The 864,419-nt window shown below is 50.4% G+C and carries 854 protein-coding genes, 2 other RNA genes, 3 pseudogenes, 2 riboswitches and 2 other annotated features; of the genes and pseudogenes, 672 read left to right on the top strand and 187 right to left on the bottom strand.

The genetic code is table 11. The features are described from left to right. Nucleotides 1–109: 109 nt before the first annotated feature. The 6 genes from udk to WFK81_RS15550 all read right to left on the bottom strand — a co-directional run bounded on the left by udk (nucleotide 110) and on the right by WFK81_RS15550 (nucleotide 7,205). Nucleotides 110–718: a uridine kinase gene (gene udk, locus WFK81_RS15575; RefSeq protein ID WP_336787307.1), complete on the bottom strand. Its 609-nt coding sequence runs from the start codon at nucleotides 716–718 to the stop codon at nucleotides 110–112. A gap of 53 nt (nucleotides 719–771) precedes the next feature. Further along, entirely contained in the window at nucleotides 772–2,397 is a 1,626-nt protein-coding gene (locus tag WFK81_RS15570; RefSeq protein ID WP_336787306.1) for a xylulokinase, read from the bottom strand. 22 nt (nucleotides 2,398–2,419) lie between these two features. Continuing rightward, nucleotides 2,420–3,628 (bottom strand): MFS transporter, encoded by a 1,209-nt coding sequence (locus tag WFK81_RS15565; protein WP_336787305.1) that lies wholly within the window; start codon nucleotides 3,626–3,628, stop codon nucleotides 2,420–2,422. Nucleotides 3,629–3,664: 36 nt separating this feature from the next. Next, entirely contained in the window at nucleotides 3,665–4,849 is a 1,185-nt protein-coding gene (locus WFK81_RS15560) for a class II aldolase/adducin family protein (RefSeq protein ID WP_336787304.1), read from the bottom strand. Nucleotides 4,850–4,853: 4 nt separating this feature from the next. Then, nucleotides 4,854–6,332, bottom strand: coding sequence for an aspartate aminotransferase family protein (locus WFK81_RS15555; RefSeq protein ID WP_336787303.1), 1,479 nt, complete (start codon nucleotides 6,330–6,332; stop codon nucleotides 4,854–4,856). A 222-nt stretch (nucleotides 6,333–6,554) separates the two neighbouring features. Next, complete coding sequence (locus WFK81_RS15550; RefSeq protein ID WP_336787302.1) at nucleotides 6,555–7,205, bottom strand: GntR family transcriptional regulator; 651 nt, start codon at nucleotides 7,203–7,205, stop codon at nucleotides 6,555–6,557. Nucleotides 7,206–7,359: 154 nt separating this feature from the next. Between WFK81_RS15550 and WFK81_RS15545 the strand changes: the two genes are divergently transcribed. From WFK81_RS15545 to WFK81_RS15525, 5 genes are read left to right on the top strand one after another with little or no spacing between them, the layout of a single operon-like run. After that, a complete protein-coding gene (locus WFK81_RS15545; protein WP_336787301.1) occupies nucleotides 7,360–7,731 on the top strand; it encodes a GntR family transcriptional regulator in 372 nt (123 codons plus the stop codon). A 51-nt stretch (nucleotides 7,732–7,782) separates the two neighbouring features. Beyond that, nucleotides 7,783–8,556, top strand: coding sequence for a hypothetical protein (locus WFK81_RS15540; RefSeq protein WP_336787300.1), 774 nt, complete (start codon nucleotides 7,783–7,785; stop codon nucleotides 8,554–8,556). Further along, entirely contained in the window at nucleotides 8,556–9,839 is a 1,284-nt protein-coding gene (locus tag WFK81_RS15535; protein WP_336787299.1) for a hypothetical protein, read from the top strand. The genes WFK81_RS15540 and WFK81_RS15535 overlap by 1 nt, the downstream gene beginning before the upstream one ends. Before the next feature lie 13 nt (nucleotides 9,840–9,852). Beyond that, entirely contained in the window at nucleotides 9,853–11,085 is a 1,233-nt protein-coding gene (locus WFK81_RS15530; RefSeq protein WP_336787298.1) for a hypothetical protein, read from the top strand. A gap of 2 nt (nucleotides 11,086–11,087) precedes the next feature. Beyond that, nucleotides 11,088–11,804: an ABC transporter ATP-binding protein gene (locus tag WFK81_RS15525; RefSeq protein WP_336787297.1), complete on the top strand. Its 717-nt coding sequence runs from the start codon at nucleotides 11,088–11,090 to the stop codon at nucleotides 11,802–11,804. A 37-nt stretch (nucleotides 11,805–11,841) separates the two neighbouring features. Here WFK81_RS15525 and WFK81_RS15520 read toward each other — a convergent pair whose 3' ends face one another. After that, entirely contained in the window at nucleotides 11,842–12,273 is a 432-nt protein-coding gene (locus WFK81_RS15520) for an Lrp/AsnC family transcriptional regulator (protein ID WP_336787296.1), read from the bottom strand. A gap of 122 nt (nucleotides 12,274–12,395) precedes the next feature. Between WFK81_RS15520 and WFK81_RS15515 the strand changes: the two genes are divergently transcribed. Then, nucleotides 12,396–13,154: an MBL fold metallo-hydrolase gene (locus tag WFK81_RS15515; RefSeq protein WP_336787295.1), complete on the top strand. Its 759-nt coding sequence runs from the start codon at nucleotides 12,396–12,398 to the stop codon at nucleotides 13,152–13,154. Here the strand turns inward: WFK81_RS15515 and WFK81_RS15510 are convergent. The 3 genes from WFK81_RS15510 to WFK81_RS15500 all read right to left on the bottom strand — a co-directional run bounded on the left by WFK81_RS15510 (nucleotide 13,106) and on the right by WFK81_RS15500 (nucleotide 17,820). Next, a complete protein-coding gene (locus WFK81_RS15510; RefSeq protein ID WP_336787294.1) occupies nucleotides 13,106–13,933 on the bottom strand; it encodes an alpha/beta fold hydrolase in 828 nt (275 codons plus the stop codon). The two genes, WFK81_RS15515 and WFK81_RS15510, sit on opposite strands and share 49 nt — an antisense overlap. A gap of 145 nt (nucleotides 13,934–14,078) precedes the next feature. After that, entirely contained in the window at nucleotides 14,079–17,357 is a 3,279-nt protein-coding gene (locus tag WFK81_RS15505; protein ID WP_336787293.1) for a DEAD/DEAH box helicase, read from the bottom strand. A 19-nt stretch (nucleotides 17,358–17,376) separates the two neighbouring features. After that, the gene (locus tag WFK81_RS15500; RefSeq protein WP_336787292.1) at nucleotides 17,377–17,820 is read right to left on the bottom strand and encodes a MarR family winged helix-turn-helix transcriptional regulator; all 444 of its coding nucleotides are present in this window, start codon (nucleotides 17,818–17,820) and stop codon (nucleotides 17,377–17,379) included. Nucleotides 17,821–17,977: 157 nt separating this feature from the next. Here WFK81_RS15500 and WFK81_RS15495 point away from each other — a divergent pair, with 157 nt between their 5' ends. Next, nucleotides 17,978–18,892, top strand: coding sequence for an NADP-dependent oxidoreductase (locus tag WFK81_RS15495; protein ID WP_336787334.1), 915 nt, complete (start codon nucleotides 17,978–17,980; stop codon nucleotides 18,890–18,892). A gap of 183 nt (nucleotides 18,893–19,075) precedes the next feature. After that, nucleotides 19,076–20,050 carry a glycoside hydrolase family 43 protein gene (locus WFK81_RS15490; RefSeq protein WP_336787291.1) on the top strand — a complete coding sequence of 325 codons (975 nt, stop codon included), beginning with the start codon at nucleotides 19,076–19,078 and terminating at the stop codon, nucleotides 20,048–20,050. Between the two features lie 91 nt (nucleotides 20,051–20,141). On the opposite strand, the gene WFK81_RS15485 is transcribed toward WFK81_RS15490, so the two are convergent. Continuing rightward, entirely contained in the window at nucleotides 20,142–20,927 is a 786-nt protein-coding gene (locus WFK81_RS15485) for an AraC family transcriptional regulator (RefSeq protein ID WP_336787290.1), read from the bottom strand. A gap of 150 nt (nucleotides 20,928–21,077) precedes the next feature. Between WFK81_RS15485 and WFK81_RS15480 the strand changes: the two genes are divergently transcribed. The 4 genes from WFK81_RS15480 to WFK81_RS15465 all read left to right on the top strand — a co-directional run bounded on the left by WFK81_RS15480 (nucleotide 21,078) and on the right by WFK81_RS15465 (nucleotide 24,768). Then, the gene (locus WFK81_RS15480) at nucleotides 21,078–21,821 is read left to right on the top strand and encodes a phytanoyl-CoA dioxygenase family protein (RefSeq protein ID WP_336787289.1); all 744 of its coding nucleotides are present in this window, start codon (nucleotides 21,078–21,080) and stop codon (nucleotides 21,819–21,821) included. A 98-nt stretch (nucleotides 21,822–21,919) separates the two neighbouring features. Then, the gene (locus WFK81_RS15475; protein ID WP_336787288.1) at nucleotides 21,920–22,345 is read left to right on the top strand and encodes a MarR family winged helix-turn-helix transcriptional regulator; all 426 of its coding nucleotides are present in this window, start codon (nucleotides 21,920–21,922) and stop codon (nucleotides 22,343–22,345) included. Nucleotides 22,346–22,372: 27 nt separating this feature from the next. Further along, entirely contained in the window at nucleotides 22,373–24,196 is a 1,824-nt protein-coding gene (locus WFK81_RS15470; RefSeq protein WP_336787287.1) for an ABC transporter ATP-binding protein, read from the top strand. After that, nucleotides 24,193–24,768, top strand: a complete 576-nt coding sequence (locus tag WFK81_RS15465; RefSeq protein WP_336787286.1) for a DUF1697 domain-containing protein — start codon at nucleotides 24,193–24,195, stop codon at nucleotides 24,766–24,768. Before WFK81_RS15470 ends, WFK81_RS15465 begins: the two co-directional genes overlap by 4 nt. Here the strand turns inward: WFK81_RS15465 and WFK81_RS15460 are convergent. Further along, nucleotides 24,752–25,651 (bottom strand): SDR family oxidoreductase, encoded by a 900-nt coding sequence (locus WFK81_RS15460; RefSeq protein ID WP_336787285.1) that lies wholly within the window; start codon nucleotides 25,649–25,651, stop codon nucleotides 24,752–24,754. The genes WFK81_RS15465 and WFK81_RS15460 overlap by 17 nt on opposite strands. A gap of 142 nt (nucleotides 25,652–25,793) precedes the next feature. On the opposite strand from WFK81_RS15460, the gene WFK81_RS15455 reads away from it, so the two are divergent. Both WFK81_RS15455 and WFK81_RS15450 read left to right on the top strand, forming a co-directional pair. After that, the gene (locus WFK81_RS15455) at nucleotides 25,794–26,114 is read left to right on the top strand and encodes a hypothetical protein (RefSeq protein ID WP_336787284.1); all 321 of its coding nucleotides are present in this window, start codon (nucleotides 25,794–25,796) and stop codon (nucleotides 26,112–26,114) included. A 229-nt stretch (nucleotides 26,115–26,343) separates the two neighbouring features. Further along, entirely contained in the window at nucleotides 26,344–28,854 is a 2,511-nt protein-coding gene (locus tag WFK81_RS15450) for an S-layer homology domain-containing protein (protein WP_336787283.1), read from the top strand. 52 nt (nucleotides 28,855–28,906) lie between these two features. On the opposite strand, the gene cidR is transcribed toward WFK81_RS15450, so the two are convergent. Continuing rightward, on the bottom strand, nucleotides 28,907–29,797 hold the full coding sequence (gene cidR, locus WFK81_RS15445; RefSeq protein WP_336787282.1) for a cidABC operon transcriptional activator CidR: 891 nt from the start codon (nucleotides 29,795–29,797) through the stop codon (nucleotides 28,907–28,909). A 109-nt stretch (nucleotides 29,798–29,906) separates the two neighbouring features. Here cidR and WFK81_RS15440 point away from each other — a divergent pair, with 109 nt between their 5' ends. Genes WFK81_RS15440 through WFK81_RS15430 form a run of 3 tightly spaced genes read left to right on the top strand, consistent with a single transcriptional unit; the run spans nucleotide 29,907 to nucleotide 31,875 of the window. Then, entirely contained in the window at nucleotides 29,907–30,278 is a 372-nt protein-coding gene (locus WFK81_RS15440; protein ID WP_336787281.1) for a CidA/LrgA family protein, read from the top strand. After that, nucleotides 30,275–30,949: an LrgB family protein gene (locus tag WFK81_RS15435; protein ID WP_336787280.1), complete on the top strand. Its 675-nt coding sequence runs from the start codon at nucleotides 30,275–30,277 to the stop codon at nucleotides 30,947–30,949. The genes WFK81_RS15440 and WFK81_RS15435 overlap by 4 nt, the downstream gene beginning before the upstream one ends. 26 nt (nucleotides 30,950–30,975) lie before the next feature. After that, complete coding sequence (locus WFK81_RS15430) at nucleotides 30,976–31,875, top strand: DMT family transporter (protein WP_336787279.1); 900 nt, start codon at nucleotides 30,976–30,978, stop codon at nucleotides 31,873–31,875. A 29-nt stretch (nucleotides 31,876–31,904) separates the two neighbouring features. On the opposite strand, the gene WFK81_RS15425 is transcribed toward WFK81_RS15430, so the two are convergent. Further along, nucleotides 31,905–32,603, bottom strand: coding sequence for a helix-turn-helix domain-containing protein (locus WFK81_RS15425; RefSeq protein ID WP_336787278.1), 699 nt, complete (start codon nucleotides 32,601–32,603; stop codon nucleotides 31,905–31,907). A 123-nt stretch (nucleotides 32,604–32,726) separates the two neighbouring features. Between WFK81_RS15425 and WFK81_RS15420 the strand changes: the two genes are divergently transcribed. From WFK81_RS15420 to WFK81_RS15410, 3 genes are all read left to right on the top strand, one after another. Continuing rightward, nucleotides 32,727–33,623 carry an alpha/beta fold hydrolase gene (locus tag WFK81_RS15420; RefSeq protein WP_336787277.1) on the top strand — a complete coding sequence of 299 codons (897 nt, stop codon included), beginning with the start codon at nucleotides 32,727–32,729 and terminating at the stop codon, nucleotides 33,621–33,623. A gap of 99 nt (nucleotides 33,624–33,722) precedes the next feature. Beyond that, nucleotides 33,723–34,556 (top strand): nucleotidyltransferase domain-containing protein, encoded by an 834-nt coding sequence (locus WFK81_RS15415; protein WP_336787276.1) that lies wholly within the window; start codon nucleotides 33,723–33,725, stop codon nucleotides 34,554–34,556. A 55-nt stretch (nucleotides 34,557–34,611) separates the two neighbouring features. Further along, nucleotides 34,612–34,870: a binding site (T-box leader), on the top strand. Between the two features lie 50 nt (nucleotides 34,871–34,920). Beyond that, nucleotides 34,921–35,916, top strand: a complete 996-nt coding sequence (locus WFK81_RS15410) for a tryptophan--tRNA ligase (RefSeq protein ID WP_336787275.1) — start codon at nucleotides 34,921–34,923, stop codon at nucleotides 35,914–35,916. A 129-nt stretch (nucleotides 35,917–36,045) separates the two neighbouring features. On the opposite strand, the gene WFK81_RS15405 is transcribed toward WFK81_RS15410, so the two are convergent. From WFK81_RS15405 to WFK81_RS15395, 3 genes are all read right to left on the bottom strand, one after another. Continuing rightward, nucleotides 36,046–36,639 carry a YdeI/OmpD-associated family protein gene (locus tag WFK81_RS15405; protein ID WP_336787274.1) on the bottom strand — a complete coding sequence of 198 codons (594 nt, stop codon included), beginning with the start codon at nucleotides 36,637–36,639 and terminating at the stop codon, nucleotides 36,046–36,048. 21 nt (nucleotides 36,640–36,660) lie between these two features. Further along, nucleotides 36,661–37,296 carry a pyridoxamine 5'-phosphate oxidase family protein gene (locus WFK81_RS15400; RefSeq protein WP_336787333.1) on the bottom strand — a complete coding sequence of 212 codons (636 nt, stop codon included), beginning with the start codon at nucleotides 37,294–37,296 and terminating at the stop codon, nucleotides 36,661–36,663. Between the two features lie 398 nt (nucleotides 37,297–37,694). Beyond that, a complete protein-coding gene (locus tag WFK81_RS15395; RefSeq protein WP_336787273.1) occupies nucleotides 37,695–38,579 on the bottom strand; it encodes a helix-turn-helix transcriptional regulator in 885 nt (294 codons plus the stop codon). A gap of 489 nt (nucleotides 38,580–39,068) precedes the next feature. Here WFK81_RS15395 and yicI point away from each other — a divergent pair, with 489 nt between their 5' ends. Next, a complete protein-coding gene (gene yicI / locus WFK81_RS15390; protein ID WP_336787272.1) occupies nucleotides 39,069–41,384 on the top strand; it encodes an alpha-xylosidase in 2,316 nt (771 codons plus the stop codon). Between the two features lie 140 nt (nucleotides 41,385–41,524). On the opposite strand, the gene WFK81_RS15385 is transcribed toward yicI, so the two are convergent. After that, the gene (locus WFK81_RS15385) at nucleotides 41,525–44,347 is read right to left on the bottom strand and encodes a glycoside hydrolase family 3 protein (RefSeq protein WP_336787271.1); all 2,823 of its coding nucleotides are present in this window, start codon (nucleotides 44,345–44,347) and stop codon (nucleotides 41,525–41,527) included. A gap of 169 nt (nucleotides 44,348–44,516) precedes the next feature. On the opposite strand from WFK81_RS15385, the gene WFK81_RS15380 reads away from it, so the two are divergent. From WFK81_RS15380 to WFK81_RS15320, 13 genes are all read left to right on the top strand, one after another. Further along, nucleotides 44,517–46,304, top strand: coding sequence for a sensor histidine kinase (locus WFK81_RS15380; RefSeq protein WP_336787270.1), 1,788 nt, complete (start codon nucleotides 44,517–44,519; stop codon nucleotides 46,302–46,304). Next, the gene (locus tag WFK81_RS15375) at nucleotides 46,297–47,820 is read left to right on the top strand and encodes a response regulator transcription factor (RefSeq protein ID WP_336787269.1); all 1,524 of its coding nucleotides are present in this window, start codon (nucleotides 46,297–46,299) and stop codon (nucleotides 47,818–47,820) included. The genes WFK81_RS15380 and WFK81_RS15375 overlap by 8 nt, the downstream gene beginning before the upstream one ends. 161 nt (nucleotides 47,821–47,981) lie before the next feature. Further along, complete coding sequence (locus WFK81_RS15370) at nucleotides 47,982–48,938, top strand: ABC transporter permease (RefSeq protein WP_336787268.1); 957 nt, start codon at nucleotides 47,982–47,984, stop codon at nucleotides 48,936–48,938. Between the two features lie 15 nt (nucleotides 48,939–48,953). After that, nucleotides 48,954–49,862, top strand: coding sequence for a carbohydrate ABC transporter permease (locus tag WFK81_RS15365; RefSeq protein ID WP_336787267.1), 909 nt, complete (start codon nucleotides 48,954–48,956; stop codon nucleotides 49,860–49,862). Nucleotides 49,863–49,941: 79 nt separating this feature from the next. Then, the gene (locus WFK81_RS15360) at nucleotides 49,942–51,666 is read left to right on the top strand and encodes an ABC transporter substrate-binding protein (protein WP_336787266.1); all 1,725 of its coding nucleotides are present in this window, start codon (nucleotides 49,942–49,944) and stop codon (nucleotides 51,664–51,666) included. A 70-nt stretch (nucleotides 51,667–51,736) separates the two neighbouring features. Next, the gene (locus tag WFK81_RS15355; protein ID WP_336787265.1) at nucleotides 51,737–54,100 is read left to right on the top strand and encodes a glycoside hydrolase family 95 protein; all 2,364 of its coding nucleotides are present in this window, start codon (nucleotides 51,737–51,739) and stop codon (nucleotides 54,098–54,100) included. 86 nt (nucleotides 54,101–54,186) lie between these two features. Next, nucleotides 54,187–54,738 carry a hypothetical protein gene (locus WFK81_RS15350; protein WP_336787264.1) on the top strand — a complete coding sequence of 184 codons (552 nt, stop codon included), beginning with the start codon at nucleotides 54,187–54,189 and terminating at the stop codon, nucleotides 54,736–54,738. 123 nt (nucleotides 54,739–54,861) lie between these two features. Then, entirely contained in the window at nucleotides 54,862–56,673 is a 1,812-nt protein-coding gene (locus WFK81_RS15345) for a cache domain-containing sensor histidine kinase (protein WP_336787263.1), read from the top strand. Then, the gene (locus WFK81_RS15340) at nucleotides 56,651–57,418 is read left to right on the top strand and encodes a response regulator transcription factor (protein WP_336787262.1); all 768 of its coding nucleotides are present in this window, start codon (nucleotides 56,651–56,653) and stop codon (nucleotides 57,416–57,418) included. The genes WFK81_RS15345 and WFK81_RS15340 overlap by 23 nt, the downstream gene beginning before the upstream one ends. 94 nt (nucleotides 57,419–57,512) lie before the next feature. Beyond that, complete coding sequence (locus WFK81_RS15335; protein WP_336787261.1) at nucleotides 57,513–58,844, top strand: ABC transporter substrate-binding protein; 1,332 nt, start codon at nucleotides 57,513–57,515, stop codon at nucleotides 58,842–58,844. A gap of 109 nt (nucleotides 58,845–58,953) precedes the next feature. Continuing rightward, on the top strand, nucleotides 58,954–59,838 hold the full coding sequence (locus WFK81_RS15330; protein WP_127498227.1) for a carbohydrate ABC transporter permease: 885 nt from the start codon (nucleotides 58,954–58,956) through the stop codon (nucleotides 59,836–59,838). 16 nt (nucleotides 59,839–59,854) lie between these two features. Then, the gene (locus WFK81_RS15325) at nucleotides 59,855–60,682 is read left to right on the top strand and encodes a carbohydrate ABC transporter permease (RefSeq protein WP_336787260.1); all 828 of its coding nucleotides are present in this window, start codon (nucleotides 59,855–59,857) and stop codon (nucleotides 60,680–60,682) included. 1 nt (nucleotide 60,683) lies between these two features. After that, the gene (locus tag WFK81_RS15320) at nucleotides 60,684–62,951 is read left to right on the top strand and encodes an FAD-dependent oxidoreductase (protein ID WP_336787259.1); all 2,268 of its coding nucleotides are present in this window, start codon (nucleotides 60,684–60,686) and stop codon (nucleotides 62,949–62,951) included. Between the two features lie 369 nt (nucleotides 62,952–63,320). Here WFK81_RS15320 and WFK81_RS15315 read toward each other — a convergent pair whose 3' ends face one another. Further along, the gene (locus WFK81_RS15315) at nucleotides 63,321–63,671 is read right to left on the bottom strand and encodes a VOC family protein (protein ID WP_336787258.1); all 351 of its coding nucleotides are present in this window, start codon (nucleotides 63,669–63,671) and stop codon (nucleotides 63,321–63,323) included. Nucleotides 63,672–63,945: 274 nt separating this feature from the next. Between WFK81_RS15315 and iolD the strand changes: the two genes are divergently transcribed. From iolD to WFK81_RS15275, 8 genes are all read left to right on the top strand, one after another. Beyond that, the gene (gene iolD, locus WFK81_RS15310) at nucleotides 63,946–65,811 is read left to right on the top strand and encodes a 3D-(3,5/4)-trihydroxycyclohexane-1,2-dione acylhydrolase (decyclizing) (protein WP_336787257.1); all 1,866 of its coding nucleotides are present in this window, start codon (nucleotides 63,946–63,948) and stop codon (nucleotides 65,809–65,811) included. A gap of 22 nt (nucleotides 65,812–65,833) precedes the next feature. After that, nucleotides 65,834–66,751 carry a myo-inosose-2 dehydratase gene (gene iolE, locus WFK81_RS15305; protein ID WP_336787256.1) on the top strand — a complete coding sequence of 306 codons (918 nt, stop codon included), beginning with the start codon at nucleotides 65,834–65,836 and terminating at the stop codon, nucleotides 66,749–66,751. Continuing rightward, nucleotides 66,748–67,749 carry a 5-dehydro-2-deoxygluconokinase gene (gene iolC / locus WFK81_RS15300; RefSeq protein WP_336787255.1) on the top strand — a complete coding sequence of 334 codons (1,002 nt, stop codon included), beginning with the start codon at nucleotides 66,748–66,750 and terminating at the stop codon, nucleotides 67,747–67,749. Before iolE ends, iolC begins: the two co-directional genes overlap by 4 nt. Before the next feature lie 28 nt (nucleotides 67,750–67,777). Then, a complete protein-coding gene (locus WFK81_RS15295) occupies nucleotides 67,778–69,223 on the top strand; it encodes a CoA-acylating methylmalonate-semialdehyde dehydrogenase (protein ID WP_336787254.1) in 1,446 nt (481 codons plus the stop codon). 24 nt (nucleotides 69,224–69,247) lie between these two features. Then, nucleotides 69,248–70,288 (top strand): inositol 2-dehydrogenase, encoded by a 1,041-nt coding sequence (gene iolG / locus WFK81_RS15290; RefSeq protein ID WP_336787253.1) that lies wholly within the window; start codon nucleotides 69,248–69,250, stop codon nucleotides 70,286–70,288. A gap of 15 nt (nucleotides 70,289–70,303) precedes the next feature. Next, nucleotides 70,304–71,119 carry a 5-deoxy-glucuronate isomerase gene (gene iolB / locus WFK81_RS15285; RefSeq protein WP_336787252.1) on the top strand — a complete coding sequence of 272 codons (816 nt, stop codon included), beginning with the start codon at nucleotides 70,304–70,306 and terminating at the stop codon, nucleotides 71,117–71,119. A 111-nt stretch (nucleotides 71,120–71,230) separates the two neighbouring features. After that, complete coding sequence (locus tag WFK81_RS15280) at nucleotides 71,231–72,238, top strand: LacI family DNA-binding transcriptional regulator (protein ID WP_336787251.1); 1,008 nt, start codon at nucleotides 71,231–71,233, stop codon at nucleotides 72,236–72,238. A gap of 156 nt (nucleotides 72,239–72,394) precedes the next feature. Continuing rightward, nucleotides 72,395–72,523 carry a hypothetical protein gene (locus WFK81_RS15275; protein WP_265525124.1) on the top strand — a complete coding sequence of 43 codons (129 nt, stop codon included), beginning with the start codon at nucleotides 72,395–72,397 and terminating at the stop codon, nucleotides 72,521–72,523. A 123-nt stretch (nucleotides 72,524–72,646) separates the two neighbouring features. Here the strand turns inward: WFK81_RS15275 and pdxR are convergent, their stop codons facing one another. Continuing rightward, nucleotides 72,647–74,113 (bottom strand): MocR-like pyridoxine biosynthesis transcription factor PdxR, encoded by a 1,467-nt coding sequence (pdxR, locus tag WFK81_RS15270; RefSeq protein WP_336787250.1) that lies wholly within the window; start codon nucleotides 74,111–74,113, stop codon nucleotides 72,647–72,649. Nucleotides 74,114–74,272: 159 nt separating this feature from the next. Between pdxR and WFK81_RS15265 the strand changes: the two genes are divergently transcribed. The 6 genes from WFK81_RS15265 (at nucleotide 74,273) to WFK81_RS15240 (ending at nucleotide 79,028) form a co-directional block, all read left to right on the top strand. Continuing rightward, nucleotides 74,273–74,674 carry an RrF2 family transcriptional regulator gene (locus tag WFK81_RS15265; protein ID WP_336787249.1) on the top strand — a complete coding sequence of 134 codons (402 nt, stop codon included), beginning with the start codon at nucleotides 74,273–74,275 and terminating at the stop codon, nucleotides 74,672–74,674. Nucleotides 74,675–74,769: 95 nt separating this feature from the next. Continuing rightward, nucleotides 74,770–75,420: an MBL fold metallo-hydrolase gene (locus WFK81_RS15260; RefSeq protein ID WP_336787248.1), complete on the top strand. Its 651-nt coding sequence runs from the start codon at nucleotides 74,770–74,772 to the stop codon at nucleotides 75,418–75,420. 27 nt (nucleotides 75,421–75,447) lie between these two features. After that, a complete protein-coding gene (locus tag WFK81_RS15255) occupies nucleotides 75,448–76,560 on the top strand; it encodes an AbrB family transcriptional regulator (protein ID WP_336787247.1) in 1,113 nt (370 codons plus the stop codon). Nucleotides 76,561–76,590: 30 nt separating this feature from the next. Continuing rightward, nucleotides 76,591–77,442, top strand: a complete 852-nt coding sequence (locus tag WFK81_RS15250) for an NAD-dependent epimerase/dehydratase family protein (RefSeq protein WP_336787246.1) — start codon at nucleotides 76,591–76,593, stop codon at nucleotides 77,440–77,442. A 127-nt stretch (nucleotides 77,443–77,569) separates the two neighbouring features. Next, nucleotides 77,570–78,025: an SRPBCC domain-containing protein gene (locus tag WFK81_RS15245; RefSeq protein WP_336787332.1), complete on the top strand. Its 456-nt coding sequence runs from the start codon at nucleotides 77,570–77,572 to the stop codon at nucleotides 78,023–78,025. 616 nt (nucleotides 78,026–78,641) lie between these two features. Further along, a complete protein-coding gene (locus tag WFK81_RS15240; RefSeq protein ID WP_336787245.1) occupies nucleotides 78,642–79,028 on the top strand; it encodes a GIY-YIG nuclease family protein in 387 nt (128 codons plus the stop codon). A gap of 174 nt (nucleotides 79,029–79,202) precedes the next feature. On the opposite strand, the gene WFK81_RS15235 is transcribed toward WFK81_RS15240, so the two are convergent. After that, a complete protein-coding gene (locus WFK81_RS15235; protein WP_336787244.1) occupies nucleotides 79,203–79,367 on the bottom strand; it encodes a hypothetical protein in 165 nt (54 codons plus the stop codon). 93 nt (nucleotides 79,368–79,460) lie between these two features. On the opposite strand from WFK81_RS15235, the gene WFK81_RS15230 reads away from it, so the two are divergent. The 5 genes from WFK81_RS15230 to WFK81_RS15210 all read left to right on the top strand — a co-directional run bounded on the left by WFK81_RS15230 (nucleotide 79,461) and on the right by WFK81_RS15210 (nucleotide 84,907). Continuing rightward, a complete protein-coding gene (locus WFK81_RS15230; protein ID WP_336787243.1) occupies nucleotides 79,461–80,990 on the top strand; it encodes a spore germination protein in 1,530 nt (509 codons plus the stop codon). A gap of 2 nt (nucleotides 80,991–80,992) precedes the next feature. After that, complete coding sequence (locus WFK81_RS15225; protein WP_336787242.1) at nucleotides 80,993–82,180, top strand: Ger(x)C family spore germination protein; 1,188 nt, start codon at nucleotides 80,993–80,995, stop codon at nucleotides 82,178–82,180. Next, nucleotides 82,177–83,289 carry a GerAB/ArcD/ProY family transporter gene (locus tag WFK81_RS15220; protein WP_336787241.1) on the top strand — a complete coding sequence of 371 codons (1,113 nt, stop codon included), beginning with the start codon at nucleotides 82,177–82,179 and terminating at the stop codon, nucleotides 83,287–83,289. Before WFK81_RS15225 ends, WFK81_RS15220 begins: the two co-directional genes overlap by 4 nt. 82 nt (nucleotides 83,290–83,371) lie before the next feature. Further along, nucleotides 83,372–83,977 carry a pentapeptide repeat-containing protein gene (locus tag WFK81_RS15215; protein ID WP_336787240.1) on the top strand — a complete coding sequence of 202 codons (606 nt, stop codon included), beginning with the start codon at nucleotides 83,372–83,374 and terminating at the stop codon, nucleotides 83,975–83,977. A 72-nt stretch (nucleotides 83,978–84,049) separates the two neighbouring features. Next, nucleotides 84,050–84,907, top strand: coding sequence for a TolB family protein (locus tag WFK81_RS15210; protein ID WP_336787239.1), 858 nt, complete (start codon nucleotides 84,050–84,052; stop codon nucleotides 84,905–84,907). 80 nt (nucleotides 84,908–84,987) lie between these two features. On the opposite strand, the gene WFK81_RS15205 is transcribed toward WFK81_RS15210, so the two are convergent. The 3 genes from WFK81_RS15205 to WFK81_RS15195 all read right to left on the bottom strand — a co-directional run bounded on the left by WFK81_RS15205 (nucleotide 84,988) and on the right by WFK81_RS15195 (nucleotide 88,014). Further along, a complete protein-coding gene (locus tag WFK81_RS15205; protein WP_336787238.1) occupies nucleotides 84,988–85,698 on the bottom strand; it encodes a cupin domain-containing protein in 711 nt (236 codons plus the stop codon). Between the two features lie 68 nt (nucleotides 85,699–85,766). Then, nucleotides 85,767–87,017 (bottom strand): oxalate decarboxylase family bicupin, encoded by a 1,251-nt coding sequence (locus WFK81_RS15200; RefSeq protein WP_336787237.1) that lies wholly within the window; start codon nucleotides 87,015–87,017, stop codon nucleotides 85,767–85,769. Between the two features lie 112 nt (nucleotides 87,018–87,129). After that, complete coding sequence (locus tag WFK81_RS15195) at nucleotides 87,130–88,014, bottom strand: pirin family protein (protein WP_336787236.1); 885 nt, start codon at nucleotides 88,012–88,014, stop codon at nucleotides 87,130–87,132. Nucleotides 88,015–88,395: 381 nt separating this feature from the next. Here WFK81_RS15195 and WFK81_RS15190 point away from each other — a divergent pair, with 381 nt between their 5' ends. From WFK81_RS15190 to WFK81_RS15100, 19 genes are all read left to right on the top strand, one after another. After that, complete coding sequence (locus tag WFK81_RS15190) at nucleotides 88,396–89,151, top strand: IclR family transcriptional regulator (RefSeq protein ID WP_336787235.1); 756 nt, start codon at nucleotides 88,396–88,398, stop codon at nucleotides 89,149–89,151. A gap of 425 nt (nucleotides 89,152–89,576) precedes the next feature. Next, a complete protein-coding gene (locus tag WFK81_RS15185; RefSeq protein ID WP_336787234.1) occupies nucleotides 89,577–90,794 on the top strand; it encodes a betaine/proline/choline family ABC transporter ATP-binding protein in 1,218 nt (405 codons plus the stop codon). Continuing rightward, a complete protein-coding gene (locus WFK81_RS15180; protein ID WP_336787233.1) occupies nucleotides 90,791–91,438 on the top strand; it encodes an ABC transporter permease in 648 nt (215 codons plus the stop codon). Before WFK81_RS15185 ends, WFK81_RS15180 begins: the two co-directional genes overlap by 4 nt. A 36-nt stretch (nucleotides 91,439–91,474) precedes the next feature. Beyond that, a complete protein-coding gene (locus WFK81_RS15175) occupies nucleotides 91,475–92,359 on the top strand; it encodes an ABC transporter substrate-binding protein (protein ID WP_336787232.1) in 885 nt (294 codons plus the stop codon). Between the two features lie 121 nt (nucleotides 92,360–92,480). Continuing rightward, a complete protein-coding gene (locus tag WFK81_RS15170) occupies nucleotides 92,481–93,650 on the top strand; it encodes an LLM class flavin-dependent oxidoreductase (RefSeq protein WP_336787231.1) in 1,170 nt (389 codons plus the stop codon). A gap of 20 nt (nucleotides 93,651–93,670) precedes the next feature. Beyond that, a complete protein-coding gene (locus WFK81_RS15165; protein WP_336787230.1) occupies nucleotides 93,671–95,035 on the top strand; it encodes an LLM class flavin-dependent oxidoreductase in 1,365 nt (454 codons plus the stop codon). Beyond that, entirely contained in the window at nucleotides 95,032–96,402 is a 1,371-nt protein-coding gene (locus WFK81_RS15160) for an LLM class flavin-dependent oxidoreductase (protein WP_336787229.1), read from the top strand. The genes WFK81_RS15165 and WFK81_RS15160 overlap by 4 nt, the downstream gene beginning before the upstream one ends. Continuing rightward, nucleotides 96,395–97,522 (top strand): LLM class flavin-dependent oxidoreductase, encoded by a 1,128-nt coding sequence (locus tag WFK81_RS15155; protein ID WP_336787228.1) that lies wholly within the window; start codon nucleotides 96,395–96,397, stop codon nucleotides 97,520–97,522. The genes WFK81_RS15160 and WFK81_RS15155 overlap by 8 nt, the downstream gene beginning before the upstream one ends. Then, nucleotides 97,522–98,325: a DUF427 domain-containing protein gene (locus WFK81_RS15150; RefSeq protein ID WP_336787227.1), complete on the top strand. Its 804-nt coding sequence runs from the start codon at nucleotides 97,522–97,524 to the stop codon at nucleotides 98,323–98,325. Before WFK81_RS15155 ends, WFK81_RS15150 begins: the two co-directional genes overlap by 1 nt. A gap of 16 nt (nucleotides 98,326–98,341) precedes the next feature. Next, the gene (locus WFK81_RS15145; protein WP_336787226.1) at nucleotides 98,342–99,979 is read left to right on the top strand and encodes a urocanate hydratase; all 1,638 of its coding nucleotides are present in this window, start codon (nucleotides 98,342–98,344) and stop codon (nucleotides 99,977–99,979) included. Between the two features lie 17 nt (nucleotides 99,980–99,996). Then, nucleotides 99,997–101,112, top strand: a complete 1,116-nt coding sequence (locus tag WFK81_RS15140) for a DUF917 domain-containing protein (RefSeq protein WP_336787225.1) — start codon at nucleotides 99,997–99,999, stop codon at nucleotides 101,110–101,112. A gap of 1 nt (nucleotide 101,113) precedes the next feature. Further along, nucleotides 101,114–102,655 (top strand): HAL/PAL/TAL family ammonia-lyase, encoded by a 1,542-nt coding sequence (locus WFK81_RS15135; protein ID WP_336787224.1) that lies wholly within the window; start codon nucleotides 101,114–101,116, stop codon nucleotides 102,653–102,655. Between the two features lie 47 nt (nucleotides 102,656–102,702). After that, nucleotides 102,703–104,121, top strand: a complete 1,419-nt coding sequence (locus WFK81_RS15130) for a dihydroorotase (RefSeq protein ID WP_336787223.1) — start codon at nucleotides 102,703–102,705, stop codon at nucleotides 104,119–104,121. After that, nucleotides 104,105–105,361, top strand: a complete 1,257-nt coding sequence (locus WFK81_RS15125) for a Zn-dependent hydrolase (protein ID WP_336787222.1) — start codon at nucleotides 104,105–104,107, stop codon at nucleotides 105,359–105,361. Before WFK81_RS15130 ends, WFK81_RS15125 begins: the two co-directional genes overlap by 17 nt. Before the next feature lie 102 nt (nucleotides 105,362–105,463). Continuing rightward, complete coding sequence (locus WFK81_RS15120; protein ID WP_336787221.1) at nucleotides 105,464–106,675, top strand: multidrug effflux MFS transporter; 1,212 nt, start codon at nucleotides 105,464–105,466, stop codon at nucleotides 106,673–106,675. Between the two features lie 801 nt (nucleotides 106,676–107,476). Then, nucleotides 107,477–109,165, top strand: a complete 1,689-nt coding sequence (locus WFK81_RS15115) for a DUF6044 family protein (protein ID WP_336787220.1) — start codon at nucleotides 107,477–107,479, stop codon at nucleotides 109,163–109,165. Nucleotides 109,166–109,334: 169 nt separating this feature from the next. Continuing rightward, nucleotides 109,335–109,772, top strand: coding sequence for a divergent PAP2 family protein (locus WFK81_RS15110; RefSeq protein WP_336787331.1), 438 nt, complete (start codon nucleotides 109,335–109,337; stop codon nucleotides 109,770–109,772). A 286-nt stretch (nucleotides 109,773–110,058) separates the two neighbouring features. Continuing rightward, nucleotides 110,059–111,486, top strand: a complete 1,428-nt coding sequence (locus WFK81_RS15105) for a PQQ-dependent sugar dehydrogenase (protein ID WP_336787219.1) — start codon at nucleotides 110,059–110,061, stop codon at nucleotides 111,484–111,486. A 22-nt stretch (nucleotides 111,487–111,508) separates the two neighbouring features. Next, complete coding sequence (locus WFK81_RS15100; RefSeq protein ID WP_336787218.1) at nucleotides 111,509–112,585, top strand: DUF3231 family protein; 1,077 nt, start codon at nucleotides 111,509–111,511, stop codon at nucleotides 112,583–112,585. Nucleotides 112,586–112,670: 85 nt separating this feature from the next. Here the strand turns inward: WFK81_RS15100 and WFK81_RS15095 are convergent, their stop codons facing one another. Further along, nucleotides 112,671–113,147, bottom strand: a complete 477-nt coding sequence (locus WFK81_RS15095; protein ID WP_336787217.1) for a GyrI-like domain-containing protein — start codon at nucleotides 113,145–113,147, stop codon at nucleotides 112,671–112,673. Nucleotides 113,148–113,174: 27 nt separating this feature from the next. After that, nucleotides 113,175–113,654: a hypothetical protein gene (locus WFK81_RS15090; RefSeq protein ID WP_336787216.1), complete on the bottom strand. Its 480-nt coding sequence runs from the start codon at nucleotides 113,652–113,654 to the stop codon at nucleotides 113,175–113,177. Between the two features lie 91 nt (nucleotides 113,655–113,745). Here WFK81_RS15090 and WFK81_RS15085 point away from each other — a divergent pair, with 91 nt between their 5' ends. The 5 genes from WFK81_RS15085 (at nucleotide 113,746) to WFK81_RS15065 (ending at nucleotide 119,004) form a co-directional block, all read left to right on the top strand. Beyond that, entirely contained in the window at nucleotides 113,746–114,714 is a 969-nt protein-coding gene (locus WFK81_RS15085; protein WP_336787215.1) for a helix-turn-helix transcriptional regulator, read from the top strand. Nucleotides 114,715–114,935: 221 nt separating this feature from the next. Next, complete coding sequence (locus tag WFK81_RS15080; RefSeq protein WP_336787214.1) at nucleotides 114,936–116,351, top strand: family 43 glycosylhydrolase; 1,416 nt, start codon at nucleotides 114,936–114,938, stop codon at nucleotides 116,349–116,351. Nucleotides 116,352–116,456: 105 nt separating this feature from the next. Then, nucleotides 116,457–116,903, top strand: a complete 447-nt coding sequence (locus tag WFK81_RS15075; RefSeq protein ID WP_336787213.1) for a hypothetical protein — start codon at nucleotides 116,457–116,459, stop codon at nucleotides 116,901–116,903. 98 nt (nucleotides 116,904–117,001) lie between these two features. Further along, nucleotides 117,002–117,700, top strand: a complete 699-nt coding sequence (locus WFK81_RS15070) for a response regulator transcription factor (protein ID WP_336787212.1) — start codon at nucleotides 117,002–117,004, stop codon at nucleotides 117,698–117,700. Further along, nucleotides 117,697–119,004 carry a HAMP domain-containing sensor histidine kinase gene (locus tag WFK81_RS15065; protein ID WP_336787211.1) on the top strand — a complete coding sequence of 436 codons (1,308 nt, stop codon included), beginning with the start codon at nucleotides 117,697–117,699 and terminating at the stop codon, nucleotides 119,002–119,004. The genes WFK81_RS15070 and WFK81_RS15065 overlap by 4 nt, the downstream gene beginning before the upstream one ends. An 89-nt stretch (nucleotides 119,005–119,093) precedes the next feature. Here the strand turns inward: WFK81_RS15065 and WFK81_RS15060 are convergent, their stop codons facing one another. The 8 genes from WFK81_RS15060 to WFK81_RS15025 all read right to left on the bottom strand — a co-directional run bounded on the left by WFK81_RS15060 (nucleotide 119,094) and on the right by WFK81_RS15025 (nucleotide 127,705). Further along, nucleotides 119,094–120,173, bottom strand: a complete 1,080-nt coding sequence (locus WFK81_RS15060) for a Ger(x)C family spore germination protein (RefSeq protein WP_336787210.1) — start codon at nucleotides 120,171–120,173, stop codon at nucleotides 119,094–119,096. Between the two features lie 11 nt (nucleotides 120,174–120,184). After that, nucleotides 120,185–121,273 (bottom strand): GerAB/ArcD/ProY family transporter, encoded by a 1,089-nt coding sequence (locus WFK81_RS15055; protein ID WP_336787209.1) that lies wholly within the window; start codon nucleotides 121,271–121,273, stop codon nucleotides 120,185–120,187. Nucleotides 121,274–121,287: 14 nt separating this feature from the next. Continuing rightward, a complete protein-coding gene (locus WFK81_RS15050) occupies nucleotides 121,288–122,601 on the bottom strand; it encodes a spore germination protein (protein WP_336787208.1) in 1,314 nt (437 codons plus the stop codon). 138 nt (nucleotides 122,602–122,739) lie between these two features. After that, nucleotides 122,740–124,500 carry a phosphoenolpyruvate--protein phosphotransferase gene (gene ptsP / locus WFK81_RS15045; RefSeq protein ID WP_336787207.1) on the bottom strand — a complete coding sequence of 587 codons (1,761 nt, stop codon included), beginning with the start codon at nucleotides 124,498–124,500 and terminating at the stop codon, nucleotides 122,740–122,742. 12 nt (nucleotides 124,501–124,512) lie between these two features. Beyond that, nucleotides 124,513–124,776, bottom strand: coding sequence for an HPr family phosphocarrier protein (locus WFK81_RS15040; protein WP_336787206.1), 264 nt, complete (start codon nucleotides 124,774–124,776; stop codon nucleotides 124,513–124,515). A gap of 32 nt (nucleotides 124,777–124,808) precedes the next feature. Continuing rightward, entirely contained in the window at nucleotides 124,809–126,260 is a 1,452-nt protein-coding gene (gene nagE, locus WFK81_RS15035; RefSeq protein ID WP_336787205.1) for an N-acetylglucosamine-specific PTS transporter subunit IIBC, read from the bottom strand. Between the two features lie 24 nt (nucleotides 126,261–126,284). Next, nucleotides 126,285–126,770, bottom strand: coding sequence for a PTS sugar transporter subunit IIA (locus tag WFK81_RS15030; RefSeq protein WP_336787204.1), 486 nt, complete (start codon nucleotides 126,768–126,770; stop codon nucleotides 126,285–126,287). A 41-nt stretch (nucleotides 126,771–126,811) separates the two neighbouring features. After that, the gene (locus WFK81_RS15025) at nucleotides 126,812–127,705 is read right to left on the bottom strand and encodes a PRD domain-containing protein (RefSeq protein ID WP_336787203.1); all 894 of its coding nucleotides are present in this window, start codon (nucleotides 127,703–127,705) and stop codon (nucleotides 126,812–126,814) included. Between the two features lie 435 nt (nucleotides 127,706–128,140). Between WFK81_RS15025 and WFK81_RS15020 the strand changes: the two genes are divergently transcribed. The 5 genes from WFK81_RS15020 (at nucleotide 128,141) to WFK81_RS15000 (ending at nucleotide 132,931) form a co-directional block, all read left to right on the top strand. Continuing rightward, entirely contained in the window at nucleotides 128,141–129,202 is a 1,062-nt protein-coding gene (locus WFK81_RS15020) for an LLM class flavin-dependent oxidoreductase (protein ID WP_336787202.1), read from the top strand. Between the two features lie 98 nt (nucleotides 129,203–129,300). Further along, nucleotides 129,301–129,464: riboswitch (FMN riboswitch) on the top strand. A 181-nt stretch (nucleotides 129,465–129,645) separates the two neighbouring features. Further along, nucleotides 129,646–130,578: a DMT family transporter gene (locus WFK81_RS15015; RefSeq protein ID WP_336787201.1), complete on the top strand. Its 933-nt coding sequence runs from the start codon at nucleotides 129,646–129,648 to the stop codon at nucleotides 130,576–130,578. A 76-nt stretch (nucleotides 130,579–130,654) separates the two neighbouring features. Continuing rightward, complete coding sequence (locus WFK81_RS15010; RefSeq protein ID WP_336787200.1) at nucleotides 130,655–131,641, top strand: Gfo/Idh/MocA family protein; 987 nt, start codon at nucleotides 130,655–130,657, stop codon at nucleotides 131,639–131,641. Between the two features lie 248 nt (nucleotides 131,642–131,889). Then, a complete protein-coding gene (locus tag WFK81_RS15005) occupies nucleotides 131,890–132,456 on the top strand; it encodes an NUDIX hydrolase (protein ID WP_336787199.1) in 567 nt (188 codons plus the stop codon). A 16-nt stretch (nucleotides 132,457–132,472) separates the two neighbouring features. Beyond that, the gene (locus WFK81_RS15000; protein WP_336787198.1) at nucleotides 132,473–132,931 is read left to right on the top strand and encodes a DUF523 domain-containing protein; all 459 of its coding nucleotides are present in this window, start codon (nucleotides 132,473–132,475) and stop codon (nucleotides 132,929–132,931) included. A gap of 238 nt (nucleotides 132,932–133,169) precedes the next feature. On the opposite strand, the gene WFK81_RS14995 is transcribed toward WFK81_RS15000, so the two are convergent. The 4 genes from WFK81_RS14995 to WFK81_RS14980 all read right to left on the bottom strand — a co-directional run bounded on the left by WFK81_RS14995 (nucleotide 133,170) and on the right by WFK81_RS14980 (nucleotide 137,440). Then, nucleotides 133,170–134,114 carry a ribose-phosphate diphosphokinase gene (locus WFK81_RS14995; RefSeq protein ID WP_336787197.1) on the bottom strand — a complete coding sequence of 315 codons (945 nt, stop codon included), beginning with the start codon at nucleotides 134,112–134,114 and terminating at the stop codon, nucleotides 133,170–133,172. Nucleotides 134,115–134,287: 173 nt separating this feature from the next. Further along, complete coding sequence (locus tag WFK81_RS14990) at nucleotides 134,288–135,601, bottom strand: ABC transporter substrate-binding protein (RefSeq protein ID WP_336787196.1); 1,314 nt, start codon at nucleotides 135,599–135,601, stop codon at nucleotides 134,288–134,290. A gap of 120 nt (nucleotides 135,602–135,721) precedes the next feature. Beyond that, the gene (locus WFK81_RS14985) at nucleotides 135,722–136,552 is read right to left on the bottom strand and encodes a carbohydrate ABC transporter permease (RefSeq protein ID WP_336787195.1); all 831 of its coding nucleotides are present in this window, start codon (nucleotides 136,550–136,552) and stop codon (nucleotides 135,722–135,724) included. Further along, nucleotides 136,553–137,440, bottom strand: a complete 888-nt coding sequence (locus tag WFK81_RS14980) for a carbohydrate ABC transporter permease (protein ID WP_336787194.1) — start codon at nucleotides 137,438–137,440, stop codon at nucleotides 136,553–136,555. It abuts the gene before it with no gap. 130 nt (nucleotides 137,441–137,570) lie between these two features. Between WFK81_RS14980 and WFK81_RS14975 the strand changes: the two genes are divergently transcribed. From WFK81_RS14975 to WFK81_RS14965, 3 genes are read left to right on the top strand one after another with little or no spacing between them, the layout of a single operon-like run. After that, nucleotides 137,571–139,403, top strand: coding sequence for a cache domain-containing sensor histidine kinase (locus WFK81_RS14975; protein WP_336787193.1), 1,833 nt, complete (start codon nucleotides 137,571–137,573; stop codon nucleotides 139,401–139,403). Beyond that, nucleotides 139,400–141,013, top strand: coding sequence for a response regulator (locus tag WFK81_RS14970; RefSeq protein WP_336787192.1), 1,614 nt, complete (start codon nucleotides 139,400–139,402; stop codon nucleotides 141,011–141,013). Before WFK81_RS14975 ends, WFK81_RS14970 begins: the two co-directional genes overlap by 4 nt. Nucleotides 141,014–141,063: 50 nt before the next feature. Continuing rightward, entirely contained in the window at nucleotides 141,064–141,336 is a 273-nt protein-coding gene (locus tag WFK81_RS14965; protein ID WP_336787191.1) for a hypothetical protein, read from the top strand. Here WFK81_RS14965 and WFK81_RS14960 read toward each other — a convergent pair. Both WFK81_RS14960 and WFK81_RS14955 read right to left on the bottom strand, forming a co-directional pair. After that, nucleotides 141,309–142,070: an SDR family oxidoreductase gene (locus WFK81_RS14960; protein ID WP_336787190.1), complete on the bottom strand. Its 762-nt coding sequence runs from the start codon at nucleotides 142,068–142,070 to the stop codon at nucleotides 141,309–141,311. The genes WFK81_RS14965 and WFK81_RS14960 overlap by 28 nt on opposite strands. After that, nucleotides 142,067–142,441, bottom strand: coding sequence for a MerR family transcriptional regulator (locus WFK81_RS14955; RefSeq protein ID WP_336787189.1), 375 nt, complete (start codon nucleotides 142,439–142,441; stop codon nucleotides 142,067–142,069). The genes WFK81_RS14960 and WFK81_RS14955 overlap by 4 nt, the downstream gene beginning before the upstream one ends. Nucleotides 142,442–142,588: 147 nt before the next feature. On the opposite strand from WFK81_RS14955, the gene WFK81_RS14950 reads away from it, so the two are divergent. Further along, nucleotides 142,589–143,104, top strand: a complete 516-nt coding sequence (locus tag WFK81_RS14950) for a GNAT family N-acetyltransferase (RefSeq protein ID WP_336787188.1) — start codon at nucleotides 142,589–142,591, stop codon at nucleotides 143,102–143,104. 261 nt (nucleotides 143,105–143,365) lie between these two features. Here WFK81_RS14950 and trhO (WFK81_RS14945) read toward each other — a convergent pair whose 3' ends face one another. The 4 genes from trhO (WFK81_RS14945) to WFK81_RS14930 all read right to left on the bottom strand — a co-directional run bounded on the left by trhO (WFK81_RS14945) (nucleotide 143,366) and on the right by WFK81_RS14930 (nucleotide 146,546). Then, on the bottom strand, nucleotides 143,366–144,250 hold the full coding sequence (gene trhO, locus WFK81_RS14945) for an oxygen-dependent tRNA uridine(34) hydroxylase TrhO (RefSeq protein WP_336787187.1): 885 nt from the start codon (nucleotides 144,248–144,250) through the stop codon (nucleotides 143,366–143,368). 4 nt (nucleotides 144,251–144,254) lie between these two features. Further along, nucleotides 144,255–144,509: a DUF1450 domain-containing protein gene (locus WFK81_RS14940; RefSeq protein WP_336787186.1), complete on the bottom strand. Its 255-nt coding sequence runs from the start codon at nucleotides 144,507–144,509 to the stop codon at nucleotides 144,255–144,257. Between the two features lie 6 nt (nucleotides 144,510–144,515). Beyond that, entirely contained in the window at nucleotides 144,516–145,436 is a 921-nt protein-coding gene (trhO, locus tag WFK81_RS14935; protein WP_336787185.1) for an oxygen-dependent tRNA uridine(34) hydroxylase TrhO, read from the bottom strand. A 216-nt stretch (nucleotides 145,437–145,652) separates the two neighbouring features. Continuing rightward, nucleotides 145,653–146,546 carry a LysR family transcriptional regulator gene (locus WFK81_RS14930; RefSeq protein WP_336787184.1) on the bottom strand — a complete coding sequence of 298 codons (894 nt, stop codon included), beginning with the start codon at nucleotides 146,544–146,546 and terminating at the stop codon, nucleotides 145,653–145,655. 107 nt (nucleotides 146,547–146,653) lie between these two features. Between WFK81_RS14930 and aroC the strand changes: the two genes are divergently transcribed. The 3 genes from aroC (at nucleotide 146,654) to WFK81_RS14915 (ending at nucleotide 152,437) form a co-directional block, all read left to right on the top strand. Further along, nucleotides 146,654–147,709 (top strand): chorismate synthase, encoded by a 1,056-nt coding sequence (aroC, locus tag WFK81_RS14925; protein ID WP_336787183.1) that lies wholly within the window; start codon nucleotides 146,654–146,656, stop codon nucleotides 147,707–147,709. An 89-nt stretch (nucleotides 147,710–147,798) separates the two neighbouring features. Continuing rightward, nucleotides 147,799–148,488, top strand: a complete 690-nt coding sequence (locus tag WFK81_RS14920; protein WP_442956061.1) for a TerC family protein — start codon at nucleotides 147,799–147,801, stop codon at nucleotides 148,486–148,488. A 268-nt stretch (nucleotides 148,489–148,756) separates the two neighbouring features. Further along, nucleotides 148,757–152,437: a rhamnogalacturonan lyase family protein gene (locus WFK81_RS14915; RefSeq protein WP_336787181.1), complete on the top strand. Its 3,681-nt coding sequence runs from the start codon at nucleotides 148,757–148,759 to the stop codon at nucleotides 152,435–152,437. Between the two features lie 57 nt (nucleotides 152,438–152,494). Here the strand turns inward: WFK81_RS14915 and acnA are convergent, their stop codons facing one another. Beyond that, the gene (gene acnA / locus WFK81_RS14910) at nucleotides 152,495–155,203 is read right to left on the bottom strand and encodes an aconitate hydratase AcnA (RefSeq protein WP_336787180.1); all 2,709 of its coding nucleotides are present in this window, start codon (nucleotides 155,201–155,203) and stop codon (nucleotides 152,495–152,497) included. Between the two features lie 270 nt (nucleotides 155,204–155,473). Here acnA and WFK81_RS14905 point away from each other — a divergent pair, with 270 nt between their 5' ends. After that, entirely contained in the window at nucleotides 155,474–156,493 is a 1,020-nt protein-coding gene (locus WFK81_RS14905) for an LLM class flavin-dependent oxidoreductase (protein ID WP_336787179.1), read from the top strand. A gap of 254 nt (nucleotides 156,494–156,747) precedes the next feature. Here the strand turns inward: WFK81_RS14905 and fabV are convergent, their stop codons facing one another. Together fabV and WFK81_RS14895 are read right to left on the bottom strand one after the other, a co-directional pair. Then, nucleotides 156,748–157,938, bottom strand: coding sequence for an enoyl-ACP reductase FabV (gene fabV / locus WFK81_RS14900; protein WP_336787178.1), 1,191 nt, complete (start codon nucleotides 157,936–157,938; stop codon nucleotides 156,748–156,750). A 197-nt stretch (nucleotides 157,939–158,135) separates the two neighbouring features. Continuing rightward, complete coding sequence (locus tag WFK81_RS14895) at nucleotides 158,136–158,342, bottom strand: alpha/beta-type small acid-soluble spore protein (RefSeq protein WP_336787177.1); 207 nt, start codon at nucleotides 158,340–158,342, stop codon at nucleotides 158,136–158,138. 191 nt (nucleotides 158,343–158,533) lie between these two features. Between WFK81_RS14895 and WFK81_RS14890 the strand changes: the two genes are divergently transcribed. Together WFK81_RS14890 and WFK81_RS14885 are read left to right on the top strand one after the other, a co-directional pair. Continuing rightward, complete coding sequence (locus WFK81_RS14890; RefSeq protein ID WP_336787176.1) at nucleotides 158,534–158,833, top strand: phasin family protein; 300 nt, start codon at nucleotides 158,534–158,536, stop codon at nucleotides 158,831–158,833. A gap of 14 nt (nucleotides 158,834–158,847) precedes the next feature. After that, entirely contained in the window at nucleotides 158,848–160,515 is a 1,668-nt protein-coding gene (locus WFK81_RS14885) for an ABC1 kinase family protein (protein ID WP_336787175.1), read from the top strand. A 213-nt stretch (nucleotides 160,516–160,728) separates the two neighbouring features. Here the strand turns inward: WFK81_RS14885 and WFK81_RS14880 are convergent, their stop codons facing one another. The 8 genes and pseudogenes from WFK81_RS14880 to WFK81_RS14845 form a co-directional block, all read right to left on the bottom strand. Beyond that, nucleotides 160,729–162,549, bottom strand: coding sequence for a CotH kinase family protein (locus WFK81_RS14880; RefSeq protein WP_336787174.1), 1,821 nt, complete (start codon nucleotides 162,547–162,549; stop codon nucleotides 160,729–160,731). 20 nt (nucleotides 162,550–162,569) lie between these two features. Next, nucleotides 162,570–163,277, bottom strand: a complete 708-nt coding sequence (locus tag WFK81_RS14875; RefSeq protein WP_336787173.1) for a DUF4956 domain-containing protein — start codon at nucleotides 163,275–163,277, stop codon at nucleotides 162,570–162,572. Between the two features lie 4 nt (nucleotides 163,278–163,281). Further along, nucleotides 163,282–163,992: a polyphosphate polymerase domain-containing protein gene (locus WFK81_RS14870; RefSeq protein ID WP_442956060.1), complete on the bottom strand. Its 711-nt coding sequence runs from the start codon at nucleotides 163,990–163,992 to the stop codon at nucleotides 163,282–163,284. Nucleotides 163,993–164,162: 170 nt separating this feature from the next. Next, nucleotides 164,163–165,638: a sensor histidine kinase gene (locus WFK81_RS14865; RefSeq protein WP_336787172.1), complete on the bottom strand. Its 1,476-nt coding sequence runs from the start codon at nucleotides 165,636–165,638 to the stop codon at nucleotides 164,163–164,165. Then, a pseudogene (locus tag WFK81_RS14860) lies at nucleotides 165,635–166,310 on the bottom strand (response regulator transcription factor). Before WFK81_RS14860 ends, WFK81_RS14865 begins: the two are co-directional and overlap by 4 nt. Before the next feature lie 125 nt (nucleotides 166,311–166,435). Beyond that, nucleotides 166,436–167,128 (bottom strand): metal-dependent hydrolase, encoded by a 693-nt coding sequence (locus WFK81_RS14855; RefSeq protein ID WP_336787171.1) that lies wholly within the window; start codon nucleotides 167,126–167,128, stop codon nucleotides 166,436–166,438. 12 nt (nucleotides 167,129–167,140) lie between these two features. Further along, nucleotides 167,141–168,028: a VOC family protein gene (locus tag WFK81_RS14850; protein ID WP_336787170.1), complete on the bottom strand. Its 888-nt coding sequence runs from the start codon at nucleotides 168,026–168,028 to the stop codon at nucleotides 167,141–167,143. 706 nt (nucleotides 168,029–168,734) lie between these two features. Continuing rightward, nucleotides 168,735–169,511, bottom strand: a complete 777-nt coding sequence (locus tag WFK81_RS14845) for a Cof-type HAD-IIB family hydrolase (RefSeq protein ID WP_336787169.1) — start codon at nucleotides 169,509–169,511, stop codon at nucleotides 168,735–168,737. A gap of 214 nt (nucleotides 169,512–169,725) precedes the next feature. On the opposite strand from WFK81_RS14845, the gene WFK81_RS14840 reads away from it, so the two are divergent. Continuing rightward, nucleotides 169,726–170,655, top strand: coding sequence for a manganese-dependent inorganic pyrophosphatase (locus tag WFK81_RS14840; protein WP_336787168.1), 930 nt, complete (start codon nucleotides 169,726–169,728; stop codon nucleotides 170,653–170,655). Nucleotides 170,656–170,768: 113 nt separating this feature from the next. Here the strand turns inward: WFK81_RS14840 and WFK81_RS14835 are convergent, their stop codons facing one another. Both WFK81_RS14835 and WFK81_RS14830 read right to left on the bottom strand, forming a co-directional pair. Beyond that, nucleotides 170,769–171,272 (bottom strand): GNAT family N-acetyltransferase, encoded by a 504-nt coding sequence (locus WFK81_RS14835; RefSeq protein ID WP_336787167.1) that lies wholly within the window; start codon nucleotides 171,270–171,272, stop codon nucleotides 170,769–170,771. Nucleotides 171,273–171,381: 109 nt separating this feature from the next. After that, the gene (locus tag WFK81_RS14830) at nucleotides 171,382–171,837 is read right to left on the bottom strand and encodes a C40 family peptidase (RefSeq protein ID WP_336787166.1); all 456 of its coding nucleotides are present in this window, start codon (nucleotides 171,835–171,837) and stop codon (nucleotides 171,382–171,384) included. Nucleotides 171,838–172,177: 340 nt separating this feature from the next. Here WFK81_RS14830 and WFK81_RS14825 point away from each other — a divergent pair, with 340 nt between their 5' ends. From WFK81_RS14825 to WFK81_RS14720, 22 genes are all read left to right on the top strand, one after another. Beyond that, nucleotides 172,178–172,666 carry a MarR family winged helix-turn-helix transcriptional regulator gene (locus WFK81_RS14825; RefSeq protein WP_336787165.1) on the top strand — a complete coding sequence of 163 codons (489 nt, stop codon included), beginning with the start codon at nucleotides 172,178–172,180 and terminating at the stop codon, nucleotides 172,664–172,666. Next, nucleotides 172,660–174,387 carry an ABC transporter ATP-binding protein gene (locus tag WFK81_RS14820; protein WP_336787164.1) on the top strand — a complete coding sequence of 576 codons (1,728 nt, stop codon included), beginning with the start codon at nucleotides 172,660–172,662 and terminating at the stop codon, nucleotides 174,385–174,387. The genes WFK81_RS14825 and WFK81_RS14820 overlap by 7 nt, the downstream gene beginning before the upstream one ends. Next, a complete protein-coding gene (locus WFK81_RS14815; RefSeq protein ID WP_336787163.1) occupies nucleotides 174,384–176,258 on the top strand; it encodes an ABC transporter ATP-binding protein in 1,875 nt (624 codons plus the stop codon). The genes WFK81_RS14820 and WFK81_RS14815 overlap by 4 nt, the downstream gene beginning before the upstream one ends. Before the next feature lie 357 nt (nucleotides 176,259–176,615). Next, nucleotides 176,616–177,086 (top strand): hypothetical protein, encoded by a 471-nt coding sequence (locus WFK81_RS14810; RefSeq protein ID WP_336787162.1) that lies wholly within the window; start codon nucleotides 176,616–176,618, stop codon nucleotides 177,084–177,086. 530 nt (nucleotides 177,087–177,616) lie between these two features. Further along, nucleotides 177,617–178,018, top strand: a complete 402-nt coding sequence (locus WFK81_RS14805; protein ID WP_336787161.1) for a hypothetical protein — start codon at nucleotides 177,617–177,619, stop codon at nucleotides 178,016–178,018. Between the two features lie 18 nt (nucleotides 178,019–178,036). Beyond that, nucleotides 178,037–178,510 carry a GNAT family N-acetyltransferase gene (locus WFK81_RS14800; RefSeq protein ID WP_336787160.1) on the top strand — a complete coding sequence of 158 codons (474 nt, stop codon included), beginning with the start codon at nucleotides 178,037–178,039 and terminating at the stop codon, nucleotides 178,508–178,510. A gap of 18 nt (nucleotides 178,511–178,528) precedes the next feature. Then, entirely contained in the window at nucleotides 178,529–179,188 is a 660-nt protein-coding gene (locus WFK81_RS14795; protein ID WP_336787159.1) for an HAD family hydrolase, read from the top strand. Nucleotides 179,189–179,437: 249 nt separating this feature from the next. Continuing rightward, nucleotides 179,438–180,745, top strand: coding sequence for an ABC transporter substrate-binding protein (locus WFK81_RS14790; protein WP_336787158.1), 1,308 nt, complete (start codon nucleotides 179,438–179,440; stop codon nucleotides 180,743–180,745). 94 nt (nucleotides 180,746–180,839) lie between these two features. Then, complete coding sequence (locus tag WFK81_RS14785; RefSeq protein ID WP_336787157.1) at nucleotides 180,840–181,748, top strand: carbohydrate ABC transporter permease; 909 nt, start codon at nucleotides 180,840–180,842, stop codon at nucleotides 181,746–181,748. A 10-nt stretch (nucleotides 181,749–181,758) separates the two neighbouring features. Continuing rightward, the gene (locus WFK81_RS14780; protein WP_336787156.1) at nucleotides 181,759–182,571 is read left to right on the top strand and encodes a carbohydrate ABC transporter permease; all 813 of its coding nucleotides are present in this window, start codon (nucleotides 181,759–181,761) and stop codon (nucleotides 182,569–182,571) included. A gap of 58 nt (nucleotides 182,572–182,629) precedes the next feature. After that, nucleotides 182,630–184,456: a sensor histidine kinase gene (locus tag WFK81_RS14775; protein ID WP_336787155.1), complete on the top strand. Its 1,827-nt coding sequence runs from the start codon at nucleotides 182,630–182,632 to the stop codon at nucleotides 184,454–184,456. Nucleotides 184,457–184,471: 15 nt separating this feature from the next. Then, nucleotides 184,472–186,079: a response regulator gene (locus tag WFK81_RS14770; RefSeq protein ID WP_336787154.1), complete on the top strand. Its 1,608-nt coding sequence runs from the start codon at nucleotides 184,472–184,474 to the stop codon at nucleotides 186,077–186,079. A gap of 23 nt (nucleotides 186,080–186,102) precedes the next feature. After that, the gene (locus WFK81_RS14765; protein WP_336787153.1) at nucleotides 186,103–187,380 is read left to right on the top strand and encodes an ABC transporter substrate-binding protein; all 1,278 of its coding nucleotides are present in this window, start codon (nucleotides 186,103–186,105) and stop codon (nucleotides 187,378–187,380) included. Nucleotides 187,381–188,009: 629 nt separating this feature from the next. Next, nucleotides 188,010–189,650, top strand: a complete 1,641-nt coding sequence (locus tag WFK81_RS14760) for an extracellular solute-binding protein (protein WP_336787152.1) — start codon at nucleotides 188,010–188,012, stop codon at nucleotides 189,648–189,650. 117 nt (nucleotides 189,651–189,767) lie between these two features. Further along, entirely contained in the window at nucleotides 189,768–190,622 is an 855-nt protein-coding gene (locus tag WFK81_RS14755; protein ID WP_336787329.1) for an ABC transporter permease, read from the top strand. A gap of 11 nt (nucleotides 190,623–190,633) precedes the next feature. Beyond that, complete coding sequence (locus WFK81_RS14750; protein WP_336787151.1) at nucleotides 190,634–191,515, top strand: carbohydrate ABC transporter permease; 882 nt, start codon at nucleotides 190,634–190,636, stop codon at nucleotides 191,513–191,515. Between the two features lie 37 nt (nucleotides 191,516–191,552). After that, entirely contained in the window at nucleotides 191,553–192,683 is a 1,131-nt protein-coding gene (locus WFK81_RS14745) for a glycoside hydrolase family 88 protein (RefSeq protein WP_336787150.1), read from the top strand. Between the two features lie 213 nt (nucleotides 192,684–192,896). Next, nucleotides 192,897–195,260 carry a helix-turn-helix domain-containing protein gene (locus tag WFK81_RS14740; protein ID WP_336787149.1) on the top strand — a complete coding sequence of 788 codons (2,364 nt, stop codon included), beginning with the start codon at nucleotides 192,897–192,899 and terminating at the stop codon, nucleotides 195,258–195,260. 12 nt (nucleotides 195,261–195,272) lie between these two features. Next, nucleotides 195,273–196,892 (top strand): extracellular solute-binding protein, encoded by a 1,620-nt coding sequence (locus WFK81_RS14735; protein WP_336787148.1) that lies wholly within the window; start codon nucleotides 195,273–195,275, stop codon nucleotides 196,890–196,892. Nucleotides 196,893–196,996: 104 nt separating this feature from the next. Beyond that, nucleotides 196,997–197,380, top strand: coding sequence for a phage holin family protein (locus tag WFK81_RS14730; RefSeq protein WP_336787147.1), 384 nt, complete (start codon nucleotides 196,997–196,999; stop codon nucleotides 197,378–197,380). A 75-nt stretch (nucleotides 197,381–197,455) separates the two neighbouring features. Further along, on the top strand, nucleotides 197,456–197,851 hold the full coding sequence (locus tag WFK81_RS14725; protein ID WP_336787146.1) for a hypothetical protein: 396 nt from the start codon (nucleotides 197,456–197,458) through the stop codon (nucleotides 197,849–197,851). A 144-nt stretch (nucleotides 197,852–197,995) separates the two neighbouring features. After that, nucleotides 197,996–198,385 (top strand): cytochrome C oxidase subunit II, encoded by a 390-nt coding sequence (locus WFK81_RS14720; protein ID WP_336787145.1) that lies wholly within the window; start codon nucleotides 197,996–197,998, stop codon nucleotides 198,383–198,385. Nucleotides 198,386–198,429: 44 nt separating this feature from the next. On the opposite strand, the gene WFK81_RS14715 is transcribed toward WFK81_RS14720, so the two are convergent. After that, nucleotides 198,430–198,672, bottom strand: coding sequence for a hypothetical protein (locus WFK81_RS14715; protein ID WP_336787144.1), 243 nt, complete (start codon nucleotides 198,670–198,672; stop codon nucleotides 198,430–198,432). Between the two features lie 124 nt (nucleotides 198,673–198,796). Between WFK81_RS14715 and WFK81_RS14710 the strand changes: the two genes are divergently transcribed. The 11 genes from WFK81_RS14710 (at nucleotide 198,797) to WFK81_RS14660 (ending at nucleotide 205,788) form a co-directional block, all read left to right on the top strand. Next, on the top strand, nucleotides 198,797–199,084 hold the full coding sequence (locus WFK81_RS14710) for a Dabb family protein (RefSeq protein ID WP_336787143.1): 288 nt from the start codon (nucleotides 198,797–198,799) through the stop codon (nucleotides 199,082–199,084). Between the two features lie 25 nt (nucleotides 199,085–199,109). Next, a complete protein-coding gene (locus WFK81_RS14705; RefSeq protein WP_336787142.1) occupies nucleotides 199,110–199,232 on the top strand; it encodes a hypothetical protein in 123 nt (40 codons plus the stop codon). 3 nt (nucleotides 199,233–199,235) lie between these two features. Continuing rightward, nucleotides 199,236–199,682, top strand: a complete 447-nt coding sequence (locus WFK81_RS14700; RefSeq protein WP_336787141.1) for a DUF86 domain-containing protein — start codon at nucleotides 199,236–199,238, stop codon at nucleotides 199,680–199,682. Nucleotides 199,683–199,731: 49 nt separating this feature from the next. Continuing rightward, complete coding sequence (locus WFK81_RS14695; protein ID WP_336787328.1) at nucleotides 199,732–200,412, top strand: helix-turn-helix transcriptional regulator; 681 nt, start codon at nucleotides 199,732–199,734, stop codon at nucleotides 200,410–200,412. 211 nt (nucleotides 200,413–200,623) lie between these two features. After that, on the top strand, nucleotides 200,624–201,085 hold the full coding sequence (locus tag WFK81_RS14690; protein WP_336787140.1) for a DUF948 domain-containing protein: 462 nt from the start codon (nucleotides 200,624–200,626) through the stop codon (nucleotides 201,083–201,085). A gap of 26 nt (nucleotides 201,086–201,111) precedes the next feature. After that, nucleotides 201,112–201,507 carry a YtxH domain-containing protein gene (locus WFK81_RS14685; RefSeq protein WP_336787139.1) on the top strand — a complete coding sequence of 132 codons (396 nt, stop codon included), beginning with the start codon at nucleotides 201,112–201,114 and terminating at the stop codon, nucleotides 201,505–201,507. A 180-nt stretch (nucleotides 201,508–201,687) separates the two neighbouring features. Further along, nucleotides 201,688–202,497: a glutamate racemase gene (racE, locus tag WFK81_RS14680; RefSeq protein ID WP_336787138.1), complete on the top strand. Its 810-nt coding sequence runs from the start codon at nucleotides 201,688–201,690 to the stop codon at nucleotides 202,495–202,497. A gap of 213 nt (nucleotides 202,498–202,710) precedes the next feature. After that, a complete protein-coding gene (locus WFK81_RS14675) occupies nucleotides 202,711–203,607 on the top strand; it encodes a M14 family metallopeptidase (protein ID WP_336787137.1) in 897 nt (298 codons plus the stop codon). Nucleotides 203,608–203,680: 73 nt separating this feature from the next. Next, on the top strand, nucleotides 203,681–203,917 hold the full coding sequence (locus tag WFK81_RS14670; protein WP_336787136.1) for a hypothetical protein: 237 nt from the start codon (nucleotides 203,681–203,683) through the stop codon (nucleotides 203,915–203,917). A 61-nt stretch (nucleotides 203,918–203,978) separates the two neighbouring features. Beyond that, a complete protein-coding gene (locus WFK81_RS14665; protein ID WP_127496923.1) occupies nucleotides 203,979–204,281 on the top strand; it encodes an iron-sulfur cluster assembly accessory protein in 303 nt (100 codons plus the stop codon). Between the two features lie 82 nt (nucleotides 204,282–204,363). Beyond that, nucleotides 204,364–205,788 (top strand): PDZ domain-containing protein, encoded by a 1,425-nt coding sequence (locus WFK81_RS14660; RefSeq protein ID WP_336787135.1) that lies wholly within the window; start codon nucleotides 204,364–204,366, stop codon nucleotides 205,786–205,788. A 70-nt stretch (nucleotides 205,789–205,858) separates the two neighbouring features. Here WFK81_RS14660 and WFK81_RS14655 read toward each other — a convergent pair whose 3' ends face one another. Together WFK81_RS14655 and WFK81_RS14650 are read right to left on the bottom strand one after the other, a co-directional pair. Further along, nucleotides 205,859–207,931 carry an LTA synthase family protein gene (locus WFK81_RS14655; protein ID WP_336787134.1) on the bottom strand — a complete coding sequence of 691 codons (2,073 nt, stop codon included), beginning with the start codon at nucleotides 207,929–207,931 and terminating at the stop codon, nucleotides 205,859–205,861. 21 nt (nucleotides 207,932–207,952) lie between these two features. Further along, a complete protein-coding gene (locus WFK81_RS14650; RefSeq protein ID WP_336787133.1) occupies nucleotides 207,953–209,089 on the bottom strand; it encodes a THUMP domain-containing class I SAM-dependent RNA methyltransferase in 1,137 nt (378 codons plus the stop codon). A 125-nt stretch (nucleotides 209,090–209,214) separates the two neighbouring features. Here WFK81_RS14650 and WFK81_RS14645 point away from each other — a divergent pair, with 125 nt between their 5' ends. The 4 genes from WFK81_RS14645 (at nucleotide 209,215) to WFK81_RS14630 (ending at nucleotide 212,856) form a co-directional block, all read left to right on the top strand. Further along, a complete protein-coding gene (locus WFK81_RS14645) occupies nucleotides 209,215–209,841 on the top strand; it encodes an O-methyltransferase (protein ID WP_336787132.1) in 627 nt (208 codons plus the stop codon). 185 nt (nucleotides 209,842–210,026) lie between these two features. Then, nucleotides 210,027–210,584 (top strand): type IV pilus modification PilV family protein, encoded by a 558-nt coding sequence (locus WFK81_RS14640; RefSeq protein WP_336787131.1) that lies wholly within the window; start codon nucleotides 210,027–210,029, stop codon nucleotides 210,582–210,584. Continuing rightward, nucleotides 210,568–211,092 (top strand): PulJ/GspJ family protein, encoded by a 525-nt coding sequence (locus WFK81_RS14635; RefSeq protein WP_336787130.1) that lies wholly within the window; start codon nucleotides 210,568–210,570, stop codon nucleotides 211,090–211,092. Before WFK81_RS14640 ends, WFK81_RS14635 begins: the two co-directional genes overlap by 17 nt. Nucleotides 211,093–211,104: 12 nt before the next feature. Then, on the top strand, nucleotides 211,105–212,856 hold the full coding sequence (locus WFK81_RS14630; RefSeq protein WP_336787129.1) for a hypothetical protein: 1,752 nt from the start codon (nucleotides 211,105–211,107) through the stop codon (nucleotides 212,854–212,856). A 60-nt stretch (nucleotides 212,857–212,916) separates the two neighbouring features. Here the strand turns inward: WFK81_RS14630 and WFK81_RS14625 are convergent, their stop codons facing one another. Further along, complete coding sequence (locus tag WFK81_RS14625) at nucleotides 212,917–217,143, bottom strand: DUF5057 domain-containing protein (protein WP_336787128.1); 4,227 nt, start codon at nucleotides 217,141–217,143, stop codon at nucleotides 212,917–212,919. 214 nt (nucleotides 217,144–217,357) lie between these two features. On the opposite strand from WFK81_RS14625, the gene WFK81_RS14620 reads away from it, so the two are divergent. The 16 genes from WFK81_RS14620 (at nucleotide 217,358) to WFK81_RS14545 (ending at nucleotide 234,219) form a co-directional block, all read left to right on the top strand. Further along, nucleotides 217,358–219,022, top strand: coding sequence for a GspE/PulE family protein (locus WFK81_RS14620; protein ID WP_336787127.1), 1,665 nt, complete (start codon nucleotides 217,358–217,360; stop codon nucleotides 219,020–219,022). An 81-nt stretch (nucleotides 219,023–219,103) separates the two neighbouring features. Then, nucleotides 219,104–220,144 (top strand): type IV pilus twitching motility protein PilT, encoded by a 1,041-nt coding sequence (locus WFK81_RS14615; protein ID WP_442956065.1) that lies wholly within the window; start codon nucleotides 219,104–219,106, stop codon nucleotides 220,142–220,144. Beyond that, entirely contained in the window at nucleotides 220,144–221,352 is a 1,209-nt protein-coding gene (locus WFK81_RS14610) for a type II secretion system F family protein (protein WP_336787125.1), read from the top strand. The genes WFK81_RS14615 and WFK81_RS14610 overlap by 1 nt, the downstream gene beginning before the upstream one ends. 65 nt (nucleotides 221,353–221,417) lie before the next feature. Next, nucleotides 221,418–221,867, top strand: a complete 450-nt coding sequence (locus WFK81_RS14605; RefSeq protein ID WP_336787124.1) for a type II secretion system protein — start codon at nucleotides 221,418–221,420, stop codon at nucleotides 221,865–221,867. A 77-nt stretch (nucleotides 221,868–221,944) separates the two neighbouring features. Then, nucleotides 221,945–222,700: a prepilin peptidase gene (locus WFK81_RS14600; protein ID WP_336787123.1), complete on the top strand. Its 756-nt coding sequence runs from the start codon at nucleotides 221,945–221,947 to the stop codon at nucleotides 222,698–222,700. A 16-nt stretch (nucleotides 222,701–222,716) separates the two neighbouring features. Next, nucleotides 222,717–224,219, top strand: coding sequence for a pilus assembly protein PilM (gene pilM, locus WFK81_RS14595; protein WP_336787122.1), 1,503 nt, complete (start codon nucleotides 222,717–222,719; stop codon nucleotides 224,217–224,219). Next, a complete protein-coding gene (locus WFK81_RS14590) occupies nucleotides 224,212–224,814 on the top strand; it encodes a hypothetical protein (RefSeq protein ID WP_336787121.1) in 603 nt (200 codons plus the stop codon). Before pilM ends, WFK81_RS14590 begins: the two co-directional genes overlap by 8 nt. Nucleotides 224,815–225,027: 213 nt before the next feature. Then, nucleotides 225,028–226,098 (top strand): uroporphyrinogen decarboxylase, encoded by a 1,071-nt coding sequence (gene hemE / locus WFK81_RS14585; protein ID WP_336787120.1) that lies wholly within the window; start codon nucleotides 225,028–225,030, stop codon nucleotides 226,096–226,098. After that, a complete protein-coding gene (hemH, locus tag WFK81_RS14580) occupies nucleotides 226,091–227,038 on the top strand; it encodes a ferrochelatase (RefSeq protein ID WP_336787119.1) in 948 nt (315 codons plus the stop codon). Before hemE ends, hemH begins: the two co-directional genes overlap by 8 nt. Before the next feature lie 16 nt (nucleotides 227,039–227,054). Beyond that, nucleotides 227,055–228,503 (top strand): protoporphyrinogen oxidase, encoded by a 1,449-nt coding sequence (gene hemG, locus WFK81_RS14575; RefSeq protein ID WP_336787118.1) that lies wholly within the window; start codon nucleotides 227,055–227,057, stop codon nucleotides 228,501–228,503. Nucleotides 228,504–228,570: 67 nt separating this feature from the next. Beyond that, nucleotides 228,571–229,923 carry a CapA family protein gene (locus WFK81_RS14570; RefSeq protein ID WP_336787117.1) on the top strand — a complete coding sequence of 451 codons (1,353 nt, stop codon included), beginning with the start codon at nucleotides 228,571–228,573 and terminating at the stop codon, nucleotides 229,921–229,923. Between the two features lie 27 nt (nucleotides 229,924–229,950). Further along, entirely contained in the window at nucleotides 229,951–230,691 is a 741-nt protein-coding gene (locus tag WFK81_RS14565) for a glycerophosphodiester phosphodiesterase (protein ID WP_336787116.1), read from the top strand. Nucleotides 230,692–230,882: 191 nt separating this feature from the next. Next, nucleotides 230,883–231,740: a DUF92 domain-containing protein gene (locus WFK81_RS14560; RefSeq protein WP_336787115.1), complete on the top strand. Its 858-nt coding sequence runs from the start codon at nucleotides 230,883–230,885 to the stop codon at nucleotides 231,738–231,740. 161 nt (nucleotides 231,741–231,901) lie between these two features. Beyond that, entirely contained in the window at nucleotides 231,902–232,276 is a 375-nt protein-coding gene (locus WFK81_RS14555; RefSeq protein WP_336787114.1) for a VOC family protein, read from the top strand. Between the two features lie 28 nt (nucleotides 232,277–232,304). After that, complete coding sequence (locus WFK81_RS14550) at nucleotides 232,305–233,060, top strand: class I SAM-dependent methyltransferase (RefSeq protein ID WP_336787113.1); 756 nt, start codon at nucleotides 232,305–232,307, stop codon at nucleotides 233,058–233,060. A gap of 400 nt (nucleotides 233,061–233,460) precedes the next feature. After that, nucleotides 233,461–234,219: a cyclase family protein gene (locus WFK81_RS14545; RefSeq protein ID WP_336787327.1), complete on the top strand. Its 759-nt coding sequence runs from the start codon at nucleotides 233,461–233,463 to the stop codon at nucleotides 234,217–234,219. A 16-nt stretch (nucleotides 234,220–234,235) separates the two neighbouring features. Here WFK81_RS14545 and WFK81_RS14540 read toward each other — a convergent pair whose 3' ends face one another. The 4 genes from WFK81_RS14540 to WFK81_RS14525 all read right to left on the bottom strand — a co-directional run bounded on the left by WFK81_RS14540 (nucleotide 234,236) and on the right by WFK81_RS14525 (nucleotide 237,922). Further along, nucleotides 234,236–235,081, bottom strand: coding sequence for a DUF4362 domain-containing protein (locus WFK81_RS14540; protein ID WP_336787112.1), 846 nt, complete (start codon nucleotides 235,079–235,081; stop codon nucleotides 234,236–234,238). Nucleotides 235,082–235,425: 344 nt separating this feature from the next. Further along, entirely contained in the window at nucleotides 235,426–237,216 is a 1,791-nt protein-coding gene (gene pepF / locus WFK81_RS14535) for an oligoendopeptidase F (protein WP_336787111.1), read from the bottom strand. Between the two features lie 186 nt (nucleotides 237,217–237,402). Further along, nucleotides 237,403–237,579: a hypothetical protein gene (locus WFK81_RS14530; RefSeq protein WP_336787110.1), complete on the bottom strand. Its 177-nt coding sequence runs from the start codon at nucleotides 237,577–237,579 to the stop codon at nucleotides 237,403–237,405. A 109-nt stretch (nucleotides 237,580–237,688) separates the two neighbouring features. Continuing rightward, nucleotides 237,689–237,922: a hypothetical protein gene (locus WFK81_RS14525; RefSeq protein WP_015843719.1), complete on the bottom strand. Its 234-nt coding sequence runs from the start codon at nucleotides 237,920–237,922 to the stop codon at nucleotides 237,689–237,691. A gap of 153 nt (nucleotides 237,923–238,075) precedes the next feature. Here WFK81_RS14525 and WFK81_RS14520 point away from each other — a divergent pair, with 153 nt between their 5' ends. Both WFK81_RS14520 and WFK81_RS14515 read left to right on the top strand, forming a co-directional pair. Further along, on the top strand, nucleotides 238,076–238,780 hold the full coding sequence (locus WFK81_RS14520) for a class I SAM-dependent methyltransferase (protein ID WP_336787109.1): 705 nt from the start codon (nucleotides 238,076–238,078) through the stop codon (nucleotides 238,778–238,780). Between the two features lie 75 nt (nucleotides 238,781–238,855). After that, a complete protein-coding gene (locus WFK81_RS14515) occupies nucleotides 238,856–239,053 on the top strand; it encodes a cold-shock protein (RefSeq protein ID WP_336787108.1) in 198 nt (65 codons plus the stop codon). 76 nt (nucleotides 239,054–239,129) lie between these two features. Here WFK81_RS14515 and WFK81_RS14510 read toward each other — a convergent pair whose 3' ends face one another. Then, a complete protein-coding gene (locus WFK81_RS14510; RefSeq protein WP_336787107.1) occupies nucleotides 239,130–240,314 on the bottom strand; it encodes an MFS transporter in 1,185 nt (394 codons plus the stop codon). A gap of 152 nt (nucleotides 240,315–240,466) precedes the next feature. Between WFK81_RS14510 and WFK81_RS14505 the strand changes: the two genes are divergently transcribed. From WFK81_RS14505 to WFK81_RS14470, 8 genes are all read left to right on the top strand, one after another. Then, complete coding sequence (locus tag WFK81_RS14505) at nucleotides 240,467–240,784, top strand: hypothetical protein (RefSeq protein ID WP_336787106.1); 318 nt, start codon at nucleotides 240,467–240,469, stop codon at nucleotides 240,782–240,784. A gap of 33 nt (nucleotides 240,785–240,817) precedes the next feature. Next, a complete protein-coding gene (locus WFK81_RS14500) occupies nucleotides 240,818–241,891 on the top strand; it encodes a tetraprenyl-beta-curcumene synthase family protein (protein WP_336787326.1) in 1,074 nt (357 codons plus the stop codon). Nucleotides 241,892–241,915: 24 nt separating this feature from the next. After that, nucleotides 241,916–242,884 (top strand): 6-phosphofructokinase, encoded by a 969-nt coding sequence (gene pfkA / locus WFK81_RS14495; protein WP_336787105.1) that lies wholly within the window; start codon nucleotides 241,916–241,918, stop codon nucleotides 242,882–242,884. A gap of 123 nt (nucleotides 242,885–243,007) precedes the next feature. Beyond that, nucleotides 243,008–243,685, top strand: a complete 678-nt coding sequence (locus WFK81_RS14490; protein WP_336787104.1) for a response regulator transcription factor — start codon at nucleotides 243,008–243,010, stop codon at nucleotides 243,683–243,685. 188 nt (nucleotides 243,686–243,873) lie between these two features. Beyond that, entirely contained in the window at nucleotides 243,874–244,758 is an 885-nt protein-coding gene (locus WFK81_RS14485) for a sensor histidine kinase (protein ID WP_336787103.1), read from the top strand. 91 nt (nucleotides 244,759–244,849) lie between these two features. Further along, the gene (locus WFK81_RS14480; RefSeq protein ID WP_336787102.1) at nucleotides 244,850–246,331 is read left to right on the top strand and encodes a sensor histidine kinase; all 1,482 of its coding nucleotides are present in this window, start codon (nucleotides 244,850–244,852) and stop codon (nucleotides 246,329–246,331) included. Next, the gene (locus WFK81_RS14475) at nucleotides 246,309–246,998 is read left to right on the top strand and encodes a response regulator transcription factor (RefSeq protein WP_336787101.1); all 690 of its coding nucleotides are present in this window, start codon (nucleotides 246,309–246,311) and stop codon (nucleotides 246,996–246,998) included. Before WFK81_RS14480 ends, WFK81_RS14475 begins: the two co-directional genes overlap by 23 nt. Nucleotides 246,999–247,028: 30 nt before the next feature. Next, nucleotides 247,029–250,064 carry an efflux RND transporter permease subunit gene (locus tag WFK81_RS14470; protein WP_336787100.1) on the top strand — a complete coding sequence of 1,012 codons (3,036 nt, stop codon included), beginning with the start codon at nucleotides 247,029–247,031 and terminating at the stop codon, nucleotides 250,062–250,064. A 184-nt stretch (nucleotides 250,065–250,248) separates the two neighbouring features. Here the strand turns inward: WFK81_RS14470 and WFK81_RS14465 are convergent, their stop codons facing one another. The 3 genes from WFK81_RS14465 to WFK81_RS14455 all read right to left on the bottom strand — a co-directional run bounded on the left by WFK81_RS14465 (nucleotide 250,249) and on the right by WFK81_RS14455 (nucleotide 252,799). Continuing rightward, nucleotides 250,249–251,436 carry a putative glycoside hydrolase gene (locus tag WFK81_RS14465; protein WP_336787099.1) on the bottom strand — a complete coding sequence of 396 codons (1,188 nt, stop codon included), beginning with the start codon at nucleotides 251,434–251,436 and terminating at the stop codon, nucleotides 250,249–250,251. 185 nt (nucleotides 251,437–251,621) lie between these two features. Then, nucleotides 251,622–251,810: a hypothetical protein gene (locus WFK81_RS14460; RefSeq protein WP_174806585.1), complete on the bottom strand. Its 189-nt coding sequence runs from the start codon at nucleotides 251,808–251,810 to the stop codon at nucleotides 251,622–251,624. Nucleotides 251,811–251,959: 149 nt separating this feature from the next. Then, entirely contained in the window at nucleotides 251,960–252,799 is an 840-nt protein-coding gene (locus WFK81_RS14455; protein WP_336787098.1) for a YitT family protein, read from the bottom strand. 158 nt (nucleotides 252,800–252,957) lie between these two features. Here WFK81_RS14455 and WFK81_RS14450 point away from each other — a divergent pair, with 158 nt between their 5' ends. The 4 genes from WFK81_RS14450 to WFK81_RS14435 all read left to right on the top strand — a co-directional run bounded on the left by WFK81_RS14450 (nucleotide 252,958) and on the right by WFK81_RS14435 (nucleotide 256,202). Then, nucleotides 252,958–254,550: a DEAD/DEAH box helicase gene (locus tag WFK81_RS14450; RefSeq protein WP_336787097.1), complete on the top strand. Its 1,593-nt coding sequence runs from the start codon at nucleotides 252,958–252,960 to the stop codon at nucleotides 254,548–254,550. Nucleotides 254,551–254,642: 92 nt separating this feature from the next. Next, nucleotides 254,643–255,428 (top strand): YesL family protein, encoded by a 786-nt coding sequence (locus WFK81_RS14445; protein WP_336787096.1) that lies wholly within the window; start codon nucleotides 254,643–254,645, stop codon nucleotides 255,426–255,428. Between the two features lie 51 nt (nucleotides 255,429–255,479). Next, nucleotides 255,480–255,662, top strand: a non-coding RNA gene (gene ssrS, locus WFK81_RS14440) — 6S RNA. 156 nt (nucleotides 255,663–255,818) lie between these two features. Further along, the gene (locus WFK81_RS14435) at nucleotides 255,819–256,202 is read left to right on the top strand and encodes a DUF1499 domain-containing protein (RefSeq protein ID WP_336787095.1); all 384 of its coding nucleotides are present in this window, start codon (nucleotides 255,819–255,821) and stop codon (nucleotides 256,200–256,202) included. A 67-nt stretch (nucleotides 256,203–256,269) separates the two neighbouring features. Here the strand turns inward: WFK81_RS14435 and tpx are convergent, their stop codons facing one another. Beyond that, nucleotides 256,270–256,788 (bottom strand): thiol peroxidase, encoded by a 519-nt coding sequence (tpx, locus tag WFK81_RS14430; protein ID WP_336771633.1) that lies wholly within the window; start codon nucleotides 256,786–256,788, stop codon nucleotides 256,270–256,272. 99 nt (nucleotides 256,789–256,887) lie between these two features. Between tpx and WFK81_RS14425 the strand changes: the two genes are divergently transcribed. Both WFK81_RS14425 and WFK81_RS14420 read left to right on the top strand, forming a co-directional pair. Further along, nucleotides 256,888–257,535: a rhomboid family intramembrane serine protease gene (locus WFK81_RS14425; RefSeq protein WP_336787094.1), complete on the top strand. Its 648-nt coding sequence runs from the start codon at nucleotides 256,888–256,890 to the stop codon at nucleotides 257,533–257,535. A 32-nt stretch (nucleotides 257,536–257,567) separates the two neighbouring features. Further along, nucleotides 257,568–258,485: a LysR family transcriptional regulator gene (locus tag WFK81_RS14420; protein WP_336787093.1), complete on the top strand. Its 918-nt coding sequence runs from the start codon at nucleotides 257,568–257,570 to the stop codon at nucleotides 258,483–258,485. Between the two features lie 70 nt (nucleotides 258,486–258,555). Here WFK81_RS14420 and WFK81_RS14415 read toward each other — a convergent pair whose 3' ends face one another. Next, entirely contained in the window at nucleotides 258,556–259,242 is a 687-nt protein-coding gene (locus tag WFK81_RS14415) for a zinc metallopeptidase (protein WP_015843741.1), read from the bottom strand. Nucleotides 259,243–259,294: 52 nt separating this feature from the next. Then, the gene (locus WFK81_RS14410; RefSeq protein ID WP_336787325.1) at nucleotides 259,295–259,735 is read right to left on the bottom strand and encodes a MerR family transcriptional regulator; all 441 of its coding nucleotides are present in this window, start codon (nucleotides 259,733–259,735) and stop codon (nucleotides 259,295–259,297) included. A 343-nt stretch (nucleotides 259,736–260,078) separates the two neighbouring features. Here WFK81_RS14410 and WFK81_RS14405 point away from each other — a divergent pair, with 343 nt between their 5' ends. Genes WFK81_RS14405 through WFK81_RS14395 form a run of 3 tightly spaced genes read left to right on the top strand, consistent with a single transcriptional unit; the run spans nucleotide 260,079 to nucleotide 263,297 of the window. Continuing rightward, nucleotides 260,079–261,437: an ammonium transporter gene (locus WFK81_RS14405; protein WP_336787092.1), complete on the top strand. Its 1,359-nt coding sequence runs from the start codon at nucleotides 260,079–260,081 to the stop codon at nucleotides 261,435–261,437. 40 nt (nucleotides 261,438–261,477) lie between these two features. Continuing rightward, nucleotides 261,478–262,545, top strand: coding sequence for a DUF294 nucleotidyltransferase-like domain-containing protein (locus WFK81_RS14400; protein WP_336787091.1), 1,068 nt, complete (start codon nucleotides 261,478–261,480; stop codon nucleotides 262,543–262,545). A gap of 17 nt (nucleotides 262,546–262,562) precedes the next feature. Further along, nucleotides 262,563–263,297 carry a 3'-5' exonuclease gene (locus WFK81_RS14395; protein WP_336787090.1) on the top strand — a complete coding sequence of 245 codons (735 nt, stop codon included), beginning with the start codon at nucleotides 262,563–262,565 and terminating at the stop codon, nucleotides 263,295–263,297. On the opposite strand, the gene WFK81_RS14390 is transcribed toward WFK81_RS14395, so the two are convergent. Continuing rightward, entirely contained in the window at nucleotides 263,283–263,714 is a 432-nt protein-coding gene (locus WFK81_RS14390) for a M67 family metallopeptidase (protein ID WP_336787089.1), read from the bottom strand. The two genes, WFK81_RS14395 and WFK81_RS14390, sit on opposite strands and share 15 nt — an antisense overlap. Before the next feature lie 59 nt (nucleotides 263,715–263,773). Beyond that, the gene (locus WFK81_RS14385) at nucleotides 263,774–264,979 is read right to left on the bottom strand and encodes an MFS transporter (protein WP_336787088.1); all 1,206 of its coding nucleotides are present in this window, start codon (nucleotides 264,977–264,979) and stop codon (nucleotides 263,774–263,776) included. Between the two features lie 129 nt (nucleotides 264,980–265,108). On the opposite strand from WFK81_RS14385, the gene WFK81_RS14380 reads away from it, so the two are divergent. Then, nucleotides 265,109–265,642, top strand: a complete 534-nt coding sequence (locus tag WFK81_RS14380) for a TlpA family protein disulfide reductase (RefSeq protein WP_336787087.1) — start codon at nucleotides 265,109–265,111, stop codon at nucleotides 265,640–265,642. Nucleotides 265,643–265,692: 50 nt separating this feature from the next. Here the strand turns inward: WFK81_RS14380 and cimA are convergent, their stop codons facing one another. Then, a complete protein-coding gene (gene cimA, locus WFK81_RS14375; RefSeq protein ID WP_336787086.1) occupies nucleotides 265,693–267,309 on the bottom strand; it encodes a citramalate synthase in 1,617 nt (538 codons plus the stop codon). Nucleotides 267,310–267,483: 174 nt separating this feature from the next. Here cimA and WFK81_RS14370 point away from each other — a divergent pair, with 174 nt between their 5' ends. Together WFK81_RS14370 and WFK81_RS14365 are read left to right on the top strand one after the other, a co-directional pair. Beyond that, on the top strand, nucleotides 267,484–268,752 hold the full coding sequence (locus tag WFK81_RS14370; RefSeq protein ID WP_336787085.1) for a DNA polymerase IV: 1,269 nt from the start codon (nucleotides 267,484–267,486) through the stop codon (nucleotides 268,750–268,752). A gap of 140 nt (nucleotides 268,753–268,892) precedes the next feature. Beyond that, complete coding sequence (locus WFK81_RS14365) at nucleotides 268,893–269,129, top strand: ferredoxin (RefSeq protein WP_132304246.1); 237 nt, start codon at nucleotides 268,893–268,895, stop codon at nucleotides 269,127–269,129. Nucleotides 269,130–269,203: 74 nt separating this feature from the next. Here WFK81_RS14365 and WFK81_RS14360 read toward each other — a convergent pair whose 3' ends face one another. Continuing rightward, a complete protein-coding gene (locus WFK81_RS14360) occupies nucleotides 269,204–269,344 on the bottom strand; it encodes a hypothetical protein (protein WP_336787084.1) in 141 nt (46 codons plus the stop codon). Nucleotides 269,345–269,517: 173 nt separating this feature from the next. On the opposite strand from WFK81_RS14360, the gene WFK81_RS14355 reads away from it, so the two are divergent. The 3 genes from WFK81_RS14355 (at nucleotide 269,518) to WFK81_RS14345 (ending at nucleotide 272,562) form a co-directional block, all read left to right on the top strand. Next, the gene (locus WFK81_RS14355) at nucleotides 269,518–270,615 is read left to right on the top strand and encodes a quinone-dependent dihydroorotate dehydrogenase (RefSeq protein WP_336787083.1); all 1,098 of its coding nucleotides are present in this window, start codon (nucleotides 269,518–269,520) and stop codon (nucleotides 270,613–270,615) included. Between the two features lie 17 nt (nucleotides 270,616–270,632). Further along, nucleotides 270,633–271,439 carry a GTP pyrophosphokinase gene (locus WFK81_RS14350; RefSeq protein WP_336787082.1) on the top strand — a complete coding sequence of 269 codons (807 nt, stop codon included), beginning with the start codon at nucleotides 270,633–270,635 and terminating at the stop codon, nucleotides 271,437–271,439. 163 nt (nucleotides 271,440–271,602) lie between these two features. Then, nucleotides 271,603–272,562, top strand: a complete 960-nt coding sequence (locus WFK81_RS14345; protein WP_336787081.1) for an acetylxylan esterase — start codon at nucleotides 271,603–271,605, stop codon at nucleotides 272,560–272,562. A gap of 40 nt (nucleotides 272,563–272,602) precedes the next feature. Here the strand turns inward: WFK81_RS14345 and WFK81_RS14340 are convergent, their stop codons facing one another. After that, nucleotides 272,603–273,058 carry a MarR family winged helix-turn-helix transcriptional regulator gene (locus WFK81_RS14340; protein ID WP_336787080.1) on the bottom strand — a complete coding sequence of 152 codons (456 nt, stop codon included), beginning with the start codon at nucleotides 273,056–273,058 and terminating at the stop codon, nucleotides 272,603–272,605. A 223-nt stretch (nucleotides 273,059–273,281) separates the two neighbouring features. On the opposite strand from WFK81_RS14340, the gene WFK81_RS14335 reads away from it, so the two are divergent. Both WFK81_RS14335 and WFK81_RS14330 read left to right on the top strand, forming a co-directional pair. Next, nucleotides 273,282–275,246 carry a YhgE/Pip domain-containing protein gene (locus WFK81_RS14335; RefSeq protein WP_336787079.1) on the top strand — a complete coding sequence of 655 codons (1,965 nt, stop codon included), beginning with the start codon at nucleotides 273,282–273,284 and terminating at the stop codon, nucleotides 275,244–275,246. A gap of 78 nt (nucleotides 275,247–275,324) precedes the next feature. Further along, the gene (locus WFK81_RS14330; protein ID WP_336787078.1) at nucleotides 275,325–275,900 is read left to right on the top strand and encodes a xanthine phosphoribosyltransferase; all 576 of its coding nucleotides are present in this window, start codon (nucleotides 275,325–275,327) and stop codon (nucleotides 275,898–275,900) included. A gap of 46 nt (nucleotides 275,901–275,946) precedes the next feature. On the opposite strand, the gene WFK81_RS14325 is transcribed toward WFK81_RS14330, so the two are convergent. Beyond that, complete coding sequence (locus WFK81_RS14325) at nucleotides 275,947–277,275, bottom strand: FAD-dependent oxidoreductase (protein ID WP_336787077.1); 1,329 nt, start codon at nucleotides 277,273–277,275, stop codon at nucleotides 275,947–275,949. A gap of 365 nt (nucleotides 277,276–277,640) precedes the next feature. Here WFK81_RS14325 and WFK81_RS14320 point away from each other — a divergent pair, with 365 nt between their 5' ends. The 3 genes from WFK81_RS14320 to WFK81_RS14310 are packed head-to-tail and all read left to right on the top strand — an operon-like array spanning nucleotide 277,641 to nucleotide 280,823. Continuing rightward, entirely contained in the window at nucleotides 277,641–279,245 is a 1,605-nt protein-coding gene (locus WFK81_RS14320; protein WP_336787076.1) for an RsmB/NOP family class I SAM-dependent RNA methyltransferase, read from the top strand. Nucleotide 279,246: 1 nt separating this feature from the next. Further along, the gene (locus tag WFK81_RS14315; protein WP_336787075.1) at nucleotides 279,247–279,996 is read left to right on the top strand and encodes a pseudouridine synthase; all 750 of its coding nucleotides are present in this window, start codon (nucleotides 279,247–279,249) and stop codon (nucleotides 279,994–279,996) included. Nucleotides 279,997–280,025: 29 nt separating this feature from the next. Then, nucleotides 280,026–280,823 carry a Cof-type HAD-IIB family hydrolase gene (locus WFK81_RS14310; RefSeq protein WP_336787074.1) on the top strand — a complete coding sequence of 266 codons (798 nt, stop codon included), beginning with the start codon at nucleotides 280,026–280,028 and terminating at the stop codon, nucleotides 280,821–280,823. Nucleotides 280,824–281,031: 208 nt separating this feature from the next. On the opposite strand, the gene WFK81_RS14305 is transcribed toward WFK81_RS14310, so the two are convergent. The 3 genes from WFK81_RS14305 to WFK81_RS14295 form a co-directional block, all read right to left on the bottom strand. Continuing rightward, nucleotides 281,032–281,127 (bottom strand): dihydroorotate dehydrogenase, encoded by a 96-nt coding sequence (locus WFK81_RS14305; protein WP_336787073.1) that lies wholly within the window; start codon nucleotides 281,125–281,127, stop codon nucleotides 281,032–281,034. A gap of 213 nt (nucleotides 281,128–281,340) precedes the next feature. Further along, complete coding sequence (locus tag WFK81_RS14300) at nucleotides 281,341–282,732, bottom strand: RsmB/NOP family class I SAM-dependent RNA methyltransferase (protein WP_336787072.1); 1,392 nt, start codon at nucleotides 282,730–282,732, stop codon at nucleotides 281,341–281,343. 21 nt (nucleotides 282,733–282,753) lie between these two features. Beyond that, nucleotides 282,754–284,481 carry a DEAD/DEAH box helicase gene (locus WFK81_RS14295; protein ID WP_336787071.1) on the bottom strand — a complete coding sequence of 576 codons (1,728 nt, stop codon included), beginning with the start codon at nucleotides 284,479–284,481 and terminating at the stop codon, nucleotides 282,754–282,756. Between the two features lie 142 nt (nucleotides 284,482–284,623). Between WFK81_RS14295 and WFK81_RS14290 the strand changes: the two genes are divergently transcribed. From WFK81_RS14290 to WFK81_RS14270, 5 genes are all read left to right on the top strand, one after another. Beyond that, nucleotides 284,624–284,821, top strand: a complete 198-nt coding sequence (locus WFK81_RS14290; RefSeq protein ID WP_336787070.1) for a YwbE family protein — start codon at nucleotides 284,624–284,626, stop codon at nucleotides 284,819–284,821. Nucleotides 284,822–284,841: 20 nt separating this feature from the next. Further along, nucleotides 284,842–285,144 (top strand): hypothetical protein, encoded by a 303-nt coding sequence (locus tag WFK81_RS14285; protein WP_336787069.1) that lies wholly within the window; start codon nucleotides 284,842–284,844, stop codon nucleotides 285,142–285,144. A 15-nt stretch (nucleotides 285,145–285,159) separates the two neighbouring features. Next, nucleotides 285,160–285,924, top strand: coding sequence for a GNAT family N-acetyltransferase (locus WFK81_RS14280; RefSeq protein ID WP_336787068.1), 765 nt, complete (start codon nucleotides 285,160–285,162; stop codon nucleotides 285,922–285,924). 62 nt (nucleotides 285,925–285,986) lie between these two features. Further along, a complete protein-coding gene (locus WFK81_RS14275; RefSeq protein WP_336787067.1) occupies nucleotides 285,987–286,592 on the top strand; it encodes a LysE family translocator in 606 nt (201 codons plus the stop codon). Between the two features lie 28 nt (nucleotides 286,593–286,620). Continuing rightward, nucleotides 286,621–287,256, top strand: a complete 636-nt coding sequence (locus tag WFK81_RS14270; protein ID WP_336787066.1) for a hypothetical protein — start codon at nucleotides 286,621–286,623, stop codon at nucleotides 287,254–287,256. A gap of 135 nt (nucleotides 287,257–287,391) precedes the next feature. On the opposite strand, the gene WFK81_RS14265 is transcribed toward WFK81_RS14270, so the two are convergent. Both WFK81_RS14265 and WFK81_RS14260 read right to left on the bottom strand, forming a co-directional pair. Further along, nucleotides 287,392–288,381 (bottom strand): lipoate--protein ligase, encoded by a 990-nt coding sequence (locus tag WFK81_RS14265; protein ID WP_336787065.1) that lies wholly within the window; start codon nucleotides 288,379–288,381, stop codon nucleotides 287,392–287,394. A gap of 98 nt (nucleotides 288,382–288,479) precedes the next feature. After that, the gene (locus tag WFK81_RS14260; protein WP_336787064.1) at nucleotides 288,480–289,694 is read right to left on the bottom strand and encodes a nitrate/nitrite transporter; all 1,215 of its coding nucleotides are present in this window, start codon (nucleotides 289,692–289,694) and stop codon (nucleotides 288,480–288,482) included. Nucleotides 289,695–290,142: 448 nt separating this feature from the next. Here WFK81_RS14260 and WFK81_RS14255 point away from each other — a divergent pair, with 448 nt between their 5' ends. The 7 genes from WFK81_RS14255 (at nucleotide 290,143) to WFK81_RS14225 (ending at nucleotide 297,645) form a co-directional block, all read left to right on the top strand. Further along, nucleotides 290,143–291,447 (top strand): molybdopterin molybdotransferase MoeA, encoded by a 1,305-nt coding sequence (locus WFK81_RS14255; RefSeq protein WP_336787063.1) that lies wholly within the window; start codon nucleotides 290,143–290,145, stop codon nucleotides 291,445–291,447. After that, complete coding sequence (nirB, locus tag WFK81_RS14250) at nucleotides 291,444–293,480, top strand: nitrite reductase large subunit NirB (protein ID WP_336787062.1); 2,037 nt, start codon at nucleotides 291,444–291,446, stop codon at nucleotides 293,478–293,480. Before WFK81_RS14255 ends, nirB begins: the two co-directional genes overlap by 4 nt. Continuing rightward, a complete protein-coding gene (gene nasC, locus WFK81_RS14245) occupies nucleotides 293,465–295,627 on the top strand; it encodes an assimilatory nitrate reductase catalytic subunit NasC (RefSeq protein WP_336787061.1) in 2,163 nt (720 codons plus the stop codon). The genes nirB and nasC overlap by 16 nt, the downstream gene beginning before the upstream one ends. Further along, nucleotides 295,624–296,226, top strand: a complete 603-nt coding sequence (gene mobA, locus WFK81_RS14240) for a molybdenum cofactor guanylyltransferase (RefSeq protein ID WP_336787060.1) — start codon at nucleotides 295,624–295,626, stop codon at nucleotides 296,224–296,226. The genes nasC and mobA overlap by 4 nt, the downstream gene beginning before the upstream one ends. Before the next feature lie 2 nt (nucleotides 296,227–296,228). Then, nucleotides 296,229–296,741 (top strand): molybdopterin-guanine dinucleotide biosynthesis protein B, encoded by a 513-nt coding sequence (mobB, locus tag WFK81_RS14235; protein ID WP_336787059.1) that lies wholly within the window; start codon nucleotides 296,229–296,231, stop codon nucleotides 296,739–296,741. 162 nt (nucleotides 296,742–296,903) lie between these two features. After that, nucleotides 296,904–297,113, top strand: a complete 210-nt coding sequence (locus tag WFK81_RS14230) for a hypothetical protein (protein ID WP_336787058.1) — start codon at nucleotides 296,904–296,906, stop codon at nucleotides 297,111–297,113. A gap of 322 nt (nucleotides 297,114–297,435) precedes the next feature. Next, nucleotides 297,436–297,645 (top strand): DUF5316 family protein, encoded by a 210-nt coding sequence (locus tag WFK81_RS14225; RefSeq protein ID WP_336787057.1) that lies wholly within the window; start codon nucleotides 297,436–297,438, stop codon nucleotides 297,643–297,645. Between the two features lie 49 nt (nucleotides 297,646–297,694). Here the strand turns inward: WFK81_RS14225 and WFK81_RS14220 are convergent, their stop codons facing one another. Continuing rightward, nucleotides 297,695–299,623 (bottom strand): ATP-binding protein, encoded by a 1,929-nt coding sequence (locus tag WFK81_RS14220; RefSeq protein WP_336787324.1) that lies wholly within the window; start codon nucleotides 299,621–299,623, stop codon nucleotides 297,695–297,697. A gap of 137 nt (nucleotides 299,624–299,760) precedes the next feature. Here WFK81_RS14220 and WFK81_RS14215 point away from each other — a divergent pair, with 137 nt between their 5' ends. From WFK81_RS14215 to arsC, 4 genes are all read left to right on the top strand, one after another. Continuing rightward, complete coding sequence (locus tag WFK81_RS14215; protein ID WP_336787056.1) at nucleotides 299,761–300,492, top strand: alpha/beta fold hydrolase; 732 nt, start codon at nucleotides 299,761–299,763, stop codon at nucleotides 300,490–300,492. A gap of 62 nt (nucleotides 300,493–300,554) precedes the next feature. Next, complete coding sequence (locus tag WFK81_RS14210; protein ID WP_336787055.1) at nucleotides 300,555–301,013, top strand: MarR family winged helix-turn-helix transcriptional regulator; 459 nt, start codon at nucleotides 300,555–300,557, stop codon at nucleotides 301,011–301,013. 77 nt (nucleotides 301,014–301,090) lie between these two features. Continuing rightward, the gene (locus WFK81_RS14205; protein ID WP_336787054.1) at nucleotides 301,091–302,503 is read left to right on the top strand and encodes an arsenic transporter; all 1,413 of its coding nucleotides are present in this window, start codon (nucleotides 301,091–301,093) and stop codon (nucleotides 302,501–302,503) included. 19 nt (nucleotides 302,504–302,522) lie between these two features. After that, complete coding sequence (arsC, locus tag WFK81_RS14200) at nucleotides 302,523–302,951, top strand: arsenate reductase (thioredoxin) (RefSeq protein ID WP_336787053.1); 429 nt, start codon at nucleotides 302,523–302,525, stop codon at nucleotides 302,949–302,951. Between the two features lie 12 nt (nucleotides 302,952–302,963). Here arsC and WFK81_RS14195 read toward each other — a convergent pair whose 3' ends face one another. Then, nucleotides 302,964–303,419 (bottom strand): RNA helicase, encoded by a 456-nt coding sequence (locus tag WFK81_RS14195; protein ID WP_336787052.1) that lies wholly within the window; start codon nucleotides 303,417–303,419, stop codon nucleotides 302,964–302,966. 133 nt (nucleotides 303,420–303,552) lie between these two features. Between WFK81_RS14195 and WFK81_RS14190 the strand changes: the two genes are divergently transcribed. The 4 genes from WFK81_RS14190 to leuS all read left to right on the top strand — a co-directional run bounded on the left by WFK81_RS14190 (nucleotide 303,553) and on the right by leuS (nucleotide 308,387). After that, nucleotides 303,553–303,879: an aminotransferase yhxA gene (locus WFK81_RS14190; RefSeq protein ID WP_336787051.1), complete on the top strand. Its 327-nt coding sequence runs from the start codon at nucleotides 303,553–303,555 to the stop codon at nucleotides 303,877–303,879. A 3-nt stretch (nucleotides 303,880–303,882) separates the two neighbouring features. Then, a complete protein-coding gene (locus WFK81_RS14185; RefSeq protein WP_336787050.1) occupies nucleotides 303,883–305,127 on the top strand; it encodes a glutathionylspermidine synthase family protein in 1,245 nt (414 codons plus the stop codon). 14 nt (nucleotides 305,128–305,141) lie between these two features. Then, nucleotides 305,142–305,585, top strand: a complete 444-nt coding sequence (locus WFK81_RS14180; protein ID WP_336787049.1) for a DUF350 domain-containing protein — start codon at nucleotides 305,142–305,144, stop codon at nucleotides 305,583–305,585. Between the two features lie 75 nt (nucleotides 305,586–305,660). Next, nucleotides 305,661–305,876, top strand: a binding site (T-box leader). 75 nt (nucleotides 305,877–305,951) lie between these two features. Beyond that, nucleotides 305,952–308,387, top strand: a complete 2,436-nt coding sequence (gene leuS, locus WFK81_RS14175; protein WP_336787048.1) for a leucine--tRNA ligase — start codon at nucleotides 305,952–305,954, stop codon at nucleotides 308,385–308,387. A gap of 48 nt (nucleotides 308,388–308,435) precedes the next feature. Here leuS and comER read toward each other — a convergent pair whose 3' ends face one another. Then, complete coding sequence (gene comER, locus WFK81_RS14170) at nucleotides 308,436–309,275, bottom strand: late competence protein ComER (protein ID WP_336787047.1); 840 nt, start codon at nucleotides 309,273–309,275, stop codon at nucleotides 308,436–308,438. 109 nt (nucleotides 309,276–309,384) lie between these two features. Here comER and WFK81_RS14165 point away from each other — a divergent pair, with 109 nt between their 5' ends. The 7 genes from WFK81_RS14165 (at nucleotide 309,385) to holA (ending at nucleotide 317,804) form a co-directional block, all read left to right on the top strand. Continuing rightward, on the top strand, nucleotides 309,385–309,906 hold the full coding sequence (locus WFK81_RS14165) for a ComEA family DNA-binding protein (protein WP_336787046.1): 522 nt from the start codon (nucleotides 309,385–309,387) through the stop codon (nucleotides 309,904–309,906). 155 nt (nucleotides 309,907–310,061) lie between these two features. Continuing rightward, nucleotides 310,062–311,363: a homocysteine synthase gene (locus tag WFK81_RS14160; protein WP_336787045.1), complete on the top strand. Its 1,302-nt coding sequence runs from the start codon at nucleotides 310,062–310,064 to the stop codon at nucleotides 311,361–311,363. Nucleotides 311,364–311,471: 108 nt separating this feature from the next. Continuing rightward, nucleotides 311,472–312,002 (top strand): deoxycytidylate deaminase, encoded by a 531-nt coding sequence (locus WFK81_RS14155; protein WP_336787044.1) that lies wholly within the window; start codon nucleotides 311,472–311,474, stop codon nucleotides 312,000–312,002. 87 nt (nucleotides 312,003–312,089) lie between these two features. Continuing rightward, on the top strand, nucleotides 312,090–314,681 hold the full coding sequence (locus tag WFK81_RS14150; protein WP_336787043.1) for a ComEC/Rec2 family competence protein: 2,592 nt from the start codon (nucleotides 312,090–312,092) through the stop codon (nucleotides 314,679–314,681). 228 nt (nucleotides 314,682–314,909) lie between these two features. After that, complete coding sequence (locus tag WFK81_RS14145; RefSeq protein WP_015843796.1) at nucleotides 314,910–315,458, top strand: RNA polymerase sigma factor; 549 nt, start codon at nucleotides 314,910–314,912, stop codon at nucleotides 315,456–315,458. Next, entirely contained in the window at nucleotides 315,455–316,513 is a 1,059-nt protein-coding gene (locus tag WFK81_RS14140; RefSeq protein ID WP_336787042.1) for a zf-HC2 domain-containing protein, read from the top strand. Before WFK81_RS14145 ends, WFK81_RS14140 begins: the two co-directional genes overlap by 4 nt. A gap of 247 nt (nucleotides 316,514–316,760) precedes the next feature. Next, nucleotides 316,761–317,804, top strand: coding sequence for a DNA polymerase III subunit delta (holA, locus tag WFK81_RS14135; protein WP_336787041.1), 1,044 nt, complete (start codon nucleotides 316,761–316,763; stop codon nucleotides 317,802–317,804). Between the two features lie 64 nt (nucleotides 317,805–317,868). On the opposite strand, the gene rpsT is transcribed toward holA, so the two are convergent. Beyond that, a complete protein-coding gene (gene rpsT, locus WFK81_RS14130) occupies nucleotides 317,869–318,141 on the bottom strand; it encodes a 30S ribosomal protein S20 (RefSeq protein WP_127496425.1) in 273 nt (90 codons plus the stop codon). Between the two features lie 216 nt (nucleotides 318,142–318,357). On the opposite strand from rpsT, the gene gpr reads away from it, so the two are divergent. The 17 genes from gpr to WFK81_RS14045 all read left to right on the top strand — a co-directional run bounded on the left by gpr (nucleotide 318,358) and on the right by WFK81_RS14045 (nucleotide 335,493). Continuing rightward, nucleotides 318,358–319,365: a GPR endopeptidase gene (gene gpr, locus WFK81_RS14125; RefSeq protein ID WP_336787040.1), complete on the top strand. Its 1,008-nt coding sequence runs from the start codon at nucleotides 318,358–318,360 to the stop codon at nucleotides 319,363–319,365. A gap of 170 nt (nucleotides 319,366–319,535) precedes the next feature. Beyond that, a complete protein-coding gene (locus WFK81_RS14120) occupies nucleotides 319,536–320,786 on the top strand; it encodes a stage II sporulation protein P (RefSeq protein ID WP_336787039.1) in 1,251 nt (416 codons plus the stop codon). Between the two features lie 61 nt (nucleotides 320,787–320,847). Further along, entirely contained in the window at nucleotides 320,848–321,276 is a 429-nt protein-coding gene (locus tag WFK81_RS14115) for a hypothetical protein (protein ID WP_336787038.1), read from the top strand. A gap of 98 nt (nucleotides 321,277–321,374) precedes the next feature. Continuing rightward, complete coding sequence (gene lepA / locus WFK81_RS14110; RefSeq protein WP_336787037.1) at nucleotides 321,375–323,192, top strand: translation elongation factor 4; 1,818 nt, start codon at nucleotides 321,375–321,377, stop codon at nucleotides 323,190–323,192. Nucleotides 323,193–323,468: 276 nt separating this feature from the next. After that, nucleotides 323,469–324,647 (top strand): radical SAM family heme chaperone HemW, encoded by a 1,179-nt coding sequence (gene hemW / locus WFK81_RS14105; RefSeq protein WP_336787036.1) that lies wholly within the window; start codon nucleotides 323,469–323,471, stop codon nucleotides 324,645–324,647. An 89-nt stretch (nucleotides 324,648–324,736) separates the two neighbouring features. Beyond that, on the top strand, nucleotides 324,737–325,219 hold the full coding sequence (locus WFK81_RS14100; RefSeq protein ID WP_336787035.1) for an N-acetyltransferase: 483 nt from the start codon (nucleotides 324,737–324,739) through the stop codon (nucleotides 325,217–325,219). Between the two features lie 178 nt (nucleotides 325,220–325,397). After that, complete coding sequence (gene hrcA, locus WFK81_RS14095) at nucleotides 325,398–326,423, top strand: heat-inducible transcriptional repressor HrcA (RefSeq protein WP_132304346.1); 1,026 nt, start codon at nucleotides 325,398–325,400, stop codon at nucleotides 326,421–326,423. A gap of 299 nt (nucleotides 326,424–326,722) precedes the next feature. Next, nucleotides 326,723–327,262 carry a nucleotide exchange factor GrpE gene (grpE, locus tag WFK81_RS14090; RefSeq protein WP_336787034.1) on the top strand — a complete coding sequence of 180 codons (540 nt, stop codon included), beginning with the start codon at nucleotides 326,723–326,725 and terminating at the stop codon, nucleotides 327,260–327,262. Nucleotides 327,263–327,417: 155 nt separating this feature from the next. Continuing rightward, the gene (gene dnaK / locus WFK81_RS14085) at nucleotides 327,418–329,262 is read left to right on the top strand and encodes a molecular chaperone DnaK (RefSeq protein ID WP_336787033.1); all 1,845 of its coding nucleotides are present in this window, start codon (nucleotides 327,418–327,420) and stop codon (nucleotides 329,260–329,262) included. 104 nt (nucleotides 329,263–329,366) lie between these two features. Next, nucleotides 329,367–330,506, top strand: coding sequence for a molecular chaperone DnaJ (gene dnaJ / locus WFK81_RS14080; protein ID WP_336787032.1), 1,140 nt, complete (start codon nucleotides 329,367–329,369; stop codon nucleotides 330,504–330,506). Between the two features lie 100 nt (nucleotides 330,507–330,606). Beyond that, nucleotides 330,607–330,777, top strand: coding sequence for a YfhD family protein (locus WFK81_RS14075; protein ID WP_442956059.1), 171 nt, complete (start codon nucleotides 330,607–330,609; stop codon nucleotides 330,775–330,777). Further along, nucleotides 330,777–330,989: a hypothetical protein gene (locus WFK81_RS14070; protein WP_336787031.1), complete on the top strand. Its 213-nt coding sequence runs from the start codon at nucleotides 330,777–330,779 to the stop codon at nucleotides 330,987–330,989. Before WFK81_RS14075 ends, WFK81_RS14070 begins: the two co-directional genes overlap by 1 nt. 100 nt (nucleotides 330,990–331,089) lie before the next feature. Continuing rightward, the gene (gene prmA / locus WFK81_RS14065) at nucleotides 331,090–332,091 is read left to right on the top strand and encodes a 50S ribosomal protein L11 methyltransferase (RefSeq protein WP_336787030.1); all 1,002 of its coding nucleotides are present in this window, start codon (nucleotides 331,090–331,092) and stop codon (nucleotides 332,089–332,091) included. Then, nucleotides 332,088–332,759, top strand: coding sequence for a site-2 protease family protein (locus tag WFK81_RS14060; protein ID WP_336787029.1), 672 nt, complete (start codon nucleotides 332,088–332,090; stop codon nucleotides 332,757–332,759). Before prmA ends, WFK81_RS14060 begins: the two co-directional genes overlap by 4 nt. A 63-nt stretch (nucleotides 332,760–332,822) precedes the next feature. Next, a complete protein-coding gene (locus tag WFK81_RS14055; RefSeq protein ID WP_336787028.1) occupies nucleotides 332,823–333,599 on the top strand; it encodes an RsmE family RNA methyltransferase in 777 nt (258 codons plus the stop codon). 7 nt (nucleotides 333,600–333,606) lie between these two features. Further along, a complete protein-coding gene (gene mtaB / locus WFK81_RS14050) occupies nucleotides 333,607–334,953 on the top strand; it encodes a tRNA (N(6)-L-threonylcarbamoyladenosine(37)-C(2))-methylthiotransferase MtaB (RefSeq protein ID WP_336787027.1) in 1,347 nt (448 codons plus the stop codon). Nucleotides 334,954–335,061: 108 nt separating this feature from the next. Continuing rightward, nucleotides 335,062–335,493, top strand: a complete 432-nt coding sequence (locus tag WFK81_RS14045; protein WP_336787026.1) for an NUDIX hydrolase — start codon at nucleotides 335,062–335,064, stop codon at nucleotides 335,491–335,493. Here the strand turns inward: WFK81_RS14045 and WFK81_RS14040 are convergent. Further along, nucleotides 335,490–336,458 carry a Na/Pi cotransporter family protein gene (locus tag WFK81_RS14040; protein WP_336787025.1) on the bottom strand — a complete coding sequence of 323 codons (969 nt, stop codon included), beginning with the start codon at nucleotides 336,456–336,458 and terminating at the stop codon, nucleotides 335,490–335,492. The genes WFK81_RS14045 and WFK81_RS14040 overlap by 4 nt on opposite strands. Before the next feature lie 95 nt (nucleotides 336,459–336,553). On the opposite strand from WFK81_RS14040, the gene WFK81_RS14035 reads away from it, so the two are divergent. After that, a complete protein-coding gene (locus tag WFK81_RS14035; RefSeq protein WP_336787024.1) occupies nucleotides 336,554–337,921 on the top strand; it encodes a class I SAM-dependent rRNA methyltransferase in 1,368 nt (455 codons plus the stop codon). A gap of 259 nt (nucleotides 337,922–338,180) precedes the next feature. On the opposite strand, the gene WFK81_RS14030 is transcribed toward WFK81_RS14035, so the two are convergent. After that, nucleotides 338,181–338,501 (bottom strand): hypothetical protein, encoded by a 321-nt coding sequence (locus WFK81_RS14030; protein WP_336787023.1) that lies wholly within the window; start codon nucleotides 338,499–338,501, stop codon nucleotides 338,181–338,183. Nucleotides 338,502–338,687: 186 nt separating this feature from the next. Between WFK81_RS14030 and addB the strand changes: the two genes are divergently transcribed. The 30 genes from addB (at nucleotide 338,688) to rnpB (ending at nucleotide 370,732) form a co-directional block, all read left to right on the top strand. Further along, a complete protein-coding gene (addB, locus tag WFK81_RS14025) occupies nucleotides 338,688–342,215 on the top strand; it encodes a helicase-exonuclease AddAB subunit AddB (RefSeq protein WP_336787022.1) in 3,528 nt (1,175 codons plus the stop codon). Then, nucleotides 342,202–346,035 (top strand): helicase-exonuclease AddAB subunit AddA, encoded by a 3,834-nt coding sequence (gene addA / locus WFK81_RS14020; RefSeq protein ID WP_336787021.1) that lies wholly within the window; start codon nucleotides 342,202–342,204, stop codon nucleotides 346,033–346,035. Before addB ends, addA begins: the two co-directional genes overlap by 14 nt. Nucleotides 346,036–346,126: 91 nt before the next feature. Then, nucleotides 346,127–346,726 (top strand): hypothetical protein, encoded by a 600-nt coding sequence (locus tag WFK81_RS14015; protein ID WP_336787020.1) that lies wholly within the window; start codon nucleotides 346,127–346,129, stop codon nucleotides 346,724–346,726. 50 nt (nucleotides 346,727–346,776) lie between these two features. Beyond that, entirely contained in the window at nucleotides 346,777–347,184 is a 408-nt protein-coding gene (locus tag WFK81_RS14010) for a hypothetical protein (RefSeq protein ID WP_336787019.1), read from the top strand. Between the two features lie 124 nt (nucleotides 347,185–347,308). After that, entirely contained in the window at nucleotides 347,309–347,662 is a 354-nt protein-coding gene (locus tag WFK81_RS14005) for a histidine triad nucleotide-binding protein (RefSeq protein ID WP_336787018.1), read from the top strand. Nucleotides 347,663–347,754: 92 nt separating this feature from the next. Further along, complete coding sequence (rpsU, locus tag WFK81_RS14000) at nucleotides 347,755–347,928, top strand: 30S ribosomal protein S21 (RefSeq protein WP_005547957.1); 174 nt, start codon at nucleotides 347,755–347,757, stop codon at nucleotides 347,926–347,928. 15 nt (nucleotides 347,929–347,943) lie between these two features. Then, nucleotides 347,944–348,387 carry a GatB/YqeY domain-containing protein gene (locus WFK81_RS13995; protein WP_132304380.1) on the top strand — a complete coding sequence of 148 codons (444 nt, stop codon included), beginning with the start codon at nucleotides 347,944–347,946 and terminating at the stop codon, nucleotides 348,385–348,387. 122 nt (nucleotides 348,388–348,509) lie between these two features. After that, nucleotides 348,510–349,886 carry an NfeD family protein gene (locus WFK81_RS13990; RefSeq protein WP_336787017.1) on the top strand — a complete coding sequence of 459 codons (1,377 nt, stop codon included), beginning with the start codon at nucleotides 348,510–348,512 and terminating at the stop codon, nucleotides 349,884–349,886. 37 nt (nucleotides 349,887–349,923) lie between these two features. Further along, the gene (gene floA / locus WFK81_RS13985) at nucleotides 349,924–350,907 is read left to right on the top strand and encodes a flotillin-like protein FloA (protein ID WP_336787016.1); all 984 of its coding nucleotides are present in this window, start codon (nucleotides 349,924–349,926) and stop codon (nucleotides 350,905–350,907) included. 35 nt (nucleotides 350,908–350,942) lie between these two features. Next, nucleotides 350,943–351,437, top strand: a complete 495-nt coding sequence (locus WFK81_RS13980; RefSeq protein WP_336787015.1) for a hypothetical protein — start codon at nucleotides 350,943–350,945, stop codon at nucleotides 351,435–351,437. Nucleotides 351,438–351,599: 162 nt separating this feature from the next. Continuing rightward, nucleotides 351,600–351,887 carry a sporulation protein YqfC gene (gene yqfC, locus WFK81_RS13975; protein WP_336787014.1) on the top strand — a complete coding sequence of 96 codons (288 nt, stop codon included), beginning with the start codon at nucleotides 351,600–351,602 and terminating at the stop codon, nucleotides 351,885–351,887. A gap of 2 nt (nucleotides 351,888–351,889) precedes the next feature. Beyond that, nucleotides 351,890–353,083, top strand: a complete 1,194-nt coding sequence (gene yqfD, locus WFK81_RS13970) for a sporulation protein YqfD (protein WP_336787013.1) — start codon at nucleotides 351,890–351,892, stop codon at nucleotides 353,081–353,083. Further along, the gene (locus WFK81_RS13965) at nucleotides 353,080–354,060 is read left to right on the top strand and encodes a PhoH family protein (RefSeq protein ID WP_336787012.1); all 981 of its coding nucleotides are present in this window, start codon (nucleotides 353,080–353,082) and stop codon (nucleotides 354,058–354,060) included. Before yqfD ends, WFK81_RS13965 begins: the two co-directional genes overlap by 4 nt. A 17-nt stretch (nucleotides 354,061–354,077) precedes the next feature. Further along, entirely contained in the window at nucleotides 354,078–356,318 is a 2,241-nt protein-coding gene (locus tag WFK81_RS13960; protein WP_336787011.1) for an HD family phosphohydrolase, read from the top strand. 6 nt (nucleotides 356,319–356,324) lie between these two features. Further along, nucleotides 356,325–356,822 carry an rRNA maturation RNase YbeY gene (gene ybeY / locus WFK81_RS13955; protein WP_127496394.1) on the top strand — a complete coding sequence of 166 codons (498 nt, stop codon included), beginning with the start codon at nucleotides 356,325–356,327 and terminating at the stop codon, nucleotides 356,820–356,822. Next, nucleotides 356,822–357,184 carry a diacylglycerol kinase family protein gene (locus WFK81_RS13950; RefSeq protein ID WP_336787010.1) on the top strand — a complete coding sequence of 121 codons (363 nt, stop codon included), beginning with the start codon at nucleotides 356,822–356,824 and terminating at the stop codon, nucleotides 357,182–357,184. Before ybeY ends, WFK81_RS13950 begins: the two co-directional genes overlap by 1 nt. A 24-nt stretch (nucleotides 357,185–357,208) precedes the next feature. Next, complete coding sequence (cdd, locus tag WFK81_RS13945) at nucleotides 357,209–357,640, top strand: cytidine deaminase (protein ID WP_336787009.1); 432 nt, start codon at nucleotides 357,209–357,211, stop codon at nucleotides 357,638–357,640. Nucleotides 357,641–357,648: 8 nt separating this feature from the next. After that, a complete protein-coding gene (gene era / locus WFK81_RS13940; protein ID WP_336787008.1) occupies nucleotides 357,649–358,548 on the top strand; it encodes a GTPase Era in 900 nt (299 codons plus the stop codon). A gap of 101 nt (nucleotides 358,549–358,649) precedes the next feature. Continuing rightward, on the top strand, nucleotides 358,650–358,811 hold the full coding sequence (locus WFK81_RS13935) for a YqzL family protein (protein ID WP_091188858.1): 162 nt from the start codon (nucleotides 358,650–358,652) through the stop codon (nucleotides 358,809–358,811). A 49-nt stretch (nucleotides 358,812–358,860) separates the two neighbouring features. Then, nucleotides 358,861–359,610 carry a DNA repair protein RecO gene (gene recO, locus WFK81_RS13930; RefSeq protein WP_336787007.1) on the top strand — a complete coding sequence of 250 codons (750 nt, stop codon included), beginning with the start codon at nucleotides 358,861–358,863 and terminating at the stop codon, nucleotides 359,608–359,610. 406 nt (nucleotides 359,611–360,016) lie between these two features. Beyond that, the gene (glyQ, locus tag WFK81_RS13925; protein ID WP_127496388.1) at nucleotides 360,017–360,904 is read left to right on the top strand and encodes a glycine--tRNA ligase subunit alpha; all 888 of its coding nucleotides are present in this window, start codon (nucleotides 360,017–360,019) and stop codon (nucleotides 360,902–360,904) included. After that, the gene (gene glyS, locus WFK81_RS13920) at nucleotides 360,897–362,978 is read left to right on the top strand and encodes a glycine--tRNA ligase subunit beta (protein WP_336787006.1); all 2,082 of its coding nucleotides are present in this window, start codon (nucleotides 360,897–360,899) and stop codon (nucleotides 362,976–362,978) included. The genes glyQ and glyS overlap by 8 nt, the downstream gene beginning before the upstream one ends. A 61-nt stretch (nucleotides 362,979–363,039) precedes the next feature. Continuing rightward, nucleotides 363,040–363,852: a pyruvate, water dikinase regulatory protein gene (locus tag WFK81_RS13915; RefSeq protein ID WP_336787005.1), complete on the top strand. Its 813-nt coding sequence runs from the start codon at nucleotides 363,040–363,042 to the stop codon at nucleotides 363,850–363,852. Nucleotides 363,853–363,935: 83 nt separating this feature from the next. Then, a complete protein-coding gene (locus tag WFK81_RS13910; RefSeq protein ID WP_336787004.1) occupies nucleotides 363,936–364,406 on the top strand; it encodes a YaiI/YqxD family protein in 471 nt (156 codons plus the stop codon). Between the two features lie 41 nt (nucleotides 364,407–364,447). Continuing rightward, on the top strand, nucleotides 364,448–366,286 hold the full coding sequence (gene dnaG, locus WFK81_RS13905) for a DNA primase (protein WP_336787003.1): 1,839 nt from the start codon (nucleotides 364,448–364,450) through the stop codon (nucleotides 366,284–366,286). A 31-nt stretch (nucleotides 366,287–366,317) separates the two neighbouring features. Then, entirely contained in the window at nucleotides 366,318–367,448 is a 1,131-nt protein-coding gene (gene rpoD / locus WFK81_RS13900; RefSeq protein ID WP_127496383.1) for an RNA polymerase sigma factor RpoD, read from the top strand. Nucleotides 367,449–367,547: 99 nt separating this feature from the next. Next, nucleotides 367,548–368,387 carry a hypothetical protein gene (locus WFK81_RS13895; protein WP_336787002.1) on the top strand — a complete coding sequence of 280 codons (840 nt, stop codon included), beginning with the start codon at nucleotides 367,548–367,550 and terminating at the stop codon, nucleotides 368,385–368,387. Further along, nucleotides 368,387–369,175 carry a tRNA (adenine(22)-N(1))-methyltransferase gene (locus WFK81_RS13890; RefSeq protein WP_336787001.1) on the top strand — a complete coding sequence of 263 codons (789 nt, stop codon included), beginning with the start codon at nucleotides 368,387–368,389 and terminating at the stop codon, nucleotides 369,173–369,175. The genes WFK81_RS13895 and WFK81_RS13890 overlap by 1 nt, the downstream gene beginning before the upstream one ends. Further along, a complete protein-coding gene (locus WFK81_RS13885) occupies nucleotides 369,142–370,263 on the top strand; it encodes a Nif3-like dinuclear metal center hexameric protein (protein WP_336787000.1) in 1,122 nt (373 codons plus the stop codon). The genes WFK81_RS13890 and WFK81_RS13885 overlap by 34 nt, the downstream gene beginning before the upstream one ends. A 64-nt stretch (nucleotides 370,264–370,327) precedes the next feature. After that, nucleotides 370,328–370,732: RNase P RNA component class A (gene rnpB, locus WFK81_RS13880), an RNA gene on the top strand. 677 nt (nucleotides 370,733–371,409) lie between these two features. Here the strand turns inward: rnpB and WFK81_RS13875 are convergent. Next, nucleotides 371,410–373,275, bottom strand: coding sequence for a S8 family peptidase (locus WFK81_RS13875; protein ID WP_336787322.1), 1,866 nt, complete (start codon nucleotides 373,273–373,275; stop codon nucleotides 371,410–371,412). A gap of 186 nt (nucleotides 373,276–373,461) precedes the next feature. Here WFK81_RS13875 and WFK81_RS13870 point away from each other — a divergent pair, with 186 nt between their 5' ends. The 5 genes from WFK81_RS13870 (at nucleotide 373,462) to WFK81_RS13850 (ending at nucleotide 377,870) form a co-directional block, all read left to right on the top strand. Further along, on the top strand, nucleotides 373,462–373,962 hold the full coding sequence (locus WFK81_RS13870; RefSeq protein ID WP_336786999.1) for a YpuI family protein: 501 nt from the start codon (nucleotides 373,462–373,464) through the stop codon (nucleotides 373,960–373,962). Between the two features lie 54 nt (nucleotides 373,963–374,016). Continuing rightward, nucleotides 374,017–374,223 carry a DUF1540 domain-containing protein gene (locus WFK81_RS13865; RefSeq protein ID WP_336786998.1) on the top strand — a complete coding sequence of 69 codons (207 nt, stop codon included), beginning with the start codon at nucleotides 374,017–374,019 and terminating at the stop codon, nucleotides 374,221–374,223. A gap of 6 nt (nucleotides 374,224–374,229) precedes the next feature. Next, entirely contained in the window at nucleotides 374,230–374,676 is a 447-nt protein-coding gene (locus WFK81_RS13860; protein WP_336786997.1) for a DUF4190 domain-containing protein, read from the top strand. 147 nt (nucleotides 374,677–374,823) lie between these two features. Then, entirely contained in the window at nucleotides 374,824–375,618 is a 795-nt protein-coding gene (locus WFK81_RS13855) for an ABC transporter ATP-binding protein (RefSeq protein WP_336786996.1), read from the top strand. Further along, on the top strand, nucleotides 375,603–377,870 hold the full coding sequence (locus tag WFK81_RS13850) for an alpha/beta hydrolase family protein (protein ID WP_336786995.1): 2,268 nt from the start codon (nucleotides 375,603–375,605) through the stop codon (nucleotides 377,868–377,870). Before WFK81_RS13855 ends, WFK81_RS13850 begins: the two co-directional genes overlap by 16 nt. 54 nt (nucleotides 377,871–377,924) lie before the next feature. On the opposite strand, the gene WFK81_RS13845 is transcribed toward WFK81_RS13850, so the two are convergent. Beyond that, a complete protein-coding gene (locus WFK81_RS13845; protein ID WP_336786994.1) occupies nucleotides 377,925–378,617 on the bottom strand; it encodes a queuosine precursor transporter in 693 nt (230 codons plus the stop codon). Nucleotides 378,618–378,858: 241 nt separating this feature from the next. On the opposite strand from WFK81_RS13845, the gene helD reads away from it, so the two are divergent. Beyond that, a complete protein-coding gene (gene helD / locus WFK81_RS13840) occupies nucleotides 378,859–381,183 on the top strand; it encodes an RNA polymerase recycling motor HelD (RefSeq protein WP_336786993.1) in 2,325 nt (774 codons plus the stop codon). An 8-nt stretch (nucleotides 381,184–381,191) separates the two neighbouring features. On the opposite strand, the gene WFK81_RS13835 is transcribed toward helD, so the two are convergent. After that, nucleotides 381,192–381,770 carry a helix-turn-helix domain-containing protein gene (locus WFK81_RS13835; protein ID WP_336786992.1) on the bottom strand — a complete coding sequence of 193 codons (579 nt, stop codon included), beginning with the start codon at nucleotides 381,768–381,770 and terminating at the stop codon, nucleotides 381,192–381,194. Nucleotides 381,771–382,434: 664 nt separating this feature from the next. Here WFK81_RS13835 and glgB point away from each other — a divergent pair. Genes glgB through WFK81_RS13810 form a run of 5 tightly spaced genes read left to right on the top strand, consistent with a single transcriptional unit; the run spans nucleotide 382,435 to nucleotide 390,092 of the window. Next, nucleotides 382,435–384,378, top strand: a complete 1,944-nt coding sequence (gene glgB, locus WFK81_RS13830) for a 1,4-alpha-glucan branching protein GlgB (RefSeq protein WP_336786991.1) — start codon at nucleotides 382,435–382,437, stop codon at nucleotides 384,376–384,378. Then, nucleotides 384,357–385,526 carry a glucose-1-phosphate adenylyltransferase gene (locus WFK81_RS13825; protein WP_336786990.1) on the top strand — a complete coding sequence of 390 codons (1,170 nt, stop codon included), beginning with the start codon at nucleotides 384,357–384,359 and terminating at the stop codon, nucleotides 385,524–385,526. The genes glgB and WFK81_RS13825 overlap by 22 nt, the downstream gene beginning before the upstream one ends. Further along, nucleotides 385,523–386,635, top strand: coding sequence for a glucose-1-phosphate adenylyltransferase subunit GlgD (gene glgD, locus WFK81_RS13820; RefSeq protein WP_336786989.1), 1,113 nt, complete (start codon nucleotides 385,523–385,525; stop codon nucleotides 386,633–386,635). Before WFK81_RS13825 ends, glgD begins: the two co-directional genes overlap by 4 nt. A gap of 41 nt (nucleotides 386,636–386,676) precedes the next feature. Then, on the top strand, nucleotides 386,677–388,140 hold the full coding sequence (glgA, locus tag WFK81_RS13815) for a glycogen synthase GlgA (protein ID WP_336786988.1): 1,464 nt from the start codon (nucleotides 386,677–386,679) through the stop codon (nucleotides 388,138–388,140). Further along, nucleotides 388,122–390,092 carry a glycoside hydrolase family 15 protein gene (locus tag WFK81_RS13810; protein ID WP_336786987.1) on the top strand — a complete coding sequence of 657 codons (1,971 nt, stop codon included), beginning with the start codon at nucleotides 388,122–388,124 and terminating at the stop codon, nucleotides 390,090–390,092. The genes glgA and WFK81_RS13810 overlap by 19 nt, the downstream gene beginning before the upstream one ends. Before the next feature lie 61 nt (nucleotides 390,093–390,153). Here the strand turns inward: WFK81_RS13810 and WFK81_RS13805 are convergent, their stop codons facing one another. From WFK81_RS13805 to WFK81_RS13780, 6 genes are all read right to left on the bottom strand, one after another. Further along, on the bottom strand, nucleotides 390,154–390,285 hold the full coding sequence (locus WFK81_RS13805) for a sporulation protein YjcZ (protein ID WP_336786986.1): 132 nt from the start codon (nucleotides 390,283–390,285) through the stop codon (nucleotides 390,154–390,156). Between the two features lie 114 nt (nucleotides 390,286–390,399). Continuing rightward, nucleotides 390,400–390,810 (bottom strand): spore germination protein GerPE, encoded by a 411-nt coding sequence (locus tag WFK81_RS13800; RefSeq protein ID WP_336786985.1) that lies wholly within the window; start codon nucleotides 390,808–390,810, stop codon nucleotides 390,400–390,402. 14 nt (nucleotides 390,811–390,824) lie between these two features. Beyond that, nucleotides 390,825–391,046 (bottom strand): hypothetical protein, encoded by a 222-nt coding sequence (locus WFK81_RS13795; protein WP_336771743.1) that lies wholly within the window; start codon nucleotides 391,044–391,046, stop codon nucleotides 390,825–390,827. Between the two features lie 15 nt (nucleotides 391,047–391,061). Continuing rightward, nucleotides 391,062–391,736, bottom strand: a complete 675-nt coding sequence (locus tag WFK81_RS13790; protein ID WP_336786984.1) for a spore germination protein GerPC — start codon at nucleotides 391,734–391,736, stop codon at nucleotides 391,062–391,064. Nucleotides 391,737–391,754: 18 nt separating this feature from the next. After that, nucleotides 391,755–391,958: a spore germination protein GerPB gene (locus tag WFK81_RS13785; protein WP_336786983.1), complete on the bottom strand. Its 204-nt coding sequence runs from the start codon at nucleotides 391,956–391,958 to the stop codon at nucleotides 391,755–391,757. A gap of 3 nt (nucleotides 391,959–391,961) precedes the next feature. Next, a complete protein-coding gene (locus WFK81_RS13780; RefSeq protein WP_336786982.1) occupies nucleotides 391,962–392,192 on the bottom strand; it encodes a spore germination protein in 231 nt (76 codons plus the stop codon). Nucleotides 392,193–392,356: 164 nt separating this feature from the next. Here WFK81_RS13780 and WFK81_RS13775 point away from each other — a divergent pair, with 164 nt between their 5' ends. The 11 genes from WFK81_RS13775 (at nucleotide 392,357) to WFK81_RS13725 (ending at nucleotide 400,479) form a co-directional block, all read left to right on the top strand. Then, the gene (locus tag WFK81_RS13775; RefSeq protein ID WP_336771747.1) at nucleotides 392,357–392,806 is read left to right on the top strand and encodes an Hsp20/alpha crystallin family protein; all 450 of its coding nucleotides are present in this window, start codon (nucleotides 392,357–392,359) and stop codon (nucleotides 392,804–392,806) included. A 154-nt stretch (nucleotides 392,807–392,960) separates the two neighbouring features. Next, entirely contained in the window at nucleotides 392,961–393,161 is a 201-nt protein-coding gene (locus WFK81_RS13770) for a hypothetical protein (RefSeq protein WP_336786981.1), read from the top strand. A gap of 35 nt (nucleotides 393,162–393,196) precedes the next feature. Further along, the gene (locus tag WFK81_RS13765) at nucleotides 393,197–393,421 is read left to right on the top strand and encodes a hypothetical protein (protein ID WP_336786980.1); all 225 of its coding nucleotides are present in this window, start codon (nucleotides 393,197–393,199) and stop codon (nucleotides 393,419–393,421) included. Between the two features lie 124 nt (nucleotides 393,422–393,545). Further along, the gene (locus tag WFK81_RS13760; RefSeq protein WP_442956058.1) at nucleotides 393,546–393,953 is read left to right on the top strand and encodes a Fur family transcriptional regulator; all 408 of its coding nucleotides are present in this window, start codon (nucleotides 393,546–393,548) and stop codon (nucleotides 393,951–393,953) included. Further along, a complete protein-coding gene (yidD, locus tag WFK81_RS13755) occupies nucleotides 393,953–394,228 on the top strand; it encodes a membrane protein insertion efficiency factor YidD (protein ID WP_336786978.1) in 276 nt (91 codons plus the stop codon). The genes WFK81_RS13760 and yidD overlap by 1 nt, the downstream gene beginning before the upstream one ends. 381 nt (nucleotides 394,229–394,609) lie before the next feature. Next, on the top strand, nucleotides 394,610–396,601 hold the full coding sequence (gene metG, locus WFK81_RS13750) for a methionine--tRNA ligase (protein WP_336786977.1): 1,992 nt from the start codon (nucleotides 394,610–394,612) through the stop codon (nucleotides 396,599–396,601). Between the two features lie 189 nt (nucleotides 396,602–396,790). Then, complete coding sequence (locus WFK81_RS13745; protein WP_336786976.1) at nucleotides 396,791–397,738, top strand: metal ABC transporter substrate-binding protein; 948 nt, start codon at nucleotides 396,791–396,793, stop codon at nucleotides 397,736–397,738. A gap of 34 nt (nucleotides 397,739–397,772) precedes the next feature. Further along, nucleotides 397,773–398,573, top strand: a complete 801-nt coding sequence (locus WFK81_RS13740; RefSeq protein WP_336786975.1) for a metal ABC transporter ATP-binding protein — start codon at nucleotides 397,773–397,775, stop codon at nucleotides 398,571–398,573. After that, nucleotides 398,557–399,366 carry a metal ABC transporter permease gene (locus WFK81_RS13735; protein WP_336786974.1) on the top strand — a complete coding sequence of 270 codons (810 nt, stop codon included), beginning with the start codon at nucleotides 398,557–398,559 and terminating at the stop codon, nucleotides 399,364–399,366. Before WFK81_RS13740 ends, WFK81_RS13735 begins: the two co-directional genes overlap by 17 nt. 21 nt (nucleotides 399,367–399,387) lie before the next feature. Then, nucleotides 399,388–400,104 carry a cytochrome c biogenesis CcdA family protein gene (locus WFK81_RS13730; RefSeq protein WP_336786973.1) on the top strand — a complete coding sequence of 239 codons (717 nt, stop codon included), beginning with the start codon at nucleotides 399,388–399,390 and terminating at the stop codon, nucleotides 400,102–400,104. 222 nt (nucleotides 400,105–400,326) lie between these two features. Beyond that, complete coding sequence (locus WFK81_RS13725) at nucleotides 400,327–400,479, top strand: hypothetical protein (protein ID WP_336786972.1); 153 nt, start codon at nucleotides 400,327–400,329, stop codon at nucleotides 400,477–400,479. A gap of 112 nt (nucleotides 400,480–400,591) precedes the next feature. Here the strand turns inward: WFK81_RS13725 and WFK81_RS13720 are convergent, their stop codons facing one another. The 16 genes from WFK81_RS13720 to WFK81_RS13645 form a co-directional block, all read right to left on the bottom strand. After that, complete coding sequence (locus WFK81_RS13720; RefSeq protein ID WP_336786971.1) at nucleotides 400,592–400,810, bottom strand: hypothetical protein; 219 nt, start codon at nucleotides 400,808–400,810, stop codon at nucleotides 400,592–400,594. A 12-nt stretch (nucleotides 400,811–400,822) separates the two neighbouring features. Then, nucleotides 400,823–401,467: a M15 family metallopeptidase gene (locus tag WFK81_RS13715; protein WP_336786970.1), complete on the bottom strand. Its 645-nt coding sequence runs from the start codon at nucleotides 401,465–401,467 to the stop codon at nucleotides 400,823–400,825. Between the two features lie 25 nt (nucleotides 401,468–401,492). Beyond that, nucleotides 401,493–401,996, bottom strand: coding sequence for a phage holin family protein (locus WFK81_RS13710; RefSeq protein WP_336786969.1), 504 nt, complete (start codon nucleotides 401,994–401,996; stop codon nucleotides 401,493–401,495). Nucleotides 401,997–402,063: 67 nt separating this feature from the next. Further along, nucleotides 402,064–402,336, bottom strand: a complete 273-nt coding sequence (locus WFK81_RS13705) for a hypothetical protein (protein ID WP_336786968.1) — start codon at nucleotides 402,334–402,336, stop codon at nucleotides 402,064–402,066. Then, a complete protein-coding gene (locus tag WFK81_RS13700) occupies nucleotides 402,336–403,505 on the bottom strand; it encodes a hypothetical protein (protein WP_336786967.1) in 1,170 nt (389 codons plus the stop codon). Before WFK81_RS13700 ends, WFK81_RS13705 begins: the two co-directional genes overlap by 1 nt. After that, nucleotides 403,498–404,319 carry a hypothetical protein gene (locus WFK81_RS13695; RefSeq protein WP_336786966.1) on the bottom strand — a complete coding sequence of 274 codons (822 nt, stop codon included), beginning with the start codon at nucleotides 404,317–404,319 and terminating at the stop codon, nucleotides 403,498–403,500. The genes WFK81_RS13700 and WFK81_RS13695 overlap by 8 nt, the downstream gene beginning before the upstream one ends. 65 nt (nucleotides 404,320–404,384) lie before the next feature. Then, on the bottom strand, nucleotides 404,385–405,365 hold the full coding sequence (locus tag WFK81_RS13690; protein WP_336786965.1) for a stalk domain-containing protein: 981 nt from the start codon (nucleotides 405,363–405,365) through the stop codon (nucleotides 404,385–404,387). A 17-nt stretch (nucleotides 405,366–405,382) separates the two neighbouring features. Continuing rightward, on the bottom strand, nucleotides 405,383–405,886 hold the full coding sequence (locus WFK81_RS13685) for an XkdW family protein (protein WP_336786964.1): 504 nt from the start codon (nucleotides 405,884–405,886) through the stop codon (nucleotides 405,383–405,385). Nucleotides 405,887–405,900: 14 nt separating this feature from the next. Then, the gene (locus WFK81_RS13680; RefSeq protein ID WP_336786963.1) at nucleotides 405,901–406,980 is read right to left on the bottom strand and encodes a hypothetical protein; all 1,080 of its coding nucleotides are present in this window, start codon (nucleotides 406,978–406,980) and stop codon (nucleotides 405,901–405,903) included. 12 nt (nucleotides 406,981–406,992) lie between these two features. Further along, a complete protein-coding gene (locus WFK81_RS13675; protein WP_336786962.1) occupies nucleotides 406,993–408,069 on the bottom strand; it encodes a hypothetical protein in 1,077 nt (358 codons plus the stop codon). 96 nt (nucleotides 408,070–408,165) lie between these two features. Continuing rightward, nucleotides 408,166–410,739, bottom strand: a complete 2,574-nt coding sequence (locus tag WFK81_RS13670; protein ID WP_336786961.1) for a hypothetical protein — start codon at nucleotides 410,737–410,739, stop codon at nucleotides 408,166–408,168. Between the two features lie 17 nt (nucleotides 410,740–410,756). Beyond that, nucleotides 410,757–411,716 carry a hypothetical protein gene (locus tag WFK81_RS13665; RefSeq protein ID WP_336786960.1) on the bottom strand — a complete coding sequence of 320 codons (960 nt, stop codon included), beginning with the start codon at nucleotides 411,714–411,716 and terminating at the stop codon, nucleotides 410,757–410,759. A gap of 1 nt (nucleotide 411,717) precedes the next feature. After that, the gene (locus tag WFK81_RS13660; RefSeq protein WP_336786959.1) at nucleotides 411,718–412,734 is read right to left on the bottom strand and encodes a fibronectin type III domain-containing protein; all 1,017 of its coding nucleotides are present in this window, start codon (nucleotides 412,732–412,734) and stop codon (nucleotides 411,718–411,720) included. A gap of 95 nt (nucleotides 412,735–412,829) precedes the next feature. Further along, nucleotides 412,830–419,642, bottom strand: coding sequence for a phage tail tape measure protein (locus WFK81_RS13655; protein ID WP_336786958.1), 6,813 nt, complete (start codon nucleotides 419,640–419,642; stop codon nucleotides 412,830–412,832). 53 nt (nucleotides 419,643–419,695) lie between these two features. Continuing rightward, on the bottom strand, nucleotides 419,696–419,914 hold the full coding sequence (locus tag WFK81_RS13650) for a hypothetical protein (protein ID WP_336786957.1): 219 nt from the start codon (nucleotides 419,912–419,914) through the stop codon (nucleotides 419,696–419,698). A gap of 41 nt (nucleotides 419,915–419,955) precedes the next feature. Further along, the gene (locus WFK81_RS13645) at nucleotides 419,956–420,306 is read right to left on the bottom strand and encodes a hypothetical protein (protein WP_336786956.1); all 351 of its coding nucleotides are present in this window, start codon (nucleotides 420,304–420,306) and stop codon (nucleotides 419,956–419,958) included. 191 nt (nucleotides 420,307–420,497) lie between these two features. Between WFK81_RS13645 and WFK81_RS13640 the strand changes: the two genes are divergently transcribed. Beyond that, the gene (locus tag WFK81_RS13640) at nucleotides 420,498–421,628 is read left to right on the top strand and encodes a hypothetical protein (protein ID WP_336786955.1); all 1,131 of its coding nucleotides are present in this window, start codon (nucleotides 420,498–420,500) and stop codon (nucleotides 421,626–421,628) included. A 70-nt stretch (nucleotides 421,629–421,698) separates the two neighbouring features. Here the strand turns inward: WFK81_RS13640 and WFK81_RS13635 are convergent, their stop codons facing one another. The 13 genes from WFK81_RS13635 to WFK81_RS13575 form a co-directional block, all read right to left on the bottom strand. Continuing rightward, nucleotides 421,699–422,445: a hypothetical protein gene (locus WFK81_RS13635; protein WP_336786954.1), complete on the bottom strand. Its 747-nt coding sequence runs from the start codon at nucleotides 422,443–422,445 to the stop codon at nucleotides 421,699–421,701. A gap of 13 nt (nucleotides 422,446–422,458) precedes the next feature. Then, entirely contained in the window at nucleotides 422,459–422,941 is a 483-nt protein-coding gene (locus WFK81_RS13630; protein WP_336786953.1) for a hypothetical protein, read from the bottom strand. Continuing rightward, the gene (locus tag WFK81_RS13625) at nucleotides 422,938–423,555 is read right to left on the bottom strand and encodes a hypothetical protein (RefSeq protein ID WP_336786952.1); all 618 of its coding nucleotides are present in this window, start codon (nucleotides 423,553–423,555) and stop codon (nucleotides 422,938–422,940) included. The genes WFK81_RS13630 and WFK81_RS13625 overlap by 4 nt, the downstream gene beginning before the upstream one ends. After that, complete coding sequence (locus WFK81_RS13620) at nucleotides 423,552–424,154, bottom strand: hypothetical protein (RefSeq protein ID WP_336786951.1); 603 nt, start codon at nucleotides 424,152–424,154, stop codon at nucleotides 423,552–423,554. Before WFK81_RS13620 ends, WFK81_RS13625 begins: the two co-directional genes overlap by 4 nt. 1 nt (nucleotide 424,155) lies before the next feature. Beyond that, the gene (locus tag WFK81_RS13615) at nucleotides 424,156–424,395 is read right to left on the bottom strand and encodes a hypothetical protein (protein ID WP_336786950.1); all 240 of its coding nucleotides are present in this window, start codon (nucleotides 424,393–424,395) and stop codon (nucleotides 424,156–424,158) included. Next, complete coding sequence (locus WFK81_RS13610; protein ID WP_336786949.1) at nucleotides 424,379–424,813, bottom strand: hypothetical protein; 435 nt, start codon at nucleotides 424,811–424,813, stop codon at nucleotides 424,379–424,381. Before WFK81_RS13610 ends, WFK81_RS13615 begins: the two co-directional genes overlap by 17 nt. A 13-nt stretch (nucleotides 424,814–424,826) precedes the next feature. Beyond that, nucleotides 424,827–425,237 carry a hypothetical protein gene (locus WFK81_RS13605; RefSeq protein ID WP_336786948.1) on the bottom strand — a complete coding sequence of 137 codons (411 nt, stop codon included), beginning with the start codon at nucleotides 425,235–425,237 and terminating at the stop codon, nucleotides 424,827–424,829. A gap of 85 nt (nucleotides 425,238–425,322) precedes the next feature. After that, a complete protein-coding gene (locus tag WFK81_RS13600; RefSeq protein WP_336786947.1) occupies nucleotides 425,323–426,249 on the bottom strand; it encodes an HK97-fold major capsid protein in 927 nt (308 codons plus the stop codon). A 58-nt stretch (nucleotides 426,250–426,307) separates the two neighbouring features. After that, nucleotides 426,308–426,766, bottom strand: coding sequence for a hypothetical protein (locus WFK81_RS13595; RefSeq protein ID WP_336786946.1), 459 nt, complete (start codon nucleotides 426,764–426,766; stop codon nucleotides 426,308–426,310). A 32-nt stretch (nucleotides 426,767–426,798) separates the two neighbouring features. Beyond that, complete coding sequence (locus WFK81_RS13590; RefSeq protein ID WP_336786945.1) at nucleotides 426,799–427,917, bottom strand: hypothetical protein; 1,119 nt, start codon at nucleotides 427,915–427,917, stop codon at nucleotides 426,799–426,801. A 42-nt stretch (nucleotides 427,918–427,959) separates the two neighbouring features. Continuing rightward, the gene (locus WFK81_RS13585; protein WP_336786944.1) at nucleotides 427,960–429,399 is read right to left on the bottom strand and encodes a hypothetical protein; all 1,440 of its coding nucleotides are present in this window, start codon (nucleotides 429,397–429,399) and stop codon (nucleotides 427,960–427,962) included. A 120-nt stretch (nucleotides 429,400–429,519) separates the two neighbouring features. Continuing rightward, nucleotides 429,520–431,172, bottom strand: coding sequence for a terminase large subunit domain-containing protein (locus WFK81_RS13580; RefSeq protein WP_336786943.1), 1,653 nt, complete (start codon nucleotides 431,170–431,172; stop codon nucleotides 429,520–429,522). After that, a complete protein-coding gene (locus WFK81_RS13575) occupies nucleotides 431,162–431,950 on the bottom strand; it encodes a hypothetical protein (RefSeq protein ID WP_336786942.1) in 789 nt (262 codons plus the stop codon). Before WFK81_RS13575 ends, WFK81_RS13580 begins: the two co-directional genes overlap by 11 nt. A 404-nt stretch (nucleotides 431,951–432,354) precedes the next feature. Here WFK81_RS13575 and WFK81_RS13570 point away from each other — a divergent pair, with 404 nt between their 5' ends. Beyond that, complete coding sequence (locus tag WFK81_RS13570; protein WP_336786941.1) at nucleotides 432,355–433,152, top strand: abortive infection family protein; 798 nt, start codon at nucleotides 432,355–432,357, stop codon at nucleotides 433,150–433,152. Nucleotides 433,153–433,290: 138 nt separating this feature from the next. Continuing rightward, nucleotides 433,291–433,686 carry a hypothetical protein gene (locus WFK81_RS13565; RefSeq protein WP_336786940.1) on the top strand — a complete coding sequence of 132 codons (396 nt, stop codon included), beginning with the start codon at nucleotides 433,291–433,293 and terminating at the stop codon, nucleotides 433,684–433,686. 29 nt (nucleotides 433,687–433,715) lie between these two features. On the opposite strand, the gene WFK81_RS13560 is transcribed toward WFK81_RS13565, so the two are convergent. The 3 genes from WFK81_RS13560 to WFK81_RS13550 all read right to left on the bottom strand — a co-directional run bounded on the left by WFK81_RS13560 (nucleotide 433,716) and on the right by WFK81_RS13550 (nucleotide 435,270). Continuing rightward, on the bottom strand, nucleotides 433,716–434,312 hold the full coding sequence (locus tag WFK81_RS13560) for a cell wall hydrolase (RefSeq protein WP_336786939.1): 597 nt from the start codon (nucleotides 434,310–434,312) through the stop codon (nucleotides 433,716–433,718). A 33-nt stretch (nucleotides 434,313–434,345) separates the two neighbouring features. Continuing rightward, nucleotides 434,346–434,708 carry a hypothetical protein gene (locus WFK81_RS13555; protein WP_336786938.1) on the bottom strand — a complete coding sequence of 121 codons (363 nt, stop codon included), beginning with the start codon at nucleotides 434,706–434,708 and terminating at the stop codon, nucleotides 434,346–434,348. A gap of 217 nt (nucleotides 434,709–434,925) precedes the next feature. Continuing rightward, entirely contained in the window at nucleotides 434,926–435,270 is a 345-nt protein-coding gene (locus tag WFK81_RS13550) for a hypothetical protein (protein WP_336786937.1), read from the bottom strand. 441 nt (nucleotides 435,271–435,711) lie between these two features. On the opposite strand from WFK81_RS13550, the gene WFK81_RS13545 reads away from it, so the two are divergent. The 61 genes from WFK81_RS13545 to mntR all read left to right on the top strand — a co-directional run bounded on the left by WFK81_RS13545 (nucleotide 435,712) and on the right by mntR (nucleotide 481,276). Then, nucleotides 435,712–436,782, top strand: coding sequence for a tyrosine-type recombinase/integrase (locus tag WFK81_RS13545; protein ID WP_336786936.1), 1,071 nt, complete (start codon nucleotides 435,712–435,714; stop codon nucleotides 436,780–436,782). A 130-nt stretch (nucleotides 436,783–436,912) separates the two neighbouring features. Then, nucleotides 436,913–437,296, top strand: a complete 384-nt coding sequence (locus WFK81_RS13540) for a hypothetical protein (RefSeq protein ID WP_336786935.1) — start codon at nucleotides 436,913–436,915, stop codon at nucleotides 437,294–437,296. 1,158 nt (nucleotides 437,297–438,454) lie between these two features. Next, entirely contained in the window at nucleotides 438,455–438,844 is a 390-nt protein-coding gene (locus tag WFK81_RS13535; protein ID WP_336786934.1) for a hypothetical protein, read from the top strand. 1,385 nt (nucleotides 438,845–440,229) lie between these two features. Further along, entirely contained in the window at nucleotides 440,230–441,138 is a 909-nt protein-coding gene (locus WFK81_RS13530) for a hypothetical protein (protein WP_336786933.1), read from the top strand. A gap of 302 nt (nucleotides 441,139–441,440) precedes the next feature. Continuing rightward, entirely contained in the window at nucleotides 441,441–441,689 is a 249-nt protein-coding gene (locus WFK81_RS13525) for a hypothetical protein (RefSeq protein WP_336786932.1), read from the top strand. Between the two features lie 224 nt (nucleotides 441,690–441,913). Then, complete coding sequence (locus WFK81_RS13520; protein ID WP_336786931.1) at nucleotides 441,914–442,138, top strand: hypothetical protein; 225 nt, start codon at nucleotides 441,914–441,916, stop codon at nucleotides 442,136–442,138. 241 nt (nucleotides 442,139–442,379) lie between these two features. After that, the gene (locus WFK81_RS13515; protein ID WP_336786930.1) at nucleotides 442,380–442,676 is read left to right on the top strand and encodes a hypothetical protein; all 297 of its coding nucleotides are present in this window, start codon (nucleotides 442,380–442,382) and stop codon (nucleotides 442,674–442,676) included. A 49-nt stretch (nucleotides 442,677–442,725) separates the two neighbouring features. Beyond that, nucleotides 442,726–443,055: a hypothetical protein gene (locus tag WFK81_RS13510; RefSeq protein WP_336786929.1), complete on the top strand. Its 330-nt coding sequence runs from the start codon at nucleotides 442,726–442,728 to the stop codon at nucleotides 443,053–443,055. A 44-nt stretch (nucleotides 443,056–443,099) separates the two neighbouring features. Next, nucleotides 443,100–443,516 carry a hypothetical protein gene (locus WFK81_RS13505; RefSeq protein ID WP_336786928.1) on the top strand — a complete coding sequence of 139 codons (417 nt, stop codon included), beginning with the start codon at nucleotides 443,100–443,102 and terminating at the stop codon, nucleotides 443,514–443,516. 285 nt (nucleotides 443,517–443,801) lie between these two features. Further along, the gene (locus WFK81_RS13500) at nucleotides 443,802–444,068 is read left to right on the top strand and encodes a hypothetical protein (RefSeq protein WP_336786927.1); all 267 of its coding nucleotides are present in this window, start codon (nucleotides 443,802–443,804) and stop codon (nucleotides 444,066–444,068) included. A gap of 325 nt (nucleotides 444,069–444,393) precedes the next feature. Further along, nucleotides 444,394–444,723 carry a hypothetical protein gene (locus tag WFK81_RS13495; RefSeq protein WP_336786926.1) on the top strand — a complete coding sequence of 110 codons (330 nt, stop codon included), beginning with the start codon at nucleotides 444,394–444,396 and terminating at the stop codon, nucleotides 444,721–444,723. A gap of 11 nt (nucleotides 444,724–444,734) precedes the next feature. Continuing rightward, entirely contained in the window at nucleotides 444,735–444,905 is a 171-nt protein-coding gene (locus WFK81_RS13490) for a hypothetical protein (RefSeq protein WP_336786925.1), read from the top strand. 14 nt (nucleotides 444,906–444,919) lie between these two features. Beyond that, nucleotides 444,920–445,081, top strand: coding sequence for a hypothetical protein (locus tag WFK81_RS13485; RefSeq protein ID WP_336786924.1), 162 nt, complete (start codon nucleotides 444,920–444,922; stop codon nucleotides 445,079–445,081). A gap of 68 nt (nucleotides 445,082–445,149) precedes the next feature. Continuing rightward, nucleotides 445,150–445,851 (top strand): hypothetical protein, encoded by a 702-nt coding sequence (locus WFK81_RS13480; RefSeq protein ID WP_336786923.1) that lies wholly within the window; start codon nucleotides 445,150–445,152, stop codon nucleotides 445,849–445,851. Next, nucleotides 445,851–446,444, top strand: a complete 594-nt coding sequence (locus WFK81_RS13475) for an antirestriction protein ArdA (protein WP_336786922.1) — start codon at nucleotides 445,851–445,853, stop codon at nucleotides 446,442–446,444. The genes WFK81_RS13480 and WFK81_RS13475 overlap by 1 nt, the downstream gene beginning before the upstream one ends. Before the next feature lie 239 nt (nucleotides 446,445–446,683). Continuing rightward, nucleotides 446,684–447,073 carry a hypothetical protein gene (locus WFK81_RS13470; RefSeq protein ID WP_336786921.1) on the top strand — a complete coding sequence of 130 codons (390 nt, stop codon included), beginning with the start codon at nucleotides 446,684–446,686 and terminating at the stop codon, nucleotides 447,071–447,073. Next, a complete protein-coding gene (locus tag WFK81_RS13465; protein ID WP_336786920.1) occupies nucleotides 447,070–447,552 on the top strand; it encodes a hypothetical protein in 483 nt (160 codons plus the stop codon). The genes WFK81_RS13470 and WFK81_RS13465 overlap by 4 nt, the downstream gene beginning before the upstream one ends. A gap of 31 nt (nucleotides 447,553–447,583) precedes the next feature. Then, entirely contained in the window at nucleotides 447,584–448,009 is a 426-nt protein-coding gene (locus WFK81_RS13460; protein WP_336786919.1) for a hypothetical protein, read from the top strand. A 120-nt stretch (nucleotides 448,010–448,129) separates the two neighbouring features. Continuing rightward, nucleotides 448,130–449,686, top strand: coding sequence for a ParB/RepB/Spo0J family partition protein (locus tag WFK81_RS13455; protein ID WP_336786918.1), 1,557 nt, complete (start codon nucleotides 448,130–448,132; stop codon nucleotides 449,684–449,686). Continuing rightward, a complete protein-coding gene (locus tag WFK81_RS13450) occupies nucleotides 449,687–450,223 on the top strand; it encodes a hypothetical protein (RefSeq protein WP_336786917.1) in 537 nt (178 codons plus the stop codon). Nucleotides 450,224–450,225: 2 nt separating this feature from the next. Continuing rightward, nucleotides 450,226–451,365, top strand: coding sequence for a tyrosine-type recombinase/integrase (locus WFK81_RS13445; RefSeq protein WP_336786916.1), 1,140 nt, complete (start codon nucleotides 450,226–450,228; stop codon nucleotides 451,363–451,365). A gap of 412 nt (nucleotides 451,366–451,777) precedes the next feature. Further along, nucleotides 451,778–452,155, top strand: a complete 378-nt coding sequence (locus tag WFK81_RS13440; RefSeq protein ID WP_336786915.1) for a hypothetical protein — start codon at nucleotides 451,778–451,780, stop codon at nucleotides 452,153–452,155. Then, nucleotides 452,152–452,685, top strand: a complete 534-nt coding sequence (locus tag WFK81_RS13435) for a host-nuclease inhibitor Gam family protein (protein ID WP_336786914.1) — start codon at nucleotides 452,152–452,154, stop codon at nucleotides 452,683–452,685. Before WFK81_RS13440 ends, WFK81_RS13435 begins: the two co-directional genes overlap by 4 nt. Nucleotides 452,686–452,721: 36 nt before the next feature. Then, nucleotides 452,722–452,928, top strand: coding sequence for a hypothetical protein (locus tag WFK81_RS13430; RefSeq protein WP_336786913.1), 207 nt, complete (start codon nucleotides 452,722–452,724; stop codon nucleotides 452,926–452,928). 13 nt (nucleotides 452,929–452,941) lie between these two features. Next, entirely contained in the window at nucleotides 452,942–453,127 is a 186-nt protein-coding gene (locus WFK81_RS13425; RefSeq protein ID WP_336786912.1) for a hypothetical protein, read from the top strand. Nucleotides 453,128–453,254: 127 nt separating this feature from the next. Next, complete coding sequence (locus WFK81_RS13420; protein ID WP_336786911.1) at nucleotides 453,255–453,953, top strand: hypothetical protein; 699 nt, start codon at nucleotides 453,255–453,257, stop codon at nucleotides 453,951–453,953. 52 nt (nucleotides 453,954–454,005) lie between these two features. Then, a complete protein-coding gene (locus tag WFK81_RS13415) occupies nucleotides 454,006–454,245 on the top strand; it encodes a hypothetical protein (protein ID WP_336786910.1) in 240 nt (79 codons plus the stop codon). 61 nt (nucleotides 454,246–454,306) lie between these two features. Then, nucleotides 454,307–455,545, top strand: coding sequence for an ATP-binding protein (locus tag WFK81_RS13410; RefSeq protein ID WP_336786909.1), 1,239 nt, complete (start codon nucleotides 454,307–454,309; stop codon nucleotides 455,543–455,545). A gap of 33 nt (nucleotides 455,546–455,578) precedes the next feature. Next, nucleotides 455,579–456,091 carry a hypothetical protein gene (locus tag WFK81_RS13405; RefSeq protein ID WP_336786908.1) on the top strand — a complete coding sequence of 171 codons (513 nt, stop codon included), beginning with the start codon at nucleotides 455,579–455,581 and terminating at the stop codon, nucleotides 456,089–456,091. Nucleotides 456,092–456,280: 189 nt separating this feature from the next. Then, nucleotides 456,281–456,865: a hypothetical protein gene (locus WFK81_RS13400; protein WP_336786907.1), complete on the top strand. Its 585-nt coding sequence runs from the start codon at nucleotides 456,281–456,283 to the stop codon at nucleotides 456,863–456,865. Nucleotides 456,866–456,874: 9 nt separating this feature from the next. Further along, nucleotides 456,875–458,233: a DnaB-like helicase C-terminal domain-containing protein gene (locus WFK81_RS13395; RefSeq protein WP_336786906.1), complete on the top strand. Its 1,359-nt coding sequence runs from the start codon at nucleotides 456,875–456,877 to the stop codon at nucleotides 458,231–458,233. A gap of 136 nt (nucleotides 458,234–458,369) precedes the next feature. After that, on the top strand, nucleotides 458,370–459,401 hold the full coding sequence (locus WFK81_RS13390) for a toprim domain-containing protein (RefSeq protein WP_336786905.1): 1,032 nt from the start codon (nucleotides 458,370–458,372) through the stop codon (nucleotides 459,399–459,401). 15 nt (nucleotides 459,402–459,416) lie between these two features. Further along, nucleotides 459,417–459,746, top strand: coding sequence for a hypothetical protein (locus WFK81_RS13385; RefSeq protein WP_336786904.1), 330 nt, complete (start codon nucleotides 459,417–459,419; stop codon nucleotides 459,744–459,746). A 144-nt stretch (nucleotides 459,747–459,890) separates the two neighbouring features. Next, complete coding sequence (locus tag WFK81_RS13380; RefSeq protein WP_336786903.1) at nucleotides 459,891–460,826, top strand: RecB family exonuclease; 936 nt, start codon at nucleotides 459,891–459,893, stop codon at nucleotides 460,824–460,826. Between the two features lie 10 nt (nucleotides 460,827–460,836). After that, nucleotides 460,837–461,007, top strand: coding sequence for a hypothetical protein (locus WFK81_RS13375; protein WP_336786902.1), 171 nt, complete (start codon nucleotides 460,837–460,839; stop codon nucleotides 461,005–461,007). Nucleotides 461,008–461,056: 49 nt separating this feature from the next. Further along, nucleotides 461,057–463,366, top strand: coding sequence for a ribonucleoside-diphosphate reductase subunit alpha (locus WFK81_RS13370; RefSeq protein WP_336786901.1), 2,310 nt, complete (start codon nucleotides 461,057–461,059; stop codon nucleotides 463,364–463,366). 77 nt (nucleotides 463,367–463,443) lie between these two features. Then, complete coding sequence (locus tag WFK81_RS13365; protein WP_336786900.1) at nucleotides 463,444–464,505, top strand: ribonucleotide-diphosphate reductase subunit beta; 1,062 nt, start codon at nucleotides 463,444–463,446, stop codon at nucleotides 464,503–464,505. A gap of 97 nt (nucleotides 464,506–464,602) precedes the next feature. Further along, nucleotides 464,603–465,091 (top strand): sigma-70 family RNA polymerase sigma factor, encoded by a 489-nt coding sequence (locus WFK81_RS13360; protein WP_336786899.1) that lies wholly within the window; start codon nucleotides 464,603–464,605, stop codon nucleotides 465,089–465,091. Beyond that, nucleotides 465,088–465,729 (top strand): NUDIX domain-containing protein, encoded by a 642-nt coding sequence (locus WFK81_RS13355; RefSeq protein ID WP_336786898.1) that lies wholly within the window; start codon nucleotides 465,088–465,090, stop codon nucleotides 465,727–465,729. Before WFK81_RS13360 ends, WFK81_RS13355 begins: the two co-directional genes overlap by 4 nt. A gap of 16 nt (nucleotides 465,730–465,745) precedes the next feature. Further along, nucleotides 465,746–466,099 (top strand): hypothetical protein, encoded by a 354-nt coding sequence (locus WFK81_RS13350; protein ID WP_336786897.1) that lies wholly within the window; start codon nucleotides 465,746–465,748, stop codon nucleotides 466,097–466,099. A gap of 377 nt (nucleotides 466,100–466,476) precedes the next feature. Beyond that, nucleotides 466,477–468,333, top strand: coding sequence for a DNA polymerase III subunit alpha (gene dnaE / locus WFK81_RS13345; RefSeq protein ID WP_336786896.1), 1,857 nt, complete (start codon nucleotides 466,477–466,479; stop codon nucleotides 468,331–468,333). Then, the gene (locus WFK81_RS13340) at nucleotides 468,324–468,524 is read left to right on the top strand and encodes a hypothetical protein (RefSeq protein ID WP_336786895.1); all 201 of its coding nucleotides are present in this window, start codon (nucleotides 468,324–468,326) and stop codon (nucleotides 468,522–468,524) included. Before dnaE ends, WFK81_RS13340 begins: the two co-directional genes overlap by 10 nt. Further along, the gene (locus tag WFK81_RS13335) at nucleotides 468,521–469,096 is read left to right on the top strand and encodes a 3'-5' exonuclease (protein ID WP_336786894.1); all 576 of its coding nucleotides are present in this window, start codon (nucleotides 468,521–468,523) and stop codon (nucleotides 469,094–469,096) included. Before WFK81_RS13340 ends, WFK81_RS13335 begins: the two co-directional genes overlap by 4 nt. Nucleotides 469,097–469,100: 4 nt before the next feature. Beyond that, nucleotides 469,101–470,630 (top strand): helix-hairpin-helix domain-containing protein, encoded by a 1,530-nt coding sequence (locus WFK81_RS13330; protein ID WP_336786893.1) that lies wholly within the window; start codon nucleotides 469,101–469,103, stop codon nucleotides 470,628–470,630. 32 nt (nucleotides 470,631–470,662) lie between these two features. Then, nucleotides 470,663–470,890 carry a hypothetical protein gene (locus tag WFK81_RS13325; protein ID WP_336786892.1) on the top strand — a complete coding sequence of 76 codons (228 nt, stop codon included), beginning with the start codon at nucleotides 470,663–470,665 and terminating at the stop codon, nucleotides 470,888–470,890. Next, a complete protein-coding gene (locus WFK81_RS13320) occupies nucleotides 470,880–471,980 on the top strand; it encodes an ATP-dependent DNA ligase (protein ID WP_336786891.1) in 1,101 nt (366 codons plus the stop codon). The genes WFK81_RS13325 and WFK81_RS13320 overlap by 11 nt, the downstream gene beginning before the upstream one ends. A 14-nt stretch (nucleotides 471,981–471,994) precedes the next feature. Beyond that, entirely contained in the window at nucleotides 471,995–472,579 is a 585-nt protein-coding gene (locus WFK81_RS13315; RefSeq protein WP_336786890.1) for a hypothetical protein, read from the top strand. 13 nt (nucleotides 472,580–472,592) lie between these two features. Then, complete coding sequence (thyA, locus tag WFK81_RS13310; protein ID WP_336786889.1) at nucleotides 472,593–473,384, top strand: thymidylate synthase; 792 nt, start codon at nucleotides 472,593–472,595, stop codon at nucleotides 473,382–473,384. Next, on the top strand, nucleotides 473,384–473,584 hold the full coding sequence (locus WFK81_RS13305) for a hypothetical protein (protein ID WP_336786888.1): 201 nt from the start codon (nucleotides 473,384–473,386) through the stop codon (nucleotides 473,582–473,584). Before thyA ends, WFK81_RS13305 begins: the two co-directional genes overlap by 1 nt. Further along, on the top strand, nucleotides 473,572–474,072 hold the full coding sequence (locus WFK81_RS13300; RefSeq protein WP_336786887.1) for a dihydrofolate reductase: 501 nt from the start codon (nucleotides 473,572–473,574) through the stop codon (nucleotides 474,070–474,072). The genes WFK81_RS13305 and WFK81_RS13300 overlap by 13 nt, the downstream gene beginning before the upstream one ends. After that, nucleotides 474,073–474,297, top strand: a complete 225-nt coding sequence (locus tag WFK81_RS13295; RefSeq protein WP_336786886.1) for a hypothetical protein — start codon at nucleotides 474,073–474,075, stop codon at nucleotides 474,295–474,297. A 133-nt stretch (nucleotides 474,298–474,430) separates the two neighbouring features. Continuing rightward, a complete protein-coding gene (locus WFK81_RS13290; protein WP_336786885.1) occupies nucleotides 474,431–474,934 on the top strand; it encodes an RNase H family protein in 504 nt (167 codons plus the stop codon). A 176-nt stretch (nucleotides 474,935–475,110) separates the two neighbouring features. Beyond that, nucleotides 475,111–477,039, top strand: a complete 1,929-nt coding sequence (locus WFK81_RS13285; RefSeq protein ID WP_336786884.1) for an ATP-dependent helicase — start codon at nucleotides 475,111–475,113, stop codon at nucleotides 477,037–477,039. After that, nucleotides 477,030–477,239, top strand: coding sequence for a hypothetical protein (locus WFK81_RS13280; RefSeq protein WP_336786883.1), 210 nt, complete (start codon nucleotides 477,030–477,032; stop codon nucleotides 477,237–477,239). The genes WFK81_RS13285 and WFK81_RS13280 overlap by 10 nt, the downstream gene beginning before the upstream one ends. Beyond that, a complete protein-coding gene (locus tag WFK81_RS13275; protein WP_336786882.1) occupies nucleotides 477,233–477,466 on the top strand; it encodes a hypothetical protein in 234 nt (77 codons plus the stop codon). The genes WFK81_RS13280 and WFK81_RS13275 overlap by 7 nt, the downstream gene beginning before the upstream one ends. 65 nt (nucleotides 477,467–477,531) lie before the next feature. Beyond that, nucleotides 477,532–478,089: a hypothetical protein gene (locus WFK81_RS13270; RefSeq protein WP_336786881.1), complete on the top strand. Its 558-nt coding sequence runs from the start codon at nucleotides 477,532–477,534 to the stop codon at nucleotides 478,087–478,089. 4 nt (nucleotides 478,090–478,093) lie between these two features. Then, nucleotides 478,094–478,285 (top strand): WYL domain-containing protein, encoded by a 192-nt coding sequence (locus WFK81_RS13265; RefSeq protein WP_336786880.1) that lies wholly within the window; start codon nucleotides 478,094–478,096, stop codon nucleotides 478,283–478,285. Between the two features lie 20 nt (nucleotides 478,286–478,305). Continuing rightward, nucleotides 478,306–478,956, top strand: a complete 651-nt coding sequence (locus tag WFK81_RS13260; protein ID WP_336786879.1) for a hypothetical protein — start codon at nucleotides 478,306–478,308, stop codon at nucleotides 478,954–478,956. Then, nucleotides 478,949–479,137: a hypothetical protein gene (locus tag WFK81_RS13255; RefSeq protein ID WP_336786878.1), complete on the top strand. Its 189-nt coding sequence runs from the start codon at nucleotides 478,949–478,951 to the stop codon at nucleotides 479,135–479,137. The genes WFK81_RS13260 and WFK81_RS13255 overlap by 8 nt, the downstream gene beginning before the upstream one ends. Before the next feature lie 80 nt (nucleotides 479,138–479,217). Next, nucleotides 479,218–480,897 (top strand): recombinase family protein, encoded by a 1,680-nt coding sequence (locus WFK81_RS13250; RefSeq protein ID WP_336786877.1) that lies wholly within the window; start codon nucleotides 479,218–479,220, stop codon nucleotides 480,895–480,897. Further along, the gene (gene mntR, locus WFK81_RS13245; protein WP_091188898.1) at nucleotides 480,854–481,276 is read left to right on the top strand and encodes a transcriptional regulator MntR; all 423 of its coding nucleotides are present in this window, start codon (nucleotides 480,854–480,856) and stop codon (nucleotides 481,274–481,276) included. Before WFK81_RS13250 ends, mntR begins: the two co-directional genes overlap by 44 nt. Nucleotides 481,277–481,683: 407 nt before the next feature. Here mntR and WFK81_RS13240 read toward each other — a convergent pair whose 3' ends face one another. Both WFK81_RS13240 and WFK81_RS13235 read right to left on the bottom strand, forming a co-directional pair. Continuing rightward, nucleotides 481,684–482,229, bottom strand: a complete 546-nt coding sequence (locus WFK81_RS13240) for a uracil-DNA glycosylase family protein (protein WP_336786876.1) — start codon at nucleotides 482,227–482,229, stop codon at nucleotides 481,684–481,686. 66 nt (nucleotides 482,230–482,295) lie between these two features. Beyond that, nucleotides 482,296–482,922 carry a hypothetical protein gene (locus WFK81_RS13235; RefSeq protein WP_336786875.1) on the bottom strand — a complete coding sequence of 209 codons (627 nt, stop codon included), beginning with the start codon at nucleotides 482,920–482,922 and terminating at the stop codon, nucleotides 482,296–482,298. Between the two features lie 146 nt (nucleotides 482,923–483,068). On the opposite strand from WFK81_RS13235, the gene WFK81_RS13230 reads away from it, so the two are divergent. Continuing rightward, nucleotides 483,069–483,998: a patatin-like phospholipase family protein gene (locus WFK81_RS13230; protein WP_336786874.1), complete on the top strand. Its 930-nt coding sequence runs from the start codon at nucleotides 483,069–483,071 to the stop codon at nucleotides 483,996–483,998. On the opposite strand, the gene WFK81_RS13225 is transcribed toward WFK81_RS13230, so the two are convergent. Next, nucleotides 483,992–484,288, bottom strand: coding sequence for a hypothetical protein (locus tag WFK81_RS13225; RefSeq protein ID WP_336786873.1), 297 nt, complete (start codon nucleotides 484,286–484,288; stop codon nucleotides 483,992–483,994). The genes WFK81_RS13230 and WFK81_RS13225 overlap by 7 nt on opposite strands. A gap of 31 nt (nucleotides 484,289–484,319) precedes the next feature. Beyond that, complete coding sequence (locus tag WFK81_RS13220; protein WP_442956064.1) at nucleotides 484,320–485,225, bottom strand: DUF1385 domain-containing protein; 906 nt, start codon at nucleotides 485,223–485,225, stop codon at nucleotides 484,320–484,322. Nucleotides 485,226–485,448: 223 nt separating this feature from the next. Between WFK81_RS13220 and WFK81_RS13215 the strand changes: the two genes are divergently transcribed. From WFK81_RS13215 to WFK81_RS13195, 5 genes are all read left to right on the top strand, one after another. Further along, complete coding sequence (locus tag WFK81_RS13215; protein WP_336786871.1) at nucleotides 485,449–485,988, top strand: YqhR family membrane protein; 540 nt, start codon at nucleotides 485,449–485,451, stop codon at nucleotides 485,986–485,988. Nucleotides 485,989–486,083: 95 nt separating this feature from the next. Further along, nucleotides 486,084–486,530, top strand: coding sequence for a type II 3-dehydroquinate dehydratase (gene aroQ, locus WFK81_RS13210; protein ID WP_015843886.1), 447 nt, complete (start codon nucleotides 486,084–486,086; stop codon nucleotides 486,528–486,530). Between the two features lie 14 nt (nucleotides 486,531–486,544). Then, nucleotides 486,545–487,618, top strand: a complete 1,074-nt coding sequence (locus WFK81_RS13205; RefSeq protein WP_336786870.1) for a M24 family metallopeptidase — start codon at nucleotides 486,545–486,547, stop codon at nucleotides 487,616–487,618. A gap of 37 nt (nucleotides 487,619–487,655) precedes the next feature. Continuing rightward, complete coding sequence (gene efp / locus WFK81_RS13200) at nucleotides 487,656–488,216, top strand: elongation factor P (protein ID WP_132304492.1); 561 nt, start codon at nucleotides 487,656–487,658, stop codon at nucleotides 488,214–488,216. A gap of 148 nt (nucleotides 488,217–488,364) precedes the next feature. Then, the gene (locus tag WFK81_RS13195; protein ID WP_336786869.1) at nucleotides 488,365–489,618 is read left to right on the top strand and encodes an aspartate kinase; all 1,254 of its coding nucleotides are present in this window, start codon (nucleotides 488,365–488,367) and stop codon (nucleotides 489,616–489,618) included. A gap of 212 nt (nucleotides 489,619–489,830) precedes the next feature. On the opposite strand, the gene WFK81_RS13190 is transcribed toward WFK81_RS13195, so the two are convergent. From WFK81_RS13190 to WFK81_RS13180, 3 genes are all read right to left on the bottom strand, one after another. Next, the gene (locus WFK81_RS13190) at nucleotides 489,831–490,289 is read right to left on the bottom strand and encodes a DUF441 domain-containing protein (protein ID WP_336786868.1); all 459 of its coding nucleotides are present in this window, start codon (nucleotides 490,287–490,289) and stop codon (nucleotides 489,831–489,833) included. A gap of 69 nt (nucleotides 490,290–490,358) precedes the next feature. After that, nucleotides 490,359–491,081: a 2-phosphosulfolactate phosphatase gene (locus tag WFK81_RS13185; RefSeq protein ID WP_336786867.1), complete on the bottom strand. Its 723-nt coding sequence runs from the start codon at nucleotides 491,079–491,081 to the stop codon at nucleotides 490,359–490,361. Between the two features lie 28 nt (nucleotides 491,082–491,109). Then, nucleotides 491,110–491,931: a phosphosulfolactate synthase gene (locus WFK81_RS13180; protein ID WP_336786866.1), complete on the bottom strand. Its 822-nt coding sequence runs from the start codon at nucleotides 491,929–491,931 to the stop codon at nucleotides 491,110–491,112. 199 nt (nucleotides 491,932–492,130) lie between these two features. Between WFK81_RS13180 and WFK81_RS13175 the strand changes: the two genes are divergently transcribed. The 26 genes from WFK81_RS13175 (at nucleotide 492,131) to spo0A (ending at nucleotide 514,005) form a co-directional block, all read left to right on the top strand. Then, nucleotides 492,131–492,397: a YqhV family protein gene (locus WFK81_RS13175; RefSeq protein ID WP_132304500.1), complete on the top strand. Its 267-nt coding sequence runs from the start codon at nucleotides 492,131–492,133 to the stop codon at nucleotides 492,395–492,397. Nucleotides 492,398–492,494: 97 nt separating this feature from the next. Next, on the top strand, nucleotides 492,495–493,547 hold the full coding sequence (gene spoIIIAA / locus WFK81_RS13170; RefSeq protein ID WP_336786865.1) for a stage III sporulation protein AA: 1,053 nt from the start codon (nucleotides 492,495–492,497) through the stop codon (nucleotides 493,545–493,547). Next, nucleotides 493,544–494,062: a stage III sporulation protein SpoIIIAB gene (spoIIIAB, locus tag WFK81_RS13165; RefSeq protein WP_336786864.1), complete on the top strand. Its 519-nt coding sequence runs from the start codon at nucleotides 493,544–493,546 to the stop codon at nucleotides 494,060–494,062. Before spoIIIAA ends, spoIIIAB begins: the two co-directional genes overlap by 4 nt. Nucleotides 494,063–494,077: 15 nt before the next feature. After that, on the top strand, nucleotides 494,078–494,281 hold the full coding sequence (gene spoIIIAC / locus WFK81_RS13160; protein WP_015843896.1) for a stage III sporulation protein AC: 204 nt from the start codon (nucleotides 494,078–494,080) through the stop codon (nucleotides 494,279–494,281). A 34-nt stretch (nucleotides 494,282–494,315) separates the two neighbouring features. Continuing rightward, nucleotides 494,316–494,711 (top strand): stage III sporulation protein AD, encoded by a 396-nt coding sequence (gene spoIIIAD, locus WFK81_RS13155; protein ID WP_336786863.1) that lies wholly within the window; start codon nucleotides 494,316–494,318, stop codon nucleotides 494,709–494,711. 4 nt (nucleotides 494,712–494,715) lie between these two features. Next, nucleotides 494,716–495,954, top strand: a complete 1,239-nt coding sequence (gene spoIIIAE, locus WFK81_RS13150; protein WP_336786862.1) for a stage III sporulation protein AE — start codon at nucleotides 494,716–494,718, stop codon at nucleotides 495,952–495,954. Nucleotides 495,955–495,986: 32 nt separating this feature from the next. Beyond that, nucleotides 495,987–496,715 carry a stage III sporulation protein AF gene (spoIIIAF, locus tag WFK81_RS13145; RefSeq protein ID WP_336786861.1) on the top strand — a complete coding sequence of 243 codons (729 nt, stop codon included), beginning with the start codon at nucleotides 495,987–495,989 and terminating at the stop codon, nucleotides 496,713–496,715. A 22-nt stretch (nucleotides 496,716–496,737) separates the two neighbouring features. After that, nucleotides 496,738–497,370: a stage III sporulation protein AG gene (spoIIIAG, locus tag WFK81_RS13140; protein WP_336786860.1), complete on the top strand. Its 633-nt coding sequence runs from the start codon at nucleotides 496,738–496,740 to the stop codon at nucleotides 497,368–497,370. Between the two features lie 28 nt (nucleotides 497,371–497,398). Next, nucleotides 497,399–498,025 carry a SpoIIIAH-like family protein gene (locus WFK81_RS13135; RefSeq protein WP_336786859.1) on the top strand — a complete coding sequence of 209 codons (627 nt, stop codon included), beginning with the start codon at nucleotides 497,399–497,401 and terminating at the stop codon, nucleotides 498,023–498,025. 290 nt (nucleotides 498,026–498,315) lie between these two features. Then, complete coding sequence (gene accB, locus WFK81_RS13130) at nucleotides 498,316–498,813, top strand: acetyl-CoA carboxylase biotin carboxyl carrier protein (protein WP_127494363.1); 498 nt, start codon at nucleotides 498,316–498,318, stop codon at nucleotides 498,811–498,813. 47 nt (nucleotides 498,814–498,860) lie between these two features. Next, on the top strand, nucleotides 498,861–500,225 hold the full coding sequence (accC, locus tag WFK81_RS13125; protein ID WP_336786858.1) for an acetyl-CoA carboxylase biotin carboxylase subunit: 1,365 nt from the start codon (nucleotides 498,861–498,863) through the stop codon (nucleotides 500,223–500,225). A 134-nt stretch (nucleotides 500,226–500,359) separates the two neighbouring features. Then, nucleotides 500,360–500,767: an Asp23/Gls24 family envelope stress response protein gene (locus WFK81_RS13120; protein WP_336786857.1), complete on the top strand. Its 408-nt coding sequence runs from the start codon at nucleotides 500,360–500,362 to the stop codon at nucleotides 500,765–500,767. Nucleotides 500,768–500,869: 102 nt separating this feature from the next. Then, on the top strand, nucleotides 500,870–501,427 hold the full coding sequence (gene amaP / locus WFK81_RS13115; RefSeq protein WP_336786856.1) for an alkaline shock response membrane anchor protein AmaP: 558 nt from the start codon (nucleotides 500,870–500,872) through the stop codon (nucleotides 501,425–501,427). Nucleotides 501,428–501,441: 14 nt separating this feature from the next. Continuing rightward, the gene (locus tag WFK81_RS13110) at nucleotides 501,442–501,672 is read left to right on the top strand and encodes a DUF2273 domain-containing protein (protein WP_015843906.1); all 231 of its coding nucleotides are present in this window, start codon (nucleotides 501,442–501,444) and stop codon (nucleotides 501,670–501,672) included. A gap of 122 nt (nucleotides 501,673–501,794) precedes the next feature. Beyond that, a complete protein-coding gene (nusB, locus tag WFK81_RS13105) occupies nucleotides 501,795–502,256 on the top strand; it encodes a transcription antitermination factor NusB (RefSeq protein WP_336786855.1) in 462 nt (153 codons plus the stop codon). Nucleotides 502,257–502,297: 41 nt separating this feature from the next. Further along, on the top strand, nucleotides 502,298–503,158 hold the full coding sequence (gene folD, locus WFK81_RS13100) for a bifunctional methylenetetrahydrofolate dehydrogenase/methenyltetrahydrofolate cyclohydrolase FolD (protein WP_336786854.1): 861 nt from the start codon (nucleotides 502,298–502,300) through the stop codon (nucleotides 503,156–503,158). Nucleotides 503,159–503,168: 10 nt separating this feature from the next. Continuing rightward, nucleotides 503,169–504,542: an exodeoxyribonuclease VII large subunit gene (gene xseA / locus WFK81_RS13095; RefSeq protein WP_336786853.1), complete on the top strand. Its 1,374-nt coding sequence runs from the start codon at nucleotides 503,169–503,171 to the stop codon at nucleotides 504,540–504,542. Further along, nucleotides 504,517–504,777 (top strand): exodeoxyribonuclease VII small subunit, encoded by a 261-nt coding sequence (gene xseB / locus WFK81_RS13090; RefSeq protein WP_041613421.1) that lies wholly within the window; start codon nucleotides 504,517–504,519, stop codon nucleotides 504,775–504,777. Before xseA ends, xseB begins: the two co-directional genes overlap by 26 nt. A gap of 2 nt (nucleotides 504,778–504,779) precedes the next feature. Then, on the top strand, nucleotides 504,780–505,688 hold the full coding sequence (locus WFK81_RS13085; protein ID WP_336786852.1) for a polyprenyl synthetase family protein: 909 nt from the start codon (nucleotides 504,780–504,782) through the stop codon (nucleotides 505,686–505,688). A gap of 129 nt (nucleotides 505,689–505,817) precedes the next feature. Next, nucleotides 505,818–507,713, top strand: a complete 1,896-nt coding sequence (dxs, locus tag WFK81_RS13080; protein ID WP_336786851.1) for a 1-deoxy-D-xylulose-5-phosphate synthase — start codon at nucleotides 505,818–505,820, stop codon at nucleotides 507,711–507,713. Between the two features lie 12 nt (nucleotides 507,714–507,725). Further along, on the top strand, nucleotides 507,726–508,562 hold the full coding sequence (locus WFK81_RS13075) for a TlyA family RNA methyltransferase (protein ID WP_336786850.1): 837 nt from the start codon (nucleotides 507,726–507,728) through the stop codon (nucleotides 508,560–508,562). 248 nt (nucleotides 508,563–508,810) lie between these two features. Further along, nucleotides 508,811–509,269: a hypothetical protein gene (locus tag WFK81_RS13070; protein WP_336786849.1), complete on the top strand. Its 459-nt coding sequence runs from the start codon at nucleotides 508,811–508,813 to the stop codon at nucleotides 509,267–509,269. Between the two features lie 19 nt (nucleotides 509,270–509,288). Next, entirely contained in the window at nucleotides 509,289–509,741 is a 453-nt protein-coding gene (ahrC, locus tag WFK81_RS13065) for a transcriptional regulator AhrC/ArgR (RefSeq protein ID WP_336786848.1), read from the top strand. Nucleotides 509,742–509,764: 23 nt separating this feature from the next. Continuing rightward, nucleotides 509,765–511,474 carry a DNA repair protein RecN gene (recN, locus tag WFK81_RS13060; protein ID WP_336786847.1) on the top strand — a complete coding sequence of 570 codons (1,710 nt, stop codon included), beginning with the start codon at nucleotides 509,765–509,767 and terminating at the stop codon, nucleotides 511,472–511,474. Between the two features lie 123 nt (nucleotides 511,475–511,597). Beyond that, complete coding sequence (spoIVB, locus tag WFK81_RS13055; RefSeq protein ID WP_336787321.1) at nucleotides 511,598–512,923, top strand: SpoIVB peptidase; 1,326 nt, start codon at nucleotides 511,598–511,600, stop codon at nucleotides 512,921–512,923. A gap of 263 nt (nucleotides 512,924–513,186) precedes the next feature. Further along, nucleotides 513,187–514,005, top strand: a complete 819-nt coding sequence (gene spo0A / locus WFK81_RS13050; protein WP_336786846.1) for a sporulation transcription factor Spo0A — start codon at nucleotides 513,187–513,189, stop codon at nucleotides 514,003–514,005. Nucleotides 514,006–514,119: 114 nt separating this feature from the next. Here spo0A and WFK81_RS13045 read toward each other — a convergent pair whose 3' ends face one another. Then, a complete protein-coding gene (locus WFK81_RS13045) occupies nucleotides 514,120–514,413 on the bottom strand; it encodes a DUF2627 domain-containing protein (protein ID WP_201003640.1) in 294 nt (97 codons plus the stop codon). A gap of 291 nt (nucleotides 514,414–514,704) precedes the next feature. Here WFK81_RS13045 and lpdA point away from each other — a divergent pair, with 291 nt between their 5' ends. The 6 genes from lpdA (at nucleotide 514,705) to WFK81_RS13015 (ending at nucleotide 521,598) form a co-directional block, all read left to right on the top strand. Beyond that, complete coding sequence (gene lpdA, locus WFK81_RS13040) at nucleotides 514,705–516,132, top strand: dihydrolipoyl dehydrogenase (protein WP_336786845.1); 1,428 nt, start codon at nucleotides 514,705–514,707, stop codon at nucleotides 516,130–516,132. 95 nt (nucleotides 516,133–516,227) lie between these two features. Next, a complete protein-coding gene (locus WFK81_RS13035) occupies nucleotides 516,228–517,241 on the top strand; it encodes a thiamine pyrophosphate-dependent dehydrogenase E1 component subunit alpha (protein ID WP_336786844.1) in 1,014 nt (337 codons plus the stop codon). 1 nt (nucleotide 517,242) lies between these two features. Further along, nucleotides 517,243–518,226 (top strand): alpha-ketoacid dehydrogenase subunit beta, encoded by a 984-nt coding sequence (locus WFK81_RS13030; protein ID WP_336786843.1) that lies wholly within the window; start codon nucleotides 517,243–517,245, stop codon nucleotides 518,224–518,226. Nucleotides 518,227–518,263: 37 nt separating this feature from the next. Beyond that, nucleotides 518,264–519,577, top strand: a complete 1,314-nt coding sequence (locus tag WFK81_RS13025; RefSeq protein ID WP_336786842.1) for a dihydrolipoamide acetyltransferase family protein — start codon at nucleotides 518,264–518,266, stop codon at nucleotides 519,575–519,577. A 21-nt stretch (nucleotides 519,578–519,598) separates the two neighbouring features. Then, nucleotides 519,599–520,318, top strand: a complete 720-nt coding sequence (gene lipB / locus WFK81_RS13020; protein WP_336786841.1) for a lipoyl(octanoyl) transferase LipB — start codon at nucleotides 519,599–519,601, stop codon at nucleotides 520,316–520,318. A 152-nt stretch (nucleotides 520,319–520,470) separates the two neighbouring features. Next, nucleotides 520,471–521,598 (top strand): M20/M25/M40 family metallo-hydrolase, encoded by a 1,128-nt coding sequence (locus WFK81_RS13015; RefSeq protein ID WP_336786840.1) that lies wholly within the window; start codon nucleotides 520,471–520,473, stop codon nucleotides 521,596–521,598. A gap of 42 nt (nucleotides 521,599–521,640) precedes the next feature. Here WFK81_RS13015 and mciZ read toward each other — a convergent pair whose 3' ends face one another. Continuing rightward, entirely contained in the window at nucleotides 521,641–521,772 is a 132-nt protein-coding gene (gene mciZ, locus WFK81_RS13010) for a Z-ring formation inhibitor MciZ (protein WP_336786839.1), read from the bottom strand. A 101-nt stretch (nucleotides 521,773–521,873) separates the two neighbouring features. Between mciZ and WFK81_RS13005 the strand changes: the two genes are divergently transcribed. The 3 genes from WFK81_RS13005 to fur all read left to right on the top strand — a co-directional run bounded on the left by WFK81_RS13005 (nucleotide 521,874) and on the right by fur (nucleotide 523,714). Continuing rightward, nucleotides 521,874–522,431: an NUDIX hydrolase gene (locus tag WFK81_RS13005; protein ID WP_336786838.1), complete on the top strand. Its 558-nt coding sequence runs from the start codon at nucleotides 521,874–521,876 to the stop codon at nucleotides 522,429–522,431. Nucleotides 522,432–522,518: 87 nt separating this feature from the next. Then, a complete protein-coding gene (gene spoIIM, locus WFK81_RS13000) occupies nucleotides 522,519–523,151 on the top strand; it encodes a stage II sporulation protein M (protein WP_336786837.1) in 633 nt (210 codons plus the stop codon). 104 nt (nucleotides 523,152–523,255) lie between these two features. Then, nucleotides 523,256–523,714, top strand: a complete 459-nt coding sequence (gene fur / locus WFK81_RS12995; protein WP_336786836.1) for a ferric iron uptake transcriptional regulator — start codon at nucleotides 523,256–523,258, stop codon at nucleotides 523,712–523,714. Nucleotides 523,715–523,786: 72 nt separating this feature from the next. Here fur and WFK81_RS12990 read toward each other — a convergent pair whose 3' ends face one another. Beyond that, nucleotides 523,787–524,926, bottom strand: coding sequence for a S8 family peptidase (locus WFK81_RS12990; protein WP_336786835.1), 1,140 nt, complete (start codon nucleotides 524,924–524,926; stop codon nucleotides 523,787–523,789). A gap of 221 nt (nucleotides 524,927–525,147) precedes the next feature. On the opposite strand from WFK81_RS12990, the gene ald reads away from it, so the two are divergent. The 36 genes from ald (at nucleotide 525,148) to WFK81_RS12810 (ending at nucleotide 558,601) form a co-directional block, all read left to right on the top strand. After that, the gene (gene ald, locus WFK81_RS12985; protein WP_336786834.1) at nucleotides 525,148–526,290 is read left to right on the top strand and encodes an alanine dehydrogenase; all 1,143 of its coding nucleotides are present in this window, start codon (nucleotides 525,148–525,150) and stop codon (nucleotides 526,288–526,290) included. Between the two features lie 97 nt (nucleotides 526,291–526,387). After that, nucleotides 526,388–526,612 (top strand): YqzK family protein, encoded by a 225-nt coding sequence (locus tag WFK81_RS12980; protein ID WP_336786833.1) that lies wholly within the window; start codon nucleotides 526,388–526,390, stop codon nucleotides 526,610–526,612. A gap of 143 nt (nucleotides 526,613–526,755) precedes the next feature. Then, the gene (gene xerD / locus WFK81_RS12975) at nucleotides 526,756–527,646 is read left to right on the top strand and encodes a site-specific tyrosine recombinase XerD (protein WP_336786832.1); all 891 of its coding nucleotides are present in this window, start codon (nucleotides 526,756–526,758) and stop codon (nucleotides 527,644–527,646) included. Between the two features lie 199 nt (nucleotides 527,647–527,845). After that, nucleotides 527,846–529,030: a phosphopentomutase gene (gene deoB, locus WFK81_RS12970; protein WP_336786831.1), complete on the top strand. Its 1,185-nt coding sequence runs from the start codon at nucleotides 527,846–527,848 to the stop codon at nucleotides 529,028–529,030. Nucleotides 529,031–529,054: 24 nt separating this feature from the next. Then, on the top strand, nucleotides 529,055–529,885 hold the full coding sequence (locus WFK81_RS12965) for a purine-nucleoside phosphorylase (protein WP_336786830.1): 831 nt from the start codon (nucleotides 529,055–529,057) through the stop codon (nucleotides 529,883–529,885). 110 nt (nucleotides 529,886–529,995) lie between these two features. Further along, on the top strand, nucleotides 529,996–530,160 hold the full coding sequence (locus WFK81_RS12960; protein WP_336786829.1) for an aspartyl-phosphate phosphatase Spo0E family protein: 165 nt from the start codon (nucleotides 529,996–529,998) through the stop codon (nucleotides 530,158–530,160). Nucleotides 530,161–530,187: 27 nt separating this feature from the next. Then, nucleotides 530,188–531,516, top strand: a complete 1,329-nt coding sequence (locus WFK81_RS12955; protein ID WP_336786828.1) for a pyrimidine-nucleoside phosphorylase — start codon at nucleotides 530,188–530,190, stop codon at nucleotides 531,514–531,516. Between the two features lie 184 nt (nucleotides 531,517–531,700). After that, on the top strand, nucleotides 531,701–532,918 hold the full coding sequence (locus WFK81_RS12950; protein WP_336786827.1) for a D-alanyl-D-alanine carboxypeptidase family protein: 1,218 nt from the start codon (nucleotides 531,701–531,703) through the stop codon (nucleotides 532,916–532,918). A 121-nt stretch (nucleotides 532,919–533,039) separates the two neighbouring features. Further along, nucleotides 533,040–533,393, top strand: coding sequence for an anti-sigma F factor antagonist (spoIIAA, locus tag WFK81_RS12945; protein ID WP_015843938.1), 354 nt, complete (start codon nucleotides 533,040–533,042; stop codon nucleotides 533,391–533,393). After that, complete coding sequence (spoIIAB, locus tag WFK81_RS12940) at nucleotides 533,393–533,836, top strand: anti-sigma F factor (RefSeq protein ID WP_127494291.1); 444 nt, start codon at nucleotides 533,393–533,395, stop codon at nucleotides 533,834–533,836. The genes spoIIAA and spoIIAB overlap by 1 nt, the downstream gene beginning before the upstream one ends. A 19-nt stretch (nucleotides 533,837–533,855) precedes the next feature. Next, complete coding sequence (gene sigF, locus WFK81_RS12935) at nucleotides 533,856–534,611, top strand: RNA polymerase sporulation sigma factor SigF (protein ID WP_015843940.1); 756 nt, start codon at nucleotides 533,856–533,858, stop codon at nucleotides 534,609–534,611. A gap of 403 nt (nucleotides 534,612–535,014) precedes the next feature. Beyond that, nucleotides 535,015–535,665 carry a stage V sporulation protein AA gene (locus tag WFK81_RS12930; protein WP_336786826.1) on the top strand — a complete coding sequence of 217 codons (651 nt, stop codon included), beginning with the start codon at nucleotides 535,015–535,017 and terminating at the stop codon, nucleotides 535,663–535,665. Continuing rightward, complete coding sequence (locus WFK81_RS12925; protein ID WP_442956057.1) at nucleotides 535,658–536,086, top strand: stage V sporulation protein AB; 429 nt, start codon at nucleotides 535,658–535,660, stop codon at nucleotides 536,084–536,086. The genes WFK81_RS12930 and WFK81_RS12925 overlap by 8 nt, the downstream gene beginning before the upstream one ends. Before the next feature lie 31 nt (nucleotides 536,087–536,117). After that, nucleotides 536,118–537,758, top strand: coding sequence for a spore germination protein (locus WFK81_RS12920; protein WP_336786824.1), 1,641 nt, complete (start codon nucleotides 536,118–536,120; stop codon nucleotides 537,756–537,758). 137 nt (nucleotides 537,759–537,895) lie between these two features. Beyond that, entirely contained in the window at nucleotides 537,896–539,224 is a 1,329-nt protein-coding gene (gene lysA, locus WFK81_RS12915) for a diaminopimelate decarboxylase (RefSeq protein ID WP_336786823.1), read from the top strand. 54 nt (nucleotides 539,225–539,278) lie between these two features. After that, entirely contained in the window at nucleotides 539,279–539,710 is a 432-nt protein-coding gene (locus WFK81_RS12910) for a peptidylprolyl isomerase (protein ID WP_127494281.1), read from the top strand. Nucleotides 539,711–539,741: 31 nt separating this feature from the next. Then, nucleotides 539,742–539,949, top strand: a riboswitch (FMN riboswitch). A gap of 263 nt (nucleotides 539,950–540,212) precedes the next feature. Next, the gene (gene ribD, locus WFK81_RS12905) at nucleotides 540,213–541,319 is read left to right on the top strand and encodes a bifunctional diaminohydroxyphosphoribosylaminopyrimidine deaminase/5-amino-6-(5-phosphoribosylamino)uracil reductase RibD (protein WP_336786822.1); all 1,107 of its coding nucleotides are present in this window, start codon (nucleotides 540,213–540,215) and stop codon (nucleotides 541,317–541,319) included. Nucleotides 541,320–541,334: 15 nt separating this feature from the next. Further along, the gene (gene ribE, locus WFK81_RS12900) at nucleotides 541,335–542,006 is read left to right on the top strand and encodes a riboflavin synthase (protein WP_336786821.1); all 672 of its coding nucleotides are present in this window, start codon (nucleotides 541,335–541,337) and stop codon (nucleotides 542,004–542,006) included. Nucleotides 542,007–542,040: 34 nt separating this feature from the next. Next, nucleotides 542,041–543,198, top strand: coding sequence for a 3,4-dihydroxy-2-butanone-4-phosphate synthase (ribB, locus tag WFK81_RS12895; RefSeq protein ID WP_336786820.1), 1,158 nt, complete (start codon nucleotides 542,041–542,043; stop codon nucleotides 543,196–543,198). A 42-nt stretch (nucleotides 543,199–543,240) separates the two neighbouring features. Next, a complete protein-coding gene (gene ribH, locus WFK81_RS12890) occupies nucleotides 543,241–543,711 on the top strand; it encodes a 6,7-dimethyl-8-ribityllumazine synthase (protein ID WP_336786819.1) in 471 nt (156 codons plus the stop codon). A gap of 76 nt (nucleotides 543,712–543,787) precedes the next feature. Then, the gene (locus tag WFK81_RS12885) at nucleotides 543,788–544,567 is read left to right on the top strand and encodes a segregation and condensation protein A (protein ID WP_336786818.1); all 780 of its coding nucleotides are present in this window, start codon (nucleotides 543,788–543,790) and stop codon (nucleotides 544,565–544,567) included. Further along, the gene (scpB, locus tag WFK81_RS12880; protein ID WP_336786817.1) at nucleotides 544,536–545,156 is read left to right on the top strand and encodes an SMC-Scp complex subunit ScpB; all 621 of its coding nucleotides are present in this window, start codon (nucleotides 544,536–544,538) and stop codon (nucleotides 545,154–545,156) included. Before WFK81_RS12885 ends, scpB begins: the two co-directional genes overlap by 32 nt. Nucleotides 545,157–545,380: 224 nt before the next feature. Beyond that, nucleotides 545,381–546,376, top strand: a complete 996-nt coding sequence (locus tag WFK81_RS12875; RefSeq protein ID WP_336787320.1) for a methionine ABC transporter ATP-binding protein — start codon at nucleotides 545,381–545,383, stop codon at nucleotides 546,374–546,376. Beyond that, the gene (locus WFK81_RS12870) at nucleotides 546,373–547,050 is read left to right on the top strand and encodes a methionine ABC transporter permease (protein ID WP_336786816.1); all 678 of its coding nucleotides are present in this window, start codon (nucleotides 546,373–546,375) and stop codon (nucleotides 547,048–547,050) included. Before WFK81_RS12875 ends, WFK81_RS12870 begins: the two co-directional genes overlap by 4 nt. Nucleotides 547,051–547,095: 45 nt before the next feature. Continuing rightward, nucleotides 547,096–547,944: a MetQ/NlpA family ABC transporter substrate-binding protein gene (locus WFK81_RS12865; protein ID WP_336786815.1), complete on the top strand. Its 849-nt coding sequence runs from the start codon at nucleotides 547,096–547,098 to the stop codon at nucleotides 547,942–547,944. Nucleotides 547,945–548,114: 170 nt separating this feature from the next. Beyond that, nucleotides 548,115–548,804 carry a DUF2953 domain-containing protein gene (locus WFK81_RS12860; RefSeq protein WP_336786814.1) on the top strand — a complete coding sequence of 230 codons (690 nt, stop codon included), beginning with the start codon at nucleotides 548,115–548,117 and terminating at the stop codon, nucleotides 548,802–548,804. Between the two features lie 134 nt (nucleotides 548,805–548,938). Beyond that, complete coding sequence (gene ytfJ, locus WFK81_RS12855) at nucleotides 548,939–549,406, top strand: GerW family sporulation protein (protein WP_336786813.1); 468 nt, start codon at nucleotides 548,939–548,941, stop codon at nucleotides 549,404–549,406. 112 nt (nucleotides 549,407–549,518) lie between these two features. Then, nucleotides 549,519–550,700 carry a D-alanyl-D-alanine carboxypeptidase family protein gene (locus WFK81_RS12850; RefSeq protein ID WP_442956056.1) on the top strand — a complete coding sequence of 394 codons (1,182 nt, stop codon included), beginning with the start codon at nucleotides 549,519–549,521 and terminating at the stop codon, nucleotides 550,698–550,700. Between the two features lie 94 nt (nucleotides 550,701–550,794). Beyond that, complete coding sequence (locus tag WFK81_RS12845) at nucleotides 550,795–551,496, top strand: nucleoside recognition domain-containing protein (protein ID WP_336786812.1); 702 nt, start codon at nucleotides 550,795–550,797, stop codon at nucleotides 551,494–551,496. Further along, nucleotides 551,489–552,022, top strand: coding sequence for a spore maturation protein (locus tag WFK81_RS12840; RefSeq protein ID WP_336786811.1), 534 nt, complete (start codon nucleotides 551,489–551,491; stop codon nucleotides 552,020–552,022). Before WFK81_RS12845 ends, WFK81_RS12840 begins: the two co-directional genes overlap by 8 nt. Nucleotides 552,023–552,077: 55 nt before the next feature. Beyond that, on the top strand, nucleotides 552,078–552,821 hold the full coding sequence (locus tag WFK81_RS12835; RefSeq protein WP_336787318.1) for a pseudouridine synthase: 744 nt from the start codon (nucleotides 552,078–552,080) through the stop codon (nucleotides 552,819–552,821). 91 nt (nucleotides 552,822–552,912) lie between these two features. After that, nucleotides 552,913–553,440 carry a redoxin domain-containing protein gene (locus tag WFK81_RS12830; RefSeq protein WP_336786810.1) on the top strand — a complete coding sequence of 176 codons (528 nt, stop codon included), beginning with the start codon at nucleotides 552,913–552,915 and terminating at the stop codon, nucleotides 553,438–553,440. 21 nt (nucleotides 553,441–553,461) lie between these two features. Then, a complete protein-coding gene (gene resB, locus WFK81_RS12825) occupies nucleotides 553,462–555,129 on the top strand; it encodes a cytochrome c biogenesis protein ResB (RefSeq protein ID WP_336786809.1) in 1,668 nt (555 codons plus the stop codon). Continuing rightward, the gene (gene ccsA, locus WFK81_RS12820) at nucleotides 555,126–556,385 is read left to right on the top strand and encodes a cytochrome c biogenesis protein CcsA (RefSeq protein WP_336786808.1); all 1,260 of its coding nucleotides are present in this window, start codon (nucleotides 555,126–555,128) and stop codon (nucleotides 556,383–556,385) included. Before resB ends, ccsA begins: the two co-directional genes overlap by 4 nt. 39 nt (nucleotides 556,386–556,424) lie before the next feature. Next, nucleotides 556,425–557,141, top strand: coding sequence for a response regulator transcription factor (locus WFK81_RS12815; RefSeq protein ID WP_336771817.1), 717 nt, complete (start codon nucleotides 556,425–556,427; stop codon nucleotides 557,139–557,141). Further along, the gene (locus tag WFK81_RS12810; protein WP_336786807.1) at nucleotides 557,141–558,601 is read left to right on the top strand and encodes an ATP-binding protein; all 1,461 of its coding nucleotides are present in this window, start codon (nucleotides 557,141–557,143) and stop codon (nucleotides 558,599–558,601) included. Before WFK81_RS12815 ends, WFK81_RS12810 begins: the two co-directional genes overlap by 1 nt. A 265-nt stretch (nucleotides 558,602–558,866) precedes the next feature. Here the strand turns inward: WFK81_RS12810 and WFK81_RS12805 are convergent, their stop codons facing one another. Continuing rightward, entirely contained in the window at nucleotides 558,867–559,043 is a 177-nt protein-coding gene (locus tag WFK81_RS12805) for a hypothetical protein (RefSeq protein WP_336786806.1), read from the bottom strand. 213 nt (nucleotides 559,044–559,256) lie between these two features. Between WFK81_RS12805 and WFK81_RS12800 the strand changes: the two genes are divergently transcribed. Further along, nucleotides 559,257–560,594, top strand: a complete 1,338-nt coding sequence (locus WFK81_RS12800; protein ID WP_336786805.1) for an arsenic transporter — start codon at nucleotides 559,257–559,259, stop codon at nucleotides 560,592–560,594. Nucleotides 560,595–560,677: 83 nt separating this feature from the next. Here WFK81_RS12800 and serA read toward each other — a convergent pair whose 3' ends face one another. Next, the gene (gene serA / locus WFK81_RS12795) at nucleotides 560,678–562,270 is read right to left on the bottom strand and encodes a phosphoglycerate dehydrogenase (RefSeq protein ID WP_336786804.1); all 1,593 of its coding nucleotides are present in this window, start codon (nucleotides 562,268–562,270) and stop codon (nucleotides 560,678–560,680) included. A 389-nt stretch (nucleotides 562,271–562,659) separates the two neighbouring features. On the opposite strand from serA, the gene WFK81_RS12790 reads away from it, so the two are divergent. After that, nucleotides 562,660–562,986 carry a rhodanese-like domain-containing protein gene (locus WFK81_RS12790; RefSeq protein ID WP_336786803.1) on the top strand — a complete coding sequence of 109 codons (327 nt, stop codon included), beginning with the start codon at nucleotides 562,660–562,662 and terminating at the stop codon, nucleotides 562,984–562,986. 11 nt (nucleotides 562,987–562,997) lie between these two features. Here WFK81_RS12790 and WFK81_RS12785 read toward each other — a convergent pair whose 3' ends face one another. Then, entirely contained in the window at nucleotides 562,998–563,876 is an 879-nt protein-coding gene (locus tag WFK81_RS12785) for a hypothetical protein (protein WP_336786802.1), read from the bottom strand. A 133-nt stretch (nucleotides 563,877–564,009) separates the two neighbouring features. Here WFK81_RS12785 and WFK81_RS12780 point away from each other — a divergent pair, with 133 nt between their 5' ends. Together WFK81_RS12780 and WFK81_RS12775 are read left to right on the top strand one after the other, a co-directional pair. Beyond that, entirely contained in the window at nucleotides 564,010–564,612 is a 603-nt protein-coding gene (locus tag WFK81_RS12780; RefSeq protein WP_336786801.1) for a CPBP family intramembrane glutamic endopeptidase, read from the top strand. Then, nucleotides 564,609–564,842, top strand: a complete 234-nt coding sequence (locus WFK81_RS12775) for a hypothetical protein (RefSeq protein ID WP_336786800.1) — start codon at nucleotides 564,609–564,611, stop codon at nucleotides 564,840–564,842. The genes WFK81_RS12780 and WFK81_RS12775 overlap by 4 nt, the downstream gene beginning before the upstream one ends. On the opposite strand, the gene WFK81_RS12770 is transcribed toward WFK81_RS12775, so the two are convergent. Then, on the bottom strand, nucleotides 564,832–565,689 hold the full coding sequence (locus tag WFK81_RS12770; RefSeq protein ID WP_336786799.1) for a polysaccharide deacetylase family protein: 858 nt from the start codon (nucleotides 565,687–565,689) through the stop codon (nucleotides 564,832–564,834). The genes WFK81_RS12775 and WFK81_RS12770 overlap by 11 nt on opposite strands. Before the next feature lie 164 nt (nucleotides 565,690–565,853). Between WFK81_RS12770 and WFK81_RS12765 the strand changes: the two genes are divergently transcribed. The 60 genes from WFK81_RS12765 (at nucleotide 565,854) to WFK81_RS12470 (ending at nucleotide 616,604) form a co-directional block, all read left to right on the top strand. Then, the gene (locus tag WFK81_RS12765; protein ID WP_336786798.1) at nucleotides 565,854–566,183 is read left to right on the top strand and encodes a hypothetical protein; all 330 of its coding nucleotides are present in this window, start codon (nucleotides 565,854–565,856) and stop codon (nucleotides 566,181–566,183) included. Between the two features lie 201 nt (nucleotides 566,184–566,384). Further along, nucleotides 566,385–566,999, top strand: a complete 615-nt coding sequence (locus WFK81_RS12760; protein ID WP_336786797.1) for a genetic competence negative regulator — start codon at nucleotides 566,385–566,387, stop codon at nucleotides 566,997–566,999. 139 nt (nucleotides 567,000–567,138) lie between these two features. Next, nucleotides 567,139–568,383 carry a Glu/Leu/Phe/Val family dehydrogenase gene (locus tag WFK81_RS12755; protein ID WP_336786796.1) on the top strand — a complete coding sequence of 415 codons (1,245 nt, stop codon included), beginning with the start codon at nucleotides 567,139–567,141 and terminating at the stop codon, nucleotides 568,381–568,383. A 46-nt stretch (nucleotides 568,384–568,429) separates the two neighbouring features. Then, entirely contained in the window at nucleotides 568,430–569,128 is a 699-nt protein-coding gene (gene prsW / locus WFK81_RS12750; protein WP_336786795.1) for a glutamic-type intramembrane protease PrsW, read from the top strand. 52 nt (nucleotides 569,129–569,180) lie between these two features. Beyond that, nucleotides 569,181–569,336, top strand: coding sequence for a hypothetical protein (locus WFK81_RS12745; protein WP_336786794.1), 156 nt, complete (start codon nucleotides 569,181–569,183; stop codon nucleotides 569,334–569,336). Between the two features lie 73 nt (nucleotides 569,337–569,409). Further along, a complete protein-coding gene (gene ypeB, locus WFK81_RS12740) occupies nucleotides 569,410–570,768 on the top strand; it encodes a germination protein YpeB (RefSeq protein ID WP_336786793.1) in 1,359 nt (452 codons plus the stop codon). Between the two features lie 60 nt (nucleotides 570,769–570,828). Then, nucleotides 570,829–571,482 (top strand): flagellar brake protein, encoded by a 654-nt coding sequence (locus WFK81_RS12735; protein WP_336786792.1) that lies wholly within the window; start codon nucleotides 570,829–570,831, stop codon nucleotides 571,480–571,482. Between the two features lie 55 nt (nucleotides 571,483–571,537). After that, nucleotides 571,538–571,732: a hypothetical protein gene (locus WFK81_RS12730; RefSeq protein ID WP_336786791.1), complete on the top strand. Its 195-nt coding sequence runs from the start codon at nucleotides 571,538–571,540 to the stop codon at nucleotides 571,730–571,732. Nucleotides 571,733–572,078: 346 nt separating this feature from the next. Continuing rightward, nucleotides 572,079–572,780 (top strand): (d)CMP kinase, encoded by a 702-nt coding sequence (cmk, locus tag WFK81_RS12725; RefSeq protein WP_442956055.1) that lies wholly within the window; start codon nucleotides 572,079–572,081, stop codon nucleotides 572,778–572,780. 4 nt (nucleotides 572,781–572,784) lie between these two features. Then, nucleotides 572,785–573,360, top strand: a complete 576-nt coding sequence (locus WFK81_RS12720; protein WP_336786790.1) for a lysophospholipid acyltransferase family protein — start codon at nucleotides 572,785–572,787, stop codon at nucleotides 573,358–573,360. 78 nt (nucleotides 573,361–573,438) lie between these two features. Continuing rightward, nucleotides 573,439–574,677: a 30S ribosomal protein S1 gene (gene rpsA / locus WFK81_RS12715; RefSeq protein WP_336786789.1), complete on the top strand. Its 1,239-nt coding sequence runs from the start codon at nucleotides 573,439–573,441 to the stop codon at nucleotides 574,675–574,677. Nucleotides 574,678–574,815: 138 nt separating this feature from the next. Further along, on the top strand, nucleotides 574,816–575,460 hold the full coding sequence (locus WFK81_RS12710) for a YphA family membrane protein (protein ID WP_336786788.1): 645 nt from the start codon (nucleotides 574,816–574,818) through the stop codon (nucleotides 575,458–575,460). Beyond that, complete coding sequence (locus WFK81_RS12705) at nucleotides 575,457–576,371, top strand: YIEGIA family protein (RefSeq protein WP_336786787.1); 915 nt, start codon at nucleotides 575,457–575,459, stop codon at nucleotides 576,369–576,371. Before WFK81_RS12710 ends, WFK81_RS12705 begins: the two co-directional genes overlap by 4 nt. Beyond that, nucleotides 576,364–576,543, top strand: coding sequence for a capping complex subunit for YIEGIA (locus tag WFK81_RS12700; RefSeq protein WP_336786786.1), 180 nt, complete (start codon nucleotides 576,364–576,366; stop codon nucleotides 576,541–576,543). Before WFK81_RS12705 ends, WFK81_RS12700 begins: the two co-directional genes overlap by 8 nt. 80 nt (nucleotides 576,544–576,623) lie before the next feature. Beyond that, the gene (der, locus tag WFK81_RS12695; RefSeq protein ID WP_336786785.1) at nucleotides 576,624–577,946 is read left to right on the top strand and encodes a ribosome biogenesis GTPase Der; all 1,323 of its coding nucleotides are present in this window, start codon (nucleotides 576,624–576,626) and stop codon (nucleotides 577,944–577,946) included. A 12-nt stretch (nucleotides 577,947–577,958) separates the two neighbouring features. Next, a complete protein-coding gene (plsY, locus tag WFK81_RS12690; RefSeq protein WP_336786784.1) occupies nucleotides 577,959–578,567 on the top strand; it encodes a glycerol-3-phosphate 1-O-acyltransferase PlsY in 609 nt (202 codons plus the stop codon). 8 nt (nucleotides 578,568–578,575) lie between these two features. Further along, nucleotides 578,576–579,610: an NAD(P)H-dependent glycerol-3-phosphate dehydrogenase gene (locus WFK81_RS12685; protein WP_336786783.1), complete on the top strand. Its 1,035-nt coding sequence runs from the start codon at nucleotides 578,576–578,578 to the stop codon at nucleotides 579,608–579,610. Between the two features lie 94 nt (nucleotides 579,611–579,704). After that, on the top strand, nucleotides 579,705–579,980 hold the full coding sequence (locus WFK81_RS12680) for a stage VI sporulation protein F (RefSeq protein WP_336786782.1): 276 nt from the start codon (nucleotides 579,705–579,707) through the stop codon (nucleotides 579,978–579,980). 123 nt (nucleotides 579,981–580,103) lie between these two features. Continuing rightward, complete coding sequence (locus tag WFK81_RS12675) at nucleotides 580,104–580,283, top strand: DUF2768 family protein (RefSeq protein WP_336786781.1); 180 nt, start codon at nucleotides 580,104–580,106, stop codon at nucleotides 580,281–580,283. A gap of 45 nt (nucleotides 580,284–580,328) precedes the next feature. Next, nucleotides 580,329–580,625: a 2Fe-2S iron-sulfur cluster-binding protein gene (locus tag WFK81_RS12670; RefSeq protein WP_336786780.1), complete on the top strand. Its 297-nt coding sequence runs from the start codon at nucleotides 580,329–580,331 to the stop codon at nucleotides 580,623–580,625. Between the two features lie 27 nt (nucleotides 580,626–580,652). Then, nucleotides 580,653–581,264, top strand: coding sequence for a hypothetical protein (locus tag WFK81_RS12665; protein ID WP_336786779.1), 612 nt, complete (start codon nucleotides 580,653–580,655; stop codon nucleotides 581,262–581,264). After that, entirely contained in the window at nucleotides 581,261–581,608 is a 348-nt protein-coding gene (locus WFK81_RS12660) for a 2Fe-2S iron-sulfur cluster-binding protein (protein ID WP_336786778.1), read from the top strand. Before WFK81_RS12665 ends, WFK81_RS12660 begins: the two co-directional genes overlap by 4 nt. Nucleotides 581,609–581,629: 21 nt before the next feature. Then, nucleotides 581,630–582,394 carry a hypothetical protein gene (locus tag WFK81_RS12655; RefSeq protein WP_336786777.1) on the top strand — a complete coding sequence of 255 codons (765 nt, stop codon included), beginning with the start codon at nucleotides 581,630–581,632 and terminating at the stop codon, nucleotides 582,392–582,394. Between the two features lie 272 nt (nucleotides 582,395–582,666). Beyond that, the gene (spoIVA, locus tag WFK81_RS12650; protein WP_336786776.1) at nucleotides 582,667–584,145 is read left to right on the top strand and encodes a stage IV sporulation protein A; all 1,479 of its coding nucleotides are present in this window, start codon (nucleotides 582,667–582,669) and stop codon (nucleotides 584,143–584,145) included. 301 nt (nucleotides 584,146–584,446) lie between these two features. Beyond that, a complete protein-coding gene (locus WFK81_RS12645) occupies nucleotides 584,447–585,571 on the top strand; it encodes a sugar ABC transporter substrate-binding protein (protein ID WP_336786775.1) in 1,125 nt (374 codons plus the stop codon). 83 nt (nucleotides 585,572–585,654) lie between these two features. After that, a complete protein-coding gene (locus WFK81_RS12640; protein ID WP_336786774.1) occupies nucleotides 585,655–587,169 on the top strand; it encodes a sugar ABC transporter ATP-binding protein in 1,515 nt (504 codons plus the stop codon). Beyond that, nucleotides 587,166–588,155, top strand: a complete 990-nt coding sequence (locus WFK81_RS12635) for an ABC transporter permease (RefSeq protein WP_336786773.1) — start codon at nucleotides 587,166–587,168, stop codon at nucleotides 588,153–588,155. The genes WFK81_RS12640 and WFK81_RS12635 overlap by 4 nt, the downstream gene beginning before the upstream one ends. 164 nt (nucleotides 588,156–588,319) lie before the next feature. Next, nucleotides 588,320–588,595 (top strand): HU family DNA-binding protein, encoded by a 276-nt coding sequence (locus tag WFK81_RS12630; protein WP_127494178.1) that lies wholly within the window; start codon nucleotides 588,320–588,322, stop codon nucleotides 588,593–588,595. 364 nt (nucleotides 588,596–588,959) lie between these two features. After that, entirely contained in the window at nucleotides 588,960–589,181 is a 222-nt protein-coding gene (gene mtrB / locus WFK81_RS12625; protein ID WP_336786772.1) for a trp RNA-binding attenuation protein MtrB, read from the top strand. 135 nt (nucleotides 589,182–589,316) lie between these two features. Continuing rightward, nucleotides 589,317–589,874, top strand: coding sequence for a hypothetical protein (locus WFK81_RS12620; protein ID WP_336786771.1), 558 nt, complete (start codon nucleotides 589,317–589,319; stop codon nucleotides 589,872–589,874). 123 nt (nucleotides 589,875–589,997) lie between these two features. Further along, nucleotides 589,998–590,849, top strand: a complete 852-nt coding sequence (locus tag WFK81_RS12615) for a heptaprenyl diphosphate synthase component 1 (RefSeq protein WP_336786770.1) — start codon at nucleotides 589,998–590,000, stop codon at nucleotides 590,847–590,849. 20 nt (nucleotides 590,850–590,869) lie between these two features. After that, the gene (locus WFK81_RS12610) at nucleotides 590,870–591,622 is read left to right on the top strand and encodes a demethylmenaquinone methyltransferase (RefSeq protein ID WP_336786769.1); all 753 of its coding nucleotides are present in this window, start codon (nucleotides 590,870–590,872) and stop codon (nucleotides 591,620–591,622) included. Next, nucleotides 591,619–592,494: a UbiA-like polyprenyltransferase gene (locus WFK81_RS12605; protein ID WP_336786768.1), complete on the top strand. Its 876-nt coding sequence runs from the start codon at nucleotides 591,619–591,621 to the stop codon at nucleotides 592,492–592,494. The genes WFK81_RS12610 and WFK81_RS12605 overlap by 4 nt, the downstream gene beginning before the upstream one ends. Then, nucleotides 592,488–593,117 (top strand): UbiX family flavin prenyltransferase, encoded by a 630-nt coding sequence (locus tag WFK81_RS12600; RefSeq protein ID WP_336786767.1) that lies wholly within the window; start codon nucleotides 592,488–592,490, stop codon nucleotides 593,115–593,117. Before WFK81_RS12605 ends, WFK81_RS12600 begins: the two co-directional genes overlap by 7 nt. Beyond that, nucleotides 593,114–593,974 carry a menaquinone biosynthesis protein gene (locus tag WFK81_RS12595; protein WP_336786766.1) on the top strand — a complete coding sequence of 287 codons (861 nt, stop codon included), beginning with the start codon at nucleotides 593,114–593,116 and terminating at the stop codon, nucleotides 593,972–593,974. The genes WFK81_RS12600 and WFK81_RS12595 overlap by 4 nt, the downstream gene beginning before the upstream one ends. Nucleotides 593,975–593,978: 4 nt before the next feature. Beyond that, the gene (locus WFK81_RS12590; protein ID WP_336786765.1) at nucleotides 593,979–594,953 is read left to right on the top strand and encodes a polyprenyl synthetase family protein; all 975 of its coding nucleotides are present in this window, start codon (nucleotides 593,979–593,981) and stop codon (nucleotides 594,951–594,953) included. Nucleotides 594,954–595,010: 57 nt separating this feature from the next. Then, nucleotides 595,011–595,454 (top strand): nucleoside-diphosphate kinase, encoded by a 444-nt coding sequence (gene ndk, locus WFK81_RS12585; RefSeq protein WP_336786764.1) that lies wholly within the window; start codon nucleotides 595,011–595,013, stop codon nucleotides 595,452–595,454. A gap of 37 nt (nucleotides 595,455–595,491) precedes the next feature. Continuing rightward, nucleotides 595,492–596,277 carry a CheR family methyltransferase gene (locus WFK81_RS12580; RefSeq protein ID WP_336786763.1) on the top strand — a complete coding sequence of 262 codons (786 nt, stop codon included), beginning with the start codon at nucleotides 595,492–595,494 and terminating at the stop codon, nucleotides 596,275–596,277. A gap of 62 nt (nucleotides 596,278–596,339) precedes the next feature. Next, nucleotides 596,340–596,501, top strand: coding sequence for a hypothetical protein (locus tag WFK81_RS12575; RefSeq protein ID WP_164775437.1), 162 nt, complete (start codon nucleotides 596,340–596,342; stop codon nucleotides 596,499–596,501). Between the two features lie 179 nt (nucleotides 596,502–596,680). Further along, nucleotides 596,681–597,775, top strand: coding sequence for a 3-dehydroquinate synthase (gene aroB, locus WFK81_RS12570; RefSeq protein ID WP_336786762.1), 1,095 nt, complete (start codon nucleotides 596,681–596,683; stop codon nucleotides 597,773–597,775). Between the two features lie 5 nt (nucleotides 597,776–597,780). Beyond that, a complete protein-coding gene (gene aroH, locus WFK81_RS12565; protein WP_336786761.1) occupies nucleotides 597,781–598,149 on the top strand; it encodes a chorismate mutase in 369 nt (122 codons plus the stop codon). 379 nt (nucleotides 598,150–598,528) lie between these two features. Further along, on the top strand, nucleotides 598,529–600,091 hold the full coding sequence (gene trpE, locus WFK81_RS12560; RefSeq protein ID WP_336786760.1) for an anthranilate synthase component I: 1,563 nt from the start codon (nucleotides 598,529–598,531) through the stop codon (nucleotides 600,089–600,091). Between the two features lies 1 nt (nucleotide 600,092). Beyond that, the gene (gene trpD, locus WFK81_RS12555; RefSeq protein ID WP_336786759.1) at nucleotides 600,093–601,145 is read left to right on the top strand and encodes an anthranilate phosphoribosyltransferase; all 1,053 of its coding nucleotides are present in this window, start codon (nucleotides 600,093–600,095) and stop codon (nucleotides 601,143–601,145) included. Next, nucleotides 601,135–601,932, top strand: coding sequence for an indole-3-glycerol phosphate synthase TrpC (trpC, locus tag WFK81_RS12550; RefSeq protein WP_336786758.1), 798 nt, complete (start codon nucleotides 601,135–601,137; stop codon nucleotides 601,930–601,932). Before trpD ends, trpC begins: the two co-directional genes overlap by 11 nt. Beyond that, nucleotides 601,929–602,591 (top strand): phosphoribosylanthranilate isomerase, encoded by a 663-nt coding sequence (locus WFK81_RS12545; protein ID WP_336786757.1) that lies wholly within the window; start codon nucleotides 601,929–601,931, stop codon nucleotides 602,589–602,591. Before trpC ends, WFK81_RS12545 begins: the two co-directional genes overlap by 4 nt. Beyond that, a complete protein-coding gene (gene trpB, locus WFK81_RS12540; protein WP_336786756.1) occupies nucleotides 602,588–603,784 on the top strand; it encodes a tryptophan synthase subunit beta in 1,197 nt (398 codons plus the stop codon). Before WFK81_RS12545 ends, trpB begins: the two co-directional genes overlap by 4 nt. Next, complete coding sequence (gene trpA / locus WFK81_RS12535) at nucleotides 603,781–604,587, top strand: tryptophan synthase subunit alpha (RefSeq protein WP_336786755.1); 807 nt, start codon at nucleotides 603,781–603,783, stop codon at nucleotides 604,585–604,587. The genes trpB and trpA overlap by 4 nt, the downstream gene beginning before the upstream one ends. 214 nt (nucleotides 604,588–604,801) lie before the next feature. Next, on the top strand, nucleotides 604,802–605,899 hold the full coding sequence (gene hisC, locus WFK81_RS12530) for a histidinol-phosphate transaminase (RefSeq protein ID WP_336786754.1): 1,098 nt from the start codon (nucleotides 604,802–604,804) through the stop codon (nucleotides 605,897–605,899). Between the two features lie 4 nt (nucleotides 605,900–605,903). Next, nucleotides 605,904–606,995, top strand: coding sequence for a prephenate dehydrogenase (locus tag WFK81_RS12525; protein WP_336786753.1), 1,092 nt, complete (start codon nucleotides 605,904–605,906; stop codon nucleotides 606,993–606,995). A gap of 528 nt (nucleotides 606,996–607,523) precedes the next feature. Beyond that, entirely contained in the window at nucleotides 607,524–608,120 is a 597-nt protein-coding gene (locus WFK81_RS12520) for an RNA polymerase sigma factor (protein ID WP_336786752.1), read from the top strand. Then, the gene (locus WFK81_RS12515; protein WP_336786751.1) at nucleotides 608,117–608,719 is read left to right on the top strand and encodes an anti-sigma factor; all 603 of its coding nucleotides are present in this window, start codon (nucleotides 608,117–608,119) and stop codon (nucleotides 608,717–608,719) included. The genes WFK81_RS12520 and WFK81_RS12515 overlap by 4 nt, the downstream gene beginning before the upstream one ends. 114 nt (nucleotides 608,720–608,833) lie before the next feature. Further along, on the top strand, nucleotides 608,834–609,427 hold the full coding sequence (locus tag WFK81_RS12510; protein WP_336786750.1) for a histidine phosphatase family protein: 594 nt from the start codon (nucleotides 608,834–608,836) through the stop codon (nucleotides 609,425–609,427). A gap of 966 nt (nucleotides 609,428–610,393) precedes the next feature. After that, nucleotides 610,394–611,575, top strand: coding sequence for a hypothetical protein (locus tag WFK81_RS12505; protein WP_336786749.1), 1,182 nt, complete (start codon nucleotides 610,394–610,396; stop codon nucleotides 611,573–611,575). A gap of 213 nt (nucleotides 611,576–611,788) precedes the next feature. Beyond that, nucleotides 611,789–611,971, top strand: a complete 183-nt coding sequence (locus WFK81_RS12500) for an IDEAL domain-containing protein (RefSeq protein ID WP_127494125.1) — start codon at nucleotides 611,789–611,791, stop codon at nucleotides 611,969–611,971. A 99-nt stretch (nucleotides 611,972–612,070) separates the two neighbouring features. After that, the gene (locus WFK81_RS12495) at nucleotides 612,071–612,541 is read left to right on the top strand and encodes a DUF2487 family protein (RefSeq protein ID WP_336786748.1); all 471 of its coding nucleotides are present in this window, start codon (nucleotides 612,071–612,073) and stop codon (nucleotides 612,539–612,541) included. A 265-nt stretch (nucleotides 612,542–612,806) separates the two neighbouring features. Next, nucleotides 612,807–613,337 (top strand): QcrA and Rieske domain-containing protein, encoded by a 531-nt coding sequence (locus WFK81_RS12490; protein WP_336786747.1) that lies wholly within the window; start codon nucleotides 612,807–612,809, stop codon nucleotides 613,335–613,337. A gap of 14 nt (nucleotides 613,338–613,351) precedes the next feature. Next, on the top strand, nucleotides 613,352–614,023 hold the full coding sequence (gene qcrB, locus WFK81_RS12485) for a menaquinol-cytochrome c reductase cytochrome b subunit (RefSeq protein ID WP_015844031.1): 672 nt from the start codon (nucleotides 613,352–613,354) through the stop codon (nucleotides 614,021–614,023). A gap of 18 nt (nucleotides 614,024–614,041) precedes the next feature. Next, nucleotides 614,042–614,914: a c-type cytochrome gene (locus tag WFK81_RS12480; RefSeq protein ID WP_336786746.1), complete on the top strand. Its 873-nt coding sequence runs from the start codon at nucleotides 614,042–614,044 to the stop codon at nucleotides 614,912–614,914. A 78-nt stretch (nucleotides 614,915–614,992) separates the two neighbouring features. After that, nucleotides 614,993–615,631 (top strand): DUF1405 domain-containing protein, encoded by a 639-nt coding sequence (locus WFK81_RS12475; RefSeq protein WP_336786745.1) that lies wholly within the window; start codon nucleotides 614,993–614,995, stop codon nucleotides 615,629–615,631. A gap of 235 nt (nucleotides 615,632–615,866) precedes the next feature. Next, complete coding sequence (locus WFK81_RS12470; RefSeq protein ID WP_442956063.1) at nucleotides 615,867–616,604, top strand: sporulation protein YpjB; 738 nt, start codon at nucleotides 615,867–615,869, stop codon at nucleotides 616,602–616,604. Nucleotides 616,605–616,606: 2 nt separating this feature from the next. Here WFK81_RS12470 and WFK81_RS12465 read toward each other — a convergent pair whose 3' ends face one another. Beyond that, nucleotides 616,607–617,473 carry a YitT family protein gene (locus tag WFK81_RS12465; RefSeq protein ID WP_336786743.1) on the bottom strand — a complete coding sequence of 289 codons (867 nt, stop codon included), beginning with the start codon at nucleotides 617,471–617,473 and terminating at the stop codon, nucleotides 616,607–616,609. Between the two features lie 145 nt (nucleotides 617,474–617,618). Here WFK81_RS12465 and WFK81_RS12460 point away from each other — a divergent pair, with 145 nt between their 5' ends. The 21 genes from WFK81_RS12460 to WFK81_RS12360 all read left to right on the top strand — a co-directional run bounded on the left by WFK81_RS12460 (nucleotide 617,619) and on the right by WFK81_RS12360 (nucleotide 637,949). Further along, on the top strand, nucleotides 617,619–617,954 hold the full coding sequence (locus WFK81_RS12460; protein ID WP_336786742.1) for a nucleotide pyrophosphohydrolase: 336 nt from the start codon (nucleotides 617,619–617,621) through the stop codon (nucleotides 617,952–617,954). A gap of 54 nt (nucleotides 617,955–618,008) precedes the next feature. Further along, a complete protein-coding gene (locus WFK81_RS12455) occupies nucleotides 618,009–618,551 on the top strand; it encodes a tetratricopeptide repeat protein (protein WP_336786741.1) in 543 nt (180 codons plus the stop codon). A 48-nt stretch (nucleotides 618,552–618,599) separates the two neighbouring features. After that, nucleotides 618,600–619,358 (top strand): 4-hydroxy-tetrahydrodipicolinate reductase, encoded by a 759-nt coding sequence (dapB, locus tag WFK81_RS12450; RefSeq protein ID WP_442956062.1) that lies wholly within the window; start codon nucleotides 618,600–618,602, stop codon nucleotides 619,356–619,358. Between the two features lie 35 nt (nucleotides 619,359–619,393). Further along, a complete protein-coding gene (mgsA, locus tag WFK81_RS12445; protein ID WP_132304754.1) occupies nucleotides 619,394–619,819 on the top strand; it encodes a methylglyoxal synthase in 426 nt (141 codons plus the stop codon). Next, the gene (gene bshB1 / locus WFK81_RS12440; RefSeq protein ID WP_336786740.1) at nucleotides 619,816–620,514 is read left to right on the top strand and encodes a bacillithiol biosynthesis deacetylase BshB1; all 699 of its coding nucleotides are present in this window, start codon (nucleotides 619,816–619,818) and stop codon (nucleotides 620,512–620,514) included. Before mgsA ends, bshB1 begins: the two co-directional genes overlap by 4 nt. A gap of 81 nt (nucleotides 620,515–620,595) precedes the next feature. Beyond that, the gene (bshA, locus tag WFK81_RS12435; RefSeq protein WP_336786739.1) at nucleotides 620,596–621,759 is read left to right on the top strand and encodes an N-acetyl-alpha-D-glucosaminyl L-malate synthase BshA; all 1,164 of its coding nucleotides are present in this window, start codon (nucleotides 620,596–620,598) and stop codon (nucleotides 621,757–621,759) included. A gap of 25 nt (nucleotides 621,760–621,784) precedes the next feature. Then, on the top strand, nucleotides 621,785–623,041 hold the full coding sequence (locus WFK81_RS12430; protein ID WP_336786738.1) for a CCA tRNA nucleotidyltransferase: 1,257 nt from the start codon (nucleotides 621,785–621,787) through the stop codon (nucleotides 623,039–623,041). Between the two features lie 2 nt (nucleotides 623,042–623,043). Next, nucleotides 623,044–624,024, top strand: a complete 981-nt coding sequence (locus tag WFK81_RS12425) for a biotin--[acetyl-CoA-carboxylase] ligase (protein WP_336786737.1) — start codon at nucleotides 623,044–623,046, stop codon at nucleotides 624,022–624,024. 246 nt (nucleotides 624,025–624,270) lie between these two features. Continuing rightward, nucleotides 624,271–625,191, top strand: coding sequence for a 3-methyl-2-oxobutanoate hydroxymethyltransferase (gene panB / locus WFK81_RS12420; protein WP_336786736.1), 921 nt, complete (start codon nucleotides 624,271–624,273; stop codon nucleotides 625,189–625,191). Continuing rightward, entirely contained in the window at nucleotides 625,166–626,059 is an 894-nt protein-coding gene (gene panC / locus WFK81_RS12415) for a pantoate--beta-alanine ligase (protein ID WP_336786735.1), read from the top strand. The genes panB and panC overlap by 26 nt, the downstream gene beginning before the upstream one ends. Further along, entirely contained in the window at nucleotides 626,052–626,435 is a 384-nt protein-coding gene (gene panD, locus WFK81_RS12410; RefSeq protein ID WP_015844046.1) for an aspartate 1-decarboxylase, read from the top strand. Before panC ends, panD begins: the two co-directional genes overlap by 8 nt. Nucleotides 626,436–626,544: 109 nt before the next feature. Beyond that, a complete protein-coding gene (locus WFK81_RS12405; protein WP_336786734.1) occupies nucleotides 626,545–627,393 on the top strand; it encodes a hypothetical protein in 849 nt (282 codons plus the stop codon). 15 nt (nucleotides 627,394–627,408) lie between these two features. After that, nucleotides 627,409–630,270 carry an ATP-dependent DNA helicase DinG gene (dinG, locus tag WFK81_RS12400; RefSeq protein WP_336786733.1) on the top strand — a complete coding sequence of 954 codons (2,862 nt, stop codon included), beginning with the start codon at nucleotides 627,409–627,411 and terminating at the stop codon, nucleotides 630,268–630,270. Then, nucleotides 630,267–630,926 (top strand): redox-sensing transcriptional repressor Rex, encoded by a 660-nt coding sequence (locus WFK81_RS12395; protein WP_336786732.1) that lies wholly within the window; start codon nucleotides 630,267–630,269, stop codon nucleotides 630,924–630,926. The genes dinG and WFK81_RS12395 overlap by 4 nt, the downstream gene beginning before the upstream one ends. After that, nucleotides 630,895–632,208 (top strand): amidohydrolase, encoded by a 1,314-nt coding sequence (locus WFK81_RS12390; RefSeq protein ID WP_442956054.1) that lies wholly within the window; start codon nucleotides 630,895–630,897, stop codon nucleotides 632,206–632,208. The genes WFK81_RS12395 and WFK81_RS12390 overlap by 32 nt, the downstream gene beginning before the upstream one ends. Next, the gene (locus WFK81_RS12385; RefSeq protein ID WP_336786731.1) at nucleotides 632,208–632,741 is read left to right on the top strand and encodes a cell wall elongation regulator TseB-like domain-containing protein; all 534 of its coding nucleotides are present in this window, start codon (nucleotides 632,208–632,210) and stop codon (nucleotides 632,739–632,741) included. The genes WFK81_RS12390 and WFK81_RS12385 overlap by 1 nt, the downstream gene beginning before the upstream one ends. A 135-nt stretch (nucleotides 632,742–632,876) precedes the next feature. Then, on the top strand, nucleotides 632,877–633,416 hold the full coding sequence (locus tag WFK81_RS12380) for a hypothetical protein (RefSeq protein ID WP_336786730.1): 540 nt from the start codon (nucleotides 632,877–632,879) through the stop codon (nucleotides 633,414–633,416). After that, entirely contained in the window at nucleotides 633,409–634,908 is a 1,500-nt protein-coding gene (locus tag WFK81_RS12375; protein WP_336786729.1) for an AAA family ATPase, read from the top strand. The genes WFK81_RS12380 and WFK81_RS12375 overlap by 8 nt, the downstream gene beginning before the upstream one ends. A 245-nt stretch (nucleotides 634,909–635,153) precedes the next feature. Further along, nucleotides 635,154–636,026, top strand: coding sequence for a 3-hydroxyacyl-CoA dehydrogenase family protein (locus WFK81_RS12370; RefSeq protein WP_336786728.1), 873 nt, complete (start codon nucleotides 635,154–635,156; stop codon nucleotides 636,024–636,026). Continuing rightward, nucleotides 636,027–637,235, top strand: a complete 1,209-nt coding sequence (locus tag WFK81_RS12365) for an acetate/propionate family kinase (RefSeq protein ID WP_336786727.1) — start codon at nucleotides 636,027–636,029, stop codon at nucleotides 637,233–637,235. It begins immediately after the preceding gene. 33 nt (nucleotides 637,236–637,268) lie between these two features. After that, the gene (locus tag WFK81_RS12360) at nucleotides 637,269–637,949 is read left to right on the top strand and encodes a DnaD domain protein (RefSeq protein ID WP_336786726.1); all 681 of its coding nucleotides are present in this window, start codon (nucleotides 637,269–637,271) and stop codon (nucleotides 637,947–637,949) included. A 65-nt stretch (nucleotides 637,950–638,014) separates the two neighbouring features. On the opposite strand, the gene WFK81_RS12355 is transcribed toward WFK81_RS12360, so the two are convergent. Next, nucleotides 638,015–638,872, bottom strand: coding sequence for an AraC family transcriptional regulator (locus tag WFK81_RS12355; protein WP_336786725.1), 858 nt, complete (start codon nucleotides 638,870–638,872; stop codon nucleotides 638,015–638,017). A 137-nt stretch (nucleotides 638,873–639,009) separates the two neighbouring features. Here WFK81_RS12355 and WFK81_RS12350 point away from each other — a divergent pair, with 137 nt between their 5' ends. The 4 genes from WFK81_RS12350 to pyrE all read left to right on the top strand — a co-directional run bounded on the left by WFK81_RS12350 (nucleotide 639,010) and on the right by pyrE (nucleotide 643,083). Then, nucleotides 639,010–640,989, top strand: coding sequence for a glycoside hydrolase family 127 protein (locus WFK81_RS12350; RefSeq protein WP_336786724.1), 1,980 nt, complete (start codon nucleotides 639,010–639,012; stop codon nucleotides 640,987–640,989). Between the two features lie 117 nt (nucleotides 640,990–641,106). Then, nucleotides 641,107–641,907, top strand: coding sequence for a TIGR00266 family protein (locus WFK81_RS12345; protein ID WP_336786723.1), 801 nt, complete (start codon nucleotides 641,107–641,109; stop codon nucleotides 641,905–641,907). A 63-nt stretch (nucleotides 641,908–641,970) separates the two neighbouring features. Next, nucleotides 641,971–642,444 (top strand): DinB family protein, encoded by a 474-nt coding sequence (locus tag WFK81_RS12340; RefSeq protein ID WP_336786722.1) that lies wholly within the window; start codon nucleotides 641,971–641,973, stop codon nucleotides 642,442–642,444. Between the two features lie 102 nt (nucleotides 642,445–642,546). Beyond that, complete coding sequence (gene pyrE, locus WFK81_RS12335) at nucleotides 642,547–643,083, top strand: orotate phosphoribosyltransferase (protein ID WP_336786721.1); 537 nt, start codon at nucleotides 642,547–642,549, stop codon at nucleotides 643,081–643,083. A gap of 87 nt (nucleotides 643,084–643,170) precedes the next feature. Here the strand turns inward: pyrE and mtnB are convergent, their stop codons facing one another. The 8 genes from mtnB to WFK81_RS12295 form a co-directional block, all read right to left on the bottom strand. Next, nucleotides 643,171–643,821 carry a methylthioribulose 1-phosphate dehydratase gene (gene mtnB, locus WFK81_RS12330; protein WP_336786720.1) on the bottom strand — a complete coding sequence of 217 codons (651 nt, stop codon included), beginning with the start codon at nucleotides 643,819–643,821 and terminating at the stop codon, nucleotides 643,171–643,173. Nucleotide 643,822: 1 nt separating this feature from the next. Continuing rightward, nucleotides 643,823–644,491 (bottom strand): 2-hydroxy-3-keto-5-methylthiopentenyl-1-phosphate phosphatase, encoded by a 669-nt coding sequence (locus tag WFK81_RS12325; protein WP_336786719.1) that lies wholly within the window; start codon nucleotides 644,489–644,491, stop codon nucleotides 643,823–643,825. Further along, a complete protein-coding gene (locus WFK81_RS12320; protein ID WP_336786718.1) occupies nucleotides 644,488–645,708 on the bottom strand; it encodes a 2,3-diketo-5-methylthiopentyl-1-phosphate enolase in 1,221 nt (406 codons plus the stop codon). The genes WFK81_RS12325 and WFK81_RS12320 overlap by 4 nt, the downstream gene beginning before the upstream one ends. Then, nucleotides 645,708–646,589, bottom strand: coding sequence for a pyrroline-5-carboxylate reductase (gene proC / locus WFK81_RS12315; protein ID WP_336786717.1), 882 nt, complete (start codon nucleotides 646,587–646,589; stop codon nucleotides 645,708–645,710). The genes WFK81_RS12320 and proC overlap by 1 nt, the downstream gene beginning before the upstream one ends. 24 nt (nucleotides 646,590–646,613) lie before the next feature. Then, entirely contained in the window at nucleotides 646,614–647,864 is a 1,251-nt protein-coding gene (locus WFK81_RS12310; RefSeq protein WP_336786716.1) for a glutamate-5-semialdehyde dehydrogenase, read from the bottom strand. Nucleotides 647,865–647,938: 74 nt separating this feature from the next. Next, nucleotides 647,939–649,045, bottom strand: coding sequence for a glutamate 5-kinase (gene proB, locus WFK81_RS12305; protein ID WP_336787314.1), 1,107 nt, complete (start codon nucleotides 649,043–649,045; stop codon nucleotides 647,939–647,941). 366 nt (nucleotides 649,046–649,411) lie between these two features. Continuing rightward, the gene (locus tag WFK81_RS12300) at nucleotides 649,412–650,602 is read right to left on the bottom strand and encodes a pyridoxal phosphate-dependent aminotransferase (protein WP_336786715.1); all 1,191 of its coding nucleotides are present in this window, start codon (nucleotides 650,600–650,602) and stop codon (nucleotides 649,412–649,414) included. A 120-nt stretch (nucleotides 650,603–650,722) separates the two neighbouring features. Next, nucleotides 650,723–651,172, bottom strand: a complete 450-nt coding sequence (locus WFK81_RS12295; protein WP_336786714.1) for a hypothetical protein — start codon at nucleotides 651,170–651,172, stop codon at nucleotides 650,723–650,725. A gap of 117 nt (nucleotides 651,173–651,289) precedes the next feature. Here WFK81_RS12295 and WFK81_RS12290 point away from each other — a divergent pair, with 117 nt between their 5' ends. Next, a complete protein-coding gene (locus WFK81_RS12290) occupies nucleotides 651,290–652,084 on the top strand; it encodes a carbon-nitrogen family hydrolase (RefSeq protein ID WP_336786713.1) in 795 nt (264 codons plus the stop codon). A 4-nt stretch (nucleotides 652,085–652,088) separates the two neighbouring features. On the opposite strand, the gene WFK81_RS12285 is transcribed toward WFK81_RS12290, so the two are convergent. Then, complete coding sequence (locus WFK81_RS12285; RefSeq protein ID WP_336786712.1) at nucleotides 652,089–652,982, bottom strand: LysR family transcriptional regulator; 894 nt, start codon at nucleotides 652,980–652,982, stop codon at nucleotides 652,089–652,091. A gap of 167 nt (nucleotides 652,983–653,149) precedes the next feature. Between WFK81_RS12285 and leuC the strand changes: the two genes are divergently transcribed. The 9 genes from leuC to WFK81_RS12240 all read left to right on the top strand — a co-directional run bounded on the left by leuC (nucleotide 653,150) and on the right by WFK81_RS12240 (nucleotide 667,743). Beyond that, nucleotides 653,150–654,565, top strand: coding sequence for a 3-isopropylmalate dehydratase large subunit (gene leuC / locus WFK81_RS12280; RefSeq protein WP_336786711.1), 1,416 nt, complete (start codon nucleotides 653,150–653,152; stop codon nucleotides 654,563–654,565). A gap of 30 nt (nucleotides 654,566–654,595) precedes the next feature. Next, nucleotides 654,596–655,195, top strand: coding sequence for a 3-isopropylmalate dehydratase small subunit (gene leuD, locus WFK81_RS12275; protein WP_336786710.1), 600 nt, complete (start codon nucleotides 654,596–654,598; stop codon nucleotides 655,193–655,195). A 161-nt stretch (nucleotides 655,196–655,356) separates the two neighbouring features. Continuing rightward, nucleotides 655,357–656,778 (top strand): N-acetylmuramoyl-L-alanine amidase family protein, encoded by a 1,422-nt coding sequence (locus WFK81_RS12270; protein WP_336786709.1) that lies wholly within the window; start codon nucleotides 655,357–655,359, stop codon nucleotides 656,776–656,778. 118 nt (nucleotides 656,779–656,896) lie between these two features. Further along, entirely contained in the window at nucleotides 656,897–657,493 is a 597-nt protein-coding gene (locus WFK81_RS12265; protein WP_336786708.1) for a GerMN domain-containing protein, read from the top strand. A 28-nt stretch (nucleotides 657,494–657,521) separates the two neighbouring features. Next, nucleotides 657,522–660,005, top strand: a complete 2,484-nt coding sequence (locus WFK81_RS12260; RefSeq protein ID WP_336786707.1) for an S-layer homology domain-containing protein — start codon at nucleotides 657,522–657,524, stop codon at nucleotides 660,003–660,005. 174 nt (nucleotides 660,006–660,179) lie between these two features. Continuing rightward, nucleotides 660,180–660,881, top strand: coding sequence for an endonuclease III (gene nth / locus WFK81_RS12255; RefSeq protein WP_336786706.1), 702 nt, complete (start codon nucleotides 660,180–660,182; stop codon nucleotides 660,879–660,881). Nucleotides 660,882–660,887: 6 nt separating this feature from the next. Continuing rightward, nucleotides 660,888–661,157, top strand: a complete 270-nt coding sequence (locus tag WFK81_RS12250; RefSeq protein ID WP_336786705.1) for an NAD/NADP transhydrogenase alpha subunit — start codon at nucleotides 660,888–660,890, stop codon at nucleotides 661,155–661,157. A 6-nt stretch (nucleotides 661,158–661,163) separates the two neighbouring features. After that, complete coding sequence (locus WFK81_RS12245) at nucleotides 661,164–664,820, top strand: dynamin family protein (RefSeq protein WP_336786704.1); 3,657 nt, start codon at nucleotides 661,164–661,166, stop codon at nucleotides 664,818–664,820. A gap of 355 nt (nucleotides 664,821–665,175) precedes the next feature. Then, the gene (locus WFK81_RS12240) at nucleotides 665,176–667,743 is read left to right on the top strand and encodes a rhamnogalacturonan lyase (protein WP_336786703.1); all 2,568 of its coding nucleotides are present in this window, start codon (nucleotides 665,176–665,178) and stop codon (nucleotides 667,741–667,743) included. A gap of 296 nt (nucleotides 667,744–668,039) precedes the next feature. Here WFK81_RS12240 and WFK81_RS12235 read toward each other — a convergent pair whose 3' ends face one another. The 3 genes from WFK81_RS12235 to WFK81_RS12225 are packed head-to-tail and all read right to left on the bottom strand — an operon-like array spanning nucleotide 668,040 to nucleotide 670,509. Further along, nucleotides 668,040–668,546 carry a hypothetical protein gene (locus WFK81_RS12235; RefSeq protein ID WP_336786702.1) on the bottom strand — a complete coding sequence of 169 codons (507 nt, stop codon included), beginning with the start codon at nucleotides 668,544–668,546 and terminating at the stop codon, nucleotides 668,040–668,042. A gap of 53 nt (nucleotides 668,547–668,599) precedes the next feature. Next, nucleotides 668,600–669,853 carry an MFS transporter gene (locus tag WFK81_RS12230; RefSeq protein WP_336786701.1) on the bottom strand — a complete coding sequence of 418 codons (1,254 nt, stop codon included), beginning with the start codon at nucleotides 669,851–669,853 and terminating at the stop codon, nucleotides 668,600–668,602. A gap of 20 nt (nucleotides 669,854–669,873) precedes the next feature. Further along, on the bottom strand, nucleotides 669,874–670,509 hold the full coding sequence (locus WFK81_RS12225; RefSeq protein ID WP_336786700.1) for a TetR family transcriptional regulator: 636 nt from the start codon (nucleotides 670,507–670,509) through the stop codon (nucleotides 669,874–669,876). A 203-nt stretch (nucleotides 670,510–670,712) separates the two neighbouring features. Between WFK81_RS12225 and WFK81_RS12220 the strand changes: the two genes are divergently transcribed. Next, entirely contained in the window at nucleotides 670,713–671,720 is a 1,008-nt protein-coding gene (locus WFK81_RS12220; protein ID WP_336786699.1) for a quinone oxidoreductase family protein, read from the top strand. Here WFK81_RS12220 and WFK81_RS12215 read toward each other — a convergent pair. Beyond that, a complete protein-coding gene (locus WFK81_RS12215; RefSeq protein ID WP_336786698.1) occupies nucleotides 671,717–672,544 on the bottom strand; it encodes a helix-turn-helix transcriptional regulator in 828 nt (275 codons plus the stop codon). The two genes, WFK81_RS12220 and WFK81_RS12215, sit on opposite strands and share 4 nt — an antisense overlap. 382 nt (nucleotides 672,545–672,926) lie before the next feature. Between WFK81_RS12215 and WFK81_RS12210 the strand changes: the two genes are divergently transcribed. The 5 genes from WFK81_RS12210 (at nucleotide 672,927) to gyrA (ending at nucleotide 682,610) form a co-directional block, all read left to right on the top strand. Next, complete coding sequence (locus WFK81_RS12210; RefSeq protein WP_336786697.1) at nucleotides 672,927–674,711, top strand: ABC transporter ATP-binding protein; 1,785 nt, start codon at nucleotides 672,927–672,929, stop codon at nucleotides 674,709–674,711. Continuing rightward, entirely contained in the window at nucleotides 674,708–676,561 is a 1,854-nt protein-coding gene (locus WFK81_RS12205; RefSeq protein ID WP_336786696.1) for an ABC transporter ATP-binding protein, read from the top strand. Before WFK81_RS12210 ends, WFK81_RS12205 begins: the two co-directional genes overlap by 4 nt. Nucleotides 676,562–676,676: 115 nt before the next feature. After that, nucleotides 676,677–677,855, top strand: a complete 1,179-nt coding sequence (gene purT, locus WFK81_RS12200; protein WP_336786695.1) for a formate-dependent phosphoribosylglycinamide formyltransferase — start codon at nucleotides 676,677–676,679, stop codon at nucleotides 677,853–677,855. 319 nt (nucleotides 677,856–678,174) lie between these two features. Next, the gene (parE, locus tag WFK81_RS12195; protein WP_336786694.1) at nucleotides 678,175–680,145 is read left to right on the top strand and encodes a DNA topoisomerase IV subunit B; all 1,971 of its coding nucleotides are present in this window, start codon (nucleotides 678,175–678,177) and stop codon (nucleotides 680,143–680,145) included. Between the two features lie 11 nt (nucleotides 680,146–680,156). Further along, the gene (gyrA, locus tag WFK81_RS12190) at nucleotides 680,157–682,610 is read left to right on the top strand and encodes a DNA gyrase subunit A (RefSeq protein WP_336786693.1); all 2,454 of its coding nucleotides are present in this window, start codon (nucleotides 680,157–680,159) and stop codon (nucleotides 682,608–682,610) included. Here the strand turns inward: gyrA and WFK81_RS12185 are convergent. Continuing rightward, the gene (locus WFK81_RS12185) at nucleotides 682,601–682,768 is read right to left on the bottom strand and encodes a hypothetical protein (RefSeq protein ID WP_164775626.1); all 168 of its coding nucleotides are present in this window, start codon (nucleotides 682,766–682,768) and stop codon (nucleotides 682,601–682,603) included. The two genes, gyrA and WFK81_RS12185, sit on opposite strands and share 10 nt — an antisense overlap. Before the next feature lie 195 nt (nucleotides 682,769–682,963). On the opposite strand from WFK81_RS12185, the gene WFK81_RS12180 reads away from it, so the two are divergent. Further along, complete coding sequence (locus tag WFK81_RS12180; protein WP_336786692.1) at nucleotides 682,964–683,368, top strand: MarR family winged helix-turn-helix transcriptional regulator; 405 nt, start codon at nucleotides 682,964–682,966, stop codon at nucleotides 683,366–683,368. 6 nt (nucleotides 683,369–683,374) lie between these two features. Here the strand turns inward: WFK81_RS12180 and WFK81_RS12175 are convergent, their stop codons facing one another. The 3 genes from WFK81_RS12175 to WFK81_RS12165 are packed head-to-tail and all read right to left on the bottom strand — an operon-like array spanning nucleotide 683,375 to nucleotide 686,267. After that, a complete protein-coding gene (locus tag WFK81_RS12175) occupies nucleotides 683,375–684,655 on the bottom strand; it encodes a CapA family protein (RefSeq protein ID WP_336786691.1) in 1,281 nt (426 codons plus the stop codon). Nucleotides 684,656–684,672: 17 nt separating this feature from the next. Continuing rightward, a complete protein-coding gene (locus WFK81_RS12170; protein ID WP_336786690.1) occupies nucleotides 684,673–685,401 on the bottom strand; it encodes an RluA family pseudouridine synthase in 729 nt (242 codons plus the stop codon). Continuing rightward, the gene (locus WFK81_RS12165) at nucleotides 685,401–686,267 is read right to left on the bottom strand and encodes a class I SAM-dependent methyltransferase (protein WP_336786689.1); all 867 of its coding nucleotides are present in this window, start codon (nucleotides 686,265–686,267) and stop codon (nucleotides 685,401–685,403) included. Before WFK81_RS12165 ends, WFK81_RS12170 begins: the two co-directional genes overlap by 1 nt. 274 nt (nucleotides 686,268–686,541) lie before the next feature. On the opposite strand from WFK81_RS12165, the gene WFK81_RS12160 reads away from it, so the two are divergent. Further along, nucleotides 686,542–687,105, top strand: coding sequence for a phosphatase PAP2 family protein (locus WFK81_RS12160; RefSeq protein WP_336786688.1), 564 nt, complete (start codon nucleotides 686,542–686,544; stop codon nucleotides 687,103–687,105). A 20-nt stretch (nucleotides 687,106–687,125) separates the two neighbouring features. Here WFK81_RS12160 and WFK81_RS12155 read toward each other — a convergent pair whose 3' ends face one another. After that, nucleotides 687,126–687,440: a helix-turn-helix domain-containing protein gene (locus WFK81_RS12155; RefSeq protein WP_336787313.1), complete on the bottom strand. Its 315-nt coding sequence runs from the start codon at nucleotides 687,438–687,440 to the stop codon at nucleotides 687,126–687,128. A 153-nt stretch (nucleotides 687,441–687,593) separates the two neighbouring features. Between WFK81_RS12155 and WFK81_RS12150 the strand changes: the two genes are divergently transcribed. Then, the gene (locus tag WFK81_RS12150) at nucleotides 687,594–687,782 is read left to right on the top strand and encodes a hypothetical protein (RefSeq protein WP_284241859.1); all 189 of its coding nucleotides are present in this window, start codon (nucleotides 687,594–687,596) and stop codon (nucleotides 687,780–687,782) included. 143 nt (nucleotides 687,783–687,925) lie between these two features. Continuing rightward, complete coding sequence (araA, locus tag WFK81_RS12145) at nucleotides 687,926–689,416, top strand: L-arabinose isomerase (protein WP_336786687.1); 1,491 nt, start codon at nucleotides 687,926–687,928, stop codon at nucleotides 689,414–689,416. Nucleotides 689,417–689,526: 110 nt separating this feature from the next. Here araA and WFK81_RS12140 read toward each other — a convergent pair whose 3' ends face one another. The 3 genes from WFK81_RS12140 to WFK81_RS12130 form a co-directional block, all read right to left on the bottom strand. Further along, the gene (locus WFK81_RS12140; RefSeq protein WP_336786686.1) at nucleotides 689,527–690,633 is read right to left on the bottom strand and encodes a winged helix DNA-binding domain-containing protein; all 1,107 of its coding nucleotides are present in this window, start codon (nucleotides 690,631–690,633) and stop codon (nucleotides 689,527–689,529) included. Between the two features lie 385 nt (nucleotides 690,634–691,018). Beyond that, on the bottom strand, nucleotides 691,019–692,257 hold the full coding sequence (locus WFK81_RS12135) for an MFS transporter (RefSeq protein ID WP_336786685.1): 1,239 nt from the start codon (nucleotides 692,255–692,257) through the stop codon (nucleotides 691,019–691,021). Nucleotides 692,258–692,266: 9 nt separating this feature from the next. Continuing rightward, entirely contained in the window at nucleotides 692,267–692,719 is a 453-nt protein-coding gene (locus WFK81_RS12130) for a MarR family winged helix-turn-helix transcriptional regulator (protein WP_336786684.1), read from the bottom strand. A 137-nt stretch (nucleotides 692,720–692,856) separates the two neighbouring features. Between WFK81_RS12130 and pdaA the strand changes: the two genes are divergently transcribed. Beyond that, on the top strand, nucleotides 692,857–693,651 hold the full coding sequence (gene pdaA, locus WFK81_RS12125) for a delta-lactam-biosynthetic de-N-acetylase (protein ID WP_336786683.1): 795 nt from the start codon (nucleotides 692,857–692,859) through the stop codon (nucleotides 693,649–693,651). Here pdaA and WFK81_RS12120 read toward each other — a convergent pair. Further along, on the bottom strand, nucleotides 693,648–694,745 hold the full coding sequence (locus WFK81_RS12120) for a branched-chain amino acid aminotransferase (RefSeq protein WP_336786682.1): 1,098 nt from the start codon (nucleotides 694,743–694,745) through the stop codon (nucleotides 693,648–693,650). The two genes, pdaA and WFK81_RS12120, sit on opposite strands and share 4 nt — an antisense overlap. Before the next feature lie 116 nt (nucleotides 694,746–694,861). On the opposite strand from WFK81_RS12120, the gene WFK81_RS12115 reads away from it, so the two are divergent. Continuing rightward, the gene (locus WFK81_RS12115; protein ID WP_336786681.1) at nucleotides 694,862–695,752 is read left to right on the top strand and encodes a LysR family transcriptional regulator; all 891 of its coding nucleotides are present in this window, start codon (nucleotides 694,862–694,864) and stop codon (nucleotides 695,750–695,752) included. A 37-nt stretch (nucleotides 695,753–695,789) separates the two neighbouring features. Here WFK81_RS12115 and greA read toward each other — a convergent pair whose 3' ends face one another. Beyond that, nucleotides 695,790–696,266, bottom strand: coding sequence for a transcription elongation factor GreA (gene greA / locus WFK81_RS12110; RefSeq protein WP_336786680.1), 477 nt, complete (start codon nucleotides 696,264–696,266; stop codon nucleotides 695,790–695,792). A 214-nt stretch (nucleotides 696,267–696,480) separates the two neighbouring features. On the opposite strand from greA, the gene WFK81_RS12105 reads away from it, so the two are divergent. The 4 genes from WFK81_RS12105 (at nucleotide 696,481) to WFK81_RS12090 (ending at nucleotide 700,846) form a co-directional block, all read left to right on the top strand. After that, nucleotides 696,481–698,496: a methyl-accepting chemotaxis protein gene (locus WFK81_RS12105; protein ID WP_336786679.1), complete on the top strand. Its 2,016-nt coding sequence runs from the start codon at nucleotides 696,481–696,483 to the stop codon at nucleotides 698,494–698,496. Between the two features lie 89 nt (nucleotides 698,497–698,585). Then, on the top strand, nucleotides 698,586–699,008 hold the full coding sequence (locus tag WFK81_RS12100) for a VOC family protein (protein WP_336786678.1): 423 nt from the start codon (nucleotides 698,586–698,588) through the stop codon (nucleotides 699,006–699,008). A 90-nt stretch (nucleotides 699,009–699,098) separates the two neighbouring features. Next, nucleotides 699,099–699,620 (top strand): GNAT family N-acetyltransferase, encoded by a 522-nt coding sequence (locus tag WFK81_RS12095; protein ID WP_336786677.1) that lies wholly within the window; start codon nucleotides 699,099–699,101, stop codon nucleotides 699,618–699,620. A 113-nt stretch (nucleotides 699,621–699,733) separates the two neighbouring features. Further along, nucleotides 699,734–700,846 (top strand): DNA alkylation repair protein, encoded by a 1,113-nt coding sequence (locus tag WFK81_RS12090; protein WP_336787312.1) that lies wholly within the window; start codon nucleotides 699,734–699,736, stop codon nucleotides 700,844–700,846. A 12-nt stretch (nucleotides 700,847–700,858) separates the two neighbouring features. On the opposite strand, the gene WFK81_RS12085 is transcribed toward WFK81_RS12090, so the two are convergent. Together WFK81_RS12085 and WFK81_RS12080 are read right to left on the bottom strand one after the other, a co-directional pair. Further along, nucleotides 700,859–701,362: a GNAT family N-acetyltransferase gene (locus WFK81_RS12085; protein WP_336786676.1), complete on the bottom strand. Its 504-nt coding sequence runs from the start codon at nucleotides 701,360–701,362 to the stop codon at nucleotides 700,859–700,861. 27 nt (nucleotides 701,363–701,389) lie between these two features. Further along, nucleotides 701,390–701,821, bottom strand: a complete 432-nt coding sequence (locus tag WFK81_RS12080; protein ID WP_336786675.1) for a VOC family protein — start codon at nucleotides 701,819–701,821, stop codon at nucleotides 701,390–701,392. Nucleotides 701,822–702,050: 229 nt separating this feature from the next. On the opposite strand from WFK81_RS12080, the gene WFK81_RS12075 reads away from it, so the two are divergent. Then, nucleotides 702,051–702,827 carry an aminoglycoside adenylyltransferase domain-containing protein gene (locus WFK81_RS12075; protein ID WP_336786674.1) on the top strand — a complete coding sequence of 259 codons (777 nt, stop codon included), beginning with the start codon at nucleotides 702,051–702,053 and terminating at the stop codon, nucleotides 702,825–702,827. A 56-nt stretch (nucleotides 702,828–702,883) separates the two neighbouring features. Here the strand turns inward: WFK81_RS12075 and WFK81_RS12070 are convergent, their stop codons facing one another. Both WFK81_RS12070 and WFK81_RS12065 read right to left on the bottom strand, forming a co-directional pair. Next, nucleotides 702,884–703,492: a hypothetical protein gene (locus WFK81_RS12070; RefSeq protein WP_336786673.1), complete on the bottom strand. Its 609-nt coding sequence runs from the start codon at nucleotides 703,490–703,492 to the stop codon at nucleotides 702,884–702,886. 298 nt (nucleotides 703,493–703,790) lie between these two features. Then, a complete protein-coding gene (locus WFK81_RS12065) occupies nucleotides 703,791–707,261 on the bottom strand; it encodes a glycoside hydrolase family 2 TIM barrel-domain containing protein (RefSeq protein ID WP_336786672.1) in 3,471 nt (1,156 codons plus the stop codon). Between the two features lie 240 nt (nucleotides 707,262–707,501). Here WFK81_RS12065 and WFK81_RS12060 point away from each other — a divergent pair, with 240 nt between their 5' ends. The 21 genes from WFK81_RS12060 to WFK81_RS11960 all read left to right on the top strand — a co-directional run bounded on the left by WFK81_RS12060 (nucleotide 707,502) and on the right by WFK81_RS11960 (nucleotide 738,778). After that, nucleotides 707,502–707,678 (top strand): hypothetical protein, encoded by a 177-nt coding sequence (locus WFK81_RS12060; RefSeq protein ID WP_336786671.1) that lies wholly within the window; start codon nucleotides 707,502–707,504, stop codon nucleotides 707,676–707,678. Nucleotides 707,679–707,822: 144 nt separating this feature from the next. After that, entirely contained in the window at nucleotides 707,823–708,698 is an 876-nt protein-coding gene (locus WFK81_RS12055) for an AraC family transcriptional regulator (protein WP_336786670.1), read from the top strand. A 111-nt stretch (nucleotides 708,699–708,809) separates the two neighbouring features. After that, nucleotides 708,810–709,196, top strand: a complete 387-nt coding sequence (locus WFK81_RS12050; RefSeq protein ID WP_336786669.1) for a VOC family protein — start codon at nucleotides 708,810–708,812, stop codon at nucleotides 709,194–709,196. A 258-nt stretch (nucleotides 709,197–709,454) separates the two neighbouring features. Beyond that, nucleotides 709,455–711,122, top strand: coding sequence for an apiosidase-like domain-containing protein (locus tag WFK81_RS12045; protein WP_336786668.1), 1,668 nt, complete (start codon nucleotides 709,455–709,457; stop codon nucleotides 711,120–711,122). 290 nt (nucleotides 711,123–711,412) lie between these two features. Then, on the top strand, nucleotides 711,413–712,456 hold the full coding sequence (locus WFK81_RS12040; protein ID WP_336786667.1) for an SGNH/GDSL hydrolase family protein: 1,044 nt from the start codon (nucleotides 711,413–711,415) through the stop codon (nucleotides 712,454–712,456). After that, entirely contained in the window at nucleotides 712,453–713,244 is a 792-nt protein-coding gene (locus WFK81_RS12035) for a polysaccharide deacetylase family protein (protein WP_336786666.1), read from the top strand. Before WFK81_RS12040 ends, WFK81_RS12035 begins: the two co-directional genes overlap by 4 nt. Before the next feature lie 3 nt (nucleotides 713,245–713,247). After that, complete coding sequence (locus WFK81_RS12030) at nucleotides 713,248–714,543, top strand: glycosyl hydrolase family 28 protein (RefSeq protein ID WP_336786665.1); 1,296 nt, start codon at nucleotides 713,248–713,250, stop codon at nucleotides 714,541–714,543. An 87-nt stretch (nucleotides 714,544–714,630) separates the two neighbouring features. Beyond that, complete coding sequence (locus WFK81_RS12025; RefSeq protein ID WP_336786664.1) at nucleotides 714,631–716,319, top strand: amylo-alpha-1,6-glucosidase; 1,689 nt, start codon at nucleotides 714,631–714,633, stop codon at nucleotides 716,317–716,319. 122 nt (nucleotides 716,320–716,441) lie between these two features. Next, a complete protein-coding gene (locus tag WFK81_RS12020; protein ID WP_336787311.1) occupies nucleotides 716,442–718,148 on the top strand; it encodes a cache domain-containing sensor histidine kinase in 1,707 nt (568 codons plus the stop codon). After that, the gene (locus tag WFK81_RS12015; RefSeq protein WP_336786663.1) at nucleotides 718,145–719,503 is read left to right on the top strand and encodes a response regulator transcription factor; all 1,359 of its coding nucleotides are present in this window, start codon (nucleotides 718,145–718,147) and stop codon (nucleotides 719,501–719,503) included. Before WFK81_RS12020 ends, WFK81_RS12015 begins: the two co-directional genes overlap by 4 nt. A gap of 213 nt (nucleotides 719,504–719,716) precedes the next feature. Next, a complete protein-coding gene (locus tag WFK81_RS12010; RefSeq protein ID WP_336786662.1) occupies nucleotides 719,717–720,610 on the top strand; it encodes an ABC transporter permease in 894 nt (297 codons plus the stop codon). Between the two features lie 15 nt (nucleotides 720,611–720,625). Beyond that, the gene (locus WFK81_RS12005; protein WP_336786661.1) at nucleotides 720,626–721,510 is read left to right on the top strand and encodes a carbohydrate ABC transporter permease; all 885 of its coding nucleotides are present in this window, start codon (nucleotides 720,626–720,628) and stop codon (nucleotides 721,508–721,510) included. Between the two features lie 24 nt (nucleotides 721,511–721,534). After that, a complete protein-coding gene (locus tag WFK81_RS12000) occupies nucleotides 721,535–722,614 on the top strand; it encodes a Gfo/Idh/MocA family protein (RefSeq protein WP_336786660.1) in 1,080 nt (359 codons plus the stop codon). Then, nucleotides 722,611–723,414, top strand: coding sequence for a sugar phosphate isomerase/epimerase family protein (locus tag WFK81_RS11995; RefSeq protein ID WP_336786659.1), 804 nt, complete (start codon nucleotides 722,611–722,613; stop codon nucleotides 723,412–723,414). The genes WFK81_RS12000 and WFK81_RS11995 overlap by 4 nt, the downstream gene beginning before the upstream one ends. Before the next feature lie 229 nt (nucleotides 723,415–723,643). After that, on the top strand, nucleotides 723,644–725,428 hold the full coding sequence (locus WFK81_RS11990; protein WP_336786658.1) for an ABC transporter substrate-binding protein: 1,785 nt from the start codon (nucleotides 723,644–723,646) through the stop codon (nucleotides 725,426–725,428). Nucleotides 725,429–725,575: 147 nt separating this feature from the next. Next, nucleotides 725,576–726,211 carry a hypothetical protein gene (locus WFK81_RS11985; RefSeq protein ID WP_336786657.1) on the top strand — a complete coding sequence of 212 codons (636 nt, stop codon included), beginning with the start codon at nucleotides 725,576–725,578 and terminating at the stop codon, nucleotides 726,209–726,211. Next, nucleotides 726,192–726,404, top strand: a complete 213-nt coding sequence (locus WFK81_RS11980) for a hypothetical protein (protein ID WP_336786656.1) — start codon at nucleotides 726,192–726,194, stop codon at nucleotides 726,402–726,404. The genes WFK81_RS11985 and WFK81_RS11980 overlap by 20 nt, the downstream gene beginning before the upstream one ends. A 334-nt stretch (nucleotides 726,405–726,738) precedes the next feature. Further along, on the top strand, nucleotides 726,739–729,435 hold the full coding sequence (locus WFK81_RS11975) for a carbohydrate binding domain-containing protein (RefSeq protein ID WP_336786655.1): 2,697 nt from the start codon (nucleotides 726,739–726,741) through the stop codon (nucleotides 729,433–729,435). Nucleotides 729,436–729,459: 24 nt separating this feature from the next. Further along, entirely contained in the window at nucleotides 729,460–733,959 is a 4,500-nt protein-coding gene (locus WFK81_RS11970) for an S-layer homology domain-containing protein (protein WP_336786654.1), read from the top strand. Nucleotides 733,960–734,208: 249 nt separating this feature from the next. After that, entirely contained in the window at nucleotides 734,209–736,863 is a 2,655-nt protein-coding gene (locus WFK81_RS11965) for a PA14 domain-containing protein (RefSeq protein WP_336786653.1), read from the top strand. A 361-nt stretch (nucleotides 736,864–737,224) separates the two neighbouring features. Beyond that, a complete protein-coding gene (locus WFK81_RS11960) occupies nucleotides 737,225–738,778 on the top strand; it encodes an AbfB domain-containing protein (protein ID WP_336786652.1) in 1,554 nt (517 codons plus the stop codon). A gap of 98 nt (nucleotides 738,779–738,876) precedes the next feature. Here the strand turns inward: WFK81_RS11960 and WFK81_RS11955 are convergent, their stop codons facing one another. Then, entirely contained in the window at nucleotides 738,877–739,752 is an 876-nt protein-coding gene (locus WFK81_RS11955; RefSeq protein WP_336786651.1) for an AraC family transcriptional regulator, read from the bottom strand. A 113-nt stretch (nucleotides 739,753–739,865) separates the two neighbouring features. Here WFK81_RS11955 and WFK81_RS11950 point away from each other — a divergent pair, with 113 nt between their 5' ends. Next, complete coding sequence (locus WFK81_RS11950; RefSeq protein ID WP_336786650.1) at nucleotides 739,866–740,996, top strand: glycoside hydrolase family 88 protein; 1,131 nt, start codon at nucleotides 739,866–739,868, stop codon at nucleotides 740,994–740,996. Between the two features lie 47 nt (nucleotides 740,997–741,043). Continuing rightward, nucleotides 741,044–742,186 (top strand): DUF2264 domain-containing protein, encoded by a 1,143-nt coding sequence (locus WFK81_RS11945; RefSeq protein WP_336786649.1) that lies wholly within the window; start codon nucleotides 741,044–741,046, stop codon nucleotides 742,184–742,186. A 54-nt stretch (nucleotides 742,187–742,240) separates the two neighbouring features. On the opposite strand, the gene WFK81_RS11940 is transcribed toward WFK81_RS11945, so the two are convergent. Beyond that, the gene (locus tag WFK81_RS11940; RefSeq protein ID WP_336786648.1) at nucleotides 742,241–744,172 is read right to left on the bottom strand and encodes a glycosyl hydrolase family 18 protein; all 1,932 of its coding nucleotides are present in this window, start codon (nucleotides 744,170–744,172) and stop codon (nucleotides 742,241–742,243) included. A 191-nt stretch (nucleotides 744,173–744,363) separates the two neighbouring features. Between WFK81_RS11940 and WFK81_RS11935 the strand changes: the two genes are divergently transcribed. From WFK81_RS11935 to icmF, 5 genes are all read left to right on the top strand, one after another. Continuing rightward, nucleotides 744,364–745,068, top strand: a complete 705-nt coding sequence (locus WFK81_RS11935) for a methyltransferase domain-containing protein (protein WP_336786647.1) — start codon at nucleotides 744,364–744,366, stop codon at nucleotides 745,066–745,068. Further along, on the top strand, nucleotides 745,061–746,248 hold the full coding sequence (locus tag WFK81_RS11930) for an NAD(P)/FAD-dependent oxidoreductase (RefSeq protein WP_336786646.1): 1,188 nt from the start codon (nucleotides 745,061–745,063) through the stop codon (nucleotides 746,246–746,248). Before WFK81_RS11935 ends, WFK81_RS11930 begins: the two co-directional genes overlap by 8 nt. Beyond that, on the top strand, nucleotides 746,221–746,712 hold the full coding sequence (locus WFK81_RS11925) for an SRPBCC family protein (RefSeq protein WP_336786645.1): 492 nt from the start codon (nucleotides 746,221–746,223) through the stop codon (nucleotides 746,710–746,712). Before WFK81_RS11930 ends, WFK81_RS11925 begins: the two co-directional genes overlap by 28 nt. Nucleotide 746,713: 1 nt before the next feature. Further along, nucleotides 746,714–747,946, top strand: coding sequence for a beta-ketoacyl-[acyl-carrier-protein] synthase family protein (locus WFK81_RS11920; RefSeq protein WP_336786644.1), 1,233 nt, complete (start codon nucleotides 746,714–746,716; stop codon nucleotides 747,944–747,946). A gap of 201 nt (nucleotides 747,947–748,147) precedes the next feature. Then, complete coding sequence (icmF, locus tag WFK81_RS11915) at nucleotides 748,148–751,378, top strand: fused isobutyryl-CoA mutase/GTPase IcmF (RefSeq protein ID WP_336786643.1); 3,231 nt, start codon at nucleotides 748,148–748,150, stop codon at nucleotides 751,376–751,378. A 186-nt stretch (nucleotides 751,379–751,564) separates the two neighbouring features. Here the strand turns inward: icmF and WFK81_RS11910 are convergent, their stop codons facing one another. Both WFK81_RS11910 and WFK81_RS11905 read right to left on the bottom strand, forming a co-directional pair. After that, complete coding sequence (locus WFK81_RS11910) at nucleotides 751,565–751,849, bottom strand: YxcD family protein (protein ID WP_336786642.1); 285 nt, start codon at nucleotides 751,847–751,849, stop codon at nucleotides 751,565–751,567. Further along, nucleotides 751,850–752,278, bottom strand: a complete 429-nt coding sequence (locus tag WFK81_RS11905) for a hypothetical protein (protein ID WP_336786641.1) — start codon at nucleotides 752,276–752,278, stop codon at nucleotides 751,850–751,852. A gap of 137 nt (nucleotides 752,279–752,415) precedes the next feature. Between WFK81_RS11905 and WFK81_RS11900 the strand changes: the two genes are divergently transcribed. Continuing rightward, nucleotides 752,416–752,949 carry a DUF309 domain-containing protein gene (locus tag WFK81_RS11900; RefSeq protein WP_336786640.1) on the top strand — a complete coding sequence of 178 codons (534 nt, stop codon included), beginning with the start codon at nucleotides 752,416–752,418 and terminating at the stop codon, nucleotides 752,947–752,949. A 31-nt stretch (nucleotides 752,950–752,980) separates the two neighbouring features. Here the strand turns inward: WFK81_RS11900 and WFK81_RS11895 are convergent, their stop codons facing one another. Then, entirely contained in the window at nucleotides 752,981–753,544 is a 564-nt protein-coding gene (locus tag WFK81_RS11895) for a beta-class carbonic anhydrase (protein ID WP_127491429.1), read from the bottom strand. A gap of 34 nt (nucleotides 753,545–753,578) precedes the next feature. Beyond that, nucleotides 753,579–753,899 (bottom strand): iron-sulfur cluster biosynthesis family protein, encoded by a 321-nt coding sequence (locus WFK81_RS11890; RefSeq protein WP_336786639.1) that lies wholly within the window; start codon nucleotides 753,897–753,899, stop codon nucleotides 753,579–753,581. 136 nt (nucleotides 753,900–754,035) lie between these two features. Here WFK81_RS11890 and WFK81_RS11885 point away from each other — a divergent pair, with 136 nt between their 5' ends. From WFK81_RS11885 to WFK81_RS11855, 7 genes are all read left to right on the top strand, one after another. Then, nucleotides 754,036–755,547 (top strand): carboxypeptidase M32, encoded by a 1,512-nt coding sequence (locus tag WFK81_RS11885; RefSeq protein ID WP_336786638.1) that lies wholly within the window; start codon nucleotides 754,036–754,038, stop codon nucleotides 755,545–755,547. 881 nt (nucleotides 755,548–756,428) lie between these two features. Further along, nucleotides 756,429–757,439, top strand: a complete 1,011-nt coding sequence (locus WFK81_RS11880) for an ABC transporter substrate-binding protein (protein WP_336786637.1) — start codon at nucleotides 756,429–756,431, stop codon at nucleotides 757,437–757,439. A gap of 84 nt (nucleotides 757,440–757,523) precedes the next feature. Then, nucleotides 757,524–758,318, top strand: a complete 795-nt coding sequence (locus WFK81_RS11875) for an ABC transporter ATP-binding protein (RefSeq protein WP_336786636.1) — start codon at nucleotides 757,524–757,526, stop codon at nucleotides 758,316–758,318. Next, nucleotides 758,311–759,177, top strand: a complete 867-nt coding sequence (locus WFK81_RS11870; RefSeq protein ID WP_336786635.1) for an ABC transporter permease — start codon at nucleotides 758,311–758,313, stop codon at nucleotides 759,175–759,177. The genes WFK81_RS11875 and WFK81_RS11870 overlap by 8 nt, the downstream gene beginning before the upstream one ends. Nucleotides 759,178–759,215: 38 nt before the next feature. Beyond that, nucleotides 759,216–760,184, top strand: coding sequence for an aromatic acid exporter family protein (locus WFK81_RS11865; RefSeq protein ID WP_336786634.1), 969 nt, complete (start codon nucleotides 759,216–759,218; stop codon nucleotides 760,182–760,184). A gap of 106 nt (nucleotides 760,185–760,290) precedes the next feature. Beyond that, nucleotides 760,291–760,848, top strand: coding sequence for an outer spore coat protein CotE (locus WFK81_RS11860; RefSeq protein WP_336786633.1), 558 nt, complete (start codon nucleotides 760,291–760,293; stop codon nucleotides 760,846–760,848). Nucleotides 760,849–761,364: 516 nt separating this feature from the next. After that, entirely contained in the window at nucleotides 761,365–762,213 is an 849-nt protein-coding gene (locus WFK81_RS11855) for a putative amidoligase domain-containing protein (protein WP_336786632.1), read from the top strand. A gap of 67 nt (nucleotides 762,214–762,280) precedes the next feature. Here the strand turns inward: WFK81_RS11855 and WFK81_RS11850 are convergent, their stop codons facing one another. Both WFK81_RS11850 and WFK81_RS11845 read right to left on the bottom strand, forming a co-directional pair. Then, a complete protein-coding gene (locus tag WFK81_RS11850) occupies nucleotides 762,281–763,261 on the bottom strand; it encodes a CgeB family protein (RefSeq protein WP_336786631.1) in 981 nt (326 codons plus the stop codon). Then, a complete protein-coding gene (locus WFK81_RS11845; RefSeq protein ID WP_336786630.1) occupies nucleotides 763,258–764,247 on the bottom strand; it encodes a CgeB family protein in 990 nt (329 codons plus the stop codon). Before WFK81_RS11845 ends, WFK81_RS11850 begins: the two co-directional genes overlap by 4 nt. A gap of 311 nt (nucleotides 764,248–764,558) precedes the next feature. Here WFK81_RS11845 and mutS point away from each other — a divergent pair, with 311 nt between their 5' ends. The 14 genes from mutS (at nucleotide 764,559) to glnA (ending at nucleotide 781,789) form a co-directional block, all read left to right on the top strand. After that, complete coding sequence (gene mutS / locus WFK81_RS11840) at nucleotides 764,559–767,261, top strand: DNA mismatch repair protein MutS (RefSeq protein WP_336786629.1); 2,703 nt, start codon at nucleotides 764,559–764,561, stop codon at nucleotides 767,259–767,261. A gap of 44 nt (nucleotides 767,262–767,305) precedes the next feature. Continuing rightward, a complete protein-coding gene (mutL, locus tag WFK81_RS11835; protein ID WP_336786628.1) occupies nucleotides 767,306–769,345 on the top strand; it encodes a DNA mismatch repair endonuclease MutL in 2,040 nt (679 codons plus the stop codon). Continuing rightward, nucleotides 769,342–770,133, top strand: coding sequence for a class I SAM-dependent methyltransferase (locus WFK81_RS11830; RefSeq protein ID WP_336786627.1), 792 nt, complete (start codon nucleotides 769,342–769,344; stop codon nucleotides 770,131–770,133). The genes mutL and WFK81_RS11830 overlap by 4 nt, the downstream gene beginning before the upstream one ends. Next, on the top strand, nucleotides 770,114–771,121 hold the full coding sequence (miaA, locus tag WFK81_RS11825; protein ID WP_336786626.1) for a tRNA (adenosine(37)-N6)-dimethylallyltransferase MiaA: 1,008 nt from the start codon (nucleotides 770,114–770,116) through the stop codon (nucleotides 771,119–771,121). The genes WFK81_RS11830 and miaA overlap by 20 nt, the downstream gene beginning before the upstream one ends. Further along, nucleotides 771,118–771,360, top strand: a complete 243-nt coding sequence (gene hfq, locus WFK81_RS11820) for an RNA chaperone Hfq (protein WP_336786625.1) — start codon at nucleotides 771,118–771,120, stop codon at nucleotides 771,358–771,360. The genes miaA and hfq overlap by 4 nt, the downstream gene beginning before the upstream one ends. Nucleotides 771,361–771,514: 154 nt before the next feature. After that, a complete protein-coding gene (locus tag WFK81_RS11815) occupies nucleotides 771,515–774,082 on the top strand; it encodes a PBP1A family penicillin-binding protein (RefSeq protein WP_336786624.1) in 2,568 nt (855 codons plus the stop codon). Nucleotides 774,083–774,099: 17 nt separating this feature from the next. Then, nucleotides 774,100–774,714, top strand: a complete 615-nt coding sequence (locus WFK81_RS11810) for a peptidylprolyl isomerase (RefSeq protein WP_336786623.1) — start codon at nucleotides 774,100–774,102, stop codon at nucleotides 774,712–774,714. A 215-nt stretch (nucleotides 774,715–774,929) separates the two neighbouring features. Continuing rightward, complete coding sequence (locus WFK81_RS11805) at nucleotides 774,930–775,481, top strand: DUF402 domain-containing protein (RefSeq protein ID WP_015844211.1); 552 nt, start codon at nucleotides 774,930–774,932, stop codon at nucleotides 775,479–775,481. Then, nucleotides 775,478–776,137, top strand: a complete 660-nt coding sequence (locus WFK81_RS11800; protein ID WP_336786622.1) for a YdcF family protein — start codon at nucleotides 775,478–775,480, stop codon at nucleotides 776,135–776,137. The genes WFK81_RS11805 and WFK81_RS11800 overlap by 4 nt, the downstream gene beginning before the upstream one ends. Before the next feature lie 119 nt (nucleotides 776,138–776,256). Next, nucleotides 776,257–777,237: an AAA family ATPase gene (locus tag WFK81_RS11795; RefSeq protein ID WP_336786621.1), complete on the top strand. Its 981-nt coding sequence runs from the start codon at nucleotides 776,257–776,259 to the stop codon at nucleotides 777,235–777,237. 22 nt (nucleotides 777,238–777,259) lie between these two features. Beyond that, nucleotides 777,260–778,549, top strand: coding sequence for a GTPase HflX (gene hflX, locus WFK81_RS11790; RefSeq protein ID WP_336786620.1), 1,290 nt, complete (start codon nucleotides 777,260–777,262; stop codon nucleotides 778,547–778,549). Between the two features lie 42 nt (nucleotides 778,550–778,591). Beyond that, on the top strand, nucleotides 778,592–779,884 hold the full coding sequence (locus WFK81_RS11785; protein WP_336786619.1) for a methionine gamma-lyase family protein: 1,293 nt from the start codon (nucleotides 778,592–778,594) through the stop codon (nucleotides 779,882–779,884). 77 nt (nucleotides 779,885–779,961) lie between these two features. Next, nucleotides 779,962–780,372, top strand: a complete 411-nt coding sequence (locus tag WFK81_RS11780) for a MerR family transcriptional regulator (protein WP_015844216.1) — start codon at nucleotides 779,962–779,964, stop codon at nucleotides 780,370–780,372. Nucleotides 780,373–780,460: 88 nt separating this feature from the next. Then, complete coding sequence (gene glnA / locus WFK81_RS11775) at nucleotides 780,461–781,789, top strand: type I glutamate--ammonia ligase (protein WP_336786618.1); 1,329 nt, start codon at nucleotides 780,461–780,463, stop codon at nucleotides 781,787–781,789. 357 nt (nucleotides 781,790–782,146) lie between these two features. Here the strand turns inward: glnA and lexA are convergent, their stop codons facing one another. Then, nucleotides 782,147–782,767 (bottom strand): transcriptional repressor LexA, encoded by a 621-nt coding sequence (lexA, locus tag WFK81_RS11770; RefSeq protein ID WP_127491293.1) that lies wholly within the window; start codon nucleotides 782,765–782,767, stop codon nucleotides 782,147–782,149. 169 nt (nucleotides 782,768–782,936) lie between these two features. Here lexA and WFK81_RS11765 point away from each other — a divergent pair, with 169 nt between their 5' ends. The 4 genes from WFK81_RS11765 (at nucleotide 782,937) to WFK81_RS11750 (ending at nucleotide 785,043) form a co-directional block, all read left to right on the top strand. Beyond that, nucleotides 782,937–783,299 carry a LysM peptidoglycan-binding domain-containing protein gene (locus WFK81_RS11765; protein ID WP_336786617.1) on the top strand — a complete coding sequence of 121 codons (363 nt, stop codon included), beginning with the start codon at nucleotides 782,937–782,939 and terminating at the stop codon, nucleotides 783,297–783,299. A 151-nt stretch (nucleotides 783,300–783,450) separates the two neighbouring features. Further along, nucleotides 783,451–783,639, top strand: a complete 189-nt coding sequence (locus WFK81_RS11760; protein WP_336786616.1) for a DUF896 domain-containing protein — start codon at nucleotides 783,451–783,453, stop codon at nucleotides 783,637–783,639. 78 nt (nucleotides 783,640–783,717) lie between these two features. After that, complete coding sequence (locus WFK81_RS11755; protein WP_336786615.1) at nucleotides 783,718–784,227, top strand: hypothetical protein; 510 nt, start codon at nucleotides 783,718–783,720, stop codon at nucleotides 784,225–784,227. Nucleotides 784,228–784,254: 27 nt separating this feature from the next. Next, a complete protein-coding gene (locus tag WFK81_RS11750; protein ID WP_336786614.1) occupies nucleotides 784,255–785,043 on the top strand; it encodes an HAD family hydrolase in 789 nt (262 codons plus the stop codon). 55 nt (nucleotides 785,044–785,098) lie between these two features. Here the strand turns inward: WFK81_RS11750 and WFK81_RS11745 are convergent, their stop codons facing one another. Further along, nucleotides 785,099–785,638: a 1,2-dihydroxy-3-keto-5-methylthiopentene dioxygenase gene (locus WFK81_RS11745; RefSeq protein WP_336786613.1), complete on the bottom strand. Its 540-nt coding sequence runs from the start codon at nucleotides 785,636–785,638 to the stop codon at nucleotides 785,099–785,101. Between the two features lie 146 nt (nucleotides 785,639–785,784). Between WFK81_RS11745 and metH the strand changes: the two genes are divergently transcribed. From metH to WFK81_RS11725, 4 genes and pseudogenes are all read left to right on the top strand, one after another. Next, nucleotides 785,785–789,231: a methionine synthase gene (metH, locus tag WFK81_RS11740; RefSeq protein ID WP_336786612.1), complete on the top strand. Its 3,447-nt coding sequence runs from the start codon at nucleotides 785,785–785,787 to the stop codon at nucleotides 789,229–789,231. A 101-nt stretch (nucleotides 789,232–789,332) separates the two neighbouring features. After that, on the top strand, nucleotides 789,333–790,262 hold the full coding sequence (rnz, locus tag WFK81_RS11735; RefSeq protein WP_336786611.1) for a ribonuclease Z: 930 nt from the start codon (nucleotides 789,333–789,335) through the stop codon (nucleotides 790,260–790,262). 100 nt (nucleotides 790,263–790,362) lie between these two features. Continuing rightward, nucleotides 790,363–791,334 (top strand): metal-dependent hydrolase, encoded by a 972-nt coding sequence (locus WFK81_RS11730; protein ID WP_336786610.1) that lies wholly within the window; start codon nucleotides 790,363–790,365, stop codon nucleotides 791,332–791,334. Between the two features lie 155 nt (nucleotides 791,335–791,489). Continuing rightward, a pseudogene (locus tag WFK81_RS11725) lies at nucleotides 791,490–793,307 on the top strand (DEAD/DEAH box helicase); the annotation flags it as partial. A gap of 45 nt (nucleotides 793,308–793,352) precedes the next feature. Here WFK81_RS11725 and WFK81_RS11720 read toward each other — a convergent pair. Both WFK81_RS11720 and WFK81_RS11715 read right to left on the bottom strand, forming a co-directional pair. After that, the gene (locus tag WFK81_RS11720) at nucleotides 793,353–794,987 is read right to left on the bottom strand and encodes a recombinase family protein (RefSeq protein WP_336786609.1); all 1,635 of its coding nucleotides are present in this window, start codon (nucleotides 794,985–794,987) and stop codon (nucleotides 793,353–793,355) included. Between the two features lie 11 nt (nucleotides 794,988–794,998). After that, a complete protein-coding gene (locus WFK81_RS11715; RefSeq protein WP_336786608.1) occupies nucleotides 794,999–795,811 on the bottom strand; it encodes a LexA family protein in 813 nt (270 codons plus the stop codon). A 183-nt stretch (nucleotides 795,812–795,994) separates the two neighbouring features. Between WFK81_RS11715 and WFK81_RS11710 the strand changes: the two genes are divergently transcribed. From WFK81_RS11710 to WFK81_RS11405, 62 genes are all read left to right on the top strand, one after another. Continuing rightward, a complete protein-coding gene (locus WFK81_RS11710; RefSeq protein WP_336786607.1) occupies nucleotides 795,995–796,210 on the top strand; it encodes a hypothetical protein in 216 nt (71 codons plus the stop codon). Between the two features lie 250 nt (nucleotides 796,211–796,460). Continuing rightward, on the top strand, nucleotides 796,461–796,649 hold the full coding sequence (locus WFK81_RS11705; protein ID WP_336786606.1) for a hypothetical protein: 189 nt from the start codon (nucleotides 796,461–796,463) through the stop codon (nucleotides 796,647–796,649). Between the two features lie 91 nt (nucleotides 796,650–796,740). After that, on the top strand, nucleotides 796,741–798,180 hold the full coding sequence (locus WFK81_RS11700) for an AAA family ATPase (protein WP_336786605.1): 1,440 nt from the start codon (nucleotides 796,741–796,743) through the stop codon (nucleotides 798,178–798,180). A gap of 21 nt (nucleotides 798,181–798,201) precedes the next feature. After that, a complete protein-coding gene (locus WFK81_RS11695) occupies nucleotides 798,202–798,435 on the top strand; it encodes a hypothetical protein (protein ID WP_336786604.1) in 234 nt (77 codons plus the stop codon). Then, nucleotides 798,432–798,650: a hypothetical protein gene (locus WFK81_RS11690; RefSeq protein ID WP_336786603.1), complete on the top strand. Its 219-nt coding sequence runs from the start codon at nucleotides 798,432–798,434 to the stop codon at nucleotides 798,648–798,650. Before WFK81_RS11695 ends, WFK81_RS11690 begins: the two co-directional genes overlap by 4 nt. Beyond that, nucleotides 798,638–799,279 carry a chromosome partitioning protein ParA gene (locus WFK81_RS11685; RefSeq protein ID WP_336786602.1) on the top strand — a complete coding sequence of 214 codons (642 nt, stop codon included), beginning with the start codon at nucleotides 798,638–798,640 and terminating at the stop codon, nucleotides 799,277–799,279. Before WFK81_RS11690 ends, WFK81_RS11685 begins: the two co-directional genes overlap by 13 nt. 31 nt (nucleotides 799,280–799,310) lie before the next feature. Further along, on the top strand, nucleotides 799,311–799,718 hold the full coding sequence (locus WFK81_RS11680) for a hypothetical protein (RefSeq protein WP_336786601.1): 408 nt from the start codon (nucleotides 799,311–799,313) through the stop codon (nucleotides 799,716–799,718). Further along, nucleotides 799,708–800,688, top strand: a complete 981-nt coding sequence (locus WFK81_RS11675) for a metallophosphoesterase family protein (RefSeq protein ID WP_336786600.1) — start codon at nucleotides 799,708–799,710, stop codon at nucleotides 800,686–800,688. The genes WFK81_RS11680 and WFK81_RS11675 overlap by 11 nt, the downstream gene beginning before the upstream one ends. A gap of 245 nt (nucleotides 800,689–800,933) precedes the next feature. After that, nucleotides 800,934–801,500, top strand: a complete 567-nt coding sequence (locus tag WFK81_RS11670; RefSeq protein WP_336786599.1) for a hypothetical protein — start codon at nucleotides 800,934–800,936, stop codon at nucleotides 801,498–801,500. Between the two features lie 3 nt (nucleotides 801,501–801,503). Then, nucleotides 801,504–801,740 carry a hypothetical protein gene (locus WFK81_RS11665; protein WP_336786598.1) on the top strand — a complete coding sequence of 79 codons (237 nt, stop codon included), beginning with the start codon at nucleotides 801,504–801,506 and terminating at the stop codon, nucleotides 801,738–801,740. After that, nucleotides 801,737–802,246 (top strand): hypothetical protein, encoded by a 510-nt coding sequence (locus WFK81_RS11660; protein ID WP_336786597.1) that lies wholly within the window; start codon nucleotides 801,737–801,739, stop codon nucleotides 802,244–802,246. Before WFK81_RS11665 ends, WFK81_RS11660 begins: the two co-directional genes overlap by 4 nt. Then, nucleotides 802,228–803,925: a DEAD/DEAH box helicase gene (locus WFK81_RS11655; protein ID WP_336786596.1), complete on the top strand. Its 1,698-nt coding sequence runs from the start codon at nucleotides 802,228–802,230 to the stop codon at nucleotides 803,923–803,925. Before WFK81_RS11660 ends, WFK81_RS11655 begins: the two co-directional genes overlap by 19 nt. Before the next feature lie 65 nt (nucleotides 803,926–803,990). After that, a complete protein-coding gene (locus WFK81_RS11650; protein WP_336786595.1) occupies nucleotides 803,991–804,317 on the top strand; it encodes a hypothetical protein in 327 nt (108 codons plus the stop codon). Further along, nucleotides 804,314–805,042, top strand: coding sequence for an FAD-dependent thymidylate synthase (locus WFK81_RS11645; RefSeq protein ID WP_336786594.1), 729 nt, complete (start codon nucleotides 804,314–804,316; stop codon nucleotides 805,040–805,042). The genes WFK81_RS11650 and WFK81_RS11645 overlap by 4 nt, the downstream gene beginning before the upstream one ends. Nucleotides 805,043–805,136: 94 nt before the next feature. Continuing rightward, nucleotides 805,137–805,985, top strand: a complete 849-nt coding sequence (locus WFK81_RS11640) for a hypothetical protein (RefSeq protein WP_336786593.1) — start codon at nucleotides 805,137–805,139, stop codon at nucleotides 805,983–805,985. A 30-nt stretch (nucleotides 805,986–806,015) separates the two neighbouring features. After that, complete coding sequence (locus WFK81_RS11635; RefSeq protein ID WP_336786592.1) at nucleotides 806,016–809,096, top strand: DNA primase small subunit domain-containing protein; 3,081 nt, start codon at nucleotides 806,016–806,018, stop codon at nucleotides 809,094–809,096. A gap of 58 nt (nucleotides 809,097–809,154) precedes the next feature. Continuing rightward, nucleotides 809,155–811,743 carry a DNA polymerase gene (locus tag WFK81_RS11630; protein WP_336786591.1) on the top strand — a complete coding sequence of 863 codons (2,589 nt, stop codon included), beginning with the start codon at nucleotides 809,155–809,157 and terminating at the stop codon, nucleotides 811,741–811,743. After that, complete coding sequence (locus tag WFK81_RS11625) at nucleotides 811,740–812,039, top strand: hypothetical protein (protein ID WP_336786590.1); 300 nt, start codon at nucleotides 811,740–811,742, stop codon at nucleotides 812,037–812,039. The genes WFK81_RS11630 and WFK81_RS11625 overlap by 4 nt, the downstream gene beginning before the upstream one ends. Before the next feature lie 180 nt (nucleotides 812,040–812,219). After that, nucleotides 812,220–812,555: a hypothetical protein gene (locus WFK81_RS11620; RefSeq protein ID WP_336786589.1), complete on the top strand. Its 336-nt coding sequence runs from the start codon at nucleotides 812,220–812,222 to the stop codon at nucleotides 812,553–812,555. Further along, nucleotides 812,548–812,907 carry a dATP/dGTP diphosphohydrolase domain-containing protein gene (locus WFK81_RS11615; RefSeq protein WP_336786588.1) on the top strand — a complete coding sequence of 120 codons (360 nt, stop codon included), beginning with the start codon at nucleotides 812,548–812,550 and terminating at the stop codon, nucleotides 812,905–812,907. The genes WFK81_RS11620 and WFK81_RS11615 overlap by 8 nt, the downstream gene beginning before the upstream one ends. Then, nucleotides 812,900–813,634 carry a 3D domain-containing protein gene (locus WFK81_RS11610; RefSeq protein WP_336786587.1) on the top strand — a complete coding sequence of 245 codons (735 nt, stop codon included), beginning with the start codon at nucleotides 812,900–812,902 and terminating at the stop codon, nucleotides 813,632–813,634. The genes WFK81_RS11615 and WFK81_RS11610 overlap by 8 nt, the downstream gene beginning before the upstream one ends. After that, the gene (locus WFK81_RS11605) at nucleotides 813,627–814,220 is read left to right on the top strand and encodes a hypothetical protein (RefSeq protein WP_336786586.1); all 594 of its coding nucleotides are present in this window, start codon (nucleotides 813,627–813,629) and stop codon (nucleotides 814,218–814,220) included. Before WFK81_RS11610 ends, WFK81_RS11605 begins: the two co-directional genes overlap by 8 nt. A gap of 10 nt (nucleotides 814,221–814,230) precedes the next feature. Further along, the gene (locus tag WFK81_RS11600) at nucleotides 814,231–814,485 is read left to right on the top strand and encodes a hypothetical protein (protein WP_336786585.1); all 255 of its coding nucleotides are present in this window, start codon (nucleotides 814,231–814,233) and stop codon (nucleotides 814,483–814,485) included. 13 nt (nucleotides 814,486–814,498) lie between these two features. After that, complete coding sequence (locus WFK81_RS11595; RefSeq protein ID WP_336786584.1) at nucleotides 814,499–814,759, top strand: hypothetical protein; 261 nt, start codon at nucleotides 814,499–814,501, stop codon at nucleotides 814,757–814,759. Between the two features lie 3 nt (nucleotides 814,760–814,762). Continuing rightward, nucleotides 814,763–815,005: a hypothetical protein gene (locus WFK81_RS11590; protein ID WP_336786583.1), complete on the top strand. Its 243-nt coding sequence runs from the start codon at nucleotides 814,763–814,765 to the stop codon at nucleotides 815,003–815,005. Further along, entirely contained in the window at nucleotides 815,002–815,193 is a 192-nt protein-coding gene (locus WFK81_RS11585) for a hypothetical protein (protein ID WP_336786582.1), read from the top strand. Before WFK81_RS11590 ends, WFK81_RS11585 begins: the two co-directional genes overlap by 4 nt. Further along, nucleotides 815,194–815,403 (top strand): hypothetical protein, encoded by a 210-nt coding sequence (locus WFK81_RS11580; RefSeq protein WP_336786581.1) that lies wholly within the window; start codon nucleotides 815,194–815,196, stop codon nucleotides 815,401–815,403. Nucleotides 815,404–815,449: 46 nt separating this feature from the next. After that, nucleotides 815,450–815,641, top strand: a complete 192-nt coding sequence (locus WFK81_RS11575) for a hypothetical protein (RefSeq protein WP_336786580.1) — start codon at nucleotides 815,450–815,452, stop codon at nucleotides 815,639–815,641. A gap of 109 nt (nucleotides 815,642–815,750) precedes the next feature. Next, entirely contained in the window at nucleotides 815,751–816,176 is a 426-nt protein-coding gene (locus WFK81_RS11570; protein WP_336786579.1) for a hypothetical protein, read from the top strand. 277 nt (nucleotides 816,177–816,453) lie between these two features. After that, nucleotides 816,454–816,885: a hypothetical protein gene (locus WFK81_RS11565; RefSeq protein WP_336786578.1), complete on the top strand. Its 432-nt coding sequence runs from the start codon at nucleotides 816,454–816,456 to the stop codon at nucleotides 816,883–816,885. Nucleotides 816,886–817,064: 179 nt separating this feature from the next. Continuing rightward, nucleotides 817,065–817,985, top strand: coding sequence for a hypothetical protein (locus WFK81_RS11560; RefSeq protein WP_336786577.1), 921 nt, complete (start codon nucleotides 817,065–817,067; stop codon nucleotides 817,983–817,985). Nucleotides 817,986–818,125: 140 nt separating this feature from the next. Next, nucleotides 818,126–818,614, top strand: coding sequence for a hypothetical protein (locus WFK81_RS11555; RefSeq protein ID WP_336786576.1), 489 nt, complete (start codon nucleotides 818,126–818,128; stop codon nucleotides 818,612–818,614). 11 nt (nucleotides 818,615–818,625) lie between these two features. Further along, on the top strand, nucleotides 818,626–819,117 hold the full coding sequence (locus WFK81_RS11550; protein WP_336786575.1) for a hypothetical protein: 492 nt from the start codon (nucleotides 818,626–818,628) through the stop codon (nucleotides 819,115–819,117). A 163-nt stretch (nucleotides 819,118–819,280) separates the two neighbouring features. Beyond that, entirely contained in the window at nucleotides 819,281–820,975 is a 1,695-nt protein-coding gene (locus tag WFK81_RS11545; RefSeq protein WP_336786574.1) for a terminase, read from the top strand. Between the two features lie 23 nt (nucleotides 820,976–820,998). Continuing rightward, nucleotides 820,999–822,636, top strand: a complete 1,638-nt coding sequence (locus tag WFK81_RS11540; protein ID WP_336786573.1) for a phage portal protein — start codon at nucleotides 820,999–821,001, stop codon at nucleotides 822,634–822,636. A gap of 17 nt (nucleotides 822,637–822,653) precedes the next feature. Beyond that, entirely contained in the window at nucleotides 822,654–824,732 is a 2,079-nt protein-coding gene (locus tag WFK81_RS11535; RefSeq protein ID WP_336786572.1) for a phage minor head protein, read from the top strand. Continuing rightward, on the top strand, nucleotides 824,729–825,007 hold the full coding sequence (locus WFK81_RS11530) for a hypothetical protein (protein WP_336786571.1): 279 nt from the start codon (nucleotides 824,729–824,731) through the stop codon (nucleotides 825,005–825,007). Before WFK81_RS11535 ends, WFK81_RS11530 begins: the two co-directional genes overlap by 4 nt. Before the next feature lie 4 nt (nucleotides 825,008–825,011). Next, entirely contained in the window at nucleotides 825,012–825,230 is a 219-nt protein-coding gene (locus WFK81_RS11525; RefSeq protein WP_336786570.1) for a hypothetical protein, read from the top strand. A 154-nt stretch (nucleotides 825,231–825,384) separates the two neighbouring features. Beyond that, on the top strand, nucleotides 825,385–826,182 hold the full coding sequence (locus WFK81_RS11520; protein WP_336786569.1) for a hypothetical protein: 798 nt from the start codon (nucleotides 825,385–825,387) through the stop codon (nucleotides 826,180–826,182). Nucleotides 826,183–826,242: 60 nt separating this feature from the next. After that, nucleotides 826,243–826,659, top strand: coding sequence for a hypothetical protein (locus WFK81_RS11515; RefSeq protein WP_336786568.1), 417 nt, complete (start codon nucleotides 826,243–826,245; stop codon nucleotides 826,657–826,659). Nucleotides 826,660–826,737: 78 nt separating this feature from the next. Further along, complete coding sequence (locus WFK81_RS11510) at nucleotides 826,738–827,751, top strand: major capsid protein (RefSeq protein WP_336786567.1); 1,014 nt, start codon at nucleotides 826,738–826,740, stop codon at nucleotides 827,749–827,751. An 85-nt stretch (nucleotides 827,752–827,836) separates the two neighbouring features. Then, the gene (locus WFK81_RS11505) at nucleotides 827,837–828,184 is read left to right on the top strand and encodes a hypothetical protein (RefSeq protein WP_336786566.1); all 348 of its coding nucleotides are present in this window, start codon (nucleotides 827,837–827,839) and stop codon (nucleotides 828,182–828,184) included. Nucleotides 828,185–828,195: 11 nt separating this feature from the next. Then, a complete protein-coding gene (locus WFK81_RS11500; RefSeq protein WP_336786565.1) occupies nucleotides 828,196–828,564 on the top strand; it encodes a hypothetical protein in 369 nt (122 codons plus the stop codon). Next, nucleotides 828,549–829,040: an HK97 gp10 family phage protein gene (locus WFK81_RS11495; protein WP_336786564.1), complete on the top strand. Its 492-nt coding sequence runs from the start codon at nucleotides 828,549–828,551 to the stop codon at nucleotides 829,038–829,040. Before WFK81_RS11500 ends, WFK81_RS11495 begins: the two co-directional genes overlap by 16 nt. A gap of 239 nt (nucleotides 829,041–829,279) precedes the next feature. After that, nucleotides 829,280–829,522, top strand: a complete 243-nt coding sequence (locus WFK81_RS11490; protein WP_336786563.1) for a hypothetical protein — start codon at nucleotides 829,280–829,282, stop codon at nucleotides 829,520–829,522. A gap of 15 nt (nucleotides 829,523–829,537) precedes the next feature. After that, the gene (locus WFK81_RS11485) at nucleotides 829,538–829,774 is read left to right on the top strand and encodes a hypothetical protein (protein ID WP_336786562.1); all 237 of its coding nucleotides are present in this window, start codon (nucleotides 829,538–829,540) and stop codon (nucleotides 829,772–829,774) included. Between the two features lie 6 nt (nucleotides 829,775–829,780). Continuing rightward, the gene (locus tag WFK81_RS11480) at nucleotides 829,781–831,196 is read left to right on the top strand and encodes a phage tail sheath subtilisin-like domain-containing protein (RefSeq protein WP_336786561.1); all 1,416 of its coding nucleotides are present in this window, start codon (nucleotides 829,781–829,783) and stop codon (nucleotides 831,194–831,196) included. Between the two features lie 18 nt (nucleotides 831,197–831,214). Beyond that, entirely contained in the window at nucleotides 831,215–831,634 is a 420-nt protein-coding gene (locus tag WFK81_RS11475; RefSeq protein WP_336786560.1) for a phage tail tube protein, read from the top strand. Nucleotides 831,635–831,726: 92 nt separating this feature from the next. Further along, entirely contained in the window at nucleotides 831,727–832,167 is a 441-nt protein-coding gene (locus WFK81_RS11470) for a phage tail assembly chaperone (RefSeq protein WP_336786559.1), read from the top strand. Nucleotides 832,168–832,374: 207 nt separating this feature from the next. Next, entirely contained in the window at nucleotides 832,375–834,999 is a 2,625-nt protein-coding gene (locus tag WFK81_RS11465) for a hypothetical protein (protein WP_336786558.1), read from the top strand. Beyond that, nucleotides 834,996–835,667: a LysM peptidoglycan-binding domain-containing protein gene (locus WFK81_RS11460; protein WP_336786557.1), complete on the top strand. Its 672-nt coding sequence runs from the start codon at nucleotides 834,996–834,998 to the stop codon at nucleotides 835,665–835,667. The genes WFK81_RS11465 and WFK81_RS11460 overlap by 4 nt, the downstream gene beginning before the upstream one ends. Before the next feature lie 62 nt (nucleotides 835,668–835,729). After that, nucleotides 835,730–836,812, top strand: coding sequence for an XkdQ/YqbQ family protein (locus tag WFK81_RS11455; protein WP_336786556.1), 1,083 nt, complete (start codon nucleotides 835,730–835,732; stop codon nucleotides 836,810–836,812). 146 nt (nucleotides 836,813–836,958) lie between these two features. Beyond that, nucleotides 836,959–837,285 (top strand): hypothetical protein, encoded by a 327-nt coding sequence (locus WFK81_RS11450; RefSeq protein WP_336786555.1) that lies wholly within the window; start codon nucleotides 836,959–836,961, stop codon nucleotides 837,283–837,285. A 13-nt stretch (nucleotides 837,286–837,298) separates the two neighbouring features. Further along, entirely contained in the window at nucleotides 837,299–837,715 is a 417-nt protein-coding gene (locus WFK81_RS11445; protein WP_336786554.1) for a DUF2634 domain-containing protein, read from the top strand. Between the two features lie 15 nt (nucleotides 837,716–837,730). Then, complete coding sequence (locus tag WFK81_RS11440) at nucleotides 837,731–838,870, top strand: baseplate J/gp47 family protein (RefSeq protein ID WP_336786553.1); 1,140 nt, start codon at nucleotides 837,731–837,733, stop codon at nucleotides 838,868–838,870. Continuing rightward, entirely contained in the window at nucleotides 838,867–839,418 is a 552-nt protein-coding gene (locus tag WFK81_RS11435) for a putative phage tail protein (RefSeq protein WP_336786552.1), read from the top strand. Before WFK81_RS11440 ends, WFK81_RS11435 begins: the two co-directional genes overlap by 4 nt. 16 nt (nucleotides 839,419–839,434) lie before the next feature. After that, nucleotides 839,435–842,029: a hypothetical protein gene (locus tag WFK81_RS11430; RefSeq protein WP_336786551.1), complete on the top strand. Its 2,595-nt coding sequence runs from the start codon at nucleotides 839,435–839,437 to the stop codon at nucleotides 842,027–842,029. A gap of 4 nt (nucleotides 842,030–842,033) precedes the next feature. Next, complete coding sequence (locus WFK81_RS11425; protein WP_336786550.1) at nucleotides 842,034–843,149, top strand: hypothetical protein; 1,116 nt, start codon at nucleotides 842,034–842,036, stop codon at nucleotides 843,147–843,149. A gap of 99 nt (nucleotides 843,150–843,248) precedes the next feature. Further along, the gene (locus WFK81_RS11420; RefSeq protein ID WP_336786549.1) at nucleotides 843,249–843,647 is read left to right on the top strand and encodes a hypothetical protein; all 399 of its coding nucleotides are present in this window, start codon (nucleotides 843,249–843,251) and stop codon (nucleotides 843,645–843,647) included. Then, entirely contained in the window at nucleotides 843,647–844,444 is a 798-nt protein-coding gene (locus WFK81_RS11415) for an N-acetylmuramoyl-L-alanine amidase (RefSeq protein WP_336786548.1), read from the top strand. Before WFK81_RS11420 ends, WFK81_RS11415 begins: the two co-directional genes overlap by 1 nt. Further along, on the top strand, nucleotides 844,441–844,653 hold the full coding sequence (locus WFK81_RS11410) for a hypothetical protein (protein WP_336786547.1): 213 nt from the start codon (nucleotides 844,441–844,443) through the stop codon (nucleotides 844,651–844,653). Before WFK81_RS11415 ends, WFK81_RS11410 begins: the two co-directional genes overlap by 4 nt. 157 nt (nucleotides 844,654–844,810) lie before the next feature. Then, nucleotides 844,811–845,041 (top strand): helix-turn-helix domain-containing protein, encoded by a 231-nt coding sequence (locus WFK81_RS11405; protein ID WP_336786546.1) that lies wholly within the window; start codon nucleotides 844,811–844,813, stop codon nucleotides 845,039–845,041. 75 nt (nucleotides 845,042–845,116) lie between these two features. Here the strand turns inward: WFK81_RS11405 and WFK81_RS11400 are convergent, their stop codons facing one another. Both WFK81_RS11400 and WFK81_RS11395 read right to left on the bottom strand, forming a co-directional pair. Then, complete coding sequence (locus tag WFK81_RS11400) at nucleotides 845,117–845,302, bottom strand: hypothetical protein (RefSeq protein ID WP_336786545.1); 186 nt, start codon at nucleotides 845,300–845,302, stop codon at nucleotides 845,117–845,119. Nucleotides 845,303–845,458: 156 nt separating this feature from the next. Further along, entirely contained in the window at nucleotides 845,459–845,881 is a 423-nt protein-coding gene (locus WFK81_RS11395) for a Na-translocating system protein MpsC family protein (RefSeq protein ID WP_336786544.1), read from the bottom strand. A gap of 264 nt (nucleotides 845,882–846,145) precedes the next feature. On the opposite strand from WFK81_RS11395, the gene WFK81_RS11390 reads away from it, so the two are divergent. From WFK81_RS11390 to WFK81_RS11285, 22 genes and pseudogenes are all read left to right on the top strand, one after another. Further along, nucleotides 846,146–846,460, top strand: a complete 315-nt coding sequence (locus WFK81_RS11390) for a hypothetical protein (RefSeq protein WP_336786543.1) — start codon at nucleotides 846,146–846,148, stop codon at nucleotides 846,458–846,460. Between the two features lie 55 nt (nucleotides 846,461–846,515). Beyond that, complete coding sequence (locus WFK81_RS11385; protein WP_336786542.1) at nucleotides 846,516–846,941, top strand: hypothetical protein; 426 nt, start codon at nucleotides 846,516–846,518, stop codon at nucleotides 846,939–846,941. Further along, nucleotides 846,934–847,215: a hypothetical protein gene (locus WFK81_RS11380; protein WP_336786541.1), complete on the top strand. Its 282-nt coding sequence runs from the start codon at nucleotides 846,934–846,936 to the stop codon at nucleotides 847,213–847,215. Before WFK81_RS11385 ends, WFK81_RS11380 begins: the two co-directional genes overlap by 8 nt. 97 nt (nucleotides 847,216–847,312) lie before the next feature. Beyond that, nucleotides 847,313–847,669, top strand: coding sequence for a hypothetical protein (locus tag WFK81_RS11375; protein ID WP_336786540.1), 357 nt, complete (start codon nucleotides 847,313–847,315; stop codon nucleotides 847,667–847,669). Nucleotides 847,670–848,024: 355 nt separating this feature from the next. Beyond that, on the top strand, nucleotides 848,025–848,546 hold the full coding sequence (locus tag WFK81_RS11370) for a hypothetical protein (RefSeq protein WP_336786539.1): 522 nt from the start codon (nucleotides 848,025–848,027) through the stop codon (nucleotides 848,544–848,546). A 26-nt stretch (nucleotides 848,547–848,572) separates the two neighbouring features. Then, nucleotides 848,573–849,013, top strand: a complete 441-nt coding sequence (locus tag WFK81_RS11365; protein ID WP_336786538.1) for a hypothetical protein — start codon at nucleotides 848,573–848,575, stop codon at nucleotides 849,011–849,013. Further along, nucleotides 849,010–849,198 carry a hypothetical protein gene (locus WFK81_RS11360; protein WP_336786537.1) on the top strand — a complete coding sequence of 63 codons (189 nt, stop codon included), beginning with the start codon at nucleotides 849,010–849,012 and terminating at the stop codon, nucleotides 849,196–849,198. Before WFK81_RS11365 ends, WFK81_RS11360 begins: the two co-directional genes overlap by 4 nt. A 99-nt stretch (nucleotides 849,199–849,297) precedes the next feature. Next, the gene (locus tag WFK81_RS11355) at nucleotides 849,298–851,544 is read left to right on the top strand and encodes a DEAD/DEAH box helicase (protein WP_336787310.1); all 2,247 of its coding nucleotides are present in this window, start codon (nucleotides 849,298–849,300) and stop codon (nucleotides 851,542–851,544) included. A 28-nt stretch (nucleotides 851,545–851,572) separates the two neighbouring features. Further along, nucleotides 851,573–852,028 (top strand): annotated as a pseudogene (locus WFK81_RS11350) (Zn-binding domain-containing protein); the annotation flags it as partial. Between the two features lie 40 nt (nucleotides 852,029–852,068). Beyond that, complete coding sequence (locus WFK81_RS11345; RefSeq protein ID WP_336786536.1) at nucleotides 852,069–853,373, top strand: ribonuclease H-like domain-containing protein; 1,305 nt, start codon at nucleotides 852,069–852,071, stop codon at nucleotides 853,371–853,373. Then, complete coding sequence (locus tag WFK81_RS11340) at nucleotides 853,370–854,182, top strand: TIGR01457 family HAD-type hydrolase (RefSeq protein ID WP_336786535.1); 813 nt, start codon at nucleotides 853,370–853,372, stop codon at nucleotides 854,180–854,182. The genes WFK81_RS11345 and WFK81_RS11340 overlap by 4 nt, the downstream gene beginning before the upstream one ends. A gap of 39 nt (nucleotides 854,183–854,221) precedes the next feature. After that, on the top strand, nucleotides 854,222–855,037 hold the full coding sequence (mutM, locus tag WFK81_RS11335; RefSeq protein WP_336786534.1) for a DNA-formamidopyrimidine glycosylase: 816 nt from the start codon (nucleotides 854,222–854,224) through the stop codon (nucleotides 855,035–855,037). Between the two features lie 4 nt (nucleotides 855,038–855,041). Then, a complete protein-coding gene (locus WFK81_RS11330) occupies nucleotides 855,042–855,872 on the top strand; it encodes a deoxyribonuclease IV (protein WP_336786533.1) in 831 nt (276 codons plus the stop codon). A 3-nt stretch (nucleotides 855,873–855,875) separates the two neighbouring features. Further along, nucleotides 855,876–856,211 (top strand): cyclic-phosphate processing receiver domain-containing protein, encoded by a 336-nt coding sequence (locus WFK81_RS11325; protein ID WP_336786532.1) that lies wholly within the window; start codon nucleotides 855,876–855,878, stop codon nucleotides 856,209–856,211. Between the two features lie 43 nt (nucleotides 856,212–856,254). Then, complete coding sequence (locus WFK81_RS11320; RefSeq protein ID WP_336786531.1) at nucleotides 856,255–857,274, top strand: SAM-dependent methyltransferase; 1,020 nt, start codon at nucleotides 856,255–856,257, stop codon at nucleotides 857,272–857,274. A gap of 117 nt (nucleotides 857,275–857,391) precedes the next feature. Further along, nucleotides 857,392–859,002, top strand: a complete 1,611-nt coding sequence (locus WFK81_RS11315; RefSeq protein ID WP_336786530.1) for a serine/threonine-protein kinase — start codon at nucleotides 857,392–857,394, stop codon at nucleotides 859,000–859,002. A 79-nt stretch (nucleotides 859,003–859,081) separates the two neighbouring features. Beyond that, nucleotides 859,082–859,780: a response regulator transcription factor gene (locus WFK81_RS11310; protein WP_091189218.1), complete on the top strand. Its 699-nt coding sequence runs from the start codon at nucleotides 859,082–859,084 to the stop codon at nucleotides 859,778–859,780. Beyond that, a complete protein-coding gene (locus tag WFK81_RS11305; protein WP_336786529.1) occupies nucleotides 859,777–861,132 on the top strand; it encodes a HAMP domain-containing sensor histidine kinase in 1,356 nt (451 codons plus the stop codon). Before WFK81_RS11310 ends, WFK81_RS11305 begins: the two co-directional genes overlap by 4 nt. Before the next feature lie 13 nt (nucleotides 861,133–861,145). Continuing rightward, nucleotides 861,146–862,006, top strand: a complete 861-nt coding sequence (locus WFK81_RS11300; protein WP_336786528.1) for a carbon-nitrogen hydrolase family protein — start codon at nucleotides 861,146–861,148, stop codon at nucleotides 862,004–862,006. A gap of 31 nt (nucleotides 862,007–862,037) precedes the next feature. Beyond that, nucleotides 862,038–862,703 carry a GNAT family N-acetyltransferase gene (locus WFK81_RS11295; RefSeq protein WP_336786527.1) on the top strand — a complete coding sequence of 222 codons (666 nt, stop codon included), beginning with the start codon at nucleotides 862,038–862,040 and terminating at the stop codon, nucleotides 862,701–862,703. A 211-nt stretch (nucleotides 862,704–862,914) separates the two neighbouring features. Then, complete coding sequence (locus tag WFK81_RS11290; RefSeq protein WP_336786526.1) at nucleotides 862,915–863,586, top strand: GNAT family N-acetyltransferase; 672 nt, start codon at nucleotides 862,915–862,917, stop codon at nucleotides 863,584–863,586. Further along, nucleotides 863,583–864,365, top strand: coding sequence for an MBL fold metallo-hydrolase (locus WFK81_RS11285; RefSeq protein WP_336786525.1), 783 nt, complete (start codon nucleotides 863,583–863,585; stop codon nucleotides 864,363–864,365). The genes WFK81_RS11290 and WFK81_RS11285 overlap by 4 nt, the downstream gene beginning before the upstream one ends. The last annotated feature ends 54 nt before the right edge of the window (nucleotides 864,366–864,419 follow it).

Raw genomic sequence — 864,419 nt, 5'->3', positions numbered from 1 at the left:
TTACTTACTCGTTATTTAGAACTTTGTTAACCATTTGGAACCGCCGTATGCGGACCCGCATGTACGGTGGTGTGAGAGGACGGGGGCTAGGCGCCCCCTCCTACTCGATTTAGAAATATTTCTCCATAAGGATGGACAGCATCTGAATGCCTACTTCGTTCTGTCCGCCTTCGGGAATAATGATGTCGGCGTATTTTTTGGACGGCTCGATAAAGGCTTCATGCATCGGTTTAACCGTCTTCAGATATTGATCGTGAATCGATTGTATGGAGCGGCCGCGCTCTTCAATATCCCGCAGCACGCGGCGGAGGATGCGCACATCGGGATCGGTGTCCACAAACACCTTGATATCGAGCATCGCGCGCAAATTTTCGTCGGACAACACATGAAGTCCTTCTATGACAATGATTTTGCAAGGTATGAGCGTAACCGTCTTATCCTTAAACCGGGAGTGGTTGGGAAAATCGTAGACCGGAGCTTCGGCAGCTTGCCCGGATTTCAACTGCTTCAAATGCTCGATCAAGAGCTCGTTGTCAAAAACAAGAGGATGATCATAGTTCAGACCTTCGCGCTCGGCAAAGCTCAGATGCGGATGATCCTTGTAATAATTATCTTGAGAGATAAAAGTGACTTTATCTTCGCCAAGCCGATCAATAACAGAGCGGGCTACCGAGGTTTTTCCCGAGCCGGTGCCGCCAGCAATACCAATAATAAGCATAATTGTTCTTAAAGCCCCCTAAATGTGTAAAGCCCGTCAATTCAAGTATTGTATCATAGCGAGGCGCGAAAAACATCAGTATTGGCTTTGAGATTATTTAGGATGCCAAATGCTTTTTTATTTCGGCTGTACAAGGACTTGAACACCCCGAAGTGCGTATCATAAATAGCTTTGTTTCGGGGATTGGGCGTAAAGGAGGCGCGTGCCTTCACAATAGATTTGGCTGCGTCCAGATTCGGAATGATGCCAAGTCCAACGGCCGCGGTAATGGCTGCCCCGATGGCGCCGGCATTTTGCGGACTGTCAACCGTCTCGATCGTCCGTCCCAGTATATCGGCGAGGATCTGGCAGGTGAGCGGGGCAAGCGCGCCGCCTCCGACAAAACGGATCGCCCGGGAGGTCTTAATCTTCCGGTCTTGCGCTTCGAGCTGCCATCTGAGATGGTAACAGATGCCTTCCAGCACGGCATGGATCAGCTCGGTTTTCCCCGTTTCAATGCTGATGTTGAAAAACAATCCCCGTGCGTGCGCGTCCTCAAACGGACAGCGGTTGCCATGGAGCCAAGGCGTAAAGATAACGCCGTTGCTTCCGGCAGGCACGTCTTTGATCGCATGCATCATGTAATCGTACAGGCTGCGGTACATCGTTTCTTGCGATTCGGATACTTGTTTTTTCTCCAAATAGATGCCGATTTCGTCCAAGGCCAGATGGTTTTTGACCCATTCCAGGCATTTGCCCGCCGTCTCCAGCTCGCAGAAATAATGATAATGCTTCGGCCTTGCTCCCATGATGGAAGCGATCATGCTGCTCGCGTCGATAATCTGCCGGTTCACAACCGTCGATACCCAGCCGGATGTACCGAGGTAAATATGCGTATCGCCTTCCGCAACCGCACCGGCTCCTACCCCAATAAGAGAGGCATCGCCTCCTCCGCCAAATACGGGCGTGCCCTCCGTAAGCTCAAGCTCCGCGGCAGCCTCGGCGGTTAATAATCCGGCCATTGCCGTGGACGGAATCACCTTCGGAAAATGCTCGGTCGAAACGCCAAACATCCGGCACATTTCCTTGCTGAAACGGTTGTTTCTCGCGTCGTACAGGAGCGTGGCATAGGCTGTGTCCTCGGTCATTACAAATTCGCCCGTACATTTAAACAGCAGATATTCTTTGACGTCCAGCCACTTGTGGACACGGCGGAACACCTCGGGTTCATGCCGCTGCACCCACCGGTATTTCCAGACGGGATCCTTGACGCTGGCCGGAACGGCGCGGGTGATCGCAAGCGACTTGAGCAGCTTGAATGCATTAACCCCGGCAATTTGAATGCCATGCCTGATCCCTTTACGGTGCTCCTCGGAAGCCCGGGTATCCATATAGCTCATTGCCTTGCGTACCGGCTTGCCTTTCCCGTCAACAAGCACAAGGCCCTGCATTTGGGCGCAAAAAGATATGCCGCTGATACGCGCAGCAGGGATGCCGCTCTTATTCAGCACCTGCCTTGTTGTTGCCCGCATGGCCTGCCACCAGTCCGCCGGATCCTGCTCCGCGCCGCCATTCTCCAGAATCGTAAGCTCATAACTATGCAGAGCGCTGGCGACAAGCGTCACGGAAGAGGACAGTTGGTAGAGACAGGTTTTAACGCCAGAGGTTCCTACATCGTAAGTGAGCACATAAGCACTCATTTGCTGCACCCGCCTTTATCTTTTACATCGACTGATGGGTATCTTCATCCTTGGCCTGGTACGCCGATTCCGGAATGCGAAGCGTCACGGGAAGCAATACGGCTGTCAGCACAACAAACAGCAGCATAGGCCAGACGATAGAATTTAATGCTTCATTCAGAATTTCAAATAAATAAACAAATGCAATGCCGGAAACCTGCCCCATGAGCAAAATCATGCCAAGCGAAGTGCCTTCCCGGACGGGATAAGCAAGCTCCGAGCCGTGCTGGAACAAGATCGGGGCAACGCCCATAATGGTGAAGCCCGCAAGCCCGGCAATAACGGTTACCGGAACGAACTGTTCGGCAAAGGTCAGCCCAAGGTAGGCAGGAATGAGCAGCGTAATGGCTGCAATAAAAAAGGGCGCCCGAATCCGGTGTCTATCCGACAGGATCGGCAGAGCAACAGCGCCGATAATCCCGGCTACGATAAATACGGCGCCAACAAGCCCGGCTTCCTCGGATGTAAATCCCCGGGGAGAAAGGATCGTTTCCAGCAGGGTAAGAATCGTGTTGAAGATGCCGATGCAGATAAAGCTGACGAGCAGGATAAGGAAATAATTTTTGTTCTCGATAAGAAGACCAATCGATTGAAAGCGCAAGACCTCTTGTCGAGGGGCGGTGTCTGTCAGGGAAGCGGGAGGTTTCACGAATACAAACGCGGCTGCGAGGACTGCGGCCGCAATGGCAAACGCCGCAAACCACATAAACAGGTCGGGAATGCCGGAAGCTTCCGCGATTGCGGGAGCAAGCGCCATCGGAACGATAAATCCGATATATTGGGCAAGCGTCAGAATGCCGGCTGCCGTAGATCTCTCCCGCAGCGGGAACCAGTCCGAGGCGACTTTCGTAGCGATATTAAGCAGGAAGGGCTGCCCGATCGCCAGAATGAACTGGAAGATCAGGACAAACGTAAAATCCTCCGCATACAAGGCGCGCAATAAGCTGAATACGGCAGTCAGACCTGCGCCGATCAGAAGGGAAACTTTGTAGCCCCATTTGTCTATGACCCAAGAGGCAGGCAGGGAGAATAAGATAAACATGATCATAAAGCTCATGGAACATAACGTGATCGACATGCTGCTCACGTTATAATAATCTTCGGCTATGCTTGAGATTGGCGCGAAGGAGAGCCACATCATTTCGGTCGATACGATAATCGGGACGATCGATAAAAGAATGATCCATTTCATGAGGAAGATTCTTTTAATAACGATTCCACCTTTCGGCTAGGAGGTAGCTGCGGCCTGCTTCGAATATTTTTTCAAATACACCGTTCGCATCAACAGGCTTTCCAGGTAATGAATAGGCTTGACATGGCCAAGCAGCTGAGCTCCGATATAGGCCTTGCCATTTTTCTCTAAAACCATTCTTACGGCTAGAGCATCATCGTAGGTAGCGCCGCAGCATAAAGCGCCCATTCCGCGGATCAGCACGGCTGAGGAGCTTTTGAGAGCGGCGGATACCTCGGAAGGGGAGAGCGAACTGTTTCTTGCCGAAGTGCCGATCAACTGGGCAAAATCGTCAAGCAGCGGCTTCAGCGTCCGCCCGGTCTGGGAGAAGACCGCAATCTCCGGAATGCCGCTCCAGTGAATATGGTTAATGTGCTTATGCGTACGGTAGATCTGCTGATAGACCCAAGCTTCCTCCGGCATGGCCGCATCCAATTCATCATAACGGACAAGGAGCTCGGAGCCGGAATCTTCAAACAGCAGGAACCCATCCTCCGTTCTTCTGCTGTGATACAGACTCCCGGACGCAGGCGCCGGAGATGAATAACCCAGCCCAAGCGCAAACCGGCTTAACGCCGCCGCATCGGCTTCTTGCTCGCCGGTTAGGCTTTTATACGTATCGTCGATATATTGACGGCAAGCCTGGTCCAGCTCCAGCGCGGCTTCGAAGGCTTCCGTATCGTTGGCGCCGTAACAGACGGCACCGTGGTTTTTCATAATAATGGCCTTGTTGGATGTGAGAGTAAGCGCTTTAGCAACATTGCGCTGCAGCTTCTTGGTACTCGGGAGCGCGTAAGCCCCGCATAATACCTGTCCCGCCAGCATGCCGCCGTCTATCGGAACGGCATCCACATTACAAGCGCTGATAACGGATGCGTACTCCTGATGCGTATGGATGACGAAGTGAACATTGGGAAAACGTTTGTAGACCTCGGCATGCACGCCTTTCTCGGAGGAAGGCTTGATATTGCCGATGTAGCTGCAATCGGAGATTTGAACGGTAACGATATCTTCCGTCGTTAGCGAGCGGTAATCCCGGCCGCTTGGCGTAATGACGAACCGGCCGCCCTCGATGCGGTGACTCACGTTTCCCCAGGTGCGGACAATCAGACCGGTCTCCATCAGCTTGATTCCGGCTTCGATAACGCGCTTCTTGGCTATCTCGATAGCGGTCACGGACATCCTTCTATCCCTCCAATAAGGCTACATTGGCGAAAATACGATCAAAGCGGGCAAGGACGTCATCAATCATTTCCTCCGTATAAGCTCCGCTGGTGTACAGCCGGCTGCCTGCCAGAGTAACGATGCCTTCGGCCATGTAAGCAGCGCCCATATGCTCCATTTCTCTTTTCCGCTTGGACGTCTCCGACAATACCTTCGGAATTTGCCAAGGCTTCGACCAGTTGATGGCAAAATGCATTGTGCCTACCGTCTCGAGGTGGCAGATCGAGCCTTGGTTAAAAGCGACAAACGGCAGCTTGTATTTGCCGATTAATTCCTGCAGTCCCGCGGTCAGCCGATCGGCCACCCGGCCGGATCTCGGAATCGCGTTCGTCCGTTCAATCTCGCATAAGGTATAGTAGCCGGCGACGCAGCTGAGCGGATTCGCGGCCATCGTACCGCCGATTAGCGCCTTCTTATGCTTGCTTCCGGCTTCAATGCCCGCGGACAAATATTTCATATATTCCTTCTTGCCGCCAAGGCCGCCGGCACCCGGATAACCGCCGGCTACAACCTTCCCGAATACGGTCAGATCCGGGGAAACCCCGTAATAGCCCTGCGCGCCGGACATCCCGATCCGGAAGGCCGTCACCACCTCGTCGAAAATAAGGAGGGCGCCGTATTTGCGGCAGAGCTGCTCCACGCCTTTATTGAAGTCCTGGTCAACCGGCCTTGTGCCGCTCTCCGGTCCAACCGGCTCGATCAGGACCGCTGCCGTGCCGCCGCGAAGCTGATTGAAGCGGAGCTTCCGTTCCAGATCTTTCAGATCGTTCGGGAAAAATTCTTGGGTATGCTTGAAGATATAACGGGGAACGCCATGCGCTTGCGTCCATTTAGAGCCGGGGATGCGGATGCCATAGGCCAGCTGGTCGCTCCAGCCATGATAAGCGCCGCCCATCTTGATAATCTTTTTCTTCTTGGTTGCCAGACGCGCTACGCGAATAGCGGCCATGCAGGCTTCCGTGCCGGAGCCCAGCATGCGGAACATCTCGACGGAGTTGATGCTGTCGGCGATTTTTTTGCCTAGTTTATATTCGTATTCGTGGAAAAGTCCGGTTGAGGGGCCGCAATCGTTGAGCAGCTCGATAACCTTCCGCCGTACTTCGGGCGGGTTGCTTCCGAGCACCGTCGGGCCGCCGGCCTGCAGAAAATCATAATAACGGTTGCCGTCGGCGTCGTAGAGGTAAGCGCCTTCGGCTTTCGTAAAAACAAGGGGGAACGGATGGTTAAAGGCCAGGTTATGCTGGACGCCGCCGGGAATAATCTCCTTGGCAACGTCGATCATCTCTTTCGATTTCACGCATTTCGCTTCAAAATAATCCTCTTCGTACTTTCTCAGAGCATCGGGTCTAATCGAATAAATCGGCTGCTCAATAAGCCGGTCAAGCTGGCTTGTCACGGCCTTTACATCGGGATAGCGGGAAATCGAAAAAGTCCTCTCCATATGTACCCTCCTACAGATAATGGTCTTGCAAAGGGCAGAGAATATAATTCAAGTATATATAAACGGTTCGAAAGAAGGAACCAGTTTAGGAAATATCTCACAAAATTATTTAACAGAATTAATGCTTTTCTACTAAAAATCGATTAAGAATAAAAGAGGGGCTATCCCATTCCGTCATAGATAAAAAAAACCGGAGGCGCTGTAGGCTTCCGATTTACGCGTCTATCTCATCAGTCCGCCGAGGATGAACTGCTCATGGACATCGGCGTATTGCTCCGTGACAGCGGCTTTGGCCGCTAAGATATCACCGTTATTAATCGCTTCAAAAATTCGGCGGTTCGTTTGAACGGAGCGGCTTGGCTGATATTGCGGATATTTTTTGCGGTAGGCAACGGTATAGAAGACATACCGCCCGCGGTACAGCTCTATAATTTGCAGCATGCTTTCGTTATGAATCGTCCGAAGAATCGTTTCGGTGAACAGCAGGGTATGGTTGTAATAACCGTAGTAATCGCTTTGCTCCATAGCCAGCTGCTGCCTCTCAAGCAATTGGCTCATCGTATCCACATCGAAAGCAAGCCGGCGCTTCAGGGCCGTGTCCAGCGCGAACAGCTGCATAGAGACGAGAACTTCATACATTTCGCTGAAATCATGGGCGGATACTTCCTTTACCATCACTCCCCGGCCGCGAAAGGTTCCGACAAGCCCTTCCCGTTCCAGCAAAGAGATAGCTGCGCGGATAGGGGTCCGGCTCATGCCAAGCAGCCCGGCAAGCTCATTTTCCGATAACATGGAGCCGGGCATATATTCCGCGCGCATGATCCGCTCCCGAATTTCGCGATAAGCGACCGTTTCCAAAGAAGTTGAAGACATTATGATCTATTCCTTTGTCTGTTTTTATTTTAATAGTAACAAATGCTTTATGTCTTGAAAACATTGCAGCAAACAGAATCACTTGCAAATGCCCCTTGCCAACTCATTGTATTACTGCCATAATACAGTCATTGCAGGAGGCAGGTGAGGAGTATTGCTGACGTTTCAGGATTTGCAGTTGAACAATAAAATGCCGGTCTATATGCAGATTGCTCTGTATGTGAAACGGCGTATTTTGCTAAGATGGGCCGTGTCAGGCGATAAGCTTCCTTCCAGAAGGGATATTGCGATGCAGCTGAACATTAATCCAAACACCGTTCAGAAGGCGTTTAAGCTGATGGAGGATGAGGGGTATGTCCGAACGAGCAGCACCACGGGAAGCATTATCTATCTGGACGATGAGATATACGCGCGGATCGAAACCGAGCTTACCAAGGAAATGGTGGCGGCGTTTATCGCGGAGGCCAAGGAAGCGAATTTATCGTTCAAGAAAACCGTGGAGCTTCTAACAGAGTTGTGGGAATAACTTTTTTATACAGTGATTGTATTAGTCGATTAATACAGGAGGTGCTGGCAAGTGAAAGGTTTGTACCGGCTGCTTAATATTCAATTTGCATCCATGCTGCCTGTTTTGTTGATTCTGACGGCGGGGATGATATTTACGCCTTATCTTCTGCTGCAATCCGCGGCAGAGAAATTAAACGAAAATTCCGTTCATCCAAGATTCGAGAGCTTGTATGCTGCATCCGGCTGCAAGACGGTGCTGTTCGTGTTTATTGCCGTATTCTGCGTTTATTTTCTCGTGAAGCAGTACAACGCATATTGGGGAAGCAAAAGCATCTATACGTACTTAACCCTTCCGGTAAAGCGCGGGGCGTATTATTGGAGCAATCTGCTGTCTTTTATAATCGGGCTGCTTCTGCTTTTTGCCGGTCATCTGCTGGCGATCCGCTGGGGGTACTCGGCGTATGCGAGCCATATCGGCAGCTATGCGGACGGCAAGTTCGTGATGCATAACGGGTTGTTCCTCGCTTTTATCCGTTCTAACTTTCTGAAGATTTTACTGCCCATCAGCATCAGCGGCTGGGTGGCTTCGACCAGCATACTTGTAAGCTTGGCAACAGGGCTCTATTATGCGTTCCTGTGCGAACGCGGCAGACGGCATTGGTACATCATTCTCGTTATTGCCGCAGGGTGGATCATGAGGCATATTCTGAATGCTCAGATTGATGCGCCGAATTTGGATTGGACGATGGCAAAGCTGTATGCGTATAGTATAGCTTTGTTTCTCTTAAGCGGTTTCTTTATCTGGCATGGCATGAGGCTGGTCCGGAAAGGGGTTATCGCCTGATGGTGCGTTTAGGGGAAAAAATATCGCGCCATGCGGCTCTTCCGGTATTCATCCTGGCGCTGCTTCTGATTGCGTCGCAATTCATGCAGGTTCATGCGGACAGGGATAACGGAGTCTTTTATTTAAAGGATCATGAGGGAGACCAAGCGGCGTTGTCGGATGTGACCATCAGCGGAGAACTCGGAGACGGCTTTCACAGTACCTTGTTTAATCTGGCTAACGGAGAGGTAACGACGGATACGAAGTTGTTTGATCCGCCACGGGCGGTTTGGTACAACAGCGTTCAGCCCGATAAGGTAAAAGGGAAGTGGAAATTTGACAACATCTTTTCGCCGGACTCGATCGTGGCTAGAGATCCAGACGATCCAGGATCCTATCGGCAAGCATCGGTACATCCGAATATTACGGAATATGACGAGAACAAGCAGCCGAGAAACGACAATATGGCTACTTACACGAACCGGCTCGAATACGGGCTGGCCAGCATTGGAGACCAGTACTATTTCGTGGTTCCCTCGACAAACAGCTATATCGGTACGAGCGGAATCTATCGATTAAACTTTATTAGCGGCAGGGATTATCGGGGAGAATTGCCGGCATCGGATGCCTTGGCCACTTTCAGCCTAGATAAAAATAAGGGTGACGGTTCCTCTGAAATTCAGGTGCTTGGACTTGAAGCGGTTGGTGACAAGCTTGCTTTAGTGCTGGAGGAAGATCATAAGCTGGTGATCCGGAGCTACGACAGCAAGAGCGGAGAGCAGCTAGGGGAAGCGGAAGTGAGCGGCTTTTCTATCTCGGGATCCGATACAACGATTAAAGGCCGTTCGTTCTATGAATCCTATGAAGCGTATTCGGATTCCGACAGCAGCAGGCTAAGTCTTGCTTTTATGAGCAGTCTGGATCAAGGGAAAGTGAACAAAACGATATGGAGCTTTGATCTTGCAGACGGAGTAAAGCTGCTGGACGAAACAGCCGTCAGCTACCCGGATGATAGGGAATCAGACCTGCGTAACATGAAGAGCATTCACTATATAAATGGCAAACTGTATGTCATCTATCAATCAACGGAAACAAAGGATCAAAGCGATATTTTGTTTGATATGGCCCGCCCCAAACACCTGATGATACGAGTCTATAAGGCAGCGAGGCTTCAGTATGAAGGCGAGCTTGTAACGGATCGGAACCAGGACGGCAACCGGGTCGAACATCTTGCAGCCAGCTACGATTATGATCCAATGTATAACAGGGAATTTGACCAAATTTCAATCCGGCCAGCGGAATAAGGAGGGATGTACCATGATGATTGTCCGGAAGCTATCCCGTCATCTTGCCATTCCCGTAGGCATAATAGCCATCCTGCTAATTGGAATCTTTGCCTGGCTGAACCATGCTCATCAGAATGCGGGAACCTTATATATAAAAGATCATCTAGGTGACTGGTCGGCAATTAACCCGATTACCATCTCCGGGGATATTAGCGACCAGTACGCCAGCACGACGTTTGAGATTAACAGCGGGAAATTAACGAGGCATACCGAGGTGTACGATCCTCCTTTATTGCTGTCGGATCATTACAAGTACGTCAACGGGGGCAAAAAAAGGATAGACAATCTGGAATATGAGGTACACGGGGAAGGCCCGTTTTACGTTTTGTATACCGACAAGAACTTGTTAAATGTTAAGAATAACGGCAAGTCCTCGCTTGTCTATGCGAATATTGCGAACGCGAATGCGGACGGCAAATATGTCAACCCACTGGAATACGGACTCGCGAAGGTTGGAGACCATCTGTACTTTACCGTGCCTACCGCCGCGGAAAGTACGGGCACCAACGGCATTTACGAGCTTTCTTTCGCAGAGGAAGGAACGACCCGGACGGTGACGGAATTCAGTCTGCGCCAGAATAAAGAAGGTGCCTCTCTTGCCGTGCTTGGACTTGCGGCAGCGGGCGACAAGCTTGCGCTTATATTGAAGGAGAACGGGCATGTCGTTGTCAGAGGTTATGATCCGGTAAGCGGGAAAATGCTTGGCAATATTAGGCTTGATCCATCAGGCAGCGTGTATTCAGATCAATATGAGGCCTATTCCAATGATAGAATTTTGAACCTTGTCTTTCAGAACAATTCCGTTCAAACGGATCATGATACCTTTTATCGCAAAACGGTATGGAGTATCGATTTCCAAAACGGCATGCAGCTGGCGGATACAACCAATCTTGACTATGCAAGCACCTGGAAGGATTCCTATCGCAGCCGAATGAACATGCAATACCTGGGTGGAAGGCTGTATCTGGTTTATACGTTTACGGAACCTAGACCAGAGGAACGGTTAGATGGCTTCCTGCCGATTCATTTAATGATAAGAGTGTATAAGGCGAATCAGCTTCTTTACGAAGGCGAGCTGGTATCGGATTTGAACGATGACCTGGTTAATACCTTTAACTGGCCGGAAGGAACTTCTCATGATCTCCAGCTCTACGACTATCGTTTATTCGACCATCTGAAGCTTGAGCGAGGAAAGGGGGAATAGCCATGCTTGAATTAAAGTACGTGGAGAAAACGTTCGGCGATGCCAGACCTATCCTGCATGTCTCGGATTTAACCATTCCAAGCGGCGAAATTGTTGGCGTATTGGGCGAGAACGGAAGCGGGAAAACCACGCTGCTCAAAGCGATTATGGGGCTGGGCGAGGTCCAGCATCGGGACATATTGCTGAACGGCCGTCCTGTAGAGGAGCAGTATGAGCAGCTTGCGTATATAACCGAAGAGGGAAGCTTCATTCCGAAGCTGACACCGGTTCAGTATGCGGAATTTCTCTCCGATTTTTACCCGCAATTTGACCTTGCGTATTATCATAAGCTGCTGAAATTTTACGAGCTGGAGCCCGATAAGAGAATACGCACCTTCTCAAGAGGCCAGAAATCCAAGCTGGAGATTAGCGCGGGGATGGCGAAAGGCGCCAAATATATTCTGATGGATGAACCGTTCCTCGGCAAAGATATGTTTACGCGGCGGGACTTCTTGAAGCTGATGATCGGCAATTTGAAGGGGGATGAGACGATCCTGATCGTTACCCATCATCTTGACGAGATCGAGACGGTTATCGACCGTGCGCTTATTATGTCCAGAGGCCGTATCGAAGCCGATCTTTATATGGATGACCTGCGGGAGCAGGGCAAGGAGCTTGCCGCCATCATGGCGGAAAAAGCAGGCTACCGGCCTGACCGTTACAAAAGCGTACTTGAATAAAGATAAGGAGCAGCGTAGCGATACGCGGCTCCTTTTTTTACTTCATCTGCCCAATGGACAAGCTTACCTTGTAGTTGCCGTAGGCAAGCAGTTCGTCGAGAAAGCTTGTCAGCTCCTGCTGTGAGCCGACGCGCACGCGCATCCAATAGCAGCCCTCGCCGCTGACGCGGTGAATCTCGACAACCTGACTGCAGCCGCCCTCGAATTGCTGAAACGTTTGATGTGCCGTATTGGATGGCAAAAAGACGGTGACAAAGGCATGGACGGTCAAGCCGATTTTCTCGGGATTCCAATTGACCGTTATGCCTTCAATAATGCCAAGGTCCTGAAGCTTGCGGACGCGGGCGCCAACGGCCTGGCCGGTCATATGCACCTGTTCTCCAATGGACTTGTGGGACTGGCTGGCATCCGCAATCAGGCAGCTTAATATTTGTCTGTCGATATTGTCAATTCCGTAGGAGCTTAACATGTCGGAAGAAATCCTTTCATTATGAAAATAAAAGCGGTTATATCGTTTCACCAGGTTATTCGTGCGCGACTTGGCTTATTTTATAATTGTATCAGACACGATAAGAAACGAGGGATACAAATATGAACATTCAACTGATCAGGCATGCTACGCTGTGGCTGGAATATGCGGGAGTACAGGTTCTTGTTGATCCGATGTTTAGCGAAGCCGGCGTAAACCCGCCGATTATGAATGCAACGAATGACCGGCGCAACCCGCTTGTTCCGCTCCCTTTTCCTAAGGAAAAACTGCTGCAGCCAGATGTGATTCTTGTCAGCCACCTCCATCCCGACCATTGGGATGCCGCCGCAATAGAGGCGCTGCCGAAGTCGACGCCGCTGTTCTGTCAGCCGGGATATGCCGCAATGATCACGGGGCAGCATTTTGTTAACGTAACGGATATCGGGCAATCCGCCCTTTATAAAGGCATTACAATCTCAAGAACAAGCGGCCGGCATGGGACGGGTGAAATCGGCAAAAAAATGGGGCAGGTGTCCGGTTTTGTACTTCAAGCGGAAGGCGAGCCGACTCTTTATATCGCGGGCGATACGATCTGGTGCGACGAAGTAAAGCATGCCTTGGATGCTTTCAAGCCGGATGTCTCGGTTGTGAATGCGGGCGGGGCGCAATTTGCCGTTGGCGATCCCATTACGATGAATGCGGAGGATGTCATCCGGGTATGCCGTTATGCACCGTCCTCGAAGGTGGTTGCCGTTCATATGGATACGATCAATCATTGTCTCGTGACAAGAGAGGTTCTCGCCGACGCGTTAAACGCGGAAGGCCTGCTTGGTCAGGTTCTGATCCCTGCGGACGGGCAGCGGGTAACGTTAGACAAGTAATGCCGGATGGTCCGGTTAAATGCTTCCGGTGCATCCGCGTTGGCGCAATGTCCTGCAGCCGGAAGGATCACGAGCTGTGATTGCTTCTCAAGCTGATGAAGCTCCTGTGCGGCATCATGGATAAGTTTCCGGTCAAATTCTCCGAGAATAAGAAGCATCGGGTAAGGCATGGATTCTGTTTTTTCCGTAAAAAAGGAGCCCATGCCGCTTAATGCCTGAAAGGACTGGCGCCGAAAGTACCGGATCCCCTGTTCAAACAAAGTGCGCCCTTGCTCGGTAGCGCAAGAGACGTTCAAGACATATTTCTTGAATTTGGTCATGGAGAATAGGATATATCCAATCCATTTGAGCCCTTCGGCCTGCTGTTCTTTGCGGACCCGCTTATTCGCTTTATGAATGGAGTAGCCTCCAACAATAATGACGGACTGTACCTGATGGGGATATCGCTCCGCAAAAGCCTGCGCGACCAGCGAGCCAAGAGAGACGCCAAGCAGATGGCAGGATGCAATCCGGTTGTCTGCCAGAATGCGGCTGATGATGTCCGGCATGTCTTGCATGGTAAGCTTGGATTTAGCCCCCGCGCTGACACCGTGTCCTGGCAAATCCAGAACGATAAGCCGGTAATGCTCTGTCAGATCCGGAATTTGCCCTTGGAATAGGGTGTGGTCAGCAAAAGCGGCATGCAGCATGACAATCGTTTCCTTGTCCTCGCTTGCGCTTATGTAGTAGTTAAACTCCTTTTCTCCTAGTATGACAACCTTCTGGCCTAAAGAAATCATTGATATTTCCCCCCTAAAGTCGGAATCTCGCCCATATAATTAATCCTTTTAACTTACGCGGCAGTTACGGCAGTCATGTCGGAATAAAAGAACGGCTGTACTAAGGTAGTCGCACAGCCGTTGTTTGTAACTATTACATTTCCTCTTACAAATCCCGCTCATCAGCGCCAATAGCCAGAATCTCGCGGATATCCGCATCGGTTAGCGAAGACAGCTGCTCTTCACCGGGCCGGATAATGTCGTCGATCATATTTTTCTTCCGTTCTTGGAGCGCGTACATCTTATCTTCAACCGTGCCGTGGGCGGCCAGCCGGATAACCTGAACCACCTTGGTCTGGCCAATCCGGTGCGCCCGGTCGGCTGCTTGCTGCTCTACGGCCGGGTTCCACCATAAATCATACAAAATAACGGTATCGGCACCGGTCAGGTTAAGTCCAGTTCCGCCCGCTTTAAGCGAGGCGAGGAAGATGTCCTTCTCTCCGTCGTTGAACCGGTTGCATAGCTCTACCCGTTCAGCCGCTTTGGTACTGCCGTCGAGGTAGAAATAGGAGAGGCCCTGCCGGACCAGTTCTTTGCTGATGAGACCCAGCATCTCGGTGAACTGCGAGAAGATCAGCATCCGTTTGCCGGTGCTGCGGCATTCCTCCACGATTTCGAACAGCTGCTCGAACTTGGCGGAGCTTCCCTCGTAATCGGTAATAAATAACGCCGGATGGCAGCAGATTTGGCGCAGCCGGGTCAGGCCGGCCAATATTTTGATCCGGTTCTGCTGCTGGAAGCTCCGGTCATTATCCAGATGCTTGACGCTTTCCGTACGCAGCTTGGCCAAATAAGAGACATACAGCTTCTTCTGTTCCGGCAGCAGACTGGTAGTCTGCAGGGTCTCGATTTTCTCAGGCAGCTCCTTCAGCACGTCGGTCTTCAGGCGGCGCAAAAGGAAGGGACGCGCACGGCGCGCAATGTTTTCCCGCGACAGGTCTGAAAAGACCTTGCGGGCAGGGAACAGCTCAGGGAACACGGCGCCAAAGATGGACCATAACTCCTCGACTCTGTTCTCAAGCGGAGTACCGGTTAATCCGAAACGGTTCTTGGCCTGCAGCGCTTTTACGGCCTGCGCGGTTTGGGTGGCATGGTTTTTGAACGCCTGCGCTTCGTCTAAGATAACCGTATGATAGAAGCGCTGGACATACAGCTCGATATCCCTGCGCAGCAGCGGGTACGACGTGATGACGACGTCGATTCCTTTCAGGGACCTGAGCTTGGCCGCTCTTTCCGGTCTTGTTCCGTCCGCGATGACCACTTGGATTTCCGGTGCAAACTTCTTCAGCTCGCTAAGCCAGTTGTACATAAGGGATGCCGGCGTAACGATAATAGCGGGCTGCTCCAGTTCTCGGATCTCCGGAAGACAGGAGAGAAGGAACGCGATGCTTTGAATCGTTTTGCCAAGCCCCATATCGTCCGCCAGAATACCGCCGAACCGGTAATGGGCCAGCGTCTTCATCCATTGGAAGCCGTATGATTGATAATCCCTCAGCACATGCCGCAGCGTGGCCGGTACTTCAAATTCCAGGTGATCCGGGTTGCGGATATGAGCCAATAGCTTGCGCAGCGATTTGCCGAGCTGAATGGTTCTTCCTTCATTCTCGTAATCCCCGAGATGGAGCCCCCGTGCCACAGGAATGCGGAAAACCGATTGATTCAGCTCTGTTCGGAGGAAGCCCGTTTCGTTAATAATCCTCTTAATGGCTTCGTATTCCTTGCCTTCGAGCGGCAGCAGCGCGCCTTCCCGCAGCCGGTGGTACCGGCGCTTTTCCACGATGGAGCGAAGCACGCTGCGAATTTCGTCGTCGGATATGCCGGTCAGCTCGAACTTGAATTCCAGCCAGTTGGTTCTCTCGTCCACTTCAACCTTCAGCAAAGGCGGAGTATTCGGGACAACGATCCGCAGCTTTACGGCTGAAGTTGCATGGACCTGCAGCAGCTTCTCCAGCTTCGGAATGGTGTGCCGCAAAAACTCGTATTCGCTTTCCTCGTCCTGCATGTAATAGCCAAGCTCAGTCGTAATAAAGCCGCTTTGCTCCATGATATCGAGAATCTGGTTCTCTCGATCTCCATCCCGGAGAAGGATCCGGTCTCCAGTCTTATAATCCGTGCGTGCCTCCAAAGGGTTGATCTTGATATCCCCGTACTGGAACTCCAGCTCGGCGAGCAGTCTGTCCCGGATCCGGTCCAGATAGAGCCTCGCATGCAGGGGAGTTTGCACGATTTTATCCGTTACGCTTCGGGTCACTTGAACCTGCCCTAGCTTCATCAGCTCGGGTACAACCTTCTCCATAAAAGGCTCAATCTGTTCCGGCGAGAGGATGACATGCTGCCGGTGCGAGGCATCCAGCATATTCTTGAAATCGGCCAGCTGTTTGCACGAGGCCTCCGGAAGCAACTTCATCCGGCCTTCGCTCAGAACCATGTTGTAGGCGGTTAGCACGGTAATCTTGTCCAATCCTTCAACACTTAGCTGAAAGCCGTTCCCGTCCTGCTCGCCAAATTCGAATCGGATGGGGGAGGCTTCATCGTTCATCTGCAGGCCGGCAGTAACGGTCCCCTCCTGATCGATCAGCACGGAAGGACAAGCCGCAAGCAAAGGCAGCACGGCTGGCCAATCCGCGGGAGGGATCATCAGCATCCGGTTGTTTTGCTTGCCGCGAGACTTCCCGTTTAAAGGCGCCGCTTCTTCCTGATAGAGCGCTTCGTTCCTGCTGATCCGAGCTAGTTCGCCTAGCAAAGCGTAATCCTCATTGCGAAAACGATGCTCGGCAGGATTAAACGTAAACTGCTTGGAGAAGGTCCGGGTGACGTTCAAAGCTATTCCTTCGATAAAAGCGCGGATGTCCGGCACAACGTACAGTCTTCCAAGACCCGTCCGGAGCTCGATTCCGATCCGGTAATTCCGGTAACCGCTCGAGAAGATCACGCAGGTGAACTGAACCTCAACCGGTATGCGGGTGTCTCTCACATAACGCGTACTGCCAAGAAGCGTTGACTGCCCCCGTTCGCGGCTGCCGAATAGGTCCAATATGCTAGACGACAGCAGCTGGTCGCTTGCCGAGATGCGGGCCAGGTTGAGCGCTTCTTCGGGCAGCTCAGGCAGCTCCAACAGGTGCAGCAGCATAGCTGCGACATGCTGGCAATATTTATCTTCGGGATCAAAGTCCGGGCAGGTGCAGGTTGCCACAATCTCGCCGCGGATGCGGGTAGCCGTTACAATCAGGTCTCGGTTCGTCCGGACATTGGCTTCGCAGAACGGTTTGTCCGGGTCATACCGCAGTATCGTCACTCCGCCCGCATGCCAAATGGCTTCCCCTTCCTCGAAGGCGAACCTGCCGCATAATACCCGGACATCATCATCGGTATATTGAAAGCTCATAAGCTGTAATCCTTTCCGGCTACTCGCCCAGTTGCCGCAGCAAACGCAGCAGCTCGCCGCGTTCCTCCGGCGATATCGAAGCGAGAACCATGTCGGCGGACTCGCTCATCGCAAGCCGCGCTTGTTGAATAAGCGGAGGCGCAATATCGGACAATCGGATAAAAGTAGCCCGGCGGTCTTCCGGGTCGGGCAGGCGGACAATCAGCTTTTCCTGTTCAAGCGCATCCACGAATTGCGTAACGGTGCGCGGCTTGATGCCAAGCTTTGCGGCGATATCGCTCATCCGGATTTGTCCGGCTTCCGCTACGGAGACGAGGAAGCGCAGCCTTGGTCCGGATAAATATTCCGGAATCTCGAGGGAGGATAATTGGGCTTCGAACTGGAGATGCAGCCGGTGGGTTGTCCGGAGCAGCGTTTCCAGCAGTTGACCGGCTGACGGTATTGTCGTTTCGGATGCTGCCATGGTTCCTCCTTGACTTTTGACACATGAATTTCTATATTCTTCTTATCGATTATTTAGTGAGTATACTCAATATGTGTTCATTCCGTATTTTGATTTTACACGATTCTGTCTGACATTCCAATAAGCGAAAAGGGAGGCCAATCATTTGGTGCAAACGATGCAAGCCATCCGTTATTATCAATTTGGGGGACCCGAGGTGCTGCAGCTGGAGGTGGCGACAAAGCCGGTTCCGCAAGAAGGGGAGGTACTGATCCGTATTGCGGCTGCCGGGGTATTGCCCGTGGACTGGAAAATCCGCAAAGGGCTATTTCCGATGCCTATAAAATTCCCGGTCATACCGGGGACGGCTTTTGCCGGTGTAATCGAAAGCGTGGGTCCGGGAGTGACCGGGCTTGTAGCCGGGCAGGAGGTATTCGGAAGGAGCACAAACGGGACCTATGCGGAGTATACAACGGCTCCTGTCGATGCGGTCGCGCTTAAGCCTTCTTCCATCGGTTTTGTGGAGGCGGCAACGATCTCCGGAGGAGCAACGACGGCTTGGTGTGCCATCAAGAATGCGGGCATTAAGGCCGGGGACCGCGTATTTATTCATGGTGCGGGCGGCGGTGTAGGCTTGTTTGCCGTCCAGTTCGCCAAATCGAAAGGGGCCAATGTTATCGGAACGGCTGGACCTTTGAATATGGATTATATCCGGTCCATTGGGGTAGATCATGCCATTGATTATACGGCCGGTCCGTTTGAAGCGGGGCTGGAGCGTGAGGTGGATTTTGTGCTGGATACGATTGGCGGAGCTACGCTTGAGCGCTCCTGGCCGCTTATCAAACCGGGAGGGGCTTTGCTTACCATAACAGGTCAGCCTCCAATAGAGCGTGGACAGCAGGAGGGCGTGCGAGTGCTCCGCTCAGTGCTGGCATCCAACCAGGATTTAGCGGACATTGCGGAGTTGATCGACACAGGTGTTGTTCACGCGCAAGTTCAGGCTGTTTTTCCACTGGGAGAAGCACGCGAAGCTCATATCCGCTCGGAGGCGGGACATGGCCGCGGGCGTATCGTACTTGAAACGGAAAAATAATAGATGTGCAAAAACTGGTAAAAAACCTGTGTAATCGGCCGATTGCACAGGTTTTTATGCGGAAATCTTAATTTTACAGGCAAAGTTCTTTAATTTATGTAGTTTAACGTCAGCTGAATCAAGTTAGAATGAAAAAGGTGCAGTAGAATGGTACCAGTTATGCGCGAAAAGGAGAATAAGCACATGTCCAAACCAAATGAACCAATTGTAACGCATATTTTTACGGCAGATCCTTCTGCGCATGTTTTCGAAGGCAAAATTTATATTTATCCTTCCCATGACCTCGATCATGATGGCCCGACTAACGATAACGGCGACCAATACCAGATGGAGGATTATCACATTTTGTCCATGGATGACGTGAATTCCCCGTGCGTCGATCACGGTGAAGCACTTCATGTGAAGGATGTGCCTTGGGCTTCCAAACAAATGTGGGCACCGGATGCCGCATTCAAGAACAATACTTACTACTTGTATTTCCCTGCTAGAGACAAGGAAGGCATTTTCCGCATTGGCGTAGCTACCAGCGCAGCACCGGCGGGACCTTTCAAGGCAGAAGAAAATTATATTCCCGGCAGCTTCAGCATCGATCCCGCCGTTCTCGTGGACGACGATAACAGAGCGTATATGTACTTCGGCGGTCTGTGGGGCGGACAGCTGGAGAAATGGACTACGGGCGAATTTGTTGCGGATGCCGCTGATCCGGATGTAAACGGTCCTGCTCTTGGTCCACGCGTCGCGGAACTCAGCGATGATATGCTGACCTTCAAATCCGAGGCGAAAGAGATTTCCATCGTGGACGAGGAAGGCAATCCGCTGCTCGCCGGCGACGAAGAGCGCCGTTATTTCGAAGGTCCGTGGATGCACAAATACAACGGCAAGTACTATCTGTCGTATTCAACGGGATCGACTCATAAGCTTGTGTATGCCATTGGCGACAATCCGCAAGGACCGTTTGTCTTCAAGGGAACTATTCTGACGCCGGTAATCGGCTGGACAACTCACCATTCCATCGTGGAATTCGAGGATAAGTGGTATCTGTTCTACCATGATGCATCGCTTTCCGGCGGCGTTGACCATAAGCGAAGCGTGAAATTTACCGAGCTGAAGTATAACGAAGACGGTACGATTCAGACGATTGACCCTTACAACAACTAGCAGGAAAAAGCACGGAGCGGCCGCTCCGTGCTTTTTTTCTTGTTATACGATGGTTAATTCAGCGTTATCGGTGCGCTACAACAGCACCGATTTAAGCCTTACGCAGACCGCTCCATGATAATTGCCGGAGCTCGGAGGCGGTACGGCCGGTGGCTTGCTTAAGCTGCCTGGCAAAATGGTGGGAGGTCTTAAAGCCGCAGCGCTGCGCAATCTCCGTAACGGTAAGACCCGTATTGGTGAGCAGTTCAACCGCCTTCTGAATACGGAAGCTCCATAAATATTGGAAGGGCGTAGCCTGCTCATAATGCTTAAACAGTCTTACCAGATGCTCGGGCGAGACGTTAGCGGAAGCCGCCATTTCTTTTAAAGTCGCTTCTTCGGCAAAGTGCTCGCGGATCCAGGCTAATGCCGCATAAATCGCCGGATGCTTCTCCTTCTGATCCAAAGACCGTTTGGATTCTATGGGATACAAATGCAAGGCGGCTAGTCCAAGCTGCTGCATAACGGGGTCGGTTGGCGAAGCATCCCGCTGAAGGCGGAGCAGAAGATCCGTAAGCCGGTTCATGTCTTCGGTTAGCGGCAGACATTGCGGCAACAACCGGAACGATTCCAGGGTCTGTTCCGCAAGCTCCGGCACATGCACCGCTATCCAGCGATGCCAGGTATCCTCGGTCTTGGAGAAGACGAATTGTTCTTCATGCCCGGGCAAGAGAAGAACGACATGCCCGGGCTGGACGCGGAGTTCCCGGCCGTCGATCGTGACGGACATCTCTCCGGTATACAGCATCACAAGCTGGAAATCCTGCTGGAAACGCGGACCGAATTTGCCTCCCGGCGGATAGACGACGGAGCCGGCTACGGCTGATGCCACATGCATACAATCACCTCAGAACGATTGTATATCCTATGTACACGAAATATCAATCACGGATACAATTGTGTAATTCGCAGCCATTGTCCGGATTAGGTAAGGGGAGTACGATGAGTGTATCGCTCGAGCAAAATGATTCATAAAGGAGAATGATTAGTGAATACGACTTATACGGCTCCGCTTACTCCCCTGTCGGATGAACAGATCGCCTTTTTCAGAGAAAACGGATATTTGTTATGGAAGAACGGCATGTCCAGCGATTTGATTGATGCCTTTAACGGACACATTTACGATATCAGGAACCAGTCCCCCATGCCGGAGTGGGCGGCTTGCGAGGAGTCCAAGAAATATTCGCTGCGTCTCTTTAATCCCCATAAGCATGACGGCATGTCCAGACAGCTTATGAAGCACGCGCTGGTCCGAGGGGCGCTGGCTCAGCTGATGGGCAAAGAAGCGGTATGCGTGCAAAGCATGTATTTCTACAAAGAACCGGGTTCGCCGGGACAGGCTGCCCATCAGGATTACTATTACATCAAGAATGATCCGATGACGATGATTGCCGCATGGACGGCGATGGAGGATCTGATCGATGTCGAGAACGGCTGCTTGTGGGTGATGCCGGGCACCCATAGGCTTGGGCTGCTGCCGCATGGCGCGGTCAAAAACATAGAGGAGCATGAGCCCTGGACCGAAGAAACGGAAGGCGTGGATACGAGTAAGCAGATTCCGGTTGTGATGGAGAAGGGAGATATCCTGTTTTTCAGCGAACTTCTTATCCATTCGTCAGGCAAAAACCGGAGCAAGCAGCGCTGGCGCCGTTCCTATGTATGCCATTACATCCGCGAGGATTCTCATGTGCTTCACCGGGAGGATTTGCGACAGAAATTTCCTTTATATTAAAGCACAAGAGTAGAGGGCTGGAAGGCTCTCTTCTTTTTGTGTATAATTAGTTTACAACCATAACGGTTTACAATGATAACTAAGAAGGTGCTTATAAGATGGCAGCGGATGCTATGACTATTTACCAGTCTTTTTTCCGGATTACCCGTCAGTTGAAAAAGCTGGCTTTTCACAGTGCGGCTAACCTTGGCTTAACCGTGCATCAGATCAATATTCTGGAATCTGTGCGGCTGAATCCGGGGCAAAAGCAGAAGGAACTGACGGAGAAGCTTGTCTTCGCCAAAAGCCGGGTCAGCGTACATATTGACCAGCTTGTGGAGAAAGGGCTTGTTGTACGGGAGCCTTCCGAGCAGGACCGCAGAGAGATCCAGCTGTTTATTACGCCGGCAGGCGAGGAGCTGTGCCGGCTGTACAATCTGGAAGCAGCCTCTTATAAAGCCTTAAGCGGCGCGCTTGAGAACCTGTCTCCGGATGATGTCGATAAGCTGCATAAGCTGCATCAGCAGATCCTGAATCATCTCTAAGCGACGCTTACGAAAGAAGGGGTACCGATGTCCAGAATGTACGGGGGACCGGGAGGAATGGGCTTTAACAAGATGAAGTTTGATGACGGGGCGAAGCCGAATATTACAAAAGCGATGCTCGTCCGCATCTCCGCCTATTTTGTCCCATACTGGAAACAGACCGTAGTTGTTTTGTTTATTTTGCTGCTTTCTTCGGGATTGGGGCTGCTGCCGCCGATATTTATCCAGCATATCGTGGACGATGCGCTGCCGAATAAAGATATGAGGCTGCTCTTGGAGCTCGTGCTTATATCGCTTGCCGCAACCGTTGCGTCCGGCCTGCTTGGCGTGCTGCAGAGCTATCTCAATTCCTATATTTCGCAAAATATCGTATACGATATGAAAAACCAGATGTACCGACACTTGCAAAAGATGCCTTTGCAGTTCTACTCCAACGTGAAACAGGGCGAAGTCATCACGAGAATGACAAGCGATATTTCCGGCATTCAAGGGGTATTCAACAGCACCGTAGTCAATTTTGCGAGCAACCTGTTTATTCTTGCGACAACGCTTGGAACGCTGTTTGTGATGAACTGGAAGCTGGCTATACTGGGGATGGTTGTTGTTCCCCTGTTTCTTGTTCCAACGCGCAAAATGGGCCGTGTCCGCTGGAAAATCGCCAAAGAGACCCAGGAGAAAATGTCCGAGCAGAACCATATCATCCAGGAAACGCTTAGCATTAGCGGTTATCTGCTGATGAAGCTGTTCACGAAGGAACGGAAGGAATACGAAGGCTTCAAGACCGTAAACGCCGAATCCACCCGTCTGCAGATCAGGGAATCCATGGCCGGCCGTTGGTTTATGATGCTGCTGTCCACGTTTACAACGATCGGCCCGATGCTGATTTACTTGTACGGCGGATATTTATATATTCAAGGGGAGATCTCGGTCGGGGAAATTATAAGCTTTGTTGCTTTGCTTGGCCGGATCTACGGACCGTTTGGCCAAATGACGAATCTGTACGTCGATATCAACCGCTCGATTGCGTTGTTTGAACGGATCTTCGATTACTTCGATATGGAGCCGGTCATCGTGAATAAGCCGGAGGCGCTGCCGGCGGATATTTCCGGGCAGGATATCGTATTTGAAGATGTGAGCTTTGCTTATCAGAAAGACAAACCCGCTCTGAGGAATATCTCGTTTATGGCGGAATCAGGGACAATGACAGCTCTTGTTGGTCCAAGCGGAGCGGGGAAGACAACCATTACGAACCTGCTGCCGCGGCTGTATGAGCGCAGCTCGGGCAGTATCCGGATTGGGCGGACGGATATCAAGGATATGACGCTGGAATCGCTACGGTCGCAGATTGGCTTGGTCACCCAGGACAGCTATCTGTTTAACGGGACGATCCGGGAAAATCTGATGTATGCCAATGACGACGCTTCGGAGGAAGACATGCAGGAGGCATGCAAAGCGGCGTATATCCATGATTTTATTATGGAGCTGCCGGATGGCTACGACACGGTGGTAGGCAACCGGGGGATGAAGCTGTCGGGCGGGGAAAAGCAGAGGATTTCCATCGCGAGGGTTCTGCTGAAAGACCCCGCTATTATTATTCTGGATGAGGCGACATCCTCGCTTGATACGGTATCGGAGTACTACATCCAGAAGGCAATGAGCGTCCTGCTGCAGAATAAGACAAGTATCGTTATTGCGCACCGGTTGTCGACCATCATGGCAGCCGATCAAATACTGGTCGTGCAGGACGGAACGATTGTGGAAAAAGGACAGCATGAAGAGCTGCTTCAGCAAAACGGGGTTTACAAAGACCTGCATGCCAAGCAGTTTGAGAGGATGAAGGAGGAACTATGACCGTAAATATTGCATTGCTGCGCGGCATTAATGTCGGCGGGAAAAACAAAATCAAGATGGCCGATTTGCGCGAGGCATTGACCGCAATCGGATTGCAGAATGTGCAGACGTATATTCAGAGCGGCAATATTTTGTTTAAGTCGGATGAGGATGAAGCTGCGCTGCGAAGCCGGACCGAGCAGCAGATTGAAACAGTGTTTGGGCTTTCGATCAAGGTCATTATGCGTACAGCGGAGGAGATGCGCGTTATTGCCGCAAGCTGTCCGTTTACCGAAGAGCAGCTTGCGGCGGCGGCAGCCACGGCGCAGGGGGAATACCTGTATGTGTCGATGATGCTGGAAGAGCCGTCAGCCGAACATCTGGATAAGCTCCGGTCGTTCGAAACCGCGGAGGAGCTCTTCGGCAGCAAGGGACGGGACTTGTATCTGTTGTTCTATCAAACGATTCGAAATTCCAAGCTCGCCGTGAAAGCGGAGAAGCTTGGCGTACATTCCACGGTCCGCAACTGGAACACGATTAACAAGCTTGTTGCGCTCGCGGACGGGATGGAATCGTCTACGTCTCCGTCATAACTCCGCCGTTTACATGGAGGACTTGGCCCGTAACAAACGAGGAATCATCGGAAGCGAGATAAATATAAGTAGGCGCAAGCTCGAACGGCTGGCCGGCGCGTTTCATCGGCGTCTCCAGGCCAAAGCTTTTGACATATTCAGCGGAATAGCTGGATACGATAAGCGGCGTCCAGATCGGACCGGGAGCAACGGCATTTACGCGTATGCCGCAGCTTACGAGCTGGAGGGACAAGGAACGGGTGAAGGAGACGATAGCTCCTTTCGTGGAGGAATAATCAACTAGCAGCGGTGCTCCCGCATAGGCCGTAACAGACGCCGTGCTAATAATGGAGCTTCCGGCCTTCAGGTGGGGGAGCGCGGCTTTCGTTAAATAGAAGTGAGGGAAGATGTTTGTTCTGTACGTATCTTCGAGCTGCTCGTTAGAGATGTCCAGAATGCATTTTTGCGGGAATTGCACGGCTTGATTCAAGACCAGGATGTCGAGGCAGCCGTAATGCCCGATTGTTTTTTGTACAACCTCCGAGGAAAATTCCGGCTTTCTAAGATCGCCTTCGATCAGCAGGCAGCGTCCTCCGTATTGCTCTACCATTTGCTTGGTTGCCAGCGCGTCTTCGCGTTCGTACAGATAAACGATCGCTACATCCGCGCCTTCCTTGGCAAATCCGATCGCAACGGCGCGGCCAATCCCGCTGTCGCCGCCCGTAATAATCGCGACCTTGCCTTTCAGCTTGCCGCTGCCCTTGTATTCCGGGTTATCCGAGATCGGAGCAGGATTCATGAGATATTCCAGGCCGGGCTGCCGATCCTGATGCTGCGGCGGGAAAGTTACCGGTACCTGCTTGCACTTGGTTTCCTGGCTGTAATAAGGATAAATGGGAATCATGTTGTGCCTCCAAAACAGAAAAGTTGCTACAGGATATTCACCTATTCCCGGGAAGGTGTACGGTTGCCTATACCAACCCCTAGGTACTGGCATACGCTAACGCAGGCATTAAATTACTTTTCTGATAAAGGAGTAATTTCAAATGACGAAATCTAATCGGACATTTGTTCCGGGAGGCTTTCCGCCAGGTGGTTTTCCGCCAGGCGGGTTCACGCCGCAACCTTGGGGATGGCAGCAACCTACAATATGGGGCTGGGGGCCGCCGCCGCGTCCGCCATGGTGGGGATGGGGACCACCTCCGCGTCCGCCATGGGGCGGACCTGGATGGGGGCCTGGAGTTGGACCGGGATTTGGGATGGGACCAGGCGGTCACGGTCCGGGTCTTGGCGGGCCAGGTGGACCGGGAGGCTTAGGCGGACCAGGTGGCCCGCCTCCGGGAGGACATCGGGTTAGCGGAAGGTAACTGAAGATATTTAAATTTAGCTTGATAGATTGTGTGTAAATCTATAGTAAAGGCGATAGTTGCTTCCATGAGGATGCAACTATCGCCTTTTTAAGTGTTTACTGCAATTACTAATATTTTTACAACATCCTAATTATTTGAAAATAATTATAGAACTTTAGTATCTGCTGTGATATTTTTATAGATGTGATTTTAGTAGGTAAGAATAACCAAATAGGGAGCGGGAATCATGAAAAAAGTAACAAGTCTTTTGCTGGCGATGCTGCTTGCTATTGGAGCATTGTTCGCAGGAGCGGCAAGCGCGGCAACCCCGGCAAGCGCGGCAACCCCGGCAACCCCGGCAACCCCGGCAACCCCGGCAACCCCGGCAACCCCGGCAACCCCGGCTGCGACTGACACCAGCCCGAGCTTCGCTGATGTGTCCGTCCACTGGGCGAAATCGGCAATCGACCGTTGGAGCTCAAGAGGGGTCATTAACGGGGTAACCTCACAGAAATTTGAACCGGAGCGTGCTATTACGCGCGGAGAATGGGCAGCATTAATTAATCGTCTTTTTCAATACCGTCAAGCAGCGGAGATTCATTTCAAGGATGTAGTTGCTGCTGATTGGTTTGCTAATGATGTAGCCATTGCTTATGAGACAGGCTACATGAAAGGTTATACGGACGGTACATTCCGCCCCAGTGCCAATATTTCACGAGAGGAAGCAGCGTTAACAATAGCAAAACTGCTTTCACTTCCGGCAGCTGCTGCGAATGCATCTTTCCATGATGGCGGCAAGATCTCGGGCTGGGCGTTGCAGGGAGTTGCTTCCGCTGCGCAAGCAGGTATTATCACAGGATACACAGATGGAGAGTTCAAGCCTGCCAAGCAAGTTACACGCGCTGAAGCGGCTAGCATCCTCGACCGTGCTTTTAATACATTCGGTGTCTGGACGGAAGCGGGAGTAAATGGTCCTGCCGAAGGCGTGCAGAAACAATCCGGCAGCGTTATCGTAAATTCGGCCGGCACTACGCTCCAAAACATGGATATTGCCGGTGATCTGATTATTGGCAAAAATGTCGGCAATGGCGATGTTTATTTGAAAAACGTTACGGTTCATGGAAAAACCTTCGTGTATGGCGGAGGCGAGAACAGCATTCACCTTGAAGATTCCGTGATTCTTACCGTAATCGTTAATAAAGCAGAGGGTACGGTGCGTATTGTCGCGAAAGGTAAAACGACCGTTCAGGAAATCACCGTTCAAACGGGCGCCAAATTGGAAGCGGCGGAAGGCGTGGATATTAGTAAAGTAACCCTTTCGAATCAATTGCCGAATAACTCCCGCGTTGTATTGACCGGACATTTTGATACCGTCAATGTTGAAGCGGAAAGCATTATTGTTCAGATTCCAAAAGGATCTATTGATCAAATGGTTGTGGCTGATTCGGCTGCCGGAACCAGCGTGCAAGCAGACAAGGATGCGACCATTGTTAACGCGGTACTAAACGCAGCTGTCAAAATGCTCGGCGAAGGTACGGTTGAGAAAGCGGTTGTCAACTCAACGGGCGTATCCATGGAAAAGGCTCCGAAAAAAATGGAGACAGGCAGTAACGTTCCCTCTGATGTCAAAGTAAACGTTGGCGGAAAAGAGCAGCCTGCAGGTACGGATAGTCAAGGCAGCATTGGCGGCGGTGAGCTTGGTGGAGGTAACTCTGGAGGCGGGAGCATAGGAGGCGGCAATACTGGCGGTGGCGACACAGGAGGCGGCAATACCGGTGGAAACACGGGTGGCGGCAATACCGGTGGCGGAGATACAGGCGGCAGCAATCCTGGAAACATTTATTTTGAGATAGATCTTGCCAAGGATCGAGTCATCAGTGGCGAACCCGTAACTGTGACAAGTACTCGCGACGGGATAGCTTACTTCACGGATGAATATTTTGAAAATACCGAAATGTTGAATGCTTTGGTAGATGCCGGTAAAGCCAAGAAAATGGAAGTGAAAAAGGATGTTCCGGCGAACTTTGATACTAGCGATTTAACCTTCAACAACTGGATGTACGTGGTTGTCATTGATTCAGAGGGTAAGTCTTCCTACCATCGAATGGTTACAATCTTGGATAAGGCCGGAACTCCGCTTGCTTCGTCGGGCGGCGGTGCCGAGACCAACTTTGAGTGGGAGAAGTTCAGAATTGAGTACAACCGTGATGTTAAGCTGGTCGAAGGTAAAGATCTCCGCGCGGCCATAACAATAGCCACAAAAGACAGTAACGGTGAATTTCTGCCGCTGAGTGCGGGAGATGCCGTGGAAATTAACGGAAACGAAATTCTGTATACGCCAGAGAAAAAGTTTAAGCTGCGAGAGGTACGGTTTAAAATTGCGGCAGGAACTTTAGAAACCTTGAATGGCGATGACCAGAACGATGAAACGATTTCGTATCAGCATGATTCCTATATGCTGATTTATGTAGATGGCGAAAGAAAAAGCAGCATGACAATCCCGGTAGGAACGGTTATCCATTTTAAGGTAACTCACGGCGGGACGGTTTACTTTGTTCTTGACGATACACCGGGCGGTAACTACGAATATGAGCAGGAAGTTAACAATAACTTTGGTGGCAAAGTGGTTATTCCCGATGAGGCGGCAGATCAAGAATATACATTCGATACGACCGGTTTCCAGCCAGGCGAAGATTATATGCTTATTACGGAATGGGGCTGGAGAGTTACTATTCATTTGACGGAGGCAGCAAAATAATAGAGTTTAAAAAGAACACGGCTTCTAAGCATAGAAGCCGTGTTCTTTTTGTTCAAGGCGCCTGCTGCAGCGCCTCCCGCGCAAAAGCAATCCATTCGCGCGTAGCAAACGACAGGTAGCTGTCACGGCGCCAGATCATGGCCAGATGCCAAGGAATGCTTGGCGAGGTCAGCGGGATGATGCGCAGCCGCTCTTGATCGAGCTCCCGGCATATCGCCTCGGGCAGCAACGCGATTCCCAGCTTGGCCGCTACCATCTCGCTGATGAAATCCCATTGGGTGCTCTTGAAGACGACATCCGGCTGGAATCCCAGCTTCTCGCACTCGGCGATGATCCGGTCATGCAGAGTAAATTCCTCGTGGAAGAACAGGAACGGCTCTTCCTTAAGCTCGATAAGCGGCACTTCAGTCCGGCTGGCGAGCTTATGCGAGGGAGGGACAACCAGCATAAGATCCTGCCGCAAGAAGCAGAAGGATTCGAACTTCTCTTCATTAGTCGGCAGCAGAATAACTCCGATATCCAGCGCGCCCGAGCCTACATCGGCCTCGACTTTTTTAGCTCCGTGCTCAAACAGCTGCATCGTAATTTTGGGATACTTCTCGCGGAACTTTCCGATAATGCGTGGGAAGAAGGTGACCCCGACCATAGGTGGCAAGCCTATCCGGATATGGCCGACCTTAAGCTCCATCAGCTCGGTCAGCCGCGAGTTCATATTGCCGAACGATTGGACCATTTGTTGGGCTTGCTCGAGCAGAATCGATCCTGCGTCGGTTATTACGATTTTTTTGCCGACGCGTTCGAACAGGACAACTCCCAGCTCTTCCTCGAGGCTTTTGATCATTTTGCTGATGGTCGGCTGGGTAATATACAGGGAGTTTGCGGCTTTCGTAAAGCTTTGGAAGCGGGCGGCTTCCACAAAATATTGCAGGTGTCTTATATCCAAGCGTGAGCTTCTCCTTATCCATAGATAATTGGAATGAAAACCATTCTGTAAATGTATTTTACCTATGAAAAAGGCTGCTGTACACTTCCATTAAAGGGAGTTGGCCGTAATGCGTTACGCAGTTAAATTATTGATTCAGGTTTTGTTCTTTATCGTATTCTCCTGGCTGATGAACCATATGGTTGAATGGCTTCATTTGCCTGTTCCCGGCAGTATTCTGGGCATGCTGATCCTGTTCGTTTTACTGCAAGCGAGAATTGTTCCGCGCAAATTTGTGGAGTCCGGCTCGGATTGGCTTATTGCGACGATGCTTCTCTTTTTTATTCCGCCCGCGGTTGGCATTATTGGCTACAAGCAGCTTATTATGAGCGAAGGCGTTCAAATCGCGCTTGTTATTGCCTTAGGTACCGTTATCGTCATGTTATGCAGCGGAATGGTCGCGCAGCAGGTTGCTAAACGCAAGGAGGAATGGCACGGATGATTATTGCGGCCGTAAGCTTTCTTATTACCGTTCTTGTCTATATATTGGCCCAAAAAATTTACCGTTATAAACCGATTTTGCTTTTATCTCCATTAATTGTGACACCCGTCGTGCTTATTGCGCTGCTGGCGGTGACGAGAACCAGTTATGCCGATTATAACGCAGGCGCGCATTGGCTGTCGGATATGCTTGGGCCGGCAACGATCGCTTTCGCTATTCCGTTGTCCAGACATTTTGATCTCATCAAAAAGCATGCGGCTCAAATCATAATCAGCGTATTAACCGGCTCGGCGGCAGCCGTTGCTTCGTCTTTATGGCTGGCACAAGGCCTTGGTCTTAATGACAAAATCGTTTATAGTCTTATCCCGCATTCCGCAACAACGCCGATCGCGATGAATGTCTCCCAAACCATTGGCGGCATTCCGACGATAACGGCCGTTGCCGTCATGGTGACTGGGATTTTCGGCTCTTTGGTCGGACCGCCCATTATCCGCTTGTTCAAGATCCGCAACGAAGTTGCGCGCGGTGTTCTGCTTGGAACAAGCGCGCATGGGGCAGGGACGTCCAAAGCGTTTGAGCTTGGCAGCGTCTCGGGCACCGTATCCAGCGTATCGATGATTCTGACGGCTGTTATTACGTTATTTCTGACACCGCTCCTGCTAGGCCATTAAAGCATCATCAGAGAGGAATACTCATCATGCAAACCTTATCGAAGCGGCAAACCGTATTGCTCATCGCTTTCCTTGTGCTGGTATGGGGGATCAACTGGCCGCTTTCCAAATATGCGCTTCATGATATGCCGCCTATATTGTTCTCGGGCGTTAGAACGTTACTTGGAGGACTACTTCTCCTTGCTGCCGCGGTTCCAAGATACCGCCGTCTGCGATTTAAGCAGACTTGGCCGGTCTATCTCTTGTCGGCAGTCGTTAACGTTGTGCTGTATTACGGGCTTCAGACGATTGGCATTCAGTATTTGCCGGCCGGTTTGTTCTCGGCGATCGTTTTTCTTCAGCCTGTATTAGTCGGGCTTTTCTCCTGGTTATGGCTTGGCGAGTTGATGAACGGGTTAAAAGTGATCGGCTTGGTTCTGGGCTTTGCAGGCGTAGGGGTTATATCGAGCGGTGCGAGCGGCGCTTCGGGGCATATTTCCGCAGCGGGTATTTTGCTGGCGCTTGGCTCAGCGCTCAGCTGGGCTTTGGGCACGATTTACGTGAAGAAGTCCAGCGGCAAGGTAGATAATATATGGCTTGTAACGATGCAGCTTATCATCGGCGGCGTGTTTATGACCGGGCTTGGTTCCGTTACCGAGAGCTGGTCGGAGGTGGAATGGAGCGGACGATTTATCTTCAGCCTGTTATTCATCTCCATCTTTGTTATCGCGCTTGGCTGGCTCGTCTTCTATAAGCTGATGGATTCGGGAGAAGCAAGCAAAGTCGCGTCCTTCACCTTCCTGATTCCGCTTGTAGCTATCCTGATCGGTACAATGTTCCTGCATGAGCCTTTTACTTATTCGTTGTTAATCGGACTTGTGCTGGTGCTTGGCAGCATCTATCTCGTGAATCGGCCGCGGCGCCCGAACGCTGTCCTTTCTGAATAATAAAAAAGAACCGTCTGAGAAGGCGGTTCTTATCCGTTATTAGTCCGGATAAAAGGATGATCATGAAGATCGAAGGTTTCATAAGCCTTTCCCACCATATCCTTGTCCTTGTCGAATAAATGGGACGCTTTATCGAAAATGCCGCTTGCCTTGGCTACATGGTTAAGCTGCTCGACCATAAATTCAGAATTGCAGAGCACAAGCACCTTTTTACTATAGGCGGTAAGTTCCTGCTGGAATTGTACGGCTCTTTCCGCGACTTCGGGAGAATAAACGACTGGCTCACCGTCGGAGGTTACCATGCCGCGATGGTCCACCAGCACGTCAAGCTCGTCTTTTCCGTATGCGGAGCAAATGCCAAGCACGATATTGGACATGTATTCTACGTCCTGCTTGCCCGATGCCAAGCCGTTTACCTGAAACGACAGCAGCTTTTTATCCGGATCAAGCGTATAATGAACCCGGTCTTTGAAAGGAACGAGGAAGTCTTTCGGCTGATAGGCTTGCTTGGGAGAGAAGCGTTCGCCCGAGAATAGATAAGCAACGGTGATTTGCAAGGCGGAGGCGATCTTCTCGATATTGATAATGCTCACATTTCGTTCCCCTCGTTCAACGCCGCTTATGTAACTCCGGTCAAGACCCGCCCGATAGGCCAGATGCTCCTGTGACATTCCGCTCCGGGCGCGCAGCTCTTTGATTCTTTGTCCAAATTCGATGCGAATATCCACGTTAGTCCGCCCCCAGAATCTAGTATTCTCCTTTGAGATTATCCGCAATGTGACTTAAAGTCAACAGACGGATAGCCATAATGGCGATATGATAGATTCAGTTCATTGTCGTAGGAGGATTTTATGCCATTTATCCAATTACGGGATATTCCGGTCAACTATCAGATTTATAATGAGAATTCCACTTCGGAAACCATCGTTCTTATACATGGCTTGGGGCTCAACCAGGAGGTTTGGGAGCCCATTCTGCCTTACGTCAGTAAGCAATATAGGGTTGTAGCGTTTGATTTGCGGGGTCATGGTCACACCCGGCGGGGAGATGCTGATCTAAGCTGGGAGTTATTTATGGAGGACTTGCGTATGCTGCTGACGCAGCTGGAGCTTGGGCCTGTCCATTTGCTGGGTCACGGCTTTGGCGCGACGTTGGCCGTGAAGTTCAGCATCCAACATGCCGAGCTGGTGAAAAACCTCATTTTGCTGTCAACGCCAGCCTTTCTGCAAAGAAAAACGATCGAGTCTGCGGTCTATATCCGCAAGCGGTTAACTAGCAAAGGGTCGATGCTGACGCTGGCGGAGAGCATGGTGAGCGGGGTCTTCAAGCTGTCCGCTGACAGTTCGTTATACGGGAAAATCATATCGGCGTATGTGTCGGTCGATCCGGCAACGTATTTTGACACATTGCAATTATATATGCAATCTCCGGTTAACAAGGATTTTGAGCAATTGGACCATCCTACGCTGGCCATGGTCGGCTCCGAGGATTCGATCACCTTGACATCCAATGCTCTATCTTCCCAGCTGTTGATGCATTCCTCCATGGTTGTAGTTCCGGGCGCAACCAATACGTTATTTATTGATCAGCCTCAATTTACGTTTGAACGGATACGCGAATTTATTGCGGATCCATCGCAAGTGGTGACGGACTACTCTTCCTTTGAATGTCATGTCGCCAAATACGTAATGCAGTATTTCAACGATGCATTTGAACAATTACTGAACAAAAAGGCGGTACAGGCATAAACTGTATCGTTTTTTTTTGTTTAAAAAAAACTCTCCATTCAGGCGGATGACGGAACTCGTTATAATAAAACATAATTGCTTGAAGGGTTAGTGAGGAACATGGATATTGAAAACACGATTTCGAATATAGTTGACACCCTGAAACAAATAAAAGGCGTAACGGCTATTGTTCTTGGCGGTTCGAGGGCCAGAGGAACCGAAAATCCCAATTCGGATATGGATATCGGTATCTATTACGATTCCGAGACGGGGCTGGACATCCCGCAGCTTCGCCAAGCGGCTGCGGAAATGGACGACGAGCATAGAGAAAACGTTGTGACGGAATTAGGCGAATGGGGACCATGGATTAATGGCGGGGGCTGGCTGACAATCAATCGTATTCCCGTCGACCTCCTGTATCGGGATCAGAACAAAGTGTCGCAAGTAATCGAACTGTGCTTCAAGGGCGATATCACGATTGATTATCAACCGGGACATCCCCATGGATTTGCGAACTCGATTTATTTGGCCGAGATAGCGTTATGCAAAGTGTTATGGGATCCATCGGGAATCGTAGGACAGTTGAAAGGCAGAACAACTCCGTATCCAATTGTTTTGAAAAAAGCAAATATCCAAAGATTCTTCTGGGAGGCCGGTTTTTCTCTCGAAAATGGATACAAGGGTATCTACAAGAACGATTTATCCTATATCGCTGGTTGCTGTTTCAGATCGGTGGCTTGCTTGAATCAGGTACTGTTTGCTCTTAATGAAACTTACCTGATGAATGAAAAAGGAGCATCAGCTATCGTAGATTCGTTCGCTATCGCACCACGCCGTTATTCCTATAGAGTAAATGAAATCTTCGCTTTAATTATAGAGGATCCGGATAGCTTGAAGAACGCCTTGAACCTGCTGCGGGAACTCATTGAGGAAACAGAACAACTTATTAAGTAAGTATTTGACAAATCTGTACGTTCTGTTGTAAAAAAGTAATAACAAAATGATATTCCAACTTGCGATGATGAAGAGAGTACGCATAACGAATACTCCAGAGAGCTGATGGATGGTGCGAATCAGTGTAGGGATTATGCCGAAGTGGGCTTCTGAGCATCCAAACCGAAAAAGACTTTGAGTAGGCTTTGGCGAAAGTCTCGTCGTTACAAGAGACGCGTATTCCAGCATCCAGCATGCGTCGATACGTCAAAGCGAGTCTGATTTGCGCAAATCGGGCTAATGAAGGTGGTACCACGGGGTTTCTCGTCCTTTTCCAAGGATGAGAGCCCCTTTTTTATTTTATTTTGCAGAAGGGAGCAGAAACATGAGCATTGTATTAACAGGCATCAAGCCAACAGGCAAAGTGCACATCGGCAATTACATCGCGGCTATCAAGCCAGCCTTGCAAATGGCCAAAAATCGCGATCGCACAGCTTTGTATTTTATCGCTGATTATCATGGTCTAACGTTTATTCAGAATCGGGATGAGTTTAACGACTTGTCTTACGGGATTGCGGCGACCTGGCTGGCTCTAGGGCTTGATCCGGAGCAGGTTGTTTTTTACCGCCAATCGGATGTGCCGGAGATTTTTGAGCTTAGCTGGATTCTGGCCTGTATGGCGCCTAAAGGTCTGATGAATCGTGCTCATGCTTATAAAGCGATCGTGGATAAGAACGAGCAGCTGGGCCAGGATACCGATACGGGCGTTAATATGGGCTTGTTTACTTACCCGATCTTGATGGCGGCGGATATCTTGCTTTTTCAAACGGATCAAGTTCCTGTCGGCAAAGATCAGATTCAGCATGTCGAGATTGCAAGGGATCTGGCGGAAGCTTTTAACCGCAACTATGGTGAGACCTTCAAGCTGCCCGACTATATCGTGGATGAACAAACCGCAGTGATTCCGGGACTGGATGGCCGAAAAATGAGCAAAAGCTACAACAATACCATTCCGCTGTTTGAGTCAGCCGAAAGCTTGAAGAAGCTGATAAGCAGAATCAAGACCGATTCTACCGCGCCGCACGAGCCCAAAGACCCTGACACATCGAATATTTATCTGCTTTATAAAGAGTTTGCTGCGGATGAGCAAGTCGAAGAGTTACGCGAAAAATTCCAAAGCGGTATCAGCTGGGGGGGAGCCAAGCAGGAGCTTTATGAAGTTATGAATCGTTTCTTGGAGGAACCGCGGGAGAAATATAACCAATACATGGCGAACAGAGATCAGATTGATGAGATACTGCGAGAAGGCGCTAAGAAAGCAAGAGCTATAGCACAACCCTTGCTGGAGCAGGTGAAATACAAGTTGGGGAGATACAGGTGAAAATAGATGCCATCCATATCTTGTTATGGTGATTTGGACGGTAATCTAGTCGTTGCGCATACAGCTTAGATAGTTACGGAAGAGAAGAAAACTCTACGGCCTCTTGATGAGGTTGTAGAGTTTTTCTTCTTAATCATTCAACCCTTTGCCGTCAAGAATGTGCTGATAGTATTTTTCAATTCTGGCTTCGCGAGTCTTGGGTTGCTTGGCGGCGGAGAAATGAAGCAGGTAGGCTCTTTGCCGGCCTGGCGTTAAAGCTTCAAACGCTACTTTAAAAGCAGGCTGGTCATCGAATTTAGCCTGAAGCTCTTCAGGGACCGCATATTCGTCATTCTTCTTATAGGAAATTTCCTGACCGGATTTCTCAACCTCCACGGCCTCCTGAATATAAGCCTTCAGGATATCTTCCATTTCAATAATTTGCTCCACATTCGTGAACCGGATTTGGCGAGCAGCCTGCACGTTTTCCGTCTGCTGAATGAGGATGCCTTTAGGGTCCTTGAGCAGAGCGCCTTTCTGAAACAGAATGGCACAGTACTCTTTAAAGCCGTGGATGATTAAAATGTTTTTGCCTTCATGCGTATAGCAGGGATGCATCCACTTGAAATCTTCGGTCAGTTCACATTCAAGAACGATCTCTCTCAGCTTGATATATTCTTCTTTCCACTTCTTAGACTTGTTTATAAAACCATCAACTTTGCGGTTTAAAGTACTGTTTGTCATTAGAAAAACCTCTCATTACGATTAATACAACCGATTCTTATAACCGTCCTCAAGCCGGGCGGCAATGACCTCGGGCGTTGATCCATCCAGGTTGGCGTGCTCGGAAATGATTTTGGCAGGGGAGGGCAGCCGCTCTTTGTCGAGCCACGTTTCGGGCTTCCAAAGCTGTGAGCGCAGGAAAGCTTTAGCGCAATGCATATAGCATTCCTCGGCCTCTACGACGATACCGATTTGAGGTGCTCGGTCTTTTACAGCCAATGGCTTTAATAGATTTTCCTCTTTGGTTATGTAAGCGCGGCCGTTTATTCTTAAAGTTTCTCCAAGTCCGGGAATAAAGAACTGAAGACCGACATGCGGATTCGATAAAATGTTGCGCAAGGTGTCTATTCTTTTGTTGCCAGGACGCTCTGGAATAATCAGATGCTTGTCATCCATAACTTGAACAAACCCCGGCGCATCGCCTCTTGGGGATACATCGCAATTCCCGTGGGAATCCGCAGTGGATACAACAAGAAAAGGAGATTTGGAAATGTAGTTGCGGCAGTTAGAATCGATGACGGAAATAACCTTATGCTCTACAAGCTCACTCGGATAGCCGATTAACGATCGAAGCTCCGCTTCGGAAGTAATCAACTGGCTTTGATCTATTCCTGTCAACACGCAATCACCCTCTCATGGAGATTCCATCATTTTACCATAGGTTAGAAGGGGTTACGAGGTAGAACTCGAAGGAAGTGCTGGTGGCAGAATATGAGTGTATATAAATAGAAGGGACTGACCGAAAGCTTTGTGGCTTACGAGTCAGCCCCTTTATTAAGTGGCTTAACGATGTGGGACATCGTCAAGCCTTGCTAAAAGTGACTTTGTCGAGTTCTTAACGATACGGAACATCGTTAAGAACACTGAAATGGCGCGAAAATGCTCTCTATGAAGAGATATGTGAATTCTTAACGATATGGGGCATCGTAAAGCCTTCAATAAAAGGAACGTAGGAGCCCGTTAACGATACGCCATATCGTAAAGAGCCATGAAGTAGCCCCAAAAGGTGCTCCGAGCTATGCGTTCTCCTGCAGCCGCCTCCGGTATTCCCTCGGCGTGCAGCCAAAGCGCTGGCGGAATACGGTGTTGAAGTAGCTCAAGCTGTTGAAGCCAACGTCGAGCGCGACTTCCATGATCTTGGCATCGGACTGACGAAGGCGGCTGGCCGCTTGTTGGACGCGGTAGCTGTTCATATATTCGATGGGGCTTTTGGTTGTCATCCGTTTGAAGAAACGGCAGAAATACGACTCGCTCATCCTTGCCAGCTCGGCAAGCTTCTGCAGAGGTATAGGCTCGGCATAATTTTGCTCGATATATTCGATTACGGTCTTGAGCCGTTCAATTCGGAAGCCTTCTTGTTCGGGCTTAACCCGCACGGACGGTTTTCCCAAGGTGACCAGCTTGGCCATTATGCCAAATAACAAGCCTTTAATCGTTAGCTCCGAAGCAGCCTGTTCGCTATGATGAACCGCGAATAACTGATCGAGCATCGCAAGAAGCTCCATGCTTGGACCCGGCTCCCGGCGCAAATGGGCTGGTACCTCATATCTTCTCTCAAGAATGGGAGAAATATAACGGTCGAACAAATAATCGATTGATCCGCTGCCAAGCAAGCTGGAATGGAAGACAACCGCGTAAAAAGAGCATGGTGCCTCTCCAACAATATAGCCGGAATGAAGCTCGCCGGAATTAACGAAGATTGCTTCTCCCGCTTGCAGTTCATAATCCTGCAGATCTACCCGGAATACGGCTTTTCCTTCCGTCACTAGCAGCAGCTCAAGCTCGTCATGCCAATGCAAATCGAGTAGAGGTTCATCAGCCGGACAGGTAATTTCGTACAGACTAACCGGATAGATCGGGTTACCATGCTTGCGAGCTTCTTTTAACAAGGATTTATCCATAACCAAAACTCCCAAATAAAAATAGCTAATGTCAAAATCGTGATAATAATGAGCAATATTTAGGCAGAGTTAAAGAGAATAAGACAATATTATTATAACATAACCGTTTACAAGGTACGAGAAGCTACTGAGTAAGCTAGCAACAACCTAGAAATCCTTGCAAGGCAAGACTTTTATGACGTTTCATAAAGCAAACGCTTACGAAGCTATAATTGCTTCGCAATTATTAAGCGAATGCTTACGAAGCCATAATTGCTTCACAATTCATTAAGCAGATGCTTACGAAGCCATAATTGCTTCGCAATTATTAAGCAAATGCTTACGAAGTATGAATTGCTTCACAATTCATTAAGCAGATGCTTACGAAGTATGAATTGCTTCGCAATTCATTAAGCGAATGCTTACGAAGTATGAATTGCTTCACAATTCATTAAGCAGATGCTTACGAAGCCATAATTGCTTCGCAATTATTTGAGGAGGAACCCAAACATGAAATTTACCGATGGTTATTGGCAAATTCGCGAAGGCGTTCATATGCAACATCCGGTTGACGTTCGCGAATTGAAAGAAAAGAACGGCAAGCTGACGGCATACATGGCAACAAAGCCAGTTGTAATCAAAGGCGATACGCTGAACGGCACGATGCTTACAGCGGAGATCAGCTCTCCAATTCCTGACGTCATTAAAGTTCGCTGGATTCACCATGCCGGCGTAAAACAAGTTGGCCCTGAATTCGAAACTCTTGTTGATGCAAATCATAGCGTATCCGTCGAACACGACGAGCAATACACAACCTTGACAAGCGGAGGCCTGCAGGCACGCATCCGTAAATCGCCGACTTGGGGACTGGAATTCATCCAGAACGGCCGCAAGGTGACGGGCACAGCGCAAAAGGCTGCGGCTTACGTACAAGAACAAGGCAAAGCGTTCTTCCGCGAAATGCTGGATCTTGGCGTTGGCGAGCAAGTATACGGTCTTGGCGAGCGCTTCACTCCGTTCATCAAGAACGGCCAGGTCGTTGACTCCTGGAACGAAGACGGCGGCACAAGCTCCGAGCAAGCGTACAAAAACGTTCCATTCTACCTGTCCAGCGCAGGTTATGGCGTATTCGTCAACCATCCGGAACGCGTATCGTTCGAGATTGGTTCCGAGGTTGTATCGAAGGTTGGCTTCAGCGTACCGGGCGAGCATCTGGAATACTTCATCGTAGGCGGCAAAACGCTGAAGGATGTGCTCGACAACTACACGAAGCTGACCGGCAAACCGGCATTGCCTCCGGCATGGTCGTTTGGCCTGTGGCTGACAACGTCGTTTACAACGGACTATGACGAAGCAACGGTTAACAGCTTTATTGAAGGAATGGCTGAGCGCAATATTCCGCTTCATGTCTTCCACTTCGACTGCTTCTGGATGAAAGAATACGAATGGTGCAACTTCGAGTGGGATGCGGACATGTTCCCGGATCCGGAAGGCATGCTTCGCCGCCTGAAGGAACGAGGTCTGCGCATTTGCGTATGGATCAACTCCTATATTGGCCAAAAGTCTCCTCTCTTCCAGGAAGGCATGGAAAACGGCTACCTCGTCCGCAAACCGGACGGCAGCGTATGGCAATGGGATAAATGGCAAGCGGGTATGGGCCTTGTCGACTTCACGAACCCGGATGCGGTGAAATGGTACAAAGGCCATCTGAAACGTCTGATGGACATGGGCGTTGACTGCTTCAAAACGGACTTCGGCGAGCGTATCCCTACGGATGTCGTTTACTTCGACGGTTCCGATCCGCAAAAAATGCATAATTACTATACACAGCTGTACAACAAAGCGGTATTCGAAGTGTTGGAAGAGAACCGCGGCAAAAACGAAGCGATGCTGTTCGCTCGTTCGGCTACGGCAGGCGGTCAGCAATTCCCGGTACACTGGGGCGGCGACTGCTCGGCAAACTATGACTCGATGGCGGAATCGCTCCGCGGCGGCCTGTCGCTTGGCCTGTCCGGCTTTGGTTTCTGGAGCCATGACATCAGCGGCTTCGAACGGACAGCTCCGCCGGATATTTACAAACGTTGGGTAGCCTTCGGCATGCTCAGCTCGCACAGCCGTCTTCACGGCAACGAATCGTACCGTGTGCCTTGGCTCTTTGACGAAGAGTCCGTTGACGTCCTTCGTTACTTCACGGAGCTTAAGAGCAGCCTGATGCCTTATCTGTTCAACCATGCGGTTGAAGCAACGGAGAAGGGCGTACCGATGATGCGCGCGATGGTTCTCGAGTTCCCTGAAGATCCAACGACTCATTATCTGGACCGTCAATATATGCTGGGCGAAAGCCTGCTTGTTGCTCCAATCTTTAATACCGAAGGTACGGCGAAATATTACGTACCGGCGGGCAGATGGACCAGCCTGATCGACGGCACGACGGTTGAAGGCGGCAAATGGGTGGAAGAACAGCACGGCTACAGCTCGATTCCGCTGCTTGTTCGTCCGAACACGCTTCTTGCGATCGGCAGCAACAACCAAAAGCCGGACTATGACTATGCGGATAACGTAACGCTGCACCTGTTCGAGCTGGAAGACGGCGCAACGGCAAAAGCGGTTATCCATGATCTGAACGGTCAGCCGCAAGCAACAGCTGCGGCGGTTCGCAAAGGCAGCACAATCGAAATCAGCTATGAAGGCACAGGCAAGCCATGGCAGGTCGTTCTGCGCGGTATTGAGCAAGCGGCGGCTGTAGAAGGCGCTGACTCGCAGCAAACATCCGAAGGCTTGAAGCTTGTTCCAACCTCCGGTCAGAAGATCATTGTAAAACTGTAAGTTGTAAAACGATAGGCGACCGGCCGCTTGCTCCCAAAGAGCAAGCGGCTGTTTGCCCATTCGTACGTAACAAAGATACGCGCAGCAATAGAAAAAGCCCGGAAAGGGAGTTTCACTCCCCTCTCCGGGCTAACCAATATCTATTTGCCGAAGCGGAACCAGCTCAGCTTCGTTTCGCCTTCGCCTTGAACAACCAGATACACTTGGTGGTTGCCGGCTGCTTGCTCAATCGATCCGGTGACTGTCTGCCAGGCGGGGCCTGCTTGCAGCGTGAGACTGCCGGCGAGAGGACCGTCCGGAGCATCCAGGCGGATCTCCAGGGCTGCGCCTTTCGCAGACAAGGCTCTTGCTTCGAAGAAGCAGATTTCTTCGCCAATCAAAGCGTCATCGTAACGAAGCCATGCCGTAGAAGCCGTTGTTGATGCGCTGTCGCCGCCTTCGGTATTGTCGCTGATGATGACATTGGAGTAATCGTCGTAATTCACGGCGGCAGTAACTTGGGACAAATCGCGCGGCGGAATCGTCTCGCCGGCAACGGTTAAGGCTCCTTCCAGGCGAATATCGCCGGAGGATGCGCCAACGAGGAACGCATAGCTGCCTTGCTCGACGCACATTTTGCTTCTGGTCACATCCCAGAAGGCGAGAGCGGAACGGTCCAGCTCGAAGCTTACTTCCCTTGATTCGCCGGCAGCTAGCGCAATGCGTTCGAACGATTGGAGCTGTCTGAGCGGACGTTTCACGCGGGATTCCAAGGCTCTTGTGTACAGCTGCACCACTTCTTCGCCGTCTACTTCGCTAGTATTCGTAATGCGGAATCTAACGGTAACCGTATCTTCAGACTGCTCAAGCGCCAGAGCATCGTACTGGAAGCGGCTGTAGGACAGACCGTGTCCGAATGGATACAATGGCTTCCCGGCAAAATACTGGTAAGTGCGTTCGCTTTTGATAATGTCGTAATCCATAAATTCGCCAAGCTGGTCAGCCGACTCATACCAGGTCATGTTGACGCGTCCAGCCGGGTTGTAATCGCCGAATAGGACGTCTGCAAGCGCATGGCCGAGCTCTTGACCGGCATGCGACAGATAGACGATCGCAGGTATGTTCTCCTGTACCCAAGGCATGGCGAACGGATAGCTGCCGACAATAACAACAACGGTATTGGGATTAACGGCGTAGACTTCGCGAATGAGCTTTTCTTGATAAGCGGCAAGCGTCAGGTCAGGGCGGTCAATCGTCTCTTTCCCGTTAATGAGCGGGTGGTTGCCGACAACAACAACCGCAACTTCGTTGTTGCGCGCAGCAGCAATCGCTTCCTGCAGGCCGTCGGTTTCTTTTTCAACCGCAAAAGGCTCTGCAATAATCGCATCGCCATCTTGGACTTCCAAGGCTCCGGTCTCCGCATTTACGGTTACGGGGCGATTGTTCCAAGTCGTAAAGGTCACGACGTTCTCGTCATGCTGCGGGCGGACGTGGAAGACTTCCTTGGTGAACCATTCCCATATATGCTCGGACGATGCGGTGATTTTCTCATCGTCGGTTGTCAGGTAGAGTTTGTTGTTCTCTGCGATGAGCGTATGGCTGTCCCAGCCCCAGTCGGTCGTCTCGAACAGATCGGCAGAGTCTGCGCCTTGGGAGCTTGCGGACAGCGAGTTTTTCTCGTCGCTTCCTAGCGTGACGTACTTGCCGTTCTTCAGCGATTTAAGCTTCACGCGATTGCTGCCCGTTGCAAGGGTTACCGCTTGATGGGCACCGTTCAATTTCTTCCGGATGCCTTCGAATGGGGAAATGGAATATGGCATAAGACCGCTGTACCAGTCGCGGTAGACGATGCCCGCCAGCGGGCCGATAACGGCAGCTTTGCTCAGTTTTTCCGAGGATAGCGGCAGCAGGCCGTCGTTTTTGAGCAGCACGATGCTTTTGCGTACGGCATCAAGGGCAAGCTTGGCATGCTCAGGCTTCATGATAACCGATTCGTCGATTGCCGCGTACGGGTTGCGGTCTGCCGGATCGAATTCGCCAAGGCGGAAGCGGACGCGGAACGTGTTGCGCAGTGCAATATCGAGATCGTTTTCGGTCAGCATTCCTTCGGCCAGCGCATCGCGGATCGCCTGCTTCGAGATCGGATGATCGTCGGTGATGCTGTCTACGCCGGCTTTGATCGTCAGAGCTACCGCTTCCTTGTACGTATCGACGTAATGATGATCGTTGACGGTGCCCAGCACGTCGCCGGCGTCGCTTACGACAAAACCGTTCATGCCCCAATCCCGCTTGACGATGTTGTTCACATCCGGATTGATGTTGGCGGGAACGCCGTTCACCGAATTGTAGGCGGTCATCATCGACAGCGCTCCGCCTTCCTTGAACGGAATTTCGAACGCTTTCAGGTAGTATTCGTTTTTGTTGCGAGGGTCCAGGCTGACGGAGCATTCTCCGCGATTGATCTCGTTATTGTTGCCGATAAAATGCTTGAGCGACGCGACCGCTTTCACGTAAAACGGATGGTCGCCCTGGATGCCTTGGGTCAGCGCGGCGGACAGCTTGCCCGTCAGATGCGGGTCTTCGCCGTAAGCTTCTTCGGTACGGCCCCAGCGCGGATCGCGCTCCATGTCGACGGTTGGCGCCCATAACGTCAGACCGTTATGCGTCGGATTCTGGGCATAGAAGCCGCGTGCTTCGTCGCCGATGACGCTGCCGATTTTTTTCAGCAGGTCTTTGTCCCAGGTACAAGCGAGGCCAATCGGCTGAGGGAAAGTGGTTGCTTCGCCCAGCCAGGCCATGCCGTGCGCCGCTTCGGTGCCATGCTTGTAGGCTTTAACGCCAAGATGAGTAATCTCGTCCTGGTACTGGCACATCAGATTGATCTTTTCTTCCAGGGTAAAACGGTTAACCAAATCATTAACGCGCTGCTCGAGCGGCAGGTCGGGGTTTTGAAATGGATAGTTCTGCTTGGAATGTTGGGTCACGACAAAAGTCAGCTCCTTTAATTGTAAGGGGTTTCAAAAATTCTAACATGCCGGCGCAACCGTTCATACCCGACAAATTGGAGATAAAATCCCTGTACAATTAGCGGTTGAACCCCTAGAATGTAAACGCAATCAAATTTTTCTGTTATGGTGACAGGGGGCTTGCAAGATGTTTCAGATGTTCTCGCACCTGCTTAACAACGTGAAGTTGAGAACAAAGCTCATCCTATCCTGTATCGTAGTCGCATTCATCCCAATTCTGATCGTTGGCGTGTTTCTGACAAACGAGCTGCGCAATATGGCGCTGGATAACGCGATGGAGCAGACGCATACAAACGTACAGCGCGTCAAAGCAAGGACGACCGAGCTCATGAATGTGGCTTACGACAGCGCTTACCGTCTGGAGAACAGCCGGCTGGAGGCGGTGACGAACCGGAAATACGAATCGACCTACGAGGTCGTTAAAGCATACCGGGAATATACCGATTTCAACGAGATCCGGCAGCAGCACGATGAAGTCGCCAATATTCGGTTTTACATGGAAAATCCGACCATGCTGAACAACTGGGATTTCATCCAGCCGGACAATTCGATTAAGGAAACCGTTTGGTATACGAAAGCATTAAAACCCGGCAGCGGCGTGAATTGGTATTATCTCGAGGATGAGCGGGACAAGCGGAATTATTTAAGTCTCGTGCGCGGAATAAGCTTTTCGAGCAACCATACGAGCGGCGTCTTGGTCATTACTCTTAATATGCAGGCGCTGAACAGCATCCTGAATCAGGAATCCTTCGAGACGATGATTGTTGACGACAATAACCGGATAGTTGCCGCAAACCGGATAGGCCGGGCGGGGAAAACGCTGCAGGAAATTGACTACGAGCAAAGTATCGTGGAGGAGAAGAGCGGTATGTACTCCGCGAATATTGACGGTCAAGCCTCGCGCGTCCTGATAGAGCCCTTGATACCCGAAGCAAGCGGAAATACGCTGCGCATTATTTCCGTATTTTCGGTTGATACGATTGTAGCGGATGCGAATCGGATTAATTCGCTTGCCTTAACGGTTATTTCAATCAGCTTGATTATTGCCATCTTCCTGATTATAGGCGTATCCACGATTATTACGAAGCGGATGCTCCGCTTGAGCAAGCATATTACGAAGGTTGCGACCGGCAAGCTGGACATCGTCATGGAGATTGACGGCAGGGATGAGATTGGACAGCTGTCCAGGCAGTTTAATTCCATGGTGTCGAGCATTAATAGCCTCGTCGAGGAAGTCCAGGAATCCAACAAGATGAAGAGTCTGCTTGAAGCCAAGCAGAACGAAATCAAGCTGAAAATGATGGCCAGCCAGATTAATCCGCATTTCCTGTTTAATGCGCTGGAATCGATCCGGATGAAAGCCCATTTGAAAGGGGAAAAGGAGATCTCGCAGGTTGTCCGCCTGCTTGGCAAGCTAATGAGGCGCAGCATCGAGGTCAGCCAGCGGCTTACGCCGCTTGCCGATGAGATAGATATTGTCCGCTGCTATTTGGATATTCAGAAATTCAGGTACGAGGACCGGTTATCCTACGAGCTTCATGTGGATCCGGCTGTGGAAAGAGTGTCCATTCCTCCGCTTATTATTCAGCCGCTTGTCGAGAATGCCGTTATTCACGGCTTCGAGAACAAGATGGAGGGCGGCATGGTAACGGTTCGGGCAGCAAGGGAAGGCGATTATGTCCGGGTTGACGTCATCGATAACGGAGCGGGGATGTCCCGCGAGAAAATAGATAAGCTTACCCAGCATTTGAACGAAACAGAGGATGCAGAGAACAACCGGATTGGTCTGCGCAATGTTCATTTACGACTGCAGCTGACGTACGGGCCGGAGCACGGGCTTCATTACGAGAGTGAACCGGGTATAGGGACGAAGGTCTCCTTCACCTTACCATTTGGGGAGGATTTATATGTATAAAGTATTGCTTGTAGACGATGAACCGATGATCCGGGAAGGTCTTCGGACTTTGCTGGAATGGGAGAGCCTCGGTTATGAGGTGGTAGACACCGCAGCCAACGGCAAGGATGCCCTGCAGAAATGCGAGCAGCATGAGCTGGATCTCATTATCGTGGATATCCGCATGCCGGAGATGAACGGCCTTGAGCTGATCCGAACGATCCGTGAAAACGGCGGCACGATGCATGTATTGATCCTAAGCGGTTACGCGGATTTCGAATATGCCAAGCAGGCTATTGTCCAGCGGATTGACGGGTATTTGCTGAAGCCCGTTGACGAGGACGAGCTGATGGAATACTTGCAATCGCTGAGGAAAGAGCTGGATCTTGAGTATGAGACCCGTCGGAAGCGCTTGGACGAACGTCAAGGGACTGCGGAGGATGATTTGAAGCGGCTGCTAGCCGAAGGAAGCACGGGTTCAAACATTTCTCAACTGTCGGCCTCGCTGGATTGGAAGGAGTTCGAACTGCTTCTCATTAAGACGCATGAACGGAACGAAGAGGAGACAGCCGGACATGCCCAGATTAAACGCAGGTTATCCGAGCGGCTGGAGCAATCCGGCACGGGTCTGGCTGTCGCGATGGAGCCGTATTTGCTGATCCTGCTGAACAAGGGTCTGGACAATGAGCGATTCCGCCGGGAAATGTATGCGACGATTGCCGATGCCTGCGAAGAATTGGCTTCGGATTTTACCGTCGTGTCGGGAGGCAAGGCAGCGTGTAACGCGGATATTCCGGTTATCTATAAAAAAGCGCTTGAACGGATGAAAAACAGGTTCTTCCTGGAAAGCGGACAGATTATGACGGAGGATCTTCAATTGCCGGGAGGCAATGGGGATGCCAAGGCGGACTTGGCCGGAACGGCGGAGAAGCTTTACCTGGCGCTTGAGATTGTCAATAGGGAAGCGATCCGGCAGCAGATCGAGGAATCCGCGGAAGCGATGAAAGCTATAGGATTTGGCGAAGCCGAGATGAAAGCGGCATTCGTCGAGCTTGTGTCGGTCGTCCTCGATAAGCTTGCGTCCAAGCGGCCGGAGCTTCCGGTCCGCGATTACCGGCAGCGCATACCGGAGCTTTTCCGTGAATACCGGGTCAACTCGTTAACCAGACTCGCTGCGGCTATTATCGATCAGATTGCCGACGCTCTCGACAATTCGTCCGCGGACAAGCAGATCAATCGCATGATCGACCTGATTCACCGGAATTACAAGGAGAACCTGAAAATGGAGACGCTAGCCGAATTGTTTAACTATAACAGCGCTTATCTCGGAAAGCTGTTTAAGCAGGTTACAGGGGAAAACTTCAACACGTATCTGGATAAAGTACGGATGGAACAAGCGAAAATATTACTTGAGCAAGGACTGAAGGTATATCAGGTTGCAGAGATGGTCGGATACGCAAACGTTGACTATTTCCACAGCAAATTCCGCAAGTATGTAGGCTCTTCGCCGTCTGTTTATCGAAAGAAAGATTCCTAAAAGGAACGCGTGGTTTTCTCTCACCCGGAGAAAATCATGCGTTTTTTTGATATGGTGAATCCGCTTACACTAATTTTTATATGATTTTATGCCAAATCCTTTGGGTACCGAGATCTGCCATGTATCCGTTATCATGAATGCATAAGGCAGGAGGGATACCGATGAAAGCGGTCACAACTAGCGTTCAGCAGCAGACGCGAAAAAAAGAGAGAAACTTTTGGAAAACAGCTATCCGAAACAAATACTTATACATGATGTCGCTGCCTTTCATAATCTGGGTGTTTGTATTTAGTTACTATCCGCTCTGGGGCTGGACAATGGCCTTCCAGAAATACAAGCCGGCCAAATCGTTCTGGGAGCAGGACTGGGTAGGCTTCGACCAATTCAAAATGCTGTTCCAGGACGATACGTTCTATCTTGTTATGAGAAATACGCTGGCGATGAGCTTTATGGGAATTATCGCAGGCTTTGCGGTACCGATCATCTTCGCGGTTCTGCTTAATGAAGTTCGCAGCATGGCATTCAAACGGTTTGCCCAAACCGTCTCGTATCTGCCTCACTTTGTATCCTGGGTAGTTGTTGCGGGTATCGTATCCAAGATGCTATCGGCCGACCACGGTACAGTCAATGAAATTCTGATGTGGTTTGGTTTAATTGATCAGCCGATTCAGTTCTTGGCGAAGCCGCATTACTTCTGGGGGATTGTCACCATCTCTGATGTGTGGAAAGAGATGGGTTGGAACACCATCATCTATCTGGCGGCTATTGCAGGCATCAGCCAAGAGATGTATGAGGCAGCAAAGGTAGACGGAGCGAATCGAATCCGCCAGATTTGGCACATTACGCTGCCGGGCATTCGTTCAACGATTGTTATCCTGCTCATTATGTCGATCGGTCACTTGATCCAGATCGGCTTCGAGAAGCAGTTCCTGCTTGGCAACAATCTTGTTCGCGACTACTCGCAAGTTCTTGATTTGTATGCGCTTGAATACGGCTTGCAGATGAGCCGTTACTCGTTTGGTACAGCGGTTAATATTTTCAACTCGGTTGTTAGTATTATTCTTCTGTTTGCGGCAAATGGACTGTTTAAGAAAATTACGAAAGAAAGCATCATGTAGGGAGGAGTGTGAGCCATGACATCAAAAAGACTGCTGGGCGGCGCGCCTCTGTCAGACCGGCTTCTGAGTGTGTTCGTATACGTATTTGTCATCTTCGTAATGATCATCACTTTGTATCCGTTCCTGAACGTGCTTGCTCTTTCATTTAACGATTCGGTAGACAGCGTAAGAGGCGGGATTACGATTTTTCCGCGTGATTTTACCACGGAAAACTATAAAGTAATCTTCTCCTTCGGCGGCTTGATTACCGGCTTCAAAATCTCCGTATTACGTACGGTAGCCGGTACAGTAGTAGGTTTGATCAGTGCTTCGATGCTCGCGTTTACGCTGAGCCGGCCGGATTTCCAGGGACGCAAGTTCGTATCCGTTTTCCTGGCGTTGACCATGTATGTATCGGGCGGTCTGATTCCGGTCTACTTCCTGATCCGCGACTTGCACATGATGGGAACGTTCTGGGTTTACATCCTTCCTGGTCTCGTAAGTGCGTTTAACGTATTCGTCATCCGCTCCTTTATGGATGGCATTCCATATGCGCTGCAAGAGTCGGCCAAGCTCGACGGCGCGAATGACTTTACGATCTATTGGCGCATTATTCTTCCTATGGCAAAGCCGGCGCTCGCAACAATCGCTCTGTTTCTTGCCGTTGGTCAATGGAATTCCTGGTTTGATACTTATCTCTACAACGGTTCCAAAGCATCGCTGACTACGCTGCAGTTCGAGCTGATGAAGGTACTGCAAAGTACAACTTCCGGCAATAACGTGGATATCCATAACTCGAACATGACGCAAATGATGTCGTCGGTTTCCCCGGAATCCGTCAAAATGGCGATTACGATCGTCGTAACCGTACCGATCTTGGTTGTTTATCCTTTCTTGCAGAGATATTTCGTTAAAGGCATGACATTAGGCGCCGTAAAAGGCTGATCTGATGGTTAGAAGCGGTATTCTTGGGGAAACCCGTTAATACAATACGGACTTCATAAATATATAGGAGGGTTATTACATGAATCAAATCAGCAAATGGTCAAGCCTGGCATTGTCTACTACGTTAGTTGCCGGTTTGCTGGCGGGCTGTGGCAGCAATAACAATGATGAAAAGAATAGCAGCAGCGCAAATACTGGCGGCAATGCAACAAACACGGAGTCGGCTGCTCCGGAAGATACTTCACCGCTCACATTGACGTATTACAGTGAAGACCCATCACCAAACTGGGCAAACATGCAAGATGAGATCGGCAAAACCCTTACTGCGAAAACAGGCATTACTCTTAATGCGGAATTTGCAGTAGGAGACGCGGTTCAAAAATCGTCCCTGATTGCGGCAAGCGGCGAATACCCTGACCTCATCAGCGCAAAAGGCAGTATCAGTAAATTTGTTGATGCCGGCGCGGTTATCGATTTGACAGATCTGATTGATAAATACGCACCTCACCTTAAAAAGCTGTATGAAGGCCAAATGAGCCGTCTTCGTTACAGCAATGATGACCATTCGATTTACGTTATTCCAACCTATGCAGCCGTCGGTCAGCAATACTTCAACGCAGGTGGTGGTTTTGAGCTGCAGCACCGTGTTGTGAAAGAGCTGGGCTACCCGCAAATCCGTACGGTAGCGGATTATGAGAAAGCAATCAAAGATTACCTTGCCAAGCATCCAAAAGATGAAAATGGCAACCCGAATATCGGGCTGTCGCTGAATGCTGACGACTGGCATATGTTTATATCTGTAACGAATCCAGCATTCCTTACAACTGGCGGATCCGATGACGGCGAATTCTATATCGATATTGATACGCAAAAAGTTACGTATCACTACCGCCGTCCGGAGGAGAAGGAATACTTCAAATGGCTGAACCATATGAATGCGGAAGGTCTCTTGGATCCTGAAAGCTTCGTCCAAAAGTATGATCAATATAAAGCGAAAATCGCTTCCGGCCGCGTTCTTGGCTTGATTGACCAGGACTGGGATTATGGCGACGGCGAGAAGGCTTTGAAAGCAGCAGGTAAATTCGATCAAGGCTACGGCCATTATCCGGTTACGTTGTCTGAAAAGTACAAAGATACTTCGTTCTGGCCAACAGGCTATATGGCTGGCACCGGCGTAGCGATTTCCAAGGATAATCCGGATCCGGTTCGTACAATCAAATTCCTTGACTATCTGGCTTCCGATGAAGGTCAAGTTCTAGTGAACTGGGGCATCGAAGGCAAGCAGTACAATGTAGTTGACGGCAAACGCGTAATTCCAGAAGAAGTAAACAAACGTAAAATCAATGATGCAACGAACTTTACGAAAGAAACTGGCATCGGTCTCTACAACCTGCTTAGCGGCCACTACGGCGACGGCGTGAAGGATCCAAGCGGCAACTATTACACAACGAACTTCCCTGAACAAATCGTTGCCGGCTTTAACGATGTAGAGAAGGAAACGTTGAAAGCTTATGGCGCTACAACCTGGAGAGACCTCTTCCCTAAAGCAGAGGAGTTCAAGGTTAAGCCATGGGGTGCTGCTTGGAACATCCCGGTTCCTGGCGACAGCGAAGCGGTTGTGATCGAGAAGAAACTGCAAGATATCACCTGGAAACGTATTCCTGAAGCAATCTTGGCTAAACCGGAAGACTTCGATAAAATTTGGGATTCCTACCAACAAGAGTTGGTAAAAGCTAATGTTGAGAAAGCAGAAAAAATCCGCGAAGATTTGGTTAAAGCTCGCGTGGAGCTGTGGAGCGAATAATACGCAATTAATGATAAGAGAGCCCCAATGATGCGGGCTCTCTTTGGCTTAGGGAGACGGAGGATGCGTTATGGGGAAAGCACGGGATTGGAAGCTCTGGTATGAACAGCCGGCATCGGTATGGGAAGAAGCCCTGCCAATCGGCAACGGCCGGATTGGCGGAATGGTATTCGCGGGCACGGAAACCGATCAAATTCTGCTGAACGAGGATACGTTATGGGCCGGTTTTCCGCGGGACCCGATTAATTATGAAGCCCAGCGGTATTTGGCCAAAGCAAGACAGCTTATATTTTCCGGGAAATACGCGGAAGCCGAACGGCTGATTGAATCCACCATGCAAGGTCGGGATGTCGAGCCTTACTTGCCGCTTGGCGGTATTTCGATCGTGCGCAGAGATGAGCAGGAATCCGCCGTATCGCAGTACAAGCGGGAACTGCATCTGAATGACGGGATTGCCGCAGCCAGCTACCGGGATGGCGCCGTTACGGTAAGTTCCCAATATTTCGTGAGCGTACCTGACCAAGCGCTAGTTGTCCGTTATGAAGCTGCAGGCGGGACTTTAAACCGCGATATTGTGATCAATTCCTTGCTGCAGTACCGGTTAAGCGAAGCGGCAGAGGGACAGCTTCATCTGATTGGACAAGCTCCAAGCCATGTGGCCGGCAATTATCATAAGGATCATCCTATGGATGTTCTCTATGAGGAAGGGCTTGGGCTGCCTTTCGAGATCCGGGTGCAGGTAGAGACCGATGGAACGGTGAAGAACGGTGAGAGTGGACTCGAGATCAGGAATGCGACATTCCTTCATATTTATTTAGCAGCCGAAACCGGCTTTGCCGGATACGATCAGCCGCCGGACCCCGAAGCTTGCTCGGCACGCTGCGCTATTCGCCTGAAAGCGGCTGCCGCTCGCGGTTTCGAGGCGCTGCGAAGCCGTCATACCGAGGATCACCGTTTATTGTTCGACCGTGTATCCTTTTCTTTAGCAGATGACACGGATGGATCGGACAAGCCAACCGACCTCAGGCTTTCGGACTATCAATTAACTAAGCAAGACCCTCATTTGGAAGCGCTCTATTTCCACTTCGGCCGTTACCTTCTGATGGGAAGCTCAAGGCCGGGCACTCAGCCTGCCAATCTGCAGGGGATATGGAATCATCATGTATCGCCGCCATGGCATAGCGATTACACGATTAACATTAATACGCAGATGAATTATTGGCCTGCGGAAGTATGCAACCTCAGCGAATGCCACGAGCCTCTCTTCGCCATGCTTAAGGAAATGAGCGAAGCCGGTTCGCGTACGGCGAGAATTCATTATGGCAGCAGAGGCTGGACTGCCCATCATAATGTGGACATTTGGCGGATGACGACGCCAACAGGCGGAAGCGCAAGCTGGGCATTCTGGCCGCTTGGCGGAGCATGGCTTGTCCGTCAGGTATGGGAGAGCTACCTGTATAATCGGGATAAGGATTTTCTCGGCGAGATAGCTTATCCGCTGATCAAAGGAGCGGCGTTATTCTGCCTGGATTGGCTGATCGAAGGACCAAACGGCGATTTGATTACGAATCCTTCCACCTCGCCGGAGAACAAGTTCCTGACAAGCGATGGAGAACCTTGCAGCGTTTCGTATGGTTCGACCATGGATATTGCCATCATTCGTGATCTATTCCAGAACTGTCTGGAAGCTATTGAAGTGCTTGGTCTGGATGAAACGGAGTTCTGTGATGAACTCCTTGCGTCGCTGGACCGTCTTCCCGGTTATAAGATTGGCCGTCATGGCCAACTTCAGGAATGGTATGAGGATTTCGAAGAGAGCGAACCGGGACATCGTCATGTCTCGCATCTATACGGGGTGTATCCGGGCAAGGAAATTAACGAAAATACGCCGGAGCTGCTGGACGCGGTTGTTGCGACGCTTGATCGCAGACTGGCTAATGGCGGCGGGCACACTGGATGGAGCTGCGCTTGGCTGCTGAATCTGTTCGCCCGTCTGAAGGATAAGCGGCAAGCTTATGGCGCCGTACAGACTTTGCTGGCTCGATCGACATACCCGAATCTGCTTGACGCCCATCCGCCGTTCCAGATCGACGGAAACTTCGGCGGAAGCGCTGGTATTGCCGAGCTGCTTGTTCAAAGCCATCTAGGTTATATCGACTTGCTGCCTGCGCTGCCAGCATCGTGGACTAATGGTCAGATCAGCGGCTTGAAGGCAAGAGGCGGATATGTGGTTGATGTGGAATGGGCGAATGGAACGCTGAAGCGGGCTGCCATAGAGGCGAGAATAAGCGGCGTTTGCAAGCTTCGGTATGAAGGTTCTATCCGCGTGGAGGATAAGAAAGGAACGGCAGTTGCTCTTAGCGACGGCGGTTTTGAAGCGGAGCAAGGCTGTACTTATTACGTTTATACGGAAGCTAATGAAGTGGAAAAATAGTTGTCCCGCCTGGTTGAATGCGGTAACCGACACCTCTTTCTAAAAATATGATGCTAGTAATCGTCATAGGTGAGAGGAGATTCATCATGTCAAACGGCAAGAAGGCAAGAATCAGTTTATCTCCGCCGGAATTTACGTATTTTAATGAAATCAAATATTCGGTTGGCAAAGATCCGCTTGTTAAGGTTGGCCAGCTGGAGGATCACGGAGACGGTCAATTCGGGATTAAGCTGTTTGTAAAAGGGATCAAGAAAGCAAAAGCGTTGGCAACCCTAATCGCCTCGGACAAGATCATCGGCGAGATCAGCATTCACGTTAAAGTAATCAGCAGCGGGAAGACGATCAGCCCCATCGCGCGTACCTTGACGGCTAAAGAAATCGCGGGACTGTACCGGATCGCATTTCGTACAAACCGGATTTTCCAGTTTGTCGCCCTACGGTCTATACTTGGCCACACCTTCGTTTATCCTGTATTCCGAATTAAGGTCGTCCAGTTCTATAATGATGACCTCTCGGACTTCTACGGAAACTATAATAACGTAGCGGCTTTTGTGTTCCGCAATGTTCTCTTGAGCGAAATCGGCGGAGTCCACATCCAGTTCTCAACGGCTAAGAAGAAAAGATGCAGGAAGAAATAAGTTACTGTCCGAAGCGGCTGTGCAGGAAACCCTGTACAGCCGCTTTTGTTTTTTTTCCTTGCGGACGTGTGTATCCGTCAAGTAAATTGAGAGGTATACATCCAAGTGAAGGACTGAGCGCCAATGTTCACCCGATTATTCCGCTTGTTAACGCCGGCTACGTTTAAAAACCGGATACTGCTGTCCCTCCTGATCTTTCTTCTTGTTCCTATCGCGCTGTTATTTCTATACAATTTCCGGGAGACGGAGGAGCTGCTCCAGCGGAACGCATCCGACAAAAACATCGAGCAGCTGGAAGAGCTCAAGACCGATCTTGTTGATCTGATGAGCCTTGTCATGAAGACGGGGATGCTGCTCGAGCAGGATTCCGTTCTTCGCCAGGTCATGCAGAAGCCGGAGCAATACGATGCCATCAACCGCAAAAAAATTGTTGAAAATAAGTTCGCCGGTATCGAAAACAGCTTTTTCCTTACCGGAGCTACGGTCTACTACACCTTGATCGACTTAAAAGGAAACGCTTACACCTCTTATACGCCGGAGAATTCCTTGAATTATGAAGAGATCAGCTCGGAGGCCTGGGTACGGGAACTGAAGCGGGAAGGCGGTCAGCGGTATATTTGGCGCACGAATGATCAGTCCACCGAAATACGGGAGGTAAAGGGCAACCGGATGCTCAGCCTTTTTGAAGTATTGAGGGACGACGGTCTGAAGCCTTTTGCTTACGGGCGGTTCAGTATTGATTACGAAGCATGGTTTGCGGAGAAAACGCAAGGAAGCAGCGGGGAAGGAGCCTATTTTCTGCTGGATGCCGGCGGAAATACCATCCTCCAATCCTCCCCTGAAGAAAGCGTGCCGCCAGCCGTTGCCGCGTCCATCGCGTCAGCCGGCCGGAACGGGGAGAATGATGCCTCCTCCACATCCATCTTGAATAACCAGATGATGTATACGTATAGCAATGTTCAGGAACTGAACGGTTATCTTGTTAAGAAGGTTCCTCTATCGCTGCTGTTTAATGAGGTGGACAAGCAGAAGAAGCGTTCTTTTGCCCTCTATATCGCCATTCTAATCTTGTTTATGCTGATGATTTACTTGATCTCCTCCACGGTTACAGGACCGCTCAAGCTGCTTCAGCGAAAGATGGAAACAACGGTCAAATCCAATCTGAGGGCCAAGCTGCCAGAGCAAGGCAGAGGCGAGATTTTGGCCTTAACCCGAAGCTTCAACTCCATGATTGCCGACATTAACGGTCTCCTGGAAAGATTAAAGCTGGAGGAAAGGCAGAAGCAGTTTGTCCGGTTCCAGGTGCTGCTGGGGCAGATGAATCCCCATTTTCTGCTGAATACGCTCAATACGATCAAAAGCATAGCCTTGGATAAGGACGAAGACGATATTTACGATATTTGCGTAGCGCTCGGAAAGATACTGGAAACGACGCTGAATACGGAGGCTGACCTTATTCTTCTCAAGGAAGAGATCATCCTCATTGAATCTTATATGGATATTCAGCGGAAGCGGTTCGGACATGGCATTGAGGTTCAATACGAAGTCGAGGGCGAGCTGGAATTTGCGCTAATTCCGAAGTTTAGTCTGCAGCCGCTCGTCGAAAACTCGCTGCTTCACGGATTTGGACAATCCCAGCGGGAAGGGCGCATCGTTATACGGGCAACTAGCCGGGGCAAGCAGCTTATTCTGGAAGTGATCGATAACGGAGTTGGGATCGAAAAAGCGAAGAATAGGCAATCCGCGCGGAAACGGAAAAGCATCGGTATCCAGAACCTGCGGGAGAGTCTGGAGCTTTTGTTCAAAAATCAGCCTTCGGGACTCCAGCTGGAATCGTCGGAAGAAGGGACGCGGGTGACGATGAATTGCCCGCTGCTGTTATCCAAACCTTATACGGAGGAGGGGCTTACCCATGTGGCGGACATTAATCGTTGAGGATGAGCAGCATGCAAGAGCAAGCTTGCGCAAATTATTTTCGAAAGCGGATATTCCGTTTGAGATTGTTGGTGAAGCGGCAGATGGCGAAGAAGGGCTGCGGATGATCCGGGAGCTTCAACCCGATGTCGTGATATCCGATATTTTTATGCCGGTGATGGACGGCGTACGGCTCTTGCAGCTTGCCAGGGAGGAAGGCTTGGAATGCCGGTTTGTTATGCTTACGGCCGTCAGCGAATTCGAATATGCCCGTCAAGCCGTAGAGTATGGCGCATCGGGGTACTTAATGAAGCTGTCTTTGGATTTGGCAGGCTTAAGGCAGGCGATGGAGAAGGTAGCCGCCGAGCTTGCGAGAATGGAGAAGCTGCGCAAGGCGGATAAGTGGTTTCCGGAGAAGACGGCGCAGGAGCCAACCGATCATCCGGAGATGAACCGCATTATTGCCTATATTGAAGAGCATTTCGCCGAGGACATCACCTTGAAGAGTCTCGCTGATTGGATCCGCATGGATGCCAGTTACGTCAGCGATTTGTTCAAGAAGAAGACGGGTTCCACCTTAACGCATTATATCCAGAACCGCCGCGTGACGGCAGCCAAAATGCTGCTCGCCGAGACCGAGCGGACCGTCAGCGATATCGGCCGGACCGTAGGTTTCGAGAATGACAACTACTTCATCAAAATCTTCAAACGATGGTGCGGCGTTACGCCAAACGAATACCGCAAAGAACAAAAATTCGTTCTATGATTCCCCAAACGCTGTTCATCCCCCAATTGCCGGGCAGGTGATAAAGTTAAAGACGTAGCAAACAGGCTGGACATCTTCATAAGGGGGAAAACGAATGAGAAGAAAAGGCTGGTTAAAGACAATACTGATTACGACCTTGGCTGCCACGATTCTTGGGGCATGCGGAAGCAACGGCGGCAATAACGGAAATACCGGTGCAAGCCCCGGAACGGCAAGCGAATCGCCGGCAGGCAAACCCGGTGAAAAAGTGAAGCTTACCCTGTGGGGAGCCGTTCCCGCGGAAGCAGGCCCTCAAGCCGTCATTGACAACTGGAATAAGGAAAATCCGGATATTCAGGTTGAATACATCCGCTACGTGAATGATGATCCGGGCAACCTGAAGCTTGACACGGCGCTTATGACCGGACAGGATGCGGACCTCTATATCAACTACACGCTCACCCGTCTGCAAAAACGCGTTGACGCTGGCGTAGCACTCGATCTTAGCGGCAAAACCGATTACAACATCGATGATCAGATGGGGCAGGATGCCGCGCAATGGAAAATCGGGGACAAATATTACGGCATTCCTACAAAGAAAAATATGCTGTTTATATGGCTGAACAAGGATTTGCTGGATGCTGCCGGACTGCCGATCCCTTCTGTGGACTGGACTTGGGATGATTTGAGAGAGTACGCGAACAAGCTGAAAAAAGACAAGGTATACGGACTCCTTCAGCATGATGCTGCGTTCACTGCTACAATCGACGGAACGATTGCCGGTCTTGGCGTAACGAAGCCGGACGGGACTTCCAACTTCGATAACGATCTCTGGAAGAAACAATTGCAAACGGTGCATGACATGATGTTCGTAGACAAATCGACGCCGGAATACGGCGAGCAGGTAACGAGCAAGATGCCGGTAGACACGATGTTTCTGAAAGGCGAGGCAGCGATGCTGTCGGCAGGCGAATTTATTTTCCGTAACGCAAATGACCTGACCAATTTCCCTCATGACTTCAAAATCGCGTTCGCAACGATCCCTAAAGTAACGGCGGACCAGAAGGATTACAAATATCCGGGCGGTCTAGGCGACGTGCTTTCCGTAAACGCGAAATCCAAGCATCAGGACGCTGCCTGGAAGTTTGCGAAATGGTATGCGGACGGCGGCATGCTGCCGATGGCAAGCGGCGGACGTATTCCGTCATCGAAGAGCGTAGACAACAAACAAGCGATGGATCTGCTGCTTAAAGGCGTAGAAGACAAGTACGATACCGAATCAATGAACAAAGTCGTATTTGGCCAGTTCCCTTCGTTCCAGCTCAGCGTACCGCAGCAGGCTTTGGATGCGCGGAAGGAAGAGTACGAGAAATTTTTCCTGAACGAGCAGGATCTTGATACGACGCTCAAAAATATGGCCAAACGTCATCAGGAATATATCAAGTAACCGAATATAGCCTTTCAGCCCCCAAGAGAGAAGAAGGATTCCCCGCTTCCTTCTTCTCTCTTTGCTATATTCAGACGGCTCTATACGATCAAGAAAGGCGGCGTTTTCTGTGAAAAGGAAAAGCTGGATTCAGAAGCAAGGCTGGATTGGTTACGCGTTTGTTTTACCGAATATGCTGGGCATAGTGGCCTTCTTTATTTTGCCTGCCCTGTATTCATTCTTCATGATGTTTACGGATTATCAATTCGCTAATCCCAACTGGAAGTTCACCGGCATGGACAATATCAATCGTTTGTTCGGCGATGATCAGTTCTATGCCTCGCTTAAGCATACCGCCATCTTCCTGTTCTCCGTTCCCGTCTCGCTGGGGCTGGCGTTCCTCGTTGCGCTGGTGCTCAACCGCAGCGTGTACTTGAAGGGATTGCTCAGGGGGATGTTCTTCCTGCCGTATATTTCAAGCGGCGTAGCGGTTGCGTTTGTCTGGATGCTGCTGTTCCAGCCGTCCCAAGGGCCAATCAATGAAGTGCTTCGCTTTATCGGGATCGTATCGCCTCCGGGCTGGTTTGCGGACACAAGCTCGGCGATGTATGCGATCGACGTTATCCAAATCTGGTTTATGCTTGGCTACAACATGATTATTTACCTGGCGGCCCTCCAGGAAATCTCGACCGAGCAGCTGGAAGCCGCGCGTATCGACGGAGCAGGTTCGGCTACCATTACATGGCGAATCGTATGGCCGCTTGTTAGTCCAACAACCTTTATGCTGCTTATTACAGGTCTGATTATGACCGTTAAGTCCTTCTCTCTTATCCAGGCTATTACGGGCGGCGGCCCGAGCGGAAGTACGACCATTCTGTCGCTGTTCGTCTACAAAACAGCCTTCAGTTACTACGAGATGGGTTATGCGTCCACGATATCGTGGTTCCTGTTCGCCTTTATTCTTATCATTACGATCATCCAGTGGGTTGGCCAAAAACGCTGGGTCCATTACTAAGAGAGGAGCAAGCCTGATGATTGAAACCAATAAGAACCTCTCGGTTAAGCTTTCCGTTACGATCTTGATGCTGATCGCAGGGTTGTTCATGATTGTCCCTTTCTTATGGATGATCAGCACATCGTTCCAGACCCCAAGCGAAGTATTTCGCCAATGGCTTCCTTCGAGGCTCGACTGGAGCAGTCATAAGAGGATTTGGTCGGGAAGCTACAACTTTCTGCCTTATTATTTGAACTCACTGAAAATATCGGTGATAGGCACGGCCGGCGCCGTCTTGATGTCGGCTCTTGCCGCTTACGGTTTTGCCCGTACGGAATTCAAAGGGCGGAACACCCTATTTATGGTCTATTTATCCATGATGATGATCCCTCCCCAGGTTATTTTTGTACCGAAATTCATTATGTTTAACTGGCTTCATATTTATAACACGCATTGGGCGCTCATATTGCCTGCCATGTTTTCGATCTTTGGCGTGTTTATGCTCCGGCAGTTTTTCCTGGGCATTCCGAAGGAGATTACGGAGTCGGCCTTTCTTGACGGGGCGGGACATTTCCGGATATTCTTCCGGCTTGTTCTGCCGCTGGCTAAGCCGGCCTTGGCGACGTTTGCGATTATCGATTTTTCCTGGCAATGGAACGATTACGAGAATGCGCTTGTCTTCCTGCAAAGCCCCAAGCTGTATACGATTCCTCTTGGCCTCCAGAATTTCGTTCTGGAAAACAACGTTGACTACAACGGCATGATGGCAGCCTCTTCGGCGGCAATCGTTCCTATGATTCTAATTTTCCTGCTTGGCCAGAAGTACATTATACAAGGTATTTCCAGTTCGGCCGTGAAAGGCTAAATTGAAGGAGGCTTATGACATGAGACATGAGACGGTAAAATCCGATGTAACGGTTATTGGCGGAGGTCTGGCAGGAATAAGCGCGGCGATAGCCGCGGCGAGATTGGGGCAAAAGGTCGCGCTTGTCCATAACCGGCCGGTGCTTGGCGGCAATTCCAGCTCCGAAGTGCGGGTATGGGTATGCGGCGCTACCGGGCATGGCGTTAACCGGTATGCCCGGGAAACGGGCATCATGGGAGAACTTTTTATTCAGAACCAGTACCGCAATCCGGAAGGCAATCCGTACCTCTGGGATGTGACGCTGCTGGAAGCGGTAAGAGCGGAGCCTAATCTTACCTTGTATATGAATACGGATGTCAGGGAAGCGGAGGCAGACGGAGAACTCGATGACAGGACCATCCGCAGCGTAACGGGCTGGATGATGGGCTCGGAGCGGGAAATTACGTTCGAGAGCGACGTATTCCTTGACTGTACGGGAGACGGATTGGTTGGCTTCCTCGCGGGGGCGGCATACCGCATCGGCCGGGAAGCCCGCCAGGAGTACGGGGAGGATTGGGCACCGGAGGTTGCCGACGAGATTACGCTGGGCAGTACCTTATTGTTCTACACGAAGGATACCGGCAAGCCGGTCCGGTTCGTTGCTCCATCGTTTGCGAAAGACATTACGACGACCTCGATTCCGCTCAAGCGCGTGATCCGCAGCGGCGATTCCGGCTGCCATTACTGGTGGATCGAATGGGGCGGCGAGCTGGATACGGTTCATGAGAACGAACGGATCCGGGATGAATTATGGTCCGTAATATACGGCATTTGGGATTATATTAAAAACTCGGGGAAATTCGAAGCCGAGAATATGACGCTGGAATGGGTAGGCTCCATTCCGGGCAAGCGCGAATACCGGCGCTTTCTGGGCGATACCATCCTGACGCAAAACGACGTGATCTCCCAGCGTCCGTTCGAGGACAGGATCGCCTTTGGCGGCTGGTCGATTGACCTTCATCCGCCGCAAGGCATGTACGCAACCGAAAGCGGCTCCAAGCATCTCCATGCCGACGGCATCTACCATATTCCGTTTGGCTCCTTGTACTCCCGGAATGTCGGCAATCTGCTGTTCGCGGGACGAAATATCAGCGCCTCTCATGTTGCCTTCGGTACAACCCGCGTTATGGCAACCTGCGCGGTAATGGGGGAGGCGGCCGGCGTTGGTGCCGCGCTGTCCGCGAGCAAAGGCATTACGCCGCGCGAGCTGCGCGAGCGGCATTTAACGGAGCTTCAGCAAACGATGCTGCGCATGGATGCTTCTATTATTGGTCTGCGCAACGAAGATCCGGCTGACTTGGCGAGAACGGGAACGGTGACGGCATCCAGCACGATGACACAAATTCGGCTTGACCGTCCGGCTGAAGAGTATCGGCTTGCTGCGGATGTCGGATTTACGTTTCCTGCGGACGGCGGCTTTGAAGGATTGCGGATTCTGGTGTCAACATCCGAAGCAACCAGCTTGACGGTTGAGCTCTGGGATACGGGGCGTCCGGAGAATTATGTGCCCGCTGGCTTTAAGCAAGCCTTAACTATCCCGGTTGGAGCGGGAGAGAACCAATGGCTGGACGTGCCCGCAGACAGTGCCCTTTTTGCTAATGAACCTTGCAATGTGTTTGTCATTGTTCGGGCAAATGAAGCGGCAAGTCTCCATACGTCTGCCGTGCCGGTAACCGGCGTGCTGGCGTTTGAGAGAGGCGTTAAGCCGATGGTCAGCTCCGATCTGGAGGACCATCAGCCGGATCAGCCGGTAATTGAATGGTCCATGAAACGACTGGTTCGGAAGCCTTTCTGCTTTGCGGTTGGCACAAAAGCTTTCGCGCCGGACAAAGTCATTGACGGCTATGCGCGTCCGTATGGCGGTCCGCATCTGTGGGTGTCCCAGCCGATAGCGGAGGGCCGGGAAGAGTGGGTGGAGGTTGCGCTTGCCCAGCCGGCCAATGTAAAGGAAGTTCATATCACCTTTAACGATGACGTGAACGAGGATTTGATTAATCTACATCACCACGAGACTCCGTTCCTTGTCATTCCGGAGGTTGCCAAATCGTATGAGCTGCAGGCATGGACGAACGGCGAATGGATTACGGTCGCGAGCGACAACGGGAACCGGACGCGTAAAAAAATCCACACGCTGGGCAAGCCGGTACGGACGGACCGGATTCGGACCGTAGTGAAGGAAACCAACGGCGGGGAACATGCCGAAGTGATTGAAATCCGCATTTATGAATAGTGTTATCATTAAAAACAGCAGTGCAGAGGGCAATCCTTGCACTGCTGTTTTCGTATTTAGTTCCCTTCTGCGGAAGCTTTATTTGACTAAACATCCGCATAGCTGCATGGTTAGGCGGTACTACTTCACACGGAATTACCTCAACAGCAGATAGCAGAGATCTACGTTGGATTTAATACAGTAATATGGAGCGTTCCTAGTGGATCAAACGATCTACGTTGGATTATCTCCAATAGAATTAGCTCAATTTGGGATCAATCGGCTCGTTTTCGGCCTTTATGATGGAGTGATTCCAACGTAGCTCGAAGTGGTTCCTCATTTTGCTGAATTCACTGGAAGAAATCCAACGTACGGTGATAAAACACCAGTTTATTCATGAGCAAGGATGTTGATAAGCTGGCCAAACGGGTCGCGGACATAGAATCGCCGAACGCCCCAAGGCTCATGAACAGGACCATATTCTATAGGAAATCCAGCTCTCTTCATGCCTTCCAATGCGGCATCGATATCGTCGACTTCAATCGATAGGTTGGGCGTAGGCGTATCTGAGCCGCCCTGTGAAGCAAAACTAATCTGAATGCTCATTTCCTCATGTAAACCATAGGTTCGAATCCAACCATGATCCATTAATAAATCAAGACCGAGCACATCCTGGTAGAAGCATTTTGCCGCTGCGGCATCCCTTGCATGGATATTGGCGACGATTCGTTTGACCTTCATTTCAGACCTCCCGGCAAGAAGCAGATTATCCTTCGATATAGAATACATTCGACGGCTCTCCGTTCATTCTTCTTTGCTAAGAACAAAATTTAACGAGGCTGCAAGCAACTCAATAAATTTTCTTTCGAAAAGGAATTGAAAAATACAGGGCGGCATGTATAATGGAGTTAAGCGCTTAACTAACTTTACTTAACTTTGTTGCAAATTGTCGAATGAAATCTTTATACTTACTTACTTCATGACAAATTAAGCGATTAACAAAACGGGAGGTACTATGACTACTATCCGATTGACGATGGCCCAGGCTTTGTTTCGGTTCCTCGATGCGCAATATGTTTCAATCGATGGCGAGGAGATCAAGTTCGTTCAAGGCGTCATGGGGATTTTTGGACACGGCAATGTGACGGGAATCGGCGAAGCGCTGGAGTATAGCCCCGGCAGCCTGACTCTAATCCAAGGCAAAAACGAGCAGGGCATGGTGCATGCGGCTGCCGCCTTTGCCAAGCAAAAGAACCGCCTGCAAATCTATGCTTGCACTTCTTCGATCGGACCGGGCGCGCTGAATATGGTAACCGCCGCCGGTACCGCTACCGTGAACCGCATACCCGTACTGCTGCTGCCCGGAGACAACTTTGCATCCCGCCAGCCGGACCCGGTGCTTCAGCAGCTGGAAGTCGCTTCCGATTATACGGTGTCCGCTACGGATGCTTTCAAGCCGGTCAGCAAATATTGGGACCGTATCGTAAGGCCCGAGCAGCTCATGGCCGCAGCGCTCCAAGCGATGCGCGTTCTCACGGACCCGGCTGAGACGGGGGCGGTAACCTTGGCACTGCCGCAGGATGTGCAGGCGGAAGCTTACGATTACCCGGAAGCGTTTTTTAGTAAGCGTATTCATTACCTCGACCGCCGTCCGCCTGCTCAAGGTGCGGTTGAGCGCGCGGTGGAACTGCTGAAGGGCAAGAAGAAACCGCTTATTATTGCCGGCGGAGGCGTCTTGTACGCTTCGGCCGTGAGCGAGCTTCAAGACTTGGCGGAGACGTACGGCATTCCGGTAGCGGAGACGCAAGCCGGGAAAAGCGTGCTCCCATGGAATCATCCGCTGAATGTTGGCGGCGTTGGAGTAACGGGAACGTTGGCTGCCAACCTGCTGGCGAAGCAAGCCGATGTCATCATCGGCGTAGGTACTAGGTATTCCGACTTCACCACATCTTCCAAATCGGCTTTTGCGGATGATGTTCAATTTATAAATATCAACGTAAGTCCGCTGGATTCCGCCAAATGGGGCGGTGCGGCCTTGACAGGCGATGCCAAGCTGGGACTTACGCAGCTTGCCGAGGCTCTTGCGGCATCCGGCTACCAAACCGGTTATGGCGTCCATGAAGTTGCGGATCTGAAGAAGATCTGGGATGCCGAGGTAGACCGGTTATACACCTTGGAGCATGAGCAAGGACTTGCACAGACCCATGCGCTTGGCGTTATTCAGAACGCGATTGATCCAAGCTCCGTCATTGTTTGCGCGGCAGGCAGCCTGCCGGGGGATCTGCACCGTCTTTGGAGACCGGCCGAACCAAAGACTTACCACATGGAATACGGTTTTTCGTGCATGGGTTATGAGGTGAGCGGAGCGTTTGGCGCGGCGCTGGCAACAGCCGGCGAGCGGGAAGTGTACGCCATCGTAGGGGACGGAAGCTACTTCATGCTTCATTCCGAATTGATTACAAGCCTGCAGGAAGGCGTTAAAATCACCATCTTGTTATTTGACAATCACGGCTTCCAATGTATTCATAACCTGCAGCGCGGCCACGGAAGCGAAGGCTTCGGCAACGAATTCCGCTTCCGCGACAATGCTACGGGACGACTTACCGGCAGTTATATGCCGATTGACTTCGCAGCCCATGCCCGCAGCCTAGGGGCCAAAGCCTATAAGGCGAATTCCGCGGAAGAGCTTAAGGCAGCGCTCCTTCAAGCCAAGCAGGAGACGATATCGACTTTGATCGAAATTCCTGTCGTGCCGGGTACCAATACAGCCGGTTACGAATCCTGGTGGAACGTTGGCGTGCCGGAAGTATCGGTCAGCAATAAAGTGCTGGACGCCCATCTGGACATGAAGCAGCGAATTCGCGCCGCTAGAACGATATAAGACGTTAAGGGAGCTGAGGCTGATGAAGACATTGCCGTTCAAGATTGGCGCCCATCCGATCAACTGGGTCGGAGAAGACGTGAAGGAGCATGGCGCCGACACCACGTACGAGCAGATTATGGATGATATGCAGCGGTTAGGCCTGACCGGCACCGAGATGGGACGCAAGTATCCGACCGATACCGAGGTTCTGAAGCAGGAGCTGGCGAAAAGAAACCTGCAGCTGGTATCCCAATGGAAATCCGTGCTTTTCTCGGATCCGGCTTACCGGGAGGAAGAGCTTGCGGCTTACGAGCAGCATGTCAAATTTCTTAAGGAAATGGGCAGTACGGTGATCAGTACTTGCGAAGTTGGCGGTTCGCTGCATTTCGATCCGCGCCGCACGCCTCACGAGAAGGAAGTTATTCCGCTTGGCGAAGCAAGCTGGAAGAGTCTTGCCGAAGGACTGAATGCAGCCGGGGCAATAGCCAAGCAGCATGGCCTCAAGCTGACTTACCATCATCATGGCGGTACGGCCGTAGAGAGCCCGGAAGAAATCGATCGTCTGATGGAGCTGACCGACCCGGACCTCGTGTACCTGCTGTTTGATACGGGGCATGCCTACTATGGCGGAGCCAATCCGATTGAGGTGCTTCGCAAGCATTATAACCGGATCGCTTATGTTCATCTGAAGGACGTCAGGCAGCAGGTGCTGGATGAAGCACGCGCGGAAAAAGCCGATTTTATCACCTGCATCCGCAAGGGCGTATTTACGGTTCCGGGAACCGGCGATCTTGATTTCCGCCCGGTTGTGGAGGAGCTGCTGGCCCGCGGTTATAACGGCTGGGCCATGCTTGAGGGGGAACAGGATCCTGCAAAAGCTCCGGCATTCGAATTCGCGTCCAAAGCCATCACTTATCTGGAGTCGCTACTTCCTACGAAAGCGGGGGAATCCCATTGAACGACATCAAGTTTCCGGCTGACCGGTCTCTCGACTTCACGGCAATCGGCCGTCTCTGCATCGACCTGAACGCGAACGAAATTAACCGTCCGATGGAAGAGACGAGTACGTTTACGAAATATGTGGGCGGGTCACCGGCCAATATTACGATCGGAATGTCGCGGTTCGATCTGAAGACCGCTTTTATCGGCAAAATCGCCAATGATCAAATGGGCCGCTTTATCCGCGGTTATCTGGAGAAGAACCGGATTGATACAAGCAATGTCGTAAACGACTACACGGGGGCGGTGACCGGGCTTGCTTTCACCGAGATTAAGAGCCCAACCGACTGCAGTATCCTGATGTACCGCGATAACGTGGCCGATCTGCTGCTTACGCCAAGCGAGGTGAATGAGGAGCTGATCGCCAATTCCAAGCTGCTGCTTATTTCCGGAACGGCGCTTGCCCAAAGTCCTTCGCGCGAAGCGGTGTTCCAAGCGCTTCAATACGCGAAGAAGCATGGCACGGTTATTGCCTTTGATCTGGACTACCGCCCTTATACATGGAAATCGCAAGAGGAAACAGCCGTTTATTATAATCTCGCCGCCGAGAAATGCGACATTATCCTCGGTACGCGGGAAGAGTTCGATATGATGGAATGCTTCGAGCAGGAGCATAGCGATCACAGCACGGCCTCGAGATGGTTCAATCATTCCGCTCAAATCGTCATTATCAAGCATGGCAAAGAAGGCTCCATCGCTTATACGAAGGACGGGGCAAGCCACCGGGCCAAGTCGTTCCCGGCAAAGGTAATCAAGACCTTTGGCGCCGGCGACTCCTATGCGGCAGGTTTCCTGTACGGCGTTATGCAGGGCTGGACGCTCGAGAAAAGCATGGAATTCGGCAGCGCGTCCGCGTGTATCGTTATTTCCAGCCACAGCTGCTCGGATGCCATGCCAAGAGCAGAGCAGGTTCATGATTATATCGCCCGCTGCGAACGCGGTGAAATTGTAGTCTAATTCGCAAATACAAGGAAGAGGTGCTCCTATGACGCAACAATTAAAAAACTGGATTGGCGGCCAATGGGTGGAAGCTGCAGCAACGCAAAGCGAGCCCGTCTACAACCCGGCTACCGAAGAAGTTCTCGCAAACGTTCCCTTGTCTACGAAAGAAGACGTCGATCTGGCCGTACGCACGGCTGCCGAAGCCTTCCAAACATGGAGCCGCACGCCTGTACCGAAGAGAGCGCGCATTCTTTTCAAATACCAGCAGCTTCTGATCGATAACTGGGAGGCTCTTGCCAAGCTCGTAACCCTGGAGAACGGCAAAAGCTACAACGAAGCCTACGGCGAAGTACAGCGCGGGATTGAATGCGTAGAATTTGCGGCCGGCGCTCCAAACCTGATGATGGGCAAGCAGCTCCCGGATATCGCCACAAACCTGGAATCCGGCATGTACCGCTATCCGATTGGCGTTGTTGGCGGCATTACGCCGTTCAATTTCCCGATGATGGTGCCTTGCTGGATGTTCCCGCTGGCCATTGCCTGCGGCAATACGTTTGTTCTGAAGCCTTCGGAGCGTACGCCGCTTCTGGCTAACCGCCTGGCTGAGCTTTTGCAGGAAGCGGGACTTCCCGACGGCGTGTTTAATATCGTTCACGGCGCTCACGATGTCGTAAACGGCATGCTGGAGCATAAGGCAATTAAGGCGATTTCGTTCGTGGGCTCCCAACCGGTAGCCGAGTATGTGTACAAAACGGCTTCGGCGCATGGGAAACGCGTGCAGGCGCTTGCCGGCGCGAAAAACCATTCGATCGTTATGCCGGATGCGGATTTGAATCTTACGGTAAAAGAAATCGTAAACGCAGCCTTTGGCTCCGCAGGCGAGCGCTGCATGGCCTGCTCCGTTGTTGTCGCCGTAGGCGAGGTTGGCGACACGCTTGTCGGCAAGCTTATCGAAGCGGCCGACAACATTACGATTGGCAACGGCATGGAAGACGGCGTATTCCTTGGTCCTGTTATTCGCGGGCCTCATAAGGAACGCACGATTAAGTATATTGACATCGGCGAGAAAGAAGGCGCGCTGCTGATCCGCGACGGACGGAAGGACGCGGCTTCGAGCGGCCAAGGTTATTTCGTTGGACCTACAATCTTTGATCAAGTGCAAAGCGATATGAAAATTTGGGAGGACGAAATTTTCGCGCCGGTCCTGTCGGTCGTACGCGTTGACACGCTGGACGAAGCGATCGAGCTGGCCAACCGTTCCGAATTCGCGAATGGCGCTTGCCTGTTTACGCAAAGCGGTGCGTCGATGCGCCAATTCCGCGAAACGATCGATGCGGGCATGCTTGGCGTTAACCTGGGCGTTCCGGCTCCAATGGCCTTCTTCCCGTTCTCGGGCTGGAAGAAATCGTTCTACGGCGACCTGCACGCAAACGGCACCGATGGCGTCGAGTTCTTCACGCGCAAAAAAATGGTTACAACACGCTGGTAATCGATCATACGGGAGGTCTACTCGATGTCAAAAGTGAAAATCGGCATCATCGGCGCTGGCCGAATCGGAAAAATACATGCGGAAAATCTGCTTAAGCATCCGGAGGTCGAGATCGTTGGCGTCAGCGATCTCTTCGCCGGACCGGAGCTGGAAGCGTGGGCGTCAGCAAAAGGCATTGGCCTTCTGACCAAAGATTCCGACGCCATTATCGGGCATCCGGATATCGATGCCATCTTTATCTGCTCCTCCACCGATACGCATGTGCCGCTGATCAAGCAGGCGGCGCAAGCCGGCAAGCATATTTTCTGCGAAAAGCCGGTCAGCATGTCCGTATTGGAAACGGCTGAAGCGATTAAAGCGGTGAAGGAAGCCGGGGTTAAACTGCAAATCGGATTCAACCGCCGCTTCGATCATAACTTCAAACGGGTAAGAGAGCATGTGGAAGCGGGAACGATCGGGGATTTGCATATCGTGAAGATCACTTCCCGCGATCCTAATCCGCCATCCAAAGAATACATTAAAGTTTCCGGCGGATTGTTTATGGATATGGCCATTCACGATTTCGATATCGCGCGCTTTGTATCCGGCAGCGAGGTGGTGGAAGTATTCGCGCAAGGCAGCGTCCTCGTTGATCCCGTATTTGAAGAATGCGGCGATATTGATACCGCTATCGTTACCCTGAAGTTCGAGAGCGGCGCTCTTGGCGTCATTGACAACAGCCGACAGGCGGTGTACGGCTACGACCAACGCGTTGAAGTGTTTGGCTCCAAAGGCAGCGTTGCGATTGCCAACGACCATCCGAATACGGCTGTTGTAAGCACAGCCGAAGGAATTATCTCCGACAAGCCGCTGCATTTCTTCCTGGAGCGTTATATGGGCGCTTACGCGGATGAGTCGAAACAGTTTATCGACAGTCTGCTTCACGGCACGGCGCTGCCGGTAACCGGAGAAGACGGATTGCAGGCGGAACGGATCGCGCTCGCCGCGAAGCTGTCCTGCAAGCTGAACCGTTCGATCAAGCTGGCAGAGCTGGACGAATTGGTGCTGCAGTCCGCCAAACTATAACGGAGGTATACGAACATGTCCAAGCTTATCGTCACTCCAGAGAAAGAAGCGGGTCCGGACGGCTCCGTCCTGTCCATTACGCCTGAATCGGCCGGATGGACCTATGTCGGTTTCGAAGTTCTGAAGTTGCAGAAGGGCCAGACCGTCGACAGACAAACGGAAGACAAGGAAGTATGCCTTGTTCTGCTAAGCGGGCTGGCGAAAGTAAACGCTGCCGGCAAGGAATGGAACGAAATCGGCCGACGGATGAGTGTTTTCGAGAAAATACCGCCGTATTCGGTGTATGTCCCGAATGGCCAATCTTACGGAATCGAGGCTCTTACGGACTTGGAGCTTGCCGTCTGCTCCGCGCCCGGCCACGGAAACCATGAAGCTCGTTTGATCGCGCCTGAACAGGTAGGGACGGAAGTACGGGGCTCCGGCAATATCGAACGTCTCGTCCAAAATATTTTGCCGGAGCAGGAGCCTGCCGACAGTCTGCTTGTGGTAGAAGTGTTTACGCCAAGCGGCCACTGGTCCAGCTATCCGCCTCACAAGCATGACCGGGATAATCTTCCGGAGGAATCGTTTCTGGAGGAAACCTATTATTTCAAGGTAGATCCCGGGCAAGGTTACGCGATTCAGCGGGTCTATACGGATGAAAGGGATCTGGATGAGACGCTGGTCGTGAAGAACGGCGAGGCCGTGCTTGTTCCGCGAGGCTATCATCCGGTTGCGGCACCTCCCGGCTATGAAGTCTATTATCTGAATGTCATGGCGGGACCGCGCCGTATATGGAAATTCCACAACGATCCCGATCATCAATGGATATTGAACCCTACGGCCAAGTAAGCCCGGCAATTGGCGCTTTCCACGGTTGCAACCGCCGATAGAAACACTCATAATAGGAAATCAAGGGGATAGGTCATCTATCCCCCATCTTACTTTTCAGAGGGATTCGGCATGAAAGCAACCATATACGATGTGGCTAAAGAAGCAGGGGTCTCGATTGCCACTGTCTCCAATGCCATTAACGGAAAAGGCAATGTCAGCAAGAAACGGCGGGAACAAATTTTTAAAATTATGGAGCAGATGAATTACCAGCCGAACGTAAATGCTTCCGCCCTAATGGGGAAGAAGACCTATACGCTGGGATTGCTTATACCGGATATTTCCAACCCGTTTTTCTCCGAGATTGCCCGGGCTATCGAAGATCAAGCGCATCAATTGGGCTATAGCGTGATCATGTGCAGCACGGACAATAAGGATGAGAGAGTAGAACGTTATATTGCTCTGCTGGAACAAAAGAACGTTGACGGCATCCTGATTGGAACCGGTGTAGACAATCTGGAGATTCTGATTAACCTGCAGGCCAGAAAAATTCCGATTGTGATGATCTCGCGTGAAGCGGCGTCTTTAGAGGTGGACACGGTTGTAGCCGACGACTATGTTGGCGGCTTGATGGCCGCGCAGCATTTGGCGGAGATGGGACATACCCGGATCGCCATCTTGTCCGAGCAATTGAAGGTGAGCAGCGCCAGGGAAAGGATCCGCGGCTTCAAGCAAGGGCTGCAGGACCGTCAAATTCCGTTCGATGATCGTAATCTCGTTATCTGCGATTATATGGTAGAGGAAGGCCGCCGCGGTGCCGGCGAGCTGCTTGACCGCGAGGATCGTCCAACCGCGTTATTCTGCTGTAACGATGTGCTTGCGATCGGGGCGATGCAGGAAGCGAGGAGCCTCGGGATCAAGGTGCCCGAGGAGCTGTCGATTGTAGGCTTTGACGATACGATCCTTGCGGCTGTCGTGGATCCGCCGCTCACGACGGTGGCACAGCCGATTGCCAGCATGGCGAAGCAAGCATTCCAGCTGATGATCTCCAATCTGGACGAAGCCGATCCGGTCAAAAAAAGAATCGTGCTGCGGCCGGAAATCAATATCCGTCAATCGACGGCAATAACAAAAAGCTGATGAAATGCCTCCTATAAACCGGGAGGCATTTCTGTTTGTTCCGGACCGGATTGGATGGCTTAAGTTCCGGGAAATTGGATGGTTACAGAAGCAAGCCCGGACTTTATGATGAGGTCACTGTCATTAACTTCATAGAGCAAAGGGTGTGTGGTACGCATGAAGGAACTAATCTCCTTTATCTTTCTGACGGCGGCGTTTATCTCCGGTCCGTTTCTAATTGTATTATTCGGACGTATGGCGGTACACGGCGAGGAGCTTCTGGAAGCGGAGCAGAAGGCTCATTAATCATAAAAAGACGTATGCTTTGTGTCCGGAATGAGGACGCGGCATACGTCTTTTTTTAAATTCTAAGCGTTATAAATTTTTTTCTTATAAACATGGCTTAGAATTCGCCGGATTGAAACGCGATTAACCGCCTAAGGACGGCAAAGCCGTTTCACCTTGTTTGGACATCGTCTCTCTCAAAGCTATGGCGAATTGTTCAATCCCCGTCTCAATCTCATCTACGGAGGAACGGGCATAGGAGAGTCGGACAAAACCGGGCTCTGTGCCAAATACGCTGCCCGGAATAAACAGAACGCCATTTTTAATTCCGTTGTTCAGCAGAGCGTAATCTTTGATCTCCGGCTTGATCTTGCACCAGAGATTTAACCCGCCTTGGGGCAGATGGAAGGTGACCTCGCTTCCAAGCTTCCTATGCAAGGCTTCCGCCATGACGTCGCGGCGTAAACGAAGCGAATCCCTCAGCCGTTCCAGATGCGGAGTTAAGGAAGCGGATTCGAGCAGATGCGCCGCTATCCATTGCGGGAACAAGCTAAGGCCAAAATCCATCTGCTGACGGGCATCCGACAATCGCTGGATAACGGTATGAGGCGCTGCCATCCAGCCGATTCGAAGACCGGAGGCTGCAACTTTCGATAAGGAGCCTATATATAACACGCTTCCGTTCCGGTCTAAGGCCTTGATAGGAGGAGGAGCGGCATCATCGAAGGAGGTCAAGCTAAACGGATCATCCTCAACGATAGGTATTCCGAGCTGTTCACAGCAACTCAATACCTCTTCTCTCCGCTGGGCGCTCATGACCGTTCCCGTCGGATTCTGAAAATTCGGATTGAGAAAGACCATGCGAATACGGTGCTGCTTATATAGATCCCGGATTTCCTCGGGGTCAACCCCATCCTCATGTACCGTCAAACCAAACAGACGTATGCCCGCTGACTGGAACATGGGCAGGGAGTAGCAGTAAGACGGATTTTCTATCGCAATGGCATCTCCGGGGCTTAATAGGCATTGCGTGATGAGGTACAAGGATTGCTGCGAGCCCGATGTGACAAGTATAGAATCATCGGTAGCCTGGATTCCGCGCTGATCAAGGAGAAAGCTCGTTATGGCCGACCGGAGCGGGACATAACCTTGAGGATCTCCGTATCCGAGCGGCTCATCAAAAGGCTGATTCCGCATAATTGCCGTAATCTCTTCGTTAGGCGAAAGCTCGGGAGCCAATTCTCCGTTAGCAAAGTTGATAAACGGCTCACCGCTTTGAATCGCTTCCCGAATCCTCCGCATAAACGGCATGTTAGGCAAAAAGCTGCCGCCTTCCACATAACGGTTCCAATTCGGCGTTGGCTCCATTCCCCATAAATGCCCGCAAACGCGCGTGCCGCTGCCCGTCAGGCTTTCGATCATGCCGGAAGCGCGAAGATCCTCATAGGCTTGCACGATTGTGCTGCGATTCACGCCCAATTGCTCGGCCAGCTTGCGCTCCGACGGCAATTGGCTGCCCGGAGGCAGCTCTCCTAACGAAATTCTTTGCTCCAGATAGTCCGCGATTTGCCGATACAACGGTTTTTTATCATTTCTGGCGGGTCTCCACATGCTGCTCACCTCTTAGGAATAACCATACTATAAAAAAGAACATTGCGTCTAAGGAACGTTTTCCGACTATTACGGAGCCGCCGGCATATGTTTTATTTGCTATTAAAGTGTGCTAAAATTAGCACATATTATTACGGAGGAGGAAATCGCCCGGCTGCTATGGCACAATTGAAACGGTTTGGATTTGGCGTACAAGCCTTGATCGTATTGGCTTCCCAGACAGAGCTGCTGACCAGCAGCGAAATCGCAGAGCGGATTCATTGCGAGCCAACCGCGTTGCGCAAGATTTTGTCTCAGCTTGTGGAAGGCGGCATCATTGAAGTAAAGCAAGGTCGTACCGGCGGCTACCAGCTCGCCAAACGTCCGGAGGCTGTTACGCTTCGCGAGGTATATAAGACCGTGCATGAGGAGGAGCCTCCGTGGGACCGCATGCTGGATACAACCGGGAATCATCATTTCGGCAAAAAAGTAAACGAGTCTTTCAAGCAAATCATGGCGGATATTTCCGATCAGGTTTATTTTGTGCTGGGCAACTATACGATATCCGATTTATTGGATTAGAAATAGTCGTTCATCCATTCAAGAGCAGCCTCTACAGAGGCTTTCACATTCTAAATTGTGCAGAAATACGCACATATTCAAAGGGGAATTCTTTTATGAAAATCAAATGGTATGGCCAATCTTCATTCTTGCTGACGACAGACGAAGGCACGCGGATCTTAATCGATCCTTACGGACGTCTCCTTGGCTATAAGATGCCCAAAAATATCGAGTCCGACATCGTAATCGTCACGCATGATCATAAGGACCATAACCAAATTCAGGTGGCTTCAGGCGAATATATGCTGGTTAATCAGCCAAGAACATACGGGAAAAAGGATGTATCCATCACAGGTATCCCGACCTTCCATGACAAAGCAGGCGGCAAGAAAAGAGGCCCTAATATCGTTTTTGTAATTAAAGCTGGGGACCTGACGGTGTGTCATTGTGGTGACCTGGGACATCTGCTGACAGCGGAACAAATCGCTCAAATCGGAAAGGTGGATATTCTAATGGTTCCGGCTGGCGGAAAGATGACCTTAAACGGTTCGGATGCCGCGGCGGTTATGAACCAGCTCGATCCTGCCATTACGATTCCGATGCATTACCGGACTAAGGCGCTTGGACTGCCCGGCAAGCTTTTGTTCGATAAAGTAGAGAATTTCATCTCGGCAGCCGGCAAGCCAAACCGTGAAGTGAAGGAGCTTGACGTAAAGAAAGAATCGTTGAAGGATTATGCAGGCATCCTTACTTTCCTGTATGATTAAAGGGTAAGGAAAGGAAGGATTGCAACAATGGGCAGGCAAGCAAGACCGGAAGCAAACGGATTTAAATTTTTGATTACTCTCATTACCGCCGTCGGCGGCGGGATTGTTTTTCATCTTCTGAATACACCGATCCCGTGGCTGCTAGGGCCTATGATTGCGGTGTTAATCGGATCAAGCGTATGGAAAGGCAAGTATAGATGGCCCCGCCAAATCCGCAATTCCGGCATGATGATTGTCGGGTACACCATCGGTCTGTCCATGACCGGAACGGCGCTGAAAGAGATGGGCGGACAGCTTCCGACGATGTGCCTGATGACCGTTATTTTGCTGCTATTATGCGGCGGAATTGCCTTTGCGGTATCGAAGCTCTCGGATACGGACTTCATGACCGCGTTGCTTGGCAGTATTCCCGGCGGTTTGTCGCAAGTACTGGCGCTTGCCGAGGAGACCAAAGGCGTAAATTTGACCGTTGTCACAGTGACGCAGGTCGTTCGGCTAATGATTATTGTCATTGGGATTCCGTTACTTGTGTTTAGTCCGATCTTCGGACAAGTGCATGACGCGGCGGCTGCAGCCGTGCCGGTCGCGGCCAAGCATGAAAACTGGGCAGCCCTATTCCCGAACATGCTGATCTTTGCGCCGGTATGCGTCATTTGCGCGATTGCGGGCAACCGGATTAAATTTCCGACGGCTTTTCTGCTTGGCCCCGCGATTTCTACAGCTATTCTGCAAGGAATCGGGCTTACCGGGCCGTCGCTTCCGTCTACGTTAATAAGCGCCTCGCAGCTGATGATCGGCACGTATGTGGGGCTGCTGCTTAAGCCGGGCAAGCTCCAGCGGAAGGTAAGGACGTTTTCTTTTGCCATAGCAAGCGGTCTGGTGTTAATGCTCTGCGCATGGGGGCTTAGCGAGCTCTTGACCTTGCTTCATCCGGTTTCGCGGTCTACCGCTTTACTTAGTCTTGCGCCGGGCGGGATGGATCAGATGGGGATTCTGGCCCATGAGATCAACGCGGATCTGTCGATGGTATCCGGGTATCAATTATTCCGTACCTTCTTTATTTACTTTGCGGTATCGCCGCTGCTGCGGCTGTTATTCCGGTTTAAGCTGAAAAGCCCGCGCCAGGAGCAGCCGCAATAAATCCGTAATGGAAGGGAGAACGAAGCCGTTATGAAAATCATGGTTGCCGGAGCTGCCGGCATTGTCGGACGTTTGCTGCTGCCTTTGCTGACCGAAGCGGGGCACGATGTAATGGGATTGACTAGGAGCGCTTCAAGGTTGGAACAAATTGGGCAGTCGGGAGCGTCAGCCGTCGTCGCCGATGTATACGATCGGGACAGACTATTCGAACTGCTTGCGGATTATCGTCCGGATGTTGTCATTCATCAGCTCACCGCTCTAAGCGAATGGAACCTGGCGGATAATGCGAGAATCCGCATAGAGGGAACCCGTAATCTGGTTGATGCAGCCTTAGCTGCTGAAGTGCCGCGAATGATTGTGCAGAGCATTTCATGGGCTTATGAGCCCGGCGAATCGATTGCAACCGAAAAGGACCGTCTGGATGAAGAAGCGCCGCTGCCGCGAAAAATCTCGGTTGACGGCGTTATTGCGATGGAGCGGGCCGCGGCGGAAATGCCGCATTCCGTTATTTTGCGGTATGGGGCCTTGTATGGGCCAGGTACGTTTTATGATCATGAGAGCGGGATGTTTGCCGGGCAGGTGAAGCAAGGCAGCGTTCCGGCAACCGATGGCCGAACCTCGTTCCTTCATATCGAGGATGCAGCGCGCGCAGCCCTTCAAGCGCTTGATTGGCCGGCTGGCCCTGTTAACATCGTGGATGATGAACCGGCGGAGGGGAAGATGTGGCTGCCGTTATATGCCAAGTCGCTTGGAGCTCCGGAGCCGGTTGTACAGGATGGCATGAACCGCGGCGAGCGGGGGGCTTCTAACGAAAAGGCTAAACAGCAATACGGATGGACACCTGAATACCCGTCTTGGCGGGAGCAATTGTTAAGGACTTGAGACATGATGCATCAATTCCTTAATCATTAGAAAACCACGCCTGAAGGCGTGGTTTTTAGTATTAATTTCCACATAAAACGTGGTATGCTGATCTGGTAGTTTAATAGGATGATGGGATGTGAAAAGAATGGCCGAAGCCTTAATTGGTCGTAATCAGCTTACGTTTGACATTGTTATTCAGGCTGCACCAGCGGATGTCTGGGCAGCGATTGCCACTTCAGAGGGGTCGCAAGCAACCTTATATGGCTGCTCGATGCAATCAACCTTTGAACCGGGAGCACGTATCGAATTCCGCGGTCAAGGGGCGGATGGAGACAATACGCTTCATGTTTACGGTTTTGTCCGCAGCTATGAGCCCAACCATGAATTTGCTTACGAACAGCATGCCGCGCCGGCTTATGATCCTCATCACGAGATAAACTACTGCGATATGAACTTCCGTATTTTACCTGAAGGAACGGCAACACGACTGATCCTTACCTGCGACTGGACGGCTGGCAATGCCGGATATGAGCATGCCAAGGCCACTTATCCCGAATCCGATTATATGGATGCCATCAAAAATTTTGCGGAATCACGGTAATCAAGAATCATCACTCCTACAGCTTAACCGAATTTTTTTCTCGTTATCTTCGCAAGGCTAGAATAGTTTTGTCTAGCCTTGTTTGTTATGTCCAGGCTTGCTTATCCAGCCATGCTTCCCTTCATTGTTCTTCAATTTCGCTAATTAGGAAACTAATTTCCTTATATGCAGGGCAGTTGGTCAACTGCGAGCATCTTAAATACTTTTTGCGTAAACAGAGGAAACGAATTTCTGTATTAGGAAATAAAATTCTTTATCCTCCCGTGAAAGGGTGAAAATCAGCTATTCTCTTTTGCGTGAAGGAAAAATCGGAAGGATATAGGGAAATTTATTTCCCATCGTTCCAGCTGTATAGTTCCATATGCAGCTTTACTTCGTGCCGGCTATTGTAGACCTCTAGCATCAAGAAGAAGACGATTATACCAGATCGGCGGAGTTCTGCGGACAAGGCTGTAAAAAAGAGGGATCCACAGCTTGGCATAATAAAGCTAGCAGCGGATTTTTGAGCAGCGCTCCTTGCTCCTCATTGGTTGACGCCGGACTTCATCCTATGCTAATGTTGACTACGTTACTTATTTAGTAAATTAGTAAATAAGTATAGAGGAGATGATAAGCAATGGAGAAACAGCGCAAGCGTGAATTAGGGACAGCTTACGCCCAGTCTTTCCGGAGAATGGGCGTTTATCAGATTCGGAACGTGGAGAACGGAAAGATTCTGGTGTTAGGCTCGATGGATTTGGATGGAGCGAAGAACCGGCTGGCCTTTATGCAGGAGACCAATATGAACACCGTATTTGAATTGCAGCAGGATTGGAACAAGCATGGAGGAAGCAGCTTTGTGTTTGAAGAGCTGGATTCGATCAAGCCGCGCGAGGAGAATGTGACCGACCGCAACGAGCTGAAAAAATATCAAACGGAAGTGGACGCTCTGCTCGAGCTATGGATCGAGAAGCTCCAGCCCTATGAAGAAAAAGGCTATAACCGCCGGCCTCGATCGAATTAGATCATAAGGCAGCGAATCGATGAGTCAGTACGAATATTCAAATCATATATGGAACAACCCGCGGCTCCCCTGGAAGCTGCGGGTTCTTTTTTTGTATCCTGCACGAATAAAAAGAGCAGCGATGAAGCATACTAGCGGAGTATTTTTCACATTATTTCCAGTTTCCGTTTTGAATCAATTCTGCTTGCTGCTGCGGCGGTTCTTGGCATTTCTTCTAATCACGTACCAGACGATAATCGGGGAAAGAAAATTCAGAGCAAGCAGGGAACCGAAGATTAACCACAGGAACCATTCGGTATTGAGCATTTTTTGATAGATCCAGGAATGATAGAAATCCATGCTGCAGCTCCTTTCGTCGCAAACCAATGTTTACCAATTATTGTGATCGACTATGGTTAGGCCTATACACCTTAAGGGAAGAGGTGAGGGACTTTGTCCGCTATACAGGAACTGCTTAAAGAAACCTTCAAGCCATCCGTGAAGGAAAATGCGGCTGCACTTGATCAGATACTGGGTAATAGCGTTGATGTTCAAAAGCGTGATTTTTTGCTATGCGGCAAAGCCGGTTCACCGGGGTTCCTTTGTTATATGGATGGGCTCGCGGATACAACGATTGTTGAGGCCATCTTGCGGGCGCTTGTCGTGACCGGCAGCCAATTAAACCGTGAACCGGCGGAGCTCGCAACGGCGGAATCTATCCGGACAAGCCTGTTGTTTAATGCAGCGGTTAAAGACTGCCCGAATGTAAAAGACGGCATAAACGGAATCCTCTCGGGAGATACGCTGGTTGTTGTGGAAGGTCTTGATCAGGCCTTGCTTGTCAGCACGAGAGGCTGGAAGGACCGGGGGATTGAAGAACCTTCCTCGGAAAATAACGTACGCGGGCCGCGGGATGGCTTTATGGAAAGCATCCGCACGAATACGGCACATGTGCGCAGGCGGATCAAAGATCCGATGCTGCGGTTTGACTCGATGGTGATCGGCACCAGATCGCAGACCGATGTGAACATCGCTTATATTGCGGATCTCGTCAAGGAAGGGCTGGTTGACGAGGTCAAAAGCCGCCTGCACCGGATTAAGATCGATTCCGTTATGGAGAGCGGGTATATCGAGGAGCTTATCGAGGATGCTCCGCTGTCCATGTTCAACACGGTACAAAGCACGGAACGGCCGGATAAGGTAGCTTCCGCGCTGCTTGAGGGCAGAGTGGCGATCTTTATCGACAATACGCCGGTTGTTCTGATCGTTCCGACCTTCTTCTGGCAGTACATTCAGGCGCCGGATGATTACTACAACCGTTACTGGGTAGGAACCTTTTTTCGTATTGTAAGGTATTTCGCATTTTTGATAAGCCTCATGCTGCCGTCCGTATACGTGATGCTGGTTTCGTTCCATCACGAGATGATTCCAACCTCGCTTGCCTTGACGATTGCATCCGGCCGGGAGGTTGTCCCGTTCCCGGTACTGCTCGAAGCGCTTATTATGGAGCTTGCTTTCGAGCTGATGCGCGAGGCGGGCTTAAGAATGCCCAAGCCGATCGGTCAAGCGGTCAGCATCGTAGGCTCGCTTATTATCGGGCAAGCTGCCGTACAGGCGGGTCTTGTGTCGCCGTTTATGGTTATTATTGTCGCGATAACGGGGATTGCCTCGTTTGCCATCCCAAGCTATTCCTCGTCGCTTGCGATTCGAATGTTCCGGTTCCCGCTTATGATCGCATCCGGATTTCTTGGCTTGCTTGGTTTTTCGACGATGTTTTTTGCACTTCTGCTGCATGCATTGTCCATCCGTTCGTTTGGCGAATCGTATTTGGCGCCGGCAAGTCCTTACCGTCCCACCGATCAACGGGATACGATGCTGAGACTTCCGATGTGGATGCTGGATGAGCGGCCCGGATTTGCTCAGGATGTTGACCGCACGGGAGACAATCTGAAGCCTGGCACGCAGCCGCAAAAGGGTGAATAAATATGAGAAGGTTTCTGCTGATTCTGCTGGTCTGTTCCTTGATACTGCTTGAAAGCTCCTGCGTGGGATTAAGGCAGATTAACGAATTGGCCATTGTAACGGCCGTAGGCATCGATTCCGGCAACAAGCCGGGAACCGTGAAGCTGTCCGCCCAGATTATCCGTCCCGCGGACGCGCGCGGACAAACCGGCGCTCCCGCCGGCGGGACCGGGCAGCCGATTTATTCGATCTCGGCGGAAGGGAATACGATCTTTGATGCCATTCGCAACTTAGGCCGTTTCTCGTCCCGCAGAGTCTACTGGGCGCATAATTTTTTGATCGTAATGAGCGAAAGTTATGCCCGGCAAGGAATTCGCGATATGGTTGATTTCTTTACGCGCAATCACGAGCTTCGAATGAATACGTGGGTTGCTGTCACGTCCGACAAGCCGGATGAATTGATTTCAACGATTACGGGGATTGAGGTTGTGCCGGGAGAAGCGGTAGACAAGCTGTTTCGCAACAACCAAATTGTCGGACTGGCGCCGGGCAGCAATATGATGAACCTGGAGGAGGCTTTGCTCAGCAGTTCCGCGGAGCCGGTTGTCGCGAGACTGCAGCTGCAGCCTAGGGGGATCTCGAATAAAAAGCCGGAAGAGCACGGATCGCTCAAACAAGTAGAATTGGCCGGGGCAGCGGTATTCCGCGACGATAAAATGCTCGGCTGGCTGACTCCGAAGGAAACTCGCGTTTCCTTGTTTTTCCTGGAGCGGCTGGAGAGCGGGATCGAGGTTATAGATTGTCCGAACGATGACAATAGGCGGCTGACGCTGGAGTTCAAGAATGCGCATATGACTGTGAAGCCATTCTATGAGAATAAGACCCCGAGGTACCACATCCGGCTCAAGACAACCGCGGATATCGTGGAGAGCGGATGCAATATTCCTGTCGAACAATTGCGGGAAGCAGCGGAGGCCAGTCTGGAGAAGCTGATGAAGCAGCGGATTCAGAATGTATTGGATAAAGCGCAGAAGCAGTACCATTCCGATTTTCTGAAGCTGGGCGATGTCTTTCGGAATAAATACCCTCGGGAATGGAAGCGTGTCGGCAAGGACTGGGAGCAATTATTCGCCGGCGCTAAATTCGAAATCGAGACCTACGTAGATATCAAATCGGCGGTTGTAAAAGCGGCAGGGGACGGGATCAAATGAAAACTTTCAGAATATCCAACGGGATGTTTATCGCGATGATCGTCAATCTCATCTTTGTAAAAGCGATTGGCGTGACGCAGGGCGAGCTTGCCAGAGAGATCGGCCAGGATATGTGGATCGCTACGTTTATCGGGATGCTGCAAGGGGCGGTCATCATGTATATCACCTATCTAGCCCTCCGGAAAACGCCTGAACGGGACTTTATTTCCCTTGGCAGCGCCATGCTGGGAAAGTGGTTCGCCGCCCTGATTGCCCTGGTCATTTTTGTCTTTTACCTGGCCGCCTTTGGACCGATTATGATCACTTACGTCTATCATCTGCAGGAATATTTTCTGCCGGAGGCTCCTGTTCCTCTCTTTATTATCGCCTCTTTGCTGGTGGGGGCGCTTGGCTGCTATTACGGACTTGAAGTTATTGCGAGGATTGCCCTAGTTGGGCTGCTGTTTATATTCTTCCTGAACGGGTTGATCATCATTGGCTCTACGCATGAGTTTGATATCCGCAATCTGCTTCCGGTGCTCGAGAGCGGTCTGCCGCAAACGGCGGCGGCAAGCCTGCACTTTGACGCGGATTGGGCGATGGCGACGATGCTTGCGGCATTGATCTATCCCCATGTGAAGGATGTGAAGAAGTACGGCGCCAAGCTGGGCATTATCGGGATTGTGACAAGCGGGTTAATCATTGTCATATGGGCTATTCTGGAGGGGGCCGTGTTATCGGGGGAAGTGACCGCCCAATACACGCTCTCGTGCATGAAGCTGGCTCGCAATGCGCATATCGGCAATTTTCTGCAGCGCTACGAGATGATCATGATTGCTCTTTATTCCATTTCCGCCTTGTTCGAGGTTATGTTCTGCGTTTACGCGACTTCAGTCTGCGCGAGCCGGATGTTCGGAATAAAAAGCAATAAGCCGATGATTATACCGGTATGCTTCATCCTTGGCGCCTTTGGTTATTGGGTGGTGAACGATCATTTCTGGGCGCTGAAATACCTTGAGTTTTATTGGCCGAGAGTAGCGCTCCCGATTGCTTTCGGCCTGCCCGTGCTGCTGCTTCTTCTGAGGCTGATGTTTGGCAGAAAGCTTCAGAAGGCCAAACCTGCCGCGTAGATAAACTTGCCACTCTATGCCGGTTAACCTACAATCGGGAATAGGATATATTGCGGGTTGCCGAGGGGAGAGGGGAATAGCGATGCCGATGTATACGGATCAGCTGTTTGAAGAGGTTGATTTCAGCGGGGAAGACTTCAGAGAAGCCGAGCTGACGCGCTGTACGTTTATAAAATGCAAGTTCGTTAATACGCAATTAGAGGAAGCGTATACGACTGGCTGCAAGTTTGAGAATTGCGATTTTCACGGCGCCGCGCTGAATGCTTCCGTTCATGACGAGTCTGCGTTTACGAATTGCCTGTTTGAAGCGGCAAATCTGTTCGTGGCGAAGTTTACGGCTTGCAAAATGACCGGCTCCGACTTTGCCCGTGCCGAGCTGAGCGGAATTACGATTGTAAAAGGCGACTGGTCTTATACGAACCTAAGGCATGTAAAGCTGGACAAGCAAAATTTGAGGGAGATCCGCTTTGTGGAGGCCGATCTGATGGAAGCCTCGCTCGAGAAATCCGATCTTCGCAATTGCGATCTGACACGGGCGAATCTGACGCAAACAAACTTAAGCGGCGCGGACCTTCGGGGGGCGGAGCTGGAAGGCGTGCCTTGGAAGACGATTAATTTAAAGGGAGCCCGCATGGATACCATGCAAGCGATTACGCTGCTCCGCTCGCTTGGCGCCAAGGTCGATTGATGAAAGCGCATTAAAATTCTGCTAGGATAGAGGAGTATTCCTATTATTCTTCATATAAGGGGAGAAGCGGAAATGGCGGAATCTGCGGGCATTACGAGTTTTCTTGAAACAGTGGATACAGAAACCGGCGAAAGGAACGTTCTTGCGTCATTCGATTATCTGATCGAGGCGCCGAACTGGACAAGCGACGGTAAGACCCTTATTTACAACAGCAAGGGCCGGATTTACAGCTTTCATATCGAAGAGGGGACCAGTACGGAAATCCCGTCCTCCTTCGCCGTGCATTGCAATAACGACCATGTCTTGTCTCCGGACAATAGCCGTCTTGCGGTCAGCCACCACACGAAAGAAGACGGACAATCACGTATTTATACGTTCCCGCTGGAGGGAGGAGATCCCGTTCTGGTTACTCCGATGGGTCCAAGCTATCTGCACGGCTGGTCGCCGGATGGCCGAACGCTCGCATATTGCGCGGAGAGAAACGGCCAATACGATATTTATACGATACCGGCAATTGGCGGCGAAGAAACACAGTTGACGGATACGCCGGGGCTTGATGACGGTCCTGAATATTCGCCGGACGGCAAGCATATCTGGTTCAACTCCGTGAGAACGGGCCTTATGCAGGTATGGCGGATGAAGACCGACGGGAGCGAGCAGACGCAAATGACGTTTGACGAGAGCAACAGCTGGTTCCCTCATGTCTCGCCAGACGGCAAGCAGGTTGCTTATATCACCTACCGGAAAGGCGATGTTGCGCCGGGAGACCATCCGCCTAACAAGCATGTCGAGATACGGCTGATGGCCAGCAGCGGCGGTGAATACCGAACGGTTGCCCAGCTGTTTGGCGGACAAGGCACGATTAACGTCAATTCCTGGTCGCCCGACAGCAGGAAGCTTGCTTTTGTCAGCTATCGTTTGGAATCATAATAAATCGGCTTAAATGATAAAAAAGAGACAACCGTTATTGATGCGGCTGTCTCTTTTTTTCCTAACACCACAAGTGCGGGTTAGAAGAAATAAGGCGGGTTTGGCTGCTGAAGATGGCCAAAGGCTTGCGGATAATGTTGTTGCCGCTGCGGGTAAGGCTGGGGTCCAAAGGGACCGGAGGGGCTATAGTTCTGCGGTTCATTGGGAAAGGGAGAATAGGGCAACTGAGCTTCCGGCTCGCGCGTCATTTGCTGCGGCTGGCAATTGGCGGGAGGGCCAATGACCGTCGTATCGGTAATCGGTGCCAGCGTGTCCTTGACCATCTGCTCATTCAGGCAGTAAGTATGCGCGAGAACGCCAGGCGGCGTCAGGCGCAGCATATCGGAATAACCGATAAACTCGGGCACCGGCGCGTCAAAGATCGCAAGCAAATGGGTGTTATCTACCGTAGCGATTTCGTAATGCGGCCAGCCTTGCGGCACGTTGGCTACTTGACCGGGCTGAATCGGGAGGTTCAGCAGCTTTTTCGTAAACGGGTTAATAATCGAAACAACGGCCGAACCTGAAATGCAATAGACCAGCTCGGTAGCGTTCTGATGAATATGCGGCTCTACCACATTCGAACGGCTGAGGTAAATATCGAGCAAGGAAACATTGCCCAGCGTATTTAACTGTTCAATCGACAAGGTATTGATGAAGTTGCGGTTGTCTTTTTTGAACGTGGTGTTTTTGTTTACATCGTACCAGAACTGCACGTTAGGGGAAGTGAAATCCATATAGGATACCGCCACTAGCTCTCCGCCTTTCTAGAATCTAGACTAATGGGATATCCTATGCGTTCGCCCGGAACGACGTTCGCCTAAGACTTGCCGGGGTATTTCACGACCGGCCACTTCTCCTTGCGCAGCGCGTTCAGCAGTTCGGGGCCAACATGCAAATTATCTCTAACCAGATCCCTTGGCGTAAGCGCCATCCATTGGTTGAGGGATACGTCCATAAACCGGTCGCTCTTGAACATCTCCAGAAACCATAAGGACTCATTGCCGGTATTTTGGATGTAATGCCCATAAGCAAACGGGACGTAACCGACATCCCCGGCGCGGTAATCGAATGTTCTAGCGGCACCGTTCCCGGCAAAGACGGTCATCCGTCCTTGTCCGGTCAAATAATATTGCCATTCATCATTGTTCGGATGCCAATGCAGCTCCCGCATAGCGCCGGGCTTGATCTCGACAAGCGCTGCGGCAATCGTCTTGGCGGCATGAAAGTTCGTGGAGTCGGCAATCCGTACCGTACCGCCGGGCGTAACGATAGGCGCCTGAGCAAGGAGGCGGTATTTGAAGCTTTGCGGCACCGTGCCGTAAGGGGAATGAACCTGCTGGCTTTCAAGCGAGCCGGGTACCTCATCCTGGAAAATATAAAGCTGATCCGTCGGAATCGAATCAAAGGCCGATTCCGGTACGCCAAAGTTGGCGCATAATACGTCTTTAGGCGTGTGGGCGAACCAATCGGAGATCGACAGCGTGTTCAGGTCGGAAAATTTGCCGTCGTCAAAAACAAGCAGAAACTCGCAGCCATGCTCAAGCCCTTGTATGGAATGCGGCAGACCCGCCGGGAAAAACCATAAATCGCCTGCTTCAACGTCCGCGATAAAATTGTGGCCGTCTTGGTCGACCGATGTAATTCGCGCGCTTCCCCATATCATGTAAGCCCACTCGGATTGCTGATGCCAATGCAGCTCGCGGACGCCGCCGGGCGTCAGATACATGTTTACGCCGGCAAGCGTTGTGGCAATCGGCATTTCGCGCTGCGTTATCTCGCGGGACCAGCCTCCCTGATTCAGCTGCATATGCGTATCGGAGAACGAGAATTTCAGGTTCGGAACTAGTCCGTTATCGGTTGTCGGCGGGCGGAGCATATCGGGATTTTCCAAATCCCTCATAATGTCCCGCGGCCCTAGGTCAGGACCACCCGCGCAATCGCTAGGCCGGTAAGGCTGAGGCACGGCAAACGGTTTGCTACTCCCACCCTTCGCCTCGGGAGATACGTTTGATTCAGCGGGTTCGTTATTGGAAGCATTGGCATGGCTGACGGCGTTTGAGTCATTCATTCCTTTCCCTCCTAAATAGGCTCTTCAAGCATGCTTATGAAGGAGGGGTTGGTTATTATGAGGCAGGCTGGCGGAAAAAAAGCCGGGCAATCTGCCCGGCTGTTATGCGTTTTTAGAAATCGGCTGGTCCCATTTTGCCGTCCTGGAAGTCCACAAAAGCCTGGAATACCTCCTGGCGGCTGTTCATCACAAACGGTCCTTGCTGGAAGACCGGCTCGTCGATTGGTTCACCGCTCAGAACGATCACAAGCGTATCGTCGGTCTGGCCTTTAATCTGAATGGTTCCCGCAGTATTGGAGAAAAGGACAAAATCTCCTTCAGCGGCTTTACGCTCTCCGTTAATGACGGCACTGCCTTTCAGCACCATCGCCGCCGTATTGTAAGACGCCGGGAGCTCAAAGCTTGCTTGGCCGCCTGCTTTAAAAGAAATATCGAACAGATTAACGGGCGTGAAGGTTTGGGCAGGACCGGTTACGCCGTTGAAGCTGCCAGCGATGACGCGAACCGTACCGCCGTTGTCAGGGAGCTCCGTATACCCCATATCCGCTTTGAGCAGCTCCTGATATTTAGGTGCATGCATTTTGTGCGCACGGGGGAGGTTGACCCACAGCTGAATAACATGGAACAACCCGCCGCGCCGGGAGAAGTTTTTCTCATGATATTCCTTGTGCAGCAGACCGGAGCCTGCCGTCATCCATTGCACATCGCCGGGACCGATAATTCCGTGATGGCCTTTGTTGTCATGATGCTCGACGTAACCGTCGTAAGCGATGGTTACCGTTTCGAATCCGCGGTGAGGATGGGCGCCAACGCCTTTAACCTCATTGCTTGGAGGGAAAACAAACGGTGCATTGTAATCCATCAGAATAAAGGGACTAAAGCGCTCGCCGAAGTTCGTGCCGCCGGGGAAATAATTCGATACCCGGAATCCGTCGCCAACCATATGGAACGGAGCCCCTTGATAAACGCCTTCTACTGCCCGAAATGTTGTTGTCATGATCGAAGCAACTCCTTCTATGTGAATTTTGTTGAATAATAATTATCTTAATTTAAAGATACTATACTATAAAAAAGTAAGTATGTAAAGAGGGGAAAAACAGCCTTACAGAATTCATCTGTGCGTGTGTGGTGTCAAAATTAGTGATAAGAGTTTCAAAATTAACGAAAGGAATTAGCTACAGTTGCCGAAAATTGGGCTACAACAATAATCGTTCGAATTAGCTAAACAATCCAGTGTGTTATAAAGAATGAACTCTCAGTTAACTGAAGTGCAACGCCGAAAGGGTAGCGTTCATAATTCGGGGCACTCTATTTTCTGATTCATTCCCTTTGTGATAGGATGTAACAGTAGAGCACAAGTCGGGGAGGGAAGCAATACTTGGATCAGAAGAACGGAACGAATACGTTAAGCCGTGCTCTGGATATCCTGTTTGCATTATCGGAAGCGAACGGAACCTTATCGGTAAGCGAGATCGCTGATAAGGTATCCATTCCAGAGAGCTCGACGTATCGCTTCTTGCAGACATTAGAGAAGAATGGAATAGTGGAACGTAAAGGCAAGAACCAGGTTGGACTGGGCTTGCGAATTCTCGATCTAGCTCGCAGCTTGAACAATCAAATCAACAGGGATCTGTTGTCGCTTGCATTGCCGATCATGATTGATTTGACAGAGCGAACGAAGGAAACCGCTCTGTTGTTCGTTAGGACAGGCAACGATGCTGTGTGCATTCAGCATGTGAAGGGGCGCGGACTCATTCAATTCACAATCGAGAATGGAAGGCGTTTGCCTCTGCATATGGGAGCATCCGGCAAGAGCATTCTCGCTTTCGAGAGCGAGACTACGATCGATCGGATTCTTTCAGCTGTGCAGAACGAGAGTGACAGGTTGGCGTTGACTAATAGTCTGCATATGGTCAGGGAGCAGGGCTTCAGTTGTACGGAGGGGGAGTTCGATCCCGATGTGTTCGCAATCGGAGCACCTGTATACGATAGCCACAATCTCGTTATTGCAAGCTTGTCCATCGCGGGTCCGTTGTTCCGTGGGACGAAGGAGCGGACGCCGGGGATGATCAGTCTTGTAATGGAATCTTCCAAGCAGCTGTCCAGGCTGTTAGGTGGAAGCGTAGAAGAATGAACCAAGTTCGATTATTTAGTAGTGATAGAATCGTGTACAGATGGAATAGGGTTGTTCTGTATGGTCTATGCGAGACCGGTGCAGGACAGCTCTTTTTTGTATTTCATGTTTATGGTTTTAGGGGTCCTCCTATCCGTATAAGAAGGTAGATCCCATTATTTTTAATTCCGATAGGATTAATGTATTGACAATGCATGGTAACAGAATTATATTTATATTCAATAGTTAATTATCACTATATGATAAATAAACCAACCATACTCGTGGAGGTTGTTTACGCTTAGTGTGTGCAATCCCGAGATGGGGGAGGGTAGTGGCTCGCTAGAGTTGAAGGATACTGAATTTTGGATAATCTTTTTTTGCTTAAAACCTATTAAACTGATAGGATAAATGCATTAAATGTCGATTTGCCTTATATTCTGTCGATGTTATTGACGTCCATTGAAGCAATCGGCCTTACCGAAGGAAGGGATCATAGTATGAGCGAAGCGGTCATCGAGTTCAGTAACGTGTCCAAAAGCTATGGAGCGGGTAATGTGCTCGAACAATTCAATTTATCCATCCCGGCAGGTAAAATCGTAACACTCATCGGACCTTCCGGCTGTGGGAAGACGACGTTGTTAAAAATGATCAACCGCTTGGTGGAAGTCGATTCCGGCTCTGTATACGTGGAAGGTCAGGATATTAGCACCTTGGATCCGGTAAAGCTCCGGAGAGATATCGGCTACGTCATTCAGCAGATCGGACTCTTCCCCCACATGACGATCGAAGAGAATATTACGATCGTTCCGAGATTGAAGAATGGACGCAAGCAAGAACAAAAAAAGCGTTCTGACGAACTTCTCCGCATGGTTGGATTGGAGCCTGATCAATTCCGCCGCAGATATCCTCACGAACTGAGCGGTGGTCAACAGCAGCGGATTGGAGTTGCAAGGGCACTTGCGGCTGACCCATCCATCATCCTTATGGATGAGCCATTCAGCGCACTCGATCCCATTAGTCGGGTACAGCTCCAGAATGAGTTGATTCATCTTAATAAGAAGGTTAAGAAAACGATCGTTTTTGTTACACATGATATTGATGAGGCGCTCAAGATAGCGGATGAGATCGTGCTGCTGAAAGAGGGCAAAGTGGTGCAGGCCTCTACTCCTGAGGAGTTGCTCAATCGTCCTGCTAATGATTACGTGAAGGAGTTTGTCGGATCGGAGCGATACCACAAACTCTCTTATCCGAGCACTATCGGGCTTCACAAGCGGAGAACAATAGCAGCGGATTGGATCTCGCAGCCTGTGTACCTCGCTGAGAGCAGCAGCATTGCGGAAGCAGTAGGGCTGCTAGAAGAATACGGGGCACATGGAGTCGTCGTTGAGCGTGTTCAAGGTGAGTATTCAGGCGTTCTATCTGTTGAGGAGGTTCGCGCGGCTGCATCGAGGACAGGCTCTTCACCACTAGCCTGCCTGCTGCCAAATGACGTACCTAAGGTTCAAGCGCATACATCGACCGGCGAACTTTTGAGGGCGCTCAAGCATCATCAAGTCGTACCAGTCTTCGATTCTCACAGCAAGCTGCTAGGGATCGTCTCTCGTGTGAGCATTATCGAATTGGCAGCCGTACAGTTTGGGCTGGAGGAGGTAGTCGTATGAATCACTTCTTCGAACGTCTTCAGCGGGATTGGTCGGAGATTCTAACCAAGTCTGTCGAACATATTAACGTCGCGCTGATCTCTGTCGCTATCGCTTGTTTGATCGCTATTCCGCTAGGCGTGTACTGCGCCCGCTATGAGAGATTGGCGAAAGTGAACATTACGATCGTGTCTGTTATCCAGACGATTCCAAGCTTAGCCTTGTTTGGCTTCCTCATCCCAATTGTAGGGATCGGAACGAAGCCTGCCATCATCGCGCTGACCTTATACGCCCTACTTCCTATTCTTCAGAATACCTACGAGGGCATCAAAGGCGTTGACAAGTCAGTTATTGAAGCGGGGCTCGGCATGGGAATGACAACGAGTCAGCTACTTTGGAAGGTCCAACTGCCCGTAGCAAGGAGCTATATTATGGCCGGCTTACGACTTGCTACTGTTCATGCGATTAGTGGAGCGACTATCGCTTCTTACATCGCGGCAGGAGGTCTTGGCGATATCATTACGCGGGGCTTATCCTCCATCGATACAATTACGCTTCTTGAAGGCGCGCTTCCTGTATCCTTGCTCGTCATTATAGCGAACATTCTATTGTTCATACTTTATCGATTACTGACGCCTAAGGGGCTTAGGCACACATTGAAATAACATTTAACATTTTGGAAGAGAAGGGATCTGGTTGTTATGAAAAAATGGTTAGGTTTGACGTTAAGTATTGCGCTTGTAGGGGTGTTAGTAGGCTGCTCTTCGAAATCCTCTGGTTCTGATACGATCACCATTGCGACGAAAGGGTTCGGCGAACAGGACATTCTCGCGAACATCGTCCAACAGCTTATTGAAAAGGAAACAGACCTGTCTGCGAAGATTGTGAAGCTGAACGATACACTGCTGTATAACGGTATTCAATCGGGTGAGATTGATACCTACGTCGAATACACAGGAACTGCACTGCTTAACGTGTTGAAGCACGAGCCGGTGTACGATCCAGCTGAAGCTTACGACATCGTGAAAGAAGGCATGGCTAAGGACAAGAACGTGACCGTGTTGGATAAGGTCGGCTTTAACGACACGCTCGTCTTCGTTATGCCGAAGGATAAAGCAGAGAAGCTCGGTATTACTAACCTGACCGAAGCGGCAGTGCAATCTCAGAATCTCATTCTCGGCGCTTCGCAAACATTTATTACCCGCGAGGATGACCTCCCACTGATCAACAAGGTTTATGGTACGAAGTTTAAGGAAGTTAAGACGATGGACCCAGGCCTGCAATTCAAAGCAGCTGCGGACAATCAGATAGATATCTTCACGACGTTATCTACCTCGGGTACGCTGCCTTCGACGAATAACGTCATCATCGAAGATGATAAACACGCCTTCGTTCCTTATGATGCAGTACCTTTCGTTAATAACGATACGCTGAAGGAGCATCCCGAACTGAAGGATGTCTATGCAAAACTTGCAGGTAAGATTAATGACGAGACCATGCAGAAGCTGAACGAGCAAGTGGACGTGAAGGAACAGCTGGCTGCGGATGTAGCGAAGCAATGGCTGAAGGACAACGGATTACTATAAAGATCGTACCTAACGGCGGGGCGAGAGAAGAGTCGGATATCAGGTTCGACTCTTTTCTCATCTTCGACCAGCTTTGATAGACGTTTTTACATCTTGAACGGTTATATGAAGGAGGTCCAACATGAGCGGTCAATCTAGACAAATGGTATTAAACGCATTCCTTTCCCTGAATCATCTAGGCAGCTGGCGGCATCCCGATGGTGATCCGGAACGGCATAAGTTCTCGTTCTACAAGAAGGCAGCGCAGATCGCGGAGCGTGGCAAAATGGATATGTTCTTCGTTGCCGATAAGCTTGCCGTGTTTGATAACGAGACACTCCGAACGTATTCCAGCTATATCCGATTGGAGCCCATCTCCTTGCTCTCTGCGCTCGCAGTAGTCACGGAGAACATCGGTCTGGCCGGAACGTTATCGACCACATATAACGAGCCTTATCATGCTGCGCGCAAATTTGCCACCTTGGATCATTTGAGCGGTGGCAGGGCTGCTTGGAACGTCGTTACCTCCACCAACGATGAAGAGGCGCGCAATTTCGGGCGGGATTCCCATATGGATCATGAACGGCGATACGAGCGTGCTCGTGAGTTCTTGGAAGTAGCGAAGGGACTGTGGGACAGCTGGGAGGATGATGCGTTCGTCCTCGATAAAGCATCAGGTGTGTTCGCAGACCAGTGCAAACTTCATGTGCTGGACCACGTCGGTCCGAACTTCACGGTACGCGGACCTCTTAACGCACCAAGACCTCCTCAAGGTTATCCATTCATCGTCTTCGCGGGATCTTCGGAGGCTTGTCAGGAGTTAGCGGCCGAGAGTGGAGATGCAGTGTTCGTCTCCCCCGAATCGCAGGATCAAGCTCGTGAATTGTATGCAAGCTTCAAAGGACGGATGGCGAAGTACGGCAGAACACCAGATCAATTACGGATTCTACCCGGCGTTCTTGTCATCGTAGGGAGTACAGAAGAGGAAGCGAAGGAGAAGAGCAGGTTCTTGGACAGCTTGATCCCAGAGGCACTCGCTCCTCAAGGACAGCGGAACAAGGCGTATTTGTGGGAGATTGTAGGAACGCCGGAGCAGGTTGCGGATGAACTGCAAGCCCGATTCGAGAACGGAATGGCAGACGGCTTCAATATAACGTCTCCCTATTTGCCTGGTGGACTCGAGGAGTTCGTGGATCATGTCATTCCGGTGCTGCAGCGAAGGGGACTATTCCGGACCGAGTACGAAGGAGCGACACTTCGAGGGCGGCTGGGCCTCGAACGCCCTGCCAATCGGCACGTCGTTCAAGCTTAGCATAGGGAGGAAGAACGGATATGAAGAGAAGAAACGATCGAATGCTGCTGGGAGCGTTTATCCATTCCACTCATCTTGCAGGTTGGCGGCATCCGGATGCGCGTCCAGAGTCTATAACGGATCTGAATTATTACAAGTCTTTCGCTCAGACTGCTGAGCGGGGAAGGTTCGATTTGTTTTTCGTTGCGGATAAGCTGTGCATGATCGAATCGGAGCTGGCAATCGCGCACACGAACAATCATTTGAGCTTAGAACCTATGAGCTTGCTTGCTGCCTTATCAGCGGTGACGGATCGGATCGGCTTAGCTGCTACGATATCTACGAGCTATAACGAGCCTTACCACGCCGCGAGAACGCTGGCCACGTTAGACCATTTAAGCGATGGACGTGCAGCTTGGAATATCGTCACTTCGACGAACGATGAGGAGGCTCGTAATTTCGGGAGAGAGAAGCATTATGATCATGCATCTAGATACGAACGCGCCAAGGAGTTCGTCGAGGTAGCTGCGGGGCTATGGGACTGCTGGGAGGACGGAGCTTTTCCTATGGACCGGGATTCTGGACGCTTCGCGGACAGAGACAAGCTGCATGTTCTGGATCATAAGGGAAGCCACTTCTCTGTTAAGGGGCCGATGAATATCGCTCGTCCGCCACAAGGACGTCCGATCCTGGTGCATGCGGGTTCCTCGGAGGCCGGCATGGAGCTTGCTGCTTCATCTGCGGATATCGTGTTCACGACACCGAGAACGCTCGAAGAAGGAATTGCGCAGTACGACAATTTTAAAAGCAGACTGGCCGCTTATGGTCGAAGCAAGGACGAACTAAAGGTTATGCCCGGCATCTTCCTTATTATTGGTCGTACGGAAGCAGAAGCGGCGGAGAAGGAAGAGCTGCTAGCTGATCTTGTTATTCCCAAAGTTGGCGTGGATTCATTATCTGGGGGGCTCGGGTTTGATATCTCAGACTTGCCCTTAGATGGTCCAATGCCTGCGCTGCCCGATCGGAATAGCTATAACAAGAGCCGAACAGGTCTCGACAGCATCGCTGCATTAGCTGCAAGAGAGGATTTGACGATTCGGCAGTTCTATCAGCGCTATGCCAAATCGAAGCTGGCCTTTGAGATTACGGGAACGCCAGAGCAGATCGCGGATGAGCTCGGTCTATGGTTCGAATCGGGTGCAGCGGATGGTTTCAATATCATTCCGTCACATACGCCCGGCGGAATCGAGGACTTCGTTAGCCTCGTCGTCCCCGAGCTGCAGAAGCGGGGATTGGTTCAGACGGAATATGCGCAGGGGACACTGCGCGAGCAGCTTGGGTTCGAGAAACCGGCGAACCGATTTACCCTTGTGAAAGCTGTTGCTGATAAGGAGGGGAAGGTATGAATCCTTCATCTAACAATAGGCAGATGGCCCTGGGCGCCTTCTTGTCCAGCCATCCGACCGGCCGGCATATCGCAAGCTGGAGGCATCCGGAAGCAGAGCCTGAGAACGTATTAAGCTTCGATTATTACCGTCGTCTCGTGGAGATTGCTGAGGAAGGCAAATTCGATTTGTTCTTCATTGCGGACAAGCTGTGCATCCTCGATCAGTATGAGAGCTCGATCACACATACGAATACGGTTCGGTTCGAACCATTCACACTGTTGTCCGCGTTAGCCACAACGACTAAGTATATCGGCCTTGCGGGAACGGAATCGACAACGTATAACGAGCCTTACCATACGGCGCGTAAGCTTGCATCTCTAGATCATTTGAGCAACGGGAGAGCAGGGTGGAATGTCGTCACGTCTGCAACGGACGAGGAAGCTTATAATTTTGGTCGCGACACGCAAATGATTCATTCTCTCCGCTATGAAAGGGCTCGGGAGTACGTCGATATCGCAAAACGGCTGTGGGATGGCTGGGAAGAGGATGCGATCGTTCGCGATAAGAAGTCGGGCATTTATGCTGACGAGAGTAAGGTGCATTATCTGGAGCATACAGGCAAGCACTTTAACGTGCGCGGACCTCTTAACGTCTCCCGCCCGCCTCAAGGGCATCCAGTTATTATTCAAGCTGGCTCCTCCGAAGATGGGAAACAACTGGCTGCAGAGATAGCCGATGTCGTCTTTGTGACGCCTGTTCATCTCGAGCAGGGGAAACGGCTGTATGCAGAGCTTAAGGAGAGAGCCGCAAAGCTAGGTAAGGAGCCCGATCAAATCAAGGTGATTCCTGGTGTCTATGTCACCGTAGCGGCAACAGAGGCGGAAGTTTCGGATAAGGAACGTGTTCTGCGGGAACTCATCGAGCCGAAGCTGGGCCTCGATTTCCTGGCATGGGGCTTGTCACTCGATCTGTCCAGCTACCCGCTTGATGGTCCTCTGCCTGATCTCCCCGCTCTGGATAGCCGGAACGGCAGCAAGAGCGGACTTATCGGCATTTTGGAGGTTGCGAGAACCGAGAATTTGACGATCCGTCAATTCTACGAAAGGTATGCTAAGGCACAATTAAGCTTCGAGATTACTGGTACGCCTGAGCAGGTTGCCGACGAGCTGGAGAAATGGTTCGTCGAAGGAGCCGCGGACGGATTTATGATCGTCGCTCCTGTCATGCCAAGCGGTCTTGAGGATTTCGTGAGGCTCGTCGTACCTGAGCTTCAGCGAAGAGGCTTATTCCGTGAGGAATATACAGGGTCAACGCTGCGTGAGCATCTAGGGCTTAACCGGCCGGCTAACTTCTATTCAGTGAAGGGGGAGACGATACTTGGTTGAATTTAACATCGTCGCTCCGACAGCGGGAGATCGGCTGCTTGCTGGTGGTGGCGCTCCATTGGATCCATCACGCAGGGACCCTTGGAATGGCAAGGCTAATCGTGTTCCCACGTTAAATTATATACAAGATTTCTTCCGCGAAGCAGAGCGAGCAGGCTTCGATTCCATCCTGCTCGGCACGGGTGATTCGCTGCTCACGGATCCGCTAGTCAGCGCTTCTGCAGTTATCTCCGCCACAGAGCGGATTAAGTTCCTGATGGCGATTCGTCCCGGGGTTACTGCACCAGCACTGTTCGCTCGTCAGCTCGCAGCTATCGATCATTATTCCGAGGGAAGAGCGCTGGTGAACATTGTAACGGGCGGGTCACCTGCCGATTTGGCGGCGGACGGTGATTTCCTCGACCATTCAGCCCGTTATAAGCGGACACGGGAATTCGTTTATTTGATAAGACGTTTGTTCGAGGATGAACATGTCAACCATGCCGGAGATTACTATCGGCTGGAGAACGCATTCCTTGAATTAAAGTCGAGAGACAGGTCTTGTCCTGCTATTTATCTCGGCGGTCAATCGGGTAGCGCGATGAATGTCGCCGCTGAGCTGGCGGACGTGTACCTTATGTATTCTGAGACATTAGACAGCGATCACTCACGGATGCGCGATATTCAAGCCCGGGCGGCAAGCTTTGGCCGCACGATCGAGACCGGAATTACGTTCATCGTTGTTGTTGGCAACACCGAGGAAGAAGCATTGCGCAAGGCGAGGGCGCTCATTCCGACAGGCAGCGAGGCTGCTGATCGCAAGCGCGATTATGTATTGTCCGGTGAATCGGCGGGTCTTAAGCGGCTGCACACCTTAATGGAGGGAGCCAAGGAACAGGATTATTGGCTTGGTCCCAACCGTTGGGCTGGATTAACGCAAGTAACATCAGGTAGTTCGGTCACGATTGTGGGTACACCTGATCAGGTGACAGATCGAATCGTTGAATACGCAGAGCTTGGATTCACGAAGTTCCTCTTCAGAGGATTCCCTTTGCTAGAAAGCGCCAGAGAATTAGGCGAGCATATTATTCCACGTGTCCAAGCCCGTTTGAGGGCTGCGGCGAAGGAGGCATCTCTATAATGGACAATCAAGAGTCATCGCTCTGTGAAATACCGATGGTCAAGGAGCGGAGCATTGACTTCGTTCGGATCTCCCGCAAAGTGAGGGTCAAATTCGGCGGCGTTATTGTTGCAGAGAGCGACAACGTTATTCTCGTTCGGGAGGAGAATGTTGTTCCTGTCTACTATTTACCATATGAAGATATCGACTTCAGCCTGCTCGAGCGGACAGATAGAAGCTCAGCTTGTGCGATTAAAGGGCAAGCCTCCTATTGGCATATTCGGGTAGACGGAGCGGTAGCTGACAATGCGATGTGGGCCTATGAGAATCCGATTCCTAAGAGCGATTTTCTCAAAGGTTATGCTTCTTTCTATTGGCGTAAAGTTGAATTCTATGAGGAAGAAGAGCGCGTATTCGGCTTCCCGCGCGATCCCTATGTCCGCGTAGACGCGTTGAATAGCAGCCGCTCTGTGAAGGTTGTAGTGGAGGGCAATATTATCGCACAGAGTGAGCGTCCCGTCGTTGTCTATGAGACAGGGATGACACCTCGTTACTATCTGCCTCTTGAGGATGTAAGAGTCGAGCTGCTAGAAATCGGTCAGACTTCTTACAGCCCATACATCGGACAATCCCGGCAGTGGGCTATCCACGTAAGTGGCAAAGAAAAACGTAAAATTGCTTGGAGTTATGAGGACCCTTCGCCTGAGCTTGGTAAGCTCAAAGGACGGATTGGATTCTATCAAGAAGCGGCGGATGAATTCTATGTAGACGAATTGAGATGGGAGCCGAGAGAAGGCGAACTGCTCTATTTGAAAGGCATATAAAGGAAGGTGACCTGCATTGACACTCATTCAAGCGCACAGAGGCGGCGAGCTGCGCTGCAAGGGCTGGCGGCAAGAGGCGCTGCTTCGAATGCTCGAGAACGTGCTGGAGAACGGCGAGAATCAGAAAGAGCTTATCGTCTATGCCTCGCTGGGTAAGGCAGCAAGGAATTGGCCATCTTACTATGCTATTGTTGAAACGCTGAAGGAGCTGGAGGAGGACGAGACACTCGTCATCCAGTCTGGCAAGCCTATCGGGGTCTTTAAGACACATATTAGGGCACCGCTTGTTATCATGGCAAATTGCAACATTGTCGGCCGTTGGGCGACGAGCGAGAATTTCTATTCGCTGCAGGAGAAGGGCCTTATTATCTGGGGTGGCTTAACTGCAGCGGCGTGGCAATACATTGGCTCGCAGGGCGTTATCCAAGGAACGTATGAGATTTTTCAGAGTATAGCCCGCATGCATTTCGGCGGCGATCTTCTCGGTCGTTTCATCTTGACGGCTGGCCTTGGCGGAATGGGAGGGGCTCAACCGCTTGCCGGGACGATGGCGAATGCAGCTATTCTTTGCGTAGAGGTTAACGAGGCGCGGATTGATAAAAGGATCTCAGTGGGCTATTTACAGCGCAAGACTGCCGATCTGGACGAGGCGTTGGCATGGATCAAGGAAGCGACAGATGCTCGCGAGAGCGTGTCCGTTGGACTACTTGGCAATGCAGCCGACGTGTACCCGGAGCTGCTTCGCCGGGGGATCGTGCCGGACGTCGTGACGGATCAGACGTCCGCTCATGATCTGCTCTATGGTTATATCCCAAGCGGTTATACGCCTGAACGTGCGGCAGAGGCACGCAATCAGGATGCGCAGCAGCTGCAGGATGATGCAGGTGCATCGATCGCGACGCAGATACGTGCGATGCTTGCATTCAAGGAACGGGGCTCTATCGTGTTCGACAATGGTAACAACATCCGTACACAAGCGACGAAGTACGGTGTTCCTAATGCATTCCATATCGATATCTTCACTGAAGCGTTCCTTCGTCCACTGTTCGCCCGCGCGATCGGGCCGTTTCGGTGGATTGCTCTAAGCGGCGACAAGGAAGATATCCGCAAGATCGACGAGTACATCCTCGAAGAGTTTAAGGATAATGAGATCGTCGTCAATTGGATCCGATTGGCGAACGCTCACATTCCGGTTGAAGGCTTGCCAGCTCGCATCGGTTGGTTCGGTCACGGTGATCGGACGAAGCTGGCGCTTGCCGTTAACCAGATGGTTCGGGAGGGCATATTATCAGGTCCTGTTGCTTTCTCGCGCGACCATCTTGACGCCGGTGCGATGGCGCATCCGAATATTATGACGGAATGCATGAAGGATGGAAGCGATGCGATCTCCGATTGGCCGCTTCTGAATGCGATGATGAGCTGCTCGTCGATGGCTGATCTTGTTGCCATTCATTCAGGCGGCGGTGGGTACACAGGCTATATGACAAGCGCGGGGATTACAATTACTGCCGACGGCAGGGAGTCCACTGAAGATAGATTGAATGCCGCATTGACCAATGATACGACACTTGGCGTACTGCGATATGCGGACGCAGGCTACGAGGAATCATTCGATGAGATCGAGCGTAATGGAATTCGCAGAGTCGTTACTTAATTGAGGAGGAGATCGGTTTGCGCGAGTTAACGAAAGAAGACGTATTAGCTGCTGTTCGGGGTGGATCGGTTTTTGCAAGCGGCGGAGGCGGCTGGGTCGATCATGGCCTTGAGATTGGTGGAGCCGCGCTTGCGATAGGCAAGCCGAAGCTGGTGTCGGTGGATGAGCTGCCGGATGATGCCATCGTGCTGACATGTACAGCTATCGGCGCTCCTGCAGGTACGGATTGGCAGATGCTGGGCAAGGATTACGTTAAAGCTGTTGAGCTTATTATGGACAAATTCGATGGTAAGATCGTCGGCGTCATGACGCCGCAGAACGGTATGTCCAGCTCGATTAACGGCTGGCTGCCGGCAGCGGCACTTGATCTGGTTGTCGTTGACGCGACTGGCGATATAAGGGCTCATCCGACTGGCAAGATGGGTTCGCTCGGTCTGGCTTCAAGCATCGATTATGAGACGATCCAGGCAGTCGTTGGCGGCAAGCCGGAGCAGGGCTCATACATTGAGCTTGTTGTCAAAGGCACGCCTGCTCGCACGTCTAACATCTTACGAACCGCTTCGGATATGGCTGGGGGCTTTATCGCTTCGGCGCGTCATCCGCTTCCGGCTAAGCATATTAAGGAGCATGCTGCAATTGGGGGGATTTCCATTGCAATTGAGCTTGGCAAAGCGATCATCGCAGCCGAGCCGGAAGGTGCAGAGAATGTGATTAAGACGATCTGTGCACATACCGGTGGCAACTTGATTGCAAGAGGGCGTATTGCTAGCAAGAACGTACGATATTCAGGTGCGTTCGATTTGGGAACGATTGAGCTTGAAGAAGCGGATGGCAATCGTGTAACGCTTCATATTATGAATGAATATATGGCCGTCGATGGCAAGAACGGGGTTCGACTCAGCACATTCCCTGACGTCATAACGACGATCTCGCTGGAGACCGGACGTCCTGTAAGTGTGGGCCACGTAACAGAAGGAATGGCGATCGGCATCTTCGTCATCGATCGCTCTCTGATTCCTCTCAGCTCAAGCGTGAAGGATCCAACGGTATACCCGGAGGTTGAGCAAGCGATGGGGATTGAATTGCTCAAATATTTGAATGTTGACCAGGGAGTCAGAAGTGAATATTTCTAGGATGAAAGACATGCCTGGAGATGAGCTAGTACTTGATGGAACGACACTGACAATTGACGATGTCCATTCGGTATCGGTTGGTCTCCGGCCTGTTCGAATCTCTCAGACGGCGCTGACGAAGCTCGAAGTGGCACGCAAGTTGGTGTTCGAGTTGGCTGAACGCGACGAGCCGATTTATGGTTTTAATCGAGGGGTTGGCTGGAACAAGGATCGAAAGGTAGATGCGAACTTCTTCGAATCTTATAATCGGAATTTGCTGCTCTCCCATAGTGCAGGAGTAAAGCCCGAAGCGAATGAATACGAGGTTCGTGCCGTCATGCTGGCTCGATTGAATGGATTACTGCTGGGACATACCGGTGTACAGCCGTTAATTGCACAGCGATATGCCGAATTCCTGAATCTAGGCATTCATCCCGTGCTGCCGCTTCGTGGTTCGGTTGGCGCCTCCGATATAACAGTCATCTCGCATATTGGACTTGCGTTGATAGGAGAAGGAGAAGTGCATGTTCACGGCGTCCGTATGCCTGCTAGTGCTGCTCTAGCCCAAGCTGGGCTTGCACCGATTTCAATGGGTCCCAAGGATGGACTTGCTGTTGTCAGCTCGAATGCCTTGTCCGCAGGACTTGGGGCTCTTGGTCTGTACGAATGCAGACGAATGCTCGAGCTGGCGGATATGGCCTCCGCCCTGTCGCTTGAGGCATTGCGAGGCAACTTAAGTCCACTAGATCCGGCGGTTCACCATGTTAGACCCTATGCTGGGCAATTGGAGAGCCTCGGTTTCATTCGCTCTGTTCTGGAAGCTTCTGATCTGTGGGGGCAGCAGAATTCCGAATCCCTTCAGGATCCACTTAGTTTTCGGGATGCATGTCAGGTGAACGGCGCCGCACGCGATGCACTGTCTTATGCTGCCTCGCGCTTGGAGACGCAGCTTAACAGCTCGGACGATAATCCATGCTTGTTAATAGAAGAGAGGCGGATCATCTCCTGTGCGAACTTCGATCCGCTAGTATGGGTGCTTGGCTTCGAGATGCTGGGGAGCGCGCTGTACCACGTTTCCCGCTGCTCCAGTTATCGTACGCTGAAGCTGGGCAATCCAGCTTTCACGGGATTAACCCGATTCTTAACGGCGGATGAAAGCCATTCCATCGGTCTGTGTACCGTTCAGAAGACTGTAACTTCGATAGATGCCGAGATTCGGCATCTATCGAATCCCGCATCGGCGGACTATGCATCTCTTGCAGGGGACATTGAGGATCACGGAACGAACGCACCCTATGTCGTATCAAAGACTCGAGAGATCGTAGATCGCTTATGCTACGTAATCGCTATTGAGCTTATTCATGCGGCGCAGGCGATTGATCTGCGAGGAGATATTCAGCTTGGACGTGGAACAAGAGCTGCATATGAGGCGCTCCGAGAGCAAGTATCCTTCCTATCGCAAGACCGGGAACTTACAAGTGATATTGAGCGTGCCTATCGCATATGCAAGGATGGCTCCCTACTTGAGAAGGTGAGACAAGCCATTTCTGGCGATGAAGGTTAGCCTTATTTATTCGCAAAATTGATAACACAGAAAGAAGTGACCCTAGCATGCACGACAATGCCTACGAACTTACCGTTCGCGGCAATTTGGTTTTGCCGGGAGAGATCATACTGCCGAACGGTATTCTAGCGATTCGGGATGGAAGTATCGCCGCCCTCCTTAATGATGGTGACGAATACGTCTCCTTACATCATATCAACGCCGAAGGCCGCTATATTATGCCAGGCGCGATTGATGCTCATGTCCATTGCTTCAGCGAACCTCGTGAAGGAATAGTAGGTGCGACCCGATCGGCTGCGGCTGGTGGTGTGACGACAATCATTGATATGCCTTATGATGCGGACGAGCCGGTCTGGACTGCCGAGCTGTTTCATACGAAGGCGAAGCGCATCGAGCGCGAAGCGTTCGTAGATGTCGCGCTGCTGGCGACCATTCGGCCGACTGATGGCTTGGATGAGATTCCCCGCCTTGCAGCTGCAGGTGCATGCGGATTTAAGCTGTCGACCTTTAATACGAATTCTTATCGTTTTCCCCGTATTAATGACGGAGAAATGTTAGCTGCGTTCACCCTCATCGAGAAGGAGGGTCTTACGGTCGGACTGCATGCTGAGAACGATGAGATTGTCCGATGGTTTAGCGCTTTGCATGAGAACGGCGATGGCAGTGATCCTCTGCTTCATTGCAAGGCTAGACCACCGGTAGCGGAGAGCGCAGCTGTTGCGACTGCATTAGAGCTAGCTTACTGGACGGGCGTTAACGTTCATTTCCACCATACGACCGTTCCCCATGCGGTTCGCTTAGCTGCTGCCTATTCGGAGCATGGTACTAATGTCAGCATTGAGACTTGCATCCACTATCTGATCTTGACGGAGGATGATATGCTGACGCTTGGAGCCAGAGCTAAGATCAATCCTCCGCTGCGCACGAAGGAGGCGCAGGGCTTGTTGTGGGATTACTGCCGTAACGGAGAAGTAGGCCTGGTTACTTCCGATCATGCGCCTTGGCGGATCGACCGTAAATCGAGCACGAATATTTTCGAGAATGCCTCCGGTGCCCCCGGCGTTGAGACGCTGCTTCCCAATCTCTATTCAACCGGCGTCGCCGAGGGCAACATCAGCATTCATGATCTTGTCCGCCTTATCTGTGAGAATCCGGCCAGGGTGTACGGTCTATCGGATCGTAAAGGATCGCTGAAGCATGGAGTGGACGCTGACTTCGTCATTCTTGATCCTGAGGCGGTATGGACACTGAATGAAGCGGAGCAGCATAGCTTCGCGGGCTGGAGCTTGTATCACGGAAGAGTAATGAAGGGCAAGATTGAAGCCGTATATGTGAGAGGAATTGAAGTATTCAACGGTCATGAGGTTGCGGATCGTCCAAATGGGCGCTTCGTCAAGCCTGGACATCGAGCCTATTCACCTCTCAAACCTCTGAAGGAGGAGATCTCTCTTGCAAACGTTAAGTAAGCCAGATGAATCTAGGCTGTGGGCTGATATTGAAGCACTAAGCGCAATAACGCTGCCTGATCGCCCATGGACGCGACGACCATTCACACCGTTATATGCACAAGGCAGAGCATGGTTGAAAAGAGAGATGAAGTCATTAGGACTTGAGGTTAGTCAGGATGCAGCCTCGAATCTGATCGGCAGGTTGCCTGGAGCCAATCCGTCTCTGCCTCCACTTATGATCGGTTCGCATACCGATACCGTCACAGGCGGAGGGCGATTCGATGGCATTGCTGGTGTCATCGTTGGTTTAGAGATCGTCAGGATGATATCCGAATCCGGCATTGTGCTGGACCATCCGCTTGAGATTGTGGATTTCACTGCAGAGGAGCCGACAGATTTCGGTGTATCGACGGTCGGCAGCCGCGGCATGGTCGGCAATTTGTCCGATACGATGCTAGGGAGTAAGGATCCAGAGGGACGGATTCTATCTGAATGTATTGCCGGTGCAGGCGGCTCGCCGGAGAGGATCAATGATTCTTCCCGACGATCAGGCTCTGTTGCCGTGTATCTTGAGCTTCATATCGAACAAGGCCCAGTGCTTATCCAAGCAGGTCTACCTCTTGCAGTCGTAACTGGCATTGTCGGTATTGGCAGATATCAGATTACCGTCACGGGTCAGCCCGACCATGCAGGTACGACTCCGATGACGATGCGCAGAGATGCACTTACTGCAGCAGGTGAGTTGTTCGTCAAGCTGGAGAGCATTTGCCGTGAGTCATATTCGGCTCCCGTTGTCGGAACGGTTGGAGTGGTGAATGTTAGTCCGAATGCGGCGAACGTGGTCCCTGGCGAGGTGACCTTCAGGCTGGAAGTGAGAAGCGTTGATCCCGCGCTTATTGATACCGTGTGTGAACGTTATTTGTCTGAAGCTCGTCGAATGATTGAATCGAGGGGCTTGGCTATCCGAATCGAGGAGCTTACACGTTCGGAGCCGGTCAACGTATCCGACCTGATTCTAGATACGCTTCAGAGCAACTGCGAGAGAACAGTCGGGAAAGGAACTGAGGTTCCCCGAATTCCAAGCGGCGCAGGACACGATGGCAATCAGCTCAGCAGGATTGCTCCGATTGGTATGATCTTCGTGCCGAGTCTAGGAGGGCGCAGCCACTGTCCAGAGGAATGGACTGATATCGGTCCGATAGCACTGGGTGCAGAGGCGCTTGCACGTGCGCTGCTGGAGCTGGATAAGAAGCTTTAGTCGAAGGATAAGGATGGAATGAACCTTCGTTGTGGTCAAACATCGACATAAGCAACGAATGAACCAGAATATACATCTCAACAGAATAGGACAATCACGATAATGCCAAACATAGCAGCTCAATCCAAACTAATTAGACTAAAGCTCTTGGTCGTGTTAGGTTCGCTTATCGCATTTGGTCCACTCTCCCTTGATCTGTATCTGCCTGCGCTTCCGGAATTGGCGGGACGGATGGGAGCATCCGCCTCGCTTACGCAGCTCAGCTTAACCGCTTGTATGATCGGTCTCTCGGTTGGCCAGCTCTTCGCTGGGCCTTGGAGTGATATGATTGGCCGCCGAAAGCCGCTGCTCGTTGGAATGGTCATATACGCCGTAACATCACTTCTATGCGCGGTAAGTATCTCTATGGAGATGTTGATCGCGATGCGATTTATTCAAGGAATATCTGGAGCAATCGGCATCGTAATCGCTAGAGCGGCAGTGAGAGATTTGTACGAAGGTCCAGAGCTAACCCGATTCTACGCCTCTCTTACATTGGTGAATGGCGCAGCACCTATCCTTGCACCGATAGCAGGAGGGCAGCTTCTTCATCTTGTTCCGTGGCGAGGTCTATTCATTTTGCTGGCAGGCTGGGGAGTTCTGATGCTATTGTTCGTCATATTCGGCTTGCCGGAGACGCTGCCGCAGGAGAAGCGACTGAAACGTGGAGTAGGAAACACCATAAGTGCATTTGCCACATTAATCAGAGATCGGGGCTTTATGGGGATTGCGCTTGCTCAAGGCTTGGTTGGTTCTGGGATGTTCGCTTATATCTCCGGATCATCATTCGTCTTTCAAGGCAAGTTCGATGTATCGCCCCAGCAGTACAGCTTAATATTCGCGATAAATGGAATAGGGTTAATCGCGGCTAGCCAATGGGCAGGACGAATAGCGGGTAGAATCGGAGAGGTTAAGGTGTTTAGAGCAGGTATTACCTTGTCTACTGTTGGGGCAGTCACGCTGCTTACCATAATAGTAGCGGATATAGGCTTAATACCGATGATGATTCCATTGTTTGTTGTCGTAGCCAGCTGCGGCTTGGTGAACACCACAGGATTTGCATTAGCTTTGCGAAATTATGGACATTTGGCAGGCAGCGCTTCAGCACTCATTGGGTTAATGTCTTTCTTGCTTGGAGGGATGGTCGCTCCTGTGGTAGGAATTGCAGGGAGTGATACGGCACTGCCTATGGGCATTATCATTGCAGCGTTAAATATAGGAGCATTAATCATCTATCGAACATTGATCATCGAACGGAACCGTGCAGCAGTATAGCGGCTCCGTTTTTTTATTAGGATAGAATCATAGTGATGTCTACCAGAGCAGCATTCTTCAATAAATCAGATTCTAATCGAACTTGGGAAGTGAGGCCACAAAACATTAATTTTCATTTTTCGAATCAATGAGAAAGTTTTTGTTAACGTTAACAAGTCAGATGTAAAATTTATCTGTGCGGGCACAGAAATTCCTGAACTTCCATATAAGACTAAACGGCGTAGTCATATTCAAAATGCAGCAGTATAAATGAATAAATAACTTAGTTAAAGCTTAAAATGCTCCCGGTATCATAAGATCGGGGGCATTTTTTTTGTGTTTGTATAAAAGATAATCCTTATATATTACGTGTATAAATATACAGAATTCCCGATGCGGATATTCTCAGTAATTATGAAATCTAGGCTAGAAAAAGGTATTCTTAGAAGAAGCACTCTCACTAATTATGAAAACGCCCCTTGATAAATCAACGTTTGTCATCTGCTTTTTCTCACCAATTATGACGCCACACATCATCAATGTGTCATTTATTAAGATTTTAATTATCACTTAAGATTTTTTTTATAGTTATCGTTTAATCTACGATTGCTGACAAAGTTCAAGAAAGGAGAATGAGATATCCGCAAGTAAGAAGTCAAAATCATTGCTAAGCAAAGTGTCGGAAGTAAATGAAGCAAATAAATATCTGTCTTTGATTGATATACAGATCAAAGGCCGCATGAACTGCGGCTTTTTCTTCTGTTCATGTAAATCGGGCAAGTACGGATTGACAGCAGTAGGCATTCAGCGGAGGAGACGTCAATGCAGCAATTAGCATCAAAGTTATCTAAAGAAAAATTATCCATATTTGCATCACTATTCATTATTTTTATATATTTATCACCGCTTTATTTGTTAGGTGACAACGCTACGATTCGTGTTCATGATAATTTAGATTCCAATATTGCATGGTATAAGGTGCTTGTTCAAAGTAAGGAACTGTTCGGCTCCCTGCAAGCTGTCATCCCCCAGGTAATAAATGGATTGCCTAGAGGTGCCTATGAAACAGAGTTTAGCGGTATCGTGTGGCTGCATGCGCTGTTTCCAACGATGGTAGCCTACGCGCTTAGCCAGACGATAACGAGGGTTGTAGCCTTCCTTGGCATGTATTTGTTAATAAATAAGCATTTCATTCAGAGCGAACGTGCGACGTATATTCGAGTCGGGGTCTCTCTTGCGTTCGCCTTAACACCTTTCTGGCCATCAGGGATGTTAAGCACTTTAGGTCAACCCCTTGCATTGTGGGCATTCATGAACATACGCAAGCGTGAAGCTTCTTGGTGTGAGTGGGCGGTCCTTGCGTTACTGCCGCTGTATTCAAGCTTCGTATTAGGCTTTTTCTTCTTTTTAACAGCAATGGGCTGCCTCTGGCTGCACGATATAATCAAGAAACGGGATTGGAATCCTAAATTTCTTGTCAGCATCGCATTCATGACCTTTATTTATCTTGCTATAGAATATAGGCTTGTTTTTGGATTGGTAATTTCAAATGCACCGAACAGCCGCTTGGAGTTCGTGAACTCTACGCTTAACATCTGGCAATCCATCGAACTTGCATTCGTGAATTTCGTCTTGGGACACGGACACGTATTGACGATGCATACGCTGGTCATTTTGCCAATTCTGTTCATAGTCTTCCGTATTGCAATCAAACGCAAAGGACAGCAGGAGAATAAACGGTTTCTAATCTTACTCGGACTTAATGTTCTTTTATCGGTTTGGTACGCCTTCTGGTATTACAAAGGGTGGGAACCGTTAAAAGAACAATTTAGCTTGCTCGATACGTTTAATTTCGCACGTTTTCATTTTCTACGCCCGCTTGTCATTTATCTAGGGTTTGCAATAGGACTTCATATCCTTTGGGGAATGGGTGATAAATGGCAGAAGTGGGTTCGCCTATGCATTATTCTACAGATCATCATTCTATTCGCAAGCAATGACGAAATCGTATATCGTGTCTACGGTGAACCTACGGTCAAACAGTTCTATGCCGTCGACCAGTTCAAAGCAATTAAAGATTACATTGGATTACCTCAGGAGTCCTATCGTGTAGCCAGTATCGGGCTGCACCCAGCCATTGCACAATATAATGGATTTTACACACTCGACACTTACAATAACTATTATCCTCTTGCTTACAAACATGAGTTTCGCCAAATAATTGCGAAGGAGTTGGATAAAAGCCCGGCTCTGAAAACTTACTTTGACGAGTGGGGCGGCCGGTGCTATCTGTTCGTCAGCGAACTGGGGCAGAACTATGAATTTAAGAAGGATTCGACAGTGCAGATCCACCATCTGGAGCTGAATATGGATGTGTTCAAGGATATGGGCGGCAGATATCTGATTTCGGCAGTGCCAATAATAAATGCGAATGAAGATGGTCTGCAATTATTAAAAACCTTTGATAATGCCAATTCAGCATGGAAAATTTATCTTTATGAAGCAAAGTAAACGTACCGACTAAGAATTAGTAACTATTTTGAGATGGCATCTTTGTTAATTGGTACGCTGCAGGGGGTCTTTTATTTCTTGTCATGTTATTAATTATTGGAAAAAAAATAAGCATACTAAAAAACAACGACTCTGATCGCAAATAAGCTACCCCAATAAGGAGTGACCAATCATTTTTAATATTCCGCTAATAACTGCATTAATATCTATTGCCGCTGCTCAAATGTTGAAGATACCGATCTACTTACTGACTAAGCGGAAACTGAATATAAAAATTGTGGTTAGCACTGGTGGAATGCCAAGCTCTCATTCTGCTGCCGTTTGTTCCCTTGCTGCTTCAGTCGGATTGATTGACGGATTCCATTCCAGCATGTTTGCTATTGCTGTCCTATTTAGCGTTATCACCATGTATGATGCGATGGGTATCCGCAGACACGCTGGGACACATGCGACAATTTTAAATCGAATTATTCGTTTGTTCCCGGCTCATTCAAATGAGCTGCAAGAAGAAGGAACGTTGAAAGAGATGCTGGGGCATCGTCCCATTGAAGTATGTGCAGGTGCTTTACTTGGGGTTGTGATTGGTTTATTAATAAACGAATTGTAGATATCTTATAGACAATGGTTATTCTAAAGATTTGATGATAGTTGCAGAATAACTGTTCTTGAGCGGGTTTTAAATATTAAAGGAAAAGCAATTACTCTATCTGAAATTCTATAAATAATCCTCAGGCTTAGTTCTGCCTGAGGATTATTTTTATCGGGATAACGGGGCGGGTCGAGCTAGTGGATGCAGAAGGCGACCCGGTCGAGCACATCATTGATACTAATAGATTAGTTCCAATCATATTCTTAATAAAAGAAAAACCAATAGAAAGGAGTGTAATATTGAATTGAAAAAAGTTAAGGTTAGTTTACGTCCTGTTGTAAGTAAAATCAATTTACCCACTGTATTGAAAACAACGATACTTCCGGGTGATACAATTGAAAGCTTATTTGTTGCAACCCAGGTAGGAGAGATCTTTTACATACGAAACGGAGTTATGGGGACTTTTTTAGATATACGCCCGCGAATCATAACACTGGGCGTCTCTAGCGGCGGATATGATGAACGGGGATTGCTAGGATTAGCCTTTCATCCCCAATTCTATTACAATGGCTTGTTTTATCTCCATTATTCAGTAGCTGGAACCCAAGGTCCAGGTGCTCTTCCAGGTACTTTTGAATCTTTTAAGCCTAACCCGTGTGATTCAAGTACCTTAAACCAAAAGTGGATAAATAGAGAAAATCATTACGATCATATTGATACAGTTGAAGAATGGATTCTGCAATCAAACGGTCAACCTCAAAAACGGCGGACATTACTCCATATAAGAAGGCCATTTTTAAACCATAACGGAGTCAATAGCTTAAACTTTTCACCTGAAACAGGAAAACTTGTTTTGACAACCGGAGATGGCGGATCAGGCTATGATCCATTTAATTTAAGTCAAGATGATATGGAAATTGCAGGTAAAATATTGGAGATTGACGTAGTTAAGAATACATTTATAGATCATCTGTCCGTAGTTACGCGTTTTAATGAGTTACCCGTACCTATTCAGGATACGCTTACGGTAATGGCCAAAGGAGTTCGCAATACACCAGGCATTGCATTTCAAAGGTTCTATAATCAGTACATTAAATACGTAGGCAATGTCGGACAGGATCTCGTAGAGTCGATATTTTCTTACATTCGTTATAAACCAATGCCGGTTACACAGCTTATTCAAGCATCTTTATTAAATTCTGAACCTGACCAAGAAGGATTCATTAACTTTGGCTGGCGAGGGTGGGAAGGTGCTTTTCCTACTTCGATCATTAAAGGGTGTTCTGCAAATCCGGCTTTGGATGAGAAAACAATTGCATATTACGATGAAGCAATAACAACCTCAGTGAGGCGTCTTCAGCCTTTAATAAGTTATTTTCATAAAGATCCCCGACCCGATAAGTTTGGAGGAACTGCACTTACAGGAGTCCAGCCCTATATGGGGGATGGAATCCCCGATTTAACGGGAAGCGTTGTGTTTACCGATCTTGCCCGGATTAAAGAAGAATCTCAATCTCCGGTTAAAGGGGTTATAGCGTATTCTAGGGTAAGAGAAGATTGTAAACTAAATGATTTTAATGTTATAGAAACGGATTATAATTTTGGATCTCAGCCAGCTTATTATGTTAGTTTAGGATCGAATCTGAATCAAACCAAGCTATATTTAGGGGTTTATGGATCTATGAAAGTCGCTGATTTAAATCAAGGTACCATTTTTGAAATTGTTCCATAACAAGGGCACATGGGAATGACGCATGGATTTTATGGATAGGGGGAAAATATCGCAAGAGGAAGCTGAAGATAAAGGAGAATCTAGAATGAATGTGACACATGAGGTCGGACTATCATCAACTGAAATAGCATGGTTATGGTCAACTTATATCAATGAAACGATTTCAATATGCTTCACAAAGCATTTTCTGCATCACATCGATCGCAACAGGGAAGACGTAAAAATGCTCATAGAAAAAACACAGGCACTATCCGAGAAACATATAGAGGAAATAAAAAATATTTTCAGCAAAGAGAATTTCCCTATCCCAATGGGTTTTACGGAACATGATGTAGACTTATCAGCGCCTCCATTATTTTTCGATTTGTTCTCCGTAAGCTATATCTATGGTATGAGCCGAATAGGGTTAGTAACTTACGGTAAAATTATTTCGAATGTGGCGCGTAAAGACATTCGAATATTTTTCTCAAAATGTCTGGAATCTACGACGGAGCTGTATAATACTGCGATTGAACTCATGTTGGAGAAAGGAATTTACGATCGCCCGCCTATGATTCCATATCCAAGCCATATCGAATTTGTCCAAAAAAAGGAAACTTTTATCTCCAAGTGGTTTGAGGAAAAACGCCCCCTAAACGTAATTGAGATATCAGAAATGTTTTTCAATATCGAACGAAATTACTTTGGATTGATTTTGTTAACAGCATTTATCCAGGTCGCCAAAGACGAAAAGGTTAAGCAGCATTTGATCAAAGGAAAACAGCTGGCACAAAAGCAAATTGAATTTTTGAATAAGACTTTTATGAAGGATGATCTCCTTGGCGATATCATGGTTAATTCCGAAGTATCTGCTTCAACGGCTTCGCCTTTTTCCGATAAGCTGATAACATTCCTAGTTTCGACGCTAAACACGCAAGGCATAGCTTATATTGGACATGCTTTAGCAACGTCTATGAGGATTGATCTTGTAAAAGAGTATTCCAAACTCATTCCCGAAATATTGGCATATGGAAAAGAAGGGCTTGACATCATGATTGAGAATGCATGGCTTGAAGAAGTCCCGCATGCGCCTGATCGCAAGGGACTAGCAAGCGTGTAAACTTCATTTAACGGAAGACGAGTTCAATGAGGGAACCAGCACAAAGCTGCCGATACTTTCGGCAGCTTCAGCAAATTGATAAGAGTTATTTTTTAACCACAGGTACCCAGAATTCGCCGTAAAATGTGCCATCGCCATTTTCTCTCCGATAGGTGGCATTTGGACCGCCGATGTAAGCATAATCCGGGATGCGGGCCAAAACTTCGCCAAACGCAAGGTAAGTCAACTGATCAAACAAAGTTTCTTTGTCGCCAGTTCCTGCGACCACGATGTACTCGCTCTCCGGAAACTCGATCATACGGGTTGCATCAGCCACTGATTTTCCAGCCTCTACCGCGAAATAATTCCACGGCTTCCCTTGATAAACCTCGTTCACTGACCATTCACGATCATCTTTTGCAGCTTCTTTGAGCTTAGCAAATCGTCCGTCAGCTTTGAGTTTGCCCCAAAACTCGGCTTTTTCCTTTTGCAAAGCGGTCATATCTTGAAAATTGGACTGGATGGAGAAACCATACGCAGTTAAGGTGAACGATTTTTTGTGTTCAATTGTGTATTCTGCCATGTGAGCTCCTTTCAATTATCACAAAGATTAGTTTGCCGTCTTTTTCGCGCGAAGCCACATTTCACCGTAGAATCCACCGTTTTCAGCTGCCTTGACGAATGTGGAGTTACCAGGACCGACGTATTTGTAGTCTGTAATTTCTTGCAGCAAGCCGCCGAAAACTTTGCCTGTGATTTCATCGGCAAGGCTGTCTTTGTTACTGCCTGTGCCAGGCACAACGAGGTAGTCGCCAGCGAGGAAATCGAGAACGACAGCATCTTCCACCTTGAAATCGCCCATTACGCCGAAGCCGCGCCAAGCTTTGCCATCGAGCACATAATTGATTTGATATTCTTGCCCGTCAGCCAGCGCGAGAAGCTCGGCAAGCTTGCCGTTTTCAGTGATTTCAGCCTTTTTCGCCGCCGTTTTTGCCGCATTGCCCGCCCAGTCGTTGAAGTCCTCAAATGAAACACCGAAAGCCGTCATCTTGTAGTTTTCCGAGATCGTTTTGATAGAGTAATTAGACATTTTATTCTCTCCTTTGCGGATTTTCTTTTACAAGATCGATTCTATTTGCCGAATGTATCAAAAAGTGATACTTTTTTGATACAATAAAATCATGAAGAAAACAGAACGAGTAAACCTAATCATGCGCTACATCAATAACCGCGCACATTTTACGATTGCCGAGATTCAGCGGGAATTCAAAATTTCCCGCGCGACGGCGATCCGCGACATTAATGAGATTCAAGCGATGGGTTTTCCAATGACGACCGAGCTGGGGCGAGGCGGTGGCTACAATGTCCTGCAAAATCAATATTTGCCCGCAGCGCGTTTCACGCCGGATGAGCTGAAAGCGATTTTTATCAGTTTTATCGCTTCGAAAAATTCACAGCTGCCTTATCTGCAAAATCGCCGCTCGATTACAGAAAAACTGATCGGCATTGCGTCGCAAACCCAGCAAGACGAGCTAATCGAGCTGAATAATATTTTGCTATTTGAGAATACGAATCCTGCTAATCCGAATCTTTTGGAGCTTGATGACGCAGCGCCTGCAGAGTTAAACCAGTTGATTTCTCTTGCGGTGCGAGATAAGCATTTACGCGTGACGTATGAGCCGAGTCCTGGCTGGGCGCAGTTGCTGGACGTTTTTTTGCTGCATATTTTTAACTCGAACGCCCAGTGGCTGGTCGAGGTTTTCGATTTCGATACGGATGAGTTTCGTTATTTGCCTGTTGATTTACTGAGGGATTCTGCCATTTCCGATCAGGCAGCGAAATACTCCGAGCAAGAGATTTTAAGCAAAAAACGGATTGGGGCACGTCAGTCCAACCTTGTTGTAAAGCTTGATGCGGCTGGGATTCAGCGTTTTAAACGCATGCATCCGCCGGGAATTATTTTGTCCTTTACCGGAATGTTTCAATCGAGCGGGATTTTTAATGTTCAGTTGGATGTGACCGATGTTGAGGAACTGGCATATTACGCGGATTGGCTTTTGTTTTTGGGGAAAGGAGTCGTGTTTGAGCGTATTCCAGTAGAGCTGCGCTTATTATTGGAGGATCGTTTGACCAATCTAAGATTTCCTTAAGCTTTGTTCCAACAGGCAAACTTTGTTTACTGATTAAACAAAGCGTGGTACGATAGAAACGAAGTTTAAAACGCTTTCAAGACTTGTGCATGAAGAGGAGCTCTGAAGTTCGATCGAGAGGTGTCTGTACATACTGGTGCGGTGATCGAACTCGCTTCAAGTCAATGCATGGAAACCAGCCTTGAAAAGCTGTCACTTTTACCAATGAGGAGATCCGAAAAATGAAAAAACAAGGTTTAAATCCCTATCTTCCTTCGTGGGAATACATTCCCGATGGGGAGCCGCATGTCTACCATGATCGTGTGTATGTTTACGGCTCGCATGACCGGTTCAACGGGCATGTCTTTTGTCTGAACGATTATGTCTGCTGGTCTGCGCCCGTGGATGACTTGGCGGACTGGCGGTATGAGGGCGTTATTTATCGGATTACGGACGATCCGCTCAATCCGGATGGCCGGATGTGCCTTTATGCGCCGGACGTTACTCAGGGCACCGATGGCCGCTTTTATTTGTACTACGTCCTGGACAAGGTCCCTGTCGTGTCCGTCGCAGTTTGCGATACGCCGGCCGGAAAATACGAGTTCTACGGTTATGTGCAATATCCTGACGGCACGCGTCTTGGCGAACGGGATGGCGATCAGCCCCAGTTCGATCCCGGCGTCCTGACGGAGGGCGACCGAACGTACCTGTACACCGGATTTTGCGCCATCGGCGACAAGAGCCGCATGGGCCCTATGGCAACGGTGCTTGGTCCCGATATGCTAACCATTGTGGAAGAGCCTGTTTTCATTGCTCCAAGCGAACCGTACAGTCAAGGGAGCGGGTACGAGGGGCATGAGTTTTTCGAGGCGCCTTCCATTCGTAAAATAGGCGATACCTACTATTTCATCTACTCATCGGTAGTCATGCATGAATTGTGTTATGCTACCAGCAAGCATCCTATTCAGGGCTTCACCTATCAAGGCGTCATTGTCAGCAATAACGATCTTCATATAGACACCTACAAACCTTCGAACAAACCGATGTATTACGGTGGAAATAACCATGGGGGTATCGTGGAGATTCTAGGGAAATGGTATATTTTCTATCACCGGCATACCAACGGCACGAGCTTTTGCAGGCAAGGCTGCATCGAACCGATTGAATTCCGGGCAGACGGGACGATTCCTCAAGTCGAGATGACTTCTTGCGGGCCTAATGGAGGACCGCTGACCGGCCGCGGGGAATACCCGGCCTATCTGGCTTGCAATCTATTCTGCCAGGACGAAGCGTTATACACGGGCACGCACGGAGCCTGGATGGACGGTCGGTTTCCGAAGATTACCCAGGACGGCAAGGACGGCGACGAGGAAATCGGGTATATTGCCAATATGCGGGAATCCGCGACGGCAGGGTTCAAATATTTTGATTGCCAAGGGATCCGCCAGGTTAAAATCAAAGTTCGTGGCTACTGCCGCGGTTATTTTTCCGTGAAGACGGCATGGGACGGACCGGAACTCGGCAGGATTTCAGTTGACTTTACGAACGTATGGACCGAATATTCGGCGGATATCGTTATACCGGATGGCAAGCAAGCCTTATATTTCACTTATGTCGGCATGGGTAATGCAAGCCTGGCTTCATTTACGTTAAATTAGTCTGCGAAAGGCCTATCTTTCTCTTATTTTTTTCACATAAGTTTTAACGATTTCTCACAGCGTCCCGTTATTCTAAGAGCATTAACCGATAAGGAGATGCTTTTGATGAATCGAATGAAAAAAACATCCGCTATCCTGATTTCAGCCGCCTTGCTTACGATGGGAGCCGGCAGTGCCTTTGCCGCTACCGCGACCACGCCGGCCAAGGCAGTCGCAACGAAGGTAAGCACCGAAAAGACGAAGACGGTCCCAGCGCCTGCTAAAACGGCCACGACTGACAAAACGAGCAAATCGATCGCAAGCAAATCCACGGCGGAGAGCAAAAAAGCTGCTCCCAAAAAAGCGGCTCACAAAAAGCATCACGTTGCCAAGAAAAATAAAAAAACCAAAGCCGTAAAATCAACTAAGAAAGCCGCAACAACTAAGAAAAGCATCAAGAGCGTACACAAAGTCAAAACCGCCAAAAAGCCTGCCAAAACCGTGACAAAGGCCACGAAAGGCCAAAATGTATCGAATGCAGCCACAACCGCCGCGGGCGTAACCAAGAAATAATCAAAACGGACGGGAAAGATGGGAAATCCCCGTCTTTCTTTTTTTTATCCGGCGTAGTAGGCTAGATTCAAAACAACGCAATTGAATGGAGGAGGACCATGCCGCTTGTGTTTGTGGTTGACGACGATCCAAATATTAGTCAGCTGATCTCTGAATATTTGAAAAGGGACGGTTATGAAGTCGAGGCATTCGGAAGCGGCTCCGATTTGGTCGACACGATTCGACGCAAGCAGCCCGATTGTTTGGTACTGGACATCATGATGCCGGGAGTTAACGGCTTTCAGCTTCTGACAATGATCCGCGGCTTCAGCGAGATGCCGATTATTATGGTGTCCGCGCGCGGGGAAGCGATGGATCGCATCATGGGGCTCGAACTGGGATGCAACGATTACCTCGGAAAACCGTTTCATCCGCGTGAGCTGGTCTGCCGCGTTCATTCCATGATTCGTCTTGCCGGATTCCGTCATTCGGTGAAGGATGAGGCCTCCAAAGCGCCAATCCGGGCGGGACGGCTCCTCATTTCGGAAGATTACCGGAAAGTCGAGACGCAGGACGGTACGGAACTGCCGTTTACATTTCGCGAATATGAACTGCTGCTGCATTTTGCCAAAAACCCGAACCGTCCGTTCAGCCGCGAGCAGCTTATTCAGCAGGTTTGGGATTATGATTTTCTGGGCGATTTGCGCGTGGTAGACGAGCTCGTCAAAAGGCTGCGCAAGAAGCTTCGGGAATCATCCTCCGGATTCAGCATCGAAACCGTTTGGGGTTACGGGTATAAAATCTCGGTCAAAGCATGAAGTCGCTTCGTGCCCGAATTTTATGGTCGCTGCTGCTGGTGATGAGCTTCTCCGTCGCCGTTACGGTTGCATTCTGCTCGCATTTCGTTTATCGAATGCTGGTCGATCAGACGAAAAGCCAACTCTCTCTTCAACTCCAAAAAGCGGTCGATATCATAAGGGACGGCGGGCCGGATGAACTGGAACCCGGCGATCTTCCTCTGCGTTTCAAAAATCATGAGTTTAACGCCGATTTCTATGTAATCGGACCATCGGGGCGCATAGTAGCCGCCAGCAGCGAGAGGCTGATCGGAAGGCGGATGGGTCTTCATTTAAAGCCGGATGACGGTACAGCCGTTCTTCATGGATCACGGATCATGTATGCATCCGCAAAGACGGACGGATATACCGTGTTTTTGTACAAGCCCGTAGTATATCTCAAAAGCATGTTCCGTGAGGCGATACAACTTGTTGTTGTTTCCATGCTCGCGAGCAGCGTGCTGTTGTTTGCGATCGGTTTCTTCTTTATCTGGAAAATCACCCGGCCAATAACGAAGCTTAAAGAAGCTGTAAGCCGTTATGAGCCGTATCGCAGCATACTTCCGCTGTCCCGGGCAGGCGCCACGGAAATTGACGATCTCATGGCCACTTTTCAATCCATGTCGGAACGCATTCATCGGCATCATGAACGCCAAATCGAATTTTTGCACAATGTCTCGCACGAGCTTCGAACACCTCTTATGTCGATCCAGGGATATGCCATTGCCATTAAGGACCAAGTCGTGTCTCAGGAAAAAGGGCTTGGCATTATTATGGATGAATCTTATCGGTTAATCCGTATGGTAAACCGGCTGCTCGAGCTCAGTCGGCTGGAAGCGCCGTTCGACAGCGAAGCGGAGCAGGAGGTCCTGCTGGGTGAGATGGCGCGGCAGGCGGTCGAACTTATTTCCCCGAATGCCGCGGAACGAGGAATCAAGATCATATGGTCGGGAACGGAAACAACGTTGTCCGCACCCGGGGAAGCGCTTTTCCAGCTGATGATCAACCTGATCCAGAATGCGGTCCGCCATGCGTCGAGTCAGGTAAGCATTACATACGGCCCGGAAAAACAGGGCTGGTTTTTGGCCATTGATGATGACGGCGAAGGCGTGCCTCCAGAGTTGATCGAAACGATATTCGACCGTTTTTTCAAAGGGGAGAGCGGGCAAACCGGCCTCGGACTAGCGATTTGCCGCCAGATCGCGGACACGATGCGCGCGGAGCTGCGGTATGAAACCTCCGCGATGGGGGGCGCACGCTTTGTCCTTAGCCCATTGATGATTTAATTCCGCATAATGAAAACAGCAGCAGGTCTTGGACATTAATTCCAAGGCTGCTGCTGTTTTCTGTTGTGCGGCTGTCATAATTGTTGAGGCTACTTCGTTAATCCAGTGCCAAATATCTTCGCTCTCACTTGCAGATCAAAGACCAAACGAGGGTATATTTTCTGCCATTCATCCCAGTCCTTCTGCCCATTATAGTGAGCGGCTGTATACATCATGCCGAGCCCAATCGGATCTAACTGCGCCTTTTGCAATTTATGAAGCAGGGCAAGATAGCGTCTGGTTGAGGCTTCTTCTGCCGCTACTTCGTACTCTCGCCAGTCTTTCTCAAACATTCGCTGATTAGACTGCTCAACGATACCACCAAACCAGACCTTTATTTTCACACTCTCCTTATTTTTGGGGCTAAATTTGAAAGACCGTTTGAATCGTTCCGTCGCAAGCGTATACTGTATCTCTTTTGTCTTTGTAATAACCTCGAATTGCTTATAGTGGTACATTAATTCATTAAGAAGCCTTGTTTCCTCTGGATTTAGAGCCAATTTCATTTTCTCTTTGTCGAACAAGCCAACTTGATTAATCATAAAGGTTTTACCTTGCGACTTGACGATCGGCAAGAAGGGATCCATTCCCTTTTCATTCATTCTCCGGTAAACATCAAACAATTGGGCGGTCATAATATAAGCCGATTCAGTCCCGATATTGCCGAAGCTAAGCGCAAGCGCATTGGTGGGCATCCGTTCGGAACTCGTCGTCGTATTTAGAATATCCAGTGCTGACGGGGAGCCGATCATCATGTAGGCTATTCCTTGGATATCTCTTCTTCGCGTAAAAAAGTTAACGGCATCCGTGATCCCCGTCTTTGCTAAAGATTCGCCAATGACGAGTATTCTGGTATGGCCAAAGTCCAGCTCCTTGTCTACATTTGCTCTAATCATCCGCAGTGCTCCCGGAATCGAATCAGCTGTGTGGCTGATGATCTGAGACTTCATATCTCCCACCTCAAATTTGGCCGATGGGATGGCTAGTTTGAGTGAAACGAGGTATTTATCCTTTCCGTCAACTTCCTCTTTATCCAGCCCTATCGCCAGCACAAAAAAGCGCTTATCGATATCCTTGAAGGAGGTGGATACGCACCCCGTAGTCAGCATGACAAACATAGAGGCAATCATCAGTATTCGTATCACAGCGGTTTTCCTTTCAGAGATAAAACGTACACAAGCAAGACGAGAAAGATTTCACTCCATAAACGAACATTTAGCCAAGACCATGCCGCATAGGTAATCGTCTTCTCGTCCATTAATTGAAAGAGCACTTCGGTAACGATCCCAACAGTACCAAACACGATAATGGGATGGATACCAGGACGCAGCTTTATTTTTTTTGGAACAAATCCTTTGATAAGCTGATAGCCGATGTGCCAAACAACGGTTGTGAACAACAGAGACAAATTTAAAAAAAGCATTAGATAGATATAAACCATTCTTTCGACAAAACCGTACTCCATATGGAATGCATCGGCAGTCGATACCCAGACATAGACGTATCTTTCGACCCCTTCTGTTCCGTGGATTCCAATAGGAATAAAAAAAGTAGTAGCGAGTACCCCGATCCCAACAATCGGGATAAACCACAAGTGCCGAAGACTAAGCTTAGAGGTTAGCTCCCGATTAAAAATGACAATGTTAATATAACCGGTAAAAACGTAGGAAGCTGCACTAATCGAATGGATGTTCGGCAGCTTAAACATAGAATCGGTTGCAATGTTCCAAACGGCATACCAATTCATATCTTCGCTTGTCACGGCCTTAAACAAAATGATTAAGACTAAAGGCACGCTGACAAGAAGCACGATCTCCATTAGATAAAGTACGGTCTTGGTGGATTGAGAGGCACACCAACAGATAATAAGCATGAAAAAAGCCGCTAACCAGACAGGCGACAGCTCTGGCAGCATGTACTGGGTCATTATAATGGCATACGAAGTAACGACGATCATTCCGGATATAAACCACATCACCGCGAGAAACAGCAAGACCGGCATGCCGAGAAAAGGGGAGAGCCTCTGAGCGAAAACCTCCGGCAGCCCTTGGCCATTGAACGCCATCATCGCTTTCGTAAAGAGTGCCGTTAGAGTCGTACTGATCAACACTGCGCTTAACATGCTTGTCACCGGTCCTTCATACCGGTGCATGATTAAGATGCTGGGCACGTACAGAATCGTATTGATCAGCATGCACATCATTATGGAGTAATAATAATATCGTTTCAAAGAGATGTGCTCCTTTACTTATAGCTTTGATTCTTTTCGTTAACGAATAGTTTCAGGAATGGTTGGTCAAAGCTTCTTAAGTTTGCCAAATAACAAGCAAAAGCAAATAATCCGCCGATCACGCCAATCAATCCAAACAAGCTTGCGAAAAAAATCAACGGATAACGGATGGCTCTCACGGCGAAGCTCATGGTATTAATCGGGATGACAAAATTGGAAATAGCGACGGCTGAAGTGACGATTATCATAATACTGCTCACAAGCCCGGCTTGCTGCGCAGCCTGTCCAAGAATAAGACCGCCAACCGTTGTAGCCGTGCCCCCAATTACTTTGGGTAATCGAATACTTGCCTCCGTCAATGCCTCTGTCATAAATAACATAAAAATCACTTCGATATAGGAGGGATAAGGGACGGCGCCGCGGCTCCCCGCTATCGAGAGCGCCAGCTGCACGCGGAAAAATTCAGGGTTAAAGGAAACGACGGCTATATACAGGGCAGGCAAGCTTATCGTTAGGATTAAAGAAATATAACGAAGGGCGACTAGGCCTTTCGCAACCCAATAAGGCAAATACAAATCATCCATGGACGACATAAAGTCATAAAATACGCAGGGGATAATAAGAACAAAGGAAGTTCCCTCAAGAAGGATGACCATTTTGCCCTGCGATAAATTCAACACAATCCGGTCTGGTCGGTTTGTAAGTATCATGGTTGGAAATAACGATTTTTTTTTGCCATTCAAAATATTTTCCAGCTGTCCTGTTGCTTGCAGCATCTTTACATCGATTTGAGAGAGTTTTTCCTTCACCTTTGCAAGAATGGACGGATCGGCAAGCTCAGAATCATAGATAAGATAGCTGTTTGTTTTTGAGATGGTTCCAAGCTCATAGCGTTCCATCTGAAATCCATCGGATTGATAACGGTGGCGGATGATATTCAGATTGGTCGTAATATTCTCGGACAGAGCTGACTGCGGGCCTTGAAGGGTTGTTTCGATGTCTGAATCGACAGGTGTATCATTTATTGCTTTCTCTGCTTTGAAAAAGTAATAGCTTGTTGGGGTGATGAGCAGAGCATTGCCATTGATAAGCTGATGATACAGCTCTTGCTCCGTTGCGACTGTTTTGCAAACGCAGACGGACTGAATATATAATTCCGGATCCGGAAGGTTGAAAATCGGTTTAATCAAAAGGTTGTCTATTTTTTCTGTCTCAATGACTGTACTCATATAATAGATACGAAGGGGAACCGCCGCCTTGATGCTTTGGGTTTGGAGCTCCTTCGAATAGGTCTGGATTTGTTGGATAAAGCGAAAAATTTGTTCCACTATGTTTCCCCCGTTCTAAAACATCATAGCCCTTAGTCTTTCCCAACCCTTTCCTGTTTAAGCACAGCTTAGCGGTATCCACGCACGCAAAAAAAGACAGCTTCAGCATTTTATCTGCTGTAAGCTGTCTTTCATGTTTTATTTCGCAAGCTCCGGAACCTGCTTCTCCACATAGGCCCGGACGGCTTCCGCATCGTCCAGATCAAGCACGGCTTCCGCGAGGGATGCCAGCTTAGCACGGTCAAGGCGCGAGAGAAGCGAACGGGCGGGGAGGACGGCGGATGCGCTCATGCTGAACTCGTCCAGCCCCATGCCCAGAAGGATCGGTATGGCGATTGGCGTTCCCGCCATTTCACCGCACATGCCAACCCACTTGTTCTCCTTATGAGCCGCTCCGATAACCTGGCTGATCAGCCGGAGGACAGGAGGGTGGAGGGGATCGGATAAGTAGCCAAGCTTCGGATTCATCCGGTCTGCGGCCATTGTATATTGCACAAGGTCATTGGTGCCGATGCTGAAGAAGTCGACTTCCCGGGCGAACCGGTCCGCCAATTGGGCGGCAGCCGGAATTTCAATCATAATGCCGGCCTCAATCCGTTCATTATAAGCGATATTTTCGCTTCTGAGCTCCTCCTTGGCCTGCTCGAGAAGAGCTTTGGCCTGACGCCATTCGCCAAGCGTAGCAATCATCGGGAACATGACCTTCAGATTGCCGTAGGCGCTTGCGCGCAAAACGGCACGCAACTGGGTCTTGAACAGCTCCGGCCGATCTAGACAAATCCGGATCGCGCGGTAGCCGAGGAACGGATTGTCTTCCTTCTCGAGCTGCAGGCTTGGCAGCTCCTTGTCGCCGCCGATGTCCATCGTCCGGATGACGACGGGGGCACCTTGGCCAAATGCTTCAGCCACTTCCTTATAAGCCTTGAACTGCTCCTCTTCGGATGGCAGATCGGGACGGCCCATATACAGAAACTCGGTACGGAAGAGACCTACGCCTTCGGCACCTTGTTCATAAGCTTGACGGGCATCTTGAACGGAGCCGATATTGGCGACCAGTTCAACCTGATGTCCGTCCGCGCTAACCGAAGGTTTGCCGCGGAATTGCTCTAGAAGCGCGCGTTGTCCCGAGGCTTTTTCTTGCAGCGCTTGATAACGGGCGAGCTCTTCGTCTGCCGGATCGACCAGAACAAGACCGGCGGCGCCGTCTACGATAACGAGCTGACCGTCCTCAATATGCATCGCTTCATCACCGGCGCCAACAATGGCAGGGATGCCAACCGAGCGGGCAATAATAGCGGAGTGGGAAGTACGTCCGCCGGCAGCCGTTACGAATCCGCCAACAACGGACGGATCAAGCTGCGCCGTATCCGACGGCGTCAGATCAAACGCGAACAGGATAGACTTCTCCTTAGAATGCGAAGATGTTGCTGCAGCCGGAACCGCATCGGCGTCCGTGCCGCGGCCAAGCTTGCGGATGACGCGGCGGCTGACATCGCGGACATCCGCCGCGCGTTCCCGCAAATATTCGTCATCCAGGGCGGCGAGCATGCCGGCTACTTCTTCGCCGGATTCGTTCATTGCGGCTTCCGCCTTGTAACGTTGTCCGCGGATCCGTTCCTGTGCCGCGCCAATCAATTCTTCGTCTTCAAGCAGCATTAAATGCGCTTCGAAAATTTCGGCTTCCTTCTCGCGCCCGTCCGCAATCATGCGGCCATGAAGCTCTTCAAGCTCATTGTGAGCCGCAGCGACAGCGGAATCGAAGCGGCTGAGTTCAGCCGCTTCTTCGCCTGCTTCAATAGATGTAACTCCTTGTGGGACAATCTCCTCGCGGAGAATAACCGCCCGGCCGATTGCGTAACCTTCCGATGCGGCGATCCCTTTAATCTCGGTTGCCATCATTAGCGTGCCTCCTTACTCAGCTTCCACGGAAGCCAGAACAGCACCAATAGCGTCAACCGCAGCTTCGGCTTTCTCTCCTTCGGCACTGACAGTAACCGTATCATTTTGCTTGGCACCAATCGACAGGACGTTAACCAGGCTTTTTGCGCTGACTTTACGCCCGCCTTTCTCGATATAAACGGTACCTTCGCAAATTTTTGCGGCTTCAACGATTTTTTTGGCAGGACGGGCGTGGATGCCCGTCGGGTTCATGACTACGTATGCTTTCTCCACCATAGATCCTCCTAAAATGTATCCTATTTATCTGACTACATGCGTTTTTTGATTTGTTCTTTCAACCGTTCCGACTGCGTACCGAAAATCGCCTGCACGGCGCCTTTTCCAAGACGCATAACGCCTGCCGCGCCAAGACGCTTCAGTTCGGCGTCGTTCACCGCTTTCTCGTCTTTTACGATCAGACGGAGGCGGGTGATGCAAGCATCGATGCTCTCGATATTGCCCGAGCCGCCAAGTGCAGCGAGAACTTGACCCGCTTTATCGTCGCCCGCGCCTGCCGGAGCTCCATCCTTGCCGCCTTCTTCCACCAGCTCATCGTCTTCGCGGCCAGGCGTTTTCAGGTTCAGCTTCACGATCACGACACGGAAGAGAACATAGTATACAACCGCGTATACGAGACCAATCGGGATAATCATCCAGCCTTTTGTCGAGAGCGGATAGTTAATCGCATAGTCAAGGAATCCGGCCGAGAAGCCAAAGCCATGATGTATGCCAAGCTCAACGACGAGCCATGCAGAGATACCTGTCAACACGGCGTGGATCACGTACAGAACCGGTGCCACGAACATAAACGCGAATTCAAGCGGCTCTGTAATGCCCGTCAGGAACGAAGCAAGAGCGGAGCCGATAAAGATCGAAGAGACAAGCTTGCGTTTTTCCGGTTTTGCCGTATGAATAATCGCAAAGGCAGCAGCCGGAAGGGCGAACATCATAATCGGGAAGAAGCCTGTCATGAACATGCCGGCAGTTGGATCGCCCGCGAAGAAGCGGTGCAGGTCGCCGTGAACGACGTTGCCGGCAGCATCCGTGTAGTCGCCGATTTGGAACCAAGCGATTGCGTTAATGACATGATGCAGACCAAACGGGATAAGCAGCCGGTTGGCCGTCATGAAGATAAACGCGCCGACGCCGCCAAGGTCAACAATCCAGCGGCCGAACGTATCGAGCCACGATTGGACTGGCCCCCAGATGAGACCGAAAATAAGACCTACGATAACCATAGCAAAAGAGGTGATAATCGGAACAAAACGTTTGCCGCCAAAGAAGCCAAGCCAATCCGGCAGCTTGATATCATGGTACTTGTTGTAGAAATAGGAAGCGACAAGACCCGCAATGATGCCGCCAAGCACACCCATGTTAAGCGTTGTGTCTTTATCCACGAGACCCGTGAATACGGTTGGAATTTTGCCCAGCACGTTTGTAAGAACCAGATACGCGATAACGGCGGCAAGCGTTGCAACCGCATCGCCGGCCATCCCGATCGCAACGCCAATCGCGAAGATGAGAGGCAGGTTGTCAAAAATCGCGGAGCCGCCCGCTGCAAGGAACGGAGCGATATAATGGTTCAGGAAGTCGCCGAACTGGCCAAATCCGAAATCCTTTACGTAATCGATGTTGCCGAAACGCAATAATAGGGCTGCCGCAGGCAAAGCTGCGACAGGAAGCATTAGAGATTTACCGATCTTTTGCAAAAATGCGAGCATCTTATCTCACTCCATGTCAATAGTTTAGGTTTTCAGAACAACCTTAATCGTATCCGGATCTCCGGCATTTACGGTTTTGAAGGTGCATTCCACTTTTTCCGCGCCGTCTTCGTTCGCAACGATAATCGGCGTGATGACCGGATAACCCGCATCGCGGATTTTGTCCAGATCGCATTCGAGAAGGGTTTGACCCGCTTTGAAGGAATCGCCTGTCTTCACAAGCGCTTTGAAGCCATCGCCGTTTAAGGCAACGGTATTGATGCCAACGTGAATAAGCAGCTGGAGTCCCGACGAATGCTCAATGATCAAGGCATGATGCGTGTCGATCAAATGGCTTACTACGCCGTCAAACGGCGCGATGACGCGGCCTTCCGTAGGCTCGATTGCAACGCCTTCTCCCATTAAGCCTTGCGCGAACGCTTCATCCGGCACTTCGCTGAGCGGAACAAGCTTGCCGCTAAGAGGCGCGGCTACGTTAACGGAATTCGATTTTTTGCCAAACCATTTCATATGATCTTCTCCTTGCTATCCATGTTGTTGTTTGTCTATGTTCATTCTGCATCCACCGAACGGAACAACCGGTACAAATGCATGGCGAGATAACCGATCTCGTCGGAGGAGACCTTGACGTTTAGTCTTTCTCCGATCATCTGCGCGATTAATTCAGCCTTCTGATGCTCGGTAGGTATCTTGTGTTTAATCTCTGCGGAGAACGGATTTTCAGATTCCTTATTCTGCAGAATTCGTTCCATCATATAACGCAAATGCATAATTAGCCGGGCATAATCCGAGCCCTTCTTGGACAATGGCGCTTCCCGCCAGCTTTCGATCCGCTCTACGATCTCGTTCATCAGCTCCGTCAGCTGAACCATTTGTCCCGCGGTAACGGACCCTGCTGCCGAATACACGTGATACGTCAGAAAGCCGACTTCATCTTCAGGGATAATGACGTCGAATTTCTCGCTGATCATCTTGGCTGCCTTGGCGGCGATTTTGAACTCCTGGGGATAACACATCTTCGTCTCGTACAGGAAAGGATTGACGATTTCCATGCCGTTTCGTAACCGGTAGACGACAAACTGAATATGGCTCGGTAAGGCGAAATACACTTTCGGATCGACGGGCGTTCCCAGCCGTTCCCGAATCTCATCAATGATCTGCTCGGAGATTTGCACCACTTCCGGGTCCAATTCCTCCAGCAGAGAATGGTAATGCAGCGCTTTATCCCGATCGTCTAGCCGGTACCGCTTCTCGATTCGCGGGTCTTCGGCATCGATAAACTTCTGGCCTTTGCATGAGAAGCCAATGCCTTTGCCAAACAATACGTATTCCCTCGATGAATTCGGTTCCATCGTAAGGATGACATTGTTGCCAACGATCCGATCGATCCGAAGTTGTCCCGTAAGTCCCACGTCAATCCCTCCTCTCAGTAGTAAATTCCCCATTTTGAGCACAAAAAAACCAAGAAAAGACACCGCCGTATTCCGGGCGGATACTCTCCTTGGCTCATGCCTAGTCGAACTAGTAACATGCCAAAAGGCTTGTTATATATTTGGCTCGTTATCACTATAAATCATGCAAGCGTTTACGTCAATTGAAAAATATTCAATCTTAAATTCCTTCACGCTGATTCTTGAGACCTACCTTGCAAGAACCCTTCTATTTGGTTTTCATATAGTAGTAGATAAGGCATCCTTGAAGTCAAGCCTTCTTTTTTGCAAGTAAGCTTGACGTATGCTTCATAATTAGGCACAATTACTTACTAGATACTTCACTTACTATACGTATACTACTTACTTTACGTACATGAATAGGAATGGAAGCAATGTCAATCATTAGACTATCAAGATCACGGTGGCATTGCTGAGGAGGATATAAGGATGGGTTCATCAGGGTATGACGGAACGTTTGAGTTTGGCATTTACACATTAGGCGATCTTGCGATTGATCCCCGTACGGGCGGGCTCAAGAATGCAGGAGAACGGATGAAGGAAATTATCCAGGCAGCCAAAGTTGCGGATGAAGCGGGCATTGACGTATTTGGAGTAGGCGAGCATCACCGGCTGGACTTTGCTTTATCCTCGCCGCCGGTTATCCTTGCCGCAATTGCGCAGGCGACCTCCCGCATTCGTCTAACCAGTGCAACTACGGTACTAGGGACGGCGGACCCGGTACGGGTATTCGAGGATTTTGCGACGCTGGATCTCATATCGGACGGGCGTGCGGAGATTATCGCAGGCCGAGGCGCTTATATCGAATCTTTCCCGCTCTTTGGCTTTGAGCTGGATGACTATAAAGAATTGTTCGCTGAGAAGCTTGAATTAATGAGGCAGCTTAATCTGTCCGAACGGATTACATGGAGCGGCCGTCTCCGAAGTTCACTGGAAAATGCCGAGATTGCGCCACGCCCGGTGCAGCCGGCTATCCCGGTCTGGGTCGGCGTAGGCAGCACGGCGGAAAGCGCGGCTTTGGCCGGCCGGCATGGGGCAGGCATGGCACTGGCGCTGCTTGGCGGAGAACCGTCGAAATACAAGCATCTTGTAGACTGTTACAAGGAAGCGGGCATCGCTGCCGGCTACCCGGAAGAAGCGCTGCGGGTAGCGATTACCGGCCACTGTTATGTGGCGAAGACAACGGAGCAGGCGCTGGACGAATTTTATGCCGGCTATTCGGTGTATTACTCCCAGTTCATGGGAGGCAAGGAGAACGGAACTCCGCTCTCGCGGGAGGATTTCGAGAAGCTGGCGGGTTCGCTTGCGATCGGCAGTCCGGAGCTGATTGCGGAGAAGATTATCGCCCAGCACAAGCTGTTTGGCCATTCCCGCTTTATGGCCCAAATGGACATTGGCGGCATGCCCGCTGCGCAGGTAGAGTCATCTATCCGGCTGCTGGCGAAGGAAGTTGCGCCGCTTGTGCGGGAAGCCCTGCAAGTAAAGGTTTAGTTAAACGTCAAACGATTGCGTGAAAACTGACTATTCATACTAGACAACTCGGAAAAAGAGCGTTATACTCAATCCAATCATTTAAAATTTAATGGAATAAGGATCTTCGGGGCAGGGTGAAATTCCTGACCGGCGGTAAACGCTAATCTCTGCCTGGCAGAGGATAGCAAAGCCCGCGACTCCCTGAGCTGACAAGCAGCAAGGGGACTGACTTGGTGCAACTCCAAGGCCGACGGTATAGTCCGGATGATAGAAGATCGCTTAAGTAAGCCTGCGGAAGGCGGGAAACCGCCCCTATGCATGTTTATTTGAGTTGGCCCCGATTCGCGCATTACCAAGCGGATCGGGGCTTTTTATTGCATAGCGAAACCGTCTGCTGCTCTTCTAGCCGAAGGCGCGGCCGTAACGCTTGCTCCGTCCTGTATTCAGAAAGGGTACTCATTATGAGCAATGTCACCGCATCACCACTTCTTCGTACCAAATCTCCCGTTAAGCCGGAGTTTTGGCTGGTTGTCCTTGGAGCCGCGCTGTGGGGCGTGGATCCGGTATTTCGCATTATTTTGCTGAAAACATTAACGTCTACCCAGATCGTGCTGCTGGAGCATATCATTTTGTTCATTGCCGCAGCGCCCGTGTTATGGAAGTTCCGCGCGGATCTTCGCGGGGTTCGGCTTCGTCAGCTTGGCGCGTTGCTGTTTGTTTCGTGGGGCGGCTCGGCGTTGGCAACGATTCTGTTCACGCAAGGTCTCGTACATGGCAATCCCAATGCGGTACTGCTGCTGCAGAAGCTGCAGCCGCTCTTCGCGATCGTGATGGCAAGGATCTTATTGAAGGAGCTTCTGCCCAAAAAAATCGGACCGTTGCTCATTCTTGCCATTGTCGGAACCTATTTGCTGACGTTTGGTTTTACGCTTCCCTTTGGCCATGTTAATGAATTTGTTCAGGTTGGCAGCCTGCTGTCGCTAGGCGCTGCGGCATTATGGGGCGGCTCGACGGTTATGGGGCGTTATCTGCTTGGCAGCATGAAATACGAGACGGTTACTTCTCTAAGATTTATGCTGGCTTTGCCATTGCTTCTCGTGATTACCTGGTCGGAAGGAGCGGCATGGAAGCTGGCGGAAGGGACGGACTTGTTAGCCGTTATCGTCAATCTTCTGCTTCAAGCTTTGCTTCCGGGTCTGGTCAGCCTGCTTGTCTATTATAAAGGGCTAAGCAAGATCAAGGCCTCTTATGCGACGATCGCCGAGCTAAGCTTCCCGATGGTAGGCGTTCTTCTGAACTGGACGGTATTTGGCCAAGTGATTACCAGCGCGCAGATTGCAGGCTTTGTGTTTATCTGGTTTACGTTATTTTTCATTTCCAGGCAGCAGAATTAAGCTTGGAACTATTGCCTTTAACCGCTTTCACATCGGGTCAATTACTGATATACTGCGGTTGGAGGTGTAGGAAATAATGGAGAATAGAACGATCAAATGGGGCATTCTCGGTGCCGGCTGGATTGCGTCCCAATTCGCCCGCGATTTGGCTTTTGCCCAGGATGCAGAGCTAAGCGCGGTAGGCTCACGCTCACTCGAGAAGGCGGAAGAGTTCGCCGGGAAATTCGGCGGCAAACGCGCGTTTGGAAGCTACGAGGAGCTGGTGAACGATGCCGAGATCGACATTATTTATGTCGCGACTCCTCACCCGTCCCATAGGGAACATGTTCTGCAATGCCTGCGCGCGGGCAAAGCGGTATTATGCGAGAAGCCGTTTACGGTTAACGTAAAAGAAGCAGAAGAAGTCGTGCAATACGCAAGAGATAACCGCATCTTCTTGATGGAAGCGATGTGGACGCGGTTCCTGCCGGTCATCCGCAAGGTCCGTGAATGGATTGCAGAGGGCCGTATCGGCGATGTTCGGCTGCTGAAGGCAGACTTTGGCTTCCGTACCGGAGTTAACCCGGAAGGCCGTTTATTTAAACCGGCTTTGGCTGGCGGCGCGCTGCTGGATGTCGGCATTTATCCGCTGTCCTTCGCTTCCATGTTATTTGGCGGGACTCCGAAGCAGATCCTTAGCACCGCTCATCTTGGCGAGACTGGCGTAGACGAGGAGAACAGCATCCTGCTCTCTTACGAAGGCGGTCAGACCGCTTTGCTGAGCTCGGCCATCCGTCTGAACTCGGGCAGCGATGCTTACATAATGGGGACAGAAGGCTCTATTAAGATTCCTTCCTTCTTTAATGCCAAATCCGCAACGCTTGTTGCTGCGGACGGTACGGAAGAAACCTTCTCGGATGACCGCACGACGCTTGGTTACGTGTACGAGGCTGAAGCGGCAGGACAATATCTCCGTGAAGGCAAGCTTGAGAGCGAGGTTATTCCGCTGGACGAAACCCTGCAGCTGATGCGGATGATGGACGAAATTCGCGGGCAATGGGGACTGCGTTATCCATTTGAATAATAAATGAAGAAAAGGACCGGTTCTGTGCCGGTTCTTTTTGTCTTAGAATAAAAAAGTGGCCCGCATTCGGGATACGGGCCCAAGAGACAAGCTATATCAAATAGGGAGTATGGTCATTATGTTCTACCAAGATTAAACAAAGCTGAAAAGTACATTAGTTTCACATAAAAAATAAGGGCAATGGTCCATGAAGCTAAGGTATAATGATCTCTATATTGTTTGCCATTTGCCGGAGGGGGAATTTCCACATGGAAAATATCAATTTTTGTATGGCTTGCGGAGATAAGCTGGAAGTAAGGGAGATTGGCGGGGAGGACCGCAAGGCTTGTCCAAGCTGCAGCTTTGTTCATTGGGGCAACTACAGTATCGGAGTAGGCGCATGCGTCGTTAAGGATAACAAGGTTCTTCTGGTCCGCCGCGCCCATGAGCCGGGAAAAGGCTATTGGACAACGCCGGGCGGTTATATTGAACAGTTCGAACAGATTAGAGGCTCGGTTGCCCGCGAGGTATGGGAAGAAACCGGCGTTCGCGCGATCGTGTCCAAAATTATCGGCATCCGTGACCGGCCTCATTCTGTGCATGATGTCTACATTACCTTCGAAATGGAGTACATAGACGGCGAGCCTCGCCCGGACGGAGTGGAAGTAGACGGCGCGGGCTTCTTCAGCCTCGAAGAAATGGAATCGATGAACGTCGCCGACTTGACTGCCTGGCAGGTCGATCTCGCTCTCAACGGCGGCGAAGGCGGCCTGACCGAAGACACCAAACCAATCCGCGACAGCCTTAAGAAGTACGGCTTGTACCGGGCTAAGTAAGTAGAGGAGCCTGTCTATGATCCTTGTAAGCTCCTGTCTGGCGGGACTTGAAGTCAGATATAACGGCACACACTGTTTAAACAGCAAGATAAGGGAATGGGTCGAGCAGAAAAAGGCGATGACGATCTGCCCGGAGCTGATGGGCGGGTTTACAACGCCAAGAGAGCCCGCGGAGATTATCGGCGGGAACGGGGAAGACGTTCTGGACGGAAATGCTCTAGTTATCGAGCGTTCCGGTAGAGACGTGACGGAGTTGTACGTAAAGGGAGCTAAGGCGGCCCTTGATGTCGCACGCGAGCTTGGAGCAACCGTAATTGTCTTGAAGGAAAACAGCCCATCCTGCGGCAGTTCCTTCATCTATAATGGCGAGTTCGTCGGCAAGCGTATCGCGGGCAACGGCGTTACGTCGGCGCTTCTTAAACGCCATGGCTTCAAAGTGATCTCCGAAGCAGAACTAGCCCACGAGTTCCTATAAAAAAACAAGAGCCCCGGATTCAATTCCGGGGCTCTTCGCTTATTCCCACTCCCACGCCCGATAAACAGGTGTGCGACGAAGCATTTGTGATGTTAAAAGTGCGGAAGGAAAGGATCTTCTGGAGGAGCGCAGCGCTTGCCTTTGGTCTCGTGGGAATACACCTAATCAAATTCATTCAGAATCCCACGAGACCAACAGCAACCGGAAGAAGATGCTTTTCTGCAGCATGCTTTTAATATTACATCTGCTTCGTCTTAAACAACCTGTTTATCGATCCGCCATTATTAATGATCCGCAATGCATTCGCCAGTAGATCCGCCATTGGCAGAACGACAAACTTGTCCGAATGGTTCGGGTCAATCGCGATCGTATCCGTAATAACAACCTCTTTGATGAAAGGATGCGTCAGCTTCTCGAGCGCGTTCTCCGAGAACAGGCCATGCGTGGCGCATATATAGGCGTCGTTGGCGCCGCGCTTATTCAAAGCCTCCACAACCTTGATAATCGTGCCGCCCGTATCGATCAAATCCTCGATGATAATCGGCGTCATGCCTTCGACTTCGCCGATAATATGCGTGATTTTGGATGTATTGTGGGCAGGACGGTTCTTGATCATAATCGCGAACGGACAGTCCATGTAGTTGGCAAGCTTCTCCGCCGTCGTTGCGCGTCCCGCATCCGGCGAGACAACGACAGGGTTCTTAATGTTTTTGCTCTTCAAATAATCCGTGATCAGATCAAGGGCGGTAATATGATCGACTGGAATTTCAAAAAAGCCCTGAATCGGATCGGCATGCAGGTCAACCGTAATGAGACGGTCAGCGCCAACGGTCGTCAAGACATCGGCAACCAGCTTGGCCGAAATCGGCTCGCGCGGAGCGGATTTCCGTTCCTGACGAGCATAACCGTAATATGGCATGATGATATTGATTGTTTTTGCAGAGGCCCGTTTGGCCGCATCAATCATAATCATAAGTTCAACAAGATGCTCATTCACCGGATGAGACAGTGACTGAACGATATAAACATGGGCCGAGCGAATCGACTCTATGTAACGCAAGCTGATTTCTCCGCTTGCCAGCCTGGAGATCTCAATGTCTCCAAGAGGAACATCAAGTTTTCGGCATAGCTCTTCCGCGAGCGGGCGGTTCGAGGAGCCGGAAAAGATTTTTACATTTTGCATCCGCTTGTCTCCTTACGTTCATTATACAGATAGTCCCATTATAGCCTTTCCCCAAGCAAATTCAAAATTACCATGTACCCAAGTGCAGCGGTTTAACTGTACTTGGAACTTAAACAAATAGAAAAGCGGTCTTGAAAGTCCGCTTTGGACCTTCAAGACCACCTGTTTTACGGTTATTTCGCTACGATATCCTGAATTGCTTTTTCCAGCTTGTCGAAGAGCTGGTCTTTGTTAATTTGTCCGCCTTGGTACTCTTGCATTGCAGCGCCCCAGCCTTGCGGCACGCCGTCCGGGTAACGGCCCCAATGCCAGCCGCCGGCAGTTGCTGCTTGCTCGGATACGGCAACGCCCATTTGACCGATTTCATCCGCTGTAGGTTTGATGGAAGTCAGTGCAGGGATGAACTTGAATTCTTTTGTCAGGTACGATTTGCCTGTATCCGAAGTAACCATCCAGTTCAGGAACTTTTTCGCTTCTTCGGCGTTTTTGGATTTGCTGTTTACGATCCAGAAGTTTGCTGGACCCGTGTAGATATGGGCGTTGCCGCTGTCGTCGATCGGAATAGGGAGCAGGCCCACGTTCAGCTTCGCTACTTTGTCCACGTCGCCTTGAATCCAGTTGCCTTGTTGGATCATCGCTGCTTTGCCGGATGCGAAGTTCGCAACTTGCGTCGCATAGTCGGTTGTCAGCTTGTCTTTCTGGCTGTATTTGAACACAACGTCAACGTAATTAATCCATTTCTTGAACACATCGTTGTCTTTAAAGTTTGCGCTGCCGTCTTTTGTTCCGTTGATGAAGGCGATTGGATCCGGCTGCTCAGCAAGACCAACGTTGATCGTGTGGTGACCGATCGACCACCATTCGTTTGTTGTCGAGAACGGCGTGATGCCTGCTGCTTGCAGTTTTTTCGCTGTGTCTTCAAGCTCAGTCAATGTCTTAGGAAGGGTAGTGATGCCGGCTTTCTCAAACAAATCTTTGTTATAGAAAATGCCGTAGCCTTCGATGTTCATCGGCATGCCGAGCAGCTTGCCGTCAACTTGTGCAGGGCCTGCCGCCGCAGGAATAACGTCTTTTGCCCAAGGCTCGCCGGACAAGTCCGTCGCGCGGTCATAATAAGCTTCAAGTGCCGCATAACCTTCGGAGTTAAAGATCTCCGGTTCGGAGCCGGAAGCGATTTCAGCCTTCAGCAGGGCATTGTAGTCTTCGCCGCCGCCATGCGTTTCGACTTCGACCTTAACGCCGGTTTCTTTCTCATATTCTTCAGCCATGCGGTTAAGCGCGTCGGCGATTTCCACTTTGAACTGGAATACTTTGATCTTGACGTCTTTCTTTGGAGCCGTAGAAGCCTCCGTTGTTGCACTCGCGGATTCAGATGGCTTGTTGCTTGCTTCGGAGCCCGAGTTACTGCCGTTGTTGCTGTTGTTACCGCAGCCGGCAGCGGTCAAAGTCAGGATCGCTGCAGCGAGAAGAATAGAAAGCTTTTTCATTTCGTTAACCTCCCCATGGTTTGTCAAGCTTTAGCGGTTCTCTTTACAAGTTTGATTATATGGAAGCCTAAAGCCAAGAAACACAGACGTTTTTGTCGTGAAAAGTGCAAAATATTGATTTCACCCTTTGAGCGATCCCGAAGAGATCCCCTCGATAATATGCTTTTGCAGCATAAGGAACATGATAATGATAGGCGTAATGCCCATAGTCAGACCGGCAAGAGCAAGATCCCATTGCTTCGTATATTGCCCGAAGAAGCGGGTAATCGCGAGCGGTATGGTCGTCAGATCCTTATTGGAACCGATGATCAGCACCGGCAGCAGGTAGTCGTTCCAGATCCACAGGCCGTTAAGGATAATAACCGTCACGATAATCGGGCGAAGCAGCGGGAAGACGATCTTCCAGAACACGCCGTAAGGCGAACAGCCGTCCACTACGGCCGCTTCTTCGATCTCAAGCGGCACGCTTTTGATAAAGCCGTGGAACAGGAAGACCGAAAGCGATAAGCCAAAGCCGAGATAACAGATGACGATGCCAAACAGATTGGCCCTGAGCTCGAGGAAGCTCGTTACGCGTACCAGCTGAAGCATAACCGACTGGAACGGAATGATCATGGCCGAGATGAATGCTGTGAACAGGATTTTGTTAAACACGGTCGGCTTGCGGACAAGCCGGTAGCCCGTCATGGCGCTGATGATCACTATGCCGGTCACGCTGATGCCGGTAATCAGGACCGAGTTCAGCAAAGCTTTCGGAAATTTAATAATATCCCATACCTTCGAGTAATTCGAGAACAGGTACTTGTCCGGGAGCGAGGCGGCGTCAACCATAATCTCGCCAAGCGCTTTTACCGAATTGACAAGAACGAAGTAAAAAGGAGCAATGAAGAGCAGAGCGAGCAAAATAGCTGCAGCTGCTACGGCCCAAAGCCGGGAACGGGAAGCTGTCATTTACGCTTCTACCTCCTTCCGTTTGGTCAGCCACACTTGCGTGACGGCAATGATGGATACGGCAAAGAAGAACAGCATCGCTTTGGCGGTGCCAAGCCCGTAACGGTTGTTGACAAGCGCCTCCGCGTAAATGTTATAAGCAAGCGATTGGGTGGAAGTACCCGGACCGCCTTTTGTCAGGGAAAGGTTCAGGTCGAACATTTTGAACGCGCCGGATGTCGTCAGGAACAAGCAGACCGTAATGGCCGGCATCATAAGCGGCATGATCACTTTGCGGACGGTTTGGAAGTAGGTCGCTCCGTCAATCGTTGCGGCTTCCATCAAATCCTTCGGTACGCCAACGATAGCCGCGATGTAAATAACCATCATGTAGCCGGTTGTCTGCCAGACGAAGACGATAACGAGTCCCCAGAAGCCTGTCTCCGGCGTGCCAAGCCACGGAAGCTCGAACAAGTGCCAGCCTGTCATTTCGCCGATTGTTTTGAAGCCTTTCGTGAAAATGAATTGCCAGATGTAACCAAGCAGGATGCCGCCAATGACGTTAGGCAGGAAGAAAATCGTTCGGAGCGTGTTGCGCCCCCGCATTGGGCGGGTCAGCAGAAGCCCCAGGATAAGAGCCAGAATATTAGTCACGACCACGGTCACGACGGTAAATTTCAGCGTGAATTTAAAGGATGCCCAAAACTTGTCATCGTTCGTAAAGATGCGGTGGATATTATCCATGCCGATCCATTTCGCTTTGTCGAGATCCAGGCCATTCCATTCCGTGAAGGAAAAGTAGAAGCCAAGCAGGAACGGAATTAGCACGATAATCGTGAAGACGATCATGCCCGGTCCGATAAATACAAGCTGCTGTATCCATTCGTTTGATCTTTTTCGTAAGTTCAATTGGAGTCCCCCTTCGTAATGCGTCTTTAAGTATCGGTGTATAGCTAGACTATAAACAGTTATTGAAATTTGAACCACCGATAGATATGATGGGTTAGGTGTAATATATTGACCTTGGGGGTAGGACGTCATGTTTGCGTTCGCAACAAGCATTAACCGGAAGCTGATGGCGCTCTTGCTGGCCGTCACGATTATTCCGATTACCGTATCGATGATTATCTCGAATTATTACATCAAGGATAAGGTGACGCAGCAGTCGATTCACGAGAACCAGAACCTGCTTGCGCTTGGCAAAAACAACATCCTGGGCTATATGGACAAAATCAACGACAACTCGCTTGACGTGTACCTCAACATCAATAAGTCCAATTCGCTGTATGCCCTGATTGAGCGGGGACAGTCGCCAAACGTAAACGTCCCGTTGTTCGACGAGAAAAATAATTTGCAGATTTACTCCCATATGTTGAACATTTATCAGTCCACAAACGGGATCCATCAAATTCAGCTGCAGATCGGGGATGGGAAGCTGACGTATCTGATGGCCCGCGGATTTTTCCGCAGAGGAATCAATCAGCCGCTGGAATGGCCGGCGGAGCATGGCACAAGCCCGAAGCCGTTTGTGGAGGCTACGCATACAAGCGCGCATTACAATTTGGATTGGAGCCATGCCGTCAAAGAGGAAAGCGTTTTCACCCTGCGCCGGCCGATTATCCGCACGCCAAGCGACGAAGTGATCGGTTATTTGTCGATGGACGTCAAGTCGGACGAGCTGAATCAGATTTGCAGGAAGCTGACGATGTCTTCGGAAGAGCAGCTGTATATTATCGACCGGAGCCGCAATTTCGTATGCTCGGTGAACGGGCGGGAAGACCAAGACCAGCTGAAATGGACGGACCAGGTTCTTGCCTCCAAGCAGGAAAATGGCGTGATTAAATGGAAAGACCAGTCTTTTTCTGGCATTGTCATTTATGATACACTCAGTACCAATTACATGGACTGGGTTGTTGTGAAGCAGCTTCCGTACTCGTATTTGTACGAGAGCGCAACGGCAATCCGGACGATTAATACGTCGGTTATCGCGATCTTTATGGTGCTTGCGGTTATCGCAAGCTTCCTCGTCAGCTACCAGTTCACGAAGCCGATCAAGCGCCTTATCGGGCATATCAATCAGGTGCAGTCCGGGAATTTCAACGTCGTGGTGCCGGTTGACCGGAAGGACGAGATCGGCATATTGGCAAGGCGTTTCAATACGATGATCCAGACGATCCGGGATTTGATCAATAGCGAATACCGGCTCGAAATTGCCAATAAGACGAATCAGCTGAGAGCCATGCAGGCGCAGATCAATCCGCATTTTCTGTACAATGCCCTGCAGTCGATCGGGACGCTTGCGCTTCATGCCGGGGCGCCCAAGGTATATACGCTTATCACTTCCATTGCGAAAATGATGCGGTACAACATGAACACGAGCGAGTCCATTGTGCCTTTCTCGATGGAGCTGAATCACGCGAAGGCGTACCTTGAGTTGCAGCAGCAAAGGTTTAACGAACAGCTGACCGTGCATTACGATATCGATCCGGCTTCCCTCTCGGTGCAGGTGCCCAAAATGCTGCTGCAGCCGCTCGTCGAGAACTACTTCAAGCATGGCTATGAAACGTCAGGACGCAGCGGCGTTCTCCGGCTGTTCTCTGAGGTAACCGACGACGGAGGCTGGCTGACGATTCGGATTGAGGATAACGGAAGCGGGATGGATCCCGATAAGCTGCGGGAGCTGAGGCAGCTGTTATTCCGTTCAACCGGAGCGCTGCTCGAGGAGCAGAAGAGCATCGGCATCAGCAACGTATGGATGAGGCTGAAGCTTTACTACAACGAGGAAGCGGAAATGAGCATTGATTCTTCGCCGTCGGGCGGATTTGCCGTGACCTTGCGAATACCTGTGCAAGAGCTGGAGGAACGAGCATGAAAATACTCATTGTAGACGATGAACAGCATGTACGCGAAGCGGTCAAGCTGCTGATTGATTGGGAGCAGCTTGGCATCAGAGAAATCTATGAAGCCGATAACGGTGATTCCGCTATTGAAATGCTGGGGAACATCCAGCCGGAAATTGTCATTACCGATATGCGAATGCCGAACCGGGATGGGGTAGAGCTGCTGGCCTGGATGAAGGAGCAGGGGCGAAAAAGCAAAACGATCGTTATCAGCGGCTATGACGATTTCCACTTGGTACGCAGCTCGATGAAATACGGCGGTCAAGATTATTTGCTGAAGCCGATTGATCCGGAGCAGCTGATGGAGGCTCTCCAGAAAGCGAAGCAAAGCTGGGAGCAGGAGGATCAAGCCCGCAGGCTTGATCAGCAGCGCAGCATCGAGATTAATCAGATTAAGCCCGTGTACCGGGATAAGCTGTTCTCCACCATGATCAGCGAAGCCGGGGGTGGCGGGCACGTGACGGTTCCTGCCGTGCTGAAGGAGGAGTTTCAGCTTGACCGTTCCACCGAGTGCCAGGTCATTATTCTTAGCACGGGGATGCTCGAGCCTCAAATCTCCCGTAAATTTGAGGGCAACCGCGATCTTCTTACTTTTTGCCTAATCAATGTGTGCAACGAAATATTAAAGCAGAAAAACGGCGGCTTTGCGTTCCGCTATTGGAACAGCGAGCATGAGATCATTATCTTGCTCTGGGACCGGCTGGCGGATTGGGAGAATTTGCTGGCGCTTATCACGGAAGGAATCGTTAAGTCGATTCATGGACGGTTCCATTACGGAGTGGGACGCAAGCAGGCTTTTCCAACGGGGTTATCGTTGTCGTACCAGGAGGCAAGAGCCGCGCTGAAGCAGCGCAATCTGCTCAAGGACAACAGCTATATTCATTGCAGCGAGCAAGGCTCCAAGGCCGGGATTCATTCCTTGAGCATTGCCGCTTACGAGGAGCGGTTCCGTCTTGCGGTATGGAGCGGCAAGGAGAAGGATATGGAGGCAGCCGTGGACAGCTTCCTGGAAAATGCGCGGCTGCTTCCGGTTATTACCCAAGAGCAGATTGAGCTGTGGCGCTTCGAATACGAATCCATGCTAAGCCGCTGGCGGCAGGAGCTTGCCGCCAAGCAGGACATTCAGGTGGGTGCGGAGCCGGCTCCCGGTCTGCCGTTATATGTATTGCTGGATGAGCAGGGCAGATTGTCCCTGGAGTTATGCAGGCGCGAGCTGCTGAACGGGCTTACCGCGTTTGCGGCATTAACGGGGGCCGGCGGCAATAAAGAGCATAGCATTATGCGGGACATCGCCAGGTACATGGAGCAGAATTATAATCGCGAGGTTACGCTGCAGGATATTTCCGAACGATTTTACCTGAGCAGAGAATATATTTCCCGCCGCTTTAAGCAGGAGATGGGGGAGAATGTCTTTGATTACCTGGGCCGTATCCGTGTCGAGAAAGCAAAGCTGCTGCTGCAAAATCCGAATCTGAAGATCGCCCAGATCGCCGAGATGGTCGGTTACGACGACGATAAATATTTCAGCAAGGTGTTTAAGAAGTTTGAGGGGCAGTCGCCTAACCAGTACAGGAAATTGTGAGGCGCATGGTCAAATTACGATGAAATGGTACGGTAAAACTGCGCAGTCGAATGTTCTTCCAATCGCTGTTGTTCCCGAATTCCTTGAATTTAAATTGTAATGGTGGGAATCCGGGAACAAAGGCGAACGCTCCGCTTTTCCAGAATCATTCGAGCAGCTTCGTTATACCAACCATTTTGAAATTTGAAAAAGCGATCACAAAAGAAAAAAGAATAAAAAAGAAAGAAGGAGCTGGCCCTTGCGGCAGCTCCTTTGTTTTGTTAGTTAGTTTTTGCGGGGTAGCAGGATTGGTTGGTTATTCAATCATGTTTTTTGTGGCGTGATACATGTTCTCGGCGTATTTGTCGATATCGTCGCGTGACATGCGGAGACGGTCTACCGATGTGCCGTAGCCGATCTCGGATTTGCCTTCCTGGAGTCCTTGGAAGATGCCGTCGGCAAAGGCGTCGAGAGGTTCGCCGTGGAAATGGAGGCCCGCGCCGCCCAGATCGGTATTAACGGCCGGAGGGGCAACCTCGATGACCTCTACGGAAGTCGCCGAGAGCTGATGTCTCAAGCTGATCGTAAAGGAGTGGAGGGCAGCCTTTGTAGCGGAATAGATCGGTGCAATGGCAAATGGCGTAAAGGCCAGACCGGATGTTACATTGATAATAGCCGCGTTCTCTTTTGCCGCGAAAAACGGAGCAAACAGCATCGCAAGATGGAAAGGCGCTTCAATGTTTGTTGTCAATTCTTTATTGAAATAGGCCCAGTCGTTCTTTACATCCGCTTTTAACACGCTGAACCGCTGCTGAATTCCCGCATTGTTAACCAACACGTTGGTCGCCGGATAATTCGTGGTCACCCAATCAAACAGGGCAATCCGCTCAGCTTCATTGCTCAAATCGCTGGCTCTGGTAATAAGGCCGGGCAGCTTATCTTGCGCGGCTTGAAGCACTTGCTCGCGCCTTCCGGTTACAATAACCGTATTTCCCGCTTTCATAAATCGTTCCGCGAATGCTAATCCAATCCCCGTGCTTCCGCCTGTAATAAGTATCGTATTTCCCGTAAGCTTCATGTTAGCGCCTCCTGCGTTTGTTTGATATAACGTTGTATTTTTACTTCGATTCCCTCAAGGGATTCCGTCATTAAAGCCATTTGAGCCAGCACAGTCTTCTTATGCTTGTTCAGCATGTCAAGACGAAGACTAACCGTGCTTGCGCCTTCAATGACCCAATCGATATATTGCTTGATATCATGGATGGGCATATTCGTGTTTTTTAAACACATGACCGTTCCAAGCAATGTCATTTGATCCTCCGAAAATAATCTTCTGCCCGCATGATCACGCTCAATTAGCGGGAGAAGCCCTTTTTTCTCATAATATCGAATCGTTGATTCAGGTATATCTAACTTGGCAGCAGCTTCACCAATCGAATAATAGTTCATCTGGAGTCCTCCAATTTGTTGTCGACGGGAATATCATACGACTTAAACCTTGGTTTAAGTCAAGCGAAATAAAAAAAGAATTTTGTGCCTTTTACCGTCATGGTAAAATACCCCATATAGCTTATTTCTACATGGAGGTGTATTTAAATGACGAATGGGATTTCACTTAGGCAGTTATCCAGCCTGGACGAGGCCGAGATGTTGAATAAGGAATTTGCAGCGCATTTTCCGTGGTATAGGCAAGGCGATTATTATATGAGATGCTTGGAAGAGAACCGCTCAGGGAAACGAATAACCTTGATGGCCTTTTACGGGGAGGAGCTGGCGGGTTGTTGTCATCTGATCTACGAATCCAAATACCCGTATTTTGCCGAACAGAAGATACCGGAAGTAAACGATTTAAACGTATTTCAAGAGTACAGGAGAAAGGGGATCGCCAGCAAACTGCTGGACGAGCTGGAGAACAGGGCATCTGAAACATTCAAGCATATTGGGCTTGGCGTCGGATTATATAAGGATTACGGGAATGCCCAACGATTGTACGGTCAACGGGGGTACATGATGGACGGCAACGGGCTGACCTACAATAATGTCGAGGTTAAACCCGGCACCGATGTATTTGTAGATGATGAGCTGCTGATCTATCTGATTAAAGAGCTGTGAACGACCAATGCTGAGGAAAAGAAAGGGGTGTCCCACTGGTCATAACATGACGATAGGACACCTCTGCTTCGTATGGGCACCTTAGCCGGCGATCGGTACTCCTCCGTTCAAATGCGGCAGAAAAGCTCACTGTTGCGCTAAAATGTCCGCAGGTCGTACGTATGAGCGCGAAATTCCTCATTAATTAGTGAGGCTTCCTCATTACAGGCATGAGACGAAAAAAAACGCCGCAGGAGTGAACCTGAGGCGTTCATACAAAAATTAATGCGGTTTGCATTCTTCCGAGCAGTGACGCTCATGCTCCGCTTCGCATTCCTCGCAGCAGATATGACGTTTGTCGCAGGTCACATTCGCGCAGTTCACGTAGCGGTCTTCCGGTTTGCCGCAATGATGACATTTGCCGATGACGACATCCTCTTCCGTCCGGTTGATCGGCACGGAAATCCGGTCGTCAAATACGTAGCATTTGCCGTCCCATAAACGGCCCTTCACTTCCTCATCCTTGCCGTAGGTCACGATGCCGCCCTCCAGCTGAGCAACGTCCGTGAAGCCTTCTTCAAGAAGAACTCCCGTGAGCGTCTCGCAGCGGATGCCGCCCGTGCAATACGTAAGGATGGGCTTATTCTTCGCATCCTCCGGCAGGTTCTTGCGAATCCATTCCGGAAACTCGCGGAACGACTCAACCGTCGGGCGGATCGCTCCGCGGAAGTGTCCGATATCGTATTCGTAGTCGTTCCGTCCGTCTATGATAATGACATCATCCTGCTGGAGCTGCTCGTAAAATTGCTTCGGAGACAGGCGTTTGCCCGTCAGAACATTCGGGTCCATCTTTTTCTTGTAACGCAGCGTGACAAGCTCGTTCTTGTGGCGTACGAACAGCTTTTTGAACACATGTCCTTCGGACTCGTCAATCTTGTAGGTAATGTCCTTAAATAAAGGATGTTCGTTCATATAAGCCATATAGGCATCCGTCTGCTGGGTGGTGCCGGAGCAGGTGCCGTTAATGCCTTGATCGGAGATGAGAATCCGGCCCTTAAGGCCAAGCTCTTTGCAGAAGCGAAGATGCTCGGCCGTTACTTGCTCGGGATTCTCTATATGCACGTATTTATAATAAAGCAGAATGCGGTAAGGTTTATTTTCGGTCATTGGCTTACTCTCCAAAAAACTGTTTGATTTCCTCTTGCACGGCTTCTTCCACCTGTTTGAGGCATTCTTCCTTGGTGCCTGCGTAAATCCGGGTCTCATTTACCATCGCATAAGGCCTTGCGCGGCACAGATTGCACATATTGAGGCAATCCGTGCGCATGACCGCGGCTTCCGGAAATTTCTCCTCCAGCTCCTCAAGCGGCAGCAGCGCCATTTCGTTGCGGGTGCATACCTCAACAACAACTAGACCTAGTCCCATCGCTTATCACCGACCAGAAATAACTTTCAATTTGCGTGCCTCGTCGTTCACTTTGCATTCCGGCGCGCAGTAGCTTTCATGCTCCGCTTCGCATTCCGGACAGCAAATATGCTTGCGATGGCAGAGATCGTCCGCGCAGTTGATGTAGCGGTCTTCCGGCTTGCCGCAGTGGTAACACTTGCCGACGATAATATCTTCGTCCGTCCGGTTGATCGGCACGGAAATACGCTCGTCAAATACGTAACATTTGCCGTCCCACAGACGGCCTTTAACCGTATCGTCTTTCCCGTAAGTGATAATGCCGCCCTCCAGCTGATTGACATCCGAAAAGCCTTCTTCCAGAAGAACGCCCGTCAGCGTCTCGCAGCGGATACCGCCTGTGCAATACGTCAGAATCTTTTTGTTCTTCGCGTCCTCCGGCAGATTCTTGCGGATCCATTCCGGGAACTCGCGGAACGACTCGACCGTAGGGCGGATTGCGCCACGGAAGTGTCCGATATCGTATTCATAATCGTTGCGGCCGTCGATAATAATAACGTCGTCGCGCTGCAGCTGCTCATAAAACTCGACAGGCTTAAGATGCTTGCCCGTGCGTACGTTTGGATCCAGCTTCTTGTCGTAACGAAGGGTAACGAGCTCTTTCTTGTGACGAACGAAGATTTTCTTGAACACATGACCTTCGGATTCATCAATCTTGTAGACCATATCGGCAAACAGCGGGTTCTGGCGCATGTGCGCAATGTATGCATCCGTCTGCTCAACAGTGCCGGAGCAAGTGCCGTTAATGCCTTGCTCGGAGATCAGAATACGGCCTTTAACGCCAAGATCCTTGCAGAATTGAAGATGCTCCGCGGTAAGCTCTGCAGGATTGTCGATGTGAACATATTTATAGTACAAAAGGATACGGTAAGGTTTGTTTTCACTCATGTCTAACGCTCCATTATATAAGATTATCATTATATGTTAAAACTCTTAAATCACTTAGTCAACAACGATTCCAAGGCATTCTGTTGAACATTCATGGCAATACTCCACAATAGAACTTATTCGTTTCCAAAGCAATGGAAGAATGTTCTATTTGGCGATAAAACAAACCCCTAGAGGCGGCCCGCACAACTTTGAATGACTTCGATACGGGTTTTCTCAATGGTTCATTACCTCTTTAAGGAAAATGGACGAGCTCGTCGGCAAAGTAGCGTCCTTTCGGGTAACAACGCCGATCGCTCGGGAAGGCAAAGCCTCCGTCAATTTTACCTCGAGCAACGTTCCGTTATCCAGCTCCTGCTGGGCAAAACGGCGGGTAAGAAAAGCGGTGCCGTACCCCCGCTGCGCGAATTCGATAATCATCTCCGTGCTGGTCAGCTCAATGTCCGGTTCCTTATAAATACCATGGCCGGCGAGCCATTGCTCGACAAACAGCCGGGTACTGCTGCCGGCCGTTGGCAATAATAGAGGAAGCTTTAGCAGTTCGCGGACCGAAACCGCATCGCCTGCCAGCTCCTTATAAGCCTCTCCAACAAGGAAACAGTCTTGAATGGGCATCAGCGGCCGAATGGCCAATTCCTGATCGTAGAACGGCAAATGGACAAAGCCAAGGTCGATATTTTCTTCCTTCAACTGTTTGGAGATTTCGTTTGTCTTGCTTTGCTGTAGACGAATGCGAACATTCGGATGCTCCGCATGGAACTTATCTATATAAGGAAGCAGAATATGCTTGATAATCGGGCCGCTCGCTCCGATGCGAAGGTCGCCTCCATGCAGATTGGCAAGCTCCAAAAGCTTTCGTTCGCCGCACTCGATAAGATGGAAGGATTGCTCGATATAGTCCAGCAGCGCTTTGCCTTCAATGGTAAGCTTCACGCCTTTGGAGCCGCGGTCGAACAATTTGACGCCAAAGGACTCCTCCAGCTGCTTGATCGCATAGCTGACCGATGGCTGAGTGACGTGAAGGATTTCGGCCGCTTTCGTGAAGTTGCCCGTTCTTGCCGTGTATAAAAATATCCGGTAGCTTTCCAAGCTATTTATTCGATTTGGCATAAACCCTCTCTATCGCAAGGCTATTGAATTGTGATTTCATTTATCGCACATTTGAAATTATAATGAATTTAATCGATATAGTCAAAAGAGAAAGGTTGGTTTTTTATATGTCAGGAAGCAGCTTTGGCACACATTTCAAAATGACCACGTTTGGCGAATCCCACGGCGAGGCGGTAGGCGTTATTATCGACGGCGTTACTCCCGGAGTAGAGTTGACCGAAGCGGATATTCAGGTACAGATGGACCGCCGCAAGCCGGGCCAATCCTCGGTTACGACACCTCGCAAAGAATATGATATCATCCGCATTTTGTCCGGCGTTTTCGAAGGCAAAACAACAGGCGCTCCGCTGGCCGTTATGCTGAATAATACCGACATGAAATCTAAAGACTATGAGGCGAACCGCAAGCTGTTCCGTCCGGGTCATGCCGATTTTACTTACGTTCAAAAATACGGCCATCGCGATCACCGCGGAAGCGGCCGTGCTTCGGGCCGCGAAACGGCGGGCCGCGTCGCTGCAGGCGCTATTGCGCGCAAGCTTCTGGAACGCCGCGGCGTATCCATCGTGGCGTACACGAAAGAAGCTGGCGGCATCAAATGCGAGACGTTTGACGCAACCGTGATCGAGAAAAATCCGATGCGCGCGGCTGATCTGAACGCAGCCGAACGAATGGTAAAGCTCGTGGAGGATCTGGCGGCTAAAGGCAACAGCTGCGGCGGCGTAGTGGAATGCATCATCCGCGGCGTGAAGCCGGGTATCGGCGAGCCGGCTTTTGACAAGCTCGACGCGGAACTCGCAAAAGCGATGCTGTCCATCGGTGCGGTTAAAGGCATCGAGTTTGGCGCGGGATTTGCGGCAACAACCATGTTCGGCAGCGAACATAACGATGAAATGGATGCGAACGGCTTCTTGACCAATAATGCCGGCGGCATTGTGGGCGGCATCAGCACGGGGCAGGATATTGTTTTCCGTATCGCGGTAAAACCAACCTCGTCGATCTCGCTTCCGCAGCAAACGGTTGACGAAGACGGCAACGAGCATACGATCCAAACGATCGGGCGCCATGATCCGTGCATCTGCCCGCGCGTGGTACCTGTCGTTGAAGCGATGGCATGCATGGTGCTGGAGGATTTGTACAAACGCCATACGGCTTTGCATGATTAATTTTATTTTATCGATAAATATTACATCCCTCGCAAAAAATAAACTATAATGATTGGTGTTATGGTTTATTACGCAAGAAAGAAGGGGAATTGGACTTGACGCCGTTAGAATTTCTGACTACATTGCTGTCCATCGTATTTATAGATCTTATATTGGCTGGAGACAACGCGATTGTGATCGGAATGGCGGCAAAACGGCTTCGTAAGGATACGCAGAAGAAAGCAATCCTGTATGGAACCTGCGGGGCCATTCTGCTTCGGATTGTTGCAACCATCCTGGTTGTATATCTTCTTCGGATACCTTGGCTTCTTGTTGCGGGAGGAATGATTCTTCTCTGGATTGCTTACAAGCTGCTTGTGCAGGAAGAAGAGCATGAGAACATTAAGGCGGGAAATACGCTTTGGGCTTCCGTGTGGACGATTATTGTAGCGGATGCGGCAATGGGTCTGGATAACGTTATCGCCGTTGCGGGTGCCGCTCAGGGACATACGCTGTTAGTCATCATAGGGCTGATCATCAGTATTCCGATTGTAGTATGGGGAAGCACATTGTTTATCAAGCTGCTCGGCAAATTCCCTTGGATTATTTATGCAGGCTCGGCCGTGCTGGCTTATACGGCATCGAAGATGATTACTCATGAGCCGGCGTGGAAGGCTTGGTTCGAAGAAAATCAGGTCGTCAAGTGGCTCGTTATCGCCATTGCGGTAGTTACGGTGCTTGGAGCTGGGTTCTGGGCGAACGAATGGAAGAAGAAGCATCCCGAAGCCGCGCACGAATAAAGCTGGAAAACCGACGTTAGAGCGGACAAGCTCTAACGTCGGTTTTTTGTTTTTTTCAAAGAAGAATACACTGATTTTTATACCTTTATCCCTGATATTTGCATAGAGCTTTCCCCGTTGTTCCCGTACAATGGGCATGGTCGGATTTCAACAAGATAAGCATACCGCGTAATTCAGGTAACAGGTACAAGTCAACAGGATAAGAAAGGAGGAGCAGACGGATTCCCCATCTTTACCTATGATTGTTACTATGAATTGGAGGTTGAAAATGATGCAGGCCATACGCCGCAAACATCCTTTGGCAAAGCTTCTCCTTATATGCTTACTCTCTACCTTACTCGTACCGCTACATATGACTCCCGTACTTGCCGCAGACACGGCTGTTGTCGATGAAGATTTCTCTGACTATCCTATTAGCGCGCTTACAATTGGAAGCGGTAACAATTGGGCGAAGGAAGGAACGGCTCCGGTTGTCGAGGTCGTTAACAATCCGGATACCAATCAACAATACGCCGCGATCAGCCATGATCTGACCGGCTCCTCTTATTTCGGTCAACGTTTTACGCCCCAAACCGGGGGGATGATTCTGCAGTTTGACGTTAATATGCCTTCGAGCAAAGGCGGAACCTTCTGGGTCATGGAAGGGAAGGTTAACGCGACAAACGCAGCCGTTACCCGCATGGTGATGGACGGCGGCGTGATCAAAATGCAGAATGGACCAACCCTCGTCACGTATGACTCGACGCATTGGTACCGGTTTACGTTCGTTTACAATATCCCGCAAAAAAAATATACCTTATCGATCAAGGATTTAAATACGGGTAATACGGTTAACTCAAGCGAAAACTTCTACAGCGCAAGAGAACGGATCAGCAGCATAGGCTTCTTCACCAATGCGGGCGGAGGCCGGTACAACCTGGCCAATATGAAGGTAATGGCGCTTGATCTGGCTTTGGCCAGTGTGCAGCTTAAGGCCGGCGATTATGTTCCTTCTTTTGCTTTTGACCCGACAAATAATAATTACTCCATCGATGTGCCTTATTCCGCAAACGCTCTGACCGTGACGCCAACGGCAAGCTATACGGAAGGCGTTGAGGTCAGTGTTGGCAACTCTGCTGTTGAAAGCGGTTCCTCGATTGATGTGCCGATTAACGGAGCTTCATCGCCCGTGAGCATTACGGTTGCTTCCAAACAGTATAAGGATGTAGCCCGTACTTATACGATTAATGTCAATAAGCTGGGCAAGGCTCCCATTGTAACGAATCTTGCCGCGGAGGGCCATGACGGCAAGGTGCTGATCGGCTGGAAGGCGCCGATCGATCCGGCTTACAAAGAGGCCAATATTTACGTCGTAAATGAGGACGGCACGGAGACGCTGGCCGCTACGGCGCCAAAAAGAACGTATATCGCTTCAGTGGACGGCCTTGATAACGGCACGGAATATACGTTTGACGTCAAGGCTGTTTACGTGTATGAGGGAGAAGAGCTGACAGAGTCCGCTCCCGTTACCGTAAAGGCCAAGCCGCAGCTGCTGCCGGCCCGGCATATGGAAGACTTGGATCGCGGGCTTGTAGCCGTAGAGCAGGATGGACATGTCTTCCTCTCTTGGAGATTCCTTGGCACGGAACCGGACAATATCGGCTTTAACGTATACCGTGGCGGGGTTAAAATCAACTCCGCTCCGGTTCAATCCGGCACAAACTACGTGGATGAAGCTGGAACGGAAGATTCCTCCTATTATGTCCGGGCGGTTGTGAACGGTACGGAGCAGGAGCCGTCCGAAACGGTACAGCCGTGGAATGCGAATTATTTGAGCGTACCGCTCGATAAGCCTGCCGATGGCGTGACCAGCGCTGGCGAAGCGTACACTTACCGTGCGAATGACGCATCCGTAGGCGATCTGGACGGGGACGGCAAATACGAAATCGTGTTGAAATGGGATCCGAGCAACTCGAAGGACAATTCCCAGGCGGGTATTACCGGCAATACGTATCTGGACGCGTACAAAATGGACGGCACGCGTCTATGGAGAATCGACATGGGTCCAAATATCCGTTCAGGTGCCCATTATTTGCATCCGATGGTGTATGACCTGGATGGAGACGGCAAGGCGGAGGTAGCAGCCCGTACCGCCGACGGAACGGTTGACGGCAAGGGAACCGTAATCGGTAACGCTACTGCCGATTATCGCAATTCAAGCGGTTATGTGCTTGACGGGCCGGAGTTTTTTACTATTTTCGAAGGCTTATCAGGCAAGGAGCTTGCTACGGAAAACTATGATCCGCCAAGAGGCAATATCGGAGACTGGGGAGATACGTACGGCAACCGGATTGACCGCTTTGGCGCGGCGATCGCTTATTTGGACGGAGTACATCCGAGCCTGATCCTGCAGCGCGGTTACTACACTCGGATGGTGCTGGTTGCGTACAACTGGAGAGACGGAGAACTTAGCAAGGTGTGGAGGTTTGATTCGCCAAACCCGGGTTACGGACAAGGCAACCATCAACTGAGCGTGGCGGATATCGACGCGGACGGCAAGGACGAGATCGTAACCGGCAATACGGCGATTAACGATGACGGCACTTTGCTGTGGAATACGAAGCTGGGCCATGGCGACGCCATGCATCTCGGCGATCTCATTCCTTCCCATCTTGGACTTGAGCTGTGGACGGTGCAGGAGGAGACCGGTGCTCCGTATTCGGCAACGATGATTGACGCGCGGACAGGGAAGCCGTTATACGGACAGCCACAGATTGGCGCGGATACCGGCCGGGGCTTGTCGGCTGACGTGGATCCAAGATACGTGGGCGAAGAGTCCTGGGCCATTGACGCCACAAAGTCTGCCGCAACGGAAAATAACACCAGCGGCTTTATGTTTAACGCGGAAGGCACCAAAATTTCTACCCAAATCCCTACCTCCAACTTTGCGATCTGGTGGGACGGCGATTTAAGCCGCGAGCTGTTGGATCATGATTGGAACGCTGCAACAGGCAATGGCGTGCCGAAGATTGACAAATGGGATTACGAGAATAGCTCGCTTGACCGGTTGGAGACGTTTACCGGTACGTATTCCAATAACGGAACAAAAGGCAACCCGTCTCTGCAAGCCGATCTGCTCGGCGACTGGAGAGAAGAGGTCGTTTTAAGAACGGAAGACAGCAGCGCGCTTCGCATTTACACAACGACGGACGTAACGGACCAAAAGATCCGCACGCTGATGCATGATCCGGTATATCGGTTAGGCATAGCTTGGCAGAACACCGGCTATAACCAGCCGCCGCATACAAGCTTTTACCTGGGTAACGGAATGGAGAAGCCGGATGCGCCAAACATTTACCTCGTGGACAACACGGCCCCAGCTACAACCGATAATGCGCCCGCAGGTTGGGTTAATCGTAATGTGACCGTAAACTTAACGGCGAATGACAGCATTTCCGGCGTTAACGCTACTTATTATACGTTGGACGGAGGAGCCGAGCAGAAGGGGACTACCGTTCAAATAACGGAGGACGGTGTCCATACCCTTGTTTATTGGAGCGAGGATCATAAGGGGAATGCGGAAGCCCCGCATACGGTTAAGATCCAGATCGATAAGACAGCGCCTGAGCTGAGTGTAGTACTGGATAAAACGGAGCTATGGCCGGCTAATCATAAGCTGGTTGACGTAAAAGCCGTTGTGAAAAGCACGGACCTTGCGTCAGGCGTCGATTCGGTCGTATTAACCTCCATTACAAGCAACGAGAAGCTTGCGGAAGGAGCGAATGCGGATATTCAAGGGGCAGAATTCGGTACGCTTGATCAAGCCTTTAAACTTAGAGCAGAGATGTCCGGCAGCAAAAATGGACGTACGTATACGATCAAATACACAGCAACGGACAAAGCAGGCAACGTAACGGAGAAGTCCGTAACGGTTATTGTGCCTCACGATCAGTCCGGCACAAAGGGATAGGGGATAAATAAAAAAGGTGAGCCTGCGAGGGCTCACCTTTTTGCTATAAAGAATAAATTAGTTCTTGATCATTTGACGCAGAACCGTTTGAAGGATACCGCCGTTACGGTAGTAGTCAACGTCCACGAGGGAGTCGAGGCGTACGATAACTTTGAATTCGATTTGGGAACCGTCTTCTTTCGTAGCGATAACCGATACCAGATCGCCAGGCTGAACATCGTTCGAAAGACCAACGATATCGAAGGTTTCGAAGCCAGTCAGACCCAATTGCTGCCAGCCTTCGCCAGCTTGGAATTGAAGCGGAAGAACGCCCATGCCGACCAGGTTGGAACGGTGGATACGCTCGAAGCTCTCGGTGATAACCGCTTTAACGCCGAGGAGGAACGTGCCTTTAGCTGCCCAGTCACGGGAGCTGCCTGTACCGTACTCTTTACCGCCGAGTACAACCAGGTTTGTTTTGTCCGCTTGATACTTCATCGAAGCTTCGTATACGGAAGTCACTTCGCCGGTAGGCTGGTAAGTCGAGAAGCCGCCTTCCGTGCCTGGAGCGATGTGGTTGCGGATACGGATGTTCGCGAATGTACCGCGAACCATAACTTCGTGATGACCGCGGCGGGAGCCGTAGGAGTTGAAGTCTTTCTTCTCAACGCCGTTAGCGATCAGATATTTGCCGCCTGGAGCATCCGGACGGATGCTGCCTGCAGGCGAGATATGGTCAGTTGTAACCGAGTCGCCGAGAGCAAGCAGAGTTTTCGCTGCTTTGATGTCTTCAACGTCGCGGATGCCGTCAGCAAGGCTGTCGAAGAACGGCGGGTTAGCGATGTAAGTGGATTTCGGATCCCACTCGTACAGTTCGCCTTCCGGTACCGGAATAGCGTTCCAACGTTCGTTTTGCGTGTATACATTTTCGTATTTCGCACGGAACATTTCCGGGGACAGCGAAGCGTTCATCGCATCAGCGATTTCTTGGTTCGTTGGCCAGATGTCTTTCAGGAAGACAGGCTCGCCTTGCGGATCGAAGCCGATTGGCTCGCTAGCAAAGTCGATGTTAACTGTACCAGCCAGCGCGTAAGCAACAACAAGCGGCGGCGATGCCAGGTAGTTCGCTTTGATTTGCGCGTGGATACGGCCTTCAAAGTTACGGTTACCGGACAGTACGGCAGCAACAGTCATGTCGTTGTCAGCGATTGCTTGGCTTACGTCTTCAGGCAATGGACCGGAGTTACCGATACATGTTGCGCAGCCATAACCAGCAACGTGGAAGCCAAGTGCTTCGAGGGACTCGAGCAGACCAGCTTTTACGAGGTAGTCGGTAACAACCAGGGAACCTGGAGTCAGGGAGCTCTTCACGTATTCAGGTTTAACGAGACCGCGAGCGACAGCTTTCTTCGCAACAAGGCCTGCGCCTACCATTACGCTAGGGTTGGAAGTGTTCGTACAGCTTGTGATAGCGGCGAGAACTACTGCGCCAGCTTTCATTTCGCTTACTTTGCCGTTAGCGTGGTTAACGGTAACGACTTCTTCCGTTTTCTCGTCAGTCAGGCCGTAGCCGCCTTTGTCGACTGGCTTGCGAACGATTTCGTTCCAAGCGTCCTTCATCGAAGTCAGCTCGATACGGTCTTGCGGACGTTTAGGACCGGCAAGGGAAGGAACAACCGTCGACAGGTCGAGTTCAACCACTTCAGTGAAGACAGGGTCCGGTGTAGCGTCCGTACGGAACATGTCTTGCGCTTTGTAGTAAGCTTCAACCAGCTCGATTTGCTCTTCTGTGCGGCCAGTTTGGCGCAGGAAGTCGAGTGTAGTTGCGTCAACCGGGAAGAAGCCGATTGTTGCGCCGTACTCAGGAGCCATGTTGGCAACCGTTGCACGGTCAGGAAGGCTGATGTTGGACAAGCCGGAGCCGAAGAACTCAACGAATTTGCCTACAACGCCTTTTTTACGAAGCATTTGAGTGATAGTCAGGGCAAGGTCAGTCGCCGTAGCGCCTTCTGCCAGGCTGCCAGTCAGTTTGAAGCCGATAACTTCCGGAGTTACGAAGTATAGTGGTTGGCCAAGCATACCAGCTTCAGCCTCGATACCGCCAACGCCCCAGCCAACGATACCAAGACCGTTGATCATAGTCGTATGGGAGTCCGTACCTACGAGGGAATCCGGGAATACGAATGTTTCGCCGTCAACGGTTTTTGTAGCCGCAACGGATGCCAGGTACTCGAGGTTGACTTGGTGAACGATACCTGTATCCGGCGGAACCGCACGGAAGTTATCGAATGCCGTTTGTGCCCAACGGAAGAAGCGGTAGCGCTCTGCGTTCCGTTCGAACTCGATGCGTTGGTTGATTTCAAGCGCATCCGGGGAACCAAATGCGTCAACCATTACGGAGTGGTCGATTACGAGATCGACGGGTACAAGCGGGTTGATTTTTTTAGGGTCGCCGCCTGCTTTTTTAACCGTTTCGCGCATTGCCGCAAGGTCAACGACAACCGGTACGCCGGTCAAGTCCTGCAGAACGATACGGGAAGGGATGAAAGGAATTTCTTTGTCGTCGCGGTTAGCCGCCCAATCAGCGAGTTGTTTTACATGCTCTTTTGTGATAGCACGGCCGTCGAATTGACGAACAGCGCCTTCGAGCAATACTTTAATCGAAAATGGAAGTTTGGAAATGTCGCCAAGTCCTTGTTTTTCCAGACCTTGAAGGCTGTAGTAAGCATAGGATTTGCCGCCGACTTCCAAGCTCGACCGTACAGAATAGTGGTCTTGATTTGCCATGTTCGGGTATTCCTCCTTGAATGATGTTGACGATTTTGTTGTTTCATTCTGTGAAACTCTATTTCAAAAATCGTTATGTCTCTATTATAGCTCGAGTTTTGGGGTTCGTAAAGCAGATTCAAACCGACAATGGCGGAAATTCGAGGCTTTTCGCGCAGGCAGCTTGGCAGCATGCATCATTGCTTTCCAGTAGTCACTTACTATTGTATAGCAGTTGCGATAGAACTTCGTTATAATGGACATGATGTCATCATGAGAGGAGAATTGGTCATGACAACAACGAAAAAGCTTGGCAACGTCAAGCTGTCTATATTAGATCTTGCTCCAATTGTTGAAGGCTCGACGGCTTCGGACGCTTTGCGCAACAGCCTCGACCTGGCCCAGCATGCGGAAAAATGGGGCTATACCCGCTATTGGGTAGCCGAGCATCATAGCATGCCGGGAATCGCCAGCTCGGCTACTTCATTAGTAATCGGACATATTGCTGGCGGTACGTCGACTATTCGCGTCGGCTCCGGCGGCATCATGCTGCCGAATCATGCACCGCTTGTAATTGCGGAGCAATTCGGTACGCTGGAATCGCTGTATCCCGGCCGTATCGATCTTGGCCTTGGCCGAGCTCCGGGCAGCGACCGCCAGACGATGATGGCGCTGCGCCGCGATTTGTACGGCGGAGAGAATTTCCCGGCGATGCTGGAAGAGCTTCGCGGCTTCTTCCGCGGACCGGAGTCGGAAAAAGCGGTACGCGCGGTGCCGGGCGAAGGCCTGGATGTGCCGATCTGGCTGCTGGGCTCCAGCGATTTCAGCGCAAGGCTGGCTGGCGAGCTGGGATTGCCGTTTGGCTTCGCGAGCCACTTCTCGCCGGACTTTACGCTGCCTGCGCTTGATATTTACCGCAGCAGCTTCAAGCCATCGGCTTATCTGGATAAGCCGTATGCAATGGTTGGCGTAAACGCCATCGCAGCCGATACGGACGAACACGCGGAATGGCTCGGCACAACGCTGGAGCAGCAGTTCCTCAATCTGATCCGCGGCGGCGTGCCAAGAAAGATTCAGCCGCCGGCCGATCTCGAAGGCTTTGCGAATCCGTATGAGCTGACGGCCGTGCGCAATCAGCTTCGCACCGCGATCAAAGGCAGCCCGCAGACGGTTGAAGCAAAGCTGAACGCGTTTATCGAGCAGACAGATGCGGATGAAGTCATTATTAATTGCGCGATTTACGATCATCAGGAGCGGCTGAAATCCTACGAGTTAATTGCTCAGCTCGGATTAAGCGGCAGCAAGAAGTAAGTGAGTGAGCAGTCCATCGGGGCTGCTCTTTTTTGTTTGAAGAATTAGCCTTAACGATACGCGGTATCGTTAAGGTGGACGAAGAGTGCTGGGCAGGTGGTCTTGACGATGCGGCACATCGTTAAGAAGCGGGAAAGTGTGAAGGGGCGGAAATGCGGCGGTGGCGATGGCGATGAAAATGGAAAGCCAATTGCAGCATCCCTTAACAAAAAAAGCCGCAGCAGGCGGGCCTGCTACGGCTTTTCTCTTATCCTTTAACGGAGGTTTGGAATATCAACTTCCGGATTTGTGTCCGCTTCATAATCGATACCGTCGGTTTCGAAGCCGAAGAGCTGGAAGAACTCGCGGCGGTAGCCTTCAAGATCGGACAGCTCGTATACGTTTTCCGAAGTAATCTCGCTCCACAGCTTGTCTACCGCAGCTTGCACGTCGTCGCGCATTTCCCAGTCGTCCATGCGGATGAGGCCTTTTTCGTCTACCGGCGTTGGGCCGTCAACATAAAGGCGGGTAGCGAACATGCGGTACATTTGCTCGATGCAGCCCTCGTGAATGCCTTTTTCCTTCATTACTTTGAAGAGCGCCGAGATGTACAGAGGCACGACCGGAATCGCGGAGCTGGACTGAGTAACCAGCGCTTTCGCAACCGCTACATAAGCGCGTCCGCCAGTGGAGGACAGCTGCTCAGTTAGGTTGTGAGCCGTAGCTTCCAGATCGTTTTTCGCGCGGCCGATGGTACCGTCACGGTATACCGCATGCGTAATTTCCGGACCGATGTACGAGTAAGCAATCGTAGTAGCGCCTTCAGCAAGCACGCCTGCTGCCTGCAGCTCGTCGATCCACATTTGCCAGTCCTCGCCGCCCATTACGGTAATCGTCTGGCTGATTTCTTCTTCCGTAGCCGGCTCAATCGTAGCTTCGGACACAACGCCGTTATGGAAGTTAACGGTTTTGTTCGAATAGGATTGACCGATCGGTTTGATCACCGAGTTAAACACTTCGCCGGTCTTCGGATGAACGCGGCGCGGTGCGGCAACGCTGTAAACAACCAGGTCAACCGAGCCAAGCTCCGTGCGGATCAGGTCGATTGTTTTTGCTTTGGTCTCGTCGGAGAATGCGTCGCCGGAGAGGCTGTACGATTTCAGGCCGGATTCCGCGGCAGCCTTCTCGAAAGCAGCAGAGTTGTACCAGCCTGGTTTCGCCGTACGGTTGCCTTCCGCGCCTTTGCTCGTAAATACGCCAACGGTATTTGCGCCCGCGCCAAACGCCGCAACGATACGGGAAGCAAGGCCGTAACCCGTAGATGCGCCGATAACAAGCACATTGCGAGGGCCTTTCAATTTCGGTTGAGACTGTACATATTCCACTTGGCGGTTAACTTGCTCTGCGCATCCAACCGGATGGGCGGTCGTGCAAATAAATCCGCGGGATTTCGGTTTAATAATCATATGGTAAAATCCTTTCTTCATTAAAATCATAATTATAGTTCTATAAGACAAGCCATTACTCATTTTACCGATTTTTAGCTCCAAAGGGAAGTTCGCGCACAAAGGAAATCACAAAAAACAGGGCTAGACCCTTTGGAACAGCAGTTGCCGCAGGGTCAGCCCTTATCGTGAGTATTGTTTCACATTTACCCGGTGTATTAGAAACGGCCGGCGATTTGCTGCTCAGCAAGCTGAATCAGACGTTTGGTTATCGTTCCGCCAATAGAGCCCATATCGTGGGTTGTCATGTTGCCGTAGTAACCGTCAGCGGGAAGCTCTATGCCAAGCTCTTGCGCGATCTCGAATTTTAGTTGTTCAAGCGCTGCGCGGGCTCCGGGAACTAACAATGAATTGCGGTTAGGCATTGAATCGCAGCCTCCTAATTAAATGGTCGGGATTAGACTATTTCTTGTCGTTATTATGCGCGCGCGGAAAAGAATTATCCGTAATTTTCTCCTTTTTTTACCTTTAAGCGGGTTTATACAAGGGTAATGACTGTAATCCGGCCAAGTTGCATAAACTGGATATATTCCATACTGTAGGAGATGTGATACAGATGAAGGATTTGATCGGAAGAGCCGTATCGTTTGGACTTGGCTTTGCGGTGACAAGCAAGGAGCAAGTAGAGAAGCTGGCGGAGGAATGGGTGCGAAAAGGAGAAATCACCAAAGCCGAATCGTCCGTTTATGTCGATGAGCTGCTCAAGAAAGGCGAAGAAACTCGCAATAAAATTGAAGAAATGATTCGGGAACGCGTCCAATCCATCATTGGCGAAAAATACGTAACAAGAGAGCAATACGAGCAGCTGGAGCAGCGGGTGGCCGCGCTGGAGCATAAAGAAACATCTGTGGACTGATTTGAGGCGGATGTATGAGCGTAAGATCAAAATTCCGTCATTTGCAGCGTTATCGGGAAATCGCAATCGCTTTTGTCCGCAATGGCTTCGGGTATATCGCCAAGGATTTGGGGCTGCCGGATACGGGACTGGTGCTGCGCGGCGGTGAAAGGCAAAGCATTCGCAAACGCGGAGTCGGCGAGAGGCTGCGCTTGTTCCTGGAAGAGCTTGGTCCTACCTTCGTCAAGCTGGGACAAATGGCGAGCATACGGCCAGACCTGATTCCTGCCGGTATTATTGCGGAGCTGGAGCAGCTGCAGGATCATGTTCAGCCTTTTTCGTATGAGGAAGCCGTACATATTATTGAGGATGAGCTGGGCTCGCAGCTTGAGCAATTATTTGCCGAATTCAGCGAAGAGCCGCTGGCTTCCGCATCCATCGGGCAAGTGTACCGGGCCAAGCTGATTGACGGTACGGTGGTAGCCGTTAAAGTGCAGCGCCCTAATATTCAAAAAGTTATCGAGACGGATCTCGATATTTTGTCGGAGCTGGCGCGGGTCGCGGAGCATCGTCTGGAATGGGCGCGCAGCTACCGGCTTCGCGACATGATCGATGAAATTGCCAGAGCGCTTCGGGCCGAGCTGGATTACGGGCTGGAGGCACGCAATGCCGAGAGGTTCGCCGCACAAAGCAGCAGACTTGACGGCATCATCATTCCCGCGGTGTATTGGGAGTATACAAGCAAGCTGGTTCTGACCATGGATTATGTGGAAGGCATTAAGCTGTCGGACCGCGAGCAACTCCAGCAGGGTGGCTATGATCATAAAAAGCTTGCGGAGCGGTATTCCAAAGCGATCTTTCACCAGGTGCTGGTGGACGGGTTTTTCCACGGGGATCCGCATCCGGGCAATGTTCTGGCTCTGCCTGACGGGAACCTGGCTTTTCTTGATTTCGGGATGGTCGGACGGCTTACGCCGGACATGAAGCAGCATTTCGCCACCTTTGTAATCGGCTTGCGCAATCAAAGCACGAGTACGATTATCCGGGCCATTAACGGGATGGGCTTTATTCCCGATGACACGGACAGGAAGGCGCTTCGGGCTGACGTGGACGAAATGAGGGACAAATATTACAAGATTCCCCTTAGCCAGGTAAAGATCGGGGAGTCGGTAAATGAGCTGTTCGCGCTTGCTTTTCGCCATGGGATACGTATTCCGTCAGAGCTCACGTTGCTTGGCAAAACGTTTCTCACTTTGGAAGGCGTAGTCACAGCGCTTGACCCGGCCTTCAGCGTGTTTGACGTCGCCGAGCCGTTCGGCAGAAAGCTGGTGATCGAGAAGCTGGATCCGCGGCGGCTCGCGCGCAAATGGGTGGATGATATCCCGGATTATCTGGAGCTTCTCTCAGATATTCCGCTCAGCTTGCGGAGCGTGCTGAATATGATGCGAAGGGGTAGATTAGGGCTGGATCTTGCCATTCCCGAGTTAAATGCCGTGCTGAAAAAGCTGGATCAGATCAGCAACCGGCTCAGTCTCAGTATTGTGCTGCTGTCGTTCAGCATTATTATGGTTGGCCTCATAATAGGCTCGTCGATGGGGCATCAGAGCACGCTGCTGTGGAATATTCCGGCGATTGAGATCGGGTTTGGGATTGCTTCGATACTGTTTGTGTGGTTAATTGTGGCAATCATACGAAGCAGATAGATTATTTAATTGATTAGGAATAACGGAATGTATCTCCTTCCGGCCGCTGTTGTCAGCCCTTACCTTGAACAATTTCTAAAGGGTGGTAAAGTGCGTGACAAAGGCGAACGCTACGCTCCTCCATGAGATACATTGCCTCTATTCTTTATCAATTATTTTGGAGGGAACAGGTAAGGAGCAGGGGGGATTCCCTGCTCCTTTTTTTTTAATGACTTATAATCTTCTGCGATTGAAGTATTTGATGAATAGACAGGACAGAAGCAAGACAAGGATTGCAATGCCGGCCGTAATAGCTTCGCGGGAGTTATCCTGCTGCTTAGGCTGGTTGCCCATGCCCATACCGCCAAAACCTCCGCCGCCCATGCCGCCGCCTTGGAATCCATCCGGTGGCTGGCCCATGCCGCCGCCCTGGAACCCATCGGGCGGCGCTCCCATGTCGCCGCCCGGGAATCCCATCCCATCGCCGCCTTGAAAACCGTCCGGCGCCTGTGCCATATCGCCGCCTTGGGCTGCGCCTTGCTGCTGGCCGCCGTTGCCAGCGTCGGTACCGCCTTGGCCTTGCTGCGCATCAGCGCCATTCGCGCCTTGCGCGGTGGCCGGAACCGCGCCTTGCTTGGTGTCCGCTACGCCACTAGTGCTCTGCTGAGCCGCTGCACCCTGCTGCCGGCCGCCTGCGTCAGCGGCATTTTGCTGACGGTTGCCGCCGCGCATGCCACCGCCACCGCCGCCAAAGCCACCGCCGCTGCCGGAGCCGTCGCCGGAAGAGGCGATCGTGCCGTCGAGCTGCTGCGAGATATTGCTGATCGTGCTCGCATTGGTCGAGATCAACGATTTGACGCCCGCCTCGTACTGCTCGTACGTATAGAACGAGGAAGGATCCGCTTTGACATACGATGCAATCATCGTGTTAAGCTCATTTACTCTTGCCTGGAACTGCGAATCCGACAAGTAACCGTCTACGATCTTTTGGAGTATCTCATGGTACTTCTCTTTGTATTCGTCCACGGCAAGCAGCTTCGCGATAAGAGGCCGGTCAGCTACGGCGCTTTGCGTAGGCTCATCGATTAAGAGACTGCTTGAACCTCCGCCACCGCCCATCATCCCCATGCCGCCAAAGGCCATATTATAATCCCATGGCAGAATTGAGAAGACGCCTTTATCCTCATACAGATAATAGTTTTGCTTGTTGCCGCCCAAGTAGCTGTCCATATTCATGGTAGCAACGTTTAGAGCAATATAGCCAAGTGCATCATCGACATTGATATATTTCTCCAGATCAGTGCCGCTGTTCAGCTCTTTCAGCATATCGATCAGAATGTCGTTATTCGAGGATTTGGATTTTTGCGCAAGCCCCGGGTAAGAGTCAAGCTTGTCGTCAATCCAGAGCAGATCGCTGCCCGTACCCATAATGCCTTTGTACAAAGCGCCGTATGAGTTGCCGAAATTACGGTTCAGATATTCATTCCCGACTTGTTCAATCGCCAAGTAGAAGCCCCATAGCTTGTCATTGACATACACATTAACGTACGAAAACTTTGGAGTCGGCAGTCCCATCTGTTCCGCCAGCTCATAGGTCAGAAATTCGCGCATATAGGAAGCATCGCTGTAATTGTTGTTTAAGTTGATTTTGCTGATGCCGCCAAGCGTCTGATTCACGTATTCGTCAAACGAGATCTTGAAGCTGTACCGGTCGGAATCCTCCATCTGCACAACGCTGCGCAGGCTTAGATTACCCTTGGCGCGAATGCCGACATTATCGAAATGCTCTCCGTTATAATCGACGGATGCCGTGTGATACTCTTCGGCGCTGGCATTATCAATAATGTCCTGGAACTGATCTTCATCGATCGTAATTTTTACGTCGACGACTTTGTCCTTCGGAAATACGGTTTCGTCTAAAAACTGCTCCTCCTTGGAGGTGGCTTTGTTCTCGGCACTTTCTCCCTCATTGTTCGCTGCCGGCTTAGAGCCGCATCCTGTTAATCCGATGATCAGAATGATGGAGAAGAGCGTTAGCATAAATTTCGCTTTCATCTTAAGCACCATCCCGTCTTTTACGATACGTAATCCCCGCTGTAGCTGATCAGAACGGCATTGCGCACGCCGGCAATCTGGGACAGCTGATTTACGAAACGTCCTTCCTGATCGTTCAGACGGACTTCCAGCGTAACTTCGATATGGCCTGCGGATACGGTTTTTTGCTTCACGTTATAGCGTTTAACGAGCTTGCCGACTTGTTCTTGAACGGCTTTTTCGCTCTCATCGTCCGAGCATTGAACTACCAAAAGGTAAGGATTTTCTACCTTGCCGCCCTTTACGAACAGGAAGAGGACAAGTCCGATAATAACAGAGCCAACAACGGCAAGGGTGAAGAAGCCTGCGCCGGTTACGATGCCGGCAGCTGCCGCCCAGAACAGGAAGATCAGGTCAGTCGGATCTTTGATTGGCGTACGGAAACGAACGATCGAGAGCGCGCCAACCATACCGAGGGACAGGACCAGGTTCGAGTTGACCGCCAGAATAACGACGGACGTAATGATGGTCATCCCGATCAGGGAGACGTTAAAGCTCTTGGAATATAACACCCCGCTGAAGATTCTCTTGTAAAGCGTGTAAATAAACAGACCGATTAAGAAAGAGACAGCGAGCGTGATCAGCATTTTCGAAATATCGATGCTTGAATTGAAGTTGTCGAGGACCGAGCTTTTGAAAAGATCGGAGAACGTATTGGTTGTATTGCTTGCGTTTGTTGTTGTATCCATTGGTTTAATAATCCTCCCACGAGTTGTATTTCAGAAATTTACGGCAGATCACGTACTTGGACGCCGATTGCCGGTTTAGGCCTTCAAGCTGCAGCGCAGTCTGAATGTAGCCCGGGATGTACTCATCGAATTTCACTTCCAGGATGATGAGATCTTCATCAATCGCTTTGACGGGCGTCAGCTCGGGATCAAAAATATCCACCGCATGCAGCCCGGTCCGCAGGTCCTTATCGAACGTAATCCGTACGTTGCCGTTGTGGCAGACATAAGGCTCGCGCACATAATCCACGATTACTTTCGGACGCAGCAGATTGTCGTGCATTTCATTGTAGATCTCCATAAGCAGCGGCTTGTCCGGTACGTTCAGAACCTCGTAATCGCCTGCCATAATGCGGTTGTACATCTCTCTGGTAAGCGGCTCCTTCAACTTGGCGATGTAGTCCATCCGTTTAAGCTTTTTTTCGAAAAGAATGACTTTGTCCTGGCCGTTGTAGATGCGGATCCGATACTTTTTCCTGTCCCGGAAGCCGCCCAGCTTGTCGTTTAAGGCGGTATTGCTAATATCGTCGAAATACAAGCTTCGGATATGATATTCACCGGTTGAACCCGCATGCTCGTCGGGCTGCATCAGATTCCTCAACCGCTGGCGAATCGTGAAATATTGAAGATGGTTGATGAAAAATTTCAGCTCATTCCTGAATTTGATTTTGCTCATTATTACACCTCATTTCACTGTCACGTTTGCTTTCGTTTACATTCTCTTAACAAAACTAATTGTATAGGCTGAATCTGATGCCAATCTTAACGCTGGCTGAAAGAATGCTGAATGTCTTCCTGCGCACGGCAAAAAGGCTATCCCGCCATTTGATGACGGGATAGCCTTTCTCATTGATAAAGCGGCAGTCTGATTCGGAACGTGCTGCCCGAGCCTTCTGTACTGTCCACGTGTATGGTGCCGTGATGCTGTGCGAGAAGGGACTGGGTAATGGCGAGGCCAAGACCCGTACCCCCGCTTTTGCGCGTTCTCGAGGATTCGCTCCGATAAAATCGCTCGAACAAATGGGGCAGATGCTCTGCCGCTATACCGGTGCCATTGTCGGATACGGAGATAACCGCTTCTGCCGCTTCCGTATATAACTTAAGGGACAAGCTGCCGCTATCAAGGTCGGTATGCTGAACGGCATTCAGGAATAGATTCAACACCGCTTGTTTAAGTTGGTCGGGATGCCCGGACACCTGAATGTCCGGATTGATCTGCAGGCTAACGTTGCGAGTGCCGCCCAGCAGAAGAAGCTGGGGCTCCATCTCTTGCAGTAGCTTGTCCAGCCGGATCTCGATCCGTTCGGGCGTAGGGGCTTGATCAAGCTTGGCAAGCAGAAGCAAATCCTCAACCAGCTTGTTGATCCGTTTGGATTCCAGCTGCATGCTGGTTAAGGCGGAACGAAGCTGATCCGGGTTGGAAGCGGCCCCGCGCAGCAGGACTTCGATAAAACCATGAATAGACGTAAGCGGCGTCCGCAATTCATGCGATGCGTCCGCGATAAACCGTCTCATTCGTTCGGTTGTCTGCCGTTCGGCTTCAAACGCATGGTCAAGACGCTCCAGCATCCCGTTAAAGGCGACGGCAAGCTGGTCGATTTCCTGCTGCCCTTGATTCACGGGCAGTCTTTCGTTCAGATTGGCGGCATCCGTCTGGCTGACCGTTTGCACGACGTTCGACAAGGGCCTAAGCGTGCGGCGCAGCAGCGGAATATAGAACCATAAGCCTGCAGCCAGCGCAAGCACGGACAAGCCGATAAAGATCGCAAGCTGAGTTATCAGTATTTGCTTCAGGGATGCGGTATCGGTCCCGGCCTGGATGATGCCGTCGGGATGTCCGGGAGAACCCGTGACATGAAAGACGACCAGCTGCTGCGTGCCTTTCTTGTCCGTCAAGATGCGGTAAGTGCCATGCCGATTCGGCTGTTGAAGCATCTCTTTGTACTGCGCGGCGGATAATTGAGGCGCGTTAAGCTCGTCATCCCGCGACAGGTCGGTAAATTCGCCTTCAAGATTAATGGAGGCAAGGGACAAGCCCGGCTGATAATAAAATGGTGCCGGTACCGGCAGCTGCATAGGCGGCGAGCTGCCGGGTTGACTGCCGGAGCCGCTCCCGCCGCCGAAGGGTTTGCCGCCAAACCAGTCATGAGGAAGCGAGATTAATTGGGCTTCCAGCGCTTCGGCTTTATTTTTATACTGGAAATCCTTCATGAAGACATATTGCAAAATACCGATCATAAGCAGCAGAGCCGCCATGACAAACAGGGAGCGCTGAAGAAGCTGGAATCGGAGGGAGCGGGGGGACCGGGCCGACGGTCTCATGACAGATCCATCCTGTACCCGACACCCCGCAGCGTACGGATTAGCCGGTGCTCCTTATCGCCAAGCTTGTCCCGCAGGGAGCGGATATACACCTCGACAATATTTTCTTCCCCGCCAAACCGGTAGCCCCATACGCTGTCCAGTATTTGCGCTTTGCTGAGCACAATGCCGTTGTTCAGAACGATATATTTCAACAGCTCATATTCCGTAGGGGAGAGCTCCATTGTGACCCTGGTAGATCAGTTCCTTTTTCAGGTCGTTAATGCGGAAGGGGCCGTAGGTCGCCTCGCCGAGCAGGCTAGGAAATTGGTTGCGGAGCCGGGCTTTAATCCGGGCGAGCAGCTCTTCGAAGCTGAAGGGCTTCACGACATAATCATCCGCGCCAAGCGTTAAGCCTTTCACCCGGTCTTCGATCTCATCCTTCGCGGTAAGCATAATGACCGCAACGTTTGCGCCGGTGTCTTTAACCGCTTGGCATACTTCAAACCCGTTCATCTCCGGCATCATCACGTCGAGAATAAGAACATGGGGCTGAAACTCCTTGGCCACCTGCAAAGCGGCTGCACCGTCTTGGGCAGTACGGATGTCAAACCCTTCGTTCAGAAGACCCAGCTCAAGAAACTGTATAATATGCGGCTCATCGTCAGCTAGCAATAATCGGATTCCGTTCATAAATGCGTTGCTCCTCGTTCCTATCTATAAATTCATGGTCTACTTATTATCGTCGTTTTTAGCCTGAATTTCATTAACCGCAAATAAAAAAGCTGCCGACCCCATAAGGGAAGGCAGCTTGCGCGTTAGATGGACAGCTTCTGGCCGGGCTCGAGGAGCTGGCCTTTTAAGCCTTTTGCTTCCAAAGCCTGAACGAAGGCTTCCGCATCCTGGCGGATAACCGGGAAGGAATTGTAGTGAACCGGGATCGTCAGCTTGGCGCCGAACCATTCAGCCGCTTGAAGGGCATCTTCAGGGCCCATGGTAAAATGGTCGCCGATCGGGATGAGGGCAACGTCAATATTATGACGGTCGCCGATCATTTTCATATCGCCATACAAAGCAGTGTCGCCGGCATGGAGGATCGTCTTGCCGTCCACCGTAATAATGTAGCCGCCCGGCATGCCGCCGTAAATAATGCGCTGCTCTTCCGCGATTGTAATGCCCGAGCTGTGGAACGCTTGAATCATTTTTGCTTTGGCAAAGCCGAGATCAACGGTCCCGCCGATGTTCATGCCAATCGTCTCAAGACCTTTCCACGACATGTAGGTAGCAAGCTCTACGTTCGCGACAACGGGAGCATTGTTCGCGCGGGAGATAGGCTCCGCATCCAGAATATGATCCATATGGGCATGGGTGAGCAGGACCGTGTTGACCTTGATGTCTTCCGGCTTCGTTACGGCAAGCTCGTTGCCTCTAAGGAATGGATCGATTACAAGCGAGTTATCCCCGGAAGTAATTTGGACACAGGAATGTCCATGAAAAATAATGTCGGTCATCTTAGCAGCTCCTTAATGGTTGTTTTGTTGGACAAGTCTCGTGGTAAGTTTAATGCGTACGCTGGACGGATCGGTGACGAAGGCAGCGCCGTCCTGCTGTTCAACGGAAATGCCTGCTGCAAGAAGCCGTTCAAGGGCTGACGACAGCTCGCCGGAATCCGGATACACAATCGTAAAATAGTCTAGGCCGGTCGATTGCGGGGAAGGAGCGGGAGCTCCGATGCCAGCCCATACATTTAGCCCGATATGGTGATGGTAGCCTCCAGCCGATACGAATAATGCCCGCATCTGGGTATAGTCTCCGACAATATCGAAGCCTAGCAGCCCGTTGTAGAACGCTCTGGATTCCGGAATGCCCACCGTATGAAGATGAACATGGCCCATGATGGTTTCAGGCGGCAAACCTTTCTCTATATCTTCTTCGCCGGCTTCCTGCAATAGACCTTCCCAGTCTATAGGATCGGTTGCCATAACGTAATCGCCGTTAGCGTCGCGTTTCCATTCGGATCTTGGACGGTCGGCATATATCTCGATTCCATTGTTGTCGGGATCGGATAAGTATAATGCTTCGCTGACCAGGTGATCGGCCTGACCAAGCGGGATGCGGTGAGCGATCAGCCTTTTCAGAACGATGCCAAGCTCCTTGCGGCTCGGAAGCAGCAGGGCATAGTGGTACAGCCCGGTTGTTCCTCTGCGCTCCGGTGCTACGACAGCATTCGGTATTTGCTCAAGCAGAACGAGAGCCGTCTTGCCATCAGCGGTTAATGCGGCAGTCGTGCTCGTCTGCTCCAGAATTCGGAGGCCGATTACCTCGGTGTAGAAGCTGAGAGATTGTGCAAGATTGCTGATCTTGAGCTTTACAGCGCCAAGAACGGTATCGGGATGGATGCTTATGGACATGATGTAGCCCTCCTTCGCTTAGTTACTTTTTGTAAATTAATATAAATAATATATTTAGTGTTGTCAAGTTATGGGTTTGTGAAAACGCGGAATACGGACGAGGGGAGAGGTTGTGACGGAGGCAGCTTATGTACCTGTGTTAGTGTGGAATAAAATTGCGAATAAGATACGCGGTCGTTCCCAGTCCGATTGGGACAGATCGCCGAATAAGAGGAAAAACCGTGTTGCAGCGGGATTTGGGGGATCGTGAGGGCATCAGACAGTGAAATAAGAGGAAAATACCGTGCTGCAGTGGGGTATGGGGGATCGTGAGGGCATCAGATAGCGAAATAAGAGGAAAAAAAACCGTGCTGCAGCGGGGGATGGGGGATCGTGAGGGCATCAGATAGCGAAATAAGAGGAAAAAACCGTGTTACAGCGGGGGGATGGGGATCGTGAGGGCATCAGATAGTGAAATAAGAGGAAAAAACCGTGCTGCAGCGGGGTATGGGGGATCGTGAGGGCATCAGATAGCGAAATAAGAGGAAAAAACCGTGTTACAGCGGGGGGATGGGGGATCGTGAGGGCATCAGATAGTGAAATAAGAGGAAAAAACCGTGTTGCAGAGGGGTTGGGAGTAGCGGGAGGACGTAATCAGGGGGTTGCCGAAAACTTGCCGGCCAAAAAAAGCCCGCGCAATGGCGGGCTTGGCAGATCTATCATTCATTTATTTGATAAGACCGGCATGCACGAGACCGTTGCGGATGCCGCTGTCGCTTACATGCGTCGTAATGTAATTGGCGAATGGCTTCAGCTCTTCATGGGAGTTGCCCATCGCAATGCCAAGGCCAACGACCTCCAGCATTTCTTTATCGTTCAGACCGTCACCGAACGCAACGGCTTCTTCCGGAGCGATGTTGAGCAGCTTGAGCAAGGCTTTGATCCCTTGCGCTTTGGAACCGTCAACCGTAAGCACGTCCATTGCGGTTTCGTGCCAGCGGATAAATCGTAGTCCCGGATTAGCTTCGCCGTATAGATGCTCTTCGCCCGCGGTACAATGCAAGAAGATCTGATAGACGTCCTCCTTCTGCCAGAAGTCCGGATCAAAGCCAGGCTGCGCAACGCGCAGCGATGCTACGGAATTGAACACATGCGGGTGGGATTCCGTATTGCGGTAGAACGAATCGTGTCCTTCGAACACGAGGGTATGATTATGAGCGGAAGCATGGCTGACCAGAATTTCCACGTCTTCGCGCGGAATAGGGCGCCGGTAGATAGCTTCTCCTTTGTATACGACGTACGCGCCGTTCAGGCTGACATAAGAATCAATACCAAGCTGCTCGGCGATCGGAGCGAAAAAGTAAGGCGCTCTGCCCGTTGCGATAACTGCAGGTACGCCGCTTGCTTGCAGTTCGCGAATCGCGTCAATCGTATCTTGCGGGATTTGTTTTTCTTCATCCAGTAATGTGCCGTCGATGTCAAAGAAAGCAATTTTGTATGGCATAAGCTTACCTCTCCTATCCCTATTTGCGGTTTCATCTATATATTGACGTACTATAACACCGAATTCCGCGATTAGGCAAGCTTTTAAGGCTGGAAGACGGCGCTGAAGAGTGTGAACATTTTGAATGAATCGGCGCAAAGAAGTAGGAGTTAGGCGCATTATGCGATATAATCAGATGGGTATCTATAATTGGGAAACAAGGAGAATGCACGCAATGGAAAAAACATTGATCTTCGGGCACAAAAATCCGGATACAGACACAATCTGCTCCGCGATTGCCTATGCCGAACTGAAATCGAAACTTGGTTTTAACGTTGAAGCCGTACGTCTTGGCGACGTTAACGGCGAAACGCAATATGCGCTGGACTACTTCAAGACGGAAGCTCCGCGTTTTGTTGAGACCGTTGCAGGCGAAGTAAACAACGTTATTCTGGTTGACCATAACGAGCGCCAGCAAAGCGTTTCCGATATTGATCAAGTTCGCGTCGTTGAAGTTATCGACCACCACCGTATCGCCAACTTCGAAACGGCGGCTCCCCTGTACTTCCGTGCCGAGCCTGTAGGCTGCACGGCTACAATCCTGAACAAGCTGTACAAAGAAAACGGCGTTGCCATCAGCAAAGAAGCCGCTGGCCTGATGCTGTCCGCTATTATCTCTGACTCTCTTCTCTTCAAATCGCCTACATGCACGGAGCAAGACGTAGCGGCAGCTCGCGAGCTGGCTGGAATCGCTGGCGTTGACGCTGAGGTTTACGGTCTGGAAATGCTGAAAGCCGGCGCGGATCTCCGCGACAAAACAATCGAGCAGCTTCTGTCGCTTGACGCGAAAGAGTTCTCGATGGGCAGCGCAAAAGTAGAAATCGCTCAAGTTAACGCGGTTGACACAAACGACGTTCTGGTTCGCCAAGCGGATCTGGAAGCGGCAATCAACGAAACCATTGCGAAAAAAGGTCTGGACCTGTTCGTATTCGTGGTTACCGACATCCTGAACAGCGATTCCATCGCCCTTACTCTGGGTGCAAAAGCTAACGCTGTTGAGCAAGCTTACAACGTTACGCTGTCCGATAACAAAGCGCTTCTGAAAGGCGTTGTGTCGCGCAAATCGCAGATCGTTCCGGTTCTAACCGAAACGTTGAGCAAATAAGACAGCGAATCGTTTCTGGTTCTAACCGAAACGTTGAGCAAGTAATAAGCTATATAATAGAAGAAAGAGGTTGTCCATGAGAGACAACCTCTTTCTTTTTGCTGCTATTGGCGCTATTTTAGCCACAGTACCATATTTTCTTCATCCCAATATTGCTCCTGCGATTTCATGGCATTCCGCTCAATGCCGAACACCTTAAACCCGCAGCTGGCATAAAGCGCTTTGGCCGCAGCATTATCCGAAATAACGTTCAGGTTAATCTGCTCGAGTCCATCCAGATTTGAAGCCTTATTGATCAGCTCCGTAAGTAGCCGCTTGCCGGTCCCTCGACCGCGTGCCTCCGGAGCGACATACATGGCGTAGACATTCCCTTTATGAGAAATTTTGGGCTTGCTTTCTCTGACAAAAGTAACCATGCCAACCAGCTTGCCCGCATGAAACGCGCCTAAAGTAAAACGCTCTTCATCCGGTTTCAGTTGGCTTGCAATCTCAGTAAGCGATCTTACGACCTGGATCTCGTAAGTCGTCAGGAAAGCTTCGGGACTTTCAAGCAGGGATTGCAGACGAAGCTCATGGTAAGCTTCAACATCTGCTTCGGTCAAAGTCCTAATATCCACCGTGTCACCTCCATTACTGATGAAATTCCATATCGCATGGAAGCAATCCTTCTCCATACAAATAAAAAATGGCTGAGCATAATGCTCAACCATTGTGTAATTTAGACATTTAGTTAACGACACGGCGTGCGGTTACGTATTTGCTCGCCCAGTAAGAGCTGGACATGTCGGATACGGTAACGCCTTGGCTTGTGGAGCTGTGAAGAATTTTTTTCGAACCGGCATAAATCGCGACGTGGCTGATGCTGATGCCGTTCGTGCGGAAGAACACAAGATCACCGGTGCTTAGTTCCGTCTTTGGAACCTTTTTCCCAATCGTTGCTTGCTCTGCTGCTGTGCGGGGCAGGTCAACATCAAGGCCGGCAAACATGAATTTCGTAAAGGACGAGCAATCAAAAGCATATGTAATACCAACCGGGGCGCCGTATTTGTAAGGCACGCCTAAGTAATTTTTACCTTCGCTGATCAAAGCCAGCGTTTTTTCCGTTGCAGCGTTTGCATGATTTGTTGTAGTGGCAAGAGTAAAGGCCGATGCGGCGATTGTAGCAACCAGGCTAAATGTCATTAATTTTTTAAGGGATTTAAATGTGTTTTTCATGGTAGTATGGTTTCCTTTCGCTTGGAAGTTCATTCGAATATAGATTCCATCTTTCGCTGAAATTACTATAACACATCCGAAACAGCACAAAATTTTACAATTAGAACGAAAGATCAATGAATTGTAAAGAAAGACACCTTTATGAGAATTAAATGAGAATCTATTAAGAAACGCTCTCAGAAAAGTCTCGTCAGAAAAGTCCCATCTTATTGACGGCAGCTATTAGGGTGAAATATAATTAGGTAGCCTATTATTAATAGTACTAAAATAATTAGCGGCTTACATATTTAAAGGGTGAGGTGATCAAATGGCCGGCGGTGGAGAAGAGACCGCAGCACGAAGACTGATAGAAGTATTTATGCTGTTCAACAAGATGAACTGGAACCATCAGCCGATGGATTTGAAGCAGAAGCACAGCGAGCTGCGGCTGCTAGTGGTAATCAAGCGTATGGGCAATGGGGATGAAGAAGGGGTCAAAGTATCCGATTTAAGCAAATTTCTAAAGGTGACGTCACCAACGGTTACCCAGCTGCTTAACCGCCTTGAAGAGATGGGGCTTATAGTCCGCAAAGAGGACCCGAGAGACAGAAGAGCGGTCCTTGTGTCCCTGACCGAAGAAGGTGAATTGACCGCAAAGAAGGCGTTGCAGGGTTTTATGCAGCGAATGAACGGTCTTGTCGATTTTTTGGGCGACGAGGATACGGAGCAATTAATCCGTCTGCTCAGGAAGACAACCTCTTATTTCGAACAAATAAATCTGAACGATTCAAATGGAGATGATGTTAATAAATGTTGAAATTATTCCGTTATTTGAAGCCGTTTCGGCTTTTGGTTATCGGTGTCCTGGTGTTTGTCTTTTTGCAGACCTTATCGGATTTATATCTGCCAACCTTGATGGCGGATATCGTGGATAAAGGCGTATCTCAAGGCGACAAATCTTACATTTGGAAAATCGGAGGCTTCATGCTGCTTGTTGCGGCAGGAGGCGGCATTTGCTCCGTGCTGGCCAGTTATTTTTCCTCGAAATCCGCAATGGGATTCGGACGGGATGTTCGCAGCAAGGTGTTCAAGCATGTCGAAAACTTCTCTCTGCAGGAGTTTGACAAGATTGGCACAGCTTCGCTGATTACCCGTACAACGAACGATATTACGCAGGTGCAGCAAGTGCTTATCATGATTTTGCGTATGATGATTACCGCGCCAATGATGTGTATCGGCGGCATTATTATGGCGATCTCGAAGGACGCCAAGCTGTCGCTTGTATTTGTAGTTGTTATTCCGGTACTGGCAGGCGCTATCTTCCTGGTCGTGCGTAAAGGGATTCCGCTGTTCAAAGCGATGCAAGTGAAGATTGATAAATTGAACCTGGTACTGCGCGAAGGCCTCACGGGTATCCGCGTTATCCGTTCGTTTGACCGGATCAGCCATGAGAATAAGAAATTTGACGCGGCGAACGCCGATCTGACCGATACGGCAGTGCGCGTAAATAAAATCATGGCGGTACTTATGCCGCTGATGATGCTGATCATGAACATTTCGACCATCGTCATTATTGCGATTGGCGGTATCCGCATTGACCATGGAAATATGCAAATTGGTTCCCTGATGGCTTTTATCCAATACGGCATGCAAATTATGTTCTCGCTTCTGATGATGTCGATGATGCTGATTATGATTCCTCGCGCGCAAGCATCGGCTGTCCGTATTAATGAAGTGCTCGAAATGGTACCAACGCTGTCCGACAAACCGGTAACGAAGAAAAACAGCGGCAAAGAAGGCTATTTGGAATTCCGCGGGGTGACATTCAGCTATCCGGGTGCGGAACAACCGGCGTTGTCGGATATTTCGTTCCAGGCGGGCCCTGGCGAAATTACCGCCATTATTGGCGGTACCGGCGCGGGTAAATCCACGCTCGTCAGCTTGATTCCGCGTTTCTATGATGTGGATGCGGGTCAGATTATCATTGACGGCATGGACGTAAGAGATATGTCCCAAGAGGATCTCCGTCAGAAAATCGGCTTTGTTCCGCAAAAGGCGGTTCTCTTCACGGGAACGGTAGCTGAGAATATCCGTTACGGCCAGGAGGATGCAACAGACGAGGAGGTTGCTCATGCCGCGGCTATTGCGCAAGCCTCGGAATTTATCGGCAAGATGGAACAGGGCTACGATTCCATGATTGCGCAAGGCGGCAATAACGTATCCGGAGGTCAGAAGCAGCGCTTGTCCATTGCGCGAGCATTGGTGCGAAGGCCGGAAATTTACGTGTTCGACGACAGCTTCTCGGCACTGGACTTCAAGACGGATGCCAAGCTGCGCGCAGCCTTGAAGTCTGAAGTGGGCAACTCGACGGTCATGCTTGTTGCGCAGCGGGTTAGCACGGTTATGGATGCGGACCGGATTATCGTTCTTGATGAAGGACGTGTTGCGGGGATCGGCAACCATAAGGAGCTTATGCAAACTTGCGAGGTCTACAAGGAAATTGTATCGTCGCAGCTGTCAGAGGAGGAGATTGCATGAGCCAGCAAAAGGGTAACGGCCGCCCAGGCGGACCTGGCAGAGGCCCGGGCATGGGTGGTCCCGGCGGATTCGGAATGCCGGTGCAAAAAGCGAAAAATTTCAAAGGAACACTGTTTCGGTTAATGGCTTATTTGAAGCCGCATCAAACCAAGCTTCTGCTGGTGCTGCTTACCGCGATTTTGAGTACGGTATTCAGTATCGTAAGCCCGAAAATTATGGGTCATGCGATGACGAAGCTGGCCGAAGGCTTTTTTGGAAAACAAAATGGCGGTGCGGGAATCGATTTTGACGCGATTAATCAGATTCTGCTTATTCTCGTCGTTCTCTATATCATAAGCTCCGTGTTCAGCTATATTCAGCAGTATTTGATGGCGGGAGTAGCCCAGAATACCGTTTACGATCTGCGCAAGCAGGTGAATGCCAAATTCAACCGGCTGCCTCTGAAATATTTTGACTCCAAATCCAACGGCGAAATATTGAGCCGGGTCGTTAACGACGTGGACAATATCGCCAATACCTTGCAGCAAAGCTTAACCCAGCTCATTACTTCCGTAATTACGCTGGTTGGTATTATCGTCATGATGCTCACCATCAGCCCGCTGATGACCTTAATCGTCTTCCTGACGATTCCGATCAGCTTGGTGGCGACTGCCGTTATCGCAAAGCGTTCGCAGAAATATTTTGTGAAGCAGCAAGCGGAGCTTGGCAAATTAAACGGTCATGTGGAAGAGATGTATACCGGCCACAAGATCGTTAAAGCTTTTGGCCGCGAGCGCGAATCGCTGGAAAAGTTCGAGAAAATGAATGAACAGCTGTACGATGCCGGCTGGCGCGCCCAATTCATCTCCGGCATTATTATGCCGATTATGAGCTTTATCGGGAATATCGGTTATGTGTTTGTCAGCATTGTTGGCGGTATCCTTGTTACAAGACGTGCCATTGAAGTCGGGGATATCCTGGCCTTCATTCAGTACACCAGACAGTTCACTTGGCCAATCACGCAGCTGGCGAATATCTCGAACGTTATTCAATCGACGATCGCTTCCGCAGAGCGGGTCTTCGAACTTCTGGATGAGGAAGAAGAAGTGCCGGAAGCGAGTCCTGCGAAAACGATCGCTCGTCCAAACGGTTCCGTACACTTCGATCATGTGAAATTCGGTTACACTGCGGATAAAACCTTGATCGACAACATGAACATCAATGTGCTGCCTGGTCAAACCGTAGCGATCGTGGGTCCAACAGGTGCGGGGAAAACCACGCTCGTAAACCTGCTTATGAGGTTCTACGAGCTGAATGACGGGAAAATCACGATTGACGGCGTTAATATTACGGATTTGAAGCGAAGCAATTTGCGCGGCATGTTCGGAATGGTGCTTCAGGATACATGGCTCTTTAACGGTACGATCCGCGACAATATCGCGTATGGAAAGGAAGGGGCGACGGAGGAGGATGTCGTCAACGCAGCTAGAGCGGCGCATGCCGACCACTTTATCCGGACGCTGCCTGAAGGTTACGATACTATTCTGAACGAAGAGGCGTCCAATATCTCGCAAGGGCAAAAGCAGCTGCTTACTATTGCCCGCGCAATATTGGCTGATCCGTCAATCCTGATTCTCGACGAAGCAACCTCCAGCGTCGATACGCGGACGGAGGTCTACATTCAGAAGGCGATGGGCCATCTGATGGAGGGCCGAACAAGCTTCGTTATCGCGCACCGTCTGTCGACGATCCGCGACGCGGACCTGATTCTCGTCATGAACCAAGGCTCGATTATCGAGCAGGGTACGCATGAAGAGCTTCTGGAGCAGGGCGGTTTCTATGCGGATTTGTATAATAGCCAGTTTACGGGGAAGGCGATTGAGGCTGTGTAGTTTTAAAGGTGAGGTAGGGCAGGGATTACGGGTTTGTATCTCTTCCGGCCGCTGTTGCCATCGTGAAATTCCGAATTAACTCGTTTTCAATGAGATTTCACGATGGCAAAGGCGTACGCTACGCTCCTCCAGAGATACAAACCCTCCATCCCCCTTCACTCTTAAAACACACAAGCCTCCAATTAGCCTCCCCTTAATGGCTATTGGTTGGGGGAGGGCGAAAAAAAGAGAAAGCGTGTTAGCTGCGCTTTCTCTTTTTGTTTGTCATAAACGGTAGTGATGCGCAACAAATGTTTTCGCATGACGTCTTAATAGGTAATTCCAAAGATAGGAAAATGAAATGCGGGGGTACACCGTGTGAGAAAAACCTTTATTTTCATTGTTGTTTTTGTTTTAATGGGAGGCGCGTATTTGTATCTTCGTTTTGGACCCTTGTCGCCACAGCATGAATTGAAGAAACAATTGGAGCACCTTATTCAAGAACATAATCATGCGAATATTCAAGCTCTCTCATTAGACGAACCAACAACGGGATATCTTCTGGAATTGCCGACTGACACAGTAGTTGAATCTGCAACGGATTTTCAAGGAGGTTCCGAACAAATAGGTTATTTGGTTAGCAGGGTGGGGGCCAAGCCGCTTCATGTATATATGACAGTGACTACCAAATCTCTATATCACAAGCTTTTTCCTAAATGGACTTTATTTAAAATTACAATCGCACCAAATGGAACCTTGCCTTCCATTCTTGATCTTCAAAAAATTGCGGATTCGGAAAGAAATCAAGTCGGGATGGAGGAACTACAAGCGGAAAAGGCGACTGTCTAACGGGGAAAGCAATCGACAGCAACATACCCAAAATTTATGTCGTGCCTCATATTTCGGAGAAAGAGGCCAGAACAAAGTCGCTTACTGACTTTTTGACTAACGAGGATAAGAACGATCTGATAGTATATCACGTAAAAGATATTCAGCTTTATAATGACCTTGAAAACTATAAATCTATTTATTGGGTTTATCGTTGGAGTAATTCTAATGATATTACCTCAGCCGCATATTTTTATTGTTAGCGATATATTTGATGCATTAAGCGGGGGAGACATCATAGATGGTCCTATCCATAAGCTTTTGGGAACGATAGGTTTCGTTCTTGTGTGTATTTTTGGATATAAAATAGTTACATCAGTGCTTCGGGAAAATTAATATATGGTAGCGGAAGGCAGGAAATCATTGAACTATGCTAAATATTAGGAGTTGAGTGGCTGGAGGTAAGCATCACCTAGTATGTAAATTAGAAGCTCTGGTATAAAGGAGGTTAAATTATTCTTAAATCTCTTTTAGTCATTCTGCTTATTGTTATGAGTTTGAGTTTATCGGCATGTTCAACCTTAACTGGAGAGACAAAGTCTCAGAGCACGGTTGGGAGTGATATACTGAAAACCTTCGGAAAAGAAGATAAAGAACGAATGCAGAAATTCATTAATCGTTTTGATGATCATAAAGTTGATTACGTTCTGGCCATTCCGCCATTTATCGATGGGGGTTATGTGATTTACGATTTGATCGCCGGGAATGGCGAGATCAAGGTAAGAATGGACACAACGCGGGATACTTATAGCAGCGACGCCGGTTTGGAGTTAACCTGCAAAGCTATTAAATTCGATAATAGTGGAAATGTAGTGGTCGAGCAGTGTACAGGCCCAGAGGGTGTTGAAGTTTCCCATTACTCTTTGTTCTCATTTGATCCAACGCGAAAATAAGGAATAGGAGCAAGAATTGTGAAAGTCGTAAAAGCAACGAAAGAAGATATAAAGCAGTGGTTGGTATTGGCGGCTGAAGTGGAAGAGCTGTTTGGACCGATGGTTGATGATCCCTTGTTTGTTCAAACGCTTGAACGGAATGTCCGCGAAGGCAGGGCATTTTGCATACGGGAAAATGGCGGTTTGCCTGGGGAGCAGCTGCTTGGAGGTATCCTCATCTCAACGAAAAATGCTCCCTCCTATAAAATCGGCTGGCTGGCTGTATCTGAACAAGGAAGAAACAAGGGGGCGGGTTCCGCGCTTATGAAGCATGTCCTTGAAATTTTTCAATCCCCGGCAGAGGTGTTGGTTGTTACGTTTGGCGAAGATGTGGAGGGCGGACTTCCGGCAAGAAGGCTGTACGAAAAGTTTGGGTTTATGCCTCAAGAGGAGCCTGTTTCGAATGGACCGGAAGGCGGCAGCAGACAGCTGTTTAAGCTGATCATGGAATAAGAATTCAGGAGGTAGATCATGCGTTTTAAAGCGGTACTCTTCGATCTGGACGGAACATTGCTCGACCGGGATGCCTCTTTGGCCTTATTTATTGATGATCAATATGAACGTTACTCGGCGTTTCATAAAGTGCCGAAGAATGTTTTTGCGAAGCGGTTCATCGAGCTTGATCAGCACGGCTATGTATGGAAGGATAAGGTGTATCAGCAGCTGTTGGCTGAATTCCAGATTCAAGAGTTGCGCTGGGAGGAGCTGCTGGAGGATTATTTGAAGTCGTTTCAAAAGCATTGTGTCGGGTTTCCTCATCTCATTAAGATGCTGTCCACTTTAAAAAGCTGCGGAACTAAGATTGCCTTGATATCAAACGGCTACGGACAGTTTCAATACGATAATTTCAAAGCATTAGATATCGATCCTTATTTCGACGAGGTCCTTATATCGGAATGGGAAGGACTTCGCAAGCCGGAACCGGCTATTTTTGAGCGGGCTCTTCACAAGCTTGGCGTGAAGGCGGAGGATGCGCTTTTTGTTGGCGACCACCCGGACAGTGACATAAGAGGCAGCCGCGCGGTTGGAATGAAAGCTGTCTGGAAGTACAATGCTAGCTTTTCTCCCGATGTTGAGGCAGATGGCGTTATTTATGATTTGGAAGAGCTAATATCCTTTATGAACGGATAACATGCATATATTTGGTAAAAGAAAGCAACGACTTCTGCTCGAAGAGCAGGAATCGTTGCTTTTTCTTTCATTTTGACACCAATCGTAAGATCGTCTACCTGCCCCTACTAGCAGATATTATTTTTGTATCCCTAAATTGAGCGTTTTATCGGTTTGGCTGGAGAAGCAAACACGATAAAGTAAGGATTAAAGAAAGCACTTACATTTTTCGTGAAGCGCTTTCTCCAATAAGAGAGGGGTAGTCGAAACATGAGAGCAAAGAAGAAAGCCGGAATGATGCTGACCGCTGGGATGGCGCTGGCACTAGCCGTAACGGGATGTTCTTCGTCCAACGGCGGCGGTAACACGGATAACAAATCGAATGCCGGAAACGCAGGCGGAAAAAGCGGCAGTCCGGTAGAAATTACGTTCTGGAATATGTTCGGCGGCGGCGAAGGGGATTTCGTCGATCAGATTATTAAAGGATTTAACGATTCGCAGCAAGAGGTGGTTGTGAAGCAGCTTCGTCTGGAATCGAACGAATATTACGCGAAGTTAGGCACGGCGCTTTCCTCTTCTAAGGGTCCGGATGTAGCCGTAGCCCACGTCGACCGGATTTCTCCTTTTGTGAAAGCGAAACAAATTGTACCCGTTGACGAGTTGGCAAGCAAAGTCGGGTTTGACCTCGGACAGATCAGCCAATCGAATATCACAAGCGTTACTTATGACGGCAAGCCTTATGCGGTACCGCTCGACACCCACTTCCACATGCTCTACTACAATAAGGACATTCTCAAAAAGGCGAATCTCTTAAATGAAGATGAGACTCCTAAACTCGATAATGTAAGTCCCGAAGGTTATTTGAATACGTTAGCTCAAATTAAAACAGCCGTTCCGGATGTGCAGGCGATGGCCGTTAACACGCCTTATTTCCAAGAGCCTTTCCTCAATATGTACTATGAAGCCGGTGGCGATATTCTCTCGCCGGATTTGAAGAAAGCGGCTATTAACAATGACAAAGCACTAAGCGTATTGAAATTCTATGATGACATTTATACAAAACAGTATGCGGATATTAACGATAAGAATCCTTGGGATACGTTTAGCAACGGCAAAGCCGCCTTCTGGTTTGGCGGAGTATGGGAAGCGGGAGTACTGCTTGGAGATGCTTCGAAACATATCGGCGCAATGCCATTGCCTGCGATTTTCGGAAGCCAGACGCATTGGGGCAGCTCGCATACGCTTGTAATTCCGTCGTATGTCTCTGCGGAGAAACAAGAAGCTGCTGCCAAGTTTATGAAATACTTCTCCGAAGTGGGCGGTCAGACATGGGGTAATGCGGGTCACGTGCCTGCAAACAGCAAGGTAACGGCAAGCGAAGAATACAATAAGCTGCCCTATCGCCAGTTCTTTATCGAAGCGCAGAAGACCGTCAAATTCGCGCCGCAAACGGATAACTATACGACAATCATTACGACCATTGCCGAATCGCTGCAGAACATCATTTTCCATAACGAGTCGGCTGAAGACGGATTGAAGGATTTGGAGAAGCAGATTAACGAGATTTTGGCTAACTAATATAGTTCTTTAAGGGAAGGCTGGGCAAGGATAGGATTGCTGCCCGGCCTTTCCTAGATAAATGAATGAAGCAGAGAAGCAGGGAGAAACACATATGGATACCAAACCGATTGAACTGCGCAAGAAAAGAGTATCGGGCAACCGGGCAAAAGCCGAGCTAAAAGCGATACTGTATATTTTTCCATTTTTGATCCCGTTCGCCCTATTCTATTTGTGGCCCGTCCTGCGCGGCACCTGGATCAGCCTGCATGTCTGGAATATTCAAGGGATGCAGCGGTACGTGGCACTCGATAATTATAAACGGATTTTTGAAAATAGCGATTTCTACAACTATTTATGGAACTCGTTTTATTTTGTGCTCATCTGTGCTCCGACGGTTCTCATATTGGGGCTGGTTCTGGCGCTCATTATTAATCAACGGATCTGGCTGAGAACCTTAATTCGTTCCGTATATTTTCTTCCTTATGTTTTGTCGGTTTCGGTTATCAGCTTTATTTGGCTGAAGCTGTTTGATCCAAAGAACGGTCCGGTCAACGGCTTATTGGGACTTCTTGGCTTGCCTCAGGACATCAATTGGCTGACGGACCACCGGTTTGTATGGTGGGCGATTACGATTGCGACGGACTGGTGGACGGTTGGATTCGTTATGGTGCTGTTCCTGGCGGGTCTTCAGGAAATTCCCCAGGATCATTATGAAGCAGCTACGATCGACGGGGCTGGAGCATGGAGCAAATTCTGGCATATTACGATACCGGGATTGTCGAGAGTCATGAAGATTCAAATCTTCTACCAGGTCATCAGCTGCTTGAAACTATTCGGTCAAGTTCAGATTATGACCGGCGGCGGTCCGGGAGACTCCACGAACACGATGATCCGTTATATTTACGTGACGGGCTTCAAGAAAGACATGTTTGGCCTCGCCTCCGCGCAGTCCATCGTGTTTTGCGTCATTATGCTGCTCATTGCGGTCATTCAATTTAAACTAACGGATCGAAAGGATTGAGGGGATTAACATGAACAAGTGGGCTCTTAACATCATTGCAACGGTACTGGCGGTTCTTTTCGTGTTCCCGCTCATCTGGATGCTGCTTGTCTCCTTGAAGCCGGACGGTACGAATGTTTATGCCATGTCCGACTGGGTTCATTTCGCGGATTTGACGTTCAGCAATTACAAGAAGGTGATAACCGGCTCCGAGATCCTTAGATGGACCTGGAACAGTACGGTTATCGGCATCATTACAACGCTGTTATCCATATTACTCAGCTCTCTGGCTGCCTATTCTTTCTCCAAAATGCCGTTTAAGAGCAAAGGCTTTTTATTTGTCCTCATTACCTCGGGACTTCTTATTCCGACGGAAGCGATTCTGATTCCGTTATACGAAACGACGCTGCATCTGCATTTGATTGACAATAAGTGGGCCATTATTCTTCCCGGCCTTACGAATCCGATTGGCATTCTTCTTCTCAAGCAATTTATGGACGGCGTTCCGAAGGATTATATCGAAGCCGCTGAAATTGACGGAAGCGGAACCTTCCGGATATGGTGGAACATCTGCCTGCCTCTGACGAAATCGGCAATGGTATCGGTTGGCATATTCTTTCTGATTTTATCCTGGAATAATTTCCTCTGGCCGTATCTAACGATTACCTCGGAAGAAAATATGATACTGTCGGCAGGACTGCCTACGTTTTTATCGAATAATAATATGTCTTTAAATATGATTATGACGGCAAGCGGCATTGCGGCTATTCCGACGATTCTGGTCTTTGCCATTCTACAGCGCCATATTGTGCAAGGGGTGGCGATGTCGGGCGTGAAAGGCTAGTACTTAGGAAGACGTTTGCCAATAAAAACGGCATGTCCGGCAGGAGCAGCGAGGTACAATGAGAAAACAATCCGGCTGGGCAAGGTTTTTGCCCTCGATGAATATATGGAAGAGCAGCATACGCTACAAATGGATGCTGCTCTTATTTCTATTTTCCCTGACGCCGTTAATCGTGATGGGGACGATCTCGTATTCTCTCTCCAAATCTACCATTAACGAGAAGGTAACGGAGTATTCGGAGCAGCTGCTCAAGCAGACGGCGGATAACATCGATACCCGTCTGGGCATCTATAAAGACCTGATGATGCAGGTCGTGAATAACGGCGAGATTATCCGAATGCTGCGGGATCTGGATAAGACAAGCGCGGCAAAGCCTTACGATATCGACAGCTTGTCGCTGACGACAAAGCTTTCCACGATTATTGCGATTAATCAGGACATTCAATCCATATCGTTTATTTCCAAGGATCATTATATAAAAGGAATTTACCGATGGAAGAACCGCACGCCCGAAGAGGTAAGCGGTTTCTTGACTACGCTTGAGGACGGAAGCAATTTCAAATGGTTTCCGACCCGCCTTAACACGTATGTAGACAGCTTGAACACGCAAAACGTCCATGTCTTTTCGCTCTCCAAGCAGATTTACAAAACTTCGGACGACAGCCCGGTAGGAATCATAGCCGTACTGGATATCCGCGGCGAGGTGCTGAAGGAGCTTGGTTCAAGCTCAACCAACAACAACCGGGATATTCAAAGCTTCGTTATCGACGGTCAAGGCCAGATCGTTTCTTACGGCAATAATGACATGATTGGGAAAAATGTAAAAGAAGTGCTCGGGGAACAAGGTTATAATCAAATCGTACATTCCGGCTTTGAGGAATACCGTTTTCCACTTAAGGAGCAGGGGAAGAAGCTGATTGTTAATTACAAAAAGCTTCATACCAATGACTGGATAGTCGTGAACGTTATCTCCGAATCGATTCTGTATCAGGATTCCGACCGTCTGCTGCGGACGATATGGATTATTGCGCTGCTCTGCATCGTGTTCTCCATCATAACGGCCATTTTTCTTGCAAATTCGATCAGTAATCCGATTCTGAAGATGATCCGGCTCATGAGACAGGTCATGTCGGGGGATTTGACGGTCCGGTTCCGGGTCAAGAAACATAGCGACGAGTTTGATATATTGGGCAATAATTTCAATTATATGGTTGCCCGGATTGATGAGCTGCTGAAGACGGTGTACGAGGAGCAAAATCAGAAAAGAACAGCGGAACTAAAAGCTTTGCAAGCGCAGATCAATCCTCATTTCCTGTATAATACACTCGATATTATCAAATGGACGGCCCTTATCCAGAAGGCGAATAATGCCGCGGAGATGGTCAGCCTGCTGTCCCGCCTGCTGCGGATCAGCTTGGATAAAGGGAAAGAGACGGTCACCGTGGAAGAGGAAATCGAGCATGTGCAATGTTATCTGGGGATTCAGAAGTTCCGGTTTAATTATAAAATCAAAACGGAGGTCTATGTAGAAGACGCCGTCCGTCATTTGCAGACCCCTAAACTGATTCTTCAGCCGATTGTCGAAAACGCGATCCTGCATGCTTTTTCCGATTCGGAGCAAGAGGGTCAAATCGATATTTCTTGTACTAGAAGCCCCGACGGAGGTATACGCTTTCAGATTTCCGACAACGGGAAAGGGATGGATCCGGCTTATGCAAGGAGTCTTCTCCGGAATCAGGAGCAGGGCGGCAAGACGGGAGGAATCGGGCTCGCGAATGTGGATGAACGGATCAAGCTCATTAGCGGGAAAACGTATGGTATTGATATTGCAAGCGAGCCGGAAGCGGGAACAACGGTTACGATCAAGCTTCCGTATGTGGAATAGGAGAGATTATGGCAGATGTACCGAGTGATGATTGTCGAGGATGAGTTTATCGTACGCTACGGTATTCGCTCTATGATCGATTGGGAGAAGGTAGGATTGGAAGTAACGGGCGAAGCCGCCAACGGAAAAGAGGCACTGGAGCTTATTCGCCAGGATCCTCCCGATATTCTGATTACGGATATCAAGATGCCGGTAATGGACGGCATTCAGCTTATTGAGGAAGTCCGGAGCAGCGGATTTATGATGAAAGTAATTATTCTAAGCAATCTGGAAGAGTTCCAATATGCCCAAAAAGCCATTCGTTACGGAGTTTCGGAGTATATGATCAAGTCGGATATGATGCCAAGGGACTTCGAAAAAGCATTAATGAAAGTCAAAGCCTCCTTGGATACGGCCGAACCAGATCCCGAAATAAATACAAAAGCGTCGATTGTTGAACCGGCACGAAAGGAAAAGCTGCTGCTTGGGTTAATTGAAGGAAGCCGGCCGGAAGATGGAGAAGCCGAATCGATTCAGGAGGAAGCGGAGCTTAATGGTCTGCATCTGCCTGCCTATCTCCTGTACACGCTTTTTCACACGAGAGACTACGGGTTGTTTGAGAAGCAGCAGGTCATTCATGAAACGTTCGAACAGATCGGAAACGACCGCAGCTTTGTTGTGTTTGCGGATAAACAAGGGGAAATAAACGTTCTGCTCCCGGTTCCGCAGCATGAGGCTGCCGAAGCGGGTGGGATCAAGCAGCTGGCGGAACGGATCATCTCCCATCTATCGCAAGCTTACGGACTGGTATGTACGATTGGGTTAAGCGGAAGAGTAGGCGAGTGGACGGAGCTAAGCAAGGCATACGGCGAGGCTTTGGCAGCGGCCAAGCAAAGCATGTTTGCGGGAATCGGGAAAGCTATCTCTTATTCGGAGCTGACCGGGGCAAAGGAAGCGGACGGCCCGCCAATCAAGGTAAGCCAGTCCCATATTCATACTTTGCTGTATGGATTGCAGTCCAAGGAGCTTCACGATTATGTGAACGGCTTGTTTGATCAGCTGGGCAGGCGGCAGGATCCGGATCTGGTGCAGCTCATCTCCCTTGAATTGATCATGATTCTAACGGCGATATGGCCGGATGTATCCCATGATCAGCAGCATGTGGTCCATCTGAAAAAACAGTATTTCGACCAATTATCGAAGCTGGAGACGATTGAGCAAAGCCGCGACTGGTTCCTCCAAGCCTTCGCAGAGCTTCTTGAACATATGATCCGCATTTATAACAGTGACCGGAACAGTATAATAAAAGCAACGCAATATATTCAGCAGCATTACCAGCAGGAAATTTCCTTGCAGTCCCTCAGTCATTTCGTTCATCTGAGCAAAAATTATTTTGCGAATTTGTTTAAGAAAGAAGTCGGGGAGAGCTTTCTTGAATACGTAACGAGGGTAAGGATTGAGAAAGCAAAGGTATTGCTCGCAGGTGAGATGAAAGCTGCCGACGTTGGGCAGATGGTTGGCATTCAGGACCCGAAATATTTCTCGAAAGTATTCAAGAAGATTACGGGAGCTACCCCTTCGGAATATAGAAGCTTGGTGAAAGAGAATAAAGGGAATAAAGACAGCTCTGAAACAGGGCAATAAATATGTCTGCGGAAGGTGAAAGTGTGGGGAAAAAGCTTTCTGCATGGTTGTTCGTTATGGCGGCATGCATAGGATTGCTAACAGGATGCGACGGTTCGGATAAAGCTGAAGCACCTGTCCGTAAAACGGCCAAAGCTCCGGTCGAAATCTTGTTCTGGAATCCGTTTGGCGGCGGGGAAGGAGACTATGTTGGCCAAATCATTAAAGACTTTAACGAGTCCCAGCAGGGAATCGTCGTCCGGCAGCTTCGTCTGGAGTCCAACGAATATTACGTTCGGCTAAGCACGGCATTATCTTTCGGAAAAGGCCCCGATGTGGCCGTTGCCCATGCGGACCGGGTATCGCCGTTTGTAAAAGCGAAGCAGATTATTCCGCTAGACGGGTTGGCGCAAAATGCCGGATTAGATTTCAGTCATATTGAAGCAACAAACCGAAATAGCGTTATCTATAACGGCCAGACGTATGCGGTTCCGATCGATACGCATTTTCACATGCTGTATTACAACAAGGATTTGCTGGCTAAAGCCGGATTGGACGAGGACGAGGTTGTCTCCAAGCTCCGCCATCTAACGCCGCAGGAGTTTATGGATTTCCTTACTACTCTTCACGACCGTTTGCCCGGTGTACAGCCGATTGCCGTGAATACGCCTTATTTCCAGGAGCCGTTTCTGGATATGTATTACGAAGCCGGAGGCGAGCTGCTCACTCCCGATTTGAAGCATGCGGCGATCAATAACGATAAGGCGCTTGAAGTGCTCCGGTTTTATCAAAAGCTGTTTGCCAGCGGTCTAAGCGACCTTAACGATAAAACGCCGTGGGATACCTTCCATAACGGCCAGTCCGTATTCTGGATGGGAGGAATATGGGAAGCGGGGCATCATCTGAAGGATTCGTCATTCCAGAGCGGGATAACGGAGCTTCCGTCCTTGTTCGGCGGGAATAAACAGTGGGGCAGCTCGCATACCTTGGTTATTCCAACCTATGTGACAAAGGAGAAGCAGCTTGCGGCGATGGCTTTCATCCGTTATTTCTCGGAAGTCGGCAGCTTGACCTGGGGGGAAGCGGGGCATGTACCTGCCAACAGTACGGTGCAAAACGATTCCCGCTATCAGAGCCTTCCGTACCGTAAGCTGTTCCTGGAATCGTCGCATCATGTGAAGCTGGCTCCCAATACGGACAAATATTCCGCTTTGTACACCGTTCTGTCAGAAGAGCTTCAGAATATCATTGCGAACCGTCTGGATCCCGCGAAAGGCCTCGTTGATCTGGAGCAAAAGTTAAACGACCTGTTAGCAAGCTGAGGGAGGGAGATCATCAAATGGAGCAAGACATTAGGATCAATCTGCCCATTGAACCGCATGAGGTCCCAGCATTAAGAGGACTCGTGGGTTGGGAAGGGCGCCACTCTGATTACCCTGCTTGAGATCGTAACCTTAACCTATGACTCCAAACATACATCCTTCTACGCCGAATGCGGTTTCGTTCCGTGTCCCGGAGGTCTTTGGAGGAAATTACACTAAAAAAGGATAGAGATTTCGGACATTTGCCGAATCTCTATCCTTTTTCATTTTCTCTCTCTCCGAGAGAAGGGAGGAATAGAGGAAATGTATCTCCTGAGAAGCGAAGCGTTCGCCTTTGCCAGTCGTGAAATCTCATTGAAAACGAGTTGATTCAAAATTTCACGATGGCAACAGCGGTCGAAGGAGATACATTTCTGCCATTCCCCCCACATCCTCGACATCTATTTATCGATTTCTCCCATTGCATTGTACAAATCATCACTCCCTCCACCAATACAAATGGCGAAATCCTCAATTCCCCCTTCTCAAATCCCCATTTGATTGCATCTTTTGCCCATATCGACTCTCCCTCCGCTCCTTTACTCTGTGGAAGTAGCCATTTCACTACACAATTAAACGGAGGTAGGGTCATGAAAAAATGGGTAGCAGGTTCGCTCAGCATCGCTTTGCTGGGAACAATGCTCGCAGCGTGTTCTTCCAATAATGATAAGAACGGCGGCAGCTCGAACACGGGCGGTAACGGCAGCAGCACGGCGGAACAGCCGGCAGAAGCAACAACGTATCCGATCAAGACGGATAAGACGCTCTCGTATTGGGGCGAAATTAACGGTCAGCTGATCGGCGTGAAGGAATCCCACAAAGATATTCCGTTCTTCCAGGAATGGCAGAAAAAAACCGGCGTACCGCTCGAATTTACGGAGCCGCCAACCGGTCAAGTAAAGGAAGCGTTTAACGTGATGCTCGCATCCGGCAAGCTGCCGGATATGGTGGAGTACAACTTCATCGGCGACTTCCCGGGCGGTCCCGAGAAAGCGATCCAGGACGGTTATATCGTAAAGCTGAATGATCTGATCGATAAATACGCGCCTAACCTGAAGAAGTATCTGCAGGAAAATCCGGACATCGACAAAATGGTGAAGACGGACAGCGGCAGCTATTACGCCTTCCCGTTCATCCGCGGCGACGAATATCTGCGCGTGTTCCAGGGACCGATTATCCGCAAAGACTGGCTGGATGAGCTTGGCCTGCCGGTACCGGAAACGATCGACGACTGGACCGCGGCGCTTACCGCATTTAAAGAAAAGAAAGGCGCGGCGGCACCGCTTACGTTCAACAGTAAGCCACGCTTCTTTAACGACGGCGGCAACGGTGCCTTTATGGGCGCGTTTGGCGTAACGCGCGGCTTCTACCAGGAAGACGGCAAGGTCGTGTTTGGTCCGGAGCAAGAGGGCTACAAGCAATACCTGGAGCTGTTCCGCGACTGGTATTCGAAAGGCCTGATCGACAAGAACATTGCAACGGCGGACACCAAATCGGTTGACGGCAACATTGCGTCCGGCGCAACGGGCGCTTCGATCGGCAATGCCGGCGGCGGTATCGGCAAATGGCAGCCGCTTGTTGCAGCGAAGGATCCAAAAGCCGTTCTGATCGGCGCTCCTTACCCGGTACTGAAGAAAGGCGACACGCCTAAATTCGGCCAGCATAACACGGCTTATGCATCCGAAGGTACGGTAGCGATCACGACGCAAGCGAAAGATCCTGAGCTCGCTGTCAAAATGCTTGATTACGGTTATAGCGAAGAAGGCGGCCTGTTCTTTAACTTCGGTACGGAAGGCGTCAGCTACAACATGAAGGACGGCTACCCGACTTACACCGATCTTCTGTTGAAGAATCCGGACAAGCTGGCTCCGGCGCAAGCGATCTCGCTCTATACGCGCGGCAGCTACAACGGTCCGTTCGTTCAGGACAAACGTTATGCCGAGCAATTCTTTGCTCTTCAGTCGCAGCGCGACGCGGTAACCACATGGCAAAAAACGGACGCGGCGAAATACCAGCTGCCGCCAATCACGCCATCGCCGGAAGAAGCTTCCGAGTATGCGGCAATCATGAACGATATCAACACGCTGGTGGACGAAATGTCCCTGAAGATCATTCTGGGCACGGAGCCGGCAGATGCGTTCGCCAAATACGTGGACAAAATGAAATTGCTCAAGCTGGATCGCGCGATCGAAATTCAGCAAGCGGCGCTTGACCGTTACAACAGCCGTTAATAGATAGCAAGAGAGGAGAGGGCCGTGAGGCCCTTCCTTCTCCTTCAATAAGGAGTGAGGCATGTGGGGAAAAACCGCTTTATCCGCGATTTTAAGCTAAATAAACTGCTCTATCTGATGATGCTTCCCGTCATCGCGTATTACCTTATTTTTCACTATATTCCCATGTACGGGGCGTTAATTGCCTTCAAGGAATACTCTCCGATGAAAGGCATCCTGGGCAGTGACTGGGTGGGTCTCAAGCATTTCCATGATTTCTTCGGCAGCTATTACTTTACACGAATCCTTAAGAATACGCTTGTCATCAGCTTGTATTCGTTAATCTTCGAGTTCCCCGCTCCCATAATATTGGCGCTGCTCATTAACGAAGTTCGCAATAAGACATTCAAACGGGTAGCCCAAACGATTACGTATATGCCTTACTTCATCTCCCTCGTAGTCATTTGCGGGATCATTACGGACTTTACGAACGCTGACGGCATTATCAATAGATTGTTTATGCTGTTTGGCTATGACGGCCAAGCGATGCTGCAGAAGCCGGAGCTGTTCCGTCCGATTTACATTTTGTCGGAAATCTGGCAGCGGATCGGCTGGGAATCGATTATTTATATCGCGGCGCTAATGAGCATCGACCAGGAGCAGTACGAAGCGGCCAGAATAGACGGCGCAAGCCGGATCAAGCAGATCTTCTTTATTACGCTTCCGGGAATCCTGCCGACGATTACGATCATGTTCATCCTGCGGATGGGCAATATGCTGAACGTTGGCTTCGAGAAGATCATTCTGTTGTACAATCCGGTTACCTACAATACGGCGGATGTGATCTCGTCCTTCGTCTACCGGAAAGGTTTATTGGAATTTGGATGGAGCTACAGCTCGGCAGTCGGATTGTTCAACTCCGTCGTTAACCTTGCCTTGCTCGTAACCGCCAATTATATCAGCCGCAAAGTGAATAAAAGCAGTTTATGGTGAGGTGAGAATCCATGCAAATGAAGGCGACTTTATCCGAGAGAGTGTTCGATGTCGTTGTATACGCCGTCCTGATCCTCCTCATCGTGTCGACGTTATATCCGCTGCTGTACGTTTTGTTCGCTTCCTTCAGCGACGCGGGGCAGCTTGTAGCCAATAAAGGCATCTTATGGCATCCATTAGGATTAAGCTTCGATGCGTATACGAGCGTGTTTAAAAATCCGGGCATTACGACCGGTTACAAAAATACGCTGTTTATTCTGGTATGCGGTACGGTTCTCAACCTGATTATGACCGCGCTTGGCGCGTATGTTTTATCCCGCCGGGATGTCCTGTGGAACAATTTGTTCATGGGCATGATTCTGTTAACGATGTTTTTCAGCGGCGGTCTGATTCCGCTCTACCTCGTTGTAAAAGGCGTAGGCCTCTTGAACACGTTATGGGCAACGATTATTCCGTTTGCGATCAGCACGTTTAACCTGATCATTATGCGTACCGCGTTTAAAGGCATTCCGGAAGCGCTTGAGGAATCGGCCAAAATCGACGGGGCTAATCACTTTACGATTTTGTTCCGGATTATCATTCCGCTCTCGATGCCGGTTATCGCGGTTATGATTCTGTATTATGCCGTAGACAAATGGAACGGCTGGTTCTACGCTTCGATCTTTATCCGAAGCCGCGAGCTGTTCCCGCTGCAGCTGGTGCTGCGCGAGATCCTTATTGCGAACTCGACGGACAGCATGGCATCGGGCGCATCGGCAGGAGACCGGTTCCAGATTGGCGAAACGATTAAATACGCGACCATTATGGTGGCCACGGTTCCGATTCTATGCGTCTATCCGTTTGTGCAGCGCTTTTTCGTCAAAGGCGTTATGGTAGGCTCGGTTAAAGGCTGATCTATAGTCCAAGAGAAAAATCCGGGAGGCAGGGAACATGCAAGCAAGCTCTACTCAAAGCAAATTGGATATTAAGCGCATTTGGAAGCAGCTTGAAGAGAAGGTAGACCGCATGATCGTTCAAATCGGGGACAAATCCCCGCATGTGGCCAAAGCAGACGGCATTTACGATGATCAAAGAATCGACTGGTGGACTTCGGGCTTCTGGCCGGGTATTCTGTGGCTGATGAACGAAGCGACCGGCGACGAGAAATATAAGAAGGCAGCCTGGAATTGGGATGAGCGGCTTGAAGCGCAAATGCTTCAGCCCAACTCCTTCGACCATGACGTAGGCTTCCACTTCCTGCCGACGGCGGTAGCGAAATACCGCATCACCGGCGATAAAGACGCGTTGCGCCGCGGCTTGTTCGCCGCAAACTTTATGGCGGGACGCTTTAATCTGAATGGCCGGTTCATCCGCGCCTGGAACGGCGACATGCATGGCTGGTCGATTATCGATACCTGCATGAATCTATCGCTCCTATACTGGGCATCGGCCGAGAGCGGGGATTCGCGCTTTGCGCATATGGCCAGCGCCCATGCGGATACGGTATTGAGATATTTTATCCGCGAGGACGGATCGGTGAATCATATTGTCTGCTTCCACCCGGAGACGGGCGAATTCGACCAGGTGCGCGGCGGGCAAGGGGCAGCGCCGAATTCCGGCTGGAGCCGCGGCGCATCCTGGGCCTTGTACGGAATGGCGAACACTTACCGTTATACCGGCAATATCGAATATTTGCGCGCAGCGCAGCGCGTTGCGCATTATTTTATCGCCAATTTGCCTGATGATCATGTTCCTCACTGGGATTTCCGGGCATCGGAGCAGATGGAGGAAGAGCCGCGCGATACGTCGGCCGGAGCGATTGCCGCTTCGGGCCTGATCGAATTGGCTGCTCTGCTGACCGAGAAGGAAGGACGTATTTACCGCGAAGCGGCAGAGCGCATTCTGGCGTCGCTTTATTCGAATTACGGCACATGGACCGAACCTTCGCATGAAGCGATTCTGAAGCATGGCACCGGCCATAAACCGGCGGGACAGAACGTGGATGTGTCTCTTATCTATGGAGACTATTTCTTCGTCGAAGCCATCGCGAAGCTGAACGGCTGGAAGCAGCGCATGTTCTAATACCGATGATCGCTTAACAGTACAAATAGTCCGATTGGATCATTCCAAACGGGCTATTTGTGCTGGTTTTCGGGCTTCAGTAGAGCTATCGTCAATCGTTTTGCACATATTGCAACTTCCTCTGGCACCTTTTGTACGCGTATAATAGGGGTCTAAAGCTGGCAAACAACATGAGCAATCCTAACATTTACGTACAGGCGAGGAGATTTTGGTTTGAATATTCGATCCATATGGCAGAAACGGAAGAGCATTATCGTAACGTGGCTGATTTCCTATTGCGCGGTATTATTCGTACCGATTCTAATCAGCTTAATTGTATATTCGCAGTCGAGCGCGGCGCTTCGAAGCGAAATTCACCGTGCCAATGATTCGCTGCTCAAGCAGGTTGGCTATACCATCGATAATCAGGTGGACCAGATGAAGCGCCTGACTATGGAGCTGACCTGGAATGCAAGGCTTCAGACCTTGATGTATTCGAGCAGATCGGAAGCCGATGCGCAATATGACGCTTATCAGCTCGTGAAGGAATTTCAAACCTATCAAACCTCTTATGCTTCAATTGATGAATTTTACGTCACCTGGGAGCGGGAGAATGCGGTATTGCGCTCCGGCAATGTCCGCGATATGAAGACCGCCTTTGCCACCCTTCACGACACCGGCAGGATGAGTTATGATGACTGGCTGGCGGCGGTAGAGACCTCGGAGCATAATCAGTTTACGCTGCTGCCGCTGATGGATGCGGGTGTTACGCAGTCTTCTATTGCTTATATTACCCATTTGCCAAAAGACTTGAACGGCAGACAAGCCGGCACGGTTGTGGTCATGTCGGATTTGGCCAGATTTCAGAACGCCATCAAAAGCATCTCCGGCTTCAGTGGAGGATATGTTCTTATTTTGAACCGGAATAACGAGGTGCTGCTGTCCAATCTGCCGAAGAAGCAAGGCGAAGAGGTTATCCTGCAAAAGGTTCGAAGCGGCGGCGAAGAGATGCCAACCTCGATGAAATCGGGAGATTCGGAAATCTTTTACCTGCAATCGTCGGTATCGGATCTGAAGTATGCGCTGGTGATCCCTAGTAGCATTTATTGGCAAAAGGCTGAATATGTCCGGAAGCTGACGCTAGTGAGCGTTCTGATCAGCGTCTTGGGAGCAGGCGTGCTCACCTGGTTCTTTATGCGCCGCAACTACTCGCCGATTCAGAAGCTTGTAGAGTCGTTAACCGATAAGAATAACGATGAAGAACACATGGAATGGAATGAGCTGAATTTCATTCAGAGGGCGGTCAGCCGGACGCGAAGCGAGAAGGATAAAATCGCCATGCAGCTTCAGATGCACCATAACGTGCTGCGGTCGAATATGCTCAGCAGGCTTCTCAAAGGGCGGCTCGATTCGCCAATCCCGTATGAGGAAGCCTTCAAGACGTACCGGATGGAGCAAATCTCGGATGATTACGCGGTTATTCTATTTGTGATCGAAAATGATGAAAGCCTTTACGAGAAGCTGCCGGGCATCGATGACAATGAACGGAGAAGATTCCTTCAATTCATTATTAGCAATGTCGTGGAGGAGCTTGCCGGACGTTATGATCATGCGGGCTACGTGGCGGAAATGGACGACATGATGGTCTGCCTCGTGAATTTGTCCTGCGGAAGCGGGGATGAAGAGCAATATAAGAAGGATCTGCATGAGATCGCGACAGAAGCTCAGCGCTTCCTGAAGCGATATGATATGGATCTTACGGTGGCGATCAGCGGCAAGCATGGCACTCTGCCGGGCATTGCTGCCGCTTATAGCGAAGCGGTAGATGCGATGGAATACAAAATGGTTCTTGGCAAAAAAGGCATCATTACGTATGACGATATCCGCACGACGCCTTCCGAAGCCGTTCAGTTCGGTTATTACTATCCGCTTCAGGCGGAGCAGCAATTGATTAATCTGATCAAGATTGGCGATTTTGAACAGGCTTCCGCTTTTATGAATGAGATTACGGACCGCAACTTCCAGCAGCCGATGATGAATCTGACGCTGGCCAAATGCTTTATGTTTAATCTGGTTGGAACGATGGTGAAGGCCATCAACGAGCTTGGTGACGGCAAAGGAAGCGTCCTGAACGATAATCCGAATTGGATGAACGGCATTATGGCTTGCGACACGGTTCAGGAGATGCGGCAGGAGCTACATGCTTTGTTAAAGGATGTATGCGCTTTCGCCTCTACAAGGCTGGAATCCAATATGACGCATGAGCGTGCCGAGTCCATCCGGGATTTGTCGGCCCGCGTGGCCGGATACATTGAGGCGAACTACGGCGATTCCAATATGAATGTCAATACGCTGGGCGAGCAATTCGATTTGAAAGGCAGCTACTTGTCCAAGCTGTTCAAGACGCAGACGGGTGAAGGGCTGCTGGACTATCTGCACAAATACCGGATTGCCGAGGCCAAGCGGCGGATGACGGAGCTTCAGGAATCCGTCAATGAAGTATCCAGGGCGGTTGGTTATAACGATGCGGCAACGTTCATCCGGGTATTCAAGAAGTACGAAGGCATAACGCCGGGCAAATATAAGGAAATGAACTAGGGGGATCTCATGATGAAGAACTATCGCATAATTACTCTCCTCCTGGTCGCCGCTTTTTCGCTTAGCTTTCTGGCGGGCTGCAAGCATTCGGACAATAACGGACAACATTCAACGGCCGACGAGAAGGCGGAACGGCAGCTGCCTGCATCGCCGACAGCAGGCGAGACATTGACTTATTGGGCGGAATTAAACGGCAATGCCGCGAGTGTAAAGCCGCGGTTTCAGGACGTCCCCTTTTTCCAGGAATGGCAAAAGCGTACGGGCGTGAATCTGAGATTCATCCAGCCACCCGCCAACCAGGCGAAGCAGGCTTTGAATGTTATGCTGGCATCGGGCGAGCTGCCGGATATCATCGAATATGAATGGGCGACCTTCCCCGGCGGGCCGGAAAAAGCGATAAAAGACGGCTATATCCTGAGGCTAAATGATCTGATTGATAAATACGCCCCGAATTTGAAGAGGTACTTGAGCGAGCATCCGGACATTGACAAGCAGATCAAGACGGCGGACGGCAGCTATTACGTGTTTCCGTTTATCCAAGGGGATGCTCGCCTGCGGACTTACCAGGGGCCAATTATCCGCAAGGACTGGCTGGAGGAGCTGGGCTTATCCGTTCCGGTGACGATTGACGACTGGCATACGGTACTGAAGGCATTCAAGGAGAAAAAAGGCGTGCAGGCGCCGCTTACGTTCCTCAGTACGCCAAGCCCGCTGTTTGGCTTGGAGAATGGCGCATTTGTCGGGGCATTTGGCGTAAAGAAAGGGTTCTATCTGAAGGACGGTCAGGTCAAGTTTGGCCCGATCGAGCCGGGATACAAGCAGTTCCTGGCCTTGTTCCGCGATTGGTATGCCGAAGGGCTGATTGACCGCAACATTGCAACGGTGGACACAAGAACGATTGATTCCAGCATGTTGAGCGGAAGGAGCGGCGCGAGTATCTGGAACGCAGGATCCGGAATCGGAACATGGCTGCCGCTGCTCAAGGAGAAGGATCCGGATGCTGAATTCGTGGCGGCGCCTTATCCGGTTCTTCATCAAGGGGAGCGGCCGATGTTCGGACAAAGAGTCAATCCTTACATGAGCAGCGGCGGTGTCGCGATCTCGACGAAAAGCAGCCATGCCGAAGAAGCGGTTCGGATGCTGGACTACGGCTATGGAGAAGAGGGGCATCTGCTCTTCAACTTCGGAATTGAAGGCGTCAGCTATACGATGCAAGGCGGTAAGCCGACTTACACGGATCTGATTCTTCATAATCCGGACAAGCTTGCTCCGTCCCAAGCGATTGCGATGTACAGCAGGGCGAGTTATTTTGGCCCCTTCGTGCAAGACGCAGCTTACATGGAGCAGTATTATATGCTGCCGGAGCAGAAGGAAGCCGTAAATATATGGGCGGATACGGATGTGGAGGAATACATGCTGCCGCCGGTGCAAAAGACCGAAAGGGAAAGCGCGGAGTTTTCAGCCATCATGCAGGATGTCACGACGCTCGTGGATGAAATGTCCTTGCGCATTATTTTGGGGATTGATCCGCTCGATTCGTTCGATGATTATGTAGCCCAGCTAAAAGCGCTGAATATTGACAGGGCGATCGCCATTCAGAAAACGGCGCTTGAACGCTATAATGACAAATAGCCCGTTTGATAGAATGTACACCATTGGAACAAGCACCTCTTATTCTTTCTGCATAGAATAGATAGATTATTTGCAGAAAGGGGTGGCGAGAGTTGCAGTTAGTCATGGTTTGCTCGGTTAGCGGGATTATCGGCTCTATGATTACGTTTGCATTCGGCGGATGGATGGAATCACTAACTCTATTGGTAGTTGCGATGGGCATTGATTACGTATCAGGCATGACAGCATCGATTAAAGAAGGAAGAGGTTTGAACAGCTTCTTCGGAGCCTGGGGGCTGGCGCGCAAAGGAATGATGCTGCTCGTCATACTTCTTGCGCATCGCATTGATATTTTGCTTGAGCTGGATAACGTAACGATGGGAGCGGCGATTTATTTCTATATAGCAAACGAAATCATTTCGATTATAGAGAACTACGGCCGGATTGGCCTTCCGCTTCCCGACCGTATACGCAAAATGATCGAAGTGTTGAAGGATAAAGAGAAGTAACTTTAAGGGTTGCGTTGTACAAGCGGCGTTCGCTATAATGGGAACAAATGTTCGATTTATAGGGGGCGATAGCAAATGGTTATCCGGTATGCGGATGAACAGGTGCGCGAGCGCGAGGCTCCGGCCTATTCGGCAGAGGACGAAACAACGCTTGTGCAGCGCTATATCCTGCTTGGAATCGTGATGCTCATATTGGATCATGATATAAGGGTAATGGGTACAGGCGCCATTAAGCTTCCGAGGCTGTATGAATCGCTGCTCCGCGGCATACAGGACCGGGTATTGCTGGAGCAGGCCGCGCTGCGCTTGCAGTTCAGGAAGGCGGGCATCAAGCTGATGGAAGAGCGCAGGCTGAAGGATGGCATGGAGACGGTCTACATACGCCGCGGCAGCACAGAGCGCTGCTATATGCCATGGAGCTATTTGAAGGCGGAATCGGAGCAAGCCATTAAGCAATACTTCAAAAGTTAAAGTCACAAAAAGTTCATTGTTTTGTCATATTCGGGAAAAAACTTTTCCTGATTCTGCAGTTTAATGTTGAGAACTTCGGACGATCTTATGTAATATAAGAATTAAACACTAAGACAATAAGATCGCAAAGGGGAGCACGTAGCAATGCATAAATGGATCATGTTCGTACTATTATCAGCGGCATCTCTTCTCGGGGTATACTTGCTGACATTCGGCCTCCCAGCCAAACCGGTAGACGAATCTGCTTCACTTCCTGAAGGTACGGTACTCGTTAAAGTTGAAGCGAACAGCGACTTTACTTACGGTCAAACGGAATACCATGTGAAGGTTGGCGACAAAGTTATCCTGAAGCTGCAAAATAAAAGCGGTATCCATGGTTTGAAGATTGAAGATCTGAACGTAGACCTCGAAGGCGATAATCTCCAGACGAACCTGGAATTCGACAAGCCAGGCGAATACGTGATGCATTGCTCCGTCCCATGCGGTGCAGGTCATGCGGATATGAAAGCAAAACTTATTGTGGATGCGGCATAATGAAAAGGAAAGAGGAGCCCCGGGGCTCCTCTTTCGATTTGTTCTTATGCTCCTTCGCGGTCACGGCTTCTCCCGCGTTCAATCAGTCTGTCCGCAATAAACCCGAGAAGGGCCCATGTCGCGACGGTGAGTACATACATAAGAAGAACGTTTACTTTATGGATGTCGACGAACATGTCCACAATCCATGCCGGAGGGCTAAACATAAAAAACACGAAATTATGCGGATCGTAACCGGTTGAATTATAGACACATAGGGCAAGACCTATGAAGGTAGCCACAAACATAACGGGATAGCGCATAACGTACCGATCCTTTCTCAGGCTAATGTTGCCGTAATGCGACTGCTTGGGTTATTATGTGACAAAAGGATATTTGTCATTCGACAAGTTGAAGGGAGCATGACCAGTTATGATTACGCATATCGTATTGTTCAAGCTGAAGGACGGAAGCAGTGAGAATGTAGAACGCACGGCTCAAGTATTGCGGGATATGGAAGGCAAGATTGACGAGCTGAAATCGATCGAAGTCGGGCTTGACGTTATTCATTCGGCGCGCTCTTACGATATCGCTCTGATCACGAGATTCGAGTCGATGGAAGCGCTTGAAGCGTACCAGGTTCATCCTGTACATAAAAAAGTCATCGAGCATATTAACGAAGTCCGCGAAGCTGCTGTCGCCGTTGACTTCATAAGCTAATCGGACAGGGGAGCGCGGACCGTTCATGGGAGACGTCTTTGAGATTTTGACTTATTTGATCGTGATCCTCATCAGCAGCGTTGTGATGACGGCATGGTTAAAGAGAAAAGGGAAAAAGAAGAAAGCAAGGCTGAAAGCGGGCGAATAAAAGATGTATTATGTAAATAAAGAACAGATTGCAGTCAGACTACAGGCTATTCCGGATATTGCGGCGGCACTTGAAGCATTGGCATCAAGCTGGCAGGGTACGCTCCTTGAAGGTTTGGCGCAGGAGCGGGCTTTGCACCTCGCGATTGAGACCGTTACGGATGTCGGCAGTTACCTGATTGACGGATTTATTTTAAGGGATGCAAGCAGTTACGAAGATATTGTGGAGATTGCCGGAGAAGCGGGTGCTTTCCCGGAAGCGATGCAGCCGCTGCTTATCGAGCTGGTCAAGCTTCGCAAGCCGCTTGTTCAGGAGTATTACGGCTGGCCAAGAGCCGAGCTGCATGCCTTGACGAGGGATATCCCGGAGCAGCTTCGTTTGTTCGGCGTGTCTGTGCAGCAGTATTTGGAACGCGAGCTGCCGGATGAATCCGATTTACGAAAAGGTTGAAATACGTTACAATGACCCTAACAATGCCTGCAAAGGTGGTGATGGGTTGATGCTGGAGAAGCAGCGCGCGATGGAAACGGAGTCCCGCAGCGTGGAAGGAACAACAAGGGGCCGGATCTTGTTCTTGCTGAAGACGAACGGTCGGTTAAGCGCAGGACAGCTGTCGGGAGAGCTTGGGATTACGGAAATGGCAGTAAGGCGGCATATGTACGCGCTCGAGCGCGAAGGCAGCATCAGCATCGTCTCCGTTAAGCAGGGGATGGGGCGGCCGGTTCACGCTTATGAGCTGACGAGGCTTGCCGATGAACGCTTCCCGAAGAACTACAACCTTCTTGCGCTTGACCTGCTAGAGGAGCTGGCGGAGGACCCGGAAACCGCAGGGCTTATTACCCGGATGTTTGAGGGGCGCCAGCAGAAGCTGCTGGACCGGTATGAGCCAAGAATGACCGGAAAAAGCCTGGCGGAGAAAGTAACGGAGCTGGAAGCGATTCAGAATGCCGGCGGCTACATGGCTAAAGTAGAAGATAAGGATAACGGTCAATACGTTCTCCATGAATATAATTGTCCGATTACGCAAGTTGCGGGCAAATACGAGCAGGCTTGCAGCTGCGAGCTTTCCTTGTTCGAGTCCTTGCTCCAAACGAAGGTGGAGCGGACGGAATGCCTTGCCAAAGGCGGGGGAAGATGCAGCTATACGATCGGAATTGAACATCAGGCTAACGGTTCTTAACGGACCGTTAGCTTTTTTAAATTCTAAGGATTTATAAGTGTTCACTTATAAATATGGCTTAGAATTTTCCGGATTGAAACTTGCTTCGCTTAGAATCGCGATAGCCGTTTCACCTTATTTGCTTTCCTTTGTGTCAGGTCAAGCCCATGCTGCTTATAATGGCAATACGAAATGGGCATTCGCCCGCTTATAGCAAAAGGAGGGAATGGTCATGACGGTTATGGAATGGAGTGCGCTGATTGCTGCCATCACGTTTGTAATTCTTGCTGCGGGCCTCTTGATTGGCGTCCGTGTTGCGCTTAACAGGCTGTCGCAGCTGCAACTCCAAGCGGAGGCGATGCAGGCCGATATCCGGCAGACAACTGGCAAAGTGGGAGCATTTGCCGATACGGCCCAGCAGACGGTTCACACTGCGCATTTGCAGCTGCAGCAGGCGAACCGGCTGTTTGAAGCGGTCGGCCAGATCGGGGATGCGATCGGGCATACGACAACGGCGATTCATCGCGTGTCCAGCGTTATTTCGCAATCCGCAGTCAAACATGCGGAGAGTGCGGCGGCAGAGCGGCAGGCGAGTTCCATGCTGGAATGGATGGAGCTTGGTATGGCTTTCTGGCAGCATTGGCAGACTAACCGTAAACGTTATGAACCCTCCAATAACGGGCAGGGTGAATAGTTCTAATTTGAAGGGAGCGATTTTTCATGGCAACAAGTAAACAAACAAAAGGGTTTCTGTTTGGCGCAATCGCGGGAGGTATCATTGGTTCGGTGACGGCATTATTGTTCGCGCCTAAAGCGGGCAGGGAACTGCGTCATGATATCTCGGAAGGCGCAAGAAGAGTACAGGAGCATACCGTTAGAGCGGCAGGTCAAGTATCCGATACAACGGTAAGAATCGCGAAGCAAATCGGTAACCAGGCGACTGAGCTGGCGGATACGGCAAGAGCTGCAGCAGGGGCCGCTGTATCCAGCGTAAAACAACGCCGCGCCGAGCTGGCAGGAGCAGTAGAGGAAGCTACGGATGAAGCGGCGGATTCTTTTGAAGATGCCGCGGAAGAAGTATTCGAAGACGCGAAAGAGCTTCAAACCATTAACTAATTAAGCGGTCAGACGTATCGCAACATCGGTTGCTTGAACTACTGACATCCCCTGTATTTTTCTTGAACCTTGTATGGAATTGAGATAAGATGTTGGAGGTACATTTTCGAACCGGGTTTCATATAGTATTGAAGCTTCATGGTCTCCTTTACATCAAAAGTTCAAGAAAGCGGTGTGTTTGTGCAGCAACCGATTGCGATACTAGACTCAGGCGTAGGCGGCCTTACCGTTGCCAGAGAGGTCATGCGCCAGCTGCCGCGTGAAAGAATCGTTTATTTTGGCGATACCGCCAGAGCTCCTTACGGTCCGCGCGACCCAAAGGTTGTGACTCGTTTTACGCGTGAAATCGTAGATTATTTTATTCAATTTCGTCCTAAAATGATTGTAATAGCCTGCAATACCGCAACCGCGTTTGCGTTGGAAGAAATACGCGCAAGCGTGGATATCCCCGTTGTTGGCGTCATTAAGCCAGGGGCAAGAGCGGCGGTTGGCCGGACGCTTACCGGCTGCATCGGTGTAATCGGCACGGAAGGAACGATAAATAGCGGCGCTTACGAACATGCTTTACGGGAAATCTCCCCTGAAGTGCATGTCATTAGCGAGGCTTGCCCTCTTTTTGTTCCGCTCGTTGAGAAAGGGAATTTCCGTTCTCTCGAAACCTATGAAACCATCCACAGCTCAATAGGCCATCTTCGCAATTTTCCGATGGACAGCTTGATTCTGGGCTGTACCCACTATCCTTTCCTCGCTGACGTCATACAAGAGGTTGTTGGTCCCGACATTAACCTGATCAGCTCGGCCGACGAGACTGCGCGCGAAGTAAGCACTATCCTCCAGGAGCAAGGAATGATGTCTCGCGGAGATGAGCTGCCGGTCCATCAATTCTTCTGCAGCGGTGAACCGCAAATGTTCAAGTCGATTGCCCAGCAGTGGCTTGGGGAGCAGATAGAGCTGACTCCCGTCGTATGGCAGGTGCCTCAGATCGGATAAAAATTCACGGCTGTCCTGATTCGCGTTTCCCTGGTGAAGCGATAAGGGCAGCCTTTTTATAATTCCATTTATACATATAGAAAGTACGCGAGTGACATGATGATATTTGTTTTGCACGGATTATAAGCCCAGGCGTTGGCATGTGCATCAGTTCGCATGAATAGCATGATAAAAGATTACAGCCAATGTTCGATAACAAGGGGGAGTAACCGCATGCAAGAGCTCGTTAACGGGCAATACGGGTACCGGGAGACGGTGGCGGATTGCGACAGACTGATGCGCACTTATCCTTTTGTCCGGGGATACGTCATAGGGCATAGCGTACTGGGCAGACCTATTGTAGCGCTTAAATGCGGGGAAGGCACAAGGCGTATTCATATAAACGGCTCCTTCCATGCGAATGAATGGATTACCACTCCGCTGCTCATGCGATTCGTTGAAGAATGGGCCGGGGCATGCGCGCAAGATGGCGATCTGTTCGGGGAACAGGCCTGTCAGCTGTACCGGGAGACGGAGGTATGGATTGTTCCGATGGTGAATCCCGACGGCGTTCAGCTGGCGCTCGAAGGCGTTGATGCGGACAATCCGTTCCGGCAGCAGCTCCTGCTGTGGAATAAAGGCTCCGAGCAGTTCGATCAATGGAAAGCGAATATACGCGGAGTGGACCTGAATGATCAATTTCCTGCCCACTGGGAAGAGGAACGGCTTCGCAGAGGAATGGAGGGGCCGGGTCCCCGGGATTTTCCGGGACCGTTTCCGTTAAGCGAGCCTGAAGCCCAGGCGCTTGCCCGTCTGACGTTATCGCTGCAATTCGACTCCGTGCTTGCTTTACATACGCAAGGCGAGGAGATCTACTGGAACTACCGGGAATACGAGCCGGAGCAAGCCGAAGGCCTTGCAGAGCGTCTTGGCCGGGCAAGCGGCTACAAGCCGGTAAAGCTTACGGGAAGCGATGCCGGGTATAAGGACTGGTTCATCCAACGTTTTCGCAGGCCGGGCTTTACGGTTGAAGCAGGTTACGGCGTGAATCCGCTGCCTCCCGGAGCGTTTAACGGCATGTATTCGAAGATCGGTCCTTTGCTAACGGAATTTTTGCGGCTGCACCGCTGACGGGGGCAAAGATGATTCCGGGGCACACCTGTGCTATAATGATCGGCAAAAGCTGATGAAGGTGGTGTGCCTCATGCGCAAATGGCTTTCGCTCCGGCATTGGAAGAGCACATTTGTCCGGATCTATAAGCTGTTAGTCTCCAGAGAGGTTGCCATAACCGATAAATTATTATTTCTTGTGCCGGTTATTTTATATTGGGTGCTGCCCGATGCGCTTCCTTTCGTCCCCATTGACGATATCGCGGTGACGATGCTGCTCGCCGAATGGTTTGCCCGGAGAATGGAGAAGAAGTATAATAGGATCAGGTAATGTTAACCATTGGGTTGGTGTATGCTTAGGAATTCACAATTCTTTTTAGGAGTGGAATAGAATGAACGTCAAAATTACGCGCAATGCGGCGAAAGTACTGAAATTGGAATTGGACAAGCCCGAGAACGAAGGCAAGAAGCTTCGCGTATACGTGACGCATTCGCATGGCGACCATGCGCATTACGGCATGGCGATTGACGAGCCTAACGAGAAGGACGTTGTGGTATCGACGGATAAAGAGATCGACGTTATCCTAGAGAAGGACAACGAATTCCTTGACGGCGTGCGTATTGATTACTTCTACGTGCCGGAAGAGGGTTTTGCGGTAACGAACCCGTCCAAAGGCAACAGCGGCGACCACTAAAGAGCAGGAATAGATACGATTTGGAAAAGACTCAACATCAGATGTTGGGTCTTTTTATCAATTGAGGGGAAGGAACATTGGAATGGTTCGTCATGCTCGTTATTATTTGGCCGGAATCATGGTGGTCTTGCTGTTTATCCTCGCCGCAGAGCTGATCTGGCTTCCCGCGCCGCTGCGGACCTCCGCCGGCATGCTCTGGATCGATATGATCGACGATCTGCTGTATGGCCTTGCCGTTATCCCGTTGCTGTGGGGCGTTGGAGCGCTGATCGGGATGAGGCGGTTATGGACGGAGCAGGGCCGATTAAGCAGAGGAAAAAGAAGGTGGCTGCTGCTTACCGTCCGTACGCTGCTTCTTGCGGTAAGCGCGGCTGGAGTTGCGTTCCTGCTCGCAAAGCCGAATGATCTCCTTATCGGGCTATGCGTGCTCGCGATTGGCCTGATTTTGCTGTTTGTCGATCTAATCTGGAGCGATACCGTATACATAAGGCTTACGGGCAGAGGCGAAGGACTTCGATGGCCTTGGCGGAGCCTGGTGGGGCTTGTCCTATTGTCTGCGCTATTTGCCTGCCTGGCATTTCCCACGTCCTATAATGTCACGTATCCGGGTTTAACGATGGGCATGAACCGGTACGCGCATGTAGAAGGTGGCAAGCCGGTAGGCAGCATAAGCGGCGTGCTGGTCTTCGAGCGGATTGCCGTGCCGGCGGATTGGCTGTATGCGAAGCTGCTGCCGATGTACAGCTTCGAGAAGAGGAGCAAGAATGAACCGCCATTAACGGAGTCTTACACCGAAGTTGTGCAGATGAAGCAAGGAGCCGATGACGTAGCAGGAGCTATAGCAATGGGCAAAGCGGGGATCGGCAAAGGAATTGAGCTCACCGGCGCCCGCGTGCTTGCCGTTGCGGATAATGCTCCGGCCAAGTCCTTCATTAAGGCCGGCGATGTTATTATCGCGTTAAACGGCAAATCGATCAGTAACATGACGGAGCTGACCGATTATATGGTGAACCAGGTCAAACCGGGTGAGCAGGTGGAAGTGACGCTCCGGCGGGGCAAAGAGACGGTTAAGGTTCAGGTACCGACAGGTGAAGCCGAGGCGTCCGGAGACTTGCCGAAACGCGCCGTCTTTGGCATCGGAGCAGAAAATGATTGGCACGCGGATATCCCGCGCCGGATTGCCTACCACCATTACATCGCGCATATCGGCGGACCTTCGCATGGCGCTATGCTGACGCTGGCGCTTATCGATCAGCTGACGCCGGGCGGAGTAACGCATGGCGTGCGGGTAGCCGGCACCGGCACCATCGAGCCGGATGGTTCGATTGGCCTTGTTGGCGGCATCCCGCAGAAGGCCTACGCCGTCAGCCGCACCGATGCCGAAGTGTTCTTCGTGCCTGCAGCTTCGCTAGAAGAAGCAAAGGCGGCGGCACCTGGGCTCAACATCGTGCCGGTGAAAACCATTGACGAAGTGCTCGATTGGCTAAAGGCGCACGCGAAGGAATAGGTATAAAAAAAGGCTGTCCCCTCTTGGTCGATTGACCCGAGGGGACAGCCCTTTTATGCTGTGCGCGGCGCTACTTGCCCGCGCCGCTTGTAATGGCGGCGGTTGCCGCGCCGCCGCCAGCGCTTGCCTCTACGGCGGCTGCGCGGAAGGATGCGATCAAATCGTGTTGTACGATTTGATCGGACATAGAGAGCTCGGTGCGTGCGTCTTCCACCGCACCGAGGCAGCTCTGAACATCGCCAAGCTTATTCGCGGCGATGTTCCAGCACTTGCCATTCTCGGCAACGGCATCGCCAGAAGGCATATAGTAGACGGTGCCGTCCGTGAAGGCACCGTTCCGTTGCACGACCAGCTTGCTTTGCGGCTGGCTCGTAAGAAGCGGCTGGCCAAGCAGCGTCATGTCAGCCGTCGAGATGCCAAGCAAATGCAGGATCGTTGGCGTGACATCAAGCTGTCCGCCTACGTTCGTATGCGTGCCGGCGTATTTGCCGTCAGGCAGATGGAGGATAAACGGCACCTGCTTCAGAATCATTTCCCGCTGCAGATCGTTCAGCGGCTGTCCAAGGAAGGTCTCGAACAAGCTCCAATCCCGGATCGAGTTGTCATGGTCGCCATAGAAAGCAACAATGGTGTTGTTCCAAAGCCCTTCAGCCTTGAGCCGGTCGATGAAGGTACCAATGGATGCATCGACGTAATGAACGGCCTGTAAATAGTCGCCCATAATCGTGCCGTCCAGCTCGCCGACATTCAGCTGCTGTTCCGATTCCGGCATCGTAAACGGATAATGACTAGATAACGTAATCAGGAAAGAATAGAACGGCTGCTGCTCTTTCGACATCAGATCCACGGACTGTCGGAAGAACGAATTGTCGCCTAGCGACCAGCCTAAGGGCTCGTCCATTTCGTAATTTTTTTTGCTGTAAAACGTATCGTAGCCCATATTGGCGTACATCGTATTCCGGTTCCAGAAGCCGCCCTCGTAAGCATGGAATGCGGCGGTTGTATAACCGTTGTCCTTTAGAGCACTAGTCATACAGTTGTACTGATGATTCGCATACTGGATAAAGACGGAGCCGCTCATCATCGGCTGCAGCGAGCAGTTGCTCAGGAAATCGGCGTCCGAAGTCCGGCCTTGGGCCGTCTGGTGGTAGAACTGGCTGAAATACGCGCTGTCCTTCACCAGCTTATTCAGATTTGGCGTAATTTCCTGGCCTCCGATCGATTTGCCGATCATAAAGTTCTGGAAAGCTTCCATCTGCACCACAATGACATTGCTGCCTTTGTATTCGCCAAACGTAGGATCCGATTCAAGCGATTGGCGCTTATCGCCGCGGGCTTCCGTCCACGCCATCGCCTCCGCCGTTTCTTCGGCGGAAGCTTGCTCGGAATCGATCCAATGCAGCTTCGCGTAACGGTACACATCATAGCCGTGGAAACCAACGATACCGGTAACATTATACAGCGAGACATTCCACCAGTTGCCGTCGAACAGACCAAGCGCCCATGTTTTTTTCGCTTCGTTAATGTTGCCGAGCGACATCGACATCCCGATTGCAAAGATTGCGGCGCTAACGGCTACGCGAATGACGGCTTTACGCCAAAGCGGCGTTCTCCGAGGAGAGGAATAGCCATATCCATAGCCATTGGAATCTCTGCGGAGATCCGAACGGCCTTTCCAGATGACATAAACCGCGAACGGAATGATCAGCAGCCAATCTACTCCAAGCAGAAAGTCTTTCGCATGCATTAACGTCCCGATACTCTCGCCTAGCGAATCTACCTGGTTCGCCTGAAGAAGCACGGGTACGGAGATAAAGTCCTGGAAGTAACGGTAGTAGATTAAGTCTGCGTACATCATAAACGATAGCAGCAGGTTCAGCGCAATCAGGGCAATAATACGGCCGCGGGTTGGCAGCCAGATTGTCCAGAAGGTGACAAGAGCCAGCGTGCCGATCGCTACAGCGGTATCATAGCCGTCCATATCCATATTCGGGACATGGATTAACTTGTTGAACCAGAGCTGCTTTAACAGCATAACGATAAAAAAGAGGATAACGTCGACGCCCTTAAGGCGATTCAGCCATTCCAGCGTAAATCGCATAAGGCGGCGTACGGCGTTAGGTTGCTCGGTATAACTTAACATAAACGCAAAAAATCCTTTCTCTTAGTTCCGGGGAGGCAGCGGGCCGAAGAATTGATAATAGTTGCATTGGATTCGGCCGTTAAAGAGCTTGCGCTTCTTATCCGCCGGCTTGCCGAAATAATGCTCGACGCTTGCGGACGGGCTGATGGCAAAGAAGGACCATGTCGGCAAATAAAGAGCGGAGCGTCCGAATTGCATCAAGGCCATTTCCGCGTCCTTGTCGTCGCCCAGCCGCTCGCCGTAAGGCGGGTTCGTAATAATGACGCCATAATCGCCCTCAGGCTTAATCTTTGCCACAGGCATAACCTTTAACTTAATTTCTTTGCCAAAACCTGCCTTTTTAACCGCGGCTTCCGCAATTTCTATCGCGTAAGGATCAATGTCGGAGCCTGCGATTTGCAGGGGGATATCATCCTTCACCGCGTCGAAAGCTTCTTCCCGCGCTTCATCCCACAGCTCATGAGGAACAAGCGGCCAGCCTTCCGCGTTGAACGAACGGCGAAGACCTGGAGCGATATTCCAGGCGATCATGGCAGCCTCCACGAGAATCGTGCCGGAGCCGCAGAAAGGATCATACAGCGGACGCTCCGGATTCCAGCGGCTGAGGTCAACAAGAGCTGCAGCCATCGTCTCGCGGATTGGCGCTTCGGTCGATACTTTGCGGTAGCCGCGCTGGTGCAGACCTGCTCCCGTTGTGTCAAGCGTCAGCATCGCCATATCGTTCATGAGCGTCACTTCAATCACGTAACGGCCGCCGTCTTCATGGAACCATTCGGTTCCGTAGCGGTCCTTCATTTTCTCGACTACCGCTTTCTTGACGATGCTTTGGCAGGCGGGAACGCTGGTCAACTGCGATTTCTGCGAACGTCCGTTAACGGGAAACTCTCCGTCCTCCGGTATCCATTCCGGCCAATCCAGCGCTTTTGTTCCTTCGAAAAGCTCTTCGAAGGTTGTCGCCTTGAACTCGCCCATATTTACGAGTATGCGTCCCGCGGAGCGGAGCCACAGGTTTGTGCGGCAAATATCGATCGGCTGCCCGGTGAAACGGACGCGGCCGTTCTCCACCTGAAGGTCTGTGTAGCCGAGAGTTTTCAGCTCGCGCGCGACGACCGCTTCCAGTCCCATCGGTGCGGTAGCGATCAGATTAATCGTTGTCATGATTACAATTCTCCCCTTACCTGTGAAAACACAAGTTGTATCCACACGGTCAAAATCATACAATCAAGTATAGGACAAAGAGGGTAGCTTTTACAAATTGTAAAAATAGAGAGGTTGAGAGTAAATTGACAGACGAACAATACGTTGACGGGCTATATGGGGAAGATCAGGATCTGGTCCGTACGAAAAAAGGGATCGCCGACCGCGGCATGCCCGATATATCGATAGCCGACGGATACGGCAGGCTTTTGACGATGCTCGCCAAGATGAATGGGGCAAAGACGGCGCTTGAGATCGGCGCGCTTGGCGGTTACAGCGGAATTTGCATTGCCCGCGGCCTAGCCGAAGGAGGATTGCTTACTTCATTAGAGCTGAAGGCAGAATATGCGGAAGTAGCCAAGGCGCATATGACGGAAGCGGGTCTTGGCGATGCCGTTGAATATATCATCGGGGATGCCCGCGAAAGCCTTGCGAGGCTGAAGGAAGAGGGAAGAACCTTCGATTTCTTCTTTATAGATGCCGACAAGGAAGGTTACCCGGTATATCTGGAGCATGCGATTGCGCTCTCCAATCCGGGTGCGGTTATTATCGGCGACAATATTCTGCTGCGGGGCCGTACAACGGATCCTGCTAAGGAAGGCCCGTCCGTCAAAGCCGTCCGCAATTTCAATCAGCGGATTGCAAGCGACGAACGCCTGATGAGCACCGTTCTCCCGGGATATGACGGTCTTGCGATTGCGATCGTTAAATAAAGCAAGCCATAGAGAAGAGCAATGATGCTTCCCGGCATTATCGCTCTTTTTTTTGTTCCGTCCATATTAAGCATTGGTTCTTTGGGCTCATTTAATTTTAAGGTAAAACTATGAAAATAGAACTACTATTCATGGTAAAAATAGCTAGTTTATAGTAAAATGGAAATGGTTTTATCCTCAGAATAATGCAGTGGATCGTAGGTGCTTATGATATGAAATGGATTCGGCATGGCCATAAGGAATCCGGATTAACCTTGGTGGAAGTGCTTGCTGCTCTCGTTATTTTATCGGTTGTAAGCCTGGTGCTGACTTCCTTCTTCACGAATGCGCTCACTTACGCGAAAGGCAATCAGAGCAAGACGGTTATGGTCAATCTTGCCCGCAACGCGTTGTTTTATATGGAGAAGCAGCGATTTGGACCGATACAGACCTACTTTTCGAATTCCTCGAACACGGCCATCAGCTGCCCCTTAACCGGATGCGATGCAGCAGTGAGCCAGCTGGCAGAAGATTCGGCCATCTTACAGCAGATACTGAACCCCAATATTAACGGCGTGCAATATACCATTTCCGTTATCTATCAGAGAGATATCCATGACGGGATGCTCCTCGATTCGGACAAGAAAAACATGGCTGATGAGCTGCTGCCCGTTATGGTGCGGGTAGAGGTAGCAAACGGATCGGCAAGCGCCCGTAATACGGCGGAAGTGGAGGGATATATCGCAAGTGAGAGAGTTCGTTAAAAAATGGCGCAGCGAGGAAAGCGGGCTGACGCTTGTGGAGCTGATAGCGGCCATGACGCTGCTGTCGATTGCGGCAGGCGTTATTTTTTCCGTCGTTACCTTTGGTATCCATACATATAACCGAATTGAGACGGAAAATGCTTTGCGGGATGATGCGGATCTGCTGATGTCCTCCATTATCACGGAGCTCTATGCTTACGGGCCAGATCTGATTTCGGCAAGCACAAACGGCATTACGCTCGTACGCGATGCGGGAACTAGAGAAGAACGGCAAATTTTTATTCAGAATAAACAGCTTCGCATCGGCAGCAGAACGATTGATACCAGATCAGATATAGATATGCCCAGTCAGACAGAGCCATCCTCCGAAGCCTCATTCATTGAACTCAAATGCAAGACGAATGTAACGGAATGCAGCAGCGGTCTCATTGAGATCCGGCTGGTTCTCGAGCAGAATCATAACGGTCATACTCAGCAGCTGACTCTGGAAAGCAAATTCGGGTTTTAGGGGGAAGGGTGCATGGAGAGCGAGAGGGAACGCGGTTACGCTCTGGTATTGGTTCTGTTTATGATCTTGCTGCTCACCATATTGGGAACGGCTGTTGTCAGTTCGACGCTGGGCGGGGCAACACGGGCAGAGACGCGCGAGAATGATGTACAAAGCCTTCATCTGGCGGAAAAAACGTTAAATGAAGCCGCCTCTTTTCTTGTCACGAAGTATAACGGCAGGGAAGACATCGCGCCGGACGAGCTCTCGCAGCTGATGCAGGCGGGTATTGTTCAATTGAAACGGTTGACGACCAGTACCGATCTGCCGGGAGCCAGCGGTAAAATTACGGATATTACAACGCAGCAGGAAAGCGTTGGCGACCAGACCAGCTACAAGTTGAACCTGACGGCAGAGGCGGTTGTTAACGGCGTAACAAGGCGGCTTACCCAGCAGATTACGATAGGCGCTTACCCGGACTTCCTGAATTATGCCTTTGGCTCGGAGAACGATGTTATTATTAACGGCGCTGCTTATGGACGGGGCAATATTTATGCCGGTCACGAGTTTCTAATCGATAACACCGCGAAGTACATTTATAACAATGACCCGAATAAAAAGGATACGAAGTATCCGTATTTCGACGGCAATATTTACGTACAGAATATGGACTCCATTAAGGTTCAGGACAAGATTAACGGCCAATATCAGCCTTACTCCAGAACAAATCTGACGCTGCAGCAGATTCTTGGAGTGGATAACGGCAAAATTCAGCTACGGGACCAGAAAAAATTTATTTCGATTAACGTCTCGGAATCCTTTGTTGATAAAGCGCAGGAAGCAACAAATATCGTTGATCGCGATAGTATAAAGGCGGCTGTCGATTATGGATTGGCGCATAGCGGAGAATCGGGGAGGTTCAATAATTTGGCGGCTGTTTTGAAGAACGGCAGCGGGGTAACGGTGACCTCCGGTCCTCCCGGAAAGCCAACTTTGCCTACCGATTTGGACGATAAGGCAGCAATGGATGCTTATGACACAGCTTTGAAGGAATACGAGGCATATTTTGTACAGTTCAATTCTCTATCCAATACGGTTCTGTATAATGGTGACTTGAAGCTGGATGGCTTGGATTACAAAAGTCTGATTTTCACGGATTCGGCTAAGAAGGACAACCATAAATGGCTAATCGTAAACGGAGATCTGACGATTTCGAATTATTCCAGCGATCCGCTGGTGGTCAAAGCCAATATTCTGGTGACAGGCAATGTATTTATAAGCGATAGCGTTCAAGTGGATTCAACCATATTTACGCTCGGGAGTACAACAATTGAGGACGCGCAAATCAAAGGCATTCAGACCAATGGGGAGCGCAAGCAGTTAATCCTGATCTCGAAAGGACCGGTACTGGTTAATAAGGTGGACTCCTTTAAGGATTACGGCCAATATGACCCAACCCAATCCGATTCTAATATCCTGGATGCTTTCTTTTATACGGATGAAGATGCGGAGTTATATGGGGTTGGTTCAATCTTCTGGCTGCGGGGAGGTTTCTTCTCGAAGGGAGATTTAACGATTAATGCCGTGCTTGGCAAAGCTTCTCCGGGAGATGCCGATATCATCTTCGATGCAAGGCCGCAAAGCGCGCTCGCTAAGGAAGACTCCCGGTTTATTATTAACTACAATTATGATTTCTTCAAGAATCAATATGAAGGCTTGCCCCGCGTCAAGAAGCTAAGCGTTATTGTGGGGAAAAAGCAGCTCTTATCCTCTAATGGTACATAGGATATTGTACGAAATGAAGCCCCGCTTCTGTATAAGAGCGGGGCTTTTTTTGCTGCCGTATTAATATTTCTCGCCGCTGGAGGTGCTTCGTTCCACGATGATCGTTGTTTTGGCATTGATGGAAGGATCATTTCTGTAAGTAACCGTGATTGTTACTGTTCCAGCTTTTACGCCGGTTACGCGGCCGCTGCCGTCTACGGTTGCAATGGATGTATTGCCCGATGACCACTGCAGATCGCCTTTAATATTCGTTTTGCCCGCAGCTGGACTGGAAGCAAGGGCGGCAAGCAAATCTTTGGATTTGCCAAGCTGGATCCGGTAGGTGCTCTCGAGTCGGAGAGTAACCGATTTGATCGTGATCTCCTGTTCGGCAGAGTAGACCTTTCCATTCTTCGTATGAACCGTAACCTTAACTTTTACTTTACCTGCTTTTTTGCCGTTAAAGGTCAGCGATTTACTTGTGGTGGAACCCTTCACGTCAGCCTGGCCCGTGCCGAATGGAGAAGTCCATTCGTAGGACGTAATCTCGTCGCCGGTTGCTGTTGGCAGGTCAACAGACAAGGTTCCGTCCGTTCCAAGCTCAATTGAGCTTGGCCCCGAAATGACAGGAACCGGATCGATAACCTTAATAACCGCGCTTCCCGTCACTCCGCTGCCATCCTGCGCCTGAGCCGTAATAGTAGCTTCTCCAACGCTTACGGCTGTAACAAGCCCGGAGCTGTTCACGGTTGCTACGCTTGAATTGCTGCTAGGCAGCCAAGCAACCGATTTATCCGTTGCATCCGTTGGCTTCACAACAGGATTAAGCTGATAGGCGGAGCCAACGATCATGGTCGTGCCGGTTAGAGTAATAGAAGTTACTTTTTTAAATACGGTAATGCTTATTTCTTTCGTATACGTATGATTCTGGTCGGTTCCAACCGTAAGGCGGACGGTAGCATTACCTACGCTTTTGCCTGCCACGGAAACGGTGCTGCTGGTTGTTCCGTTTAAGGCGATGCAGCTCGCGCCGTCTTTAATACTCCATTGATGGCTTGTAATCTTTTCATAGTCCGCCGTATATAGGTTGGCAGAAAGGTCAATCGAATCGCCTGACGCGACACGGTCCTGACCAACAATGTTAAGGCCCGGTACAATAGCGGTTACCGCTGCTGTAGCCGTTAATCCGCTGCCATCCGTTGCTCTAGCCGTGATATGGGCTGTACCGGCTGCTACGCCTCTCATGATGCCGGAGCCGTCCACGGTTACAAGATCAGGGCGGTCGGATTCCCAGATGTAAGTTGAAGCATAGGTTGCGTTCAGCGGCGCATAGGTCGGGATCATTCTCCGGCTGTCGCCAACAAGCAGTGTAGTATTGTTTAAGCTAAGCGAGGTCAGTCGGGTAACAGCCTCCAGAACATAACCAGGGAATGTCAAGGTTCTTGCGGTTTGCTGGCCGATATCGTTGAACGTAAGCGCTGCGGTTTGAAGCGGGTACAAGCCGTCAACAGTAGGCTTAACTCCAATTTGGAACGAAACAGGTACTGCAGTGTAATAACCGCCGTTTAAAGTATACGTAATAGGGCTTAATGTTCCTGTAATCGTATAGCCGGTGGCTGCAGAACCGGCTTTTGTCCAGCCGCTTGGAAGGCTGGTGACTTCCAGCTTCGCAGGCAAGGTTTCGCTGAAAGTAACATTCGTCATTTTCATTTGGTCAGCGGGCAAAGCATCGCTAGATGCAATTGGCTTAGGAGTAACCGTGTAAGTAAACGTTGCGGTTGAATTCGTCTGTACCCGGTTATCCGTTACATTGCTGGATACTGTACGGCTTAAATCGATATTGGATTCTACCTTTACGACTCTTACATTAATCGTTTGGCTAACTTGCGCCCCGCTCTTATCCTCGGCGATAATCTGGATTTGCATGTCTCCTCCATTAGGAAACGGATTAGCCACTTGTTCGTTAATCGTACCACCGGAAAGAACGGTTTTGTTCTTGAAAACGGGATGAGATTCTCCTCCGTAAATAAAGTTTACGGTTGTTTTCAGCTCACGGTCTGCTAGGTCAAAGTCATCCACCTGATAGTTCAGCAAGATGCTCTGATACGATGGGATAAAGTTATTGCTTGCCGAGTTGTAATCAACTGGCGAATTAACCGTCAGTTGAGGAGCATGGTTAGAGCCGATATACGCCCGGTACATCGTATTGACAAATAACTGCTGCTCCCAGTCCGGAAAGCGGCTGTTCGTGTGCCCGGAGCCGGAGTACGTTACATTCCCCTTGGAGTAAGTGTAGTAGGAGTTCCAGCTGTCGCCGGATGTCCGTTTGCCTCCACTCATGTTATACCAAGCGATAACCGTCGGATCCTCCAAGTTAAGCGTGTAATACTGGTTATGCGTTGTGGCTACGTTCGTTGTATTGCTCAACAGGAAAGGAAATTGCGTCAATAAGCCGTCATTCACTTTTTCCGTTGTTGTTGAAGTTTCCGGCGCTCCGAGACCCAGATCGGTTCGCGGCGCAATCTGACCGGTAATCGTCTGGAATTTGTTGAGCCAGTTGCTGCTGTTCGAGTTGCTGCTGTTATAGATCGTATCATGAGTGAACATGACGCTTTGTCCTGTGTTTATGAAGGCGATTACGGCTGCTGCGGCATCATCGTTAATTGGAGCGTTGTTGTTGTAAATATCGCCAAAGCCGAAGATCAGCATATCGTATTTTCCGTTTAAGGTTTTGTAGCCCGTGCTGTTAAACGCGTTCATGTTCATGACATCAATGCTTATGCTATAAGCGTCTTTATTACTGCCGGTTGTCGGAACGAGATAGGATGAGCTCATGTTGTTCGTATTATTTAACGTACTGGCATTGCTGTCGTTCGGCATAACTTGAAGAACCTTAATGTTGATCTTCTGATCCTGGAAACGGTAAACCCCCGAAGTATAATCCTTTAGCTTGGTATTGAAATCCACCGCTTCAAGCCTCCAATATTGGATGCCGGAATAGCCTTTCGGCAGCGTATAAGAAATCGTGCCGTTTGCGCTATCAGCTTGCTGGGTAGCTGCAACTTGCTCGGCGCCAAACGGCATTGCGCTGTCCGTGCTGATGTAAAGATTGACGTCGATATTTTTCTGGCTAATATCCCCTACATTATCAATGGTGTATTTAAAGGTGATTTTGTCGCCGGCCTTGTATTGACTAACTTGGTTTGTTGTATATTCGGTTGGCTTGCTCGTTACCGTCAATTGCGGACGAATATTGGCTTTCTCCAGCAGATTTGTCTTGCTCATAAAGTTCGCTGCGGATGAGATGTTGGATGAATCCACGAAAATGGCGTTTGTCGTGCTTCCGTCTTTATAAGGCAAGAAATTTTTCTTCAGCAAAGCTTTGGAGCTTGAGCTTAAATCCGCCTGATACTCAATGCCATTCCTTGTGGAAGAATCGTTGTAAAAGATTACCGGAAGGCCTTTATTAATAAAATCATTCGTAATCTCGTTTGCCTTCAGCTGCGTGATATCGTTCTGAATACTGCTTGTGTTGTGGTTATTGCTTTGCGTTGTACTGCCTTGGGATTGCGCGCTGAGCAAAGACATGCTGTATGGCGTCTTTGCCTTGTTGTCTTTGTCCACCAAGGTGCCCTTTCCTATGTACACCGCATCGTATTTACCGTCCAAATCATCGCGGGAAGCAACAAATTCCTTCATGCTGTATGTATCGACGGTGAAGGGAACGGGAGAGCTGCTCCCGAGTATCGAGGAGAGGTCTGATGCTCCGGATTCGGTTATTTCAAGAATATGAATGGAATCTCGGAAGGAGGTAAGTTTAAATTTTTGGGAGATTTGAATGGTCGTAGCGCTGCTAAGACGCAGATTATTGTTTGATGAAGTTGTGCTTATATACCTGCTCTTTCCTAAAGAATAGAAAGAAACGGTTCCGTCGGCGTTAGGTGTAATCGAAAACCTCTGGCTATCGCTCGTATTGGTATCGCTGCTTGCGGTCAACGTGCTGTTGCTGCCGGCAGTTAAATATTTTCCCGTATTATTCGATTTCAAAGTGTAATAGCTGCCCGACTTAGCCAATACGTAAAGCTCTTCCGTCCACGCCTTGTCCGAGTCGGCAACAGGAGTAGAGTTGTTATACGTTACCCTCACGTATTTGCTTTTCTCGACCGATTTCAGCGCAACAAGTCCCAGGTCGAACGTATCCGCGGCTTCGGCTTGTTTTGCGGGAAGACCTGCAAATGCGAATAGCGACCCGAGGAGAGTTGCGACTAAGGTGATGGAAATCTTTTTCTGAAAATCAAGCAGTTTCATAGCCCTATCCTCCTATTTTTACATCCGCTTTATATAGTTCCTTATACCTAAAACAATTATTGAAATCTAGTAATTATGCGCTATAATCAGTTTAAGTCAGTGGGTCGATAGATGCAACAATTAATAGAATAAATATTGCCAAAATTGGTTCCGTGATCTAGAATTTTGGGTATAAAGAACCCAGCAAGAAATAAGAGAATGGGGCTGTTAAGAGATGGTGGCTATTAAGAAGAGACTGGGAGATTTATTGGTCGAGAGCGCCATAATATCCGAGGAACAGCTGCAGAAGGCTTTGCTGGAGCAAAGCAAATCCAAACAGAAGTTAGGCGACTTACTTATTGCCCAAGGGTACATAACCGAGCAGCAGCTCATTGAAGTGCTGGAATTCCAGCTGGGAATTCCGCATGTCAGCTTGTATAAATACCAGATTGATCCGGAAATCACCCAGATCATCCCCGAAAGCATGGCCAAACGTTACCAGGCGATACCGATTCAGAAGGACGGCGGCAAGCTGATGGTGGCAATGGCGGATCCTCTGGACTACTTCGCGATCGAAGAACTTCGCATGAGCACAGGCTTCCGAATCGAACCGGCTATTTCCAGCAAAGACGAATTGCAGCGGGCTATCGCAAGACATTACGGTCTGCAGGACTCCATGAGTCAGATGATGATTGATCTTCCGACGCAGGAAGAGATCCGCGAGACCGAAATTACGGATGAAGATTCTCCCGTCGTGCGGCTCGTGAACCAGATGATACAGCAGGCGGTACAGCTTCGAGCCTCCGACATTCACGTTGACCCGGGCGAGACAAGCGTTACGATCCGTTACCGGATTGACGGGGTGCTTCGCACGGAACGGGCATTGCCTAAGCAGATGCAGGGTTTTATTACGGCAAGACTCAAAATCATGTCCAAATTAAACATCGCCGAGCGGAGGCTTCCGCAGGACGGCCGGATGAAGATGCAGTTCGAATTCAAGACGGTGGATATCCGCGTCGCTTCCTTGCCTACCATTCATGGCGAGAAGATCGTTCTTCGTCTGCTTGACCTGAGTACCGGCGTCAAAGCGGTTGATCAGCTCGGCTTCAATAACCATAACGTCCGGGTGTTTAAGGAAATGATCGAGCGCCCCTACGGCATTTTGCTCATTACAGGTCCAACGGGCAGCGGCAAAACAACCACCTTGTATTCGGCGCTCAGCCATCTGAATGAAGAGGATACCAACATCATTACCGTTGAGGATCCGGTAGAGTACCAGCTGGACGGCATTAACCAGGTCCAAGTTAACCCGACAATCGGATTAACCTTTGCAACCGGTCTGCGCTCGATCCTTCGGCAGGATCCCAACGTTGTCATGGTCGGCGAGATTCGGGATACGGAAACGGCAGAGATTGCGATCCGCGCCTCCCTGACCGGCCACTTGGTATTGTCCACCTTGCATACGAATGATTCCGTCAGCTCGATTACGCGCTTCCGGGATATGGGAGTTGAGCCTTACTTGATCGCGTCATCGCTTATCGGCGTTGTTGCGCAGCGTCTTGTTCGCCGGATATGCAACGACTGCCGGGAAGCGCAAGAGCCTACCGAACAGGAGAGGTTGTTCTTAAGAAGCAGGGGGATTCAGGCTCAGACGCTTTACCGCGGCAGAGGCTGCGGGAGCTGCGGCAGCACGGGTTATCGCGGCAGGGTGGCCATTCATGAGGTTTTGCATATCAATAACGAAATCCGTGAGCTTATCACACTATCCGGTTCGTTAAGCGAGCTCCGCGAGGCAGCAGCCAAGCAGGGGATGATCCAATTGATGGACGACGGGCTCGACAAAGTTACCCGCGGCATTACGACACTGCAGGAAGTTCTCCGCGAAACCGTGGCCCATTAATTTCATGCTTGCGAAGCAAGAATCGCTGCATTAGCTTTTTCCGCTCATGATGCGGTCATTCTTTTTAGGAGGACAGCCGTGATTAACGAACTAATACTGGATTTTCTTAAGCAGGCCTATGAGCTTCGGGCATCGGACTTGCATTTGTCGGTTGGCAATGTTCCCGTATTCCGGATTAACGGAGAACTCCATAAGATTGGCAATTCTGCCATCACTGCACAAGCTGCTGAGACGATGGCATTAAGTCTTATGCTAAGCGAGCAGACGGATAAGCTCCGCGCAAGGGGAGAGGTAGACTTTTCCCTCGCATTGCCCGGTTACTGCCGTTTCCGGATCAATGTATATAAGCAAAGAGGTTACATTAGCCTTGCCGCCAGAACGATTCCGACTCAAATCCCAACCTTTGAGCAGCTTCAGCTGCCGCCGTCCCTGGCCTTGCTGGCGGAGAAGCACCAAGGGCTCATACTGGTGACGGGCCCAACAGGAAGCGGGAAATCCTCGACGCTTGCCGCCTTGATTGACCGTATTAACCGGACGCAAGCGAGACATATCGTAACTCTTGAAGATCCCATTGAATTTATACATACAAGCCAGTCCTCGATTATCGATCAAAGAGAGGTAGGTCAGGATACAAGCAGCTTCTCGAGCGGTCTGCGCGCCGCGCTCCGGCAAGATCCCGATGTGATTCTCGTTGGGGAGATGCGCGATCTCGAGACGATATCGGCTGCGATTACGGCGGCGGAGACCGGGCATCTTGTATTGGCAACTCTCCATACATCCGATGCACCACAGACGATTGACCGAATCATCGATGCATTTCCCGGGCATCAACAGGGGCAAATTCGAAGCCAGTTAGCATCTGTGCTTGTCACTATTGTGTCGCAAAGGCTGCTTCCGAAGCGGGGGGGAGCAGGCAGAGCGTGTACAACAGAAATTCTGGTTAATACGCCGGCAGTATCCAACCTGATCCGGACGGAAAAGGTGCATCAGATAAAAAGCATTATGCAGACAAGCCGCGCCCAAGGCATGCACACGCTGGAAATGTCCGTGAAGGAGCTGCTTCACTCCGGCATTATTGATCCAACTGCGGCTAAGCCGTATATGGCGGAAGGAGGTCTCTAATGCCGCAATTTGCTTATCAAGTGAAGACAAACGGTGGCAAGCAGCTGCAAGGAAAGCTGAACTCGATGGACAAGTCTTCTGCAGTAGAAGAATTGCGCAAGCGTGGTTTGATCGTAATATCCGTCGAGGAAATCCGCAAAAGCGTATTATCTACCGAGATCTACATTGGCAATCCGGTAAAAAGCATTCATTTTATTATTTTCTGCCGTCAGTTCTCAACTCTAATCCGGGCTGGGGTCACGATTGTAGAGGCAACAAACATCCTTGCCGCGCAGACCGAAAGCAAACCACTTAAGAAAGCGTTGGTTGACGTAAGCTCGGCCCTTCTAAGAGGAATTCCGTTCTCGCAGGCCGTTCAAGAGCATAAGCGGATTTTTCCGCCCTTATTCGTCAGCATGATCCGTGCCGGGGAAGAGACGGGGGATTTGGAAGGCACGCTTGACCGGCTAGCTCTGTTCTTCGAGAAAGCTCATACGACCAAAGAGAAAATTAAATCAGCGATGACTTATCCGGCCGTTGTTGGGCTGATGTCCATTGCTTCGGTTATTTACTTGCTGCAGGGCGTCGTGCCCCAGTTCGTCACGATGTTTGAATCGTTTAATACCGAGCTTCCGGCCATTACGAAGATGGTATTGGCTTTGAGCAAAAGCATGTCCCATCAATGGTACTACTGGGTCCTCTCGCTTGTTGTCCTTATTGTGGCCTATCAGCTATACAAACGCACGGAGCGGGGCCGATACGTGCTGGATTATGCCAAGCTAAGAGTGCCGATCTTTGGGAAGCTGGCACAAAAAGGCGCCATTGCCCAAATGTCTAGGACACTCTCCTCGCTATATGCAAGCTCCGTGCCGGTGCTCCAATCTCTGACCATAGTGGAGGAGGTGGTAGGCAATAAAGTGATCGGCGGATACATAAGGAAATCAGGGGAGTCGCTGCGTCAGGGTAATTCCTTGTCGGAGCCGTTTAAGAAAGCATGGGTATTCCCTCCGCTGGTAACGCAGATGATTGCGGTAGGGGAAGAGACCGGCTCGCTTGACCAGATGCTGGCCAAGATCGCGGATTTCTACGAGATGGACGTCGACAACACGGTTGATCGTCTGAAATCTCTGATCGAACCGCTCTTGATCGTATTCCTTGCGGGGGTAGTCGGGCTGATCGTCATGGCGATTATTTTACCGATGTTCACCTTGTTTTCCAGTGTCCAGTAACGTGAGGTTTTACAAGCAAGACAACATAGAAGAGACAAAAAACAATTATTTAGGAGGAAACCAATATGTTGAAAAAAATGATGAAACGCCTGAAAAAAGAAGAAAAAGGCTTTACGCTGATCGAGCTCTTGGCCGTAATCGTTATCCTTGCGGTAATCGCGGTAATTGCTGTTCCTTTGATTGGTAAGATTATTGATAATACGAAGAAAGATGCCGATGTTGCTACGGCACAACAAATGTATGATGCTGCAAGATTGTATGTAACAGGTGAGTTGGATGGTGATTTTAATGGCAAGTCCGTTACCTTTAAAAATTTAGTAGATGCAGGGTATATTGCTGCTAATACTTCATTGCCTAGTACAAAAGCACAGCTTGAAAATGCTTCAGTAGTAACTTTTGATGCAGCAGGTGAACTCAAAAGCGTCACTTTAAATAACAAGCCATATACTGCTGCTCAAATTAAAGATGGAAAAGCGCCAGCAGCAACACCAACACCGACTCCAACTGCAACCTAATAATTTCATCACCAGAAATCGGATAACGTATCCGATTTCTGGTGTCTTACAACACTAAACCGAAAGCGAACCCGCCTATGACCCTATTTCTCGCAATCTACCTGTTCTTTTTTGGCTTAATAGTAGGCTCCTTTTTTAACGTTGTTGGGATTAGGATTCCGATCAAGCTTTCAATTGTATCGCCGCCGTCGCAATGTCCGAAATGCGGGATGCGCCTTAAGCCTCGAGATTTGATGCCCGTTTTAAGCTACCTCTTGTCCCGTGGACGCTGCCGCCAGTGCGGCAAACGGATTTCTCCTGTATACCCGCTTGGGGAATTGGCGACCGGTCTTTTGTTTGTATGGATCTATCTTACCTTCGGAAACAGCTGGAATACGGTAATGGGACTGCTCCTTGTCAGCATGTCGGTGATCCTTACCGTCTCCGATTTGAAATATATGCTTTTGCCTAATCGTATCTTGCTCTTTTTTGCTCCTCTATTTATTGTGCTTAGATGTCTGTTCCCGGCAGGATCCATCTGGCTTCATATTGGCGGAGCGCTTGCCGGAGGCGGCGTTCTTCTGGCAGTTGTTATTCTTACAAGAGGAGGCATGGGACTTGGCGATGTCAAGCTGCTCTTCCTGCTGGGCTGGATACTTGGGCTGACCAATCTGATTCCCGCCTTTATTTTGGCCTGCTTCTTCGGCAGTGTGGTTGGCGGATTATTGCTGCTGTTAAAGGTAGTGAAGAGAAAGCAGCCGATTCCGTTTGGACCGTTTTTACTGCTTGGCGCTTTGCTGTCCTTTGCATATGGCGATGCAATGATTGATTTATACCGTTCAATTCTAATGTAGTGGGATGTGAGAAAGAATGCTCGACAGCAGCAAGCGTGTTGGTCTAACGATTGATCACGGCGGAGTACGCTACGCGAGAGTAAGGAAAAGAAAAAAGGGCTGGGAAATCGAGAAGACCGGCTTCCTGCCGTTTGCCGATGGAGTCATTCTTGAGGATCAATTCACGAACATGGAGGAGCTTCGCTCCAGTCTGAAGGAATGGGTTAAGAAAGAAAAGCTGAACGGCACTTCGATTACGTTGTCTATTCCGACATCGCAAATTATTATCCGGAAGCTTCAGATCGGGACCGTTAATTCAAAAGAACTGGACCAGCTGATCAATCTTGAAGTCGAGACGGCGCTGCATCTTCCGTTTGAAGACCCGGTCTATGATTATATTGCTGCCGGATCGGAAGAGCAGTCTACCCATGTACTCGTTTATGCTTCTCCGCAAAGATGGCTTAAGCAATGCATCGAGCTGCTCGAGAGCTCGGGGCTGAAAGTGAAATATGTCGAGCTGGCCTCAACGGCTTTCGCCAGAGCGATTCAAGCCCGGTACATAGACTCGCTTGAAAATACGATGCTCATTCATCTGGATAAGGCTAATGTGGAAGTGTACATGTTCCATGAGGGGCATCCGGTCTTTATGCGGGTCATTAATGAATATGATTACAGCGGCTCCATAGACGGGACGTTTACCCCCGAGCTGATCTATAGCATTAATGCCGAGATTTCCAGGCTGCTCAGCTTCTATCAATACAGCATTCATGACGGCAATGCGCGGATAAATCAAGCTATTATTGCCGGCGAGCTGGCGGGGCGTACCCAGCTGGCTGCCGAGCTGCAGCAGGCACAACCGGATATGAGAGTCGAGACCGTCGAGCTGGAATCGCCGCTTCGCAAGAGGGTTCGCAGGAAGCTTGATGAATATATGATTCCGTTTGGTCTTGCGATTAGGGACAAGAATGCTCCCGGGATTAATCTGATGCCGGAAAAAGCCAGAAAGACCACACAAATTCCGGCCAAGCTGCTTGTTGCAGGCATCGTATGGCTGCTCTGCCTTGGAGCCATTCTGGCGCTAAACACGAACAACAGGCTGCAAATCTCAGATTACGAGCATACCGTGCAGGTGATCAAAGATAAAACAGCCTTACTCCAGCAGCAAATGGCGACGCAAAATACGGAGACGCAAGCGGATGCGGATCCGCAGGCCGTTGTGAAGTTTATTAACGATAACAGGCAGGATGCCGTTGCCGTACTGGATGAACTGACGAATCATCTGCCCTACGGCTCCCGGCTTACAACGATTGAATATAACAAGCCCGGAACGCTTTCCCTTACTTTTAAAAGCACGGATTTAACGGCGTTGTCTACTTACTTGACGAGTCTTCGGGCCATGCCGTTTACCCAGACGGTTCATCTGCAGTCTTTTGCCGATAATAACGGCCAGTGGGTAGGAAGCTACGAGATTACGTGGAAAACAGCTTCGACTTCGGACAAGAAGCAGGCTGACGCAGGAGGGTCGGACGATAATGGATAATACCAAAAACCGCTCGCTTGGCCTCATCGTGATGATGCTGCTTTTTCTTGTGCTGCTTCTCTTGTACGTCGTCTTGCTTCAGCCATCCAGCAGCAAGCTGTCGGATCAGAAGAAGCTCGCGGAGCAGTCCGAATTGCAATACAATGCCCTTCAGGCCAGCGTGAATAAGCAGCAGGAGGAGGGTACCGGCCTGGCGGAGCGGGATATACAAGCTGCCCTTCCTTTATGGGACAATTCGGAACAGTTGGTTGTTACGCTCAAAAGCTTAAGTCTTCAGACCGGGGCGAAAATAAACAGCGCAGCCATTGATCTTCCGGGCGAGAATAAGCTTAACGCTTTGTCCGGCAGTGCCGATCCGTTATATCCAACCGTGAAGGAAGTTAATGTTCATGTCACTTTGCTTGGCACATACGCGCAAGTGAAGAGTTGGATGACTCAGCTTCAGCAGCAAAAGCGTCTTATTGTTATTAACGACTTTACCCTGCAGCAAGCGGACAGCGGAATGAATACGGCGGAGCTGTCTTTTACCGCGTATTTTGACCCGTCCTACAAGTCATTATTGAAGAATCCGATCTTGCCGGCGACAGCCGATTAAGAGAAATCACACAGCAGTGGAGGTACCCTGAACGATAGGGAAAGCCTTGCTGCTGTCTTCTTTTTTGCGGCTAATATTCATCGGTTCTTCATGCAGGGAAAGTTTGATTGTCATACTATTGTCATAGGAAGCAAGGCGAGAACGGTTGTTAGGGGTAACGAAAACGGGCATAATGGAAATTAGTGAAAAATTAAAGAAAAGAGGAACGGCAACATGAGCTATAACGACCGTTTCATTCGGGCATGCCGGAAGGAACTTGTAGACACGGTACCGGTATGGTACATGCGTCAAGCAGGACGATATGATCCTGAATACCGTAAGATTAAAGAGAAATATTCTTTACTAGAAATTTGCAGGCAGCCAGAGCTTGCGGCAGAAGTTACGATGATGCCGGTACGCAAGCTGGGCGTTGACGCGGCTATTTTATATTCGGATATTATGAACCCGGTCGCTTCGATCGGGATTGATTTCGACATCGTTGCCAACATCGGGCCGGTTATTCACAATCCGATTCGCACGGCGGCTGATGTGGAGCGGTTAACCCCTATTGACGTAGAAGGCGATCTGGGCCATGTGCTCGAGACGATCCGCATACTGGACAAAGAGCTGGAAGTGCCGCTTATTACGTTCGCTGGCGCTCCGTTTACAATCGCAAGCTATTTGATCGAGGGCAAACCTTCGAAAAACTATTTGCGGACCAAAGCGCTGATGTATAGCGAGCCGAAGGTCTGGTTCAGTCTTATGGACAAGCTTGGCGATATGGTTATCGCTTATCTTCGGGCACATATGGCAAGCGGCGGCAAGGCATTCCAGTTGTTCGACAGCTGGGTTGGAGCTCTTACGCCTGCCGATTTCAGCAAGTTTGTCCTGCCGACGATCGAGCGGATTTTTGCCGAGCTGTCGGATCTGCCGCAGCCGAAAATCTATTTCCCTGGCGTCAGCTCGGGAGAGCTTTTGCCGGAGCTGGGCAATCTGAAGGCTGATGTTATCGGCCTCGATTGGCGCGTATCGATTCCGGAAGGACGCCGCCGTCTGGACGGCAAATTCGCGGTGCAGGGCAATCTGGATCCGGTTATTCTGACTGCGCCTATGAGCGTTGTTGAACAGTATGCGGCTGAGATTATCGACCAGGGAATTCAGCAGCCGGGCTTTGTGTTTAACTTGGGCCACGGTCTGTTCCCGGAAGCATCGCTTGAGAAATTAACAGAGTTAACGGCATTCATTCACTCCTATTCGGAGAAAGCTATTGCAGCGCGAGAGGGGAAGGAAACGAGCCATGTCTGAGACGAATAACAAGATTGGCGTTCTGGTGATGTCCTACGGCACACCGCAAAGCCTGGATGATGTTGAAGCTTATTACACCCATATCCGCCGAGGCAACGCGCCAACGCCGGAGCAGTTGAAAGAGTTGACCGACCGCTACGATGCGATCGTTGGCGGCGTATTTCCGCTGCGCGAGAATACAAACGGACAAGTGGCAGGCTTGCAGGATAAGCTGGAGCAGCTGGCGCCCGGCCGTTATGTCTGCTACCAGGGATTAAAGCATGCCGTTCCTTATATCGAAGACGGTGTGGAGCAAATGGCACGCGACGGTATTAAGGAAGCCGTAGGAATTGTACTTGCGCCGCATTATTCGATCATGAGCGTAGGTTCCTATAACAAGCGCGCGCAGGAAAAAGCAGCCGAGCTAGGCATTAAGATGTCGTTCGTCAAGGAATACCACCTTCATCCGAAGCTGCTTCAAGCTCTTAGCGAGCGCGTAACGGACGGCTTGCAACGTCTGGCCGAATCGTCCGGCAACACCGCACCGGTAAAAGTATTGTTCAGTGCGCATAGCCTTCCGGAAAAAATTCGCGAGATGGGCGATCCGTACGAGCAGCAGCTGCTTGCTACCTCGGATGCGGTAGCGAATCTGGCGAACGTGGATGCGCAGGATTGGCAGTTCACTTGGCAAAGCGCAGGCCGTACAAGAGAGCCTTGGCTTGGACCGGACATTCTGGATACGCTGAAGGTACTTGCGGATGAAGGAATTAAAGCCGTTTTGGTTGCTCCGGTCGGATTTGTATCCGATCATCTGGAAGTTTTGTACGATCTCGATCTTGAAGCCAAGCAGGTTGCGGCCGAGCTGGGAATTACGCTTGAGCGGATTACAATGTTGAATAAAGACCCTTTATATATGGAAACTTTAGCAGAATCGGTTATAGGCGCCGGTTCTTTGGAATAGCGAAAGGATGAAGAACATGCGGAGAATCGGAATGGTTGATCGAATTGTCGTAATCGGCGGGGGGATCAGCGGACTGAGCTCCGCTTTTTATTTGCAGCGGGAAGCGGAGCGGCAAGGCAAACAGGTGAAGCTGACAATTGTGGACGGCGCACCTGTTCTTGGCGGGAAAATAAATACGCTGCAGCGTGACGGCTTCGTCATTGAGAAGGGGCCGGATTCTTTCCTGTCTCGGAAGCTGCCGATGATTGAACTGGCGAAGGAGCTTGGCATCGAGAACGAGCTGACGGCGCAAAACGAAAACGGCAAAACCGCTTATATTATGCGGAACGGCAAGCTTCATGCGATGCCGAAGGGTATGGTGCTTGGCATTCCGACGAATCTCGATACGTTTATGCAGACGACTTTGTTGTCGGAGGAAGGCAAAGCCCGTTCGCTTGAGGATTTGGAGATGCCGTCAGAGGCACCGGACGGAGATGAGTCGCTTGGCGATTTTCTATCCCGCAGAATTGGATCCGAGATTGTAAAGCATATTTCGGAGCCGCTTCTGGCCGGTATTTACGCAGGGGATCTCAGCAAGCTGAGCATACAGGCGACGTTCCCGCAGTTTGCGGAGGCGGAACGCCAGTATGGAAGCCTGATCCGCGGAACGCAGATGCAGCAAAAGAACAAAGCGCCGCATCAAGCGCCGGATTATTTGCCGGAAAAACTAAAAAACAGTGTGTTCTTGAGCTTTAAAGAAGGCTTGTCTACGATGGTGCATGCCCTTGATAAAGCTCTGCAAAGCATAGAGCGTCGTTTGGGGGATGCCGTTGTGTCGATTAAGCCTCTCGACGGCGAGGATGCAGCTTCTCGTTACGAGGTTGTCTTAAAGTCGGGCGAGGTAGTGCCTGCCGATCAGGTGCTGATCACCGTACCGGCTTTCCATGCGGCGGATCTGCTAGAGCCGCTAGTGGACGTAACCGAGCTTCGGGCAATTAACTATGTATCCGTAGCAAACGTGGTCATGGCGTTTGAGAAATCGACGTTTGACAGAACTTTTGACGGGTCTGGCTTCCTTGTACCGCGTTCGGAAGGACTGCGCATCACAGCCTGCACCTGGACGTCTAACAAATGGCTGCATACCAGCCCGGGCGATAAAGTGCTGCTCCGTTGTTATGTCGGCCGGGCAGGCGATGAAGAGGTCGCTATGCTGCCGGAAGACGAATTGAAAAAAGCCGTGCTTGAAGATATCCATAAGGTGCTGGGTATCGATGCCGTGCCGATTTTTACGGAAATAACACGCATGCCGCGCTCGATGCCGCAATATCCTGTAGGGCATCTGGAGAATACGGCAAGCCTTCGCAATCGTCTGGCAGCAGAGCTGCCGGGCGTATATGTAACGGGCGCAGCCTTTGGCGGAGTAGGATTGCCGGACTGCATCAAATCGGGGAAAGAAGCGGCTCTCGAAATTCTATCAACTCTATGAAACCTTCGCAATCTAGAACTAACCTTGCTATAATGGAAGGGATATTCTGGCTGGAAGGAGCCGATCCATGTATTCATCCCGTTCTGAAGCGCATCAGCATGAAAAACGAAGACGCAAAAAAAGATTTCGCCTTCTGTTAACCGTTAATTTGATGATTGTTGGCCTCATTGTTGTTCTAATCGCGGTTTGGGCCTCTGCCTTGGACGGCGGCTTATTCCATAAGAATAACAAGCCGCGGACGGAGGAATCAGCAGCTGCTGGTCATTCCCCAGACCCGACTAACTCTTCCGCAGGCGGTAATTCTTCTGCTGAAGCAAGTCCTGAGCCAAGTGTTGCACCAGTTGAAACGTCCGCAGCAGACAACGAAAATGCTGACGGGGCGGATAATAGCGGAACGAAAGAAGACAGCCCAAGCGGACAAAATGACCCAAGCACAACACCGTCTGGGGGAAGCTCCTCAAGTGGCGGTGCGTCTGGCGATACCGTTAGACTGGCCTTTGTAGGAGATATTCTGCTGGCGGAAAGCGTCGGCGATATGATGAAGCAATACGGTGACGACTATCCTTACAAGGAAGCCTTATTTCATCTAAGCGAGCCGGATTTAACGGCGGCGAACCTTGAATATCCGGTTACAACGCGCGGAGTACCTGCCCAAGACAAGCAATTTGTGTTTAAAGGCGATGCGGGCGCGCTGCCGGCGCTGAAAGATTCGGGCATCGATATCGTGACGCTTGCCAACAACCATACGCTGGATCAAGGCGTTGAGGGCTTGCTTGATACGATAACTCATTTGAACAAAGCCGGCATTAACCATGTGGGCGCCGGCAACAACGACACGGAGGCTTTTGCCCCGGTCATTAAGGAAGCAAACGGCATTAAGGTTGCCTATATCGGCGTCAGCCGGGTTGTGCCGACAGGCGACTGGAAAGCTGACAAGAACCGTGCGGGCGTAGCCGAGACCTATGATACAACAAGAACCAAAGCCGCGATCAAGAAAGCGAAAGAAAAGGCGGATCTCGTTGTTGTCATGGTTCATTGGGGGATTGAAAAGGCGGAAACGCCGGAGCAATACCAGCGGGATTTTGCCCGGGAATATATTGATTCGGGCGCGGATCTGGTAATTGGCAGCCATCCGCATGTGCTGCAAGGGTTCGAGCAGTACAAAGGCAAGTGGATAGCCTACAGCTTGGGCAATTTTATTTTTAGCGCTTATCCAAAAGGGGCTACGGCAGATACGGGCGTATTGAACGCGGTTTGCAGCAAATCGGGCGATTGCGATCTGAAGTTTGATCCGATGAACAATAATCTCGCCCAGCCGAAGCCGGTTGACGGTGACAAAGCGAAGACGCTGCTGGATCATTTAACGGCACTGTCGTTTGGCGTGAAGGTGCGCGGCGACGGTACGATTGCAGCGAAATAAGGCAAGCGAAAGGATGGTCGGCGCCTAATGAGAAATGCATGCGTTGCGCATAGGGGCTGGTCCGGACGCGCTCCGGAAAACACGCTCGCAGCCATTCAATTAGCGATTGATGAGCCGGCTATTGAATGGGTAGAGCTTGATGTGCAGCTGTCGAAGGATAACGTACCCGTCGTTATCCATGATTACAAGCTGAAGCGGACAACAAACGGACGCGGCGAAGTGAAAAGCCTGACGGCTGCGGAGCTGCAGGCTTTGGATGCCGGAAGCTGGTTTTCGCCGCTGTACAAGGGTGAAGGCGTTCCAGCGTTAAGCCAGGTATTGGATAAGGCCCGCGGACGTATCCGCCTGAATATCGAGCTGAAGACGGACGGGATCCGTTATCCCAAGCTTGAAGATTATGTAGTTGAGCTGCTCAAAGATTACGGCATGGAGGACGAAGTGGTGATAACGTCGTTCCATGCCGGAACATTGTTTAACGTACATAAACGGACTGGCGGCAGCATCCGTACGGGTCTAATCCTCGACGGATGGCGTAACTCGCTGCCTGTCGAACTGGAACAGCTTGGCGCCCGGTTCCTGTCGATCGAGCATGGCCGGCTGAACGCCTCCCGCCTGGAGCTGCTGAAGCAGGCTGGCATCCAGGTGATGGCATGGACACCTAACGACGAACGCTCCATCCGCAAGCTGATCACGTTTGATCCGGAGCTGATGATTTGCACGAATTATCCTGACCGCTGGCAAAAAGCGTTGCAGCAGGTTGTCGTATAACAGAAGCAAGAAGTGGACCCCTGTTGGGCTGTGACCAGCCTGATAGGGGTTTATGTTAGCTTGTTTATGTTTGGTTAGGTTGCATGGGGCCATGCCGCGGCAGGAAATGATCTCGCAAAGTGGTTGAAGAGCTGGTAACCGCATTTTAACTGAAACAAGTATAAAGTGTGCAGTGCTAAGGAGCGAAGAGTATGGTTGGTTGGGTAGACGAATGGTGGCTGAGACTTCTTGCGGGTCTTGCCGGGAGCGGTTTGATCGCCGCTGCGGCTTATCGGACACGATCTTTATCGGGCTCGGGGGCATGGTCGGCCATGATCATGGGAACGGGCTTTGTTACGTTAGGCGAGCCGGTATGGTTCGGCAGCCTGATTGCTTTCTTTGTGTCCTCGACCCTATGGTCGAAGTGGAAGAAACGCCACCGCGCCAAAGCCGCCGCGGAAGCGAATTACGAGAAGACCGGTAGGCGCGACGCCGGACAGGTCTGGGCCAATGGCGGCATTGGGCTGCTCTTATGCGCGGGCAATGCGCTTTGGCCGGACGCGGCATGGCTGTTTGCTTATATCGGCGTGATGGCCGCCGTAAACGCGGATACTTGGGCCACGGAAATCGGGGCCCTAAGCCGTAGCGCGCCGCGGTCGATCACGACCGGCAAGCGGGTAAAGCCGGGCACGAGCGGCGCGGTTACGCCGCTCGGCACGCTTGCAGCGCTGGCTGGTGCCGCCTTCATCGGCGGCGTCGCGGCAGCGCTGCTGGCGCTCCCGCAGCAGGCTGACGCCGCTGCGGGCAGCGCCCCTGGCGGCGCGGCGGCGGTAGTCATCGCCGCCGCTGCCGCCGGCCTGGCCGGATGCTTCGCCGACTCGCTGCTCGGCGCCACCGGCCAGGCCATGTACCGCTGCCGGGTATGCGGCAGCGAGACCGAGCGCGCCGTCCATTGCGGGACGGCGGCGGAGCGGGTGCGCGGCTTGGCCGCGCTGAACAACGACAGGGTAAACTTCCTGTCGTCGGTCTTCGCCGGCCTGCTTGGCTGGGCCATCGGCGTCCTCTTTTAAAACTATCCCCTGCGGAAGATTAGCTTAAAGACGCTAATCTTTTGCAGGGGGCTTTTTTTTATGCTTAAGACTACTGGATTCCTACATGGTTTTCCTATAAAATGGATACATAAATTGAAACTATGTTTCATAAGATGAAACTAATAATAGGCGGTGAGAGGATGTCTTTCTTATTCACTGGAATTGATCACGTGCAGTTGGCGGCCCCTGAAGACTGCGAGCAGGCAGCGCGCAGCTTTTACGCTGATTTACTTGGTTGGAAGGAGATAACGAAGCCCGACAATCTGATAAAACGCGGCGGAGCATGGTTTCAATGCGGAACGCATCAGGTGCATATCGGGGTTCAAAACGACTTTATCCCCGCCAAAAAAGCTCATCCTGCCTTTCAGGTGCAGAACTTAAACGCATTGAGGGAGTATTTACATCATAAGGGAGTGCAAGTGATTGATGATCATGCGCGGTCAGAAGAAGGAGTGCAGCGATTCTATTTAAACGACCCCTTCGGAAACCGCCTCGAATTTTTGGAGTGGCTTTAAATTTCTATACGGAGGAGATGACGAGTCGATGAACAGCAAGGAGCGTTTTTCCGACCGGGTTGATCAGTATGTCAAATACCGTCCGAGCTATTCGGACGAGGTCATTCAATATTTATACGGCACAATAGGGTTCCGTTCGGAATCCGCTATTGCCGATGTGGGGGCGGGAACGGGCATATTCACCAGGCTGCTTCTGGAACAGGGAAGCAAGGTGACCGCCGTTGAGCCTAACCCCGATATGCGGCAAGCGGCCGTTGATCAGTTAAGCGGATATCCCAAATTCCAAGCGGTATCGGGTTCAGCGGAAGAGACCGGTCTTGCGGACCATACCGTTGATTTTATTGTATGCGCCCAGTCCTTCCACTGGTTTGACCGTTCCGCAGCGAAAGCCGAATTCAAACGCATTCTAAAGCCAGGAGGCAAAGCCGTGCTGATCTGGAACTCGCGACTAACAACCGGTACGCCATTTCTCGAAGGCTATGACCAGCTGCTTCGGACGTACGGTATCGATTACGAGAAGGTTAGCCATAAAAATATTTCCCAGGACGCCCTTACGCCGTTCTTCAAAGACGGAGAACTCCATAAGGCGACCTTCCCGTTATTAAGCCCGCTTAACTTCGAGCAATTAAGCGGACGGATGTCGTCTTCCTCCTATATCCCTCTGCCCGGCCATCCTAACTACGAGCCATTAATGGTTGAGCTGCGGAAGCTTTTTAAAGCTACGGAGCAGAATGGTCTAGTCTCTTTCGATTACGAGACCGAGATCTATTGGGGCGAAGTATAAATTATATAAACTCTCGTATGAGGATAGCATAGCCTTGTGCGGGAGTTTATTTCTTAACGATACGCCACATCGAAAAGGCTCAGATTTCCCTTCCTTTCAACACTCTTAACGCTGCCGCACATCTTTAAGATGCTTCATTTGCCTCCCAAAACGTCCATTTTCTCCATGTAATCCGACACTTAACAATGTCCCGCATCGTAAAGCTGATCCAAACCCGGCATCATGGCGACCTTAGCGATATATCGTATTGTTAAGCTCGCACCTCGAATCCATTCGGTATTTACTCCGGATTCTGCTTCCGCGTCATCAAAGGATTGTATTGTAAACATAATCACTAACTAGGCCGTTGGAGGATTGTGGTATAATGGGGCTTGAATCGGGAGACAAGGAGAATTACGTGATGAAAATGATCGATTTGAGCGTACCTATCAGTCCATCTATCAGAGAGCCTTTGCCAGCAAAAATTGAGTATTCGAGCCATGAAGCAGGGGCTCAGCAAGCAGCTGCCATACTTGGTCTTAAGCAGGAGGATTTCCCGGAAGGCAAAGCGTGGGCGACGGAAACGGTAACCTTGAATACGCATGCAGGTACTCATATAGACGCGCCATGGCATTATTGGCCAACTTCGGAAGGGAAGCCGGCGAGAACGATTGACGAGCTTCCGCTCGAGTGGTTCTTTTCCGATGGTGTATTGCTTGATTTCAGCGCCAAGCCTCCGGGCTACGAAATTACAACGGAAGATCTGAAAGCCGAGTTGGACCGGATCGGTTACACGTTAAAACCGTTTGATATCGTCCTCATCCGAAGCGATGCGGACAAACGTTTATACCACGAGCATTATGCATTTCTGCATGCGGGGGTATCGGCCGAAGCTACGGTGTGGCTGCTGGATCAAGGCATCAAAGTAGTGGGTACCGACGGATGGGGATGGGATATTCCGCTCAACCTGCAAGCAGAATCTTTTAAACAGGATCCAAGGGAAGGCGTCCTGTGGGCGGCTCATTTCGTCGGCAAGGACCGTGAATATTGCCAGATCGAGAAACTAGCCAACCTGGATCAAATCCCTCAGCCATACGGCTTCAAAGTATGCTGTTTCCCGATCAAAGTGGAAAAAGCAAGCGGGGGCTGGTCCCGCCCGGTCGCCATCTTTGAGGATTAATTATAAGACAGCGGGATTAGATCCTGCTGTCTTTTTTCATGGAGTCTTCAGGGACGGTCATAATATATCTTTTATCGCCAATTTGACATCCGGTTGCAACGTAGCGGATATTTCCTTCCTCGGTTTTCTCCTGTTCGATATTCGTGCATTCCGTTATGGAGTCGCCTGTATCGCCCCCTCCATAAGCATCCTCGCTGTTATCGTATACATATTGCAGCTTGGTACCGTCCGTGGTCAGATAGATATAGATCGGATCGCCTTCAATGGTTAGTGATGTTATTTTCAATTGATCCGCCTGATGGTTGGTAAAACTATTTATGAAGCTCTTCCATTTAACGAGATTATAGTATTTAAAATGTTGAATATAAATTTCATCGCCTAACAGCTGTTCGATGGAGCTTTCAATACCGGAATGGTAGGCGGTTTTCTCTTGGGGGCGTTCACCGCTAACGTTAGGCTGGTACAGGATCAGGACGTTTTTGACGTTATAAAATAGCGGTGAATTCACGTCCATAACCTTTGTTTTCTCCGCAAAATCGAGTCTTGCCTTTTTCGTGTCTTTGGCATTGTCATAAACGTACACCATAATTCTCTCTTTGCCCGGCAGCGCGTAGATAGAAGGCTTCACATGATTTAGCTTAAAATAAGAGTCTGCAGGGTCTGCCGTCAACTCGACATTATTAGCCTTTAAGGTTTTAACGATATCCTCTTCCGTTAACCGCGTTTCCTTATATGCAAGACCATCGCTTGAAATAACATGCGGAGAGCTAGAATTGGGCTCGGATTTGCAACCGGCTAGTCCAACAAGCAATATCGCTATGCCAAGCATGATTAGATAACTTGATCTCCATTTATTAATCATCCCATCACCCTTTCTATATTTAAATAGACGCAGGGAATAACTGGAAAGTTACGCGCTAGCGCCAACAAAAAAGACAGACTCGAAAATCACCGAGTCTGTCTTTTTTTGTCTTTCATCTTTCCGTCCCTCTACACGAAGTAAAGGGAGTTTTTGGTGTGCAATTGAGAGGAAAGGGTGAAGAGAGAGGGGAAGGATCTCCTGGAGGAGCGGAGCGTTTGCCTTTGGAACTCGGGAATACACCTTTAGGTGTCATTCAAAATTCCCGATTCCAACAGCAGCCGGAAGGAGATCCTTTCCCGTCCTCGGAACCATCCCGTCCTCCAAGCAAGCACCAACCGATCCGTTTACTTCGTCAACTCCTCCATCTGCTCAATCAAGCTCTCAAACACGCTCATCGCTTGCTCGATTGGCTCAGGGGAAGACATATCAACGCCGGCCTTCTTCAGAATGTTGATCGAGAAGTCGCTGCCGCCGCTCTTCAGGAAGCCGAGGTAACGGTCAACCGCCGGTGCGCCTTCTTCGAGAATTTGCTTCGAGAAGCTTGTTGCCGCGGAGAAGCCCGTCGCGTATTTGTACACGTAGAAGCTGTTGTAGAAATGCGGAATACGCGCCCATTCCATCTCGATATCTTTGTCTACAACCATGTCTTTGCCATAGTAGAGCACGTTCAGGTCGTAGTAGATCTTGCTCAAATCCTGCGGAGTAAGAGACTCACCTTGCTCGGTTTTCTCGTGAATGATTTTCTCGAACTCGGCAAACATCGTCTGACGGAACACCGTTGTGCGGAACTGGTCTGCATAGTATGTCAGCAGGTACATTTTTTCCTTCGGATCCGTAGACTTGTTCAGCAGATAATCCATAAGCAGAGCTTCGTTCAGCGTGGACGCGACTTCCGCCAGGAAGATCGTGTACTGGGCATCGCGGTAGTTCTGGTTCGTATCCGAGTAATACGAATGAAGAGCATGGCCCATTTCGTGCGTCAAGGTGAACATGCTGTTCAGGTTATCCTTGTGGTTCAGCAGCACGTACGGATGCGTGCCGAAAGCTCCCCAGCTGTAAGCGCCGCTGCGTTTGCCTTCGTTCTCGTACACGTCGATCCAGCCGTTATCGAAGCCGTCCTGCAGCACGGACAAATAATCCTCGCCAAGCGGCTTCAAGCTTTCTTTTACGATTTTTTTTGCGTCGTCATACTTGATTTCCATGTCAAACTCATCGACAAGCGGAGCGAACAGATCGTACATATGAAGCTCGTCAACGCCAAGCAGCTTTTTCCGAAGGTTCATGTAACGGTACATAAGCGGCATGTGCTTATGGATCGTATCGATCAGGTTCGTATATACGCTCTCCGGAATGTTATCGCCATACAGCGACATGCCAAGAGCGGAAGGATATTTGCGTGCCCGCGCGTAGAAAATGTTTTTCGTAACATTCGCATTTAGCGTTGTTGCCAGGGTGTTTTTTAATTTGCCGTATGTATCGTACATGGTGCGGAAGGCGTTAGCGCGCACTTCGCGGTTTTTGCTTTCCAGGAATTGAATGTAGCGGCCTTGCGTCAATTCGACTTCTTCGCCGGCTTCATTTTTCACCTTAGGGAATTTCAGATCCGCATTGTTCAAAATGCTGTAGATCGAACCCGGAGCGGAGCTTACATTGCCTACTTGCGCCATTAGCGCTTCTTCCGCTTTGGACAGGACATGTGCTTTCTGGCGGCGCATTTCTTCCAGCGTATGCTTGAATACCGCAAGATCCTTGTTCTCGATCAGAGCGTCAAGCTCCGCATCCGACAGCGACAATACTTCAGGCGTAATAAAGGAGAGGGCTTCGCCCGTTTCCACGCTGATTTTTTTGGCTTTGTCGGACAAAGCCTGATAGGTTGGTTCAGCCGTATCCTCGTGATGCTTCATATTGGAATATACATAAAGCCGTTCAACATGCAGGGAGAGCTCATCTTCCAGCTCGAAGCAGGCTTTCAATTGCGCGGGATCGCTCAGCTTGCCTTCGAAAGCTCCGACTTTCTTGATCAAAGCTTTTGCTTCGGCAAACTCTTTATCCCAGGCAGCCTGGTTCGCAAACAGATCCTCCAGCTTCCAACGGGATTCTACTGCGGTTTCGGAACGCTTAGGTACGTGATTCATCGAACTCCTCCTCGGTACGGATATAGATGATTGGTGATATGACGCAGCCTGCTTTCCGGCGTCGGCGGAAGCCGAACCGGGAGCAAGGCATAACGCTAATACGACAGGCAGCCATTTCATTCGTGGAAGATCACCTCAAGAACACAGTTTGTCCTAGTATGTCCGGTGATGCTTCCAATCATGAACCTAAGTTCCCATTGTAAAGAAGCTGTACACAATAAGGAAAAAGGCGAATGCGATTAAGACGATAGATACGATTGCCATCCACCTGCGCAAGTGTGGCGCCATGGAATCGCGCTTAAGAATAACAAGGCCGCCAAGCACGAAGGCGGAAATGATAAATATTGCGTTTACGGAGCCCATCTTATCCTCCTGAAATCATAAACAAGACGAAAGCATGCGCTAGTCTATTGTCTATGCACCGTGTTGTAACGATATGTGTTCGCCGTACAGGTTAATATTTCCTGCCGGGTTATACCTCTTTCAGCGCTTTCAGAATATTTTCCCGTTCTTCTTCGCGTCCGGCGAATTGCTCGGGCTTGAACCGGTTTTCCGCCCAGTGCATCATTTCGGGACGGCTGACGAAGGTATGGGTTTCTTCGCCCCATTGATCGGAAATTTCGCGGACGATCAAGGTTTTTCCTTGAACCTCCACGGTAAGCATATTGTATTTATCGGTTTTAAAAATTTCATGTTTTTTAAACATAGCTGTGCGGCCACCTTTCCTCATCTAGATATACTGTTCATCATAGCCAAATTTAGGGGTGGAAATCAATAATAGCGGATGGTAGAATTAGGCTATTCTGCAAGCAGGCGGAATGATGAGACGAGAAGAGCAGAGATGAGGAGCGTGTTTGAGATGAGTAAGCAGGTATACGAGCAGGTTGGCGTGGCGATGACATGCCGGGGATTTGACGAGTACGCGAGAATGTTTGATTTAACGGAGCGGTTGCTTGCGAAGGGCAAAGTGCTGGATGTTGCGGGAGGTGGGTCCTCGTTTACCGCGGATGCGGGAAGCCGCGGTTATGATGCGACCGCAGCGGATCCCCGGTACGTACAGGACACAGGCGCGTGGCTCGAGGAGGCGGCAGCCGAGATCGAGGCCTCTACCGCAAAGCTCGATAAGCTAAGGGAGCATTTCGACTGGAGCTATTACGGCAGCCTGGAGCAGCATCGCGAAGGACGCGTACAATCGCTTGAAAGGTTTCGCGTGCATTTGCAGTCAACGGAAGGGCGCAGCCGTTACGTGGCGGGATCATTGCCGGAGCTCCCTTTTGAGGACAATACGTTTTCCCTTGTATTATGCAGTCATTTCCTTTTTCTATATGCCGGGCAATTTGGCTTTGAGTTTCACAAGCAATCGCTTCTGGAATTGATGCGGGTATGCAAACCCGGCGGAGAAGTAAGAGTTTACCCTCTGTATTCCTTGGGCTGGAAGCCGTACGAACGGATGGATGAGCTGCTGGCTGCCGTTAAGGCGAACGGCGGAGAACCGGAGCTGCTGACGTCAATGCTTCCTTTTATTCCGGGATCCAGCCAATTCCTTCGAATCGCGATTTGTTGATTTTTCCAAATCAGGGAGATATAATGAGGTTATTCGCCACGATATGTGGCGGTTATTTTTAGGAGGTTGTGTCAGTTGAAGGGAACAGTAAAATGGTTTAACGCTGAGAAAGGCTACGGTTTTATCTCGGTTGAGAATGGCGAAGACGTGTTTGTTCATTATTCCGCTATTCAAGGCGACGGCTTCAAGTCGCTGGAAGAAGGTCAGTCGGTAGAATTCGATATTACACAAGGCAATCGCGGTGCACAGGCGTCTAACGTCGTTAAATTATAAGATCAACCCTTATAAGCACGCAAGAGAGCAAGAGAGATCCTTCTCGCATTCGAGAGGATCTCTTTTTATTTTGCGTTTAAGGGTTATTTCGTCCAAATAGATGCTGGCAGAAGAACAGGATTGCCGAGATTAACGCAAGCACGGCTCCCATCTGATAAAAGCTGCTTCGTCCGAAATGCTCGAAGAAATAACCTCCGACCGTACCGCTGATAAGACCGGCGAGTCCCGACCATACAACCGCATACACAGCCTGGCCGGAGGAGCGGTATTCGTCCGGGATAAGCTGCGACAAGTAACGTAGCGCCGTGGAGAAATAAATGCCGAAGCTGACGCTGTGCATAAGCTGCGTGCTGAGCACAAGGCGGGGATCGTCTAGCACGGAAGCCAGCCAGAACCGGAGCATATACATCAAGCAGGCGAAGACAAGGAGCGGCAGCTCTTTGAATTTATGCCCGTATTTCCCCATCAGGAACAATACAGGAATTTCGCTTATTGCGGAGAACAGCCAGGCAAGCCCAACCTGGGAATCCGAAGCGCCCATCTCCCGCAGGGCAACGGCAAGGAAGCTTTCGTTCATCCGGTGGCTGATCGAGACAAGCAATATAATGAAGAAGAAAAATAAGATTTCGGGCTTTCGCAGCAATTTGAAGAACCCTGAAAATTCGATTTTGCGGGTACTGCCATGGTAATCCTTGAGGAAGAACGACAATATAATCGTGATGGTAATCGTACCCAAACCGATTGGCAAAGTCCATTCCGTGCCAATTCCTTTCAGGATTAAACCAAACAGGTAAGCCGATAGGGCAAAACCAAGCGAGCCGAATATGCGGATTAGCGCATACGGCGTCTTAATGTGCTGGCTGGCGAGCAGAATCAGGCTGTCGCTAAGCGGGTTCATCGGTGTCTGAAAGAAATAAAAGGCCGTCATGACGAGGCAGATTAGAGCAAAGTGATGAACCGGGAACAAAAGGGAGATCATAACCAGCTGTCCAAACAACAGAACGGTAAGCAGCTTCTTGATCGTCCGGAACCTGTCGCTTGCCATGCCTAGCAGCAGGTTTGCAAAAATAGAGATAAAAGGACCCGTTGAATAAATGATGCCGATCTGGTGCGCCGAGAACCCCTGATCCATAAAATACAAGGGAATGTAAGAAATAAGAAGAGCCTGCGTGGAGTACATGGCAAAGCTGAAGGCTCTAAGCGAAAGCGTATCCCGTTTGACATTAGCTGCGGAAGGCGCGGCGCTGTCTGAGTGATCCATATGTTTTCCTCCTGAAAAGAATTAACGCGCGTTCTTTGCGATAATTCTTATTTCGTAAGCATGTACTTATCAAACAACATTGTTTATCAGTATACATGATAGGCTGGATTATTGCTTGTCGAAATGGTACATTATTGTCTGGAGGTTCACGAATGTTGATGTATCGGTTTGAGTGGAATGAGAGGCTCTTGATCGCATTGCCGGTGCTGGAAGCGGACTGGGAGCAGTACTCTTCCGCAGAGCAGTCGGACATCGTGGAACGGTGGGAGCTCATTAGGGGAACAATACCGGATCGGGTCATGGAATTTGAAAGAGTCATTAACCGTATGCAGAATCGTTTGTATGAGGAAGAGAATTTCGAAGAGTCTTGCCGTTTGAATGCGGAGATTGCCGAATACGCAAGCCGGATCAACGACTTGCATATCTGGTACCGTACCAATCAGGAACTGGAATCCCGCCGGCATACGTAAGGCTGTCATAGAAGGGGGTGCATTGTGAGAGTAATGACTTTGTCCGGCAATCGGGTACCCGAACGCCCGTTAAAGCTCATGCACCGCGTCTATAAGTACATATTGCCTGAAGTGAACATCGAGCTGCGCAAGCTGCGCAAGCTGGCCGAACAGATCCCGGATCCCGAGCTTCGGTCGCAGGCCCTTCAAAGCATGGACAGCAAGAAGTTTCATTGCCAGGGCGGCGCGATTTACGCCTCTATGAATTTGGACGAGCGGTATGTTCTTATTCCGTTAATTGTGGCGCTTCAGACGATCAGCGATTATCTGGACAATCTATGCGACCGCAGTACTTCGCTGGACCCGGATGATTTTCGTTTGCTTCATCAATCGATGCTGGATGCGGTCGACCCGTCAGCAGCGGTGAAGGATTACTACGCCTTGCGCCAGGAGCGGAACGACGGCGGTTATTTGCATCATTTGGTAAATTTATGTCAACACTGTGTTTCAATGCTTCCTTCGTATGCTGCGGCACAGCCGCACGTTACGGAGCTTGTCGGCTTGTATACCGATCTCCAGGTGTATAAGCATATCCGCAAGGATCTGCGCGAGGAGCGCTTGCTTACTTGGTGGGAGTCATACGCAGACAGGTATCCGGAATTATATTGGAATGAATTTGCAGCCGCGACGGGCTCGACGCTAGGCATGTTTATGCTGTTTACTGCGGCGAGCGACAAGACGTTACTTCCGGAAGACGCGGAAGCAATTAAAAATATATATTTTCCGCATGTGTGCGGCCTTCATATCATGCTCGATTATTTGATCGATCAGGAAGAAGACCGTGCCGGCGGCGATTTGAATTTTTGTCATTATTATGACAGTCAGCAGCAGCTTGTCGATCGGATTGTCACGATTGTGAATAGGGCCAGGGAAGATGTGAAAAAGCTCCCGGCAGCCGGCTTTCACCGGCTTATTATCGAAGGGCTGCTAGCTCTTTACCTATCCGATCCCAAGGTCCGGACCCAATCGGATGTGCTGGCGGCATCCCGCAAGCTGATGAAGAACAGCCCGCTTACCCGCCTGTTTTTTTTGGTCAACAGCATCTGGATTCGAAGACAACAGGATTAGATAAAATTACTTGGAGGAATGATTATGTCATCTGTAAAATCTATTGCAGTATTAACGAGCGGAGGCGACTCTCAAGGCATGAACGCGGCGGTACGCGCCGTTGTCCGGAGCGCTCTGTATAATGGTCTCGACGTATATGGCGTTCAACGAGGATATCAAGGTTTGATTAACGATGACTTGTTCAAGATGGATCTCCGCAGCGTAGGCGATATTATTCAACGAGGCGGCACCATTCTTCAAACCGCGCGTTGTAAGGAGTTTACGACGCTTGAAGGTCAGCAGCGCGGAGCTGAAGTATTGCGCGCTCGCGGAATTGACGGTCTGGTTGTTATCGGCGGCGACGGATCTTATCAAGGCGCTAACAAATTAAGCAAGCTTGGCATCAAGACAATGGGTCTTCCCGGCACAATCGATAACGATATTCCGTTTACGGACTTTACGATTGGCTTCGATACGGCTGTCAGCATCGTAGTGGACGCGATCAACAAAATCCGCGACACCATGTCTTCGCATGAACGTTCCTCGGTTGTGGAAGTTATGGGCCGCCATTGCGGGGATATCGCGTTGTATGCGGGTCTTGCGAGCGGCGCGGAAACGATTATCGTTCCGGAAGTGCCAATCGACATGGCTGAAGTGTCCGAGCGCATGCAGAGCAATTTTGCGAAAGGCAAACGCCATAGTATCGTTGTTGTCGCGGAAGGCGCGGGTCGCGGCGAAGACGTGGCAAGAGAAATTACGAAGGGCTGCGGACTTGAGCCTCGCGTAACGGTTCTTGGCCACATTCAACGCGGCGGTACGCCAACTGCGATGGACCGGATTCTGGCAAGCCGTCTGGGCGACTTTGCCGTTCACCAGCTGATGGAAGGCGAGTCCGGCAAAGCTTGCGGCATTGTCCGCGGCGAGCTGGTAACGACGGATATTGATAAAGTCGTTAACTCCAAGAAGCCGTTTAATATGGAAATGTACAACCTGGCTCTTCGCCTTTCCCAATAAAAAAATGCAACCCGCCAGAGCAATTGCTGCTCTGGCGCTTTTTTGTTTAAATTGGATTTACAATGGCGTAGTATTCTTCAGAGTGACTAGAGAGTGACTAGCGTAAAAGAGAGGAGAATGAACATGGCTTGCATTATGGTCGTTGACGACGATTCGCATATTCGGGAGTTAATCAGCCATTACTTGAGGGTTGAAGGATTTGAGGTGCTGGAAGCCTGCGACGGGGTAGACGCATTGAAGATATTGGAGTCCTCTAAAGCGGATCTCGTTATTATGGACGTGATGATGCCCAACATGGACGGTTGGGAGTTATGCGCCGAGATCCGCGATCATTACGATCTGCCGCGGCTTATGCTGACGGCAAAGGGAGAAACCGCCCAGAAGCTGAAGGGCTTTGAGCTGGGTGCCGATGATTATCTGGTCAAACCCTTTGAGCCGCTGGAGTTGATTGCGCGGGTGAAGGCGCTGCTTAAGCGTTACCGTATTGCTTCTTCACAGACGGTTCAGGCGGGGGATCTTGTTCTTGATCGGAAGACCTATGCGGTTCAGGTTAATGGACAGAGCATGACGCTTCCGCTCAAGGAATTCGAGCTGCTGTTCAAGCTGGCCAGCTATCCGGGGCAGTCATTCTCGCGCGGTCAGCTGATTGAAGAGATATGGGGATATGATTTCGAAGGCAATGAACGGACGCTGGATGTTCATATCAATCGGCTGCGCGAAAGATTCCCGGAATCGCAGCATACGTTCCGGATCAGCACAATCAGAGGGCTGGGTTACCGTCTGGAGGTTCAGGTGCAATGATGAGAGATAAGCTGAAGCTTGTCTTTAAAGTTCTCATTAGAATAGGCCAATTCAGCCTCATGCTTTCTTTTGTTACAGCATGCTGGACTGCCGTGTATTTTTTTAGTCACTGGTTATATAACCAAATCAATTGGACTCCTCATCATTATGTAGCTCAACTGTTGAATCTACTGGGCGGATTCTTTTTAATGGGGCTAGTTATCCAACTGATCGGCTTCTTGTTTTTCCACAAAAGACAGAAGGAATTCACAAATTCGATGAGAGACGCGCTTAGACGGATTGCGCAAGGCGATTTCAAGGTGCGTCTAAACTTCGGCAGGATGGATCCAAGGTATATGGAGATTCTTGACGAGATTAACCTAATGGCGGATGGACTCGAGAAGCTGGAGGAGCTTCGCCAGGAATTTATCTCCGACGTGTCTCATGAAATTCAAACGCCGCTTACCTCCATTAGCGGTTTTGCGCGGGCTTTGCGGAATGAATCGCTTGATTCTGCCACCAGGAGCAAATATTTGCGTATTATCGAGGGTGAAAGCTCCAGGTTGTCCAAGCTTAGCGAGAATCTGCTGCGGCTGGCTTCGCTTGACTCGGAGAAGCATCCGTTTGAACCAAAGCGTTACCGCCTGGACCGGCAGCTTGGAACGCTTATTTTGTCTTGCGAACCGCAGTGGGCGGGCAAATCAATTGAGCTGGCTGCCGACCTGGACGAAATTTTTATTGAAGCGGATGAAGATTTGCTCAGTCAGGTGTGGATCAATCTGATCAGCAACAGCATCAAATTTACGCCGGAAGGCGGGCAAATCGACATCGCCCTCCGGCAAATGGGCGGAAACGTGCAATTCCGGATTAAAGATACCGGAATCGGCATCGCCGCCGATCAGCACGAGCTTATTTTTGACCGCTTTTTCAAATCAGACAAGGCTAGAAGCCGCAAGGTTGGGGGAAGCGGGCTAGGTTTGTCCCTGGTGAAGAAAATCGTGGAGATGCATCATGGCACCGTTGTCGTGGAGAGCGAGCTTGGTCATGGCACTGTCTTTATCGTCACGCTGCCTGCGGTGATGAGCCATTTGTAAGAACTTTGTAAGAAATGCTTTCGAGTTCGTTTAGAATTCACGGTTATGATAAACGATAGATTCAAAACTTCCGCAGTCAGGGTGAGTACGATTGTCCATTCGAGTGAAGCTGTACATGTCGTATTTGGCCATGGTGTTTCTGCCGATGGTCTTGATCCTGGGCTTTGTCGTGTTTGTGCTTTATGCCGGAGGCATGCAGGATTTGAGGGAATATTTCCGCGTGGAGAAGGAGGAGAAGACGAACCAGTCCCTGATTTACGGTGAACTGAAATACGTTCTAGAGAACGATACCGACAAGCTTTCGTCCCCTGCTTATACGGATAAGCTTCAGCGGAGGCTGGCCGATCAATGGGCGGGTCTTATCATGGCGAAGGACGGAGTCGTAACGGAGGTTCCGGTATTTTTGAAGGAGCTGTCACCGCATGAGGATTGGCAAGGATTGCTTGACGAGTCGCCGGATACGGTATCTTTCAGAGCTTTCAAGTTTCAAATCAACGAAATCGCCTTCCGCTATCCGGACGGGCATAACGGTCAGATGCTGCTGCTTCGCCGTTATGATGTTGTACCGCCGCTTTGGAGGCCGATTGGGACATTGATTTTTATCGCGTTTATCGGTTTGTCGAGCTTGATTCTGACCTATTATGTTTCCCGCAGCATTATTCGGCCGATTCATGCGCTGAAGACGGCTGCCCTGCAGATCAAAGACGGCGATTTATCGCAACAGGTTGTTGTCAGGAGCAAAGGGGAAGTCGGCCAGCTCGCCGCCGCTTTTGAAGCAATGAGGATCCAGCTCAAGCAGTCCATCGATCAAAGCTTGCAGTACGAGGAGAACCGGAAACAGTTATTGTCTCATATCTCGCATGATTTGAAGACGCCGATCTCCGCGATTAAAGGTTATGTGGAAGGCATTATGGACGGCATCGCCAACACGGACGAGAAACGCCAGCGGTATATGGAGACCATTTATCACAAGGCTAACGACATGGATCAGTTGATTGACGAATTATTTTTGTTTTCCAAGCTGGATTTGCACAAGGTAGCTTTTGATTTCAAAACGATTGATTCGGTCAAATATTTGGAGCATTACCTGGAGGAGCAGCGGTTTGATCTGGAAAAATCGGGCGTAAAGCTCAGCTTTGAGCCTCCTTCCGGCGAGCAGCTGCTAATCGCGGCCGATCCGGACAAGCTTGGACGGGTATTGACGAATATTTTGAACAACAGCGAGAAGTATATGGGCCAGCTTCCGGAATCCGCGGTCAAGAAGGTTACGGTCACGGTTCGGGAGAAGGGGGACGATGTGCTCGTTGCTGTCGAAGATACGGGACCGGGTATCGAGAAGGAAGATCTTCCGTATATCTTCGACCGGTTCTACCGGGCCGAGCAATCCCGGAACTCCGAGACGGGAGGAAGCGGGTTGGGTCTTGCAATCGTCAAGCAAATTATTGAAGGGCATGGCGGAAAGGTCTGGGCGGAAAATGTAGAAGGCGGCGGAGCAAGATTCTGCTTCCTGCTCCCCAGAGCCGAACCGGTTAGAACGGTGGTGATAGAGCATGAAGAGCATACTAATCATTGAAGATGAGAAGGCCATTGCCGAGCTGGAGCGGGATTACCTGGAGAGCCACGGATTTGCCGTCGAGATTGAAGGACGCGGGGATGTCGGGCTGCAGAAGGCATTAGGAGGCTCCTATGATCTGATCATATTGGATGTCATGCTGCCGAAGCTGGACGGGTTCGAAATCTGCCGCCAGATCAGGCAGGCGAAGAATATCCCGGTGCTGATGGTAACGGCAAAGAAGGAAGATATCGACAAGATCAGAGGACTTGGACTAGGCGCGGATGATTATATGACGAAGCCGTTTAGTCCTAGCGAGCTGGTGGCAAGGGTGAAGGCGCATCTGGCCAGGTACGAGCGGCTGACAGCAGACCGGGGCGAGAGACATGAGCAGATCGGGATCCGGGGGCTATTAATTGATAAGACGTCAAGAAGGGTAACGATTCATGATCGGGAGGCGATGCTGACTTCCAAGGAATATGATCTGCTGCTGCTCCTTGCCTCTCACCCCAACCGGGTTTTTGAGAAGGAAGAGCTGTTTGAGCGGATATGGGGTCTTGACTCAAACGGCGACGCAGCTACGGTAACGGTTCATATTCGGAGGCTGCGCGAAAAAATCGAACACGATCCGTCGAACCCGCAATATATCGAGACGATATGGGGCGTCGGATACCGGTTCAAAGTGTAAGAGCAGATAATAGAGAAGGAGTGGGAAGGTTTGAAGAGCATTATCAAGTTTTCGCTGAATAACAAATTTGCTTTATGGATCATGACGGTTATCGTCCTGTTCGCGGGCATGTACTCCGGTCTGAACATGAAGATGGAGACATTGCCGGACATTACGGTCCCAATCGTTAGCGTAACAACGGTTCTGCCCGGCGCGGCTCCTGAAGAAGTCATGGATAAAGTAACGAAGCCTATCGAGCAGCAGACGCGGAATATGGAAGGGGTAGACAGCGTCAGCTCGACTTCCTTCGAGAATGCATCGTCGGTCATCATTCAATATAAATTCGGTACCGATATGGAAAAGGCGGAAAGCGAGGTGAAAAGCCTGCTTGCCGACCTCAAGTTGCCGGAAGGAGCTCAAGCTCCGGACGTATCCCGGATCAGCCTGAATGCCTTCCCGGTCATTTCGCTTAGCTTCGCAAACGACAAGCAAAATCTGGCGCAGCTGACCGATCTGGTCAACTCCAGCATTTTGCCTGAGCTGCAAGGCATTTCGGGGGTTGCGGATGTACAGATCTCCGGACAAAACGTGATGCAAGGCCAGCTTGCATTCGATCAAGCGAAGCTTGCGCAGCTTGGCCTGACGCAAGACGCCGTGAAAGGCATCATTCAAGCCTCTGCGATGAAAGCTCCTCTTGGGATCTTTGAATTCGGCGATTCCGAGAAAGCGGTTGTTGTTGACGGCAACGTCACAACGGAAGAAGACCTGAACAACCTCATTCTGATGCCAAACGTAAAGCTTAGCGATGTAGCGAAGCTGACGGTTGAAGGCAAAGCGGAATCGGTTTCCCGCACGAACGGCAAGGATTCCATCGGCATTAACATCGTAAAAGCGGCGGACGCCAATACGGTTGACGTTGTTAACAAGGTGAAGGATGCCATTAAGTCTATGGAAGAGAAGAACGATGGCCTGACTATCGTTACAACGCTCGACCAAGGCAAACCGATTGAGAAATCGGTTGAAACCATGATCACGAAAGCGGTTATCGGTGCTTTGTTTGCGGTTCTTATTATCATGATCTTCCTGCGCGACATCCGTTCCACGATTATTGCCGTCGTCTCGATCCCGCTGTCGATTCTGATTGCGCTGCTCATCTTGAGCCAGATGGATATTACGCTTAATATTATGACGCTTGGCGCCATGACGATCGCGATCGGGCGGGTTATCGACGATTCGATTGTCGTTATCGAGAACGTCTACCGCCGTATGGCGCTTAAAGGCGAGAGGCTGAAGGGTAAAGAGCTTATTCTGGACGCGACACGCGAAATGTTCGTTCCCATCATGTCCTCGACCATTGTAACGATTGCCGTATTCCTGCCGCTGTCGTTTGTATCCGGCATGGTTGGCGAGATCTTCACGCCGTTTGCCTTGACCGTCGTATTCGCTTTGCTCGCATCTCTGCTTGTCGCGATTACGGTCGTACCGATGCTGGCCCATATGATGTTCAAGAACGGCATCAAGGAAGGCAAGGCGGTAGACCATGACAAGCACGGCCGCTTGGCAACCTGGTACAAAGGCGTTCTGGCATGGTCCCTTAACCATAAAGTCATTACTTCCGTCATTGCGATTGTTCTGCTTGTCGGCAGTCTCTCGCTTACTCCGCTGATCGGCATGAGCTTCCTGCCGGGAGACGAGCAGAAGTCGATGATCGTAACGTACAACCCGGCTCCGGGCGAAACGAAGGAGCAGGTTGAGCAAATGGCGCTGGATGCGGAAAAAGAGCTGATGAAGCGCGAAGGCATTGATGTCGTGCAATACGCGGTTGGCGGCCAGAATCCGATGAATCCCGGCGCATCGAAGCAAGCCTTGTTTAACCTGACGTACAAAGAAGATACGAAGAACTTCTCCGAGGAGAAGGATCGGATCGTTCCGCTTCTTCAGAAGCTGGGCGGCAAAGGCGAATGGAAAGAGCAGAACTTTGGCGCAAGCGGCGGTGTAGGCGGCTCGACAATCTCCATGGTCGTATACGGACCGGATATGGATTCGCTTGATCCGGTTGTTTCCGATCTGATGAGCAAGCTGAAAGAAAATAAAGATCTGGAGAAAGTAGATTCCAGCCTCTCCGAACGTTACGACCAATACCGCCTTGTAGCGAATCAAGAGAAGCTCAGCCAATACGGTTTGACTGCCGGTCAAGTGGCCATGGCGCTTAGCCCGGTCAGAGACAATCCGGTATTGACTACGATCAAGAAAGACAATGAAGACGTCAAGGTATACGTGAAGGTGGATGCAAGGACGTACAACAACAAATCCGATCTGGAAAACGTAATGCTCAAATCGCCTATAACCGGCGCTGAGGTTGCGCTGAAGGACGTAGTCACCATAGAAGAAGGCAAGTCGCCGAATACGATCACTCGTCTAGACGACCGCATCAATGCGGAGGTAACGGCTGACGTGGTTACTTCCAATGTCAGCGCGGTATCCTCGGATCTGCAGAAAATGATTGACGGCATGAAATTGCCTGCAGGCGTTGAGATTAAAATGGGCGGCGTAACGGAAGACATGCAAAAATCGTTTACGCAGCTTGGCCTTGCGATGCTTGCCGCTATCGCTGTTGTATACCTGGTGCTTGTTATTACATTCGGCGGCGCGCTTACTCCGTTCGCTATCCTGTTCTCGCTGCCGTTCACCGTTATCGGTGCATTGGTTGGCTTGTGGATTGCAGGGGAGACAATCAGCGTCACGGCTCTTATCGGTATGCTGATGCTTATCGGTATCGTTGTAACGAATGCGATCGTACTCGTAGACCGCGTAATTCAGAAGCAAAAAGAAGGCTTGTCCGTTCGCGAAGCGCTGCTTGAGGCAGCGGGTACGCGTCTGCGTCCAATCCTGATGACCGCCATTGCGACGGTTGGCGCGCTCCTGCCGCTGGCGTTTGGTTTCGAATCGGGCGGTCTCATCTCGAAAGGGATGGCGATCACCGTTATCGGCGGTCTGATCAGCTCGACGCTGTTGACTCTAATCTTCGTACCGATGGTATTTGAATTGTTCAACCGCAAGAAAAAAGCAAAAGCTATTGCAGAATAATTAGTCAAAATAAAAACGGCTTCTTCGAACCATTATGGTCGAAGAAGCCGTTTTTTGTTCCGCTCAGCGGAGGTTATTTCGAGTCGGGCGTGACTTTTGCGCGTTTGTTTCAACCATTTACAAGTTGATCAAGAAACAAACCGCAAGGAACGCCCGACTTAACCGGAGCGCGAAATAACCGGAGCTAATACTTCACGCCCTCAGAATAATTGTTTCCTGCATTCCATAACAGGTACTCGTCAACTCCTGCATCGTGAAGGGCTTTGATCTGGGCTTCCACCTCGGCCGGGCCATACTTGATGTAATGGCCTTTGCCCAGCCAGCTGGCGGTGAAATCCTGGATCCAAGGCCGAATGATCGGCTTGTTGTCTCCGATCGGATCGAGCTTTTTGTGCGTATCCTTCATCGCCCCGGCAATGGTCGCGTACGGACTTTTGTCCGGGTCCTGCTGATCGAACCAGCCCGTGCCGTAATGGCTTGGATAGATCATGGGCGAGATCACATGCACATCGCTGGATATCTTTACGAAATCCTGGCCGATGCCTTCGGCGGCTGGCACGGAAGCGGCATAACCGAATATATCGACGGAGACGCGGACGCCTAGAGGCTCAAGCTGTTCCCGGGCGTATTTCACGAACCCTGCAACAGCGTCTACTCGGCTCTGATCGGTTTTGGTGAAGGTTAGCGAATCCGCCTTCTTCTCGAAGCCTTCCGGGAAACGAACGTAGTCGAATTGGATTTCTTTGAAGCCTAACTTGACGGCTTCCTTGGCAACCGCGACATTATAGTCCCACACTTCTGGCATATACGGATTAACGAAGCTGTCTCCTTTGCCGTTTGCCCATAAGGAACCGTCCGCGTGGCGGTAAGAGAGCTCGGGATGCTTTTTCGCCAGGACCGTATCCTTGAATACGACAATCCGGGCGATCGGATAAACCTTATGCGCCTTAAGCTTGGCCATCAGGGCTTGAATGTCCGGGATATACTTCTGCGTGGTGCCGAGCTTCAGCAGCTCTGGCGTTTGCGTCGGATATGTTATGTATCCGTTATCATCTTTAATGTCGATGACCATGCTGTTGAGCTCCGTATCGTCCATAAGCTTCAGCAGCGTGTTCAGACGCGATCCGCCGGCGCTGTGAGCCGTTGCATACACACCCTTGACGGTTGGGGCATCCGGTTGAGGATCGGCCTTTACGCCGTCTTTGATCGCCTCTGGCGTAGCGGCGCCCATTGCGGGGACGGCCTGAATAATCGTTTTTCCTGCAGCTGCGTTGAAAAGAGAGGCAGCGAGCTGTTTCGAGGCGGCATTTTCTTCTCCGGTTCCCGTAACAAGATGGTACAAAAGCATCAGCGTCGAAAAGATAATGTCCATAATTATGCCCTCTCCTCGTTAGCGTTTTCATTCAAATTATAAAGCAGAAGAAGGAATCGTGGCATTATTTTTTTCGGCCCGGCCCCTTTCTAAGCAGGCAATTGTTTCATGTATGCGGCATACAAAAAAAGCCTGCCGGCACGAAGCCGACAGGCTAAACTTTCTGGATTTTATACCCCATTATGTCATTGCAGTAAAGCTTGTATTTGATGCTCGCAAATGCTGTGCTGTACAATTTCCCTTGCATCTTCCGGTTCCAGAACGGCTAATCCATCCCGCAGCACGATATTGATCGCAAGCTCGCGCTTCGTGAGGAAAGAACTTAGCTCGGGTACCAGCTTTTCCACAATCTGTGACAATGTGACTGTTTCCATATCCACCTGAGCATCACCCTTTCATCATAGGTTCAGGGCAAATCATATGGCAAGAAAACAAACTTAACGGGATAACCACATTATAACAGGATAAAATGCAAAAACATAGGGATATGTATATGATTCCATGTTTGTCTATTATTCTTGGACTAATCCTTGGCCCGCCGAAAGTCGCCTATAACCCCAACGGTCTCCACGATATTGACAAAAGCGCGGTTATCGATGGAGGCAATCGTCTTTCGCAGCTCTGCCAGCTCATAACGCGTCCGGACGGTCATCAGCATATCTTGTTCGGCGGAAGTGAAGGCGCCTCTGGTCTTGATAATCGTAATGCCGCGAGGGTGGGTGAGCAGCTTCGCCAGCATCTCTTCCGTCTTGGTCGTAATAATAAAGGCCGTTACTTTAATATGCCGGACATGGATGACGTCGACCACTTTCCCCGCGATATAGATGGACAGCAGGGAATAAAGCGCCAGATTCCAATCCTGCGTATAAAGGACAAGCGCCGCGATAACAAGACCGTTCAGGGTGAAAATAATGGAACCGACGGGCAAGTCCCTTTTTCGTGTTATAATGGATGCGATGATGTCAAATCCCCCGGAGGAGCCGCCGTACCGAAGCGTCATACCGGTGCCGATGCCAAGTATTATGCCGCCGAAGACAGAGCCTAACAAGATATCTTTGGCAATGGCTGCGACAGGAATGAGCTGGAGAAATAAAGTTGAGGCCAGCACGGTGTACATGCTCCAAATGATAAATCGCCTTCCCACAATAAACCAGCCCCAGACGAGAACCGGAACATTAAGCACCAAATACAGCCAGCCGATATTTCCGCCCGTAATATAGCCAATCATCATGGCTACGCCGGACAGACCGCCGCTAAGCAGTTGGTGGGGGATCAGGAACAAATTAAAGGCTCCAGCGATAAGCAAAGCGCCTATAGTCATCACAACAGCGGTAACCGCGGGTTTAAAAATCCATTTGTTCATTTTTGGTTATCTCCGTGATTGAATTCGCTGAGAATCAGCGGTTGTTAATCTATGGTAGTATGGCTTTTTGCCCATTGCTGGTATTCGTAAGTTGTTATGTGCTATAATGGTTTGGATATTTTTTAGTAGGCTGCAGATAAAAGGAGTATGAGAAAAGTTTGAAAACATTTGCTGAATTTGGCCTGGAACCGAAAGTGTTGCAGGCAATTACGGAGCTTGGATTTGAGGAATCTACCCCAATCCAAGACAAATCGATCCCAATTGCAATGGCGGGGAGCGATATGATTGGTCAAGCACAGACTGGTACAGGCAAAACGGCTGCATTCGGAATCCCGCTTATCAACAAGATTTCGATTAACGAAGAACGTATCGTTGCATTGATTATGACGCCGACCCGTGAGCTTGCGATCCAAGTAGCAGACGAGATCGGGAAGCTGACTAAATACAAAGGTCTTCGTTCACTGCCGATCTATGGCGGACAAGAAATCGGTCGCCAGATCCGCGCGCTGAAAAAGAAGCCGCAAATTATTATCGGTACACCGGGCCGTTTGCTCGACCACATTAACCGCAAGACGATTAAGCTTGAGGATGTAAAAACCGTTGTTCTTGACGAAGCGGACGAAATGCTGGACATGGGCTTCATGGAGGATATCCAATCCATCCTGAAGCAAGTACCGGAAGAGCGCCAAACGCTGCTGTTCTCGGCAACCATGCCTCCGAACATTCAGAAGCTGGCACAGCAATTCCTGAAAAATCCCGAGCATGTGGCAGTTGTCTCAAAACAAGTTACGGCACCAACGATTCAACAAAACTATTTCGAAGTGCATGAGCGTCAAAAATTCGAAGCGCTTTGCCGCCTGCTCGACATGGAATCGCCTGAACTGGCCATTATTTTCGGTCGTACGAAACGTCGTGTCGATGAACTCAGCGAAGGTCTGCAAAAACGCGGATATACGGCTGACGGCCTTCATGGTGACCTGTCTCAGAACCAGCGCGACAACGTTATGCGCAAATTCCGCGATGGCAGCATCGATGTTCTCGTGGCAACCGACGTTGCGGCTCGTGGTCTCGACGTATCGGGCGTAACCCACGTTATCAACTTCGACCTTCCGCAAGACCCTGAGAGCTACGTTCACCGGATCGGTCGTACAGGCCGTGCCGGCAAAGAAGGCTCCGCTTATTCGTTCGTTACCCCTCGCGAAGTGGATCATCTTCACTTCATCGAGAAGGTTACGCGTCAACGCATCAGCAAGAAGCCTCTTCCTAGCCTGGCGGAAGCGATTGAAGGCAAGCAACGCCTTACGGCTGAGCGCGTACTCGAAGTGCTTCAGAATGAAGATTTCACCGAGTACAAAGGCATCGCCATTCAATTGCTGGAGCAATATGATTCCGTGCATTTGATGGCAGCGGCTCTGAAGCTGCTTACCGGCGAGAAGAAAGACGTTAACGTTGAGCTGACGCCGGAAGAACCGCTTCGCGCGAAAAAACGCAAGCCGGATATCCGTTCGAATGGCCGTCGTTTCTCCGGCGGATCGTTTGGCGGCGGCAACCGCGGAGGTCAAGGCGGCGGCGGTGGATACCGTGGCCGTGACGACAGACGCGGCAACGGCGGCGGCGGATCCCGCGGCAGCTATGAAAACCGTAACCGCGACAACAACGGCGGAGGACGCGGACGCAGCGGCGAAGGCCGCAGCAGCAGCAGCGAACCGCGCCGTCCGAAATATTCGTCTGAAGACTTCGTAAACAACTAAGGTATGTAAATCAGGGGAAGTCCGTGATGCCTAACGGGCATCCGGGCTTCCCCTTTTTTCATAATCATTCTATTAGGGTAGGGGCGAATCAAATGGAACCAAAAGGCCTTGTTGGCGGTTTGTATCGGATTTCCGAATGGATAATGCGTCTAGCGGTCATTAACATCTTATGGCTGGTATGTTCGATTCCGTTTGTATTTATCGCTTGGAGCGGACTTCTTGCAGCCCCGGCGAATGCATCTGATTCTGCGATTACAAGTCAGGTGTATGCTACATTAATTATGATGGCGGTCATTGCGCCATTCACCTTGTTCCCGGCTACGGCAGCCATGTTTACGATTGCGCGCAAATGGGTGATGGGCGAAGTCGATGTACCTATGTTCAAAACGTTCTTCCGCGGTTACAAAGAGAACTATTTGCAAAGTATGGTTGGCGGCATTTTCTACTCGCTTATACTTGGCATCATGATTATTGATTTTATTGTTTACCAGGATAAATTCAATTTGTTCTCGTATTTGTACCTGGCGATCTGCCTGCTTCTCGTTGTTTCCTTATTCAACTTCTTCTCGATGCTTGTGCACTATCATATGAAAACGTTTCAATTGCTGAAAAACGCGATTCTGATTACGATCGGACGTCCGATCCGTTCGTTCTCGACGGCGATTATGGCCGCGGCGGTGATGTACTTCAGCACGCAATATACGTTCCTTATTCCGTTCTTCATGGGTAGTGTCATTGCTTATCTGTCGTTCTGGAATTTCCACTTGATCTACCGCAAGCTTCAGGATCAGATGGAGAATGAGAAGAAGAAGGCAGCGGAAGAGCAGGAGAACGAGCTTGCGGAGCTTACGGATTCGGAGAGAGACCGGAACCAGTAATTGCAAGCAGAGCGAAGTTTACTTTTGCCGGATTTACGTCTATAATAGCAATACATCCTGCGATGTTCGTTTCGGCTTTTCGTTGTTTTGAACCAATGGCTGTTTCTAGGGAGACCAACATTGAAACGCGGCTGACAAGCCCTCTAAAGGGGATCTCAAAAACGTTTCTGCGGACACCCACCTGCGAGAGCGGGTTCAGAAGCATGTAAGTCGGACGGCATTCGCGGGTTTTTTCTTGCCATTATAGTGACCGGCAGTTCCTTGGTTATCCTTGCTGGATGATCAAGGAACTGCTTTTGTATGTTGAAACCTGTTTATGGACTTTTTTCATGCATATAAACATGCTACAATTATAATGATGTACATAGATGCTAGAGGGGGAGATCATCGTTGTTGAAGCGCACTCTAATCGGACTGCTTCGCAGTCACGAAGCGACGGGCGATAAAGCTAAAGACCCACTGCTCAAATCACATATTTATAAGCTTTCGAAGGAAAAAGCATGGGAGGAAGTTCTGTCCACCCTGAAAAAGATGCAGGGCTACAAGCTGCTCCACGAAGTGAAGTCAGTTGGGGAGATTGTCCTGGAGAAACGTACGATGACGGGGCGTACAATGGATATTACGGTAACCGTTATTGGCGTGAATCCCGTTACCTCGGCAGTTGATATTTATTCCGCTTCCAAAGGCTCACTCGGCGATCTTGGCTCCAATTACCGGGTTATTCTTGATATTTACCGGACGCTGGACAAGAAGCTTGCAGCTTTTAAAGCATAAGAAGGAATCACATAATAAATAAAAAAGCGAGGAAGGTAAGCCTTCACTCGCTTTATTTACGCGTAAATTATACGAGAGCTTTAACCGCGTTGATCGCTTGCTCGTAGTTTGGATGTTCCGTCATTTCGGACAGATATTCGACGTATTGTACTTTATCGTTTGCGTCGATAACGAAGATGGAGCGCATATCGAGACCGAATTCTTTTATGTACACGCCGTAAGCTTGACCGAAGTCATGCGATTTGAAGTCCGACAGCATAACGACTTTGTCTACGCCTGCCGCACCGCACCAGCGGGATTGCGCGAAAGGAGTGTCAACGCTTACTGTCAGCACGATTACGTTGTCGCCAAGCGAAGCGGCTTCTTCGTTGAAACGACGCGTTTGCGCATCGCATACGCCTGTATCGATCGAAGGAACAACGCTGATCAATTTTACTTTACCTGCGAAATCTTTTAAGGATACGGAGTCAACAAGCGATTTGTTGATTGTGAAATCCGGAGCTTGATCTCCAACTTTTACTTCCGGTCCGATTAATGTAATAGGATTGCCTTTAAATGCGGCAACGCCAGTGCGTTCTTGTGACATAATGGATATGTCCTCCTTCTCACGTTTAAGGTTTGTAACAGGTTATATTATAAGCTTTATGAATCGGCGTTGTCCAATGGTTGGAAGGAGTGATGAGTAATGATTTTTTTAAGATACGAAAGCTTTCGGGGTTATTTGCGCGCCTTTCCGGTTACTTCCGTGATCATTGCGCTTAATCTCATTTATTTTATTGTAATCGCCGTGACGGGGGATATTAACGACAATTATCATTTAATGCGGTCAGGCGGGTTTGTCAGCAATATGCAGGACAATCCTTATGGGTTAAAGGAACCATGGCGGATTATAACCTCGATGTTCATGCATTCAAGCTTTCAGCATATTTTCTTTAATATGTTTTCGATCCTTGTATTTGCGCCGCCGCTGGAGCGGTTGTTAAAGCCGGTGAAATATGCCGTGTTTTATCTATTATGCGGAATAATCGCGAATTTGTTGACCGGAGCGGTGCATGGTCTGTTTGGGGATGAACGGACGATATATTTGTCTACCGGGGCTTCCGGAGCGATATACGGGGTTTTTGGAGCGTTTCTCTATATTGCCATCTTCCGCAAAGCATGGCTTGACCAGGGCTCGAGAAAAACGGTTTACACGATTCTTGGCTTTGGTCTGGTCTTCTCGGTTATTGTGCCTAGCGTGAGCCTGCTTGGGCATGTTGGAGGAGGAGTTGCAGGATTTTTGCTTTACGGCTTATTGGACCGCGCTATGACGAAGAGACGGCGCGTGAATTAGAATCAGGATGTACGGGAGAGATTGGAGACATTATGGAACTACGACAGCTTTATTACTTTGTGAAGGTTGCCAAAAAAGAACATGTGACGCAAGCGGCTGAAGAGCTGCATGTTGCGCAATCTGCGGTCAGCCGTCAAATCCATCAGCTTGAAGAAGAGCTTGGTGTGAAGCTGTTTTTGCAGAAAGGGCGCAATCTGCAGCTGACGCCGGTAGGTCAGCTGTTTCTTAAACGCGCGGAAGTGATCCTTGACGATTTAGAAAGGGCAGTCGTGGAAATTCACGAATTTATGGATCCGGAGAAAGGGGAAATCCGTCTGGGCTTCCCGCACAGCCTTGGGGTATCGGTTGTTCCCCAAGTGGTCGCGGCCTTCCGCAAGCTTCATCCTAATGTCAAATTTCGATTCCGTCAGGGTATGTACCCTTCCTTGATTCGCGATATGGTAAAAGGCGAGATTGATCTCGCCTTTATCTCGCCTTTTCCGGATGAGCATGAGCAGGTCTGCGGCGAAGTTTTGCTTACTGAAGAGTTGTTTGCCATCCTACCTCCCAACCATCCGCTTGCAGGTGAGCGGGAGATTGATTTGCTGCAGCTGAAAGAGGATACTTTTGTAATGTTCAGTGAAGGCTACTCGCTTCGGCCAATCGTATGGGAAGCCTGCCAGGAGGCCGGATTTACCCCGAAGATCGGCTTTGAGGGAGAGGAGACGGAGACTATTCGCGGTTTGGTTGCAGCCGGAATGGGGGTAAGCCTGCTGCCGGAGATGGCTTTGTATCATGCGGGCGTACTGCAATCGGCGAAGGTTCGAATAAGAACTCCGCAAGTAACGCGGAATATCGGCATCATTCACCGTTCGAACGAGAAGATGCCGCTTGTCGCCAAAGTGTTTCACGGTTTCCTCTTAAGATACTTTAATGGGCTTGAAGGCAAACAGGGAAACAAAGAGACGTAAACGAGAAAAAAAGCTGTCCTATCGTCAGAGTGACGATTGGGACAGCTTTTTTGTTGAATCGTTATGTCGATTAGTCATCATTGTTCGATGAGGTGAAGATCATAATGTACTTAACCAGCTCCAGCAAGGAGATCAGCGCTGCTGCCACATAAGTGAGTGCGGCCGCGTTGAGCACTTTCGCAACGCCGCGTTCTTCTTCGTTCGTAATAAAACCTTCGGCAACCATCAAATCGCGTGCCCGGTTACTTGCGTTGAACTCAACCGGCAAGGTAATGACCTGGAAGGCAACCGCAACGGAGAAGAAAATGATGCCTAGGCCTACAAGGTTCATCGCATGGAACAGGAAGCCGGCAATCAGCAGGAACGGTGCAATGCCGGATGCGATGTTAACGACCGGGAAGATCCGGTGGCGAAGCACCAGCATAGGGTAATGCACTTTGTGCTGAATGGCATGCCCAACCTCATGGCAGGCAACCGCAACAGCGGAAATCGAGCTTTCGTAATAGACAGGTTCGGATAATCTTACAACGCGGTGAATCGGATCGTAGTGGTCCGACAAGGTGCCGCGCACGGGCTCAATCGGAACGTCATGCAAGCCGTTGGCATCCAGCATGCGTCTTGCGGCCTGGTAACCGGTCAAACCGTACGTTGTTTGTACGCCGGCCCAGCGGTTGAACGTTCCTTTGACCCGAAACTGAGCCCAGATGGATAAACCGAAGGCAATCAGGATAAGGAAGTCCATAGGGTGGAAAAACATGTGATCATACCTCCATAAGAGTGGTCAAGGAATGTATCGATGGGACATATGCTTACATAAATGGTCCTTTGTTAATAAGAAGCATTAATGCCTCGATACAGGCTGCGGTTTGCGGCATCAAGCGCGTGTACAACCGATTTGCTTGTCTCGGTTTCAGCTGTTTGATCACCGGCTCCAGCTCCTTCACTTCGCGTTCCAGCTGGGATAGATGATGCTGTAGATCCGTCAGCTTCTGAGACACTTGCTCCTCGGGCGTAACCTTGCTCCAGCCGTCCAAAGCTTCCTTGATTTCGTCTAGCGTATATTTTTCGTTCTTCATTTGTTCGATACGTTTGAGCCGGACTAAAGTTTCATCATGATACAATCGATAATTTTTGGCGGAACGTTCCGACGGTTCTAATAGGCCCATTGAGGTGTAATAATCAATTGTCCGTGGGCTGACACCCGCTAATTTCGCGAGCTCGCCTATGCGATAAAGCTGCGTATCCCCAATCTCTCCACCTTCTTTCTATAATACTGTCCTCTAATCATAATCGGAAACCAACCGTACAGTCAAACGTGTTACATGAATGTACAAATTTCGCCTCTTTATTGAAGGTTCGTAGATTCTGATTCCAAAGTCGTAGATTCAAAATGCGAAGAATATAGAGGGTCTAGAACCAATTCCCTAGCTGATTTGTGAAAAAACTTAACATTCCTTTCGTTTTGAGACACGAACGTTAGATTTTTTTTCTAATTCAGAAGAATATATATTGTCAAATTAGGTGTTCCTGACTATAATGACATTAAGTCTTTCCTAACATGTTAGTAAACATCACATTAAGGGAGTGGTCGTATTGATTAAGAAAATGGTGTTAACTTTAGCTGCATTATGCTTGGTATTCCCGGCAATGGCGTTTGCCGATGACCCAACTGCAGGATCACTTAACATGGGAATTAACTCGCTGTGGGTAATGGTAGCCTTCGTGCTCGTGTTGCTCATGCAAGGCGGTTTTATCCTCTTGGAAACAGGCTCCACCCGAATGAAAAACGCAGGCCACGTTGCCGGCAAGACGATTTTCACGGCAGGGCTTGCGGCATTGATTTACTGGGCAGTTGGTTACGGCTTCGCATTTGGCGCCGACAGCTCGATTAACGGATTTATCGGATTTGGCGATTTCCTGTTCGATCCTTCTATTATTAGCGTAGACGACGGACTTCCTACTACATTGTTCTTCCTGTTCCAATTGGCTTTCGCAGTTGTATCGCTGTCCATCGCTTGGGGCGGCTTCGCGGAACGCGCTAAATTGTCTTCCTACTTTATCTTTACCATTATCTTTATCGGCGTTATCTATCCTATCGTGGCTCACTGGATCTGGGGCGGCGGCTGGCTCGCAAAAGACGGCGCGCAAGACTTCGCGGGTTCGACGGTAGTTCACTTGTCCGGCGCTATTGCCGCATTCGCGGCAACTGTACTTCTGAAACCGCGCATCGGCAAATACAACAAAGACGGCTCCGCTAACGAAATTTCCGGACATAACCAAGTATTTACGGCACTTTCCGTATTGCTGCTTTGGGTTGGCTGGTTCGGCTTCAATGCCGGTTCTACACTTGCAATCGGCGACGGCTTCTTTGGTTATGTAGGCTTTACTACCATGCTGGGTGCAGGCGCCGGCGCAGTAGCAGCCCTTCTGATCTCCTGGGCGGTTAACGGCAAAGCGGACATTACGACTATGCTGAATGGTACTCTTGCCGGTCTCGTTGCAATTACGGCATCTTGCGCATTCGTAGAGCCTTGGGCTGCTGTCGTGATCGGTCTGGTAGCAGGCGTGCTTGTATTCTACAGCGCGAAGTTTTTCGAGAAAATCAAAGTGGACGATCCGATCTATGCTATGTCCGTACACGGCGCTGCTGGTATTTGGGGTACGCTCGCTAACGGTATTTTCGCAACGGACGAATTGGCTACAAAAGTCGGCGTCGGCCAAGGCGGTCTGATCGACACAGGCAGCTGGCACCAATTGGGCGTTCAAGCGCTGTCGGTTCTCGTATGCGGCGCGTTTGTCCTTGCGGCATCGTTCCTGGTTCTTTTCCTCATTAAAGTAACAATCGGCTTCCGCGTAACGGAAGAGCAAGAGATTATCGGTCTTGACCTGAGTGAGCACGGCGCTTATGGTTATCCTGAGCAACTTAAAAAAGGTCAAGGCATCCAAGGTTAAGGCAAGGCTTGTTGGACTGACCTGAGGGGAGAGGCGGCGGATGGGCGATCCGGTACGTGTGCAGCTTCTGAAGCAAATCGGCAAGGCCGATAACGTGAATGTACTGCGCAGTTTGCGGGATCAAGTACACGAGCATATGAAAGGTATCCTCCAGAAGAGTCCGGTCGAACAATTCAACGAACAATTAAATGAGCTGCATGATTCACTCATATGCCGCTCGGTCATACTAGCGGAAGCGGAAATGGCACGGTCGGGGAGGGGTTCTCCCCCCGTGCCTTACGCGTATCTATTGTTCGGCAGCGGAGGACGTCAGGAGCAGACGCTGTCGAGTGATCAGGACAGCGGTATTGTTTTTGAGGATCCCGCAAGCGATTCGGAGGAAACCAGGGCTTATTTTCAGCAATTAACCTCAATCATCGTCTCGATGTTGCACCAGTCCGGTTATCCGCTATGCGAAGGCAATGTGCTGAGCAACAATCCGGAATGGTGCATGTCGTTAACCGAATGGAAGGTCAAGCTGAATGGCTGGTTCGATGAACCGGCTTGGGAAGCCGTTCGGTACTTGTTAATAATGGCAGACGGCCGGTCGGTCTATGGCGATCATCGTCTTGCTTTTGAACTGAGAGATCATTATTTCAATAATGTCATAGAGCATCCGAATATTACGAGACGAATGCTTGATAACACGATCCGCCATAAAGTGCTGCTCGGATTATTCGGTCATTTGCTTAAGGAACAATACGGATCGGATGCGGGCAGTCTGGACATCAAATACGGGGCTTATATTCCCCTTGTAAACGCAATTCGGCTATTGGCTGTTCAAGCGGGTATCCGAGATACGTCAACGCTTTCGCGAATTCGCACGCTTGCTCTTCACGAACAATTGCCATCGGAGGAAGCTGCGGCCTATGAGCAGGCATTCCTTCTCTTTCTCCGGCTTCGGTTAATGACAACGGAGCAGAATGAGGGCGGACTGTACGCCAATAACGGAAAGCTCTCCAGCCGAAGCTTGTCGAGAGAAATGACCGAAGAGCTGAAGAGCGCGCTGAGAACCGGGAAGAAGCTCCAGCGCAAGGTATTTAAACGGACAACGGGAAGGCTCATGTAAGGCGGTGATGAAAGGGAATGAAGGAACCAAAAGGCGTCGGACGGATGTGGAACCTGTATAAAATGGGAGGCTTTACGCCCGCCCTTGCCTCTATGCTTGGCTCGCAGAATGCGCAGCAAATGGCGTTTATCCGTTCCATCAACAAGGAGCAGCGCAAGCAGTCCATGCTGGATACGCCTCTGAAGGAGCTGGACATTGTTGTTTTCGACTTGGAGACGACCGGGTTCTATCCTTCGAATGGCGACGAGATTATTTCATTTGGCGCGGTCCACATGAAGGGTCTTGAGCTAAACGAATCCAGGCAGTTCTATAGTCTAGTCAATCCGAAACGCCGAATTCCAAGGCAAATCATAGATTTGACCGGTATTACGAACGAGATGGTGCTGGATGCACCTGATCTGATGCAGGTTCTTCACGACTTCATGGAGTTTATCGGCAGAAGGCTGCTTATCGCGCATGCCGCGGGACATGATAAGCAGTTTTTGAATGCAGCGTTATGGCGGACATCCAAGGTCAGCTTGAATCACCGGGTATTGGACACCATGCTGGTTGCCAAATGGCTGGAGCCGAAGCGGGCTTCCTATGCGCTTGACGATCTCCTGGAGGACTTTGGAATTCCGATTGCCGAGCGTCACCATGCCTTGCAGGATTCCATGATGACCGCAAAGCTGTGGCAGAAGTTCCTTGTCCGGATTTTAGACCGGAACATTACGACTTTAGGGGACCTGTACGCCTATCTAAGCAAACATTAGAGGAAGAGGGCGGAAGGTCTGTCCATCCATCCGGAAGGGCTGGACGACTGGTGCGGGACCGCCCGGCATCGAAACAATCCAATAAGAGATCAGATCATCGGAGACCGGCAGGCCAAGCCAATCCCGTTTGGAAGGGACAGCCGATGAAGTTGGATGGGAGTGGAAAAAACCGACAAGTGACTGTCGGTTTTTTTGTATGCCGTAATATAAGGATACCCATTCCCCCGGGTGAAAACGGAACGAGCGAACGGGATCCTCGTGTACATTTGTTATGGAATGTATATGAGTAACCGTTGCCGGACTGCTCGAAGTGGCTGCGGCGCCCACAAGGACTCCGCAAGCCTCACGAGGCAGTTCTTGCCGGCAGAACTCAATTAATTGGTTATAGGCAAAATGAGTTATCGCGATGGATGGCATCGGTTTTTTTTATTCCTTTCCTGAAGGATAATGCTCATTATACTAGGTGCAGGAAGGGGTTAGCTAGCCGGATTTGAGGTTTTCTCCGGATGCAGCAGCTTTATTGCGAAGATGAGGGCCGCAATCGCGAGTACAGCGAGCAGAATAAACAACGCGGTTACGGAACGATCGGCAAGCCAGCTGAACAGGGGAGGCCCGGCCGCAACACCAAAAAATCGTAAACTATTGTAAAAGGAAGTTACAATTCCGCGGTGAGAACGGTCTACAGAACCAGTAATCCATGTATTCAAACAAGGAAGAAGCAATCCCGTGCCAACGCTGCTTAATGTAATAAAACCGATAAAAACATAAATGAGCCAATAGCTGAACAAACAACCGATCAGAGCCGCGCTCATAAGCGATAATCCGATCAGAATAAAACGGCGCATTTTTTTGCCGTCTTTTTTAATGTTGTGACCGGTCAAATAAGCCGTAACAACAAGGCCAAGGAGCGGAATCGCCAGAATGCATCCTTTCAAAACCCCGTCTATAGAGTAAGGAGGCTTCTCCAGTATGTCCGACAGGTATACCAGCACGCCGAACAGGAGGAATAATCCTAGAGCGCCGGTACAATAGGAGGTAATGAGCCAACGGCCTTTTTCCTTGAATATCTTTTTCATATCTGACAAATATTGCTTTAGCTTGAGCGGTTCGGATTCCGATTCGGGTTCTTTGATGAAGAACCATACGGCAGCCAGCGATGCGGCGCAAAATACTGGAAACGCAAAAAACGGCGCATACCAGACAATTAGTGCGAGCGAAGCGCCAAGGATCGGGCTGACAACCTTGCCGGCTCCGTTGGAGGCTTCGACAATTCCAAGCGCTTCGCTTTCCTCTCCATCCTTGTACATATCCCCAACCAAAGCCATAGCAATAGGGGCAGTACCGGCCGCGGAAAGGCCTTGTATCACGCGGGCGACAACAAGGAGCCAGTAGGTGCCCCAGATGGCTGCGAAGCCTGCAAGTATCCCTGCAGCCCCATATACGGCAAGCGCAGGGATGATAATGATTTTTCGTCGGAAACGGTCCGACAAATAACCAATCGCTGGTATGAAAATAGCGGCGCTGACCGAAAATAAAGTGATAACAAGGCTGGATTGCAGCTCGGAAATCTCCATCTTTTTAGCAAGATCAGGCAAAATCGGGACAAGCATGGAATTGCCGAGCACCAGGACGAGCGGGACGGAAGCAAAAGCGATATACTGCAGCCATTTGTGTTCGGCCATAAATAAGGAGTCCTCCGATCTAGGTGACATTGACGAATTTATGGCTAATGTGCCCCCCAGCTTGAGCTTCCATTCCTCGCCGTGTTACGATAGGCATAATCTAGAAATGAAGAAGAAAGAAGGGACACCATGAAGCGCGCTACGATGCTGTTTATCGCCGCATTTGTACTGGCTGGTTTAGCGGTGTATCAATACGTATCCAAGGACGAATCAAGCGTTACGGCAGCGGCATCCGACTTTAAACCAAAAGCCGGTTCCGAGGCGGTAACTTTCGAGCTTCCGGGGCTGGACGAGAAGAATTACGCAATTGGAGGGAAGCAGGACAAGCTAACCTTTGTGAATTTTTGGGCTTCCTGGTGTGGTCCATGCGAGCTGGAAGCGCCGGATTTGCAGAAGCTGTATGAAAAATACGGAGATAAAATCGCTTTTTACGGCGTAAATGCCACAAAGTTCGATAAGGAAAGAGCCGCGAGGCAGTTTGTCGACGATCATGAGTTTACTTTCCCGATCCTGATGGATCGGAAAGGGGACGTGACCAATACGTACAAGGTAGATACATTCCCGACAACCTTCCTGATCGATTCCTCCGGTGTCATCCGCGAACGGATTAACGGCGTTATTACGATTGACGAATGGGAGAGGCTGATCGAGCAGTACAGCTGAATAAACTAAAAAAAACGCCCGGCAGATCATCTGCCGGGCGTTTTCTATTGTTAATGGTTTACAACGCCAATACGTTCGATATTGTCGAAAGACGTTGTTGTTGACTTTTCCATGTTAAGCAAAGCATAACGGATACTGTCAACAAGCGCTTCCCAGCTCGCTTCAATAACGTTGCTGGACACGCCTACGGTGCTCCAGGTGCTCTCCGCATTGGAGGATTCGATCAGAACGCGTACCTTGGCGGCAGTTGCATCCTTCTCGTCGAATACGCGAACCTTGTAATCGGACAAGTGAATCTCTTCGATCTTCGGATAGAACTGCACCAGTGCTTTGCGCAAGGCATTGTCCAGCGCGTTAACCGGACCGTTGCCTTCCGCAGCCGTATATACCTGCTGACCGTCTACGTTCAGCTTAACGATGGCTTCCGAGTTCATTTGACCTTTCGCGCCGCTCTCAACAAGAATCTTAAACGATTCCACCTTGAAAACTTCAACCGGCTCGCCAAACGCTTGGCGGAGAAGCAATTCAAGGGAAGCGTCTGCGGCTTCATATTGATAGCCCTGGTGTTCGAGTTCCTTGATGTGATCCATAATCGCTTTGGTCTGCTCATTGTTGGCGTTGACATCCAGTCCAAGCGATTGCGCCTTCGAAATAATATTCGATTGGCCGGCAAGCTCGGATACGAGAATGCGCTGTTTGTTGCCGACAAGCTCAGGCTGGATATGCTCGTACGTTTTGGAGTCTTTCATGATAGCCGATACGTGAATGCCGCCTTTGTGGGCAAATGCGGCGTTGCCGACATAGGCTTGGCCGACCGGCATGTTTACGTTCGCAATCTCGCTTACATAACGAGCAGTGCCGGTTAGGGTCCGAAGCTTCTCTTCCGGAAGTACATCATATCCCATCTTAAGCTGAAGATTCGGAATAATCGAGCACAGGTTTGCGTTGCCGCAGCGTTCGCCGTAACCGTTAATCGTGCCTTGCACCTGACGCGCACCCGCTTGAATGGCTGCCAGGGAGTTGGCTACGGCCAGCTCGCAGTCATTGTGGGTATGTATGCCGATAGGTGCCGTCAGCTCCTGACGGATGCGGCTCACGATTTCGTGGATTTCACCCGGCAAAGTGCCTCCGTTCGTATCGCAGAGCACCAGCCAGTCCGCGCCGGCTTCCTGTGCTTTGCGCAATACCGCTACCGCATACTCCGGATTGTTTTTGTAGCCGTCGAAGAAATGCTCGGCATCAAACAAGGCTTCCATGCCTCTTTGCTTCAAGAAAGCGATGGAATCGTAAACCATGGATAAATTTTCTTCCAGCGTTGTCTGCAAAGCCGTGTGCACGTGGAAGTCCCACGATTTGCCTACCAGCGTAGCCGCCGGTACTCCGGATTCCGCAATGCGCACGAGGGAAGAATCTTGGTCAGCCTGGCTAAACTTACGGCGCGTGCTGCCGAATGCCGTAATTTTCGATTGAAGCTTCAAACTTTTAACCCGTTCGAAAAACTCGATATCCTTGCCGTTGCTTCCAGGATTCCCGCCTTCAATATAATGAACGCCGAGAGCGTCAAGTTTTTGAGCAATTTTGAGCTTATCATCCGCTGACAGGCTGATCCCTTCGCCTTGCGTACCGTCGCGCAGCGTAGTATCAAATATTGTTATCGATGTTGTCATAGCCGGGACGCCTCCTTTTTCACTGATCGCCTACACAAAATATAATTAACTATTATAACACTTGTTGATTAGAATGTAGAGAGGAGCAAGGAATTTTTTTAACGCTTCCATAGGATTTGACGCACCTTCCCGCTGGGCGGTATGCTGGGAGGAGTAGGAAGGTGAATAAAGGCTATGGCTGACGTACACAAGGATTATCCGGCCAAAGGGCGCGTCATTCTTCATTTGGATATGAATGCATTCTACTGCTCCGTTCACGAAGCGGAGGAACCAGAGAAATATAAAGGAAAGCCGACGGCTGTGGCCGGAAGCGTAGAGCTCCGCAAAGGCATTATCGTTACCTGTTCCTATGCCGCGCGCAGCATAGGAATCAAGACGGGGATGACCGTGAGGCAGGCCATGCGGATTTGTCCCCATCTGATTATCATCCAGCCGGACTTTGACTTGTACCGCAAATATTCGCGCGGGTTTATGAAGATCGCGAGGGAATATACGCCGCTTGTGGAGCCGATATCGATCGACGAATGTTATATGGATATTACGGGTTCCAAAATCTTTGGCTCGCCTCTTGAAATCGCCGAAGCGCTGCAAAAGCGGATTGCGGATGAGTGGAATTTGCCATGCTCGATTGGGGTCGCGCCTAATAAGCTGTTGGCCAAAATGGCTTCCGATATGAAGAAGCCGAATGGCCTGACGGTGCTGCGGCTGCGGGATGTCCCCCAAGTGTTATGGAATAAACCGTGCGATGTGCTGCATGGCATCGGGAAGAAAACGGCGGATAAGCTGGAGAGGCTGCGCATCCGGACAATCGGTCAGCTTGCAGCGGCGGACGAGGAATTGTTGATCCGCCAGTTCGGAACCTACGGCTCGTGGATGAAGTCGGCCGCCCACGGCATTGATCCATCCGAGGTGCGCGCGGACCGTGAGCAAAGCAAATCAATCGGGCACACCACAACGCTGCCTTATGACGTAACGGACAGGGAAGATGCCCACCGGATCCTGCTGAATCTGGCGGATCAGACGGCCCGCAGGCTGCGGCGGCAGAAGCTGATGGCCCAAACGGTCCAGATTACGATCCGGAAGCCGGATATGGCCACTATAACGCGTTCCAGCACGCTGCGCGCCCCTACGCATTCGACGGACGTGATCTATCATGAGGCCTGCAGATTGTTTGATGAGCATTGGAAAGGAAGCGACCCTGCCCGCCTCCTGGGGGTTACGCTGCAAAATCTTTCCGCGGAGGAAGAGACTGCCGTTCAGCTTGATTTGTTCGATTACAAGGAGCAGCCGCGCAAGGAAGCTTTAACCAAAACGATGGATGTGCTGCGGGATAAATTTGGCGAGAATGCGGTGCTTACGGCGGGGATGCTGGGGGATGATCCGTCCGTGCTTATTCGCAATAAGCGATTGCGCGGTACTTCTCTCCAAAAGGACGAATTGTAACATTTGCATGGGCATAGCTTGTTGCCAAGGTTGGCGGTTTGTTATATATTGATGAGTGAAGGTTCAAACTAATGATGGCGAGCGGTAACGACGTTTGCAGAAGCATTTTTATGTCTATTTTTTTGTGGGAGGGAATACCAATGGCTAAATTTACATGGGTAGAGAAAGACACCTGTATCGCATGTGGAGCTTGCGGCGCTACGGCACCAGATATTTACGATTACGACGACGAGGGTATTGCCGAAGTTATTTTCGGAAACGACGGCAACCATGGTAATACAGAAATTCCTGAAGATCTGTACGACGATCTGCAAGATGCTTGCGACGGCTGCCCTACAGATTCGATCAAGATTGCGGACGAACCGTTTAATATGTAAGCTGTCATAATAAAACTCCATGCGTCCTCGGCTTCCGCTGAGAGCATGGAGTTTTTTTGCGCGTCTGCGTATTGCTATTGATTGAGGACGAGAAGGACGGCAACGGCGGCGATAACAACAACCACGATCGAACCGATCCAGGCGAGCGCCTTGACGTTTACCTCTTCTTTTGGCTTCTGTTTCATAGCGGGAGCTTTCCGTTTGGCAGTGCTCATCGTCAATCAACCTTTCCATGGGAAAAATGAATACCATACACCCACATTGTAAACGGTTTCTTGTTCTGCTGCAATATCCGGAAGGACTTGCCGGAGAGCGTCGCCCTTTTCTTTTTCTTATAAAAAAGATAAACTGTCAGGTAGGACAGAAACTTGAAACGGAGTGTGTAATCTTGCTTTATTCTTCTATTCTTAAACCGGTTTTTTTCCAAATGGATCCCGAAAAGGCTCACCATCTCGTCATTGACGGCCTGCATACAGCCGGACGCGTTCCGGGCATGAACAACATGCTGCATGCCATGTACGGCGTGGCCGATTCGCCGGAGCTCGCGGTAGATCTGTTTGGCATTCACTTCCCTCATCCGGTTGGACTTGCTGCCGGTCTGGACAAGAACGGCGTAGCCGCAGACGGCTTCTCCAGCATCGGCTTCGGATTTGCCGAAGTAGGAACGGTAACGCCTAAAGGACAGCCGGGCAACGAACTGCCGCGGCTCTTCCGTTTGCCTTCCGACGAAGCGCTTATAAACCGGATGGGCTTTAATAATGAAGGCGCGGAAGCGATGGCCCGCCAGCTTTCGCAGCGCAAGATTAACCGGATCCCGATTGCCGTCAACGTCGGTAAAAATAAAGCAACGCCAAATGAACGGGCTCACGAAGATTACCGTTCCTGCATACAAGTGTTATATCCGTATGGCGACTTCTTTGTCGTCAACATCAGTTCCCCGAACACGCCGGATCTGCGCGCCCTTCAGCATGGCGATGAGCTGCGCACGCTTCTTGGCGAAGTGTTGGAGGAGATCGGGCTTCAGGCGTCGAAATTAGGTAGTAAAGCAAAGCCGGTTCTGGTGAAGATTGCTCCTGATATGACGGACGAGCAGCTTGAGCTTACCGTCTCGACGATTAAAGACAGCGGCGTAGCGGGCATTATTGCATCGAATACGACGATTTCCCGGGAAGGGCTTAATCATCCTAATGCCAAGGAAACGGGCGGACTTAGCGGAGCGCCGCTGCGCGAGCGCTCGACCGAGGTGGTTAGGGCTGTATACCGGCTTACGGAAGGCAAGCTTCCGATTATCGGATCCGGCGGAATTTTTACGGCGGATGACGCATACGATAAAATCCGCGCCGGAGCCTCGCTCGTCGAAATCTACACCGCGTTGATCTATAAAGGTCCGGGAGTACTCCGAGAACTGACGAACGGCTTAAAAGAACGATTGCGTAAAGACGGCTACCGTAATATATCGGAGGCAGTGGGCGCAGATCATCGATAGGAACAGGAGGCGGCCGGATGGATGGAAGAGATTGGAATCTTTTTTTACAGCCTTATGAGCAAGCAGTTGAAGAATTGAAAGTGAAGTTAAAGACGATGCGGGTGGAGCTTAAGATGCGAGAGGCGTATGCTCCGATCGAGTTCGTTACCGGTCGTGTCAAGAAAGTGTCAAGCATACTGGAGAAAGCGAAGCGGCTTAGCGTGCCTGCCGATCAGCTGGAAAAAGGCATCGAGGATATCGCGGGCATCCGGATCATGTGCCAATTCGTGGACGATATTCACCGTGTCGCCGGATTTATCCGAACCCGGAGGGATCTTAAGCTGGTCTACGAAAAGGACTACATTACGAATTACAAGGACAGCGGCTACCGCAGTTACCATATGATTGTGGAATATCCGGTACAAACGGCGCTTGGTCAAAAATTCGTGCTCGCCGAGATTCAGATTCGCACGCTTGCGATGAATTTCTGGGCTACGATTGAGCATTCGCTGAATTATAAATATAAGGAAAGCTTGCCTGAGGACGTACGCGAACGGTTGAAGAAAGCGGCCGAAGCGGCTTTTCTGCTGGATACGGAGATGTCGAGCATCCGCCACGAAATTTTGGATGCGCAGCGCGACTTCGAGGAGCGCTCCAACGTTGTCTCTACCGTGCTCAGTTCCATTCAGGATTTGTATTTCTACCACAGGGTGAGAGAAGCGGCGCAGTTCCAAATGAAATTCAACGAGCTGTTTGAGCAGGAGGATCTGTACGGTCTCAAGCAGCTGTCGCTGGATATTGAATCGGCGATCCTTCGCGCGAAGAAAAACAACCATACGAACTGAGGATCACGGATCCCGCGAACTGCTTATATGGCAGGGCGCGGGATTTTTTTCTGCTCGGCTGGGCTTGTCAACAAGCTGCGAGCATGCGAATATGGACTTGGAAACATTTATGGATAAGAATCAAGTCCCGCATCATCGGGGCAAAAAGAAAGGGATATGATCTATGCCGCTAATTGATATGCCGCTTGAACAGCTGTACAGCTACAAAGGACGCAATCCTCGTCCGGAAGACTTCGACGCTTATTGGGATCGTGCTCTGGATGAAATGCGCGCGGTTGATCCGCAAATCGAGCTAGTGCCAAGCAGCTTTCAAGTGCCGTTTGCCGACTGCTTCGACCTTTATTTCACGGGTGTACGCGGAGCGCGAATCCACGCCAAATATGTCCGTCCGAAAAATGTCCCGGGGCCGCATCCTGCGATTGTCCAATTCCACGGTTATTCTTGGCATGCCGGCGACTGGTCGGAAAAGCTGAATTACGCTGCGCTTGGCTATTCGGTCTTCTCGATGGATTGCCGCGGTCAAGGCGGTTCTTCCGAGGATACGGGCGGAGTAAAAGGGACAACGCTTAACGGACATATCGTCCGGGGATTAAACGATCATCCGGATAATCTGCTGATGCGCCATATTTTCCTAGATACCGCACAGCTTGCGGGCATTGCGATGAATATGCCGGAGGTTGATCCGAATCGCGTTGGGGCAATGGGCGGCTCGCAAGGCGGTGCATTGACCTTGGCCTGCGCATCGCTGGAGCCTCGTATCGCTAGACTTGCGCCTGTGTATCCTTTCTTGAGCGATTACAAGCGGGTATGGGAAATGGATCTGGCGAAGGACGCTTACGCGGAGCTGAAAACCTATTTCCGTCATTTTGATCCAAGACATGAGCGGGAAGACGAGATTTTCGAGAAGCTGGGTTATATCGACATTCAGTATCTGACTAACCGGATTAAAGGCGATGTGTTAATGACCGTTGGCCTTGCGGATACGGTTTGCCCGCCTTCCACGCAGTTCGCGGCGTACAACAACATTACCGCGCCGAAAACGGCCGATATTTATCCGGACTACGGTCACGAGCATATTCCGGAGGTATCGGACAGGACTCTGCAATTCTTGCTTGGCTTGTAAGTTGAAAAGATGCTGCCATTTATAACGGCAGCATCTTTTTTTAGCTTCGCGACCGTATGCGCTTCTCGGCCGTTTCATTGAATTTAAGAAGCAGCGTACCGAAAGTCCGAACCTCTTCCTCGCTCCAATCGTTAAGAAGATCTTTGAAAAACGCCTCTCTCGACTCGCGAACTTCCGCGAGCAAGGAAGGGGCATCCTCCGTCAGCTGCAGCAGGCTGATCCTGGCATCGTTCGGATCGATCAGTCTGGATATGAGCCCTTTGGCTTCCAAGGCGGCAATCTGCCGGCTTACCGTAGAGATATCCAGCTGGAAGGTGGTGGAAAGCGTCTTGATTCCGGTTGGTCCCGCTTTTTCCAGATGCTGCAGAATCAAGTAAGAGGAGCGGTCCATCTCCTTGCCCATAATGTTGGAGAGCCGGGCTGCCTCTGCGCGGCGGATGAAGATGGAGATTTGGCTTTCGATCATGCTGAATGGCGATTTTTCGTTCCTGTCCATATTGCTAATTCCCATTCCTGTCCTAGTTTCTTAATGTTAGCTTACCTTTCGCGATTGCATATTGCAAGCATGCCCATGGTAAGTAATGTATGTCGCCAAGATAAGTATTTGCATTCCGGCAATAAACTTGTATAATACAATGGTTATTACTTGTATCATACAAATAAATAGTAGGAGTGCATGTCTAATGAAGGGGAACTTGTTCTGGCTTAACCTAAAGCTAATGGCAAATCACAAAACGCTCCGGATCGGCTCGATCGTTTTGTTGTTTATTCCATTGCTTTATACAGGCATGTTTTTGGCAGGTTACTGGGATCCATACGGCCATATGGACAAGCTGCCTGTCGCGATTGTCAACGAGGACAAAGGAGCGGTATCAGACGGGAAAGAGCTGCATCTTGGCCAAGATATCGTGGATAATATGAAGAGCGCTCATACGCTTGATTATCATTTCGTTGAGCGGAAAGAGGCGGAGAAAGGGCTGTATGACGGAGATTATTATTTGACGATCGTCATTCCGGACAACTTCTCGCAAAGCGTTACGACGCTAACGGAAGATAACCCGCAGCCTGCCGATTTGGTCTATATGACAAATCCGGGCAACAACTATGTATCGGGTCAGATCGGAAGCAATGTACTTAAGGAATTAACGAGTAAAGTCAGCCAAAATATCGTGAAAAGCTATACGCAAACCGTTTACGGGAAAATGCAGCAGATGGCTGACGGCTTTTCCGTTGCGAGCAGCGGCGCGGAGCAGTTGACGCAAGGAACGGAATCCGCGCAGGATGGCGTAAGCAAGCTGAATAACGCGATAGCGTCGCTGGCCAGCGGCGCGGGCAAGCTGAGCGACAGCACCAAGCCGCTTGAGCAAGGAATTCGGCAATTAGCCGGCGGAGCTGAAGGCCTGTCCGCGGGGACAGCTTCTCTGACCGATAACCTGGCTAAGCTGAAGTCCTCCGGCGAGCAGCTTGCTGACGGGGCAAATGCGCTGCAGAAAAATACAGCGGCATGGAATGAGGCGGCGGAATCCGCATCCAAGGCTGCTTCCGGGGTCAACGGCTCGGCCGATAGCCTTCAGTCGCAGATCAAGGCTTACGTCGAGCAGCATCCGGAGCTGAAGGAGGACTCCGCCTTCGCCGCAATTGTGAACGGCAGCGAGAAGCTTGCCCAAGACGCTGACGGGGCCAGCAAGTCGGTAGAACAGCTGAAGCAGCCGGCAGCTGCCGCGCAGCAATCCGGAGCAAAGCTGGCTGCGGGACAATCGGCATTGACCGATGGCCTTGCGCAGGCTTATGCCGGCAGCGGCAAGCTTGAAGCCGGCAGCGCACAGCTGAAGAACGGGCTCGATGCCTATAGCAATGGCATAGGCAAATTGCAGAGTGCCATTAACCAGCTTGCCGGAGGCGCACAGCAATTGAACAACGGATCGCAGGAGCTGCTTGGCGGGTTTATCCGCCTCGTGGATGGCTCGCAGCAGCTGACGGACAAGCTGTCGGATGCCGCACAATCAACAGCCGGCATTAAAGCGAGCGACGCTGAGCTTAATATGTACGCCCAGCCGGTGCAGCTCGATCAAAAGGAGCTGAATACGGTTAAGACGTACGCAACGGGCTCTGCCCCTTATTTTCTGGCGTTAGGCCTCTTGGTTGGTTCTTTGATGGCCTCCAACATTATTCATTTCCAAGAAGGGAATGTCCGTTCCGCTTGGCAAAAGTTCTGGGGCAGAATCGGCGTCTTTTATCTGGTAGCCCTGCTGCAGACCATTGTGCTTGACCTTATCGTGCTGTATGCGATTGGACTGGATGTGCAAAGCGTGCCGAAGTTCTTCCTGTTTACTCTCGTTACGGCTTGCATGTTCACAACCCTGATTCTGATGCTTGTTGCCATCTTCGGAACGCTTGGCAAGCTGGTTGGCATTGCGCTTGTCGTTACCCAGCTGGCGAGCAGCGGCGGCACGTTCCCGATGGAGCTTGCGCCGCAATGGATTCAATCCGTTGGTCAATGCCTGCCGATGACGTATGTGCTTCGCGGCATGAAGAGCGTTATCTCCACAAGTAACTGGGACATGTATTGGAGCAATACGGGCATTCTGCTTGCGTATCTTGCCGGGTTTGCGGTTATTATGCTTGCGGCTTATCTGCTTCGTTCTGCCAAAGAGGCACCTGCTGCGCCAGTGGCGGCACATTAGAAAAGCTTGCGTACTTGCCCGTTTCCGGGTAGTCTCAATATAAAAGAGAAGAAATCGGGCAGGAGGATTACAAGAGAAATGAAAGCATTGCAGGATAAGATTCGCAACGAAGGCATTGTTCTTAGCGAGACCGTACTAAAGGTGGATTCCTTCCTTAATCATCAGGTAGATCCGCAATTGATGTTTGAAATCGGGCAGTTTTTTGCCGCGGCGTATGAAGGGGAAGGCATTACCAAAGTGTTGACGCTGGAATCCTCGGGAATTGCTCCTGCCGTTATGACGGCACTGGCGCTTCAGGTACCCCTTGTTTTCGCGCGCAAGCAGAAGTCGCTTACGCTTCGCGACGATCTTTACGTCGAGGAGGTATACTCTTTCACGAAGCAGGTGAAAAGCGAGGTGGCGATTTCCCGCAAGTTTTTGTCGCAGGGGGAGCGGGTGCTTATCATTGACGACTTCCTGGCTTACGGAGAAGCGGCTTTCGGGATGGCGAGAATTGTGGAAGCGGCCGGCGCAAGCGTAGCGGGTATCGGCATTGTGATCGAGAAGTCGTTCCAAAGCGGAGCGGACAAGCTGAAGGAAGCGGGCTACCGGGTAGATTCTCTGGCGCGCGTGGCTGTATTGTCGCCTGACGGCATCGAATTCGTAGAGGAATAAAGCGAAAAGCGGAAGCTCTGTTTGGAGGAGCTTCCGCTTTTTTTAGTTACATCGCTTGCAAGCCGGCCTGATTGAGCAGATTCCAAGGCTTGTTGTAATGAGGCTGGAAGAAGAAGTCGACGAAGGTGAGCTCGTTCATCGTCATGCCGTTCTGGATGCAGACCGACATGGTATTAATCGCTTGCGTCAAATCATCCTTCGACATAACTTGGGCGCCTACAATCCGGCCGGTATCTGCTTCATAAACAACCTTAAGCAGTACTTTCTCGTAGGTCGGCATAAATTCAGGTCGGTCATTGTCCTCTAAGGTAACGGTTTTTACATCCATTCCCGCGTCAAGGGCAGCCAGCTCGGTTAAGCCGGTCGAAGCGAGGTTTTGCTCGTAAATCTTAATGCCCGATGTGCCTTGCGTACCCATATAACGAACGGTTGGAGTGAGCAGGTTGCGGGCAACCAGCGTTCCCATCCGGACGGCGTTGGTAGCGAGAGGAATGTACGCATGCTTGTGAGTCGGGTTATAAAAGACGGCGCAGCTGTCGCCTGCGGCCATGACATCAGGGTTGCTGGTGCGCATATACTCATCCACGATAATGGCGCCGTTTGGCAGCATGTCGATCTGGCCTCTCAGCAAATCCGTATTCGGGCGGAAGCCGATGCAGAGAACAACGAGATCCGTGTCGTATTCGCCGGCAGTTGTTACGACCGTGTCCACCTTGCCTGCTTCTCCGCGGAAGCCGGTTACGGTCTGTGCCAGTTTAAGTTCGATACCGCGGCTGCCAAGCTCCTGCTCGATAACATCCGTAAATTCGCGGTCTAAATATTTGTACAGGATCCGGTCCATATTATCGATAAGGGTTACTTGCTTGCCCAGCTGCTCAAAAGCTTCAACAAGCTCGATTCCGATGTAGCCCGCGCCAATTACGGTGATCCGGTTGGCATGCTTCGCTTTTTCGATAATAGCTTGAGCGTGATTGTAGTTTTTGCACAAGACGATGTTCTCGAGCTCCATCCCCTTCAGCTTAGGAATAATCGGCCACGAACCGGTTGTTACAACCAGCTTGTCATAGCTGTCGAGCTGCTCCTCATTGGTCTCGAGGTTGCGTGCCAGGATCGTCTTGGCTTCCGTGTGGACTTCCAGCACATCATGGCGCATCTTCATCTGAACGCCCATGTCCGTAAGCTGCTGCGGCGATGCGTAGAACAGCTTCTTCACATCCTGCACAACTCCGCCGACATGAAGGGCAATGCCGCACGAGAGGAACGATACGTTGTCATTGCGCTCGTAAACCGTAATTTGCGCCTCGGGATAAAGCTTAGCCATCTGCGTAACAGCGGCGGTACCTGCATGCGTGCATCCAATAACAGCGATCTTCATATAAAATTCCTCCTTAGATTTTCCTGTGAAAATATTCACATACTTCTGTGCGAAAAAAGGAAGCGGACGTTGATGCGGGAGCATTTTACTTATTTATTTATGCTTGCCGCCTTCCTTCCGGTCTCAGTGAAGATGGTGATGAGAGCTGGCGATTTGATAAACGGCGAAGCCGCTTCATCTTGTGTGAATTAATTCACAATCTCTTGTTGCTCTTATCATATGCCACTTTCAACAAATTGACAAGTGGTTGTGATTAATTTCACATATTGATCACAAATGCTTGGCCCTTCAAATTATAGGTGCTATAGAGTATACTCGATGTTATATTTCTAACGTAATTTAGCTGCTTGCAAGGGGATGACCAGATGTCCGGCTATTTGCCGATTGCTTTTACAACTAAGATGAAATCACTGCTTGGGGAAGAATTTGACCGATTTATGTCTTCCTACGAAGATCCGCGTGTGTACGGCATCCGGATAAACCGTTTGAAGCTAGACGCGGAGCAGTGGAAATCGATTTCGCCGATGGGGGAAGCGGTTCGTCCGATTCCGTGGGCGCCGGGCGGCTTCTATTATGAAGAAGGGGCAAGACCGGGCAAGCATCCGCATTATCATGCCGGTCTTTACTATATTCAGGAGCCAAGCGCGATGGCTCCGGTTGAGCTGCTAGATGTCCATCCCGGACATCGCGTACTTGACTTATGCGCGGCGCCGGGCGGCAAGTCGACTCAGATTGCGGCCAAGCTGCAAGGCAGCGGCGTGCTGGTAAGCAATGATAACGCAAGGGAACGGACAAAGGCGCTTGCCAAAAACATCGAGCTGGCCGGCGTCCGCAACGCCGTTGTTCTGAACGAAGAGCCGTCGGCTCTTGCGCCGGTGTTCCGGGGATGGTTCGACCGAATTCTGGTCGATGCGCCATGCTCGGGAGAAGGCATGTTCCGCAAGGACGAGTCGATGATCGCGGAATGGGAGAAGCATTCGATTGAACGCTGCTCGGCGATGCAGCGGCATATTTTGCGCGATGCGGCTGCTATGCTTGCTCCGGGAGGGGTTCTGGTCTATTCGACCTGCACATTCTCTCCGGAAGAAAATGAAGCTCAAATCGCGGAGCTGCTTGCCGAATATCCGGATTTCGAAGTTCGGCCGGTTCGGCATCAATACGGTTGGAAGCCGGGGCATCCGGAATGGGCAGGAGAAGCCGGCGAGCGGCTTGAGGCCGAGCAATCGGCGTCGCTGGCGGGAACGGTACGGCTGTGGCCTCACCATATCGAAGGCGAGGGGCATTATGCGGCGGTGCTGACCCGCAAAGGCATGGCTTCCGTAGAGGAAATGCAGTTAAATGAACCTCCTGTCCACGCCGAGGAAGATAACGGAAAAAGGAAGAAAGTAAAAGGCAATGCCGGTGCCGCTTTGCGAGCAGCGGAGAAGAAGGGGAACCGAGGAGCAAAGGATAGCGGCAAGCTTCAACGGGCAGGCGGCTCGGCGCGGCATTCCGGCAAAGGCCAATCGGAGCCGGTTGATGCAGCGTCGTCATGGCTTTCTTTTGCGGAGCAGGAGCTGTCGGGCGGATTTGCCGGCAGCGGGATCGTGCAATGTTATGGCTCGCGTGTCTATCTTCAGCCGGAAGGAATGCCTTCATTAGACGGTTTGCATGTGGTGCGCGCGGGCTGGTACGTCGGCGAAGCGGGCCGTAACCGATTCGAGCCTTCCCAAGCTCTGGCTATGGGGCTCCGGCAGTCGGAAGCCGTGCGCTCGATCAATTTTGCGTCGGATGATCCGGACATTATCCGGTATTTAAAAGGCGAGACGCTGTTTGTTGAGGCTAACAACATAGAGATAGAAGGAACTCCTGCCCAGCCATTGAAAGGTTACGTACTTGTATGCACGGACGGTTATCCGGTCGGGTGGGGAAAATATTCGGGAGACGGCATGCTGAAAAACGAGCTGCCGGCTGGCTGGAGGTGGATGTAAGATGGGCAAAAAAATGCGGATAGACAAGCTTCTATCTCATACCGGGTATGGAACCCGCAGCGAGATCAAGAAGCTTGTAAAACAGGGGAAAGTTACGGTTGCGGGAAAGATCGTTAAAGACAGCGGGCAGCTCGTTGATCCGGAGCTGGAGGAGGTTGCGTTCGACGGGGAGCGCGTGCTGTACCGGGAGGTTATCTACTTGATGATGAACAAGCCTCCAGGCGTCATCTCCGCTACCGAAGACCGACGCGAACGGACGGTTATCGATTTGCTTGAGCCGGAGGATCAATTAATGGATCCTTTTCCCGTCGGAAGATTGGACAAGGATACGGTAGGTCTTCTTCTGCTGACTAATGACGGGCAGCTGGCGCATGAGTTGCTGTCGCCGCGCAAGCATGTTCCCAAAACCTATGAAGCGGTTGTCGCGGGCGATGTCGGAGAAGTGGACCGGGAGCAATTCAAGGCGGGCGTTACGCTGGATGACGGATACGTCACGATGCCTTCGGAATTAAAGATATTGAAAAAAGACGGCGGCGAGGGTGGCGTAACTTCGGTCATATCGCTTACGATAATGGAAGGGAAGTTCCATCAGGTGAAGAGGATGTTCGAAGCGGTAGGCAAAAAGGTTGTATATCTGAAAAGGGTATCAATGGGACCGCTGGAGCTTGATGCCGATCTGGAGGAAGGGACTTACCGGGAATTAACCGATGAGGAAGTTGCTCTTCTGCGCGCTCACCGGGCTTCGGAATAAAAAATAGAGAATAGGATGGGGAGAATCGTATGGCCTTACAGTATGATTTGATTGCGCTTGATGTAGATGGCACATTATTGACGGATGATCATCAGCTGACAAGCAAGACTCGTGAAGCCGTGCGGGAGGCGGCTGACCGGGGAGCAAGCATTGTGCTTTGCACGGGCCGCGCGCCTTTCAGCGTCTTTCCAGTGCTGGAGGAGTTAGGGCTAACCGGTACGATTATTACGCATAACGGCGGAGCGACGATTGACTCGGATACGAGAAAAATCATCCACCAATACGAGATCGCGCCGCAGCAGCTGGAACCATTCGTAGACTATTGCCGGAAAAATCAGGTGCATTACGACGTCAATACAGCTTTTGAAATGATGGTCGAATCGTTAACGCCGGAAGTATCCGAAATGTACAGCAAGTTCCATGCGTCGCCTTCCGTTCTGGGGCGAGGAGCCAGACTGCCGGAGGGGCTTGTCAAGTTTACGGTATTCGGCAGCAAAGAAGTGATGGACCGGGTGCAGGAGGAGTGGGAGAAATGGCCGCCTTCCCTGCACACCATCCGCAGCGGCGATTTCTTTATCGACGTGCATCATCCGGAGGCAAGCAAAGGCAGGGCGCTGCGGCAATTCGCCAGCAGCCATGGCATTGACCGGAGCCGGATTCTCGCGATCGGCAATTATTTTAACGACATTTCCATGCTGGAGTTTGCCGGATGCGGCATTGCGATGGGCAACTCGCCGGACGGGGTAAAAGAAGCAGCCGATGTCGTAGGACGTTCCAATGCTGAAGATGGCGTTGCATACGCCTTGCGGGAATTCGCCTGGAGCTAAGCGGATAAATGGAACAATGAGAAAACCTCTATCGAGGCCTCTCGAAGATGGGCGACCGCGTTTATAGGTAGGTTTTATCGCCAAATCGAATTTCCGTTTTCATCTGTTATTAAAAACTAATAAATTCTATTGTGGTAAAGAAGGGCAGCCCCTTGGTCATGATGACCTCGGGTGCTGCCCTTCTTCAGCTGGGTTTTGTACCAAGTCCTCAGTACCAAACTCCTCTAATAATAATGACCAGAAGAATGAAAAGGACAAGGATGAAACCTGCCGTATTAACGCCGCCTCCATGAACGCCAGACATGCTAATTCCTCCTTGTGACTGTATTCCGTTGGAAGGCTGCTGTCACTCGGGTACATTCGCCTTCTGTCGGTATACTGCATTGTATTGTTCAAAGCCCAGTATGGATTGGACTACTGTCACGATACATCCGGATTTGGGCGGCAATTACACAGAAGGAAAAAGCTTGTTTGCTGGAAGCGGGTTCTGACAGTATCCCCGTTTTTCTCCGCGGATTTAATTGAAACGCCGAAGTCCCTTCGGGAGATGGTTCTTTAACTGGCCGCTGCTAGCTTTGGCCCAGCCAAGCGGCAGGCCGTCAACGGCAACAATCCCCCAGCCGCTCTCGGCGCCCGCAGCGGGCAATGTCTCCCCGCGAAGGTATGCGGCAATCTCGGGCGCATCCGTCGGGTAGCTTTGCATCCACGATGCGTCCTCCGCCTGAACGGCGAGAGCAAGCGCATGCGCAGGCTCCAGCCGGTTCTTGCGGATATCGCCTAGATGCAGACCGGGCCTCGCGACCTTGAGGCCGTCAAGATCAGTGGCGCCAAAGCTGCCGTTAGTTTGATGGGGCAGCCAGTAGAGGGCATCGCCGAAGCGAACCGGTTCGCCTGGGCCTAGCGCAAAGCCGGGCAATGCCTGCTCGGCAAAGCTGTGGAACAAAGCCATCTCGGCTGTCAGCGGCTTGGACCGTCCCGCAGCGCGTTTGTCGCGCCGCTTATTTTTGCTTATCGGCGGTTCGCCTGCCGCCTCTAGCTGCTCGCCTTCGGAAGCTTTCCGCAGCCGGGCGACAAAATGCCCTTCGCCGCGGACCTGATGGGGCCATAAGCGCTCGATTCGTTCAACCTGGAAGGAAGGATGCCCGGCAACAAATCGCTCGATTGTATCCTCGTTCTCGGCACGGTTAAACGTACAGGTCGAATAAACAAGCACGCCGCCAGGCTTCAGCATGATCGCGGCATGCTCCAGAATCTCGGAGGAGCGTTCTGCACAATAGGAGACGTGGGCCTCCGACCATTCGGCTACCGCATCTTCATCCTTGCGGAACATGCCTTCTCCTGAGCATGGAGAATCCAGCATGATTCGGTCGAAAAAGGCGGGAAAGCGTCTCGACAGCTCGTGCGGCGCGGCATTGGTAACAACCGCGTTGCGAATGCCGAGACGTTCGACGTTCTCGCTTAAAATTTTGGCTCTGGCAGGATGGATCTCATTGGCGATTAGCAGACCTTCGCCATTCATGCTGCCGGCGATTTGCGTGGTTTTGCCGCCCGGCGCAGCTGCGAAATCAAGAACCGTCTCGCCGGGCCGGGCATCCAGCAGTTCGGCGGCGGACATGGCAGACGGCTCCTGGATGTAATAAAGACCGGCTGTATGATAAGGATGCTTGCCGGGTCTTGCCGCTTCGTTGTAATAGTAGCCGGTCTTGCACCAAGGTACGGGCTCCAAATGAAACGGCTGCTTGAGAGCAGCCGCTGGGTCCCCGATTGGTTGTCGACATTTCAAAGGATTAAACCGGAGCCCGTACGCACGGGCTTCGCTGTAGCTGTCAAGAAACCGCTCGGCTTCTTCCCTTCCGAGAAGAGCCTGCATTTGCCGGACATAAGCCTCCGGCAGCTGCACGTTCTTCAATGTACTGCAACTCCTTTATGCTTATCTGTTGCGTCCGCGGCGTCCGCCGGGAGCAGGTCCGCGAGAACCTCCGCCGTTATTGCCGCCGCGCGAATCTCTGCCGCCGCGCGGCGCGCTTCCGCCCGAGCTGCGGGAATCTTTGCCGCTGCTTGGACGGCCTTCCCATCGGCCGCCGCCAGTTGCTGCGCCGCGAGTATTGCCGCGTGCTGCGCCGTCTTGGCCCCGTTCGCCTCTGCCGCCGCCGGTTGATGCACCGCGAGTATTGCCGCGTGCTGAACCGCCCTGTGTCCGTTCGCTTCTGCCGCCACGGTTAGAGCCGCGTGCGTCTCGGCCTCCGCGTCCGGATTCACGCTCGCCGACTCTGCCTCCGCGTTCGGCAACTGCAGCTTCCCACGGATTGCCCTCGGTGTTGCTGCTGACAGCAGCGCGTTCCGGCTTGCCGCGTCCGCCCGCTTGCGAACGGCCAACACCTGCGCCGCGCTCATTGCGCTCGCCTCTGCCGCCACGTCCGCCTTGCGCCTGCTTGCCGTCGCTTCTGCCGCGTCCGCGTCCGCCGCGCTCCTGCTTGCCGCCTCTTTCATCGTTTCTGCCTTCTCCGCCCGTGCGCGAATTGCTGCTCTTTACGATTGTGCCATCCGGCTCAACGGTACGGCGCTCAAGAGTGGCATTGATGCTGCGCTCGATATGGGCAACTGCTCCGCGGTCGTAAGGCGATGCCAGTGTGATAGCAACGCCGCGTTGTCCGGCACGGCCTGTACGGCCGATCCGGTGGATATAAATCTCGGAATCGGTTGGCACATCGTAGTTGAAGACATGGGTAACGCCTTCAACGTCGAGGCCGCGTGCCGCAACATCCGTTGCAACAAGAATTTGAAGCTTCGCATCGCGGAAACGTTTCATGACCTGCTCGCGTTTGGCTTGCGTAAGATCGCCATGAAGCTCGTCTGATTCGAAGCCGTGATCTTGAAGATCCTTGTTTAGTTTTTTCGCGCGAACCTTCGTCCGGCAGAAAATAACAGCCAGGTAAGGGCGCTGTGTTTCGATCATGGAAATTAACGCTCTCTGACGTCCGCGGTCAGTCGTCTCGATAACTAGCTGTTTGATATTGTCCAAAGTGACATTTGCGCTTTGAATTTTAATATCGACCGGAGTCTTCATATAATTCTCGGCGAGACGTTTGATCTGATCCGGCATGGTAGCCGAGAAGAGCATCGTTTGGCGGGCGCGAGGCGTCTGCTCAACGATATTTTGCACTTCTGGCAGGAAGCCCATGTGTAGCATTTGATCCGCTTCGTCCAGAACAAGCATCTTCAGCTTGCCGAGGTTGATCGTTTCGCGTCTCATATGGTCGATCAGGCGGCCAGGTGTAGCGACAACAATATGAGGCGCATTGTTAAGCTTGCGGATTTGCGCGTCTACGTCTTGTCCGCCGTATGCAGCCAGTACTTTGGCGCCAACGGCCGCGGCAAGCTTTTTCAACTCGCTGGTAATCTGGATAGCCAGCTCGCGTGTCGGGGTCAGGATCAGCGCTTGAACCTGCTCTTTATCGACGTCAATACGCTGCAAAATCGGTAGGGTGAAGGCAATTGTTTTACCCGTACCTGTTTGAGCTTGAGCGATGACATCTTGTCCGGACAGCAGGACGGGGATTGCTTTCTTTTGCACGGGAGTAGGGCTTGTAATCCCGTTTGATTGCAGGACATCGGTCAGCTCCGGGATAATACCCATGGAAATAAATTCGGTTGACATTGTGTATATTTTCCTCATTTCATCGAACTCGTTTAACATTTAGTATAACAGTTGTGCCTGGGAAGTGCATCTTTCATCTACATATGCTATGCTGGGCGTCATAAGCTATTAAGCATACATGCAAACAAAGGAATGATCAACAATGAATAACGGTACAGAGCGTGCTTCGGTGAAGCCGGGGCTTGAAGTGGATATTGTTCTGAAGCAGGATCAGCGGACGGGGAAACTGACGCGCGGCATTGTGAAGGATCTGCTGACGAATTCGCCCACTCATCCGCATGGCATCAAGGTGCGCCTAACAGACGGACAGGTCGGAAGAGTGAAGCATATTTATTCGTAAGCAAAGGAGCTTAGAGCGCGATGGCATTCGGGATTTCCAGGTCCGAAATGACGGCATGGAAGGAAGCGGTCGCCCGCGGGGAGATTGCCTACCTGACTCATTATTGGGTGGATCCGCGCTTTCCGGGCATGAAGACCGTGACCAAGGTAGGCTGCTCCGATCTGGGCAAGCTTGCTCAGTGGTGCAGGGATAACGGCCTCAATCCGAAATATATTCATAGACGGGACAAATACCCGCATTTTGACCTGCTGGGGCATAAGCAAAGAGAGATTCTCTTGCGGGAAAATCAGCATGCACAGCTGGAACGGTTCAATCTTCTATGAAGGGGGAGGAGAGGCATGCAGATTAATTCGCTGCATCAGACGATAGAGGAGTTAAGTCTTAATGCATGGCCGTCTCTTCAGACTGTCGTTTATGATGGCTGGCTGCTCCGGTTTGCGGACGGTTATACGAAGCGTTCGAATTGCGTGATGCCGCTGTATGAAAGCCATGGCCAAATGACGGAAAAAATCCTATACTGCGAGAAGTTGTATACGGAGCGCGGTTTGGACACGGTTTTTAAAATCACGCCTTTTGCAAGGCCAAGCCAATTGGATTCGGTACTGGAGGGGCAGGGCTACCGGATGGTGGATCCCGTTTATGTGAAGACGGCGGTACTGGCCGAGCTCCCGCAGCCGGCGGACTACGCATACCGGATCGACGAACGGCTGAGTGATCGGTGGCTTGATGAACTTGCGCAGATGATGCCGCTCTCGGACAAGCAGCGGCAAACCGCGGCCAGGATGCTGACCGGCATGCCGCTCCGCCAATGCTTTGTAACGTTGCATGTGGATGGGGTTCCGGCGGCATGCGGAATTGGCGTAATCGAGCATGGCTATATCGGCTTGTACGATATCGTCACATCAGAGAGGTTTCGCAATAGAGGACTCGGCTATCAGCTGCTGCTGCGCATTTTCCGTTGGGGCAAGCAGAACGGGGCAGATAAAGCCTATTTATTAGTTGTTCAATCGAACCAACCGGCGAACCGGCTTTATGACAAATTCGGTTTCGAGACGCAATACGAGTATTGGTACAGGGTTAAATCTTTGAAGCAGGATGAGTGAACGTTTAGATGGTATTAGGGTTAGCATTTATACAAGGCTTTTTATTTTCATTATCTCTATGTTTGGATTTGGGCATGGTTAACGTTGCGATTATTAAAACCGGTGTCGAGCGCGGCTTTAAACCTTCTTTTATGATCGGTTTTGGCTCGTGCTTTGGAGACTTGACCTATCTTGCGCTCGCGCTGATCGGATTCAGTTTTATATTGGAGATTACCGTCGTCCGTTGGATTCTATGGATTGCGGGAACTGCTGTGCTCCTTCTGTTGGCTTATAAAATGGCGAAAGAATCGCTCCGTCCGAGAATGATTGATTGGAATGCGAGGGAAGGAAGCGATGGGCATCAGCCGAAGCGGAGGCTCGCGGATTTTCTGTTTGGGTTAGGAGCGGCCTTGTCGTCGCCTACTGTTATGCTATGGTTTGTTGCTTCGGCAGGGCCGATTGTGGCAGAGGTTGATGGCGACAGCCGTTACGCGATTGCCGTATTTATCGCCGGCTTTTTCACCGCCGGCTTATTATGGTCGCTAGGCATGGCTTACCTCAGCGGGCGGGCAGGCAAAGCGCTAGGCGCGAAATTCGTGAGGATCATTTCGCTTTTTTCGGCTCTTCTCTTTGTATATTTTGCGATCCGCGTATTCTGGTCGGGACTGCAGTTTGTGCTAGGCGAGTAGGCTATCTATCGTACAAAAGAGGGATAACATGTCCGTTGTGAATTTACTGGCTTCCCGGCTTGGCCGTAATGACGAGGAGCCTAATATTGCGCTTGCGCAAAGGCTGGCAAGCGAAGAAAATCTTGCAGACATACAAGAAATCATCGAGAACCTGTCCAGCAAGGATAAAAAGATCCGGCATGATTGCATCAAGGTTGCCTATGAGATTGGCGGGCTTAGACCGGAGCTGATAAGCCAATATGCCATACGTTTCGTCGAGCTGCTGGGAAGCCGGGATAATCGGCTGGTTTGGGGCGGAATGACGGCACTGTCCGCCATTGCTAGTGTGGCATCAGAACCGATTATGGAGCATTGTGATCAGATCGTAAGCGCAATGGCAACAGGTTCGGTTATAACCGTGGATAAGGCCGTTTTTACTCTTTCGATATTAGCGGCAGTCAGCGAGGCAAACAATAAAGCTATCTTTCCTTTCCTTCTCCGCCACCTAGAGAGCTGCAGGCCCAAAGAAGTTCCCCAGCATTCGGAAAGCGTCCTTCTTGCCGTTACGCCCCTTAACAAAGAGGATTTCCTGAAGGTACTGCGGGCAAGAGAGCAGCAGTTAACGGACGCTCAGTTAAAGAGGGTTAAAAAGATTTATAAAACGTTAGACAAACAACCCCAATAAAATAGTTTCCAATACTATCGTTGGCGAAAGCCACCGATCCCTTGTCTAATAAGGAGCGATATATCACTAAAATATAAAAGCTGTCCAAATGTAAGCTAATGACATTTGGACAGCTTTTATTGGTTTTATGCCTGTTTACAGCATAAGCGAGAGCAGCTGCTCCTTCGTAATGGGGCCGAAGTAGAAGTTCACGTCGACTTCATCCAGCAGCTTGCCGAGAGATTCCGCGTCGTAACGCGTGCCGATCAGCTTCGAAGTCACTTCGCTTGTCTCCCCTCTGCCGAAGAAGTCGCCGAATACGGCTGCGTCCACGATTTTGCCTTCTTCCACCTGCAGGCGTATGTCATAGGTGCCCGCGCCTTCGATTCGCTTTGTCTGACGGACGTTAAACGCAGGGGAGCGTCCGTAATTCCAGTCCCAGCTGCGGTAACGCTCGTCAGCCAGCTTTCGGACATTCGCCCAGTCCTCTTCGGTCAGCTCGTAGACCGGAATTTCCGGCTCGCCTTCGAATATAGACTCCAGCAAATACTGTCTCAATTCCTGAATGGTCATCGGTTCTTTCAGAAATTCCGAAATGTTCGCGACGCGGCTCCGAATGGATTTGGTTGCTTTGGAGACGTATTTCTCCGCATTAACCTTAAGCGCGGAAACGACATTCTCAATCTCCGAATCAAACAGGAGAGTGCCGTGGCTGAACATTTTTCCTTTGGTAGCAAATTGGGCGTTGCCGGAAATTTTGCGTTCGCCTACCTGAAGGTCGTTGCGTCCCGACAGCTCCGCGTCTACGCCAAGCTTACGCAATGCGCGAACAACGGGCTCCGTGAACTTCTTGAAGTTGTGGAACGACTTGCCGTCATCCTTCATGATGAAGCTGAAGCTGAGGTTCCCGAGATCATGATAGACCGCGCCGCCTCCCGACAGCCTGCGCACCACATGGATGCCATTCTCATTTACATAGTCGGCGTTAATTTCTTCAACCGTATTCTGGTTCTTGCCGATAATGATAGAAGGCTCGTTAATGTAGAACAACAAATATTCGTCTTCCGGCAGCGAACGTAAAATATATTCCTCGAGCGCCAAATTCAGCGTCGGGTCCGTGATATTGTGATTGTCGATAAACCGCATGCGTAATTCTCCTCTTCCATATTCAGTCCTGCTCCCATTATAACCCTCACGGAAAGATTTTTCATGCGGGAGCGGACAAAATATTCGGTCACCGCATCTCACACGCTGCGGGCCTTGCCGCCTTCCCCGATCCAGGTTTTCTTCCAGTCCAGCTGGGCAATCGCCAGCATAATGACGCTTAGCAGGGCAATGCCGCACAAAATGAGGAAGCCTGGCGTGTAGGAGCCGGTGGATTGATACAGATTACCGAGAATGAGCGGAAGAGCGTAACCGCCAAGGCCGCCCGCTGCGCCTACGATTCCGGTCACAAGTCCAATCTCGTCACCGAAGCGCTGCGGCACGAGCTGGAATACGGAGCCGTTGCCGGCGCCTAGGCACATCATGCCTGCGAATAACAGACCAATCACGAGATAAAGCGGCGGAAGACTCGAGATGGAAGCTAGCATGACAGCCGCACCCGTATACAAAATCATCAGAACCTTAATGCCGCCAAGCTTATCGGACAAGTATCCGCCGATCGGACGGAAGAAGCTTCCGGCGATGACGCATAGAGTCGTGAAATCCGCTGCTCTGACGGGAGACAAGCCGTATTGCGCATTGAAGAAGATCGTCAGGTAGTTCGAGAGGCCAACAAAGCCGCCAAACGTAACGCTGTACATAATGCAGAAAAGCCAGGTGTCGCGCTGCTTTAATACTTTTGCGTATTGGGACAGTTTTTTTGGAGCGGGCTGGTTCGGGCTGTCTTTCGCGAAGATCGTAAAGACGATAAAGGCGATTGCGATTGGAATAAGCGCGAGGCCAAAAACGACTTCCCAGCTGCCGAAATGCTGGGCGATCCGGTTGGCGAACAAGGTGGAGAAGACCGTTCCGCTGTTGCCCGCGCCGGCGATTCCCATGGCGAGACCTTGATATTGCGGCGGATACCAGCGGCTTGCAAGCGGAAGCGCCGCGGCAAAGGATGCGCCTGCGACACCCAGCATGAGAGCAACGATATGCAGATCCGACAGGGAATCAACGAATTTCCAGCCCCATACAAGAGGGATCATCGTAAGCAGCATACCGAGCTGCCCAGTTCTCTTTGGTCCGATATAGTCGGTAAGGAAGCCGAACACCAGGCGGAGAATGGAGCCGCCAAGCACCGGCAGGGCGACAAGGTTGGCTTTTTGAACCGGTGTCATATCGTAATCTCCAATAATAACGACGCTAAGCGGTCCAATCAGCACCCAAATCATAAAGCTGATATCGAAATACATAAATGCGCTAAATAATGAAGGCTTATGACCGCTTTTCCAGAACGACGTAGGGTTACTCATAACCAATTCCCTCCAATGGATATATTTCTTTTTTTCTGTTTGCAGACGCGCGTTCCCGGGGCGCGAGTCTGATTTTCGTTTCATTTCAAAATTAAAAAAAGGCCGCAAACTGCCCTTGCGGACAGAAGCGGCCTCTTTGCCGAAGGCGGTACAGCATTGTACCCACCGGATCGTACGGTCACATCATTGTGAACCCAATTCGAATTATAGGTGAATTGTCAAATGTATGTCAATAAACATAACACCAAAATTTATAATATCCATAAAATAAGGCAGAAGTCGATATTTTTGCGTCACTTATATTGACATGTCAGTAAACTTCTATTATGCTCAAAACAAATGTTCAGCACAACGATGTGCTGTCGACCTTGGCAACGGAGCCCGCTTCCTTATTTATATAAGGAACGGGCTTTTTATGTTCATTTTGTGCGGTGGGAGGAAAGCCTGAATGACTACCTTGCAGAAGCAGCAGCTTGTTGTATCCGTAGAAGAAGCGATTCGTCATTTGTGTGAGGGAGTATTCCCTGTTCGAACGGAGAAGCTGCCCTTGGAGGATTGCGTGGGCAGAGTGCTGGCGGAAGATTTCTTTACGCCGTTCCCGATGCCTCCGTTTCGTCGGGCTGCTATGGACGGGTATGCCGTACGCTCGCAAACTTTGCTTGGCGCCGGTCCAGGCCATGAGGTCATGCTTAGAGTAATCGCGGAGGTTAAGGCGGGTACATCCAAGGAATGGGCTCAGGAGTGTACCGCAGACCGGCCAGTAAATGATAGGGATGCCGTGCGGATCTTTACGGGCGCGCCCGTGCCGCACCGTTACGATACCGTAGTCATGCAGGAAGTGGTTACCCCCATTAACGGAGAGGACGGTAAGCCCTTATGGATTGGCATCGACCGTCCGCATCCGGTTGGCCGGCATATCGCGGAAGCCGGAGAGGATCTTGCTCCAGGCATGCTGATTCTTGTGAAAGGAACCGTGATCGGGGCAAAGGAAATGGCGGTGCTAGCCTCTTACGGGCAGGCGGAAGCGGTTGTGCATGCAAAGCCTCGGATCGTAGTTCTGCCGGTTGGCGATGAGCTACAGGAGCCGGGTACGGCGCTTTCCGCGAATCGGATTTATGACGCTAACGGTCTTGTTGTTTATTCTTTTCTGAAGCAGCTTGGAGCGCAAGTCACTCGGCGGAAGCCGGTCCCGGATCATCCCGCGATTCTGGCTAATGAAATCAGGCTTGCCGCGGAGCAGGCGGAAGTGGTCATTACGACAGGCGGGATATCGGTCGGCGATCACGATTACGTTGAGCGGTCCGCTGCAAGCGCCGGCTTTGAGCCGTTATTTACAAAGGTTCTGATGAGACCCGGAACGCCAACCTCTGCTTTTAAGAATGGGGATTGCCTGCTGTTAGGGCTGTCGGGTAATCCGTCCGCTTGCTATTCCGGTCTTGAGCTGCTGGTGAAGCCGGCCGTGCAGTGGTTAAAGGGAATGAAAAATTACCGCAATCAATGGCTCAAAGGGAAACTGGAGGATTCGGTCGGCAAGCCCTGCCCTTATTCAAGATATATTCGCTCCATAGCCGCAATGGAGCTTGGAGTATGGCGGATTTCACCGATGCCCAACGATAAATCGGGCAATATTGCCGCATTCGCCGAAGCAAACGCCATTGCCGTAATCCCGGCGGGCGGGAGAGGCGCGGCGAAAGGGGAGATCGTTTCCTTTCTATTATTAACGCATATGGCAAACGGAGGATTAACGTTGTGACGACAAGGAAACTAGCGGTAATCGGCAATGGAATGGCAGGCGTAAGATGCGTAGAGGAGATTTACCGGTTATCGCCCGGAGCCTTCGAAATCACGATTATCGGGGATGAGCCGCATCCGAACTACAATCGGATTATGCTGTCGAAGGTGCTTCAAGGAGATACGTCCATCTCGGACATTACGATCAATGACTTCGCCTGGTACAAGGAACGGGGGATCCGGCTGCTGCTGGGCGAGAAGGCCGTACGGGTTGACGCGGTCGGCAAAAGCATTTATCTCGAATCGGGCAAGACGATTCCTTACGATGAACTGATATTGGCGACGGGATCTTCGGCGTTTGTTCCTTCCATTTCGGGCATTCATAAATCTGGCGTAACAGCCTTTCGTAATATTAAGGATTGCGAGACGATGATCGAAGCTTCGGAATCCTACCGGAGAGCAGCGGTTATCGGAGGCGGCCTGCTGGGGCTGGAAGCCGCACGCGGCCTGCTTAACCTGGGCATGGAGGTGCATGTCGTCCATAATGCCTCCTATTTGATGAACAGGCAGCTGGACACGATGTCGGCCGATATGCTGAAGCGGGAGCTCTCGCAGCAGGGCATGAGGTTCTGGATGGAGAAACGGACGGAGAAAATTATAGGCCGCAAACGGGCGGAAGGGCTGTTGTTCAGCGACGGCACCAAGCTTGCGGCGGACCTTATTGTCTTGGCCGTCGGGATCAGTCCCAACATCGAGATAGCCAATAATAGCGGAATTGCTACGAACCGGGCTATTCTCGTTGATGATTACATGCAGACCAACATGCCTCATATCTATGCCATTGGAGAATGCGCGGAACATAACGGGACGGTATACGGATTGGTCGCGCCGTTATACGAGCAGGGAAAAGTACTGGCCAAAGTACTTACAGATACGGACACCGTGCCGTACAAAGGCTCCATTCCTTATTCCATGCTGAAGGTGTCCGGGGTGGACGTATTCTCGGCAGGAGATATTCAAGGCGATGTCGAGGTGGCGCTGCAGCAATATAACGGTCTTCAGGGCACTTACAAGAAGGTAACCGTCAGAAACGGCAAAATAGCCGGTGCCGTATTGTATGGCGACAGTTCCGAAGGAATGAAGCTGCTGGATTATTTGAAGAAGAAAACGGATGCGGAGGTACTCCTTGAGAAGGCCGATGGGGCATCCGGAGGTGCCGATGAGGCCGTTATCGCGATGGCCGATCACCAGACCGTATGCTCGTGCAACGGCGTAATCAAAGGAACTATCGTATGCGCTATTCAGGAGGATGATTTGCAGACGGTCGAGCAGATCCGGGATAAGACAAAAGCGTCTGGATCGTGCGGCGGCTGCAAGCAGCTCGTTGGCGCGGTGCTGGCAAGCGTGCTGGCGGGAGCGGGAGGCGCCATCAAGAAGGCGGTGCCAATCTGCGGCTGTACCGAGCTCGGGCATGAAGAAGTAAAAGCAGAGATTGCGAAGCGGGAATATGCAAACGCAGCGCAGGCAAGAGAAAAGCTCGGCTGGAGCAAGGCTGACGGCTGTGTCGTTTGCCGCGGAGCCCTTTCTTATTATATGGGGCTGGTTCAGGAATCAAGAAGGACATCAAGCCCGTCCTTCGACATCGAGCTTAAGGAGTTTTCATGGAATACGCGGGAGCTTCATCTGCCGTATCCGGTGCAAACCGAGCGGTCTGCTCATTATTTGAAGCCCTCGGACGTTCTGGTCCGGGATTTTGGGCTTGCTGCCGTACCTGCAGGTTGGGAGGTCTATGTCGGAGGGCATTCGGAGCATCCGGTCAAGCAAGCGCAGCTGCTTGCGGTTGAAGCGGAGGAGGAGCTAGCCTTGCGGCTGGCAGCAGCCTGCGTTCAGTGGTACCGGGAGTCGGCTTATTACGGGGAGCGCCCTTGGAAATGGCTTGAACGAATAGGCATCCAGCCGCTTAGGGAGAAGCTGCTGGATCGCGGAGAGCAAGAAGATTTACTCAGCCGTTGGCAGGCGGCGGAAAGGGCGGGGATGGTATGGATCGGCACATAGAAACAATGACATTCTCGGAGGAGCAGGCCAGGCAAGTGATGGCCACGCAATGTCCCTTCTGCAGCGTGCAATGCAAGATGGAGGTTACGGAGGACCGTTCGGGACGTCGGCCAACCTATCAGGTAACGGCGATCCCGAATAAAGCCTCGGAAGGCAGGTTATGCGTGAAGGGTATGAACGCCCATCAGCATGCGGTGAGCAGAGAAAGGCTGCTTCATCCGATGATGCGCAAAAACGGCAAGCTGACGCAGGTGACGTGGGAAGAAGCGCTCGAGGCTGTCAGCAGCCGGCTGTCCGGGCTGCAAGCGGAGCATGGCGCCCATACGGTTGGTCTGTACGGCGGAGGTTCGCTTACGAACGAGTCGGCTTATTTGCTCGGCAAGTTCGCGAGGGTCGCCCTGCAGACCAAATATATCGATTATAACGGCAGATTTTGCATGTCGGCTGCGGCGTCGGCCGGCGTAAAAACCTTCGGCATCGACCGCGGCCTGACCAACAAGCTGTCGGACATTCCGTTAGCCAAATGCATTATTTTGGCGGGGACCAACATTGCGGAATGCCAGCCGACGCTGATGCCGTATTTTACGAGAGCAAAAGATAACGGGGCGATCCTCATCGTTATTGATCCAAGAGTATCGGCCACAGCCTCCATTGCCGATCTCCATCTGCAGGTGAAGCCCGGTATGGATGCGGCGCTGGTGAATGGCATGCTGAAGGTTATTTTTGACGAGAAGCTGATCGATGAGGGCTTCATCAAGAACAGAACAAAAGGCTTTGCCGAGGTGAAGGAGCATGTGGATTCGCTTGATCTTGAAGGAATAGCGGATATAACCGGCGTAAGCATAGATCTGATCCGCAAAGCGGCAATCAGCTTTGGCAAAGCGCGCACGGGAATGGTCTTTACAGCCCGCGGCGTCGAGCAGCATGCCGATGGCCATATGGCTGTAAGAAATTTTCTTAACCTGGTTCTGGCTACGGGCAAAGTCGGCAAGGAAGGCTGCGGCTACGGCGCGGTAACCGGACAAGGGAACGGACAGGGCGGACGCGAGCATGGACAGAAGGCAGACCAGCTTCCTGGATACCGATTAATTGAAAATCCGGAGGACCGGGCTTATATAGCCAGCGTTTGGGGAATTGAACCGGAAGAGCTTCCGGGCAAAGGGGTATCCGCGTACGAGATGATGGAGCTTGTTCATAGCCGGGATATAAAAGGGCTGTTCGTGATGGGCTCCAATCCGATTGTATCGAACCCGAACGCTATTCTCGTGGAAGAAGCGCTGGAACGGTTGGAATTCCTTGTTGTTGCGGATATGTTTCTATCGGAGACCGCAAAGCTGGCCGATATCGTGCTGCCGGTCACCGCTTATCTCGAGAACGAAGGGACGATGACGAACCTGGAGGGTCGGGTTCTGCTGCGTTCGGCAGGCCGTCCTGCTCCGGGCGAAGCGCGTCATGATTGGCAGATCTTATGCGATCTGGCTTATTGGCTTGGCAAAGAGAAATATTTCGCTTTCCGTCAGCCCGAGGATATCTTTAACGAGCTGCGGATTGCCAGCCGCGGCGGCATTGCGGATTATTACGGCATTACGTACGAGAGGCTCCGCAAGGAAGAAGGGATCTATTGGCCATGCCCTTCTCTTGACCATCCGGGAACTCCGCGTTTGTTCGGAGAACGCTTTGCCCATCAGGATGGGCTCGCCGTATTCCAAACCGTAGATAGTCAATCTCCGGCGGAGCAGCCTACCGAAGAGTATCCGCTTTACATGACAAACGGCCGCATGCTGTCCCATTACCTGACGGGAGTGCAGACGCGAAGAAGTCCCGTTCTGGCTGCCCGCGAGGTGGAGAATATACTGGAGATTCATCCGCTGACAGCGCGGAAATACCGGCTTGAGGATGGCGTGCTGGCCAGCGTGCAATCCAGCAGGGGAACGGTTATCGTCCGCGCGAAGGTGACTTCGGACATTCGCGAGGATACGTTATTTATCCCGATGCATTGGGGAGATGCCCAGAATGTGAACCGGGCAACCAATGCCCTGCTGGATCCGAATTGCCGGATGCCCGATTTCAAGACAAGCGCGGTAAAGGTCCGGCCGCTGGCCGAGTATTTGCGGGAAGAGCAGGAGAAGGGACTGATCAAGGAATGATGGGCGGTATCATCTTGGCCGGTGGCCAAGGCAGGCGAATGGGCGGATTAATGAAGGCGCTCCTGCCGATTGGCGGGCGGTTTATGATCGAGCGTGCCCGTGACAATATGCTGCCGTTATGCGGCAGCGTGACGGCCGTTGTCGCGTCGGAGGATCAGGCTAAGCTTCTCTCCGGCCTGAAGCTGCCATGCCTGATCGATACGATGCCCGGCCAAGGTCCGCTTGCTGCGCTTCATACGGCATTTGAATACAATTGTTATTCCACGCTGTGGGTATCCGCTTGCGATATGCCTTTTGTATCGGATACGGCCGCCGCTTATTTGCGGCAACAGATGGAAGAGAGCGGCAGTCTGGCTGCCGTGCCTGAAGTTAATGGACAGGTTCACCCGCTGCATGCTATTTACCGAGCGGAGTGTCTGGAACAGGCAGAACGGTGTCTTCAGGAAGGTGACTGCAGCATGAAGGGATTTCTGAGACGGATTAATTATGTCCGCGTTCCAGAGAAGGAATTTCATGCGGCCGGCATTGCACTTAGCTTTGTTGATAATATCAATACTCCCGAGCAGTACGAGGAAGCGAAATTACAAAAGGGGGTGTAGCTTTGGCAGCGGCCGTATATCAGATTGCGGGTTTCAAGAATACGGGCAAAACAACTCTTGTGTGCCGGCTGATCGATTATTTGGCGTCCCGTGGCGTCAGAGTCGCAACCGTCAAGCATGACGGCCACGAATTCCAGGCGGAGCCGGCACATACGGATACCGCCCGGCACCGTTCCTCCGGTGCGGTCTGGTCGGCCATCACGTCCGCGGCACGGACGGCTATTGTGAAAGAAGAACCTTCCGAGCTTAGGGGGCTGATTGGGGAAGCGCCGGCAGATGCTTTTGTACTGGTTGAAGGTTTTAAGACGGAGTCGTATCCAAAGCTTGTTATCGTGAGAGGGGCGGAAGATGAACGGCTGCTGGGCGAACTGAAAGGTATTACGGCAGTAGCGGTCTGGCCGGGATATAGACTGCAGGATGACGTCATCCCGGCAGGAGCCGAGCAATTCGAAATAGACGATGTGCAAGGGATAGGAGATCATATACAGATAGCAGGTTTGAGAGGGCGGTCCTGAACGGGACTGTCTTTTTTAAATATAGGCTATGTTAAACACTGTTTAAAGGAATTGAAGAAACTTGCTGAAACGTTCAACGATCTCACAAATACCCCTTAATGTCATTGTACAATTATCCATGGTAAAATGTGGATTATCGTTTCAATAAACAGGAGGTTAAATATGCGATGGATGAATTTTTGGAAGAAACAAGTTCCTGTTAGAGTTCCAGACCTTAGACCATCGTTTTTGTTACCTCATAATGGAGCTGAAATATGGATCGCAACTTTGGATAATTTTGGTGACCAGTTTAAACTTCTTCAAGAAAAGATATTTGCTACAGAACAATTGATTGGGAAACCTTCCAGGTCAGGTTATGTCTTTATCATTTAGAGGATACAGTGGTTACCGAGGAAGTGGCTACTCTCATTATTGAGAGTCTTATAAGATCAAGTGATCATATAAGAAAAATAGCTTTTGTGGGGGGTTCGAAAAGAGCGAGTAAAACATTACGCTCTTTCAGCAAAGAATTAAATTTAAGTAGTAAATCTGACTACTTTTCGAGTATGGACGAAGCGAAAAATTGGTTAACAAGGGAATGGACTATTCGATAGATTATTTCGCTAACGGTTGATTTAACATAGCCTAAATCTAAAAAAGTATAATTTTTTCTATACAATACTTATGAAGGCAACAACAAATTGGAGGTGCGCATATGTTTCAGTTATTCATTTATATCGGCTGCGCATTTATTTTGATTTCCGGGGTTGCTTTGGGAGCCTGGACAACGCCCGAGCAGCAAAGAAGGAATTTTAATGCCGGGCAGCCGTCGGACAGAAGAATAAGAAACAAGGTTGCAACATGGTCGTTTGTTCTGGCTGTGATCAGCTTAGCCATTGCCGGACTGATTAACTGGCTGGATTAAATCAAAAGTGTTCCGTTTACGGAAACGGGCGCTTTTTTTGCGCCCAGCTTTATAACTTATGGCTCTCTGGCGATTCATTCGAAATAGCCGGAAGGCGGATGACGGCTTCTGTTCCTACGTTTTTCGTGCTGATGAAGCGAATCGTGCCCCCCATGGCTTCGATGATCCTGAAGGTGACCATGAGTCCAAGGCCTGTTCCTTTGGATTTATTGGAGAAATAGGGCTCGCCAAGCTTGTCCAGCTTCTCAGGATCAATCCCTTCGCCGTTATCGATCACCCGGATGATAACGTTATTTTCTTCTTTGCTCGCCTGGATGGAGACGTTGCCGTCAAAGCTGGATATCGCCTCCAGGCTGTTCTTGATCATATTTATAATCGCCTGTTTGAATTTTTCGGCGCTGCCGAGCACGTAAAGGTCGGACTCCGCAAGCACTTCGAGGTTCGTGCTTTGCATCGCGGCCAGCGGCGAAATAATATCCTGGATCTGATTCAGCTCTTCCGAAATATTCAAGGTCCTGACGTCTTCCAGATGAGGCTTCGCGAACGTCAAGAACTCGGTGATGATGCTGGACGCGCGATCCAGCTCCTGCACGGCCAGCTGCAGGAACTGCTTCTCCTTGTCTACGGCTTTTTCTCCTACCAATTGAATGAATCCGCGGGTTACTTGGAGCGGATTTCGGACCTCATGCGCGATTGATGCTGCCAGATGGCTGATCAGCTCCATTTTCTCCGCGCGCTGTATTTCCCGGTTGAACATCTCCAGCTCCTTGGAATATTTGAGCAGCTGATCGTGGTTACGCGAGAATTGCCTGCCCATCACGGCAATGAGGGACAGAATGAAGACAAGCAATCCCCATTTCCAATAGATAAGATGATAAGTCTCATCCTTGAAATAGATAATGATCTCGGAAATAAATACGCTGCAGAAGACGGAGTAACCAACGGAAATGAGAATCGCATCGCGGTTTCCCTTCCAGGCATAACCAATCGCATGTATAGTCAGAATGAGGAATTGAACGGCGGCAATAACGGTAAGCGGCACAACTTGCAAAAGGCTAAGGCTTATTCCGGGAACGATGGTTTTGCCAAGCGCCCATAACACAATCACAAGTACCGTAGCCGGAATAAGCACCATTCTGAATTTTTTTATAATGCCATAAATCCCGGGTCCAAGGGTTTGCTCGAAAAACACGGAAAGGGCGGGAGTGAGCAGGAAAAGGGCAAGATCAAACATTTCCAGAAACGGCTTGCCGTAAGCATAGTAATGGTGGTACAAAGCCGGAGAGTAGGCAAGAGTGATCTCGCCAAGGCAAAGGATGATCAGGCATAAAGACATCCATAATACAATTTGCTCGCGTTTAAGAAAGAATAGACAAGTCATCATGATTAAGGCAATAAACATAAACGAACCGCCATAGACCAATTCGATCAATCCATAACGTTCGTATTCGGGCAGCATCTGATTGTAGTCGCCGACGACAATTGCCGGCTCCAGCGATTGTCTTTCATCGGATAAATGAAGCAGGATCAGCAGGTTATTTCCCTTTGTCTCATTTGATAGAGGTAGGAGCAAATAGTTCACATCGTAAGGATACGATCTTTCCAGGTTGTAGAGAAGGCCGTCCTGATGTTCGAGAGCTACGCTGACAGCAGTCCCGTAAACGCGTTTCATCCATATTCCCGGCGTATTCCACTCCAGGGAAGGAAGGGTAATGCGGAGAAGAAGGGCATCGGCGCCGGCTGCGCGCTTCTGCATAGGCCGATCCGTATCGGCATGCTGCCACTTATGGGGGTTGCCTTCCGCGATCCATGAGGGTTGATAGGACTCATCAGGCTTGTACAGCCATTGATAGTCCCATTCCTTAATGACGGAAATATTTTGCTTGGTCTCTTTTATGGAAGAGACATGTTGAATCCGATAGACCGAGCATATAATCAGCACGATAATGCCTGTAATCATAAGAATGGTTGATCTCATTTCCGTCACCTACAGTTGAAATTTCTGTCATCTTTTACCATACTTGCTAATTCGACAAAAATCAATATGAACCAACAAAGTATATTTCTTAAGTGCTATAATGAAGCCATTTAAAAGAGACGGGGGCGGTGTGGAGCATGGCGGTAAGCGAGTATTACGCGCGTAATGGCGAGGTCAGCATTCATTATTACGATTCAAGAGACAAAGCGGATGAAAGGTTGGTTCCGATTGTAGTCTGTCCGGGATTATCGGAAACGGCGGAAGAATATCTGGATTTTATGGAAGCGGCGGCACCAAGAAGGTGTATGCTTATATCTTTCCGCGGAAGAGGGAAAAGCGGTACCCCTAAGGCTGGTTACGATCTGAAGGACCATATGACCGATCTGGAATCCGTCGTGAGAGAGGCCGGAATGAATAGGTTTCATCTGTTTGCTTATTCGAGAGGGGTATCCTATGCGCTGCAATATGCCCTTGCCTACCCAAGCGAAGTATGCTCCTTAATCATTGGCGATTATCCGCCCGAACACCGGGCGATGCCGGCCGGCTGGGCGGAGGATTATATCCATCAATATCTGATTCCCTATAACCGGACTTCCAATATACGGACAGCCGCTGTATGGGGGATACAACGGGAGTCTGTACAAACCCAGCTCGACCATCCGTTACGGATGCCGATTATGGTGGCAAGAGGACAGTTGGAGGGTTCTTTGATTACGGAAGAGGACCTTGCCAAGTACATTCGGATGAGCGAGGCGGTCAACGTGAAAGAGTACGCCCGATCGGGCCATGCGCTGAAAGGCGAAGACAAAGCGTTGTTTTACGCGGATATCGTCCAGTTTGTTAATGAACAGGACGGAGGTAAGGAGTGAGGAAAAAAGTAATTGCTGATTGCAACTATTGTATGTTATAACTATTGGCGGGTGATGCAGGAATGAAACAATTGCCGCAATACGTGGATGTACGCGAAATACTGCAAAACGTCGTTAGAAGATTTGGGCTGCAGCAGAAGGACGGAGCCCAGGGATTCGGGATTTCCGTTATTCAAAGCCATATTCTGCATGAGCTGTACAAGCGTCCGAATCTATCGTTGAATGAGCTGGCGGATGTGCTCTGCGTGGAAGCAAGCACGTTAAGCAGGCAGGTGCAGCAGTTGGTTGAGCTTGAATTGCTGAGCCGTGAACCGGATCCGAAGGACCGCCGGTACGTTACCTTGACCTTGACGGCAAAGGGACATGAGCGGCAGGAGGCTATTGCGGAAACGATGGAGGATTATATCCTAAGCATTTTTCAGTATGTGCCGGAAGATAAAAAAAGGCAGGTGTTAGAAAGCCTTCAACTATTAAACGATGCGATGGGTCAAAGTCCCCATTGCTGTTTACCTCCTCTATAGAGGAGTTTATTTTTGGATAATAGTTGCAATTTGCAATTATTAACCTTATCGATATGAACTAAAGCGGGGAACGACAAGTGGCATTTATAGCAATTATTCTTTTTTTGATTACGTTAACGTTTGTTATTTGGCAGCCGAAAGGGCTTGGTATTGGCTGGTCTGCCGCGGGCGGTGCTGTATTGGCGTTGCTTTTTGGCGTTGTCAGCTTTGCGGATGTAGGAACCGTAACCGGCATTGTATGGAATGCAACGATTGCTTTTATCGCCATTATCCTGAACTCGCTGATCCTTGACGCAATTGGTTTCTTTGAGTGGGCAGCCCTTCATATGGCCCGTCTAGCCAAAGGAAACGGCAGAAGAATGTTTGTATACGTCATTGTGCTTGGCGCAGCGGTATCGGCCTTTTTCGCCAATGACGGAGCGGCGCTTATCCTTACGCCAATTGTGCTCGCCATGGTCAGGGCGCTTAAGTTCGACAGTAAAATGATTCTGCCGTTTATTATGGCCGGGGGCTTTATATCGGACACGACGTCGCTGCCTCTCATTATAAGCAATCTGGTTAATATCGTTTCGGCCGATTATTTCGGAGCGGGTTTCGTGGAATATGCCAGCCGGATGATCATCCCGAACCTCTTCTCGCTTGGCGCAAGCCTTCTTGTGCTGTATCTTTTTTACCGGAAAAGCATTCCCGCGGATTACGATGTCCGCGAGGTGAAGGAACCAAGAGAAGCGATTAAAGATCTCAAGCTGTTCCGCTTGTCCTGGATTTTGTTGGCGATTCTGTTTGTTGCCTATCTGGCCAGCGAATTTATTCATGTGCCGGTATCGATCATTACGGGGGCCGTGTCTTTGGTCTTCTTGCTGTTCGCCCGCCGGAGCCCGGCGATTCAGACCAAGAAGGTGTTGAAGGAAGCTCCATGGACCGTTGTTGTGTTTTCGATTGGCATGTATGTCGTCGTCTACGGGCTGCGAAACGCGGGACTTACGGATGCGCTTGGGAACATCATTCAAGCCATTGCCGACCATGGACTTTTTGCCGCAACGATGGGTATGGGCTTCCTGTCGGCGATCTTATCCTCCGTAATGAACAACATGCCAACGGTAATGATTGATTCCTTGGCGATCAAGGGGACAGCTACGGCAGGCGCGATCCGGGAAGCGTTGGTTTACGCGAATGTGATTGGATGCAATCTGGGTCCAAAGATGACGCCAATCGGTTCGCTGGCCACTTTGTTATGGCTTCATGTTCTCGCGAAGAAGGACGTGAAGATTTCATGGGGCTCTTATATGAAAGCAGGCTTCGTATTAACCGTTCCGACCTTGTTTATTACGCTTGCCGGTCTATATATCTGGCTTGCCTTTATTCATTCGTTTAGTGTGTATGTTGGCTTTGCGATTGTGGGTCTCCTATTGGCAGCTGGTGTTGCCTTCGCCTTCTTCTTTAGGCTGAAATCCGGCAAAAAACAAGAAACGGAAAAACAAATGGCATAGCCATGACAGGAGGATATGGATGACAGCAAAACCTATTGTTTATTTCTTATGTACGGGCAACTCGTGCAGAAGTCAGATGGCTGACGGGTTCATGAAGTTACTGGGCGGAGACAAATTTGAGGTATACAGCGCAGGTTTGGAAGCGCATGGACTAAATCGAAGGGCGGTGCAAGCGATGAAGGAGGCTGGAGTGGATATTTCGGCTAATACCTCCGATGTGATTAATGCCGAATTATTGAATCAGGCCGATTACGTCATTACCTTATGCGGACATGCTGACGAGCATTGTCCGGTCATCTCGAATGAGAATGTCATCAAGCGGCATTGGGGATTTGACGACCCGGCAAAAGCTGCCGGCACCGAGGAGGAAATCATGGCTCAGTTCCGTGCCGTGAGGGATGCCATTCATGACCGGATTAAACAATTTGTAGATGAAAGCTGCCGTTAAGGCAGCTTTTTTTTAATCCTCCGGCTCGTTCACGCCGCGGACGTAAACCACGTAACAGCCCCGGTCTTCGTCAATTTCGGTAGATGTCGTAAACATCGGACCATAGCCCGGAACGTCTGCGATATCCTTCAGCAAATAGCGGATGACCTCATAATGGTTGGCGCTGCGGATTTCGGCGAGCTTGCGTCCCCGTTCGTTAGGCTTCCTGAATTCGATATAAATGCCGCGTCCCCGGTAGTTCGATTCGTCTCCGTATTTTTCGTTCGGCCCGATTCGCTTGACGATCAGCATCTCTTCGTTTTGCTGCATTTCGTTCGACGTTAACTCGTATTGAACTCCGTTTGCAATCAGGTAGGTGCATAATTGACGGGCATACATCTCGTCGATCCCGACATGATCGGAAGGGTACTCCATCAACGGCTCATATTGGTTAAAACCTTTATCGATAAAATACGTTAATTTATTCATCTTTCTCACTCCGAATCAAAATGATTTCATTATCATACCATCATTTTATGGAAACATTAACTTTTCCTGCTGTATTCCTATTAAAATATGATATAACTTTATAGGAACTATGAAGCTTGGAGGATATTAGTCTATGAACTTAACACAAAAAGCAATGCTTGGCGTCTCTGCCGTTGCGATGGCTGCCGCCCTGGCAGGCTGCGGTCAATCGACGGCTTATCCGAGGACCGCTCAACCGACGGACAGCCAATGCAGGGACTGGGAGTGGGACAGCAAAAACGGCGTATACCGCTGCGACGATTCCAGCTCCTCCTATTACCGGAATTATTACTATGGGAACAGCTATTATTCGTCCCGGTCGGCCTTGCAGAAAAGCAGCGCATATTCTGCTTATAAATCCAGCGTTTCCAGCAAAACGAGCTCCGGCTTTGGCAAAGGCAGCTCCATTAGCGGAGGCTAGGCCGTGAAGGATTTCGCCGAGAAGAGAAGCGCGTTTTATTCCGGAATTGAAAATTATTGGGCAGATTTGTACGGCGAGGAGTATTCCCTCTATGACCTATACGATATAACGAAGGAAGAGGTTCATAGGATTCGCGAATCGACGAACCGAATCGGCCATATTTTTTACAAGACCGCCCAATTGCTTCGCACCGTCGATGACGAAACATTGCTGATGCTTGGTTTTCCGCGCGAGACCTTGTCTTACGCAAGAATGAGGAGCTTATCGGTCGAGAGCGTTATCGCCAGACTGGATTTGGTGAAGGCAGGGGAGACGTTCAAATGCATGGAGATCAATTCGGATACTCCCACCTTTATCAAGGAGCTCCATCAGGTGAATGGCCTGGTCTGCGAAGCTTTTGACCGCTATAACCCGAATAAGGGCTTTGAGAAGCAGCTTGCGTTTGCGGTCGAGAAAGCGGTTATCGAAAGTCTGGAATATCTCGGGGACGATCTGATTGCTCCTCATGTTGCGTTTACGGCGCATGGAGATAACGTGGAAGACGCCAAGACGGCTCTTTACCTGCAGAGCTTACTGCCGTTGCCTTCGGCCTTTGTTCCGCTTGACCAGCTTCAAATTATCCGGCATATCGGGTTGTATGACGGGGAGGGCAATCGCATTCACGTTCTGTACCGCCAGACCTTCCCGGTAGAAAATTTTATTGAGGATGAAGACGAAGATGGGAATCCGATCGGACTATGGCTGCTGGAGCTCATCGAACAAAAGAAGCTCGCGGTCATTAATCCGCCGTCTGCGTTCCTTCTCCAATCCAAGGCGGTCCAGGCTATTATTTGGGGCTTGCATGAAGAAAGGAGTCCTTTCTTTACCGAAGAAGAGCAGGGTTGGATCGGGGAGCATTTTCTTCCGACCTATCTGGAGCCGGACCGCTTTCTTCAAGGGCGGACGAAATACGTAATGAAACCGGCTTTTGGGCGCGAAGGGGATACGGTGAAAATTTTCGATGGCGACGGTACGATAGCGGTGGAGGATAGTCATAACTCCTACGCTCATTACCTTCCGGTCTATCAGGAATACGCAGAGCTGCCAACCGCCAAATTCCGGACGGAAAAGGGAGAGCGTGAGGGCTCGTACATGTTCGGAAGCTTTCTGGTCGGAGGAAAAGCGGGTGCCATAGGCATTCGGATCGGCAGCCCGATTACGGATAATTTATCTTATTTCTTGCCGGTTGGCATTACTAAATCAGAGTAAGGAGCTAATTTGGAATGGACGGTAATTTATATGTGGATTTCTTGCTTTATTCATTGACAGGCTTTGCGATTATGATAGCAGGGCTTCTCTTGTTCGAATTCACCACCAAAAATAAGGAATTTGCCCTCATATTCAAAGGGAATGCGTCGGCGGCCTTGTCGCTTGGCGGCAGGCTGGCCGGTCTGGCCATCGTTATACGCGCGGCTGCGGAAAACTCGGTATCGCTCTCCGATATGCTGCTATGGGGCGTAATCGGGATCGTTGCGCTAGTTATCCTCTACTACTTGACGGAGCTGATTACTTATCTGCTTGGCAAAGGGCTCAAGGTGAATGTGACCATCTTTAAAGCCATTGAGCAAAATAACATCGCCGTAGGTATTCTTATTCTGCTTATTTCATGCAGCGTTGGCATGATTATTGCCGGATGCCTCACGTATAATCCGGATTTGCTCGGATAGCTTGGCAACTACCGGCATATCTTGACATGCGGCCTTCTTGGCGGTATAATCGGGTCTAACCATGTTTTTCTATACTTAATGGCGTTGATGAGGAGCAGTAATGTCGCGGAGCAAGGCTAAGAGAGCCGGCGGATGGTGCAAGCCGGACCTGCAGCGATATGAATCTCGCCTCGGAGCTTTGCGTTACCAGCGCAACGATTAGCCTGCGTTAAAGGCAATGAGTGAACGGAAGGCAAAGCATGCCGGACGTTAACTAGGGTGGTACCACGGGAATAATCTCTCGTCCCTAGCGATAATACGCTGGGGGCGGGAGTTTTTTTATGTTTGTGATGCGCTCGCGTGCACACTTTTTAGGAGGAAATGATGATGAGTCAGGAATTTCAAGGCTACAACCCGCTTGCGGTAGAGCCGAAATGGCAGAAGTATTGGGATGAGAATAAAACATTCGCAACGACGGAAGATCCGGGCAAGAAAAAATTCTACGCCCTTGATATGTTCCCGTATCCATCCGGCGCGGGCCTCCACGTAGGTCACCCGGAAGGCTACACGGCTACGGACATCGTATCCCGTTACAAACGGATGCGCGGTTACAACGTTCTTCATCCGATGGGCTGGGACGCGTTTGGTCTGCCGGCAGAGCAATACGCTCTGCAAACGGGTCGCCATCCGCGCGAGATCACGGTGGAGAACATCAACAATTTCCGCCGCCAGATCAAATCGCTGGGCTTCTCGTACGACTGGGACCGCGAATTCAGCACAACGGATCCGGATTACTATAAATGGACGCAATGGATCTTTATCCAATTGTATAATAAAGGCCTTGCATATGTAGCGGAAGTACCGGTTAACTGGTGTCCTGCGCTGGGTACCGTTCTGGCGAACGAAGAAGTGATCGATGGCCTCAGCGAACGCGGCGGCCATCCGGTTATCCGCAAGCCGATGCGCCAATGGATGCTGAAAATTACGGAATACGCCGAGCGCTTGCTCGAGGACCTGGAAGAGCTCGACTGGTCGGAAAGCATCAAAGACATGCAGCGCAACTGGATCGGCAAATCGACCGGCGCCGAAGTAACCTTCGCCATTGACGGTCATGACGCATCGCTTGTTGTATTTACGACGCGTCCGGATACGCTGTTTGGCGCAACTTACTGCGTACTGGCTCCCGAGCATGAGCTGGTTGCCCAAATCACGACGGCTGACCAAGCCGAAGCGGTTGAAGCGTACAAGGAAGCAGCCGCTCGCAAGAGCGACCTGGAGCGTACCGACCTTGCGAAGGATAAAACAGGCGTATTCACAGGCGCTTACGCGATCAACCCCGTTAATGGCGCGAAGACGCCGATCTGGATTGCCGACTACGTGCTTGCCGGTTACGGAACAGGCGCCATTATGGCGGTACCGGGCCATGATACCCGCGACTGGGAGTTTGCGAAGCAGTTCGATCTGCCAATTCTTGAAGTCGTTCAAGGCGGCGATGTAACGAAAGAGGCATATGCGGGCGACGGCCCTCATGTCAATTCCGATTTCCTGAACGGTCTGAACAACGAAGACGCGATCAAAACGATGATCGAGCATCTGGAAGGCTCGGGCAAAGGCCGCGGCAAAGTCACTTACCGTCTGCGCGACTGGCTGTTCAGCCGCCAGCGCTATTGGGGCGAGCCGATTCCGATTCTGCATCTGGAAGACGGCACAATGAAGCCGGTGCCTGTTGACCAGCTTCCGCTGGTATTGCCGGACGTGGATGCGATCAAGCCATCCGGAACGGGCGAATCTCCGCTTGCGAACGTTACGGAGTGGGTAAATACGGTTGATCCGGAAACAGGCATGAAAGCTCGCCGCGAGACAAACACCATGCCGCAATGGGCTGGAAGCTGCTGGTATTACCTGCGCTTCATCGATCCGAAGAACGAGAACGAAATTTGCTCGCCGGAGAAGCAGAAGGAATGGCTGCCGGTTGACCTGTACATCGGCGGCGCGGAGCATGCGGTGCTTCACTTGCTCTATGCCCGATTCTGGCACAAGGTGCTGTACGATCTTGGCGTCGTAAATACGAAAGAGCCGTTCCACAAGCTGGTTAACCAGGGCATGATTCTCGGCACGAACAACGAGAAAATGTCCAAATCGCGCGGCAACGTCATTAACCCGGATGATATCGTGAACGAATTCGGCGCGGATACGCTCCGCATGTACGAAATGTTCATGGGACCTCTGGAAGCGACAAAGCCATGGAACACCAACGGCGTTGAAGGCACATATCGCTTCTTGAGCCGCGTATGGCGCTTGTTCGTCAGCGAAGACGGCAGCGTAAACGCGAAAATCACAAACAACGGCGAAACAACAAAAGCGTTCAAGCAAACCTGGCACCGTTCCATCAAGAAGGTAACCGATGATTTCGAGAACCTGCGCTTTAACACCGCAATCAGCCAGTTGATGATTTTCGTTAACGAAGCTTACAAAACGGATGTTCTGCCGGTTGAGGCAATGAAGAACTTCCTGCAAATGCTGTCCCCGCTGGCTCCGCATATCGCGGAAGAGCTGTGGGAAAAGCTGGGCGGAACAGGCACCATCACTTACGAGCAATGGCCTTCGTACGAAGAAGCATTGACCGTGGACGATGAAGTTGAAATCGTCGTGCAAGTGAACGGTAAAATTATCGAGCGCGTATCCATTGCTGCTGATACGGCAGAAGCAGAGATGGAAAGCCTCGCCAAGGACATGGATAAAGTGAAAGAACTGATAGAAGGCAAAACGATCCGCAAAATGGTCGTTGTTAAGGGCAAGCTCGTGAACATCGTAGCGAACTAAACAGCAGGCAAAAAAGAAGAGGTGAGCGGTCCAGCAGCGCAAAATGCGCTACTGTCCGTTCACCTCTTCGCCGTAGAAAGCGGTATTTAATTTGGCGACGTCTTCGTCGAATTTTTTATGCGTCGTCCGGATCAGCCGGTTGAAGGTGCCGTCAAGCTCGCGATTCAGCAGCTGCAGGGCTTGGGCCGTAATCCCTCCGGGAACGGCTACTCTCTTCTGTATATCTTCCGGAGATAATCCGCCCTCCGTCAGCAAAAGTCCCGTGCCTAGCAGCATGTTGCTTGCAACGCTGACCGCATCCTCGCGGCTGATGCCCGTTTCGCATACGGCCGCATCAACGAACTGTTCGACCAGATTGGCGAAAAAGGCGGGTCCGCAGCTGGAGAGATCGGATACGATCCGAGTGTAAGGCTCTTCGATCGGAAGCGGCTCGCTGATGAAGGCAAGCATATCTTCAATAAGAGTCTGGTCATCTTCCGTAATGCGGGAGCCGTAAATGCATAAGGTAGCGCCGCTCCAGACGAGGTTAGTGACGCTTGGAATCACCTTTGCGATTTTACAGGGCAAAAGCTCTTCCAGATGCCCGATCAATACCGGGCTTGTTATGGATATAAGAAGCTGCTCCGGCCGCAGGACCGGCAGAAGCTCATCAATCACTTTCTTATATTCAAGCGGTTTGACGCATAAAAACAAAATGTCGCTAACGCTTGCGGTGCTTGCATTCGAACGCTCGGCTCTCATTCCGGGATATCGTTCAGCAAGCGCCTGGGCTTTGGCGTAGGTGCGGTTGCTGATTACGATCTGACACGGGTCGAGTGCTCCAGATGCGACGAAGGCTTCGATCAGCAGGCTACCCATCGCGCCCGTCCCAATGAATCCGACATTCATGCTCAGCCCTCCCAACAGATTTGCTCTTTTAACCTATTCCTCAAGACTTGCCTTATATGACATGAAAATGCTAAAAATCCCCTTTTTTTGGATGGAAGGAGTGTTGGTAATGGACCGTCTACTGCAAGGACGTCGAACGAATTCGAATAGAAGCAGATTTATGGTTCCCTTATTTCTTGTCGCGGCTGCAGTCGTATTGTTAGCGGCAGCCTTTGCGCAGCCAAAGGAGAAAGCGCCGGTTGACTGGGTACAGCTGAACCGGGAGGTCGACGCTGTTCTGCAGCTGCAGGGAGAACCGGAAGCGGGGAAGCAAAAGGCGGAGCTGCCCGGAACAACGAAGGACAGCGAAGTGAAGGTGCCGGAGGCCCATACGGGAAGCGTTATGGCGGAGGCTAATGCCGGGGAGGCTGCAGGGAAGGAAGAAATTCCGTCAGGCAAGCTTGATATTAACCGGGCAACAGCCGAGCAGCTGGATACGCTGAAAGGGATCGGACCGGCTAAAGCGCAGGCCATAATCGCCGACCGTGAGCAGAATGGCTTGTTTACGTCGGTGGATGATCTTCTTAGAGTGAAGGGGATAGGCAGCAAGCTGCTTGCCGGAATAAAAGATAGCATTGTCGCATCGCCATGATTATGAGAGAATGGGACAAGGTGCAGGGAGGTTTTCCCAGGCCTATATGACCATATTCGGGCACTAAGTTCGATTCCATTGGACAACCAAAACCGAGCCGTTTGCTTTGAAGTGGTTGAAGCATGTCCATCCCATATACCAAGGAGTTGTTGCACATGACGAATCAAGAACAAAACAAGCGTTCGCTCGACACATTGGCTGTCCATGGCGGACAGGAGATTGACCCGACTACTTTTTCCCGTGCGGTTCCGATTTACCAGACGACCTCTTACGGCTTCCGCGATACGGATCATGCGGCGAACCTGTTCTCGCTTCAGGAATTCGGCAACATTTATACCCGCTTGATGAACCCGACAACGGATGTATTCGAGAAGCGTGTCGCCGAGCTGGAAGGAGCGCCTGCCGCACTCGCCGTAGCGTCCGGACAAGCGGCAATTACGTACTCGATTATGAATATCGCGGGAGCGGGGGACGAGATTGTATCGGCAACCAGCCTGTACGGCGGTACATACAATCTGTTCTCGACAACCCTGCCTAAGCTTGGCATTCAAGTCAAGTTCGTAGATCCGTCGAATCCCGAAAATTTCCGCGCGGCCATTACGGAACGCACAAAAGCTTTGTATGCGGAAACGGTAGGCAATCCGAAGGGAGATATCCTTGATATCGAGGCCGTAGCGGCTATCGCTCACGAGAACGGTATTCCGCTTATCGTGGACAATACGTTCCCAAGCCCTTATCTGCTCCGTCCGATTGAGCACGGCGCGGATATCGTGGTTCATTCCGCGACTAAATTCATTGGCGGACACGGAACATCGATCGGCGGCGTTATCGTGGACGGCGGCCGTTTCGACTGGAAAGCAAGCGGCAAATTCCCGGGTCTGACTACTCCGGATCCTAGCTATCATGGCGTTGTGTACACGGATGCGGTTGGTCCAATTGCTTATATCATTAAAGCTAGAGTACAATTATTGCGTGATATGGGCGCTGCCCTGTCGCCGTTTAATTCGTTCCTGCTGCTGCAAGGTCTCGAAACCCTGCATCTGCGGATGGAGCGCCACAGCTCCAATGCACTGAAGGTGGCTCAATTCCTGGAGTCGCATGAAGCGGTGGAATGGGTAAGCTATCCGGGTCTCGAGAGCCATCCTTCTTATGAGCTTGCTAAGAAATATTTGCCGGACGGCCAAGGCGCCATCTTGACCTTTGGCATTAAAGGCGGCGTGGATGCCGGCAAGAAGGTTATCAATTCCGTGAAGCTGTTCTCGCATTTGGCTAACGTCGGCGATTCGAAGTCGCTTATCATCCATCCTGCAAGCACAACCCACCAGCAGCTGTCGGCTGCGGAGCAGGAAGCGGCAGGCGTAACGGCCGGGCTGATCCGTCTGTCGATCGGCACGGAAGGCATTAAAGACATTTTGGCTGATCTGGATCAAGCGTTGCGCGCAAGTCAATCGAACTAATATATCCATATAATCTTTATACATCTAGATAGAGGCAGATCCGTCAGATGACCTCCATGAAGGCATCTGACGGAAGCTGTCCGGGCAAAAGGAAAAGGAGTGGAAGATATGTCAGAAGCACAGGATGCTTCACGCAAAGACTGGGATACTTATTTTATGGATATCGCCTATATGGTGTCGACACGCTCGCGTTGTCCCCGCCGTCATGTCGGATCGGTCCTTGTGCAGGGCAAGAAGTTGCTGGGAACCGCCTATAACGGCGCTCCGATGGGCGTGCAGGACTGCTCCGAAGCAGGCTGCATGATTACGGAAGAGTGGGAGACTAGAATCGCCGATGACGGCCAGGAGCAAATGGTCAAAAAACAGCGCTGCATCCGCACGATTCACGCGGAGCAGAATCTGCTTCTCTTTACGGACCGCGCCGACCGGGAAGGATCAACGGTATACGTAACCGATCAGCCTTGCTGGACCTGCGCCAACATGCTGGCGAACAGCGGCGTGAAGGAAATTGTGTTCCATCGCGGTTATCCGAAGGATAGTGACAAGGTAAGCCTGCTCATGAGCCAGAAAGGGATTGTATTCCGTTCGCTTGCGGATTACGAGCCGCCGCCGCAGGCGAGCATGAAGGTCACATCTTAACTAAATAAGCGAATGGGGAAGAACCTCTGTATGCATCTGTTTTGATGCGTCCGGAGGTTCTTTTTTTTGTTAGGGGGAGGGATTGCCGTGAATAGACGGCCTTTAGTCTGGTTTGCCGTGTTCTGGATTGCGGGCAGCAGCATGGCGGCTCATCTTAGCATCGGGGGAGCAGCCTTGGCAATAGGCTCAGCCGCGGCTTTGTTGTTAGCGCTGGTGCTGCTTGGACAATCGACAAGGCGGCTTGCGGTTGTCTGCCTAATCGGCTGCACGATGGCAGCCGGCGAGCGGATATGGGCCGATGCCCGCAACGTTAGCGCGCTCGATTTGCCGGGCGATTCCTATGAAGCGGTAGTGACCGGCACGATTGCATCCGCGGTAGAGGTCGACGGAGACCGCGCGATGTTCCGCGTGACGGCCGATGCCGTCCGCGTGGGTGGCGAAGCGGCGCCGCGCAAGATCCGCGAGCGCCTGCTTGTACAGGTGCGGCTTGCCGAGCAGCCGCACCAGCAGGTCGCCGCCGCGTGGCACCGCGGCGACAACGTGCGCCTCGCCGGCGAGCTGGCGCGGCCGGCCGGCGCATCCAATAGCGGCGGCTTTGATTACCGCCGCTATCTCGAGAGCAGCCAGCATGTCCACTGGCTGCTCAAGGTCAAGGGCATCGGCGCCGCCCAAGCTTCGCCGGGCCCGGGCTGGACCGCGGCCGCCTTGCTCGGCCGCGTGGATGCCGCGCGCGACTGGCTTGGCGCGCGGATGGATCGATTGTACCCGGCCGATCAATCCGGGTACATGAAGGGGCTGGTCCTCGGCATTCGCGAGGACCTGGACCCGGGACAGTTCCAGCAGTTTTCCCGGCTGGGACTGACTCATATATTGGCCATATCGGGTCTTCACGTGGCCGTATTTGTATATGCGCTTGGGGCAGTTTTGCGGCTGCTGCGTTTCACTCGGGAGCGGCTGCTGGTTACTTTGATTGCGGCCGTCCCGTTTTACGTGCTTCTCTCCGGCTTGTCGCCTTCCGTCGTAAGGGCAGGGCTTATGACGATGCTGGCGCTGCTTGCCGCCCGGATGGACAAGCTGAAGGATGGCCTGCATCTGCTGGCGGCCGCGGCGGTAGCGATGCTGGTCTGGAATCCTTCCTTTATTGAGGATGTAGGCTTTCAATTGTCCTTCGCCGTTACGGCAGGGCTTATTCTGTTTGTGCCGCCGGTAAGGAGGGCGATGCCGAATTGGCGCAAAGGGAAGGCGCTGCTTGATGTGCTTGTCGTAACCGTTGTCGCGCAAGCGGTATCTTTTCCGCTGACGGTCTATTATTTTAATCAGTTCCACTTGCTGTCGATTCCGGCCAATCTGATTCTGGTGCCGTTCATTAGTTTTATTGTAATGCCGATAGGGGCGGTTGCGCTGATCTTTGGCCTGCTGTGGCCGCTCGGCGGTCAAATGCTGGCAGCCGTCAGCGTATACGCAAATGACTGGACGTTCCTCCTGGTCGGCTGGCTTGGGGAAGTGGAAGCTGTCCGTACGATTTGGGCAACGCCTTCGTTATGGTGGATTGCCGCCTGGTATTTGGCCCTTGCCCTTTTATGCAGGCTGCTTCCGGCGGCACCTGCGGCCGTAACGGCCGATCATGAGGAGACTATGCCCCTGCAAGAAACGGCAGCGGGTATGGAGCCGGATGCTGCGCCTATTTGGGAGCTGCTTGAGGAGCGGAAGCCGCCGGTCTGGAGGAGACGGTCAACCGGGTTAAGTCTCGCCGTTGGAGTTGGTGCGGCCTTATTGTTCTACGCCTATTGTCCGGACTTGTTGAAACGCACGGCCGAGGTTGATGTCCTGGATGTCGGACAAGGCGATTCGATTTATATCCGTACGCCGCAGGGCAAGAGGATTCTGATCGACGGCGGAGGAACGTTAAGCTTCCGGAAAACCGGCGAGGAGTGGAAGCAGCGGAGCGATCCTTTTGAAGTGGGCGGCAAGGTTGTTGTTCCATTATTAATGAAACGGGGCGTTCATTCTCTTGATCTGCTGGTCATTTCTCATCTGGACAGCGATCATATCCGCGGCTTGCAGGCGGTGCTGGATGCCATTCCCGTGCGTGCGATTGCATGGAACGGAAGCCTGAAGCCTGCCGAGGACGCGGAGGCAATCCTGCGGACAGCCGTGCGGAAGGGGATTCCGCTTTACCGCGCGGAAACCGGAAATAAGTGGAAAGTAGATGCCAATACGGAATTAACTATCCTGTGGCCGCCGGCTGCGGGGAAAGGGATTCCCGTCATTAAGGATCAGAACGACGACAGCGTTGTGTTATGGATGAGAATCTATCAATCTACCTTTCTGCTGTCGGGGGATATTAGCAGCGCGGCCGAATCTGCTATAATATCGCGTATACGGGATCGTGAAACTGCTCTATCAGCATCCTCCTCAACGTTAAGCCAAATCGATGTCTTGAAAATTGCGCATCACGGCAGCAAATATTCAACCTCCGAGGAATGGCTGCGTTTTTGGAAGCCGCTTCGGGCTGCAATATCCGTCGGAGCAACCAACACTTACGGCCATCCGCATCCGGATGTGCTGAAGCGTCTGCAGGAGCAAGACGTCACGGCATTGCGGACAGATTTGGACGGCGAAATCCGCTATAAAGTAGGCCGGACTGGAATATATGAACAAACGATCAGGAAGAATTAGGAAGGAGCAAGCGAAAGTGCCTATATTCCTAATCTGTTATCCTGCGAAAATGCTTCTTTCAACCTAACTCACTAGGAACTACCTATATACGGGGTTCCATTTTTTTGTTATCCTTTAGGTTGGAGTTTTCTACTTTTTCAATTAAAAAATTAAAGGTTTTTCATTTTAGATGTGCAACAATTTATGCAACTCGCTCGTCAGAGAGGTTGCAAGAGAGGGGGATCCTTCGTGGTAGAGCCTGGCCTTATTAGAGCCGCTCAGTCAGGAGATCGGGATGCTTTAATAACTCTGTTGCGAGAGATTGAAACCCATGTTTACCGGACAGCCTATTATATATTGAACAATGAACAGGATGCGATGGATGCGGCGCAGGAAGCTTTAATCCGCATATATACGAAAATCGGCTCCTACGAAGAGAAGGCCCAGTTCAAAACGTGGATTCAACGTATTGTAACGAATATTTGTATAGATAAGTTTAGAAGAAGCAAGCCAACCGTATCGATAGACGAGCATGAGATGGTTTTCCGGGAGAAGCAGAATGTCGAGGATGAGGTTATGTCGGCTTACGCCGTCCAAGACATCCGTAAGGCAATCGACAAATTGCCGGAGCATCACCGGGCAGTAGTTGTTCTGCGGTATTTGCAGGATTTCTCTTATAACGAAATTGCTGACTCGCTTGATCTTCCATTAAATACGGTCAAATCCTACTTATTCCGAGCTAGGCAGCAGCTTCAAACTTTACTACATGATTATCAGAAAGGTGGTGTCCGGGGATGACTTGTCAAGAGGTGATCGAATACATGAACCGTCAGCTAGACGGCGATTTGGATGAACATGAATATGAGATCTTGATGAATCATACGAGACATTGTCCGGACTGTGCAGCAATGTTTGAGCGGCTGAAGAAACTGTCCGATGAGCTTGGGAATCTACCTCATGTCATGCCAAAGTACAGTCTGGTAGACGCTATTTTGCCTCAGCTTGAAGAAATTGTTCCATTCCGGCAGCCTGAAGCGGCAACGGTGGAGATGGCTCCGGCGGCCATCCCTGTGCCAACGCATCAAACGAAGAACCGTGCCAAAGAACGGCATCAGCTGCGCTTCCGGGCGATAACCGGAATTATTGCGGCAAGCGTAGCAGCGGGCTTATTCCTAGTGTCTTATAACGCCGGGTTATTCCCGTCGTCTTCGCATAGCTTTGATGCGGATAAGGCCGAAACGGCTGCTGCATCCGATATTGCAACCAATCAGAGCGCGCCGCAAGAAAGAATGGACGCTAAGCTTTATGCTAATGACGGGGGAAAAGCTACAGTAAATACGGAATCCGTTAATGAACAGCAGGAGAGTTCTGCGGCAGCCCCATCGGCAAACGATGATGACCATGTTACGACCGAAAAGGAGCTGGGGATAACCGGAGCCGATTCGGATACCGGTGGAAGCACGGCTAATCAAGGGAACAGCTCAGGCGGCAGCAACGAGCCCGCATCCGGCAATAAAGAGGTTCCTTCCATTAGCGCTCCTAGCCTAGGGAGCGAGGAAGGCAGCGGGCCGAATCAGGGAATAACAGGGTTTGTCCCTGCACCGCTTGAAGCGGCATCGCCGGATGGCACCTATATTGCCAAGGCAGTGGGTTACCAGATCCATATATACAAGAACGGTGACGACACAGGAAATGCCGTTTATGATTCCGAACGCAGAAATGGCCAAGTTGCAACGCTCGTATGGTCGGAGGACAGCAAGCAGATTACCTATGAAGTGCAGCTGGAGTCCGGCGGCATGGAGCGTTATGTCATTGATTTGTCAACAAAGACCGAATCGAAGGCGGCTCATTAATTCAAGACATTTTTACCGCAGCTATCCGCACACTTTATCGTTCATTTGCGTATGATATACAAATGAAAAATCAACGTGAGCCTTGATCAAAAGTATGACCATCTACAGGGCGGTACCATGGGCCTGCCTGCAGATGTTTATATAGATGTTCAGGGACAAAGGGATGAGGCCTATGAAGCCCATCCCTTTGTTGCTGTTCAGCGAAGCGAATGCCGAAAGGTGCGGGAGAGACGGGGAGAGGTGAAGCATGGAAGCAAAAGAGGCGTTAAAGGAAATCAAAGCGGGGAAGTTTCGTCCCGCCTATGTGATATACGGCAAGGATCGCTATCGGATCGGCCAATTCACGGAGACGTTAACGGAAGCGATGTTTACGCCGGATGAGCGAGAGCTGGGCGTAGTCAAATTTGACACATCGGAGACGCTGATCGAAGAGGCGGCGCTTGAAGCGGAGACATTGCCTTTCTTTGTGGAGCGCAAGCTTGTTATTGTCCGCGATTCGGTTGTATTTGCCGCCGGAGGCAAAGAAGGCGGGAAGCTGGACCATAAGACGGACCGGCTGCAGCATTATTTGGACATCCCGTCCGAGACGACGGTGATGTTGTTCATTGTTAACGCGGAAAAGCTGGATGAGCGGCGCAAGCTGGTGAAGATGCTGAAGGACCGCGATGCGCTTATCGCATTTCAAGAGCTGGACGCGGCGGAGCTGAGGCGCTGGGTAGTCAAACGCGCGGAGGAACAGAAACGGACGATGACGGCCGACGCGGCAGATCTTCTGCTTGCGCGCACCGGGGCGAATATGCAGCAGCTGGCGCTGGAAGTGGACAAGCTATGCCTGCATGCCGGTGAAGGCGGGGTCATAGGCGTTCAGGAGACGGAGCTATTGACAGCGTCTACCGTCGAAGAGGATGTTTTCGCGCTGGTGGATGCCATCGCGAGTCTGCAGGTTGAACGTGCGCTTAAGCTGTACCGCGCCTTGCTCGTCAGAAGGGAAGAGCCGATCAAGATTGCCGCGTTAATCGCCCGGCAGCTTAGAATCATGCTCCAGATCAAGGAATTGGAGCAGAACCGGTATTCGCCGCAGCAAATGGCAGGGCAGATCGGACTTCATCCGTATGCGGTTAAGCTTGCCGCCGAGAAGAGCCAGAAGTTTAAAGTGGCACGGCTTGGCGCGCTGCTTAGCGATGTAGCGGATCTGGATTATAAAATGAAAACGGGCGCAATCGACAAGACGTTGGGATTGGAATTGTTCCTGCTGTCGCTTGGCGTTCAGCAAAGTCAAAACGCTAGATAAATGAATGATGACAAATCAAAAACGGCTTCGCCTAAGGCGAAGCCGTTCATTTGTTTGCGGTTTATTAAGCTTGAGCCGACAGAGCGTTCAGCTTTTTAGCAAGACGAGATTTTTTGCGGGAAGCCGCATTTTTATGAATCAGGCCTTTAGTAACCGCTTTGTCCAATTTTTTCGTTGCAGCGACCAGAGCAGCTTTAGCTGCTTCTACATCAGTGCCAGCGATAGCTTGGTCAGCAGATTTAACAGCCGTACGAAGCGCGGATTTTTGGGAAGCGTTCAAAGCGCGGCGTTTCTCGCTCGTTTTAACGCGTTTAATTGCGGATTTAATGTTTGGCATCGAGTTTCACCTCCTACAAAGTTTGCGTAAGCAAACAAAAAGCGTACGCGGTAAGTCTAGGTAACACAACTTAAAATATATTACCATGCACTCTCATGAAAAGCAATAGCGAGCCTATCTTGCCATTTTTGCTCATGAGGAAAAAAGTATGAAATTGACTTCCTTGCGAACAATAAGCTGGAGAGAATGGCATGGCTTTGAAGGGAGAATGGTTAGATGACCGAACTTGATTTGCAGCAATATAACATTCGCACCGACCTGGCGCTTGAGGCTAAAGAAATCGCGGAGCAGCTTGGCGGGGGAGGTCCGATCCCGGGCATACATTCGGAAACAACGGAAGACGATGGCATCACGATTACACATCTGCACGTGCAGAACGAGCAAGGCTCCCGCGCGATCGGCAAAGTACTGGGACGTTACGTCACCATTGAGGTTCCCGGCCTCCGCAAGCAGGATACGGAGCTGCAGGATCGTGTGGCTACGCATTTCGCCAAGCATTTCGAGACGTTCCTGGAGCGGATTGGCGTAGGCAAGACGGCCAAGGTGCTTATCGTCGGGCTAGGCAACTGGAATGTGACGCCGGATGCGCTGGGACCGCTCGTCGTAGAGAACGTTATGGTTACGCGTCATTTCTTCGAGCTGATGCCCGATCAGGTTGCGCCTGGTTACCGTGCGGTGAGCGCAGTAGCTCCCGGCGTGCTCGGGATAACCGGCATCGAGTCCAGCGAGATTGTGCAGGGCATCGCCGAAAAAACGCATCCCGACGTTATTATTGCGATCGATGCGTTGGCTTCCAAATCACTGGACCGCGTGAATACAACGATTCAGATTGCGGACATCGGCATACATCCGGGCTCGGGTATCGGCAATAAACGCAAAGGGCTCACAAAAGAGATTCTGGGCATCCCGGTTATTGCAATCGGCGTTCCGACGGTTGTATATGCCTCCACGATCGTGAACCATACGATTGAGCTGATGAGGGACCATATGGCCGCGAACAATGCCAATAACGACCAAATTTTTGGCCTGATGAACCAGATGGGCGAAGCGGAACGCCTGCAGCTTGTCAAAGAGGTGCTTAATCCGGTTGGCCATGATCTGCTTGTGACGCCTAAAGAAATTGACGAGTTTATTGAAGATATCGCCAACATTATCGCAAGCGGCTTAAATGCTTCCCTGCATGATGCGGTTGATTCCGACAATGTTGCGGCGTATACGCATTAAAGTTTTTCTTCAAAGTCCTTGCGGCCATAAAAGCCTCAAGGGCTTTTTTCTTGAATCTCTTAATCTATCAAATCTCTTAAATCTATTATTTCCTTTCGGTTCTATCAAACCTTCTTGTCTCATAGATTAGTAACAGTTGAGCAACGAAGAAGCGGGAGGTAGAACTCGAAATGAAAAGAACCATCATGCTGTTTGATCTGACACGCGGGAGCAAACGCATTCGCCGGCTGCTCGTAACTGGAAAAACCTTCGCGGTGTTGTCGATAAGCTCCATGCTATTTTTTGTTGCGATAGGGATTGCGGGAATGGCCCAGCAGCATTCGCTTGCCGCGCCGGTATCCTCCATGTCCGGATTCGCGGCTTCCGTTTCAAGCGGTTTTTTTGGGGATATGCTAGAGATGGAGATGCCTCAGTTCAAGAGTACCAAATCGGGCGAGGAATTGTCCGGTACTCAGATCAGCAGCTTTATCCTCAGGTTGATGACAAACGTAAATCCGGGAGATCCAAGAAGCCTGATTGCCGGCGAAATTCCTGGCATGGGAGCGGATTCTTCCTTTCTGATACGCGGAGGGGTAGGGACGCAGCCGAATGTGTGGCCGGAAGACAATATTCCGATACCCGGCGATGATAAAGGCACAACAGATGGCGATGACCATGGCCCGGACAATACAGGCGGCGGCAACCAGCCTGCGGATACTCCGGAACCGCCGGCAGCAACGCCAACTCCTACGGAAAAACCGACGCCAACTCCAAATGATGCGGGAACCCATACAACGGGGAAAGACAAAGTAGTATTTATCTATCATTCGCATAGCCGGGAATCCTGGTATCCGGAGATTGCGGACAAGAACGGAGATGCCAACTCGGCATCCAAAAATATTACGCTCGTAGGCGAGCGGCTGGCCGAGAAGCTTCAGGACCTGGGTGTGGGCACCACGCATTCCGATGTGGATTATCCAACAACGGTGCCGAACTATGATTGGAACTACTCTTACAAATACTCGAAGAAAACCGTGCAGGAAGCGATTGCAAGCAACAAAAAGCTGAAATTTTTCTTCGACATCCACCGCGATTCCGGCAGACGCAAAACAACTACCGTGGATATTAACGGCAAAAGCTACGCGCAGGTCTATTTTATTATCGGACACAAGAATCCGAACTGGAAAAAGAACGCGGAATTCGCAACCCAAATACATGACGTTCTGGAGAAGCAATATCCTGGCCTCTCCAGAGGAATCTTGGGCAAAACCACGGCGACAGGCAACGGCGAGTACAACCAATCGCTTGCGGAGGACAGCGTATTAATCGAAATTGGCGGCGTGGACAACACGTTGGCCGAGAGCTATCGGACAGCGGATGTATTGGCAAAAGTTATTGCGGATATTTACTGGGACGCCGAGAAAGTATCCGCTTCAAAATAATCAAGCTACGGGTGAAGGCTGCTGCGGCAGCCTCGCCTGGCTAAGAAGGGGCTGGAAAGAGATGAAAGGCGCATTTAAATGGATATTGCTTGGAGGCGTGCTTGTATTTATCGCGTTGTACGGCATCGAAATGTCTTCGTCAGGCATTGAGCGTATATACGGTCCGATCGAGAAAAACAATTCCTCGTCGGTTATTTCGGAGGACGACCGGTATAATCTGGCTGCTTCGGATGAAAACTCGACAACGGTAAAGAGCAGCGGCTTGTCCACGGAAGCCGACCGGAAAATCGCCGAGCTCGAGAAGGAGCTGAAGGAGGTCCGGAAAATCGCGGAGCAAAACGCACGCCATGAGCGGCTTCCCGGCATAACGTCGGATTCCGGAGAGCCAACGGTGAACAAGGTAGCGGACGGAACGGCAGGTCTCCTGCAGTCTGTCTCGAACAGCGGGATTCGCTTTATTGCTTCTTTGTTTGGGTCCGTTACCGGATAGGCGTCCGTGCATCTTGCCGTAACCGCATTGCTGGTATACCATATAGCTGATATAATGGAAAGAATGATTAGCTATATTGGATTGTGTGGGGGTTAGGCATGACTGACGTTCGTGACCGGCAAAAGAAAATTAGGAATTTCTCGATTATTGCACATATTGACCACGGAAAGTCGACGCTCGCTGACCGTATTCTTGAATTTACCGGAGCGTTATCTTCCCGCGAAATGCAGGAGCAGGTTCTTGACCAGATGGATCTGGAACGGGAACGCGGCATTACCATTAAACTGCAGGCTGTGCGCCTTACTTATAAGGCTGACGACGGCGAAGAATATTTACTTAACCTGATCGATACGCCGGGGCATGTCGATTTCACGTATGAAGTATCCCGCAGTATGGCCGCTTGCGAAGGCGCTTTGCTTGTTGTCGATGCGGCGCAAGGCATTGAAGCGCAGACGCTCGCCAACGTATATTTGGCACTCGACAACAACCTGGAGATTCTTCCGGTTATCAATAAAATCGACCTGCCAAGCGCCGAGCCTGAGCGCGTAAAGCAAGAGATCGAGGATGTTATCGGTCTTGACGCGAGCGAAGCGGTTCTGGCTTCGGCAAAAGCAGGGATCGGCATCAAAGAAATTTTGGAGCAAGTCGTACAGAAGGTGCCAGCTCCAACCGGTAATCCGGATGAGCCGCTTAAAGCGCTTATTTTCGACTCGCATTATGACCCTTACAAAGGCGTTATCGTGTATGTGCGCGTCATCGACGGCAGCATCCAGGCCGGCAAGAAAATCCGCTTTATGGCGACCGGCGCCGAATTTGAAGTTATCGAGGTTGGCGCATTTAAGCCACGCATGGGCATTGTGGACGAGCTTGCCGTTGGCGACGTAGGCTTTATCGTAGCGGGCATCAAGAACGTTAAGGATACTCGCGTCGGCGATACGGTTACGGAAGCGAAACGTCCGGCTCCGGAAGCTTTGCCCGGTTACCGCAAAATCAACCCGATGGTTTATTGCGGTCTGTACCCGATTGAGACGCAGGACTACAACGATTTGCGCGAAGCTCTCGAGAAGCTGGAGCTTAACGACGCCTCGCTCCGCTATGAGCCGGAAACCTCGACGGCGCTTGGCTTTGGCTTCCGCTGCGGCTTCCTCGGCCTCCTGCACATGGAGATCATCCAGGAGCGCATCGAACGCGAGTTTAATATTCCGCTTATTACGACAGCGCCAAGCGTTATTTACCGCGTTACGCTGACGAACGGAACGGTTCTCGATATCGACAATCCATCCAATTACCCGGAAGCGGGCAAGCTGGAATATGTGGAAGAGCCGTATGTTAAAGCTTCTATTATTGTTCCTAACGACTTTGTAGGCGCGATCATGGAGCTTTGTCAAAGCAAACGCGGCGAGTTCGTGAACATGGAGTACTTGGATACGAACCGGGTTACGCTTACTTATGAAATTCCGCTCTCGGAGATTGTTTACGACTTCTTCGATCAGCTGAAATCGAGCACAAAAGGATACGCTTCATTTGATTACGAGCTGTCGGGCTACCGCAGATCGAATCTGGTGAAGATGGATATTATGCTGAACGGCGAGCAGGTTGATGCCCTGTCCGTAATCGTTCACCGCGACCGCGCTTACCACCGCGGACGCGGTATTTGCCAGAAGATGAAAGAGCTGATCCCGCGTCAAATGTTCGAGGTGCCGGTACAGGCTTCGATCGGAACGAAGGTTATTGCGCGCGAGACCGTTAAAGCGATGCGCAAAAACGTCCTTGCCAAATGCTACGGCGGCGACATCAGCCGTAAACGGAAGCTCCTCGACAAGCAGAAGGAAGGCAAGAAGCGGATGAAGCAGGTCGGCAGCGTAGAGGTGCCTCAAGAGGCCTTCATGGCGGTGCTGAAAATCGACGAGGACTAAGAGCGGGCTGCTTCTTAGTCGCTGCCGCAAGATAACGGCATAAGGCTGAGCTCAGGGGACAGGGTATCTCCTTACAGCCGCTGTTGCTGATTTTTTTCCTGAATGAAGTGTTATCGGAAGAAAAAAATGCAGCAAAGGCGGGCGCTTCGCTCCTCCAGGAGATACCCTTTACCCCAAAGCGGCCTATGCCAATAATCTAGACAGGACTAAGGAGCATGCTCTCCTTAGTCCTGTCGATTTTTTTAATTGGGGAGTAAAAAAAAAGGAAGTGTTGAAATGATCAATTACGCGCCAAAGGCGCTTTACATTCATATCCCGTTCTGTACGAACAAGTGTCATTATTGCGATTTTACTTCGTATGTATTAAAGGGACAGCCTGTCGACGAATATCTCGACGCATTGGAGAGAGAGATGGCGCTCACGGTTGCTCAAATGCCGCCGGAGAGAATCGATACGGTATTTGTAGGGGGAGGCACTCCTACGGTGCTGACGCCGCCTCAGATGGAACGTTTTCTCGCTTCGGTGAAAAAATATTTTCCGCTTGCCGACGATGTTGAATTTACGATGGAAGCAAACCCGGGCACGACCGACCCGGAGAAGCTTGCCGCCATGTTTGCCGGCGGGGTGAACCGGATCAGCTTTGGCGTGCAATCGTTTGATAACGGGCTGCTGGAGCGCATTGGGCGCATTCATAATGTAGACGACGTTTACCGCAGTCTGGAAAATGCCCGTGCCGCAGGCTTTACGAATCTGTCGATTGACCTGATGTTCGGACTGCCGAAGCAGACGGTTGAAATGCTGGAGGACAGCGTTAATAAGGCATTGGCGCTTGATCTGCCGCATTACTCGCTTTACAGTCTGAAGGTGGAGGAAAATACGTTATTCCACAAGCTGTATCAGCGCGATGAGCTGCCGCTTCCTCCGGAAGACGAAGAGTTTAATATGTATACCTTGCTTATGGACCGGCTGAAGCAGGCGGGTTATGTTCATTACGAGATCAGCAACTTCGCTAAGCCGGGGTATGAAAGCAGGCATAACTCGACGTATTGGCGCAACGAGCCTTATTACGGGCTTGGAGCCGGCGCTCACGGTTATGCCCGCGGACTCCGACATGTAAACGTGAAAGGCGTGCAGCCTTTTATCGACTATACAAAAACAAAGCTGCCGCGTCTTGAAGAAAACATTGTTCCGGAGTACGAGGCGATGGAGGACTTCATGATGGTGGGTCTGCGTCTGCTCAAGGGCGTACGCGCTTCCGATTATGCCGCTCAATTCGAAGGGCAGAAGCTGGAGGATAAATTTGGCCCCATCATCGAGAAGCTTATCAAAGACGGACTGCTGGAGAAGGTCCTGGAGAAAGGCGATACGATATATAAATTGACCGATAAAGGCGTTCTTTTCGGCAACGATGTATTTGGTTCGTTTATCGGTCTAGAAGAAGAAGCTGCTGGCTAAAATTCGGAAAAATAGTTCTTGAGAAAACATGCGACATGCTGTATATTTATTCAATAGAATTTATATGCACCGGGTGGAGGCGAAGCAGCATGGAGGCAACGGAACAGGTAACGGTGGTTTGCAGAAAAGCAGCGCCGGAAGATGTGGAAACTTTGTACGAACTCATTAAAGGCTATGCGGAACAGGGAATCATGCTGCCCCGCACCCGGGATACGTTATTGCGTCAGATTGATACGTTTGTCGTTGCGGAGATCGGGGATAAGGTTGTCGGCTGCGGCTCCTTGCTGCGGCTTGGGCAGGATCTGGTAGAGATTCGTTCCCTCGGCATGTCCCAGGAGTATAGAGGCCTTAAAATCGGCAACAAGCTGGTCGATTTTCTGGTCGAGCAGGCCAGAGAACAGCAAATTCCCAAAATCATGGCGCTAACGTACGCCGTAAATTTCTTTTTGCGTAACGGTTTTACCGTTGTGGAGAAAGAGATTTTTCCGGAGAAGGTTTGGAAAGACTGCGTGAACTGTCCGAAGCAGCATGCATGCGACGAGATCGCCGTTCTCAAAATGTTAAATGAATAAGCCGAAAGGTTAGGCATTCCGCCTAACCTTTTCTTTTTTATACAAAGGGCATAGACCTGAATATAGGGAACCGACTTGACAATGCTCAAGGTGGTTTGGTATTTTTGTATTAATGATTAGCACTCGGCTCTAATGAGTGCTAACGAGAAGATCCGATAAACTTTTTGGAGGGATGCGAATGTTGACTGAACGGCAACGAATGATACTGAATGCAATTGTAGACGACTATATCCGTTCGGCTGAGCCTGTTGGTTCCAGGAGCATATCGAAGCGCGGCGATGTCGCCTTTAGTCCTGCAACAATCCGTAATGAAATGGCCGACCTGGAGGAGCTTGGATTCCTCGAGCAGCCGCATACATCGGCGGGACGCATTCCATCAACCAAAGGTTACCGTTATTATGTCGATCATCTCGTGAAGCTGAATGAAATTAATGAAAATGATTTGAAGCAGGCCCATTCCTTCTTCTCGGAGAAGATGATTCAGATGGAGCAAGTGATCCAGCATGCAGCGATGATTTTGTCCAACCTGACGAATTACACCTCGATTCTGCTTGGCCCGGAGATGTTCAGCAACTCGCTGAAGCATTTTAACCTGGTGCCTCTGGACGAGTCGACGGCGGTTGCGATTATCGTTACGAACACAGGCCATGTCGAGAACCGGACGATTACGGTTCCTCCGGGCATCCGCATGGATGAGATGGAGAAGATCGTAAACATCCTGAACGCCAAGCTTGTCGGCATTCCGCTCGTGCGGCTGAAGTCAAAGCTGTACGCCGAGGTAGGCCAGGAGCTGGAGCGTTACGTTGACCATTGCGAGGAAGTGCTTGGCATCCTGGACAGCGCGCTGTCCAACGATTCGGAGCAGCGAGTGTTCCTCAGCGGGACGACAAATATGCTTACGCAGCCGGAATTCAAGGATGTCGATAAGGTCAAGACGATTCTGGATCTGCTGGACGAAACGCCTACCGTAATGAAAATGATTTCCGCCGCCCCTTCGGGTATACAAGTACGGATTGGAACAGAAAATGACCATGAGGCAATCGCGAATTGCAGCTTGATTACGGCTACGTATCAGATTGACGGCCAGTCGCTTGGCACGATTGGCATTCTTGGACCGACGCGGATGGAATACGGGAAAGTCATTACGCTTCTCGACGTGATTTCGAAGGATATGGCCCATATATTGGGCCGCTTCTATAAATAGGCTGCTGTTGCTGTTTGGGCGGGTGCTGTGGGCTTGTGCGCGTACGAGCGGGGTATTGCCTTCCGTCGCTGTTGAAAACGGGAATGTGGATTAGATTCCTGCGGAATATTCCCGTTTTCAAAGGCGAGCGCTCACGCTCTTCAGGCAATACCCCGCTCTCCCGCGCCCGGCGCGCAGCACCGCAGCCAAGAGCAAAGGCAGCAACATTTATACGCGCTTGGGGCGCGTCTACAACTGGCACTGAACCGCCAGTTGTAACCATTTTTAAATTGCTTCGCAATTCTTTTAAGGAGGTGAATATGGTGAGTAACGACCAACATAACGAAACAATCGATGAAGTTCTAGAAGAACAACAAACAGAGCAGCAGGAAGAGAACGAAGCGCAAGAAGATCCGCGCATCGAAGAACTGACAAAGCTGGCTGAAGAGAATCAGCAACGATACTTACGCGCACAAGCGGATTTCGATAACTTCCGCCGTCGTACGCAAAAGGAAAAGGAAGACCTCGCGCAATACGCTTCCATGAAGCTGATCGGGCAGCTGCTTCCGGTTGTCGATAACTTCGAGCGCGCTGTTGCCGCGGCTTCCGCGAATCAGGATTTTGAAGCTCTTGCCAAAGGCGTGGACATGATCTTCCGTCAGCTGGAACAAACGTTGCAGCAGGAAGGACTGAAAGCAATGGATGCTGTTGGCGAGCCGTTCAACCCTGAATTCCATCAGGCCATTATGACCGTGGAATCGGATGAGCATGAAGAAGGCATCATCGTAGAGGAAGTTCAGAAGGGCTATATCCTGAAAGAACGCGTCCTGCGCCCTGCAATGGTTAAAGTTAGCGGCTAATCATTATTCCGATTACTGGAATTTAAATAAGAAGCGAAAATTGCTTCACAATTTTCTAAGTTAATGCTTACGAAGTGAAAATTGCTTCACAATTTTCTAAGCCAATGCTTACGAAGTGAAAATTGCTTCACAATTTTCTTTAGGAGGAACTTTCGATGAGTAAAGTTATCGGTATTGACCTTGGTACAACAAACTCTTGCGTTGCGGTAATGGAAGGCGGCGAAGCCGTCGTTATCCCGAATCCGGAAGGCAACCGTACGACACCTTCCGTTGTCGGCTTCAAAAAAGACGGCGAGCGTATCGTAGGCGAAACAGCGAAACGTCAAGCAATCACAAACCCTGACCGCACGGTAATTTCGATCAAACGCCATATGGGCACAAACCATAAAGAAGTGATCGACGGCAAAGAATATACACCGCAAGAAATTTCGGCGATTATCCTGCAAAAGCTGAAATCCGACGCGGAAGCTTATCTGGGCCAACCGGTAACGCAAGCGGTAATTACGGTTCCGGCTTACTTCAATGACAGCCAGCGCCAAGCAACGAAAGATGCCGGCAAAATCGCGGGTCTGGAAGTTCTCCGTATCGTCAACGAGCCAACAGCTGCGGCTCTGGCTTACGGCCTGGAGAAATCCGAAGACCAAACGATTCTCGTATACGACCTTGGCGGCGGTACATTCGACGTCTCGATCCTTGAGCTGGGCGACGGCTTTTTCGAAGTTAAAGCAACCAGCGGCGACAATAAGCTGGGCGGCGATGACTTCGACCAAGTGATCATCGACTACCTTGTGTCCGAATTCAAGAAAGAGCAAGGCGTTGACCTAGCCAAAGACAAAGCGGCCGTTCAACGTTTGAAAGACGCGGCTGAAAAAGCGAAAAAAGAGCTTTCCGGCGTTTTGACTACAACGATTTCCCTGCCGTTCATCACGATGGCTGACGGCGTGCCGCAGCACTTGGAACTGAACCTTACCCGCGCGAAATTCGAGGAATTGTCCGCGCACCTGGTTGAGCGTTCCCTGGCTCCTACGCGCCAAGCATTGAGCGACTCCGGCCTGTCCGTGAACGAAATCGATAAAGTTGTCCTTGTCGGCGGTTCGACTCGTATTCCTGCCGTGCAGGAAGCGGTTAAAAAGCTGATCGGCAAAGAGCCTCACAAAGGCGTTAATCCTGACGAAGTGGTTGCCCTTGGCGCGGCGGTTCAAGCCGGCGTTCTGACTGGCGACGTAAAAGACGTTGTATTGCTCGACGTTACGCCATTGTCCCTCGGTATCGAGACTGCAGGCGGCGTCTTCACGAAGATGATCGACCGCAATACAACGATTCCTACAAGCAAATCGCAAATTTTCTCCACTTACGCTGACAATCAGCCGGGTGTTGAGATTCACGTTCTTCAAGGCGAGCGTCAAATGGCTGCCGGCAACAAAACGCTGGGCCGCTTCACGCTGAACGATATTCCTCTTGCTCCGCGCGGCGTACCGCAAATCGAAGTTACTTTCGACATCGACGCGAACGGTATCGTTAACGTATCGGCAATGGATAAAGGCACTGGCAAGAGCCAAAAAATCACGATCACTTCCTCGAGCGGCTTAAGCGATGAAGAAATCGAGAAAATGATGAAGGATGCCGAGCTGAACGCGGAAGAAGACCGCAAACGCCGCGAGCTTGTAGAAGCGAAGAACAGCGCTGACCAACTCGTCTACTCGGTTGACAAAACGCTGAAGGATCTTGGCGATAAAGTAGATGCTTCCGAAATCGAAAAGGCAAACGCGGCGAAAGAAAAAGTCACTAACGCGATTGCAACAGACGATCTGGAGCAAATCAAACAAGCAACTGACGAGCTGACGGAAATCGTGCAACAGCTGTCCGTGAAGCTGTATGAGCAAGCTCAAGCTGCTCAAGGGGGCCCGGAAGCAGGTGCTGAAGCAGCCGATGCAGGCGCTCGCGGCAAAGACAATGTTGTTGACGCCGACTATGAAGTAGTTGACGAAAACAAGAAATAAGACTTAACTTGTAATGGGAGAGGTCAAAGACAGGGTCTTCCTGTCTTTGGCCTCCTTGTGTGAATAAACTGTTTTGCAGCAAACATGGGTGGAGGTGAGATGAGTTGGCAGATAAACGCGATTATTATGAGGTGCTTGGCGTTGGCAAGAGCGCTTCCGGAGACGAGATTAAGAAAGCGTACCGGCAGCTGGCGCGCAAGTACCATCCTGACGTCAATAAAGAAGCGGACGCAGAAGCGAAGTTTAAAGAAGTGAAGGAAGCTTACGATGTCCTGAGCGATGACGGACAACGCGCAAGATACGACCAGTTTGGTCACGTGGACCCGAATCAAGGCATGGGCGGAGCTGGCGGATTCTCCGGAAATGGTGACTTTGGCGGCTTTGGCGATATTTTCGATATGTTCTTCGGCGGTGGCGGCGGACGGCGCGACCCGAATGCGCCGCAGCGCGGCAATGACCTGCAATATTCGATGACGATCGAATTTAAGGAAGCTGTGTTTGGCAAAGAGACGGAAATTACGATTCCACGCACGGAATCTTGCGATACTTGCGCAGGCTCGGGCGCGAAGCCGGGAACCAAACCGGAAACCTGTTCCGTGTGTCATGGTTCCGGCCAGCAGGAGGTCGTCCAGAATACGCCGTTTGGCCGTATGGTCAACCGCCGGGCATGTTCGCATTGCGGCGGTACCGGCAAAGTGATCAAAGAGAAATGCGGAACTTGTCATGGCGCAGGCAGAGTGAAGAAACAGCGTAAAATTAATGTCCGCATCCCAGCGGGCGTGGATGATGGCGCTCAAATTCGTCTCTCCGGCGAAGGGGAAGGCGGACTCCGCGGAGGCCCGGCAGGCGATTTGTACATCGTCATCCGCGTGAAGGCGCATGAATTCTTCGAGCGCGAGAATGACGATATCTACTGCGAGGTGCCATTAACCTTCGTACAGGCGGCGCTGGGCGACGAGATCGAAATCCCGACGCTTACCGAGAAGGTGAAGCTGAAAATTCCTGCAGGCACGCAGACGGGCACGTATTTCCGTCTCAAAGGAAAAGGCGTACCGAAGCTGCGCGGCTACGGTCAAGGCGATCAGCATGTAAAAGTGACGGTTGTGACGCCAACGAAGCTGTCGGATGAGCAGAAGGATCTTCTTCGCCAGTTTGGCGGAATCGGCGGCGAGTCCCCGGCGGAGAACCAAGAGCATCACGAATCGATTTTCGAGAAAATGAAAAAAGCGTTCCGCGGCGAGTAGCCCGGAACGTTTTTTTTTGCGGTCGCGAATAGTTCGGCTATCCTTGCAACAAGCTACTTAAGTAATCGGCCTATAATATACTTAAGGAGTTGGGTTAAAAATGACGAACGAGAAAAAAGGTTATATGGAGAAAGTGAATTTCGGGGATTTGCCTGTTGGCAAAAACGAGGATGTCGAGTTTTCCGAAGAGCTTGCGGATGAGGCCGACAAAAAGGCAGAGCAACGGGCCGCTGCAGCAGATGCGCGGGCTCAGAATGAGCAGGGCGTGTAATGTCTCAGCAGGTTGAGATTCGGGCCAACTTCGGCGAGCCGGCCGCAGCCCAGGAAGCGCTCCGCAAGCTTCAAGCGTTGAGGGCTTTTGAAGTAAACGGTTTGTTGGAAAACGGCCTGCTGACGGCTACGGTCGACGAAGAGGTCGTTGAACGGGCCGTTCATATGATTGAACAGATTGGCGGCAGTCCGGAGACGGGCGCTATCGGCTGATTGAGGAGAGCGGCAAACTTTTGTTTGCCGCTTTTTTGTGCATAAATGATGAATAGTGTACAATAGATGGTAGTTTTCTCAATGGAGGGTTATAGTACATATGAAATGGCATGAAATTACGATCTCGACAACGGAACAGGCAATCGAGATGATCTCTAACTTTTTGCATGAAATGGACGCGGGCGGCGTATCCATTGAAGAATCGGGTACTTTGAACAAAGAGCGGGACACATCTCTGGGACAATGGTACGAGACGCCGTTGAACGATATTCCGGAAGGCCAAGCGATCATTAAAGGCTATTTCACGGAAAGCGTGGACATGAATGAGCTGAAGCTGCAGATTGTACCGCGGATTGAGCAGTTGAAGGAATTCGGCATTGATCCCGGCAACTACGAAATCTCCATTAAACTTGTTGACGAAGAAGATTGGGCAACGGCGTGGAAGCAGTACTTCAAGCCTATTAAAGTATCGGAAAAGCTGACGATCAAGCCGACATGGGAAGAATACGAGCCGGCAGCAGGCGAGAACATTATTGAGCTTGACCCCGGCATGGCTTTTGGCACGGGCACGCATCCAACAACCGCTCTTTGCCTGCAAACGCTGGAATCGGTTATCCAGGGCGACGAAGAAGTGATTGACGTCGGGACGGGTTCCGGTATTCTGGCTATTGGCGCGATGAAGCTGGGCGCACGCCGCGTATTGGCGCTGGATCTTGACCCGGTGGCTGTATCGAGCGCTACGGAGAACGTAAGACTTAATCGTCTGCAGGACGATGTCGAAGTGCTGGAAAGCGACCTTTTGGGCGTACTCGGCGGGAAGGTTGTTCATGCGGCAAATGAGCGCGACGCCCTTTCAACGACGGTTACGCTGCCGGTTGATTTGGTAGTGGCGAACATTTTGGCAGAAATTATTTTGCTCTTTATTGATGATGTTTTCGCTGCGCTTAAGCCTAACGGTATTTATATTGCTTCGGGCATTTACAAGAACAAAGAGGCTGACGTGGAGGAAGGATTGATCCGCTCCGGCTTTGAAATTGTTGATAAGCGCCGCGACCAGGACTGGATTGCATTCGTGGCGAGAAAGCCGCAGGTGAATGAATGAGCTGGGATGATTTCTTAGCGTATCCAATCGAGGACCTGCCTTTTATCGCGCTCGTTCTCATTATTTCGTTTACGGTGCATGAGTTCGCGCATGCCTACAGCGCCTACAAATTTGGCGATAACACGCCTAAAGAGATGGGGAGAGTAACCCTCAATCCGCGCGTGCATATCGATTTGCTCGGCGCCATTCTTATTCTGATCGCAGGCTTCGGTTGGGCGAGGCCTGTTCAGATCAACCCAAGCCGGTTCAAAAATCCGCGCGTCATGGGGGTTATCGTATCGGCCCTTGGTCCAATCAGTAATTTGCTGCTTGGCGTCTTAGGCGTTCTTCTTGTGTTAATACTGGATAAAACAGGTTTGATGTATGCAGGCTCTAACGGCGTTAACTTGGCGCTTCAGCATTTCTTCTTTTATTTCATGTATTTGAACTTCCTGTTGTTTATCTTTAACCTGATTCCTCTGCCGCCGCTGGACGGTTACCGGATTATACAGGATTTAGTGCCGCTGAGGACAAGAATTAAGATGGATCAAAACGTACAGTGGGGCATGTACCTCTTCCTCCTGCTCGTGTTTATTCCGCCGCTTCGCAGGGTGACGCTTGATCCGATTCTCGGCTGGTGGGAGCCGATTTACAATTTCTTTTTCAATTTATTCCAGCCGCTGTTTTAAGCCGCATTTCATAGATTTTTAAGGCGGAAACATGCTATGATGAAGGATGGTTAGACTGACGCAATGCAGCGATATTTTGTGGCAGCGGAGCAGTTTGACGGCTCTAGCGTGCGTTTAATAGGAGAAGATGCCTTCCATGCGGTCCGCGTCATGCGGATGAAGCCGGAAGAAAAGTTTATCGCTAGCGACGGCATTTCCCGCGTAGTGCTTGCTTCGGTGCGGGAAGCCGACTCTTCGGAGGTTGTGGCGGACATTGTGGAGGAGTTGCCGATGGACAGCGAATCCAGCTGGTCGGTGACCATCGCTCAAAGCCTGCCGAAGGGCGATAAGATGGAGCTGGTCATCCAAAAAGGGACCGAGATTGGCGCTTATGCTTTTGCGCCATTTCAATCGGAGCGGATGATTGTTCAATATGACGGCAAGAAGGAAGCGAAGCGTCTGGAGCGCTGGAGCAAGATTGCCAAGGAAGCGGCGGAGCAGTCGCACCGCTGCCGCGTGCCGGCGATTGAGCCCGTGCGCAGCTGGCGCGAGCTGAAGGAAGCAATCTCAGCGTTTGATTTAGCATTATTTTGTTATGAACGGGAAGGCGATGCAGCAGCGGGAACGGGCATCCGGGATGCCGTGCTGGGCTGGAAGCGGGCTGGCCATATGGCAGCCGAGCCGAAGGTGCTGCTCATCGTTGGTCCCGAAGGCGGCTTTACAGAACGGGAAGCGGATGAGGCAGAGGCGGCTGGAGCCGTTATCGTAGGCCTTGGCCGGCGGATTCTGCGGACGGAAACCGCGGGTATCGTCGGGCTGACCTGCTTGCTGTACGAAGCCGGAGAAATGGGAGGAGCGTAAGGATTTTATGCCATCGGTTGCATTTTACACCTTGGGATGCAAAGTTAACTTTTACGACACGGAAGCGATTTGGCAGCTGTTCAAAAACGAAGGATACGAGCAGGTTGATTTCGAATCGACGGCTGACGTTTACTTGATCAATACATGCACGGTTACCAATACAGGCGACAAGAAGAGCCGCCAGATTATCCGCCGCGCGGTGCGCCGCAATCCGGACGCGGTTATTGCGGTTACGGGCTGCTATGCCCAGACGTCTCCTGCGGAAATTATGGCGATTCCGGGGGTAGACCTCGTTATTGGCACGCAGGACCGCGAGAAAATCATGACGTTTGTGAACCAGATTCATGAGGACCGCCAGCCGGTTAACGCGGTTCGCAACATTATGAAAACCCGTGAATTCGAGGAGCTCGACGTACCGGATTTCAACGAACGCACGCGAGCTTTCCTCAAGATTCAGGAAGGCTGCAACAACTTCTGCACCTTCTGCATTATTCCGTGGTCGCGCGGTCTTTCGCGCAGCCGCGATCCGAAGAGCGTGCTCGAGCAGGCGAAGCAGCTTGTAGCTTCCGGTTACAAGGAAATCGTCCTTACCGGTATTCATACGGGCGGCTACGGCGACGATATGGAGAACTACCGTCTCGTTGACCTTCTGTGGGATCTGGACAAGATCGACGGACTGGAGCGGATCCGGATCAGCTCGATCGAAGCCAGCCAGATTGACGATGCGATGATCGACGTGCTCAACCGTTCGACCAAAATGTGCCGTCACCTGCATATTCCGCTTCAAGCCGGCGATACCTCCGTGCTCAAACGGATGCGCCGCAAATATACAACGGACGAGTTTGCCGCCAAGCTGAAACGGATCCGCGAAGCGATGCCAGGCGTAGCGATTACGACAGACGTCATCGTTGGCTTCCCTGGCGAGACGGAAGAGATGTTCGAGAACGGCTATAAGTTTATGGAAGAGGTTGGCTTCTCGGAGATGCATGTCTTCCCGTATTCGAAGCGCACCGGTACGCCTGCTGCCCGCATGGACGATCAAGTGGACGAAGAAGTGAAAAACGAACGCGTTCATAAACTGATTGACCTGTCCGAGAAAATGCAGCTTGCCTACGCCGAGCAGCATGTAGGCGCCGTGCTGGACGTTATTCCGGAGCGTGATTACAAAGGCGCTCCGGGCACGGGGCTTGTGATGGGTTACTCGGATAACTATATTCAGGTTGTGTTTGAAGGAACCGAAGCGCTTGTCGGCAAGCTCTGCCGCGTGAAAATTACGGAAGCCGGCGTCAATGAATGCCGCGCTCAGCTTGTCCGCGTACTTGACGACGTACCGGCAGAAGCGATGAGAGCTTAGAGATAGCAATAACGCACGAGGATTTCCCGCTCAATTCTGCAGTATCGGAATAAGTGGGAAATCCTCGTTGTTGCATGCAAATGTCAAGCAGGCAAGGGGGAAACGGAAATGGTTGAAATTTCGGCAGGAGGCGTTGTCTATCGCCGGAACCAGGCTGGGCTTTTGCAAATTCAGCTGATACAGGACCGTTATGGCAAAGTGTCGCTCCCGAAAGGCAAAATGGAGCCCGGGGAGACGGTCGAACAGACTGCGCTTAGGGAAATTGCCGAGGAAACGGGCATGATCGGGGTTATCGTTAAACCGATTGACCAAATCAAGTATCAGTATCATGATGCGATTAAGGGAACTGTCAACAAGGAGGTTCATTATTATTTGGTTGAAGCTGTTGGCGGATCGCTTCAGGCGCAGGTGGAAGAAATTCGCGGCGTCGAATGGTTTGAACCGCTTGAAGCCTGGAGACGCCAGAAACAGTCCGGCTATGAGAATAATAACCGGATTGTGGCGGGAGCCCTCGGCTTGCTTGGCGTAAAGTTTGATTAGACCGGAAGCTTGCGGAAGGCCGGCAAATAGCAGAACGGCAAGGCGATCAGCGAGCTTAGAATATTGAAGATCGTTTGGGCGTGAGCGATTTGGCTGGCCGGGGAATGGGCGAACCAGCCTGAGGCAGCCGATAACTCGCCAAGAAACGGCATAAAGAGCAAAGCGCCGCCGGCATTTAGGATCGTATGGGACCAAGCTACATATTGACCGGACTTTGAACCGCTGAAGGATGCGAGCAGCGCGGTGGCGCAGGTGCCGATATTCGCGCCTAGCACGACGGCAACGCCCAGCTCGAGAGGCATTGCTCCGATGGCTGCGAATCCCATAATAATACCGATTACAGCAGCACTGCTGTGGACGATTGCTGTCAGCACCGCGCCGGCGGCTAATCCCCACCAGAGGCTGCTTGTTGATTTTTCCAGGAACCAGCCGAACATGGAGCTTTCCTGCACGGCGGGACCGATAGCCTGCATCATGGCCATCCCGGCAAGCAGCAGGCTGAAGCCGCCTAAGGCAACGGCAGAGGAGCGGACGGTCTCAAGCAGCCGGAGCGACCTGGCTTTCGGCCAAATTCCAAGTTCGTTCAGCAGTACGGTTATGAGCCAGCCTGCCAGCGAGAGCAGCAGCAAAGGGACAGACAGTTTATTTAAGCTCAGGCCGATAAGCTCGGTTGTCAGGCAAGTCCCGATGTTGCTTCCGAGAATAATGCCAAGTGTCCGGGGGAAGGTGAGCAGCCCTGCATTGACGAGCCCTATGGCTATAACGGTTACCGCCGTGCTGCTCTGCAGAAAGGCGGTTGTGACGGTTCCTATAGCAAGGCCGTGTACCGGAGTTGCCGTAGAACGGTGGAGGATATGCTGCAAATACGGGCCGGCTAACCGGTGCAAAGCAAGCTCCATCAGCTTCATCCCGCTTATAAAGACGGTGAAGCCGATTGCCATAGGCAGAAGAATAGAATGGAGCATAGCAGGGTTCTCCTTTTATAAATCGTTATCGTTGATACATATGCATACGGTTAGACAAGCATGACAAGCCAGGACCAGAGAGGGAGATTAAAGAAGTGAGCAAAGCGAAAGTTTGGCTGCAGAAGGGCCGCAAAAAACGTCTTGAAGCAGGCCACCCATGGATTTACGCAAATGAAATTGAAAAGCTGGAAGGGGAAGCGGAGCCGGGAGCGCTGGTAGACGTCGTTGGGTCTAACGGCAAATATTTGGCGACGGGTTATTACAATCCGAAATCCCAGATTACGGTTCGCGTCGTTTCTTATCAGCCAATCGAAGAGATGGATGTCCACTTCTTCCGCGAAAAGTTTCGTCAATGCGAAGCATACCGCAGCCGGTTCGTGAAGGACCGCGATTGCCGGCTTGTCTACGGCGAGGCTGATTTTCTTCCCGGCCTTGTGGTAGACCGTTTCGCTGACGTGCTTGTTGTTCAGATTCTGACGCTAGGAATGGATATCCGCAGGGAAGCGATTGTAGCCGCTCTCGTTGACGTATTCCAGCCGAAAGGAATCTACGAACGGAGTGACGTCGGGGTTAGACAGCTGGAAGGGCTTGAGCTGCATACCGGAGTGCTGTATGGGGAGTGCCCGCGGATTCTCGAGATTGAAGAGAATGGCCTTAAGCTGGAAGTCGATATTGTGGAAGGCCAAAAGACCGGCTATTTCTACGATCAACGCGAGAATCGCGCTTCGATCGAGCCCCTAATGAAGGGCTGGGGCGCTCGCAGCGGCATTCGCCTCGAGAACCGTCCTGCTGATACGGATACCGAAGTCACGAGGCTTGTGCCGGTGAATCCGAACGGCAAAGAAGTAACCTTCCCTTATTGGGACGGTGCGACCGTGCTGGAGTGCTTCGCCCATACCGGCAGCTTCACTCTCCATGCCTGCAAATACGGCGCGAAAAAAGTAACCTGCCTCGATGTCTCCGAGCATGCTATCAATACGGCGCGCCGTAACGTGGAACGTAACGGCTTCACGGACCGCGTTGAATTTGTCGTGGCGGATGCGTTTGATTATTTACGCACGCAGGTAAAAGGCGTGGAAGAGCGTGCGGAGCGCAGCCGTGCAGGTGCTGATACGTCCAAGCCGCTAAGCGGCAACGGCCGTACCTGGGATGTTGTGATTCTCGATCCGCCTGCTTTTGCCAAGACCAAAAGCGCGGTTGCCGGAGCATGCCGCGGTTATAAGGACATCAACCTGCATGGCCTTAAGCTGGTGAACGAAGGCGGCTATCTCGTAACCGCCAGCTGCTCTTACCATATGCGGCCGGATCTGTTCCTCGAGACCATTCAGGAAGCGGCATCCGATGCCGGCAAGCTGCTGCGTCTCGTGGAGTGGCGGGCTGCCGGCAAGGATCATCCGCAGCTGCTTGGCGTGTCGGAAGGTCATTACCTGAAATTCGCCGTGTTTGAAGTACGGAGTAAATAATAAGGAAAGAAGCCGTATGGATCTGTCAGGATCCGCACGGCTTCTTGTTCGAAAAATAGACATATTCAATCGATTAATAGATGTGTATAATAGAAAAGTAACGCTGAGAGACAGACGACTGTACCCAGCGGTTCCCATAAGGGACAGAGCAGTTCACTGCATGTCCGTCACCCATAATCCGGCAGAGCGGAAATCCGCATGCGGGATTTTTTATTTTAAATCCAGAATTTTACAAATCAGCGATAGCCGTTTCACTTTGTTAGAAGGATTCTTTGAACTGCCTGCTCAGCTCGACACGCTGAAGCTTCAGCAGCCATACCTCTTCCCGTAACGTTTTCAGATCGGAGGCATCATCGGAATCTCTCAATTGCCGATAAAGATCAAGCATCCTCCGGTTGATGACGTCAAACTTTCTCCATAGCTCAGCGGCTTTCATCGACAGAGCCTGCTGGCTTGATTGTTCCTTCCACCCGGCGAGTGAACGGTTAAGCTCCTTCTGCCACTCCTGATCGCCGATTTGCTTGGCATAGTTGTACAAATCCAGATGATCGTTAATCCATTGCGTTTCTTCCGGGGTCATTTCCGTTCCTCCATTCCGGATCATTATATTACCTAGTATTATACTCGGTATTTAAGGGATTGCAATATTTTCTTGTTGAAAAGATAACGTTTCTTCCAGAACATACGTTTGTTGATCGGGTGAAAAAGGACCCGCGATATGGTAGTATTATAGATTATGAGATAGATTCGGAAGGGAAGAGTTAAGATGGGGCTTCGATTTGTGCTTGGGCGCTCGGGAACGGGAAAAACGACGTATTGTCTGGATGCAATCCGCGCCAAGCTGCAAGGCGAGCCGGATGGAGCGCCGCTTATTATGCTGGTTCCGGAACAGGCTACTTTCCAGACGGAATATGCCCTTTTGAAAGGCACATCGCTTAGCGGGACGATTCGCGCACAAGCGCTTAGCTTCCGCCGTCTGGCCTTTCGCGTCATGCAGGAGACGGGCGGGACTGCCTTGATTCCGATCAGCGATAACGGCAAGCATATGATGCTGTTCAAGATTATACACCGGCTCGGGAAGCAGCTTGAGCTGTTTCAGAGCGGGGCTGAGCAGCCGGGTTTTATCGAGCGGCTGGGCGAGCTGCTGACCGAGTGGAAGCGTTACGGGATTGATGCCAATCTGCTGAAGGAAAAGACAGCTTCGGTAGAGGACGCATCGCTTCTGAACCGGAAGCTGCATGACCTTCGGCTTGTTTACGACAAGCTGGAGCAGGAATTGCTAGGTCTTTATATCGATTCGGAAGATTATTTGACGCAGCTGATTGCGGGCTACGCCGATGCGCCGGCAATGCGGGGAGCCCAGCTGTGGATTGACGGCTTCCATGGGTTTACGCCGAAGGAATACGATGCGCTCGGAACGTTGATTGCTTCTTCAGCCGAAGTGACCGTTGCGCTTACGCTCGACCGTCCTTACGATAACGGCGAATTGCCGCATGAGCTTGAGCTGTTCCATCCTACGGCTGAAACCTACGGTAAGTTGTCGGCATTAGCGGCGCAAGCCGGCGTGCCTGTCTATGAAACGATTGTTATGGGTGAAGGAGGTCCGTTCCGCTTCAAAGGAAGCCCGATGCTGGCCCATTTGGAGAAGCATTATGGCGGAAGGACTCCTATGCTTATTCCGGATAAGAAGATGCTGGCTGCAGACAGCCCGTCCTGCGGCTTATCCCTTCATGCCTCCGCGAACAGGAGAGCCGAGGTGGAGGCGGCTGCCAGGGATATGGTTCGGCGGGCGCGGGAAGAGGGGCTGCGCTGGCGCGACATGGCGGTTATGGTGCGGAACGCGGCTGAATATACCGACTATATTCAAACGATATTCGACGATTACGAGATTCCTTACTTCCTTGACCAAAAGAACAACACGGTCCATCATCCGCTGGTGGAATTTATCCGTTCCGCGCTGGAGACGGTGCTTCACGGCTGGCATTACGAGGCGGTATTCCGCTGCATCAAGACGGAGCTTCTGTTCCCGATTGACGGCAGCATGTCGCGCGAGCTGTTTGACCGGTTGGAAAACTATGTGCTCGCAGCCGGAGTGGACGGATGGAAGTGGCTTGACCGCTCTAGGTGGAAGCCGCTTATGCAGCAATCCCTTGAGGACGAGCCGGATACGGTATCCGAGCCGTCCGCAAAAGCCAAACGGGAGTTTCAAGCCGTTATGGCGGCCAGAGAGGCGATTGTACCGCCGCTACGCCGGTTTGAGCAGTCCTTGAAGAAAGCTTCCAACGTCAAAGACATGTGCGAAGCGTTGTACAAGCTGCTCGATCATGCGGATGCGGCTGACCGTCTTGAACGCTGGAGCCGCGAGGACAGTGCCGCCGGCCGTACGCAGCGTGCCAGATCGCACCGGCAGCTATGGGATGGCGTGATGCAGCTGCTGGATCAGCTGGTGGAAATGGTCGGGGACGAGGATATGCCTCCTGAGCTGTTCGCCGGCATGGTGGAGACGGGGCTCGAAAGCCTGAAGCTTGCGGCAGTACCGCCCGCGCTTGATCAGGCTTTGATCGGCAGCATGGACCGGACGCGCTCGGGAGATGTAAAGATCTGTTATGTGCTTGGCGCCAACGACGGCGTTATGCCGATGCGCGTTCAGGAGGATGGCGTGCTGACCGAGCAGGAGCGGGAACGCCTTGCCGAAGAAGGTCTTGTTATGGCGCCGGGCGTAAGACGGCGGCTTCTGGACGAACGCTTCCTGATCTACAACGCTCTAACGACTGCCAGCCAGCATCTGTGGATCAGCTGGGCGCAGGCGGATGAGGAAGGGAAAACGCTGCTGCCTTCGGAAGTGATCCGGCAAGTGAGACAGCTGTTTCCCGGCATTCCGGTCTATCAGAAGGCGGGAGAGCCAACTCCGGGGATGGAGACGGGCGAGCAGCGCTCTTATATCGAGCATCCACAGCGGACGCTTGCCTATTTGATCACGGAGCTTCGCGCTTGGCGGCAAGGGTCCGAGATTGCGCCTTTCTGGTGGGATGTCTACAACTGGTTTGCGATCCGGCCGGAGTGGCAGGACAAGCTGCACCTTATGAACGCATCGTTAAGCTTCTCCAATCAGGAGACAGTGCTGACGACGACGACGGCTGAACAGCTGTACGGGACAAAGCTGAAGGCCAGCGTGTCGCGAATGGAGAGATTCGTGTCCTGTCCGTTCCAGCATTTTGCCATTCACGGCTTAAGGCTGCGCGAACGCCAGATGTACCGGCTTGAAGCGCCGGATGTCGGGCAGCTATTCCACGCGGCGCTCAGCCGTCTGGCCGGAGGTCTCGGCCAGCGCTGGGGCTCTATGCCGGAAGGGCAAATCCGCGAAGCGGCGGCGAAGGCTGTCGATGAGCTTGCTCCCAGGCTGCAGTCGCAAATTCTGCTCAGCAGCGGCAGGTTCCAATATATTGCCCGCAAGCTGAAGGAAATCGTTGCTCAAGCGGCCGTCATTTTAAGCGAGCATTCCCGCAGGGCGCAGTTCCAGCCGGTAGGGCTTGAGGTGGATTTTGGCCCGGACGGCACGCTGCCTTCCCTTGTTATTCCGTTAGAAAACGGGAGTACAATGGAAATTATCGGACGGATTGACCGCGTGGACGCGGCTGAGACCGAAGAGGGCTTGCTGCTGCGCGTCTTGGATTACAAATCGAGCGCAACGCAGCTCAAGCTGGAGGAAGTGGCGTTTGGGTTGTCTTTGCAGATGCTTACGTACCTGGACGTGCTTGTTACGCATGCTTCCGAATGGCTCGGAAAGCCGGCATCGCCCGCGGGCGTGCTTTATTTCCATGTTCATAATCCTATGCTTGCGGTATCCAACGGTTTATCCGGGGCCGAGGTTAATGCGAGAATGCTCAAAAAATTCAAAACCCGGGGACTTATTACGGCTGAAGCGGAGACGGCCAGGTTGATGGACGGCGACCTTGAAGCCGGGTACTCGGAGATTCTTCCCATTGCTTTGAAACGCGACGGAAGCTTTTACAGCAGTTCTTCCGTTGTGACGGATGATCAGTGGGATGTGCTGCGCAGCTCCGTCAGACGGACCATAGGAAAAATAGGCACGGAAATCGGCTGCGGGAAGGTAGCGATCGAGCCTTACCGTCTCGGTACGAAGTCGCCGTGCCAATACTGCGATTACAAGCCGGTATGCCAATTTGATCCGTTATTCGACGGTAATGAATATACGAAGCTGAGCAAGCTTTCGGAGGAAGAGGTTTGGCGGCAGCTGCATGGAGAGGAGGAGACAACGGATGGAAACGAATAAAATGCCGGCTAAGCCGGAGAACAGCACCTGGACGGACGACCAATGGCGTGCGATTGTGACGGAAGGTTCGGATGTTCTGGTTGCGGCGGCGGCCGGTTCGGGAAAAACGGCTGTACTGGTTGAACGGATTATTCGGAAAATCTCCTCATTCTCCGATGTCGACCGGCTGCTGGTCGCAACCTTTACCAAAGCGGCCGCTGCCGAGATGAAGGACCGGATCCGGATTGCGCTTGAGAAAGAGCTCGAACGGCAGCCGGAATCCGAGCATCTGCGCAGACAGCTGGCGCTTATGAACCGCGCTTCGATTACGACGCTCCACTCTTTCTGTCTCGACATAATTCGCAGGTATTATCCATTGATCGGGCTGGATCCGGGCTTTAGGATTGCGAATGAAACAGAGAGCGAACTCATGCGCATTGACGTGCTGGACCAGCTGTTTGAAGAAAAATATGAAGGATCCTCCGGTGACGGCGGTGCATTCCTGCGACTGGCCGACCGCTATGGCGGCGAGCGCGGCGACGAGCCGTTGTACAAGCTGGTTCAACAGCTCTATGATTTCGCGCAGAGCCATCCTTGGCCGGAGCATTGGCTTCGCCAGACCGCGGCCAGCTTTATAGTCGATAACGTAGAGGGGCTCCGCGGCAGTCCTTGGGTGGCAAGCCTGAGGGCTGACGTCGAGCTGGCGCTGTCTGGTGCGGCGTCCCTTCTTGATCAGGCAATGCGGTTGACGAGGGAGCCGGCGGGGCCGGCCCCATATGCCGCAACCTTTGAAGAGGATCTTGCGGTTGTTGGCGGCCTAGCCGAAACCGTTCGCCTGCATCCTTGGGAGATGTGGTTTGAAACGTTCCAAGCCGTGCAGTTCGGCAAGCTGAAGGCTATGCGCGGCGATGATTACGATAAAACGATGCAGGAGCAGGCCAAGGAGCTTCGCGATCAGGCCAAGAAGCTGGTCAGTTCGCTTGCGGACGAATTGTTTGGCCGCTCGGCGGAGGAATTCGCTTGGGAGCTGCGGGAGCTAGCTCCGCTCATGGCTGCTCTATCCGAGCTTGTCATTGAATTCGGACAGCGGTACGAAGCTGCGAAGCGGGCAAAGGGTCTTCTCGATTTTGGCGACCTGGAGCATTATTGCTTAAGGATACTGAGGGCGCCGGACTCAACGCCGGAGCTTACGGTTCCGTCGCCGGCGGCAATCGAGTATCAGCGCCAGTTCGATGAGATTCTGCTTGACGAGTACCAGGATACCAACATGGTGCAGGAAGCGATCGTGTCGCTGATTGCCAATCCGCATGCCGGCAACCGGTTTATGGTAGGCGATGTGAAGCAAAGTATCTACCGGTTCCGTCTGGCGGAGCCAAATTTGTTCATGAGCAAATACAAAAATTACGGCGCGCCCGGCGGTGACGGGCTTCGCATCGATCTTGCCCGCAATTTCCGGAGCCGGCTTGAAGTCGTAGACGGGGTAAATGACGTATTCCGCGCTATTATGCGCGAATCGGTCGCGGAGATGGATTACGACAAGCGTGCCGAGCTGGTATGCGGGGCTTCCTATCCCGAGTCTGACCGGCCAGGGCGTTTTGCCGTTGAGCTTGCGGTTATCGATAAAGCAGGCTCCTCGGATGAGGAGGATGGGGCGGCATCGGCCCCGGATACCGATGAAGAATCCGAGCAGGGCACCGGCCCAGCCGTCGAATCGGCGGAAGAGCTGCAGACGGCGCAGCTGGAGGCAAGGCTGATTGCCCGCCAGATCCGTTCGCTGCTGGACGAGGGCTTCCGGGTCTATGACGGCAAGAAAAGGGAGAGCCGCCCGATGGAATGGCGCGACATCGTCATTTTGCTGCGGGCTACGCAGGCTTGGGCTCCCGTCATTATCGAGGAACTTCAGGGTGCGGGCATCCCCGCATACGCGGAGCTGAGCAGCGGGTATTTCGACGCGACAGAGGTAGAGACGATCCTTTCCTTGCTTCGGGTAATTGATAATCCGTACCAGGATATCCCGCTCGCGGGTACGCTTCGTTCGCCGATTTTTGGATTGAATGCCGAAGAACTGGCTCTTATCCGGATTGGAGCGATGCATGATACCTACTATGACGCGGTGCTGCAGGCGGCAGGCGATCTTCTTCTGCCGGACGAGCTGAGGCGCAAGCTGTCGCTGTTCCTTGAGCGGCTGGACAGATGGCGGAATGATGCAAGACAGGGTTCGCTTGCCGATTTGATCTGGAGCATTTACAGAGAGACCGGCTATTACGATTTTGCCGGGGGTCTTCCCGGAGGCGTGCAGCGTCAAGCGAATCTTAGAGCGCTTCACGACCGCGCCCGCCAGTATGAGGCGACCTCCTTCCGGGGCTTGTTCCGTTTCCTGCGTTTCGTTGAGCGGATGCGGGACAGCGGCGGCGACCTTGGTACCGCAAGGGCGCTTGGCGAACAGGAAAACGTGGTGCGCATTATGTCCATTCATAAGAGTAAAGGACTTGAATTCCCCGTCGTATTTGTGGCAGGCTTAGGCAAGAACTTCAATCAGCAGGATTTGCGCAGCGCATTCCTGAAGCATAAGCAGCTTGGCTTCGGTCCCAAATTTATCGATCCGGAGAAACGCGTCAGTTATCCGACCCTGCCTTTCCTCTCGATCAGGCGGCGTATGCGGATGGAAATGCTAGCCGAGGAAATGCGTATTCTTTACGTAGCTTTAACCCGCCCGAAGGAGAAAATGTTCCTGGTCGGCACCGTGTCCGATGCCGCGGCCAAACAGCGCCGCTGGAGGTCCGCCGCGGATGCGAATGGGAATATTCCGGATTTCCGGTTAAGCTCGGCGTCTACTTTTCTCGATTGGCTGGGCCCGCTTGCGGCCGCGGCATTTAATCAGCTTCCGGACGAAACGGTTCCGGGACACGAGGATTCGAGGCTGCTGCAATGGCGTGCCGGCGTAGTGGATGCCGCTATGCTGGGGCTTGAGGCTGCGATTGCCGCCGAGGAGCAGACGGAAGAGGATCGGGCCAGGGAAGACCGCTTGCAGGGTGTATTATCTTTAGCCCAGCTTGATCAGGTGGAGCGGGATGAAGAACTTCGCAACCGGCTGGAATGGCGTTACGGCTATCGGGCATCAACCCTTGTGGCGGCCAAAACCTCGGTAACGGAGATGAAACGGCTGCATTCGGAAGCGGTGGAAATGCCGGAGGACAGCGCAGCTTTATATCCGGTTGATACCTTCTCCGGCAAGCAACAAGATGACGGCAAGAAGAGCAGCGGCGGGGGCAGTTATACCTTCCGGTTGAGACGGCCCCGGTTCATGGAGGAAGCCGCGCTTACGGCTGCCGAGAAGGGGACGGTAAGCCATCTGCTGATGCAGCATTTACCCCTAACCGGTGACGTAGATGTGGCTCGGCTGGAGTCGATATTGAGCGATATGGTATCGCGCAGGCTGCTGACCGCAAGACAAGCGGAGTCGATTGATCTTCCGGCGGTTGCGGCATTCTTCGATACGGAGATCGGCAAGCGGCTCGTTCATGCCAGATGGGTAAGGAGAGAGGTTCCTTTCAGCTGCATGTTCCCGGCGGAGCGCGTATATCCGGGGCTTGCATCCGATATGGCTGGCGAACCGGTTCTGATTCAAGGTGTCATTGACTGTCTCTTCGAAGACGAGAATGGCATTGTCCTGCTTGATTATAAGACCGACCGGATTTATATGAAGCAGTGGGAGCAGGCCGCCGAGCGCCACAGATTTCAATTGGAGCTGTACGCGGAAGCAATCGAGTCGGTTATCGGACGGCCGATTACGGAAAGCCATGTGTTCTTCTTCGATGGAGGACGGGCAGTAAAGTTATAAGGCCTTTGCATTCATGTCCGCGGAAGGGCGGCATTACAGCCTTTCCGCGGAACAATCACTTCTTTTATCGACTTGGAAGGATGAACAAGAGATGGAACAGGATAAGGAACAATCAAAGAAACGGTCCTATGCAATGCCGATTGCTTTATTGCTGCTTGTATTCAGCCTTACGGGCAACGTGTTTCTATACTCGCAATCGCTTCAGGGCGGCCAGGATGATAAGTACGAGAAAGGTTTGGAAGTTATCGAAGCGGCTAAGAAAGCAACCTCTTACTATCAGGCCGTGCTTGATGACGCGGCCGGCATTCTGGAAGGGAAAACGTCCGAGGCGGGCACCGTTATTCGAGACGCAGCCGGCGTAAATGATTTTTTGCAGCAAGCCGGCAGCTTTGAGGCAGATAACTCATTTGATCCCGCAAGGATCTATGCTTATATGATTGACGTTGATAACTCGCTTTCGTACATAAAAGAGCAGGATGAGACGCTAACGGAGAAGGACTCGGCGTACTTGAAAGCTCTTCAAGAGGTCTATTCGAAGCAGCTGGCGATCGTAAAGCAGTTTAACTTTGACGCGGACAAAACGCGCAGCGGAGCCATTCAAATTGGAGCGGGAATCGGATGGCTTGATATTGCCAAGCAGCTGAAGCAATCTATTGAGGAGCAATCTAGCATGAAATTGTCCGCCCGGTAGCCAAATGCCCAGTCCTGCATACGATAGTAGCAGACGGGAGGCTCACAAGGATGGAAAAAAGCAAGAAGGAAAAAGGGAAATTAACAGAGGCAAAGCCGCCAGCGACCAAGCCGGCAACGATCTCTCCTGCAATGGCAGAGAACCAGGCGCCGGCCGTGCAGGCGGCATTAACCGCGCCGCAGACCCAATCGCTGAAGGAGCACTGCTCCGCGCATATGCACCGTTACGTGCTCGCACAAACGCATGACGGATGGTGCATCGACGGCATCGTTGAGTACGTGGATGACCGATATTTATGTCTGGCAGTCCCAAGCAGCGGATCCTTGGGCTGGGACAACAGAGCTTTTTTACAGTACCCGGGTCTTTATCCGTATCCCTACTACCCAAGAGGACGCTTCAACCGCCAGGTATTGCCGCTGGTCGGGCTCCTCGCGTTGACGCTGCTGCCATTTTACTAAGAGTAAAGGGTTAAAATCGGTCCAGGAACGCGCTTGCGTTCCGGCCGGTATCCTCCGATTGGACGAGCATGCCATTTGTTTGTTATAATTAATGGCATAGTTTGGAATGAAGGGAGGGGCATATTTGGACTGTATTTTTTGCAAAATTATCGAAGGCTCCATTCCTTCGACGAAAGTGTACGAATCCGAGAACGTCATTGCGTTTAAAGATATTCAGCCCGCGGCTCCTGTACATATATTGATCATTCCAAAAAAACATATTTCCACGATGAACGATGTTACCGATGAGGATGGACCGGTCGTCGCGGAATTGTTCGCAGCTGCTCGGGAGATCGCGAAGCAGCAAGGAATTGCCGAGTCCGGTTACCGGCTCATTAATAATGTAAACAGCGACGGCGGTCAGGTTGTTTATCATCTCCATATCCATTTATTGGGCGGAGAGAAACTAGGAGCACTAGTAGGAAATAGTGTAAGTTGACACTTCATTTTGTTTTGTCTTATAATGAAGTGTGATAAACCGTGTTTATGTTTAATGCTCTGGACGGTCTGTTTCGGAGGGAGGGAAAACTGGTGTCTGAAACTAAAGTTCGCAAAAACGAAACTATTGATGCTGCGCTTCGCCGCTTTAAACGTTCCATCGCTAAAGATGGTGTTTTGGCAGAGGTGAAAAAACGCAAGCATTATGAAAAGCCAAGTGTAAAGCGCAAGAAGAAGTCCGAGGCTGCGCGTAAGAGAAAGTTTTAGGAGGATCCTTCCATAATGAACCTGAGCGATAGATTGAACGACGATATGAAGCAAGCCATGAAGAATCAGGACAAGTTCAAGCTGACTACGATTCGCATGATTCGTGCAGCTGTTAAAAATTTGGAAATTGATTTGAAGCGTCCTCTCGAGGATGCCGAAGTGGTAGATATACTTAGTCGTGAAATCAAACAACGTAAAGATTCCCTCCAAGAATTTAGCAAAGCCGGCCGAGATGATCTGGTTACAGATCTTTCAGCAGAAATTGAAATTATTAGTCAATACCTTCCCGCACAGCTGACCGAAGAAGAGATAAAAGCGATTGTAACGCAGACCATCCAGGAACTCGGTGCTTCTTCCAAAGCCGAGATGGGAAAAGTCATGGGTGCGCTTTTGCCAAAAACAAAAGGGCGCGCTGATGGTAAACTAGTAAATCAATATGTACAACAATTTCTGCAATAACTATATGTTCGGACGAAAACACCCCTTTCGAGGGGTGTTTTTGCTTTATTTATGACAATTTTGAAACATAATGTTCATATATGCGTATTAACGGTTACTGATTGAAAAGGAGGAGCGACACTTTGCAAACGAAACGATGGCGCATTGCAGCTGTCATTTGGCCTCTTCTGATGCTTGTTTCGATGATGCTGGTTACGGCAGGCGGACTGGTAACCGGAGGTAAAGCCGCGCATGGAGCGGAAGGATCAGAGCTTGGTCCCGCGGTGTACGTAGTGCCGGTCAAGCAAACGGTGGAATCCGGACTGAAATCGTTTTTGGAGCGGGCATACAAAGAAGCAGCCGAAGCAAAAGCGGAGAGAGTAGTGCTGGTGATCAATACGTTTGGCGGAGAAGTGACCAGCGCCGAGGAGATTGGGGAGCTGATCCGCAAAAGCAGCGTTCCCACCACTGCTTATGTTGAAGGCAAAGCGGTATCGGCGGGGACTTATATTGCGCTTAACGCGCAAAACATCGTCATGGAAACCGGAAGCACGATTGGCGCGGCGGCAGTCGTTAACGGCTCCGGCGATCTCATCGACAATCCGAAGGTTGTTTCTTTCTGGGTGAAGACGATGAGGGAGGCCGCCGAGCTAAACGGTCGTAACCCGGATATCGCTGCCGCGATGGTGGATCCCGGGGCGACACTGCCGCTTCCGGACCTGAAGCAGGTGAAGCAGTCCGGCCAAATTCTGACCTTAACGGCGGATGAAGCGCTGAAAGTCGGCTATGCCGAATACAAAGCGACTTCCGTGGAAGACGCGATCAAATGGCTGGGTCTTGAAAACCGGGAGCAGATCAATCTTAATCCTTCGATTGCGGAGAAGATTGCTTCCTGGCTGGTAAAGCCGGTCGTCATGACCGTGCTGTTCATCCTGGGTATTGCGGGTATTGCGATCGAGCTGTTCGTACCGGGCTTTGGAGTTCCGGGCATTGTAGGGATTCTGTCGTTTGGCTTGTATTTCTTCGGCCATTACATCGCGGGATTTGCGGGGATGGAGTCTGTAGTGCTCTTCATTGTCGGCATAGCGCTGTTATTGATCGAAGTATTTGTGCCAAGCTGGGGGATTCTCGGCATTCTCGGCAGTGCCTCCCTGATCGCCGGCGTGTTGACAGCGGCTTCAAATCCGATGACGGCCTTTATTTCGCTTGTTATCGCTTTGGCGGCAGCGGCCGTAATCCTGTATTTCGTAGTCCGGAAATACAAGGACAGAGGCATTTGGAACAAATTTATTCTGCGGGAAAAGCTGACAACCGAGCAAGGGTATTTGTCCGCGGAAACCAAGGAGGATCTTCTCGGCCAGGAGGGTGTTGCGATAACGCCGCTCCGCCCGGCAGGCACGATTCAAATTGGGGATAACCGGATTGACGTTGTGACTTCCGGCGAATTCATCGCTTCCGGCAAGACGGTAAAAGTAATCAAAACCGAAGGGACTTGGGTTGTCGTAAGAGAGGTCCTGTAGGATAATAAGAAAAAAATGACATGGAGGGTTATACGAAATGGATCCGACTGTTTCCGTATTAATTATTGTTGTAGTAGCGATTATTGTTCTGTCCGTGTTCCTCAGCTTCTTCCCGATTATGCTGTGGATTTCCGCTCTGGCATCGGGCGTGCGAATCGGCATTATTACGCTGGTAGCGATGCGTCTCCGCCGCGTAACGCCTAGCCGGATCGTGAATCCGTTGATTAAAGCGACAAAGGCTGGTCTAGGGCTTACGATTAATCAGCTGGAGAGTCACTTTCTCGCCGGCGGTAATGTTGACCGTGTCGTTAACGCCTTGATTGCAGCGCAACGCGCAAACATTCCGCTTGTCTTCGAGCGTGCGGCAGCAATTGACCTCGCGGGCCGCGATGTTCTGCAAGCCGTGCAAATGAGCGTTAACCCGCGCGTTATCGAGACGCCTATCGTAGCTGCGGTTGCGAAGGACGGCATTGAAGTAAAGGTTAAAGCCCGCGTTACGGTACGCGCGAATATTGAACGCCTCGTCGGCGGCGCCGGCGAAGAGACGATTATCGCCCGTGTCGGCGAAGGTATCGTAACAACGGTAGGTTCCTCCAACTCGCATAAAGACGTTCTGGAGAATCCGGATATGATCTCCCGTACCGTGCTTGGCAAAGGTCTTGACGCAGGTACGGCCTTTGAAATCCTGTCCATCGATATCGCGGACGTGGACGTAGGCAAAAACATCGGCGCGCACCTGCAAACCGAGCAGGCGGAAGCCGACAAGCGGATCGCGCAGGCGAAAGCCGAAGAGCGCCGCGCGATGGCGGTAGCGCAGGAGCAAGAGATGAAGGCCCGCGTCGTAGAGATGCGCGCGAAGGTCGTGGAATCCGAATCCCAAGTACCGCTCGCGATGGCGGATGCTTTGAAATCCGGTAAAATCGGCGTAATGGATTACATGAACCTTAAAAATATCGAAGCCGATACCCAAATGAGAAATACGATTGGCAAGCCGGACACTCCTAACGATAAAGACAACTAAGCCGCTTAAGCCGTGTCAAGCAAGGAGGTGCTGGCGTGAATCTGATCAGTTTTCTTTTCGAACATATTTATTGGGTTGTCATCATTGGCGGGGTGCTCTTCTCGATGTTCGGGCGTTCGGGCGCCAAGAAGCGTACGAACCGGATGCCGAGCTTCGGGGGAAGCAGCGAGCGCGAGCCGCATAGACCTGCAAACCGTCAAGATCCGGCATGGGAAGAGGATGATGAAGAAGAGTATCAGCCTCAGAAGCCCGTAATGGCCAGCTCCCCCCTTCAAGGAGAAAAGGGAGGCTTAGGGGAAGGCAGCAGATCGCAAACGCTGGAGCGCGCCATTCAGGCGGCACCAAGCCGGCCTGCGGAACCGCCTCGCGCGCGACTCGCAGCGGCCAACAAGCCTCAGGCCGCAGCGGCTCCTGCTGCAGCAACTAGTCAAACCGAAATGGCGAATCCTAAAGCCGACGAGCTGCGCAAAGCGGTCGTATGGGCCGAAATTTTAGGTCCTCCGCGTTCCAAGCGCCCGTTCGGCAAATAAACCATAAACCGTAACAGCCGGGTAATGATGCGTAATGCATCGTTGCCCGGCTGTTATTTTTTATCGCTGCTCCATATATCTCATAAATCGTTCCAACGTCGCATATTTTGGTACAGTACAATAATGTGCACTCGCGCGGCGGAGGGGGACAATGGATCAGCTATGGGCCGTATAAACCGTAAATTTCGAAAATGGACTGCCGATATATTGGATTTGCCGCAGGATGTGGTCTATGATCTGCCCCGCATGACGATGATTGGCGACCGACAGCTCTACATCGAGAATCACCGCGGCGTGCTTCATTTCTCCAGCGATAAGCTGAGACTTGCCTTAAGCAAAGGCGAGCTGGAAGTAACGGGATCCTCGCTTGTCATACGCACGATCTGGACGGAAGAGGTATTCATAGAGGGTCAAATAAAAAGTATCGAAGTAAGGGATCAGGAGGGATAAGCATGGCGGGTCAATGGCTGCAGTGGGTACGCGGTGTTGTTACGGTGCATATCAGGGACGGACAACCTGAACGGCTGGTAAACGGGGCTCTCGAAGGGGGGCTCGAGCTGTCTTCCATTCGTTGGACAAGCGATGGGAAGCTGGAATTCGAATTGTCGGTAGGCGACTTCTTCCGTCTTCGCCCGTTCTTGAAAGAGACAGGCTGCAGGGCGCATGTCGTCAAGCGGGAAGGGATGCCCTTCTGGCTGGTCCGGTTTGAGAAAAGAAAATTTTTCGCAATCGGGATCGGCCTGTTTTTTATCGGCATTTATTTGCTGTCCTCCCTTGTCTGGTCCATTGAAGTGAAAGGGAATGTAAAGCTGACCGAGGAACAGGTTCTGACCGCTGCCAAGAAGGAAGGAATCTTCCCGATGCAGTGGTCGTTTAAGCTCAAGGATAAAGACTTGTTATCCAAGGAGCTGGTAACCGATCTTCCGGGAGCAACCTGGGTTGGCGTTGAGAAAAAAGGGACAAGGATCGTTATCCAGGTCGTTGAATCCACGCAAGCGGAAAAGGCGGAGCTGCAAAATCCCCGGCATCTGGTTGCTTCGAATGACGCGGTAATTACGGAAATCTATACCGAAAAAGGCCGCCCTGTCGTCAAGAAAAATATGAAAGTCAAGAAAGGCCAAACCTTGATCTCGGGAACGATAGGAGGCGGCGCGTATACGCAGTCTGTTGTGGCAAAAGGCAAGGTGCGCGGGCTCGTATGGTATGAATTTAACGTGGCATCTCCTCTGACGCAGGAGGTTAAGGTATACACGGGAGAGAAGAAGACAAAATGGTATGGCGTCATCGGTAACCGGGCGCTTCAGGTAAGCGGCTTTGGCAAAAATCCGTTTGACAAGTCCGAAAATGTCGTTGTGGAGGAACAGGCGTCATGGCGAGGCATGAAACTGCCTTTCGGACGGCTCAAGAAGACGATCATGGAAGTCCGCACCGATGAGCGGGAGCTTACCGAAGAGGAAGCGAAAAGCAACGGAATGCTCCAGGCGAAGGCCGATGTCATGCTGAAAGCAGGCAGTGACGCGGTTATATTAAAGGAAATTGTTTTGCATGAAAAGACGGACAATGGTAAAGTTTATATGAAAGTTCTTTTTGAAGTGGAGCAATCAATCGTAGAAGAGATGCCACTAGTCCAGATGCAAGGAGAATGAGGTTGTTGCAGAGTGAAGCAAAAGTAGTCAAAATTCCGCTCCAAAATGCAGTAGAGGGCTTGGCCGTATTTGGTCCCCAAGATAAGTATCTAACGCTTGTGCAGCAGCAGATGGAGGCCACTCTGTCTTCGCGCGAAGCGGAAATCGTTATTTCCGGGCCGGCACAAGAGGTGGAGTCGCTAGAGCAGTTTTATAACGTGCTGCTTCAGCTTGTCCGCGGCGGCTATACACCGTCCGAGAGAGATATTACTTATGCGCTTGATCTTGCGCGCAGCATGCAAGCGGAAGAATTGCTCGATTTGCTTAAAGCTGAAATTACGACGACTTACAGAGGCAAGCCGATTCGCGTGAAGACAATCGGACAGCGTCATTACGTGAAGACAATCAAGAAGCAGGATATCGTATTCGGGATTGGCCCTGCCGGTACCGGCAAGACTTATCTTGCGGTTGTTCTCGCCGTAGCGGCGCTTAAAGAAGGCTCTGTTAAAAAAATAATGTTGACCCGTCCTGCGGTTGAAGCCGGCGAAAATCTGGGCTTCCTGCCCGGCGACTTGCAAGAAAAGGTCGATCCGTACCTGCGCCCGCTCTACGATGCGCTGCATGACGTGCTGGGTCCTGACCAGACGGCAAAAGCGTTTGAACGCGGAACTATCGAGATCGCTCCGCTCGCTTATATGCGCGGGCGTACGCTGGATGATTCGTTTATTATTTTGGACGAAGCGCAAAACACGACCCCGGAGCAGATGAAAATGTTCCTGACAAGGCTGGGCTTTGGCTCGAAAATGGTGATAACAGGCGACGTGACGCAGATCGATTTGCCGCGGGGCAAAAACTCCGGTCTTATCGAAGCGCAGCGCATTTTGAGGGATATAGAGGAAATTGGTTTTATTCATTTTTCCGAGCAGGACGTCGTTCGCCATTCCTTGGTTCAGAAAATAATCGTGGCATACAACTGGGACGCTGAAAACAAAGCATAGAGAGGAATGTCCGCTCGATGAATCAGACTCAGGCCGGAAAACAAATAAACCTGCAACAGGCAAAATCGGCTGGCTGGAAGCAGAGCACAGCAGTGCGAGTCTTGCTCTTATTTTTGTTTGTGCTGCTGTTTTATTTCAGCCTGGCTCCCCATTTGGTGCCGGAAACCTACGATATCCAGGTGGATGCCCCAAGCGACAAGGATATAGCAGCGCCGCATCAGATCTTCGACAGCAAGGCTACGCTGGAAGCGCAGGAACAGGCAGCGAATAAGATCGATTCGATCTATTCAAACGTTGCTCTGCGCAACGAACAGCTGATCGATCAAATTTTTATTCGGATTGAACAGCTGAATCTGGATGATCAGGTGACGGTACAAAACAAGGTTGAAATTTACCGGAATGAGATTCCCGGCAAATATGATGCGTTTGTCGATAATTTCGTCAAAATGAATGTGGGTACGGGCAAGTACAACGATTCGCTGCTCGAAGAGATGTCGAAGGTCATCAAGGAGCAGGTATATACGATTCCGGAAGAGACGTTCTACAAGCTTCCGAACCTGACGCTGGATCAGCTGGAAGAGATGCGCTCCGTCGGGCAGGATGTTGTCCGCAAGCTGATGAGCGAGCAGCTTCGCGATGCGGAAACGGCGCGTACGAAGGTTGCCGAGCTGGTTAACGCAAGCTCGCTGACCAACCGCTCCAGCCGCGAAATTGTGCAGGAGCTGGCACGATTCACGATTATGCCGAACCGGTTCCTCGATCAGCAGGCAACCGACGAAGCCAAAATTCTCGCAAAGCAGAACACGCCGCAGGTCGTCATCAAAGAAGGCGATCTCATCGTGAAAAAAGGCGAGATCATCACACCCGCGATGTACGATCTGCTGAAGGAATCCGAGCTTCTGCAGGACAAACGCAATTATTGGCCGCAGCTCGGGTTGCTGCTGATGTCCGTCATGATCGTTGTTGGCCTGTATACCTATATACACCAATACGGAAGCAGCGACACGACCAAGCCAAGCTATGGCAACACCCATCTGCTGATGCTATGGCTCATATACCTGATCAATATTATTACGATGCAGGTTATCTCCCTTACGCAGACCGATTCCGCGCCATATGCCGGATATTTGGCTCCGGCTGCGCTTGGTACGATGCTGATTACGCTGCTGCTGGATGTGCATCTGGCGCTGATCAGCTCTGTTTTGTTTGCGCTATGCGGAAGTATTATACTAAATACGCAAACCAGTCAGATTTTCGATTACCAATACGGGTTTGTCATTATCGTCGTTTCCCTTGCGGCGATTTTCTCGATTCACCGCGCTAGCCAGCGGTCAACGATTCTGAAGGCAGGCATTATGGTCAGTTTGTTTGGTTCGCTGGCTGTATTGTCGCTCATGTTCCTGAAGGAGCAGCTGGAGCAGGGGCCGCTCGTGTATTCTCTTGCCTTTGCTTTTGCAAGCGGACTATTAACGGCGATTCTTGTAATCGGGCTTATGCCATTCTTTGAAATTACGTTTGGCATATTGTCCGCGCTCAAGCTGGTAGAGCTGTCGAATCCGAATCATCCGTTGCTGCGCAAGCTGCTAACGGAGACGCCGGGCACCTACCATCACAGCGTAATGGTCGGCAATCTTGCCGAAGCTGCGGCGGAGTCTATCGGCGCAGACGGCCTTCTTTGCCGGGTAGGGTCTTATTATCACGATATCGGCAAAACGAAACGGCCTAGTTATTTTATCGAGAATCAGACAAACATGGAAAATCCTCATGATACCATCGAACCTAAGCTGAGCAAGTCGATCATTGTGGCCCACGCGCGCGACGGCGTGGACATGCTGAAGGCGCAGAACATACCGAAGCCGATCCGGGATATCGCGGAGCAGCATCATGGGACAACCTCCCTGAAGTTCTTCTACTTCAAAGCGCTCAAACAGGCGGAGGAGCAGGGGCTGGCCGTGAATTTCACGGAAGACGACTACCGTTATCCGGGTCCAAAAGCGCAATCGAAGGAAGCGGCTATCGTTGGTCTTGCAGATTGCGTGGAGGCAGCCGTGCGCAGTTTGCGGAGCCCTACGGTCGAACAGGTAGAGGCGATGATTCAGAAGATTATTAAAAGCCGCGTAGATGACAATCAATATAATGAGTGCGACCTGACGATGAAGGAACTCGATAAGATTGCCCATTCTTTGAAAGAAAGCGTTATTGGCATATTCCACTCGCGGATTGAATACCCGGAAGACGTAAAACCAAAGGAGCGTTAACGAAGCATGAGCTTGCAATTGGATTGGAGCAACGAACAAGACAAAATGGAAATTCCCGATCAGTGGGTGGAAAGGCTCGAGCAGCTTCTTCAGATCGCCGGCGAGATGGAAGGACTTACGGACGGCGAAGTGACTCTGACCTTTACGGATAATGAGCAGATTCACCAGCTTAACCGCGAATACCGCAACATTGACCGTCCTACGGATGTCTTGTCGTTCGCGATGCAGGATGACGGGACGGAAGAGCTCGATATTATTTTCGAAGTGGAGAGCGAGGATGAGATTGATCCGATCTCCGGCATGCTTGGCGATATTGTGATCTCGGTTGAGAAAGCGCAGGAGCAAAGCGAGGATTACGGTCATTCCCTGGAGCGGGAGATCGGTTTCCTGTTCGTTCACGGCTTCCTTCATTTGCTTGGCTATGACCATATGGACGACGCCGGCGAAGCCGAAATGACGGCTAAACAGGAAGCCGTTCTGCAGAAGGCGGGTCTGTCGCGTTAATGCCGAAGTTTATCCGCAGCCTGTCTTTTGCTTGTTCAGGAATTGTATTGGCTGTCCGGTCTCAGCGTCATATGAAGATTCATACGGCGGCGGCCGTTATCGTATGTCTGTTGGGGGCGTTCCTGCCCCTGAGCAGGCTGGAATGGGCGGTGCTGCTGCTAACGATATCGGTTGTGTTCACGCTCGAGATGGTGAACACGGCGATCGAAAAAACCGTTGATCTGGCTAGTCCCGGCATTCATCCGCTTGCGAAAGCGGCGAAGGATATTGCCGCCGGTGCCGTGCTGGTCGCGGCATGTTGCGCGATTATTATTGGGCTGCTCATCCTTGGGCCGCCCTTATGGCATTTTCTCATGGATTAATACGAAGAATAGGGGTTGAGGATCATGGCATTCGAAGGATTATCGGAGCATTATTCGAACCTGCTTGAAGCAGCGAAGGAGGCCATGTCGAGGGCATACGTGCCTTACTCCAATTTTCGCGTAGGCGCCGCGCTGCTTGACGAAAGCGGCCATGTCCACTCCGGCTGCAACGTGGAGAATGCCGCGTACAGCCCTTGCAATTGCGCCGAAAGAACCGCGTTGTTCCGCGCAATCGCCGACGGCAAGCGGCCGGGAGAATTTCAGGCCATTGCCGTAATGGGGGATACGGACGGACCAATCACCCCATGCGGAGTGTGCCGCCAAGTACTGGTAGAACTATGCAAGCCCGATATGCCGGTTGTTATGGGCAATCTTCGCGGCGACTGGAACATTATGACGGTCAGCGAGCTGCTGCCGGGTGCATTCACACCGGCTTCATTAGAGAAAGGAAGTTAACTATCCATATGACTCAAACGAAATTCCGTTCCGGATTCGTGGCGATTATCGGTCGTCCGAATGTCGGCAAATCTACGCTTATGAATCATTTAATCGGGCAAAAAATTGCCATTATGTCGGACAAGCCTCAAACAACGCGGAATAAAATCCACGGCGTGTACACGACGGATACCTCGCAGATCGTTTTCCTCGATACGCCAGGCATTCATAAACCGCAGTCCAAGCTTGGCGACTATATGATGAAAACCGCTGAAGGCGCCCTAAAAGAGGTTGAGGCCGTGCTCTTCCTGATTGACGTTGCCGACGGACTAGGCGGCGGCGACCGTTTTATCATCGAGCAGCTGAAAAAAGTAGATACGCCCGTGTTTCTTGTGATGAACAAAATTGACAAGGTTCAGCCGGAGAAGCTTCTTGAGATTATTACCCAATACAAGGATCTGTATCCGTTTGCGGAGATTGTGCCGATCTCGGCGCTTCAAGGCAACAACGTGGAGACGCTGCTTGCGCAAATCCAGAAATATTTGCCGGAGGGACCGCAATATTATCCCGCCGATCAAGTTACAGACCATCCGGAGCAATTCGTCTGCGCGGAGCTTATCCGCGAGAAGATCCTGCATATGACCCGTGAAGAAATCCCGCATTCGATTGCGGTTGGCATCGAGGATATGAAAGTGCAGGAGAATGGCGTTGTTTATATCGGAGCGGTTATTTTCGTGGAGCGGGATTCCCAAAAAGGCATTATTATCGGCAAGAAGGGTGCCCTGCTAAAGGAAGTCGGGAAGCAGGCCCGCCGCGATATTGAAGCGCTGCTTGGATCGCGCACATTCCTGGAGCTTTGGGTCAAGGTGAAGAAGGACTGGCGCAATCAGGAACGCGTATTGAAGGATTTCGGCTTCCGGCATGATTAAGCCGGATTTGACGAATTTTGTTAAGGATAGCATTCGGCAAATTACCGTATCCTAATTACTGTCTGGGGCTTCATTTCCATGGCGGAAAGGGATGAATACGAATGCGAAATTTTTCGTGGAAGTATTTTACATTGACCGGTGATGTGGAGTCATACATGCTCTACAAGGAAATGGATCAACTTGGTCCAGAGAATCATCCTCAACATTTGCCGGGAGACAATGAGGAGCTTGCTGCTGAGTTCGAGGATTCGTCTGCCCTTTAATTGGTTACTCTGCAGGCTGCCTTGAATGAAGCATGGGGGAGAAGGTAGTATGCTATATCGTGTGGAGGGCATTGTCATCCGCAGCATGGACTATGGGGAAGGCAATAAAATTATTACGCTGCTGACGAAAACAAACGGAAAGCTTGGCGTAATGGTGCGCGGCGCGAAGAAGGTGAAGAGCAGACATGCTTCTCTCGCGCAGCCATTTACATACGGTGAGTTCGTATTTTTCCGGAATAAAGGTTTAGGTACGCTTAATGCTGGTGAGATTCTTGAATCTCACCATCTTTTACGTGAACAGCTGGATTTGGCCGCTTATGCCTCCTATCTGGCGGAGCTGACGGACAAGATGCTCCAGGAAGACGAATCCGGCGCGATGTTGTTTGAACAGCTTAAGGCAGGGCTTGCGGCCATGGAGGAAGGCAAGGACCCGCAAATCGTTTCGCATCTGTACGAGATGCGAATATTAGAGGCTGCAGGTTACGCTCCTGAGCTGGAGAATTGCGTGAATTGCGGCAGCGATCAGGGACCGTTTCGCTTAAGCCCGCCAGCTGGCGGCGTATTGTGCCCGAGATGCGCAAGGAACGATGCCCAGGCGTTGCCGATGGGGGAAGGAGCATATAAGCTTCTGCGGTTGTTCAGCCGCATGGACTTGAGGCGTCTTGGAGCCATCCAGGTGAAGCCGGAGACAAAGAACGAGCTGAAGCGGCTGATGCGAGAGCTGATGGATGCCCATATCGGCATTCCGCTCAAGTCAAGAACCTTTCTTGATCAAATGGATAAATATTCCTTCGAATAAACGGCATGATCGGTCCCGAGACCGAACGCGCCGTTTTTATTTTCCTGTACGATTACGCTTGGGCATTAGTACCTAATAACTGGTTTGACAACTGCATTAAAAATGTTTAATATATTTGAATATGAATATGGACAGTGATGGAGAAAGTAGCAGTTGATGCCTTGAACTAGCGATCCGGGGACAGTGGAAGCCCGGGCAGGCTAAACATGCGAAAAGGCACTCCGGAGTCAGTTAACGAAAAGAGGATTTTCGCACGCTTCTGGAATGAGGAGCGACAAGCGGAAGTCAAGTAGGGTGGAACCGCGGGAGTCAGCTCTCGTCCCTACGTCTGGCAGCAGGCGTAGAGACGGGAGCTTTTTGTGTCCCCGGATCCGCCATACTAAATAATGAAGGAGAGAAAAAGGTCATGAATTTTCAAAACATGATATTGACTCTGCAGCAGTTCTGGGCAGAGCAAAACTGTATTCTCGTACAGCCGTACGATGTCGAGAAGGGCGCGGGAACGATGAACCCGATGACCTTCCTCCGCACGATTGGCCCGGAGCCTTGGAACGTAGCATATGTCGAGCCTTCCCGCCGTCCTGCCGACGGCCGTTACGGCGAGAACCCGAACCGGTTGTACCAGCATCACCAGTTCCAGGTTATCCTGAAGCCGTCCCCGGACAACATCCAGGAGCTGTATCTGGAAAGCTTGAAGCGCCTTGGTATCGATCCGAAGCATCACGATATCCGCTTTGTTGAAGACAACTGGGAATCGCCTACCCTTGGCGCATGGGGCCTTGGCTGGGAAGTATGGCTGAACGGCATGGAAATTACCCAATTTACGTACTTCCAGCAGGTCGGCGGCATCGATGCCAACCCGGTTGCGGTAGAAATTACGTACGGTATGGAGCGCCTCGCTTCGTACATCCAGGAAAAAGAGAATGTGTTTGATTTGGAGTGGGTAGACGGCGTAACATACGGAGACGTCTTCCTGCAGCCGGAGTTCGAGCATTCGAAATATACGTTTGAAACTTCCGATTCCGCGATGTTGTTCCAGCTGTTCAACATGTACGAGGAAGAAGCGAAAAAAACGATGGAGCATAACCTCGTATTCCCGGCTTACGATTACGTGCTGAAATGCTCCCATACGTTTAACCTGTTAGACGCACGCGGAGCGATTAGCGTAACGGAGCGTACGGGCTACATTATGCGTGTTCGCAATCTGGCTCGTGCCTGCGCGGCGACTTATCTGGAGGAACGGGAACGTCTCGGCTTCCCTCTGCTGAAGAAAGGAGTGGAGAACAATGGCTAAGGATTTATTGCTCGAGATTGGACTAGAGGAAGTGCCGGCGCGTTTCGTGCGCGGCGCCATGAATCAATTGAAGGAAAAGGCGGTCAAATGGTTCGACGACTCGCGTATTCCCTACGAATCGGTTGAAGTGTACGGAACGCCTCGCCGTCTTGCCCTGTACGTAAAAGGCGTTGCCGAGAAGCAGGAAGACATTAACGAGCAGGTTAAAGGTCCTTCGCGTAAAATCGCCCTTGATGACCAAGGCAACTGGAGCAAAGCGGCGCTTGGTTTCGCTCGAAGCCAAGGCGTAGACCCGGAGCAGTTCTTTTTCCAGGAGCTTGCCGGCGTTGAATACGTATACGCGAACAAAAGCAGCGTAGGCACGGAAACGGCGTCCGTATTGCCGGAAGGCCTCACTAACCTGATCACATCGATGTCCTTCCCGAAAAACATGCGCTGGGGCAGCTATGAATTGAAGTTCGTGCGTCCTATCAAATGGATTATCGCCTTGTTCGGCCAAGACATTATTCCGGTTGAAATCACAAACGTGAAAAGCGGCAACGTATCGCGCGGTCATCGATTCCTTGGCGAAGAGACGGTTGTGGCAACTCCCGCGGATTATAAAGAGCGTCTGCGCGAGCAGCATGTCATTGTTGATGTTGAAGAACGCGAGCAGCTGATCGTGGCTCAAATTCAGGAGCTGGCCAAAGAGAAGAGCTGGGAAATCGCCATCAAAGAAGATTTGCTCGAAGAGGTCTTATTCCTGGTCGAGTATCCGAACGTATTATATGGGACATTTGATCCTGCATTCCTCAATATCCCGCAAGAGGTTCTTATTACGTCGATGCGCGAGCATCAGCGCTACTTCCCGGTATTAAATGCGGAAGGCCAGCTGCAGCCGTTCTTCGTAACGGTGCGCAACGGCGACCGGACTTCGATCGAGAATGTTGCGAAAGGCAACGAGAAGGTTCTTCGCGCGCGTCTGTCCGACGCGAAATTCTTCTACGAGGAAGATCAGAAGCTTGCGATTAACGATGCTCTGGCAAAGCTTGAAAATATCGTTTACCACGAAGAGTTGGGTACGGTTGCGGACAAGGTTAGAAGAATCCGCGCAACAACCGATCTGATTGCTGCAAAACTTGGTGTCGACACGGACGCCGCTGCAGCAGCAAGCCGCGCGGCGGATATTTGCAAATTCGACCTTGTTACCCAAATGGTATACGAGTTCCCTGAGCTGCAAGGCATTATGGGCGAAGATTATGCGCGCAAGGCAGGGGAAAGCGAAGCGGTAGCGAAAGCGATCAATGAGCATTACCAGCCTCGATTCGCAGGCGACCGTGCGCCGGCATCCCTTGTGGGCGCAATTGTCAGCCTTGCCGACAAAATGGACACCATCGCGGGCTGCTTCTCGATTGGCATTATCCCGACAGGCTCGCAGGACCCTTATGCTCTTCGCCGTCAGGCATCGGGCATCGTTCAGATTATTTTGGCTCAAGGCCTTGATCTGAAGCTGACAGACCTGTTTGACGCGGCTCTCCAGGTGCATGAAGCACGCGGAATGAAACGCGGTGCGGACGAGATTCGCAAAGACTTGAATGACTTCTTTGCGCTTCGCGTGAAGAATGTTCTGTCGGAGCAAGCTAACCGTTATGACGTCGTTGACGCAGTTATGGCAACCGGCTTTAATGACTTGCGTATTACCGTTGAACGCGCCGCGCTGATTAACGGACTGGCTTCGGGCAGCGAACGCAGCGAGTTCAAGCTGACGATCGATGCCTTCAACCGGGTATGCAATCTGGCATCCAAAGCGGAGTCGCGCACAGTAAATCCGGCTTTGTTCGAGGAAGCTGCGGAAGGCGCGCTTTATGAGCAATGGCAAAAAGCCCATCCGGCTGTTGCAGCCGCAATCGCCGAGGGAGATATCGCTGCCGCGCTTGCCAATCTGTCTTCGCTTAAGCAGGCGATTAACGCTTATTTCGATTCGGTTATGGTTATGGCCAAGGAAGACGCTGTGCGCAGCAACCGTCTGGCGACTCTCTCGCTTATTGCGGACGACATTACAGCTATTGCCGACTTCTCGAAGCTGGTCTGGTAATACAGGTTGCACTCGTCAATGTATCATTGTCGTCAATCCATAGAAGGAAGGGATGATGATTATGGCAGGTTCAGCTGAAGTGATTATTTACGTTGTATCCGACGCTGCTGGCGATACCGGAGAACTCGTCGTAAGAGCGGCGGTAGCGCAGTTCCACCCGGTTCAGACGGACATCCGCCGCGCACCGTTCGTCATGGATGTTCCCACCTTGGAGAGGTTCGTTCTACAGGCTAAGCTTTCAGGCGCTATCGTGCTCTACACGCTTGTTATTCCGCACTTGCGGGAAGCGATGAAGAAACTCGCCAAGGAGCATGAAGTGGATGCCATTGATCTGCTTGGATCGCTGATCGAAAGCCTTGAACGGCAGACCGGCCGTCATTCGCGTCAGGAACCTGGTCTTAACCATGTTCTGGACGCGGATTACTTCCGCAAGGTGGATGCCGTCGAATTTGCTGTCCGTTACGATGATGCAAAAGACCCTTCCGGTGTCCTTAAAGCGGATATCGTGCTGATCGGCGTATCGCGGACGTCGAAGACTCCCCTGTCCATGTATCTGGCGCATCAAAAATACAAGGTAGCCAACATTCCGCTCGTCCCGGAAATCAAGCCGCCGAAGGAACTGTTCAACGTCCCGGTTGAACGGATTGTCGGACTTACGATTGGCGTTCCTTACTTGAACACCATTCGGAAGGAAAGGCTCAAGGCGCTTGGTTTGCCGGACAGCGCATCGTATGCGGCGGAGGATCGGATCCTGAAGGAGCTTGAGTACGCGGAGGCGATTATGAAACAAATCGGCTGTGTCGTAATCGATGTGTCGCATCGGGCGGTAGAAGAAACGGCAAGTCTGATTATGGAGCATTTTCGGGGCGTTTGAGCCTAAATGCAGGATTTTTTTGAAGTAGTGCCGTATATAATAGTACGGTAATTGAAATATACAACAATAAGCGGTGATGCGTGATGGAGCTTAATCAACCGACAGTCGTCGTTGACGGCGACGCTTGTCCCGTTAAGACCGAAATTGCTCGGACTGCACGCAGCTTCCGCGTCCCGGTTGTCATGGTATCCTCGTATGACCATCGGCTTGAGCCGCAGGAAGGCGTCTCGGTTGTGCAGGTCGACCGCAGCAGTCAATCGGTCGACTTGTATATCGTCAATCATATAGTGAAAGGCGATATCGTAATTACGCAGGATTTTGGTCTGGCATGTATTGCGATTGGAAAAGGTGCGGTCGTCTTGTCTCCGCGCGGCGAGCAGTATTCGGACGAGAACATCGATTATTTGATGGAACGGCGTCATGAATCTGCAAAAAGAAGGCGAGCGGGTGGTAAAACGAAAGGCCCAAAAGCAATGAATCATGAGGACCGGGAGCGTTTTCAACAAAAGTTGACAAAAGTTTTATCAAACTTGCAGGAGAAACATGACATTTAGCGAATATTATTTACGTGTCATTAGGATGAAGGTGATGGATAATGACCTACGGTAAAATACCGGATGACGTTATTGAGGCGGTACGCCGTCATCATGACATCGTAGATACGGTGAGCAAATACGTTCATCTCTCAAAGAACGGCAAGTATATGAAAGGGCTTTGTCCTTTCCATTCGGAGAAGACGCCTTCCTTCACCGTGACGCCGGAGCTGCAAATTTTTCATTGTTACGGCTGCGGCAAGACAGGCAACGTTATCCGGTTTGTGGAAGAGATTGAAAGCTATACCTTTCCAGAAGCGGTCCGAGTGCTTGCCGAAGAGGCGGGCATACCTGTTACCTGGGCTAATCCGGACGGCTCGAAGCCGACGGCAGCCGATACGGAACGCAGCGCTGTTCTCGAAGCGCATGAGCTGACTGCGAAATTTTACCACTATTTGTTGAACAATACGCAGTATGGCACAGAAGCAAAAGAATATTTGCGCGGACGGGGGTTTGGCGACAAGCTGATCAGTCAATTTATGATCGGTTACGCGCCGGAACAGTGGGATACGCTAAGCCGGTTCTTAACAGCCAGGAAGTTCGATCCCTCCTTAATGGAGAAAGGCGGGCTGCTATCCGCGAAATCAGACGGGAGCGGATATGTGGACCGGTTTCGGGGACGAATTATGTTTCCGATATGGGATCGGGACGGCAAAGTAACGGCGTTTGCGGGACGAATAATCGGTGAAGGCCAGCCGAAATATTTGAACTCACCGGAGACGATGCTGTTTACGAAAAGCCGCACGATTTACAATCTGCATCATGCGCGACCTGCCATCCGCAAGAGCAAGCAAGTTGTTTTATTCGAAGGGTATATGGATGTTATTAAATCTTGGAGTGCCGGCGTAAAGAACGGGATAGCCACAATGGGAACGGCTTTGACGGAAGAGCATTGCAGCATTCTTGCAAGGCAGGCCGAAGAAATCGTGATCGGTTATGACGGGGATGACGCCGGACAAGCTGCCGCGATGAAGTCTATTCCGATGCTGGAAGGGGCAGGGCTTAGAGTGATGGTGGCCATGCTTCCCAAAGGGAAAGATCCGGACGAATATATTACCGAATACGGTCCGGATGCTTATCTTCGCGAAGTCATTGATCAGCCTGTCACAACGACAAAATTTAAGCTTATATATTCAAGAAAAAACCATATACTGCTAAAAGAAGAAGGTCGGAAAAATTACTTGCTTGAAGCCGCCGGAATTGTGGCAGAGCTTGATTCGGCTATTGAACGCGAGGTTTACCTGCAGGAGCTTTCGCGCGAATTTAATTTCCCATTAGAGGTATTAAAGCAGGATTGTCACATTAAGCATCAAGAATTGCAAAAAAAGAAACCCGGAAGGGATAATAACGACAATTCGTGGAATAATGGTAGGAATGAAAATCGCCGAAGATCGGGGCCTCCAGTGCTAATGCCTGCTTATACGTATGTTGAGCGGAGGCTGCTTCATGTGATGATGCGCGACAGGGATGTGGCGCAGACGGTCCATGAAAAGCTGGGAGACGCGTTCAATATTGAGGATCACGCAGCGCTTGCTGCTTATTTATACGCATTTTATGCGCAGGGCTATGATCCGGATGCCGGGAGGTTTATTGCCTCCCTCCAAGACGAACGTCTGGAGAGAACGGCTGCAGCCATTCTGATGATGGACGGGGATTTTCCTTTTGACGATGCAATTTTGGAAGCCGATATTCAGGACATTATCAAAGTACCTAGGTTCCGGGAGATCGACCGAAAAAAAGAGGAAATGATGCAGGCGGAACGCGCCGGAGATCATCTGCTCGCCGCGCAAATGTTAAGTGAGATTATAACCCTAGAGAGAAAGCTAAAAGGAACGACTTGACGATCGGTTCTAGGGAGGAGGGAGTCGGAATATGGCGAATGATCAGCATACTGAACTAGATGCCGAACAAAAATTGGATTTAGTGAAGGAACAATTGATTGAACAGGGGAAGAAAAGAGCCTCCTTAACTTATAAAGAGATTATGGAGAAATTATCGCCGTTTGATCAGGATCCGGAGCAAATCGATGAGTTTTTCGAACAGCTTGACGATTTAGGAATTGAGGTATTAAACGAGAGAGACGAGGATCGTGATCCGCTTAACCGCGGTGAAGACTCGGATCGCGAGCAGGATGATTTCAATTTCGACGATGACTTGGCTCTGCCTCCAGGGATTAAGATTAATGACCCTGTACGCATGTATTTGAAGGAAATCGGCCGTGTTCCGCTCCTGTCGGCGGATGATGAAATCGAACTGGCAAGACGGATTGAGAACGGGGATGAGGAAGCGAAGCGCAGACTAGCGGAAGCGAACCTTCGTCTCGTTGTCAGTATCGCGAAGCGTTATGTAGGCCGCGGCATGCTGTTCCTTGATTTGATTCAGGAAGGCAACATGGGTCTGATTAAAGCGGTAGAGAAGTTTGACCATCAAAAAGGCTTTAAGTTCAGTACGTATGCAACATGGTGGATTCGCCAGGCGATCACGCGCGCCATTGCGGACCAAGCGCGTACCATTCGGATTCCGGTTCATATGGTCGAGACGATCAACAAGCTGATCCGGGTCTCGAGACAGCTCCTTCAAGAGCTCGGGCGCGAACCGACCCCGGAAGAAATCGCAGCCGAGATGGAACTCAGCACCGATAAAGTAAGGGAAATTATGAAGATTGCTCAAGAGCCTGTATCGCTTGAAACGCCGATTGGCGAAGAAGACGATTCGCATCTTGGCGACTTCATTGAAGATCAGGAAGCGCTGGCACCTGCTGACGCGGCGGCTTATGAGCTGCTTAAGGAGCAGTTGGAGGATGTTCTTGATACATTGACAGAGCGCGAGGAAAATGTACTCCGTCTGCGTTTTGGTCTTGACGATGGCCGTACCCGCACCCTCGAAGAGGTTGGCAAGGTATTCGGCGTAACCCGTGAACGGATTCGTCAGATCGAAGCGAAAGCACTTCGCAAGCTCCGTCACCCAAGCCGCAGCAAACGGCTTAAGGATTTCCTAGAATAAGATAGCTTTAACCGATAAGGACCTTTCTGCTCTTGCAGCAAGGTCTTTTTTTCCAATTGACTCTATCGTCATTCTACCTGAGAGGATAACAGAAGGCATATGAATGAAGAGCGACGCCAGATTATCGTCAGAGAAATTGAGCACTGGAGCAGAAGCAAATTGCTCCCGGATCAATATTGTGATTTTCTGCTTAACTTGTATATGGATCATGACCAAGAAGTGAAGCGTGAATCCAATCATTCGATCGCCAAAGCGGTAATGGCCGTTCAACAGGCTTCCGGCAAACATTGGCTGCTTACATTTGGTTTTTTTACCTTTATTTCCTTTGTTGTGCTTTATTTTAACGTTTTTCACCCTCTATTGCAAATTGGGGTCTCGGCTGTTGGCGTCATTGGACTGCTATGGTTCGGCGCCCGTTTGAGACGCCGCCACGAGTCGGCCGGGCTTGCCGTAACCGGCGCGGGCATGCTGCTGATGCTTGGCGCCGGCCTCTACATATTAGGTCAGCATGGGATGACGGAATGGGGCTGGAAGGCCGGGATGATTGGTTGTTGCGCGCTGTTCTGGGTGGTGTACGGAATAGCGGCAAGGATCCAGCTGCTGCATCTTTGCGGCTGGCTTGCGGGAATAATGGTATATGCATGGCTGCTGGGCAAGTTTACGAGCGCGCCGGAATGGTATGAATCTCAGCTGTATTGGATGCCGATCTCGATTCTGTTCGGCTGGGGAAGCTGGTTTGTCCACCGTTGGTCCAAGCAGGCAGCCATGGTTTTATTCGCGGCATGCGCGATTTTGTGGTTTATGCCGGAGTTATACGAGATGATTGTATGGAAAGAACCGGTTATGCTGCAGCTGCAGCTTCAATTGCTGTTGAAGATTGCCGCGGGCGGCGGGCTGTTGTTCTTTATGCGAAAACAATGGATGGTGTGGGTTGCTTAATGTTGAAATTATCTAAACGTCTGCAAAGGATTGCAGACTTTGTAACGCAGGGCTCGCGCGTAGCGGATATCGGTTCCGATCATGCGCTGCTTCCGGTTTATTTAATTCAATCGGGCCGAGTGCCGTCTGCGATTGCAGGCGAGCTGAATCCCGGTCCGTATGATGCGGCACGCAAGCAAGCCGCGGATGCCGGTCTTTCCGGCAAGCTGCAGGTTCGCCGCGGGGACGGGTTATCCGTTCTTGAGCCAGGCGAGGCCGATACGGTAACCATAGCGGGAATGGGCGGCAGCCTGATGAGCAGCATTCTGGAAGAAGGATATTCGGCCGGGAAGCTGGAAGGGGTAAAGGAGCTTGTTCTACAGCCTAACATCGGCGAAGAATTTGTGCGAAGCTGGCTGTTGAAACGCGGCTGGTTCCTTGCCGAAGAGTCCATTTTGGAGGAAGACGATAAAATTTACGAAGTGCTGCACGCGTTTAAATATGACGAAGCGGAATGGAAAAAACGGAATGCGGAAGTATATGACCCTTCTTTCCTTGCGCTTCCTAATTACCAGGAGAAGGGGACTGCGATTTTGGAGAAAATGGGGCCGCATCTGCTACGTGCACCGCAGCAGGTCTTTTTTAAAAAATGGCGTCTCGAGCTTGATAAGCTTGGCAAGATTGTAGCCCAGATGTCTCAATCCGATCTTGAGCAGGCGGAGCAGAAGAAACAGCATTTCCGTGAAGAAATGAATGTAATCGAGGAGGTGCTTCAATGTTTGCAAACGGACAGACCGTCATCCAAATAATGGAGCAGCTTGCTCCAAAGCATTATGCGGTGGAGAATGACAAAATCGGCCTGCAGCTTGGGACGTTGAACAAGGAGATCCGGAAAATCGTTGTAGCGCTGGATGTAACGGATGAAGTTGTCGATGAAGCGATTGCTGCCGGAGCGGAGCTTATCATTGCGCATCATGCCATCATCTACCGCCCTTTGGCAAAGCTGGATACTTCTACGCCCGCGGGCAGATTGTACGAAAAACTGATTAAAAATGATATTGCGGTCTATATTTCGCATACCAATCTGGATGTTGCGGACGGCGGCATTAACGATTGGATGGCCGATCTGGTTGGCATTAAGGCGGAAGGGCGGCAATGTCTCGAAGAGGTGCATACCGACAAGCTATACAAGTTGGTTGTTTTTGTGCCGGAGCAGCAGCATGAAAAGGTGCTTCAAGCGATGTTCCAGGCGGGAGCGGGCCATATCGGCGATTACAGCCACTGCAGCTTTAATATCGAAGGAACGGGAACCTTCCTTCCTGGCGAAGGCACAAATCCTTTTATCGGCAAGCAGGGACAATTGGAAAAAGCAAAGGAAATCCGCATTGAAACGATTGTTCCGCACAGCGTACACCGAAAGGTTGTACAGGCTATGCTGAAGGCGCATCCTTACGAAGAGGTGGCCTATGACCTGTATTCGGTTGATCTGAAGGGCAGATCCTTTGGCCTTGGCCGCAGCGGGAAGCTGGAGCAGCCTGTAACCCTAAGCGAACTAGTCGAGAAGGTAAAGGAAGTGTTCGACGTTCCTTATGTCCGTCTGGTTGGGGATCCGAATCGTATGATTAAGAAAGCTGCCGTACTAGGCGGCTCCGGCGGTCGTTACACCCGTCATGCGCAGTTTGCCGGTGCGGATGTGCTCATCACGGGAGACGTTGATTATCATACCGCGCATGACGCGCTTGCAGACGGTCTTTCCATAATTGACCCGGGTCACAATGTCGAGAAAATTATGAAGAGGCGTGTAGCCGACTGGCTGAATCAGCAGCTCGCTGAACGCAAATACGAGACAAAAGCTGTTCATTCCGCCATTAATACGGAGCCTTTCCGGTTTGTGTAGCATTTGGGATGATAAAACAGGTTGAGGTTTTGTAAAATACCTTGTATACTAAGTCGTGCATCGGAAAGTTTGACAGACAATCGCTGGCGGCCTTGTTGCCGCGAGAGGAAAGTCCGGGCTCCACAGGGCAGGGTGCTGGATAACGTCCAGTCAGCGCGAGCTGAAGGATAGTGCCACAGAAATGGACCGCCGATGGCCGGTTTGCGCCGGCACAGGCAAGGGTGGAACCGTGGTGTAAGAGACCACGAGGAGTATGGGTGACTATATTCCTGGTAAACCCCACTTGGAGCAAGACCGAGAGAACGTAGCAGCCTTGAGCTGCAGCCTTAGCCCGAGGCTCGTTCGGGTTGGTTGCTTGAGCTGTTTAGCAATAAACAGCCTAGATAGATGATTGTCGCTTCGTCGTGGGAGGGTCGTTCCCGTTAATACCACTTGAAGTACAGAACCCGGCTTACGGCAAACTTTCCGCAACGGACAACAAATTACGCCTCCTGGCTTTCGCCGGGAGGCTTTTTTGTTGCTTGTTGCGGAAAGTTTGGGTGTTTGGCTGATGGGTCGTCGGAGCCGGAGTATCTCTTTCGACCGCTGTTGTCTGTCTTTTGCCTTTAACAAGTTTGATTAAGGTGGCAATGGAAAGACAAAGGCGGACGCTCCGCTTCTCAAAAGATACTCCTATCCCTCCTCAATCGCCAACACTTTTCCTACACAACAACAAATAAGCTCCCTTGCTTATGCCAAGGGAGCTTATGTTTGTTTACCTCAAACCTAAGAGTTGCCTCGCAAGGCTTTCGCGGCTCAGTACAAGCTAAGTATTATTGCTAGGCTCAGCTAAGTTGCACGAAATGCAAGATATTTCTGGGTAGCAGCCAGAGGAGGGAGATACATTGCAGAAAATGCAGGATATCTCGCCGGGAGTGCTTAAGAAAAGCGTATCTGGCGTAATATACTGCATTTCATTCAACATAAGTCCGATTAAATGCTCAAAAAGGCTTAATATACTGTATTTCGTGCAAGGTGAGCAGCAGTTTGTCTCATCAAAAAGTAAAAGCATCCTCGGCGAAGTGCCAGAGGATGCTTTCCATTTTTACCTATAAAAACGAATGTGGGAGTCGAGGGCCTTTTTGAGCCCATTTTAACCTTTAGTTCTTACTTCCCTGCGTTATACCGCCGGCCAATTGCTTCCAGACGGTTTTTTGTTTGGTTTGGGAAGTTCTGAAGCGCAGTCGTATAGTTCGAAGCTGCCATCAGAGCTTTGTCGACGTCGATCAGACCGTAGCCGTAATAATTGTCTTTGCCCTTGTCGCCAAGGTCAATGGCCGATTTGCGCATAATGTCCATAACCTCCTCGTTGTTGAGGTCAGGGTTGATGGAGCGGATCAAGCCGGCTAATGCCGCGACATGCGGGCTGGCCATCGAGGTGCCAGACAATGCCGCGTACTGGCTGCCAGGATAGGTGCTGGCGATGCTGTCGCCTGGCGCCGCAACGTCAATGTAATCGCCGTAGTTCGAGAACGAAGCTTTATTTTTCGACGCGTCCGTTGCCGCAACCGCAAAAACTTCCGGATATGCAGCTGGATATCCAGGGCGATCGGTATTGTCATTGCCGCTGGCTGCAACCAACACGACGTCATGATCATAAGCGTACTTGATCGCATCGTGCAGGAACTCGGCTTGAGCATAGTTGCCAAGACTCATATTGATGACTTTGGCGCCATGATCGGTTGCCCAAATAATCCCTTGCGCAACCGAGTAGGTCGAGCCCGCACCGGTACTGTCAAGCACTTTGACCGGCATAATTTTGTTATACCAGGAGATCCCCGCAACGCCTTCGCCATTGTTCACGGTAGCTCCGATAATACCGGCCACATGGGTACCGTGACCAACATCGTCATTTGGAGCTGCTTTCGGATCCACGATATTGGTGCCCTCCATCAGCCTTCCCTTCAAATCAGGGTGATCGGCTTGGACGCCAGTGTCCATAGTAGCAACGATTACTTGGTCATTTCCTTTTGATAAACCCCAGCCTTTTTCGGTTTCGATCGAAGGCAGGTTCCACTGGTATTGGGCATACAGGGCATCGTTGGGAGTAATGATGTTGGCAGCGTCGCCCGTCGTATCGTTTGTCAGGTACAAATAGTGAGGCTCTACGTATTCGGTTTTCCATGATTTTTGGAAGTAATGAACCATTCGATCGGCATCCATATTCTTGGAGCGGAAAACGTAGGTATCGCCAATGCGCTGAATCTTCTCGGCATTGATTTTTTTCTTGATTTGTTCTAATTGCTGGTTGGTCAGCTTATCCTGAAAATGCACAACCACATCCTTGACGTGATAATGGCTGGCATTGCCATTGTCTTCGCCGTCCCGCACCGTCGTCTCCCGGTTGGTATTAGGCTCAACCGATTCAATCCGGTAGTTGCCTTCGGCCGGATAAGGCACAAGCCGCAAGTTCCGTTTTTGATGGCGCTCAACTTGCGTGACAATGTCCTGATTAATAACGCCAACTACGCCGATACCGTTATTTTTTCCGCTAGGAACTCCAAGCACCATGTACCGGCTGCCGGTTTGGCTCATAAACGGCTTGGACTGATACGGTTGGCCGGCTTTCACCTTTGCTTTGGCCTCGTTTACAAATTGCGATGCCGTATTGTCCGGGAGCGAGCCGCGGTTCACGCTTCGGTCACCATTGATCCAGCTGACGTATACCATATGTTTGTGCATGTCCATCATATGGGCGACTTTATCCGTCTGCGCCTTCATCGTGCCCGTTTTCGTTTCATTGCTCATCAGCTTACGGAATTCCTTGCTGCACTCCGTTGTGCAGAGCAGAGAGGTAGCGTCCATATCTTTGTTTAAGGTTTTTACTTTAAGTGCCTTTTCCTGATGCGCCGAGAAGTTTCTAACTTCGGATTCAGGAGCTTTCCGATCATTAAAAATGTATCGTGTTCCGGGTACAACAATGGCTACCAGTGCTATAATCGCACAAAGACCAACCCATTTTTTCGCATTCATCGTTTCTTTCGTCCCTTCATCGCTATGCCAGCGTAATTGCCACACTAAGGATAGGTTGCGCATCGTGAGGCCGAAAATATGCGCCGAACAATGTCTTAACCGCCAGTACCAAACCAATGTAATTTGTGGTATCATGTTGTTGATGCCTTAGTTTTTTTGTTGTAGTAGAAGAAAGGGGAACTACCTATGCCATCGACCAATGCGAAGTCGCTTAGTGAAACATCGCGTACAAAGTTAAAAGATGCAATTAATCAATTGGAATCGTTTCTTAACCAGTATTCGCTGAACCAATTAGTCGGCGAAGAAACTGGAGATGAAGCACAAACGTTTTACAAAGGCCTCTTGTCTGACTTAAGACATCTGTTGGTCTTCTCTGAAGTCTCGGTTGAGAAACTTGGAGTACTGCTCAGACGGCCAAATTTCGATAACGATTTCGCTGAACGCGCCTTGTACGATGTTTATCATCAGTGCGTGAATGCCTTCTTCTATCCGAAGAATGAATGTTATTCCGAAGACGGCCGTTATGCTTACACCGGACAAGACGCTATCCGTTTCCGCTTCAAGCCTGTTCGCGAAGCGCGCGTCATCGTTCTCAGCGTTTCCAAAATTTACGAAGAGCTCCGCGACGAGCTGGCGTACTACGAGAACGATTACATGACCCAGCGCCGTATGCAGGGGCAAAAATAGGACGGAATGAATCACTTTCGATCAGGGAAACTTGATATCGGAGGTGATTTTTTTATGCCGAGAGGCGTAACCTGCAGCGTGTCTAATTGCGTCTTCTGGAAAGAAGGCAACAATTGCAATGCTGATGCCATTTCCATCGACATTGATCAGCATGCCGACTTCAATGAAGAATTCGCGGCTGACGAGCTTGGGCTTTACCATCAGGATCAAGCTACAGAATCATCCGCTACCTGCTGCCACACTTTTAAACCGAAGGAGTGACGGGGAATGGATCAACGAGGCGTAAAAATTACGGATCGTCACAAGAACGATTATCCGCAATACGAAGTGTCAGCACCCAATGCGATGCCGGATTTGAACGGCGGTAAAGTGGAAGAATGGGCTAACGAGAATAACGTGGGCAACGTGCACGAAGAAATGGCGGCGGATTTCGCTGTAGGCAGCCCGGTTTCCTATGTACCGAGAGAACAAAAAATCGAAGAAGCGGCAGACGCCGTGGAGTCCGGAGGCACAGCCCTCGGATGGGTAGCGCTTGTATTCGCGGCAGCATCCTGGTTCCTGTGGCCGGTAGTTCTGGGCATCACTTCAGCGGTATTGGGCTTTATTGCTTTCCGTCAGGGAGCAAGAGCGCTTGGCGGCTGGGCGATGGCGGTTGGTCTTATTGCCGTATTGCTTTCATTAGTTATTGTTCCTTTTTATTACGCGGTGACTTGAACAAACAGCCTTGGCGGCTACTGCTGCCGAGGCTGTTTTTACATATAACGCAGCCAATAGATGGCGAAGCTGTTTTGTCAATAACTTTGGATTGCCGCTCTGCCCGATTTTACCTATAATTTATAGATGTATGGGAGGGAACAACCGATGATTATTGATATTCAGCACGCTAGCTGGGAACGTGGGGACAAGCAGGTCCTTCATGATATTAATTGGCGGGTTCAGCAGAACGAGCATTGGTGCTTGCTGGGCTTGAACGGATCCGGGAAAACAACACTTCTCAATATGATTAACGGCTATATTTGGCCAACCAGCGGACAGCTTTCGGTACTTGGCAAAAAATTCGGGGAATACGATTTGCGCGAGCTGCGCAAAAGCATCGGCTGGGTAAGCACATCGCTTCAGCAAAAGCTATACGGCAGCGAGACGGCCATCAATATCGTATTAAGCGGCAAATTCGCGACGATCGGCTTATACGATCACACAAATGAAGAGGACCGGGAGCAGGCGCTGGTGCTGCTGACAAATCTGGGCTGTTCGTATTTGGCGGACCGGACCTATGATACGATGTCGCAAGGCGAACGTCAGCGCGTCTTGATCGCAAGAGCGCTCATGGCAAAGCCTAAGCTGCTTATTTTGGACGAGCCATGCACGGGACTTGACGTTTTTGCGAGAGAACAGCTGCTATCTATGATTCATAAGGTGGCAAAGAATGGTCCTACTATTATATACGTCACGCATCATGTGGAAGAAATATTGCCTTGCTTCAGCCACACGCTGCTGATCAAGCAAGGCGAAGTTTTTGCGGCGGGAGCTACTAACGATGTTCTAACCTCTGAGCGAATGAGTCGTTTCTTTGATGTTCCGGTTGAGATTGAACGCCGGGACGGGCGGAACTGGCTGTTCGTCAAAGAATCGGAGTCTCTATGGAACTCGAATTAATTCAACCGCAGTTGAAGCCGGATCCGGGACCAAGGAGAAAAAAGGTTCTGGATTGGCTTCTTACCCGAATTGGTAACCGGCTCGAATACGATGGACCGCTATGGCGTTCCGGTGCGGCGGGGCTCCTGCTGTTTGGGTCCGCAGCAATCATAACCATTGCTTTAGGCATGCCGACCGGTTTCGGGACGGCTATCGACATAGGGGCGTTTGTGCTTGCGAATGCATTGGCCTTGCTCATTGCCTCGCAACTTATTGCCATTATCCTGTCGCTGATGTATGTGCCGGTTCCGCGGCTGTTCGCCGGCTTTCTGATCTATGTCGGCTTCGAGTGCTATTATATTCTGCATTATTCAGATTTTGAAATTATAAATTCAATTGTATGCGCCGTTATTTATACCTCCATAGGCGGTGTTGTTGGCATACTAATCGGCTGGTTCAACCGAAGCCGCATACGATTGATTGCCGGCATTGTGCTTGCCGCCATGATGGTATCCGGTGTGTTTATATGGCTTAAAGAGCCCTTTGGCGGCGGGCATGCGGCTGCTGTATTCGCCGGGTCGGAGGAAATGGGAAGTTCCGAGGTTGCTGCTATCGATGCGGAAGACCCCGGAGAGCCGGGCAGCTACAGCTATCGTTTTTTTACGTATGGCAGCGGTACGGACAAGCAGCGCAAGGAGTACGGAAAAGGCGCCGAGCTGATCTCAGAGTCCGTGAATGCATCCGAATACATTAAGAACTGGTATTGGATGAAGGAAAAGTTCTGGGGCTTTGATGAAGAAGCGCTTCCGTTGAACGGCCGGGTATGGATGCCGGAAGGGGATGGCCCGTTTCCGCTCGTACTGATGGTTCATGGCAATCATCTGATGGAAGATTTCTCCGATGCCGGTTATGACTATTTGGGCAAGCTGCTTGCAAGCCGCGGATATATTGCCATTTCGGTTGACGAGAATTTCTTGAATTATTCGGCCTGGTCGGGTATCCCGGATAATGATTTCAAAGTGAGAGCTTGGATGCTGCTTAAGCATATTCAACAGATTCAAACGTTTAGCGAAGAGACGGATAGCGTTTTTTACAAAAAGGTGGATTTCTCCAATATCGCACTGATCGGGCATTCCCGCGGCGGTCAGGCTGTGGCGATGGCAGCCGACCGGGATGCCTGGTTTGCCGGCGACCGGACGCTGGACAGTTTGAATCAAGAGCAGATTCATATTCAAACGGTAATCGCTCTTGCTCCGACGGATAAAGCGATTGATGACAAGTCAGCTAACCTAAAGGATGTTAATTATCTGGTCCTGCAAGGAGCGCGGGACGGTGACGTAAACGACTTTTACGGAGACCGGCAATATATCCGGACAAGCTTTTCTTCGGATTCCGGTTATAGGAAAGCATCCGTTTATTTGTCTGAAGCGAATCATAGCCGGTTTAATACGGAGTGGGGAACGATGGACGAGCGTCTGCCCGGCGGCCTTTTCCTAAGCCAGCGAGGAATGATGAAGCCCGCGGAGCAGCAGCAGGCTGCGCAAGTCTACGTATCTGCATTTCTGGAAACAACGCTTCGCGATCAAGAGGATTATGTCCCGCTGTTGCAGGATTACCGTACTGGCCTCTACTGGCTGCCGGCTTCCACGGCTTACGTATCCCGATATGAGGATTCGAGCTTTGATAGGATTGCCCGGTACGATGAAGATCGTAACAAGACAACGCTGCCGGAAGGCGGGAAACTCGAGGGAAATAACCTGAAATCATGGGACGAGCTGGACGTGAAGGATCGCGATCATAATAATAAGGGAACAGTTGGCGCGCAAGTCGAGTGGCTGGATGACAGCTCTTATACTTTATCTTTGGCGAAGCCATTCTCGCTTGCAAGCGCGGCCGAGACGAATCGGATGTTTACGTTCTCTCTCGCGAATCTGTCGTCGCAGCTTGATCCTGATCATCGGGATTCCGTTCCGCAGATTCAGATCGAGTTGATATCGACGGACGGGCACGCAATCATTCTTCCGTTAAATGCGTACATGCCGGTTCAGCAGCCTTTCGTGACGACATACACCATCATTCCTTGGCTTGAGAAGACCATCAAGAGCGGTAAGTATAAGCATGATACGGAGTCGGTATTCCAGACATTCCGTGTACCGCTTAATGACTTTGCGGAGGCGGTAGACAACAAAGCGTTATCCATCCGTGAGATCACATTCCGATTTATTGACGGTCCGGGTAAAATCATGCTCGATGATATCGGATTGTCCAATTGAATTTGCAAAAAAAAAGAGCTCCTGTCCGTCAGGAGCTCTTTATGATCCTTAAAATTATTCTTCCTTGAAAGTAAACCGTCTTGCCGCATACAGGAAAGGGGTCGAGCAGAGGGATACGATAAACTTGATGACATAGGTCGAGAGGAATACCGATATCCATACGCTTCCTTCCAGTGTGCCGGCAAACGCGATCGTACAGAAAATTAGGGTATCCACGAACTGGCTGACAACCGTACTGCCGTTGTTGCGGATCCAGAGCTGTCCCGGGGCAGGGAATACCCGCTTAAGAACGGAATAGATCCTGACGTCAAGAAACTGGCTGACGAAATAAGCGCATAAGCTACCGAGCGCAATTTGCGGCATCAGTCCAAAAATCATATGCAGGGCATCGTTGGTATTATGGGCAAGCTCGGAGCTGTCGGGGCGGAAGACAAGCGCCATTTGCATAATAACCGTCGAGGCGATCAGCGTGAAGAAGCCGAACCACACCGCTTTTTTTGCAGCGCGCTCGCCGTACTTCTCGTTAAGCAGGTCGGATGCGAGATAGATGGTCCCATACATCGTATTGCCAAGCGTAATCACGATATCGAAAGGCATTTCGACGGTTTTGACAACTTGTACATTAGCCAGTACGGTGGCCATGCCGATCCAGGCGTAAATACCCACACGGCCAAATAACCGGTAAGAAATCAGAAATAAGGTAAAATGGACGAGCATAAATAGCGCGCCAAACCACAAATTAAACATATTGCCTCCCTGTAGGTCTCGATCTGAAAGTATGCGATGCAGCACTTGCGGCAGGGCATCACAAGGTGTATGATAGATTTTCTGCCTTTGACATTATAATCGCTTGCTATCAGGGTATCAATACGTTTTTTCTTTAGAAGCAGGTTCACCTTGAATTCACCTTGACAGGCAGAGTTTGCTACAATAGTAATCGGACTTTTATAGTTTTTCACGCAACTACGCTTGAAGGAGAGGATAAATCATGCAGGACGAGCAGCGAATAGAGGAGCAGAAGCGAGTAGACCGTGTGATGCGGCTGATCCGCGAACAGTTGGGCAAGCTGCTGCAAAGCTCAAGCGGGATGCGGGAAGATATCGTGGATATCCGTAAAAATTTCTGGGACGACGTTACGCTCAATTTCGAGGATGCGGCTGAAGCCGCGGAGTCCGCCGCCAGCCTGAAGCAGCAGGCTGAGGTTCTTGCGGAGCGGGAGCATAGCCACAGGCATGCGTCGCAACAGGTAAAGCTGTTGCGAAAGCTGGAGCAGACCCCTTACTTCGGGCGCGTCGATTTTATAGAAGATGGCAGTACCGAGGAAGAGCAGATTTATCTTGGAGTCGGCTCCTTGCTGGATGAGAGCGGTTCGAATTATTTGATTTACGACTGGCGTGCGCCCGTCTCGAGTCTGTATTACGATTACTCCCCGGGTCCGGCTCGTTATGTTACCCCTACCGGATCAATAAAAGGCGAGATGACCCTTAAACGCCAATATGTCATCCGCCGCGGCCAAATTGCCGGAATGTTTGATACCGGAGTAACCATTGGCGACGAATTGCTGCAGGAGGTGCTGGGCAAGCATTCAGATGCCCAGATGAAGAGCATTGTAGCTACGATTCAACGGGAACAAAATCAAATTATCCGCAATGAGCGCGCAAGATTATTGATCGTTCAGGGAGCAGCCGGAAGCGGCAAAACCTCAGCGGCCCTGCAGCGTGTAGCCTACCTGTTGTACCGTTACCGGGGATCGCTGGAGGCGGATCAAATCGTCCTGTTCTCGCCGAATCCTATGTTTAACAGTTATGTCGCGACGGTTCTTCCGGAGCTTGGCGAACAGAATATGCAGCAGACAACCTACCAGCAATACCTCGAACATCGTATCGGGCAATCGTTTGCGCTGGAGGACCCGTTTGCTCAGATGGAATATACGCTTGGCGGCATGGACGACCCGGATTACAAGACGCGCATCGCCTCCATTCGGCATAAATCGGGCGCATCCTTCATGAAAGTGATTGAGCGTTATGTGGATACGCTTGGCGAATCGGGTTTATTGTTTAAAGCAATCAAATTCCGGGGGCGGAAGCTGATTGCGGCAGAAGCCATTGAACAGCACTTTTACGGCTTGGACAAAAGCTTCACGGTTCCGAACAGGCTCAAGATGACAGCCGACTGGCTGCTGAAGGAGCTGACCCGATTAAGCAAGGCGGAACGGAAGAAGCAGTGGGTGGAAGACGAGATGGAGCTGCTGGATAAAGAAGCTTATCTCCAAGCCTTTAATGAATTAAGCCGCAAGGAAAGCTATACCTCGGATTCCTTTGATGATTTTGACCGCGAGAAAGACGTGCTGGCTACAATGATCGTCCAGGAGAGGTTCAAACGTTTGCGGAGCCGCGTGAAGAAACTAAAATTTGTCGACACGCAGACCTTATACCTCCTATTATTTGAAAGCGGGCACGCTCCGTGGTTTGTCGAAGAAAGTCGGCCTGAATGGGAAGACATCCGCAGGCTTACCGTGGAACAGCTTAACCGCGGAATACTTACTTATGAAGACGCAACCCCTTACTTATATATGAAGGATTTAATCGAAGGCTTCCAGACCAATACATCGGTAAGGCATTTGTTTATCGACGAAGCCCAGGATTATTCGCCATTTCAATTCTATTATTTGAAGAGAGTTTTCCCGATGGCGAAGATGACCGCGCTTGGAGACCTGAATCAGTCGATATTTGCCCATGCCGCTTTGGGGGACGGATTCGATCCGCTGGGAGAGCTATACAGCAAAGAAGAGACTGAGACGATCGTACTGACTCGCAGCTATCGTTCGACAAAGCAGATTGTCGAATTTACGAGCGGTATGATCGAGGGCGGAAGTCGAATTGTGCCGTTTAATCGTAACGGTGACGAACCTACGGTAACGGCTGCCGCAGACGAAGCGGAGCTGCACGCGATGATTGCGGAGCGTATCCGTCGGCTGCAAGAGGAGGGCGCAAATTCCATTGCGGTCATTTGCAAGACTGCTGAGGAAAGCAAGACAGCCTATGAGGCCCTGAAGTTGAGCTGTCTTGGTATGAGGCTGATTGAGAAGGAAACGGTAACCTTCGAGAACGGTACCGTCGTCATTCCTTCTTATTTGGCTAAAGGCGTGGAGTTTGATGCCGTTATTTTGTATAACGCTTCAAGCAGCGAATATGGCAGAGAGAGCGAGCGCAAGCTGTTCTATACCGCATGCACGCGCGCGATGCATGAGCTGCATCTGTACTACCTCTCGGAGCCGACACCGTTCTTGACGCAAGCCTTGTCCAATAAATAAGCCAGCGGTTACCGGCCGTTACGGACTTCGGGCCAAATATCGCTGACTGCAACCTGCAGTTCTCCTGCAATAAGCTCAGCCGTTAATCGGTTGGGCTTTTGTATATGTCCGTTTCGAAGCTTGGAGATGGTCTGCAACGATATATTCGTCGCGGCAGCCATCTGGTTGGTGCTTATATCCCGCTTAGCCATCCACATCTTAAGCCGTTTGGAAGAATCATAGACCTGCTTGATTGCCGTTAACGGCTCCTCTTGCGCGGATCTGCCTTTATTCCCGAAGATGATCAGCGCGTAGCTGGCATCATCCCGATCGGTTATGGTCAGAGCCCGGAATTCCAGATGAACGGCAATCTCATCTTGTTTGGCGGATGTCAGGACCGTCTCCTGCGTAAAATGCAGGCTGGAGTCGCAAGGCAAATAATTGGCTATGAGCAGTTCAATCGACATTCCCTTTAGCTGCTCCTGTTTATATCCGGAAAGCCTGCAGAAGGCTTCATTCGTTTCATGGATCGTTGTTGCCGTTTTTGATACTCGGACAAGCACCATAGGCTGATCAAGTATTTGGAAGATTTGGTAAAATGCTATCAAGGTTGCTCCTCCTTAATTCCAAGCACGCCAATGTATAAAATCGAGTATAAGCTGTACGCTTGTACGATACAATAGCTTTACTATATTTAACAAATTCGTCAAGAATAAATGGAGTTTGGTTTAATAAATTAAACTTGCTGGCATGAAACGGTTCAATCATGCGGAAGCTGTCATTTCTATGACAAAATAGTAGAGTGTTCAGCTAACAGCGAGTTTTGTATGAACCAAAGTTCTCAGGTAATATAAGAAAACGCAGGTTTGAAACATAGGGGGAACCAAAACAACATGAAAACATGCGGGATCGATAATTGCTCCAAACCGGTCAAGGCAAGAGACCTGTGCTCCATGCACCATCAACGCCTGATGAGACATGGCGATCCGAATACTGTCATGCCTCGCAGGACAAAGAAACTGGTCAATTGCAGCTGGATCAATTGTACAAGTCAAGCCGTATCGAAAGGACTATGTGTCAGGCATTATTACATCGATCGCGTCATGAAGCGAAATCATCAAATTTGATGTTAGATAACATGACATCCATTTTCTGAAAATGGGGTGTTTATTTTCATGAAAGTATGTATAATGGAGGTAACTCCCTATTACCAGAAAATGAATCCTTTAACGCTACGGTACCATTCTAACCAAATGGAGGCGATTGTCGGAAATGATTCAAACGGCACCATTTGGCCTTCTGCTGAGCGATTTGTATCTGTTCAACAAAGGCTGCTCTCACCACAGTTACCGGTTCATGGGTGCACATGTCATGGACTGGGACGGTAAAGATGGCGTCAGGTTTGCGGTGTGGGCTCCGCATGCCAGGGAGGTTCGGCTTGTTGGCCAGCATAACAACTGGGATGGTTCCGGTTCGTTAATGGAACGCGTTTCTTCGACAGGCGTCTGGGTCACTTTTGTACCGGGGCTTGGCGAAGGCGCTGTTTACAAGTACGAAATAATTACCTCTACGGGACAGCGGCTGCTCAAGGCAGACCCTTACGCTTTCCTCGCCGAAAGGCGTCCTCAAACCGCCTCCGTAGTATCTGATCTATACGGATTCCGATGGCGGGATAAGAAATGGGTGGATTCGCGGCACAAGCGGCCGTCATACTCCAATCCGCTTATGCTCTATGAAGTACACGCAGGCTCCTGGAAGCTGAAAGGGGAAGAAAACTTCCTCACCTACGAAGAACTTGCCGATCAGCTGGTTCCTTACGCAGCGAAAATGGGGTATACCCATATCGAGCTGATGCCGATCAATGAACATCCTTTTGACCAGTCCTGGGGTTATCAGATTACCGGCTATTATGCGCCTTCCAGCCGTTACGGCAAGCCTAAGCAGTTGATGAAATTTATCGACCGCTGCCACGCGCACGGCATAGGCGTTATTCTGGACTGGGTTCCCGGACATTTCTGCAAGGATGAACATGGTCTGCGCCGCTTTGACGGTACTCCGATCTTTGAAGGAAATGATGAGCGGCTTGCCGAAAAGCCTTTATGGGGAACGCTGGCCTTCGATTTCAAGCGAAACGAAGTGGTCAGTTTCCTAATCTCCAATGCCATCTACTGGATGGATATGTTCCATTTCGACGGCCTTCGGATTGATGCCGTCGCCAGCATGATCAATCTTCACATGGATAAACCGCCTGAGCTCTTCACCTGGAACGAGTATGGCGGCACCGACAATCTAGACGCTCTCCGCTTCATGAAACGGCTTAACGAAACCATATTTCACTACTACCCAGACGCGCTAATGATCGCAGAAGATTCTTCGGCTTGGCCTGCAGTCACCTCACCTACATACTTAGGCGGGCTGGGATTTAATTTTAAATGGAATATGGGCTGGATGAACGATGTGCTCAAATACATGTCGATCGATCCTGCCGACCGCTCACACCACCACCACTTACTTACTTTCTCACTTTTATATGCTTTCTCTGAAAATTATGTTTTACCGTTCTCGCATGACGAAGTCGTGCATGGCAAACGTTCGCTGCTGAACAAGATGCCGGGCTCCTATGAGGAGAAGTTCGCCCAATTGCGCTTGTTATACGGCTATTGGATTGCCCATCCCGGCAAGAAGCTGCTGTTTATGGGCAGCGAATGGGGGCAGTTCGACGAATGGAAGGACCGCGAACCGCTTGACTGGATGCTGCTGGATTACGAGCTCCACGGCAAAATGCACGACTATGTAAAAGCATTGAACCATGTCTATACCCATGAACCGTCCTTATGGGAAAGAGATCAGGATGCTTACGCATTTCAATGGATTGATGTGAATAATGCTGAACAATCGATCATATCTTTCATTCGTTATGGCAAGCAGGGCTTCACTGTTACGGTTGCCAACTTCTCCAGAAACGGTTATACCCATTATCGATTAGGCGTGCCGCAGCCGGGCTGTTATCGCATGATCCTAAACAGCAATGAGGTACAGTTCGGAGGTTCCGATTCACAGTGTTTACAGAAATACGACAGCGAGAAAGTGAGCTGGCACGGCTATAACCAAAGCATTTCCATCAATCTCCCCCCTTTATCCTTCCAATTATTCAGCTTTGCGGGCGGAGACCACATTAAGAAGGGGTTGGTGTCATGGGTCGAAAAAAGGAAATGATCGCAATGCTGCTTGCAGGAGGAGAAGGCAAGCGACTAGGCGTCCTCACGAAGGATTTGGCAAAGCCTGCTGTCTATTTTGGGGGAAAGTACCGCATTATTGATTTTACTTTAAGCAATTGCACGCATTCTGGCATCGACACGGTTGGCGTTCTTACGCAATACCAGCCGCTCGAATTGAACCGGTATTTGGGCATCGGAAGCCCATGGGGGCTGGACCGCAGGGATGGCGGCATGGCCATTCTGCCTCCATTCGTCAAACAAAAAGGCGGGGTATGGTATAAAGGCACGGCTAATGCGATTTATCAGAATATGGCGTTTATTGAACGTTATGACCCAACCTATGTTCTGGTCATCTCGGGTGACCATATTTATAAAATGGATTACGATCTGATGCTGCAGCATCACAAGAAAAGCGGGGCGGATATTACGATTGCCGGCATTGAAGTGCCATGGAAGGAAGCTAGCCGATTTGGCGTCATGCACGTGGACGACGAAGACCGGATTACGGCTTTCGAAGAAAAGCCTAAAAATCCGACCAGCAATATCGCATCCATGGGGGTTTATATTTTCACTTGGTCGGTACTAAAGAAATATTTGATTTACGACGAGGCCAGCCGCAATTCCAGCCATGACTTCGGCAAGGATGTGATCCCGTCCATGATGAGAGACGGATTGCATCTGAGCACATACGCTTTCCGAGGTTACTGGAAGGATGTCGGCACGATCGAAAGCTTATGGGAAGCCAATATGGATCTGCTTGATGATAAGCCTTCGCTGGATCTGGCCGATAAAGATTGGCGCATTTTCTCCGTCAGCCCTAACCGTCCTGCCCAATACGTGGCTTGCGGGGCAAGCGTATCCTCCTCTATGGTGACGGAAGGCTGCATTGTGGAAGGGGATGTCGAACGCTCCGTTTTGTTCTTTGGCGTTACGACAGGCAAGAACAGTATCGTTAGCGAATCGGTTATTATGCCGAATGTGAAGATTGGCGAAGGAGCCCGCATCTACCGGGCGATTATTGGCGAAGGTGCCGTGATTGAAGACGGCGTATGCATCGGCAGTCCCGATGATGATGCGATTACCGTTGTTGCTGTAGGCGAGTTTGTATCCAATGAACCTGTGCTGCTGGAGGTGGAGCCGTCATGAAGCATCAAGTTATGGGCGTTATAAATCTTATTCATGAAAACGATGATATGGAGCGGCTGACACAAAACCGCTGCCTTGCTACCGTGCCGTTTGGCGCAAGATACCGGCTTATCGATTTCATCCTGTCAAGCATGGTGAACTCGGGAATCAATAAAGTAGCCGTATTCGCACACACGAAATACCGTTCCCTCATGGATCACGTTGGTTCCGGCGACCATTGGGACTTAAATAACCGTCAGAGCGGCTTGTTCCTGCTTCCTCCGGCAACGGACGACATTCAGGAAATCAGCCGCGGGGACTTATACCATTTCTACCAGCACCGCGACTATTTCAACCGTTCTACGCTGGAATATGTCGTGATTGCCCGCAGTCATATGGTATGCAACATTGATTTCGAGCCTATTATTGAGGCACATAAGGAACGCGAAGCGGATATTACGATCGTATGTAAACGAGATGCCGATCTGATGGGCGGCAAGGCCCGCAAGATGAAGATGGATGCTGACGGCCGCGTCACGGCGATGCAGGACCATTACGGAAGAATGAACAGCGACATCTCTTCCATGGAGATGTACGTGATGCGCAAGGATCTTCTGATGGAGCTCGTCGAGACATCCCTTGCACAGGGGCAGGACCATCTGGTCCGCCACGCGATTTTCTCGCGGATCGATAAGCTTCGCGTCTATGGTTATTTGCACGAAGGTTATCTGGCTGTCGTCAATACTCTGTCAAGCTTCTACCAGAGCAGCATGAGCCTGCTTCGCCCGGAAGTATGGCGCGAGTTGTTCTTCCAGCCCGGAATGGTCTTCACGAAAGGCAAGGATGAGCCGCCAGCCCGCTATTTGGGAACCTCAAAAGTAACCGATTCCCTTATTGCTAACGGCTGCCGTATTGAAGGAACCGTCGAGAACAGCATTCTGTTCCGCGGTGTCCATGTCCGCAAGGGTGCCGTTGTCCGGAACAGCATCATTATGCAAAACGGCGATATCGGCGAGAACAGCCTGGTCCAGCATTGCATTCTGGATAAGGATGTACGCGTGCAGTATGACCGCGATATCCGCGGTTCTTCTGATAATCCGTTTCTGGCAGGCAAGCGTAAGATTATATAAATAGCAAATAAATTTATGGATAGGGTATGAGGTGATCAGGCGTGAATATATTAATGGCCGCTTCCGAAGCAACTCCGCTCGCCAAATCGGGCGGATTGGCCGACGTTGCAGGAGCTTTGCCAAAGGCGCTTAAGCAGCGTGGAGCCGATGTACGCATTATTATGCCAAAGTATGAAGAGATCCCGGATTATTATATTCAGAATTTTGAGCGAATTGCAGAATTTTATGTAAATTTTGGCTGGAGAAGCCAATATTGCGGATTGTACCGGGCGGAAATCGACGGTGTGGTCTTTTATCTGATCGATAATGAGTTCTACTTCAGGCGCAGAGGGCTGTACGGCTATAACGATGATGCGGAGCGTTTTGTCTTCTATAGCGTTGCCGTGATGGAGGCAGTCCGATATCTGGATTTCACGCCGGATATCGTTCATTGCCATGACTGGCAGGCCGGACTTATTCCGTTCCTGCTCCGCACCCGTTACTCGAATGATCCGGCCTGGGACGGCGTGAAGTCGGTATTCACGATCCATAATCTGATGTATCAAGGATTGTTTGGGATTGACCAGCTGAAGGATCTTCTCGGAGCGGGAGATGAGATGTTTACCGCCGACAAGCTGGAGTTCCACGGTGCCGCAAGCTGCCTGAAAGGGGGGCTTGTCTACGCGGACAAGCTGACAACGGTCAGCGAAACCTATGCCCGGGAAATCCAGGGCTGGGAGCACGGCGAGAAGCTTGACGGTCTGCTGCGCAGCCGCTCCGGCGATTTGACAGGCATTATTAACGGGATTGATACCGACTTGTATGACCCGATGAACGACGATGCCTTACATACGCCTTACCGTTCCTCTATTTCCCGCAAACGGAAAAACAAGCTGAGCCTGCAGGCGGAGCTTGGTCTTCCCGAGTCGGAGGAAACCCCGCTAATTGGCATTATTAGCCGTCTGGTGGAATCGAAGGGACTGGATTTGATCACCTGGAAGCTTGACGAGCTTATGCAGGAGGATGTACAGCTTGTTGTTCTCGGAGCGGGAGACTGGCATTACGAGAATGCCATGAATCATTTGGCCGCCCGTTACCCGGATAAAGCTGCCGTATGGCTTGGTTATAATGACCGCCTTGCAAGAAGGATCTATGCAGGCTCGGATATTTTCCTGATGCCGTCCCGGTTTGAGCCTTGCGGCTTAAGCCAGCTGCTCGCTCTTCGTTACCGCTCCATTCCCGTAGTCCGGGAAACTGGCGGTCTAAAGGATACGGTCCTCTCCTATAATGAAGATACCGGGGAAGGCAACGGCTTCAGCTTCACGCACTATAATGCGGACGATTTCATGTATACGGTGAGACGGGCGCTGCACTTCTACCGCGACGAAGCCGTATGGCGCCGCATTGTAGAGAATGCCGGCAAGGAGGATTACAGCTGGAGCCGCTCGGCTAAAGCTTATATAGCCTTGTACGATCAACTTCTTGCTTCTCGAAAGGGGACTGAAAGATGGCCCGTCACCTTGTAATCGGCAATGGCAAGTTGCTGCTCAATTTGGATCAACATTGTTTTATTCGGGATATTTATTTTCCGTATGTCGGACAGCTAAACCATGTGGGCGGTCACTATTGCCGGTTCGGGATCTGGATCGGAGGCGCGTTTTCTTGGCTGGATGAGAAGGAATGGACGTTTGAGCTTAACTATATCGAGGATTCCCTCGTGACAAACATTGTTGCGAGGCACGAGGGATTAGGCGTAGAGCTGCAAATGAACGACGGTATTCATCAGCGGGAATGCATCTACATTAAACGGGTTGTTGTGCGCAACAGAAGGAACGACAGCCGGGAAGCCCGGTTGTTCTTCCATCAGGATTTGATGATTGAAGGCTCGGAAGTAGGAGATACGGCTGCCTATTATCCGGAAAACAATACGATGTTTCACTACAAGCGCTCGAATTACTTCATGTTCAGCGGCTGTTCGGATGAAGGCGGCATCATGCAGTATTCAACGGGTATAAAAAGATTTCACTCCGCGGAGGGAACCTGGCGCGACGCGGAGGACGGCGTGCTCATGGGCAATACCATTGCCCAAGGCTCGGTTGACAGTACGATTGGTCTGCGGACAACGGTTCCTGGCAATGGCGAGAAGACGCTGTATTACTGGATGTCCGTCGGCAAAAATCTCGAGGAGGTCAAAATCCTTCATAAATACGTAAAGGATAATCATCCCGAGAAGCTGCTCAGCCGGATCGTCATTTACTGGAAGCATTGGCTGCAGCGTTCCGAGGCCGATCTAGGGAATTTGCCCAAAGAGGTCACACGGATGTTCAAGCATAGTCTGCTGCTAGTACGGACTCAGGTGGATGAACGCGGCGCCATATTGGCTGCGAATGATACCGATATCTTGCAGTACAACAGGGATCATTACAGCTATATGTGGCCGCGGGACGGCGCGCTGATTGCCGAGGCGATGTCTCTGGCCGGATATCAGAGCGTCATAGCGCCGTTTTTCCATTTCTGCGCCAACGCGCTCTCGCCGGACGGGTATTTGTATCACAAGTACAATCCGGACGGTACGGTAGGCTCCAGCTGGCATCCGTATATTGTGAAGGGAAGCCAGAGGATACCCATTCAGGAGGATGAGACCGCGCTTGTCCTGTTTGCGTTGTGGCAGGACTACTCGCGAAATCAGGTTATCGAGCTGCCCCAATCGTTGTACAGCAATCTTATCCGGAAAGCCGCTTCCTTCCTCAGCGAATATATCGAGCCGGAGCTTTCGCTTCCGAAGCCAAGTTATGATTTATGGGAGGAGCGGTACGGGATTTGGACGTATACGGCTGCTTCCGTCTATGCGGGACTAATGGCAGGCGCCTTTTTCACCGAGCTGTTCGGAGATTACGAGCGGAGCGACCATTACCGCAATATGGCGCATACGATCAAGACCGGGATCTTGACGCACCTCTGGGATGAAGAATCCGGCCGTTTCGCCCGCGGGCTTGTATACCGGGATAACCGCTGGGTGAAGGACATGACGCTGGAGAGCAGCATTTTCGGATTATGGGAGTTTGGCGTTTTGCCGGTTCATGATGAACGAGTGCAAAAGACGATGAATGCGATAAAGGAAGGTCTGCGGATTAAGACTCATATCGGCGGTATCGCCAGATATACCAATGATTATTACTTCCAGCAATCCGGTGAAATCGACCAGGTACCGGGCAATCCGTGGATCATATGCACGCTGTGGGTTGCGAATTACGAGATTGAATCCGCGCTCACGCTGGCAGACCTGGAAGGACCGCTAAGGACGCTGGAATGGGTCGTTGAGCATGCATTGTCGAGCGGACTGCTTCCGGAACAGCTGAACCCTTATGACGGCTCGCCGCTGTCCGTGGCTCCGCTCACCTGGTCGCATGCGACCTTTGTTCAAAGCGTCAGCAAATACGCTGCGAAGTATAGAGAGCTTCAAGGCGCAAAGCAATGATTCATAAAGTAAAGCCGCTTAGCTGTCAGCTAAGCGGCTTCTTTTTCACCCCATCCGCTTCTTAGAAGAAGCTGCAGGTACGAATGATGATAACCAGCAATACGAATAAAACAAGAATAAAGGCTGCGCTATTGTTCCGGACTCCGTGAACCGGTCCATAGCCCGTATTAGCTCCTGCTACAGGGTAACCCATTGTTCATTCCTCCCGAGTCGTTGTCTTGATTGTCAATTACAAGACCAATATATGAGCGGAGTGGGTGGAGGAATTGGACATTTGTACCTGTGCAGATGCATTTGATGAATTCGCCTAGGTGAGATGGATCATCGTTTTTTCATATTGCCGGATATCTTTGATCCTTGATTCTGCGGTAGTCCGCATCGAATTGCCCGCCAGCAGGCTAGAGGTGGAGCCGACGCCAACCACGCTGATGCAGCCTACATTAATGCGCGGGCAGTGGTTCACCCGCTTGACTCGAACATCCTCTCCGGCGTCTGCAACCGGGTCGATAAGCTTTGGGAGCGGACGGCTGAAGATCGGATAGGACTCGAAATAAACGCTTCCCGCTTTGGTATGGTCAATGGCGCGCTGTACGGCAAGAGCGTACAGTTTTGGCGTGCCTTCTGCACGATCCCCGAATTGGATAATCGACCCGATCGAGACGTCGATAACGGATACCAGCCCAATGTGGGATACCCGTATCGGATAAGCCTCCTCCATTTAGACGGTACCTCCTAACCGGCCATCGGTGATTCGCCAACCGCTTCCTCTTCGCCTTCCGGAGTGGGGAGAGGGGCTAATGGGCCAACAATGACGGATTCGGGAGGGGTATCAAACATCGAATACAAGGTGACAAAATCGGAGTCGCCGATTTGGAACATCGATGCCGACGTTACACCGAGTATTTCAATATTGCCAACGGTCAACCCGCAATTGTGTACGGTGAAATTCACCATCGCTAACCCCTCCTGTCAGCTGCCATTGCCGCTTTTAAGCGACTGGACATATTTCTGCATGGCAGCGTCTGCGTCTCTGATCGTCTTGGATAAAATCATTTCTTTCTTCTCCTGCTCGGTTGGCGGATCCTGTCCTTGTCCGGCAGCTCCTGCTTCAGCGTCGCCAGGCTTAAGCTGCATATAGAAATGAATACGGGAAGGAAGCTGCTTGCGGATATCCTCCAGAACCATATGCCGATGATAAGGATCAAGGTCTACTCCGTATTCGGTCTCGAGTGCGATAAGCCTTTGCGTTCCATGCTGGCTCAAAAACCGGTCCACTTCCGCTCGGACGTCTGCATAGGGCTCTGCCGGCGGGGTTAAGCCGTAGGCAGCCGAAGGAAAGACGGTTGGCTTTTGCTGCACGGCGAGCTGATCGATATCACCTTCCCCGGGCGCTATCCCGGGCGGTGTCATTCCGATATTTAAAGTGCCTTCAAGCTTCTCTACTTTTAATTGGTCGAAATGATATTCCAGCTTCTCGATATTATAGATCGGCTTTTTCTCCAGTTGCTTCAGCTGCTCGCTAAGAACAGCGAGTTGCTGCTCCAGTGAATAAATCTGGCTTTGCTGCGCTCTCAGCTTTGTTTGGAGCTCAAGCGACCAGGCTTGCCATGGAGACAGCCCATTGCCGGGCGGCTGCTGCTGCATGATGGCAGCCTCCTCTCTCTATGTGGGATTAGGAAGCGGCACAAGAGAGATTGGGCTTTCCGCTCCTAGCTGCGGAGCGGGACCCGTAAACCCTCCCGAATTGTAGAGTTGGGACAAAGAACGGATCGATCCTGCGCTTCCGACCTGAAGGACAGAGCTGTTCGTCACACTGTTTACCTTAAGCTGCTGTATGGTGATTGTCTGATAAATGGTCCAATTCATACGTTACACCACGGTTTCCAGATTGTTCTGAGAGTTGTCTTGAACGTCCGGATCAAGCGTGTTGGTCGCGCTGACGGCATTGTTAGAGTTTGCCAGGCTTCCTGTCAGGAATGAGCCGGAGCCGGCATAGGTTTTCGTTTGGCTGGAGGGCGATACTTGGACCGCGTCTCCGAACTGTACGACGGCACTGGAACCGACGCTGACTAATTTAACAAATCCAACGATAGAAGGCATTCATACTCACCCTTTTCCCTTAAAGCGTCTCGTATATTATCGTATGCGGCATATGCCCAGAGGTTCCGCCGCCCGTGTGGATAAGTGCCTATCGAAGGAAGAAAGTAGCCTCTCCGCCCAGCTTCGCATATGCTAATGGGGAACGGCTGGAGGTGAACGGGAACGTGGAGAAGAAATGGGATGAACTCGAGAGATGGCTTGACGGCCAACGGCTGCCAAAAGGCTTCGATGTCATGAAGGAACCGGATTGGGTGGAGAAATTCGTCCGGAAGATGATGACCAAATCACTGCCTGCGGCCGCAAATTCCATCTTGGATCAAGCGGAAGCCAGCGAGGGGATTTCTTTCTTTGAGACTCATCAAGACTTGCTTGTGAAGTTCCACCTCCCGCGCGAAGTAAGCCGGGCAGATCTTCGCTTGTATGTCCGGGATGACCGCTTAAGGATTGAAGGACTTCCCAATCAGAAGAAGGAAATCATCAAGCTGCCTAAGCTTGTTAAGCCGACCATCTGCCAGGCGGTTGTGAAAAACTACGTTTTGCAGGTAAAGCTGCGCAAAAGACCTCGGGCCGGTACTTATTATGAAACGGATATACGATGGTTGAAAGGTCGCTAATCCAGGGCCTTGCGGCCGTCGTTTTCTTTTGAGCTGGAATAGAAAGCCGTTTCACCTTGTCACCTTTTCTTACGGATTGTGGTTGGCGAACGGAGGGACAATCCCTTATAATGCTAATTGTGTACTTGCATTATTACATAGGGGAGTGTATGCAGTGACTTTAGTCGATGTCAGTGACATCTCTGCTTCATTATTTATTATCGGGGTCGTCTTCTTATTGCTCATTTTCGGATTATTAAGTCTTGGCATTCTTCGTATGTTCCAGCAGCGCTTCCGTTATGGATGGGTTTGTTTTGCGGGAGCGGTCGTCAGCTTTATCGCCTTGATGATTATTTTGAACAAATGGTATGTATAGCGGGTTTCTGCAGATAAGTTGGGAGGGTGCCCGTTATGATGTGGACGGCAATCTGGTTTGTTATTAATATGTTCTTTGTAGCATCGGTCATTACGTTGTTGTTCATGCACCGATCCGTTACGGAAGCGGCCCTTGATCCCGCAAGCGGGGATCGCCTTGCAGCGGCGAAGAAGAGACGCAAATGGGTGTCGATCATAAGTATTGTGCTATTTTTGGCTATGTGCGCAAGTTTTCTGATAAACATGCGGCTGAACGGATGATCCAAGCTGCGGCTTAAGAGAGGCTCTCATTGACGAGAGTCTTTTTTTTCGGCATTATGAATAGAAAGACACTATAATGTCGGAGGTCCTTTCATTGCATACCATAGAAGAAATTATACAAAGAATGACCGGACAAGGACTTCGCATTACGGATCAGCGCAAATCGCTGGCCAAATTATTTGCGGAGACTCCGGGATACCTGGCACCTAAGGAAGTTTACGAATATATGGGCAAGTCCTACTCGGGCCTTAGCTTCGATACCGTCTATCGCAATTTGCGCGTCATGGAGGAGCTTGGGGTGATTGAGCAGGTTATCTTTGAGGATGGCGTTAAATTCAAGCTTCATTGCAGGGAAAACGATCATCACCATCATATGATTTGCCTGCAATGCGGCCACACGTATCCGATTACGTTCTGTCCGATGGAGCAGACGGACGTGCCGGACGATTTCCGCGTGGTGAAGCATAAATTCGAAGTGTTCGGCTATTGCAAGGACTGCATTCAAGAAGAGTCGGCAGCCGGGGCAAACTGATGGCCCGCAGCCGAAGAGCGGTAAGAGTGCTGAAGGCGCCGGTTCTTTTTTACCGCAAAGTCATCTCGCCGCTCACTCCGCCAACCTGCCGTTACTATCCGACTTGTTCGGCATATGCCCTGGAGGCGCTTGAGAAGCATGGAGCTGTCAAGGGCTCATGGCTTGCCGCCAAGCGGATCGCAAGATGCCATCCATTCCATCCGGGGGGATATGATCCCGTTCCTCCTGTCCCAGGCGAGCAAGAGAGTGATGCGGGCGAGACGGCTGCTCCTTGACAATGGAGCGTTCAATTGGTTATATTTTGTCATATAAGCATATTTCCTATATTCGATGAACGGATAAGTAAGATGAAGATACCATGACAGAGAGCCGGGCAAGACGCTGGAAGCCGGTATGGATAAGCATCCGAAGATGGTCCCGGAGAATCTGTTTCCGAGCCTGCAAGAGGGGTAAGGGAATGGCGTTAAGCCGGCGTTAACGGCTCTGCCGCCCATGTTTGGCGGCACACGAAGCTGCTGTGCAATCGTTAACCTTGTTTCAGGCGCAGCGGGAATTTGGGTGGTACCGCGTGAGTGAACTTGAACTCTCGTCCCATGTTGGACGGGAGTTTTTTGCGTTCTCTCGCTTAATTTTGATTAATAATGGAGGAATGACAAATGGGTAACGATAAAAAAACCTTTTATATTACGACACCGATTTATTATCCGAGCGACAAGCTGCATATCGGTCATGCGTATACGACGGTAGCCGGCGATGCGATGGCGCGCTACAAACGTCTGCGCGGGTATGATGTCTGGTATTTGACGGGTACCGACGAGCATGGACAGAAGATTGAACGCAATGCGAAGGATAAAAACAAGTCGCCGCAGCAGTTTGTCGACGACATTGTCGTTGGCATCAAAGAGCTTTGGTCGAAGCTTGAAATTTCGAATGACGATTTCATCCGTACAACGGAGCCTCGCCATAAAGAAGCGGTTGAGAAGATTTTCGCCCAATTGCTGAAGCAGGACGATATTTATAAAGGCGAGTATGAAGGCTGGTACTGTACGCCTTGCGAATCGTTCTTCCTTGAGCGCCAGCTGGTGAACGGCAACTGTCCGGACTGCGGACGTCCGGTAGAGCTGGTGAAGGAAGAAAGCTATTTCTTCCGGATGAGCAAATACGCAGACCGCCTTCTGAAGCATTACGAAGAGAACCCGGATTTCATTCAGCCGGAATCGCGCAAGAACGAAATGATCAACAACTTCATAAAACCGGGGCTTGAAGATCTTGCGGTATCCCGTACGACATTTGATTGGGGTATCAAGGTTCCCGGAGATCCTAAGCATGTCATCTATGTATGGATTGATGCGTTGTCGAACTACATTACGGCGCTTGGATATGGCAAAGAGGGCAGCAGCGAGCTGTATGACCGCTTCTGGCCGGCAGACGTTCATCTGGTCGGCAAGGAAATCGTCCGTTTCCATACGATCTACTGGCCTATCATGCTGATGGCGCTTGGCCTGCCGCTTCCGAAGAAAGTATTCGCGCATGGCTGGCTGCTAATGAAGGACGGCAAAATGTCGAAGTCGAAAGGGAATGTCGTTGACCCGGTAACCCTGATCGACCGTTACGGTCTGGATGCGGTTCGCTATTACCTGCTCCGCGAAGTACCGTTTGGTTCCGACGGCACCTTCACTCCGGAGAACTTTGTTGACCGGATCAACTTTGATCTGGCCAATGACCTTGGCAACCTGCTGAACCGTACGGTTGCGATGATAGATAAATATTTCGGCGGCGAAATTCCGGCTTACGGCGGCAATGTAACGGCATTTGACGAGTCTTTGCAAGTGCTTGCTGCTGAAACCGTGCGCCAGGTAGAGGCATCTATGGAGACGATGGAGTTCTCTGTCGCTCTGGCGGCCATCTGGCAGTTTGTCAGCCGTACGAACAAATATATTGACGAGACTTCTCCTTGGGCGCTTGCGAAGGATGAAGCGAAGAAGGAAGAACTGGCTTCCGTTATGTATCATCTGGCGGAATCGCTCCGTATCATTTCGATCCTGCTTCAACCGTACCTGACACATGCTCCTCGCGAGCTGTGGCGCCAGCTTGGCCTCGAAGAAGGCGAATTGACTGCTTGGGACAGCACGAAGCGTTTTGGTCAGCTGCCAGGCGGCACGCGCGTAAGCAAGGGAGCCCCAGTTTTCCCTCGCCTGGATGCAGCCGAAGAGGTCGCTTATATTGCTGCCGCAATGGGCGGCGGAGCTGCGGCTAAGGCGGAAGCGTCCGCGCCTGCGGCTGACAATGCTGCGCAAGCCGCAGTGCCGGCGGTCGAAGCGAAGGAAGAAATCGGCATCGAGGATTTCGGCAAGGTCGAGCTTCGCGTCGCTCAGGTTATCGCAGCCGAGCCGGTGCAAAAAGCCGACAAGCTGCTGAAGCTGCAGCTTGATCTCGGTTACGAGCAGCGCCAGGTTGTATCCGGCATTGCGAAGTTCTACACGCCGGAGCAGATGGTTGGGCGCAAAGTGATTTGCGTTACCAACCTGAAGCCGGTGAAGCTGCGCGGCGAGTTGTCGCAAGGGATGATCCTTGCGGCTTCGCATGGCGATCAATTGACGCTTGCTACGGTGCCTGATGAAATGCCAAACGGCGCAATCGTGAAGTAAAATAAAGTTGCAAGAGAACCGCCCGGACCTGGATCCGCGGCGGTTCTCTTGCTTCTTAACGTATGCAGAGGTACAAGCATGTAAATAGTAGTTAATAGTTTATGGTTGACAGGGTGAGAGCCCGCTCGTATAATCTAGAACGTAATAGTAACGATTACTAAAAAGAGTTTTGAAATGGAGATTATACGAATGCGTTCTATTAAACATATGACTGTAATGCTGTTGGTCATGACCGTTTTGCTTTCCGCATGCGGCGCTAATTCGGGTAAAACGCTTGTTGAAGGCAAAACCAATGTCGTTACGAGCTTTTATCCTCTTTATTATTTAGCTTCCGAGATTGGCGGAGACAACGTTAATGTCGTCAACCTTATTCCCGCCGGTGTAGAGCCTCATGATTGGACTCCCAAGAGCCAAGATTTGACCATCGCTTCCAAGGCGCAGCTGTTCCTGTATAACGGAGCGGGTCTTGAAGGCTGGACGGATGATTTTCTGAAAGGCCTGCCGAAGAACAGCGGTCTGATTACGGCCGAAATGAGCAAGGGAATCGAACTCATTCATGGAAATCCGGAAGAAGGGGAAGAGCACGATCATGGCAATCATGATCACGATCTTGACGTTGATCCGCACACCTGGGTAAGTCCGAAGTCGGCCATGATTATGGCGGCGAATGTAAAAGACAGCCTGATTCAGGCAGATCCTGCCCACAAGGAAGCATTCGAAACAAATTATCATGCCTTGGTAGGCAAGCTGGAAGCGCTGAACGAGGAGTTTGAGTCTCAATTAGCGGCTGCTCCGCATAAATCGATCGTTGTATCGCATCAAGCTTTTGGTTATTTGGCCAGAGATTACGGACTGACGCAGATCGCGATTACGGGGTTGTCTCCCGATGCCGAGCCGCGTGCCCAAGATTTGCTCAAGGTTGCGAAGTTTGTGAAGTCGGAAGGCATCAAATACATTTATTTCGAAGAAATGGTATCGCCGGATCTGGCTAAAACGATCGCAAGCGAAACACACGCTAAGCTGCTTGTGCTTAATCCGATAGAGGGTCTAACGCCGAAGCAAGAAAAGGCCGGCGAGGATTATCTTAGTCTGATGGAACAAAATCTGCAAAATTTGGTGACTGGATTACAGAAATAACAGGAATGATATAGCGAAAGAGAGGTGGGAAACGATGCAAAATGCAAGCTGCCATCAAGATATAATAACGCTTGAGAACGTATCCTTTTCCTATCAGAATCAAACGGTTCATAAAGGACTTAATTTCTCGGTGAAAGAGCGGGATTTCATCGGACTTATCGGTTCTAACGGCGCTGGCAAAACAACCCTGCTGCGCATGATTGTCGGTCTGCTCAAGCCGGAAAGCGGAACGATCCGCCTGTTCGGACAGCCGGTGTCCCAGTTCAAGGATTGGGACCGGATCGGTTACGTCCCTCAGAAAAATTCGTTTAACCCGCTGTTCCCGGCAACGGTCCGCGAGGTTGTATTGTCCGGTCTTTACAGCCGGAATAAACTCTTCCGCAAAATTACGAAGGCGGATCAGAAGAAATGCGACGACGCCCTTCACGCGATGAATATTGAAGATCTGGCCATGAAGCGGATCGGCGAGCTGTCCGGGGGACAGCAGCAGCGGGTATTTCTCGCAAGAGCCTTAATCAATAATCCGTCGCTGCTTATTCTGGATGAACCAACGGTTGGTATCGATTCGGAGACGCAGGCAGGCTTCTTCCATATGATCAAGCATATGCACCAGCATCATAATATAACGTTTCTAATGGTATCGCATGACATGGAGATGATCCGGTCCTACCTGGGCCAGCAGCCTGCGGCGGAAAGCGGCAAGCTGAAATTTTACAAGAAGCATTCGCATGATCTGCAGAATTGCGTAGAGAACGATTTGACGCATAGCTTGAAGGAGCTTCGTCAACAAATGGAGAGCAGGAGAGAGGTCGTTACGGTTGGAGATCTTAGCTAGTGAGTTTTTTCAGCGGGCGCTGATTGGAGGCGTACTGATCGGGATCACGGCGCCGCTTATGGGTATTTTTCTAGTGCTGCGCCGCTTGTCGATGATTGGCGACACGTTGTCCCACGTATCGATTGCGGGGGTTGCTTTAGGTTTCCTGATTGGCGTATATCCGGTAGCGGTTGGACTGGTGTTCGCGATTATTGCTTCGTTCTTTATCGAGAAGCTTCGGAAAACGTACAAAACCTACGCGGAATTGTCCATAGCCATTATCATGTCCGGCGGCGTAGCGCTGGCTTCGATTTTGTTCACGATGGGCAGAGGCTTTAACATTAATGTGAACGGCTATTTGTTCGGCAGTATTTTTACCCTGGACAATGTGGATCTCATTACGATTGCCGTCGTTACGGTTGTAGTGCTGGTTGCCATCCGCACGCAGCTGAAGGAGCTGTTCCTGCTGACGTTTGACGAGGATGCAGCAGCGGTTAGCGGCTTGCCCGTTCGGTTCTATAATGTTATGATTAGCGTGCTTACTGCACTTGTCATTAGCGCGTCTATTAAAATCGTGGGAGCGTTGCTTGTTTCGGCACTGCTTACTATACCGGCTGCCTGCAGCCTTATTATTGCCCGCAGCTTCCGTCAAAGCGTCATTACGGTTGTCGTAATCGGGGAGCTAGCCGTTGTGGCCGGACTGATGCTGGCAGGCGTATGGAATCTTGCGCCGGGCGGTACGATCGTTTTGTTATTGATTGCGATTATGCTTGTTCTTCTGCTGCTGAAGCGCGGCATGAAGAGGGGAAGTTAACTTCGACTGAGGTGTTTAGCTTTGGATAACATTAACGTATGGCTGGCGTTTGGCGCCGGCTTTGCTTCATTTATCTCGCCTTGCTGCCTGCCTTTATATCCTTCGTATTTATCTTACATAACCGGCATTTCCGTTAGTGATTTGAAGAATAATAATCAGACTTCCCAGATGAGAATGAGGACGATGTCGCATACCTTGTTCTTCATACTGGGATTTTGTACGGTTTATTACACGCTTGGCTACGGCTCCAATGTGTTTGCGGAATTTTTCAGCCAATACGAGGATTTGATCCGCAAACTGTCCGCTATTCTGATCGTTCTCATGGGCTTATTCCTCGCCGGTATTTTTCAGCCGCAGGTGCTCATGAAGGAACGCCGCTTCCACTTCGATCCGACCAAAAAAACCGGCTATCTCGGCTCCTTTATTTTTGGCGTTGGTTTCTCGGCGGGCTGGACGCCTTGCATCGGCCCGGCGTTGACGGCCATTCTGGCGCTGGCAGCTTCGAAGCCGGGGACATGGTTCGAGCTGACGACTGCGTATGCATTAGGGTTCGCGATTCCGTTTTTCCTTTTGGCCTTTTTCCTTGGATCGGCACGCTGGCTGCTTAAATATTCGTCCGTTGTGATGCGAATCGGCGGGGGCGTTATGGTGCTGATGGGGATTCTTCTGTTTACGGATCAGATGACTAAAATTACGATTTGGCTTAATCAGTTAACGCCTGCGTTTATGAAGTTTTAGTGGAGATGCGTGAGCTAATCGGCTTGCAGTAGCATTAAAAATCGTTGTATGATACTAAGAGTAACGCCATGAGACAAGGTGTAGAATGCAGGTTAGGGGGTTCTTCATTGCCGACTCCCAAACTGTAGGAAATACACCACTATATGAAGAACGAATCGTTGCGTCCTTACCATTTGTTTCCAATTATGACGCCAGCCAGATAAGAAAGGTTGTGTGATCTGGATGACAAAACAAATGGTAGCTGAACTGATTAGCAAAATATCTGAACTATTGATACTGAAAATTGATAGTCAAATAGCAGTAGAAGAAAATGAGGATGTTAAGCGAGGACTAGAGAAGGCGAAGTCTATAGTTATGTATTTAGCAGAGGAATAGACCTCTGCTTTTTTGTTACCCAAATAATACGACGAGTAATAAAAACACCTCCCCACATAGCAATTATATATGAGGAGATGAGTGGAGAACATGTGGACATCGTGTCCGAAGGTTACAAGTTGAAACCTTTGTTGTCAGCATTCGTCGGGTTGCTCAGTACGCCAAGACCGACAAGAATTTCAAGAGCGCGTTGGATAAATGTATTCCAATGTTCAGAGTCAGTAGGTGTGAGAACACCTTGGAAGATCAGTACATCAAAAACCAAAGACACAATTGCAAGCCACATGCCGACATTGCGAAGTCGAGTTTTATCTTTAAGATAAGTCAACATAGTATAACCTCCTTATTTTTTAATTCCTGCGGCATCACGAACCGCATCAGCTTGACGATGATATTCGTCTTTTTCAGCCTGAGTCTTAGCTTGACTCCACAGCTTTTGCAGGGACACAATAACCTTATCTGCGTCAGCTTTCTTCATCGTAATCTCCTCCTCAATTGGTGGGCGTTTACCGGCTTGAAGTTGCTTCAAGGTCAGCCCAAAAGTGTACTGGAAGTGAGGCATGTCTACGAAACCTTTCCAGTCGCCACCCCACTCAAAACCGATCTTCTTACCAATGTTGACTACCTCAGCCCAGTCACGAACATTGTCACCGTCGCCATCTCTAGTTGTGTCCCACGAAGCAGATGTTCCGCTCGGAAGCAACAGCGCGAAGTCAACAGCCAAGCCATAGTTGTGCATGGACGAGCCGCCCTTAGCATTCGTAACGATGCTAAGTTTCTTTCCGTTGGCATCGTACAGTTTAGTACGACCTTGTGCGTACAGTTGGTCTTGATATTCCTTAGACCGATATCCCTGTGTCAACAGGATTGGTACACCAGCCAAGTAAGACTGTTTGATAAGTTCAGTTGCCATTTCCTTAATTTTAGGATGAAGACCGCTGTTCAATGCAGACTGAGATTTAACCAATACATAATCAATTGTTAGCATAGTTCTCTCTCCCTTCGTAAAATTGTTACTCTTCTTCTTCAAGCAGTTCTTTCTTTTTCCGTTTGAATAACTGAACAAGAGGCTTGACCTCTTTGTGTCCAGCATCACCAAGATTCTCCAGTATACTTATGATCTCGATGATCATAAGTAACGAATACAAGATGTTGGACATTGCTCCACCAAATACAACCTCTGGCACAATTGAAAGTTTGTGTGCGATGAACAGAATAGGCGTGTAAAGCAATGCCTTTACGCCGACACCGTTTTTCATTCCTCTGCTTGTCAAATGGCGATCTCGCCAACCGGAGATATAGTTCCCAATGCTGAATCGACCATAGTTCATAACAACGATGGAATAGTGCTTCGTGCAAAGGTCAATGATAATCAACCAGAAGATGAAGCTGAGAACTTCCTTGGGGTATCCAATTGCAGACAAGAAAACACCAAGCACAAAACTTAAAAGTAGCACCGCATGGTTAAACATTGAATGAAGCATTTCTAAAAACTGACTCAACACGGTCTTCCACACATAACATACCTCCTTTTCCCTCTATCTCTCTGCTGTATAAGGGGAAGGGAGGGGTGTATCGCAACCCCTACCGGACATATCGCTTGTATGGAATAAACAGGTTGTTTGGGTTACGATTCACATAATGAACCCATACATAGTCGCCAACAGTGAAGATGATCTCAGGGTTAGCTGGGACACTTGGGGTAGCCACAGGATTTCCGTCAATGAAGACATCAAGAGAGCCGTCCTCGCGAAGAGCAGATACCTTGCCAAGATGCCACTCATGAACAAGGAGTCCATACTTTTCCAACACCTTCACGACAATGCTCTGAACCTTCTTAATAAATAGCTCTTGCATTAAGAGATCACCTTCCTAACTTTCCAAGCCTCTGCGCTGATAAGTTTTGGCTTTATCGGCACAGAGAATGATTTAAGTTGATAGTTTCCGAAAACACCGTTCTTCTCATCGACGATTTCAATGATGTCATTTGACTCATGGAGATAGTTAGGAGCCAGATCAAAAGATGTCTTCTCGGTATATTGCAATCGCTTCTTAAGCTCGAACGCTGCTCTAGCATCGCACTGGGACTGAGTGTCGATGTTCGAGTCAGGGTTGCCGTCATTGTAGGCAAACATTCTGTCTCCGATCTGTTCAATGGTGTATGGGCTACCAGTCCATTTCGGGTCTTGCTCGGTGACTATGATCTCCGTCCTAAACTCAGCAGTGTTGGATGAGCCGCCAAAGACAAGGATGTGGTTGAACAGTTCGGTGTCATCAAGCTTACGAGAGCTACCAGCGTACAGTGTGTCATTATCTACCTTATATGACCACACAGGAGCCTCAGAGAGAGGGTCTTTGACCGGAGTGAACCGAAGATAGCCATTCACATCGTAGAAGACCTCGTAGGCTCTCTCGTCGTCTGTGAAGGCTTTATCTGCCAAGTCCTTTAATGCCTGACCTCTGTTTTGGCCGATCTGATAGGTGAGATCGTAGGGGAGAACAGCATCTGCATCGTCAATGATCATCTTGGTTACCCCTGCGTTCCCAGCAATGATCTTAATAGCCTCACTGATCTTCGTTCCCTTGTTGACCGTTGTTATATGTGTAAACTTTCCGAAGTTACCTGTAAGCAGATACCACTTGTCCTGACCGTTGATCGTCACGGTATTCGCGTTCGGCTTATGCGTTGCTTCTGGTTGAGAGATGACAAACACACCTTGAGGTACATACTCGATTCCAGTGATCGTCTTCAAACCTATGAACAGCTTTACAAGCTTGTTGTCAATCCAGATCAAGCCGCCTTCGTTCCAAGTAAACTGTCCCTCGCTGTTGTCAAGCGTGATCGTAAACATGCGGCGAATATCCCTGGTCGAATCCACAGAGATATCACCGATGTTATCAGAGCCAACCTTCTGCTCAATGTACTGGATATGCTTCTCGTCTTTATCAAGAAGTTCAAGCCGAACATAAACCTCAATGACAGGGGAGGTCATAGCAGCTACAAAGTCTTGACTCGCGTTAATCATTAACCTCACCTACCTCTACCCAATTCACTGCAACCTTAGTTACGCCAGCCATCCGAGCTTGAACAGTCTCTTGTGGAGCAGAGATATCAACTCTAAAGTTCCGTCCGTAGCCATCCTTGAGAATGTACGGCTTCTTGGCATTGATCATAGCGATAAGCCGCTCATACTGTTCCTTGGCATTGTAGCCTTCTGGAATGAACAGGGAGGACAGGGAGCCGCGCCGAGCATACTTCTGACCGTAGTAGACTTTCGGGAACTTGGAGAAGGTATTGATCTCTGTTCTGTCCTCATCAACAGTGATATTTACATCATCGAGATTGTAGAGGAACTGGAAGTTATAAAGTTCCGGTTGGTCAGGGTCAACAATCCACCAGCCATCAAACTTCGGATTGATGTATGTCGCCGTCATAAAGCCCTCAATTCCACTCGCATCGACTGGGGCGATAACATACTCGTACTCTTCACCGGAAGACACTGTGTAGTCATCGTAGACAATCTGAGTAGGTTCAGGATTAAACGGAAGCTCCTTAACAACGATAAAGTTCTGATCTTTGAGGTTTCTCCGTTTAACACGAAGCTCAGAGATCGGGTTCTCTCGCATCTGGATGTTGCCGGCTTCAAGGTCACCGTTAAAGGTAGCAAGCAGTACGGTTCCATAGCCCCATTTATCCTTCGTGTCATCGTTGTCGATATTGGTTTGGAGTTGCAGGACATCAGCCACACAATTCTCCACCTCAAGATAGGTGGCATTGGTGACAGGAGGGACGAGTGACTTGAATCCTTGTGCGCCGATCATGTCAAGTCCGATAATCATTTATCACACCACCTTCAAAATGAGTAAAAAAAATTAGCTCCGCATATAGTAGCGGAGCTAATTCACTAGGTTTGCTTAACAAGCGTTATACTGCGATCAGTTTTGTCGTAGGCCACAGAATACCCCATAAGCGCAGTCAGATCGCGGATAGGTAGACGAGTAACACCACCGGATTCAATGGGAGCACTATCAATTGTCTTTTTCTCACCATTGACTTCAACATTCTTTGAGTCAATCCAAAGCTTTATAGTGTTCTTCATCACACTTGGCATAACTACAACGCCACACCCAGTTGATGTCGGATATTCATCTTTAACAGGGATAGCATTGTCCTTGATGAAGGAATTGGATTCTACATATGTTGGTTTTCTGCCATGAAGCTTCTTAAACGCTCCACGCCAAACAGCCATCATACCAGCAAAGGCTGGTGCAGCAAAACTGGTTCCGATTCCTGTACCTCCACCTGCATACTGATAATCAGAGAATGCCAGAGCATCAACAGAGTTGCCTGTCTTGTCAAAGCAACTGTAGGAACAGCGCACAATGTCTCCATAGTTGCCCAGCTTACAAGCCCCAACGCTAATCCATGTGCTCTTATAGCCCAACGAAATAAAGGCACCATCATCTGTATTACCTGCCGCTGTAATCAGCAAGTTTCCAGCATTGATGATTGCCTTTTCCTGTGCGTTGTTCTTATCGTTGTTCCATGCGGCTGTAGTACTGTGGGAGTAGATATCAATATCATTATCAATCAGATATTGTAGCTTTGCGTCAGGTTCAGAAGATACGATATGAATCTCTGCCTCGGGTGCGTACACTAGTAAAGCACCGATCTGATCGCCTAAATGACTGACTGGTTGATTTATCGTATCAGTAGTTATCCTGTACTGTTCACTAGGGGCTACAACGATATCTGCATTTGGGAACCAGTTCGGATTATACTTGGTAGCCGACAAGTCAGACAGGGCAATTTTAACGCCCTGTCCCTTATATCCTGCATCGTGCCAAAGGTTGATTTTGGTAAATGATTTTACATATTCATTCATTTGTTAAATTCCTCCCCTCACCAGTGGATAGCTTCGACTTCTTCTTCTGTCCCGCATTCAACTATTGCAGATTGCTTTATGTCTCTAAGTTTAGCGATGTTGTCACTGATATGACTTAGTGAAGCCATAAATAAGCTGTTGAATCCGTCTTTGTCAAAAGTCAGTCGGTTCAATACTCCGTCCTTGTCGTACGCTGTCCACTTTGTTTCTGTCAGTAAACCTTGGTCGAACGCCCTCGCTGTAGCCATAAATTCGGACTGTGATTGCATACTGTTCGAGTAAAACAGACCATCATGTTCAAACTTATCAGAAATAACTTGAGAGCAACAAGCTTCAAGTTCAGCGATTTTCTCCTGTTTAATGGCGGCAAGACTCGCCGCCATTAATTCTTCATCACTAGGAGCATCAACAGGTAGGTTCCAGTTCACAATCTGTGCCTTTTCATCAACCCAATATACACTGTAATCCTTGAACGGCACAGCTTCGGGGAAGAGAAAACTTAAAGCCTTAGCGATGTTCATTTATCTTCCTCCTCTTATTTGAATAAGCCCACCGATACAAAACTAATGAGACCTTGTTTTCCATCTTCGGCTGGGAGTGCCAAACCTGCACCATAGCCAGACCCTGCAACAAAAGTTCCTGCGGTGCCGCCATTGGCAGTCGCGGAAACCATTTTGTTTGCGATCACATAAACGCCGCCACCGCCACCACCGCCGCCTGCACCGCCGGGGCATCCTGTGTTTCCGTCAGCAGTACGATTACCAGCCGCACCACCATTGCCGCCGTTGGCGTTGATGCTGATACTGCCTGTGATGTTCTCCGAACCTAAGATAATCAGACCACCAGCACCGCCACCACCGCCGCCGCCACAACCTTCATAGTAGTAGTAGCCAGCCGCAGCATTTGCTCTGCCTTGCTTGCCACCAGCACCGAATGACGATCCACCAGCACCACCAGCACCACCTTGACCATTGCCGGAGTTGTCAGAGGTGCCTGAAACACCGCCGCTACCAGAACCAGCAGAAACTAAAACAGGAAATCTGGAGAACCCTGAGAACAAGTAGTCATTTAACAACACTGAGTATTGAACAGAGTTATAGGAAATAAGGTCATCGGCGATACCGTAATATGCGGCTGGGACAGTTGGTAAAGCTCCATATTGTCCCGACACTGCCTGTTGACCATTTGATTTAAAGGTCGGCGAAACAACCAGCGAACCACTTGCACCTGAAACGCCACTAGTGCTTGATGAGTTTTGTTGCACTCCAGTGTTCGGCGAACCAGCAGAGCCGTTGTCTCCGGATGCGTTAATAGTACCCGAACCCGCGACAGTTGCCGCTTGAATGAGCGCACTACCACCAGCCGCACCACCATTGCCGCCACTACCTGCATAAGTGTTTGGATTGATATACCCACCAGCACCACCCGCCGCGCCTTGCACTTTAATTGTTCCGTTTAGAGTCAGCGTACCAGATACAAATAGAAAGCTCCCGTCTGGTATAGTCAGAGTAATGCCAGCGTTTACCGTAAGGTTGGTGTAGTGAGATTCTCTAGCTGTCAATGTTGTATTTGAACCGATTGTTACTGACCCCAATGCTCCTGTACCATAATACATTTAAACAACCTCCTATTTGAGTAAGTTAAATATGCGTGTGTTTCCTGAATTGACAATATATGTTTGTGTAGACCATACAGAAACATAGTAGCTGTCATTGTCGTTTACCATTTCTAAAACTTGTGGGTTCAGAGTTGGTGAGACATTTGACCAAGATGTTGCTGCCGCGCTATGCAAGGTCTTATACGCCACTCCGTTTTTATATAGCACCATGTTTACGGTAGGTGCGGTACTGCTGTAGCAGTAAACCGATATACCACTGAAATCGAAGAGGTACAATCCTCGCGGCAACTTAAAACCGATATAGTTGCCGCCCGAATAAGCTCCATATGATGCAAGGTTAATATCCGACCCCCATGTCAATTTTGCACTTAACATGGTAGCAGCACCGCCGCTGATAGCACTAATCGAATCACCAACTGAATTGTTTGATAAAACGACCATACGATCATCCATGCTTTTTGATCGTTTCTCTAACTCATTAAGTCGGAGTAAGAGGAGATTTCGTGGGGTTTTAACTCCTGCCAAAGCTTGATCTACATACCCCACATTCGTTATTTGTTGAAGATTACTTCCGTCAGCAGTTGGCGCGACCGGAGTACCTGTGAAACTCGGACTATCGATTGGAGCTTTCGCATTCCATGTAGCCTTCTCGGTGTCCGTTGCAAACCGATGTGTCGAGTCCTGAGTGATGTCAGAAGCCACATGTGTATGTGAGGCAGGTGTAAAGGATGTCGGCTTACCTGAAAGTTCAGACCAGTCCACAGCCGCCCAAGAAATCGAACCAGCGGTTGAACCAGCTTTTAGGACTTTTGTGTTGTTGCTAGTCCCTGTTGCTGGAACATGTAGGTTACCGTCACCAGTTGGGTGAGTATAGTTGTTTGCGCCCGTTGCAATTCCATTCAGCTTGGTCTTATCAGCACCGGACATAAAACCGGAAGCTCCACCAGCAACTACATCAGTGTGGGTATGACTAGAAGGCGCAAAATCAGTGGCATGTTTTCCATCAACCGTATCAGCATCATTGGCATCCATAACAACCCAGTTGGGAGATGCAGAAGTTCCAAGGTTGACTTTCATTTTCGGCATATATTCTCAACTCCTTTATTGATTACTTAAGAACATCGTGTTCACAAGAAAAAGACCTTTCACCGTATAAGCGAAAGGTCTGATAATATGCAACCCCTAGTTTGTGTCAATCCAGATCATGTTTGTAGCAGGGGATGAAGGTGCAGATGAACCGACATATTGTCTACCATCGTGCCAAACTTGGCTTGCGCCAACATACATTGCTCCGTTTATCAGTGGGTCGATGGACTGTGAAACAGCAGGGGAAGCGGTCGTATCTTTGGTAAGTGTAGTAACAAGAGTGCAGTCACCACCACTCCCAAAAATCTGAGCGTCAATTTGAACAGTTGCCCCACCATTAAGTTTAAGTTGAACACTTCCGTCAGTTAGTATCCTCAGCCCTTTGCAGTATTTGTAGCCTACATTGGTGCTAGAAGCATTAGCGAGGAGCACCGAAATCATCGCATTCGAGGAGCCGTATCCTTTTGATGCAACAAAAGAAACAGATGTGTGGGCATATGCTCTCAAGTTACACAGAATAGGAGCGTTAAGATTGTCTCCAACTGTGAATAGGGTATACCATCCATCAGTTCCATCGTCACCACTTACAGAGGTGTATGATCTGCGGTCGCCTCTTACATAATCCGAGCTATCAAGCCCATCAAGTTTGTCGGCATCCAATCCACTACCGGAGCCGCCAGAAACAGCAATGGTAATCTTGTCATTTGTTGCGTCCGGTGTGAGTGTGATGTTCGAACCAGCGACAAGTTCTAGTGTGTCGGTTGCGTTATCAGCCGCTATAGTTGTTGTACCAACCTTGACATTTGAAAAAGCGTTTTGGTTGGCTTGTGCGCCAGTCGCGATACCGTCAAGCTTTGTCTTATCGGATGCAGACATCAGACCATTTGCCGTCGTTGTTGCAACAGAGGTCGAGGCTTTTGCATTCCAAGTTGACTTTTCAGTGTCTGACACGAAACGATTGCTGGCATCTTGTGTTAGATCGGATGCTTTTCCAGAAGTGGCAACAGTTGCGAATGTTGGCTTACCAGTGACACCAGTCCAAGCAACACTATCTGCCACTTCTGCCGCATCGACCTTGCCATCATTGTCTGTATCATAGGCGGCTTTTACCATGTCGCCATATCCAGATGCACCAAGCTGAGATTGTGTGACAAATGTAGAAGAGATGCGGTTGTCTGGAATCTTACCGTTTGCATCCAGTTCAGCATACCCATTTGCAACACCCTTGTTCGCACTGTTCTCAGGTGTGAACCCGAGTGCAGCTTGCTTGCCGTTCCATGTGGACTTTTCAGTGTCCGTAACAAAACGATGTGTAGCGTCTTGAGTTACATCTGTTGCCGCATGTGTATGAGACGAAGGAGTGAAAGCGGTTGGTTTATTAGCGAGTTCACTCCAATCTACAGCCGCCCAGGAAATCGAACCAGCGGTTGAACCAGCTTTGAGAACCTTGGTTCCATTTGTGGTTCCAGTCGCTGGAACATGCAAATTGCCATCACCAGATGGATGGGTGTAATTATTTGCGTTATTCTCGATACCAGCGAGTTTGGTCTTCTCTGTTGCGGTATACGCCTTATTGGTTGTTCCATCAGTAATAATATCAGCGCTGTGTGTAGATGGATGCTGATAAATGGTAGCCTCAGAGCCATCAATCAGAATGTTTCCGTTTGTTCCAGACGCATTGACCTTGTTTGCACCCGTAGAGATACTGTTTAACTTTGTCTTGTCTGCGCTACTCATAAACCCAGAGGTGGAAGTCGTTGCATCACTATGAAGGGAGCCACCACTTCTGTTGCCGTGCTGGGTGTCTGAAATCGCACCAGAAACCTCGCTCATAGCCACCTGACCCCAAGCCACACTGCCAGCCGTAGAGCCGGCTTTTAATACCTTCGTGTTGTTCGTTGTGCCATTGGCAGGGACATGGAGGTTTCCATCTCCAGTAGGGTGCGTGTAGACCGTCACATCAGTTCCATCAACCGATACCTTGCCGTTGGTTCCAGACGCAGTAACCTTATTCGCTCCGGTGGAGATACCAGACAACTTCGTCCGCTCAGTATCAGTCATAATCTTTTTGGTCGTTGTCTCCGAAATATCATCAAGCGTGTGACTATGAGCTTTGTCGGCTTTCCCACCTAAAGCCACATCGACTTGTGTCTGGGTATAGTATCGTCCGTCATGAAGATGGTTAACATCAGCGAAGTCAGCGGCATGTTTACCATCAACTGTGTCAGAGTCAAGGTCAGAACCACTTCCGTCGAGTGTCTTAATGTCGGCGAATACTTGAGCAGGGGTCTTATTGACCTGTGCCCCAGCTTGAATCCCATCAAGCTTTGTCTTGTCTGCGGCAGACATTCTACCGTCGAGCGTCGAAGTAGCAAGAGGGAGAGCGTTGATCGAAGTCTTATTCCAGACAGCCGCATCAGCATCATATGTGTAAGTGATATTCGTATCGTCGACAGTTACCGTCCAGCCCTCTTGGGGATTTGGATATGTCGTAGCAATCGCCGCATAGTTAGCGACAGAAGGCTTCGATACAAGGTTTGAGACAACCGCAGCGATCTGGTTTTCGAGATCGACCTTCGCTGCATTAAGCTCAGTTTTGGTTGCTCTTGAGTCCAGATCGGCTTTAAACTCTGGACTCATAACTGTTCGGTTGATCTTCTCAATAGGCATCTTATCTAACCCTCCCTTTAATTCGTGTCAATCCAAACATCATTTGCCGCAGGGGTTGTTGGAGCTACTTTTCCAACAGTAAACTTTTGGCGCACATTATTCACCTTTGAAGATAAGGCAGGGTCAAGCATGTTTTCATAGACGGTAAGTGGGTCATCGCCGCCAGCCATATGAGTAGAGGCATGTGAGAAGTAAAGCTTGCCAACATTCTTAAACCACTTAGCACTAACCTCTGTTCCTGCCGAGATCAAACCAGCATTTGCGCCAGTTATAACGATGGTATCAAAGAAACCATTATTCTTGATCACAAAGTCCGTGTACGGAGTCATGCTCGAACCGTTTACGATCAGGTCAATATTTTCCTCCGCGATATTAAGGTTAGCATCGACAGGGATAGACTTATTAGAACCTTGGGTAGCGAAGATGTTAAATTCTAGCTGTCCATCGTTTGCCTTCCATGTTTGATAGTAACGAGCAGTGTTACTGTCGAAGTCTCGAACCATTGCTTGAACTTCGGCTTCCTTGGTGTTGACATAGTTGACGAAGTAGTTCTTCTTATCTTCCATTGTTGTAACACCATTGTCCCTCGTAACATTGAGAGCGCTTGTAGCAGAAGCGACAGTCGTGTTGATCGTGTTCACACCATTTGTGACAGCCGTATCAACCTCTGCCTTCTTGCCAGTAACATAGGTGTTCATTTCAGTTTGCTTCGTAGAGATGTAGCCTTGAACATTGTCACGGAAAAATCCTTCGAGATTGGTGATCGCATCTTGAAGTTTGTTGAAATCTTCCGGTGTGAAAACCTTGTCGCGGAGCTTTGTCGTCAGGCTACTCAATTCCGTCTGTTCAGATGGAGTGAGTGTAGACTTTAACTTCAACTCTTGAAACCTTTTCACATCTGCGACATTGGAGGCTTGGATATCAAAATGCTCGATAAATGTATCAAGCTGGTCAGGGAATACGGAGCGATTCGCCATCTTACTTCACCTCACAAGTAATATTTAAGTTCATTCCAATTTGTTGCAGTACAATAAACAGTTGCCCAGTGTTGATATCTCCAATAATGTCGGAGGCAACTCTGCTCTCGATATCCATATTCGCCGACTTTTTGATGGCGACGATCTTTGTTCCTTGAACCTCTACCGTGATCTCGACTGCACCACCTTTAATTCGCACAAGTTCAACATCTTTACTTACATCTTCTGCCCAAAGTTTAATGGTGAAATCAGACTCGATGTTGAATCCATCGTCAAAATACACAAGTCCATCCCTGACATCAACCTTGCCATCGTCAGTGAAGACATGACCGTTACCATGCCCGATGATACGAACAGTCGTCCAGGTCAGACGCACATATGGCTTATCAATAAATGTGTCAGCACCGAGGTTGAAATACACAGTAGGAGGGATGTAATCAGCGATCACAGAGATCAGACCGGATGTTCCAAGTAGATCATTCTGTGTAACACCGATACACTCGACAAAGTATTCTTTACCGTCCTCCAAGATGTACTTAAAGGTGTATTCAAGAAGACCATCATACAAGTAGTCCGATTGTTCCAGTACATGCTTGAACTCGTCATAGAGGACGAACTTGTAAGCCTTCAACTCAAGAAGCTGATCTTGACTATATGTTCCGATCACCGTTGCTGTCTGGTTGCGGATATAACCATCGTTCAGTACGGACATGCGAGGTCTTGTGTTGAATCGGAGAACAGTTGGGTTGGATATAGCCGAGTCACCGTTTGCATTAAACACCTTCACGGTATATGTGTACTCTCTTCCATCAATAAGTGAGTAAGGAGGAACTGTGTACTTCGTGATGTAGCCTTGGATTTGATTTGTCTTGTAGACAATTGAGCCGTTGGCTATGTCCTTGAACTCAATAATGAAAGAGCGCATTAAGTCGCCGTTGTTCTTCCATGTGATTTCGAGTTCTTCACCAGCAGGGAAGGTGAGGTTTTCCGGTGCAATGTTGCTCGGTTTCAAGATCATTTTCACACCTCCTAGAAATAAACCCATTCATGGTATATAGGGTTGATAATAAAAAAATGCAACCCATGAACATGGTGTTCACAGGTTGCAAAAGATTAGCTTTGGGAGGTGATGTAAGGGTCGAGCGACTTCATCATCTCATCAAAGTTATTGGCGTTGATCGTGTTGATGTGGATAGCAACAGTCTTACCATTAGGCAGACCAGCCTCCAGTTTTGCAGCAAGAGCAGGGGTGGTGATACCAACAGAAGGAAGTCTCAGCGCGGAGTGTAGTCTATCCATCATGTCAGGAGTCATTGTAAATTCGCCTTTAAGCAGCTTTGCAATTTCCTCATGTTTAGGGTCGAGAGCTACACCACCAACGAAGCCGCCAACATGGTACTGAGGGAAAATCCAGTTACCTTTTGAATCTTGCTTCGCTCCGATCTGCTGGGCAAGTGCCTTGTTTTGATCGGCAAGTGCCTTTTTCTCATCTGGGCTTGCATTAAACCAATCCGCACTATTTTGTCTCATCTGGTTGACGATAGACCCAATAGCCGAAGGGCTTTGTCCAGAACCAGAGGCAGATGCACCAGCGGTGCTATCGACTCCCAATCCACCACCAGCCGCGATACCTGCTTGGAAGCTTGCCGCGATTGTCTGACCAAGGGTGAACATCTCACCTGCTTTAGCAGTGATGTATTTGTCCAAGTCGGCAGACAGACCATCCATCAAGGATTTGTTCAACGAGAATCCGGTGTCATACATCGGTTTTTTGTACTCGTCGTACTTGGCTTGCATGTCCTTGTTGAACTTCTCAACACCTTTTAGGGCACCGTCATAACCAGACTTGCGAATCAGCTCAAGGGCTTCTTGATGAATGCGCTCATCGATCATTCTGTCATCCCAGTATTGATTGAACGAGTCCATCTCATACTGCTGGTACTTTTGAAGGTCGGCAAGTTGTTCCTCGTAGGCATCTCGCTTTGCTTGAGCTTGGTCTTCTAGCCGCTGCTTCTCATCCTCAAGGGCTTTAATTGCATCCTCTTTGGCCTTCTGGGTGACTAGATCGTTCTTCTGCTTTTCAAGCTCTGCGACTTTTTCATGGTCATAGGTGTAGATTTCCTTGCCAGTCGCCTCATCAATGTAAGCAAAGCGAGTATCGTTCTTAACTTTCTTAAGCTCATTTTCGATATCTAAGAGTTGGTTTTGATACTCCTGTAGATCGTTTTGCTCTTGAAGTTGGTCGATCTGTTTCTGCTTGTCATCAATCGCTTTCTGTGTCTGCTTCTCCCAATCTTTCTGGGACATCCCGAAGATTCTCTGTTCGAGATCAGCTTGCTCCTTCTCCTGTTTAGCGAGAAGTCGTTTCTGAGCGACTTGTTTCTCCAGCTCAAGACCTCTACGATACTCAGCCTCAATAGTAGCCTCCATGTCGGCTCTAGCATCTCTCGTAGCGGCATTGGCATCGACAATCGCATTCGCGTTGTCTTCAAGGAGACTACCAAGCTGTTCCCAGAGGGAGAGGAGAGGTTGGAGCAAAGTCTTTTGCTCTGTGGTCAGACTGTTCATAGCAGCGATCTTTTGGACACCACTCATTTTCGACCAACCCTTAATATAGGTGTCGAGCTTGTTGTTCACTCCCCACAGCAGATCGTTGTAGGTCTTGTGATCGTTGTTAAGCTCTTTGAGCTTCTTGCCCTCTTGGTCGATAAGCTTTGCATCAAGAGAGAGTCGTTGAGATGGTGAGTTTGGTGCCAGCTCATCAATCTCACTAATGTCATTCTTTAGCTTATTTATGCTCTTATCAAGCTGGTCAACTTGATACTTGGCAACAGCAGAAGAACGAGCGACCTTGTTCGTAAATGCGTCAGCCGCCATCTCGACTTGAAGCTTTTGGATTTCCAGTCTGAGCTTCTGATACTCAGCAGTAGTCTGAGCAATGTCCTCTTTATTACTCCGCATCTTCTCGGTAAGCTTCTGATATTCGCTTGTTAGGCTCGATACTTTACCTTTCTGCTCATCGGAAAGCTTGTTGAGGGCAGCGAGCTTCTGCTCACCGGACATGTTAGTCCAGCCCTTGACATACTTCTCCAACTTACCGTTTACGATGTCGAGGGAGTCGCTATTTGTCTTCTGCAAAGAGTTCAGGATTGAAAGTTTGTCGGATTCTTTGCCTCGAATCTCAACGATCTTGTCAATGCGCTTCTGGCGGTTGCCCTCAGTGTCATCAATGGCATCAAGCTGAGTCTTCAAGATTGAGATTTCGCTGTTGATGACCTCAAGCGCATCAGTCTGGAAGTCAAGGTAAGTCGTACCCTTTGGAGCAGGAGTTCCCTTTTCCTTCTTTTTCTTACCATCGTCAGCGAGTGGTGTACCATCCCAGTCCTTCGGGTCAAATGGCTTGATTCCTTGCAAAGTCTTGAGTGTACCCTCAAGTTCCTTTAGTTTCGCGTCGAGATCGCCGACTGCTTTGACATCAGCGGAACTTCCACCAAGCAAACCAAGTTTACCTTGACCTTTCAAGTAGTCATAGACTTTATCGTCAGCAACCATCATAGGGACATCACCGGAAGCTCTTAGACCATTGATCTGTTCCGAAGTAAGACCGTGGTTGGGCAGCATACTGGAAGCAAAGTCTGCCGTCTTGATACCGGATGCCGCGAGAAGATTCTGCATAGCAGTCATCTCAGTCTGCATCATTTTGATACGAGATTCGGTATTTTCTTTCTTCGCCTTGGTCTGTGCGATCTCAGCTTGTATGATGTTAATAGATGCTTGCTTCGTAGACTCATCAAGCTGTACAGTTGTCGCGATCTCGTTCAATTGTGCATCTGTCAGATGACCAGTTTCGCCGACCTGTTTCTTAATCGCCTCGATGTCGAACTCCCGTTGTTTTGTAACCTTGTTGATGTTTCCCGCATATTGAGGGAAGACAGTCTGTAGGGAGGCAACGATTGACTTCAATTCGATCTCGTCATCAGTCGTCCGTTGTGTCATAGAGGAAAGCTCTTGGTATCGAGCAACTTGTTCTCTCATAACATCGTTAAACTGGTGGTCTTTCTCGATGACTTCAATTGTAGAGTAAGCCTTCCGAGTCGTCGCATCAGAACTTGTGATCACCAGAGAGTTCAGCTTGGCTAGGTCGTCACCAACAGACTCCGTAGAAGTTCCCAAGCTCTTAAGAGTTTTTTCGGACTCTTTCATTGCTTCACTGTACTTTCCGATATCGTTTGTAGCTTTAGCGTACTCTGCGCTCATGGCTACACCGTTACCAGTAGAAACATAGGTATTGCCACTTAGAAGGAGATCATTTGCCTCTTTCTGAGCCTGGGCAAGACCTTTGGAAGCTTCCTCATACTTCTTGCGAGCTTCGTCCATTGCGTCAGCTTTATCTTGAAGCTCTGGAATATAAGTGTCTTCAACAACCCTTTGATTAAGGATATCTTGAAGAGACTCATGAGCCGCTTTGAAAGCTTCTGTTTCTTTCCGAGCTTGTTCCTGCTTCTGTTTGTACATGAAGAAGGCTGTAGCGGCAACGCCGAGCAATCCAATGACCGCTGTGATCGGGTTGGCCAATCCTGCAATTGCTCCACCGAGCAGACCGGATGATACGGCTCCGACTTGTTTAGCGTTGTTCAGTGTCAACTGTGCGGCAACATTCGCTTCCGTAGCAACTGTGTTAGCTGTCGTGGCGACAGTGTTTGCGGCAGTTGCACCAGACTGAGTTGTCAAGATCACATTGCCTTGAGAGTCAACGATGTTGACTGCTTCTTGTGCGGCGGCATTGGCTGTCTTTGCGACAGTGTTTGCCGTGGTAGCAGCAGTGTTGACAGCATAGACATTTTGTCCTGCGGCAACAGCGGCATTAAGTAGGGTTTGGCTCTGAGAGAGCATGGCAAACCTAGCAACAGTGTTGGCAATAAACTGAACCAAACCAGAGCCGGTAAGAACTTGGACACCTTTGCTAACCAGAGTGAGTGTAGCTGCAAATTCAAGTAACATCAGAATACCAGACTTCATAACAGGGTCGAGGTGGGCGAACCACTCTACCGCGCTAGTGATACCGGACACAAGCCCCTTGAGGCTATCCAGCAATCCGCTCTCACCGACAGACCATGAAAGCTCTTGGAAAGCAACCTTAAGCGAGTTGATCTTATGCTCATAAGTGTCACCCAACGCCGCTGATTGTTGTTGCAAGTAGCTACCAGCTTGATTGAGAGAGTTGAGGGAGTCTTGCACCACATCTCTCGTTTCTTGCCAGTGTTCGAGGAGTACGCCAACATAGTCACGACGACGAATCCGACCGAGAGCATTTGAAAGCTCTGCAATAGCCTGAGTGTTATTGTCCAGCTTGAGTCGTTGGAATGTGTTGCCGAGCTGCCCCATGATATCGTTAAAGTTATTGAACTCTTTACTGTTCTTTTTAACTTCGACACCATACTTCTCAAGGACTTTGATTGTCGATGGATCTTCAAAGTAGGAGAAGACCGTCTTCATAGCTGTACCGATCTCTTCACCGGAACGAGACATATTGTTCGCAAATACAGCCGTCATAGCGTTCAAGTCATGGTAGGTCAATCCCATCATTTTGCCTTGTTCACCGACACGGCTAATCATTTCAGCCAAGTCTTTCGCGGAACCGACAGCGGTTGTATCCGCTACCTTAACCCAAGACGACATGACATGCTCTGCCTCTGTCCAGTTCAAGCCCATTTGGTTCAGAGTGGAGTTGAGGAGTTGAACCGCTTCTTCTGCACTATCGAAGCCACCAGTCTGCAATCCCATTGCTGTGACCTTAGTAAGCTCGGTCATTGCATCCTTACTCTTTGCAATGCTATCCGATGCCCGCGCCCACAAGTTCTGAATCTGCTGGACATCCGCAACCTGAGTTCCGGTTTCCTCACCAACATCAAAAGCTTGTTGACGAAGATCAGCAACCATCTGGCTCTTCATGAGCTTATTCAAGTCTTGGTCAGGGGAGAGCTGAGGAATAACACGGCTCAAGTTGACGCTCGCACTCTCGATCTCCTTGATAGACTGAGCCATCTCCTTAATACCTTGGATGCTTCCGTAGATAAGAGTGGAGTCGAAGGCATAGTTCGTCAAGCTCTTGAATCGCTGTTCAGCAGAACCGAAAGCACTGTTGACACTATCCTTAACCTTCAATACCTCGTTATTGTAGGCTTTTAGGTTAGTAATCCGTTCCTTCTCCAATTTCTGATCGTACTGAGCCGCCTCTTGTTGAAGTCTGCGAAGATCATTACGAGTAAAGGTAGTCTCGTTTTGAAGCATCTGGTCAAGCATTTGCTTGTGAGCAGCTTGATCTTCGATGTAGCCAGCCCTACGCATATGGATGAGGCTGTCAACGATCTCCTTACTTTGGCGCTCATATTCCTTCTCGTAAGCAGTCTTAGTGTCAGCCTCGATCTTATCTTGGCTCTTCGCTTGATCGCTATTGATTCTCATGTACTCCTTGGCAAAGGTGCTCATGTCCTTTTGATTGAAGGAGACTTGGGCTTGTTGCTCGTATTGTTTCAGCTTCGCAAGATACTGGATGAAGTCGATCTCGCCTTGTCTGTAACGCTCTTTATCGAGATCGATAAGAACTTTCAGATTCGTGCGGTGTTGATCGATCATCTCATTGTACTCAGCTTGCTGTTCGTTGTGCAGACGCTTTTCCTCAGTCTCTTGAGCCTTAAGGAGCTTCATACGAATCGCTTGTTCTTCTTTTAGAACCTGTTCGCGAGTCTTCTCAGCCTGTACTTCCTGTGCAAGCAAATTATTGATCTCTTTCTCTTGCTGGGCAGCTACAGCGCGACGAATCTTTTGCTCTTCCTTGAGAACAAGTTCGCGTTCACTCTCAGCCTTCTTTGCGGCGGCAATTTCGGCTTTAGCTTCTGCTTCTGCGGCTTTGACTCTAGCATTGGCGGCTTTCATCCGTTCGCTGGCAGTGGCATTCGCGTCAGATCGATCATATGCGGCTTGCGCTTTGTCTTCCGCGATTCTAGCTTTTGCTCGTTCGTTCGCGGCTTTCATGCGCTCCTTGGATTCGATGTCAGCGTTCTTCTTGATCTCGGAGATCAGTTTCTTCTCAGCCGCATCAGCCGCTTTAACACGCTCGTTTGCCGACTTCATTCGCTCTTGAGCATCAAGGTCAGCATTCTTCTTGAGTTCAGCCGCCGCCGCTTTTTCAGCCTCGATCTGCTTGTTGACGCGATCATTGGCTTCCTTCATGCGTTCTTTGGCATCAAGGTCTTGGTTTTTCTTAAGCTCATCAGCCGCCGCTTTATCGGAAGCAATAATCTTATTAACCCGATCATTGGCGTCTTTCATCCGATCATTGGCGATCTGATCAGCAACCCTTTTCTCAGACTTGTAGTTGGCTTGCTCAACTTGTTCCATCTGTTTCCAAACTCTGTTCATCAAAGCTTCTGCTTTAACAATCTCGCTGTTAAAACCAGACAGGTCGGAAGGAGAGAACTCTTCACCTTTACGAGTAGCCCAACCTTTCTTTGAGCGATCAGATGCAATGACTTTGTTCATTGCTTGACGCTGTTGGTCGATATACTTCTGCAACTCGCTTGCGGCTTGTTCAGGGGAGATGTGACCGACAGTGTAGTTGTGGCTGATAGCCTCAACGACCTTGGCTTGCGCTTCCTTAACCTTCTTTGCGCCTTCCTCATACTGTTTGGCAACATCACCCGTTACTTGCTTAATTTGCTTACCAGTATTCTCAAGTCCGGTTTTGAGTTTACCAAGATTGTTCGCAACACCAAGCTTGTCGAAGATTTCTCCGAGCTTGCCAGCTTCCTCGGCAAGAGACTTAAGCTGTGCCTTGGCTTCTTTGACATCCTCTTTTAACTGAGTTGTACCAAGACCAACCTGACCAAACATTTTTGGAGCATTACCATTCTCCTCAAAAGGCATCACCGATTCCTCCTAACAAATAAAAATAGCAGCCAGGAGGACGGTGATGTCTCCTAACTGCCTTGTGCTCTACTTTGAAGAGCGAGAGCATCCGACATGCGGAATACTTTCTCTTCGTTTGATTTCGTGAACAGAGGGAAGTCTTCTTGGTTTATGTCTGGACTCAATGACGCAAGAGCCATCTTCATATCCCAGTTCAGTTTTCTTCCGATTCCCTCAATGACATTCTTAAACATGATATAAGTCATATCCAAAATATCTTTCGGTGTCATGGAGGTATAGGTCAAGATTGCATTAACAGCCTCCTTGTACCCTATACCTCCGTCCCGTTTTTTCCTTCTTTGTCCTCATCTTTCTGAGTAGGGATGCCGTTAATGGTAAGAATCGTGTCAATGATCTCAACAAAGTTGCCAGCATTAATGTTTTCCATCACATCGTCAACATCGTCATCTCTGAATGATTCCTTCATTACATATGTGACTGCGGCAATGCCTTCATCAAATATCATGTTGTTCCACAATGCCTTTGGATTTATGAATCGAACATTCTCAATGAAGGAAGGGAATTTCTTCATCGTAACTGGATACACCGTTCTGGAATTACCATCAGTAAACCCACTGCAATCATATGGCAATCCAAGTACAGCTCTAATATCTTCTGCCATCTTAACCTCTCCTTTTTGGTCGAGCGGAATAGTGATTTCATAGTAATAGCGGGAGGGGCTGTATAATGCAACCCCTATGAAAAATGAAAGAGCATATTTTTTTTGATCGAACTCTTTTGTTGTTCGATATATGAGTATACATGAATCGGAAAGTGAGATTATGGAAACCCTCCTAGCTAGGAGGGATTAATATGACTGTTAGATGGAGCACATTTATTGAGGCTGTTATTGAGATGTATGACGCAGTTGGGAAGCCCGAAAGCCACACATTTGACCCTAAAAGCTTAACAAACAAGTTGGACCGAGATATGTATTATTGTGTATCTGTTGAAGGCGAAGAAAAAATGAAGTTAATTAAATTAAGGCCCGGGGAAAATATGAAAGTTGTAGAACCTAAAGCCAAAGATGTCGAAGGGTATGTGGATAACACTGGTCATATGGTTAAGTTTTCAGGGGCGTTAAGTCAAATCCTTCAGGAAAAATCTATAGATGGTTTTGTCATTCAATGGGTTGCAAAATTGGATAAAAAAGATGTCTTCACAGTGGATTTAAGGGGTGTAATTACGGATAATGAGGGATTCAAGAGAGATCACCCTGAATGGTCAGACTGCATAGATCAAATGCCACAGCCACAACAGGGAGAGAAACAAATAATACAACTAGGACCAAAATGTGGTGGAGATTTTGACAGATGTGATCATGAAAAAGACGGATCAAATTTAGCAATCAGGCCAATAGAAATGCCAGGGGAAGGTGGTTTGTTTCGGAAGGGCGTTAAAAGCTTTACACTTTATCTATGGAATGCGAATTTTGAATCGACCGAATCCTGGAATATCCCAAGTCCTCATTATCAAGCTGTTCCATCTGACGGTCCAAATGGTTACTTTGACAATCATTGTTTAATCGTTAAAAGTATACCCCAAACAACCCCAGCACCTTCGGGAATATATCAAGACCTCGATATATTACTTAATGGGATTATTCGTTTTGGATGCCAAATAAGAAAAATATCTGGCCCAGACGATGCGACAGTAACGATTGCGATTTGGTCATTGTCTGCGGGCAAAGCTTCGTCGACGAAATACCGAATTCCGGTAAGTGAAATGTATTTTGACTGTTATACAGATGCTTTTGTTGAATGGGATGACATTCTGCGAGTTGAAATCTATTTACCAGAGAATACCGAATATTACATTGGTGGTGCGTATTTAATTCAACAATATACTGATATAAAACCTGAATATCGCCCAGCGCATCCAGCTCCTCGTCCTCACGACCCACCTGACCGTGGACCATATGATCGAGGTGGTCCTCATAGATAAGTAAAAAAAGTGGGAGACTCCTAAAGGAATCTCCCACTTTTATCTTGAGAACACTGTGTTCATAGGTCAATTAGACAACCGGTGCAATGGTGAAATCCCATAGCTTCTTGTCCATGCGTTTAGGGTCAAGAGCTTCAAGCTCGATCTTAGGCGCGTAAGCCGTTTGAGATTGAAGGTTGAACTCGAATGCGTTTTTAGCTTGTGCCTTGTAAACAACAAGCTGACCTTGTGCAACGATACGGTTGTTGTCGTCATAAACCGGAATACGATGGATAAACTTGAACGGTTTAGCCAGCGTGTCTTTGCCGACAGACAGAGTTTGCGCGTCTGCGCTTGTTTTCCAGTCGAATACGATGTCAACCTCAGTTCCAGCATCGGCAGGGGCAAAGTGAATCAGTTTCGCATCAGTCGTGTCAACGAAGTATTGACCTTTTGCGATAGTCGCCAGATCAGTGGCTTTTGTGAAGCCTTCGATGATTGGGTCGCCTTCGATTTCATGGTCAACCGTTACTTGACCGTCAGATGGAATCATGATGCTCGCAACATCAGTGAAGACCGCAACACCAGTGGTGATGTCTGCGCCCTGCGTAACATTCAGCATGTTCAGCGAGAATGTTGCATTCGTAGCGGATACCGTGATGGCTTTATCTTTCGGGAAAGTAGCCAGCGCATATGGGTTATCGCCGCCATAAACCTTCTCATCGTTCGCAGTACCGGAGATCGTTACATCTTTCAGTTTGGACAGTGCAACGACTTTTTTCTCGTCGAGGAAGTCGCGCAGAATAGAGCTGCCAACTCCGTAGAGAATGTTGTTCATTGTTATTTCCTCCTTATAGTCTTATCAGATCATAATTGAAAACCAAGCCGTACTTCACCCACTCACGGCTATCTGTTTGCATGTTAGCCAATCGGTTGTAGTACCGAAGACCAACGCCAGCGGAGACAGGGGAGAGGTTCAGCCTTTTTCTCCTCTCATTGTCTAAGAGACTAATGAGCCTTTCTGCAACCAGTAGAACACGGCGATCAGCCATATTTTTTTCCTTGGTCACATAGATGTCCAATTCAAGCCAACCTTTTTCAACATTTGGGTTGGAGGTTGGGACAGATGGTAACTCATAAACACACAGTCTGCTCAAGTTATCTACGACAAGATCACTAGGATACTTGTCTTCGACGATCTGTTCACGGATTGATTTCATGAGCCTTGTTGGTGTTCCGTTGACATCTGTCACAGGAACCTCTAGAAGATCAAGAAGCTCCTTGTCTTGAACAATGACTTGAAAAATACTGACCGTGATATCTTTTAAGTTCATCGAATCCCTCCTCTCAGATATTTTGGGTTGTTGAAGTTGAAACTTTGGAACACCTTGTCAACATGGATTGTGAGATATTCATTGGCATACCTCATAGCTCGCTCAAGCCAGTGTTTGGGAGCTTCCGGTACAAAGTAAGGCTTCTTGGTTCTTGGGTTGATTTTCTGCTCCAAGTTTTGACCAGCCAATGTTCCTCGCTTGTTTGTCCGAGTGATCTCGCCATGACCGGTAGCAAAGTTAGGCATTTGATATGTGCCAGCGGGACGACCGACAACAACCATGTCACCACTCCTAAGGTTGTTGAAGTACCCACTGCGGATATATTCATCAAGCCAGGGATTGCTCTTATCCATCAAGCTACCAGTACCATAGTTGTCAAGGAAGGCAAGCCAGTGCTGTGCCCCGACATAGAAAACAATCCCATCCATACCGCGATTAAAAACCTCCTGCTTAACGAACCATGCGGTGTCATCGTCAAGTGCTTCTGTCGCACCTGCTCTCATAGCAAAGAGGATATCGGTAGCAGCATTTTGTACGGCTAACGCAAACTCATAGAGTAGGTCATTGTATAGTGCTTGCTCATCAAAAGACAATCCAAGCTGGTTCACTGTCATGACCGAACACTCGCCAACTGTACGACATGCAGACCTTCCGTAATATCGTCTATGTCTACGACTCTGTACTTTTTGTTTTTGAAGACCACAATGTCTTCCAATTGAATGTCAGAGTCAACATCGGATATAAACCGTAACACAGACTCATGAAGAAGACCGACATCGTACTGCTTTTCTCGTGCCGTCAGTCGTTCAATGAAGCCGATAACAATACCCTTGCTTGTTTCGCCATCGTTGAGCATATCGCCGAATGTGCTACTCGTTGGGTCTTCATCGAATATTTGCCCATAACGGAACACCTCAACATTGGCGTTACACATTAGGACAGTCATCGAGAGACTTACGATATCATCATTCGGAATGGTGTATACCAGCGCAGTTTTACCGCTGGTGAATTGGATGGTAGAGCCTTTGTTGATCGGTATTTTCTTAGACACGACAGCTTGCTTCGAGTTTTCATCAATATTGCTGTAAGCCTTCTGCAAGTCGGATATCATGATCTTAGTCGGAACACCGTCAACCACACAGTCCTCGCCGATCTGGACGAGAAGTTCTTCGACATATGATGTGACATCATCAATTGGCAGATCGAATGCCATGTCACTCACCGTCCTTCTTAATCAAAGGCATCATCAAGACATACTTTGGTTTTTCAGGTGGAGCATACTTGTCACCAAGTCGCTTAATGTCGTTTCCGAGGTTAAGGAGTTTCTTGCGAATGATCTCGAAGTTCTTCGGACTCACACCAGCTACCTCAACCAGCTCGATGATCGAGAAGGCTTTGGAGCCAAGATACTCACATTCATCTTGTATGGTTTCGTGGTTATGCGGTTGTGTCATCAGTCGAACCTCCCATCTCACTCGCGCTACCAATAGCAATTGTTCCAAAAGTCGCAAGGGTCTTAGCAATCTCGGTGTCAAGCCACCATACGATACGCATAGCCTCTTTTGCTCGTTCGGTCAATCCGGTTACTGCAAAGTTGATCGTTTTGAAGTTTACAGCCTTCTGCGTCAAACCATGATGGTCTTGGAAGGCGAAGTTGCGGAATGCGTACAAACCACACAAGTAGACTTGCTTGGTGGTGAGGTCGGCAGATATTTCCGTGTCACTAACATTCCAGTCTACATCAAGCGCAATACTGGCTTGAGTCACACCAAGCTTGGCGTGTTTGATAGGGACATCAGCGTTGGCATAGGTCACTTCGACACTCTTAAGAGTCTCGATCACCTCAATGACATTAGAAAGGGGAGTAGCCATCTAGCTCACCCCCTTATGCTTCCAGCAGTTCATTCAGACGAGCTTCGATAGCTTCTACAACTTTGATGGATTTGTCTTGCTCTTTTGCCGCAGTCAGGATGGCACGAACAACATTTACGCTGTCAATGTCCTCAAGTGCAATTTGAACTTGCTTGAGCGGCTTTTTAAGCATAGCTGCAATATCAGCGTCCGTCAGAGCATTTGGAGATGTAGGGATGTCGATCTCGGCAGGAACAGCATCAATATTATCAACTTTCAGTGTGCCGCGCTCGAACGCAGTGGAAGTATTGCGTACATACGCCAATTCGTCAGCAGACAGTAATGCGAAAGCTTTTGGCTTAACAGGAACAACTTTCCCGTTTAACGAAGTAAGGTTGATGTTGACCGGACTTGCAGTAAGGTTGGTAACTTTGATTTTTTCCACTTTAACCTCTCCTTTGGTTGATTGAAATTAAAAAGAGGGTAGGAGGGGCGTACCCATACCTACCCATGAACATCGTGTTCAGATGTTACTGAACCTCGATTACGAACATGCCGTTCGGGTCAGTGATAGTCGCGCCCCACTCTTTGTCGATACGAGCGTTCCAAGTCCAGTCTTCAATCGAAGACTCTTGACCGAACTTCGAGTCGCCATAAGTGCCAGCGTAACCCAGTTTTTGCGATACGACATAAATACGGTTCTGAGGAACCAGAATCTTGCCAGTCGCTTCGTCTTTGACTTCGGATACGGACATGATGTTCGCACCGCGATATACGCCGATACGACCAGTTTTCATGATCTCGTCTTTAGTCGTGTCAGTGTAACCGCTGAAATCGCGGATTTGGTTGACGAGCTTCATGTCGCCGATGATTGTTGCACGACCGCCTGTGCGGTAAACAACCTCGTCGATGGCTTTGTTTACGGACGCTTGAGACAGAGCAGATGTGTCAGCAAGGAACAGGTCTGCGTTGCTTGTTGCGTTGTAAACTTGACCCAGAATAATGAAGACTTTTTCGACGATTGCACTTTGGAGTGCATCTTTAGCATCCGACAGCAATTCAGCCAAGCTGGATACACGACCAGCTTTCAGTTCGTCAAGCAATACTTCCGGACGAACAGACAGCGAATCAAATTCCATCGAAAGCGTCTCTTGGTAGTTGCGGCTCTTCGGAGTCGAGGAGTTTGGAGCAATCCAGTACGCTTTGATGCCTTTCTTCTTCAACCGGAACTCAGGTTTGTCACCCAGTTGGAAGTTTTTATAGTTGAAGATGTACGGTGCGATATCGAACTTGTTAAAGTTCTGGTCAAGGTAGATCGCGATTACTTCTGCGATTTCGTTACGACCATCTTCCGTAGAAGCCATTTCTTTCAGCAGCTTTTCCGCTTTCACAAGACGCTCGTCAGTAGGGGAAATTTCACCTTTGACGAACAGTTCAGCCAATTCCATGAAGTTCATTTAGACTTCCTCCTTGTTTTTGGGTAATAAAAAAGACCCCGAAGGGTCTTTCGTCAGATTACTTCACGAATACATCAATCATTGCATCCGTGTAGCCAGCACCAGCGGCGTTGACTTCATATGCAGAGAACAGAGCAGGGCGAGTGTCTTCGCCAGTAGCTTTGTGAGCGCGAAGCTTACCTTTGTCAGCCTCGTAACCAACAACCAGATCAGTGTCAGCAGCAGGTGTTCCAACAAATTGAGTTGTACCCCACATGTTGTCTTTAACCAGAGTGTAGATAACCAGACGCTTATCTTTCTTGATTACATCAAAGTCCTTGTCTGCACCACCGGATTCTTCGATGCGGAAAGTAGCAAAGCCTTTCACAGCATCAGCTTCTGCGGCAGTTGTCGGCAGGAATGCTTTCAGTACGCCGCCAACCGTTTTCACAACGACAGCGGAACCTTTTACGATGTCTTCACCAGCGATGGCAAGACCGAAGGGTTGGGAACCCAGATCAATACGCTTTTGCAACATTGTCTTTTTCCTCCTTGATTTGGATGATTAAATTACTTCGCAAGCCCAGTTACGAGAGCCAGCAGGTTTGCTTTATTGGAACCTTTGTTGGGCTTGTCAGTGTTGAAGTAAGCACCTTGAACGCCGTGGTTCTCAGCATTCTCTTGACCAGAAGGTTGGTAGCCTTCGACCATCTCAGCCATCAGGTCAACGAAAGACTCTTTCGTCATCTCTGCCAGCTCATCAGCAGTCTTGGATACTTCGCCATACTTAGACAGTTTTTCATGACGCTCTGCACCAACGCGAGCTTTCTCAGCAATCTCTTTCTCAGAGCGGAAAGTTGCAAGTTCAGCAGTAGCTTCCTTCAACTCACCTTCTTTGACAAGAAGTTGTTCGGAAAGTTCAGCGACTCTACCGTTTGTCTCTGCAAGAGCAGATTCAGCAGTAGTTTTCGCTTGAACATCAAGTGCGTTTTGAGCGACCAGGGAAGCGTGTTCCGCTTTCAGATCGTTATACAATTTCTCGAAGTCCATTTTGTCTTTTCCTCCTTCTAATAGTTCTGCCACTACCAGCGACCTTGCATTATCAAAAGCTGGGTTCTTGACAACAGCAAGACCGTTGAAAGTTATATTAAAACAACGCCGATATCCTTCTGGTGTGATCTCGTAGTCTCGTTCTGCTTCGATTGAGAACTTCAAGTCGCCAGTGGCATGGAGTTGCCTTAACCGATTTGCAATCTCTGGATAGTATTTTTGCCATACACCCATGTAGACAACAAGCTGGTAAGTACCTTCTTGTTGCTCATTCTCACTACTCCAATAGTAGGAGGTCGTGCCGTCAGGTTGTACGATCTGAGCGTCAACATCATAGATGACACCGATCGCTTTAACGATCTCGTCAAATGTGTTTGTCTTCGGGTTGTAACCGTGTCCTGTTGGGTTGTCATTGACATACCGGATTTTAAGCGGCTTGCCAACGAGGGTGCGTTTAGCTCTTTCCAGATCAGCTCTCTCGAACAGTGCGTCATTTGCGTTGACACCTTCTGTGATCGCGACAGCCTTGATGAGCATGATGTCTTGATCGTCATAACCAGCGATCTCAAGCCCTTCGGGTTTGCTAGTGAGAATTTCAGCATTACAGATGTCGATGAATGTGCCTTTTTTCTTAGCCATATACTCACCACCTTTCCAGAGTCAAAGTAAAAGACCCACCACTTATTTAGAAGTGGAAGGTCTTGGTTGGTCGTTATTTGACTGACTCTTGTCTGACTTCCTTGCAGAAAGACTCTTCGTCGGTGCGCCAGCCTCGCTATTCGGGTCAGCACCACCTTGGAACGGTTGCGCTCTAAGCTTGAATATGTCTTCAACCTTATCTTTGTTTTCATTCTCACGGATGAGTTTGACAACATCGTAGTCGTAACCGGATTCCTTATAAAGAACCTCGTATGGTAAGCCAGCGTTTTGGAAGAGGTATTGAAGCAGCTCGATCTTGGCAGACTTGTCGATCTCAATAGGCTTAAGCACAGTGTCAGGACAGTATTCTTCGCTGATACCGTTACGCTCAAGCTCTTTGACATGCCACTCTCTCACGATAGGGACTAAGCCCTCTCGCAAACTCTCGATGGTTTTGATTAAACCGCTCACAGCAATGAAGCCTTCGGAATAGTTGCCGCCGCCTTCACCTCGAATGAGTGTGAGGGAGACTCCAAGTGCATTAAGAATGTCCTTGTCAACTTGCTCGAACTTGTCAGTGCCAAAGATGTCTGTCTTTGGCTCAACCCAACTTAGGTTAACGAAATGAGGGACGGTGATCTTCACCGAGCCTTTCTTACCAGTCATTAGGTTGCTGTAGAAGTCGATCTCCGGTTGCTTCGGCTTGTGGTCTTTGTCACCAACTTGAACCAATAGAATCTTTTCGATGATACCTGTCGCTGTAGATCGTTCAGCTTCCTTAAGGACTGTCTTATGAGCAAGCTCATCAAACGCCGTTAGGATGAATGGAACGCCATACGGTTCATACCGGCTCGAATTGACTTTATGGAAGAAGGTGTTCGACACATCAAGAACGATCTTGGCATCACCTTTACGGAAGCCTCTTGCAAGCTCTTTCGGAAATGTCAGCTCCAATTTCTTCGCCAAGCCTTTAGGCAGCGAGTCTGTGAGGTCATCAATCGACATCTCGTTCTTATATAGAAGAACGGGCTTGTTGCCGACGATCAAAGGAGAAACCTCGATTTTTGTAACAGGGTAGATGTCGATTCGTTTACCGTCGCGATCATACCCAGCGACATTACCGGATTGAGCAAGCTCGAAGATCATGTCTCTCATTACTTGTTTAAGACCGATTCGCTTGTTGAAGTCATCAATGACCTTTTGAGCCTTCTCGTTCTCTTTCTTATAATGAAAGTCAATGCCGTCGATTCCGAAGTCTCGAATGATATTGATAACCCTCATGATGATCCCAGACTTGGCGTAATAATATTTACCAAGATAGAAGATTTTGTCGATGTTTCCTTGAGGGTCATTGAAGATCGCTTCAAGATCGAAACCTTTAGGAGAGCCGCTTGACTCGTAATTGTTTGCATAGTATCGGCTATAGGAATCCGATTCCGCAACCCTTCCAGCCATCTCAAATTTATAATTATTTTCGCTCACAGTGTCACTCCTTTCATATGAAGTTAGAGGCGACCAGCAGACAACCGACTATGAAACCAGCAATAAAGCCAGTAGCAACACCAGAGAAATACTCTTTCATAAAATCCACATAATCACCTCTTATCTACTTGCGACTGAGCCGACAAGGATAACATCGTCGTCCTCGTTCCGTTCAGTCTCGATCAGTTCTGCACCATACAGCCCAAGACCAAGAGCAGACCATCTATCCTTCCTGCCTCGCTTTGTAGCTGCTTCGAATTTAAAGTACATTCCTTGCGGCTTGGCTTCGATGCCTAGTACCTCGCGTCTAGTAGCCTCGGCTTCCATGACTTGTTTCTCTTCCTCTTCGGAAAGCTCTGCTAGGACGGTTTGAACCTCATCACCCTTCTTCACATTTTCCTCACCAGCATCAAGGCTGTACATCTTAAGGTGACGCTTCTGCGTGTCCTTCTTGACTGCCATGCCCATCCGGTGATTGTGTTCCGGTGTAGGGGAGATGCCGAAGATCAGAGGTACGCCGCCCTTAATGTTCTTGACCGCTTGCTCGTCATTGACATCGATTAGTGGAGGGTAGCTCTTCAAGTCTTCGAAGTCCCAGTATTCCTTAGACAGTTCGTCTGCAAGACCTTGGCCGATTGTCTGAGTATCCATATAGATTCGGATGGTGTTAGGGAATCGTTTTAAGACCTGACGAATATTACTTGCCTGAGCCTCAAACTTTTCACCATTCATGGAGAGCGTGTAGATCAGGTGCTTTTCAAGGTGGCTTTTGCGCCACAATAGCTTAAACACATGAAGGATAGTGTTGTCGCCGCCTTCTACACGCGCCACATCGAGTGACATGATGTACTCGAATTTCTTGTCACCGCTGATCTCGATGTGCTTAAGTACCGAACATTCTTCCAAGTCCTTCGGCTCAATCCAAGCGTTCTCGGACATGTTGGGGAAGATGCACTCGTACTCCATACGGAAGTCCACAGGAGACAGCCGCTTCTTTTCCTTCTCAATGTGATCGCTGTCGAAAAGCCCAACTTGCAACCCCACCTTGTAAGAAAGAGCGCAAACAAAGTATTTATCATTCCCACTTGCCATCTCATCAACATACTGCTTGAATGTCGCGTACAGGTGGTTATGTCGGAAGTAGGCAGAGGAAGTAATCAATAGCCGGTTGCCGATGTCGTCATCGTACTCGGTCTTGCCGACTTCATAGCCCCTCTTAACATTCATCATCGGGTTTACTACGAGGTCAAGAATCTCTTTCTTGATCTGGGCGTACTCGTCACACATGAGCACATGGAAACGATATCCCCGAATCTTGTTACCGTCACCAGTCGGCACAGCCATGATACGAGAGCCGTTATAGAACTCAATCCTAGCCTCTGCCATGTTGACAATAACACGCTTGATCTCTGACTTAAGGAACGGGCTTCTGTCCATTAAGTCTTTGATGATTTTGTCCTCGACAAGAATCTTGGACTGACGGAAGGAGGGAGCGATAACCCCGATCAGTGTATTACGGTAGAGCATACCGTATACGACCAGCGCAAGCGCGCCAAGCCATGTCTTACCCAGACCCCTTGAGAGAACCCAAGCGGAGTATTTCTTTTTGAAGAAGGCTCGAATCAGAACCTTCTGGTAGAGGTTGAGCTTGATCTCAAGGATTTCTTCACAGAACTTATCTGGACACCTTCTGTAGTAAGCAATGGACTGAGCAATAAGCTCATTCCGCTTAATAGCCTTGCCGCTCGTAACCTTCTGTTTCCTAGCCTTCATAATAGACTGTCCTCATGGACTGCTCGAACTCAACAAGCAGTCGATCAATGTCGTCAGAGGTGTAGGAGGTGTCCTTCTTCTCTACAAGCCGACCTTCTTTCTCAAGCTCATCAACGAAAAGTGTGAACTTGTTCTTGCCTTCGTCGTCACCAGCACCGCGTTGCTTCTTCTGTGCCTTGAGTGAGTCGAGTAGGGCAAGATAACTCTTCTGGCATTTCTCAATTCGAGCCTCGACATCCTTACCCTTGTTCCTCATCTTAATGAGGTTTCGCATCTCAAGCTCATCGAGCACAGCCTTAGCAGCTTGGAATTTGTCGGCACCTTCGTTAAGCTCATAGTTGTCATAGTAGTTACTCAAACGATCAACGACGAACTTGCGATCATTCGCACCAATGCCATCGAAGAACATCTGAATCCAAGTCGATACCGTTTCTTCCTTTTCTTCATCGTCGAAGTCAAGTTCGGTTTCGCTTTCTTCATCAAGCCAGTCATCATCAAGCTCGCTTGTATCAACTGGATTACGATACTGGGGAAGAGCCATCATTTGAAAATACTTTCCGACAGGACTAACAGAGCCGTTCGGAATCTTCTTTGTGACTTCTTTGCCCTCAAAGTCGGTTGTCTTGATCTCTTTGAACTTCCGGTCTTTGTCGGCTGTAGCATCAACTGCTTTGTCCCAAACTTCCTCATTAAAAGGAAGTTCGATTTCTTGGTTAGCTTCCAAGTAGGCGACCAGTTCTTCTTTTGTTTCCATCTTTGGGCGCTTGCTTCTTGCCATCTATCTCACCATCCTTTCACCGTATAAATAAAAATGACCCCTGAACACGGTGTTCAGAGGTCTTCGCTTCATTACAAATTTGAAGCACCGTAGGGAAGGGAGGGGAACCCACGGCACTCAAAAGGGGTGGTTGAGGCTTTGCCTCAAATTTGGAATGAAATTGAATGAGTAGGGGAGAGCAGGACGCTCTCCTCACTAACTCACTAATATTGGAAGGAACTAACCTTCTCACAGGTATCGTACATGGTTGGGCTGTTTTGCAACCTATTTTTTGAGAATTTTCGAAAAAAAGGCAGGATTGTTGGTATACTTAATGGAATATATTAGACGATGATTTAATTCCGACGAATAAATTGATCTGCTTATTAAGTATTGATATAGATTTTTTGGAGGTATGAGAAATAGTGGTCGAAAATCCAGTTGATATTTTGGTGCAAGTAAAAACAGAAATAAAAAGATGCTTTGAAAAAGGAGAGTTTCTCAGAGATGCAAATAATGAAGCGTATGAAAAAGCTAGATTAATCATTATTAAGATTTGCAAAGAAGAAAATCTAGAAGTTCCAAATGTAATCAAATCATCGTTGGATATGGAAGAGTTTTTAGACTATACATACGATAGTAATAATCACAATAGAGGTGCGTTATTATTTATCCAAGATACCTTTAATCCATTTATTGATATTGTAAGAGAGCGTTCAATTACAGTTCAATTTATTCCTGTTGAATTTAATCCTCCTAGTTTTTTGACTTATGATCACATAAGAGATGAGCTTAAAAAATGTGATAAAAAGATACTAGAGAATGATTACGCTGGCGCTATAACGAATGCTAGAAGTCTTTTAGAAGGTGTTCTAAAGGAAATAATTTTTACCATTTCAGGAGAGCACCCTGACCCTAAAAATGATATAGTTAAATTATCTAATGACGCCAGAAAGGTACTTAACCTTGACCCATCGAAACCAGAAATAATTGAACCATTAAAGCAAGTTATTACAGGGCTTGCAAGCACAGTTCAAGGACTCGGAACGATAAGAAATGTAATAAGTGATTCGCATTCAAGGAAATATGAGCCAGATGCACATCATGCTATATTAGTAGTCAATGCCTCAAAAACGATTGCTTCTTTTATATTTGGAACATTTCAATACCAGCAAAACAAAGGCATTCTCAAAAAAGAAAATAAGAAAACAAGTTCAAAGTAAATTCAATCTAATACCAAACGATCAACCCACCATTAGTTGGTGGGTTTTTGTTGTTGGTGTAGTAATACAACTTTACTAATACTGCTCCATACTATAAAATAGAACGCATGTTCTTATTTGGATACAAGGAGCATTTTAATGGATAAACCTCAATTACTTACCCAAGATGAATTATTAGTAATCCGTAAGTGTGTATTGCTGCCTTTGCTTATACATGTTATTGATACCAATATGGACGACTTAAAGTACTCTGAATCGACCTTCAAAGACCTTTATATGGTCTCAACTGAGGTCGTATTGGACTTTATCAATCGTGACTACTTGGACGCTAGACAGCAACTATCAAAGGCCAAAATTAAGATTGTAGAAGCGACTCCTGTAGCTAAATATGAGGTTAACTACACAATCTTCTACAGAGGATATCAGGAAGAATTCAGAATGATGAAAAGTGTAGTTAAGGCTCAACTTTCTATTGCGTTAGGTAATTACATTAAAGAAATCGGTGAACTGATTAAGCAGATCAAGCGAGTGTAAAATAAAAAAACACATTATTTTCTTTCTCATCAATAAGTGAATGTGTGATGTCCTATCCTAGCTGCGACCTTGCGGGACTTACTCCATCGGGAAGTTGCTGATCTCCCTTCAAAGAAGTAATAGACATCTTTCTCGATAACCTTTGCACCGTTCAGAGCCTTCTCAGCTGACTCGATAGCTTCTTTCGTAGGTTTGTCGTACACAGACCCATTACTGACAGGGGAGAACTGACCTTTCGCGAAGATCACTCCTTTGATCGTGCCTGGGAACTTGCCACTGGCAACTCTATTCAGAACCACATTCGCAACAGCAATTTGACCCTTTATCGGCTCACCTTTTGCTTCGGCTGATACGATTCGGGACAACCAGTAAAGGTCATCATCCGAGTAAGATTTAGATATTGGCTCTTCAATAGAGGGTGCAACTTGGTGTTTCGGTTTTGCTGGACTCTTTGGTAGTCTTTGTATCGGCTTCGGTGTCTCTAACTTAAGAGCACGGAGTTCATAGGTATCGAATGACCGAATTGGGGCAGGGGAGGGATGATCTTCTTTCCCTCCGTTGTCCCTGACAGTCACCAAAGAGAGGAGCATTAGCATTATCACTGCGATTGCGTACCTCTTCTTCAAAGACATTCCTCCTGAGATGATAGGATGTTATGTTTAATGCCAGCCGTTCATGTCAACAAGGTCTGGATTGAACTGGCTGAACGCGACCTCTTGCAATGGACGCTTCTCTTCTTTGTAGCGAGACATAACATCCTTCGTATATTTTTCGTCAGACCGGATAAGGTAAGTGGCGAGGATGTCCAACTTGATCTTGACCATCTTGTTGTTGTCCTGACGCACACCACATCTCGTTCCAAACATCCGACTCATATATTGGAATTCCTCTGGGTACTTAGCAAGGATTTCGTTTACGAGTTGGAGTCTTTCTTCCTCTGGAACAGCTATCTCATCACCATTCTCATTTCTTACAGTGGAAGGCAGCTCTATTACCTCTCCATTGCTTAATCTTAACTTCATACCTAATACCACCCTCCCCGACAGCTCCTACATAGTAGCCTCGATTCAAAAATTAAATTGCAACCCCTTAATTCTTAAAACTTGTAAATCATCCTATCCTAGCCGCACAGCCTTGATAGAGGAGGCTCTAAAGGAGTCCATAGAGTCCTCATCATGCTGTGCAGAACCATCGTATTTTAACTGTGGTGTCTTAGCATCTTTGATCTTCTGCACTGGGTTAGTTTTCATTGTCCTCACCACCCAAGTAATCCGAGACTTTACTACACACCTTCATGACCAGCTTGTGGACTGCTTGGTGGGTAATGCCGCCCATTCTATTTCCAATTTCTTCCTCTGTCCAACCTTCCATGTAGAGCTTGATCGCTTCGCCTTGCCGATCAGTCATCTTGATCTCCTTCATGGCTTTGTCGATGTCAACATAGATGCAGACAAGCTCCTCGGTGAAGTCTTCTGCCGCCTGTGCCTTGAAGTCATGGTAGAAGCGGAGCAGTCCTTGAATGACCTCAACCTTCTTATAAGAGACTGAACGATACATTTGTTCTTTAGGGGAGATATTTGCCATGATCTCACCTCCTTCATCGGCTTGAATTTTTTTAATGAACTGGAAGTCCTCCTTCGTCCAAGCTCCATACTTGGCAATCCACCAATCTGGTGGTCGTCTACGAGTGCTTGGCTTCGGATTTGAGGGTTCCTGTTTTGACTCATCTATTGATGAAACCATTCGATCACCAACTCGTTACAATAGTATGTTATGTTTCACCGTGTTCAGATGTTTGCTGGTATTAAGCTGGTATTAAACTAATCCCTATACATTCCCCTGACGGCTACGACTTACTTATTGCAAAATCCCAAAAAAAGTGTTAAAAAACCGAAAAAAATTGCTGATATTTATAAAAAATGGCGTAAAATCAAGGGAAATCACAAAAAAACAAAGCGTTTGACAGGAATATCATAAGCGATTATAATGGAATTAACTAGAAAAACCGTTAAGGGGATATCAAATATGAGGAAAACATTAGTAGTACAAGGAAGTGAAATAAAAGAACTCAAGAAAAAACAAGACGAGGCGCTACAAGCAATCCAAGAAATTTATAGCAGGAGTGCCATTATTCCAAAAGAAAAGTTTGTTGCACAGTGCGATCTTTTCACTAAGTCATTATCGAACAATACACGCCGCGCTTACATCAATGATATCAGTGAGTTTTTTAATGTAGAAAGCTTAAACCAGCTAACACTGAGCCAAGTCCTGTCAGTCAATGTAGCATCTGCCCAGGAATTCCGTGACCAATTGCTAATGAAGGGGAGAGCAGAGTCAACGATCAACAGGAAATTGACTAGTTTGTCGGCATTCTACCAGTATCTTTGCCGTCACGAGGTAGGCATCATGGAGTATAATCCGTTCTCTGCAAAGGAAGGACTCAACAGGATGGCTCAGAGCAAGCGTTATAGCAATACTCGCTGCCTAACTGTTGAGGAAGTACAAAAGCTCGTTCGCGTTACAATGGAAGGAACCGATATCGAAGCCCTGCGTAACCGCATCATCGTCCTATTGCTGGCGACTACCGGTATGCGTAGAGCTGAACTGGTGAGTATCACTGTCGGTCAGATCAGAACATCTCACGGCAAGGATATTATCGAGATTAAAGGTAAGGGAAAGAAGGAGCGCATTGTCGTGATCTCCTCGACGATCAAGGTCATGATTGACAAGTACATTGAGCTGAGAGGCTTGACCTATATTGATAAGAACCATTATTTGCTCGCCAGCCACACCAGCAATGTTGGTCACTTCAATATAGAGACTGCCGCGCCAAAGCCGATCACGACCCAGACAGTCTACTATGTCATTAAGAAGGTCGCTGATCGCGCTGGCATCTCGGCAGAAGATGTAAGCCCACACTGCTTGAGACACACTTGGTTTACCGAAGCCCTTGAGTCTGGTCTTCCTATCCAAGATGTAGCCGACATGGGTGGACACAGTGACCTGGCTACGACTCGCCGCTACGACCACACCAAGCGAGTTATCAGCAATAACCCAGCCGACATGCTGGCAAACAAATTCATGGGAGGCGAGTAACTGAACACTTGATGAGATGAACATGGTGTTCATAAGTTAGGTGGGTTAAGCTACTTGTCGCTATTTGTCAATATGGAGTAGACTTGATATTATTAACAAATGTTTTCAACATACAGGGAGTTGATAGATAATGAAAGAGTTCTTGAAGAAACATTTGATTCACAGCAAACGAAAACAGGTAACTGCTTTACTAGTCCTGTCCACTACAATTGCACTGACCGGATGCGGAACAGGAGTTGATAAAGACTTCGCCGCAGACACCAAAGCCCTGATCAGTACGATGGACGATGCGATCAAGCAGACCGATGTCCCAGATGTCCAGAACGAAGTGAAGTTTTACATGGACAAGTGGGGAAAGGAATCCAACAAGAAAGAGATCGAAGCAATAAAGCATGTTGGTCAAGCTGGTGGATATGTTCTGTTGTATTCTACTGAAACAGATAGCTCCAAACGGGACGAGATTCGTAAGGAATACATCGAGGAAACCGAAGCCGCTCAAAAGGCAATTAAATAGTTTCTTGCACCCAAACATATGGCTCAGGGCTTATAGTCCTGAGTATTTTTGTTATATCGTGTAAATTTATGGTTGCATGATCTGCTAGAGTCATGGTAATATTGTCCTTATCAAAGGAGGTTGATGCCAATGAATTGTATTATATCGTGACTTTTTACAGTATTGACTTATTAAGACATGGAGAATTGTACTTAGTTTTGATGTAAGTTTATTATGATTACGATGAATTATGGAACAGGAACACACATTCATAGTATTTTAGAGGATTTTAGGACAGGAACACCATTCATAGTATTTAGGTTTATGGGACAGAGACACATTGATATTTTAGGTTTATGGGACAGAGACACATTGATATTTTTTAAGACTATTGATAACACGACTGAGGCTTGGTTCGGCAATTTCAAAATTGGCCGAGCGAGATGAAGATCATCTAGCCTACGGACAAAGGTGTCCGTTACATAGTTGCTATGCGGAGCCTAACATGTCACAAAAACTATGTGATTGTTGAGTATTAGAAAGACCTTTTTTGATTGCAAGTAGGACGGAGAGTCCATTGCGTAGTAGCGACCATAGGGAACAATCCAGCGGATAGTAACTTGGACGCATACTTTTTTAATTAACGGGGAGATCGGAAACCCCACTTTATTTGAATAAGACCTATTATATAGAATTTTTTCGGGAGATTGGAAACCCGAGTTTTGAGTAAGACCTATTAGAGAACTTTAAGCCTTTCAAGTGATTACCAACAATGAATAGAATGTTCACTACTGTTTATTCAAATTAACAGAAGGTATAGATTGCGGACATTGAACAATTGATTGCACCGACTAGTAGAAGATATGAGTAGAATGGAGCAACATTTCAACTCAATATAAGCGGGGAGACAATAGCCAGTTTGTCTCCACCCAAAAAGACTAACTAATCCCCTAGGGGTAGGTCTGTCTACTAGTTCAAGTTGTGCTTTGAATAATTCAAAGTCTATTTCTGTCAATTTGAATGCACAGTAGTTATTTCTATTTCATATTGGAGGTGATCACATGAAGGGCTATTTCTGCGTTCCGTAGGAAAATTTCAAAATGTTGCAGTCTTTGTTTCCAGCCAATTCGGCTTTTATATAAATCGACAAACTTGAATATGAAGGGAATTCAAACACATATGAAAAATCAAAAAGAGATCATGCAATTCGCAAGTCGCCAAACATTCGTCGTTGTTCCATTCAAGTCTGTGAAAGTGAAAGAATTTGTGTATCAGTGCTTCATTGAATTCCTTACTGACTCCATTAAGACTGAACGCTGCATGTTGGAGCCAGCTAATCACATCTTAAACCTTTTGGACTTCTCGGAAGAAGAAAACGGTGAGCGAACTGTCATGAGGGGCGTACACTTCCTACATAATGAGCTTCGTCGTATGGTAGAAGAACAGGTCGTGGATAAAAAGTTCGCAGCTCAAGTGTTTCGTGAGTTAGTGTATGACGATGGCTCTGATGAGCTCGGAGAGCTTGAAGAGATGATGTTAGGGTTTAGCGAAGATTTCATGAAATTATAGGCATCATCCCGAACCGGACGACCTCCGGTTCTTTTTTATACCCAGAGAGCTTAAGAGAGCTGCTGTGCGGACGGAAGCATTCTTGTATGGACTAGTGTGCAACGGGGTGTCATACGATGCCAGGGGTAACCGTTCGATCGTATGCACACCCGAGCTTATGGAACCCCAGAGGACACAGATTGCATAGAGCTCCTGCTAGAGCCGGTACATAAATAAGGGAGACTGTTATACCTACGAGATCGGTAAGAGTGTCTCAGATCGGAAGCTAGGAGTCTTAGATCACACTCGGAAAGTATAAAGCGATATTCCATTTGAGTCATATGAATTATCATAAACGGTCATACGGTGTGTTCAGAAGTCCGACCCGATTTTTTGAGATCGGTCTATCTGGGAATCTGGAGTATAGAAAAGTGTGAGAGAGTGTACCCCTTGGTACTACTGGGATTGTGAGCTTCGGACGAGGAAAATCTCGAATGGTAATAGACAAGCACCCCCGCCTTTTTAGAGTAATTATCATTTAATAATGATTAGTAAATTAGCCCCATTCGCTTATGATATTCCTTGTTATAATAAGCGAGCAGGAGCGACAGGAGACCAGAAGTAAAGTAAATTGTAATAATTACTATTTACATTCGTACCGTTTTTTTTAATGAGAATCATTATTATTTAGCTGATAGTATGCGATTATAAACAATACTTATCACTTGTCGAATAGTGATAAACTAAACTATGATAGTACATAATGATAAACAAAACTAACATATGATCATAAAATGATAAGTAAAACTTATCATATTACATACGGCGCCAAACTATTTGAATGGGCGCGGCGAACATGGTTTATCATATCAATAAACAATTGTTATCACTATTCCCAATTCCGATAAATGATCATGTAACCGTTTTATTTCAAATCGGCATGGGTACTAGCCTTACTCGAAAAATGAAAATCGATTAGAAACGAACACAATATATAGTATCTATTACTATGCTTCTATATTACTAGCATACTATATCTTGTGTTAATACTATTCGTACATATTACTATTTTCATGAAAAATGCGCTTTTACGCTCTTTTTTGTCCGATTTTCTTCGAAAAAGTTTTTTCTCTATTCGTGTACAATATGCCGATTCGTATCTAGTAGAATATGAAGACAAACAACTCTAGAACACGGTGTTCTTAAGTGTTCTAAAAATTCCCCGAAAAAAGTTTTAGCAGTAGCGTGTACAAAATATCTCCTCATATCTAGTACACTATGAGAACAAAAATATTTTTAAAATTATTAGTGAAACCGCGAAACTTTTTCGCGCCTTATGCGTACTACTATGTAGTAGATAATAATACAACATAACATACACTAATAACGAAGAGGAGCAATAAACCATGACAACAATTAAACGAATCGAAATGACAGAAGAAGGACGCGCATTCATCCAATCACTGGAGAAAAAACACGAAGTAACTTTACTTACTCCAGAAGCTACAAGCGAAGAAATTCTTTTTCAAGCGTTACAGCTTGAGTCGAAATCAGTAGAGAAAATTTGTCGCAATGTTTCACGCGAAGTTGGGAACATTGTTTCATGGGAAGATATCCAACAGTCATTATGGGTAACATTCCTTTCAAAACCTTACAGCATGGATAAATTCGAATTCTTTTACCGGAACATTAAACGAGTTGCGAAAGATGCAACAAAGACCGCAGTTCGTCGTTATGCGGCATTCTCAAAAATTTACATCAAACAAAACTTTAAATTGCTAAATGGATTTTCTTTACATAAAGGCGCTTTCGGTGCTGTGGGCGATTTCCATTCGGAAGAGTTCAACGCTCTGACTAATGAATTTCAACCATCTACTGAAACCGTAGATTATAACCGTCTGGAACGCGCTGATTTTATGGAGAACTGGAAAGACGGTCTTTCCGACAGTGAAAAAACTGTTTTCATGGGACTGCTGAAAGGTTACACAAAACGCGAGATTGACGAAGAGTTGGGTTCCAGATGTGACCGCATTATCAAGCGAGTACGCGAGATGTACAAAGAATACATGGGCATGGATTCCGACAGCAAACCAATGAAACAAGTTGAATATGCTTCCATTGTCAAAACAGTGAAGGCACGGAAGGTTAAGCGTGTGATGGTTCGTTCTAGTGTTCGAGTAGCAGTAAAGGACATTCGCGAAGTGGTCAAAGTTCCAGACATGGTTGAGATCATCAAACCAGAATTGGGCGCTCGTTCGATGTATGCTCCATTTGCTGGTATGGGCTTCAATCTTTCATTGAACAATTTGAAATAGTACCAGATGAGAGACGGCGAAAGCCGTCTTTTTTTCTGTTCTTTTTTCTGGTCATAATTGCCGAAAATATTTTAGGTTTGGCGTGTACAAACTTTCGACTTGTATCTAGTAGATAATGAGAGGGAAGTACGAAAAAAATTCTCTTTCAAGCGTGTACAAAATTGAAAGTTGTATCTAGTAAATTATGAGAAGAAAAAAGGCACAGAAAAGAACACCGTTGGCGGCGATAAATTAAATGCCTAGGACGCGTGTACAAATTTTCAAGTTGTGTCTAGTACATTGTGAGAGGTGATTATATGCGGGTGTTGGACATCAAAGCAAGACTGGATGCTGCCTTGATCGAGTGTACAATCAAGGATGACATTATCTATGTTGGCGACTACTTTATAACCGTCGAAGTGTCTGGTGACTTTTGGAAACCGGAATATTGGGTCAATGATTGTCGTGTGTTGGATGTAGATAGAATTGTACCGTTGGTCGAGCAGTGTATTGCAGAACATTTGCAGGACATTGCAGAACATGAGCTAGAACTAGAATTGTGTGCTTGTTAACCCATGCACACCATGTTCATAGGTTAGCCAACTACACGGTTGGATGATACAAAATGTAACTAGAAAAAGTTTTAAAAACTTTTGAATAGCGTGTACAAAATCGCTTCTGGTATCTAGTACATAGTGAGAGGTAAGAAAATAAACGAACTGAAAGAAAAAAATTCGGTTTGAGCGTGTACAAAAGTCAAAATTATATCTAGTACATAATGAGAGGACGAAACGAAATGTTCAAAATTGTAAAAATGGTTGAGGTAACTGAGGTCGTCGAGCAAATCACGGAAGGTATTACACGCTCATCAAGAGAGGCGATCTCGGTAACTGGTATCGAGTCGCCATTTGGTTTTATCGTGATGGATGTAGAAGTGGAGAGTACAAGTGAGTTGAAGGTTTATCTTCTGGATGAATGGGTTCCATACAATGTGTTTCTTGAGGAGGTTCTGAGTAACTGATGTTGAGCGTGTCTATCAAAGTCAAATTAGTTTGGTGGTGGGAAGAGGTGCTAGAATTTCTAGTGCCTCTTTCGCTTGTTTCATCAGTAAACTGTTTGGGCAGTTCATCAAAGTGCCTTAAGCCCAAAGCGTCATGTGGTTGGTGGGGAATCCCACCTCCATGTGGGTGGCAAAAAGTTTTGCCTTAAGCGTGTACAAACCGCTTAGTTGTATCTAGTACATAATGAAGGGATTGAAGCTAATGCCTAAGCTCAACAAGGCTCAACTGGAAGAGGTTAGCAGCATGAAGCCGTATGCTCTGTGTGTAACGGCTAGTCATCAAACTGTTGAAGTTGTGTGTATTAATCACTTTGATTTCGATGAGGTCATTGTTCGTGTTGATGGTGGTGAGCCTCGCAAGTATAAAATCCAAGAAGAGCGCGGGAATGGAGGCGACATCTCCACTGACTATGGTCGTCAATTCTGGATGGACGGCAATCGTCGTAAATACTATCTGGATGAATGTGTCCGGTATGGTTCCGCTTGGCTTCCGGTTTAAAACTTTTCAAATTAGCGTGTACAAAATTGGTACTCGTATCTAGTATATAATGAAGGGAATTGTTGAGGTGTTCAAAAAACTTTTGATATCGACGATAATCGCCAGCAGTTTGTTTGCTGGTGTAGCCGTAGCGAATCGAGCTCCACATGTTGAGACTGTTAAAATTGAAAGTGTCTCCTACAGTGAGGCTGATGGTGTGTTCTATGTGTACGGCGAGAAAGACAAGTCGGGAAGCTTCTGGGTTGTTGACTTTAAGCCAAAGAAAGGAGAGTCGCTTGAGCAGTTCCAAAAGCGTGTAGTTGGTCGTACCCTGGTCGTCAAGTATGTCGAAGATGAACAATATGACGATGTTGAGATTGTTGGAAAATTCATCTGGTAGGCGTGTACAAAATGCTTGCTTGTATCTAGCATATAATGAAGGGAATGGATAAGATGAAAAAAGTTTATGTATCGGTTGCTAAAACCGTTGAACACTGGAACTCTGAAAAGGGTGCAGGTATTAAGCGAGATGGAGAATCTGACTCATCACATTGGGGCGTTGATGTAAGCTGCATGAACGGTAGCTTTGTGTGGGATGGTGTTCGCACTTTTGAAGACAAGTTGAAAGAGTATCTTCTGGTACATGTTGGCTACCAGTCGCACCAACTTGCGATCATGGACAATGGTCGTATCAGCTTCAATATGATCGAGAATGGAGATGGTGAAGAGGTTTATAATGACCGAGCGTACAAGGGTCAACTTTACCTCTGTAACTACGATGTCTACATCGAGATTCACACGATAGAAGAGCCAAACAAAGAGCTGCTATCTCTACTTCTGCCGAAAGCTATGATGTATTGAGAGGAGATGGTGATATGTTCAAAATGGCCGAAATGATTCGTGTTACACGACTTAACCGGAAGGAACATGTATGGAATGGACATCCGACATTCATCATGGAATGTCAAATCCTTATCTGCCAACAACAAATGAAGGTGGGTGTGTTCGCATGGTAATTGGTGTAGTGGTCAACGGTGAGCCTCATGTTGTGGTAAAGGGCATGTTAATTCCGCTCTGGAAGTATGCTGGTAGAGTTGCTTAAATGGTAATCCACAAATAACCTAAGCAGAGAAGGAATGATGGACAATGTATAAAATCGAATCGGCAGAGTTTAAAACAGAATCTTTCAGAAATGGCGACTCTAAAACATGGAACGAGAAAATTCTCGAATGTGACAGACTAGCCTCACCATTGGAAGAAGGTTGTAAGGAACTGTTCTATTCCTTGGCTAGTCATGGCTATGCACATACAGTGCTAGAACATAGAGCGCAAGCTGTGGTAAACGCTATTTGTGCGGCTGGAACTTACGCCTTTTACAAAGTCGAGAATTACTTAAATATGTCCAATTTGTGAACTTCTTGTGTTTTAATAAAACATAACATATACTTGTAACGGTGGTGATAGTGTGAAGAGGTTGTGGTGTCGCATCGTTGGACATCGGTATTACTGGCATGATGACACCAAGATATGCTCCAGATGTGGAAGAAAGAAACAAATTCGGTACAGCTAGGCGTGCAAATTAAGAGTGTTATGCAAGATGTAGCACTCTTTTGGTAACCAAATTGGCTGAGTCATGGCAGTCCGGTTTGGTTTTCAAAAGAGTGGTATATCCACTCATGAACACCGTGTACATAAGTGGTGTTCGTGTCTAGTACATAATGAAGGGATTGGTCGATAGATGAAAAATCACATGAAGCTTAACCGCATCTTGTGGGAAGAAGAGATAAAGTCAAACGAGTCAGTTCTGGGTATGGTTCCAGTATCGTTCAATCAGTGTGACCATGTTCACATTGAGGCTCCTAGAATGGGAACGGTGGTTATCGAAACTCCATTCGGCTTGCTTACGGTGTGTACAATTCCACATGAAAAAATGGGTGGAGGTTCGGTTGATATCAAGTTCCATGATAGGAACGATGAGTACAAACACCGGATGCTTGGCTTCACGGAGGGTAGTGGCTCATCAATGCCGCAACAAAACCTTTATGCTCTGGCAGTCGAGAAAAAGTAGGAGGTTCAAGCATGGTTCTTACAACTAAGGTTTGTCCGTGTTGTAATTCAGAAGACAAGCTCAAGAAAGAGTATACCAAGGCTGACTATATCGGCAATGGTCTACTGGTTGATGACCAGAATCGTGTCATGATTCTGTGTGACGCATGTATTCTGATTTACGGTGGCTGGAAAAGTTTGTGAGGAGGTGTTGTTGAATGAAAAAGACCGTGAATGCTGAGGAGCTTTTGTCACAACTGTCAGAGTTGATTTATCTTTACGGAGAACGCGCAAAGGCTGAACCAAGTAAGCGTGAGTATTACGAAGCGGCTGGTGCTGGGGTTCGTGCAGCTATCAATAAATTGCAAGACTTGCGCTAAAAAGTTTGAGAGAGCCGTGTACAAAATCGGCTCTTATATCTAGTACATAATGAAAGGAATGGTTGTGAGTGGAGAAAAAAGTTATCAAGCTCGAAGATCACAAAAAACAAATGGGCGAGATCGCGACTGAGCTTCGTGAACTGCTCATCAAGAACGGTTATTGGCAGTATATTAGCATCTACTTCAATGATAAGCGTTGGTCGGCTAAAGATGACAACCAAACAATCGAAGAAGATGGTGTTAATCCTCGAAAATACTTCGAGTATGCTAACCCAGAAACGCTGTCCATGAGCTTCGAGGGTGGCTTGTACCATGCTCTCAACTATGGAATTGATGGGTGGAAAATACAGACTGAGCTTAACAAGCTTTTCGAGAAGCATCGATATTACTACGAGCTTGGTCACGCTTGGAACTTGTCGATTGTCAGCATTGACGATATTGAAATCGAAGGCTTGGTTCGTGAAGAGGTCAAAGAAACAAAGCTGGTCATCTTCACCAATAATACCATAGAACAGGCACCAGCGGAGATTGCCGACATTCAACGCTTCTGGTCTGACAAGATCAAGGACTATGTTAGCAAGAAGGGTGATGTTGGTTCCTGTGTGGTGGGTGCTGGGTTCACCTTCGAATATCAAGGTGAGAGGTACAAATTGCCACCTCTGGGTGCTCAAGGTTCGGTTGTCTGGGAAGACTCGGCAGATGAGATTATGAGGTTGCTGATTGGTGTTGGAGCGACAAATATTAAATATAACTGGGGAGTGTTGGACTAATGGAAATCAAAATCTATATTGCTAATCTGGGTAAATACAACGAGGGCGAACTGGTAGGCAAGTGGGTTACACTTCCGGTGTCAGAAGAGGAGCTTGAAGATGTCTTTGTAGAAATCAAGCTCGGATACCGCGATGAGGACGGCGACTACCATCATGGCTATGTCGAGAAGTGGGAGCGCGGTGGTGTCTTATATGACACCTTTTACGAAGAGATGGCAATTCACGACTACGAGGCTCCAAGCGGCATCAAGATCAATGAATATGACAGCATCTCGAATCTGAACGAGCTTGCTGAACGGCTTGAAGCAATGCCTTCTTATGACAAGGAAAATGTCGAATATCTCTTGGATACTGGTGACTATAACTTCGAGGAGGCAATGGACAAAGCTGAGTCCGGTGACTTCATGTTATTCCATGATTGTGATGACATGAGTGATGTCGCCTATAAGTATTACGAAGAAACCGGCATGATGAACGATATTCCAGTCAGCCTACAAGGTTACATCGACTGGGAGAAGGTCGGCCGAGATATGGAAATCGAAGGCAGCTTCTACCGGCTATCGAACCGAATGTATATTCAAATCTACAACTAATCAGATGTTAAAACCAGAGGCGTGAAGCTTTGGTTCGTGCCTCTTCTTTAGCAACTGATTCTATTATGGAGGTGTCAAGTTGATTTTCAGTGTTGTTGTTGAACTGGTTGTTCTGATGCTGTCCTATGCTAGTAGGAAGTAGGCTTATAGCTTCCCTGACGGCTACGACTCATTAATTGTAAAGCGGTCAAAAAAGTGTTAATCCAATTTGTCATAATTTTGTGTCGGGGGTTGAGGTGATGAAGAAGACTACTTTGGACATCCGCAGAATCGTTAAAGAAATCTTTGGCGACTGTGTACAAATTGACAACTTGAATCTAGTACATAATGAGGGGGAGAAAGACATAGCTAAATGTAACAACCAGTTTGAGGCTTGCTTAATGCAAGCTAGAAAACTAGTTACCACAAAGTTTGTTCCTGAGCTGGACAATCTGGAAACAGAAGATGTCGAGTCGGTAATGTATAAAGTCCTCATAGAATACGATCTCATGAATGAGGGTGAGCTACAAACAATGTCCAAAGTGGACATCATGCGTAAGCGCAAGCAAGTCAAGAAGTTCTTCGGTGACTGGTTGGAACATGTCACACCGATAACCCGGAGTATATATAGAAAGGAGATCGAGAGATGACCAAGTATTATGACATTGAACTGCCTTGGAATACGCCTCTCTCGGTCATGGACAAACATGCCGAAGAGATTGACGAGCTCATGAAGTCGGCAGAAGGTTGGAAAGAGATCGGTATTGGTCTATATGTCGATGAGTCCAATTTGTATCTGTTGGATTGTAATTCGCATATCACAAGTGTGTATCAGCGACACGACACATCGTATCAGTGGTACTGTGGCTTTGATGCAAGTGATGTGGCGAGTATGCGAACAGTTGACGGTCTGAAAGAGTTCCTTAAGGACTTTGAGGCTGGTGAGTTCGCTGGTATGAAGGACTGGGAAGTTGTGGGATATCTCACACAAATGCGTGAGGACTATACCAGCTATGAAACCAATCTTCGTATGAGTTTTGATGAACTAAGAGAGATTCGGATTCGAATGATGGGCGAACTTGGCTGGGTATTCAACGAAGACAAGAATCGCTGGTTCAAGAAAGGCTAATACAAAATAATAAAATTAGGAGGTAATTATTATGACGAATCAAATTCGTGTACCGATGTTGATTGAAGACAAGGAGATTGACTATATCGTCTCCACTGCGTTCGAGGGTGGCATCAACTACTGGTGTCGCAAAGCAGAAGTTGTTGAACCGACTGGTTGGGGTAACGAGGACACACCGGAACTGCTCAAAGGAACACAGTATGAAGGTGCTGAGTATGCGAGCGATCTAATTAGTCGCGGTGGTCGTATCCTTCTTCATGAACATGAGGGCGAGCACAATGATGAACCAGAAAAGTATACGCTAACCAAGGAGAAAGTGCTGGCTGGCATTCAACTCTTCATGGAGAAAGCAGCGAGTGACCCGAACCATATTAAGTTGGACTTGGATAACTACGATGCGAATGATGCTGACTTGATCGTTCAATACGGAATCTTTGGTGAAATCGTCTTTTCATAATGTCATATGAACATCGTGTTCATAGGTCTTTAAAGTTGTGTATGAAGTGTGTGTACAAAGTCGATAATGAAATCTAGTATATAATAAAGAGAAACAAGCCAAAATTGAGGAGGAACAAAAATGACGAAGGCTGATATCCGCGCGATGAAAGTGAAAGAGTTGAACGAGCTGGCAATTAAGTGGAATGTGGAGATTCCGGAAGGTGCGAAGCGTCAAGATGTGCTCAAGCTTCTTCTTGAAGAGCAGGATCGCCGAGAGAATGCTCACGACCCGAATCAACCTGAGTTCGGCAACTTGGAGATGGGTGAAGCAGGAGGTCATGGTGAAGGCGATCAGGTTGGCGAGGACATCGACACGATCTTGGCTAGTGCTGAGGGGGCTAGTGATAGTAGTTCGACTGACGAAGCTTCGCCAGATGTGCTTAAACTCGGAGATAAGGTGGTAACATATGATATTGAGTCGGGTGTCGCAACTCGCGAAGATGGTTCTGTTGTCGAACCAGATACCGATGCTGACAAGTCCAGCCAAGATGGTTCTGAAAGCGAAGTAGTGACAGTGGAAGAGGCGGCTAAACTGACACAGGAGGAGCAAGCATTCGAAGACAGCGCAAAGCCGACTGGGGATAAGACCGATAAGCCTAATGAGGTTGATGAGGTAGCAGCATTCGAGAAAGCTCTGGCAGAAGAGCGAGCGGCTAGAGCGACAGCACATATAGTTGACTTGTCCTCGGTTCCTGTTACTATGATTCCGATGGGTCAGGTCACACCTTCCAAGATGAACTTTTTCAAACCTCTCTCTCTAGCAAAGATGAACGAGCTGAGAGAGTCGATCATCAACAACGGCTTGCTTAACCCGATCATTGTTCGTCCGAACAAGGATGGTAAGGATGAAACTAGAGCATATGAAATCTTGGCTGGTGAGAACCGCTACAACATCTTCCATGACCTTGAGAAGTTCGAAATCCCTGCTCGTATCGTTGATGTGACCGATGACAAAGCTAAAGAAATCTTGGTTGACACAAATGTCGCACAGCGCGGTGAATTGACACCTATGGAGATCGCCAAAGCCTACCATGAGAAGAAACTAATCATCGGCAACCGTCAAGGTCAGCGTTCCGATCTGAAAGGCGACGATGCGGCTGGCGCGACTCGCGACATCATTGCTCAAGAATACGGCAAGTCCGGTATGACTGTAGACCGATATCTCCGACTTGTGAACCTTCTGCCTGAGTTCCAAGAGAAGATCGAAGAGGGTACTATACCGGTTAAGACTGGTATGGAGCTTGGCCTACTTGACACGAAGACACAGCAACAAATCTTAAAGTACAACAAGTACGGTGACGAGAATGTTTCCACTAGGAATGTGTCGTCGATCAAGAAGGCACTCAACGAGAAGAAGAAAGTTGAGCTTGCCAAACCTGAGAACAAGGGCAAGAAGGATATCACTGTGGCGCTTACCAAGGACGAAATGGACAAGCTGCTCAATGCTGACCAGGACTCGGATAAAGGGGATACTCCTAAACCGCTCAAATTTACTGTTGAAGTACCTGTAGACTTCGATGGTGAAACGAAAGAGTTCATTGAGGGTAACTTGGTGAACGATAATATCTTTCTGCTCAATCTGCTCAAAGATTATGTTCATGGTAAGCTGGTACATGCAAAGAAAGAAGGTGCTTAAGTGGTTCCTGCGATTAAACGAATACTGGAAGCTATCGGTGACTCCAAATCGAACTATGGTTTGGAGTACACCTCTCATAGTATTATAGGGTTACGCCGTAACTGGGACTTTGAGGTGCTTACAAAAAGCATCTTTGACTTTGACGGCAATGAATACCTAACCGAAGAGAGTATCCCAGCTTCGGTCAAGGCGAGTGGTGAGTTGCAAATCAACGAGGAGCCGATCAATACCGACTGGGTGTTCCGGTTGGGTGACAAGGTGGATGTAATCAAGGCGAAGCAATGTGGGTTCGGTGTGATACGCATGTTGAAAGGCGATCACGAAGGGGAATTGTTCATGTATTATATCGAGGACACCGAGCCGCAAATACAGCTTCTTGGTTACCAAGCATTAGTTTATGGAACAGTTCACAATGGATTCAGAAAACTTGTGGAAAGACAAGAAGGAGAGAACTATGTTAAAATGGTACTAGGTCGTAAAATTGGTGAATTGGTTGTCGGTCTTCTTCGAGCGGATAACCAGTCTGGGGGAGGATAAATTTGAATAAACGACAACTGGACAGGGACACGCTTTCCGAACTACTGAGTCAAGGTGTCATTTCAAAAGCGGTTTACGATGAGCTTTTAGGACAACATGATGAGGCTGAGAAGATATTTGAAGCGGGCGGTCTTCCTGTGCGTGAAGTTGTCAAATCTTTCGAATCGTACCTGAAGGATGAGTTTTCCCGAAATACAGCAGAAGGTTATAGCATAAATGTTAGGAATTTCCTTGAGTTCTTGTACGAAGTTGACAACTATAGCAAAATCGAAGGCGATACCGCGCTTAAGGCTGTAACGAGGAGTGATATCGAGCGTTGGTTTCTAAGACTAGCATCCAATGGATACACATATTCTTCTATAAGACGCTTTAAGCACAGTGTAAAAAAATTCTTTGAGTATGTGTCTACAGAAATGCCAGGAGTACCTATTCCTGCAATTGATGACATACCTTTGCCAACCGTGACTGAGGACGGCGGTGGGTCGGCTGATATTGATGCACTAAGAGATGAAGAGGTTATGGAGATTGCTGAACATAGCGCAAATATCCGTAACAAGGCAATAATTCAACTCATGTACGAAGCCGGTATGCGTAGACAGGAGCTTATTGACTGTGAGAAGTCCCATGTGGACTTTGATAAATGTATGGTTAAGATATATGATGCTCACGGTAATGTTGACCGTATAGGATATTTTTCTGAAAAGACACTCCACTTATTAAAAGAGTATCTTACAGAATGGGAATATGAAGTTAAACAAGTAAATGAAAATCGACTACAGAAAAGTAGGGAAACTAGTAAACCATACCAGCCTGTTGAAGATAGTAAGTATTTGTTCCAGACACTTCGTAGTCCACAAATTTCTTACAGCACAATTTTTAAGGCGATAAAGGATGCAAGTTTTGAGTATTATTTAAACAAGTTTGTTGAAGAAGGACAACCGGAGGAAGAGGCCAAGCGTTTGGCAGATGAGAAGTCTGTCAAAATAAATACTGAAACTCTTCGACACTCTAGGAGAGCATATCTCTTCTCGCAAGGTAAAACAATTGAGCAGGTACAAGCAATTATGGGAGACGAGAATAGACATGTATGTCGTAGGTATTTAAAAATCTCCCAGCGTATGTACCCTGAAAAATTCATGTAATTACTAAAAGACCTATGCTCATTGCGTGCATGGGTTTTTTGCGTCTAATTCTTTGAAAGGTGATCAACATCAAATATTTCAAGATTGGTGGTTATTAAGACAAAACTCATATATCGTTCTGAGAATAAATCGTCGTAGGAGGAAGATAAAAACTGTTTGTGATCTGATAGCAGCTTAAGTGTTCAATCAACAACGCAACTATCAAAAAAGAAATAAATTAATCGTTGACATAACAGTATGTTATGTTCTATCATGTTCAATAGTTGGATAACTAATCCATCGCTTTTATTTCATTAGGATAAAACATAACATACAAAAGTAACATATTGACACAAGAACAAGTGTTCTGCTATTATTTGAGAACAGATGTTCGTGTTTTTGTTCCTTTGTATCATGAGAGGAGGTGAGCACGATGTTCGTAAGTGGGGTGGCTATTGGTCAATGGAATGCGATCTGCAAGAACAAGGAAGGGAGACGCAGAACGATCTATAAGATCGCGAGAGCCATATGTGTTGGTGATGTGACGCTGATCTATCCAAGTGGCAATTATATTATCCGTTATCACGATATCAACTTGTTGGTGGATGTGACTGGTTGCGTAAATACCGTATGGAGAGATGTTTCGCGTCCTGTGGTTGATGTCGAGGAAACGATCAAGAGCAACTTCGATCACCTCTTTACACACAATGAGGTGTTGGAGCTGGCGAATGATATGCACAAGACAGTCATGGCAGAACGCAAGAAGGTTTTAGCCGAGCAGAGACAGTTGAGAGGAGAGAAAGTATCGTGAGCAATGTAGAATCAATGATCTGGCAAGACGGTTGGGTTCCGACAACCGACCATGAGGTAACACAAATCATGCGGTATCTTTCCGAGAGGAAGAAAGAATCCAGCCGCATCGTAAAATCGGCTCAAACGGAGATTGCAGAGCTTGAGCAGATCGGCAAGGAGGCACAGGACAGCTATAACCGATTGGAAAACAAGATAGCTGCACTGCTGTCGCACTATGTAATGAATGAGGTCGATGAAGACGACCGGAAGGAAACAAAGACCCAGATTAAGTACAAGCTGGCACGAGGCGAGATCGTTGTCACCAAGGCAACGCAGAAGATCGAGAAGCCAACTGAGGCTGATGAGGTGCTTCTGTCCGCAACATTCCCAGGCTTCGTGAAATCTGAGCCTAAGTTTCAATGGGGAGACTTCAAGAAGGAACTTGAGCTTCAAGAGGATGGCACTGTAGTCCATACACCGACTGGTAAGACTGTATCGGTTCCGGTAGTCGAAGCTCCACAAACAACGAAAGTTAGCCTTAAGCTTTAAATAGAAACCAACACGGTAAACGGAGGGTTTTAAACTATGGATGAGTCAGTTTCAGTTGAGAAGTATCGTGTGGGACAATTGCTCGACCAAGCGACAGTAATGGTAACATCTAAAATGGTGACCGCAGAACAAGCGGTTTTGCTGGTCGGTAACTTGGTTGATATGGACCTGCATGAACCGACAACTGTGCTTGAACATATGGTCTTTGACTGGTTGGAAAAAATGGAAAGCTACTATAAATAGGAGGGACAAGCTGATGAGCTTTTTGGAAGTGTTGGGTTGGTTCGCGTTAATCACACTATCCTTGTGTGCGACTCTGGGCTTGGTATTTGCTTTAACAGACCGCTTAAGGAGGAAGAGTGTGCCGCCGAAAGCGAACGGAGGCAACCCATACAACCAATTCCTTCCAAAAGAGGTCATCGAAAAGATCAGCCGAAAATAGTTGTTGACACAATGGTATGTTATGTTTTATTATTAGGAAGTCGTTAAGTTGCGAGTTGCCAACTTTTTCTTTTAGGTGACTATGCAACATAACATATACAATAAACACTCTGAGGAGGAAATATTCAATGGCACAAGCAAAATTCTTCAACAAAGGTACACTTCGCGGCACGGTAGCTAAAAACGAGATCGTTGAGTTCGACAAGAAGGACAATTCCGGTAAAGGCAAGCTGTTGGCAATGGAGATCAATACTGGCGGCACGAACAAAGTCCGTGTAACCTTCTTCGACTCGAAGGCCAATCCAGACAAGCTTAAAGACATCAACGAGACTTGGAAGCCGAACAGTAAGGTGGAAGTATCCGGTGCAATCACTGAGCGTGAAAACGAGGGCAATAATGGTAAGAAGTTCATCGAGCGCGGTGTGAATGGCTTCACGATCAAGGCGAAGCGTGACGATGCCAAAGACGGAGCCTTCTTCATCTACCAAGGCACTGTGACGAAGCTAGTTGAAACTGCTGACGGCGCGAATGTGACTGTACGCTACGAAGACAAGTTCACTCCGACTTCCGGTGCAAACAAAGGTGTTGAGCAGACTCGCGAAGAGTTTATCACACTGTCGGCAAATGAAGCTGCTATGGATGTCATCTCCGATGTTGATCTGTCGGTTGGTTGCAATGCCAAGTTCAAAGGACAAATCTTTAACTCGCTGGAACTGGACGATTACGGTGATGTGATCGGCAATGTCCAAATGTACCTCATCGAGAAGGTTGAGGATGTAATCCAGAAGGACGAGATCGAAGAGCAGGAAAAGCCTGACTTTATCTAAACATCACGATTGAACATAACATACAATAATCCCAAAAAAAGAGAAAGAGGTTATGAAAATGGTAGGTACTGTTGCCAACAAGGTGAAGAGCCTTGCTTCCCGTTCCGACAAGGCGGTCGGAACATTCACACAAACGATCAACAAGCTCCAAGGTGCAAACGAGGAGCTTATGACTGTCGCTGATGAAGCTCTCACGAAAGCTAATCACTATCTGGCTGTTCGCGATCAAGCCCTGAACCAACACAGGGAAAACCGCAATGTCATCGTTAAGCTCGAATCATTGATGAACTAAAACATGTGAACAACCTGTGAACACTGTGTTCGTGGGTTGCAAAAAGGGAGGAAATATCCATATGTCAACTGCTGAATTTGATATCCTTAACATTCCTGTAACTGAGCCTCGCCGTGATATGACAGAGTATAGCTGGACAATCTACGGTATTGGCGGCTTCGGTAAATCCGGTCTTGCCGCTCGTTTCCCAGAGGCATTGTTCTTCGCATTCGAGGCTGGTCAAAACGCTCTCCGTGCTCGTAAACTTCCAGTTGGTGACTGGAAAGAGTTCAAGAAGCATGTAGCAAATCTGGTGAAGGCGAAACAAGCTGGCAAGCCGATTCCATACCGCAACTTCATCATTGACACTGCTGATGTTGCTTGGAAATACTGCGTACAGTATGTCTGCAAGATGAACGGCTGGTCTCATCCATCCGATGCGGAGTGGGGCAAAGGCTGGCAAGCTTGTTCTGACGAATGGTTCTTCGAGCTTGATCACCTTATCAAACTTGGAACCGAAGAGGCTCCTTGCACAGTTATCAACATCCTTCATGACCAAGACAAAGAGTTCAAGCCGAAAGGTAAGGAGAAGTACAACAAAACTATCCTCAATATCCCTTCTGGTGGTCGTGCTGTTGTTTATGACAAGGTTGACTTCTGTATCCATTGCTCCATTGAGACTGGCAAGGACTCCGAGGGCAACTACACTGAGAAGCGTGTAATGCGATTCCGTGACAATGGTGAAGTGGAAGCGAAGAGTCGCTTGGCTTACTTCCCTGACACACTCGAATATGGCGAGAATGCTGATGAGGCTTTCGATAGAATTAAAAATGCGTTCGACAAAGCCATTGTTGACGAGTTCGGTGAGGTTGGTTCTGCTCCGAAGAAGCAAAAGGCTAAGAAGGAAGAGCCACCAAAGGCTGAGACTCCAAAGGTAGAGGACACATCTGCGGCTGATAAGGCTAAAGCTGATGCAGAAGCTAAAGCCATCAAGGAGAAGGAAGCGGCTGACAAGGCGGCGAAGAAAGCGGAAGCTGATCGCCTAAAAGCAGAAGAAGCAGCAAAAGCCAAAGCAGCTCAAGAAGCTGAGAAAGCGGCTGAACAGTCGGACACTGAGTCCACTACTGGTGACCATGACGGTAAGTCTCTGGAAGAGCTTCGCAAAGAGGTAGAAGAAGTCTTCATGTCCCTGTATAAGTCCGGTGCTAAGTCTCCGACTGAACTGGTTGCTCTGGTTAAAGAGTACACTGGGATGAGCAAAGTCACTTTGATCGACGATGCTGAGAAGGCTAAGAAATTGCTTGTCGCTTTGAATCAATAAAACATAACATATTATTGTAACGAGGTGATGGCAATGGCTTTGGTTAAGTGTGGTGTGTGTGGCTCAAATGTCAACACAGCCACAAAGAACTATGTCTTCGCCAACGAGATTCACCAGCACAAGAAGTGTCCGAAGGCTCCTGTTCTCTCCGAGCAGGAGACAAAGGACAGGAAAGAGTTGACAGATGCGATTCAATGGGCATCAATCAACCGGAATCTTAATGAGGTAGGTAAGGATGGGGTCAACTGGGGCTTGGTCAGCAAACAGATCAAGTCCCTGAGTGACCAAGGCTATTCCTTCGCCGACCAACTATACGGATTCAAGTGGCTCGTTGACAGGGACAATGGCTTCTGGGGTTACGGTAGACTTGAGAAGTTTATCGCCAAGGCAATGGAGCAGAAGAAGAGGGAAGAAGACTTCTTCGCTAAGAAAGCTGAGTCTGAGCAGAGAACAGTTGAGACAGTTGAGGAGAAAACGGAGCTTAAGATAACTTCTAAGCCGACTTTCTTGGATGATGTTGGTGGAGACGATCTATCTTGGCTGTAGCTGTAACACCTGAACACGGTGTTCAATAGTTTGCTTGTGCCTTGCTAGAAGGGTGTGGATGGCAACTGTGTGGAGCGTAAATGGAGAAGCTCGCTGCTCGCCAGCCATTTCTGATTCATAGTTGATTGAAGGATAGCAACCCAACAGTCACACTCTTCCAGCAAGGCACAAGTAGATGGAGGTGAGAAAGTGATAAGACTTATTATTCTTGAAGGAGCGAGAGGAAGCGGTAAGTCTGAGACTGCCAGAATCCTTCGATCGACCCTTCCAACAAGCACATTGATCAACTTCACTGGATTTAAGGATGATGGCGAGGATGGTCTTAATAAAGTGTTTGGTTACTACCAGTCGTGGTTGAAATTTTTCAGCGACCTTGCCGCAAGAGGTGGTGACTATGTTTTCATCTGTGACCGAATTTTCATCTCTGAGATGGTCTACTCCGAATTGTACAAGGGTTATGACTTCAACTATCATTTTGGGGTTCTCTTATACCGACTGTTAATGATCGAGAATATGAAAGTTGATCTGATTCATGTAACGGTTGACGAAAAAGAGCTTCCTGTACGGCTCAAAAGAGAGAAGTCAGACCACTTTGCACAATTTGAGAAAATCGAACAGGTGAAGGAGCAACAGGTGGCTTACAAAGAGGTTATTAGTTCAGTGATCGACTACACTCAGAAGTTGGGATTGGACAATATCTCATTCCACAATGTTGACACCACAAACATCACTCCATCTGGGGCATCTGATCTCATTAAAAATAGTATCAAGTAGGTGGACTGAATGGAGAAGGCGATCAAGAATATCAACGCAGAGAGGATTGTCGTCGGAATCCTCCTCAACCACCCCGAGTGGCTGATCGAACTCAACGGTTTGGTGAAGACCGAATACTTCTGGATGAAAGGTCACAAGATGCTGTTCTACATCATCTTCAACCTCCTCAGAGAAGGTGTGGATGTCATTGACACAATGTCTATCCTCGCCAGAGCTGAGAAGATTCAGAAGGCGGTAGACATCATCAATGAGAACGGTGGAGTGGAATATATCGAAGAGTTGAAGTCTTTGTCTGAGGACTACAAGGTCGATGACATGAAGATGTATGCTCAAGATATCGCAACGGCATCGTTCAAGCGTGACTCCTTAGCAATGCAAGAATCCATTGCGAAAGAACTGGTTGGCAATCCTGACATGACTTACAGCGATGTGGTCATGATGCTTCAAGAGAAGCAAGTCGAGCTTGTCAATAAGTATTCGACATCCGGTGGATTGAAGTTCTTGGATGAGGTGTTTGATCAAGTATGGGGAGAGGTCGAGGCAAACTGGAATGAGAAAGGCTACGCTGGTCTTCCTACAAAGATAGAGCTTGTCAACCGATTCTTCACCTATTTGAACGGCGAACTGATTGTTCTCGGAGCGAGAGCCAAGTATGGTAAGTCGAACTGGGCTATCAATGAGACTCATCACTTGTCAGTCGAAAACAACATCCCTGTTGGATACTTCGACACAGAGATGAAGACCAGAACATTCCTACTTCGTATTGTAGCCGTTGACAGTGGAGTTCCAGCTTCGATGATCTTGAACGGCACATACCGGAATGACATCGACATGATCATGCAAGTGGAGGCAAGCAAAGCGAGGGTTCGCAAGGCTCCAATCCTTCACAAGTACGATCATAACTGGGACAAGGCGAAGATCACGCAGAGTGCGAAATTGCTTAAGCTTCGTCACAACCTGGGCTTGCTCATCTGGGACTACATTAAGGTCAAAGAGGTCGGCGGCAATGGTACGAAGGAGCACAATGAGCTTGGTAACTGGACGATCTTTCTTAAGGACTTGGCTGGTGACTTGGATATTCCTATCCTGACATTCGCACAGCTTTCTCCGCATGAGAGAAGACTGGCCGACTCTGATAAGATCAACCGCTATGCTTCTACGATTGGTTATCTCATTCCAAAATCTCAGGAAGAGATTAGTCGTGACTTCGGTGCAGAGAACGGTGGCACTGACATGATGTGGATTGAGTACAACCGTAACGGTGGAATCATGTCAGACCCAGCGAAGGGAATTAATCTCTTCTATGACCGGAAGACTCTTCGAATAGACCAAGCAGCCTATCAAGTTCTGGACGATGTTTACCAATAAGGGGAGGTGAGAGTATGTTCAAATTTGTTGAATTAGTCTCCAAGGTGGAGATCGCACAACACTTTGCTTATATGACTGTTGTTGAACTGGCAGTCATCAAGGCTGTTAATGAAGCTCACGAATAAGGGTGTCTGCTGTGACCGATGACCAAAAGAAGGAACTTGTCGCTAAAGTTGAAGAGCAAATCGGTATTGCTGACCTATTTAAGATGCTTGAGATGAGCACGGTCAAGATCAAGGGTGACAATGTTTACTGTGTCTGTCCTTTCCATGAAGGGGCTGACAATCCTAATGGCTTTGCATGGAGCAACGGATTCGGGTTCTGCTTTACACAGTGCAACAGGAAGTATGATCTGTTCGACATTGTAATGAGAATGAAGGGATATGACTTCCCAGAAGCAATCTCATTCCTCGCCGATCTAGTCGGTGTAGACATTGAGTTTAGCCGACAAGCTGCCACCGTTTCTGATGGACTTGAGAACAGGAGCTTCCTGTCTCAGCTTAAGCGAGCGAAGTCCAAGAAGAAGGCAGTTGAGTGGACTCCACTTCCGAACACGGTGTTCAACGACATCGAACCAGTGCTTCATTCGATGCTCCGTAAGGAAGGCTTCGACAATGAGGTTAGGGAATATTTCAACCTTGGCTATGCCCGATCTGGGTATCTGGAAGGTCGTATCACGGTTCCAATTGACTACATTGACGGCTCCATTGTTACGATCTCCGGCAGGAGTGTCTTGCCGAAAGAAGAGATCGAGATGAGCGGTATCCGTCGATATCAGATCTGGTTTGACACTGATAAGGGTGTCACTCTCTACAACATAGGTAGAGCTGACCCTTACATTGCGATCATGAAGGAAGTCTTCGTGTTCGAGGGCTTCAAGTCAGTATGGCGGCTCCATCAATGGGGATATCCAAATGCCGTTGCAACGATGGGAACATCATTGACCGATGAACAGCGAAAGCTTCTATTAAAGCTTGGAGTTAAAATCATCGTTTGTGGCGATAGGGATAAAGCCGGTAAGGAGTTCAACCAGAAGGTTGAGGGAGCGGTGAGTAAGTTTGCCGACTTTGCAGTAATGGATATGTACAAACTTGATGTCCCAGAAAAATCGAGTCTGGATGACATCACGAAGCAGCAATTTGAATTTCTATACCAAACTACAAAATAAGGGAGAGTTTTTACTATGCAAACAACAAACGAAATGGTTAATTACATTCAAAGAGATGAAGTGGGATACCTCGGCTCCGAGATGAGCAATCTGTTGCCAATGGTGGCTATGACTACGAGAGAGCGCAAAGTTGCTCAAATGAAATCTTACTTCAAGGAACTTACAGCAAAAGGTAAAGAGGAATATGCTGGCGTTGGTCGTCGTTATATTCGCGCGCAAATCCGCCAAGTGCTTCGTAACCATCGGAATACTACACCGTCGCAGTTTGCTGGTATGCCAAGCAGACGGCAACGCCGCTTCGCCGCTAAGATGAATGGCGACTTGTTTGTACCAGTGTACAACTAACTAAAATGTTGACTAGGGTGGTTGGAAACGGTGGCTTGAGTCGAGATATATAGTACCGAATCTTTTCAGCAACCCTAGAATAAAACATAACATACCTTTGTAACGAAAGGGTAACTTTAGAACACGGTGTTCGGAGGTGATTGTTTGATCGTAAAACCAATAAAGACTGAGGTAGCTGGGATTGAGATGATTGAGGGCTATCGGCTTGTGACATCGTATTCACAGATCGACAAGTATCTTCAATGTCCGTTCTCATGGTTCCTCAAGTACATCGAGAAGATCAGGGCTGACATCAAGGCGAAGGCTTTGGAGTATGGTCTAGCAGTTCACGAAACAATGGAGTTTTACTTCGAGATGGCAAATCTCGGTGTATTTGTTCCCCATGGTGAACTGGTCAAATTCTTCTATAAGAAGTTTAAAGACCATGAGATTCCATTCGACAGCGAAGACGAGGAGAAGGAATATTTCAAAGAAGGCGTTGTCGCCATCGACAGAATATACAACCCTGTTAACGAGGTCGAGAAGATCATGGTTGACCCAGACACGGAAATTCTCGGTGTGGAGGAAGATTTCGAATTAGAGATCGAGCTTCCCAGTCCGATCAAGGTTGCATACATCGACGAAGACGGCAATCCTCAGATTCTTGAAACTGACAAGGTTTATATCATCGGCTTCATTGACTTGGTTCTCAGAACCAAAGAGGGAATCGTCGTCGTTGACCATAAATCGGGTAAGACACTGTTCTCCAAAGATAAGCTCGAAGAGAACTTGCAATTCCCGATCTATGCAATGGCGATCTTGGAGAAGTACGGTGAGCTTCCGGTTAGGTCTTTTTACAACTTTACCAAGCTGCACAAACACCAAGTTCTCGTACTTGAGAAGGTGAGCGAGAAGGATGTCGTTCTTGATGAGGCGCGGCTGATCAGGTCGAAGACTGAGATCATCGGAGTCTTCAAGAAGATGAATAAGCCGAAGCATACAGCGAAGCCGAGCTTCCTGTGTTACTGGTGTGACTACAGCGTACACAAGCTGAATGTCTGCAAGAGGTCTTCGGACTTTAAACCTAAAAATGCGAAGTGAGGTGAGTTGAATGGAGACTTTATTTACGGTTGTATACATCGAAGAGAAAGATGAGATTCAAATTCTGTTCGATGATAGTGTCAACGAAAAACTAACAGATGAAGACAGAACGGTGATTTCTGAGCATGTGAATGCTGTTGTCAGTACTGTCGGGAATCGAATGAAGGCTTTGGAGAATTAATCTGGGGTGTAATCAAAAGGGAGAGAACCATCTCAGGAGGAAAATGAAAATGAAAGTTGTTAAGAGAAACGGCGAATTGGAAAACTTCGATTTTGAAAAGGTATCAAAGGTAATTGAGTTTGCGATATCTGATGAACAACTTAGAGAAGACTTCGTATCGAAGCTAAAGATCAACTTGAAGGATAAGATGACGACAAAGGAGCTTCAAAAGACGCTCATCAAACTTGCGGAGGAAAACATTACAGTCGAGACACCTGAGTATGATGCTGTTGCCGCAAGGTTCTACATGTACGATCTTTACAAGGAAGCTGGTCTCAACCGTGGGTATAGCAACTTTGGTTATGGTAACTTTAGAGGTCTGTTGGATACTCTGGTGTCCAATGGGCTTTATGACCCGAAAGTGGTAGCTGCTTTCACACCGGAAGAGATTGATGAGCTTGGTGCTTACATCAAACCGGAACGCGACTATCTACTCTCGTATGTCGGCATCACTACCCTTGCTAAACGATACAATGTTGTCGGCTTCAAAGGTGAGATTTACGAGCTTGCCCAAGAGGACTTCATGGGTAACGCAATGGCTATTGCATCGGCAGAGAAGCCTGAGATACGCGTTGAGAAGGCGAAACGGTTCTATGATCGACTGAGCTTGATCGACGGCATCTTAGCTACTCCTACGATGTCTAATGCTCGCAAGCAGTATGGTCAGTTGTCCAGTTGCTTCATCGGAACACCAGCAGACCGCTTGGAGTCCATCATGAATGTCAACGGCGATCTCTTTGCAGAGGTAAGTAAAGCTGGCGGCGGCATGGGCGCGTACATGGGAAAAATTCGCGCAATGAACTCCTACATTAAAGGTTATGCGAATAAAGCTGGTGGTCAGATTCCTTGGATTAAGATTTCTGATGCGATTGCCGTTGCTTGTAATCAGTTGGGTATCCGCAAGGGTGCAATCAACCTTACCGATGATGCTTGGCATCGTGACATCTTTAGCTTCCTTGACTTGAAAACTGACAACGGTGACTTGAAGCAGAAGGCATTCAATGTCTTCCTGACAGTGTCGTTGCCTGACTTGTTCATGAGACAGCTTCAAGAAGGCGGCAAGTGGTATCTGTTCTGTCCTCATGAGATCGAGATGGTCAAGGGCTGGAGACTGGAAGACTTCTACGACGAACGAAAAGACGGAGGCTCCTTCACAGATCGCTACTGGGAATGTGTGAACGATGACCGGATTCGTAAGACGGAGATCGAAGCTGTTGAGCTGCTTGAGAAGATCATTGAGTCCACTTCTGAGACCGGAGTTCCATTCATCTTCTTCCGTGATGCTGTCAATCGTGCTAACCCGAATAAACATGAGGGAATCATTTACTGCACAAACCTCTGTGTTGAAATCTGCCAAAACACTAAGGCAAATGGTGAGGTCATTCGTGCTCGTTTCAAAGACGAGAAAGGCAAATGGCATGTAACATCTGATCGTGAAGCTGGAGACTTTGTTGTCTGCAACCTTGCATCGTTGCGACTTGGCAATGTTCACACTGAGGAGCAACTTGCTGATGCTGTAGGTGACTTCATTCGGATGATGGACAATGTAATTACGATCAACGAAGATCGTCTTCCGGTTCAAGAGGCGATCATTACAAATAGCGAATATCGTGCGGTCGGACTGGGAACTTACGACTACGCTCACATGCTGGTCATGAATGGAATCACTTGGGAGTCTGAAAGACACCTTGAGTTCGCTGATCAAGTCTACGAGAACATCGCCTTTTACGCAATCAAGGCTTCGATGGAGCTTGCAAAAGAGAAGGGCGCATATCCGAAGTTCAATGGCTCCGAATGGCACACTGGGGAATACTTCGTTCGCCGTGGTTATGTAACTCGTAATGCTGATGGTCATATCGTGCCGATTGAAGGTAAGGAACGCTGGTTTGATCTTCATATTGATGTAATGGTACACGGTATCCGAAATGGCTACTTGATGGCTGTGGCTCCAAACGGAAGCTCTGCACTATATGGAAACGGTACACAAAGTATCGACCCGATCTTCCGTAAGGTATACACAGATGAGAAGTCCGGTCAAATCATTCCGGTTGTAGCTCCTGACCTTGGTAAAGTGCCAACATTCTTGTACAAAGAGGCACACAAGATTGATCAGAAGTGGAGTATTCGTGCGAACGCTGTTCGTCAGAAGCATATCGACCAATCTCAAAGCTTCAACCTCTACATCACAGATGAAACGACAGCAGAAGATATCGCTGACAATTACTTCTTGGCTTGGGAGCTTGATGTGAAGACGATCTACTATACTCGCAACTTGAGCTTGGAGTTCGATCTGGACGACTGCGAAGCTTGCAAAGTTTAATAGGGTTGGCTGGTTGCTTTCGGGTGACCAGCCTCACCCAAGATCACAGTGTTCATAAGAAATGGGAGGACTACAAAATGAGCGAATTGAAATCTACACAACTGTTTAACCCTGACGCAGACACTTCTTTGGAGAACCGTATGTTGATCGGTGGCGAAACCACCCATATGATGATTCTCTCTGACAATAAATATCCCTGGTCGAACAAGCTCTATCAAACAATGATGGGTAACTTCTGGATTCCAGAGCGTGTCACGATGACTGTTGATAAGCAACAATATGTTTTGTTGTCACAGGAAGAGCAAGAGGCATACGACAAGATCATCTCATTCTTGATTTTCCTTGACTCCTTGCAGACGAAGAACCTTCCTAACATCAATGATGTTGTGACTCTCCCTGAGATCGGTCTTCTTCTGACAATCCAACAGTATCAAGAAGCTCTTCACAGCCAGTCTTACGGCTACATCCTTGAGTCCGTGGCTGATGCCAAGAAGAAGGCTTCCATCTACAAGATCGCCACAAGTGACAAATTCCTTCGCACTCGGAACCAGTATATCGTTGATCACTACCAAGAGTTCATCAATAACCAATCTGAGCGCGGCTTTGTTAAGGTAATGATGGCGAACTACTTGCTGGAAGGCATCTACTTCTATGCCGGCTTTACATTCTTCTACAATCTGGCCAGAAATGACAAGATGACCGGAACAGCTCAACAGATCAAGTACATCAACCGTGACGAGCTTACCCACTTGGCATTGTTCCAAGGTATGTTCCGCGAGCTTCGTAAGGAGCGTCCTGAGTTGTTCACTGCCGATCTGGAAGCTGAACTCTCGGAAATGATGAAGCAAGCTGTTGAACATGAGATCGCATGGGGAGCTTACGCTATCGGTGATCGCATCCAAGGGCTTTCTGTAGAGAGTATCACTCAGTACATCAAGTACCTGTCTAACTATCGGATGAAGCGGATCGGATTGACTCCGCTGTATCCAGAGGTAACAGAAGACCCATTTCCTTGGGTGGAACGCTTTACAGACTTCAACGGTGCGAAGACAGACTTCTTCGAGGAAGAGGTCATCAACTACAGCAAGTCTACGAAGCTTAATCTGGGTGGATTAAAGGGAAAATTTGGCAAGAAATAAATCTGTTGACAAGGCAGTATGTTATGTTTTATTCTATGGAAGTAAACATTTCCATTAAACATAACATACTGTCGCAACAGATATTTGGGAGCGACTTATGGACACAGCGATCAAGAACAACGAGAGGCTGGTCTTTCAAGTCATCAACGACTTGCTCTTTATCCCCCAGAGTGTTGATAGAGAGGACTTGGAACAAATTGGCAAAATTGCTCTATGGAAAGCAATGGAGTCCTACGATGAGAGTTGCGGCTACAAGATGTCAACCGTTTGTTACAAAGCGATCTACACAGATATTGTAGGTTACTTGCGGAAGTCAAGGGCTAAGAAGCGACAAGAGGTGATTGTCGGTGAAGGCTTGACGGATGACTTTATGGAAGACCTGTTTGGCTCTATGCTCATCGAAGAGATTCGAAAGCTGCTAACCGATGACGACTTCAACATGTTCCTTGACAAGACGATAGGTGACTTGACATTTGACCAGTTGGCAACAAAGTACGGACTCACCAAGATGCAAGTCCGTTACAGGTTCAACAAAGCGAAGGCTCTTCTTCGCAAAAACATAACATGGGAGGACAATAACACATGAACACAGTGAACAGAAGTGAACTACAAGAGAAGTACGGTGACGAGCAAGTGATGATCGTCCTGAGAGATCATGTGGAAGCATTGAACTTACCGGAGGGATTCTCGATTCCGGTTCGTGACATTCGTCCAATCCTCAGTGACTTGGGAGTCTTCGCAGATCGATGGAGAGTGGAGTATAACCCACCCACTCGTCAGCCGATTCCTTACATTGTTGTCAGAACCGGAGACAAGTTCTTCGCAACAACACGACTTGACGGTTCGGGTGAATCTCGTCTTCACGGCAAGATGTCTCTGGGCGTAGGTGGTCACATCAACCCAGAGGACAAAGGTAGCTACGGCAACCGTGACGCATTCTTCAATGCAATGATTCGTGAACTTCACGAAGAGTTGAAGGTGAATAGCAGCATTGAGTCGTGGGGATATGTTGGTGTCATCAACGACAACTCGAATCCGGTCAGCCAAGATCATCTCGCACTGGTGTATTTGGTAGATGTCGCTGGCGAGAATATCTCAGTCAAAGAGGTAGACAAGCTTGAGGGCGGCTTTTACACCGTACAAGAATTACTTGATCACCATGAGCGTCTTGAAAGCTGGTCGCAGATCGTCCTTGAAATGATCATTCGTGGCTACATTAAATAATCGGGAGGAATGTAAAATGAAGTATACACTTGATTCATCGGTTCTATCTGAAAGAGAGCGCACGATCTGGGTTGTTCTGAAAGAACGCTATGGCAACGAGAATGCGATCACATCCGGTGAGGTTCAGACTCTTACTGGTATTGACCGATTCGGTCTTGCACAAGTTGTTCAAACGCTTCGTCTGAAACACAAGATTCCAGTCACGACATCGAAGTATGGCAACAAGAAGGGCTACTTCCTTCCGGTCAAGCCAGAAGAGATCGATGCGACCATGACTGAGCTTGAAGCCCAAGCCAGCAAGCTCATTGATGTATCATCTGTTCTCTGGGAAGCTCGTAAGCTAATGACTCATGCTCAAACTGGTTTATAATAAAACATAACATATTATTGTAACAACACATGAACACGGTGTTCATCGGTTTCCGGTGGACACCAAAAAGTACATAACAAATGGCTTTGAGGGGAGGTGATAGAGTTGATCAAAAAGATCAAGTATTGGTGGTATCAGTTCAACTTACTTTCTTGTCCGTATTGTGGCTGTAAAGACACTGTGTATCAAGTTCAAGACAGGATTGACTATACAGTCTGTGAGGAGTCAATTCACTGTGCCAGATGCTATAAGCAGGTCAACTATTGGGCGTATGGTAGCTACCAAGAACCTGCAACAAAGACAGAGTTGCTTGGCTGGTATTGGGCTCATTTTAAGTGGTGGCTCGAAAGGGAATTTAAGAGAAAGGGGAGAGGTTTTTGATACACTTACATGTTCACGATGCACTTGGCAGCTTGCTTGACAGCACAAATCGTCCAGAAGAGCTTGCCAAGAGAGCGAAGGAACTTGGTATGTCAGCTATCGCCATCACTAATCACGGCATGATGACATCCAGCATTAAGTTCTACCAGGCGTGTCTTGAAGAAGGAATCAAGCCAATCATGGGTTGCGAGGTTTATGTGACCGATGATGTCAAGGTTAAGGATTCCACCAGTCGATACGATCATCTCATCCTGTTGGCGAAGAACAAGATCGGATATCGGAACCTGTTGAAGATTGTCAGCCTTGGGTTCAGCGAAGGCTTCTATTATAAGCCGCGAGTTGACTGGGAGATTCTTGAGCAGTACAAGGAAGGGTTGGTCGTATCATCGGCTTGCTTGGGTGCGACTATTCCGAAGATGATTCTTAAGGATTATCCTGACGAACAGATCATCGAGGCGATATATAAATTCAAAAATACCTTCGAGGATTATTTTTTGGAGGTGCAAGGTGCGACAAGCCAAGAACAAAAGAAGGTCAATCAGAAGCTTGCTGAGTTATCTCCGGTCGTCGGAGTTCCGCTTGTGGCTACAACAGATGTCCATTTCCTACGAGAAGATGACCATGAGCTACACGGTGTCTTCATTCAGATCAGCCAAGATCGGTCGAACGAAGTCTACAAGGACTGCTGGCTTAAATCTGAGGATGAAGTGTTTGACATTCTTGATGACCATATTGGGTTCGCCAATGCTCTTGAGGCAGTCGCAAACACCCAGAAAATAGCTGACATGTGCAATGTCGAGATTGAGATGGGTAAAGCTTATCTTCCTCACTTTCCAATACCTGCACCATTCGCAGATGAAGGAGCGTACCTTCGCCACAAAGTTCAAGAAGGGTTCAAGAAACGGAAGATCGACCTCAAACCATTCGATGACCAACTTGTTTACTTGGCGAGGGTTGAAGAAGAATTAGATGTCATGATACCAAAGGGCTTCGCTGGTTATCATCTCATCGTTGCAGACTTCCTTGAGGAATGCCGCAACCGAGACATCTACCTTGGTGATGGTCGTGGTTCTGCCGACAACAGCCTTGTGTGTTATCTCCTTGAGATCACAAATGTTGACCCGATTGTGTACGACCTCAACTTCTCTCGTTACCTGACGCTTGAGAGGGTAGAGCTTCCCGATATCGATATGGATATTCAGTCTTCCAGAAAGTCTGATGCCGTCAACATCCTTCGTGAGAAGTATGGCTTTGACAATGTGGCTCAGATTTGTACCTTCGGCACATTGAAAGCTAAGGCGATTATCGATGCTGTAGGGAAGGTGTTCGGTCTGTCCTACAAAGAGACAACTGAGATCAAGAAGTATGTGCCTGACGATGTTGGTCTTGAGCTTCCGAAGGGTGTGACACTATTGGAGTATGCGCTTGAGAAGAACGCAACGCTTCGCGTCTACCAAGAGAAGTATCCGAAGCTGTTTGAATATGCACTGCGTCTTGAGAATCTTCCTCGTACAATCTCCGTTCATGCTGGTGGCGTAGTCATCTGTCCATCTGATCGTGACATGTCTGAGTTTACCGCTCTGGCTCTGAGCAGTGATGGTGACATCATCACTCAGCTTGACATGAAGGATGTTGAGAAGGTTGGTCTGGTCAAGATGGATGCCTTGGGTATCAACACCTTGGATATTGTCTCTGACGCTATGGATGCGATCTGGGAGGACTGTCATTGCTGCTACCCACAACAGGAGAAGGAACTTGCCGAGAAGCACGAACAAGAAATGCTTGATCGCTTCCCAGAGCTTCATGCTATCTACCATGAGCAAGAGATGGAGGAGGAATTGCCTTGGCTGTAAGCGATTATGTCTGCGTCAAAAAAATTCGCTCAGTTCAAGGTAGCGTATTGTTCTCCGAGGGAGCAATCTACTCTTTCGATGAAAAGATGATGACCAAAGATGATATGTCTTGCCTTCGTAACTTTAGCAAGGAAGAAAAGTTAATGAAGGAACACTTCAAATTAAAAGAAGAGGAGCTACCTTGGCTATGAGAATTTTGTTCACTGATTCGGAAACTGGAGGGCTTGACCCTCGCAGGCACAGCTTGCTCCAATTGGCTGTTGTGTCTTACGAGGTTGGTAAAGGGATGATCGCGGCAGATGAGTTTTATGTAAAAAACGATCATTACGAACTAACAGAAGAAGCAATGAAGATCAACCAACTTGATGTGCTTAATGAGGTTCACATCAAAGGACTCTACGACCATGAGGCGTGTGATCGCATTGTCAGCTTTATCGAGAGATCGTTCGGGCAGATCGAGACGAAAGCTGATCGACCAATTCTGTCCGGTCACAATGTTGGCTTTGACAAGTCTTTCATGGAGTATCAGCTATTCGATCACTACCATACTCCGATGCAGAAGTATATCAGCCACCGGACGCTCGACATCATGAGTCTACTGTGGGGCTTGCATATCGCTGGCAAGATTCCGGTTGAGGCTTGTACAAGCCAAGGCGCGTTTGAATACTTTGGCGTGGACAACAAGAAGGCTCACACGGCTCTGAGTGACATCCTAGCCAGCATTGAAGTATTCGAGAAGGCAATGAAACTAATGAAGGGGTGAGATCATGGCAAAGCCACATTGGAAGCATCTCGATGTCGCAACCCTCGATTTCAATGACAAGGCGACATGGGACATGATCTGTGCTGGGAACACAAGCGGCGTGTTTCAGATCGAGGGTGCAGGGATGACCGATACATGTCGCCGAGTTCAGCCAAGATGTATGGAGGACTTAATCGCGATTCTGGCTCTGTACCGTCCAGATACAATGGGCGAACTTGAGCATTTCATTCGACGCAAGAATGGACTAGAAGAGATCAGTTACATGCACGATGACCTTATTCCGATCTTGGAGAAGACATATGGCTGCATGATCTACCAAGAACAGGTCATGGCGATCACAAAGAAGTTCGGTGGGTACAGTGATGCCGAAGCCGACAAGTTCCGTAAGGGTATCGGCAAGAAGGACAAGAAGCTCGTTAAAGCAGAGGCTGAGAAGTTCCGTGACCGGACTATCCAGAATGGGTATGACGAGGACATCGCTAACAAACTTGCTGACTTCCTTGAGAAGATGGGCGGCTACATGTTCAACAAGGGACACAGTACAGGGTACGCGATCTTGACATTCAAGACAGCTTTCCTCAAGGCGAACTATGACATCCCATACATGTGTTCTCTGATCTCCAACCAGAAGAAAGAGAATGGAAGCACGAACTATGAGAAGGTCGGATACTACATCTATCAGTCCAAGCAGAACGGTATCAATGTCCTCAACCCAGATGTCAACAGATCAACAGATTGGTTCACAGCAGTTCCGGAAGGAATCCTGTACGGCATGAATCTCATCAAGGGAGTTGGTCAAAATGCCGTAGACACAATCCAGCGGCTTAGACCTTTCAATAGCTTTGAGGACTTCTTGGAGCGAGCACACCCAGATGGAAGCATCAATAAGACAGTTGTTATTGCTCTCATTAAATCTGGGGCTTTCGACTTCACAAAGAGAGAGAGAGTTGAACTGCTTAAGCTCTATGGTGAATTCCGGTTTAGAACTAAAGCCGATGACATCAAACCTGTCTCTGGTGTCAACAAGACTCATATCGAGAAGCTTGTAGCTGCTAACATCGTCAGAGGTGCAGAGGCGACCGACAAAGAGCTTTGCCTTGAGAGATGGAACAAGTGGAGAGCTATGCAACATGCCCAGGAATGGGATGAGAATGTTATGGGAGGCAACATCTTCTCATGGGAGTATGAAACTATTTCATACCATCTGTCTGGGAACCCATTCGAGGGGATTGAGTTCAAACCTTGGGATGACATTGAAGACGAAGACGAGAAGGCTCTTGTCGGTGGAACGATCATCAAGCTTGGTAAGACGAAGGTTAAGCGCGGCAGATCGGCTGGGGCTGAGATGGCTTTCCTGTCAGTCGAGACTCAAGACGGTGTTCGTGAGGTCACAGTATTCAATACGAAGTGGGAGCAGTTCCGTGACAAGCTTACGAAGGGTGCAATGGTAGTTATCCGAGGGAAGAAGCAAGGCGAGGCAATGATACTCAACGGCATGATGACTTTGGATGAATATAAAGAAACACAACTTTAGAACACGATGTTCACAAGAGGAGTGGTCATGAAGTGAATGAGGAACTTAAGGCATTGATTATTATTGGTGCATTTGAAGCGTGGATGGAGAACCAAGGTGTAAAACTCGATCAAATATTACCACCAGATAGTATAGAGTGTATCGAAAAAGCGGTTGGCAAATATGACAGCATGACAGACGAAGAAGCTACAGAATCCGCAGTAAATATTTTGCTTGAGCAAGTAAATATTTTAAAGGAGTCTGATGAGAATGTACGGTAAATCACTTGAAATCCCAGCAATGAAAGCTTGGAAGCTTCCAAAGGGTAAGGAGCACATGAAGGATACGGTTGCCAACAGCGGTGACTACTTCGGTCAGATCAAGAAGGATGGCTACTGGTACATGTTTGAGAAGGATGCTGACGGCAACTGCTTCTTGTTCAGTCGGGTTCCATCTGTCGAAACCGGACATCTCAGCGAGAAGTCTGCGAATGTTCCGCACATCATTCAGTTCCTTGATTCTAAGCTGCCAAACAGCACAATCATTATCGGAGAGATTTATTATCCGTATGGTACGAGTAAGGATGTAACGAAGATCATGGGCTGTCTTCCTGAGAAGGCTGTCGAGCGGCAGAACGGTGAGCATGGACTGATTCACTATTACATGCACGACATCATCATGTTGTCCGGTGAGGACTTGACCAAGAAGACCAACTTGGAGCGATACACCTTACTTGAATGGTTGGTTGCTGACAGGGCTTTAGTTGTACCTGACTTCATGGAGTTCGCTTACAGTATTCGCAGGAACTTGAACTATGAGATCGACCATGCGCTTGAATCCGGTGAAGAAGGTATGATTCTCAAGAAGGTTGACGGGTTGTATGTCCCCAATAAGAAGCCAGCTTGGAACTGGATTAAGTTCAAGATCGAAGACGATCATGATGTTATTTGTACCGGCTATGAACAACCAACGAAGGAATACAAAGGTGAAGAGTATGAGACTTGGCAATACTGGCTGGACGAGAACACTGGTAAATTGGTCGCACCGAACGAGATGTCTATTACGCCTAGCCGAGAAGCAATTCAATTAGGATATCTCCCAGTCTCCGAGCCTTATGCCAAGGGATGGATTGGTGCCATTCGCATTGGTGCAATGAAAGACGCCAAGATCGTCGATATCGGAACGGTGTCGTCCGGTCTGTCTCATGCGATTTGTGAAGAGATCAAGGCTAACCCTGACAAGTTTATCGGGCAACCTATCGCTGTCAAATGTATGATGGTCGGTGATGGCGCGCTACGACATCCGGTGTTTGTTCGCTGGCGTGATGACATTCCAGTGCAGGATTGCACATGGGAGAAAATTTTCGAATAGGGAGAGATGAGAAGATGACCACATTGACAAAGGACGCTTTGAAGAAACACATGGAAGCGAGATATAAAATGAAACTCGCACAGCTTGAATGTGATTTCAAGGACAAGATTGATGAAGTGTGTGACCCAGTGCTTGATGAGATGATTCAATTCCGAGTTATTGAGAACAAGGCTGACAAGTTTGCCGAAGAGGTTGGAAATGCAGTTAGCAGATTCAATTTCACCTCGACAAACCTTGGTCTTGCCCATACGGTAACCTACCTCAACAAGACATCCAATATGGGGATTTCCTTGAAGAATGAAATAAAACGAACGATCAACTACTCCGTTAAGAACCCAGATAAGAAATTTGTGGCTGACAACAATGAAATCTATGAGCTGCAAATGAAGGCTGTTGCTGAAACTAAGTCGATCTTGCAGTCTATCGCAGACTTGAAAATTCTCAAGAGCGAGATCGAGCGCATCATTGTCAGTCAGTCGTCGGCTAAGAAAGCTGTAGCCGTCCTTACCGAGCTTGGTGTCGATGTTGGGGAGATTGCCCCAGAGGCTATGCTCCCAGCAATCGTGAAGTTGTCTGTGGATGTAAATTTAATCAACTAAAGGAGAATGAACAATGAGTATGGCAGACCAGCAGTATCTTGATCTAGTAGGTCGAGTGATCGACTATGGATACTATGCACAGAACAGAACGGGTATCCCGACAAAGAAACTTTTCGGAGGAGACTTCCGGTTCGATCTGAGAGAGGAGTTTCCTATCCTGACCAGCAAGCAGGTAGGCTTCAAGACAGCCGTCAAAGAGATGCTTTGGATTTACCAAGACCAGAGCAACAATGTTAACTTTCTCCGTGAGAAGTACGGTGTGAAGGTCTGGAATGAATGGGAAGGGAAGGACGGCACGATCGGTAAGGCGTATGGTTACCAAGTGAAGAAGTTCCACTTGATCGACAAGCTCATCCACACTTTGAAGAGGAATCCGCAGGATCGCGGCATGGTCATGAGTCTGTGGAACAATGAGGACTTGCCACATATGAACCTCCGTCCATGTGCCTTCCAGACGATCTGGGATGTCGAGGACGGCTTCCTCAACTGTCAACTGGTTCAGCGCAGTGCCGATCTCGGACTTGGTGTTCCATTCAACTTCACACAGTATGCTGTGCTGGTTCATATGATCGCTCAAGTGACCGGACTCAAGGTCGGCCAACTTTGGCACACGATGACGAATGCCCACATCTATGAGAATCATTTGGAGGCACTGAACAAACAGCTTGAGAACGATTGCTACCCAGCACCTAAGTTTGAGATCGACCCAGACATCAAAAACTTCTACGACTTCACACCGGAGAGCTTTAAGCTTATCGGATACCAAAATGCTGGCAAGCTTGAAGGAATGGAGGTGGCTGTCTAATGGGACAACAACTACACTTCTACTATTACCGGATTGTGAACGACATCTTGGAGATCAAGGCTTTCGAGTGTCAGTACGAGGCTCAAAGGTTTGAGGAGCTTGAATCAACAATTGAAGAAGGCTGGACTCAGGTGAACAATGCCACTGTGGAGTTCATTAATAAAGAAAAGGCGGTGTCAATCTCCCAATGCTTTCGATAATCGTAGCATGTGACACTAATGGAGCCATCGGTAAGGGTAATGCCCTCCCTTGGAAGCTCAAGAATGATATGCAGCATTTTGTTGAGAAGACAACCGGCAACACGGTGATCATGGGACGGAGGACATATGAGTCCATAGGTTTCCCACTTCCGAACAGGAAAAATATCATTCTGACGAGAGGCATTTCTATTTCCATGACCAAACATATTGAGAGCTGTTGGTCGTTCAATGATCTCGTTAGACTCTACGCTGAATCAGAAGAAGAGGTTTTCGTGATCGGTGGTCAGCAGATATACGAGCAGTTCCTTCCGTTCGCCAAGAGAGTCTATATGACACATGTGATCACCTATATCAAAGGAGCTGATGCCTGGTTCCCTTTGGACTCGATGGGGAAGGAATGGAAGTGTACGAAGACAGAACGGCATGAGATGGACGCTGATAACGAGTTCACGCACTACATTATGGAATTTGAAAGGAATGTTGACTAGATGATTACAATGATTAGAATTGCCTTCTGCTTGTTCGCTGCTTGGATTCTAGGGCTTTTTGGATTTGACACACTGGTCATCAACGGAGCGAATGAATTGTTCGGTGTTCATATGACAGAAACCGGATACTATTTCTGTTGGGTGTTGTTCTCTATTATTTTGACGATCAGCTTCGCGATTCGTGGCGGTGGTACGAAGGTTAAGATTGAAAAGTCTGGAAAATAAATGATTGACTTAATACAACATAACATACTATAATAATTGGGAGGGCTTGCGCTCTCCCTATTTTTCACTTTGGAGGTTTTCATTATGTCGTTTATTGATGAAGAAGTAGTTCATGTAGAAGGGGTGATTGTCGGTGATTAAAGTATTCACGGACGGAGCTTGTACAAGCAGTGGGGTTCACAAAGGGTTGGGCGGCTGGGCATTCGTGATGTTCGACACGGAAGGCAAGAGCGAGTTTGAACATGCTGGTGGTGCGACAGACACGACGAACAACAGGATGGAGATGGAGGCAGTTATACAAGCGTTGCAACATATCGTACACACTAAACACTTGTATGAATCCGATTCGAGAGTCCTGTTCTTCTCTGACAGCAACCTCATCGTAGAAACTCTCAAGAAGGATGGTTCGTGGCAGAGGAAGTCCAACTTTGACAAATGGGAAGAGATCGACCAATTAATAACGCTTCTCATTACATTGGGCTTCGACATTGACTTCACTTGGGTAAAGGCTCACGACGACAAGAACCAAGCTGAGTCGGCTCGCTTCAACAAACGGGCAGACAAGTTGGCTACCAAGGCGAGAGACACCATGAAAGAATTTGCTGGAAACCATCAACCGGAACATGCGTGGTTATGATGGATAAAGACAAACTGATCAAATGGTTGGAAACTGAACGATTCTCTGCTATGAACGAAGATATCTCATGGGCTTACAGTCAGGTGATTAGAGCGGTTGAATCAAATGAGTTTGACACATGTGAACACGATGTTCATAAGTAGAGGGTGTCCAAGAGTTGAGAGGAGAGAAAAGAATTGCCTAACCTAAAAGGCTTTAACGAGAACCAAGTAAAGGCAGTGCTTCACAAAGACGGAGCATGTGTTGTTATCGCTGGTGCTGGCTCTGGTAAGACGAGAGTCCTGACACACCGGATTCAAAACTTGATCGAGAACGGTGTCCGACCGGAAGAAATCCTCTCGATGACTTTCACCAAGAAAGCGGCAGAGGAAATGAAAGACAGACTTGCATCACTGATCGGCATGGATGCAGAGCTTGTCACACTCGGAACATTCCACTCAGTATTCTTCCGGTTGCTTAAGGAAGAGTGGGGAGCAGAAAACAACAATCTCAAGAATGCCGATATCGCACCGGACTGGTGGTCGAAGAAGGTCATGAAAGAGATCATTTCTCCACCAAGTCAGAAGTTCCCATACGGACTTAACTTGCAGATCGAACCGAGGGCTGGGCTGTCGTTTATCGGACGGCAGAAGAACAGCCTCATACATCCAGACGAGACACTTGAGATGCCAGAAGGTATGGAGTTCATGGAAGACAAACTCCGCAAGATGTACAAAGAGTATGAGAAGCGGAAGAAGATCGACAACAAGATTGATTTTGACGACATGCTCATCTTGGCATATGACAAGCTTGTGTCTAGTCCATCGTTCCTCGGCAGATGTCGAGAGAGATTCCGCTATGTGCTTGTTGACGAATACCAAGACACGAACCGAGCGCAAGATCAGATTCTTCGTTTGATCTGTGGAGAGCATCGAAACATCTTCGTGGTAGGCGACGACAAGCAGTCGATCTACGGATTCCGGTCTGCAATCGTTGATCTCATCATCAACTTCAAACAGGACTGGGATGCTGAAATGATTCCGCTCAACATTAACTATCGCTCGACAGCAAACATTGTTGAGTGGGCGAATCGCCTCATTAAGAACAACACGAAGCAAGTTCCGATTGAGACTATCGCAAGCAAGGCTCGATATAAAGACCCAGTGATCGTGACGGCGTTCGATGAGGATGAAGAGGCTGAGATCATCACTGATGAGATCGTGACCCATATGATGGACGGACATCAGCCGAAGGACTTTGCAATCTTGTACCGGACGAATGCTCAGTCTCGCGCATTGGAGGAAGCAATGATCAAAGCGAAACTCCCATATGTGGTTCTCGGCTCGGCAAACTTCTATGACCGGAAAGAGATCAAGGACATGTTGGCTTATCTCCGGTTAGCGGTTGATCTGAATGACGATGATTCACTCAAGCGTATCATCAACACTCCGAATAGATTCCTTGGCAAAGCATTTGCTGATGCGATTGATGTTTACTCTAACCGATATGGCATAAGCCTACATGAAGCTCTGTTGAAAGCTCCGGTGAGCAGTGAGTGGAGATACCAAGGTGCCAAGCCGCTATACATGCTCCTTCAACGGATTCACGATGCGGAATGCTCGACAGCAGAATTGTTCCGTATGATTCGAGATGAAACGGACTATGACAACTGGCTTATCAAAGACGACAGTGGCAATGATGGTGAGGAGACTGAGAATGATCGGCTTGAGAATATCAACTCCCTCATGTCTGCCGCCCACAAATACCCTGATGTGAAAGACTTCCTTGAGTATATCGACACTGTTGCCAACAGGAAGAACGAGAATAAGGGTGATGAGAACAAGATCAAGTTGATGTCGATTCACCGCAGTAAGGGACTTGAGTTCCCAGTGGTCTTTGTGGCTGGTGTCGGTCAAGAGTTACTTCCTCACCGGAATGCTGTATCTGATGCAGATATCGAAGAGGAACGCCGCTTGATGTATGTTGCAATGACGAGGGCTGAGAAGCTGCTATACATTAGCTTCTGCGTCAACTACCAACAGAAGGAATGCGGAGCCTCAATGTTTATTGAGGAGCTTATCAAGGCGAATAAGGAACAAGCGAAGGAGGATTTTGCATGGCTGTAAAAACATTGTTGCTAATACAAGAAATGAAACGCGCTATTGAGATCATGGAGGCGAAACCGGAGCTTAAGCGAACTCACTTAGTTACAGAGGGGTCGTATCAGTATCCGGTGACTGACAGAGAAATTGTTGAGCTTCGCAACCTGTTTAATATGATTCGCAGACACACAGTTATTGTTGAGAAAGAGGAGATTAAATGGTAGCGAAGGTTTATATCCAACACATCAAGCCGGTAGAGGAGCTTTGTCTTCCTGAGAGGTTTCAAGTTCGTGTCAAGGTTGAGTTTGATGGTGATGCAAATGGTGGTCAAGGTTTTGATATGATCGTCGGCAGCTACAAGACCAAAGAAAAAGCTTTCGACAGAAAGAACAAGGTGATCTTAGGTTTCTCCGATTGTTTCTGCACAGATGATATCGAGGAAATACAATAAAACATAACATACTATCGCAACACATGAACTGCGTGTTCATGGGTTGCGATCTAGGAGGCTCTTATATGGAAGACAAAGAGTTGGATAAGCTTCGTGAAGACCATACCGCTCTGATGGCTGACTACGAGATCGTGAAGAGCAAGCAAGCCAAAGGTGCTATCGCAAGAGTGGTCAGAGAGATTGACACCAAGATTCAAGAAGAGGAGCGCAGAAGGTCAGCCGTTCTGAAAACAAGAATTGTTGACGGTGTTGAGATGCAGATTCCAAGAAGCATGTACAAACATGACCACACTAGATTTCATCATCACGGAGGCATTCTCTATCTGATCGAAGACAATGGGAAAAGAGATGCTGACGGAAGCTTCCATAGACACCACTATGCGTGGGTTCCAAACGGACACAAATTCACCAAGCTCTGTGTGAGGACTCTGGGCGGTGACCGGTATGGTAACAGGGCTTATATCAATGCAACGCACTACAAGCATCCTTCTGACGACTGGTCTTATATGGAGACTCATGTTCGATTCGACTCCCATCAGTATCGCCCTTACATCGAGCACATTTTAAAGGAAGCAATGGGTTGGGACTTCAAGACGATCAAAGAGAACATGAGGAGGTATTAAGGGCATGGGAGAGCCGTTGCAGTTTGAATACAAGAACTGGCGAGGTGATATCGCCATTCGCAAAGTGTTTCCGATGAGAGTGTTTTGGGGAGTAACTGCATACCACTTAGAGGAGCAATGGATAATGCAAGCTTGGGATGAAGATAGGTGCGAGCTAAGAAGCTTTGCAATGAAAGACATCATTCGATTTATTTAGCTGAGAGGAGACGAGACGAGATGAGCGCAAATGAGGGTAAGCAGTTTGAAGAGGACTGGAAAGGCAGCTATGCCAAAACCCCTTACTTTTATATGAGGCTTCGTGATGGAGCCAAGTGGATTCAAGGCCAGGGAGCCAGTTTCACACCGGAGAATCCATGTGATGCGATACAACACACAATGCCATTCCTGTGGCTCTTGGAGTTGAAGAGCACAAAAGGGGCATCGGTCAGCTTCTATCCGAACACACCTTGGAAGAAGCCGAAGGAAGCCAAAGGTCAAGTCATGATCAAGGCGAACCAAGTCAGAGAACTGATTGAAGCCGCCGCATACGATGGAATCATAGCTGGGTTTGTTATTAACTTCCGTGAGCGTGAATTGAGATCGAAGACAGTCCCAGCAGTGACATATTTCATTCACATTCATGACTTCACTGAGTATGCGGTGGCGACAGGTAAGTCCAGCATAAGCCAAGCTGACTGCGAGAAGATCGGTGTACTGATTCCACACCAACGGAAGGTGAAACATTTCCGTTATGACATCACACACTTCATTGAATCCGCAGTCTTAACATATATCAAGCAAGGGTATATCAAGACAGAAAGTTTGAAGGCTCTTAAGGATTGGGTCAGCTTCCTCCTTTCCGACTCGGAGGTGGAGACCAGTGCCTAAGCAGACTCTAGTTGCTGGGGAGGTTTACGATCTGGTAGAGAACGAGGATGGCTCGAAGCGACTCTCCATTGAGAAGAACAAAGCAGGATTCAAGATCAACATTAATGTGTCCGGATGTAAGCAGGAACATGAGCAAGGTATCAATGCGGTGAAGGACTTTTTCGTCAAGGGTTGTCTGTAAATGTTCATTGCCAAAAATAGTCATACCTCTTATAATGGGGGTATGACTTTTTCTACCTATTGAGGAGGAAATACCACCCTATGAAAAAGCGAGTGTGGAATCTATATCGTGTATCAACAGATCGTCAGGTTGAGAAAGATGATGTTCCAATGCAGAAGAACGCTTGTCGTGCATTCATCGACAGTAAGCCAGATTGGGAGCTAACAAGAGAGTTCTCCGAGCTAGGTGTGTCTGGGTTCAAGAAATCTGCTTCGCAACGGGATAAACTTGAGCAGATCAAACAAGGTGCGATCAACAAAGAGTTCGATGTACTGCTTGTGTGGATGTATGACAGGCTCGGACGGAAGCATGAAGAGACACCGTTCATCGTTGAATGGTTCGTCAAGCAAGGCATTGAGGTATGGTCTGTCATGGAGGGACAACGGACTTTCGAGAGTCATGTGGACAGCCTCACAAACTATATTACCTTCTGGCAAGCATCCGGTGAATCTATCAAAACTTCTGTTCGGGTTAAGGAGAAGATATCCCAACTCAACGAAGAAGGCATGTGGACTGGCAGTGCTCCTCCATATGGATATGAGGTTTACGACACCGGAATTAAGCATCCTAAGAAGGATAAGAATATAAAGGACTTACGAGTCAGTCCAAGCGAAGCTAAGACTGTACAGGTTATTTTCGACCTTGCCTTATCAAAAGGCTATGGTGCTCCTATGATCGCTAGGTGGCTCAATGAACCGGAGAATCTAGTCCAGCATCCCACTCGAAGAGGAACTGTGTGGAGAGATGCTACGATCTCTCGCATTCTGAGGAATCCTATTGTCTGTGGCTTTAGGAGGTATGGCTATTACAAAGACGAAACTCATGTAGACATGAGCAAGGTCAAGCTCCAGCCGTTCAATGAGGAGCTGGTCATTGTAAGCCAAGAAGACTTTCAGAAGGTGCAGGATATCATAACAACGAGAAGACTTGAAATGACCGGAGTGTCTAAGGTGGACAGTTCCACTCCTCGGAAATCCAAGCTGCTACTTAGTGGCATAGCCAAGTGTGGATACTGCGGCAAAAAGCTTTACGTAAAGCACGACAAAGGGTACAATACATTGGCGAACGGTGAAACATCGACATACCATAAGTCAAAGTATTTCTGTAAAGAAGGCAAGCAACTTAAAGACTCTGCTCATGTGGCTATTCACTTTGGCTACAAGAAATACGAAGGACAGGTTGAAGCTATCGTCAAGGACTTCATCTCAAGAATAGACAAGGACTTGTTTATGGATGAGATCAACAAGTACCAGAAGGACATAGTTGTCACAAAGAAGCAGACCATCGACAAGCTTAAGAAAGAGTTGGAGGAGAACTATCAAGACCTCAAGGGTATCCGGTCTTTGCGAGTCAAGGTTGAGCTTGGTCAAAGCAATATGAGTGCTGAGGTAGTCGAAGAGATGATGCTTGAGCAGGAGAAGTTGATCGCATCCAAGAATGAGCAGCTTAAAAAGCTTGAAGCGGAGATCGGGGAAGTCGGACTTGAATTAAGCAACTATCATCGTGTAATGTTTGAGATGGATGGTTGGGCTGACAAGTATGACAGTGCCGATGTGGATACGAAGAGAATGATGTTATCAAGAATTATAAAAGAATTGCACTTCAAAAAGGATGAGATTGATATTTCACTAATCATACCTTTAGAAAAGGCGATTGTAGGGGGGTATAGCCACAACGATGCCGACTCCGAGCATGGAAGACTACTTGGAACGTATTTATAAGCTTATTGATGAAAAGGGCTATGCGCGCGTATCGGATATAGCCGAAGGGCTTGAGGTGCATCCTTCATCTGTGACCAAGATGATTCAGAAGCTGGACAAAGACAATTACTTGATTTACGAGAAATACCGCGGGCTTGTTCTGACAAGCAAAGGGAAAAAGATGGGCAAACGGCTAGTAGACCGCCATCATTTACTCGAGTCGTTCCTGACGATTATCGGCGTACAGGAAGAGAACATTTACCGCGATGTAGAAGGCATCGAACATCATTTGAGCTGGGATTCAATTACATGTATCGAGACCTTGGTTGAATACTTTAACCGTGAGCCATCTCGCTTGGACGAGCTGAGAGGGATCCGGACTGAACTAGAAACGGAATGAAAAGCTCGCCGCTTGCGGCGGGCTTTTTTAATTGCCCTTGGGGGGCGGCCGGAATCGGGCTTGGGGCACGGGGTATCTCCTTACAGCCGCTGTTGTCCTTCCTTTGCCTCGAATTAAGTTGTTCAAGGTGGCAAAGGAAAGACAAAGGCGGACGCTACGCTCCTCCAGGAGATACCCCTTAGCCCCGGCGCGCCGGCGGCCGCCGCAGACAACCCAAAAAGCCCGCCGCGATATCGGCGGGCTTTTTGGGGGGAGGGGGACTGGGAGGCAGCCGAAGCCCGGCCGGCTGCCGTAAGGCTGTTTAGTATATGATCACAGTTGGATACCTTGTATGATTTTGCAATGAAAGTAAAATAAAACCTTTAGAATAGGGTGTGCAGGAATAAATAGGCTGCACTAAATACAATCTAAATATCGGTTTCTTTTAGCCCAAGAACATCCCAGACCATCTCTCTAACCTCGGGAACTCTTTTCTCCTCGAACGAGGGATGGGTTTTGAACCATCTCACATTTAACGGCGAAGGATGGGGGAACACGATGGTTGGTTTGCCGTTAATCCGATAGTTTTTGAGAACCAAGTCTTCAAAACTTTCTTTCGGAAATAAATATTTAGCGGCTCTGGCACCGATGACGATATAGATTTCGTTGTCCACCATATCCATCTCTTGGGCGAGCCATTTATTCGCGCAAGCAAGCGGCGGAGGATTGTCTCCGCCTTTAGGATGCTTGCCGGGAAAGCAATGGGCGAGCCCCGTCATATAGAAGTTATCCTCATTGTAGAAAATTTCGTCCGTAATCCGGTACCATTGATACTTCAGCTTAGCTCCCGAAGGGTCGTTAAACGGCAGACCGCTCTCATGCACCTTTTTAGAGGGAGCCTGGCCGATCTGCATGATCTTCGAGTGCGCTTTTCCGTGGAAGACGGGAAGAGGAGTATATCCTAACTTCTGCACACAGTCCCGGCAACTGATTATTTGTTCTTTTAATTCATGGAAGCCCATTTGTCTAATCTCCGATGTCTATATAGTATCTTCTAATTTGAACCATTTGCAGTATTGAGAGAATAACTTTCGCAGTTGCTTCTCCCCAGCCATATGAAAGGTCGGCTCAAAGGAATACTTGTAAAAATCCAATAGATCCGTGCGAACGGATCTTAACATAGAGACAAGTTCATCATATTTATACGAGATGCTGAACATGGCTCCTCTCTTTTCCTCAGACATCTCTGTATTCCATTTCCCCGAAAAATCATCGGACCAGACTTTTACGGTATCATCTTCGTATTCAATGGAAGGGTAGGGATCATGACCAAGCCATGGACTTGATCTGCCAAGTACCGATTTGTATACCTCTTGCCAATCTTCCAGCCCGCAGCAGCAGCTTGGAGTTATTAGGCGTTCCTTGTCTGCAAAAGCGATTCCCCCGCTTATTGGAACTTCATCCCTTTTAATAAGCTGCTTAAAAACCTTCTTGGGCTTCTGTTCAATATCGATATCGATATACCCGCATAACAACGTCAGAAAGAGTACAGCATCTTCTGTTGTGGAGTGCCTCGATAGAAAAATCGTATCTTTATAGTTAACTTCCGGCAGCCAAGGGGGCTGCTTAAAGTAAGGATTGGTTATGACTGCATGTATGTTTGCCATATTTACAGCTCCTATCAGCTTTCAGGGTAAAATGGTTCTTCGCTATATTTTCTCACAACGCTAACATGTAGACAATTCTCCCTCGCATATATACTTCTGATGGAAGCCGGATTTGACACTGCTTCCGTTGTCCGGGGGATGCGGGAGTGAAGATCAACGCGGTGTTCGAAGGCGGAGGAGTGAAGGGAATATCGCTGGCTGGAGCGGTCAGGGCTGCGGAGATGCAGGGGATTCAATTTAACCAAGTGGCGGGGACGTCTAGCGGGGCCATTATCTCTGCGCTGATAGCGGCGAATTACAGCGGTCTTGACATCAAGCGGATCGTGGAGAATACGCCGTTCTCTTCATTTCTTAAAAGGTCGTTTATTTTTAATCTGAAGGTGATCAGTCCGGCATTAAGAGTGCTTATCAAAAAGGGGCTTTACAGCGGCGAAGCGCTGGAATATTGGATGTCCGGCCTGCTGGAGGCAAAGGGAATAAAAACGTTTGGGGATTTGCCGGAATGCAAGCTTCGAATCGTAGCTTCGGATATTACGAACGGGAGATTGCTTGTCCTGCCGGAGGATATAAAGATTTACGGCTTGGATCCGAAAAAACTCAGCGTTGCCCGGGCGGTACGGATGAGTGCCAGCATTCCTTACTTCTTTGACCCTGTCGTAATCCGTTACTCGAAGCTTCATTCCTTAACGAATAAGGGGAGAGAGAAAGCGCAGCTTCACCAGGCTTATATTGTGGACGGAGGGCTGTTAAGCAATTTTCCATTGTGGCTGTTCGATAAGGAGCAGGCCGGAAGAACAAATCCCGTTCCGACGGTAGGCTTCCAAATGGTCGGTAAAAACGACAACGAACCGCATGAAATACGCGGTCCGTTGACAATGCTTGAAGCGATATTCGAGACGATGATGCAAGCCCATGACGAGCGCTACATTAAGAAATATGCACGCGACCGGACGGTTAAAATTCCTACTCTAGGTATCCGGACCACTCAATTCCATCTGCCTGAAGGAATGACGGAAAAGTTGTTCCAGTCCGGCTTCAAGGCAGCAACGCAGTTTTTCGAAGGCTTCCGTCAGTGATACTTCGGAACGTCATCGTCATCTTTGCCGCCATCGATAACGCGGAACGGCGCCCGGCGCGATTTCGGCTTTTGCCGGGGTGTCGTTCTGGTCTGTTTTACATAAGGCTGCTGTCTGACCCGGACACGGGAGCCCCATGTGTTAGGCGGATATTTATACAGCAGGAAAATGCCGCCCAGCACAATGATGGGAATTAGAAACGACGTAAGATGCTGTCCGACTCCGTACAAAATCCCGATTGCCAGTAACGTCAGCACGATAATTGACGATGCGTTCCATCTCCGCGGCATAATATCACCTGTCCTTTATGTTGGAATGGATTTAAGCTTTGATGCTCATTTGATTGTCGAGCTCGCGCATCCGGTTGAAGGAAGCTATGGATACGGCGACTTGATCATCTTTGGGCTCTTTTGTCGTAAGAAGCTGAAGCCACAAGCCAGGGTAGCCCAGATAGCGCAATACCGGTACATCACGCAGGGCGTTAGTCCAGCGCAGCACTTCATAGGAGATCCCCAAGGTAACCGGCAGAAGTAAAATCCGGATGTAGACGCGTTCCCAAATGCTGTGCCATTCGAAAATCGGAAGGGAATAAATGATAACCCCTACGATAACGGTAAAAATGATAAAGCTGCTGCCGCAGCGGTAATGAAGCCTGCTGTACTTCTGAACGTTGGCGACCGTTAACTCCTCGCCGGCTTCGTATGCGCTGATGACCTTGTGCTCGGCGCCATGGTATTGGAACAGCCGTTTGATAATGGGTGTCATCGACATGAGATACAAATAAGCAAGAAGCATGATGAGTTTAATAAGTCCTTCTAACAGGTTATGACCAACTTTGTTCTCGAATACATTCTCGAACAGCAAACTTTCAATCGCTGCCGGTGCCGCGGTCAGAAGCAGCTTGCCGAATATAAAGGAGATAACGCCTGCGGCGGCAACGCCTACAATCATGCCCAAGCTCCAGCCGGACTTTTCTTTTTTCTGGGCGGCGGCTTTTTCCGCTTCTGACATATCCGATGTCTCGTCCTCCGCATAAGCCTCCATGGAGAAATTCAAATGCTGGGAGCCTTTGGCGCTGGAATCAATAATCCCGACAAAACCACGGACGAGAGGGATTTTCTTAAGTACTTGGATCCACCGCTGCGTCGTGCGGGGCACCTCGTAAAAAACGATCTCATCGTTTTTTCTGCGTACAGCGGTTACATTTACATGCTTGCCTGCGAACATGACGCCTTCGATCACAGCTTGTCCGCCGTAAATGCTTGTAGTGTTTTGAGACAAGAGCTTGTCACCTTCCTTAATAGTATCGTCCCGATCAGGTGACGAAAGGTATGAATCTATTGTACTTGATCGCAAATGGATTTGCCAACGCCATCATGTTGGTTATCCGAGGGGTTAAAGTTGCATACTAGGAGAAGACTTCAAGCGGATAAGGAATGGAGGCCTACGCATGGCAGCAACAAGTGAAAAAGAAATCGATAATGGCAAGAAAAGCCACGGTCGTCGCAAAAGCGAATACGGCGGGCATCATACGAACCCTTGGCTGTTCAGCAGCATGATCGGGCTATTTGCCGGACTGATTTGGGGAATCATCCGCTGGCTCTTTTACGAGATGAAATTTACGATTGAGCTGCCGGGATTGTTAGCCGACCCGTTCTTTAAGTCTTCTTATTTAAAGACGGGCTGGGGAATCGTTATTGGCATTGCAAGCTATATCGTATTTTCGGTACTTGCGGCGCTGCTGTATAAAGTACTGTTAGGCAGGCTGAGAGGACCTTGGCCAGGCGTATTGTACGGACTTGCCTGGTGGGCGGTCATATTTCTGCTGCTTGGTCCGGTGCTTGGGATGTCCCGTCAAATCACGGTTGCAGGCTGGAACACGCTATTCTCCGAGTTATGCATATTCCTTTTATGGGGGCTCTTTATCGGCTATTCCATCGCTTTCGAATTTACCGATGAAGCGTCCAGGGAACCTATGGGCGCGCATTAAGCAGGTTACGACTTCTCAAGAAGCGGTCATATGTGGTAAAATGGCTAATGATCTTTGGCTAGTTGCAAGACTTTCGCTGATTGGGAGGTGCGAAATTGCTTAGAATTGTTGTTTTGAACGGGCCTAACTTAAATATGCTTGGCGTACGTGAGCCTGGTGTTTACGGCACAGAGACGCTGGCCCAGATCGAAGCGAAATTGCGCGAACAAGCTTTGCAGCTCGACGTGGAGCTGGATTTTTTCCAATCCAATCACGAGGGTGCCCTTATTGACAGGATACATAGCGCATTTGGACAGGCGGATGGTATAATCATTAACCCGGGTGCGTTAACGCATTACAGCTATGCGCTCAGAGACGCGTTAAGCACGGTTGCTTTGCCTGTTGTCGAGGTTCATCTGTCCAATATACATAAACGTGAATCATTCCGTCATGTATCGGTCATTGCGCCGGTGGCAATTGGCCAAATCGCAGGCTTTGGCGGTCAAAGCTACGAGCTTGGACTTGCCGCGCTTGTTGCAAAGCTTCAAAATGGTGCGGCGTGAAAGGGGAGCTTAAGATGACACTCGAAAGAGTTAACCGGCTGAGACAAGTGATGGCGAAGCAAAACCTTGAAGCGATCATTATCGGAAGCGAGCATAACCGGCGTTATCTCAGCGGATTTACGGGATCGTCCGGAACGGTTGTTATCACCGAGCAGGAGCAATTTCTGTTTACGGACTTCCGCTACATGACCCAGGCACCTCAGCAGGCGCCTTCTTTCCAGGTGATCGAACATGGATCGAAAGTCATCGGGGATATTCGCGACTTGCTGGCAGGCAAAGGAATCCGCAGCGCGGCATTCGAACAGGATCAGGTCGTTTACAGCCAATACGCAGCCTGGAGCGAAGCTTTAGGCGATATCAAGCTGACGCCGGTATCCGGTCTTGTCGAGAACCTGCGGATGATTAAAGACGACGCGGAGCTGCAAATTATGCAGGAAGCGGCTGATCTGGCCGACGCAACGTTCCTGCATGTGCAGAAGATCATAAGACCCGGCGTCAAGGAAAGCGACGTTGCGCTTGAGATGGAGATGTATATGAGGAGCCATGGGGCAACTTCATCCTCCTTCGATACGATTGTTGCGTCCGGCGAACGCTCCGCGCTGCCGCATGGCGTGGCTAGCGAGCGGGTTATTGGCAATAATGAGTTTGTAAAGCTAGATTTCGGCGCTTATTACAAAGGCTACTGCTCCGACCTCACCCGTACGGTTGTCGTTGGAACTCCTACCGATAAGCATCGCGAAATTTATGACATCGTGCTCGAAGCCCAGCTTCACGCTCTCGAGAACATTCGCCCGGGCATGACAGGCCATGAGGCCGACGCGCTTACCCGCGATATCATCACGAAGTACGGTTATGGCGACAAGTTTGGCCATAGCACAGGCCACGGACTCGGCATGGAAATTCACGAGTATCCGCGACTTGCAAGAAACAGCGATACGATTTTAACCCCCGGAATGACGGTGACGGTTGAACCCGGCATCTATCTCCCCGGCTTTGGCGGGGTGCGGATCGAGGACGATATCGTCATTACGGAATCCGGTATTAAAATATTAACCTCATCCCCGAAACAATTCATTACTCTGGGTTAAGGACTATTAAAGCAGCTATTTCAGGAGGGAATTTGAAGTGACAGTTTCAGTTAACGATTTCAAAACAGGCTTGACCGTCGAAGTGGACGGCGATATTTTCTCGGTTACCGAGTTCCAGCACGTAAAACCAGGTAAAGGCGCGGCGTTTGTACGCTCCAAGCTGAGAAACCTCCGCAACGGCAACGTTGTTGAGAAAACTTTCCGTGCGGGCGAAACAATCGGCCGCGCAATCATTGAGAACCGCGAAGTACAATACCTGTACAATTCCGGCGAGGAATATACTTTCATGGATAACGAAACTTACGACCAGTTCGGCCTGGACAAAAAACAGCTCGAGTGGGAACTGAACTTCCTGAAAGAAAACATGAACGTTAACATCTCCAGCTACCAAGGCGAAATCATCGGTATCCAAATGCCGAACAGCGTTGAGCTGAAAGTTGTTGAGACAGACGCAGCCGTTAAAGGCAACACTGCGCAAGGCGCGACTAAGAATGCTAAAGTCGAAACAGGCCTGAACGTTCAAGTTCCACTGTTCATCAACGAAGGCGACGTACTGCTGATCGATACCCGCGAAGGCAAATACATCTCCCGTGCTTAGCAAATAGAAGACAAGCCGCCCGAATCCACCGATTCGGGCGGCTTTTTCTTTTTCGACAAAATCCGTGGGCGGATATACCCAGACAAGCCGGGGATGTGATATACTATTGACTTGTATGTTATATGTCAAGGTTGGGAGTGAATCAGCTTTGTCGTTGATTGTGATGAAGTTTGGCGGAAGCTCGGTAGGAACACCGGAGCGGATGCAGCGTGTTGCGAAGCGGATTGTAGACAGCCAGCTGGCGGGTAACCGCGTCGTTGTTGTCGTATCCGCAATGGGAGATACAACGGATGATTTAATCGATCAGTCGAAGCTGCTTAACCCGAATCCGCCGGCGCGGGAGATGGATATGCTGCTTACGACGGGTGAACAAATATCGGTTGCATTATTGTCGATGACGATTCACCAGCTCGGCCATCAAGCCGTTTCGCTGACCGGCTGGCAAGCTGGCATTCGGACGGAAGCCGTACACAGCAAGGCGAAGATTACGGACATTCGGCCTGATCGTTTGTTCAAGGAATTGGATGAGGGCAATATTGTTATTGTCGCAGGCTTCCAAGGCATGTCGGAAGACGGGGACATTACAACGCTCGGACGCGGCGGTTCGGATACGACAGCCGTAGCGCTTGCCGCAGCAATCAAAGCGGATGTGTGCGAAATTTATACGGACGTGGACGGCGTTTATTCGACGGATCCGCGCGTCGTGAAATGCGCGCGCAAATTGAATGAAATTTCGTATGACGAAATGCTGGAGCTTGCACATTTGGGCGCAGCCGTTCTTCACCCTCGCGCGGTGGAATACGCAAAGCATAACAATGTGAAGCTTGTCGTTCGTTCCAGCTTTACGCAAAACGAAGGAACTAGTGTGAAGGAGGAAGCGGTCATGGAGCAAGGCGTAGTCGTACGCGGCATCGCTTTTGACAAAAATGTAGCAAGAATCAGCATCCTCGGCGTTGAGGATGAGCCAGGCGTGCTCGCCAATGTATTCGGTTCGCTGGCAAACAGCGGAATCGACGTAGACGTTATCGTGCAAAGCGGCGTGAAAAGCGGCAAAGCGGACTTCTCCTTTACGGTTTCCGGCGATGACGAAGCTCGCGCGGTTGACGTGATTAACGGCATTCGCGCGGAAGTTCCGTTTAACGAGGTTACTTCCGAATCGGGCCTGGTGAAAGTCTCCATCGTTGGCGCAGGCATGGTCAGCAACCCTGGCGTTGCCGCTACGATGTTTAAGGCGATTTCGTCGCTGGGCGTCAGCATCAAGATGGTCAGCACTTCCGAGATCAAAGTATCCTGCATTATCGCAGCCGAACCTCTGCAAGAGGTTGTTCGCTCGCTTCATACGGCTTATGGCCTCGATACTGCTGAGCAAGTATTCGTGGGCGGACCTCAAGACCGCCGTTAATAAGCAACATTTCCATACCAAAAAGCCGTGCGGGATTAAATCCGCACGGCTTTTTTTGTCCCCACATTTAAACGGTAAACGGAGCATTTCAAATGATTCTGGAGAAGTGGTAACGTTCGCTTTTGTGAGGGGATTCTTACCGCTTGAGAATTGTTCAAAAGAATCCCCGAGCAATGGCGATCGAAAGAACATTTGAATTTGCAGTTCGCCGTTTAACCTCCCCCGATTAGCTTAAACAACTTGTACAAAATCGCCGTAATGCCCGCAGCCATCAAAGGCCCAACGGGAATACCCCGAAGAAATATAATGCCGAAAATCGAGCCGATAACAAGCCCAACGACCATCTGCGGATCAAGCTTAAGCAAATCGAGTCCCTTGGCATTCATATAAGCGGCTGCGGCCCCGCCAATCAGGGCAAGCCAACCCGGCCAAGTATTAAAGGCGGCAATCAGCTCCTTCATCTGCACTTTTCCTGAGGCAAACGGGACAAGGACGCTAAGCGTAAGGAATAATAAACCGAGCTCCAGCCCCCGACGCTCGATCGAAGGCAGGAACCGGCTTAGATGAAGAAGCTTGACGGCCAAAAGAACGCAAGCCGCCGTTGCGATAATAGGCGAACGCCCAATCAGGCCAATTACAATTAAACCTACCAATATCAATTCACCAGTCATCATTCGTACCCCAGTCATGAAGCGGATAAACTGCTTGCTCCATTATATGGACAGACACTGGCGAATATGTCAGCCGCACGAACAGATCAGCGTATCTCCGTTTGCCTGAAGCCGGGGAACCCCCGTATAGGTGTCCACAGCCGAGCAGAGATCGATATCCCTCGTCATGCCCAGCTTGATAAGCCGCTTGCCGGTAGCGCCTTGCCGGATCGTTTCTTTTATATCATTCGCGCGTTCTTGATAGAGTGATAGCATGGCGAGTCCGAAGTCATCCATTTCGAGCGGAGCAGAACCCAGTTCCTGCATTTTGAATAGAAGCAGTCCGGCGCATAAGCCATCTTCAATGGCAAATTCATCATGGCTTCCGGCACACAAAATTACAACGTCCCGCCGAAGATCTACCGCTGCCTTGGCGCATGCGGAGGCATTTAGCAAAGCAGCAACCAGCACGTAATCCGCCCGGGTTGATTTATGAATGGCCCGGGTGCCGTTGGTTGTCGTTAAAATGACACGGCGGTCTTTAACCGAATTGAGCAGTAACTCGTCAGGCGAATTTCCGAGATCGAAGCCGGCTATTTTTTTGCAGAATCGTTCCCCGCATAACAGATCGCCTTCCTGCTGCGCAGCCCGGGCCTCCAACACCGTCTCCACGGGAACAACGCCCGATGAGCCGGCAGCCAGCGCGGTAATAATAGAGCTAGTAGCCCGAAGCACGTCGATAATGATAGCCGTTTTGTGGACGAATTGCGCGGAGCTGGCTTCATTTACGCTTGAAATGACTTGCACCTGCATAGCAATCGCTCTTCCTTTCTGCTGTTGCTTAAATCATGTAATGAGCGGGCTCCTCCCGCGTTCCGAACTCGAAGGTGTCGGAACGGAGTCCGCGGCGCATCGCTTCAAGCGCCAAGGCATCGCTTGGCTGAATATTGCCAAGATGAACGTTTGGACCAAATTGCTGGAGCAAATAAGCTTGCTGCTGCTTCAGAGGCGCTTCCCACATTAAGCAGTCCTGGTTTGTCATTTCCGCCAGAATTTGCTCAATCGTCTGCTCGCGGCAATTACCCTTCTCGTCAAACAGGCCAACGTCGATGCCGGATTCCCTGGCCTCCACCGTAATCCAAGCGGCGCCTGCCGCAAGGTCGTAATCGGCTGTAACGGCTAATTGCTCCGGATCAATTAGTGAACCGGCTGTTTTTTTTCCGTATTCGGTAAGAACCAGGAGCCCCCTTTGCTTGCCCTCTTTAATGAGCTCTGTCCGCTGTTTTCTGCTCATTTCGATTGTGCCGTCCGAAACCTCGATCCCATTGAAGCCAAGCTCGCAGATAGAATCGAAAAACGATCCGGCCAAACGCTGCTGGACAGCTGTTTCCAATAACGTTCCGCCAGGCATGATGATTAGCCCGTTTTTTCGGGCGAGCTCGATTTTTCGCTGCAGGAGCTCCGGTTCATACAGAACGGCCGTTCCGAATCCAAGCTTGATCACGTCCATATAGGAACCCGCCACTTGAATTAGGTCGGCGAAAGCGTTTAGTCCGATTCCTTTGTCGATTACCATCGTTTTACCTTGATGTTTTGTCGGGCTGTAATCGCGATGTCCGCTTGGATCATGCAGGGTGCGGTGCCAGAAGCTTGCTTTTGTCATGGGAGTTGACTCCTAACCTATGATGATTCCCGCATGAGGGCGGGGCATGGAGCAATATATGCAGCAACCGCTGGGCGTGTGCCCGAACGGCAAGCATGAACAGGAGACGAGCCTGCATAGGATGTAGAGATGGAATGTAGTTATATAGCGGCTGTAATAAAGCCTCATTCGTTAAGAACGGACAAGGAGGTGAACGGTTATGTTGAATAAGATCGTGCTCACCATGGCGTCTCTGCGGATTACCTCAGGGACTATCGAGATTTGCGCGGCGCTTCTTATGCTCCGGTTAAACCAGATCGATAAAGCGCTGGTTGTCAATTCGTCGCTCGCATTAGTAGGACCTTTTATATTAATAGCAACAACAACGATCGGCCTCATAGGCATGACAGACAAGCTTTCTTTCGGGAAGCTGGCGTGGGTTGCGGCAGGGGTACTCTGTTTGTTGATAGGAATCTTAAAAAAATAGCAATCTAGCAATCTGCAAGAAGTTGGACATATTTTTGAGGGTCAAGCATACAAATAAGAGTACGTAAGAAGGACTTATCATCCGGGAGTGATGACTCATGCTGGACCGTGTCATACATTTGCTTCCGCCGGAGCTTAAGGCGGTGCTGGAAAGGCTGCCTGAATCGGCCATGGAGCATTTGGAGGAAATTCGGATCCGCGAGGGCAGGCCGCTCGAGCTCGGTATCCGCGGGCAATCCCGCTTCGCCGCATCCGACGGAACTCTTCGTGCAGGCAGTGACGGAGCTTACAAGCCAACTGCCGATATTTGCCGTAAGCTTCTGGAGAAAATAACCAATCATTCGCTATACGCTATGGAAGAGGAGTTAAAGAGGGGATTTATTACTGTAGCAGGCGGGCATCGGATCGGGCTGGCCGGGCGTACGATTCTGGACGGCGGCAACGTACGCGGAATACGCGATATCGGCGGGTTCAATATCCGGATCGCCCGGGAAGTCGTCGGCTCGGCCCGAAACTTGCTCCCCAAGCTGCTGGACAAGAACCGCAAGACCGTTCATTCAACGCTGATCCTCGCCCCTCCGCAGCAAGGCAAAACAACCATTGTCCGGGACATTGCCCGCTCTATCAGCTACGGACATTGGGGGTTGTTCGAGAACGCGGCAGGCTGGGCCGGCCGCAAGGTTGGCATCGTGGATGAACGGTCCGAGATCGCTGCTTGCGTCAGAGGGATTCCAACGTTCGATGTCGGACCGCGGACCGATATTATGGATGCTTGTCCCAAAGCCGAAGGCATGATGATGCTGCTGCGATCCATGTCTCCGGAGGTGGTAATCGCCGACGAGATCGGCCGGCCGGAAGACGGGGAAGCGATCCGCGAAGCCAGTCACGCCGGAATCAGCGTTATTGCAACGGCGCATGCTTACGATCTTCAGGATGCAAGAGGCAGACCGGTACTGAAACAGCTGCTCGAGGACGGTACCTTTGCTTATGTCGTTGAACTCAAGCGGACGGCGGAAGGTTTTATGCACCGGGTAGTTGCGGCAGATCTGAAAGACAAGCTGCCTGCGGCCGCCAGGGAACCTACTGCCGCAGCCTCTAAAGGCGAGCAGGGGCGGTCGTACGCCGGAATGCAAAGGGGAGATGTCCCTTGATCAAGCTGCTAGGCGCTGTACTCATTCTTTTCGCAGGCACGATGATCGGCTTTCAGCAAGCCGCCAGATTGGCTGCAAGGCCGCGGCAGCTTCGCCAGCTGGCTCATGCTTTGCAGAGGCTCGAGACGGAGATCGGCTATGGCCATACTCCGCTTCCCGAAGCGCTCGTGAGAACCGCGGAAGCTGTGCCGGAACCGCTCGCCCAACTGTTTCGGGATACCGCTGACCGGGTGCAGGGGCCGGAGGGGCTTACCTTCCGCGAGAGCTGGGAGCAGGCAATGACAAGCGGATGGGGCCTAACGGCGCTTCGGCAGACGGAGCAGTCGGTCATGCTGAGGCTTGGCTCAACTCTTGGCATAAGCGATAAGGAGGATCAGCTGAAGCATATCCATCTGGCGCTGCTCCAGTTGAAGGCGGAGGAAGACACAGCAAGAGAGGATCAGTCGCGCTATGAAAAAATGTGGAAAAGCCTAGGTGTATTGATCGCCGTGCTCGTCGTGATATTGATGGTTTAGTGGGGTGCCGCACAAATGAACATGGATGTGAGCGCTATTTTCCAAATTGCGGGTATCGGAATTATCATTGGCATGATTCATACGGTACTGAAGCAGATGGGGAAAGAGGATATGGCGCAATGGGTAACCTTGATCGGCTTTGTCGTTGTACTATTTATGGTCATTCGGCTGCTGAACGATTTGTTTCAAGAAATCAAGACGATCTTTCTGTTCCAGTGAGACGTCTAGAGAAGCCGCAAGTGGGTGAATAGAGTTGGAGATTATTCAGATCGTCGGCCTCGGGCTGATCGCCACTATCCTCATCATTGTTGTCCGGGAGCAGAAGCCGTTGTTCGCCTTCCTGCTTGCGGCTTTTACCGGGCTTTTTATCTTCATCTTCCTAATCGGTAAAATCGATTCGGTCATCAAAGTGCTTGAGGATTTAGCGGACCGCTCGGGCATACCTTCCATCTACCTGAAGACGATTCTGAAAATTATCGGTATCGCCTACATCGTTGAATTCGGCGCGCAAATCGTACGGGATGCCGGTCAGGAAAGCATCGCATCAAGAATTGAGTTCGCCGGGAAGGTGCTTATTCTCGTCATGGCGGTTCCGATTATAAGCGTCATTGTCGAGACTGTAATCGGGCTGCTGCCGGCGGGGAGTTGAACGGATGAACAAGCTCTATAAGTATACCGTCCGTTTAATAACGTTTGTATGCGTCGCTTGGCTGGTCAGCATGCTTCTGGTATCGCCGGTTACAGCCGCGGGGAACGCTCCGGAAGGCGGAGCGGCCCAGCAGCAAAGCGATTCGGCGATGACGGATCAGTTGACGGAAAGCCAGCTGAAAGGCTTGGACACGGAGACAGTCGAGAATTACTGGAACCGGTTGAAGGAGGAATACGGCGGCTACTTTCCGGATGAGAAAATGCCCAGCTTCTTCGAAATGCTGAAGCCGGGCGGTCAAGGGCTCAAGCTGTCGACCGTATTCAAAGGACTGCTTGGTTACTTCTTTCATGAAGTTCTCTATAACGGCAAGCTCCTTGTCACCATCGTTATGCTCACGGTATTCAGCATGGTGCTGGAAACGCTGCAGAACGCTTTCGAACGCAATGCCGTCAGCAAAGTAGCTTACTCGATCACCTACATGGTGCTTATCATCATCGCCGTTAACAGCTTTCATGTCGCAATCGGGTATGCCAAGGATGCGATTGGCACCATGATCCAGTTCATGCTTGCGATGATGCCGCTGCTTCTGACCTTGCTCGCTGCGATGGGCAACGTTCTGACCGTAACGATTTTGCATCCGCTCATTATTTTTATGATCCATACGGTTGGAACCGTCATCTATGCCATCGTGTTCCCGCTGCTGTTCTTCTCGGCCGTCCTTCACATCGTCAGCGCGATGTCAGACAAGTTCAAAGTGACCCAGCTGGCCAATCTGCTTCGGAATATCGGAGTTGGGATCATGGGGGTGCTTGCCACGGTGTTTCTCGGCGTGCTCTCGGTGCAGGGGGCAAAAGGAGCGGTAACCGACGGAATTACGATGAGGACGGCCAAGTTCGTCACCGGCAACTTCGTTCCGGTGGTCGGGCGGATGTTCACGGATGCGGCGGATACGGTGATCTCGGCATCCCTGCTTGCCAAGAATGCGATTGGACTTGCCGGCGTTATTATTCTGCTGTTTCTTTGCGCATTCCCTGCGATCAAGATATTGACACTGGCGCTTATCTACAACGTCTCTGCCGCAGCGATGCAGCCGCTTGGCGATTCTCCCATCGTCGCTTGCCTCCAAACGATAGGCAAAACGATGATTTATGTTTTCGCCGCACTGGCAGCCGTCAGTCTAATGTTCTTCCTGGCCGTAACGATCGTGCTTACTGCGGGCAACGCCGCCTTAATGGTCCGATGATACTGCAGTAATACCGAAGGGAGCGAGGATTCGTGATTGCTTGGCTCAGCGATTGGCTGAAGAATATTATCGCGGTTATCATGCTGGCGGCATTCGTTGAACTTCTTCTTCCGAACAAAGCGATGCTTCGTTACGCCAGGCTGGTTATAGGACTTCTTATTCTGCTTACGATCATGTCGCCGATCCTTCGTCTTCTGCAAGGAGACTTTAACGCGAAGCTGAAGGAAGGGATTACTCACTGGGACCAGCTTGAACCGCAGCATGAGGTGAAGATGCCCACTCTGAGCGATATTCAGAAAAAAGCGGATGAGCTTAACCAGCAGCAGAATAATGAAGCCGCGGTATTGATGGAGCAAACGCTGGAAGCCGCCATGAAGGATGCCGTAGTCAAGCAAATGAAGCTGGCGGTTGAGGCAGTGGATGTATCCTTGAACTGGGAAAAGCAGGGGCAGAAATTAACGCCAACGATTGCTTCGGTACTTGTGACTTTACCTGCGGAGAAAGAGGAGCCTGCCGGAACGGCTGGGCCCGATGAGGAAGACGTCAAAGAGGTTGCCGCCATTTCGGTAGACGTGGACGTAAAGTCGGAAACAGTCGGAACGGATAAGCCGCAGACGGAAGCAGACAAGGCAGAAGCGAGTGATGGCTGGTTACAGGTCAACCCTTCCGAAAGCAAGGAGATCAGGAGTTTGCTTGCCGAAGGCTGGGGGATCAGTTCGGCGAATATCCAGGTGAGACAGCGGGCAGGGAATAGAGATTAAAGGAAAAAGGAGAGGAAGCGCTGTGGCCAAATGGCTGAGTGGTCTGGAATCGATGGTGGGCGGCGGTCCGGGTGGACCGAAGCGGGTTAAGACATTTAGGCTGCTTCTCGTTATCGGTTGTATTGGAGCGGCCCTCATGCTGCTGAACTCCTTTCTCAAATTTGACAAGGTCGATACCTTGACTCAGGGGCCGAACCCGCCTCCCCAGGATACGGCGGCATTGTCAAGTTCAGTATCAACGGACTCATCGCCGTTTGCGGCAATCGAAGGACCGCTCGAGAACCGGCTGAAAGAGATTTTGGAGAAAATCGTTGGTGTCGGCTCGGTAGACGTGCTGGTGACGATCGATTCCACGGAGGAGATTGAAGTCGCCAGAACGGATCAGGATTCGCAGTCCATCACGGATGAGACGGACCGCAACGGAGGCAAGAGGCATATTACGGCTATCAATAAAGATGGCCAAGTTGTAATAGCCGAAGTAGCGGGCGATCAGAAGCCGATCGTGACGAAGACGATTAATCCGAGCATTCGCGGTGTGCTGGTCGTCGCCAAAGGCGCCGAGAACCTGACCGTGAGACGCCTTATCATAGACGCGGTGGAGAAGGGCGTTAACGTACCGGCCAACCGCATTTCCGTAGCGCCAAGCAAGCAATGATAATAAACCATTATTAGGAGGGTGTTCTATGAACACGAAAAGACAAACAATTTGGCTCGTATCGATGCTCAGTTTGATGGTCGTATTATCCGCGTATTATCTGTTTACGCAAGATACCAAATCGCCAGACATGCTCTCTGACGGCACTCAGCAGCAGCAAAAGGCGGGAGCGACGGAAGCGGCAGCGGGCAACAGCCAGATTGTTGTGGACCAAGTGGATTCCTCTGGTAAAGCGTCCGCATCGAATGGCGGCAGCATCTCGGATGCCGACAAGCAGGTGCTTGACCAGCTTGAATCGCAAGGCGGAGTCGACAGCAGCGTATTTGCCCAGGCCGAAGAGAAGCGCAGCGAGTTGAACAGCAGTCAGCAGGATAAACTGATGTCCGATATTACGAACCTGCAAAACCCGGACGAAAGCAAAGCGGCAATGGAGCAGCTTGATCAATTGGAAGAGAAAAACTCCAAATTGACAAGCATCGAGAACGAGCTGATGAAGACTTTCCAAAAAGCGATCGTTAATGAAGAAGGCAACGGCTACAAGGTTCTGGTAGAAAGCGAGAAGCTCGATAAGAGCCAAGCGGCTAACATAATCGACCTTGTTATGAAAACATTGGGCGTAGACGCAGACCAAGTTTCCGTACAGTTTATCAAATAAAGATAGAAGAGTCCGGCCGGCAGGGTTTCAAACCCTGGCCGGCTTCTTTTTATTCGGGCTGCCTCAGCCGCGAAACGTACGGTTTCTGCTTCTCCAAAGGATGTCGCAGCCGTTCACGCTAGGCCGTGTTAAAAAATTGATTCGTGTTCTGCCGCGTTTATGATATAATGTTAGACGTTATGTAAAGGATAACTAGGTTTATCCAACGAAACTGAATAATGCTATTTCCATCTGAGAAAACGCATACGAAGCAGAAGGCTTCGGAAACTTTTAAGGAGTGAAAACTATTCATGTTCAAATTGAGCGAGATTAAGGAATTGATCAAACTGGTTGATCAGACTTCCGTTCATGAGCTGGAGATCGAAAACGAAGGAGCACGCTTATTCATTCGCAAGCCTGGCAAAACCGAAGTGGTGAATGTACAAGCTGCAGCCCCAATTACGCATACATATACGCAGGCGCCTGTACTTGCACCTCAGCCGGTTCAAGAAGCTCCTGCAGCAGCTGTGCAAACCAGCACGCCTGCAGCACGTCCAAACACGGACAACCTGCATCAGATTGTATCGCCGATGGTCGGCACATTCTACAGCTCTCCGTCTCCGGACGCCGCGGCATTCGTTAAAGAAGGCGACCGCGTAAACGAGAAGAGCGTTGTATGTATCCTTGAAGCAATGAAGCTGATGAACGAGCTCGAAGCGGAAGTTCGCGGTGAAATCGTTGAGATTCTGGTGTCGAACGGTCAATTGGTCGAGTATGGCCAGCCGCTCTTCCTTGTTAAGCCGGAATAATACAAGCTCCGAATTTGGAGTAATTGTTGCCTGAGAGGAGTACAAACGTGAAATTCCAAAAAGTATTAATCGCTAACCGCGGAGAAATTGCGGTACGCATCATCCGCGCCTGCCGTGAACTCGGTATTTCAACAGTTGCCGTTTATTCCGAAGCTGACCGCGACTCCCTGCATGTACGCCTTGCAGACGAAGCGTATTGCATCGGTCCAACCGCATCCAAGGACAGCTATCTGAACCTGACCAACCTGATGAGCGTTGCTACGCTTACGGGCTGCGATGCCGTGCATCCGGGCTACGGATTCTTGGCGGAGAACGCGGATTTTGCCGAAATTTGCGAATCCTGCAACATTACGTTTATCGGTCCTTCCCCTGAAGCCATCAGCAAGATGGGCGACAAGGCGGTAGCCAAGCAAACCATGAAGGAAGCCGACGTACCGGTCATTCCGGGCTCCGACGGTCTGATCGAAAATATGGATGAAGCCATCCGCGTTGCCCGCGACATCGGTTATCCGGTTATCATTAAGGCAACGGCCGGCGGCGGCGGTAAAGGGATCCGTATTGCCGAGGACGAGGAATCGCTTGTTCAGCAAATTACGACAGCCCAGCAGGAAGCTCAAAAGGCGTTCGGCAATGCCGGCGTTTACCTGGAGAAATACCTGACGGGCATGAAGCACGTCGAAATTCAAATTATGGCCGACAAGCACGGCAATGCCGTCCATCTGTTCGAGCGCGACTGCTCCGTGCAGCGCCGCCGCCAGAAGCTTGTTGAAGAAGCTCCGTGTCCGGTTCTGACGCCGGCCATGCGCGAGCGGATGGGCCGCGCTGCCGTGCGTGCGGCGCTCGCCGTGCAATATTCGGGTGCCGGCACGCTCGAATTCCTGCTTGGCCCGGATGGCAACTTCTACTTTATGGAGATGAACACCCGCATTCAGGTTGAACATCCGGTAACCGAGATGATTACGAATGTCGACCTGATCAAAGAGATGATCTCCGTAGCCGAAGGCAACCCGCTGTCGTTCAAGCAAGAGGATCTTGAGATCAACGGCTGGGCGATTGAATGCCGGATTAACGCGGAAGATTCGGAGCGCAACTTTATGCCGTCCCCGGGTCCGATTCCGTTCTACCTGCCGCCAGGCGGCACGGGCGTACGGGTGGACAGCGCGGTATATCCGGGCTACACGATTTCCCCGCATTACGATTCGATGATTGCGAAGCTGATCGTTTGGGGCAGAACAAGGGAAGAAGCGATTGCGCGGATGAAGCGCGCCCTTGCCGAGTTTGCGATCGACGGAATCAAGACGACGATTCCTTTCCACCAGAAGCTTCTGAATCACCCGGTCTTTGTGAAGGGTAATTTCGATATTAAATTCCTCGAGGAATACGACGTTAACCAGCCAGAATTAGCTGAATAGTACAATCTGCTCCTGGTTTGTCATATTTCACGTCGAATGCTATAGTATAGAAATAAGATGCGAAGGCAACACTCCGGTATTTACCTCCCGGTAAATACCCGGAGCGCGCAACTTTAAGGAGGTGTACAACCATCATGAGTACGATTGCTGCAGATTATGAGAGAACGGACATTGGCACGATTCAAATTGCCCCTGAAGTCATTGAGGTTATCGCGGGACTAGCTGCTGTCGAAGTGAAGGGCGTAGCGGGTATGAGCGGAGGTTTTGCAGGCGGTATCGCCGAGCTGCTTGGCCGAAAAAATTTATCCAAGGGTGTAAAAGTTGAAGTTGGCCAGCGGGAAGCCGCGGTCGACGTGTCGATTATCGTGGAGTACGGCAACCGGATTCCGGAGATCGCCTCGGAGATTCAACAGAATGTAAAACGCTCCATTGAAATGATGACGGGATTGAACGTTATTGAAGTGAACGTACATATTCACGATGTCCATTTCAAGACAGAGAGCAAGCCGGAAGAAGAAGATTCGACTTTCCGCGTGAAATAACATATACACGCAAATGAATTGAATTCATATAACCCCCTCGTGATGGTTATGCCGCTTCGCGCCAGGGGGTTTTCATTCGCTCAAATGCGAGGAGGCGTTACGTTGATCAGAATTATAGACAAGCTGTTCTTGTTTATTTACAGTATAGTCATCGGCGTTATATCCGTCTTTATTGCCTGTATCGGTTTTGAGTGGATACGGGAAGACGATTTGAATAATATGGTCAGCGAGCTGTACGGTACGGACTCATTCCTGATAACAACCATTGTAGTTGGTCTGGTACTGCTCGTACTCAGCTTGCGCTTCTTTATTGTATCGCTGAAACGTTCTTCCTCTTCGGCGCCGTCGATCGACCAGCGTACCGACTTTGGCGATATTCGTATCTCGATTGAGACGATTGAGAATCTGGCTCTTAAGGCTGCCGGGAGACAACGCGGCGTAAAGGATCTGAAAGCGCGGATCCAGGCTTCCGATTCGGGGCTCAACATTATTTTGCGTGCGGTAGTAGACGGGGAAAACTCCATTCCTAGTCTTACGGAGGAAATCCAGAAGGCCGTAAAGGATCATGTGGAGGAAATCGCCGGCATTCCGGTGACGAATGTAGCCGTCTATATTGCTAACGTCATTCAATCCGCACCGAATAAAAGTCGCGTCGAGTAAAGGGGAGAATGCCGATGTGGAGGGAGTACTGGGCAGTCTATGGGAAACGGACGGTCGGCGCTGCCGCCGGTCTGTTTTTTGGATTTGTGTACTTGTTTGCCGGTTTTTGGGACATGCTGTTTTTCATACTGCTCGTCTCGGTTGGTTATTGGATTGGCAAACAGAAGGACTTGCAGAACGGTTCAATCCTGCCTTGGCAGAGGCTTTGGTCATGGCTCATGGAAAGGTATCGGCCGTTTAGATAATCCTGTGGTCTCCTCCGTACGCCGGAAGATGGATTGCCGCCAGTTCCGGGCAGGGAGGAGATCATAGGTTTTTTTATAAAAAATAAGAGTAGATCGGCAGAGAGGCTGCCGAGGAGGATTTCATGAAACGTAGATTAGCTCGCGAGATTGCAGTATCAAGCTTGTATCAATTGGAAATGAACGAAGTAACCCCCATGGAAGCCGTGGACATGCTCATGGAGGAAGCGCGTTCCGAGAACGAGATCGAAGCGGAATTCGTCGAGAATGATCAGACGGACAAATATGTCCGGGAGCTTGTTAACGGCGTAGCGGATAACAAAGCGGCTATCGACGAGATGCTTCAGCACTATTTGACAGGCTGGCAGGTTGACCGCCTGTCCCGCGTTGACCGTCAAATCTTGCGGCTTGCCTGCTTTGAGATTGTCTACCGCAACGATGTGCCGCCCAAAGCCGCAATCAACGAAGCGATTGAACTGGCAAAGCATTTCGGCACGGAGGAATCCGGCAAGTTCGTAAACGGCGTTCTGGGCAAATTGCTTAAAGAACGCGAAGGCGAGACAGCAAATTCGGAATCGACTAATTAGACGAGCGGCCATAAGGCCGTGTACATAGGGGAGAGATGATGATGAGCGCACAAATTATTGCAGGGAAAAAGATTTCCGATATGATCCGGGAAGAAATTCAGAAGGAAACGGCTGAGCTGAGAGAAAAAGGCGTCGTACCTGGTCTTGCGGTTGTTCTCGTAGGCGAGGATCCGGCTTCGAAGGTCTACGTCGGCTCGAAAGAGAAAGCCTGTCAGCAGCTTGGTTTCTATTCCGAGGTTCACCGCTTGGAAGAATCTACTTCTGAAGAGCAATTGCTTGCGCTTATTGATCAATTGAATAACGATGACAAAATCAACGGTATTCTCGTACAGCTTCCATTGCCTAAACATATCAATGAAAAAGCGGTTATTGACGCCATTCGCGTCGAGAAGGACGTGGACGGCTTCCATCCGGAAAGCGTTGGCAATCTGGTTATTGGCGATGACAGCCTGCTGCCATGCACGCCTGCGGGCTGTATCGAACTGATCAAACGCAGCGGCGTGGATATTTCAGGCAAACACGCAGTAGTGATCGGCCGCAGCAACATTGTGGGCAAACCGGTTGCCATGCTGCTTCTCCGCGAAAACGCGACCGTAACAATCTGTCACTCCCGTACGGCGAACATGGAGGAAATCGCCAAGCAAGCCGATATCCTCGTTGTAGCCATCGGCAAAGCAAAAGCGATCGACAGCAAATATGTTAAGCCTGGTGCGGTTGTCATTGACGTCGGTATTAACCGCCTGCCTGACGGCAAGCTTTGCGGCGACGTAGACTATGAGGATTGTCTGGAAACCGCGGGCTTTATTACTCCGGTGCCGGGCGGAGTTGGCCCTATGACGATTACCATGCTTATGAACAACACGATTACTGCTGCGAAGCGAGCACACAAAATCGGGGGGTGATTGATGTCTTATGGCAGATCAACCTCGGATTTATTCAATAAAAGATATTAACCGGTACATCCGGATGAAGCTAGAGTCTGATGTCTTGCTCGGCGATGTTTGGCTGAGAGGCGAGATTTCCAATTTTACTCATCACTCCAGCGGCCATATGTATTTTACGCTTAAGGACAAGGACAGCCGTTTGAAATGCATCATGTTTGCTTCGCATAATCAACGGCTGCCGTTTATCCCTCGTGAAGGTTCTAAAGTCATGGCGCGCGGGAATGTATCGGTCTACGAGCGTGACGGAAACTATCAGTTTTATGTGACGGCTATGCAGCCGGACGGGATTGGCAGCTTGTATCTAGCTTATGAACAGCTGAAATCAAAGCTGGAGACAGAAGGGTTGTTTGCCGAATCGCGCAAACGGCCCATTCCGCGTTTTCCCCGGGCTATAGGCGTAATCACTTCTCCTACCGGCGCGGCGGTCCGGGATATTATCATTACGCTGCAGCGCAGGCATCCTTCCATTTCTATTTATGTGTTTCCGGTGCTGGTCCAAGGGACGCAGGCGGCACCTTCTATCGTAAAGGCGATTGAATCGATGAACCGTTTTGGCGAAGTCGACGTATTAATTGTAGGCAGGGGCGGAGGTTCTTTGGAAGAACTTTGGGCTTTTAACGAAGAGCCTGTCGCAAGAAGCATTGCCGCATCGCAAATTCCTATCATAAGCGCGGTTGGCCACGAGACGGATTTTACGATCGCGGATTTTGTTGCCGATCTTCGGGCGGCAACGCCAACTGCGGCCGCGGAGCTTGCGGTGCCGCATGTTGCGGAGCTGCAGCAGCAGCTGGCGAGACAACGGCAACGGTTAGAGCAATCGCTCCGGATGTTGGTGCAAGGCCGGAAGGAGCAGCTCCAGCGCGTTAGAAGGTCGCCGTTTTTCGTGCATCCGCGCAAATATTTGCTGGATCAGGCGCAGCGGCTGGACCGCTTGCAGGAACGCCTGCAGCACCGGACTCTCCGATTAGCCGAACGCAGGAAAGCAAAGCTTGAAAGACTTCAAAGTCAATTAGCCGGACATCATCCGGGAGAGCAGGCTGCTTTTGCGGCTAAGCGTCTGCAGGGTGATGTAAAGCGGCTTGAGCAGGCGATGGTATCCTCTCTTAAAGAGCGGCGTTTACAGCTCCATAGCGCAATTAGGCAGCTGGATGCGCTAAGTCCTCTCAAAGTAATGGCCAGAGGCTACAGTCTGGTCTACGACGAACAGGAGAAGCGACTGATTAAATCCATTGCAGATGTTCAGCCGGGTGATCTTGTAAGGGTGAAGGTAGCCGACGGACAGCTAGATTGTCATGTCTGGTCAATGAAAGGAGAAGATGGCGTTGAAAGCAGCAGCGAATAGTGAACTTAGTTTTGAGGAAGCAATGGAACAATTGGAGAAAATCGTCGAACGGCTTGAAAGTGGCGATGTACCGCTCGAAACGGCAATTGATCTGTTTCAGGAAGGGATGAAGCTGTCGCAGCTGTGCGGCGGCAAGCTGGAGCAGGTTGAGCGCAAGATTGAAGTTCTGATTGAAACAGAGCAAGGTTTTCAGAAGAAGGCATTCGCTCCAATGAACGAGGAAAAAGGGGAATAACGTTGATTACAGATATCAAGACCTACTTGCATGAATGTGCTGCGCTTGTCGAAAAGTCGCTTCCCGAAGCGTTGCCTGCCGAATGGAATATCCCGCTGCAGCTCAGGGAGTCCATGCTGTATTCCCTGCAGGCGGGAGGAAAGCGGTTGCGTCCGGCACTCGTTCTGGCTGCAGCGGAAGCCGTTCATGGTGAAGCAGCTGCTGCGAGCCATGCGCTTCCGGTTGCATGCGCAATCGAATACATTCACACCTATTCGTTAATCCATGACGACCTGCCGGCCATGGACAATGATGATTACCGCCGCGGCAAATTGACGAATCACAAGGTATTCGGGGAAGCGATGGCGATTCTGGCGGGGGACGCCCTGCTGACACACGCGTTTCACCTTATTCCGAAAGCAGCGCGCCTTGGCGGAATTAGCGCCGAAGTAGCTCTTGATATCGTGGAAGACCTTGCGATGCTTGCGGGAGCAAGAGGCATGGTTGGCGGTCAGGCGGCTGATATGCAGGGAGAGCAGGGGATCACCTCGATTGAGGAGCTTGAATATATTCATCTTCACAAAACGAGCGATTTGATTGTTTTCTCCGTTACGGCGGGCGGCCGCATCGGCGGCGCATCGGCAGAGCAGCTTGAAGCGCTGTGCCATTACGGGCGCAATATCGGTCTTGCCTTCCAGATTCAAGACGACATTCTTGATCTGATTGGCGACGAGACGAAGCTTGGCAAAAAAACTAACAGCGATGTTGAACAGCAAAAGGTTACGTATCCTTATCTGATTGGGATCGAAGAGAGCAAAGCGCAAGTCAAACGGTTAACTCGCGAAGCAAAGGCTGCCATTCTCGAAGCAAAGCTGGATGCGCCGGATAAATTGCTGCTTATTGCCGATTACCTCGTCCAACGAGACTATTGATTAGGATTGTGCAACTGGGTACATTGGGAAATGTTCAGCGATTGTGCTATAATGATTGAAATATTTTGACGTTTATTGTGGAATGGGACCGTGCTCAAAATGTCGTATTCCAGAAAGCGAGGAAGTAACGTGCTGCTTGATCAAATTAACGGACCTCAAGACCTGAAAGATTTATCAGTGGGAGAGCTGGAGCGGTTAGCTGAGGAAATTCGCCAGTTTCTTATTGAGAAGCTTTCCGTTACAGGTGGTCATCTCGCACCTAACCTGGGGGTTGTGGAGCTGACTCTCGTCCTCCATTATCTGTTTGACAGTCCGAAGGATAAGTTTCTATTTGACGTAGGACATCAATCGTATGTTCACAAAGTTTTGACCGGGCGTAAAGACCGGTTTGATACATTGCGTAAATATAAAGGGCTGTGCGGCTTTGTCAAACGCGCCGAAAGCGAGCATGACGTTTGGGAAGCCGGCCACAGCAGCACTTCTCTGTCGGCCGCGATGGGCATGGCTCTGGCCCGTGACCTGAAAGGCGAGAATAACCGGGTTGTTGCCGTCATCGGCGATGGAGCTCTGACAGGCGGCATGGCGCTTGAAGCGTTGAACCATATCGGGGACGAGAAGAGAAAACTGATTGTCGTTCTGAATGACAACGAAATGTCGATCGCGCCAAACGTTGGTGCCATGCATCATTATTTGAGCAAGATCCGTACAGACCGCCATTACCAGAAGGCGAAGGATGAGCTTCAGCATCTGCTGAACAAAATTCCGGCCATCGGCGGTAAGCTGGCGAAGACGGCTGAGCGTTTCAAGGACAGCTTGAAATATTTGCTGGTCAGCGGCATTTTGTTTGAACAGTTCGGCTTTACGTATCTTGGACCGGTAGACGGCCATGACATGGAGCAGATGCTTGAACTCTTCAAACAGGCGGATTCCATCCCCGGACCGGTTCTCGTGCACGTTATTACGGTGAAGGGAAAAGGCTATTCACCAGCCGAGGTGGATTCCTTCAAGTGGCATGGAATTTCACCTTACAAAATTGAATCGGGCCAAGTGGTAAAGGCGGTTGGTCCGCCAATGTACACGGAAGTATTCGGCAACGCTCTTATTGAGCTGGCTGAGAAGGATAAAAGGATTGTTGCGGTAACTCCGGCAATGCCGGGCGGTTCCGGCTTGCTCCCGTTCGCGGAACGATTCCCGAACCGCATGATCGACGTTGGCATTGCCGAGCAGCATGCCGCTACGATGTCGGCGGCTCTCGCCATGGAAGGCATGAAGCCGGTCTACGCCGTTTATTCGACCTTCCTGCAGCGTGCCTACGATCAGGTTGTGCATGATATTTGCCGCCAGAACGCCAACGTGGTATTCGCGATAGACAGGGCGGGCTTTGTTGGTCCTGACGGAGAGACGCATCAAGGCGTGTACGATATTGCGTTCCTGCGCCATGTGCCAAACCTTGTCATTATGATGCCAAAGGACGAGAATGAGCTTCGCCGCATGATGAAGACGGCAATCGACTACAATGAAGGGCCGATTGCCGTCCGTTATCCGCGAATTAACGGCCTCGGCGTGAAGATGGACGAAGTGATGCGTCCGCTTCCGATCGGGAAGTGGGAGACGCTACGCGAAGGCGATTCCGCCGTTATTCTGGCAATGGGACCTATGATTCAGGTAGCCGAAGAGGCTGCGGATCTTCTAAAGAGAGACGGCCTCAATGTTCAAATCGTCAATGCCAGGTTCATCAAGCCGCTTGATGAAGAGATGCTGTTGTCGTTTGCTTCGGAAGGCAAGCACATTCTTGTCATCGAAGAAAGCTCCGAGCTTGGCGGATTCGGAAGCGCGGTATTGGAATTTTACTCGCTTCGCGGAATTTACGGCATGCCGATTCGGATTATGGGCGTTCCGGATATTTTCGTGGAGCATGGTTCCATTAAGGAGCAGCGCGTGGAAGTCGGCTTAACGGGAGAAAGAGCGGCAATGGAGATCAAGAACCTGCTGCCAAGCCTCCAGAAACGCGCAACCGGGCAGTAACAAAGGAGAACCATGACGACAACACCTAAGGAAAGAATAGATGTACTTCTCGTGGAACGCGGGTTCTACGAGAGCAGGGAAAAAGCGAAGGCGGCTGTCATGGCCGGTTTGGTGCTCGTAAATAATGAGCCGGTGGACAAAGGCGGAATGAAAGTCCCTAGGGAAGCCGAGATCAAAGTAAAAGGCGCTATCCATCCTTATGTTAGCCGTGGAGGGCTTAAGCTGGAAAAAGCGATACGCTCCTTCGATATCGACCTGACAGGGAGGGTTATGCTGGACATCGGCGCATCAACCGGGGGATTTACCGATTGCGCCTTGCAGCATGGCGCTGCTTTTGTATATGCCATTGACGTGGGCTATAACCAGCTGGATTGGTCGCTCAGACAGGATGAACGGGTTCGCGTCATGGAGCGTACCAACTTCCGGTATACGCAGCCGGCCGATCTGGACGGTCCGCCGCCTACTTTTGCCTCGATTGACGTATCTTTTATATCGCTTAAGCTGATTTTGCCTGCGCTCAGCGGTCTGCTGAGCGTAGGCTCCGGAATTGTCGCCCTTATTAAGCCGCAATTCGAGGCAGGGCGGGAGAAGGTTGGCAAATCGGGCGTTGTCCGGGAGCCAAGCGTTCATAAGGAAGTTCTCGAGACGGTATTGAAGGCCGCATCCGAGCTTGGCTACAAGCTGAGGAACCTGACATTCTCGCCGATTACCGGCGGGGAGGGCAATATCGAGTTTCTCGCCTACTGGACCTGGGAGAATGAGCCGAACGGACCTATTCCTGACGATGAAGAGATCGCGGCGGTGGTCCGTCAAGCTGGCGAGACGTTTACCGTAAAACAAAAACATTAACCATAGCGGACGCGTATTGCACTCCGGGCGTTATCTCCCGCATAGGTGCAGCGCGTAACAAAGGGAATGCTCCGAACGTTTAGAAAAGCGGGCGGCGTTCCCTTTTGTTTTGCCTCTTTACAAACATGTGTTCGATTTGCTAAACTGAAAGCAACCAAACATGCGTTCGTCCATTTGTTCGTAAGAGGAAAATGCTCCCTTCATCACGAACCAATTAAGATAGGTTCTTATGGAATGGAGGGCTGCGTATGGGAATGTTCGGTGACTGGTTTATTATGCTGGTCGCTGGGGCGTTTTTGTTATTCTGGGCGTACCGGGGCTTCTACCGCTGGCTTCACCAGCCTTCTAGCGTTAATCGATTAACGTTAGGCAAAGGCGGCAAGCTTGATGAAGATGACGGGAACATTCAGTTTCTGGAACGTTCGGGATACGAAGTTATTTCCGGTAAGCACAGGGTTCCGATCGGAATCGAATTGGACGGACAATCACTTAACAGCCGATTGTACATTGATTATATTGCCGAGCAAGATGGCAAAATGTATATTGTAAAAACTGCCCGGGAACGTATGCCGATGGATTGGACAGGCAGTGGCGTTCGAGACCGTCTGCTTGTGTATTCCCTCCTGTTGCCTGAATGCGCGGGAGTATTGTTCGTAGACGTAAAGGAGCAGATTATTCGGCGAATTATTTTTGATATAAGCGACTAGCATGTTTGGGGAGGAAATTATGAAGGGCATCAGACAATACAAAATCAAGGAAATAATTACGAAAAATACGATTGAAACGCAAGAGGAACTGGTGGACGCTCTTAGGGATGCCGGACTTCAGGTTACTCAAGCAACCGTATCCAGAGATATGAAAGAGCTTATGCTCATTAAAGTACCCGCTGGCGATGGACGTTATAAATATTCGCTGCCACAGGATCAGCAGCGTCAGAATCCGATCAATAAGCTGAAGCGGGCGCTTATCGATCATTTCACCCATATCGACTTTACCGAGAATCTGGTGGTCATGAAATGCTTGCCGGGCACAGCCAATGCGATTGGCGCGTTGATTGACAACATGGAATGGCCGGAGGTAATGGGAACGATATGCGGCGATGATACGATCCTTATCATTTGCAGAACGAAGGAGAAGAGCGGCGAGCTTGTCGAGAAGCTGCTCGACCTTCTGAATTAAACCATTGTTGGAGGTCATTGGCCATGCTGCGCGAGCTATCCATTCGAAATTTAGCCGTTATTGAGGAAGTAAACGTTTCGTTTCATCATGGATTTCATGTATTAACAGGAGAGACGGGTGCGGGGAAATCCATTCTTATTGACGCACTTAGCTTAATTGTTGGTGGACGGGGCTCCGCAGATATGGTCAGATATGGCTGTGATAAAGCCGAGATGGAGGCGATGTTCGATTTGCCGTCCCATCATCCGGTATGGGCTGCTATGGAGCGGCTTGGCGTACAGGCTTCCAGGGAAGAGATGCTTGTCATTAGACGCGAGTTGACCTCCCATGGCAAGAGCAGCAGCCGCGTTAACGGACAGCTGGTAACGATGACGATGCTCAGAGAGATCGGTGAATGCCTTGTTAATATCCATGGCCAGCATGAGCATCAATCGCTCTTGCGGACCGAGCAGCATCTTGAATGGCTGGACTTGTTTGCTGGAGATCTGCTGATCGAACGTAAAACCGCTTACCGGGCCGTGTATCAACAGCTTCAGCAAGCCCGCGCATCCGTTCGCGAGCTTGAAGAGACTGCCCGCCACAATGTTCAGATGCTGGATTTGTACCGATACCAGATCGAGGAAATCACGAATGCGAAGCTGAAGGACGGCGAAGATGAGCAACTCGTGGAGGAACGCCGCAAGCTGCAATATGCAGGCAAACGGATGGACTCCGTATCCGAAGCCTACGCCTTGCTTTACAACGGCAAAGGGCTTGACGCCATCAGTAAAGCGATCAGCAAGCTGACGGATATCCAATCTTATGATCCCGCAGTGCTGACACCGATGCTTGAACAGCTTCAGTCCGCATTTTATCAAGCCGAGGATGCGGTGTTCCAGCTTCGCGATTACCGCGACAGCATCGATTCTGACCCGGAGCAGCTGTCCGTAATTGAAGATAGGCTCGACCTGATTAACGGATTGAAACGGAAATACGGAGAGACAATACCGGATATCCTTCAATATTTGGAGCGCATTACGGAAGAGCGCGACAAAATTGAGAACCGCGACGAGTATCTGGATAAGCTGCGCAAAGATGAGCAGCGCCTGTATTTGCAAGGGCATGAATTAGCGCAGGAGCTTTCCGAGCTTCGTGCCCATGCTTCCGAGCGTTTGGCAGCGGCAATCGAGCTTGAGCTCAAGCAGCTTCAGATGGGCAATACGGTCTTCCGTGTACAGCTCGATCATCCAATGGCGGTTGAACCGTCCGAGATGGCAGCTCTTAACGCTAACGGTATGGATGAAGCCATCTTTATGCTATCGACGAATCCGGGCGAGCCGCTTAAGCCGCTCAACAAAATTGCTTCCGGAGGCGAAATGTCGCGAATTATGCTTGCGCTGAAGGCTATTTTTGCTGAGATCGACCAGGTGCCGGTCCTTGTCTTTGATGAAGTGGATACGGGCGTCAGCGGCAGAGCCGCACAGGCGATTGCCGAGAAAATGTCGCAGCTGTCGGCGAAATGCCAAATCTTTTCGATTACGCATTTGCCTCAGGTTGCTTGCATGGCCGATCATCATTACGAAATTAAAAAGCATATTATCGAACAACGCACTTCAACAAATGTAACCAAGCTTGCGGAGAGTTCGCGAATTGAAGAACTTGCCCGCATGCTGGGCGGCGTTGAGGTGACGGAAAAAACCCGTCATCATGCTCAAGAAATGCTTGTTTTGGCGGATCGGCAGAAGGGAGCCTAATGGAAGGCATTCAGGGAATGTTTTTGTGGTCATAAAACAAACAGTGCGGGGTAACTTAAAGGTACGCCAATGGCGAAACGACCTTTCTCGTCATGCGATGGAATAACAGGGAGCGTGAAATCATTGAACTCCAGCCCAAGGAAGAAATGGTTTGGCCTAGTTCTCGTTATCTGCGTCTGCATGATCGGACTCTCCGCGCCGTTTCAACATTTTGCCGCATTCCCGAATGAACTTCGTTTATTCTCCGGCCAACTGAAACGATTACAATATGGAGTACCCGTACATGCAGAAGTTACCGTGGATCCACGAATGCTTCAAATTAATGGCTCAACCCGTCAGTCATTATCAGTCAATTTGAATGAACCGATTTCGTTACAGCCGCATCAGAGCGGCCAGACGAGCATGAAAGTGAAATTATTTGGTAAAATTCCGTTCAAGACCGTCAAAGTTAATGTCATGCCTGATTTAAGAGTTATCCCGGGCGGACAGACCATTGGCGTGAAAGTGAAATCAGCCGGTATTCTTGTTGTTGGCCATCATCAGGTTCGCGCAAGTAACGGGTCAAAGGAGTCGCCTGGCGAAAAAGCAGGTCTCCGGTTAGGTGATCTTATTATTAGGATCGACGGGCAAAATATTAACGAAGTCAGCAAGGTAGCAAATCTGGTGGAACAAGCAGGCAGGGAGCAGCGGCCACTCGCAATTACTTATAAACGCAACGGTACCATCGGAGAAACGAGGCTATACCCGGTCCGAGATGCGGAAGAGCGTAATTGGAAACTCGGTCTTTATATCCGTGATTCCGCGGCGGGTGTTGGTACATTAACGTTTTATGCTCCTGATCAAGGTGTCTACGGTGCTCTGGGACATGTTATTACCGATATGGATACCCAAACGCCGATTGAAGTTGGCGAGGGGCAGATCCTGCAGTCCAGCGTGACGTCCATTAACAAGAGCCAAACGGGAGAGCCTGGAGAGAAACGCGCCCATTTTGTCAAAGAAGGCAAGATCTTAGGCAATATCGAACGCAATACGCCATTCGGTATTTTTGGCAAAATGAGCGAAAATCCGAATCATAGCTTTAGTGATAAAGCGATTCCCGTAACGTTCGCCGAAGAAGTAAAAGAAGGCCCGGCTCAAATTTTGACTGTTGTTAACGGGCAGAAGGTCGAACGATTTGATATTGAGATCGCTCATGTTACGAAACAGCCTGCGCCAGCAACCAAGGGTATGGTTATCAAGATTACCGATAAACGCCTTCTAGATAAAACGGGAGGTATCGTTCAAGGAATGTCGGGTTCGCCGATTATCCAGAACGGGAAGCTGGTTGGAGCCGTAACCCATGTTTTTGTTAACGATCCGGCTTCGGGCTATGGCTGCTTTATCGAATGGATGCTGCAGGATGCAGGCATCTTGATGAGAGAGAAATCGACGCAAGGTACTGCCGCATAACAAATAAAATAACCGCTGATCGGGCTCGTACAAACCCTTCAGCGGTTTCTTCATGAAGACATTTATAAATGGTTGGATTTGTCGAAAATTTACGAACAGAATCATAAAATGTAATAAATTATTTATTATAACGAAAAAGATTAAAAAATCAAAGGAAAAAAATTTTCGACAGGAGGAATTTAAACCGGCATGTCGAAAACTTATTCCAAGACAACTAGGGAAAGGTAATCATGAGTTAATATCATTTAAGGGAGGACCAGACCTTGCACAAGATCGAAGTATTGCTGGCAGATGACAATCGTGAATTCACCAATTTATTATCCGAATACATATCGGAACAAAATGATATGAACGTAAGCGGAGTGGCTTATAACGGTGAAGAGGTATTGTCTTATTTCGAAGAAGGCAGAAAAGTACCTGATGTTCTAATCCTTGATATTATAATGCCTCACCTGGATGGCTTAGGCGTTCTGGAACGCATTAAAGAATTGAATATCACGCCAATGCCTAAAATCATCATGCTGACTGCATTTGGTCAAGAGAACATCACCCAAAAAGCCGTTCAGCTTGGCGCATCTTATTATATTTTGAAACCATTCGATATGGAAATCCTTGCGAATCGGATTCGTCAATTGGTGGGCAATACCACGTTTGCTTCCTCGGCATCGTTTAGCAGTTCTGCCGCAACAACGACGGTCAAATCAAACGTCGTGCCTCTTGCCAAAGGCAAAAATCTCGACGCCAACATTACAAGCATCATTCATGAAATTGGAGTGCCAGCCCATATCAAAGGCTATCAGTATTTGCGCGAAGCGATTACGATGGTGTACAACAACATTGAAATTCTTGGAGCTATTACAAAAACGTTGTATCCTGCGATTGCAGAAAAGTTCAAAACAACGCCATCCCGCGTTGAACGTGCCATTCGCCACGCTATTGAGGTGGCTTGGACACGCGGCAACATTGACAGCATCTCGCATCTGTTCGGCTATACCATCAACATCAGTAAATCCAAGCCTACAAATTCCGAATTTATCGCAATGGTCGCTGATAAGCTCCGCATCGAACACAAAGTAAGCTAAAGAATAAAACCGCTATTTATTATTGGTCTACCCAATATGAAGGCGGTTTTTCTTTTCAGGGCAAAAAAACACCCCGCAATACTCGAAGAGTAGCAGCGGGGTGTTCTATGTCCGTTATGCTTGCGGCTTAGGCGGTCGTGGACGTTTTGGACGGAATCTTGGGGCTACGTAATTCCGTTTACGGTCGCGGAAGAAGATCCAGCCGCCAATAAAGCCAACTCCAATGGCAAAGAGTACAAGTCCAAACAAAAAGCTCAGCCAAGCAAAATCAGGTTTTATGGCATCGTTTCCAAAATCGGAGAAGTAATTAAATAAGGCATTTTTCATCTTAAGAAAACCGATACAGGCGGCAATACCGGGGATGACGAGCAGTAGTACGGCAACTAGACGGGCGGCAACTAATCTCATATGTATGATGTTCTCCTTGTATCCGTTATTAAACATTCCTTTCTATGATACCTTTTTCTGCAGGCAGTGTCTATTTCGGAAATTTAACGATGTAAATCGAATTGAAAAAAGGTACAATAGGACGAGTGGTAATTAAGAGGATGCTTACAAAGCAAGAATTGTCACAAAACACACACACATAATTAGGTTTACCAGGCAACAACTCTTAGCGAAAGCTTTCGAAGTATGAATCATCACGATGACCGCAGTACGGCCATTGTGATGATAATTCATTTCAGGAGGGAATACAGAATGACAATCCAAGTGGATGTAGCTGTGCTTGGCGGTGGCCCCGGCGGATATACAGCGGCGATTAGAGCTGCTCAGCTGGGCAAAAGCGTAGCTATCGTGGAGCTCGATAAGCTGGGCGGCACTTGCTTACATAGAGGATGTATACCAAGCAAATCGCTGCTTCGCAGCGCCGAGGTCTATGCGACTTTGCTTGAAGCGGATAAATACGGAGTTTCCGTAACAGAGGGTGCTCTGTCATTGGATTTCAATAAAGTTCAGGACCGTAAGGAAAAGACGGTTGAACAATTGCATCGTGGCCTTAAAGGCTTGATGAAGAAGTATGATATTCAAATTATAAACGGAAAAGGCCGCATTATTGGCCCGTCCATCTTTTCGCCGCGCAGCGGTTCGCTTGCCGTTGAACTTGCCGATGGAGAGATGGAATCGGTCGTTTCCACGAACCTGATTATCGCAACGGGCTCACGCCCTCGTCATCTGCCGGGGCTAAAACCGGACGGGGTGCATATCTTGTCCAGCGACGATGCTCTTCAGCTCGAGAAGCTTCCGGAATCGATGTTAATCGTTGGCGGAGGCGTTATCGGCGTGGAATGGGCGTCGATGCTTCAGGATTTCGGCGTTCAGGTAACCTTGGTTGAAGTTGGCGCAAGACTTCTTCCTGGTGAAGATGCGGAAGTGTCGGCAGAGCTGACAAGACTGCTTCGCCGCCGCGGAGTGCGGGTACTCACAAATGTTCAGCTCAAAACCGAAGAGCTCTCGATAAATGGAGATGAAGTATCCATTACAGCAGAAACTTCCGAAGGAAATATTATGCTTACGGCAAGCAAGCTGCTCCTATCTGTCGGCCGACAGGCGAACATTGAAAACATCGGTCTTGAGAATACGGATATTCAAACCAAAAACGGCTTTATATACGTTAACGAATTCGGTCAAACAACGGAGCCTCATATTTATGCGATTGGCGATGTCATCGGTGGCGTTCAGCTTGCGCATGCCGCTTCCCACGAAGGCGTAGCAGCAGCCGAGCATATTGCGGGTCACAAGAAAGCAGCTGTTGATCCCAATCTTATTCCGCGCTGCATCTATTCTCGCCCGGAAGTGGCTTCATACGGCCTTACGGAAGACGGCGCACGGACAAAAGGGCATGATATTAAGACCGGTAAAATTCCATTTGCCGCAATCGGCAAAGCTCTTGTGCTAGGAGAAGCAGACGGTTTTGTGAAGGTCATTGCCGACCGCAAGACCAACGACATTATTGGCGTTCATATGATTGGTCCTCATGCGACAGATTTGATCTCCGAGGCTTCGCTTGCCGGACTGCTGAATGCAACGCCTTGGGAAGTAGGCCAGCTTATTCATCCGCATCCAACGTTATCCGAAGCTCTTGGGGAAGCTATGCTTGCCATTGACGGCAAATCGCTTGCTCTCTAGGGAAGGATTTTCTTTTTCGGCCGAATGCGGTTATAATAGGTAATATCAAGTCTTAGTACCTGGTTTTAAAATCAGGTTAAAGGAGGCACAACCTCATGAGTCAATCAACCGAACAAACCTTTCGTCATAACGAATTAGGCTTAACCAATGAACAGGCTCTGGAAATGTACGCCATGATGGTGCTCGCCCGTAAATTCGACGAGCGCAACTTGCTGCTGCAAAGAGCGGGTAAAATTAATTTCCACGTCTCCGGCATCGGCCAGGAAGTTGCTCAAGTTGCAGCTGCCTTTGCGCTCGACCGGGAGAATGACTATTTCCTGCCTTATTATCGCGATTATGGATTTGTCCTTGCCGTCGGCATGACGGTAAAAGAATTAATGCTGTCTGTTTTTGCGAAAGCAGAAGACCCGAACAGCGGAGGCCGCCAGATGCCTGGCCACTTCGGAAGCAAGCGTCTCCGGATCGTAACGGGCTCCAGCCCGGTTACTACGCAGGTGCCGCATGCGGTAGGTATTGCTTTGGCCGCGAAAATGAAAAATAAACCGATCGTAAGCTTTGTAACCTTTGGGGAAGGCTCGAGCAACCAGGGCGATTTCCATGAAGGCTGCAACTTTGCCGGAGTACATAAACTTCCGGTTATCTTGATGTGCGAGAACAACCAGTATGCAATCTCGGTGCCGATTAGCAAACAGCTGGGCGGACGGGTAGCTGACCGTGCCCTCGGTTACGGCTTCCCGGGCTATCAGGTTGACGGCAATGATGCTCTTGAAGTATTCCGGGTGGTGAAGGAAGCTCGCGAGCGTGCGATCGCCGGCGAAGGGCCGACGCTGATTGAAGCGATGATGTACCGCTTGTCCCCGCACTCTACTTCCGATAACGATCTAGCGTACCGCACGAAGGAAGAAGTAGATGAGAACCGGGCGAAGGACGGCATCCCGAAATTTAAAACTTATCTGGAAGAATGCGGCCTCTGGAATGAAGAGCTTGAGGCTGAGCTTCAAGCGCGTACCCGCAAGATGATCGATGAAGCAACGGAATACGGCGACAACGCGCCATTCCCGGCGCCAGAATCCGTACTGTTGCACGTATACGCGGAGGAGGGACGCTAAGATGGCAAAAATGGATTATATCGATGCGATTCGTTTGGCAATGAAAGAAGAGATGGAGCGCGACGAAGACGTATTCGTGCTTGGGGAAGACGTTGGCGTAAAGGGCGGCGTATTCACGACAACCAAAGGGCTGCTTGAGCAGTTCGGCGAGATGCGCGCGCTTGATACGCCGCTTGCCGAGTCCGCTATTGCAGGGGTTGCAATAGGTGCGGCGATGTACGGCATGAAGCCGATTGCGGAAATGCAATATTCGGACTTCATGTTCCCGGCTACCAACCAAATTATCAGCGAAGCGGCAAAAATCCGTTACCGCTCCAACAACGACTGGAGCTGCCCGGTTGTCATCCGTGCGCCGATCGGCGGCGGTATTTTTGGCGGATTGTATCACTCGCAATGCCCGGAATCGGTATTTTTCGGAACGCCAGGCCTTAAGATTGTAGCGCCTTACACGGCTTACGATGCAAAAGGTTTGTTAAAAGCGGCGGTCCGTGATCCCGATCCGGTTATTTTCTTCGAAAATAAAAAATGCTACAAGCTTATCAACGGCGATGTACCGGAAGACGATTATGTTGTTGAGATCGGGAAAGCCAACGTGCTGCGCGAAGGCGACGACATTACCGTTATCGGTTACAGCATGCCGCTTATGTTTGTTGAGCAGGCAGCCGCAGAGCTTGAGCAGGAAGGCATCAGCACTCATATTCTTGACCTTAGAACGCTGCAGCCGCTCGACAAGGAAGCCATTCTTACGGCTGTCCGCAGGACGGGCAAAGTATTGATTATTCATGAAGATAATAAGACTGGCGGCGTAGGTGCTGAAGTATCGGCTATTATTGCGGAAGAGCTGCTGTATGAGTTGGATGCTCCTATCCAAAGACTTTGCGGTCCGGATGTGCCGGCGATGCCGATTAACCCGCCGGGCGAGAAATTCTTCATGCTCAATAAAGATAAAGTAAAAGAAGCAATGCGCAATTTGGCGCTATACTAAGCGACAAGTACGTGTCAGGTAGGGAGATGGATAATTTATGAAATCGGTAAAGGAGATCGTCATTCCTCAGCTGGCGGAATCATTGGTCTCGGCGACAATTGATAAGTGGCTGAAGCAGCCAGGTGACCGCATTGAAATGTATGAACCGATCTGTGAGCTTATTACGGATAAAGTAAGCGCGGAGCTGCCGTCCACGATTGCCGGCACGCTGGTCGAGATTCTGGTCGGCAATGGCGAGACAGTGCCGGTCGGAACGCCGGTATGCCGTGTCGAGACGGAAGCAGCCCCATCGGAAGCCGCGGGAGCTTCGGAAACAACAGATGCGGCCGGCGCAAGCCTAAATTCGGAACCAGCCGATGAAGGCGACAAGTCGATGCGCAACCGCTTCTCGCCGGCTGTTCAACAGCTTGCGGCCGAGCATGGCGTCCGACTGGCTGACGTGCCGGGAACGGGCCTTGGCGGAAGAATTACTCGGAAGGATATTCTGGCTTACGTAGCTTCCGGCGCGGGACAAGCGCCTGCTCCTGCCGCGGCCAAGCCGGTCACGCCTCCGCCAAGCACAACCGTATCGGAAGTGCGTTCATCCGGTCTGCATTTAACGGAGACGCCTCGTACGCCAACCGTACCTAGTCAAAGCGCCTCAATTGCGGGCCGCGGGGAAGATTTTATCGACGTATCGCCGATCCGGAGCGCAATCGCGCGCAATACGATGCTTAGCGTCAATGAAATTCCGCATGGCTGGATGATGATTGAAGTCGACGTTACCAATCTGGTGCAGCTCCGCAACAAGGTGAAGGATGAATTCATGAAGCGCGAAGGCATTAATTTAACGTATCTGGCCTTTGTTCTCAAGGCTGTCGTTAATGCGCTGAAAGACTTCCCGATCATGAACTCGATGTGGGCCGTCGATAAAATTATCGTGAAACGGGATATCAATATCTCCCTTGCAGTCGGAACGGAAGAGTCCGTCGCGACTCCGGTTATCAAAAATGCCGATCATAAGACGATTGCCGGCCTCGCGCGGGAAATCGATGATCTGGCACGCCGCGGACGCGAAGGCAAGTTGACGCTGAGCGATATGCAAGGCGGTACCTTTACCGTCAACAATACGGGCTCCTTTGGTTCGATTATTACGAACCCGATTATTAATTATCCGCAAGCTGCTATTCTGACCTTTGAATCGATTGTGAAGCGTCCTGTCGTCATTAACGACATGATTGCGATCCGTTCGATGGCGAATATGTGCCTGTCGCTTGACCACCGCGTACTGGATGGCGTAATATGCGGCCGCTTCCTGCAGCGCGTGAAGGATAATTTGGAAGGCTTTAACTTAGATACGAAATTGTACTAGAAGAAACGGGGTAATCCGAGCATGACTGACACGGCATCTAAACACGTGGAGCGGCAATTGGAGGCCCGGTATATTCCGATGATCGGTTATGCGGAAGCTTGGGAAATGCAGAAATCGATCGTGCGGCTGATCAGCCAGGAGGAGCGTCAGGAGACGCTTCTCCTTCTTCAGCATCCGCCTACTTATACGCTCGGCACGGACCGTCATCACGAGCATCTGCTGCTTAGCGAGGATGAATTGAACGAGCGCGGAATATCGGTCTTTGAAATCGACCGCGGCGGGGATATTACTTATCATGGGCCGGGACAATTAGTCGGCTATCCGATGCTGTTCCTGCCGATGGAAGGATTGGATCTGCATGCTTATCTGCGAAATGTAGAACAGGCTATAATTAATTGGCTGGCCGAATATGGTATAGAAGCGGGGAGAAAGCCGGAATATACGGGAGTATGGGTCGGCAATGAGAAAATCGCCGCAATCGGCGTGAAATTCAATCGTGCCCGCGATCGCGGCGGTTTTGTAACGAGCCATGGCTTTGCCTTGAATATCGAAGCCGGAATTGGCAACGAAGGCTTCAGCGGCATTATTCCATGCGGCATTCAGGAGTATGGGGTGACATCCTTTAACGACTTGTCCGGCATTACGCTGACCGTCGAAGAGGCAGCGCGGCAGCTGCTGCCGCATTTCTGCCGTGTATTCGGGTTTAAGACTCCCGATCTGTTAGAGCAGCGAGCTGAGTGAAGCAACAAGCGTCGTAATGACAAGGGCAGTAACAACAAGAATCGCAACTAGACGAATAAGCTTTTGCATCTTCAAGTGTAAAAACTCCTTTCTTTTTAAAAAAACAAGCTCCCGTCTATTGTAATCGAAAACAGAGAGCGGAGGAAATAGCTATGGTTAATCGGGAACGGATCGTCAGCGAGTTTATCGAGCTCGTTAAGGTAGACAGCGAGACAAGATTCGAGCAGGAAATCAGCAAAGTGCTGAAAGCAAAGTTTTCGGAGCTGGGACTTTCCATTGAGGAAGACGATGCGATGGAAAAAACGGGGCATGGCGCAAACAATTTGTTTGCTCTGCTGGAAGGTACGGGAGAAGCGGGCGCGCCTACGATTTTGTTCACTTCCCATATGGATACCGTAGCGCCGGGCAACGGCATCAAGCCGCAAATTGACAGCGACGGTTACATACGCAGCGACGGCACAACGATACTCGGCAGCGACGATAAAGCAGGGCTTGCCGCCATGCTCGAAGCCATCCGCGTGCTCAAGGAAAACAATATCCCCCATGGACCGATCCAATTCGTCATTACAGTCGGAGAAGAATCCGGTCTGCTGGGCGCGCGAAATATGGATGCCTCCAAATTGAAAGCATCGTTTGGCTATGCGATTGATTCCAATGGTTCCATTGGGGATATGGCCGTTGCAGCGCCTACCCAAGCGAAAATCATCATGAAGCTGCATGGCAAATCGGCGCATGCAGGCGTAAATCCGGAGGATGGCATCAGCGCGATACAAGTAGCCGCAAAAGCGATCTCCCGCATGCCGCTTGGGCGAATCGACAAAGAAACAACGGCTAATATCGGCAGCTTTGAGGGCGGCGGCGCAACCAATGTGGTCTGCGATTTCGTGAAGCTTGTAGCGGAAGCCCGCAGTATCGTGCAGGAGAAGCTTGACCGTCAGGTGGACGCGATGCGCGAGGCGCTGGAGAGTGCGGCGGAGGAATTTGGCGCAAGAGCGGAATTTGAAAGCCAATTGATCTACCCGGCTTATGTCCATGACGATAACTCGCCGGTTGTCCAGCTGGCCAAGTCGGCAGCGACGGCAATCGGGCTTACGCCGCGCACGTTCCATTCCGGGGGCGGAAGCGACGCGAATATTTTCAATGGACTCGGCGTGCCTACGGTCAATCTGGCTGTTGGTTACGAGCATATTCATACAACGAAGGAACAGATCAAGGTTGCCGATCTTGTGAAAATTACGGAGCTCGTTATCGAGATTATCAAACAAGCCGCTAAAGGTTAAACATCGGTGAATAAACGGCTTGTCCAAGAAAGGATAAGCCGTTTATTTCGTTTTTTGCGGGGAAAGCAGCTTTTGAAGAGGGATATCCATCCGGGAGAGCTTGCGGAGCTGGCTTTGAATTTCCCAGGCTTTACCGACGAGTCTCAGTTCATTATGCGTTATATATTGCTTCATTCTTCACACGCTCCTTTGCGAATCTCTTATATGCAATGGATATGTAAAAAAGGGACAAGTTATTCCGTATTTCATTATTCGAAGAACAGGGGAGAATCAGGATGACTCAGAACAACGAGCTTTGGCGGGAAGAAACAATCAGCACGCAACCTATTTTTGAAGGGAAAATGATTACGCTTCAGGTGGACACCGTCGCGATGCCGGATGGCCGTACGGCTACGCGCGAGATTGTAAAACATCCGGGCGCGGCTGCCGTTATGGCGCTGCTTGACGGAAAACTGCTTGTTGTCGAACAGTTCCGCAAGCCGCTGGAGAAATTCCAGATCGAAATTCCCGCCGGCAAGCTGGATGCCGGAGAAGATCCGATGGAGGCAGCGGCACGCGAGCTGGAAGAAGAAACAGGCTACCGGGCGGACAGTCTGAAGCTCGTCAGCGCTTTTTTTACCTCGCCAGGTTTTGCCGATGAGAAGCTGTATCTGTATTTCGCGGAAAATGTAACGGTTGGCACGCAGCATACGGATGAGGATGAGTATCTGCAAGTAGAAGCGATTACGCTGGAGCAGGCGGAGGCTTACATTGCGGAAGGGCGAATCAGCGACGCAAAGACGATTTTGGCCGTGTATGCTTGGAAGCTATACCAGTTGAACGGTACGATCTAAAACTTGTCCCGGCCGCTCTCTTGGACGTCATACGGTGAATAAAGGGAACATACACTTTATCATCAGGACAAGAAGGGAGAGTGTTCCATGCGTTCGCCAGCTTTTCAAAACGCGGTAAAAAACCAGCTGACCTTGTATGTATTTGTCGCCGTATTGTTTGTTGTAGGAGCCATTTTCGGCGGGCTGATGGTCAACGCTTTGACATTGGAGCAGCAGCAGGATTTGGCGGCGGATGTGAATCAATATATCAGGCTGGTGAATGACGGCGTAACGCCCGATGCGTCGCAGTCGTTCTGGGACAGCTTTATTTTTCACGGCAAATGGCTGTTTTTGTTGTGGTTTCTAGGCATATCGGTAGTGGGGATTCCGTTTGTTCTGGCGCTAGACTTTTTGAAAGGAGCGCTGGTCGGCTTTGCAGTGGGGTCTTTGATCTCCCAGCATGCCTGGAAAGGAGTATTGTTCTCGCTGGCTTCCGTTGCACCGCCGAATCTGATCATTGTGCCCGCCATTATGATAACCAGCGTTGCGGCCATAACCTTTTCGACCTATGTCATCAAGAACCGCCTGCTTCAGCAAAAAGGAGCTTTAGCCCCGCAAATCGCGGCGTTTACTTCCACGGCATTGCTAATGCTGCTGCTTTTGGCAGGAGCATCCTTGCTTGAAGCGTATCTCTCCCCTTATTTCATGCAGTGGGCCGCTCCTTATCTTTCCGGGGCCTGAGACAGCCGTCTGACGTCAAATGTTTGACTTTATGAACGGTTAACCCCTATAATGAAAGCAAACGTTTCCTGATGTTGGCGCAGACATGTGGTAGGGGGGAAATCATGGAAGCCCGGATTGAAAAGATTAAACAACAGTTGCAGTCGCAGGGCTACAAATTAACCCCGCAGCGTGAAGCAACCGTTCGCGTATTGCTTGAGAATGAAGAGGATCACTTAAGCGCCGAGGATGTATTCATGCTCGTAAAGGACAAGGCCCCGGAAATCGGACTCGCTACGGTATACCGCACGCTGGAATTGCTCAGCGAAATGCACGTAGTCGAGAAACTAAACTTTGGTGACGGCGTTGCCCGCTATGACCTTCGTACGGATAGCAGCAAGCATCACCATCATCATCTGATTTGCGTACAGTGCGGCGCAATGGACGAGATTAAGGATGATTGGCTTCTTCCGCTCGAAGAACGGCTGGAGCAGGAATATGGCTTTACCGTTATCGATCATCGTCTCGACTTCCAAGGCGTATGTCACCGTTGCAACGCGAATAATGACAAAGCAAATGAATAAACGGCTTTGCTGCCCAGCGTAACTGGACGGCAAAGCCGTTTTGGCGTTTCTTGGACGGTTTGATTTTTACAATTAGATACGATCCAGCTGAAGGAGGCCTGCTCCATGCTCGTTCGAGGAGTCGGAAGCAAGAGGGAGTGCCCAGCTCTTTAGCTGTTCCTTCACCTGAGCTGGACTTAGTCCCGCCTGACTGGATAACAGAAGGGCAATGCCGCCCGCGGCATGAGGGGAAGACATGCTGGTGCCGGATAATGTCATATAGCCGCCGTTCAGCCAGGTGGAGCGGATCTGTTCGCCTGGCGCAGCCAGGTCGATGCCCGAACCGCGGCTGCTAAATCCGGTAACTTTATCCGATATATCGGTAGCGGCGACCGCCATCACCTCGGGAAAAGAAGCGGGCGCATCAATCATTCCGCTTTCCTCGGTACCGGAGTTGCCTGCCGAGGCGACAATAACGATTCCCTGATTATAGGCTTTTGTAATAACATCCCTAAGCGCTCGGCTGACGGATGAACCAACCAAGCCAAAGCTCATGTTGATGACATTCATTTTATTGCGGATGCACCAGTCAACGCCGGCGATAATGCTTGAGACATACCCTCCGCCCCTGCTGTCCAAGGCTTTAACGGCATAGAGCTCGACATCAGGGGCTACCCCTTTAACCCCGTCCAAGCCTCTGGCTGCGGTAATTCCGGCTACATGAGTGCCATGGCCGTTATCATCCGCATAGCTGCCGCCCCGAATCGTGTTTACTCCTCCGGCAATTTGCAGATTTGGATGCGCCGCAATTCCCGTATCAATGATAGCGACTTTAATTTTTCCGCCGGTTGTCCGCGGCCATGCGGCATTTGCTTTAACGCGGCATATATTCCATGTCAGCTCTGGCGGGCATGCCGACATTGCATGGACCTTTTTGCTTCTTCCTGATGCCTTATGCTTTCTGAAGAGATGAACCCGGATCCGAACGTCGCTTTCGACTCTCTTTACTTCCGGGTGTCTCGTAATGGATTTCCATGGGCGGCGCTTGTCGAAATGGCAGCCGATCGTTCGGAGGGCAGGCATCCGTTTGTAAGGCTTAATCCCTTTAACACGGAGTTTTCTGAGGCATTTTTTATACGAATGGCCCGTTTTAAAAGTAATCAGTTTACGAACGGTATGTCTGGATGGGACACGCTTAGAGCTAGTGAACAGCAGTTTTTCCAGCTTTGGCATATACATTCTCCTATTCGTTCTATATAAAGATCGACAAAGCCAATGAAATGTGCTCGTTCAGTGTATGGGGGCCCTGCCAAGTTCGTTATGGTCACCTGTACGGATTACCGGCACATATTTTTCGATCGGGCTGGAAAAGGTAGGCTTATGGGCTAACATTTGTCCCTAAAGCTTCATACAACATAGTAGATAGTGCGCCACATTCCAGGAGGGGGAAGCTAATGATTATCGGCGTTCCGAAGGAAATTAAAGCGAGCGAGTACCGTGTTGCGCTTACCCCGGCAGGCGTAACCATGCTGAAGGCGGCAGGCCATAAGGTGATTGTGGAGACGAAAGCCGGCGAAGGAAGCGGATTCGAGGATCGGGATTACGAGTTGGAAGGGGCGGAAATTCGAGGAAACGCGTCGGAAGTATGGGGAGAAGCGGACATGATCATGAAGGTCAAGGAGCCGCTTAAGGAGGAATTCTCCTATTTCCGCGAAGGGCTGATCTTGTTTACGTATTTGCATCTTGCCGCTGCCCCCGAGCTTACCCGGGCTTTGATGGACAGCGGGGTAACGGGGATTGCCTACGAGACGATCCAGCTCCCAAACGGAAGCCTGCCTTTATTAACGCCAATGAGCGAAGTGGCAGGACGAATGGCCGTACAGGTGGGTTCGCAGTTTCTTGAAGCGTTTAATGGCGGAAGGGGAGTGTTATTGGGAGGCGTTCCTGGCGTACCGCCAGCGGAGGTCGTGATTATTGGCGGAGGAATAGTAGGAACCAACGCGGCGAAGATTGCTTTGGGAATGGGCGCTAACGTTGTGATTTTGGAAAAAAGCACAGACCGCATGAGATACTTGGATGATGTGTTTGGAGGACGGCTCCGTACGATCATGTCGAGTCCCTATAATATTGCGGAAGCTGTCGGCAGAGCGGATCTACTGATTGGAGCGGTCTTGATACCGGGTGCGAAAGCTCCGCATTTGGTTACGGAGACGATGGTGCAATCCATGAAAAAAGGCTCGGTTATCGTCGATGTGGCGGTTGACCAAGGCGGGTCGATTGCAACCGTTGACCGCCCAACCACGCACAAGGATCCCATCTATATGAAGCATGGCGTTGTCCATTATGCGGTTGCCAATATTCCGGGAGCGGTTCCGCGTACGTCTACCTTTGCGTTAACGAATGTGACAATGCCGTATGCGCTTGATCTTGCGAGTCGGGGGTGGGAGGTGATCAAAGGCAGCGTTCCTCTGCAAAAAGGCGTCAACACCCACCGGGGCACTGTCACCTATGAGCCGGTCGCAGCCGCTACGGGGCTCCCTTTCACTCCGCTGCAACGATGGCTGGACAGCATCGCTTTCGACAAACTTGAGCCTTAACCTTCAGCGAGTCTAGGCGCGGTTCAAGGTATAACCGCAATGCTTCCTTCATAGATTGATACGGATGGACAACCGTAAAAATAAAGGAGGAAGGCAGATGGTCCTCTCCCTGCGCAGATGGTTAAACCGTATCCTGTTTGTTGTCATATTTACCTTATTGCTTCTGATCGTGACGGGCAGCTATCGCTGGCTGGTTGACGCGATTGCGCCCGTCCACCCATATAGAGAGCCTAAAGGCGCTGCGTTAAAGGTATTTCAGGCTGATGCGGAAAAGGGCAGCATAACGGACCGGCTGAGGTGGTTTTATTGGTACGGCGAATGATTAATCCCGTTATGGAAATAAAAATGAAAAAGCAGGATTTGAACGGCCGGTTGTGGAATAGTTGGATAGCAGGATAACTTGCCCGCAGACAAGGGCCATAGTCCTATGGCCTTGATCATCTTTCTGTAACGAAAGGAACCGGCATGAAAGCTCAAGTAGAATCGTTTATACAATATCTAATGAACGAGCGCGCCTTATCCAGCAGCACGCTGGAGTCTTACGGACGTGACTTGCAAGGCTTGCTCGACTATCTGGAACAGCAATCGATTGCGAATGTGGCTGATGTAGGGCGTCACCATTTGTCGCATTATTTACTGCGTCTCAAAGAGAGCGGACGCAAGGCTTCGACGGTATCCCGGCATATTGCGTCCATACGCGCTTTTTTTCATTATATGGCGGTAAATGGCTATATTCAGCTTAATCCCGCCATCTACATAGAATCCCCCAAGCAGGAAAAGAAAGAACCAAGCGTGCTGTCGATGGAGAACGCCGGCCAGCTGCTTGAAACGCCTCAGCCGGTTACGGCTGCCGGGAAGCGGGATAAAGCGATGCTGGAGCTCCTGTATGCCACCGGGATCCGGGTGTCCGAGCTGATTTCGCTTGATGTGGGCAGCGTGAATTCCCAGTTAAATATCATTCGGTGCGTAGGCAGCGGCATGAAGGAGCGGATTATCCCGTTTGGCCGAATGGCTGCAACCGCCCTTGACGATTATTTGCAGAATGGCAGAGCGGAGCTGCTCAGGCATTCGGAGGACGAGCCCGCTTTGTTCCTTAATCAGCTTGGCACGAGGATGACCCGGCAGGGCTTCTGGAAGATGGTCAAAAAGTACGCCAAGGAAGCGGGAATCTCCGAAGAGATTACACCGCATACGCTTCGGCATTCGTTTGCGGCGCATCTTCTGGAGAACGGGGCTGATCTCCGGGCTGTCCAGGAGCTGCTTGGTCATGCCGATATTTCGACCACCCAGCGATATACGAAGGTCTCCAAGGCGAAAATGAAGGATGTATATTCGAATGCCCATCCCCGGGCATAGATGCAACGAATTGCATGTTGCAATTCTTAGGATTACGCTTACGAAGCAAGAATTGCAACCAAAACCATGTTGCAATTCTTAGGATTACGCTTACGAAGTAAGAATTGCAACCAAAACCATGTTGCAATTCTTAGGATTACGCTTACGAAGTAAGAATTGCAACCAAAACCATGTTGCAATTCTTTTTAGGAGGAAACCAATGAAATTTGATCGTATTGCAGTAATTGTGTTAGACAGCGTCGGCATCGGCGAATTGCCGGATGCTCCGTCGTTTGGGGACGGCGGATCCCATACGCTTGGCCATATTATTGAGCGTGTGCCCTCGATCCAGCTACCGAACCTGCGCCGCTGGGGACTTGACCGCATCGCGGACCTAGCGGACTGGAAGCCGGATGGAGAAGCCGAGGCTTACTACGGCAAAATGGCTGAAGTGTCGGTAGGCAAAGACACGATGACCGGACATTGGGAGCTGATGGGGCTCAATATTACGGTGCCTTTCCAGACATTCCCGGAAGGCTTTCCGGCCGAATTGATTCAGGCGTTTGAGGAACGTACCGGACGCAAGGTAATCGGCAATAAGCCGGCCAGCGGCACCGAGATTCTGGATGAGCTGGGCGCTGAGCAGATGGAGACGGGGGCTTGGATCGTCTACACGTCCGCCGACAGCGTATTCCAAATTGCGGCTCATGAGGACATTATTCCGCTTGAGGAGCTGTACCGCGGCTGCGAGATTGCCCGTGAATTAACGATGGACGAGCGGTTTGCTGTAGGCCGGGTTATCGCTAGACCGTATGTCGGGTCTCCGGGAGCCTTCAAGCGCACCCCGAACCGTCACGATTATGCGGTAAAACCGCCTGAAGCCACCGTCCTAAACCTGTTGAAGGATAACGGGCTCGACACCATCGCCATCGGAAAAATTAATGATATCTTTGACGGTGAAGGCATTACGGCGACAACGTCGACCAAAAGCAATGCCGACGGAATTGCCCGTACGATTGAAGCGCTGAAAAAGCCGTTCAAGGGTCTTTTGTTCACAAACCTTGTTGATTTTGATTCCCTGTACGGGCACAGGCGCGATCCGGAAGGATACGCGAAAGCCTTGGAGGAGTTTGACCGCGCGGTTCCGGAGCTCGAGAGCACGCTTGGGGAGCGCGACCTTCTGATCGTAACGGCCGACCACGGCAATGACCCGATCCATCCGGGAACCGACCATACGCGAGAGTACGTGCCGATTCTGCTGTACAGCCCGGCATTTGCAAATCCGGGGCGGCTGGACACAAGATCGACCTTCTCGGATCTCGGCGCGACAATTGCCGATAATTTCGGGTTGCCGGCACCATCAAACGGCGCAAGCTTCTTAAGCTTGTTAGAAACAAAAGAGTAACGAAGATAAGAGGAGGAACAAACGATGAGTTCTACTACAATGACAGCAGCGCAAATCAAAGAGGCAGCTGCCTTTATTGCGGGCAAAGTACAGGTTAAACCGGAGATTGGCCTGATTATGGGCTCCGGACTGGGCGTGCTTGGCGATCATATCGAAAATCCGGTCACGATCGACTATAGCGACATTCCGCATTTCCCGGTATCTACGGTTGAAGGCCATGCAGGGGAACTTGTAGTGGGCACCTTGTCCGGCAGAGCCGTAGTGCTCATGCGCGGCAGATTCCATATGTACGAGGGATACGGACCGGAACTGACCGCATTCCCCGTTCGCGTCATGAAGGCGCTTGGCGTTGCAACCTTGCTCGTAACAAATGCCGCGGGCGGCGTGAATCTCGATTATGAGGCCGGCAACCTGATGCTGATCTCCGATCATCTAAACATGACGGGCAAAAATCCGCTCATCGGTCCTAACGATAACGAGCTTGGCGTAAGATTCCCGGATATGTCCGAAGCTTACAGCAAGCGTCTGCGCGCGATCGCACGCGAAACGGCGGTTAAGCAAGGTCTCAAGCTGCAGGAAGGCGTTTACGCAGGTCTGCTTGGCCCAACGTACGAAACACCTGCCGAAATTCGCATGCTGCGCGTATTGGGCGCGGATGCCGTCGGCATGTCGACGGTTGCGGAAGTCATTGCGGCCCGCCATTCCGGCATAGAGGTGCTCGGTATTTCCTGTATCAGCAACATGGCCGCAGGGGTGCTTGACCAGCCGTTGTCGCATGATGAGGTTATGGAAACGACGGAACGCGTAAAGGCCGAATTTTTGGCGCTCGTGAAGGAAGTAATTCGTCAATTTTAAATTCCCGCTTGTAATCAAATTGTAACATTCGGCTCGACGGAATATGACAGTATTTGATGGCGGGATCGTCGTATAATGTCCATGATTATGGGATGATGGAGTGGAGAATCGTGGACAAGCTATTACTCGTCGAAATCGAGCAGCTTAGAGGGAAAATGGTTGAAAAAGCAATGAAAAAGAAAACACTTGTACATCGTGAGGTGCTCGAGCTAAGCCAGATGCTGGACGAATTGATCGTTCGGCAACAAATGCTGCGAGCGCATTCTCATAAATGACTGCGCGGCAGAAACGGAGTGAATAACATGCGAGCAGTAGATCTAATACAAAAGAAGCGGGACGGCGGAGAGCTGACTGCAAAAGAGTTGACGTTTCTGGTGGATGGCTATTGCGAGGGGGACATTCCGGATTATCAGATGTCGGCTTGGGCTATGGCGGTTCTCTTTCGGGGAATGACGCCTGCCGAGACGGCGGCACTTACGCTTGCCATGGCAAATTCGGGAGACCAGGTAGACTTGGCTCCTATAGCCGGAGTAAAGGTAGACAAGCACAGCACGGGCGGAGTAGGCGACAAGACAACGCTGATTATTGCCCCGCTTGTTGCTTCCGTTGGTGTTCCGGTTGCCAAAATGTCCGGCAGGGGACTTGGCCACACCGGGGGAACGATTGACAAATTGGAATCGATTCCAGGCTTTCAGACGGAGCTGACGAGGGAGAAATTCCTCGAACAAGTGAATGAGCTTGGACTTTCGGTTATCGGACAAAGCGGAAATCTGGCACCGGCAGACAAAAAGCTGTACGCGCTGCGGGATGTGACGGCTACCGTCGAATCCATACCTTTAATCGCGAGCTCTGTCATGAGCAAGAAGATCGCAGCCGGTGCCGATGCCATTGTGCTTGATGTGAAGACGGGAAGCGGCGCTTTTATGAAGACCGTGGATGATTCCGAGAAGCTGGCTCAAGCGATGGTGGAGATTGGTACCCAAGTGGGCCGTCAGACGGCGGCTGTCATCAGCGACATGGATCAGCCTCTCGGGTTCGCTATCGGCAATGCGCTGGAAGTCCGGGAGGCGATTGAAACGCTGCAGGGCAACGGACCTGAGGATCTTACCGAATTATGTCTAACCCTGGGCGCGCATATGGTTGTCTTGGGCGGAAAAGCTTCGACAGTTGCCGAAGCGAAAGAGCTGCTTCAAAGACAGCTTGATAATGGCGAAGCATTAGCCAAGTTCAAGCAATTTGTTGCCGCGCAAGACGGCGATGTTTCGGTTGTGGACGATGTTAATCGGTTACCGCAGGCGGCGGAGCAGGTAGAAGTAAAAGCCGCTGCCGCAGGGTTTATTGCAGCGATTGATGCGGAAGAGCTTGGAATCGCCGCGATGCTTCTTGGCGCTGGACGGGCAACGAAGGAAGCATCTATTGATTATTCCGTCGGCATCACGATCCGCAAGAAGGTTGGGGATGCGGTGAGAGAAGGCGATACGCTTGCCGTGCTTCATACACGTGCCCAGGATCCTGCCGTGGAGGAAGTTATAGCCAAAGTCCGCGAAGCTTACGCGGTAGCGGCCGAGAAACCGCAGGAACGTCCGCTTCTCTTGTCCGTTGTTACCGCGGAAGGAATTAATCGTTATTAGTTCCGTTCCGTTTAATAAACCGCCGTACTCCCTTAGGGAGTACGGCGGTTTTTGTTATGCTCGACATGTTTTTTTCGTGGAATATTTTTCATGAAAGAGGTCAAGACTGGAGAAGACAATATAGCCCAATTGCGGTGTAAGACGAAATGACAAGAACCGCATCATCTTTGAAGGAGACCTGCACATGAAAAAAGTTTGTACGAAGCTGTTCATTCTATTCGCTGCATTTGCCCTAACCGCGATGCCGGCTGCTGCTAACGCCAAGGCTGTTACGAGCGCTAAAGAGCCCGTACCCGGAACTCAAGGCCAACAGCAGCAGACCGCATCGCTCGATCTAGCACCTTCCGCTCGTTCGGCAGTCCTGATGGACGCGGACAGCGGAACCGTTATTTATGAGAAGGACAGCAACGTCAAGCTTCCTCCGGCCAGCATTACGAAGGTCATGACGATGCTGCTGATCATGGAAGCATTGGACGACGGGAAAATCAAATTGACCGACAAGGTGCCGACAAGCGAATACGCGGCTTCTATGGGCGGTTCTCAGATTTTCCTGGAACCCGGTGAAGAGATGACGGTTGACGAAATGCTGAAAGGAATCGCGATGGCCTCCGGGAACGATGCCTCTGTTGCCATGGCGGAGAAACTGGCGGGTTCCGAGCAGCAGTTTGTCGCTATGATGAATGAGAAAGCCAAGCAGCTTGGTTTGCAAAATACGCATTTTGCCAACTGCAACGGACTGCCGGCCGCCGATCATTACACTTCGGCACATGATATTGCCGTCATGTCGCGCGAGCTGCTGAAGCATTCCGAGATTACGAAATATACCGGGGCCTACCAGGATTATTTGCGCAAATCATCCGAGAAGCCCTTCTGGCTCGTGAACACGAACAAGCTTGTAAGGTTCTACAGCGGTGCCGACGGTCTCAAAACAGGCTTTACGAATGAAGCGAAATTCTGCTTAACGGCAACGGCCAAACGAGACAATCTGCGTGTGATCGCAGTCGTGATGGGCGAGCCAAACACCAAAACCAGAAATGCCGAAGTATCGCAAATGCTTGACTTCACATTCGCGCAATACACGACCCATCCTATCTTCAAAGAAGGCGACACGATGGGAACGATTAAGGTCGAGAAGGGCGCTGTGCGGGAAATGCCGCTTGTGGCGAAGCATCCTTACAGCATTTTGCTCAAAAAAGGCGCGAATACGCAAGATATTCGTTATGAACTGCAAATCAATGAGCCGCTTAAAGCACCGATTGCGATTGGACAATCCATCGGCAAGATTGTTGTCTATCAAGGCGACCAGGTGGTGAAGGAGTTCCCGGTGGACGCACCGCAGTCGATTGATAAAGCCGGTTGGTTCAAGCTGCTTAAACGCTCCTTCGGAGGGCTGTTCTCGTAGCGCATTTTGTCAGCTTCTAGCGCTTCTCTTCTAGTTTTGTCGCCGTGCAGGAAACCCGGGGATTCGCGGAGAAATCGTAGTGCGATCCAATAGCGAAGCCCAAAGGAGTTGAACGGCGACAATGAGTCTGCAAGCAGAACTGGAGCATTACCGTAATGTATTGATCGTGCGTCTCCGCGGAGAACTTGACCATCATACGGCGGATATTGTCCGCAATAAGATGGAGGCGGAGATCATGAGAGGGGAAAGCCACCACATTATTCTAAGCCTAAAGGATCTGCAGTTTATGGACAGCTCCGGATTAGGCGTCATTTTGGGCAGATACAAGCAGATTCGCAGCAAAGGCGGCAAAATGGTCGTATGCGACGTGAACCCGAGTGTTTACCGCCTGTTTGAAATGTCGGGCTTGTTTAAGATAATGAGCATTTACGACAATGAAAGAATGGCGATTTCTAGTCTGGAGGTGGTCTCGTAATGGGACGCAACGAAATGACGTTATCCTTTAGCGCCCGGTCGGAGAATGAGGCTTTTGCCCGTATTGCGGTGGCATCTTTCGTGTCGCAGCTGGACCCGACGCTTGAAGAACTGAACGATTTGAAGACGGCTGTGTCCGAAGCGGTCACGAATTCGATTATTCACGGTTACGACAGCGATCCTGCCGGCAAGGTAACCATTGAAGCCTCCATAGACGGGGACGTGGTATCCATTGCGATTTGGGACAATGGCAAGGGGATCGAGGACTTGGAGCTGGCGCGTCAGCCGCTTTTTACCTCCAAGCCGGAAATGGAACGTTCGGGCATGGGCTTTACGATTATGGAAAATTTCATGGACCGTTTTGAAGTAACCAGTGAGCTGGGCCAAGGTACGCGGGTAGCGATGCTTAAGCGTATTGAATCGAAAAAAGCGCTGTATAACTAGCGTATAGGGGTTGAACCTCATGGATGTCGATTTGAAGCAAACGGCTCAGCCGTATTTGGATGATGCGGAAGTCAAACGCTTGATAGCGTTAAGCCAATCCGGCGATACGATCGCCCGGGATACGCTTGTTCAATGTAACATAAGATTGGTTTGGTCAGTCGTGCAGCGGTTCATTAACCGCGGTTACGAGCCGGAGGATTTGTTCCAAATCGGGTGTATCGGGCTGCTGAAGTCCGTCGATAAATTCGACCTGTCCTATGACGTGAAGTTCTCTACCTATGCGGTGCCGATGATTATCGGCGAGATTCAGCGCTTTTTGCGTGATGACGGTACGCTTAAGGTCAGTCGTTCACTGAAGGAGACGGCGAATAAGGTTCGGAAAATGAAGGATGAGCTGTCCAAGACGCTTGGCCGTCTGCCGACGGTCAGCGAAGTGGCGGATCGGCTTGGCATCACGCCGGAGGATGTGGTCTTCGCGCAGGAAGCGAACAAGCCACCGACTTCGATTCACGAAACCGTATTCGAGAATGACGGCGATCCGATTACCTTGATGGATCAAATAGCGGACGACTCCCAGGAGCGCTGGTTCGACAAGCTTGCCTTGATCGAAGCGATTGAGGGCTTGAGCGAGCGCGAGCGCCTGATCGTATACTTACGTTACTATCGCGATAAAACCCAATCCGAGGTCGCCAGCCGCTTGGGGATATCCCAGGTTCAGGTGTCGAGGTTGGAGAAGAAAATTTTGCAGTCTATACGCGAACAAATTGCCCAGTAATGGCAATTTGTTCGTCGTAAAAAGCGAACAAATCGCGCAGTAGTAGCGATTTGTTCGTCGTAAAAAGCGAACAAATCGCGCAGTAGTAGCGCAAAAAGACCAAATGGCCGGGACCTTCTCAAGGTGCCGCAAAGCCATTTGGTCTTTTCTTTTTCCTCTCGGCTCGCAGCGGATAACTTTATCACCATGCTCCTGCAGCTTGGCTTCAAACGCGGTTTTGTTCCGCTCAAATTCGCTTGTCTTCGCTTGAACATCATTCGGAGCATATGAAAATGAAATCGGAAGAAGGTTATTCCTTGCGGCAGTTTCAATTTTTTACCTCTGCAAGCATGACTATCCGGTATCTCCTTTTCTCATACTAACAGGGAAGTAAACCCTAGCGGGAACAAAGGAATGATGACAGATGGACGCAACTCAGCCATCCGCCCTCTATCTGCGACTTAAGAAGAAAGTAAGTATCCGGCCGGAACGCAGCGTAACGCTGGGACAGGTATCCAGGCTGCTGGCGCCCAACGAGAAGCTGGAGCAGGAGCTCAGCGAGCTTGTGCTGTACCGCCATCACAAAGGGGACGGCAACCGGGTTGTCATTGATCTGCTTCAGATCGTGAGGGTTGTAAGGGAAGCGGCTCCCGAAATGACCGTGGAAGCTTATGGCGATCCCCAGGTACTCATAATGATATCCCCCAAACCCCGGAAGCCGCGTATTGCTGTACTTATATTCGCCTGGCTTCTGCTCTTTTTCGGAGCGGGACTTGCGATTATGAATTTCCACACGGATGTCAGCATGAAGGAGGTTCATATCCGGATCGTGGAGCTGCTGACCGGCAAGAGAACCGATCATCCCTTATGGTTCCAAATTCCGTATTCGATCGGAATCGGCCTAGGCATGATTCTGTTCTTTAACCATCTTTTCAAGAAGCGGTTCAATGAAGAACCCAATCCTCTGGAGGTGGAGCTGTTTACGTATCAGGAAAACGTAAATGCCTACGTAATCGCGGATGAGATGCGCAAAAAAAACCGTCATTACGGTGAGCGGGGCGATGACGATGAGTGATTGGCTGACGCACTTATTCGTGATGCTGCTAGGCCTCTCCGGAGGTCTTGCGGTCGGGAGCGGTCTGGTCGCTTTTCTGATTATACTCGACCTCATCCCAAGGCTTGCCCAGATCGCAAACGGCTATCGCGTGTCCGTATGGTTCGAGACCGCCGTTATTTGCGGTTCTATGTACTGGACATTCGCCGATTTTATGGACTGGCGATTAACGCTGCCGAAGGCGATTATACTTTCCATTTCCGGTTTGATGACCGGTATGTTCGTCGGCATGCTGGCAGGAGCGTTGACGGAGGTCATGAACGTGCTGCCGATTCTGGCGAAACGAATGAATCTATCCGATTATCTGGTTGGTCTTGTGATGGCAATGGTGCTTGGCAAAACACTGGGCTCTTTGTTTGATTGGCTGTATTTCCAGTGGTAGCTACTAATAACAGACACGGAGGTTGATGACGATGAGGGACCGGGAGAAGGATCGGGAACAAAATAGCGGGGAACCCCCGTTTATGTACATACCGGAGGCGCAAAAAAAGGAAGAGCAGGGGATGGCAATCCCGACTCCTCCTTTTGAAATAACCAATCGGACGGCTAAGCCGGAGAAGACGCTCGCAAGACATGACAAAGAGGACGGCGGGGACGATGCGATTCCGGGCAGTCTTGACGAAATCTTGAAGCGGCTGGAGAACGAAGTCGGGTTTAAAGTAAGCTTTGATATCGTCGTGCGCGAAATGACGTTTGGAGAACGGCGTGTCGCTTTTTTCTATATGAATGGCCTGGCAAAGGACACGGTTCTTACCGAAATTTTGAAGCGGCTTACTTATTTGCAGCCGGATGACGTTACAGGCGATGCTTTTCATGACTTCTTTCATATGTATGTTCCCGCCGCGCAGGTGGAAAAGAAGGACAAGTGGAATGATATGCTGACCTTTGTCTTATCCGGCTCGACGGCGATGTTTATCGATAAAGAACCGCAAGCGATCATTATCGATGCCAAAGCCTTCCCGTCGCGAAATCCGGAGGAGCCGACGCTTGAACGCGTTGTGCGGGGCAGCCGCGACGGTTTTGTCGAGACGCTGATGATGAACATTTCGCTCGTCCGCAGGCGCCTGCGCGATCCTCAGCTTCGCTACGAGCTTGTTAGGGTCGGGGAGCGGACGCAATCCGACATCTGTATTGCCTACATTAACGACTTGGCCGATCCGGAGCTGGTCAAATCCATTAAGGACAAAATCAGCCTTGTGCACATAGACGGTCTGCCGCTTGCGGACAAGCAGCTGGAGGAAGCAACCGTGCAGCGCGGCTGGAATCCGTTTCCGCTCGTACGGTATTCCGAACGGCCGGATGTCGTGGCCGCCCATCTGCTTGAAGGCTCCGTCGTTGTTTTTGTGGATACGTCGCCAAGCGCAATGATTCTGCCGACCACCTTCTTTGACCTGATTCAGCATGCCGAGGAGAACCGGCAGACTCCGTTCATCGGAACCTATCTGCGGTGGGTCCGTTTTCTCGGCATTTTCTCCTCGTTGTTCTTGCTGCCGTTATGGCTTTTATTCGTGATCCATCCGGAGCTGAAGCCTCAGGCTCTAGCTTTCCTGGGGCCCGAAAAAATCGGCAAGCTGCCGCTAATCGTGCAGTTTCTCATCGTGGAGGTTGGCGTTGATCTTATGAGGCTGGCTTCGGTGCACACGCCGTCTACGCTCGCCACGGCGGTTTCCCTCGTTGCCGCGATAATGGTTGGCGACATTGCCGTGAAGACCGGGCTTTTTATCAACGAGGTTATTCTGTATATGGCCATTGCCGCCATCGGGATGTTTGCGACGCCAAGCTATGAGCTGGGGCTTGCGAACAGGATTGTGAGGCTAATGCTCATTGTCGCCGTCTCGTTATTTAACGCGCCGGGATTTGTGATTGCCACGACCGCGATTCTGATCATGCTGAGCATGCAGCGTTCGTTCAACCGTCCGTATATGTGGCCGTTTATTCCGTTTGATTACAGAGCGATGTGGAACATCATCGTAAGGAAGCCGGTGCTCAAAAACAGAACCCGTCCAAACCTGCTCCGCCCGCAGCAAAGCGACAAAATGCCGCGTACCGAGTAGAGGCCAAGAAATGCAAATCAAATGTGAATTTATCCATTTCTCTCAAGGTTAGATTGCGCTATACTGTGGCTATTGGTGCAAATCGTAATCAACTTCTATTACGTTCCCGTAGTAGATATCTGAGGGGGATATAAATCGTGTACTTACATGGCACAAGCAAAATCAATGCCCAGGGACATCTGGAGATTGGCGGGGTTGACGTAACGGATCTGGCGAAGGAGTACGGCACGCCGCTCTACATCGTCGACGAGGCGCTGATTCGTCTACGGGCAAATGAATATGTATCCGCATTTAAGGAATCCGGCCTTAAATTTCAGGTCGCTTACGCAAGCAAAGCATTCTCGGTTATGGCGATGTGCGCCATTGCCGACCAAGAGGGCTTGTCGCTCGACGTCGTATCCGACGGAGAGCTGTACACGGCTCTTCAAGCAGGGTTTCCGGCGGCACGCATCCACTTCCACGGCAACAACAAGACGCCGGACGAAATCAACATGGCCCTGGACGCCAATATCGGCTGCTTCGTTGTAGACAACTTTGTAGAGCTGCGCCTGCTGAATGCGCTTGCCGCGGACAAAGGGAAAAAAGTAAAAATCCTGTTCCGCATTACGCCGGGCGTAGAAGCGCATACGCATGAATATATATCGACTGGCCAGGAAGATTCCAAGTTTGGCTTTGATCTCGGCAACGGTGCCGCGAAGCAGGCCATCCAGGAAGCTCTTGAGCTGTCGAACCTCGAAATTCTTGGCGTGCATTCCCATATCGGCTCCCAAATTTTCGAAGTTGACGGCTTCCGCATGGCGGTTGACAAGGTTGTGGCGTTCGCCGTTCAAATCCGTGACGAGCTGGGGCTTACTTTCAAGGTGATTAACCTTGGCGGCGGCTTCGGCATTCGTTATGTGGAAGGAGATACTCCGCTTCCGGTGGCCCAATACGTTGCGGCGATTACCGATGCGGTTATTTCGAATTTCTCGGCTGCGAACTTCCCGCTTCCGGAAATCTGGGTTGAGCCGGGACGCAGCATCGTAGGCGATGCAGGCACAACCCTGTATACCGTAGGGACTATGAAAGATATTCCGGGGGTGCGCAAATATATCGCGGTGGACGGCGGCATGATGGATAACCCTCGTCCGGCGCTTTATCAATCCCGTTACGAAGCGATTCTGGCGAACCGCGCGAACGAAGCCAATACGGAGACCGTTACGATTGCCGGCAAAGCCTGCGAAAGCGGCGACAAGCTTATTATCGACCTTGAGCTGCCAAAAGCGGAAACGGGCGACTTGCTTGCCGTATCCTGCACAGGCGCTTATAACTACTCGATGGCAAGCAATTACAACCGGTTCCGCCGTCCTGCCGTTGTCTTCGTAAAAGACGGTCAATCCGACCTCGTTGTACAGCGCGAATCGCTCGAAAATATCGTCGGCAACGACGTAATTCCGGCAAGACTTCTCAAATCGCTTGCTAAGTGAGGGAGATTTTTGGTAACGTAGTCTTATTCGGACATAGAAAGGTAGATGTTAGACATGGCTAAACAAGCAAAAATCACACTTGAGAACGGCGCAGAGGTTATTCTCGATCTGTTCGACCAAGATGCTCCAAATACGGTAGCAAACTTCGAAAAGCTTGCAAACGAAGGTTTCTATAACGGTGTGGTATTCCACCGCGTTATCCCTGGCTTCGTTGCGCAAGGCGGCTGCCCTAACGGCACAGGCACTGGCGGTCCCGGCTACACGATCAACTGCGAGATCAACCCGAACAAGCATGAGCGCGGTACGCTCGCTATGGCACACGCAGGCCGCAACACAGGCGGAAGCCAATTCTACATCTGCTATCAACCACAGCCGCATCTGGACGGCCAACATACGGTTTTTGGCAAGGTTGCAAAAGGCATGGAGCATGTTGACGCGTTTAAAGGACGCGATAAAATGCAAAAGGTTGAAGTTTACGAAGTTTAATGTTAAGATACTAACAAATTTATAGTTTGTGGCTTACCTTCGGGGCAGGGTGAAAATCCCAACCGGCGGTGATCGAGCGGCGCTTGCACAACAGGAATTACCTGCGTGCGGCGCTTTCTCGTCAGTCCGTGACCCGGGCCATTCCATGCAAGAGCGATTCATCGCATTGCGCGGAAAGGAACGGTGGACCTGGTGCAAATCCGGGACCGACAGTACAGTCTGGATGGGAGAAGGGGACACATTTGATGCGTTTGCGCATGAGCGTTCGTGCTTATTTTTCTTGTGCTTATTTTCACAAGAGAGATAGGTTTGTTTGAAATATAAGAAAGTATACAGGGTTTATATTTTTATACTGGACTTATATTTCATCGGCAAAACGTATGCGGTACTTCCTTGGACTGCATGGCCGTTTGCGTTTGAACTGCTTTTTTTTGCAAGCATGGAATGGTTATTTTTCCCACCCCCGTTGGCTAAGCTGGCTAATGGGGGTGTTTTTGCATTTATGGAAATTTTAAACGATTCGTACTATATGAGTCTTGCTCTTGATCTCGCGGCCAAAGCATCCGGGCAGACCGGCATTAATCCGGTTGTTGGCTGCGTCGTTGTGAAGGATGGACGGATTATCGGCGTAGGTACCCACCTTAAGCGGGGGACAGGTCACGCCGAGGTGCATGCGCTGCAGATGGCCGGCGACGAAGCGGAAGGGGCAACGGTGTATGTAACGCTTGAGCCGTGCAGCCATTACGGCAAAACGCCGCCTTGCTGCGAGCGCATTATCAATGCGAAGGCTGCTCGCGTCGTAGTGGCGACCACGGATCCCAATCCGCAGGTTGCGGGCAGAGGGATCGCGCGTCTCCGGGAGGAGGGCATCGAGGTCGTGGTTGGTCTGCTCGAAGAGCAATCCCGGAGCATGAACGAGAAATTCAACAAGTACATTACGACCCGGCTGCCTTTCGTAACGCTTAAGACGGCAAGCACGCTGGATGGCAAAATCGCCTCCCATACCGGAGACAGCCGCTGGATCACCGGGTCGGCCGCCCGTGAACAGGTGCATACGCTGCGCCATCAGCATGAGGCGATCATGGTGGGCATCGGGACTTTGCTGGCGGATGATCCACAGCTTACGACCCGCGCGGCTGTTCCGGCGATTCATCCGGTTCGGATTATCGTGGATAGCCAGCTTCGCCTGCCGCTGGACGCTAGAGTCGTGACGGACGGTTTATCCCGAACGATTGTACTCGCTTTCGCGAAGGCCGATCCGGCTCGCGAGAAGGCGTTGACCGAAGCCGGCGTTGAAGTCATCCGCTGCGGCGAAGGAGAGCAGGTTGATCTGGCTGAAGCGATGCGCAAGCTTGGCGAGCTGGAGATTGGTTCGATTCTGCTGGAGGGCGGCGGCAAGCTTAACGGCGCCATGCTGGAGGCCGGATTAATCGATAAAATAATGATTTACATGGCAACTAAGATTATCGGCGGCTTTGACTCCCCCGGCACCTTTACGTTCGCCGGGTTCGAAAAAATGTCGCAAGCCATCGAACTGGACAATGTGAAGGTAGAGATGGCGGGAGAAGATATTTGCATATCGGGATATCCGGTATACGGCAATGAATAGATTGGGGGAGTGCCCGTGTTTACCGGCCTGATTGAGGAAGTTGGCACTTTAAGACGGGTTAAGAAACAAGGCGAAGCGATGGTTCTGACGGTGGAAGCTTCAAAGGTTACGGAAGGCGTCGCCCTTGGCGACAGCATTTCCGTAAACGGCGTATGTCTAACCGTTATCGCCTTCGACCGGACATCGTTTGATGCGGACGTGATGCCGGAGACTTACCGGAAGTCCAATCTGCATCAGCTTCGACCGGGCCAGGACGTCAATCTGGAGCGGGCGATGATGGCCGGAGGCCGATTCGGCGGTCACATCGTGCAGGGGCATGTGGACGGAGTTGGCATCATCACCGGCCGGGAGACGGATGCGAATGCGGTTGTGTTCGCCATTCGGCTGGCTGACGACGAAATGATGCGGTATGTCATTCCGAAGGGCTCTATAACGATTGACGGAATCAGCTTAACGGTGGTTGGTACCCATGCCGCCGGCTTCTCGGTATCGGTGATCCCGCATACGTTGGGAGAAACCGCGCTGATGAACAAGAAAGCCGGCGATTCGGTCAATATCGAATGCGATGTCATCGGCAAATACGTCGATCATCTGCTGCATTACAAACCCTCCGGCAGACCGGGTTCTTCCGGGCGGACCGAATCAAAGCTTAGCGCAGCTTTTTTAAGCGAAAATGGTTTTTTGTAAAAAGAGGGTAACCGGATAGCAGGGAGGGAAATTGATGAATAGACAAGAGTTGGAACTGCAAGAAGATCTGTTTGACTCGATGGAAGCCGCGCTGGAGGATTTGAAGGCCGGCAAGCCGATTATCGTAGTGGACGACGAGGACCGCGAGAACGAGGGAGATTTGATCGCCTTGGCGGAGACGGCGTCTCCCGAAGTTATTAATTTCATGATTACGGAAGCACGCGGCTTGGTCTGCGTTCCTATCACGAGAGAGCGCGCCGAGCAGCTTGATCTGCCGCCGATGGTTCAGCATAATACGGATTATCATGGCACGGCCTTTACGGTATCCGTAGATCACGTTTCCACGACGACGGGGATCTCAGCCTATGAACGTTCGCAGACGGTCAAAGCATTGATTGACCCGGCGACGAAAGCAACGGATTTCCGCAAGCCGGGGCATATTTTCCCGCTGGTTGCGAAGGATGGCGGCGTTATCCGCCGCGCGGGCCATACGGAAGCCGGCATCGATCTTGCCCGGATGTGCGGGTCGGAGCCTGCGGCAGTCATTTGCGAGATTATTAAAGAGGACGGTACGATGGCCCGTCTTCCGGATCTGATCGCTTTTAAAGAAAAGCATAACCTGAAGCTGATTACCATCCAAGGAATGATTGCTTACCGCAATGCCAAGGAAAAGCTTGTCGACCGCATCGTAGAGGTTGACATGCCAACGGACTTCGGGAACTTCCGGGCGATTGCCTTCTCCAATCAAGCAGACGGCAAAGAGCATATCGCGTTTGTGAAAGGCCAGATTGCTTCTGATAAGCCGGTGCTGGTCCGCGTTCATTCGGAATGCCTGACAGGGGATGTCTTCCATTCGCATCGCTGCCAATGCGGTCCGCAGCTGCAATCGGCGCTGGAGCAAATCAATGAGGAAGGCAGCGGCATTCTCCTCTATATGCGTCAGGACAGTCAAGGGCTTGTAAACAAGCTGAAGACCTACGCTCAGCTCGATCAAGGAGCGGACAAAGATGAGGTTAAGCCTAAGATGGATCTTCGCGATTACGGCGTTGGAGCTCAAATTTTGCGAGACCTTGGCGTCCGCCAAATGCGCTTGCTCACGAATAACCCGCGCAAGATCAGAGGCCTCGAGGGTCATGGAATCGAAATCGTTGAACGGGTACCGATTGAAATCCGCGAAGGCGGCAAGAAGTAAAGCAAGCCAAAAAATTAGACATAACGATCAGGAGGGCTTAACATGCCAAACGTATTTGAAGCAAGCGTAGTATCGGAAGGACTTCGATTCGGAGTCGTTGTTGGACGTTTTAACGAATTTATTTCAGGGAAGCTGCTCAGCGGTGCACTTGACGGCTTCAAGCGCCATGGTGCGCAAGAAAACGATGTGGATATCGCGTGGGTGCCTGGCGCATTCGAAATTCCCCTTATCGCGCAAAAAATGGCGGAAAGCAGCAAGTACGATGCCGTCATTACGCTTGGCGCCGTTATTCGGGGATCAACTCCGCACTTTGACTACGTGTGCAACGAGGCGGCAAAAGGCGTAGCCGCAATTGCGCTGAAAACAGGCGTGCCAACGATTTTTGGCGTGCTGACGGTTGATTCGATCGAGCAAGCGATTGAGCGCGCGGGCACAAAGGCTGGAAATAAAGGCTACGAAGCAGCTGTTTCTGCAATAGAGATGGCAAATTTGTCGAAATTACTGCATAATTAGAGTAATAGCTCAAATTATGCTGCGTTACTTGTTATAGAACGTCAGCCATTTGCGCATGGCAGGGGGATCGTAAGAAGTGACGATGCACTACAAGTTGGAATCCTTTGAAGGACCGCTCGATTTGCTGCTTCATCTTATCGATAAGTCAGAAATCGACATCCATGAGATTTCGATTAGTGAAATAACGGATCAATACATGGACTACTTGAATGCGATGAAGGAATTGGAGCTGGAGCTGACAAGCGAGTTTCTGGTTATGGCGGCGACGCTGCTGGCCATCAAGAGCAATCAGCTGCTGCCCAAGCCTCCCGTCTTTGAGGACTTCTATGAAGAATGGCCGGATGACGGCCTTGATCCGAGGGACGAGCTTATTCAGAAGCTGGTCGAATATCGCAAATTCAAGCAAATTGCAGAGCAGCTTCGGGAGAAGGAACTGGAGCGCAGCCTTGTCTATTCCCGCGAGCCGGATGATATGACGCCGTACATGAAAGAAGAGATCGTCAATCCGCTCGAGGGCTTGCATATCTCCGACCTGATTGCCGCATTCCAGCGGGCGCTGCGCAGAGCGGCGCGGCGCAACATCGTGGCCACCGTGCAGCGGGACGAAATCTCGGTGAAGGACCGCATTCGGGACATTGTTGATGTCCTGAAGCAGTTCGAGACCGTGCGGTTCTCCCGTCTGATACGCGAGAATATGAACAAGCATGAGGTTGTGGTGACGTTCCTTGCCATTCTGGAGCTGATGAAGATGAAACATATTCGCTGCTTCCAGCATCAGCTGTTTGATGACATCGTCATTCATTGGAGAGGAGAAGCGGCGGACAATGGATTATCCGAAGTTGAAATCGATTATTGAAGGCTTGCTGTTTATGGCAGGCGACGAAGGGCTGAACAAACGGCAGTTAGCCGATATTTTGCAGCTTGATGCCGATTTGGCGGCTGATCTTGTGTATGACCTTCACAGGGATTTGGCTCGCGAGCAGCGCGGGGTGCAGGTAACGGAGGTAGCCGGGGCTTACCGGATGACCACGAATCCGGACCATGCCGCATACTTTGAACGCATGGCGTATACGCCGACGCGTTCCCAGCTGTCGCAGGCTGCCCTTGAGACCTTGTCCATTGTGGCTTACCGGCAGCCGATTACCCGCATCGACATTGAGGAGATCCGGGGCGTCAAGAGCGACCGGGCCATTCAGTCGCTTGTGTCCAAGGACTTAATTGAGGAAGTCGGACGGGCTGAGGCAATCGGCAGGCCGATTTTGTACGGAACAACGAAATCATTCCTTGATTATTTTGGATTGCCGAACATTAAAGCATTGCCGGAACCCAAACAAGTTGATATTGAAGAAGCGCTCGAGGAACAGACGCAAATGTTGTTCGAGCGTTTGGGCGAACGCCAAACCACGATTGACGAGTTTATTCCGGTTCCTGACGATAAGGAATAATCGGATGATCAGGTCTTTCTAAAGAGTGGTTGAAATGATGAACAAACGGTCCGTTATTTCCGCAGAAGCGGGATAACGGACTTTTTCCTTTTTTTATCCAGTGACAATTGCGCTTGAAATTGGTTATAATGGCGGTTGTCCTTTTTTTAATGGACAGGATGAACCTGTATGATCAGGGGATTCTAGCAGTAATGGCATACGATGGATAGCAGGAGGTAATACCACTGATTGAGCTTCTGGACATTAGAAAAACTTACGGAAACAGCGTTGAAGCTGTTAAAAATATAAGCCTAACCATCAATAAAGGTGAAATATTCGGCATTATCGGACATTCCGGGGCAGGCAAGAGTACCTTGCTTCGTTGCGTGAATTTGCTGGAGCGCCCAACTTCGGGGACGGTGAAGGTAGGGGATGTGGAGCTGACCGGGCTGTCGTCCACGCAGCTGCAGAGGGAACGGCGAAGAATCGGAATGATTTTTCAGCATTTTAATCTTTTATCGATGGCCACTGTGCGCGAGAATATCGCTTTTCCGCTTGAGCTTGCCAAGATGCCGAGAGCAGCGGTCAAGGAACGGGTAGACGAGTTATTAAAGCTTGTAGGGCTGGAGCAGCACGCGGACAAGTATCCGGCGCAGCTCTCCGGCGGTCAGAAGCAGCGCGTGGGAATCGCCAGAGCGCTGGCGAACAATCCGGATGTGCTGCTATGCGACGAGGCCACCTCGGCGCTGGATCCTCAGACGACAAACGCGATCCTGTCGCTTCTGATGGATATTAATCAAAAGCTGGGCATCACGATTCTGCTGATCACGCACGAGATGCACGTCATCCGGGCTATCTGTGACCGAGTTGCCGTCATTGACGGAGGCGAGATCGTCGAGATGGGGGATGTTCTGGATGTGTTCCTGAAGCCGCAGCATTCGATTACGAAGGATTTCGTCAGCCAAATCGCGGATTCCTTCGATCCGCGCGAGCTTATTCACACAAGAAGCGGGCGTCTCATCAAAATCAACTACGTTGGCGAGATTACGTACGAACCGCTTCTGTTTAACGCGGTCAAATCAACCTCCGTTCAATTTACGATCCTGCAAGGAACCGTCTCACGCATGAAGAATACGCCTTATGGACAGTTGGTCATCGAGTTTATAGGCGATAACGGTGAGATTGACAGGGTGCTTGACGAACTTCGGGCGAAAGGGCTGGAAGTAGGTGATTTGAAATGATGCTGAAGCAGAACATTGACTGGAGCCAGGTGCGCTGGGAGGACATTTGGCCGGCAACCAAAGACACGCTGACGATGATTGGCGCTTCGCTATTATTTACCGTCATTATCGGTTTGGTAATTGGGGTTATTTTATTCCTGACCTCCAGAAAACAGCTGCTTGAACAGCCTGTGGTGTACGGCTTGTTATCGCTTGTTGTTAATATCCTGCGCTCGGTACCTTTTGTCATTCTAATGATTCTGATCATGCCAATGACAAAGCTGCTGACCGGTACGACACTAGGCGTGCAGGGTACGATTCCGCCGCTTGTTGTTGCGGCGGCCCCGTTTTTCGCCAGACTGGTGGAAACGTCTCTCCGCGAGGTGGACAAGGGTGTTATTGAGGCAGCGCAGGCGATGGGCGCCTCCAGATGGGATATCGTCAGGCGTGTCCTGCTTCTTGAGGCGAGACCGGGCTTGCTCGCGGGAATTACGATTACGGCGGTAACGTTAGTGTCTTATACGGCAATGGCGGGCGTTATCGGCGGCGGTGGTCTCGGCGACCTTGCCCTGCGCTACGGTTATCAAAGATTCCAGCTTAGCGTTATGATCGTAACGGTAGTCATGCTAATTATTTTGGTTCAACTCCTGCAGATGGCGGGCGACCATTTGGTTCGCCGGTTTAGCCGGAAGTAAGGTGAACAACATAGAAGCAACATAGAGAAGATGGAGGAAAGGGAAATGAAGAAATTTGGTTTTATTCTGCTTGCTCTTACGCTCGTCATTGCGTTATCCGCATGCGGCGCGAAGAAGGATGAGAACAGCACGAACAACGCTTCGGCAGGCAATGGCAGCAACGAAGTGAAAGAAGTAACCTTGAAGGTTGGCGCTTCACCGGTGCCGCACGCTGAAATTCTTAATTTCATCAAGCCTGCCTTGAAGGAACAAGGCGTTAATCTCGAAGTGGTTGAATTCAACGACTATGTTCAGCCGAATACGCAATTGTACGAAAAAGAACTGGACGCAAACTTCTTCCAGCATACGCCTTACCTTGACCAATTCAACAAAGACAAAGGTTACGACCTTGTAAGTGTTGCGGGCGTTCACATTGAGCCTATGGGCGCTTATTCGAAAAAAATCAAAAGTGCCGACGAACTGAAAGACGGTGCTAAAGTCGTTATTCCAAACGACCCGACAAACGGCGGCCGTGCGCTTCAGCTGCTTGCCGCTAACCATGTTATCAAGCTTAAAGACGGCGTTGGCGTATCCGCAACCGTGCACGACATTACCGAAAATCCGAAAAACCTGAAAATTACCGAGGTAGAAGCCGCTACTCTTCCGCGCGTTCTGGGTGAAGTCGATCTTGCTGTGATCAACTCCAACTTTGCGCTCGAAGCGGATCTTGTTCCTACGAAAGACGCTATCTTCATCGAAGGAAGCGACTCGCCTTACGTAAATATTCTGGTTGCCCGTCCGGATAACAAAGATTCCGACGCTATTAAGAAGTTGGCTGCGGCTCTGCAATCCCCCGATGTAAAGAAATTCATCGAAGACAAATATGCAGGCGCTATCGTGCCGGCGTTTAAATAATCGATACAGGAAATAAACCGTGCAGATGTATCTGCGCGGTTTATTTTTTTGCGGCTGTTTTCATAAAATCTAGCAGACAAACTTGTACCCTGGGGAATTTTTGCATGAATTTCAGTGGCCAAGCCATACTACAAGTAACCTATTTTTCATAAAGCTGGAGGAAGCATGGAATGATCGGTTATCCGTATGTTTGGGCAGTTGCGGCCGGTCTCATCATTATGCTTTTCCTTCTCATTGTCTTGGTATCGCCGGTTGTGATCCAGGGGCAGCTGAGACGCGATGGGGAAAATGACGACATCGAGATCAATTTCAAGGCGGTCTTTGGATTATTGCGCTATAAATTCAAGATCCGCTCGATTGATTTCAGCGGCAAGGCGATCCGTCTGCATGAGCATTTAATGGGTACAAGCATCGGCATGAGCAGCAAGGACGAGAAGCATGATGAAATAGACACGCACCGCGTAATGGCTGGAATCGAGAAATACAAGCGTGCCGCCGCATTGACCTACAATCTCTCTCATTGGGCAAAGCAAACGTTAGCGAAGATCAAGCTGGAGGAGTGGAAATGGTCCAGTTCCGTAGGCACGGGGGATGCGATGTGGACAGCGATGGCAACGGGCATGCTATGGTCGGTAAAATCAACGACCTTGGGCGTATTGTCGCAATTTGTAAAGCTGAGAGCCGAGCCGAGGGTAGATGTGCAGCCGGTGTACGCGCAAACCACTTTTCAAACCGAATGGAACTGTATCGCCAAGATTGGTTTGGGCAATGCCATCATGGCGGGCCTGCATCTGCTGGTTCGCCTAAAGAAAGCAAAGGAAGGCGTCCAGGCATGGCGAAGCTTGCTTTTTAAAGTATAGGACGCTTAAGGTATCATTCGCGCTAATGTTCCGTACCGTACATAGTCTATAGCCCGAATGAGCACAATACCAAAAGTGTAGGCGAGTCCTCATCCATAACGCACAAACACAATTTAACTTCAGGAGGAGTCACAATGCCAGAACATCCAATTCAAGGCCTGATGCAGACCGCAATGGAAAATATCAAAGAAATGGTCGACGTGAATACAATCGTTGGAGATCCTGTTCAAACGCCGGACGGCAGCATCATTATGCCGATTTCGAAGGTGGGCTTCGGCTTCGTGGCAGGCGGCAGCGATATCCGTTTCGACGGCTCTGTCTCTCATGAACAATCAACAGCGTCCGACGGCCACAACCATCACAATGCCGGCATTGCAGCGCCGTTTGGCGGCGGCAGCGGCGGCGGGGTTTCGATTACGCCAATTGCTTTTCTGGTCGTTGGAACGCATGGCGTGAAGATTGTACCGCTCGATAACCAGACGCATCTCATGGAGCGCATTATCGATTCGGCCCCTGTCGTATTCGAAAAAGTGCAGCATATGTTTAGGACATCAGCCGGCAAACATGACTATATAACAGATGGTAACGACACCCTCATCTAGGGAAACTGCCCGCAAGGGCAGTTTTTCGTTTAAGGGCATGTCTTAATTTGCCCATGCGGAGCATATACTGTACAAGGTGAGGGCTGACGAAAGGAAAGGAGCAGCGAAAGACGTGATAGGAAGACAGCTTCGCCGGATAGGAATCGCCCTTTGGGCAGCAAGTTTGATTTGGGGGACAAGCTTTGCGGCATCGGTGCATGCAGCGCCAAATCCGTATCATACAAGCGCAAATGCTTCAGCTCTGGTTGATGTGAAGTCGGGCAGAATTCTGTACAGCGAGAATGGAGAGCAATCGATGCGTATTGCCAGCCTGACAAAAATCATGACCGCAATTGTTGCAATCGAGCATGGCAAGCTGTCGGATCGGGTAAAGACGAGCAGCAGAGCGGTTGGCAAAGAAGGCTCCTCCATTTATCTGCAGCTGGGTGAGGAAATGACCCTGCTCAATTTGCTGTATGGACTTATGCTGCGTTCCGGCAACGATGCGGCAACAGCGATTGCCGAGCATGTAGGAGGCTCTGAAGAGGGCTTTGTGCATCTGATGAACGAGAAAGCCGAAATGCTTGGTTTAACGCACACCCAATTCAAAAATCCGCATGGTCTTGATGTGGACGGGCATTACTCATCTGCCAATGACCTAGCCAAACTGACGGCATATGCGCTTCGGAATCCGGTATTCGCCGAAATTGTGAGCACCAAGGTCAAAAGCGTCCCGAATCCTCATGAGAAATGGCAGTACAGCTGGACGAACAAGAACAAAATGCTGGCCATGTATGAGGGTGCGGACGGCGTTAAAACCGGCTATACCAAAAAAGCGCTGCGCTGTCTCGTCAGCTCGGCGACACGAAACGGACAGCAGCTTGCTGCCGTTACTTTGAATGACCGGGATGATTGGGTAGATCACCGCCATATGCTCGATTGGGGCTTCAAAAACTATCCGCTGATGGAAGTGGCAAGCAAAGGGCAGACGATTGCCGGTTACCCGTTAGCTGTGGGCAATTCCTTCTATTATCCGTTAGCCGAAGAGGAACGGGGCAGCCTGCAATCCCGGCTGGTCGTTATTGATATGGCTACGATGAACTATAAGCTTGGGGAACGCGGCGCGCTTGAATGGTATTTGAACGAACAGAAGATCGGATCCATTCCCGTATATGATATCGGAAGCGCAAGGATGAGCTTGCCGGAACGCAAGCCGATGTCGGATGCCGCATTGCTGCATGATTACAAAAAAGCTTCCGGTGAGCATGAAAGCTTCATACATTCGATAACTGCTGTTATCGGTGCACTATTTTGAAATATAGGCTTGGCTGCTTATATTTCGCATGCGGGACGTATGCAGAGCATTAGCATCCGTTTACGCTTGGCTAATCGGGGGAGGTAAGCCAATTATGGTGAACTGGATATGGTTGTTTTTTATTGTTATAAGCGTGGTTGTTGCGGCTATTAACGGGCGGATTGACGCGGTCACGCAGGCGGCGTTCGATGGCGCGAAATCCGGGGTAACCATAAGCTTCGGGCTAATCAGCATTATGGTATTTTGGCTCGGCATGATGCGGATTGCGGAGGATGCCGGGGTGCTGAAAAAGATGGCCAAGCTGTTAAGTCCGGTTGTACGCTGGCTGTTTCCGGACGTCCCGGCCAATCACCCTGCAATGGGCTATATTATGAGCAATTTGAGCGCCAATCTGTTCGGATTGGGCAACGCCGCCACTCCAATGGGGATAAAAGCCATGCAGGAGCTGCAAAAGCTTAATCCCGATCAGGAGACAGCAACGCCGGCTATGTGCACGCTGCTGGCGTTAAATACGTCCAGCATTACGCTAGTGCCTACTACGCTTATTGCAATCCGAATGAATTACGGCTCCGCAAACCCTGCGGAAATCGTTGGTACGACTTTAGCGGCAACCTTTGTAGCGACAGGAGCCGCCATACTTGCGGACCGATGGTACCGCAGGAGGTCGGGGCCTCCTCCTGCAAATAGACTTCCCTCCGGCAAATCCGGAAAGCCATTGCCGGCTCATACGGCAATGGATCCTCCAATCTCGGCAGCCGCCGCAATAAGAAGCAGTGGAGGTGGCGACATTGTTTGAGTTGTTTACCCGCGTTTCGGCTTGGCTGATTCCCGCCATTATCGTATTTATTCCTTTATATGCCGCATTCCGGAAAGTACCCGTGTACGAAACGTTTATCGAAGGTGCCAAAGACGGCTTTGGCACCGCTATTAACATAATTCCCTCTTTGGTTGGCATGATGGTGGCCATCAGTATGTTCCGCGCGTCCGGTGCCATGGATCTGATGCTTGGCGCGGTGCGTCCGCTGTTTGATTGGCTCAGCATTCCGACGGAAGTACTGCCGCTTGGCATTCTTCGCCCGCTGACTGGAGCGGGATCGCTTGCTTTCACCGCCGATCTTATTGCCACGCATGGACCGGATTCCATGATTGGCCGTATAGCGTCCACGATTCAAGGAAGCACCGATACTACCTTGTATGTACTGACGGTATATTTTGGCGCGGTGGGCATCCGCAAGACCAAATACGCGTTAAAAGTTGGCCTATTTTCGGACTTAGTCGGCTTTTTGGCCGCAATTATGATCTGCATGTACATATTCAAGTAGCTCGCGCTTGTGCTTTCCCTTCCATATCGTTATGATGGAGGTTGAGGTGAAAGCATTGGAACGTTTACAGAAAATATTAGCGCAAGCGGGCGTCGCATCCCGTCGAAAATGCGAAGAGCTTATTCTCGCCGGTGCCGTAGAGGTAAATGGCAAAAAAGTAACGGAGCTCGGAGTAAAAGCGGATCCGGCAGCGGACGAAATTACGGTGAACGGAAAGCCGATCCGCAGCGAGAAAAAAATCTATTTGATGCTGAATAAGCCAAGAGGTGTCATCACAAGCGCCAAGGATCCGCAAGGGCGCAAAGTGGTGGCTGATTTTTTGCCCGGCATTAAAGAGCGGGTGTATCCGGTTGGACGTTTGGACTACGATACGGAAGGACTGCTGCTTCTAACGAATGACGGGGAGTTTGCCAACCTGCTTACGCATCCAAGCCATCATGTGCCTAAGACCTATTACGCAACCGTAAAAGGCGTGCCGCACGGATCGCTTTTGGATCAACTGAAGAAGGGCGTTATGCTGGAGGATGGCATGACGGCGCCAGCAGAGGTCGAATATCAAGATATTGATGAAGAGAAAAATATGTCGACCATCCGCATAACCATCTACGAAGGGCGCAACCGGCAGGTGCGACGCATGTTCGATGCGATCAAGCATCCTGTTCTGAAGCTTAGACGCGTGAAATTCGGCGACCTTGGCCTCCGGACGCTTGCGAGGGGACAGTTCAGACACCTTACTCCCGTTGAGGTTAAGGAGCTTAGAGACCAGGCGCGCAAGACACATAAAGTTCATAAAAAGTAAACGGCGGCAGCGGTTATTGCCGCCCATTTTTCGTTATAATGAGTGTATTATTAGCTGACATCAATGGTGAAATGTAGGTGATGGGACAGGAATGGGCAAGTATCGAAAAACGGTGCAAATTGTCATTCTGCTTGCCGTGCTTGTTGTAGGCGGATATGCCATTGGCAATACCCTATTCGCCGCAAGGGACGAAGGAATCCCCAAGATCGGGGAACAGCCGCCTGAGTTTACGCTGGCCGATTTGCAGGGCAATACGCACAATCTTTCCGATTACAAAGGCAAGGCTGTCGTCATTAACTTCTGGGGGAGCTTCTGCCCGCCTTGCGTGAAGGAAATGCCGGAATTCGAGCGTCAGTTCGAGAAATGGAAGGGCTCGGGTCTCGAGGTGCTCGCGATTAACTTAAGCGAAGATACGCTGACGGTTAACAACTTCGTGCGCAGGTTCGATCTGAGTTATCCGGTATTGCGCGACGTGAACCGAAAGACGGAGCGAAAATACGGGCTGGAATCCTACCCGACAACCTTTTTTGTCAAGCCGGACGGGACCATTCTGGATGTATTTGTAGGCGGGATGAGCGAGAAGGACATCGATTCCCGTGTTGACAAACTGCTGCAGTAAAGCTGACTAGGAGGTTTCACGGTGTTATCGTTACATAACACGAAATGCGAATGCGGACATCAGAACGCGGTTGGAACGGTCTTGTGCGAGAGCTGCGGCAAGCCGCTTATGGAAGACGCCGAGAGCGATGCCCCTCTTGAGATGCGCTACGACGGTGTCGCGCGCCGGTCGCAGAAGAGCAATCCGAATCCGATAGATAAGATCTGGAACTTCTTCTCGTCCGTCAAAATCGCCGTTTACTTAATCGTAATTACGCTGGTAACGGCTATGCTGGGTACGATATACCCGCAGGAAGGCTCCTTCCTGAACAACTTCAAGCCTTCCGTGTATTACGAAGAAACCTATGGGCTGCCCGGCAAGATTTATTATAAGCTAGGCTTGTCCCATACATACGATTCATGGTGGTTTATTACGCTGCTGGTTATGATCGGCACGTCATTGGTTATCTGCAGTCTAGACCGCGTGCTGCCGTTGTACAGAGCTTTAAGCAAGCAGCAAATCCGCAAGCACCTTCGGTTTATTACCAGACAAAAGGCGGTTTACAACGGTCAGGTTGAAGGTGACGCGGAAGAATGGGTCAAGCAGTTCTCGGCGCATTTGCAGAAAAAACATTACAAGATACATACGGACGGTACGGCCATGCTAGCCGAGAAGAACCGTTTCAGCCGCTGGGGTCCTTATATTAATCACATCGGCCTGATCTTGTTCTTGCTGGCTATCCTTGCCCGAAGTCTTCCCGGCTGGCAGATGGACAGCTATGTAAGCATTCCGGACGGAGACACGGTTCAGATCGATGGGACGAACTATTTCGTTAAGAACGAAAAATTCTCCGTCGAGTATTACAAGGATGAGGAGCTTCCGCCTGAGCTTAAAGGAACGATCCGGGCGAAGCGTTATGAGACAAAGGCTGTATTATACAAGTGCACGGACAATTGCGGAGACAATGCAGCGGGAGAACCTGTTCTGAAGCAGGTGAAGGAGCAGGATATTCTGGTCAACCATCCGCTCAAATACGACGGGCTGAAGCTGTATCAATTCGACTATGACGTAACGCCAAAGCTGAAGAGCGTTAGTCCTGTTCTTATGAACAAGGAAACGGGGCAATCCTACGGGCCGTTTGAGCTGCCGATGAAGGATGCGCCGCTGGATTACACGCTTGGGCCTTATAAAATGAAGCTGGCTGCCAATTATATGGAGTTCGGGATTGGAGAAGACGGTGAGCCCGTCACGCTCAGCCGCGATCCAAACGCGCCTGCCTTCATCTTCTTGATTACGGGTCCCGGCTTGCCGGAGAAAGGCCAGCCTTATATTTATTTCCCGATGCAAAAGGATAAAGAAAAGTTTGATCAGGACAAGCTTAATGCATCGATTGCGGACAAGCTGGAGATTAAAGTTAACGGCATGGAAAACGTGCATTTTGCCGAAGCCTCTACCTATTTGAACGTTCGCAAGGATAAAGCTTTGACTTATGTCTGGTATGGCGCTGCAATTTCGATGCTTGGCCTGCTGCTTGGCTCCTATTGGCAGCATCGTCGGATCTGGCTGCGAATTGACGACGGCAAGCTGTCGCTTGGCGCGCATACAAACAAAAACTGGTACGGCATGCGGGCAGACGTGGCTTACGCGCTCCGGAAGTCCGGAATTGACGTAGATCCAAAGTCGCTCGATAACGGAGGGAATAACGCGTGAGTTATGTCGATTTCAGCAGCGATGCCTTTATCGCCGCCTTTTTCCTATATTGCTTTGCATTCCTCTTCTATGTGGTAACGATTGCAGGAAAAAAATGGAGCAATCGTGATCCGAAAAAGCATGAACAACGCTGGTCGCGAATCTCATTCGTCACTTCGACGCTTGGTCTTATCGCTCATCTGACCTTCTTCTTCACTCGCTGGATCGGAAGCGGCCAAATTCCGACAAGCAATATGTACGAGTTTATTACTTTCCTCGGCATGGCTATTATGATCGCGTTTACAATCGTATATGCCATCTACCGCAAGCCGCTGCTAGGGATGTTCGCCTTGCCGCTTGTCGTCCTGGTTGTTGCTTATGCTTCTGTATTCCCGCAGGAAGTACAGCCGCTTATTCCGGCGTTAAGCTCGATCTGGCTGAAAGTGCACGTAACGACCGCAGCGCTTGGGGAAGCCTTTTTCGCCGTAGGCTTTGCGGCCGGCCTGATGTATCTGCTTCGCGTGGTGGACTTTAAGCAAACCACGAAGGAAGCTAAACGGGATCAGTTTTGGGTAGAATTCTCTTTATATACGATTGTCCTTGTTATCGGATTCATCGCGATTGTATTTATTTTCAGAGGGGTAGGGTACCAGGCTACCTTTACGCAAGAGAACGTCACGATCGACAGCAAAGGCGTGGATCATTCCTCGACGGACAAAGCGGAATATACACTGCCGCCAATCGTGAAGCCTTACAACAGCAAGGCTGAGCATATGGAATCTTTCCTTGGCATGGACAAGCCGCTGTTCGAAGCGCCAAGCTGGATGAACGGCGTGAACGCCGGACGCAAGCTTAATACGGTTATCTGGTCGGTGATCGCAGGCTCGATTCTTTACGCTCTTATCCGTCTCTTGTTCCGCAAACGGATCGGAGCCGTTATTCATCCGCTTATGGAAGATATTGACCCGGATGACCTCGATGAAATCAGCTATCGGGCTATCGCAATCGGTTTCCCCGTCTTTACGCTAGGCGCGCTTATCTTTGCGATGATTTGGGCGAATATCGCCTGGGGGCGCTTCTGGGGCTGGGATCCGAAGGAAGTGTGGGCGCTTATTTCCTGGCTGTACTACAGTGCTTATTTGCATTTCCGTTTATCGCGCGGCTGGCAGGGCAAACGTTCTTCTTGGCTGGCGGTTATCGGCTTTGTCGTTATTCTGTTTACCCTGGTTGGGGTTAATTTGGTCATCGCTGGTTTACACTCCTACGCAGGCGTATAATAATTCTTATGAAATTTGTTTTGAAAGGAGCAGCACCGCATGTCCGACTATGCAAGCCGTATTCTTGTGGTAGACGACGAGGAACGGATTCGTCGTTTGCTGAAAATGTATTTGGAGAAGGAAGGCTATTTAATCGATGAAGCGGAAGACGGCGAGTCGGCACTTCGGCTCGCTACCGTAACCGATTATGCGCTTATTCTGCTCGATGTCATGCTTCCGGGCATTGACGGCGTGGAGGTGTGCTCCCGTTTGCGGCAAGTAAAAGCAACGCCGGTTATTATGCTGACGGCCAAAGGCGAAGAGATGAACCGGGTGCAGGGATTTGAGGTTGGCGCTGACGACTATGTCGTGAAGCCGTTTAGTCCCCGCGAGGTTATCTACCGGGTGAAGGCGATTTTGCGCCGCTCGTCCGCTACGGCTTTTTTGACTAAAGAAGTGAATTCGAGCAACAACATCGTATTCCCGCATCTGGTTATCGAGCATGATGCGCATCGCGTATCGGCCGGCGGACAAGAAGTCAGTCTGACGCCGAAGGAATACGAGCTGCTTCATTATCTGGCCGTATCGCCGGACAAAGTGTTTTCGCGGGAAGAGCTGCTGAAGGATGTCTGGAATTATGAGTTCTTTGGCGACCTTCGGACCGTAGATACGCATGTGAAACGGCTTCGCGAGAAGCTGAACAAAGTATCGCCCGACGCGGCATCGATGATTACGACGGTATGGGGCGTCGGTTATAAGCTCGAGGTGCCGAAGTAATGAGGCTGCTGAAGCGCTGGGGGCATTTCGCCCTGCATACGGTGGTCGGGAAGCTGTGGTGGACGATTATGTTTCTCGTCGCCCTTGTCCTCGTTATTCTCGGGACGTTCCTGCTCCAATATATCGATATTGCGTTTAAAGATTCTCAGCATCAGATTAAAGTATTGTTTATCGTTGTTGCGATTCTGGGCTTCCTGCTATCCACATTCTTTGCTTTCTTCTTGTCGTCAAGGATTCAACAGCCCTTGCTTCAGTTGAAGAGAGCGGCCGATTCAATCGCCGGAGGCAATTATAAGACACGGGTGCAAATCCGTTCCTCGGATGAGATTGGGGATCTGGCCAAGACGTTCAACCATATGACCGAGCAGTTAGGCACGCTGATTGATGACTTGAATCACGAAAAAGAGCATCTGTCCAGCATATTGCGGAGTATGGGGGATTCGGTGATTACGTTTGACGCCGATGGGGAGGTCATTCTGACAAACCCGCCGGGTCATATGCTGGTAAGCCGGTGGTCTGATCTGGAGATGGACATCGATTGGGAAGAGGAGGAAGCACCTCCGTTTCACAGCGTGCCCGGTCCTCTGCGAGATACGTTTGAGCGCGTGATGCAGTCCGGACGCGATTGTACCAATAAAGTACAAGTTCTTAACAACGTATGGTCTGTCGTGATGGCTCCGCTGCAAAATGACGGAGTTGTCCGAGGTGCAGTTGCCGTTATCCGGAATGTAACGGAGGAGCATAAGCTTGAGAAGCTGCGCAGGGATTTCGTCGCGAATGTCTCGCACGAAATTCGGACACCGCTCTCCATGCTGCAAGGCTACAGCGAAGCGCTGCTCGATGATATCGTTGCTTCGCCGGAAGAGAGGAAAGAGCTTGTCCAGGTCATCTATGATGAATCCCTTCGAATGGGCAGGCTGGTCAATGACTTCCTCGACATGGCCCGGATGGAAGCCGGTCATGTTGAGCTTAGCCTGCAGGAATTCGATCTGCGCAATGTCATCCGCCGGGTACACCGGAAGTTCCAGGTCTACGCGAAGGAGCGCGATGTCAGCTTGCTTGCCGATCTGCCGGAGACACCGCTTGCCGTACGCGAAGCGGACGAAGACCGCATCGAGCAGGTTCTGACAAATTTGATGGACAATGCGCTTCGCCATACGCCGGCAGGGAAATCCATTAAGATCGCAGGTCAACTGGCTGCAATCAACAATCATCAGTTCGTGAAGCTGATTGTGGCGGATGAAGGACAAGGTATTCCAAGCGAGGATGTACCTTATATCTTCGAACGGTTCTACAAAGCCGACAAGGCCCGCAAACGCGGTGCTTCGGGCGGCACAGGCCTTGGACTTGCCATCGTAAAAAACATTATTACGCAGCATAACGGCCGCATTGAGGTCGACAGCGTCCTTGGTAAAGGCACGACATTCACCTTGCTGCTGCCTGTCGAATCCAATCAATAGATGTCAATACGCTCCCTTCGGGGAGCGTTTTTTTGTTGAATTAGGGGGATTAATCTTGTTGTTCGTGGAACATGATGTGGTTTTTGTTGTTTCGCGTCAGTCTGCTTATCGCTGCGGCGGGAGGAGGAGGGGCTTGACGGCTCGGGGAACGGGGGAACGCTCCTTTGGCCGCTGTTGTCGGTCCATTGCCACGGATTGTAATTGGGCTGGTGTAGGCAATGGACACGACAAAGGCGGACGCTGCGCTCCGAAAGGAGCGTTCCCCCTAACCCCTCGCGAGCCCCTCGGCCGTGCGCGCTTCGCGCTGGCCGCGAAAAGACAAACGCCACACCATGAGGTGGTGTGGCGGGGGAAGAGCAAGAGCAAAAGCAAAAGCAAAAGCAAAAGCAAAAGCAAAAGCAAAAGCAAAAGCAAAAGCAAAGCGGGGATACCCGGTAAACATCATTAAGGGATATCTATCAATGACAGATAGAAGATGGTTTTCATAGAGTTGGGGTGATAGTCCAGTACGAGCTATTTGCCTTGTACATATAAATACAGTATATCGTTACTTATCACCATTTGAATGAAAGGAGTGAATCTATGAAAGCAAGGAACGCTAGTTTTCTAGATTAATAGTGAAATGAGTGAGTTGAGCATGAAGAGAGGTTAGAGCATGAATGATTTAATGACGATCATTACCATTTGCACCTTCTTCCTTACGATTGGCTTTATATTCTGGAAACCCAATATCAATGAAGCCATACCGGCATCCGTTGGCGCTATCATCGTATTGTTAACCGGAACCGTATCCCTTTCCAACCTGGTTGAAATCACGGAAACGATCAGCGGAGCAGCGATAACGATTATGGCTACTATAGTAATGGCTATTGTGTTGGAGAGCTTTGGTTTTTTTCAATGGGCGGCCGAGCTTTTGGTTCGGAAAGCAAAGGGGTCGGGTATCCGATTATTTTGGCTGACGAACCTATTTTGTTTTCTAATGACTTTATTCGTCAACAATGACGGCAGTATTCTGATTACGACTCCCATTTTATTAATGCTGCTGAAAAGCATGGGCCTCAAAAACCATCAAAAAATTCCTTATTTGATTTCGGGTGCGCTTATCGCGACAGCGTCCAGCGCTCCGATTGGAGTCAGCAATATTGTCAATTTAATTGCGCTTAAAATCGTCCATATGGACCTCTATATGCACACAGCCATGATGTTTGTTCCGGCTTCGCTTGGCCTCGCACTACTGTCTGTTCTCCTCTTTTTCCTTTTTTATCGCACCCTTCCGAAAAAACTGCCTCCAGTCGCGCCGTGGGGCTTAAAACCCGGCGGTCATCCTCTTAAAGGTGAATCCAAAGAAGTAGCAGTGAGAAGCACGAAATTCATGCGCAATGTGCTGATATTCGTTTTTTGCGTGCGCGCAAGCCTCTTTGTTGCTTCTTATATTCATTTCCCAGTGTCTTTAATGGCGGTTATCGGGTCCGCTTTTTTGCTCGCTTGGCGATGGATCTATTTGAAAATTCCTCCTGTAGATATGATAAAAAAGACCCCATGGTATATACTCGTGTTTGCATTTGCTATGTATGTCATCATCTATGGCCTGCGAAATCTTGGGCTTACGGAATGGCTTATTCATTTCTTGCAGCCGCTTATCGCTGGCAGTCTGCTGCACGCCAGCGTCCTGATGGGGGGGCTGCTGACTATCTTGTCGAACTTGTTCAACAATCACCCGGCATTAATGGTAGGAACATTGACGTTAACGAATATGGGACTTGATCCGATTACGCTGAAGATTTCTTATCTTGCAAGCGTGATCGGCAGCGATATGGGATCGCTTCTGCTTCCGATAGGTACGCTAGCCACGATTATGTGGATGCACATCCTTAGAAGAGGCGGCGTAAAAATAAGCTGGGGCCAGTATTTGAAGGTTACGATAATCGTTATACCGATTACCGTCATCGTCACGTTAATTTTGTTAAGCTACTGGGTATCATGGTTGTTCTGACGGGTTGGGCCAAAGGACTCGGTTGCTATTGAAAAAAAAGCCGGACACCAGCTGCGTGCAGCTTGATATCCGGCTTTTTTCTATTAGAACAATGTAATTTCTTTGGCAGTATTCAGGTCAGGCAGGCTGGTCAATTGCTCAAGGATGTCCTTGCCTGCGTTTTTATCAACTGTCAGAACCATGATCGCGGAACCGCCAACCAGCTGACGTCCTACTTGCATCGTAGCGATGTTCACGTCGTTGTTGCCAAGAAGCGTACCAACGCGGCCGATGATGCCAGGTTTGTCGTTATGCGAGATCAGGATCAGGTTGCCTTCCGGCGTAACGTCAACCGGGAATTTGTCGATTTGAACAACGCGCTCGCCATAACCGGTAAGCAGCGTGCCAGCTACGATACGCTCTTCTTGTTTCGTGCGGAGCGATACCGTTACCAGGTTCGTAAAGTCTTTGGAAGCCTGGGATTTTTGCTGTACGATGTTTACGTCGCGAACTTTGGCGAGGTGCATCGAGTTAACGACGTTAACTTGGTCGGAACCAAGGTGATGCGAGAGCACGCCTTTTACAATATAACGAGTCAGCGGCTGAGTATCAACCTCTGCAAGCTCGCCGGAGTAACGTACCGTAATTTCCTGTACGGCGCCTTCCGTAATTTGCGCAACCAGGCTGCCGAGTTTCTCGCCCAGCGAGTAATAGGGCTGCAGCTTGCTTTGCAGGTTAGCCGGGATAGGAGGCATGTTAACCGCATTGCTGAACGGCTCGTTGCGCAGGATATGCAGAACTTGCTCCGATACGTCGATTGCAACGTTCTCTTGAGCTTCTACAGTGGAAGCGCCAAGATGCGGAGTTACGATAATTTTAGGATGCTTCAGGAAAGGATGATCCTCAGCCGGCGGCTCCACTTCAAATACGTCAAATGCCGCGCCGGCCACGATGCCCGCATCGATCGCTTCAACAAGGGCAAGCTCGTCGATAATTCCGCCGCGTGCGCAGTTGATAATGCGCATGCCAGGCTTCATAACTTCGAATTGCTTCTTGCCGATCATGTGGCGGGTTTCCGGAGTAAGCGGAGTATGAACCGTCATGAAGTCCGCGTTACGAACGATTTCGTCAACAGTAGCCAGCTTAACGCCAAGCTTTTCTGCACGCTCTTCCGTCATGAACGGGTCGTAACCCATAATATCCATGCCAAACGCTTTTGCGCGTTTCGCGACTTCGCTGCCGATACGTCCCATGCCAAGAACGCCAAGAGTTTTGTTGCGAAGCTCAACGCCGAGGAACGATTTACGATCCCAAATGCCGCCAACTGTTTTTAGGTAGGCTTGCGGGATGTGACGGGCAACCGCCATCATCATGGCAAAAGTATGCTCACAGGTTGTAATCGTATTGCCGTCCGGCGCATTGATAACGATAATACCGCGCTGCGTTGCTGCTTCCAGGTCGATATTGTCTACGCCTACGCCTGCGCGGCCTACAACTTTAAGCTGCTTGCCTGCTTCCATAATACGCGGGGTTACGCGTGTTTGGCTGCGCACGAGCAGGGCGTCGTATTCGCCGATAATGCTCACCAATTCATCTTCGCTAAGTCCAGGCTTTTTGTCGACTGCTACATCTTCTGCGTCTACAAGCTGTTGAATGCCCAGATCACTGATGGGATCCGATACTAACACTTTAAACATATGTAGATTGCCTCCTAAAATTTTTGTGAAGTGCCGACATATGGAGCAAACAGGGGTCTGCCCGATATGTCGGCACTTCACGTCCATTTGTATTCTGATAGATTGTTGCTAAAACAAAAAACCTCGTCCCGGCACAGTAACGAGAGCGAGCCGGACGAGAGGTTCGTCTTAATTGCGGGCAATCGTAAAGGGCAGCCGTTGTCTCCGATGTGTGAAAAAATGCACGCTTTATATCAATAAGAAACGTGATTAAACCGATATGGACAACCGTTCTTATTTTATAGCAAGGTGGTGGACAAATGCAATGTATAAACTTGATCAAATGTGAAATTTTCGTTATGATTCAAAGCATCACAAGAGATATTAACAGGTCAGGGGAGAGAATGGCATTGATTGAGTGGAAGGAATTGGATCCGGAGCTGCTGCTGCGGATGCTCGCGGACGGACAGATTGAACCGGAGCAAATCATCGACGTGCGCGAAGCTTTTGAATGGGAATATTATCATTTGGAATCAACCCGGTTAATCCCCATGAATACGATCCCCCACAGTCTCGGAACCATTTCGGATGACAAACCGTTATATATTGTATGCGCGCATGGGGTGCGCAGTGCGGCCGTTTGCAATTATTTAGAAGAACAAGGCTACAGCAACCTCCACAATGTTGCCGGCGGAATGGCTGCAATAGCCTCATTACAAGGGTTTCAATACGATTAGTAAAGTTTAAGCTAAGAGAAGAACGGTAACTGAGGCAGAAGATCGTTGCCGTAGAGCTTCGAATGGTTCTCCGTGAAGTCGCCGCTGCGGACGGCTTCCGTATCGATCAGAAGATCGGCAATTGCGGATACCGACTTCAAATTCAGCTTCGCGGGCTGGCCGGAAGCGATAAAATCGTCGATGCGGCTTGTCAGATCCTGCGGATAAAAGGCAGTGAGCTGCTCGCGCTTGGCCAGCAGATCAGCCATCAGCTTGTTTTTTACGACGAGCGGCAGGCTGGACCAGGTCTTGATTTCGATAACCTTAGGCATTGTATAATTAGTAGGGACGTTAGGTTCAACGGTTGCTCCCCATTTCATCATGGCCGCGTAATAAGCCTGTTGAGCGGCCAGTGCTTGCTTGACGGCAAGCTGGTAAGAGCCTAATCGCTCGATGCTGCTCTGCAGCTTGGCGACGCCGGTCGATTTTGCGCTTGAAGCGGCTGCTTTGGATGCTTGTTCGAATTGCTCCAGACTTCTGATATAATTCGTTTGGGCATCGCCGAGAAGCGTGGACTTCTGCATATCGAAGGAGGAAGCCACGGTGCTTTTCGAGCGGGCAAGCTCCGCTAAATCTTTTAGCTTAGAAGAGGCGCTGCCGCCTTGGCCTTTCGCGAAGTCGTCCATCGCGGCATCCCATTCGGATTGAAATTCACGGTAAGACAAAAATACGGTATGATAAAAAGAGACTAGATCCTGCTGCTGATAGGGGCTGCTTGTTTGAACCGCCGCAGCTTGCAATTCTTTCATTTCGTACTTGGTTTCCGTTTTGGACGTTCCGAGCTTTACGCCGTAGAAGAATGCGCCAACCGCGCAGACGAGCATAAAGACAAACCCCAAACTAAATATCATTGCGGAACGAGGTAAACGTTTCTCCATCACAAATCTCCTTCTATGTATTAGATTATGCCGTCGTTTGTGCCCTATCAGTATAGGTGAAATGATCATAAAAGGAAATATGACCTTCTTAGACAGGCGGGAAGCTATGAAAAAATTCGATCTCCGTAAGATCCGCGTTCGTCAACTATCCGTTGATGAGATTGACGACCGCATGCTGCTCGTAAATCTTTACGTTACGCAAGCAATTACTATTATTATCGGTTTGGTGTGGGCATTATTTCAGCGTTCCAATCCATTTCTATTGTTACAATTACCGGATAGCCTTGCTTTTTTATGGTGGGGACTGGGATTAGGCGCGGCGGTAATTGCGGTTGACCTGCTGATTTCCAGATGGGTACCCGAGGAGGCAACCGATGACGGCGGTATTAATGAACGTATTTTCAAGAACAGGCCGGTATGGCATATTGCCGTTATATCGTTAGTGGTCGCCATTTGCGAAGAGCTGTTGTTCCGCGGGGCTGTCCAGCATTCCTTTGGCCCTTATTGGACAAGCATTATTTTCGCAGCCATTCATGTCCGTTATTTGAAACATTGGATTCCAACGGGTCTTGTCTTTTCCATCAGTTATGGGTTAGGCTGGATTTATATTCAATCCGGCACTTTATGGGCGCCGATTGTTGCGCATTTCCTCATTGATTTCATTATGGGGCTGATTATCCGATTTAGGAGGGAGCAAACAGAGCAGTGATGAGCAGAGTGGAGAAATTCGGTAGCTCAAGAGGAAGAAGACAACATGAACAGGCGGCAGTTCAGCCTGGCACCGCGACCGACACGAATGCAGAGGCGCTGCCGCCTAGACGCAAAGTACACCCTTCCAGTTCATATAAAGTGACCAAATGGTATTATAATGTACTATTTTTATTATTCGTTTGTTTGGTGGCAGGGCTGTTCTGGTATGGCGTCCGGTTTACGGACTGATCATAATCGTCTCGGGATCGATAAAGGAATACCCCTTTTCCTCGAGCTTTGTGAGCAGGCCGTCGAGCGCGGCAGCCGTCCATTTTAATTCATGCATCAGAATATTGGCGCCGGGATGAAGCTGCTTCAGCACATTGCTGATCACTTTGTCCGGATCGCCGGGAGCTTTCTGCTCCCAATCCAGCGAACCGTTAGACCACGTCATGAACAGCATGCCGTGGTTTTTTGCCGCTTGCTTCACCGTATCTCCGCCGGACCCGTAAGGCGGCCGGAAAAATACCGGCTCTTTGCCGATTAAAGCTTTAACCTCGGCTTGAACATCCGCTATTTGCGATTCCACCTTGGCAGGCTCCTCTTTCTTTAGATCGATATGATCCCAAGAATGATTGCCGATCGTCTGGCCGCGGTCATGGATCAGCTTTAACAAGTCGGGATGCTGCTTCACTCTATAGCCGTTGACGAAAAAAATCGCTTTTGCTTTGTGCTTGTCCAAAGTATCGAGCAGGCTATTAATCACTTCTTCATTATGCGGAGCATCGTCAAAGGTAAGCAAAACCGCTTTTTTGGATGCATTCGTTTGGTCAATCGGCACGAACCGGTAAACGCTTGTCATTTTGTACTGAACTGCTTTGACCTGAGGAGAGGGACTTGGCTCAGCCGGTGTAGGCGATATGCCCTCGGATGTTGACGGTGTCTGACGGCTTGCCGGCGATTGAACGGCTGACGCATCGGCGGATGGATGGGCGTTTACGCCACCGACGGTCAGTTTGGACGGCGAGCTGCAGGAGGTCAATAGGGCTGTAAGGGCAAAAACGGCACAGATCGTATTCATAGTTGCTTTCGTCATTGTATTCCCGCCTTGTTGTCAATTGTTGGATAGCCTAAGACCATATTACCATAACGGTAAGCGCCGATGCTTGATTTCGCTTTCCTTAATTTGTGGAGGATGCCACCGGCTATCAGGGAGAACCTATATGGTGCAACTATTCCCCGAAGGAGGTTACGAAAGCCATGAGAATCGGCGGGTTTATGTTAGGCGCCGTCGCAGGACTAGCGGCAGCCGTATACGTATCACGCAAAAGACCCGGAATGGCGGCTTGGGCATCCAGTTCGCTTGCGAGCGCATGCTCATCCATTGGCAGAAGTGCTGCATCGATGATGATGAGACGAGGAATGAATAAAGCGATGGCGGCCGGCAACATGGCCCCAAAGCATTCAGACGATACCGCCGGAAAGCAAGGAGGAGGCTGGGAGCAGGTTGAGCAGCTAATCAACAACGACCCCGGACTTAAGGAGCAGGCGAGCCAGATCATGGCGGAATCGTCTTTCAAGCCACATTAATGAAGCTGTTTTTAGAATCGGTTGATGTACGCGCCTATAGCCAAGCGCTGCACAAGCGATTCTTTTTTTGCCTATTTTAGGTGCAATCCGGGGACAGACATGTTAAAGTAATTACATAGTACGATTTGATCATTTTGATCACATCTTGCTAATAATTTCATACGCTGTTTACAACAGATGCTGCAGAGGAGGGATCCTGTCATGAAAATCGAACGGCTTAGTCAGGACAAGATACGGATTTTCCTGACGTTCGACGACCTGCTCGAGCGTGGGATCCAGAAGGAGGACATGTGGCGCGAAATTCCCAAAGTACACGATCTATTCAGCGAAATGATGGAACAAGCATACAGTGAACTTGGTTTCGATGCCAGCGGACCGCTTGCGGTCGAAGTGTTTGCACTCCCCGCCCAAGGTATGGTGGTGATAGTCACCCGTGGCAAGATGAACGGTCTATCCGATGAACGGGCAACCGATGATGAAGACACGGAAGACGAAATATACGAGATGGAAGTTACGATGGAGCAGAGCGATATCGTAATGTATTCCTTCCGGGACTTTGAAGATGTCATTAATGTATGCAAACAACTCCAGGCAGCTTCGCTTACGGAGGATGGACGCTTGTATTCCTACAACGGCAAATGGATCCTGGCCCTCGAGCCGGCTTTGATCGAGACAGCGCGCCATAATGCGGTTATCGCTTTGCTTGCCGAATACGGAGAAGCGACTTCCGTTACCTACGCGATGCTGGAGGAGTACGGCAAGGTTATTATGCCATCTCAAGCTGTCCGTGAAATTTGCACTCATTTCTATAATTGAGCAGCACATGAATGTGGAGCACCTGCAGACAATGGATTGTCTGCAGGTGCTCTTCTTGCATGTTCTGGCCCCCTTTTGGAATATCGTGATGTATACACGCTCATATTACAAGTAGACAAAGGCGGGTGAACTTGAAATTATGGCGGATAACAACGATGTACTTAAATCAACGCAGGTCGTTATTGAAGAAGCCCTATTGAAGCTTGGCTATAAAGAGGATATGATTGAACTCTTGAAGGAACCGATGCGCGTCTTAAGCGTAAGGATTCCCGTTAAGATGGATGACGGAAAGACCAAGGTATTTACCGGTTACCGGGCGCAGCATAACGATGCGGTAGGTCCAACAAAGGGCGGGGTCCGCTTCCATCCGGCCGTAACGGAAAACGAGGTAAAAGCGTTATCCATCTGGATGAGCTTGAAATGCGGAATCGCCGATCTGCCTTACGGCGGAGGAAAAGGCGGGGTTATCTGCGATCCGAGAAAAATGTCTTTTGGGGAGCTGGAACGGCTGAGCCGCGGCTATGTCCGCGCTGTCAGTCAGATCGTCGGCCCGACGAAGGATATCCCGGCTCCGGATGTGATGACCAATTCGCAAATTATGGCTTGGATGCTGGACGAATACAGCCGGATTAGGGAATTCGATTCCCCAGGCTTTATTACGGGCAAGCCAATTGTACTCGGCGGCTCCAGAGGACGCGAGACGGCTACGGCGCGCGGCGTTGTTATTATGATTCATGAGGCGCTTGCCCTCAAAGGAATTGAACTGAATAAGGCGAGAATTGTCATTCAGGGCTTCGGGAATGCCGGAAGTTACCTTGCCAAATTCATGCATGAGGCCGGCGCGCGCGTAATTGGTATATCCGATGTGAACGGAGCGTTGTATAATGAAGATGGATTAGATATTCCTTACTTGCTCGACAGGAGAGATTCCTTCGGCAATGTAACGAATCTATTCCCTAAGACGATATCCAACAGCGATCTTCTCGAGCTGGAATGCGACGTGCTTGTTCCGGCAGCCATCGAGAATCAGATTACGGAGGATAACGCACCGCGAATCAAGGCCACCATCGTTGTTGAAGCGGCAAATGGGCCAACGACCCTCGAAGCGACAAGGATTTTAACCGAACGGGGCATTCTTCTTGTTCCGGATGTTCTGGCAAGCGCCGGAGGGGTTATCGTCTCTTATTTCGAATGGGTACAGAACAATCAGGGCTTTTACTGGGATGAACAAGAAGTGGATGACCGGCTGCGCGTCATGATGATCCGCGGCTTTAACCAAGTATATGAGATTCATAAATCAAGAAATGTGAACATGCGGCTTGCCGCCTATATGGCAGGCGTACGCAAAATGGCAGAGGCGGTGCGTTATCGCGGCTGGGTATAACCGGCGGCTGCGCAGCCGCCGGATGCCTGGGAGGTGAAACATCGAATTGCTATTGTTTTCTGTGCTGACTGCCGCGGTGGCCCCGGGAATATCGCTGCTTACGTATTTGTATCTGAAGGACCGTTATGATGCAGAGCCGATTCATATGGTCGTTCGCATGTTTCTGCTCGGCGTCCTCATTGTCGTTCCGATTGTAGTCATCCAGCGCGGGCTACAGCTGTGGTTCGGCGACCACCAGCCCATGCTGTTCTCTTTTGTGGAGTCGGCAGGCATCGAGGAATTTCTGAAATGGTTCGTGCTGTACCATATGATTTACAACCACACGGAGTTCGACGAGCCGTATGACGGTATTGTCTATGCGGCTTCGATCTCTCTTGGCTTTGCGACGCTGGAGAACGTACTGTACGCGATATATTCGCCGGCTACCTTCGGAACGCTGCTTATGCGTGCGCTGCTGCCGGTTTCCGGCCATGCGTTGTTTGGCGTCATGATGGGATATTACGTCGGCAAAGCGAAGTTTGCCACAGCGTCGAAGCGCAATATCTACTTGGCGATTTCGTTATGTCTTCCGCTGCTTTTGCACGGAACGTACGACTACATCATGATTTCGTTCAAGACGAACTGGATCTATGTCATCATCCCGTTTATGGTGGTCTTGTGGGTATGGGGACTGCGCAAAATGAACCGTGCCAATTCCCGCTCTCCGTTCCGCTTCATCAGCCGTGAAGATGAGGTTAAACTTTAAGCCTTTCGTCAATAATGGTAAGTAATAATTTGTTAATTGACGGAGGCAAGGAATGGAACCAAGAGTGAAGGTAACCATCCGGTGCAACGTATGCGGCGAGAAATTCGTGCTTCGCGGCAGACGGGAAAAAGGAATGATCGACACCGGCTTCAAGCAATGTATTTGCAACAACACGAACGATCTCGATATCGAAGAACACAGCATTTGACACTGATGCATAAAGCTCCCTTCTGCAAAGCAAACTAACGCTAGGTTTTGCAGAAGAAAGGAGCTTTTTTGTTATGTATAAACGTCTAAGCGCGGTGTTGTTCCCCATCATGACGCTTTTCTTAATTGGCTCGGTGTACTGGGGCTATCAAGAACACCAAGAGAAAAACTCGATTCTTATAAAGGCCGAGAACCAATACCAGCGGGCTTTCCACGATCTCACGTACCATGTCGAGCAGCTGCACCAGCAGCTTGGCAACACGCTGGCGGTCAACTCCACCTCCCAAAGCTACCATCGCAAAGGGCTTGTTAACGTATGGCGCCTGACAAGTCAGGCACAAAACGAAATCAACCAGCTTCCTTTGACAATGCTGCCGTTCAACGAAGCGGAAGATTTCTTGTCGCGCATCTCCAATTTTGCCTACAAAACTTCCGTAAGGGACTTGTCCAAGCAGCCGTTGTCCCAAGACGAATTCAAGACGCTGAAAACCTTGTACGCCAAGTCGGAGGATATCTCAAAGGATTTGTACAAAATGCAAGAGAAGGTGCTGAACGATCATCTGCGTTGGATGGACGTAGAGGTCGCTCTTGCGAAGCAGAACTCGCCAAATGACAATACCATTATCGACGGGTTCAAGACCGTAGACAAAAAAGTTAGCGAGTACCCTGAGATTAACTGGGGTCCTTCGGTCGCAAGCATGTATCAAAAGCGTTCCATCAATATGCTGAGCGGCAGCATGGTTACGGCGGAAGACGTGAAGAAGCACGTAATCGAGTTCCTCGGCGGAAATCCGGGCGATATCCGCGTGGTGGAAAACGGTAAAGGCACGGAGTATTCTTCCTACTCTGCCACTGTAACCGAGCCGAATTCCGGTCAGAAGCTGCAGATGGACTATACCCAAAGAGGCGGCAAGCTGATCTGGTTTATGGATTCCCGGGATATTGGGGAGAAAAGGATCGATCAGGGCACAGCCCAAGCTGCGGCGGAAAAGTTCTTGGATGAGCATGGTTTTAAAGGCATGAAGGCTGTAAGCTACAATATGTTCGAAAATACGGGCGCTTTCACTTTTGTCAGCACGCAGAACGGCGTGCTAATCTATCCGGAGAAGCTGACCGTAAAGGTAGCGCTGGATAACGGCCAGGCGGTAGGTCTTCAGGCTAATGATTACGTGTATGAGCATCATGAGCGCAGCATTCCGAAGGCAAAGCTGACCAAAGCGGAAGCCCGCAAAGCGCTTAACCCCGAATTCAAGGTAACAAATGAGCAGATGGCTCTGATCATGAACGAATTGGGCGAGGAAACATTATGCTATGAATATACGGGCAGCGTAAACGGCAGCGATTACCGGATTTACATCAATGCGGAGAACGGTGTCGAAGAATCGATCGAAGAGCTGTCGCCGTTCGACAAACGGACAAGTTCCGGCAAATAACGATATGGCTCCCCTCAAATTGACGTGTTATAATAAACACCAATATGGGAGGGGAGCCAATTGTTGCCTAGAGTAAACCAAATGTTGTTTTTCGAGATCGCATCAGCTGATGAAGAAGAAGCAGCTGCCGAATACAAAGCGAGAATTGCGGATGAGCTGGAAGATGGTTTACTCATCGAGAATCCGCTCAATACAAAATCCGGCCGGATGAAACGGCTTTATTTAGGGGACGAGCTGTCTGTCTACTACGTATCCGATGACGGCATCAAGCATTATTTCGATTCGCATGTCATTGGCTTCCGCGATGATGTCGTTAAGCTGATCAAGATCCGCAAGCCGGATCCTGAACGGATTACAAAAATACAGCGCCGGCATTTCCTTCGTGTATCGGCAGATCTTGAGATCGCCGTAAACCTGTCGGGCAATATCCGTTTCGTCACTGTGACCGATGATGTAGGCGGCGGCGGAATATCGTTCCTATGCGACGGCAAATGGCCGGTTAAGCCGGGAATGGAATTGGATTGCTGGCTTCTGATTCCTTTCAAGAACGGTACGCTGGAGCACGCCTCCTTCAAGGCGGAGGTTGTACGGGTTGTTGATCTCGTAACGGGACGAAAGCAGGTCATGAGCAAATTTATTGCCATCAGCGACAGCGAGCGGCAAAAAATTATCAGATTCTGCTTCGAAAGACAGCTGGAATTCCGCGGTAGATAAGGCTGCATAAGATGGACTCCAGATACGCATCCTATCCGGAAACAACAGGAAAGGGATGGAAACCGGAGTGCGGATTGCGGAGGACGAAGAGGAACTGAAAAAGCAAATGGATGCCGTATCGAAACGGCTGGTCAGGTTTGCTTTCGTACTAATAATCGGTGTGGTATTAGCCCAAATTTTGCTTCAAAACGACACGGTTCGGCATTGGGCGACAAGCGTCGAACGTTGGGAAGGCGAAGCCTACCGCTAGCCCTTTTAGCCCGAAGGAACAACGTTTTTGGGCAATTGCCGTTTTTGCATCTGCGTATATTGTGTGGTATAATTTTCACGATCGCAGGCGGTGCCTGCTTTTTTCTTGAATTCCAAGATGTTTCTTGGAATTCGCCGGAAATGATACATATTCCCGGTTATTATTCAATTGGTTGCGGCCCTTTGAACCGGCCAAGCCGTTAATGCCTGCCTGAGAAGCGGAAGCCCGCATCAACATCAGCATTCGGCCAGCCATTTGATTAGGCTTAGGCTATCGATGCAAGAATCAAACGCGAACAGCCTGAAGCGGGCTGCTTGCGTGTTAATTCTTTTGAGGAGGTAGAACGTTGGTGATGCAGCAAGACGGTGACAGCGACCGGATCAACATAGCGATAGACGGTCCAGCCGGTGCAGGCAAGAGCACGGTCGCACGCAAGGTTGCCGAACAGCTAGATTACATCTATATCGATACGGGAGCGATGTATCGGGCTGTTACACTAAGTGCCCAGAGGGCGGGAATTGAGCCGCTGGACAACAAAAGACTGGCTGAGCACGCCAGGACGCTGGATATCAAGCTGGCGCCGGGCGAGAAAGGTCAAGCCGTCTTCTTGAATGGCGAGAATATAACGGATCTGATCCGTTCCAGGGAAGTCACGCTTGCCGTCTCGCATATCGCAGCAAATGAAACCGTAAGAGAGTTGCTTAGCAAGCTTCAGCGGCAATTGGCAGAGCGCAAAGGCGTTGTCATGGACGGCCGGGATATCGGGTCGCATGTGCTGCCTGACGCTGAACTGAAAATTTTCCTCACCGCATCCGTGCAAGAACGTGCGCAGCGTCGCTACAAAGAGATTGCGGGAACGCAGTCGATTACCTTGGAGCAGCTCGAACGGGAAATTGCGGAACGCGACCGCTTGGATGAGCAGCGCGAGATTTCGCCGCTCATTTGCGCAAGGGATGCTATTGTACTTGACAGCACGTCGATGTCAATCGATGAAGTTGCGGCTTCCATTGTGAAATTAAGCCGAACCAAATTGGCGGAGGCGAAGTAAACTAATGTTATACGGCATTTTTAGAGCTGTGTTTAATGTCCTCTACGGATTATTGTTCCGCCTTGAAGTCCGAGGCTTGGAGAATATTCCGAAGGAAGGATCCGTTATCTTGTGCTCGAACCACATCAGCTTGCTTGATCCGCCTGCTGTCGGCATAAGGGTGCCGCGCAAGGTTCATTATATGGCCAAGGAAGAGCTGTTCAAAATCCCGGTATTCGGACCTTTGATCAGGGCTTGGGGCGCCTTTCCCGTCAAACGGGGCGTCGGCAAGGATGCGATCCGCTCCGCGCTTAACCTGCTGGGCGAAGGCAAAGTAATGGGGATTTTCCCGGAAGGCACTCGCAATAGCGACGGAACCGCAGCCAAAAAGGGAGCAGCGATGATTGCTTACCGCAGCGGCGCGGCAATTATTCCCGTAGCGGTAGTGGGCCATTATAAGCTTTTCCGTAAAATGAGAGTTTTCTACGGCAAACCGGTTGATATTTCTGCTATCATAAATGAATCCTCGCCGGATAAGCTGGACCGCATTACGGATGCCATTATGTCTCGCATTTATGAGATGATTGAAAAGAATAAATAACAGATGTTTTAAATACTGCTTTTCATCGTGAAAGCGGATTTAAATAAAGTTGGGGTATGAATTGAGGAGGTTATTTCCATGTCAGAAGAAATCAATGTTCAAGACCAGGCAGCAATGGACAACTTTGTGTCCTTGAAAAAAGGCGATACTGTAAAGGGTACAATCATCAAAATCGATGATAACCAAGCTTATGTAAGCCTTGGATATAAATATGACGGCGTCATTCCGGTTCGCGAGCTTTCCGCTGTGCAACTGGATAACGTAAACGATGCCGTTCAAGTTGGCCAAGAGGTTGAACTGAAAGTTGTCAGCATCGACGACGAGAAAGAAAAGCTCGTTCTGTCGAAGCGTCTGATCGACGGCGAGCGCGCTTGGGACGTTCTGCAAAGCCGTTTCGAAAGCGGAGAAGTATTCGAAGTAGTTGTTGCCGACGTTGTAAAAGGCGGCCTTGTGGCTGACGTTGGCGTACGCGGCTTCATTCCCGCTTCGATGGTAGAGCGTCATTTCGTTGAAGATTTCAGCGATTACAAAGGCCGTACGCTCCGCGTTAAAGTGAAAGAAATCGACCGCGAGAACAACAAAGTGATCCTGTCGGCAAAAGACGTGCTGGACGCTGAGTTCGAGCAAAACAAACAACAAGTCATTGCCGGCTTGCAAGTTGGCGCACAGCTGGAAGGTACCGTGCAACGCTTGACGCCGTTTGGCGCTTTCGTGGATATCGGCGGCATCGACGGTCTGGTTCATGTATCCGAGCTGTCCTGGCAGCATGTGGCTCATCCGAAGGATGTTGTATCGGAAGGCCAAAAAGTTACGGTTAAAGTACTTAAAGTTGATCCTGCAGCAGGCAAAATCAGCCTGAGCATCAAAGCAGCTCAACCGGGTCCTTGGGAATCCGCTGCCGGCCAATTCAACGTTGGCGACATCGTAACCGGTACGGTTCGCCGCCTTGTTACTTTCGGCGCATTTGTTGAAATCGCTCCGGGCGTTGAAGGTCTTGTGCACATTTCGCAAATCGCTCACCGTCACATTGCAACTCCTTTCGAAGTTCTGAAAGAAGGCCAAGAAGTGCAAGCGAAAGTGCTTGATTTCAACCCAGCGGAAAAACGCGTAAGCCTGAGCATCAAAGAAACGGAAGAAGCTCCTGAGCAGCCGGCTGCTGCTGAGCAAGCACCTAAAGCGGGCAGACCTCAACGCGAGCGTACTCCTCAGGTTAAGCCAGAAGATTTGGGCAACAACCCGAATGTCAGCTTGAACAGCTCCAGCATGAGCTACTCGCTGGCTGAGCGTTTCGGCGACAAGCTGAGCAAATTGAAATAATTTAATATCGATGTAATACAGAGGCTGTTCCTGGTTAGTTCTAATCGGGAACAGCCTCTTTTTATTTCGGAATTGCCAAAAACGGGAATAGCCCCTTTTTTTTGGAGCATAATAGGTCAACGAGAGGTGATCTTTCTTGTGAATGCCGGATATATTTCGATCTGGATTATGCTCATGGTTTATATATTAATGACAACAGGTTGGTCGGATTTTGTCGGATTGGCAGTCAATCGCAAAAAATGGGTACTCATTGCTATGGCCGTATGCGCGGTCCTGCAGCCGATTCAAGAAACCTTCCGGCTGGGGTCCATTCAGATTCATGTCTTTGCGGGCACAATTCTGCTTATGCTTATCAGTCTGCTTGCGATGCGCGGGCCGCTCGTATGGGATTCGCGCGGATATCTACTTATCTGCGCTCTGCTGGCCGGCATGATCTGGGGAAGCGTCAGGAAGATGTATAGCGTTGATCCCGTGTTTTTCTGGTTGGATCCGCTGCTTGACGGTCCGGTTGTTGCGGGGTTGCTGGCAGCTGCTTTCTCGTCGAAGGGACAGCATCAATTAACCGTACTGCTGTATGCCGGCGCTGCAGCAGAGCTTGTTCATGCCTTGCTGCAGCGTGGCGTCTATGAGGCATCCGTCGGCTCGCTGCAATGGTGGGACAGCATATGGATTGCTTTTGTCGCAGCGCGTTTGATCAGCTTGCTGTTCTTGGTCGTGCGCACCGGCCTTGCACGATTTATAGCCATCCCATGGCGGAATAAAGGAGGAAGCTCGCCCGAATGAATGCTTATCTCGTTGAGCACAAAATGCTGTTAGGCGTATTGCTCGGAATTGTATTTGGCATTGTATCACGGCTTCTTATGCTGACTACCGATTACAGGCAGTATCCGACTTACCCCCACGGAAGGATCATCCATATCTCCCTTGGCGTTATTGCCGCTGCGCTTGGAGCAGTTGCCGTGCCTGCGCTTTACAACAAGGACTACACGGCAATCACCTTCTTGTCTCTTGCCGCTCAGCAATTCCGCGATGTAAGGAAGATGGAAAGGGAGACCTTGACCAAGATTGACGAATTGGAACTTGTCAGCCGAGGCTCAACTTACATTGAAGGCATTGCCATGGTGTTTGAGGGACGAAACTATCTTGTTATTATGACGGCGCTGGTGACAAGCTTGTTCTCGATTATGTGGAACGTTTATTTAGGCTTTGCCGGCGGGATCCTGTCTCTGCTCTTTGTGCGGTTCCTGAAATCGGGCAAGACGATATCGCACATTTGCCGCTCCGAAGGAGCGGAGGTCCGCGTAGACGGTCCGGACCTGTTCGTCGGCGATATCTACATTATGAACGTTGGCCTGCAGTCGAATCAGGAGATCATCAAGGAGCGGGGAATGGGCTTTATCCTGACTCCCTATAATCCGAACGGTAAAGTAACGATCGGCAATCTGGGACAAAGACAGGCAATCCTGTACGATCTGTCCACGATTCTTGGCGTTTACCGGGATGACGGCGAGCCTGCGCTTATTCCGATGGCAAAGCTTGATATGAAGGATGGACGGCTCGCCGTATTTTTCCTGCCGCAGGAGAGAGACACGTCCAAGGCACTCCAGATTATTAACAAGGTGCCGATCCTGGAGTCTGCCGTGCGCATGCCTACGGAAGCTTCCGTCAATAAGGAGGCTCCAAACAATGGCTAAGATTATTGCGGTCGTGGCTACTAGGCATGAGAAGGTTGGCGGCGGCGCGCCTATTTTTATTGAACAGGATGAGAAAGCGATGCAGCAAACCGCCTTTCTGCTTGAAAAAATATTGGATGCCAGCGCGCATGACTTAAAAAACGGCACGATTATCATTGTAAACCATCATTAGAAGATGAAAAGTTAGCCAAGAACGTTGTTTTTTGCTATGATGATAGTCGTGAGTATTTCTGAAGGAGTGAGCAATGACCTATGGCAAGACCCGTTATTGCAATAGTCGGTCGCCCGAATGTGGGCAAATCCACCATTTTTAACCGGGTGGTTGGCGATCGGCTGGCAATCGTTGAAGATAAACCGGGCGTAACCCGGGACCGTCTTTATAGCCCAGGAGAATGGAATGGAAAAGCATTCAGCATCGTAGATACAGGCGGTATTGAAATCGATGGCGAAGATGAAATTATGAAATCCGTCCGCATGCAGGCAGAGCTTGCCATTGAGGAAGCGGATGTCATTATCTTTATGTGCGACGCGAAAGCAGGCGTTACGCATGCGGATGACGAAGTGGCGCAAATGCTGTTCCGTTCCCACAAACCGGTAGTTCTTGCCGTCAACAAAGTGGACAACCTGAACCGGATGGACGAAATTTACGAATTTTACGGATTGGGCTTCGGTACCCCGATTGCGGTATCCGGCGCGCATGGCCTCGGAATCGGCGATATGCTGGATGCAGCGATTGAAAAGCTTCCCGAACTCGAGGATGACGGCTATGATGACGATGTCATTCGAGTAGCCTTGATCGGACGCCCGAACGTAGGCAAATCCTCGCTTGTTAACGCGCTGCTTGGGGAAGAACGCGTTATCGTCAGCAACGTTGCAGGCACAACCCGCGACGCGATCGATACGCCGTTCGAGCGGGATGGCCAGAAGTATGTGCTGATCGACACGGCCGGCATGCGCAAACGCGGCAAGGTCTACGAGTCTACCGAGAAGTACAGCGTAATGCGCGCATTAAAAGCTATCGAGCGTGCCGATGTCGTACTCGTACTGATCAACGGCGAGGAAGGCATCATCGAGCAGGATAAACATATTGCCGGTTACGCGCATGAAGCGGGCAAGGCTTCGATCTTTGTCGTGAACAAATGGGATGTTGTCGAGAAGGATGACAAAACCATGCAGGAATTCACGCAAAATATTCGCGACCACTTCCTGTTCATGACGTATGCGCCAATCGTCTTTTTGTCTGCGAAGACAAAACAGCGCTTGCACAAGCTGCTGCCTGTCGTGAACCATGTATCGGAACAGCATGCCATGCGGATTCAGACCCATCTTCTCAACGATGTTGTGTCCGATGCCGTTGCTTATAATCCGCCTCCTACGGATAAAGGCAAACGTCTCAAAATCAATTACGTGACCCAAGTGGCGACCAAGCCGCCAACCATCGTTATCTTCGTTAACAATCCGGAGATGATGCACTTCTCGTACGAGCGGTACTTGGAGAACAAAATCCGCGCGGCATTTGATTTTGAAGGAACACCTGTCCGTTTGTTCACAAGAAAGAAATCGGATGAAGATTAGGGGAGAAGAAGCTTGATATACGCTGTAATCGCGGTTGTTCTGAGTTATTTGCTCGGCTCGGTATCGTTTAGCATCGTAATCGCCAGACTGGTGAAGGGCATCGATATCCGGGAGCATGGCAGCGGCAATGCCGGTGCTACCAACACGATCCGTGTTCTGGGGAAAGGGCCGGGCATTCTCGTTTTCGTGCTTGATTTTGCAAAAGGCATAGCTGCCGTATGGATCGGCCGCTGGCTGGGCCTTGACGAAGGAGTGGATTGGACGCCTGCGTTATGCGGTCTAGCGGCTATTATGGGACATAACTGGCCGATCTATTTCAACTTCAAAGGCGGCAAAGGAATTGCGACTACAATCGGCGCAATTGCTGCGCTTGCCTTTGTACCGGCTCTTATCGCCGGGGTTGTAACGATTATTGTCATCGCCATTACCCGTTATGTATCGCTTGGATCGCTTATTTTCGCGGCTTTGACTCCTGTCCTTATTTCGATTTTTTTCTATTCCGCTCCCGTATTAACGGTCAGTCTCATTCTATGCGTATTTGCGTTTGTACGTCATCGTACGAATATTGTTAAGCTGCTGCAAGGAACAGAGAACAAGCTTGGTGCTAAGAAAGGGTCGTGATCGGAAGGATGTCGCAAGTAAAGTCGGAACATAAAGGGCGTGCGGCGGTACTGGTGGCAGGCAGCTGGGGAACGGCGCTTGCCGCTGTACTGGCCGGCAATGGTTACGATGTAAGGCTGTGGACACGGTCTGCCGAGCATGCGGACCAGATGAATGCCAGTCGCAAAAACGAGAAGTATTTGCCTGGCGTTACTCTGCCGGAGTCGCTCCATGCGACAACGGACATGCAGGAAGCTCTGAGAGATGTGGAGCTGGCTTTATTTGTTGCCCCTTCATCGGCCATGAGGGCGGTTGCGAAGCAAGCCGCTCCTCATTTGGCAGATGAAGCTTTGGTCGTTCATGCGACAAAAGGTTTTGAAGCCGATACGTTGAAGCGGATGACAACGGTATTGTCGGAGGAGCTGAGCCGTCCTGCCGACAAGATTGTCGTGTTGTCAGGCCCAAGCCATGCCGAGGAAGTCATTCGCAAGCAGCCTACGACGGTGGTGGTCGCTTCCGCGGATATGGACGCGGCCGAGCAGGCGCAGGATGCATTTATGAGTACATATTTCCGCGTCTATACCAACCCGGATGTGGTTGGAGTAGAGGTTGCCGGTGCGATCAAAAACATCATCGCGCTTGGAGCGGGCTTGTCGGACGGACTTGGCTTCGGCGATAATGCCAAAGCGGCTTTGCTGACAAGAGGCCTGGCTGAGATTAGCCGCCTTGGAACGGCAATGGGCGCGAATCCGCTTACCTTTGCCGGTCTTGCGGGCGTAGGCGACCTTGTCGTAACCTGCACGAGTCAGCACAGCCGCAACTGGCGGGCAGGTTCGATGCTGGCGGACGGCACGCCGCTTGACGAAGTTCTGGAGCGGATGGGCATGGTCGTCGAAGGCGTTAGAACGACCCGGGCAGCCAACGAGCTCGCGAAGCAATATGATGTGCAAATGCCGATTACGGCGGAGCTGTACAGCGTATTGTTTGCGAACAATTCGCCAAAGTCCGCGGTCGAGAATTTGATGGGCCGCTTAAAAACACACGAAATTGAACAATTAGGCTAAGACATGCGCCTATACCAATCATTTGCCCTCCTCATATGATGTTCCAAGGCTAATGCTTATGAGGTCTTCAGCGACATTGAAGGAGGGCAAAAGTATGGGTAACAAGGATCTTTCCAAAGATGTTCTTCATGCAATAAATAAGAAAACCGGCAAAAACATTTCCGAGAACGCGGTCAAAAAATTGGCAAACGGCGTATCGGCATCCACGATGCAGAACGAAGAAGAGCTCCGCAAGCTGATTAAGCAGGTATCGGATATGGCGAAGGTTCCGGTCTCGGAAAAAACGACGAACGATATCGTAAAGGCCGTGAAAGCAAGCGGCATGAGCATAGGCGGTATCGAATCGTTGATCAAAATGATGATTAAGTAACGTCAAGCCAAAAAATCTGCTTTCAAAGAGCAGATTTTTTGGCTTTTTTTGTCCTTTTTTGAGCTTGATGTTATAATGAGTGTTGCATTTATTACCGTTATCAACTAGGGAGTAGATTAGTTCATGGATCCAATGACAAAGATGTGGGTATCTTTAATCGGAATCGGACTTATGGCAATCGCCGCCGTTATCATTACGTTTGCCCGGTTAAAGACCAAAGGAATTATCAAGTTTTCGTTATCCTTTGTTTCCTTTATTCTGCTTGTATTTGGTTTTCTATGCGGGCTGATTGCCATTGTCTAACAGAATGACCATACATATCGACAACGCGAAAGGAACCGTAATCGCATGATTGAACTGAAAGGGAGAACGAAAACGGCGGTGGTTGAGCCTGAGATTGGGGAGACGCTCCTAAAGCATGCGCTGAAAGCGAAGGTAGATTGGTCTTCGAATTGCACCCGAGGGACTTGCGCGAGATGCCGCTGTTTGGTAGAAGAAGGATCCGATGCTCTCGAAGGAATTACGGATGCCGAATGGGACCGGATGGAGCCGGAGGAATTTGAAGACGGTTACCGGCTGGCCTGCCAAGCTGTCGTGAAGAGCGGAGAAATTCCGGTCAAAGCAATCAACAAGCCGTATTTCTAGCTAAAACGCTGGGGAGGATGTGCAGTGATGAACAAAGATAGATCCATAGATAACGCTCTTGCTGCCATCGTCCGGCTGCTCGAGGGCGCTCATGCAGATTGGGTTCTTGGCGGCAGCGCAGGTCTGATGCTGCGCGGACTGCCGCTTCCGGAACAACCGAATGATATTGATTTATATGCCGACGATGAAGATTATGATCTGATTTACGAGCGGCTGCAACCGTATGCTTCCGATACGAAAGAGCTCAGCGAATGCGGCAATTACCGGTCTTTCCTCAGTCATTTCGTTATTGAAGGCATTCCGGTTGAACTGGTGGGCGGATTTGTTGTCCGCGCGGAAGGCTGCCGATATGTAACCGAAGTCCGAACATTGCTGAAACCGTATTCGGAGCAGTATGTTGTCAGGAATGGGCAAGAGGAGCTTTATGTTCCTGTTGTTCCGCTAGCGCATGAGCTCTGGTTCAATAAGCTGAGACAACGCGAAGACCGGCTGGAAATGATCGCAGATCATTACATTAAAGAAGAATCGCGGCATGAGGCAGCCCGAAAACTTTTAGAACAGCGGAATGTGTTTACGATAGAAGCCAGGCAGCAAATGATTCAGCGGCTATCCCGCAAGCAGGCAGGTGCTGCCAAATGAGCGGAAGGATTACGTTCTGGCCATCAGGCATTACGATTGAAGTAAAGCCGGGAACCCCCATTCTCTCCGCGGCGAGAAGAGCCGGCGTGCTTATTCAGACCCGCTGCGGCGGCAACGCGGCTTGCTTTATGTGCAAGGTGAAAGTACGTCCGGAGAGCGATCTGATGCCTATCGCGGACGAAGAGAAGCGAAAGCTTGCCGGTCTGGAAGAAGAAGGCTATAGGCTTGCTTGCCAGGCTAAGGTAAGAGGAGTGGTCCAAGTGGACGTGCCGCTTGATCCGCTCCGTGCCGCTGTTCAAAAGCTTTTGGCGAAGCAGGCGGAAGAAAAAGACGAGTTGTGGTAGAACGAGGAGGAGCAGTTATTCATGCGGGTAAAAAAGAGAAAGCCATTGCCTGGAGCTTCCGGCCGTTTGGCTATGCTTACTATTTTGATCTTGACCGTGCTATCCATAAGCGGCTGTATGTATCCGAAGAGCGAGCTTAAACAAAACCAGGCCGCTCCAAAGGAAGCGGTGCGTAATGTACAGGCCGCAATTGATCAATACCATTCGGAGACCGGGATGCTGCCTATGAAAAACAGCAATGAAGATACACCGGTCTATGAAAAGTTCCTGGTTGATTTTGCGCAGCTGAAGAACAAGGGTTATCTGAGCACGATACCAACGGCAGCTTTTGAAAATGGCGGCAATTATTATTTTCTGATCATTAACGAAGAGACAAAGCCGCAGATCAAGCTGATGAATTTGGTTACTTATCAGCAGATTAACGATATTCAGGGCTGGGTGAGCGAATATCAAAAAAATCACGACAACCGGCTGCCGAAAGGCGAACAGGCTTACCCGGGATATACTTACATCGATTATAAAGCGATGAACAAAAAAGCGCCGGACTTGCACAGCGATTATTCCTTCCAGACGCTTGCGGCGATTATGGACGATTCCGGCCGCGTATATACCGATTACGGGATAGACATTATGCAGGCGATGCAGAAGAAAGGCGAGACGGGTATTGCCGCAGACACCGATCTGCGCACCGTGCTGGTTGATTCCGATATGTTTGTACCGGTCAAAGCGCCGGTCTACCACTGGGTCAATAAAGAGCCGCAGGCCGTTTCGGTACAAGCCCAATAAGCGGAAAACACGAATCCTCATTACCTTCCTATACGGACCGGTAGTGAGGATTTTTTGGTATAGAAATCTTTACGTCTTCATATAACTCAATCTTGGAAGGGCAAGAGCGTGACTGAATTAAGGGAAAAATTGTGAAAGGAATCGGAATATTCGGCAGGCTAGGACAATATGATATTACTAGTCCAACAAGCTGTACGAGTTGCGTCGCTGGCCTGCCCTCTGAGTCCGGTGGAAGGCGGCGAACCGGAAAATCAATTGGGAGGGGATATTCAGTGGAGAAAGTGGACATTTTCAAGGATATAGCCGAACGTACCGGCGGGGATATTTACCTCGGGGTAGTAGGGGCTGTCCGTACGGGCAAATCAACGTTTATCAAGCGGTTTATGGAAACGGTTGTGCTTCCGAATATTGCAAGCGAAGCCGAGCGTGTGAGAGCCGTTGATGAACTTCCTCAAAGCGCCGCGGGTAAGACGATCATGACAACTGAACCGAAGTTTGTGCCGAATCAAGCGGTACAATTACGCGTCAGTGAAGGACTTGATGTAAACGTCAGGCTTGTGGACTGCGTTGGTTACGCCGTCGAAGGGGCGAAAGGCTATGAGGATGAGAACGGCCCTCGCATGATTACCACGCCTTGGTTCGACGAACCGATCCCGTTCCAAGAGGCGGCGGAGATTGGCACCAGAAAAGTGATTCAAGAGCATTCGACTCTTGGCGTTGTAGTGACAACGGATGGCTCCATCGCCGAAATCCCGCGCGCATCCTACGTAGAGGCAGAAGAGCGCGTGATCGGCGAATTGAAGGAAGTCGGCAAACCGTTCGTACTTATCATTAACTCTACGCGTCCTCGCAGTGAAGAAGCGATTCAGCTTCGCGGGGAGCTGCAGGCCAAATACGATATTCCGGTAATTACGATGAGCGTCGCGACAATGGGCGAAGAAGAAGTGATGTCCGTCCTGCGCGAAGTGCTCTACGAGTTCCCGGTTCACGAAGTCAACGTTAATCTGCCAAGCTGGGTAATGGTGTTGAGCGAGAACCACTGGCTGCGCAGCAACTACGAAAATTCCGTGCGCGATACGGTGAAAGATATTCGCAGACTGAGAGACGTCGACCGCGTTGTCTCGCAATTCTCCGATTATGATTTCATTGCCAGAGCCGGCCTGAGCGGCATGAACATGGGCCAAGGCGTAGCGGAGATCGATCTCTTCGCGCCGGATGAACTGTATGACCGCATCCTGATGGAAGTGGTCGGAGTTGAAATCCGAGGCAAGGATCATCTGCTCCAGCTGATGCAGGAATTCTCGCACGCGAAGCGGGAATACGACCGGTTCGCGGAAGCGCTCGAGATGGTTAAGGCTACCGGCTACGGGATTGCGGCGCCTACGCTCGCAGAGATGGCTCTGGATGAGCCGGAACTCATTCGTCAAGGCTCCCGCTTTGGCGTAAGGCTGAAAGCGACCGCGCCTTCGATCCATATGATCCGCGTCGACGTCGAATCCGAATTCGCGCCGATTATCGGCTCGGAGAAGCAAACCGAGGAGCTGGTCCGGTACTTAATGCAGGACTTCGAGTCAGATCCAATCAAGATCTGGGAATCCGACATCTTCGGAAGATCGCTCCATTCCTTAGTGCGCGAAGGCATCCAAGGCAAAATCGCCATGATGCCGGACAATGCGCGCTACAAGCTGCAGGAAACCCTTGGAAGAATTATTAACGAAGGTTCCGGCGGACTTATTGCCATCATCCTTTAACGCTAGATTGAGAGAACGGTTGAACCGGCTTGATGCCGGATCAGCCGTTCTTTTTGCGCTTTGCGGCGTTCTGCCCCGGCTGTAACAAATAATCATTGCAATTATCCGTTGTGGTTAATATAATGGCAATTGTTGAACGTTTCGATCTTTTTCGACATTTTCGTTCGTGTTTGTCGAGCTTTTCCCAATTCATGAAAATAATACTTAAATTCCGATTGACATACTAGGTAAAAATGATATGATTACAAATAGATCATTTCATCTATCATTTTGGTTAGATAAAAAGGGAGAGAAGAAGAACATGAAAAAATGGGGTAAACTTTCATTAACGCTGCTTGTTGCAATCGTTCTTGTCATTGCATCGGCTTGCGGGAACAGCAAGAACAACAACAACTCTGCTAACTCCGAAGCTAGCAGCAATGCATCGGCTAACGCATCGGAAGCGCCTGCAGCATCGGGCAACAGCGAGCTTGACGCACTGAAAGGCAAAAAAGTAGCACTCGTTATGCAGTTCAACACAGGAACATTTTCTTCGCAATACGTAGAAGGCGTGAAAGAGCAAGTGGAGAAGTTCGGCGGCTCCGTTCAAGTTTTCGCTTCCGATAATGACCTGGCTAAAATGTCTTCCAACCTTGACGCTGCTGTCAACCAAGGCTTCGACGGTATCCTGATCGACCATGGACAAGCTGGCGCTCTTGAACAAGGAATCAAAAAAGCAAAAGACAAAGGCATCAAAGTTGTCGTATTCGACGCAGACGTAAAAGTCGACGGCGTACCGGTTCTGCAGCAGGATGACCAATCGATGGCAAACCTTACGCTCGAGCAGCTGGCTAAAGACGCTGGCGGCAAAGGCAACATCGTAAAAGTATGGGTAGCTGGCTTTGCTCCAATGGAACGCCGCCAAGTTGCTTACAAAGCATTCCAAGAGAAGTATCCCGACATTAAAGAAATCGCGGCATTCGGCAACGCTAACAACCCTGCAATGGACACGCAATCGCAAATGGAAGCGATTCTGAAACAATATCCGAACAAAGGCGACATTACGGCTGTATGGGCAGCTTGGGATGAATTCGCAAAAGGCGCTGCCCGCGCAATCCAGCAAGCAGGCCGTACGGAAATCAAAGTATATGGCATCGACATGAGCGACGAAGATCTTCAAATGATTCAAGACAAGAACAGCCCTTGGATTGCTTCGGCTGCCGTAGATCCGAAAGATATCGGCCGCGTTCAAGTTCGTACCCTGTACAAAGAGTTTAAAGGCGAAGCTAACGATCCGATTACTGTACTTAACGCTGTATACGTAAGCCGCGACGAGCTGCCGGCTGAGCAAGTAAGCACAACTCAACTGTCCCAATATATCAAAGGCTGGGGAAGCAGCACGCAAAACTATGAAGACTGGATGAAAGAACTGGAAGGTTCGAAATAATCCAGAGGCTAAATGCTTACTAAGCAAGAATGGCGTCGCCATTCTTGCTTAGTCTTTAACGAAACGCTGGAGAGGTGCACAACATGAGTGTTGCAAAGCAATTGCAAATGAAGGGGATCCGGAAAGCCTTTTCCGGCGTCCCCGCCCTCCGCGACGTCGAATTTAACCTGCTAAGCGGCGAGGTTCACGCGCTGCTTGGTGCCAACGGTGCCGGCAAAAGCACCCTGATGAAAATTTTATCGGGTGCTTACAGCCAGGACGAAGGCACGATAACAATCGACGGGCGGCAAGTTCATATTGGTTCACCTGGGGATGCCAAACAATTGGGCATCCATTGTGTTTATCAGGAAGTTGACACGGCTCTTGTGCCGCAGCTAAGCGTGGCCGAGAACGTTATGCTTGACAGCATTTCCAGCAAAGGCAGCAGTCTGTGGCTGAACTGGCGCAAGCTGGAGAAGCAGGCGGAAGCAACACTTGCGCGGCTTGGCGCATCGATTCCGGTCAAGAAGAAGGCAGGGGAGCTGACGCTCGCCGAGAAGCAGCTTGTGCTAATTGCCAGACTGCTGACGGAGAAAGCAAAATACGTTATTTTTGACGAACCGACCGCACCGCTCAGCCTTGAAGAAGCGGAGCGGTTATTCCGTGTTATCGGGCAGCTCAAAGAGGAAGGCATCGGTATCGTATTTATTTCCCACCGGCTACCGGAAGTATTCCAGCTTTGCGATCGCATTACGGTTATGCGCGACGGTGAGCGAGTGTTAACCGAGTCTACTTCTTCGTTAACGATTGATGACGTTGTGCAAGCGATGCTGGGCCGGGTATTCGAGGAAGAATTTCCGAAAACGGAGGTTCCGATCGGTGATCCGCTGCTTGAGGTATCCGGCGTCACGCGCGGCCATTATGTCCGAAATGTAAGCTTTAATGCCCGCAGCGGTGAAGTTGTTGCCATTGTTGGTCTTGTCGGAGCAGGTAAAACAGAGCTGTCGAGAGTGTTGTTTGGCGCCGATAAGGCAGAGCAGGGTCGTGTGACGATCTCGAATAGAGCGGTTAACAACAGCGAACCGGCGGATGCCATAGCCGGCGGCATCGTGCTGGTGCCGGAGGAACGGCGGAAGCAGGGCATACTTGTTGGCGAATCGGTTCAGAACAACTTAAGCCTTCCGATTCTGAAACTGCTGACGAGAAGCGGCTTCCTGTCAGGAAAGAAAGAGTCGAACAACGCAGCCGCCATAATCGGGAAGCTGGGGATCAAGACCTCTTCCCCCAACCAGAAAACCGGTCAGCTGAGCGGCGGGAACCAACAGAAGGTATCCATCGGCAAATGGCTTCCGACCGGTGCGGAAGTCTACCTGTTCGATGAGCCGACCAAAGGCGTGGATATCGGCGCAAAAAGCGATATTTTCCGAATTATCGGATCGCTGGCCGAGCAAGGGAAAGCAATTGTTTACTTAACATGTGAATTTGCAGAAGCGATGGGTATCGCCGACCGAATTCTCGTCATGTGCGACGGAGCACTTGTGAAGGAATTCGGCCGTGGCGAAGCCACGCAGGAGCTGCTGATGCTTTATGCGAGCGGCGGCAAGGAGGAGCAGGCATGAGAGAGAAGTCACTAGATTTCATTTTTAAATTCGGATCGTTACTTGTTATTGCCTTAGTCATCCTATTCTTCTCAATGTGGGATGAGCATTTCTTTACGTACGCGAATTTGTCGGATATATTGCGGTCTATTTCGATTACGACCTTTGTTGCGATTGGCGTTACCTTCTCTCTGACGGTCGACGGCTTCGACTTGTCGGTAGGCTCTACCGTATCGTTGACGACGGTTGTCACGGCCGCCTTCATGGTCTGGTATGAGCAGCCCGTTGTCGTAGTAATTATCGTTGCTCTATTGATTGGGGCATTGGTAGGTTTGTTGAACGCGCTTCTGATCGTCAAAATCCGTATTCCGGACATGCTGGCCACATTGGCGGTGATGTACATCGTTGGCGGTATCCATAAGACCTATACAAAAGGTTACTCGATCTACAACAACATGCCTATGCCTGACGGTACTACAGCACCGGGCAAGTTCAACGAGTCGTTCCTGTGGCTTGGCCAAGGCAAGCTGCTTGGCATCCCGGTTCCGGTTGTGCTCATGATTATTGCCGTTGTTGCGGTTCACCTGTTCTTTAAATACACCCGCTGGGGGCGTCAGATGTATACAACGGGTGGGAACGAGGAAGCCGCGCGGCTGTCGGGCGTGCGAGTTCGCCGCATCCGTACGTTTGCTTACATCGCTTCCGGCATTTTTGCGTCCATCGGCGGTATATTGTTTGCGGCGCGTGTCGGCACAGGTCAGATCGATGCCGGCGCTCCAATGATGATGGAATCGGTAGCGGCCGTCTTTATCGGTTATTCGGTGCTTGGCGCGGGCCGCCCTAACGTAATCGGTACATTCTTTGGCGCGATCCTGATCGGAGTGCTCCTGAACGGCATGACGATGATGAAGGTGCAGTACTATGCCAACGACATCATCAAAGGCGTAGTCCTTGTTCTGGCGCTCGCCGTTACATTCATTCATTTGTCCAGAAAACGAAGCGGATAAAATGAAAAATAGATGAAAGTACGCGGAACCTCTATAGGCTACTTGAAATTGGAAATCGGCTGTATTACTATAAGTTTGTTTGAGGTCGAGGTATATTTTTCAAGTTTTCAGTAAATAAGAGGGATAAGATGACTCTTCATTTGCCTTTAGGGGAGGTGAAACAAATGAACAAAACCGATTTGATTAACAAAGTGGCTGAATTGTCCGATCTGTCGAAGAAGGATGCAACGAAAGCGGTTGACGCCGTATTCGAAGCGATCTCCGATGCCCTTCAAAGCGGAGACAAAGTACAACTGGTTGGCTTCGGTAACTTTGAGGTTCGCGAACGCCAAGCCCGCAAAGGACGCAACCCGCAAACAGGCGAGGAGATTGATATCGCTGCAAGCAAAATGCCTGCATTCAAGCCTGGTAAATCTCTTAAAGACCTCGTCTCCAATTAATTGCTTTTGCACAGCGCCCGAACGCCAACGCGTTCGGGCGCTTTCGTTTTTGGTCGTGCTGACAAGTCTTGCATGTCGGAGCCGGTCTATAGTATAATCGAGCCCAGCAATAGGATGCTAGAAGCAGTCCAGTGCTGCACAGCGCATGCTTTCGAAGCAATGAAGTCCTCACATGTGCCGTATCATGGCAAATTGGGTGATGATTCATGAAGCGAATGCTTACGAAGTAAGAATTATCACAACTGGCCGGAAAGCGGCCAATTGTGTGACAATTCTTTTTAGCGCATGCTTTCGAAGCAATGAAGTCCTCACAATCTGCCATAGCATGGCAAATTGGGTGATGATTCATTTTAGGAGGGTTAAGATGGAGCCGAATCAAGGCGATTACATCGTTATTAAAGCGAAGGATCAAGGCGTTCAGGTGATCGGCCTCACGCGCGGTCAGGACACCAAGTTCCATCATACGGAGAAGCTGGACAAGAATGAAATCTTGATTGTTCAATTTACGGATCATACATCGGCAGTCAAAATCCGCGGCAAAGCTTCCGTCATGACCAAGCACGGTATTGTGGATACGGACCAATAAAATGTTGTTCGGGCAAGCTCCCTCACGCAGAATATGCGTGTTGGGAGTTTTTTTGTGCATAGCTTGGCTCCATCGGTTGTAAAATGGGATATAAGGGATTTTTGGAGCGTTTACTAGGATCGGAGGGATTCCGTTATGCGAAAGGCTTATTTGACGGCGCTGGGCGCGGCGCTTGCGGTTACGGCGGTACTTGGCCTAATGCCTCATTCCGGAATCGGCCCGGGCAAGGGAAGAGGCGAGGTGGCCGTCTTTCATCCCTCCGAGATGAAGAGACTGACAAGCAGTAATCTCGTTGATGCCATCATTGGCCTGCAGCTTACGGGAAGAGTGGGGAAGGTGCAGTGGAACCAAGCGGTGCTGACCGTTGAAATGCGGGCAGAAGACGAGAAGCAGGCGGAGCGTTGGTATAAGGATATGGAGAAGCTGATCAGACTGTCGTTCACCCAGATGGAAAATGTGAACCGGCTGCTGATTCGCTATGTCGATTCCAAGGCAGACAACCGGCTGCTGTTTGCGGCGGATGTGCGCCGGACCGACAGCTGGCTGAGCGATAACTTTAGCGAACTAAGCGATGCGGATCCGCTTCACGATGAATTGTGGAGGAAACGCCTGAGAATTGCGTACACCACCTTGCTTGAAAAGCGGTTAGGACCAATTGATACCTATTCTACCGCACCCCTTCCATCTACCTGACGGAGTTGTAGCTAAATATTGAACAATTTGACCTCGGAAGCTTGTTTCGTATGCTCATGACCTAAAGTTGTGCTATAATAGTTTAGATTATTTAGCGGCAATATCTGTTCGGAGGCTTACCCCATGAAACCTTATCGTATCAACGAACTCGCATCCAAGTATGTCGAGTATGACATGATTAAAACTTACACCGAGCTGCCTGCTTTTCCCGACCCGAGGCTAAGGCTGCTTCATGCCGTGTTAAGCGAGCATGGAACCCTCGCACCACAGAGCGAGCTTTACTCGCTGGTTGTATCGCTGGTACAGCTGGGGATGGATACGCATGACCTGATAGACACGGAGGAAACCCGGCGCTCAGAGACCGAGATGAGATCCAGGCAGTTGAAGGTATTGGCCGGCGATTACTTCAGCAGCCGCTTCTACCAGCTTTTGTCACAAGCCGGACAGATCGGCATGGTATCCAAGATTAGCGCCGCCGTGTGCGAAGTGAATCGATTGAAGATGGATCTTTACACAAAGATGCAGCAATCGCAGCTGAAAGCCGAAGAGTATTTGAATAAGCTGACGGAGCTGAAGGGCGAGATGTTCCAGTTGTTCAGCGGGATGATGGAAGGTTCATTCGTGAAGCTTTGGCCGGAGATGCTGCAGGACGTTAGCCGCTGCGAGACGGTATTGGACGAAATGAATCGTTTTGATTCCCCATCCCGGTTTTATCAAAGCTGGGCTTATTGGCATGTCATGCAGGAAGGCACGCCGGAGGAGCAGCAAGGCCTCTCCAGGAATACGGAGCATTCGTTCATTTACGACCTGAGGGGGAAATACGAACTGCATGGCAGATTGGTCTCGAAGCTCAAGACAGCAGCAGACAGTCTCCGCGGTACTGCAGCAAAGCTGGAGTCCGAACAGCTGAAGAAGGTTATTCAGGAGCTGGCGGATTCCTTCCTAGAGAAGATGGCGGCCCATTCCAGGGCTTAACGAAACGAGGGATAAGACAGATGAATGCAAACACAAGCTCTGGTTCAAGTTCAGGCTCCGGCTCTAGTTCGAAAGAACATGTGCATGCGCTGTTCGAGAACATTGCGCCAAAGTACGATATGATGAACGATCTGCTAAGCTTTCGCAGACATAAGGCGTGGCGGAAATTTACGATGCGCAAAATGAACGTGCAGCCGGGGCAGACCGCGCTGGATTTATGCTGCGGCACTTGCGACTGGACGATAGCGCTTGCGAAAGCAAGCGGAACCGGGCAAGTCACCGGACTCGATTTCAGCCAGAACATGCTGGACGTCGGCGCCGTTAAGGTAAATGGCGAAGGCTTGAACAAGCAGATTACGCTTGTTCAGGGAAATGCGATGGAGCTGCCCTTTGCCGACAACTCTTTCGATTATGTAACGATCGGTTTTGGCCTCCGCAACGTTCCGGATTACTTGCAGGTGCTCAAGGAAATGGAGCGCGTTGTGAAGCCGGGCGGCATGGTAGTATGCCTCGAGCTGTCCAAGCCAATGTGGCAGCCGTTTAAAGGGATGTACTATTTATACTTTGAACGGATGCTTCCGATGATCGGAAAATGGGTGGCGAAGCGCTTTGAAGAATACAAATGGCTTCCGGATTCCCTGAAGCTGTTCCCGGACGCCAACCAGTTATCCGAGTTATTCCGGCAAGCCGGACTGCGTGAGGTACAGGCCTATCCGCTTACAGGCGGAATTGCGGCGCTTCACATCGGTACAAAGGAGAAATCGCAGCAATGATTCGCAAATTACGCATTATTTTGGAAATGATAAAATTTGAACATTCCGTATTTGCTCTTCCATTTGCTTTTTTGGGAGCTGTTCTTGGTACATTAGCGGTTGAGAAGCGACTGCCTTCCTGGGGCGAGATTGGTTGGATTGCGCTTGCGATGGTTGGCGCACGCAGCGCGGCCATGAGCCTTAACCGGGTGATCGACAAAGCAATCGACAAAGCTAACCCAAGAACGGCGCAGCGGGCATTGCCGGCAGGTTTATTGAAATCGTTCGAGGTTATCTTATTTATTATCGTTTCCTTTGCCCTGCTGTTTATAGCAGCGGCAAACCTGGATCCCATTGCAATGAAGCTGATGCCGATTGCGGTTGTGATGCTGGTTCTGTATTCTTATATGAAAAGATTTACCTGGCTCTGCCATGTATTCCTTGGCCTTACGATCGGCCTGTCTCCGCTTGGCGGCTGGGTTGCCGTAACGGGGTCGCTCAATGCCGCGGCATGGGTGTTGTATTTCACCGTTGCCCTTTGGATCGCGGGCTTCGATATCGTATACGCAACGCAGGATTACGAATATGACCGCGACAGCGGCCTTCATTCGATTCCCGCGCGATTCGGTCTTTCCGGTGCTTTGTGGATCGCTAGAGGCTTCCATATTGTAACGGCTATCGGCTTCTTCGCCTTGTTCTGGATGACAGAGCTGAGCTGGGTGTACCTTATTGGTACCATCGCTTCGATACTGATGCTCTTCTATCAGCACTGGCTGGTACGGCCGAATGATCTGTCCCGCGTGCAAATTGCCTTTTTCGGCATGAACGGCACGCTTAGCGTTGTTTTGTTCGTATTTGCGATGTTTGATCTGCTGGTGGTGCACCAATGGTAGAATCTTACGGAGCGGCAAAACCTAAACGCTGGGTAGTTGGGATAACCGGGGCTAGCGGGGCGATCTACGGAATCCGGTTGATCGAAGAATTGCTTCAGGCGAATTACCTCGTTCATGTCGTGGTGACCGAAGCGGGTTGGCGCGTACTGAAGGAAGAACTGGGCTGGGACACATCGCGCCGGCAGGCTGCGCTGGAGCAGCGGTTCGGTGAGGCCGTAACGGCTGGCCGGCTGGTATTCCATCCGAATGCCGACATCGGCGCCAGCATTGCAAGCGGCTCCTTCCAGGTAGAAGGCATGGCGATAGTGCCTTGCTCGATGGGCTCTCTCGCCTCGATGGCAAGAGGGATTTCGGACGACTTGTTAACCCGCGCGGCGGATGTCATGCTGAAGGAAGGGCGCAAGCTCATTATTGTTCCGCGCGAGACGCCGCTGCATGCCATACATTTGGAGAACATGCTCACACTTGCTCGGCTTGGGGTAAGAATCATTCCGGCAATGCCGGCCTTTTATTATAAACCGCAATCGATGGATGAAATGATTAATTTCCTTGTCGGCAAAGTGCTCGATAGCATGTCGATCGAGCATCAATTATTCAGAAGATGGGGAGATGACCTTACATGACGGGCAGACTGAATCATCCGCTTCGTGTCGGCCGAATCGATTATGCGAATGCATGGCCGCTTTTTCATTATTTAGAGGACTATACCGAGCAAGCCGGCATTGATATTGTGCTGAAGGTGCCGGCAGAATTAAACCGGCTGCTGCGTGAAGGGGAGATACAAGTTTCGGCTGTATCTTCCTTTGCTTACGGCATGAACGATAAGGATTACGTTCTTCTGCCGCATTTATCGGTAGGGTCGGAGGGAAAAGTAAACTCCATCCTTCTGTTCCTAAAAAAACCGATTGAGCAGTCTCCGCCGGAGCGGATCGCCGTTACTACAACGTCGGCAACATCGGTCAACCTGCTGAAAATATTAATGAAAAAGCATTATGAGCTTCAGCCCGAATACGAGCCGGCCGAGCCGGATCTTGACCGGATGCTGGAATGGGCCGATGGCGCTCTCCTGATCGGCGATCCTGCTATCCGGGAGTCTTGGGAGAACAAAGGCTTGACCGTAATCGACCTGGGAGAAGTGTGGAATCAGTGGACGGGGCTGGCAATGACATACGCCGTTGTGGCGGCGCGGAAGGAAGCCGTGGAACAATCGCCGGAAGCTTTCGAGCGTTTGTTCAAGGCTTTTACCGCCAGCAAGGAGAAAAGCATTGGCGATCTAACGCCGCTTATTCAGAAGGCAATGGAGCAGCTTGGCGGCGATCCGGCTTATTGGCAAATGTACTTTACTTGCCTTAATTACGACTTTGGACCAAAGCAGCAGGAAGGCCTTTCCTTGTATTTCCGGTATGCCAAGGAGCTTGGCTTGCTCGATCACGACGTGAACCTGCACTTTTATAAAGAAGAATCTCTGCCGAACAGGTGAAAGAATGAAACTATTAGACATTTTTGCAAAGTTAAAAGGCGATATGTCCCGAATCGAGCAAGAGCTGGAACGAAGCATATCGTTCGGCGATGAGCTGCTTAGCGAGACGTCTCTTCACCTGCTGAAGGCAGGGGGGAAACGGCTTCGCCCCGTATTCGTGCTTCTTTCGGGCAAGTTCGGCCAATACGATCTTGATAAACTGACAAAAGTAGCCGTGCCTCTTGAACTCATCCATATGTCTTCCTTGGTGCATGACGATGTCATTGACGATGCATCGACGCGGCGCGGTCAGCTGACCGTCAAATCCAAATGGGATAACCGGATTGCCATGTATACGGGCGATTATATTTTCGGCAGGGCGCTCACGATAGCAACAGAGCTGGATGATCCGTTTATCCATCAGATGCTCTCGAAATCTCTTGTGCAGATGAGTATCGGGGAGATGGAGCAAATCCGGTATTTCTTTAATACCGAGCAAACGATTCGCGATTATTTGCTGCGCATCCGCCGCAAGACGGCACTTCTTATCGCGATCAGCTGCCAGCTTGGCGCTGCCGCGGCAGGGGCGGACCGCGTTACGGTCAACCGGCTGTACCGTTACGGTTATAATGTCGGAATGACCTTCCAGATTCGTGACGACATGCTGGATTTGTTCGGCACGGAAAAGCAGATCGGCAAGCCTCCGGGTTCGGATATCCGGCAAGGAAACATTACGCTGCCTGTCATTCTCGCCTTGAAGGATGACAAAGTTCGTGAGCCTTTGCTGGAGCAAATACGGATTATCCGCGAGCATAACGGGAATGTTGATACCAAACCGGCCATTTCGCTGATCAAAAGCAGCAAGGGCATTCAGCTGGCTGATCAGCTGGCAAATGATTATACGAAAAAAGCTTTGGCCGCTTTAGAGGGATTGCCGGGTATCGGAGCGAAGAAGAATCTGATTGACATTGCGCATTTCGTAGGAAAGCGCAACTACTAGGGAATGCAATGCTTACGAAGTAAGAATTGCTTCACAATTCTTTTAGGAGGTAGCGTTATGGAAAGAACATTTTTGATGATTAAGCCAGATGGCGTTCAACGCGGCCTTATAGGCGAGATTGTGACGCGGTTTGAACGCAAAGGCCTGAAGCTGGTTGCTGCCAAGTTTATGGTTGTCAGCAGAGAACTTGCAGAAACCCATTATGCCGAACATCAAGGCAAACCCTTTTACGAGCCGCTGTTGAACTTTATTACAGCCGGCCCGGTCTTTGCGATGGTATGGCAAGGGGATAATGTTATCGCCCTCACGCGTGCCATGATTGGCAAGACGGATGCGGTCGACGCGCTGCCTGGCACGATTCGTTCGGATTTTGCCGTACATACGAATTTGAATTTGATTCATGGCTCGGATTCTCCGGAAAGCGCGGCAAGGGAAATCGCGAATTTCTTCTCGCCTGAGCAGCTGGTGGAATACGAACATACCGTACAGCGCTGGATCTAAGCCATACATAACGCTGTAGTTACAACAGGAGGCGTCCATGTCGGAGGATTTGGATTTCGATCATTTTATCCAAAGAATGAAGGCTAAGACCAATATCGATTTGTCGCAGTATAAAGAAGCCCAGATGAAGCGCCGTCTGACGACGCTTCGCCAGAAGCACGGGTATCAGACGTTTGAGGCCTACTGGAAAGCTATTGAACAGGACCGGAGCCTGCTGAACGAATTTTTGGACCGCATGACCATTAACGTGTCCGAATTCTGGAGGAACCCGAACCGGTGGGAAGTGCTGCAAAGCCGCTTCCTGCCGGAGATGCTTCAGCGGGGAGAGAGGCTTAAGGTATGGAGTGCCGCTTGTTCGACGGGAGAAGAGCCGTACACGATTGCAATGATTCTGTCGGAGCTTGACGCTCTTCATAAAACATCTTTGCTGGCGACCGACCTGGATTCCGTTGTACTGGAAAAAGCGAAAGAAGGGCAGTATTTGGAGCGCTCCTTGCGGGATGTCCCGGCTGCCTACAAGCAGAAGTATTTCCAGCCGGATCATGGGATGTACGCCGTATCGGATAAGCTTAAGAACGCGATCACGTTTAAGCAGCAGAATCTGCTTCATGATGCTTTCGAGCAGTCCTTTGATCTGATCGTCTGCCGTAATGTGATGATTTATTTCACGGAAGAAGCCAAGCACTTATTATATCAAAAATTCGCAAGCGCGCTTCGGCCCGGAGGACTCCTGTTCGTCGGAAGCACGGAGCAGATTTTCTCTCCTTCCCAATATGGCTTTGAGTCGGCCGACACGTTCTTCTACAGAAGAATTACCGGCTAATGTATACCGATTTCCGTCCGCTCCAATACTAAAGGCAACCGATCTTTTATTGGAGGATGAAGATGGACAAGCGACAAGTGATTCATGCTTACCGAAGCGGGATCATATCCATTCAAGAATGCGCTCAAATTCTCGGTCTCGACAGCCGTCAGCTTCCTAATCTGATGAGTCAGATGGCTGTGAAGGCAGACCGGGAAACAAGCAAGCGCTTTGTGAACAGCTAACGCTTTTCCATAGCCGCCCGAAAGGCGGATGCTGGGGCCAGAAATGGCTTTGGCATCCGCCTTTTTACGTATTTAAGAGCTGCCGCATTTCTTGTCAAAGCCTGAAGCCTGTACTATAATGAGCAAAGATGTTTACATAACAAAAGCCCGGAATATGAACAGTTAGGATGGTACAGATCATGCGCGAACTGAAAGTTGAGCTAGGCGAACGCTCTTATCCCATTTATATCGGTGAAGGTCTTTTGCAGGAGGCGGCAGCGTATTTCAAGAAGCATCAGATCAGCTTGAAATCGCCTCTGCTTATTATTACGGACGAACATGTTGCGCCTCAATATTTGGAACCGCTTGAGAGCAATCTCCGCGAAGGCGGTTTCTCCGTCGCAAGTGCGGTTATTCCTGCGGGCGAAAGCTCCAAATCGTTGTCGATGCTGGAAAGCCTGGTTACAAAAGCGCTTGAAGCAGGCCTTGACCGCAAATCGACGATTGTTGCGCTTGGAGGCGGCGTTGTTGGGGATCTGGCCGGATTCGTGGCGGCATCCTATATGCGCGGAGTTAAGTTCGTACAGATCCCTACAACGATTCTTGCCCACGACTCAAGCGTTGGCGGCAAGGTTGCGGTTAATCATCCGCTTGCGAAGAACATTATCGGCGCATTCCATCAGCCCGAAATGGTGCTGTACGATCTAAATACGCTGCAATCGCTGCCTCCGAGGGATGTCAGCGCCGGCTTATCGGAAGTTGTGAAGCACGGACTAATCTGGGATGCGGAATTTACGGCATGGTGCGAAGAAAATGCAGACCGTCTGCTCGCGCTTGAACCGGATGCGCTTGGATATGCCCTCTATAAAGGCTGCAGCGTAAAGGCAGCCGTAGTATCTAAAGACGAGCGCGAGAATGACCTTCGCGCGATTCTGAACCTGGGCCATACGATCGGGCACGCGCTTGAAGCGGTGGCCGGCTATGGCGAGCTTTTGCATGGGGAAGCCATTTCCATCGGCATGATCGGCTCGGCAAGACTGGGATTGCGTTACGGTGCGTCTGAAGAGGTTTACACCACCACAAAGCGCGTATTGTCCAAGGTTGGACTGCCGGTGAAGCTTCCGGCGCATTTCGACGTCGATGCCATTATGGATGCGATGATGCATGACAAGAAGTTCAGCGAGAGCACGATGGTATTTGTTGTGCCTACCGAGATCGGCAAAGTGGAAATCAAGAAGGATGTTCAGTCCGCATGGGTACGGGACATCGTTGAGCAATTGAAACTGGAGGCGTAAAAGGGATGACAGTTAGAGGGATTCGCGGTGCCATCACCGTTGACGTTAATGAAAAAGAGCCGATTCTGCAGGCGACGCTGGAGCTCTTGCAAGAGGTTGTGAAACAAAACGATATCGTGCCGGATGATATCGCGAGCGTGTTTATTACCGTAACGCAAGATTTGGACGCTACATTCCCGGCTATTGCGATCCGTCAGATGAGCGGGTGGGATCTTGTGCCTTTAATGTGCGCGCTGGAAGTGCCGGTGAAGGGAAGTCTTGAGCGCTGCGTCCGATTTATGATTCATCTGAATACGGACAAAAGCCAAGCGGAAATTAACCATGTCTATCTTGGAGGCGCGCGCGTGCTTCGTCCGGATTTGTCAAAATCCTGATTGACGCGGTCCCCAATCGGTAGTATATTGAGAACTAACAATAGTTAGGCAAGAGAAGAGCAGCAAATGAAGAGACAGGTTTTAGAGGAAACGCGAACGTCATCACAGGATGGCGCTGCCGTTTCAAATTAGGTAGCAGGCTTTGAGTTGAGTAGAGATGAGTTAAGCAGAGACGAGTGCAGGACAGTTGAGAATAGAAGGCTTGTTCACCGCAGCCAAGCGCAGGAGATAGCATCGCTAACGTGCGCCGTAGGTCTATTCTTTATTTTGTTCGCAATCTTATTTGTCATCATCCATACATTCAACGCCCCTGCTCCCGGCAGGGGCTTTTTTAATGCCCTTCTAACCAAGTAGCGAGTACCAAGAGGAGGAACCCCCCATGACAAATGAATTGCAGCAAGTAACGAAGCTGGCCGACCAATACAATATTATTCCGATCGTACGCTATATGCTTGCGGATACGGAAACACCAATCAGGCTGTTCCAGCATTTTGCGAAGGAGCAGCACGCGTTCCTGCTTGAGAGCGTGGAGGGCGGAGTGAAATGGGCGAGATATTCATTCATCGGGACGGATCCTTTCATGATGCTCTACGGGAAGAACGGCAAGATGGTGCTGGAGCATAACGGCGAGAAGCAAGTGTTCGACGAGAAGCCGATTGAGCTTTTGAAGGCTCAGCTTCGCGGCTTCCGCAGCCCGTCGCTGCCGGAGCTCCCGCCGTTTACGGGCGGCGCGATCGGATATTTCGGATATGATCTGCTCCAATATTACGAGAACCTCCCGGCACACCGCATTGACGACTTGCAAATGAATGATTTGCAATTCATGTTCTGCGACCAGGTTATCGTCTTTGATCACTTCAAGCAGCAGCTGCAAATTATCGGGAATGTTCATATCCCTCAGTCGGCAACCAACGCGGAAATCGAAAAGGCTTATAACCGTGCGGTAGCCAAGATCGAAGCTACGATCGAGCGCGTGCAGCAGCCGATTACGGTTCCGGTAATGTCGGGTTCGTCGATCCCGGTTGATCCCGAGCTTGGCGATGTACAGTCCAACCTGACGAAGGAACAGTTTATCTCGAACGTTGACCAGGCGAAGGAATATATCCGCGCCGGCGATATTTTCCAAGTTGTCTTGTCTCAGCGCTTCAGCATCGAAACCGAGGTGGATCCGCTTCATGTGTACCGCGTGCTTCGGACGATGAACCCGTCTCCTTATATGTACTATTTGAAAATGGGAGACGAAGTAATCGTAGGCACATCGCCTGAAGCGCTCGTAAAGGTTAACGGAGACCGCAAAGTCGAGACCCGCCCGATTGCCGGAACAAGACCGCGCGGCAAGACGCCGGAGGAAGATAAGGCGCTTGAGCTGGAATTGCTTGCCGACGAGAAGGAACGCGCGGAGCATCTGATGCTGGTTGACCTTGGGCGCAACGATATCGGGCGCGTATCAGAATTCGGTTCGGTACGCTGCGATGCTTATATGGAGATTGAGCGTTACTCGCATGTTATGCACATCGTGTCCAACGTATCCGGCAAGCTTCGCGAGGACAAAGACTTCTTCGACGCTTTCCTGTCCTGTCTGCCGGCCGGTACGGTATCCGGCGCTCCCAAGCTTCGGGCGATGGAGATTATCGCCGAGCTCGAGAACGAAGCACGAGGCGCTTATGCAGGGGCAATCGGTTATCTCGGATTCGGCGGATCGCTGGATACATGCATTACGATTCGGACCATTGTGTTCAAGAACGGCAAAGCTTATGTTCAGAGCGGAGCAGGGATCGTATGGGATTCCGTTCCGGAGAGCGAATATATGGAGACGGTTAATAAAGCAAAAGCAAGCCTTAAGGCGATCCGCGCTGCGGAAGCGATTTTTGGCAAACGGAAGAGTTCGGCTGAACAGGCGGTTAACGCGGACTACTATGTAACAAGCGGAGAGGTGTTGTAAAATGAGTTTGGTGACAGAACAGGTAACGATGCAAGGAGCTTTAAACAAGCTGATGGGCAGCACCGATCTGACTCGCGAAGAAGCTAGGTCCGTGATGGATATTATTATGAGCGGCAATGCGACGCCTTCGCAAATTGCTGGCGTAGCCACAGCTCTGCGCATGAAGGGCGAGACGAAGGACGAGATTACGGGATTTGCGGAAGCGATGCGCAAGCATTCGAGCCATGTGCAGACGAAGCAGGAAGGCCTGCTCGATACTTGCGGAACGGGCGGCTCCGGTATTCATAAGTTCAATATTTCCACGGCTTCCGCTATTATCGCTTCGGCGGCCGGCATTCGCGTAGCGAAGCACGGGAACCGGGCGATGTCCGGCAAAGCGGGCAGCGCGGATGTGCTCGAAGCACTAGGCGTCAACATTTCGTTAACTCCGGAGCAAGCATCCGAATGCCTGAATCAGATCGGCATCTGCTTCATGTTCGCTCAGCTGTATCATCCATCTCTCCGCCATGCGGCTGCACCGCGCCGCGAGCTTGGCGTCCGCACGATCTTTAATATGCTTGGTCCTTTAACGAATCCGGCTGGCGCCGACCGTCAGCTGATCGGTTTGTATGACCGTACCAAAACGTCTACCATCGCAGCCGTATTAAACGAACTGGGCGTGAAGCGGGCGATGGTTGTCAGCAGCGTGGACGGATTGGATGAGATCAGCATTTCGGCGCCAACCCAAATTTCCGAGCTGCGCGGCGGCGAAGTGGCGACCTATGAACTGACTCCGGAAGAGCTGGGACTCTCCCGCTATCCGATCTCCGAAGTGATTGGCGGAGATCCGGAGACCAATGCGGCGTTGATCCGCGGGATCTTCAGCGGCGAACAACGCGGGGCGTACCGCGATATCGTGCTTGCTAACGCAGGGGCATGCATTTATGTAGGCGGCTATGCGGATTCTCTCCGCGAGGGTGTTGCGCTGGCTGCCGAAATGATTGATTCGGGCATGGCAAATCGGCAATTGCAAAAGCTTATTCAGACGACAGGAGAGTTGACTCATGTTTCTTGATAAAATCGTAGTAACGAAGCGGGAAGAGGTTGCTCATCTCGCTTCGGGCTTCCAGCTATCCGAGTATGAACGCAAAATCGCTTCGCTTCCCGAATGCCGCGGCTTTGAGCGTGCGCTAACGGCGGGCCGCAAACGGGATATCGGTCTGATTGCGGAAGTGAAGAAGGCATCTCCTTCCAAAGGACTTATCCGTCCGGATTTTCATCCTTCCGAACTTGCGGCCGCTTATGAGCGCGCGGGCGCGGATTGTATTTCGGTTCTGACGGACCGCGATTATTTCCAAGGCTCCAATGATTACTTGACCCTGATCAAGGAGAAGGTCAGCAATCCGCTGCTCCGCAAAGATTTTATTATCGATTACCGCCAGGTATACGAGGCTCGTGTTATCGGAGCGGATGCGGTACTATTAATAGCAGCAATTCTAACATCTTCCGAGCTGTCGGAGCTGTATGACACGGCAAAATCGCTTGGCATGGACGTTCTTGTGGAGGTTCATGACCGCGAGGAGCTGGAACGGGTTCTGGAGCTTGATAAAGCGACCCTGATTGGCGTTAATAACCGTGACCTGAAGTCCTTCGTAACGGATCTTCGCACGACGGAAGCTCTTATCGATCTCATGCCAAAAGGGGTTACGGTAATAAGCGAAAGCGGCATTGCGGGACGAAACGACATGGATTATCTTCAATCCGTGGGTGCGCAAGGCGTCTTGATCGGCGAGCATTTCATGCGCCAGCCGGATGCCGGACAGGCTGTTATCGACCTTATGGGGCCGGTGACCCGGGCATGACGGCATCGCCAAGAATCAAAATTTGCGGCTTGAGGGATACCGCGACCATTGCGGAAATGAACGGGCTTCCTTTTCATGAGATCGGATTCGTGTTTGCGCCAAGCAAACGGCAGGTCGATGCGGAAACGGCTGCAGCTCTGATCGAAACGGCCAAGCGGCTGCAGGCAGCCGAGGGTGAACCGCCCCAAACGGTAGGCGTCTTCGTAAATCCCGGAATAGAGGAACTAACGGCAATTGTGGAAAAAGCGCCTCTTGATGTCGTGCAGCTGCATGGACAGGAGACACCCGAGTTTTGCCGACTGGTTAAGAACCGCTTGGTTAAGAAGGTATGGAAAGTACTCTCTATCGGAAAAGACGGCGCAGATGCACAGGATCTGGTGTCCGCTTATGAGGGAGTCGTAGACGCTATTCTGATTGATACGGCCGGAGGCGGTACGGGTCAAACCTTCGACTGGCAGCTCATAACGGACTATCAGAATGCGGCAGCTGCCATACATGTTCCGCTATACGTAGCCGGAGGACTTCATCCCGGCAATGTGGGAGAGCTTCTGGCAGGCAACACGGTTGACGGTATTGACGTATCGAGCGGAGTTGAAACGGACGGGCGCAAAGACATCGACAAGATTAGACTATTCGTTAGAAAGGTGATAGAACGATGAACCAAGTACCAGACGAGAACGGGCGCTTTGGCAAATTCGGCGGCCGGTATGTACCGGAGACGCTGATGAACGCTTTGCTGGAGCTCGAAGAAGCCTATAAGCATTATTCGCAGGATGAATCCTTCAAGCAGGAGGTTCATGATCTTCTGCATAAATATTCGGGACGTCCGACGCCGCTTTATTACGCGGAACGGTTAAGCCAGCACCTTGGCGGCGCAAAGATCTACCTGAAGCGGGAAGATTTGAACCATACCGGCGCTCACAAAATCAACAATACGATCGGGCAGGCCGTACTTGCCAAACGCATGGGCAAAACAAAAATCATTGCCGAAACCGGCGCAGGCCAGCACGGCGTTGCTTCGGCTACCGTTGCCGCTTTGCTTGGACTGGAATGCAAAGTATTCATGGGCGAAGAAGACATGAAGCGCCAGCAGCTGAACGTATTCCGCATGCAGCTGCTTGGAGCGGAGGTTGTTCCCGTTATGTCGGGCACACGCACGCTTAAGGATGCCTGCAACGAGACGCTCCGCTACTGGGTCAGCCATGTAGACGATACGTTCTACATTCTGGGTTCCGCAACGGGTCCGCATCCTTATCCGATGATGGTCCGCGACTTCCAGCGTATTATCGGGGACGAATCCCGCAAGCAGATCGTCGAAGCGGAAGAGCGCCTTCCGGACTATGTGGTTGCGGCGGTTGGCGGCGGCAGCAATGCCATCGGTATTTTCTATCCGTTTATTAAAGACGATTCCGTCCGTCTTGTTGGGGTTGAAGCAGCGGGACGCGGCATTGATACGGAAGAGCACGCAGCGACGATGACGATGGGCAGCCACGGCGTATTCCAAGGCTCGATGAGCTACTTGCTGCAGGATAAATACGGCCAGGTTCAGCCTGCGCATTCCATCTCGGCGGGACTTGATTATCCGGGCATCGGTCCGGAGCATGCCTATTTGAAGGATTCCGGACGCGCGGAATACTTCCCGATTACCGATGCGGAAGCTCTTGACGCGCTTCAACTGCTGTCCCGCACGGAAGGCATTATTCCGGCATTGGAATCCGCCCACGCGATTGCTCAGACGATTAAGCTGGCTCCAACGCTTGATAAAGACAAAATTGTCGTAGTCAGCCTGTCGGGACGCGGAGATAAAGACGTGGAAGCGATCATGGGTTACCTGGGAGGTGCAGAGGCATGAATTTGATTGATGCTGCTTTTGCCAAATTGAAGCAAGAAGGAAAGACGGCACTTATTCCGTTTCTGACGATTGGGGATCCGGATATCCCTACATCAATCGCCATTATTAAAGAGCTTGAACACGCAGGCGCGGATCTCGTGGAGCTTGGCGTTCCTTATTCCGATCCGCTAGCGGACGGTCCCGTTATTCAACGCGCATCCGAACGAGCGCTTAAGAACCGCATCTCGATTCTGGATTGCATCGAGACAGCTGCGCAAGCCCGCGAAGCCGGCGTCAAGCTCCCGTTTATTTTGTTTACTTATTTCAATCCGGTGCTGCAATTCGGCCTGGAGGAGTTTATGAATCTAGTTGTGGAGAAGGGCATAAGCGGTCTTATTATTCCGGATCTTCCGATTGAAGAAGATGAGGAAGTGCGTAAGCTGGCCGAAGCGAAAGGCGTTCACCTTATTCCGCTGGTCGCTCCTACCTCGAAGGATCGCGTTGTCCGCATTTCCAAGAAAGCACGCGGCTTTGTCTACTGCGTATCCTCACTAGGCGTAACGGGAGTCCGTGCCGAATTCCACAGCGGAATTGACGACTTTCTTGCAACGGTTCGCGAAGCAACGGATCTGCCGATTGCCGTTGGGTTTGGCATTTCCAGCCGCGAGCAGGTGGAGCGCTTCGAGAAAACCTGCGACGGCGTAGTCGTAGGCAGCGCGATCGTGCGCAAAATCGAAGAAACGCTTCCTTTATTGGGCGACTCTTCGAAGCGTGAAGAGGGACTTGCCGATATCCGCAGCTTTGTTGCCGGATTGAAGGGCTGATTTGAAGGACAGAGCTTGCCGGCTCTGTCCTTTTTATATTCAAAGCGGTTGCGCCCCCTGCCAAAGGACGGCAAGGCGGTTTCCCTTGTGCGCTCCAAGTACTTCAATATAAGTTTTTCTCATAAGACGACTCTTTAAAACCTTGACAAGATGTGAGACAATAGAAAACATGCGGTTAGCCAATAAGGCCAATATGACAAAGAGGTGAATGGCGATGCAGCCAAAAAGCAATATCGTGCATCTCCCTGTTTATCAGCCGGGAAAACCGGTTGAAGACGTTAAGAGAGAGCTCGGCTTAGACGAGGTTATCAAGCTTGCTTCCAACGAGAACCCGTTTGGTTATTCGGAACAGGCGAAAGCAGCTATCATAAATGAATTAGGTCAAATTGCAACCTATCCGGACGGCGCCAGCTTTGAGCTTAATGCCGCTGTGGCGAAAAAATACGGAGTAGAGTCCAATCAGATTATTTTTGGCACAGGCTCAAGCGACATTATTCTTATGCTGGCAAGAACCTATCTTGCTCCGGGAGACGAAACGGTTATGGCCGACGAAACGTTCTCCCAATACAAACATAACGCCGAAATCGAAAATGCCCGCATTATCGAAGTGCCATTGAAGAACGGTAAACATGATCTTCCGGCGATGCTGGCCAAGATTACGGACCGTACCAAGCTGGTTTGGGTATGCAATCCGAATAACCCGACCGGCACAATCGTCACAGAAGAAGAGCTTACCGCCTTCCTTGATCAAGTACCTAAGGATGTTCTGGTCGTATTGGATGAAGCGTATTGCGAATTTGTGGACGAGCCTGGTTTCCCGGACGGCATCAAGCTGCTGAAGAAATACCGGAATCTGATCGTGCTCCGCACCTTCTCGAAAATTTACGGTCTGGCTTCGCTGCGTATCGGCTACGGAATCGGCCACGCGGATGTTATTCAATACATGAATCAAATTCGCGAGCCGTTTAATACGACCCGTCTTGGACAAACAGCAGCAAAAGCAGCTCTGGCGGACGATGATTTTATTGCGTTCTGCCGCGAGCAGAACCGTGCTGGGATTGAATACCTGTCGGGCCATTTCGACCGTCTTGGCTTAAGCTACTTCCCGGCGTACGGCAACTTCGTCATGGTGGATACGAAGCTGCCTTCGGCTGACGTATTCCAGTCGCTGCTTCGCAAAGGAGTTATCGTTAGACCGCGCTGGACGTACTATCCGACTCACATCCGCGTCTCGGTGGGTACTCCGGAGCAAAACGAAAAGTTCATCGCGGCTCTTGAGCTAGTACTGCAGGAAGCGGCGGTGCGCGGATAGCCTTATGACGAAGATCGCGATATTTGGGGTAGGATTGATTGGCGGATCTTTGGCGCTTTGCTTCAAGGGCAAGCCGGAGCTTACCGTTGTAGGCTACTCGAACCGTCAGTCCTCCGTTGAAAAATATATGAAGCGGGGAGTTGTCGATTATGCGACAACTTCCTTGCGGGAAGCAGCCGAAGGGGCCGATTTTATTTTCCTGTGCGTGCCGGTCGGCAAGCTTGAGGAATACGTATCGGAGCTCGGCAAGCTTGATTTGAAGCCAGGCTGCATCGTAACGGATGTAGGCAGTACAAAAGCCTCGGTGGCCGAGTGCGGCAGAAGACTGGAACGGCATGGCGTGTCGTTTATCGGCGGGCATCCCATGGCAGGCTCCGAACGCTCGGGCGTTGAAGCGGCCTCCACGAATCTGTTCGAGAACGCGTTCTACGTATTAACGCCGGAAGAGACTACACCGCCGGAAGCATTGGAACGGTTGAAAAACCTCCTTGTCCATACAAGAGCGCATCTTGTCAGCGTTGATGCCAATTCGCATGACGAGATTGTAGGCGCAATCAGCCATCTACCGCATATGATTGCCGTAGCTCTCGTTAATCAGGTCCGCGGCTACAATGAGAATAACGGCTTGTACGAATTGTTGGCTGCAGGCGGCTTCCGGGACATTACGAGAATCGCGGCAAGCGACCCGATCGTATGGCGGGATATTCTGATCAACAACCGCGATGTTCTGCTGAAGCTTCTGAAGGACTGGAACGAGGAAGTGGAGAAGTTTGCGGTGATGCTGGAGTCTTTGAATGGCGATGCGATTGAGGAAGCGTTCCAGACAGCCGGAGAATTCCGCAACAAACTGCCGGAGCGCCGTAAAGGCATGATTCATTCCTTATACGATTGTTATGTGGATGTACCCGATCATCCCGGCATTATCGGCAATATTGCCAGCGAGCTGGGCAGTGCCCGGATTAATCTTAGCAACATTAATATTATCGAGAGCAGGGAAGATGTTCCCGGCGTGCTTCGTTTATCGTTCCGTACCCAGGAAGATCTGGATCAAGCGATGGAATTGCTCGGCAAAACCGGATATACCGTTCGCCAATAAAACCTCGAAAGAGGTTTTTTTGTTTATTAAGGCTTTACAAGCTTATATAGCCGTAGAAATCCACAAAAAAGTTTAAGCGTTTTCAAAAAAACCATTGACATTGTGGAAGCGTATACATATAATAAAAGTACAGTATGGTTTCTCTCCACTCCTATCCAAAACTATAGCGTTCAATATGAATGCTGACCACTCTTCGGAGTGGTTTTTTTTTGTTCTTTTTTATTGGACAAGCGGATTACTCTAATTCCGACAAATTCCTGCATGCTGGAAATTAGAGTTTACTTATTTTTTGAGACTAATGCATGGAGGTATGTTACAATACGGAAGGACAGTTCCTATTGTTAAAATTTGGGTAAAAATCCTTTTTGTCGAAACAAGCAGGATTTTGCATATTGAGAACCGAATTACATACATCGTATTTATTGAAATTTTTTATGATAATGACCGCAACTTTTCGCTTCCGGTTCGGTATAAGGATACATAATCGAACTGGGAAGAAGAATTCGCAGGTGAGGAGGTTCGCCTGTCATGACTGATTCCCAATTAATACGTGAGATCAAAGACGGTAACATCGAGCTCTATTCGGAGCTGATGCGCCGTTACCAACGCAAGATACTAGCCTTTATCTACCATATGTTGAAGAGTGCCAAGCTGGAGCTGCTCGCTGAGGATTTGTGCTCGGAGACGTTTTATAAAGCATACCGCAGCCTCCATTCCTTCCGCGAAGTGGATGCTTCTTTTTCGACGTGGCTATATACGATTGCACGAAATACAGTACTTAGTGAACTGCGCAAGCAGAAGTCTGCGCATGTCCCGCTCGATGAGACGAATATGATGCCGGCCGCTCCTCCTGATCAGGTGCCGGAGCAGCATGTGCTGCGCAATGAGCGGATGGCGATGGTTCGCGAAGCGATTAACAATTTACCTGAGAAACAACGCTCAGCACTCATTCTGCGGGAGTATGATCAGTTAGATTACCAGGAGATTGCCAACATTCTGGGGCAAACGGTCAGCTCCGTAAAATCGTTGTTATTCCGGGCACGAGCCAGCGTAAAGTCGCAGCTTGAGCCTTACTTTGGCGATACGCCGATGATGGAAGAATACGAAGGGATGAACACACGATGAAATGCGATGACGTACAAGACAAGTTCGATGTCTTCGGATATTTATCTGAGGAAGACGCCGAACGGGAAGCGATGGAGGCCCATTTGCTCGACTGTGAGCATTGTGCGGAACAATACCGTCTATGGGAAGAAAGCGAAGAGATGATCATCAAGCTTTCGGAAGAGGATGAAGTTGTTACCGCCCAGATGGAGCATGTCAATCGCAGCGTTATGGATCGCATTTATGCAGAACAATCGTGGCTGATGCCGGTTTCCCAGAAAAATTATTATTTTTCGCCTGCTTTCAGGCGTAATCTTGCTATTGTGCTGTCCGCTTGTCTGGCAATATTCGCGTGTTCCCTTATTTTCTTCATTAAAGGAAACGAACACGGCACACCGGAAGAAAAGATGGCTCAACTGACCGGATTAATGGATACCGCAAATGCATCCGGCAGCGATTTTGTCATCAGCGCTGAGTTTGAAGTCCCCGTGGCCAGCGTCAGTGATCCTTTTGTTCTGCAGGTCGTCCCAACCTTCCCGCAATATTGGGTAGCCCTTTCCCTTCTTGGGGTTGTGATGACGTTGTTGATATTGAACTGGTTGTCTAGAACGCGAAGCTAATGCGCAAGCTTAACAAAGGTGTTGTTCAGTTATCCAGCCTCTAGCCGCTGCCGTTGATATTCGGGAGCCGCAATAGAGGTTTTCTCATTTTATTCGGAAAGGCAGGAATCACAATTGATTATTGGCATGGTACGGCACGGCAATACCGATTGGAATGCGCTGGGAAAGATTCAAGGCCAAACAGATATTCCGTTAAATGAGCTAGGAAAAAAGCAAGCGAATGCGCTTGCCGAACGATTAAGTCAAGACGAAAAGCTGTGGGATGCCGTTATATCGAGTGATTTGCAGCGCGCTCGCCAGACGGCTGCCGTTATTGCAGACAAGCTGGATATTCCGCTGCTGGACGGCGACCCGCGTTTGCGGGAACGTAATTTCGGCGAGGTCGAAGGACTGACCTTGCCCGAGAGAGTGGAACGGTGGGGCGAGAACTGGCGTGAGGTTGCGCGAGGCTTGGAAACGGACGAGGAGGTCCGCGCCAGAGGACTGGCATTCCTGGAGGAATGGCAGAAAAAGCGGCCGGAAGGCAGACTGCTTGTTGTATCCCATGGCGGATTTCTGGCACAAATGTTTGATACGCTTTGCGTCGACCTTGAGAAGCAGCATCTGGGCAATCTTTCTTACTCGATTCTGCAGTTGAAGGATGAACAATGGGCTCCGCTTCTATATAATTGTACTCGTCACCTAGAGGAGGCGAATTCGAGAGTTTGACGAAATAGGTCACTCTCGGGAATGTATCTCTTTCCGGCCGCTGTTGTCATTCTGAATATGGATTAGATTTTATAAGGTGTATTCAGAAGTGACAAAGGCGAACGCTTCGCTCCTCCAAGAGATACATTCGCCGCTCGCTCCTCGTCAATTTATTTTTTTTTTTTAACAACAGTTTAGGCTGCCGTTTACATGGCAGCCTTTTTTATGAAGAACAAGGGCTGCCAAGAACAGTGGCAGCCCTATTTGCCGTTCCCGCTTTTGGATTTTAAAGGCTTTTTGTGTGGAAAACCGAGCGAGCGGAAGCGGAGCAAGCAAATGTTCATTGAGAAGCGCAGCGTTCGCTTTTGATTGCCGGATTCCCCTCCATACAATTTCGAATCGAAGGGAATCCGGTATCAATGGCGATCGAAAGAACATTTGCTTGCGCTGCGGTAAGTACGAAAAACTTAGGGCTGCTAAGATCTATGGCAGCCCTATTTGCTGTTCCCGTCTTTGAATTTTATTTGGTTTTTTGTGTGGAAAAACGAGCGAGCGGAAGCGGAGCAAGCAAATGTTCATTGAGAAGCGCAGCGGTAAGTACTTAATAGCCTAGGGCTGCCAAGATCAATGGCAGCCCTATTTGCTGTTCCCGTCTTTGAATTTTTCAGGGCTTTTTGTGTGGAAAACCGAGCGAGCGGAAGCGGAGCAAGCAAATGTTCATTGAGAAGCGCAGCGTTCGCTTTTGATATCCGGATTCCCCTCAATACAACTTCGAATCGAAGGGAATCCGGTATCAACGGCGATCGAAAGAACATTTGCTTGCGCAGCGTGCATTACCGAAGCTTTTTAATGCAATGTGAAGCTTTTTCACACAACTAGTTTTAAAATTCAAAATTCTTCCCATAATGGTACTAATTATTGCTAGCGAATCAAATAAGCTCGCGATCGAGACACAAACGGCGGGCAGTTGCGGAAAGGAGAGATACCATGAATTTGTCGGATATGTTGGGCTATGCGGATATTCAGCAGTTGAGCCGGATCGCCTCCGTGTATCAATGTGAGTGCAATGGCCACTCAAAAAATGATTTGATTCAGTCGATTCTCTCAACCGTCAGCCGGAAAGATGTATTTGAGGCGCAGATCAGCAGTATGAAACTGGACGAAATGCGGTTCTTGAATTCTCTCCTATTTGAATCAAGAGATTCCTTCAGCCTGGAAGAGCTGATTGCAAGGGTTCAGCAAAGCAAGTTTGGCGAACCCGAGCCGCCAGCGGAAGAACCGCCGCAGAAGAAAACGAAACGTACAAAGAAAAAGCAAGTCGAGGCCGAAGCGCCCAAAGAATCCGGTCCCCGCGAGATGATCTCCAGGTTTAAGCAACAAGGATGGCTGTTCAACGGAGTAACCGGAACGAATCGTTATATGTTCCAAGTGCCGCAGGATCTGAGAACGAGATTCCGCGAGACGCTTCGCAAAAAGTTTACAGCTGAGCTCCACTATACGGATGAGCCGCATATGTACCGGGACGAGCAGCTGCTCGTGCAGGAGGATATTTACCAGCTGCTTCATTATATTTACCACAACGAGGTGCAGCTGTCGGCAGACGGTTCGATGTACAAACGGTTCAGCGGGCAGATTTTAGAAAAGCTGGCCATTACGGAAGAGCTGCCCGGCAAAGGCGAATGGCGATTCGGATACGGCAGGCATTTTCACCATTATCCGAACCGGATGTCACTCCTATTCGACTATTGCAGCTATATGAAGTATTTCGCGGACGATAATCTAGTATTGGCTTTATCGTCCGTCGGGGAGGAACGGTTGCGCGGCAAGCCGGCCAATGAGATGGAGCAGATCTATAAATTCTGGCTGAAGCTGTACAAAGGGGCAATCCCGAATATCCATGCGCTAGTGCATTGGATGAACAATCTGGCCGAGCAATGGGTTACGGTTGATTCGCTGCGCAAAGTGCTCATTCCCTTCGTCAAGCCGTTCTATTATGATTCAGCGGACAAGGTGCTGGATATCCGGTTGATTGGAATGATGGTTCATCTCGGCATGCTTCGGATCGGAGAGCATCAGGAGCATGGGACGGTTGTGCGGATGACCAAACTCGGAAGGGCGCTTGTCGCGGGAGTAAATCTCGAAGATCAGGATCGGATGTTTCTCTATTAGTTTTTCTATCAAACCAACTAGGCGATGGCATATTAATTGGAATGGGGGCAATCGTACTTATCGGCGCGCAGAATGGTGAATATGCTTAAAGTAGGAGCCGGTTCGATTGTGACTGAGAATGACGAGTTGACCTATACTCTTTCACTTGAATCACCGCGTGACGATAGTCAAAGACGATAGGATCTCTTTAACGCCGGTTTGGAGGTGTATCCTATGGACAAAATGAAAGTTGCTTATGAAGCAATGCTAGGATTAGCAGCGGAAATGGTATTAGACGAAGCCGTTCACAAGTTTCGCTCGGATCAGATCTACAAAGCGATCGATCAAGCGTTGGCCGTTGGAGACGAGGATACGTTCTACCGTTTAGCCGCTCAATTAAATCAATTAAAGAGCTAATTTGCGCGAATAGAAACTTCCGCCCTATGATGGAGGACTTAAGGATCCGTCATAGCAGCGGGAGTTTTTTTGTTGTTTGGATTGGCAAAAACCCCCTTTATGGGTAACATAGAGATTATGGACGAATCTCAACAGGAAAGGGAGCAGGAAATGAAATTTAGCGACATCACTGAGCAGCAATGGGACGAGCTTAAGCCTTACCTCGACACATGCTTGCTGCCGGTCACCGGAATGACGGGATTGGAGCAACCGTTTGAAGCAACACTTGCGCTTGAGCGGTTAAGGGACGTAATGGATCTCGTTGAAATTCCTTTTAAAGGAAGAATCGTAACTTATCCTGCGATGCATTACATGAATGAAGACTCTGCGGGGGCACTCGTTTCGAAAACCTGCCGATCGTTAAAGGAATCCGGATTCCGGTTCGTCATCGTCATCTCCGCTAAGGATCTGGAGAGTATGAAGTGCCCGGATGCAGATCTTGTAATCTGTCCGGAAGGGGACGGGGAAGCGCCAACTGCCGCAAATGTGTCGAAAGCCGTTCAGGCTTTGTGGAACCGCGGCGACTCCTAAACGACAATAAAGCGCTGTCATCTTCCAAACGGGGGTATTTTTGAATAAAAAAAATGGGTTTTGGGGAAACAAAAGTTAAGGCAAGGTTAAATGTGACAAATTGCCAACAAATTTGTGAATGGCATTTTATAGGTAAATAAATCGCGAGCCATATTCTTGACGCTCCCAAGCGCCTAGGCTATTATAGTTTATGTCCTAGTTCGTCAAGCGTTTTGCCGTGTGGCTGAACGCGAGAAATGGTTGGCAAAGGGGGTTAGAACAGAAGATGAGTAACCACGAACATCAAGAAACCGCGCATCGTCCGGTTCAACGCAAAGAGATGTCCCGGCGTCAATTTTTGTCGTATACACTCGGCGGTACGACTGCATTCATGGTTGGTGGCGCGGTTTTGCCTATGGTCCGTTTTGCGGTTGATCCTCTCTTGGCAAAAAAAGCTAAGGGAACATGGGTTAAAGTAGTTGAAGAGAGCAAAATAACAACTGAGCCTCAAGAATTCAAGTTCCAAATTCATCAGGTCGATGGCTGGTATGTAAGCGATCCCGAACTTTCTGCCTGGATTACGAAGGACGCAAATAATCAGATTTTTGCGCTTTCTCCGGTATGTAAGCACCTCGGTTGTACAATCGGTTGGAATACGCTCGGCCATCACGAGTATGATTGTCCTTGCCACGGTGCAAGATATACCGTTGACGGGAAAAACCTTGCAGTTGCCCCAAATCCATTAGATGAATATGAAGTGAAAGTTGAAAACGGTTTTGTGTATTTAGGTCCGATTAAAGCAAACTCTCGCGTGTAGGAGGCTAATAGCAGATGTTTAAATCGATGTATAACTGGATTGACGAACGTCTTGATATTACGCCGCTTTGGCGGGATGTAGCGGACCATGAAGTACCGGAGCACGTTAACCCTGCTCACCACTTCTCGGCATTCGTTTACTGCTTCGGCGGTTTGACGTTCTTTATCACCGTAATTCAAATTTTGTCCGGCATGTTCCTTACCATGTACTATGTACCGGACATCATCAATGCTTATGCGAGCGTTGACTACTTGAACCATAAGGTTGCGTTTGGCGGCATTGTTCGCGGCATGCATCACTTTGGCGCAAGTTTGGTTATCGTAATGATGTTTTTACATACCTTGCGTGTATTTTTCACGGGTTCCTACAAAGCTCCGCGTGAAATGAACTGGGTCGTAGGGATGCTGATCTTCTTTATCATGTTAGGCCTTGGCTTCACGGGCTACCTGCTGCCATGGGATAACAAAGCTTACTTTGCAACGAAGGTAGGCGTACAGATCGCGGAATCCGTTCCGTATATCGGACCTTACATCGGTGAGTTCCTGTACGGCGGCGACATTGTAGGCGCGCAAACGCTAACACGCTTCTTCGCAATTCACGTATTCTTCCTGCCTGGCGCTCTGATTGCAATGCTTGCAGCGCACTTCCTGATGATTCGGAAGCAAGGCATTTCGGGACCACTTTAAGCGAAGGGAGGATTTATTATGGCGCACGGTCATAAATCGAACGAGAAGGTCGTTTACGTTGGCGACTCGCGGGTGAAGAAAAGCAATCATCCAAACATTCCGCCAGATTATACGTCCTACCCCGGTAAATCGGAAGCGTTCATACCGAACTTCCTGCTTAAGGAATGGATGGTGGGCTGCGTAGTCCTGGTTGGTTTCCTGACTTGGACCATTGCAGAAGGCGCACCGCTCGGTTATCCGGCGGACCCTACGAATGCATCCTTTATTCCGATGCCGGACTGGTACTTCTTGTTCCTGTATCAGTTTTTGAAATATCCATGGGTTTCTGGCGATTACATCGTGCTTGGCACGATGGGGGTTCCGGCTATTATGTTTGGGGGACTGCTGCTTGCTCCGTTCCTGGATACAGGCAAAGAGCGCAGGTTCTACCGCCGTCCAATTGCTTCGTCGCTCATGTTCTTGTCCTTGATCGCCTGTGTGTATTTGACGGTTATCTCCTGGAGTCACTACACGCATGAGATGGAAGCTACGAATTCGATTCCGGAACATAAGGTCCGTGAAGAGAAAGCTCGTGAAGCTGCAGAGAAAGGTCAAGAGCCTCCTAGCGCTACGAAGCCGACAAAAACGGTTGCACTGGTTGACGCCAATGACCCGGCAATGGACATTGTCAAGAAAGCGCAATGCGTTGCTTGTCATGCTAACGATCTGAAGGGCAATCCGCCGAAGATACCGGCTTTGACTGGCGTAGGCGACCGGTTGTCGAAGGAAGAACTGGTTAACACCGTGACCAATGGCCGCGGCGGCATGCCAGCTTTCAAAGATCAGTTATCGGCTGCAGAGATTGACCAATTAACAACTTGGCTTGCGAAGCAAAAAGCGCCGGCTGAATAATAGCACCATTTAAAAACCTGATCGTATTTATGCGGTCAGGTTTTTTCAAATCTAACCGAAAGAGGGGCGTATATTTCAATGGGCATACCTATATCTTGGTTCTGGAGCCGATCTTTCTTATTAAACCGCCTCTTTTTATGGGTAATGTTTATCTGTAATTTCCTCGGCACCGTATACGGTTACATCTGGTATGGCAATCAGATCGAAGATACGGTGAGCCATCATCCGTTGTGGCAGGTTGTCTTTGTACCGGATAGTCCAACGGCAAGCTTGTTCTTTACTCTTACGTTACTGTATTGGCTGTTTCCACCGCAGGGCAACTCCCGCTTTGTAAACGGAGCGCGAATGATTATTGAAGGTCTCGCGGTCGTTACTTCTATTAAATATGGCATTTGGGCGGTTTCTATGATTGTAGCGGGAAGCGTGCAGGGGGATCCGCTTCAATGGGAGCATTGGATGCTTATGATTTCGCATACGGCAATGGCCGTAGAAGTGCTGTTATATGCCCGTTTTATGAGAGCTGGTGTAGGGGCAGCCGTGATCGGTACGTTATGGCTGCTGTTAAATGACACCGTAGACTATACGTATGATGTGTTTCCATGGCTTTCGGACAGGCTTATGGATGATTTGACGGCGGTCAAATGGTTTACATACAGCTTAACGATCTTCAGCTTTATTGTCGGCGGGCTTGCATTAAGGGCAAGAAAAGAGACATAAGTACGGACATCCCTTCATAAAGTGGTCATAGCAGATGCTTATGATGTATATCACCGCATGGGCCCAAGCAAGGACAAGCCTATTAAGCGGTTTTTTAGGAGGGATGTCCATGAAGATACGAATTGTGCTGCCATTATTCTTATGTATCGTCATGACCGTCTGTTCGGTTACGGCTGCCAAGGCCTTTCCTGCGGACCTGCTCAGGACAGGCAATGCAAACGAATCTAGGAACGAGCTGCTTCGCCTAGACGAGACGGCAGCAGCGCTATACGAAGCTGCTTATATGAATAATCGCCAAGCCGGCTATAAATACGTCCAGCAGCTGGATAAGCTTGTGAACAAGAGCGAAATCAGACAAGCAGGACAAGTTGCCGGATGGAAGCTGATGGAGGAGAGCATTGCTTCGATTACCTACACGCTTAAAAACGGAAAGGTAACCTCCGATTGGCTGACGGCAGCGGCACGCATTCATTTGACGACGGATGCATTGCTGCGTCCGGATCATGCTTTATGGCTGCAGTATGAGAAAGTGATGCTGGAGGATTTGGAGAGGGTGAATCGCTCCTGGAACAGGCAGACGGACGATGGAGCGATAGCGGCTAGAGCTGCGATGAATAGCTTTAATCAACATTTATCGCGTATTGAAGCCGCTGCTTCGATGCAGCGGCCAACGGAACGGATAAATGAATTGCGGGATCGGATGCATTACACGAACGTACTGCTTGAAGCGGGAATGAAAGGGCAGACCAAGCAGGACTGGACGGATAATTCGATATCGGACCTTGAGTTCTCGGTAAACCGGTTATTCGACAACGGTCATTCGCAGGACGAAGAGCCGGTAGTGGCACCGGTTGGAGATGCGCATCCCATTAGTTGGATTTTGCTTCTTGGTGCTATCATCATGGCGGTTCTTACTTATACCGGCTGGAGGAAGTACAAGCAGCAGCCTTATGGCGTGAAGCCATTGTCTTAAGCTTATTCTTCTTTGAATCCTTCGCCAAGCACATCGTGAACTTCGCTAATAACGGTAAACGCTTTGGGGTCGATACGGCGTATGATGTTCTTAAGACGGCGCATTTCTTGCCGCTGAACAACGCAGTAGACGACCTCTTTTGATTGTCCGGAAAAAGCTCCTCTTGCCGGCATTAAAGTGACGCCGCGGTCCAGCTCGGAAGTGATCTGGGCAGCCATTTCCTTGCCTTGCTCGGTAATAATGGAGAAGGATTTGGCTGCATAAGCGCCATCCTGTATGAAATCAATCAGCTTGGAAGCAACAAACACCGTAACGAGCGTGTACAAAACCTTTTCGATCGGAATGTACAGTAAAGAAATCCCGATGATAACGGCGTCCGTGAGCAAAATAAATTGTCCCATGCTGAACGCCTTGCGCCTTGAGGCAATTCTCGCGATAATGTCCACTCCGCCGGTGGTTCCGCCTGCTCGGAATACGATGCCTAATCCGCCTCCCAGGGTAACGCCTGCATAAAGCGCGGCAAGCAGGTAATCATGGGAATTATGAAAGGTGACAATCCAGCCCTTGTCGATCATCCATTCCATAAGGGCGAGGAAGCCGGATAAGGATACGACACCAACCAAGGTATAGGCCATTTCGCGAAGGCCTAATTTCCTCCAGCCGATCAGGAAAAGCGGTATGTTCAGAATCAGCGTGGAAAGGGACAAAGGAATATTGGCTGCGTAGTTGAGCAAGACGCCAATACCGGTTACGCCGCCTTCCATTAACTGATTCGGAATAACGAAATAATGAAGTCCAAAAGCATAGATGGCCGTACCAACCAAAATGGGCAATACGGTTTGAAGCTGAAGCATGAATTTCCGTGACATAAAGTAAACTCCTTTTAAGTTCTTGGACAGGCTATTTATGTATTATAGCTTAATAGACGGTTCAAAAAACATTGTTTTCAGCGCTTCTTTACGTTAACATAGGTGATATTAGCGTTATACATAAGTGAGAAAGGGTCATTCACACATGCCAGAGAAATCTTTAGCCGATATCCAACGCGAAGTGGATGCTTATATCGGTCAATTTAAGGAGGGCTACTTCAGCCCGTTAGCGCTTATGGCGCGAATGAGCGAAGAAGTTGGCGAGCTCGCTAGAGAAGTGAATCACTATTACGGCGAGAAACCAAAAAAGCCGAATGAAGAAGAAAACTCCATTGAGATGGAGCTTGGCGATATTTTGTTTATCTTGTCCTGTTTTGCAAATTCGCTCAACATTGACTTGACCGAAGCGCATAACAAAGTCATGAATAAATTCAATACCCGTGACGCTAACCGCTGGACTAGAAAAAACGGCGAACAGTAGAACGCACCTTTACATATGCTGTACCATCAACCTGTGTACAAGGAGGATGGGCAGATGGACGGGGAAAGCTGCGTGAAGAAGGCGTATGAGTTTATTCTTAACAGTGATTTTGAACAGGCGATTTACTGGTTCGAGCAAGCGATTGCGGCCGAACCTCTAAATGCGGGCTATCAACATATATGCGCGGTTTCATGCGCCAGGAGCGGTAAATGGACCAAGGCGCATCAATATGCGAAGCAAGCAGTAGAGCTTGACGGAAATCATCCCGAATATCAATACCATTTACAAACCATTGAATCGAGACTACTGGTGGCTGCAGCGGAGCAGAAGCTTGCCGAAGAGCCATCGCAATATATGGAGGCCATACCTTTGCTGCAGCAGGCGGCAGAGCTGGATCCGCTTAGCTTCGAGGCGTTTTATTTGCTTGCGTTAACCTACTCGGAGATGGGGCGGTTGGAGGATTCCGTCATAAACGCCAAGGAAGCAATTAGATTAGATCCCGGTCATTCCGCGGCGCGCCGTTTATTCGCTGATGTGAATCGGAAGCGCAGAATGCTGCGCAAACGGGTGATGGGCAAACAACAACAGAAGGAATAGGTGATCTTGGTGGCTATAAAGGTAGCAGTAATCGGAGCAAGCGGCCGAATGGGCCGTGAAGTTGTGAAAATGGTGCTGGAGGACGAGGCGCTCGAGCTCGTTGCTGCCGTCGCTCCTTCAGCAGGTCCTGTGGACGCAGGCGTATTTGCGGGCAAAGCGAATACGGGAGTTACCGTTAGCGCAACAATTGAGGAAGCATTAAGCCATGCTAAGGCAGACGTTATGGTCGATTTCACCGTGCCGGCGCTTGCCTATCATCATACTAAGGTCGCAATTGAGCATGGCGTCCGTCCGATTATGGGCACAACCGGGTTTACGCCGGAACAAATCGAAGAGTTGGACAAGCTTTGCCAGGAAAAAGGGATTGGCGCGCTTATTGCCCCAAACTTCTCGATCGGTGCCATTCTGATGATGAAATTTGCAGCGGAAGCTTCCAAATATATGCCCCATGTTGAGATTATCGAATATCACGGCGATCAAAAGCTGGATGCCCCTTCGGGTACTTCAATCAAAACCGCCGAATTAATCTCCCAGGTTCGCCAAGAGCTTCGACAAGGCAACCCGAATGAAGAAGAAGTCATTGAAGGCGCGCGCGGCGGATATTATAACGGCTTCCGTATACATAGTGTCAGACTCCCAGGCGTATTTGCGCAGCAAGAAGTTGTATTTGGCGGTTATGGCCAAACGTTGAAGATCCGCCATGATTCCTATGACCGCGCCGGTTATATGCCTGGCGTTAACGTAGCGGTTAAGAAAGTGATGAACTACAGCGGATTGATTTATGGCTTTGAGCATTTGATGGACTAATCTATATACAGCCTAGAAAGAGTGGGGATTATAGAATGTTGAAAATTTCTTTTATCGCGCATGACCGTAAAAAAGAAGAGATGGTTAATTTCGTGACCGCTTATGAGAGCGTCTTTGCGCCGCATGAATTGTATTCTACCGGTACAACGGGTACCCGTATTATGGAGAAAACAAATCTGCAGATCCAACGTTTTATGTCCGGTCCGCTTGGCGGGGATCAACAGATCGGCGCTTTGGTTGCCCAAAACGAGATGGATCTGATTATTTTCCTGCGGGATCCGCTCATGGCACAGCCTCACGAGCCGGATATTATCGCGCTGCTCCGTCTTTGCGACGTACAAGGCATTCCGGTTGCAACAAACGTAGCGACCGCAGAGCTGCTTGTCCGTGCGCTGGCACGCGGCGATTTCGCATGGCGCGAGCTTGTTCACAAATATAAGCCGGGTGTGGATGCGCCATGAGCGAACCGCTGGATATTCTCGTCTTTGGGGCGCATGCGGATGATGCGGAGATCGGGATGGGCGGTACGATAGCGAAGTACACGGCTGCCGGGAAACGGGTAGGTATCTGTGATTTAACCGAAGCGGAAATGTCTTCAAACGGCACCGTGGAGCTCAGGAAGCAGGAAGCTTCCGCGGCTTCCTCGGTGCTTGGTTTGTATACCCGTACCAATCTGGGATTGCCGGACCGCGGACTCGAAATCAACAAGCCTCACATCGATGCTATCGTTGCCGAAATTCGCCGTGCCCGTCCGCGTATTGTGTTCGCTCCTTATTGGGTGGACCGTCATCCGGACCATATCGCCTGCAGCAAGCTGGTTGAAGAGGCCGTGTTTAATGCAAAGCTTCGCCGCTATATGCCGGAGCTGCCGGCCGTTCAGGTTGAACAATTCATCTATTATTACATAAACGATGTCGATAACGTCTCTCTGATGGTTAACGTATCTGATTTTTACGACAAGAAGAGACAATCTTTAATGGCTTACCAATCTCAATTTCAAACGGCTGCCCCCGGTGAAGACCGTGTGGCTACTCCGCTTACGGACCGTTATATAGAGCGCGTAGAAGCTCGGGATAGCCTGCTTGGCCAGACCCGAGGCTGGAATTATGCGGAGGGCTTTGCCATTAAGCGTCCGCATGCCGTTGAATGGTTTTAACAAAAGAAAAAACCGCATAATCAAAATGATGTCGAATATATAGAATATCAGCATGTTACACGAGAGGGTGGACTTAACGATATGGCACGTAAACTAAAAATCGGAATCACGTGTTATCCTACCCTGGGCGGTTCCGGCGTTGTAGCTACGGAGCTTGGCAAGTTAATGGCCGAACGCGGCCATGAAATTCATTTTATTACCCATAGCATACCGTTCCGTCTCGGGAAATTTAATAAAAACATCTTTTTCCATGAAGTTGAAGTTAATGATTATTACGTTTTCCGTTATCCGCCATATGATTTATCGTTAGCAAGCAAAATGGCGCAAGTCGCCAAAATGGAGAAGCTGGATCTTCTTCACGTACATTACGCTGTCCCTCACGCCGTATGCGCGCATCTGGCCAAACAAATGATTGGCGACGGCTTCAAAACCGTTACAACGCTGCATGGCACGGACATTACCGTGCTTGCTCAGGATGAATCGCTGAAGGATTTGATTCGTCTGGCCATTAACGAAAGTGATGCCGTGACGGCTGTATCGCAGGACCTGATTAATGAAACGAGACAGCTTCTGGATATAACGCGTCCAATAGATCTAACTTACAACTTTGTTGACAAACGCGTTTATTATCCGCGCGACGCAGCATCGCTACGGGCTGATTATGCACAGCCGCATGAAAAAATACTTATGCATATTTCGAATTTCCGTCCCGTGAAGAGAGTTAGCGACGTTGTGGATGTCTTCGAACGCGTGTCCTCGCAAATTCCAGCCAAACTGCTGCTTGTCGGCGAGGGTCCGGAATTGTCCAAAATCCAATGCAAGATCCGCCAAATGGGGCTGGAAGACCGCGTTCATTTCCTTGGCAAGCAAGAGGACGTCGCACAGGTTATATCCATGGCTGATTTATTGCTCCTGCCTTCGGAGAAGGAGAGTTTTGGTCTTGTTGCGCTGGAAGCGATGGCTTGCGGAGTACCGACCGTTGGTTCAAATGCCGGAGGGATCCCTGAGCTCGTGACCCACGGCGAGACCGGTTATTTATGCCCAATCGGAGATGTTGAGGGAATGGCCGCTTATGCCACTCATCTGCTCAAGGACGAGAAGCTTCATCAGTCGTTTAAGGAAGCCTGCTTGTTCCGTGCGCGCAACGAGTTCTGCAATGATGTCATTACCACGCAATATGAACAAATCTATTATCGGGTTCTAGGAATGGAAGCCGATTTGCCGATGCCGGTATGCGAGGCTTAATAACGGAAGGAAGTGCTTAAGTCCAATGGAAGTACGCTTCGCTTTGCCAAACCTCATGCTGCAGGCATTACCCTTGCTTGAAGCGCTTGTGCAGCAGGGCTTTGAAGCGGTATTTGTCGGAGGCTGCGTAAGAGATACCGCAATGGGACTGCCGATTAAGGATGTTGACATTGCAACATCGGCCAGACCCGAGCAGGTGATGTCGATTTTTCCGCGCTGCATTCCGACAGGGCTTCAGCACGGAACGGTGACGGTTCTTCATCAAGGCGGTTCTTATGAAGTGACGACCTTCCGTACGGAATCGGAATACGAGAAGCATCGCCGCCCATTGCAGGTCGAGTTCATCGACCGCTTGGACGGCGATTTGCTGCGCCGTGATTTAACCATAAACGCAATGGCGATGAATGCAGCTGGAGAGTTGTACGATCCTTTTCACGGTTTGATTGATCTCAAGAAAAGAACCGTTCGCTGCGTAGGCGATGCCGACGCCAGATTCCAAGAGGATGCGCTGAGAATGCTGCGGACAATCAGATTCGCCTCGCAGTTTGAGTTCACTGTTGCTCACTCGACCTGGAGAGCGCTTAACAAGCATCGGGAGCTGCTTCGATATATTGCCATGGAGCGGGTTCAAGCCGAGCTTGACCGCATGATCGGAGGAGCTCATCCCGGGCGGGCATTGCATCTGCTTGCAGCCAGCAATCTGCTAAGTTATACGGGTACGGCTCTGCCTGCAGCAGAAAAGCTTGCAAAAGGCCATGCTTCCCTTTACAGCGTATTAGACAAGGTTGCCGATCCGGATGCGCGTTATGCCGCGCTTCTAATGGCAGAAGGGATTACGCTTCCGGATGCAGAAGATACTCTAAAGGCGCTTCGCCTTCCTACGCAGAGGACGAATGCAATAATGTCCGTTCTATCCGTGAATTACGCCATGGAGGAGCAAGATCAGATAACCGATTTGCGGCTCGTCTGGACAAGTACGGTTCTTCGATTTGGGGAGGAAGCATCCCGCAGGTGGCTTTCGGTAGTCAAGTGGGATCAGAAGCATCATCTTCATGACCAGACTAATTTGTTCAATAAATGGCTGAACGGAATGCCCGCAATGACGTTAAAGCAGCTGAAGCTGAACGGCAAGCAACTCGAGGAAGGACTGCGGAGGGTGCCTGGAGCTTGGACAGGCGAGCTGCTTAAGCGACTCCTGCTTGAGGTTGCGCTGGACAAGCTGCCAAATGAAAAAGATTTATTGCTTAAGCAAGCTCAAATATGGAATACCGAGGATCGATAACGATGTCAACTAACCGATTGCTTGAATTGTTTGAACAAAATCCCGGAACATACGTGTCGGGAGAAATGATCAGCCAAGAGCTGGGCGTCAGCCGGACGGCCGTCTGGAAGCAGATCAAGAAACTGGAATCGCTTGGCTACGTCTTTGAAGCGTCCAGACGTCTTGGCTATAAGCTGGTGTCGCCGCCGGATACCTTGTCTGTACCCAAGCTGATAAGCGAACTGAAATCGAACGTATTCGGCAGCTCGATTGAGTGGCATGAAGCGGTTGACTCTACGCAAAATCTGGCACAGAGGCTGGCGGAAGAAGGAGCTCCCGAAGGGACGCTGGTTATCGCGGAGCAGCAGCATAACGGGCGCGGCCGGATGGGGCGCGGATGGGTATCGCCGCAGGGAAAGGGCGTTTGGATGAGCATGGTGCTCCGTCCGTCCGTGCCGATCCATTTCGCTCCGCAGCTGACGCTTCTTACAGCGGTAGCCTTATGCCGCAGCTTGCGACGGATTACAACGCTGCCGATCGGAATCAAGTGGCCAAATGACCTGCTGATCGAAGGGAAGAAGATTAGCGGCATTTTGCTCGAATCCACGGCAGAAGAAGAACGTCTCCGCTATGTCATTGCCGGAATCGGCATCAGCGTAAATTTGGAGAAAACGGATTATCCGGAGGAAATGCTGGAGAAGGTTACTTCCCTTCGAATTGCAAACGGAGGAGACGGCTTTGACCGCATCACGGTTATATCCGATTTCTTGCAGGAGTGGGAGCAGTTGTATTTCCTCTATCTGGACAAAGGGTTTGCGCCGATCATTACGCTTTGGGAAGCGTTATCGGTATCCCTGAACCAGCCGGCGCGATTGATCACTCCGCAAGGAACCATCGACGGCGTGCCGATTGGCCTTGACGCAAGCGGCGCATTAACCGTTCGCAAAGACGATGGCAGCACCGTTGTCGTATTCTCCGCCGAAATGGGCGAGCCCGTACGCTAAAGGCGTTTACGGGCACGCCTTTTTTTGCTACTATAAAGGAAGCAGGCGGTATCTGGTAAGAGCTGCACTGCGAAGGGTAATAGATGTTGTAAGCAAGCAAGGCACACTCTGCTCTGAGCCGTAGGGACCGAGACAGAAGGAAGCAATTATTTAGCATACGTTTCCTTTTTCGTTCGGGAACCTTTTTAGCAGCGGCTAAAAGGTTTTTTTGTGTTTATCCTAAAACTTAAAAGGGGATGAAGCGTAATGAGGAAACGTCTGACGATCACCAACCTCAAGAAGATGAAGCAGGACAAAAATCCAATCTCGATGCTGACCGCTTACGATTATCCGTCTGCCGTGCTGGCAGAGGAAGCCGGTCTGGATGTAATTCTGGTCGGCGATTCGCTTGGTAACGTCGTACTTGGATATGACACCACGATACCGGTCACGCTCGATGACATGATTTATCATACACGCGCCGTTGCGCGCGGTGCGAAGAACACCTTTATCGTAACCGATATGCCGTTTATGACTTATGGTATCGGCCGAGAAACCACTCTCCGCAATGCCGCGAGGTTGATGCAGGAGGGCGGAGCCCAGGCGCTTAAGCTTGAAGGCGGAACGGAGATTGCTCCTGAAGTCGCAGCTCTCGTGAAAGCCGGCATTCCGGTTATGGGGCATATCGGACTGACGCCGCAATCCGTGCACCAGCTTGGCGGCTATAAAGTGCAGGGCAAGCTGGACAAGGAAGCGGAAAAGCTGATGGAGGATGCCAAAGCGCTGGAGGCTGCGGGAGCATTTGCGGTTGTCCTAGAGCTTGTGACAGAGCCTATTGCGGAAGCGATCAGCAGAGAATTGTCGATTCCGACGATAGGAATCGGAGCGGGACGCGGTTGTGACGGCCAGGTTCTCGTGTATCATGATATTTTGCAATATTCTTCTCCTTATATCGAGAAAAAAATGGTCAAAACCTATGCGGATATCGGCTCCACGATCCGCAGCGCCATCAGCAGCTATGTCAATGAAGTGAAAGCGGGCGCTTTCCCGGCTGAAGAGCATACGTTTGGCGCCAAGCCGGCAGCGATCAGTCACCTGTACGGCGCAGGACCAGCAACAAATACAACCAGCAGTCAGGCAAGCAGAGAGGAGTCTCCCAAGCGTGATTTTGTGTCGAACCATAGCTGAACTTAAAAACGAACTTATACAAATCAAAAAATCAAACGACAATGCGACAATCGGCTTAGTGCCGACAATGGGATTCCTGCATGAAGGCCATGCCAGCCTGATGCGCCAATCGGTGTCGGAGAACACCGCTTCGGTCTTATCTATTTTCGTTAACCCGATGCAGTTCGGTCCTAACGAGGACTTTGAGCGTTATCCCCGCGATGAAGCGAGAGATCTCGCGATTGCGAAGGAGAACGGCATCGATATCGTTTTTATGCCGGATGTAGAGGAAATGTACCCTTCAAAGCCGCGCACATCGGTTATTGTAAGCCAGCTTACCGACCGTCTGTGCGGCGCTTCCAGACCGGGACATTTCGACGGAGTAGGATTGGTTGTCAGCAAGCTGTTCCATCTGGTTCAGCCGGACCGGGCTTATTTCGGAATGAAGGATGCCCAGCAGCTGGCCGTTATTCAGCAAATGACCGACGATCTGAACATTCCGGTTGAGATCGTGCCATGTCCGATTGTACGGGAGCCGGACGGTCTAGCGCTTAGCTCGCGCAATGTCTACTTGTCGGCGGAGCAGCGCCAGCAGGCCGTTGTATTATCCCAATCTCTGACTCTTTCCAAAGATTGGGTTAAAGAGAAAGACATTACTCCCCAAGAACTGCTTGCAAGAGTAAAAGCGAAAATTAACGAAGCAAGCCAGGCTGACATTGACTACGTGGAATGGCTGACTTATCCTTCTCTGGAGCTCCCGGCCTTGAATGAGCCAATTGCTGTACAGAGCGGTAAATTTATATTGGCGCTTGCCGTCAAATTTGGTTCAACGCGCCTGATTGACAATGCCTTATTCGTACCAACTACCGAGGTGAATGATCATGTATAGAACGATGATGAAATCGAAGCTGCACCGGGCTACCGTTACGGAAGCAAACCTGAACTATGTCGGAAGCATTACCATTGACGAGGATTTGATGGATGCGGCCGATATCTGGGAAAATGAAAAAGTGCAAATCGTAAACAACAACAACGGCGCGCGTTTTGAAACGTACGTCATTACCGGCAAACGCGGCTCCGGCGTTATTTGCCTGAACGGCGCGGCAGCGCGTCAGGTTCAGCCGGGCGACCAGGTCATCATAATTTCTTATGCTTCCATGTCCAACGAAGAAGCGCGCGCTCACAAGCCGATCGTTACGATTTTGGACAGCGATAACCGTCCGCTGAAGAGCTTGTCCGAGGAAATTCACGCAACCGTTCTGTAATGCTCCGGTTCCAGCGCTATGTAACGAATGGCATGGGGTATGAAAAGCATCCCCGAAACAAAGAATGAGCATAACACTCCTCAATTCTTTGGTGAAGGCGGGATGCGTAATGTTTCAACAAATGTTCGAAGCCATGAACGAAATGCTGGATCACCTGATTGAAGCTTATCCGGCTGCAACCGGCGAGCAAAAAGCCCAATTCGATGAGCAGCTTGTCATGCTCAAGAAAATGAGCGATTCCCTCGTTGAGCATTGGATTGATTTCGAAGAAAAGTTTTCTTGCTTTGTGGAACAGCATGCAGCTGCTTTGGAAGGCCCAGTGACGCAAATGATTTCGCCGCCTCTGCTGGCGATGGAGAGCAGCTCGGAGCTTGGCGAGCCGCCTGCTCAGCCGTCGCCGGCGGCAGAATCGGCTGCTCCTGTGCCGTCGCCAACCAAAAAGCCAACTGCGCCGCCGCAGGCTATGCATTCTGCCAAGCAGGCGGAAAATCATGAACCAGTATCAGCCGAGGAAGCTTACAATGCGGAACTTGATATGGAAGTGCCTTACGAATACGCGATGATGATCTCGAAGGGGCAGGGGTATTATAAATTATTTATGTTTTCCGACGCTGCCATTCATTTTCATTCTGCGGTTTCCTATCTTCCGGAATGCAATCTGGCCCGGCTTTATCTGGCAATGACGCATATGCATCTGCAAAATTGGAGTGAGGCGCAGCGGCATTTCCAATTGCTGGTTTCATTAACGGACTATCCGAAGTGGCGTGCTTTAGGCTATAATGCCCTTGGGTGCATTCAAGCGATTTATATGAATTTGGAACAGGCGGAGCAATTTTTTCTCAAGGCATACGAAACCTGCCCAAGCTTCAAGGACCCGTTAAACAATTTGAAAAGTTGTAAAGAAACGCCGCAGCAATTATCCTTATTTTTCGGCAGTACCGAGCTTTGCTGCTTATGAGGGGATAGAAACGTAATGAAATTTGCAGTATTGGATCTGGAAACGACAGGGCATAGCGTCAGCGACGATATTTTGCAGGTAGGTCTCGCCGTACTGAACGACAACCTCGAAATCGTTGAAACCTATAGCTCCTTTGTACGCCCTACAATAGAAATTCCGGCATTTATTACGCAGCTGACCGGAATCGACGCCGATATGGTGGCGGATGCTCCGGAATTGGATGAGGTGCTCATGCAGCTTATCCCTTATCTGGAGGATGCCGTTCTGGTCGCTCATAACGTGAATTTCGATGCCGGCTTTTTGAACCAGGCGCTTGACCGTTGCGGCTATCATCCGTTTATCGGACGGCGGCTGGATACGATTGAGCTGCTAAGAATTTTGTATCCGTCGATTACGACGTATCAGCTTGGAGCTGTAACCGAGCTGTTTGGCATTGCCCATGACCAGCATCACCGGGCCGACAGCGACGCGATAGCAACCGCCGAATTATTCGCTCAATCCGTACAAAAGCTCAGACAGTTGCCGCTGCTCACTTTGCAGCGGCTATCCTTTCTTATAGACAACGGGAGCGATCTAAGCTGGTTTATGGCCGAGACGTTGAAATATGCCGAGCTCCATACCTCTATCGATATGAATGCTTACCAATATTTCAACCAATTCGCGCTCAAAGCCGGAGAATGGACGGACGAACAGCCGGCGCGCGCCGATCAGGAGGAGGAACCGCTTAAAGACGTTTCCTTCGAGCAGTATCTGGACGGAATCCGTCAGCGCTTTATGGAGAAGTATCCGAATTACGAAGAGCGCGAAGCGCAAACAACGATGTTCCGCGAGGTTTACGATTCCTTGTGCAATGACCGCCATCTGCTTATCGAAGCGGGAACGGGCACAGGCAAATCGCTTGGTTATCTGATTCCTGCGCTTTATTACGGCATTCAACAGGAAAGCAAAATCGTGGTCAGCACTCATACGATCAATCTGCAGGAACAGCTTCGTCAGCGGGATGTACCGCTGCTTCGCGAGATTTTACCTTTTGATTTCCGTGCTTCGATCTTCAAAGGCAGGGGCAATTATTTGTGTCTGCGGAAATTTGAAAGTAAAATCAATGCGAAGGATCTAGTTGCTCCCATTGATGACGCCATTACGGCATCGCAGATGGTCGTTTGGCTGAGCGAAACGGAAACCGGCGACCAGGAAGAGCTGAACTTCGGCAATAAAGGCGCTGATTTCTGGTCAACCGTAGCAAGCGATGCGGATTCTTGCCTTAATCGTCAATGTCCGTGGTTCAAGCGCTGCTATTACCATCGCGCCAAGCATGAGTCTAATATTGCCGACGTATGCATTACGAATCATTCGATGCTGTTCACCGATGTTCAAGCGGATCACCGTCTGCTGCCAAGCTACAGCCACCTGATCATTGATGAAGCGCATCATGTGGAAGAAGTAGCGGGCAAGCATCTCGGCATGCAATTAAATTATTTCTCCTTGACCCATCAGACAACAAGATTATTCAAGGATGCCCGATCCGGTCTGCTTCCGGCGCTTAGGCTTCGTCTTCAGCAGGAAGATGACGAACGGGTTCAGGCATGGACGGAAACGATCGATACGGTTATTCCCGTGTTCCAGGACGTGAAGGAGCATTGGGATAAGCTGTTTGAGCTTCTGTATGCCTTTGTGGGTGAGTCGGGAGAGGCCGGCAACGATAACGGTCAGGCCGTCTGCCGTTTGCGCAGCGATACGCCGCCGAAGGGCTGGGACGACGTTCTGACGATTGAGAACAACGTGCATACCGAGCTTAGCCGCGTTGTAAAGACCGTTGATAAAATGGCTTCGGATATCAAGGACCGGCTTGACGATCAATCGATACAAGGCCTGATTACGGATTTGAACGGCGTAGTCCGCGATTTAACCCGGGTGAAGGATGATCTCCGTACGTTCCTCAAGATGGAGCAGAACTCGGAAGTGTATTGGATCGAGGCAAGCACGACATATCGTTACCGTTCCGTTCACTTGTACGCGGTGCCGGTTGACGTAAGCAAGCAGCTTCAACAATATTTCTTCGACGTGAAGGATAGCATTATTCTTACCTCCGCCACCTTGTCCGTCCATAAATCGTTCCAATATGCGGAAGAGCAGCTTGGACTTGAAGGCTTTGAAGAGAATAACCGGCTGAAAACCGTACAGCTTCCTTCGCCGTTTAATTATCGGGAGCAGGCTCTGGTCATTATCCCGCGTAATTTCCCGACCCTGAAGGGCTCGGCGGGCGATCCGCAGTTTATTTCCATGCTGGTAAGCTCGCTTGCCGATTCGGCTGTGGAGACGAAAGGCCGCATGCTTGTGCTGTTCACCTCTTACCGGATGCTGAAGCAGGTCTACGAACCGCTTAAGGAAGCTTTGGCGGGCTCCGGCATTCAAGTGCTGGGCCAAGGCATCGACAGCGGCAACCGGACGAAACTGACTAGACGGTTCACCCAGCAGCCGGAGACGGTGCTGCTCGGCACAAGCAGCTTCTGGGAAGGAGTGGACATTCCGGGCGAGGCTTTAACCTGTCTGGCAATTGTCCGTCTGCCGTTCCAGCCGCCCAATCATCCGCTTGTTGAAGCGAAGTCGGAGCTCTTGCAGAAGCAAAAGCAGAATCCTTTCATGAAGCTGTCGATTCCGCAGGCGGTCATCCGCTTCAAGCAAGGCTTCGGAAGACTTGTGCGCACGGCGAAGGACAAAGGAATTGTTATTATCTACGACACTCGCGTCATCGATACGTATTACGGCAAGCACTTCCTCTATTCGCTGCCCGGTCCAAAGATTGAAACGATGCATATCGACCAGATGGTACCGCGGATGCGGGAATGGCTGCAAACGGAAGAGGAGGAAATCGGGTGAAGCAGGCGAAAATTTCGGAGGCCGTTGTCAGACGGCTTCCTATCTACCTGCAGGTGCTGAACGAATTGTATAACCGTGAAGTGCAGACGGTTTCATCGCAGGAACTCGGGCTTAAGCTGGATCTCAATCCGGCTCAAATCCGGAAGGATCTTGCTTATTTCGGCGACTTCGGGCGCAAGGGCATAGGGTACGACGTCTCTTATCTCATTGAGAAAATTCAGCAGATTCTAAAGCTCGACCAGCGGATTAACGTTGCGCTTGTTGGCGCCGGCAATCTTGGACATGCCTTGTGCAATTACAATAAGTACTCCAAGGACAATATGAAAATTGTCGCGGTGTTCGATGATCATCAAAGCAAGATCGGCACGATGATCAACAACCTGACTATTCAGCCAATGGACAAGTTGAAAGAGACCGTGCAGGAGAACAATATCCGCATTGGCATCATTACCGTACCCGGTCCCGAAGCGCAAAACGTGGCCAATCAATTCGTGGAGGCAGGGATCGAGGGCATCCTGAATTTCGCGCCGGCGATTTTGCGTTTACCCGACCATATTCGCATTCATCATGCGGATTTTACGAGAGAGTTGCTCAGCTTGGCTTATTATTTGGAGAAGGAAAGGAATGAGCAGGAAAATGGCGCAGTTGTGGATTGAGAACGGCTTGTTCGTAACTATGAACGATGCTAATGCGGTTTTCCGCGGCCATATGGTCGTCACGGACAACCAAATTACATATATCGGAGCGGAGGCTCCGTCCGGACTGGACGAGCATGTTGAGCGTCTTGACGGCAGCAAGCTGGCTTTTATGCCGGGGATTATTAATACTCATGGCCATGCTGCCATGTCGCTGCTTCGCGGTTATTCCGATGACCAGAATCTGCAGGTCTGGCTGGAGCAGAAGATGTGGCCGATGGAAGCAAAATACGTCGATCAGGATACGCGTGCGGGAAGCGCGCTTGCGATCGTGGAAATGTTAAAGACCGGAACGACAGCTTTTGTCGATATGTATGACCGGATGGATCAGGTTGCGCAGATGGTACAGCAATCGGGAATCCGCGGCGCTCTGACGCGCGGCGTTATCGGATTGTGCCCGGAGGAAATCCAGCAGGCGAAGCTCAAGGAAGCTATCGCTTTTGCCCGGGATTGGAACGGTAAAGCCGATGGCCGCATCACAACGATGATCTCCCCGCATGCCCCATATACTTGCCCGCCGGATTATATCGAGAAATTTGTGCAGGCTGCGCATGATTACGACCTGCCGGTTCATACTCATATGTCCGAGACGCTTGCCGAAGTAGAGCAAAATGTCCGCGACTACGGTTCCCGTCCGGTGGAGCATCTGGACAAGCTTGGTTTCTTCTCGCGTCCGGCGCTTGTGGCGCATGCCGTGCATCTGAACGATGACGAGATTGCCTTGCTCGCTGAACGCAACGTTGCCATATCCCATAACCCTGTCAGCAACCTCAAGCTGGCGAGCGGCGTAGCCCGCGTTCCCGAGCTTCTCCGCGCGGGAGTCACGGTATCGCTGGGCACGGACAGCGTAGCAAGCAACAACAACCTGGACTTGTTTAAGGAGATCAAATTCGCGGCGCTGCTGCATAAAGGCATCTCCGGAGACCCGACGGTCATTCCGGCTATGGAAGCCTTGCGCATGGGAACCGTCTACGGGGCCCGTTCGATCTGGCAGGAAGACAGCATCGGACAGCTCGCGGCAGGGATGAAGGCTGATTTTATCGCGATTGATCTGGATCAGCCGCATTACTATCCGATGACGGATATCGTATCCCATCTTGTCTACTCCGGATCCGGCCGGGACGTCAAGCATGTATGGGTAGACGGCAGGAAGGTTGTTCATAATGGCGAATGCACGATGATGGACGAGGAAAAAATCCGTTACGAGGCGCAGGCCAGCTTCGAACGGCTGCTTAACGCGTAATGAGAACGACAACGAGAAAACGTCAGCCGGTGATGAATCCGAAGCGCTGGCTGGCTGTTATCCTTGTTGCGTTGGTTGCTGTAATTGCGGTAATTATCATGTACTATAACGCGATTCAGCAACCGTTCTGGAATTCGGAGAATCCGATCCGGAAGCAGGCGAAGGAAGCAGCCGGCCTCACCGAGGTATCGTCCGTCACGAAGCAGGTTTGGGATACGACATCGTGGATCGTGAAGGGCAAGAATGACGCGAATGAAGAAATTTACGTATGGCTGATTGGTCCTGACAAGACCGTTCAAACGGTTAAAGCCGCCGAAGCAACAGATAAGGCTGCTATTAAACAAGCTCTCTTGCAGAAGAAACCGGATGCGGCGATTAAACGCATTCAACCCGGAACTTTAAACGGTCAGCTGGTTTGGGAAGTATTCTATTCGCAAGGCAACAATCCCGAGAAATACAGTTACGATTTCTATGATTTCCGCAGCGGTACGTACGTGACCGAATATCATCTCCCTGCCAAAACAGCGAGCTAGCCGCAATTACGCGGCTGGCTCCGCTTCCTGTTTTTACACCGCCTCTTTGATGTCGTTATATGATATACTTTCGTATGGCAGAGTTGATATACGTTAGTGTTGCTATATAACAGATATAGAGGAGGAAATCAACTTATGAAACTTCGTATTGTCCCTTTCGTGCTTTCCGCTGTGGCGACAGCCTTGCTGCTTTTTGGCGGATGGATGTTATATAAACAGTTTGCCGTTGTTTCCCCTTTTCAGAAGTCTATTGGACAAATTGAAGGCGTCGCTTCGGCGAATGCCCCTGCTATAGATCAAAACCGAGTTTCGGTTCAAGTTACACTGAAGCCGGACGCCAATCTGAAAGACGTGTATGAATCCATTGCAAAAGAAGGCAAAGACGCGATTGGCAGCCGTGAATTATCGCTGGATATTACAAATCAGGCGCCAAGCGATAAATTAGAGAAGGTCTGGTCTTCGGTATTGTTTGATGTCGCCGAAGCGATGGAAAAGAAAAATTACTCGGAAATTCCGAATGCACTTCAGAAAGCAACAGCAGTTCAAGCGGGCATTCAATATGAAACCGCGCTCGACGATAACAATGTCTATATTACGCTGAAGGATGGTAACTCGACGAAGTATGTAGTGCTTCCACGCACTCCTGCTATGTTGGAGGTGTCGGCTAATGCGTAAGTATTGGATTGAGATTACGGCCGGTTTTGTCCTGATGGTTGTCGTTTTCCTTGCTTTTAGAGGAATTAATATTTTTCCCGTTCTGCTGCTTGCCGGTTTGGCCGCAGGAGTCTGGTTTGCATCGCGCGGAGGCAAAGGACGTATGACCGCTCTGCCAGGGTCGAAACGCAGCAAGCAGATTCACACGGTCTCGATCAGCTTTGATCAGATCGGCGGTCAGGAAAGAGCTAAGCAGGAGCTTACCGAAGCATTGGACTTCCTGGTTAAACAAGACGAGATCGCTAAGCTTGGCATCCGCCCGATGAAAGGGATTCTGCTTACGGGCCCTCCGGGAACCGGTAAAACGCTGCTCGCTAAGGCAGCCGCCCATTATACGGATTCCATCTACTTGGCCGCATCCGGCAGTGAATTCGTCGAGATGTACGTTGGCGTAGGTGCGGGACGCATTCGCGATTTGTTCAAAGAAGCTCGCGAGAAAGCAAGAAAAGCAGGCAAGAAAAGCGCCGTTATCTTTATCGACGAGATCGATGTTATCGGCGGCAAGCGGGACGGCGGCCAGCATCGGGAATACGATCAGACGCTGAACCAGCTTCTTACCGAAATGGACGGCATTCATTCCGACGAGGCGCCGCGTATCCTTATTATTGCGGCGACGAACCGCAAGGAGATGCTGGACAGCGCGTTGCTCCGTCCGGGCCGTTTCGACCGCCATATTGGCGTAGACCTGCCGGACAAAAAAGGACGCCTTCATATTTTGCGTCTGCATGCGGCAAACAAACCGCTTGATGAGTCGGTTGATCTGGAACGAATCGCATCCGAATCGTTTGGCTTCTCCGGCGCCCAGCTGGAGAGCGTCATGAATGAAGGAGCGATCTACGCGATGCGCGAGCAGAGCGTAACTATTCTGGAGCAGCATCTGGCGATGGCTATCGATAAAGTCATGATGGGCGAGAAAACGGACCGCGAGGCAACGGCAGAAGAGCGCGAGCGTGTTGCGCTCCACGAACTTGGCCATGCTATAGCGGCAGAGCTTGTTCGGCCGGGCAGCGTGTCGCAGGTTGCTTTGTCGCCGCGCGGCGAAGCGCTTGGTTATGTTCGTCATAATCCGCAGCAGGACCGCTATCTGTACACGAAAGAATTTTTGGAAAGCCAAATTATGATCGCGCTTGGCGGCGCTGCAGCCGAGGAGATTTTCTACGGCGGACGGAGCACCGGCTCCCGGGGCGATTTCGATCAAGCGATGAACATCGTTCGCACGATGGTGGAATCGGGACTTACCGAGCTTGGCATCATTGACGCGAACATGATGACGCCGGATAAATGGGCGAACATTACCCGTTCCATTCTGGATGAGCTGATGAGCAAGACAAAAGCGATGCTGGAAGCCAAACGCGACGTATTTGTTCAGTCCCTGGATGTGCTAATCAAGGAAGAAACGCTTGGCGGCGATGATTTCCGTGCTCTTCTAAGCCGGTTGTCCCAAAGCGCATAAAAAGAGGTCTACCACAATGAACGGCAGTTCATGCTAACTGCCGTTCATTTTTTGGTGTAAAGATAACAAAATCGAAAAGCATACAAAATCGTTCATGGGTTGTTCATGAGGCGTTCAAGATCCGTTCATCTTCCTGCCTTCATTCTTTGTCTAAAAAAGGGTATAATGGATGCGAGGAAGAGAGAACTATTCTCAATAACACTCAAAAAAAGAGAAAAACATACGAGGAGAGAATCGACAGAATTATGGCAATCAAAAAAGTTGGCGTCATCGGCGCCGGTACAATGGGGCAAGGAATCGCGGAAATGCTCGCTTCTAAAGGGCTGGATGTGTATGTAATCGAAAGCTCGGAGGAACGCTTAACATACGGTATGCAGATGATCGAACTCAACCTGGATAAACAGATTGAGAAGTGGGCTCTGACGCAGGCTGAGAAAAAACTGATTTTGAATCGTATCCATAGATGCAAGAACTATGAAGACATGAATTCCTGCGAGCTTGTTATTGAATCCATCACCGAGGATTTGGAGAGCAAAAAACAGGTATTCCAGAAGCTGGACGAGATTTGCGACGATAACGTCATTATCGCAAGCAATACCTCCACGCTTAGCTTGACCGAGCTGGCAAGCGTAACCACCCACCCGGAGCGCGTCATTGGCCTCCACTTTATTTATCCGGTATCCAAAATCGATCTGGTTGAAATTGTCCGCGGTTTGAAAACCTCCGATGCTACGTTTGACGCAACGAAAGAATTTGTGGATGAGGTTATCCAGAAAAAAGGGATCATGGTGTTCGAATCGCCAGGCTTCGTGACTACCCGTTTGATCTGCCTCTTCATTAATGAAGCTCTGCATGTTCTCGAGGAAGGCGTCGCTTCGGCTGAAGATATCGATAATGCGATGCGTATCGGCTATTCGTTCCAGAGCGGACCTTTCGAGATGGCCGACCGTTTTGGCCTGGACTCCGTCCTTGCTGCCCTTGACCGGATGTTCCGCGAATACGGGGAGTTAAAATACCGTCCGTCTATCGTTCTGAAGAAGATGGTGCGCGGAGGACATCTCGGCGTGAAGTCGGGTGTCGGATTTTTCAAATATGACAAGGATGGGGACCGTATCTAGATGAAAGTACTCGTAATTAATGCAGGAAGCTCTTCGCTGAAATATCAACTCTATAATATGGAGAACGAGGCGGTGCTTGCGAGCGGGCGAGTGGAGAGAATCGGCATGGATTCCTCGATCGTCACCCATGAACCTCCCGGCAAGCCGGACGTGACGCAAGTAAGCGAGATACTTGACCACGTCACCGCGGTTAAGAAGGTTATCGACATGCTGACGCATCCCGAGCACGGCGTAGTTTCCTCGATGGGAGAGATCGATGCGGTTGGGCACCGGATCGTGCACGGCGGCGAAGTGTTCAAGAGCTCGGCTCTTGTAACGGCCGACGTGAAGCAGGAAATTCGCAGGCTGTTTGATCTAGCTCCGCTTCATAACCCGGCGCATATGATGGGCATCAACGCGGTAGAGGCGAATATGCCTAATGTTCCGCAGGTTGTCGTATTCGATACGGCTTTCCATCAGACAATGCCTAATACATCTTACCTGTATCCTATTCCAAGAGTATTGTATCGCCGTCATAAAGTGCGCCGTTACGGTTTCCACGGAACTTCGCATCAATATGTCAGCCAGAAGGCTGCCAAGTACCTGGGCAAGCCGCTGGAGTCGCTGAAGATGATTTCGTGCCATATCGGCAACGGCGCAAGCGCAACCGCCATCCTGGAAGGCAAGTCTTTTGACACGAGCATGGGGATGACGCCGCTTGAAGGGCTGATGATGGGTACGCGCAGCGGTGACCTGGACCCGGCAATCGTGCCGTATGTTATGAACAAAGAAGATTTGACGTTAAGCGAAGTGAATTCGATGCTGAATAAGCACAGCGGTATGCTTGCGATCTCCGGCATCAGCAGCGATATGCGCGAAATCGTGGAAGCAATGGGCGAAGGCGACGCTAATGCCAAGCTGGCCTTTGATATGTACACGTACCGCGTCCGCAAATATATCGGCGCATATGCAGCCGCGATGAACGGCGTTGACGTTATTCTGTTCACGGCAGGGGTTGGCGAGAACTCGAACGTTCTGCGCAAAGCGGTATGCGAAGGCATCTCGTTCCTAGGCGTTGAGCTGGATGAGGAACGCAACAACATCCGCAGCAAGGACGTCCGCGAGATTTCGACGGATGCTTCCCGCGTGAAGGTGCTGGTTGTTCCTACGAACGAGGAGCTGCTTATTGCCCGCGATACGTACGCGATTGTGAAAGGCGAGTCGAAATAATCGAATAGCAGTAGTAGCGGAGGGATCGGTTACATGAGCAATGAGGACATGTGGAAGGCCTATTCGCGGGGAATGGCGGCCGTCATGAATGAAGGAGGCGTGCATGTGTCTGCACTTCTTCTACGGTCTTACCGGCAATTGAATTTATCCGACACGGAAGCGATGCTGATGCTGCAGCTGATGCAGTTCGGGGAATCGGAAGGGATCGAATTTCCGACGATGGAGCAGCTGGCCGAACGTACCGGCTCTACCACAAGAGCCATTGAGCAGACGATTGGCCGTCTGATGAAAGAAGGCTTCTTGACCATCGACGAGCGGATTGATCCGGTGACGGGAATTCAATCGGAGCAATATAATTGGAGCGGTTGGCTGCTTAAGGCCGCCGAGTGGGCGGCCGAAGAGAAGCGGGAGACACGGAGAGCGGAGCGCCGCACCGTGAAACGCGCAACGGATCCGGGCAACATTTTTTCGGTGTTCGAGCAGGAGTTTGGACGCCTGTTATCGCCGATGGAATGCGAGACGATCTCCGGATGGCTGGACCAGGACCGTTATGCGGATGAGCTGATCCGGTTTGCCTTGAAGGAAGCTGTCTTTGCAGGCAAGCTGAATTTCCGTTATATAGACCGGATTCTAATCGAGTGGAGCCGGAACCGGGTTACGAACGTGGATGAAGCAAGAGCCCATTCCCAGAAGTTCCGTGGACCGCGCGGGTAGCACTTATATGATTATATGGAAGCCTTGTATTTCCTGATGGGAGTACAAGGCTTCTTTTCATTCCGTTAAGGCGAGAATTGCTTGCGGTACTTCAGCGGAGAGGTGCCTGTGTAGGCTTTAAAGCAGTTGGAAAAGTATGGAGCATGGCGGAAGCCCGTCTTATCGGCTATAACCGCGACGGACCATTCGGTCTTTACGAGCAGCAGCTTGGCTTGCTCCAGCCGGTATTGATGCAAATAGTCCATCGGGGAGCAGTGATAGATTTCTTTCATGCATCTGACGATGTAATTGGGATGAAAATGAAGGGCCTCCGCCAGAGCCGCGTTCGTAAGCTCTGATTGATAATGCTGGCGGATATAGGCTTCCGTCTTGCTTGCCAGCTTCATGGCCGGAGAATCCGTGCTCGCACGGTCCCGCCGTTCCTCCAGCAAGCCAAGCAGCTCGATAAAAAGCTGGTGTTCCTGCCAGTAAACGCCTCTTTGATGTTCATTCGCAAAGGTTAGCAGCTGACTGAGATGCCGCTCGGCAAGGATAAATTCAGGCGGCGACGCATACTTGGGTATTTGGATGAAGTAAGGGTTTTCCCAAGCATGGCGCAAGGGTAGAGGCGGGGAAGCAGCATCCGAGGCATGCTGCTTCCATTCCCCATTGAAGTCGAAATGAATCCAATAAAAGGACGTATCGCTGTCGCAAGGCTTAGTCGAATAGTGATAACGGTCCGGCAGAAGCAGCAGCGTCTCTCCGGCTTTAACTTCCCATTGCTTGTCTTCTTCACCGATATATAAGGTGCCTTTGGTTACCCACAGGAGGTCAAACAAACCTAAGTTGCGGCGGTTGGGATGCTGTTCGCCGGGCTTGTACGCGGTCTGTCCGGTTGCGGTGTAATAAGGCATGGGAGGAAGCTGAAGGGATACGTAAGTCATGCGGTCAGTCCATCTCCAATCAGTGTTATATTTTATAAAAAAGAAGGTCGTTTTAGCTGTAGTTTCCTTGTCTTTTCGAGAATAAACTAGAAACTAGGAAGAATCAAATCTTTTATATTCGAGCAGGAGGAACTTTCATGGCGAAGCAGCTTAACGGACGGCTGGGAAGCAGTCAGGTACATATTGAGGATGCTTTTTGGAACCGCTTTACGGAGCTCGTGCGCGAGATCGTAATCCCTTACCAATGGGAAGCGTTAAACGACCGGATCGCGGATGCGGAGCCAAGCTATGCCATCCGTAATTTCCGTGTAGCGGCAGGACTTGAAAACCATCCTTACGGCGGCATGGTGTTCCAGGACAGCGACGTGGCGAAATGGCTGGAGGCGGTTGGTTATTCCTTGGCGAATCACCCCGATGCCGAGCTGGAGCGTACCGCAGATGAAGTTATTGATCTCATCGCGATGGCGCAGCATGAGAATGGTTATTTGAATACGTATTTCACGATAAAAGATCCGGGCAAGCAGTGGACCAATCTTTATGAGGCGCATGAGCTGTATTGCGCGGGCCACATGATGGAAGCGGCAGTTGCTTATTATGACGCGACGGGAAAACGCAAGCTGCTGGACGTCATGTGCCGGTTTGCCGATCATATCGATTCGGTTTTTGGCCGGGAGGAGGGCAAGCTGAAAGGCTATGACGGCCATCAGGAGATTGAGCTTGCATTGGTGAAGCTGCATCGGGCGACGGGTGAAGAACGTTATTTGAAGCTGGCTCAGTTCTTTATCGACGAACGCGGGGCGGAACCGAACTTCCTGGTGGAAGAAGGGAAGCAGCGGGACGGCTATAGTTTGTGGGCCGGAGGCAAACGCCCGATTCCAACCGTGCCGCAATTAGCGTACAACCAGGCGCATAAGCCGGTTCGCGAACAGGAAGCGGCGGTAGGTCACTCGGTTCGTGCGGTCTACATGTATACCGCAATGGCGGATTTGGCCAGATTGACCGGAGATAAGCAGCTTCTTGAAGCATGCGAACGGTTATGGAATAATATGACCGGAAAACAAATGTATATTACCGGCGGTATCGGCTCCACGCATCATGGCGAGGCATTCTCCTTCGACTATGATCTGCCGAACGATACGGTATACGCGGAGACTTGCGCTTCAATCGGCCTGATCTTTTTTGCGCAGCGGATGCTTAAGCTGGAAGCAAAAAGCGAATACGCCGATGTTCTGGAGCGGGCGTTGCATAACAATGTGGTAGGCAGCATGTCGCAGGACGGCAAGCATTACTTCTACGTCAACCCGCTTGAAGTATGGCCGCAAGCCTCAGAGAAAAATCCGGGCCGCCATCATGCGAAAGCCGAGCGTCAGAAATGGTTTGGCTGTTCCTGCTGCCCTCCAAACGTGGCGCGTCTGCTCAGCTCCTTGAACGACTATATTTACACGGTGTCCACCGCGAGCAATACAATCTATACGCATCTTTTTATCGGCAGTGAGGCCCGATTCGAACTCGCCGCAGGCTCCGTTGCATTAAAGCAGCAGTCACAGCTTCCTTGGAAAGGATATACCCGATTCGAATTTAGTGATGTTCCGGGTACGCCGTTTACGTTTGCCCTGCGGATTCCATCATGGAGCAGAGGCAAGGCCGTACTAAATATTAACGGCGTAACGGCGGAATACGCCGTTGAGAATGGATATGCGCTCGTTAACCGTAATTGGCAGCAAGGAGACGTTGCGGAATGGGAACCGGAGCTTAAAGCTCAACTAACGGCAGCTCATCCGCAAATTCGCGCAAATGCCGGCAAGGTTGCTATCGAGCGCGGGCCGCTTGTCTATTGCTTGGAGGAAATGGATAACGGAAGTCCACTTGCGGCGGTGTCGCTGGTTACATCGGGAGAGCTTCATTCTTATTATGACGATCAATTACTTGGAGGAGCGGTTGTCATCGATGCCGAAGGACAGCTGGATGAACAGGAGTCCTGGCAGGAAGATACGCCATATCGTCCGTACGCGCAGCATCGCGCCTCAAAGAGGGTTCAGTTGAAGGCTGTTCCGTACTATCTCTGGGGCAACCGCGGGAAAGGCGAAATGATGGTTTGGATACGTGCTTTGGGATAAGAACCGTAAGGAGAGCATGCATTTTTTACTGCATGCTTTCTTTTTTATATTGGGAAATAATTGGATGTTAATGGTATGATAGAAGGGAAGCTTCATTATCGTTCAGGAGGGATTAGGTTGAGGAGCAACCACGAAATCGATTATTACATTCATGGCGACGATATGCAATTTGTAGAAATTGAGCTGGACCCTTCCGAGACGGTTATTGCCGAAGCGGGAAGCCTTATGATGATGGATGACGGCATTCATATGGAAGCGATTTTCGGAGACGGCAGCGGCCAAACCTCAGGCGGGCTAATGGGTAAGCTGATGAGCGCGGGCAAACGGATTCTGACGGGCGAGAGCTTGTTTATGACAGCCTTCACGAATGAAGGAATCGGCAAGAAAAAAGCCAGCTTTGCCGCGCCGTATCCGGGCAAAATCATTCCGATTGACCTGCATGCCGCAGGCGGAAAAATGATCTGCCAGAAGGATGCGTTTCTTGCAGCCGCAAAAGGCGTGTCGGTCGGAATCGAGTTCCAGCGCAAGATCGGAACGGGTTTTTTTGGCGGAGAAGGATTTATTATGCAAAAGCTTGAAGGCGACGGTCTTGCCTTTATGCATGCGGGCGGCACGATTATCCGCAAAGACCTGAATCCGGGGGAGAAGCTTCGCATTGATACGGGCTGCCTGGTGGCTTTTACGCCAAGCGTGCATTACAGCATTGAAATGGTAAAAGGGGTGAAGACCTTCCTCTTTGGCGGTGAAGGTCTATTCTTCGCAACGCTGGAGGGACCAGGAACCGTCTACATTCAATCGCTGCCGTTCAGCAGGCTGGCGAGCCGCGTATTCGCTGCAGCGCCTCGAGGATTCGGAACGGGCGGCAAGGACGAAGGAAGCGCGGCAGGCGCTATCTTCAATATGCTGAAAGGCGACTGACAGCCTGTTCAGTTATACTCCGTCCCTTAGCGGGATGGAGTTTTTTTAGGGAGGTAATCGACAATGAGTTATGAGTTTAATCGAGTGTGGTTAGCCAGGAAATTCGAAGAAATTCAGAAGCGAATTTTGAAAGCGCTTCATCAGTTGGATGATGAGCAGGTCAATTGGAGTCCGGGAGCAAATAGCCACTCCATATCGACGATAATCAGGCATATTGAAGGTAATATTCTCGAGAGGGTTAATAAAGGGGTTCTTCGCCAGAATATTATAAGAGACCGGGAGGCTGAATTAAAGCCGACATTTGTTGCAAAGGAAGAGCTGTCAAGGATCATACAAGAGCGCCTTCAATTTGTTATAGACACCACTCGCTCCTTATCGGATGAACAGCTGGAACAGACACAGCCGGTTCGCGGCAAGGAACGCTGCAATCTGGATATGCTGCATCAATGCGCGGCGCATTACTCGGAGCATATGGGCCAAATTTTTTATATCGCCAAGCAATTATTGAAGGAAGAATATCAATCGACTTCGATTTAAAAAACTCTCCATAGCCGCATAGACAATTCCTTTGAGATTTGCTAAACTTTCAAACGGCGCATTTTTAGGGTAATCGACTTTTTAGGGAGAAGGGGACTGTAGATGAACAAAACAGAGCTTGCAAGAGAAATTATGCAAACGTCACGACTGACGGGAGAATTCAAGCTTCGTTCAGGTAAAACCTCGAATCATTATTTCGATAAATACTTGTTCGAATCCAATCCCGTGCTTCTAGCTGCGATCGCAGAACAGCTTGCACCCCTTGTTCCGGAAGGAACGGAAGTTTTAGCCGGGCTTGAGATGGGCGGTATTCCGATTGCGACCGCACTTTCCCTCAGAACAGGCATTCCGGTTGTCTTCGTCCGCAAGAGAGCGAAGGATTACGGAACAAGCAAATTGGCGGAAGGGATCGATATAACGGGCAAGAAGGTCTGCATTATCGAGGATGTCATCACGACGGGCGGACAGGTGCTCTTAAGCGCAGCAGACCTGCTGAACCACGATGCGGAGCTGAAAGAGGTGCTTTGCGTCATCGAGAATGAAAAGGCTGGCAGAGCCAACCTCGAAGAGGCGGAATTCGAAGTCCGCTCCTTGTTCAAGATGGAAGAATTACTGGCCGCAGTCGAAGAAAGCGTATAAGAATAAAAACCGGAATCTATTAATTCTATATCGGTAATAAAAAAGCTGGCCAATCTCGCTACCAACGAGTTGACCAGCTTTTTTGCTTCATTTGCGGCCGTTCAGCATTTCCCAGCGGTACACGTACTCGAACAGGAACTCAAACGCTTCGATATGGCGCTTCGCTTCGAAGGCGTTCGCACCCCATGCGTAAATGCCGTGCTTGCGGAGAATAATGCCCGGTATCCGCTTGTCTAGCCGCTCCGTTACTTCCGGTACGATACGAGGAATCTCAGCGAAGTTGGAAACGATCGGAATGTCGATATGCGCTTCCTCATCCCAGATGTTCAGGCCCTTGATCAGCTCTACCCCGTCTACGGGGACCGCTCTGCGCTCCCAGAACCATTCGGACAAAACGGCGCTGTAAACGGAGTGAACGTGGAAAATAGCGCCTGCACCCGTTAAACGGTAGATTTCGTTGTGAATAAGCGTTTCGGCGGAAGGCTTCAGGTTAGTCGCTTCGCAAGCTTTCCCGTCCTTGTCGACAAACAGGTAATCCTCCGGCGTATGTACCGTTTTGTCCTTACCGCTTGCCGTAATGGCGAAGTAGAATTCATCCGGGTTGAAATCCCCTACGCGAACCGAGAGATTGCCGCTTGTTCCGGCAAACCAGCCGCGGGAGGCGAACAGCTCTTTAACGCTGCGCAGCTCGGCGAGCGCCTGCTGCTTTTGTTCCAGCTTAATATCGGTAAAAGCCATGTTAAACGATCCTTTCTTTCTTCAGCTCATGCACAATGTCATGGAAGGTAGTAAATTCGGAATGCGGGAGACCAAGCTCCTTGCATTTATCCGTCAGATGATGGCGGGAGAAGACCGTATCGGCCAGCTTGGCGCCTTCAAAGTCGGTTACGCTGTCGCCGATAATAATCCGCTCGTATTCGCTTGCCGGGAAACGGCGCATAATCGTTGTTTTGCACATGCCGCAGTCATTGGTGCAATGCTCATCGCATGGATGCGGCCATGTAATTTCGATCTGCTCGCCGCTGAAGTCGCTGCCGTTGCAGTAAATATGATCCTCTGGAATGCCAAAGCGGGCAAGCACCGGATACACAAAGAAATCGATGCCGCCGCTTGTCACGTAGAACTCGATCTGCTCGTCCTTGCAGTATTGGAGCAGTTCGGCAAAGCCGTCACGGATTTGCACGTTGTTAATGCCATACTCTACAACTTCCTTCCGAATGGAAGTCGGGAGGAGGCGGAACATCCGGCCAACGCCGTCGCGGATCGAAATTTTCTGGGACAGAACCGCATTCGCAATGTCTTCCCATCCCGGCGGGTTGAAATGCTTGATGATAGCTACAATGTTATCGTTAACGGTGATGGTTCCGTCAAAGTCGCAGAAAATGATGCGTTTCTTGGCTGTAGTCATTCCTTGATCCCCCATGCGTCAATAGCCGCCTGAAGCGGTTCGTTACCCGGCTGCGCCGCTGCTTCCCGAAGCGGTACGCCGTTCATTGCTGCCGTAATCGCGCTGCGGAATGCTTTGCCGCCAGCCGCAGTGCCCATTGGATGGCCGTGGATGCCGCCGCCGGCATTCACGACCACGTCCGTGCCAAAATCGCGCAAAATAAGAGGGACAAGTCCGGGATGGATGCCGGCCGATGGGACGGGGAAGCTCGTCCGGAGCGTATCGGAAGGCGCAAGAAGCGCGTCTTTTACGGCCAGGTTCTCTTCCTTCGGCATGACAACCGAACCGTAAGGGGAAGGGAACAGTACCAGATCCGCGCCAGCCAGACGCATCAGCTTGCCAAGCAGCACGGCTGCGCTGATTCCGTAATGCGGCGATGGATAAAAGGCGCCTGCCATTGCCGGATGAGCCGCGATTGGCACGTTAATCTCCGGATCTTTGCTAAGCTCATGCAGCACGTCATAGCCGTAAGACAATACGTTGAACAGCAATGCGTTGGCACCCGCTGCGATAGCTTTTCTCGCCTGGCTTGCCAGCTGCGAGGTTGGACCTGTCAGGTTAACCGCGTAAAGCAGCTTTTGACCGGTTTCCTGCTGGGCTTTGCGGGCAGCCTCCATGCATACTTCCACGCGCTTCTCCAGCGGAGTAAGCGGGTTCTCGAACAGAATCTCGTCATCCTTGATCAGGTCAACGCCGCCAAGCGCCTGCTTGTAGAACTGCTCTTGCAGGTTCGGAAGATCATGGCCGACAACCGATTTGAAAATACTCATCAGAAGCGGGCGGTCGTGAACGCCAAGAAGCTGACGTACTCCTTCCAGGCCGTACTTAGGACCAGGGAAGGCCGATTGGAATTGCTCCGAGACATCCAGATCAATCAGCTTGATTTTGCCGTCCATGGACAGCTTGCCGAAAATCGTCACGAGCAGGGCAGGGATATCCCGGCTGAAGTTGATATCCGGATATGCGATCCGGATATCGGCATAACGTTCTCTGCCCGCCTCTTCATGCACGTCAACGGACAATACTTTGCCAAGATGCTTCTCCATCTCGGCTTTGCGCGCTTCAGGGAGCTCCGTCCAGCTGCCAACCGTTAAGCCAACAGCGATGGACAGCGCTTTTTTATCAAAATCCGCTTTTTCGTCAAAGCAGCGGTAAGTCGCAACACACATCTGATTCATTAGGACAACGTGCTCCTTTCAATATCCGCTCCGATTTCGCCGGCGCGCTCGGCCGAACGCAGCATGCCGCGAACGACGGCTTCCGTTAATCCGCTAGCTGCCATCGATTCGATTGCAGCCTGGGTCGTACCGTTAGGGGAAGTCACCTTACGGCGGAGCTCAGCCGGCTCCTCGCCGGTTGTTCTGACCATCTCGGCAGCGCCAAGCACGGTCTGAACGATCAGCTCCTTCGCTTGGTCAGCAGGGAGGCCAAGCTTCTCCGCGGCTTCCATCATCGCTTCCATGAAGAAATAGACATAAGCCGGGCCGCTGCCCGACACACCCACGATCGAATCCTGCAGCGACTCCTCAACAACCGCATTAATGCCGATCGAAGCGAACATCGTTTCCGCAAGCTTTCGCTGCTCTTCGGTCACGCTGCCCGAGTAGCTGATTCCCGTTACGCCAAGACCGATGGTGCTCGAAGTATTGGGCATCGTCCGCACGATCGCGGCGGACCTTCCCAGCACGCGTTCGATAGAAGAGATCGACAGACCGGCAATAACCGAGACAATCAGCTGCTTCTCCGAGAGAAGATGCTTGATGGTCGAAATCGCGCTGACTGCGTCCTTAGGCTTCATTGCCAGGAAAACAATATCCGCGTCCTGAATAAACTGCTCGTTCGTAGAGCCGTTTAATACCGTCTGAACGCCGTATTTCTCGCTCAGCTCATTTAAACGGTCCGCGTTCTGACGGTTCAGCATCGAGATTTGCTCCGGCTTAGTCAGCCTTTGATTAATAAGTCCGCGTACGATGGCTTCCGCCATCGAGCCTGCGCCGTAGAAGCTGATTCTCAAAGCTTCGATATTAACGCCTGCGTTTGTTTGTTCCATTGATAACATATCGTTTACCCTCCAAACTCTATCTTAACCGCGGATTTGGCCGTTGCCGTAAACCCGGAATTTTGTTGACGTAAGAGCCGGCAGACCCATAGGTCCGCGCGCGTGAAGCTTTTGCGTGCTGATGCCGATTTCCGCTCCGAAGCCGAATTCGAAGCCGTCCGTGAAGCGCGTGGAAGCGTTATGGTAAACCGCTGCCGCGTCAACCTCGTTAAGGAAACGCTCGGCATGTCCGGCATTTTCCGTTACGATGCATTCCGAATGCTTTGTGCTGTACTGGCGGATATGCTCAAGTGCCTCATCTAAGTTTGCTACAATACGAATATTTAAAACGTAATCGTTATATTCCGTTGCAAAATCCTGTTCGGTCGCAAGTTTGGCCTGCGCAATGCGTTCCGCCGTTTGTTTATCGCCGCGCAGCTCGACATTGGCTGCAAGGAAGCGGCCGGTGATTTGCTCAAGATGTTTGTCAGCAAATGCTTCGTGCAGAATCAGGGTTTCCATCGAATTGCAGACGGAAGGGCGCTGCACCTTCGCATTGAAGGCGATCTGTTCCGCCATGCCGTAATCCGCGCTTTCGTCCACGAAGGTATGGCAGATGCCGGCGCCTGTCTCGATAACAGGCACGGTTGCGTTTTCGACTACATTGCGGATCAGTGCCGCGCCGCCGCGCGGGATAACCACATCCAGCAGTCCGTTTAACTTAAGCATTTCGTTGACGGACGCACGGTCGGAATCTTCAATAAGCTGAATCGCATCCTTAGGCAAAGCGGTCGAAGCCAGAGCTTTCCGCAGCACCTCCACGATCCGGCGGTTAGAGTCCAGGGCAGCGGAGCCGCCGCGCAGCACAACGCAGTTGCCGGTTTTGAGGCAAAGGCCAACGGCGTCAACGGTAACGTTGGGACGCGCTTCGTAAATCATGCCGATAACGCCAAGCGGCACGCGAGTTTTCTCCACGCGGAGACCGTTAGGACGGTCGAATTGCTCAAGAAGCTCGCCTACAGGGTCCGGAAGCTCCACAACTTGACGAAGACCTTCCGCAATGTCCGCAACGCGGGCTTCGTTCAAAGCGAGGCGGTCCAGCAGGGAAGGGCTTGTGCCATTCTCGCTGCCGCGTTCCAGATCTTTTTTATTGGCTTCGATAATAGATGCCTGATTCTCGATCAGGGCATTCGCCATTGCGGCAAGAGCGGTATTTTTCTGCTCGGTCGTCATTTTGTTCATGATGCTGGCGGCGGCCTGAGCAAGCGTTGCTTTTTGTCTAACTTCACTAACCATCTCGATTCCTCCTAAAATGAATTGCGAAGCAATTCATGCTTCGAAAGCATAAACTTAATGAATTGCTACATACTCTATCGCAGGGAAACCCACTCGTCGCGGTGAATGACCTCGATTCTGTTAACATCCACCCGGCGCTTGACTTCTTCCGTGCTGAGACCGGCTACGGCTTGAATCTGCCAAGCTTCATAGTTCACGACACCGCGGCCGATCGTATCGCCCGTCAGATTTGTTACCTCTACAACATCCCCCGAATGAAAATCGCCTTGGATTTCGCGGATGCCGGCCGGCAGCAGGCTTTTTCCGCGTACAAGCAAGGCATGCTCGGCGCCGTCGTCGACAACAATGCGGCCGTGGGGGTTGGAGTGGAAGCCCAGCCATTGCTTCTTCATTGGCAGGCTATGTAACCGGGTATCGAAATAAGTGCCTTTGCCCGTGCCGTCTACCGCTAATTGCAGATCGCCAGGCTGTTGAACTTTTCCGATAAAAGCTCTGACGCCGCCGCGCATGGAGATACGCGCTGCTTCGATTTTGGAACGCATACCGCCGGTTCCGACCGCAGAGCCTGCTCCGCCTGCCAGCTGCATAATCTCTTCCGAAATTTGATCAACCCGCTCGATCTTGACGGCTTCCGGATTTTTTCGCGGATCCTCCGTATATAGGCCGTCCATATCGGTAATCATGATCAGACTGCTTGCTTTGGTCATCGCCGCAACCAGCGCGGACAGCTTATCGTTATCTCCGAACTTGAGCTCAAGCTCGTCGGTAGCTACCGTATCGTTTTCATTAATAATAGGTATGATGCGAAGGCGAAGCAATTCCTCAATCGTCTTGAGCGCATTCTGGATCCGTTTGCGGTTGGAGAAGTCTGCCCGAGTCAGCAGGATTTGTGCAACTCCGATGCCAAACTCTCCGAAAGCTTCCTGATATGCCTGCATGAGCAGCGCCTGGCCAACCGCGGCAGCGGCCTGCTTCTCATGGACCGCTTTTGGCCGTGCCGCGTAACCGATCTGGCGGAAGCCCGCAGCCACCGCGCCGGAGGTTACCAGAATAAGAGGGCAGCCTTGCTTGTGCAAAGCCGCGAGTTCAGAAGCAAAATAGGTGATACGTTCACGGTTTAGGCCGCCTTCTTCCGAAGTTAAGGAGCTGCTACCGATTTTGACAACAATTCTCTCCGACATCTTCTCATCCCATTTCCTGACAAAAATAAAAAGACCTCCGTCCATAAAGGACGAAAGTCTATAGCTTCCGCGGTACCACCTTTGTTGACCAAATGGCAAATACACATTCAGGTCCATCTCAAGCCTCATAACAGGAGGCGCTGTCCGGCTCTCGCCGGCCGCTCGGGGGTTGGATTCAGCAAGGAACCGAGGCAAATCTTGCAGCGATGAATTTGCTCTCTGGGCACGGCCACTCTAGCTTACTAGTCCCGTCATCACGTTACGTGTTCAGTTAATGTTAGCATATCATGATCATTCCTTACTGTAAAGCAAGGCAACCGCCATAAAAACAGTCGGCAGACCGGGATTAGCCGGTCTGCCGTCAGGTTAAAAGATGCCAAGCTTGCCAATCCGCTCGATGGCTTCTACCAGCCGTTCCTCGCTAGTCAAGAGACCTAGGCGGACATAGCCTTCGCCATGCGTGCCAAAACCGTTGCCCGGCGCAACAACGACGTCGGCTTGCTCAAGGACAAGATCTGCGAAGGATTCCGACGTATACCCCTTGGGCACCGGGAGCCAGCAGAAGAACGAACCGCCGGGACGATCCGCTTTCCAGCCGATTTTCGCAAGTGCGCCGAATACCGCTTCGCGGCGGCTCTCGTAACGGGCGGTAAGCTCGGTTACGCAATCCTGCGGACCCGTCAGGGCAAGCGCTGCCGCTTCCTGAATGCCGCCAAACAGGCTGCAGTAGTAATGGTCCTGGATCAGATTGATCAGGGATACGATTTGGGCATTGCCGATGGCAAAGCCAACCCGCCAGCCGGCCATGTTATACGTTTTGGAGAGCGTATAGAATTCTACGCCAACTTCTTTGGCACCGGGCGTTTGAAGGAAGCTGACCGGCTTTTTGCCGTCAAAGCCAATGGCGCCGTATGCAAAGTCGCTTGCAACCACGACTCCCGTACGGCGGGCAAAGACAACCGTTTCCTCATAAAAAGCGGAATCCGCAACGGCGCCTGTCGGATTGTTCGGGTAATTGATGAACATCAGCTTGGCGCGTTTCAAAGCTTCCGGATCAATAGCGTTATAATCAGGAAGGAAGCGGTTATCCGCCGTCAGCGGCATAAAGCTCATCTCCGCGCCGGAAAGCGCAACGCCCGACCAGTAGTCCGGATAACCCGGATCCGGAACAAGACATACGTCGCCGGGATTAAGCAGGCACTGGCTGATTTCAACGAGGCCTGTTTTTCCTCCGAACAAGATGGCAACTTCGGTTGCAGGGTCAACCTCAACGCCATAATCTTCTTTATAGCGCGCGGCTACCGCTTCCTTCAGGAACGAATAGCCGCTGAAAGGCGGATAACGGTGGTACATCGGATTCGCCGATGCCTCCTGCATCTTAGCTACGATATGGGGAGGGGTAGGCTGGTCCGGATTGCCTTGCCCCAGATTGATGACATCCCGGCCTTTGGCCGCTTGGGCATTCGCCTTGCCGACAAGCTTGGCGAAAAACTGCGTTGGCAGCGCCGTCATGCGGTCTGCCGGTTTTATTGCATGCTTGCTCACTTGAGTTTCCATTTGCTCACGCTCCACCATAAATGCTCTCTAATCGCCTGAACGACATTAGCTTTAATGTAGCATGTCAAAACCACTTATGTCGAGTAAATTAGTCGGCATGGAGCGGGCTTTAGATTGTTGTCAACGTGCGGGAATCCCGATCTTCTTAATAAACGGTTTGATGTCCTCTTTGAAGAGCAGAAGGTAAGGTCTGCGTTGTTCGTCGAATACGAGAAGAAGCGGAGGCTTGCCGTCGCAATAAAATAAGAACACATCGTCAGCCAGCAGCTTCGTGCCGTTCACGGAAATCGTCACAGGCTTCTCAAGCGGCACGCGGTAAACGTAATTGCAGCTGTCGTCATTCGTAAGCTGCGGGGCCATACCGGTAATGGATGAAATCCATTTGTTCGCAAACTCCTGGTATTCTTTATCGTTTGGCGTTGTAAGCACGACTTTTCCGGCTTTTACGTCAAATACCTGAACAGGCTTAAAAGGCTGATCGTCCGGTGCTGCCGCAAAAGCGGAGGCCGACGCGAACGTAAGCATGAAGCATAAGGCGAGCAGCAGGGCTGCTAATCGTTTCTGGCGCATTTTGTTTCTCTCCTTGTCCGGGAATGAATAACTCTTCTCCATTAATCTGTCCATCTTGACACAGAACCATGAGAAGGTATCATTAGGGAAAAGTAATCGATGAAGGGAATAAGACCTATGACACAGCCATTGCGTATTGCGCTTTTGCAAATGAATATAGAGGTAGGACAGCCGGAGGCGAATTTCGCCAAGCTGTCCGGCATGCTCGAGGAGGCGGTTTCCCAGCCTAACAAACCGGATGTCATTGTGTTTCCGGAGATGTGGAATACGGGCTATGCTTTAACCGAAATTACGACGATTGCGGACCCGAATGGCGAACGCACAAAAGCTTACTTATCGGATTTCAGCCGCAAGCACGGCATTCATATCATTGCCGGTTCGATCGCGGAAGGCCGCGAAGACGGCGTGTACAATACGATTTTCGCTTTTGACCGTGAAGGAAACCAGATCGGGGATTACTCCAAAATTCATTTGTTCCGCCTGATGGACGAAGAGAAATACCTGACAGCGGGGGATAAGCTTGGCAAGCTGAAGATTGATGGCGCGGGAGCGGGCATGATGATCTGCTATGACATCCGGTTCCCGGAGCTGGCCAGAAAGCTTGCGCTGGATGGAGCGAAGCTGCTCTTTGTCCCGGCTGAATGGCCGCATCCAAGGCTGCATCACTGGCGTACCCTACTGACGGCCCGCGCAATCGAAAACCAAATGTTTGTGATTGCCTGTAACCGCGTAGGCATTAGCGGAGAGACGCATTTCTTCGGCCATTCGATGGTTCTTGATCCTTGGGGCGAGACAATCGCCGAAGCCGGGGAAGAGGAGACCATTCTTTACGCCGAGATCGATTTGTCTCTCGTCGATGCCGTACGCGGGAAAATTCCGGTATTCGAGGATCGCAGACCTTCTTTATATTAAGGAACTATTTGTACTGGCTTATCGTTTTATTCATCGTTTCAATAAACGCCACGGCCGCTTTGGACAAATACCGTCCTTTGCGGCTGGCGATGATCAGAGTACGCGACGGACGGCCTTCAAGAGCAAGGTATACGGGTACAAACTCGCCGCCCGCGGCACGCGTCAGCATTTTGGGAACAAAGGTGATGCCCATCCCGCCTGCAATGAGAGACTGTACCGTTTCAATGTTGCTGCTTTCGAACACGATATTCGGCGTAAAGCCGGCTTGCTGACACAGGTTGACGAGAATCTGGCGGAAGCCCTGGCCTTTCTTCAGGCCGACAAAAGGCTCGTCCCGCAGCTCGCCGATTGAAATCTCGTCGGTGCGTCCGGCAAGACGGTGGGTGGGCGGAACGGCCAGACAAATCTCTTCCTCCATAAGCGGCTCCCACTCAAGCGTCTGATCGACGAGAGGGAGGGTGAGAAGGCTGATATCCGTTCCCCCGTTAGCCGTAAGCTGCTCCAGCTTGACGGTTGTGTCTTCCACTAATATAACCTCGATCTGCGGATACAGCTCGCCGAATACCGGTAGAACAATAGGCAGAATGTGCGATCCCGTAATAGGCAGCGTTCCTACGACGAGACGGCCTCGCTTCATTTGGGCCATATCGTCCATCTCTTGCTTTAATTGTTCGATGGCGTCCAGAATCGTCTGTGATTTCTCCACGAATACCTGGCCCGCCTGCGTCAGCTCAACCGAATTCGTCGTGCGGCGGAATAGCAGCACGCCCAGCTCCTGCTCCAGCTTGGACAGCTGCTGGCTGAGCGAAGGCTGCGCGATATGCAGCTTCTCGGCAGCGCGAGAGAAATTTTTCTCTATTGCGATTTGAATGACGTATTGAAGTTGTCTAAGTTCCATTTGAGCATTCCCCTTATAGTCTAAATGAGAAAAGTTATCGATCTTTTATAGTTATTGCCTATAATCATTATAGATATTATATCTTTGTTGAATCAAGCAGGAGATGCTATGCTAGTAACATCTAATAGAGCAAAGCGATTATTCGCTTGAACGATGGGGTGAACATAATGACGAAAAGAACACTGTTTGAGAAAATCTGGGATAAGCACGTCATTTATCAAGAAGAAGGCAAACCAAGCATCATTTACATCGACCTTCATCTGGTGCACGAGGTAACTTCGCCGCAAGCATTCGAAGGACTCCGCTTGTCGAACCGCAAAGTTCGCCGTCCTGACCTGACTTTCGCGACAATGGACCACAACGTTCCTACTAAGGACCGCTTCAATATTAAAGACCCGATCTCCAAACAACAGATCGATACGCTGACGCAAAACTGCGCGGACTTCGGCGTAAAATTGTTCGACCTGAACAACCTCGACCAAGGCGTCGTGCACGTTATGGGTCCTGAGATCGGCCTGACTTACCCGGGCAAAACGATCGTCTGCGGCGACAGCCACACTTCGACGCACGGCGCGTTTGGCGCTCTTGCGTTCGGTATCGGTACTTCCGAGGTTGAGCACGTTATGGCTACGCAATGCTTGCAGCAAGCAAAGCCTAAAACAATGGAAGTTCGCTTCAACGGTTCCCGCAAACCTGGCGTAACCGCGAAGGACTTGATCCTCGGCGTTATCGCGAAATACGGCACAGACTTCGCTACCGGCTATGTTATCGAGTACACAGGCGAAGCTATCCGCTCCCTGACAATGGAAGAGCGTATGACGGTCTGCAACATGTCGATCGAAGGCGGCGCGCGCGCCGGTCTGATCGCGCCGGACCAAACAACGTTCGATTATCTGAGAGGCCGCGAGTATGCTCCTGCCAACTACGACGAAGCCGTCGAAGACTGGAAGCAGCTCACTACAGACGAAGGCGCAACTTACGATACAGTGGTTGAATTCGACGTTGACTCCCTCATTCCTCAAGTAACTTGGGGCACTAGCCCGGGCATGGGTACAGACATCACTTCTTCCGTACCGTTCCCGAAAGATCTGCCAACCGAAAATGAGCGCAAAGCAGCGGAAAAAGCGCTTGAGTATATGGACCTGAAACCGGGTACGCCAATGTCCGAAATCGAAATCGACTATGTCTTTATCGGTTCCTGCACAAACGGCCGTATCGAAGACCTTCGCGCTGCGGCTGAAATCGCACGCGGCTACAAAGTAAGCGACAAGGTAACGGCTATCGTCGTTCCGGGTTCCGGACGCGTTAAGCTGCAAGCCGAAAAAGAAGGCCTCGACAAAGTATTTACCGAAGCCGGTTTTGAATGGCGCGAAGCAGGCTGCTCGATGTGCCTTGCGATGAACCCTGACGTATTGCAGCCGGGCCAACGCTGCGCATCGACTTCCAACCGTAACTTCGAAGGCCGTCAAGGCCGCGGCGGACGTACGCATCTCGTATCGCCGGCAATGGCTGCGGCAGCTGCAATCAAAGGTCGCTTCACTGACGTACGCGACTGGAATATCAAATCCGAAGTGTTGAACTAATTGAACGTGTGAGAGAGGGGTATTACCGACATGGAAGCTTTTAAACAACTTACGGGCATCGTTGCCCCGGTCGACCGCGTGAATGTCGACACGGACGCTATCATTCCTAAACAATTCCTGAAACGCATCGAGCGCAGCGGCTTTGGCCAATTCCTGTTCTTCGAATGGCGCTTCCACGAAAACGGCGAGGTAAACGCTGATTTCGAACCAAACAAACCGCGCTATCAAGGCGCTTCGATTCTGATCTCCCGCGCGAACTTTGGCTGCGGCTCCTCCCGCGAGCATGCTCCTTGGGCGATTCTGGACTACGGCTTCAAAGTCGTTATCGCACCTTCGTATGCGGACATTTTCTACAACAACTGCTTCAAGAACGGCATTCTGCCGATCAAGCTCAGCGAAGAGCAAGTCGAAGACCTGTTCCAACGCACGGCCAAGCATGACGGCTACAAGCTGTCGGTTGATCTCGAGAACAAAAAGCTGACTGACGAATACGGTCTTGATCTTTCCTTCGATCTTGACGAACACCGCCGCCAGTTCCTGCTTCTCGGTCTGGACGATATCGGCCTGACATTGCAGCATGAAGACAAAATTACAGCTTACGAGCAAAAGCGTCCTGCCTATCTGGGTTAATAGATAGCATTGAAAAGAGGGCAGCTCTTCGGATAAAGAAGAGTTGTCCTCTTTTTTCCTCTGCACGCAACTTTTTCTGACAAAATGCGTCTATTAATTCGTCTAGCAAAGTCGAATGATCTCACATTCGATGCAGGCAATTTCAGTCATCGAGGTGGAAAATGAAGAAGAAGTTTGTACCTATTTTGTTGTTTATGGCGGTTCTGTTTACTTTGTTCACCGGAGTGGGACAAGCTGCAACAACGCCAGTTGTCCCGAAGCTTTATCTGAACGACCAATTGCTTAAGCCTTTAGATGATCCGCAGATCGTGAACAATTTTACGCTTGTTCCGATCAGGGTCGTGTCCGAGAACATGGGCTATAAGGTGAATTGGGCGGCAGCCACAAAGACAGTCACCATACATAACGATCAGAACGAAATTGTACTTACCATTGACAACAACATCGCACTCGTCAACAACAACAAGGTGCAAATGGACATGTCTGCCAAGCTGCAGAAGGGCAGAACAACCCTGATTCCTATCCGTTTCGTAAGCGAACAGCTAGGATTAACGGTGAAATGGGATCAAGCGTCGCAGTCCGTCTATTTGTACAAAGCAGCGGATCCTGAAGAGCCTTCGACTACGCCGGATCCCGGCCAAACGGGTTCGATCACTTCCGTTCAATACGACAGCAGCTTCGGCATTATCATCGGTTACGATGGTAAAGTAACGGCAAATAAACCGTTCAAGCTCGACAGTCCAAAGCGCATCGTCATTGATTTCCCGAATACCACTTATTCGGACAATATGTCGTCGCAATTCATGGGAGCGGAAACACGGATTCCCGTCGCGGATAATCCGTATATCTCCATGTTCCGTTATTCTGTATTTTCTACGAATCCGGCTACTGCTAGACTAGTGCTCGATTTGAATACGGACAAAGACGCTGATGCTGTGGTCCAGGATAACGGGGCCGGGGTAATAACCATTGGTCTCACGGATCCGGCGACAACAACCCCGGTTGATCCGACTCCTCCGCCGGTTACAACCGATCCGGGCACGAAAGTCTATAACGTAGTTATTGATGCCGGACATGGCGGAACCGATCCAGGCGCGCAAAGCATCAACGGACGCTGGGAGAAGGAAGCCAATCTTATTTTGTCGCTTAAGGTAAAAGCTTTGCTGGACAAAGAAAAAAATATTAAGCCGCTGCTCAGCAGACCAGAGGATAAATTCGTAACGCTTGCAGACCGGGTAACGTTCGCCAAGAACAACAAAGCGGATATTTTTATTTCCTTTCATGCAAACAGTAACCCTAATTCTAGTGTGTCGGGTACGGAAACCTACTACACACGTGACAACAGCAAGGCTCTTGCCAATGTGATTCACAAGCATCTTGTTAAAGGTACCGGTCTTAAGGACCGCGGAGTTAAATACGGAAACTTGCATGTGACGAGAGAAACAACGATGCCTGCCATTTTGCTCGAGACCGGATTTTTATCCAATAAAGGCGACTCCGATATCTTGTATAACGATGCAGCGCAAAACAAAATGGCCGCAGAAATCGTAGCGGGAATTAAGGAGTACCTGAAACTTTCCTAAATTCTAAGAAGTTATTCTTTTGTCTTAAAAAAGGGCTTAGAATTCACCGGAATGAAACACGCTTGCCGTCTTATTACGGCGAAAGCTGTTTCACCTAGAGAAAGCGAGGAATTCGATCGTGCGCAAACCGGCATTCATCCTAATGTTATTTGTCATCATTCTTACTGCAGCGGCATGCGGAAATACAAATAAACCACTCGGGCAGTCCGGGAATGAGGTAAGCGGCAATGCACCTTCGCCAAGCCCTACGGTAGAAGCGTCTGCAACAACGGAGCCTGCGGCGACTCCCGATCCATCAGTAGAACCGACCGTACAGGCAGAACAAGAAACCTCGGTTAAAATCTATTATTCGGATACAGAGCTAGACAAGATGGTTTCAAAGGATGTTCCAATGAAATCGAGCTCGAATGAAGACCTGATCAAGCAGGCATTGGCTGCCTTGCAGCAAGACGGTCCCGAAGGCACGGTAAATTTGTGGAAGCCTATTCCAATCAAATCCGTGACGCTTAAGGATCATGCGGTAACGATCGATATTGAGCTGCCCGATACCGCCCGTCTTGGGGCACCCGGAGAGGGAATGCTGCTTGATACCCTGGGCAAGACGTTGTTCCAGTTCGATTTTGTGCAGTCTTACGATCTTCTGGTAGATGGCAAAGCGCTGGAGAGCCTGATGGGTCACTTTGATCTCGATCATCCAACGGTTCGTCATCCCTAGAAAATGAATTGAGGAGGATTATCCAACCATGCCAATGCATTCATCCCGTTCCAAACTTATTGCCGGCGCTTTAGCGTTCTCCTTGCTTGCCGGTGGCACCTCCATTGCCGTTCCGGCTCCATCTGCCTTTGCGGCTGTGTCGAACAGCATGTTTGTCGACACTATTCCTGCTTGGGCGCAGAAGCATGTTTCGAAGCTGGCTCTTCAAGGAATAATCAACGGTTATAAAACATCCAGCAACACGACGGAATTTCGTCCTCTGAAAAGCGTAACCCAAGAAGAAGCCGTTGTCATGGCGCTTCGATTCGCCGGGCTGGAGGGAGAAGTGAAACCGGATGATATTGTTGCATACCCGGATTCCTTCAAGGTGAGCACTTATGCAAAGCCATATATTATCGTAGCTTTCAAGCATGGCTTGCTGGACCAGAACGATGAGTACGCCAACGCGGCTGCTAACCCTAAGGCGGCATGGGGAACGACTCCAGCGACTCGCGAATGGGTAACCAAGCTGATGGTGAGAGCCATAGATAAGAAGGCTTTGGCGGATGATTTAAGCAAGACCGCTTCAACGTTTGCCGACGGCAATCAGATTACGGCCAAATATTTGGGTTACGTCAATGCGGCCGTATCGCTTGATCTGGTAAAAGGCGTGTCCGCAACGAAGTTCGACCCGAAAGCTCCGGTTAACCGGGCGAGCCTTGCGACCTTGTTCAGCCGGGCAGAGAAGCAATACAAGGTGCCTTATGCCGGACAAGTAAGCGGCATCGTTACCGCTCAAACGGCTGCATCGATCACGCTGTACAGCGAAGGAAAAGAAACGACCTACACGCTGGACTCCAATACTTTGTTCTATGCGGCAGATAGCGATAACGCCATTGCGGCGGGGGATATTAAGCCGTACACGGACGTTACGTTGATTGGCAATTCCGGCAAAGCGCTGTATGTGGAAACGCAAGGCACGGAGCAGCATGTCAAAACGACAATCGCCAAGCTGGACCGCATTAATACAACGGACCGTTACTTCTATGCTTGGGTGAACGATGAGCCTGTGAAGTTCACTTATAGCAGCGCGGTTACCGTAAAAGACAGTACCGGCAAAACGCTACAAATTTCCGACTTGAAGCGGGATACCAATCTGACCATCGTACAGGATACTTTCCGTACGGCTCCTCAGGTCGTATCCATAACGGCAGAAGTTCAGACAGGCGCTAACACCGTAAACGGACAATTTTATTCCGCAGGCAGCGGCCTGATCAATTATCTGGTAGACGGCACTCTGCAATCCAAGTTCCTGGCCGATAACGTGGCTGTCGTGATCAACGGCATCGATTCGCCTACGGTTAGCGACTTGCTCAAAGACGTTGATAATATCAAGCTTACACTGAATGATAATCAGCAAGTGACGCGCATTGAAGTGGTAAACCGGAACGTCTCGACGATTGAGTCCGCCACGGTTGTCAATTACAGCGGCGACAACAAGCTGCTTACGGTATACGATCCTGCGACTTCAAACGCAAATGCCTTGTTCCTGACGGATTCCACCAAGATTGATTACAGCGGATCGTCCATCACGGTAAGCCAGGCCAGATCTTATCTGGTTGCGAACCGCAAAGTAAAAATTACGTATTCCGGCAAAAACATTATTTCGCTCAGCTTTATTTACAAGCAGACCGGCAGCTTGGTGTCGGTTAATACAACGGATAAATTATTGTCCGTTAAACTCGATTCCGGCGAGAAGGTATCCATTCCTTATGTATCGCCGCTTCTCCAAATTCCCGGCGTTTCGGTACCGACAATCGGAAGCCTGCAGGCAGGGGATACGGTAACCGTGCTGCTGGATGCCAACCAGGAGAAAGCAGCTACGATTCAGGTTCATAAAACCTTGCAATACCAGGTTGTGTCCGCAAACGCGTCTACAAAGCTTGTTACGGTGAAAGCGGCGGATAATACGCAAAGAGACATTTCGCTCGTTAACGTTCCGATCACGGACGAGAACGGAAATGCTCTGACGGTTGGCGCTCTGACAAGCGGTACCATCATTAATGTCCCTTACATCGGCAGCAACATCCAGTCGGTGAAGACGATTACGATGAAATACGGCACGGTTTCATCCGTAGCGGCGAGCAGCCTGACCGTCACCGAACCTAACGGTACATCGTCAACGGTTTCATTCTCGAAAGGGATTAAAGTGATCAAAGGCACACAGACGACTTATTCGTCTTCCGCGGTAGCTGCAGGAGATATCATCCAAGTCTACAAGGACGAGAACGAACAGACGATTGTTACTGTAGCAATCGGCGAGAAGCGTACTTACTGGAAGTATGATGCTCCAAACGCAACCCTGTGGACTTACAAAAACACTTCGGAGGATAACGGCAACTTTGCCTATCTTACTTCGAATACCAAAATCCTGTATAACAATGCGTCCATCCAAGTGAGCGCATTAAAAGACGGGGATACGATTACGATTTATGCCTTCAATAATACGGCTCTCAAAATCGTAAAATCGTAGGCTTCTGTAAAATATTAGCCGGATTCAAAGAAGATATCGGTCTAAATTCTTATATTTTGTGAAAATACCGTCCAAATGGGCGGTTTTTTCTTTATTTACGGCCGAATAAGGTTGCTTCTCGTGACAAATTTCGCTACACTTTGAACGATAGTGTTTGGGATTAGGAGAGAGACGATGAATGCGAAGCAGAAGATGCGACATATATTGGATACGTTGGCGGAGATGTTCCCGGATGCACATTGTGAATTGCATCACAGTAATCCGTTCGAACTGACCATTGCCGTCCTGCTGTCGGCGCAATGTACGGATGAGACGGTGAACAAAGTAACCGTAAATCTGTTTCAGAAATACAAACGGCCGGAGGATTATTTGGCTGTGCCGCTGGAAGAGCTGGAGCAGGATATTCGCCGTATCGGACTATTCCGCAGTAAGGCATCTAATATTCAAAAGCTATGCCGCATCCTAATCGATAAATACGAAGGGGAAGTTCCCGAGAGGCATGAGCAGCTGACGGAGCTGCCCGGCGTTGGGCGGAAGACAGCCAATGTTGTTGTCTCAAACGCGTTTGGCGTTCCCGCAATCGCCGTAGATACGCATGTGGAGCGGGTATCGAAACGGCTTGGCGTGGCTAAGCTGGATGATACCGTGCTGGAAGTTGAAAAGAAGCTGATGAAGCTTGTGCCCCGCGAGGAATGGACGCTCACCCATCACCGGCTCATTTTTTTCGGCCGCTATCATTGCAAAGCACAAAACCCGCAATGTCCGATATGCCCGCTGCTGGATATGTGCAAGGAAGGCAAACAGCGCATGAAGCCGGGTGGACAAACGAAAACTAAAATTAAGGCAACTAAACCGAAAAAAGCCAATGAAGGATGATGACTAATGAAATGCATTTCCGTGTATACAAACAATTTTGAGCTGTTCTCCGATATTTTTGAGCAGGTTCTCGAAGCACCTCCGCAAGAAAACGAGGATATTCTGGTAGAAGGCGTTACCGTAAGCGGCTCCGGCGATGTGCCGGATCAGTACATCGAGCGTATGCGCCAAAAGCCTGAAGTTGTTGTGATGAAGGAAAAAGAGCGCAACATTATGATTTTGCAGCACGGCAACGTATTTGAAATCTGCCTGCCTGGGGAAGAGGAAGCTGTATAGACCATGATGGAAACGACAGTACGAAGCATGACAGAGGCACTGTCCCATGCCGCTGCGGAAATGCAGTCGGCCGGCGACAGTCTACACGCAAAGCAAGTACTGGAGTTGAACAGTAAGCTGGCCGAAGGCCGGCTTACTGTTGCATTTTGCGGACATTTTTCAGCCGGCAAATCAACTCTGGTCAACCGATTATGCGGAGCACAGCTGCTTCCGTCCAGCCCGATTCCTACGAGCGCAAACGTCGTAGCCATCCGAGGCGGCGAGACGGCAAAGGCAAGCGTCGTAAGCGTAAAGAACGGAGAACGCGTCAGCGTGGATATTCCGCTCGAGCAGCTGGACGCGTATTGCAAAGACGGAGAGAACATTGAATCCGTCTCGATTTATTATCCTACCGATCGTCTTGGCGATCATACGGTTCTTCTTGATACTCCGGGTATCGATTCCACGGATGACGCTCACAGAATGTCGACCGAATCCGCTCTTCATTTGGCGGATGTCGTCTTTTATGTCATGGATTATAACCATGTCCAATCCGAGATTAACTTTGCGTTCGCGAAGCAATTGAAGGACTGGGGCAAGCCCTTATACTTTATCGTAAATCAGATTGATAAGCACCGTGACCGTGAATTGTCGTTCGAGCAGTACCGGAAGAGTGTGGAAGAAGCGTTTCAAGCTTGGCATCTGGAGCCGGCGGGAATCGTTTATTTGTCGTTGCGGCAGCCGGATCATCCTCATCAGGAATGGGAGCAGCTCGAGCTTTTGCTATCCCAGCTGGCTGCGGAGAGAGTACCTCTTGCGGCTTACAGCGTAGATGCTTCGCTGCATCATCTGGTGGCCGAGCACAAGAAATGGTGGGACCTGCGGGATGAACCGGAGCGTGAACGCCTTATTGCCGAAGCTGGCGGCGAGGAAGCGGCAGCCAAGGTGAAGGCGGAGATGGCTCAGCTTGAAGCCGAGAAGAACAGGCTTGCCGAAGAGCCGGAGCGCCTGCGCGTTGAGCTCCGCCGCAGCGTCCAATCGCTTCTGGATAATGCGATCATTACTCCGGCGCCCTTGCGGGACAAAGCGCATGTTTTCCTGGAAAGCCGGAAGCCCGGCTTCAAGACGGGCCTGCTGTTTGCCGGGGCGAAAACGGCAGCTGAGCAGGAACGGAGACTGGAGACGTTCCGGACGGAATTTGCTTCCCAGGTGAATGCCGCCATTGATTGGCATGTGAAGGATCTGCTTCGCCGTGCGGCGGAGAAGGCAGGCTATCCGGCTGACCGGATGGAGCAGGAGTTGATCTCCGGCTTGTCCTGGCAGCCTGAGCCGAACTGGCTTATCGAGAAAGTAAATACCGGGGCAACCTTCGGCAATGAATATACGATGGTCTACAGCCGCGAGCTTGCCGCGGAAGTGAAGCTCATCTACCGCAAGCACGCGTTCGATATTATCGACGTGCTTGCGCAGCATGTTGCCGCCGCGAGCACAGCCGCAGCGGATGAGGTTGCCGCGCAGCTAGCGGCGCTTGGCGAGCAGGCCGGCGCGCTCGCGCAGTTCGCAGCGCTGGCGCAGCGCGCGTCCGCGCATGCGGCGCAGCTTGCCGCCGCGCTGCCGCCGCGCGCGCCGCGCCCGGCGCTGCCGGCGCCACGCGCCGCGCACGCGGCTGCGCCAGCGGCAAGCGGCAGCGCCGCAAGCGCCGGCGCGCCAGCGCAGCCGCGTATGGCCGCGCGCGCAGCGGCGCCGCAGGCAGGCGCCGCATTGGCCGGCGGCGCAGCGCTCGCGCAGCAGCATAGCGCCGCGGCGCGCCTTACGCGCGCGGCTGCGCTGCTCGCGCCTTACGCGCCGCTGACCGCCAGCGCGGACGCTATGCGCGACAAAGCGAACCGGCTGCGGGACAGCCGGTTCACCATCGCGCTGTTCGGAGCCTTCAGCGCGGGCAAATCCTCGCTCGCAAACGCGCTGCTTGGCGAGCCCGTGCTGCCGGTGTCGCCGAACCCGACAACCGCAGCGATCAACCGTCTCGTGCCGCCAACGGCCGAGCACGAGCATGGCACGGCCCTTGTCGTCATGAAGTCCCATGACGCCATTATCGAAGATCTGCGCTACTCGCTGGCGCTGCTTGGCGAGGACGCTTCCGAATCGGCTTTGCCTAACGCATCGGCTATTATGCTTGCCATTGATATGCTGACCCCGGATGTCATCCATGCCGGCGGACGTCCGCATTACAGCTTCCTTCGCGCAGCCCGCAAAGGCTGGGAAGCGCATGAAGCGCTGCTTGGCACCCAAATTTCGGTCTCGCAGGACGAATACGAGAAGTTTGTTGCCGAGGAGTCCCGTTCCTGCTTCGTCAGCGAAATCGAGCTTCATTACGATTGCCCGCTGACGCGCCAAGGGATCGTGCTTGTGGATACGCCGGGGGCAGACTCCGTAAATGCCCGGCATACGGGCGTAGCCTTCAATTACATCAAGAACGCGGACGCCGTACTGTTCGTTACTTACTATAACCATGCCTTTTCGCAAGCGGACCGTCAGTTCCTGATGCAGCTTGGACGCGTGAAGGATCAATTCGAGCTTGATAAAATGTTCTTCTTGGTTAACGCAGCCGATCTGGCAGCCGATGATGAAGAGCTTGAGGGCGTGCTTAGCCACGTCGAGACCAACCTGCTTCAGCATGGCATCCGGAACCCGCGCTTGTTCCCGGTATCCAGTCTGCAAGGCCTGGATGCCAAGATGGACGGCAATATGGAGCTGCTCTCGCAGTCTGGCATTGGTGCCTTTGAACAGTCGTTCCTTGGCTTTGTGCAGAATGATCTCGGCAAGCTGGCTATTGATGCGGCAGAGCAGGAGATTGCAAGAGCCGCTTCCACGGTGGCAGGCTGGCTGAAGAGCGCCGCGGGCGATGCTGCCTCCCGACTGGCGGAAAGCGAACGCCTGGGCAAGCTGCAGGTTGAAGCGAATGCCTCGATCCGGACCTTCCAGGAAAACGATCCTCCGGCGCAAATGCTTCAAGAGCTGAATGAGCTGCTGTATTACGTGGTGCAGCGGATTCAGCTTCGCTTCGGAGAATTTTACAATTACGCGTTTAACCCTTCCACGCTGCAGGATGACGGCCGCGATCTGCGCAAAATGATCTGGACCGCATGGCTGGAGCTTCAGCGTCAGGTGCAGACCGAGCTGTCCCAGGAGCTTCAGGCGACAACGCTGCGGATGGACCGCAAGGTGAACAGCCTGCTCAAGAAGCTGTACGCGAATCTGACCGAGCAGCTGGAATCGCTGATTGCCGGTTACAGCAGCGCAGCTTATGCGGCGAAGGATCTTCCTACCCCGGACGCCGTAGTAGAATGGAAAATGTCCGGCGTGGATGCCAAATGGCTGTGGAGCCGCTTCAAATCCCCCCGCCAATTTTTCGAGGGTGAAGGGAAGGCCGCTCTCCGCAAAGAGCTGGAGGAGGCTATCTCTCCGGCCTTGCAAGCGTGGATGAATGAGCATATCGACAGCTGGTCCGGCCTGTATACCGGCCTGTGGAGACAATGTGCGGAAGAGACTGGCGCTGCCCTTGCAGACGATTTATCCCGTTATGTGCAAGGTATGCAGACCTCCTTGTCCGACGAAGCGGATACCGAGCAGCTTGGAAGACTGCATCAGCAGATTGCGGAGCTTCAATCCTCGGCTGAGGCTTAAACGATTATTGCATTTATCGCATTTATGCCCGCAACGGCTTTATGAGCCGTTGCGGGCTTTTTTTACGACTAAGGGTGGACCAGCGCTATGAATCCTACGGACTAGATCTTCGGAAAGCGATCCTCAGGATGCAGGGTACCGGGATGATCGTGGCTAGGTTAGTTAAAGTTGTCGCCCACAAAGTCGGTTTTTTGGGAGAAATACACTGTTTTTTAGATGGGAAATGTTTGCACCGCAACTATAATGAAGGGGTGATTTTCCAATATTTATCTGGTATAGGAAGAAAGGAGGGTAATCCTGGCAACTGCTTTTGTAAGCGCATCCAAATCTATTTTTCTTCGGGAGGAACGAGTAAATGGCAAAGCGTGCAACTAGCGGGAAAACAATTCGTACAATGATGGCCGGCGTTCTCGCCTTATCTCTTACGACGACGGGTTCTGCATGGGCAGCTCCTGCGGATCAAGGTACTGTAAGCCAACAAGGGGGCATAGGGCGCGTGCAATTAGAATATTTGGACCGGGGACTTGCGGCAGCTACAACCTCTGAAGGCGTGTTTATCAGCTGGAGGCTCTTATCCTACGAGGTAACGGGCAGCACGGAAAAAGGTTTAAAGGGACCGGCATTTAACGTCTACCGGGAAGGGGTTAAGATTGCTACCGTTACGGACAGCACCAATTATCTGGATCGGTCGGGAACATCATCTTCGAAATATTACGTGTCGGCGGTAACCGGCGGGAAAGAAACCGATCAGAGCGCTGCCGTTCAGCCATGGGCGCAGGCTTATTATGACTTGAAGCTGAACAAGCCCGCGGATGCGGTTACGCCAAAAGGCGAGGCTTACACGTATTCCGCCAACGATATGAGCGTGGGAGACGTAGACGGCGACGGTCGTTACGAATTTTTCGTCAAATGGGAGCCTTCCAATTCCAAGGATGTCTCGCAACGGGGCTATACGGGCAAAACTTATATCGATTGTTATACGTTCGAAGGCAAGCTGCTGTACCGGGTTGATCTTGGCGTTAACATTCGTTCCGGAGCGCATTACACGCAATTCCTGGTTTACGATTTTGACGGGGACGGCAAGTCGGAGATGATGTTCAAGACCGCCCCGGGTACTAAAGTGCTGAAATACGGTGCAGACGGCAAGGTCGAATCGGAAAAATATATTACCATGCCAAAATCGGATCTGGATGCCGGCTACAGCAATGAAGACGATTACCGCCTCAGCGCGCAAGGCTATTACGATCATGTGGTGAACATGTTTATGGGCTGGAGCGACCGGGAAGAGGTGAAGAACGGCAGCTGGCCCAAGACGCTGGAGGAAGCTTTCGGCATTGCGCCGAAATACAGCTATCCGCTGTCGCTTGAGGATGCGCGCAGCCTGACGGATTATTTCATGGACGTCTACGCGCCAAGCCGGAGCGTAAACAACAAGCTGCGCGAATTCGAGGGCTTTATTGTGGACGGGCCGGAGTACTTAACCGTATTCGAGGGAGAGACCGGCAAAGAGCTGGAGACCATTCCGTTCAAGACGCCTCGGGAGGATGACGGATTGTTGTGGGGCGACTATGCGATGAGCCGGATCGAGCCGGCTAACCGGGTAGACCGGTTCCTTGCCGGAGTTGCTTATCTGGACGGTCAAAATCCGTATGCCGTTTTTGCGAGAGGTTATTACACAAGATCAACTCTCGTCTCTTATGGTTGGGATGGCCATCATCTGAAGGAGAACTGGTACGTGGACAGCGGCTGGACGCCGATGACGAACCCGTTTAATGACGGGCCGCATGGCCGGGACGGCACGGATCCGGAGTTTGGTACGCTTACTACCCAAGGCGCGCACTCGCTAAGCGCGGCGGACGTAGACGGCGACGGCAAGCAGGAGATTGTTTACGGCTCCGCAACGATTGACCATGACGGCAGTCTGCTCTACAGCTCGATGGATGTGATGCCTCCTCAAAGCGCAACGCCCGGCGCGGTAGCAAGACTTGGCCACGGTGATGCTTTGCATGTGACGGACATCGATCCGAACCGTCCGGGCCTTGAAATCTTTATGGTTCATGAGGGGGGAGCTTATGCTCCATACGGTTATTCGCTGCGCGATGCAAAGACTGGGGAAGTGTTGTATGGCGGATATACCGGCAAGGATACGGGACGCGGCATGATTGGGGATGTGGATCCAGCAAGACCCGGTCTGGAAACGTGGGCAGTTGGTCTCTGGAGCGCTGACGGTCAGAAGCTGGGGAATACGGCGCCGGGAACGAATATGAGCATCAAATGGGCGGGGGATATGACGACGCAAATCGTGAATGGCGCAATCGACGCAACGCCAACCATTGATGACTGGAAGCGGGGGAGACTGCTTACGGCAACCGGAACCTTGACCAACAACTATACGAAGGGCAATCCTTCGCTTGTGGCCGATATTTTTGGCGACTGGCGAGAGGAGCTGCTTGTACGTACAACGGACAGCAGCGCCATCCGGATTTATATGAGTACGGAGCTGACCGACCGGAAGCTGTATACTTTGATGCATGATCCGCAGTACAGAGCCGAGGTTGCCCGTCAGAATACGGCATACAACCAGCCTTCGTATACAAGTTTCTATTTTGCATCGGACACGAACTTTAACAACGTACCGGTTCCGAACGCATCGCTTCCGGGTCTCTTAAGCAGCCTGCAAAATAAGCTGGACGGCTATATCGCGGACGGCAGCGTAAAAGGGGCAATTGTCAGCCAGCTGACCAATTCCCTGAAGCAAGCACAGCATCAATACGAGAAGGGAGACAAGGACAAAGCCGCTGATTTTGCCGGCAAATTCCTGTCACAGCTGGAGAAGCGTTCCGGTATAGGTCAAGTATCGGATGCGGCCGTCAAAAATCTGACCTCTCAAGCCCAGCTGCTGCTCTCGCAATGGACTAAATAATCGGAATAGGAAATTTGCAAGGTCACGGTGAAAGGATCCGCTTAAGCTCATTCGAATGCTAAACTACAGTTAAAAACGCGAATGAGGGAATAGAAAGTTAATCTTCATGCGAAAGTGCAGGTAAATATCGCAAGTTGCACGTTAAATGCCGAAATTATGGTGATTTACCTGCACTTTTGCATTAGTTAAGTTGGAGAAACAGTTATAAGATTAAATAACCTGTACTTTTGCAGGCTGATCGACAAATAACAGGGGCTATCCCATTTGTCATGTTGATGACTTATGGGATGCCCCGTTTAATCATATCCGCCTTCGGCAGCGGGCAAGGCTTTATAAGCGTCTTTTTCTTCCACAATCTGCTGGATATAACTCCTTAGCTCGAGTAAATCCTTCGCATCTATAGTCATGTCGCAGTACTCATTTGTCCATGACAAGGTCTTCGTCTCGCCGCTAACGGTAATTTTCCAGCTGTCGGTGCTGCTTGGCGTCTGAGAACAGTTACCCTTCTGCGGAAACTGTTTCTCGTCCAGGATGCCGATGTCTTTCATTTTGCCGTAAATCGACTGCAACTCCTCCTTGCTGAAAGACAAAGCGGCCGTAGCCGTCCCCTTCGTGATGAGATCTTTTGTAACGGTGCCGTTATACGTGTTGATTTCGTTTTTATTGACTTCCCCGTAACCAAAGCTGACGGAGAATCGGAAGTCCTCCGGCATATCCTCGGGCATCTGAATCTTCTGCGACTCCTTGCTGCATCCCGCGAGAAACGCAAAAGCAACGCTTAGGATAATAAGAATACGGATCATGTTCTCCCCCCTTGCAAAGATAACGCAAAAAGAGGAGGAATGGTTGCGCTTGTTTATGCCGTTTGCGTAGTCTTTGCTTGATTTCTGACTAGAGGAGGCAGCACGACAAAGTAATAAATGCTTACGCCAAGCATGCAGATGGCGAGGATGTAATGCAGCCAGGCGATGGAGATCCAGGTAGGAAACGCCAAGGCTACAAAGCCAAGAGCCAATGAATGGCCCAGCATCATAACAGGATCGGTCAAAGCATTGACTTTCCCCATGAATTGCGGCGCAACAAGCTCGGGCATCCATCCGCCGATGACGATATTAGCCGGTGCTAGAATAACCCCGGTCAGAAGAATGAGGCCAAGATACGCGTAGATTGACGATATCGAGCCAATTGTAAACGCAAGAAGGCTGGCGAGGAAAAAACCGGCTATCATGACATTGGTTTTTGAGGATTTTTTTATGAGGACAGGTGCAATCATGCTTCCGATCAAGAATCCGATGCCGAGAAAAATCATAATGAGGGAAGAATAAAGCAAATAATTTTCCGGACTTAGTTTATATTTCATGACGAAAATCGGAAGAACGGCAAACACGCCATTCACGATCCCGAAAAAGAAGAAGCCGTGTATCAGGTTCAACAGCAGTTTGTCGCGATAGATATATTGAATTCCTTGCGCGAAATCTTTCCATATAAGTGAAGTACTAATGTCGCGCACCCGGCTTTTCCCGTTAGGAAATCGGGAAGCTTCCGGATATCGTCCCCAAGCTATAAGCAGGCCTGAGACAATAAAGCTGATCGCATCGATTAGAATGGCACCTTCAATCCCGAGCCAGTGATAGGCTGCCGCGCCAAGGCTTAAACCAAACAACATGAACAAAGCGCTAACGATCTGGTTTAATCCCGCTGCTTGAACATATTGTTCTTGCGCGAGACATCCTTGCACGAGTCCCATCTCGGCAGGACCGAAAAATCGGGCTATTGCGCTGCGAAGGAACAATACCAGGAAACAAAGAAAGAGCCAATCGGAATGAACGCAGACAAGCAGGACGAATGTAAGCATAGTACGGATCCAGTCACTGTAAGCCGCTATGAACTTTCGGTCGAAGCGGTCGGCGACAACTCCGACAATCCAGAATACGGCGAGAGTCGGGACCGAATACATAAGCTCAGCCGTTGAGGCGAGCGAAGGTCGGGAAGCGAATCTGTCAACCAGATAATAAGCGAATGCCATATTGCCGATGACCGTTCCAAGCTGAGAAGCGATAGAAGCCATAAATAGCTTGTTAAACGCGGGATTGCGAAACAATGTGATCACGGCTCACCCTCCTATTGGTTTTATCCGTCAAGGGACGGGTTTAATAAACGATAAAAGTATTGGCTCATCTCCTCAAGCTGAACGGTTGTGCGCGCCATTTCAGCGCCAACGGCAAAGGTAAGGGTAATGATGCCTTCCTGATAGGAGGAGATCATTCTGGCGATGTCCGTTACCGGCTTTGCCGGATTAAATTCACCTTTGTCAATGCCAATCTGAAGTAGGCCCGATAAACGATTTATTCCATTTTCGTAACGTTGAAGCAGCAATGCTCTTATTTCCTTGTCCCTCCAGCCGGTAAGGAAATATTCATAGAAGGCGGGAAGCAAGCTTTCGTTTCCGGGTAAACACAGCTCTTCTTTCAACTGATTAATCTGATTGTTGATGATTGGCCAGATGCGGGGGTTCATGGCTAGAGCTTCCACTAGCTGCTTGTCGTATTCCTCGTCTTGATGATCCATTAAAGCTTCAAAAATCTCTTCTTTGGTTTGAAAATATAAGTAAATCCACCCTCGACTCATGCCCGTCTCGATGACAATGTCCTTTAACGTTGCCGCACCATAACCTTTTACCGTAAACACTTGTTTTGCGGCTTCGAGAATTTGAAGCCTGCGTTGTTCCTTTTGATCGTTTGAAATTTTAGGAGACATTTCCTTCATACCAACCTTCCAATAAAAATGAACCGTGTGTCATTTTTATTATAATGACACGCGGTTCATTTTTCAATCGTGATGATCCATGATTTCCGTTTTTTTCTCTCTATTGCCTGTTACTCCGGGTACCTGTATAACCGCCAACTGGCTGCCTCCCTTTGTTTTTCTCATAATGGGATAGAACTTACAAGAACAAGGAGGCGCTTGATATGCGTGCAATGATGATTCCACAGTTTGGTGATGCCAAAGTATTGACCGTGACCCGTTTGGAGGTTCCCGCACCGGGACCTGCAGAAGTTACGATAGATGTTGCTTATGCCGGAGTTAACTATGCGGAGGTGTTGTTCCGGAAAGGCGGCGTGCCGAATTTGCCTCTTCCTTTCGTACCTGGCATCGAAGTTTCCGGTACGATTCGGGAGGTTGGGGAGAAGGTAACGGGGCTTAGTCCCGGCCAACGCGTTGCAGCCTTAACGATTGTTGGCGGCGGCGGTTACGCGGAAGTTGTCAAAGTGCCGGCAGAGCTGGTATTCCCGCTTGATGAAGCGGGAAGCCAAGTCAGCATGGAGAGCGCGGCAGCTTTCCCGTCGAATGTAACGACTGCGTACATGATTGTTTCGCAGGTGTCCCGCATGCACCATGGAGAGACGGTGCTGGTCCACGCGGCTGCGGGAGGCGTAGGCAGCGCGATCGGGCAGGTCGCGAAGGCGCTTGGGGCCGGACTAGTTATAGGAACGGTCGGAAGTCCCGATAAAGTGGATTATGCGAAAGGCTTAGGTTATGACGAGGTCTATCTTCGGGAGGATTTCGAGAAGCTGGTATCAGAGAGGACGGGCGCACAGGGTGTGGACGTTGTGGTTGACCCGGTTGGCGGATTGATGAGGGAAGCGTCGATGCGACTGCTTAAGCCACTCGGAAGATTAGTCGCGATGGGGAATGCCAGCGATGCAAAAGACGTGAAGCAATCCATCAATGAATTATGGTTTACCAGTAAAACGGTATCCGGCTTTAATCTGCAGCTGTTGAGTATGACGGCACCGCAGCTGGTGGCCGAATCCGCACGGAAAGCCTTGGCCCTGGTGGCGAGCGGAAAGGTAAAAGTAGATGTAACAGGCATTATGCCGCTTCATGAAGCCGGAGAAGCCCATAGACAAATCGAGGATAGAAAATCTACGGGCAAGTTGGTATTGGAAGTGGGATCCCGGCAATCGGATCGCTAGCTGTCAAGCAGCAGCAGCATTTTTTCTTGCGTACCGGTTCCTTCCTTCGGCATGTACACGCAGCAATGCGTGCTGCTGTCCCCGTTGATATGGGAGAAGGTATTGATATTGAAGGTGAGCAGTCCTGCCTCCGGATGAAGAAGACGAATGGTCTTGATTGTCTTATCCATAATGTCGTGGGTTGACCATAGTTCGAGAAATTCCGGACTTGCCGCCGTCAGCCGATCAATCAACTTGCGGAAGGAAAGGTCGTTTAAATTTTTTTCGTAGCGTCCGCGAAGCACGCCGGCCGTATATTGGGCGTATTCCTCCCAATCCGGTATCGAATGGCGCAAGTTGTTATCCGTGAACGTCAGCCAGGCCATGCAGCGGTCTTCCGCGGAAACCGAAGGAAAGTCGAAAATGATCCGGCAAGCGGCATTGTTCCAGCACAGAACCTCCGTACGTTCAGTTGCAACGAAAGCAGGGTAAGGGAGCTGATCGATAAGCTTTTCGATATCCGGAGACAGCTGTTTTATAGCTGGTGCAGCATTCGGAAGCTCCAGGTTCGCCAGGTGAAGCATATGCAGATGCTCGTTCGCGCTTAGCTTTAGTGCCTGGGCGACACTGTCCAGCACTTGTCTCGACGGGGTGGATGCCCGCCCTTGCTCGAGCCAGGTATACCAGGTGGTGCTGACATGGGCAAGTTGGGCGACCTCTTCGCGGCGGAGACCGGGCGTTCTTCGTTTGCCGTAACCCGAAGGAAGACCGGCTTCGGAAGGATTCATTTTCTCCCTTCGCGATTTCAGAAATTGTCCGAGCAGGACGGCTTTTTGCTTATCCATTGGCATGCTCCTCCTCGTTCCTTTATACCCCTCATTATACTCGGGGATGATGATGGAACAAGAGCTGGTCATTGTCCTGTTGACTCCTACGAAGAAGCGTCCTTTCCTTATGGAAGGGCGCTTCTTATTTTTTTAAAAAAACTTTCCCAGGCTCATTTACATATCTCTGTGTGCTTCTGTGCAAAAATGGAGGAATTGCCACACATCTGGGATGATTATGGATTATTTAGGAGGATACCCCGTTAATGTTTCCCGATTCGCCACAATCGGCTGTTTCAGCTAAATATACGTGATTATCTACTGTTTGCGCGGGTCTCGCCGTTACTGCTAATATTCATTGCATAATTATACTTACAAATAAAGAACGGGGAGATGGATTTACTTGGACGTCTTTAGGCAATTGAAACGGTTTTATTGGGTTGAGCGAAGGTACTTGCTGTCATCCATTATTTGTTTGATGTTTGCGACCGCGCTTGGCCTGGTGTACCCGAATTTGCTGCGTTACTTGATTGACGATGTTATCAAGCCGAAAGACTTTGACAAAGTGCCGATGCTAGCTCTTTCCGTCGTAGGGGTCGTTACCTTAAAGGGCTTCATGCAGTTCTTGCACGGATTTTTTGGAGGCAGGCTCGGCAACCGGGTAGTCTTCCGCATGCGCAACGCCTGTTACGACAAACTTCAAACGCTTTCATTCCAATATTACGATAAAGCGAAAACCGGCGATTTGATGTCCAGGCTAACGGCCGATCTTGAAGCCATTCGCCAGTTTATCGGCTTTGGCTTTGCCCAGATTCTGAACGTGGCGCTGATGATTCTGTTCGGCGGAGCGATGATGCTGTCGATTGACTGGAAGCTGACATTGATCACGCTGGTCACGATCCCGTTCCTCGCGATTACAGCGATCCGCTTCGAGAACCGGATTCATCCGGCCTTCCGCGAAATGCGCAAAGCGATGAGCAATCTGACAACGGCGGTTCAGGAAAATATTACGGGCGTGCGGACGGTCAAATCCTTTGCCCGCGAGCCTCATGAAGTAGATAAATTCTCGAAGCGCAACGAGCAATACCAGTCGAACCAGATTGGCGCTTCCTCGATCTGGGCGAAGTTTTTCCCTTCGATGGAGCTTCTCGCCAACTTAAGCGTCGTTATCCTGCTCTTGGCAGGCGGCACGATGGTAATCCGCGGTTCCTTGACGCTTGGCGAGCTGGTTGCCTTCTTCAGCTTGATCTGGTACATCATCGGTCCGATGTGGGGGATCGGCTTCCATATCAATAACTATACCCAGTCCAAAGCCTCCGGCGAACGGATTATGGAGCTGCTGAATACCCATGTCCATGTCCAAAGCATCGAAAACGCCGTTGAAGTGGATAAGGAAGTCGTTAGAGGCCATGTCCGCTTTGAGAACGTGACGTTTAATTATCCGGACAAAACGCCTGCGGTTACGACCATAAGCATTGACGCGCCGGCGGGCAAGGTTGTTGGTTTGCTTGGGGCAACGGGCTCGGGTAAATCCACCATTATTCAACTTCTGATGAGGGCTTATAACGTAAAAACGGGCCGGATTACCCTCGACGGCATCGACATTCAGAATCTGGATGTCCAAAGCCTGCGCAGCCAGATCGCGCCGGTATTCCAGGAGACCTTCCTGTTCTCGGCTTCGATCCGCACCAACATTGCCTATGGGGAGAAAAATGTAACGGACGAACAGATTATCCGCGCAGCCAAGCTTGCGAAAGCGCATGATTTCATTATGGAGCTGCCGCTTGGTTATGAAACGATCGTAGGCGAGAGAGGGATGGGCTTATCCGGCGGTCAGAAGCAGCGTATTGCCATCGCACGCGCGTTGATCCGCAATCCCCGCATTCTTATTCTCGACGATGCGACCAGCGCCGTCGATATGGAGACGGAACACGAGATCCAGGCCGGCTTTAAAGAGCTGATGGCCGGACGGACTACGTTTATCATTGCGCACCGGATTTCCTCGCTTCGCCATGCGGACGAAATTATCGTATTGGACAAAGGACATATCGTGCAGCGCGGTACGCATGACGAGCTGGTTGCCCAGCACGGTCCATACCGCGAAACCTATAATATTCAATATGCCGATCGGCCGCTAGCGAACCTCGATTTTTCGGTACAGGAGCGGAAAAGGAGCGTTGTTCAATGAGCAGTTCGAATAAGGAACTGAAGGATAGAATCAAGAATGCAAGCGAGAACGGCAAGAAGGAACGGTTTATTTACCAGGATGACGACGCGATCGAAAAACCGTTTAACTGGGCGCAGATGCGTCGCTTGTTCATCTACATGAAACCGTATACGCGCCAGCTGATTCCGGTTATCGTCGCCATGATCGTCGGCACGGTTACGAGGCTCACCATTCCGGCCTTAACCATTGTGGCGATAGACCAGGCTATTCAGCCGGAAAATGGTCAAACGAGCTACGGCAAGCTTTATCTGGTTGCAGGCATTATGGTGGCTCTTTTCATTATCCAGTGGGCTTCCAACCAGTATCGGATCAAGTATACGAACATTATCGGCCAGAAGGTTATCTACGACCTCCGCCATCACCTATTCCAGCATATTCAGAAGCTTTCGTTCCGTTTCTACGACAAGCGTCCCGCGGGCTCCGTGCTTGTGCGGGTAACCAACGACGTTAACGCCCTGCAGGATTTGTTCACGAACGGCGTCGTCAACTCGCTGATGGACTGCGTGCAGCTTGCGGGTATCGTGATCATTCTTCTGATCTGGAACTTCAAGCTTGGCCTTGCGGTCATGATTACGGTTCCGATTATGTTCCTTGTCTCCTCCGCGCTCCGCAAACGGATCCGCTTCGCCTGGCAGGACGTGCGCAAGAAGCAGTCGCGGATCAACTCCCACTTGAACGAAAGCATTCAAGGAATGAAGATTACGCAGGCCTACGTTCAGGAAAAAGAAAACATGCGTTTCTTCGATAACATGAATGCGGTCAACGTAAAAGCATGGAATAAGGCTTCGGCGCTTAACCAGACGTTTGGCCCGGTTATTGAAGTGACCTCGGCAATCGGCACGTTTATTTTGTTCTGGTACGGCGCGTATCTGATTGAGCATCAGGAGATTACCGTTGGTCTGCTCGTCGGCTTTGCCAACTATGTCGGCAACTTTTGGGATCCGATTAACCGTCTCGGCCAGGTATATAACCAGCTGCTTGTCGCGATGGCTTCGTCCGAGCGAATCTTCGAGTTTATCGACGAAGAGCCTACGGTTGGCGAGCTGGAATACGCGAAGCCGCTTCCCAGCATCCGGGGCGACGTGCATTTCGACAATATCGTATTCGAATACGAGAAAGGACGCCCTGCGCTGCATGGCATCAGCATAAATGTAAAAGCAGGACAGTCCATTGCGCTTGTTGGCCATACCGGCTCCGGCAAAAGCACGATTATTAACTTGCTCTGCCGTTTCTATGATCCGGTTTCCGGCGTTGTCCGGATTGACGGTCAAGACATTCGCAACATTACGCTCGACAGCCTGCGTTCCCAAGTAGGTCTGGTTATGCAGGATACCTTTATCTTCTCGGGCACTATCCGAGACAATATCCGTTACGGCCGCTTGGATGCAACGGACAATGAGATTGTAGAGGCCGCCAAAGCCGTGAACGCGCATGATTTCATCATGTCGCTGCCCGACGGCTACGATACGGAAGTCGAGGAGCGCGGGAACGTTCTGTCGATGGGGCAGCGCCAGCTGCTTTCCTTCGCCCGCGCTTTGCTGGCCGATCCGCGCGTGCTTATTCTGGACGAAGCGACCGCAAGCATCGATACCGAGACGGAGCTGAAGATCCAGGAGGCGCTTAAGACGCTGCTGAAGGGACGCACGTCGTTTATGATCGCCCACCGTCTGTCAACGATCCGCAATGCGGACGAAATTATCGTTCTGGACCATGGCCGGATCGTAGAGCAGGGCAATCACGAAGCTCTTATCAAGAAAAATGGCGTTTATAACGGACTTATCGAGGCCCAATATCGATTCTTGTCGGCATAGTATTGATTTTTAGTTAAAGAACCTCCACAATGGAAGAAAATAAACCAGACTTCGAGGAATACAAGGATATTCCGTTCGCTCGACGCTGGGTTCTTCCGGGAGGTTCTTTTTTATTATGTATGGATCACCATTGACAACGAATGCACGCAAGCTTCTTCTGCTCGGCTCGGGCGAGCTTGGCAAGGAGGTTGCGCTGGAGGCGCAGCGCCTTGGCGTAGAGACTATCGCGGTTGACCGCTATGCGAACGCGCCGGCGATGCAGGTTGCCCATCGTTGCCATGTTACGGATATGCTTGACGGTGCCGCAATTAGACGTATTATCGAGGACGAGAAGCCGGATTTTATCGTTCCGGAGATTGAAGCGATTGCTACCGAGACCTTGCTGGAGCTTGAGCAAGAAGGCTTTAATGTCATTCCGACGGCGCGCGCGGCTCGTCTGACGATGGACCGCGAGGGCATTCGCCGTCTGGCGGCAGAGACGCTTGGCCTGCCAACGGCTCCTTATCGGTTCGCGGATTCGCTTGACGAGCTTAAAGCTGCTGTCAAAGAAATAGGTCTGCCTTGCGTGATCAAGCCGATTATGAGCTCTTCGGGCAAAGGGCAAAGCGTCTGCAAGACGGAAGCCGACATCGAAAGCTGCTGGAATTATGCCATGGAAGGCGGCCGTGCGAAAAAAGCGCGGATTATCGTGGAAGGCTTTGTTACGTTCGAATCCGAAATTACGCTTCTTACAATCCGTTCGGTATCCGGGACAAGCTTCTGCGCGCCAATCGGCCATGTTCAGAAGGATGGAGACTATATCGAGTCCTGGCAGCCTCATCATATGACTCCGGAGCAAATCAAGCAAGCGGAAGATATTGCACTCCGCATTACGGACGAGCTTGGAGGCTATGGGCTGTACGGGGTAGAACTGTTTATTACCCGGGACGGCGTTCTGTTCAGCGAAGTATCCCCTCGTCCTCACGATACGGGCATGGTTACCATGGCGACGCAGGATCTGTCGGAGTTCGCTCTGCATGTACGCGCTATTCTTGGCTTCCCGATCCCTACGATCAGACTGCTTACGCCAGGGGCAACCCATACGCTGAAGGCCGACCGGGAATCATTTTCCTTCCGTATTGGCGGCGTTGAACAAGCGCTTGCTCTGCCGAATACGCAGGTGCGCGTCTTTGGCAAGCCGGAGACAAAGGTCGGCCGCCGGATGGCCGTTGCTTTGAGCTCCGCGGGCAGCGTGGACGAGGCACGCGATTTGGCCCGTAAAGCGGCGGAATCTCTCCACATTCAGTACGATTAATCAGACATCTTAGCGGCGGCTTCCCTTGTGCGAGAACAAGGAGGAGCCGCTCCTTTTTTGAACTCTGAGCGGCAGTTATTTTAATCGTATTTTGTTGGATCATGAATGGAACTTGGCGATAACGAGCATGAATAATTTAGCGTGGGACGCGAATTTATGTTATTCTGTTAATCCATCGAGCGCTTCTGACCGATATTGATAAGGGCACAAACTTGATAACAGTCGTTATACTCGTATCTTTACTAATCGGGATAAGTTGAATTAAAATAGCTTGAAGATATGGAAACGTGAAGCTTCGCAAAATTTAGGAGGCATACCCATGGCAGAGCAAGTAGATCTTTTCGCAAAAACAGCGGCCCCGGAACGGAATTACGAGGCCGATGATATACAAGTGCTCGAAGGCTTGACCGCTGTCAGAAAGCGGCCGGGCATGTACATTGGCAGCACGAGCAGCTCCGGCCTGCATCATCTGGTCTGGGAAATCGTCGATAATGCCGTGGACGAGCATTTAGCGAAATTTTGTACGGCGATCGACGTAACGCTGCACAAGAATGGCGCGGTTACCGTCCAGGATAACGGGCGCGGCATTCCGACAGGGATGCATAAGACAGGAATTCCGACGCCGCAGGTCGTTTTCACCATCCTGCACGCAGGAGGCAAGTTCGGCGGAGGAGGCTACAAGAAATCCGGCGGTCTGCACGGCGTAGGCGCTTCGGTAACAAACGCATTGTCCGAGTGGCTTGAAGTGGAAATTTTCCGTGACGGGAAAATACATAAGATGCGCTTCGAATACTGGGTAGACGATAAAGGCAAGGAGCATGTCGGCGAGCCGATAACGGGGCTTGAGATTACGGGAAACACGAACCGGACGGGCACCAAGGTTACGTTCAAGCCGGACGCCCGCGTCTTCCAGGGCGGCATCTCGCTGAACTATGATACATTGGCCGAGCGCCTGCAGGAGATCGCGTTCCTAAACTCGGGCCTTAAAGTTACGATCAAGGATGACCGCAGCGGCAAAGAGGATATTTTCCACTACGAAGGCGGCGCACGCCAGTTCGTGCAATATTTGAACGACGACAAGACCGTCCTGCATGATGTCGTTCATTTCACTGGGGAGAAAGACGAGATTGAAGTGGAAGTTGCCCTTCAGTACAACGATGGATATACCGAGACGATCGCATCCTTCGTGAACTCGATCCCGACACGCGGAGGCGGTACGCATGAGACCGGTTTCAAAACCGCTTATACGCGGGTCATGAACGAGTATGCCCGCAAGGCAGGTCTCCTGAAGGAGAAGGAGAAGAATCTCGAAGGCAATGACCTTCGCGAAGGCATGATGTCGGTCATCAACATCAAGATGTCCGAGGTCGAATTCGTCGGCCAGACGAAGGATCAGCTCGGCAGCGCGTCGGCTCGAAGCGCGGTGGATGCCGTAGTCTCCGACAAAATGCAGGTATTCCTGGAAGAGAATCCGCAAGTAGCGCAAATGCTGCTGAAGAAGGCGGTACAAGCCTCCAAGGCAAGGGAAGCGGCGCGCAAAGCGCGAGAAGAGATCCGCAGCGGCAAGAAGAAGAGCGAAAGCTCCAATCTGAACGGCAAGCTGACGCCGGCGCAGTCGAAGGATTTCTCGCGCAACGAGCTGTTTATCGTCGAAGGGGATTCAGCGGGCGGTTCGGCGAAGCAGGGCCGGGATTCCAAGCATCAGGCTATACTGCCGCTGAAGGGCAAGCCGATGAACCCGGAAAAGGCGAAGTTGCTGGATATTCTTAAAAATGAAGAATACAAAGCGATTATAAGCGCGATCGGAGCGGGTGTTGGTCCGGAGTTTGACGCGGATGAATGCAATTACAACAAAATTATCATTATGACCGACGCGGATACGGACGGCGCTCACATTCAGGTGCTGCTGCTTACGTTCTTCTACCGGTACATGAAGCCGTTGATCGACACCGGCCGGGTCTATATCGCTCAGCCGCCTTTATACAAAATTACCCGCAAATCGGGCAAGCTGGAGACGGTCCGGTATGCTTGGACGGATGACCAGCTGCAAAATTATTTGAAGGAATTCGGCAAGAACTTTGAGCTTCAGCGCTATAAAGGACTTGGCGAGATGAACCCCGATCAGCTGTGGGAGACCACGATGGATCCGGAGACGCGTACGCTTCTGCAGGTACAGATCGAGGATGCGGCTAAAGCAGAACGCCGCGTGTCCGCGCTTATGGGCGATAAGGTCGACCCTCGCAAGCGTTGGATTATCGAGAACGTGGACTTCACAGAATACGTAGAATAGGAGGTAACGGCATGGGCATGCTGGAACAGTTTTTACCGGCGTATTTGGAAGAGGTCGTTGGAGACCGATTCGGCCGTTATTCGAAATATATTATTCAGGACCGCGCTATTCCTGACGTAAGGGACGGGCTTAAGCCCGTTCAGCGCCGCATTCTGTACGCGATGTACGATTCGAACAATACCCCGGACAAGCCATACCGCAAATCGGCGAAAACCGTCGGTGACGTTATGGGTAATTACCATCCTCACGGTGATTCTTCGATCTATGAAGGCATGGTGCGGATGGCGCAGCCTTGGAAGATGGGACACGTTCTGATTGACGGACACGGCAACTGGGGCTCGATGGACGACGATCCTGCAGCGGCAATGCGCTACACCGAAGCGCGCTTGTCGCCAATCGCCATGGAAATTTTGCGCGATATCGACAAACGAACCGTCCAATTCAAGGACAATTTCGATAATACGACAAAAGAGCCTGTTGTATTGCCGTCCCGCTATCCGAACCTGCTGGTGAATGGCACAAGCGGGATTTCGGCAGGTTTCGCAACGGAAATTCCGCCGCACAGCCTGCGCGAGACCATCGACGCCTGCATTGCGGTTATGGCTCGTCCGGAGATTACCGTAGAAGAGCTGATGGGCATCGTGAAAGGCCCGGATTTCCCGACCGGCGGCATCATCATGGGCGAAGAAGGAATCCGCGAGGCCTATACGACAGGCAAAGGCCGAATCTATATTCGTTCGAAGGTCGAGATTGAGGATGTCCGAGGCGGACGACAGCAGATCACGATTACGGAAATTCCGTACCAGGTCGTGAAATCCCGTCTTGTCAGCGCGATGGAAAACATCCGTCTCGAGAAGAAGGTAGAAGGGATCTCCGAGGTTCGCGACGAGAGCGGACGCAACGGTCTTCGTATCGTTGTTGAACTGAAGAAGGATGCGGATGCGAACGGCATTTTGGCTTATTTGCTAAAGAAAACCGATCTTCAAGTTACTTATAACTTCAACATGGTCGCGATTGTGAATAAAGCGCCGCAGCAGCTTGGCATTAAGCAGATTCTGAGCGCGTATATCGACCATCAGAAGGAAGTCGTGACTCACCGCACCAAATACGAGCTTGAGAAAGCCGAAGAGCGTGCACACGTCGTGGAAGGCCTCGTAAAGGCGCTGAATATCCTCGACGAAGTGATAGCGACCATCAAGGCTTCCAAGAACCGTGCTGACGCGCAAAACAACCTCGTAGCGAAATACGGGTTCAGCGAGCGGCAAGCGGATGCCATTCTGACACTCCAATTGTACCGTTTGACGAACCTCGAGATTACGTCGCTGGAGAAGGAATTGAAAGAAACGCAGAAGAAGATCGCTTACCTGCGTTCGATTCTCGAAAGCGAGAAGAAGCTGCTTGGCGTAATCAAGGATGAGTTGACGGAAATCCGCGAGAAATACGGCATCGACCGCCGCTCGTCAATCCGAGGCGAAGTGGAAGAGCTCAAGGTGAATCTGGAGGTTATGGTTCAATCCGAAGACGTCATTGTTACGCTTAGCGAAGAAGGCTACATGAAGCGGACAAGCATGCTGTCGTTCACGCGTTCAGGCGGCGATCTGCAGACGGCTGGGGTGAAGGAAGGCGACGCCATCAGCAGCGTTTACGAAGTAAATACGATTGACAACCTGCTTCTGTTCACCCGCAAGGGCCAATACTACATGCTGCCCGTGCATCAAATTCCGGAGTTTAAATGGAAAGATACGGGTACGGCAGTCGTTAATATCGTACCGATCCCCAAAGACGATTCCATTGTAGCCATTATTCCGGTCAAAGATTTCAATCTGCCTGGAGCATCGCTTGTATTTGTAACGAAACGCGCCCAAGTGAAACGGACGGAGCTTAAAGAATACATGACAACCCGTTCCACCGCTATCGCAGCCGCCAAAGTTGCTGACGGAGACGAGGTTATCCGCGTCATGCTAAGCGACGGAACGAAGCAGCTGCTGCTGGTGAGCAAGCTTGGCATGAGCATTCGATTTAGCGAGCAGGAAGTAAATGCAATGGGACGCGTAGCGGCTGGCGTACGCGGCATGCAGCTGAGAGAAGACGACGAGCTGATTGCGGCGGAATGGGTCGCGGATGACGAAGGCGAAGTGCTGGTCGTGACGGATATGGGTTATGCCAAACGCACGCTGCTGCTTGACTATCCGCTTCAAGGCAGAGGCGGAAAAGGCGTTCAAACTTTCGAATTCAAGGAAGGCAAGCGCGTGAAGCCAAACGGTTCTGCGCTCGTCACGGCTTTATATTGCAAGGAAGAGTTGGGCATTATAGCGCTTACATCCCAAGGCGCCCAGCTTGCGGCGTCATCGGAAAAAGCTCCGATTGAAGACCGGAAATCGATTGGACGCATCCTGCTTCCAATCGAGAAAAACGATGTTATTACGACGGTCTTTGTTAGACCTGAAATATCTCCTCAGTCATAAGGGCGGTTAGGCGGATCAAACCGTTCGATCAACCGAATGATCGCATCAAACATGACCCACATTGGCACCAGCTCATCCGGGCGGTCAAGCCATTGTGGGTCTTTTATGATGCCGTAGGCTTTTATCTTGCGAATGATTTCTGCTTTTTGGTCATCCATAGGGATCACTCCTTCATGCATCAATTCGACGAATTGGCCAGATGCCTATGCCCATTGTATGTCTACTGTTGTCAGAATGTTCGACTTTATCGCGATTAATGACTCAAATTATTAATCGGGTTAACCTTTTATTCGACATTAGCGAATGTTATAATTGGTATAAATGAGAAAATTGGACAGGAAGCGGGTGCTGATATGGTTTCTGAAGAATTTACTCGTCTATGGATGAAGATGACAAGAGATTGGAAGGATAGTTTGGAAGAGGGGCTTGCGCCTCTGACGGAAGGCCAATTGAATGTACTTGATATTTTGCTGCGGCATGAACCGATGAAGCCTTCTGAACTGCTGCAATATTTGGCGACGACTCCTGCTGCCATTACCACTTTGCTCGACAGGATGGAGCGCAACGAGTTAATTGTACGTACAAGAGATAATCAAGATCGCAGGATTGTGTGGGTCTCTGTATCGGAGAAGGGAAAAAGCGAGGCCCAGCGCGGAGCGGAAGTCCGCTCCAAGCTTATCGGCGATTCGCTGGACCGTATTTCTTCCCATAACCAGCAGCTCCTTGTGTATCTGCTGGGCAAGGTTGCAAATGCTTAATTAGCTTTACTCTGAATCCGTGTTTAACATAGCTCGCAGACGATTGCGAAGAACCTTAAGCGTTTGTTTCATGGAGCTGTAGTCGTCCGCCGTTAGCAAGCTGTCGCTAGCGGCCGTAATCGTCTGCTCAACCGGCAGGATGCGGTATTTGTAATAGCTGCCCGACAAATAACGGTGTACCCATGTAGGGGTTACTTCAATATCCGATAGCTCGATGGAGCCGTCGGATTTATTTTTTCGTACGGTTACTTTATAGATCACGCCATAATCCTTTGTGTCGCCGCGCTGCGCGGAAATGAAATTGCCCATGGAATAAATAATAAGTCCGTGTCTGTCGTGTCCGTTGGCGTCGGTCGTATCAAGCACCTCGTACGGCTGCAACACATGGGGATGGGAGCCGGCAATAATATCAGCCCCTTCGGCAACCAGCTTGCGGGCCAGCTGCTTCTGCTCATCGTTAGGCGTTGTCTGATATTCGATGCCGAAGTGCAAAGCGATCGTTACGAAATCCGCTCCAAGCTCCTTCAGGTGATGAATATCGTTTACCATCTTTTGCTCGTCGATCAAGGAGACGGCGTACGGTTTGCCCTCGGGAAGGGGGATTCCGTTTGTTCCGTATGTGTAGGCGAGCAGTCCCATCTTGATGCCGTTATGCTCGACGATTACAGGAGTATCGGCTTCTTCCTGGGATTCGGCCGTGCCTTTTATAACAAAAGGATATTCCTTGAGATGCTGCAAGGTGAGCATGAGTGCCTTGTCGCCTTTATCTAGCGAATGATTGTTGGCATTGGTCAAGATGTTGAAGCCGGCATACTGCAGCGCGTCCAGCAGCTCTACCGGAGCGTTAAAGCTGGGATAACCCGTATAGCCGTAAGCAGGGCCGGCAACCGGCGTCTCCAGATTGGCCATGACCCAATCGCCTTGTTTCAGGATTGGCCTCACTTCGTCGAAGAAATAATTGAAGTTGTACTTTTTCGTCTTAGTGTTATACGCGCCCGGCAGCTCCGGCTTGTGCATCATAATGTCGCCGACGGCCATCCATACGGCCTCCTCGTACTCCGGGGTTGGAACTGGCGTCGGCGTCGGCTCCGGTGTTGCAGTTGGAACAACCGTAGGTTCCGGAGTGGCTGTAGGCTCTGCGGAAGGTTCCGGACTATTGGAGACGATCGTTGGTTTGACGGAGTCCTGCTTCAAGGTTGCGGTAACGATAATCAAGATTCCTGCTGCCGATAGCAGCAGGAGAAAGAAATGAATGGTCAAGCGCTTCTTGCTTCGCATTCTGCGCATGAAGGGCGGATCCCTCCTTAGAGATAGATGCTGGATGCTTCCTCGAGCTGATCCTTTGTCCACCAGGACCATGCGGGGGAGCCGTATGGAAGGGAACGGAAGCATTGAAGCTCTTTCGTAACCGGATGAGGCGCCTCAACGGAAGTAGACCACAGAGCGATATCGGCTACGGACGCCGTGTTAGGAGCGCCGTATTTGCGGTCTGCGACAAGCGGACAGCCGATATAAGCCATTTGCGCCCGGATTTGATGCGGTCTGCCCGTATGCAGCTTAACGGCGATCAGGGAGTAACCTCCGGCTTGTGCGCATACTCTGTACTCCAGAACGGCTTCCTTCGCGTCCGCTGCCGGTTCTTTGTATACGGTTACTTGATTGCGCTTGGCGTCTTTGCGTATGTAATGGCGAAGACGGTCCTGCTGCTTCGCCGGTTTGCCGTGCACAACGCAGACATACGTCTTGCCGAAGGTGCGGGTTCTTACGGCTTCGGACAAGCGGGAGGCCGCCTTGGAGGTTTTTGCGAACAGCATCGCTCCTCCAACCGGCCGGTCCAGTCTGTGAACAAGGCCGAGGAAGACATTCCCCGGCTTGTTATGGCGGATTTTCAAATCCTGTTTGATTAGCGTCAGCATGTCTGGATCCCCAGTCTCATCCTCTTGGGACGGGATGCCAGGGAGCTTGACTACGGCAATGATATGATTGTCTTCATACAAAACCGGTATTTGAATCGCATCGTTTCCGGCAGCCATTATTCCGACTCCCAGCGTCCAAGAATACCGCAAGGCAGATGCAGGCCGGACTGCGTGATCGGCAGCCCGATCTCGCCGCAGTTGATCATGCCGCCAAATTTGCCCTTCATCGTCGTATGGAGCAAATTGTGAAGCACGGTCGGAGACAAGCCGGTCGTATAGGAGTTGATCAGCAGGAACAGCGGGTTATCCGACAGAATGGTTGTGCAGAATTCCAGGAACGGATACAGGTTTTCCTCCAGCTTCCAGGTTTCGCCGTTAGGTCCGCGTCCATAAGAAGGCGGATCCATGATGATCGCGTCGTATTGGCGGCCGCGGCGCTGCTCGCGCTGCACGAATTTGAAGACATCATCCGTAATATAACGGATTGGGGCGCTTTCAAGGCCAGACAGCTGGGCATTTTCCTTAGCCCATTGCACCATGCCTTTCGAAGCGTCCACGTGCACAACCTCCGCGCCGGCTGCCGCTGCGGCAACCGTAGCTCCGCCTGAATAGGCGAACAGGTTCAGCACGCGGATAGGACGGCCTGCGGAACGGATTTTGTCCATCATCCAGCTCCAGTTCACCGCTTGCTCGGGGAACAGGCCGGTATGCTTGAAGCTGGTCGGCTTAATGTGGAATTTCAGCTCGCCGTAAGCGATGGTCCAGCGCTCCGGCAGGCTGGATTTGAACTGCCATTGCCCGCCTCCGGAAGAGCTGCGGTGATAATGTCCGTCCGCCTTTTTCCAAGCTCCGGATTCATCCGCGATCGGCCAAATAATCTGAGGATCCGGACGGCGGAGAATGTATTGGCCCCAGCGTTCAAGCTTGTCTCCTGCCCCCGTATCGATTACCTCATAATCAACCCATTTATCTGCTACGTACATGTTATAGTGATCCTTCCTTGGTGTATAATTTTCGTTGTATTATAATGAAGTCTTCGACTATTATAACGAAGCGCACAAGATGAAGCAATTAGGTTGATGCTTGCGAAGCAAGAATCGCGACAAAAAGGCGTGTCAATTCTTTAGGTTGATGCTTACGAAGCAAGAATTGCCACAAAAAGCGCGTGTCAATTCTTTTTAGGAGGGACTTATTATTCGAAAACAAGGGTGGTTAATCGGTTTAACGGTAAGCTTAATCGTCTTTATCGCAGCTGCGATGCTGGCTTCGCGCCATGATGCCTCGCAGCTTGATGAATTGGTTGCGGATTGGTTTGCAAGCATACATAGCGGCATCTTAACCGATTTGTTCAAAGCGATCACAGCATTGGGATCAACCGCAGGGATTATTATTATTACGCTTTTGCTTGCGGTATGGTTTGCCTGGAAGCAAGGGTGGAAGAGCGCGGTTCTGCTAATTGCGGGGGTAGCGGTGGCTTATGTGGTGAATACGCTCGTGAAATCCGGCTTTGACCGGGCGAGACCGGCAATGGCCTGGGGAATTGAAGCTGACGGCTCAAGCTTTCCTAGCGGCAATGCCATGCTGGCTATCGTTATGTATAGTCTGGCGGCGGTCTGGATCATAACGGATAGAAGGATAAACCGTACGGTCAAGTGGATTTCGGCTATAATCGCCATCCTATTGATCATACTAATGGGAGCGTCGCGTTTATATTTCAGCGTGCATTATGCCACAGACATTATAGGCGGTTATGCGGCCGGATTCGTAATTGTATGCCTGGTGATGGCGCTTGCAAAGGGTAAGAGGCTTAGTAGCCGCTAGTCAAAGTGGACAGCGGCTAATTAAGACTCCCTAATAGCGTCCAACATTTTGTCGATGGATTCCTTGCGTTTGTCGTCATCCATGCTATTGAGCAGCCGGATGATCTCAGCCGTATCTTCTGCGACTTGAGGCTCTGCACCGCGGTTATCACCATCGATAATAAAATCCGTAGTGACTTCGAAAAATGACGCAAGCTTAATTAGAGTCTCGTACACGGGTTGCCGGTTGTTGATCTCGTAGTGGCTGTAAGCGGATCGCGTTATGCCGATGGATTGTGCAACTATTTCTTGCGATAAGCTTCGCTCTCGGCGCAGCTCCTTCAGGCGATCTCCCATCGTCAAGGTCATTCGCTCCTCACATTGGTATTCAATCAATCGATATGTTACACTCACTAATAGTAATTTATGATACGAATCGTATCATTGTCAAGCTTTATATGAGAAAGCTGCTAATATAATAGAAATATTTAGGAAAGGTGATAGAAAGCAATGGTTTTGACCTTTGAATGCGAATGCGGCAATAAAACAGGGCTGTTTGCAACCGGTGACCGCGACGAGACAGGAAGAGAATTTATCGAGCTGGAAGACGATGACCGCCTGACTTATATCGTTGGGGAAGACGGGGTTTTATTTAAATGCAAGTTTTGCGGTTACACCTACCGCATGGACAAGCTGTAAACAAAAAAATATAAATTGCATATTGAAATCCGGCTATGTTCGGAGTAGTATAGAGGATAAGTTGTACGTACAACTTATCCTCTATTTTAGTTTCGTTTCAAGCCCATGTACGTACAAATCTATTCCAGCTAGGAGGAATCATGGTGTTATCCATTAAACCTTATCAATTTTGGTTTGTAACAGGCAGTCAGCATTTGTACGGTCCAGAGACTCTGGAAGAGGTTGCCGTGCATTCGCAAAGCATTACTGCAGGATTAAACGAATCTTCTAACTTTCCATTCGAGATTGTATACAAACCGGTAGTGACAACTCCGGAGGAAATCTACAAAGTTTGCGTTGAAGCGAAAGCGGATTCAAATTGTGCGGGCGTCATCGCTTGGATGCATACCTTCTCGCCGGCGAAAATGTGGATCAGAGGGCTTTCCGAGCTCCGTAAGCCGCTTCTTCATCTGCATACGCAATATAACCGCGATATTCCTTGGGATTCCATCGACATGGATTTTATGAACACGAACCAGTCGGCTCACGGCGACCGCGAGTTCGGCCATATTTTTGCCCGTCTTGGTCTTGACCGCAAAGTGGTAACCGGACATTGGCAGGATGGCGAGGTTCAATCCCGCATCGGCGCATGGATGAACTCCGCTGCAGCTTCCATGGAGAGCAAGACTCTGAAGATCGCAAGATTCGGCGATAACATGCGTCAAGTAGCCGTTACCGAAGGCGATAAAGTTGAAGCGCAAATTCAGCTTGGCTGGCAGATTGACGGCTACGGCATCGGTGATTTGGTAGCCAGCATGAACGAAGTCAGCGATGCAGAGGTACAAGAGCTGCTGAACGAGTATACCGAGCGTTATGAGATTGCAAGCAGCGTCCGTGACAACGCCGCATCTTGGGCAGCTATTGAAGAGCAGGCAAAAATCGAGCTTGGCTTGAAGCGTTTCCTGCAAGCAGGCGGTTATACGGCTTTCACAACAACCTTTGAAGATCTGCATGGCATGAAGCAGCTTCCGGGTCTGGCTGTGCAACGTCTGATGGAGCAAGGCTATGGCTTCGGCGGCGAAGGCGACTGGAAGACTGCAGCGCTTACCCGCATTATGAAGCTGATGGCCGGCAATGTCGGAACTTCCTTCATGGAGGACTATACTTACCATCTGGAAAACGGCAACGAAATGATTCTTGGCGCTCATATGCTTGAGGTGTGTCCAACCATTGCGGAGAGCAAGCCTCGCATTGAAGTTCATCCGCTGGGAATCGGCGGAAAAGCCGATCCTGCGCGTATTATTTTTGACGGAAAAGCAGGCGAAGCCGTTAATGCATCCTTGGTTGACCTCGGAAACCGCTTCCGTCTGATCATCAACGAAGTTGATGCTGTTAAGGTGGAGAAGGATATGCCTAAACTGCCGGTTGCCCGCGTACTGTGGAAGCCGCGCCCATCTCTTCGCGATTCCGCAGAAGCATGGATCTATGCAGGCGGCGCGCACCATACGGTACTGTCGTATGTAGTAACGACTGATCAGCTTGTTGACTGGGCAGATATGCTCGGCATCGAAGTTGTCGTTATCGACAACAACACAACAATCCGCCAGTTCCGCCAAGAGCTGCGTTGGAACGAACAAAGCTACGGCCGCCGTTAATTTGTAAGCCAGGCAATAAGGGGCGAACCCATATGTCATTAATTGACAATGGGTTCGTCCCTTTGCATTTGGGTAGAAACGGCAACGTATCGTTCTTTGATACCAATGAATCAACGAGATAAATATCGGATTTCATGAGTTACACCGGGGGCAGCGAATTCCAGCAGCTTTTCGCCTTCTTGAATGAGATCATGCCGCTCGTCTTTCGCGAGAGGGCGGAATGGCTCGATTAGAAGTGCGGCTTGTTCGGAATTACGTTCGATGGACCATAAACCTTCAATATATCCATTCAAAAGAATCGTTGAGCGGAGGATGCCGTTAACCGTGAAGATGCGTTTGCCATATATACGATCCATAACGCGCGAGCGGTCTGCAATACCGAGCAGCATGGGATCAAATTCTCCTAGGAAGCGTGCCGGGGGAATGATGCCGGGATCGGGACGAGGAGCATCGGGCAAATCAAATAATTCATTACCTAGTTCGTCTTGGAAAACAAGAAGACTTGATCTTAGCCTCTCGAAATAATCCTTAAGGCGGGTGAGCCCTGACCAAGCTTGCATATCCTTTACGGACGCAGGGCCATAGGCAGCCAGATATCGCAATACAAGCCGTTCAACGTCAGGCTGCTCAAACAAAGACTGTTCCAGCCAAATTTCAGCGGAAGAGTGTATAGCTTGGCCGCTTTCTCCCCACAATCCGCGCGGCGGGACCTGGATGAGAGGCACAAATGTACGGACAGCAGCTGCAAGTGCCTCCGGATCAGTTTCTGTCCAATTTGCGGCCAGCAGCTTTCCGATTTCGCTCAAGGTAAGGGGCTTGTCCTCTACAAGTTTTCTTCCTTCCGAAGCGAGGGCATTGAAATCAACGGAGGCTAGTCGTTTGCCAAAGCTGCCCTTGAGCGCGCGCTCTTGCACAGGCTGGACCCAAGGTCTTAGGGTCAGACAGTCGTTCGCCGATACTAGATGAAGAGTGGACCGCATCAGCGCGATTCTAACGGCCTGGCGGTCCGAGATAAGAGAGGATAACTCGAATGGTTTAAACCCCTCAAGCCTTGTCCAAAGCGAGTAGTAAGGCGCATTGGGGGCTTGAGCCTGCAAACCGATAAACCATTCCAAGGTTTGGAGTACGGACGTATTCGAACGTGAAAGCAGCATTTGTCTTGCTAAAAGAGCCCGGTTCAGCTCCAATGAACTTATGGGCATTGCTTCGCGAGTCATGATCACCAACGCCTTTTATCCAGAATATATTTCCAATTAGATTAGCTCTATTCGGCGCAAGTTACAAGTCTTATAAAAAACAAGAGGGGATTCCTCCATACATATAGTATTGTTACAATTAGAAAATATTGTATGAAAGGGGTACGTTGTGTCATCCATTCTTGAGTTAAAGAGGACGAATCAATTCTCAAATTGGCTGAGGAATTTCAAAGTTTTCTTGAACGGCATCGAGTATGAAAAAATCGCTAACGACGAAACCATCCGCTATGAGCTGGAGCCAGGGGAATCAAATATTTATATATCAAATAGAAATAAAGCCGGCAACAGAAGCGGGCGTCAGCCAACCATTGGCGTGCCCCGGACTTTTGTGCCGGCTTTTTTAGCGTTATCGGGAGGATACTGCAGCTTTCTCTCGGGCGGCCGCAGCAGGTGAAGCTGCCCGGTTCTTTCTTTCGATCATCAGGCTGACTAGGTAAACAAGCATAAAGATGACCATGGCTACCGCAGCCCAGCGGTACATAACGGAATAGCTGGAGGCCGAAGCGACGATGCCCAGCAGCATAGAGCCTACGGCTACGCCGAAATCAATTGTATTGTAATACAAGCTGTTCGCGAAGCTGACTTGATGCGGTGCGGCCTCGCGCAGCATCCAAGCTTGCGTTGTCGGCTGAATTGCGCCAAAACCAAAGCCGTAGAGCAACGCGGAAACAATGATCAACGGAAGCGAGTCCGCATAGGACAAGATGATCAAGCTGGCAATTACAACAAGCGCGCCAGGGATAACGATGGGCATCGGTCCGCGGCGGTCAAACAGCTTGCCGGAGATCGGACGGATAATTAAGACGGTAAATACAATAAATAAGAAGAACAGGCCAATCTGTTCAATATGTTTTTGCGCGCCATAGAGCGCAATGAATCCAAGGATACCGCCGTAAGTAACGGACATTAATACATTAAGAATAGCGGGTACCATCATGCGGCCGGTTGAGGAACCGGAAGCCGGTTCGCCGGATGCGGCTTTGTTTGCAGGTGGAGCAGCTTTCTCCGGCTGCTTCGGAATACTGCGCATAACAATGAGCAACGGAATAATTAGAACGAGGGCAATCGTGCCAATCATGGCAAGAGTCGTAAATCCAAATTGTTTAATGACGGACAATCCAATCATCGGACCAAGCGACATGGCGATACTAGTCGACAATCCGAAGTAACCAATGCCTTCGCCGGTTCTTTTCCTCGGAATAATCTGCGACACCAGGGTTGGGATAATGGTACTCGTCATCCCAAAGCCGATGCCAAACAGAGCGCGAAGAATAAGAAGCGAAGTCATCGAGTTCGCGAACGGGTAGAGCACAGTTGCCAATGCAGCTAACGCAAGTCCGGCAAACAAGATAACGTTGCGATGGACCTTGCGAAGCAGTGCGGCGGTGGCAAAGCGAGTCACGATTGCGGCTAGGGCGAACAGGCTAGTTACAAGACTAAGGGCAAAGTTATTCGGATGAAATTGTTCTTTCGCATAAGTAGGAAATGGAGACAACAGCATCTGCAAGCTTAAGAACAGCAGCAAATAGCTGACCGTTAAGGTTACAAAAGACCGGCTCCATAGTTTATCTGGTTGTATGTTCATGTTGGCTCATTACTCCTTTTCTTGCTCAACTAAGCTTTTTGCATGTTCGTTTAATCTCTTCAGCAGACTTGTCATTTGGTCATATTCCTCCGTGGACAAGACTTGCGCGATTTCAACCATCGTACTGTATTCAATCGGCTCGATGGCATCCGCGGTCGCGCGTCCTTGCTCGGTGATATAGACCTGGAAGGAACGGCGGTCATGCTCGCTTGCACGCTTCGTAACAAATCCTTTTGCTTCCAAGGAATCGAGAATTCGGGTCGTTGTAGGCTTATCTTTGCCAGCGCGGTCGGCAATCTCTTTCTGAATCAGGCCGTCTTCCTCGCGGACTCGGTAGAGAACGGACCACTGTTCCGGTGTCAGGCCAAATTCCTTAATGCGGGCGCTAAAGAAATTGGTAAGCTTCCGGTAAGTCGCTCCGAGCAGGAAGCCTATCGAATGATCCAATCCTTTCTGATGCATCGTTAATCACGCTCCAAATTAGTTGTCATAACAACTATATGCCTGACAACTAATTTTGTCAAATCGAAAATAATGGATTGGAAACAGAGAATGAGGGGAAAATAAGCGGACTACACATGGAGGAGCAGAACTAGAAAATGAGAAAAACATCAGCATGGATCCATACGTTATGGATTGCGGCCGTTTTGTCCTTGCTGGTTGCGCAGCATCCGGCTGAAGCACAGCAAGGCCCGTTTCATTTTGGATTCAAGAAAAGCGTAGGCGGGCAGCTGCCGTCCATCAATGAAGAGGGCTTCAAGGATATTGTCATGAAGCATGGGGCGATTTTTCTCGGAGATACAACCAAGAAAGAGCTGTACATGACCTTCGATAACGGGTATGAGAACGGCTATACCTCGAAGGTGCTTGACGTACTTAAGGAGAAACAGGTGCCCGCGATCTTTTTTGTGACGGGGCATTATGTGAAAGACCAGCCAGAGCTGGTGAAACGAATGGTTAATGAGGGCCATCTGGTTGGCAATCATTCCTGGACGCATCCGGATATGACGCAAATCTCGTCAAATCAAATCCGTACGGAGCTCGAAAAGGTACGTGAACAGGTTCAAGCGCTGACCGGTCAGCAAGCCATGACCTATTTGCGTCCTCCAAGAGGGATCTTCAGCGATAATGTTCTTGCCGTCAGCAAGGAATCCGGCTACACGAACGTATTCTGGTCCGTCGCTTATAAGGATTGGGACGTCAATCAGCAAAAAGGAGCGGGCTTCGCCTTTAATCAAGTCGTCGCACAGCTTCATCCCGGAGCGGTAATCCTTCTTCATACCGTGTCCAAAGACAATGCCGCCGCGCTCGGCTCAATTATTGACGAAGCCCGCAAGCAAGGTTATGAATTCAAAAGTCTTGATCAAATGGCCGTCAAGACGTATGGCAATTAATTCGAGATAAGATGCTCGGAAGGTTCAAGAACGACGGACCAGCCGAACGGATCTTCTACCGTACCTCTTTGAATACCGGTCAGCGTGTCGTAGAGCTTTTGCGACAGCTCGCCGGTATTTCCTTCGTTAATGACATAACGCGTACCTTCCCAAGTCAATTCTCCGATTGGAGAAATAACGGCGGCAGTACCTGTACCAAACGCTTCAACAAGACGGCCTTCCCGATGGGCGTTAATAACCTCTTCAACGGACAGCTGTCTTTCTTCAACCGGCACGTTCATATGCTTGAGCAGACGGATGATCGAATCGCGGGTAATACCGTCCAGAATGCTTCCGTTCAGCGCAGGGGTTACAACCGTACCGTCAATGTTGAAGAAGACGTTCATGCTGCCGACTTCCTCGATATATTTGCGGTGAACGCCGTCCAGCCACAGAACCTGCGAGGCGCCTTGCGCGTAAGCTTCTTCTTGAGCCTTCAAGCTTGCCGCATAGTTGCCGGCAGTCTTCGCGTTGCCCACGCCGCCTCGTACCGCGCGAACGTACTGGGATTCCACGTGAATTTTAACCGGATGAATGCCTTCCGCGTAGTAAGAGCCTACCGGGGACATGATGATCATGAACATGTATTGCGTCGAAGCGTTAACGCCAAGCTGTGCTTCCGTTGCGATAACGAATGGACGTACATACAGGGAGGTTTCCGCATCGGCAGGGATCCAGTCGCGATCTGTCAGAATAAGCTGCTTCAGAGCTTCAAGAGCGAGTTCCTCGTCGACAGCGGGGATGCTAAGACGCGCGTTGGAACGATTTAGTCGCGCCATGTTCTGTTCCGGACGGAACAGACGGATTTTGCCATCGCCGGTCAGGTAAGCTTTAAGGCCTTCAAAGATCGTTTGGCCATAATGGAACACTTTGGCTGCCGGATCAAGAGTAATAGGCTGATAAGGGACGATACGCGGGTTATACCAGCCGCCCTTAGCCGCATCATAGTCCAAAATGAACATATGGTCCGTGTAATACTTGCCAAATCCAAGCTCGGATGCTTTAGGTTTTTGCTTTTTGTTCGTAGAAAGTTCTATTGTTATGGCCTTGTTCATCGTCTTTGATCTCTCCTTGTTGCTAGTTATAGTTGAATCGTACCATGTCAGCCGATATATTTAAAGTATCTGTTTTATCGCGAACACATACCGAAAAGGTATATTGGGGGCAGGCTATGGATATTCGACAGTTAAGGTATTTTTTGGCGATTGCCAAAGAAGGACAAATTACCCGGGCAGCGAAAGCGCTTAATATGGAGCAGCCGCCCCTCAGCCGTCAATTGAAGCTGATGGAGGATGAATTAGGCGTAACTTTGTTCGACCGGAGCGGGAAGGGACTTAGTCTCACGCATGCCGGCGAGCTTCTGCGGGACAAGGCGGAGAAGCTGCTGCAGGAATTCAACGAGACCATTCACGAAGTGAAGGAGCTCGATGCCGGCTTACACGGGATGCTGGCTATCGGTTCCGTTGTGTCCTGCATTTCTCTTTTGCCTCCGCCAATTGAGCAATTTCGCAGACTCTATCCGAATGTCACGTTCAAAATTTGGGAAGGCGACCACTTCATTCTCGGCAATCTGCTGGAGAAGCGGGATATCGAGCTGATTGTGGCGAGGCTTCCCTTTGAATCGACGCTGCATACGCAGCCCTACTCGATCCTGCCGCTTCCTTCCGATCCGTACGTAGCCGTTCTTCCGGCCAGCTGGGTGAGTGACCCGGATAAAAATACGATGTTGATGAGCGAGCTGGCGGATATGCCTTTTCTTACCCTCAAGACGGACAAAACGATTGGGATGCATCACCGCGTGATGATCGAAGCGAGAGCGCATGGCTTTGAACCAAAGGTCATCTGCGAATGCTCCAGCGTTGCGATCATTGTAGCCCTCGTCGCAGCCGGTATCGGCGCGACGGTATTCCCGAAATCGGTAATGGCTTCATTTCCTCTTCCTACAATAAAGATGCTTACGATCTCGGATGCGGATTTTCAATCGGAGGTCGGCATTATCTGGCTAAAGGACCGGTATCTGTCGAAGAGTGCCCGGAACTTCATCCGTTTGTTCGAAGAATGAAAAAAAGGATGCAGCATCGTATGCTGCATCCTATTCTTTATCCGTTCGCTTTGATCTCGAGAAGTTCATATTTGATGACGCCGATTGGCGCGTCCACGCTAATGACGTCCCCAACGGATTTACCCATAAGCGCCTGGCCCATCGGGCTCTCATAGGAGATCTTGTTCTCGAATACGTCCGCTTCCGCAGGTCCGACAAGGCGGTATTCGATTTTCTCCGAAACCTCAATATCGTTCAGAACAACAATGGAGCCTACGCCAACTTTCGTTGTATCTTTCGAATTGGATACCCGGGCCGTCTTAAGCATTTTCTCCAGCTGCGCGATGCGGGTCTCCATGAAGGCCTGGTCGTCTTTCGCCGAATGGTATTCGCTGTTTTCCTTCAGGTCTCCATAGCTGATGGCTACTTTCAGGCGATGCGCCAGCTCGGAGCGCTTGACCGTCTTCAGCTCCTCCAGCTCATCCTCCAATTTTTTAAGTCCTTCAGGGGTTAAAATGATTTCGTTTTGTGCCAAGCTCGACAACTCCTACCATTGATTATCGTGTGATTCGCTTCCTACATCTTACACTATTCATTAGGGAAAAGAAACTTGGGCGAGGCTCCCAGCAGGAACATTAAACTAACACATATCTAACTAAAAAGAAACGGAAAACTCAAATTTATAGTGTAGGATATGTCGTGCTGGCATCACGTATATCCGAACTTACAGAGAGGGAGTCAATGTAGAAATGCTGAAGAAGAGGTTCGAACTACCCAGATTATTTCAAACGCGGAAAATTGCCCACCGCGTATTGATCACTACCCTAATTATTGCGATCGCCATTGTAGCGTCCATGTCCACGGCTTTATTTCTCGCGAACTCCTCGTTATTCAAAAAACAGATTAAGAACGAACTTGCCAAGCAGGCGGATGTCATTACCGCGAGGCTCGATGAAGAGCTGCAGTCGAAGGTGTCCAAGATCAATGCCCTGGCCGGCGTAGGGCAATACTTTGGCCAGGATGCCGGGAAACACCAGGAACTGATCGAGCATTTTATTAAAGAAAATCCGGAGCTGATGTCCCCTGGCTATTCGCTTGACATGTCGGGCAAGAACTTTGTCGTCGCGCAATCCGGCGGCAAGATTGACGTATCCGAACGGCCGTATTTCAAATCTTTGTCGGAAGGCAAATTGACGGTCAGCGACCCGCTTGTCAATAAAGTTGATCCATCCAAGGTATCCATTGTGATTGCGGCTCCGCTTAAACAGGATGGAAAGGCATATGGCTTCTACATATTCGGTTATGAAATTAAAGCTGCGGCAGCGATTGTTAGCGAAACGAAAATCGGAAAAACCGGCTACGCCATTCTGCTGGACAGCAACGGGCTTATTGTCAGCCATCCGAAAGCAGATTTGGTGATGAAAAAAACGGTCTACGACATGAACATGCCGGAAACGGTGAAAGCATTCGAAATGGCCAAGCAGGGCAAGGATACGAATTATTCTTATACCTTTAACGGGGATAAAAAGATCGGCTATGCCGAAGCAACGCGCAACGGCTATGTCATTCAATTATCGATATCGGAACAAGAAGCGATGCAGCCGGTTACGAACATGCTCTGGAAAACAATCGGAGTTGCGCTCGCGGTAACTCTGCTGGCACTGATCGCTACTTATTTTTCAGCCAATCAGATGGCGAGGCCGATTGTTTACCTATCAAACGTCATTAAAACCCTCGCTAGCGGGGATTTACGGCCAAGACTGGAAGTCAAGGCGAAAAACGAGCTTGGCCAGCTTGCGGATAATATGAACGAGATGCTCGATTCGTTCTCCGAAACGATCGGCAAGGTAAGCTTCGCGGCGGAGCAGTTGGCCGCATCCTCCGAGGAGCTGACTGCCTCGTCCGTTGATTCCGTCGATATTTCGAGCCGGATCGGCGAAGCGATTCATAATGTGGCATCAGCCGGCGAGAATCAAATGATCTCTGCCGAGCAAACCTCGACCGCAATGGAAGAGATGGCTTCCGGCGTACAGAGGATTGCGGAATCCTCCTCGGTAGTTGCCGAAGCGTCGCAGACCTCTCTCGAAGCCGTCCAGCTTGGCCAGGTTGCCGTTACCCATGCCGTCGAGCAGATGAAGCTTATTCACGCCTCTACAATTAAGTCCGCCGATGAGGTTCGGGAACTGGAGCAAAAGTCTAACCAGATCGGCAGCATTGTATCGGTTATCCAGGAAATTACGAATCAAACGCAGCTGTTGTCGCTTAATGCGTCTATCGAAGCTGCACGGGCAGGAGAGCATGGCAGGGGGTTTGCCGTAGTTGCCAATGAAGTGAAAAAGCTGGCGGAGCAATCGGCGCAATCCGCGTCCGAAATTACAGCATTGATCCAGGAAGTGCAAGGAACGACGATACGTGCCGCGCATGCGATGAATCAAGGCGTTAATGACGTAGAGATTGGATCGGAGCTTATGAATGAAGCTGGCGAAGTCTTTGGCCGCATGACCGCGACGTTCCAGGAGATCTCCAGTCAAATTCAAGAAGTGTCGGCTGCATCGGAGCAAATGTCCGCGGGCACGGAAGAGGTTACAGCTTCCATGACCGAGATCGTATCGATGACGCAAACCACGCATAATCATTCTCAAAATATTTCGCAAGGCGCACAGAAGCAGTTGGCATCCATGAAAGATATTTCGGCGTCTGCCGAGGATTTAAGCCACATGGCTCAGCATTTGCAGGAAGTGCTGTCGAAATTCAAAACGAATTAATCGTTTTTGATTATTTAAATCGAAAATGGTACAGTATGGAAGGGTAGCCATCCAACGATTTTATAATAATCGTACAAGGAGAGATCGAAATGTCAGTTGACGCTTATTTGAACTTTGACGGAAATTGCCGTGAAGCGGCGGAGTTTTATGCGGAAGTATTCGGACTGGACAAGCCAAAGCTGATGACGTTTGGCGACATGCCTCCGCATCCGGACCATCCATTGCCTGAGGAAGCGAAAAACCTGATTATGCACACTCGCCTTAACATTGGCGGAAGCAACGTAATGTTTTCCGACGTATTCCCGGGCATGCCGTTTACTGTAGGCAACAACATCACCTTGGCATACGTTGAGGAAGACGAAGCCAAACTTCGTTCTGCCTTTGACCGTCTGAATGTTGGCGGCAACATTGTAATGGAGCTGCAGGAGACGTTTTGGAGCAAGCTGTACGGTCAGGTTACCGACAAATTCGGGATTCAATGGCAATTCAATCTTGGAATTGGCGAATACTAATATTTAACTAACAAAAATAGAAGGAACCAGTTGTCTGTTAAAGCAGGTACTGGTTCTTTTTTTGTACCGGGAAGGAGAATTTATTGAGGCATGATTAAAAAAATGACGCATTCTAATATAAGCGATTATAACAACTCGAACGAAAGTTTCCTTGTAACCGGACGAATAGTCCCCAAGTTTGAAAAGGATTGTTGGACCTATACGGAAGAGATCTTTTCTGAACCCTACATGAAGCAATACGAAAACGATGATATAGACGACTCTTATATAAAAGATTCCGAAAAGGCTGTTTTCTTCTATTACGCAGACGATAAATGCATAGGACGGATTAAACTCCGTTCCAATTGGAACGGCTTTGCGCTTGTCGAAGATATCGGGATATCCGGCAGCTGGCGTCAGCAAGGCATCGGAACTCGATTGCTTGAAAAAGCAGTCGAGTGGGCGAAGCAGCATCATCAGATTGGTCTTATGCTCGAGACGCAAGACATCAATTTATCTGCTTGCCGTTTCTATGCCAGCAACCATTTTATCATTGGCGGGTTGGACACGATGCTCTACTCCAAATTTTCTACAGCTCATGAAAAGGCTGTTTTTTGGTATCGCAAATTTTAAACACGGTTTAGAAAGAGTATATGTATGTGTCATGCTACTTTGCAAAACAAGAACAAATGTTCTATAATGGGCGTATGACGACGACAAAGAGATTATCGAAGAGAGGTACTCCATTGGCTGAGCCGTTAAAAGATATGTATGATGAAGCTTTCCTGCGGCAATTCGCGGATAAAGTGCTTGCCGCTTATCCAGCATTTGCGAAAGAGGCTTTTGTATCCGATGTTATGAATGATGAGTGGAACGAACTGGCGCTGAAAGGGAGGATCAGACAAATCTCAACCGTGCTGGGCAGGCATTTGCCGGCAGATTACGGGGACGCGCTAGCAATCTTGTATACGATCTGCGAAGAATGCAGCGGATTTCCGTATTTGTTCTTCCCGGATTTCGTTGAGGTGCACGGCGCAGCAGAGGAGCATTGGGAGCTGTCCATGCAAGCTCTGGAGAGATTTACGCCGAAATCCTCGGCGGAATTCGCCGTCCGCGTGTTTTTGCTGCGTGATCCGGAGCGCATGATGAAACAAATGCTAGCCTGGGCAAGCGACACGAATGAACATGTGCGAAGACTGGCAAGCGAAGGCTGCAGGCCTCGTCTTCCATGGGGCCAAGCCCTTCCCATCTTTAAGAAAGACCCTTCGCCGCTGCTTCCGGTACTTGAAATGCTGAAGGCAGATTCTTCGCTTTATGTGCGCAAGAGCGTTGCCAACAACCTGAACGATATTGCCAAGGATCACCCGGATGTTGTACTGGACATAGCCCGGCGTTGGCAGGGACAGCATCCGTATACGGATTGGATTATCCGTCATGCTTGCCGGAACTTGGTTCGCCAAGCACATCCGGAGGCTCTGGCCCTTTTCGGTTATGCGATGTCCGAGGACACGGCTCCTATTGTTACTTCCGCACATATTCAAGCGCGGCCTTCAATCCTGGAGATCGGTGACAGCTGCAGATTGGAATACGATTTGCAAGTTCAAGAGGGAGAGCCGCTGCATCTTAGGATTGAATACGGGATAGATTTCGTGAAATCAGGCGGCAAAACTTCACGCAAATTGTTCTTGTTATCAGACAAGACGGTGCCCGGCGGTTCAAAGCTGTCAGGGAGCAGGGTTCACCGCTTCGCGGATTTATCCACCCGGCGCCATTATGCGGGAGAGCATCGCATCGTGCTGATGGTTAATGGCGTTGAAACAGCGTCTACAGTAATAGATTTGCGACCGCAAGCAGATTAGAGAGAAGAAGAGCTATGCCTTGGCATAGCTCTTTATTTCTAATTGGTAAAAGGCCGTCGGATACATCTCCATTACAAGTCTCTCTTCAACAAGCGTGAAGCCATGCTGTTCGTAAAATTGCCTTAGAGCAGCACGGTCAGCGGCACAGTCCAGCTTCAGGAATTTTTTGCGAGAGACTTCGGCAAGATTTCTCGCATATCGGATCATGCTGCCAGATAATCCGGTCTTCGCATATTTTCGTTTAATACACAGCTTGTGGAGGTATAAAGCTTCCCCCTCCGGGTCTTCCGGCCAGAAAAAGCTGTCCTCATCCTGCAAAATCATAACCCCGGCAATCTCACCGTCAATAAAGGCCGCAAAAAAGTTGTTTATCGTTAATCCATCCATCAGACTTTGCGCATGAAGATCGGATTCATCCCACATTCGTTTTTTGTTAGCGGCTATCCATTTTGCGCCTTCCAATAAAACCTCGATAAACAGGTTAATCTCGGACTCGCGAATGTTTCGGATTTCCACAATTAAACAACCTCTTCCTCAATGATGTTAGTACGAGATCATTGCTCCACGCTCGTCAAATACGGCAGTGGGATTCCAGGCCACTTCCCACAGGTTGTTCTCCGGATCGGCGAAATACGCCGTACGGCCTCCCCAGAACGCATCGCTTGGCTCCCTTAAAATCGTTCCGCCAATCTCTCGAATTTGTTCAATGACCGAATCAACTTGCGAAGGCTCGTCCAAGTTAATGGCAAATGAGACCGCACGGTAGCTATTTCTGTCTTGGGTAAAGGTTACTCCGGCATCTTTGGCTAGTTCTTGAATCGGGAATAGGGTCAAAATGACGCCTGCAGTCGTAAACGCAGCGTAGTTATCCGAACTGTGCTCGGTTTCCTCCCAGCCAAGCTTCTGGTAGAAAGCACGTAGCAAAGGCAAATCGTAAGCACCAATCGTAATCAAGCTGACACGCTGAGGGATCATATCGTTTGTCCTCCTAAAAAATATTAATTTCTGGAATATGGATCCAATTATACCGTTTTGGAATTTGGAGTGGCAATAGAGAAATGCGGCGTCGTAAAAGAATACGGGCTACATCCAAGGCTATGAGAAGGCGAATTTAGGGATGTTGTAATTTCCTCTCCTGTGCTATTCTCACTTTATCCTATAAATGAGGGTGAAGCGGATGACGGTGCCTGATCAAGTCCAGGCAATGTTGGATCAATACTTTGCCAGGTTAAACAAGGATCTGCCGGACCTATTGGAAGCCTTCTACCTGTTCGGATCTATCTCGCTCGCCTCCTTTCAGGAAGGGGTCAGCGATTTGGATTTTGCGGCGGTTACTCATCGGCCGTTTACGGAGCAGGAAGTGAAGAACTTAGAGCAGATCCATCTCGATCTGGAGAAAAGCCGTCCGAAGATCAGCTTGGACGGCAGGTACATATGGAAGGCAGATCTGGAAAGGCTCGGTGACCAGGCTTGCCCTTATTATTATTTCAATAGCGGCAGGCTGGTCGGATTAGAGCGGTTGTGCAAAGACTCGGTTGATGCGTTCCAGCTTAAGCATTACGGGATTGCGATATTTGGACCGGATCCCCGCACCTACGGCTATACGATTGATTGGGATGTTTTAACCCGTAACATGAAGTTGAATCTAGAGCACTATTGGCTGAACTGGAGACGAAAGGTGGAAAAATTTCCTTCCTTGCCTTACTTCGGCATGTTCGTTAAAGGCGGGATGATTGAGTGGGGAGTGCTTGGCGTTTCCCGCATTTATTACTCGATTAAGGAACAGGATCTGATCTCAAAATCCGGGGCAGGTCAATATGCCATGCAACATGTTCCGGCAAGATGGCACCGCATTTTACAGGAATCCATTCGTTTACGAGAGGGCAGCTCCAGATCCTTGTATCGTTCCGTGTTCAAACGCAGACAAGATGCCTTAACCTATATGGACTATATGATTAAGGAGTGCTTGAATGAAATCTAATCAATAGTTTTATTCAAACAAAAACCGGGTAACACTTCGTGTTCCCGGTTTTTCCATCACTTTTTATTAGCGGCCAAAAACTTATCCATCTCGTCCCGGTTCGCATTGTCGCCGGAAGGAGCGGTATTCGTTACTCCCCAGTAATCGCGCTGGACGGTATCTTTATTAGGGAATGCGTATAAGTCCAAATCATGCAAAATACGGTGCATGAAACGCAAAGCATCCGGATCATGCTTCTTGCGGGCAATATCGGCAAGCTCGATCAGGTTGTTCATATCAATCTGCAGGCCTTCGACGCTTGACAGGGCTTTGCCGATGTCTTCGTAATTTTTCGTGTTGAAGACTTCCGACGCGAGAAACTCTTCCCAAGCCGTATCGTTGTCAGGCTTGAAATTATCCAGCCCGCCGCCCGTTACCTTGAGATCAAATGTTGAATGATATTCCTTAATCTTCGTAATCGCTTTTGTTTCCGCCGAATTCGCTGCAAAGTCAACCTGCGGAACATGAAGCGGCTTTTCTTTGTCCGTCGTTTCTGTTTTATCGGTTGCTTCAGTCTTATCCCCATTACCCATGGCTTTAAGAACGTAATTCGCGCCGATGGCTCCTGCACCGCAGATGAGTACAAAAGCGATAGCAGCGCCAATCAGATTCTCTTTTACTCGCAATGTATAAATCCTCCCTTAGCTGACTGTGACAATTGTAACGTTTAGTGTACCAAAATATGAACCCGTATGGAAATCTTCGAAAGTACCAAAGTGTTCCCTTCAATCCTTCTAAAGTCTTTATTTCGAATATACATTTTCGTAAAAGAGGGCCAGAATAAGGCGGCAGCTCTTATGGTATTAATATTGCCATCTTCCTGATTTATACAATTGTACGTCAATATATTCGTTAAAGTTGCGGTGGAAGGGAGAAGAAAAAGAGGAACCTCAGCTGTCCGCTGAGGTCCCTGCGTGATGTTTATTACTCCGGGAAAAATTGAAACGATTTAAAGTTGAATTGGCTGCCCGGCAGGAAAAGGAAGGTGACCGTCTGAAGGCCGGTAATCCGGTCGAGAACGTATTCTTTCTCGCCATAATCTTCAGAGTACGCAAACTCCACCAGCTGATTGGTCTCGCCTTCAGCACCGCTAAACAGGATATGAATCGTATTGTTGTCGATAGGCGATTGACCGCGGATCGCAAGCTTTCTTGTGCCTGCATCTCCAAAATCCATGTCCCGGAACACAAGCGAGACGTTGTTGCCGATGTTCTCGATCGCCTGATCCGTGAGCGTATACGTATCTCCGTAAATCTGGTTGTTCTCCAGCGACTCCAGGCGTTCAAATGCTTTGATCGCCTTCTTGAACTGGAAGCCCTTCAGGTGAATCTTGCGCTGCAGAACAAAGCTGAGGGACGTAATGCCTTTAAGCCGGCGAGGCAAACGATACGTCTCTTCCTGGTACACGTTCCATTTGGTCGGCTTTTGATACGAGATTTGGGTAATCAGGGAAGCCGATGGCTCGCCAGGTATGCCTTCCCACAGATCGATAGCGAACCGTTCGCTATCCAGCGAGAAGATCGGAAGCGTAATTTCGTCCGCGCCATAGCTTCCGAAGTCGATGCTGTCAAAGCATATCCAGCTTTCGCCGTCCCGGCTTGTCGCGACGCCGCGTTCATTCCCGTTTGTCAAATTGCGGCTCGATTCCCCATGGTAGCCTGCGGATACGAATTCATAAGGATTAATAAAAGCTTGTCCGACACCGTCAGTCCGGAACTCCATTAAGGAATAAAGCCGGATGTTGTCCGATCCGTTTTTTGTTGCGCAGCGAATATAGAATTGGCCGTCGCTAAGGGCATGAACGTAAGCATGATGTCCGTCTGCCTCCAGTCTCGCAATGTTAGCATCAACGCCGGCAGCGTTCGTAACCCGCCATTCCACATCCCGATACGTGGCTTGGCTTGGATGAATCACTACTTGTACCGGCAAAGACCGATTCTCCGGAGAAAGCGCATTTCCCTGCGGGCAAATCATTTCCAGCTTGCGTACGGGAATCTCGTCGGTATCGGCGGATCCGCTTGAAGTCTCTGCAGCTTGTCCAGGAGCATAGGCATACAGAGTATATTCTATATCCTGTGTTGCCGGTTCAGGAGCAACGGCGGTCAGAGTTATTTCACCGGTTTTCAATCCGTTGGATTCTGCTCGTACCGTAATAGTTCCACTTTCCAACGTAGGCGCAATGACAGCCAGAAGCTTACCGCTGAACATCCGGCGGTTCGTTCCTTTGTACGAATCGTAATCGGTGCTGTCTCCATTATCGAGCCCAACGAGACGGCCGGGACCTTCAACGCTCACATGAATGCGGTTATTGGCATTGGCTACCGGCAAGCCATCCCGGTCGAGTGTTGAGATCTCGATAAAGACCAGATCCGAGCCGTCTGCGGCCATAGCTGTTTTGTCCGGTGTCAGAAGGATGGTCTCCGCGTCTCCGAAGGAGGATTGAATATCGGCTGCAATCGCATGGCCGGACTCGTCATAAGCAACAGCCCGGAGGACACCTTTTGTATAAGGAATCTGCCATTCTCCCAGCAGCTTGTGACCGCGGACATGATCGATGTCATACGTTCCTAGCGAGTTATCGTTGAAGAAGAGTTCGATCTTTGGCGCATTCGAGCAGACGCGTACATCGATAAGCTGTCCTTCGGAGAAATCCCAGTAAGGGAAAATATGAACCATCGGCTTTATGCGATAATCGGTCCATTCCGCCTGATAAATATAGAAGGCATCCTTCTTGAATCCGGCGGTATCAATCTGTCCGAAGTAGGAGTTCTTCGTATGGTAAGGGGTCGGCTCTCCGATGTAATCAAAACCGGTCCACAGAAATTGCCCAAGGGAGAAGGAGGCGTCACGGTCAGCGATGATGCAGGCTTCCGTGCTTTTTGCCCCCCAGCTGGTTGAACTGTTGCCGAGCGAGGAGCATTGCTCGTCGTCGTCCGCCAGAACGGATTGGGCAAGCGGGAAATGATAGATCCCCCGGCTTTGCACCGTCGAGCAGGTCTCGCTGCCGTAAATGTACCAGTCCGGATGCTCCTCATGATGTTGTTGATAATATTTATCCCCGTAATTATAGCCGGCGAATTGGACCAGATCGGCGCATTTCTGAGCATTCTCCCAAGGCATATAGTTTGAACCGATCGTGACAACCGCATTGCCTTTCGGATCATGGAAATGCACTTTGTCCCGCAGCTCTACCGTCAGCGTCTGCCCGCGTTCGTCGGCATGGGTATCGTAGATTTCATTGCCGATGCTCCACATCAGCATGCTTGGATGGTTCCGGTCTCTCCGTACCCAGCTGGCGATATCTTTTTCCCACCAGTCCTTGTAAAATCTCGCAAAGTCATACGGCGTCTTCGCCCGTTCCCACATGTCGTACGCTTCGGAGACGATAAGCACGCCCATCTCATCGGCTAATTCCATCAGCTCAACCGCCGGCATATCATGGGCTGTCCGGATCGCGTTAACGCCCATTTCCTGGAGGAGTGCGATTTGTCTTCTCAGAGCCGTCTTGTTTACGGCAGCACCAAGAGAACCGAGGTCATGATGCTGACAAACCCCTTGAAGCTTGACATGCCGGCCATTCAGGAAGAAGCCTTTCTCGGTATCGAAATCGAAGGTGCGAAATCCGAAGGTTTGCTCTTCCGAATCCGTTACGTTACCCTCAACGATTAATTCCGTTTGGAGCTTATAAAGGTTCGGCTCTTCTATATCCCACAGCAGCGGCTGGTGAACCGCAAGTACCCGGTTGAAGGCTGCCGTCGAGCCTGCCTCCGGTTGAATAAGGGCTTCCGACTGGCTAATTATTGTCGCTGCGGCATCCAGAATCGTATGGCGAAGCTTTAATTCGGAGGAATCGATGACATTCGCGAATACAATCTCGGTATCGATGTCAACAGACCAGGTGTCGCCCGTATTCTTTTTAGCGGAAATATAAATGCCGTCAGAGGCAATGCGGGTATCCGGTGAAGTAACGAGCCAAACCGGCCGGTAAATCCCCGCTCCGGAATACCATCGGGAGTTCGGAGATTCATGAATAACCTGCACGAGAATTTCATTATCGCCTGTTGTAAGCAAAGAGGTAATATCGAATTCAAAGGTCGAGTAACCATTCTTCCACGTACCGGCAACATGACCGTTCACATACACCGTCGAATTCATGTAAACGCCTTCAAAGCGAAGCGCAAGCCTCTTGTTTGCGGGTAGGTCTGCGAAGCTGATCATTTTGCGGTACCAGCCCACGCTATTCTCATACAGGTTGTGAGAGTCATAGATTAACCAGTCATGCGGGAGGGTAATGGGGGACCAGTCGATACCGCCATGCAGGATGAAATCCAGCTCTGTACCAAGCGGGTGCTTGGAGAAAAACCAGTCATTATTCAGCTTTTGTTTCTGGCTCATGAGAGAACTCCTTTCGTTCTGAGGATCCTATTTCGATAGTGGCATCAGGCGTGCGGGAGTGCAATGAAAATAGAGAAGAAGTAATATTATTCAAGTATTTTATTTAATTTTCCAAGCGAGCAATTATACAATTGTACAATTACGTTCGATCCTATAGAATGAAGAAATAAGTCCCAGTTATGTAATTACGGAGGAGCTCCGGTAACAGAAGGGGAGATGATACCAATCTCAACCATTCGATTGCACTTATTGCATGCGCAGATCGCACAGCAATCTGTAGCCGTAAGAACCAGCAAGGGAAAAGTGTGGAGCGGGAAAATCGAAAAGGTAGAGGAACAGTTCGTGCAGCTGCGTTACCAGTCCAACGTGCTTGTGCATGTTCCCATCTCTGTCATTGAGGAAGTAAGGCAAACTTAGGCCAGGAAGAGGCAAGCCTGCATAGGTTTGCCTTTTTTAATTCTAAGAGTTAATAAGTTACCGGCCGTCAATCTTGTGCAGGAAAAGTCGGATAGGAAGAATCCCCTTTTGCTAATCTAATGATGAAGAAAGGAGGGGAAACTGATGAATACGCTGGAGCATATGAATCAAGCCTTGAAATATATCGAGGACCATTTGGCTGAGGAGATCGATCTCAAGGAAGCGGCCAGACGGGCGCACTGCTCGGAATACCATTTCTCGCGGATGTTCTCGTTCCTGGCCGGGGTTACTTTGACGGAATATATCCGCCGTAGAAGGCTGACGCTGGCAGCCTTTGATCTGATGAACTCATCATCCAGAGTAATCGACGTGGCGATTAATTACGGTTATTCCTCTGCGGATTCGTTTACCAAGGCATTCCAAGCCGTCCACGGGCTTACACCGTCCGAGGCGAGACAACAAGGGCAATCTTTGAAGGCTTTTCCCCGCATGTCCTTTCAATTAACGATAACGGGGGGAGACGAAATGAATTACCGGATTGAAGACAAGGAAGCCTTCCGCATTGTTGGATTAATGAAGCGGGTACCTATTGTATTCGAAGGCGTGAACCCGGAAATTGCCGCGATGTGGCAAAGCTTGACCGAGGAGCGGATCCGCGAGCTTAAAGCATTGTCGAACGTGACGCCAACAGGCATGATCAGCGCTTCCCTTAATTTCTCCGAGGGCCGAATGGAGGAAAAAGGCGGGCTGGACCATTATATCGGAGTTGCAACAACTTCCGCATGTCCGGAGCATTACAGCGAGCTGCTGGTTGAAGCCGGAACATGGGCTGTATTCGAAGCGGTAGGGCCATTCCCGGCAACGCTGCAGAATGTATGGGGGCGCATCTACTCGGAATGGTTCCCGTCCTCCAATTATGAAGCGGCGCAAGGTCCGGAGATTTTATGGAACGAGCATAAGGATACCGGCTCGCCGACATTCCGGAGCGAAATATGGGTACCGGTCATTCGGAAAGGATAGATCAGGGCAGAAGAAGGGGAGAGGTCCCCTTCTTTTTTCTTTACATGGGAACGTACGTTTGCTATTATACAAGATGTGAATGTACTTTCCAATAATTGGAGGATAAATGAGATGAAGAAGGCGAGAATCGAGAATTCTCTGACGGTCTTATTAGTATCCGACTTGGCAAGATCGCAGAAATATTATGCGGAAGCTTTAGGCTGCGAAGTGAGTGACTATTGGGTTGTTCGGGATAACTTTGGCCTGGGCTTCAAGCTTATTCAGGCGGAAGACAGCAACGATGTGCGTCCAAACAAAGGGATATGGAATACGTATGCTTACGTACATACGATTCAAGATTTGGATCTTTTGTATGCGGAATTGAAGGCTAACGGGGCAATCTTTGAAGCTGAGCCTGTCCTATCCGAGCATGATTGGGGAGTATGGAAGGAGTTTTCGGTGAAGGATCCGGACGGTTATGTCATCGGATTTGGATCCGGGAAGAAGGATGCGCGATAACAAGTTTACATTCTAATTGATCATGTGGCTGTTCAGGGACCGAACCTGTGCAGCCTTTTTTTGTTGGCAATAAAAATTCATTCCAAGAGTTTTTGCTAAATGCCAAACGATTTTCTATCCAAAATCAGTCATAACTCTTACTTGGCCTATTGATTGTCTCCTGTAACATAAGAAGTAATTTGCGGGTTTATCGAGGTGACCTGCCAGGGGGAGTAAGAATCTTTAATCGCAGAAAGCGATAAAAAAGGAGCTTGCGAAATGAACATTTCCTATGAGCCCGTAACGTCATGCCAGGTAGCTCTTTACGATCGCTATGAAATAGCTATACGTATTGATTCTCCGGGGTTTCGCAATCCTTTCACCGAAGTGGAGATCATTGGACAGTTCGGGCGTGAAGAGGAGTTATTTACCTTTTCGCACGGCTTGCCGGACGGCGAGCTGGGAACGGCATCTAACCGGGACAGCTTGATTCCGGTAAACGGTTTTTGCGATTCGGAGGACGGAAGCTTGTTCCGGATCCGATTTATGCCTCAGTCGCCGGGAATACACATGTATACGATCTCTTTCCTATTCAATGGACAGGTGTGGACGAATGAAGGACGATTCGAAGCCGTTGATGCGGGGAACCGTGGATTGCTCCGGGTGGATGAGAAACATCCTTTTCACTTTGTATGGGAAGGAACGGGGGAGCATTACTTCTACAACGGCATGACGGCTTACCATCTACCCGGCATCCGGGAAGACGATGAAATCAAACGTACGCTCGACCGCTTCCATAAGCACAAAGTCAACCGGCTTCGGATTAGCCTCAGCTCCAGCCGGGTTCGCAATGCAATGGCATGGTTTGAACCGGTATATGAATCGGAAGCATTCACCTTCTGCTATGGCCCATGGGTCGCGGAGCGTCCGGATGATGCCGAGAATCCGGGATGGGATATAACCCGATTCGACTTGGCTTATTGGCATAAGCTGGAGCGGATAATGGAGTACGCCCGCCAGAGAGATATCGTAATATCTCTCATCATGTACGTGGATGCGTACCGCCGAGGAGCGGATCCCTACGGCAAGCCGCTAATGGGCGGGCAAGACGAGCAAAGGTATTTTCGTTATGCGGCTGCCCGGCTGTCGGCTTTCCCGAACATAATGTGGGATTTAACGAACGAATATCGGTTGATCCGGCCGCATGAATGGGTAGAGCGGATGGGTTATTATCTCAAAGCCTGCGATCCTTACCGTCACCTGATGACCTGCCACGGACACGGAACCTTTGAATTCCGCAAGTCAGGCTGGGCGGATTTTGCCGTATACCAGAGCTGGGATGAGGCCGGCGGTTACTTCTACATGCTGAATAACAGGGAGGAGCAGAAGAGAGCCGGTCGAATCATGCCTCAGGTAAATGAAGAGTTCGGCTACGAAGATCATTATCCGACCGCATGGGGCGAAGGGAAGGCGTATCCGATGCGAAGCGGGGATACCCTGCGCCGTAGAGCGTGGGAAATTTATATGGCTGGCTGCTATCAGACAAGCGGCGAGTATGCAGGCAATGGTCTCGGAGGCTGGGTTAACGGGCGAGGAGATGATTCCATGCAAATGCTTGAAGGTTTCTCTCATATCGTAACCTTCTTCGAAAGCTGTGATTGGTGGAGGACAAAACCTTCCATTAACCTTTTGAACCAGGAGAATGCTTACTGCCTGGCTGATGAAGGTGAACTGTACATTTTATATACGACGATTGCCCAAGATTTGGAGCTAAAGCTCCAACCGGGAAGTTACGATGCGAACTGGTATAATCCCCGTACGGGTCAATTCCATGAGGAGCTAACCGTGCAATCTAAAGGGCAATCCGTTCTCTTAAGATGTCCGGAAGGAACTAACGCTTCCAATCATGATTTTGCGCTTCGCTTGCGACAACGCGCAACCTCTTGAACATCGTTTTACCGGCAGGCAGAGGAGTTACCTTAAATAGAAGGAGCTCTTCCGGCCTGCCGTTTTTCATTATCCGGATCAATTCACCCGATCTTCTTACCTGCTGCAATCTATTGTCCCTCTCTACTTTAGGAAGCGGCCTCTATAATGAGGAGGATATACGAGCAGAAAGAAGGGACAGGCATGAGCAAGATGTACGTAATCGTCATTCACCGCGCTGACCGGGGGGCGTCTATGCTGGAAGGAAAAATATAAACTTTATAACGTCACGTACTAGGAGAGGATCCTTTGTGAATTATAAAAATCTCTATTTGCATAATGTCGCCCAGCTTAAGCCGGTTCGAGGCGGAGATGCGGTGCAACTGTGCCGTATTCCGGATGCTCTGCGGCTGCAGCTGCACGAGATCGCGCATGATTCGGCGCTCAAGTCAGGCTCGGTGGAAATCCGTTTTCATATGAAAACGGATCGCGTGAAGCTGAAGTTCGCCGTGCTGAATGAGGATCAACTGACAGGAGGACATACGGTTGCGGAGGTGTATCACGGCACCTTCCAAGAGAATGCTCCCCGGATTCTGGGGACCCATGTAACGGAGATCGAGGTTGAACGGCCGAAGGAAATGGAGCTTATGCAGATGATTGCGGGCAAGGAACAGCTCCGATTTCCGCCGGATCTTGTTCGCGTCATACTCCCTTATGAGAGCCATATCGCTCTTGTTAGCGTGGAAGGAGAGACGGAGCTGCCGAGAGAAGGCAGCATGCCGGAGCGCAAAATGCTCCTGTACGGTTCGTCCATCTCCAGCGGCGCATCTGCCGTTCGTCCAACCGGAGCTTACGGCATGCGCACGGCCGAGAAGCTTGGCGTGGATCTATGGAGCTTGTCCATGGCAGGCGCGGCTATGGTTGACGCGGAGATGGCAGATTATATCGCTCAGCTGCCTGGCTGGGAGTTTGCTTTTATCGAGCTTGGCATCAACATGATCTGGGATGTCAAGAACGGAGTTCCGGGTTTGCCCGAGGAATTCCGGAAGCGCGTTGATTATTTTATATCGACCATCGCGGATGCTCATCCGGATAAGTGGATATTCGTAACCGATCTGTTCACCTACATGGGCGACGTTAGAAACGGAGAGCTCGGACAGCAATTCCGCAGCATCGTCGAGGAAAAAGTGAAGCAAATGAACAGACCGAGGCTGATTCATATTCCCGGCATCCAGCTGCTCACCAAGACTTCGCTGCTCACTTACGATATCATTCATCCTTCCGAGGAAGGACTTCTGGAGATTTCGGATCGTTTAGCGGAGCAGATCAGCCGTTATTTGACGGTGACGGTATGAAACGGTTCTTGCTTCGGGGCGATGATTTCGGAGGCAGCCTGTCGGCGAATCAAGCGATTGCGGAAGCATGCGAGCACGGCTTGTTGAAAAACGTCAGCGTGATGGCTCCGGGGCCTTATTTGGAGGAGGGCGCATTGCTGCTCGCCGATTGCAAAGAGATTTGCTTCGGCATGCATATTACGATGAATGCCGAATGGGACCGCGTGAAATGGAAGCCTGTGCTTCCTTGCGAAAAAGTGCCGAGTCTTGTTGACAAACAGGGCTACTTCTTGCCGCATCCGTCCGACATGGGAAAGGTGAATCTGGAAGAAGCCATCGCGGAGACGCTTTCGCAATACGATCGGCTCCGCGAGGCGGGATTCCGGATCTCGTATGTCGACGAGCATATGTTTTTCGGCTACTCCGTAAAGGGTTATGCGGAATGGCTGAATGCCTGGTGCAGACAGGAAGGACTCGTTAATTTCCATCGCTGCTTCCGGCCGCTTCCAAGGGCAATCGAAGCCGCGGCAGGGGGCCCGGCAGCGGCGGGTGATCTGGCGCAGATCTACTTATCCCATCATAGGCAAGATATTCAGTCAGCGCCGGAAGGACTTTATACGGTCATTTTGCATCCAGGCTTGGATAGTGAAGAGATGCGTCAATTCGGCAATGCCGAGATAAGCGGAGAGCAGATTGCCGCAGAGCGGGATGCCGAACGAAGGATGCTGCTGGAGCCGGATCTTGCCTCATTTTACAGCCAATACGGCGTGACCTCCGTTCGTTACGACGAACTGGAAGAAAGGAAATAACCTATGAATATTCATCATCATTACCCGAAGTCTTATCCGCGCGCCCAAGAGGTGACGGTTAAAGTAAACGGCCGAGAGGTGGATGTGCTTCGCACAAACGTTGCTTATTTCGCTCCGGCTTCCTATTCCGGTTCTGCCGTAGTCGAGATCGAGGCAGCTTCGCCGATCCGTTCCGTGGCGATAAGCCCTCTAAAGCTGAATATTCCGGTGGAAATCTCGGGCAATACCGCGCGTTTTACGTTGACTGACAATCGGTATCTTCATCTAAAGATTGAAGGTATCTCGCTGCCCTTGTTCTTCTATGGAAATGAGGAGCAGGCGTATGACGGCAAAGCGACGTTTTACTTCAAGGGCGGACAGGTCTATGAGGTTGGCGAGCTTGTCCTTCGCGACAATGAATCCATCTATATTGAAGGCGGTGCCGTAGTCAAAGGCAGCGTCCGCGCAAGCGGCGCGTCGAATATTAAAATCTACGGCAATGGCGTGTTGGACGGCTCTTATTTCCGCGGCACGAGAGATTACCGGACAATCCTGCTGTATGACTGCTCCAACGTGAAAATTCAGGACATTATTATGGTTGAACCGCCATGCTGGATGATTATGCTGGCGAACTGCCGTCACGTGCATATCGACCGAATCAAGCAGATTGGCGAGGTAGTCAGCTCCGACGGGATTGATATTGTCGGCTGCCAGCATGTCTTAATCGAGAACTGCATTCTCCGCAACAATGATGACTGCGTGGTTATTAAAGCGTTTGACTGGTCGGAGAATCCGGACAGTCCCATGCTGTATGCGGCTAAAGACGTGCATGGCATTGAAGTACGCTCCTGCGTCTTCGTCAACGGACCATCAGGCAACGCGATTGAAATCGGCCATGAGTTGACGATTGACGAAGTAAGAGAGGTTAAATTTCACGACATCGATATCGTCTCCGTTAACGGTTACGGCGCGGCGCTCAGCATTCATGTAGGCGATAGGGCAACCGTGCGGGATATTGTATTCGAGAATATCCGCATCGAGCATTATTACGATAAGCTGATCGACTTCCGGGTCATGCGCTCCATGTATAACACCGATAAAGAAAGAGGACATATCCAAGATATCTTGCTGAAGGATATTGAAGTGACCTCGTCGGTGTACAACCCGGGGTATTCCATCTCCGTGATAGGCGGATACGACGCCGACCATCTTGTTGAGCGCGTCACCTTCGACAACTTCAAGCTAGGCGGTTTCAAAATCATGAATGGCAACGAGCTTGACCTCTTCGTGAAAGAAGCAAAAGACATCTGGTTTAAATAACAGCCGATTATCCACCTTTTTCGAACGATTTTCCTACCGTATCGGGAAATTGGCTTTTTATACTTACATTAGGAGGGCATCTCGTTTATGCGGGTAGATGTATCCAAAATACCTTTTAGTTATCCCGGCTCTTATTTCGCCATTAATCGGATGGGGACCTACGAAGATGAGCCGGAAGGCCTTTATATAAGATCTCTTCATAAGGACGTTTATCGGCAGCGGGTGGCAAGACTGGTACTGCTTCATGAGGGGAAGCCCGTTCCGTTCGCGGAAGAAGCGTCCGCCGCAAGCATCACCTTGCGGTCGGAATTTGGCAGCGCCGTTATTTGCTTCGAGGACCCGATAACCTTCCAGGTTCGAGCGGAGCGGGCAACCGTCCGGTTTGAATTTATGAAAGCTTCTCATGTCGTTCCTTACGGGGAGAAGCAATGCGAAGTGAATTCGGACGGTTCGCGCGAGCATATCCGGCTGACCTCCGTTTCGGGAGATTTGCTCGTCAATACGAGCTGGAACGGCGATAATGCGGATTACGTCAACATCGACTTTACACCAGCAGCAGATTCCGAAACGGCTGAAGGCATTCTGGAACTGTACCGGGATAGTATTACTTGGAAGGAACGAACGTACTCCTCCTTTCAAGACAGCCTGCAGGCAGCAGCGGATAAGTTCGCGGCGTATGAACAAGCTTCGCTTCAGCTCCCCGAACGTTATTCGGAAGCGAGGCAGCTGGCCGTCTATTTAAACTGGATGGTACAGGTTCGGCCTTACGAGAATATTACGCGGCCAACGATGTATGCTTCCAAGAGCGGCATGTGCGGCATCTGGAGCTGGGACCATTGCTTCCATGCGATGGCGGTTGCGAAGCAGGATCCGGAGCTGGCTTGGCATCAGTGGATGCTTGTTTTTGATCACCAGGACCGGTTCGGGGCTTTACCGGATACGATCACGGACAACTACCTGGTAAGGGGTTATGTAAAGCCTCCAATCCATGGCTTCGCGCTGAGATGGATGATGGAGCAAACGGATTGGGTGACGAACGACCATCTGCTTGAAGCTTATCCATCGCTCGTAAAATGGACGGAATGGTGGTTCAATCACAGGGACAGCGACAAGGACGGCATGCCGGAATATCATAACGGTAACGACTGCGGATGGGATAACAGCACCATCTTTGCGGATGGCATGCCGCTTGAAAGTCCCGATCTCGCAACTTATTTGATTCTTCAAATGGACACGCTTGAGATCATCGCGAGAAAGCTTGGTATGCTAGCCGAAGCAAGCAGCTGGAAAGCCAGGTCGCAGAAGCTGCTGGGCAACATGCTCGAGCATTTTGTCCATGACGGCAGGCTTAAGGCTAGACGCGCCGGCAATCATGAGTTTGTGGAGAGCAAATCGTTAATTCTGTATCTCCCTTTATTGCTCGGCGAGAAATTGCCCAAGGAGCTCCGGGACCGTATGATAGAAGAGCTCAAAGTCGAAGGAGCTTTCCTTACCGAGTATGGACTCGCAAGCGAGCGTCTGGACAGCAGCTCGTTCGAAGAGGACGGATACTGGAGAGGACCGATCTGGGCACCTCCTATGTTCCTATTGTCCCATGCTTTGCGAGAACTAGGCGAAGAGGCATTTTCCAAGGATCTTGCGGGAAGGTTCTGCAATCTGGTCGCGAAGAGCGGGATGGCCGAGAACTTCCATGCCAAGACCGGACGGGCTTTGCGCGATCCGGGAATCACGTGGACGTCGAGCATTTTCTTGATGCTTGGCAGCAAATATGTATAACTTATAGAGGTAACGCAAATATGGGATGTCTTCCGCCAGCGGGGGCGTCCTTTTCCTATACAGAGCAGCGGGGGATCAGGATGGTAAAAGGATTAGCGAGAATTGTACGAACCAATACATTGATGTTTAAATTAGGCAGCGTCATGACGCTTAATCTTCTAATCCCGATTCTTCTGATCGGCAGCATATCCTATTACTCGATTTATTCCATTCTTCAAAATAACATCGAGAAAGGCGTACAGAGCCGGATGAAGGAGATTGAGCATTCGATACAATCTTCCCTTGATAATCTGGGCTATGCATCCAGGCAGCTTACCTTAGACGGGGATATTGGCAAGCGTCTGGAGCAATATATGAATCCGACCATCCCGAACAACCTGAAGTCTGAAATCCAGAGCGATATTGAATCGCGGCTGATGTTAATCAGCTATGCGAACCAAGGCCTTGGCCCGATGTATTATTTTATCCCGGAGCAGCAGATGAATCTGTTCCAGACGATGCTGCTTAAGAAAAACGTAGATCCCATGCAGTATCCAACCCTGTTTACGGATCCGCTAACCTTGTACCAAGGGCCTCATCCGAGTATTTATTTGTACAGCGACAATATTGTGTTCTCGATTGTTCAGGAAATGACGGGCAACAAGAACCTGCCCAAAACCTATGTCTATATCGAAACCAACTTCAAAGTCTTTCAGGATCTATTCCCGAAAGACGCCTTTGGCTTTAACGTGAATTACCTTATTCTCGATTCATCGAATAAAATTTTATACAGCGATTTGACCGATTCATATCCGATTAACTCCGAAATGTCATTATCCGGCTCGCAAAGCCAGGTAATTAACGATAAAGGGAAAAAACTGTTTGTCGAGCGCGGCGAAGGCAACTGGTCCATCGTTGCGGTGGTAAACAAGAGAGATTTGTCTGACGAGATTATATCCTGGTCCATCCGCTATGGGGCCATTGCAATCGGATCATTAATCATTTCCCTGCTGCTTGCCTGGATGACCTGGAGGTTCATTAACCAGAAGCTGAGTCTGCTCAAGGAAGAGATTAAACAGACGACCGATCTTCAGTTCGACCGTCCTTATGTTCCGATGAATATTATCGAATTCGACGAAGTCGTGGACCGATTCTATCTGATGAGGACGCGGATCCGGGATCTTATCGTCGAGGTGGAAGAGAAGGAGAAGAATAAACGAAAGCTGGAAGTACAGAAGCTGAAGTATCAAATCAATCCGCATTTCATTCATAACACGCTGAACACCATACAATGGATCGCAAGAATGCATAAACAGGAGGAAATCGTCAATCTGGTCTCTATATTCTCCAGGATTTTGCACTATAACCTGGGGAAAGAAGGGGAGATCGTCCATCTGCGCGAGGAAATATCCGCTCTGAAGGATTACGTAGCGTTGCAGAAGATTCGTTACAATCACCACTTCCATGTGCTCTTCGAGATTGAAGCGGATACGGAGGAGCTGCCGATTATACGGTTCCTGATTCAGCCCTTGGTTGAAAATGCGATGTATCATGCTTTTACCGATGATAACGGGCAAATAACGGTTCGCGTGTTCAAGGAAAACGAAGCGTACTTCATTATTGAAGTGGAAGATAACGGGCAGGGAATGGATCCCGAAACGATCCAAAGACTCCTATACTCGGATAACGAGAAGCGGAAGAGCGGCATGGGAATTGGCCTAAAATTCGTCAATCATATGATTCGGGAATATTTCGGCGAGGAGCATCAGTTCGAAATATCCAGCGAGCTTGGCAAAGGGACTAGGATAAGAATACGTCTTCCCATTCTGGACAAGGAGGCTGTGCAATGAAGACATTAATCGTAGACGACGAGCATTTTGTGAGAAAAGGACTGATCCTGACGGTCCCGTGGAAGGAATACGGATTTGATATTGTCGGAGAAGCAGAGAACGGGCAAAAAGCGCTGGAACAGCTGTCCGCGCAGCCTATTGATGTACTGATTACGGATTTGACCATGCCCAAAATGTCGGGCTTTGAACTAATGAAGGAGGTCCAACAGCAGTATCCCCATATCTGGATTGTCGTGCTTACCTGCCATCAGGATTTCGGTTATGTGGTGGATGCCATGCATGCCGGAGCCATCGATTACCTAGTCAAGACGCAAATTGAAGAAGGCAAGATGGAAGAAGCGCTCGCCAGAATCGAGAAGCGGATCAGCGATGGAACCAGGCACCGGCAGCTGGCGGTTGTTCAGAAGGCTTCATGCCCAGAGCTTATTCTTGTGCCCACGAGAGCAAACGGGAGGCCGGACGCTATTCCTTGGCCGGTCTCGCCAACGATTATTCCGATTGAACAAGGCTGCTTCCGGATTGCCGACTACGGTTTTTACGACGTAAAGCCGCTTCATAAGTTTTGGGAGGATGAACAGTTGTACGAAAGCTGGATTCCCGTCGTATGCGAATCGGCCCCGGAGAAGGATTTCATGACCACCAAGGAATGGGTTGCGCAAGTGAAGGAAAGCGTCTTTTACCGTTTTCGGAGAGATCTTCCTTCTCCGGTGCGATTCCAACCCGTGGTTAACCGTTCCTTGAAAGGAACGGAGCAGCTTGAGAAGATTGACCGATTGTTTCATTCCTTGCATTGGATATTCGACACCGGATTGTTTCAGACCTGGATTCAGCTGGTGGAGGAAACAGAACCAAATTCAACGTACGTTAGCGATAAAGTAGGCAAGTTCCTGAAAGCGTTGTCCGCTATTAACGGCGCTCCTGGGGGGCTTGACGAGAATAAATCAGTGATGGAGCAGCGGAACTGGCATGAGCTGCTGCAGAGCTTAATCGAATTGAGACTATACCTGCAGCAGCGCAATTTCCCGGAAGAGACGGCAATCGGCATTTATAAAGCGATTCTGCTCATCCATGACGAATTGTCGGAAAACCTGAATCAGGAAAATGTCGCGCAAAGAGTAGCCCTAAGCCGAAGCTATTTCGGCCAATGCTTCCGTCCGATTGCAGGCATGTCGTTCCACGAGCTGTTAACGGAAATGCGAATCCGCAAAGCGGAGGAGCTTCTTGTCGCAACCAATGATTATATTTATTCCGTCGCCGAGCAGTCCGGTTTCCAGGACGAGAAATATTTCAGCAAGGTATTCAAGCAGCATCGTTATTTGCTTCCAAAGGAATACCGGGAGAAGTACCGCAAATGATCGATAGAAAAATGAGTGAACGCAGTAGGAAAAATGAACGAAGAGTTCGCGGGCAAGCATGATTTTGCAACTAAACTGCAATCTGTTATCTACCGGACCCCGACCATAACTACGAGTAGAATTTCGGGCTCGCTTGTTAAAATAAGAGAAGAAAAGGGCGCGAACGGCAGTTAGCGCCCTTTTCTAAAAATGACAGGGAAATGAGGGGGATTCATGCCATTATCCAAAAACAGTTATCACTATTTGCTCATGCTGATTCCCGGACTGGCTTTGCTTGGCTTATTCAGCATTGCGCCCATGTTCGGCATTATTATGGCGTTTCAACATTTTAATCCGGGTAAAGGAATGTGGCATTCTCCTTTAGTCGGTTTTGAAAACTTCAGCTATATGTTCCATAACCAGGCAAGCTGGCAAGCGATTCGCAACACCTTGATTATTTCCGTTTCCAAGATGGTAACGGGCCTGATCGTTCCCGTCGTATTCGCTCTCTTCCTGAACGAAGTGAGACAAATGTTCTTCAAGCGAGTGGTGCAGACGATTGTTTATCTCCCGCATTTTCTATCCTGGGTTATTATCGCGGGGATCATTAAAGATATTTTGGGTTCCAACGGTTTGATCAATGTAATTCTCGGCCATCTTGGCGTACACGATCCCATTCTGTTCCTCGGCAGCAATTCGTGGTTCCGTCCGATCCTTGTCGTGACCGACGTGTGGAAAGAGTTCGGTTTCTCGGCCATCGTTTATTTGGCTGCGCTAACCAATATTAATCCGTCTCTTTACGAAGCCGCGGATATCGATGGGGCTACCCGCATACAGAAAATCAGGTATATCAGTCTTCCAGGCATTACGACAACCGTCATTCTGCTCGCGACATTAAGCCTTCAAGGCGTACTGAATGCCGGATTTGACCAAGTATTTAACTTGTATAACCCGGTTGTAGAGCCTACAGGCGATATCATCGATACGTACGTCTACCGCATCGGCTTTGAACAGGTCAATTACGAATTAGGTACTGCGGTCGGTTTGTTTAAGTCAGTCATCAGCTTGCTCTTAATTGCCACGGCGTACAAACTGGCATCGAAATTTGCGGGCTATCGCATCTTTTAGAGGGAGGGACAACCAATGATCGCCTCAATTCGGAAGAAGAAATCGGGCTTTGATTATATGGTCTATTTGCTTATGCTTCTCATTATGCTGTTATCCATTGCGCCTATGCTTCATACGTTATCCGTCTCGCTGAGCGCGCAGGCCAAGGCGGAAGCGGGACTAGTCTCCATCTTTCCAAGGGACATCACGTTTCAATCCTATGTAAGCATTTTCAAGGACGCAGCGTTTTTCAAAGCGGCTTGGGTTTCGGTTCAACGGGTTGTCTATACAACGGCCGGGAGCTTCCTTGTAACGCTGCTGCTCGCGTTCCCGTTATCGCGTGATCCGAGACAATTTCCATTGCGTAATCCTTTTATGTGGCTCCTTATCTTCTGCATGCTGTTCAGCGGAGGTCTTGTTCCTTTCTATATGATCGTGAATGATCTGGGATTGTTCGACAAGATGGCCGCGCTCGTCTTGCCGGGGATCGTTAATGTCTACAATACGATTCTTGTCATCAACTTCTTCAGGAGCATTCCTAAAGAATTGGAGGAATCAGCCGGTATTGACGGGGCGAATCCTTGGCAAATGCTGTTCCGGATTTTTCTGCCCTTATCGATGCCGGTGCTTGCAACCGTTTCCCTGTTTACCATCGTGGGGACATGGAATGAATATTTGAACGGCTTGCTCTTTATCCGAGATCCAGCAATGATGCCGCTTCAAACGTACCTGCAGTCGATCTTTATCCAGATTGACCCGTCCCGCATGACGAGCCAGGAAATTATCGAAGCAAGCCTAGTATCCAACAAGACGCTGAACGCAGCAAAAATCATTTTGTCTCTCGTTCCGATTATTGCGATTTATCCGTTTTTGCAGCGCTATTTCATTCACGGCATTATGATGGGTTCCGTCAAAGAGTAGATATACGATAGAGGAGAAATTAGGATGAATCAAAAATTGAAAGTCGGTATTATAGGAGCCGGCACAATCGGCAAAGTACATGCATCATACTTCCAGCAGCAGCAAGATACCGAGGTTGCGGCTATTGCGGACGTGCAGCTTGCGGCAGCCCGTCAAGTGGCAGAACAATTCGATATTCCGACCGTGCACGAGAGTATCGACGCCTTGCTGCAAGACAAGCAGATCGATGCGGTTGTTATCGCGGTACCCAATCTCTTTCATGAAGCATTGGTCATTCAGGCTCTGAAGGAAGGAAAACACGTCCTGATCGAGAAGCCGCTGGCCATTGATCTGAAGAGCGCAAGAAACATCGTAAGAGCACAGAAGGAATCCGGCAAAGTGGTTATGATCCCGCATCAACTACGCTGGGATGCTGTTTCCTTGGCGATTAAGGAGCAGGCGGCAAAAGGAGCGCTTGGTCAGATCTATTACGCAAAAACGGGATGGTTCCGCAGAAAAAACATACCGGGCTGGGGCTCCTGGTTCACCCAGCAGAAGCTGTCGGGGGGCGGGCCGCTGATCGATGTTGGCGTTCATATGCTGGACCTCGCCATCTACTTGATGGGCAGCCCGAAGCCGGTATCCGTCTTCGCGGCCGCTTATTCCGAATTTGGCGGGAAGAAGAAAGGAATCGGTACTTGGGGAACGCCGAATTGGAATGGCAGCTTTGATGTAGAGGATCTGGCATCTGCCATGATCCGTTTCGATAACGGCGCTACCCTGCAGCTTGAAGTGAGCTGGGCAGCCCATACCATCGCTGAGAATAATGGTTCGTTCCTTCATCTGATGGGCTCTGAGGGAGGGGCAGCCATTCAAGGCGATACCGGCAAATTTCTTTTGGAACAATTCAATCGTACGGGCGACATTGACATTACTTCTTCGTCAGCGGCAGAAGATCCGCGTTCGCTCATGATTCGCCATTTTACCGATTGCATTCAGCAGAAGGCAGAGCCTGTCACAAATGCTTACAGCGGTTTCGTAAACATGGCGATAATTGAAGCTATATATGAGTCCGCCCGCGAAGGCAAGCTTGTCGAAGTAGACATGGGAGGACTAGAAGAATGAAGCTGGCATTCATGACAGCCAACTATGTGGCTGAAGCTCTTCAATATCGTCCCGGCCTAGAATGGGGAGCATACCAGGAGGAGACCTTCCGCAAGTTTCACAGCGCTTCATTCGGCTATGAATTCGAACGGCTGGTGGATCGAATCAAGCAATTAGGCTTTGATGCGTTGGAGCTATGGGTGGCCCATCTTGATCCCGTTCAAGCCACGCCGGAAATGATTCGTACGGCTGTAAGCATGCTGGAGCGTTACGAGCTGCAAGTTGTTTCCTATACGCCGTCCTTCCGCACGCCGCATACCGGGAAGGACGAAATAAAGAAGATCTACGAGACAGCCAAAGCGATTGGCGCACCCGTGCTAGCCAATGGTTTTCACCCATCGAATGCCTCAGCCATCTTTGAACTAGGCAGACAGTTTCGCATCAAATACGGTATCGAGAATCATCCGGAGAAAAATGCGCAGGAAGTACTAAGCCAGATTGACGGCTTCGTCCCTTGGATAGGCTCGACGCTAGATACGGGCTGGTTCGCCACGCAAGGATTCGACCCCGTTCGAGCCGTACAAGAGCTGAAGGAACATCTTGTCCACGTTCATCTCAAGGATGTCGTAGCAGCGGGATCACATGATTCCTGTGCGCTAGGGCAAGGCATCGTTCCGGTCGCGGATGTGATAAGCGAGCTTAAAGCTATAAACTATCAAGGCGCGCTTACCATTGAGCACGAACCGATGGATCATGATCCTTCGGATGAAGTAAGGGAAAGCTTAGTCTATGTAAAGAAGCTGCTTAACGGCGACCTCTGATTATTCAGGGGTCATTTTTTTGTTGACGGTTGACGTTTTTCCCCGATAATCTTAGTAGGACAGGAATTTTGAGCGATTTGGGTGGAAGAATGAATGAAAATGCTTACATTAAACAGAAGAACATCCGCCTTTTCTCTACCAAGCTGCGTCCAGTATTCTGACGGCTATTTCCCTATGGATTGGTACAATGAACTTGTTTGAAAGACATTTAATAAGGGGGAAATAAGAAATGAAGCGCAGCAAAAAAGCATTATCCGTTATTTTTGCATCTTGCTTGATGTTCTCCATGGCAGCCTGCTCCAACAACTCGAATGAAAACGCTGCAAAAAATTCAAACACCGCAGACGCAACCGCAAGCGCGAGTGCGGAGGCCAGCGCAAGTCCAAGCCCGGATGCGGCTTTTAATCCGATGGCACCATACAAGGACGTTGTGAATTACACGGCAATCAAAAGCATTAATCAGGATCCAAAGTTTCCGGCAGGCCAAAGCTATGAGAAAAACGCTTTTCAGGATTATGTGGAGAAAACCTTAAACGTCAAAGGAAAGCTGCTGTGGACAGCGCCTTCCGATGGCGATCAATACGCGAAGAAGCTGTCGCTGGACATTGCGAGCAACCGCATTCCGGATATTTTCCCGCTTGAAGGACAGACAACCGTCAGCATGTTAAATACGTTGGTTCAGGGCGATATGATTGAAGACTTGACGCCTTACTTCGAGAAATACGCCTCACAGAAAGTGAAGGACCGCTATGCAGCGAATAAATACGCGTTTGATACCGTATACTTTGGCGGTAAAATGATGGCCATCCCTTACGGGATGGAAAAAGAACAGCCAATGCTCGTATGGGTGCGCGAAGACTGGCGCAAGAAGCTGAACCTGCCCGAGCCGAAGACCATCGATGATATCCGCACCATCTCGAAAGCGTTCACAACCCAGGATCCGGATGGCAACGGCAAGAACGATACGTTGGGTCTCGTGGCGCAAAGCAACAGCATGTACAGCTCCCAATTCGACCTTCATACGCTTGATGCGATCTATTGGGCAATGAATGCTTTCCCGGCAACCTGGATGCAAGGAGAAGACGGTACCGTGAAATATGGCGGTATCCAACCGGAGGCAAAAGCCGCTCTTTCCGTATTGCGCGATATGTACAAAGAAGGCTCGCTCGACAAGGAATACGGTCTGAAAGACGGCGGCAAAACAACGGAAGACGTAAGCTCCGGCCGTGCGGGCATGGTGTTCGAAGCTTGGTATGCTCCTTATTACCCGCTCGGCAATACGATTCACAATAATCCGAACGCGGATTGGAAGGCTTATGCACTGCTTAGTTCCGATGGCAAATTGAATGTTGGTTCGAACCCAAGCCCAGGCGGCTACATGGTTGTGAAAAAAGGCTTTGCGCATCCAGAGCTTCTCATTCAATTGATCAATTTGTCGACCGAATTCCAAGACAAAACGATCCCTGAACTGGTTCCGGTTAGCGAAGAATATCAAAAAGCAGGCACGGTATCGGTTGCAGCGCATGCGCAATACGTGGATTTGAGCGTTAATGATCCTGCGCTGATTTATAACCAACAGAAGAAATATAACGATATTCTGGCGGGCAAAGCCGATGAGAGCATTCTTCTGCCTACGGAAGTTGACGGTCTGAAGCAGCTTCAGGCGGAGATCAGCAATCCGCTCGAGAACATCTTGAAGGGCAAGCCTACGGAAGAGGAACTGAACACGGCGATTGCCAATCGGATCGGTTACCTCGCTTACAATAACGCGATGAAGGTTGTAACCGACAATGAGAAAAACATCGTTGTGACTCCAAACGTATATGGCGGTCAAACCGAAACGATGACGAAATCATGGGCAGACTTGCAATCCCTGCAGAAACAAACGTACCTGAAAATTATTTTGGGCTCGCAGCCGCTTGATACGTTCGATACCTTCGTATCGCAATGGAAAGCGCAAGGCGGCGACAAGATTACGCAAGAGATTCAAGCTGAAGTGGATAAGAGAAAATAAGCAACGTGTCGACAAAGACGCAAGCCGGCTACAGAGGGTTTGCGTCTTTTTTTGCTACCTTGCGCAATCAGTTGTCCCTCTCTTCCGGAATCCGTACCTACTTATAATAGGAATTATTATTGTACGAAGGTGGAGTAACTGGCTGTTATGCGCGCTTGTCTATGCGGAGAAGACACAAGACCACAAGACCGCTCATGGCTGGCGGATAAAATGGTGATCATCAAGAGCTGCTTCTCCAGCATGCTGAACCGGGATCATCATAATGCCGGACAAAGAGACGGGATAATGGATATGGAGAGCAGCAGGACAAATGGCGGCGCGGAAATTACGACCTATGACAGCCTGGATGTCTCGCTTGGACAATCCCGTCGGAATATCTATATCGCGAGCAAATGCTGGGCGGTCTATGTGATGCTGGCGGAATGGTTTGAGCGCGAAGGGGAGACAGAGCTTGCCTGCCAAGCGGCAGAGCAGGCTGCCCGCTGTGCGTCAACGGTGATGTCAGGGGTGGAGGAGGACGGTACGATACCGGCGATATTGGATGGGGAGAGCGTATCCCGCATCATTCCTGCCATTGAAGGGCTTGTTTATCCGTACGCAGCAGGTTTGTTTGATGTTTATGGCAAGGAAAGCCCGTATGCGGGTTATATAAGCGCCTTGAAGGAGCATTTGGAGAAAGTCCTTGTCCCCGGCGTATGTCTTTTTGCGGGGCGGGTGGCGGTTATCGTCGACAAGCATCAACTCTTGGTCCAGCAAAATCTATTTGAATCAGTATGTCGCTAGAGAGGTGCTTGGAGTCCATCAGCCAGAGCAGCAAAGAGCAGCCGATTACGCTCATGCCTCATGGCTCAAGGATGCGCAGAATGCCTATTGGGCATGGAGCGACCAGACTCATGCGGGACTCGTAAAAGGAAGCCGGTATTATCCGCGCGGCGTAACCTCGATTCTATGGCTGGAAGAACAACGGGGTAAATAAAAACAAAATAGCAGGAACAGTTAGGACACCTTCATTGCATTGTTTGGAGGTGTCTTTTCTATACGCGGCCTGCAGCCTGGTAAGAGAATGGGATTCATGTAGTGGGAAAGAACGCTGATTCGATGGCATCCAAAGCAAACGCTCCGGCCAAGCTCCGGCATTCCTTCCTACCCCGATCATTCTCTTCTCTCACTCTATTTTTCAGCCGCATCGTATACACTCTTACACGAAAGGAAAATATCCAAAAAAAGGAGTGGGGAAGTCGTAATTGCATCATTTTGCAACCGCTTACAGAGAAAGTTGAACGTTGATGACCAAGAAGGGGGAGGAACGCGTGGCAAGACGTAAGAAGAGAACGTTTTTTATCATGCTTATCGTAACTTCAGCACTATTCGTTCAATGTTTAGGAAGCGTTTCCAACAAAGCTATGGCTCAAGAAAACGGAGAGATCATCCATAACGGGGATTTCTCGCAAGGGCTTTCGGAATGGTGGCTGGATACGGGGAAGACATCTTTTGAGACAACAGACGGATGGTCCACCTTTACGCCATTAATAAATGACGATAGGTGGGCGCAATCGTTAGGACAAACAACAGGCGCTCTTTCCAAGGACGTAGAATATACGTTTTCCTTTGATGCGAAAGCTCCGGCGGAGCGGGTAATCGAAGTATGGCTCCGGGCGGCGGGAAGCGACGGCAATACGGTTGTTCTGTCACAGCAGACGCTGACGCTCGGACAGGAGAAGCACTACTCGGTGACCTTTACGCCTGCAGAGGATTTGGAAAGCGCTACGCTGCAAATTCCGTTCGGCGGCGATATGACGGCCTTTTCCTTAAAACAAATCTCCATCCGTCCGACCACAAGTGGAGCGCCGGGAGGCGAAGAACCCGGAGATGGAAACAGCGGCGGCACTACTCCGAAGCCACCGGCTAATACCCTGCTGCTTAATCCTGGCTTCGAGGATGGTATAAATAATTGGCAGGCATGGGGGGAAGGCTTCACGGCTGCAAGCGATGCCACGCATATGGGCGGCGCCAGTCTGAAAGTGATGCTGAACAATGGAGGCCGTCAAGTAGTCACTCTTCAACCAGGGAAGTCCTACAAACTTGGCGTATGGGGCAAAACAGCGGGGACGGGGGAAGGCACGCAAACGGCAACGGTCATGATCAATTACAAGAAGCCAGGGGATGCTTCTTCCCAGACTTACGGTTCCTTCCAGTTTGGCCCCGAGAACACGGAATTCACTTACAAGGAGATAACGTTTGAGACACCGGATGACATGGCCCGAGAATGGGGGACGCAGTTCGTATCCATCTGGAGCGAAGGCGCCGACCAGGTCTACCTGGATGATTTCACATTGAGCGAGGTTTCGGACGGGAGTTCTGGAGAGGTTCCTGAAACTCCAGCTTCACCGCACTCCTTAACCGGGCTTAAAGTTGACGGTACGGCTATTCCTGATTTTTATCCCGATACTCACACTTATTATTATGATCTTCCAGTCGGAACCACGGCCGTACCGGCAGTCACGGCAACGGCGCAAGAAGGCAATCGGGTAACGATTGAACAAGCTGAAGGATTGCCTGGACAAGCGGTTATTACCGTATCCGATAGTGAAGGAACGAACCTCTATATCGTACACCTCCGGCTCGTTCAGCCTGCGGCGATTAACGAGAGCTTTGAGACAACGGAGGTTGGTGGACTTCCGGAAGGCTGGACCAAGAATGGCAGCAATCCCGACGAAGGTACTTATGAGGTCGTTTCGCAGGATGGAGGCAAGCTGCTGAAGGTGAAGCATGACCTGCAAAACTCCCCTAACGGTCTTACGAAATCGTTTGACCCGCAGACGGGAAACTTTACTTTTGAATACCGCATGAAAAACACGGACCAAGGAGCCGTATCGATCGTCCGTCTATGGGACAGCGCATCCGGCCGGGATGCCTTGTCGCTTGTTGAGGCTTGGGGTCTGCGCTTCAATATGGCCGGCGAAAACTTTGACAGTACGGAAGCTCCGGGGCACCGGATCGTGGATGGCGATTTCAATACGAGCGAATGGCGCGATTATAAACTGATCGTTCACGTTCCTACGCATACCTATGATATTTACTTAAACGGCGAATTGAAGCAGCAGAACATTCCGTTCCTCGGGGATGTGGACAAGATTGACCGCATGTCTATCGGACATATCTTCTGGTCCACGGCTACAACGACCTTAATCGATGACGTAAGATTGCAGCCGCTTCCGTTCGTGAACAATCATGTCAGGAATGGCGATTTCAATAACGGTTTAGAACATTGGTCCGTATCGGGAAGCGGCGCTGAATTGTCTAATGATCACGGGCGCGGAAAAATCGGCATCGAAGCTGGCAAAGGTCCGGCTGTTGTAAAGCTGGATGGCGCTGATGTGGCTCTTGGACAAAGCTATACGCTGCGGTTTTCCATGAGAGGGAATAAGCCGGCCGATGTAAACGTGAAGATCTCCGGGAACGAAGGCGAGGATTTGATCAAGTCCGCCGTAATCGGGACTGATGAAGCTCCCGGTCAATACGAAGTAACCTTTACGCCAGGGGCTGACGTCAATGCTCCGCAGATAACGTCGATAACCTGGACGATTAACGGAGATTCGTCGGCGAACTGGACCGGCTATCTCGATCATGTCCAGCTTCTCACTTCCGATGCCGTCGTCCCGCTGCCGGAACCGTCGGAATCGGTGGCGGTTGATTGGATCAAGGTTGCCGATGGTGAGACGGAGCTTCCATACCCGGGAGTCGGTTTTAAAGAAGCGTCTGTTCAATTCGTCAACGAATCGTTTACGACTCTTCTAACGACCTATGTAATAGAATTACGCGACGCTTCAGGCGAGGTTTTGGACCGGTCAACGGTACGGTCGGAAGCTTCCGTATCCGAATCTTCCATTATTCATGCCGGATTTATCATTCCGGGCAATGCAGCCGGATACCGCATTTATGCTTACGCAATTAATCCCGAGCAATCGGCTGCTTATTCCCCGGTTATTGCGGCTGATGTGTCTTAACGGGAAAGGATGGAGGGAACTACCATGAGAAGAAACAGGAAATGGCTCAGCACCGTGTTTGCGTTTGTTTTGCTCATCCAGGGTTTTAGTTTTATAGCAACGCCAAGCATTCAAGCCTCGCCGGCCGAAGAGACGGTGCAGCCCTGGGAATGGAACAGCGTTAATCTTCAGGGAATGGGCTGGGTTACCGGTCTTGTCGCGCAGAAGACGGCTCCGTATCTGATGTATGCAAAGACGGACGTTGGCGGCGTATACCGTTACGTGCGCGAGGAAGACCGCTGGGAACCCTTATCGGACTGGCTCAGCTTGGATAATCGCCATGGCTACGCCGTAGAGAGCATAGCAATTGATCCGGGTGCTGCTGATGATGTTTATATGGCCGTTAACGGTTCTTATAGCGAAGGCGGAGAAATCTATGCCTCCCATAATCGCGGCGAGACGTGGGCAGCTACCGGCATGGGAGCTAAAGATATTTACATGGGAGGAAACGATGCGCTTCGCTCCGAGACGGGAGAGAGGCTTGTGGTTGACCCGAACCGTTCCGGCAGTCTGTACTTCGCCTCGCGCGCAGACGGATTATGGACGAAGAAAGGCAATGCTGCTTGGTCCAAGTTGACCGGCGGTCTCCCGAATACGCCAACCTGTCAGGATAAAGCGGGCTGCGGCGGGTTTTCGTTTGTTGCCTTCGATAAGAATTCGGGTACGACGGCATCGGGGGATACGAAAATATTTTATGTCGGCGTCTATGAGGACGGCGTCTATAAAACGACTGACGGCGGCGCAAGCTTCGCGAAGCTCGGCGGCACAACGGGCAGCGAGTTCAATCATTTCTTCCGCGCCGCGGTGAATGAGAACGGTACCTTGTTTGTAACAAGCGGACAAACGATTCTGCGCGCGGAGCGCACAGACTCGGCGCTTGCCAAGGTGTTTGACTCCAATGATCACGGCGAAATCGTGCAGAAGACGGTTGTAGGGATCGATATCGATCCGTCCAACGCTTCGCTTATCTACGCGCAGGCCGGTGATTCCGATGCGGGCAATGCCTGGATGTACGTGAGCTCGGATGAGGGCCTGACCTGGAGTCTTAAGCAGGAGCGCAAAGGAATCGAACCGGAGTATTATCCGGAATGGTGGTCGAACCATGAGCGCGCGCCGCTTGTAGTCGATCCGATCGATCCTACGATTGCATGGACTTCAACGGGCTTTGGCATCTTGAAAATCCGGGGAATCAACACCGATACGCCAATTGCCGATGCCAATATGCACGGCATCGAGGAGCTGGTAGGCTATATCGCCAAGGTACCGCCGCTTGCGGGCGGCTTCGACGTGCATGTCGGGTCGGCCGACTCCGCGGGCTTCTCGGTACGGGATCGCAATACGGTGCCTGACACGAGACTGATGGGCCAGAAATACGACGGCCCGCCGATGTGGGGCATTAATTTGACCCAGATGTCGGGGCTTGATTACAGCTACCAGAATCCGAACGAAATGGCTTATATGGGCTATCATCAGTTCGCGCTCTGGAACGGTGCGCCGTTCCATTTCTACGGGACAACGCATGACGGCGGACGTCATTGGGAGGAATCCGCCATTCCGTCAACCATGGAGACTACGGGCGGAATGATTGCTATGTCTTCCACAACGCCGAGTCGTCTGATCTGGTCTCCTTATAACGGCTATATGAAGTACAGCGAGGATGGCGGGAGGACGTGGAAGGATGCGAGCGGGATTGAAAGTCAGGTATTTGGCCATCTGTATGAGCGTAACAGCTACTGGTGGAGCTCCACGCAGAATCTGGCATCCGACAAAGTGAATGGCAGCAAATTCTATATGTTCACGGAAAAGGATTCAAAGATTGCGCAATTTTATATGAGCGAGGACAGCGGCAAGACGTGGAAGAAGACGTATACCGGCTACGAGGCGCAAGGCGATGAGGATTACACCGCAATCAATCCGGAGCATAAGGTAAACTTTGCGGCTCTTCCATTCGTGAAGGTCAAAGTTAACCCAGCCAAGGAAGGGGATGTATTCCTGGCCTCCAAGCAAGGAGATTTCGGCGATGACCACGCGGGCAAATATTCGAAGCTGTACCGCTCCACGGATGCTTCGATGTCCGACTTTATGGAAGTACCTAACGTTCAAGCAGCCGTAGACGTTGCTTTCGGCAAAGGCGACAGTCCCGACCAGCCTTATATTTACCTGTACGGTATCGCGAACGGCGACAGCACTTCCGGCGTGTATGTATCCAAGGACAATGCGAAGAGCTGGCAGAAAATCACGGATAACCGCCATTCCTTTGGCGTGGCGAACAGCATCGAAGCCGACATGCGTTATAAGGACCGCGTATATTTGTCGCTTGAAGGCCGCGGATTCGTGTACGGCCAGCCTGCCGGACTACCGGAAGTAAGCATTTCCGGCATTCAGTCCGATGATGAGCTGCCAAATGCGGTTCAAGCCGGACGAGTCTACAAGGCAGGGGCTAGCGTTGCCATTCAGGCAGATGCAGCCGCGGCATCCGGAAGCTCGATCTCTAAGGTTGAATTTTTTGAAGGCGATAAGAAGCTGGGCGAAGATACAACGGCTCCATATTCGTTGCAAATAGATAGCGTTACGCCGGGAGACTATTACATGGTTGCCAAAGCAACGGATAGTCAGGGCCGAGTGCAATACTCGTCACCGCAGGATTTCAGTGTACGTGAGTTGACCGAGGTGACCGGCATCAGCTACAAGAACGGATCCGGGCAACCGCTTACCGCTCTTGCCGGCGGTCAGACCATTAAGGTAGAGACGTCCGTTCAGAACAACACCGGCATTGAGCAGCAAGTGAATCTGGTTGCTGCGCTCGAGGATGGTCAAGCGAATCCCGTCAAGCTGGTCAAGACAACGGCAAGCTTGAAAGCAGACGGCAAGGCTGTTCTTGGAGCGGAATTAAAACTGCCGGAAGCCGTAGACGGCCATATCGTGAAAGTATATGTCTGGGATAACGGCCAATCTGCCAGCCAACCTGCGATATCGACGATCCCGGATACAGCGGCGCCTACTTGGCCGAAGACCGCGAAGCTCTATTATACGGAACGCGGAGATACTAGCGTGAAGTTGTACTGGGCGAATGCAGCCGATGATTTCGGCGTCTCGCGTTACGAGGTTTATCAAGACGGCGTAGCGGCTCCAATCGCAACCGTTGACGGGAATGCCGTGCGTCAGTTCACGGTTACGGGTCTTGATCCGAACACGGAATATACGTATCGCATTGTTGCAGTGGATGGGGAAGGTACAGCTTCCGAACCGCTTGGACCTGTTCAATTACGAACGTTAGCGGCGGATACGGAAGCGCCATCCGGGACAGGAACAACGACTCCTTCAAGCGCGTCCGATCCAACCGTGAAAGGCGCGATAATTCAAGCAGTTCCGAGCATAAACGGAACGAATGCCGCCTTGCATCTTAAGGCGCAAACCATAAGTGATGCTATCCAAGGTGCTTTGAAAGACAAGATGGATGCTATCTCTATAGAGATAGCTGCCTCAACGGGGAAGTTCGATTCGCTAGATCTTGATATTCCGGCTGCATCCGTATTGGAAGCCAAGAAGCAGGGGATTAACCGGATTGGAATTGTAACGCCATTCTTTACGTTGACGTTGTCGACAGAAGCAATTGCCGGACTTCATGCCGATGATCAGACGATTAAGCTGCAAGTCAGCAAGATTGCCGCTTCGGACAGCGCAGGCAAGCTTGTCTATGTCTTCAACCTGTTGGTAGACGGAACAGCCGTTCATACGTTTAACGGTTATCATCCTGTGAAAGTCGAAATTCCTTACAGCCTGCAGTCCGGTCAAAAACCGGGCACGACTATTGCTTCTTATGTAGGCGAAGGCGGCAAATTGGAGCCGGTGAAAAACTCGCGTTATGACGGCCTGTCCGGCATGCTGGTCTTTTATCCGCCGCATTTCAGCCAATATGCCATCACGTCATCATCGCCATCCTTTACGGATGTAGGCTCGGTCAAATGGGCACAAGAGGCGATCAACGGATTGGCCGCACGACAAATTGTCAATGGCGTGCAAGAGGGACATTTCTCCCCTCAGAACAAGGTCACCCGAGCTGAATTTATCACGATGCTGATCCGTACTTTTGATTTGCAGCAGCCGAGTGCCGTGTCTTCCTTTACAGACGTGAAGCAGGGGGCTTGGTATGAGCATGAAGTGGCCTCTGCCGAGAAGCTGGGAATGGTGAAAGGTTATACGGACGGCAGCTTTGGCGTGAACCGTACGATTACCAGGGAAGAGATGGCTGCTATGATCTGGAATGCGGCTAATGCCTTTGATTTGAAGCCAAGTACCGGCAGTCCGGCAGCCGGGTATGCCGATGAGGCTTCCATCTCCTCTTATGCCAAGGAAGCCGTTCATCAATTAAGCGGAGCGGGATTATTAAAAGGCTGCGGAAACGGAAGCTTTATGCCAGGCGAAAGCGCAACGCGCGCTGAAGCGGCCGTGCTGATTTATCGTATTTTGCAAGCCGCTGACTAATCTGTTTTTTCAGCGGGAAAAGGTGGAACGAATAGGCTTGCGATAAGCGTATTCGTTCCGTTAATACACGGCAGCAAACAACTAGAGGTGATAATTAATTATTTTGAAAACGCTTTAAAGATGCGGGTCTAACCGGGTCTTAAAATAACCGCCTTGTCGGCTTAATCCCGGGAAGACCGATAAGCGGATGACATAGATTCGTTTTCTGTCAAAGAATCAAAATTTCTTCAGTACAAGGAGGAACAAGTTATGTTTAAGAAAGGCACTGCCATTATCGCGGTTGTAGCGCTGCTTGCGCAAATTTCTATTCTATCATTCAAGCCTGCAACCGCCGAGGCGGCAACAAGCGATATTTCCGCGTCTTATGATTGGCAGCAATTAAAAACGGGTGGAGGCGGTTTCGTAACCGGAATCGATATTCACCCTAACGGGAATGTGATTTACGCACGTACGGATGTAGGCGGGGCCTATCGTTTAAATGATGCGAAGACGGGCTGGATCCAATTAGTAACCGCGGGTAGCATGCCGGATGAATCGCCCGGGGGACATAAAGGAGTCGTTAGCATTGTTTCGGCACCAAGTAATGCGAATACAGCTTACATGGCGTTTGGGGACAGCGTCTACAAAAGCAGCAACAAAGGGGATACCTGGAGCAAGACAAATGTATCGGGACTAGATAATAATGCGAATGGTGACGCCCGTACGACAGGCGAAAGGCTTGCGGTTGACCCGGCAAACGAGAATGTTGTTTACTATGGCACTATTGGAAACGGCCTGTATGTAACACGCAATGGAGGCGGCAATTGGTCGGGCGATTCGGGGATTCCAAGCACAGGGGAAAGCGTTCATGGCGTGCAGGACGTGGCAATTGACCCTGGCAGCGGCACAGTGAGCGACGGCGGCATTACCCGGACCAAAACGGTATATGCGTCCGTATATGGCAAAGGCATTTACCGGACGGATAACGGTGGCAACAGCTGGTATAAAATTACGGGCTCATGGCCAGCGGACAATGGGAACTACACCGATATGGAGATCGTCTCCGGCGTATTGTACGTGTCTGGAGGCGGTGTATGGAAATATGCCGGAGGAAACTGGACGCAAATCAATAACAATTCGGATATTTGGAGCATTGCGGTATCGCCATCCAACCCAAGTAAAATTTTTGCTTTTAACGGCGGCGGTACACCTTATCGTACGACGGACGGCGGGGGACAATGGACGCAACTCGATAAGAACCGGACAGCCGGTTCCGGCGACGTTCCATGGCTGTCCTGGACGGATGAAGGCTGGATGTCGGTCGGCAACGTCGCTTTTGACCCTGTAGTTCCAGATAAGCTGTGGTTTGCGCAAGGCATCGGCGTTTGGACCTCTACGGATATTAACGATAGTCAATTAACATGGACGTCCTTAAGCGCGGGCATTGAGGAGATGGTGTCGAACGATATCGTTGTTCCGCAAGGCGGCAAGCCCGTGACGGCGTTCTGGGATCGGCCTTTATTCTATCATGCGAACAATGACCAATATCCTTCTCAGCATCAACCAAGCTCCAGGTTCAATTCCGCTTGGGATCTGGACTATTCGTACAACAATCCGAATTTCCTAGTTGCCAGCATCTCGGATCACCGCTTCTGCTGCGAGAGCGACGGACAAGCCTATCCGAGTGGTTATTCGACCGATGGAGGTCAGACTTGGACTCCGTTCGCATCGGTACCGTCCGACATGCATTTCGGAGATATTGCCGTAGCAGCCTCGGACACGAATAATATCGTTTACTTACCGACCAGCAACCGGACGCCGTATTACACGACAAATCGCGGACAGTCGTGGAATCCTATCCTTTTACCGGGAACCGAGAATTCATATGACAATGGACAATATGTTGGCGGATCGCATTTTGCCTACTACTTGAACCGTCATGCTCTGGCAGCCGATACGGTTAACGATCATACCTTCTATCTGTATCATAGTGATAAAGGCTTGTACCGTACGACAAACGGCGGTCAATCATGGAGTCTTGTCAATACCACGCTTCCAAAAGGCTGGGCAGTAGGCTGGTTTAACCTGACCCTGAAATCGGTACCCGGCAAAGCGGGTCATCTTTTCCTTACTTTTGGTCAACTCGACGGGGCATCGTATTCGCTATACCATTCCATTGACGGCGGTACGACATGGACAGAGATCAGCGCGGTAAAAGATGCAACGTCTATCGGATTTGGCAAAGCGGAAACAAGCGGCGGATATCCCGCTATCTATCTTGCTGGGAAGGTAGAAGGAGATTACGGTGTATGGCGATCCACGGATGAAGGAGCGAACTGGAGCAAGATTGCAACCTATCCGAAAGGCATCTACGATAATGTCTCTGCCATTGACGGAGATAAGGATGTTTTCGGCAAAGTGTATGTAGGGTTTAAAGGAAACAGCTTTGTATACGGAACGCTTAGCGGCAGCAACCCGCAGCCCGGAGATTCCGGCATAGGCAGCGGAACGGGATTAAACGGTACTTACTGGAACGGACTTAACTTCGAGCAATGGGTAGCGAACCGGACCGAAAATATTGATTTCGACTGGGGCGAAGGAGCTCCCGTGCCCGGCATGAACACCGACAACTTCCTCGCCCGATGGACAGGTTTCGTCCAGCCGAGATATAGCGAGACCTATACGTTCTACGCCACATCGGACGACGGTGTCCGTGTATGGGTGAATGATCAGCTTATTATCGACAAGTGGATCGACCAGGCGGCGACGGAGTGGAGCGGTACCATCTCCCTTCAGTCCGGGCAGAAATACAGCATTCGCGTGGATTATTACGAGAAAACAGGCGGCGCATCAGCGAAGCTGGGCTGGTCGAGCGCAACCCAGGCGAAGCAGATTATTCCGGCGTCTCAGCTTTATACGCAGTAAGCGGAAAGCATGAAGAAGACCAAGGCAGCCTAAAGCTGCCTTGGTCTTCTTGTCATTTCCACTACGAATTAAGAAGTGAGAAAACGTTAAGATGAAATTATTGTTTTTATAATCAATTAGTTATATAAATAATGTTTAACGTATATTATAATCCGAAATATAAAGCGCTTTCATAAATTAGTGAAGTCTGCAGCTTCCTAAAAGGTGCTTACCCTCAGCCATACAACTCCATGCAGCGCCTGCCATCCTTGTAAGATCCGACTCGTAATGCAGTTTTGAATCCCTGACGGAAGTCCGGATTTCCGCTGCTTATACATGACCGTTCCCGGCTTCCGATCTCCTATCGAAAAGAGGAAAGATAATGGGAAAAAAGTTAAAAAGGATGTGGGTAAAAACAATAGGCTTGGCTTTATTAGCCTGTTTGATGATCATTGGGGAAGCGAATGCGTTTGGCCCTTCCACCATGTACACTTCACCTTCCACGGATCCGGGTCCGGGTACGCTGTACCCAAGGGCCATCCGGTTACAGTACAACGGAACCTCAAACGGCACCATGCTGGCGACTTTTGAGCATTACGTCAACGGAACGCCAACGTTCCCGATTTATCGCAGTACGGACGGCGGCGTATCCTGGACGAAGATTTCGGAAGTAGCCGATACCGTGAACGGATGGGGACTGCGGTACCAGCCTTTCCTGTACGAGCTTCCTCAAGCAATCGGCAATATGCCTGCGGGAACCCTTCTTTGCGCGGGCAACTCGATTCCGTCCGATTTGTCGCAAACGAAGCTTGATTTATACAAAAGCACGGATAAAGGCTTGACATGGACTTTCGTGAGCTCGATCGCTACCGGCGGCCGCGCTGATCCTAACGGCTCTTACGATCCGGTATGGGAGCCGTTTCTTCTCGTCGCTAATAACAAGCTGATTATGTATTACTCGGATGAGCGTGATGCCGCTCATAACCAAAAGCTCGTGCACGTTACTTCGACGAACGGAACGGCTTGGAGCGCGCCGGTTGAGGATATTGCTCTTGCCGACTCGACCAAACGTCCGGGCATGACGACGGTAGCCAAGCTTGGAAACGGCAATTATATCATGACTTACGAATACGGTGGATCGCCAAACGGCAACTTCGCTGTCTATTACAAAATCTCTTCCGACCCCGAGAACTTCGGTGCGGCTACCGATCCCGGTACTCTGCTGAAAACGAGAGACGGACTTGTTCCTACCAGCTCTCCTTATGTCGTATGGGTGCCGGGTACGGGGCCAAACGGAACAATCGCCGTAACCTCTAATTCCAGTTCGGAGCTATTTTTGAATTCCGAGAATGGGGCATCGGATACATGGACGCGGGTAAGTACGGTCGTTCCGCAAGGCTACAGCCGCGCAATTCTGCCTCTGGCGGACAATCACAGCGTTTTGATTCTTTCGGGCGGTCCGCTTGGCAGCGGACACAACTCGGTGACTTACGGCAGCAAGGACTTGGGGGATGCGGCGCAGCTTCACCAAATCGAATCGAGCCGTTATGCCGGATACTATATCCGCCACTACAATTTCCTGGCCCGAATCGATACGAATCCTTCGCCGGTTAACGATTCCAAATTCAGAATGGTACCGGGACTTGCGGATTCGGGCGGCGTTTCCTTCGAGTCCGTCAATTTCCCTGGCTACTACTTGAGACATTACAACTATGTCATGCAATTAAGCCGCAACGACGGAACAACAACATTCCAACAGGATGCTACGTTCTATCAAACGGCGGGACTTGCGAACTCTTCGCAAGTATCGTTCCGTTCCTACAACTTCCCGACTTATTATCTCAGACAATCCAATTACACCAGTATGAGGATTGATCCGCTCAGTTCGTCCAGCTCCACGACGGATAAGCAGGATGCCACGTTTATCATCCATTAAATAAGAAAAGCTGCCGGGAGACCTTCATGTCATTTCGTTAATGCTAGGAATGACATGGCGGGGGACGGCAGCTTTTTTGCATGCAGGATCATGTGAGACTACTGATACATATGCTTGATAGAACTTCGATACAGATTGGGCGTTACCCCTTTATGTTTCTTAAACAGCTGGGAGAAATACGGCGCGCTAAAGCCGCCAATCATTCGTCCGATTTCGTTAACGGAATAGTCCGAATTCTCAAGAAGCGCACATGCTTCGCGAATCCGGCGTCCGGCCACATAATCGGAGATCGTCATTCCGGTCTGCTGCTTGAACAAGTGAGATATATGGTAAGAGGATAAATGGAGTTCCCGGGACAGTAATTCGAGAGAAATGGTATGACGGTAATGCGCTTCGATCCAGTCTACTATTTTCTCGACATGACCGGAGTTTTTATCCATAGCAGCTTGCGTATCGTCTAATTCGAATACGCGCAGCTGAAGATGCTTAAGCAGGGCTAGAAGAAAAAGCACCCGATCCTCAACGCTTGGTTCTCCTCCGGCAAGGGTTCGCATTCTATCATAGTCCGACAGCAAATTCGCTAAAGTCTTGTCTTCGCAAAACGTAAATACCTGGCGCCTCAGCGAACCGTGCATTAAACGTCGCAGAAACGCTTGCATTTTGGGATAGGGCTGCAGATAGGGATCCAGTATTCGGGCATCAAAAGTCAGGTTCGTTCTTATATAGGTAGCGTCGTCCTTTAACGGTACGTCTACTTTATGAAGCTGGTAGGGCTGAAAACAAAACAAGGTGTTAGCCTCAAGCTTATGCTGCTGGCTTTCCAGCGTTACCGTGCCTGATCCTTCATGAATGTACAGCAGCTCAATCCCCTGATGCGCATGAAGCATCAGCCAATTCTCATTGCGGGTTTCGTATCTATATGTAAAGGAAAAAGCGTTAGCTCCAAGATTCATAGGCTGAACGACAGTTGGCATAGCGCACCTCCCGGCAAGGCCAAAATCGCAATTTAGCTACATTATAGCACAACTTGCCTTAAGCCTATGGGATTTATAATGAGGCTATAAAACCTTATCGGGAGGGCATCGAAATGTGGAAGAACGCCATTGAAAATACGCTGCAAGTAACCAGAGCCAATATCGAGCGGTTTGGAAGCAAGTTCCCGCATGTCAGCGAAAATAGCAGCGGTCAGTACGTGCTTATTGAAAATGAAGGCTGGACGGAAGGCTTCTGGCCAGGAATTTTATGGCTTAGCTATGAGTATTCCGGAGACCAAGCGTACCGGGAAGCTGCTGTGCAGACGGTTCAAAGTCTAGGAAAGCGGCTCGAGAACAACTTGAGTTTGGATCATCACGACATCGGCTTCTTGTATTCCTTGTCTTCGAAGGCACAATGGATATTGGAGAAGGACGAAGCTGCCAAGCAAATAACGATAGATGCTGCCAAAGTATTGATGAAGCGCTGGCGCGAAAACATGAATATTTTGCAGGCATGGGGACCAAAGAATGATCCCGTAAACGGCGGCCGTATAATCATTGACTGTATGATGAACCTTCCGCTGCTGCATTGGGCTTATCTGCAGACCGGGAACATGTCGTTCAGGGAAGCCGCAGAGAAACATACGGAGATGAGCCGCCGCTTCCTTGTGCGCGGAGACGATTCCTCTTACCATACCTTCTGGTTTCATCCCGAGACCGGCGATTCCAACCGGGGAGGAACCCATCAAGGCTTTAAAGACGGCTCGACTTGGACTCGCGGACAAGCGTGGGGAATCTACGGATTTGCGCTAGCCTATCGTTATTTGCGGAAGCCGGAGTATCTGGAGACAGCCAAGCGGCTTGCCAACTATTTTGCGGACCGAATTCCGGAGGATGGCGTGGTGTATTGGGACTTTGACGCGCCTCAGGTGCCGGAAACCAAAAGAGACAGCTCAGCTTCGGCCATTGCGGCTTCCGGCATGCTGGAGATTTGCGGCTTCCTGCCGAACAACGATCCCGTGTACAAAAAGCTGATGCAAGCGGTGAACCGCTCCATGGAAGGACACGTCAGCCATTACTCAACGCATGGAGAGAGAGAAGCGGAAGGCTTCTTGAACCGCGGTTCATATTCCGTACGCACCCATACATCGCCGGACGATTATACGATTTGGGGCGATTATTTCTACCTCGAAGCGCTTATGCGCCTTGAAAAAGGCATCCCGGGTTACTGGTACGAACGTTAGATATCATTAGAATGGCAATGAAGACAAGACAGCAGGGGGCAAATACGATGGCTGAAGTAAAGAAGGATCGCGAGCAATGGATAGAGTGGATGCTTCGGATCGGAAGGCCGGTACTGGAGGCTTTAGCAGAACGCAAGCTGAAGGAACGAATGCCGGTTCAAGCGGTGATAGGTGACCGCAGCGAATATACATTCCTTGAAGCCATGGGACGCTTGCTTGCCGGAATGGCTCCTTGGTTCGAGCTGACAGGCTTAACGGGTGAAGAGGAGAAACTGCGTAGAGGGATGGCGCAATTGGCTAGAGAAGCCATTGATGCGGCAACGGATCCAGCTTCGCAGGATTTTATGAACTTCGCCAGCGGCTATCAGCCGATTGTGGATACCGCCTTTTTGTCCCATGCCCTAGTCCGGGCACCGCGAGAATTGCTGGGCAAGCTTGATGACCGGGTGAAGCAAAACGTAATCAGCGGCTTGAAGGCGACCCGGTCAAGAAAACCGGTCTATAACAATTGGCTGTTATTCGCTGCTATGACCGAAACCGCATTATATGCGCTTGGCGAGGATTGGGACCCGATGCGTATCGATTATGCCCTGAAAAAGCATCAAGAATGGTATTTGGGCGATGGGGTATATGGGGACGGACCGGAATTTCATTGGGACTACTACAATGGATTCGTTATTCAACCGATGCTGGTCGATATTCTCCGGACGGTAGGACCGGAATTGCCGGAATGGGAGCAATTAACGACTGTTGCCATGAACCGGGCGGCCCGTCATGCGGCTCAGCAGGAGCGTTTGATCTCTCCGGAAGGCACGTTCCCGCCGATCGGGCGCTCTCTTGCTTACCGGTTTGGCGCATTCCAACTGCTGTCGCAGTCCGTGCTTCAAGGCTGGCTTCCGGGAAACATCTCGCCTAATCAGGTAAGGTGTGCGCTGACGGCGGTTATCCGCCGAATGATTGAGCAGCCAGGCACCTTCGATGAGGAAGGCTGGCTGCGAATCGGATTTTGCGGCGACCAAGAGGATATTGGCGAAGGATACATCTCGACAGGCAGCTTGTATCTATGCGCTGCCGTATTCCTGCCCCTCGGGCTGCAGCCAGAGCATCCGTTCTGGCATGGCGAAGCCGATTGGACTTCCAAGAAGGCATGGTCCGGTAAGCCGTTCCCGATAGATGAGGTACTTAAGTGATAGATGTAAAAAAAACCCCGGTTCTCGCAATCCGCGAGAAACCGGGGGTTTTGTTTACCCTTGCTTCAAACGAAGCATCATCGTCCAGAGATCAGCAGACTCATAGCCGAGGCGCCAGGCGGCAACGCCGGCTAGGTCGTATTTGATCGCGAGGTTGATCCGCGCTTGCACGCTGCTTGCGGTCTCTGCCCAGAATACATAGGTGAAGCCGTCCTTCACGTATTTGTATTTGGTCTGGCCGGGAGTGGCAGGATCGGAGACGCCAACGGCATTCGTGTCCGCGATCAGCTGCGGAATGTCGCTCATCAGAACCGCGCGGTTGCTGACGAGATTGCCGGAGCCGTCAATCTTCCATTCCCGAACGTAGAACGGAATGCCCAGCATCAGCTTGCTGCGAGGTACGCCGTACGCGAGGAACTGCTGAACGCCCTTTTCCACCCAAGGGAGACTGGCTACGGAACCCGCGGATGAGCTTCCGCTCCAATGCTCGTCATACGCCATTATGATGATTGTATCTACCACTTGAGCAAGCGCCGCATGGTCGTAGGCGGTGAGATGATCCCAGCTGACATCGCCGCGCGGCAGGTCGATGGAAACCTTGAGCCCTTTGTCATGAGCCGCTTTCGTTAGAGCGGTTACGAAAGCGATGTATCCGGCCCGGTCCGTGCCGGCAACTTCTTCGAAGTCGATATTTACTCCGTATACGCCCAAGGTATCAAGCTTAGTTACCAGACTAGAGATGAATTGCTGCTGAGCATTCGAATTGGCCAGAAAGGCCGTTGTCATCTGCTTATCGAAGTCGTTCGACACAAGCGGCATCACTTGTATGCCTTGCGCCTTCAACGTCGTTACAATCGAAGGATCCGACAAATCGGTTAATGCGCCATTGCTATCCTTCAGCTCGAACCAGGATGGGGAGTCGATGGACAGGCCTTGCGTCTTCGACGTTTGATTCAGGATCGTCTGGCTGTTGGATGAACCGTTCCATGCCAGATAGACAAGGTTTTTCGTATTGCTCCACAATTTGCGGCCGTCTGCATTGATGACATAGCTGTTGGAATAACCTTTCGCATAAGCGACGGCCGATGTCCGGGTAAAGAACGTTTTTAATTTGTTATTGCCCTGATAAACCGAGAGATAAGGCACGCTGGTCCACCAGGTTGTTCCGTTATGTTTGACTTCGGAGTTTCCGAAATATTTGGCATATTGCAAGGCAGGCTGCAGAGCGACAAAGGATTTGATCGTTTTACCGCTTTGCTGAACATCGTAGGTCGGCACGTTGGAATGGACGACAAGTCCGGATACCTCGTTTACAACGGTACTGTTCGAAATGGCTGCCGCTGCTTTTATCGCATCGTACAGAAAAGCATACGTTTTTGTCCCATCCACCGGTACCTGATCTACCTTAATGGAGTAGACCGGGCTGCCGCTCCGTATTTTTTTCTCCGTAGCATCCGTTATGTTGTCCCAGATCCAGCTGTTTGAGCTGAGCTCCATAATATGCGCGTTTGTCCAGCGTTTAGCTTCCTGCTTGGCCGCGTCGAGGGTCGTGTAACCCCAGTTGGCATTTGTTTTGTCGCCTTGATAGAGCTGATATTTCGGATAGGATTGATAAATCCAGCCCGGGCTTTCCAGATCCCGGATATGTACGTCTTTCATCTTCCTGGCTGCGGCCATTGCCTCGTTGTACGTGCGGTATTCCCATTTGGTGCTGGAAATGCCGCCTTGATAGATTTTGTACCTGGGCAGATTGTCCCACACCCACTCACGGCCCGTAATCGCTTCCACATGACTGTACTCGAAACCTGACGCGTAAGCAATCGCCTGTTTATCGGTAGCAAATTCACGCAATGCACGATCGTTCTGATAGACGCGATACTTGGTCATTGTGCCGGAAACCGGGCTGGCTGCCATGCTGATCGCGGATGCCCCAATGGTTTGGGCAACGAACAGAAGCAGAACTGCCGCCGATAGTTTTTTGAACATGCTTATCTATCACTCTCCTCTCAAAGTCTACTAACTTAGACGCAATTAAGAGGGATAGGTTGCGATGATTTTCAGTCGTCGTTCAGGTGTAAATTATGGCAAATCACATGCAAACCTCATGGGGATGGATAAAAGAAGTGGAAAAGAATAACAATAATAGCGTGAAGGAAAAAGCTGGATGAGGTGATGGCATGGCACAGCTGTTCGAACGGCTGGACCTGAAGGAGTGGCTGGATGGGGATAGCGTAGAGCCGGTGGAGCTGGAAAAAAGCCTCCGGGAAGTGTGGGGCGTCAACCGGTATCTTGGCGGAAATCCGGCTTTGTTTGTTCATATCGGGAGGCTGATGCGCAAGCTGGCGCCAAACGAACCGGTGCGGGTATTGGATGTAGCGACGGGGCTCGCGGACCTTCCGGTTGCTTTTGTTGACTGGTGTAAAAAAAGAGGCAGGAGCGTCTCGCTTGTCGCCGTGGACAACCATCCGCAAATCGTGCAGCTGGCTGCCCGCCGAACGGATGCGTATCCAGCCATTGAAGTCCTGCATGCGGACGGAACCGATCTGCCTTTTGCAGACCGCAGTTTTGATCTGGCCTTTTGCAATCTTGCCCTGCACCATTTGGACGAGCCATCTGCTATTAAGCTGCTCGCCGAAATGGCCCGAGTGACCCGCGCAGGCTGGGTTGTCACGGATCTGGAGCGGCATCGCCTCGCTTATATGGCGGCCAAGCTGCTGGCCAAATTCGTATGGAAAAGCCCGGTAACGAGACATGATGGGCCGCTGTCGGTCATGCGCTCCTTCACTCCGCAGGAGGCAAGGCGGCTCGTTGAGCTCGCCGGCGTGAACGCAGCCGTACATAAACATTTTCCGTTCCGGTTAGCCGTAGTTGGCCATGAATAGGTATGACGTCATTGTTGTAGGCGCCGGCCCGTCCGGCAGCGCATCCGCCAATTTGCTGGCTGCCGGCGGGGTTCGCGTCTTGCTGCTGGATGCGGAAGCCTTCCCGCGGCGCAAGCCTTGCGGCGAATCCTTGAATCCGGGCGCGGTTGCCGCCCTTGGGAGAATAACGGGGCATTCTCATGCCCGGGAAGCCTTTGATTTCCCGTCCAGTCCGATACAAGGCTGGAGAGTAAGCAGCGGACGTGCTTCGCTGGAAGCCGCGTATCCGGAAGGGCAGTATGGTGCGGGATGCCGCAGGGAACAGGTTGATCTTTGGCTTGCGGAGCAGGCCAGCCGCGCTGGTGCCGTATTTGAACAGCGTACGAAGGTGGAGCGTCTGATCTGGGATGGAGATCATGTTGCTGGCGTAATTGCCCGTTCCCCGGAAGGGAGGCCGGTGCAGATACGCGCCTCGCTAGTGATCGGAAGTGACGGCTTGCGGTCGGTTGTGGCGAGAAACGCCAAGGTGAGCCGGTTCGGGCCGCTTCGCAAAGCTGCATTTACGGCTCGTTTGAACGGGGTGCGCGGATTAAATGGAAGGGTTGAGCTGTTTACGGCCGGTGAAGGAAAAGTCATTGGCCTCGCTCCTATTGGAGCCGGGCTGGCGAATATGACCGTAGTGCTTGGCAGCGCCAAGGCAGCTTTATTAGCTGACAAAGACCGTTCCGGGCTAGTTCTTCGTGAAGCGAGGGCTGTACCCGAGCTGACGGAACGGCTGCGGGATGCGGAGATCGAAGGCGGCGTGCTGACATGCGGCCCCTTCGACAGGCCGGTCATTCCGCATGACATGGCGGGTATGGTTCTGCTCGGCGATGCGGCGGGTTATTACGATCCGTTAACCGGACAAGGCATCTATCGGGCATTAAGAAGCGCGGAGCTCGCCGCACCCGCTATCGTACAGACGCTTCAGACAGGCGGCTCCGAGCCGCTCAGGCAGTATAGGATGGCCCTTCAAGCCGAGTTTGCAACCGCAACAAGACTGCAGCACATCATTGAACGGTTAAGCAGGCAGCCTTTCTTATGGCGTTCAGCCCTTAGAATCATTGGCAATTCCTCGCTGCTTACCAATAGGCTTGCCGAGATCATCGGAGATTGCCCGAAGGAGACGAATACATGTATACCCGTAATGAAATCACCATAAATTGCGATAAAAAAACGGCTTTCCGGTATGCTCGGGAGGTGGAGAATTGGCCGGTGCTGCTTCCGCATTACCGGGGCGTACAGTTCGAGCAGGGCGGCAGCGACCGGGGCGGGCTTGTCATGATGCGGGCGGTTAGACCGTTTAAGCCGTTTAAATGGCCGGTCTGGTGGGTTAGCGAAATGAATGTGGACGAGCAGCTATGCTCGGTATATTACAAGCATGTTCGCGGCGTTACTTCCGGAATGGAAGTCGAATGGCGGATAGAAGAGCCGCAGGGAGAGAGGGATCAGGTAAAAGTGACGATCATCCATCGTTGGCTGCAGCCGCCGCTTGGCAGAAGACTAGCAGCCGACATGATAGGCGAAGTATTCGTCTATGCGATCGCGGACCGGACTTTGCGGGGCCTGAAACAACAGATCGAAAAGCATGGGAACCAGCAGGACATACAGGAAGAGGTGGGCTAATATGAACGACATTAGAGCGGTGGTAACGGGCATCGGCTGCGTAACTCCGATTGGCATAGGAGTCGAAGCGTTATGGGCAGGTGTGCAGCGAGGAGAGAGCGCCGTCAAACCGATTGACCGATTTGTACCGGAAGGGCTTCGCAGCCGGATTGCCGCGCAAATTCCGCATTTCGACGCGACGGCTTTTATGGACAAGAAACGGGCGCACCGGATGGACCGTTATTCCCAGCTGGCGGTATCCGGCGGCATTATGGCGCTTCGCGATGCCGGACTGGATGCGGAGGATTTGGAAACCGAGCGGGCTGGCGTCTTTATGGGCTCGGCTTTAGGCGGAATTGCTTTCGCGGAGGAGCAATGCGGACAATATTTCCAAGGCGGCTTCCGTTCGGTATCTCCAACGCTTGGTTTCTCCGTATTTGGCGGGGCCGCCTCCTGCAATCTTGCAATGGAATTTGGATTTACCGGGCCAAACGAAACAAATGCGATGTCCTGCGGCTCCGGCGCGGTTGCCATCGGCAGGGCTTTGCAGGCCATCCGGCGCGGCGAAGCGGATGTCGTGCTGGCGGGCGGATCCGAAGCGCCGCTGGCTCCGTTGTCTTTTGGAGCTTTCGATATGCTTCGCGCGATGTCGACGCGCAATGAAGAACCGTCAAGCGCAAGCAGACCGTTTGACCGGAACCGGGACGGCTTTGTAATGGGAGAAGGCTCCGCCATTCTTGTTATTGAAGCCGAGCATCATGCCCGTGCCCGCGGCGCAAGGATTTACGGAGAGCTGGCTGGCTTTGGCTTAACGAACGACGCCCACCATATGAGCGCGCCGCTCCCCACGGGAGAGCAGGCTGCCCGGGCGCTTAAGCTTGCGCTCTCCAGCGCGGATATGTCGCCGGATGACGTCTCGTACGTCAATGCGCATGGTTCTTCAACGCTGCTTAATGATGTCACGGAATCGAAAGTGATCCGGAGCGTATTCGGCAGCCGTCCGGTAGCGGTCAGCGGAACAAAAGGCTTGTACGGTCATCCGCTTGGAGCGTCCGGGGCAATAGAGGCGGCAATTACGCTGCTTTCCTTGAATAAAGGCTGGCTGCCGCCAACAACGAATTTGAACGACCCGGATCCGGAGGCCGAGATTGATCTGGTCTCCCGGCAAGCCAGAGAAGTGAAGGCGGAGGCAGCCGTATCGAATTCCTATGGCTTCGGCGGGGTTAATGCGGTATTGGCGTTCCGCAAAGCATAATGAAAAGGCAGTTTCCGTTATCTCAACGGGAACTGCCTTTTTCTATTACATCTCTTGTACGAACGTTGCCAAACACATGTTCGGTTGTTGGTGCAAATTGTACGGCAAGGACACGGCATCACTTGCCCGCAAGCGAATATTGTAATAATAGGATGGGTGGAGTCGAAGCGGTAAATCCTGATCGGAAGGGCGGGAACCAGCATGGAAATACCCGTATATCGCCCGCAAAACCATGTGCGATTTATTACGGCAGCCGCTTTATTTGACGGGCATGACGCATCAATCAACATTATGAGGCGGATTCTGCAAGCTTCCGGGGTCGAGGTTATTCATCTTGGCCATAACCGGTCGGTTCATGAAGTGGCTAGCGCAGCGGTACAAGAGGATGTTCAGGGCATTGCGATAAGCTCCTATCAGGGCGGTCATATTGAATATTTAACCTACATGTTTGATGTGCTGAAGGAGGCCGGAGCGGGGCATATCAAAATTTTCGCGGGCGGAGGCGGCGTCATTATTCCTTCCGAGATTGAGGCGTTGGAGCGATACGGCATCGCGAAAGTGTTCTCCCCGGAGGATGGCCGCAGGATGGGGCTGCAGGGGATGATTAATGCCATGATTGAAGCTTGCGATCATCCGACGCCGAGACAGGCCGAACAGGATCTCAAGCTAGTGAAGCAGCGCAATTGGGGAGCGATTGCCAGGCTGATCTCCTCGGCCGAGAATCAGGCAGCGGGCGCTTCTGCCGATGACGGTGCCGCTATCGTCCTGCAGCAGCTGCGGGAGCAGGTCCCAGGAGTGCCGGTGCTAGGGATAACCGGAACGGGAGGCGCCGGCAAAAGCTCCTTGACGGATGAGCTAGTACGCCGGTTCCTGGACTATTTTCCGAACCGCTCGATTGCGGTAATATCGGTAGATCCGACCAAAATGAAGTCCGGCGGGGCTCTTCTTGGGGACAGGATCCGAATGAATGCCATTCATGATCCGAGGGCTTACATGCGCAGCATGGCGACAAGAAAATCAAAGTCGGAGATCAGCGAAGCGACAGGCGATGCGATCGCGGTCGTCAAGCAAGCGGGATACGACTTTGTTATCGTGGAGACCAGCGGGATTGGCCAAGGGGATGCAGCCATTGTAGAGCTGTGCGATATCGCGATGTATGTCATGACCAGCGAATACGGCGCACCTAGCCAGCTGGAGAAGATCGATATGATTGATTATGCCGACGTTATCGTTATTAACAAATTTGAACGCCAAGGATCAGAGGATGCCTTGAGGGATGTCCGCAAGCAGTACAAGCGAAGCAGACGGCTTGATAAGGCTCCCAACGAGCAGCTTCCCGTATTCGGAACGATGGCAAGTCAATTCAACGATTCCGGCGTAACGATGCTCTTCCGGCATGTGATGAAGTTAGCCCAGGATAAAATCGGCGGCAGTTGGCCGGTTAGGCTGGATGAGTCCGGTTTAAGGGCAACAAAGAGGAACCAGATTATCCCGCAAGACCGAATCGGATATTTGCGCGAGATTGTTCAGACGGTCCGGCAATATAAGAAGGATATCGAGGAGCAGGTTGCGATTGTCCGCACGCTTGCTCAGCTGAAGGGCACGAGGCAGCTGATTTACGCCAATCAGGAACGGCTTCTAACGAGAGAGGAAACGGCTCTTTTCGCGGATAAGCTTGATGCGATGGCGGCAGAGTGGGAAGAACGGCTGCATCCGGATTGCCGGAAGCTGCTGGCCGATTGGCCGACCATTCGCAATCTTTACCGGCCGGTGGTACTGGAATCGCTTTCGGGCAGCGCGGTGCCTAGAGTCAGCCTTCCTAAATTCCATGAGACTGGAGAGCTGCTCCGATGGTTATTGAAGGAGAATTTGCCGGGCTATTTCCCGTATACGGCTGGTGTATTTGCTTTCAAGCGAACCGACGAAGATCCTAAACGCCAATTTGCAGGAGAAGGCACGCCGGAACGGACGAACCGCCGGTTCCATTATTTATGCCGGAATGATGAGGCCAAGCGGCTGTCCACCGCCTTCGACAGCGTGACCTTGTATGGCCAGGATCCGAGCGACCGCCCCGATATTTACGGAAGAATCGGGAACAGCGGGGTCAATGTATGCACGCTTGAGGATATGAAGAAGCTGTACGAAGGCTTTGATCTATGCCATCCGTCCGTTAGCGTCTCAATGACGATTAACGGGCCGGCGCCTATCCTTCTAGCGATGTTCATGAATACGGCAATCGATCAGCAAGTGGATAAATTCGCTGCGGAAAACGGCCGGCAGCCCGATGAAGCGGAATTCCGGAAAATCAAGGCGCGAGCGCTGCGTTCCGTGCGCGGAACGGTGCAGGCCGATATTTTGAAGGAGGATCAGGGGCAGAATACGTGCATTTTCAGTACGGAGTTTTCGCTCAAAATGATGGGAGACATCCAGCAATATTTTATCGATCATGGGGTGCGCCATTATTATTCCGTCAGCATAAGCGGTTACCACATCGCGGAGGCCGGCGCCAATCCGGTCACGCAGCTGGCGTTTACGCTGGCGAACGGCTTCACCTATGTCGAGTATTATTTGGCCCGGGGCATGTCTATCGATGAATTCGCTCCGAATCTATCTTTCTTCTTCAGCAACGGTCTTGATCCCGAATATAGCGTAATGGGGCGCGTGGCGCGGCGCATCTGGGCAACCGTCATGAAATACAAATACGGGGCTAACGAACGAAGCCAAAAGCTGAAATATCATATCCAGACATCGGGCCGCTCGCTGCATGCGCAGGAAATGGATTTTAACGATATCCGGACAACGCTGCAAGCGTTAATGGCCACCTACGATAACTGCAACTCCTTGCATACCAATGCGTATGACGAGGCGGTCACGACCCCCACGGAGAACTCCGTGCGCCGCGCGATGGCGATCCAGCTTATCATCAACCGGGAGTTTGGACTGGCGAAGAACGAGAATCCGCTTCAGGGCTCGTTTATCGTTGAGGAACTTACCGACCTGATGGAGGAGGCTGTGCTGCAGGAGTTTTTGCGCATCCACGAGCGCGGCGGTGTGCTGGGCGCAATGGAAACCCAGTATCAACGGGGAAAAATCCAGGAGGAGTCGTTATTTTACGAGCAGAAAAAGCACGCCGGGGAGCTGCCGATTATCGGAGTAAACACGTTCCTCAATCCCAACCCCGAAGAATTACGCACAGATATCGAGCTGGCACGGTCAACGGAAGCGGAGAAGCTGGCTCAAATCCGCCAACTGCAGGCTTTTCAGAGGAAGCATCAGGAAGAGTGCTCGGGCGTGCTCGAGGAGCTGAAGAAAGCGGCGGTAACCGGCGGCAATCTGTTCGAAGCCTTAATGGAGGTTGTAAAAAGCGCTTCGATCGGCCAAATAACGGCTGCGTTATTTGAAGTTGGCGGCCAGTACAGGAGGAATATGTAAGGAAGGGGTGTTGCTCATTATTTACCTCAAGCTGCCGAAGCGGGATATTGCGCAAGAAGCCGTTGATCAGGCATGGGCGAATGACCGGAAGAGACAAGAAGAGAAGCGGATAGGGGACTCTTAGATACGGCTAAAGAACAGAAAAAGCCTCCAATCCATACGGATTGGAGGCTTCCTTCTGCCTGGCTAGTCTTCAATATCCGCCCACATTTCCTCTTCGTCCACATCCAGCTTAATGTTGGTGCGGAAGACGCGGAGGTTGTACTGCCGGTACATATATTGCTCGATGGCTTCGAGCAGATTCGCTTCAATGATATATTGGCTCCGACCGTTAACCCATACTTCAGCGGTGAAGCCGTACTCTTCATCCCAAGCCAGCTGCACCTCCACGTCCGAAGGCTGCACGCCTCTTCGATCTGCCATATGCAGACAAACGGCATTGATAATTTCGTCCGTGTAAATTCTTGTCATTTAGTAAGGTCTCCGCGTATCGGGATTATTTTTCTTCTTGAACATTCTGAACAGCGAAATCACGATTCTTACCAGAACAAAGATCGCAATCAAGTTAATCAAAAGGCCTAAGAACTGACCCATGCCGCCCATGTTGCCAAGCAGACCGCCGAACAGCATGCCTGCGAGACCGCCGATTAACATACCCTTCATGAAGCCGCCGCCGCTGAAAAAGCCTTTGTTCGTTGTTGCTGCGCCGGTTTTGTTCGTTGCTGCTCCGGTCTTTGTACCGGGATTCGATTCCTGTACGTTAGCTTGTTTCTTAGGCGTTTGCGTGTAACTTTGTTTTGGCGATTTGAATCCGCCGCCTCGCTTTGCCGCATCCGCTTGGCCTAAACCAAATGTCAGGAACAAAGCGAAAGCCATGATGACCAGTAACCCTTTTTTCATTGTGTACGTCTCCTCCTGCTTCAATGTGTAGCTCATTAATTGCTATGATACACATTTACGGCTAATATTAACGGAGGTTTCAAAATATTTTTGTACACAATGTTCCAAATCATATATATGCAAGGGAGTGAACCCCTATGAATTATCCATCTGCTTATTTATCGTATTTAGCGGAGTTTAACGGAACGCGGGATTTCTTCGAATGCCATGAGCTTCTGGAGACGTACTGGAAAGAGCATCCGGACGATCCGCGGGCTCAGTCGTGGGTTGGACTCATTCAGCTTGCGGTTGGCCAATATCATGAGCGGCGGGGAAATTTGAGAGGTGCTGCAAAAATGTATGAAAAGGCACTCAGTAAGCTGGATCGGTCCTCCCTTGAGCAGTTAGGTCTGGACGGAAAGCAGGCTATCTCGGATCTTTCGCGCCGATATGACTGTCTGCAGAACGGTCAATCGCTGCCCTATCAAGACATAACGCTTATCGTAAAGGATCCCGAGCTTGAACGGCAATGCATTCTGCTTTGCGAATCCTTGCAGGCGGATTGGGGAAGCAGCAGTCCAATGGACATGGACGAGTTGATTCACCGTCACAAATTGCGAGACCGCAGTGACGTGATAGCGGAGAGGGCGGCAGCCATCGAAGCGAAAAAAAGGAACCGGGCCGTGGAATAACCACGGGTTCGGTTCCTTTTTTTGATATGTCCTATTTTTGGTAGCCGTCCACGATCAGGTCAAGCGCGCCTGTATCAGGGTGAATGGCAAGGCCGTGTACAGGAGTGTTTGGCGGAAGAAGCGGGTGGTTGCGCACGATGCTAACGCTCTTCTCAACGCTGTCGCGCAGGTTGTCAAAGCCGGTCAGCCAGCGGTTCAGGTCTACGCCGGAATGACGAAGCGTATTGATGGTTTGCTCGGAAATGCCGCGTTCGAGCATGTGGCCGACAACAGTGTCCGGATCGATGCCGGTCATGCCGCAACCGTGGTGCGCGATAATAAACACTTCGTCTGCTTTCAGCTCGTACAGCGCCACAAGGACACTGCGCATAATGTTGCCGAATGGCTGCGTAATAATCGCGCCGGCGTTTTTGATAATTTTGGCATCGCCGTTTTTCAGGTTCAATGCTTTAGGAAGCAGCTCAACAAGCCGCGTGTCCATGCAAGTGACAACAACGATTTTGCGGTTAGGAAACTTATCCGTAAGATATTGCTCGTACTCTTTGTTTTCGACGAATGCTTTGTTGTGATTCAAGATTTTTTCCAGATTGTTCATTTGAATTACCTCCTAATAATAACGATGAAAGATTTTAGTTCTTCAGAAAGCGAAGGTCAAGCGTATAAATCTGGCTGTCGCTCTTGAGGCTGTACGCCTCGCGCGCGGCATCGTAATCCATACGTAGCTCCGGCTCGAAAAACACTTCATGGCGAGGCTCATACCAGAACGGGAACGGGTCGCCTTGGGCAAGCCGGTCATCCGGTCCGCCTTGTTCAATGAGCTGAAGAGCCGGAACGCCGCTGACGACGCAGCCGCAGCCTTCTGTATCATGCAGCAGCTTAAGCTGCTTGCGGCCATCCTCTATGTAAGGAGTCAGCGACTTAACGGCAGCAGGAGTAAAAGTGATGCGCATGTAGTATTCTCTCCTTCTCTCTACTCTATTAACGACATAAAAAGGTTAAAGTTGATTATACGTTTTGTAATCGTTAAGATCAAGATAGGCTCTGTTCAAAATGAGCAAATTTGGAATAGGGAAGGTGGATGGAATAATGACCGTACATAAGGAAACAACCGCAAAGTTTTTGGAGACAATCCGTAAAATTAAAAGCTACGAGGAAGCGTTAGGCGTTCTGTATTGGGATCTCCGGACCGGGGCGCCGCGAAAAGGAATGGATACCCGATCGGAGGTTATCGGCGCTTTGTCCGGCGATATGTTCAAGCTTTCGACCTCGCCCGAGCTTGGCGAATATTTGAGCGAGCTGGAGCAGCCTGCCGCACAGGAGCAGCTATCCGATATTGAACGGAAGCTCGTTAGCGAAACGCGCAAAGACTACGATCGAAGCGTCAAAATTCCACCAAAGCTCTATCAAGAATATGTTGTGCTTGCTTCGCAGGCGGAATCCAAGTGGGAGGAAGCAAAAGCAAGCAACGATTACGCCAGCTTCCAGCCGCTTCTCGAAAAAGTAATCGATTATACGCAGCAATTTATTGATCTGTGGGGGCCGAAGGCAACCCGTTATGATACCTTGCTTGATCAATATGAACCGGGAATGACAACGGCAGAGCTGGACCGCGTATTTGGCGGTTTGCGCGAACAGCTTGTTCCGCTTGCCGCGGCAATTGCGGCGTCCCCGCATCAGCCGGATACTTCCTTCCTCGGGCAAAAATACGATAAGCAGGCGCAAAAGGCGTTCAGCTTATTTATTTTGAACCAGATGGGCTACAACTTCGAAGCCGGCCGCCTTGACGAGAGCGTCCATCCGTTTGCAACCGGGCTTAACCCGGGCGATGTCCGCATCACGACCCGCTACTTGGAAGATGACGTGACCAGCGCGTTGTTCGGCACCATTCACGAGGGCGGGCATGCGTTGTACGAGCAAAATATTATGCCCGAGCTGATCGGCACTACGCTGTGCACGGGCACATCGATGGGCATCCACGAATCGCAGTCTCGCTTCTGGGAGAATGTCATCGGACGCAGCAAGCCTTTCTGGGAACAGTATTTCGGCAAGCTGCAGGAGAAATTCCCCGGCCAGCTGGATGTAACGGTGGAACAGTTCTACCGCGGCATCAACGTCGTGCAGCCGTCCCTGATTCGGATCGAAGCCGACGAACTGACTTACAACCTGCATATTATTATTCGCTACGAGATCGAGAAAATGATCTTTAATGAAGGCGCAAAAGCAGCCGACCTGCCGGCGATCTGGAACGACAAGTACAAAGAGTACCTGGGCATCGTTCCTCCGTCTAATGCGGAAGGCGTGCTGCAGGACGTCCACTGGTCCGGCGGCGCGTTCGGCTACTTCCCGTCGTATTCGCTTGGCAATATGTATGCGGCGCAAATCGCCGATACGATGGAGCGAGAGCTCGACGGCTTCTGGAACCTGGTCGGCCGAGGCGAGCTGCTTCCGATTAAGGAATGGCTGACCGAGCGCATCTACAAGTTCGGCAAGCTGAAGTCGCCGTCGGAGCTGATCCAAAGCGTTACCGGCAAGCCGCTTGATCCTCAGCATCTGGTGACTTATCTGGAGCGCAAATATAAGGATATCTATAAGCTGTAAAAGAAAGTGGCCGTCCCTTGTCGGGGCGGCTATTTTTTTGTGCTGGCCGCTGTAACACGGAAAATGCCTGCTATTCGGGGTAATGGATCAGTCTGGTGCACCCGAATCGAGTTTTAGCAGGGAGAAAACCTGCTATTCGGGGTAATGGAGCAGTCCGCGACACCCGAAGTGTGCTGTAACACGGAAAAAGCCTGCTATTCAGGGGGGTGGAGCAGTCCGGGGCACCCGGGGTGAGCAGTAACACGGAAAAAGCCTGCTATTCAGGGGAGTGGAGTAGTCCGGGGCACCCGGGGTGAGCAGTAACACGGAAAAAGCCTGCTATTCAGGGGAGTGGAGCAGTCCGCGGCACCCGAAGCAAGCTGTAGCAGGGAAAAAGCCTGCTATTCAGGGGAGTGGAGCAGCCCGCGACACTCGAGTCGAGCTGTAGCAGGGAAAAACGCCTGCTATTCGGGGTAATGGAGGTAGTCCGCAGCACCCGAAGTGTGCTGTAACACGGAAAAAGCCTGCTATTCGGGGTAATGGAGCAGTCCGCGGCACCCGGGGTGAGCTGTAACACGGAAAAAGCCTGCTATTCAGGGGAGTGGAGCAGCCCGCGGCACCCGGTGTGAGCTGTAGCAGGGAAAAAGCCTGCTATTCGGGTGAGTGGAGCAGCCCACGGCACACGATAAGAGCTGTAGCACGGAAAAAACCTGTTATTCGGGGGGGATTCGGGAACAACGGCAATCGGAAGAACATCCGAAATGCGGAGTGCCGTTTCAAAAGACGGAGCGCCCATTCGAATGCGGAGTGTCCATTGTTCGGAATGCACCGTCTTTTTGGCTCCTGCATAGGCTATCGTACTTACTACTTACTTAAATTGAGTAATCACGGGAGGTTTACGGATGAGAAGAAAGCTATGGCTGTCGCTGCTCCTCATTGTGGCGCTGACGACAACAGCCGCGCTGGCCGGCTGCGGCAAGGGAAGCTCGGAGAAAGTTAAGCTGACCATCGGCGAAGTAACGCGGTCGGTCTTTTATGCGCCGGAATATGTGGCACTGGCGAAAGGATTTTTCGCTGATGAAGGGTTGGACGTTACGCTGACAACGACGGCAGGCGGGGACAAAACGATGACCGCGCTGCTCTCCAACACGATTGACGTTGCGCTTGTTGGTTCGGAAACGTCGATCTATGTGTACCAGCAAGGCTCTGACGACCCTGTTATCAACTTTGCCCAAGTGACGCAAACCGACGGTACGTTCCTGGTTGCCCGGAAAGATACGAACTTTAACTGGAACAACCTGAAAGGCTCTACTTTCCTCGGCCAAAGAAAAGGCGGAATGCCGCAAATGGCGGGCGAATTCACGTTAAGAAAGCATAACATTGACCCGCATGCGGATCTGCAGCTTATTCAAAACGTCGACTTTGCCAACATCGCACCTGCATTTGCTTCCGGCACCGGCGATTATGTACAGCTGTTCGAACCAACGGCTTCTGTATTCGAGAAGCAAGGTACGGGCAAGGTTGTTGCCTCCTTTGGCGTAGAGAGCGGACATCTGCCTTACACCGTCTTTATGGCGAAGCAAAGCTATATCAAGAAAAATAATGCCGCGATCCAATCGTTCACCGATGCGATACACCGCGCTCAACTCTGGGTTCAGGAGAACGATGCCGCAACGATTGCGGACGCAGTAGCCCCTTACTTTGACAACGTAGATAAAGACATTCTGGTCAGTTCCATTGACCGGTACAAACAACAAGGCTCTTACGCAACGGACCCTGTCATTGACGAAGGCGAATGGAACAATCTTCTTGATGTGATGACCCAGGCAGGCGAGCTGAAAGAACGTACCGAATACGGCAAAATCGTGGATAACAGCTTTGCGGAAAAATCGATACAAGACGTGAAAAAATAAGCTTACGCTTACGATTTAAGAATGACCGTATGTGGATGGATATTTACCAAATAAGCGATCATTCTTTTTTAGGAGGGACTTTCGATGGCTGGCGAAGATAATCGGCTGGAGCTGAAGGATGTGTCCCATGTCTACGTGAACGAAAAGGGTGCTTCCTTGGCCGTCGAGAATTTGAATTTGACGGTACGGCGCGGTGAGTTCGTCAGCCTCGTCGGTCCGAGCGGCTGCGGTAAAACAACGATTCTCAGCATGCTTGCGGGTTTATTTCCTCCAACCGGAGGGCAGGTGCTTCTCGCGGGAGCGCCTGTCCTTGGTCCTTCCCGGCTGGTTGGCTATATGCTGCAGCAGGATTTCCTGTTCCCGTGGCGGACGATCCGGGATAATGCCGCAATCGGCCTGGAGATTGCCGGAGGGAAGACGGCCGCGGCGATGAAGGAAATAGACCGCTTGCTGTCGGAGCTTGGGCTGCCGGGTTCGGGCGGCAAGTATCCGCATGAGCTCTCGGGCGGCATGCGGCAGCGCGTCGCTTTGGCCCGCATGCTCGCGACGAATCCGGAAGTGATGCTGCTGGATGAACCTTTTTCCGCGCTGGATCTGCATATCAAGCTTCAGCTTGAAGATCTGGTAGACGAAACGTTGAAGCGTCTTGGCAAAACAGCCGTGCTCGTTACCCATGATTTGGCTGAAGCCGCGGCCATGAGCGACCGGGTTATCGTACTGGCCGCCAACCCGGGCAGAATCGTGAAGGAGCTTGCGGTGCCGGATGAGATTCGGCAGGCAACGCCGATGGAGGCGCGCAAGCTGCCGGGCTTCCAGGACGTATTTGATCAGCTGTGGGCAGAGCTTAACCGGGCGGAAGGAGGCGGCGGGCATGCCTAAGGAGGAGAATCCGGGCAAGAAGGCATTATTATCCGGCATAGAGGAAGACCGAGAGAGCGGTATGAAACAGCTTCACACGCAGTTCAAGCAAAAAGCTAGACGGGTCACTGCGGCAGTAGGCACCACGCAGATTGCGATTCTGCTGCTGTTCATTGCCTTGTGGGAAGCGGCAGGCAGACAAAAATGGATTGATCCGCTGCTGTTCAGCTATCCGACCAAAATCGTCAACCAGCTGTGGAACTCGATGGCGGACGGCTCGATCTGGCCGCATATCGGAATGACCGTGTCCGAGACGATCATCGGATTTCTGCTTGGTACGTTGGTTGGCACCGGGATCGCCGCGCTTTTATGGTGGTTTCCTTTTTTATCGAGAGTGCTGGATCCTTATCTGGTCGTGCTGAACAGTCTGCCGAAGGTTGCGTTAGGTCCGCTCTTTATCGTTACGCTTGGACCGGGTTTTACTTCGATTGTGGCGGTAACCCTGTCGGTGACGGTAATTATCACGACGATTAATATATACAACCGGTTTAGAGAGATTGACGCGGGTTATATCAAGGTTGTCCGGCTGTTTGGCGCGAGCAGGGCGCAGCTGTTCCGGCTTGTTATTCTGCCTGCCTCTTTTCCGGTCATTATATCGGCTTTGAAGGTCAATGTCGGTCTTGCTTGGATCGGGGTAATCGTCGGCGAATTCCTGGTCGCGAAGCTTGGGCTCGGCTACCTGATGATTTACGGCTTCCAGGTATTTAACTTCACCCTCGTGTTATCCACTCTGATTGTCATAGCCGTGGTCGCGACGATCATGTATCAACTTGTGGCGATATTGGAACGAAAGTTGACGTCAGGCTGGCGGGAGCGTTAGGATAATCGTATTAATCTATCCGAACGTGAGGGAAATAAGTGGGCATTCGCATTATCAAAACAGCATTAGCAGCCATTATCGCCATTTATTCGGCCGTATATTTGAATTTGGAGCCGCCTCTTGGTGCGGGTATTCTTGCAATTCTCGGTGTGGAAGTCAGCCGGATGAAAGGGCTGAAGAGCGCTGTTCAGCGTTTCGTCGCTTCTTCGCTGGGACTTTTTTTTGCCTCTTTGGTATTTACAATCTTTGGCTTTCATATTTGGGTAGTGGCGTTATTTATCCTGATGACCTTCCCGGTATTGGCTAGATTCCAGCTGAAGGACGGCATCGTAACCAGTGCGGTTATCGTATTCCAGCTGTTCAGTCATGGGGAAGTCACCGTTGACGTATTGGAAAACGAAGTGCTGCTCATGATCTGCGGACTCGGCTGGGCTACCGTGATCAACTTCATCTATATGCCGAAGGATCAGCACCTGCTCGAATCGCTCAAAGCTTCCGTCGAGAAGCTGTTTGGCGATATTTTTACGGAGATGGGCAGGACGCTGCGCGATCCTTCGCATATTTGGAACGGGAGCGAGCTGCTTGAGGTTCACCGGATTATAGATGAAGGCGCCCGCCGGGCCGTGCTGAACAAGGAGAACCGGCTATTCGGGCAGGAGCATTATTGGTCCACTTATTTCGAAATGAGGCGTCTTCAGCTCGAGTCGGTCCAAGCGATGCTGGAGGAGCTGGCGCTCGTCTACGAGAAGCTGCCGCAGAACGAACCGCTTGCGGAACTTCTGGAGCTTCTATCCGGAGAAGTGAAATCCGAGGTTTACCGCGGAATAACGGAGAAACGCTTGTCCGAACTGAGACAGCTTTACAAATCGATGGAGCTTCCGCGTACCCGGGATGAGTTCGAGCTTCGCGCCGCTATTTTGAAGATGACGATGGAGCTGGAAAGATATTTGGCAATCGCCAAACGATTAAAGAAAAGAAATGTCATGTTAGACAAAGCGGAGCCATAAAATAAAGAGGGATAAAATTCGTGGCGGCGCGGGAAAGATTCAGTCACCCTAGACGAATGACCTGCATACACTTTAAATGAATGATTGTATGGAGGAGGTTAAATCGATGACATTTGCAGATAAACAGCTACAAGGTAGAGAGATTATAACGAAAGCTGTCTGCGGGAAAGGTCGTAAGTTTTCCACTGTCTCTCATACCGTAACACCGCCTCATCACCCGACCAGCATATTGGGCGCGTGGGTTATCAACCACCAGTATGAAGCGGTTCGATCGGGCGACGGAATTGAGGTAATTGGTACTTACGATCTCAACATTTGGTATTCGTATAGCAAGAATTCGCAAACGGACGTAGCAAAAGAAACCGTGCAATATGTAGAGCATGTGCCTCTTTCTTATTTGGATCCTAAGCATCGGTCATCTACGGAAGAAGTATCCGCCGATTGCATTCAGGAACCTAACTGCATTGAGGCTAACATCTCAACAAGCGGTTCCGGCGTTATCGTCCGCGTTGAGCGCGAGTTTGCGGTTGAAATGATCGCCGAGACCAAAGTTTGGGTAGCCTGCTTCCCGGGCGGCTACGACGACGGCAAAGAACTTGAGTTCGGTCTCGGCGACGGGGACTACGAGGATCTGGATCCGGACTTACTGGACGACGACCTGTAAGCCGGAAGCACTTATCCGCTTCTGTACTGTAAGATATGCCGCTAAGGCGGTAAATTCGAGGGCGAAAGCCCTCTTTTTGTTGAATTCATTTAATTTGGGCATTCGCCGCATGCCCAGTAGTCGTTATCGAATCCAATAAAAAGAAGGTGGGCGGGTATGGCTGGCAATCGGCTGAACCGGCTTGAGCACGAACGGCAGGCAATACCTTTGACGGAAAGCGAAATGCAGGCAAGATGGCTTCGCGCGGGTCTATATCGGGAGCCGCAGGAGGATGAACGGTTATACCGGGTTCAAGCAGCCGATCTCGCTCTGATTGAGCTTAAGCGGATTACCCGGTCAGGCAAGACGTTAGGCAGCGGAGAACCTATTGCAGCGGCCGCAGCCGGCCATCCGGCCGAATGGCCGGCAGATCCCGTGCTCCGCCGGGTCATCCGAAGAGCGATTGCGGGACTTTACGCAGCGGGTATAGACGCAGGGGAAGCGGATGTTGCGCTGGGGACGGACGGCCGAGTGTCGATGAGAGCGGCAAGGAGGCGCAAAATAGCTCCGCTGCTGCCGTCTGAGGCTGAAGCTTGGCGAAAAGACACGCCGCTTCTGATCGGGGCCGATCCGGAGTTTGTGCTTATCCGGCCGGACGGCAAGATCGCTCCGGCCTCCCGTTATTTGGGCGGGGTCGGCGGCGCCGCGGGCAGCGACGCCATGCTGATCGGGCGACGGCTGATGTATCCCGTCGCCGAGCTCAGGCCCGAGCCGGCCGCCGATCCGGCCGGGCTCACGGCGGGCATCCGGCGGCTGCTGCTCCGCGCCGCCGGGCTTGTCCGCGACCCAAGCCTTCGCTGGGCCGCGGGTGCCATGCCCGTGCCGGGACTTGCGCTCGGCGGGCATATCCATCTCAGCGGCGTGCGGCTGACGCCGCGCCTGCTGCGCCTGCTCGACAGCTACGCCGCGTTCCCGCTGGCGCTGGTCGAGGACCCCGCCGGGCGCGGGCGGCGCCCCCGCTACGGCGTCCTTGGCGATTACCGCCAGCAGCCGCATGGCGGCTTCGAATACCGGACGCTGCCGAGCTGGCTCGTGTCGCCGGCAGCGGCCAAAGCCGCCTTCGCACTCGCGCTTCTCTGCGCGCGCGAGGCGGACGCCCTGCAGGACATACCGGCTCTTGACGAGCGGTATGTCGCAGCTTATTACGCCGGCGACCGCGCGGAGCTCGCCGGCTGTCTCGACGGCGTCGCCGCTTCTATGGCGGCGACGGCAAGCTATGTGGCGCTGGCGCCGTACATCGAGCCTCTGCTCGATGCGGCGAGGCGCGGCGCCACCTGGGATGAGCGGGCTGACATCCGCGTCAAATGGCGCATCCCACGCTTATAAGGGATGCGCCATTCGGCAAGGCGGCCTCGCGTTTGCCCGCTTATATTCGCTTTGCTGCGTCGAGCAATCAGCGAATGATGCGATGCTTTCTTAATTCATCCAGCATGTATGCCGCGCGATGTTTATAGTGATGCTTTTGCACGGCTTCGAGCCCTTGCTCCTGGATTTTTCTGCGTTCCAGCGGATGCTTCAGGTAGTAACGGATCAGTCGTTTCGTTTCGTCGGCAGAGCCCGATACAACCAGCTCCCGGCCAGGACGGAACAATTCCCTGACGGCAGGCGTATCGTTCGTGATCAGAAAACCGCCCGATCCCAATATTTCATAGGTTCGCTGAGTAACCTGCGTTAAGTGGTTCTGCGGACCGATAACGATTTTGGCCGAGTTGTACACCTTATGCGCTCGGGGATAAGTGAGATGGCCGTGCAGCCATTTTGCAGGGACCTTTACGCCGAGGACGGGCTTCATGCCGGCCCAATTCCGGCCCCAGATGTCAATGCGGATCCCGCCTTGAACTAAGGGTTTGATGAGATGCTTTATCGATTGGATCCGGTAATGCCGCGGATATTTTTTCAGAATTTTGGGATAGCCGTTGGCTACGGCGGCAATTCTGCTGCGGTACTTCGGAGAGCTTTTGCCCGTGTGATGCACGCTGGGATGGAAGCCGAAGTCCATGTGGGCGCATGGAATGCCCATGCCGGCATAATCCTCTAATTTCGACTTGCATATCGTGAATACAAAGTCCGGCTGAACAGCCTGTACATAAGGGAGAGAGAACGTTTCATGATGGGTGGGGTCCTCGGTAGCCCAAAAGGCGAAAGGGATTCCCGTAGGCCTCACAAGGTTATGGACCAGCTGCCTTTTCTCCGGTTTATGCTGAAGTGTCCAGCCCAGGCTTACGATCAGGTCCGGCTTGAAATCTTCAAGCAGCCGGCGAATGACAGCTTCGCTTAACGGGCCGGAAATCCGCACCCGATGTCCAAGATCCCGGAAGCCGTTGGGCAGTCCGTGAATCCACATGGGATGGCTCTCGAGGAATAAAATATTCATGAAATAATGCCTTCTCTCTTTAAAGCATCCAGCATGCTTTGAGCCCTGCGGGTATACGTATGCTCGGCTATGGCGAGTCTTCCGTTCTGCCGGACCTGCTCGCGTTCCCTTGGATTCGCCAGATAGTGCCGGACAAGCCGAAGGGTTTCCCGCGGGGAAGAGGAGAGAGCGGCGTCGCGGCCAGCCTGAAGCAGCTTTCTTACTCCCTCCGTATTGCAGGTAAGAAGAAATCCTTCGGAGCCGACAATCTCGTAGGTTCGCTGGGTGGCCATATCCGTATAATTTTGCAGTCCCAGGATGATTTTCGCGGAGCTGTACACTTTATAGGCGTCTTTATACGCGATCGGCTTTTTGATCCAACGGGAAGGCAATGACCGACCGAGGTAAGGCTTCATCAAATGCCAGTTCCGTCCGTAAAAATCGATGCGGTAGCCGGCTTTAAGCAGCGGCAGGATGAGAATGTTCATGGCCTTGCGGCGGTAGAGCTTGGGGTATCGCTTCAAGACGCCCGGATAGGCATTGGCTACTACGGCGATATCTGCCTTATAGGTTTTAAGCGGCCGGATTCTGCGGTGAATACGAGGGTGAAAAGCAAAGTCCAAATGTTCGCTGGCATAGCCCAGGTTGCGGAATCTTTCGGCTGCTTCGGCTGAAATGGTGAATACGAAAGCGGGGGTCATTCTTCTTAACAAAGGCAGCGTAAATTCGTCCGTAAAATTAGGATCTTCCGTCGACCAGTATATAAGCGGAATATTGTTGTCCGAAGCAAATTTGCGGATAAGCTTCTGTTTCGCGGGAGTGTGATCCCGCCCCCAGCCGACGTAGACAAGCAGATCAGGCTTCTTTTCGTTCAGCAGGCGGGATAACGAACCGGAATGAACCGGCCCTGACATCCGCACTTCATGCCCCAGATCCCTCAGCCCGTCGGGCAGACCGCAGCTCCAAATCCCGCCGCGCTCAAGAAATAAAATGTCGATGGATTTCACCATCCCTTCCCAGGTCAGGCAGGCTCTCCGAATTCGAGTCTAGTTAGTGGACATTGTATTCAGCGCGAGATGCGGGGTATAGGCTTCTCCCCAGCCGCAACGGCTTTTTCTTCGGGTTTCCTGCCCGGCTTCGCCCATGCAGGTTGGCGCGCGGCAATCGGCTTGGTATAATAGCAGAATGATGTTTTTTAATTATAAGAAAGTATAAGTTTTATACTATGCTTATATTTCACTCGCGAAACGTTTGCTGCTTCTCCTAAGGGGAGCGCAGCCGTTTACGCTTGAATGCTATGTACCTGGGAGGGGCAACAGTGGCTGGTTATACCCCGATGATTCAACAATATCTCGCAATTAAGGAACAAGCGAAAGACGCGTTCCTTTTCTTCCGTCTCGGCGATTTCTACGAGATGTTCTTTGACGATGCTATAAATGCATCGCGCGAGCTTGAAATTACGTTAACAGGCAGAGAGGGAGGCGTGTCGGAGAAGATTCCGATGTGCGGCGTCCCTTATCATTCTGCGGAAAACTATATTGCAAGGCTTGTCGAAAAAGGCTTCAAGGTTGCGGTCTGCGAGCAGGTAGAGGATCCTACGGCGGCCAAAGGCGTTGTGCGCAGGGAAATCGTTCGCGTCATTACGCCGGGTACCGTCATGGAATCGAAATCGCTTGCTGATAAGTCCAACAACTTTATCGTTTCCGTCGGTTCGGTCTCTACGGCGGCAATCGGCATGGCAGCCTGCGACTTGTCCACAGGCGAGCTGTATGCGACATCGCTCGCTTTCAATATCGATACGCTGATAGACGAGATTAACGTCTATCAGCCTGCGGAAATCGTTGGCGACGAAAGCTTGCTGGCGCAGCTCAAGGAGCAGGCGGTATGGAACCGTCCCGTGCTGCTGACAAGCCGCGAGCCTATGGCCGAGGACAAGCTTCGCGAGCAGTTTGAAGCTGCGCAGCTAGAAGGACTTAGCGATGCGCGTTACCGCGCCGTTAGCCTCTTGACCGGTTATCTCGAGGAGACGCAGAAGCGCTCTCTTGGTCATGTCCGCACGATCCGCGCTTATGAACCGAATCAATATATGATTCTGGACCACTATACGCGGCGCAATCTCGAGCTGACCGAGACGGTCCGCGACCGGAGCAAAAAAGGTTCTCTTCTGTGGCTGCTCGACCGGACCCAGACGTCGATGGGGGCAAGGCTTCTAAGACGCTGGATTGACAAGCCGCTTCTTAACCGTTCGAAGATTGAAGAACGGTACGAAGCGGTTGACGCGCTCTACCGGAATTTGATTGCCCGCGACGATATCCGTTCGGAGCTGAACCATGTATACGATCTCGAACGGCTTGTTGGCCGGGTTGCTTTCGGAAGCGCGAACGGCAGGGATATGAACGCGCTGAAAAGCTCCATCCGCCGCACGCCGCAGCTGGTCGAGCTGGCTCGTCAAGCCGGCTCCGAGCGGCTCCGCCAGCTTGTAGACGGGCTGGATGACTGCTCCGATCTGGCCGATCTGATCGAGACGGTCATTGTGGACGAGCCCCCCGTATCGATACGCGAAGGCGGATTAATCCGCGCCGGTTACGACGATTACCTCGATCAGCTTCGCGAAGCAAGCACGAACGGCAAAAAATGGCTTGCCGAGCTGGAGCGTCGGGAACGAGAAGCAACCGGCATCAAAACGATAAAAATCGGCTTCAACAAAGTATTCGGTTATTACCTCGAGGTTTCCAAAGGCGCCTTGGGCATGCTGCCCGAAGGCCGTTACGAACGGAAGCAGACGCTGGCGAACGCGGAGCGCTTCGTCACGCCGGAGCTGAAGGAGAAGGAACGGCTTATTCTCGAGGCCGAGGACAAAATGGTTGATCTGGAGTACGCCCGCTTCATCGAGCTGCGGGATCATCTCGCCCTGCAGCTTCATCGTCTGCAGCGGCTGGCCGAGGTCGTGGCGGAGCTGGACGTCTATCAGTCTCTCGCTACGGTCAGCGCGGAAAGAAGATTTGTGCGTCCGGTTATCACCGATCAATACAACCTTGTTATTGAAGAAGGGCGGCATCCGGTTGTTGAAGCGGTAATGGATGGCGTTCAGTTTATTAATAATGCCACTTCTCTTCGCAAGGAGGAGCAGTCGATGCTGCTCATTACCGGACCAAATATGGCGGGTAAGAGCACTTATATGCGGCAGGTAGCCTTAATTTGCATCATGGCGCAGATCGGCTGCTTTGTGCCGGCAAAGGCTGCGGAAGTTCCGATGATCGACCGCATCTTTACCCGGATTGGCGCTGCCGATGATCTTATCGGCGGTCAAAGCACCTTTATGGTTGAGATGAAGGATATTCAGCTCATGACGGAAAAGGCGACGGCAAGCAGCCTCGTTATTATTGACGAGCTTGGCCGCGGCACGTCGACAAGCGAAGGAATGTCAATCGCCCAGGCGGTCATCGAGTTCGTCCATAACCATATCGGCTGCAAAGCGCTTGTGTCCACGCATTTCCATGAGCTGTCGCATCTGGAGGCTTCTCTTCCTAAGCTGGCGAATGCCTGCATGGCCGTGCAGGAAAGCGGCGATCATGTGACCTTCCTGCGCAAGCTGATACCCGGAGCGGCTAGCACAAGTTACGGGATTTATTGCGCAAGACTTGCGGGGCTGCCGAGTTCCATTATCGACCGGGCATATGTACTGCTTGAGCATCTGGAGGAAGGAGCTTCGGAGAAGCCGGCGGCAGGCGCTGCCATGGCGGCCGCAAGCGCGGCGGCGGAAGCTCCTTCAGCTCCGTCCTATGCCGTTGCTCCCGAATCAGATTTGGTGTTTAAGGAAACGGCTGCCGCCGTCCAGCTCTCCATCTTTGACGAGCCGGAAGCTCCGCCTGTTCTGCCGGTTCAAGAGCAAGGACGCCGCAAAGCCACGCCGAAGGCCGAGCAGCTCGCCGACTCGCTCCGTAAGCTGGACTTGTTCAATATGACGCCAATGCAAGCGATGCAATGGTTGAACGAAATGAAGCAGAAGCTGAACGATTAGCTTGAAAGTTAACATAGAGGGTTTAGAAGCAAGGAGGGGTTCGCATGGGGAAAATCCAGGTATTGGATGAGCAGCTTGCCAACCAGATCGCGGCAGGCGAGGTCGTGGAACGGCCTGCGTCCGTCATCAAGGAGCTGGTCGAGAACGCGATTGATGCCGGAAGCTCCGTTATCGATATTACGATCGAAGAAGGCGGATTGTCGTTTATTCGGGTCACCGATAACGGCGGGGGTATCGAGCCGGCGGATATGGAAACCGCGTTTCAACGGCATGCCACGAGTAAAATCTCGTCCAGCAGCGATCTGTTCAAGATCGCAAGCCTTGGCTTCCGCGGCGAAGCGCTGCCGAGTATCGCGGCCGTATCGCGGCTTGAATGCGTATCGTCAATCGATTCCACCGGCCTGGCCCAGCGCCTGGTGATAGAAGGCGGAACGGTAACGGCCAACGAGCCCGCCAACGCCCCCCAAGGCACCGATATGTCGGTGCGGGATTTATTTTACAACACGCCGGCAAGGCTGAAATATATGAAGGCCATCCAGACGGAGCTTGGCCATATAACCGATTACGTATACCGAATTGCCTTGGCGCATCCGGGTATAGCGATTACCCTGAAGCATAACGGATCGGTGCTGCTTCGGACGCTTGGCACGGGAGATAGGCTGCAAGTTATTGCGGCCGTGTATGGAACGAATACGGCCAAGGCGATGCTGAAGGTGGAAGGCGAGACGTCGGATTACGATTTGCGCGGGTTTATATCGAAGCCGGAACTTACTCGGGCGAATCGCAACGGCATGACCGTCATCGTGAATGGCCGCTACATTCGCAGTCATGCGGTCAATCAGGCCATTCTGCAGGCATATCATACGCTGCTGCCAATCAACCGCTTCCCGATTGTTGTGCTGGAGATCGGCATGCATCCAAGCCTGCTTGACGTGAACGTTCATCCTTCCAAGATGGAGGTCCGGTTCAGTAAAGAAAATGAGCTGAGAACGTTGGTAGAGCAGGCGGTAAAAGGAGCGCTTGGACAGGTTCGGCATATTCCGGGGCCGGCTGAAAAGCCGGAACGGGAGAAGCCGCTGTTCGTACAGGATGCGATTTCCTTCCACCGGCCCGATCCGCTTTCCATGCCTTGGGGGCAGGAACGAAGCCCATCCAATCCTAACGGGTCGGGTTCTCAGGGAATTCCATCTAATCCGTCGGGAAGCAGCTTTAACCCGGGCAGGCCAGCCGGATTGTCAACGTCTGCCGCTAACACGGGCTCATCGTATAACACATCCTTCCCGCAGCTTCCGAAGCGCGAGTACGTGCCGAAGGATGCGACGGAACGTCTGTACAAGCCTGCCGAGCAGCGTGAACAATCTGTGCGGGAAGCAGCGGCTGCCTGGGAGCAAGCCGCTCCGGTGCTTCAGGCCGCTGAAGAGGCGGCAGCATCGCCTGAGGCGCCAGATTCAGAGCTGCCTATGGGCGAGGCGAACGAGCGGCCGGACGGTACGCCGGCGTTCCCGGACCTGTACTGGATCGGCCAGCTTCATGGCACCTATATTGTAGCGCAGGCTGAGGAAGGATTGTATCTGATTGACCAGCACGCGGCCCATGAACGCATTAATTACGAGTATTACTTCCAGAAGTTTGGCAATCCTCAAGCTGCCAGTCAGCAGCTTCTCGTTCCGCTCACCTTGGAATTTACATCCGGCGAAGCGGAGCAATTGCGCGGCATGATCGGCTTATTCCAGGAAGCCGGCGTTGAGCTGGAGCCCTTTGGAGCGCAGACTTTTCTTGTGCGTGCTTATCCGGAATGGTTCCCGCAAGGCGAGGAGCAGGCCATCATCGAGGAAATGGCAGAACTCTTGCTAAGCGAGCGCAAGTCCATTAATATTGCTAAGCTCAGGGAAAAAGCGGCGATTATGTGCTCCTGCAAAGCTTCGATAAAAGCCAACGATCGGAAGACGAGGGAAGAGGGAGAAGCGCTGCTCGCCCGTCTCGCGGCCTGCATTCAGCCGTATACCTGTCCGCATGGCCGTCCGATTGTGGTTCATCTTTCGACCTACCAGCTTGAAAAAATGTTTAAACGGGTGATGTCATGATCGTAACAACCGCGGACAAGCCGTCTCAGCGGGCATTGGCGACAGCCAGGCGGCTTGCGGGAGAGCTATCCGCTCCGTACGTATCGAGAGGCAAACAAACGCTTCGGCAGATGGCGGAGAGGATGGAGGAGATCCGTCTGATCGTCGTAACGGAGAAGGAAGTCCGCTATTACGACGGCCAGACGGAGTCGCCGCTCTATTTTCATCCCAGCATGGCATTTGTAAGGGTGAAAAGACTGCGGCGCGGAGAAAGCGATCCATTGCTTGATCTGACGGGCTGCAAGCCGGGAGACAGCGTCATAGACTGTACCGCCGGGCTTGCCGCGGATTCTCTTGTATTCTCGTATGCGGCGGGAGAATCGGGAGCGGTGACCGCCATAGAAAGCGAGCCCGTCTTGTGCGCGGTCGTGCGGGAAGGGTTGGCGGGCTATCAATCCGGCTTGCCGGATGTGGATGCAGCCATGCGCAGAATCAAGATGATTAACGTCAATCATGCCGAATATTTGGCGGGACTCCCGGACAATAGCGTCGATATCGTCTACTTCGATCCGATGTTCCGCCAGCCGATTCACGAATCCAGCGCTTTGGAGCCGCTGCGCAAGCTGGCTAACGACAGCGCGTTGACCGAGAAAGCCGTTCGAGAGGCAATCAGGGTCGCGCGCAAGACCGTCGTGATGAAGGAGCACCGCGAGAGCGGGGAATTCGAACGGCTGGGATTCGAACGGCGGCATGTGAATACGTCGAAAATAGCTTATGGAGTGATAGAGGTTGCAGGAAGCAGCAAGTAAGGAACGCAAGCAGCCGCTGCTTGTTCTGGTAGGACCTACGGCTGTAGGCAAGACACAGCTCAGCCTAGATCTCGCCAAAGCATGGAACGCTGAGATCATATCCGGCGATTCGATGCAGGTGTACAAAGAGATGGATATCGGCACGGCCAAGCTGCCGTTAGCCGAGCGACAGGGGATTGTCCACCATCTGATCGATATTTGCGAGCCGGATGAGGCGTATTCGGTCGCGGATTTTCAGCTGCATTGCAGAGAGGCGATTGCCGAAATCTCGGCAAGAGGAAAGCTTCCTTTTATCGTGGGAGGGACCGGGCTCTACGTCGAATCCGTCTGCTATGGCTTTGAATTTAACGAAAACGGCTCGGATCCCGCATTTCGGGACGAGCAGCAGCGCTATGCGGATGAGCATGGAGCGGAGGCGCTCCATGCCCGGCTTGCGGAAGTGGACCCGAAGTCCGCAGAACGGCTGCATCCGAATGACCAGCGCCGCATTATCCGCGCGCTTGAGATCTTTCATCTGTCCGGCGAGATGATGTCGGCTCAGCTGGAAAGACAGAAAAAAGAATCGCCCTACGAATTGTGTATATTGGGTCTCGCTATGGACAGGAAGGTACTCTACTCGCGTATCGAACAGCGGGTTGATCAAATGCTGGAGGATGGACTCGTCGAGGAAGTTAGAGGACTGCTGGACCGCGGCGTGACGCCTGACAGCCTTGCGATGCAAGGGCTTGGCTACAAGGAAATCGTCATGTACCTGCGCGGAGAATGTACGCTTGAGGCGGCTGTAGAACTGCTGAAAAGGGATACGAGAAGGTTTGCCAAACGCCAGCTTTCCTGGTTCCGGCACATGAAGGATATCGAGTGGGTCGACATGGGGGAAAATTTTCACAAGAATTTGCAGCGGATTCATGGTATAATAGCAGGAAAGTTTCAAGTCAATCTTGAATATACTTCTAATCAATCTTTTTTAGACGGGGGTAACGTCCAATGAACAAATCGATCAATATTCAAGATACTTTCTTGAACCAACTGCGTAAAGACAACATTCCGGTTACGGTTTTTTTAATGAACGGCTTTCAGATTAGAGGCGTTATTAAAGCGTTCGATAACTTTACGATCATCATTGACAGCGAAGGCCGTCAGCAAATGGTGTACAAGCACGCGATTTCGACGTTTACTCCGCAGCGTAACGTATCTTTAATGCAAGACCATAGTGCTCCGGAAGCATAGAACGTAACGTTATTTGTGAAACCTTCTACTTGCAGGTAACGTTTAACTTGATAGCGGAAGGCAAGAACAACCCGCTCCAGCAGGGTTGTTCTTTTCATTCCGGGGTATATTGAATCATAGAGAAACAGATTTTGGAACAACTGGAGGGAACCTAATGGCTGAACAACCAAGACGAAGCAAACAAAAGGAGATGAAGCGCGGGACCGTCAAGAAAAAGAAAAGAATGACGCCCCGAAAATGGTTTTTCGCATTCTTCTTTACCATCGTGTTTGCGATTATCTGCGGAATCATCGGTTATTTGTTTATTACCTTGAACGGCGAACGGATCTTGACGGAAAATGCGGATAAGCTGGAACTCGGCGAAGCGTCGATTATATATGATACAAACGGCAAAGAGGTTACAAAGCTGTACGACGCGAGCGCGAACAGGGAAATTGCCGAGTATGACGAGATGCCGAAGCTGCTTCTGGATGCTTTCGTTGCAACGGAGGACCAGAGATTCTACGAGCATTCCGGGATTGACTTCTTCTCTATCGGACGTGCCGTCGTGAAGGACGTTATCGCCAGAAGCAAAGTGGAAGGCGCAAGTACCATCACCCAGCAGCTGGCGAAAAATATATTTTTGACCGCAGACAAAACGTTCTTCCGCAAAGCGACGGAGGCTTCCATTGCGGTAGCGCTTGAGAACAAATATTCCAAGCAGGAAATTTTGACGATGTACCTGAATCGGATTACTTTCGGTAAAGGGATCTACGGTATTAAAGGCGCTGCGGATTATTATTTCGATACGGATCTTAAAGATTTGAAACTATGGCAGATTGCTACGCTCGCGGGAATGCCTAAAGCGCCAAACCGCTATAATCCGATTAATGATCCTGAATCTTCGATGGCGCGGCGGGCTGTCGTTTTGAAGCTGATGTATGATCAAAAACTGATTACGCAGCAGGAAATGGAGGAAGCAAAAGCGGTTGTTTACGAGCCGCCGGCTAACCTCGAACAAAAGAAAAGCGATCCTTACAAAGCTTATGTCGATTACGTGATCGAAGAAGCGGTTAAAGTTATTCCCGGCATGACCGAGGATGAGCTTCGTATTGGCGGATACCGCATTTATACGTCTCTCAACACGACAGCGCAGCAAGCGGTTGAGAAAGAATTTGCCGATGACAGCAACTTCGAGAAGAGCCCGGATGATCAGAAGGCGCAAGGGGCCATGATCATTATGGACCATCGCGACGGAACCATTCAGGCAATGGCCGGCGGCCGCGATTACGTCCGTAAAGGGCTTAACCGCGTTGAAGTGAAGCGCCAGCCCGGTTCCGCCTTTAAGCCGATCGTTTCATACGGTCCGGCACTCGAAACCGGGGATTATTACCCTTGGACGGTCCTGAATCAGGATCAGCAAAAATGCTTCGGCAATTATTGCCCAAGGGATCCGCATGGCTCGGCACCGGTTACGATGCAGCAGGCCATAAAAGAATCCCGCAACCTGGCTGCCGTATGGACGCTTAACCAAGTAGGAATCGGCAATGGCATTGCCTTTGCCAAAAAACTGGGCATCGAGCTGGCACCGGAAGACCGCAACCTTGCGATTGCGCTTGGCGGTCTGACTCAAGGCGTAACGCCGCTTCAAATGGCGGAAGCCTACAGCGTATTCGCTAACGGCGGCAAATCGGTTGATCCGCATACGATTACGAAGATCGAAACCGCAGCGAACAAGAAGGTTTATACGTACCATGCGCCGGCGGCGAAGCAGCTGATGAAGCCGGAAACAGCCTGGTATATGACGCAAATGATGCAGACCGTCCTCGAAAAGGGCGGCACGGGTACAGGGGCACGGATCGACCGTCCTGTAGCAGGCAAGACGGGTACGTCGCAGCACGGTATTCCTAACTTTAATTCCAGCGCGAACCGCGACGCCTGGTTCGTCGGGTATACGCCGGAATGGACCGCGGCCGTATGGATGGGCTACGATATTACCGACAAGCAGCACGTTATCAAGAAGAGCAGCTCGCAGGCTGCAGCAATGTTCGGCAAGGTTATGAGTCAAGCCATGAAGAATGTGCCGAAGTCTTCGTTCAAGCAGCCTGAGGGTATCAAGCAGGAAGTGAAGGAACAGGCTCCGGTTACGAACTTCAATGCGGTGTTCCTGGCAGACCAGGCGAAGGTTCAGCTGTCCTGGACTGCGCCGGCGAACAGCGAAGGGGTAACTTATCGCGTTTACCGCAAAGACTCGGAGCAATCGGAATTCTCCGTATTTGTAGACGTGGCTAACAATACGGTAGACGATATGACCGTGTTCCCTGGCATGAAGTATCAATACTATGTCGTGGCTTATAATGCGGAAGAAGATAAGGAAAGCAAGCCTTCCGATACGATTACGATAGACGTGCCGGCGACGGAAGTGGATATTCCGGAGCAGCCGATGGAGCCGGATCAGCCGTCTGACGGCGAGCTCCCAGGCGGGCCAGGCAACGGAGAGGTCTCGCCTCCTCCATCCACGGATCCGAATCAGCCGGTTGAAACGGAGACGCCTGGCAACGGAGGAGCGGTGTCGCCGAGTCCCGGAAATAACGGGAACGGAACGGGCAACGGAACTGTGGGCCCAGACCAAGGGGCCGGAGGACCGGTCGAATCGACCGATCCCGGCACCGGGAACGGAACGGTGACGGGCAAAGGAGCCACGGATAAAAAAGAAGCCGGAAGTGCGGGCGGCAAAGCGTAAGGAGCTGGACTTAGAATATGGGCAAGCTGGGGAAGTATAGCTGGAGCATCATCATAATCGCAGCAGTGGCCGTATTGTTAACCAGCTGCGGCTCATCCGGCGACTCGTCAGGACAGAAATGGGATAAGATGCCGGAGATGTCGATTAATTTAAACAAGCAGTACACCGCGAAATTTTCGACCAGCAAAGGCGATTTCACCGTAAAGCTTTATGCGGAGGATTCGCCGGTAACGGTCAACAATTTTGTATTTCTTGCGCGTAACGGCTATTACGACGGTCTTACGTTTAACAGCATTATCGAACCGTTTATGATTCAAGGCGGGGACCCGAAGGGCGATGGAACAGGCAATCCCGGCTATTCGATTCCGGATGAGTTCGATAACAGTCTCAAATTCGAGCCCGGTATCATGGCCATGATGAACAGCGGGAAACCGAATTCGGGCGGCAGCCAGTTTTTTATCTGCACCGGTCCTGATTCTTTGAATCTGAATCAGACCCCTACTTATTCCATATTCGGCAAGGTCGACAGCGGTATGGATACGGTTCTGGAGATTGCGAAGACGCCGGTGAACGACAAGCATGTACCGAAAGACAAGGTCATTATCCATTCAGTCACGATTGTGGAAACGTAAGGAATAGACTAATGCAAACGGGATCAAGCGGTTCGTCCGCTTTGTCCCGTTTTTATTTTGGGTTCGGCTAGCACCTAAATCTCACGGAAAGCTTGGTTTATTTTACATGCGTGCTGGAGAAGAGCGTTAAGTTATGGTAAGCTTTTTACAACGCTATCCATCATCATCGAAAGCCAAGTATTAAAGGCTTATCTCAACGGAAAGGTACGTTCCGTATGAAACGAAAATTTTCGGACCGGGCAAACTGGCGTCGCATTATACGCAAAAGCTATAATTGTCTGGCGCTCGACAATGATGAATTCAAAGGTCTTGTCACGTTCTACCGGATTCATGAGTTGCGTGAGCCTCTATGGAAGGAATATAACGGGCGGCGTTTATGTCTGGCGGACCGCGGTTATTTATGGATGCAGCATTTTCCGCGGGGCGAGCATTTTGTCGTGACAACGATGTTTGACGATAAGGGCCGAGTGGTGCAATGGTACATTGATATCTGCAAAACGCAAGGGCTGACGGACCAGCATGTGCCTTGGTTCGACGACCTTTATCTGGACGTGGTTGTACTGCCAAGCGGCGAAGTTTTTCTTCTTGATGAGGATGAGCTGGAGGAAGCTCTCCGCGACGGAGAGGTAACGGGGAAAGAAGCGGCGTTGGCCCGCAAGACAGCAGGAAGATTGCTTTCCAGTATCCGGAACGGCCGGTTCCGGTATTTCACGCTCAGCTTGAAGCACCGCAAAAGCTTGACGGAGAGAGAGCTAAGAGAATCATGAAAAGTATCGTTCAGACGGGGAGCAAGTCACGCAAACGGCGCGGGCTGCTCCTGTTTCGTCTCATTGTCGGATTATGTCTGCTCGGGGTATTGTGCTGCGGGTATTTGTTATGGCTGATTAACAGCTACGACGGCTCCAAGCCGGTGGAGCAAGCGGATGCGGCTATCGTGCTTGGCGCTTCACTGTGGTCGGACAAGCCAAGTCCTGCTTTGAAGGAACGGCTTGATTTTGCCGCCAAGCTGTACAAAGAAGGCAAGGTAAACATGCTTATCTTGACCGGTGGGCTCGATCACAACGGCTCAAAGCTGACGGAAGCGCAAGGGATGCAGGTCTACCTGCTCGCAAAGGGAATTCCGGCGGATAACATGCTCCTTGAAAACGCGGCTCGAAGTACATACGAAAATCTGCTTTACAGCAAAGTCATTGCTGCAGAGCATCATTTGGACAAGCTTCTGATCGTGACTCACGATTACCATGCGCCAAGGGCGATGGAGATGGCCCGTTATCTCGACTATAAGAATGTTCAGGCGGCGGCGTTTCATTCCGAAGTGCTGAATCCGTTCAAGAACCAGTCGCGCGAAGTTCTGGCATACGCCAAATGGAAGCTGGACTCTGTCCTTCTGCATTTCGGTTATCGATCTCCCGACTATCCGTAACAAAATCTGTTAATATGACCGATTCCGCTAGAATACACTTGTTAGAAGCGGGATATGCCGGGCTTATCTACCGGCATGCCGAACGCTAGTGACGGTGCGAAGGATAGGTGATGCAATAGATGAGCGGACATGTCATGTCGGGATCGAATAACGGAGCAAGGCCGTCCCGTCAAATTAATGTGGTGTTGAGAAGCCAGGAACCGGTCCAAATGACGGCTTCTGCGCCTGTAGTCGACAATGAACCTCTGCCGGCCGTCAAGCCGCTCCCGCCGGGAGACCATTTTGCCGAGATTCAGAAAGAGCTTGAGCCGATGGTTGGCATGGACAACGTGAAGGCTCTTATTTATGAAGTCTATGCGCTTTTATATATAACCCGCATGCGTTCGGAGGCAGGTTTGTCCGGCGGTTCCCATGTCTACCATATGATCTTTAAAGGGAACCCGGGGACCGGCAAGACAACCATCGCCAGAATTGTGGCGAAGCTGTTCCAGAAGATGGGAGTGCTCTCGAAGGGGCATTTGATCGAAGTGGAGCGGGCTGATCTGGTTGGCGAATATATCGGGCATACGGCACAGAAAACGCGGGATATGGTACGCAAGGCGATTGGCGGCGTTCTCTTCGTGGACGAAGCGTACAGCCTTGCGCGCGGCGGAGAGAAGGATTTCGGCAAAGAGGCCATTGATACGCTTGTAAAAGCGATGGAAGATCATCGCAATCAGTTTGTGTTGATCCTCGCGGGATATCCGGCGGAGATCGATCATTTTCTGCTGACGAATCCCGGACTTCCTTCCCGGTTCCCGATCCAAATCGATTTTCCCGATTATACGATAGACCAATTAATTCAAATTTCCGAGCTTATGGCGAAGGATCGGGACTATAATTTGATGCCGCAGTCCATATTTAAGTTAAGGCAGCATTTGATTCAAGAGAAGATGAGCGATATTTTCTCTTTTAGCAACGCCAGGTATGTGCGGAACATTATTGAGAAATCCATCCGTTACCAGGCTGTGAGGCTGCTGAACCAATATTCCAACAGCATCCCTCCGAAACAGGAGCTGATGGCGATCAAGCCGGAGGACTTCAAATGGGAAGCGAAATAACTCCACTCTAAAAGGAGCAAACATGCGAGAAAAAACATTCAATACGACGACAACGATGCAGGAACGCGCTGTATTAGTCAGTTTGGTTACCCCTGATATTAAGCGGGGCATCAGCGATCCCGAGCATTCGCTCGAGGAGCTGGTTGCGCTTGCCGAGACGGCGGGAACCGAAGTGCTGACTACAATGGTGCAAAATAAAGAAGCTCCCGATACCAAATGGTTTATCGGCAAGGGGAAGGTTGAGGAATTAAGAGCGATTGCCGATGAGCTGGGAGCAACAACGGCTATATTTGACCAGGAGCTGTCCGGAGCTCAAGTTCGGAATCTGGAAGAAACGCTGGATCTCAAAATTGTGGACCGGACGCAGCTTATTTTGGATATTTTCGCGCAACGGGCCAAGACCCGCGAAGGGATTATCCAAGTTGAGCTGGCACAGCTCAGCTATTTGCTGCCGCGTTTGTCTGGCCACGGCAAGAACCTGTCGCGGCTTGGCGGCGGGATCGGAACGAGAGGACCCGGTGAATCGAAGCTCGAGACGGACCGACGGCACATCAGAGGCCGGATTTCCGATCTGAAGGCGCAGCTGGATGAAGTGGTCCGCCACCGGAATCTGCATCGGGAAAGAAGAAAAAAATCCGGTGTCATCCAGGTTGCTCTCGTAGGCTATACGAATGCCGGGAAATCGACGCTGCTTCGAGAGTTGACCAGCTCTGACGTCTATGTGGAGAATCAGCTGTTCGCCACTCTCGATCCGACCTCACGCACAATGGAGCTGCCAAACGGCCGCGAGATTGTTCTGACGGATACGGTCGGTTTTATTCAGAACTTGCCGCATGACCTTGTTGCCGCATTCCGCGCGACGCTTGAGGAAGTGCTTGAGGCCGATTTGGTGCTCCATGTCGTTGACGGCAGCTCGCCTATGCGCGAGGAGCAGATGTCCGTCGTAGAGCAAATTCTTGGCGATCTTGGAGCGGCGGGAACACCTAGCTTAACGATCTATAATAAAAAAGACCTCTGTGGAGAAAATCATGTGGAATTGCCGACTCCGGGCGTTGATACGCTTGTAATCAGCGCTTTTCAAAAAGACGATCTCGAGCTGTTGCGGAATAAAATCCAGGATAAATTGACCGGTGACACGGTTACATTTGCCCTGCCGGCCGATCGGGGCGACCTGATTGCGCTTGCTTACCGCAGCGGTGAAGTCGTCGGCAACGAAGTGAGCGAGGACGGCGAATCTTTGCGTCTGACCGTGGAAGTAAGCCGTCAGGCTTATGAACAAAACGGTTATAAGCTTCAGCCGTACATTGAATAATAGAATTGGGTTACGTTAACTTAAGGGAGAGACAGGCTTAGCATGAGTTACCAACAGCAAGAAGATTATGAATCCATTTGGAATGAACTTGAGAAATTAGCGGATGAAGCGGAGGAGCTGGCTGCTGGCCAGCTTCGCTCCATTGACCGCATTGCCGAAAAAAATCAGTGGAAGGTGATCCGTGCTTTTCAACGGCATCAGGTCAGCGATTTTCATTTCACCGGCTCGACGGGTTATGGCTACAATGACCGCGGGCGTGAGGTGCTTGATCTGGTGTATGCGGATGTGTTTGGAGCAGAAGCCGCTCTGGTGCGGCCGCATTTCGTATCCGGCACGCACACCATCGGGTGCGCGTTATTTGGCGTGCTCCGGCCGGGCGATGAACTGCTGTACATAACCGGCAAACCCTACGATACGCTGCACAAGGTGATCGGCAAGCCTGGAGACGGTACGGGTTCCCTGCAAGACTGGGGAGTTCGTTATAACGAAGTGGACCTGAACGAGGACGGAAGTCTCGATTGGGCCGCAATTGAAGGAAGCATAAACGAGCGGACGAGAGTCATCGGCATTCAGCGTTCGAGGGGCTACAGCTGGAGAGCGTCTTTTACCGTTGCCGAGATTGGCGATATGGTTCAGCGCGTGAAGCAGATCAAGCCGGATGTGCTTGTTTTTGTCGATAACTGCTACGGGGAATTTACCGAGCTTCGCGAGCCAACCCAGGTTGGGGTGGATCTTATGGCGGGCTCGCTTATTAAAAATCCGGGAGGCGGTCTTGCTTCGACCGGAGGATATATCGTTGGCACCGCGGCTGCTGTCGAGCAAGCTGCTTTCCGTCTCACAGCTCCTGGCATCGGCGGCGAAGTCGGCGCGATGCTGGACACGCTGCGAGGTATTTATCAGGGCTTGTTTCTGGCGCCGCATCTGGTTGGACAAGCCGTTAAAGGAAGCGTATTTGCTTCGGCGATGTTCGAGCAGCTTGGCTTTGAGACGAAACCTCATTGGTCCGAGCCGCGTACAGACCTAATACAGGCTGTCCGATTCGGCGGAGCGGAGCAGCTCATTGCCTTTGTACAAGGCATTCAACAGGCTGCCGCGGTAGATTCGCATGTTGTGCCCGAGCCATGGGACATGCCGGGTTATGAGCATCCGGTTATTATGGCGGCGGGAACCTTTATTCAGGGCGGAAGTCTTGAATTGTCTGCCGATGCACCGATCCGCGAGCCTTATATCGCTTATATGCAAGGCGGTTTGACGTTTGCCCATGCGAAGTTTGGTGTGCTCACAGCGTTACGTCGACTCATAAAGAACGGACTTATCACAATTAAACGTAATTAAACCTAACACACCTTGACACGTTTTTGGTAGGGCGTTATGATATGAGTATAAATGAGCGACTGGAAGGTTGATGCGACATGGGTGACGATATTCGTAGAAACATGGCCTTATTTCCGATCGGTATCGTAATGAAGCTGACGGATCTAACGGCGCGTCAAATTCGTTATTATGAGCAGCATGAATTGATTGTTCCCGCCAGAACGGCGGGCAACCAGCGACTGTTCTCTTTTAATGACGTAGAGCGGTTATTGGAAATTAAGGCATTGATCGAAAAAGGCGTAAACATTGCCGGCATAAAGCAGGTCATGAATCCGGTTTCAAAAGAATCCGACGACGCAACCATCGTAAGCGAGCAATCTGAAGTGAAGCGCAAGGAGCTGTCCGACGCGCAGCTGCACCGCCTTCTCAAGCAGCAATTGCTGGAGAAACGTCCTGGCCAGGCTTCGCTTATTCAAGGGCAGTTATCCCGTTTCTTGAACAAGCGTTAGCATGTCCCGGTTAATGAATGGAACAAGGTAAAGCGTATGCTTTCGAAGTAAGAATTGCTTCACAATTCTTTTGAAGGAGATGAATGCTGTGAGCTACACAAAAGAGGATATTAAACGCATTGCGGAGGAACAGAACGTTCGATTCATCCGTCTTCAATTTACCGATTTGCTTGGTACGATCAAAAACGTAGAAATTCCGGTTAGCCAGCTGGATAAAGCATTGGATAATAAGATGATGTTTGACGGATCTTCCATTGAAGGTTACGTTCGTATCGAAGAATCTGACATGTATTTATACCCTGATCTGGATACTTGGGTTGTATTCCCATGGGTTGCGCAAGACCGCGTTGCCCGTCTGATCTGCGATATTTATATGCCTGACGGAACTCCGTTTGCAGGCGATCCGCGCGGTATTCTGAAGCGTGCGCTGCAAGAAGCGGAAGAAATGGGCTTTACGGCGATGAACGTTGGTCCGGAACCGGAATTCTTCCTGTTCAAGACGGACGAACGAGGCGAGCCCACTACCGAGCTGAATGACCAAGGCGGATATTTCGACCTAGCGCCAATGGACATGGGCGAGAACTGCCGCCGTGAAATCGTACTGACGCTGGAGGAAATGGGCTTCGAGATTGAAGCATCCCACCATGAGGTAGCTCCCGGCCAGCACGAAATCGACTTCAAATATGCGGATGCGATCAAAGCCGCAGACCAAATTCAAACGTTTAAGCTTGTTGTTAAGACGATTGCCCGACAGCATGGCCTTCATGCTACCTTCATGCCGAAACCGCTGTTTGGCGTGAACGGTTCCGGCATGCACTGCCACCAATCGCTCTTCCAAGGCAGCACAAACGTATTTTACGACGAGAAGGATCGTCTCGGCCTTAGCCAAACCGCACGATACTACATGGCGGGTATTCTGGAGCACGCGCGCGCGATGGCGGCTATCACGAACCCTACGATCAACTCGTACAAACGGATGGTTCCCGGTTATGAAGCGCCTTGCTACGTAGCTTGGTCGGCGAGCAACCGTTCGCCAATGATCCGTATCCCGGCATCCCGCGGTCTTAGCACTCGTATCGAGGTGCGTAACCCGGATCCGGCTGCTAACCCTTACCTGGCTCTTGCCGTAATGCTGAAAGCCGGTCTCGACGGCATCAAGAACAAAACTTCGCTTCCGGCACCGGTAGATCGCAACATCTACATCATGACCGAAGAAGAGCGCCTGGAATCCGGCGTGCCAAGCCTTCCTTCCGACCTGAAGGAAGCGCTCGACGAAATGCTCCGCAGCGACGTTATCTGCGATGCGCTTGGCGAACATGCTCTTGCCCATTTCTACGAACTGAAAGAAATTGAATGGGACATGTATAAAACACAAGTTCATCAATGGGAACGCGATCAGTATCTGACGCTGTACTAAGAAGGAAATCCCTTGGCGCTCTAAGCGTCCGGGGATTTTTCTTTTGTGGGCATTTCTAGTTTTTTTCGTGGACAGAGGGGAGTGCCCACAAAATGCCCCCCATTCGCCCCCCTATTTAAAATCTATCTTCTGTATAACGATGGGGGACTTACGGGAATAACGTTCGCAAGAATGATTTAGACGATAAGATTGAAGGGGATAAAGAGGAGGAACAGAAGTCTTACAAATAAGGTAACCACCTTATCACAAAACAGATTAAGTAATTTGATAATACCACAATCAGGTAAAAAAGAGGCTGTTCTCCCTAACCGAATGCGAAATCGGATTAGCGGGAACAGCCTCTTTTATGTCATTAAGTTAGTGGAAATCACGGAACAAGCCAACTACTTTACCTAGGATGGTGACATTGTTCAAACGGATCGGCTCCATGGTAGAATTCTCAGGCTGGAGGCGGATATGATCCTTCTCTTTGTAGAAGGTCTTCACCGTCGCTTCGTCATCTTCCGTCATGGCTACTACGATATCGCCGTTGTTGGCGGTCTGCTGCTGGCGGACAATTACATAGTCGCCGTTATGTATACCGGCTTCAATCATGCTGTCGCCAATGACATTCAGGATAAATACTTCATCGTCTCCTACGAAGTGCGCGGATAACGGGAAGTACTCTTCAATATTCTCAGTTGCGGTAATCGGCACGCCTGCCGTTACTTTGCCGACGATAGGCACCTGCGCCACAGCGGGGAGGATAATGCCGTCTACACCGTCTTGATCCAAAATTTCGATCGCCCGAGGTTTCGTTGGATCTCGTCTGATCAGGCCTTTCTTCTCAAGCCGATCCAGATGGCCGTGAACGGTGGAGCTGGACGCCAGGCCAACCGCTTCGCCGATTTCGCGAACAGAAGGCGGATATCCTTTGTCCCGAACCTCATTCTTAATAAACTCAAGAATCGACTGTTGGCGGTTCGAAATCTTAGACACGTGAATCACTCCAATATAATATTTGAAGAAAATTATAGCATAGAACCGGAGTTCGTACAAACATAAGTTCTTGAAAACAAAAGTTCGCATTTTTTGTTGACTACAAACATTTGTTCGTGTTATTCTAAGGACATAAGAAAACAGAACAAACGTTCGGGGAGCGATAATAATGATCATGAATCCGTCTTTTTATAAAAGTATCCATAAGGAAGAAACTGCTAAATCGTTCAAGTCGCGGGGACAACATGTTCAACGCCATGCTTTTAAACTTGTTATGTGTGCTGCAGTGTTCGTACTTCTCTTTACAAGCTTTCTCATGATGCGCACGAATGCATCGTCTGATCATATTCAAGAGGCTACAGCGAGTGAGCAGACGGTTATCGTAACGGCAGGAGATACGTTGTGGGGGATTGCTGATCGTTTTACCGAGGGCTCCAAGGATATTAGACAATACATATACAAAATTAAGGAACGCAACCAATTAAGCTCGGTGGAGCTACGGCCAGGGCAGGTATTAATTATTCCTCAATAGCCATTTCAAACGCAAGGACAGGTAATTCGGACACAGGATGTTCGAAATTATCTGTCCTTTTGTTATTCTTCTATCATTGCCTTGACAATTGCTCGCGATAAAAGTCAAAATAGGTAAGAAGGCTGAGTAACAAGCAAATGAGGTGAAGGCAGTGGAAGAAGTCATCGCGCGTATTAATGAATTATCCCGTAAAAATAAAACGGTAGGTTTGACTGACGAAGAAATTGCGGAACGTGCCGTGTTGCGCCAGAAATACTTGGAAAATTTCAAAAGAAATTTCCGCCAGCAATTGGATTCCATCGAGATTGTAGACGGCGATCCAAACGATGTCGCTCATTAATCATGTAATGCAACCATATAGCTAGCGTTGGCGCCGTTCCATGAACGGCGCCTGCAATATACAATAGGAGGAATAAGCTTGTCACGAACGTGGGAGCGCAAAGTGCGCAAAAATACGAACCAAATTAACAAAGCGCGTAAAAAGCATGGCGTATCGCAGATCGGCACTTCAACAGCGCCCAAGGTAGACCGGTTTACCGGCCGCAACTACATATTCCCGATTGTGCTTATTCTGCTGATCAGTATGTATACGGTTTTCGTGACTACGGATCCGTCCTTTGAGCCTACGTCTATGTTCTGGGTAACAATCGGCTGCTACATTTTCCTGGCGCTTATTTTCTTCTTGCGCCGTCCGTACATTTCAATCGGCAAGGATTATATCCAGACCCGCAAAATGACGGGGGACAAGCAGCTGCATGTATCCAACATTAAAGGGATCAGCGTTCAAAACGGTGCTGTTGTCATTATGCAGCAAAAGGGCGCAAACTGGGTATTCTCGCGGCTGCTCAACCGTTACCCAACGGATGAGATCGGAAGAAGGCTGCAGGATTTCGCCAAAACACACAATTTGCCCTTTGAACAAAAATAGAAGAAGAGTAGGAGAGTTATGCGAATTATGGGGAAGCAAGCGGTTCTATTTGATCTTGACGATACGCTGCTGTGGGATGACCGCAGCGTAAAAGAAGCATTTGAAGCAACATGCCAAGCCGGAGCGGAAGCTGCCGGTGTTGATCCGGAGCAGCTTGAAGAAGCCGTGCGCAAAGAAGCTCGTGCACTTTATGAATCCTATGAGACGTTCCCGTTCACGAAGATGATCGGAATTAACCCGTTTGAAGGGCTCTGGGCGAATTTCCGTGAAGGCGAGCAGGAAGAGTTCCGCAAGCTGGAGCAGCTCGCGCCGGGCTACCGCAAGGAAGCTTGGACACGCGGCCTGCGCGCACTTGGCGTTGAAAACGAAGAGCTGGGCGCTAAGCTGGCAGAGCAGTTCCCTGCAGAACGCCGCAAACGTCCGCTTGTCTATGATGAAACGTTCCGCGTGCTGGATGCGCTCAAAGGAAAATATAAGCTGCTCCTGCTCACAAACGGATCCCCGGATCTGCAGCGCGAGAAGCTTGCCGGCGTTCCTGAACTTACTCCTTACTTTGATCACATCATTATCTCCGGCGAGTATGGTGAGGGCAAGCCTGCCGCTTCCATCTTCCGTCATGCGATGGAACGGCTCGGGATCGAACCGGAACATGGCATTATGGTCGGCGACAAGCTGACTACCGATATTCTTGGTGCGAATACGGTTGGCATGACATCCGTATGGGTGAACCGTCATGGCGCGGTGCGCAATGACGAAATCATTCCTTCGCACGAAATTGCTCATTTGGAAGAGCTGCTTTTGCTCCTCGAGCAATAGTGGACATGACAAAGCCCCTCGCCATCGGAGATGGAACGAGGGGCTTTTTTTAAACTTATTTAACGAAAGCAGGGTCTTCGAACGGATGTGCAATCCAGCCTTCTGTTTCGATAAACAGACGTACGGCTACGATTTGGCGGTTATCCATCAAAGTAAAGAAGTGAGGGATTCTCTCGGGAACGGAGATAACGTCGCCTGCTTCGAGTTCAACATCGAAATAACCAACTTCTTCGGTACCTTTGATAACAAAGATGCCTTTGCCGGCTGTAATCGCGCGAACTTCATCTTCTGTATGGGTATGAACGGATTCGAATTTCTTCAACAGTTCATCAAGGTTTGGAGTGGCATCGGATAATGTAATGATGTCCCAAGTTTTGTAACCGCGGCGAGCGGCAAGATCCGTAATATCAGCATTGAAAGTGGACAGAACTTCTGCTTTCTCTTCATCGGAAAGAACAAACTTCTCTTGAAGGTGCGCAGGGAGTTTAGTTGCATCCCAATGTTCATAAAGAACTTCTTGTTTGTCTAAAAATTCACGAACGTTCTGTTCTCCAGAAATGCGTTCATTAGTATTGCGAATGCGGATTTCAGCCATTCTCAATCCCTCTTTCCCTATAGAAATTAACTGATAAGTCCAATTATATAGCAAATGTAGTCAAATGTCGATGGACTGCCTTTTCAGAGTGCGGCTATTCTGTTACACTATTTGTTAATGATTTTCGGAGGAAGGGTGTACGAAATTTGTTGAAACCGACCATACAAGAATTGATGCAGCAGCGGATACTCATCCTTGACGGAGCGATGGGAACAATGATTCAGCAGGCGGATCTGACTGCTGATGATTTTGGCGGAGAAGAGCTTGACGGCTGTAACGAAATGCTCGTATTAACGCGTCCGGATGTTATTTCGACGATCCACGAGAAGTACCTGGAAGCCGGCGCCGATATTTTGGAAACCAACACGTTTGGCGCGACCAGCGTCGTATTGGCGGAATATGACATTCCGGAAAAAGCACGCGAAATTAACCTTGCCGCTGCCAAGCTGGCAAGAGACGCGGCGGATAAATTCTCGACTCCTGACCGCCCTCGGTATGTAGCCGGCGCTTTGGGGCCAACGACAAAAACGCTGTCCGTAACCGGCGGCGTTACCTTTGACGAACTTGTAGACAGCTATTATGAACAAACCCTTGCTTTAATCGAAGGCAACGTAGATGCAATTCTGCTGGAGACATCGCAGGATACCTTAAACGTAAAAGCGGGAAGCATCGGGATCCGCAAGGCATTTGAAACGATGAACCGTGAGCTCCCGATTATGATTTCGGGTACGATTGAGCCGATGGGCACTACGCTCGCCGGTCAATCCATTGAATCCTTCTATATTTCCTTGGAACACCTGAAACCGATTTCGATCGGACTGAACTGCGCGACGGGACCGGAGTTCATGCGCGACCATATCCGTTCGCTCAGCGAAATTGCCGATGCGGCTGTCAGCTGCTATCCAAACGCGGGACTTCCTGACGAGAACGGTCATTATCATGAATCTCCCGAATCTCTTGCGCGAAAAATGTCGGCATTTGCCGAGCAGGGCTGGCTTAACATTGCGGGCGGCTGCTGCGGAACAACTCCTGCGCACATTAAAGCTTTGCATGATACGATGGCGAATTATGCGCCTCGTACGCAGTACGGTACTCATCCGGCAGCTGTGTCTGGTATTGATACGGTATTTATCGAAGACGATAACCGTCCGATTATGATTGGCGAACGGACCAATATTTCCGGTTCCCGGAAGTTCAAACGTTTGATTAAAGAAGGCAAGTTCGACGAGGCTTCGGAAATTGCGCGTTCCCAGGTTAAAGGCGGCGCTCACATTATTGATATTAACCTGCAGGATACGGATATTGACGAAGCCTATGCGGTTCATGAGTTCCTGCCGCAGGTCGTGAAGAAGATTAAAGTGCCGTTAATGCTCGATTCCACGTACGATCATATCATCGAGCTGGGTCTGAAGTATTCGCAGGGTAAAGCCATCATCAACTCGATTAACCTGGAGGACGGCGAATCGAAGTTCGAGAAGATCCTGCCGCTGATCCATCAATACGGGGCAGCCGTAGTTATGATTCTGATCGACGAGCGGGGGCAGGCGGTGTCCCGCGAAGCGAAGATGGAAGTGGCCGAACGCTCTTATAACCTCTTGGTAAATAAATACGGAATGAATCCGGAAGACATCATTTTTGACCCGAACATGTTTCCGGTTGGCTCCGGTGACCCGCAGTATATCGGATCGGCAGTCGAGACAATCGAAGGGATCCGGATGATTAAGGAGAGGTTCCCGAAAGCAAAGACGATTCTGGGTCTGAGCAATATCTCGTTTGGTCTGCCTGACGCGGGCCGCGAGGTACTGAACTCGGTTTACTTGTATCACTGTACAAAAGCCGGCCTGGATTATGCGATCGTAAATACGGAAAAACTGGAGCGGTATGCTTCCATTCCGGAGGAAGAGCGCAAGCTGGCGGAAGATCTGATCTATAACACGAATGACGATACGCTTGCTGCGTTCGTTGCGGCATTCCGCGAGAAGAAAGTCGTGAAGAAGGAGAAGGTATCGAATCTTTCTCTGGAGGAACGTCTTGCTTCTTACATCGTGGAAGGCACGAAGGAAGGACTTATTCCCGACCTAGACGAGGCGCTCAAGAAATATACGGCGCTCGAAGTAATCAACGGACCGTTGATGCGAGGGATGGAAGAAGTAGGGCGTCTGTTCAACAATAACGAGCTCATCGTAGCGGAGGTGCTGCAAAGCGCCGAGGTAATGAAGGCATCGGTAGCTCATCTGGAACAGTTCATGGAAAAGAATGAAACCTCCGTGAAAGGCAAGATCATTCTGGCTACGGTTAAAGGCGATGTTCATGACATCGGCAAAAACCTTGTCGAAATTATTTTGTCGAACAACGGTTACAAAATTATCAACCTGGGCATCAAAGTACCGCCTGAACAGCTGATTGAAGCGCAGCGCAAGGAAAATGCCGACATTATCGGTTTATCCGGTCTGCTCGTTAAATCCGCCCAACAGATGGTCGTAACCGCACAGGATATGCGTAACGCGGGTATTTCCGCTCCAATCATGGTAGGCGGCGCAGCTCTTACGCGCAAATTCACGAAGACGAGAATCGGCCCCGAATACGACGGTTTGACGTTATACGCGAAGGATGCGATGGACGGTCTTGATCTTGCGAACAAGCTGATGGATAAAGAGCATCGCGGCAAAATGGAAGAGGAATTGCGGATTTACAAAGAGTCCGGCGGTGAAGCGGAAGAGGAGAAAAAACCTCAGCCGCAGCTTACCCGGGTGGAACGCTCCAAAATCTCGGTGGATGCGCCGGTCTATATCCCGCCGGACACGGACAGACATATTTTGCGTGACGTTCCGATTCCGCATATCATTCCTTATGTGAACATGCAGATGCTGCTTGGTCATCACCTCGGTCTTAAAGGCAATGTGGATAACCTTCTCCAGGAAGGCAACGAGAAGGCCGTGCAGCTGAAAGAAACCGTTGACGGAATTTTGCAGGAAGGCACAACAAACGGTATTATTAAGGCGCATGGCATGTACCGGTTCTTCCCGGCGCAATCGTCCGGCAATGATATCATCATCTATGATCCTCAGGATCATAAGAAGGAGATCAAGCGGTTTACGTTCCCGCGCCAGCAGGTAGAGCCATTCCTTTGCCTGGCGGATTATCTTAAGCCGGTGGATAGCGGAGTAATGGATTACGTCGGTTTCCTCGTCGTTACAGCCGGTCAAGGCGTACGCGAATTGGCAAACGAGTGGAAGGAAAAAGGCGATTATCTTCGCTCGCATGCTTTGCAATCGGTGGCCCTGGAGGTAGCCGAAGCAATGGCGGAGCGCGTCCATCATATGATGCGCGATATTTGGGGGTACCCGGATCCGGCGTCGATGACGATGAAGCAGCGCTTTGGCGCGCGTTATCAAGGCATTCGCGTATCTTTCGGTTATCCGGCATGTCCGAACCTGGAAGACCAAGGGCCGCTCTTCGAGCTGATGAAGCCGGAAGATATCGGCGTGGAATTGACGGAGGGCTTCATGATGGAGCCGGAAGCATCCGTATCCGCGATGGTATTCGCCCATCCGGAAGCGCAATACTTCAACGTTGAAAAAGTAGAACGATAGATGCAAGCTAAGCCTCCGTAAGCGATGGCTGGTCGACCAACCAGCCGCGGCAAGCGGGGGCTTTCATCCTATTCCTATGGTGATCTGGAGGTGGCAGCATAATGGAAATATGGTTTCTTGGAACAGGCGCAGGCCGCCCGATGAAGCATCGGAATGTAACGTCCATCGCACTCAGGCTGCCGGATCCGGACTGTTCGTTATGGATGTTCGACGCGGGCGAAGGGACCCAGCATCAATTAATGCATACGCCGCTGAAGCTGAACAAGCTTGAGGCGCTGTTTGTTACCCATCTGCATGGCGATCATACATACGGGATTCCGGGGCTTCTCAGCACCCGGTCCTACGTTGGCGGCAACGGTCCGCTGCAGCTGTTTGGTCCTCCGGGTATCCGCGAGATGATTGAGACAGCGCTTACGTTAAGCAGTACCCGGATCGATTATGAAATTACTTACCACGAAGTGTCCGAAGGGATCGTGTATAAGACGGAGCGATACACGGTTGAAGCGCTGCCGCTGGAGCATCGCGTTCCTTGCTTTGGCTACCGGATAACGGAATGCGAGAGCCCGGGGAAATTGAATGTCGAGCGTCTTGCGCAGCTAGGCGTTCCGGCAGGACCTTTATTCGGACGGCTGAAAAAAGGGGAAGATATTACGCTGCCCGACGGAACGCAGATCCGTGCGGCAGACGTTGCGGGAAAACCGCTATGCGGCAGAATTATCACGATCGCGGGCGATACAAAGCCTTGCGACAATGCCTTAAGATTGGCTCGGAACGCCGATTTGCTCGTGCACGAAGCCACCTTCGCGGCCGGTCAGGAAGAGAAAGCCCATCTGTACGGTCATTCTACGACCGTTGAAGCGGCAACTACCGCGCGGGATGCCAATGCCAAAAAGCTGATCATGACGCATTTCAGCACAAGGTTTGTCGATGAGGATCTTGCGGGGCTTGAAGAGGAGGCAAGGACGATTTTTCCGGAATCCTATGCCGCTCATGACCTTTATAATACGGAGATTCCACGCGCCAAAGAGTAGCATTCCAGTTTCCTTACAAAATCAACACGCTTCGAAAATAATCCGTTAATGCTCCCGTATTATGCTGGCCTTAAATCTACGGCTAAGGAGATGAGGTCAGGTGGATACGGGAAGTCATTTGCTGTTTGGCGCAACACTTGGCGGTCTTGCCATGCTGGATCCGGTTATATCGGTTCATCCGGAGATCGGCTATGCGGTTCTAGCCGGAACGGTGCTGGGCAGCCATGCGCCGGATTTCGACGTTTTTGCAAGGTTGAAGGGCCAAGCAGCCTACATTAGGAACCACCGGGGGATTACGCACTCCGTACCTGCTCCGCTTGTGTGGGCCGCCGCGATAGGCGGGACTTTCGCTTGGATGTTTGGTGTGCTGGATCATGTTCTTTTGGTTATGCTATGGACGCTTGCCGCGGTATGCTTTCATATTGTTCTGGATCTGTTCAACACCTACGGCGTTCAATGTCTCCGGCCGTTCTCCAGGAAATGGTGGCATTTGGATGCTATTTGTCTGTTTGATCCTTATTTATTCGGAGCTCATGCAATTGGGTTGCTGTGCTGGATATTTGGCGTATTCCCGCCGGGTCCGATGTTTGCCTGTATTTATGCCGCCACCATCATCTATATCGCCATACGTCTTCGGCTGCGCTGGCGGATCAAAAGAAGGCTTAAGCTACATCTTGGCAGGGTCGCGGCCATAACGCTTGTACCCAGCATGTCGGGCAGGAGCTGGCAGTTTACGGCCGACTGCGGGGATTGCTATCGCGCAGGCACCGTAACCGGAAGCCGGATCCGTCTGGAATCCACGGTGGTCAAATATGAGCCAAGCGAACATGTTCCTGCCGTAAAAGCCGCATTGGAGGCTGACGGGGTAAAAGCATTCCTCGGTTTTGCCGACCAGGTGCATCTGCAGGTCGAGGAAAAACAAGACGGCTACGAGGTATCCTGGAAAGACGTCCGGTTCTGGCGGGACAATCGAATGGCGTTTGGCGTTGACGTTCAACTGGACCGGGACATGAAGGTGCTTGGCCATCATGTCGGATGGAGCAAACGCTCCTGGGAAGCGCCTCATGTATAAATTAATGCCCGTCCCTTTCAAGGGGCGGGTTTTTTTTGAATTCTAAGAATCCAGCCGTTTCACCTTGCGATCACCAAAATATGTCTTCCTTGAATCCTCTAGCCAATCGAACAAATATTCGCTAAACTGTTGGTATCGAGAGGTGACGAACGTTTATGTTCAAAAAGAAAACTTTGCCTGAATTAATTGAGGAATTACGCTCAAATGAAAATATAGTGAATTGGCATGAAATGGAGCCGCAGGAGGCCAAAACCACGCCGTTCGACGACAGTGTTGATCCCCGTATCCGGGAGGCTCTGCAGAAGCGCGGCATTTCCGAGCTTTACACCCATCAGGGAACGGCTTTCCGGCTTGCTTCCAAAGGAGAAAACATCGTCGCGGTAACGCCAACGGCATCCGGCAAGACATTATGCTATAACCTGCCCGTTCTCCAAGCGATTGCCAAGGACGATACAAGCCGCGCGTTGTATTTGTTCCCGACCAAAGCGCTGGCGCAGGACCAGAAGAGCGAGCTGAACGAGATCATAAGCGAGATGGGAATCGACATCAAGAGTTACACTTACGACGGCGACACTTCGCCGACGATCCGCCAGATCGTCCGAAAGGCCGGCCATATCGTTATAACGAATCCCGACATGCTTCATTCCGCCATCTTGCCTCACCATACGAAATGGGTCAGCCTGTTCGAGAATTTGAAATATATCGTCATTGACGAGCTGCACACCTACCGCGGCGTATTTGGCAGCCATGTCGCCAATGTCATTCGCAGGCTGAAGCGCATCTGCAAGTTTTACGGAAGCAATCCGACCTTTATTTGCACGTCGGCAACCATTGCGAATCCGAAGGAGTTGGCGGAGCAGCTGACCGGCAGCCCGATGCGGCTGATTGACGATAACGGCGCTCCTAGAGGCCGGAAGCATTTTGTCTTCTATAACCCTCCAATCGTTAATGTGCCGCTGAACATCCGGAAAAGCGCGACCGTTGAAGTGAACCATTTGGCGAAGGAATTCCTGAAGAACAAGATTCAGACGATCGTATTTGCCCGCAGCCGCGTGAGAGTAGAGATCATCCTCAGTCACATTCAAGAGCTGGTCAAGAATGAAATCGGCACGAAATCGATCCGGGGATACCGCGGCGGTTACTTGCCGAAGCAGCGCAGGGAGATCGAGAAGGGTCTCAGGGAAGGCGAAATTCTTGGCGTCGTAAGCACCAATGCCCTGGAGCTTGGCGTAGATATCGGCCAGCTTCAAGTCTGCGTAATGACCGGATATCCGGGCAGCGTGGCGAGCACCTGGCAGCAGGCGGGACGGGCCGGAAGAAGGCATGGCGAAGCGCTTATTCTGATGGTGGCCAGCTCCACGCCAATCGACCAGTATATCGTCCAGAATCCGGAATATTTCTTCGACCGAAATCCGGAATCCGCGAGGATTAATCCCGAGAACCTGATTATTCTCGTCGATCATGTCCGCTGCGCGGCATACGAGCTGCCATTCAAGAATACGGAGGAATTCGGGCCGCTTGAGATCAGCGAGATTCTGGAATACCTTCAGGAGGAACGAGTGCTGCATAGAAGCGGCGACACGTTCTATTGGGCGAACCAGGCCTTCCCGGCAAGCGAAATCAGCCTGCGTTCCGCATCGCAGGAGAATGTCGTGATCGTTGATCAAACGAGTGTGGCCGATGTTCGAATTATTGGCGAGATGGACCGGTTCAGCGCGATGACGCTTCTTCATGACGAAGCTATTTACCTGCACGAAGGGGTGCAGTATCAGGTCGAGAAGCTGGACTGGGACCATAAGAAAGCCTATGTGCGCGAGGTGGATGTCGAGTACTATACGGACGCCAATCTCGCGGTGAATCTGAAGGTTCTGGAGATCGACAAGTCCAGAATCTCCGGCTGCGGCGCCGTTCATCAAGGGGATGTGGCGGTTACGATGATCCCGACGATTTTCAAGAAAATAAACTATAGTACAGACCCATGCAGGGCAGCATAAATTTTAATACCGCCCTAAATGCAGCTAATCCGCGTCCTGTCTGGCTTGACGGGTTTTTTTCTTTCCTGGATGGTTCATAAATTCGAATGGATTTTCTGCGACTGGTATTATGGCTTCGAACATAACGCCCGCCATATTCCCCTGTAGTACGTACCGATCTTCGTACAAAACCCCGCTAGGAAATAACGTCCCGACCATCTCCATTTTTTCATTTTCGGTTAGCATGACTTCGAATCGTTCGGCGACTGCCAGGTACTTATAGACCGTCGAATAGTTGAACTGGTTATTTGCTAACGACGACCGCTTCGCTTCCAGCTGGCGCAAAGTAGTATTGTGTAAATCGCGTTCTTTTTCCAGGCCGTCTTTTTTAGAGTTTAGGACGTCTTTAGAAAAACTGCCGTCCAGGTACAAATCCAGTAGACTATCTAACTTTCCTTGTACCGCCTGTAGCAGTTTGTTCGTCGCGTCAATTTCGCGGGAAAGCTTGTCTATATCCGTTTGCCCGTAGTCGAACTGAATATAGCGCTTCGCGGTTTCTTCGCTTCGTAAAATATCCTTCAAGGCCTTGACGAAATTAAATTCTATGCGAATGGAATTTATGGACAGCCCGCAGTCGTTTGAGTAAGTCGCTTTGTATTCTGTACCGTGCTGGAAATAGTAGTGTATGTTATTCTTCGTGCCACTTTGTTTAAGTGACAGCTTCTTACCGCAATGGCCGCAAGTCGTTTCAATTTCGCGCAGTATGTGCGGGTAGACCGGCGCGCGGCGCTGGTACTTCGATTTTCGCTTCGCCTGGATTTTTAGCCAGGTTTCTTCTGTTCGCAGCTGCGGGTAGACGTCCTTTACTGTTATGGTTTCGCCGTTTCCGAAATTCTTTTCCAGGACACCATGATACATTTTTGAAGTAAGGCGCTGCCGTATATGCTGTTCGTGCCAGTCCTTTCCTGTAGGCGTCTTCGTAATATCATTTAGTCGTTCGGCTATTGCAGAGTCGCTTAAACCTTCTTCCCCTAAATACAGATTATCGATAAAGGGGATAATCCAGGCATGCTTTTCGTTAACGCTGTAGGCACCGGTATTTTTATCATAATTGTATTCCCAGGCAGCTTTTCCCCAGCCCTTGCCTTCACGGGTACGTTGCCGCTTACCCCGCATCATGCGTTTAACAATCTTCTTTTTTTCCCTTCGGGCAAACAGGTTTTTTAAGTCGGCGAAAAATTCGTCGTCTTCGTCTGCCAAGTCGGTAAGCTTTCCCGGTTCGGCCAGCTTAACACTGTTTTCGCGCAACTGGCTTTTTAGATATTCCCAGCTAACCGTATCCAGGCGGGATATTCTATCCTGGTCAATACATAAAACTACGTCGCCTTTATCGTCGTCTACGTCGTCCAGCAGCTGCGTAAGGCCTGCTTTATCCAGCTTGCCGCCAGAATCGACGTCGCGGTAAATGCCGATTATGACCCAGCCCATAGATTCCGCGTAGCTGATTAATTCCTGTATCTGGCCTTTCAAGGAAAAACGGGTTTCCTGCATTTTTGTCGATACCCTGATGTAAATTAAGACGCGAATTTTTTTACCGGCTGGAACTTGCTTGTAATAAAAAACTGACTTCTGTTGGGTAAAGTAATCTGCTATTTCCTGAATATCTGCTACGGATTGCATAAGAAGCCCCCTTAATATTTTCTATTAGGGTCAAATAGGACTTGAATTACTTTTCCGCATATCCGGGCGTTTTCACTATTGACAAGGATAGGGGAGTATTTAGGATTGTCGGACAGTAATAACACCTTACCTTCTACATGCTTGACCCTTTTAAGCGTAGCGTTTTCGCCGTCAACATTAATGACGGCTATTTCTCCGTCGGCTACTTCGGGTTGGATTCGTACTACAACTTTGTCACCTTCGTAAATCCGGGAACCAGTCATACTATCGCCCTTAACGATTAGGGAGAAGACTTCGCCTTCCACAGCCCCAAACGTATCCGGGACATATTCCCATTCGATTATGTTTTCCGATGCAAAAATAGGCAGACCAGCTGCAATATGGCCCAGGAGAGGTACTCGGATAAAATTAGCTACTGTTTTCGCGCCCATCTTTTCAAGTTCTACTGCGTTATCGTATTCGGCTTGAGCTTCTTTAACTAAGTCGTTCGCTTTTGCAATGTCGCGGTTTGCCTGGTATATGTCATGTTCGGTCTTCTTGAATTCTTCACTTAACCCCTTTAAAGTAGAAAGCCGGTCTAATTTTGATTTTAAATCGGGGGTAAGTAATCCTACTGCGTCCAGCATATCCGCGTACGTTACTTCGTTATGCGCGGCGTCGGCAAGCTTCTTTATTGTCTTTGCTTCTGGGGGCGTGTCCTTTTTGCAATTCATAAGGTTCGAGATATACGAATTCGAAACTTCGGCCTGGCGGGCATATTCATTTAGTGTTCTATTGCCTTGCGCTAATTTAAGTAATTCTGAAAAACGTTCCTTGTTAAACATATGGTTTCACTTACGCTCCTTTAGGTAATTTCTGATTGTCATTATATCGCAAGTGTTCTCTACAGGCAACATTTTAATATTTTGTCGAAATTCCTGTTGACTGTAGATAACGTTTGGGAGTATTATTTGAAGCACGGAAAGTGTTATCTGTAGATAATGGTTTGAAAGGGGGTGTTATCTGCAATGGAATTGAACAAGAAAAGACTATGGCAATTGATGGAAGATGCAGCGCAAGGAAAATTCCGTTTATTGGCTAGAATGCTGGGCGTACAGCCTTCGCACCTGCACAAAGTATTGAACACTGACAGCAAGGCAGGCCCGGTAATGCTTGGCAAGTTGCATACCTATTGTGAAGAAAATAAATTGCCGTTCGAAGAATTTATCGTAAAAAAGGTATAGGGAAAGGCGGTGCTAAAAAATGCACAATGCAAACAACGGTTTCCCGATTAATGTCGAATTAGTGCATAAAATGGCGTACCTACCTGTTAAGTTAGCCGAACTAGCCGAAACGAACCCGACCGGGGCGCTAGAGTTATTGACGGCCTGGGGGAAAGGCACAAAACCCATTACGCACTTATGGAATGACGCTTTGCAAATGATAGCAGCGGCCAGCTAATCGCGGCTAGCTTGAAAGGGGGTGAGAACGACAATGGACGACCGAATGAAACGACTACACGCGGCCCAAATGCGGGACGTAGAGGAAATGCAGGCCATATACGTAGAAGCGGCAAGCGGTAAAGATGCTGCCGGGGCATGCGAAGCGGTACTGGGTAACAGCTTCAAGTTAAGCGGCGAAGTCGCTGCGGGAATCGAAAGGGGGGAAGCGGTATGCACGTAATCTTCGTAGTACGTAGCCCGTTACTTCGGGGCCGGGCGGCGGCTAGGGCTTACCTGGCGCAGCTGCTGCTGGTACAGGGGGCAGGCGGCTAATGGCAAAAATCATAAGCGTTAAAGTATGGGGCTTCCAATCGTGGGTAGCCGGGAAGTATGACCTGGTAGACGGCTTGAATGTATTTACGGGGCCATCGGGGGCAGGAAAGACAGCCGGTACAATCCGGGCGATACGCTGGCTGGCAAAAGGCGAACCTTCGGGCGACGACTTCCTGCATACGGTTTACGAGACAGACGGCGTAACGATTAAACGCCAGGCAGAAGAAGCTGGGGTAGAAGTCGAACTGGACAACGGCGTAACGATAACGAAAACCCGCAGGAAGGGAAAAACGAAATACTGGGTAAAGCCCCTGTATGACGAACCTTTCGAAAAGGCCGAAGTACCCGAAGCGGTTAAGGAAGCCCTGGGAATTAAAAGCAGCCGCTTCGGCGACTTCGAAGTAGACTTACACTTTGCTTATCAGCTGGCCGCGCCATTCCTAATAAGTGAACCAGGCAGCGCAGGGGCGAAGGTGCTGGGTAAGCTAGCCGGGACGGAAGCAGTAGACGGCGCTATAAAATCGACGGCAAAGGATACATATGCAGCCAGAAACGAAAAGCAGGCCGCCGATAAAGAGTACGAAAGAAAAGTCGAACAGCTTGTAGCATTCGAAGGCCTTGAAGAAATAGGCCGCCAGTTGGACGCTTGCGACTGGCTGCTGCAAGAGATAGACGACGCGCTAGGTAAGAAGACGAAAATCGAAACGCTGGTAACGCTGCTGAATGGTATTAACCAGGATATAAGCGAAGCAATTGCTACGCTGGATAAGCTGGCGAATATTCCAGCGCTGGAAGATGACCTGGCAGAAATAGAAAAAGCCCAGCAACGGTATGACCGCTTACTGGACTTATACTCGCAATGGGGAAGGGCTACCGCCACAGTAGAGAACCTTACCCAACGCCTTAGTGACTTGGCAGGACTTGACGCCTGCGAATGGCTGCTATCAGAAGCAGAAGCCGCAGAAAATCGTCGGGCCAGCCTTAGTAATCTTACCGAACAGTATAACAAATACGAAGCCGATGTAAAGAGGGCGACGGAAGTAATTACCAGCACGAAAGACCTGGACGTAGCTTTAAATGCGCTAGAAGCGGCAGAACGAAGCTATGGGCGAATCGCCGAAATACGGCAGCTGCTGGGGGATTACAATACCGCGACAGCCAGCATAGGCCGCTACCAGGGGCTTATCGCCAGCCTTCAAGGAATAGCAGAAGCCGAAACCAAAATAAGCGGCACAGAAGCAAACCTGGTACGCCTGGCACAGCTTCGGGAACTTTATACCCTTTATAAAATTAAAACGCAGACGCTAGACAGCGCGGCGGTGTCGGAAACGCGCGCAGCGAATGAACTGGCGGCAGCCGAAAAAGAACTGGCCGAAGCATGGAACGCAACCGGGGGCATATGCCCGCTATGCGAACAAGCCGTAGCCCATACTCACTAACATTCGAAGGGACGTATATATATGGACGCTAAACAACGTATTGAACTGGCAAAAGCGAGAATCCAAAAGGCTAAAACAGCCGAAACAATCGCAAAGACTGAAAAGGCAGCAGCGGAACGACAGCAGGCCGAAGTAACCGCGAAGCTGGCCGAACTGAACGTAACACCGGAAACTGCCCAGGCAGAAATCGCAGCCCTGGAAGCCCAAATCGACGCCGAATTATCTAAAGTTGAAGGCCTAATTCCTAACGTATGATTGTCAAACGTATGACGGTAGAAGAAGCGAAGCATACCGAAGCTTCTTCTACCTGTAACTATTGCAGCCGGGGTAAGTTACGCCCTTCTGGTACAGGGCTGGAATACCCGTACAAAGAAATCGTAATCGTAAAGGGTACTTATGTCGTATCCTGCTTCTGCCCCGACTGCTTCGAAGAAATTCAGAACTGGGGGGTTAGCAAATGTATAGATTAAACGCTGCGAAACAAAGCGTACGAACGGCCCGCGAAAAACTGGCTGCAAAAATCGGCCAGCGGGACCTTCTTATAGCCGACCGCGACCAGGCGCAGCTGCGAAGCCTGGAAGCCGCAAATAAGCTGGGCCAGTACGACCTGGTACAAATCCTGCTGCAAAAGACAAGCGACTACGCCCGGCAGCAGGCAAAGGGCCGTATTGAAGACATTGTTACCCAACTGCTGCTGGTAGTCTTCCCCGGCAACGAATTCGCCTTCGAAATCGCACTGGACGTCAAAGGCGCGCAGCCAGTCGCCGAATACTGGTTAACCCGTAATGGCGTACGAACCCAGTTGAAGCCGCCTGACTACGACAACGGCGGCGGGTACGTAGACGTCATTACGCTAGGCCTGCGGCTGGGAATAGCCGAACTGGAAGCAATCGAAGGCCCGCTGCTAATGGACGAAGTAGGTAAGCACATAAGCGCAGAATATTCGGCTAATGTCGCTTACTTCCTAAAGCAGTATAGCGAACAGCTGGGGCGGCAGATAATCCTTATCACGCATAACGAAGCGCTGGCAGCCGTAGCAGATAAGGGCCTACGGGTGACGCTGAACAGCCGCGAAGAATCCGAAGTAAAAAACATTTAACCGGGCCAGGCCCGAAGGGAGCATACAAACCATGTGTATTATTTGCGAATTGAAAAATGCGGCAGAAGCCGCTGACGATAAAAACCAGCTGCACGTAGGCGTAATCAGCCAGCAGCTGCGTGCCGACTTTATGGCCCACAAGAAAGCCGAAGCGCTGGCTGCGCTTGACCTGGAACAGAAGGTACTGGACGGACGCCGCGCTTATTTGCTGGGCGAAGTAACGGAAGAAGAAACGCATAAGCGCCAGGAAGAAATCGACGCTCTGGACAAAGCAAACGACGCGAAGTACGAAGCGGAAAGCAAAGCACTATGGCAGCGTGTCTATGAAGAACTGGCAATAACGAAACATCACCGCTCTTATACAATCAATACGGAAACCGGGGAAATCACAACCCGCAGACGTCGGGGCGACGAAGGGGATACCCCGAATGTCCATTAAATTTCTATACTTTGGCGACCCGCACATACGCGGGACGAATCCCCGGAACCGAACGGACAGCTACCCGGAAGCCTGGAAGGCGAAGCTGCGGGAGATATGGCAGCTGGGGAAGCAGCACCAGGTAGACGCCTTCTTACAGCCGGGCGATACCTTCGACCTTCCCGACGTTGCAAATAGCGTACTGAACGACGCCGCCGACGTTTTTAGCGAAGCACCGGCCCCTATATACACAACGGCAGGCAATCACGATATACCGGGCTATAACGTCGCGGCCTTTGGGAATACCAGCCTGCGGCTGCTGGAACGAATCGTACCACAGCTACACGTAGTAAACGACCCGGCCAGGCCCGTACTATTCGGCCCAGGGGCCGTACCCGACGTCGCCGTAACCTTCACACCGTATAGCGGTAATATCGACCGCGACGGATACGGCTACAGCCCGGAAGTCGAAATACCCGGCGCGTACCACCTGCACATAGCGCATGGGATGCTACTAGACCATACGCCGCCATTCGACCGCTTTACACTGGTTCAAGAAGTAAAGACTTCTGCGAACATGGTATTTACTGGGCATGACCATACCGGGTACGGAATTTATAGGAGATCCGACGGCGTTACCTTTTGTAACCCCGGCAGCCTTACCCGCCTGGCAGCTTCACAGACCGAAATAAGCCGCCCTATCCAGGTAGCGCTTATTACCATCGAAGGCGGCCAGGGCCGTATCGAACTTATACCGCTGCAATGTGCAGCGCCAGGCCCGGACGTCTTAGACCGTAGCCGCATCGAGAAAGACCAGCAGCGCCAGTACGCTATGGAAAACTTCGCCGCGCTAATTCAGACAGCCAGCGGCGACCGGGTACGCCTGGACATTAACCAAATCGTAGAAGCTGTCGCGGAAAAGGAAGGGCTGGCCCCGGAAGTCGTACGGCTGGCCCTTGAAAAGATAGAAGCCGCGCGGCTGGGGGGTTAAATGGACGACGTACAACAGCAGGAAATGGTAGCCTGCGACCATTGCGGCCATGTTGAACCCATGACGCCCGAACTGGGCGAATTAAGCTTCGCATGGTTGGACGATAGCACATGTAAATCAAGCTGCCCGGCCTGCAAAAGTTACGTAATTATGCGAACCTGGGCCGTAGACGAAAACGGCTACCCGGCAGGCGGGGAAATGTTAGTAGTAAAGACTTCTTTATATCCGAAGGGAGAAACCAAACCATGAACGACGCGAAACAAGCAGTACAAGACCTTACGGCAGTATACGGGGCCGAACAGGTGAAAGCAGCCGCCGCCGCCATTCTGGGGCAATCGGCCCGCCAAATCCCAGCCGAACACTTCCGCGTAATTAGCGCGCAAATCCTGGCCGATACTGTCACGCAGCTGGACGCAAGCGTAGACGACATTCTGAACAAGGGCGACCAGCGAGAAGCAGCCTACGGTAATAAGGGCGAACTGCTTAAAGAGCGCTGGCAGCTTGAAAATAAAATCAAGCTGGAAGAATCCCAGGCCATTATGGATGGCTTGGCTCCCGACGGTAAGGTAGTCGAATGGAACGGCACGAAGTACCCATTTTCTAATGACATGGCCCGCGACGCTTTCCGTCGTACGGTTAGCAGCGAAAGCCGTAAACGCCTGGCAGAAGTCGAAGGCGAACTGGCCGCCCTGGAAGTCCAGGCGTCTATGGCCCGCGACGGTTGGGAAAAGGCTGTACAGGCTAGCGATTCGGTAAGGGCTAAAGCCTTTGTACAGGCCCGCCTTCTGCAATACCTGGCGGGGAGCATCTAGTCTATGAATAAGCGGAAGCTTAAAAAGAAAATGCAACGAGCAGTGCAGCAAGCGGCCCCGGAAATAACGGTGCAGCAGGCATTTAACAAGCTGGCTGAATTCCTGGAAAGTAGGAAAGAAACCGTATGCTATTTCATTGATACTAACGGGTTTGGCCCTAATCAGATTAATTTGCATAACGCGAATAAGAGTCTGGTAATTAAGCAGGGCGGTAACTTTCACCCTGGCGGTGAACTGTGATTAAGAAAGACCTGCGAGAATTGCAGCGTGAACGGCAGCAACGGGGCGAAGAATTCCAGGACGAAGTACGGCGCAGCTGGGCGAAGGTATCGAACTGCTGGCGCATGAGAATACGCGACGGCGGCGGGGGAACCCGCCCGGCTGACGAAATCGTATTGCTGGCCGACGTAAACATACTGGCCGAACACAAGCGAACCGAAGCCGACCGCTTCGAACTGGCTTATCTACGGCCCGACCAGTTTAAAGGGCTGCTGCTTTTCGACCGCTGCCTGGAACGGAATTACGGCCTGGTATTCGTTAGCTTCCAAAATGAAGCCGAAGGGCGCGACGAAGCTTACGCCTTCCGACTGGCAAGGGCGCTGCAATTCATGCAAGAGAAGAAACGCCAATACGTTACCCTGGACGAATTAAAGCGGGCCACGCTTCCATGCGCACCGCTTGCCAGGATAACGGCAGATATAACGTACGATTTAAAGGGGCTGGTAGAGTGTTGCAAATCACTATAAGCAATAACATACGCATACGCGGGGCAAGTATTCCGCTGCGCGCAGCAGTAACCCAGGCGCTTACCGTCGGAAATCCCGAATTCGAAAAGTTGAAACGAATGAGCCGCCCGACTTACGGAATACAGCAGCGCCTGGAAATCTTCAATAATGACCTGGGCGACATTGTAGCCCCCAGGGGCTTCGAAGGAAAGCTGCGCGATCTTCTGAAAGCGCAGGGGCTACGGCCCGAAGAAGTCATACGGTACAACCTGACGAATACGGCCCCGGTAGACTTTGGCGAATGGACAGGCCCCAACCTACGGGACTACCAAACGCCAGCCGTACAGGCCACGCTGGACGCGGCAGGCGGCGTACTGGAAAGTCCGGCAGGCAGCGGTAAGACGTTAATGGGCTTTCGCATTATACGGGCCTGGGGGCTGCCTACGCTTTGGTTGACGCATACGCTGGACTTGCTAGACCAGTCGGCGAAAGCCGCGAAGGCCTTCCTGGGCGACGTAGGCGAAGTCGGGATAATCGGCGAAGGGAAAGTAAGCTGGGGCAGCGGTAAGCTATTCGTAGCCACCGTACAGACGCTGGGCGCGAACCCGACGCTGGTAAATACCCTGGCACAGCTGGTAGGCGTAGTCGTCGTAGACGAAGCGCACCATTTCCCGGCGCAGCAGTTTGTTGAAGTCGCGGGTAAATTCCCGGCCCGGTATTTGCTAGGGCTTACGGCGACGCCGAACCGTAAGGACGGCCTGGAATCCTTCATGTACGCCGGGCTAGGGCCTACAGCGTATACGGTAAAGCGCGACGGTATGTACGAAGCTGGGGCGCTTATCTTGCCCGAAGTCAAATTCGTATACACGGAATACGGCAAGGATGACCCAGTGCTGGCGGTATCGGACGAAGCCGAAAACAGCGTAGACGCTGGCGGCGAAGATATGGACTATACGGCCCTACTGGCCGACCTTATTGCCGACCAAAAGCGGGCGAAGTTGGTAGCCGAAAACGTGCTGCAAAGTTGCTTCAACGTAAGCCCGAAAGGTGGGGCGGTAATCGTACTAGCCGATAGCGTACGCTACTTATTCCAGCTGCGCGACCTGGTAGAGAAATTCGCACGTAACAGCCTGGGCGTCGTCCCGCGAATGGCGGTACTGCATGGGGGCCTTACTAAAAACGTATGGCGCAAATGCAAAAAGAACGACCCAGGGGCGCGCCGTAACGAACGGCTGCGGCGCTGGGAACGCCAGGAAGCCCAGTACAGCGAAGCGGAATTCGCAGCCTGGCAAGTTACGCCGACAGTACGTAAGGCTGTACTGGAACAGGCCAGGGGCCGCCAGCTAGACATTCTATTCGCTACGTCGCAACTGGTGAAGGAAGGGCTGGACATTCCGAACCTGTACGACGGACACCTGGCAACCCCGCAACGGGGCGACGGCAGGAACAGCGCGAACGGTGCGGGCGTCGAACAGGCGATTGGCCGAATTATGAGGCCCGACCCGAAGAACCCCGACAAGAGGGCGACATGGTACGACTACGTAGACGGTAGCGACGGCACTTTTTACGACCAGTATTTAAGCAGGCGCAAGGTTTATTCCCGGCTGGGTATCAAGCTGGCAAGCAAGCCCCGGACGAAGAAGGAAAACGTAAGGGACTTCCTGCTGCATAACATGTCGGGCTTTGACCTTCCACTATAAAACCGAAAGGGGAAATTATCAGCATGATTAACTTTTACCCGCAGAAAGTACCATTTTTCAAAGCCTTGAAACTGCTTTTCACGCGCCGGGTTTGGCTGGCCGTACAACTTAACGAATTCGGACAGCCTACGGCTTGCCAGGTAGGCTACGACAGACCGAAAGGGGCGCAACCGCTGACGCAGGAAGTAATTGAACAGCAGCGCCAAATGGCACAGGAAGCCCAGGAGAGGGCCGCCGCAACTGCCACCGAAGTAGAAGCGGAACCAGCCCCGCTGCCCGAACAAAAACCCCCGCCGATGTTTTCGACCAGGTACGCGCCGCCCCCGAAGAATCGGAAGCAGCGCCGCCAGGAATCGAGAGAAGCGGCGAAGGAAAGGCGGGGCCGTAAATGAGTTGCGAAGTTAAGCTGCTACGGTACAGCGACCCACACCGTAAGCACCTAGCCCATGCGGCAGCTGTTTACCTGGGTAAGCCCGATACGGACAACGTACGGCGGCCCCTGGCAATGATTAAGAAACGCGACGCCCTTAATATCTTCCGGGGCGAAAGCGCGCGCTTCGAATTCAAGGCCAGCAAAGTAGTCTACGACCACCTGGTAACGTACACGACCGCGAATATGCGGGCCTGCGGCGGCCTTCGGGCAAACGTCGCCAGCGAATTCGTAATGCCACCCGAAGCAATCGGAACGGGGTACGAAGACAGCCTGCGGAAAGATGGAGAAGCAGCCCTGGAAGCCTACCAATGGCATATAAACGGAATTGACCCGGCGACCAGTGAACGGAAGGAAAAAGCCCGGCTACAAGCAGCCCGCGCCGTCGCCCCTATGTCCGTCAAGCTGCATTTTATTATCGAATTTAACTTCGCCACGCTGGCCGAAGCGCTTTTCCCTCAAAGGATATGGACGCCAGGCGCGCAGCTGGATACGTACCAGGTAGTTATGGCAATGTGGGACCTGTTATGCCAGCAAGACCCGGAATTATGGGACACCTTCTATACGTACTACGGCCCGGACTTCCGTACCTGGGCGGCGGCTTACGGCAGGATGCTACGGGAAGACCCGATAACGCTACGTACCATCTTAAACAGGTATCCGCAGCGAAGCATGTGGGACAAGTAAGGCGAAAATTTTTTAACTCTACTGTTATCTATAAATAACAGGTATTCGGCGAAAGCCTGACCATAAAAAACTAATCGAAAAGAGGAATTTCACAATGACAACAGCAAACGGAAAAGCGGTAGTAGTACAAGGTAAGGGCGCGCTTGCGCTGGCAAACGTAGGGGCTAACTATATCGCCGAAGTAATCCAGGCGAAGCAGGCGGCCTTCCTGGAAGTGAACGAAGGCCTGGACTTCGACTATGTGCGCATGGGCCAATACTTGAAAATCAACAAAAAAGGCAACTTCGTCGAAGCGCGCGACCTGGAAGTATCCTACGGCGATACGCTGGACGTCGTTATCGCGCAAGGCGAAACGCGCTGGGTATTGTGGGGCGGCGACGAAACCCCGGAGAAGGGCCAGCTTATCGTATCCCTGCCCGCGAAAGAAGAACTGTTGCCCGAAGAAGCTGCTGGCCTGACGAAAGTACAGCAAGGTAAGAAGATGGTAGCGAAGGCCGAAGCGACGGCCCGCGCAACGCTGGATAATTGGCTGGCGACTACGGCACAGACCGACCCTTCGGTACTCGACCGTTACAGCCAGGAAGATTTACAACTGCGCTACCTGGCGTATATCGTCCCTGTAAAATTCCTTTCCCCGGACGACAGCCCGAAGATTTACCTTATGAACTTCGCACCGGGCGATACGTTCGGATGGGGTCAGTACGGTATGCAAATCTTCGACGGCAAGTATAAAGGCATCGGCGTACCGGCGAACAGCAGCGCGAAGCACGTAGTAACGCGCCTTACGACCGAAGAACGCACGAAGGATACGACTTCCTGGCTTGGCCTTAACTTTAGCTGCCTGGGCTTGTTCAACCCAGCAGACTATGGTATCGACCCTTCGGCAACAGAATTCACCGCTGACGAAGTTACCGTAGCCGACGAAGAAAAGCCAAAAGCTTAATCACTTAACTAGAAGGGTAGGGGCGTCAACATGGCAAAGGAACCGCAAATAGCCGATTACAAATACGTTGACGCCTGGCATACAAACGATAGCGGGCAGCCTGTACCCTGGACGCGGGTAGAATACCCGGAAGGCGTCAAGAAGTACCAGCAGGAAGAAGCGAATAACTTTAACTGCTTTTGTACCGTACAGCGCTATACCAGTAAAAGCAGGGGGGCGCGGGGCGAAAGCTTTATCGCCCCTTTGTATTTTGACTTGGATTATAAACAAGACCCCGCAGTAAGCCAGGCCGACGCAGTAAAGCTTATCGACTTCTTTATGAACGAACTTGAAGTACAGGAAACCGATATACATTTATATTTTTCGGGAAGCAAAGGCTTCCATATCTTAATAGACTTCCAGGCGCTGGACATTAAGCCGGGTACTGAACTGCATAAGGTTTATAAACATATCGCGGGCTACCTTGTACATAGGCTAGGCCTTCGTGCTTTAGACCTGGTAGTATACACCGCTTCACGTATGCTGCGGCTGCCTAACAGTATCCACAGCGGTACGAAGCTTTTCAAAATCGAACTTAGCATAGACGAACTTCGAACGAAAACCCTGGACGAAATTAAAGGCATGGCTAACGGCCCCCGCCTTTATCCTGTTTTAGACCCGGCGCAGCGGAAAGCAGCGCGGGACATGCGCCCGAAGGCCGTCCTATTTTATGAGGATAAGGAAAAGGAATGGCGTGAAGCCGCTGCTACTTCCGTAAAGAAATTCGCCGAAGAATTCAACTTCCGAAAGGACAGACCGCCGGTATGCGTTACCGATATTTTAACTGGCGGCTGGAAGAAGGAAGGCGACCGTAACCAGGCGACCGTACAGCTGGCGGCCTATTACAAGGAAGCAGGCCACCCGAAAGAAGAAGCTTTAAAACTTCTTGAAGAATGGGTACGGAAGCATACAAGCGCTGGCGGGCGCTATGACACCGAACAGCGCGTAGCCAATACGCGCAGCGTCGTAGAAGCCGTCTACGACAAGGAAAACGGCTATAAGTTTGGCTGCGCCTTTATCCGGGCGCTGCATGGCGAGAAGATTCCAGGAAGCCAGGACTACGACCGCGTAGCCTGCGCCGGGGCCTTGTGCCATTGCTTGAAGAAGGCGACGAACGACGAAAGCAAATCTGTAAGCCTTCACCTGGCGCATACGGGCGACGCCGAACTGCATGGTAAGCTGGTTAAAACCCAGGTAATGGTAGCCGGGAAGAAGCATACGCCCTATATCGTACCTTCGAAAATCGAATATTACTGCTGGGGCCGCAAGGACTGTAAGAAGACACATTGTCCGCTTTACGACATTCCTAGTCATACGCTGTTCAAGGATTTAGGCATAGGCGACCCGGAACTGCTGGAAATGACGGCGACGGCGAAGGACAACATTACGGGCATCCTTCGGACAATATCGGGTATTCCAGCCTGCAATAAGTACAATACCGAAATAAGCGAAACGACGAACGTAGAAGAACTGCTGGTAATCCCTATGGCCGAATCGGGTAGCACCGAATCCGAAGAAGGTAAAGGTCGCTACGTCATGCGGAAGGCGTACGCTATTGGCAAGCAGGACGTAACCGAAAATAAATACTACGAAATCACCGGGCATGTATTCCCGCACCCGAAGAACCAGGAAGCTACGATACTGGTTAAGGAAGCGAAGCCCTTGCAGGACGTCGTAGACAGTTTCGCCCTGGACGAAGGTGTAAAGGAAAGCCTGGAAGCCCTGCGCCCGGCGAATTACACAGCATCGGCTATCGAAGAAAAGCTGGCGGCAATCTGCGCCGACCTTACTTACAACGTAACGAAAATCGTAGAACGCGACGAAACGCTGCTAGGCGTTCTTCTCACTTACCATAGTGTTCTGCGCTTTAACGTACCCTGGACAAGCCTACCGATTAGGGGCTGGCTGGAATTAAAAATCGTAGGGGATACGGGAACCGGGAAAAGTGAACTTATCGAAGGCATTCGTAAGTTTACCGGGCTAGGGAATCGCGTAAACGCCGAAAGTACCAGCCGTACCGGGCTTACGTACAAAATGGAGCAAAGCGGAAGCGCCGGGGCCTGGTATATCGTATGGGGCGTATGGCCGCTTTCAGACAAGGAATTAATATGGATTGACGAAGATACCGGGATAGAAAAAGATAATTACGGCGAAATGACCCTGGCGCGCAGCGACGGACGGCTGGAAGTTAAAAAGGCCGTTACCGCAGAAACGCCATGCCGGGTACGCGCCATTCTATCCGGGAACCCTCCGAAGGGCCGCAGGCTGGCAAGCTACGGCCAGGGCGTCGAAGTGCTGCGGGACATTTTTAACAATGAAGATATTAGACGCTTCGACTTTGCCGTATTTATGCGAATGAACGACGTAAGCGCCGAAGAATATACCCGGCAGCTGCCGACGTATCCCAGCTTCATAAATGCCGAAACGCTTAAAAATTCTATCCTTTTTGCCTGGTCAAGAAAGCCCGAACACGTAATTTTTAACGCCGATACGGTAGACCGCATCCTGGAAGTCGCTACCGAATTGTCGAAGATTTACGGAAACGCCAGCGACGTACCGCTGGTATCGCCTTCCGACCAGCGTAATAAGATAGCCCGCCTTTCCGTCGCCCTGGCGGCATTGACGCATAGCGTAGACGAATCGGGCGAAAGAATTGTCGTATGGCCGGGGCATGTAGACTTTATCCGGGAATACCTTAAAAGCTTGTATAACGCGCCGGGCTGCGGCCTTAACTATTACGCGAAGCTGGCTATTAGGGAAGAAGAACTGGACGAAGAAAAGTACGGCAAGATTACCGAAAAGCTGCGGGATATCCCGACGCTAAAAGGCGACCAGGCTTACTACAAATTCGTTAAGCTATTCGCCCAGCAGCAGTACCTTCGGCAGAATGACGTCGAAGCCATGCTGGCAATAGAGAAGGAAGAAGCGAAGGCTATAGTAGCCCAGCTGGTTAATTTGCGAATGATACAGCAATCGACCGGGGGCTATAGGAAAACAGCCCGCTTTAACGCCTTCATAGCCAAGCTTTTCGAAGAAGGGATTTTCGACAACATAGAAGACGACTTTATCTAAAAAATTTTAACTATATCGTTATCTATAAATAACAGAAGCGAAAGTAGGTGTTATCTACGTGAAATTAGGCGGCCTTTTTGGAACGCAGCAACCGAAGACACTAGCGAAAGCCTTACCCCTAAAGCCTGCCGAACCTAGCCAGCCGCTGCCCTTACCAGGGGCGGCCCTGGCTAGAGCAATCGCGCCGAAGAAGCGCCCCGGCGACTTCGGGATAGTTTGGCCGACCATACCACAGCAGCAAGTAAAGGACTACCGCCCGATATTGACCCTGGCCGACCTGGAAGCCTACGCCGACCGATGCGAAGCCCTGGGCTTATGCAGCTTCGACTGGGAAACCGCAGCAAGCAAGGCGGCCCGCGAAGCATTCGCGTCGTTTAGGGCCGAAATACAGGCCAAAATGGACGCGGTACGGCAGCAGGGGCTGGAACCAAAAGAGGAACAGCGCGAAATCGACGCGCTGGATACGGAATATAACAGGGCCTACGAAACTTTCCTAAAAACGCCGCTAGACCCGCACCAGGGAGAAATTTGCACCGTATCGCTGGCAGCTGCACCGCACGAAGCCCGCGTTATCCCAATCGACCATAAGGCGGGCCGGGTATTCGAACCGACGTTAAGCCGCGCAGAAGCCCGTAAGCTGGTAATGGACACGCTAGACCGTCGTATATTCCGCAATCGTAAAGTAATAAAGATAGCCGTAAATCTTTCTTTTGAAACGAAATACGCGGCGAAGTACGGAAAGTACATTCTTATGCCTGTAGCCGATCCGTTGGTAATGTGGGTACGCTGCCTGCAAGTCGCGGACCCGAAGCGCTTAAACGACCCGAAGAAGCCCGCGACTGGCTGGGGCTTGAAACCAGCGACTAAAGCGATATTCGGTGTGAACATGGGCGAATTTAAGGAATTACTGGCGAAGTACGGGGTAGACTTCTTCGACGAAATCGCAGCAGACAGCGGCGACGGCCTGGTATATTCCGCAGAAGATAGCGACTACGGCATACAGCAGTACCTGTACTGGCGGGAAGTGGCGAAGCAGATTAAGGACGAACGCCAGGGAACGAATTACGATACCTGGCTGCACGAAATCGAAATGCCGTTTTCCCGCGTTATCGGGCTTATGGAATATAACGGCATGGCCTGGGATAACCAGCTGGCACAAATGAAGCGCGAAGAAGCTTGGAACGTCCAGGCAGAAGCAGCGGAAGACATGAAGGCGCTAATTAAGGAAACCGTTAATCTGGACATTGAACCAGGTAAGACCGGGAAAACGAACGGCGTTAAGTATGTTCTATTTAACATTATGAAGCTTCCAAAAGGTAAGCCGACCGATAAGGGCGGCATATCGCTAGACGAAGAAGCGCTAATAGATATTAAGTTTATGCTGGAAAACAACCTGGACGACTTGAAGGAAGAAAAGCTGCTGGCCGTCCAGCTGCCCGAAGGCTGGGAAGCGTACCAGGTAGAAAGCCCGGAATGGTACGAACTAAGTAAGGAAGAACGCGCAGCCATTGAATTACGCCGCCGCCCCCCGCACCCGTACAAAGACGTCGGGCTGCGGCTGCTGGAACTAATCGGGCGCATTCAGAAAATGAATACGCTGCTTTCTTCGCACATCGACGGACGCGAGAAATGGCAGAACCCCGTTACCGGGAAGATTCACGCGAATTATACGCCCTGGACAGATACCAGCCGCTTAAATTCTAGTAACCCGAACGGGCAGAACGTACCGCGCCTGGATAACGACGAACTGGGCGTACGGAACTTCTATATAGCCGGGCCGGGCAAAATTCTGTTCTTCATAGACTTTAGCGGCTTCGAACTTCGCATTATGGCTTGGAAGTCGGGCGATAAAGTCATGATTGAGATTTTCAATACTGGCGGCGATATGCACAGAAAGACAGCCGCAGCCATTGCTGGCGTAACCGAAGACGAAGTAACGAAGAAGCAGCGAACCGACGCGAAGCCTGCGAACTTCGGTATGGCTTACGGCGGTACTGAACACGCGCTACAGAAGACCATTAAGACGGATTACGGCCAGCGTAAGACCCTGGACGAATGCCTGGTAATGGTTAACGGTACGAAGAAAGCTTACCCCGGCGTCCCTATCTTCCAGGACGAAATCGCGCTGCAAGCCCGCGAAGACGGCTTCGTAAGTACAATTTACGGCTATATAAGAATGCTTCCCGAAATTAATAGCCCGAATAAATATTACCGCCAATCGGCAGCGCGGCAGGCAGCGAATACGCCAGTACAAGGAACTGCCGCCGATGTAATGAAACGGGCGCAGAACGAAGTATACGACGAAACCGGGCGCGGTACGAACCTGGTTTACGACGCCGCCGACCTGGGCATAAGCCCGGCGCAGCTGGCCGCAGAACGCCAGGAAGCGCCGCCTATCCTGGTACATGGCAGCACGGACATGGAAGCCCAGATACACGATGAAATGATATTCGAAATGGACGACGACCCGGACGTAGTAGAAGCCGCTTGGAAATGGGTACAGGCTGCTATGGAGAAGCCGCCTATAGACGGATTCCCTGTTCCTATCGAAGCCGAAGCATCAGTAGGATACCGCTGGGGGCAGAAAATACCGGTACAGAAATGGCTGGACGAAAAGCGCGCTGCGCTAAAGGGGGGCATGACATGAAAAAGGGCATTACGGAAGAAATCGAAGACGTACTGCTGGACGTTCTTAAAGAGCGCGTGCGACAGCTGGGGAAATTCGGACACCAGCGCCACAAAAACCCAGGCGTATGGCTGGCAATCCTGGGCGAAGAATTCGGCGAAGTATGCCAGGCTGCCGGGCCGGTTATGGGCCTTGGTACCGGCAAGCCGACTGACGCAGACGACCTTTATACCGAACTTATCCAGGTAGCGGCTGTAGCCGTCGCTTGGGCTGAACAAATCGCAGAAGAAAGGGGCCAAACAAATGTCAAGCCGTGACGTTTTAAGTAGCCGTCGTTCTACGGCAGCCGCACCAAAAGAGAAGAAAGATACGACCGGGAATTTACCTGGTGAATTCGTAGGCTGGATAAGCAAACGCTGGCAGGTAGCCTGGGTAGTTAGCCCGCATCGTGCAGATAAAAGGACAGGCTGGGTAAACCACCTGGAAGGTGAAACACCATGAACCGGCAGCAAATAAGGGAATTCGAACGCAGGGGCGCGGCCTTCGACTCACGTAAAGCCTTCGCCCCTGCGGAAGTCGTTGCTATGAATAATGCAAGCTATAGCCTGGGCGTAGAACATGCCCTTGAAGCGGTAGCGCTGGTTTACGGTCTGGGAGAATCCCGGCTAGGTAAGGTAAAGGAAAAACTTCGTATATTGCAGGAACTGGACTTTAATCACAGCCCGGAAGCAAAGGCTGCGCACCAAATGAACAACATGTACAAGGTTAAGCTAAACCGGGCAATGCGCCGGGCCGCTGACCCTAATAAGAAAGGGGCCGTACTGGATGAATAACAAGGTAGTAGCAGGCGTAGGAAAGGACGCGCCGACCGTAGAAAACGAGCAGGGCGGTTTGCAGTCGAAAGTATTGTACAGATTCGACTTACTAGACCCTGCGGCTATGTTCAAAATGACAGAAGTATTAGCGCAGGGGGCCGAAAAGTACGGGGCTGATAACTGGCGGCTTATTAGTATTCAGGAACACCTTAACCATTTGCTTATCCACGCTTACGCTTTCCTAGCAGGTGATACTTCCGACGACCATTTAAGTCATATTATGTGCCGGAGTATGTTCGCCCAGGCTGTAGACGTACAGACACCAGAAGATGTGCAAAAAACACGGGAAGCACTGGGACGTAATGGCTAAAAACTGGCGGCCAGTAGCCGCTATCGTTGCGCTGCTGGTCGTAACTATCATAGGGGGCTGTCCTAATGGTAAAGAAGCAGGTAAGGAAGGGGTACGACCGCAGGCAACAGGAAGCACAGCGCAAAGAATTGAAGCAGAGTTACAAACGTCGGGAAGGGGCGCGGCCTATGTCGTACAAAAATGGGGAAGACATGGACGAAATGGAAGCGAACTATTTGACCGAACAGGTAGCGAAGTACCGCAAAGCCTGGGAAGCGGAAAAGCTGATAAGCCAGGCAAACCTAGCGGGCTGGGAAACGGCGAAGGAGCAACTGGCGAAAGCAAATACCAGGAAAACAATACTACTGCTACTAGGGGCATCCTGCGGGATGGGGTTAACGACAATAGTAATAATACTGCAAATTTTATTGGCGAATTTACTATAACGGCCTATACTGCCGGATACGAATCGACGCAGAAGAAGCCGGGGCAGAAAGGCTACGGCATAACGTACAGCGGGACTACCGTAAAAGAAGGCCGCACAATAGCCGCCGACCTAGACGTATTGCCAGTCGGTACGCGCGTTTATATCGACGGCGTAGGCGAACGGACAATAGAAGACCGGGGCGGTGGCGTACGCGGCCAGCATATCGACTTATACATAGCGAAGCTGGCCGACGCGAAAGCCTGGGGGAAGCAAAAGAAGAAAGTATATGTTATTGAATGGGGGAAACGCAAAAATGATTAAAACCGAAATTATCACAGACGCCAGCCGGTATGTTATCGACTTGCCGGGTTTCGAACGCCTGGAACTAGCCTACGACCATGTAGAAGAACAGCTGGCGCGTTCGGACGCTGCCGAATTCCGCAGCCCCGAAGCTATTCTATGTATTGACCTGGTAGGCAGCAAAGTAAAGTCGTACCGGGTATACTTCGAAATTACAAACAGCCTGTACGGAATGGTAGACGCGCCGGGGGCAGCTGCGGGCCTGCAAGACGGCGAACCTTACGAATGGTTCGATAGCGTACCCTTCCTGGGGCAGACGCTTCGCGTAGAAGGTTTGGCGGTAGACTTGGCGGGCTTATCGTATTTCATGCCTACGACTATTAACGGACAGGCCCCGTATGACGCGGTAAGCCCTGACAACCTGGCGCGACTGGTTGTCACACTCAGCCAACGCCAGGAAGATACGACGGGTGTACTGCCGCCACCAGTCACGTTACTGAAAACCGAAGCGATAGCCTATTTACTAGACTTCGCGCAGCAGCATAACGCCGACCCGGCTGTACCGGGCGAAGTAACGGCCCGCGCTGCGGGTAGCGTATTGGAATAGGTGGCGCACAATGGCAAAAATCGTACGCCTTAACAGACACCCGCAGGAAGAAGTTATAGACGCATTGGAATTCCTACTTCAAAAGGCCAGGGAAGGCGAAGTAACTAGCTTCGTATTTGCCGCACAGACCGCCGAAGCGAACGTAGTAGCGACCAGCTGGGCGCAGGCTGACTTCGGCAAACGGGCCGAACTTATCGCGCATTTACAGCTAGACCTTAACTTCGCTTTCACGCAGGAAAATATCGACCGCATTATAGGGCAGTAGGGGGCTGGACACTATGAAAGGTTGGCCGAATCCGAACGAAGTAAGCAGGCAGATATGGCTGGCGACCTACGTTACAAAGCTTGCCGAAGCCCTGTGCGTTCGAAGCGATCACGTAGTAGCCGATATTAAACGGCGGCTTACCGAAGGAAAGGCAGCGACCGCCGAAGAAGCGCTGCTGGATATGTACACTTTATGGGAACAGCCAGCCCCGGAAATCGGGCAGCAGCACTTAATCATACAAGAAGGGGCGCTAGTCGTTCCAGGGGGGGCATAGACGATGAAAATAACCAGCGTGAAAATCGTAGGTAGTGGCGTAGTTTACGGCATTAAGCTTTTCGAAATCCAGGCGCAGTATGAAGGAAAGGCTAGACCCGTACGCGGCCAGGTATTCCTTTCGGACTTACGCAGGGAATCGGGGAACGCACGGCTAAGCCTGGCGGCAACGAAGCAGGCTACCGAATGGCTGAACACGCAACCCGGCCTGGCGCTTGTCGAAAAGGAAATCGGCCTAAGAATATGAATGAAGCCCGGATATTAAAGGCGCTGCTATTCGTAACCCAGGAAGCCGGGGGGCTAGGCCCGGCGCAGCTGGACATATGGCTGGGGAAGTTGAAAAGGGCCGGGTACTTGGATATTGAACAGCGGAAAGTGGACGGCTGCCAGCTGCCGTACTTGATAATCACAGACGAAGGGAAGGCGAAGCTATAAATGGTTAGACCGATATTGTACCAGGTAGGGCAGGAAGTGCTGCTAACGGCATTTGAAACGAAGCTGGAACCGGCGCCACCCCAGCCTTGGGCGGGAACGATCATCGACATAAAAACACGCATCATTAAAAGCCGCCCGGCGAAGATGTACCGCGTAAAACTCAGTAACGGCGCGGAAGTTGACGCCCTGTACCGTCAAATACAGAAATAAAGAAGTAAAGCTAGAAAGTAATCTTTACTAGTATGAGGGGGCCGCCATGCGGGACTTACTCGACCGAAGCAACGAAATAGCGGCCCGGCAAATGGGGCAAAAGCGCGGTATTCGCTTTAGGCGGTACGAACGCTGGGGCGGCTGGCCGATTAAAGCGTACGGCGATAGCCTGGACGCGGACAACCCACCCGATTTTCGTACCTGGAAGGAAGCCTACGACTGGATAAGAGAGCAATAAAAAACGGCCGTCGGGTGCTTCCCGTACGACCGCTTTCTAACCGATGCTTTCGGATTTACCTAAATATACCATCGTCAATACGAGAAAGCAATTAGGGAGGAATAAAACAATGGAATTATTCGTGCCAGCAATGGTATTTAACCCGCAGCTGGCGGGGCAAGTAGTACGGGCGTCGGGGAACGACGAAGAAGGCTACCAGGTAGACATGGTAGGCATAGTCGAAAAGGTAGAAGCCGAAGCGCTGCTGCTGCGGCGCGGTTCAAACATTCGAACCATATACGCGCACGAAGTCAGCCCGGAAGGTATTACGCTTGGGGTGGCTAGGAAGTTTACGCTGCTGCAAGATAACCGCCCCCTGGACTGCGACGCCTGCGGCGGCCACTCGGACGGCAGGGCCGACTGTACGGTATGCGGGGGAACTGGGCGACACCCGGACGGTGTACCACGAATGAGCGACCCGGAAGATGACTGCATGAACGGCTGCGGCTGCCCTGGAAGCTGCAAACAGGCGGCCAGGGAGGAATGGCCCGAATAACTGGCTGCGAAACATGATATATAAATTCTTGTTTTTGCAGGGGGGGTACTCTTAGACAGTAGAACGAACGGCGAAGGCCGGGCTGCGAAATGACCCCCCCGAAGAATTGCAGCGTTTATATATCAAAATATTAAAAGAAAAGGACAGTAAGTATTACTATACTTACTAACTAATAACTATATATATATAACTATTATTATTTGTATTTATATATTTTTATATTATATATAGTCTTTATTTCTTTGCCGGGGAACTGGCAATTTATGGGGGCTGGGGAATGGCGCATATCGAAGGGTATGTATCAAAGAAGAACATTCTGCGCTGGCTGGAAAACTACGCCAGCCTTGAAGCAGGCGACCAAATCGACGACGGCCAGGTATCAATAGTAAACAGCGGCCCGAAAGCCTACGACGGCGTAAGCGGCGGGCGTATGAATAAAATCATGCTCGACCAAGCGCTGGAGAAGCTGCGACAGGAAATGCGGTTTTCATACTATTGCATTCGGTTCCACTACATTAGGCCGATATTACAGAAGGAAGCCCTGCGAATCCTGCGCGTGAAGCGCCAGGTATTCATGCGGGGGCTGGAACAGGGCGAAGAATTCCTATACAGGGCCATTAACGGCGGCGCAGCCGAAGAAAAGGAAGCGCTGGAAGGCCTGGCCGCCGCGCCGGGTAAGCTGCTGGCCCGGATTATGTCGGACGCTTGACAAATTACTCATAATTACAGTACGTTTTAGATAAGCTGCTTAACTTATGCCCAAGGGCATAAGGAAGGCAAAAAAAGCGGGGGCGGGCCTTTCTAGGGCGCGCCCCTTTCGTTTTACGGAACAAAATTCAAGAAGTAAAGAAGTAAAGATAACTTTATTTAAAGAAGGGGGCGCGAATTTTGGCTGACGAAAAAAATATTACGCCTGCCGTCGCTGCTGACCCTGCCTACGATATGGCGAAGAAAAGCCAGCTACACGCGAAGGCTGACGCGAAGAACCGTATAGAAATTATTCGGGGCCGCGAAATCTTAACGTGTGGGGCCAGGAAGAAAAAAGGCCCCGGCTTCTGCAAATCGCAGGCTGGGGCAGGAACGCAGCACCCAGGATACGGGCGCTGCAAATACTGCGGCGGCAGCAATACCGGGCCGAAGACACCCGAAGGCAAAGCCGCCGTAGCTGGTAACGCCCGGAAGCATGGATTCTATAGCGGCGCATTAAGCCCCGCCGAACAGGAAGCCTACGAAGAAGAACTGGCGACCGAATCTATGGGCTTGCAGCATGAAATCTACATGCTTAAAGCGAAAATACGCGTTTACCTGGTCAAGTGGCGCAAGAAGTGGGAAAGCTTCTATAACCGCAAGCTGGCCGAACGGTACATAAAATACCAATGTCAAAACCCGGAATGCGGGCGTACGATTGTAAAGGGCGACCTGGAAAGCAAGCCTGGCTACTGCCTTAACAGCAACTGCCACGACAAGCGTCTGGAACCTATCGACAGCTGGATAGCGAATCGGACGACCGAAGAAGCGGAACGGTACGCAGATGCCGAAACGCGGGTATGGTATTCGGAAGGCGAAGGCGCGCGCAGCTTCTACCACGCGGGCAGCTTAGAAGACCGAACGCTAGACCGGGCGCTAAATACGCTGGGCCGATTGATCGAAAAACACGCAAGACTGAACCCGGACAGCGGCGACGACTTGCTAGGACAAATTAATGCCGAACTTCGCGCAGCGTCGAAAGGCCGCGTAAGCATTTCATGGGGCGGCGAAGCGCAAGCGCGACAAAACCCAGTAGAAACGCCGAAAAACGGCGATTCGTAAGCCGGGAAATAATCGAAAACTATGTTAATTAGCATGAACAACAGCGTTAAGAAGGGTTAACCATAACTACACCGTTTACTACAGATAGCAGTTATGCTAAAATGTTATCTGTAGTGAACACGTAGGGAGGTTAAAACGGTATGACAGATAAGCTACGTCCCAACCAATTCGAAAGCCTGGAAGCATACGTAGCCGCCCACAAGGCGCAGACCCGTAGGAAGCTACAAGAAGCCAAGCGGGGCGAAAAAAGCCGTACGGCTGTACTTACTGCTGACCAGGTAGTCGAAATCAGAAGAAAGTACATTCCTGGCATTGTAGGCACAAAGCAGCTGGGCCAAGAATACGGCGTAGGCTATTCGACTATTTCGAATATCGTACAAGGTGTTACCTGGACACATGTACCAATGGGCGACCATGCCAGCCTGGAAGAATACAAGGCAGCCAAGCAGGCCGAAGCAGCTGCGCTACCAATCAGCCACGCGAACGCTAAGCTGGATAAGGCGAAGGTACGCGAAATTCGGCGGCGGTATGCGGAAGGCGCTATAAAGCTTCACCTGGCGAAAGAATACAGCGTAGACCCGAAAACGATTAACGACATTCTAGCGTTAAAAATATGGAAGGACGCATAGGGGGCGTTGTTATGGAAGAATCTACGCCCTTTCGTCACGCAGGATTAACCGGGCGCTTTGAATCGCTGGAAGAATACGCCGAATTCGTGAAAAACCGCAGGGCGAACCGTACCCCCAGGGGGGAGAAACACGCGAACGCCAAGCTTACAAATAACCAGGTTAGCGAAATACGCCGCCGGTACATTTCGGGTGAATTGACGGCCCGCCAGCTGGCCGACGAATACGGTATTTCTGCCGCAAGCGTAGACAATATCGTAAATGGGACGACCTGGGGCCATGTCGAAGAAATTGACCCCGAACAGCTGGCGGCATTGAGAACGGCCCGAAAGCTTGAAAGCCGGGCGAAGGCAACCCAGGCAATGACGAAGCTTACAGAAGACCAGGTACGGGCCATACGGGCCGAATATGTGAAGGGTAACGGCAAGGCGCTTGCTGCGAAGTACGGCGTTAAGCAGCCGACCATATCGGACATTGTGACACGAAGAACCTGGAATCATATATAGGCCGCCTACGGGCGGCTTTTTTACATTCCAAGAAAGGGGCGCGGACTATGGAACAGGGTACACTAGCCCAGGCAGTCGAAATTCTAACAGCGCAAGGCGTAGACCAGCAGCAGTATAAGCACCTAAAGCCCGAAGCTATTATTAAGCTGGCCGGGTTACAGCCATGATAGACGGTAGTAACGCGTATAAGCTAATCGAATACGATTACCTGGCCGACGTAGACCCGGTAAGCGGTGCGCCCACAGTCGTAAGCGTCCCGAAGACCGTAAGCGAAGCGCGGGACGCGTTACCGTACAATACAATAGCCAGCCTGGACGAACTCTTTTTACGGGAAAACCTACGAACGGCCTGGCGGCTGCTTCGCAGAAATGACCCGTACGACTACCAGCTGGAAGTCGCAGACGCGATTATCTATAGCGCTTTGCAAGGGCTGGGCTGGTTTATCGTCGTCATGATTAGCCGCCAGGCGGGAAAGAACGAAATTAGCGCTTTTGTGCAGCATTATCTGCTATTGTACGGCTGGTATCATGGTGAACGGATAAGCGGCGTTAAATTCGCCCCCGTTCATAAGCCACAGGTACAGGCTTCAATGGACAGGCTAGAAGGGGCCGATGCCCAGGACGCGGGCGGCCTGGCGGGCAGTATCCTTACCCGGCGCACGTTCACGAAAAGCGACGGCTATAAGTTTCACATTGGAAAGCCCCGCGATTCGAATAAATGGGCTTTTCTTTCGATTAACCCGACGGCGAACGTCGCTTCGCAGACAGCCTTTACGCTGCTGGAAGGAGACGAAGCCCAGGACATAGACGAAGCCAAGTGGAACCGGGACGCGCAGCCTATGGGCAGCTTCAATAATGCGACGACCGTACTTTATGGCGTCGCCTGGACGAAAGGCAGCTTTATATACCAGGGATTGCAGCAGGCTTACGATATGGAAGCCCGCCTGGAAAAGAAGCTAGGCTACAGGCCGAAGCTGGTATTTAAGATTGACGCCGACCGGGTAATAGCAGCGGGGAACGCGAACTACAAGGAATTCTATACGAACCTGGTAGAACGCCTGGGCGAAAATCATATCGCTGTGCAGACACAGTACCGCCTTAACTTCGTAGATACAATCGGCAAATACTTTAGCGACGAAGAAATAGCCCGGATATTCGCCAGCTTGCACGAAACCAGGCAAGGGCCGAAGCCCGGCAGCAGCTATATCTTTTCGATAGACGTAGCAGGGCAGGAAGAACAGCCTACTGAACTGGCCGACGAAGTAGAAGCTGGGAATCATAAGCGCGACGCTACAATACTTACCATTGGCGAACTATTCCCGGACGGTGTTATAGTGCCGGTTGCCTGGTATCAATGGGTAGGGGCAGGGCATTCGCAGCAGCGGACCCAAATAAAGACGATTCTTAAACATTGGGGCGTTGAGGGGGGCAGCTGCGACGCTACCGGGCTGGGCGAACCGTTGGCTTATTGGCTAATCGAACAGCTGCCCGAAATGGAAATCGAAGCGTACAAATTCAAGGCCGCAGGCGACGAAAATAAAAGTAAGCTGGGATACCTGGCCTATTCTTACGTCAAAGGCGGTCTTTTCCGTATGCCGCGACGCCCGGCGAACAATCCGCAGCAAGCAGACCTTTACGACGAAGCCCGCTGGCAGCTTGAAAACCTGGTGCGGGTAGCAAAGAAAGAGCAAAAGATAAATTTCCACGTACCGCATACAGCAAAGCCCCGGCGCGAAGGGCATGTACCCCATGACGACATAGCGATAGGGCTTTTTCTGCTGATAAGGGCCGCGTACATGATGAAAGACCCGCAAGGCCGCAAAGCGTCGGCCTACAATCGGGACGATATAGGCGGGTAATTTAAAGGAAAGGGGGGCCATGAATGGCGGTAGTAGGGAACATTCCGCAGCTGTTGACGAAATACGATAGCCTGGACGCGGCCCGCGCAGCTGCGCAGCAATGGGTAACGAACAACGCGGCCTGGTTAAAGGGCGTCATTGACGGCCATAAGCAGCAGCTGGTAGAAGACAAGGTAGAAAAGTACCAGCAGGCGTACGACGGATACCTGGAAAGCGTCGATACGCGGGAGAAAGCGCGCGGCGACGACGTAAACCATAAAATACAGGCTACGCTGGCCGGGCTGGTTATCGACTTCGTAGTAGACTACATGCTGGGTAAGCCTATCGTATGGGCCTTCGAAGATAAGGCCGACGGCGGCAAGCCGAACGAACAGAAAAAGGCACTGCTGGAAGCGTACCGTAAAGACTTGCTGGAATTGCTGGCGAAGGAAGAAGGCCAGCGCGTTCTGCGCGAAATGCTGACACAGGGCAGCGTAGGCGGCCAGTCGTCCAGCCTGGGCTGGGTAGACGAAAGCGGAAATATCGACTTCGAAGAATTCGCTATACAGGAAATCATTCCCGTATACGACCCGCGCGGTAGGCTGCGCCTGGTAATCCGGGCGTACGAAGTCCCGGTTTACGAGAATGGAGAAAGCAACCCGAAAACCGTTACAAAAGTCGAAGTATACGACGAACGGTACGTAACTTGGGTGAAAAGCGCCGACGGCGAAGACTACAGCCTGGACGAGACGGAAGCGCCAGCTGCGAATGTAGCGCCAGTTTTCGAACACCTGGCCGCACGTATCCCGGTAGCCGTATTTATGAATGGAACCCCGGCGACCTACAAGGAACGGAAGAAAAAGGCGGGCGTATCCGACCTGGCCGGGGGAATTCTTGACCTGGTAGATGAATACGCGAACGCAATAAGCGATAAGGCGAACCTGGTAGACCGCCTGCAAGACGCCTTCCTGGTATTTATAGGGGCGACCCTGGGAAATACGAAGACGGCAGCCGAAGGCGAAGTAATGGCAATGCGAAAAGCGCGCGCTATCGCCCTAAAAAACGGCCAAAGCGACGCGAAATTCATAGCGCCACCCCAGGACGACCAGGCCGTAGAAAATTACCTGGATAGGCTGCGCGATACGCTGCACGAAAAGGGCTTTATTCCGAAGCTATCCGACCTATCGGGGGCTACGGCGACCGAAATTAAGGTAAAGTACGCGGGCGTCGATATTAAGGCCGGGAAGAAGGAAGTTTACTTTACCGGGGCCGTAAAACGCCTGGTAGCCATTCTTACCGACTTCCTTAATGCGCGCCGCCTGGTGAATGACGGCAATATAGACCAGGAAAACGTCTACGATATACTTACCGGGAAGCAGAACTCCCCAGCCAGCGTACAGCTGTACGAAGCTGACTGGGTAGACTTCACGCTGAACCGAAATATGCCGCAGAATTACCTGGAAATCGCGCAAATTGTCGCGCAGCTGGCCGGGATTGTACCAGATTCTTATTTATACGAATTGCTATGGTTTATTCCCGACCCGAAGGCAGCGCTGGACGAAATGAAGCAGCAAAAAACGGAAGCCGCAGCCGCTGCTATGACCGCTATCGGATTCGGGGGCAGCTTCGCGGATACCAGTAACCAGGACGGTGGGACTGGCGGGGCAGCAGCAGGCGAATAATGAAAGGGGTGTAAGCTATGGCAGCGAATCCAAAGCCGCCGAAAAATGACGAACTGGATAAGCACATAGCTGAACGCGAAGCCCGCCTGGAAGCCTACGTAAACCAGTATAACGACATACTGGACAAACGGGCCGCACTGTACGCCGCTGAAATCGCGCCCTTTTGGCAGCGGGCCGGGAAGGTTATAGGCGAAGAAATGGCGAAAATAGCTGGGGAACTCGTAGACGCTAACGGCGTACCGATTCGCAGGCAGCCGATACAGGACGCCAAATACCGAAACATGCAGCGGGCGCTGGAACACTTAAGCCAGCTGCTGCGGTATGTACGTGAAGCCGAACAGCCTGGTAAAATGACGAATTACCTAGCCTTTACGTATACCGACAGCTATTACTTTAATGCCTTCGGTTTACAGCAGGCGGCCCAGCTAGCTATTTTGACCCCGGTAGTAACCAGCGCCCAGGTAATGGGCGTACTGGCGAATCCCTGGCTGTCCGATGGCAAGACCTACGGCGACCGGCTACGCGCAAATACGGCCTTTTTAGGTTTGAAGATGCGTGAAGCCGTCGAAGAAGCCGTACAAAAAGGCTGGGATACCCAGCGGATAGCCCGACGCATTACGGAAATTGCCGGGGAAGGCCACCACAACGCCGTAAGGCTGGCCCGTACCGAAATGAACCGGGCAGCCGGTCAAGGGGCAAGCCATTTATTCATGCAAAATGCCGACCTATTAGACGGCAAGCGTTGGAATGCAACCCTGGACAGCAAAACGGCCCCGAAGGACGCGGCAAACGACCGAAAAATATACGACCTGGCCTACGATACCCCGGAAATGCCGGGCCGCCCTGGCGAACGTATCCCAAATCATCCTAATTGCCGCTGCAAGTGGACGCCTGTACTGGCTTCCCTGGGCGTAAGGGAAGGGGAACGAATTGCCAGGGGCGAAGGCGATACCCAGGACGCTTTCGGCGAACGAATTTACACAAAGGCGAAGGATTACCGGGAATATGCGAAGGAACGCGGTATAGACTTAGATGAACGGCTACGGAACGACGACGCCAGGCGGTACTTACGCCGGGACGAACGCGGGACAAGCCCGACCCCTGGCCCGAATCCGGGTAAGGGCGCAGCTTCCAAATCTGCCACGACGGCAGCCACAGCGGCAGCCGCTTGGGCCGACCCGGTTAAGAATCTTATAGCTGAGGGCGTAAACACGGAAGAACAGGCCCGCCAGGTAGGCGACCTGGTACGCCAGGAAGTCGAAAGGCGGGTTAAAGAGTCTGCGCCGATCTTACAGCAGAGCATAGATGACATGACGGCAGAAGTGGACGCGTTGTATAATGCAGCTAATGCCCTTGTTCAACGGCTTAACTCTATGGACACCAGCGACCCCGAATACCTGCGCCTGTACAATGAATTCCAGTCAAAGTACGGGAACGTGAACCAGGTTCTGCGGGACAAACGTAAGATAATCGCCCAGGCGAAAAAGCAGCTGGACAGTATACGGGCCAACGCTGCGGTAAACACGCTGGCAGACATTAGGCCAATGGGCAGCACGAAGGCACATACCTGGGAGCCTGGCAGCCATACAAAGGCGAAGGAAGCCCTAGGGCGGGCGCAGAAGTTTTACCCGACCGAATGGCTGGAAGATTCGCACGGTTTTAACAGCTTGGACGCGAAAGTAATAAGCAGGGGCTACTATTCGGGTGGGCCGAAGGGCTACCATTCCGAATTTAAGATTAGCGGATCTTCTGACGACGATTTAACCCGCGTCGCCATTCACGAATTCGGCCACAGATTCGAGCATATTCGGCCCGAAATTCGGAAGCTAGAAAAACAATTTTACGACCGGCGAACGGCTGGCGAATCCCTGGAATGGATAGGGAAAGGCGACCCGAATTCACCGTACGATAAATCAGAAGTCGCGCGTTTCGATAAGTTCCTTTCGCGCTATATGGGCAAGGACTACGGGAATAAGGAAACGTCGTATTTCGAAATATTTACTATGGGGGCCGAAAGCGTCTTTTCTGGCAGTTACAGGATAGACACCGACCCCGATTACTATAACTTTGTAATGGGGGTACTGGCCGCAAAATGAAATTTAGTGCAACGGGCAAGCTAGGAAGCCAAGAAGTAAAGATAACATGGCAAGACGGCAGCCTTACCGGGAACGGTACAGCTATTCGCATGGCGCTAATGGAAGAAGCGAACCTGGAAGGCCAGCTGGTAGGCCCGGTAGGGCAGCAGACAACAACGCAGCACCTACGCAGCGCCTTATCGGCACGTATCATAATTGGTAGGGTACTAACCGCAGCGGTATTTACCGGGGAAGTACCCGAAGCTGGTAGCGCGCCCCCTGGGGCTGTTATCTAAGTAGGTGAAAAGCATGGGAATATTTGAAAATGAATGGTTTGAGAAAGTACAGAGATTTATTCGTGAAACAGAAGGCCGGGAATTATCGTTCGACGACTTTCTGAAATACCCAAGATGGCAGCGGGTATGGTGGCTATGGCAATACAAAGAGAAGTACGAAGGTAAACCAATGCCTAAAGACATGCCGCTGGATACTGTTAAGAAAATTTACGGCGCGGATTAATTAACTAAGCATAGACAGGCCCCAGGCTTTCACAGCTGTGGGCCTTTTCTATATACCCGGAAACGGGGCCACAAATAGCCGTTTACCCGTATCGCATAGACAAACGGGGCGCATATAGGGGAAGCCCTTCATACTGCGCAAGAAAGGAACAGTCATGGACTGGCTGAAACGATTACAGGAAAAGTACAAGGCGGGCAAGCTGACGAAGGAACAGTACGACACGAAGGTAGCCGAACTGCTGGCTGACGGCGACGTAACCCAGGAAGAACACGACAAAGCCCTGGAATACAACCCGAAATCCCCGGACGGCGGCGAACTTATCTACAGCCAGGAAGACGTAGACCGCATGGCGGTAAACGTCGCGCGCCGAATCATTCGTAAGGAATTCAAGGCGGCGGGTATTGACCTGGACGTAGATAATAAGGGCCTGCTGGCGCATATCGTCAACCTGGCGAAAGGCGACGGGAAGGAAGGCGCGAAAGGCGTAACCGAAGCTGAACTGGCGCAGCTGCGCAAAGACGCGGGGAAGGCGAAGGAATTAGGCGGCAAGCTGAAAGACCTTTCGCTGGAAAACGCTGTACTGCGAAGCGCTGGCGGCCAGTATACCCCGGTTAATCCGAACCAGGTAGTACGCGCCCTTCGTGACTACGCCGACGAAATCGAGTACGACGAAAACGATGTACCCGATAAGCGTAGCGTAGACCTTGTACTGCGGAAGCTGGCGAAAGACGAACCGAACCTATTCAAGAAACCCGAAAGTGGCGCAGGCGACGAAGATAACGACGGCGAAGGCGCAGGCGATAAGGGCGGTAATGGTGGCGGTAACTTTTCCGGGAAACCGCCTGGCGGCGGCGGTAATGACGGCAATAAGGGCGGCGCTGCAAAATCGAAAGAAGACGCGGCGGTAGCCGAAATGCTGGACCTTATCGGCCACAAACAGGACGGCAAGTAAGAAAGAAGTAAAGAAGTAAAGAAGTAAAGACAACTTACCTTATATGGGAGGAATCACACAATGCCAGGAACTTACGACGGCCAAATTCGCAAATCTAGCGTATTGGGCAGCAAAGAAATTAAGGCTAGCGCCGACTATCAGGTAATGCCTATCGGGGGTACGATTGACGGCAGCAAATTCGCTGCCGGTTCGCTTATCCTTGAAGGGCAATGTCTGGTAAGAGAGAAGGCAACGAAAAAATACGTGCCGTACAACGCGGGCGGCGTCGTAGATGCTACGGGAAATATCCCGGCGACGCACGATAACCCGGTCATCCTTGACCAGTCTATCAAGCTGGAAGTAAAGGACGACGGTACAAACCCGGACGTCATTTTCGGCCAGGCGCTGATTCGCGGCGCTGTATGGGAAGGCCAATTAATCGGCTGCACAGCAGGCTTTAAGGCTGCTACACCGCAAATCAAGTACGTAACTGTATAAGAATCGCCCCAGGCTGCCGCATAGGCGGCCTTTTTCATGCCCAAAAACAAAAATACACCCACAGGGGGAATTACGAACATGGCAGGATTAGCACAGTACAGCGAAAAATTCGCAAACCCGCTTTTCACGCGGTTTATTCAGGAAATCCCTATCAAGAAGAAGCCCTACGTAATGGGCCGCTTCTTGCCGCGCCAGGATACCTTCGATACGAAATTCTACGACAGCTACGTAACGCGCCAGGCTGATATGGCGAACCTGGTTAGCGGGCTGGCCGAAGTACCGTTAACCGACCGCGACCCTATGCGCAAAGTATCGGGCGAAATCGCCGATATTGCGCAGGGCTACCTGGTGACAAAAGAAGAACTGGCCGCGCTTATGGATAAGGGCAGCGACCCTACGAAGCGTCTGCTGGCTGAAAAGCAGCTACTGGGTAAGGCCGCGCAAATCCGCGATAATATCGATGCTCGTATCGAATGGATGGGCTGGCAGGCCGCAGGCGAAGGCGTCCTGACGTATAACAAAGACGGTATTCTGCTTACGACTGACTTCGGTGTACCAGCTGCGAACAAAAAAGTAGCTGCTGTTAAGTGGGACGACGTAAGTCCGACTATTGTCGCCGATTACGAAAGCTGGGTGCAGTTGTATATCGATACGAACGGTGTAGCGCCTGACGTTTATATGACGTCTACGCAAGTCGTGAACAAAATCCTTAACGACCTGGGAACGCGCAAAGCCATTACCGGCTACAGCGACAAGCTGCTGACCTTGGACGAAGTGAACACGTTCCTTCGCGGGCGCAACATGCCGCCTATTGAAGCGTTCGACGGCAGCGTAACATACCGCGACCCGAATACGGGCAACCGCACAACGGCGCGCCTGCTGAACCAAAAGAAAGGTGTATTCTTGCGTGAAGGCGGCGAAATCGGCCAGCAGCTTATGGGGCCGACAATTGAAAACCAAATGCGCCCAGGCATTTTCGCGGAAACAATCGACCTTAAAATGCCGACTCGTTCGGTTATCAACGTTGTCGCTTCCAGCTTCCCGAAAATCTCTAACCCTGACCTTATTTTCCAAACTACGGTACTGGCATAATAGCCGGGCCATAACAGCAGTACCGGGCAGCTTAACGGCTGCCCCTTTTGCATTGTAAATAAAAAATCGAAGGGCGGTAAACACAATGCCGAAAATTAAAATTATCGCAGCAGGCGTAACCCTGGGCGGTCAAGACATCGCAGTGGGCGACGAAATCGAAGTAAGCGAACGCAGCGCGGCTTCCCTTATCGAATCGGGACACGCGGAAGGCGGCGCAGTTGCTGACGCAAACCCGGACGCCGGGGGCCAGGGCGGCGGCAATGAACCGACCGAAGCCGAACTGCAAGCGAAGGCGCTGGATTCGCAGTACAAGCGCGACGAACTCTACGAAGCAGCGAAAGAAGCTGGTGTAGATATTTCGTTCGACGCGAAGAAGGGCGAAATTATTGCCGCAGTAATCGCCCAGGGCTTCGCGGCTGCGCTTATTAAGTAAGGGGCAGCCCTATGTTCCTTACAGCTGTGGAACTGCCAACCTATTACCCGAATAACATGAGCGCCGAAGACGTCACGAAGTACCTAGGACGCGCGAATGCTTATTGCTACGGTGTAATCGGCGGTGAACCCCCGACCATAGACGACAATCTAAAGATTATCGTTTCTACAGCCTTCGAAATCCTTGCGGAAGGCGAAACGTCGCAGACCGATGCAACAACGGGCATTATTACCGAAGGCGGCCCGGCTTCTTCCTATAGCCGGGAAAAAGGTAGTAACCCGTTGCTGGGCGTTGATAAAATGCTGCTGCCGTATAAAAAGGCCTTCGAAGCCGCCAATACGCAGCAAGCCGATAACGGCTTAACATGGCTAGGCGGGTAATCGAAGAAAGCGGCCTAAAGGATTGGCAGCGTTGGCTGGTAAGCCTACAGAACAGCGAAGTAGCCAATACCCAAAGCCGTATACTTCGTTCAGCGGGCCTGCGGGCGCTGGAACACCTAGACGATCTGACACCGGTACGAACGGGCCGCCTTAAAGGCAGTATGTCTATGGGCGACCAGGATAACGTATTTAAACTGCAAGCAGGCAGCCGGGCTTACGTATTCGTCGGTACGGCTGTTCAATATGCGCCGCACGTTAACGACGGCTTTACACAGTTGGCCGGGCAATTCGTACCGGGATACTGGCGCGGACATACCTTCCACTACGACCCGAATCATAGCGGCGGCATGGTATTAACCGGGAAGGTGATACCTGGCGCGCACATGTTCGAAAAGGCTATGGGTGAACTGGAAAGCGACTTGCCGCAAATCCTGGAATACGAATTCCGTCGGCTGTATCAAAAATTATTCAGTTAAGGGGAGGGGCCGACATTAGCGATTATTTTAAGTACGAACTGGAAGCCATTACCCGCTGGGTAAAGGCGACGGCGGGGCTTAATAGTCTGCTGCTATCGGCGGCCCCGCCTAAAGTAGCGCGCCCGGTAATCTTATGGGAAGCCCCGCAACGAAGCCGGGACAGGAATATAAGCCGCTACGTCTTCGTTAACCGGGTACGGCAATACGGCAGGCTATTTGCTGCCGACCTTCCGCAGCTATTGCAATACCAGGAACGGCTACAGCTTGACCTGGAAGACCGGGACGGCCTGCTGGACGTGTACGGTGAAGGCGGCGCGATTATCGGTAGGCTGAAAGAAGTTACGCTGCGCTTCGAAACAAACGAAGCCCTGGACGTACCGCTTTCGGTTGAATACGAAGTGACATACAGCCGCAGCAAGCCGTCAGTAGCGCCGCCTGCTACCAAAGTCGTTACCGCAGTGCATTACAAACTATCCGAATAGAAAGGGGCCGCCGACATGGCGAAGAAGGAAGAAACGAAGCAGGCCGAAACGCCTGCTATTTTTATGCCCAGCGACCTTATCGCCGCTGCTGCGCACTTCAATACGTCGCCCGAAGTTATGGCCGGTGCACTTTACGGCGTAACTGATGGCCTGACGCTGGAAGACGCAGCCGAACGCTTAAAAAAATTCATAACGAAGCCCGTAACGGACGCCGCAGCTGCGGCAGCCGACGGCGAACAGAAAGGGGAATAACCAACAATGGCAGGACTTTACATTGAAGGCCAAAGCCAGGAACTTAGCGGGGTATACTCGCTAGTTCAGGCGGCTTCCAGCCAGGGGCCAAGCGCCGCAATTGGCGTAGCGGCCTTCCCATTTACGGCGAACTGGGGACCAATTAACCAGCTGCTGCCTTACGCTTCTGCGAAGGACTTCAACGACGCGTATAATGCAGGCGTCACTGGCTTTACTGCAAAGAAGGTTAACGACCTGGCTTACGCAGACGCAACGTACAAGCCGAATTCCTTGCTGGGCTACCGCCTAGCCGTTGCAGCTGCGGCGAAAGGCACAGCAATCCTTCCAGTAGCCAGCGGTACGACTTGGACGCTAGAAACCCTGTACCACTCCGACCGCGCATTCTCTGTTGCGGTTAAGCCTGGCTTAGCGAGCGGCACTACACGCCTGGAACTTACGGAAGGCGGCGTACTTTTGTGGGCCGACGAATCCGACACTATTGCAGGCCTGGCGGCAAAGATTACAGCCAGCCCATATATCCGCGTTAAAGTCCAGGGAACGAATCTGCCTTCGAACAGTGCAGGCGTCGCCTTTACGGGCGGTAATAACGGCGCAGTACCAACCGTTACCGAATATTCGACCTTCCTTACGGAAGTCGAAGTAGACGCCAGCGCGAACGCTGTCGCGCTTGATGGCGTTACAGACGAAGCCGTATTAACGGTATTCGAAACCTGGGTAAAACGGGTACGCGATGAAGGACTTTACCTGGAAGGCTTTCGCGGCGGCCTAGCGACCTGGGACAGCGACCTCACGCTGCCGAATGCGAAAAGCGTAGCCATTAACTACCGGGGCATGATTAACGTCGGCAACGGCTGCGACGGCTATACTTCCGCAGATATGGCTATCTACCTGGCGGCTTACGCATGCAGCCGACCGCTGAATACCAGCGTAACCGACCAGGTAACGCCGTTCGTTAAAGTCAATTCGAAGGCCCCGCTTACGAAGGCGAACCGTATCCTGGCGAAGCAAAAAGGTACGTTACTGTTTGTCATGAAAGGCGGTAAAGTCGTTATCGACGAAGGCGTTAACACGCTATCCGCACCGACTGGCGACGAAAAAGCCGAAATGAAAAAGATGCGCGTATCCCGGATAATCGACTACGTTAATCGGGCTACGGAGACGTTCGGCGACGAATACAAGAAAACGAAGTCGAATACGCAGGCTGCGCGCCAGGCGTTCGCTGCTGTAGTGGAAGATGCCTTCTTTAGAGGGTTGGCCCAAGATGAAATTATCCAGCCGACATACAGCTACCGGGAAGACAGCGACTACCACGGCGACAAAGCCAGCCATACGGCACGTATTGACGAAGCATTTTTCTATTGCGAATACTGGCCGACTGATAGCATGGAAAAAATCTATCAGAAATTTGGCGTACGTTTCTAAGAGAGGGGGCGCAGATAAATGCCTAACATTGACGGTAACGAAATCATTAACGGCAAGTACGGCCACCTATACGACGAAAACGGCCAGGAATTTCAAACTTGCCAGGAATTCGAAGCTAACGTCGAACTGAACAAGGAAGAAATTAACCTGCCAGGGCAATTCCTTGCCACCCATAAGGTAATGGGCGGTACGGGTAGCGGCAGCCTAACGCTGCTGAAAATCGACAGCCGTTTGCAGAAGAAAATCGCCGACAATCCTACAGCGAAATTCGTATTACGGGGCGTTCTTGCTGACCCTACCAGCCGGGGGCAAGAGGCGGTTATGCTGCGGGGCGTAAGTTTCGACAGTATCCCGCTTATGCACTTCGCGGTAGACAGTAACGTAGAAGTCGAACTGGACTTCACTTTCGACGCTTTCGAATACATGCAGACGATTTAAGAAGTAAAGAAATAAAGAAGTAAAGACTACAGAAAAGGGGCGGCCAATGGCTAGCCCCTTATTTAATCCAAAATCGAAGGGACGTTATACAAATGGATAAAAAATTTATTTCTCTGGAAGACGTATTAGGCCGCGATGCAGCAGAACTTACCGCTGTAAAGCAGGGTGAATATGAAACTGACAAGCTGGGCGCAGTACCGTATACCGCGCTAGACCATGCGGAATACAAGCAGATTAAACGTGATTGCGTGAAAATGACGCCGAACGGTACGGGCGGTATGGAACCTGACGTAGACGACGATAAAATGATGGCGCGCGTAGTTATCGCAGCCGTTAACAAAGACCAGCGTAGTACATTTACCTTTGCAAATAAGGAACTGCTGGCGAAGCTGGGCGTTACAACCGCCGACGAAGCGCTGGCAAAGCTGCTTTCGCCGGGCGAAATTATTAACTTCGCCGTAGCCGTACAGAACGATAGCGGCTTCGGACAAAAGGCAGCGAAAGCGACGCAGGAAGCCGTAAAAAACTCCTAAAGTCGAACGGGGAAGCGAAACTGTTGGGCTACATATGGAACGACAAAGGGAAATTCCCTTCGGAAATACTAGCCCTGCCGCCGTTCGAACGCGAATTTATTTACCAGGCTACCATGCTAAAAATAAAAGAAGAACAAAAGAACACGAAGAAAAAGTAGCCGCCTATCCGGGCGGCTATTTCATTTTTATGGGAAAGGGGGTACTACTTTGTCGCGTGAATTTACTATGGGTATTCGGCTAAACTACTTCGACAATGACTTTACACGCGGTATCCGGGAAGCTGCTCGAAATACAAATGGCTTTCGTGACAGTATGCGCGGTGCTAGCGGAAGCGCCGACGGATTGATAGGAAAGCTGGGGGGGCTAGCCGCTGCGCTGGGCGGTATTGCAGTAGGTAAAAAAGCCTTCGACTGGTTGATAGGCGCGAATGCCGATATGGAGCAGTACCAAAATACGCTAACTGTTGTAATGGGAAGCGCCGAAGAAGCGACGAAGACCCTGGCCTGGGCCAATAAATTCGCTGCGCAGACCCCTTTCGAGATTCCGCAAGTAGTCGAAGCGACTACCCGTATGTCTGCTTACGGAATCAGCGCACAGAAAACGCTGGGAATAGTCGGCGATATGGCTAGTGTCATGGGTAAAGACCTTATGCAAGCGGTTGAAGCCGTAGCAGATGCACAGACCGGGGAACTGGAACGGCTGAAAGAATTCGGTATAACGAAAAAAATGATACAAGACCAGGCGAAAGCCTTGGGCGCGAACCCCATAGATAGCAAAGGTACGATAACCGATATGAAAGCCTTTAATGCTGCGCTATTCTCGCTAATGGAAAAACGATTCCAGGGCGGTATGGCTATGCAGGCGAAAAGCTTTAAAGGCATGTTATCGAACGCCCAGGATTTCATGGGTACGTTGGGTCGACGGCTGGGGCAACCGCTATTTGAAAGGGCGAAGGCGCAGTTAGGTAAATTCCTGGGTACGCTGAATGAATTACAGGACAGCGGGACTATCGACCGTTTTATCTCTAACGTACACAAGGCCGGTACCGTTGTCGGGAACGTCTTCGGGTACATTGGGAATACGGTAGCCTGGGCGTTCGGTATGGTTAAGAAGGTAAGTGCCCCAGTTTTCAAGTATATACAGAAGAATTGGGACAACATTAAGCCATTCGTAGAAGGCGTAGCGATTGCTATAGGCGCGTTAGTCGCGGTTATGGGCGCTATGAAGACGGCGACAATGGTATCGACCGTCGCTTTGCGTCTTATGAACGCTGCCATGCTTACTAATCCGATAGGCTGGCTGATACTAGCCCTGGGGCTTGCTATAGGCCTTTTTATTAAGATGAACGGCGGTATCGAAGGAACGAAGCAGAAGCTAGCGGGCTGGTTTTCAGCCATGCAGGCCTGGTATAAGTCGGACGGTACGCAGGCGTTTATCGCTAAAGCTATCGCCGCTTTTAAGCAGCTAGCGAAAATGGCCGGGGAAGCGTTCGCCTGGCTGCAAGCCCAGGCCATAAAATACTGGCCGACTATTAAGGCGGTAGCTACCGTCGTAATTACCAACCTAGTTAACGGTTTTAAGTTTTTGGTAGCAACCGCGAAGAAATACTGGCCCGCTATTAAAGATACGATGCTGGACACCTGGAACATGGTAAAGACGAACATACTACCTGCCGCGAAGCAGTTGCTTACCGTCGTACAGGACGCCTTCGCTAAGATATGGGCCGCAGCTGTACCGCTGGCCGCAGCGCTTTATAAATTCTTCAAAGCCGTAATGCCTACGATAATGGTACTCATTGGCGCGGTAGCCTGGGCCGTAACCAAAATTTTATGGCCTATCGTTATACTGATATGGAAGCTGCTGCTGCAAGTAGCAGCCGCTGTAATTCCAGTCGTTACAGCTATCGCTACGTCGATTATGGGGGCTTTCACGAAGGTACTTAACTGGTTTGCTATCATATGGCCCGCTATTCTCAAAATTATTACCGTCGCGTTTGGTGTAATTCGTTTCCTATGGTCGGCCCTGGGGCCGTATATCATGGCCGCATTACAAGTCATATTTAGCATTATTTCGGGTGCTTTAGGCGTTATTATGGCCGTCGTAAAATTCGTCTGGAATACAATTTGCAGCGTTATCGAAATTGCCTGGGCGATAATTAGCGGAATCATACAGACGGCGCTGGGTATCCTTACGGGAGATTGGCAGATGGCCTGGGGCGGCATTAAAAGCATTTTCGAAGGAATATGGAATGGTATTATAGACTTCCTTAAAGGGTTGGGTAGTCTGTTCTACGATTCGGGTAAGGCTATTATTACGACGCTGGTAGATGGGATTAAGTCTATGGCTATGGCCCCGATAAACGCCGTTAAGAATATACTGGGGGAAGTAAGAAAATTCCTTCCTTTCTCTGACGCGAAAAAAGGGCCGCTTTCCGAATTGACCTACAGCGGGGGCGCAGTAATGACGACCCTAGCGACTGGCGTAAATAAAAAACAAGGCGCTTTACAGGACGCCGTAAGCAATGCCTTCGCGGGTACGAACTTGGGGCTTAATGTATCGGCGACAGCCACAGGCCCGCAGCTGGCCCCTGCTGCGTCGTTTAGCGCAGCCCCGACGAATATAGCACCGACCCAGGTAGGCGTCGCTACGCCACCGTCTGCGAAGGCTGGCGGCGACGTAAATGTAGGTAGCTTGGTAGGGGCGGTTACAATCCATCAGCAGCCTGGCGAAGACGCCGACGACCTGGTAGACAAATTTATTGACGAACTGTATACGCGGGTTAAGGAAGCGGCTGCTATCTTAACGTCGGCAGATAAGGAGGCGCTGATATGACGCTGCCGGGCATCGTAGTAGAAATAACCATTAAGGACAACGAAACCGGGAAAAGTTTAACCATCCCGGTACTGCCAACAACGGGCGAAATTGCCTACGACGACGGCGACCAAAAGCCGATAACCGTAGATATATTAGACCTGGGAAGCGTCGATATACCCGCAGGGGTAGAATTGGACGGCATCGGCTGGGAATCGTTCTTTCCGGCCCGGCACGACTCTAGCTACTGCGCCGTCGGCCCGGCGCTGCTTAAAAAACCGCTGGATTACCGTAGCCAGTTTTCGACCTGGAAGGATAATGGAACCAGCTTACAGGTGATTATTGCCGCCTTCGGCGTAAATAAGACCATGTACTTACAATCGTTTAAGCCGAAACTGCGGGGAGCGGAAGGCGACCTATACTACAGCGTCTACTTCAAAGAATTAAAGAAGCTGACACCGAATAAGGTACGGCCTGACGGAACGGTAGTAACCGGGAAGACAGCAGCCAACCGACCGGCGCCAACAGCTACGCCGAAGGCCGACACTTATACCGTCGTCGCTGGCGATACGCTTACGATTATCGGCAAGAAAGTACCGAAGCCCTGGCGGGAAATCTATAACGATAACATAGCGGTAATCGGGCCGAATCCGAATTTAATTTACCCGGGCCAGGTTTATAAGGTATGAGTATACGCCTGATAATCAATAGCCAGGACGTCGCGCCGCTGCTATCGGCCCCGCCCCGTATTATGGACGACATAGGGGCGGCTTGCCGTACGCTAGACTTTCAGCTGCAAAAAGCCGACGGCCTAGAAAACTACTTGGGGCAGCAAGTCGAATTATTTGTAGGCGATAAGCGCGAATTCTTCGGCTTCCTGGAAATTCGGGGCCGGGAAGCGCGGGGCATGATGGCGTACAAAGCTTACGACCCGCTGTACTTCCTAACCAAAAACCCCGACGACTATTACTTTAGCGCGGGACTGACGGCCAGCCAGCGGGCCGAAGAAGTGCTAAAAAACGTCGGCGTAGCGCGCGGGAAGATAGCCCCTACAGGGGTAACGCTTCCCGCGTCTTTTTATAAGGCGGCAGCTGGCGACCAGGTAATAACAGACGGCCTGGTAAAGACCGCCCAGGGCGGAGGGAAGAAATATTGGCTACGTTTCGACCCTTCCTTAGAGAGCTTCGGGGCTGTTATCTTCGAACGAAAACTTCCTTCCATAATGTGGGCCTTCCAGCGCGGCGTTAATATGACAAACGCCCGGTACGAAGAAAGCCTGGAAGACCTGTATAACGTCGTTAAGCTGATTAACCGTGAAACCGGGAAGACGATAACGCAGTACGATAGCCAGGCCATAGCTGACTTCGGCCCGCGTACACGCTTCGAAGAAGTGGACAAGGACAAAGCGGCGACAATGGCCCAGGATGCGGCGGCCATGCTGAAAGAAGGTAATAAGGTTAAGGCGACCATAGGTATAGAAGGCGTTAACGATGACCTGGTAATGCCAATTTTCCATGTAGGCGACGTTATCTACGTGGAAGACGGCGTAAGTATGGCGCTGGGGCCTTACTATATCCGTCGGGTAGAACATACCTTCATGAGCAGCCGACGTATCGGGCTAGTAATGGACGTCGAAGCCGCGCCGGGCCTTCCTGCTGCGCCGTTCGATAGCGCCGAAAAGGACGCGAAGGAATACACCCCGGACGGTAAGCAGATACAGAAAGCCACAGTAGGCAGCGCAACGAAGCCTGGGAAGGGTGTAAGCGAAAATGCAACCTATAGCCCGGAAATGCAGGCGCTAATCGACAAATACGCAAGCGACGCGAAGAAATAATAAGGGGGTGGGTAAGGATGGGACAAACAGACAAGAAGCTGGCGCTACTGCAAACGTTGGCCGGGCTGAGCCGGGGAGGTAGCAAGGCAGCAGGGCTATATACGGTAGTAGTAAAGACTTCTGACCCCGACCCTATTACCTTTGTAATGCAAGGTACGAAGTTGGCCTTGGGGCTGGATATTTTTGAAGTCCCAGTAGATTGCTACCCGTTAAGGGAAGGTGATACGCTGCTGGCGCTGCCGATAGTCGGCGGCCAGGGCGGCAGCAACCGCTGGGCAATCCTGGGGAAGCTGAACGGCGGCCTGGTTATGGCGACTATGCAAAGCGCCAACAGCTGCAAGCCCGACGGTATGGCTGCGACCTACAGCGTTTCAAAACCGTACGAGCTAACGCTGGTAAGCGGTGACCGGGTAGCGATTGCGCCGACCTGGAACGGTAACGCAGTAGCCTATGTCGTGCTGAACAAATATTAAGGGGGTGTAGTTAATGGCAGTAAAAGACCAGCGAAAAACACCCGTTTTTGATTGGCAGGCGGGCGAATTCGCAACCGACTTAACGGGCCGGGTTAAAACGGCCACAGGCGCGGAAGCCGTAGAACAAATAGTATTGAAAGCCCAGGCGACCATTCGCGGGCTTTTTTTAATTTACGCCGCTGACCCGGAAGTACCTGGAAGCCTGGGCCATATCTACGGCAGCGACGCGGACGCTATCCGAGCTTCTGACCTTCCGCCGGTAGCGAAAGCGTCGGAACTGGAACGGGCCATTCGGGAAGCAATTATATACGACCCCTGGATAAGTAACATAAGCGACATTTCCGTAGCCCGGCAACGGATGGACGAAGCGGTAATAACGGCGACTATCGACCATATCTACGGGACGACCGCCGTAACATTTAGCGCATAGAAAGGAGGATTATTCATGGCACGAAATAATTTTCAGCCAGTGTACGAAGAAACTGAAACGGCGATACGTGACAGGATGCTAGCGAAAGTAGAAGCCGATGGCTGGCGGACCGAACCCGGCGACTTCATGTACGACGCAGTAGCGCCGTCACCCGCTGAAATCAAACAGCTGCAAATTAACCAGGATAACATTCTAGCTAGCCGCTTCGCCCGGTACGCTACGGGGTTGGATATGGACGACTGCCTGTACGACGTCGGGTTGACGCGGATACAGGCCACAAAGAATAAGCGCGCATTACTTATTACAGCCGACGCAGGCATAACTATTCCAGCCGGGCAACTGCTATATGCTGTCGTACTGGACAACGAAGGGCAACCGCTGCAATTTACGACGGACGCCGCGACAACATGGACGACCAGTACAGCGAAAACCGTAACGGTAACATGCCAAGCAGCCGGAACGATAGGCAATCTGGCAACGGGCAGCCAATTCGTTTTACAGCCTACCATTCCAGGCGTTCGGATTATTAACGACCAGGGAACTACAGTCCTGGCGCGTGATACGGAAACGGACGAAGAAGCCTGGAAGCGGTACGACTTCAAGGTAACGCACCCGGACACCGGGGGAAATAAAAACGACCTGGTACGCTGGGCGCAGGAAGTCTCTGGCGTCGGTAAAGCAAAATGCATACCGCGCTGGGCGGGCGTCAATACATCGAAGGTTATTCTGGTAGGTAACGACTTCGCCCCGGCTTCGTCCCAGGTAGTCGCTGATACCCAGGCATACATGGACCCAGCAGCTGCTGGCCGGGGTGAAGGGAAGGCCCCTATGGGTAATGCTTGTACCGTAGCCGCAGCCGATAACCTGGTAGTTAACATTACCGTAATCGGGATACAGTACAAGACCGGGGCCATACCGGCAACCGTTAAAACGACTTTCGAAGCTTCGGTAAAGGCTTATCTTAAAGGCCTGGTATTCGAAGTAGACGCGGTTTCGAAGAACCCTCTACCAGTCTCATATAATCAAATTTTCGGGCTGTTAACATTCACAGAAGGGGTAAGTAACTTTACCAGCATAACCATTAACGGAGCGTCGGCGGATATAGCCTTAACCGCAACGCAAGCCCCTACAATGGGGACGGTGACAGGATTATGACCGAACGCGTAGACCGTATGCTAAGTCAAGCCCCGGATTACTACGAAACGAGCGCTATTTATAAAAAAATCCAGACCGTTCAGGGCGACGAATACGATAGCATATCGACAAAGAACGCCGACCTTAAAGCGCAGCTGCGCATAAAGTCGGCGACCTGGGGGCTGAAATACTACGAAGAAGCGCTGCGAATCCCGGTAATAGAATCCGATAGCTACGAAACTAGGCGGGGACGGATATTATCCAGCTGGCGAAGCCCAGGTAACTTCTCGTCGGCCCTTATTAAAACTGTCTGCGAATCCTTTGTTAACGGGCAAGTAGACGTTTCGATAGACCTAGCAAACAGCCAGGTACTTATAAAATTCAATGGCCCATATGGTGTCCCAGAAAAGATAGCCGACGTAAATGACGCGGTAGAAAATATTATACATGCTCACCTGGGTAAGACATTCAGCTTTAAGTTTCTTAAAGTAAGCGAAATAAACGCTATGACAATAAATACGCTGAACTCAACGAAGCTTTTAAACTTCGCGCCATTCGGCGCCATTTAGGAAAGGGGTGGGGTAAATGTCAACCACTACGAATCTGGCGCTGTATTACCCGAATACTGCGACTGATGGGGCCAACAGTTTTAACACGGATACCATGCTGCGGGATAACTGGGTAAAGCTAGACAATAAATTTAGCGGAACCACAGGGCACAGCCACGACGGTACAGCTGGAAACGGCCCTAAAATCGGAACCGCTGGCCTGGCAGCAAAAGCAGTAACAGCCGCGCAGTTGGCCGATAATACGATAACAGCCGCACAGATCGCCCTTAAAACAGTAACAGCTGCTCAACTGGCCGACAATACAGTAGGCAGCGGACAGCTTGCTGCTGGGGCCGCTATTGACGCAGTAGTAGGGAACCGAAGCATTGACGACACGGTAGAAGCTGCTACCGGGGCTGATACAATTTCGAATATGTTTTCTAAATTAGGGAACATGGTAAAGAAAATAACCGGGAAGTCGAACTGGTACACAGCCCCGGCTATCAGCTTAGAAACCGTAAACGGTAGATTGAACCAGGCTGTAAATACGACCAGCAGCCCTTCTTTTGTCCGGGCAACGTTCACACAAGCGACGGGCACGGCACCGTTAACCGTAGCAAGTACCACAGTAGTAACAAATCTGAACGCCGATTTATTGGACGGCCAACACGGGTCATACTACGCACCGACAGCCAGCCCGACATTCAGCGGAACCGTTAACGTTACGGGGACTAACGCCCGCCTTCAGATTGACAGCTATAACGGTGGCTTACGTTTCTCTGCTCTGAGCGCAGGCACAACCGGGTCCACATACGTCCACGGCCCTGCCGGTTCTGGCGACGACATTTTTACAATCACCAAGAATAGCACGACGCTTCAGGATTACACGGTACAAGTTGGCGGCACACAATCGGGAAAAATGAAGGCCGGTCAATTTATTTCTACGGTTGCTGACGGTACGGCGCCTATGACTACAGTTAGTTCGACGGTAGTACCTAATCTTAATGTCGATATGGTGGACGGTTATCACTTGGACCAAGACGTGCGGACGACAGCCAGTCCGACATGGGTAAGTGGTACGGCAACAGGCGGGGGTTTCAATGCTTCCAAATCATCGGGGGACCGTGGCTATTCCATTGGAAACATGGTATTAGGTGCTTTTAGTGGTTGGGATGCAAATACGTTGTACTTGAATACGTATAGCGCAAGCGGCGCAAGAACGGCGGCGTTTTCTAATGGTGTCGAGATGTACGGCAATTTCAAAGCGAATGGTAACATAGCCATATCTAACGGCGCGCCAATTATTGATCTTTACGAAAGTGACCAAGCAGGGGCAGACGAAAAACGATGGTGGATTGTCGCAGACGGCAAGAGTCTTCAAATCAGAACGGCAACTGATGCAGGAGCAAGCGGCAACACAGCCTTGACAATTTCACGCGGCACAGGCTTGGCAGTAGGCGGTTTGTCTATCAATGCAACAATGAGCGCCCCGCGCTTCCAATCTACGCAAGCCACGGGCACATCACCGTTTGTTGTATCGTCTACAACCGTAGTAACCAACTTAAACGCGGATTTATTGGACGGCCAACACGGTTCGTATTACGCACCAATCGCAAGTCCTAGCTTCACTGGTGACGTATCCGTAGCCGGTAAATTAGGGGCCAAGGTAACGACAGCAAAAGGGTACGTATCACAGGCCACGGCAGGCGTATATCAAAACCAATACACCAAGATTGCAACCCTTACGACGAACCAGCAATATTCAGATTACGCAGCAAAAATAAGCGTTCTAGGCATTGGTACTGGAGCCGCAACGGTGCCGCGCTGTGAGCTATTCATAAGGGTTAAGTTACAAGCGGCGCTTGGTAATAATCCTTTTGTGGAATTATTCGTGTCTGAGGCGGCGCATGCAAATAATTTCAAGGGTGATGTTTTCTCTGCCGTTGTAGCGACACTTAATCCGCTTGTGGTTGACCTGTACGTCAAGAATACGTCCAGCTATAACAACATTTGCCTTGAGCCGTACCATGAGCAGGCCCAAAATTTTACATGCACTTGGCTGGAAAATCAACCGTACGTAGCTACATTGCCAATCGGGGAAGGGTCCACGTTTACGTCCTCATATGTCGAATATCTGTATACCAAAAACACGACAGTGGACGATGGCGCAGGTAATTCATCCTTCAGGACCCTAACGTCAACAGTAGCAACGGGCACGGCGCCGTTTACGGTGGCTTCCACGACCGCCGTAGCCAACTTAAACGTTGACATGCTGGACGGAAAACACGCAAATGACTTTGCATTATCAGCAAGTAAGGTTTCCGAATATTTGCTGTCAACGACGGCGGCAACAACGATTGCGACATATACGCCGCCAGCGCAAGGGAATTATTTGATTGGCGTCTATATGCGTGTTGTTACGGGTGCAACTAACGTAACCGTCACAGTGAACTATGCCGACGCGTCGGGTGCGCAAACAACAACATTGTTGAACAACCAATCAACAGCTGTAGGCAGTAATAGCCTATTGCCGGTATTCATTAATGCTGTTTCAGGTACGGCAATCACTGTTAAAGTCACAGCAGGCACAGCAAGCCGCGTTTATGCATCGGCTTCAATTGTGGGGGTGTAAACTAATGGCAATCATACTGTTGGGCGGCGATGCCACCCCTTCCGATGTAAGGCTAGGGAAGAAGTTTTCGGCGGGAACTAATTATTTAGTTAACGGGACCTTGGATGCGTATGCAACAGGGGAGACGGTGCCTGTTTCTAAAACCGGCGGAAAGCCCCTTATGAACCTTAGAAGTATGTTAGGTTCGTATGCGGTTTTCAATTCCAACGGCTACATGGCGGTGTACCAATATACGTCACAAACCACGACCGACATAAACTTGTACGACCCACAAGGAAATCTCATTATCACGAAAACGTATAATCAAGCCGGTTCGTCTTGGAGTGCTTATTTAACAGCGGTTGGAGACAAGTTTTTATACTTCGGAAATAACGGCGGCACAGAGGGCGTTAAAATCTATATCTTGCAACAAAATGGCACGGTTACGTCTATAACAAAACCGTCCGGGGCTTATGTGTGGACAGGTGGGTTAGACAGTACATCAAACAGCGTCTACGTGATGGACGCAAGCAATAACTACACCCTATCGAAAATTAATCTTTCTACGGGGACCACTACTTGGTCTAAGGCGAATGTGGGTTATTGCCGCGCTGGGATTGAAACCTATGACGGCGGGGTACTTGCATACGATGGCGGGGGTATCAAGTATATCAATTCATCTGGCTCAACGATTAGTGGTGACCTATTTGTGCCGTCAAAAGGGTCTAGTGGCGGGCAGACCTGGTTAACAAGAATAGGACAGAATGGGAGCAAAACACGTTTCTTTGTGGGAAGTACGGCTTGGTCTGGCGGCGTTGTATATGACTTCGACCCAAGCGCAATAAGCATAACGCAAATATGGGTGCCGCAAGAGGTCCCCGATTTTATCAACGGTACAACCTATACGGCAACCAAAACGAAGGACGGCGGTTTGTTCACAATGAAAAACGGGACGTCAAAAGTATATGACTCAAACGGAAACCTGCTGTCTACGCAAATTATCCCGAATGCCGGTTATAGCAATTCGTTTGATTCGGGCGGGGATTGCATCATGAACCCGGTTGATGGTTCCATAATCGTAAAGAACGGGGCACAAAATGCTTTTACCCAAATTTATGTAAGTGGGTACAAATTAACATAGGCCGTAAACCAAAAGTAATTTCTATTGATAAATTTAACCAAAAGTGAAAGCCCCGTGCATAGCGGGGCTTTACTATTGCCAAGAGGGGCAGGGGATAATTTGAGCAATACGACGCGGATACCGGCACCAGAAGAATACGGGGAACATATCGCCAGGCTAAACGCCGAAAGTATGGAAGCGAAGCGCCGAATGGAACGACTGGAAGAAAACTATACGCGGCTGGATACGCAGCTGCAAACCTTACAGAACTACCAAACGAAGACGCATACGCTGGTAGAAACCGTCGTAACGCGCTTCGACGGCTTCGAAAGCCGAATCCTTACGATATTCGGGCAAATGACCCAGGACAGCGCGAAGCTGCTGCAAAGCATGACGAAGGGCGGCCAGCAAGAACGCAGCAAGCAATATAGCAAGACGACGGAACTAATTAGGGACGTCGTTAAGCTAACCATAGCTGCCGCTATAGGTTATTTGCTAACGAAAGGGGGCGGGGCTTAATGCAAATCGTACAACGGGGAAATGAACATACGAACAGCAGTAGCCGCGAAGGTTACGTACCTATTGGGATATGCGACCATATTAGCGGCGGCAGTATGTCTAGTATGCGTAGTTGGTTTACTAGCGCAGGTAACGACGTAAGTAGCGCGCACTTCGGCGTAAGTAAAACGGGCGAAATCGACCAGTACGTAGATATTCGCCGAATGGCATGGACGCAAGGAATTACCGCTGCAAGCCTGCCAAAAGTAACCGCGCAAATTGTTAAGGACAAATGTGCTAGGGGTTTTATTAATCCGAATAAATTCCTGGTAGGCATTGAACACGAAGGGACAGACGGCCAGCTTACCGAAGCCCAACTGGCGGCCAGCGTATGGCTTCATAAGTTTATAGCCGACGAAGTAGCCCGTATCTGGGGCGAATCGGCGCGTTTCCCGCTTAACAGTTACACCGTAGTAGGCCATTTTCAAATTGATCCGGTACGTAAGCCGTACTGCCCTGGGCCAAAATTCCCCTGGCAGGCGCTGTATTCCGCATTTAAGGAGGACGAACCAATGACAGCAGCAGAACGCGCCGAACTGGAAGCGCTGAAAACATCTAACGCTACTATTCTTAAAACGCTAAATGCACAGACTGAAAAAATCAAAGACCTGGAAAACACCCGCGACATTCCAGCCCCTGAATGGGCGAAGGAAGCGGCAGCCTACTATGGGCCGTACATGTCCCCTAAAACGGGAAGCGTTGATTTTTGGAGGGCTATTACTATTCAATACCGCAAAGAAAAGGGGCTGAAAGTATGACGAAGAAACAGCGCGACGCACTAATTAAACGCCTTAAAAACCCTCTATTTTTGGCGGCCCTGGCTTCGGGCCTGTACCAGCTGCTGGTTAGGTACAACGTAGCCCCGGACGCCGGGACGTACCAGCTGTACGTAGACCTGGTTAATTACGTCCTGCTGGGCGCCGGTATTTACAGTACGTTTGGAAATACCGAAACTAATACGAAGTAATCCTGGCGGCGGGCGTTGCCCCAATGCCGGGAAGTTTACCCCTTCGACTTCACCCCTGGCCTGCGGGCTGGGGGCTTTTTAATTTATTCGCCGCTTTGCTGCGCTCTATGTTAAAATAAAGCTCATTGAAAACTTCATACCGTTACGGGGGCGCAGCATGGACACAGAATTGGGCCGCTGCCTTCTCTACGAACGGAGAACCGAAAAAGGTTGGACACAGCAGCAGCTTGCCGATAAAACGAACTTCGATTTTCGGCAAATATCCCAATGGGAAACGAATGAACGGGTATTAATGCTGAAAAATGCCTTCATTCTTGCAAACGTGCTGGGTTGTGACCCGCGCGCCTTATATGAATTCGGTTTCCGTTTAAAGAAAAGGCCAAAGTAAACCTAAAAATCAGGTTTACTTCGGCCCGGCCTCTACGCCCCCGTAGAGTTAACGATATAAGAATGAACTTCGAATTTAAACAGCCTGTACGTAACCTTGTTGAGCAGCTGCTATTTCGTGTTCAACCGCTGCAATGTCTTCGGCGACATGTAGCTGCAACTGTTGCATGACCTGGATGTTAAGTGCCAGCAGCCTTTCCGCTTGAATTAGTTTGCTATGTGCCGAAGTAAGAACTTCGATACTTTCTACGATGTTCGCCACTTTAATTATCCCCCTTAATGAAAACCTTGGTTGTTCGATACAACAAAAACCAGCAAAGTATATCTACTTCACCGACCCTTATCGTTCGTCACTTAAGTTGCCAATGCTTATTGACCCAGGCCCGCGTCGTTCGTCACTTACGTTGCCAGGGGTAAGTTATATGGTTAAGTTTGCCGTATCTTCGATATTAGGAGGTTCATTAGCTGCGCCGCTTTCGATTAGTAATCTCAAATCACTACTAAGCGTAATCAGCATGAAAGTGTAGTTATCGTCTACACGAAATTCCATTCCTGTGATGCGCAGCAACTTGTTAATTCTCGTAAACATTCGTTCGTAGATAGGAATGGAGATACCCCGTAGATACTCGAAATAGCTGTATGTATGTCGATTTTCATTAAGGAAACCCAGCAAAAGTTTTTCCGACCCTATTAATTCGGTTTCGAATCGGGTAAATACAGCATTTCCGACGATTCGGACTTCGGTTTGAATTGGGCCGCGCCCCATAATGTTTTTATGGGTTTTCGCCAGGGCCTTTTCTAGTCCATGTTCGAACTGTTCAATTCGATTCTGACTGTTCATGTTGTTATCCACAGATTACAAGCACCAACCTTTACATAATATAATTTTCCAGAATTTTCGTCAAGAAATTACAACCTTCGACCTACCCGCAAATAAAGCTACCTTTACGAGAGGAAGGAAATAGTAGGATTATCGCATAGACCCATTAGAACAATCAATGGATAAATATTAACAAGATATCAGTAAAGATATCTTTACTTCTTTTTGTTATCTGTGTATAATGTTATCTATAGGTAACGAAATAAACGAAATGAGGGTGACAAAATGGCGAAAACGGTATACGCAGCGACAGTAAACGGGGTAGAGGTAACGCGCACGACTGACCGCACCTACAGCCATGCGGTAGTATGGGCTTCGGACTGCGGCAAGATGGTCAAGGCGAAGGCGTTTAGCGGCAGCCAGGTACTGGCGCAGAAAGCACGTAACCAACTTAATGACGGAACTTTCGTAAAGACCCCGGAAGAATTGCAGGGGCTGGGGCTTGACCCGGAAGCTTACGAAGTGCTAGACACGAACCCCAAATACCGCATTGTACCGGGTAAATGGCTTATCGTCCCTGTAGCGCCGAAAATGAAGTAGAAAGCCGGGGGCTTTGGCCCCTTTATAATATTAGTAATCGAAGGGACTGGACGAAATGAATAAGAGAAATAAGCGTAGGGTAACACCAAAACAATTTGAACAACTAAGGGATGTACTTTTTATGGTGTTCGTTTATTACCAGGACGGAAGGTACGCGGGAAGCTGCGAAAATATGAACTTCTTCCAGGCTATGGCATACCAGGCAGAAGTACAGCAGGGGCAGAAAGTAGCAGTAATCTACGAAATGCGTTACCATTATCGGCTACCAGTTATTCCAACCGATCATATACTAAACCCAAATACGCTAGGGTTTAAGCTGGCTGTACTTCCGCTTCTTATGCAGGAACCTTATAACCCGTATTTAACCTGGAAGGAAGTGGAGGACTTTTGCCGCGCCAGGGGCTATGTCCAGGAACGTATCGACCATAGCAGAACTATCGAAATAGGTACTAAACTAGTAGGGGGGCAACAGTATGAATAAACGAGCAACGCAGCAATTTATCGATAAGTACATGAAGCAGGCAGTAGAGAATTATGCAAAGGGCCTTTTTAGCGCCGACAAGACAGACGGTCAGCTGGTTATTCTTTCACAGCTTGCCCTGGTATCCATTCATGATAAGCAGCGCCATTACCGCATAAGCGAAATACAGAAGGCCGTAAGGATTGGCGACGTCACCCAGGCAAAGCTGCTGATTTCCCCGAATTGGAACAGCACAGCCGCCGAAGACGAAGAAAACTTTAAGCGGATATATTAGAAACAAAAGGCCCCCAGCGGGCCTTTTTTCGTTTTCTGTTGTCTGTAGGGGACAATCCAGGTACAATATAGGAAATATCAGGAAGGGACTAGGTATTATGTCGCTTAGATTGAAAATCGTAACAGGCTGTAAGCATGTAAAAGGGAAAGAAGTATACATAGATAAGGGGGATAAGCCGGGTACGCTGAAATTCAAAACAGGCTTATTTTCTTCTTCGACGCTATCAGTTGCCGGGCTGGACTGGCAAGAAGCCGCAACCCGAAGCGCTGGAAAAGCAGCAGCTGGGGCAATTATAGGCGGCGCGCTTACCGGGGGCATAGGCCTATTAGCCGGGGCAGCAATCGGGGGCCGAAAGAAGGACGCCAGTACAGCCGTAATAACTTTCGAAGACGGCCAGCGATTATACGTAAAGGCAACTGGGAAGGACTTCGAAAAGCTGCAAACCTGGCTGTAAAGACTTCCAGCGCTAAAATACATATATATAATATAAATATATAATATATAAATAAAATTTATTATTATATATATAGTTATTAATAGTATTTATTAAGTATATAGAATTACTCTTTTCTTCTTCTCTTTTGGACTTTTAATATAAGACCGCTGTAATTTGCCGGGGGGGTACTTTTCTAGTACACTTTCCCGGCTTTCGTTTTTTATCTAAAGATACCCCCCTTTCGAATTGCTGAATTTATATATGCAGTCCCCCGTTAATCGTTCTCTGTAGAAGTCTTTACTTCAAGTTATCTTTACTAGTATAATAGTGATTAAGAGTTACTACATTATAATGTACGAAAGCGGGTTGCTAAATGGCTAAAGGTAAACGAATCGCAGAAGGTAAGACCCTGGTAGTTTACAGTACGAAGGTAGGCAGCGAAACGCGGGCGCTGTTGGACGCCCTGGCGAAAGCGAACGGCCCGGAATTCGGCCAGCGCGAACTGCTAGAAGAAATGATACCCCTTTATATGGCTGCGAACCCGGACAAGGCGGCGAAAGCGAAGGCACTGCTGGAATTGCTGGGCTGGGGGGAATTGTCGGCCAGTATCGCAGCTGCCCCTGTAGTGAAACAACCGGAGAGCGATATTGCTGACGGCATTATGCGCCATTTCGACGCAACTTTCGATGAAGTAGCTAATAAGCATAAGCCCACAACCGTAAAGACGGTACGCTACCAAGGGAACCCGAAAGTACACCTTTATGAACCGGGAAGCAAAAATTCCACTGGCTGTGGTCTGGCTGGAACAATCGACCCAGAAACAATAGCAGACCAGGAACCTAGTGCTGTGACATGTGGGAAATGCCGCTACTGCCGTAAAACGGTATTTGCTTAATTTTTATTAGGTAGGGGGCCAGGGAAATGTCCGAAGAAAATGTAATCCCGAAGGAATGGGTATTCAAAGGGATAAGGGTAAGTAAAGGTAAGCGCGTATATGCTTGGGGAGTGGTAGGCTCAGATAGCTACGGATTGTATGACAAGCCCCTGGTAGCAGCTAGCGTTGGCGGCATATACCAATTTTACGAAACAGCGGACGGCGAAAGTTTTAAGGTGAGCGGCAAATATGCGCCGTATTTCCTGCGAAGGCATGATAACAAGGAAGAAGTAAAAATATGGGCTGCGGAAGAAGAAGCAGCGAAGCAGCAGCTGGCTGTCAAATCGTTGAATACTAAAGCTGCTAAGGTTGAACCGTTGGAAGATATTTTTGTCGGGCTTCGTGCTATAATCCCCAAACTTAATCGAACAGAACGCCGGGCGTTATTTGCCCGTATTGCCGACGAAGTTTTCGGGGGCCAGGCTTGACCGATAACCTGGAACAAGTAAGCCGCGTCTACCTGGTGACTGTTACCGGGTACTGCCGCAGCTGCCGGGAAACGGAACTATTCGACCGCTTCCGGGTAACAAAGAAACACACAATAACCGGGGAAACAGAAGTAAGCACGGTAGCTGTATGCCAGGGCTGCGAACAGGAATTCGAAATAGCATAGACCGAAGAAAAAAGCCTGTTAAAAAAAGGGCTTTTTTTATTTTGTCGGGAACATATATAATGAGGGGAACAGTCGTTCTAGGTAAGGAGTGGTATTATGCTGCGAAAGAAAAATCTTTCTCAATTAATAGAAGGATTAAGAACTAACGAAAATGTAATCAACTGGCACGAAGTTGAACCTATAGAAGCAAAATCAAGACCCATGCCCGATAGCGTAGACGCACGGATAAAGGCAGCCCTGGCTAAAAGGGGTATTGAACAGTTATACAGTCACCAACACACGGCATATGAAACAATTCGTAAAGGCGAAAATGTCGTAGCTGTAACCCCGACTGCTTCGGGAAAGACGTTATGTTATAACCTTCCTGTTCTACAGGCAATCGCAGAAGACGACGCCAGCCGCGCGCTTTACTTGTTCCCGACGAAAGCCCTGGCGCAAGACCAAAAAAGCGAACTGAACGAAATCATAGCCGAAATGGGAATCGACATTAAAAGCTTTACCTATGACGGAGACACTTCCCCAGCAATTCGGCAGATTGTTAAGAACGTCGGCCATATCGTTATAACGAACCCTGATATGCTGCATTCGGCGATTCTGCCGCACCATACGAAATGGGTAAGCTTATTCAGTAATCTAAAATACATTGTTATTGACGAACTGCATACATACAGGGGCGTTTTCGGCAGCCATGTAGCAAACGTCATACGTAGGTTGCAACGTATCTGCAAATTCTACGGCAGCAATCCGCTTTTTATATGTACGTCTGCGACAATCGCAAACCCGAAGGAACTAGCCGAACAGCTAACAGGTAAACCTATGCGGCTAATTGACGACAACGGCGCGCCAAGAGGAAGGAAGCATTTCGTATTTTATAACCCGCCAATCGTTAATAAGCCTTTGAACCTTCGAAAAAGCGCGACTGTCGAAGTAAACCAATTAGCTAAAGAGTTTCTTTCTAATAAAGTACAGACAATCGTTTTTGCCCGTAGCCGGGTAAGGGTTGAACTTATTCTAAGCCATTTGCAGGAACTGGTTAAGAATGAACTGGGGGCCAAATCCATACGCGGCTATCGGGGCGGCTATTTGCCGAACCAGCGCCGGGAAATCGAACGGGGCTTACGGAACGGGGAAATACTGGGCGTCGTAAGTACGAACGCCTTGGAACTGGGCGTAGATATTGGACAGCTGCAAGTCTGTATTATGTCGGGGTATCCGGGCAGCGTCGCCAGCACCTGGCAGCAAGCAGGCCGGGCAGGCAGAAGGCACGGCGAAGCCCTTGTCGTAATGGTAGCCAGCAATACGCCTATAGACCAGTATGTAGTACAAAATCCCGAATACTTCTTCGAACGTTCCCCGGAATCGGCGCGCATTAACCCGGAAAATTTGTTAATCCTGGTAGACCATATGCGGTGCGCGGCATATGAACTTCCGTTTAAAAAGGGGGATGAATTCGGCCCAGCTGAGATAATCGACATACTGGAATACCTGGTAGAAGAAAGAGTGCTTACCCAGGCTGGGGATACGTTCTACTGGGCGAATCAATCTTTCCCAGCGCATGAAGTTAGCCTGCGGTCTGCTGCCCAGGAAAACGTCGTAATTATCGACCAATCGGACGTAGCGAACGTAAGGATTATCGGTGAAATGGACCGGTTTAGCGCAATGACCCTTTTACATGACGAAGCCATATACTTACATGAAGGCGTACAGTTTCAAGTCGAAAAATTGGACTGGGAACATAAAAAGGCCTACGTACGCGAAGTCGATGTAGAATATTACACCGACGCGAACCTGGCCGTTAAGTTAAAAGTCCTTTCCATAGACCGAACCGAAAACAGGCGAACCACGTCCATTAATCAAGGCGACGCGGCTGTAAATATTATGGCAACAATGTTTAAAAAAATCCGTTTAACGAGTTTCGAAAATATTGGTTATGGCCCTATAAAACTGCCCGAAGAAGAACTGCATACCAGCGCGACCTGGATAGAAATAAAAGAGGTTGACCCGACGTTAGAAACAAAAACCCTGGAACAGCTTCTAATGGGCATATCCAATGTGATACGGCATATCGTCCCGATACATGTTATGTGTGACCGTAGCGACATTCATGTAGTTTCACAAATAAGGGCCGAACATTCGCAGCTGCCGACGATCTTTATCTACGACCATTATCCCGGCGGTATCGGGTTAGCCGAAGACGTTTATAAGCGATTCGACGAAATAAAAGCAGCCGCTATAAACTTAGTTCGACGCTGCCCATGCGAAGATGGATGCCCTTCATGTATTGGAACAGAAGTCGAAGGAATGGACGCAAAGAAAAAATCCCTTCTATTAATGGAGGGATTATAAAGCGTTATTTCTTGGTTCTGTACTACGGTTCATTAAAATCAAGCTAACCACCTTCGAAAATATCGGGTCCGGACCCATCCATCTGCCAGAGCAGGAGCTTCATACCCGCGCTACCTGGCTAGAACTGAAGGATACCGATCCGGAGCTCGGAACCAAGGTTCTGGAGCAGCTGCTGCTTGGCATCGCCAACGTCATTCAGCACATCGTGCCGGTAATGGTGATGTGCGACCGGAGCGACGTTCATGTTACTTCCCAGATCAAAGCGGCCCATACGGGTCTGCCGACGATCTTTATTTATGACCATTACCCTGGCGGAATCGGGCTTGCCGACGACGTGTACAAACGGTTTGACGATGTGAAGCAGGCCGCCGCCAATCTCATCAAAAAATGCTCATGCAAGGATGGATGTCCATCATGTATCGGAAACGAAATCGACGGAATCAACGGGAAGCAGAAAAGCGTACAGCTCTTATCCATGTTATAAATCTGCATGTTGCTCTAGAAAAAGGGAGGAAGAACGGGATATGAGCAGTCTTCGCGATAAAATGAACAGGCTTCGCGGAAGCAGCAGCCCGGCTTCTCCTTCTGAAGAAGCCGCAGCGGCCGTGCAAGCACCGGAGCCGCCGCCTGCCGCGGATTCCGACAAACTGGAGACCTTGTCGGAAGAATGGTCCTCCATGGGGGTGAAACTGCTTCATAACGAAGCGGGCAGCTTTCTCATCAGAAGGCTTGCATACCCTGCCGGTCATCAGCATGGCATACATTGCTTGGGAGAGCTGCCCGCCGCGTCGGCCGGACTGGCGGCATTTCATGATTCGCCAATAAACGCCGAACAGCTGTTGTATCTCGACCTCGAGACGACGGGGCTTGGCGTTGGCACGGGCAATGTGCCGTTTATGGTTGGACTGGCCTATTGGACGGGCTCCGAGCTGATCGTGGAACAGGCGGTGATCCGCCACCCCGCCGAGGAGCGGGCGATGCTTTATTACCTCAACGGCAAATTAGGCAGCTACCGCTATCTGGTCAGCTATAACGGCAAAACCTTCGACTGGCCGGTTATGCAAACCCGGTTCATTTTGCACGGATACAATCGGAAGCTATGGGAGCCGCTTCATCTTGATTTTCTGCACCCTTCCCGCAGCATCTGGAAGAACACGCTCGCGTCGCTGCGGTTAAGCCATGTCGAAGAGGAACGGCTAGGAATCGAGCGGGTGGACGATGTGCCCGGCTCGCTTGCGCCGCAGCTGTATTTTCAGTTTCTGGCCGACGGCAATCCGGAGCCTCTTCGGGGCGTCTATCAGCATAATGAGATTGATATGCTGTCGCTGGTATGTCTGTCCATCCGCTTTGGACATCTGTTGAACGGGAACGCGGAGGGCGGCTACCGGCTGCCGATGCCCTCGGAATCGGAAGAACTGATCCGCACGGGCTTATGGTTGGAGAAGATGGGACATCAAGGCCGTGCGGAGCTTATGTTCGAAGCAGCGTTAGGCTGTGAACGCACCGCAGCGGCCACGCTGAACATGCTGGCTGCGAGAGACAAGAAGGCTGGCAATTGGCAGCGAGCTGTGTTATTGTGGCAGAAGGCTGTTATACAGTCGGTCCAGCATGGGTCGGCTGGCTTGAATGCGAGCACTGAACTGGCTATGTATTACGAGCATAAGCTGAAGGATTACGATTCAGCTCTATCATATGTGTCAGAAGCATTGGAATTGGCGCTTATCGATCCTCTCGGGAGAAGGGACGCGAAGCGCCGCGCCGAAATCGAAAGCCTTCGCAAGAGGAGGGAGCGGCTTCTGCGCAAGACGGGAAGGAAGCTTGCGGAATGAACAAACAATCAGCGCCGATGAAAGGCTTGCTCCTTGATCTGGACGGCACTTTATATCATGGCACCCAGCGTATTGACGGTGCGGACCAGCTTATCCGGCAGCTTCGGGAATGGAAGCTGCCTTACCGGTTCGTGACGAATAACTCGACCGTATCCCCGGAAGCCGTTGCCGAACGGCTGCGCACAATGGGGATCGACGCCGAGCCGAGCGAGGTATGCACCTCCGCACAGGCTGCGGCGCAATACATAGCCAACCGAAAGCCCGGCGCCTCTGTACTGGTCATCGGCGAAAGCGGGCTCATTGAAGCCGTTGAAGCAGCGGGCTTGCGGCTTACCGAGGAGCAGCCGGAATTTGTCCTGCAGGGATTGGACCGGCAGCTGTCGTACGAGCAGCTGACGAGAGCGGTTAGATCCATTCACCAGGGCGCGGAATTCGTGTTGACCAACCCGGATCTGCTGCTGCCGGGTGAAGGCGGCTTATTCCCCGGCGCGGGATCGATAGGCGCCATGCTGACCGCGGCTGGAGGCAAAGAGCCTACGCTGATCGGCAAGCCGTCGAAGATATTAATGGACTATTCCCTTCGCCGGATTGGTCTGTCTGCGGATGAGACTTGGGTCATTGGCGATAACCTTGCAACCGATATCGCGGCGGGTCATGCCTCTGGCTGCGGAACGATTTTGGTGTTAACCGGGTTAACGACAAGCGATAATCTAGACTTTTACGCAGAACGCGCGGGCTGCAGGCCAGACGTTATTTGCGATGATTTGCATAAGCTGGTCTCGTATATTTCGTCCTCAATCGGGATATAAGAGAAAGCAATAGAGCCGACAGGAAGGAAGCGAGCATGCATGCCGGAATTACCGGAAATGGAACATTACCGATTACGATTATCGGAGCTGATTATCGGCTCGCCGATTACGGGAACGGAAGTTACCCGCGATAAATCGATTAACATTAGCGCCGAGCAATTCGAAGCGGAATTGGTTGGCCGGACGATATGGTTTGTGGAACGCAGAGGCAAGCATCTGTTATTCCACCTCGATAACGGCAAACGTCTCGTGCTTCATCTGATGCTTGGAGGCACGCTCTTTTTCGGCGGCGACGAAGAGCGTCCCGACCGTACCGTACAGGTAACGATCCGCTTTGCGACGGGCAATTTGTATTTTATCGGTCTGCGTCTCGGCTATCTGCATTTAATGTCCGTGAAGGAAGCGGATGCGAAGCTCTCCGAGCTTGGACCGGATCCGTTCGATAAAAGATTGACGCTTGAGCGCTTTAAAGCACGCTTCGACAAGAAGAGAGGCGCGCTGAAGACCGCCCTTGTGGACCAGCATGTGCTGTCCGGCATCGGCAATTGCTACGCGGACGAGATTGCATTCTCGGCAAAAATCCGCCCGGATGCAAAAATTCCTTCCTTGACAGACGAAACATGGGAACGAGTCTATGAATCGATGCATAGTGTGTTAAAGGAAGCGATTTCAAAAGGCGGTTACATGGAGCAGCCTTTAACAGCTGGAGATACCGTTACCGGCGGTTTCAACGATCACTGTCAGGTATATGACCGCGGGGGAGAGCCGTGCTTTGTTTGCGGCACCGCGATCGAGCAGTTCGAGATCTCGTCGCGCAAAGCTTTCGTGTGCCCGGTCTGCCAGAAGGAACAATAGAGCGATGTACATCGGCCGTCATCTCAGCATAAAAGAAGGCTACGCCTCCGCCGCCAAAGCCGCCTATTCGGGCGGCATTAATGCTTTTCAGTATTTTCCGAAAAACCCCCGCAGCCTAGGGCTCAAATCCTTCGACCGGAGGGAGGCAGAGCGCTGCGCGGAGCTGTGCAGGCAGTACGATATTCTAACCATCGCCCACTCCCCTTACCCGACGAATCTAGCTTCGGATCGGGAGGAAGTCCGTCAACGCACCGTTGAATCGCTGCTTAACGATCTGGATATTGCGAACAGCTGCGGCTCGATTGGGGTTGTCGTTCATTTTGGCGTATATAAGGGGAAAGAACCGCTTGCCGGCTACCAGTCCATTATTCAATCGCTGAATGACGTGACGAGCCGGTGGAACGGCCATGCCAAGCTGCTGATTGAGATCCAATCGGGCGAGCATACGTTTATGGGGACAACAATCGAGGAGCTGGCCCAAATCCGGGGATTATGCGCCGAGCCTGCGAAGCTGGCTTTTTGCCTGGATACCTGCCATATGTTTGCGAGCGGCTTGTGGCATGGGGAGACGGACGCGAAATGGCTGCGGAAAGCTGCATCGTTAGGGGTGCTGGAGCATGTGGCGGCCGTGCACTTCAACGACTCGATGTTTGCGGCTGGCGCGCGGCGGGATCGTCATGCGGCGCTTGGGAGCGGTCATATCGGCGAAGAAGGATTGAAGTGGCTGATGTCCGTGCCCGCGCTTGCGGACGTTCCTTTTATACTGGAAACGCCTTCAGACGAAGACGGCACCTATGGAAGGCAATTAAACCTGATGCGCGAATGGGGGACATGAACAATGATACATGTATATCTGGATGATTACCGTCCTTGTCCAAAAGGCTTCGTGCTCGCTCGGAACGCGGAGGAATGCAAGCTTCTGATTGATTCCGAATCCATCGATATCTTGTCGTTAGACTATGATCTGGGCTGGAACGAGCCAACGGGTTATGAGGTCGTTCGCCATATGGTGGAATCCGCCCGTTATCCGAAAGCAGTCTATCTGCATACCTCCAGCACGGCGGGAAGAATGCACATGTATCATATGCTGTCGTCCCATGCGCCGATTGAAATGAAAATTATGAACGGGCCAATGCCGGACTCGCTGCTTGACGAAATTGCGGCCGGCAGTTGATGATAGATGTTTTTAGGGTTGGTGTAACAACGGAGGTGTTGAAGTGAGCCGATGGATTGGTACGGCTAATCAGGGGTATTCCCCTTATGCAATTGAAGAGCTTCGGCGGCTGTTAAACGGCGTTAAAGTAACGCAGCTCGCCGCCGGGGAAACTTTTTTATTCGACAGCGAGCTGTCCGCGGAAGACGTTACCACGGCTGTTGCGGCGGACAAGCCGATTTTCCTGCGGCATATGCAGCCTGTTGACCGTACGGTAGAGATTAAAGGCAATGCGGATGATCTGCAGGAGCTTTCGGAGACGATAAGACGTTCGCGTCTGCTGTTTGAGGACAAGCAGGTGGCCATCCATGTCCGCCGCTTGAACAAGACGGCATTCCCGTATTCCGCTTCGGACACAAAGGCTGTGCTGGATGCGGTATTGGAGGAGCTTGGTGCGGAACCCGTCGTTCAGCATCCGGATATTATCATTGCCATTTATGCCGCGGAAAGCGAGCTGTATATCGGCTTTGGCCGGCCGGAGGACATGCTGTCCGATTGGCCTGGCGGAGCGATCCGCTTTCAGCGGGAGGAAGGGCAAATTTCGCGCGCCAAATTCAAGCTTCTTGAAGCGGAGCGGGAGTTTGGGCTTGATTATTCCACGTTCAGGAATGCCGTGGACATTGGAGCGGCGCCCGGCGGCTGGACATCCTTGCTGCTCGAACGGGGACTGCGGGTAACGGCGATTGATCCGGGAGACATGCACCCGTCGCTGGCCGGACATCCGGCATTGACGTACCTGAAACGGAATGCGTCGGAGGTCAAATTCAAGCCGGGTTCCTTTGATCTGCTTGTCTGCGACATGAGCTGGAGCCCTATGCAGATGTGCCGTCTGGTGCTTGATTTGGAAGAGACGCTGGCGCCTCGTGCCACGGCTATCATTACGATAAAATTGATGCACAAAAAGCCTCTTCAGACGATACGCGAGGTGAAGGAGCGCTTTTCAACCGCATTTATCATTAAACGCGCCAAGCAGTTATTCCATAACCGCGAAGAGATTACGTTGTACCTGGAAAAGAAGCAGTAGGCGTGATATAACGGAATACAACAGGGAAAGCATCCCGGTTTGAACAGAAGTCCAAGGGGACTTTTGCTTCAAGCCGGGATTTTTTTTGCAAATAATGATCATAAAGGAGTTGCTATCATGCAAAATGAAGGCAGGTTGATTCCTCTCGAATCCGGAATGGTGATCGGCGAACGGTACGCTCTGGTAGGGAAGCTTGGCAGCGGAGGGATGGGAGAGGTGTACGCAGCCGAGGATTTGAAGCTCCAAGGAAAGCTTCGTGCGATTAAAGTGACGGATTCAGACCGCGCTTCAGAGGAAGCCAGAGTGCTGATGCGTCTCAGCCATCCGAATCTGCCTCATATTATGGACAGCTTCGCGTTAACGGGTTACGGAGCTGAAGCCATCGTTATGGACTATATCCATGGAGTGACGCTGGGGGAGCTGTTCAACCGGCAAAATCGGCAGCTTTCTTTCGGAGAAGTATTAAAGCTTGCCCTCCCGATATGCTCGGCGCTTGTATACTTGCACAGCCAATTTCCGCCAATCATTCATCGCGATCTTAAGCCATCCAATATCATGGTAGAACATAACGGTCATGTCCGGCTGATCGATTTCGGAATCGCCAAATCAAGAACAACCTTGCAGACGCAGACGACGATGAAGTTGGGGACGCCGGGCTTTGCGGCTCCGGAGCAGCATATGGGACGGAGCGAGGTCCGAACCGATATCTACGGGTTTGGTGCATTGCTCTATTATTTGCTCAGTGAAGGGAGCTATTTAAACCAAGCGGAAATGATGAACCGAAGCGGCAGCTTTATCCGGGGATTGCGGGCAGATGTGCCAAGGGGGTTCGCCGATCTGCTGTGGAGAATGGTTCAGCCTCGTATCGAAGACCGGTATAATACGATGGTTGAAGTGGAGAAGGAATTGCATGTCTTTGCCGGCATGGCGGCTAATAAAGCCACTCATGCCCGTTTTCCTGAAACGTCAAAGCACGTATCGGGAGGCCATTCGGGAATCGGCCGCATGTTGAAGATTGCCGTTGTACCCGTCTCGTCCGGAGCGGGGGCGACGTTTGTGGCGATTACTCTGGCAAAGCTGCTTGCGGCTCGCGGAATCCCTTGCGCTGCCGCGGAATTTCCTTCCGAACGGCCTGAATGGGCGGCGTTGCTGCGAAATAATATGAGAGGACGAGATCAACTGGAAGACAGGTATTTTAGCTGGAACGAGCAGGGGGTATGGTGGCATGCCCAGAAGCATCCGGTAACCCTAGACAATAGAGATGAGCTGGATAAGCTCCGGCTGCGCTTGAGGGCGAAGGATATTGCCGTGTCCATTACCGATGTATCCGGCGGAGCAATGATTCCTCATAAGGAATGGCTGCTCCAATCCGACCTTGTTCTGGCCGTTGCCGATCCTTATCCTTCCAGATGGAAGGCGGATCGGATTTTGGAGCTGGAGCAATTAAGCGGGAAGCTTAAAGCAGCCGGCGCTTCCCTGAAGTGGATAGCCAACAAGGATGCTAAATTTTCGGGCAGGAGCGAATGGGTCGGAATGATGCCCGAAATTCCGGCTGCCGCTGTTCCGCTGCTCCCCGCAGCCGAGTGCCTGGATGCGATTTGGCGGGGCAAATGGGCAACGGATGTAAAAGGGTTGGGCAAACCGCTGGAGAAAGCCTTGATGCCTCTCCTCGATTTTATTTCGCAAGAAACGCAAAGGAATGCAGCTCATGTCAGGTTTGGACGCTGACCTTGCTTGCAATTGAAATAAACCTTCTTTATGATGAATACGAGTCCATAGCATATTTAGAAGCAGGTGACATCCGTACATGAACGAACGAGTTCTGGTAGTTGAAGATGAGGCGGGTATTTCCCGCATTTTACAGCTTGAATTAGAGCATGAAGGATATACGGTCGGTACAGCGGCCGACGGACGGACAGGTTATGAAATGGCCTCAACCGGCGAATGGGAGCTGGTATTGCTCGATGTGATGCTTCCCGAACTAAACGGCATCGAAGTGCTTCGCCGCCTGAGACAAGCCGGTAATCCGGTTCCCGTTATTTTGCTGACGGCGAGAGATACGGTTCCGGACAAAGTCAGCGGATTTGAGCATGGGGCAAACGACTATATTACAAAGCCGTTTGCGATGGAAGAGCTGCTCGCCCGCGTCCGCAACATTTTGCGCATCTTCCAGCAGTACCCGAAAGAATCCGAAGGCTCCGACCTGATCAAGGTTGGAGATTTAACGATCGAGCTGCGTACCCGCAAGGTATACCGCAAGGATATCGTTATTGAGCTAACGCCGCGCGAATTCGAGCTCCTTGTTTATCTGGTCGAGAACAAGAACGAAGAGAAGTCGCGGGAAGACATTTTATCGGAAGTGTGGGGTTATGATTTTATCGGGGAAACCAACCTGGTGGACGTCTATATCCGGTACTTGCGTCAAAAGCTGGACAAGGGGTACCGTCATAAGCTGATTCATACCGTAAGGGGCGTTGGCTATATGATAAAGGAGCCTGACGCATGACGCTTCGCAAACGGTTCACGCTCTTTACGATATTCTGGCTTATTTTTATTCTTATTCTCTTTAATATCTTTGTCTACTTCTATGTCATCAAGATAACGACGGAGAGCGAAGAGCGCGTTATCGGGAATAAAGTGAATCTAATGCTCGAAAATCCGAAAATACAGGACGGCAAAGGAATCTACGACGCCGATTTGCTTAGTGAGTATTACAATGTCAACGAAATGATACGGATTATTAGACCCGATAACAAAATCGTCAATATTACCGGCTCGGATCCCATACTGCTCAATCTGCCCGCGTCTTTCCAGGGCCATCACGATACCGGGATAATCAAAAAAGGCAGCGAGCGCATCATGTACATGCGCGTGCCGATCTATGACGGGCCTAACGTGGTTGCGATGCTGGAAATCAACCGCGTGCTGAATGAACTTGACGATTATCTGCAAATTCTGGTAGCGGCATTGTCGGTAACCAGTGCGGGAGCCATTTTGTTCGCCATCTTCGGGACCTATTGGTTTACCTCTCGTCTTACTTCCCCGATGCAGCAAATGATTAATACGATGCGCGAGATCGACAGGAGCGGCAAGCTGCGTAAAATCGAGCCCTCCAGCCACGAGGAGTCGGCAGAGCTCCAGCAGCTGGTCCGTGCTTTTAACCAGATGATCGACCGGCTTGACCGGACGTTCGCGCGGCAAAAGCAGTTTGTTGCCGATGCTTCCCACGAGCTGAAGACCCCTCTTACGGTTATTAGCAGCTACGCGGGCATGCTGAAGCGCTGGGGACGCGATGATGCGAGCATTCGAGACGAGGCTATTGAAGCCATCGATAAAGAAGCCAGCAGGCTGCAAACCTTGACGAAGTCGATGCTGATGCTGGCGGAAGCCGAGCAGGAGGACTGGCTGAATCAAGAGATGTTCGATGTGGTGCTTGTGGTCGAAGAGCTGGCGGTTATGCTCCAGACGACCTTCCAGCGGCCGATACGGGTGAAGGCCTTGTCGAGATCCATCCGAATGTATGGAGATAAGGACAAAATCCAGCAGCTGCTTGTCATCTTGCTGGACAATGCGATTAAATACAGTAAAGATCCGATCGATGTTTCCGTCAGCGTGGCGAAAAATATCGTGAAGATTGAAGTAAAGGATAAAGGGATCGGCATTCCGGAGAATGAAATCCCGCATATGTTCGAGCGTTTCTACCGTGTAGACGGGGCAAGAAGCCGCGCGACCGGCGGAGCCGGCCTTGGGCTGTCGATTGCCAAGCGTATCGTGGATCTGCATGAAGGCAAGATCGACGTATTCAGCTTGCCTGATCTCGGGACAACGATTACGCTTCAATTCAAACAAAGAAAGTAAGGGGAGAGGTTCGTTGAAATACCGGGTTGCCTCCGTGCAATATAAGCTTGAAGATATTGAGTCGTTTGAAGATTTTGCCGCGCAGGTCACGCATTACGTCCGTAATGCATCCGAATACGGAACAGAGATAATTTTGTTCCCTGAGTTTATGACTACGCAGCTGTTATCGATTGGCGACGATACGGGCAATGCCTTGCCGATCGACCGTCTTCCCGAGTTTACGGAGCAGTATGAAAGCCTGTTCCGTTCGCTTGCCGCCGAATATAACATGCATATCGTTGGCGGGACGCATGTGGTCGATGCGGGTAACGGCAAACGCCAGAACACGGCGCATTTGTTCCATCCAGGCGGAAAGATTGACCGCCAAGCGAAAATTCACCTCACGCCTACCGAAGTCAGCGAGTGGAATATGTCGCCTGGCGACGGTCTTCAGGTGTTCGAGACGCCCTTTGGCACAATCGCCATGCTGACCTGCTATGATATCGAATTTCCGGAGATCGTCCGGATGGCTCGCGCCAAAGGCGCGGACGTTATCTTCTGCCCATCCTGCACGGATGACCGTCATGGCTTCTACCGCGTCCGGTACTGCTGCCATGCAAGGGCCGTGGAGAATCAGGTGTACATCGTAACGACGGGTACGGTAGGTGCATTGCGCAAGGTTGACTTTATGCGCGCGAACTACGGTCAGGCCGCGGTGATCACGCCTAACGATATTCCGTTCCCGCCTGCGGGGATTTTGAGCGAAGGCGTCATTAACGACGACATGCTGATCGTAGCGGATCTTGATCTGAAGCTGCTGGAGGATGTCCGCGCCGCAGGTTCCGTAACGACATGGAGAGACCGCAGGACAGACTTGTATACGGACTGGGCTTAAGCCAGCTGCAGCAGCGGAAGGAGGGCGTGAAATGCGCAAGCAATTATACGTCATTCATGACGGAGTTCCAACGGAAGCTATTATACGCTCGTATACGAAGGAAGATTTTCAAGGCTTGATTGCGGTGCAGAGCGAATGCTTCCCGCCTCCTTATCCGGAGGAGCTGTGGTGGAGCGAAGAGCAGCTGAATGAGCATATTACCCGGTTCCCGGAAGGCGCGTTGTGCTGCGAGATCGGCGGAAGAGTGATCGGATCCATGACCGGGCTTATCGTGGATATGAACCAATATCATGAGTCGCACAGCTGGGAGCAGATTACGGACAGCGGCTATATCCGCAACCACAATCCCGGAGGGGATACGTTATACGTTGCGGACATTTGCGTCATACCCGCTTACCGCAAAGCGGGAATCGGCAAATGGCTGCTGCAGTCGATGTACGAGACCGTTGTGCACCTGAGGCTAAAGCGCCTGCTGGGAGCCGGCAGAATGCCGGGCTACCATAAGTACGCGGCGGAAGAAACGCCGGAGCAATACCTGGACAAGGTGATGACGGGGATTTACAAGGATCCGGTCATTACGTTCCTTCTGCGCTGCGGCCGCACGCCGGTCGGTATCGCGTCCGACTATCTGGATGACGAAGAGTCTCGCAATTACGCGGCTCTGATGGAATGGCGCAATCCTTTCATACAAGTTTAATACGGTTTATTCTTTGATTTTTGCGACTTTATTAAAATAACGTGTTGGGCACGGAGAGAAAGCTTGGAGCTTTCGGAGCGTAGCGTCCGCCTTTGTTTTTAAATTTCAACCTATACGAGCATATAATTCGAGAAATTTAAAAACAACAGCGGCCGAAAGCCCAAGCTTTCTCATAGTGCCCCCACGTCCCTTAACAGAAAGGAGAATAATCATGCAATATCACCGCATTACATCTATCAACGATCCGTACTTCGCATCGCTTCATGCGCTTCTCCAACGCATTTTCCCGCCCGAAGAGGTATTGGCTTACGAGCTTTGGAAAGAGCCGCTTGAAGATCCAAGCATTCATGTCTATGTTGCAGTAGACAATGGCGAAGTGGTTGGATCGACTGAATACCGCTATTATCCCGAGCTTCGCGTTGCGATGACCGACTTTACGATTATCGGCGTAGCGAACAAAGGAATTGGCCGTTTCCTGATGCGGGGCCGCGAGAAAGACCTGGCAAGACTAGCCCGCGAATCCGGCAATGCGCCAATCGGCATGTTTGCCGAGATCTATAACCCGTACGAGCGCGGCGAGCATGAATTCGGCGGAGTAACGCCGATGAATCCGTTTGTACGCAGAGAAGTTTTGTCTCATATCGGCTACAAAATGATTAACTTCCCTTACGTTCACCCATCCTGGGAGCATAACGGAGAAGCGGTTGAAGGACTTAACCTATGTTTCCTGCCGGCGGACGAAGACATGGCTGCTATACCTGCGGGCCTTGTAGTTCAATTCCTTGAAATTTATTATTCGGCATTGCCTAACAAACCGCAGCAATGGCTCGATATGGTGGAAGGGCTTCGCGGACGCGATCAAATCGAGCTGCTGCCGATATGATCACGATTACGTTTCGGGGAACAGGGGATGCGATGGGGGTTCCCCGCGTATACTGCGACTGCGAGGTATGCAGCGAGGCGCGAACTGGCGGCATAAACCGCCGGTACCGCTCCCTTGTCCAGCTTGATTCCCCGGACTTCGGTACAATGATGATTGACTGCGGACCGGATTGGGGCAATCAAATGGAAGCTGCAGAGCTCCGGTTCGTGAACCGCATTCTTGTCACGCATGCTCATTTCGACCATATTGGCGGATTGCCGGAATGGGCGGATGCCTGCCGGTGGTTAGGCGTAAAGGGGGAAGCGTACGCTCCTGCCGAAGTTATCTTCGAGATCCTTCAGCGTTTTCCATGGCTGGAGCGGAACATCGCTTTTATACCGATTGATCAGCCTTGTTCCTTCGGGACCTGGGAGGTATCGGCCTGGAAAGTGAATCACGGGAAGAACGGATATGCTTATGCGTTTCGGTTTGACCGCAAGGACTCGGGTATAGCATGGGCATACTGCTCCGATTCCATCGGACTTACGGGCGAACAGCAGAAGCCGTTGCACGGGCTTGACCTGCTGGTGCTTGGCACAAGCTTTTACAAGGAGAATTTCCCTTACGAAACAAGATCCGTCTACGATGTGACGGAGGCGCTTGAGCTCCTTCCGGCATGGGGGCCAAAGAAGACTGTGTTCACTCATATGTCGCATGATATTGATCTTAGAAAATCGTACCCTCTGCCTTCCTATGCGGAGTTTGCGATAACCGGCATGGAAGTTTTTGTAGGTAAATAGGTTGACAAATGACAATCCGTTAGCGTACATTGTGTGTATAGCTAACGGATTTAG

Origin of the sequence: Paenibacillus sp. MMO-177 (assembly GCF_037147795.1) — a bacterium.
Taxonomy (GTDB): domain Bacteria; phylum Bacillota; class Bacilli; order Paenibacillales; family Paenibacillaceae; genus Pristimantibacillus.
Note: the sequence above shows the minus strand (reverse complement) of the source record. Positions and strands in the feature narration are given on the sequence as shown.

What these genes read in the sequence shown, in the direction of transcription:
- WFK81_RS14320 (WP_336787076.1), top strand. Translation starts at nt 277,641, where the DNA reads ATGTCCGGCTATTTGCCGATTGCTTTTACAACTAAGATGAAATCACTG.
- WFK81_RS11970 (WP_336786654.1), top strand. Translation starts at nt 729,460, where the DNA reads ATGAGAAGAAACAGGAAATGGCTCAGCACCGTGTTTGCGTTTGTTTTG.
- WFK81_RS14460 (WP_174806585.1), bottom strand. Translation starts at nt 251,810, where the DNA reads ATGGAAACAGTCACATTGTCACAGATTGTGGAAAAGCTGGTACCCGAG.
- WFK81_RS12215 (WP_336786698.1), bottom strand. Translation starts at nt 672,544, where the DNA reads ATGGATAAGCAAAAAGCCGTCCTGCTCGGACAATTTCTGAAATCGCGA.
- WFK81_RS11995 (WP_336786659.1), top strand. Translation starts at nt 722,611, where the DNA reads ATGAAGCTGGCATTCATGACAGCCAACTATGTGGCTGAAGCTCTTCAA.
- WFK81_RS12165 (WP_336786689.1), bottom strand. Translation starts at nt 686,267, where the DNA reads ATGTACGTAGCAGATAAATGGGTTGATTATGAGGTAATCGATACGGGG.
- WFK81_RS13960 (WP_336787011.1), top strand. Translation starts at nt 354,078, where the DNA reads ATGAATCAGACTCAGGCCGGAAAACAAATAAACCTGCAACAGGCAAAA.
- WFK81_RS12830 (WP_336786810.1), top strand. Translation starts at nt 552,913, where the DNA reads ATGGGCAAGTATCGAAAAACGGTGCAAATTGTCATTCTGCTTGCCGTG.
- WFK81_RS13295 (WP_336786886.1), top strand. Translation starts at nt 474,073, where the DNA reads ATGATTACAATGATTAGAATTGCCTTCTGCTTGTTCGCTGCTTGGATT.
- WFK81_RS14395 (WP_336787090.1), top strand. Translation starts at nt 262,563, where the DNA reads ATGAAGGAACCAAAAGGCGTCGGACGGATGTGGAACCTGTATAAAATG.
- WFK81_RS12150 (WP_284241859.1), top strand. Translation starts at nt 687,594, where the DNA reads ATGGTTTTGACCTTTGAATGCGAATGCGGCAATAAAACAGGGCTGTTT.
- WFK81_RS14565 (WP_336787116.1), top strand. Translation starts at nt 229,951, where the DNA reads ATGAGAAATGCATGCGTTGCGCATAGGGGCTGGTCCGGACGCGCTCCG.
- WFK81_RS13680 (WP_336786963.1), bottom strand. Translation starts at nt 406,980, where the DNA reads ATGTATTATGGTACAGGAGCATTGGGGTCAGTAACAATCGGTTCAAAT.
- WFK81_RS11800 (WP_336786622.1), top strand. Translation starts at nt 775,478, where the DNA reads ATGAAAAGTATCGTTCAGACGGGGAGCAAGTCACGCAAACGGCGCGGG.
- WFK81_RS11305 (WP_336786529.1), top strand. Translation starts at nt 859,777, where the DNA reads ATGACGCTTCGCAAACGGTTCACGCTCTTTACGATATTCTGGCTTATT.
- WFK81_RS14475 (WP_336787101.1), top strand. Translation starts at nt 246,309, where the DNA reads ATGAAGAGCATACTAATCATTGAAGATGAGAAGGCCATTGCCGAGCTG.
- WFK81_RS13395 (WP_336786906.1), top strand. Translation starts at nt 456,875, where the DNA reads ATGGAGAAGGCGATCAAGAATATCAACGCAGAGAGGATTGTCGTCGGA.
- dnaK (WP_336787033.1), top strand. Translation starts at nt 327,418, where the DNA reads ATGAGTAAAGTTATCGGTATTGACCTTGGTACAACAAACTCTTGCGTT.
- WFK81_RS12815 (WP_336771817.1), top strand. Translation starts at nt 556,425, where the DNA reads ATGTCCGACTATGCAAGCCGTATTCTTGTGGTAGACGACGAGGAACGG.
- der (WP_336786785.1), top strand. Translation starts at nt 576,624, where the DNA reads ATGGCAAGACCCGTTATTGCAATAGTCGGTCGCCCGAATGTGGGCAAA.
- WFK81_RS13575 (WP_336786942.1), bottom strand. Translation starts at nt 431,950, where the DNA reads ATGGCAAGAAGCAAGCGCCCAAAGATGGAAACAAAAGAAGAACTGGTC.
- WFK81_RS13595 (WP_336786946.1), bottom strand. Translation starts at nt 426,766, where the DNA reads ATGTTGCAAAAGCGTATTGATCTGGGTTCCCAACCCTTCGGTCTTGCC.
- WFK81_RS11435 (WP_336786552.1), top strand. Translation starts at nt 838,867, where the DNA reads ATGACCGAACGCGTAGACCGTATGCTAAGTCAAGCCCCGGATTACTAC.
- WFK81_RS13590 (WP_336786945.1), bottom strand. Translation starts at nt 427,917, where the DNA reads ATGGCTAAGAAAAAAGGCACATTCATCGACATCTGTAATGCTGAAATT.
- WFK81_RS12515 (WP_336786751.1), top strand. Translation starts at nt 608,117, where the DNA reads ATGAAATGCGATGACGTACAAGACAAGTTCGATGTCTTCGGATATTTA.
- WFK81_RS11795 (WP_336786621.1), top strand. Translation starts at nt 776,257, where the DNA reads ATGAGCGGACATGTCATGTCGGGATCGAATAACGGAGCAAGGCCGTCC.
- panD (WP_015844046.1), top strand. Translation starts at nt 626,052, where the DNA reads ATGTATAGAACGATGATGAAATCGAAGCTGCACCGGGCTACCGTTACG.
- WFK81_RS13890 (WP_336787001.1), top strand. Translation starts at nt 368,387, where the DNA reads ATGTTGAAATTATCTAAACGTCTGCAAAGGATTGCAGACTTTGTAACG.
- WFK81_RS11405 (WP_336786546.1), top strand. Translation starts at nt 844,811, where the DNA reads ATGGACACAGAATTGGGCCGCTGCCTTCTCTACGAACGGAGAACCGAA.
- WFK81_RS15345 (WP_336787263.1), top strand. Translation starts at nt 54,862, where the DNA reads ATGTTCACCCGATTATTCCGCTTGTTAACGCCGGCTACGTTTAAAAAC.
- WFK81_RS12025 (WP_336786664.1), top strand. Translation starts at nt 714,631, where the DNA reads ATGCGGGTAGATGTATCCAAAATACCTTTTAGTTATCCCGGCTCTTAT.
- pdxR (WP_336787250.1), bottom strand. Translation starts at nt 74,113, where the DNA reads ATGTGGAGACCCGCCAGAAATGATAAAAAACCGTTGTATCGGCAAATC.
- ypeB (WP_336786793.1), top strand. Translation starts at nt 569,410, where the DNA reads ATGTATAAACGTCTAAGCGCGGTGTTGTTCCCCATCATGACGCTTTTC.
- WFK81_RS12660 (WP_336786778.1), top strand. Translation starts at nt 581,261, where the DNA reads ATGAGCGGAAGGATTACGTTCTGGCCATCAGGCATTACGATTGAAGTA.
- WFK81_RS13790 (WP_336786984.1), bottom strand. Translation starts at nt 391,736, where the DNA reads ATGCAGCAGCAGCCGCCCGGCAATGGGCTGTCTCCATGGCAAGCCTGG.
- WFK81_RS12340 (WP_336786722.1), top strand. Translation starts at nt 641,971, where the DNA reads ATGAGTTATGAGTTTAATCGAGTGTGGTTAGCCAGGAAATTCGAAGAA.
- WFK81_RS15340 (WP_336787262.1), top strand. Translation starts at nt 56,651, where the DNA reads ATGTGGCGGACATTAATCGTTGAGGATGAGCAGCATGCAAGAGCAAGC.
- purT (WP_336786695.1), top strand. Translation starts at nt 676,677, where the DNA reads ATGTATGGATCACCATTGACAACGAATGCACGCAAGCTTCTTCTGCTC.
- WFK81_RS13305 (WP_336786888.1), top strand. Translation starts at nt 473,384, where the DNA reads ATGGGACAACAACTACACTTCTACTATTACCGGATTGTGAACGACATC.
- WFK81_RS14720 (WP_336787145.1), top strand. Translation starts at nt 197,996, where the DNA reads ATGCATAAATGGATCATGTTCGTACTATTATCAGCGGCATCTCTTCTC.
- WFK81_RS14325 (WP_336787077.1), bottom strand. Translation starts at nt 277,275, where the DNA reads ATGAAGATCGCTGTTATTGGATGCACGCATGCAGGTACCGCCGCTGTT.
- WFK81_RS11705 (WP_336786606.1), top strand. Translation starts at nt 796,461, where the DNA reads ATGGACGACCGAATGAAACGACTACACGCGGCCCAAATGCGGGACGTA.
- WFK81_RS14010 (WP_336787019.1), top strand. Translation starts at nt 346,777, where the DNA reads ATGGAAAAAAGCAAGAAGGAAAAAGGGAAATTAACAGAGGCAAAGCCG.
- proC (WP_336786717.1), bottom strand. Translation starts at nt 646,589, where the DNA reads ATGTTATCAATGGAACAAACAAACGCAGGCGTTAATATCGAAGCTTTG.
- WFK81_RS14385 (WP_336787088.1), bottom strand. Translation starts at nt 264,979, where the DNA reads ATGGCCGAACACAAATGGCTGCAGTATATCGCTTTTGCTTCCGTCCCG.
- WFK81_RS12920 (WP_336786824.1), top strand. Translation starts at nt 536,118, where the DNA reads ATGAGGGACCGGGAGAAGGATCGGGAACAAAATAGCGGGGAACCCCCG.
- parE (WP_336786694.1), top strand. Translation starts at nt 678,175, where the DNA reads ATGGCAGAGCAAGTAGATCTTTTCGCAAAAACAGCGGCCCCGGAACGG.
- WFK81_RS13660 (WP_336786959.1), bottom strand. Translation starts at nt 412,734, where the DNA reads ATGATCTTGAAACCGAGCAACATTGCACCGGAAAACCTCACCTTCCCT.
- lpdA (WP_336786845.1), top strand. Translation starts at nt 514,705, where the DNA reads ATGACAATCCAAGTGGATGTAGCTGTGCTTGGCGGTGGCCCCGGCGGA.
- ahrC (WP_336786848.1), top strand. Translation starts at nt 509,289, where the DNA reads ATGAAGGGCATCAGACAATACAAAATCAAGGAAATAATTACGAAAAAT.
- WFK81_RS14545 (WP_336787327.1), top strand. Translation starts at nt 233,461, where the DNA reads ATGAAAATGATCGATTTGAGCGTACCTATCAGTCCATCTATCAGAGAG.
- WFK81_RS11500 (WP_336786565.1), top strand. Translation starts at nt 828,196, where the DNA reads ATGTTCCTTACAGCTGTGGAACTGCCAACCTATTACCCGAATAACATG.
- WFK81_RS13280 (WP_336786883.1), top strand. Translation starts at nt 477,030, where the DNA reads ATGGCTGTAAAAACATTGTTGCTAATACAAGAAATGAAACGCGCTATT.
- WFK81_RS15015 (WP_336787201.1), top strand. Translation starts at nt 129,646, where the DNA reads ATGAGCAATGTCACCGCATCACCACTTCTTCGTACCAAATCTCCCGTT.
- WFK81_RS14970 (WP_336787192.1), top strand. Translation starts at nt 139,400, where the DNA reads ATGAAAATACTCATTGTAGACGATGAACAGCATGTACGCGAAGCGGTC.
- WFK81_RS13375 (WP_336786902.1), top strand. Translation starts at nt 460,837, where the DNA reads ATGGAGACTTTATTTACGGTTGTATACATCGAAGAGAAAGATGAGATT.
- WFK81_RS15375 (WP_336787269.1), top strand. Translation starts at nt 46,297, where the DNA reads ATGTATAAAGTATTGCTTGTAGACGATGAACCGATGATCCGGGAAGGT.
- WFK81_RS14990 (WP_336787196.1), bottom strand. Translation starts at nt 135,601, where the DNA reads ATGAAAAAGCTTTCTATTCTTCTCGCTGCAGCGATCCTGACTTTGACC.
- WFK81_RS12495 (WP_336786748.1), top strand. Translation starts at nt 612,071, where the DNA reads ATGGGTAACATAGAGATTATGGACGAATCTCAACAGGAAAGGGAGCAG.
- WFK81_RS14465 (WP_336787099.1), bottom strand. Translation starts at nt 251,436, where the DNA reads ATGGACATTATCTTTTCGACGCTGATGCTTTTGTACCATCTTGTTACG.
- WFK81_RS13510 (WP_336786929.1), top strand. Translation starts at nt 442,726, where the DNA reads ATGAAGGGAATTGTTGAGGTGTTCAAAAAACTTTTGATATCGACGATA.
- serA (WP_336786804.1), bottom strand. Translation starts at nt 562,270, where the DNA reads ATGTTTAAAGTGTTAGTATCGGATCCCATCAGTGATCTGGGCATTCAA.
- WFK81_RS14695 (WP_336787328.1), top strand. Translation starts at nt 199,732, where the DNA reads ATGCTGGAGAAGCAGCGCGCGATGGAAACGGAGTCCCGCAGCGTGGAA.
- WFK81_RS15550 (WP_336787302.1), bottom strand. Translation starts at nt 7,205, where the DNA reads ATGTCTTCAACTTCTTTGGAAACGGTCGCTTATCGCGAAATTCGGGAG.
- WFK81_RS12600 (WP_336786767.1), top strand. Translation starts at nt 592,488, where the DNA reads ATGGTAGAATCTTACGGAGCGGCAAAACCTAAACGCTGGGTAGTTGGG.
- leuC (WP_336786711.1), top strand. Translation starts at nt 653,150, where the DNA reads ATGACGAAAAGAACACTGTTTGAGAAAATCTGGGATAAGCACGTCATT.
- WFK81_RS15405 (WP_336787274.1), bottom strand. Translation starts at nt 36,639, where the DNA reads ATGACAAACAGTACTTTAAACCGCAAAGTTGATGGTTTTATAAACAAG.
- WFK81_RS14115 (WP_336787038.1), top strand. Translation starts at nt 320,848, where the DNA reads ATGAAAGGCGCATTTAAATGGATATTGCTTGGAGGCGTGCTTGTATTT.
- hisC (WP_336786754.1), top strand. Translation starts at nt 604,802, where the DNA reads ATGCAGCCAAAAAGCAATATCGTGCATCTCCCTGTTTATCAGCCGGGA.
- WFK81_RS15005 (WP_336787199.1), top strand. Translation starts at nt 131,890, where the DNA reads ATGGAAAATATCAATTTTTGTATGGCTTGCGGAGATAAGCTGGAAGTA.
- WFK81_RS15525 (WP_336787297.1), top strand. Translation starts at nt 11,088, where the DNA reads ATGCTTGAATTAAAGTACGTGGAGAAAACGTTCGGCGATGCCAGACCT.
- glyQ (WP_127496388.1), top strand. Translation starts at nt 360,017, where the DNA reads ATGAATTTTCAAAACATGATATTGACTCTGCAGCAGTTCTGGGCAGAG.
- WFK81_RS11370 (WP_336786539.1), top strand. Translation starts at nt 848,025, where the DNA reads ATGGCTAAAGGTAAACGAATCGCAGAAGGTAAGACCCTGGTAGTTTAC.
- WFK81_RS15170 (WP_336787231.1), top strand. Translation starts at nt 92,481, where the DNA reads ATGAGCGGTCAATCTAGACAAATGGTATTAAACGCATTCCTTTCCCTG.
- WFK81_RS13540 (WP_336786935.1), top strand. Translation starts at nt 436,913, where the DNA reads ATGAAAGAGTTCTTGAAGAAACATTTGATTCACAGCAAACGAAAACAG.
- WFK81_RS12075 (WP_336786674.1), top strand. Translation starts at nt 702,051, where the DNA reads ATGTTGGATCAATACTTTGCCAGGTTAAACAAGGATCTGCCGGACCTA.
- nth (WP_336786706.1), top strand. Translation starts at nt 660,180, where the DNA reads ATGAATGCGAAGCAGAAGATGCGACATATATTGGATACGTTGGCGGAG.
- WFK81_RS15455 (WP_336787284.1), top strand. Translation starts at nt 25,794, where the DNA reads ATGACGAAATCTAATCGGACATTTGTTCCGGGAGGCTTTCCGCCAGGT.
- WFK81_RS14750 (WP_336787151.1), top strand. Translation starts at nt 190,634, where the DNA reads ATGCAAATGAAGGCGACTTTATCCGAGAGAGTGTTCGATGTCGTTGTA.
- WFK81_RS13805 (WP_336786986.1), bottom strand. Translation starts at nt 390,285, where the DNA reads ATGGGTTACCCTGTAGCAGGAGCTAATACGGGCTATGGACCGGTTCAC.
- WFK81_RS14780 (WP_336787156.1), top strand. Translation starts at nt 181,759, where the DNA reads ATGAACAAGTGGGCTCTTAACATCATTGCAACGGTACTGGCGGTTCTT.
- WFK81_RS14015 (WP_336787020.1), top strand. Translation starts at nt 346,127, where the DNA reads ATGGAACAGGATAAGGAACAATCAAAGAAACGGTCCTATGCAATGCCG.
- WFK81_RS14530 (WP_336787110.1), bottom strand. Translation starts at nt 237,579, where the DNA reads ATGGGCTCCGTAAACGCAATATTTATCATTTCCGCCTTCGTGCTTGGC.
- WFK81_RS12375 (WP_336786729.1), top strand. Translation starts at nt 633,409, where the DNA reads ATGCGTAAGTATTGGATTGAGATTACGGCCGGTTTTGTCCTGATGGTT.
- WFK81_RS12655 (WP_336786777.1), top strand. Translation starts at nt 581,630, where the DNA reads ATGCGGGTAAAAAAGAGAAAGCCATTGCCTGGAGCTTCCGGCCGTTTG.
- WFK81_RS14815 (WP_336787163.1), top strand. Translation starts at nt 174,384, where the DNA reads ATGAGCCAGCAAAAGGGTAACGGCCGCCCAGGCGGACCTGGCAGAGGC.
- WFK81_RS11880 (WP_336786637.1), top strand. Translation starts at nt 756,429, where the DNA reads ATGAGAAGAAAGCTATGGCTGTCGCTGCTCCTCATTGTGGCGCTGACG.
- WFK81_RS14215 (WP_336787056.1), top strand. Translation starts at nt 299,761, where the DNA reads ATGGCGGTAAGCGAGTATTACGCGCGTAATGGCGAGGTCAGCATTCAT.
- WFK81_RS13720 (WP_336786971.1), bottom strand. Translation starts at nt 400,810, where the DNA reads ATGTTGACTTATCTTAAAGATAAAACTCGACTTCGCAATGTCGGCATG.
- WFK81_RS15420 (WP_336787277.1), top strand. Translation starts at nt 32,727, where the DNA reads ATGCCATTTATCCAATTACGGGATATTCCGGTCAACTATCAGATTTAT.
- WFK81_RS12065 (WP_336786672.1), bottom strand. Translation starts at nt 707,261, where the DNA reads ATGAGCCAGAAACAAAAGCTGAATAATGACTGGTTTTTCTCCAAGCAC.
- WFK81_RS11720 (WP_336786609.1), bottom strand. Translation starts at nt 794,987, where the DNA reads ATGCAATCCGTAGCAGATATTCAGGAAATAGCAGATTACTTTACCCAA.
- WFK81_RS11495 (WP_336786564.1), top strand. Translation starts at nt 828,549, where the DNA reads ATGGCTAGGCGGGTAATCGAAGAAAGCGGCCTAAAGGATTGGCAGCGT.
- WFK81_RS11945 (WP_336786649.1), top strand. Translation starts at nt 741,044, where the DNA reads ATGGCTGAAGTAAAGAAGGATCGCGAGCAATGGATAGAGTGGATGCTT.
- WFK81_RS14715 (WP_336787144.1), bottom strand. Translation starts at nt 198,672, where the DNA reads ATGTTTGTGGCTACCTTCATAGGTCTTGCCCTATGTGTCTATAATTCA.
- WFK81_RS11575 (WP_336786580.1), top strand. Translation starts at nt 815,450, where the DNA reads ATGCGGGACTTACTCGACCGAAGCAACGAAATAGCGGCCCGGCAAATG.
- WFK81_RS13475 (WP_336786922.1), top strand. Translation starts at nt 445,851, where the DNA reads ATGGAAATCAAAATCTATATTGCTAATCTGGGTAAATACAACGAGGGC.
- WFK81_RS14290 (WP_336787070.1), top strand. Translation starts at nt 284,624, where the DNA reads ATGAATAACGGTACAGAGCGTGCTTCGGTGAAGCCGGGGCTTGAAGTG.
- WFK81_RS11545 (WP_336786574.1), top strand. Translation starts at nt 819,281, where the DNA reads ATGATAGACGGTAGTAACGCGTATAAGCTAATCGAATACGATTACCTG.
- WFK81_RS14345 (WP_336787081.1), top strand. Translation starts at nt 271,603, where the DNA reads ATGCCGCTAATTGATATGCCGCTTGAACAGCTGTACAGCTACAAAGGA.
- WFK81_RS13500 (WP_336786927.1), top strand. Translation starts at nt 443,802, where the DNA reads ATGTATAAAATCGAATCGGCAGAGTTTAAAACAGAATCTTTCAGAAAT.
- WFK81_RS13655 (WP_336786958.1), bottom strand. Translation starts at nt 419,642, where the DNA reads ATGCCTTTTGAGGAGAATGGTAATGCTCCAAAAATGTTTGGTCAGGTT.
- WFK81_RS11785 (WP_336786619.1), top strand. Translation starts at nt 778,592, where the DNA reads ATGAGTTACCAACAGCAAGAAGATTATGAATCCATTTGGAATGAACTT.
- WFK81_RS12865 (WP_336786815.1), top strand. Translation starts at nt 547,096, where the DNA reads ATGAAGAAATTTGGTTTTATTCTGCTTGCTCTTACGCTCGTCATTGCG.
- nusB (WP_336786855.1), top strand. Translation starts at nt 501,795, where the DNA reads ATGAAACGTAGATTAGCTCGCGAGATTGCAGTATCAAGCTTGTATCAA.
- WFK81_RS14610 (WP_336787125.1), top strand. Translation starts at nt 220,144, where the DNA reads ATGCCGCAATTTGCTTATCAAGTGAAGACAAACGGTGGCAAGCAGCTG.
- WFK81_RS11585 (WP_336786582.1), top strand. Translation starts at nt 815,002, where the DNA reads ATGAATGAAGCCCGGATATTAAAGGCGCTGCTATTCGTAACCCAGGAA.
- WFK81_RS11960 (WP_336786652.1), top strand. Translation starts at nt 737,225, where the DNA reads ATGGGAAAAAAGTTAAAAAGGATGTGGGTAAAAACAATAGGCTTGGCT.
- WFK81_RS14865 (WP_336787172.1), bottom strand. Translation starts at nt 165,638, where the DNA reads ATGAGACCGTCGGCCCGGTCCCCCCGCTCCCTCCGATTCCAGCTTCTT.
- WFK81_RS14600 (WP_336787123.1), top strand. Translation starts at nt 221,945, where the DNA reads ATGACCCTATTTCTCGCAATCTACCTGTTCTTTTTTGGCTTAATAGTA.
- WFK81_RS13035 (WP_336786844.1), top strand. Translation starts at nt 516,228, where the DNA reads ATGAGTCAATCAACCGAACAAACCTTTCGTCATAACGAATTAGGCTTA.
- WFK81_RS14560 (WP_336787115.1), top strand. Translation starts at nt 230,883, where the DNA reads ATGGTTGGTTGGGTAGACGAATGGTGGCTGAGACTTCTTGCGGGTCTT.
- glyS (WP_336787006.1), top strand. Translation starts at nt 360,897, where the DNA reads ATGGCTAAGGATTTATTGCTCGAGATTGGACTAGAGGAAGTGCCGGCG.
- WFK81_RS12505 (WP_336786749.1), top strand. Translation starts at nt 610,394, where the DNA reads ATGAATTTGTCGGATATGTTGGGCTATGCGGATATTCAGCAGTTGAGC.
- WFK81_RS14155 (WP_336787044.1), top strand. Translation starts at nt 311,472, where the DNA reads ATGTCAGAAGCACAGGATGCTTCACGCAAAGACTGGGATACTTATTTT.
- iolD (WP_336787257.1), top strand. Translation starts at nt 63,946, where the DNA reads ATGACTACTATCCGATTGACGATGGCCCAGGCTTTGTTTCGGTTCCTC.
- WFK81_RS12235 (WP_336786702.1), bottom strand. Translation starts at nt 668,546, where the DNA reads ATGATCCGTATTCTTATTATCCTAAGCGTTGCTTTTGCGTTTCTCGCG.
- WFK81_RS12250 (WP_336786705.1), top strand. Translation starts at nt 660,888, where the DNA reads ATGAAATGCATTTCCGTGTATACAAACAATTTTGAGCTGTTCTCCGAT.
- trpE (WP_336786760.1), top strand. Translation starts at nt 598,529, where the DNA reads ATGACAAATGAATTGCAGCAAGTAACGAAGCTGGCCGACCAATACAAT.
- WFK81_RS12675 (WP_336786781.1), top strand. Translation starts at nt 580,104, where the DNA reads ATGGATCCAATGACAAAGATGTGGGTATCTTTAATCGGAATCGGACTT.
- WFK81_RS14165 (WP_336787046.1), top strand. Translation starts at nt 309,385, where the DNA reads ATGGACCGTCTACTGCAAGGACGTCGAACGAATTCGAATAGAAGCAGA.
- WFK81_RS11595 (WP_336786584.1), top strand. Translation starts at nt 814,499, where the DNA reads ATGAAAGGTTGGCCGAATCCGAACGAAGTAAGCAGGCAGATATGGCTG.
- ytfJ (WP_336786813.1), top strand. Translation starts at nt 548,939, where the DNA reads ATGCCAGAACATCCAATTCAAGGCCTGATGCAGACCGCAATGGAAAAT.
- WFK81_RS15135 (WP_336787224.1), top strand. Translation starts at nt 101,114, where the DNA reads ATGAAAGACATGCCTGGAGATGAGCTAGTACTTGATGGAACGACACTG.
- WFK81_RS14930 (WP_336787184.1), bottom strand. Translation starts at nt 146,546, where the DNA reads ATGCCAAATCGAATAAATAGCTTGGAAAGCTACCGGATATTTTTATAC.
- spoIIAB (WP_127494291.1), top strand. Translation starts at nt 533,393, where the DNA reads ATGGGACGCAACGAAATGACGTTATCCTTTAGCGCCCGGTCGGAGAAT.
- WFK81_RS15430 (WP_336787279.1), top strand. Translation starts at nt 30,976, where the DNA reads ATGCAAACCTTATCGAAGCGGCAAACCGTATTGCTCATCGCTTTCCTT.
- WFK81_RS11485 (WP_336786562.1), top strand. Translation starts at nt 829,538, where the DNA reads ATGGCGAAGAAGGAAGAAACGAAGCAGGCCGAAACGCCTGCTATTTTT.
- dinG (WP_336786733.1), top strand. Translation starts at nt 627,409, where the DNA reads ATGAAATTTGCAGTATTGGATCTGGAAACGACAGGGCATAGCGTCAGC.
- WFK81_RS13760 (WP_442956058.1), top strand. Translation starts at nt 393,546, where the DNA reads ATGACCGGACAAGGACTTCGCATTACGGATCAGCGCAAATCGCTGGCC.
- WFK81_RS15225 (WP_336787242.1), top strand. Translation starts at nt 80,993, where the DNA reads ATGAGAAGGTTTCTGCTGATTCTGCTGGTCTGTTCCTTGATACTGCTT.
- WFK81_RS15295 (WP_336787254.1), top strand. Translation starts at nt 67,778, where the DNA reads ATGACGCAACAATTAAAAAACTGGATTGGCGGCCAATGGGTGGAAGCT.
- WFK81_RS15240 (WP_336787245.1), top strand. Translation starts at nt 78,642, where the DNA reads ATGGAGAAACAGCGCAAGCGTGAATTAGGGACAGCTTACGCCCAGTCT.
- leuS (WP_336787048.1), top strand. Translation starts at nt 305,952, where the DNA reads ATGAGTCAGGAATTTCAAGGCTACAACCCGCTTGCGGTAGAGCCGAAA.
- WFK81_RS14335 (WP_336787079.1), top strand. Translation starts at nt 273,282, where the DNA reads ATGGCAAATCACAAAACGCTCCGGATCGGCTCGATCGTTTTGTTGTTT.
- WFK81_RS11605 (WP_336786586.1), top strand. Translation starts at nt 813,627, where the DNA reads ATGATTAAAACCGAAATTATCACAGACGCCAGCCGGTATGTTATCGAC.
- WFK81_RS11505 (WP_336786566.1), top strand. Translation starts at nt 827,837, where the DNA reads ATGCCGAAAATTAAAATTATCGCAGCAGGCGTAACCCTGGGCGGTCAA.
- floA (WP_336787016.1), top strand. Translation starts at nt 349,924, where the DNA reads ATGGATCCGACTGTTTCCGTATTAATTATTGTTGTAGTAGCGATTATT.
- WFK81_RS12430 (WP_336786738.1), top strand. Translation starts at nt 621,785, where the DNA reads ATGGAAGTACGCTTCGCTTTGCCAAACCTCATGCTGCAGGCATTACCC.
- WFK81_RS14500 (WP_336787326.1), top strand. Translation starts at nt 240,818, where the DNA reads ATGACTTTGTCCGGCAATCGGGTACCCGAACGCCCGTTAAAGCTCATG.
- WFK81_RS15090 (WP_336787216.1), bottom strand. Translation starts at nt 113,654, where the DNA reads ATGTCTAATTACTCTATCAAAACGATCTCGGAAAACTACAAGATGACG.
- WFK81_RS12180 (WP_336786692.1), top strand. Translation starts at nt 682,964, where the DNA reads ATGGTTTCTGAAGAATTTACTCGTCTATGGATGAAGATGACAAGAGAT.
- WFK81_RS13665 (WP_336786960.1), bottom strand. Translation starts at nt 411,716, where the DNA reads ATGGCGAATCGCTCCGTATTCCCTGACCAGCTTGATACATTTATCGAG.
- WFK81_RS14260 (WP_336787064.1), bottom strand. Translation starts at nt 289,694, where the DNA reads ATGAGTAACCCTACGTCGTTCTGGAAAAGCGGTCATAAGCCTTCATTA.
- WFK81_RS13430 (WP_336786913.1), top strand. Translation starts at nt 452,722, where the DNA reads ATGGATGAGTCAGTTTCAGTTGAGAAGTATCGTGTGGGACAATTGCTC.
- WFK81_RS12730 (WP_336786791.1), top strand. Translation starts at nt 571,538, where the DNA reads ATGGAAACCGGAGTGCGGATTGCGGAGGACGAAGAGGAACTGAAAAAG.
- sigF (WP_015843940.1), top strand. Translation starts at nt 533,856, where the DNA reads ATGGATGTCGATTTGAAGCAAACGGCTCAGCCGTATTTGGATGATGCG.
- era (WP_336787008.1), top strand. Translation starts at nt 357,649, where the DNA reads ATGACTCAAACGAAATTCCGTTCCGGATTCGTGGCGATTATCGGTCGT.
- hrcA (WP_132304346.1), top strand. Translation starts at nt 325,398, where the DNA reads ATGTTGACTGAACGGCAACGAATGATACTGAATGCAATTGTAGACGAC.
- WFK81_RS15150 (WP_336787227.1), top strand. Translation starts at nt 97,522, where the DNA reads ATGGACAATCAAGAGTCATCGCTCTGTGAAATACCGATGGTCAAGGAG.
- WFK81_RS13885 (WP_336787000.1), top strand. Translation starts at nt 369,142, where the DNA reads ATGTTTGCAAACGGACAGACCGTCATCCAAATAATGGAGCAGCTTGCT.
- WFK81_RS14415 (WP_015843741.1), bottom strand. Translation starts at nt 259,242, where the DNA reads ATGTTTTTCCACCCTATGGACTTCCTTATCCTGATTGCCTTCGGTTTA.
- WFK81_RS14805 (WP_336787161.1), top strand. Translation starts at nt 177,617, where the DNA reads ATGAGTTTGAGTTTATCGGCATGTTCAACCTTAACTGGAGAGACAAAG.
- WFK81_RS13135 (WP_336786859.1), top strand. Translation starts at nt 497,399, where the DNA reads ATGAACACGAAAAGACAAACAATTTGGCTCGTATCGATGCTCAGTTTG.
- WFK81_RS13470 (WP_336786921.1), top strand. Translation starts at nt 446,684, where the DNA reads ATGAAGAAGACTACTTTGGACATCCGCAGAATCGTTAAAGAAATCTTT.
- WFK81_RS14040 (WP_336787025.1), bottom strand. Translation starts at nt 336,458, where the DNA reads ATGCTCCATTCTATTCTTCTGCCTATGGCAATCGGCTTCACCGTCTTT.
- WFK81_RS13610 (WP_336786949.1), bottom strand. Translation starts at nt 424,813, where the DNA reads ATGGCTACTCCCCTTTCTAATGTCATTGAGGTGATCGAGACTCTTAAG.
- WFK81_RS13360 (WP_336786899.1), top strand. Translation starts at nt 464,603, where the DNA reads ATGGACACAGCGATCAAGAACAACGAGAGGCTGGTCTTTCAAGTCATC.
- WFK81_RS13185 (WP_336786867.1), bottom strand. Translation starts at nt 491,081, where the DNA reads ATGCAGGTGCAAGTCATTTCAAGCGTAAATGAAGCCAGCTCCGCGCAA.
- WFK81_RS13220 (WP_442956064.1), bottom strand. Translation starts at nt 485,225, where the DNA reads ATGTTCGCAGGCAAGCATGTAAATGTAACCGCTGTACGCAGAAAAAAC.
- WFK81_RS13250 (WP_336786877.1), top strand. Translation starts at nt 479,218, where the DNA reads ATGAAAAAGCGAGTGTGGAATCTATATCGTGTATCAACAGATCGTCAG.
- WFK81_RS12955 (WP_336786828.1), top strand. Translation starts at nt 530,188, where the DNA reads ATGCGAGCAGTAGATCTAATACAAAAGAAGCGGGACGGCGGAGAGCTG.
- WFK81_RS13675 (WP_336786962.1), bottom strand. Translation starts at nt 408,069, where the DNA reads ATGCCGAAAATGAAAGTCAACCTTGGAACTTCTGCATCTCCCAACTGG.
- WFK81_RS14045 (WP_336787026.1), top strand. Translation starts at nt 335,062, where the DNA reads ATGGTTGAAATTTCGGCAGGAGGCGTTGTCTATCGCCGGAACCAGGCT.
- WFK81_RS13645 (WP_336786956.1), bottom strand. Translation starts at nt 420,306, where the DNA reads ATGGCAGAAGATATTAGAGCTGTACTTGGATTGCCATATGATTGCAGT.
- WFK81_RS11570 (WP_336786579.1), top strand. Translation starts at nt 815,751, where the DNA reads ATGGAATTATTCGTGCCAGCAATGGTATTTAACCCGCAGCTGGCGGGG.
- WFK81_RS12360 (WP_336786726.1), top strand. Translation starts at nt 637,269, where the DNA reads ATGAGCAATGAGGACATGTGGAAGGCCTATTCGCGGGGAATGGCGGCC.
- leuD (WP_336786710.1), top strand. Translation starts at nt 654,596, where the DNA reads ATGGAAGCTTTTAAACAACTTACGGGCATCGTTGCCCCGGTCGACCGC.
- WFK81_RS13215 (WP_336786871.1), top strand. Translation starts at nt 485,449, where the DNA reads ATGGCAGCAACAAGTGAAAAAGAAATCGATAATGGCAAGAAAAGCCAC.
- pdaA (WP_336786683.1), top strand. Translation starts at nt 692,857, where the DNA reads ATGAGAAAAACATCAGCATGGATCCATACGTTATGGATTGCGGCCGTT.
- WFK81_RS15465 (WP_336787286.1), top strand. Translation starts at nt 24,193, where the DNA reads ATGACCGTAAATATTGCATTGCTGCGCGGCATTAATGTCGGCGGGAAA.
- WFK81_RS14855 (WP_336787171.1), bottom strand. Translation starts at nt 167,128, where the DNA reads ATGACCGACATTATTTTTCATGGACATTCCTGTGTCCAAATTACTTCC.
- WFK81_RS15250 (WP_336787246.1), top strand. Translation starts at nt 76,591, where the DNA reads ATGAAAATCATGGTTGCCGGAGCTGCCGGCATTGTCGGACGTTTGCTG.
- WFK81_RS15095 (WP_336787217.1), bottom strand. Translation starts at nt 113,147, where the DNA reads ATGGCAGAATACACAATTGAACACAAAAAATCGTTCACCTTAACTGCG.
- WFK81_RS13685 (WP_336786964.1), bottom strand. Translation starts at nt 405,886, where the DNA reads ATGAACATCGCTAAGGCTTTAAGTTTTCTCTTCCCCGAAGCTGTGCCG.
- WFK81_RS14960 (WP_336787190.1), bottom strand. Translation starts at nt 142,070, where the DNA reads ATGAAGCTTACGGGAAATACGATACTTATTACAGGCGGAAGCACGGGG.
- WFK81_RS12805 (WP_336786806.1), bottom strand. Translation starts at nt 559,043, where the DNA reads ATGTTTACCGGGTATCCCCGCTTTGCTTTTGCTTTTGCTTTTGCTTTT.
- WFK81_RS15065 (WP_336787211.1), top strand. Translation starts at nt 117,697, where the DNA reads ATGAAGTCGCTTCGTGCCCGAATTTTATGGTCGCTGCTGCTGGTGATG.
- WFK81_RS12640 (WP_336786774.1), top strand. Translation starts at nt 585,655, where the DNA reads ATGAGTGTTGCAAAGCAATTGCAAATGAAGGGGATCCGGAAAGCCTTT.
- WFK81_RS14305 (WP_336787073.1), bottom strand. Translation starts at nt 281,127, where the DNA reads ATGTCTGGCGTTCATGGAGGCGGCGTTAATACGGCAGGTTTCATCCTT.
- WFK81_RS14660 (WP_336787135.1), top strand. Translation starts at nt 204,364, where the DNA reads ATGGTTCGTCATGCTCGTTATTATTTGGCCGGAATCATGGTGGTCTTG.
- WFK81_RS12800 (WP_336786805.1), top strand. Translation starts at nt 559,257, where the DNA reads ATGAATGATTTAATGACGATCATTACCATTTGCACCTTCTTCCTTACG.
- WFK81_RS12615 (WP_336786770.1), top strand. Translation starts at nt 589,998, where the DNA reads ATGAAACCTTATCGTATCAACGAACTCGCATCCAAGTATGTCGAGTAT.
- WFK81_RS12480 (WP_336786746.1), top strand. Translation starts at nt 614,042, where the DNA reads ATGGCGCACGGTCATAAATCGAACGAGAAGGTCGTTTACGTTGGCGAC.
- WFK81_RS12465 (WP_336786743.1), bottom strand. Translation starts at nt 617,473, where the DNA reads ATGTCACGGAAATTCATGCTTCAGCTTCAAACCGTATTGCCCATTTTG.
- WFK81_RS11745 (WP_336786613.1), bottom strand. Translation starts at nt 785,638, where the DNA reads ATGGCTGAAATCCGCATTCGCAATACTAATGAACGCATTTCTGGAGAA.
- WFK81_RS14675 (WP_336787137.1), top strand. Translation starts at nt 202,711, where the DNA reads ATGCAAGAGCTCGTTAACGGGCAATACGGGTACCGGGAGACGGTGGCG.
- WFK81_RS12870 (WP_336786816.1), top strand. Translation starts at nt 546,373, where the DNA reads ATGATGCTGAAGCAGAACATTGACTGGAGCCAGGTGCGCTGGGAGGAC.
- WFK81_RS13650 (WP_336786957.1), bottom strand. Translation starts at nt 419,914, where the DNA reads ATGACACCGAAAGATATTTTGGATATGACTTATATCATGTTTAAGAAT.
- WFK81_RS15560 (WP_336787304.1), bottom strand. Translation starts at nt 4,849, where the DNA reads ATGTCCGTGACCGCTATCGAGATAGCCAAGAAGCGCGTTATCGAAGCC.
- WFK81_RS14315 (WP_336787075.1), top strand. Translation starts at nt 279,247, where the DNA reads ATGGGCAAAAAAATGCGGATAGACAAGCTTCTATCTCATACCGGGTAT.
- WFK81_RS12810 (WP_336786807.1), top strand. Translation starts at nt 557,141, where the DNA reads ATGAGGCTGCTGAAGCGCTGGGGGCATTTCGCCCTGCATACGGTGGTC.
- WFK81_RS15470 (WP_336787287.1), top strand. Translation starts at nt 22,373, where the DNA reads ATGTCCAGAATGTACGGGGGACCGGGAGGAATGGGCTTTAACAAGATG.
- WFK81_RS12385 (WP_336786731.1), top strand. Translation starts at nt 632,208, where the DNA reads ATGAGAACGACAACGAGAAAACGTCAGCCGGTGATGAATCCGAAGCGC.
- WFK81_RS14510 (WP_336787107.1), bottom strand. Translation starts at nt 240,314, where the DNA reads ATGGATCACTCAGACAGCGCCGCGCCTTCCGCAGCTAATGTCAAACGG.
- WFK81_RS14955 (WP_336787189.1), bottom strand. Translation starts at nt 142,441, where the DNA reads ATGAACTATTATTCGATTGGTGAAGCTGCTGCCAAGTTAGATATACCT.
- icmF (WP_336786643.1), top strand. Translation starts at nt 748,148, where the DNA reads ATGGAAATACCCGTATATCGCCCGCAAAACCATGTGCGATTTATTACG.
- WFK81_RS14195 (WP_336787052.1), bottom strand. Translation starts at nt 303,419, where the DNA reads ATGAATAAATTAACGTATTTTATCGATAAAGGTTTTAACCAATATGAG.
- addB (WP_336787022.1), top strand. Translation starts at nt 338,688, where the DNA reads ATGGGGCTTCGATTTGTGCTTGGGCGCTCGGGAACGGGAAAAACGACG.
- WFK81_RS14725 (WP_336787146.1), top strand. Translation starts at nt 197,456, where the DNA reads ATGGTTATCCGGTATGCGGATGAACAGGTGCGCGAGCGCGAGGCTCCG.
- WFK81_RS14380 (WP_336787087.1), top strand. Translation starts at nt 265,109, where the DNA reads ATGAAGCGCGCTACGATGCTGTTTATCGCCGCATTTGTACTGGCTGGT.
- WFK81_RS12580 (WP_336786763.1), top strand. Translation starts at nt 595,492, where the DNA reads ATGTCGGAGGATTTGGATTTCGATCATTTTATCCAAAGAATGAAGGCT.
- WFK81_RS11430 (WP_336786551.1), top strand. Translation starts at nt 839,435, where the DNA reads ATGTCAACCACTACGAATCTGGCGCTGTATTACCCGAATACTGCGACT.
- mtrB (WP_336786772.1), top strand. Translation starts at nt 588,960, where the DNA reads ATGGAGCCGAATCAAGGCGATTACATCGTTATTAAAGCGAAGGATCAA.
- WFK81_RS14360 (WP_336787084.1), bottom strand. Translation starts at nt 269,344, where the DNA reads ATGAGCACTGCCAAACGGAAAGCTCCCGCTATGAAACAGAAGCCAAAA.
- fur (WP_336786836.1), top strand. Translation starts at nt 523,256, where the DNA reads ATGGAAGCCCGGATTGAAAAGATTAAACAACAGTTGCAGTCGCAGGGC.
- WFK81_RS11940 (WP_336786648.1), bottom strand. Translation starts at nt 744,172, where the DNA reads ATGTTCAAAAAACTATCGGCGGCAGTTCTGCTTCTGTTCGTTGCCCAA.
- WFK81_RS14230 (WP_336787058.1), top strand. Translation starts at nt 296,904, where the DNA reads ATGCGATGGATGAATTTTTGGAAGAAACAAGTTCCTGTTAGAGTTCCA.
- WFK81_RS14670 (WP_336787136.1), top strand. Translation starts at nt 203,681, where the DNA reads ATGCGCAAATGGCTTTCGCTCCGGCATTGGAAGAGCACATTTGTCCGG.
- WFK81_RS14755 (WP_336787329.1), top strand. Translation starts at nt 189,768, where the DNA reads ATGATGCTTCCCGTCATCGCGTATTACCTTATTTTTCACTATATTCCC.
- WFK81_RS13695 (WP_336786966.1), bottom strand. Translation starts at nt 404,319, where the DNA reads ATGATTATCGGACTTGACATGATCGGCGCACAAGGATTCAAGTCACTC.
- WFK81_RS13270 (WP_336786881.1), top strand. Translation starts at nt 477,532, where the DNA reads ATGGAAGACAAAGAGTTGGATAAGCTTCGTGAAGACCATACCGCTCTG.
- WFK81_RS13505 (WP_336786928.1), top strand. Translation starts at nt 443,100, where the DNA reads ATGGATAAGATGAAAAAAGTTTATGTATCGGTTGCTAAAACCGTTGAA.
- WFK81_RS11805 (WP_015844211.1), top strand. Translation starts at nt 774,930, where the DNA reads ATGAAACGAAAATTTTCGGACCGGGCAAACTGGCGTCGCATTATACGC.
- WFK81_RS14950 (WP_336787188.1), top strand. Translation starts at nt 142,589, where the DNA reads ATGACGAATGGGATTTCACTTAGGCAGTTATCCAGCCTGGACGAGGCC.
- WFK81_RS15275 (WP_265525124.1), top strand. Translation starts at nt 72,395, where the DNA reads ATGAAGGAACTAATCTCCTTTATCTTTCTGACGGCGGCGTTTATCTCC.
- WFK81_RS12405 (WP_336786734.1), top strand. Translation starts at nt 626,545, where the DNA reads ATGTTTCAACAAATGTTCGAAGCCATGAACGAAATGCTGGATCACCTG.
- WFK81_RS14825 (WP_336787165.1), top strand. Translation starts at nt 172,178, where the DNA reads ATGGCCGGCGGTGGAGAAGAGACCGCAGCACGAAGACTGATAGAAGTA.
- bshA (WP_336786739.1), top strand. Translation starts at nt 620,596, where the DNA reads ATGGCACGTAAACTAAAAATCGGAATCACGTGTTATCCTACCCTGGGC.
- WFK81_RS12035 (WP_336786666.1), top strand. Translation starts at nt 712,453, where the DNA reads ATGAAACGGTTCTTGCTTCGGGGCGATGATTTCGGAGGCAGCCTGTCG.
- xseB (WP_041613421.1), top strand. Translation starts at nt 504,517, where the DNA reads ATGGCGTTGAAAGCAGCAGCGAATAGTGAACTTAGTTTTGAGGAAGCA.
- WFK81_RS11890 (WP_336786639.1), bottom strand. Translation starts at nt 753,899, where the DNA reads ATGCGCATCACTTTTACTCCTGCTGCCGTTAAGTCGCTGACTCCTTAC.
- WFK81_RS13490 (WP_336786925.1), top strand. Translation starts at nt 444,735, where the DNA reads ATGGTTCTTACAACTAAGGTTTGTCCGTGTTGTAATTCAGAAGACAAG.
- WFK81_RS11665 (WP_336786598.1), top strand. Translation starts at nt 801,504, where the DNA reads ATGAATAAGCGGAAGCTTAAAAAGAAAATGCAACGAGCAGTGCAGCAA.
- WFK81_RS14190 (WP_336787051.1), top strand. Translation starts at nt 303,553, where the DNA reads ATGAACTTAACACAAAAAGCAATGCTTGGCGTCTCTGCCGTTGCGATG.
- WFK81_RS15220 (WP_336787241.1), top strand. Translation starts at nt 82,177, where the DNA reads ATGAAAACTTTCAGAATATCCAACGGGATGTTTATCGCGATGATCGTC.
- cimA (WP_336787086.1), bottom strand. Translation starts at nt 267,309, where the DNA reads ATGACAACATCGATAACAATATTTGATACTACGCTGCGCGACGGTACG.
- trpB (WP_336786756.1), top strand. Translation starts at nt 602,588, where the DNA reads ATGAACCAAGTACCAGACGAGAACGGGCGCTTTGGCAAATTCGGCGGC.
- acnA (WP_336787180.1), bottom strand. Translation starts at nt 155,203, where the DNA reads ATGGCAAATCAAGACCACTATTCTGTACGGTCGAGCTTGGAAGTCGGC.
- glgB (WP_336786991.1), top strand. Translation starts at nt 382,435, where the DNA reads ATGATTCAAACGGCACCATTTGGCCTTCTGCTGAGCGATTTGTATCTG.
- WFK81_RS11855 (WP_336786632.1), top strand. Translation starts at nt 761,365, where the DNA reads ATGAGAGCGGCAAGGAGGCGCAAAATAGCTCCGCTGCTGCCGTCTGAG.
- WFK81_RS14070 (WP_336787031.1), top strand. Translation starts at nt 330,777, where the DNA reads ATGTCTCAGCAGGTTGAGATTCGGGCCAACTTCGGCGAGCCGGCCGCA.
- WFK81_RS15500 (WP_336787292.1), bottom strand. Translation starts at nt 17,820, where the DNA reads ATGGCAGCATCCGAAACGACAATACCGTCAGCCGGTCAACTGCTGGAA.
- WFK81_RS13300 (WP_336786887.1), top strand. Translation starts at nt 473,572, where the DNA reads ATGCTTTCGATAATCGTAGCATGTGACACTAATGGAGCCATCGGTAAG.
- WFK81_RS13845 (WP_336786994.1), bottom strand. Translation starts at nt 378,617, where the DNA reads ATGTTTAATTTGTGGTTTGGCGCGCTATTTATGCTCGTCCATTTTACC.
- WFK81_RS15570 (WP_336787306.1), bottom strand. Translation starts at nt 2,397, where the DNA reads ATGAGTGCTTATGTGCTCACTTACGATGTAGGAACCTCTGGCGTTAAA.
- WFK81_RS12135 (WP_336786685.1), bottom strand. Translation starts at nt 692,257, where the DNA reads ATGAACATACAACCAGATAAACTATGGAGCCGGTCTTTTGTAACCTTA.
- WFK81_RS14820 (WP_336787164.1), top strand. Translation starts at nt 172,660, where the DNA reads ATGTTGAAATTATTCCGTTATTTGAAGCCGTTTCGGCTTTTGGTTATC.
- WFK81_RS15475 (WP_336787288.1), top strand. Translation starts at nt 21,920, where the DNA reads ATGGCAGCGGATGCTATGACTATTTACCAGTCTTTTTTCCGGATTACC.
- WFK81_RS13260 (WP_336786879.1), top strand. Translation starts at nt 478,306, where the DNA reads ATGAGCGCAAATGAGGGTAAGCAGTTTGAAGAGGACTGGAAAGGCAGC.
- WFK81_RS13795 (WP_336771743.1), bottom strand. Translation starts at nt 391,046, where the DNA reads ATGGTGAATTTCACCGTACACAATTGCGGGTTGACCGTTGGCAATATT.
- holA (WP_336787041.1), top strand. Translation starts at nt 316,761, where the DNA reads ATGGAAGCAAAAGAGGCGTTAAAGGAAATCAAAGCGGGGAAGTTTCGT.
- WFK81_RS15260 (WP_336787248.1), top strand. Translation starts at nt 74,770, where the DNA reads ATGAAAATCAAATGGTATGGCCAATCTTCATTCTTGCTGACGACAGAC.
- WFK81_RS11685 (WP_336786602.1), top strand. Translation starts at nt 798,638, where the DNA reads ATGTATAGATTAAACGCTGCGAAACAAAGCGTACGAACGGCCCGCGAA.
- hfq (WP_336786625.1), top strand. Translation starts at nt 771,118, where the DNA reads ATGAACAAATCGATCAATATTCAAGATACTTTCTTGAACCAACTGCGT.
- WFK81_RS15370 (WP_336787268.1), top strand. Translation starts at nt 47,982, where the DNA reads ATGAAAGCGGTCACAACTAGCGTTCAGCAGCAGACGCGAAAAAAAGAG.
- lepA (WP_336787037.1), top strand. Translation starts at nt 321,375, where the DNA reads ATGACTGACGTTCGTGACCGGCAAAAGAAAATTAGGAATTTCTCGATT.
- WFK81_RS14895 (WP_336787177.1), bottom strand. Translation starts at nt 158,342, where the DNA reads ATGCCTAACCGCAATTCATTGTTAGTTCCCGGAGCCCGCGCAGCGCTT.
- WFK81_RS12130 (WP_336786684.1), bottom strand. Translation starts at nt 692,719, where the DNA reads ATGCATCAGAAAGGATTGGATCATTCGATAGGCTTCCTGCTCGGAGCG.
- WFK81_RS11625 (WP_336786590.1), top strand. Translation starts at nt 811,740, where the DNA reads ATGAAAAAGGGCATTACGGAAGAAATCGAAGACGTACTGCTGGACGTT.
- WFK81_RS13330 (WP_336786893.1), top strand. Translation starts at nt 469,101, where the DNA reads ATGGCAAAGCCACATTGGAAGCATCTCGATGTCGCAACCCTCGATTTC.
- WFK81_RS11920 (WP_336786644.1), top strand. Translation starts at nt 746,714, where the DNA reads ATGAACGACATTAGAGCGGTGGTAACGGGCATCGGCTGCGTAACTCCG.
- WFK81_RS13535 (WP_336786934.1), top strand. Translation starts at nt 438,455, where the DNA reads ATGAAAAATCAAAAAGAGATCATGCAATTCGCAAGTCGCCAAACATTC.
- WFK81_RS15325 (WP_336787260.1), top strand. Translation starts at nt 59,855, where the DNA reads ATGATTGAAACCAATAAGAACCTCTCGGTTAAGCTTTCCGTTACGATC.
- WFK81_RS11610 (WP_336786587.1), top strand. Translation starts at nt 812,900, where the DNA reads ATGGCTAAAAACTGGCGGCCAGTAGCCGCTATCGTTGCGCTGCTGGTC.
- WFK81_RS12205 (WP_336786696.1), top strand. Translation starts at nt 674,708, where the DNA reads ATGAGCAGTTCGAATAAGGAACTGAAGGATAGAATCAAGAATGCAAGC.
- WFK81_RS11885 (WP_336786638.1), top strand. Translation starts at nt 754,036, where the DNA reads ATGACCGTACATAAGGAAACAACCGCAAAGTTTTTGGAGACAATCCGT.
- trhO (WP_336787187.1), bottom strand. Translation starts at nt 144,250, where the DNA reads ATGACCGAAAATAAACCTTACCGCATTCTGCTTTATTATAAATACGTG.
- WFK81_RS13425 (WP_336786912.1), top strand. Translation starts at nt 452,942, where the DNA reads ATGAGCTTTTTGGAAGTGTTGGGTTGGTTCGCGTTAATCACACTATCC.
- WFK81_RS14330 (WP_336787078.1), top strand. Translation starts at nt 275,325, where the DNA reads ATGAAAGCATTGCAGGATAAGATTCGCAACGAAGGCATTGTTCTTAGC.
- WFK81_RS15355 (WP_336787265.1), top strand. Translation starts at nt 51,737, where the DNA reads ATGGGGAAAGCACGGGATTGGAAGCTCTGGTATGAACAGCCGGCATCG.
- mutM (WP_336786534.1), top strand. Translation starts at nt 854,222, where the DNA reads ATGCCGGAATTACCGGAAATGGAACATTACCGATTACGATTATCGGAG.
- WFK81_RS15350 (WP_336787264.1), top strand. Translation starts at nt 54,187, where the DNA reads ATGTCAAACGGCAAGAAGGCAAGAATCAGTTTATCTCCGCCGGAATTT.
- WFK81_RS13600 (WP_336786947.1), bottom strand. Translation starts at nt 426,249, where the DNA reads ATGAACTTCATGGAATTGGCTGAACTGTTCGTCAAAGGTGAAATTTCC.
- WFK81_RS11520 (WP_336786569.1), top strand. Translation starts at nt 825,385, where the DNA reads ATGGACTGGCTGAAACGATTACAGGAAAAGTACAAGGCGGGCAAGCTG.
- WFK81_RS15280 (WP_336787251.1), top strand. Translation starts at nt 71,231, where the DNA reads ATGAAAGCAACCATATACGATGTGGCTAAAGAAGCAGGGGTCTCGATT.
- WFK81_RS14490 (WP_336787104.1), top strand. Translation starts at nt 243,008, where the DNA reads ATGGCTTGCATTATGGTCGTTGACGACGATTCGCATATTCGGGAGTTA.
- WFK81_RS13740 (WP_336786975.1), top strand. Translation starts at nt 397,773, where the DNA reads ATGCAAAATGCAAGCTGCCATCAAGATATAATAACGCTTGAGAACGTA.
- WFK81_RS14100 (WP_336787035.1), top strand. Translation starts at nt 324,737, where the DNA reads ATGGAGGCAACGGAACAGGTAACGGTGGTTTGCAGAAAAGCAGCGCCG.
- WFK81_RS13415 (WP_336786910.1), top strand. Translation starts at nt 454,006, where the DNA reads ATGAAAATGGTAGGTACTGTTGCCAACAAGGTGAAGAGCCTTGCTTCC.
- mgsA (WP_132304754.1), top strand. Translation starts at nt 619,394, where the DNA reads ATGTTGAAAATTTCTTTTATCGCGCATGACCGTAAAAAAGAAGAGATG.
- WFK81_RS14160 (WP_336787045.1), top strand. Translation starts at nt 310,062, where the DNA reads ATGACGAATCAAGAACAAAACAAGCGTTCGCTCGACACATTGGCTGTC.
- mntR (WP_091188898.1), top strand. Translation starts at nt 480,854, where the DNA reads ATGCCGACTCCGAGCATGGAAGACTACTTGGAACGTATTTATAAGCTT.
- WFK81_RS11590 (WP_336786583.1), top strand. Translation starts at nt 814,763, where the DNA reads ATGAAAATAACCAGCGTGAAAATCGTAGGTAGTGGCGTAGTTTACGGC.
- WFK81_RS12050 (WP_336786669.1), top strand. Translation starts at nt 708,810, where the DNA reads ATGAAGAAGGCGAGAATCGAGAATTCTCTGACGGTCTTATTAGTATCC.
- WFK81_RS15040 (WP_336787206.1), bottom strand. Translation starts at nt 124,776, where the DNA reads ATGGTGGAGAAAGCATACGTAGTCATGAACCCGACGGGCATCCACGCC.
- WFK81_RS15130 (WP_336787223.1), top strand. Translation starts at nt 102,703, where the DNA reads ATGCACGACAATGCCTACGAACTTACCGTTCGCGGCAATTTGGTTTTG.
- WFK81_RS12460 (WP_336786742.1), top strand. Translation starts at nt 617,619, where the DNA reads ATGCCAGAGAAATCTTTAGCCGATATCCAACGCGAAGTGGATGCTTAT.
- deoB (WP_336786831.1), top strand. Translation starts at nt 527,846, where the DNA reads ATGAAATTTGATCGTATTGCAGTAATTGTGTTAGACAGCGTCGGCATC.
- WFK81_RS14965 (WP_336787191.1), top strand. Translation starts at nt 141,064, where the DNA reads ATGTTCTTCCAATCGCTGTTGTTCCCGAATTCCTTGAATTTAAATTGT.
- WFK81_RS14650 (WP_336787133.1), bottom strand. Translation starts at nt 209,089, where the DNA reads ATGACAACGATTAATCTGATCGCTACCGCACCGATGGGACTGGAAGCG.
- addA (WP_336787021.1), top strand. Translation starts at nt 342,202, where the DNA reads ATGGAAACGAATAAAATGCCGGCTAAGCCGGAGAACAGCACCTGGACG.
- WFK81_RS15025 (WP_336787203.1), bottom strand. Translation starts at nt 127,705, where the DNA reads ATGGGGAATTTACTACTGAGAGGAGGGATTGACGTGGGACTTACGGGA.
- WFK81_RS13995 (WP_132304380.1), top strand. Translation starts at nt 347,944, where the DNA reads ATGAACCTGAGCGATAGATTGAACGACGATATGAAGCAAGCCATGAAG.
- WFK81_RS13410 (WP_336786909.1), top strand. Translation starts at nt 454,307, where the DNA reads ATGTCAACTGCTGAATTTGATATCCTTAACATTCCTGTAACTGAGCCT.
- WFK81_RS12380 (WP_336786730.1), top strand. Translation starts at nt 632,877, where the DNA reads ATGAAACTTCGTATTGTCCCTTTCGTGCTTTCCGCTGTGGCGACAGCC.
- WFK81_RS14285 (WP_336787069.1), top strand. Translation starts at nt 284,842, where the DNA reads ATGGCATTCGGGATTTCCAGGTCCGAAATGACGGCATGGAAGGAAGCG.
- WFK81_RS15530 (WP_336787298.1), top strand. Translation starts at nt 9,853, where the DNA reads ATGATGATTGTCCGGAAGCTATCCCGTCATCTTGCCATTCCCGTAGGC.
- yidD (WP_336786978.1), top strand. Translation starts at nt 393,953, where the DNA reads ATGGCCCGCAGCCGAAGAGCGGTAAGAGTGCTGAAGGCGCCGGTTCTT.
- WFK81_RS11340 (WP_336786535.1), top strand. Translation starts at nt 853,370, where the DNA reads ATGAACAAACAATCAGCGCCGATGAAAGGCTTGCTCCTTGATCTGGAC.
- WFK81_RS12925 (WP_442956057.1), top strand. Translation starts at nt 535,658, where the DNA reads ATGAGTGATTGGCTGACGCACTTATTCGTGATGCTGCTAGGCCTCTCC.
- WFK81_RS15485 (WP_336787290.1), bottom strand. Translation starts at nt 20,927, where the DNA reads ATGCATGTGGCATCAGCCGTAGCCGGCTCCGTCGTCTATCCGCCGGGA.
- WFK81_RS14570 (WP_336787117.1), top strand. Translation starts at nt 228,571, where the DNA reads ATGTATTCATCCCGTTCTGAAGCGCATCAGCATGAAAAACGAAGACGC.
- WFK81_RS12080 (WP_336786675.1), bottom strand. Translation starts at nt 701,821, where the DNA reads ATGATCCCTCAGCGTGTCAGCTTGATTACGATTGGTGCTTACGATTTG.
- fabV (WP_336787178.1), bottom strand. Translation starts at nt 157,938, where the DNA reads ATGATTATTAAACCGAAATCCCGCGGATTTATTTGCACGACCGCCCAT.
- WFK81_RS12760 (WP_336786797.1), top strand. Translation starts at nt 566,385, where the DNA reads ATGAAAATCGAACGGCTTAGTCAGGACAAGATACGGATTTTCCTGACG.
- WFK81_RS12665 (WP_336786779.1), top strand. Translation starts at nt 580,653, where the DNA reads ATGAACAAAGATAGATCCATAGATAACGCTCTTGCTGCCATCGTCCGG.
- WFK81_RS15415 (WP_336787276.1), top strand. Translation starts at nt 33,723, where the DNA reads ATGGATATTGAAAACACGATTTCGAATATAGTTGACACCCTGAAACAA.
- WFK81_RS12475 (WP_336786745.1), top strand. Translation starts at nt 614,993, where the DNA reads ATGGGCATACCTATATCTTGGTTCTGGAGCCGATCTTTCTTATTAAAC.
- metG (WP_336786977.1), top strand. Translation starts at nt 394,610, where the DNA reads ATGGGTAACGATAAAAAAACCTTTTATATTACGACACCGATTTATTAT.
- comER (WP_336787047.1), bottom strand. Translation starts at nt 309,275, where the DNA reads ATGAATGTCGGATTCATTGGGACGGGCGCGATGGGTAGCCTGCTGATC.
- WFK81_RS13440 (WP_336786915.1), top strand. Translation starts at nt 451,778, where the DNA reads ATGTTCGTAAGTGGGGTGGCTATTGGTCAATGGAATGCGATCTGCAAG.
- WFK81_RS13180 (WP_336786866.1), bottom strand. Translation starts at nt 491,931, where the DNA reads ATGACAAAAGCAAGCTTCTGGCACCGCACCCTGCATGATCCAAGCGGA.
- arsC (WP_336787053.1), top strand. Translation starts at nt 302,523, where the DNA reads ATGACAGCAAAACCTATTGTTTATTTCTTATGTACGGGCAACTCGTGC.
- WFK81_RS11850 (WP_336786631.1), bottom strand. Translation starts at nt 763,261, where the DNA reads ATGAATATTTTATTCCTCGAGAGCCATCCCATGTGGATTCACGGACTG.
- WFK81_RS11955 (WP_336786651.1), bottom strand. Translation starts at nt 739,752, where the DNA reads ATGCCAACTGTCGTTCAGCCTATGAATCTTGGAGCTAACGCTTTTTCC.
- WFK81_RS13350 (WP_336786897.1), top strand. Translation starts at nt 465,746, where the DNA reads ATGAAGTATACACTTGATTCATCGGTTCTATCTGAAAGAGAGCGCACG.
- WFK81_RS12525 (WP_336786753.1), top strand. Translation starts at nt 605,904, where the DNA reads ATGACGAAGATCGCGATATTTGGGGTAGGATTGATTGGCGGATCTTTG.
- WFK81_RS12240 (WP_336786703.1), top strand. Translation starts at nt 665,176, where the DNA reads ATGGCAAAGCGTGCAACTAGCGGGAAAACAATTCGTACAATGATGGCC.
- spoIIIAA (WP_336786865.1), top strand. Translation starts at nt 492,495, where the DNA reads ATGCTGGACCGTGTCATACATTTGCTTCCGCCGGAGCTTAAGGCGGTG.
- WFK81_RS13005 (WP_336786838.1), top strand. Translation starts at nt 521,874, where the DNA reads ATGACTCAGAACAACGAGCTTTGGCGGGAAGAAACAATCAGCACGCAA.
- WFK81_RS14775 (WP_336787155.1), top strand. Translation starts at nt 182,630, where the DNA reads ATGAGAAAACAATCCGGCTGGGCAAGGTTTTTGCCCTCGATGAATATA.
- WFK81_RS11875 (WP_336786636.1), top strand. Translation starts at nt 757,524, where the DNA reads ATGGCTGGCGAAGATAATCGGCTGGAGCTGAAGGATGTGTCCCATGTC.
- WFK81_RS13495 (WP_336786926.1), top strand. Translation starts at nt 444,394, where the DNA reads ATGAAAAATCACATGAAGCTTAACCGCATCTTGTGGGAAGAAGAGATA.
- WFK81_RS15085 (WP_336787215.1), top strand. Translation starts at nt 113,746, where the DNA reads ATGAAGAAAACAGAACGAGTAAACCTAATCATGCGCTACATCAATAAC.
- WFK81_RS14030 (WP_336787023.1), bottom strand. Translation starts at nt 338,501, where the DNA reads ATGACCCCGGAAGAAACGCAATGGATTAACGATCATCTGGATTTGTAC.
- WFK81_RS15215 (WP_336787240.1), top strand. Translation starts at nt 83,372, where the DNA reads ATGCCGATGTATACGGATCAGCTGTTTGAAGAGGTTGATTTCAGCGGG.
- WFK81_RS14995 (WP_336787197.1), bottom strand. Translation starts at nt 134,114, where the DNA reads ATGCAAAATGTAAAAATCTTTTCCGGCTCCTCGAACCGCCCGCTCGCG.
- WFK81_RS15120 (WP_336787221.1), top strand. Translation starts at nt 105,464, where the DNA reads ATGCCAAACATAGCAGCTCAATCCAAACTAATTAGACTAAAGCTCTTG.
- WFK81_RS14075 (WP_442956059.1), top strand. Translation starts at nt 330,607, where the DNA reads ATGACGAACGAGAAAAAAGGTTATATGGAGAAAGTGAATTTCGGGGAT.
- rpsT (WP_127496425.1), bottom strand. Translation starts at nt 318,141, where the DNA reads ATGCCAAACATTAAATCCGCAATTAAACGCGTTAAAACGAGCGAGAAA.
- WFK81_RS15535 (WP_336787299.1), top strand. Translation starts at nt 8,556, where the DNA reads ATGGTGCGTTTAGGGGAAAAAATATCGCGCCATGCGGCTCTTCCGGTA.
- WFK81_RS11510 (WP_336786567.1), top strand. Translation starts at nt 826,738, where the DNA reads ATGGCAGGATTAGCACAGTACAGCGAAAAATTCGCAAACCCGCTTTTC.
- WFK81_RS12705 (WP_336786787.1), top strand. Translation starts at nt 575,457, where the DNA reads ATGAATGCTTATCTCGTTGAGCACAAAATGCTGTTAGGCGTATTGCTC.
- WFK81_RS15210 (WP_336787239.1), top strand. Translation starts at nt 84,050, where the DNA reads ATGGCGGAATCTGCGGGCATTACGAGTTTTCTTGAAACAGTGGATACA.
- WFK81_RS14685 (WP_336787139.1), top strand. Translation starts at nt 201,112, where the DNA reads ATGGCAACAAGTAAACAAACAAAAGGGTTTCTGTTTGGCGCAATCGCG.
- WFK81_RS11635 (WP_336786592.1), top strand. Translation starts at nt 806,016, where the DNA reads ATGGCAAAGGAACCGCAAATAGCCGATTACAAATACGTTGACGCCTGG.
- WFK81_RS12700 (WP_336786786.1), top strand. Translation starts at nt 576,364, where the DNA reads ATGGCTAAGATTATTGCGGTCGTGGCTACTAGGCATGAGAAGGTTGGC.
- WFK81_RS11870 (WP_336786635.1), top strand. Translation starts at nt 758,311, where the DNA reads ATGCCTAAGGAGGAGAATCCGGGCAAGAAGGCATTATTATCCGGCATA.
- WFK81_RS15010 (WP_336787200.1), top strand. Translation starts at nt 130,655, where the DNA reads ATGGAGAATAGAACGATCAAATGGGGCATTCTCGGTGCCGGCTGGATT.
- WFK81_RS11475 (WP_336786560.1), top strand. Translation starts at nt 831,215, where the DNA reads ATGCCTAACATTGACGGTAACGAAATCATTAACGGCAAGTACGGCCAC.
- pepF (WP_336787111.1), bottom strand. Translation starts at nt 237,216, where the DNA reads ATGAATCACGTACCTAAGCGTTCCGAAACCGCAGTAGAATCCCGTTGG.
- WFK81_RS12320 (WP_336786718.1), bottom strand. Translation starts at nt 645,708, where the DNA reads ATGAATCAGATGTGTGTTGCGACTTACCGCTGCTTTGACGAAAAAGCG.
- WFK81_RS14760 (WP_336787152.1), top strand. Translation starts at nt 188,010, where the DNA reads ATGAAAAAATGGGTAGCAGGTTCGCTCAGCATCGCTTTGCTGGGAACA.
- WFK81_RS11620 (WP_336786589.1), top strand. Translation starts at nt 812,220, where the DNA reads ATGAACCGGCAGCAAATAAGGGAATTCGAACGCAGGGGCGCGGCCTTC.
- WFK81_RS14630 (WP_336787129.1), top strand. Translation starts at nt 211,105, where the DNA reads ATGGAGAGCGAGAGGGAACGCGGTTACGCTCTGGTATTGGTTCTGTTT.
- WFK81_RS12055 (WP_336786670.1), top strand. Translation starts at nt 707,823, where the DNA reads ATGAATACGCTGGAGCATATGAATCAAGCCTTGAAATATATCGAGGAC.
- trpC (WP_336786758.1), top strand. Translation starts at nt 601,135, where the DNA reads ATGTTTCTTGATAAAATCGTAGTAACGAAGCGGGAAGAGGTTGCTCAT.
- WFK81_RS11780 (WP_015844216.1), top strand. Translation starts at nt 779,962, where the DNA reads ATGGGTGACGATATTCGTAGAAACATGGCCTTATTTCCGATCGGTATC.
- WFK81_RS14625 (WP_336787128.1), bottom strand. Translation starts at nt 217,143, where the DNA reads ATGAAACTGCTTGATTTTCAGAAAAAGATTTCCATCACCTTAGTCGCA.
- WFK81_RS14735 (WP_336787148.1), top strand. Translation starts at nt 195,273, where the DNA reads ATGAAGAACTATCGCATAATTACTCTCCTCCTGGTCGCCGCTTTTTCG.
- hemG (WP_336787118.1), top strand. Translation starts at nt 227,055, where the DNA reads ATGCGGAGAATCGGAATGGTTGATCGAATTGTCGTAATCGGCGGGGGG.
- WFK81_RS11470 (WP_336786559.1), top strand. Translation starts at nt 831,727, where the DNA reads ATGGATAAAAAATTTATTTCTCTGGAAGACGTATTAGGCCGCGATGCA.
- WFK81_RS15255 (WP_336787247.1), top strand. Translation starts at nt 75,448, where the DNA reads ATGGGCAGGCAAGCAAGACCGGAAGCAAACGGATTTAAATTTTTGATT.
- WFK81_RS13765 (WP_336786980.1), top strand. Translation starts at nt 393,197, where the DNA reads ATGATGTGGACGGCAATCTGGTTTGTTATTAATATGTTCTTTGTAGCA.
- WFK81_RS14605 (WP_336787124.1), top strand. Translation starts at nt 221,418, where the DNA reads ATGTTGAAAAAAATGATGAAACGCCTGAAAAAAGAAGAAAAAGGCTTT.
- WFK81_RS11900 (WP_336786640.1), top strand. Translation starts at nt 752,416, where the DNA reads ATGAATTATCCATCTGCTTATTTATCGTATTTAGCGGAGTTTAACGGA.
- rpoD (WP_127496383.1), top strand. Translation starts at nt 366,318, where the DNA reads ATGGCGAATGATCAGCATACTGAACTAGATGCCGAACAAAAATTGGAT.
- WFK81_RS11565 (WP_336786578.1), top strand. Translation starts at nt 816,454, where the DNA reads ATGGCGCATATCGAAGGGTATGTATCAAAGAAGAACATTCTGCGCTGG.
- WFK81_RS13225 (WP_336786873.1), bottom strand. Translation starts at nt 484,288, where the DNA reads ATGCCGCGGAGATGGAACGCATCGTCAATTATCGTGCTGACGTTACTG.
- WFK81_RS13385 (WP_336786904.1), top strand. Translation starts at nt 459,417, where the DNA reads ATGCAAACAACAAACGAAATGGTTAATTACATTCAAAGAGATGAAGTG.
- WFK81_RS14425 (WP_336787094.1), top strand. Translation starts at nt 256,888, where the DNA reads ATGATTTTTTTAAGATACGAAAGCTTTCGGGGTTATTTGCGCGCCTTT.
- WFK81_RS12670 (WP_336786780.1), top strand. Translation starts at nt 580,329, where the DNA reads ATGATTGAACTGAAAGGGAGAACGAAAACGGCGGTGGTTGAGCCTGAG.
- WFK81_RS14310 (WP_336787074.1), top strand. Translation starts at nt 280,026, where the DNA reads ATGGCCTTACAGTATGATTTGATTGCGCTTGATGTAGATGGCACATTA.
- WFK81_RS13785 (WP_336786983.1), bottom strand. Translation starts at nt 391,958, where the DNA reads ATGAATTGGACCATTTATCAGACAATCACCATACAGCAGCTTAAGGTA.
- WFK81_RS12225 (WP_336786700.1), bottom strand. Translation starts at nt 670,509, where the DNA reads ATGAAGGAAATGTCTCCTAAAATTTCAAACGATCAAAAGGAACAACGC.
- WFK81_RS11985 (WP_336786657.1), top strand. Translation starts at nt 725,576, where the DNA reads ATGCGCGCTTGTCTATGCGGAGAAGACACAAGACCACAAGACCGCTCA.
- WFK81_RS13700 (WP_336786967.1), bottom strand. Translation starts at nt 403,505, where the DNA reads ATGATTAACGCGAGTCAAGACTTTGTAGCTGCTATGACCTCCCCTGTC.
- WFK81_RS13120 (WP_336786857.1), top strand. Translation starts at nt 500,360, where the DNA reads ATGAGTACGATTGCTGCAGATTATGAGAGAACGGACATTGGCACGATT.
- WFK81_RS12950 (WP_336786827.1), top strand. Translation starts at nt 531,701, where the DNA reads ATGAAAAAAGTTTGTACGAAGCTGTTCATTCTATTCGCTGCATTTGCC.
- WFK81_RS14905 (WP_336787179.1), top strand. Translation starts at nt 155,474, where the DNA reads ATGACAACAACGAAAAAGCTTGGCAACGTCAAGCTGTCTATATTAGAT.
- yicI (WP_336787272.1), top strand. Translation starts at nt 39,069, where the DNA reads ATGAAATTTACCGATGGTTATTGGCAAATTCGCGAAGGCGTTCATATG.
- WFK81_RS15495 (WP_336787334.1), top strand. Translation starts at nt 17,978, where the DNA reads ATGCAAGCCATCCGTTATTATCAATTTGGGGGACCCGAGGTGCTGCAG.
- WFK81_RS13460 (WP_336786919.1), top strand. Translation starts at nt 447,584, where the DNA reads ATGACGAATCAAATTCGTGTACCGATGTTGATTGAAGACAAGGAGATT.
- WFK81_RS12010 (WP_336786662.1), top strand. Translation starts at nt 719,717, where the DNA reads ATGCCATTATCCAAAAACAGTTATCACTATTTGCTCATGCTGATTCCC.
- WFK81_RS15335 (WP_336787261.1), top strand. Translation starts at nt 57,513, where the DNA reads ATGAGAAGAAAAGGCTGGTTAAAGACAATACTGATTACGACCTTGGCT.
- WFK81_RS15175 (WP_336787232.1), top strand. Translation starts at nt 91,475, where the DNA reads ATGAAAAAATGGTTAGGTTTGACGTTAAGTATTGCGCTTGTAGGGGTG.
- WFK81_RS12770 (WP_336786799.1), bottom strand. Translation starts at nt 565,689, where the DNA reads ATGACGAAAGCAACTATGAATACGATCTGTGCCGTTTTTGCCCTTACA.
- WFK81_RS12595 (WP_336786766.1), top strand. Translation starts at nt 593,114, where the DNA reads ATGACGGGCAGACTGAATCATCCGCTTCGTGTCGGCCGAATCGATTAT.
- pyrE (WP_336786721.1), top strand. Translation starts at nt 642,547, where the DNA reads ATGAACAAAACAGAGCTTGCAAGAGAAATTATGCAAACGTCACGACTG.
- WFK81_RS15555 (WP_336787303.1), bottom strand. Translation starts at nt 6,332, where the DNA reads ATGGAGAGGACTTTTTCGATTTCCCGCTATCCCGATGTAAAGGCCGTG.
- WFK81_RS11965 (WP_336786653.1), top strand. Translation starts at nt 734,209, where the DNA reads ATGTTTAAGAAAGGCACTGCCATTATCGCGGTTGTAGCGCTGCTTGCG.
- WFK81_RS11580 (WP_336786581.1), top strand. Translation starts at nt 815,194, where the DNA reads ATGGTTAGACCGATATTGTACCAGGTAGGGCAGGAAGTGCTGCTAACG.
- WFK81_RS14885 (WP_336787175.1), top strand. Translation starts at nt 158,848, where the DNA reads ATGAGCGTAAGATCAAAATTCCGTCATTTGCAGCGTTATCGGGAAATC.
- WFK81_RS14795 (WP_336787159.1), top strand. Translation starts at nt 178,529, where the DNA reads ATGCGTTTTAAAGCGGTACTCTTCGATCTGGACGGAACATTGCTCGAC.
- panB (WP_336786736.1), top strand. Translation starts at nt 624,271, where the DNA reads ATGAGGAAACGTCTGACGATCACCAACCTCAAGAAGATGAAGCAGGAC.
- mtaB (WP_336787027.1), top strand. Translation starts at nt 333,607, where the DNA reads ATGCCATCGGTTGCATTTTACACCTTGGGATGCAAAGTTAACTTTTAC.
- WFK81_RS15440 (WP_336787281.1), top strand. Translation starts at nt 29,907, where the DNA reads ATGCGTTACGCAGTTAAATTATTGATTCAGGTTTTGTTCTTTATCGTA.
- WFK81_RS15395 (WP_336787273.1), bottom strand. Translation starts at nt 38,579, where the DNA reads ATGGATAAATCCTTGTTAAAAGAAGCTCGCAAGCATGGTAACCCGATC.
- WFK81_RS11385 (WP_336786542.1), top strand. Translation starts at nt 846,516, where the DNA reads ATGAATAAGAGAAATAAGCGTAGGGTAACACCAAAACAATTTGAACAA.
- WFK81_RS14710 (WP_336787143.1), top strand. Translation starts at nt 198,797, where the DNA reads ATGATTACGCATATCGTATTGTTCAAGCTGAAGGACGGAAGCAGTGAG.
- WFK81_RS13205 (WP_336786870.1), top strand. Translation starts at nt 486,545, where the DNA reads ATGACACTCGAAAGAGTTAACCGGCTGAGACAAGTGATGGCGAAGCAA.
- WFK81_RS13630 (WP_336786953.1), bottom strand. Translation starts at nt 422,941, where the DNA reads ATGAACTTAAAAGATATCACGGTCAGTATTTTTCAAGTCATTGTTCAA.
- WFK81_RS11990 (WP_336786658.1), top strand. Translation starts at nt 723,644, where the DNA reads ATGAAGCGCAGCAAAAAAGCATTATCCGTTATTTTTGCATCTTGCTTG.
- WFK81_RS11815 (WP_336786624.1), top strand. Translation starts at nt 771,515, where the DNA reads ATGGCTGAACAACCAAGACGAAGCAAACAAAAGGAGATGAAGCGCGGG.
- mobA (WP_336787060.1), top strand. Translation starts at nt 295,624, where the DNA reads ATGATGGGCGGTATCATCTTGGCCGGTGGCCAAGGCAGGCGAATGGGC.
- WFK81_RS14255 (WP_336787063.1), top strand. Translation starts at nt 290,143, where the DNA reads ATGACTACCTTGCAGAAGCAGCAGCTTGTTGTATCCGTAGAAGAAGCG.
- WFK81_RS11670 (WP_336786599.1), top strand. Translation starts at nt 800,934, where the DNA reads ATGAACGACGCGAAACAAGCAGTACAAGACCTTACGGCAGTATACGGG.
- WFK81_RS11550 (WP_336786575.1), top strand. Translation starts at nt 818,626, where the DNA reads ATGGAAGAATCTACGCCCTTTCGTCACGCAGGATTAACCGGGCGCTTT.
- WFK81_RS12845 (WP_336786812.1), top strand. Translation starts at nt 550,795, where the DNA reads ATGGTGAACTGGATATGGTTGTTTTTTATTGTTATAAGCGTGGTTGTT.
- WFK81_RS14220 (WP_336787324.1), bottom strand. Translation starts at nt 299,623, where the DNA reads ATGAGATCAACCATTCTTATGATTACAGGCATTATCGTGCTGATTATA.
- WFK81_RS15070 (WP_336787212.1), top strand. Translation starts at nt 117,002, where the DNA reads ATGCCGCTTGTGTTTGTGGTTGACGACGATCCAAATATTAGTCAGCTG.
- WFK81_RS11330 (WP_336786533.1), top strand. Translation starts at nt 855,042, where the DNA reads ATGTACATCGGCCGTCATCTCAGCATAAAAGAAGGCTACGCCTCCGCC.
- WFK81_RS14540 (WP_336787112.1), bottom strand. Translation starts at nt 235,081, where the DNA reads ATGATTAATAAATGGAGATCAAGTTATCTAATCATGCTTGGCATAGCG.
- WFK81_RS13855 (WP_336786996.1), top strand. Translation starts at nt 374,824, where the DNA reads ATGATTATTGATATTCAGCACGCTAGCTGGGAACGTGGGGACAAGCAG.
- WFK81_RS14455 (WP_336787098.1), bottom strand. Translation starts at nt 252,799, where the DNA reads ATGAACAAATGGATTTTTAAACCCGCGGTTACCGCTGTTGTGATGACT.
- aroB (WP_336786762.1), top strand. Translation starts at nt 596,681, where the DNA reads ATGCGCGAACTGAAAGTTGAGCTAGGCGAACGCTCTTATCCCATTTAT.
- WFK81_RS13515 (WP_336786930.1), top strand. Translation starts at nt 442,380, where the DNA reads ATGCCTAAGCTCAACAAGGCTCAACTGGAAGAGGTTAGCAGCATGAAG.
- WFK81_RS13315 (WP_336786890.1), top strand. Translation starts at nt 471,995, where the DNA reads ATGACCACATTGACAAAGGACGCTTTGAAGAAACACATGGAAGCGAGA.
- WFK81_RS13910 (WP_336787004.1), top strand. Translation starts at nt 363,936, where the DNA reads ATGGAGCTTAATCAACCGACAGTCGTCGTTGACGGCGACGCTTGTCCC.
- WFK81_RS13070 (WP_336786849.1), top strand. Translation starts at nt 508,811, where the DNA reads ATGGGAATGTTCGGTGACTGGTTTATTATGCTGGTCGCTGGGGCGTTT.
- WFK81_RS12350 (WP_336786724.1), top strand. Translation starts at nt 639,010, where the DNA reads ATGGCGAAGCAGCTTAACGGACGGCTGGGAAGCAGTCAGGTACATATT.
- WFK81_RS11450 (WP_336786555.1), top strand. Translation starts at nt 836,959, where the DNA reads ATGCAAGGTACGAAGTTGGCCTTGGGGCTGGATATTTTTGAAGTCCCA.
- WFK81_RS12005 (WP_336786661.1), top strand. Translation starts at nt 720,626, where the DNA reads ATGATCGCCTCAATTCGGAAGAAGAAATCGGGCTTTGATTATATGGTC.
- WFK81_RS12105 (WP_336786679.1), top strand. Translation starts at nt 696,481, where the DNA reads ATGCTGAAGAAGAGGTTCGAACTACCCAGATTATTTCAAACGCGGAAA.
- WFK81_RS12490 (WP_336786747.1), top strand. Translation starts at nt 612,807, where the DNA reads ATGAGTAACCACGAACATCAAGAAACCGCGCATCGTCCGGTTCAACGC.
- WFK81_RS14730 (WP_336787147.1), top strand. Translation starts at nt 196,997, where the DNA reads ATGGTTTGCTCGGTTAGCGGGATTATCGGCTCTATGATTACGTTTGCA.
- WFK81_RS14140 (WP_336787042.1), top strand. Translation starts at nt 315,455, where the DNA reads ATGACTTGTCAAGAGGTGATCGAATACATGAACCGTCAGCTAGACGGC.
- WFK81_RS12120 (WP_336786682.1), bottom strand. Translation starts at nt 694,745, where the DNA reads ATGAACAAGGCCATAACAATAGAACTTTCTACGAACAAAAAGCAAAAA.
- WFK81_RS12325 (WP_336786719.1), bottom strand. Translation starts at nt 644,491, where the DNA reads ATGACTACAGCCAAGAAACGCATCATTTTCTGCGACTTTGACGGAACC.
- WFK81_RS13895 (WP_336787002.1), top strand. Translation starts at nt 367,548, where the DNA reads ATGAATGAAGAGCGACGCCAGATTATCGTCAGAGAAATTGAGCACTGG.
- WFK81_RS14210 (WP_336787055.1), top strand. Translation starts at nt 300,555, where the DNA reads ATGAAACAATTGCCGCAATACGTGGATGTACGCGAAATACTGCAAAAC.
- WFK81_RS13485 (WP_336786924.1), top strand. Translation starts at nt 444,920, where the DNA reads ATGAAAAAGACCGTGAATGCTGAGGAGCTTTTGTCACAACTGTCAGAG.
- WFK81_RS15180 (WP_336787233.1), top strand. Translation starts at nt 90,791, where the DNA reads ATGAATCACTTCTTCGAACGTCTTCAGCGGGATTGGTCGGAGATTCTA.
- spoIIM (WP_336786837.1), top strand. Translation starts at nt 522,519, where the DNA reads ATGCGTTCGCCAGCTTTTCAAAACGCGGTAAAAAACCAGCTGACCTTG.
- mciZ (WP_336786839.1), bottom strand. Translation starts at nt 521,772, where the DNA reads ATGAAGCAATATATAACGCATAATGAACTGAGACTCGTCGGTAAAGCC.
- WFK81_RS11395 (WP_336786544.1), bottom strand. Translation starts at nt 845,881, where the DNA reads ATGAACAGTCAGAATCGAATTGAACAGTTCGAACATGGACTAGAAAAG.
- WFK81_RS14420 (WP_336787093.1), top strand. Translation starts at nt 257,568, where the DNA reads ATGGAACTACGACAGCTTTATTACTTTGTGAAGGTTGCCAAAAAAGAA.
- WFK81_RS15510 (WP_336787294.1), bottom strand. Translation starts at nt 13,933, where the DNA reads ATGATTTCTTTAGGCCAGAAGGTTGTCATACTAGGAGAAAAGGAGTTT.
- aroC (WP_336787183.1), top strand. Translation starts at nt 146,654, where the DNA reads ATGTCAGGAAGCAGCTTTGGCACACATTTCAAAATGACCACGTTTGGC.
- WFK81_RS11640 (WP_336786593.1), top strand. Translation starts at nt 805,137, where the DNA reads ATGACAACAGCAAACGGAAAAGCGGTAGTAGTACAAGGTAAGGGCGCG.
- WFK81_RS12455 (WP_336786741.1), top strand. Translation starts at nt 618,009, where the DNA reads ATGGACGGGGAAAGCTGCGTGAAGAAGGCGTATGAGTTTATTCTTAAC.
- WFK81_RS15195 (WP_336787236.1), bottom strand. Translation starts at nt 88,014, where the DNA reads ATGACAACAACATTTCGGGCAGTAGAAGGCGTTTATCAAGGGGCTCCG.
- WFK81_RS12965 (WP_336786830.1), top strand. Translation starts at nt 529,055, where the DNA reads ATGAGTTCTACTACAATGACAGCAGCGCAAATCAAAGAGGCAGCTGCC.
- trpD (WP_336786759.1), top strand. Translation starts at nt 600,093, where the DNA reads ATGAGTTTGGTGACAGAACAGGTAACGATGCAAGGAGCTTTAAACAAG.
- WFK81_RS12285 (WP_336786712.1), bottom strand. Translation starts at nt 652,982, where the DNA reads ATGGAACTTAGACAACTTCAATACGTCATTCAAATCGCAATAGAGAAA.
- WFK81_RS11555 (WP_336786576.1), top strand. Translation starts at nt 818,126, where the DNA reads ATGACAGATAAGCTACGTCCCAACCAATTCGAAAGCCTGGAAGCATAC.
- WFK81_RS13530 (WP_336786933.1), top strand. Translation starts at nt 440,230, where the DNA reads ATGACAACAATTAAACGAATCGAAATGACAGAAGAAGGACGCGCATTC.
- WFK81_RS12980 (WP_336786833.1), top strand. Translation starts at nt 526,388, where the DNA reads ATGGTCCTCTCCCTGCGCAGATGGTTAAACCGTATCCTGTTTGTTGTC.
- WFK81_RS11690 (WP_336786603.1), top strand. Translation starts at nt 798,432, where the DNA reads ATGATTGTCAAACGTATGACGGTAGAAGAAGCGAAGCATACCGAAGCT.
- WFK81_RS13015 (WP_336786840.1), top strand. Translation starts at nt 520,471, where the DNA reads ATGGTTAATCGGGAACGGATCGTCAGCGAGTTTATCGAGCTCGTTAAG.
- trpA (WP_336786755.1), top strand. Translation starts at nt 603,781, where the DNA reads ATGAATTTGATTGATGCTGCTTTTGCCAAATTGAAGCAAGAAGGAAAG.
- WFK81_RS13275 (WP_336786882.1), top strand. Translation starts at nt 477,233, where the DNA reads ATGGTAGCGAAGGTTTATATCCAACACATCAAGCCGGTAGAGGAGCTT.
- WFK81_RS13800 (WP_336786985.1), bottom strand. Translation starts at nt 390,810, where the DNA reads ATGGAGGAGGCTTATCCGATACGGGTATCCCACATTGGGCTGGTATCC.
- WFK81_RS14745 (WP_336787150.1), top strand. Translation starts at nt 191,553, where the DNA reads ATGCAAGCAAGCTCTACTCAAAGCAAATTGGATATTAAGCGCATTTGG.
- nasC (WP_336787061.1), top strand. Translation starts at nt 293,465, where the DNA reads ATGGATCGGCACATAGAAACAATGACATTCTCGGAGGAGCAGGCCAGG.
- tpx (WP_336771633.1), bottom strand. Translation starts at nt 256,788, where the DNA reads ATGTCACAAGAACGCACTGGCGTTGCCGCATTTAAAGGCAATCCTATT.
- WFK81_RS13420 (WP_336786911.1), top strand. Translation starts at nt 453,255, where the DNA reads ATGGCACAAGCAAAATTCTTCAACAAAGGTACACTTCGCGGCACGGTA.
- WFK81_RS13635 (WP_336786954.1), bottom strand. Translation starts at nt 422,445, where the DNA reads ATGAACAACATTCTCTACGGAGTTGGCAGCTCTATTCTGCGCGACTTC.
- WFK81_RS12020 (WP_336787311.1), top strand. Translation starts at nt 716,442, where the DNA reads ATGTTTAAATTAGGCAGCGTCATGACGCTTAATCTTCTAATCCCGATT.
- WFK81_RS15520 (WP_336787296.1), bottom strand. Translation starts at nt 12,273, where the DNA reads ATGTTAAGCTCCTACGGAATTGACAATATCGACAGACAAATATTAAGC.
- WFK81_RS15185 (WP_336787234.1), top strand. Translation starts at nt 89,577, where the DNA reads ATGTTATTGACGTCCATTGAAGCAATCGGCCTTACCGAAGGAAGGGAT.
- bshB1 (WP_336786740.1), top strand. Translation starts at nt 619,816, where the DNA reads ATGAGCGAACCGCTGGATATTCTCGTCTTTGGGGCGCATGCGGATGAT.
- WFK81_RS14770 (WP_336787154.1), top strand. Translation starts at nt 184,472, where the DNA reads ATGTACCGAGTGATGATTGTCGAGGATGAGTTTATCGTACGCTACGGT.
- WFK81_RS14590 (WP_336787121.1), top strand. Translation starts at nt 224,212, where the DNA reads ATGGATAATACCAAAAACCGCTCGCTTGGCCTCATCGTGATGATGCTG.
- WFK81_RS15460 (WP_336787285.1), bottom strand. Translation starts at nt 25,651, where the DNA reads ATGATTCCCATTTATCCTTATTACAGCCAGGAAACCAAGTGCAAGCAG.
- WFK81_RS15515 (WP_336787295.1), top strand. Translation starts at nt 12,396, where the DNA reads ATGAACATTCAACTGATCAGGCATGCTACGCTGTGGCTGGAATATGCG.
- WFK81_RS15450 (WP_336787283.1), top strand. Translation starts at nt 26,344, where the DNA reads ATGAAAAAAGTAACAAGTCTTTTGCTGGCGATGCTGCTTGCTATTGGA.
- WFK81_RS15565 (WP_336787305.1), bottom strand. Translation starts at nt 3,628, where the DNA reads ATGAAATGGATCATTCTTTTATCGATCGTCCCGATTATCGTATCGACC.
- WFK81_RS13690 (WP_336786965.1), bottom strand. Translation starts at nt 405,365, where the DNA reads ATGAATGAATATGTAAAATCATTTACCAAAATCAACCTTTGGCACGAT.
- WFK81_RS15200 (WP_336787237.1), bottom strand. Translation starts at nt 87,017, where the DNA reads ATGAATGACTCAAACGCCGTCAGCCATGCCAATGCTTCCAATAACGAA.
- WFK81_RS13075 (WP_336786850.1), top strand. Translation starts at nt 507,726, where the DNA reads ATGACGACAACACCTAAGGAAAGAATAGATGTACTTCTCGTGGAACGC.
- WFK81_RS13780 (WP_336786982.1), bottom strand. Translation starts at nt 392,192, where the DNA reads ATGCCTTCTATCGTTGGATTTGTTAAATTAGTCAGCGTCGGTTCCAGT.
- WFK81_RS13935 (WP_091188858.1), top strand. Translation starts at nt 358,650, where the DNA reads ATGCGAAATTTTTCGTGGAAGTATTTTACATTGACCGGTGATGTGGAG.
- grpE (WP_336787034.1), top strand. Translation starts at nt 326,723, where the DNA reads ATGGTGAGTAACGACCAACATAACGAAACAATCGATGAAGTTCTAGAA.
- WFK81_RS12095 (WP_336786677.1), top strand. Translation starts at nt 699,099, where the DNA reads ATGATTAAAAAAATGACGCATTCTAATATAAGCGATTATAACAACTCG.
- WFK81_RS11810 (WP_336786623.1), top strand. Translation starts at nt 774,100, where the DNA reads ATGGGCAAGCTGGGGAAGTATAGCTGGAGCATCATCATAATCGCAGCA.
- mutL (WP_336786628.1), top strand. Translation starts at nt 767,306, where the DNA reads ATGGGGAAAATCCAGGTATTGGATGAGCAGCTTGCCAACCAGATCGCG.
- WFK81_RS11290 (WP_336786526.1), top strand. Translation starts at nt 862,915, where the DNA reads ATGCAATATCACCGCATTACATCTATCAACGATCCGTACTTCGCATCG.
- WFK81_RS14280 (WP_336787068.1), top strand. Translation starts at nt 285,160, where the DNA reads ATGCAGATTAATTCGCTGCATCAGACGATAGAGGAGTTAAGTCTTAAT.
- WFK81_RS15020 (WP_336787202.1), top strand. Translation starts at nt 128,141, where the DNA reads ATGGGTTCATCAGGGTATGACGGAACGTTTGAGTTTGGCATTTACACA.
- WFK81_RS11455 (WP_336786556.1), top strand. Translation starts at nt 835,730, where the DNA reads ATGGACGACATAGGGGCGGCTTGCCGTACGCTAGACTTTCAGCTGCAA.
- recN (WP_336786847.1), top strand. Translation starts at nt 509,765, where the DNA reads ATGCTGCGCGAGCTATCCATTCGAAATTTAGCCGTTATTGAGGAAGTA.
- WFK81_RS11710 (WP_336786607.1), top strand. Translation starts at nt 795,995, where the DNA reads ATGGAATTGAACAAGAAAAGACTATGGCAATTGATGGAAGATGCAGCG.
- WFK81_RS11695 (WP_336786604.1), top strand. Translation starts at nt 798,202, where the DNA reads ATGGACGCTAAACAACGTATTGAACTGGCAAAAGCGAGAATCCAAAAG.
- WFK81_RS13025 (WP_336786842.1), top strand. Translation starts at nt 518,264, where the DNA reads ATGAAATCGGTAAAGGAGATCGTCATTCCTCAGCTGGCGGAATCATTG.
- WFK81_RS11295 (WP_336786527.1), top strand. Translation starts at nt 862,038, where the DNA reads ATGCGCAAGCAATTATACGTCATTCATGACGGAGTTCCAACGGAAGCT.
- WFK81_RS13265 (WP_336786880.1), top strand. Translation starts at nt 478,094, where the DNA reads ATGGGAGAGCCGTTGCAGTTTGAATACAAGAACTGGCGAGGTGATATC.
- spoIIIAC (WP_015843896.1), top strand. Translation starts at nt 494,078, where the DNA reads ATGAACATGGATGTGAGCGCTATTTTCCAAATTGCGGGTATCGGAATT.
- WFK81_RS14350 (WP_336787082.1), top strand. Translation starts at nt 270,633, where the DNA reads ATGGATGGAAGAGATTGGAATCTTTTTTTACAGCCTTATGAGCAAGCA.
- gyrA (WP_336786693.1), top strand. Translation starts at nt 680,157, where the DNA reads ATGGGCATGCTGGAACAGTTTTTACCGGCGTATTTGGAAGAGGTCGTT.
- udk (WP_336787307.1), bottom strand. Translation starts at nt 718, where the DNA reads ATGCTTATTATTGGTATTGCTGGCGGCACCGGCTCGGGAAAAACCTCG.
- iolE (WP_336787256.1), top strand. Translation starts at nt 65,834, where the DNA reads ATGAAGACATTGCCGTTCAAGATTGGCGCCCATCCGATCAACTGGGTC.
- WFK81_RS13825 (WP_336786990.1), top strand. Translation starts at nt 384,357, where the DNA reads ATGGGTCGAAAAAAGGAAATGATCGCAATGCTGCTTGCAGGAGGAGAA.
- WFK81_RS13235 (WP_336786875.1), bottom strand. Translation starts at nt 482,922, where the DNA reads ATGGCAAACATACATGCAGTCATAACCAATCCTTACTTTAAGCAGCCC.
- WFK81_RS11460 (WP_336786557.1), top strand. Translation starts at nt 834,996, where the DNA reads ATGACGCTGCCGGGCATCGTAGTAGAAATAACCATTAAGGACAACGAA.
- WFK81_RS11715 (WP_336786608.1), bottom strand. Translation starts at nt 795,811, where the DNA reads ATGTTTAACAAGGAACGTTTTTCAGAATTACTTAAATTAGCGCAAGGC.
- ybeY (WP_127496394.1), top strand. Translation starts at nt 356,325, where the DNA reads ATGAGCTTGCAATTGGATTGGAGCAACGAACAAGACAAAATGGAAATT.
- WFK81_RS13745 (WP_336786976.1), top strand. Translation starts at nt 396,791, where the DNA reads ATGCGTTCTATTAAACATATGACTGTAATGCTGTTGGTCATGACCGTT.
- WFK81_RS12355 (WP_336786725.1), bottom strand. Translation starts at nt 638,872, where the DNA reads ATGACTTACGTATCCCTTCAGCTTCCTCCCATGCCTTATTACACCGCA.
- WFK81_RS12780 (WP_336786801.1), top strand. Translation starts at nt 564,010, where the DNA reads ATGAAAAAATTCGATCTCCGTAAGATCCGCGTTCGTCAACTATCCGTT.
- WFK81_RS12590 (WP_336786765.1), top strand. Translation starts at nt 593,979, where the DNA reads ATGAAACTATTAGACATTTTTGCAAAGTTAAAAGGCGATATGTCCCGA.
- WFK81_RS15490 (WP_336787291.1), top strand. Translation starts at nt 19,076, where the DNA reads ATGTCCAAACCAAATGAACCAATTGTAACGCATATTTTTACGGCAGAT.
- glgD (WP_336786989.1), top strand. Translation starts at nt 385,523, where the DNA reads ATGAAGCATCAAGTTATGGGCGTTATAAATCTTATTCATGAAAACGAT.
- folD (WP_336786854.1), top strand. Translation starts at nt 502,298, where the DNA reads ATGAGCGCACAAATTATTGCAGGGAAAAAGATTTCCGATATGATCCGG.
- WFK81_RS15245 (WP_336787332.1), top strand. Translation starts at nt 77,570, where the DNA reads ATGGCCGAAGCCTTAATTGGTCGTAATCAGCTTACGTTTGACATTGTT.
- WFK81_RS12030 (WP_336786665.1), top strand. Translation starts at nt 713,248, where the DNA reads ATGAATATTCATCATCATTACCCGAAGTCTTATCCGCGCGCCCAAGAG.
- WFK81_RS14180 (WP_336787049.1), top strand. Translation starts at nt 305,142, where the DNA reads ATGGACGGTAATTTATATGTGGATTTCTTGCTTTATTCATTGACAGGC.
- WFK81_RS14055 (WP_336787028.1), top strand. Translation starts at nt 332,823, where the DNA reads ATGCAGCGATATTTTGTGGCAGCGGAGCAGTTTGACGGCTCTAGCGTG.
- WFK81_RS13625 (WP_336786952.1), bottom strand. Translation starts at nt 423,555, where the DNA reads ATGACAGTGAACCAGCTTGGATTGTCTTTTGATGAGCAAGCACTATAC.
- dapB (WP_442956062.1), top strand. Translation starts at nt 618,600, where the DNA reads ATGGGCCGTGAAGTTGTGAAAATGGTGCTGGAGGACGAGGCGCTCGAG.
- WFK81_RS12630 (WP_127494178.1), top strand. Translation starts at nt 588,320, where the DNA reads ATGAACAAAACCGATTTGATTAACAAAGTGGCTGAATTGTCCGATCTG.
- WFK81_RS13550 (WP_336786937.1), bottom strand. Translation starts at nt 435,270, where the DNA reads ATGGCAAATATCTCCCCTAAAGAACAAATGTATCGTTCAGTCTCTTAT.
- WFK81_RS14870 (WP_442956060.1), bottom strand. Translation starts at nt 163,992, where the DNA reads ATGAGCAAAATCAAATTCAGGAATGAGCTGAAATTTTTCATCAACCAT.
- WFK81_RS14445 (WP_336787096.1), top strand. Translation starts at nt 254,643, where the DNA reads ATGGAACCAAAAGGCCTTGTTGGCGGTTTGTATCGGATTTCCGAATGG.
- proB (WP_336787314.1), bottom strand. Translation starts at nt 649,045, where the DNA reads ATGTCGGAGAGAATTGTTGTCAAAATCGGTAGCAGCTCCTTAACTTCG.
- WFK81_RS11935 (WP_336786647.1), top strand. Translation starts at nt 744,364, where the DNA reads ATGGCACAGCTGTTCGAACGGCTGGACCTGAAGGAGTGGCTGGATGGG.
- yqfD (WP_336787013.1), top strand. Translation starts at nt 351,890, where the DNA reads ATGGCGGGTCAATGGCTGCAGTGGGTACGCGGTGTTGTTACGGTGCAT.
- WFK81_RS13335 (WP_336786894.1), top strand. Translation starts at nt 468,521, where the DNA reads ATGAGAATTTTGTTCACTGATTCGGAAACTGGAGGGCTTGACCCTCGC.
- WFK81_RS14555 (WP_336787114.1), top strand. Translation starts at nt 231,902, where the DNA reads ATGTCTTTCTTATTCACTGGAATTGATCACGTGCAGTTGGCGGCCCCT.
- WFK81_RS11830 (WP_336786627.1), top strand. Translation starts at nt 769,342, where the DNA reads ATGATCGTAACAACCGCGGACAAGCCGTCTCAGCGGGCATTGGCGACA.
- WFK81_RS12390 (WP_442956054.1), top strand. Translation starts at nt 630,895, where the DNA reads ATGAGCAGGAAAATGGCGCAGTTGTGGATTGAGAACGGCTTGTTCGTA.
- WFK81_RS14520 (WP_336787109.1), top strand. Translation starts at nt 238,076, where the DNA reads ATGAGTAAGCAGGTATACGAGCAGGTTGGCGTGGCGATGACATGCCGG.
- WFK81_RS12290 (WP_336786713.1), top strand. Translation starts at nt 651,290, where the DNA reads ATGACACAGCCATTGCGTATTGCGCTTTTGCAAATGAATATAGAGGTA.
- WFK81_RS14060 (WP_336787029.1), top strand. Translation starts at nt 332,088, where the DNA reads ATGAGCTGGGATGATTTCTTAGCGTATCCAATCGAGGACCTGCCTTTT.
- WFK81_RS12635 (WP_336786773.1), top strand. Translation starts at nt 587,166, where the DNA reads ATGAGAGAGAAGTCACTAGATTTCATTTTTAAATTCGGATCGTTACTT.
- lipB (WP_336786841.1), top strand. Translation starts at nt 519,599, where the DNA reads ATGACTGACACGGCATCTAAACACGTGGAGCGGCAATTGGAGGCCCGG.
- xerD (WP_336786832.1), top strand. Translation starts at nt 526,756, where the DNA reads ATGAAAGCTCAAGTAGAATCGTTTATACAATATCTAATGAACGAGCGC.
- WFK81_RS14785 (WP_336787157.1), top strand. Translation starts at nt 180,840, where the DNA reads ATGGATACCAAACCGATTGAACTGCGCAAGAAAAGAGTATCGGGCAAC.
- WFK81_RS13405 (WP_336786908.1), top strand. Translation starts at nt 455,579, where the DNA reads ATGGCTTTGGTTAAGTGTGGTGTGTGTGGCTCAAATGTCAACACAGCC.
- dnaG (WP_336787003.1), top strand. Translation starts at nt 364,448, where the DNA reads ATGACCTACGGTAAAATACCGGATGACGTTATTGAGGCGGTACGCCGT.
- WFK81_RS15435 (WP_336787280.1), top strand. Translation starts at nt 30,275, where the DNA reads ATGATTATTGCGGCCGTAAGCTTTCTTATTACCGTTCTTGTCTATATA.
- WFK81_RS12270 (WP_336786709.1), top strand. Translation starts at nt 655,357, where the DNA reads ATGAAGAAGAAGTTTGTACCTATTTTGTTGTTTATGGCGGTTCTGTTT.
- WFK81_RS12140 (WP_336786686.1), bottom strand. Translation starts at nt 690,633, where the DNA reads ATGACTCGCGAAGCAATGCCCATAAGTTCATTGGAGCTGAACCGGGCT.
- WFK81_RS13965 (WP_336787012.1), top strand. Translation starts at nt 353,080, where the DNA reads ATGAGGTTGTTGCAGAGTGAAGCAAAAGTAGTCAAAATTCCGCTCCAA.
- WFK81_RS14485 (WP_336787103.1), top strand. Translation starts at nt 243,874, where the DNA reads ATGGGGCTAGTTATCCAACTGATCGGCTTCTTGTTTTTCCACAAAAGA.
- WFK81_RS15235 (WP_336787244.1), bottom strand. Translation starts at nt 79,367, where the DNA reads ATGGATTTCTATCATTCCTGGATCTATCAAAAAATGCTCAATACCGAA.
- WFK81_RS14845 (WP_336787169.1), bottom strand. Translation starts at nt 169,511, where the DNA reads ATGCCATACAAAATTGCTTTCTTTGACATCGACGGCACATTACTGGAT.
- WFK81_RS11445 (WP_336786554.1), top strand. Translation starts at nt 837,299, where the DNA reads ATGGCAGTAAAAGACCAGCGAAAAACACCCGTTTTTGATTGGCAGGCG.
- hemW (WP_336787036.1), top strand. Translation starts at nt 323,469, where the DNA reads ATGATCAATTACGCGCCAAAGGCGCTTTACATTCATATCCCGTTCTGT.
- WFK81_RS14705 (WP_336787142.1), top strand. Translation starts at nt 199,110, where the DNA reads ATGGGAGACGTCTTTGAGATTTTGACTTATTTGATCGTGATCCTCATC.
- WFK81_RS14365 (WP_132304246.1), top strand. Translation starts at nt 268,893, where the DNA reads ATGGCTAAATTTACATGGGTAGAGAAAGACACCTGTATCGCATGTGGA.
- WFK81_RS15160 (WP_336787229.1), top strand. Translation starts at nt 95,032, where the DNA reads ATGAATCCTTCATCTAACAATAGGCAGATGGCCCTGGGCGCCTTCTTG.
- WFK81_RS15265 (WP_336787249.1), top strand. Translation starts at nt 74,273, where the DNA reads ATGGCACAATTGAAACGGTTTGGATTTGGCGTACAAGCCTTGATCGTA.
- WFK81_RS13950 (WP_336787010.1), top strand. Translation starts at nt 356,822, where the DNA reads ATGCCGAAGTTTATCCGCAGCCTGTCTTTTGCTTGTTCAGGAATTGTA.
- WFK81_RS12115 (WP_336786681.1), top strand. Translation starts at nt 694,862, where the DNA reads ATGGATATTCGACAGTTAAGGTATTTTTTGGCGATTGCCAAAGAAGGA.
- WFK81_RS13110 (WP_015843906.1), top strand. Translation starts at nt 501,442, where the DNA reads ATGTGGAGGGAGTACTGGGCAGTCTATGGGAAACGGACGGTCGGCGCT.
- prmA (WP_336787030.1), top strand. Translation starts at nt 331,090, where the DNA reads ATGAAATGGCATGAAATTACGATCTCGACAACGGAACAGGCAATCGAG.
- WFK81_RS11390 (WP_336786543.1), top strand. Translation starts at nt 846,146, where the DNA reads ATGGCGAAAACGGTATACGCAGCGACAGTAAACGGGGTAGAGGTAACG.
- spoIIAA (WP_015843938.1), top strand. Translation starts at nt 533,040, where the DNA reads ATGAGTCTGCAAGCAGAACTGGAGCATTACCGTAATGTATTGATCGTG.
- WFK81_RS14940 (WP_336787186.1), bottom strand. Translation starts at nt 144,509, where the DNA reads ATGGGACTAGGTCTAGTTGTTGTTGAGGTATGCACCCGCAACGAAATG.
- WFK81_RS14985 (WP_336787195.1), bottom strand. Translation starts at nt 136,552, where the DNA reads ATGACAGCTTCCCGTTCCCGGCTTTGGGCCGTAGCAGCTGCAGCTATT.
- iolG (WP_336787253.1), top strand. Translation starts at nt 69,248, where the DNA reads ATGTCAAAAGTGAAAATCGGCATCATCGGCGCTGGCCGAATCGGAAAA.
- WFK81_RS11285 (WP_336786525.1), top strand. Translation starts at nt 863,583, where the DNA reads ATGATCACGATTACGTTTCGGGGAACAGGGGATGCGATGGGGGTTCCC.
- WFK81_RS12295 (WP_336786714.1), bottom strand. Translation starts at nt 651,172, where the DNA reads ATGCGCCAGAAACGATTAGCAGCCCTGCTGCTCGCCTTATGCTTCATG.
- pilM (WP_336787122.1), top strand. Translation starts at nt 222,717, where the DNA reads ATGCTCGACAGCAGCAAGCGTGTTGGTCTAACGATTGATCACGGCGGA.
- WFK81_RS12175 (WP_336786691.1), bottom strand. Translation starts at nt 684,655, where the DNA reads ATGCGCAGAATGCGAAGCAAGAAGCGCTTGACCATTCATTTCTTTCTC.
- WFK81_RS11530 (WP_336786571.1), top strand. Translation starts at nt 824,729, where the DNA reads ATGAAATTTAGTGCAACGGGCAAGCTAGGAAGCCAAGAAGTAAAGATA.
- WFK81_RS13190 (WP_336786868.1), bottom strand. Translation starts at nt 490,289, where the DNA reads ATGACTGGTGAATTGATATTGGTAGGTTTAATTGTAATTGGCCTGATT.
- WFK81_RS11765 (WP_336786617.1), top strand. Translation starts at nt 782,937, where the DNA reads ATGATCATGAATCCGTCTTTTTATAAAAGTATCCATAAGGAAGAAACT.
- WFK81_RS15315 (WP_336787258.1), bottom strand. Translation starts at nt 63,671, where the DNA reads ATGAAGGTCAAACGAATCGTCGCCAATATCCATGCAAGGGATGCCGCA.
- WFK81_RS13615 (WP_336786950.1), bottom strand. Translation starts at nt 424,395, where the DNA reads ATGACACAACCGCATAACCACGAAACCATACAAGATGAATGTGAGTAT.
- WFK81_RS14915 (WP_336787181.1), top strand. Translation starts at nt 148,757, where the DNA reads ATGATGCAGGCCATACGCCGCAAACATCCTTTGGCAAAGCTTCTCCTT.
- WFK81_RS11930 (WP_336786646.1), top strand. Translation starts at nt 745,061, where the DNA reads ATGAATAGGTATGACGTCATTGTTGTAGGCGCCGGCCCGTCCGGCAGC.
- WFK81_RS12680 (WP_336786782.1), top strand. Translation starts at nt 579,705, where the DNA reads ATGGGTAACAAGGATCTTTCCAAAGATGTTCTTCATGCAATAAATAAG.
- WFK81_RS12620 (WP_336786771.1), top strand. Translation starts at nt 589,317, where the DNA reads ATGCGAAAGGCTTATTTGACGGCGCTGGGCGCGGCGCTTGCGGTTACG.
- WFK81_RS14505 (WP_336787106.1), top strand. Translation starts at nt 240,467, where the DNA reads ATGTTGATGTATCGGTTTGAGTGGAATGAGAGGCTCTTGATCGCATTG.
- ribD (WP_336786822.1), top strand. Translation starts at nt 540,213, where the DNA reads ATGGAAATTTTAAACGATTCGTACTATATGAGTCTTGCTCTTGATCTC.
- iolB (WP_336787252.1), top strand. Translation starts at nt 70,304, where the DNA reads ATGTCCAAGCTTATCGTCACTCCAGAGAAAGAAGCGGGTCCGGACGGC.
- WFK81_RS11675 (WP_336786600.1), top strand. Translation starts at nt 799,708, where the DNA reads ATGTCCATTAAATTTCTATACTTTGGCGACCCGCACATACGCGGGACG.
- WFK81_RS11860 (WP_336786633.1), top strand. Translation starts at nt 760,291, where the DNA reads ATGACATTTGCAGATAAACAGCTACAAGGTAGAGAGATTATAACGAAA.
- rpsA (WP_336786789.1), top strand. Translation starts at nt 573,439, where the DNA reads ATGTCAGAAGAAATCAATGTTCAAGACCAGGCAGCAATGGACAACTTT.
- WFK81_RS11895 (WP_127491429.1), bottom strand. Translation starts at nt 753,544, where the DNA reads ATGAACAATCTGGAAAAAATCTTGAATCACAACAAAGCATTCGTCGAA.
- WFK81_RS12645 (WP_336786775.1), top strand. Translation starts at nt 584,447, where the DNA reads ATGAAAAAATGGGGTAAACTTTCATTAACGCTGCTTGTTGCAATCGTT.
- WFK81_RS13875 (WP_336787322.1), bottom strand. Translation starts at nt 373,275, where the DNA reads ATGAATGCGAAAAAATGGGTTGGTCTTTGTGCGATTATAGCACTGGTA.
- WFK81_RS11700 (WP_336786605.1), top strand. Translation starts at nt 796,741, where the DNA reads ATGGCAAAAATCATAAGCGTTAAAGTATGGGGCTTCCAATCGTGGGTA.
- WFK81_RS15365 (WP_336787267.1), top strand. Translation starts at nt 48,954, where the DNA reads ATGACATCAAAAAGACTGCTGGGCGGCGCGCCTCTGTCAGACCGGCTT.
- ptsP (WP_336787207.1), bottom strand. Translation starts at nt 124,500, where the DNA reads ATGATGGCAACCGAGATTAAAGGGATCGCCGCATCGGAAGGTTACGCA.
- WFK81_RS12015 (WP_336786663.1), top strand. Translation starts at nt 718,145, where the DNA reads ATGAAGACATTAATCGTAGACGACGAGCATTTTGTGAGAAAAGGACTG.
- WFK81_RS11910 (WP_336786642.1), bottom strand. Translation starts at nt 751,849, where the DNA reads ATGACAAGAATTTACACGGACGAAATTATCAATGCCGTTTGTCTGCAT.
- WFK81_RS15505 (WP_336787293.1), bottom strand. Translation starts at nt 17,357, where the DNA reads ATGAGCTTTCAATATACCGATGATGATGTCCGGGTATTATGCGGCAGG.
- WFK81_RS13545 (WP_336786936.1), top strand. Translation starts at nt 435,712, where the DNA reads ATGAGGAAAACATTAGTAGTACAAGGAAGTGAAATAAAAGAACTCAAG.
- ald (WP_336786834.1), top strand. Translation starts at nt 525,148, where the DNA reads ATGATTATCGGCGTTCCGAAGGAAATTAAAGCGAGCGAGTACCGTGTT.
- WFK81_RS13455 (WP_336786918.1), top strand. Translation starts at nt 448,130, where the DNA reads ATGACGAAGGCTGATATCCGCGCGATGAAAGTGAAAGAGTTGAACGAG.
- WFK81_RS11440 (WP_336786553.1), top strand. Translation starts at nt 837,731, where the DNA reads ATGGCACGAAATAATTTTCAGCCAGTGTACGAAGAAACTGAAACGGCG.
- WFK81_RS13465 (WP_336786920.1), top strand. Translation starts at nt 447,070, where the DNA reads ATGACCAAGTATTATGACATTGAACTGCCTTGGAATACGCCTCTCTCG.
- WFK81_RS13030 (WP_336786843.1), top strand. Translation starts at nt 517,243, where the DNA reads ATGGCAAAAATGGATTATATCGATGCGATTCGTTTGGCAATGAAAGAA.
- WFK81_RS14655 (WP_336787134.1), bottom strand. Translation starts at nt 207,931, where the DNA reads ATGTTAAGTTATACCGAGCAACCTAACGCCGTACGCCGCCTTATGCGA.
- WFK81_RS12605 (WP_336786768.1), top strand. Translation starts at nt 591,619, where the DNA reads ATGATTCGCAAATTACGCATTATTTTGGAAATGATAAAATTTGAACAT.
- WFK81_RS14830 (WP_336787166.1), bottom strand. Translation starts at nt 171,837, where the DNA reads ATGACATTTAGCCTGGTTGCTACAATCGCCGCATCGGCCTTTACTCTT.
- WFK81_RS15000 (WP_336787198.1), top strand. Translation starts at nt 132,473, where the DNA reads ATGATCCTTGTAAGCTCCTGTCTGGCGGGACTTGAAGTCAGATATAAC.
- ribH (WP_336786819.1), top strand. Translation starts at nt 543,241, where the DNA reads ATGCCAAACGTATTTGAAGCAAGCGTAGTATCGGAAGGACTTCGATTC.
- WFK81_RS11380 (WP_336786541.1), top strand. Translation starts at nt 846,934, where the DNA reads ATGAATAAACGAGCAACGCAGCAATTTATCGATAAGTACATGAAGCAG.
- WFK81_RS15030 (WP_336787204.1), bottom strand. Translation starts at nt 126,770, where the DNA reads ATGAAATGGTTTGGCAAAAAATCGAATTCCGTTAACGTAGCCGCGCCT.
- WFK81_RS11540 (WP_336786573.1), top strand. Translation starts at nt 820,999, where the DNA reads ATGGCGGTAGTAGGGAACATTCCGCAGCTGTTGACGAAATACGATAGC.
- WFK81_RS11615 (WP_336786588.1), top strand. Translation starts at nt 812,548, where the DNA reads ATGAATAACAAGGTAGTAGCAGGCGTAGGAAAGGACGCGCCGACCGTA.
- WFK81_RS13860 (WP_336786997.1), top strand. Translation starts at nt 374,230, where the DNA reads ATGGATCAACGAGGCGTAAAAATTACGGATCGTCACAAGAACGATTAT.
- WFK81_RS13915 (WP_336787005.1), top strand. Translation starts at nt 363,040, where the DNA reads ATGGCAGGTTCAGCTGAAGTGATTATTTACGTTGTATCCGACGCTGCT.
- WFK81_RS14370 (WP_336787085.1), top strand. Translation starts at nt 267,484, where the DNA reads ATGGCTGACGTACACAAGGATTATCCGGCCAAAGGGCGCGTCATTCTT.
- WFK81_RS12425 (WP_336786737.1), top strand. Translation starts at nt 623,044, where the DNA reads ATGTCAACTAACCGATTGCTTGAATTGTTTGAACAAAATCCCGGAACA.
- WFK81_RS15100 (WP_336787218.1), top strand. Translation starts at nt 111,509, where the DNA reads ATGGATTTTATGGATAGGGGGAAAATATCGCAAGAGGAAGCTGAAGAT.
- thyA (WP_336786889.1), top strand. Translation starts at nt 472,593, where the DNA reads ATGAGTATGGCAGACCAGCAGTATCTTGATCTAGTAGGTCGAGTGATC.
- WFK81_RS13370 (WP_336786901.1), top strand. Translation starts at nt 461,057, where the DNA reads ATGAAAGTTGTTAAGAGAAACGGCGAATTGGAAAACTTCGATTTTGAA.
- WFK81_RS11480 (WP_336786561.1), top strand. Translation starts at nt 829,781, where the DNA reads ATGGCAGGACTTTACATTGAAGGCCAAAGCCAGGAACTTAGCGGGGTA.
- WFK81_RS12610 (WP_336786769.1), top strand. Translation starts at nt 590,870, where the DNA reads ATGAATGCAAACACAAGCTCTGGTTCAAGTTCAGGCTCCGGCTCTAGT.
- WFK81_RS11415 (WP_336786548.1), top strand. Translation starts at nt 843,647, where the DNA reads ATGCAAATCGTACAACGGGGAAATGAACATACGAACAGCAGTAGCCGC.
- WFK81_RS14390 (WP_336787089.1), bottom strand. Translation starts at nt 263,714, where the DNA reads ATGCCATCCATCGCGATAACTCATTTTGCCTATAACCAATTAATTGAG.
- WFK81_RS13810 (WP_336786987.1), top strand. Translation starts at nt 388,122, where the DNA reads ATGGCCCGTCACCTTGTAATCGGCAATGGCAAGTTGCTGCTCAATTTG.
- scpB (WP_336786817.1), top strand. Translation starts at nt 544,536, where the DNA reads ATGGATTATCCGAAGTTGAAATCGATTATTGAAGGCTTGCTGTTTATG.
- WFK81_RS12310 (WP_336786716.1), bottom strand. Translation starts at nt 647,864, where the DNA reads ATGGTTAGTGAAGTTAGACAAAAAGCAACGCTTGCTCAGGCCGCCGCC.
- WFK81_RS15165 (WP_336787230.1), top strand. Translation starts at nt 93,671, where the DNA reads ATGAAGAGAAGAAACGATCGAATGCTGCTGGGAGCGTTTATCCATTCC.
- WFK81_RS14790 (WP_336787158.1), top strand. Translation starts at nt 179,438, where the DNA reads ATGAGAGCAAAGAAGAAAGCCGGAATGATGCTGACCGCTGGGATGGCG.
- WFK81_RS13640 (WP_336786955.1), top strand. Translation starts at nt 420,498, where the DNA reads ATGACTGTTAGATGGAGCACATTTATTGAGGCTGTTATTGAGATGTAT.
- WFK81_RS11680 (WP_336786601.1), top strand. Translation starts at nt 799,311, where the DNA reads ATGTGTATTATTTGCGAATTGAAAAATGCGGCAGAAGCCGCTGACGAT.
- ndk (WP_336786764.1), top strand. Translation starts at nt 595,011, where the DNA reads ATGGAAAGAACATTTTTGATGATTAAGCCAGATGGCGTTCAACGCGGC.
- WFK81_RS14400 (WP_336787091.1), top strand. Translation starts at nt 261,478, where the DNA reads ATGGGCGATCCGGTACGTGTGCAGCTTCTGAAGCAAATCGGCAAGGCC.
- WFK81_RS13555 (WP_336786938.1), bottom strand. Translation starts at nt 434,708, where the DNA reads ATGAAGTTAAGATTAAGCAATGGAGAGGTAATAGAGCTGCCTTCCACT.
- WFK81_RS11310 (WP_091189218.1), top strand. Translation starts at nt 859,082, where the DNA reads ATGAACGAACGAGTTCTGGTAGTTGAAGATGAGGCGGGTATTTCCCGC.
- WFK81_RS14295 (WP_336787071.1), bottom strand. Translation starts at nt 284,481, where the DNA reads ATGTCAACCGAATTTATTTCCATGGGTATTATCCCGGAGCTGACCGAT.
- WFK81_RS13520 (WP_336786931.1), top strand. Translation starts at nt 441,914, where the DNA reads ATGTTCAAAATTGTAAAAATGGTTGAGGTAACTGAGGTCGTCGAGCAA.
- WFK81_RS11535 (WP_336786572.1), top strand. Translation starts at nt 822,654, where the DNA reads ATGGCAGCGAATCCAAAGCCGCCGAAAAATGACGAACTGGATAAGCAC.
- WFK81_RS14525 (WP_015843719.1), bottom strand. Translation starts at nt 237,922, where the DNA reads ATGTTTAAAAAACATGAAATTTTTAAAACCGATAAATACAATATGCTT.
- spoIIIAE (WP_336786862.1), top strand. Translation starts at nt 494,716, where the DNA reads ATGAACAAGCTCTATAAGTATACCGTCCGTTTAATAACGTTTGTATGC.
- WFK81_RS12785 (WP_336786802.1), bottom strand. Translation starts at nt 563,876, where the DNA reads ATGATATTTAGTTTGGGGTTTGTCTTTATGCTCGTCTGCGCGGTTGGC.
- WFK81_RS15380 (WP_336787270.1), top strand. Translation starts at nt 44,517, where the DNA reads ATGTTTCAGATGTTCTCGCACCTGCTTAACAACGTGAAGTTGAGAACA.
- WFK81_RS11345 (WP_336786536.1), top strand. Translation starts at nt 852,069, where the DNA reads ATGAGCAGTCTTCGCGATAAAATGAACAGGCTTCGCGGAAGCAGCAGC.
- qcrB (WP_015844031.1), top strand. Translation starts at nt 613,352, where the DNA reads ATGTTTAAATCGATGTATAACTGGATTGACGAACGTCTTGATATTACG.
- WFK81_RS13365 (WP_336786900.1), top strand. Translation starts at nt 463,444, where the DNA reads ATGAGCGAATTGAAATCTACACAACTGTTTAACCCTGACGCAGACACT.
- WFK81_RS13715 (WP_336786970.1), bottom strand. Translation starts at nt 401,467, where the DNA reads ATGCTAACAATTGATTATGTATTGGTTAAATCTCAGTCTGCATTGAAC.
- WFK81_RS13565 (WP_336786940.1), top strand. Translation starts at nt 433,291, where the DNA reads ATGGATAAACCTCAATTACTTACCCAAGATGAATTATTAGTAATCCGT.
- WFK81_RS13850 (WP_336786995.1), top strand. Translation starts at nt 375,603, where the DNA reads ATGGAACTCGAATTAATTCAACCGCAGTTGAAGCCGGATCCGGGACCA.
- WFK81_RS14620 (WP_336787127.1), top strand. Translation starts at nt 217,358, where the DNA reads ATGGTGGCTATTAAGAAGAGACTGGGAGATTTATTGGTCGAGAGCGCC.
- WFK81_RS14665 (WP_127496923.1), top strand. Translation starts at nt 203,979, where the DNA reads ATGAACGTCAAAATTACGCGCAATGCGGCGAAAGTACTGAAATTGGAA.
- pfkA (WP_336787105.1), top strand. Translation starts at nt 241,916, where the DNA reads ATGTCATCTGTAAAATCTATTGCAGTATTAACGAGCGGAGGCGACTCT.
- WFK81_RS14640 (WP_336787131.1), top strand. Translation starts at nt 210,027, where the DNA reads ATGCAGTGGATCGTAGGTGCTTATGATATGAAATGGATTCGGCATGGC.
- WFK81_RS12755 (WP_336786796.1), top strand. Translation starts at nt 567,139, where the DNA reads ATGGCGGATAACAACGATGTACTTAAATCAACGCAGGTCGTTATTGAA.
- WFK81_RS13175 (WP_132304500.1), top strand. Translation starts at nt 492,131, where the DNA reads ATGTTGAATAAGATCGTGCTCACCATGGCGTCTCTGCGGATTACCTCA.
- WFK81_RS14875 (WP_336787173.1), bottom strand. Translation starts at nt 163,277, where the DNA reads ATGGATACAACAACAAACGCAAGCAATACAACCAATACGTTCTCCGAT.
- xseA (WP_336786853.1), top strand. Translation starts at nt 503,169, where the DNA reads ATGGCAGATCAACCTCGGATTTATTCAATAAAAGATATTAACCGGTAC.
- WFK81_RS12745 (WP_336786794.1), top strand. Translation starts at nt 569,181, where the DNA reads ATGGAACCAAGAGTGAAGGTAACCATCCGGTGCAACGTATGCGGCGAG.
- WFK81_RS14340 (WP_336787080.1), bottom strand. Translation starts at nt 273,058, where the DNA reads ATGGACAGGAACGAAAAATCGCCATTCAGCATGATCGAAAGCCAAATC.
- WFK81_RS11375 (WP_336786540.1), top strand. Translation starts at nt 847,313, where the DNA reads ATGTCGCTTAGATTGAAAATCGTAACAGGCTGTAAGCATGTAAAAGGG.
- WFK81_RS11600 (WP_336786585.1), top strand. Translation starts at nt 814,231, where the DNA reads ATGGCAAAAATCGTACGCCTTAACAGACACCCGCAGGAAGAAGTTATA.
- WFK81_RS13320 (WP_336786891.1), top strand. Translation starts at nt 470,880, where the DNA reads ATGTACGGTAAATCACTTGAAATCCCAGCAATGAAAGCTTGGAAGCTT.
- trhO (WP_336787185.1), bottom strand. Translation starts at nt 145,436, where the DNA reads ATGAGTGAAAACAAACCTTACCGTATCCTTTTGTACTATAAATATGTT.
- WFK81_RS14880 (WP_336787174.1), bottom strand. Translation starts at nt 162,549, where the DNA reads ATGAAAGCGAAATTTATGCTAACGCTCTTCTCCATCATTCTGATCATC.
- WFK81_RS11905 (WP_336786641.1), bottom strand. Translation starts at nt 752,278, where the DNA reads ATGAAAAAAGGGTTACTGGTCATCATGGCTTTCGCTTTGTTCCTGACA.
- gpr (WP_336787040.1), top strand. Translation starts at nt 318,358, where the DNA reads ATGACCGAACTTGATTTGCAGCAATATAACATTCGCACCGACCTGGCG.
- WFK81_RS12100 (WP_336786678.1), top strand. Translation starts at nt 698,586, where the DNA reads ATGTCAGTTGACGCTTATTTGAACTTTGACGGAAATTGCCGTGAAGCG.
- aroH (WP_336786761.1), top strand. Translation starts at nt 597,781, where the DNA reads ATGACAGTTAGAGGGATTCGCGGTGCCATCACCGTTGACGTTAATGAA.
- WFK81_RS11325 (WP_336786532.1), top strand. Translation starts at nt 855,876, where the DNA reads ATGATACATGTATATCTGGATGATTACCGTCCTTGTCCAAAAGGCTTC.
- WFK81_RS15115 (WP_336787220.1), top strand. Translation starts at nt 107,477, where the DNA reads ATGCAGCAATTAGCATCAAAGTTATCTAAAGAAAAATTATCCATATTT.
- WFK81_RS14850 (WP_336787170.1), bottom strand. Translation starts at nt 168,028, where the DNA reads ATGTCCATAAGCATCCATCCCGATACCGTTCTTGGCGCTGTAAAGCTC.
- WFK81_RS11410 (WP_336786547.1), top strand. Translation starts at nt 844,441, where the DNA reads ATGACGAAGAAACAGCGCGACGCACTAATTAAACGCCTTAAAAACCCT.
- WFK81_RS14690 (WP_336787140.1), top strand. Translation starts at nt 200,624, where the DNA reads ATGACGGTTATGGAATGGAGTGCGCTGATTGCTGCCATCACGTTTGTA.
- WFK81_RS12220 (WP_336786699.1), top strand. Translation starts at nt 670,713, where the DNA reads ATGCGTGCAATGATGATTCCACAGTTTGGTGATGCCAAAGTATTGACC.
- WFK81_RS14120 (WP_336787039.1), top strand. Translation starts at nt 319,536, where the DNA reads ATGAAAAGAACCATCATGCTGTTTGATCTGACACGCGGGAGCAAACGC.
- WFK81_RS14550 (WP_336787113.1), top strand. Translation starts at nt 232,305, where the DNA reads ATGAACAGCAAGGAGCGTTTTTCCGACCGGGTTGATCAGTATGTCAAA.
- nagE (WP_336787205.1), bottom strand. Translation starts at nt 126,260, where the DNA reads ATGCTCGCATTTTTGCAAAAGATCGGTAAATCTCTAATGCTTCCTGTC.
- WFK81_RS11950 (WP_336786650.1), top strand. Translation starts at nt 739,866, where the DNA reads ATGTGGAAGAACGCCATTGAAAATACGCTGCAAGTAACCAGAGCCAAT.
- hemE (WP_336787120.1), top strand. Translation starts at nt 225,028, where the DNA reads ATGAGCTATAACGACCGTTTCATTCGGGCATGCCGGAAGGAACTTGTA.
- WFK81_RS12860 (WP_336786814.1), top strand. Translation starts at nt 548,115, where the DNA reads ATGATCGGTTATCCGTATGTTTGGGCAGTTGCGGCCGGTCTCATCATT.
- WFK81_RS13045 (WP_201003640.1), bottom strand. Translation starts at nt 514,413, where the DNA reads ATGAGATTAGTTGCCGCCCGTCTAGTTGCCGTACTACTGCTCGTCATC.
- WFK81_RS12990 (WP_336786835.1), bottom strand. Translation starts at nt 524,926, where the DNA reads ATGCCAAAGCTGGAAAAACTGCTGTTCACTAGCTCTAAGCGTGTCCCA.
- WFK81_RS13865 (WP_336786998.1), top strand. Translation starts at nt 374,017, where the DNA reads ATGCCGAGAGGCGTAACCTGCAGCGTGTCTAATTGCGTCTTCTGGAAA.
- WFK81_RS14975 (WP_336787193.1), top strand. Translation starts at nt 137,571, where the DNA reads ATGTTTGCGTTCGCAACAAGCATTAACCGGAAGCTGATGGCGCTCTTG.
- WFK81_RS12160 (WP_336786688.1), top strand. Translation starts at nt 686,542, where the DNA reads ATGCTGGCTTCGCGCCATGATGCCTCGCAGCTTGATGAATTGGTTGCG.
- WFK81_RS13580 (WP_336786943.1), bottom strand. Translation starts at nt 431,172, where the DNA reads ATGAAGGCTAGGAAACAGAAGGTTACGAGCGGCAAGGCTATTAAGCGG.
- WFK81_RS12155 (WP_336787313.1), bottom strand. Translation starts at nt 687,440, where the DNA reads ATGGGAGATCGCCTGAAGGAGCTGCGCCGAGAGCGAAGCTTATCGCAA.
- WFK81_RS13870 (WP_336786999.1), top strand. Translation starts at nt 373,462, where the DNA reads ATGCCATCGACCAATGCGAAGTCGCTTAGTGAAACATCGCGTACAAAG.
- WFK81_RS11515 (WP_336786568.1), top strand. Translation starts at nt 826,243, where the DNA reads ATGCCAGGAACTTACGACGGCCAAATTCGCAAATCTAGCGTATTGGGC.
- WFK81_RS13355 (WP_336786898.1), top strand. Translation starts at nt 465,088, where the DNA reads ATGAACACAGTGAACAGAAGTGAACTACAAGAGAAGTACGGTGACGAG.
- WFK81_RS12720 (WP_336786790.1), top strand. Translation starts at nt 572,785, where the DNA reads ATGTTATACGGCATTTTTAGAGCTGTGTTTAATGTCCTCTACGGATTA.
- WFK81_RS13725 (WP_336786972.1), top strand. Translation starts at nt 400,327, where the DNA reads ATGACAAAACAAATGGTAGCTGAACTGATTAGCAAAATATCTGAACTA.
- WFK81_RS11365 (WP_336786538.1), top strand. Translation starts at nt 848,573, where the DNA reads ATGTCCGAAGAAAATGTAATCCCGAAGGAATGGGTATTCAAAGGGATA.
- WFK81_RS15080 (WP_336787214.1), top strand. Translation starts at nt 114,936, where the DNA reads ATGAAAAAACAAGGTTTAAATCCCTATCTTCCTTCGTGGGAATACATT.
- WFK81_RS15410 (WP_336787275.1), top strand. Translation starts at nt 34,921, where the DNA reads ATGAGCATTGTATTAACAGGCATCAAGCCAACAGGCAAAGTGCACATC.
- ribB (WP_336786820.1), top strand. Translation starts at nt 542,041, where the DNA reads ATGAATAGACAAGAGTTGGAACTGCAAGAAGATCTGTTTGACTCGATG.
- hemH (WP_336787119.1), top strand. Translation starts at nt 226,091, where the DNA reads ATGTCTGAGACGAATAACAAGATTGGCGTTCTGGTGATGTCCTACGGC.
- hflX (WP_336786620.1), top strand. Translation starts at nt 777,260, where the DNA reads ATGCGAGAAAAAACATTCAATACGACGACAACGATGCAGGAACGCGCT.
- WFK81_RS15060 (WP_336787210.1), bottom strand. Translation starts at nt 120,173, where the DNA reads ATGATTGCCTCTATGTTTGTCATGCTGACTACGGGGTGCGTATCCACC.
- WFK81_RS11315 (WP_336786530.1), top strand. Translation starts at nt 857,392, where the DNA reads ATGCAAAATGAAGGCAGGTTGATTCCTCTCGAATCCGGAATGGTGATC.
- WFK81_RS13705 (WP_336786968.1), bottom strand. Translation starts at nt 402,336, where the DNA reads ATGCAAGAGCTATTTATTAAGAAGGTTCAGAGCATTGTCGTGAAGGTG.
- accB (WP_127494363.1), top strand. Translation starts at nt 498,316, where the DNA reads ATGTTCAAATTGAGCGAGATTAAGGAATTGATCAAACTGGTTGATCAG.
- WFK81_RS11925 (WP_336786645.1), top strand. Translation starts at nt 746,221, where the DNA reads ATGTATACCCGTAATGAAATCACCATAAATTGCGATAAAAAAACGGCT.
- WFK81_RS12520 (WP_336786752.1), top strand. Translation starts at nt 607,524, where the DNA reads ATGACTGATTCCCAATTAATACGTGAGATCAAAGACGGTAACATCGAG.
- helD (WP_336786993.1), top strand. Translation starts at nt 378,859, where the DNA reads ATGCAGGACGAGCAGCGAATAGAGGAGCAGAAGCGAGTAGACCGTGTG.
- rnz (WP_336786611.1), top strand. Translation starts at nt 789,333, where the DNA reads ATGGAAATATGGTTTCTTGGAACAGGCGCAGGCCGCCCGATGAAGCAT.
- WFK81_RS12765 (WP_336786798.1), top strand. Translation starts at nt 565,854, where the DNA reads ATGAGAATCGGCGGGTTTATGTTAGGCGCCGTCGCAGGACTAGCGGCA.
- WFK81_RS12545 (WP_336786757.1), top strand. Translation starts at nt 601,929, where the DNA reads ATGACGGCATCGCCAAGAATCAAAATTTGCGGCTTGAGGGATACCGCG.
- WFK81_RS12045 (WP_336786668.1), top strand. Translation starts at nt 709,455, where the DNA reads ATGAACATTTCCTATGAGCCCGTAACGTCATGCCAGGTAGCTCTTTAC.
- WFK81_RS12370 (WP_336786728.1), top strand. Translation starts at nt 635,154, where the DNA reads ATGGCAATCAAAAAAGTTGGCGTCATCGGCGCCGGTACAATGGGGCAA.
- WFK81_RS15075 (WP_336787213.1), top strand. Translation starts at nt 116,457, where the DNA reads ATGAATCGAATGAAAAAAACATCCGCTATCCTGATTTCAGCCGCCTTG.
- WFK81_RS11750 (WP_336786614.1), top strand. Translation starts at nt 784,255, where the DNA reads ATGGGGAAGCAAGCGGTTCTATTTGATCTTGACGATACGCTGCTGTGG.
- WFK81_RS12685 (WP_336786783.1), top strand. Translation starts at nt 578,576, where the DNA reads ATGTCGCAAGTAAAGTCGGAACATAAAGGGCGTGCGGCGGTACTGGTG.
- WFK81_RS12575 (WP_164775437.1), top strand. Translation starts at nt 596,340, where the DNA reads ATGGACAAGCGACAAGTGATTCATGCTTACCGAAGCGGGATCATATCC.
- WFK81_RS15360 (WP_336787266.1), top strand. Translation starts at nt 49,942, where the DNA reads ATGAATCAAATCAGCAAATGGTCAAGCCTGGCATTGTCTACTACGTTA.
- WFK81_RS12000 (WP_336786660.1), top strand. Translation starts at nt 721,535, where the DNA reads ATGAATCAAAAATTGAAAGTCGGTATTATAGGAGCCGGCACAATCGGC.
- WFK81_RS14700 (WP_336787141.1), top strand. Translation starts at nt 199,236, where the DNA reads ATGTATTATGTAAATAAAGAACAGATTGCAGTCAGACTACAGGCTATT.
- WFK81_RS12930 (WP_336786826.1), top strand. Translation starts at nt 535,015, where the DNA reads ATGGACGCAACTCAGCCATCCGCCCTCTATCTGCGACTTAAGAAGAAA.
- WFK81_RS12170 (WP_336786690.1), bottom strand. Translation starts at nt 685,401, where the DNA reads ATGGCTGCCGGAAACGATGCGATTCAAATACCGGTTTTGTATGAAGAC.
- cdd (WP_336787009.1), top strand. Translation starts at nt 357,209, where the DNA reads ATGGCATTCGAAGGATTATCGGAGCATTATTCGAACCTGCTTGAAGCA.
- WFK81_RS14270 (WP_336787066.1), top strand. Translation starts at nt 286,621, where the DNA reads ATGTCCGTTGTGAATTTACTGGCTTCCCGGCTTGGCCGTAATGACGAG.
- WFK81_RS12300 (WP_336786715.1), bottom strand. Translation starts at nt 650,602, where the DNA reads ATGGAAACTCAAGTGAGCAAGCATGCAATAAAACCGGCAGACCGCATG.
- WFK81_RS13670 (WP_336786961.1), bottom strand. Translation starts at nt 410,739, where the DNA reads ATGCCTATTGAGAAGATCAACCGAACAGTTATGAGTCCAGAGTTTAAA.
- recO (WP_336787007.1), top strand. Translation starts at nt 358,861, where the DNA reads ATGCTATATCGTGTGGAGGGCATTGTCATCCGCAGCATGGACTATGGG.
- WFK81_RS11425 (WP_336786550.1), top strand. Translation starts at nt 842,034, where the DNA reads ATGGCAATCATACTGTTGGGCGGCGATGCCACCCCTTCCGATGTAAGG.
- WFK81_RS14840 (WP_336787168.1), top strand. Translation starts at nt 169,726, where the DNA reads ATGGAAAAAACATTGATCTTCGGGCACAAAAATCCGGATACAGACACA.
- WFK81_RS12500 (WP_127494125.1), top strand. Translation starts at nt 611,789, where the DNA reads ATGGACAAAATGAAAGTTGCTTATGAAGCAATGCTAGGATTAGCAGCG.
- WFK81_RS14265 (WP_336787065.1), bottom strand. Translation starts at nt 288,381, where the DNA reads ATGCGGTTTATCGACAATCACAATATCACGGACCCGACGCTGAATTTG.
- WFK81_RS14890 (WP_336787176.1), top strand. Translation starts at nt 158,534, where the DNA reads ATGAAGGATTTGATCGGAAGAGCCGTATCGTTTGGACTTGGCTTTGCG.
- mtnB (WP_336786720.1), bottom strand. Translation starts at nt 643,821, where the DNA reads ATGGCTTTTACCGATATTAAGCTGGAACAAAAGCAGCAGGCGCTCGCC.
- WFK81_RS12260 (WP_336786707.1), top strand. Translation starts at nt 657,522, where the DNA reads ATGCCAATGCATTCATCCCGTTCCAAACTTATTGCCGGCGCTTTAGCG.
- WFK81_RS13620 (WP_336786951.1), bottom strand. Translation starts at nt 424,154, where the DNA reads ATGGCATTCGATCTGCCAATTGATGATGTCACATCATATGTCGAAGAA.
- WFK81_RS12185 (WP_164775626.1), bottom strand. Translation starts at nt 682,768, where the DNA reads ATGGATGACCAAAAAGCAGAAATCATTCGCAAGATAAAAGCCTACGGC.
- WFK81_RS12365 (WP_336786727.1), top strand. Translation starts at nt 636,027, where the DNA reads ATGAAAGTACTCGTAATTAATGCAGGAAGCTCTTCGCTGAAATATCAA.
- WFK81_RS14225 (WP_336787057.1), top strand. Translation starts at nt 297,436, where the DNA reads ATGTTTCAGTTATTCATTTATATCGGCTGCGCATTTATTTTGATTTCC.
- WFK81_RS12910 (WP_127494281.1), top strand. Translation starts at nt 539,279, where the DNA reads ATGGCTAAACAAGCAAAAATCACACTTGAGAACGGCGCAGAGGTTATT.
- yqfC (WP_336787014.1), top strand. Translation starts at nt 351,600, where the DNA reads ATGGGCCGTATAAACCGTAAATTTCGAAAATGGACTGCCGATATATTG.
- WFK81_RS12245 (WP_336786704.1), top strand. Translation starts at nt 661,164, where the DNA reads ATGGAAACGACAGTACGAAGCATGACAGAGGCACTGTCCCATGCCGCT.
- WFK81_RS11645 (WP_336786594.1), top strand. Translation starts at nt 804,314, where the DNA reads ATGAGTTGCGAAGTTAAGCTGCTACGGTACAGCGACCCACACCGTAAG.